General features: G+C 68.8%; 582 protein-coding genes, 19 tRNA genes, 1 other RNA gene, 26 pseudogenes, 4 CRISPR repeat arrays and 1 riboswitch. Of the genes and pseudogenes, 315 read left to right on the top strand and 313 right to left on the bottom strand.

Features of this window, described 5'->3' with window-relative positions:
• A pseudogene (locus tag FHS42_RS36140) lies at nt 1–303 on the top strand (hypothetical protein); the annotation flags it as partial.
• Between the two features lie 503 nt (nt 304–806).
• On the opposite strand, the pseudogene FHS42_RS06810 reads toward FHS42_RS36140, so the two are convergent.
• The 4 genes and pseudogenes from FHS42_RS06810 to FHS42_RS06795 all read right to left on the bottom strand — a co-directional run bounded on the left by FHS42_RS06810 (nt 807) and on the right by FHS42_RS06795 (nt 7,083).
• Nucleotides 807–2,005: pseudogene (locus tag FHS42_RS06810) on the bottom strand (IS110 family RNA-guided transposase).
• Nucleotides 2,006–2,404: 399 nt separating this feature from the next.
• Nucleotides 2,405–3,616, bottom strand: a complete 1,212-nt coding sequence (locus FHS42_RS06805) for a DNA adenine methylase (protein WP_184569675.1) — start codon at nt 3,614–3,616, stop codon at nt 2,405–2,407.
• A gap of 47 nt (nt 3,617–3,663) precedes the next feature.
• Complete coding sequence (locus FHS42_RS06800; protein ID WP_184569673.1) at nt 3,664–5,076, bottom strand: hypothetical protein; 1,413 nt, start codon at nt 5,074–5,076, stop codon at nt 3,664–3,666.
• A gap of 3 nt (nt 5,077–5,079) precedes the next feature.
• A complete protein-coding gene (locus tag FHS42_RS06795; protein ID WP_184569671.1) occupies nt 5,080–7,083 on the bottom strand; it encodes a helicase HerA domain-containing protein in 2,004 nt (667 codons plus the stop codon).
• An 854-nt stretch (nt 7,084–7,937) separates the two neighbouring features.
• On the opposite strand from FHS42_RS06795, the gene FHS42_RS06790 reads away from it, so the two are divergent.
• On the top strand, nt 7,938–8,231 hold the full coding sequence (locus tag FHS42_RS06790; RefSeq protein ID WP_184569669.1) for a MazG-like family protein: 294 nt from the start codon (nt 7,938–7,940) through the stop codon (nt 8,229–8,231).
• Nucleotides 8,232–8,306: 75 nt separating this feature from the next.
• Here FHS42_RS06790 and FHS42_RS06785 read toward each other — a convergent pair.
• Both FHS42_RS06785 and FHS42_RS06780 read right to left on the bottom strand, forming a co-directional pair.
• Nucleotides 8,307–9,007: pseudogene (locus FHS42_RS06785) on the bottom strand (class I SAM-dependent methyltransferase).
• Between the two features lie 107 nt (nt 9,008–9,114).
• A pseudogene (locus FHS42_RS06780) lies at nt 9,115–9,578 on the bottom strand (glycine-rich domain-containing protein).
• 167 nt (nt 9,579–9,745) lie between these two features.
• Here FHS42_RS06780 and FHS42_RS38525 point away from each other — a divergent pair.
• The 4 genes and pseudogenes from FHS42_RS38525 to FHS42_RS06765 all read left to right on the top strand — a co-directional run.
• Nucleotides 9,746–9,937, top strand: a pseudogene (locus FHS42_RS38525) (helix-turn-helix domain-containing protein); the annotation flags it as partial.
• 146 nt (nt 9,938–10,083) lie between these two features.
• Nucleotides 10,084–11,055 carry a transcriptional regulator gene (locus FHS42_RS06775; protein ID WP_312866750.1) on the top strand — a complete coding sequence of 324 codons (972 nt, stop codon included), beginning with the start codon at nt 10,084–10,086 and terminating at the stop codon, nt 11,053–11,055.
• 789 nt (nt 11,056–11,844) lie between these two features.
• Entirely contained in the window at nt 11,845–12,522 is a 678-nt protein-coding gene (locus tag FHS42_RS06770) for a DUF8757 domain-containing protein (RefSeq protein WP_512700934.1), read from the top strand.
• 334 nt (nt 12,523–12,856) lie between these two features.
• Nucleotides 12,857–13,294, top strand: a complete 438-nt coding sequence (locus FHS42_RS06765; RefSeq protein ID WP_184569665.1) for a DUF7144 family membrane protein — start codon at nt 12,857–12,859, stop codon at nt 13,292–13,294.
• A gap of 189 nt (nt 13,295–13,483) precedes the next feature.
• Here FHS42_RS06765 and FHS42_RS06760 read toward each other — a convergent pair whose 3' ends face one another.
• On the bottom strand, nt 13,484–14,329 hold the full coding sequence (locus FHS42_RS06760; RefSeq protein ID WP_184569664.1) for a class I SAM-dependent methyltransferase: 846 nt from the start codon (nt 14,327–14,329) through the stop codon (nt 13,484–13,486).
• A 70-nt stretch (nt 14,330–14,399) separates the two neighbouring features.
• On the opposite strand from FHS42_RS06760, the gene FHS42_RS06755 reads away from it, so the two are divergent.
• The gene (locus FHS42_RS06755) at nt 14,400–16,622 is read left to right on the top strand and encodes a S9 family peptidase (RefSeq protein WP_246494252.1); all 2,223 of its coding nucleotides are present in this window, start codon (nt 14,400–14,402) and stop codon (nt 16,620–16,622) included.
• Between the two features lie 102 nt (nt 16,623–16,724).
• On the opposite strand, the gene FHS42_RS06750 is transcribed toward FHS42_RS06755, so the two are convergent.
• The 8 genes from FHS42_RS06750 to FHS42_RS06715 all read right to left on the bottom strand — a co-directional run bounded on the left by FHS42_RS06750 (nt 16,725) and on the right by FHS42_RS06715 (nt 25,696).
• Nucleotides 16,725–17,684, bottom strand: a complete 960-nt coding sequence (locus FHS42_RS06750; RefSeq protein ID WP_184569662.1) for an SURF1 family protein — start codon at nt 17,682–17,684, stop codon at nt 16,725–16,727.
• A gap of 145 nt (nt 17,685–17,829) precedes the next feature.
• Nucleotides 17,830–19,497 carry a hypothetical protein gene (locus FHS42_RS06745; RefSeq protein ID WP_246494250.1) on the bottom strand — a complete coding sequence of 556 codons (1,668 nt, stop codon included), beginning with the start codon at nt 19,495–19,497 and terminating at the stop codon, nt 17,830–17,832.
• Nucleotides 19,494–20,069, bottom strand: a complete 576-nt coding sequence (locus tag FHS42_RS06740; RefSeq protein WP_184569660.1) for a SigE family RNA polymerase sigma factor — start codon at nt 20,067–20,069, stop codon at nt 19,494–19,496. The genes FHS42_RS06745 and FHS42_RS06740 overlap by 4 nt, the downstream gene beginning before the upstream one ends.
• A 996-nt stretch (nt 20,070–21,065) precedes the next feature.
• The gene (locus FHS42_RS06735) at nt 21,066–22,175 is read right to left on the bottom strand and encodes an aspartate-semialdehyde dehydrogenase (protein WP_376772532.1); all 1,110 of its coding nucleotides are present in this window, start codon (nt 22,173–22,175) and stop codon (nt 21,066–21,068) included.
• A gap of 41 nt (nt 22,176–22,216) precedes the next feature.
• Entirely contained in the window at nt 22,217–23,488 is a 1,272-nt protein-coding gene (locus tag FHS42_RS06730; protein ID WP_184569658.1) for an aspartate kinase, read from the bottom strand.
• A gap of 401 nt (nt 23,489–23,889) precedes the next feature.
• Nucleotides 23,890–24,558, bottom strand: coding sequence for a DUF5063 domain-containing protein (locus tag FHS42_RS06725; protein WP_184569656.1), 669 nt, complete (start codon nt 24,556–24,558; stop codon nt 23,890–23,892).
• Nucleotides 24,551–25,150 (bottom strand): recombination mediator RecR, encoded by a 600-nt coding sequence (gene recR / locus FHS42_RS06720; RefSeq protein ID WP_184569654.1) that lies wholly within the window; start codon nt 25,148–25,150, stop codon nt 24,551–24,553. Before recR ends, FHS42_RS06725 begins: the two co-directional genes overlap by 8 nt.
• A 210-nt stretch (nt 25,151–25,360) precedes the next feature.
• Nucleotides 25,361–25,696 (bottom strand): YbaB/EbfC family nucleoid-associated protein, encoded by a 336-nt coding sequence (locus tag FHS42_RS06715; protein WP_184569652.1) that lies wholly within the window; start codon nt 25,694–25,696, stop codon nt 25,361–25,363.
• A gap of 205 nt (nt 25,697–25,901) precedes the next feature.
• Here FHS42_RS06715 and FHS42_RS06710 point away from each other — a divergent pair, with 205 nt between their 5' ends.
• Entirely contained in the window at nt 25,902–26,363 is a 462-nt protein-coding gene (locus tag FHS42_RS06710) for a winged helix DNA-binding protein (protein WP_184569650.1), read from the top strand.
• Between the two features lie 287 nt (nt 26,364–26,650).
• On the opposite strand, the gene FHS42_RS06705 is transcribed toward FHS42_RS06710, so the two are convergent.
• Nucleotides 26,651–29,278 carry a DNA polymerase III subunit gamma and tau gene (locus FHS42_RS06705; protein WP_184569648.1) on the bottom strand — a complete coding sequence of 876 codons (2,628 nt, stop codon included), beginning with the start codon at nt 29,276–29,278 and terminating at the stop codon, nt 26,651–26,653.
• Nucleotides 29,279–29,418: 140 nt separating this feature from the next.
• An RNA gene (gene ffs, locus FHS42_RS06700) (signal recognition particle sRNA small type) lies at nt 29,419–29,517 on the bottom strand.
• Between the two features lie 98 nt (nt 29,518–29,615).
• Between ffs and FHS42_RS06695 the strand changes: the two genes are divergently transcribed.
• Both FHS42_RS06695 and FHS42_RS06690 read left to right on the top strand, forming a co-directional pair.
• Nucleotides 29,616–29,703 (top strand) — tRNA-Ser (locus tag FHS42_RS06695).
• Nucleotides 29,704–30,154: 451 nt separating this feature from the next.
• A complete protein-coding gene (locus FHS42_RS06690; protein ID WP_221476122.1) occupies nt 30,155–35,011 on the top strand; it encodes a DEAD/DEAH box helicase in 4,857 nt (1,618 codons plus the stop codon).
• A 138-nt stretch (nt 35,012–35,149) separates the two neighbouring features.
• Here FHS42_RS06690 and FHS42_RS36660 read toward each other — a convergent pair whose 3' ends face one another.
• Nucleotides 35,150–35,353, bottom strand: coding sequence for a hypothetical protein (locus FHS42_RS36660; protein ID WP_246494246.1), 204 nt, complete (start codon nt 35,351–35,353; stop codon nt 35,150–35,152).
• 350 nt (nt 35,354–35,703) lie between these two features.
• Nucleotides 35,704–36,579: pseudogene (locus FHS42_RS39480) on the bottom strand (tyrosine-type recombinase/integrase); the annotation flags it as partial.
• Between FHS42_RS39480 and FHS42_RS06680 the strand changes: the two are divergent.
• The 3 genes from FHS42_RS06680 to FHS42_RS06670 all read left to right on the top strand — a co-directional run bounded on the left by FHS42_RS06680 (nt 36,507) and on the right by FHS42_RS06670 (nt 37,947).
• Complete coding sequence (locus FHS42_RS06680; RefSeq protein ID WP_184569842.1) at nt 36,507–36,983, top strand: NUDIX domain-containing protein; 477 nt, start codon at nt 36,507–36,509, stop codon at nt 36,981–36,983. The pseudogene FHS42_RS39480 and the gene FHS42_RS06680 sit on opposite strands and share 73 nt — an antisense overlap.
• Before the next feature lie 213 nt (nt 36,984–37,196).
• Nucleotides 37,197–37,577, top strand: coding sequence for a hypothetical protein (locus tag FHS42_RS06675; protein ID WP_184569646.1), 381 nt, complete (start codon nt 37,197–37,199; stop codon nt 37,575–37,577).
• A gap of 91 nt (nt 37,578–37,668) precedes the next feature.
• A complete protein-coding gene (locus tag FHS42_RS06670) occupies nt 37,669–37,947 on the top strand; it encodes a hypothetical protein (protein ID WP_184569643.1) in 279 nt (92 codons plus the stop codon).
• 709 nt (nt 37,948–38,656) lie between these two features.
• Here the strand turns inward: FHS42_RS06670 and FHS42_RS38510 are convergent.
• The 3 genes from FHS42_RS38510 to FHS42_RS36650 form a co-directional block, all read right to left on the bottom strand.
• Nucleotides 38,657–38,956, bottom strand: coding sequence for an SPDY domain-containing protein (locus FHS42_RS38510; RefSeq protein WP_312866747.1), 300 nt, complete (start codon nt 38,954–38,956; stop codon nt 38,657–38,659).
• Nucleotides 38,863–39,075, bottom strand: coding sequence for a DUF317 domain-containing protein (locus FHS42_RS38505; RefSeq protein ID WP_312866746.1), 213 nt, complete (start codon nt 39,073–39,075; stop codon nt 38,863–38,865). Before FHS42_RS38505 ends, FHS42_RS38510 begins: the two co-directional genes overlap by 94 nt.
• A gap of 175 nt (nt 39,076–39,250) precedes the next feature.
• Nucleotides 39,251–39,817 (bottom strand): Pycsar system effector family protein, encoded by a 567-nt coding sequence (locus FHS42_RS36650; protein ID WP_246494244.1) that lies wholly within the window; start codon nt 39,815–39,817, stop codon nt 39,251–39,253.
• 579 nt (nt 39,818–40,396) lie between these two features.
• Here FHS42_RS36650 and FHS42_RS06660 point away from each other — a divergent pair.
• On the top strand, nt 40,397–41,620 hold the full coding sequence (locus FHS42_RS06660; RefSeq protein WP_184569641.1) for an IS110 family RNA-guided transposase: 1,224 nt from the start codon (nt 40,397–40,399) through the stop codon (nt 41,618–41,620).
• Between the two features lie 293 nt (nt 41,621–41,913).
• Nucleotides 41,914–42,771: a hypothetical protein gene (locus tag FHS42_RS06655; RefSeq protein WP_184569639.1), complete on the top strand. Its 858-nt coding sequence runs from the start codon at nt 41,914–41,916 to the stop codon at nt 42,769–42,771.
• Here FHS42_RS06655 and FHS42_RS06650 read toward each other — a convergent pair.
• The 5 genes from FHS42_RS06650 to FHS42_RS36640 form a co-directional block, all read right to left on the bottom strand.
• The gene (locus FHS42_RS06650) at nt 42,759–43,616 is read right to left on the bottom strand and encodes an aldo/keto reductase (RefSeq protein WP_184569637.1); all 858 of its coding nucleotides are present in this window, start codon (nt 43,614–43,616) and stop codon (nt 42,759–42,761) included. The genes FHS42_RS06655 and FHS42_RS06650 overlap by 13 nt on opposite strands.
• The gene (locus FHS42_RS06645; RefSeq protein ID WP_184569629.1) at nt 43,550–44,746 is read right to left on the bottom strand and encodes a JmjC domain-containing protein; all 1,197 of its coding nucleotides are present in this window, start codon (nt 44,744–44,746) and stop codon (nt 43,550–43,552) included. Before FHS42_RS06645 ends, FHS42_RS06650 begins: the two co-directional genes overlap by 67 nt.
• A gap of 84 nt (nt 44,747–44,830) precedes the next feature.
• The gene (locus FHS42_RS06640; RefSeq protein ID WP_184569867.1) at nt 44,831–44,998 is read right to left on the bottom strand and encodes a hypothetical protein; all 168 of its coding nucleotides are present in this window, start codon (nt 44,996–44,998) and stop codon (nt 44,831–44,833) included.
• Nucleotides 44,999–45,097: 99 nt separating this feature from the next.
• Nucleotides 45,098–45,235 carry a hypothetical protein gene (locus FHS42_RS36645; RefSeq protein ID WP_246494238.1) on the bottom strand — a complete coding sequence of 46 codons (138 nt, stop codon included), beginning with the start codon at nt 45,233–45,235 and terminating at the stop codon, nt 45,098–45,100.
• A gap of 14 nt (nt 45,236–45,249) precedes the next feature.
• Nucleotides 45,250–45,525, bottom strand: a complete 276-nt coding sequence (locus FHS42_RS36640) for an ATP-binding protein (RefSeq protein ID WP_246494236.1) — start codon at nt 45,523–45,525, stop codon at nt 45,250–45,252.
• A gap of 253 nt (nt 45,526–45,778) precedes the next feature.
• Between FHS42_RS36640 and FHS42_RS06630 the strand changes: the two genes are divergently transcribed.
• On the top strand, nt 45,779–47,122 hold the full coding sequence (locus tag FHS42_RS06630) for an NsdA family TPR-like regulatory protein (protein ID WP_184569627.1): 1,344 nt from the start codon (nt 45,779–45,781) through the stop codon (nt 47,120–47,122).
• 69 nt (nt 47,123–47,191) lie between these two features.
• Nucleotides 47,192–48,364 (top strand): serine hydrolase domain-containing protein, encoded by a 1,173-nt coding sequence (locus FHS42_RS06625; RefSeq protein ID WP_184569625.1) that lies wholly within the window; start codon nt 47,192–47,194, stop codon nt 48,362–48,364.
• A gap of 113 nt (nt 48,365–48,477) precedes the next feature.
• Here the strand turns inward: FHS42_RS06625 and FHS42_RS06620 are convergent.
• The 3 genes and pseudogenes from FHS42_RS06620 to FHS42_RS06610 all read right to left on the bottom strand — a co-directional run.
• Nucleotides 48,478–48,737 (bottom strand): annotated as a pseudogene (locus FHS42_RS06620) (DNA-binding protein); the annotation flags it as partial.
• A 50-nt stretch (nt 48,738–48,787) separates the two neighbouring features.
• On the bottom strand, nt 48,788–49,036 hold the full coding sequence (locus FHS42_RS06615; RefSeq protein WP_184569623.1) for a hypothetical protein: 249 nt from the start codon (nt 49,034–49,036) through the stop codon (nt 48,788–48,790).
• Nucleotides 49,029–49,475, bottom strand: coding sequence for a calcium-binding protein (locus FHS42_RS06610; protein WP_246494235.1), 447 nt, complete (start codon nt 49,473–49,475; stop codon nt 49,029–49,031). Before FHS42_RS06610 ends, FHS42_RS06615 begins: the two co-directional genes overlap by 8 nt.
• A gap of 265 nt (nt 49,476–49,740) precedes the next feature.
• Between FHS42_RS06610 and FHS42_RS06605 the strand changes: the two genes are divergently transcribed.
• Complete coding sequence (locus FHS42_RS06605; protein ID WP_184569840.1) at nt 49,741–52,587, top strand: SCO1167/SCO6262 family helicase; 2,847 nt, start codon at nt 49,741–49,743, stop codon at nt 52,585–52,587.
• The gene (locus tag FHS42_RS06600) at nt 52,584–53,876 is read left to right on the top strand and encodes an SWIM zinc finger family protein (RefSeq protein ID WP_221476121.1); all 1,293 of its coding nucleotides are present in this window, start codon (nt 52,584–52,586) and stop codon (nt 53,874–53,876) included. The genes FHS42_RS06605 and FHS42_RS06600 overlap by 4 nt, the downstream gene beginning before the upstream one ends.
• A 444-nt stretch (nt 53,877–54,320) precedes the next feature.
• On the opposite strand, the gene FHS42_RS06595 is transcribed toward FHS42_RS06600, so the two are convergent.
• The 6 genes from FHS42_RS06595 to FHS42_RS06570 form a co-directional block, all read right to left on the bottom strand.
• Entirely contained in the window at nt 54,321–54,905 is a 585-nt protein-coding gene (locus tag FHS42_RS06595) for an O-methyltransferase (protein WP_184569622.1), read from the bottom strand.
• Between the two features lie 234 nt (nt 54,906–55,139).
• Nucleotides 55,140–55,667 carry a pyrimidine/purine nucleoside phosphorylase family protein gene (locus FHS42_RS06590; protein WP_184569620.1) on the bottom strand — a complete coding sequence of 176 codons (528 nt, stop codon included), beginning with the start codon at nt 55,665–55,667 and terminating at the stop codon, nt 55,140–55,142.
• A gap of 3 nt (nt 55,668–55,670) precedes the next feature.
• A complete protein-coding gene (locus FHS42_RS06585; RefSeq protein WP_184569618.1) occupies nt 55,671–57,455 on the bottom strand; it encodes an FAD/NAD(P)-binding protein in 1,785 nt (594 codons plus the stop codon).
• Between the two features lie 13 nt (nt 57,456–57,468).
• Complete coding sequence (locus tag FHS42_RS06580) at nt 57,469–58,764, bottom strand: pyridoxal phosphate-dependent aminotransferase (RefSeq protein ID WP_221476120.1); 1,296 nt, start codon at nt 58,762–58,764, stop codon at nt 57,469–57,471.
• A 10-nt stretch (nt 58,765–58,774) separates the two neighbouring features.
• A complete protein-coding gene (locus tag FHS42_RS06575; RefSeq protein WP_184569616.1) occupies nt 58,775–59,542 on the bottom strand; it encodes an iron-containing redox enzyme family protein in 768 nt (255 codons plus the stop codon).
• A 751-nt stretch (nt 59,543–60,293) separates the two neighbouring features.
• Nucleotides 60,294–61,640, bottom strand: a complete 1,347-nt coding sequence (locus FHS42_RS06570; protein WP_184569613.1) for an epoxide hydrolase family protein — start codon at nt 61,638–61,640, stop codon at nt 60,294–60,296.
• Between the two features lie 62 nt (nt 61,641–61,702).
• Here FHS42_RS06570 and FHS42_RS06565 point away from each other — a divergent pair.
• From FHS42_RS06565 to FHS42_RS06555, 3 genes and pseudogenes are all read left to right on the top strand, one after another.
• Nucleotides 61,703–62,134 (top strand): annotated as a pseudogene (locus FHS42_RS06565) (helix-turn-helix transcriptional regulator); the annotation flags it as partial.
• A 59-nt stretch (nt 62,135–62,193) separates the two neighbouring features.
• A complete protein-coding gene (locus FHS42_RS06560; protein ID WP_184569609.1) occupies nt 62,194–63,087 on the top strand; it encodes a phosphorothioated DNA-binding restriction endonuclease in 894 nt (297 codons plus the stop codon).
• Nucleotides 63,088–63,351: 264 nt separating this feature from the next.
• The gene (locus tag FHS42_RS06555; RefSeq protein ID WP_184569607.1) at nt 63,352–64,284 is read left to right on the top strand and encodes an aminoglycoside phosphotransferase family protein; all 933 of its coding nucleotides are present in this window, start codon (nt 63,352–63,354) and stop codon (nt 64,282–64,284) included.
• 120 nt (nt 64,285–64,404) lie between these two features.
• On the opposite strand, the gene FHS42_RS06550 is transcribed toward FHS42_RS06555, so the two are convergent.
• On the bottom strand, nt 64,405–66,438 hold the full coding sequence (locus FHS42_RS06550) for a M6 family metalloprotease domain-containing protein (protein ID WP_246494233.1): 2,034 nt from the start codon (nt 66,436–66,438) through the stop codon (nt 64,405–64,407).
• 617 nt (nt 66,439–67,055) lie between these two features.
• Between FHS42_RS06550 and FHS42_RS06545 the strand changes: the two genes are divergently transcribed.
• Nucleotides 67,056–67,967 carry a DUF72 domain-containing protein gene (locus tag FHS42_RS06545; protein ID WP_184569603.1) on the top strand — a complete coding sequence of 304 codons (912 nt, stop codon included), beginning with the start codon at nt 67,056–67,058 and terminating at the stop codon, nt 67,965–67,967.
• Nucleotides 67,968–68,010: 43 nt separating this feature from the next.
• Here the strand turns inward: FHS42_RS06545 and FHS42_RS06540 are convergent, their stop codons facing one another.
• From FHS42_RS06540 to FHS42_RS06530, 3 genes are read right to left on the bottom strand one after another with little or no spacing between them, the layout of a single operon-like run.
• Nucleotides 68,011–68,175, bottom strand: a complete 165-nt coding sequence (locus tag FHS42_RS06540; protein WP_184569601.1) for a hypothetical protein — start codon at nt 68,173–68,175, stop codon at nt 68,011–68,013.
• Nucleotides 68,172–68,390 carry a hypothetical protein gene (locus tag FHS42_RS06535; RefSeq protein WP_184569599.1) on the bottom strand — a complete coding sequence of 73 codons (219 nt, stop codon included), beginning with the start codon at nt 68,388–68,390 and terminating at the stop codon, nt 68,172–68,174. The genes FHS42_RS06540 and FHS42_RS06535 overlap by 4 nt, the downstream gene beginning before the upstream one ends.
• Nucleotides 68,387–69,451 carry a hypothetical protein gene (locus FHS42_RS06530; RefSeq protein WP_184569597.1) on the bottom strand — a complete coding sequence of 355 codons (1,065 nt, stop codon included), beginning with the start codon at nt 69,449–69,451 and terminating at the stop codon, nt 68,387–68,389. Before FHS42_RS06530 ends, FHS42_RS06535 begins: the two co-directional genes overlap by 4 nt.
• Nucleotides 69,452–69,508: 57 nt before the next feature.
• On the opposite strand from FHS42_RS06530, the gene FHS42_RS39475 reads away from it, so the two are divergent.
• The 4 genes from FHS42_RS39475 to FHS42_RS06510 all read left to right on the top strand — a co-directional run bounded on the left by FHS42_RS39475 (nt 69,509) and on the right by FHS42_RS06510 (nt 75,404).
• Complete coding sequence (locus FHS42_RS39475) at nt 69,509–71,011, top strand: NsdA family TPR-like regulatory protein (RefSeq protein ID WP_512700933.1); 1,503 nt, start codon at nt 69,509–69,511, stop codon at nt 71,009–71,011.
• Nucleotides 71,012–71,552: 541 nt separating this feature from the next.
• Nucleotides 71,553–73,154, top strand: a complete 1,602-nt coding sequence (locus tag FHS42_RS06520) for an ABC-F family ATP-binding cassette domain-containing protein (RefSeq protein WP_184569593.1) — start codon at nt 71,553–71,555, stop codon at nt 73,152–73,154.
• A 216-nt stretch (nt 73,155–73,370) separates the two neighbouring features.
• On the top strand, nt 73,371–74,378 hold the full coding sequence (locus FHS42_RS06515; protein ID WP_184569592.1) for a hypothetical protein: 1,008 nt from the start codon (nt 73,371–73,373) through the stop codon (nt 74,376–74,378).
• Between the two features lie 267 nt (nt 74,379–74,645).
• Nucleotides 74,646–75,404 carry a sulfite exporter TauE/SafE family protein gene (locus tag FHS42_RS06510; RefSeq protein ID WP_184569591.1) on the top strand — a complete coding sequence of 253 codons (759 nt, stop codon included), beginning with the start codon at nt 74,646–74,648 and terminating at the stop codon, nt 75,402–75,404.
• Nucleotides 75,405–75,537: 133 nt separating this feature from the next.
• Here FHS42_RS06510 and FHS42_RS06505 read toward each other — a convergent pair whose 3' ends face one another.
• Nucleotides 75,538–77,265 (bottom strand): aminotransferase-like domain-containing protein, encoded by a 1,728-nt coding sequence (locus FHS42_RS06505; RefSeq protein WP_184569590.1) that lies wholly within the window; start codon nt 77,263–77,265, stop codon nt 75,538–75,540.
• Between the two features lie 137 nt (nt 77,266–77,402).
• On the opposite strand from FHS42_RS06505, the gene FHS42_RS06500 reads away from it, so the two are divergent.
• Nucleotides 77,403–78,272: a methyltransferase domain-containing protein gene (locus FHS42_RS06500; RefSeq protein WP_312866744.1), complete on the top strand. Its 870-nt coding sequence runs from the start codon at nt 77,403–77,405 to the stop codon at nt 78,270–78,272.
• Nucleotides 78,273–79,191: 919 nt separating this feature from the next.
• A complete protein-coding gene (locus FHS42_RS06495) occupies nt 79,192–81,426 on the top strand; it encodes an ATP-binding cassette domain-containing protein (RefSeq protein ID WP_312866759.1) in 2,235 nt (744 codons plus the stop codon).
• Between the two features lie 65 nt (nt 81,427–81,491).
• On the opposite strand, the gene FHS42_RS06490 is transcribed toward FHS42_RS06495, so the two are convergent.
• The 4 genes from FHS42_RS06490 to FHS42_RS06475 all read right to left on the bottom strand — a co-directional run bounded on the left by FHS42_RS06490 (nt 81,492) and on the right by FHS42_RS06475 (nt 85,418).
• Complete coding sequence (locus FHS42_RS06490) at nt 81,492–82,325, bottom strand: SDR family NAD(P)-dependent oxidoreductase (protein WP_184569832.1); 834 nt, start codon at nt 82,323–82,325, stop codon at nt 81,492–81,494.
• A gap of 157 nt (nt 82,326–82,482) precedes the next feature.
• Nucleotides 82,483–82,947 carry a cupin domain-containing protein gene (locus FHS42_RS36635; protein WP_312866758.1) on the bottom strand — a complete coding sequence of 155 codons (465 nt, stop codon included), beginning with the start codon at nt 82,945–82,947 and terminating at the stop codon, nt 82,483–82,485.
• A gap of 234 nt (nt 82,948–83,181) precedes the next feature.
• Entirely contained in the window at nt 83,182–84,330 is a 1,149-nt protein-coding gene (locus FHS42_RS06480) for a Fic family protein (protein WP_184569587.1), read from the bottom strand.
• 128 nt (nt 84,331–84,458) lie between these two features.
• A complete protein-coding gene (locus tag FHS42_RS06475) occupies nt 84,459–85,418 on the bottom strand; it encodes an NAD(P)-dependent oxidoreductase (RefSeq protein ID WP_184569586.1) in 960 nt (319 codons plus the stop codon).
• A gap of 320 nt (nt 85,419–85,738) precedes the next feature.
• Between FHS42_RS06475 and FHS42_RS38110 the strand changes: the two genes are divergently transcribed.
• A complete protein-coding gene (locus FHS42_RS38110; RefSeq protein WP_184569584.1) occupies nt 85,739–89,431 on the top strand; it encodes an AfsR/SARP family transcriptional regulator in 3,693 nt (1,230 codons plus the stop codon).
• 31 nt (nt 89,432–89,462) lie between these two features.
• Here FHS42_RS38110 and FHS42_RS06465 read toward each other — a convergent pair whose 3' ends face one another.
• The gene (locus FHS42_RS06465; RefSeq protein WP_221476119.1) at nt 89,463–90,161 is read right to left on the bottom strand and encodes an NAD-dependent epimerase/dehydratase family protein; all 699 of its coding nucleotides are present in this window, start codon (nt 90,159–90,161) and stop codon (nt 89,463–89,465) included.
• 395 nt (nt 90,162–90,556) lie between these two features.
• On the opposite strand from FHS42_RS06465, the gene FHS42_RS06460 reads away from it, so the two are divergent.
• From FHS42_RS06460 to FHS42_RS06450, 3 genes are all read left to right on the top strand, one after another.
• The gene (locus tag FHS42_RS06460) at nt 90,557–91,225 is read left to right on the top strand and encodes an HhH-GPD-type base excision DNA repair protein (RefSeq protein WP_184569576.1); all 669 of its coding nucleotides are present in this window, start codon (nt 90,557–90,559) and stop codon (nt 91,223–91,225) included.
• Nucleotides 91,226–91,485: 260 nt separating this feature from the next.
• Nucleotides 91,486–91,782, top strand: coding sequence for a type II toxin-antitoxin system VapB family antitoxin (locus FHS42_RS06455; protein WP_052855611.1), 297 nt, complete (start codon nt 91,486–91,488; stop codon nt 91,780–91,782).
• A 97-nt stretch (nt 91,783–91,879) separates the two neighbouring features.
• Nucleotides 91,880–92,515 carry a LytR C-terminal domain-containing protein gene (locus FHS42_RS06450; protein WP_246494231.1) on the top strand — a complete coding sequence of 212 codons (636 nt, stop codon included), beginning with the start codon at nt 91,880–91,882 and terminating at the stop codon, nt 92,513–92,515.
• A gap of 96 nt (nt 92,516–92,611) precedes the next feature.
• Here FHS42_RS06450 and upp read toward each other — a convergent pair whose 3' ends face one another.
• Nucleotides 92,612–93,247, bottom strand: coding sequence for a uracil phosphoribosyltransferase (gene upp, locus FHS42_RS06445; protein WP_184569574.1), 636 nt, complete (start codon nt 93,245–93,247; stop codon nt 92,612–92,614).
• Between the two features lie 159 nt (nt 93,248–93,406).
• Between upp and FHS42_RS06440 the strand changes: the two genes are divergently transcribed.
• From FHS42_RS06440 to FHS42_RS06425, 4 genes are all read left to right on the top strand, one after another.
• Entirely contained in the window at nt 93,407–93,592 is a 186-nt protein-coding gene (locus FHS42_RS06440; protein ID WP_221476213.1) for a hypothetical protein, read from the top strand.
• Between the two features lie 434 nt (nt 93,593–94,026).
• The gene (locus tag FHS42_RS06435; protein ID WP_184569572.1) at nt 94,027–94,569 is read left to right on the top strand and encodes a tRNA adenosine deaminase-associated protein; all 543 of its coding nucleotides are present in this window, start codon (nt 94,027–94,029) and stop codon (nt 94,567–94,569) included.
• Nucleotides 94,570–94,643: 74 nt separating this feature from the next.
• Nucleotides 94,644–95,108, top strand: a complete 465-nt coding sequence (gene tadA, locus FHS42_RS06430; protein WP_184569570.1) for a tRNA adenosine(34) deaminase TadA — start codon at nt 94,644–94,646, stop codon at nt 95,106–95,108.
• Between the two features lie 280 nt (nt 95,109–95,388).
• Nucleotides 95,389–95,475, top strand: a tRNA-Ser gene (locus FHS42_RS06425).
• Nucleotides 95,476–95,759: 284 nt separating this feature from the next.
• Here the strand turns inward: FHS42_RS06425 and FHS42_RS06420 are convergent.
• A complete protein-coding gene (locus FHS42_RS06420; protein WP_184569568.1) occupies nt 95,760–98,762 on the bottom strand; it encodes an ATP-binding protein in 3,003 nt (1,000 codons plus the stop codon).
• A 210-nt stretch (nt 98,763–98,972) separates the two neighbouring features.
• Between FHS42_RS06420 and FHS42_RS06415 the strand changes: the two genes are divergently transcribed.
• Together FHS42_RS06415 and FHS42_RS06410 are read left to right on the top strand one after the other, a co-directional pair.
• Complete coding sequence (locus tag FHS42_RS06415) at nt 98,973–100,559, top strand: S8 family peptidase (RefSeq protein WP_184569566.1); 1,587 nt, start codon at nt 98,973–98,975, stop codon at nt 100,557–100,559.
• Between the two features lie 520 nt (nt 100,560–101,079).
• Nucleotides 101,080–101,394, top strand: coding sequence for a DMT family transporter (locus tag FHS42_RS06410; RefSeq protein WP_184569564.1), 315 nt, complete (start codon nt 101,080–101,082; stop codon nt 101,392–101,394).
• 9 nt (nt 101,395–101,403) lie between these two features.
• Here FHS42_RS06410 and FHS42_RS06405 read toward each other — a convergent pair whose 3' ends face one another.
• Nucleotides 101,404–102,873, bottom strand: coding sequence for a hypothetical protein (locus FHS42_RS06405; RefSeq protein ID WP_184569562.1), 1,470 nt, complete (start codon nt 102,871–102,873; stop codon nt 101,404–101,406).
• A 1,149-nt stretch (nt 102,874–104,022) separates the two neighbouring features.
• Between FHS42_RS06405 and FHS42_RS06400 the strand changes: the two genes are divergently transcribed.
• The 4 genes from FHS42_RS06400 (at nt 104,023) to FHS42_RS06385 (ending at nt 106,867) form a co-directional block, all read left to right on the top strand.
• Entirely contained in the window at nt 104,023–104,187 is a 165-nt protein-coding gene (locus tag FHS42_RS06400; RefSeq protein ID WP_184569560.1) for a hypothetical protein, read from the top strand.
• A 69-nt stretch (nt 104,188–104,256) separates the two neighbouring features.
• Nucleotides 104,257–104,550, top strand: coding sequence for a Dabb family protein (locus FHS42_RS06395; RefSeq protein ID WP_184569558.1), 294 nt, complete (start codon nt 104,257–104,259; stop codon nt 104,548–104,550).
• 465 nt (nt 104,551–105,015) lie between these two features.
• The gene (locus tag FHS42_RS06390; protein WP_246494345.1) at nt 105,016–105,849 is read left to right on the top strand and encodes an RNA polymerase sigma factor SigF; all 834 of its coding nucleotides are present in this window, start codon (nt 105,016–105,018) and stop codon (nt 105,847–105,849) included.
• A gap of 187 nt (nt 105,850–106,036) precedes the next feature.
• A complete protein-coding gene (locus FHS42_RS06385) occupies nt 106,037–106,867 on the top strand; it encodes an RNA polymerase sigma factor SigF (protein ID WP_184569556.1) in 831 nt (276 codons plus the stop codon).
• Between the two features lie 623 nt (nt 106,868–107,490).
• Here the strand turns inward: FHS42_RS06385 and FHS42_RS06380 are convergent.
• Complete coding sequence (locus tag FHS42_RS06380) at nt 107,491–107,697, bottom strand: hypothetical protein (RefSeq protein ID WP_184569554.1); 207 nt, start codon at nt 107,695–107,697, stop codon at nt 107,491–107,493.
• A 182-nt stretch (nt 107,698–107,879) separates the two neighbouring features.
• A complete protein-coding gene (locus FHS42_RS06375) occupies nt 107,880–108,146 on the bottom strand; it encodes a hypothetical protein (protein WP_184569552.1) in 267 nt (88 codons plus the stop codon).
• A 209-nt stretch (nt 108,147–108,355) separates the two neighbouring features.
• Between FHS42_RS06375 and FHS42_RS06370 the strand changes: the two genes are divergently transcribed.
• The 3 genes from FHS42_RS06370 to FHS42_RS06360 all read left to right on the top strand — a co-directional run bounded on the left by FHS42_RS06370 (nt 108,356) and on the right by FHS42_RS06360 (nt 113,044).
• Nucleotides 108,356–108,910 carry a MarR family winged helix-turn-helix transcriptional regulator gene (locus tag FHS42_RS06370; protein ID WP_184569550.1) on the top strand — a complete coding sequence of 185 codons (555 nt, stop codon included), beginning with the start codon at nt 108,356–108,358 and terminating at the stop codon, nt 108,908–108,910.
• 117 nt (nt 108,911–109,027) lie between these two features.
• Nucleotides 109,028–111,751 (top strand): MFS transporter, encoded by a 2,724-nt coding sequence (locus tag FHS42_RS06365; protein WP_512700935.1) that lies wholly within the window; start codon nt 109,028–109,030, stop codon nt 111,749–111,751.
• 276 nt (nt 111,752–112,027) lie between these two features.
• On the top strand, nt 112,028–113,044 hold the full coding sequence (locus FHS42_RS06360; protein ID WP_246494230.1) for a YceI family protein: 1,017 nt from the start codon (nt 112,028–112,030) through the stop codon (nt 113,042–113,044).
• Nucleotides 113,045–113,156: 112 nt separating this feature from the next.
• Here the strand turns inward: FHS42_RS06360 and FHS42_RS06355 are convergent, their stop codons facing one another.
• From FHS42_RS06355 to FHS42_RS06345, 3 genes are all read right to left on the bottom strand, one after another.
• Nucleotides 113,157–113,963, bottom strand: a complete 807-nt coding sequence (locus FHS42_RS06355) for a TetR/AcrR family transcriptional regulator (RefSeq protein WP_184569546.1) — start codon at nt 113,961–113,963, stop codon at nt 113,157–113,159.
• A 41-nt stretch (nt 113,964–114,004) separates the two neighbouring features.
• Complete coding sequence (locus FHS42_RS06350) at nt 114,005–115,621, bottom strand: MFS transporter (RefSeq protein ID WP_184569544.1); 1,617 nt, start codon at nt 115,619–115,621, stop codon at nt 114,005–114,007.
• Nucleotides 115,622–115,957: 336 nt separating this feature from the next.
• Entirely contained in the window at nt 115,958–116,701 is a 744-nt protein-coding gene (locus FHS42_RS06345) for a response regulator transcription factor (protein WP_281392698.1), read from the bottom strand.
• A 289-nt stretch (nt 116,702–116,990) separates the two neighbouring features.
• On the opposite strand from FHS42_RS06345, the gene FHS42_RS06340 reads away from it, so the two are divergent.
• Nucleotides 116,991–117,890 carry an LLM class F420-dependent oxidoreductase gene (locus FHS42_RS06340; RefSeq protein ID WP_184569542.1) on the top strand — a complete coding sequence of 300 codons (900 nt, stop codon included), beginning with the start codon at nt 116,991–116,993 and terminating at the stop codon, nt 117,888–117,890.
• Between the two features lie 83 nt (nt 117,891–117,973).
• On the top strand, nt 117,974–118,348 hold the full coding sequence (locus FHS42_RS06335) for a DUF4180 domain-containing protein (RefSeq protein WP_184569540.1): 375 nt from the start codon (nt 117,974–117,976) through the stop codon (nt 118,346–118,348).
• Between the two features lie 127 nt (nt 118,349–118,475).
• Here FHS42_RS06335 and FHS42_RS06330 read toward each other — a convergent pair.
• The 3 genes and pseudogenes from FHS42_RS06330 to FHS42_RS06320 all read right to left on the bottom strand — a co-directional run bounded on the left by FHS42_RS06330 (nt 118,476) and on the right by FHS42_RS06320 (nt 120,959).
• A pseudogene (locus tag FHS42_RS06330) lies at nt 118,476–119,492 on the bottom strand (amidohydrolase family protein).
• Nucleotides 119,493–119,649: 157 nt separating this feature from the next.
• Nucleotides 119,650–119,723: transfer RNA gene (locus FHS42_RS06325), tRNA-Met, on the bottom strand.
• A 240-nt stretch (nt 119,724–119,963) separates the two neighbouring features.
• On the bottom strand, nt 119,964–120,959 hold the full coding sequence (locus FHS42_RS06320; RefSeq protein WP_184569539.1) for a GlxA family transcriptional regulator: 996 nt from the start codon (nt 120,957–120,959) through the stop codon (nt 119,964–119,966).
• A 70-nt stretch (nt 120,960–121,029) separates the two neighbouring features.
• Between FHS42_RS06320 and FHS42_RS06315 the strand changes: the two genes are divergently transcribed.
• Together FHS42_RS06315 and FHS42_RS06310 are read left to right on the top strand one after the other, a co-directional pair.
• Nucleotides 121,030–122,001: an NAD(P)H-dependent oxidoreductase gene (locus FHS42_RS06315; protein WP_184569537.1), complete on the top strand. Its 972-nt coding sequence runs from the start codon at nt 121,030–121,032 to the stop codon at nt 121,999–122,001.
• 436 nt (nt 122,002–122,437) lie between these two features.
• Nucleotides 122,438–124,345, top strand: a complete 1,908-nt coding sequence (locus FHS42_RS06310) for a pentapeptide repeat-containing protein (RefSeq protein WP_246494228.1) — start codon at nt 122,438–122,440, stop codon at nt 124,343–124,345.
• A gap of 353 nt (nt 124,346–124,698) precedes the next feature.
• Here the strand turns inward: FHS42_RS06310 and FHS42_RS06305 are convergent, their stop codons facing one another.
• The 5 genes from FHS42_RS06305 to FHS42_RS06285 all read right to left on the bottom strand — a co-directional run bounded on the left by FHS42_RS06305 (nt 124,699) and on the right by FHS42_RS06285 (nt 126,507).
• Nucleotides 124,699–125,343: an IS3 family transposase gene (locus FHS42_RS06305; RefSeq protein WP_184569533.1), complete on the bottom strand. Its 645-nt coding sequence runs from the start codon at nt 125,341–125,343 to the stop codon at nt 124,699–124,701.
• Nucleotides 125,344–125,349: 6 nt separating this feature from the next.
• Nucleotides 125,350–125,586, bottom strand: a complete 237-nt coding sequence (locus tag FHS42_RS06300) for a transposase (RefSeq protein WP_184569531.1) — start codon at nt 125,584–125,586, stop codon at nt 125,350–125,352.
• Complete coding sequence (locus tag FHS42_RS06295; protein WP_184569529.1) at nt 125,583–125,882, bottom strand: transposase; 300 nt, start codon at nt 125,880–125,882, stop codon at nt 125,583–125,585. The genes FHS42_RS06300 and FHS42_RS06295 overlap by 4 nt, the downstream gene beginning before the upstream one ends.
• A gap of 173 nt (nt 125,883–126,055) precedes the next feature.
• Nucleotides 126,056–126,128, bottom strand: a tRNA-Arg gene (locus tag FHS42_RS06290).
• Nucleotides 126,129–126,417: 289 nt separating this feature from the next.
• Nucleotides 126,418–126,507, bottom strand: a tRNA-Ser gene (locus FHS42_RS06285).
• A gap of 258 nt (nt 126,508–126,765) precedes the next feature.
• Here FHS42_RS06285 and FHS42_RS06280 point away from each other — a divergent pair.
• The gene (locus FHS42_RS06280; RefSeq protein WP_184569528.1) at nt 126,766–127,212 is read left to right on the top strand and encodes an SSI family serine proteinase inhibitor; all 447 of its coding nucleotides are present in this window, start codon (nt 126,766–126,768) and stop codon (nt 127,210–127,212) included.
• 750 nt (nt 127,213–127,962) lie between these two features.
• A complete protein-coding gene (locus FHS42_RS36625) occupies nt 127,963–133,770 on the top strand; it encodes a response regulator (RefSeq protein ID WP_312866743.1) in 5,808 nt (1,935 codons plus the stop codon).
• Nucleotides 133,771–134,064: 294 nt separating this feature from the next.
• Here FHS42_RS36625 and FHS42_RS06265 read toward each other — a convergent pair whose 3' ends face one another.
• From FHS42_RS06265 to FHS42_RS06250, 4 genes are all read right to left on the bottom strand, one after another.
• Entirely contained in the window at nt 134,065–135,717 is a 1,653-nt protein-coding gene (locus tag FHS42_RS06265) for a long-chain fatty acid--CoA ligase (RefSeq protein ID WP_184569526.1), read from the bottom strand.
• 245 nt (nt 135,718–135,962) lie between these two features.
• The gene (locus FHS42_RS06260) at nt 135,963–136,502 is read right to left on the bottom strand and encodes a SigE family RNA polymerase sigma factor (RefSeq protein ID WP_184569524.1); all 540 of its coding nucleotides are present in this window, start codon (nt 136,500–136,502) and stop codon (nt 135,963–135,965) included.
• A gap of 394 nt (nt 136,503–136,896) precedes the next feature.
• On the bottom strand, nt 136,897–137,556 hold the full coding sequence (locus tag FHS42_RS06255; protein WP_312866742.1) for a DUF1906 domain-containing protein: 660 nt from the start codon (nt 137,554–137,556) through the stop codon (nt 136,897–136,899).
• Nucleotides 137,557–138,241: 685 nt separating this feature from the next.
• A complete protein-coding gene (locus tag FHS42_RS06250) occupies nt 138,242–138,559 on the bottom strand; it encodes a hypothetical protein (protein ID WP_184569520.1) in 318 nt (105 codons plus the stop codon).
• 475 nt (nt 138,560–139,034) lie between these two features.
• On the opposite strand from FHS42_RS06250, the gene FHS42_RS06245 reads away from it, so the two are divergent.
• Nucleotides 139,035–139,202, top strand: a complete 168-nt coding sequence (locus tag FHS42_RS06245; protein ID WP_184569865.1) for a hypothetical protein — start codon at nt 139,035–139,037, stop codon at nt 139,200–139,202.
• Nucleotides 139,203–139,213: 11 nt separating this feature from the next.
• On the opposite strand, the gene FHS42_RS39025 is transcribed toward FHS42_RS06245, so the two are convergent.
• The 3 genes from FHS42_RS39025 to FHS42_RS06230 all read right to left on the bottom strand — a co-directional run bounded on the left by FHS42_RS39025 (nt 139,214) and on the right by FHS42_RS06230 (nt 141,473).
• Entirely contained in the window at nt 139,214–139,606 is a 393-nt protein-coding gene (locus tag FHS42_RS39025) for a hypothetical protein (protein WP_376772530.1), read from the bottom strand.
• Between the two features lie 132 nt (nt 139,607–139,738).
• Nucleotides 139,739–139,825 (bottom strand) — tRNA-Ser (locus FHS42_RS06235).
• Nucleotides 139,826–139,931: 106 nt separating this feature from the next.
• Nucleotides 139,932–141,473 carry a S1C family serine protease gene (locus tag FHS42_RS06230; protein WP_184569518.1) on the bottom strand — a complete coding sequence of 514 codons (1,542 nt, stop codon included), beginning with the start codon at nt 141,471–141,473 and terminating at the stop codon, nt 139,932–139,934.
• Between the two features lie 256 nt (nt 141,474–141,729).
• On the opposite strand from FHS42_RS06230, the gene FHS42_RS06225 reads away from it, so the two are divergent.
• From FHS42_RS06225 to FHS42_RS06215, 3 genes are all read left to right on the top strand, one after another.
• The gene (locus tag FHS42_RS06225) at nt 141,730–142,560 is read left to right on the top strand and encodes a glycerophosphodiester phosphodiesterase (RefSeq protein WP_184569516.1); all 831 of its coding nucleotides are present in this window, start codon (nt 141,730–141,732) and stop codon (nt 142,558–142,560) included.
• A gap of 139 nt (nt 142,561–142,699) precedes the next feature.
• On the top strand, nt 142,700–143,320 hold the full coding sequence (locus tag FHS42_RS06220) for an ATP-binding protein (RefSeq protein WP_184569514.1): 621 nt from the start codon (nt 142,700–142,702) through the stop codon (nt 143,318–143,320).
• Between the two features lie 166 nt (nt 143,321–143,486).
• A complete protein-coding gene (locus FHS42_RS06215) occupies nt 143,487–144,476 on the top strand; it encodes a DUF5926 family protein (RefSeq protein ID WP_184569512.1) in 990 nt (329 codons plus the stop codon).
• A gap of 2,281 nt (nt 144,477–146,757) precedes the next feature.
• Here FHS42_RS06215 and FHS42_RS06210 read toward each other — a convergent pair.
• Nucleotides 146,758–147,441, bottom strand: coding sequence for a bifunctional DNA primase/polymerase (locus FHS42_RS06210; protein WP_184569510.1), 684 nt, complete (start codon nt 147,439–147,441; stop codon nt 146,758–146,760).
• A gap of 854 nt (nt 147,442–148,295) precedes the next feature.
• Here FHS42_RS06210 and FHS42_RS06205 point away from each other — a divergent pair.
• Both FHS42_RS06205 and FHS42_RS06200 read left to right on the top strand, forming a co-directional pair.
• Nucleotides 148,296–150,041 (top strand): PP2C family protein-serine/threonine phosphatase, encoded by a 1,746-nt coding sequence (locus FHS42_RS06205; protein ID WP_376772529.1) that lies wholly within the window; start codon nt 148,296–148,298, stop codon nt 150,039–150,041.
• 178 nt (nt 150,042–150,219) lie between these two features.
• On the top strand, nt 150,220–151,677 hold the full coding sequence (locus FHS42_RS06200) for an aminopeptidase P family protein (protein WP_312866740.1): 1,458 nt from the start codon (nt 150,220–150,222) through the stop codon (nt 151,675–151,677).
• Between the two features lie 250 nt (nt 151,678–151,927).
• On the opposite strand, the gene FHS42_RS06195 is transcribed toward FHS42_RS06200, so the two are convergent.
• The 3 genes from FHS42_RS06195 to FHS42_RS06185 all read right to left on the bottom strand — a co-directional run bounded on the left by FHS42_RS06195 (nt 151,928) and on the right by FHS42_RS06185 (nt 154,570).
• A complete protein-coding gene (locus FHS42_RS06195) occupies nt 151,928–152,626 on the bottom strand; it encodes a TetR/AcrR family transcriptional regulator (RefSeq protein ID WP_184569506.1) in 699 nt (232 codons plus the stop codon).
• A gap of 267 nt (nt 152,627–152,893) precedes the next feature.
• Nucleotides 152,894–153,649, bottom strand: coding sequence for an SRPBCC family protein (locus FHS42_RS06190; RefSeq protein WP_184569504.1), 756 nt, complete (start codon nt 153,647–153,649; stop codon nt 152,894–152,896).
• Between the two features lie 285 nt (nt 153,650–153,934).
• Nucleotides 153,935–154,570, bottom strand: coding sequence for an ArsR/SmtB family transcription factor (locus FHS42_RS06185; protein WP_184569502.1), 636 nt, complete (start codon nt 154,568–154,570; stop codon nt 153,935–153,937).
• Nucleotides 154,571–155,047: 477 nt separating this feature from the next.
• Here FHS42_RS06185 and FHS42_RS06180 point away from each other — a divergent pair, with 477 nt between their 5' ends.
• A complete protein-coding gene (locus FHS42_RS06180; RefSeq protein ID WP_184569500.1) occupies nt 155,048–155,608 on the top strand; it encodes a hypothetical protein in 561 nt (186 codons plus the stop codon).
• A gap of 66 nt (nt 155,609–155,674) precedes the next feature.
• Here FHS42_RS06180 and FHS42_RS06175 read toward each other — a convergent pair whose 3' ends face one another.
• The gene (locus FHS42_RS06175) at nt 155,675–156,205 is read right to left on the bottom strand and encodes an ATP-binding protein (protein ID WP_184569498.1); all 531 of its coding nucleotides are present in this window, start codon (nt 156,203–156,205) and stop codon (nt 155,675–155,677) included.
• 521 nt (nt 156,206–156,726) lie between these two features.
• Between FHS42_RS06175 and FHS42_RS06170 the strand changes: the two genes are divergently transcribed.
• Nucleotides 156,727–157,584 (top strand): hypothetical protein, encoded by an 858-nt coding sequence (locus tag FHS42_RS06170; RefSeq protein WP_184569496.1) that lies wholly within the window; start codon nt 156,727–156,729, stop codon nt 157,582–157,584.
• A 213-nt stretch (nt 157,585–157,797) separates the two neighbouring features.
• Entirely contained in the window at nt 157,798–158,484 is a 687-nt protein-coding gene (locus FHS42_RS06165; protein WP_376772536.1) for a YcnI family copper-binding membrane protein, read from the top strand.
• 16 nt (nt 158,485–158,500) lie between these two features.
• On the opposite strand, the gene FHS42_RS06160 is transcribed toward FHS42_RS06165, so the two are convergent.
• Complete coding sequence (locus FHS42_RS06160; protein WP_184569492.1) at nt 158,501–158,695, bottom strand: hypothetical protein; 195 nt, start codon at nt 158,693–158,695, stop codon at nt 158,501–158,503.
• Here FHS42_RS06160 and FHS42_RS06155 point away from each other — a divergent pair.
• The 4 genes from FHS42_RS06155 to efeB are packed head-to-tail and all read left to right on the top strand — an operon-like array spanning nt 158,679 to nt 163,473.
• The gene (locus tag FHS42_RS06155; protein WP_184569490.1) at nt 158,679–159,335 is read left to right on the top strand and encodes an SCO family protein; all 657 of its coding nucleotides are present in this window, start codon (nt 158,679–158,681) and stop codon (nt 159,333–159,335) included. The two genes, FHS42_RS06160 and FHS42_RS06155, sit on opposite strands and share 17 nt — an antisense overlap.
• Before the next feature lie 23 nt (nt 159,336–159,358).
• Complete coding sequence (locus FHS42_RS06150; RefSeq protein ID WP_184569817.1) at nt 159,359–159,862, top strand: copper chaperone PCu(A)C; 504 nt, start codon at nt 159,359–159,361, stop codon at nt 159,860–159,862.
• Nucleotides 159,863–159,868: 6 nt separating this feature from the next.
• Entirely contained in the window at nt 159,869–162,217 is a 2,349-nt protein-coding gene (locus FHS42_RS06145) for a copper resistance CopC/CopD family protein (RefSeq protein ID WP_184569488.1), read from the top strand.
• Nucleotides 162,214–163,473 (top strand): iron uptake transporter deferrochelatase/peroxidase subunit, encoded by a 1,260-nt coding sequence (gene efeB / locus FHS42_RS06140; RefSeq protein ID WP_184569486.1) that lies wholly within the window; start codon nt 162,214–162,216, stop codon nt 163,471–163,473. Before FHS42_RS06145 ends, efeB begins: the two co-directional genes overlap by 4 nt.
• 152 nt (nt 163,474–163,625) lie before the next feature.
• Here the strand turns inward: efeB and FHS42_RS06135 are convergent, their stop codons facing one another.
• From FHS42_RS06135 to FHS42_RS06115, 5 genes and pseudogenes are all read right to left on the bottom strand, one after another.
• Entirely contained in the window at nt 163,626–164,825 is a 1,200-nt protein-coding gene (locus FHS42_RS06135) for a Gfo/Idh/MocA family protein (RefSeq protein WP_184569484.1), read from the bottom strand.
• Nucleotides 164,826–164,863: 38 nt separating this feature from the next.
• Nucleotides 164,864–166,654 (bottom strand): type 2 periplasmic-binding domain-containing protein, encoded by a 1,791-nt coding sequence (locus FHS42_RS06130; protein WP_246494224.1) that lies wholly within the window; start codon nt 166,652–166,654, stop codon nt 164,864–164,866.
• A gap of 81 nt (nt 166,655–166,735) precedes the next feature.
• Nucleotides 166,736–167,598 (bottom strand): annotated as a pseudogene (locus FHS42_RS06125) (carbohydrate ABC transporter permease).
• A 113-nt stretch (nt 167,599–167,711) separates the two neighbouring features.
• Nucleotides 167,712–168,608 carry an ABC transporter permease gene (locus tag FHS42_RS06120; RefSeq protein ID WP_246494338.1) on the bottom strand — a complete coding sequence of 299 codons (897 nt, stop codon included), beginning with the start codon at nt 168,606–168,608 and terminating at the stop codon, nt 167,712–167,714.
• A 396-nt stretch (nt 168,609–169,004) separates the two neighbouring features.
• Nucleotides 169,005–169,787, bottom strand: a complete 783-nt coding sequence (locus tag FHS42_RS06115; protein WP_184569483.1) for a DeoR/GlpR family DNA-binding transcription regulator — start codon at nt 169,785–169,787, stop codon at nt 169,005–169,007.
• Nucleotides 169,788–170,521: 734 nt separating this feature from the next.
• Here FHS42_RS06115 and FHS42_RS06110 point away from each other — a divergent pair.
• The 3 genes from FHS42_RS06110 (at nt 170,522) to FHS42_RS06100 (ending at nt 174,543) form a co-directional block, all read left to right on the top strand.
• Nucleotides 170,522–171,751 carry a helix-turn-helix domain-containing protein gene (locus tag FHS42_RS06110; RefSeq protein ID WP_184569474.1) on the top strand — a complete coding sequence of 410 codons (1,230 nt, stop codon included), beginning with the start codon at nt 170,522–170,524 and terminating at the stop codon, nt 171,749–171,751.
• A gap of 1,090 nt (nt 171,752–172,841) precedes the next feature.
• Nucleotides 172,842–173,381 carry a class IV adenylate cyclase gene (locus FHS42_RS06105; protein ID WP_184569472.1) on the top strand — a complete coding sequence of 180 codons (540 nt, stop codon included), beginning with the start codon at nt 172,842–172,844 and terminating at the stop codon, nt 173,379–173,381.
• 61 nt (nt 173,382–173,442) lie between these two features.
• Nucleotides 173,443–174,543, top strand: a complete 1,101-nt coding sequence (locus FHS42_RS06100; RefSeq protein WP_184569465.1) for a radical SAM protein — start codon at nt 173,443–173,445, stop codon at nt 174,541–174,543.
• Between the two features lie 389 nt (nt 174,544–174,932).
• Here FHS42_RS06100 and FHS42_RS06095 read toward each other — a convergent pair.
• Nucleotides 174,933–175,193, bottom strand: a pseudogene (locus FHS42_RS06095) (sugar isomerase); the annotation flags it as partial.
• A gap of 481 nt (nt 175,194–175,674) precedes the next feature.
• On the opposite strand from FHS42_RS06095, the gene alaS (FHS42_RS06090) reads away from it, so the two are divergent.
• Nucleotides 175,675–178,332: an alanine--tRNA ligase gene (gene alaS, locus FHS42_RS06090; protein ID WP_184569464.1), complete on the top strand. Its 2,658-nt coding sequence runs from the start codon at nt 175,675–175,677 to the stop codon at nt 178,330–178,332.
• Nucleotides 178,333–178,653: 321 nt separating this feature from the next.
• Nucleotides 178,654–179,168: a CRISPR direct-repeat array (repeat unit 24 nt; unit sequence GTGGTCCCCGCGCGTGCGGGGGTG).
• Between the two features lie 192 nt (nt 179,169–179,360).
• On the opposite strand, the gene FHS42_RS06085 is transcribed toward alaS (FHS42_RS06090), so the two are convergent.
• Nucleotides 179,361–180,248 carry an SIS domain-containing protein gene (locus FHS42_RS06085; RefSeq protein ID WP_184569463.1) on the bottom strand — a complete coding sequence of 296 codons (888 nt, stop codon included), beginning with the start codon at nt 180,246–180,248 and terminating at the stop codon, nt 179,361–179,363.
• A 481-nt stretch (nt 180,249–180,729) separates the two neighbouring features.
• Here FHS42_RS06085 and pheA point away from each other — a divergent pair, with 481 nt between their 5' ends.
• The 3 genes from pheA (at nt 180,730) to FHS42_RS06070 (ending at nt 184,703) form a co-directional block, all read left to right on the top strand.
• Nucleotides 180,730–181,665, top strand: a complete 936-nt coding sequence (gene pheA / locus FHS42_RS06080) for a prephenate dehydratase (protein ID WP_184569811.1) — start codon at nt 180,730–180,732, stop codon at nt 181,663–181,665.
• Nucleotides 181,666–182,610: 945 nt separating this feature from the next.
• Nucleotides 182,611–183,888, top strand: a complete 1,278-nt coding sequence (gene serS, locus FHS42_RS06075) for a serine--tRNA ligase (protein WP_184569462.1) — start codon at nt 182,611–182,613, stop codon at nt 183,886–183,888.
• A complete protein-coding gene (locus FHS42_RS06070) occupies nt 183,885–184,703 on the top strand; it encodes an HAD family hydrolase (protein ID WP_184569461.1) in 819 nt (272 codons plus the stop codon). Before serS ends, FHS42_RS06070 begins: the two co-directional genes overlap by 4 nt.
• A 108-nt stretch (nt 184,704–184,811) precedes the next feature.
• Here FHS42_RS06070 and FHS42_RS06065 read toward each other — a convergent pair whose 3' ends face one another.
• Entirely contained in the window at nt 184,812–185,261 is a 450-nt protein-coding gene (locus FHS42_RS06065) for a phospholipase (protein ID WP_184569460.1), read from the bottom strand.
• Nucleotides 185,262–185,650: 389 nt separating this feature from the next.
• Here FHS42_RS06065 and FHS42_RS06060 point away from each other — a divergent pair, with 389 nt between their 5' ends.
• Nucleotides 185,651–186,199: a DUF1062 domain-containing protein gene (locus FHS42_RS06060; protein WP_184569459.1), complete on the top strand. Its 549-nt coding sequence runs from the start codon at nt 185,651–185,653 to the stop codon at nt 186,197–186,199.
• Nucleotides 186,200–186,618: 419 nt separating this feature from the next.
• Nucleotides 186,619–189,879, top strand: coding sequence for a S8 family peptidase (locus FHS42_RS06055; protein ID WP_184569458.1), 3,261 nt, complete (start codon nt 186,619–186,621; stop codon nt 189,877–189,879).
• 171 nt (nt 189,880–190,050) lie between these two features.
• On the opposite strand, the gene FHS42_RS38500 is transcribed toward FHS42_RS06055, so the two are convergent.
• On the bottom strand, nt 190,051–191,325 hold the full coding sequence (locus tag FHS42_RS38500) for an Lrp/AsnC family transcriptional regulator (RefSeq protein WP_312866737.1): 1,275 nt from the start codon (nt 191,323–191,325) through the stop codon (nt 190,051–190,053).
• Between the two features lie 118 nt (nt 191,326–191,443).
• Here FHS42_RS38500 and FHS42_RS06040 point away from each other — a divergent pair, with 118 nt between their 5' ends.
• The 4 genes from FHS42_RS06040 to FHS42_RS06025 all read left to right on the top strand — a co-directional run bounded on the left by FHS42_RS06040 (nt 191,444) and on the right by FHS42_RS06025 (nt 196,914).
• Nucleotides 191,444–193,111 (top strand): MFS transporter, encoded by a 1,668-nt coding sequence (locus FHS42_RS06040; RefSeq protein WP_184569457.1) that lies wholly within the window; start codon nt 191,444–191,446, stop codon nt 193,109–193,111.
• 127 nt (nt 193,112–193,238) lie between these two features.
• A complete protein-coding gene (locus tag FHS42_RS06035) occupies nt 193,239–193,610 on the top strand; it encodes a hypothetical protein (protein ID WP_184569456.1) in 372 nt (123 codons plus the stop codon).
• Nucleotides 193,611–194,076: 466 nt separating this feature from the next.
• Entirely contained in the window at nt 194,077–195,270 is a 1,194-nt protein-coding gene (locus FHS42_RS06030; RefSeq protein ID WP_184569455.1) for a S1 family peptidase, read from the top strand.
• 474 nt (nt 195,271–195,744) lie between these two features.
• Nucleotides 195,745–196,914, top strand: coding sequence for an XRE family transcriptional regulator (locus FHS42_RS06025; protein ID WP_246494222.1), 1,170 nt, complete (start codon nt 195,745–195,747; stop codon nt 196,912–196,914).
• A 191-nt stretch (nt 196,915–197,105) separates the two neighbouring features.
• On the opposite strand, the gene FHS42_RS06020 is transcribed toward FHS42_RS06025, so the two are convergent.
• The gene (locus tag FHS42_RS06020) at nt 197,106–197,342 is read right to left on the bottom strand and encodes a hypothetical protein (protein ID WP_312866736.1); all 237 of its coding nucleotides are present in this window, start codon (nt 197,340–197,342) and stop codon (nt 197,106–197,108) included.
• A 334-nt stretch (nt 197,343–197,676) separates the two neighbouring features.
• Between FHS42_RS06020 and FHS42_RS06015 the strand changes: the two genes are divergently transcribed.
• The 4 genes from FHS42_RS06015 (at nt 197,677) to FHS42_RS06000 (ending at nt 201,824) form a co-directional block, all read left to right on the top strand.
• A complete protein-coding gene (locus tag FHS42_RS06015; RefSeq protein ID WP_184569453.1) occupies nt 197,677–198,648 on the top strand; it encodes a LysR family transcriptional regulator in 972 nt (323 codons plus the stop codon).
• Between the two features lie 391 nt (nt 198,649–199,039).
• Nucleotides 199,040–199,252 (top strand): hypothetical protein, encoded by a 213-nt coding sequence (locus FHS42_RS06010; protein WP_184569452.1) that lies wholly within the window; start codon nt 199,040–199,042, stop codon nt 199,250–199,252.
• Between the two features lie 361 nt (nt 199,253–199,613).
• Nucleotides 199,614–200,327 carry a FadR/GntR family transcriptional regulator gene (locus FHS42_RS06005; protein WP_184569451.1) on the top strand — a complete coding sequence of 238 codons (714 nt, stop codon included), beginning with the start codon at nt 199,614–199,616 and terminating at the stop codon, nt 200,325–200,327.
• Between the two features lie 153 nt (nt 200,328–200,480).
• Nucleotides 200,481–201,824: a CynX/NimT family MFS transporter gene (locus FHS42_RS06000; protein WP_184569450.1), complete on the top strand. Its 1,344-nt coding sequence runs from the start codon at nt 200,481–200,483 to the stop codon at nt 201,822–201,824.
• 90 nt (nt 201,825–201,914) lie between these two features.
• Here FHS42_RS06000 and FHS42_RS05995 read toward each other — a convergent pair whose 3' ends face one another.
• From FHS42_RS05995 to FHS42_RS05980, 4 genes are all read right to left on the bottom strand, one after another.
• On the bottom strand, nt 201,915–202,421 hold the full coding sequence (locus tag FHS42_RS05995; protein ID WP_184569449.1) for a beta-class carbonic anhydrase: 507 nt from the start codon (nt 202,419–202,421) through the stop codon (nt 201,915–201,917).
• Between the two features lie 290 nt (nt 202,422–202,711).
• Nucleotides 202,712–203,200, bottom strand: coding sequence for a beta-class carbonic anhydrase (locus FHS42_RS05990; RefSeq protein WP_184569448.1), 489 nt, complete (start codon nt 203,198–203,200; stop codon nt 202,712–202,714).
• 204 nt (nt 203,201–203,404) lie between these two features.
• Nucleotides 203,405–203,863 carry a hypothetical protein gene (locus FHS42_RS05985; RefSeq protein WP_184569447.1) on the bottom strand — a complete coding sequence of 153 codons (459 nt, stop codon included), beginning with the start codon at nt 203,861–203,863 and terminating at the stop codon, nt 203,405–203,407.
• Nucleotides 203,860–204,294 (bottom strand): ATP-binding protein, encoded by a 435-nt coding sequence (locus FHS42_RS05980; RefSeq protein WP_184569446.1) that lies wholly within the window; start codon nt 204,292–204,294, stop codon nt 203,860–203,862. Before FHS42_RS05980 ends, FHS42_RS05985 begins: the two co-directional genes overlap by 4 nt.
• Before the next feature lie 112 nt (nt 204,295–204,406).
• Between FHS42_RS05980 and FHS42_RS05975 the strand changes: the two genes are divergently transcribed.
• The 4 genes from FHS42_RS05975 to FHS42_RS05960 all read left to right on the top strand — a co-directional run bounded on the left by FHS42_RS05975 (nt 204,407) and on the right by FHS42_RS05960 (nt 206,600).
• Nucleotides 204,407–205,216: a helix-turn-helix domain-containing protein gene (locus FHS42_RS05975; RefSeq protein ID WP_246494221.1), complete on the top strand. Its 810-nt coding sequence runs from the start codon at nt 204,407–204,409 to the stop codon at nt 205,214–205,216.
• A complete protein-coding gene (locus tag FHS42_RS05970) occupies nt 205,213–205,470 on the top strand; it encodes a DUF397 domain-containing protein (RefSeq protein ID WP_184569445.1) in 258 nt (85 codons plus the stop codon). The genes FHS42_RS05975 and FHS42_RS05970 overlap by 4 nt, the downstream gene beginning before the upstream one ends.
• 195 nt (nt 205,471–205,665) lie before the next feature.
• Nucleotides 205,666–206,046, top strand: a complete 381-nt coding sequence (locus FHS42_RS05965) for a DUF397 domain-containing protein (RefSeq protein ID WP_184569444.1) — start codon at nt 205,666–205,668, stop codon at nt 206,044–206,046.
• Between the two features lie 116 nt (nt 206,047–206,162).
• The gene (locus tag FHS42_RS05960) at nt 206,163–206,600 is read left to right on the top strand and encodes a hypothetical protein (RefSeq protein WP_184569443.1); all 438 of its coding nucleotides are present in this window, start codon (nt 206,163–206,165) and stop codon (nt 206,598–206,600) included.
• Nucleotides 206,601–206,907: 307 nt separating this feature from the next.
• On the opposite strand, the gene FHS42_RS05955 is transcribed toward FHS42_RS05960, so the two are convergent.
• The 6 genes from FHS42_RS05955 to FHS42_RS05930 all read right to left on the bottom strand — a co-directional run bounded on the left by FHS42_RS05955 (nt 206,908) and on the right by FHS42_RS05930 (nt 212,260).
• On the bottom strand, nt 206,908–207,327 hold the full coding sequence (locus FHS42_RS05955) for a PPOX class F420-dependent oxidoreductase (protein ID WP_184569442.1): 420 nt from the start codon (nt 207,325–207,327) through the stop codon (nt 206,908–206,910).
• A 255-nt stretch (nt 207,328–207,582) separates the two neighbouring features.
• Nucleotides 207,583–208,071, bottom strand: coding sequence for a hypothetical protein (locus FHS42_RS05950; protein ID WP_184569441.1), 489 nt, complete (start codon nt 208,069–208,071; stop codon nt 207,583–207,585).
• 437 nt (nt 208,072–208,508) lie between these two features.
• Nucleotides 208,509–209,228 (bottom strand): ABC transporter permease, encoded by a 720-nt coding sequence (locus FHS42_RS05945; RefSeq protein WP_184569440.1) that lies wholly within the window; start codon nt 209,226–209,228, stop codon nt 208,509–208,511.
• Nucleotides 209,229–209,246: 18 nt separating this feature from the next.
• On the bottom strand, nt 209,247–210,164 hold the full coding sequence (locus FHS42_RS05940) for an ABC transporter ATP-binding protein (RefSeq protein WP_184569439.1): 918 nt from the start codon (nt 210,162–210,164) through the stop codon (nt 209,247–209,249).
• A 79-nt stretch (nt 210,165–210,243) separates the two neighbouring features.
• Nucleotides 210,244–211,194 carry an ABC transporter permease subunit gene (locus tag FHS42_RS05935; protein ID WP_184569438.1) on the bottom strand — a complete coding sequence of 317 codons (951 nt, stop codon included), beginning with the start codon at nt 211,192–211,194 and terminating at the stop codon, nt 210,244–210,246.
• Nucleotides 211,184–212,260 (bottom strand): ABC transporter ATP-binding protein, encoded by a 1,077-nt coding sequence (locus FHS42_RS05930; protein ID WP_184569437.1) that lies wholly within the window; start codon nt 212,258–212,260, stop codon nt 211,184–211,186. Before FHS42_RS05930 ends, FHS42_RS05935 begins: the two co-directional genes overlap by 11 nt.
• 641 nt (nt 212,261–212,901) lie before the next feature.
• Here FHS42_RS05930 and FHS42_RS05925 point away from each other — a divergent pair.
• The 5 genes and pseudogenes from FHS42_RS05925 (at nt 212,902) to FHS42_RS05905 (ending at nt 219,618) form a co-directional block, all read left to right on the top strand.
• Nucleotides 212,902–213,771: a M24 family metallopeptidase gene (locus FHS42_RS05925; RefSeq protein WP_184569436.1), complete on the top strand. Its 870-nt coding sequence runs from the start codon at nt 212,902–212,904 to the stop codon at nt 213,769–213,771.
• Nucleotides 213,768–215,936, top strand: coding sequence for an SDR family oxidoreductase (locus tag FHS42_RS05920; protein WP_312866735.1), 2,169 nt, complete (start codon nt 213,768–213,770; stop codon nt 215,934–215,936). The genes FHS42_RS05925 and FHS42_RS05920 overlap by 4 nt, the downstream gene beginning before the upstream one ends.
• 334 nt (nt 215,937–216,270) lie before the next feature.
• A pseudogene (locus tag FHS42_RS39020) lies at nt 216,271–217,014 on the top strand (MerR family transcriptional regulator); the annotation flags it as partial.
• A 1,310-nt stretch (nt 217,015–218,324) separates the two neighbouring features.
• The gene (locus FHS42_RS05910) at nt 218,325–218,894 is read left to right on the top strand and encodes a DUF4232 domain-containing protein (RefSeq protein ID WP_184569435.1); all 570 of its coding nucleotides are present in this window, start codon (nt 218,325–218,327) and stop codon (nt 218,892–218,894) included.
• Nucleotides 218,895–219,081: 187 nt separating this feature from the next.
• Nucleotides 219,082–219,618 carry a hypothetical protein gene (locus FHS42_RS05905; RefSeq protein WP_246494219.1) on the top strand — a complete coding sequence of 179 codons (537 nt, stop codon included), beginning with the start codon at nt 219,082–219,084 and terminating at the stop codon, nt 219,616–219,618.
• A gap of 38 nt (nt 219,619–219,656) precedes the next feature.
• Here the strand turns inward: FHS42_RS05905 and pspAB are convergent, their stop codons facing one another.
• From pspAB to FHS42_RS39015, 4 genes are all read right to left on the bottom strand, one after another.
• Complete coding sequence (gene pspAB, locus FHS42_RS05900) at nt 219,657–220,241, bottom strand: PspA-associated protein PspAB (RefSeq protein ID WP_184569796.1); 585 nt, start codon at nt 220,239–220,241, stop codon at nt 219,657–219,659.
• Between the two features lie 99 nt (nt 220,242–220,340).
• Complete coding sequence (gene htpX, locus FHS42_RS05895; protein ID WP_184569434.1) at nt 220,341–221,243, bottom strand: zinc metalloprotease HtpX; 903 nt, start codon at nt 221,241–221,243, stop codon at nt 220,341–220,343.
• Nucleotides 221,244–221,531: 288 nt separating this feature from the next.
• Nucleotides 221,532–222,434, bottom strand: coding sequence for a class I SAM-dependent methyltransferase (locus FHS42_RS05890; RefSeq protein WP_184569433.1), 903 nt, complete (start codon nt 222,432–222,434; stop codon nt 221,532–221,534).
• A gap of 525 nt (nt 222,435–222,959) precedes the next feature.
• Nucleotides 222,960–223,238, bottom strand: coding sequence for a DarT ssDNA thymidine ADP-ribosyltransferase family protein (locus FHS42_RS39015; protein ID WP_184569432.1), 279 nt, complete (start codon nt 223,236–223,238; stop codon nt 222,960–222,962).
• A 56-nt stretch (nt 223,239–223,294) separates the two neighbouring features.
• On the opposite strand from FHS42_RS39015, the gene FHS42_RS05880 reads away from it, so the two are divergent.
• Both FHS42_RS05880 and FHS42_RS05875 read left to right on the top strand, forming a co-directional pair.
• The gene (locus FHS42_RS05880; RefSeq protein WP_184569431.1) at nt 223,295–224,200 is read left to right on the top strand and encodes an LLM class flavin-dependent oxidoreductase; all 906 of its coding nucleotides are present in this window, start codon (nt 223,295–223,297) and stop codon (nt 224,198–224,200) included.
• 203 nt (nt 224,201–224,403) lie between these two features.
• Nucleotides 224,404–225,294: a Cof-type HAD-IIB family hydrolase gene (locus FHS42_RS05875; RefSeq protein ID WP_184569430.1), complete on the top strand. Its 891-nt coding sequence runs from the start codon at nt 224,404–224,406 to the stop codon at nt 225,292–225,294.
• Between the two features lie 281 nt (nt 225,295–225,575).
• On the opposite strand, the gene FHS42_RS05870 is transcribed toward FHS42_RS05875, so the two are convergent.
• The 4 genes from FHS42_RS05870 to FHS42_RS05855 form a co-directional block, all read right to left on the bottom strand.
• Complete coding sequence (locus FHS42_RS05870; RefSeq protein ID WP_184569429.1) at nt 225,576–225,962, bottom strand: DoxX family protein; 387 nt, start codon at nt 225,960–225,962, stop codon at nt 225,576–225,578.
• Between the two features lie 77 nt (nt 225,963–226,039).
• Nucleotides 226,040–226,510 carry a carboxymuconolactone decarboxylase family protein gene (locus tag FHS42_RS05865; protein WP_184569428.1) on the bottom strand — a complete coding sequence of 157 codons (471 nt, stop codon included), beginning with the start codon at nt 226,508–226,510 and terminating at the stop codon, nt 226,040–226,042.
• 86 nt (nt 226,511–226,596) lie between these two features.
• Nucleotides 226,597–227,478 carry a sigma-70 family RNA polymerase sigma factor gene (locus FHS42_RS05860; protein WP_184569427.1) on the bottom strand — a complete coding sequence of 294 codons (882 nt, stop codon included), beginning with the start codon at nt 227,476–227,478 and terminating at the stop codon, nt 226,597–226,599.
• Between the two features lie 102 nt (nt 227,479–227,580).
• Nucleotides 227,581–229,035: an MFS transporter gene (locus tag FHS42_RS05855; RefSeq protein WP_184569426.1), complete on the bottom strand. Its 1,455-nt coding sequence runs from the start codon at nt 229,033–229,035 to the stop codon at nt 227,581–227,583.
• Nucleotides 229,036–229,349: 314 nt separating this feature from the next.
• Here FHS42_RS05855 and FHS42_RS05850 point away from each other — a divergent pair, with 314 nt between their 5' ends.
• Complete coding sequence (locus FHS42_RS05850) at nt 229,350–230,057, top strand: TetR/AcrR family transcriptional regulator C-terminal domain-containing protein (RefSeq protein WP_184569425.1); 708 nt, start codon at nt 229,350–229,352, stop codon at nt 230,055–230,057.
• A 245-nt stretch (nt 230,058–230,302) separates the two neighbouring features.
• On the opposite strand, the pseudogene FHS42_RS05845 reads toward FHS42_RS05850, so the two are convergent.
• The 5 genes and pseudogenes from FHS42_RS05845 to hisC form a co-directional block, all read right to left on the bottom strand.
• Nucleotides 230,303–231,424: pseudogene (locus FHS42_RS05845) on the bottom strand (GAF domain-containing sensor histidine kinase); the annotation flags it as partial.
• A 118-nt stretch (nt 231,425–231,542) separates the two neighbouring features.
• Nucleotides 231,543–235,634, bottom strand: coding sequence for a thiol reductant ABC exporter subunit CydD (gene cydD, locus FHS42_RS05840; protein WP_184569794.1), 4,092 nt, complete (start codon nt 235,632–235,634; stop codon nt 231,543–231,545).
• A gap of 81 nt (nt 235,635–235,715) precedes the next feature.
• The gene (cydB, locus tag FHS42_RS05835; protein ID WP_184569424.1) at nt 235,716–236,720 is read right to left on the bottom strand and encodes a cytochrome d ubiquinol oxidase subunit II; all 1,005 of its coding nucleotides are present in this window, start codon (nt 236,718–236,720) and stop codon (nt 235,716–235,718) included.
• 25 nt (nt 236,721–236,745) lie between these two features.
• Nucleotides 236,746–238,383 (bottom strand): cytochrome ubiquinol oxidase subunit I, encoded by a 1,638-nt coding sequence (locus FHS42_RS05830; RefSeq protein WP_184569423.1) that lies wholly within the window; start codon nt 238,381–238,383, stop codon nt 236,746–236,748.
• Nucleotides 238,384–238,808: 425 nt separating this feature from the next.
• Nucleotides 238,809–239,894: a histidinol-phosphate transaminase gene (gene hisC / locus FHS42_RS05825; protein ID WP_184569422.1), complete on the bottom strand. Its 1,086-nt coding sequence runs from the start codon at nt 239,892–239,894 to the stop codon at nt 238,809–238,811.
• 358 nt (nt 239,895–240,252) lie between these two features.
• Between hisC and FHS42_RS05820 the strand changes: the two genes are divergently transcribed.
• The 3 genes from FHS42_RS05820 to FHS42_RS05810 all read left to right on the top strand — a co-directional run bounded on the left by FHS42_RS05820 (nt 240,253) and on the right by FHS42_RS05810 (nt 244,742).
• Complete coding sequence (locus FHS42_RS05820) at nt 240,253–241,353, top strand: LacI family DNA-binding transcriptional regulator (RefSeq protein ID WP_184569421.1); 1,101 nt, start codon at nt 240,253–240,255, stop codon at nt 241,351–241,353.
• Between the two features lie 1,128 nt (nt 241,354–242,481).
• Nucleotides 242,482–243,660, top strand: a complete 1,179-nt coding sequence (locus tag FHS42_RS05815) for a metallophosphoesterase (RefSeq protein ID WP_246494218.1) — start codon at nt 242,482–242,484, stop codon at nt 243,658–243,660.
• Between the two features lie 188 nt (nt 243,661–243,848).
• The gene (locus FHS42_RS05810) at nt 243,849–244,742 is read left to right on the top strand and encodes a hypothetical protein (protein ID WP_184569420.1); all 894 of its coding nucleotides are present in this window, start codon (nt 243,849–243,851) and stop codon (nt 244,740–244,742) included.
• 116 nt (nt 244,743–244,858) lie between these two features.
• Here FHS42_RS05810 and FHS42_RS38095 read toward each other — a convergent pair whose 3' ends face one another.
• From FHS42_RS38095 to thiC, 4 genes are all read right to left on the bottom strand, one after another.
• Nucleotides 244,859–244,993 carry a hypothetical protein gene (locus FHS42_RS38095; protein WP_281392697.1) on the bottom strand — a complete coding sequence of 45 codons (135 nt, stop codon included), beginning with the start codon at nt 244,991–244,993 and terminating at the stop codon, nt 244,859–244,861.
• Between the two features lie 35 nt (nt 244,994–245,028).
• Nucleotides 245,029–245,448 carry a PIN domain-containing protein gene (locus tag FHS42_RS05805; protein ID WP_184569419.1) on the bottom strand — a complete coding sequence of 140 codons (420 nt, stop codon included), beginning with the start codon at nt 245,446–245,448 and terminating at the stop codon, nt 245,029–245,031.
• On the bottom strand, nt 245,445–245,666 hold the full coding sequence (locus FHS42_RS05800; RefSeq protein ID WP_184569418.1) for a type II toxin-antitoxin system VapB family antitoxin: 222 nt from the start codon (nt 245,664–245,666) through the stop codon (nt 245,445–245,447). Before FHS42_RS05800 ends, FHS42_RS05805 begins: the two co-directional genes overlap by 4 nt.
• Nucleotides 245,667–245,790: 124 nt before the next feature.
• Nucleotides 245,791–247,581 (bottom strand): phosphomethylpyrimidine synthase ThiC, encoded by a 1,791-nt coding sequence (gene thiC, locus FHS42_RS05795; protein WP_221476111.1) that lies wholly within the window; start codon nt 247,579–247,581, stop codon nt 245,791–245,793.
• A gap of 211 nt (nt 247,582–247,792) precedes the next feature.
• Between thiC and FHS42_RS05790 the strand changes: the two genes are divergently transcribed.
• Nucleotides 247,793–249,598 carry a YibE/F family protein gene (locus FHS42_RS05790; protein ID WP_246494216.1) on the top strand — a complete coding sequence of 602 codons (1,806 nt, stop codon included), beginning with the start codon at nt 247,793–247,795 and terminating at the stop codon, nt 249,596–249,598.
• A gap of 295 nt (nt 249,599–249,893) precedes the next feature.
• On the opposite strand, the gene FHS42_RS05785 is transcribed toward FHS42_RS05790, so the two are convergent.
• The 3 genes from FHS42_RS05785 to FHS42_RS05770 form a co-directional block, all read right to left on the bottom strand.
• Nucleotides 249,894–250,331, bottom strand: a complete 438-nt coding sequence (locus FHS42_RS05785; RefSeq protein ID WP_184569417.1) for an SsgA family sporulation/cell division regulator — start codon at nt 250,329–250,331, stop codon at nt 249,894–249,896.
• Between the two features lie 844 nt (nt 250,332–251,175).
• Complete coding sequence (locus FHS42_RS36615; RefSeq protein ID WP_184569415.1) at nt 251,176–251,415, bottom strand: DUF5326 family protein; 240 nt, start codon at nt 251,413–251,415, stop codon at nt 251,176–251,178.
• A gap of 233 nt (nt 251,416–251,648) precedes the next feature.
• Complete coding sequence (locus FHS42_RS05770; protein ID WP_184569788.1) at nt 251,649–251,966, bottom strand: cupin domain-containing protein; 318 nt, start codon at nt 251,964–251,966, stop codon at nt 251,649–251,651.
• A gap of 43 nt (nt 251,967–252,009) precedes the next feature.
• On the opposite strand from FHS42_RS05770, the gene FHS42_RS05765 reads away from it, so the two are divergent.
• From FHS42_RS05765 to FHS42_RS05750, 4 genes are all read left to right on the top strand, one after another.
• Entirely contained in the window at nt 252,010–252,387 is a 378-nt protein-coding gene (locus tag FHS42_RS05765; protein WP_184569414.1) for a phage holin family protein, read from the top strand.
• A 105-nt stretch (nt 252,388–252,492) separates the two neighbouring features.
• Nucleotides 252,493–253,749 (top strand): cystathionine gamma-lyase, encoded by a 1,257-nt coding sequence (locus FHS42_RS05760; protein ID WP_184569413.1) that lies wholly within the window; start codon nt 252,493–252,495, stop codon nt 253,747–253,749.
• Between the two features lie 491 nt (nt 253,750–254,240).
• Nucleotides 254,241–255,146 (top strand): LysR family transcriptional regulator, encoded by a 906-nt coding sequence (locus tag FHS42_RS05755; RefSeq protein WP_184569412.1) that lies wholly within the window; start codon nt 254,241–254,243, stop codon nt 255,144–255,146.
• A 353-nt stretch (nt 255,147–255,499) separates the two neighbouring features.
• Nucleotides 255,500–256,024 (top strand): NUDIX domain-containing protein, encoded by a 525-nt coding sequence (locus tag FHS42_RS05750; RefSeq protein ID WP_184569411.1) that lies wholly within the window; start codon nt 255,500–255,502, stop codon nt 256,022–256,024.
• A gap of 80 nt (nt 256,025–256,104) precedes the next feature.
• Here FHS42_RS05750 and FHS42_RS36610 read toward each other — a convergent pair whose 3' ends face one another.
• The 4 genes from FHS42_RS36610 to FHS42_RS05730 all read right to left on the bottom strand — a co-directional run bounded on the left by FHS42_RS36610 (nt 256,105) and on the right by FHS42_RS05730 (nt 262,562).
• Nucleotides 256,105–257,385, bottom strand: a complete 1,281-nt coding sequence (locus FHS42_RS36610; RefSeq protein ID WP_246494215.1) for a pyridoxamine 5'-phosphate oxidase family protein — start codon at nt 257,383–257,385, stop codon at nt 256,105–256,107.
• A gap of 86 nt (nt 257,386–257,471) precedes the next feature.
• Nucleotides 257,472–259,004, bottom strand: a complete 1,533-nt coding sequence (locus FHS42_RS05740) for a globin domain-containing protein (protein ID WP_246494330.1) — start codon at nt 259,002–259,004, stop codon at nt 257,472–257,474.
• 1,441 nt (nt 259,005–260,445) lie between these two features.
• Entirely contained in the window at nt 260,446–261,078 is a 633-nt protein-coding gene (locus tag FHS42_RS05735) for an HAD family hydrolase (RefSeq protein ID WP_184569410.1), read from the bottom strand.
• 197 nt (nt 261,079–261,275) lie between these two features.
• Nucleotides 261,276–262,562 carry an MFS transporter gene (locus FHS42_RS05730; RefSeq protein ID WP_184569409.1) on the bottom strand — a complete coding sequence of 429 codons (1,287 nt, stop codon included), beginning with the start codon at nt 262,560–262,562 and terminating at the stop codon, nt 261,276–261,278.
• Nucleotides 262,563–262,987: 425 nt separating this feature from the next.
• Here FHS42_RS05730 and FHS42_RS36135 point away from each other — a divergent pair, with 425 nt between their 5' ends.
• Nucleotides 262,988–263,473 carry a MarR family winged helix-turn-helix transcriptional regulator gene (locus FHS42_RS36135; RefSeq protein WP_221476184.1) on the top strand — a complete coding sequence of 162 codons (486 nt, stop codon included), beginning with the start codon at nt 262,988–262,990 and terminating at the stop codon, nt 263,471–263,473.
• 21 nt (nt 263,474–263,494) lie between these two features.
• Nucleotides 263,495–263,971 (top strand): GNAT family N-acetyltransferase, encoded by a 477-nt coding sequence (locus tag FHS42_RS05720; RefSeq protein ID WP_184569407.1) that lies wholly within the window; start codon nt 263,495–263,497, stop codon nt 263,969–263,971.
• 356 nt (nt 263,972–264,327) lie between these two features.
• Here FHS42_RS05720 and FHS42_RS05715 read toward each other — a convergent pair whose 3' ends face one another.
• A complete protein-coding gene (locus FHS42_RS05715; RefSeq protein ID WP_184569406.1) occupies nt 264,328–265,719 on the bottom strand; it encodes an SGNH/GDSL hydrolase family protein in 1,392 nt (463 codons plus the stop codon).
• A 336-nt stretch (nt 265,720–266,055) separates the two neighbouring features.
• Nucleotides 266,056–267,516, bottom strand: coding sequence for a serine hydrolase domain-containing protein (locus FHS42_RS05710; RefSeq protein ID WP_184569405.1), 1,461 nt, complete (start codon nt 267,514–267,516; stop codon nt 266,056–266,058).
• A gap of 276 nt (nt 267,517–267,792) precedes the next feature.
• Between FHS42_RS05710 and FHS42_RS05705 the strand changes: the two genes are divergently transcribed.
• Nucleotides 267,793–268,200: a VOC family protein gene (locus tag FHS42_RS05705; protein WP_184569404.1), complete on the top strand. Its 408-nt coding sequence runs from the start codon at nt 267,793–267,795 to the stop codon at nt 268,198–268,200.
• 115 nt (nt 268,201–268,315) lie between these two features.
• Here FHS42_RS05705 and FHS42_RS05700 read toward each other — a convergent pair whose 3' ends face one another.
• Complete coding sequence (locus FHS42_RS05700; protein WP_184569403.1) at nt 268,316–269,059, bottom strand: helix-turn-helix transcriptional regulator; 744 nt, start codon at nt 269,057–269,059, stop codon at nt 268,316–268,318.
• Between the two features lie 203 nt (nt 269,060–269,262).
• Between FHS42_RS05700 and FHS42_RS05695 the strand changes: the two genes are divergently transcribed.
• On the top strand, nt 269,263–270,024 hold the full coding sequence (locus tag FHS42_RS05695) for a B3/B4 domain-containing protein (protein WP_184569402.1): 762 nt from the start codon (nt 269,263–269,265) through the stop codon (nt 270,022–270,024).
• Between the two features lie 69 nt (nt 270,025–270,093).
• On the opposite strand, the gene FHS42_RS38090 is transcribed toward FHS42_RS05695, so the two are convergent.
• Entirely contained in the window at nt 270,094–270,801 is a 708-nt protein-coding gene (locus FHS42_RS38090; protein WP_184569401.1) for a GNAT family N-acetyltransferase, read from the bottom strand.
• Nucleotides 270,802–271,118: 317 nt separating this feature from the next.
• Between FHS42_RS38090 and FHS42_RS05685 the strand changes: the two genes are divergently transcribed.
• Both FHS42_RS05685 and FHS42_RS05680 read left to right on the top strand, forming a co-directional pair.
• Entirely contained in the window at nt 271,119–272,180 is a 1,062-nt protein-coding gene (locus tag FHS42_RS05685; protein WP_184569400.1) for a 4Fe-4S domain-containing protein, read from the top strand.
• Nucleotides 272,181–272,435: 255 nt separating this feature from the next.
• Nucleotides 272,436–272,912: a DNA-binding protein gene (locus tag FHS42_RS05680; RefSeq protein ID WP_184569399.1), complete on the top strand. Its 477-nt coding sequence runs from the start codon at nt 272,436–272,438 to the stop codon at nt 272,910–272,912.
• A gap of 227 nt (nt 272,913–273,139) precedes the next feature.
• On the opposite strand, the gene FHS42_RS05675 is transcribed toward FHS42_RS05680, so the two are convergent.
• Nucleotides 273,140–273,772, bottom strand: a complete 633-nt coding sequence (locus tag FHS42_RS05675; protein ID WP_376772527.1) for an ArsR/SmtB family transcription factor — start codon at nt 273,770–273,772, stop codon at nt 273,140–273,142.
• A gap of 108 nt (nt 273,773–273,880) precedes the next feature.
• Between FHS42_RS05675 and def the strand changes: the two genes are divergently transcribed.
• On the top strand, nt 273,881–274,543 hold the full coding sequence (def, locus tag FHS42_RS05670; RefSeq protein ID WP_184569398.1) for a peptide deformylase: 663 nt from the start codon (nt 273,881–273,883) through the stop codon (nt 274,541–274,543).
• A 192-nt stretch (nt 274,544–274,735) separates the two neighbouring features.
• Here the strand turns inward: def and FHS42_RS05665 are convergent, their stop codons facing one another.
• Both FHS42_RS05665 and FHS42_RS05660 read right to left on the bottom strand, forming a co-directional pair.
• Nucleotides 274,736–275,263 carry a hypothetical protein gene (locus FHS42_RS05665; protein ID WP_184569397.1) on the bottom strand — a complete coding sequence of 176 codons (528 nt, stop codon included), beginning with the start codon at nt 275,261–275,263 and terminating at the stop codon, nt 274,736–274,738.
• Nucleotides 275,257–275,850, bottom strand: a complete 594-nt coding sequence (locus FHS42_RS05660) for a TIGR03086 family metal-binding protein (protein ID WP_184569396.1) — start codon at nt 275,848–275,850, stop codon at nt 275,257–275,259. The genes FHS42_RS05665 and FHS42_RS05660 overlap by 7 nt, the downstream gene beginning before the upstream one ends.
• A gap of 158 nt (nt 275,851–276,008) precedes the next feature.
• On the opposite strand from FHS42_RS05660, the gene pdxR reads away from it, so the two are divergent.
• Nucleotides 276,009–277,451: a MocR-like pyridoxine biosynthesis transcription factor PdxR gene (pdxR, locus tag FHS42_RS05655; RefSeq protein ID WP_184569395.1), complete on the top strand. Its 1,443-nt coding sequence runs from the start codon at nt 276,009–276,011 to the stop codon at nt 277,449–277,451.
• A gap of 72 nt (nt 277,452–277,523) precedes the next feature.
• Complete coding sequence (locus FHS42_RS05650) at nt 277,524–277,685, top strand: hypothetical protein (RefSeq protein WP_184569394.1); 162 nt, start codon at nt 277,524–277,526, stop codon at nt 277,683–277,685.
• 59 nt (nt 277,686–277,744) lie between these two features.
• Here FHS42_RS05650 and FHS42_RS05645 read toward each other — a convergent pair whose 3' ends face one another.
• Both FHS42_RS05645 and dnaB read right to left on the bottom strand, forming a co-directional pair.
• Entirely contained in the window at nt 277,745–278,377 is a 633-nt protein-coding gene (locus FHS42_RS05645; protein WP_246494213.1) for a DUF2461 family protein, read from the bottom strand.
• A gap of 217 nt (nt 278,378–278,594) precedes the next feature.
• The gene (dnaB, locus tag FHS42_RS05640) at nt 278,595–280,076 is read right to left on the bottom strand and encodes a replicative DNA helicase (protein ID WP_184569780.1); all 1,482 of its coding nucleotides are present in this window, start codon (nt 280,074–280,076) and stop codon (nt 278,595–278,597) included.
• A gap of 472 nt (nt 280,077–280,548) precedes the next feature.
• Between dnaB and FHS42_RS05635 the strand changes: the two genes are divergently transcribed.
• A complete protein-coding gene (locus FHS42_RS05635) occupies nt 280,549–281,886 on the top strand; it encodes an MATE family efflux transporter (RefSeq protein ID WP_184569393.1) in 1,338 nt (445 codons plus the stop codon).
• A gap of 367 nt (nt 281,887–282,253) precedes the next feature.
• Here the strand turns inward: FHS42_RS05635 and rplI are convergent, their stop codons facing one another.
• From rplI to rpsF, 4 genes are all read right to left on the bottom strand, one after another.
• Nucleotides 282,254–282,700 (bottom strand): 50S ribosomal protein L9, encoded by a 447-nt coding sequence (rplI, locus tag FHS42_RS05630; protein ID WP_184569392.1) that lies wholly within the window; start codon nt 282,698–282,700, stop codon nt 282,254–282,256.
• An 18-nt stretch (nt 282,701–282,718) separates the two neighbouring features.
• Nucleotides 282,719–282,955, bottom strand: coding sequence for a 30S ribosomal protein S18 (rpsR, locus tag FHS42_RS05625; RefSeq protein WP_136723411.1), 237 nt, complete (start codon nt 282,953–282,955; stop codon nt 282,719–282,721).
• 54 nt (nt 282,956–283,009) lie between these two features.
• The gene (locus FHS42_RS05620) at nt 283,010–283,615 is read right to left on the bottom strand and encodes a single-stranded DNA-binding protein (protein WP_184569391.1); all 606 of its coding nucleotides are present in this window, start codon (nt 283,613–283,615) and stop codon (nt 283,010–283,012) included.
• Nucleotides 283,616–283,695: 80 nt separating this feature from the next.
• Nucleotides 283,696–283,986: a 30S ribosomal protein S6 gene (rpsF, locus tag FHS42_RS05615; RefSeq protein ID WP_184569390.1), complete on the bottom strand. Its 291-nt coding sequence runs from the start codon at nt 283,984–283,986 to the stop codon at nt 283,696–283,698.
• Between the two features lie 250 nt (nt 283,987–284,236).
• Between rpsF and FHS42_RS05610 the strand changes: the two genes are divergently transcribed.
• The 3 genes from FHS42_RS05610 to FHS42_RS05600 all read left to right on the top strand — a co-directional run bounded on the left by FHS42_RS05610 (nt 284,237) and on the right by FHS42_RS05600 (nt 287,109).
• Nucleotides 284,237–284,554 (top strand): hypothetical protein, encoded by a 318-nt coding sequence (locus FHS42_RS05610; protein WP_184569389.1) that lies wholly within the window; start codon nt 284,237–284,239, stop codon nt 284,552–284,554.
• A gap of 244 nt (nt 284,555–284,798) precedes the next feature.
• A complete protein-coding gene (locus FHS42_RS05605) occupies nt 284,799–285,917 on the top strand; it encodes a lipid II:glycine glycyltransferase FemX (RefSeq protein WP_184569388.1) in 1,119 nt (372 codons plus the stop codon).
• Between the two features lie 160 nt (nt 285,918–286,077).
• Nucleotides 286,078–287,109 (top strand): alanine racemase, encoded by a 1,032-nt coding sequence (locus FHS42_RS05600; RefSeq protein ID WP_184569387.1) that lies wholly within the window; start codon nt 286,078–286,080, stop codon nt 287,107–287,109.
• 231 nt (nt 287,110–287,340) lie between these two features.
• On the opposite strand, the gene FHS42_RS05595 is transcribed toward FHS42_RS05600, so the two are convergent.
• Both FHS42_RS05595 and FHS42_RS05590 read right to left on the bottom strand, forming a co-directional pair.
• Entirely contained in the window at nt 287,341–288,885 is a 1,545-nt protein-coding gene (locus tag FHS42_RS05595; protein ID WP_184569778.1) for a glycosyltransferase family 87 protein, read from the bottom strand.
• 264 nt (nt 288,886–289,149) lie between these two features.
• Nucleotides 289,150–291,972 (bottom strand): transglycosylase domain-containing protein, encoded by a 2,823-nt coding sequence (locus FHS42_RS05590; protein WP_184569386.1) that lies wholly within the window; start codon nt 291,970–291,972, stop codon nt 289,150–289,152.
• A gap of 384 nt (nt 291,973–292,356) precedes the next feature.
• Here FHS42_RS05590 and FHS42_RS05585 point away from each other — a divergent pair, with 384 nt between their 5' ends.
• The 3 genes from FHS42_RS05585 to FHS42_RS05575 all read left to right on the top strand — a co-directional run bounded on the left by FHS42_RS05585 (nt 292,357) and on the right by FHS42_RS05575 (nt 295,553).
• On the top strand, nt 292,357–293,025 hold the full coding sequence (locus FHS42_RS05585) for a PadR family transcriptional regulator (protein WP_184569385.1): 669 nt from the start codon (nt 292,357–292,359) through the stop codon (nt 293,023–293,025).
• A 50-nt stretch (nt 293,026–293,075) separates the two neighbouring features.
• Nucleotides 293,076–294,158 carry an inositol-3-phosphate synthase gene (locus FHS42_RS05580; protein ID WP_184569384.1) on the top strand — a complete coding sequence of 361 codons (1,083 nt, stop codon included), beginning with the start codon at nt 293,076–293,078 and terminating at the stop codon, nt 294,156–294,158.
• A gap of 81 nt (nt 294,159–294,239) precedes the next feature.
• A complete protein-coding gene (locus FHS42_RS05575) occupies nt 294,240–295,553 on the top strand; it encodes an MFS transporter (protein ID WP_184569383.1) in 1,314 nt (437 codons plus the stop codon).
• Between the two features lie 234 nt (nt 295,554–295,787).
• Here FHS42_RS05575 and FHS42_RS05570 read toward each other — a convergent pair whose 3' ends face one another.
• On the bottom strand, nt 295,788–297,272 hold the full coding sequence (locus FHS42_RS05570; protein ID WP_184569382.1) for a CCA tRNA nucleotidyltransferase: 1,485 nt from the start codon (nt 297,270–297,272) through the stop codon (nt 295,788–295,790).
• Nucleotides 297,273–297,462: 190 nt separating this feature from the next.
• Here FHS42_RS05570 and FHS42_RS05565 point away from each other — a divergent pair, with 190 nt between their 5' ends.
• From FHS42_RS05565 to FHS42_RS05530, 8 genes are all read left to right on the top strand, one after another.
• Nucleotides 297,463–299,820 (top strand): DUF6049 family protein, encoded by a 2,358-nt coding sequence (locus tag FHS42_RS05565; protein ID WP_184569381.1) that lies wholly within the window; start codon nt 297,463–297,465, stop codon nt 299,818–299,820.
• 45 nt (nt 299,821–299,865) lie between these two features.
• The gene (gene murJ / locus FHS42_RS05560) at nt 299,866–302,595 is read left to right on the top strand and encodes a murein biosynthesis integral membrane protein MurJ (RefSeq protein WP_184569380.1); all 2,730 of its coding nucleotides are present in this window, start codon (nt 299,866–299,868) and stop codon (nt 302,593–302,595) included.
• Between the two features lie 110 nt (nt 302,596–302,705).
• Nucleotides 302,706–304,427 carry a protein kinase family protein gene (locus FHS42_RS05555; protein WP_184569379.1) on the top strand — a complete coding sequence of 574 codons (1,722 nt, stop codon included), beginning with the start codon at nt 302,706–302,708 and terminating at the stop codon, nt 304,425–304,427.
• A gap of 38 nt (nt 304,428–304,465) precedes the next feature.
• A complete protein-coding gene (gene sigM / locus FHS42_RS05550; RefSeq protein ID WP_184569378.1) occupies nt 304,466–305,155 on the top strand; it encodes an RNA polymerase sigma factor SigM in 690 nt (229 codons plus the stop codon).
• Nucleotides 305,152–306,117, top strand: coding sequence for an anti-sigma factor family protein (locus FHS42_RS05545; protein WP_184569377.1), 966 nt, complete (start codon nt 305,152–305,154; stop codon nt 306,115–306,117). The genes sigM and FHS42_RS05545 overlap by 4 nt, the downstream gene beginning before the upstream one ends.
• A 174-nt stretch (nt 306,118–306,291) precedes the next feature.
• Nucleotides 306,292–307,251 carry a thioredoxin-disulfide reductase gene (trxB, locus tag FHS42_RS05540; RefSeq protein WP_184569376.1) on the top strand — a complete coding sequence of 320 codons (960 nt, stop codon included), beginning with the start codon at nt 306,292–306,294 and terminating at the stop codon, nt 307,249–307,251.
• A 51-nt stretch (nt 307,252–307,302) separates the two neighbouring features.
• A complete protein-coding gene (gene trxA / locus FHS42_RS05535) occupies nt 307,303–307,632 on the top strand; it encodes a thioredoxin (protein WP_184569375.1) in 330 nt (109 codons plus the stop codon).
• Between the two features lie 209 nt (nt 307,633–307,841).
• Entirely contained in the window at nt 307,842–308,606 is a 765-nt protein-coding gene (locus FHS42_RS05530; RefSeq protein WP_184569374.1) for an alpha/beta fold hydrolase, read from the top strand.
• A gap of 5 nt (nt 308,607–308,611) precedes the next feature.
• On the opposite strand, the gene FHS42_RS05525 is transcribed toward FHS42_RS05530, so the two are convergent.
• From FHS42_RS05525 to rpmH, 9 genes are all read right to left on the bottom strand, one after another.
• Nucleotides 308,612–309,229 carry a GNAT family N-acetyltransferase gene (locus FHS42_RS05525; RefSeq protein WP_184569373.1) on the bottom strand — a complete coding sequence of 206 codons (618 nt, stop codon included), beginning with the start codon at nt 309,227–309,229 and terminating at the stop codon, nt 308,612–308,614.
• 322 nt (nt 309,230–309,551) lie between these two features.
• Nucleotides 309,552–310,709 (bottom strand): ParB/RepB/Spo0J family partition protein, encoded by a 1,158-nt coding sequence (locus FHS42_RS05520; protein WP_184569372.1) that lies wholly within the window; start codon nt 310,707–310,709, stop codon nt 309,552–309,554.
• The gene (locus tag FHS42_RS05515; RefSeq protein ID WP_184569371.1) at nt 310,706–311,851 is read right to left on the bottom strand and encodes a ParA family protein; all 1,146 of its coding nucleotides are present in this window, start codon (nt 311,849–311,851) and stop codon (nt 310,706–310,708) included. Before FHS42_RS05515 ends, FHS42_RS05520 begins: the two co-directional genes overlap by 4 nt.
• A 304-nt stretch (nt 311,852–312,155) precedes the next feature.
• Nucleotides 312,156–312,872 carry a 16S rRNA (guanine(527)-N(7))-methyltransferase RsmG gene (gene rsmG / locus FHS42_RS05510; RefSeq protein WP_184569370.1) on the bottom strand — a complete coding sequence of 239 codons (717 nt, stop codon included), beginning with the start codon at nt 312,870–312,872 and terminating at the stop codon, nt 312,156–312,158.
• A gap of 123 nt (nt 312,873–312,995) precedes the next feature.
• Nucleotides 312,996–313,502: a Jag family protein gene (locus tag FHS42_RS05505; protein WP_184569369.1), complete on the bottom strand. Its 507-nt coding sequence runs from the start codon at nt 313,500–313,502 to the stop codon at nt 312,996–312,998.
• Between the two features lie 15 nt (nt 313,503–313,517).
• Nucleotides 313,518–314,792, bottom strand: a complete 1,275-nt coding sequence (gene yidC, locus FHS42_RS05500) for a membrane protein insertase YidC (RefSeq protein ID WP_184569368.1) — start codon at nt 314,790–314,792, stop codon at nt 313,518–313,520.
• A 3-nt stretch (nt 314,793–314,795) separates the two neighbouring features.
• The gene (gene yidD, locus FHS42_RS05495; RefSeq protein WP_184569367.1) at nt 314,796–315,116 is read right to left on the bottom strand and encodes a membrane protein insertion efficiency factor YidD; all 321 of its coding nucleotides are present in this window, start codon (nt 315,114–315,116) and stop codon (nt 314,796–314,798) included.
• Entirely contained in the window at nt 315,113–315,535 is a 423-nt protein-coding gene (gene rnpA, locus FHS42_RS05490) for a ribonuclease P protein component (protein WP_184569366.1), read from the bottom strand. Before rnpA ends, yidD begins: the two co-directional genes overlap by 4 nt.
• Before the next feature lie 15 nt (nt 315,536–315,550).
• Nucleotides 315,551–315,688, bottom strand: coding sequence for a 50S ribosomal protein L34 (rpmH, locus tag FHS42_RS05485; protein ID WP_078606731.1), 138 nt, complete (start codon nt 315,686–315,688; stop codon nt 315,551–315,553).
• Between the two features lie 421 nt (nt 315,689–316,109).
• Here rpmH and dnaA point away from each other — a divergent pair, with 421 nt between their 5' ends.
• The 11 genes from dnaA to FHS42_RS05430 all read left to right on the top strand — a co-directional run bounded on the left by dnaA (nt 316,110) and on the right by FHS42_RS05430 (nt 332,451).
• Nucleotides 316,110–318,137: a chromosomal replication initiator protein DnaA gene (gene dnaA / locus FHS42_RS05480; protein ID WP_184569365.1), complete on the top strand. Its 2,028-nt coding sequence runs from the start codon at nt 316,110–316,112 to the stop codon at nt 318,135–318,137.
• 1,209 nt (nt 318,138–319,346) lie between these two features.
• Entirely contained in the window at nt 319,347–320,477 is a 1,131-nt protein-coding gene (gene dnaN / locus FHS42_RS05475; protein WP_184569776.1) for a DNA polymerase III subunit beta, read from the top strand.
• Nucleotides 320,478–320,758: 281 nt separating this feature from the next.
• Complete coding sequence (gnd, locus tag FHS42_RS05470) at nt 320,759–321,640, top strand: phosphogluconate dehydrogenase (NAD(+)-dependent, decarboxylating) (protein ID WP_184569364.1); 882 nt, start codon at nt 320,759–320,761, stop codon at nt 321,638–321,640.
• A 96-nt stretch (nt 321,641–321,736) separates the two neighbouring features.
• Entirely contained in the window at nt 321,737–322,879 is a 1,143-nt protein-coding gene (gene recF / locus FHS42_RS05465; RefSeq protein ID WP_184569363.1) for a DNA replication/repair protein RecF, read from the top strand.
• Nucleotides 322,876–323,529, top strand: a complete 654-nt coding sequence (locus tag FHS42_RS05460) for a DciA family protein (protein WP_246494210.1) — start codon at nt 322,876–322,878, stop codon at nt 323,527–323,529. The genes recF and FHS42_RS05460 overlap by 4 nt, the downstream gene beginning before the upstream one ends.
• A gap of 991 nt (nt 323,530–324,520) precedes the next feature.
• A complete protein-coding gene (gene gyrB / locus FHS42_RS05455; RefSeq protein WP_184569773.1) occupies nt 324,521–326,563 on the top strand; it encodes a DNA topoisomerase (ATP-hydrolyzing) subunit B in 2,043 nt (680 codons plus the stop codon).
• Between the two features lie 66 nt (nt 326,564–326,629).
• Complete coding sequence (gene gyrA, locus FHS42_RS05450; RefSeq protein ID WP_246494209.1) at nt 326,630–329,275, top strand: DNA gyrase subunit A; 2,646 nt, start codon at nt 326,630–326,632, stop codon at nt 329,273–329,275.
• Nucleotides 329,276–329,407: 132 nt separating this feature from the next.
• Complete coding sequence (locus FHS42_RS05445) at nt 329,408–330,049, top strand: DUF3566 domain-containing protein (RefSeq protein WP_184569362.1); 642 nt, start codon at nt 329,408–329,410, stop codon at nt 330,047–330,049.
• 297 nt (nt 330,050–330,346) lie between these two features.
• Nucleotides 330,347–330,420 (top strand) — tRNA-Ile (locus FHS42_RS05440).
• 158 nt (nt 330,421–330,578) lie between these two features.
• Nucleotides 330,579–330,713 (top strand): DLW-39 family protein, encoded by a 135-nt coding sequence (locus FHS42_RS36130; protein WP_003958712.1) that lies wholly within the window; start codon nt 330,579–330,581, stop codon nt 330,711–330,713.
• Between the two features lie 352 nt (nt 330,714–331,065).
• Nucleotides 331,066–332,451 (top strand): hypothetical protein, encoded by a 1,386-nt coding sequence (locus FHS42_RS05430; RefSeq protein WP_184569361.1) that lies wholly within the window; start codon nt 331,066–331,068, stop codon nt 332,449–332,451.
• 1,781 nt (nt 332,452–334,232) lie between these two features.
• On the opposite strand, the pseudogene FHS42_RS05420 reads toward FHS42_RS05430, so the two are convergent.
• Together FHS42_RS05420 and FHS42_RS05415 are read right to left on the bottom strand one after the other, a co-directional pair.
• Nucleotides 334,233–335,112, bottom strand: a pseudogene (locus FHS42_RS05420) (serine/threonine-protein kinase); the annotation flags it as partial.
• Nucleotides 335,113–335,196: 84 nt separating this feature from the next.
• Nucleotides 335,197–335,745 (bottom strand): helix-turn-helix domain-containing protein, encoded by a 549-nt coding sequence (locus FHS42_RS05415; RefSeq protein WP_184569360.1) that lies wholly within the window; start codon nt 335,743–335,745, stop codon nt 335,197–335,199.
• Between the two features lie 119 nt (nt 335,746–335,864).
• On the opposite strand from FHS42_RS05415, the gene FHS42_RS05410 reads away from it, so the two are divergent.
• The 4 genes from FHS42_RS05410 to FHS42_RS36600 all read left to right on the top strand — a co-directional run bounded on the left by FHS42_RS05410 (nt 335,865) and on the right by FHS42_RS36600 (nt 339,652).
• A tRNA-Ala gene (locus FHS42_RS05410) sits at nt 335,865–335,937 on the top strand.
• Between the two features lie 590 nt (nt 335,938–336,527).
• Nucleotides 336,528–337,541: a hypothetical protein gene (locus FHS42_RS05405; protein WP_184569359.1), complete on the top strand. Its 1,014-nt coding sequence runs from the start codon at nt 336,528–336,530 to the stop codon at nt 337,539–337,541.
• A 462-nt stretch (nt 337,542–338,003) separates the two neighbouring features.
• On the top strand, nt 338,004–338,888 hold the full coding sequence (locus FHS42_RS05400; protein WP_184569358.1) for a DNA-processing protein DprA: 885 nt from the start codon (nt 338,004–338,006) through the stop codon (nt 338,886–338,888).
• 419 nt (nt 338,889–339,307) lie between these two features.
• A complete protein-coding gene (locus FHS42_RS36600) occupies nt 339,308–339,652 on the top strand; it encodes a hypothetical protein (protein WP_246494207.1) in 345 nt (114 codons plus the stop codon).
• A gap of 149 nt (nt 339,653–339,801) precedes the next feature.
• On the opposite strand, the pseudogene FHS42_RS39340 reads toward FHS42_RS36600, so the two are convergent.
• Nucleotides 339,802–340,673: pseudogene (locus tag FHS42_RS39340) on the bottom strand (IS630 family transposase); the annotation flags it as partial.
• Between the two features lie 815 nt (nt 340,674–341,488).
• Nucleotides 341,489–342,358: a S1 family peptidase gene (locus tag FHS42_RS05380; protein WP_184569357.1), complete on the bottom strand. Its 870-nt coding sequence runs from the start codon at nt 342,356–342,358 to the stop codon at nt 341,489–341,491.
• Nucleotides 342,359–343,113: 755 nt separating this feature from the next.
• On the opposite strand from FHS42_RS05380, the gene FHS42_RS05375 reads away from it, so the two are divergent.
• The gene (locus FHS42_RS05375; RefSeq protein ID WP_184569356.1) at nt 343,114–346,185 is read left to right on the top strand and encodes a helix-turn-helix transcriptional regulator; all 3,072 of its coding nucleotides are present in this window, start codon (nt 343,114–343,116) and stop codon (nt 346,183–346,185) included.
• Nucleotides 346,186–346,318: 133 nt separating this feature from the next.
• Here the strand turns inward: FHS42_RS05375 and FHS42_RS05370 are convergent, their stop codons facing one another.
• A complete protein-coding gene (locus tag FHS42_RS05370; protein WP_246494324.1) occupies nt 346,319–348,442 on the bottom strand; it encodes an MMPL family transporter in 2,124 nt (707 codons plus the stop codon).
• A gap of 176 nt (nt 348,443–348,618) precedes the next feature.
• Between FHS42_RS05370 and FHS42_RS05365 the strand changes: the two genes are divergently transcribed.
• Both FHS42_RS05365 and FHS42_RS05360 read left to right on the top strand, forming a co-directional pair.
• Nucleotides 348,619–349,095 carry a BlaI/MecI/CopY family transcriptional regulator gene (locus FHS42_RS05365; protein WP_184569354.1) on the top strand — a complete coding sequence of 159 codons (477 nt, stop codon included), beginning with the start codon at nt 348,619–348,621 and terminating at the stop codon, nt 349,093–349,095.
• Nucleotides 349,092–349,991, top strand: a complete 900-nt coding sequence (locus tag FHS42_RS05360) for a M56 family metallopeptidase (RefSeq protein WP_184569353.1) — start codon at nt 349,092–349,094, stop codon at nt 349,989–349,991. Before FHS42_RS05365 ends, FHS42_RS05360 begins: the two co-directional genes overlap by 4 nt.
• A 344-nt stretch (nt 349,992–350,335) precedes the next feature.
• Here FHS42_RS05360 and FHS42_RS05355 read toward each other — a convergent pair whose 3' ends face one another.
• Nucleotides 350,336–351,058, bottom strand: coding sequence for a DUF5324 family protein (locus FHS42_RS05355; protein WP_184569352.1), 723 nt, complete (start codon nt 351,056–351,058; stop codon nt 350,336–350,338).
• A gap of 255 nt (nt 351,059–351,313) precedes the next feature.
• On the opposite strand from FHS42_RS05355, the gene FHS42_RS05350 reads away from it, so the two are divergent.
• Together FHS42_RS05350 and FHS42_RS05345 are read left to right on the top strand one after the other, a co-directional pair.
• Nucleotides 351,314–351,847, top strand: coding sequence for a peptidylprolyl isomerase (locus FHS42_RS05350; protein WP_184569351.1), 534 nt, complete (start codon nt 351,314–351,316; stop codon nt 351,845–351,847).
• Nucleotides 351,848–352,250: 403 nt separating this feature from the next.
• The gene (locus tag FHS42_RS05345) at nt 352,251–353,147 is read left to right on the top strand and encodes a rhomboid family intramembrane serine protease (RefSeq protein ID WP_184569350.1); all 897 of its coding nucleotides are present in this window, start codon (nt 352,251–352,253) and stop codon (nt 353,145–353,147) included.
• Between the two features lie 562 nt (nt 353,148–353,709).
• Here the strand turns inward: FHS42_RS05345 and crgA are convergent.
• Entirely contained in the window at nt 353,710–353,967 is a 258-nt protein-coding gene (crgA, locus tag FHS42_RS05340) for a cell division protein CrgA (RefSeq protein WP_184569349.1), read from the bottom strand.
• 144 nt (nt 353,968–354,111) lie between these two features.
• Here crgA and FHS42_RS05335 point away from each other — a divergent pair, with 144 nt between their 5' ends.
• From FHS42_RS05335 to FHS42_RS05315, 5 genes are all read left to right on the top strand, one after another.
• Complete coding sequence (locus tag FHS42_RS05335; protein WP_184569348.1) at nt 354,112–354,882, top strand: DUF881 domain-containing protein; 771 nt, start codon at nt 354,112–354,114, stop codon at nt 354,880–354,882.
• A 369-nt stretch (nt 354,883–355,251) separates the two neighbouring features.
• Entirely contained in the window at nt 355,252–355,410 is a 159-nt protein-coding gene (locus FHS42_RS05330; RefSeq protein WP_184569347.1) for a hypothetical protein, read from the top strand.
• A gap of 46 nt (nt 355,411–355,456) precedes the next feature.
• Entirely contained in the window at nt 355,457–356,113 is a 657-nt protein-coding gene (locus FHS42_RS05325) for an aminodeoxychorismate/anthranilate synthase component II (protein WP_184569766.1), read from the top strand.
• A 161-nt stretch (nt 356,114–356,274) separates the two neighbouring features.
• Entirely contained in the window at nt 356,275–357,501 is a 1,227-nt protein-coding gene (locus FHS42_RS05320) for a class E sortase (protein WP_246494322.1), read from the top strand.
• A gap of 95 nt (nt 357,502–357,596) precedes the next feature.
• A complete protein-coding gene (locus FHS42_RS05315; RefSeq protein ID WP_184569346.1) occupies nt 357,597–358,334 on the top strand; it encodes a class E sortase in 738 nt (245 codons plus the stop codon).
• A 292-nt stretch (nt 358,335–358,626) separates the two neighbouring features.
• Here the strand turns inward: FHS42_RS05315 and pknB are convergent, their stop codons facing one another.
• The 6 genes from pknB to FHS42_RS05285 form a co-directional block, all read right to left on the bottom strand.
• Complete coding sequence (pknB, locus tag FHS42_RS05310; RefSeq protein WP_184569345.1) at nt 358,627–360,678, bottom strand: Stk1 family PASTA domain-containing Ser/Thr kinase; 2,052 nt, start codon at nt 360,676–360,678, stop codon at nt 358,627–358,629.
• A 168-nt stretch (nt 360,679–360,846) separates the two neighbouring features.
• On the bottom strand, nt 360,847–362,313 hold the full coding sequence (locus FHS42_RS05305) for a peptidoglycan D,D-transpeptidase FtsI family protein (RefSeq protein ID WP_184569344.1): 1,467 nt from the start codon (nt 362,311–362,313) through the stop codon (nt 360,847–360,849).
• On the bottom strand, nt 362,310–363,725 hold the full coding sequence (locus FHS42_RS05300; protein WP_184569343.1) for an FtsW/RodA/SpoVE family cell cycle protein: 1,416 nt from the start codon (nt 363,723–363,725) through the stop codon (nt 362,310–362,312). The genes FHS42_RS05305 and FHS42_RS05300 overlap by 4 nt, the downstream gene beginning before the upstream one ends.
• A gap of 21 nt (nt 363,726–363,746) precedes the next feature.
• Nucleotides 363,747–365,327, bottom strand: a complete 1,581-nt coding sequence (locus FHS42_RS05295; protein ID WP_184569764.1) for a Stp1/IreP family PP2C-type Ser/Thr phosphatase — start codon at nt 365,325–365,327, stop codon at nt 363,747–363,749.
• A gap of 66 nt (nt 365,328–365,393) precedes the next feature.
• Complete coding sequence (locus FHS42_RS05290; RefSeq protein ID WP_184569342.1) at nt 365,394–365,918, bottom strand: FHA domain-containing protein FhaB/FipA; 525 nt, start codon at nt 365,916–365,918, stop codon at nt 365,394–365,396.
• Nucleotides 365,919–365,928: 10 nt separating this feature from the next.
• Nucleotides 365,929–366,804, bottom strand: a complete 876-nt coding sequence (locus tag FHS42_RS05285; RefSeq protein WP_184569341.1) for an FHA domain-containing protein — start codon at nt 366,802–366,804, stop codon at nt 365,929–365,931.
• A 397-nt stretch (nt 366,805–367,201) separates the two neighbouring features.
• Here FHS42_RS05285 and FHS42_RS05280 point away from each other — a divergent pair.
• Nucleotides 367,202–367,288 (top strand) — tRNA-Leu (locus FHS42_RS05280).
• A 520-nt stretch (nt 367,289–367,808) separates the two neighbouring features.
• On the opposite strand, the gene FHS42_RS05275 is transcribed toward FHS42_RS05280, so the two are convergent.
• Nucleotides 367,809–368,459, bottom strand: a complete 651-nt coding sequence (locus FHS42_RS05275; RefSeq protein ID WP_184569340.1) for an FMN-dependent NADH-azoreductase — start codon at nt 368,457–368,459, stop codon at nt 367,809–367,811.
• Between the two features lie 166 nt (nt 368,460–368,625).
• Between FHS42_RS05275 and FHS42_RS05270 the strand changes: the two genes are divergently transcribed.
• Entirely contained in the window at nt 368,626–368,988 is a 363-nt protein-coding gene (locus tag FHS42_RS05270) for a winged helix-turn-helix transcriptional regulator (protein ID WP_184569339.1), read from the top strand.
• Between the two features lie 87 nt (nt 368,989–369,075).
• Here FHS42_RS05270 and FHS42_RS05265 read toward each other — a convergent pair.
• A pseudogene (locus tag FHS42_RS05265) lies at nt 369,076–369,512 on the bottom strand (MarR family winged helix-turn-helix transcriptional regulator).
• Between the two features lie 226 nt (nt 369,513–369,738).
• On the opposite strand from FHS42_RS05265, the gene FHS42_RS05260 reads away from it, so the two are divergent.
• The 4 genes from FHS42_RS05260 (at nt 369,739) to FHS42_RS05245 (ending at nt 374,504) form a co-directional block, all read left to right on the top strand.
• Complete coding sequence (locus FHS42_RS05260) at nt 369,739–371,550, top strand: DUF2252 domain-containing protein (protein WP_246494205.1); 1,812 nt, start codon at nt 369,739–369,741, stop codon at nt 371,548–371,550.
• 44 nt (nt 371,551–371,594) lie between these two features.
• The gene (locus FHS42_RS05255; RefSeq protein ID WP_312866731.1) at nt 371,595–372,437 is read left to right on the top strand and encodes a hypothetical protein; all 843 of its coding nucleotides are present in this window, start codon (nt 371,595–371,597) and stop codon (nt 372,435–372,437) included.
• A gap of 1,072 nt (nt 372,438–373,509) precedes the next feature.
• Nucleotides 373,510–373,854: a rhodanese-like domain-containing protein gene (locus tag FHS42_RS05250; RefSeq protein ID WP_184569338.1), complete on the top strand. Its 345-nt coding sequence runs from the start codon at nt 373,510–373,512 to the stop codon at nt 373,852–373,854.
• A 143-nt stretch (nt 373,855–373,997) separates the two neighbouring features.
• Nucleotides 373,998–374,504, top strand: coding sequence for a DinB family protein (locus tag FHS42_RS05245; protein WP_184569337.1), 507 nt, complete (start codon nt 373,998–374,000; stop codon nt 374,502–374,504).
• A gap of 12 nt (nt 374,505–374,516) precedes the next feature.
• Here FHS42_RS05245 and FHS42_RS05240 read toward each other — a convergent pair.
• From FHS42_RS05240 to paaA, 6 genes and pseudogenes are all read right to left on the bottom strand, one after another.
• A pseudogene (locus FHS42_RS05240) lies at nt 374,517–375,397 on the bottom strand (IS5 family transposase).
• Nucleotides 375,398–375,738: 341 nt separating this feature from the next.
• Nucleotides 375,739–376,878, bottom strand: a complete 1,140-nt coding sequence (locus tag FHS42_RS05235; RefSeq protein ID WP_184569336.1) for a 2Fe-2S iron-sulfur cluster-binding protein — start codon at nt 376,876–376,878, stop codon at nt 375,739–375,741.
• On the bottom strand, nt 376,875–377,393 hold the full coding sequence (gene paaD / locus FHS42_RS05230; protein ID WP_184569335.1) for a 1,2-phenylacetyl-CoA epoxidase subunit PaaD: 519 nt from the start codon (nt 377,391–377,393) through the stop codon (nt 376,875–376,877). Before paaD ends, FHS42_RS05235 begins: the two co-directional genes overlap by 4 nt.
• The gene (paaC, locus tag FHS42_RS05225) at nt 377,387–378,103 is read right to left on the bottom strand and encodes a 1,2-phenylacetyl-CoA epoxidase subunit PaaC (protein WP_184569334.1); all 717 of its coding nucleotides are present in this window, start codon (nt 378,101–378,103) and stop codon (nt 377,387–377,389) included. The genes paaD and paaC overlap by 7 nt, the downstream gene beginning before the upstream one ends.
• On the bottom strand, nt 378,100–378,387 hold the full coding sequence (gene paaB / locus FHS42_RS05220) for a 1,2-phenylacetyl-CoA epoxidase subunit PaaB (RefSeq protein WP_184569333.1): 288 nt from the start codon (nt 378,385–378,387) through the stop codon (nt 378,100–378,102). Before paaB ends, paaC begins: the two co-directional genes overlap by 4 nt.
• Nucleotides 378,384–379,373, bottom strand: coding sequence for a 1,2-phenylacetyl-CoA epoxidase subunit PaaA (gene paaA / locus FHS42_RS05215; protein WP_184569332.1), 990 nt, complete (start codon nt 379,371–379,373; stop codon nt 378,384–378,386). The genes paaB and paaA overlap by 4 nt, the downstream gene beginning before the upstream one ends.
• Before the next feature lie 505 nt (nt 379,374–379,878).
• On the opposite strand from paaA, the gene FHS42_RS05210 reads away from it, so the two are divergent.
• The 3 genes from FHS42_RS05210 to FHS42_RS05200 are packed head-to-tail and all read left to right on the top strand — an operon-like array spanning nt 379,879 to nt 382,537.
• Nucleotides 379,879–380,541 (top strand): DUF5819 family protein, encoded by a 663-nt coding sequence (locus FHS42_RS05210; RefSeq protein WP_312866730.1) that lies wholly within the window; start codon nt 379,879–379,881, stop codon nt 380,539–380,541.
• An 8-nt stretch (nt 380,542–380,549) separates the two neighbouring features.
• Nucleotides 380,550–381,845, top strand: coding sequence for an HTTM domain-containing protein (locus FHS42_RS05205; RefSeq protein ID WP_184569757.1), 1,296 nt, complete (start codon nt 380,550–380,552; stop codon nt 381,843–381,845).
• Nucleotides 381,842–382,537 (top strand): TrmH family RNA methyltransferase, encoded by a 696-nt coding sequence (locus tag FHS42_RS05200; protein ID WP_184569331.1) that lies wholly within the window; start codon nt 381,842–381,844, stop codon nt 382,535–382,537. The genes FHS42_RS05205 and FHS42_RS05200 overlap by 4 nt, the downstream gene beginning before the upstream one ends.
• A 72-nt stretch (nt 382,538–382,609) precedes the next feature.
• Here FHS42_RS05200 and FHS42_RS05195 read toward each other — a convergent pair whose 3' ends face one another.
• Together FHS42_RS05195 and FHS42_RS05190 are read right to left on the bottom strand one after the other, a co-directional pair.
• The gene (locus FHS42_RS05195; RefSeq protein ID WP_184569330.1) at nt 382,610–382,930 is read right to left on the bottom strand and encodes a DMT family transporter; all 321 of its coding nucleotides are present in this window, start codon (nt 382,928–382,930) and stop codon (nt 382,610–382,612) included.
• Between the two features lie 22 nt (nt 382,931–382,952).
• Nucleotides 382,953–383,519 (bottom strand): DMT family transporter, encoded by a 567-nt coding sequence (locus FHS42_RS05190; RefSeq protein ID WP_246494204.1) that lies wholly within the window; start codon nt 383,517–383,519, stop codon nt 382,953–382,955.
• Nucleotides 383,520–383,594: 75 nt separating this feature from the next.
• Here FHS42_RS05190 and FHS42_RS05185 point away from each other — a divergent pair, with 75 nt between their 5' ends.
• Nucleotides 383,595–384,074 carry a MarR family winged helix-turn-helix transcriptional regulator gene (locus tag FHS42_RS05185; protein WP_184569329.1) on the top strand — a complete coding sequence of 160 codons (480 nt, stop codon included), beginning with the start codon at nt 383,595–383,597 and terminating at the stop codon, nt 384,072–384,074.
• Between the two features lie 205 nt (nt 384,075–384,279).
• On the opposite strand, the gene paaN is transcribed toward FHS42_RS05185, so the two are convergent.
• On the bottom strand, nt 384,280–386,001 hold the full coding sequence (paaN, locus tag FHS42_RS05180) for a phenylacetic acid degradation protein PaaN (protein ID WP_184569328.1): 1,722 nt from the start codon (nt 385,999–386,001) through the stop codon (nt 384,280–384,282).
• A gap of 172 nt (nt 386,002–386,173) precedes the next feature.
• Between paaN and FHS42_RS05175 the strand changes: the two genes are divergently transcribed.
• Nucleotides 386,174–387,976, top strand: a complete 1,803-nt coding sequence (locus FHS42_RS05175) for a 3-hydroxyacyl-CoA dehydrogenase (RefSeq protein WP_281392695.1) — start codon at nt 386,174–386,176, stop codon at nt 387,974–387,976.
• Nucleotides 387,977–387,984: 8 nt separating this feature from the next.
• Nucleotides 387,985–388,566, top strand: coding sequence for a TetR/AcrR family transcriptional regulator (locus FHS42_RS05170; protein WP_184569327.1), 582 nt, complete (start codon nt 387,985–387,987; stop codon nt 388,564–388,566).
• 291 nt (nt 388,567–388,857) lie between these two features.
• Here the strand turns inward: FHS42_RS05170 and FHS42_RS05165 are convergent, their stop codons facing one another.
• The gene (locus FHS42_RS05165) at nt 388,858–389,346 is read right to left on the bottom strand and encodes an Lrp/AsnC family transcriptional regulator (RefSeq protein WP_184569326.1); all 489 of its coding nucleotides are present in this window, start codon (nt 389,344–389,346) and stop codon (nt 388,858–388,860) included.
• 171 nt (nt 389,347–389,517) lie between these two features.
• On the opposite strand from FHS42_RS05165, the gene pdhA (FHS42_RS05160) reads away from it, so the two are divergent.
• From pdhA (FHS42_RS05160) to FHS42_RS05115, 9 genes are all read left to right on the top strand, one after another.
• Nucleotides 389,518–390,657 carry a pyruvate dehydrogenase (acetyl-transferring) E1 component subunit alpha gene (gene pdhA / locus FHS42_RS05160; protein WP_184569325.1) on the top strand — a complete coding sequence of 380 codons (1,140 nt, stop codon included), beginning with the start codon at nt 389,518–389,520 and terminating at the stop codon, nt 390,655–390,657.
• A complete protein-coding gene (locus FHS42_RS05155) occupies nt 390,654–391,736 on the top strand; it encodes an alpha-ketoacid dehydrogenase subunit beta (protein ID WP_184569324.1) in 1,083 nt (360 codons plus the stop codon). Before pdhA (FHS42_RS05160) ends, FHS42_RS05155 begins: the two co-directional genes overlap by 4 nt.
• Nucleotides 391,736–393,460 carry a dihydrolipoamide acetyltransferase family protein gene (locus tag FHS42_RS05150; RefSeq protein ID WP_184569323.1) on the top strand — a complete coding sequence of 575 codons (1,725 nt, stop codon included), beginning with the start codon at nt 391,736–391,738 and terminating at the stop codon, nt 393,458–393,460. The genes FHS42_RS05155 and FHS42_RS05150 overlap by 1 nt, the downstream gene beginning before the upstream one ends.
• Before the next feature lie 89 nt (nt 393,461–393,549).
• Entirely contained in the window at nt 393,550–394,509 is a 960-nt protein-coding gene (locus tag FHS42_RS05145; protein WP_184569322.1) for a DUF6457 domain-containing protein, read from the top strand.
• Nucleotides 394,506–397,391: a molybdopterin molybdotransferase MoeA gene (locus tag FHS42_RS36590; protein WP_246494203.1), complete on the top strand. Its 2,886-nt coding sequence runs from the start codon at nt 394,506–394,508 to the stop codon at nt 397,389–397,391. The genes FHS42_RS05145 and FHS42_RS36590 overlap by 4 nt, the downstream gene beginning before the upstream one ends.
• Complete coding sequence (locus FHS42_RS05130; protein WP_184569321.1) at nt 397,388–398,461, top strand: potassium channel family protein; 1,074 nt, start codon at nt 397,388–397,390, stop codon at nt 398,459–398,461. Before FHS42_RS36590 ends, FHS42_RS05130 begins: the two co-directional genes overlap by 4 nt.
• Before the next feature lie 201 nt (nt 398,462–398,662).
• Nucleotides 398,663–399,643 (top strand): NAD(P)H-quinone oxidoreductase, encoded by a 981-nt coding sequence (locus tag FHS42_RS05125; protein WP_184569320.1) that lies wholly within the window; start codon nt 398,663–398,665, stop codon nt 399,641–399,643.
• 1,112 nt (nt 399,644–400,755) lie between these two features.
• The gene (locus FHS42_RS05120) at nt 400,756–401,085 is read left to right on the top strand and encodes a hypothetical protein (protein WP_184569319.1); all 330 of its coding nucleotides are present in this window, start codon (nt 400,756–400,758) and stop codon (nt 401,083–401,085) included.
• 66 nt (nt 401,086–401,151) lie between these two features.
• Nucleotides 401,152–401,727, top strand: coding sequence for a bacterial proteasome activator family protein (locus tag FHS42_RS05115; RefSeq protein ID WP_281392694.1), 576 nt, complete (start codon nt 401,152–401,154; stop codon nt 401,725–401,727).
• A gap of 235 nt (nt 401,728–401,962) precedes the next feature.
• On the opposite strand, the gene FHS42_RS05110 is transcribed toward FHS42_RS05115, so the two are convergent.
• Nucleotides 401,963–403,615 (bottom strand): protein kinase domain-containing protein, encoded by a 1,653-nt coding sequence (locus tag FHS42_RS05110; RefSeq protein ID WP_184569318.1) that lies wholly within the window; start codon nt 403,613–403,615, stop codon nt 401,963–401,965.
• 308 nt (nt 403,616–403,923) lie between these two features.
• Between FHS42_RS05110 and FHS42_RS05105 the strand changes: the two genes are divergently transcribed.
• Nucleotides 403,924–405,558 (top strand): protein kinase domain-containing protein, encoded by a 1,635-nt coding sequence (locus tag FHS42_RS05105; protein WP_184569317.1) that lies wholly within the window; start codon nt 403,924–403,926, stop codon nt 405,556–405,558.
• A gap of 211 nt (nt 405,559–405,769) precedes the next feature.
• On the opposite strand, the pseudogene FHS42_RS39005 reads toward FHS42_RS05105, so the two are convergent.
• The 4 genes and pseudogenes from FHS42_RS39005 to FHS42_RS05090 form a co-directional block, all read right to left on the bottom strand.
• Nucleotides 405,770–406,336, bottom strand: a pseudogene (locus tag FHS42_RS39005) (phosphotransferase); the annotation flags it as partial.
• Between the two features lie 555 nt (nt 406,337–406,891).
• Nucleotides 406,892–407,278 (bottom strand): annotated as a pseudogene (locus FHS42_RS39000) (phosphotransferase); the annotation flags it as partial.
• Nucleotides 407,279–407,383: 105 nt separating this feature from the next.
• Nucleotides 407,384–407,899, bottom strand: coding sequence for a pyridoxamine 5'-phosphate oxidase family protein (locus tag FHS42_RS05095; RefSeq protein WP_184569315.1), 516 nt, complete (start codon nt 407,897–407,899; stop codon nt 407,384–407,386).
• Nucleotides 407,900–408,084: 185 nt separating this feature from the next.
• Entirely contained in the window at nt 408,085–408,744 is a 660-nt protein-coding gene (locus FHS42_RS05090; protein ID WP_184569314.1) for a response regulator, read from the bottom strand.
• 346 nt (nt 408,745–409,090) lie between these two features.
• On the opposite strand from FHS42_RS05090, the gene pdhA (FHS42_RS05085) reads away from it, so the two are divergent.
• The 6 genes from pdhA (FHS42_RS05085) to FHS42_RS05060 all read left to right on the top strand — a co-directional run bounded on the left by pdhA (FHS42_RS05085) (nt 409,091) and on the right by FHS42_RS05060 (nt 416,492).
• Nucleotides 409,091–410,242: a pyruvate dehydrogenase (acetyl-transferring) E1 component subunit alpha gene (pdhA, locus tag FHS42_RS05085; RefSeq protein ID WP_184569313.1), complete on the top strand. Its 1,152-nt coding sequence runs from the start codon at nt 409,091–409,093 to the stop codon at nt 410,240–410,242.
• Nucleotide 410,243: 1 nt separating this feature from the next.
• Entirely contained in the window at nt 410,244–411,236 is a 993-nt protein-coding gene (locus FHS42_RS05080) for an alpha-ketoacid dehydrogenase subunit beta (RefSeq protein ID WP_184569312.1), read from the top strand.
• Between the two features lie 21 nt (nt 411,237–411,257).
• Nucleotides 411,258–412,811, top strand: a complete 1,554-nt coding sequence (locus FHS42_RS05075; protein ID WP_184569311.1) for a dihydrolipoamide acetyltransferase family protein — start codon at nt 411,258–411,260, stop codon at nt 412,809–412,811.
• 417 nt (nt 412,812–413,228) lie between these two features.
• On the top strand, nt 413,229–414,194 hold the full coding sequence (locus FHS42_RS05070; RefSeq protein ID WP_184569310.1) for a (2Fe-2S)-binding protein: 966 nt from the start codon (nt 413,229–413,231) through the stop codon (nt 414,192–414,194).
• A 42-nt stretch (nt 414,195–414,236) separates the two neighbouring features.
• Nucleotides 414,237–414,920, top strand: coding sequence for a DJ-1/PfpI family protein (locus FHS42_RS05065; protein ID WP_184569309.1), 684 nt, complete (start codon nt 414,237–414,239; stop codon nt 414,918–414,920).
• 276 nt (nt 414,921–415,196) lie between these two features.
• Nucleotides 415,197–416,492, top strand: coding sequence for a S41 family peptidase (locus tag FHS42_RS05060; RefSeq protein WP_376772535.1), 1,296 nt, complete (start codon nt 415,197–415,199; stop codon nt 416,490–416,492).
• A gap of 74 nt (nt 416,493–416,566) precedes the next feature.
• Here the strand turns inward: FHS42_RS05060 and FHS42_RS05055 are convergent, their stop codons facing one another.
• Nucleotides 416,567–417,454 carry an NAD(P)-dependent oxidoreductase gene (locus FHS42_RS05055; RefSeq protein ID WP_312866728.1) on the bottom strand — a complete coding sequence of 296 codons (888 nt, stop codon included), beginning with the start codon at nt 417,452–417,454 and terminating at the stop codon, nt 416,567–416,569.
• 444 nt (nt 417,455–417,898) lie between these two features.
• On the opposite strand from FHS42_RS05055, the gene FHS42_RS05050 reads away from it, so the two are divergent.
• Both FHS42_RS05050 and FHS42_RS05045 read left to right on the top strand, forming a co-directional pair.
• Nucleotides 417,899–418,693, top strand: coding sequence for a GntR family transcriptional regulator (locus FHS42_RS05050; RefSeq protein WP_184569307.1), 795 nt, complete (start codon nt 417,899–417,901; stop codon nt 418,691–418,693).
• A gap of 77 nt (nt 418,694–418,770) precedes the next feature.
• Nucleotides 418,771–420,012, top strand: coding sequence for an MFS transporter (locus FHS42_RS05045; RefSeq protein WP_184569746.1), 1,242 nt, complete (start codon nt 418,771–418,773; stop codon nt 420,010–420,012).
• Between the two features lie 185 nt (nt 420,013–420,197).
• Here FHS42_RS05045 and FHS42_RS05040 read toward each other — a convergent pair whose 3' ends face one another.
• Nucleotides 420,198–421,019 (bottom strand): maleylpyruvate isomerase family mycothiol-dependent enzyme, encoded by an 822-nt coding sequence (locus tag FHS42_RS05040; RefSeq protein ID WP_184569306.1) that lies wholly within the window; start codon nt 421,017–421,019, stop codon nt 420,198–420,200.
• A 138-nt stretch (nt 421,020–421,157) separates the two neighbouring features.
• Here FHS42_RS05040 and FHS42_RS05035 point away from each other — a divergent pair, with 138 nt between their 5' ends.
• Nucleotides 421,158–422,048 carry a carbon-nitrogen family hydrolase gene (locus tag FHS42_RS05035; RefSeq protein WP_184569305.1) on the top strand — a complete coding sequence of 297 codons (891 nt, stop codon included), beginning with the start codon at nt 421,158–421,160 and terminating at the stop codon, nt 422,046–422,048.
• Between the two features lie 100 nt (nt 422,049–422,148).
• Nucleotides 422,149–423,990 (top strand): NHL domain-containing thioredoxin family protein, encoded by a 1,842-nt coding sequence (locus FHS42_RS05030; protein WP_184569304.1) that lies wholly within the window; start codon nt 422,149–422,151, stop codon nt 423,988–423,990.
• A gap of 191 nt (nt 423,991–424,181) precedes the next feature.
• On the opposite strand, the gene FHS42_RS05025 is transcribed toward FHS42_RS05030, so the two are convergent.
• The 4 genes from FHS42_RS05025 to FHS42_RS05010 form a co-directional block, all read right to left on the bottom strand.
• Nucleotides 424,182–425,045, bottom strand: coding sequence for a DUF4232 domain-containing protein (locus FHS42_RS05025; RefSeq protein WP_184569303.1), 864 nt, complete (start codon nt 425,043–425,045; stop codon nt 424,182–424,184).
• Nucleotides 425,046–425,278: 233 nt separating this feature from the next.
• Nucleotides 425,279–427,921 carry a BTAD domain-containing putative transcriptional regulator gene (locus tag FHS42_RS05020; protein ID WP_246494202.1) on the bottom strand — a complete coding sequence of 881 codons (2,643 nt, stop codon included), beginning with the start codon at nt 427,919–427,921 and terminating at the stop codon, nt 425,279–425,281.
• Between the two features lies 1 nt (nt 427,922).
• A complete protein-coding gene (locus tag FHS42_RS05015) occupies nt 427,923–429,308 on the bottom strand; it encodes a M18 family aminopeptidase (RefSeq protein ID WP_184569302.1) in 1,386 nt (461 codons plus the stop codon).
• A gap of 264 nt (nt 429,309–429,572) precedes the next feature.
• Nucleotides 429,573–431,408: an acyl-CoA dehydrogenase gene (locus FHS42_RS05010; RefSeq protein ID WP_184569301.1), complete on the bottom strand. Its 1,836-nt coding sequence runs from the start codon at nt 431,406–431,408 to the stop codon at nt 429,573–429,575.
• Between the two features lie 166 nt (nt 431,409–431,574).
• On the opposite strand from FHS42_RS05010, the gene FHS42_RS05005 reads away from it, so the two are divergent.
• The 4 genes from FHS42_RS05005 (at nt 431,575) to FHS42_RS04990 (ending at nt 435,657) form a co-directional block, all read left to right on the top strand.
• Nucleotides 431,575–432,117: an SseB family protein gene (locus FHS42_RS05005; RefSeq protein WP_184569300.1), complete on the top strand. Its 543-nt coding sequence runs from the start codon at nt 431,575–431,577 to the stop codon at nt 432,115–432,117.
• A gap of 147 nt (nt 432,118–432,264) precedes the next feature.
• The gene (locus tag FHS42_RS05000; protein WP_184569299.1) at nt 432,265–433,254 is read left to right on the top strand and encodes a pirin family protein; all 990 of its coding nucleotides are present in this window, start codon (nt 432,265–432,267) and stop codon (nt 433,252–433,254) included.
• A 363-nt stretch (nt 433,255–433,617) separates the two neighbouring features.
• Nucleotides 433,618–434,157, top strand: a complete 540-nt coding sequence (locus FHS42_RS04995) for a hypothetical protein (RefSeq protein ID WP_184569298.1) — start codon at nt 433,618–433,620, stop codon at nt 434,155–434,157.
• A gap of 204 nt (nt 434,158–434,361) precedes the next feature.
• Complete coding sequence (locus tag FHS42_RS04990; protein ID WP_312866727.1) at nt 434,362–435,657, top strand: AI-2E family transporter; 1,296 nt, start codon at nt 434,362–434,364, stop codon at nt 435,655–435,657.
• 12 nt (nt 435,658–435,669) lie between these two features.
• Here the strand turns inward: FHS42_RS04990 and FHS42_RS04985 are convergent, their stop codons facing one another.
• Nucleotides 435,670–438,237, bottom strand: coding sequence for a SpoIIE family protein phosphatase (locus FHS42_RS04985; protein WP_184569296.1), 2,568 nt, complete (start codon nt 438,235–438,237; stop codon nt 435,670–435,672).
• Between the two features lie 199 nt (nt 438,238–438,436).
• Here FHS42_RS04985 and aspS point away from each other — a divergent pair, with 199 nt between their 5' ends.
• Nucleotides 438,437–440,254: an aspartate--tRNA ligase gene (gene aspS, locus FHS42_RS04980; RefSeq protein ID WP_184569295.1), complete on the top strand. Its 1,818-nt coding sequence runs from the start codon at nt 438,437–438,439 to the stop codon at nt 440,252–440,254.
• 136 nt (nt 440,255–440,390) lie between these two features.
• Here the strand turns inward: aspS and FHS42_RS04975 are convergent, their stop codons facing one another.
• Nucleotides 440,391–441,827, bottom strand: coding sequence for a tol-pal system YbgF family protein (locus tag FHS42_RS04975; protein ID WP_184569294.1), 1,437 nt, complete (start codon nt 441,825–441,827; stop codon nt 440,391–440,393).
• Nucleotides 441,828–442,114: 287 nt separating this feature from the next.
• On the opposite strand from FHS42_RS04975, the gene FHS42_RS04970 reads away from it, so the two are divergent.
• Nucleotides 442,115–442,933 (top strand): hypothetical protein, encoded by an 819-nt coding sequence (locus FHS42_RS04970; RefSeq protein WP_246494201.1) that lies wholly within the window; start codon nt 442,115–442,117, stop codon nt 442,931–442,933.
• A gap of 175 nt (nt 442,934–443,108) precedes the next feature.
• On the opposite strand, the gene FHS42_RS04965 is transcribed toward FHS42_RS04970, so the two are convergent.
• Nucleotides 443,109–443,576, bottom strand: a complete 468-nt coding sequence (locus tag FHS42_RS04965; protein ID WP_246494200.1) for a DNA-binding response regulator — start codon at nt 443,574–443,576, stop codon at nt 443,109–443,111.
• 407 nt (nt 443,577–443,983) lie between these two features.
• Here FHS42_RS04965 and FHS42_RS04960 point away from each other — a divergent pair, with 407 nt between their 5' ends.
• The 8 genes from FHS42_RS04960 to FHS42_RS04925 all read left to right on the top strand — a co-directional run bounded on the left by FHS42_RS04960 (nt 443,984) and on the right by FHS42_RS04925 (nt 449,608).
• Complete coding sequence (locus FHS42_RS04960) at nt 443,984–445,330, top strand: NsdA family TPR-like regulatory protein (protein WP_512700932.1); 1,347 nt, start codon at nt 443,984–443,986, stop codon at nt 445,328–445,330.
• Complete coding sequence (locus FHS42_RS04955) at nt 445,327–445,956, top strand: HAD-IA family hydrolase (protein ID WP_184569292.1); 630 nt, start codon at nt 445,327–445,329, stop codon at nt 445,954–445,956. The genes FHS42_RS04960 and FHS42_RS04955 overlap by 4 nt, the downstream gene beginning before the upstream one ends.
• Nucleotides 445,957–446,129: 173 nt before the next feature.
• On the top strand, nt 446,130–446,879 hold the full coding sequence (locus FHS42_RS04950) for a hypothetical protein (protein WP_184569291.1): 750 nt from the start codon (nt 446,130–446,132) through the stop codon (nt 446,877–446,879).
• 92 nt (nt 446,880–446,971) lie between these two features.
• On the top strand, nt 446,972–447,886 hold the full coding sequence (locus FHS42_RS04945) for a phosphotransferase family protein (RefSeq protein ID WP_184569290.1): 915 nt from the start codon (nt 446,972–446,974) through the stop codon (nt 447,884–447,886).
• 1 nt (nt 447,887) lies between these two features.
• Nucleotides 447,888–448,556 carry a class I SAM-dependent methyltransferase gene (locus tag FHS42_RS04940; protein ID WP_312866726.1) on the top strand — a complete coding sequence of 223 codons (669 nt, stop codon included), beginning with the start codon at nt 447,888–447,890 and terminating at the stop codon, nt 448,554–448,556.
• 19 nt (nt 448,557–448,575) lie between these two features.
• The gene (locus FHS42_RS04935; RefSeq protein ID WP_184569289.1) at nt 448,576–449,121 is read left to right on the top strand and encodes an HAD domain-containing protein; all 546 of its coding nucleotides are present in this window, start codon (nt 448,576–448,578) and stop codon (nt 449,119–449,121) included.
• A gap of 71 nt (nt 449,122–449,192) precedes the next feature.
• Nucleotides 449,193–449,516, top strand: a complete 324-nt coding sequence (locus tag FHS42_RS38995; RefSeq protein ID WP_184569288.1) for a lasso peptide biosynthesis B2 protein — start codon at nt 449,193–449,195, stop codon at nt 449,514–449,516.
• A complete protein-coding gene (locus FHS42_RS04925; protein ID WP_184569863.1) occupies nt 449,435–449,608 on the top strand; it encodes a hypothetical protein in 174 nt (57 codons plus the stop codon). The genes FHS42_RS38995 and FHS42_RS04925 overlap by 82 nt, the downstream gene beginning before the upstream one ends.
• Before the next feature lie 334 nt (nt 449,609–449,942).
• On the opposite strand, the gene FHS42_RS04920 is transcribed toward FHS42_RS04925, so the two are convergent.
• Genes FHS42_RS04920 through FHS42_RS04910 form a run of 3 tightly spaced genes read right to left on the bottom strand, consistent with a single transcriptional unit; the run spans nt 449,943 to nt 451,202 of the window.
• Nucleotides 449,943–450,143, bottom strand: a complete 201-nt coding sequence (locus tag FHS42_RS04920) for a DUF397 domain-containing protein (protein ID WP_184569287.1) — start codon at nt 450,141–450,143, stop codon at nt 449,943–449,945.
• A 22-nt stretch (nt 450,144–450,165) separates the two neighbouring features.
• A complete protein-coding gene (locus FHS42_RS04915) occupies nt 450,166–450,372 on the bottom strand; it encodes a DUF397 domain-containing protein (RefSeq protein WP_184569286.1) in 207 nt (68 codons plus the stop codon).
• Nucleotides 450,369–451,202: a helix-turn-helix domain-containing protein gene (locus FHS42_RS04910; protein ID WP_184569285.1), complete on the bottom strand. Its 834-nt coding sequence runs from the start codon at nt 451,200–451,202 to the stop codon at nt 450,369–450,371. Before FHS42_RS04910 ends, FHS42_RS04915 begins: the two co-directional genes overlap by 4 nt.
• A gap of 224 nt (nt 451,203–451,426) precedes the next feature.
• On the opposite strand from FHS42_RS04910, the gene FHS42_RS04905 reads away from it, so the two are divergent.
• Entirely contained in the window at nt 451,427–451,630 is a 204-nt protein-coding gene (locus tag FHS42_RS04905; protein ID WP_184569284.1) for a hypothetical protein, read from the top strand.
• Entirely contained in the window at nt 451,630–452,400 is a 771-nt protein-coding gene (locus FHS42_RS04900) for a hypothetical protein (protein ID WP_184569283.1), read from the top strand. The genes FHS42_RS04905 and FHS42_RS04900 overlap by 1 nt, the downstream gene beginning before the upstream one ends.
• A 104-nt stretch (nt 452,401–452,504) precedes the next feature.
• On the opposite strand, the gene metG is transcribed toward FHS42_RS04900, so the two are convergent.
• Together metG and FHS42_RS04890 are read right to left on the bottom strand one after the other, a co-directional pair.
• Nucleotides 452,505–454,121, bottom strand: coding sequence for a methionine--tRNA ligase (gene metG / locus FHS42_RS04895; RefSeq protein WP_184569282.1), 1,617 nt, complete (start codon nt 454,119–454,121; stop codon nt 452,505–452,507).
• 173 nt (nt 454,122–454,294) lie between these two features.
• Nucleotides 454,295–456,085: a vWA domain-containing protein gene (locus FHS42_RS04890; RefSeq protein ID WP_184569281.1), complete on the bottom strand. Its 1,791-nt coding sequence runs from the start codon at nt 456,083–456,085 to the stop codon at nt 454,295–454,297.
• Nucleotides 456,086–456,512: 427 nt separating this feature from the next.
• Here FHS42_RS04890 and FHS42_RS04885 point away from each other — a divergent pair, with 427 nt between their 5' ends.
• A complete protein-coding gene (locus FHS42_RS04885; protein ID WP_184569280.1) occupies nt 456,513–458,603 on the top strand; it encodes a PhoX family protein in 2,091 nt (696 codons plus the stop codon).
• Nucleotides 458,604–458,788: 185 nt separating this feature from the next.
• Here the strand turns inward: FHS42_RS04885 and FHS42_RS04880 are convergent, their stop codons facing one another.
• Nucleotides 458,789–459,763, bottom strand: a complete 975-nt coding sequence (locus FHS42_RS04880; protein ID WP_184569279.1) for a DNA polymerase domain-containing protein — start codon at nt 459,761–459,763, stop codon at nt 458,789–458,791.
• Nucleotides 459,764–460,034: 271 nt separating this feature from the next.
• On the opposite strand from FHS42_RS04880, the gene FHS42_RS04875 reads away from it, so the two are divergent.
• A complete protein-coding gene (locus FHS42_RS04875) occupies nt 460,035–460,865 on the top strand; it encodes a MerR family transcriptional regulator (RefSeq protein ID WP_184569278.1) in 831 nt (276 codons plus the stop codon).
• Nucleotides 460,866–461,075: 210 nt separating this feature from the next.
• Here FHS42_RS04875 and FHS42_RS04870 read toward each other — a convergent pair whose 3' ends face one another.
• Nucleotides 461,076–462,347, bottom strand: coding sequence for an endonuclease/exonuclease/phosphatase family protein (locus FHS42_RS04870; RefSeq protein WP_312866725.1), 1,272 nt, complete (start codon nt 462,345–462,347; stop codon nt 461,076–461,078).
• A gap of 252 nt (nt 462,348–462,599) precedes the next feature.
• Nucleotides 462,600–463,592, bottom strand: a complete 993-nt coding sequence (locus tag FHS42_RS04865) for a CAP domain-containing protein (RefSeq protein ID WP_184569277.1) — start codon at nt 463,590–463,592, stop codon at nt 462,600–462,602.
• 600 nt (nt 463,593–464,192) lie between these two features.
• Between FHS42_RS04865 and FHS42_RS04860 the strand changes: the two genes are divergently transcribed.
• The 4 genes from FHS42_RS04860 to FHS42_RS04845 all read left to right on the top strand — a co-directional run bounded on the left by FHS42_RS04860 (nt 464,193) and on the right by FHS42_RS04845 (nt 468,637).
• Nucleotides 464,193–464,567 (top strand): DoxX family protein, encoded by a 375-nt coding sequence (locus FHS42_RS04860; RefSeq protein WP_184569276.1) that lies wholly within the window; start codon nt 464,193–464,195, stop codon nt 464,565–464,567.
• Nucleotides 464,568–465,550: 983 nt separating this feature from the next.
• Entirely contained in the window at nt 465,551–466,702 is a 1,152-nt protein-coding gene (locus FHS42_RS04855) for an ATP-binding cassette domain-containing protein (RefSeq protein ID WP_184569275.1), read from the top strand.
• Nucleotides 466,699–467,571, top strand: coding sequence for an ABC transporter permease (locus FHS42_RS04850; RefSeq protein ID WP_184569274.1), 873 nt, complete (start codon nt 466,699–466,701; stop codon nt 467,569–467,571). The genes FHS42_RS04855 and FHS42_RS04850 overlap by 4 nt, the downstream gene beginning before the upstream one ends.
• A 280-nt stretch (nt 467,572–467,851) precedes the next feature.
• Nucleotides 467,852–468,637, top strand: a complete 786-nt coding sequence (locus FHS42_RS04845) for a VOC family protein (RefSeq protein WP_184569273.1) — start codon at nt 467,852–467,854, stop codon at nt 468,635–468,637.
• A 70-nt stretch (nt 468,638–468,707) separates the two neighbouring features.
• On the opposite strand, the gene FHS42_RS04840 is transcribed toward FHS42_RS04845, so the two are convergent.
• The gene (locus tag FHS42_RS04840; RefSeq protein ID WP_184569272.1) at nt 468,708–469,376 is read right to left on the bottom strand and encodes a methyltransferase domain-containing protein; all 669 of its coding nucleotides are present in this window, start codon (nt 469,374–469,376) and stop codon (nt 468,708–468,710) included.
• 374 nt (nt 469,377–469,750) lie between these two features.
• A complete protein-coding gene (locus FHS42_RS04835) occupies nt 469,751–472,078 on the bottom strand; it encodes a heavy metal translocating P-type ATPase (RefSeq protein ID WP_184569271.1) in 2,328 nt (775 codons plus the stop codon).
• Nucleotides 472,079–472,314: 236 nt separating this feature from the next.
• Here FHS42_RS04835 and FHS42_RS04830 point away from each other — a divergent pair, with 236 nt between their 5' ends.
• Nucleotides 472,315–472,683 carry a hypothetical protein gene (locus FHS42_RS04830; RefSeq protein ID WP_184569861.1) on the top strand — a complete coding sequence of 123 codons (369 nt, stop codon included), beginning with the start codon at nt 472,315–472,317 and terminating at the stop codon, nt 472,681–472,683.
• 1,001 nt (nt 472,684–473,684) lie between these two features.
• The gene (locus tag FHS42_RS04825; protein WP_184569270.1) at nt 473,685–474,620 is read left to right on the top strand and encodes an SRA domain-containing endonuclease; all 936 of its coding nucleotides are present in this window, start codon (nt 473,685–473,687) and stop codon (nt 474,618–474,620) included.
• Between the two features lie 72 nt (nt 474,621–474,692).
• Here the strand turns inward: FHS42_RS04825 and FHS42_RS04820 are convergent, their stop codons facing one another.
• From FHS42_RS04820 to FHS42_RS04810, 3 genes are all read right to left on the bottom strand, one after another.
• A complete protein-coding gene (locus FHS42_RS04820) occupies nt 474,693–475,586 on the bottom strand; it encodes a class I SAM-dependent methyltransferase (protein WP_184569269.1) in 894 nt (297 codons plus the stop codon).
• 286 nt (nt 475,587–475,872) lie between these two features.
• Nucleotides 475,873–477,303: a WS/DGAT/MGAT family O-acyltransferase gene (locus FHS42_RS04815; RefSeq protein ID WP_184569268.1), complete on the bottom strand. Its 1,431-nt coding sequence runs from the start codon at nt 477,301–477,303 to the stop codon at nt 475,873–475,875.
• A gap of 163 nt (nt 477,304–477,466) precedes the next feature.
• Entirely contained in the window at nt 477,467–478,216 is a 750-nt protein-coding gene (locus FHS42_RS04810) for a class I SAM-dependent methyltransferase (protein WP_184569267.1), read from the bottom strand.
• Nucleotides 478,217–478,934: 718 nt separating this feature from the next.
• Between FHS42_RS04810 and FHS42_RS04805 the strand changes: the two genes are divergently transcribed.
• On the top strand, nt 478,935–479,453 hold the full coding sequence (locus tag FHS42_RS04805; protein WP_184569266.1) for a DinB family protein: 519 nt from the start codon (nt 478,935–478,937) through the stop codon (nt 479,451–479,453).
• 727 nt (nt 479,454–480,180) lie between these two features.
• Here the strand turns inward: FHS42_RS04805 and alaS (FHS42_RS04800) are convergent.
• The 3 genes from alaS (FHS42_RS04800) to FHS42_RS04790 form a co-directional block, all read right to left on the bottom strand.
• Complete coding sequence (alaS, locus tag FHS42_RS04800; protein WP_184569265.1) at nt 480,181–483,054, bottom strand: alanine--tRNA ligase; 2,874 nt, start codon at nt 483,052–483,054, stop codon at nt 480,181–480,183.
• A gap of 12 nt (nt 483,055–483,066) precedes the next feature.
• Nucleotides 483,067–484,245 (bottom strand): tRNA (adenosine(37)-N6)-threonylcarbamoyltransferase complex transferase subunit TsaD, encoded by a 1,179-nt coding sequence (gene tsaD / locus FHS42_RS04795; protein WP_184569264.1) that lies wholly within the window; start codon nt 484,243–484,245, stop codon nt 483,067–483,069.
• Between the two features lie 102 nt (nt 484,246–484,347).
• Nucleotides 484,348–484,599: a hypothetical protein gene (locus tag FHS42_RS04790; RefSeq protein WP_184569263.1), complete on the bottom strand. Its 252-nt coding sequence runs from the start codon at nt 484,597–484,599 to the stop codon at nt 484,348–484,350.
• Nucleotides 484,600–484,955: 356 nt separating this feature from the next.
• Here FHS42_RS04790 and FHS42_RS04785 point away from each other — a divergent pair.
• Nucleotides 484,956–485,543, top strand: a pseudogene (locus tag FHS42_RS04785) (helix-turn-helix domain-containing protein); the annotation flags it as partial.
• A 295-nt stretch (nt 485,544–485,838) separates the two neighbouring features.
• Here the strand turns inward: FHS42_RS04785 and FHS42_RS04780 are convergent.
• From FHS42_RS04780 to FHS42_RS04745, 8 genes are all read right to left on the bottom strand, one after another.
• Complete coding sequence (locus tag FHS42_RS04780) at nt 485,839–486,792, bottom strand: hypothetical protein (RefSeq protein ID WP_184569261.1); 954 nt, start codon at nt 486,790–486,792, stop codon at nt 485,839–485,841.
• A 14-nt stretch (nt 486,793–486,806) separates the two neighbouring features.
• Nucleotides 486,807–487,517, bottom strand: a complete 711-nt coding sequence (locus FHS42_RS04775; RefSeq protein WP_246494199.1) for a papain-like cysteine protease family protein — start codon at nt 487,515–487,517, stop codon at nt 486,807–486,809.
• 579 nt (nt 487,518–488,096) lie between these two features.
• A complete protein-coding gene (locus FHS42_RS38495; RefSeq protein ID WP_184569260.1) occupies nt 488,097–491,390 on the bottom strand; it encodes a LuxR family transcriptional regulator in 3,294 nt (1,097 codons plus the stop codon).
• Between the two features lie 253 nt (nt 491,391–491,643).
• On the bottom strand, nt 491,644–493,098 hold the full coding sequence (locus FHS42_RS04765; protein WP_184569259.1) for a condensation domain-containing protein: 1,455 nt from the start codon (nt 493,096–493,098) through the stop codon (nt 491,644–491,646).
• A gap of 3 nt (nt 493,099–493,101) precedes the next feature.
• Complete coding sequence (locus FHS42_RS04760; protein WP_184569258.1) at nt 493,102–494,742, bottom strand: condensation domain-containing protein; 1,641 nt, start codon at nt 494,740–494,742, stop codon at nt 493,102–493,104.
• Nucleotides 494,736–496,448 (bottom strand): condensation domain-containing protein, encoded by a 1,713-nt coding sequence (locus tag FHS42_RS04755; RefSeq protein WP_184569257.1) that lies wholly within the window; start codon nt 496,446–496,448, stop codon nt 494,736–494,738. The genes FHS42_RS04760 and FHS42_RS04755 overlap by 7 nt, the downstream gene beginning before the upstream one ends.
• A 767-nt stretch (nt 496,449–497,215) precedes the next feature.
• The gene (locus tag FHS42_RS04750; protein ID WP_184569256.1) at nt 497,216–497,926 is read right to left on the bottom strand and encodes a hypothetical protein; all 711 of its coding nucleotides are present in this window, start codon (nt 497,924–497,926) and stop codon (nt 497,216–497,218) included.
• Entirely contained in the window at nt 497,911–498,456 is a 546-nt protein-coding gene (locus FHS42_RS04745; protein WP_246494198.1) for a sigma-70 family RNA polymerase sigma factor, read from the bottom strand. Before FHS42_RS04745 ends, FHS42_RS04750 begins: the two co-directional genes overlap by 16 nt.
• Before the next feature lie 281 nt (nt 498,457–498,737).
• Here FHS42_RS04745 and FHS42_RS04740 point away from each other — a divergent pair, with 281 nt between their 5' ends.
• Complete coding sequence (locus FHS42_RS04740; RefSeq protein ID WP_184569254.1) at nt 498,738–498,998, top strand: hypothetical protein; 261 nt, start codon at nt 498,738–498,740, stop codon at nt 498,996–498,998.
• Between the two features lie 277 nt (nt 498,999–499,275).
• Here FHS42_RS04740 and FHS42_RS04735 read toward each other — a convergent pair whose 3' ends face one another.
• From FHS42_RS04735 to casA, 9 genes are all read right to left on the bottom strand, one after another.
• On the bottom strand, nt 499,276–500,499 hold the full coding sequence (locus tag FHS42_RS04735) for a phosphate ABC transporter substrate-binding protein (protein WP_184569253.1): 1,224 nt from the start codon (nt 500,497–500,499) through the stop codon (nt 499,276–499,278).
• Between the two features lie 641 nt (nt 500,500–501,140).
• A CRISPR array of direct repeats spans nt 501,141–502,388; the repeat unit is 28 nt; unit sequence GGACCACCCCCGCATGCGCGGGGACCAC.
• 296 nt (nt 502,389–502,684) lie between these two features.
• Nucleotides 502,685–503,620 (bottom strand): cyclase family protein, encoded by a 936-nt coding sequence (locus FHS42_RS04730; protein WP_184569252.1) that lies wholly within the window; start codon nt 503,618–503,620, stop codon nt 502,685–502,687.
• A 400-nt stretch (nt 503,621–504,020) separates the two neighbouring features.
• On the bottom strand, nt 504,021–504,380 hold the full coding sequence (gene cas2e, locus FHS42_RS04725) for a type I-E CRISPR-associated endoribonuclease Cas2e (protein WP_184569251.1): 360 nt from the start codon (nt 504,378–504,380) through the stop codon (nt 504,021–504,023).
• A complete protein-coding gene (cas1e, locus tag FHS42_RS04720; RefSeq protein WP_184569250.1) occupies nt 504,377–505,324 on the bottom strand; it encodes a type I-E CRISPR-associated endonuclease Cas1e in 948 nt (315 codons plus the stop codon). The genes cas2e and cas1e overlap by 4 nt, the downstream gene beginning before the upstream one ends.
• Nucleotides 505,321–506,055, bottom strand: a complete 735-nt coding sequence (cas6e, locus tag FHS42_RS04715; RefSeq protein ID WP_184569249.1) for a type I-E CRISPR-associated protein Cas6/Cse3/CasE — start codon at nt 506,053–506,055, stop codon at nt 505,321–505,323. The genes cas1e and cas6e overlap by 4 nt, the downstream gene beginning before the upstream one ends.
• A 19-nt stretch (nt 506,056–506,074) precedes the next feature.
• On the bottom strand, nt 506,075–506,869 hold the full coding sequence (cas5e, locus tag FHS42_RS04710) for a type I-E CRISPR-associated protein Cas5/CasD (RefSeq protein ID WP_184569248.1): 795 nt from the start codon (nt 506,867–506,869) through the stop codon (nt 506,075–506,077).
• Nucleotides 506,866–508,113: a type I-E CRISPR-associated protein Cas7/Cse4/CasC gene (gene cas7e, locus FHS42_RS04705; protein WP_184569247.1), complete on the bottom strand. Its 1,248-nt coding sequence runs from the start codon at nt 508,111–508,113 to the stop codon at nt 506,866–506,868. The genes cas5e and cas7e overlap by 4 nt, the downstream gene beginning before the upstream one ends.
• 265 nt (nt 508,114–508,378) lie before the next feature.
• Nucleotides 508,379–509,257 (bottom strand): type I-E CRISPR-associated protein Cse2/CasB, encoded by an 879-nt coding sequence (gene casB, locus FHS42_RS04700; protein WP_184569246.1) that lies wholly within the window; start codon nt 509,255–509,257, stop codon nt 508,379–508,381.
• Complete coding sequence (gene casA / locus FHS42_RS04695; protein ID WP_184569245.1) at nt 509,254–514,323, bottom strand: type I-E CRISPR-associated protein Cse1/CasA; 5,070 nt, start codon at nt 514,321–514,323, stop codon at nt 509,254–509,256. Before casA ends, casB begins: the two co-directional genes overlap by 4 nt.
• Nucleotides 514,324–515,278: 955 nt before the next feature.
• On the opposite strand from casA, the gene FHS42_RS04690 reads away from it, so the two are divergent.
• Nucleotides 515,279–515,854 (top strand): TerD family protein, encoded by a 576-nt coding sequence (locus FHS42_RS04690; RefSeq protein ID WP_184569244.1) that lies wholly within the window; start codon nt 515,279–515,281, stop codon nt 515,852–515,854.
• 114 nt (nt 515,855–515,968) lie between these two features.
• Here the strand turns inward: FHS42_RS04690 and FHS42_RS04685 are convergent, their stop codons facing one another.
• The gene (locus FHS42_RS04685) at nt 515,969–516,982 is read right to left on the bottom strand and encodes a M56 family metallopeptidase (protein ID WP_184569243.1); all 1,014 of its coding nucleotides are present in this window, start codon (nt 516,980–516,982) and stop codon (nt 515,969–515,971) included.
• A gap of 3 nt (nt 516,983–516,985) precedes the next feature.
• The gene (locus FHS42_RS04680; RefSeq protein ID WP_281392702.1) at nt 516,986–517,381 is read right to left on the bottom strand and encodes a BlaI/MecI/CopY family transcriptional regulator; all 396 of its coding nucleotides are present in this window, start codon (nt 517,379–517,381) and stop codon (nt 516,986–516,988) included.
• Nucleotides 517,382–518,054: 673 nt separating this feature from the next.
• On the opposite strand from FHS42_RS04680, the gene FHS42_RS04675 reads away from it, so the two are divergent.
• From FHS42_RS04675 to FHS42_RS04600, 16 genes are all read left to right on the top strand, one after another.
• Nucleotides 518,055–518,387 carry a hypothetical protein gene (locus FHS42_RS04675; RefSeq protein ID WP_184569242.1) on the top strand — a complete coding sequence of 111 codons (333 nt, stop codon included), beginning with the start codon at nt 518,055–518,057 and terminating at the stop codon, nt 518,385–518,387.
• Nucleotides 518,388–518,403: 16 nt separating this feature from the next.
• Nucleotides 518,404–518,715, top strand: coding sequence for a pore-forming ESAT-6 family protein (locus FHS42_RS04670; protein ID WP_184569241.1), 312 nt, complete (start codon nt 518,404–518,406; stop codon nt 518,713–518,715).
• A gap of 162 nt (nt 518,716–518,877) precedes the next feature.
• Nucleotides 518,878–519,255 carry a DUF6507 family protein gene (locus tag FHS42_RS04665; protein ID WP_312866724.1) on the top strand — a complete coding sequence of 126 codons (378 nt, stop codon included), beginning with the start codon at nt 518,878–518,880 and terminating at the stop codon, nt 519,253–519,255.
• Nucleotides 519,256–519,268: 13 nt separating this feature from the next.
• Nucleotides 519,269–521,845 carry a hypothetical protein gene (locus FHS42_RS04660; RefSeq protein WP_184569240.1) on the top strand — a complete coding sequence of 859 codons (2,577 nt, stop codon included), beginning with the start codon at nt 519,269–519,271 and terminating at the stop codon, nt 521,843–521,845.
• Nucleotides 521,845–522,498, top strand: coding sequence for a hypothetical protein (locus FHS42_RS04655; RefSeq protein ID WP_184569239.1), 654 nt, complete (start codon nt 521,845–521,847; stop codon nt 522,496–522,498). The genes FHS42_RS04660 and FHS42_RS04655 overlap by 1 nt, the downstream gene beginning before the upstream one ends.
• Before the next feature lie 312 nt (nt 522,499–522,810).
• Nucleotides 522,811–523,455: a hypothetical protein gene (locus FHS42_RS04650; protein ID WP_184569238.1), complete on the top strand. Its 645-nt coding sequence runs from the start codon at nt 522,811–522,813 to the stop codon at nt 523,453–523,455.
• A gap of 459 nt (nt 523,456–523,914) precedes the next feature.
• Nucleotides 523,915–524,772, top strand: a complete 858-nt coding sequence (locus FHS42_RS04645; protein ID WP_184569237.1) for a hypothetical protein — start codon at nt 523,915–523,917, stop codon at nt 524,770–524,772.
• Nucleotides 524,773–525,351: 579 nt separating this feature from the next.
• Nucleotides 525,352–525,717 (top strand): toxin-antitoxin system YwqK family antitoxin, encoded by a 366-nt coding sequence (locus FHS42_RS04640; protein WP_184569236.1) that lies wholly within the window; start codon nt 525,352–525,354, stop codon nt 525,715–525,717.
• A gap of 79 nt (nt 525,718–525,796) precedes the next feature.
• Nucleotides 525,797–526,270 (top strand): hypothetical protein, encoded by a 474-nt coding sequence (locus FHS42_RS04635; protein ID WP_184569235.1) that lies wholly within the window; start codon nt 525,797–525,799, stop codon nt 526,268–526,270.
• Nucleotides 526,271–526,438: 168 nt separating this feature from the next.
• Nucleotides 526,439–527,305, top strand: coding sequence for an immunity 49 family protein (locus tag FHS42_RS04630; protein ID WP_184569234.1), 867 nt, complete (start codon nt 526,439–526,441; stop codon nt 527,303–527,305).
• Between the two features lie 510 nt (nt 527,306–527,815).
• Nucleotides 527,816–528,133, top strand: a complete 318-nt coding sequence (locus FHS42_RS04625; RefSeq protein ID WP_246494197.1) for a hypothetical protein — start codon at nt 527,816–527,818, stop codon at nt 528,131–528,133.
• Entirely contained in the window at nt 528,127–529,458 is a 1,332-nt protein-coding gene (locus FHS42_RS04620; RefSeq protein ID WP_312866723.1) for an EsaB/YukD family protein, read from the top strand. Before FHS42_RS04625 ends, FHS42_RS04620 begins: the two co-directional genes overlap by 7 nt.
• 537 nt (nt 529,459–529,995) lie before the next feature.
• A complete protein-coding gene (locus tag FHS42_RS36585; RefSeq protein ID WP_246494196.1) occupies nt 529,996–530,850 on the top strand; it encodes a CpaE/TadZ family protein in 855 nt (284 codons plus the stop codon).
• A complete protein-coding gene (eccCb, locus tag FHS42_RS04610) occupies nt 530,847–534,896 on the top strand; it encodes a type VII secretion protein EccCb (RefSeq protein WP_184569232.1) in 4,050 nt (1,349 codons plus the stop codon). The genes FHS42_RS36585 and eccCb overlap by 4 nt, the downstream gene beginning before the upstream one ends.
• A 7-nt stretch (nt 534,897–534,903) precedes the next feature.
• Nucleotides 534,904–536,379: a DUF6177 family protein gene (locus FHS42_RS04605; RefSeq protein ID WP_184569231.1), complete on the top strand. Its 1,476-nt coding sequence runs from the start codon at nt 534,904–534,906 to the stop codon at nt 536,377–536,379.
• 473 nt (nt 536,380–536,852) lie between these two features.
• Nucleotides 536,853–537,206, top strand: coding sequence for a hypothetical protein (locus tag FHS42_RS04600; RefSeq protein WP_312866722.1), 354 nt, complete (start codon nt 536,853–536,855; stop codon nt 537,204–537,206).
• Nucleotides 537,207–537,326: 120 nt separating this feature from the next.
• Here the strand turns inward: FHS42_RS04600 and FHS42_RS04595 are convergent, their stop codons facing one another.
• Nucleotides 537,327–538,376, bottom strand: coding sequence for a PP2C family protein-serine/threonine phosphatase (locus tag FHS42_RS04595; protein WP_184569726.1), 1,050 nt, complete (start codon nt 538,374–538,376; stop codon nt 537,327–537,329).
• Nucleotides 538,377–538,953: 577 nt separating this feature from the next.
• Between FHS42_RS04595 and FHS42_RS04590 the strand changes: the two genes are divergently transcribed.
• Nucleotides 538,954–540,153: a flavin-containing monooxygenase gene (locus tag FHS42_RS04590; RefSeq protein WP_184569230.1), complete on the top strand. Its 1,200-nt coding sequence runs from the start codon at nt 538,954–538,956 to the stop codon at nt 540,151–540,153.
• Nucleotides 540,154–540,346: 193 nt separating this feature from the next.
• Here FHS42_RS04590 and FHS42_RS04585 read toward each other — a convergent pair whose 3' ends face one another.
• Entirely contained in the window at nt 540,347–541,084 is a 738-nt protein-coding gene (locus FHS42_RS04585) for a S1 family peptidase (RefSeq protein WP_184569229.1), read from the bottom strand.
• A gap of 759 nt (nt 541,085–541,843) precedes the next feature.
• Here FHS42_RS04585 and FHS42_RS04580 point away from each other — a divergent pair.
• Together FHS42_RS04580 and FHS42_RS04575 are read left to right on the top strand one after the other, a co-directional pair.
• Nucleotides 541,844–542,488: a response regulator gene (locus tag FHS42_RS04580; protein WP_184569228.1), complete on the top strand. Its 645-nt coding sequence runs from the start codon at nt 541,844–541,846 to the stop codon at nt 542,486–542,488.
• A gap of 47 nt (nt 542,489–542,535) precedes the next feature.
• Entirely contained in the window at nt 542,536–543,480 is a 945-nt protein-coding gene (locus FHS42_RS04575) for a sensor histidine kinase (RefSeq protein ID WP_184569227.1), read from the top strand.
• Between the two features lie 62 nt (nt 543,481–543,542).
• Here FHS42_RS04575 and FHS42_RS04570 read toward each other — a convergent pair whose 3' ends face one another.
• Nucleotides 543,543–544,835 carry an alpha/beta hydrolase family protein gene (locus FHS42_RS04570; RefSeq protein ID WP_184569226.1) on the bottom strand — a complete coding sequence of 431 codons (1,293 nt, stop codon included), beginning with the start codon at nt 544,833–544,835 and terminating at the stop codon, nt 543,543–543,545.
• A 731-nt stretch (nt 544,836–545,566) separates the two neighbouring features.
• Here FHS42_RS04570 and FHS42_RS04565 point away from each other — a divergent pair.
• From FHS42_RS04565 to FHS42_RS04555, 3 genes are all read left to right on the top strand, one after another.
• Nucleotides 545,567–546,004: a MerR family transcriptional regulator gene (locus FHS42_RS04565; protein WP_246494195.1), complete on the top strand. Its 438-nt coding sequence runs from the start codon at nt 545,567–545,569 to the stop codon at nt 546,002–546,004.
• Nucleotides 546,005–546,419: 415 nt separating this feature from the next.
• Nucleotides 546,420–546,623, top strand: a complete 204-nt coding sequence (locus FHS42_RS04560; protein WP_010986199.1) for a cold-shock protein — start codon at nt 546,420–546,422, stop codon at nt 546,621–546,623.
• A gap of 695 nt (nt 546,624–547,318) precedes the next feature.
• Entirely contained in the window at nt 547,319–547,663 is a 345-nt protein-coding gene (locus FHS42_RS04555) for an SCO5918 family protein (RefSeq protein ID WP_184569225.1), read from the top strand.
• A 183-nt stretch (nt 547,664–547,846) separates the two neighbouring features.
• On the opposite strand, the gene FHS42_RS04550 is transcribed toward FHS42_RS04555, so the two are convergent.
• The 11 genes from FHS42_RS04550 to FHS42_RS04500 form a co-directional block, all read right to left on the bottom strand.
• Entirely contained in the window at nt 547,847–548,221 is a 375-nt protein-coding gene (locus FHS42_RS04550; RefSeq protein ID WP_184569224.1) for a GvpU-like protein, read from the bottom strand.
• A 143-nt stretch (nt 548,222–548,364) separates the two neighbouring features.
• Nucleotides 548,365–550,209, bottom strand: coding sequence for a hypothetical protein (locus tag FHS42_RS04545; RefSeq protein WP_184569223.1), 1,845 nt, complete (start codon nt 550,207–550,209; stop codon nt 548,365–548,367).
• A complete protein-coding gene (locus FHS42_RS04540; protein ID WP_312866721.1) occupies nt 550,206–552,299 on the bottom strand; it encodes a hypothetical protein in 2,094 nt (697 codons plus the stop codon). The genes FHS42_RS04545 and FHS42_RS04540 overlap by 4 nt, the downstream gene beginning before the upstream one ends.
• A complete protein-coding gene (locus tag FHS42_RS04535) occupies nt 552,296–554,863 on the bottom strand; it encodes a hypothetical protein (RefSeq protein WP_184569222.1) in 2,568 nt (855 codons plus the stop codon). The genes FHS42_RS04540 and FHS42_RS04535 overlap by 4 nt, the downstream gene beginning before the upstream one ends.
• Entirely contained in the window at nt 554,860–558,855 is a 3,996-nt protein-coding gene (locus tag FHS42_RS04530; RefSeq protein WP_184569221.1) for a tubulin-like doman-containing protein, read from the bottom strand. Before FHS42_RS04530 ends, FHS42_RS04535 begins: the two co-directional genes overlap by 4 nt.
• A gap of 198 nt (nt 558,856–559,053) precedes the next feature.
• On the bottom strand, nt 559,054–561,348 hold the full coding sequence (locus FHS42_RS04525) for a VWA domain-containing protein (RefSeq protein ID WP_312866720.1): 2,295 nt from the start codon (nt 561,346–561,348) through the stop codon (nt 559,054–559,056).
• A gap of 110 nt (nt 561,349–561,458) precedes the next feature.
• Nucleotides 561,459–562,010, bottom strand: coding sequence for a Pycsar system effector family protein (locus FHS42_RS04520; protein ID WP_184569219.1), 552 nt, complete (start codon nt 562,008–562,010; stop codon nt 561,459–561,461).
• The gene (locus FHS42_RS04515) at nt 562,010–563,074 is read right to left on the bottom strand and encodes a hypothetical protein (RefSeq protein ID WP_184569218.1); all 1,065 of its coding nucleotides are present in this window, start codon (nt 563,072–563,074) and stop codon (nt 562,010–562,012) included. Before FHS42_RS04515 ends, FHS42_RS04520 begins: the two co-directional genes overlap by 1 nt.
• 165 nt (nt 563,075–563,239) lie before the next feature.
• Nucleotides 563,240–565,840, bottom strand: coding sequence for a hypothetical protein (locus FHS42_RS04510; protein ID WP_184569217.1), 2,601 nt, complete (start codon nt 565,838–565,840; stop codon nt 563,240–563,242).
• Between the two features lie 5 nt (nt 565,841–565,845).
• On the bottom strand, nt 565,846–566,853 hold the full coding sequence (locus FHS42_RS04505) for a nucleotidyl cyclase domain-containing protein (RefSeq protein WP_246494194.1): 1,008 nt from the start codon (nt 566,851–566,853) through the stop codon (nt 565,846–565,848).
• A gap of 38 nt (nt 566,854–566,891) precedes the next feature.
• Complete coding sequence (locus FHS42_RS04500) at nt 566,892–567,602, bottom strand: Crp/Fnr family transcriptional regulator (protein WP_184569216.1); 711 nt, start codon at nt 567,600–567,602, stop codon at nt 566,892–566,894.
• A gap of 612 nt (nt 567,603–568,214) precedes the next feature.
• Here FHS42_RS04500 and FHS42_RS04495 point away from each other — a divergent pair.
• The 5 genes from FHS42_RS04495 (at nt 568,215) to FHS42_RS04475 (ending at nt 573,293) form a co-directional block, all read left to right on the top strand.
• Nucleotides 568,215–568,988 carry a helix-turn-helix transcriptional regulator gene (locus FHS42_RS04495; RefSeq protein ID WP_184569722.1) on the top strand — a complete coding sequence of 258 codons (774 nt, stop codon included), beginning with the start codon at nt 568,215–568,217 and terminating at the stop codon, nt 568,986–568,988.
• A gap of 294 nt (nt 568,989–569,282) precedes the next feature.
• Nucleotides 569,283–570,356: an iron-siderophore ABC transporter substrate-binding protein gene (locus FHS42_RS04490; protein WP_184569215.1), complete on the top strand. Its 1,074-nt coding sequence runs from the start codon at nt 569,283–569,285 to the stop codon at nt 570,354–570,356.
• The gene (locus FHS42_RS04485) at nt 570,353–571,396 is read left to right on the top strand and encodes a FecCD family ABC transporter permease (RefSeq protein WP_184569214.1); all 1,044 of its coding nucleotides are present in this window, start codon (nt 570,353–570,355) and stop codon (nt 571,394–571,396) included. Before FHS42_RS04490 ends, FHS42_RS04485 begins: the two co-directional genes overlap by 4 nt.
• Complete coding sequence (locus tag FHS42_RS04480) at nt 571,393–572,448, top strand: FecCD family ABC transporter permease (protein WP_184569213.1); 1,056 nt, start codon at nt 571,393–571,395, stop codon at nt 572,446–572,448. The genes FHS42_RS04485 and FHS42_RS04480 overlap by 4 nt, the downstream gene beginning before the upstream one ends.
• Nucleotides 572,445–573,293, top strand: a complete 849-nt coding sequence (locus FHS42_RS04475) for an ABC transporter ATP-binding protein (RefSeq protein ID WP_184569212.1) — start codon at nt 572,445–572,447, stop codon at nt 573,291–573,293. Before FHS42_RS04480 ends, FHS42_RS04475 begins: the two co-directional genes overlap by 4 nt.
• Before the next feature lie 33 nt (nt 573,294–573,326).
• Here FHS42_RS04475 and FHS42_RS04470 read toward each other — a convergent pair whose 3' ends face one another.
• Nucleotides 573,327–574,421: a carboxylate-amine ligase gene (locus FHS42_RS04470; protein ID WP_184569211.1), complete on the bottom strand. Its 1,095-nt coding sequence runs from the start codon at nt 574,419–574,421 to the stop codon at nt 573,327–573,329.
• A 704-nt stretch (nt 574,422–575,125) separates the two neighbouring features.
• The gene (locus FHS42_RS04465; RefSeq protein WP_184569210.1) at nt 575,126–575,896 is read right to left on the bottom strand and encodes a response regulator; all 771 of its coding nucleotides are present in this window, start codon (nt 575,894–575,896) and stop codon (nt 575,126–575,128) included.
• A gap of 107 nt (nt 575,897–576,003) precedes the next feature.
• Here FHS42_RS04465 and FHS42_RS04460 point away from each other — a divergent pair, with 107 nt between their 5' ends.
• The 4 genes from FHS42_RS04460 to FHS42_RS04445 all read left to right on the top strand — a co-directional run bounded on the left by FHS42_RS04460 (nt 576,004) and on the right by FHS42_RS04445 (nt 580,614).
• Nucleotides 576,004–577,617 carry a sensor histidine kinase gene (locus FHS42_RS04460; protein ID WP_184569209.1) on the top strand — a complete coding sequence of 538 codons (1,614 nt, stop codon included), beginning with the start codon at nt 576,004–576,006 and terminating at the stop codon, nt 577,615–577,617.
• Nucleotides 577,614–578,819, top strand: coding sequence for a PP2C family protein-serine/threonine phosphatase (locus FHS42_RS04455; RefSeq protein ID WP_184569208.1), 1,206 nt, complete (start codon nt 577,614–577,616; stop codon nt 578,817–578,819). The genes FHS42_RS04460 and FHS42_RS04455 overlap by 4 nt, the downstream gene beginning before the upstream one ends.
• Before the next feature lie 263 nt (nt 578,820–579,082).
• Nucleotides 579,083–580,294 (top strand): Shedu anti-phage system protein SduA domain-containing protein, encoded by a 1,212-nt coding sequence (locus FHS42_RS04450; protein ID WP_184569207.1) that lies wholly within the window; start codon nt 579,083–579,085, stop codon nt 580,292–580,294.
• On the top strand, nt 580,291–580,614 hold the full coding sequence (locus tag FHS42_RS04445; protein ID WP_184569206.1) for a hypothetical protein: 324 nt from the start codon (nt 580,291–580,293) through the stop codon (nt 580,612–580,614). The genes FHS42_RS04450 and FHS42_RS04445 overlap by 4 nt, the downstream gene beginning before the upstream one ends.
• A 66-nt stretch (nt 580,615–580,680) precedes the next feature.
• On the opposite strand, the gene FHS42_RS04440 is transcribed toward FHS42_RS04445, so the two are convergent.
• The 3 genes from FHS42_RS04440 to FHS42_RS04430 all read right to left on the bottom strand — a co-directional run bounded on the left by FHS42_RS04440 (nt 580,681) and on the right by FHS42_RS04430 (nt 583,768).
• On the bottom strand, nt 580,681–581,859 hold the full coding sequence (locus FHS42_RS04440; RefSeq protein WP_184569205.1) for a spore photoproduct lyase family protein: 1,179 nt from the start codon (nt 581,857–581,859) through the stop codon (nt 580,681–580,683).
• 93 nt (nt 581,860–581,952) lie between these two features.
• Nucleotides 581,953–583,062 (bottom strand): sensor histidine kinase, encoded by a 1,110-nt coding sequence (locus tag FHS42_RS04435; protein WP_281392690.1) that lies wholly within the window; start codon nt 583,060–583,062, stop codon nt 581,953–581,955.
• A gap of 10 nt (nt 583,063–583,072) precedes the next feature.
• On the bottom strand, nt 583,073–583,768 hold the full coding sequence (locus FHS42_RS04430; protein WP_184569203.1) for a response regulator transcription factor: 696 nt from the start codon (nt 583,766–583,768) through the stop codon (nt 583,073–583,075).
• Between the two features lie 87 nt (nt 583,769–583,855).
• Between FHS42_RS04430 and FHS42_RS04425 the strand changes: the two genes are divergently transcribed.
• From FHS42_RS04425 to FHS42_RS04410, 4 genes are all read left to right on the top strand, one after another.
• A complete protein-coding gene (locus FHS42_RS04425; RefSeq protein WP_184569202.1) occupies nt 583,856–584,617 on the top strand; it encodes a M15 family metallopeptidase in 762 nt (253 codons plus the stop codon).
• Nucleotides 584,618–584,793: 176 nt separating this feature from the next.
• The gene (locus tag FHS42_RS04420) at nt 584,794–585,738 is read left to right on the top strand and encodes an endonuclease/exonuclease/phosphatase family protein (protein WP_312866755.1); all 945 of its coding nucleotides are present in this window, start codon (nt 584,794–584,796) and stop codon (nt 585,736–585,738) included.
• A gap of 424 nt (nt 585,739–586,162) precedes the next feature.
• Entirely contained in the window at nt 586,163–587,317 is a 1,155-nt protein-coding gene (locus FHS42_RS04415; RefSeq protein WP_312866719.1) for a lipid II:glycine glycyltransferase FemX, read from the top strand.
• On the top strand, nt 587,314–587,523 hold the full coding sequence (locus FHS42_RS04410) for a hypothetical protein (RefSeq protein ID WP_184569200.1): 210 nt from the start codon (nt 587,314–587,316) through the stop codon (nt 587,521–587,523). The genes FHS42_RS04415 and FHS42_RS04410 overlap by 4 nt, the downstream gene beginning before the upstream one ends.
• A 225-nt stretch (nt 587,524–587,748) precedes the next feature.
• On the opposite strand, the gene FHS42_RS04405 is transcribed toward FHS42_RS04410, so the two are convergent.
• Complete coding sequence (locus tag FHS42_RS04405) at nt 587,749–589,092, bottom strand: UDP-N-acetylmuramoyl-tripeptide--D-alanyl-D-alanine ligase (RefSeq protein ID WP_184569199.1); 1,344 nt, start codon at nt 589,090–589,092, stop codon at nt 587,749–587,751.
• Between the two features lie 509 nt (nt 589,093–589,601).
• Between FHS42_RS04405 and vanH the strand changes: the two genes are divergently transcribed.
• From vanH to FHS42_RS04385, 4 genes are all read left to right on the top strand, one after another.
• Nucleotides 589,602–590,642, top strand: coding sequence for a D-lactate dehydrogenase VanH (gene vanH, locus FHS42_RS04400; RefSeq protein ID WP_184569198.1), 1,041 nt, complete (start codon nt 589,602–589,604; stop codon nt 590,640–590,642).
• Nucleotides 590,635–591,675 (top strand): D-alanine--(R)-lactate ligase VanA-Sc, encoded by a 1,041-nt coding sequence (gene vanA-Sc, locus FHS42_RS04395; protein ID WP_184569197.1) that lies wholly within the window; start codon nt 590,635–590,637, stop codon nt 591,673–591,675. Before vanH ends, vanA-Sc begins: the two co-directional genes overlap by 8 nt.
• A complete protein-coding gene (vanX, locus tag FHS42_RS04390; RefSeq protein WP_184569196.1) occupies nt 591,672–592,280 on the top strand; it encodes a D-Ala-D-Ala dipeptidase VanX in 609 nt (202 codons plus the stop codon). The genes vanA-Sc and vanX overlap by 4 nt, the downstream gene beginning before the upstream one ends.
• A 683-nt stretch (nt 592,281–592,963) precedes the next feature.
• On the top strand, nt 592,964–593,119 hold the full coding sequence (locus FHS42_RS04385) for a hypothetical protein (protein WP_184569195.1): 156 nt from the start codon (nt 592,964–592,966) through the stop codon (nt 593,117–593,119).
• 448 nt (nt 593,120–593,567) lie between these two features.
• On the opposite strand, the gene FHS42_RS04380 is transcribed toward FHS42_RS04385, so the two are convergent.
• On the bottom strand, nt 593,568–594,239 hold the full coding sequence (locus tag FHS42_RS04380; RefSeq protein ID WP_184569194.1) for a nucleotidyl transferase AbiEii/AbiGii toxin family protein: 672 nt from the start codon (nt 594,237–594,239) through the stop codon (nt 593,568–593,570).
• Entirely contained in the window at nt 594,236–594,583 is a 348-nt protein-coding gene (locus tag FHS42_RS04375; protein ID WP_184569193.1) for a transcriptional regulator, read from the bottom strand. The genes FHS42_RS04380 and FHS42_RS04375 overlap by 4 nt, the downstream gene beginning before the upstream one ends.
• A 288-nt stretch (nt 594,584–594,871) precedes the next feature.
• Here FHS42_RS04375 and FHS42_RS04370 point away from each other — a divergent pair, with 288 nt between their 5' ends.
• Entirely contained in the window at nt 594,872–595,060 is a 189-nt protein-coding gene (locus FHS42_RS04370) for a hypothetical protein (RefSeq protein WP_184569192.1), read from the top strand.
• A gap of 279 nt (nt 595,061–595,339) precedes the next feature.
• On the opposite strand, the gene FHS42_RS04365 is transcribed toward FHS42_RS04370, so the two are convergent.
• From FHS42_RS04365 to FHS42_RS04355, 3 genes are all read right to left on the bottom strand, one after another.
• Nucleotides 595,340–595,741, bottom strand: a complete 402-nt coding sequence (locus tag FHS42_RS04365) for a DNA-binding protein (protein ID WP_184569191.1) — start codon at nt 595,739–595,741, stop codon at nt 595,340–595,342.
• Nucleotides 595,738–595,986: a type II toxin-antitoxin system CcdA family antitoxin gene (locus tag FHS42_RS04360; protein WP_184569190.1), complete on the bottom strand. Its 249-nt coding sequence runs from the start codon at nt 595,984–595,986 to the stop codon at nt 595,738–595,740. The genes FHS42_RS04365 and FHS42_RS04360 overlap by 4 nt, the downstream gene beginning before the upstream one ends.
• A gap of 192 nt (nt 595,987–596,178) precedes the next feature.
• Nucleotides 596,179–596,249, bottom strand: a tRNA-Gly gene (locus tag FHS42_RS04355).
• 493 nt (nt 596,250–596,742) lie between these two features.
• On the opposite strand from FHS42_RS04355, the gene dcd reads away from it, so the two are divergent.
• The gene (dcd, locus tag FHS42_RS04350) at nt 596,743–597,318 is read left to right on the top strand and encodes a dCTP deaminase (RefSeq protein WP_184569189.1); all 576 of its coding nucleotides are present in this window, start codon (nt 596,743–596,745) and stop codon (nt 597,316–597,318) included.
• A 96-nt stretch (nt 597,319–597,414) separates the two neighbouring features.
• Nucleotides 597,415–597,912 (top strand): phosphoribosyltransferase, encoded by a 498-nt coding sequence (locus FHS42_RS04345; protein WP_184569188.1) that lies wholly within the window; start codon nt 597,415–597,417, stop codon nt 597,910–597,912.
• Nucleotides 597,913–598,190: 278 nt separating this feature from the next.
• On the opposite strand, the gene FHS42_RS04340 is transcribed toward FHS42_RS04345, so the two are convergent.
• The 4 genes from FHS42_RS04340 to FHS42_RS04325 all read right to left on the bottom strand — a co-directional run bounded on the left by FHS42_RS04340 (nt 598,191) and on the right by FHS42_RS04325 (nt 603,779).
• Nucleotides 598,191–599,411: a Yip1 family protein gene (locus tag FHS42_RS04340; protein ID WP_376772534.1), complete on the bottom strand. Its 1,221-nt coding sequence runs from the start codon at nt 599,409–599,411 to the stop codon at nt 598,191–598,193.
• Between the two features lie 506 nt (nt 599,412–599,917).
• Entirely contained in the window at nt 599,918–601,408 is a 1,491-nt protein-coding gene (locus FHS42_RS04335) for an FG-GAP repeat protein (RefSeq protein WP_184569186.1), read from the bottom strand.
• A 335-nt stretch (nt 601,409–601,743) separates the two neighbouring features.
• A complete protein-coding gene (locus FHS42_RS04330) occupies nt 601,744–602,970 on the bottom strand; it encodes a GNAT family N-acetyltransferase (RefSeq protein WP_184569185.1) in 1,227 nt (408 codons plus the stop codon).
• Nucleotides 602,971–603,026: 56 nt separating this feature from the next.
• Nucleotides 603,027–603,779, bottom strand: coding sequence for a hypothetical protein (locus tag FHS42_RS04325; protein ID WP_184569184.1), 753 nt, complete (start codon nt 603,777–603,779; stop codon nt 603,027–603,029).
• Between the two features lie 284 nt (nt 603,780–604,063).
• Here FHS42_RS04325 and FHS42_RS04320 point away from each other — a divergent pair, with 284 nt between their 5' ends.
• Both FHS42_RS04320 and FHS42_RS04315 read left to right on the top strand, forming a co-directional pair.
• The gene (locus FHS42_RS04320; RefSeq protein WP_184569183.1) at nt 604,064–604,915 is read left to right on the top strand and encodes a helix-turn-helix domain-containing protein; all 852 of its coding nucleotides are present in this window, start codon (nt 604,064–604,066) and stop codon (nt 604,913–604,915) included.
• 10 nt (nt 604,916–604,925) lie between these two features.
• Nucleotides 604,926–605,117, top strand: a complete 192-nt coding sequence (locus FHS42_RS04315) for a DUF397 domain-containing protein (protein ID WP_184569712.1) — start codon at nt 604,926–604,928, stop codon at nt 605,115–605,117.
• A 184-nt stretch (nt 605,118–605,301) separates the two neighbouring features.
• Here FHS42_RS04315 and FHS42_RS04310 read toward each other — a convergent pair whose 3' ends face one another.
• On the bottom strand, nt 605,302–606,195 hold the full coding sequence (locus tag FHS42_RS04310; RefSeq protein ID WP_184569182.1) for an NADP-dependent oxidoreductase: 894 nt from the start codon (nt 606,193–606,195) through the stop codon (nt 605,302–605,304).
• Between the two features lie 70 nt (nt 606,196–606,265).
• Here FHS42_RS04310 and FHS42_RS04305 point away from each other — a divergent pair, with 70 nt between their 5' ends.
• Nucleotides 606,266–606,853 carry a TetR/AcrR family transcriptional regulator gene (locus FHS42_RS04305; RefSeq protein WP_184569181.1) on the top strand — a complete coding sequence of 196 codons (588 nt, stop codon included), beginning with the start codon at nt 606,266–606,268 and terminating at the stop codon, nt 606,851–606,853.
• A 268-nt stretch (nt 606,854–607,121) separates the two neighbouring features.
• On the opposite strand, the gene FHS42_RS04300 is transcribed toward FHS42_RS04305, so the two are convergent.
• A complete protein-coding gene (locus FHS42_RS04300; protein WP_184569180.1) occupies nt 607,122–607,745 on the bottom strand; it encodes a hypothetical protein in 624 nt (207 codons plus the stop codon).
• A gap of 325 nt (nt 607,746–608,070) precedes the next feature.
• Between FHS42_RS04300 and FHS42_RS04295 the strand changes: the two genes are divergently transcribed.
• Nucleotides 608,071–608,904, top strand: coding sequence for an NAD(P)H-binding protein (locus FHS42_RS04295; protein ID WP_184569709.1), 834 nt, complete (start codon nt 608,071–608,073; stop codon nt 608,902–608,904).
• Between the two features lie 227 nt (nt 608,905–609,131).
• On the opposite strand, the gene FHS42_RS04290 is transcribed toward FHS42_RS04295, so the two are convergent.
• Complete coding sequence (locus tag FHS42_RS04290) at nt 609,132–610,085, bottom strand: SDR family oxidoreductase (RefSeq protein ID WP_184569707.1); 954 nt, start codon at nt 610,083–610,085, stop codon at nt 609,132–609,134.
• A 539-nt stretch (nt 610,086–610,624) separates the two neighbouring features.
• The gene (locus FHS42_RS04285; protein ID WP_184569179.1) at nt 610,625–612,934 is read right to left on the bottom strand and encodes a (Fe-S)-binding protein; all 2,310 of its coding nucleotides are present in this window, start codon (nt 612,932–612,934) and stop codon (nt 610,625–610,627) included.
• Nucleotides 612,935–613,429: 495 nt separating this feature from the next.
• On the opposite strand from FHS42_RS04285, the gene dnaK reads away from it, so the two are divergent.
• The 6 genes from dnaK (at nt 613,430) to FHS42_RS04255 (ending at nt 619,281) form a co-directional block, all read left to right on the top strand.
• Nucleotides 613,430–615,301: a molecular chaperone DnaK gene (gene dnaK / locus FHS42_RS04280; RefSeq protein WP_184569178.1), complete on the top strand. Its 1,872-nt coding sequence runs from the start codon at nt 613,430–613,432 to the stop codon at nt 615,299–615,301.
• A complete protein-coding gene (gene grpE / locus FHS42_RS04275) occupies nt 615,298–615,993 on the top strand; it encodes a nucleotide exchange factor GrpE (RefSeq protein WP_184569177.1) in 696 nt (231 codons plus the stop codon). The genes dnaK and grpE overlap by 4 nt, the downstream gene beginning before the upstream one ends.
• A gap of 30 nt (nt 615,994–616,023) precedes the next feature.
• Nucleotides 616,024–617,214, top strand: a complete 1,191-nt coding sequence (gene dnaJ / locus FHS42_RS04270) for a molecular chaperone DnaJ (RefSeq protein ID WP_184569176.1) — start codon at nt 616,024–616,026, stop codon at nt 617,212–617,214.
• Between the two features lies 1 nt (nt 617,215).
• Entirely contained in the window at nt 617,216–617,686 is a 471-nt protein-coding gene (locus tag FHS42_RS04265) for a heat shock protein transcriptional repressor HspR (RefSeq protein ID WP_184569175.1), read from the top strand.
• A gap of 380 nt (nt 617,687–618,066) precedes the next feature.
• Nucleotides 618,067–618,636 carry a Uma2 family endonuclease gene (locus FHS42_RS04260; RefSeq protein WP_312866718.1) on the top strand — a complete coding sequence of 190 codons (570 nt, stop codon included), beginning with the start codon at nt 618,067–618,069 and terminating at the stop codon, nt 618,634–618,636.
• Nucleotides 618,637–618,870: 234 nt separating this feature from the next.
• Nucleotides 618,871–619,281, top strand: coding sequence for a VOC family protein (locus FHS42_RS04255; protein ID WP_184569174.1), 411 nt, complete (start codon nt 618,871–618,873; stop codon nt 619,279–619,281).
• 233 nt (nt 619,282–619,514) lie between these two features.
• Here FHS42_RS04255 and FHS42_RS04250 read toward each other — a convergent pair whose 3' ends face one another.
• From FHS42_RS04250 to FHS42_RS04225, 6 genes are all read right to left on the bottom strand, one after another.
• Complete coding sequence (locus tag FHS42_RS04250; protein WP_184569173.1) at nt 619,515–620,390, bottom strand: alpha/beta hydrolase; 876 nt, start codon at nt 620,388–620,390, stop codon at nt 619,515–619,517.
• A gap of 469 nt (nt 620,391–620,859) precedes the next feature.
• Nucleotides 620,860–620,932, bottom strand: a tRNA-Trp gene (locus FHS42_RS04245).
• A gap of 557 nt (nt 620,933–621,489) precedes the next feature.
• Nucleotides 621,490–621,894 carry a pyridoxamine 5'-phosphate oxidase family protein gene (locus tag FHS42_RS04240; RefSeq protein ID WP_184569172.1) on the bottom strand — a complete coding sequence of 135 codons (405 nt, stop codon included), beginning with the start codon at nt 621,892–621,894 and terminating at the stop codon, nt 621,490–621,492.
• Nucleotides 621,895–622,126: 232 nt separating this feature from the next.
• Entirely contained in the window at nt 622,127–622,675 is a 549-nt protein-coding gene (locus FHS42_RS04235) for a GNAT family N-acetyltransferase (RefSeq protein WP_184569171.1), read from the bottom strand.
• Nucleotides 622,676–622,713: 38 nt separating this feature from the next.
• Entirely contained in the window at nt 622,714–624,285 is a 1,572-nt protein-coding gene (locus FHS42_RS04230; RefSeq protein WP_184569170.1) for an asparagine synthase-related protein, read from the bottom strand.
• 66 nt (nt 624,286–624,351) lie between these two features.
• Nucleotides 624,352–624,513 (bottom strand): hypothetical protein, encoded by a 162-nt coding sequence (locus FHS42_RS04225; protein ID WP_184569169.1) that lies wholly within the window; start codon nt 624,511–624,513, stop codon nt 624,352–624,354.
• A gap of 251 nt (nt 624,514–624,764) precedes the next feature.
• Between FHS42_RS04225 and FHS42_RS04220 the strand changes: the two genes are divergently transcribed.
• A complete protein-coding gene (locus FHS42_RS04220; RefSeq protein WP_246494193.1) occupies nt 624,765–626,102 on the top strand; it encodes a helix-turn-helix domain-containing protein in 1,338 nt (445 codons plus the stop codon).
• Nucleotides 626,103–626,256: 154 nt separating this feature from the next.
• On the opposite strand, the gene FHS42_RS04215 is transcribed toward FHS42_RS04220, so the two are convergent.
• On the bottom strand, nt 626,257–626,445 hold the full coding sequence (locus FHS42_RS04215) for a hypothetical protein (RefSeq protein ID WP_184569168.1): 189 nt from the start codon (nt 626,443–626,445) through the stop codon (nt 626,257–626,259).
• A 455-nt stretch (nt 626,446–626,900) separates the two neighbouring features.
• Here FHS42_RS04215 and clpB point away from each other — a divergent pair, with 455 nt between their 5' ends.
• The 3 genes from clpB to FHS42_RS04200 all read left to right on the top strand — a co-directional run bounded on the left by clpB (nt 626,901) and on the right by FHS42_RS04200 (nt 631,751).
• Nucleotides 626,901–629,585: an ATP-dependent chaperone ClpB gene (clpB, locus tag FHS42_RS04210; protein ID WP_184569703.1), complete on the top strand. Its 2,685-nt coding sequence runs from the start codon at nt 626,901–626,903 to the stop codon at nt 629,583–629,585.
• Nucleotides 629,586–629,746: 161 nt separating this feature from the next.
• The gene (locus FHS42_RS04205) at nt 629,747–630,283 is read left to right on the top strand and encodes a type III secretion system chaperone family protein (protein ID WP_184569167.1); all 537 of its coding nucleotides are present in this window, start codon (nt 629,747–629,749) and stop codon (nt 630,281–630,283) included.
• A 913-nt stretch (nt 630,284–631,196) separates the two neighbouring features.
• The gene (locus FHS42_RS04200) at nt 631,197–631,751 is read left to right on the top strand and encodes a Uma2 family endonuclease (RefSeq protein ID WP_184569166.1); all 555 of its coding nucleotides are present in this window, start codon (nt 631,197–631,199) and stop codon (nt 631,749–631,751) included.
• A gap of 145 nt (nt 631,752–631,896) precedes the next feature.
• Here FHS42_RS04200 and FHS42_RS04195 read toward each other — a convergent pair whose 3' ends face one another.
• Nucleotides 631,897–633,087 (bottom strand): pyridoxal phosphate-dependent aminotransferase, encoded by a 1,191-nt coding sequence (locus FHS42_RS04195; protein WP_184569165.1) that lies wholly within the window; start codon nt 633,085–633,087, stop codon nt 631,897–631,899.
• A gap of 1,020 nt (nt 633,088–634,107) precedes the next feature.
• Here FHS42_RS04195 and FHS42_RS04190 point away from each other — a divergent pair.
• The 11 genes from FHS42_RS04190 (at nt 634,108) to FHS42_RS04135 (ending at nt 647,586) form a co-directional block, all read left to right on the top strand.
• Nucleotides 634,108–634,626: a DUF2617 family protein gene (locus FHS42_RS04190; RefSeq protein WP_184569164.1), complete on the top strand. Its 519-nt coding sequence runs from the start codon at nt 634,108–634,110 to the stop codon at nt 634,624–634,626.
• A 125-nt stretch (nt 634,627–634,751) separates the two neighbouring features.
• Nucleotides 634,752–636,818 carry a spermidine synthase gene (locus FHS42_RS04185; RefSeq protein WP_246494192.1) on the top strand — a complete coding sequence of 689 codons (2,067 nt, stop codon included), beginning with the start codon at nt 634,752–634,754 and terminating at the stop codon, nt 636,816–636,818.
• Between the two features lie 454 nt (nt 636,819–637,272).
• The gene (locus FHS42_RS04180; RefSeq protein WP_184569163.1) at nt 637,273–638,313 is read left to right on the top strand and encodes an SRPBCC family protein; all 1,041 of its coding nucleotides are present in this window, start codon (nt 637,273–637,275) and stop codon (nt 638,311–638,313) included.
• Between the two features lie 82 nt (nt 638,314–638,395).
• A complete protein-coding gene (locus tag FHS42_RS04175; protein ID WP_184569162.1) occupies nt 638,396–639,265 on the top strand; it encodes an aldose epimerase family protein in 870 nt (289 codons plus the stop codon).
• A 107-nt stretch (nt 639,266–639,372) separates the two neighbouring features.
• Complete coding sequence (gene pyrE, locus FHS42_RS04170; protein ID WP_184569161.1) at nt 639,373–639,912, top strand: orotate phosphoribosyltransferase; 540 nt, start codon at nt 639,373–639,375, stop codon at nt 639,910–639,912.
• 208 nt (nt 639,913–640,120) lie between these two features.
• Nucleotides 640,121–641,143: a class II fructose-bisphosphate aldolase gene (gene fbaA, locus FHS42_RS04165; protein ID WP_184569160.1), complete on the top strand. Its 1,023-nt coding sequence runs from the start codon at nt 640,121–640,123 to the stop codon at nt 641,141–641,143.
• Nucleotides 641,144–641,408: 265 nt separating this feature from the next.
• Complete coding sequence (locus tag FHS42_RS04160; RefSeq protein WP_184569159.1) at nt 641,409–643,139, top strand: MFS transporter; 1,731 nt, start codon at nt 641,409–641,411, stop codon at nt 643,137–643,139.
• Nucleotides 643,140–643,277: 138 nt separating this feature from the next.
• Complete coding sequence (locus FHS42_RS04155) at nt 643,278–643,691, top strand: DUF3151 domain-containing protein (protein ID WP_184569158.1); 414 nt, start codon at nt 643,278–643,280, stop codon at nt 643,689–643,691.
• A 292-nt stretch (nt 643,692–643,983) separates the two neighbouring features.
• The gene (locus FHS42_RS04150; protein WP_184569157.1) at nt 643,984–644,967 is read left to right on the top strand and encodes a tryptophan 2,3-dioxygenase family protein; all 984 of its coding nucleotides are present in this window, start codon (nt 643,984–643,986) and stop codon (nt 644,965–644,967) included.
• Between the two features lie 4 nt (nt 644,968–644,971).
• Nucleotides 644,972–646,435: a kynureninase gene (locus FHS42_RS04145; protein WP_246494191.1), complete on the top strand. Its 1,464-nt coding sequence runs from the start codon at nt 644,972–644,974 to the stop codon at nt 646,433–646,435.
• Nucleotides 646,432–647,586 carry an alpha/beta hydrolase gene (locus tag FHS42_RS04135; RefSeq protein ID WP_246494190.1) on the top strand — a complete coding sequence of 385 codons (1,155 nt, stop codon included), beginning with the start codon at nt 646,432–646,434 and terminating at the stop codon, nt 647,584–647,586. Before FHS42_RS04145 ends, FHS42_RS04135 begins: the two co-directional genes overlap by 4 nt.
• A 403-nt stretch (nt 647,587–647,989) precedes the next feature.
• Here FHS42_RS04135 and FHS42_RS04130 read toward each other — a convergent pair whose 3' ends face one another.
• Together FHS42_RS04130 and FHS42_RS04125 are read right to left on the bottom strand one after the other, a co-directional pair.
• Nucleotides 647,990–649,642 (bottom strand): ABC transporter permease, encoded by a 1,653-nt coding sequence (locus FHS42_RS04130; RefSeq protein ID WP_184569156.1) that lies wholly within the window; start codon nt 649,640–649,642, stop codon nt 647,990–647,992.
• On the bottom strand, nt 649,639–650,550 hold the full coding sequence (locus FHS42_RS04125; RefSeq protein WP_184569155.1) for an ABC transporter ATP-binding protein: 912 nt from the start codon (nt 650,548–650,550) through the stop codon (nt 649,639–649,641). Before FHS42_RS04125 ends, FHS42_RS04130 begins: the two co-directional genes overlap by 4 nt.
• Nucleotides 650,551–650,847: 297 nt before the next feature.
• Here FHS42_RS04125 and FHS42_RS04120 point away from each other — a divergent pair, with 297 nt between their 5' ends.
• Nucleotides 650,848–651,399: a GbsR/MarR family transcriptional regulator gene (locus FHS42_RS04120; protein ID WP_184569695.1), complete on the top strand. Its 552-nt coding sequence runs from the start codon at nt 650,848–650,850 to the stop codon at nt 651,397–651,399.
• 214 nt (nt 651,400–651,613) lie between these two features.
• Here FHS42_RS04120 and FHS42_RS38990 read toward each other — a convergent pair whose 3' ends face one another.
• Entirely contained in the window at nt 651,614–653,020 is a 1,407-nt protein-coding gene (locus FHS42_RS38990; RefSeq protein ID WP_184569154.1) for a diacylglycerol kinase, read from the bottom strand.
• Between the two features lie 190 nt (nt 653,021–653,210).
• Between FHS42_RS38990 and FHS42_RS04110 the strand changes: the two genes are divergently transcribed.
• The gene (locus FHS42_RS04110; RefSeq protein WP_184569153.1) at nt 653,211–654,494 is read left to right on the top strand and encodes an adenylosuccinate synthase; all 1,284 of its coding nucleotides are present in this window, start codon (nt 653,211–653,213) and stop codon (nt 654,492–654,494) included.
• 283 nt (nt 654,495–654,777) lie between these two features.
• Here FHS42_RS04110 and FHS42_RS04105 read toward each other — a convergent pair whose 3' ends face one another.
• Nucleotides 654,778–656,748, bottom strand: a complete 1,971-nt coding sequence (locus FHS42_RS04105) for a protein kinase domain-containing protein (protein WP_184569152.1) — start codon at nt 656,746–656,748, stop codon at nt 654,778–654,780.
• A gap of 833 nt (nt 656,749–657,581) precedes the next feature.
• Between FHS42_RS04105 and FHS42_RS04100 the strand changes: the two genes are divergently transcribed.
• The 3 genes from FHS42_RS04100 (at nt 657,582) to FHS42_RS04090 (ending at nt 660,811) form a co-directional block, all read left to right on the top strand.
• A complete protein-coding gene (locus FHS42_RS04100; RefSeq protein ID WP_376772526.1) occupies nt 657,582–659,000 on the top strand; it encodes an aspartate aminotransferase family protein in 1,419 nt (472 codons plus the stop codon).
• A 294-nt stretch (nt 659,001–659,294) separates the two neighbouring features.
• Entirely contained in the window at nt 659,295–659,987 is a 693-nt protein-coding gene (locus FHS42_RS04095; RefSeq protein ID WP_184569150.1) for a GntR family transcriptional regulator, read from the top strand.
• A gap of 173 nt (nt 659,988–660,160) precedes the next feature.
• Complete coding sequence (locus FHS42_RS04090) at nt 660,161–660,811, top strand: putative DNA-mimic protein (protein ID WP_184569149.1); 651 nt, start codon at nt 660,161–660,163, stop codon at nt 660,809–660,811.
• 142 nt (nt 660,812–660,953) lie between these two features.
• Here FHS42_RS04090 and FHS42_RS36575 read toward each other — a convergent pair whose 3' ends face one another.
• Complete coding sequence (locus FHS42_RS36575) at nt 660,954–661,673, bottom strand: SLATT domain-containing protein (RefSeq protein ID WP_312866754.1); 720 nt, start codon at nt 661,671–661,673, stop codon at nt 660,954–660,956.
• A gap of 1,015 nt (nt 661,674–662,688) precedes the next feature.
• Between FHS42_RS36575 and purD the strand changes: the two genes are divergently transcribed.
• The 4 genes from purD to FHS42_RS04065 all read left to right on the top strand — a co-directional run bounded on the left by purD (nt 662,689) and on the right by FHS42_RS04065 (nt 670,012).
• Nucleotides 662,689–663,939 carry a phosphoribosylamine--glycine ligase gene (purD, locus tag FHS42_RS04080; protein WP_184569148.1) on the top strand — a complete coding sequence of 417 codons (1,251 nt, stop codon included), beginning with the start codon at nt 662,689–662,691 and terminating at the stop codon, nt 663,937–663,939.
• 419 nt (nt 663,940–664,358) lie between these two features.
• Nucleotides 664,359–666,590, top strand: coding sequence for a M48 family metalloprotease (locus FHS42_RS04075; protein ID WP_184569147.1), 2,232 nt, complete (start codon nt 664,359–664,361; stop codon nt 666,588–666,590).
• A gap of 674 nt (nt 666,591–667,264) precedes the next feature.
• Entirely contained in the window at nt 667,265–668,854 is a 1,590-nt protein-coding gene (locus tag FHS42_RS04070) for a N,N-dimethylformamidase beta subunit family domain-containing protein (protein WP_184569146.1), read from the top strand.
• Between the two features lie 243 nt (nt 668,855–669,097).
• Nucleotides 669,098–670,012 carry a phosphoribosylaminoimidazolesuccinocarboxamide synthase gene (locus tag FHS42_RS04065; protein ID WP_184569145.1) on the top strand — a complete coding sequence of 305 codons (915 nt, stop codon included), beginning with the start codon at nt 669,098–669,100 and terminating at the stop codon, nt 670,010–670,012.
• A 311-nt stretch (nt 670,013–670,323) separates the two neighbouring features.
• Here the strand turns inward: FHS42_RS04065 and FHS42_RS04060 are convergent.
• The 8 genes from FHS42_RS04060 to FHS42_RS04025 form a co-directional block, all read right to left on the bottom strand.
• Nucleotides 670,324–670,396, bottom strand: a tRNA-Gly gene (locus FHS42_RS04060).
• 34 nt (nt 670,397–670,430) lie between these two features.
• Nucleotides 670,431–671,075: a response regulator transcription factor gene (locus FHS42_RS04055; protein ID WP_312866717.1), complete on the bottom strand. Its 645-nt coding sequence runs from the start codon at nt 671,073–671,075 to the stop codon at nt 670,431–670,433.
• Nucleotides 671,072–672,583 (bottom strand): sensor histidine kinase, encoded by a 1,512-nt coding sequence (locus FHS42_RS04050; protein ID WP_312866716.1) that lies wholly within the window; start codon nt 672,581–672,583, stop codon nt 671,072–671,074. Before FHS42_RS04050 ends, FHS42_RS04055 begins: the two co-directional genes overlap by 4 nt.
• Nucleotides 672,584–672,877: 294 nt before the next feature.
• A complete protein-coding gene (locus FHS42_RS04045) occupies nt 672,878–673,741 on the bottom strand; it encodes an ABC transporter permease (RefSeq protein ID WP_312866715.1) in 864 nt (287 codons plus the stop codon).
• Complete coding sequence (locus FHS42_RS04040; protein WP_184569143.1) at nt 673,738–675,057, bottom strand: ABC transporter ATP-binding protein; 1,320 nt, start codon at nt 675,055–675,057, stop codon at nt 673,738–673,740. Before FHS42_RS04040 ends, FHS42_RS04045 begins: the two co-directional genes overlap by 4 nt.
• A gap of 571 nt (nt 675,058–675,628) precedes the next feature.
• Nucleotides 675,629–675,701, bottom strand: a tRNA-Gly gene (locus FHS42_RS04035).
• 72 nt (nt 675,702–675,773) lie between these two features.
• A tRNA-Gly gene (locus FHS42_RS04030) sits at nt 675,774–675,848 on the bottom strand.
• Between the two features lie 197 nt (nt 675,849–676,045).
• Nucleotides 676,046–676,363: a histone-like nucleoid-structuring protein Lsr2 gene (locus FHS42_RS04025; RefSeq protein ID WP_184569142.1), complete on the bottom strand. Its 318-nt coding sequence runs from the start codon at nt 676,361–676,363 to the stop codon at nt 676,046–676,048.
• A 346-nt stretch (nt 676,364–676,709) separates the two neighbouring features.
• Between FHS42_RS04025 and purS the strand changes: the two genes are divergently transcribed.
• The 4 genes from purS (at nt 676,710) to FHS42_RS04005 (ending at nt 680,928) form a co-directional block, all read left to right on the top strand.
• Nucleotides 676,710–676,955 (top strand): phosphoribosylformylglycinamidine synthase subunit PurS, encoded by a 246-nt coding sequence (gene purS, locus FHS42_RS04020; protein ID WP_184569141.1) that lies wholly within the window; start codon nt 676,710–676,712, stop codon nt 676,953–676,955.
• On the top strand, nt 676,952–677,632 hold the full coding sequence (gene purQ, locus FHS42_RS04015; RefSeq protein WP_184569140.1) for a phosphoribosylformylglycinamidine synthase subunit PurQ: 681 nt from the start codon (nt 676,952–676,954) through the stop codon (nt 677,630–677,632). Before purS ends, purQ begins: the two co-directional genes overlap by 4 nt.
• Nucleotides 677,629–679,902, top strand: a complete 2,274-nt coding sequence (purL, locus tag FHS42_RS04010) for a phosphoribosylformylglycinamidine synthase subunit PurL (RefSeq protein WP_184569139.1) — start codon at nt 677,629–677,631, stop codon at nt 679,900–679,902. The genes purQ and purL overlap by 4 nt, the downstream gene beginning before the upstream one ends.
• A 183-nt stretch (nt 679,903–680,085) precedes the next feature.
• Nucleotides 680,086–680,928, top strand: coding sequence for a sterol carrier family protein (locus FHS42_RS04005; protein ID WP_184569138.1), 843 nt, complete (start codon nt 680,086–680,088; stop codon nt 680,926–680,928).
• A gap of 345 nt (nt 680,929–681,273) precedes the next feature.
• On the opposite strand, the gene FHS42_RS04000 is transcribed toward FHS42_RS04005, so the two are convergent.
• The 9 genes and pseudogenes from FHS42_RS04000 to FHS42_RS38490 all read right to left on the bottom strand — a co-directional run.
• Nucleotides 681,274–682,836, bottom strand: coding sequence for a sulfatase-like hydrolase/transferase (locus tag FHS42_RS04000; RefSeq protein ID WP_376772525.1), 1,563 nt, complete (start codon nt 682,834–682,836; stop codon nt 681,274–681,276).
• Between the two features lie 249 nt (nt 682,837–683,085).
• Nucleotides 683,086–683,151 carry a putative leader peptide gene (locus tag FHS42_RS38985; RefSeq protein ID WP_376772533.1) on the bottom strand — a complete coding sequence of 22 codons (66 nt, stop codon included), beginning with the start codon at nt 683,149–683,151 and terminating at the stop codon, nt 683,086–683,088.
• A 61-nt stretch (nt 683,152–683,212) separates the two neighbouring features.
• Nucleotides 683,213–683,437, bottom strand: coding sequence for a hypothetical protein (locus tag FHS42_RS03995; protein ID WP_184569136.1), 225 nt, complete (start codon nt 683,435–683,437; stop codon nt 683,213–683,215).
• 1,106 nt (nt 683,438–684,543) lie between these two features.
• Nucleotides 684,544–685,128: direct repeats of the CRISPR family, unit length 28 nt; unit sequence GGACCACCCCCGCATGCGCGGGGACCAT.
• 221 nt (nt 685,129–685,349) lie between these two features.
• The gene (locus FHS42_RS03990; protein WP_184569135.1) at nt 685,350–685,901 is read right to left on the bottom strand and encodes a hypothetical protein; all 552 of its coding nucleotides are present in this window, start codon (nt 685,899–685,901) and stop codon (nt 685,350–685,352) included.
• Nucleotides 685,898–686,197 (bottom strand): DUF7848 domain-containing protein, encoded by a 300-nt coding sequence (locus FHS42_RS03985; protein ID WP_184569134.1) that lies wholly within the window; start codon nt 686,195–686,197, stop codon nt 685,898–685,900. The genes FHS42_RS03990 and FHS42_RS03985 overlap by 4 nt, the downstream gene beginning before the upstream one ends.
• Nucleotides 686,194–686,775, bottom strand: coding sequence for a hypothetical protein (locus FHS42_RS03980; RefSeq protein ID WP_184569133.1), 582 nt, complete (start codon nt 686,773–686,775; stop codon nt 686,194–686,196). The genes FHS42_RS03985 and FHS42_RS03980 overlap by 4 nt, the downstream gene beginning before the upstream one ends.
• Nucleotides 686,772–687,188: a hypothetical protein gene (locus tag FHS42_RS03975; RefSeq protein ID WP_184569132.1), complete on the bottom strand. Its 417-nt coding sequence runs from the start codon at nt 687,186–687,188 to the stop codon at nt 686,772–686,774. Before FHS42_RS03975 ends, FHS42_RS03980 begins: the two co-directional genes overlap by 4 nt.
• A 93-nt stretch (nt 687,189–687,281) precedes the next feature.
• Nucleotides 687,282–688,163, bottom strand: coding sequence for an XRE family transcriptional regulator (locus FHS42_RS03970; RefSeq protein WP_312866761.1), 882 nt, complete (start codon nt 688,161–688,163; stop codon nt 687,282–687,284).
• A gap of 144 nt (nt 688,164–688,307) precedes the next feature.
• Nucleotides 688,308–688,511, bottom strand: a pseudogene (locus FHS42_RS38490) (helix-turn-helix domain-containing protein); the annotation flags it as partial.
• A gap of 262 nt (nt 688,512–688,773) precedes the next feature.
• Here FHS42_RS38490 and FHS42_RS03965 point away from each other — a divergent pair.
• The 3 genes from FHS42_RS03965 (at nt 688,774) to purM (ending at nt 693,003) form a co-directional block, all read left to right on the top strand.
• A complete protein-coding gene (locus tag FHS42_RS03965) occupies nt 688,774–689,262 on the top strand; it encodes a hypothetical protein (protein WP_184569130.1) in 489 nt (162 codons plus the stop codon).
• 93 nt (nt 689,263–689,355) lie between these two features.
• Nucleotides 689,356–689,688: direct repeats of the CRISPR family, unit length 28 nt; unit sequence GGACCACCCCCGCACGCGCGGGGACCAC.
• A gap of 622 nt (nt 689,689–690,310) precedes the next feature.
• Nucleotides 690,311–691,867: an amidophosphoribosyltransferase gene (purF, locus tag FHS42_RS03960; protein WP_184569129.1), complete on the top strand. Its 1,557-nt coding sequence runs from the start codon at nt 690,311–690,313 to the stop codon at nt 691,865–691,867.
• Nucleotides 691,868–691,926: 59 nt separating this feature from the next.
• Nucleotides 691,927–693,003, top strand: a complete 1,077-nt coding sequence (gene purM, locus FHS42_RS03955) for a phosphoribosylformylglycinamidine cyclo-ligase (protein WP_184569128.1) — start codon at nt 691,927–691,929, stop codon at nt 693,001–693,003.
• A gap of 92 nt (nt 693,004–693,095) precedes the next feature.
• On the opposite strand, the gene FHS42_RS03950 is transcribed toward purM, so the two are convergent.
• Nucleotides 693,096–693,347, bottom strand: a complete 252-nt coding sequence (locus FHS42_RS03950; protein ID WP_184569127.1) for a DUF3073 domain-containing protein — start codon at nt 693,345–693,347, stop codon at nt 693,096–693,098.
• A gap of 539 nt (nt 693,348–693,886) precedes the next feature.
• Nucleotides 693,887–694,978: a Leu/Phe/Val dehydrogenase gene (locus tag FHS42_RS03945; protein WP_312866752.1), complete on the bottom strand. Its 1,092-nt coding sequence runs from the start codon at nt 694,976–694,978 to the stop codon at nt 693,887–693,889.
• Nucleotides 694,979–695,236: 258 nt separating this feature from the next.
• Between FHS42_RS03945 and FHS42_RS03940 the strand changes: the two genes are divergently transcribed.
• Entirely contained in the window at nt 695,237–696,073 is an 837-nt protein-coding gene (locus FHS42_RS03940; RefSeq protein WP_184569125.1) for a DUF8083 family protein, read from the top strand.
• 556 nt (nt 696,074–696,629) lie between these two features.
• Entirely contained in the window at nt 696,630–696,836 is a 207-nt protein-coding gene (bldC, locus tag FHS42_RS03935) for a developmental transcriptional regulator BldC (protein WP_027749187.1), read from the top strand.
• A 504-nt stretch (nt 696,837–697,340) separates the two neighbouring features.
• On the opposite strand, the gene FHS42_RS36570 is transcribed toward bldC, so the two are convergent.
• Nucleotides 697,341–697,787 (bottom strand): DUF6274 family protein, encoded by a 447-nt coding sequence (locus FHS42_RS36570; RefSeq protein ID WP_184569859.1) that lies wholly within the window; start codon nt 697,785–697,787, stop codon nt 697,341–697,343.
• 390 nt (nt 697,788–698,177) lie between these two features.
• Between FHS42_RS36570 and FHS42_RS03925 the strand changes: the two genes are divergently transcribed.
• Nucleotides 698,178–698,345, top strand: a complete 168-nt coding sequence (locus FHS42_RS03925; protein WP_184569124.1) for a hypothetical protein — start codon at nt 698,178–698,180, stop codon at nt 698,343–698,345.
• On the opposite strand, the gene FHS42_RS03920 is transcribed toward FHS42_RS03925, so the two are convergent.
• The 4 genes and pseudogenes from FHS42_RS03920 to FHS42_RS38485 form a co-directional block, all read right to left on the bottom strand.
• Nucleotides 698,327–698,401, bottom strand: a tRNA-Asp gene (locus tag FHS42_RS03920). The two genes, FHS42_RS03925 and FHS42_RS03920, sit on opposite strands and share 19 nt — an antisense overlap.
• A gap of 187 nt (nt 698,402–698,588) precedes the next feature.
• Nucleotides 698,589–701,165: pseudogene (gene hrpA / locus FHS42_RS36565) on the bottom strand (ATP-dependent RNA helicase HrpA); the annotation flags it as partial.
• 306 nt (nt 701,166–701,471) lie between these two features.
• Nucleotides 701,472–702,194: pseudogene (locus FHS42_RS38980) on the bottom strand (helicase-related protein); the annotation flags it as partial.
• A 138-nt stretch (nt 702,195–702,332) separates the two neighbouring features.
• Nucleotides 702,333–703,058 (bottom strand): annotated as a pseudogene (locus FHS42_RS38485) (AAA family ATPase); the annotation flags it as partial.
• A gap of 193 nt (nt 703,059–703,251) precedes the next feature.
• On the opposite strand from FHS42_RS38485, the gene FHS42_RS36560 reads away from it, so the two are divergent.
• Nucleotides 703,252–704,529 (top strand): ABC-2 transporter permease, encoded by a 1,278-nt coding sequence (locus FHS42_RS36560; RefSeq protein WP_246494188.1) that lies wholly within the window; start codon nt 703,252–703,254, stop codon nt 704,527–704,529.
• A gap of 122 nt (nt 704,530–704,651) precedes the next feature.
• Nucleotides 704,652–705,578, top strand: a complete 927-nt coding sequence (locus FHS42_RS03900; RefSeq protein ID WP_184569123.1) for an NADP-dependent oxidoreductase — start codon at nt 704,652–704,654, stop codon at nt 705,576–705,578.
• A gap of 186 nt (nt 705,579–705,764) precedes the next feature.
• On the opposite strand, the gene FHS42_RS03895 is transcribed toward FHS42_RS03900, so the two are convergent.
• The 3 genes from FHS42_RS03895 to FHS42_RS03885 all read right to left on the bottom strand — a co-directional run bounded on the left by FHS42_RS03895 (nt 705,765) and on the right by FHS42_RS03885 (nt 706,030).
• A tRNA-Phe gene (locus FHS42_RS03895) sits at nt 705,765–705,838 on the bottom strand.
• Nucleotides 705,839–705,842: 4 nt separating this feature from the next.
• Nucleotides 705,843–705,917 (bottom strand) — tRNA-Asp (locus FHS42_RS03890).
• Between the two features lie 40 nt (nt 705,918–705,957).
• Nucleotides 705,958–706,030, bottom strand: a tRNA-Glu gene (locus FHS42_RS03885).
• A gap of 213 nt (nt 706,031–706,243) precedes the next feature.
• Between FHS42_RS03885 and FHS42_RS03880 the strand changes: the two genes are divergently transcribed.
• The 5 genes from FHS42_RS03880 to FHS42_RS03860 all read left to right on the top strand — a co-directional run bounded on the left by FHS42_RS03880 (nt 706,244) and on the right by FHS42_RS03860 (nt 711,031).
• The gene (locus FHS42_RS03880) at nt 706,244–706,594 is read left to right on the top strand and encodes a metallopeptidase family protein (RefSeq protein ID WP_184569687.1); all 351 of its coding nucleotides are present in this window, start codon (nt 706,244–706,246) and stop codon (nt 706,592–706,594) included.
• Between the two features lie 320 nt (nt 706,595–706,914).
• Complete coding sequence (locus tag FHS42_RS03875) at nt 706,915–707,496, top strand: hypothetical protein (protein ID WP_184569122.1); 582 nt, start codon at nt 706,915–706,917, stop codon at nt 707,494–707,496.
• 222 nt (nt 707,497–707,718) lie between these two features.
• Nucleotides 707,719–710,421 (top strand): DEAD/DEAH box helicase, encoded by a 2,703-nt coding sequence (locus FHS42_RS03870; protein WP_246494187.1) that lies wholly within the window; start codon nt 707,719–707,721, stop codon nt 710,419–710,421.
• Nucleotides 710,422–710,714: 293 nt separating this feature from the next.
• A tRNA-Lys gene (locus FHS42_RS03865) sits at nt 710,715–710,790 on the top strand.
• On the top strand, nt 710,780–711,031 hold the full coding sequence (locus tag FHS42_RS03860; protein WP_184569121.1) for a hypothetical protein: 252 nt from the start codon (nt 710,780–710,782) through the stop codon (nt 711,029–711,031). Before FHS42_RS03865 ends, FHS42_RS03860 begins: the two co-directional genes overlap by 11 nt.
• On the opposite strand, the gene FHS42_RS03855 is transcribed toward FHS42_RS03860, so the two are convergent.
• The 6 genes from FHS42_RS03855 to FHS42_RS03830 form a co-directional block, all read right to left on the bottom strand.
• The gene (locus FHS42_RS03855; RefSeq protein WP_184569120.1) at nt 711,015–711,170 is read right to left on the bottom strand and encodes a hypothetical protein; all 156 of its coding nucleotides are present in this window, start codon (nt 711,168–711,170) and stop codon (nt 711,015–711,017) included. The two genes, FHS42_RS03860 and FHS42_RS03855, sit on opposite strands and share 17 nt — an antisense overlap.
• Nucleotides 711,171–711,351: 181 nt before the next feature.
• Nucleotides 711,352–711,999 carry an Asp23/Gls24 family envelope stress response protein gene (locus FHS42_RS03850; protein ID WP_184569119.1) on the bottom strand — a complete coding sequence of 216 codons (648 nt, stop codon included), beginning with the start codon at nt 711,997–711,999 and terminating at the stop codon, nt 711,352–711,354.
• Nucleotides 712,000–712,009: 10 nt separating this feature from the next.
• On the bottom strand, nt 712,010–712,717 hold the full coding sequence (locus FHS42_RS03845; protein WP_184569118.1) for a DUF6286 domain-containing protein: 708 nt from the start codon (nt 712,715–712,717) through the stop codon (nt 712,010–712,012).
• A 20-nt stretch (nt 712,718–712,737) separates the two neighbouring features.
• Nucleotides 712,738–713,076, bottom strand: coding sequence for an Asp23/Gls24 family envelope stress response protein (locus FHS42_RS03840; protein WP_184569117.1), 339 nt, complete (start codon nt 713,074–713,076; stop codon nt 712,738–712,740).
• A complete protein-coding gene (locus FHS42_RS03835; protein ID WP_184569857.1) occupies nt 713,073–713,303 on the bottom strand; it encodes a hypothetical protein in 231 nt (76 codons plus the stop codon). The genes FHS42_RS03840 and FHS42_RS03835 overlap by 4 nt, the downstream gene beginning before the upstream one ends.
• 121 nt (nt 713,304–713,424) lie before the next feature.
• A complete protein-coding gene (locus FHS42_RS03830) occupies nt 713,425–713,940 on the bottom strand; it encodes an Asp23/Gls24 family envelope stress response protein (RefSeq protein ID WP_184569116.1) in 516 nt (171 codons plus the stop codon).
• Nucleotides 713,941–714,635: 695 nt separating this feature from the next.
• Here FHS42_RS03830 and FHS42_RS03820 point away from each other — a divergent pair.
• From FHS42_RS03820 to FHS42_RS03800, 4 genes are all read left to right on the top strand, one after another.
• On the top strand, nt 714,636–716,108 hold the full coding sequence (locus FHS42_RS03820; RefSeq protein ID WP_312866714.1) for an SGNH/GDSL hydrolase family protein: 1,473 nt from the start codon (nt 714,636–714,638) through the stop codon (nt 716,106–716,108).
• Between the two features lie 766 nt (nt 716,109–716,874).
• Complete coding sequence (locus tag FHS42_RS03810) at nt 716,875–717,792, top strand: DUF6227 family protein (protein WP_312866713.1); 918 nt, start codon at nt 716,875–716,877, stop codon at nt 717,790–717,792.
• Nucleotides 717,793–718,073: 281 nt separating this feature from the next.
• On the top strand, nt 718,074–719,252 hold the full coding sequence (locus tag FHS42_RS03805) for a PP2C family protein-serine/threonine phosphatase (RefSeq protein WP_376772524.1): 1,179 nt from the start codon (nt 718,074–718,076) through the stop codon (nt 719,250–719,252).
• Between the two features lie 387 nt (nt 719,253–719,639).
• A riboswitch (cyclic di-AMP (ydaO/yuaA leader) is annotated at nt 719,640–719,771 on the top strand.
• A gap of 11 nt (nt 719,772–719,782) precedes the next feature.
• Nucleotides 719,783–720,904 carry a M23 family metallopeptidase gene (locus FHS42_RS03800; RefSeq protein ID WP_312866711.1) on the top strand — a complete coding sequence of 374 codons (1,122 nt, stop codon included), beginning with the start codon at nt 719,783–719,785 and terminating at the stop codon, nt 720,902–720,904.
• A 380-nt stretch (nt 720,905–721,284) separates the two neighbouring features.
• Here FHS42_RS03800 and FHS42_RS03795 read toward each other — a convergent pair whose 3' ends face one another.
• From FHS42_RS03795 to FHS42_RS03775, 5 genes are all read right to left on the bottom strand, one after another.
• Nucleotides 721,285–721,767, bottom strand: a complete 483-nt coding sequence (locus tag FHS42_RS03795; protein WP_184569115.1) for a hypothetical protein — start codon at nt 721,765–721,767, stop codon at nt 721,285–721,287.
• A 92-nt stretch (nt 721,768–721,859) separates the two neighbouring features.
• Nucleotides 721,860–722,090 carry a DUF397 domain-containing protein gene (locus FHS42_RS03790; RefSeq protein ID WP_184569114.1) on the bottom strand — a complete coding sequence of 77 codons (231 nt, stop codon included), beginning with the start codon at nt 722,088–722,090 and terminating at the stop codon, nt 721,860–721,862.
• Nucleotides 722,091–722,497: 407 nt separating this feature from the next.
• On the bottom strand, nt 722,498–723,328 hold the full coding sequence (locus tag FHS42_RS03785; protein ID WP_184569113.1) for a helix-turn-helix domain-containing protein: 831 nt from the start codon (nt 723,326–723,328) through the stop codon (nt 722,498–722,500).
• Nucleotides 723,325–723,855, bottom strand: a complete 531-nt coding sequence (locus FHS42_RS03780) for a DUF6879 family protein (protein WP_184569112.1) — start codon at nt 723,853–723,855, stop codon at nt 723,325–723,327. Before FHS42_RS03780 ends, FHS42_RS03785 begins: the two co-directional genes overlap by 4 nt.
• Nucleotides 723,839–724,045 (bottom strand): hypothetical protein, encoded by a 207-nt coding sequence (locus FHS42_RS03775; RefSeq protein ID WP_184569111.1) that lies wholly within the window; start codon nt 724,043–724,045, stop codon nt 723,839–723,841. The genes FHS42_RS03780 and FHS42_RS03775 overlap by 17 nt, the downstream gene beginning before the upstream one ends.
• A gap of 162 nt (nt 724,046–724,207) precedes the next feature.
• Between FHS42_RS03775 and FHS42_RS03770 the strand changes: the two are divergent.
• Nucleotides 724,208–724,549: pseudogene (locus FHS42_RS03770) on the top strand (aldo/keto reductase); the annotation flags it as partial.
• A gap of 655 nt (nt 724,550–725,204) precedes the next feature.
• Complete coding sequence (locus tag FHS42_RS03765; protein ID WP_184569109.1) at nt 725,205–725,843, top strand: helix-turn-helix transcriptional regulator; 639 nt, start codon at nt 725,205–725,207, stop codon at nt 725,841–725,843.
• Between the two features lie 39 nt (nt 725,844–725,882).
• Here FHS42_RS03765 and FHS42_RS03760 read toward each other — a convergent pair whose 3' ends face one another.
• From FHS42_RS03760 to FHS42_RS03725, 8 genes and pseudogenes are all read right to left on the bottom strand, one after another.
• Entirely contained in the window at nt 725,883–728,852 is a 2,970-nt protein-coding gene (locus FHS42_RS03760) for a Z1 domain-containing protein (protein ID WP_184569108.1), read from the bottom strand.
• 1 nt (nt 728,853) lies between these two features.
• On the bottom strand, nt 728,854–730,029 hold the full coding sequence (locus FHS42_RS03755) for a PD-(D/E)XK motif protein (RefSeq protein WP_184569107.1): 1,176 nt from the start codon (nt 730,027–730,029) through the stop codon (nt 728,854–728,856).
• Nucleotides 730,026–731,552: an ATP-binding protein gene (locus FHS42_RS03750; protein ID WP_184569106.1), complete on the bottom strand. Its 1,527-nt coding sequence runs from the start codon at nt 731,550–731,552 to the stop codon at nt 730,026–730,028. Before FHS42_RS03750 ends, FHS42_RS03755 begins: the two co-directional genes overlap by 4 nt.
• A 479-nt stretch (nt 731,553–732,031) precedes the next feature.
• Nucleotides 732,032–733,153 carry an amidinotransferase gene (locus FHS42_RS03745; protein WP_184569105.1) on the bottom strand — a complete coding sequence of 374 codons (1,122 nt, stop codon included), beginning with the start codon at nt 733,151–733,153 and terminating at the stop codon, nt 732,032–732,034.
• Nucleotides 733,154–733,374: 221 nt separating this feature from the next.
• Nucleotides 733,375–734,853 carry a PrsW family intramembrane metalloprotease gene (locus FHS42_RS03740; RefSeq protein WP_184569104.1) on the bottom strand — a complete coding sequence of 493 codons (1,479 nt, stop codon included), beginning with the start codon at nt 734,851–734,853 and terminating at the stop codon, nt 733,375–733,377.
• Nucleotides 734,854–735,483: 630 nt separating this feature from the next.
• Nucleotides 735,484–736,263 (bottom strand): annotated as a pseudogene (gene trmB, locus FHS42_RS03735) (tRNA (guanosine(46)-N7)-methyltransferase TrmB); the annotation flags it as partial.
• 1,128 nt (nt 736,264–737,391) lie between these two features.
• Entirely contained in the window at nt 737,392–738,594 is a 1,203-nt protein-coding gene (gene lhgD, locus FHS42_RS03730) for an L-2-hydroxyglutarate dehydrogenase (protein ID WP_184569103.1), read from the bottom strand.
• A gap of 411 nt (nt 738,595–739,005) precedes the next feature.
• On the bottom strand, nt 739,006–740,475 hold the full coding sequence (locus FHS42_RS03725; protein WP_184569102.1) for an NsdA family TPR-like regulatory protein: 1,470 nt from the start codon (nt 740,473–740,475) through the stop codon (nt 739,006–739,008).
• Between the two features lie 1,080 nt (nt 740,476–741,555).
• Here FHS42_RS03725 and FHS42_RS03715 point away from each other — a divergent pair.
• Together FHS42_RS03715 and FHS42_RS03710 are read left to right on the top strand one after the other, a co-directional pair.
• Nucleotides 741,556–743,940, top strand: coding sequence for an asparagine synthase-related protein (locus FHS42_RS03715; RefSeq protein ID WP_246494186.1), 2,385 nt, complete (start codon nt 741,556–741,558; stop codon nt 743,938–743,940).
• Between the two features lie 235 nt (nt 743,941–744,175).
• On the top strand, nt 744,176–748,531 hold the full coding sequence (locus tag FHS42_RS03710; protein WP_184569101.1) for an AfsR/SARP family transcriptional regulator: 4,356 nt from the start codon (nt 744,176–744,178) through the stop codon (nt 748,529–748,531).
• A 100-nt stretch (nt 748,532–748,631) separates the two neighbouring features.
• On the opposite strand, the gene FHS42_RS03705 is transcribed toward FHS42_RS03710, so the two are convergent.
• Both FHS42_RS03705 and FHS42_RS03700 read right to left on the bottom strand, forming a co-directional pair.
• On the bottom strand, nt 748,632–751,124 hold the full coding sequence (locus FHS42_RS03705) for a sigma-70 family RNA polymerase sigma factor (RefSeq protein ID WP_246494185.1): 2,493 nt from the start codon (nt 751,122–751,124) through the stop codon (nt 748,632–748,634).
• Nucleotides 751,125–751,509: 385 nt separating this feature from the next.
• Nucleotides 751,510–752,427 carry a TetR/AcrR family transcriptional regulator gene (locus FHS42_RS03700; protein ID WP_184569100.1) on the bottom strand — a complete coding sequence of 306 codons (918 nt, stop codon included), beginning with the start codon at nt 752,425–752,427 and terminating at the stop codon, nt 751,510–751,512.
• A gap of 334 nt (nt 752,428–752,761) precedes the next feature.
• On the opposite strand from FHS42_RS03700, the gene FHS42_RS03695 reads away from it, so the two are divergent.
• A complete protein-coding gene (locus FHS42_RS03695) occupies nt 752,762–754,093 on the top strand; it encodes an NAD(P)/FAD-dependent oxidoreductase (RefSeq protein ID WP_312866710.1) in 1,332 nt (443 codons plus the stop codon).
• A 241-nt stretch (nt 754,094–754,334) separates the two neighbouring features.
• The gene (locus tag FHS42_RS38480) at nt 754,335–757,187 is read left to right on the top strand and encodes a SpoIIE family protein phosphatase (protein ID WP_312866709.1); all 2,853 of its coding nucleotides are present in this window, start codon (nt 754,335–754,337) and stop codon (nt 757,185–757,187) included.
• A gap of 82 nt (nt 757,188–757,269) precedes the next feature.
• Here the strand turns inward: FHS42_RS38480 and FHS42_RS03680 are convergent, their stop codons facing one another.
• Entirely contained in the window at nt 757,270–758,676 is a 1,407-nt protein-coding gene (locus tag FHS42_RS03680; protein ID WP_312866751.1) for an MFS transporter, read from the bottom strand.
• 134 nt (nt 758,677–758,810) lie between these two features.
• Here FHS42_RS03680 and FHS42_RS03675 point away from each other — a divergent pair, with 134 nt between their 5' ends.
• Nucleotides 758,811–759,371, top strand: a complete 561-nt coding sequence (locus FHS42_RS03675) for a MarR family winged helix-turn-helix transcriptional regulator (RefSeq protein WP_184569098.1) — start codon at nt 758,811–758,813, stop codon at nt 759,369–759,371.
• The last annotated feature ends 247 nt before the right edge of the window (nt 759,372–759,618 follow it).

The raw sequence follows: 759,618 nt of genomic DNA, 5'->3' as shown, positions 1-759,618 counted from the left end.
CGGTTCTCTTGGTCGAAACCCATCTACCAGGGGCTTCACTTCGTTGTCACCCCAAGTACGCAGCTACGTCAGGAGGTTGAAAAAGGCTCACTGGGTGCTTCGCTCTTCATCTCCGCGACAGGGTCGCGGGCAGTTGCATATCCGGACGACGCCTCGCGCCCGAAGCAGAGGCAGGCCATCGTGAACGGCGCGCACCGACCTGTGGACATAACAGGCAAACTCGGAGCGTTGATCGGACACATGCTCTCCTACGACGCAGAGATCCGCCCCAGCATTGATGAAGTAGTCCGCGCAAGGAGTTGATACACAACGAAAGGGGCGGCCTCAATCGCCAGCCTGGGGCTCTCGTTGTACCGTCGGCCCCCTTGAGTGAGTGCCCGGCTTTAGACACTGGCCGAACTGCGAATGCGGCCGCTTTGAGACGTTCTGTCGAGATGAAGCGTCGCTGGCTCTGCCATCGAAAATTGCCTTCCGGAGCGCAGCTTTGGTCTGGACGGAGTTAGTGGGCGGCGCCCAGGCACCCACTGGGATGGCGGTGGTGCGGAGTACGTACTGGAGGCACCCGCTGCCACTTTTCGTAGGGCGTGGCGGCAACGTGCAGTTTCGAAGTCCGCTACGAACAAAGGACAGTTACGCCCCACCCAGGGGCCTTCCCTAACGTGACGAGCGCCAGCGCGAGCAAGATCTGCGCATGGCCGGTGGTCTGACGCACCTCGTAGGGCAACTCGGCGTTGGCGAACTCATGCCCTACGAAAGGATCGGCTGGTTTCGGAGGCGGCCGTGGGGGGGTGCCCCTATGACTTCGGTCAAGTGGTTGGGGCGGGTTGAGGTTCGTAGAAGGTGCCGTCGCGGAGCATGGCGAACAGGACGTCGGCCCGGCGGCGGGCGAGGCAGAGCAGAGCCTGAGTGTGGTGCTTTCCCTGGGCGATCTTTTTGTCGTAGTAGGTGCGCGAGGTGGGGTCGCCCAGCGAGGCGAAGGCGGAGAGGAAGAAGGCCCGTTTGAGCTGCTTGTTTCCCCTGCGGGAGGGTTGTTCGCCGCGGATGGAGGAGCCTGAGTTTCTGGTCGCGGGGGCGAGTCCGGCGTAGGCGGCGAGGTGGGCGGCGGTGGGGAAGGTGCTGCCGTCGCCGACCTCGATGAGGATGCGGGCTCCGGTCCTGACGCCGATGCCGGGCATGGACGTCAGGACTTTCGAAAGAGGGTGGGCCTCCAGCAGTTCTTCGATCCGGGTGGCGAGGAGTTTGCGCTGGTCAAGGACGGCTTTGAGGGAGCCGGCCAGGCTGGGGACGATCAGTGCGGCGGCGTCGGTGCCCGGGACGACGACACTCTGTTCGTCGAGTGCGGTGAAGACGTCGGCGATGAGCCGCTCGGCCATCCTGGGCGCCTTGGGGCGGATCAGGGTGACCGGGCGGCGGCGTCCTGCCTTCCTCAACTTGGCTGGTGAGCCGTGATGTTGGAGCATCAGCAGCACGGCCGGGTGCTGGACCCTGGGGCCCAGGACGCGTTCCAGTGAGGGGTGGATCTGGGTGAGGAGGCCGTGCAGCCGGTTGGCGATGCGGGTGGCTTCGCCGGTCAGGTCGTCGTAGAAGCCGACGATCATCTCCAGCTCGGCGATCGTCTCGTCTTCGAGCTCGATGGACCGCAGGGTGTGGAGCATCGAGCGGGCGGTGTCCGCGATGATGAGCGCGTCCCTCGCGTCGGTCTTGGCCTCGCCGGGATAGAGATCGGCGATCCGCCGCATTGTTAATCCGGGCAGGTAGGCGACCTGGCAGCCCGTGTCACGGGCCACGGCCAGCGGCAGGGCGCGATCGAGGCGGGCTGGTCGACCACGACCAGGACGGTGCCGTGCTTGGCCGTCAGTTTGTCGAAGAGCTCGCGGAGTTTGGGTTCGGTGTTGGGCAGCCGTTTGTCGAAGACCTTCTTGCCGGCCGGGTTCACCGCGGTGGCGTGGTGTTCGCCTTTGCCGACGTCCAGGCCGAGATGGACGTCGATGTCGCCGGTGTCGATCACGTGCAACCTCCGGTTGTGCTCATCCGGCCTCGAAGCCACGGCACCGATCGCCACATCCACATTACGAAGAGCCTCCCGACCTGCGGAGAGGTCGGTGGTTATGCCCCTGATCAGCGGTCAGTCAGTGCCTCCGGAGCCGGTGACATCACCCCCCGGATCATGGTTAACAAGGGGGGAAGTCATGCCGGTCCCGGAGGCCGGAAGCTCCGTTGCGGAGCCAATGAAGACGGTAATGGGGGGGCAGTACCGCCCACCCACTCTGTATCAGACGGGTTCGTCGGGTACCCACGCAGCCGGCCCGATACCGCGACCTCCGCCAGCACAGGAGCTATCAACTCACCTGCCCCGAACGGGGCTATTCAGGCGTCCACTGGCACCGGCTGTTTTGGCGGCAAATTACGGCAAGCGCAGTTGATCGTCTACTGGCACAGTCGACGGGGGGAGCGTGGTAATTAGCAATTCCTCGGCGGATTTTTTTCCCGACCGTCCACCTGCAGAGTAGCGTGTAGCAACCAACCGCTTACTAATCCGCCACTGACGTACCCCAAGAGTCTCGCGATCGATATCTGTCGGTGCCATCCTGGATTGGCCATAAAGCCATTTGCTCTGCATGAGCAGGGGGTAATTGTCGTAGCTGAGTAGCCACCGGAACTGTGCCTTTGTCCGCAGGTATCCGGCTAGGTCGAGGTGAAGTGTGTCAATTCCGGGGCGGGTGTCCGAAGTGCGCCCGTTGCTTCCGTAGCCACCGTGGGGATCAAACGACGTTCGATACAGAAGCGAAGACTTTTCGATATATGGAGGGTCCAGGTAGGCAACTACGCGGGAAGGCAGGAGCTGTGGGTATTGCTCAGGCACGTCTTCAAGCGTTTGTCGCCAGTCCTTGCACCATACGTCTACTAGACGTCCGATGGTGTAGAGGTGGCCGACATACCTAATTCGTTCCGCAAGCGCGTCTGGATTCCAGCGGCATCCGATTGGGTAGGCACTGGCCTGAGCGCGCCCGCCAATGGGCCCCGCCTTGCCATGCAAGATTCCCGAGAAGGTGGTCCGGTTAAGGAACAGGCATTGCATCGCGACACTCATGCGGCGATCACGTGAATCCATCTCTGGGCGTGGCGCCCAAACGCGCCAGTAATCCCATCGCTCCACGCCTGACACGCCACCATTGCGAATGTAACGGTTCCATTCACCATACATGCGATCGATTAGCTGCTCGGTATCATCGGCAGCTGCTTGCCAGAAGGACGTGACTAGCGGGTCAGCGTCTGCGAGCAGAATACGGTCTGCGACTCCCTCACCAATCGCGCGAAGTGATGCCGATGCACCGCCGGCGAACGGCTCCACTAGAAGATTTACTTCGGGAACCTCCCGAGATTGCTTCGCGGAAGTTATTATCCGTGCGATCACGGGCGACAGTGATGACTTAGCCCCTGGATAACGCAAGGGGGACTGGTAACGGCCGTGGGAGAGTGCGTGAGAGATGGGCTCAAGCTGTTGCGGCAGGGATCGCGCCTGAGCGTGGATCGCCTTGTCGGCACCGAATGGATTGGAAATCCGAGCAGTGGTGCTTGCGCTGATGGCAGACGCCGACGAGGTCACTGAGGTCACCGCCCCATCTTGCCGGATGGCAGTAGTGATCCGGAACATGATCGAGCCTAGTTCTTGAAGTATGTCGGTGGTTGCACCGCTTGGAGGTCAAGTTTCAGCCCTGGGATGTTCTGCTGAGCCATCATCGTCAAGACAGAGCGCCCCACGCCGAGTGGCAGAGCGGCTGCCGAGTGGGCGAGGGCGATGGGCACGACAGCATGCCGGTACATGCGGGTCCTAAGCGAGTCGAGGATCTCACATATCAGACGGAGTGTCGGATAGGCATCCCAACCCTCGACCTCCGGCCTGCCGCCGTCGTATGGCGAGAGTCCTGCCTGGGGAGGAACTGTAATTACCAGAGGATCTCCTGTTCGAGTGCGGTAGATAAAGCGGCGTCCGTAGAATTCATCCACACCATAGTGATTACCCTCAGGGCGCCCGGAAATCTTATTAATATAAGCGTTCGTTAGCCGCATTACATGACCCAACGGGATTAGATCCTTGATCAACTCCGCGTGCTCGACGAAAGCGCCAGTTTTCTCGATTCCGACAATCAGCGGGGCGACGAGGTTCCGCTTAGCGCACCAAGCGCCGAGGTCGCCCAGATGCTCCTCAAACCTACGCTTGAGCGGGGCAAGAGGGCCGAACATTGCCAGCGGTCCATCAGTAATAAATAGAGTGTGTCGAAGGACTTCAGGTGCGGTGTCGGCGAAGAAATTCAAGTAGCACACGGACATCAGCCTCTCAGCTGCTGTCATGACGCGCCCAAGAGGGGTGAAGTTTGATCCTTCGTCGTTATATTCCTCGTGAGTTCGCAAGACGTCCGCAAGATAGAGGTGGGTGTTGCACGACTGGCACGACCCACCCTCTTTGGTAGCTGTAAGCGTGAAGCTGCTGGTCGCCTTCAGGCCGCATCCCGGGCAAACGCGCAGGCTGATTTCGGTCGCAGGTCTGCCCCGAGTCCCGTGCAGCGCGAGGAGCGCATCTGCGAGGGTCATCTCGGTGTTGGAGTCGAAACGCGAACTGCGGAGAAAATCTTCGAGTTCCGCGCGCCAGGTTTCTACGCCACTCATTCCTGGCCGAGTCAGTTGAGATCCAGGGAGAGCTACGTCGAAAGCGTATTCGGAGTGGGAGTTACGGACTTCACGTGGGTCGATATGCTTTACTCGCGCTAGCTTACGAAAGGCGTCGAGTCGCACCACTGATCCGGCAACTCTCAGATAGCCGACCTTCACCGTCGGGTGGTTTCGAGTGGCCTCGACCTCGGTGTCTGATCCGTCAACCGTGATTGAGAAGTCGACCTCCTCGAGTTTGCCTGAGAGCGGCAAATCTTCGAGAGGTGAGCACAGTTCGGTGATTTCCTTTCCGCTATCGGGGCGAGCGCTAGTGATGGACCAGCGTTGAAGAGCAGCGCGGACTGCTTCATTCCTCACCGTATCCACGTGGCCTAGCCTAGAAGCCTTTTCTCCTTCGTAAGGCACGACTTACTCGCCTTCGTTCGCGATATCAATGCCTGTCAGGCCGGCGGCGATTCGGGCCTTATTGACCATCGAGTGATCGAACTTGGAAATCTGCACCGGGACGATGTACTTTCCTGAATAGGTTTTCATCCGCACAAAACCGACGTCCTCTGCGCGGATGATACTCGGAGTCCATACCTTGAAATCATAATAGTGCGCCAACTCGCGTGTTTCGTGATCGGAGTTGAGGTGCGCGATCAGCCAATTCGATGTATTTGACAGCATTCGCTTGTCGACGGAAGTGACTTCTTGTGTCGCGTAGATCAGCCCCATTCGATATTTTGCTGCCTCTTTCGACAGGCGTACCCAGGGATCGTCGGCCACGTCGCGTCCACCACGCTCAAAGAGGTTGTGTGCCTCTTCGACGATAATCTGCATGTCTACCGGATCGTGGTCGGTGCGGAACCGTTCACTTGCACGGTTCAAGAGGTGGGTGACGATGCGTTCGGACATGACTTTCGCGACCATGTCGTTTCCGCTGGAAAGGTCCACGATTGAAAGTCGCCCTGCCAGCATGTCATTCCACAGGTGCTCACCGACGTCCCCTGCCGATTCGGGCCCGTGGAATGGTCGGATAGTGTGAATGGACGAAGTCACACCCGTATACTTGTAAACATTCCAGATGGCGGTGAAATGGCAGTCCTTAGTGTCGTGCCACTTGGGGAAGTCGCTTTCTCGCTCACCAACCCACTCGGCAAGTGCCAGCGCGCCTGCAGGGCTGAGGACGCGGTAGCTCCCTGCCCGGCCAGCCTGTGCAACAGCATTTGGATGGGAGGACATAAAGTCCGTCATCGGGCCTGATGGGGCAGGGATGACAAGAGCCTGCGGCAAATTCGGCGCCGAGAATCCACACTTAGCCAGAAGGCCGTAAAAGGCGACCGTAGCCCACCCCCAGCGGGCGTGCCTACTGCGATCATCTTTATCGGGTTCATCTAGGACCGCTGACCGGAACGTCTTCCCGTAGTTGGTATCGACCGGCGCAGTGGCTTCGCTTACCAGACTCCAGGCGGCTTCGAGTACCTCGCGGTCATAGAAGTTAATCCGAAGGGGCTGCTCCCGGCTGTCCGCGGAACTGGGTTCTACCTTGTAGATCCGCACAGTACTTGAGTCGTCGCCGAGCAGGCGCAGACCGGTGCGGTCCTGCTTATTCACGTTGGCATATTCGCCCTGTGGATCAAAAATAATCTGACCGATGGAACGACCATGGTCCGAGCCGTACTGATGGACCGCTGTAACCAGAGTCTTGATAGTGTTGGACTTACCGGTTCGAGTCATTCCGAAAACGGCAGTCTTTCGACCGACGAAGTCAGATACGTTGATATGGACACGCGCCTGGTCGGTTCCGGAAATCAGGGCTTTACGTCGTGTGGCGGCGAATCGGACCTTACCGATCGCGAGGGCATCCTTTTTATCGGCGGGCGCAGGGTAGGAGGCCAACCACGACAACACCTCAGTTGATGGCAGGAATACTTGGTAGCGAGCAGAAACCACCACGTTGTCAACATCCGCCCCATATTCGATCAGGGCGTCGCGGGAATCCGTCTCGGTATAAAAGGTGCCCAAAACCTCGCAGTCGAAAGCTGACTGCTGGAGTTCGTTCCGTGTTAGTACATCCGTGACGTCGTCGAATCCTACCCCTGATGCGCCAGCATCGCGGACGACAGCTAGGCGGGTTTGAATGAGCTCCGACTCGTTCGGCAGCGGCGCAGTGCCGCGGACTCGGAGCAAGATGACTTCCTGGTCCTCAAGTATGAATCCAGAAGGCGTGTTATCACCCGCGACGGCGAGGAGGAAGCCGCCCCTTGGAACCCCGCCAGCCTTCTCTTTTTTGAAGTCATCGGTCAACACCACAGCAGAGTCATAGTCGAGACGGTAGACGCCGCCGACGGGTACGCAACCCTTGTTGACGAGTGCGGTCAGCGGCTTCTTGAGTTCGACCGACTGTGAGAGTCCCTCAGTGATACTCAACGCGCCTTGCCCCCTCTACCGGTCACGCAAGGCAGGGCGTGACCGCAGTGTGATGTGGTCCAGAGTCACTCGGACGCTACACGGAGCCACTGACAAAAGTGAGCCGTATCGATGAGGTTGACGGGCACTCAGGTAGCGGGTGATGAGCGGGGGCTGGCCACCTGGGGCGGAGGCGTGCGTGCTCGATCTTGCTCAACAGTGTGAGGCCAGGCACTTCTAGGCCGCGAGTCCGGTGCGCAGCATCAGTTTGGTGCGTGAGCGATGCGTGAGCGGACGGTCTGGCACCGGATGGATCGGACGGTACGTTGCTGAAGGCGTCGTTGACCTGGGAGTACAGGACGTAGCGGCACCAGACAGCACCGGGTGAGATGATCTTTCAGGCCCTCGTAATGCGTAGGTCTCGGCTCCAAATTTCGAGCAGCTCGGTACCCCTCGCCCAATTGAGTGGGCCAAAGATCATGAGTGGAATGCCATCGCTGGAGATGCTGAAGTAGTCGACGAGGCAAGTCCCGCTGGGAGCCACCTGGGAGCCGACCTGCTCCCCCAGCCCCTCCGACACCACACGAAACTTCCTGCCACCAAAGCCCTGACCTGCGCGAATAGCAAACAAGCAGGTGTCGATCTTGACCGACCCTCATTCGGGACGAAGAGGTCGTGGGTTCAAATCCCGCCACCCCGACTTCGTAACAGCAGGTCAGGGCCGGTTCCCCTTCGGGGGGACCGGCCCTGATTGCGTTTTTCTGGGTGTCTGGGTGTCAACTGGGTGTGATCTTGAAACGGGGTGTCACCGCTCGGCGGCGCGCTGCCGCAACACGTACGAGGAGACGAGCCACAGGGACCAGACGTGGGACGGCGTGCGGAAGCTGCGCGGCTGGCTGGACGAGGAGGGCCAGGCCGCGGCCGGCGACGTGCGCCTGCTGCGCGTGCTCAAGATCGGTGAGGAGTTCGGGGAGGCAGCGGAGGCCATCACAGGGGTCCTCGGCGCCAACCCGCGCAAGGGCAACAGCCACACCTGGGAGGACGTCGATAAGGAGCTGTGCGACGTCATCGTGACTGCCCAGGTGGCCCTGCTCACGATCAACCAGGAGGCGGAGAAGGTTTTGGACGCGCGAGTGCAGAAGCTCTTGGAGCGGCCGAACCTCAGCTAACCCTCAGCGCGAACGCACCGCTGTCCCGGAGACCAGGAGACTGGGCCCGGGGCAGCGGCATCCCCCGGCCCGGTCTCAGGTGGCGGGGCGCTCGGCCGTGACGAGGAGGGTGGCGGCAGGCCGGGGCCGTCGCCGGCGGGCAGCTCCTCGACGCGGATGTTGGTGAACCCGGCCTGGTCCAGGACCTTGGTCCACACGTGCTCCTGCAACACCCACCGGTGCATGGTGGCGCTCTCGCCCCCCGGGGTCTTCGCCGGCACCTCGGCGGCCGTGACGTCCGGCTGCGCGGGCTTGCCGGACAAGTATTGGGCGAGGGTGGAGAAGACTAGGTGCCCACCGGGGCGGAGCGCGTCAGCGGCGGCCGGGAGCAGCTCGCGGGGGTCGGTGAAGTCCACCGCCCCGAAGTGGCTGTAAAGCATGTCGTAGGCGCCCGGGTTCGCCCGAAGGTGGGCGACGACGTCCGCGTGGACGAGGTGCAGGCGCGGGGCGAGGTCGGCGTACAGGGCGGTGGCCATGCTGTGCTGGGCCGGGGACGCGTCCACGGCGTCGATCCGGTTCGGGGCGTGGTGCACGGCCAGGTGCGCGGCGTGGCGGGCGGCGCCAGCGCCGAGGTCGGCCACGGTCTTGCCAGTGAGGTCGCCGAGGACTTCCGGGCCCGGCCCGTCCTGCTGGTCCCAGGCCCAGCGGAAGGAGTCGGGGACGGCGTGGTCCTGCGCGGCGCGGGCCCGGCCGTAGTGGTGCCATAGGTCTGTGGTCGTGGTCGTCACCCGCGTCATCCTGGCGGCACCGCGCGGGGGCTGCTGCCGGTTCGGGCGAAAGCCACCCGGGCGTGCCTCGGCGGCCCGAGCCGTGGGCCCGGACCGCCGAGGGCGTCACGTGGGGGTCAGTGCGAGTCGTTGCCCGGGTGGCAGGGGCCGCAGTCGGCGGCGTCCTCCCACAGCGGGAGGTCCACCTCCCAACCGGCGCGGGCGATGAGGTGGGCGGTCTTGATTACCGACCCGTCGTTCTTCATCTCGACCTCGGGCACGTGGTGCAGGAAGTGCCCGCCGTTGTACTTGTCGCACAGCTCGGCGTAGGCGACGGTGTCCAGGATGATCGTGTGGGCACCGATGTCGCGAGCTTGCTCGGGGCGAGTCCCAGGCCCTGGCCCCGGAGGGACATGGCAGTGAGCAGGTAGGCGTAGCCCTGGCCGAGGACGCGGGCGGCCATGACGGAGTCGTACGGGCAGTCCCGCATCAGCAGGCCGACCTGCTTCTCCCAGAGGTCCGCCGGCACGATGTCACGGGGGGAGCGGACCAGCCCGGTCACCGGGTCGGTGGCGACGGGGGTGTCGGCTGCGGTTGCCATGGTGCCTCCCTTGGATGGTGCCCCACGAGGTGCGGGGCGATGTAACGAGAACACCGCATCCGGCACCCGGCCGGTGATCAACTGGCTTTCCTTGCAAGGCGTTTGCACGTTGTGCAAGCGGTCTCGACGGGCGCCGTCCCGCGCCCGTACCGTGGTGACACCCGGTCGTGCAGCAGGGGGAGGGACCAGCGCCCGGTGACCCGCTCTGGAACAGCGCGAAGGTCAGGGAGCTAGTCGCCCGGCGACAACCGGGCGGACTCGTACGGTTGGGCCGTGAGCACCGAGGATGGACGCTCGCCGAACTCGGCGAGCACCTGGGGTGCTCGGCGGCGACGGTCTCGCGGATGGAACGCCGTACCCGGGTCACCGACCTGACGCTCATTCACCGGGCCGCCTCCACGGTGGGCGTTCCTCGACACGTCCTGGTGAGTTCTCTGGTGCCCCCGCTCCTTCCGGACAGGCCAGCACTAGAGTGTCGGCCAGTCCGCACGCCGAGGAGGACCCGATGCGCCGCCGCTCGTTGCTCGCCGCCACGGCGACCGCCCCGGCCGCCATGCTGCTCGGCATGGACCGGGCTTTGGCCGACACCCCGCCCCCGACGGGCAGGGGTGCCCTGGACGCTCGTGTGGCCTCCGCCCGCGACCTCTACGACAAGGGGGCCCACACGCAGCTCCTCGGGCTGCTTCCGGGCCTCTTGGCCGACGGGCACGCCGCTGCCTCCTCGCGCCGCGAGCTGGACCAGGCCCGACTGTCCTCCGTCTACAGTCTGAGCGCCGCCCTGCTGATCAAGCTCGGCTCGTACGAGCAGGCCCGCCTCACCGCCGACCGCGCGCGCACCTGGGCCGAGGTGTCCGGGTCCCCGCTCGCCGCCGCTGCTGCCTCCCGCGAGCTCGCAATCGTGCTGCGCCACCAGGATCGGGGCGAGGAAGCCCAAACCCTCATGGAGTCGGCCGCGGCCCGGGTGGAGGCGACGGGGCTGCGGGCGGACGCGGCCTCGTCGGCCTACGCGCAGATGCTGTGCACCCTGGCCTACACCGCCGCCCGGGGAGGCCGGCGCGCGGAGGCCCTGGCCATGGCCGAGGAGGCGCGGCGGACCGCACGGCGCCTGCCGCTCCAGGCGCCTGCCGGGCGTCTCTTCCCCATCAGCCCGGCCGCCGTGGATCTCTACGCCGTCGGCGTCCACTGGGCCCTTGGCGACGCCGGCGCCGCCCTGGAGGCGGGGCGGAACCTTCGGCCCGAGCATTTCCCCACGGCTGAGAGGAAGGCACGCCTGGGCACAGACATGGCCCGTGCCTGGTGGGCGTGGGGCCGCCCTGAGCAGACCGCCCGCGCCTTGCTCGACGCCCATCGTGCGAGCCCCGGCGAGGTGAGAGACCGCCCCGCGATCCGCAGCATCGTGACCGAGTTGGCGCAGCGGCACCCTCGTGCCGTTGGCGTGCGGGAGCTGCACGCCGCCGTGTCGGCCCCGGCGAGCTGAAACCGCCGCCCGTCGGGCCCCACCGGGCCCGGACATGCCTCGCTCCCAGCACTAAGAGGTCTCAGCCAGCCGCGACCCGGCCTGAGTCGGCGCTCGCCTGGGTGCGACACCCAGTTCTGGAGGCGACACCCAGGTATTGGGGGCAGCGTTGCACTCTCTTCAACCTGAGCACACGTCTGCGGTACCTCTGCCGATTCTGGGTGTGAACCGGGTGTCGGTCTCCGGAGCTAAGGAGCGCGGGAAGGGTGTCCCAGAGGTACCACAGACGCAGGGCTGCGGGACGCTGACCTTGAACTAGCGCCTCTGACCTGGCCTTATGCGGCGCTACAGTGCAGGTCAGGAGGGTGCGGAGCGCGGGGCCGTTACCCAGCGTCCCTGATTCGGGACGAAGAGGTCATAGGTTCAAATCCCGCCACCCCCGACAGCGAAGTACCAGGTCAGGGGCCTGATCCGCTCAGCGGGTTGGGCCTCTGAGTGGTTCCTGGAGATCGCTTAGGAGAAACCTGGGAGGAGATCTTGGTCGGCTTCTCCCAGGAGCAGTCTCCAGTGCTCAGGATGAGCGGTGCTTGTGCGCCCTCGGACCTGCGCGTTCGCGAATCCAGGGCTCGTAGCTGACTAGGAACACTGTGCGGGCCAACCCAACGGCCGTGAGGGAACCGCACTTAGCAGGTCATCGCCTTAGTGCCTTCGCACGACCACGCCCGTGCGCTCGCCAAGCGGGTACGGGCGTTGCGGGAGGACCGCGGGTGGACGCGGGAACGGCTGGCCAAGTAAGCGGGCATCACCGTAGTGACGCTGGGCCGCCTTACGAGTACGTCGAGCCACTCGTCGCGCCCTCCCTGTGCGCGATCAAGCGCGATCAAGCACGCACAAGCGCAGTACGGAACCCCGCTCGGTATTGCCCGGCCTTCCGAGGCCAACTTTCGACTGCGAGCGGCTGAGCCCTGGTCTGCATCGAAAGCCGCGCTGGCCGATCAACTGGATTTCCTAGGAGGGGACTTGGCCCCGCTTGAGTGGGTACCGCTGGCATTTCGCTACCGGTTCCGCTGTGCGGACGACGCCTGCCCGACGCACGGCATGGCGCTGAAGGGCTGGGAGGCCGGCGCACCGTACGGCAAGTTCCTCCGCATGTACGGCGAGCGTGCCGTGCAGGACAAGCTGCGAGAGCGCTGGTACGACTCGATCCTCACCCGTGACCGCACAGTGCACTTCTTCATCGGCAACATCGCGGCCCACCCCAGGACCTTCATGCTGCTGAGCGTGATGCACCCGAAGGCACATGTCGTTCAGTACGTCCAGGACAGCCTGTTCGGTGGTTGCCGCCGCGTCCCCCTCAACACTCTGGCCGACCGACGGCCTGAACGCGATCCAGCCCAAGTGATGCCGTGCGCAGGACAAGGGCCGCACCCCGCGGCCGGTCTCGTTTTTCAGCCAGGAGGCCTTGTCCTGGTAGGGAGCCTCCTCTAGTAGGAGTCGCGCGCCGCCCACAGGGCGCCGCCGTGCGGCGCCGGCCCTGCGGTACGGGAGGGCCCCCAGGTGCGCCGCGTACTCGGCAAGGAAGCACACGCTGGGAGAGCGGGAGGGCAACCGCCCGGCGGCAGCACGAAACCCGAAGCCCGCCCACCCGTCTGTCACTCGAACGGGCCTCACCGGTCGCCTTCGCCCAGGTGCGACCGCAACGCTGGTAGTCCGTGACCAGGCACTTTCCGATCAGACGCTCCCTTATCAGACGCTCGCACATCGCAGCCCGCAACATCCCGGTCCCCCGCGGCACCCCGGCCAGTGAAGGGCAGGCACAGCCATGAGCCACACCCCCGGCGGCGCCACCGAGCCCACGCGTCCCCCACAGAGCGGAAGCGATAGCGCCTGGGCGACCGGCGGCGTGATGTTCGCCGGTGTGCTGATGCTCGTCAATGGCATCTTCGGCATCTTTCAGGGCATCGCGGGCATCGCCAAGGACGACGTGTACGAGCGGGTCGGCGACTACGTCTTTGAATTCAGCCTCACCGCCTGGGGCTGGATTCACCTGATCCTCGGCATCCTCGTGGTCTGCACCGGCTGGGGCATTCTCAAGGGCTCGGACTGGGCGAAGGCAGGAGGAGTCGCGTTGGCGTCACTCGCCGTGGTGGCGAACTTCATCTGGCTTCCGTACCAGCCCATTTGGGCACTTGTTTCGATCGCCATCGGCGTGTTCGTGATCTGGGCGCTCTGCACTGACGAGCGCCCGTCCACGCTCTGACACCCGTACGCCCACCCGTGCGCCCCGGTACGACCCGTACGCCCCTCGTAGACCCCCACGCCCATCTGTACGACCACACTGCACGGTCATATGCGCCGGCCGTCCGCGCCGCGAGCAGCGCAGCCTGCCCCGGCCATGGTGCGGCACCTGCCGCTCAGCGGCCCCGTGCTGGTCAACGGCCCGTGCTGGTCAGCGGTCGGCCGGGGGCTTGGAAGCGCGCAGCGAATACATCAGGGGGATGCGGGGCCGGTCGGGCGGAAAGCGGTAATAGGGGTTGCCCTCCTGACGTTCGAGGGAGCCGAAGCGTTGGAAGTACGTCATGTCGTGCTCATGAAGGAATTCGATGCGTAGCCCGGTAGCAGCGAGCGCCGTGATGACCGAGCCCAGCGGATGCTGCCATTCCACCCGGCGGTTGTTGATGGTCGGAGCGCTGAAGTCGGCGTAGGTGCCGGGGGTCTCGTCGATCCACGGCTCGCGGTTGAAGTAGTCGTACGCGATGTGGGTGGCGGACTCGTCGTCCAGTGCGTCCGTCAGCGGATGGAATTCACAGAGGTAGAGGAAGCCACCCGGCGCGACGAGCGAGGCGGCGGTCTCCGCCCAGAGCACGATGTCGGGGAGCCAACACAGCGCGCCAATACCGGTATAGACGATGTCGTACGAGGCGTCCGGTACGGCCTCCACCGCGTCATAGACGTCGGCGGTGACGAAGGACGCACGGTCGGGCCCGAAGCCGAGTTCGGCGGCGAGGTCGCGGGCAGCGTCCACCGCGGGCTCCGAGAAATCAAGGCCGACGACCTGGGATGCGCCGCGCCGGGCGAAGGAGAGGGCATCGAGGCCAAGGTGGCACTGGAGGTGCAGCACCGATTTCCCGGTGACGTCGCCGACCTCCGCGATATGGAAGTCGCTGAGCGAGTCCTTGCCTCTACGAAACGCGTCAAGGTCGTAAAAGTCGCTGGCCACGTGGAGGGGGACCCGCTCGTCCCACATGGCACGGTTCGCCTCTCGCCAGTCCTGCGGCGCCGGTCGATTGGGCATGTCTGGGAGGTTATCCACAGGCAGGAGAGCTCGCCAGCGAGTTCTGGTCCGGGCGGCGCAGAATGGGGTCATGACTGAGAGCAGTGAAGCGGCGCGGGGCGGGGCGGACCAGGTGGGCGAGAGGGAGGAGATCAGCGGTCGGGCGGGCATCGACGCTGTAACCACGAGCGGGGAAGGTGTCGCGGGAGCGCACACGGACGCCCGGGAAGAACCGGGCGCTGACGGCCACGGAGCGTCGGCGACGGGATCGGCACCGACAGGGGCCCCCGCGTCCGCTGACCTCGCTACGCCCCCCGCTGCCGCTGCTGATCCGACCACTGATGTCGCTCCTGATGCGCAGTGGCCCGACTGGGAGAAGCGGTTCCGGGCAGCGCGCGTCGGATTGCCAGACTGGGCGGAGGGCGCACCGGAGCGGTCGCTGTTCGTGTCGAATGCCACGGGCACGTATGAGTTGTACGCCTGGGACCGGGCGACGGGCGAGCAGCGACAGGTGACCGACCGGCCGAACGGCACCACGGACGGCGTGCTGTCCCCCGATGGCCAGTGGATCTGGTGGTTTTCCGACAACGATGGGGACGAGTTCGGTGTCTGGCTTCGGCAGCCGTTCACGGGTGGGCATGACGAGCCCGCCGTGCCGAAACTGGCGGCGTCCTATCCAGCAGGTCTCGCGCTCGGCCTGGACGGCACGGCGGTCATCGGCCGTTCCACGGATGAGGAGGGCTCGGTCATCCATGTCGTACGGGCCGCGGACCTCGTGACCCACACAGGCGGCACTCCCGGCCACCCCAGCGCGGCCGGGAGTGCCGACAGCGCAGCCGGTGCGGGTGCGGGCCCCGAGCCGGTGGAGATCTACCGGCATCGCCAGTCGGCCGGTGTCGGTGACCTCTCCCACGACGCGCACCTGCTCGCCATTGAGCACACCGAGCATGGCGACGCGATGCACTCGGCGATCCGGGTGGTGCGGCTGGACGGCACGACCGTCGCCGAGTTGGACGACACCAAGGGCGGCGAGGAGGAGTTGGGGCTCTCCGTGCTGGGCTTCGTGCCGGTGGATGGCGATGCGCGGCTGCTCGTAGGGCACCAGCGGCGAGGCCGGTGGGAGCCGATGATCTGGAATCCGCTCACTGGTGAGGAGCGCGCGCTCACCATCGATCTGCCGGGTGATGTGGGCGCTGAGTGGTATCCGGACGGCGGTGCGCTGCTGATCGACCACAGCTACCAAGCACGCAGCGAGCTATGGCGCTATGAGCTGGCCGATGGTGCGCTGACCCGGGTGGAGACGCCGAAGGGCACCATCTCAGGGGCGACGGCCCGCCCAGACGGCTCGGTCGAGTTCTTGTGGTCGTCGGCCCAGCGGCCACCGCAGGTGCGCTCGACGACTGGCCGCGTCGTGCTGGAGCCCCCGTCGCTGCCGGGCGGGCTTGCTCAGGCGCCGGACTCGGTGCCGGTCACCGACGCCTGGGTGGACAGCCCCGGCGGCCGGGTGCACGCGCTGGTACAACGGCCGCAAGGCGAGGGTCCATTCCCCACCGTCTTCGACATCCATGGCGGCCCGACCTGGCACGACAGTGACGCGTTCGCGAGCGGACCGGCCGCCTGGGTGGACCACGGGTACGCGGTGGTACGGGTCAACTACCGCGGCTCAACGGGGTACGGCCGAGCCTGGACGGACGCCCTCAAGCACCGGGTCGGACTGATCGAACTGGAGGACATCGCGGCGGTGCGCGAGTGGGCCGTGTCCTGTGGGCTCGCCGACCCGCAGCGGCTGGTGCTATCGGGCGGCTCGTGGGGTGGCTATCTCACACTGCTCGGCCTCGGCACCCAGCCCGATGCGTGGGCGGCTGGCCTGGCAGCGGTCCCGGTCGCCGATTACGTCACCGCGTACCACGACGAAATGGAGGCGCTGAAGGCGATGGACCGCACGCTGTTGGGTGGCACACCGGAGGAGGTCCCGGAGCGCTTCGCCGCATCGTCCCCGCTCACCTATGTCGATCAAGTACGGGCCCCGGTCTACATCTCGGCCGGGGTGAACGACCCGCGGTGTCCGATCCGGCAGGTCGAGAACTACGTCACCCGACTTGAGCGGCGCGGCGTACCGCACGAGGTGTACCGATACGACGCAGGGCATGGCTCGCTCGTTGTGGAGGAGCGAATCAAGCAGCTTCGGATGGAGATCGCCTTCGTGCAGCGGCATCTGCGGCCCGCCGACCGTTCGAGCGAGGCGGCTGACAACGACGGCCCCCACCACGACCGCACCGCCACCGGCCCGGCGGAGCCGCGCACCCCCCAATAGACCAGGCAACCGGCGCCGTAACTGCGGCTGCGCCCCTCATCCAGGGGGCGACACGCGGGCCGCACTGAGCAGCAGCCCGTCAGCCCGCGGGCAACAGCCCGGTCACCCGCGGGTCGCCCCAGCGGTCTCGGGCGCGGCGTCCATCGCGGGGCTCGCCGCCGCCGTTGGCTCGGGTGTCACAGCCGCCTCCGGCTCGGGCGCCGCCGTGCCGGGGGCGGGGGCCGGATCGGGTGCGCCGGGTGCGCCGGGCCCACGGGGCGGGCCGCCCGGTCCCGAACCATCGGAAGGAGGAGTAATACCCAAAGCGACATCGCGAGCGTATTCCGCCTCGCGGCGGAAGAGCCGGAACCACATGAAGACCACGAACCCGGCGAAGACGAACCATTCCCCGGTGTACCCCAGATTCTGGAACGCCTTCAGGTCGAGCCCAGTGCCCTCGGCGGCGGCCGGTGGCACGGCCTGGAGCGGTTCGGCCGCCTTCGTGACGGTGATCCACGCGTCGTATACGTCGTACGACACGATGTTGACCAGTGAGGCCGCGCTGATCATGCCGAGTTGCCCGGTGGGCAGTCCACCGCCCACGTGCACGCCGTCGCTGGTGCTGTGTTCGGATGCCTGGAGCGCGCCGACCACGGTCACCTCGCCGGTCGGCACGGCAGGCACCTTGGCCCGGTCCGCCGGGGTGTCCGCGTCGCCCGGCAGCCAGCCACGTACGACGGGGAGCGCCTGGCCGGCGTCGGTGCGCAGCAGGGTCAGGACGTAGAAGCCCTTGCGGTCGTCCAGTTCTCGGTCCGGGACGAGCATTTGCCGCGTGGCATCGTACCGGCCGACCACCCTTGCATGCCGTCCCGAGGTCTCGGTGGTGACTGGTAGCAACTCGGCGAGCGGTGCGACGGCTGCCGACTCCGCTTCGGCGGCGTGGTCCTGTTGCTCTTGGTGCGAGTCAACACGCGTCTCAAAGCGGCCAAGCTGCCAGCTCCCCATGAAGAGGCACACCGGGATGCTCAGCGCGGCGAAGACGTTGATCCCCCACCATCGGGGCGTCAGCAGAAACCGATACACACCACCACGGTACGGGCCCACGCCGCGAAGGTGGCAGGAGGGGCCTCAGCCCGGTGGCGGCTTACCGCCAAGGCGCCGGGTCACGAGGTGTCGCAGTCGCCGGTGCAGCGCCATCTCAGCGCCAGCACACCGCTGTGACCTGGGCTTACGGCTTGGCCAAGGCCCCGGTGTGGTACACGGTGCCCGAGCACGCCTCGGGAACCGTCGCACTCGCGACCGCCGGGTCACCCGCGTCCGGCGTGTGGCTGATCAACACACTCGACGGTGCGGGGGGTTCCTCGCCGCCACCGCCACCGGTGCCCGCGCCTCCGGTGTCCCCGGGCACCTCGGTACCGGGCTCGCCTTCCACCGGGAGTTTCTGCGGCTCTCCGGTCGTCGGCTGGGGGCTGGGCGTTCCGGTGTTGGAGCAGCCCGTGGGGCCGCCGCCCGGAGCCGGAATCCATGCGTATCGCACCTCGTACGCCTGACCCGGCCGGAGGATGAGTTGTTCGGAGGCCGCGGAGGGAGGAGGTAGTTCGGTAGCCGGGTCGCCCGCCGTGTGATCGACGACCTGGACACCCGAGGGGTTCGCCGAGCCCTGCGCCACCGCGCCGACGACTCCGCTGTCCTCGACGGTGCAGGGGTCGCCCGAGGTGTTGACGACCCGGAACGACCCGTAAACCCGGCCCTCGCCATCGGCCGCGCCCACGCTGCTTCCGCCGTCGCCGAGTTGGTCCCTGCCACAGGTCGGCGATGTGGCGGCCAGCGTGTTCGACGAGTCAGGTAGCGGAGGAACTGCGGAGCGCGAGGGGGTCTTGGACGGCTTGTCCTTCTCCCTCTTCTCTTCCTCCGCCTTCTCCTTGCGCTCTTCTTCCTTCTCTTTTTCCTTCTTGGACGGCTGCTCGGGCTTGTCGCTCGGGCCGCCTTCGCCGTGGTGGCCACCGGTCGCCTGGTCGTGGGTGCGCTCGCTGCTCGCGGCGTTGGCCGGGCGGCTGTCCGAGGCATCACCGATGGCGGTCACGTGGACCAGTGCCGGGATCGCCGCCCCGCCGAGCACGATGGCGGCAGCAGCGCCGACGAGCGCCTGACGGCGGCGCGTACGCCGCACCGGTACCGCGCGACGGATGTGGTCAAGCGATTGCGGGGCAGGTTCCAGGTCTTCTACGGCGCCTTGGAGCAGGCATCTCAGGGCCTGTTCGTCGAGGCCGCCGCCGATTCCCATCAGATCGTCGAACCCGTCGTCCAGCGCGGTATTGGGACGACCCTCCCTAGCTCGCGCCCCGTTGACGCCGGAGTGCTTGCCATCGGCGGCGTCGGGGCCGGGGTCGGTCACCTTGACGAGGCTCGTGGCCCCCGTCACGCCAGTACGGGTCGCGGGAGCGCTTTGACGGTCCGTACGTGCCGAGTCCGCAGCGTCGTCCGTACGGTCAGAGAACCTCGATGCGAACTTACGGTCCGAGGCCGGGGAGCCCGCCCCGCGGTCCGAGTGCGAGGAGTCGGCTCCCCGAGCGGAAGACTTTGCCCCAGCCCCACGGTTCAAAGGGGGGGCGCCACCGCCTCCCCGCGGCACTGCCTCATTCTTCTGGCCTGGCCGGCCCTGCTGTCCCGGCTGGTCATCGGCGCGTGCGTCACCATTCGTATCGGCTCGCGCGTCGTTGCGCACGCTGGGGGCGCACTCGTCGGCATCGGGCCCCGCGGAGGCGCCCTCTGCGGCGGTGCGCTCCGCCGCGCTACGGGCCGCCGTGTTGGTGGCGGGGGCCGCCTCGTTGGCCTTGCGTTGGCCATGACCATCCTGCCGGTCGGGTCCACCCGGCCTCTCACCCTCGTGGTTCATGCCGGGGCCTCCATGGCGACGCGTAGCGCCGCGATACCGCGTGATCCGTACGCCTTGACCGAGCCCAGCGATATTCCGAGCGTTTCGGCGACCTGGGCCTCGGTCATATCGGCGAAATAGCGCAGCACTAGCACTTCGCGCTGTCGGCGCTGCAATCCTCGCATCGCCTGAATCAATTGATCGCGCTCCAGCAGCTCGTACGCGCCTTCCTCGGCGCTCGCCATATCGGGCATGGGCTTGGATAGCAACTTCAGCCCGAGAATGCGCCGGCGCAGCGCCGAACGGGAAAGGTTAACGACAGTCTGCCGCAGATAGGCGAGGGTCTTTTCCGGGTCACGCACTCTGTTACGTGCGGAATGCACCCGTATAAACGCTTCCTGCACGACATCTTCGCACGAGGCCGTGTCATCCAAAAGCAGAGCCGCGAGACCGAGAAGCGACCGGTAATGGGCGCGATAGGTCTCGGTGAGGTGATCAACTGTGGTGCCCGCTGCCATCGCGTCGTCAGTATCCCCGCGCTGTGAAGGTACTTGGACGGGACGAGCGGCCGGCCACGGCGCAATCACTGGCATACCGCCGGAGGTACGCGGACGCCGAGGACGCGCTGTCGTACTCCCGCGCCCCGGGACTGTTGCGATGCCGAATACCTCTGCCACGCTTGTTGGACACGCTTCCCCCCGTCAGGGTTGTACGCGCGAGGCATCGCCTTAAGCAATGCACCGATTGCCCCCATGCGCACCAACCATCCCTCAATGCCCCATTTGAAACAGCGCCCGTGAGGGGCGGTGACGAAGACGCTCCCCCCTGACCGTCGGTTGCGGTAAGCAAGGGCGAATATTCGAACGCGGCGAAGCCGCAGATCAAGTGGCCCAGACCAATAAGCCGGTCACGAAATCTTCACATGTTCTACCGTAGGCAAGCGTGAGGAGACACACCGGCCCTCAACTACCGGTCACCGTACGCCTCGTACGCACCACGACACCCACGAGAACACCAGCTCGCTCACGCCCGCACCGCCCGCACCTGCACACCGCAACCACCTAGCGGCACGGCACGGCCCGCCCCCTCGTATCGGCGCCGCCTCTTGGCGCCCACCCACGCGTACCGCAACCCCGCAACCCGCTGCCGCCCAGCACATCACTCGCAGCCACCACACAAGCAACACCCACGCGAACTGCGAACTACGAACGCAGCGCGCCCTCGGCGTACCCGGCTCGAACGTTGCGCATGAAACGCGAACGCCGCGCGGTGATAGTCACCGCGCGGCCTCGCACCATGTTCGCCTGATACCGACGACGTTCGTGGGCGACAACGCTCGTGTTCGCGACGTATGTGTTCGACGACGTTCGACTCTGGCGGCGAACAGCCACCCCGAGAAATGCTGCACGCCGGCCGAAGGCCAAAAACACCGTCCGCTCGCCGCCGCCCCCGCCGCCCCGCCGAAGATCAACCGCTCTTACAGCAAGAGAGCAGCGACGGCCGGGAAGGCGGCGGTCGAGCGCAATGGCGACGACGGGCAGAAAGGCAGCGACCGACAGCGCGGGCGGCAGACCGTCATGCGACGCCCGTTATGCGACGCCCGTCAGTTCCGCGGCGACGACCTCGGCAATCTGAGCGGTGTTCAGCGCCGCGCCCTTTCGTAGATTGTCGCCGCAGACGAACAGCTCAAGCGCGTTCGGGTCATCCATCGAGCGCCGTACGCGACCCACCCAGGTGGGATCGGTGCCCACGACATCGGCCGGAGTCGGGAACTCGCCCTTCGCCGGGTTGTCGCACAGCACCACGCCCGGCGCGCTCGCCAAAATCTCATGCGCGGCAGCGACCGTGACCTCATTCTCAAACCGCGCGTGCACGGTCAGCGAGTGGGTCGTGATCACCGGCACGCGCACACAGGTCGCGGTGACCCGCAGCCCGGGGAGCCCGAGGATCTTGCGGGACTCGTTGCGGACCTTCAGCTCCTCCGATGTCCAGCCGTCTTCCTTGAGGGAACCCGCGAAGGGCACCACGTTCAGCGCCATCGGCCCCGGGAAGGGCCCGGTGTCGCCGACCGCGCGGCGTACGTCGCCCGGCTGCGTGCCCAGCTCCGTACCGGCCACCTTCACAAGCTGCTCGCGCAGCGTGTCCACGCCTTCCTTGCCGGCGCCGGAGACCGCCTGGTACGAGGAGACGATCAGCTCGCTCAGCCCGAACTCGGCGTGCAGCGCGCCCATCGCGACAATCATCGACAGGGTGGTGCAGTTGGGGTTCGAGATGATGCCGCGGGGCCGGACCCGCGCCGCGTGGGCGTTGACCTCCGGGACGACCAGCGGCACGTTCGGGTCCATCCGGAAGGCACCGGAGTTGTCCACCGCGACGGCACCCTTGGACGCGGCGATCGGTGCCCACTGCGCGGACACCTCGTCCGGTACGTCGAACATCGCGACATCGACGCCCTCGAACGCCTCCTCGCTCAACGCGACGACCTCGACCTGCTCGCCGCGCACGGTGAGCTTGCGGCCCGCCGAACGCGGGGAGGCAATCAGCCGGATCTCGCCCCAGACATCCGCCCGTTCCGACAGGATGCCGAGCATGACCGTGCCCACTGCACCGGTCGCGCCGACAACGGCCAGCGTCGGCTTGCCCGCCCGCCGTGCCGCACTGCCGCCGCCACTGTTCGTCACGTCACCCACACCGCTCACCGCACTCACACCACTTTCGCCACGCTCACTGTTGGGCCCGGTCATCGACCGGTGCCGCCGTACACGACGGCCTCGTCGCTCTCGCTGTCCAGACCGAACGCGCTGTGCACCGCGCGCACTGCGTCCTTGACCTCATCCTGCCGCGTGACCACCGAGATGCGGATCTCGGATGTCGAGATCAACTCGATGTTCACGCCGGCGTTCGACAGGGCCTCGAAGAACGTCGCCGTCACCCCGGGGTTCGTCCGCATACCCGCGCCGACCAGCGAAATCTTGGCGATCTGGTCGTCGTAACGCAGCGAGTCAAAGCCGATTTCGGGCTGCGCCCTGGTCAGCGCCTCCATGGCCTTGTGGCCATCGGTCTTCGGCAGCGTGAAGGAGATGTCGGTCAGCCCGGTGGACGCGGCGGAGACGTTCTGCACCACCATGTCGATATTGAGCTGTGCGTCCGAGATCGTACGGAAGATGGCCGCGGCCTCACCGGGCTTGTCCGGCACACCGACGACCGTGATCTTGGCCTCCGACGTGTCGTGGGCAACCCCGGAGATGATCGCCTGCTCCATGCCTTCTGCTCCTTCGCGCTTGTTACGCACCCAAGTGCCCACATGGCCGGAAAACGACGACCGGACGTGGATGGGGATGTTGTAGCGGCGGGCGTACTCGACACAGCGCAGGTGCAACACCTTGGAACCGCTGGCCGCGAGTTCGAGCATCTCCTCGAACGCGATCTCGTCTATCTTCCGCGCCTTCTTCACTACCCGCGGGTCGGCGGTGAATACGCCGTCCACGTCGGTGTAGATCTCGCACACCTCGGCATCGAGGGCCGCCGCCAGCGCGACGGCGGTGGTGTCCGAACCACCACGGCCGAGCGTGGTGATGTCCTTCTTGGCCTGCGACACACCCTGGAACCCGGCCACGATGGCAACCGCGCCCTGGTCGAGCGCGTCCCGAATGCGGCCGGGCGTGACATCGATGATCCGCGCTTTGTTGTGGACCGAGTCGGTGATGACCCCCGCCTGGCTTCCCGTGAACGACAGCGCCTCGTGACCGAGGTTTTTGATTGCCATCGCCAGCAACGCCATGGAGATCCGCTCCCCGGCGGTCAGCAACATGTCGAACTCGCGCCCAGCAGGAATCGGCGAAACCTGCTCGGCGAGGTCGATCAACTCGTCCGTAGTGTCGCCCATCGCGGAAACCACAACGACCACCTGGTGGCCGTTCTTCTTGGCTTCAACGATTCGCTTGGCGACGCGCTTGATGCCCTCGGCATCCGCAACGGAGGAGCCGCCGTACTTCTGCACGACAAGGCCCACGTGCGCTCCTCGCTTGTCTCTTCTGGGGTCATCCCCCAGACCCCCGCAGGGGTAACTGCGGTCGGCTCAGTTTAACGAGCAGGCCGGATAAGCCCTCCCAATATCACATAGCGAGACACATAACTCACTTCATGATCAGGCAGGACGCATCCACACACCCGCTCAGCGAGCAACCCTGCCCACTGTGCGCGAGAGCACACGGAAACGTAACCCAGGTCACAGCCGTGCCCACAGCACCCCACGGCCACGGCCGGGCTAGATCAGGCCAAGCGACGGCTACCCGCCGTTCCCGTCACGGGCCGGGGCGCCCCACTCCCGCAGCCCCGTGCCCCGCCTACTCCCCCAGCTCCGCGGCCCTCTCAGCCGACGCTACGGGCCGCTTAGCCGGCTCTGCGGGCGGCTTAGCCCGTGGCGGATGAGCGCAGGCCGAGGGGAGCGGCGATCTCCGCGGCCATCACCCGGCCGGCCTCCTCCGCCAACTGATCCTCCCCGTCCGCGCCGCTGTCCGTGTCCAGGCCATCGAGCTCGTCCAGCGGGCTGTCCAGACGGACGTGCGCAACCAGCGACTGGAGGGCTCGCAGAGCGGCGGATGCGATGGGGCCCCAGTTCGACAGGTACGAGAACTGCCACCACCACAGCGCCTCACTGACCCGGCCGTCGCGGTAGTGCGCCATGCCGTGCCGCAGGTCGCTGACGATGCCGGCGAGATCGTCCGAAATGCGGCACGCCACCGGCTGTGAGCGCGGCACATACGGATCGAAGACCTCGGAGTACACATCGATCGGATCGAGCAGCACGGCAAAGCGTTCGCGCAGGTCATCGGCGTCGGGTTCGGGGCCGATATCGGGTTCGTACCGCTCATCCGGAAGGATGTCCTCATGAGCTCCGAGCCGCCCGCCCGCAAGCAGCAGCTGCGAAACCTCCAATAGCAGGAAGGGAACCGCGCTGTCCGGCTCGTCTCCCTTGGCGACCTCCGTGACCGCCACGATAAAGCTCTCGATCTGGTCGGAGATCTGTACCGCGAAGTCGTCCGGGTCCTGGTGACTGTCGTGCAGCGTTGCGTTAGACATCGAGAAGTCTTCTCCCTTCGAAGGCACGTCCCAGCGTGACCTCGTCGGCGTACTCCAGGTCTCCTCCGACGGGAAGGCCGCTCGCCAGCCGCGTGACTCTCAGGCCCATGGGTTTCACCATGCGCGCGAGGTACGTGGCCGTCGCCTCCCCCTCAAGGTTTGGATCGGTTGCCAGGATCAGCTCGGTGATGTCACCGTCCGCGAGCCTGGCCAGTAGTTCCCGTATCCGCAGGTCGTCCGGGCCGACGCCCTCGATGGGACTGATCGCCCCGCCGAGCACGTGGTACCGGCCGCGGAACTCACGCGTCCGCTCGACCGCGACCACGTCCTTCGGTTCCTCCACGACACAGATGACCGACGCATCGCGGCGCGGGTCGAGGCAGACGCGGCACTGTTCGGCCTCGGCGACATTGCCGCACACCGTGCAGAACCGCACCTTCGCCTTGACCTCGGTCAGGGCGTGCGCAAGTCGGCGTACGTCGGTCGGCTCAGCCTGCAAGATGTGGAAGGCGATCCGCTGCGCGCTCTTGGGACCGACGCCGGGCAGCCTGCCCAACTCGTCGATGAGGTCCTGGACCACGCCTTCGTACACGGAACGCCTCCTCCTTCTCTGCGTATCTCTTCAGTACCTGATGTGGTTTGTGTGTCGTCGTCCTGTACGGACCTTGTACGCCGTACGGATAGCCGGTGCCGCATCAAATGGAACCAGAAAGCGGAACGGTCGTCGCGGACGGGGTCGAGGCCGGATCAGGGTCGGGATCAGGGTCGGATTGGTTGGTGAGAAGTTGGTTGAAAAAGTTGGTTAGAAGGAGAGTCCAGGCATACCGCCCAGGCCCTGGGCAAGCGGTCCGAGCTTTTGCTGCTGAAGCTCCTGCGCGGACTGATTGGCGTCCCGTACAGCGGCGATGATCAGGTCCGCGAGAGTCTCCGTGTCCTCAGGGTCCACCGCCTTCGGGTCGATGACCAGGCCCTGGAGCTCGCCGCCCCCGGTCACCGTGGCCTTGACGAGACCACCACCGGCCGACCCCTCGACCGGCGTCCGCGCCAGCTCTTCCTGAGCCACCGCGAGGTCCTGCTGCATCTTCTGCGCCTGCTGTAGCAACTGCTGCATGTCGGGCTGACCGCCACCGGGGATCACGAGCTGGCTCCTGGCTGTAGACGAACGTTTTCGGGTAGCCCGAGCCTACGTGTTCGGCGGTTCCCACGCCCTACGCCGTACGAAGGAGGCCGGAGGCAGTAGTACGAGCCAGGGAGGAGACGGCTCTCCAACCGCTTGACCTCAATCTCGGTTCAACTTCTAACGTGATGCGCACCCAATCCACCCTGTTGAGGAGCACATCGCCATGGCCATGAAGCAGTACGCACACGACGAGCTCGCCACGCAGCCCATCGGTTACTGGAGCGGCGAAACCTACCGGACCGTGGTCGGTCGCATTCGGACAGAATTGGCCGTGGAAGACCTGACCCAGCCGCACTGGTGGACCCTCAACCACGTCGCCGGCTCACCCGGCACCTGGACCCGCGCCAGCCTCGCCGAGAAGCTGGCCCGGTTCGACGACCTGAGCATCGACTTCGCAGGCGTCTTCGACGACCTGACTGCCCGCGGGTGGATGACGGAAGACCCCTCGGCCCTGACCTTGGCCCTGACCGACTCCGGCGAGGCCGGCCGTCTCCGCGCCAGATCCCGCAATGCCCGCGCTCACGAGCAGATGCATAGGGGAATCGAGCCAACCGAGTACGTGGCGGCGCTCGACGTCCTGCGCCGCATCATCACCAACCTGGACGGCAACAGCGACCTCCCCTAGCCATTCCTCGGCCTACCCCTGGCCTTCCGGGGGCCTTCCTCAACGAACCGCTAGACACCCCACGCAACGAACACACACGCAGCTCAGCGCATCACAGCGCGGCGTCCGCCCGACTGACCGACCCGGCCCCGCCCGACTGAGCCAAACCGAGCGAACAAAACGCAGCGAACAAGACGCAGCGAGCTAGGGGGAGCGAACCGAACGAGTCGAAGCCGGGCGCAAGCGAGTAGTACGAGATGGGGCTACACCAGGCGACCACCACGCGGAACACACGCCTTGCGGCTCAGTTACTCGTCAGCGATCTCCTCTATAACCGTCGCGCCCAGTTCCCGCACGATCAGGTCATGACCGCTGAGCGCGCTCTCATCCAGATCCGCGTCATCCTCGGCCGGCATGTCGTACTCCGGCGCCACGGGAGCCGACTGCCGTTCCCCGTACGAGCTGCGCCCGTTCGAGCCGCCGGCTCCAGCGCCCGCTGCTCCGCTGGCCTCCGCGCCGCCCGCCGCACCGGACGAGGCGGCCTGCCGCGCACGCTGAGCCCCCTGGCTGCCGCCGCCACCGGGCCCCGAGCCACCCGCGGCACCGGAACCCCCCGGTCCGCCGCCCAACCCAACTCCACCGCCAACCCCACCGGAGTCGCCGGGCCCCGCCGAACCACCCGCACCTCCCGGCCCGGCTGCGCCCTGACCTGGCCCGCCGGACGACGGCGGTAAGGCCGGCGGCGCGGCCTGCCGCGGCGGGGCAGCCGAGGCGCCACCACCAAAACCGCCTCCACCCCCGCCCCCGCCAGCCCCGGCCCCGAATTCCCCCGCGCCACCAAAGCCACCACCACCACCACGGCCACTCGCACCGAAGCCACCGGAACTTCCACCCGGCGCCCCGCCCCGGGCCGGTCCCGTGCCACCCGAGGGGTCAACGACGGCCTCAATCCGCCATTGCACGCCAAGCTGCCCGCTAAGCGCCTCACGCAGTACGTCCTCGCTGCCACTGCTGACAAAGCTGTCGCGGGCTCCGGCACTGGAGAACCCGACCTGGAGAACGGTCCCGTCGAAGCCGACGACCTGCGCATTCTGGTCGAGCAGAATCCAGGTGAAGCGGCGCCGGTTCTTCACCGCCTCCAGAATGTTCGGCCACATCTGCCGCACCTGCGCGGCACCCTGCGCCATACCGCCGCCCTGCCCAGCCTGACTCTGACCGACCTGACTCTGGCCGGCCTGACTCTGACCGGCCCCAGCCTGCCCTCCCACGCCACGCTGGCCCACGCCACCGCCCGGGCCGGCCGGAGCCGCCTCCGAGCCGCCACCCACCTGCCCGTACGAGCTATCGCCAGCACCACCACCAGCACCAGGCCAGGCGCCAGCGGCCCGGGCCGCACCAGCACCGCCCGCGACACCAGCACCAGCCGCAGCGCCCCCTCGCGTAGGCCAGGTTCCCGGCCGCTGGCCTTCGCCCGGTTGCTCACCGGGTTGCCCAGCTCCGCCGCCGGGCCCACCCCCGGCCGCACCCACACCGGGCCCGGGCTGCGCGCCACCGTTGGCCTGCGCATCAGAGCCGACGACCGCACCCTCGTACTCGCTCGCTCCACCACCGGAGCCCGGGCCCACATCGCGGCCCGCCACCGCTGCTCGCACGACGGCCGGGCCACCGGGACCCGAAGGCGGCACCGGCCCAGTGGCGGGAATGCCATGCCCCTCGGGCCCTGGCACGTACCCCATCGCAGGCCCGCCCGGTGGCGTGCCAACGATCCCGCTCGTCATCGCGCTACGCTCCAGCTTGTCCAGCCTGGCCTGCACCGAGCGCTCGTCATCGAACGCGGCGGGCAGCAGCACCCGCGCGCAGATGAGTTCCAATTGCAACCGGGGTGATGTGGCCCCGCGCATCTCCGTAAGACCCTCGTTGACCAGGTCGGCAGCGCGGCTGAGCTCAGCCGCGCCGAACACCGAAGCCTGTGCCTGCATCCGCTCGACCACATCCGCGGGGGCGTCGATGAGCCCCTTGGTCGCCGCGTCCGGGACGGCCGCGAGGATCACCAGGTCGCGCAGCCGCTCCAGCAGGTCAGCGACGAACCGCCGGGGGTCGTTGCCGCCCTCGATAACCTGGTCCACCACCTCGAACGTGGCTGCTCCGTCATCCGCCGCGAACGCGTCCACGACCGCGTCAAGCAGCGAGCCGTCCGTATAACCGAGCAGGGAGGTCGCCATGGCATACGTCACACCGCCCTCGGTGGCTCCGGCGAGGAGCTGGTCCATGACGGACATCGAATCCCGTACGGACCCGGCCCCGGCCCGTACGACCAGAGGCAGCACGCCCTCCTCGACCGGGCTCTCCTCGCGACCGCACACCTCGGCCAGATACTCACGCAACGTCCCAGGCGGCACGAGCCGAAACGGATAGTGGTGCGTACGCGACCGGATCGTGCCGATGACCTTCTCTGGCTCGGTGGTCGCGAAGATGAACTTCAAGTGCTCCGGCGGCTCTTCGACCACCTTCAGCAGGGCGTTGAAGCCCGCTGGGGTGACCATGTGGGCCTCGTCGATGATGTAGATCTTGTACCGGCTGGACGCCGGGCCGAAGAACGCCTTTTCCCGCAGATCACGCGCGTCGTCCACACCACCATGCGAGGCGGCGTCGATCTCGATGACGTCGATCGAACCGGGCCCGTTACGCGCAAGATCGAGGCAGGACTGACACGTGCCGCAGGGCGTGGGTGTGGGGCCCTGCTCACAGTTCAGGCAGCGGGCGAGGATGCGCGCGCTGGTCGTCTTGCCACAGCCGCGCGGACCACTGAAGAGATACGCGTGATTGACCCGGTTGTTCCGCAGCGCCTGCTGCAACGGGCTGGTGACATGCTCCTGCCCGATGACCTCGGCGAAGGTCTCGGGGCGGTAGCGGCGGTAAAGCGCGAGGGACGACACGCATACGACGATATCGGCCCCCACTGACAACCGACCCACACCAGAAGATCCACGACCGCCCACACGCCGACGACCCTCTCGCCCCGGGGCCCGTAACCGTCTGAGGCACTGGTCACACCCGGCCCCACAAGCCTCAGAAAAACGCAAACGCCCCCCACGCACCCGCCAGAGCCCACTTACCCTTGCTGCCTTCCGGCCCTGGGGGATTTCGGTGAGATAGCGCCACGTGAGGGGCTGCCCCCCACCCTAGCGGATGCCGACCCCCTCCCGTGACCGCCCCGGGCCACCTCCGGATCGGGTTCGCGAGCACTGCTTCCCGTCTTGTATTGTTTGCGGCGGAGGATTCGCCTAGTGGCCTAGGGCGCACGCTTGGAAAGCGTGTTGGGGGCAACCCCTCACGAGTTCGAATCTCGTATCCTCCGCCATTGCTCTCACCGGGCAATACGTTGAAGGGCCCCACCGCTTGCGGTGGGGCCCTTCAACGTTGGTAATTGCAGTTTCGGTTGCAGTTGACCTACCGGGACACGGACCGACCAGATCACGGTCCTGGTTGTCGAGGCCGACGCGAGCCTGACGCCCACGAATAGCAGCGCATCTGCGCGCATTCAGTCCGGTAACCATGGCAGCGGACGCGGTCCGCCTGGGTCCTCGATACGGATCCCGCACTGAACGTCGGACGCGCCCACCCCTGAGCGGGACTGGCCCCTCCTTCGCCAGTCGGGAGACCGTCTCCCGCTCAAGGAGCCGGCGCCCTCGGGAACCGCACGTTCCTCCGGGTCACGACTCCCGCCGCAGATAGGGTCTCTCCGGGTTGAATGCGTAGGGGCCTAGAGACCAGATGAACGGCGCCATGCGGCGGCGAAGGAAGCAGGGGCTGTGACGACGACGGTGCACGACGTCCTGAAGTTGATCCGCGAGACGTCGAAGGACAACCACGAGCGCGGAACACGCTTCGAGCGACTCATGGTCCAGTTCTTGCGCACCGATCCGCGGTGGAACGAGCAGTTCAGCCACGTCTGGTTGTGGGCCGACTGGCCGGGCGCCGCAGGAAACAAGAAAGACACCGGAATCGACTTGGTAGCGCAATACCGGGATACGGGTGACTTCTGTGCCATCCAGTGCAAGTTCTACGAGCCCGCACATACAGTGCAGAAAGCGGACATAGATTCCTTCTTGGCGACCTCAGGCAAGGGCGGGTTCGTTCGCCGCATCATCATCTCCACGACGGAGAAGTGGGGCCCCAACGCGGAGGACATTATGGCTGGCCAGCAGCCACCGATGACTCGCATCGGTATGTCCGAAATTGCCGCGAGTCCGATGGACTGGCACCTGCCGCCGCAGTCCGGCATTCACTTCGAAGTCGATCTGAAGCTGCACAGGAGGAAGTCGCCGCGCCCGTACCAACGCGAGGCCATTGACGATGTCTTCGAAGGGTTCACCGCGCACCAGCGTGGCAAACTCATCATGGCCTGCGGCACGGGCAAGACCTTCACCGGCCTGAAGATCGTCGAGCGGCTCCAGCAGGAGCGCGCGAAGCGCGGCGAGGGCGACCACACCACCGTGCTCTTCATGGTCCCCTCAATCGCATTGCTCTCGCAGACCCTGCGCGAGTGGTCGTACGAGACCGAGACGCCGATGCGGCGCTTCGCCGTCTGCTCCGACACCAAGGTCGGCAAGCAGAAGAAGGTTGACCCCGACAGCACGGACATGTCGACACACGATCTGGCCCTCCCCGCCACCACCAGCACTGCCAAGCTCATCAATCAGGTTGCGAGCGTGGAGGCAGGGCCCGGCCTGACTGTGGTCTTCTCGACCTACCAGTCCATCGAGACCATCGCCCAGGCGCAACGGGCCGGCCTGCCCAATTTCGATCTCATCCTGTGCGACGAAGCACACCGCACCACTGGCGCCACCCTCACGGCCGGCGACGAGTCGAACTTCGTGAAGGTCCACGACAACAGCTACATCCGTTCCGCCCGCCGCCTGTACATGACGGCCACCCCACGCCTGTTTAGCGAAGACGCCAAGACGGACGCGAAGAACACCGAGACCGTCCTGTGCTCCATGGACGACGAGGACCTCTACGGCCCGGAATTCCATCGCCTCGGCTTCGGCAAGGCCGTCGAGCAGGGTCTGCTGACCGACTACAAGGTCCTCATCCTCACCATCGACGAGGGCAAGGTCGCCGAATCCCTCCAACAGCAACTCGCCGACGACAACAACGAGCTCAACCTCGACGACGCCGCGAAGATCGTCGGCTGCTGGAACGGAATGGCCAAGCGCACGGGCAAGCTCGCCGACGGCTCCGGCTTCGAACCGGGTGAAGCACCTATGCAGCGGGCCGTGGCCTTCGCCCGGAACATCAGTGAATCCAAGGAACTCGCCAAGCGCTTCCGCGAGGTCGTCCAGGCGTACGACGGCGCCGACGAGGAGATCCTCCAGTGCGACGTCGGCCATGTCGACGGCACCTTCAACGCCCTGCGCCGCAACGACCTCCTTGACTGGCTCAAGCAGGACCCCGGCCCGAACAAGGCCCGCATCCTCTCCAACGCCCGATGTCTGTCCGAAGGCGTTGATGTCCCCAGCCTGGACGCCGTCCTCTTCCTCCACCCCCGCAACTCCGTCGTCGACGTCGTTCAGTCCGTTGGCCGTGTCATGCGGCTGGCCGAAGGCAAGAAGTACGGCTACATCATCCTCCCTATTGCCGTCCCCGCGGGGATGCCGCCGGAGCAGGCCCTGGCCGACAACCGGCGATTCCGCACTGTCTGGCAGGTCCTCCAGGCCCTGCGCGCCCACGACGACCGCTTCAACGCCACCGTTAACCAGCTCGACCTGAACAATCGCCGCCCCGACAACATCATGGTCGCCAACGCCACGGACGACCGCGAGTCCATCTCTGGCGAAGCGGACGGCGGTGACGGGCAGGGTGAGGCGAGCGCGGCCCAGTACGTCCAGACGGCACTCCACATGGAGGACTGGCGCGACGCGATCTACGCCCAGATCGTCAAGAAGGTCGGCCAGCGTCAGTACTGGGAGGACTGGGCCAAGGACATCGCCCAGATCGCGGAGCGCCACAAGACCCGCATCCAGGCCGCCCTCGCCCTCCCGGACAAGCAGGCCGCCTTCGACACCTTCCTCGGCGAGCTGCGCGCGAGCATAAACCCAGGCGTCACCGAGATCGACGCGCTCGACATGCTCACCCAGCACATCGTCACCAAGCCCGTCTTCGACGCGCTCTTCAAGGGCTACGCGTTCGCCGAACGTAACCCCGTCTCCCTGGCCATGCAGCGCATGCTCGATGTCCTGGACGACCAAAGTCTCGACGACGAAGCCAAGACCCTCCAGGGCTTCTACGACTCCGTCCGCAAGCGGGCAGAGGGCATCGACAACCATGAGGGCCGTCAGCGCGTCATCATCGAGCTGTACGACAAGTTCTTCAAGACTGCCCTACCCAAGACCGCCGACGCCCTCGGCATCGTCTACACCCCCGTCGAGATCGTCGACTTCATCCTTCGCTCAACAGACCAGGCCCTCGCCAAGCACTTCGGCACCTCCCTGTCCGACGAAGGCGTCCACATCCTCGACCCCTTCACCGGCACCGGCACCTTCATGGTCCGCCTGCTCCAGTCTGGCCTCATCAAGCCCGACGACCTCCTGCGCAAGTACGCCAGCGAACTTCATGCCAACGAAATTGTGCTGCTCGCCTACTACATCGCGGCGGTCAACATCGAGGCCGCCTTCGAGGACATGGGCGGAACCAAGGCGTACACCCCCTTCGAAGGCATCGTCCTGACGGACACCTTCCAGCTCGCCGAGGGCAACGCGGAGCGCCTGTTCGGGGGGCTTGAGGGCAACAGCGAGCGCGTGCGAAAGCAACGGGCTCAGGACATCCGGGTCGTCATCGGGAACCCGCCTTACTCGGTGGGGCAGGACAGCCAGAACGATGACAACCAGAACGCCAAGTACGAGGCCCTGGACCAGCGCATCCAGACCACGTACGCCGCCCGCTCCACGGCGACCAACAAGAACTCCCTCTACGACTCCTACATCCGCGCCATCCGCTGGGCCTCCGACCGCATCAATGACGAGGGTGTCATCGCCTACGTCTCCAACGGCGGCTACATCGACGGCAATACCGCCGACGGGCTGCGCCTGTCCCTGGTGGATGAGTTCGACGCGATCTACTGCTACAACCTGCGGGGCAACCAGCGGACTGCCGGCGAACTGTCCCGCAAGGAGGGCGGCAAGGTCTTCGGCTCGGGAAGCCGTAGCACCGTCGCCATTCTGATCCTGGTCAAAGGCGGGATCGGGGGCGGGACAAGTGGGGGTTGCCGGCTCTATTACCGGGACATCGGCGACTACCTCAGCCGCGAGGACAAGCTCCGCATCGTGGCGGGCCAGGGACTCGACACCGTAGAGTGGCAGCGAATCGCTCCGAGCGCGGAGGGCGATTGGATCAACCAGCGGGACGAGCGGTTCGCAGCCTTCCAGGCCATCGGCGAGAAGGATAAGGCACTTCGGGGGAAAGCCATCTTTTCCTTGTACTCCAGCGGCCTCAAGACCGGCCGGGACTCCTGGGTCTACAGCTTCTCCCAGTCGAAGCTCACGGAGAACGTCGGGTCAACGATCGACTTCTACAACGACCAGCTGAAGGAATTCGAGGCACACTGCGAGGCCGCCTTCCAGGGCATGCCCACAGCCGCTGATGTCGATCGCTACATCGACAACGATCCGAAGAAAATTAGCTGGAATCGAGCAGACAAGACGGACATCGCAAGGGCGAGGGTACGCACCTTCGACGAAGAGCGCCGCTTCTCCGCTGCATACCGACCCTTCACCAAGCAGAACGTGTACTTCAGCGCCCGCCTGAACGACATGGTCTACCAACTCCCCCGCCTGTTCCCGACGCCAGAGCACCAGAACCTCGGGTTCTACGTCACCGGCATGGGGTCTGACAAGCCGTTCTCCGTCCATGCCACGGAGCTCATCCCAGATCTCGCTTACTGGGGGTCGAGCAACGGCCAGTACTTCGCCCGGTACGCATACCGCGAGCTCCCCACAGGGGACGACTTGTTCGCCACCGCCAACAGTGATGGCGACGCCTACGAGCGCGTGGACAACATCACCGACGAAGCACTCCTGGACTACCGCAAGACGTACACCGACGACACGATCACCAAGGACGACGTCTTCTACTACGCCTACGGTCTACTGCACTCCCCGCAGTACCGCACTCAGTTCGCCGCAGACCTGAAAAAATCCTTGCCCCGCATCCCCAAGGTGCGCGACTTCCAGGGCTTCGCCGACGCCGGTCGCAAGCTCGTCGACCTGCACATCAACTACGAGGCGGCAGCCCCGTACGCCGGGATCGTGGAACAGATCAGCGGCAGCGCAGACACCCCGCCCTCCGAGCTGTTCCGGGTGACGAAGATGAAGATCTTGAAGAAGGGTGGCGAATGGGACCGGTCCACAATCATCTACAACAGCCGTGTCACGCTCTCCAACATCCCGGAGGAGGCGTACCGCTATCAACTCGGTGCGCGTTCCGCGATCGAGTGGATCATCGATCGGTATCAGGTGAAGGTCGACAAGGCCAGCGGCATCGTGAACGATCCCAACGACTGGTCGGACGATCCCCGTTACATCGTCAAACTTCTCCTGAGGATCGTGACCGTCAGTCTGGAGACTATGAAGATCGTCGATGCACTGCCCCAGCTCGACATCATCGAGTGACTCGAGCGCCTGTCGCCAGCTGAACGGGGTGAGGAAAACGAGGGACGAGTCGCTTTCCTCACCCCGGCCTGCGACGCTTCGCCATAGTCTGTCGGTCTGGCCCGCGGGCTACATTGCGGGCCAGACCGACAGCAGGAGTCAGAGCAGCGTCGCTGTGTCGCCGTAACTCTCGGGATTCTTGGCTCGGTCCACAGCCTGCGCACAAGCCTCACCAAACGCGGCAGCAACAGCCTCTTGGTCCGTGCCACGCATCCGGGCCTCGTCCTCCTGGCCCGGACGGCGGGTAGTGAGCCACCGCACCGTGAGATCGGTGTAGAGGTCGTGCTTGAACTCCCAGGCCATCACTGACCATTGCGTGTGGCGGCCGATGTTGAGCCGGTCGCCTCCGGGAAGGTAGACCGCGTGGGCATGGTGGACAATCCGACGGTCGGGTATCCGCTCGCGGATGGCTCGTGCGCCGCCAGGGCCCTCGTACTCCATTTCTCCCAGTCCCATTCCTCGACCTCCGCAGGATGGCCGGGACGGTCGGCTCCCCACTGTGAGACCACCGTGTCCGCGTGCTCGCGGTACAGGAAAGGGATGCGGCGATCCCCGAGGATTGCCACGTACAACGTCGGCTCCACCGGAACGGTGATCTGGCTCGGGCCGGGCACGGCACCTCCAGTGGCTGGTTCGAGCGCATACGGCTTCGGGCCCCACAGCAGCCCACCGACCTTCGCCGCCGTCTGCTGCAGGACCTGCCCCGTGAGGTGCTGGTACCGGCGGCGCATCCGGGCAGACTTGCCGGGCTCCCAACCCATGATGCGGTCGACGAAACCTTCGGGCACACCGAGGATCATCAGGACGGTCGCGGCAGTGTGGCGTGCATCGTGGAGCCGACCGTCGCGGACCTCCGCCGACTTCAACAGGTCCTTCCACGTGTGGAAGTCGGTGTTGGGGTTGAGCGGCTCTCCGGTCGGCGAAGTGAATACGTAGCCCTTCTCCACCCACAGGTCCCGGGCGAGCAGGCGTTCACGCTCCTGTTCCACCTTGTGCTGACGGAGCAGGTCCACGAGTTATTCCGGCACCCCGATCGAGCGCTTGCCGGCACGGGTCTTGGTGTCCTTCGTCTCCCGACGCACGTTGGCCCGCTGAGGGCAATAGCCGGGCTTGCGTCCGCACTTGTCGCCACAGCCGTGGACATACCGGGGCCGCAAGCGGCCACGGCGCACGAGGATCATGCCCATCTCGAAGTCCACGTCCTCCCACTGGAGGCCGAGCACCTCGCCCTGACGCAGGCCGAGCGCGAGCGCGATGACCCAGCGGGCGCTGTTGCGCACCTTGATGGCCTCGGCGAGGAGACGTTGGATCTCTTCGAGCGTGTACGGCTCGACCTCTTCCTCCTCCACCCTGGGCGCCTTGGCGACGGATGCGGGGTTGATGGTGAGATGGCGGCGGCGCACGGCCTCGTTGAGCGCCGTCTTGACCGTGCGGTGCGTCTGGTGGGCGGTGCCCGCTGAGCTCCCGCTCGCCTGCATCTTCTGGTAGAGCCGTTCCAGGTGCTCGGGTTCCAGCTTCGCCAGGCGGTGGACGCGTCGAGCCGACCTACAAGGACTATCGCGACATCCCCGGCGGGTACGTCGAGCGGGGGGAATCGCTGCTCCAGACGTGCGTCCGCGAGCTGCGCGAAGAACTCGACATCGCGCCACCGATAGGCCGACTCCTCGCGATGGACTGGGCCCCCTCGGACGCGGAGGGCGACAAGATCCTCTATCTGTTCGACGGCGGAGTGCTGGACCAGGCGGCGCTGGATCGCATGGTCTTCAAGGACGGTGAGATCCGGGCGGTCGCGTTCCACCCGGCCTCCGAGATCGCGGAACTGACCATCCCACGCCTGGCCCGTCGGATCGAGCAGGCCGTCCAGGCGCGGCAGCGCGGCAAGACAGTCTACCTGGAGCACGGGGCATTCCCGGGAGCTGGCAGCGCCCAGTAGAGGCGCAAACACCCTCCGCTTCGACCAGCCTGCGGCCTTTCCGTCGCTTGGCTGGCCACGGCGAGCTTCTTCCTCGGTCGTGTCCCACGGGGTGGTGAAGGGGATCAAGCGTCGTGTTCCGGTACGACATCCCTGACGCACTCGAGGAACTCATCCCGGACAGCGGCGACGTTCGATACCGTCACCGCTGAACCAACCACAAGGGGGAACCAAATGCGCGACAAGTGGGGCTGGATCGTACTGGGTACTGTCGCACTTGCCGGCAAGCTGGTAGCAAACGCACGGCAGCGCGACACCGCCGATGCAGACGAGGAGGTCAGGCGCAGGTTTGGCGACGACCCAGGCAATTTCGGAACCCACTGGAACAGCGGGTCCGGCGGGTACCGGCAGTGCGGTCACCGAGTGTGCAGCAAGAAGGCGCACCGGTTCATCACGAGCCATGATTGCTGCACCCGGTGCGAGCGCTCCCGGAACTGTTACGCCGAAATGATGCGCGAGTACGAGGGGCCAGGCCGTTTCCCTCACGACTGCCACGACGGGATCATGCAGCCCGGCGTGTGCATCACCTGCGGCGAACCTATTGACGAAGACTGACTGCCGCAGAACGATCTGATTCCAGCGAATCACATATCCGTTTCACGGGCCGTGGCATTCCGCCGCCGCTGGCGTGGGGATACTGGCCGCCATGACTTCGTCTTCGCACGTAGAGATCGGCCATGTAGCAGCGACCGTCACGAACATGCACTCCGCCACCCTTACAGGCGAGCACGCTCACGCAGCCACGCATGCTGCGGCCAGCCTCTGCTCGGAAGCTGGGCACGTGCTCCTGTACGCCCCAGCCGCGCTACAGCAGATGATCGCCGAAGCTATCGAGGTCGGATATGCGACGGCTCTGCGAGATGTCCGGGACGGCGCCTTCAACGACAAGCTTCGGGAGTGGCATCCCGCTCTCTTCGAGGAGTGAGTCGAGCAGGGAACAGACGGCTGGATGACGGCGCTCCGTGGTTGCAGTTCTGCTTGCATTCACCGGCGTACAGTACCGTTCAGATACCCCTCCTTCGGCCACTGCACCGCAGGTCAGGACGCTGCCGCACTTCCACGGACCCCCGGACGAACATTTGGAAAGCGTGTTGGGGGCAACCCCTCACGAGTTCGAATCTCGTATCCTCCGCCAGTGCTCTCACCGGGCAATACGTTGAAGGGCCCCACCGCTTGCGGTGGGGCCCTTCAACGTGGGTGGGCTCAGTTGCCATGATCCGGTGGGCACGGACCTGCGTGAACGGCCCTCATCGACCGTTGCCCCCGATGGGTCAACATGCCGGGCGTTGTGCCCGAATCGTCATCCCCCGGCCTCGGCTGGTCCCGACTATCCCGGCGGTGCCACGAGGCCGCCTTCTGCCGGCCCCACCGGGACCGGCGGGGCCGTGGCGGCGACCCGGCCAGGAAGGATGGAACACGGCAGCTCGGCGTACACCGCCAGCATTGCCTGGCCGACACGCTGGGCTTCGCGGATTTCGCGGTCCCGGGCACGTCGTCGGAACATGAAGCCTTCATCTCAGTCATCTGGCGGGTGCAGGAATAGGGCACAGCCCAGGGAAGTCGGCGTCGAGTAGCCCAACAGCCGTCCGAGGCAGGCGCATTGTCAGCTGTGGCGGACGACACTGAGCCGGCCCTCAGCGCTCTTGGGCAGGGTGCGACGGGGCACCGGGGCCCGGTGAGGCGAGCGAGGAGGCGAATGCGGCGACCAGGCCATGAGGGACGCTGGCGCTGAAGCTGGCGGCCCACAGATACGGAGCGCCGAGCACGGGTTCCGCCCACGCCTGCCAGCCCAGCAGGTCAGGGTGCGGGTCGGCGTTCTCGATGAGCGGCGGAAGCAGCTTCAAGCGGACGTTGCAGGAGAATCCGGGGTCCATGGCGGTGGTGCGAGGGCGGTCCGCGTCACGGAACCAGCCCTGGGCTCCGAGCGCGCCCAAGACCGTTCCGGCCCCTCGACTACGGTATCGGGAGCCTCGCGGGCGCCCAGGGCAACGAGCAGATCGGCCAACGCCTCAGAAGGGACGCCGCCGGTGAAGTACGCGTTCCACTCCCTCATCGCGGCGGCTACATGCCGTCGGGCGCACCGCTGCCAGGCCACCGGCAGTCCGACCAGCTCGAACAGGTAGGCCGCGAGGACCTACTCGGCCTCGCACAGTCCGTCCGGGCGTGTACAGCAGGGTGTGGCGGGTCGGCCACATCCGCTCGCCAAGGCCGGCCAGGGTGTCGCCGATCTACTCGGCGAGCACGTCGTCGTCACCGGCCTGACGGCGGGGCGTGACCCAGTACACCGGGCCCGCCAAGGTGGGGTGAGAAAGGTCGCTGGGGTGGTGCGGATACACGGGCGCCTCCACGGCTAGGGGTAGGTCGTCGTCCAAAGCGACGTACGTTGACCTGCGTTGCAGCCGCTTCACCAGTCGTTGCGCGAACTTCGCTGTCTGCCCCGGCGAACTGGTGTCCTTCGCCATCCAATCAGGGTGATCGACGGCGACCGATGCCGCAGCTCCGCTGGCGTAGGTGTCGCTGGCTGCGTGGCCTCGGGCAATGTGGTGGAAGTAGAGGAGACTGGTGGGATCTTCCTGCAACTTCAGCCGGGGCCAGGGCACGAGCCCAGCGCAGAGACCGGCCGAGACGACAGCGATTCCGCACAGGGCAGCGCTGGCGATCAGCCAGTTCGACGGAGTGTCTGCATCTTTGGCGAGATTGTAGATAACGCCGCCGGTGATTCCGGTGGCGGCGAGGGTGGCCCCGGCCTTGGTTTCGGCGTGCTTAATCCAATCGATGAGCGGACCACACGCCACACGCCCATGACCACGTCCTCGTGGACCGCGATCAGCACCCGGACCCGATCGCCCTTCTTAACCGCGATCGCCCAACCTGTATCCGGGCCGCTCACCGCTTCCTGCCAAGTGCACTTACCCGCGAGAACGCGTGGGGCTCTCTGGAGCGGCCGGACGATGGCAGCGAGGTCTTCGGGGTCGTACCTGTAAATATCTGTCATGAATAAGACAGCATCAACCACCGTAAGTGTCCACAAGATACTTGCAGGTATTCAATCCCGCTTCTGGGGCGTCCAGTTGAGGCACTCACCCCACCGCTCGGCCGCCCCGTTACCTTTTTCGTGGCCCCGCAATGGGGTGCCTGGCCTCCGGGTCCGGTATGGCTGTGTGCCCCCTGTCGAAGTCGATGACCTGGGGGGTGTTGCCGCCGGGCTTTGGGGCACCGCTTGACCGCTGATGAGGGGCCTGACGACCGCCTGGTCTGGTGCAATGCCGGACCGTTTTGTGGGTGGGGATGTCTGCGTAACGTGGTTGCCGGCGTGTGGTGTCGCAGGGACGGCCAGGAGTCGAGACAAGCGAGAGGCGAGGGGGCACGCGCATATGGTCGACACGACCGCGATAGATCTCTTCCTCGGCCTGGACTTGGGCAAGGAGTTCCACCACGCCCGCGGCCTGACCGAGCAGGGCAAGACCGTTCACGACAGGCGGCTGCCTAACACCGAGCCGAAACTGCTGGAACTGTTTAAGAAGCTGGCCGCGAAGTTCGGCACCGTCTTGGTGGTTGTGGACCAGGTCGCCAACATCGGGGCGCTGCCGATCACCGCGGCCCGCGCGGCCGGTTGCCGGGTCGCCTACCTGCCCGGGCTGTCGATGCGGCGAGCCGCCGACCTCTACCCCGGCGAGGCGAAGACCGATGCCCGCGATGCCTTCGTGATCGCTGACACCGCCCGGACCATGCCGCACACCTTGCGCGCGATCGACCGAGACGACGAGGCGCTGGCGGCGCTGACCATGCTCACCGGCTACGACAACGACCTCGCCGGCGAGGTCAATCGCACCACCAACCGGCTGCGCGGCCTGCTCTGCCAAATCCATCCCTCCTTGGAGCGTGTCCTGGGCAAGCGCCTGGCCTACCCCTACGTCCAGGTCCTGCTGACCCGGCACGGATCTCCCGCGAAGATCCAAAGACTGGGGCGGGCCCGGTGCCAGGCCCTGCTCAAGGCGCACGGCTCGCGCAAGGCCCACCACCTCACCGCCGAGATCTTCGACGCGCTGGCCGAGCAGACCCTCATCGTTGCGGGCACCGAGACTTCCGCGTTGATCGTGCCGGGTCTGGCCGCCCAGCTCGGCGCCGCCCACACCCAACGCAAGCAGGCCGAGCAGGAGATCGCCGCCCTGCTGGAGGCCCTCCCTCTTTTCCACCTCCTGACGTCCCTGCCCGGCATGGGCGTCAGGACCACCGCGGCCGTCATCGTCGCGATCGGCGACGGCACCACCTTCCCCACCGCCGGACACCTGGCCTCCTACGCCGGCCTGGCCCCGGCCACCAAGTCCTCGGGCACCTCCATCCGGGGGGAACACGCACCCCACCGCGGCAACCGGCTCCTCAAACGCGCTCTGTTCCAGGCCGCGTTCACCGCGATCGGCTGCAGAAGCGACCCGTCCTCCCGGATCTACTACGACCGGCAACGCGCACGCGGCAAGACCCACACCCAGGCGATCTTGCGTCTGGCCCGCCAGCGCGTGAACGTCATCCACGCGATGATCCACACCGGCACCCTCTACGAAGCACGCACAGCGGGCGACGTCGACCTCGCCGCCTGAGGACTCCACCGCCCCTGCCTCCAAGCTCCATCACGCCCGCGCACCGACACGGCCACTGCGGCCCTGCCGGCCACCGGGCTGCCCATCAACCACCCGATCCGCCAGGAACATCCCGCTTCGCAGGACGTTCCCCAAAACCAGGATCAACCCCTACAAGCTGACCCCACACGGGTTGACGAAACAGATAGGGGCACCCTCCCCAAGACGGAGTCCGCCGTCCGCACCGAAGCCGTACACCCCGCATATGGTTGGGTGCCATCGCACCCGATCGGACCGCTGCTACGGTCGGATTCATGACGCTCTCGGTCTCTGCGGCTCGTTCCATCGATCTACGAGTCGAGCCAGTCGATGAAGTTCTTGATCGTGTCGAACGGTCTCTCCAGGTGCACTTCGCTCAAGCCACGATGGTGCGCAAGCGTCGCTCGGTGGGGGTACGCACAGATCGCGACTCCTGGGTCCGGATTGAGCGTCGGCCGCTGGAAAGGATCGGCGACCAAGGCTGGAACGGCACCGAGTGCGCGGAGCATCTAGAAGGCATCGCCCGGCCCACGTGGCAGGGGGGTGTGGTCTGGCGGGATGCGGACGAGCCGGTGATGTGGCGGGCCGACGAGACCGAGCTCCTGCCGGGAGCGCCGATCGGCACCGCCATCCTGGGCGAGGACCCGCAACTGTCTGATGCGTGGTGGAAGGCATTCACCACCTCGATGGACGCACTCGCGACGCAGGAGACGAGGCGCATCGCGACGCCGGATACCGTCACCATCACGCAGGCCCTCGTCACCGAGTCCATTCGCAGCACGTTCTCCGACGGTTTCGACACGACCATCGAGCACTGGGTGCCGGCCCACGCTGATCTGAACTGGGCCAACATGACCGCGCCGACGTTCTGCCTCTTCGACTGGGAGGACTGGGGCAATGCGCCGCAAGGGCTCGACTCGGCGTCACTGTGGGGCAGTTCCCTTGCCGTTCCGGCTCTAGCCGATCGCGTCTGGCACGAGCGCAGGCGCGACTTCGAGAGCCGGGACGGCAAGTTGATGACGCTGTTCGTGTGCTCGAAGCTCTTGGGTCCGGATGTGCACCTGGAGGACCCTCGGCTTAAGCCTGCTCGGCGCGTGGCGGAGCAGATCATCGCGGAGCTTCAGACGGGGTGACGACGCAGCCGGTCCCGAAGGAGGTTCCGGTACTGCTGGATCGCCCGCTCGTCGTTCTCACCGGCCAGGGCGTCTATCAGGTCGCTCAGGTGGGCGGGGTCGTCGGTTCCCACGGCAAGCGCGCCGACCTTGGGGAGCTCGTAGGCAGCTCGGAAGGCGGCCTGCGTGCGGGAGAGTCCAGCACCGTCCCGAAGGAGGACGCGGGGGTCGATCCGGTCCCACACCGGCGCGTTCGTGCTGCCTCCGAAGGGGCTCATGCCCCACACCATGCTTTGGTCCAGGCCCCATGACGCGGCGACCGCATCCGCCGCATCGAGCGTCCTGATGCCGACCAGCAGGCCGGCGCGGACCATGAAGACGGATGGCCTTGGTGTGGTCGCGTCGATCAGACCTTGCATCGGTGACGGGTTCCAGGACGCAACCCCCCAGGCTCCACACAGCCCGTGCGTTGTTGCCTCCTCAAGGGTGGCGCATGCCTGGGTCAGGGACTCGCGCCCCCGAGCGGGGCCTTCGTGGAGCGAGTGTTCCGGGTTGTGCAGGAACACCACATACGGCTCGCATCCGAGAACCCGGGCCGCCTCCTCAACGGCCCCGTATAGCCGCCGCGGCTCCAGGGAGTGCTCCGCCCCGCCTGGCGCCGAGAAGTAGCCGACCTTCGTGGACAGCCTGAACTTCGGCAGCAGGTCGCCGGCCATCCGTGCCAGCACCTCGTGCGAGTGGAAGCCGAGGTAGTTCGTACTGGTGTCGATCGCGGTGACACCGAGGTCCAGTGCCCCGGTCAGGAGGCGGCGCTCGTGACGAGACCGGTGTAGCCCGAGGACAATTCGGGGGTCAGCGTCGCGCATATCTCCTCCTTCACCAGGATCTCGGCGACCTCCGCTACATCCGTCCCGACAACGGCTGCCGCCTGCCGCAGGGGGACCGGCTTGCCGCTCAGCAGCAAGCGCAGTGCGGGTACGGCCTTGGCCGCGAGGGTGAGCTTCTTCCCCGAGACCATGACCTCGACCGTTTCGTCGTTCTCCCTCATCTGCGGCGGGAAGTGGGTGGTGCACACCACGGCGTCGAGCGGGCCGAGGACGTCGAGGAAGGGCACGTGTCGGGGCAGCGTCGTCGCCTGCTCGTACGCGGCCAGGAAGTCGGCCGGGGACCGCTCCCCGATCAGCTGACTGGCCGCGGTGGCCAGGGCTTCGGTGTTGCTCCCGTGCGCGCGGCCCAGGTCATGCCGGAAGACTTCACGCTCGCGGCACCAGTCGGCCAGCCAGGCCATCCAGCTCGCTCCTGTGCGCTGGGTGATCCCGAACGTGACGTGCAGGCTGTTCCCTGATCCGTGGCCGTTGCGGGTCGCCTGGTGCCAGTGGCCTCGGGGGATGTGCATCACGTCGCCGGTCTTCATCACCCCCGCCCAGACGATCTCTTCGGACGGGGTGGTGTTGGGGTCGGCGTCGCGGTACATGGGCGCATTGCGGGAGGTACCGCGTACTTCCCACTCCTTCTCACCGGCGAGTTGGACGATCAGCACGTCATGGTCGTCCCAGTGCAGCGGGAAGCCCGAAGCGTCGTTCGTCGTCAGGTACGCGTTGACCTGCACGCGCTCGCGTGACCACCACTGCAGCGCCCGGCAGGCGACCTCCATCGTCGGGTCGAAGACGTTGGCTTGATCGAGGATGAGCGTCGCACCCTCCTCCAGCAGCCTGCCCAGACTGCGCATGTTGACCATGGGGACGCTTTGGCCCCGAGGGCTGACCGTGTCGGTGTAGTAGATGGCTGGGTGGACTTCGTCGCCCTTCTGGAAACACCGGAACTGGGGGCGGTTCAGGCTCCTGCGCATGGCGATGTCGAGCAGGCGGTTCGGAGTCAGGATGCGGGAGACGAGGGTGGGGTCGTCGATACTTCCCCGCACGAAGCCTTTGCCGAGCTCGTCCACTCCCTTCCACCCGAGTGCCGTCTCGATGGCGTTGATCAACTGGTGTTCCATCACTGCCTCCTCATGAGTACGAGCACGTGGCACGGCCGCGGCGGGGGCAGCCCTGGCGGACCGAGCGGCCCCCGCCGCCTGGTGCTATTCGGTGTCGGTCAGGTTGCCGTCACCGCCCGGCCACGGAGAATCGCCGGAACTGCCCTGGTTGTCGGACCGTAGGCTGTCGTACCGGTCGTGCACGGCGGTCAGCTCTTCCACCGCCACCAGAAGGCCGCTCTGGGCCGGGGGCGATGTTGTCTTCTCTGCCACCTCGTGCTCCTTCCTCTTCGGTTCCCCCGCCGGGTCTCCGGCGGGAAGTCAGGGCCGCCCTCACGGCCGTGGGGAATACGGAGTACGCAAGGGCGGCGATCAGCGAGCAGCTCGGCGGGTTGCGGTGGGCAAGGCGCCTGAGTCCTTGCGCATGTTGGCCTGCAGGACGCGCTGGTCCAGCTCATACAGGTAGGCGCGGCAGGCGAAGACCGCGGTGTGCATTCCGCTGGATTGCACGGGGCCGATCCACGTCACCTCGACGTCATCGCGTCCGCACCAGAGCCAGCATTCGCTATGTGGCTGCCAGGCGTGGCGACTGGGCGGTGGTGCAGCGCGGCGATGATGGGCCCTCCTCCGTGAACCACCGCGTTGGTGATGAGCTCGGAGGCAACCAGTCGGATGGTGTCGGCTGTCTCGTCATCGAGAGGGACATCCCACGCACGCACCTGGTCAATGACCTCGCGCCGGGCGGCAGATACCTCTCCGTGCGTACCCGCAAGAACGAGACGAGTGACGAGTGTGGGCATGACGGACGCCTCCAAAGACCTGGGGAGCGGCTCCATCCCCGAGGGAGGACAAAGGGATGGAGCCACCGAACTGGGGAGCCGTCCGCAAAAGTCCTGTGCCTGTGGCACCTGGTCGGCTGATACTCAGTCAACGGCTCCAGCGTGCTAGCACGGAACGTTTCTGGGGGGTTTCTCTTGGGGACGCCCCTCCATGCGCACACACGCCGCGTAGTCGCCGAGCTACGGCGGAGCGGGAATACACAGGAGCGATGACGTGCCTGGTGAGCCGTTAGCAGTCCACCCACTGACCTTCGTCCGCCAGTCGCGCGGCTGGGGGAAAGCCGAGCTGGCCCGACTCATGCAGGCGCGAGGCCGGGAAATGGGCCTCCCCTTGGCGACCAACCGCACCACCATGTGGAAGTGGGAGCATGGCCAGGAACCGGACGCCGACGCGCAACGCGTCCTCGCCGACCTGCTGCACATCCCGTACGAACAGGCTCAGGCCGAGGGATGGCCGCGATGGCTCCCCGTATGGGGGGTCACCGGTCTCACTGCTCCCTGGACGGAGGCCGGTACCGTCGAGGCACTGGCTGATCTGGTGGGGAGTGGCCGCATGGACCGTCGGGGGTTTCTCACCATCACCGGCGTCGCCCTGACAGGGCTGGCAGCAAGCTGGGCGGAGGCGCCCTCTGCCTTCGCATCCGCTCTCAACGGCGACCGCGTCACCGACACGATGGTCTCTACGATCGAGCAGCGCATCAGCACCCTCCGCACGCTCGACGACCAACTCGGAGGTGCCCGGCTCCTGGAGCAGGCACGCGGTGACCTCGCCCTGATCAGTGGCCTGTTGACCGCCGGCCGATACACGGACGAGATCCGCATCCGCCTCTACGCGCTAGCGGCCCGCGTATCGCACCTGACCGGCTGGATGGCCTACGACGCCGGGCTGCGATCCGCCGGACAGCGCTACTACATCGGGGCCATGCGCAGTGCCCGCACCGCCGGAGACGACGCCTTCGGAGCCTTCGTACTGGCGGAAATGGGAGTCCACGTCTCCGAAGCCGGAAGGACCACAGACCGAGTCGGCCTCATCTCGACCGCCCTCGACAACGCCCCTCGCACACTGTCGCCCTTCACTCAGTCCTTCCTCTACCTGCACAAGGCCGAAGCACTCTCCCGCAACGGAGACGACCAAAGGGCCGGTACAGCACTCAACCGGGCCTCCTCCCTTTGGGAGCGCCACACAGTGGAAGAGAACCCGGACTGGCTCGGCTGGTTCGGAGAGGCCCAACTGAAGTCCACCGAAGGCAAAGTTCTCTTGCGCATAGGACAGTTAGAGCGCGCGACACGCTCACTGGAGACCTCCGTCAAACAGGCCACGCCTCGGGACAAGGCCGTACGCTCCAGCCGCCTGGCCGAAGCCCGTCTCGTCGGCAACGACCTCGACGGAGCCCTCGACGCCGCCAACTATGGCGTCGCGCTCCTCGAAGAGAACGTCAGCTCCGTACGTGCCCTCGACCGCCTGAAGGAGTTCTCCGGACAGCTCCAACCTCACAAGTCCGTGCCAGCCGTCCGCGAGTTCCGCGAGCGCCTCCAGGCGGTGCCCGATGCAGCTTGATCGATACGGGGCTGCCCACTCCGAAGGAGCCCCCGCGCAGCAAGCCGCCGGAATGCCAGGATGGGCCGCATGACGACGATCAACGGTGAGGTCGCGGCCGGGTTCGAGCCAGTGCGTGAGGCGTTCGAGGCGAACCTTGAGGAGCACCGAGACATCGGCGCCGCGGTGTGCGTGTACCAGGGCGGTCGGCCGGTGGTGGACCTTTGGGGCGGGATAGCCGACCTCGAAACCAGTCGTCCGTGGGAGCGGGACACGCTGCAGCTGGTCTACTCAGCGACCAAGGGAGCCACCGCTACCGCAGCGCATCTGCTGGCCCAGCGCGGCGCGCTGGACCTGGACGCCCCGGTGGCCACGTACTGGCCGGAGTTCGCCGCGAACGGCAAGGCGGACATCCCGGTGCGCTGGTTGTTGTCCCACCAGGCCGGCGTGGTCGCGTTGGACCAACCGATCCCGCTGGCCGAGGCGTTGGCCTGGCAGCCCATGGTGGCCGCGTTGGCCGCTCAACGCCCACAGTGGACACCGGGCACCGCCCATGGCTATCACGGGCGGACCTTCGGCTGGCTGGTCGGCGAAGTGATCCGCCGGGTGTCCGGGCGCACGCCGGGCCGTTTCTTCGCCGACGAGATCGCCGCCCCACTGGCACTGGACTTCTTCATCGGGCTGCCGGCGAGCGAACGCGACCGGGTCAGCCGGATGACGTACCGGCAACCCGAGGCCGACCTCACTACCGTGCCACAGGAAGAGATTCCCGAGGAACTCCGCGATCAGGTTGCTGCCTGGAGCGACCCGCACTCCCTCAGTAACAGGGCATTCCAGGTCACCGATCCTGCCAACATCGACTTCAACTCGCCCGAGGTGCAGGCTGCGGAACTCCCGTCCTCCAACGGCATCGGTACCGCACACAGCCTGGCCCGCATGTACGCCGCGCTGATCAGCGAGGTGGACGGCGTACGCCTTCTTACACCGGACGCCCTCGCGTCGGCTGCCAAGGAACAGGCCACTGGCATAGATCAGGTGATGGTGACGCCGAGCCGCTTCGGCTCGGGCTTCATGCTGTCCACCGAGGCCAACCCCATGATCGGCCCCACCTCCTTCGGCCACACCGGCCGAGGCGGCTCACTCGGCTTCGCCGACCCTGAACACGGGATCGCATTCGGCTACGCGATGAACCACATCATCAGCGGTTCCGACGACGTACGTGCGACATCGCTGGTTGACGCAGTACGAAGGTCCCTGGGGTAACTGAACTGCCGTTCAGAGACCCCACCACTCTTGGCTCCACCGCAGGTCACTACGCCCGCCTCTTCGGCAGCGCTGGAGTACCCGCCCTGCGGGAACTGGAGCGACGGGCAGGCGCGCAAAGCCGCTTCCGCGACGGTGGCGTCGATCGCGTACCCGTGTCCGTGCAGACGGCGCCCTTGAGCAGTTGTGCCGCCGCCTTGGCCACTGTCTCCGTGACCGGCTCCACCTTGACCCGGGAGAGCGCCCATTGCAGTCGGGCCGGATTCACCCTGGCGTGGCTCACCTCCGCGATGGTGTTGGCGCTGACGACGAGGTCCGCTCGCATGTCGTGGAGCACCTGGAACATCGCCAGAACCTTCCGGTCCTGCGCCACTCAGGCCGACAGCCCTTCGTCGTCCAGGACGACGGTCTCAATGTGCCCGCTCACGCGCCGCTCGCGCCACCGGCGGCCTGTGTCGTACCGAAGATCCGCGCCCGCGCCTCGGCCAACTCTTCCGCACTGAAGGCCCCGTGCTCATCTGTGTGGCTACGCAGGTCGGCCACCAAGAGTTGGTGCCGGATCTGCCTGGCGACCGCTGCGGCCACGTAGCCGGAGATGTTGTCCGTGATCTTCTTCAGCTCTGCCACCTGCTCGGTGGGGAGGGTCACTATGATGCGGGTGGTGTCAGCCATGGCGACAAGCATTCGCCAGTATGCGCGCCATTTCTCCCCTGTTTCCCGCAGTCGGCCCGGTCAGTGGCAATCGGGGCGACTGGCCCTTCGAGCAGCAGCTCAGCTGGGCAGTTGTACGACGCGCCAGTTCAGCGGGTCCAATGCGGTATGCCTCGATCCATTGCGCGCCCTCGGGGGCGGGTTCCGGCAGCGGCAGGTCCACAATTCCGATGTTTTGTCGGGCCGTCCCCCGGGCGCAGCGTGCGACCACGCGTGCGTCCTCGGCCAGATCGACGCCGACCACGCTCACCTCGACGCCGAGAACAGTCGTGGTGAACGGCACGACAAGGCTCTCCTCGATCATCGTGAAGAAGCCGGTGAGCTGCTCATCCTCGCCGTAGGCGTCGCGGGTGGCCTCTTCGATCAACGCCTCCAGCGCGGCTGGGGCCCAGGTGCTCATGGCCTCACCGTAGCGCTGCACCGTACGGTTGAGGACCGGTGTGTTCAGCAGCGGCGTATCCGTTGCGGCGCCGTCGCCGTCGGCCAAACCAAGGCTCGCGGTTGCCAGCTTGTGACGTTGCCTGGTGGGGTTCGGTAGTGAGCGGCCCAGGGGGAGGGTCCGGCAAGCGACAGGGCGGAAGAGAGTGGCACGAGTCGTCGTACGAGAGCCGAGTACGGGCGCGGGGAGCGGACCGCCGCTGGCCCGGCAGGGAACATCCGCCTTCGTGAGGGAGCTGCTCGGCGTCGGCTGGGCGGCGGTGTTTCTGCCCGGTGAGCCCGCCCGCCTTGGGCGGCTGCTGCTGTGGAAGCCGACCGGGGCAGCAGCCGGAGACAGTATGGCGCCCACCGGCCTTGAGACCGAGGTGGTGGAGCTGGTCCTGCCGCACGGCCGCTCGGTCAGGCGGCGCAGGGTCGAGGGGTACGCGCTGCCTGTCGCCGTCGCTGTCTCCGCCCTGACCCATGCCGAGCCGACGCATCCTTCCGGCGCCGCCTGGCAGGCCGCCACTCGCTTCGCGCTGCGACTGCTCGCCGACGGCCGCTTCCACCCGGCCCTCACCCCCGCCGGTTACGACACCTGGCAGGTGGGACCTTGCACCGCCGCCCAGCGCCAAACGCTGGACGCCCTGGCCGCCGCCTTCCCGCCACACGCACACTGCCTGCCCGAGCCTGGCCCTGCTCCGCTGCGGATCGCCGAACCGGCTGCGCTGGTACGCCAGTTCTGCGACGCGGTCGCCGATGATCTGGTCCGTACGCCGGCCGCACCGCTCGCCATGGGAGCGCTGCCGTATGCCTGGCGCGAGCCCCGCGCCGTGCCCACCTTGCGTGAATGGGCCGAGGAAACCCAGGCGGCGCTCACCGCCGAGGTCAGTGTCTCCCTGCGCGTAGACGTACCCGAGGGACGCCGACGGCAGTTCCGGACCGTCCTGCAACTGCACACCGCGGCGGACCCGGCGCTCGTCATCGAGGCCGCACGACTGTGGAGCGAGCCGACCGAAGTGGAGCGGCTACTCGGCCCACGCGCCGAGACCGAGACCCTTCTCGCCCTGCGCCGCGGCGCCCGCGCCTGGCCCCCGCTGCGGAGGTTGCTCGACGATGCCGCTCCCGATCAGCTCCGGTTGACCGACGACGAAGCCTTCGATCTCCTCGGGGACGCCACGGACGTGCTGCGCGCGGCCGGTGTCGCCGTGCACTGGCCGCGCGGCCTGGTCAAGGCGCTCACCGCGACCGCGGAGATCGGGCAGCGCACCGCCCCCGGTTCCACCACAGGCGGCCTACTGGACGCCGAGGCCCTCCTCGACTTTCGCTGGCAGCTCTCCCTCGGCGGCGAGCCTCTCACCGAGGCCGAGATGGATGCTCTCGCAGAGTCACGCCGTCCCCTCGTTCGGCTTCGCGACCAGTGGGTGGTCGCCGGCCCGAAGCTGGTGGCCCGCGCCAAGCGCCGCCGGATGGAACCACTCACCCCCATGGAGGCGTTGAGCGCCGCCCTGACCGGCGAGGCCGAGCGAAGCGAGATGGGGGTCCCCCCGGCCGGAGGCTGGGGAAGGGACGGTGACCGGGTCCCCTGTGCGGCGGTCGGCGCGTTCGGCGACTTGGTCGCTCGTATCCGCGACCCCGAGTCCCGCACGCCCGTGCCCCAGCCCGCCGCCCTCAAGGCCACGTTGCGCGAGTACCAGAAGCGGGGCCTGACCTGGTTGGCCGAGATGTGCGCACTCGGCCTTGGCGGCTGTCTCGCCGACGACATGGGCCTGGGCAAGACCATCACCTTGCTCGCTCTGCACCTGCACCGCCAGAGCGACCCCACCACCGCGGGCCCCACCCTTGTGGTCTGCCCGGCCTCCCTGCTCGGCAACTGGCAGCGCGAGGCCGCCAGATTCGCACCGCTCACCCCCGTACGCCGTTACCACGGCGGCGACCGCCACCTCAAGGACCTGGCCGGCGACGAGATCGTCCTGGTCACCTACGGGGTGCTGCGCCGCGACCGCGAAGTGCTTGCCGAGACAGCCTGGTCACTGGTGGCCGCCGACGAGGCCCAGCACGTCAAGAACCCCTACGCCGTCACCGCCCGCGAGCTGCGTGCCCTGCCCGCCCGCGCCCGCGTCGCCCTCACCGGCACCCCCGTGGAGAACAACCTCTCCGAGCTGTGGGCACTGCTCGACTGGACCACCCCCGGGCTCCTCGGTTCACTCACCGCCTTCCGCGACCGGCATGCCCGCGCCATCGAGGCGGGCGAGGATTCCGAGGCAGCCGAGCGCCTGTCCCGTCTCGTACGTCCCTTCCTGTTGCGCCGCAAGAAGTCCGACCCCGGCGTCGCGCCCGAACTGCCGCCCAAGACCGAGACCGACCACGTCGTCCCGCTGACGGCCGAGCAGACCAGCCTGTACGAGGCACAGGTCCGCGAGACCATGGCGGAGATCGCGGAGTCGCAGGGCATCGCCCGACGCGGTTTGGTACTCAAGCTGCTCACCGCGCTGAAGCAGATCTGCAACCACCCCGCCCAGTATCTGAAAGAGCACAGCCTGCGTCAGCGCACTCCCCTGCGGGGCCGCTCCGGCAAGCTCGACCTGCTCGACGAACTCCTCGACACCATCACCGCCGAAGGCGAATCCGTGCTGGTCTTCACGCAGTACAAGCAGATGGCGGCCTTGCTGGAGAGGCATCTCGCCGAGCGCGGCATCCCCACTCTCTTCCTGCATGGTGCCACCCCCGTCGCGCGGCGCGAGGAGATGGTGGACCGCTTCCAGCGCGGTGAAGTGCCGGTGTTCCTGCTGTCGTTGAAGGCTGCGGGCACCGGGCTCAATCTCACCCGCGCCACTCACGTCGTGCACTACGACCGCTGGTGGAACCCGGCCGTCGAGGACCAGGCCACCGACCGCGCCTACCGCATCGGCCAGGACAAACCCGTCCAGGTGCACAAGCTCCTCGCGGAGGGAACCGTGGAGGACAAGGTAGCGAAGCTACTCGAAGCCAAGCGCGCCCTCGCCGACGCCGTCGTCGGCTCCGGCGAGGCAGCCCTGACCGAACTGTCCGACGCCGACCTCGCCGAACTCGTAGCCCTGGGGAGGCAGTCATGAGCCCCGCTGTCCCCGGCTCGCGCCGTACGCCCGCCCGCGGCGATGGGGTATCCCCTGGTCGAGCGCAGTCGAAAGCTCGGGGAAGAGCCTTCGCCGCAACCTGGTGGGGCCAGGCATGGGTGGCCGCCCTGGAGGACTCCACCCTGGACGCCGGACGGCTCTCGCGCGGACGCACCTACGCCCGCAAAGGCATGGTCGGCCCGGTCACCGTCGCTCCGGGCAAGGTCAATGCCGCTGTCCAGGGCAGCCGCCCGCGCCCGTACCGCTCCTCAGTCCACCTGCCCGTCCTCACCGACCCTCAGTGGGACACCCTGCTCGACACGATCGCGGCCCGCGCCGGACATCTCGCAGCACTTCTCGACGACGAGATGCCCGCCGAACTGGTAGACGATGCCCGGTACGCAGGCGTCCCACTGCTCCCACTGCCCACCGAACTCGACCCGGACTGCTCCTGCCCCGACTGGGGATATCCCTGCAAGCACGCCGCCGCGCTCTGCTACGCCATCGCCGCCACCATCGACACCGACCCATTCGTGCTCTTCGCGCTGCGCGGACGCGGTCGCGAGGAGGTCTTCGCCCAGCTGCGCGCCCGCCGTACAGCAGCACCGGAGACGGCCGCCCCACCGGAACCGGCCGGCATCCCGGCCGCCGCCGCGTACGCCCACTGGGCCGCAGAGCCCCCCGAGCTGCCCGAACTCCCAGAACCCGCCGCCCACACCACAGCACTGCCCATCGCCCCGCCACCCGGCACCGGCCTGGCCACCGCGGACCTGGAACGCCTCATGGCCGACGCCACCACGCGCGCCGCCCGGCTCCTCGCGGGCGACACCGCCGACCTGCACCTGACCCAGCACCAGGACGCCGTACGCATCGCCGCAAGCGACCCCGGACCCGAGTGGCTGCACCGCCTGACCCGGAACACCGGCACCAAACCCACTGTCCTCGCACGCCTCACCCGCGCCTGGCAGCACGGCGGCCCCACGGGCATCACCGTCGCCGAACAGCCCTACGCCCCCGACCCGACGGTGATGAAGGCCACCCGCACCACCCTGGACGCGGCCCTCGTCGAGATGACCGGCTCCCCCACCCACCTCAGAATCTGGCGCAACCGCCTCACCCTCACCCACGACGGCATCCAGCTGCGTCTAGGCCCCGACGCCCGCTGGTACCCCTACCTCCAGGACGAAGACGGCGAATGGTGGCCCGCGGCACCAGCCGACAGTGACCCGGTCACCGCGCTCACCGCGGCCTGGTCGCAGCACGGGGAGTGTCGCAGCACGGGGAGTTAGGAGGCGATTCCCCGCTGACCAGGAACCACGAGCAGAAGCTGAGCACACTCTCCCCCTCCGAAGTCAGGAGGGTCATGCGAGTCATCACCCAGCAGGCGCTCGGCGGTCAGTGTCCGCGATCGGCCGATCAACCGTCATCCATGAACCGTCGTCTATGAACCGTCGTCCATGAACCGGTCAGCCTGCTGGACGGCAGACCCACAAATGCCCCCGACCAAGCCCGCCACCCGCTGGCATGCCATCACTTCTTCCTCGACGAGGACGGCCGCAACAGCAACCGCACCCGACTCGTAACCGCAAAGGACATGACGAGTCTGCGGCCTTGCACATCCTGCCGGGACGCCTACGCGAAGGCAGCTACCACCGAATAGCCACCACCACATAGCGACCGCCATCGGAGCCGCCAGGGCCTGGTCGCAGTGGTGCTGCCGCCGCCAGGGAACGTCAGGTGTCTTTGAGGATCACCAACTCGCCCTTGCCGATGGGGCAAAGGGAGCTGAGGTAACCGTCCGTGGCCTCGACCAGCCGGTTGAACTCGACCAGTTGGTGGGCGTGGGAGGTTGCGTTGTCCACCACGAGCACATGGCCGTCCGCGAGAATCCGCTGCAACGCCGGCCACCAGTCCACGTACTGTTCGCGATCGCTGTCCAGAAAAATGAAGTCATACTCGCCGACCTCGCGTGACGCGATGAAGCGCCCGGCCTCGTCCGCGATCTGCTGAATACGGGTGCTGAGCCCAGCACGCTGGAAGTTTCGCTCGGCCATCGCGAGCTTGTGGGGCGCCTGTTCAACGGTGGTGACCGAACCGCCCTCGCCCACGGCGTCGGCGAGCCACAACGTCGAGTAGCCGTTCGATGTCCCGATCTCCAACACGTTTTTGGACTTGCCTGTCTTGATAAGTAGCGTGAGAAACACGCCGGTGTCGTGCGTGATGTTCAGCATCTTGTGGCTTCGCTCGTCCGCCGCCGCGTCATTGGCTTCGCCGAACGCCTCAAGGTCACGCAGCAGTTCGCTGAGCTCAGGCCGCATGTTTCGCCCTCTCTGTGTTTCATGATGGCTTACCAATCAACCAGGCCCTGTGTCGCGATGTACAGCCCAGGGAGCGGGCCGTCCCCTCGGAGGTCTTCTGGCGGTGCGGGGCGTTGGTCAGGGGCGTCGGAATGAGAATCAGCGCGGTCAGACCGTGAATCAACCCACCCACCCCACGCGCTACGACCATCAAGGTGAGGGCGGGTACGTCGAACGGCATGAGGGCCGCATCGGTCAAGAGTGGTGGCCGCCCCGTGGGTGTGCTGTTTCCAATCCGTGGGATGCGAAGCACCGCAGTGCGGCCACGACGTCGCCCTGTTCCTCCGAGTCCAGGCCATCGGGCCTTTCCTGTTCGAAGTGATCGGCGAGTTTGCTGATGTCGCTCTTGCGGTCCTCGATGTAGACGGTGCTGTCCGTCACACGCGTCGCCGCGCGATCGGTGAACTGCCCCGCGATGTCCTCGGTGACTGGGACGAAATTGATGTCGAAGGTGCCGATCTGTAGGAGGACATAGCGAGAGGCCGTCCCGACGGGTGCTCCGTTGACGAACCTGTGCTTGTTCGGGTGGGGCACCTGGAACGTCTGTCCCGGGCCAACGGTCAACACCTCATTGGTGTCGGGTAGTTCGACCGCGATCTGACCTCGCGAGCAATACATCATGTCGGACACTGCATGATGAAAATGGTAGGGAACGGCCTTGTGGTCGAGATTGAACAGGCTGACCCGCAGGCCGTCCTGATAGTGGAATTCCTTCATTTCCATGGCTCAACTCCCTTTCTCGGTACTGACCAACCCGGTACCGTCCACGGCGGCGGGCCATGGGCTGGCCGCCGTCGCGACGCCGATCCAGTCGTCGGCAACGCGCTCGGCTGCCTCGACGAATGCGGCGGCGAAATTGTGTTCGTGCTGCCAAAACCTAACGAGCGAGCCGTAGGAGGAAAGGTGCGGCGACGGAACACAGACATCACCCACCCGCTTCAGCGCCCGATATCCTCCGCGTGCGTCGAGTGCGATGCCGCCCGTCGCGTATCCCTCTTCCGCATGCGGGACGATCTCACCGCGTCCGAGGAGGCTCTGGACCAACGGCGACGGATGGTTTTCCATGCGGAAGTCCTGAGCGCTGGCACGGACCACGCAGTCTGCCCTCATCGTGGCTCGTCCGCCCTCGTCACCCTGGTAGGTGATGCGAAAACCACCGTCCTCTCCTACGGCTATGCGCGGCGCGTCATAGCCCTGCCGTACGGTCGTCAGTATTCCGGCGTCCATCAAGGCGAGGAGCTTCTCCGCGTTTGCGGCCGGCATCGGCACGGCGGTTCGAATGAAATGAGTGTCGAGGAACCGGTCATACGTGGCCTTGTCCGACGGTGCGAGGCGGCTGTAGAAACGCATCCTGCGCGCTTTCAAGGCAATGGTATGGATGAGGTTTCCGGTGTACGAGTCCTGGAGATCACTCGTGAGCTTGTCCTTGGCGCAGTGGTAGCGGGGGTTTTGCATGTCATTCCACCCTGCTGCCCCCGCGGTTGCCCGGCACAGGTCCTTGTCCAAGAGCTCCAGGATGCGCTCAATTTTCAGGTGCCCTTGGTGATCACGCCGAATCTCGGCGAGTTGGTCCTCCGTGAGGTAGTGCGGTTCGTAGGGTGCGAGTGGTCCCCGAACGGGAGAAAAGAAACCGCAGCGCGATCCGGCCACGATGCTCAGCGGCTCGTCACCGGCGCGCACCGCCGGCTGATACGACGCGATGTGGCCATCGTGGGTGTACGTGAACTCGCCTGCACCGCACAACGTCATGATGGCGTCGATGCCACTCGGCCCCATTCCCTGCACGAATACCCGAGGCCGCTCATCACGCGCGCATCGCGACTGGATGTGCTCGGCGACGGCAGCTTGCATCGCGTCCGGTGGATAGGGTGACGCGATGTATCCACCGTGTCCGGACAGGGCGTCGGTCGCCTTGGACTGCCAGTGCCCGGTACTCAGCAGTACGCGGTCGAACCCGTCCACGGTGAACTGACGGCCGGTCTTCAGGTCACGAAGGCAGACGGCGAAGCCCTGCTCCGTCGGGTAGCCGTCGATGGCGTCGTGGCCTACGTACTGCTGAACATCGATGCCGTGCGTGCGGGCCCGCTTGACGGTCTCCTGGAACCGCTCTTCGAGATATCTGCCGAACAGTGCGCGCGGGTAGAACTCACCGTCATCCGGCTGCCAATCGCCGAGGTCGATTCCGGGGTGGGTCTCCAGGACCAGTTCCGGATCATCTTTGATGAGCCTCGGTTTGCTTTCGAACAGCCAATCGACGAAGTCATTACCGTGTATGCCCATGGTGCCCGCCTCGTTGTTGCACCGATGCGGGAGCTGAACGTTGCCTTTCGCATACGGATATCCCGGCCCATTCACTGGCCCCCGCTCCACCGTGACGATGGTGATAGCCGAGGGCCCGAGCGAGAGTGTGCGGCGTGGATCGGTGAGTCGCTGCACCACATGCCACAGCGCGCAGGTACCTGCGAAGCCGGTGCCGATGATGCCATATGCGCTGGTTCCTGTTCCTGTCATGTTGGCATTCAGGTCAGGTCTCCAAGCGGGCGAGAGCTTGCCTGATACGTGTCCCGGCCTTGCTGACGAGCACACCCGTCCGGCCGCAGTTGATCCGTACGGAATGGCGCAGGAAATCGCCCTCTGCGAAGTGACTACCGCAGATGGTGGCCACCTTGGCCTCGGCCAGCAGAAATTGATCGGCAGTGTCGTAGCCGTGCTTTTGGTAGGCATCGGCGTAGCTCGAAAAATCGACGAAGAGGAAGTAACCCCCTTGAGCCGGGCTGATTTTCAAGGAGCGGATCGCGTCGAGTTCGCGCAGCATGGTCTTCAGGTGGCTGCGTGCGGCCTGCGCTCTGGTGGTTGCCACCTCGTCCAGGTCCGGCTGCAACGCGATGTGCGTAGCGATCTGGCCGTACGTGGACGCGAAGGAGGTGAGATTGACCTGGGCGCGCGCCGCTGCGTCCACGACGTGCGGCGGACCGCAGAGGTATCCGATCCGATCACCGTGCATGCCGTACGTCTTGCCTGGCCCGGTCACCGCCACCGTCCACGGCCGCATGGAGCAGCGGCTACCGTCAGCGAGCGGAACGTCGATAGCGGAGAACGTCGTGGCGCGGACCCCCACGATATGGGCCTCGTAGGGAGAGTCGAACAGGATGTAGAGCGGGCTTTCGCCGCGGGACTCGCGCCGTACATTGTGTCGGGCGACGACGGCGGCCAGCGCCGACAGTTCCTCGGTCGAGTAGACCTTGCCCGTCGGGTTGATGCAGTCGCCCAGCACGACGATCTTGGTGCGCTCCGTCAGCGCTGCCTCAAGATCGGGCGCCGTAAGACCATCGTGCGCCGTGACCAGGACGGTCTTCGGGATAGCTTCGTGTAGCCGCACCATGTCCGAGTAGTGCGGCCAGTTGGGCACGGGGATCACGACTTCGTCGCCTGGGTTGAGCAGGGTGTGGAAGGTGACTGAGATCGCACCCTTCACCCCGCCCGGCGTGACCATGATTTCGCTGTCGGGGTCGTACGCGATTCCGTGCAGCCGAGCCACTCGCGCGGCCACGGACGTTAAAAGGAAGGGGAACCCTTTGACGGGCGCGAACGCGTGGATCGTGGCGGAGTGCTTCTCCACGAACTCGATCACGCCGCGATCGATCCGGGGGTCGGTCGGTGTATCGAGTGCGCCAATGCTGAGGTCGATGATCTGGTCGTCATCGGCGAGCCCCTGATTGAGTGCGGCGATCTTTGCCGCGGTGCCGTGAGTCACCGATTCCGAGATACTCAGGACGGCATCGGAAATGCCGTGATTTTTCTGCACGGTCGGCCAAGTCACCTCTCTCCTCCTAGGGCTTCACCTCTCGGGCGGCCTTGTACATCGCCTCCCACATCTCCAGTTGAATCTTCAGCGTCTCCTTCGCGCCATAGCCGATCTCTGCGACGTCGGCGTCGGTGTCGCAGTTGTTCTGGACGCACTTCCTTGCATCGGCGGCATGGCGTTCTTCAACGCCGTCTTGGCCGACGTGAACGTTGAAGTAGATCTCCACATCGGTGACGAAGTCGGATGCCGGTAGCTTGTTGTTGCCGGCGCGAAACGCCGTACGGCAGACGTGCAGCATCTTGTCGGCGTGGGACTCCAAAGCCATCGCGACGCCCAGCATGCGGTGGTAGTTGGCGCCCACCAGCTCCAGGGTCCGCTCACGGAACGCGAACGTCTCGGGGATGACCAGCCCGCTATCCCGCGCGTTCTTCACGAGCAACGGCGGCAGCCCGAATTCGGCCTGACCATACAGATTGTGGGCGTTTTCCATCAACACCTCGTGACACTTCGATGCCTCCCCGTTTCCGGTTTCCTCGTTGAGGATGTAGGAGAACAGGACGAGCGTGTCTCGATCGTCGTTGGCCGCCGCCTGCGCGCACACGTAGGCGACGCTTTTCACCGTCCCCTGCGTGCGCTGGAAGAAGTTCGCCCGGTGAAAGGCGTACGTCTCGCTGTTCCATGGCGTGCTCTCCAGGAACGTGAAGTATTGGTTGCCGTAGACCGGGTGTTGCTCCAACTCATCCATGAGCGCTGTGACTTGTTCGCGACGTGCGATGGACGTGCTTGTCGTCATCTTGCTTCGCCCCCAGTTCACACAGGTCTGAGTCGTGGCCAGCAAGGTGCTGAATTGACCACAATCCACTGGATAAGCGCCTTACCGACGCGTTCGATTGGGCATGATCACCATCAGCGGTCATCGTGGCGGTCCGGCAGGCGATGCGCGGGAGCTCAACCCGGACATTCACCTTCTCAAGACCCGGTCGCCGATGTAGGCGGGTGGGTCCTTGAAGGAATAGTCACCCCCAGGTGAGCCATGCCGACCACCCCGGCGCTCGTTCTCGTTTCATGATTACGTACAGGCCGCTACGGGGAACGGCCTTTACCGGCCACTTGTCGCCGGCCCGGCTCGCTGCCCCGAAGACGGTTCTGTATCTCGATCGGAAACAGCTGTCTGGGGGCCAGAGTTGATCACGATGGTGCGGCAGTGGCAGTGACAGTGGCAGTGAGCCTTGTCCGACCTCATGCCTCAGCGTGAAGTCGGACAAAGACGGCTGGGCGGTCGCTGTGATGCGGTTGGTGCTCCTGTCGTTCAAAGACGGGCGGACAAGCACGCGAAGCTCCTGGCGGACACAGTGGTCTCGGTCGAGACCTCGTCCATCAGGAGCTTCTTCGTCGCGCAGGACTGTGCGCCTCGCCCTCGGCGCCCACAGCTTGGGCGCGGCTCGGTGGCCGACGCGCTCACACCCGCCCCGCAACAGCCCTCGACTCGCACCGCATCCCGCCACCGAGGCGGGCGAACGGGACTCCCTTCGGGCCCCCGGGGGTCAGGGCAGGGTACGGAAGAAGTCGCGTATGTCGCTGACGAGTTGCCCAGGCGCCTCCATGGACAGGAAATGACCACCGTTGTCGAGTTCGATCCAGCGCACGATGTTGTGGTCGCGCTCGGCCCAGGGGCGCACGGTGACGTCGTGAGCGGACAGCAGGACACCGGTGGACACCGTGCCGCGCTGAGCCGACGCCCAGTCCCCTCCGGCCTCGCCCTGCTCCTGCCCGCCACCTTGCTGGCCGTTGTGCCCGCCGTCGTGCCCGCCGTCTTGCCCACCGGCGTTCCAGTCGGCCGCCTGGGCCGATGCGCCCTCAGTGCTGGAGTCGCCTTCCGCGCCGCTCCAGTCGCTGTCTTCGCTGTCTTCGCTGTCTTCGCTGTCTTCGCTGTCGGACCAGTCGTTTGCGGAGATGGTCTCGTAATAGATCTGGGCGGCCGAACCTGCGGTGGCGGTCAGCCAGTACAGCGAGATGCCGGTGAGGAAGCGGTCGCGGTCGATGCTGGCCTCGGGCAGCCCGTCCTCGGGGGCGGTGAGTTCCTTGAACTTCTCCACAATCCAAGCGAGTTGGCCGGCAGGTGAGTCAGTGAGGGCGTAGGCGACGGTCTGCGGTCGCTTGGAGTTGCACTGTAGGTAGCCGTCGTTGAAGTTCTGCATGCGCTGCCAGCGGCGCTGGTCGGCCTCGGAGAGACCGTCCATTTCGCCCTCGGCGCCGACCGGGAAGGTGATCATGGCGTTCAGGTGGATGCCGATGACCTTGTCGGGACAGTGCTTGCCTACTTCGGGAGCCACCCAGGACCCGACGTCATAGCCGTGCACGCCGTAGCGGTCGTATCCGAGCCGGTCCATCAGCTCAACCAGAAGCCCAGCCATGCGGGCCGGGCCCATGCCGGGACCAGCCAGCGGGGTGGAGAAGCCGAAGCCGGGCAGGGAGGGGATGACCAGGTGGAAGGCGTCGGTCGGCTGGCCGCCGTGCGGGACCGGGTCCGTCAGCGGACCGATGACATCGAGGAAGTCGGCAAAGGTGCCGGGCCAGCCATGCAGGAGCAGCAGCGGGACGGCCTCTGCGTGCGGAGAGCGCACGTGCAGGAAGTGCAGGTTCTGCCCGTCGATGGTGGTGGCGAACTGCGGGTGGGAATTGAGCTCAGCTTCGTGGGCGCGCCAGTCGTACTCGGCGGCCCAGTACGTGACGAGTTCCTTCATGTACGACAGGGGCACGCCACGGTCCCAGCCGACGTCGGGCAACTCGGCGGGCCAGCGGGTACGAGCCAGACGCTCGGTGAGGTCGTCGAGGTCGGACTGGGGGATATCGATACGGAAGGGCTTGATTTCCTGGTTCGTGGCGTCCATGCGCCGACCCTACGAAGCATTTAGGACAGATACCGTCCTCAGTGCTGAGGGGGCTGAGCTGCATGCTGGATACCTCCGCGCGGCTGCTGGAGTTGCTGTCGCTGCTCCAGTTCGGGCACGACTGCCCCGGCAGTGAACTCGCCAACCGTCTCGGCGTAACCACCCGCACAGTCCGCCGCGGCATCGAGCGGTTGCGCGACCTTGGCTACCCGGTCCGGGCCCTGCAAGGAACGGCCGGATACCGCCTCGGCGCGGGGACCCCGCTGCCGCCTCTGCTCCTGGACGACGAGGAGGCCATCGCCGTTACGGTGGGGCTGCGCACCACGGCAGGCAGCTCGGTCACCGGCATAGAGGAGACCGCGCTGCGCGCGCTGGCCACACTCGAACAGGTCCTACCCGCCAGGCTGCGCCATCGCGTGCAAACCCTGCAAGCGGCCACCGCCCACGTGGCAGCGACCGGGCCCGCGGTCAGCTCCGACGCCCTGATGGGGCTTCGTCGCCTAGCGGGGTTGCCATGACCGGTGTTCGATGGGCACTACTACGATCACCGGTCATGGACTGGCTGGAGCGCGTCGCGAAGCTGAGACAGTGGGCCAGGAGCGGGGCACGTGCTCCGCATAAGCCGCTGCTGTTCCTGTATGCCCTTGGCCGCTTCCAGCAGGATGCGGACGGCGAGCTGCGGTACAGCGCGGTGGAGGAAGACCTGAAGCAGCTGCTGGCCGAGTACGGCCCGCCGAACAAAACGACGCCTTCCTACCCCTTTCACCATCTGGTCACTGACGGGGTGTGGGAGGTGCGCACCGATCGCGGGCCGGGCAGCCCCGGCAGCGGAGTGCTGGAGCTGCGGGCGGCCGGGGCCGCAGGGCGGCTGGCGCCCGAGCTGCGGGCGGCACTGCGCCGGGAGCCGCCGCTGTTGGGGCGGATGGCGCAGGTACTGCTCGACCTCAACTTCCCGCCGTCGCTCCACGGCGAGCTGTGCGAAGCCGTTGGTCTGGAGCTGGAGCCAGTGGAAACCGTACGGGTCTTGGCCGTGCAACGGCGGCGTGACCCGCGGATGCGGGAGTTGGTGCTGACCGCTTACGAGTACCAGTGCGCCTTCTGCGGTTTCGACGGCAGGATCGGCGCGATGCCCGTTGGGCTGGAGGCCGCACACGTGCGCTGGTGGGCGTTCGAAGGCCCGGACGACGTAGACAACGGCGTGTGCCTGTGTTCACTGCATCACAAGCTATTCGACAGGGGCGTCCTCGGCATCGGCGACGGCCACCGCATCCTGGTCTCACAGCGCTTCGTCGGCCACAGCCCCACTGCCCGCGACCAGGTCATAGCACTCGCGGGCCGACCACTGGTCGGCCCACAACCGGGCGCTCATCCCATTGCGGCGGCTTATCGCTCCTGGCACACCAACGAGGTCTTCCGCGGCCTTCCGCGCCCGGCAACCGCGGCCTGACCGCGCACGGTTCGCCGCCTGGCGCCCGTGTCCGCCCCTGGCCGCACCCGGCGTCCGGACCCCAGATTGGGAGCTTCCACGCCATACCCCCCTCGCGGCATTCGGCCCCCGCCGGCGTAAGGCTCACGCCGCACCCCACACACGCCGTACGGAGATCCACTTCCGTTACGGTGAGGGCATGCTGTGACGCCTGCCCGGAATCCGGGCGCCCCCGCCGTCTCCTTCGTAGCCGATACCTGTGGACACCACGAAGGAGACCTTGAGATGAGTACGTCGTATTCCCTGGCCGTGCCGGGCGCGTTCGCCGCGTCGTACGGGCAGGGCGACCCGGCCCGCCGTGCCTGGGTCGCTGCGCTGCCTGGGCTTGCTGCTGAGGTGATGGACCGCTGGTCCTTGCGTGCCGATGGCGCCCCTGGCCATGGCATGGCCTCGGTTGTGCTGCCGGTGGCCTGCGCTGATGGCACCCTTGCCGTGCTGAAGCTCCAGCGGATTAGTGCGGAGACCGCGGGGGTGGTGCCTGGTTTGCGGGCGTGGGACGGCGATGGGGTGGTTCGTCTGCTCGACTATGCCCCGGATAGCGGCACCATGCTGCTTGAGCGGTTGGACGCGGCTCGTCCGCTTTCCTCGGTGGCTGAGGACACGGTGGCCATGCGGATCATCGCCGGGCTGCTGGCCCGGCTCACCGCGGTGGCCGCGCCGGCTGACGTGCCGCAACTGGCTGACATTGCCACCGCCATGCTCGGCGAGGTGCCGGGCGCCGTGCCGCTGCTGAGCGACCCGGCCGAGCGCCGGTTGGTGCGCACCTGCGCATCCGCGGTGGCCGAGTTGGTCGGCGAGCCCGGCGACCGGTTGCTGCACTGGGACCTGCACTACGACAACGTCCTGGCCGGGGTGCGCGAGCCCTGGCTGGCCATCGACCCCGAACCGCTGGCCGGCGACCCCGCGTTCGACCTGCTGCCCGCCATGGACAACCGGTGGTCGGACGTCATCGCGAGCGGTGACGTGTCCCGTACGGTGCTCCGCCGCTTCGACCTGCTGACCGAGGCGCTGAGCCTGGACCGGCGGCGGGCCACCGGTTGGACGCTCGGCCGCGTCCTGCAAAACGCGTTGTGGGACATCGAGGATGGCAAGACCGTTTTAGAGCCGGCCCAAGTCGCCATCTCTAGGGCCCTGTTGGACCGGCGGGCCAAAGGCTGATAGTCCTGCTCAGCCATGGCACGGGCCCCGGACGGAGAGGTGCACCCTCTGTGTCCGGGGCCCAGCCCCGGGCGTGGGTCGGTGTCGGTTCGTGTCGCGCAGTGGCTGGTCTTGTGTGCGCTACTTCCGCAAGGTACAGGTCGCCTGGGCCGTCTTGCTCGGGTCGCTTTCGGAGCGTGCGGTGAGCGTGATCTTGCCTCGGTGCTGGGCACCCGGCTTCGCGGTCACGGCCACGTCAACCGGGACCGACGTACCGGCGGCGGTCGTGGTGAGCCGGTTGGGGAGCCAGGCCGACCAGCCGCGGCCGGAGGCCCGGGCCGACAGCCGATAGACGTCCGATGACAGATACGGGTCAGCCTCGTCGGCATTGTCACCGGTGCGCGCAGCAGTGGCTTCGCCGGTGTTGGTGAGGGGGAAGGTGCACAGCGCGCGGCCCTTCGTGGGCTTGCCCTGCGCCGTGCCCCGATCGAGGTCGATGCCGCGGGCCTGGCTACCGCTGCCGTCCAGCGACTTGACGCCCACGGTGTAGGAGAGCACGCCGGAGGAATTGCGCCGCACGTCGAGGACGTAGAAGTGCAGCCGGTTGGCCTCGTCCACGTACTCGTACGAACTGCCGGAGTCGGCCCCCGCGTGGAAAAGTGCGTCGCTGAGTTGCCGGTAGTCGCCCATGGTGATCTTCTGCGGGGTGCCATCGGGGCGCTTGAAGTCCACCATGTCGATGTCCTCGGAATGTGCGTCAACGACCCAGGCGAACGGCGCCCGGTCCGCGTTCTTCGTCTTGCTGAGCAGGACCCCGTTGTCCGGCGTGAACGAATCCATGCCCATGCGGTCCACGACCTCGACGGTGTAGTTCTGGTAACCACCGCCGTCGCACAGTGGGTCGGTCGCGCGGTCGCACTGCGGCGATAGGTCTCGGCCCATGGTGATGTTGACGCCGGTCAGCCCCTTTTTGCCGGGTGGCGCTGAGCGTGCGGTGACGCGGGCGACGGCCATTCCCGAGTCCTTGAGTGCGTCCCGATCGAGCCGCAGGACGTTCTTCTCATCGACGATGCCGAGCTTCATCTTGTCCCGCAGCACATGGTGAGCGCCCATGGAGCCGCCGGCGGTGGCGGGGGTATGCCAGCGGGCGTGTGGCCCCCCGGGGCCGTTGAACGAGCCTCGCGAGAGCATGCCCCAAATGCCGGTGTACGAGCGGCTGAGCGGTGTGCCGTAGGGGTTGTTGTAATTGTCCGCAATGCCCAGGATGTGGCTGAGTTCATGGGCGTACACGGCCATGCCCGAGCTCTCGGCCTGGGTGGAGGAGCCGTCCGCAGCGTTGGGCCAGATACGGGCCGCCGCCTGCCAGGACGTCCACGGTACGTAGCGGGTCGCGGCGGCGTTGCTCTTGTCGGCGGTGGGGGTCGGTGGGCCCCAGTCGGCCGGTACGTCCTTGGCGCTGGGGAACTTCATCTGCCCGAACTCCTGCCACGCGGAGGACTCGTCCACCCCGGCGGTCAGGAAGAAGACGAAGTCGAACTCCTTGGGCTTGTCGGAACCCACGTCGGCGATCCAGGCGCGTTTGCCATCGGTACGCAGGTCCTTGCCGCAGGTGTCTCCCACGGGGCACGCGCCGGGGTTCATGCCGGGCTCGATGCCGTACTGGTAGGACTTGTGCGGCAGTTGGTACACGCCGAAGGCCGACAGCTCGACGCCCATGCGACCGCCGGAGTCCTCCATCCAGTATTCGTTGATGGTGTGGCCCCGATTGAGCTTGTTCGGCTTGTTGAGGAAGTCCTCGTAGAACTGGGGGAGTCGCTCGCGCGGGATGTCCGATGCGCTGGGCAGTGGATTGCCGAACCGCGCGGTGCCCGCGGGTTTGCTGACCGAGAACTCTTCATCGGGGTAGTCCAGGAGCACCAGGGCGCCCTTGAAGGTGCGTTGCGTGGGCTTGGTCGCGGGGTTGGCCCAGTCGGTGCCGGGGACCGAGCGGTACTCGGCCCAGGTCATGTCGTCCGGATTGCGCCACTGCTGCGGGTCGATCGGCTGGACGAGCGGTGGGCGCGTCGGGCGGCCGGCTTCCTGCGGCGTCCCTGCGGGCCCTGTGTCGGGCAGCGCTCCCGCGGGCCCTGCGGCCAGGGCGGCCAGCACGCCGAGCACCAGGGCGACGATGCTCAAGCGGCGTGTGCGGTGCGTGTGGCGCATGGGGCGCGCGCGGCCAGGAGCGGAGGCGTGGCCCGAGCCCGGTATACGGTCCGAGCCGCCCGGGTTACGGCCCGCTCCGGGTATACGGCCCGCCAGCGGCGGGCGCTGGCCGGCTCGTACGCGGGAACCGAAAAACGCCCAGGTCGAGGGGCGAGCGGGGTGGAGGTGGCGGCTCTGAGGGAGACGACAGAGACGGCGCACATGCCTGAGGCTGGGGAAGCGCGGGAGGCGGCGGAGGTGGGGCCGGGAGACGCGAAGTGCGCGGGGTATGCGGCGTACGCGGCGGGCGCCAAGTAGGCGGCGAGCGCGTCGGGCGCGCGTGCGGCGGAAGAGCATGACTCACCTCGTTGTCTGAAGACACCGGATGTGAACATGGCAAGCCGTTCAATGGGGGTTACCCATCGCGGTCAAGGTAAGGCGGGGGGCGCCGGGGCGCCAGAGTGCCGACATCGCATGCGTGGGGCGAGGGCGTGCGGTACGCACGTGCGGGCGCGGCGCGGGCAGGGGCGCGCGGGCCGACCGGGCCGCGCAACAGGTCAACAGTCCGCTGCTCACCCACGATGGGCCGCCGAGTGGGTACCCGAGTGACCATGGGCGAGATGTTGATCGGTACGTGTTCATGGACAGACCGCGCTCTGGTGGCCAGCGGCTGGTACCCGCCGGACCAGCGAGACGCGGAGGGAAGGCTGCGCTACTACGCGAAGCAGTTCCCCGTAGTGGAGGTCGATGCCACCTACTACGCGCTGCCCAGCCGCCGCAACAGCCTGCTGTGGGCCGCGCGCACCCCCGCTGGCTTCCGCTTCGATGTGAAGGCGTTCTCCCTGTTGACCGGGCATCCGACTCGTACGGAGGCGCTGCCCGCGACGTTACGACACGCGCTGCGCGGGCGATCGGCGCGCGCGGCATGGGCGACCTGGGCGGCGGGCGGTGGTGGCGCAGACGCGGAGCTCATGGACGAGGTGTGGGAGCGGTTCAGCGGCGCGCTTGAACCGCTGCGGCAGGCAGGGCGGTTGGGAACACTGCTGTTCCAGTTTCCCCCGTGGTTCGCACCCGGCGCACGGTCGGAAGAGGCTCTCGGCCGGTGCGTGGCGCGCGCGGCCGGGTGGCCGGTCGCGGTGGAGTTCCGGCACCCCGATTGGTGGGGAGGCGAGCGGCGCGAGGCCACCGCTGCGTTACTCACCGAACTGGGCGCGACCGCCGTGGCAGTGGACATGACGCAAACACTGCCGGTCTCGGTGCCACCCGTCACCCCCATCACCACACGCAGGCTGGCGGTGGTGCGCTTCCACGGCCGCAACGCGGCCTGGGGGTCCGGCAGCAAGGAGGAACGCTTTCGTCACGCGTACGCGGAGGCCGAACTGGCGGAGTGGATACCGCGAGTACGACGGCTAGCGGAGGGAACCGACGAGGTACACGTCCTCTTCAACAACTGCTGCGCGGACGCGGCCGTCCGCGCCGCCGAGTCGATGCGGGGTTTGCTGGCGCAGGCCACTTCGGGATGACGGGCACCGTGGCACAACGGGGAGGGGGAGTGCAGGGGGAAGTTCAGCGGTGGCTGCGTAGGTGTTCTCGCAGCGCGGTGCGTGCGTCGGCGTACGCAACGGGGTTGCGCCCGGCACGCGCCCGTTGACGCCGCCGCGCCAGCTCACGGCAGGTGGCACAGTGCGGATGGGTCTGCGGAGTGCCGAAGTCGTCGCCCGCGAGAGTCATGTGCCGTACCTCCCCACCGTGATGTGTACGCCGAGCGCGAGGGATACGGTCCCGTCGCGCGGTACGAGCGTGGCCCCGGTAGCGGTGCTCTGGACACCGTGAATGGTCCGCGTCAGCTCACCGAGCGCGATCTCGTCGCCCTCGCGCGCCTGGCGAGCGGCCACCACCTGACGGAGGCGGTACTGCCGGGCAGCCAGGCGGGGCAAGGGGATCACCGGCGGGTCTCCTTCACCGGCGGGAGGGATACCGCGGCTCGCAGGGCACGGCGCATCACGTCGTCTAGGTCCTCGCTGGGCGCCCACCGCCTATGGTGAGGCGCGGCGTGGCAGGTGCACGGGCTGAGCTCGCCGGCCGCCAAGCGCTCGTCCCTGCCCGCGACCCACCCACCGTCAACGACTAACGTCATGCGCTCGGGGCGGCGAAAGTCCGTGGCCAAGACGCGATGGTTGCGCGGCAGTTCCAAACCGAGCGCCGACGCGATCCGCTCAGCTGCCGAAACCAGCAACTCCCCGGGGCGCAGGATGACGCCCGGAACCTGCCACGGGTTGGTGTCGTCGCGGGTCAGTAGGACCTGCGGCATGCCGCCGCTCACGTCCCCCGGGTCATCGGGGGTCAGAGGGCGCCACACCATCAGCCTGACGCGTACGTGAGGGGCGTCGGCCGCCTCCCGCGTATCGTCCCGGGGGCCTGCCGGTCCGAGGCCGCATTGCTCGGGCGCCTTGCCGTTGGTGGTCATGACCCCGGCCACTTGCGCACCATCCGACCAGAAGAACCCGCCGTGCCCGGCGAGCGCATCCAGCGGCAGTTGAACGCGGTAGACGTTAGACCGCACCTCCCCGGGCTCCGACGCCCTCGGGTCGAACAACGCCTCCTCATAGGCGTGTTGAAACACTGCGTCCGTGACGGGAACCCATCCCCATGCGGTACCGGACAGGTCGGCACCAGCGAGAAAAAACCGCAGCACGGGGCCGTTGGCGGTGTGCACGGTGTGGTGACCGGTCAGCACCAGGGCTCGCCTTTCGGCCTCGGCTCGCTCGGCGCCGGCCTTCTGGTGCTCCGCACGCCGATGAGCGTGCAGCGTCTCTACGGCTTCGCGGTACTGGGGCCAGTCCCGCAGCGTGTGAGCGCGGTCCCGGGTGATGATGACGGCCCGGCACGTGGCGCACGGCGCGGCAGTGGGCCAGCTGTCAGCGTCGTCCCTCGGCTCCTGGTCGTGCCTGTCGATCAACGCGGCCAACTTCGCATCGGCCGGTTCGGGAGCGGGAGTATCACTCATCGGCTCGCCCCCTGCCGGTCACTACAGACACGACCACACGGGCACGTGCTCTCATCCATGACTGCCTGCCTCTTTCAGGTGGCCTACGCCCCGGACCGTCGCCACGGTTGCGGGGGCCTTGCTCGCTCTAGGCAACCGCTCCGACACAGACAGCGGTACTGTGGCGCCCCAACTGGCCTTGAAATCTCGTGCAATCCTGCCGGGGGTATCATGACAAATCGGACGCCAAACGAGCGGTTGCAGGGGCTGCACCGCGAAGCGGGATGGACCCTTCGACAGTTCGCGCAGGGCGTGAACCGCGTCGGTACCGAACGCGGCACGCCGACGAGCTACAGCGCGTCAACCGTGTGGGCATGGCTAGATGGCGTAGTGCCTGCCAGCGCGAGCGCCCGAGCACTTGTTGTGGAGGCGTTAGCGCGGCGCCTGGGACGCGCGCTCACCCTGGAAGACGCCGGCTTCCCACAGCTAAAGGGTAGTTCGAACGTGCGACCGGGTAGTGATGTGGTGGACGACTTGATCGAGCTCGGGAGGGTACTCGTGGACTCGTCGCGACGTCGCGTTGTGGGGGTGGGCCTCTTCTCCGTGGCGCTCGCCATCCCTGGATGGTCAGACGTGGTGGGGCGGGCGCATGCGGTCCAGATAAACCCTCATGCGAGGATCGGTCAGGCAGAGGTGGACTCCGTCATTGCGATCACCGATCGTCTAGGCGAGCTCGACGGCGAGCACGGCGGCCAGCACGCCCGCCCGATGGCGAGCACGTATCTCGCCCACACAGTGGCCCCCTACCTCAAAGCGTCGGCCACGGAGCCCGTCCGCAAAGCCATGCTGTCCGCAGCCGCGATGTCCTGCTACCTCACCGGGTGGATGGCTGTGGACGAGGGACTGAACGGATTGGCGCAGCGGTACTACGTCAAGGGACTGGAGTTGGCAGGCGCCGCTGATGACCGCCTGACGTACTGCCACATTCTCCGGGGCATCAGCGTTCAGGCCGCGAACTTGGGCCACGGCGCAACCGCCACCCGTTACGCGAACGCCGCCGCTGACGCCGCGCCTGTGTCCACGCCGCGCATGCGCGCGTTCATGGCTGGTCAGCAGGCGCACGGGTACGCCATGACGGACGCCAAGAAGAACGCACTGCGCAGCCTGCGCGAGACGGAACGCGCCCTGGACCAGGAATCGAGTCGTCCCGGCACGTTCGGTGGCTTCAACTACGCCACTTTGGCTTACGCCACCGCACAGGTCCGTTACGAGTTGGGCGACGTGAGGGGTAGCGTGCGGTCGCTTCATGATCACTTCAAGCTACGAGACACCTCCGACAGCCGCCGCAGCGCCTTGACCTTCGGCGGACTGCTGGCCGAGCGGCAGCTAGAGGTAGGCCACCTGGACGCCGCATGCGCCACCTGGTCCGGAGTGCTGGACTCCTATCCCGCCATGCATTCGGGGCGGGTGGACGACCACGTACGCACCGCCGTCAAGCTCTTGAGCCCCTACCGGACGAACAGCACCGCACGCGCCATCCATGAGCGAGCGCGCGCTGCCCTGGCGCAGCGGAGCGCCTAGCGGCGCGGCCGGTGAGCCACACGCCCCCTACATGCGTGACGCGTCGGCTTGGCCCCTCCCCCAGGGCGGACCCAGACCTACGCTCGCCACATGGCCAATCAGCCTCAACCCCAGCCACACCCCCGCTCGTATTGGACCCCGATCCAGGGCATCGGCGGACGCCCGACCATGGGATGCCCCCGCCAGTGCGGTTCATACGTCGAAGGGGTGCCGGAAGGCAATCGCGTCCGGTGGACGTGCAAAAACCCGGCATGCGGCTACTACATCCACAGCTAGCAGCGAAGAGACAGGAATGCCGTGCATCGTCCGCGGGTGCCCAGGCATCATGCAGGCCGTGCCCAACGGGGCGGCCGTCGTGATGTGAATTTGCTCGGTGGACGGTAGCCACACCGCCGACAGCTCACCAGGACGCAGAAAATCGCGTGTGCGCCCGTGCGGTCGGTGATTACCCTGGTCGTATGTCTACGCCCCGGATCTCTTAGCTCCAGGACTCGCTTCCACGGCCCCCGTGTGTCCTTTTGCTTCTCCGGAGCGTCATCTCATGATCACTGTTCGTGGTATGGACGTGCGCGTCGGCGCCCGTCTGCTGCTGTCCAACGTCTCCTTCCACATCGCCCCCGGCGACCGCATCGGCCTGGTCGGTCGTAACGGCGCGGGCAAGTCCACCGTGCTCAGCCTGCTGGCCGGGCAGGCGAAGCCCGCGGCCGGGAGCATCACGCGCACCGGCCCCGTCAGCTACCTCCCGCAGGACTCCCGGGCCGCCGCTCCCACGGCCACCGTCATCAACCGAGTGCTCTCCGCGCGCGGCCTCGACCAGGCCGTACACGCGCTGCGCGGCGCCGAGACCGCGATGGCCGAGGCCGCGAACCCAGCCGCCCAGGAGCGGGCAATGGACGCGTACGCGCGGGCCGAGGCCGAATTCCAGGCGCGCGGCGGGTACGCGGCCGAGGCGGAGGCCGCCCGGGTCATGGCCGGACTCGGCCTTCCGGTACGGGTGATGGGCCAGCCGGTCGGTGAGTTGTCCGGCGGGCAGCGACGGCGCGTCGAACTAGCCCGCATCCTGTTCTCCGGACACGACACGCTGCTGCTCGACGAGCCGACCAACCATCTGGACGCCGACTCCGTCGCCTGGCTGCACACCTTCCTCGCGGGCCACCAGGGCGCCCTCGTACTGATCAGCCACGACACTGCCCTGATCGCCGACACCGTCAATCGCGTCTTCCACCTGGACCAGGACAGCGCCACGCTCACGGTGCACAACACCGGTTGGCGCGCGTACCTCGCCCAGCGCGACGCCGACGAGCGGCGCCGGGGCCGGGAACGGACCAACGCCGAGCGCAAGGCCGCGGCCCTGCATGCACAGGCGGACAAGATGCGCGCGCGGGTGGCGACGGCCACGGCCGCGAAGAACATGGCGCGCCGCGCCGATCGCATGCTGGCCGACCTGGAACCGGCCCGACGACGGGAAAAGGTAGCCAGGTTCCGGCTGCCCGAACCCGCCCCGTGCGGGCGCATGCCGTTGGGCGCGGTGCGCCTGGCCAAGGCGTACGGGCAGCATCGAGTGCTCGACGGTGTCGATCTGGCCGTGGACCGAGGCAGCCGGCTGGTGATCCTGGGCCTCAACGGCGCGGGCAAGACGACGCTGTTGCGGCTCCTGGCCGGACATGAACGGCCCGACAGCGGACGGGTAGTGCCAGGGCCGGGGCTGCGGCTCGGGTACTTCGCGCAGGAGCACGACACATTGGACGGCGCGCGTACGGTACGGGACAACCTCGCCAGCGCTGCGCCGCAGCTCACCGATGGCGAGGTACGACGGGTACTCGGCTCCTTCCTGTTCAGCGGGGACGACGCCGGGAAGCCAGCCGGCGTCCTGTCCGGCGGCGAGAAGACCCGGCTCGCGCTCGCCGGCCTCGTCCACTCGGGCGCCAACGTGCTACTCCTCGACGAGCCGACCAACAACCTCGACCCGGCATCACGCGATGAGGTGCTCGGTGCGGTCGGCACGTACCCGGGCGCGATCGTCATGGTGACCCACGACGAAGGCGCCATCGCGGCCCTGCGCCCGGACCGGGTCCTGCTGCTCCCGGAAGCGGACGAGGACCTGTGGAACGACACATACCTGGAACTGGTCGGCATGTCGTAAGCCGGGGGTGCGCTACGAGCGCGGTAACCGCCGTACTGCGGCCGGCTCGCTGGGTGGCGCTCAGTTCGTCGGCTCGGCAGGTCCGGGTCCGGGTCCGGTGGGCCTTCCTCCGTATGGGTGATAGCCCCTTCGTTGCAGCGTTCCCCGTCCACGCAGGGCCTAGCTTGGCGGGTTGGTGAACCTGGTGGCTGGTTCCACTGACCGGAGGTGCTTCGCATGCAAGGTCCCGCTCCGCATGACACCCAGCGCACTGACGAGGCCGCGGGTGTGTGCGCCGCGATGTCCCCCGAGGCCGTGGACAACCTGCTGGCCGAGCTCGGTACGGCCGCCATCCAGGTTTTGAGCGAGGCCGAAGCCGTGGTGCGGCGCAAGAACGAACTCCGGGACATCGACGAGGACCTGATCGATCGGCGCCACGAGTCGGGGGCCAACCCGTACGCCCCCGATTCGGCACTTGCCTCGGTGCGGGCCCGGTTAGCCGGGCGCTCCGCCGTGCTGCATGGCGAGGCTGCTCGTGAGTTCGTGGCGTGGTGGGCCGACGCGGCCACCGTCGCGCTGGTCACAGCGGCCTGCCGGGCCTCGCCCCACGAGTACCGCATGGTGGCCGCGAATCCAGAGGTCGCGATGGATGACGAGGGCTTGGCGCAGTTGCCCGAGGTGCCGGAGCGTTCGCGGCAGCTCATCGAGTTGGGCGCCCATATGCACGACAACGGCGACGGGTTGTGGGAGATGGTCACCGATTTGGCCACTCGCTGCGGGATGCGGATCGGCCAGGACGCGGACGGAGAGGTGTCCGTGTACGAGGACGGCTTCGCGGACTCGCGGCGCCACCGGCTCTGGGGCGACCACTGGGCCGACCATCGGGTGCCTGCTCTGCCGACCTGCGAGCAACTCAGCTGGCTTCTGGCCGACGCGCCACCCGGCGTACTCGTTCGCCTCCAGACCGCTATCGAGGCGATCGACGCGACGTTGGTCGCCAAGACGCGCGCCGAGCGCCTGGAGGCGAAGAACGACCCTTGGACGGCCGAGGAAATCGTCGAGCACAGCACTCTGTCCGGCCAGGTGGACGGCCTCACCCGACTGCTGGCCGACTACGCGCAGGCCGCTGCCGCCGGTGTGCCCGCCGCCCGTGCCATGCCGCACCGCGATCGCCGGGAAGCTGCCATCGACGCACTGAACAGCGAGCATTGCCACCGGCTGCCGGCGAGTGACATCGCCGGTTAAGGGGTACGGAACACCATTGGTCGCGACGGGTGAGCAAGCGCCTCGATAGGGCGGCGCCGGCCCGTTGAGGGAGCGCTCACGGGCAGGTTGGGTGGCTTGTGGTGGGCCCGCCGCACTGGCTACCAAGCCATCGCTGGGGTACCCACAAGTAAATCCAAGGATTGACGCGAGCTTTCGCCACGGTTGACGATCTTTGCCGGACCCGGTTGCGCCGGTTCCGAGCAGGGACCGGGGCCACCGGTGCCGCGAGCGATCGGAAGGTGAGCCGTGGAAGCGCTTGAGGCGGTGGTCATCGGGGGTGCGGGCATCGTGGCGGGGGCCATGAACGCGGTCGTCGGTTCGGGGACGCTCATCACCTTCCCCACCCTGTTGGCCTTCGGCTATCCGCCGGTGCTCGCCAACGTCTCCAACAACATCGGCCTGGTGCCCGGCTCGGCCAGTGCCGCGTACGGTTACCGGCGCGAACTTCGCGGCCAGCGCGGGCGGGTCCTGCGACTTGCCACCGCATCGCTGCTCGGTGGGCTGATCGGAGCGCTCGTACTGCTGAAACTCCCGGCGTCCGCGTTTGATGCCGTGGTGCCCGTGCTCATCCTCATCGCCTGTGTGCTCGTCCTCCTCCAACCACGCCTGAACCGCTGGGTGAGCAACCGGAAAGGCAGCCGTCGCAGCCGTGATGGTGGCGTACCGGTGTGGTGTGGCGTGCTGGGTACGGGCATGTACGGGGGGTACTTCGGGGCGGCTCAAGGAGTGCTCATGATGGGCCTGTTCGGTGCCGTACTCGACGAGGACCTGCAACGCCTCAACGCCGTAAAAAACGTGTTGTCCTGCCTGGTGAACGGCATCGCGGCCGTCGTCTTCATCGCCGCCGCGAACGTTTCCTGGCCCGCCGCCGGGGTGATCGCGGTCGGCTCCACCCTCGGTGGCATGCTCGGCGCCCGCATCGGCCGCAAACTGTCGCCCGCCGTGCTGCGCGGCATCATCGTCGCCGTTGGTCTTACGGCGTCGGTGACGGTGATACTGCGCTGAACCGGCCCCATCCGCCTCGCCCCCGTCCCACTTCGCGCCGCTCCTCCGACCCGTGCAGCTCGCGCAGCTCGTACGGCTCAGGCGGCTCATGCATCCCATACGTCCTATACGTCCCGTACGGCTCGTGCTGCCGTCATCGCAGTTCTCGTACGACCTCGCCGAGGATCGCCACGCCCTCCGCGATCAGGGCCGGGGTGGTCGCGGCGTAGCCGAGTACCAGGCCCGGGGGGTGCGGGCGTTGGGTGTGCCAGGACAGTGGATGGAGTGTCACGCCGCGGGCCAGCGCCTCGGCGGCGAGCGCGGTGTCGGGGACGGCGGGCCGCAGGGCCGTGGTGCCCTGCGGTGTCGCCGAGTCGGCGGGCGCGAAGGTGATCATCAGGTGCAGGCCCGCCGCGGCACCGTGGACGACCGCGCCAGGCAGCTGGGTTTTGATCGCCGTAATCATCGCGTCCCTACGCTGCCGGTGGCGTCGGCGGAGCAACCGAAGTTGCCGTTCCAACTCACCCGACTCCATCAACCGGGCCAGCACGAGTTGCGGCAGTACGGCGTTGCCCAGGTCCGCGAACCGTTTCGCGTCCACCAGCGCCTCCCGATACGCGGGTGGCGCCAGCACCCAGCCCACGCGCAGCGCCGGGGCCAGGAGCTTGGACACGCTGCCGGCGTAGCAGACCCGTTCCGCGAGCATGGAGCGCAGCGCGGGCACCGGCGGCCGGTCGTAGCGGTGCTCCGCGTCGTAGTCGTCCTCGACGATCAACCCGCCGTCCGCTGCCCAGCCCATCAGCTCCCGCCGCCGCTGGCCGCCGAGTACCACACCGGTCGGGAACTGGTGCGCCGGAGTCAGCAGCGCGGCCCGCGCACCACTGGCCCGCAACGCGTCCACCCGCATCCCATCCGCGTCCACGGGCACCGGCGGCGTCGCCAGGCCCCAGTGGCGTAGATGCTGCCGAAGGCCGAGCGAACCCGGGTCCTCCACAGCGATTTCCCCGATCCCCGCACCCCCCAACACCTGCCCGATCAGGCCGAGCGCCTGCGCCGTGCCGGCCACGATCAGCACCTCGGCGGGGTCTGCCCGGATGCCCCGGTTACGGGCCAGCCAGGAGGCCACGGCCGCGCGCAGCGCCAGCGTTCCGCGCGGGTCCCCGTAACCGAAGTCGGTCGCGGACGCGTCGCGGAGTACGAGGCGTTCCGCGCGCAGCCACGCCGTGCGGGGGAAGACGGTCAGGTCGGGGCGGCCAGGTGACAGATCAATACGGGACGGCGCCTCCCGGAGCACGTCAAAGATGTCCGCGGCCGGCGGGAGCCTGAACACGTCGGCGAGGGCCGCCCCCAATCCGCTGGCCACCTCGGACGATGGCACCCCCGCCGAAAGCGACTCCGCTGGCGACGCCGACGCCGACGCAAACGCCGCTGGCGGTGGGGAGGCGGATCGGGATGGCGATGGGGACGGGGGCGGGGGTGGCGCCGACAGTGACGGTGCTGGTGGTGCTGGTGCTGGTGCCGATGACGGCGGCGGGCCCTGCGCAGCGATCAAGGACCCCATCAGCCCCACCGGCGCCGCCACCACGATCGTGCCGCCGCGCCCGTGGCCCGCTACGTGGCCGTCCTCCGACAGCCGCCGATACGCATCGGTCACCACGCCGCGCGACACGCGCAATTCCGCCGCGAGTATGCGGGTCGCGGGCAGCCTGCCACCCACCGGCAAGCGACCATCCGCGATCGCCGCCCGCAGCCGTCCGGCCAACCACTCCGTGAGTCCGCCGGGCGGGGCGTCACCTGCGTCGAGCTGGAGGAAGTCCGAGCCACCGGCAGCCGGTCGCGCCGTTATGGACTGGTGAGCCGCCTCCTCTTTGGACCTGTTCATCAGGCCATTGTCGCCGGCAGGCTAAACCCATGGACACAGCGAAGCCCATGGACACAGCAGAATCCGTAGTCGCAGCAGATCCCCGTGCCACAGCAGAACCTGTAGCCACATCGGGCCCCCTGGACACACCACCCCCCGTGCATACGGCTCACGTTGGCCCCGAGCACAGCACGAGCCCGGGGTATGGGCCCGGCACCGACTACGTACACGGCTACTCGGATCGCGAGGCCCAGCGGCTCGGCGATCAGGCCGACACGTTGGCGGCGCTGCTGCACGGCGGCACGGCGTATCCGGCTGGCAGCCGGGTCCTTGAGGTCGGTTGTGGTGTCGGGGCCCAGACCGTGCATCTGGTCAGCGCCAGTCCGGGAGCGCACATCGTCGCGGTGGACCGCTCCGCCGCCTCACTCGCCCAGGCTCGCGCCCGGGTGACGGCCCAAGCGCCCGGAGCTGAGGTCGAGTGGCAGCAGGCCGACCTGTTCGATCTGCCGTTTCCCGACGCGTCGTTCGACCACCTCTTCGTCTGTTTCGTCCTGGAGCACCTCCGCGAACCGCTACGGGCCATCACCGGGCTGCGGCGTGTGCTGCGGCCCGGGGGCAGTGTCACCGTGATCGAGGGTGACCACGGTTCGGCGTTCTTCCACCCGGACAGCACGTATGCGCAGGCCGTCATCGGCCATCAGGTCCGGTTGCAGGCGGCCGGCGGTGGCAACGCGCTGATGGGCCGGGAGCTCCAGCCGCTGCTGAGCGCCGCGGGGTTGGCGAACGTGGTGGTCCGGCCGCGTACGGTCTACGCCGACGCCACCCGGCCCGGCATGGTGGATGGCTTCACCCGCAACACCTTTATCGCCATGGTCGATTCGGTCCGAGAGGACGCGCTGGCCTGCGGGATGACCACCCCGGACGAATGGGAGCGCGGTATTGCGCACCTACACCGCGCAGCGCAGGACGGCGGCACCTTTCACTACACCTTCTTCAAGGCCACCGCCATCAACCCCTCATCCGCCTGACCTATCTCACCCACCACCCGAGCACATCGCCGCAGCAGCTCTTTTGCGCGGCGCGGGGAGAACGAGCTTTCGCGCGGGCAAAGTGACCTATTCCGCGACGCCTGGCGTGTCCGTCGCCGTTTCCCTCGCGTACGTCTCCCGTACAGCGCCTACGCGTCTTATAGGGATACGCGTCGTATACGGGCACATTGCCAACCTGCCGTTATCAAATGAGCCGCCGAATCAGCCGTCTACTCCCGGATCTCACCACCCACCCCTTTGCCGCCGCCCTCCGCCTTTCCACCGTCACAAAAAAGAACGCACTCCGGGGGGCCAACGCCAAGCACGGTAATGGAGATCGGCATACGAAGACCCCAACAATCCCTCAGCAGGTTTTCAGTAGACCTACGAGAGACCAGCCCAGGTCCTCGGTATGCCCCCACACGTCTCAACGCGCCCTCAACGAATGACAAGAACTCCCGTACGCAACCCCGCATGAAACCTCACACGAAACCTCCCCCAGAACAGCCTCACCGACCGATCTACCCACCGCGCTCCCGTCGCCGTGGACAGCGCCGCCCATACACCACATTGAGGTCATCCATGATCCGCGGTGTGTCATTACCGGACGGAATTCCGGTAGGCGAAACAGCGTCTTCCGGCAGGTGAAAACATAAGGCCAGGTCGGCATCCAGCGAGAAAAGAAATCGGTAGGAGACGCCCTCAGAAGGAGGTAATGTCTCCCCACCGCCCCTCTTTTCCCGGCACAGTCCGGCGCCGTTTCGCAATCCGGCGCCGGCAGTCAAGGAGAGCCGCTATGCCCGCCGTACCATCCACTCCGCCGACCCCGCACAGCGACGCCCCCACCACTCCCCCCGCAGTCACCGCGGCCACCGCCGCCACCGCCGCCACCACCGCCACCACCGCCGACCAGCACACGGTGATCCAGGTGCGCGGTGCCCGGGAGAACAATCTGCGGGACGTCTCGCTCGACCTGCCCAAGCGCAGGCTGACGGTCTTCACCGGAGTCTCTGGGTCCGGAAAGTCCTCGCTGGTCTTCAGCACCATCGCCGCCGAATCGCAGCGGCTGATCAACGAGACGTACACGGCCTTCGTCCAGTCGTTCATGCCGAGCCTGGGCCGCCCCGACGTGGACGCGCTGCACAATTTGAGCGCCGCGATCGTCGTCGATCAAGAGCGGATGGGCGCCAACTCGCGCTCCACAGTGGGCACCGCGACGGATGCGTACACGATGCTGCGCATCATTTTCAGCCGGCTCGGCACCCCGCACATCGGCACGTCGGGTGCCTTCAGCTTCAACCTCGCGGAGGGCATGTGTCCCGAATGCGAGGGCGTCGGCGAGGTGTCCACGATCGACCTCGACCAGCTCATCGACCGCGACCGCTCGCTGAACGAGGGCGCCATCACGGCTCCCGGCTTCGCCGTTGACTCCTGGTACTGGCAGGTGCTGGCCCAGTCCGGCTTCTACGACCCGGACAAGAAGCTGCGCGACTTCACCGAAACCGAGTGGGACGACCTCCTCTACAAACAGAACACCAAGATCAAGGTCGGCTCCAGCAACCTCAGTTATGAGGGCCTGGTGACCAAGGTCCAGCGGGTGTATCTGTCCAAGGACCGTGAGTCGATGCAGGCTCACCTGCGTGCCTTCGTGGATCGGGCCGTGGTCTTCACCAGCTGTCCGGCCTGCGGGGGCGCCCGGCTGAACGCCGCCGCGCTGTCCTCCACCATCAACGACGTCAACATCGCCCAGTGCTCGGCGATGCAGATCAGCGACCTGGCCGCATTCGTACGGGGCATCGAGGACGCCTCGGTGGCCCCGATACTGAGCGCACTGCGCGAACTCCTGGAGTCCCTGGTCGAGATCGGCCTCGGCTATCTCAGTGTGGACCGCCCATCGGGGACGCTGTCCGGTGGCGAGGCACAGCGCGTGAAAATGGTGCGGCACCTGGGTTCCAGCCTCACCGACGTCACGTACGTCTTCGACGAGCCCACCATCGGGCTGCACCCGCACGACATCCGACGCATGAACGACCTGCTGCTGCGGCTGCGCGACAAGGGCAACACGGTGCTCGTCGTCGAGCACAAGCCGGAGGTCATCGCGATCGCCGACCACGTGGTGGACCTGGGCCCTGGCGCCGGTTCGAACGGTGGCCAGATCTGCTACACCGGCGATGTGCCGGGCCTACGCGCATCCGACACGCTCACCGGGCGCCATCTGGGCCACCGGGCGCAGTTGCGCGAGCGGGTACGCCAACCGCGCGGTCAGCTCGCCATCCGCGGCGCGGACACGCACAACCTGAAGAACGTCGATGTGGACGTGCCGCTGGGCGTCCTCACCGTGGTCACCGGCGTCGCGGGATCTGGCAAGAGCTCGCTGATCCACGGCTACCTCAGCGGTCGAGAGGGCGTGGTGGTCGCCGACCAGTCCCCCATCCGCGGCTCGCGCCGCTCCAACCCGGCCACCTACACCGGCTTGTTGAGTCCGATACGTACGGCCTTCGCCAAGGCCAACGGCGTCAAACCGGCTCTGTTCAGCGCCAATTCGGAGGGCGCCTGCCCGAACTGCAACGGACTCGGCCTCGTCTACACCGACCTGGCCATGATGGCGGGCGTCGCCTCGATCTGCGAGGAGTGCGAGGGCAAGCGCTTCACCCCCAAGGTCCTGACCTACACCCTGCGCGACCGGAACATCAGCGAGGTGCTCGGCATGTCGGTGGCCGAGGCGTACGCGTTCTTCCCCTCGGGCCAGTCGCACACCATCCTCGGCCGCCTCAACGATGTGGGTTTGAGCTATCTGCGGCTGGGCCAGCCGCTGAACACTTTGTCCGGCGGCGAACGTCAGCGCCTCAAGCTCGCCATCCACATGGCGGAGAAGTCCTCGACGTACGTCTTGGACGAGCCGACCACCGGACTTCACCTGGCCGATGTGGATCAACTTCTCGCGCTGCTCGACCGGTTGGTGGATGACGGCAACACGGTCGTGGTCATCGAGCATCACCAGGCCGTGATGGCTCACGCCGACTGGCTCATCGACCTCGGCCCTGGCGGCGGCCACGACGGCGGTCGGGTCATCTTCGAGGGCACCCCGATGGACCTGGTCAAGACCGCGGACACGTTGACGGCCGTGCATCTACGGGAGTACGTGGGGGTGTAACGCCGTCTCCCGTGGGGGTGCAGCGCCGCCTCCACCGCCGGGTGGCCCCGGCCCCGGCCGGAGGGTCACCAGGTCGGCCGGGCGGACACGCCGCCGTCCACCACCAGGTTGTGGCCGCTGATGAAGGAGGCCATCGGGGACGCCAGGAAGACGCAGGCGTCCCCGACGTCCTCGGCCCGGCCGAGCCGACCCGCCGGCGCGGCGTGCTCCCACCGCCGCACGCCATCGGGCCAGGCGTCCTCAAGTCCCGGCCGGCCGATCAGGCCCGGCGAGACGGCATTGACTCGGATGCCATCCGGCCCGTACTCCAGCGCCGCCGAGCGGGCGTGCATCACGACCGCGGCCTTGGACGCGCAGTAGTGGGCGTGCGACGCGGCGGGTTGGGTGGCCTCGATGGAGGCGATGTGCGTGATCGTGCCGCCGCCGTGCTCGCGCATGACGACCGCGGCGGCCTGCGTGCAGGCGAAGGTGGCGGTCAGGTTGGTGTCCACGACGGCGGACCAGTCGGCGGCCGTCATCCCGGCCAACGGCTGCACGGGCTGCACGCCCGCGTTGTTGACCAGCGCGGTCAACGGGCCGCGCCATGCCGCGGCTTCGCGTACCACCTGCTGACACTCCGCCTCATGAGACAGATCACCACCCAGTGCGATCGCATCCCCACCGCGCTCCACGATCCGAGCGACCACCGCTTTGGCCGCATCGGCGCTCGTACGGTAGTGGGCGACGACGCCCGCGCCCGCTGCGGCGAACCGCAGGGCGATGCCCTGACCGACCCAACCGCCCGCGCCGGTCACCAAGACCACCTGGCCGGTGAGATCAGGCAGACGCACCGGGGCAGTCGGCAAGGGGAACGCTTCGGAGCCCGGATCGTCATCGGGCCGCGGGGCTGGTTCGGTCATCGACATGCCGGAAGTCCGCCGTTCGTGTCGTGGTCACTCAGGGACGGTCGTGGTCGCGCGGGGACGGTCGTGGTCGCGCACGGACGGTCGTGGTCGCGCACGGACGGTCGTAGTTGCGCACGGACGGTCGTAGTTGCGCACGGACGGTCGTGGTCGCTCAGGAGCGACACAACACGGTGATCCGCTCCGCCTCGTTCGGGTAGCGGGTGACGAGTTCGGCCGCGTCCCCGTGTTCGTACGTCTCATAGGTGAACCCCGGCGCCATGGTGCAGCCAAGGAGCGACCAGGCTCCACCTTCACCCACGGCGCCGCCCATCCAGGTGCCCGCGGGGACCGTGAACTGCACATGCTGCCCGCCCAGTACGTCATGCCCGAGCGTGACCGTACGGGCCGTGCCGTCCGCCTCCAGGAGCAACAGGCGGAACGGGTCACCGAGGTAGAAGTGCCAGATCTCGTCGGAGGGAAGGCGATGCAGGGCGGAGTAGTCACCCGATGCGGAACTGAACAACACCACGATGGCCGACCCCTCCGGCCGCCCGTCCTCGCCCCGCTCCGGCCCAGCCCAGGTCCGCCGGAACAACCCGCCCTCGCGCGGTATCGGTTCGAGCCCGTAGTGCGCGATGAGCGCGGCGGGGGTGGGGCGAGGGTTGGGGGCGACGGGATCGCTGTGCGGGCCGGGGGGTTGTGGGGTGGCGGGGTCGGCGCGCGGGCCGCGGGACTCCGGGGTACTGGCCGCGCCCGGGGCGTCGGCGGCTCCCGGGGTGCCGGTCGTACGGCCGGCGCTGTCGGGGAAGATGTCGCTGGACATGGGCAGCCCTCCACTGACGGTCGGCCCCACCCTACGCACGCGGGCCCATCAGCCGAGCCCGTCCCGCACATAAGGGTCAACGAACGGCTCCACGGACTGCCGGACCTCGTCGTTCACGGCGACCATGCGTGGACCGGATGCGTAGTGGCGAGCCCGTGCCCTGCCGTGCGGAACAAGCCAGCCCAGGCGTACCAGTTCGCGTATGTCGCGAAGGGCCTGCTGGTCCGAAAGACCGGCGTCTTGCTGATAGACGGTCCGCCGCACGCGCGAACCCCAGAAGGCGGGCAACAACGCGTGGACGACCCGCTCGTCGAGACCCAGTTCCTCAGCGGCCTCTCCTAGGCGAATCCAGGCGCGCGAGAGCAGGTCGGTACGGCGCTGCGCCTGCTGGGCCTGCCGGTGGTGGGCTCCCAAACAGAAGCGTATCCACGGGCGAGTGTCCCGCTGGGGATTCCACTGCGGGCCACCGACGTGCTGGAGAACCCCGTAGTAGCCGTAGGTGTTCTGGCCCCGGCCCAGCCACTCCTCGATGGAGGAGAACTCCGGTGGCATCAGTGCCTCGCGGGAGAAGACCAGCGTGGAAAGAGCGCGGGACATCCGCCCGTTGCCGTCCTTCCATGGGTGGATGTTGACGAGATTCAGATGGGCCATGGACGCCCGTACGTGCACGGGTGCGTCCAGATCGCCGTCATTGAGCCAGTCGAGCAGCTCGTCCATCAACCCGGGGACGCCCTCATGGCCAGGGGCGGTGTAAGCCGGCACGAGTGGGTCATCCGGGCTGGTGACGAAGACCGGGCCAGCACGCCACCGACCCGGTCGCTTGTCGAGGTGATGACCTTGGAGCATGAAGTGCAGGCCGTTGAGCAGACCAGCGTCGTACCGGAACTCGTCCCCGGCATCTGCCAGTGCCTGGATGTACGTCATGGCCCGTTGGTAACCCTCCAGCTCCACGCGAGTCCGGTCTACGGCCTCCAGCGGCTCGTCCCCCGTCAGCAGAGCCTCGACGTCGTCCACGGTGGCGGCGTAGCCCTCGATCGTGTTGGACCCGGCGATCGCCCGCGCGGTCAGGTTCCGCCGAAGCTGCCCGGACCAACGCGGCTGTGCCCGCAGGACATGGCGCAGCCGTCGTCGCATTTCGTCGATCTCTGCGAGTACGCGGCGATCATCGGCGTCGAGGTCCGGCGTCTGGTAGAGCATGGAACCATGACAGCATGACACAATGATGGTGTCAAAGGCTCATGGTGCTCGTTCAGCGGCAGCGGGCTGTGGACAGCAGGCCGTGGACAGCAGACTGTGGACAGCGGGCGACAGGCGAACGGCCCCAACTAGCTCCCCGCGGTCTCCGCCGCGCCGTCGCGCTCGCGCAGCGGCCCGCGCTCGCGTAGCGACTCGACCGTCCGGGCCAAGCTCTGCGTACCGTGCCCCTGGGTGATCTGCTCGTCGAACAGGGCCTGGAGCGGCGCAAGCAGGTCCGTGGGCACGCCCTGGGCGCGGGTGGCGGTCAGGATGGCTCGGAGGCCGCCCGCGTTGATGTCGAGGTTGGACGTCTCGGTGGTGTAGTCGCCAGAGTCGATCTCGTCCGCGAAGCCGGGCAGCGCGGCGGCGGCCTCGTGTAGCCAGCGGACCAGCGGCGCGGTGATGTCCGCCGCCTTGATGCCGTTCGCGCCACCGAGCGCCACCGCGTGGAAGAAGCCCGCGAACATCCCGTACATCCCGCTCAGCACCGCCGTGTCGTAGACCGCGGCGGTGTCCGGTTGCGGCCCGGTGAACAGGGCGCTGCCGAGGAGTTCAAGCCGCTCCCGGTGTGCGTCGAAGGCTGCGGACGAACCGCTGTAGAAGACGAACGCGCTGGGGGTGCCAACGGTCTGCGGCACCGCGTACACGGCCCCGTCCAGGTAGGAGGCGCCCTGTGCCGACACCCAGCCGGCCAGCTCGCGGACCTGCTCGGGGATGCCGGAGGTGACGTTGACGAGGACCCGGCCCGCCAGGGCGTCGGCTGCCGGGGCGAGTAGCTCCCTTACCGCGTCGTAGTCGAGTACGCAGACGATCACCAGGTCGCCCGCCGCTACTGCGTCGGCAACCGTCTCTGCGCGCCGCGCCCCCTTCGCCACGAGCGGCTCGGCCTTGGCGGCGGACCGGTTCCAGACGGTCACCCGGTACCCGGCATCGAGAAAAGCGCCGGCCAGGGCCCGGCCGAGGTTGCCAAGCCCGATGACGGTGATGCGCTGCTGGTGCTGGTTCTCGTGCTGGTGCTGCTGGGGCTCGTACTGGTGCGAGGTGGACATGGTGCGGTCTCCTGTCGGTCTGTGCGTGGACGCACGGTCGTACGCGGTGGACGCCGCCCGCTTCCGTGCGCTGCCTAGCTGGCTGGCCGCCTGGCCGTCTGGCTGGCTGGCTGGCTGTTGACGATCACTCTGGAGGCGAGGGCTGCCGGTCGGCTGTCGATTCGCTGTCGATGGGCCGCCGGGGCTCGCCGCACCACCAAGGGAACCGATCGCTGGCCACGCCGCCGGCGCGGCCCGCTGTGCGGGGCTACTGACGCCCGGCCGAACTGGCAGGAACGGGCGTTCGGGCTGGTCGAGGCGGTCGGGCTATCGTGACCTCCATGCGATTCGGGGTGCTGGGTCCGCTCGCCGTGTGGACGGCGGCCGGCGATCCCGTACGGATTCCGGGGGCGAAGGTCAGAGCGCTGCTCGCCCGGCTCCTCGTGGACCCGGGGCGCCCGGTGTCCGTGGACCGACTCGTCGATGACCTGTGGGACACCGGCGAACTCCCCGACCACCCCGCCAACGCGCTCCAGGGCAAGGTCTCCCAGCTACGCCGCGCGCTGGCGACGGCCGAAGCAGGCGGCAGGGACGTGGTGGCATCGGGCCCCGCGGGCTACGCGCTGCGGCTCGGCGAGCGCGGAGCCGCGCCCGTTGACGCGTACCGCTTCACCGCGCTGCTCGGCCAGGCCCGTACGGCCGCCGACGCCCGCGCCAGGGAACAACTGCTCAGCGAGGCGCTGGGGCTGTGGCGCGGCGAGGCGTTCGCGGATGTCGCGGATCGGCCGTTCGCCCGCGCGGCCATCACCCGGCTCGACGAGGACCGGCTGACCGCATGGGAGGAGCGCGCCGAGGCCCGCCTCACACTGGGCGAACACGGCGCGCTGACCGGCGAGCTCGGCGCCCTGGTCGAGCGGTATCCGCTACGGGAACGGCTACGGGCCACCCAGCTACGCGCCCTGTACCTGGCCGGGCGGCAGAGCGAGGCCCTGGACGGCTATGCCGCTCTGCGTCGCCGCCTCACCGATGAACTGGGCCTGGCCCCCAGCCCCGAACTGGTCGCTCTACACCAGGCAATGCTGCGCCAGGACCCGGCGCTAGACGCTCCGTTGGCGACCCCGCTCGGACGTCGGCCAGCGCAGCCGCACACGGCACCCACCGCGCCCACCGCCACGCCCACAGCACCCGCACCCGCAGCACCCGCAGCACCCGCACCCACATTCACGCCCGCACCCGCACCCACGCTCACACCCGGCAACCTGCCCGCTCCAGTCACCGAGCTCATCGGCCGCGACGAGGCCGTCACCGCGATCGGCGAACTGCTCGCAGCCTCCCGCCTGGTCACGCTCACGGGGCCCGGCGGCGTAGGCAAGACGCGGCTGGCTCTCGCCATCGCGACGCGGCTCCAGGAAGGGGAGCCGGCGGCGGATTCCGGGCGGCGTGGGGCACCCGGCGAGGTGCTGTCGGGCCGCTTCCGCGACGGCGTATGGCTCGTAGAACTGGCCACGCTCGACGCCGCGCCCCCCACTCCCACCCCCAGCCCCAGCCCCAGTTCCACCGCCACCAGCCCCGCCGCCCCCACCACCACGCCGTACGCCCCCCGCGACACGGAGGTGTGCGCGGTGATCGAGCGGGTGATGAAGGTACTGGCCATCCGGGACGACACCCCCCATCCCCCTGCCCACACCCCCTCCCACGCTTCGGCGCCCCCCGCGCACGCCCCCGACCCACCATCCGGGCCCCGCCTCATCGACCGGGTGTCCGACGCGCTACGCGGCAAGCAATTGCTGCTCGTGCTGGACAACTGCGAGCACCTGGTGGAGCCGGTTGCGGGCGTCGTGGAAACCCTGGTCCGCACCGTGCCGGGGCTACGCGTGCTGGCCACCAGTCAGGAGCCGCTCGCCCTCGCGGGGGAACGCGTGTGGACCGTACCTCCGTTGGCGCCGCCCGACCCATCGGCGGATCGGGACCTCGACGCCCTGTGGGCATCCAGCGCCATCCGGCTTTTCATGGCCCGCGCCGCGACCGCCCCCCGTTTCGCGCTCACTGCGGAGAACGCCCCGGCCGTCGCATCGATCTGCCGTCACCTCGACGGCATTCCGCTTGCGCTTGAGCTGGCGGCTGCCCGCGTACGGACCTTGGGCGTACACGGCCTGGCCGCCCGGCTCGACGACCGGCTCACCCTGCTCTCCGGCGGCTTCCGCGACGCACCTGCCCGCCATCGCACCCTGCGCGCGATGATCGACTGGAGTTGGGAGCTGCTCACCGAGCCCGAACGCGTCCTCCTGCGCCGGCTGACCGTCTTCGCGGGCGGCTGCACCCCCGAGGCGGCCGAGGCGGTGTGTGCGGGTCCGGACACACCAAGCGGCACGCCGAACGCCCTCGCCTCCGCGCACATATTGGACCTGCTCGCGCGCCTCGTGGACCGTTCGCTGCTCGTGCTGGATGACGGCCTGGAGGGCCCGCGGTATCGGCTCCTCGAATCGGTCTGTGCGTACAGCTCGGAGCAGTTGCGCGCGGCGGGCGAACTCGACGCCGTACGAGAGCGGCACAGCCGGTACTACGCCCGACTCGCGGACCAGGCCGCGCCCCAGTTGCGCGGCCCCGGGCAGCGGCGCTGGTTGGAGCGCATCGACACGGAGGGCGCGAACCTGCGCCGGTCGCTCGACCACGCGGTACGCAGCGGCGCCGAGGACCGTGCGCTCCACATGGCGAACGCGCTGGCCTGGTACTGGGTAGTACGCGGACGGCTCGCCGAGGCGGGCCGAGCGTTGGCGTCGGCTTTGACCACCGGGCCGCGACCGCCCCTCCCCACGCCACCCCGCGCCCTCGCGCTGGCCTGGCAGACCTCCATCTCCCTCACCACGGGATCGACCACCCCCACGGCCCCAACCACCGACTCCGACACCCACTCCAGCACCTACGCTCACTCCAGCACCGATGCTCGCTCCAGCACCGACACCGCCTACCCGACCGATGACCCCGACGTGGCCCGCATCCGGGCGGCCCTGCGCAACTACGACGCTCTCGACGACCCGCACGGCCACAGCACCGCCCTGTGGCTGCTGGGCTCGGCCCAGTTGGGGGCCGGGGACGTGGCGACCGGTGAGGAGTTGGTTGACCGGGCCCTTGCCGGGTTTCGCGCGTTGGGTGACGCGTGGGGAACGGCCGCGGCGTTGAGCGTGCGCGCCCGGCACGCGATGGCACGTGGTGACCTCGACGCGGTGCGCCACGACGGCGAGTTGAGCGCGCGCCTCTTCCGCGAGTTGGGCGACCGCTGGGGCCAGGCGCAGACCGTCCTCCCGCTCGCCTCGCTGGCCGAGATCACCGGCGACTACGCACGCGCGGCCCAGTTGCACCGCGATGGCCTCGCCGTCGCGGAGGAGCTGGCCCTGTGGACGGAAGTGGCCCGACGGCTGACGGGCCTTGGCCGCATCGCCCTGCTGACCGGCGATACGGCGCGCGCCCGCGCTCACCACGAACGCGCCCTCCAGTTGGCGCGCGCGCAAAACTCCCGAGCTGGCCAGGCCAGTGCGGAGATCGGGTTGGCGCTCGGGGCCCGCGCCGAGGGGGACTACGAGGCGGCCGAACGGCATCTCACGGGCTTGCTCGACTGGTTTCGCGCATCGGACTACGGCCCCGGCGGCAGCCTCGTACTGGCCGAGTTGGGCTTTGTGGCGGAGCTGCGCGGCGACGCGGCCACGGCCCTGGCGCGGCATCGGGAGGGGTACGCCATCGCGCACGGCCTCGGTGACCCGCGCGCGTTGGCCTTGGCGTTGGAGGGGCTCGCCGGGGCGCTGGCGCTGGCGGGGCGGCCCGAGCAGGCGGCCCTGTTGCTCGGCTCCGCCGCCGCGGCCAGGGACTCCGTGGGCGCCCCGCTGCCGCCCCCCGAACGCGGCGATGTGGACCGCATCACGGCCGCCGCCCACGAAGCGCTGGGCGAGGCTGCCTTCACCGCGGCCTTTGGCCAGGGCGCCCGCCTCTGTCCAGCGGACGCCGTACGCGCAACGGCCTGCATGCCTGAGCCCACGTAGCCGCCCGCCGGCCTCACCCCGCCTTACCGCCTCAGTCCACGCCCGCGCCACCCGCGATCCGGTTGATCTCCCGGCTGCGCAGCACCCGTTCGCCACCGCCCCGCATCCCGACCACGGTGATCATTGCCTGTCCCAGCCGCTCCGTGGTGGTCACCTGCCCCGGTGCCACCCGCCGCAGCACCGGGTAGAGCCAGGAGACGGCCGCGTACGCCGCCCGGTACAGGGGGGTTTTGGACCGTTCGCCGTGCACCGGGTGGATGTAGTTCGGCCGGAACATGTACGCGAAGAAGTCCATCGCCAGCAGCGCGTTTTCCGTGCGCCCCTTCACTCGCGCCCACCTGGACCGGGCCCGCCCACTCCCGTCGGTGCCCTCGCCCGATACGTAGGTGAACGTGAGCCCCCGGTTGCGTGCGGCGAGCTCACGCGCGGCGGCGAGCGTGTAGTCGTACGTCACCCGCCGGTAGTCCGCCTCACGCTGGCCGCTCGCCGAGATGCCAAGGCACCAAAAGCAGGCGTCGAGGCCGGTGAGAGCGTCACCGATGGCCGAGAAGTCGGTGAAATTCCCGTGGATGACCTCGCTGAGCTTGGGATGCCGCAGGCCCAGCGCCGTCCGGCCCACCACGAGGACGCTCTCCACCCGCTCATCGAGCAGGCACTGGCGCAGCACGCCCTGGCCGACCATCCCCGTCGCGCCGAAGATCACTACCTTCACCACAAGCCGTCCCGTCATCGGAGCCAGGCGCACACGCAACCGATCTTCCCCCGACCGCGCCCCAGCGCGCCATCTCCAAGACGCGCCCCGGCGCGCACCCTCCCAGCCCACGCCCCAACACGCGCCCACTCTCCCGACCCGCATCATCACCACCACCGGCCACCACCGGCCACCACCGGCCACCACCGGCCACCAGCCACCACCGACTGCACCGCCGGTCGGCCTGCGGCGGCCAAGACACGCCGCCGTCGCCAGGCCACCACCACCCCATGGGCCAGGCCGCGACTCACCCCATGGGCTGCGGTCGCGAAGGGGTGGGGCACGGGAAAAGATGGGCCAACGGACCCGCCCGGCAGGAGAGGAGGACGGGGCACGCCGGCCCACGCCGCCCGGCCCCGGCGCCCCGACCAGCCATGAACCACAGCATCCGAATCGCCCAGGACCCAGCCGCCGACGCAACCCTCAGCCGTAGCCCGCTGGCCACCCTGATCGGGATGCTGCTCGATCAGCAGGTCCCGATGGAATGGGCCTTCGCCGGCCCACACACCATCGCCCAGCGCATGGGCACCGACGACCTCGACGCACAGGACATCGCGGCTTACGACCCGGAGGCATTCGCCGAGCTGCTCTCCACCAAGCCCGCCGTGCACCGCTACCCAGGCTCCATGGCCAAGCGAGTCCAGCAGCTGTGCGCGTACCTGGTCGAGCACTACGGCGGCGACCCGGCCGCCCTGTGGCGCGACTGCGACGACGGCCCGGAGGTGCTGCGACGGCTCAACGACCTGCCCGGCTTCGGCAAGCAGAAGTCGCAGATCTTTCTGGCCCTGCTCGGCAAGCAACTCGGCGTGCGGCCCACCGGCTGGCGAGAGGCGGCCGGGGTGTACGGCGAGGAGGGCTCACACCGTTCGGCCGCCGACATCACCGGCCCCGAGACACTGGCCCAGGTCCGCGCGTACAAGCAGGGCGCCAAACAGGCGGCCCGCGCCGCGGCAGCGCAGCAGGACTCGGCGGGCGCTGCGACGCCGCCGCAGGGCGGTAGGAGCGGCGGCAAGAGCGCCGACACGGGGCGCGGCCAACGATGAGGGGCGCAAGGGCCGGGCAGCGCGGAGACGTCAGGGCGTAGGGGCGTACGAGGGCGCACCGGGCACATCTGCGGGCGCAGGGGAGGCGTACGGGGGCGTGACATCGGCCGATCGCGGTCGTGGGGCAGTGTCTCCAGTCGGCGCAAGCGTCGAACCTGGCGCGCCCAGTCGCACCTCGTTCCCGATATACAGCCCTTTGTCGCCTCCTTACTCTCGCCTCATGGCTGCGCCGGGTGCCGCGAGCCCGGTAGGCTTTCCGTGTGATCTTCAAGCGCATCGGAAACGGGCGGCCGTACCCCGACCACGGCCGGGAAAGCACCCGCCAGTGGGCGGATGTGGCCCCACGCCCGGTACGTCTTGACCAGCTCGTCACCACCAAGCAGCAACTCGATCTGGAGACGCTGCTCGCGGAGGACTCGACGTTCTATGGCGACCTGTTCGCCCACGTCGTGAAGTGGCAGGGCGACCTCTACCTGGAGGACGGTCTGCACCGCGCGGTGCGTGCGGCGCTACAGCAGCGACAGGTGCTGCACGCCCGCGTACTTGAAATGGGCTGAGCCGACCGCACCAGGGGCTGGGCCGAACGGGTTGGGCGGCACCCGAACGGTTGATCATTTAGTAGGCATGAGCGGCCACCCGCACTACGCTGCGGCCATGAGCATGCTGACGCCTCCCGGCATGGGCGGGAAGAACCGCATCACGGGCGCTCGCTATCCGCGTATGCGTCCCCGCAAGAACCACCATCGGCTCGTGCTCGCCGTCGTCGGCTCCGCCCTCGCGCTCGGCCTGGTTGGCTGGGGCATCTTGCAGCTCATCGACGTGTTCGCCGGAGGCGGCGGCAGTACGGCGCACGCCTCGCCGGACAAGCGCGACTGCCAGCCCGTGAGCCAGTCGGGGCAGGCGGGCCCCTCGGTGCCGGTGCCGAAACCGGCCACCATCACGGTCAACGTCTACAACGCCACGACCCGCAGCGGCCTCGCGAAGGAGACCGCCGACGAGTTGCGTAAGCGCGGCTTCCGGGTGGGGAAGGTCGGCAATGCCCCAGCCGCGTACGACAAGAAGGTCAAGGGCACCGGAATACTGGTCGGCCCCAAGGCAGTCGCCGACGCCCGCATCGACGTGCTCGGCACCCAGCTCGCCGGTGCGCAGACGAAGACCGACGCCCGCAAGGGGCGCGACATCGACTTCATCATTGGCGACGGCTACCGACAGCTGACGGTGAAACGGGACGCCGATCGCGCGCTCACCGCGCTGACCCACCCCGCCCCACGCCCGTCAGCGAGCTGCTGACCCGCTTCGCCGCACACCACCCGCCCGCGAGCCGCCGACCCTCCAGCCGCACACCCGGTACGCAGCCATCAGCCCCGCGCACCCCGTACGGGGCGGTCAGCCCGCCGTGCCGTACATCCGGTCGCCCGCGTCGCCGAGACCCGGGACGATGTAGCCGCGCGAGTCCAGCCGCTCATCCACGGAAGCGGTCACCACCGTCACCGGGGAGCCCGCCAACTCGCGCTCCATCACCTCGACGCCCTCCGGCGCCGCCAGCAGGCACAGCGCCGTCACATCGTCAGCGCCACGCAGCATCAACTCGTTGATCGCCGCGACGAGCGTGCCGCCGGTGGCCAACATCGGGTCCAGGACGTACACCTGGCGGCCGGAGAGGTCCTCGGGCATCCGGGAGGCGTACGTCGATGCCTGGAGCGTCTCCTCATTACGGACCATCCCCAAGAAGCCGACCTCGGCCGTGGGCAGCAGCCGCACCATGCCGTCGAGCATGCCGAGACCGGCCCGCAGGATCGGCACCACCAGCGGGCGCGGGTGGGAAAGCCGCACGCCCGTCGTCGTGGTGACCGGGGTCTGAATGTCCACCTGTTCGGTGCGCACATCGCGAGTCGCCTCGTACGCGAGCAGGGTGACCAACTCGTCGGCGAGGCGCCGGAAGGTCGGGCTGTCGGTGCGCTGATCGCGCAACGTGGTGAGCTTGTGCGCGACCAGCGGGTGATCGACGACGTGGATACGCATGGCATCGACAGTAACCGAGTACGCGCAGAGTGACGGCACCGCGGACAACCGTCAGCAGTCTGTCGCCGCGGTGGCATCAACCCACCGTTCCGGGGGAAAGTGGGCACGTATGCTCGGCCTGCCACCCGGGCCCGAGCCTCTCCCCCGAGGTGGTGTGTCATGTCCGACCAAGACGAACTCGGCGACGAGCCAACGCGGGAGCCCGAAGTTGACCGCCGTCGTCGGCGCGCCCAGTTCCTCCGCGAACTGCACGAGGCGCGGGAGCTTCGGGACCGAGTACAACCTCGCCGCGCCCGCGCGGCCCGCATGCGCCAGGCCATGCGGATGCGCACATTCCGCTGGTAGCGATAACGGGCTTTCCCCCCTCCGCGGCGCCGGCCGCCACCATCCACCGCGAGACGCAAGGAGCACGAGGGGGCGCGAGGGGCGCGACACACCGCCCGCGCGGGACGCGTTTGGTCACCGACAAACGCCCGGACGATGCGCATGTCGGAGCGCGGGCCGGGCCGGCCGACCCAGCCCCGAGGGAAGGCCCAACGCGGGCGAGGCAGGCCGCACACACCCCGGCTGAGCAGGAGGCGCGCACCGCAAGAGCGCGCGCTCCGTGAGCGGCGCATCACCAAACGTACGTACGGATAACCCAGTGCTTCCGTGGATGACCCTTCAGTGACAACACCGCGGACAGTCACCCGACGCAGTACGGAAGACCCTTCGCGCCGCGCTGGTTTCTGCCACGATTCCGAGTGGCGGGGCATAGCCCCGTCTGTCCCGGCACGCCTATGACCAGTGGGAGAGTCACGGTGTACTTCGCCGCACTGCTCGCGCGCACCGAAGACGGGTGGGAAGCGAGCGACACAGAGCTCGATGATGTGGAGACCCTGTCTGATCTGACCGAACTGGCCCGGGGGGCCGCGGTCGATGAGGACACGGTGCTCGCCTACATCGAGCAGGAAGATGCGTGGTTCGGCCTCGTCCGAGTGGACGGGGAGGAGGACCCGCGCATCTATATCTCGGATGCGGCGGCAGCCGCCCGCAGCTCGTACGGTGTGATGCTCACCGACGAGTTGACCGAGCACGACGCGGAAGACGATCTGGACCGGCTGGTCGATCTCGACGGGACGGAGGACGGCGAGCCCGACTCCGACGACGAGGACGCCTCCGACACCGCCGACGAGATCGTCCAGCCCGGCCCCCTGGGTGACCCGGAGGTGCTCGCCGACCTCGGCATCGGCGCCAAGGAGCTGCGTGCGCTCAACGAGGACGCACTCAGCGAGATCGCGGATGTCCTCGGCTGCGGGGAGGTCCTGGAGGCGGTGCGCTGACGGTTGACGAACCCGCTCGCCCGCCGGCCCGTCCCGCCGCCCGCCCGGCGGCGGGACGGCCGCACACTGGTGCCATGACTGACCCCCTACGCGACCCCTGGCTCGGGCCGATGCGGCATGCCCTGGAGGAAGCGGTACGAGCCCCGGAGACCGATGACGTCCCGGTCGGCGCCCTCGTACTCGGCCCGGACGGCTCCGTAATCGGCCGGGGCCGCAACGAGCGCGAGGCAACCGCCGACCCCACGGCACACGCCGAAATCCTGGCCATCCGCCAGGCCGCGGCCCAGCTCGGCGAGTGGCGTCTGTCGGACTGCACGCTGATCGTCACCCTGGAGCCGTGCACGATGTGTGCGGGCGCGATCGTGCTGTCCCGCCTGGATCGGGTCGTCTACGGAGCTGTGGACGAGAAGGCGGGCGCCGTGGGCTCCCTGTGGGACGTCGTACGCGATCGTCGCCTCAACCACCGCCCCGAGGTCATCCACGGCGTACTGGCCGACGAGTGCGCCAGCCTGCTCACCCACTTCTTCCGCGACCGCTGACCTTCTTCGACGGCCGCCGAACTGGCTCGAAGACGCCTCCCCCCGCAACCACGGGCAGAGGGTGCGGGTCGGGTGCGGGCCGCAGCGGGGCGGGGCGGCTGCGGGGACGGGCCCTGCGTGGTGGCGGCCTTGTCGTGGTGGCGACCCTGTCGTGGTGGCGGCCCTGTCGTCGCAAGCGGTGGCTCAGCTCACGCCCGTAAACTCCACCCAATCGACCTTTTCCCCGCTCGCCCCGGAACCGATTTCGAGGCACGGCCCACCGTCCGCTAAGCTTTCTCTCGGTAGCGTGTCCGAGCGGCCGAAGGAGCACGCCTCGAAAGCGTGTGAGGGGGCAACCTCTCCGTGGGTTCAAATCCCACCGCTACCGCTCTGAGCAGGACGAACGTAGGGCCCGACGCGCGTGAGTCGGGCCCTACGTCGTTCCTGGTCTCAGGTGTGGGCTCAGCTGGTCTCTTCTGGTGCGTCCGCGGGGTCGCCTGCCTCGGCGCCCGCCACGCTGCATCCACCGGCGTACGCGACTTCGGCCCATTAGCAGCCGCCACCGAAAACGCCCATCGAGAAGTCCCTACGCCAGTCTCCCGGCAACACCCCGTTGCGGCGTCGGTGTCCCACTGCCTCAGTGTGGCCCCCGCGTTTTCGTCGAGGGCCCCGTCAGCGCAGCGTGCGCCCGGCGTGTCTGGGTTCGGGGAGTTGGTCGGCAAAGGCCGTACGCGAGTTGAGGTTGAGTTTTCGTAGGGCACGCGCGACATGTTGTTCGACCGTGCGTGGGGACAGCACGAGCATTTCCGCTATCTGGTGGTTCGTCATTCCCTGGCCCGCCAGCATCGCTACTTCTCGTTCCCTGGGCGAGAGTTCTTGCCCGTATCCTTTTCTTCCGCGTTTTCCGGCGCCCTCGTAAGAGCGCACATGGCGTTGGCAACGAGCAACGTCATGAATGGTGCCAAGCATGGCGTACAGGGCGAGGGCGGCGGTGAACTGGTTGGCCGCTGCCTCGTGTTCGCCCGTATGGGAGAAGCAGTGGGCGGCGGACTCGTGTGCTCTGGCAGCCTCGGCGGGGTGGGGCAATTGCCGGTAGTGCAGAGCTGCTTGGACGTAATGTGCGGCAGCCGTGGAAGCTGATCCGCGTGCCAGCGCCAATGCGCCGTGGCCCGCATCGACGGCGGCTGTGGCCAGCGGGGCGTCCTTGCCCGTGAGGCCGTCCTCGAATTGCTGGAGGAGTTCTACGGCGTCAGCCATCCGGCCACACCGCGCCAGCACCCGAATCCCTACCGGAACCAGTTCTGCCGCCCACACCCAATTCCCCTTGTCACGCAGGCACTCGATCGCGAGGTCTGCCTCATGGCAGGCCGCCGCGGTGCGCCCTTGTGCCAGCAGCATCGCGGTCCGGCCCGCACGTGCGGAGGCTACGACGGGCACATTGTGCGGTGCGGTCCTCAGCGCCGTATCGAAGTGGTGCGCGGCAGCCGCCCGGGCCCCTTGCCACAGGGAGAGCCAACCTGTGGCGAGCCAGGCGTCCGCGGCCAGGAATTCCATGTCACCGGCAAGTGCTATGACCCGGTCGGCGGCACGCGAGAGATGAGCCCATTGGCCGCTGGCCGCATCGAGCCGTAGCGAGGTTCCATCGCCCAGCATCGACAGGAATTCTCCCTCGTTCTCGGAGGTCAGCCGTTTGCCCTCCATGAGAAAGACATAGGCGCGGCCGTAGTGCCCATTCCATGTCGCGGCATCAGCGAGATTGAAATAGGCCCGTGCCAGTTGCGGTTTCGAGGGGAGGATCTGCGCCAACTCGGCAATGTCCTCCCATACCTTGGGGTCTGCTGTTTGCATGCGTACGGAAAGACGGTTCGTGAGGACCGCTGCGATGGTCTCCGCGTCCACGCTGTCGCCCAACGCGGCCTCGGCCTGCCGCAACCAGTGCAGGTGCGTCTCGACTGGTCCCGTTCCGAGGCTGGGGAGAGCCAGGGCCGCCATGCCGCGTGCCGCAAGCTCCGGTTGTTCCCGCAGCTCTGTCACGGCGGCTTCGATCTCGCTTTGGCCTGCTTCCAGCTGACCGGCCTGATTGATCAGCCAGCGCCCCAAGTTGAGGTGTACCTCTCCGCGGGCTGCCGGGGACAGCCGGTCGTGGTGCAGTGCTGCGCGTAGCCGGTCGATGGTCTCGGCGGGGGTGATGCCGTTGAGGACCGCACGACTGAGCCGAACGACGAACAGGTCGTGAGCGGAATCGGGTAGCTCGGTGTCGGCCAACACTCTTTCCAGGAGGGCAATGGCGGCCGTCGCATCGGCGGTCGCCAATTTCTGCTCCACCGCGGCCAAGGTGTGTTGAACCCACGCGGCCAGGTTGCCGCTCTGGCGGTAGTGGTGGGCGAGCCGGTCCGGTTTACGGTCACTCTTCGTGGCCAGCAGTTCGGCGGCGCGGGCGTGCAGCCGCCATCGCTGAGGACCTGGCGTCGTCTCCCGGACGGCTTGCGCCGCAAGGAAATGCCGCATCCCATAGCGTCCTGGGCCAACCTCGTACAGTGCCCCAATTTCGACGGCGCGGGTGACGGCGGCCCCGGTGCGCCGTGCCGGCAGACCGGCCACCGCCCCCAGGTCCTGCTCCGTCGCAGGCTCGCCGAGTATCGCCGCCGCGCGTATCGCGGCACTCGCCGCCCGCCCCGCCGAAGCGAGCAGCTCACGCATGGCGTCGTGCAGCCCAGGAGGTGCCGGCAGGTCAGCGAGCAGCGCTGGCTGGAGCGTCGCCGACTCCGGTGCGGGCACATCGCGCATGGCCTCTTCGACCCACAGCGGAATGCCACCGGTGTGGAGGTGGAGCGTGGCCGCGAAGTCCTGCGGCACCTGCGGTACGCCGAGAACGTGCGCTGCGAGCCGGCCCACCTGCGGAGCGTCCAACGGCGCCAGGCGCATACGGGTGCTGACGTTGAGGGCCGAGTAATGCGCCGGCAGCGCGCCGCAGGGCCTGCGGCACGTCAACACGAGAACCATCTCGGGTGGCGGATCGGCACAAAGATAGAGCAATAGGTCCCACGTCTCGCTGTCGGCCCAGTGCACGTCTTCGATGACCAGCACGGCGGGGCCGTGTGCGGCCAGCAGTGCACGAAACGCGGGGAACAGCTCGTGCCGCTGAACAGCCGGCGCGACCTGAGCCGGCAGGGCGAGCGCGTCGGCCTCAGCGGCCTGAGCCGGCCGCAGGGGCGCATCGGCCCGGGTTGCCTGAGCCGGCGGTGAAGACGCATCGGGCTCAGCGGACTGATCCGGCTCAACTGGCTCAAGGGATATACGGCGTTGGCCCGACAACACGGCAGAGAGTTCGGGCAAAAACGCCCGCGGGGGCCCCACGCGCGGGCCCCATTCCGTGCCCTTGAGGCGTTCCTTGGCATTGAGCCGTTCCCTGCCGTGGCGTAGTGCCTCAATAACCGGCCCGTACGCCAAAGGCTCCCGCATAGGCGGGCATACCCCGCGCAGTACCACCTGGTCGGCCATTGCCGAATGGCGGAGCAACTCGCGAATGAGGCGGGACTTGCCTATTCCGGCTTCGCCTTCGATCAGCACCGTCCCCGGGGGGTGCCGCACGGCCTCGACCAGCCGGTCGAGTTCGGATGATCTGCCGATGTAGGGGCTCGATCGTGTGCAAGCGGCGAGTGCGGGGGGCGCCATGCGCGGACCCTAACCGCCACCACCGGGAGGCACAAGGAAGTTCCGTACCGGCCTTTATTGCGTATACGCACCTATTGATACGGCCATTGCTCGCCAGGCGCGGGCCGCCCATGGTTCTGCATGTCCAGCAGTCGCCGCTTTTCCGCGGCCAGCTGAAACGGACTCCCCATCCCCACGGCCACATGCGGCATGCCCCCACCGAGGAGAGACGTGCAGAAGAACTCCACAGGACGCAAGAGACTGCTGGTCACCATTGCCACGATGGCGCTCGCTGCGGCAGCGACGAGCTGGGCACCCTCGGCTTCCGCCAAGACCGAGCCTTCGCCCGCGCCGGGCAAGCTGCTCACCGTGCCGAGCAAGGACCAGGTCAAGGGCCGCTACATCGTCAGCATGAGCGACAAGGCCGCGTCCGTGTCCACGACGTCGGCACAGAAGCTGGCAGGCAAGTACGGAGGCCAGGCGCACCGCGCGTACAACCACGCGCTGCGTGGGTTCTCTGCCAAGATGAGCGAGGCCGAAGCGGCCAAGCTGGCCGCGGACCCGCAGGTGAAGTATGTCGCGCCGGTCCAGATCGGCCACTCGTCCGAAACCCAGACGAACCCCACCTGGGGCCTGGACCGGATCGACCAAAAGACCAAGAGCCTCGACGGCAAGTACACGTACAACACCACCGCGAGCAATGTCACCGCCTACATCGTTGACAGCGGCATTCGGATGAGCCACCAGGACTTCGGCGGTCGGGCCAAGAGCGGCTACGACTTCGTTGACAACGACAGCAACGCCAGCGACTGTCTGGGCCACGGCACGCACGTGGCCGGGACGGTCGGAGGGACGAAGTACGGCGTGGCCAAGGGAGCCAAACTCGTCTCGGTCCGCATCCTGGACTGCAACGACAGCAGCTCAACGGAGCTGGCCCTCAACGGCATCGAATGGGTCACCGAGCACGCCGCCAAGCCCGCCGTGGCCAACTTCAGCTTGCAGTTCGGCAACTCCGACACCGTCGTCGAAAACGCGATCAAGGAATCCATAGCCTCCGGCGTGACATGGTCCCTGTCGGGCAACAACTTCAACAGCGACGCCTGCCAGTCGTCACCGGCGAAGGTGCCCGAAGCGATCACCGTGGGGAACACCACCAAGGACGACGCCCGCCGCTCCGACTCCAACTACGGCAGCTGCCTGGACATCTGGGCCCCGGGCACGGACATCGTCTCCACGAGCCACCAGAGCGACACCGGCACCCGCACGATGAGCGGCACGTCCATGTCCGCCCCGCACGTCGCCGGCGCGGCAGCCCTCTACCTGGCCGACCACCCCAGCGCCACGCCCAAGCAGACGCGTGACGCCCTGGTCGCCCAGGCCACCACCGTCACCATCGGCGACGCCAAGCCCGGATCGCCGAACAAGCTGCTCAACACCAACTCCGGCGGCACCGAGCCCGAGCCCACGACCTGCCCCGCAGCGTCCAGCAGCAGCCCGGTGACGATCGCGGACAACTCGGCCGCGGTGACCAGCCCGGTCACCATCGCGGATTGCGCCGGGCAGGCATCGGCCACCACCCAGGTCACGGTGGACATCACCCACACCTACCGCGGTGACGTCGTCCTCGACCTGGTCGCCCCCGATGGCTCCACGTACCGGCTGAAGAACTCATCGGACAACGACTCCGCCGACAACATCCGCGCCACCTACACCGTCAACGCCTCCGCCGAGGCCCGCAACGGCACCTGGAAGCTGCGCGCCCAGGACGTCTCCGCCAACGACTCCGGCCGGATCAACTCCTGGAAGCTCACCGTCTGACACCACCATCCGGTCCCGGGGGCCCACCGCGGTCGCCCAGGACCCTCGTCTCCGGTGAACGCCGACCCAGCGTCCACCGGATAACGGGCCGGCGCCGAACCCCAACTTCGAACGCAGGCCCCTCCGGGCCGGGCACCGCGTGCCAAGACCACGCGGCGCCCGGCCCGGCTTCGTGCTGCGGGCGGCCGTGACCGCTCCCTCGTCCAGCGGGCTCGGGCGGGGGCCGGGACGCGGGCTGGGACCCGGGCAGAGGCAGCCACTCACCCGTACCACCACACCCGGTCGCCACCCGAGCACACCCCGCATAGCGTGGTGGCCGCAGAGGCGGAGCGGTCCGCCGGTCGAGAGCCGTCGTACACCGCGCGATCACCAGGTCGGCTCGTAGCGGCCCATGAACGGCTGCGGTCCACGAACGGGCGCGGCCCGTGGGCGGCTGCGGCCCGTGGGCAGTCGCGGCCCGTGGGCGACGGCCCGTCGCCGTCGCTGGCAGATGCGATGACCACAGCGAGAGGGGCACCCGGTGGCTTGGATCGTGCTATTGGTTTCCGGCGTGCTCGAAGCCGTATGGGCAACCGCCCTGGGCAAGTCCGAAGGCTTCAGCCGGCTGGCACCGTCCCTCGTGTTCGCCATCGGCCTGTTCCTGAGCATGGCGGGCCTCGCCTTCGCGCTGCGCACCCTGCCCGTGGGCACCGGTTACGCGGTCTGGGTCGGCGTCGGTGCCGCACTAACCGCCGGGTACGCCATGGCAGTCGGCGACGAATCCGTCTCGCTGGCCAAGCTGCTCCTGCTGGTCGGCATCGTCGGCTGCGTCGCAGGCCTGAAGGTACTCCACTGACCCACCCGCCTAGTCGGCCACATCCAGGCCGAAGGGGCTCACCGCGTACGCGCACTCCGTATAGATGTAACCCGGCTCGATCTTCGCCGTGTCGGCACCGGAGCTGTTGGAGCTACCGCCCGTGGACTTATGGAGGAAGTAGGACGTGCCAACGGGCAACGAGATGGTGCGCTGCGGGTAGCTCTTGCTGCCCTGGCATGCGCTACGCCGTGCCGCCGCCCGGTTGGAGTACGTCGTGCAGCCGTCACATGCCTTGAGGGAGAAGCTGCCGGTGACGGGGCCCGTGTAGAGAATATCTACCGGGTTCGGACTGTCGTTTTTGACCGTGACGGTGATGCTTCCGCCGGAGGCCGTCGTGGGCAGGTTCTTGCCCGCGGCGGGCAGCTCCTTGGCGATCTCCGCGGCGATGACGATCTTCTGGGCGCGCGGCCGGTTCTTATCGCTCCGGTAGGTGTCGGCGAAGCCCTTCAGGGTCTTGATGGCCGAGTCGAACTGGCCGTCCTTGTACTGGTCAACGCCGCACGCGTACGTACCGGACTGCACATGCCCCTTCGCCGTCCCGGCGGCCTCGCCCAGCCCCCCGGCGCCGCCCGTAGCTCCCTTGGCCAGGACCGTGGCCTGGCTGCTGAGGGCGTTGAGGGTGGTGACGGCCTCGCAGGGGGCGCTGCCCTTCAGATTGTCGGCCGCGGTGGCGATCGCGGCGCTGACGGCCGGCTCCACCTTCGCGGCCTGCTCCGACTTCGGGAACTCGGTGAGCAGCTCGCTGAGGTTCGCGTTCTTCTCCGCGGCGTACACGGACTGACCGAGTCCGGTCACCCCGCACTCGTAGAGCGAGGTGGCCAGCCGGTCATCAGGCCAGGTGGCCAGCGGCCCCACGCTCTGCTTGCCGACAATTGCGGGCACCGTGCGCAGATGCTTCAGCGGCGTGATCGCCTCGCAATACTCCTTGCGGCCGTACGGGGCACCGACCGTCTCGTAATACGTCTGCAAGCGGTCCGGAACGCGCTTGGCGGCCCGGGAGCCCGCGTGATCGTCGGTGAGGTCGCCATAGATGTCCAGCGCCTTGGTGTAGTCCGACTCGGCTCGGCTGAAGGGCTGGTCGTTCGCCGTCTCGACGATGCGGTCGGCCCGCTCAAGGCGGTCGAGGAGCATCTCCTGGGTGGCTTCATCACGTGCGCTGTCGTACGCGACGAACCCGCCCCCGGGCGCAGCGAGGAGCACCACGCCGAGCAGCACGGCGACGGTCGAGCGCGGCGGCCAGGTCAGCCGCCTGCGCAGCCCGAGGTACGCGCCATGGGCCGCCGCGCCGGCCAAGACGGCGAGATAGCCGACGAGCACCCCGCCCGAGACGCCATCCGGGTCGGCAGGCAGGGTGAGCAGCAGCAGGCCACCGGTGGCGGCCCAGCACAGGGCCATCGCCCACCAGACCCGCGTGAGGGCGTACCCCACGCCCAGACCGCTGAGGTTGAGCAGCCCCACCGCGGCGGCCCGCCAGGGGTCCGCCGCAACGGGTGGTGCGGGCGGGTTGGGCGGCGGAGGTGGGGCGCCGAAGTGATACGGAGGCTGCGGTGGCCCCGGTGGCTGTAGGGAGCCGAGTTGCAGCGTGGGCTGCGACGGTTGTGGTGGCTGTGCCGGTGCCTGTGGTGCGGGTGCGGGTGCGGGTGCCGGTGGCTGTGCCTGTGGTGCCGGTGACTGTGCCTGTGGCGGCGGGGGCAGCGGCGACGCGTGCGGAGAGGACTGCGGCGGCCCGGGGGGCGGCGCCGAGGGCGACGAGGGCGACGAGGGCGGGAGCGATGCGGGCGGTGGCGGTGCGGGGGGCGGCACCGCGGCACCGCCCCCGGAGCCGCCAGCGCCCACGGCCTCTCCCTGAGGCCCTCTCTCCGGCGAGTGCCGTTGTTCCCACACCATCGCAATTCCCCCCACGTTGCCGCTGTGCGTTCGCCCCGTCATCGCCGGTCGGCACCCGCGGCCACAGCGGCAGCCTCCTACCGGGGCGGGGCGAGCTGACCGCCGGCACAGCACGGCGTGGTGAGGACCGGCCCCGACGAGGTGCAGCGGGACGGTGCACAGGGTCAGCGGTGCGCGGCCCGTGCGGCATCCAGCCCGGGGCCGGTGGTCGCACGGAGGCTGCCGCAGGGCGCGAGCCGACGAGCGGCAAGCGGTCTGCGGTCATCGGTGCGTACGGCCCGACGACGCACACGACCCTACGGGGCACAGGGCCCAACGACCAGAGCATGTGACCACCAACGCGCGTGTACGCGCGAGGACTTGGCGATCAACGCTCCGAAGCGCGGCAGGAGCCTGACGTTCCGCACCGCGCGGACCAGGTCGGCCGACCGGCCGACCCCAACCCAGGCGGCCCCGACCCCGACAACCCCGCACCACACCCGAACCCGGCCCCAGCGACCCGACACGCCGTCGTGCGGCGCATTCCGCCATCGGGGTCAACAGCGACACTTCCGGCCGATCCCGGCACAGCTGCGCCGGCTACGGACCCTTTCCGCCGGACTTCTCCGCATCGCCCACACCGTTGAAGAGGACATGAACGATGGGCCTAGTCACTCGGCCGGCCTACAGCTGTGGATAGACTCACGCGAGCTCACAGGTGACGCAGGGGAGGCGGACGAGATGGCTCAGGCGAAGAAGATCGCTACCTACATACTCGTCGTCTTCGTGCTGTACACGATCATCAACTCACCGGACCGGGCCGCCGACCTCGTCCAGGTAGGGTTCGAGGGCATCTCGGACGCGGCAAAGGGCATTGGCGAGTTCATGACCGAGCTGGTCAAGTGACCGGTCGCGGACCTGGCTGCCCGCCACCACCGCGCCGCGCCTATGTCGTCTGACGGAGGGCAGCCCCCAGTGATACGTCATCTGGTCCTTTTCAAACTGAATGACGGCGTTACGCGCGATGAGCCGCGCGTGATCGCCGGAGCGAAGGCGTTCCAGGAGCTGGCGGGGGTCGTCCCCGAGCTGGAGTTCTGGGAGTGCGCCTGGAACATCACCGACCGGCCCATCGCGCACGACTTCGCCATCAACTCGGCCGTGGCCGATAAGGACGCGCTGAAGCGCTACCTCGAACACCCGGCCCATCAGGCTGCCGCCGACCAGTGGCGAACCTTCGCCACCTGGGTGATCGCCGACTACGAGTTCTGAGCCGCTCGCCCGCACAGCAGCCGACAGCCCCCCGCCGCACGGTGGGGGGCTGTCGGCTGTACGGGGCGTCGGAATGGGTGCGCCACGCCCCAACTCACCCATCAACACGGAGCTATACGGTGCTTGCACACCGTGGACATGTCTTGTGATGCTATGACCGCTTTTGCCGGATGATTGGGATGGGACGACCTGAAGGGTGGCGTGACCGTGACGGCCCGTACTGCACCCAAAGCGCCACCCCAGGGCGGCACCAGCGAACGCGCAGCACGGGTCGAACGCGCAGGCGAACCAGCGGACGATGCCACCACCACCCCGCGGGCCGACGACGGCCCAACCGAGACGGCGGCAGCCAACCGAGCCGATGACGGCCCGTCCGAAACGATGCAGACTGGTGCCGGCCAGGCAGGAGCAGCCGGGTCGGCCAGGGGCGGCCCAGCCGGGTCGGCAGGTGGCAGCCCAGCCGAGATGGCAGGTGGCAACCCAGTCGAGACGGCGGGCGATGGTCCAACCGAGGCCGCGATCACGCCGCGCGAGCGGCGGAGCGCCGACGCGCGGGCGCTCACCCAGGTGCTGTTCGCCGAGTTGTCCGGGCTTGAGCCGGGGAGTACCGAGCACGCCCGCGTACGGACCGCGCTGATCGAGGCCAACCTGCCGCTCGTGCGCTACGCCGCCGCACGCTTCCGCAGCCGCAACGAGCCGATAGAGGACGTCATCCAGGTCGGCACGATCGGGCTCATCAACGCCATTGACCGGTTCGACCCACACCGCGGAGTGCAGTTCCCGACCTTCGCTATGCCCACGGTCGTCGGTGAGATTAAACGTTACTTCCGAGACAATGTACGAACCGTCCATGTCCCCCGGCGGCTACACGAGCTGTGGGTGCAAGTCAGCGGCGCGACCGAGGACCTGACGGTGTTGCACGGCCGCACCCCCACCACCGCCGAGATCGCCGAGCGCTTAGGCATCGGCGAGGACGAGGTGCTCGCCTGCATCGAAGCCGGCCGCTCGTACCACGCGACCTCCCTTGAGGCCGCCCAGGAAGGCGACGGGCTGCCCGGGCTACTCGACCGGCTCGGATACGAGGACCCCGCCTTAGCCGGGGTCGAACACCGCGATCTCGTACGGCATCTACTCGTCCAACTACCGGAGCGCGAGCAGCGCATCCTGCTCCTGCGCTACTACAGCAATCTCACCCAGTCGCAGATCAGCGCGGAGCTCGGGGTCTCCCAAATGCACGTGTCACGACTGCTATCGCGAAGCTTTGCTCGACTACGTTCCGCAAATCGGATCGAGTCGTAACCCGTAAAGGGGACCCCACGATCACCCCCCAGGCAGTAATGTCGACTTGGCGCTACAGCGTGTTGACGACATGTGACATTCTGCTGGAACTGCGTTTGGCGCAGCCGATCTTCCGGTATTCAGGGGGAGGCAGCGTTGCACGCACGAGAGCGCTACCGCGACCGTCCGCGACCTCAAAGGGGGTGGCATGTCCGTAGATCTGGGCAGCTCGAAGGTGCTCACCACTGACGCATCACGGGTGCTTGACGACTGCGACGCCATCGACACCCGCACCCTCTCCCGCTCCCTGTTCCTGCGGCTTGCCGCACTCGACCAGGACAGTGCGGAGCGCACGTATGTACGTGACACCCTGATCGAGCTGAACCTCCCCCTGGTCCGCTACGCCGCGGCGCGCTTCCGCAGCCGCAACGAGCCGATGGAAGACATCGTTCAGGTCGGTACCATCGGCCTGATCAAGGCGATTGACCGATTCGACTGTGAACGCGGCGTGGAATTCCCCACCTTCGCGATGCCCACGGTCGTCGGTGAGATCAAGCGCTTCTTCCGGGACACCAGTTGGTCGGTACGGGTCCCGCGCCGCCTCCAGGAACTGCGGCTCGCCCTGACGAAGGCCAGCGACGAGTTGGCACAAAAGCTCGACCGTTCACCCACCGTTCCGGAGCTCGCCGTATGCCTCGGTGTCTCCGAGGAAGACGTGGTGGACGGCCTCGCCGTCGGCAACGCGTACACCGCTAGTTCGCTCGACTCACCGTCCCCCGAGGACGACGGTGGAGACGGCTCACTGGCCGACCGGCTGGGGTATGAGGACAGTGCCCTGGAGGGCGTGGAATACCGCGAGTCGTTGAAGCCGCTGCTGGCACAACTGCCGCCGCGGGAGCGCCAAATCATCATGCTTCGCTTCTTCGGCAACATGACGCAATCGCAAATTGGCGAAGAGGTGGGCATCTCCCAGATGCATGTATCGCGGCTGCTGACGCGCACGCTGGCGCAGCTCCGCGAAGGGCTCATCGCCGACTGACCACCCCCTTGGCCATCGCGACCCCGTGGCCCCATCCCCACGACCGCCCAAGGATCACCGGCTGTCGGCTGATTACCAGCTGAGGCGTCCCACGCACTGCCGCGAGTCGCTTCCCCCGCTTCCATGAGGTCCATGAGGCGGGGGACTCCCTCGCCAGGAGAGCAGGGCACTCACCGCCGACGTGCCGCGGGCCACCTTGCCCGCTCCTCAGCCTCCTCTCAGGGGGCTGACAGCTGCGCCTCCACACACCACCACGAGCTGCCACGCCGTGCGCCGCACCGCAGGCGCCACCGCTACCGCGCGTGCGGGGGTGGGCGCGGGTGTAGTCGTGCCTCGTAGCGAGCGCCCCTCTTGCCGTGAGCGCCGCCGCGCCGTGAGCGCCCCCTCGCCATGAGCACCGCCTCGCCATAAGCGCCACCGCGCCGCGAGGGACGAGCAGCACCGGCGCCCTCATCGGCCTCGCCGATGCGATGCGGCGGGCGAGACGCGAGGCAGCCGAACCGACAGGCACCGGCGGAAAAACGGTCCGGCGGCCCGCCGGTTCCGCTGGCGCCTGGGTGAGGCACCGGGCGAAGGTGGTGGGCCGCCGGTTGGGCGTACGGGGTCGGTCGGGCCGACGCGGGTCAGCCGAGGGCGAGCCAGGCGACCGCGGCGACTACCACCACCGCGACGATCACGCCAATGATCACGCCCAGCCGTGGACCGGAAGAGGTAGGTCCGGCAGCGGGCTGGCGCTGCTGCTGTGGTCCGCCCTCATCGACGAAGGCGCGGAACATCTGGGTGTTGCCAGCCGGGTCGTGGTTGCCCTCGGGGCCAGGGGTGTTCGCCATGGTGCCCGACCCTAGCGAATGTGTGGAATCCCGCACACCCCCGGGGTTTCCAGGGGCTTGACGCGCCCTTTCCTCACTTGACCAGGGCGCGACGCAGGCTTTGTCGGGTGTTTACTCCGGGAGCCCACATTTCATTTGCCTGTAGCAACTAACTTCTCTTATGGTTGCCCTAAGCAACTTGATCAACCGGGCCTGACGAGACCGCCATCGGCGAGCGACCCCACCGGCCCTGCCCGGGCCCGGGTGGACGCCACCGACCCAGCGATCACCTCCAGCCAGGCACCTCCCGTAAGGGCCGCCAGCAGTGGATCAAGCACACCACCCGACCAGCCGAGGTCGCCGGGCCAGACCAGCTCGGGGCCCATACGACCCAGGGCCAGCCAGTCCGACCAGGCCCGCCGCCCGTCACTCCACACCAGGTCAGCCGGTCCGGCCGCAGCGGTCCGCACCGCACGGCCAGGGACGCGCGGAGCACCGCACGGCCAGGGACGCGCGGAGCAACGCCCGGCACGCTCTGGAGGCACACCGTCGGGCTCACGCTGCGCGCCCCGTAACCCCCAGGACCGCGCCCGACCCTCGTCCAGCACACAGATCACCGTCCGGCACACAGTGCACATCGGCCAGCCCAGCCAGCCCAGCACGTAAGGAAGGAGCACCGGTGGCGACACAGGAGCAGTACCGGGAGTTGGCACGGCAGCTCACGGCCACCGCGGCCATCCAACGCGACCTCAGCCGTGCCCTGCCTGCCGACTGCCCGCCGGCGTCGGCCATCGTCTTGATGGTGCTGGCTCGGCATGGCGAGATACGGATGAGCAAGCTCGCCGAACTGCTCTCCATCGACATGTCCGTGACCAGCAGGCACGCCGCCCACGTCGCCGAACGCGGCTGGATCGACCGGCAGCCCGACCCGCTGGACAAGCGGTCCCGACTGCTGCGGATCAACGCACGCGGCGAGGCGCTTCTCAACCAGGTGGCCGAGGGCTATTCGCACGTGCTCGCGCACTGCTTGAGCGGCTGGTCGGATGACGAGTTGGGGCAGCTCAACACGCTGCTGGCCAAGTTGCGGGCGAGCTTCGGCGACTGCCGCGCCCGCCCCCCACTGCCGCCCCAGGTTTCACCTGCGGCAACACCAACCCCACCGGCCGCGCCTGCGGACCCGCACCCGCCGCCCTCGGTGGGCCACGACATCACCCGTACACGCACGAAGCGATAGGCGAGAAGGAACCCAATGGCAACGACCACACCACCCGGTGTGCGGGGAGACGCGGGACTTTCCGCGGGCGCGGAGAACGCCGCGGCAGGCGCCGCCCCTGCCACCCCCGCCGGGCCCATGACGCATCGGCAGATCATGGAGGCGCTGTCCGGGCTGCTGCTCGGCATGTTCGTCGCGATCCTGTCGTCCACGATCGTCACCAACGCGCTGCCGGAGATCATCAGTGATCTGCACGGCAGCCAGAGCTCGTACACCTGGGTCGTCACCGCGGCGCTGCTGGCGATGACCGCATCGACGCCGCTGTGGGGCAAGCTCTCGGACCTGTTCAGCAAGAAGCTGCTGGTCCAGATATCCCTGATCATCTATGTGGCGGGTTCCGTCGTCGCGGGGCTCTCGCAGAACACCAGCATGCTGATCGGCTGCCGGGTGGTGCAGGGCATCGGCGTCGGTGGGCTCACGGCGCTCGCGCAGATCGTGATGGCCGCGATGATCTCGCCGCGTGAGCGCGGCCGGTACAGCGGTTACCTCGGTGCCACGTTCGCGGTCGCGACCGTGGGTGGGCCGCTGCTCGGTGGCGTCATCACCGACACGAGCTGGCTCGGCTGGCGCTGGTGCTTCTACGTCGGCGTCCCGTTCGCGATCGTCGCGCTGGTCGTCTTGCAAAAGACGCTGCGGCTCCCGGTCGTGAAGCGGGAGGTGAAGGTGGACTGGACAGGCGCGTTCTTCGTCAGCGCCGCCGTCTCGCTGCTGCTGGTCTGGGTGACCCTGGCCGGCGACAACTACGACTGGATCTCCTGGCAGTCCTACGCCATGGTCGGGGGCGCGTTCGCCCTCGGGTTGATCTTCGTCTGGGTCGAGTCCCGGGCCGCAGAACCGATCATTCCGCTGCGCCTTTTCCGCAACAGGACGATCACTCTCGCCTCGATCGCCAGCCTCTTCGTCGGCGTCGCGATGTTCACCGGCACGGTCTTCTTCAGCCAGTATTTCCAACTGGCACGCGGTGAGTCGCCAACGATGTCCGGCGTCATGACCATCCCGATGATCATGGGCCTGTTTGTGTCATCGACTGTCTCGGGCCAGATCATCACCAAGAACGGCCGCTGGAAGGCATGGCTGGTCAGTGGTGGTGCGCTGCTCACCGCGGGCATGGCGATGCTGGGCACACTGCGGTACGACACCCCGTACTGGCAGATGGCCGTGTACATGGTCCTGATGGGCCTTGGCATCGGCATGATGATGCAGAACCTGGTGCTGTGCACGCAGAACCAGGTCGCCCCGCGCGACCTTGGCGCCGCCAGCTCCGTCGTCACCTTCTTCCGCTCCCTCGGCGGCGCGATCGGCGTCTCGGCGCTCGGCGCGGTCCTCGCCCACCAGGTCAAGGACTACACAAAGGACGGCTTCACCGAGCTCGCCGCCCGGACGGGCGGCAAGGCACCGGCCAGCCTGTCCGGTGGTGGCGGCATCCCCGACCTCGACAAGCTCCCAGCGCCGATACGCACCATCGTGGAGAGCGCGTACGGGCACGGCGTGGGCGACATCTTCCTGTACGCGGCCCCGTCCGCCCTGCTGGCCTTCCTGGTGACGATCTTCATCAAGGAGGTCGCGCTCCAAACGAAGGTCGCGGGCCACGAGAGCAAGCCCGCGAACCCAGCCGAAGCGGTAGCGCACGAAGCCCCCGCCGACGCCGCGAACCGCACTGCGGACGCCGAGGGCACCCTCGTACTCGCCGCGGTGGGCGCGGCGACCGGCACGCCGGACGACGGCGCCGCGGGCCAGGGCGGCGCGGAAGGCAGCGCACGGCGCCCCAAGCACGCCCTGAGCGGCTCCGGCGCACGCACCGCCTCTTGGGGCGGTGGCGACCCCCTGGCAGCGGCGACTGCTATCAATTCCGCAGTAGCGCCAGGCCCCGATGAGACGGCGGTCGCGCTCGGTGCCGCCGGCGTACCGCAGTCCGACCGCGCTGTGGACCAGCAGCCGATCGCCGGGTACGGAGCGGCTCACCGTGACGGCGTGGGCACCGGCACCGGCACCGGCACCGGCGAGGTCGGCGGCGTGCCGATTCACGGCCGAATACGGAACGCCGATGGTGGCGCCGTACCGCACTCCGCCGTCACGCTGATCTCCCTCAGCGGGCGCCAGCTCGGCCGGTCGGCCACGCAGCAAGACGGCTCGTACGCGCTACAGGCACCCGGTGCCGGCTCGTACGTCCTGATCGCGGCGGCCGATGGGCACCAGCCCCAGGCGTCCACCGTGGTCATCGGGCAGGAGCCGCTCGGGTTCGACGTCCTGCTCACGGGCACCAGCGGCCTCGCCGGTGCGGTGCGCAGCGCCACGGACGGGCTGCCGGTCGAGGCGGCGATGGTCGTGGTGACCGATGTTCGCGGCGAGGTGCTGGCCACCGCAAAGACCGGCCCGCAGGGCGATTTCGCCTTCGACGAGCTGGTCCCCGGCACCTTCACGCTGGCCGTGGGCGCCACTGGCTACCGCCCCTGCGCGCTGCCCGTCGAGATCGGTAGCCAGGGCGTGACCCGGATCGAGGTCGAGCTCCGCTCCGGGGCCCGAGTGCAAGGCACCATACGGGCCGGCGCCGACCACAGGCCGCTGCCGGACGCGCGGGTCACGCTGGTGGACGCGGCGGGCAATGTGGCCGCCACGACCAGCACCGGCGAAGACGGCGCGTACGCCTTCACGGATCTGGACACCGGCGACTACACGGTCATCGCCAGCGGCTACCCGCCGGTGGCCACCGCGCTGCCGGTGCACGGTCCTGGCGTCGATGGCTACGACATCACCCTCGTCCACCCGGACGACCAACACGGCAGCGACCAGCACGGTCGCTGACACAGCCCCGGGCCAGGGCGCGCGTTGAGCGAACGACCTCCGTCATCGACGGGGTCGAACGGCGCCCAGGCCCGGTTCGGGGCCGCGCGGACGGCCCCAGGGCCTGGAGTGGGCCCAGGGTCACGGCGGCGGCGAGCGCGAAGGCAGGGGACGGCCTGCTCGCCGCCGCCGCGACCCACACCGACCACGGGGCGTCGGCGGACCACCGCCGACAAGCCCTCACCATCGATCGACCCGTACGCGCCAGCGCAGCCGGGATCTGGGAGCGGGAACGGCATGACGACCATGGGAGCGGGCCAGAGCTGGACGGGCCCGGGCGAGAGCGCCGACACCACGCCCCCGCAGGCCGGGGGCGGCGCCACGGCGCCCCAAGCCGGGGGCAACGGCACAGGCACCGCGGACACCAAGGACACCAAAGACACCAGAGACGCCAAAGACACCAAAGACACCAAGGATCAGCGTGGCTCGCGGGGCGGGCTGCGGGCCCGCGTGCGGACGCGCGATGGGTGGGCCGTGCAGCACGCGGTGTTGACGGTTACGGACATGTCGGGCCAGCAGGTGCTGCGGGCCGCGGCCGACGAGGACGGCACCGTACGCACCGATGAGCCGCTGCCGCCCGGCCCGTACACGGTGATCGCCACCGCCGTTGGCTACGCCCCGGCCGCGTCCACCGCCCTGGTCACCGCATCGGGCCGGGCCGAGGTCGGCGCCGTGGTGCTGGCCCGGCAGGGCGGCGTGGAGCTGCCGCCGCCAGGCGCCTGGTCACTGGACCCGGTGCACTCGTCGGTGACCGCCATCGCCCAGCACCTGGGCATCTCCAGCGTGCGGGGCCGCTTCTTGGGCTTCAACGGGCGTGTGGACATCGCCGACGACTTGGAGAAGTCACGCGTGGAAGCGGTCATCGAGGCGGCCAGCATCGACACCGGCAATGACATGCGGGACGGACACCTACGCTCGGCCGACTTCCTCGACGTGGAGCAGTACCCGGTCATCACGTACACCAGCACAGGGCTCGCACCCGCGGGCCCCGACCGGTGGACGGTACGCGGCGAACTGGCGATGCGCGGCGTCGTACGCGAAGTTGACCTCGACCTCACGTACCTGGGCACCGGACAGGACCCGTGGGGCGGAGTGCGCGCCGCGTACCGCGCGACGGCCGAACTGCGCCGCGAGGACTTCGCGATGCACTACAACCAGGTCATCGCGGCAGGCATCGCGGCCATCGGCACGACGCTACGCATCGAACTCGACATCCAAACGGTCCAGGGGGAGCTGCCGAAAACGGCGGCGTAGCAGCGGGGCGAGAGCGGCGGGGCGTACACGCGGTGCACAGGCCCGAAGGCGGAAGTGGGGGCGTAGCGGCGGGAACGACATCGGTGCCGCGCTCCCACGCGCCCCCTGTCCGTTACGCGCTTCCGCTCGCATCGGCCGCGTGGCCGGCGCGCGTTTGCATGGCCTCCATGCCCGCGATCACCATGTCAAGGGCGAAGGTGAAGTCGAGTTCCCGCATCTCCTCCACCGTCTGGCCGCCCCTGGCCCGCATGATGCGGCTGGAGTTGCCGAACGACTTCTCCAGGTCGGGGCGCGCCTCGATGCTGTCCATGACCTGGAAGAAGTAGTCGTCCTGGCTTATGCCCGCCTCATGGCAGCGAAGCGCGAAGCGGCCCTCGATCGTGCCGAAGCCGTAGACGAACTGGAAGACCGCGCTGAGCGCGCCCGTCATGCCCTCCTTCGGTACGCCGCTGCGCCGGATCACCCGCTGCGCGGCCTCGGAGAAGGCCACCGCGTTCGGGCCGATGTTGAGGTACTCGCCGACTAGCTGCGAGACCCAGGGGTGCCCCACGAGCATCTTCCGGTACGCGCCGGCGAGTTGGCGAAGCTGGCCGCGCCAGTCCACTTCGTTGCCGTCCTCGTCCAACTCGCCTTCGTACGGCAGCCGCATCTCGCCGTTGACCTTGTCAAGGGCGAGTTCGAGCAGATCGTTCTTGGTGGCCACGTACCAGTAGACGGACATCGCGGTGACCCCGAGTTCGGTCGCCAGCCGGCGCATGGAGAACCGCGCCATGCCCTCCGCGTCCAACAGCCGCACCGTCGCCGCGATGATCTTCTCTCGGTCGAGGCCCGCGGGCTGGTCCGCCTTCCGCTTACTGAGCGAGGGCCCGGTCAACCACACGCTGGTCCGCGGCCTGCTCGCGCTGCTGCCGGTTGCCATGCGCGCTCCTCCATCGATCGCCGGGTGGTACGTACTCGATGCTAAGCCGCTCCGGCCTCGGCGTCGGCCCCTCGGGCGGGCCGCGCTACCCGCCCCGCTCGCCACAGCAGCAGCGCCGCGAGCACCCCGCCGAGCAGCACGGCGCTCGCCCCGACCAGTTCGCTGGTCTCGATTCCGCTCGCGAAGGCGTCGCGCGCAGCGGAGCGGTCGGCGTCGGTACGGGCCCGCTCCAGCGCGGTGGACAGCGATCCGGCGCCGGCGGCGACGGCGGGCAGCAGCGCGGCGAACCGGGAGTTGAGTACGGCGCCGAGCAGGGCGACCCCGAGCCCGTTGCCGAACTCGGTCAACGTGCCGTTGACCCCCGCCCCCACCCCGGCCTTCGCTGGTGGAATGGCCGACATGATCGCGTTGGCCATGGCGGGCATCGCCACGGCCATTCCGGAGCCCATCAGGATCAGCCCCGCGAGCATCCCCCCGTACCCGTCGCCACCCAGCGTCCCGATGAGCGCGAGGCCGCCGGAGATCATCCCCATCCCGAGCACGATGGTGACCGGCGCGCCAAGCCACGACAGCAGCCGCGCGCCGACGCCCGACAGGTTAAGTACGACGATCATCAGGGCCAGCGGGGCGGTGCGTAGGCCGGCGTCCAACGGCTCGTAACCGAGGACGAGTTGCAGATGCTGCGTCAACAAGAAGAGTGAACCGCCCATGCCGAATGCGATCAAAATGCCGCCGGTGACGGCTCCGACGAAGCGTCGGTCGCGGAAGAAGTGCATGTCGAGCATCGGGAAGGGCACGTGCCGCTCCCAGACCGCGAAGGCGGCGAGCCCGGCGAGCCCGATGGCCGCCGCAACCAGCACCCGGGCGGAGAGCCAGCCGTGTTCCGGCCCGGAGATGATCGCGTAGACGACGCCGGTCATGCCGACCGTTGAGAGCAGCGCCCCCAGCAGGTCGGGCCGCTCTCCGCCCAGGCTCTTCGACTCGGGCACCAAGCGCACCACGGCGATGACACCGAGCAGTGCGACTGGGATGTTGATGAGGAAGATCGCGCCCCACCAAAAGTGGTTGAGCAGCGAGCCGCCGATCAGTGGCCCGGCCGCGAAGCCCAGCGAACTGACCGCGCCCCACAGGCCGATGGCCTTCGTACGCTCATCCTCGGCGAAGACCTGCACGACGACGGCCAGCGTGGTCGTCATCAGCAGCGCACCACCCACGCCCATGCCCGCGCGCGCCGCGATCAACTGACCGGGACTTTGTGCGTACGCGGCGGCCACCGAGCCGATGCCGAACATGACGAGCCCGGTGACCAGCATTTTCTTACGGCCGTACCGGTCGGCCGAGCTGCCCGCGGTGAGCAGCAGTCCGGACTGCACCAGTGAATAGGCGTTGATCATCCACTGAATGTCGGCGGTGCTCGCGCCCATCTCGCGAGTGAGGGAGGGCACGGCGACGCTAAGGATCGTGTTGTCGAGCAGCACGGTGAGTTGGGCGAGGCAGATGACGGCGAGGATCAGCCAACGCCGCGGATGCCGAATCGGCGGCTCGCCACCCCCATCGGCCCCGGGTGGTCGCCCTGGGACGGCCGGGGTGGGGGCAGTGGGTGGGATGGGCCCGGGGCCGTTCCGGTGGGCGGGTTGGGAGGCGGAGTTGGCTGGCATGGGCGCGTCCTTATACGGCGTACGAGAGTGACCGCGTACACCGTATAGGACGTCCTTCTACGTCGTACAGTGCATTCTCTGGCTGCCCACGCCTGGCTTCCTCGCCGACCTCCTCTCTGACCTTCTTCCGACCGTCCTCTCCAACGTCCTTACGGCTTCCCCCATCGCCCTCCCCTCGGCCTCCCCCCGGCCGCCCCTGGCCTCCCTCTCAGCTTCCCGGCCGCTTCCCGGGCACGGGTGCCGTGGCCCCCACCACCACGGCACCCGCGCACGGAGCCGCCACGGCGGTGCTCACCCGGCGTGGGTGGCGCAACCGTGCCGGCCAAGGCGGCCGGGTCACGCCGGCTCGGCAGCCTTGATCAGGTAGCCCACACCGCGCCGGGTGTGGATCATCGGGGTGCGCCCAGCATCGATCTTGCGCCGCAGATAGGAGATGTAGAGCTCGACGACATTGGGCCGGCCACTGAAGTCGTAGCTCCAGACCCGGTCCAGGATCTGCGCCTTGCTGAGCACCCGGCGCGGGTTGCGCATCAGGTAGCGCAGCAACTCGAACTCGGTCGCCGTAAGCCGGATCTCCACCCCGCCGCGCGCTACCTCCTGGCTGTCCTCGTTCAGCGTGAGGTCACCGACGTGAAGGAGCGACCCTTCCCGTGCGGTGGGCGTCGTCGCGCGGCGCAGCAACCCGCGCAGCCTGGCGATGACCTCCTCCACGCTGAACGGCTTGGTGACGTACTCGTCGCCGCCCGCCGTCAGCCCGGCTATTCGGTCCTCCGTCGCGTCGCGCCCGGCAAGGAACAGCACGGGCACATCGGGCAGTTCACGGCGCAGCCCGGCCAGCACGGAGCGGGCGTCCATGCCGGGCAGCATCAGGTCCAGGACGGCGGCGTCGGGCTGGAAGTCGCGCGCCGTGCGCACGGCCCCGGTCCCGTTCTCCGCCATGCGGACATCCCAGCGCTCGTAGCGCAGCGCCATCGACAACAACTCGGCGAGCGGCGCCTCGTCTTCGACTACCAGCACCCGTACGGGGCTGCCGTCTGGTCGGAACAGCTCGGTTCGCCCGGTGGGCGGCGACGTGGTCATGGACGTAAGAGTGAGGCGGCAGCGTGAGAGGGGCCTTGCGGCATTCTGTGAATCGGCTGAGAAAACGCTCCCGGGCATCTCCCGGCATTCCCTGGCAGACATTCCCTGGCATCGGACCCGCCAGCAGGACGGGGAAGGGCTGCGGGGGCCGGGGCTGGTTACCAAGCGCGGGCGCCCCGCAACCAGCACTACGCCCCCTCCACACCATCCGCCACCCAACGCACGCCACGCGCCCCCGGCCACTCGTCCGCGGTGGAATATCCGCGCTGCCGACCTTGCTGTGTTGACCATGGCATTCAATGAGCGTCTTGGCAGGGTGGGCATCTGGAGCATGGGCCTGCGTGCCGATGACCCCGCGCGCAATGGTGAGGTTGGCGAGGCCGCGGCCGAATTGGAGGAGCTGGGTTACGGCACGCTGTGGATCGGCGGCAGCCCGTCGATCGATCAGGCCGTTCCGCTGCTGGCCTCCACCTCCCGCATCGCGGTCGGGACCAGCATCCTCAGCATCTGGCAGCACACCGCCGCGGCCGTCGCCGCCCGGCACGCCGAGGTCAACGCCGCGTACGACGGCCGGTTCGTCCTCGGCCTCGGTGTCAGCCACGACGAGATAGCGCAGAAGAATGACCACCCCTTGGCGAACCGCCCGTACACGGCGCTCAAGGAATATCTGACGGCCCTGGACACCGCCCCGATCCCGGTCCCCGCCGACCAGCGCGCCCTGGCCGCGCTGGGCCCGAAGATGCTCGAACTCTCCCGCGACCGCGCCTTGGGCGCCCTTCCCTACCTGGTCACGCCCGAGCACACGGCCGCCGCCCGTGCGACGCTCGGCCCGGATGCGGTGTTGGCCCCGGAGTTCAAGGTCGTGCTCGACGCCGACCTCGACCGGGCCCGCGCCACTGCCCGCGACTATCTCCGCTTCTACCTTAGTCTCACCAACTACACCAAGAACTTCCTGAGTCTCGGCTTCACCGATGAGGACTTCGCGGACGGCGGCAGCAACCGACTACTGGACGCCGTCTTCGCCCTAGGCGATGTGGAGGTGGTGCGACAGCGGACCGAGGAGTTCCGCGCGGCGGGCGCAGACCACGTGGCGGTACAGGTAGTGACCGCGAACAACGACAACGCAAACCAAGCGCTCCCTCGTGCCGAATGGCGCGCCCTGGCCGAGGCCCTGCCATTGGCCAACTGACCCGGCCTCGGCCCGTTTCACCCCACTCCACCCCACACATGATTCCCATCGACTACGTCCGCTCGCACAGCTAGCCTCGCTCTATGAGCACCCTGCAAACGATCCATGACGTACCCGTGCTGATGTGTGCCGTCGATGGCGAGCCCATCAGCGCCGAACGCGACGTTTTGGACCTCATCGGTAACGCCGGTTATCAGGGTGCCCAATGGGTGGTCATACCCGCCGGGCGGTTGGGGGACGCGTTCTTCCAGCTGCGTACGCGCCTCGCTGGCGACATCGTCCAGAAGTTTGCCAACTACCGCTTGGGGCTCATCGTGCTCGGCGACATCTCCCGCCACACGGCGGCGAGTTCAGCGCTTCAGGACTTTGTGCGGGAGAGCAACCGCGGGCGCCAGACGTGGTTCCTCACCGACACCGAGGAACTGCGGGAGCGCCTCAAGGGCCAGCCGGCGACCTGACGACCGCCCGGCCCACGGGAGGAAGACGGCCCGCGGTAAGGAGACGGCGGCGAGCCCGCCATCGGCCCGAGCCCGCGGGACCGCCCTGCGCCGAACGCCCAGCGCCCGACGCCGGTGGCCGCGGGCCTTACGGCGCGACGGCGCCCGTATCCATCGCGAACAGCCGTGCCGCGTTGTCGTGGCACACCGCGCGCAGCCACTTTTCGTCCTGGTCGAGCCGGGTGAGGACGTCGAGGGCGTGGGGATATCCGTACGGGATGTTGGGGAAGTCGCTGCCGAAGACGATCCGGTCGCCGAACTCCGTGAGCCGGGCCCGCTCCGCACGCGGAAACGGCACAAACTCCTCGGTGAAGTCGGTGAACGTCATGGTCGTGTCGAGGTAGACGCCGGACTACCGCTTGGCGAGGTCGAAGAACTCCCCGTACTCCGGCATCCCCATATGCGCGATGATCAGCCGCAGCCGGGGGTGCCGGGCGAGCACGTCCCCCATCGGCCCGGGCCCGGTGAAGGCGCCCGGCGCAGGCCCCGACCCGCAGTGCGTCACGACCGGCACCCCGGCCTCGGCTATCGCGCCCCACACCGGATCGAGCAGCGGATCGGCCGGATCGTAACCACCGACCTGCACATGGGACTTGAACACCCGCGCCCCACCCGCCAGCGCTGCCTGCACATACGCGGCAGCCTCCGGCTCGGGATAAAAGGTGGCGGTGTGCAAACAGTCCGGCGTACGGGCGGCGAAGCCCGCGGCCCAGTCGTTGAGCCAGGCGGCCATCCCCGGCTTGTGCGGATAGACCATCGACGTAAACGCCCGCACGCCGAATCCGCGTAGCGTCGCCAGCCGCTCGTCTTCTTCGTGCCGGTAGGTGATGGGCCAAGCACGGCCAAGGAGCGGCCCAGCGGAGTCGAAGTACGCCTAGACCTTGGCGAGCACCCGCTCCGGCATGAAGTGCGTATGGACGTCGATAAGACCGGGCAGCCCAAGCTGAGACCAGAACCGGATGACCTGTTCACGCTCATCAGTACCCACAACACCCCGAACGCCGGCGCCGACCGCGCCACCCGCGCCACCCGCGCCACCCGCATGAGCGTGAGCACTGGCACCGTGCTCATCGCCCGCACTCCCCGCGAACTCCGCAAGATCCATGGCGGCCACGGTGCCAGAGAGTCGAGGCCACGGCCAGAGGTAAGCGAGCGCTCGGTCAGTTAACGCCCCGCTCACCCCGTAGACAGGAAGGCGGCGCCCATCCAACCCAGAAAACGACCGAGGGCCTGACACTAAGTGCCAGACCCTCGATCTTCAGTAGCGGGGACAGGATTTGAACCTGCGACCTCTGGGTTATGAGCCCAGCGAGCTACCGAGCTGCTCCACCCCGCGCCGTTAAACGCAACCTTACGGCAATGTCCCCGCAGAGGGAAATCGCTTCTCCGCCGCAGGTCAGCGCCCCACCATGGCACACCAGTGCCCTTCGCGGACCCCTCACGGACACCCGCAATCCACCACCACACGAGCAGGCCCGAACAGGCCAGATAGGTACAAATGCACTTAGAAATGCCCAGACACGCCCAAATATACCCAGACATGCACGAGCAAGCGGAAGCGGAAGCAGTCGCTTCGCTACCCAGGGCCGCGAAACGTGGTCCGGTATGCCCGCGGCGCGACCCCGAGTGCCGCCTGAAAGTGCTGGCGCAGCGAGGCACCGGTACCAAAGCCGGCGTCCGCCGCGATCCGATCCACCGTGTGGTCGGTCTCCTCGAGGAGTTGCCGGGCTCGCTCGATGCGCTGCTGGGTGATCCACTGCAACGGCGAAATACCGGTCTCCTCGCGAAAGCGGCGAGTGAAGGTTCGCACGCTCATCGACTCCCGCGCGGCCAGTTCGCGCAACGTGAGCTGCTGGTCAAGTCGCTCGATGGCCCAGGCGCGTGCGGCGCCGGTGGACGAGGCGAGCGACTGCGCGACCGGCCGCTTGATGTACTGCGCCTGACCGCCCTCCCGGTGCGGGGGCACCACCGTGCCGCGGGCAACATCGTTGGCGATGGCCGAACCGAAGTCGCAGCGGATCATGTGCAGGCACAGATCGATACCGGAGGCGACCCCGGCGGCGGTGAGCACATCGCCCTCGTCGGTATAGAGCACATCCGGGTCGAGCCGCACGCCTGGGTGCAGCTCACGGAACTGGTCAGCCGACTTCCAGTGCGTGGTCGCTCGCCGACCGTCGAGGAGCCCGGCAGCGGCAAGGACAAAGGACCCCGTACAGATCGAGGCGATCCGGGTACCGGGCCGAATACGGGCGAACGCAGCAGCGAGCGGGCCGCTCAACTGCGCCGATCCGTACGGCCCGTAATCCTCATCGGACGCGGGGACCACCACCGTATCCGCCTCGGCCAGCGCCTCGGGCCCGTGCGGAACGTACACCGTGATGTCGGCGTCGGTACGGGTCTCACCCGGCGCGAGCCCGCAGGTCACCACCTCGTACAGCGGCTCGTCCGTCGCCGACCTGGCCTGGCTGAACAGCCGGTTGACGATCCCGAACTCCATCGGCAGCAACCCGGATCTGACCAGCACGGCCACCCGGTGCCGCCGCTGAGGCCCCGAGTCACGAAAAACAGCCATGGCCCGATTCTTACAGAGCCTGGCCGAGCGGCCACTCGTCGCCTGCTCCCGCAGGTCAGAAGCTTGCCGCATGAACGTGTTGTGGATATTCGCCCACCCGGAACAGCGCTCGCTCAACGGTTCACTACGTGACGAGGGCCTGCGCACCCTGCACGCGCTGGGCCACGACTACCGCGTCTCAGACCTGTACGCCATGGGCTGGAACCCGGTCGTAGGCAGCGCGGACTTCGGCCGCAGAGAACACGCCCCCAAGGCCAGCACCAACAACCCGCACACCATAAAAACCACAGGAAACAAGAAAAACACCGGCCCTGACGACGCTCACGCTCCACAGCCCGAGCGCCTCCTCGTCGGCGCCGCCTCGCAACGGGCCTACCGCTCCGGCATGTTAAGCGCAGACATCCGCGCCGAGCAGGAAAAACTGTCCTGGGCAGACGCGGTCATCCTTCAGTTCCCGCTGTGGTGGTACGGCATGCCGGCGATCCTCAAGGGCTGGTTCGACCGAGTGTTCGTCAAGGGATTCGCGTACGGCGTGAGCACCCCACACGACCCCACCCCCGCCCCCGGGGCCGCGCCCGCCTCCGGACGCCGCCGTACTCTGCGCTACGGCGAGGGCGCGCTGGCGGGCAAGCGCGCGATGGTGATCGTCTCGGCGGGCGCCGGCGAACCCAGCCTCGGCCCGCGCGGCATCAATGGCGATCTGTGCGACCTGCTGTTTCCCCTGCACCACGGGACGCTCTGGTACACCGGCATGTCCGTACTGCCACCGCTCGCCGTATACGACGCGGACCGAGTATCTCCAGAGGCATACGAGAAGGCAGCAACCCAACTCCGCGAACGCCTAGGCACCTTGCCCACCGCGGCCCCCCTCCCCTTCCGCCACCAAAACGGCACCCCCGACACCCGCGGGGATTACGACGCCGACCTGGTGCTCCACCCCGACGTGGCTCCAGACGAAGCAGGCCTCACCGCGCATTACCACCGCGACCGGGCCGCCTCCACGCACGAATCGCCTCTTCGACGGGCGATTTCGGAACCGTAATCACGCAGTCAGCCACGCAAAACACCAGAGGTCCCCTTTCGGGGGCCTCTGAGCTGCGCGCTCGGCAGGATTCGAACCTGCAACCTCTTGATCCGTAGGTTCGGGCGGGGGACTGGTGGTGGCTTCGGCCGCTTCGTCAAACGGTGATCGCGGGGGGCCGCTGGTGGGCATCGGTCGCTGTCGTTGCCGTCAGCGTTGCCGTCACCCGTATCAACCCTAGACGCGAGCCAACCCACGGTTCCTGCGATCAGACGACATCACTGAGTGTCGCCGTGGCGCAGCCGTTCCGTCATGGCCCGTCCGTGATGGAGTCTCACTGGCCTCGCCCCATCGAGTCACTGAGCCCCAGCCACATCCTGACTCTTGCACGCACCTCTATTCTCTCTAGCGCGCGAACTTCGGGGACCCACTGGGGCGTTGTACCGTCGACCTCGACATGTCCCAGTCTCCGCCGAATCTTGATCCGCCCGTGTGGCCTTCTTGCGGACACGGCTCCGTCCCTACGACTAACACGAACGGCTGCCGGGGCGTTCTTGCCCCAGGCCGTGATACCTGCCTTGTTCACCTAGACGAAACCGACCGCAACCACTACCTCGGCAACCTCAGCACGGACGGCCGTGTGGATCTTCGCGGCTGCACCATAACGGTGAACCTGTGGCGCAGGGTTAATGCTGTACTCAGAAGCGAGGGTAGCCCTCCCAGCTTCGGGCATGCTCGATTCGACGAAGCAGTGTTCGAGGGTGACGTCACTTTCGATGGCGCGTCATTTGACGGAGCGAGCTTCACGAACAGCGTCTTCACCGGCAAATCCTCCTTCATTAATCCACGTTTCACAAGCTATGGCAACTTCTCGGGGGCACGCTTTGATGGCGCCGTGAACTTCGACGGCGGCCAATATAAGGGACCGATGCTCTTCTCTCAGGCCACTTTCCTAGGAGACGCCACTTTCCGCAATCTCACCTTTCCCATGGGAAGTTGGTTCAGCCGGATTCGAGCCGATAAAAGCATCTCATTTCGAAACTGTAAGCTTCACGGCAATTTCTGGTGCGAGGAATCCGAAATTGCCGGATCGACGTACTTCGCCGATTGCTCCCTGGGGCCCGCCTCACTCGCCGGCGCAACCTTCACCGGGGAAGTAACATTCGAACGCGTTTCCTTCACGGACGACTGCTCTTTCGAAAGGTCTCACATTAATCCGTCTTCCGTATTCGGCTCGATCGTTTGCGAAGGGACCTTAAATCTAACTAGCGCGACCGTTACATCATCGACAGTGATGGACATATCAGCCGCCGAGATTCGACTAAACGATGCCATCTTGCAGGAGACATTCACTCTTAGAGCAAGGTATGCAGACATTGACCTAACAAGGGCACGGCTCTTCTTTCCCTGCACCATCACGACAGATTACGTGCCTAGCGAACGTCCAGATGAAGCACACCTTCGCGAACTCGCCTTTCTGGCCGCAACAACCAATCAGCCGATGCATCACTGGGGACACGATCCAACCACCGCATCAATCGTTTCCCTGAGAGGCGTCGATGCATCCTTCCTACTCCTTTCCGACGTCGACCTGATCCGGTGTGAATTCGCTGGTGCACACCATCTCGACCAGTTACGCCTCGAAGGATATTGGCGCCTCGGCGAGGCGCCAATCGTTGACAAGTGGCACGGCATCCTCCCCTACACACCCGCCCGCCGCCTGGTGATTGAGGAGGAGCGAAAGTGGCGATCGCTGAGAAGCCGGGGCGTCTACGATAAATGGGGGTGGGGGCGACGTCCCGGCCGAGAACTAGATGTGCCAGGCCTCGCCACGCTCACCACTGTTTACCGTCAACTCCGTAAGGCTCGCGAGGACGCTAAAGACGAACCAGGCGCCGCAGATTTCTACTACGGCGAAATGGAAATGCGTCGACATAGTCATAAATGGAGCAGGGCCGAACGGTGGCTACTTCAGATTTACTGGCTACTGTCCGGGTACGGTTTGCGTGCCTCACGCGCCCTCGCCTGGCTCATCGCATCCGTTTTGGCCACCATCCTGCTAATGATGAGTTTTGGGCTTCCGCAGGCCACGCCTAAACAGGAGGCGACAGGCATCGTCCCAGCGACTGGCGGACCAGTATCCTTCGAACTAGAGAAGGAGGCCCCTAGGAACCCAACCGGAGACCGGTTCACGACGGATCGCTTCGAAAAATCGCTCAATGTGACCCTCAATTCGGTCGCCTTCCGCTCCAGCGGGCAAGACCTGACGACGTCCGGAGGGTACATCGAAATGGCGTCTCGACTGTTTGAGCCGATTCTGTTGGGTCTCGCGATGTTCGCGATTCGGGGGCGCGTGAAGCGGTGAGCGGCCGTGCCTTCGCTCAAAGTTGAGGGCTCCGCTTCGGGTGTTCAGTACGCTGTGTACACCTGCACACCGGCCAAGCGCATCAGCCACGAACGATCCCACACAGCTGGCTAGGTGGGGCGTCGTGCAGCGGCGTCCGCCACAGAGGTCCGGTGCGGCTCCTCAGTGACCGCCTACCTGTTCGCCCCGCATATCTTTACGACGGGCCCCACCCGCTCATCTGGGATGCTGGGCCACATGCGAGAAGGGGCGGCGGCCATGCAGTGGAAGACCTACGGCGAGCGACAGATCTGCACCAACCCTTGGGTGAACCTGTGCCTTGAAGTTTGCCCGTGATCTTGGACACTCGATGGTTATGCCGCGAGGGTGTGTTGATGCCGTTGCCTGGTCTCGGCTGGGGTGAGATAGCCGAAGGTCTTGTGCTTGCGCAGGCGGCGGCGGTTGTAGAAGGTCTCGATGAAGGTGAAGACCTCGGCGCGGGCGGTGGCCCGGTCGGGCCAGATTCGAGTGCCGATTTCCTCTTTGAGCAGGGCCCAGAAACTCTCCGCAGCGGCGTTGTCGAAGCATGATCCGGTGCGTCCGCAGCTCTGCCGCAGCCCCAACTCACTTATTCGGTCGCGGAATTGGGCCGAGGTGTACTCGCTTCCGCGATCACTGTGTATGACACAGCCGGGTTCCAAACCGGCCCGGCCGTGGGCCATGTTGAGGGCATCCACGACGAGTTCGGCCCGGTGATGGTCGGCCATGGCGTAGCCGACAACCTCGCGGGTGGCCAGGTCCAGCCAGCAGGCGAGGTAGAGCCAGCCCTCGGCCGTCGGGAGGAAAGTGATGTCTCCGACCAGCTTCGTGCCGGGGATGTCGGCGTGGAAGTCGCGGCCGATCAGGTCGGGGGCCGGCCTGGCCTTCTTGTCCGGCCGCGTCAGCGACCGGCGCCGACGACGGTGGGCGCCCTGGATGCCGTGCTCACGCATCAGGCGGGCGACGCGCTTGTGGTTCACAGACCTTCAAAGACGCCGCAGTTCGGCATGGACGAGCGGGACGCCGTAGGTTCCACGGGAGGCGAGGTGGATGACGGTGATCTCGTGGGTCAAAGCCGCGTCGGCGGCCTGGCGGGCGGCGCGGGTCTTCTGCGCGGCGAGCCAGGCGTAGAAAGAGGAGCGGGCCACCTTCAGCAGCCTGCACAGGAAAGCGACGCCGTGGGTGGTCTTCTCCGCCTCGATGAACGCGTAACTATCGTTCACCGATCGCTCTCTTTCGCGAGGAAGACCGCGGCTTCTCGCAGGACCTCGATCGTCTGTGCCTGCTCGGCGTTCTGCCTGCGCAGCCGCCTGAGCTCCTCGCGCTCCTGCGTGGTGAGCTCACCGGGGCGGCCCTCGCCCTGGTCTGCCCTGGCCTGGCGGTACCAGCCGCGCAGGGACTCGGAGCTGATGCCGAGCTCCCGGGCGATGGCGGTGACCGTCTGGCCTGAGGAGTCGACGAGCGCGATGGCGTCCCGCTTGAACTCCTCGGTGTACCGCTTCGTGTACTTGCTTCCCACCTGGTGCTACTTCCTCTGGAACCTCAGGTCCCAGTCTCCAGGTGTCCACGATCAAGGGGAAGCTTCAGGTGCCGTTGCGATGGACCGCATCTTCGAAGAGTGATCCCGGGGCCTTAGTCACGCAGTTAGTCACGCAAAACACCAGAGGCCCCCTTTCGGGGGCCTCTGAGCTGCGCGCTCGGCAGGATTCGAACCTGCAACCTCTTGATCCGTAGTCAAGTGCTCTATCCGTTAAGCTACGAGCGCTTACTTCCCGGTGTTTTCTTACCCGGTCGGCGTTGCGGGAACAACATTACATGACCCGCGCCGCGAGGTGAAATCCGTTTCCCTCACCCTGGCTGACCTGCGGAAACGTCGCTCGCTGCGCCGTGGAGCCGGCATCGGCAGGGCTCGTGGGGGGTGCGGGTGCGGATGCATGTCATGACAAAGAAGCGTTCGGCTTGCGGTCTGGGTGACTGGGGCGCGTGCGTGTGAAAGGCGCGGCCGTACGCCAAAGCCCCGACCGTACGAGACGGGCCGGGGCTGAGGAAGAAAGCGGAGGCTCCGGGATTTGAACCCGGGATGGGGGGTTACCCCAAACCGCATTAGCAGTGCGGCGCCATAGACCAGACTAGGCGAAGCCTCCACACACAGATCTCGCGAACGCGAGGCGTGTGTGCAGATGATGACACAGCCTTGCGGGCTGTCACCAATCGCGGCCCACGGTACTAGGCGTCCGGCCTGGGCGGCAAAGCCGTACTGCCGACGTACGGGTGGTTTTTGTAGTGCTTTTCGGCGATTCATAGCTACTCAGTGGACTTCTTGCGCAACGCACGCCGCGACGGCGCGTTAGTCGGGCGGGAGCGCGCCGCGCCCCCATTGCCGCACGATCTTGGAGTCTCGGATGTCACCGCACCGTCTCGCCATCGCCACCGCCGCCGCTGCCGTGGTGCTGCCCGCCTTACTGAGCGCAGCCCCGGGCGCCGCCGCCAAACCGTTGCCGGTCCCGTCCCCCGGGCCCGCGCACCACCTCACCGTCACGATCTCGGACACAGGCAATGCGGCGGACGGCCGAACGTACGACCTCTACTGCCACCCCACCGGGGGCAGCCACCCAAGCCCCGAGGCAGCCTGCGCCGAGGTGTCCAAGAAGACGGTGTGGGGTGCCGATCCGTTCGCGCCCGTACCGAAGGGGGCCGCCTGCACCAAGATCTACGGCGGCCCCGCGACGGGACATGTCGAGGGCCGTTGGTCGGGTCGCCCGGTCAACGCCGACTTCTCGCGAGCGGACGGCTGCGAGATCGGCCGCTGGAACAAGTTCGCGAAGCTGCTGGGCACCCCCCGCAACTGATCCCCCGACCGTCACAGCACCCATCGATGCGCCGGCGCATCGTTGAACCCTGGTCGCCCCCACCCACGGGCCGACCAGTCGGCCCAACCGGCCCAACCGGCCCAACCGGCCCAACCGGCCCAACCGGCCCAACCGGCCCCCGGCACGACCCCGCCTCACCCCTTGCGGGTTCCCGCCAAGCACCGGTTGTCCTGGGCACCTGCGCATCCAGCGCTCTGCCTAGGTCCGCCGAGGATCGCGGAGTTCCCCGTCCGGGCCCGTCTCGGACGGGGGACGCGCCCGGGGTACGCCGGATACCCCGGCCACCCCGGGCCCTCGGCGCTGCGGTCAGGTGGCTCGATACGCATATCGGGCATGTCAGCTCTGCCGGATCTACCGGGCGTAACGGGCGTGTTGGGTGAGTTGGGCGTGTTGGGTGCATGGGACATCGCAACAGACATAAGAGGCGAAGAGACCCGCCCTGCCACGGCGAAAGGCTCTATCCGATTAAGGCGGAAAGGCCTGCCAGGCCGGGGCAAAACGGTCGGAATGGTCAGGTCGGAGGGGTCTGGCTGGTCCCGGTTCGGGGCTGAGAGTCGTACCGCGAGAGGTTTGTCCGGGCTGCGCCACGCCCGTCCCGGCTCACACTCATCCGCCACCGCGCCGACCGTGCCTGCCCGTAGACTCCCCCTCTAGTGACACCCCACGGGGTGGGCGGCAAGATGGCGCCGGGTGTCCGCAAGGAGCGTAGATCTGGGAGGAAGCGTCGTCGTGAGCAGCAGGCCATCCCGAGGCGCTGCTCGCCTCGCGGCGATACTCGACGCTCTGCCCGATGCCTTGTTGCTCGTCAACTGCAACGGCACGGTCGTCAACGCCAACCACATTGCCCTGGAGACGTTCGAGGCTCCCGGCACCGCGCTGGTCGGGCGCGGGTTGCTCGACCTGCTACCCGCCTTCGACTCCCGGCACATTCCCGGTTCGATGCGCCGCCCCAGAGACGACAAGGGCGAGGGCGGTCGCACCAAGCCAACCCGGATGGTCGCGCGGCGCACCGACGGCACCCAGTTCCCCGTCGAGGTGACCAGCGCCAACCTGGAGGACGGCCGCACCCCGTACGCGGACAACCACAGCTACACCGGCGACGAGTTGCTGATGCTCGTCGTGCGCGACCTGACCGGCACGCTCGACACCGAGGCCGAACTTGCCCGGCAGCAGCGGCAGACCGAGATGATCCTGCGCGCCGCAGCGGAAGGCGTGGTCGGCGTGGACACCGAGGGCAAGGTCGTTCTCGTCAATCCCTCCGCCGCGCAAATCCTCGGCTACCGCGCCAGCGACCTCGGTGGGCAGGAGTTGCATCCGCTGGTGCATCACACGCGGGCGGACGGCACGCCACTGCCGTACGAGGAGACGCCGATCGCCGACACGCTGCGATCGGGCCGCAAGCACCGGGTGCGCGGGCAGGTGTTGTGGGCCAAGGACGGCCGCGCGGTGCCGGTTGATCTGACCACCGCGCCGGTGCGGGACGGGGAACAGCTCGTGGGCGCGGTGATGACGTTCACCGACCGCCGCTCGTACGATGCGCTGGCCGCGCGCCACGCCCAACTCCTCGCCGTGCTCGACACCTCGCTGCGCGGGCCGCTCGCCGAGTTGCGCGGCGAACTCGGTGGGCTGGCCGCCGACCCCGCCGGCCAGTTGTGGCCTGAGGCCAACCAGGTGCTGCACTACCTCGCCGCCGGATACGCCCGGATGACGGTGTTGGTGGACAACGTACTCAGCTATCAGCGCCTCGCCGCGGGCAAGGAACCGCTCGCGCGCGAGCGCGTCTCGCTGGAGACCGTGGTGGCGGCCGGCGTCGAGGGAGCGATCGACCTGATCGGTCCCGGGCGCGCACAGTTTGCGGTGCACGCGCCGCCGATCGAGGCGGAGGTGGACCCCGCACGACTCGCCCAGGCACTGGCCCATCTGATCGCGGACGTGGCGGGCTTGGACTCCACCGGCAATACGGCGGTGGTGGTACCGGGTGCGCCCGAGGGGGCGCGCCAGCCGGGCGCCGGGCCGGGCGACTCGACGATCGTGGTGGCGGCGGCGCAGCGCGGTGAGGTCGTACGGATCGAGGTGCGCGGCCCGTACCCGGGCGGCAACCCGGTCCACGAGCCGATCGTGCGCGGGATCGTACGCAAGCACGGTGGCGTACTCCAGACCCATGAGATGCCGGGCATGGGCGGCGGCAGCGCGTACGTCCTTGAGGTGCCGGTCTCCGCCGATGGCACGCCGCTGACCAGCGGCCGGGCGGACACCGACGACAGCACGGGCGCGGTGCGGATCGGCATGGACCAGGACAACGCCACGACGGTGATGCCGGTGCCCCAGGAGCGGGCGCGTGGCACGAACGGCGCGCCGGGCGCGGCCCCCACCACCTCGGCGGGCAGCGGCAAGGGGCAGGGCGACGGCGCCGGCGATGGCGACGGCAACAGCGGTGCGGGCGGCGGCGCCGTACACGGCAGCGGCGTCGATAGCGGCAACGGCGTCGATAGCGGTAGCGGCAGCGCCGAAGCGGGTGCAGGGGCCGGAACTGGGACCGAATCCGGGGCTGGGGCTGCGGCTGGGCAGCGGCAGTTGGACCGGCCTACGGGACGTCGGCGCGCGCGGCGCGACCCAGCGGAGGAGCGGTCCGCGGGCCCTGGCGGTGAGAGCGGTCCTGCCGTGGGCGGTGTAGGCGATACGGGCAGCGCGAGTGGCTCGGGCGGTACAGGTGGCTCGGGCAGTACGGGTGGCGGGCGCGGGGGTGCGAGCGACGGTGCTGCTGCTGGCGAGGGCATCAACGTGCCCAGTGGTGCTGGTACTGGTGGTGCTGGTGCTGGTGCTCAGGGTGTTGGTCGCGCTGGTTACGGTGGTCTTGGTGGCGTCCCGGTCGGACCGGGTATTCCGCTGGGGCCGGGTGCCGCCGGGCCGGCCGGGGTGGTGGGTACGGGAGACGAAGCGAGCGGCGAGCAACGCAGGGCCAGGCCGCACCGGCATGCGCGGGGCGACAGCGGCGACAGCGCTGTGGGGCAGCCGCCGGACGGTACGGCGGGCGGCGCGGGCACAGTTGCGAGTACGGGCGCCGGCGCGGGTACGGGCGCGGGTGGCGCTACGAGCGGCGGGGGCGCAGTTCCGGGCGCTTCCGGTGGCCCTCACGCGGGCGCGGCCGATGCACCGACCGGCGCCGAGGGCGGCCAGCACGCCGCTCGCCACGCAGACGCCGGGCCGCACTCCGGCGGTGCCCAGTTGGTCCCCGCACAGGGGCTTCCGGCTGATGGCGGCTTCCCCGCCCCCACCGGACGCAGGGCCAGGCGCGGCACACCGGGCGACGGCGCGGACGGTACGGACGGCACGGCGGGCTCGGGCGACGGTGCTCAGCGGGGCGTGGGCCAGCCCCCGGCCGACCCGCGGCACGGCGGGCAAGAACGTACGCCGGGACAGCCGCAGGGCCAGCACGGTCAGCAGGGCCAGCAGGGCCAACACGGCCAACACGAACGACAGGCACAGCAGGCACAGCAGCAAGCACAGCAAGGCCAGGTCCGGGGTCAGGCACAGGGGCTAGGTGATGACACCGGCGGGCGGAGCGGGGGCGCGCACGCCGGGCGCAGCGAACAGTCGGGGCCGAGAAGCGCACTTGCGCTGCCCCCTGGCGCGAGCGACGTATCGGGCCAGCCGGCGAGGCAGCCGGGCCAGGGCGCCGGACCGGTCGGCGGTGGCCCAGTAAGCGGAGGGCCAGGAGCCGGCGGGCCAGGGGCCGGGCATGGCCATGGTCCGAGCGGTCTGGAACCGGCCGCGGGGCTGGGGAGCGTGCCCGCGGGGGCCCGCCCGGGAGGCCCTGGGGTGGCCGGTCAGGACGCCATGGGGCCGCACGGTCCGGATAACCCGGCAGGCCGCAGCGGCCCGGTGGGGCCCGCTGACCCCGCGGCTGCCGCCGGCGGCGGCGCGGACCCGCGGTCCGGTGGTTGGGCAGCCGCGCCCAGCGGCGGGCCCGTGGGACCGGCGACGGGCATGCAGGAGGACGACGGGCCGCAGGGCACAGGGCGGCGGCGAGCTCGGCGAGTGCTCACCGAGGCGCCCGAGCGCCCCATCCCGCACCAACTCCCGCAGGGACAGAGCCAACTTCCTCAGAGTGCGCTGCCGCAGGGTCAACTCCCGCCGGGGCAGCAGCCGCAGGGAACGGGCCAGCAGGCAACTCCCGTACCGCAGCACCCCGTACCCACCCAGCAACAGCAATCCCCCCAGCACCAACAGCAACAGCAACAGCAACAGCAACAGCAACAGCGTCAACAGGCGCCGTACGAGGTGGAGGCCGCGCGTACCCCGTTCGCGCTGCCGCCTGCCGCGGCCGATCAACATCCGCCCGCGATGCCGCAGGACCTCGGGCCCATCGCGATGGTGCCCGCCCAGTCCGCGTACGGCACCGGGACAGGCGCCGCGGCAGCCGACTCCCCAGAGGCTCCCCATGGCGCCGGTGCGACCGGCGGGCGCGGCCCGGCCGAAGCACCGGGTGGCTCCGGAGTCCCCGGGGTCGCCTCCAGTGGTGACCTCAACCCGCACGGTGTTGACTCAGGCAGCGCTCCGTGGAGCACCGGCGTCCCGGGGCCGCGAGGCGAGGCCGTACCACCGTGGCCCGAGCCATCGGCCGAGGGCTCGATGGCGCAAAGTGGCGGCCCACAGGGGCAGCAGGGGCAGCAGGGGCAAGGACAGCGACGGGCGCTGCGTCCGCTCGCCGACGAGCAACCGCGCCCCGGAACCGACGCGCGCCTGCCCGGCCAATCCGGCCCACCCGACACACGCCAGCACGGCGGCCAACCGAACGAGCAGCCCGCAGGGCGCCGCACGCTCGGCGACCCGAGCGCCGCGGCCCACGGGACCGGAGGCGCACCGGGCAACGCCCCCGACACCGGCCACGCCAGCAACACCGGCCACACCAGCAACGACGCCAATCGGCAGGCCGGGCCATGGGCCGGGCTGCCCGCACTGCCCGGCGCTGGCCCGCACCACGGCGAGCCCCAGCCCACCGGCCCCCACCAAGGCGGCTCTGACCAGGGCCAGTTGGGCCATGGCGAGATGGGCCGCGAGGCGCGGCATGGCGACACGCGGCATGGCGAGACCGGGAACGGCCAGGACACTCAGGGACGGGCGATCAGCGTGCGCACCCTCGGCCAGGGTGTTCCCTTCGGTCACGGCGCCCCCGATCAGGCCCATCCGCAGCAACACCAACAGTCACAGCCGCCTCACCCAGCGCAGAGCAGCGGCCCGGAACAGGGTGGTGGCACAGCCCAGGGCGGCCCCCCGACCCACCCGGCAGCGCACCAGTCGGGCCCCCCGCAGCCAGGTCACCCCTCCGCCGGCCAGCTGGACCAGCCACGTCAACCCGGCCACCCCGGCCAACCCGGCCAACAGAGCTACCCCGGCCAGCCGCCGGGCGGCGGTGTGGCGGGCTCGGGTCGGCGCCGCAAGTTGGCGGCCCGTTCCGATGCGGGCTATCCGATGGAGGCGACGGGTTCCGACGCGTCTGACGCCGCAGGTCAGGTACGAGACGGTGACGCGAACGGCACGGGCCACGCCCCCGGCATGCCGGGAACCGCCCCGCCGCCCGGTGCGCAGCAACCGCACCAATCGCCCCGCCCGCACCGAGGTGCACAACAGATGTCCCAGACCCCGCCGCAGCACCCCGGCCAGCCGCCGCAACAGCGGCTAGCCTCCGGCGCGGGTCGCGCCTTCGCCATAGGGGCCCCGGACGAGGGGGCTGAGGGCCCCGAACCGCTCGACGGGCCCAACGGAGCGGTCGAGGTCGTCGATGACCACCGGCCACCGATGGACGACGAACTGCCGCCGGAGCCTTTGGACAACCCGCGCCGGCTGCTGGTTTGGCCCGCTCCCGACATGTCCACGCAGCAGGCGTTGAGCGACCGCGGCTACCGCCCGGTGATCGTGCATTCCCGCGAGGAGGTGGACGCGCAGATCGCGGCGTACCCCGCGGCGCTTTTCGTGGACCCGCTGACCGGCCCGATCACCAGGACGGCCCTCCAGTCGCTGCGTATGGCGGCGGTGGCGGCCGAGGTTCCGGTGCTGGTGACGGCCGGCCTGGGGCAGGCCACGCGGGAGGCGGCGTACGGCGCGGACCCGGCCGTACTCCTCAAGGCGTTGGCCCCACGCGACAGCGAGCAGCATCCGCCTCGGGTGCTGTTGATCGAGGAGCACGAGCCGATCGCGGGCGCACTGACGGCGTCGTTGGAGCGGCGCGGAATGCAGGTCGCTCGCGCGGACACGGACGCTGCGGCGGTCAATCTCGCGGCGCAGATGCGGCCCAACCTGGTGGTCATGGACCTCATGCAGGTACGCCGCCGCCGCGCCGGCATCGTTGACTGGCTACGCGGCAACGGCCTCCTCAACCGCACCCCGCTCGTCGTCTACACCTCCGCCGACATCGACCCGGGCCAACTCTCCCGCCTCAGCTCGGGCGAAACCGTGCTCTTCCTGGCGGAGCGCTCGACGAGCCCGGAGGTCCAGGGACGGATCGTGGACCTTTTGGCCAAGATCGGTACGAACTAGCCCCCACTCTCGGGCCCGACGGGGGTGCCGACCTCGGGCCCGACAGGGGTGCCGGCCTCGGGCCCGACAGGGGCGGCAGCTCGGGCCCGCACGAGCCGCCACCCCCCGCGCCGGCCGCGGGCGCCGGCCCGCGCGCCCCATGCGCCCCGGCCACACCCGGTACGCCGCACACCGCACACCGCACACCGCACGCTCACCCGCCCATCCGGCCCGTATCGCCCACAAGACCGGACAGCCGGCACCGCACCTCGCCGCAGTTGCCCGCCGTGCAGCGCGCGCAGCGAATGCCTAGCCCTAGCCGAGCCGCGTGACGTCGAGCGCGCCCTCCGCGTACTGCTTGCGGATCACCTTTTTGTCGAACTTGCCGACGCTCGTCTTCGGCACCGCCGCCAGCACCGCCCACCGCTCGGGGAGTTGCCAGCGCGCGATGCGACCGGCGAGGAAGGTCTTCAGTTCCTCGTAGTCCGCGCTCGCGCCCTCCTTGAGGACGACCGTCGCCAAGGGGCGCTCGCCCCATTTCTCGTCCGGTACGGCCACCACCGCCGCCTCAGCGACGTCCGGATGCGCCATCAGATGGTTCTCCAAATCCACGGAAGAGATCCATTCGCCGCCCGACTTGATGACGTCCTTGGCCCGGTCGGTGAGCATGAGGTAACCGTCGGGCGTGATCGTGCCGATGTCTCCGGTGCGGAGCCAGCCGTCCGGGCTGAACTTCTCCTCGGGACGCATAGGTTCGTTCGCCGCGCCCCCGTAGTACGCCCCCGCGATCCACGGTCCGCGCACCTCAAGTTCGCCCGCGGACTGCCCGTCCCACGGCTGGAATCCCCCCTCCACACCGGCGAGCCTGGCCTCCACCGACGCGGGGAAGCGCCCCTGGGTCGCGCGGTAGGTCCACGCCTCCTCCTCGGAGAGGCCGTGCGGCGGGTGGGCGATGCAACCCAGTGGCGAGGTCTCGGTCATGCCCCAGGCGTGGATGACGCGCAGCCCGTGCCGCTCCCAGAACGCCTTCATCAGGGCGGGTGGACAAGCGGCGCCGCCGATGATGACGCTACGCAGCGACGACACGTCTCGTCGCCTGCCGTCCAGTTCGGCCAGCAGTCCCTGCCAGATGGTGGGGACGGCGGCGGCGATCGTCGGGCGCTCGCTCTCGATCATCTCGGCCATCGGCGCGGGCTGGAGAAATCGGTCGGGCATCAGCAACGAGGCACCGGCCATGAACGCGGCGTGCGGCAACCCCCAAGCATTTACGTGAAACATGGGCACCACTGGCAACGTGATGTCTGACGCCGTCAGACCAAACGACTCGGCGTTGTTGACCTGCATGGCATGCAGGTAGACGGAGCGATGGCTGTACGCGATGCCCTTGGGCTCGCCCGTGGTCCCGGAGGTGTAGCAGAGCACAGCGGCATCGCGCTCATCGATCTCCGGCCAGTCGTACGCGGTCTCCCGCCCGGCCAGCAATTCCTCGTACTCATGCACCCGCGGTCGCACATCCGCCAACACCGCCCGGTCGCCGGGCCCGGCGACCACCACATGCTCGACCGTGGGCAGCTGCGCAAGCAGCGGCGCGAGCAGCGGCAGCAGCGAACCGTTGACCAGGATGACGCGGTCAGCCGCGTGGTTCACGATCCAGGCGAGCTGGTCGGTGGGGAGGCGGAGATTGAGCGTGTGGAGAACGGCACCCATGGACGGAATCGCGAGGTATGCCTCAAGATGTTCAGAGTTGTTCCACATGAGGGTGGCGATCCGCTGGTCCCCGCGCACCCCCAGTTCATCGCGCAGCGCGTGCGCGAGCTGCGCGGACCGCTCCCCGACCTCGGCATACGAACGCCGCTCGGGCGCACCGTCCCCGGTCCAGGTGATGACGTGCGAGTCGCCATGCACCACGGAGCCATGCCGCAAGATGCGGCTCACCGTCAGCGGTACGTCCTGCATCGTGCTCAGCACCGGGTCCTCCCAGGAGGGTGTGGGTTACGCGCGAGTAAGGGATGCGCTGAATATGGCAGCCGACCGGCCGGTATGTCACTAGTGCTGGGAGACACCAGTGCTCTTTTCGGGCGCCATGACCAGACCGGCCCACCGAAACACGACGACGGGACCCAGCGGGGGCGCAGGGCCAGTCGGTGGCGCGTCGGCAGGCGTGAGATCCGCTACACACGGCCGTCCAACCAGGCCGTTTCGCGCTGTGGCGGCTACGCGGCCTGGCTCAGCTCCGGGTCCTCGCGGAGCTTGCCGAGGGCCCGTGAGACGGCGCTCTTCACGGTGCCTATCGAGACGCCAAGCACCTCGGCGGTCTGCGCCTCGCTCAGGTCCTCGTAATACCGCAGAACGACCATGGCCCGCTGCCGGTCCGGAAGCCGCACGATCGCGCGCCACATCGCGTCCCGCAGCACCTGCTGCTCGGCCGGGTCGGGCGCCGGGACCGGGTCGGGCTCGGGCAGGTCCTCGCAGCTGAACTCGTCCACCTTGCGCTTGCGCCACTGCGAGGTTCGGGTGTTCACCAAGGCCCGGCGGACGTAGCCGTCGAGCGCCCGGTGATCCTCTATCCGTTCCCACGCCAGGTATGTCTTGGTGAGCGCCGTCTGGAGCAGGTCTTCCGCATCGCTCGGGTTCGCGGTCAGCGAGCGAGCGGTACGCAGCAGCACCGGGCCGCGTGCCCGTACGTACGACGTGAACGACGGGAACACAACAGTGACAGCAGTGGATGCGCTGTTGCACACAGGCGTGGTCATGGCTTCAACGCTAGAAGCGCAGCCACTCCCGCGGATCGGCCGCAGGTGCCGAAACGGGGTCCGCCTCTGGTCGTACGGGTGACGCTGGCACCACCTCCTTCGGGCGGAGAGTTCTCAGGGTCTTTCAGGGTTTCTCTGCGGGGCGCTCTCCGGGTTCCCATCCGCCCCGGCGTGCGCTCGCGCACCATCCGGCGCCCCAACACCCTCATCCTCGAGTAGGACTCCAGGCGGATCGACGTCGGCACGGACATGCGTCCCAAGGCCGGTACGGGCCTACGCACTGGGGCCGATTCCGCCCTACGCGCCCGGGCCGCCACCCCGTGTCAGGGGCGGCGACCTGCGCTGGCCTGGGCCGGGGCCAGAACCGCCGAGCATCAGAGGCAGGCGCGAGGGCTCAGCGGATGATCGCGACGGGGGCGTCCATCTTGTTGCGGTCAATGGTGAGCTTGCGGCCCCCGTGTTGTTCGGTGACGTCGCCCGCGTACTGGTGGATGCGCCGATGCGGATGCCACGCCCGCCGGTCCAGCCACTTCTCACCGTACAACGAGGGGCGTACGCGCCAGCGAGCGAACCACATCACCTCCGGCAGATCCCGCTCCCCCGCCCTCCGGGACTGCTCCAGGTGTCGTACGCCGGAGTTGGCGCTGCTGTAGAAGCCCGGCACATAGCCGCGTTGGCGCACCTCGCGGCTCCAGGAGCGTACGAAGGCCAACGTGGTCCGCGCGCAACCGTGGTGCCGAAAGCGATACGCCTCCATATCGAGGTAGAGCGCACTGCCCCTGAGCATGCCCAGGCCCCCCGCCCGCTGGACCGCGTCCCGTGCCTCCTGTCGCCCTGCCGCCCAGGCGCTGCCCTTGATCCTGTACGGCTGCTTGGACTTCGCGATGACACACGGCGACTGCGAGCCCACGTACACCGGCAGGACCCGCCACCCCAGCTGCTTGGCCTCGCGCAGCCAGCCCTTGTCGAGGTGCTGCTGCTTCTTACAGTGCCGACCGCGCCCCGCGTAGTAGACGCCGACCGCACGGTAGGGAGAGGCACGCCAGGCGCGCATCGTGCTGATGGGCGGCGCCTGGCACCTATCGAAGGCCCACCCCCGGAAGATCTGTCGCTTGGCCGCCCCGCCCGCCGCCCCCGTATCCGGCTCAGCTTGCGGCTCAGCGTTCTGTTTCGCGTGCGGCTCCGCTGCCGGGCGCCGTTCGGAGGGCGCGGCCGAGGCAGCCGGGGCTGCTTCGGCGGGGACAGGGGGAGGCGGGGCTTCCCCCGCCGCGCGCCCGTGGCCCCGCTCCTCCGCCACGGACATCGGACCGGCCACCAGCACCCCACACAGCGAGGCGAGCGCCGTCAGCAACCCGACCGTGCGCCCAACAAAGCGTCGATGCTGTCGAGACGCAGGTCGCCGGAGGGGCCCGACCGGCCAACTGCGCCGAGCACGCCACGGCCGCGCTCCGTGCCCACGTGTGCAATACGTTCGTCGCATAAAACGAGTGAAGGCATCCGTCCCCTCGCCCCGCCCGCAGACACGCCTACTGTTCAGCCGTCTGCGCCCAGGAGCAGCCCGAATGGAGGAAGCCCAGCCCGTCACCTGGGGTGCGCCGGAGCTTCCGCCAGCGGCCTCGACGACCTACGGCGAGACGAGCGCGCGAGTACGGGACGGGTACGGGCGCGCAACAGCCGCGCGGCGGGCCCCGGGGGGGGCACCGCCGCACGACCGATCACCTCAGTTCAGCCTCATGACATCACCACAGCGGGCCAAAGCTCACATTGGTGTTGTACTGGCTGATCGGGGCAAGCCCCGAGCCGACGATGCTCGCATCGTTGGTGTTGTTTGTGGCCCCTGACCCGGTGGTGACTTGCTGCTTCGTGGACGGGTTGCCGAGGTTGAGACCTCCCACCCCGCTCCCGATCAGCGCCGGAGCAGGCTCGTTCGACTCGGCGTGTGAGTGGCCGGCCGCGATGGGAACGCTGTCCGCCTGAGCCACCCCACCCAGGAAGACGATGGCCAGCGGAAGCGCGGCGACGGCGGCGAGGATGCGTGCGGTGCGGGTGCTTGCCATGTCAATTCCTCCAGGAACTACAGGGGTTGGACGAGACTCAAGGTGGCGGGCCCACCACCTCGACTTATCGACGTCGCGACTTCAGAGTTGCCCACCACATCCGCACCGCACCACGCAATAGCCCTCGATTCCCCCGCAAGCATGAGGATTTATCGCTAAACCCACCCACCACAACTGGTCTGCCGTCGCCCCGTCAAACCCTGAGCCCGGCCGCCCGTTTGCCCTCATCCACCCTCGTACATCCCAACCACCCCACGGCTCGAAGCGCTCCTGCCCGCCACCTCGACCACGCGCCATGCCCCCGGCGCACGCCGGGCTCACGAGCTGCGCGTGAGTCCAACTCCGCAGCACCTCACCCCGGCACCGAACACGGTCCCGCACTCATCACTCGTACGAGTACCGCAATGTGTGTCCACGCCCCGGGCCCCCGCCGGCCCACCACGATGGGCGACCCGGACCGCGCCAGGAGACTCCCGTGAGCGAAGTGCGAACACCCCCGCAGTGCCCCGGCTGCGGCACCCGCCCCCTGTGGAAGGACACGAGCACGGCCAGGGCCGGCACGGAAGACCGATGGCTCTGGTACTGCACGACATGCCTCCGCAAGTACCGCCCAACCGGCGACCACAAGCGGACGTTCACCTGACAACTCATCCCTCAACAGGCCGCATACGGCGACAAGTTGTCAGCACACCCGTGCCGAGGAAGGGCGTGGACCGTGCCCGGCACAACGCCGCATCGATCCCACGTGGCGCCCAAGGGCACCGCGGACAACACCTGCTCGGACCGCTCCCGCGCAAGCGGGGGGTGGTCGGCCGCAACGACCACCCTCCGATGTTGAGGCATGGCCCTCACCGACTCACGTGAGAGCAAAAGCAACCGGGCACCGCGCATCGGGCATCGGGCGTCGGGCACCGGGCACCGCGCATCGGGCAGAACGATGAACGTCAGCGCGTCCTCAAGCGCGGCCAGGTGTCCGGCCATCTGATCAGCCAACCCCGCGGCACTCATCTGCCGGTCCATCGTCCGCAGCAGCTTTGTCTGGTCCATGAACGTCTTCACCATGGGGCTGGCCCCGCGGAGCGGGCCGAGTCAATGCGATCCAACAACACGCCCAACGCAGGATGGGGTCCCTCTCGCTGAGAGGCACCCCATCTGACCTGCACACACGCTGACCTGCTGCGGAGGCTGAGGGATTTGAACCCTCGGTGACATCGCTGCCACGACGGTTTTCAAGACCGTTCCCTTAGGCCGCTCGGGCAAGCCTCCCGTGCCCCGCCTACCTGTTGCGGAGCGCCTACAGCCTAGCGGCTCTTCAGCCTTGGTCGTCGCCCCGGCCCGAGGGCGTGGCTGGGCCGGGGCGTGGGGTGGGGTGTTAGCTGTCGCCCTCGCGTTGGCCCAGGGTGACCTGGGTCGTTGACTCCTTGCCGCCCCTGGTGAAGGTGATCGTGACCTTGTCTCCCGGTTGGTGGGTCCAGATCTCGCTGATCAGCGTGGGGCCGCTGTCCACCACCGTGTCGTCCAGCTTGGTGATCACATCGCCGGGCCGCAGTCCCGCCTTGTCCGCCGGGCCGCCCTCGGTGATCGGGTCGGCGCTCCCCTCGCCCTTGCGGGAGATGGTCGCACCGGCGCCGGTGTCCTTCATGTTCACCGTGGCTTCGATCACCGGGTAGACCGGCTTCCCCGTCTTCATCAGTTGCTCGGCGACCTGCTTGGCCTGGTTGATCGGGATGGCGAAGCCGAGGCCGATGCTGCCCGACTGCTGGCCCTGGCCACCGAAGCCACCGCCGCCGCCACTGCTCGCGGGCTGGATCGCGGAGTTGACGCCGATCACCGCGCCGCTGTCGTTGAGCAGCGGGCCGCCGGAGTTGCCCGGGTTGATGGATGCGTCGGTTTGTAGCGCGCTCATGTACGACGCCGAGCTTCCGCCACCGTCGCTGGAGGCGACCGGGCGCTTCTTGGCGCTGACGATGCCGGTCGTGACGGTGCCGGACAGCCCGAAGGGTGCGCCGATCGCCACCGTCGCGTCACCGACCTCGACCTTTTCCGAGTCGGCGAGCGGCAGCGGGGTCAGCTTGCCGGGCGCGTCCTTCAGCTTGAGCACGGCAATGTCGTAGCCCTCGGCTCGGCCGACGACCTCGGCCCGGTACTTCTTGCCGTTGGAGAACGTGACCCTCAGTTCACCGCTGTCCGCGGCCGATGCCACCACGTGGTTGTTGGTGAGGATGTGGCCCTGCTGGTCGTAGACGAAGCCGGTGCCGGTGCCGCCCTCACCGCTGGTGCTCTGCGCCTCTATGGTGACCACGCTCGGCAGCGTCTTGTCCGCGATGGCCGAAACGGAACCGGGGGCGCGGCTGTTGGCCTTGGAGTCGCCGGTGACGGCGGAGACGGTGGTGGAGCCGCCATCGTCTTCCCGGTCGGCGGCCCAGAAACCGATGCCGCCGCCGATGCCGCCCGCGACGAGCACCGCGGCCAGGACGGCGGCCACTATGCCACCGCGCTTCCGCCGCGACGGGTGCGGACCAGGCAGCGGGGCCACGCCCCACGGCGATCCGGGGCCGCCGGGGCCGCCAGAAGCACTGCCACCGCCGGTCGGGCCGCCTCCCTCTCCGTGCGGTTGGCCGCCGCCGGCCGCCCACCATCCGCCGCTCCCCGGGGCGCCCGCACCGGCTCCGCCGTCCGCTGCTCCGCCATCCGCTGGTCCGGGGGCCGCGGGAGCTCCCGCGGCGTATACGGGCTCGGCCGGGGCCGTACGCACCGCGTCCACCGGAGCGGCAGGCGCCGGGGCCTCCTTTGGAGGCGCGAGTCCGTAGTCAGGGGTGGGGGCCTCGGCACCGGGCGCGGTGTTCGACGCTGGAGGCGCCGTGCGCGGCTCGGTTTCGGGCGGAACAGCAGCGCCTTCGTGTTCCGTGCTCACAGCTCACTCCTCAGATGCACGACATTTTGGTCAGGTGGCGGACGGCCATCGCGTACGAAGGTCTGCCAACAGCCTTTCCCACGGCTTGTCAGGACACCGTAAGGAGCGGCAGACCACTCGCGGAGAGCAGCAGTCCTCCGTAAACCTCCGCCGACCACCCATTCCATCCGCAACAGAAACGGACGAAGTGGGCAAGTCCCCAGCAGGGACCGTGGCCGCCGAGGCGGCGCGCGCCGGGCGGTGGCACCATAACGCGGTGACCTATGCGCGCCCGGCCCGGGACATTCACTCCGACCCGCACAGCCCGTTCGTCGTCGCCCATCGAGGGGCCTCCGATGAGGAGCCCGAGCACACCCTGTCCGCCTATCGACGTGCCATCGAGGACGGCGCCGACGCCCTTGAATGTGATGTGCGGCTGACCGCGGATGGGCATCTGGTCTGCGTACACGATCGGCGCGTCAACCGTACGTCCAACGGTCGGGGTGCGGTCTCCAGCCTCGAACTCTCCGACCTCGCCACCCTCGACTTCGGCTCCTGGAAGGGTCAGGCCGCCGATGCCGAGTTGCCGGACCGGGACAGCACCTCTGTCCTCACCCTAGAGCGGCTGCTGGAACTTGTCGCTGACGCGGGCCGGCCAATCGGTCTTGCCATCGAGACCAAACACCCCACGCGCTGGGCCGGGCAGGTCGAGGACCGGCTGCTGGCGCTGCTGCGCCGGTTCGGCCTGGATGGTGGCCCGCCAGGGGGTGACGGGCCGGCGCCGGTACGGGTCATGAGCTTCTCGGCACGCTCCCTGCATCGGGTGCACGCGGGGGCGCCCGCGTTGCCCACCGTCTACCTCATGCAGTTCATCTCGCCCCGACACCGCGACGGACGGCTGCCCGCCGGCGTGGGCATCGCGGGCCCGAGCGTACGCATCGTCCGCAACCACCCCGGCTATATCGCTCGGTTGCACCGCGCGGGGCACCGAGTGCACGTATGGACAGTGAACGAGCCGGAGGACGTCGATCTGTGCGTACGACTCGGGGTCGAGGCAATCATCACCAATCGCCCGAAACAGGTACTTTCCCAACTCGGCCGTAGGTAACGCCCACGGCAAGGAGTGCGCCGGCGCATTCAGCGGGTACGCGCAGGTAACGAATACGTCGCCTGATCGCGGTTGGCCGGTTTCCGATCCACTTCCTCCGGGCATTCATCCCGTGGCATGGGGCAAAGGAGGTCCGGGGGTGGCGTTGGTGGTGGCGCAGGAAGTGCCGACGTCGTCAACTATGTGCGTGCCCCATGGCCCTATGGGCGTGGGCGAGGCTCGGCACCGGATGCGCGGAGAACTGCGCTCCAGCGGAGTGCCAGAGCCGGTCATAGACGACGCCGTATTGATCCTTTCCGAATTGCTCAGCAACGCGTGCCGACACGGCCGCCCGCTGAGTACCGATGACGACGGCGACGGGGCCGCGGGGGCGGGTTGGGGCACAGGTGACGGCGGGATGCGCGCGGCGTGGCGCGTTGATCGCCACGGCAGGCTGACGGTCGAAGCGACCGACGGCGGAGGCCCGACAAGACCACTTCCAGCCACCCCTTCGGTGACGGCCCGTGGCGGCCGGGGCCTGAACATCATTACCGCACTTGCCGAAGAGTGGGGCGTACAGGATGGGTACGGAGAAGTCACCGTATGGGCAATCTTGTCCACCCGGCCCCAGACCAATGGCTTGTCCTCTCGCGTCGTCCTCACCCCTGAGCTGCGCTGCGCCACGCCGGGGCTCGACGAGTGGGAAGCGCTCGACGGCTTGGAGAGCCTGGAAGAGTTGAACGGCCTCGGGGGCCTGGGCGAACTGGACGGCAAGGCGTAATTCCCCACGTGAGAGCGCCGGTGCGGCTTACGGGAACATCGGCGCCTTCCCCGGGAGCGCCGGTGCGTGCCCCGGGCGACCTTGCGTGTGCGCTGGCGGCTCCGCGCGGGGAAAGGGCTAGGCTCGCGACGTGTAGGAGCCGTACCGACCGGGAGACAGCCACACCATGGCCAAGAAGCGCCGCCCCCAAACGAAGGCCGAGCCCCAGGGCGCTGCCGCCGATGTCACCTACCCCGTGGTGGGTGCCCGCGAGCCCTGCCCATGCAACTCGGGCCGGCGCTACAAGGCGTGCCATGGCCGGGCCGCCGCGCATGCGGTGACCGAACTGGTGCAGCGTCCGTTCGAGGGGTTGCCCGGTGAGCCGGACTGGGTGGCCCTGCGCGAACTCGTGCCCGCGGCGACCGTCGAGCTGCACCTCAAGGGCGGGCTGCCGGAGGGCGTTCCCTCGGTCACCCTTGCGACCGTGCTGCCCATGGCCTGGCCCGCGTTGCGCCGGGACAACGGCGCCGTCCTGCTCGGCCTGCAAAACGACACCTCGTCCGGCGACCTCAGTCGGGACCTCGCCCACACCCTGCGGCGCGCGCTGGAGGCTGAGCCGGGCACGCCCGTCGCGGCCGGCGATACTCTGGACGGCGGCTGGGCCCCGGCCGATGGCCCGCGGCTTCAGGATCTTCTCGATCCGCAGGGCGCGTTCGAGCCGGTGGTGCACGAGGGGTTCGAGTTTTGGATCGAGGACGCCGAGAACGCGACCGGTGAGGTGGCCGCTTCCCTGGAGCGGGCCAACGACGCCGCCATCCCGACCGTGCGGCTCACCGGTGTTGAGTCGGCGTACTGGTGTGAGACCCCGGACAAGAACCACCTGCGCTGGGTGATGACCCACCCGGAGGAGAAGCTCCTCGACGCGCTCGCCCGGCTGCACGCGGCCGGTGCGTCCTCGCTTGCCGAGGGCACGCGGCTGGTTGGCTCGTTCCGCGCGCACGGCCTGACCGTACCGGTGTGGGATCTGCCGACCGCGATGCGAGCGGACGATGTGGAAAAGCCCGCCGCGGCCTTCGCGGAGCGGCTCGCCGACGCACTTGCCAACGACACCCCGCTGACGGCCGACGAACGGCGCGCACGCAGCGGGCTCACCAACCGCCAGGTCACCCTCAGCTGACTCGCGCACCCCACGACACGCCACGACACCCCACGACACTCCATGGCGTCCCGCGGTTCGCGGGGCGCCATGGCGTAGGTCCAACGCTCCGCTCGCTTTGGCCCCGGAACCCGTACTGACAGGCGGTGTGCGCCACCTTCGGTGTGGTCGTTTGCATGACCGTTCGTATGCCTGTTTGTCGTACGGGGAGAAGGCCGTTTGTCTGGCCGCACCGTGTGGTTGTTTCCAGCAGGGCGCACAGGTCCACGGAATGGCCTCATCCGCTTACTTGGAAGGTTCGCCCGACTTCCCCGGTTTTCCTTCACTTCACCCAGCGTTGAAGGCCGAACGGAGATATGGCCGTGCTGAGCGGAACGGGTCCGTTCGTACGATCCGGACGAATTTTAGTACGGCCCGGACTATGACTCTGACGGTCCCTGGCCGTCTCCGACTATCTAAGTCTGCGCCTATGTACGCACCGAAGTCACAGCGCAGCACATGCGACCCTCCCTCCATTCACCGAGCGACGCCGCACGGCGCCGCAACCCGGCGCCATGGTTCAGCAACGTCGCTGACTCCCGTACGACCCCACCGCAGGTCGCGGCGCGCGCATCCCGCCCCAGCGGCACGCGAACGGCTGCGGGGTAGCGGGCCAGCAACCCGGCGAACGACCACCGGGCCCGCCCGAGTGCCCCGGGTCGGGCAATCGCAGGGGCCCATGGGCACCGCGTCGCGGGCTGTCACCTGCTCAGTCCAGCCCAGCCCAGTTCGACCGCAAGAAAGCGCAGGCGATTGCGGTGTGGTGGTGGCGCGGTCAGGGCGCGGTCCACGCGTGCTGAGGGTCCGCTCATCGCACAGTCGAGGTGTGGTTGAGGTGCGGTCGGCGCGCGATGGGGATGCGGTGGTCGCGTCAGATGAGGTGCGCTCGGTGCGGGTATGGCCGCCGATTGCCGGGGATAGCGGAGATAGGGCGGACAACGTACGGCGAGAGATGCAGTGCGATCACAAAGCGTCCCCGTTGGGGCGCATACGGATGATCTCCAGGCGATCGAGGGACGTGATGCTGCTCACAACTCCCGGTATTAGCCAGGAAATACGCGTCTTGAAATCCGCGATGGAATTTGCGAACGGCCGATCTCTTGTTACCGTTCTAGGAGCCCGGTCGCTGGTGCATCCCCCGTCGCCAGCGACCGGGCGCTTCCATGCCCGACTGACCCCCCGACTGACCCACGGTGCCGGGGGAAGGTCAACCGGGTTAACCGCATCTCCGGCTCGGCTATTCCGCCCTAGTGGCTGACTGCTCCGCAGGCCGAGGAGTTGCCTCTCCAGCGCGACACAGCCGGCCTCCCAGCGCGGCACGGCCGGCCCCCTCCAGCGCGGCGCAGCCGCCCATTAGCCGAGGCCGCTGCCCACTTCGCCACCTCACCCGCGCGAGGTGCGCCGGCCCCTGGCTTCGCGTCAGACGCCCCCACCGTCCGCCCCGCAGGGGCCCACACCGCCGGCACGGCCCCACGGCAGCCGCACGCCGCCGCACGCCTGCCCAGCGCCGCTTCACGGCCCCTTTACGGCCCGGCCACCAGGACCAGTGGCCAGCGGGCCACGAATGGACCACGAGCGGGCCCCGGCAGGCACCGAACGGGCGTGGCACAACCACAGGTGACCGCCGCCGTCGCCAACAGCTCCACCGCGCCCTGCCCTCCAAAACCCTGCGCGGCGTCCGCCATCGCCGTACGGCCCGCATCGCGCCTGGTCCGCCGCGAATGAGGCCAACTGGACGTACGGGCTCGGGCCTGACCCGCATCGGCCGCCACTCCTCAAAACGCCAGGAAGAACCGCCTGTTCAGCACCCCATCCGCTGCCCTGCGTAGCGCCTCGCGTCCTTCGCCAGGCCAGAGCCCGGCCGATGCGAGGTGCTCCTGACGTCACGCACGGGGGCGGTGGGCCTACCGGGCTCGGGCTGATCTCGTACGCGGCGCGCGGGCGTGGCCATGGGTGCAGGGTCTGCCTGCCACACCCACAGGAGTCACTCGAACCACTTAAGCCACAATCACGGGTGGCTGGAGGGGCGATATTGAGCCAGTACGCGTGCGTTGGAAGCGGGAGTCGGCGACCTCAGCGTGGCGCGATCGCGCTTGTACTCTCCGTGATCCTCTGCGTCCAACTTCGGGCCGCACGCCGGCGCACCGGCACCGCGCCTGTCGCCCGGGCCGAAGTCCCGGCAACCGTACGCAGGACCACGTACCCGTAGGACGACGGGGCGGCACGGCGACGGGGGCACGGGCCGCCGCCGCTCGACGGGCCTTCAGTACGCGAGTTTGCTGCTGCTCCCACCGGGGGCGTTGGCGCTCGCCTCGACCAAGGCGTCGGCCACCGTGCCGACCTGTGGCAGCCATGGGCGCGTTGTGCCACGTTCGGCCGGGCGCGGGGCGCGCTCCCAGCGGACCCCACCGGTGCCGACCCGAGACGGCGGCAGGGCCACATAGCCGCCCTCCCCGTGGAAGCGCAGCGAACTGGGCACCCAATCCTGGTTGTGCAGCAGCTCGCCGAGTTCCTCAAGGGAGTACGGGGCGACCAGCAGCGACCACCGGGTGGGGGTCGCGACCACCGGGCCGATGGCGATCCGGGCCCGATCGAGTGCCGCGACCGCGCGCGCTCCGGCGACGGCGGGCAGGCTGACCGCGCACGGCGCTGCGTTGCCGGTCGCCAAAATGATTGGTGCGGTGGGCCGGTTGGTCCACCACCAGCGCACCATCCTGGCGTCGGCGGTGGCGGCGAGTAGACCCGGGTCGAAGGGGTGCGCACCGGGCACCACGCAGTCAGGATGCGGGCAACCGCACTCTCCGGGCCTGCCACCTGGTGGGATGCCGACGCCGGGAAGGATCGGCCAGCGCCACTCGGTGGCGCAGGTAAGCGCTGCGCCGAGCAACGCCGTCTTCCTGCCGCGCCGCATCGAGAACTTGCGTCGCCTTCCGAGGATCTCGCGCATGAGCGCTCGTTCCTTTCCGTGAACGCCGAGGGCTGCGGACTGCCGTCTAAGGCAGCGGACGTTTCATTTCCATAGCGCCGTATGACATCGATGCGACGCATGGCACTGCGATGGCACTGATCGCACGGTGGCGCTACCGGACACTTCTGACACTTCTCGCACTACGGACGCTGCGGCTACTTCGCAGCATCGCTTCGCTTCGCTTACGCGGCACGGCTTCGAACTGACGCCGTCGATCACATTTCGTGAAACTCACGGCACCGCATGTGCCGGGGGCGTGCTCTCCCCAGCGTGCTACATGGGGAGTCCCTAGCGGCCGAGCGTGGAACGTGGCGAGGGGTGGCGTGCGCATGGCGCTTGCCGGCTCGTACTCAGTGTGCGTCCCCCGCCACTGCTGAGGGTGGGCTCGACCGTCATCGATGAAGACGCTCGGACCCGCCACGGGGTTCCGGGTCTACCCAACTACCCCCGCCCTTCAACAAGTGCATACCCGCCGAAGTGGGTATGACGCGCTGCCGGCTGACGCCATCCGACCGCAATTTGACAGCTCGATGGGCATTTTCCAGACAACTTAGATTCGCCACAGACACCAACAACCCCACCGGCGCAGTGCTAGACATCGCCTCGCGGGTGCGTGTACATGTGGAGCATTCATAGCGACGCAACACGCAATGGGGGTTTGCGATGCTATTGAGAAGAATGCCCCTGCCTTCTGATCCCATGCTGTGGGTCGATAAAATGCCCCAAATCGCAATAGAGCTGGGCGCACCCCTCGGCGAACTCCAGTGCGTCCGCAATGTGCTGCTAGTCAGGACAGAGAGCGGTCAACCGTGAGCGTGCACCGCCTCCCGAAAGTGGCTGGAATCGATTCTCCCGTTCCCGCCCACTCGCACACTTCTGCGCTCTCTCCCTCCCCATCGGCCTCTGCAAGCCCTTCTTCCTTCGCCTCTTCCGGGCCCTGCGGCGCCCCCGCCACGGCACAAGAGTCAGCCACAGCACACCCCACGGGGCCGTTGGCCGCCGAGCCCCCTGCCGCCACCCCGTACACCGCCGTGCAGGACCGGCTCGCGCGCTGGGTCGCGGACCTCAGCAGCCTCCACGAGCTCACCGAGCGGCTTGCGCACGCGACCACGCTCGATGACGCGCTGCGCGAACTGCTGCGCGCCGGTGCCGCACTCGTCGGCGCGCAGCGCGGAATGGTCGCCATCGAACCCCCCGATGGGCTCGGCCCCGACCTGACCATCGGCCTTGGTCTAGGCCACGCCGAGCTAGGTCACATCGAGACCATCCCGCGCGCCGCCGGGTCGATCGGCCGCCTCCTGGACGGGTTGCCCGAACGTGCCGACGTCCCGCGCGGAGCCAACGAGCGCCCATCCAGGGCCTACGGGCGTCCACGCGGCGCCGCCAAGCGAGGGGACGAGACCGACGAGCGAGCAGGCGTAAGCCATGGCCAGTGCTCTGGTGCGGCCGGGCGGCGGGTCGTGGACGAGGTCGCCCATCCCGACCTCGCCAACGAGGACGACCTTGACCCCCGGCACAGGGAGGTGGCCGCCCGACTCGGCTATGCCGCCAGCTACGCCGTACCGCTGGAAGTGCGCGGGCAGTCGCCGGCTTTGCCGTACGGCGAAGCCGGCCCCGGCGCACCGCGGGGCCGGATCGGAGCCGTCGTCTGGCTTTACGACGAGCCCACCGAGCCCACCGAGCGGCAGCGGCGTCTGGTCGGCCTGTACTGCCGGTACGCAGCCGAACGCATGGCCCGCCACCTGGAACTGCACCGGTCCCGCCGCGCTCTGGTCGCCCTGCGCGAAGAGTTGCTGCCCGGTCGGCTGCCCCGGGTGCCTGGCGTACGGCTCGCGGCGCGGCACCATACCGGCCCGTGCGGTGGGGGCGACTGGTACGACGCGTTGGCGCTGCCCGATGGCGCGCTCGGCCTCAGCGTCGGTGGGGTCACCGGTGGCGGCCCGAGCGCCGTCGCGGCGATGGGACGGCTACGGGCCGCACTGCGGGCGTACGCGGTGCTGGAGGGTGAGGACCCGGTCGCCGTACTCTCCGACCTCGAACTCCTGCTGCGCCTCACCGAGCCCGCCCGCGCCGCGACCGCGCTCTTCGCCTACTGCGAGCCGGCCCATCGGTCGGTGTTCATCGCCGGGGCAGGGCACTGCCCGCCGCTGCTCATCGGCGAGGAGCGCACCACGTACGTGGAGACCTCGCTGTCCGCGCCGCTCGGCATGCTCGCCTGCTGGGAAGCGCCCAGCGTCGGCGTGAAGCCGGGTCCCGGCGAGACGCTGCTGCTATACAGCGACGGACTGCTGCATCGCGCCGGCGTCCCGATGGACCGGGCGTTCGCGCAGTTGCACGCGGCGGCGGCGAGCGTTCCGAAGTCCGCACGGCACGATCCGGACGCGGTGGTCGATCACATCTGGCGGACGGTGCTCCCCGCGGGCCGCGGCCCGGACCCATCGAACACTGACGTCGCCACCGCCACCGCCGGCACTGCCACCGCCGCCACCGCCACCGCCGGGATCGCCAACACCCACAAGAACACCGGCTTTGGTACTGGTGACAAGGACATCGTGTTGCTGGCGGCCCGGTTCGACTAGGGCCCGACCAAAGGCCCGGTCACCGGCCGGGCACCCACGGTTGCCTCCGGCCCAGCCACCGTTTTCGGCCCTCTCATCTGCGATGCATCACTCTCCTCCGGACTACGTGCCGTTCACACATACGATGGTGAGGGTCCCCAGGCCCGAGGCCAGGGGTGGTCCAGTTCGAGGAGGAAACGTGACCGAGGAGCCCACTCCGGAGACCCTGGAGAGCGACAAGCCGATCAAGCAGCGCAAGAACTCGCTCTACCCCGGCGTGTCCGATGAACTCGCCGAGAACATGAAGAGCGGTTGGGCCGACACCGAGCTGCACGATCTGCGGCCGATTCCGCAGGCCGAGCACACCGCCCGGCGGCGCGCCGCGCTCTCCGCTCGTTTCCCGGGCGAGCGGTTGGTGATTCCCGCGGGCAACCTCAAGACCCGCTCGAACGACACCGAGTACCGCTTCCGGGCCTCCAGTGAGTACGCGCACCTCACCGGCGATCTGACCGAGGACGGCGTCCTCGTACTGGAGCCGACCGGCACCGAGGGCCACCAGGCCACGCTGTACCTGCTGCCGCGCTCCGACCGTGAGAACGGCGAGTTCTGGCTGCACGGCCAGGGCGAGCTGTGGGTGGGCCGCCGCAACAGCCTCGGCGAGGGCGAGCAGCTTTACGGCATGCCGTGCTCCGACGTCCGCGAGGTTGCCGACAAGTTGGCGGACGCCACCGGCCTGGTCCGTATCGTGCGTGGGCATGACGCGGGCCTGGAGGCGGCGCTGGCGGACAAGGTCACCTTCGAGCGCGACGAGGAGCTGCGGTCCTTCCTCAGCGAGCTACGGCTGGTCAAGGACGAGTTCGAGATCGGCGAGTTGCAGAAGGCCGTCGATTCGACCGTGCGCGGCTTCGAGGACGTCGTGCGCGTCCTCGACAAGGCCGAGGCAACCTCCGAGCGCTACATCGAGGGCACCTTCTTCCTGCGCGCCCGAGTCGAGGGCAATGACGTCGGCTACGGCTCCATCTGCGCCGCAGGCCCGCACGCGACGACCTTGCACTGGGTGCGTAACGACGGCGACGTACGCTCCGGTGAGCTGCTGCTCCTGGACGCCGGTGTGGAGACCCACAGCCTCTACACGGCCGACGTCACCCGCACGCTCCCGATCAGCGGCACGTTCACGGAGCTCCAGCGCACGATCTACGACGCGGTGTACGCGGCACAGGAGGCGGGCATCGCGGCGGTCAAGCCGGGTGGGAAGTACCGCGAGTTCCACGACGCGGCGCAGCGCGTGCTGGCCACGCACCTCGTGGAGTGGGGCCTGGTCGATGGCCCGGTGGATCGGGTGCTCGAACTCGGCCTTGAGCGCCGCTGGACCCTGCACGGCACCGGCCACATGCTCGGCATCGACGTACACGACTGCGCGGTCGCCCGTCGGGAGACGTACGCGGATGGCACGCTGGAGCCGGGCATGTGCCTGACCGTCGAGCCGGGCCTGTACTTCCAGGCCGACGATCTGACCGTGCCCGTGGAGTATCGGGGCATCGGCGTCCGGATCGAGGACGACATCCTCGTCACGGAGGACGGCAACCGGAACATGTCGGCCGGGCTGCCCCGTACCGCCGACGAGATCGAGTCGTGGATGGCCCGGCTGAAGGGCTGACCCCACGGCCACCCACCCACGAACCGGCGGGTCCTGGCTCGCGGCCACCAGGCCAGCCGTGTCAGCAGCCGCACCGAGGGCCCGTACGTCCGTGCCAGCGCAGCCGGCCCGGGAGCGAAGCGGCGAGCTTCGTCCCCGGGTCGTGTGCTGTGCGAACTGTCCTTGGGCCCCGTGCTGTGCGAACTGTCCTTGGGTCGGGCTCCGTGAGGTCCCCCGCCTTCTCGCGCTTGCGCTGCTTCTCGCGCTTCCGCTACCCCAGCCGTGCAGGCGGTTCGTCGGGGGCTGCCGTGGATGGCGCGCCGGCGGGGGGCGTGCCACCGGGGGCCGGGTCGGCTGGCGCCGGGATGGTGAAGACGCCGGCGCGGGCCGCCTCGTAGGTGGCGGCGGCGGTGGTCTCGGCGAGCTCCTGGTCGATCTCGCCGCGCGAGATCAGCAACCGGTAGTAGAAGGGCGCGGCGAGAGCGGCGATCAGCTCGCTGGCATTCGTGTGCGCCGGCAACTCGCCGCGCTCGATGGCCTGCTGGACCAACGTGGCGGCCCGACATCGGCGCTCGTGAAAGAAGTCGCGGAGCATGTCATCGATGTACGGGTCACGCACGGCCGCCGCGACAACCGCCTCGATGACGCTGCGGTTGCGAGCCGCCCCGTAGAACCGCCCGATCCCCAGGGCCAGCGCCCGCAGGTCGCCGCGGAGCGAGCCGGTGTCGGGGAGCGAAATTTTGGCGCTTTGATCGGTCAGCAACTCGCAGATGATCCGCTCGACGCTCCCCCACCTGCGGTAGATCGTCGCCAGGTGAACGCCGGCGCGTTGGGCGATCTTCTCCATGGTCAGCCCGCTGTAGCTGCCATCGCCCAACTCGTCGAAGGCCGCGGCCAGCACGGCAGCACGGGTACGCGCCGTCCGGCCGCCCGGACGGACTGTCCCTGGGGTGAGGCGTTCTTCGCTCATGCGCTCCCCAGGTTGCCCTACACGGTCACGGCCCATATTCTCCTATCTAATCTAACGCGAACTCCCTCGCATTAGATTCGCGCGGCACGCCGTGTGGCAGGGGACCCACAGGGGAGGACCCGTGCCATGCGGCAGGCCTCGCCCGCCCGCACCGAGGCCCGCGCGGCCAGGCACCGGGGCCCGCACATTTGCGCACCCCATCCCCCGCGCGGGTTACCCGGCGCACGTCCCACGCTCGGTTACGCGTTGCGTGTCACTCGTTACGCGTTATGCCGCGTACACGCCCGTCAGCCACTCCTCCCAGTCCCGCTGCCACTTCTTGTGATCGACGCCGGCCGCCTGCGGCCTGAAGTCGTGAACGCCGATGCCCACCGGCGCGCCGAACGCATCGCGGCCGAAGAAGCGATACATGACGTCGCGCGTCCGCAGGCCGATGAAGTGGGCGTCGCGGTAGTCGAGTACCGCGTCCTGCGGGCCGTCCGAACCCGGCAGTTCCACCCTGACGGCCGTGCCATCGGCCGTGCTATCGGCCGTGTCATCGGTCAGGCCCAGGGCGCGGGCCACCGCCGGGAAGGAACCCGGCTGCGCCGATGCCGCCGGGGCGTCGGCCGAGACGAAGACGGCGGGCCGGCCCGTGAAGTGCGTCAGGTACTGCCGCAGGGTGTGGAGGTAGAAGGTGGTGTGCTGGTTCGCGCCGTCGTACTGGTTCTCCCAGTCGTCCACAAAGATCCCGCTGTGCGTGTAGCGCACCCAGGAGCCGCCACCCTCGCGCGGCTCGATGATGTGGTCGAGCTCATTGAGCGTCTGGGTGTCGATCTCCGCCACGTTCTCCACCCGGGCAGTGAGGTGGCGCGGCGGGTCCCAGGCGGTCACCGTGCCACCGAAGGGGGCGGCGCCACCCTCGCGCGGCTCGTACTCCACCGGCCACAGCCAGCCCGCGGTACCCGTGGTGATCGCCGCCCAGACCTCCCCCGGCGATGCCTGGACCTCGAACTCCTGGGCAATCTTGAATTCCTTCGACATGCGTTCTTCCTCGACTTTCCGATGCTCTGACCGCTGCTCGTCCTGCTTGTTCCGTTCGTGTGCTGGTGGTGCTGGTGGTGCTCGTACTGCTCGGTGTGGACGGCGTGTTGGGCGTGCTGGCGCCGTCCGTACGGCCGACATGAGTGGTGGGAGGCCGCGGTTGGGGTCGTGACCGGGCCACGGCTCCGGTCGTCTCGCCCGTGCGTTCTGCCCGTGCGTTCTGCCCGTGCGATGCGCTTCCCGGTTGGCCTTTACCGGCGTGGGCCGACTTCCGCCGATGGCCGGTTAGGGCTCAAGGGGCCCGGGGTCAGCGGGCGTGAGCGCGCCGGCCGGCTCGGTGGGCACCCGTACCGTGGGATGTACGGCGAGCACCACCCGGTGGCTTCGCCCGCCATCGGCCGTCGCATCGTGGTACTTGCTCACCAAGGCGCTCACACCGTGCGTCAACTCCTCGATGAATGCGGCCCGTTCGGCTGCCGATGCGAACCGCACCTCGCCGTCGAGTGCGAAGGTTGCCAGCGGCTTACGCGCCTTCGTCGCACCGGTGACGAGCGCGCCCACGTCCCTCACCAGCCGGGCGGCGACCGCGAGCAGCCAGCGCGCCGAGAGCTGGTCCCGAGAGCGCTCCGGGTCGGGCTGCACGGCGGGCAGCGCCTGCGGAGAGATCACATACGCGGCTGCCGTGGCCCGCATGATCCGCTCGGTGACGTTGCCCTTGCGCCGCTCGTCCACCAACTCCACGAGGCCGTGCCGCTCCAGCGCCTTGAGGTGGTAGTTCACCTTCTGCCGCGGCAGGCCGACCTTGGCGGCCAGCATGGCGGCCGACGCCGGCTCGACCAGCGCGGCGAGCAGCCGAGCCCGCATCGGGTCAAGCGACGCCTCGGCCGCGGCCGGGTCCTCGATCACTGTCACGTCCAACATGGCTCCACCGTCTCACCGAACATTATTATTGTCCAGACTCTTTTTGTTGTCGGTGTTCGGGGCCGCGCTCATTCGGCTCGGGACTGCTTCTCCGCACGAGGCCACCACAGCGCGCTGGGCAGCCCGGCCGGGCCAGCCCCCGCCAAGGCCCAAGGCCCGGGCGCCGCCCCGGCCTTCGGGCCACGCACGGTCAGCCTGAGTAGCCGCAAGGCGTGGCGCATGACGCGTGGCGCATGACGCATAACGCGTGCCGCGTGCCGTGCGCTACGGCGCGGGCAGCGCGTGCGGCGCGGCGCTGTGAACTGCGCCTGTGCGGCCGGGCGACGCCGCGAGCGAAGTCTGACATTCCGCTGTCAGGGCACGGCGGCTCTGGGAACATCACCTACCGGACGGGGGCGATCTGCGTGCCAGTTGTCCGCAGGTCCGTCACCGCCGACCGGCCACCCCCGTATCCCTCTCACCGAACAGGACACCTCTGTGGGCGACACCACTGCGTTCCCGCCGCCACCCGGCCACTACCCCTGGCCTGGCCCGCACGCCGCCCCACCCGCCGCACCCCGCCGCCGATCGATCCGGGGGCCGCTCATAGCCGCCGCCGTCGCGCTCGTCCTCGCCGCTGGAGGCGGCATCACCTGGTGGGCGCTGAGGGACCACGAAGACACCATGGGCCACGTCGAGGTCAACAACGGCAAGCACGTCTCCGGTTCAAGCGACTCGGACGAGGAGTGCGACGACTACGACGATTACACCTATAACGACTGCGACACCGAGGACGAGCCCGATAGCTCCTACACCTTCACTTACAAGATCACGAACAAGGGCGGCGACTACGCCAATTACCGGGTCATCGTCAACGCCTTCGACGACGACGAGGACTACGTGGGCCAGTCCTACCTCGCCACTTCCCACCTCGCACCGGGCAAGTCCGAGGCCGACAGCGCTGAGTTCGAGGACTACAACCTGACGGGCAGCAACTCCGCGGACGACATCGAGACCATCAAGCTCGCGCACGTGGAACGCACCGCGCTCGCCAACTGAACCCGCCGCCGAGCCGCCGCCCTGAGCCACCGCGCTCGCGTGCGAGGCAGCCCAGACGCACCGCTCTTACAGGGCCGGCAGCAGCGCGTCGTCCCGCCACTTGAGGATCTTGTCGAAGCTGACGATCGCGCCACTACGGCCCGGTCGGTTGCGGTAGCGAACGCGGTCGGTCAGTTCCTCGATAAGGAACAGCCCTCGCCCGTGTTCCGCGGCGGCGGGGGCGGGAGCCACCTCGTGAGGCATCGGATGGCGTTGTGGGCGTTGGTGCGGTTGGTGGCCCGGTTGCTGCGAGCAGCCGGGGCGCGCGACGGCTCCGCGAACGCGGGCGGCGCGGCCACGGGGGAAGCCGGGGCCGGAGTCGGTGACCTCGATGCGGCAGGTGTCACCGTCGATGAAGGCGGTTACGCGATAGTCCGTGGTAGAGGCATCGCCACCGTGCTCGACCGCGTTCGCGCAAGCCTCGGTGAGGGCCAGGGATAGATCGTAGGAGACGTCGGGGTCTACTCCCGCCGTCTCCATCGCGCCCAGCAGCAGTCGCCGGGCGAGTGGCACGCTCGCAGCTTCGCGCCGTAGATGGAGAGACCACCAGATGCTCATGCTCCAGCCTCCCGGTCGCGGCTCGACATACCGATACGTATTGCCTGACTCCAAGGTCCGTAAGCACATCGTTGGTGTGACTACGCTCATTCGGCGGATGCGGTTGAGGGCGTAAGCGGTGTATAGACCTGCGCCGAGGGGCCATCTGTGTGACGTCAGGGGCATCCGCAGGGCCCGTTAGTACGGCCTTCACGGTGGGGCAGGGGCCGAGATCGGGCGGGCTTTCGGGCAGGGCGCACGCGCCGGATGTCGATGCGGGGCACGGTCGGGGGCGTGCGCGGGCCTGGCAGACCGGCGCGCCCGATGACACCCGGGCGGGGCCGCGTCGTAGGAGCCCGCCGTAGGCCGGCCGTAGGGACCCGCCATAGGAAACGTGCAGAAAACCGGCGGAGGAAACCCACCGAAAGGCCCCTACCCCTGCCGTAGGGCGGAGTTCCTGCTGATGGGATGATGTCGCAGCCATGTACTGTCGCACGTCGTTTCGTCTCCACCCCTCGGGGAGCACTCCGCTCCGTGGGCCGATGACGTGTGCCGGTACCGGGTTGCGCCTGCTGCGTGCCGCCTTCTTCACCACCGCCTGTGTCGCGCTGACCGCCGGTGGCCATGTGCTCGCCTCCTGCGCGGCCGTACCCCCGTGGACGCTGGTCGCCGCCTGGGCGGTGACCTTCGCGGTGGTCGCGCCGCTCGCGGGCCGTGAGCGTGCGCTGCTCGGCATCATCGCCGGACTGGCCGCCGGCCAGCTCGTACTGCATTCGCTCTTCGCACTCGCACAGCGTGGCGTGGGTGGCCTGCCTGGTACTGGGGCGCATGCGGGGCATGCCCACGCTGGCGGGTCCACGGTTTTGCCCGCTGGGGTGCCCCCCGGGAGCGCCGATGCCAGGTTGATCGAGCTCGCGGCGCAACTGCTCTGTGCCGAGCCCGGCGGCATCTCCGCAGCCAAGGCCCGGCAGATCGTCGGCAACGCCGGCCTTGACCCCGCCTCGCACGCCGAATCGGGCGCACCGATCGCCGCCGTTGCGCCCCATGGCTCCGGCTCGATCATCGAGGCGATCACGCCCTCGCTGCCCATGGTGCTCGGGCATCTACTGGCCGCGCTCGCCGCGGGGTGGCTGCTGCGACGCGGCGACGCCGCCTTGTGGCGCATCGTCACGCTGTCCGCCGCCCCCGCTCGCGAGGTTGCCGAAGCCACCCGCGTACGCACGCTGCGTGTGGCATGTGCGCTGGTACGAGCCCTACGCGCCGGGCTGCCCGGTACGGCGGCCGGGCCGGCGCCGCGACCGGCCAGCGCGTTCGATGACGCTCCCGCGCGACCCCGGGTGCTTGCGCTGCACCACGCAGTGATCCGGCGCGGGCCGCCGCGCTACGACCTGGCGGCCTGACGGCGCCCGCTCCCTACGGCTGGGGACGGTGGTGCCGCGCGGTCGCCTGCCGCTGCGCCTTGCCCCGCCACGCCTATCTGGAGACCCGGAGACCTCGTCATGAGCACCTCGCGCCCAACGCACCCCTCAGACCTCTTGCGCCCAACGCATCCCTCGGATCACCTGTACCCCACGAACCTCGCACATCCCTCGCCCTCCTCATGCGCCGCACCTATCGCGGGCGGGCGGGTGCCGTACGGACGGCGACTGGCTGTCGTGGGTGGCCTCGCTGCCGGTGCGGTCCTGCTGTTCTCCGCCCCCGCCCTCGCGCACGTCAGCGTGCAGCCGGGCGAGGCCGAGCAGGGCGGGTACACGACGATCAACTTCAAGGTGCCGAACGAGCGCGACAACGCATCGACCGTGCAGCTCGAAGTCACCTTCCCTGCCGACCACCCCATGACATCGGTGATGCCGCAGCCGGTGCCCGGCTGGCAGGTGGAGATCACCAAGGCAAAGCTGGACAAGCCGTTGGAGTCACACGGCAAGAAGATCACCGAGACGGTCAACAAGGTGACCTGGACCGCCGACAAGGACGGTGTCGAACCCGGGCAGTTCCAGCAGTTCCCGCTCTCCGTGGGCCAGCTCCCCGAAAACGCGGACCACCTCGTCTTCAAGGCCCTCCAGACGTACTCCAACAAGGAGGTCGTCCGCTGGATCGAGGAGCCGAAAGAGGGCGCCGCCGAGCCGGATAACCCGGCTCCGGTGCTGCGGCTCGTCGCCCCCGCGGACGACGGCGACGGCACCAGCTCGGACGCCGACACCAGCGACACCACGGCCCGCGTGCTCGGGGTCGTCGGCATCGTCGCCGGAGTCGCGGGCGTCGCCTTCGGTGTGTTCGCCGGCCGCCGCCGCTCGGCCTGACCCAGCCGTTGCTGACCTAGTCGTTGCTGACCCAGCCGTTACTGACCCAGCCGTTGCTGACGTAACGGGTGCTACGTAGCCGTTGCTGAGCTAGCCAGCGCTGACGCTGCCGGCCATCGGTGGTCGGCAGCCGGCGTGCTACCTCAACCCTCACCAGACCATCCAGCACCACCCACCCTCTGGAGACGAACTCCATGCGCAGCAAGACCACGGGCGCCACCCTGGCTGCCGTCACCGTGCTCAGCCTCACCCTCGCCGCATGCGGTGGCTCAGACGACAAGAGCCTCGCTACCGTCAAGGCCTCGCCCTCCGACAAGGACAAGGGCGCGATCGTGCTCGACACGCCCAAGCCGAAGCCCGAACTCGTACTGACGGATACCAGCGGCAAGAAGTACGACCTGCTGGCGCGGACCAAGGGCAAGCCGACCCTGGTGTACTTCGGCTACACCTACTGCCCCGACGTCTGCTCGATGGTGATGAGCAACGTCGCCCTCGCCAAGCAGAAGCTGCCCAAGGCGGAGCAGGACGACCTCCAGGTTGTCTTCGTGACCACCGACCCGGAGCGGGACACCCCCAAGCGGATGCGTACCTGGCTCGACGGGCAGGGCGGTAAGGACTTCACCGGCCTCACCGGCGACTTCGAGACCATCGAGGATGCCGCCCGGCCGCTCGGCATCCTCATCGAGAAGCCGAAGAAGGAGAAGGACGGCTCGATCACCGTCAACCACGGAGCCGAGGTCATCGGCTTCTCGCCCAAGGATGACAAGGGCCACTGGCTCTACATGACGGAGACCACGTCCAAGGCGTACAGCAGGGAGCTGCCCAGCATCATGAAGGGGCAGAACCCGTGACGCACGCGCCTCGCGACGCCGGCATGCCGCGGGGCCCTGGCATACGTCACGTGAGCAAGACGACCGTCGCCGCGGCCGTGTCGCTCGCGCTCGGTCTTACCGGGGTGCTGCTCACCGCCTGCGGGTCGGACGGCGATTCCAACGGTGGTGCGGCCGGCGCTCCCGAGTTGGCGGTGGACGGCGCGTACCTGCCGCGCCCACCCACCCCGGACATGGCCGCCGGCTACCTCAGCGTGCGTAACTCCGGCAGCGGTGGCGACAAGCTCACCTCGGTCACCACCGCACTTTCGGACGACGTCACGATGCACACCACCGAGGGCAACGCCATGCGGAAGGTGACGGAGTTCGAGGTTCCGGCTGACGGAGAACTGGACCTCGCCCGCGGCGGCAACCATCTGATGTTGGCGAAGCTGACGCGTCAGCCGAAGGTGGGCGAGACCGTGACACTGACCCTGCATTTCGCCACGTCTCAGCCGATCGAGGTCAAGGTCCCGGTCAAGCCGACGTCGTACCGACCCGAGGACTGACCCCCTATGCCCGCGCCCTTTGACCAGGCCACTCCACGGCCCGTGACACCGCGCCGCCTTGGCGCGCCGTCCCGGCAGGCGCTCACCCCGGCGGCTCCGGCAGCATGGTGTTCGCGGGTGGCGTGTCGGCGGGCGCGGGCCGTACGACGGCCGCTGGTGGGGCGGCATCGCCGGCCGCTGACCGTGCTCGGCACGCTGCTCGCGGCGCTGCTGTGCGCGCTCGGCGTCGGCGCGACCCCGGCCGCAGCGCATGCCGCGCTCACCGGGACCGACCCGGCAAAGGGCGCGGTGCTGCGGGAGGCGCCCGAGCGCGTATCGCTCACCTTCTCGGAGGGTGTGCTGCTCTCGGACGACTCGGTACGGGTGCTGGACCCGCGGGGTGAGCGGGTGGATGACGGCAAGCCGGCGCACGTGGGCGGCAAGTCGTCCACAGCCGCGGTGCGGCTGCGCTCCGGGCTGCCTACGGGCACGTTCACGGTGGCCTGGCAGGCGGTGTCGGAGGACAGCCATCCGGTGGGCGGCGCGTACACCTTCTCCATCGGCGCGCCGTCCAAGACCTCGGTCACCGTGCCAAGTGCGGAGCCCGACGACACGGTCTCCGCGCTGTACGACATCGTCCGGTACGCGGCGTACGGCGGCTTCGTGTTGCTCGTCGGGGCGTGTGTGTTCGCCGGGCGCTGCCACACCACCCGCGGTGTGCAGCGGGTGGCCGCCACCGGCTGGGTGGCGTTGTTCGCCGCCACCGTCGCGCTGCTGATGCTGCGCGGCCCGTACACCAGCAACGGCAAGGGGCTCGGCGCCGCGTTCGACCTCGGGCTGTTGCGGGACGTCTTGGACACCAAGCCGGGAACGGCGATGCTTTCACGGCTGCTGTTGCTGGCCGCGGCAGCCGTGTTCTTGGCGGTGCTGTTCGACTCGTACGCGCCATCCGGCCAGTCGCGGGCCTCGGCCAGCGGCACCAGCCATGGCACCAGTCGTAGCGCCGCCGGCCGGGGCGCGGGGCAAAGCCGGGGCATGGGGCAAGGCCGGGGCGCGGGGCTGGGCCGGGGCGCGAGCCACGGTCGAGGCGAGGGCCACGGTGGGGCCGAGGGCCCCGCGCTCGGTGCCGGGCGGCCCGACCTGGCGTGGGGGCTCGGCATCGTGGGCACGCTCGTCGCCGTGGGCCTCGCCGCGACCTGGGCGATGGCCGAGCATGCGTCGGTGGGCCTCCAAAGGTCGCTGGCGATGCCGGTCGATGTGCTGCATTTGCTGGCTGTCGCGGTGTGGCTGGGCGGACTGATCGCCCTCCTGGTCTCGCTGCGCTCCGAGGTGGCGCTGCCACGGCTCGCGGTGCGGCGCTTCTCCCAACTCGCCCTGGCTTCGGTTGGCACGCTGGCGGCCACCGGGCTCTACCAGTCGTGGCGGCAGGTCGGTTCGTGGGCGGCGTTGACCGACACGGAGTACGGGCGCTGGCTCCTGGTCAAGGTCGGCCTGGTGGCGCTGCTGGTGGGGGCGGCCGGATTCTCCCGCCGTTGGACGTCCCAACTCGACGCCGCACCGGCGATCCGCACCACGAAGGGCACAACGAAGGGCCCAACGAACGCCAAGGCCGAGCGAGCATCGAGTACCAAGGCCGACACCGAGCCTGACGCACAAACCACCGCACCATCCAACGCGCCGGCCACTCCACACACCATCCCACCGGCCGTCCCACCGGCCAACGCACATCCCACCGCACGACCTCGCGCCACCTCCGCAGCAGAAACAAAAGCCGGCAACCGTCGCGCAGGCAAAGGCGCTCCGTCCGATTCCGCGCGGGCTGCGCAGCTCGCGCGGCAGCGAGCCGCCGTCAGCGTGACGCGGACCCGGCGTGAGCGCGACGCAGACCCGGTCCGTACCGGACTGCGCCGCTCCGTGGCCGTCGAGACCGGCATCGCCGTCGTCCTGCTCGCCGTGACGACGGTGCTCACCGGCACCCAGCCGGGCCGCGCCGAGACCGAGCAGGCCGCGGCGCAACAGGGCGCCACCGCTGATGCGGCCACCGTACGCATCGCGTACGACACCGGCGGCCCGAACGGGCGCGGCACCGCGCAGGTGACGCTCGACCCGGCGCGCTCGGGCGACAACCAGTTCCACGCCTATCTCACTGGACCGGGCGGCCGGCCCGTTGACCCGCCTGAACTCAAGGCGTCCCTCACCTTGCGGGAGAAGGGCGTCGGGCCGCTGTCCGTGGCCTTGAACCGGGTGTCGGCGGGCCACTGGAGCGCGGCCGGCGTTCAACTCCCCATGCCAGGCGACTGGCAACTCTCCTTGACCGTACGCACCTCCGACATCGATCAGGTGACGGAGATCGACACTGTGAAGGTCGGACCATGACTCAGGACTCCATTTCGCGCCGCCGTCTGCTGGGCACGGCGGGCGCGGCGGGCGCCGCCGGGCTCATCGCCGGCGGGGCGGGTGCCGTGGCGGCGGACCGCGTCTCACGCGATACCGACTCCACCGCGTTGACCAGCATCGGCACCACATCCGTCGCCTTCGCAGGCGAGGCTCGTGCGCACGGCACTCCGCAGGCCGGGATCACCACCGCGAACCAGACACACGGCCATCTCATCGCCTTCGACCTGGCCCCCGGCACCGACCGCAAGGCCACCGCCGCGCTGTTGCGCCGCTGGACGGAAGCGGCGCGGGAGATGTCGGACGGCCGCGCACCGGACCAGGACAGCTCCGGTATCGCGCTGGACGCGGGCCCCTCATCCCTCACCGTCACCATGGGCTTTGGGCGCACCTTCTTCGACAAGGTGGGCCTGAAGGACAAGCTGCCGCAGGCCCTGAGCCCGCTGCCCGACTTCTCATCCGATGCGCTGGACCGCAAGCGCAGCGACGGCGACCTGTGGTTGCAACTCGGCGCCGACGACGGCCTGGTGGCCTTTCACGCGCTGCGTACGCTGCAACGCCTGGCCGGCGATGCGGCCCGTACGCGCTGGTACATGGCCGGCTTCAACCGCACCCCGGGCGCGACCACCGAGCCGCGCACCACGCGCAATCTGATGGGCCAGATCGACGGCACCAACAATCCCAAACCGGAGGAAGAGGACTTCGACACCCGGATTTTCGTGCCCAAGGGCGGCGACGACAGCTCACCGGAGTGGATGGCCGGTGGCTCGTACGCGGTCGTACGGCGTATCCGCATGCTGCTCGACAGTTGGGACAACCTCTCCCTTGCGCAGCAGGAGCGGGTCATCGGCCGCCGCAAGTCGGACGGCGCCCCGCTCTCCGGCGGCACCGAGACCACCCCGGTGGACCTGAACAAGTTCGCCGCGGACGGCTCGATCGCCATCCGCGGCGACGCACACGTACGGGTCGCGGCGCCCGAGTCCAACCAGGGTGCGGCGATGTTGCGCCGCCCGTTCTCGTACCACGATGGCTTCAGCGACGACGGCACCCCGGACGCGGGTCTGCTGTTCATCGCCTGGCAGGCGGACCCGATGAAGGGGTTCGTGCCCGTGCAGCGCAAGCTGGACCGCGGCGACGGGCTCTCCCGCTTCCTACGACACGAGGCCAGCGGCCTCTTCGCGGTCCCGGCGGCGGCGGGAGACGGCGAGTACGTGGGGCAGCGGCTGCTTGAGGGCTGACGTACGTGAGGCAGCGGTTGCTTGAGGGCTGGCCTGGCTGGCGTCCCGGTCCGGGCCGGTGCTCCTCCCCGCTCGGAGTGCCGATCCGGACCGGAGCGCGGCTATGTCAGCGGCGCCGTCCCCGTGTTGGCCGCTCCCGTATTGGCGTCACTTCACGTGTGGGCGCCGCCCGCTCGGACCTGTCCTGCCGCGTAGTACGCCATCAACTCCGGTGCCAGCGGCGGCACATCGAAGGGTGTGCCGCCGTTGCGTAGGGAGCGCGTCGCAAGCTCGCCTGCCGCCACGCTCATTCGGGCGGCCACCGGTGAGGTGTCCGTCGCGCCGCCTTCGCGCACGAAGCGGCAGAACTCCTCGATGATCCGGGCGTCCGCACCGCCGTGCGTGCCCTTCGCCTCCGGGACGCGGAACTCGGCGTCGCCGCTCGCCCGGTAGCCGGTGGGGCCGGTGTTCCACAGCCGCACCAGGTCCCCGGGGCCGTCGCCGAAGTTCTCGATCCGGCCCTCGGTGCCGATGACCGTGTAGTTGCGGAAGTAGTCGGGGCTGAAGTGGCACTGCTGGTACGCGGCGATGACGCCGTTGTCCAGCCGCATGTTCATCACCGACACGTCTTCGACGTCCACGATGTGGTGGAGGTCGCGGCGCGCGGTCGGTGGCCAGTCGAACTCCCGCAGCCAGCCGTCAGGGCGCGGCGTATCGGGCTCCCGGCGCGGCAGATCGCCGTAAACCATCAGGTCACCCAGCGCATTGACCCGCTGGGTGTAGCCACCGGCCAGCCAGTGCACCACGTCGATGTCGTGCGCGGCCTTTTGGAGCAGTAGCCCGGTGGTGCGCCGCCGATCGGCGTGCCAGTCCTTGAAGTAGTAGTCGCCGCCGTACGAGACGAAGTGCCGCACCCATACCGTCTTGGGCTCGCCGATGTCACCGCGCGCAATCAGATCGCGCATGAGTCGCACGACGCCCATGTGGCGCATGTTGTGCCCGACGTAGAGCCGGGTGCCGGTCTCGTAGCCGGCTCGCAACATCGCGTCGCAACTCTCGACGGTGATGCCCAGCGGCTTTTCGACGTACGCGGGTTTGCCGGCGCTGAGCGCGGCGCAGGTGATGGCCTCGTGCGTGTCGTCGGGCGTGGCGACGATGACCGCGTCGATGGACGCGTCGTCAAGGAGCTTGCGGTAGTCATCCACGGCGCTCGCGCCCGGAAACCGCTCGGGCACCTTCGCGCGCACCGCGGCGTCGGTGTCGGCGACGGCGGCCACGACGCTGCCGTGGCCGGGACGGTGTGCGGCCACGGCCAGGTTGGCGCGCAGCCCGAGGCCGATGACGCCGATCCGGAGGTCTTCGCTGGCTGTCATGTGTCTCTCCCCTGTGTCATCGGTTGCTCGGCCCCGGTCTACTTCTTGGCGCTGGCCAGCGACTCTTCATACTCCTTGCGGATGCGGTCGCCGCCGCCCGAGCGCCAACTCCGCAGGAGACCGTCGAAGTCGGAAAGCGACTTGCGGCCGGCGATGATGTCGAGGACGCCGTCGTTGAGTGCCTTGGTCAGGGAGGCGCCCTTGTCGGCGTTGGTGTCGGAGTAGTGGCCGATCACCGGGCTGGCCTGGCCGATCTTGATGAGTTCCTGCTGCCAGCCGTGGATGCGCCGGGTGAGATCCGACTTGCCGGGGAGGTAGAGGTATTCGGGGGTGTTGGCGAGGAACGCGAGCGGCATCGCGGTGGTGACGGCCTCGGCGTTGCCCTTGTCGGTCAGAACGACATCGCCACGGTCGGTGCGGCGGTGGTGGGTGCCCTCGATGCCGTTGTCGAGGAACAGCCGCTCCTCAGTGCCGAACGGGGCGGCGAGATAGTCGAGCACGCCGAGCAGCGTGGGGATGCGTTTCTTGTCTACGTTCTTGCTGATGGCGGTGAAGCCAACAGAACCGGCACCGAAGTCGAAGTGGGCGGTCACCCCGGGCTTTGCGGCGAACGGCTTGATGATGCCGAACGGGAAGTCGTACGTCTTGACGTCCACCAGGAAGGACGGAAAGGACTGCACATAGGCACCCAATGTGCCCTGGGCCATCTTTTCGCGTGTGGTGGTCAGGTTCGGGTCCGGCCAAAACAGCCCGGCCTTGAACACCTTCACCGCGAATTCGAGCGCCTCGAAGTATTCATCGGTCTCATAGCGATTTGTGAGCTTTCCGCCATCGAGGCGCCACGACGAGGGGGCGCCGAACCATTGCGCGAACATATTGTGCGCATTGACGTACGCGGGCTCCAGGACGTACTTCTTGCGCTTGGTGTCAAGGAGTTCCTTGCCCTTGTCGAGGAAGTCCTCGGCGCTGGCGAAGGTGGCCCCGCCGACCGGCTTCCAGAAGTCCTCGTTGATGACGTAGATCTGACCCATACGTCCGTACGCAACGGGCACCCCGGCGATCTTTCCATTGATGACGGCCGTCTTCCACGCATAGTCGGGAAGGTTGGCCAGGTTGGGGTATTTCTTGATGGCCGCGCCCGACAGATACGAGGTCACGTCGTGGAATTTCGCCTGAAGGAGCTGCGGGACCTTGCGCAGGCCCTGGTTGGGTGGGAACCACACCAGGTCGGGTATGTCGCCGCTGGCGATGATCGCATTGAACTTCGTCAGATAGGCATCGGCGCCACTGTCCACGACGATGTTCATCTTGAGCTCGGAGCCCAACTGCTTGTTGAGCTCTTTCCAATAGCGGTTGCGGCCCATCGCGGGGGCGGGCGTGGTGAAGGTCTCGGTGAGTGCGCTGATGGACTCCCCGTCGCCGGGAGGCTTCGGCACCGACCTGACCAGCTTCGTCGGGTACCGCAGATAGGCGGCGTCCAGGCCCTCGGTGTTGCCGGCGAGGTCGGCGGGTGCGACGTTGGCCGGTACGTACGCGGGGAGCTTGACCTTACGGAACCCCTCGGCGCCCTTCCCGGACGCGGCCGTTCCTGTGGTGCAGCCGCTCAGCGTGGTCAGCCCGGCGACGGCGATTCCAGCGACGCCCGCCACCCCGAAGAAACGGCGGCGGTCAAGTCGATTGAGCTGCCACTCACCGGGGCGCCGCACGTTCGCTTGTTGCGTGTGCGGGGACGTCTGCTGCGTGTGCTGCATTTCCTGCTGCTGCATTTCCTGCCGGCCGCTGTGCTGCACGCCGTTCACCTGCTGCCTGTCGTTCTGCTGGGGTGCCATGGTTCTCCTGGTTCGGTGGGTGCGGTCGGCTGGCAACGGCGGTGAGGCGACTACGGCAACTACCTAGGTGCGCAGCGTCGCTTAACCCTTGACCGCGCCGGTGAGCACGCCCTTCGCGAAATACTTCTGGAGGAAGGGGTACACGCACAGAATGGGGATGAGCGCGAGGATGAGGACGGCCATCTGGAGGGAGATAGACGGCGGCAGCGTACTGACGCCGAGGGCACGGGCGTTGATGCTTTCGCCCTGCACGACATAGGACCGCAGCACGACCTGGAGCGGGTATTTTCCGGAGTCGTTGAGGAAGAGCAGGGCGTTGAAGAAGCTGTTCCAGTAACTCACGCCGTAGAACAGACCGACGACCGCGATGACCGCTTTGGACAGCGGCAACACAACACGGCACAAAATAGTGAGCTCGCCGGCGCCGTCGAGCCGCGCGGCCTCGTACAACTCGGTGGGAATTCCCTGGAAGAACGCCCGTACGACGATGACGTTGAAGACATTGAGCAGCACCGGCAGAACCAGCGAGGCATAGCTGTCCAGCATGCCGAATTCCTGCACCACCAGATAGGTGGGGATGATGCCGGGCGTGAACAAGAAGGTGCCAAGGACCAGCAGCAGGATCGGCTTGCCCCACACCACGCCGGGCCGGGACAGGCCGTACGCGAGGGCGACCGTGCACACACGCTCAGCGCCGTGCCGATCACCGTGATGACGACGCTGACCAGTGTCGCCCGAGTCACCACGCCGCCTTGGAGCAGCACGTTGTACGCCTCGAACGTGGGGTGCTCCGGGATCAGCACATAGCCGCCGTTGGCGTCGAGTTCCTGCTGCCCGGCCAGGCTGGTGCCCAGCGCGAGCAAGAACGGGTAGCAGACGACCACGACGATCAGGGTCAGGGCCACCGCCTTGGCGATCTGCCCGTACCAGCTGGGGCGCTCCATCCACGGTGGTCGCTCGGGCCGTGGGCCCCGAAGCCAGGGCCAGGCGCGGTTGCTCGGCGCGCCACTCTTGCGGCCAGGCCCGGACGGCTTGCGCGAGGTCAGCAGCGAGGTGGTCACTTGTACACTCCCTGCTCGCCCAGGCGGTGGGCCAGTTTGTTGGCGGCGACGATCAGCACGAGTCCGATCACGCCCTTCATCAGTCCGGCGGCCGTGCTCATGCCCCAGTCGCCGTCCACGACGCCGTGGAAGTAGACGTAGGTGTCCAGGACCTCGGAGGCCTCGGCGCCCACCGCCTCGCGCTGGAGCAGCATCTGCTCGAAGCCGACGGAGAGGATGTCGCCGAGGCGCAGGATCAGCAGCATGATGATCACCGGCCGGATGCCGGGCAGCGTCACATGCCAGATCCGCCGCCAGGGACCCGCGCCGTCCATCGCCGCCGACTCGTACTGCGCGGTGTCGATGGAGGCCATCGCGGCGAGGAAGATGATGGCGCCCCAGCCGCAGTCCTTCCAGATCATCTGGGAGGTGACCAGCAGCTTGAAGGTGTCGGGGTTGGTCATGATGTTGCCGACAGCGACGCCGTTGTCATTGAGGAAGCTGCTCACCGTGCCGGTCCCGCCGAGCACCTGCTTGAACATCGCCACGACCACGACCCACGACAGGAAGTGCGGCAGGTAGACGACGGTCTGCACGAAGCGCCGGGCCGTCTCACCGACCAGCGAGTTCAGCAGCAGGGCCAGCGCGATCGGCGCGGGGAAGTAGAGCAGGAGCTGAAGACCGGTGATCTCCAGCGTGTTGTACACCGCCGTCCAAAACTCCGGCTGCTCGACGAGCGCGGAGAAGTTCTGGAAGCCCACATACGGGCTGTGCTTGAAGCCGAGGAACGGCTGGTAGTCCTGAAAGGCGATGACGTTGCCGATGAGCGGCAGGTAGAAGAAGGCCGCGAAGTAGGCCACCCCGGGCAGGCACAGCAGCAACAAGACCCAGTCGCGCCGCAGCCGTTGGCGCAGCGGGACGCGCCCGAGCTTGCGCTGTGCCCGCTTCCCCTTCGGGCGCGGGGCCGCAGAGGGTGGGGCTTCGTGTTGCGACGTGCCCGGACGGGCCGACGACGATACGGAAGCCGTCACATTCACCTCCGGCAGTGAGAGCGAGAGCGGACGCGGGGCAGCCCGCCCAAGGCACGCGGAAACCGCCGTGCAGGGAAATGCGACTGCCGAGTCCTCGCGGTAGGGAGCACGCCGGGCACGCAGCATGGAGCGGCGTGCAGCGGCGTTCACCACGAGGCGGCTTCATCTTGCACGCCACTGCGCGAAGGTGACAAGAGGTGTTCGTAAACTTCTAGAAACGCGCAGAATTGCACTTCGCTGCGCGGGAACCTGGGACGACACCGCCGCCCCAGGCACTGCTCACGCCTGAATGACGGTCACCCCACGCTCCTCGAACCGCTTGGCCTGCTCGGGCGCCTTCGAGTCCGTGACCAGCACATGGATGGCGCTGACCGGGCAGATCCTGGCGAACGCCTGCTCGCCGAGCTTCGAACTGTCCGCTACGACCACGAGCTTGCGGGCCTGCGCGGCCAACAGAGCATTGATGCTCGCTTCACCCTCATCGTGCGCACTGGCGCCAAGCTCCGCGTTCAGCGCGCCCACGCCGATGAAGGCGATGTCCAGGCTGATCTCCCGCAGGATGTGACCGGCCAACGGGCCGATGAGCTCGTACGACTGCGGCATCGCCACCCCGCCGGTGGCCACGATCTTCACATGGGGGCGTACCGCGAGCTCGTTGGCGATGTTCAGAGCATTGGTCACGATGGTCACCACCGGCTCATCGGACTTGTCGGGCCCATCCGTCCTGGTGGCGATGGCCCGAGCCACCGCGGTCGTGGTCGTACCACCGTTGAGCCCCACCACCATGCCCCGGCTCACGAGTGCCGCGGCGGCACGCCCGATCCGCTCCTTCTCCTCACCGTTGCGCATGGCCTTGTAGCGCAACGGCAGGTCGTACGCGACGGTGTGCGCCACCGCCCCACCCCTGGTCCGGGTCAGCAACCGCTGCTCGGCCAGATGGTCCAGGTCACGGCGGATCGTCGCCGCGGAAACATCCAATTCGATTGCGACATTGTCCACTTCAAGCTGTCGCCGTTCGGCAAGGAGACCAAGCAACATATTGTGCCGTTCGTACCGGTTCACTACACCTCCACCACTTCGCGACCGCGCGCTGGCGGCGCGTTTCCCTAGCCGTGTGATCGCTTACTGTGCGATTGCCTTCTGTGTGACTGCCTTCGTGTGACTGCCTACTGCGCGGTGTGCGCTGTCTGCTGCGCGTTGTTTGCTGTGCGTTGTTTGCTGTGCGCTGCGCGTTGTGCGTTCCTCGTTGTGTCCACTGTGCCCCGCCGCGGCCTCCTCGGCACACGCACTGCGTCTTCATGCGCACTCATGGGAGACCAGTCACCCATTCAAACAAAAACGTTCAAGACTGCACAGCAGGGACGCAGGGGCCACGTCGTGTACGCATGATCTCGCGTGTCCCCCCAGGCGCGGTTGCGGGGTACGGGGTGTGGGGTGCGGGGTGTGGGGTGCGGGGCCTCGCGTTGTCGCCCTCGGCGGCGGTTGCGGCTTCGGCGGCGGCAGCGGCGGTTTCGGCGGCGCGGGCGTCCGCCGCGGGCGGGCCAGGCGGGGGCGAGGGAGGTGGGCCCGGGGGAGGCGGCACGAGGTGCCGGACCGGCGAAGCCTCGGAGAGTAGGCCGGCGGCGGGGTGCGAAGGCCGAGAAGCGCGCCGGCCCTGCGACGTCGTTCCAGACTTGCTATCCCCATGCATAGTTTGATCTGGGTACCGTCTGGCGTATGAGCCCGACATACGGAACACCACTGCCTCGCTACTTGCGTGAGATCAACCGTCGCCCCGCAGCACTGGGGGCACGCTGATGTTGGAAGAGGCTGAGGAGATCGGTCGCCGTGTTCGGCGCGCGCGGCTTCGTCTCGGGATGCCACAGGCCGACCTCGCCGCAGCCCTGGGCAAGTCTCAGGGCTGGGTCTCCAAAATGGAGCGGGGGCATATTGAACTCGATCGCGTCGGGCTACTCAATCTCATCGCCTCCGAGTTGCACGTGCACCCCAACGATTTGATCGGTCGTCCGTACAACAGCTCGCCGGGCGAGAACGGATGGCAGGTCACGGCATCGTCCATCCTGCGCGAGCTGCGCCGTTACGACCTCACGCCTGTGTTCGACGGAACGCCCCGCTCTTCCGGGGATTTGTGGCAGGAGATGACCCGCCTACACCGGCTGCGGGACGCGGCGGCCAACGTTGCGATTCTGCGGGTTTTGCCCGACTTGCTGCGCGAGGCTCGCGCGCTCGCTGAGGTGGCCACGGGGCATGAGCGCGAGGAGGCATACGCGGTCTACGCGGTCGCTTGCAAGTTCGCCCACACCGCCGCCCACGCTCTTGGGCACCCCGAGCTGATCGCCATGGCTGCCGAGCGCGCAGTATGGTCCGCACGGCTGTCCGGCGACCCTGTGATGCCCTCTCTAGCCGACTGGATGCGGGTATGGGACATGTGGGCCACGGCGGATTGGTCTGACTCGCTCACCCTCTCCGACAAGGCCCTCACCGGGATACAAGATGACTACGACCGCGGTGACCTGCCCGCCCTGCGTATGTGGGGGTCACTGCAACTCCGCGCCGCAGTCGCCGCTGCGCGCGCCAACCGGACGAGCGAGGCCGAGGACCGCATCGGCTACGCCCAAGATGCCGCCTACCGGGTGAGCAACTACCAGGGCCCGCCGGTCTACGACCGCCACTCCGTGACGTTTTCCACCGGCAACGTGCAGATTCACGCGATCAGCGTCGCCTTGGAGGCGGGTGACCAGATCAAGGCACTCGCCATCAACCGCCGCACGAGTCCCGAAGTTGTCGCCGATCTGCCCAGTTCTCGCCAGAGCCATCACCATATGGATCTCGCTCGTGCGTGGCTGTGGGACGGCAACCGCGACAAAGCGCTTGTTGAACTGGAGACCGCCGAGCGGATCGCTCCCCAACTCGTGCGCAACCACCCCATCGCTCGGTCCACGCTCCGGAGCATTGTCTACGCCGAGCGAGCCGCGACGCGCGAGAAGTTGCGGCGCATGTCCGACCGCTTTCACCTCGACGGATAGAGGGTGTATTCCTCCGGCTCATGTTCGCCCCCTGCCATGTCTCTAGCTTCGACGCATGGTCGAACAGAACCCACCCCAACTGCCCAGTGTGCGCGGTAAGTCCTGCGTTGGCACACCATTCCACCCCCGCCTTGGCGACCTCGCTCTCGACCTTGCCAGGGGAGAAGAAGGGGAAATCGGCGTCGTCGTTGCCCTCCCAGACAAGGCAACGGCGTCTTACCACTTGCATCCGCTGAGGGAGGGGCATGACTGGTGCGCGCCGGCAAACGGCACGACCTTATGCCCAGTGTCCGCCCCCGTCACGCACGTGACGCCCTTGCACCACGATGCCAGTTACGACCCTCGGGCGCAGCAAGGGGCGCTGCCCGTTCAGGTTCATCATGAGAACGGTAAAACTTCCGAGTCGTTACTCATCCTGACCCCCGGGCAAGTCGAGCTCTACCGTGTCCAACTGGACCAGCTCATCGGGGGCAGGGAGCATGCCCAGGAAAACGGATGGTGATCGTGACCTTCCATCCCTCACACCCAGCCCCCTCGCCCGCCCGGGCCTGTGTCGCCTATCGCTGTGATGCCACCCGCCAACGAACTGAACGGCCACCGGCAGGTGTCATTGGCGATGTACCACGCTCGCACGCCGGGCCTCGCCGCGCGATGGCTGCGGGCAGAAGCACACCACTTGGCCCACCTGCTTGCCCGTGGGCCGACCGCGCCATGCATGTGCGATGTCCCCTTGCTCGCGCTGGGGCTGACACGCTCCAGCCTGATGCTCATCTGCTCAAGTAGGACAGCGACGACGGCGAGTACGAGCGCGCCCTACATGCTCTGAGTGCCGGTAACGCTTACGTACTTGGTGTCATCGATTACGACGGGCGGTACTTCGTCTGTGTCTACCCAACACGGGGCCTTCCGGCGACCTGACTGGGGCGAGACACCGGCACTCGAAACGGTGAGGACGAGTCGCCCCCAACGAGCCGTCATGGGAGGGTGCCGTCACCCGCCTGGCCTCAACATTCTGGGGCGGGAAGCCTTGCCCTCCTCTTGCGCGCCGGGCGGTCAACACATCACGGCGACAATCACCGATCGGAGCCCCATGGCAAGCATCGAGTATGAAGCGAAGGCCCTGGACATCGACCCTGCGAAGACCGCGCAGCTCATCCTCGACGCCGGTGGCGTCCAGCGGGACAAGACTCGGCTCATGCGTCGGTACGTCTACGACACCATCCCGGCCGTTCCCGGGCGATGGGTGCGGCTGCGTGACACCGGCACGGGCACCACGCTGTGCGTCAAGCAGGTCTCTACGGACGCCGTGGACGGCACCCACGAGACCGAAGTCACCGTCGGCTCGTTCGAGGAAACGAGCGAACTGCTCGGCCTGGTCGGTCTCACGCCGCGCAGCTACCAGGAGAACCGGCGTACCTCCTACACCCTCGGCGAGGTGCGGCTGGAAATCGACGAGTGGCCCCGCATCCCGCCGTATTTGGAGATCGAGGCAGACGACGACACCCAGGTCTGGGACACCGCCGCCGTCCTAGGGATCGACCGTGATCGTCTGACGTCGATCAACACGACCAAGGTCTATGCCTTGTACGGCATCGATCTCGACTCCATCGCCGACCTTCGGTTCGAGTAGGTCAGCGTCCGCTAGCCCCGGCCGGGGCACCGTGCCCCGGCCGGCACGGAGAGGGGGCACCATGCACGACCTCGAAAACTTGCCTATCGAGGTCAGGCCCGACCGTACCTTGCGCGTCAAAATCATCGACGCATGCGGCCTCGCCTGTCAGTTCTGCCACAATGAAGGCACACCCGTTACCACCGACAACTTAGGTCGTGCCGCAGGCGAGTTCATCGGCACCTCGGGGCGTACCGGGCGCGTGTCGATCTACCTCAAGACCAACGGGGCGAGCTTTCTGCCAGCTAAAATCGTGGCTGATTCGGACTTCGCCCTCGCACTCGCCGCAGTCCGCGGCAGCCTGCCCACCAACGAAGTGCACTTCACTGGAGGGGAACCTACCCTTCATCCCGAGCTGCCTGACCTGATCAGGATCGCACGTCACCTCGGCCTGACTGTCGGTCTCACATCGAATGGCGAGAACGGCGCGGCCGTCCTGCCCGAGGCCGCGGCCGCTGGCCTTGACCGCATCAACCTAAGCGTGTTCGGCACCACCCCCGACGAACTCGCCGCCGTACAAGCCCCGCGCCTCGCCTCCCCGAAGCTCGCGGCCCGAAAATTAGAAGCTCTCACGATGACGATCGAGGCCGCCCACGAACACGGCGTCAAGGTCTCCGCGAACATCGTGATCCCCGACAGCGATCACGTCGAGCGGGTGCTGCGCATCATCGAGCAGCACGGCCGGTCCGTCGTGGTGCGCATGCTCGTCTCCCTGGAGGACGGCGGCGCGTCGCTCGCCGCCATGCAGAAAGTCGTGGACCACCTCGGCGCCGTCCCCGTACGTCGAATCATCACGGCCGGCGCTTCGGACCAGCGGGTTCGATACCGTTTGCCGGACGGGCGGACGTTGTACGCGAAGAGCATCCGGCCCGTGCGCCTCCCCGAGACCTGCGCCGACTGCCGGTTCAACAATCCCGATGACTGCCAAGAGGGTTACTACGGGATACGCATGTACCGGGCTACGAACGGCCCGTTCATCATCGGTGTGTGCATCCAACGCATGGACTTGTGCATGCCGCTTGGCGAGTTTGTCATGAGCCAAAGGTGTCGGGAAGTCGCTGCCTTCCGGGACGACGAAGCGACTCGACTGGCGCGCCTTTACTCGGTGAGGGAGCCCGCGTGATGATCGACAGACGTGATCGTGATCGTCACTTCTGCCCCGTGGCCGCAGGTGGCGAGTAAGCCTGCAGGTTGGGACACGCCCTCGACGGAGACACGTCGGGGGCGCTGTTCGTACACGTCAGCCGATGATGGCGCCCACTTATTTCACGCGTGTCATCCAGGATCAGCACTCGCATCTTCACCAGGAAAGGTTCCCGCGCGTGCAGGGGTGGACCCTCACCGCGTACGACTTCCTCTTGGAGTTCGGGGTGGTCCCCGCACCAACAGGGCAAGCCCCCACCATCGTCGGCCGCTCACCAGCGACAGTGAGCGGCCAACGGCATACGGCCAACGGGCAACGGCCAGCCCATACAGGATCAACGCGCGGGCCCACCAGCCTACTTGCGTCGCTCAGCCCGCGCCAAGGATCACCGAGTGGGTCAGGTTGCGCGGGTTGTCCGGGTCGAGGCTGTGGCGGTCGGCGATGGCGAGGGCGAGGCGCTGCACTCGTACCAGCTCCGCCAGTGGGTCTAGGCCGCCGGCCACCCACTGGGCCCCGGTCTCCCGCACCTGGTCGGCCAGGCCGTCCGGCGCGGTGCCGAGCATCCAGGTCGCGGTGCCCTTGGTGGTGATGCTGATCGGGCCGTGCCAGTACTCCATCGCCGAGTACGAGCGCGCCCTACGTGCTCTGTGTGCCGGTAACGCTTACGTACTCGGTGTCACCGATTACGACGAGCGGTACTCCGTCCGCGTCTACCCAACACGGGGCCCTCCGGTGACCTGACTGGGGTGAGACACCGGCACTTGAAACGGTGAGGACGAGTCGCCCCCCAACGAGCCGTCATGGGAGGGTGCCGTCACCCGCCTGGTCTCAACATTCTGGGCCCCCACCGGGTGTCAGCCCCCGCACCCTAAGCGATCTTGACGCCGGGCTCGCTACAGTCGGTGCTGCGGCAGACCGGGACCATCGTGATGGCGGTCTGCTGCGGCACCGATGTGATCAACGGATCTGGAGTCATGGGTTACACCGTGGGAGCGCGAGCTATCTGCGTCGAGCTGGAGAACTGAGAACCCTCTCAGTCCCTGTTCTCGGCCCGGCTCGGCGTGTGATGTTCCCCCACCTTCCACGACTCTTTCGTGAGGCCATGCCGTTATGCGCTCGACGCAGATCCGCAACACGTTCACCGACTTCTTCACCTCCCGTGGCCACCAGCCCATCCCGTCCAGCCCACTGATCCCCAACGACCCCACCCTGCTGCTGGCCAACGCCGGGATGAACCAGTTCAAGCCCTACTTCCTGGGCGAGGGCACCCCGCCCTCCCTCCGCGCGACCAGCATTCAAAAGTGCGCGAGGACCTCGGACATCGACAACGTCGGCCGCACCAACCGGCACGCGACCTTCTTCGAGATGATGGGCAACTTCTCCTTCGGCGACTACTTCAAGGAAGACGCCATCGCCTTCGCCTGGGAACTTCTGACCCAGGGCTACGGGCTGGAGAAGGACAAGCTGTGGATCACCGTCTTCAGGGACGATGACGAGGCCGAGCACCTTTGGCGCCGCATCGGCGTCCCCGCCTCCCGCATTCAGCGCCTGGGCATGGAGGACAACTACTGGTCCATGGGCGTCCCCGGCCCCTGCGGGCCCTGCTCGGAAGTCAACTACGACCGCGGTCCCGACTTCGGCAAGGAGGGCGGCCCGGCCATCGACGGCGAACGCTACGTCGAGATTTGGAACCTGGTGTTCATGCAGTTCCAGCGCGGCGAGGGCGACAAGAAGGGCAACTTTCCCATCCTCGGCGAGCTCACCAACAAGAGCATCGACACCGGCCTCGGCCTGGACAGACTCGCCGCGATCCTCCAGAACGCCCACAACGTGTGCACCACCGACCTGCTGTTGCCCACCTTCCACACCATCCAGGACCTCGCCGGTCGTGAGGCCCCCAGCGAGGGTGAGGAGAAGGTGTCCTTCCAGGTCGTCACCGAGCACGCCCGCTCCATCGCCTTCCTCATCGCCGACGGCGTACTCCCAGCCAAAGACGGCCGTGGCTACATCCTGCGGCGCCTGATGCGCCGCGCGATCCGGCACGCGCGTCTGCTCGGCATTGACGGGCCCGTCCTCCCCGCCGCGACCGCCAGCGTCATCGGCAACCTCGGCAGCGTCTGGCCGGAGCTGACGGCTCAGGCCGCGCTGATCGAGCAGGTCGTCACCGCCGAGGAGGGGTCCTTCACCCGCACCCTGGCCCAGGGCACGCGGCTTCTGGACGCCGCGATCACTCGCACCCAGGGCAACGGCTCAGCCGCGCTGCCCGGCGAGACCGCTTTCGAACTCGCCGACACCTACGGATTCCCCCTTGAGCTCACGGTCGAGGCTGCCCGGGAGGCTGGCCTGACTGTCGGTGAGGACCGGTTCGCCGCGCTGTTGGACGAGCAGAGGAAGCGAGCGAAGGTCGGCGGCAATGCCAAGACCGCCGAGGCTCTCAAGAAGATGGACACCTACCGCGAGCTAGCCGGGAGCCTGCCCCGCACCGAGTTCCTCGGCTACGAGCACCTGAGAGCCGAGGCCACCGTCACCGGGCTCATCTGCGGCGGCACGGTCGTCCCCACCGCCGGCGAGGGCACTGAGGTCGAGCTGGTGCTCGACCGATCACCGTTTTACGCCGAGGCCGGCGGACAGATCGGCGACACCGGCACACTGACCATGAGCGACGGCACCCGCCTGCGAATCACCGACACCCGCTACGGCCTGGAAGGCTTCCGCGTCCACACCGCCCACGTCATCGAAGGCGAACTGAGCACCGGCGTCAGCGGCGAAGCCGTCGTGGACGGCGATCGCCGCAAGGGCCTGATGCGCTCCCACTCGGCCACCCACATCCTGCACGCCGTCGTCATGGCCACCCTCGGCGATCACGCCCGCCAACAGGGCTCCCTCGTCGAACCCGACCGGCTGCGCTTCGACTTCGCGCACTTCACAGCCCTAACCCGCGACCAGCTCACCCGGATCGAGACGGCCGTCAACGGCCACGTCCTCGATGACCCCGCAGTGCGGGCCTGGCACGCCGACCGCGCCGAGGCCGAAGCTGCGGGCGCCATCGCTCTGTTCGGAGAGAAGTACGGCGACACCGTCCGCATCGTCGACATCGGCGGCTTCTCCCGCGAGCTCTGCGGCGGCACCCATGTCGCCCACGGCTCCCAGGTCGGCGCGTTCCGCCTGCTGTCCGAGTCCTCGATCGGTTCCAACCTCCGCCGCGTTGAAGCCCTCACTGGCCACGGCACCCTCCGCCACACCGACACCGAACGGCGCCTGCTGAACGAACTCACCTCAGTGCTTGGCGCCCGCCCCGCAGAAGCCGCTGAAACGCTACGTAAGCGTCTGGAGGCTCTTGCGACCGCCCAGGCAAAGCTAGGGCAGATGCGGGCCACCGAACTACGCTCCCAGGCCGCCCAGCTTGCCGGCACGGCCCGCCGGGTCGGCAGCGGGCAACTCGTCGCTCAGAACGTCATCGGCGTCACGCCGGACGAGCTAAGGCAGTTGGCATCCGAGACCCTGGCCCACCTGTCTACCGGCCCTGCGGCCGTGGTCCTCGCGCTGGAACACTTCGGCAAGGCCCTGCTCGTCGCGGCCGTCTCGCCGGACCTACTCAGCCGCGGCGTCCAGGCATCTCAGGCCATCACCCGCGCCGCGAAGACGGTCGGCGGAGGAGGAGGCGGCACCGGAGCCCTTGCCAGCGCCGGCGGACGCCACCCCGAACACCTCGCCCAGGCTCTTGCTTCCGCAGCCGAGGACGCCGCCACCTTGCTCGGCGACCGATAACGTCACCCCTAATCCCGTTCGCCGTACCCGCCGTCAGCCTTGGCGCTGTATACGTTGGGCCCAACGGAAAACTGGGCAGTGCGTGCGGGGCAGCACTCCCAGGAGACAGCGCCTGGCGACATCTCCTCGCGGCGAGGCAGGCGAAGGACAGGTAGCCGGTTGGGCACGGTTCCTGGCTACATGCGCCGGCAGCACAGTCAAACACGGCCTAGTCAATGACCTGCGAGAGGCGAGGAGATGAGCGGCTTGCGCGAAATGCCGGAGTTCGAAGAAGTGGGTAAAAACCGGGGTAGCGCGCGGTAAAACTGCTGGTCGCGAACTGTGGTCCCCGCGCGTGCGGGGGTGATCCCTGCGGCGGAATCAGCCCGTGATTCGCCGCAATGTGGTCCCCGCGCGTGCGGGGGTGATCCTGGCCATCAGGACCGCCAGGCCCCAGGTGAGCCAGTGGTCCCCGCGCGTGCGGGGGTGATCCCGCGGGCGCATCCGGTCGGCTCCAGCGGGGGTCGTGGTCCCCGCGCGTGCGGGGGTGATCCCAGCGCGTCCGTGGCGACGGGCGTGTGATGGGGGTGGTCCCCGCGCGTGCGGGGGTGATCCCCTCAGGTGGATGAGGGCTGGTGGCCAACAGACGTGGTCCCCGCGCGTGCGGGGGTGATCCTTCAAGGAACGTCATCTCTTCGTCCACGTGGTCGGTGGTCCCCGCGCGTGCGGGGGTGGTCCCCGGTCCATCGACGCCGTGCTGAAGGAGCTGCCGTGGTCCCCGCGCGTGCGGGGGTGGTCCCTGGAGCTGGCTCTCCCCCACCCGGAAGTTCTTGGTGGTCCCCGCGCGTGCGGGGGTGCTCCTACCCAGGGCGTACATCAAAACGATGACGTCGGTGGTCCCCGCACCAACAGGGCAAGCCCCCACCATCGTCGGCCGCTCACCAGCGACAGCGAGCGGCCAACGGCATACGGCATACGGCATACGGCATACGGCATACGGCCAGCCCATACAGGGTCAACGCGCAGGCCCACCAGCCTACTTGCGTCGCTCAGCCCGCGCCAAGGATCACCGAGCGGGTCAGGTTGCGCGGGTTGTCCGGGTCGAGGCTGTGGCGGTCGGCGATGGCTAGGGCGAGGCGCTGCACTCGTACCAGCTCCGCCAGTGGGTCAAGGCCGCCGGCCACCCACTGGGCACCGGTCTCCCGTACCTGGTCGGCCAGGCCGTCCGGCGCGGTGCCGAGCATCCAGGTCGCGGTGCCCTTGGTGGTGATGCTGATCGGGCCGTGCCGGTACTCCATCGCCGGGTACGACTCCGTCCAGGCGAGGGCCGCCTCGCGCATTTTGAGCGCGCCCTCGTTGGCGAGACCGACCGTCCAGCCCTGGCCCAGGAAGGCGAACTGTGTGCAGTCCACCAACCCTTCCGGCAGCGGTTCGGTGACTGCGGTCTGCGCGTCCCGTACCGCGGCCTCGGTGTGCAGGCCCAGGTGTGCGCGGAGCAGGGTGAGCGCGGAGGTGGCGAACCGGGTCTGTACGACGGAGCGCTCGTCGGCGAAGTCGAGCACGATCACCTGGTCGGCGGCCTCCATCACCGGCGTCTGCGGGTCCGCCGTGATCGCCGTCGTACGGGCACCGCCATCGCGCACCCGCGCCAGCAAATCGAGCACCTCCGTGGTGGTGCCGGAGCGGCTCAGCGCCACGATGCGGTCGTAGCGGCGGGTCGCCGGGAATTCGGAGGCGGCGAACGCGTCCGTCTCACCCTGCCCGGAGCTTTCGCGCAGGGCGGCGTACGCCTGGCCCATGAAGTACGAGGTCCCGCACCCTACGACCGCGATCCGCTCCCCTCGCTCGGGGAGCGCGTCGCGCTGCGCGTCGGCCAGTTCGGCCGCGCGGCTCCAGCACGCGGGCTGACTGGCCAGTTCCTTCTCGACATGCGTCACGTCTACTCCGAAGCGAGAGGGGGATGTTTGATGATGCAGTCTAGGCGAGCGTTTCGAACAGCTTCAAGCATTACGACTCAGTGAAAGTGGTGCGATGAGGCAGAAGACAGCTACCCAATGCGCGAGGCCGGACAACACCACGGACGGCAGCGCCCCCACTCGGCGCTCCCGAAGACGTACGGCATTGCCCGCGGTGGCGCGCCCGGAGCCGCGCCCGAGCTGCCGACTGGCTGCCCCCGAACTGCCCGACTGACCGCGTACGGGGCGGTCCGGCTGATCAGGTCGCGGCGCGCGGGTATCGTGGCGATCTCCCACCAGATCCACGGGCCGTACGCCGCGAGGCAAGCGCACCACGCCGCCAGGCGCGCAGGGGGTGTCATGCGGCGGGGGTTTTCTCCCCGGCCGCGCGCCACCACCCCGCATGCCACCACCCCTCGCGGCGACGCACCCACCGGACGTCAGATCGCGAGGAGCCATGGTGATGTCGCCCAGCCGCTATACGTATCTCGGCCCCGAGGGCACGTTTACCGAGGCTGCACTGCGCACGCTGCCCGAGGCGGCCACCCGGGAGCTGATTCCGATGGTGTCCGTGCCGGCCACGTTGGATGCCGTCAGGTCGGGGGAGGCCGCCGCCGCGCTCGTACCGATCGAGAACTCCGTCGAGGGCGGCGTGACCGCCACGCTCGATGAACTCGCCACCGGCGAGCCGCTGATGATCTACCGCGAGGTGTTGTTGCCCATCGCGTTCGCCTTGCTCGTACGCCCTGGCGTACAGCTCAGCGACGTCAAGACGGTCACCGGCCACCCGGTGGCCCAACCCCAGGTACGCAAGTGGTTGGCGGAGCACCTGCCCGAAGCCGTCTGGGAGTCGGCCGCGTCCAACGCGGACGGCGCGCGCCTGGTGCAAGAGGGGCGTTACGACGCGGCGTTCGCGGGTGAGTTTGCGGCGCCGACGTACGGCTTGGTGCCGCTGGTCTCGGATATTCACGACGCACAGAACGCCCAGACCCGCTTCGTGTTGGTGGGCCGCCCGGCCCGGCCCGCGTCGCGCACCGGCGCGGACAAGACCTCGGTTGTCATCTGGCTCGGCGACGACCACCCGGGCGCGCTGCTCGAACTGCTCCAGGAGTACGCGGCGCGCGGCGTCAACATGATGCGCATCGAGTCCCGTCCCACGGGTGAGGGCATCGGTCGCTACTGCTTCTCCGTGGACTGCGAGGGCCACATCACCGACCGCCGGGTCGCCGAGGCCCTGATGGGGTTGAAGCGGACCTGCCCGAAGGTGCGCTTCCTCGGCTCGTACCCGCGTGCGGGCGTGGACCTGGCCGACGTCGCCGAGTTGCGGAATGGCACAACGGACGCGGAGTTCGCGGCGGCTACCGACTGGCTGGCGCGCTGCCAGGACGGCCGGGCCTGAGCCAACGGGCCGCAGCCCGAAGCCCGCAACCCGCAACACAAACGCGGCGCCAACAGCCCGCAACGCGAACGCAGCACCGGCAGCAGTAACGCGGCGCCTGCGCATGCCGGTGTACGCGGATACGGGGCGTACGGGAGCCGCTGGCGTCGGGCTGCTGGTGGCGCGCGCACTGCCCTGACGTCAGGTGTGGCGAGCCGGTCTGCGGTTGGAGCACCAGATAGGGGAGCGGCTCCCGCCGTATGCCGCCGCCTACCCACGCCCGCTCGCGACGGCCCCGCAACCACCACCGCCGCCCGCCCGCGCACCCGCACCGGTCCACGCCCACCCGCAACCGCGACGGCCCCCAGCGACCTGCGCCGGCCCCCTTCGCCCAGCATGGCCATCCACACCGCAGCGGAGTTATCCACAGCCTCGACTCGACCTGTGAATAAGTCGACAAGGCGATTCCGACCTAATAGACAAATGCCCCAACTAACACAATCCACCACACACCCCAGCAGCTCTCCCACAACGCCCACGCTTTCTTGGTCCGCGATGAATCAACTCCCAAGAAGGGACCGAACTCACTCGAAAGAGGGTGTGAGGCGGCGACGGCTGGGGAATCCATGGTCCAGCAATTCTTGGTCGATATGTCCGACCAGAAAGTCCACAGATTGTGCACACAGCCTGTGGATAAGTCACCCCCGGAGCTGCGCCCCTGTGGACAACCTAGGCTCGCCAACTCCCCCATCCACAGCGGAAATCAGCCACCTTGGCGCATCTACATGCCTCGGGAGAGCGAATGCGTCGCGCATTCTTGACGCGCCGGAGAACGTATTCTCGCGCCATCAAGGGTGCAAGCACCCTCACCTCGCTCGACCTTCTCTTCGGTGCAAAAATGGGCAAATGCGAGCGCAACGGAATATCGCGTCGAGGTGTCGGAGCCCGCACCGGTAACCTGGAGGAGTGATTGACCTTCGCCTGCTCCGTGAGGACCCCGACCGTGTGCGCGCGTCTCAGCGCGCCCGTGGAGAGGACGTCGGCCTCGTCGACGCACTGCTCTCCGCCGACGAACGGCGCAGGTCGTCCAGCGTCCGCTTCGATGAACTGCGCTCCGAGCAGAAGCAGCTCGGCAAGCTGATCCCCAAGGCCACCGGCGACGAGAAGGCCGAGCTGCTGACGAAGGCCGGCGAGCTGTCCGCCGCCGTCAAGGCCGCCGACGCAGCTCAGGACGCCGCCGCGGAAGAGACCCAGCGGTTGCTGCGCCAGCTCGGCAACCTGGTCCACTCCGACGTCCCGGTCGGCGGCGAGGAGGACTTCGTCGTCCTGGAGACCATCGGTGCCCCGCGCGACTTCGCCGCCGAGGGCTTCGAGCCGAGGGACCACCAGGAAATCGGCCAGCTCCTCGGCGCCATCGACACCGAGCGCGGCGCCAAGGTCTCCGGATCGCGCTTCTACTACCTCACCGGCGTCGGCGCGCTCCTAGAACTCGCCCTGGTCAATGCGGCCATCGCCCAGGCAACCGCCGCCGGATTCATTCCCATGCTCACCCCGGCGCTGGTCAAGCCGCGCGCCATGGAGGGCACGGGCTTCCTCGGCCAGGCCGCGGAGAACGTGTACCACCTCGAAAAGGACGACTACTACCTGGTCGGCACCTCCGAGGTCGCACTCGCCGCGTACCACATGGACGAGATCATCGACGCGGCCAAGCTGCCACTGCGGTACGCGGGCTTCTCGCCCTGCTTCCGGCGCGAGGCCGGCACCTATGGCAAGGACACTCGCGGCATCTTCCGGGTGCACCAGTTCGACAAGGTCGAGATGTTCTCCTACGTCGCGCCGGAGGACGCCGAGGCCGAGCATCAGCGGCTGCTCGACTGGGAGAAGCAGTGGCTGACCGGGCTCGGATTGCCGTTCCAGGTGATCGACGTGGCCACCGGCGACCTCGGGGCGTCCGCGTCCCGCAAGTTCGACTGCGAGGCGTGGATTCCGACCCAGGGCAAGTACCGCGAGCTGACCTCCGCGTCGAACTGCAACGAGTTCCAGGCCCGGCGACTGTCCGTACGGATGCGAGACGGCAAGCACGTGAAGCCGCTGGCGACGCTGAACGGCACGCTGTGCGCGGTGCCCCGCACCATCGTCGCGATCTTCGAGAACCACCAGCAACCGGACGGCTCGGTCACCGTGCCCGAGGTGCTGCGCCCCTACCTCGGTGGGCGCGAGGTACTTGAGCCGGTCACCGCGTGACCGACATACCGCGCCCCCAGCTCCCGTACCAGCTCGTGGCGACCGATCTCGACGGCACACTCCTGCGCTCCGATGAGACCGTCTCCGAGCGCACCCGGGCGGCGCTAGCCACCGCTACGGCGGCCGGGGCCGCGCACATCGTCGTCACCGGTCGTGCCGTGCCCTGGACCCGACACATACTCGATGACCTGGGCTATCAGGGCATCGCGGTCTGTGGGCAGGGTGGGCAGGTCTACCACGCGGGCGAGCGCCGACTCCTCACCTCCGTCACCTTGGACCGGCAGGTCGCAGCCCTCGCGCTCGCCAAGGTCGAGACGGAGACGGGGCCGCTCTTCCTAGCCGCGAGCCGGGATGGGATCGACGGGCAGGTACTGGTCGGTCCCGGCTATCGCATTCAGGAGGGGCCGCTGGCCGCGTCCTCGTTCGAGCGCCCGGACGAGGTGTGGGAAGCGCCGATCAACAAGCTCTACCTCCAGCATCCGACGCTCGGCGACGACGAGTTGGCCGCCATCGCGCGCACCGTCGCGGGTGACCTGGTGGGCGTCACGATGGCGGGCCCGGGGATAGTCGAGATGCTGCCGCTCGGCCTGACCAAGGCGACCGGGCTCTCGCTCGCCGCCCGCCGCCTCGGTGTCACCGCCGCGCAGACGATCGCCTTCGGTGACATGCCCAATGACATACCGATGTTCGGCTGGGCGGGCCACGGCGTGGCCATGGCCAACGCCCACCCCGAACTGCGGGCCGTCGCCGACGAGATCACGGCGTCCAACGAGGACGACGGCATCGCGGTGCTGCTTGAGACGCTTTTCGGGTAGCGAGCGGGCCCGGCTCGGGCACGTGCCGTCCGGACGAGCCCGCCAGGCACGTCACCTGCCGGCGGCCTTCTTCCCGGGCTGGGCAGCGCCAGGGAAGGCCCGGGCGCATCAGCCGAACTGCTTGACTGCCTGGTAGTACGTCCACGCCGTGCTGTTGCACGCTGTCTCCTGCGCACCGCTGTAGCGGTTGCACACCCGCTTCAGGTCCTCGTAGAACGCGCTGTCGAGCCGCGGCTTGTTCGCGCTGAACGAGCCCGCCTTCTTGTAGTTGCGGTAGCCGAAGTCGTGCCGCGCACAGGAGGTTTGGAACGGGAAGCCGAACGGGTTGTCGGGCGAGCTGCTGCAATAGTCCGTGGACCAGTCGAAGCCGTACGCGGCCCACTGGCCCTGGCTTTGCCGGGCGGTGTTCCACGTGTTGTAGCTGGTCGCGCTGGTCTGCGTCCAGCCCGAAAGGACCTGCGGCTTGTCGGCGGGGGCAGCCGAGACGGGCGAGGCGAGGGCCACGGCGGTGACCGTGGCAACCGCGGTGGTGGACAGGGTGGCGACCAACCGGCGCATGGGGTTCCTCCGTTGAGAGCGGTGGTTGTGGTGCGGGTCGAGCGACGCGTGAGGGGTGAGCGACACGGCGTATACGCGCATAGACACTGCGCGTAGAACCGTGTGCGAGGAACAGCGTTTCGCAGGTACCTGTCAAACAACAAGAGTCATGCACGGTCGTTCATATGAACAGCACGCAACCACTCGCTTCGTAGCGTGATTGCCGCTCGGAAATTAGTGGCACAGCGCCGCTGTGGGCCATTACCGTGCTGCCGAACCACGGCACCTAGTGAAAGACGTCCCGTTGTACACCGTTTGAGTCCTCCCGAGCGCTAAATCGTCGCGCGTCGCCTCTGTGTGCGCCGCGCTCCTTTTTGCTGTGGATTTCTCACTGGAACCGGTGTACTTCTGTGCTCAACACCTGGGTGGTCATGCCCACCTGCCTACCGCTCATCCGCCGCCGTTGCCACGCGTGCGCGTCCGAGCGCTTCCGGTCAAGCGGTAAGTTTCGCGTCAACGCACACCACAAGCTCATCGACGCCTGGCTCCTCGCGCTCTGCACCGTTTGCGGAGAAACGTCAAAGCTCACGGTCCTGGAGCGGACGAATGTGCGCTCCGTACGGCCTGAGTTGCTGGACCGGCTGCATGGCAACGACCCTGGCCTGGCAACTGAGTTGCTCCAAGACGCGACGGTGCAGCGCCGCAATCACATCGCCCTCGACTGGGACAACGCCTGGCGCCTGGACACCGGCGGATCGGATCACCTGGGCCGCGAGGTGATCGACATCTCGGTTCGCTTCGCGGCGCGGATACCGGTGCGACCGGTGCGACTGATCGCTGATGGGTGCGGTCTTTCGCGGGCCGAGGTCGAGCGACTGATCGAGGAGGGGAGCCTCGTTTCAGCAGTTCGGTTGCGCGGCAAGCTCTCCAGCGGCTTCACCTTCACGCTCAAGCGCTGAGCCCTCCGCGGGGCCGGGGGCCTGTCCGGCACGTTCCGCCGGACAGGCCCCCGGGGGTGGGGCCGATCGGGGCCACAATGCGCGTCAGCAGGACTTAGTTGATGAGCGAGACGAGTTCGAAACCGGCCCGGTAGCGGGAGGCGAGTGCGTCGAAACGGGTCACGATCGCACGGAACTATATGGTCCGCCAACCGTCTCCAACGCTTTCAAGCTCTTTTGTTTCAGGGGCGCTTCGAGTTTCCGCCACCCCCTTGGGCAACTGCCGCAACCCATCACATACTTCGAGTGCATGCACGGTATGCGAGGGGCCTACAAGGCCCTTGTCGTGAACTGTCATTGGGGGAAAGTTGCGTACAAGAAAACGGGCTGTATGGGTCGCCGGTGTAGCCGCCGCTGCGGCCACCGCACTCGCGGCGGGGATGACCACCCCGATCGCTGTAGCCCAGGAAAATCCCGCCGCTTCGACAGCCGTCAAGCACGCGGGGAAGCAGCACAAGGCCGCAGACGCCCGCACCTGGATCACCCTCATCACCGGTGATCGGGTCGCGGTCGATGCCAAGGGCCGCCCGGCTTCCATCCAGCCGGCCAAGGGGCGCGAGCACATCCCCGTCCAGGTAGAGCGGCGCGGGGGCCACGTCTATACGATCCCGCTCGACGCACGTCGCCTGATCGCCCAAGGCACGGTGGACAAGCGGCTGTTCGACATCACCACACTGAGCAAGCCGGAGTACGTGGCGAGCCAACGCGAGGGGCTGCGGCTCATCGTCAGCTACCGGGGCGACCACCCCGCGGCCAGGGGCGAACTACGCGCCGCGGAGGGCACCGAGCTGCGGCGCACGCTCCCGGTCATCAACGCCGACGCGGTGACGACGCCGCCCGAGCACACCCAGGCCGCCTGGGAGGCGCTGACCAACGCTTCCCGGAACATCACGCACCGTACGGCGGCCTCCGGGGTGGCCACGGTATGGCTGGACGGCATCCGCAAGGCCACCCTCGACAAGAGCGTGCCGCAGATCGGCGCACCCGCGGCGTGGAAGGCGGGTTACGACGGCAAGGGCACCAAGATCGCCGTACTGGACACCGGTGTCGATCAGACGCACCCGGACCTGGCCGGCCAGCAAGTCGCCGAGAAGAATTTCACCGGGTCCCCCGACACCAAGGACCGCGTGGGCCACGGCACGCATGTGGCCTCCACCGCGGCCGGTACCGGCAAGAAGTCCGGCGGAAAGTACCGGGGCGTCGCCTCCGGCGCGAAGATCCTCGACGGCAAGGTCCTGGACGACGAAGGTTCCGGCGAGGACTCAGGCATCATCGCGGGCCTGGAGTGGGCTGCGGCCCAAAAGGCCGACGTGGTCAACCTCAGCTTGGGCGGGTTCGACGAACCCGGCCTTGACCCGCTGGAAGCTGCGGTCAACAAGCTCTCGGCCGAAAACGGCATCCTGTTCGCCATCTCGGCGGGCAACTCAGGCGAGTTGGGCTCCGGCACCGTCGGTTCCCCCGGCAGCGCGGAAGCCGCACTGACCGTGGGCGCCGTCGATAAGAAGGACAAGCTGGCCGAGTTCTCCAGTAAGGGCCCCCGGGTGGGGGACGGCGCCATCAAGCCCGATGTGACCGCGCCCGGCGTGGACATCGGCGCCGCGGCGGCGCCCGGCAGCCTGATCGCCGAGGAGGGCACTCCGGTAGCTGACGGCTACGTGGCGATCTCTGGTACCTCCATGTCCGCTCCGCACGCCGCGGGCGCGGGCGCGATCCTCGCTCAGCAGCACCCGGACTGGACCGGTGCGCGGATCAAGGCCGCGCTGATCGGCTCCACGATCCCGGGCAAGTACACCGCCTTCGAGCAGGGCTCCGGCCGCATCGACCTGCGCAAGGCCATCACACAGTCGGTGGTCGCCGAACCGGCCTCGCTCTCCTTCGACAAGCAGCAGTGGCCGCACGCCGACGACAAGCCGCAGAGCAAGGAACTGACCTACCGCAACCTGGGCAGCACACCAGTCACCGTGGAGGTGTCGCTGACCGCCACGGACCCCAAGGGGAAGCCCGCCCCCAGCGGCTTCTTCACCGTCAAGGACAAGCGGCTCACCGTCCCGGCGAACGGCACGGCGAGCACGTCCGTGTCCGCCGATACCCGGCTCGGCGGCACCGTTGACGGCTCGTACAGCGCACACGTGACCGCGACGGCCGGTGGGCAAACCGTGCGTACCGCCGCCGCGGTGGAACGCGAGGTTGAGTCCTACGAAGTGACCCTCAAGCACCTGGGCCGGGACGGCAAGCCGGCGCAGTCCTTCGACAGCAGCCTGTTCGGGGTCAGCGGCCTTGCCACGGGCCAGTACGCCAACGTCGATGAGACCATCAAGGACGGCAAGGTCCGGGTGCCCGCGGGTCGTTACCTGCTCAGCGGGACGATCGAGGTTGGCGCCAACGGTTACGACTGGCTCAATCAGCCCAAGCTGGTCGTCGGCAAGAACACCACGGTGACCCTCGACGCGCGCACCGCGAAGCCGATTGACGTGACGGTTCCGGACCGGGGCGCAGCCTCGCAGTTCGCCTTCACGCAGGTCGATGTCCTCCGGGGCACGGCCGGCACGGGCTGGATACTGGACTCCTTCAAGAACCTCAGGACCGCACACATCGGCCCGGCTGTTCCCGCCGGCGAGTTGTCCCAGCAGTTCACCAACACCTTCCAGCGGGACGAGAAGAGCCCCGCGTATCACGTGGCCTACGGCGGTCCCACCACCAAGGCGGCGACCGGGTTCGTCCGGCACGCCAAGACCGCTGACCTTGCCAAGGTCACCGCCACGCTGGGCGCCTCGGTGCCCAACAAGACCGGCTATCTGTACACGTATCCCCTCATTGGCGACATGGGCTCCTTGGTGATCGGCACTCCCACCAAGTTGCCGCACACCGCGACGCTCTACGTCAACGGCAAGGGCCCCCGGTGGCTGCTGGAACTCGAGCAGGACAACACCGAGGGCGAGCTCGACGCCTACTACAGCACCGACGAACTCCGCTTCACACCGGGCAAGTCCTACTCTCAGCAGCTCAACGTGGGGGTCTTCGGCCCCAAGCTGGGCGCGACAGACGGCATCTTCCGGGAGGGCAACGAGATCGTCGGCGCACTTCCGCTCTTCGCCGACGGTAAGAACAACTCCGGCGCATCGACGTACGACAAGGTGCAGACCACCCTCTACCGCAATGGCAAGAAGGTGGGCAGCAACGCCGACCCGCTGACCGGCAACGGAGTGTTCAAGGTGCCCGCGGGGGCGGCCAAGTACAAGCTCAGCACCTCTGTCAGCCGCAGCAAGGTCGCCGGTGTCTCCACCAAGATCACCAGTAGCTGGGCCTTCTCCTCGAAGAAGACCACCGGTGAGGTGAAGCTGCCGGCCTCGGTGGTGCGGTTCTCTCCCGCCCTCGCGGCGGACAGCACCTCCAAGGCAGGGGCGACGGTCAAGGTTCCCGTTTTGGTGCAGGGCTCCGCGGCCGGCAAGAATCTGAAGTCCCTCGCCGTGTACGTCAGTTATGACAACGGCGCGCACTGGAAGAAGCTGACCGTCAGCGCCGGCAAGGTGTCGGTGAAGAACCCGGGCGCGGGCAAGAGCGTTTCGTTCAAGGCGGACGCCACCGACAAGCAGGGCAACACGGTGAGCCAGGCCATCCACCACGCCTACCGCACCCGATAACACCCGCGCGCGTCAGCGCATCAACGCACTAGCGCACTGGCCCGCCGGGGAGCGTGATCCCGGCGGGCCAGTGCCGTCCACAACCTCCCGAGACAGAACACCTAGCCCGCCGTCGCATCGCCTCACTCATCCGCTGGCTCCGCGGACAGTGATCATGCGCCAGCTGGAAACCTAGCGCCGCCGCCGCGTCGGCGCTCCCGTGAGCACCGGTCCTGGCCCCTTGACCCGCCGGATCATCGGCAGGGTTTCCAGCTGCTGAATGGCGGGCAGGGCCGCGATCCGTGTCGTGAGGTAACGGTAGAGAGCCCGTACGTCCGAACAGATCACCATGGCGAAGAGGTTGTGCTTTCCTGTGCTCGCGCAGCAGAACGCGATCTCCGGGTGTTCGGCGATCCGTTGCCCCGTCTCGTGCAATGCGGACGGTGGCACCGCCATCCACAGGGCAGCCCTCGCGCCGAGCCCGAACAGCCTCGCGTCGTAGTCAACGTCGAAGTACAGCGTGCCATGGGCCTGTAGCTCGGCCAGCCGGCGACGTACGGTCGATGGTGACCAGGCGGTCGCGGCGGCGAGTTCGGCGATCGAAGCGCGCCCGTCGATCCCCAGGACCGCCAGCATCCGCTTGTCGGCATCGCTGAGTGTCGCCGGAGCGGCCGACTCCGCCTGCTCGGCCGGGGCCGGCCCCTGACCGAGCCCAGCATCCGCCAACGGGTCCGAGCTCCCCACCGCGTACGAGCCCGAACTCCCCGCCACGTACGGGTCCAGGCTCCCCGCCACGTACGGGCTCGGGCTCCCCGCCGCATACGAGCCCGGGCGTCCCACCACGTACGCGCACCGGGGCGAGTCGGACTCAGAGCCCGGGCCCACCGCGGCGCCGGTGCCACGCGCCACGTCCGGCGCCGCCTCCGAGGCGGGCTCGGCCGCCCGCTCAGGGGCAGGCCCCCGCGCCCCCGCGCGCAACAGCTCCACCTGCCGCTGCGATAGCGAACCCGACTTGTTGACCAGACCCTGCGGCCCGCCAAAGAACTGGTGCAGCATGCACTGCGCGGTGATCCCCACGACCTGGGGCGTACGCGGCAGATCGCGCAGCAGCAGCGCGTCACTCGCCTGCTCGCTGCCGCTGCGTACGACGACGGCGATCTCCGTACCGCCGGACATCAGGCTCACCCAGGACGTGTCCATGCGCCGGGCCAGTGCCTCCGCGACGGCTACGGACGAGTCGGGAGTGCACTGCACCCGCACGAACCACACCACCTCCCCCAGCGTCGCCGCATCGGGCAGGCCGAGCACCTTCGCCTGGCCGTTGGTCCGTAGCCGGGTGTAGCGGCGGGCCGCGGTCTGGTCGGAAACGCCCAGCACCTCGGCGATCCGCGCGAAGGGGGCCCTGCCGTCGAGCTGCAAGGCATGTACGAGCTGTCGATCTAGGTCATCGAACTCGTCGGTTTTCACCACCACACGCTAGCTCGTGTCGATTAACGCCGCGCAATAAGGGTCTGGCTTAGAAACAGGGCGTGGTCAGCCGGAATGTTGTCGGCGTATGCCAAGCAACACAACGAGGGAGAAAATCATGTCGATACCCGGCGGAGCCGGTGCCCCAGCCGGTGTGCGCGGTAAATGGTGGCCACTGGTCGCCATCACGCTCGGCAACTTCATGCTGATCATGGATGTGACGATCGTGAACAGCGCGCTGCCCGAGGTGGCGCGCGACCTGGACGCATCATTCACCTCCCTCCAGTGGGTGATGGACATCTACGCGCTGGCGCTGGCCGCTCTGCTGATGGCGGCGGGTTCAGTCGCCGACCTCTTCGGGCGGCGCCGGGTGTACCTGCTGGGCCTGGCCGTCTTCGCGCTGTCCTCGCTGGCCTGCGGGCTCGCCCCGAACGAGGGGCTGCTGGTCGCGGCCCGGGCGGTGCAGGGCGTGGGCGCCGCGGCGATGTTCGCGACCAACACTCCGCTGCTCATGGCGACGTACACGGGTCGCGATCGCGGCGTGGCGTTCGGCGTGTGGGGCGGTACGAGTGGCGCCGCGGCGGCCGTGGGCCCCGTGCTCGGCGGGCTGCTCACCGAGTACGCCGACTGGCGGGCGATCTTCCTGGTCAACCTGCCACTGACGGCGTTCACTGCCTGGCTCACGCTGCGTACGCTCGGCGAGTCCAAGGGCCGCACGGATGTGCGCGTGGACTGGGCGGGTGCAGCCTTCTTCACGGCCTTCGCCGGCGCCCTGACGTACGGGCTGATCCGCGGCGGCGAAGCGGGCTGGAGCGATACGGGTGCGGTCCTTTCGCTCGCCGCTTCGGGCCTGGCGCTGATCGGCTTCACGGTGGTGGAGCGGCGGTTGAAGCACCCGATGTTCGATCTTGGGCTGCTGCGCCGGCCGTCGTTCGTGGTGTTGATGGTGGCCGCGGCACTGCTCCAGGCGTGCGCCTTTCCCTACCTCACCTACGTGGCCATGTGGCTTCAGTCGGTGCTGGGCATGAGCCCGATCGAGGGGGGTCTTGCGGTGACCCCGCTCGCGGTGGCGGCGCTGGTCGTGGGCGCGGTCGGCGGGCGGCTGCTGAGCAATTTGCCGCCCAAGGTGCCGGTGGGGGTGGGGCTGCTGCTCGTGGGGGCGGGGGCGCTGATCAACGCCGCGCTGGTGGACGGGGATGCGGACTGGACCGCGCTCACCCCGGGCATGACCGTGACCGGCCTCGGTGTCGGCCTCGCGATGACGGTCCTGGTCTCGGCGGCGCTCGGGCTGGTCCCGGCGGAGCGGTCCGGGATGGCGAGCGGCGCGGTGAACACCGCGCGCCAGTTCGGCTACGCGCTGGGCATCGCGGTGCTCGGCACGATCTTCGCGGCGCGCGTACGGTCGGCCTTCACCAGCGGCGCCACGGCGAACGGCACCGGAGCGGACGCCGGCGTGGGCGGGGACGGCGGTCAGAGCGAGGCCGCCGCCAAGCACGCAGCCGACCACGCGGCCGAGGCGATCAGCGGCGGCCATGGCGACGCCGTCATCTCGGCCGCTTCGCCCGGCCCCGCCCGGCATGCCGTCGAACGGCTCGTCGGCGACTCCTTCACCGCCGGCATCGACCGGGTCTGCCTGATCGCAGGCTTTACGGCGGTGGCCGCGGCGCTGCTCGTCTTCGCTGTCGTACGCGATGAGCGCGCCCCCACCGGTGCACCGCACGCCACGTCCACGCCACCCGCCGCGGAAGACCCGGATCGCCGGGAGCCCGCCGCCGCCATGGAGTAGCCGATGGGCTCTTGATGGCGTACCCGGCGGCCCGTCCTGCTCAGGCAGCGGACGGGCCGCCGTCCTGGGTGCGGAATGAGTAGCGGTACTCATTCGGCGACCAGCCCCCGCTGACAGGGTCGTGCCCATGCCGCACACAACCCGACTCCACACCAGCGCGGGCAACAACGCGGGCGCCATCGCGCTCGGCCTGCCGTTGTGGTTCACCGCCGTCTGTTGCCTGTACTACGTGTTCTGGCAGTGGGCCAAAGTCATCGTCGGCATGGTGCTCGGCGCGCTGGCTGGCATGTTCGGCGCCAGTCCATCGCTGGATGGCTTCGCACCACGATGGGAGGGCCTGTACCTCACGGTATTGATCATGGTGGTCTCTCCCCTACTGTGCGCCCTCTCGTACTGCTCACCGGCCATGCGAGGGCTCCCCGGAACCCACCAGTTCGCCGTGCTCGGAGCGATCGCCCTCATCGCCCCACTCGCCTGCGCGCTCTGGGTGGCCTGGTGATCGGTACGGCTTAGGGAAGGCGCACGACAGGCACGCGGACAGCCTCCTGAAGGCGTGCGAGCAGCCCCATAGAAGGCTCGTTAGGGCCAGCTAAAGCCTGCAAAGTCCGTAAATACCCGCGGAATCAGCGGCAAAGCAGAGGTCTTCTCCAGCTCGCCTTTGATCATCAACGCCCCGACCACATGCCGGAATACGGGAAGCGGAACCGGTCCCGAGCGTCGCACGTCAGACGGCTGGCCCACCCGTGCAGCCGGGCCTGCCATCACAGATTTATGCAACTCTGTTGAAAAAACACCCGTGAAGAAACCTTGTTCGCGAAGTGTTTGCTGCGTCACAGTTCGGTTCGCGGCGATCGGTCCCCACCCACGCCGCCAGACGAGCGCCCTCCCTGGAAGCACGTTGGCATTTCAGCGTGTTTCCCAACCCCCCTGCCTGGGCGCCCGTTCTGCAACCGGAAGGAAACACCGTGAGAGTTTCCCGGAAGTACGTCCTTGCCGCCACAGTTGGCGCCCTGCTCTCCGTCTCGGCCGTGTCCGGCGCGCAGGCCAAGGATGACTCGGGTTCGGCAACCCCTCGCTACGAGCCGAAGATGGTGCAGGCCCTGGCCACGTCGCTTGGCGTGAGCGAGAAGGCCGCGGTTGAGCGGTTGGACTCCCAGGCGGAGCAGCAGGGCACGTTCGCCGGTCTCGCCAAGAAGGGCATCGCGACGGAGGGCGCGTTCTTCGACAAGAGCGGCACGCTGGTCGTCAACGCCCCCAACGCCAAGACCGCCGACAAGATCGAGGACGCGGGCCTGAAGGCACGGGTCCCGGCGCGCGGCGAGTCCGCGCTCGACGCGATCAAGGCCAAGCTGGATGCGAAGGCCACGAAGCAGACGCCGTCCGGCGTCTCGGCGTGGTCCGTGGACCTCGCGTCGGACACCGTCACCATTGAGGTGGCGAACGACAAGAGCGCCGGCGCCCGCGCGTTCCTGAAGCAGGCCAAGTCGTTCGGCAAGGCCGTTCGCGTGGTCGAGGGCAAGCAGCAGCTCGCCCCGCAGACCGTGGTCTACCCGGGCAGCCGGATGACCTTCAACGGTTACCTGTGTTCGGTGGGCTACGGCGCGAAGGACTCGTCGGGCCGCCAGTACCTGGTCACCGCGGGCCACTGCATCGCGGACCTGCCGGTCCTCTCCTACAACAACGAGCGCTTCGCGAAGGGTGAGCACACCCGCTTCGGGATCGGCACCAACAGCGTGGACATGGGCATAGCCCGCGTGGACTCCGATGACTCGATAGCCACCAAGGTCGGCACGTACGGCTCGGCGGGCACCATAGCGGTCAAGGGCAGCAAGCGCGCCGCGTCCGGCGCCTCGATGTGCAAGTCCGGCCAGACGACCCAGTGGACCTGCGGCAAGGTCAAGTCGTACAACGTCACGGTCACCTACACGGACGAGAACGGCGGCCCCGACACGGTCGTGCGCGGTCTGGGCAGCTCCTCGGTCTGCACCGAGGGCGGCGACAGTGGCGGCGCGTACATCTCCGGCAGCCAGGCCCAGGGCATGACGTCCGGCGGTCCGATCGGCCAGCAGTGCTCCGGCGTTAACTCGGCCGGTTCGTCCTACTTCCAGCCCCTCGACGACGCCCTGTCGTACTACAAGCTGAGCCTGAACCTGGGCTAAGTCACACTCACCCCACGGGACACGGGGGCCGCTCGCCGGATACGGTGAGCGGCCCCCGCACTGTTTGGCATCGGGACCCCGCGAGGCCACGCCGTCGCCCCCAACCGATCACCACGACGCGCGTCACGCCATCGCAACACCGTGCGATCCACCGGAGACGTCATGACCAAGACGCCCCACGGCGGCCCAGGTGACGGCCCAGGCGGCAGAGCCGCGCCCACCCTGGAGGCCAGCGCCACGAACGCCGCCGCGCCCCCCGACCCGACCGACTCCCCGACCCCCACCCCACCATCGGGCCCGGCTGCCTCCGCCGATCCCGCATCCGTTCCCCCACCCACGCACAGGCCGGCGTCCGTCGTTTGCCCACCTGCGCCCGGGGCCTCACCTGTCGTTTTCCCGGCCGCCCTTGGGCCCGTGTCCGCCTTGCCTGCGGCCAGCAGGACGCGGGTGGTTGCCGCCACCGGGGCGCCGCCCATGACACGAGTGCACGCCACCACGTCGCGCCCGGCCCCCGTCGAACCGACCGCACCCACCGGACCAACGGCTCCCATCACCAGACCCACCGCACCCACCGCACCCACCGCATCCACCGCATCAGCCGCGCACACTGGACCAGCCACGCCCAGCGGGCCGAACGCCGATAGTGCAGCGAACGCGGACAGTGAGCCGACCCCACCCACCGGACCGATCGCGCCCGGCGGCTGCGACAGCGGCGCCGCTCACGCCCCGCGCTTCACCCACGCCACCGCCGCAACATCGTTCGCCACCGTCTTCCGGGAGGCGCTGCGCCAGCGCGGCCTCCCGCTGGAGCGGGTCAGGGAACGGCTTGAAGCCCGTGGCATACGGATCAGCCTGGCCACCCTCAGCTACTGGCAGCGCGGCCGAAGCCAGCCGGAACGGGTCCAGTCGCTACTCGCCGTGGACGAGTTGGAGAACATCCTCGCGCTGCCCGTAGGCGCCCTGCGCTGCCTGCTCGGCCCGCACCGGCCGCGTGGCCGAGCGGTCAACGAAACACAGGACCTGACCGCATCGCAACGGATCTTCGGCGAGAACTCGACCGTCGAACAGGCGCTGGGCGCGGCGTTCGCGCACTTCAACGAGGACGTCAGCTCTCTCGTCATCCGCGAGACGGTGCGCCTGGACGAGCATCGATGCATACGCAACACGGCCGTGCACCAGGTGCTGCGCGCCACTCGCGCCGGCGCCAGCCGCGTCACGGTCGTGCACTGCATCGACGACACCGCGGCCGAGTCGATCGACGTGGTCGTGCGGTGCGGCAAGCCCGGCACCATACGCTTCCTGCCCGAGCTCCGCAGCATCGTGATAGAGATCCTCTTCGGCCGGGAACTGGCCAAGAACGAGACCGTGGTGGTCGATTACGAGATCTCGCTCGGCCGGAGCCAGCTGGTCTCCACCCACCACGAGCGCCGTACCCGGGTCAACCTGCGCGAGTACCTGCTCCATGTGTACTTCCACCCGGACGCCCTACCGGTGAGTTGTCACCGCTATTACCGCGAGCATCTCGGGGCGGAGCAGCGGTACAGCCGGCGGATAGCGATCGATGTGTCCCACACGGCCCATATGCTCCCTATTCGCTGCCCTGCGGGCATCCACGGCATGTCGTGGGAGTGGCCCGACGACTGACGAGTCGGGCTCCGCGGTGTCGGCAACCGCGCCCCGCTGTCCTTGGCAGGCCCTGACCCGCTGTTCTCAGTAGGCCCTGGCCCGCTCTCCTTGGTAGGCCCCGTGCGTCCGAGGAGGGCGGCCAACCACGCGGGCCGCGCCGTCCTTGCGAGGAGGGCGGCCAGCCGCCGAGGCGGGGCCCCTGCCCGTGGTCACAACGATCGGGACACTTCCACCCACCGGGTGAGCACATCGCGAGCGGTCCCGTCGTCGATGGCGTCGGCAGCCCGCGCCACCGCCTGGTCCCACCCCTCGCACCGGCCCGTGATCCGCAAGGCCGCCGCGGTGTTGAGCAGGACGACGTCACGGCGCGGGCCCTGCTCCCCGGCCAGCACCCCGCGCACCATTGCCGTAGCGGACAGAGCGGACCCGCGGCGGACGGGCCCCACCCCGCAAAGGCGAGCGGCCAGACGTCACGCGCCACCAGGGGGACAGACGGCGCACCCCGCGAGCGGGACACACGCCACACCCCGCAAAAAACGGCCCACCCGACAAAAGAGGAGCCGACAAGACAAGGGGTCGGCACCCGGCCGTCACCGCGCTGCGCGTCCGGACACACACCGCCGATACGGACGGGTTGCCGCCCCAGGGTGAGCGGCTCCGCGGTGCCGACTTCGCCCTGCACTTGAGGATCTGCGCTGGCCATCTCCAAGTCAATCCACGGGTTTTCTTCCAACTCTCCAAGCTCTGGCTTGGCCATCGCCTCTCATCTAGCGTGACCGGATGACCCTCGATGATCTCCGCGCCTTCGTCGCGGTCTGCGATGCGGGCAGCCTCAGCGCCGTGGCCCGCGATCTGTCCTGCACCCAGTCCGCCGTAAGCCAGCGGGTGCGCCGTCTGGAGCGGGAGTTGGGCCTGCCGCTGTTGGAGCGCCAGCCGCGCGGGGTCGCTCCAACCCAGGCCGGACGGCTGCTGCGACGCGCCGCGGGCGACGGGATCGGCACGCTCGACCTGGTCGTACGGCAGTTGCACGAGATACGCGACGGCGCGGCAGGAACGGTACGCATCACCACGGGCGCCATCTCCGTACGCCACTTCATGTCACAGGCCGTCGTCGCCTTCCGAACCCGGCATCCGCAGGTCGGCCTGGAGTTCCAGACCTCCCATTCGGGACGCGGCTGCCTCGATGCGCTGGCCGCCGACACCGCCGACCTGGCCTGGATCACCATCGGCCCCTCGGCACGCGGCGTAGCGCAGCGCACCGTCGTCCATCTGCCGTGGGTACTCGCCGTACGCTCCAACGATCCACTAGCCACCCGCGCGACCATCCACCGCGACGACCTGGCCGACATCCGACACATCCGGCTCCCCGAGAACTCCACCTCGCGCCGCTCCCTGGACGGCCACTTCGCCCAGCACGGCACCGAACCGGACGCCTCCACCAGCGTCGCCGATTGGGACACCGCGATGCTGCTCGCCGAACTCGGCCTCGGCCACGCGATCGTCCCCGCCCTCCCCGGCTGGCGCGCCGCCGAACACCCGGGGCTACGTCTCATCCCCATCCCCGACCTGCCCCCACTCGCCACCGGCTGGGCGGTCCGCCGCTGGGAAACCCTCAGCCCAGCCGCCCTGGCCTTCGCCGACGCGGTAGCCGAAAGCCTGACCCCACCCACGCTCACCCCACACATCCCGGGCCGGGGACCGGTTCGCGAACCGGAAGCGGTCACACCACCGGCCACCCAAGCGACCAACTGACGTTCGTGTGCGCCCAGTTGACCCGTACTCATCGACACCCAACCGCCGACCCAAGCCATCGCCGACCAGCCGCAGAAAGGCTCCGGTACGTGAGCACAGCTCCGGTACGTGAGCACACCCACTTAACTGCGGGCGGCCCCGGCGGACAAGCTCGCCGAGGGCGGCGCACTCACCGACGCCACGTGGCGCGCTGCCGCCGAGGCGATCCCTCGGGAGGGTTTCACGGGCCCCATGTCAACCAGCTGCCCGGCAGTGCCCCAAAAGCCCGCCCACTGAAGACGTTTGGTCGCGCGCGTTCCGTGTACCAAATCCAATCTTTCCGCAAGGCTTAAGGCATCTAGGGGTTGCACCTCTCAGGGACGTAGGCAGGGCGACGAAGGCGGTTGGAACGGTGAGCGCAGACAGCACAACAACGGAACCGGTAGTGCCCATGCCGGAACTCGAACCCGTGGCGCACCCCGACTGCCGGGTGTGCTTCGCGGCGGACCGCGGCCGGACGGCTGCCAGAACACAACAGGCGGCCGGAAGGGTGAGCGACTTCAACCAGATGATCACCGAGCACCCACACCCCGACAACCAGAGCGGCGAGGGCGACCCGGGCTGAGCAGCACCGGCCGATCACCGGGCCGGGCACCCATCCCCTCCGGTGACGGCGTCACCTCAGCGTTCCCTGTCGTGGACACGTAGTGCCCATCACGTCGTACGGGCCTGCCCAGGGCGTCAACGCAGTTGTAGGATGACCCGGTAACCCCATCTAGCAGCGCCCCGTACAACCACCTCAAGCCCACCCCACGCCTCCCCCAAGCTCGCCCGCCTCCGCGCCCCCCACACGCACAGCGCCCCGACCCACGCCCGTACTCACCACGCACGGCACCCCCGACCCACACCCACGCACCCACGCACCCACGCCCACGCACAGCACCCCGAACCACATCCGTACGCACCAGCACAGGAGAGCGAAGGCCATGACACTGCGGGCAGCGGGGCGGCAGTCCCTGGTGGATACCGTCGTGGAGCAGCTACGAGCGCAGTTGGCCGGTGGCGAGTGGCAGGTGGGGGACCGCGTGCCGACCGAGCACGCGCTCGCCGAGCAGCTCCAGGTCGGTCGGAACACCGTTCGTGAGGCGGTACGCGTCCTCGTTCACGCCGGAATGCTCCAGTCCAGGCAGGGCGAAGGCACCTTCGTCGTGTCCACCACCGATCCGGCCGCAGTGCTGCGCGGCATCCAGCGCGCGGGAATCCGCGACGTCCTGGAGCTCCGCATCGCCCTGGAGGCCGAAGGCGCCCGGCTCGCCGCGCTGCGGCATCAGCCCGCCGATTTGGAGCGGATGCTCGGCGCGCTCGCCGCGCAGGCCGAGCTGGTGGGCGCGCAGGGCCAGCCGCCGTACGACAACCTGGAGCTGTACGCGGATCACGACGTCGAATTCCATACCGCCGTGGTGGACGCGGCGCACAACTCCGCGCTCAGCGCCACATACGGCTGGTTCAGCAGCTCCGTACGCGAGGCCCTGGTCACCGCGCACGGCGACCAGGACATGCCGCACATCGACCCTGTAGACCATCAGGCGCTGGTCGATGCGATCGCCTCCGGCGACCCGGATGCCGCGGAAGGCGCGGCCCGAGCGCTGCTCGATGTGCCAAAACGGGCAGTAGACGCGCTGCTCGCCCCGGGCGCGTAACCCCGCCGCACACCCCCGAAACTCCACCCCGTAACACGCGCCAAAAACCCACCTGGCACATCCCCCGGCGCCCACCTGGCACACCCCCCGGCGAATTCAGCCCAGCCCGCCCCAGCCCCAGCCCACCCCAGCCCAACGAAAGGTATGCCGCCTATGTCCGGGCCCAACACCACGCCCGATGCACGACTCATCGACGCGGAAGAGGACCTGGTCCCCGCCCCACCGGTGGCCGTCGCGCGCCGCACGCTGCGCGCGCACCCCGCTCTGCTCCTCGTCGGCATCGTCCTCGCCTCGCTCAACATGCGCGCGGCGCTGGCCGCGGTCTCCCCACTGCTCAGCGAGATCAGCGACGACTTCGGCCTCGCGGCCACCGCGACCAGCCTGGTCACCACCATTCCGCTGATCTTCATGGGGCTGGCATCGCCGCTGGCACCGAAGCTGGCTCGCCGGTTCGGTACGGAAACCGCGCTGCTCGGCGCGTTGGTGCTGCTCTGCGGCGGCATCCTGCTGCGCGTCGCGCCGCCGGTGGTCACGCTCTTCGTCGGCAGTGCCTTCGTCGGTACGGCGATAGCCCTGCTCAACGTGTTGATGCCGGGCCTGGTCAAACGGGACTTCCCGGACCGTGCGGCGGCCATGACCGCCCTCTACTCCACCTCGATGATCATCGGCGCGACCACAGCCGCCGCCGCAGCCGTCCCCCTGGAGAACGCGCTCGGCAGCTGGCGCGGCTCGCTCGCCTCCTGGGCCCTGCTCGCCGCCTTTGCCGCGCTGCTCTGGGTTCCGCAGGCCGTCATCTCCCGCCGCGGCACCCAGCACGGCCAGCCGGCCGCCACCCCGGCCCACCCCACCACCGGCGCGAACACCACCACCGACGGCACCGGCACCACCGGCACCACCACAACAACCGACACCGCCGCCGACTCATCTCGGCGCCTCTCCCGCACCCCGCTCGCCTGGCAGATCACCCTGTTCATGGGGTCGCAGTCACTCGTCGCGTACGTCGTGATCGCCTGGCTGCCCACGGTCTTCACCGACCACGGCATGAGCAAGTCCACGGCCGGGCTCGTCTTCGCGTACAGCACCCTGCTCCAGGGCGTTGGCTCGTTCGTCGTGCCGCTGCTCGCCGGGCGGATGCCCCGCCAGCGGATGCTCGCCGTCACCGTCGCCACCCTGATGGCCAGCGGAGTCGTCGGCCTGCTGATCGCGCCCGTGGGCGGCGCCTGGTTGTGGGCCACGCTGCTCGGCATCGGCCAGGGTGGTGCGCTCGGGCTCGCGCTGACCATGATGGTGCTGCGCGCACGGGACGCCCATACCGCGGCGCGCCTGTCCGGCATGGCCCAAACCTGGGGTTATCTGCTCGCCGCCGCGGGCCCGCTCGCGCTCGGCGCGGTGCACCAGGTCACCGATGGCTGGACGCTGCCGCTGCTTCTGCTCCTCGGCGTCTGCGTGGGCCTGGCCGCCCTCGGCCTCGGCGCGGGCCGCAACCTGAAGGTGTGAGCAGCACGAGGCCCGAGCCGCTCAGGGCCCGAGCGGCCCAAGCCCTGAGCGGCACAAGCCCTGAGCACGCCATCGCGCCCGCCGACGCCGCTACGCCAGCCCCTCGCACTCCACCTCGTACAGGGACCGCGCATCGACGTCGTAGATGAACCCCCGCACCGCGTCCTTGTGCGGCACGAACGGGTTCACCAGAACCCGAAGTACGGACTGCCGTACGTCCTCCTCAAGCCGCTCGAACCCCTCGACGGCCCACGGCGGCCGAATGCCCGTCTCGTCCTGGATCTCCCGCTTGAACGCGTCATCGGACAGGCCGAGCATCCCGCACTTGGTGTGGTGGATCAGCATCACCTCGCGCGTCTGCAACTCGCGCTGGCTGACGACGAGCGAACGAATCGCGTCATCAGTGACGGCGCCCCCGGCATTGCGGATGACGTGCGCCTCTCCCACCTTGAGGCCGAGCATCGCGTAGATGTCCATCCGCGCGTCCATGCAGGCGATGACGGCGAGGCGCTTGGACGGGGGCTCGGTGGCGTACGCGTCGCTGGCGGTGGCCGCGTAGGTCTCGCTGTTGGCCAGGTAGACATCGGTGACGGACACGGGGAGCTCACTTTCTGTAGCCGACACGATCTGTAGCCGGCACCCCGCACCGTAGAAAGTCCGCAGCCCGTACGGAACGCGCGCGCCGGCGCATACACGCGCGCGAAGTACCGCAAGACGGCGCGAACGGCGCATTCAGCCCAACCGCCCACCCGGCACCGGCACCGCGACCCAACCAGCCCCCCGCCCCCGTCAGCCCCAGCCAGCAATCAGCAACCAGCAACCGAGCAACTTCGCGTACGGGCAGGCCCCCGCGTGCGCGCCGGGGCGCGCGCACGGGGGCCGGCGGTTCACTTCACCTCGTTGAGCCTGCCCGTCGCCACGTCGAAGACGAACCCGCGCAGGGCATCCGTATGCGGCACGAACGGGCTGGCCTTGATACGCCGTACCGACTGCCGCACATCCGCCTCCACGTCACCGAACGCCTCAGCGGCCCACGGCGGCCGGATGCCCGTCTCCTCCTCGATCTGCTGCCGGAAGGCATCGTCGGAGAAGGTGAGCATCCCGCAGTCGGTGTGGTGGATGAGGATGATCTCCCGGGTGCCCAACAGGCGCTGGCTGATGGCGAGTGACCGGATCTCGTTCTCGGTGATCGCGCCCCCGGCGTTGCGGATCACATGCGCCTCGCCCTCTTGGAGTCCCAGCGCCGCGTAGACGTTGAGCCGTGCGTCCATGCACGCCACCACCGCGACATGGCGCGCCGGAGGCAGCGGGAGGGGGCCGCTGAACGAGTCCGCGTAGGTCGCGTTGTGAGCCAGGTACTCATCGGTGACGGACATGGGACGCCCACTTTCTGTAACCACCACACGGCCACTTCCTGTAACCGCCCCAGCACGGTATGGCCGCCCGAAACCGGACGGAAGGCGACCGGCCCTGCCCACACACGCCTGTATCACCCCCGCAACAAACACGGGCCGCACCGGAGTTGAGCAGACCCCGCAGCACGCGTCCGCAGGGCCGCCCGTCACCGCGCCCGCCGCCCGTCACCCCGCAGGTGCGTGGTCTCCCGTACGGGCGAGCGCCGTACCCAGCCGCAACTGCCCCTTGAGGCCGTTCACACCGAGATACGCCTCCACCTCCTCCGGCGGCGCACACCGCGCAAGCGGCGCGAGCCCGACCACGACCGCCACCGGTACGCCGCCGCCCACCTGCTCGGCCCACCACGCACCGACCTTCACCTCCATCAAGTAGTCAGCCCCCGGCACCTCCAAGGCCACCCGCGTATCGCCGATCACCGTCACCCGTTTCCCGAGGTACGGAAGCTCAGCCGCCGGTTCCACGAGCCCCAGCGCGTCCGCGAGTCGCAGCAAAGGCGGGCCGCTCGCCTCAGGCCGGGCCAGCAACAGGAACGCCAGCGGCCCCGCCCCCGTCTCCTCCACCCACGACCACGCCCCCACCGACTCGATCAGCGCCGCCGTCACGGGCCGCCGCCCCGCGCTCATCCGGCCACCTCCCGCAGCACTGCCCAGACCTCTTTGCCGGTCTCCGTCGCCTCCGTGCCCCACCGTTCGGCGAGCGCACCGACCAACAGCACCCCGCGCCCGCTCTCCACCCACAACTCGGCCCCCTCGACGGCCACCGGCCGGGAGTTCGACCGGTCGCTTACGGACAGCCGCACACCGTCCGGCAGGTTGCGCAGCGTCAACTCGCACTCGGGCGGATCGACATGCTCATGCACATTGGCCACCAGCTCCGTTACGCAGTAGGCCGCCGCCTCCACCAGCTCATCTCCCCACCCCCACAGCCGCAGGTGCGCTCGTACGATCCGGCGTACGCCTGCGAGGTGTTGAGGCTCCGCGCGCAACCTCTGCTGATACGTGTGGGGCCAGCGAGGCGGTCTGTCCACCACGAGGGGTGGCGAATTTCGGTTCATGCCCCCAACGCTCTCGACCCGTGGTTAGCCTGACCAGGCCATACGACCCCACACGGAGGGTGCGGGGTGCCTTACGGTGCGTGTGCGCACCGTGATGAGAGCGGAGGCCACAATGTCGGACCGAGCCAGCTCCCCTCAGATGAAGATGTTCGGCGCGGTAGTCCGCGCGCTACGCGAGGAGAAAAACGTCTCCCGCGAAGACCTCGCCGTCCACGTCGGCTACTCCCAGTCCATGGTCTGCGCTGTCGAGTACGGCGAACGCCTGGCGAGCGAGGCGTTCGTGACGAAGGCGGGCCAACTACTCAAGGCGACCAAGACACTTGAGGCGGCCGTCCCGTTCCTGTCATGGGACAAGCACCCGTGGTGGTTCGGCGAGTACGTGGACCGGGAGAAGGAGGCGGTGTGCCTGTACTGCTACGACTCGCACGTCATCAAAGGGCTGCTACAGACCGAGGCGTACATGCGGGCCATTTTCAATTCGCATTGCCCTGCGCTGGACGACGAGGGGGTCGAGAGCCTCGTACAGGCGAGGCTCGAACGGCAAGTGCTGCTCACTCGCGCCCCGGCGGCCGACCTAGCCTTGGTCATCGAGGAGTCGGCGCTGCGACGCCCCATCGGGGGCAGGGCCGTACACAAGGAGCAGTTGGGCCGCATCCTGGACCTCACATCCCAGCGCAACATCTCCCTTCAAGTCATGCCGACTTCCTATGAGGGGCATTCCGGTCTCGATGGCTCGATGACACTGCTCCAGTCCCCCAACCAACGCTGGCTCGTCTACCTCGAAGTGCAGGCCAAGAGCATGGTGATTGACGACCCGCGAGAGGTGGCGGAGTTCCAGTCCCGTTATGGGATGATCCGAACGCAAGCTCTCCCCCCGGGAGAATCCGTCAAGTTGATTGAGCAGATGGCAGGGGAGCTATGAGCAGCAGCGAACTCCGCTGGTTCAAGTCCAGCTACAGCGGCAGTGCGGGCGGCGACTGCGTCGAGGTAGCCATGGAGTGGACGAAGTCCAGCTACAGCGGTGCCGAAGGCGGCGAATGCGTCGAGGTAGCCGCGTGCCCGGGAACGGTCCACGTCCGCGACTCCAAGGACAAGACCGGCCCCGCCCTCACCTTCACCGCCGAGGAATGGACCCACTTCCTCACCTTCGCCGACACCACCGGCACCACCACCTGACGTAACACCCGAACGGCGCCGGGGCCACGAGCCACCGGCGCCGCTCATGCTCGCGCCGATGCCCCCGTAACAGGCGGCATCCGGCGCGGTGCGATGCACAGCCCCCGCAGGCACGGGACGACGCGCTCGGCACCAGTCTCGGTACGCCACGGGGAGACTCCGTACGTTCCACCGAGCAACGGTCAGGAGAGCGCCATGAACAGCAGCACCGCACTCCACTGGTTCACGTCCAGCTACAGCGGCGGCGCGGGCGGCCAGTGCGTCGAAGTCGCCCGGGAATGGACCAAGTCCAGCTACAGCGGAGCCGAGGGCGGCGACTGCGTGGAGGTCGCCACAAGCTGGCACGCGTCCACACACAGCGGAGCCGAAGGCGGCGAGTGCGTAGAGGTAGCCGCCACCTGGCACACCTCATCCCACAGCGGCGGTGCGGGCGGCGAATGCGTCGAGGTAGCCGCGTGCCCCGAAGTCGTCCACGTCCGCGACTCCAAGAACAAGACCGGCCCCACGCTCAGCTTCACCGCCGAGGCATGGACCCACTTCCTCACCTTCGCCCGCGCGGCCGACGCCGCCGCTTGAGCCCATCGCGGCACACCTGGCGCCAGTCCGAACGACGCCCAACCAGCACGCCATCGGTGGATGCGCTACAGCTCGACGAAGACCCGCCATCTCGATCGATAAGGAGATGCGCCACCATGCGTTTGCATTTCACGCTTCTCGCAAAACCGGCCTTAGCGACGCTCCTCGCCATCGGCCTCGCCACTGGTTGCAGTTGGGTCGAGACCACCCCCGAAAGCAATTCAGACTTCCAGGAACGCCTCCCCGCCGACCCGGACAAGGCGCGGTCGAAGAAGAACGCTCTTGACTTCCGCGCCTGGGTCAGCGCCCATGGAACGCCACCGCAGAGGGAAGCCGCGACCCACGTGCAACGCATAATCGGGGAATGGGACGCACAGACCGGCAGGGCTTACATCTCCACTGACATCAACGGGGGAATCAAGCCAGTAGAAGACAGCATGGCTGCCGCCATGGCCCTCGCCGCTGCTTTCGACCATTGGAAGACCTCGAAGCAGAGCAGTGTTTCAGTGTACGACGTAATGGGAAACGCTCTGATTGCCAATTACGAATTCTGACGAGGCTCACCTCATGGCACGTTTTCAGCGTTGCCTCCCCCTGGCGTAGGCAGCTACCAGCCACGACGGCATGACCTGTTCGCCGACGAGAGCAAGGCGACCAACTGCCGCCGAGGCGGCAGCACCTGACGCGCCGCCGGGGGTTCCACGACGTGTCGGTCCCCCGTCGAAGATCGCGGGGCGCTGAGCCGGCACGGTTTCGGGGACGGCGCCTGCCCCCTCCTGAAGAGGCGCCCCGCGCCCGTTTCCCTTCGACCGGGAGGGCCGCAGCCGGACCCGACGGGCCGGGGCGCCCACCCGGCCCGAATCAGCCGGACTGGTTGTTCTCCTTCATCGAACCCCAGCCGTGCCAGCGGTCCACCGTGATCCAGGCACTCACGCGGGGGCGTTCGCGGTCCGGGTACTGCTGTCCGAGGTAGTGCTGGGCGAGCCGGTCGATGTCCGACAGGTTGTCGTCCGCTCGGATCTCCTCGACCCGGCCGATGATGCTCAGGTGCGTGTACCAGCTCTCCTGGTCGAGCGCGGTGAGCGTCACACGCGGATCGTTGCGGATGTGGGTCAGCCGCTTGCGGCCCTCGTCCATGTTGACCAGCACGCGGCCGTCATCCCACAGATACCAGGTGGCCGTTGACACCGGCTGCCCGTCCGAGCGGAGCGTGGTGATGACAGCGGGGTTCGGCTTGGACAGCATGGCGACTGCCGCCTCGGTGAGCGGTGGCTTCGACACGTGACTCCTTCTGGATGCGGGTGCGGTTCATTCACGCGGCCGGGTGCTGGCCCAGCTTTTCGTCATCTGGTATCGCACAGGGGCGCGCGGCCAGCCTGGCACACGCCCCTCCTGTCACGTGCGGGAAGACACGTGATGGAGAGCTTCCGCTTGCGGTTCGCCGCAGTGGCCCAGAAACATTCGCCGCGGCCGTACGCGCCTACGCCCCGGCCCGCCACGCACCCCACCCAGCCCAGCCCGCCCGACACCAGCCCGTCACGCCGCCCGGTGTATCTCGACCCCCTCCGGCAGCCCGAAGCACCTCAGCAGGTCCGAGTACCAGCCGTCTCGGAACGCCGCTTCGACGCGGCGCGCATCGGCCCGGCTCAGTCCGGCCTCCGATGCCCAGACGAGGGCGTCGGCCACGGCCTGGCCCCGGCGGTAATCGGGCGGCAGCATCGCGTACTCCCTGGCCGCTTCCTCGGAGAAGACGCCCTTCCAACATCGACCCGATGGCGTCGCCGCGTGGGCCACCGCGCAGTCCTCGTCCACCACGTGCACCGCCAACGCGGGCGCGCCGGTCGCCGCGGCGACCTCCACGACCGATGGGCTCGGCCGCGCCCCCGGTCTCTCATCGAGCCATATCTCGCGCCAGTCCCCCCGGACGTACTCCCCCAGCACCGTGCGCCCATGGGCGGCGACGGCAGGTTCTTTCTTCAGCGTGTCATCGCCTTTGGCGACGATGATCCATCCCCAGTACCCCATGCCAGGAACGCTACTCGCCACCTCTGACACAACCCCCTGCAAGAACCCCAGTTCGAACGGTCAAGAACTGTTCAACATTCGGCCTGCGGTAGGAAATGGAGACGTTTCGGTCACCGTCAGGCGATGCTCAGGTGACTGTGGGGTGTCCTCAACGGGCCATGGCACTCTCACAACAGAGCGCCCGCACAACAGAGCGCCCGCACAGCAGAGCGTCCGCACAGCAGAGCGCCCGCACAGCAGAGCGCCCGGACACCGGAGCGCCCGCGCCACCGACATCCCAGGCTCCCGCCCGACAGCCGGCGACGCACGCAAAGTGGCTCGTACGGCAGCGCCACTCCGCTCCCGTACGGGCCACACACACGCTGTATCCACGCTCACGCTCGCGTCCGCGCCGGCCGGTCGCCGTACGGCCGTATCCGCCGCGCCGCGCCGCGCGCTTACTCCTCGCCCGCGAGTGTGAGGCTGCGCAGCTTCTGGCCCGCGTACCAGGTGGCCGCGACCGTGACGCCGACCAGCAGCACCACGGCGACGGGCAGGCCGACGTCCGAGGTGATCAGATCGCCCTGGCCGATCTTCTCGGCGGCGGCCAGGGCCCACTGCTGGACGCTCAGTTGGCGAGCGCCGGAGACGTACGTGCCGAACACGGACTCCCAGACCAGCGCGTACACCAGGCCCGCGACCACCGCGTGCCGGGTGATGGTGCCGAGCAGCAGGAAGATCGCGCTGTAGGCGATGGATGCCATGGCGGCGGCCGAGGTGTAGGCGCCGGCTATGCCCTGGCTGTTGCCGTTCAGGATCAGGCCGGCTATCAGCGTGGGGATGGCCGAGAAGGCCATCGTGACGCCGACCGCGACGAACAGCTTGGTGACGATGATCGTCGGCCGCTTCACCGGCTTGGCCAGCAGATAGACCACCGAACCGTCGTCGATCTCGGGGCCGATGGCGCCGGTGCCCGCGATGACGCCGATCAACGGGACCATCACGGACAGCGCGAAGCCGCCCAAGATGCTGTCGGCCGTCTCATCGTCGGCGCCGGTCATGAGCCGAATCGCGATCGAGATGACGATCAACAGCGCGGGCAACGTGCAAAGGATCAGCGCGCGGCGCCGGCCGAGCAGCGCCCGGTAGGTGAGCCGGGCGACCGTGGGGTTGTACATCGCTGAGGGCTCCTTGCGTTATGCCGCGACGAGGTAGGAGAAGACGCTCTCCAGGGACTCGTCCGAGGGCGAGACCGTGAGGAGCGTGATGCCGTGCTCGCGGGCGACGCGCGGCAGGAGGGTGGTGAACCGGTTGAAGTCGATGGCCTGGATACGCAGCGCGCCCTCGGCCGTGTCCACCTCGATGCCCGCTGTGGAGGCGTCCGCGATGAGCGCGGCGGCCAATGTGCGGTCGTCGCTGGAGCGTACGAGATAGCGGTGCGGGCGGTCGGTCATCAGGCGGCGGATCTTGCGGAAATCACCCGACGCGGCATGGCGCCCGGCCACGATCACCTCGATGTGCGCGGCCAGTTGCTCGACCTCTTCGAGAATGTGTGAGGAGAACAGCACGGTGCGGCCCTCGGCACCCATCTGCCGCAGCAAATCCATGAGTTGCATGCGCTGGCGCGGGTCCATGCCGTTGAACGGCTCGTCGAGCAGCAGCACCGACGGCTCGTGGACCAGCGCGGACGCCATCTTCACGCGCTGCCGCATGCCCTTGCTGTACGTGGAGATCTTGCGGCTCGCCGCGTACTCCATCTCCACCGTGGCCAACGCCCGCTGCGCGGCGGCCCGCGGCTTGGCCAGACCGTGCAGCTCCGCGTTGGCCAGCACGAATTCCTGCCCGGTGAGGAAGTCGTACATCGACTCGCGCTCGGGCACGATGCCGATGTGCCGGTAGCTCTGCTCATTGCGCCAGATCGTCGTGCCGTCGAGGGTGACGGAACCCGTCGATGGCGCGAGGAAGCCGGCCATCATGTTGATCAGGGTGGACTTTCCGGCCCCGTTGGGACCGAGCAGGCCGGTCACGCCCGGGCTGATCGTCATCGTCACGTCGTTGACGGCGACGACATTGCCGAACCAGCGGGAGACGTTGTCGATGGTGAGTGTGCTCATGGGCGCGGCCCATTCCTTCGGGAGGTGGTGGCGGCGAGCGATGGCCGGGAAGGGGAAGCCGTGGGCCGGCCTTGCGGGGTCACAGTCCGACCTTCCGGTAGCGGCGGATCAGCAGCGCGTACGAGCCGGCCACCAGGGCCGCGAGCACCAGCAGGTACACGATGCCGGTGCTGGCGTCGGGGCCGTACTGACCGGGTGCGGCGGAGGTCGCGCCGAGGAAGGCGGAGCCGATGCCGTCGATGAGCGTGATCGGCGAGAACAGGCCGAGCCACTCGATCGAGCCGGTGCTGGCCTGCTCGTCGGCGATGGCCTGCATGGTGCTGACGGCACCGTAGGAGATGGTCAGTACGGCGATGACGGCGGCGACGCCGAAGCCGCGGCGCGGGGTGAGCGCGGCGATCACCAGGCCGATTCCCGAGAAGAGCAGCGAGAGCAGAGCGACGGACACCATTCCCTGTGCGAACCCCTTCGTCTGGTCCACGAAGTCGAGCTTCCCGAGCAGCGCCCCCACGTACAGGATCGCCACGGGCACGGCGGTGAGCATGAACACGGCCGATGCCATCGCGGCGAACTTCGCCGCCACATAGTCCGCCGTCTCGATCGGCCGCGAGAAGTACAGCGGCACGGTCTTGAACCGCAGGTCGCGCGAGACGGACTGAGGTGCTTGCGAGGCGACGAACAGCCCGATGACGGCCTGCAAGATGATCGCGTACCGGGTGTACTCGACCGGCAGTTCGTCGGTATCGGTGGCCACGGCGACCGCCACGAGAATCCCTGCGGGCAGGCACATCACGGCAAGGAGCAGCATCGGCAGCACCTTGGACTTGGCGGAACGGCCGAGTCCGTAGGCGCCGCGCAGGCTCTGCGAGAAGAGGGAGCGGCGAGCGTAGGCGCGGCCGAGGCGCGGCCCGTCGTAGTGCCGGTAGCCGATGTTGTGGATGACATCGGCTGGGGCGGCGCCGGGCGGGGCCTGCTGCACGCTCGCGGGCTGCCCGGTGTGTGACGTACCGGTGCGCGTCTTAAACGACATCGCCGCTGCCTCCTTCCTGGGGTTGGTGCTGGTGCTGAACTTGGGGCTGGGGCTGGCTGGTGGGGTCGGGCGGCGGGGCGGCCTCGTTCGGCTGCCCGGGATCGTTGCGGAAGACCTCCGCTATGCGATGCCTGCGTTGTTCCATCCGCACCAGGCCGAGGCCGAGGCCGGCGACCGCATCGCGCACCGTGTCGTACGTGGGGTCGCCGGTGACCTCCACGAACAGCACCCGGCCCGAGGCCGGCGAACCGTCCGCCTCACGCTCCGCGGTGGCAACCGCGAGCCCGGCCTTCTCCAGCGTCTCGCGCAGCGCCGCCGTACCGTCCGCATACGCGTCGCTGTCCGTGACCTCAACCGCGATCGAGGCCGTGGCCTGCGTGAAGTCGTCGGTGGAGGAGGAGCGCAGCAGCGCACCGCCGTCGATGACGACCACATGGTCGCAGGTGCGCTCCAACTCACCGAGCAGATGCGAGGTGACCAGGACGGAGATGCCGAAGTCGGTGTGCACCCGGCGGATGAGGCCGAGCATTTCGTCTCGGCCGACCGGGTCGAGGCCGTTGGTCGGCTCGTCAAGCAGGACGAGTTGAGGGTCGTGGACGAGCGCCTGGGCGAGCTTGACCCGCTGCTTCATGCCGGTTGAGTAGCCGCCGATGGGGCGGTACCGCTCCTCGTACAGGCCGACGTGGCGCAGCGTGTCCGCGGTGCGCTCACGGGCGGCGGACGGCGGCAGCCCGGACATCCGCGCCATATGCACGACGAACTCCGTCGCCGACACATCGGGCGGCAGGCAGTCGTGCTCCGGCATGTATCCGACCCGCTCTCGGATCGCTCCGCCCTCGGTGGCGACATCGAGGCCGAGAACGGCGGCCTTCCCCTCACTGGCAGGGGAAAGCCCGAGCAGGATCTTGATCAGCGTGGACTTGCCGGCGCCGTTGGCGCCCACAAGGCCGGTCACGCCCGGGGCGATATCGAGAGAGAGCCGGTCCAGCGCGGTCACCCGGGGGAACCGCTTGCTCAGACCTTCGGTAGCGATCACAGTCACGTCTTCGACCGTAGTGCCGCCCATCCATCCCGGCCTCAGTCCAGATGGCTGGATCGCCCTACGACTGGAGTCGTAGATGCCCGTAGGGGTGAGGGGCCGATCGGGGGTGGTCGCGGTTGTCTTTCGTCGCTTCCGCCCCTATGGCCAGCGCAAACGCATTTCGCTGCCCGGTAGGGGCAGCCCGGTCCCAAGGGAGGAGACGGCTGATCTTCGGCCGCGGGAATCGGGATTCATTGGAGGATGAGGACGGGGCGTGGCGGGGTGGCGGGGGCCGCGGGGTGGCTGGGGTAAGCGCGCGGGGTGGCGGGATGAGGGGGTGGCGGGGTGGTGGAGGTAAGCACGCGGGGTGGCGGGGGTTGCGGCCATGAAGTGGCGAGGAACGTGGTGGCGAGCCGGGGAGCCGAGGGCCGCCGAAAAGGGGCATTCGGGCCGGCAGCACGGGCCGACTTGCCAGGCCAGAGTGGTGTTACCCACGGTTTTCCACAGGCTTGCTGGAGCTATTGACGTAACCGCCAGGCATTGTCACATTCATCAGTGTCAAGTTGCGGGGCCGGGTTAGGGACGTCCTCCGCGCCTTCAGGCGGACTGCTGCCCCGGTTTCCGGGCGCCGAGGGATCGCCGGGCAGGTCGCGGGGGCCTCATTACTCAGGGACGGACGGGGTGCCATGACAACAACTGTGGACGATCGACTCAGCGTGCGGACCGGCGGTCTCCCGCCCGAGCTGCGCGGATTTCGCGAAGTGCAGCGGCTCAGTTACGAGTGCGCGGAGGCCGTCGCCGCGCAGTTGCGGCCCGGAGTGACCGAGCGCGAAGCGGCGCGTATGCAGCGGGAGTGGCTGCGCGAGCGCGGCGTACGCGACTGGTTCCATCTGCCCTTCGCCTGGTTCGGCGACCGCACGGCCTTCACCAACTTCCGCATACCGCTCCAGTTCTTCCCCACGAACCGGAAGCTGGAGCCGGGCATGCCGTTCATCCTCGACATGGCACCCGTCTACCAGGGCTATACGGCGGATATCGGCTATTCCGGTTGCCTTGGCCCGAGCCCGCTGCACGACAAGTTGCTCGCCGACCTGGAGGCGCACCGCGACTTGCTGCTGCGCGAGGTGCGCGAGCGGCGCTCCCTGCGCGAGATATACGAGGACGTGGAACGGCTCATGGTGCGCCAGGGGTACGCGAATCGGCATCGCGCCTACCCGTTCGGCGTCATCGCGCACAAGGTGGACCGGGTCAAGGAGCGCCGCTGGTCACCGACCGCGTTCGGATTCGGCACGCAGAGCCTCAAGGGCTTGGCCAGCGATGCGTTGCACGGCCACCGTGAGGGCTGGTCTCCGCTGTGGAGCCCGTACCGCTTCTCCGACCACCCCCCGCAGCCGGGCCTGTGGGCCGTGGAGCCGCACCTCGGGTTCCGGGGCATGGGCGCGAAGTTCGAGGAGATCTTGGTCGTCACCGACTCCAAGGACCCGGAGCACAGCGCGTTTTGGCTGGACAACGACCTGCCGCATGTGCGGCGCTGGGCGGAGGAGAAAGCCGCGTGAGCACACGGAACACGGGTGCGGGCAGCGAGCAGACGGACATGGGCGAGCAAGCCGAGACGGACGAGCGACCTGCCCCGGATGGACGGGTCCAAGCGGACGGACGAGCCGAGACGGACGAGCGGCCTGCCCCGGATGGACGGGTCCAAGCGGACGGACGAGCCGAGACGGATGAGCGAGCCGAGACGGACGAGCAAGCCGAGACGGATGGGCGGGCTGAGACGGATGGACGGGCTGACGCGGTCGGGGCGGTAGCGACCAGGACCGTGGAACCGAGTGGGATTGACGTAGGGCCTGACGAGCCGGAAGAAACAGGCGAGTTCGTGGGCGCAACCAGGGTGGAGGGAATCGCAGTGGCAACGAGCACGGGGTGGGCGGGCACGGAGACGGCGGGTGCGCTGGCCGGGGCGACCGAGCGCTGGATCGGCACCGGCGGGGTGCAGCTGTGCGTGGCCGAGTTGGGCGACCGCGCACAGCCCACCGTCGTGCTGGTGCACGGCTTCCCGGACAGCAAAGAGGTGTGGAGCGAGGTCGCCAAGCGACTCGCCGACCGGTTCCACGTCGTGCTGTACGACCTGCGCGGTTGCGGCCAGTCCAGTGCGCCCAAACCGCTGCGCGGGGGCTACACACTGGAGAAGCTGACGGACGACTTCCTCGCGGTCGCGGACGCGGTCAGCCCGGACCGCCCGGTACACCTCGTCGGCCACGACTGGGGCTCGGTACAGGGGTGGGAGTTCGCCACCGTCAAGCGCACCGAGGGCCGGATCGCCTCCTTCACCACCATGTCGGGGCCGTGCCTTGATCACCTGGGCATGTGGTTGCGCAAGCGGGCCGTGCGGCCAACACCGCGCCGCGTCGGGCAACTCTTCGGCCAGGGCATCAAATCCTGGTATGTGTACGCGTTCCACACCCCGGTGTTGCCCGAGGCGATGTGGCGCGGACCGCTCGCCAAAGCCTGGCCAAAGCTCCTGGAGCGGGTCGAGAAGACGCCGGGTCGCGGCGAGCCCGGCGGGGACTACCCAACGCCGTCACTGCCAACGGACGGCGCCCACGGCGTATGGATGTACCGGGACAATGTGCGCTCCCGGCTGCGCCGCCCGCGTACCGATGCCTACGCCCATGTGCCGGTCCAGCTCATCCACCCCACCGGCGACATCTTCGTATCGGAGCAAGTCTTCGATGAACTGGAGCTGTGGGCACCGCAGTTGACGCGGCGCAGCCTCGCCGCCAAGCACTGGGCGCCGCGTACGCGCCCAGATCAGATCTCCGCCTGGATCGCCGAGTTCGTGACCACGGTCGATGAGGGCGCGGCCCCCAAGGAACCGCGCGCCACCAGCCCGTACGCGGCGCGGTTCGGCGGTCAGCTCGTCCTGGTGACGGGCGCGGCCAGCGGCATCGGCCGGGCCACCGCATTCGCCTTCGCCGAGGCGGGCGCGCGGGTGGTCGCCGTGGACCGGGACACCGAGGGGGCGGCCCGCACCGCCGAAATGGCCCGCCTCATCGGCGCCCCGCAGGCGTGGGGAGAAACGGTGGACGTCTCCGACGAGCAAGCGATGGACAAGCTGGCGCACAAGGTCGCCGCCGAGTACGGCGTGGTGGATGTCCTGGTCAACAATGCCGGAATCGGCGTATCCGGCGCATTCATGGACACCAGCTCCGAGGACTGGCAGCGGGTCCTCGACGTCAACCTGTGGGGCGTCATCCACGGCTGCCGCACCTTCGGCAAGCAGATGGCTGAGCGCGGCCAGGGCGGCCACATCGTCAACACGGCATCAGCCGCCGCCTTCCAGCCCACCCGGATGCTGCCCGCCTACGCCACGTCCAAGGCCGCGGTGTTGATGCTCAGCGAGTGCTTGCGCGCGGAACTGGCATGCAAGGACATCGGCGTATCGGCCATCTGCCCGGGCATCGTCAACACCAACATCACCACGACGACCCGCTTCGTCGGCGTGGACCAGCAGGAGGAACAGCGCCGCCGAACCCGAAGCACCCGGCTCTACGGCAAGCGCAACTACCCGCCGGAAAAAGTCGCGGACGCCATCCTGCGCGCCGTGGTCCGCAACCAGGCCGTAGTGCCCGTAACACCAGAGGCCCGCGGCGCCCACCTAATGTCGCGCTTCACCCCAAAGGCACTACGCGCACTGGCCAGGCTCGACCCCAAGATGTAGCGCCATGCTCGTGGCGAATGCGGCGTCCCGCTGCTTGGTGGCCGCGCGGGCTGCGGGTAGCGGGAAGCGGCGCGCCAGGCCCGCCCTGCCGGCCGTTGGCAGCCGTGCCGGCCCCCGTGCCGGCCCCGGGCAGGCGACACCTCGGGCCGCCGCGCCCGAGCAGGAGCGGAGCAGCGGACGCCACTGGCCGGACCGCGCAGAGCAGAAAGGACGAGCGTTGACGGAGCCACCCCCCGAACCGGTCACACCCCCGACACCGGCCACATCCTCAAAACCGGCCGCGGTCACCGAACCGGCCACCACTCCCGAACCGGCAACCGTCCCCGAGTACCGCATCGAGGACCTCGCCCATCGCAGCGGCGCCACGGTCCGCACCATCCGCGCCTACCAGGATCGGGGACTGCTGCCGCGGCCCGAGCGGCGAGGCAGGGCCAACGTGTACGGAGACGAGCACCTGGCCCGACTCCAGCAGATAGCGGCCCTACTGGAGCGTGGTTACACCCTCTCCAGCATCAAGGAGCTCTTGGAGGCTTGGGACGCGGGCCGTGACCTGGGCGGAGTACTCGGGCTGGTCGCCGAGGTCGAGGGGCCGTGGACCGACGAGAAGGCCGTACGGATCAGCAGGGCGGAGCTGTCCGAACGGTTCGGCGGCAACCCGGGCGAGGCGGCCGTCTCCGAAGCCGTGGAGCTGGGCATCTTGGAGCTCGTTTCTGACTGCCCCGATGAGTTCCTGGTGCCGAGCCCGCAGGAGTTGGCCGTCGCGGCAGAGCTCCACACGGCCGGTGTGCCGTTGCCGGCCATCGCCGACCACGTACGCGAGCTGCGGGGCCAGGTCGAGCACATTGCGGGCCGATTCCTGGACTTCACCACGGAGCACGTGTTCCAGCAGTACCTGGGGCATCCGCCCACGGACGCGGAGGCGGAGGAGGCCGCGTTCTTGATTCGACGGTTCCGGCCGCTCGCGCAGCAGACGATCGACGCGGAGTTGGCCCGCGCGATGCGTACCGTCGCCACCCGCCATCTCCACCATCACCTTGGCCAGTTCACCCAACTGGCCCGTGGCGAGACGGACCCACCCGACCCAGCTCAACCCAACCTGCCACCTGCCGCCCCGCTCCCGTGTGCCCCCACTTCCTCCAACACCACCCGTCTCGCGGCGCCCCCCATGCCAACGCCCGCCCTGCCAGCTCCTTCCGTACCGGTTCCCTCCATACCGGTTCCCTCCATACCGGTTCCCTCCATACCGGTTCCCTCCGTACCAGCACCGCCACAGACACCGGGCCAGGAAATGGAACCGTCACAGGTGGCGCTGCCTGCCCAGACGTTGCGTGCGGTACGGGAGTTGGTCGGTAGCGAAAACATGGCCGCGTTTATAGCGGGCGCGGTCGAGCGCGAGGTGTGGGCCCGCCGCATGGATCGCCTCACGACACACAGCCCAACGCCGCAAGACACCGACGACCTGCCCAGCTCAGCTAACGTGTCCAGCTCCGCCGACCTACCAAGCTCCGCCGACGTGCCAGGCACCACCGACGTGCCAGGCACCGACATCTGAGTCAGCCGGCGGGTCCGCCGGAGCCGTCCCCGGCCGAAACAGACCCCGCCCGGGGGATGGGGGACCCAGCTATCGCGGGGCGGGTGTGGTCAGGCGCCGGGTGTTCAGGCGCCGAGTGTGATGTCACGCGCCGTGCGTTCCGCGGCAGCGGTCCGGGCGGCCCGTACGAAGTCGGCTCGCGTTGCGGCCAGGCTGCGCGGGCGCCACGCTAGAACCAACATGGTGCCCGGATCATCGGCCACGGGCACCGCTACGACGCCGGGCCCAACCGGCGCCTGATGCTCTCGCCCACCACCGTGGTGAGCTTCCCAAGGGCCACCAGATCGACGATCTCGTCGATTGCGGCCGGCGGGGAGGGAGCCTGGAAGGTCGGGTCCCGACGACATGCCGCAGCAGTTCGTCTATCGCGGGCCCGGCGAGATCATCGACCGGCCTGAGCCCCTGACCGAGCTGTTCATCAGGGACATCACCGAGGGCATCGCCGACACCGGAGTACGGGCCGGCGTTCCTCAAGTGCAAGCCTCACCCGTAGCCCGCTCAGCCGCGATGGCATGGGCTCCAGCGTCGCAAAGCCCTTCGTCCGTGCCGAGTACCTCGGAGCGGCCGAGCATCGCTAAGCCCTGCGTGCGCCCCCGAACCTTGCCGCGCCACAGCGCGTCCCAACGCACCACACCGACCACCGCCAACCGTTACCCATCGCGTGGGCGCAAGCTCCGGGTAGACCCCGTTACGGATGCGATGCCAGGGCACCAACCGGCTATTAGCGGCCTGTTAGGGCAGGGGGCGAAGCTACTTGATGTCGGGAACACCGGGCATCGACTATCTCAGGGGACATCATGGCTTTCTCTGTCGCTTCCGCTCTTTCCACTCGTGTCCTGCGCGGTGCCGCGCTCGCCGCCGTGGCGGCCGTGAGCGTCACGGCGTTCGGTGCCGGCTCGGCCTCGGCCGCCGGCTCCCAGAGCGCCAAGTCCGCCAAGGCGGTTACCTGCACCACGGCGGAGACCAAGGTGACCGTGCAGAAGCTCCAGCGCCCGATCAACCACCTGCTGATCACCGCGAAGAACACGTCCAAGAAGACCTGCTACGCCTACAACTACGCGTACCTGCGGTTCCACGACGACGCCCAGTCCCCGGCGCAGGTGTGGAAGGACACCAAGCCGCAGGCCGTGGTCACGCTGAAGCCGGGCCAGTCCGCGTACGCCTCCGTGCAAACCTCGTCGGCCGCGGACGACAGCAACGACGGCTACTACACGTCGAAGCTCGGCCTGTACTTCAGCCGCGGCGACGGCAACGGCAGCGCCGGGCGCGAGGTCGTCGTGAACCTGCCGGGCGGCAAGACCTACGTCAACGACCCGTACGTGACCTACTGGCAGAACAACGTTGACGACGCCGTCAACTACGGCTGAGCCTGCACCGTCCCGGCCGCATGACGCACCGACCACCCCGCGCATGCGGCCGGCCTGACCGGCTTCATCGACCATGCTGGCCTTACCGGTCGCACCGGTCGCACCCGTCGCACCGGCCCTCAACGTGCGTCTGGTGCAGCCAATTCGGCGCTCGGCGTCAGGGCGCCGTAAGGCATCATGACAACCCATGGGACCTAGGGACTCCGCACGGGATGCGAGCACCGGAGACGGCGAGGGAGACGGGCACGGCGGGGGCGGCGGAGACGAGGGCGGCGACCACCGCGTCACCAGCACCGAAAGCGCCGTCGCCGTCGTGCGGGCCACGGCGGAGCGCCACGGCCGGCGGATCGTCGTGGAGCATTCCATCGGCGCCGACCAGTCCGGCCGACGCTCCAGCGCCGGGGCGTTCACCGTGGCGGACCCGGACGGTTCGCTTCCGCACGAGGCGTTCATCGAAATCGATGGCTCGCCCGCGGTAGAGATCCAGACATTCAGCGAGGGCGACGCGAACATCACCGTGGACGGCGTGGAGTTCGTCGGCGTACCCCGCGAACGGCTGCCCGCGTTCCTCGACGCCGTCTACGGCGGGTCCGCATGGGTACGGGCACGGACGTTCCCGCCCTCGCAGACGCTGATCGTTCCGCTGCCAGGCGACGTCACGTATAAGGAATTGATCTTCGGAATGTGGAGCCTGACGCCCTGGCTGAACAGGATCACCCGCTGACCGTGCACCCGCCGCCGGCGTCCGTTCCCGCCAGTCGTCTACAGCCCCGGCGCGCCCCATACCGGGAACCAGCGGCCCAGTTCCTTCTCGATCCTTAGATCTTCCGCGAGTAGCGCTCGCACCTGGAGTTCAAGCCCGTTATCCCGCTTGTCGGTGGTGCCGGGTAGCGGGGCGAAGGGGTAGAAGGTGCCGCGCTTGTAGAGGTAGACGAGCGCGAGCGGCCGATCCTGGGCGTCGCGGAAACTCAGCAGCGAGCAGAGCAGTTGCGGCCCGAACCCGCCGTCGCGCAGCGTGGTGTTGACGGCATGTAGGTCATTGACGAGGCCAGCGCTGTCCTGTGGGGCGTGCCGGGTGAGCAGCCAGGTGAAGCCGTAGCCATCCTGGCTGAACTCGACCGGGATGCCGCCGCGTTCGGTATCGGCGTCGAGCAGGTCACGCACCTCTTGTTGCAGCCCGGCGAACGCGCCACCCTCCACACTCGCGAAGCACACCGAGCCCAGCCCGGTCGGGGTGAACCCGGCACCCGCCTCCAGCGCGATCGCTGCCGATGGCAGCGCGAAGAGCTGGTCGAGATGGGGACGGGCCGGCTTGCTCCGTCCGAGCAGGGTGTCCAAAAAGCCCACGGGGCTGTCCTTCCGGGATGGCATGTACTTGCGAGCAGATGACAGTGCGGCGGCCAGGGGTCGAGGGTCGGGCCATGGCTCACACGAGGGACTGGGCGATCAGGGGCGGCCCAGCTGGGCCGAAATCCGGCCGAGCTGGTCGAGCCGCTGTTCCAGCGTCGGATGTGACGAGAGCAGCTTGCTGAAGCTGCGGCCAGAGAAGGCGGGGGCGAAGTAGAAGGCGTTGTACGGCTCGGCCTGGCGCAGATCGCGGGTGGGTATCTGCGCCATCTCGCCGGTCACCTTGGTCAGCGCGGCAGCGAGCGCGGAAGGCCGACCGGTCAGCAGCGCGGCGGCGCGGTCGGCGGACAGCTCGCGATAGCGGGAGAGCAGCCGGGTCAGCAGGTAGCTGATGACGTAGACGACGGCGCTGACGAGAGGGACGAGCAGGAGCGCGGCACCGAGGCCGTTGTCACGGTTGTTGCCCCGGCTGAGACCGCCCCATAGCGCCATACGGGTGATCAGCCCGGCCAGGACGCCGAGGAACGAGGCGATGGTCATCACCGCGACATCGCGGTGCGCCACATGCGACAGCTCGTGTGCGAGGACGCCCTCCAGCTCTTCTGGCTCCAGGCGTCGCAGCAGCCCGGTGGTGGCACAGACCAGCGCCTTGCGCTGGCTACGGCCGGTGGCGAAGGCGTTCGGTACGTCGCTGTCGGCGATGGCCACCCGCGGCTTGGGCATGTCGGCGAGTGCGCACAGCCGGTCTACGGCGCCATGCAGCTCGGGCGCCTGGTCCGGGGTGACCTCGCGTGCGCCCATGCTGAATGCCGCGATCCGGTCGCTGAACCAGAACTGGGCGATGAACATCCCGCCCACCAGGAGCACGATCAGAGGCCACGCATTGCCCAGCAGCGCCACCAGGACGCCGACGATGACGACGTAGAGCAGCCCAATCAGGAACATGGTGCTGACCATGCGGGTGGCGAGCCCTCGGTCGGGCGCGAATCGCGTACGTGACATGAGCCCCTCCTCTGCGCTCTCTTCCGATTCTCCCCCTTTGTGGGGTATTCGTGAGATAAACACAGAGGTCCGGGTGCCATGCCGAGACACGGCACCCGGACAAAAACCTGGAGCTCGAAAGAGGAAAGGCGGCCAGCCGAGCGCAGCGGACCCGGCCGGAAAAATCCCCGGAAGCCCAGCCGAGCAACGCCCAGCCCGCCATGCCGAGCCCGGCCCGCGCGATGCCTAGATCGTCCCGCCCCGGCCCGCGCGAGGCTCAGATCGTCCCGACCCCGGCCCGCGCGGAGCTCAGATCGCGCGCAGGAAGGCGCTCGTCGCTACCTGGCCGATCATGCGGAGTCGGGTCTCTCCCGCAAGTCGCTTCTCGGTGGCCTCGCGCACACCGGCCCACCGACCGTCACCGTAGTCATCCATGACCACGACGGCGCCGGGTGCGGCGACCCGTTCGGTCCACTCCAGGTCGTTGGCGACGCCTTCGAAGGAGTGATCACCATCGATGATCACGACACCGTACTGCCGGTCGGACAGCTCCTCGCGTACGGCGGGGTCCTCGGAAAACCCCTTGCACAGCCGCAGCCGCGCGTCATCGACCCCGGCGTAACCAAGGTTGGCGCGCACCACGGCCTCGGTAACAGGGGTGCCCGATGGGTCGGATGAGATTTCGAAGCCGGGCTGGAGCTGTACGGGGGAGAGCGGGTCCACGATGGTCAGCTCGTACGGGAGGCCGGCGCGCAGCAACTGGCGGGCCATACCGCCGGCGAAGAGCCCGTACAGCGTGCCGATCTCCAAAATTTCGCCGTTCGGCGGATTCAGCAGCGGCGTCGCGGTGAGCTTGCCGAGGATGTTGCGGGTGGAGCCGGCGATGCGGCCGACGCCCCGGTTTTCCAGTTCGACCAGGGTGCGGTAAGCAAGGACGGTTTCCTTGTACGCACCGTCCCGGCCGGTCAGGACGGCGATCTGGGCTGCGAGTTCCACGATCTCCTCCCGGCTTGGCTGCCGGTCGGTCAACCTGCCGTCGCGGCCGAGCAGCAGTTCGGTGGAGTGGGCCTTGCGCAGCTCCTCGCGAAGGACGGTGAGTTCACGGCGGGCTGAGCGAAGTTTGCGGTCAATGCGCTGATCAAGCTGATCAAGTACGGGCCGCAGCGCGCGACGGGCGGAACGGGAGGCGATCAGAGAGCTGTGGAACTTCACACAGCGGACCCTAGGCGCGCGTCTAGGTGCTGTGAAGGCATGGCAGCCTGGCGTTGGCAGCCATCAGTCAGATGACCTACATAGTCAGCGTGCGTCTCTGATCCGTTTACCGATAGTTGCCTGACCAGCCATCTTCTCGTCATCAGGAGGGGCGGAAGGTCTCCGTCCTGTCGCGGAAGATCTCGATCCTGTCGCGGAACGGCATAGTCCTGCGGCGGAACGGCTCCGTCCCGTTTCGGCTCCCCACGATCCCGTTGCGACTCCCCGCGATCACGCCGGCGCGCACTTCACGCACCCGCCACCCCAAGCACGCTGAAAGCTTCCGCGACTGGACGTGGGGGGCGCTCCCCGCGCTGGCCGTTACCGCCACGACGGCCACCGAGCGACCGCGGTGGGACACGCTCGTCACGTCGGTCGAACCTCATGCACGCATCATGCGCTGACCTGCGGTTTCGCGAACAGGGGCACCCGGCGATGAGGCGCTCACCCTGCGGCTAGTGAGCAGCCGCTGTAAAGAAACGCGTCTCATGAAGCCGGGCCCATGCGGTGGAGGTGGATGCGGTACAGCATCGGCGACCGTGGTGCGAAGTAGAACGGTGCATAATCGGCGACTACGCCCCCCGGACCCGCTGACACGGCCTGACTACGACGCCGCTCTTTGATACTCAGGTCCGCGCACTCGACTGTCCCAGCGGGTTTGTGCTGGTCGGCAACAAGTCCGGACGCTGCGATCCCCGCAAGGTTCTCCCCATGCGTGAAGTGCGGGAGGCGGGGGTCGATGATGCCGTCATGATGCCGCAGCATAGGCCGCACTAATGCCACGGTCGGCGTGAACCTCACCTTCTCGTATCGTCGTCCCTATGCACCTGAGCACCGTGATCCTTCCCGTCCACCGCTGGCACGAAGACGGCCGCGAGCGCTGGCAGCGTGCGGAGGAACTGGGTTTCCACACCGCCTACACCTACGACCATCTGTCCTGGCGGACGTTCCGAGACGGCCCGTGGTTCGGGGCGATACCCACCCTGACCGCCGCCGCTGCGGCCACCGAGCGCATGCGTTTGGGCACGCTCGTCACCTCACCCAACTTCCGGCACCCGGTGACCCTCGCCAAGGAACTCATCGCGCTCGATGACATCTCCGGCGGACGCATCACGCTCGGTATCGGCGCCGGCGGCAGCGGCTTCGACGCCACAACGCTGCTGGGTAACGGTGCGGAGCCCTGGACGCCGCGTGCACGCGCCGACCGATTCCAGGAGTTCGTGCCACTACTCGACCGGCTCCTGTCCGAGGACTCGGTGACCTACGAAGGGGCCTTCTACTCCGCGCACCAGGCGCGCAACATCCCCGGGTGTGTGCAGCGCCCGCGGCTGCCCTTCGCCGTCGCGGCCACCGGCCCCCGCGGTCTGAAGCTCACCGCCCGGCACGGGCAGGCATGGGTGACCACGGGGGACCCCAAGCTCTTCGATACGGGCACGCCCGAGGAGTCGCGCGAAGCGATCCGAGGACAAATCGGCAGGCTTGGCGCAGCGTGTGCGGAGATCGACCGCGACGTGGCCGAACTGGACAAGATCCTGCTCACGGGGTTCACCCCAGACCGCAACCGTCCCCTGGAATCCCTCGACGCCTTCGTGGACTTCGCGGGTCGGCATGCGGAACTCGGCTTCACCGAAATCGTGCTGCACGCCCCTATTCCGGACTCGGACTTCGCCACGGACCAGGCCGTCTTCGAGAAGATCGCGACCGAGGCGCCCGCGCAACTCGGCTGATCGGTCGCGCGCACGGGCGAGCAAGGGCGGGGCAGGGGGCGAGCAGCGGCTGGGCAGGGGGCAGACCCCGCGGCCCCGACGCCCGACCCCGGCCCCCAGCCCCCAGGGCCCGCCGCCCGGCCGCCTACTCCCGCCCCGGAGTGATGGGGCGCACGGCTCAGCGGCGCGCCCGTACGCACACCAGTGCGCGCCGATGCGGAAGTATGGAGGCCGTGACTCCAGCTACTGAGCAGCCCAAACCTCCCACCTCCGGTGGCGCAGGCTCTGCCCCCGCACCGCCCGCCGTGCCCCGGCTCATCGCGACCGATCTGGACGGCACCCTGCTGCGGGACGACAAGTCCGTGTCCGACCGCACCATCGCTGCGCTGGCCGCTGCCGAGGCCGCTGGCATCGATGTCTTCTTCGTCACCGGCCGTCCGGCACGCTGGATGAGCGTCGTCAGCGATCACGTACACGGTCACGGCCTAGCCATCTGCGCCAATGGAGCGGCCGTCGTGGACCTGCACCAGGGCCTGCGCTTTGTACGGGTGCGCCCGCTGCTCCGCGACGATGCGCTCGCCGTCGTCCACGCGCTGCGCGCTGCCGCGCCGGGGACCTCGTTCGCGGTCGAGCGGACCGGCGGCATCCATAACGAACCGCTGTACCCGCCACTGTCCTTCGACGCCGCCACATCGATAGGTCCCGCGGAGAAACTGCTGGCCGACGACGCGGAGCAGGCGGACCAGCCGATCATCAAGGTGCTCGCCTACCACCCCGAACTGGCCCCCGACGACTTTCTCACCCTGGCCCGTACGTCCGCCGGGGCCCATGCCTCCTTCACCCGCTCCAGCCCCACCGCACTCCTGGAGATCAGCGGTCTCGGTGTCAGCAAGGCCAGCACCTTGGCCCAGTGCTGTGCCGAGCGCGGCATCACCCGCGATGAGGTGATGGCCTTTGGCGACATGCCCAATGACCTGGAGATGCTGGCCTGGGCCGGGATGCCGTACGCGATGGCCAACGCCCACCCCTCGGTCCTCGCCGCGACCACCCGGCAGGCCCCGGCCAACTCCGATGACGGCGTGGCGGCCGTCATCGAGAGCGTGCTGAACCGCTAACCGCCCCCGCCCCCGTACCACCGCGCACCCACCACGGCCCCGAGCCATCCCCATGCACCGGCCGCCCCCACCCGTGCCGCCCCCACCCGCCACCTGATCAACTGCCGGCCACCAGCCGGGCAGCGAGCGCTTCTCTGTCAGGTTCACCGTGTTGAGCATGAGCTGACCTCTGAGGCGGAGGCGGCGGTGGTGTGCACTGATCAACATCAGCGCGGAAAGCGACCTACGCTGGTGGCCGCATAGGCCCCGACCTGTTTCATCGGTGCCCCGTGAGGGACCGGTCAGCCGGTGAAGGGTTCCAGTGCGAAGCGGCCGACCGCCACGAAGGCCGTCAGGGCGAGGTAGCCCCCGTCCAGCAGTGCGGCTTTGGGTTCGCCGCGGCGAGCCCGCAGGATCACGGCGCCGGTCATGATCAGGGCCAGGCCGGTGGCCGCCAGCGGCACCAGGATCGGCGCGATGCCGAGTAGGGCGGGCAGGACGAGGCCCGCGGCGCCGAGTATCTCGAGTGCTCCGATGGCCTTGAGGGCGCCGGGTTTGCAGTCGAGGACCCAGCGCGCGGCGTCGCCCATCGCGGCCATCTTTTCCCGGGGGACGAACAGTTTCCCGAAGCCGGAGAGTAGGAAGACGGCGGTCAGCAGGCCGGTGGTGATCCACAGTGCGGTGTTCATGAGTCTTGTCCTTGGTGATGCCTTCGGTGGCGGAGGCGGCGGATTCGAGGCCGTCCCGAATCCGCCTGGGGGGCGTGTCAGCCGAACTGGCCGGGCTGGTACTCGCCGCCGGGCGTCTGGGTGATCACGTTCAGTCGGTTGAAGGCGTTGATCACGCAGATCAGGGCCACCAGGGCCATGAGCTGGTCCTCGTCGAAGTGCTTCGCCGCGTTCGCCCACGCCTCGTCGTTGACGCCACTGGAATCGGCGAGGCGGGTGCCCTGCTCAGTGAGTTCCAGCGCCGCCCGCTCCGCCTCGGTGTAGACGGTGGTCTCCCGCCACGCCCCGACGAGGTTGATCCGCACCTGGCTCTCGCCGGCGGCCACCGCGTCCTTGGTGTGCATGTCGAGGCAGCCGCCGCAGCCGTTGATCTGGCTGGCGCGGATCTTCACCAGTTCCTGCACCGCCTTCGGCAGCGCCGAGTCGGTGATGACCTTGTTCGACGAGATGATGTACCTGGCCCACTTCGCCCCGACCTCGTTGGCCATGGGGTTGATCCGGGTTTCCATCGCGGTCTCCTTCGTCTTCCAGGTGCTTGCACTCCTACGACGAAGCCCCTCGCGAAGACGTAACAACCCCATGCGCTCGACGTGTTCTACTCGGGACGCTCGGGCAGGCCCATGGCGTCCAGGCGCTTACGGTCGCTCACGGTCAGGAGCTCGACGATCCGGCCGTCGACCACGGTGCACGCTGCCACGCCGAGTACCTTGCCGTTCGCACCCCAGGACACGAACCCGGGCTCGCCGTTGATCAGCACTGAGAGCACCGCGGTCATCGACCGGGCCCCGCGCAGGACCGGACCGGCCACCTCGGCCGCCCCGACCGTGGTCATCACGCCCTGCGGGTGGTACGTGCGCCAGGTCACCTGCGGATCGAGCAGCCGGACGAGCCCTTCGAAGTCCCCGTTCCGCGCGGCGGCGAGAAACGCGTCGACCACCGCGCGCTGCCGCCTCGGCCTCTCCTGCGGCAGCGGTGTGCCCCGCACCTTCCGGCGGGCCCGGCTCGTGAGCATCTTGGTCGCGTCGGTGGACCGGCCGATGATCTCACCGATCTCGGCGAAGGGCACCGCGAACATGTCGTGCAGGACGAACGCCAGCCGCTCCGTGGGAGTGAGCGTGTCGAGCACCACCAGCAGCGCCAGGCCGACCGATTCGGCGAGCACCGCGTCGTCCTCGGGCGCCGCCCCGTCGTCCACGGTCACCACCAGCTCGGGCAGCCAGTCCTCGTACGACAGCACAGCCCGGTTCTTCCGCGACCGCAGCACATCGAGGCAGACCCGGCCAACCACGGTGGTCAGCCAGCCGGCCAGGTTGTCGATCGCCGCCGCGTCCTGCCGCGCCAGCCGGAGCCACGCCTCCTGCACCGCGTCCTCGGCCTCCACCCGCGACCCGAGCATCCGGTGCCCGACCGCCACCAGGCGCTCACGCTGCTCCTCGAAGGCTCTCGCCAGCACGTCGGTCGGACCTGATCCGGTCATGTCGTTACCTTCCTCGCGTGAACTCGTCATGATCATGACGGGTCCGAAGGCACCGAGGTAACCGTTCGGCATGCGGCCTGTTGGCGGCGAAGGAGCTGGTTCTCAGTTGTCGCCTGGTGCACCCCGGGTCGCCCCGCGGGTCAGCGTCAGCAGCGCGGCGATGCAGGCGGCGGCGAGGAGGATGCCGAAGGCGACGGTCAGGGCGGTGGTGTAGCCGTGCACCGTCGCCGCGGTCGGCGTGGGATGCCCCGACCTCGTCAGATAGGACGCGGCGGCGCTGGCGGCCACGGTGTTGAGCAGGGCGGTGCCGAGTGCCGCGCCGAGTTGCTGGGCCGCGTTGTAGGCCGCCGAAGCGGCCCCGATCTCGTGCCACTGCATATCGGCGGTGGCCAGGCTTGCGGTCGGGGGCATGACACAGCCCAGGCCCAGGCCGGTGAGGATCAGCGCGGGCACCAAGTACAGCGGCAGGACATCCGTACTCTCCGCCGTCAGCCGGGTCAGGATGAGCATCCCCGCAGCCGCCGCGATCAGACCCGGCAGGATCACTGCGGCGGGCGCGACGCGGCCATGCAGCTTGCCGGCGATGAGGGTGGAGCCGAGCAGGGCGGCCAGGGCGTTGATGATCAGCGTGAGGCCGGCTTCGACCGGCGAGTAGCCGAGGATCGTCTGCGTGTAGTAGCTCATGAAGAGGTAGAAGCCGAACATCGCGACGAACAGCAGCGTGATCGAGGCGAACGCGGCTCCCCGAGCGCGGTGCAGGAGCACGCGCATCGGCAACAGCGGATGGGGCACCCTCGTCTCCACCACGACGAACGCGGCCAGCAGCAACACCCCACCCAGCAGCAACGCAAGCACCTTCGGTGACGACCAGCCGTGCGGTTCGGCCTCGTTGAAGCCGTAGACGACCGCGGCGAAGCCCGTCGCGCTGAGCAGCGCGCCCGCGACATCGAGCCGTCCACCATCACGAACCGGGCGGTCCCGTGGCACGAAAGTCGTGCCGAGCACGGCGAGCAGCGCGACGGGGACGTTGATGTAGAGGCACCAGCGCCAGCTCGCGTACTCGGTCAGCAGCCCACCCGCGACCAGGCCCAGGGCCGACCCCGCGGCACCGACCGCGGCGAACACGCCAAAGGCGCGGCCCCGTTCGCGCGTCTCGGTGAACGTCATCGTCAGCAGCGAGAGCCCGGCCGGAGCGAGCCCGGCGGCGAACACCCCCTGGAGGGCCCGCGCCCCAAACAGCATCTCGGCATTTACGGCGGCCCCGCCCAGCGCGGACGAGGCGGCGAAGCCGACCAGCCCGATGATGAACGTACGCCGATGGCCGAGCGCGCCGCTGACCCGGCCGCCGATCAGCAGCAGACCACCGAAGGCCAGGGCGTACGCGGTGATGGCCCACTGTCGGTTCGCATCGGACATGTCGAGCGCGCTCTGTGCTGACGGGAGCGCAATGTTCACGATCGTCCCGTCCAGGACGACGAGGAGCTGAGCCGTGCTCACCGCCAGCAGCGTCCACCACCGTCGCCGCCCGGAGGCCGGCTCTCCCGGGGTGTCAGTCATGACTCCACCACCTACCTAACCACGTATGAGTCTCTCGAACAGTGTTAGTTACGTCGAACACGCTACTACACTGGCCCGACCGGTCCCGGTGATCGGCAGCGCCCGACTCAGCGCCCGACCCAGCGGCCAGCCGGGGCAGGCCAGCCGATGACAGGGGGCAAGGGGCCGGGGCGCACGCGCTGCACATACGGGCTGTACGCAGCGGGCTGTGCAGGGCGGCGAAGGCCGGTCGAGGCGGCAGCTGTTGCCGAAATATCCGGCAAGAGCAGAGCCGCCCGAGACGATCAGAACGTCAGGCGAGAGCGAGGGGCATCGTGGGTGAAGCACGCGGCCAGCAAAAAGGCGGCGACGTACGGAGCGTGTGGCTGCGGCCTCGCCGTAGCTCCCGGGGCGAGCCGCCGCTGACGCGTGCGCGCATCGTCGAGGCGGCCGTCGCCCTGCTCGACGAGGAGGGGATCGAGCGGCTCACCATGCGGCGCCTGGCCGAGCGGCTCACCGTCATGGCCCCGTCGCTGTACTGGCACGTCGATACGAAGGACGACGTGATCGATCTCGCCGTGGACGCCATCTTCGGCGAGGTGCCCCCGGCCACGGGGCACGCGTCGCACTGGCGCGACGACGTCAGCGCGGTGTTGACCGCATGGCGGGCCGCGCTGCTACGCCATCCCTGGGCCGCCGCGGTCCCGGCCAGACGCCGGCCGACCATCGGCCCCAACTTCCTCGCCTGGATGGAGATCCTGCAAGCCACCCTCGTCCGTGCCGGCTTCACCGAAAAGAGCCTGTCCGCGGCGACCTGGGCGCTGTACAACCACGTCATGGGCTCGGCCGCGTCCGAATCGGCCCTGCACATCACCGACGAGGAACGCCGCGTGGGCCAGGACCAGTTGCAGACCCAGCGCGATCGCTATCCCACTCTGGCGGCCCGCGGCTACCTCTACGACGACGACTGGGACGGCAGCTTCACCACCGGCCTCGCCTACCTGCTCGACGGCCTGGAGGTCCAGCTCAACCGCGCCCGATAGCCGACACCACCGGGCCCGGCGCCCTCGCACCGGCCCCAACTGGCCCAACTGGCTCAACTACCAGCGCTCACCAAGCGACCACCAAGTGACTAGAGCGGCGCCTCCCACACCACGGCCGTACCAGCGCCACCACCAGCACCCAAGCTCGCACCGTCACCGTCACCGTCACCGAGACGGGCCCCCGAGCTCGCACCATCACCATCACCGTCACCGAGACGGGCCCCCGAGCTCGCACCATCACCATCACCACCAGCACCAGCACCATCACCACTCTCCGCACGAGAGAGCCCGGGCCCGTACGTACTGGAGCCGCCCAGCGCCTCCGCGCGGCGCGCCAGGTTGCGCAGACCGCTGCACCGACCGCCCTCCGGGATGCCCACGCCGTCGTCGGCGACCGTCAGCCGCACCCCCTCGCGCCCGTCCGGCAGGCGTACCGCCGCATCCACCACCACCTCGATACGCGACGCGCGCGCGTGCCGGACGGCATTGGACAGCGCCTCCCGCAGCGCCGCGATCAGGTTCTTTCCGGTCAACTCGCCGACCCGGGCGTCCACGGCGCCGACGAACGTCGCCGAGGGTTGGAAGCCCAGCGACACCGCCGCCGTGCCGACCTCCCGCAGCACCCGCGTACGAAGCCCGGACGGCGCCTCCGCCGGGCCCTGCTGGAGCGCGAAAATGGCGGTGCGCACCTCCTGAATGGTGGCGTCCAGTTCGTCCACGGCCTTGCCGATCTTCTCCCGCACCACCGGGACGACAGCCTTACGTTGCGCGCCCTCCAGCATCATCCCGGTCGCGAACAGCCGTTGAATGACCAGGTCATGTAGGTCGCGCGCGATCCGGTCGCGGTCCTCGTACACCGCGAGCCGTTCCCGATCCCGCTGCGCTTCGGCGAGTACGAGCGCGAGCGCGGCCTGCGCCGCGAACTGCGTCGCCAAGGTCCGCTCGGTGTCCGTGAACGGGCGCGCGCCGCGCTCGCGGGGCGTGGTCAAGATGCCGAGCACCCGCTTGCCGCTGCGCAGCGGCAGCATCATGCTCGGCCCGAACCGGTGCGAGATGCTGCTCGTCATGCGCGAGTCGGTCGCCGAGTCCTCGACGAACACCGGGTGGCCGTGCATGAGAGGCGACACGATCGGTGCGTCGGGCGAAACGACCGTCCCGAGCAGTCCCTCCGGTTCCTCGGCGTCCACTGCCACGATCTCCAGGCCACCTTCATCGGTCGGCAGCAGCACGATCCCCGCCGTGGAACCCGCCAACCGCCTGGCCTTCTCGGCGACGACAACCAGCGCGTCCTCCGCGTCATTGCCGGACAACAGGGAGGTGGTGACGGCCACCGAGCCATCGATCCAACGCTCCCGCTGCCGGGCCGCCGACTCGTCCATGGGTTCGGTCGTTGGTTCGGCAACCGACGTGGTCGCTGGCACCGCCGTTGGCGTGGCTGGTTCGTTGGGCTCGGATGCTGCCGTGGCTGCCATAAGGCGAGGGTAATCAGTCCTTTTTGTACGAGAAAGCGCTAACCGCGACCCGGTGTCCGCGCCACCTCTCTGGCCCCATCTGCCCGCCCATCGCGGCCGGCTCGCACACGGCGGCGAGGTAGTCCTCCGTGGCACGCTCGCGTTCCAGCATGAGCCGGAAGGGACCCGCGGTAGCAGCCAGTTCCGCGTACGAGCCGCGCTGCGTCACTCGGCCGCGGTCCAGCACGATCACCTCGTCCACCGCGTCGAGCCCCACCAGCCGGTGGGTGATCAACACGGTCGTACGGCCCTCGGTGACCGTGAGCAGATCGCGGGTCAACGCGTCCGCCGTGGGCAGATCGAGGTGCTCCGCTGGCTCATCGAGCACCAACACGGGGAAGTCGGCGAGCAGCGCACGGGCGAGTGCGAGCCGCTGGCGCTGGCCTCCGGACAGTCGCGCGCCGTTCTCGCCGACCAGCGAGTCAAGCCCAGCCGGCAGCCGGTCGGCCCAATCGAGCAGCCTGGCCCGCGCAAGGGCCGCGCGCAGCTCGTCCTCGCTGGCGCTGGGCCGCGCCAGACGCAGGTTCTCGCGCAGCGAGCTGTCGAAGATGTGCGCGTCTTGCGCACACAGCCCGACCACCTGCCGCACCTCGTCACCGGGCAGCCCGGCCGCGTCCCGCCCGGCCAGCGTGTACGTCCCCGACTCCGCGTCCAGGAACCGGAGCAACACCTGCGCGAGCGTCGTCTTGCCCGACCCGGACGGCCCCACAACGGCCACCCGCCGCCCAGCCACCAACTCCAGGCCGAACCCCTTCAGGGCAGGCCGCCGCTGCCCGGCATAGCGAGCGGTCACGTCCCGTACGACCAGGGGATACGGCCCCACAGAGCGCGGATCCACGCCCGCAGCCATACGCGCGTCCGTACGCATTTCCGTACGCGCGTCCCCACGAGCCCCCGCGGCCCCGACCCCGTTCTCGGCTCCGGCCTCGTTCCCGGCCCCGGCCCCGGCCTCGTTCCCGGCCCCGGCCCCGGCCTCGTTCTCGGCCCCGGCCCCGTTCTCGGTCACGGTCTCGTCCTGCACCGGCTCGCTGACCGGTAGCGGAGCGTCCAGCACCTCGCTGACCCGTTCGGCCGCCCGTCGCACCCGTTGCCGGTACCGTACGGCGGCCGGCAGGCCGGCGACCGCCTCGAACGCGGCGAGCGGGGTCAGGACGACGACCGCGAGCCACAGCCCGTCAAGCCGTCCATCCGCCACCGCTCGGGTCCCGACCCACGCGGCAGCCGACACCGTGACGCCGCAGCTCAGCGCCGTCAGACCGGCACCGAGCGCACCCGCCAGGCTGGCGCGCCTGGCGATCGCGGTCAGCACCGCATCGGCGCGGCCGGCAGCGGCCGTACGGGCGGGCAGCGCACCGGCGACCGTCAGTTCGCCCATACCCGAAAGCAGATCGACGACCTGTACGGACAGCGCACCGCGTGCGGGTGCGAGCTGCCTTTCGGTACGTCGGGCCAGCACGCTCGACAGCAGCGGCACTCCGGCCCCGGCCAGCAACAGCCCCGCCGCGAGCAGCGCGCCCGCCTCCGGAAGCAACCACCCCAGGAAGCCGATCGATGCGGTGCTCACCAGCACAGCGGAGCCGACCGGCAGCAACCAGCGCAAAAAGTAGTCCTGCAACGCGTCCACGTCCGCGACCAGTCGGGACAGCAGATCGCCACGCCGGCTCTCCCGCAGCCCAGCGGGCGCGAGCCGCTCCAAACGTTGGTACACCGCCACCCGCAGGTCGGCCAGGACGCGCAGCGCGGCATCGTGCGACACCAGCCGCTCCGCGTATCGAAAAACGGCGCGGCCGATACCGAACGCCCTGGTCGCCGTCACCGCGACCATCAAATAGAGCACCGGTGGCTGTTCCGACGCCCGGGAGATCAGCCAACCCGAGACGGCCATCAGCCCCACCGCGCTGCCCAGCGCGAGGCTGCCGAGCAACAAGGCAAGGGCGAACCGCCCCCGCCGGGCCCGCGCCACCGCACGCACGGTGGCCAGCGCTCCCCGCCCTGGACTCGTCCCCCGCCCCGAGCTCGTCCCCCGGCCCCGGTCTCGTTTTGCGCCCCGTGCCACGCCCCGCTTGGTTTCCGCGTCCGCGAGGCCCGACGTCGCACGCTTGGCAGTGCCCCCGTCCATGGCTCCGTCCATGGCTCCGTCCATGCCATCGGTTATGCCATCGGCCGCATCCGGCTCCCCCGGGTCGCCGTCGCCCGCCTCAGCGAAAGCCCGCATTCCAGGCCCGGGAACCGTGCCGGCCACCGCGGAGACCGTGGGTGCCGCCGCCACGAGAGCCGGCCGCGCGGCGCGTTCGGGAGCCGGCCGCGGGTCCGGTCCCGAGCCCACCCGCACCACGCGGTCCGCGATCGTCAGGAGGGCCGGGCGATGCACGACCAGCAGTACCGTACGACCGACAGCCAGTCGCCGTACCGCATCGACCACGACCGCTTCCGTCTCACCATCCAGATTCGCGGTCGGCTCATCGAGCAGCAGCACGGGCCGGTCGGCAAGGAAGGCCCGCGCCAGCGCCAGGCGTTGCCGCTGGCCCGCCGAGAGCCCCGCGCCGTCTTCACCGATCACCGTGTGCGGCCCGGCCGGCAGCGCCAGGACGAAATCCAGTGCGCCGGCGTCCCGTAGCGCGGTCCGTACGGCCTCGTCGTCGGCGTCCGGACGCGCAAGCCGTACGTTCTCCGCGACCGTGCCCGCGAAGAGGTGGGGCCGCTGCGGCACCCAGGCGATCTGATCCCGCCAGGCACGCCAGCCCGCCTCCGAGAGCGTGGCGAGGTCCGTGCCCCCCACGGTCACCCGGCCCCTTTCGATACCACTGCCCGGGCCCACGAAACCGAGGAACACATTGAGCAGCGTGGTCTTGCCGACACCGCTCGGCCCGACGACGGCCACGGTCTCACCGGGTTCGACGGTGAACGAGGTCTCGTCGAGCGAGGGCTCGGTACGGCCGGGATGCCGGACCACCAACCGGTCCACCACCAGCGCGGCGCCCCGCGCCTCGGGCCGCACGGCCCGGCCGCCACCATCAGCCCTGCCAGCCTCCCCGACGCAGCCAGCCTCCCCGACTTCGCCAGCCTCCTGGTCGCCGCTGGCCCGCCCGACGCCGCTGGCCTGTCCGGCCTCCCCGGCCTCAAGAACGGCAAAGACCTCATCGGCCGCCGCCAAGCCCTCCGCCGCCGCGTGATACTGCGCTCCGACCTGCCGCAACGGCAGATACGCCTCGGGCGCGAGAATGAGCACCACAAGACCCGCGTACAGGTCCATGTCCCCGTGCACGAGCCGCATGCCGATACCCACCGCGACCAGGGCCACCGACAGCGTCGCCAACAGTTCCAGCGCGAACGAGGAGAGGAACGCGATGCGCAGCGTCTTCAGCGTCGCCTGCCGGTAGTCGGCCGTGATCGCGCGGATGGACTCGGCCTGCGCCTTGGCGCGGCCGAACACCTTGAGCGTCGGAAGCCCGGCAACGACATCCAGGAAGTGCCCCGAAAGCCGCGACAGCAGTCGCCACTGCCGGTCCATTCGATGCTGGGTCGCCCAGCCGATGAGCACCATGAAGACGGGAATCAACGGCAGCGTGACCACAATGATCAGCGCCGACACCCAATCCTCGGTGACGATGCGGGCAAGGACCGCCACGGGAACCACCACGGCGAGCCCGAGTTGGGGGAGGTAGCGGGCGAAGTAGTCGTCCAGGGCATCGACGCCCCGGGTGGCGAGCGTGGTGAGTTCGCCGGTACGTCGCGTACTCAGCCATCCCGGGCCCAGCCTGGTGGCCTGTGTCAGCAGCCGCATCCGTAGCTCGGACTTGACCTCGGCACTGGCCCGGTGCGCGGCAAGCTCGGTCAGCAAGGAGACCACCGCACGACCCACCGCGACGGCCGCGAGCAACCCCAGCGGTGCGGCCAGTTCGCCGGCCCCTTCACCACGTTGGAAGGCGCCCACCACGATCTCAGCGATGAGCATCGCCTGAGCAATGACCAGCCCGGCGCCGACCAGCCCCAGGGCCACCGATGCGAGCAGGAAGAACCGGGTGGCTCGGGCGTAGCGCAGCAGACGCGGATCGATCGGTTTCACGTGAAACACCCGCCCGGCTCATTCGGTTTCACGTGAAACACCCGCCCGGCTCATCGTCATGTCTCATGGGTCGCGCCGCCATCAGTGCACGTCTACGGGGATGTGCTGGGTGCCGATCCGCTGCCGGAACACCCAGTAGGTCCACGCCTGGTAGGCCATCACCACCGGTGTCATCACACCCGCGATCCAGGTCATGATCTTCAAGGTGTACGGGCTGGAGGCGGCATTCTCGGCGGTCAGACTCCACGCCGGGTCGAGCGAGGACGGCATGACATGTGGGAACAGCGACAGGAAGAGCATGGCGACCGATGCCGCGATGGTCACCCCGGACAGTCCGAAGGCCCAGCCTTCGCGGCCCCGGCCATTCATGACCAGCGCCCCGGCCAGCGCGAGCACGGCGACGGCCATCGCCACCAGGCTGCTGGTGCTGCCCGAATCGAGTTGCGTCCACAGCAGGAACCCCGCGGCCAGCGCCCCGGCGCCGAGCCCGAGCCAGCCGGCGAGCCGGCGAGCCCTGGTCCGAATGTCGCCGACCGTCTTTAGGGCGGCGAAGACCGCGCCGTGAAAGGTGAACAGCACCAACGACATCAGCCCGCCGAGCAGTGCGTACGGGTTGATCAGGTCGAAGACATCGCCGGCGTAGTTCTTGTCGGCGCCGATCGGCACGCCACCCACCATGTTGGCGAAGACCACGCCCCACAGGAACGCGGGCACCAGCGAGCACCAGAAGATGGCCCGCTCCCAGTTGCGCTGCCAGCGCTCCTCGCTGCGCTTGTGCCGGTATTCGAAGGCCACCCCGCGCACGATCAGGCAGACCAAGATGGCGAGCAGCGGCAGATAGAAGCCGCTGAACAGGGTCGCGTACCAGTCAGGGAAGGCCGCGAAGGTGGCACCGGCCGCGGTCAGCAGCCATACCTCGTTGCCGTCCCAGACCGGCCCGATGGTGTTGATCAGCACCCGGCGCTCGGTCCGGTTGCGGGCGAGCAGCTTGGTGAGGACGCCGATGCCGAAGTCGAATCCTTCGAGGAAGAAGTAACCGGTCCACAGGACGGCTATCAGCACGAACCAGAAGTCGTGGAGGTGCATGGTCGGGTCTCCGTTCCAGCCGTCGTCAGTACGCGAAGGTCATCGGCTTGTCGGCGTCCTCGGCCGCCGCGGCGTCCGCGTCAGCGCCGCCACCAGCGCCGCCGGGCCCGCCGGGACCACCCGGACCGCCCGGGCCGCCCGGCTTCGGAAGGCGGAGCTTCGGGTCCTTCGCCGGCGGCTTCTCGTCGATATCGGGCCCGGCCTTGGCGTACTTGGCGAGCAGCCGCACCTCGATCACCGCGAGCACCCCGTACAGCAGGGTGAACACGCCCATCGAGATCAGCACCTCGGTTTGGCTGACGCCAGGTGACACTGCGTTATCCGTACGCATCAGCCCGTACACCACCCATGGCTGGCGGCCCATCTCGGTGAAGATCCAGCCGAAGGAGTTGGCGAGTAGGGGGAAGCCCATGGTCAGGACGCCGATCCGCCAGGACCAGGTGGTGAAGAAGGCGCTCATTTCGCGGTTCTTGGTGAGCATCAACCGCGGCACCTCCTCCTCGCCGGTGCGCTTCTCCGGCGCGAGCCACAGCTTCCTGCGGGTCGTCCATAGCCCGATCAGCCCGACGGCGAAGGAGGTCATCCCGAACCCGATCATGAGGCGGAAGCCCCAGAAGGTCATGAAGATGCTGGGGATGTAGTCCTCGGGCTCGCCGCCGTAGCGCTGTGCCTCCTGCTCGGCGAGGTCGTTGATGCCCGGCACGGATGCCGAGAAGTTGTCGTGCGCGAGGAAGGAGAGGATGCCAGGGACGCTGAACTCGACACTGTTGTGGCCGTCACCGACGTCACCGATGGCAAAGATCGAGAAGGGTGCCGGCGCCTGGGTCTCCCACAGCGCCTCGGCCGCGGCCATCTTCATGGGCTGCTGCTCGAACATCACCTTGCCGAGCCGGTCACCGCTCAGTGCCGTACCCATTCCCGCGATCACCGCGATCACCAGCGCGGCGCGCAGCGACGAGCGCATCGCGCCGATCTGCTTCCGCTGCTTGGTGGGCAGTTCTTCGCCCCGGTCCTGCGCGCGCTTGGCGCGCCACAGGTGGTATGAGGCGATGCCGACGACGAAGGCCGCACCGGTGAGGAAGGCTGCGGTCAGCGTGTGGAAGACCACGACCAAAGTGGTGTTCTGGGTGAGGACCGCCCAGATGTCGGTCAGTTCGGCCTTCCCCGTCGTCTTGTTGATGGTGTAGCCAACGGGGTGCTGCATCCAGGAGTTGGCGGCCAGGATGAAGTACGCGGAGAGCGTGGTGCCGATCGCGACGATCCAGATACAGGCGCAGTGGATCTTCTTGGGCAGTCTGTCCCAACCGAAGATCCACAGTCCGATAAAGGTGGATTCGAAGAAGAAGGCGATCAACGCTTCCATGGCGAGCGGGGCGCCGAATACATCACCGACGAAGCGCGAGTAGTCGGACCAGTTCATGCCGAACTGGAACTCCTGCACGATGCCGGTCACGACCCCCATCGCGATGTTAATCAGGAAGAGTTTTCCCCAGAACTTCGTCGCGTGGAAGTATTTTTCCTTCCCCGTACGGACCCACGCGGTCTCCAGACCGGCCGTGAACGCCGCGAGGCTGATCGTCAGCGGAACAAAGAGGTAGTGGTAGACGGTCGTGATGCCGAACTGCCATCGCGCCAGGGTCTCCGGAGCCAGAGCCAGGTCCACGTCGAGTCTCCTTGCCGTCTTACTGAGCCGCGCGCCACCGTGCCGTTCCGCCCCATTGATCACGTTCAAAAGGGGACGCATCGGACGCGCTTGTGAACGCGTTCACATTCACAAGCAATTATGACGCACACCCATTCGCCCCTCCGCACCGGGGGTGCCCCGGGAACATCCCGCCCAGGTGAGGCGTCGATCGCGTACGTCTCATCGCACGCCGGCGCCGCTCACCTGACGCCGGCAGCACCGGGCGCCAACGCACGGCGCCACACCGGATGAGCCCCCGGCCCGCCTGGCCATCCACGCAACAAAAAGGCGCGGCCAACGGCCGCGCCCGCTCCACCACATCCCCCAGCACATCAGGCCGAGAGGCAAAAGACACCCGCCAGGCCCTCGGAAGCCGGCACGCTTCCGGGGCCTGGCGGTCTGCGCTACAGCTCCTTGCGGAAGCTCTCCGCCGCCTTCAAGAAGAGGTCGTTCGCCTCGGTTTCACCGATCGTGATCCGTACGCCGTCGTCCGGGAACGGCCGTACGATCACGCCGCCGCGCTCACACGCCGCCGCGAAGTCCAGCGTGCGGTCACCGAGCCGCAGCCAGACGAAGTTGCCGTGTGACTCGGGCGTGGTCCAACCCTGCGCGATCAGCGCCTCGTACACCCGCGCCCGCTCCACGACCAGCGCGTCCACGCGCTCGCCCAGCGCGTCCTCGCTGCGCAGCGAGGCGATGGCCGCCTCCTGCGCCACCTGCGTCACACCGAACGGCACCGCCGTCTTACGCAGCGCTGCCGCGACCCGGTCATGCCCGACCGCGAAGCCGATCCGCAGTCCGGCCAGCCCGTACGCCTTGGAGAAGGTGCGCAGTACGCACACATTCGGGCGGTCGCGGTAGAGCTCAAGACCGTCCGGAACGTCCTCGTCACGGATGAACTCGCGGTACGCCTCGTCCAGCACGATCAGGATGTGAGAGGGCACCTGGTCAAGGAAGTGCTCCAGCTCCGCGCGGTGAATCACGGTGCCGGTGGGGTTATTGGGGTTGCAGACAAATATCAGTCGGGTCTTATCGGTAACCGCAGCGAGCATCGCATCCAGATCGTGGTTCTCATCGGCGGTGAGCGGCACGGGCACCGCCGTCGCACCGGCGATCTGCGTCATGATCGGGTACGCCTCGAAGGAGCGCCACGCGAAGATGACCTCATCGCCGGGCCCGGACGTCGCCTGCACGAGCTGCTGCGCCACACCCACCGACCCGGTGCCGGTGGCCAGGTGCTCGATCGGCACGTCAAATCGGGTGGACAACTCGGCCACCAGCCCGGTGCAGGCCAGATCGGGGTAGCGGTTCAGCGAACCCGCGGCCCGTACCGCCTGCTCCAAGACGCCGGGCAGCGGCGGGTACGGGTTCTCATTCGAGGACAGCTTGTACGTGACGGCACCCCCCGGCCGTGCGGTGGCGGGCTTACCTGGCTTGTAGGTCGGAACACCATCGAGCGCAGCACGCAGCTTGGGGCTCTTTTCAGACACCGCAGGTCCTCCTTGACCATCCTGGGCACAGCAGTCACCAACAGACACGCAATACTGTTTACCTTATGAGGATTCCCCCAGGTTCGGTAAAGACCAGGGGAAGCATTCTTCGTTTGCGCGCGCGCCGGTGGCGAGCGCCGTGGCGCGCGTCACCCGTGAGAGTGAGTTGAGACCTCTCCGAAACATAGGGCAATCGGCAGGCATGACCCCGTCATCACTGAGCAGACCCCTATAAAATCACCCAACTGCCTTGCTTTCCCAGGCAGTTAAGGGGAGATGGTCATGCAGAATCGTGCCTGTTACCAGTGGATTACCGATTCCTCCGAACGCACCCTTCGAGCCCTACTATCGGCTCGCCATGACAGCAGCAGGGAAGCACCAGGTGAGCCGGTCGTCCGGCCGCCGGTTGGGGCGGGCGGGCATCCGGGACGTGGCCGCCGCAGCCGGGGTCTCGATCACGACCGTCTCCGACGCGCTCAACGGCAAGGGACGGCTACCGGATGCCACCCGCCGCCACGTCCGCGAGGTCGCCGACCGGCTGGGCTACCGCCCCTCCGCCGCGGCCCGCACGCTCCGTACCGGCAAGTCAGGTCTCATTGGCCTGACCGTGACGACATACGGGGATGAACCTTTCACCTTCACCGAGTTCGCATACTTCGCCGAGATGGCCCGCGCGGCCACCTCCGCCGCGCTGGCCCGCGGCTACGCCCTCGTCATCCTGCCCGCCACCTCGCGCCACGATGTGTGGTCCAACGTCGCACTGGACGGCACCGTGGTCATCGACCCCTCCGATCAAGACCCGGTGGTGGCCGAACTCGTACGACACGGCATTCCGGTCGTCTCTGACGGCCGCCCCGCCGGATCGCTGCCGGTCACCGCCTGGGTGGACAACGACCACCAAGCTGCGGTGCACGGGCTGCTCGACCACCTCGCCGAGGCGGGCGCACGCCGCATTGGGCTGCTCACCGGGACCACCACCGATACCTACACCCGGCTCTCCACCTCCGCATACCTCGCCTGGTGCGAGCACGTGGGCCAAGACCCGGTCTACGAGGAGTACCAGGCACACGACCCGTGCGCCGGAGCCGTCGCCGCCGATCGACTCCTGGCCAGGCCCGACCGGCCGGATGCGGTCTACGGCCTCTTCGATCCCAACGGCACCGACCTGCTCGCCGCCGCCCGGCGCTATGGGCTGCGGGTCCCAGATGACCTGCTGCTCGTGTGCTGTAGCGAGTCCACCGTCTACACCACCACCGACCCGCCCGTCACCACCCTCTCCCTCAAACCCCGCCGGATCGGCACCGCCGTCGTACAACTCTTGATCGACGCCATCGAGGGCGTGGACGGCGGCGGCCCAGTCGAACAGGTGATACCTACCGAGCTCATCGTGCGGACGTCGTCACAGCGGCGACCTCCGCGTACCACCGTGAGCGCCCCGCGCGGTCCCACCGGCGCCTGACGTCCGGAACCCACCTCCCCCGCCCCTGGACGTGTGTCCTCCCCAACACGCTCACCCCACCCCATCCGCCGTACCCGGTTCCGCTGGGCTGGCCGGTCTGACCTATGTGGTCGGCCGGCACCGGCTTGTTACGACGTAATGTGCCCCTTCTAAGCGGCCAATTCGGGAGAAATGCCCGGCGAACCTTGCACGCGGCCCATTTGGCCACCCCTGGTGCGTCACAACCCACGACGGTCATTCCTATGATGGGCGGACGACACCGCGGACCGCCAACGACCAGGCAAGGTCCAGAAGGTGCACGGCGGCGCGATGGTGGAGGGGTCAATGACTCAGGGGGCCGGTCAGGGACCCACGGCACGGACCACGTCTACGCATCCGGATGCGGGACACGACACGCAGCCCGAGCAGGGCGAAGCACAACACCCACCCGCCCCACCGGCGCCTCCCGCCCCGGCGCAGGGCGGGCCCATCGCAACCCAACCTGCCGCACACCAACCTGCCGCGGCCCACGCCGCTCAGGCGCACGCCGCTGAGGGCCACGCACACGCGGCCCCCCTGGGCGCCGTCAACGCGGCCCCCCTGGGCCCTGACAGCACCGGTTCGCTGGGCCCCGACGGCACCGGCTCGCGCCCGGCGCAGCGCCCCGGCGCGCCCGAGGCCACTGCTGCCAACGCGCAGGCGAGTGCGCCCACCGTCCGCATGTCGCACGTCAGCCCCGCGTCCGCGCGGGTACGGCCGATCGCCGCCGGGTCGTCCCCGGCTGGTTCGCCGCGCCCACCGTTGACGCCGCCGCCCGTTACACCACCCGGGCCCACGCCCGCGGCGCCCGCGCCACAGCCCCGGCGAGAGCACCAGGCGCCGGCGCAGCGCGCGGCCCCGTCGTACGCGCCGCCGCCGGCCCCGTTGCCGAACGCGCCGCAGCCCACAGCACCGCAGGCGGCACCGGCGCACCACTCAACCGAAGCGCCCCCGCCCCACGCGCTCCCACCGCAGACTGCTCCGTCCTCCCTCACGCCGTCCGCGTCGCAGTCGGCCACCCGTCAGCCGTCCCACCCGCAGTCGTACGCCCCCGGCGCAGCTACCGTGCCTGGGCAGCGGCAGCCGACCAGCACGGGGCCCGACGCGCGGATGGCAGCGCCCGATGGCTACCGAGCCCCGGCAGCCCCCGCCGGCGCGACCAGCAGCGCGCTTGGCACGGCTGGCACCGGCAACACGCCCAGTACCAGCAGAACGCTCGGCACCATCGGCACACCCCGCACCAACACCACGACGAGCACCACGGGGACAGCGGGCATGGCAGGTCATGCCGGCCCCGCCGACCCGTTGCACGATGACCCCGAGTACACGCCGACCGAGCGCGACTTGCCCGTCATCGCCCGGGGCGTCGGGCCAGGGAGCACCATCGCCGATCTGCCCACGGCCGGCTTCGCCGACGCGCTCGGGCCCGAGCCCGCCCCCGTACTCGCGCGGCCCGAAACCGATGGCCTCGGCCCGTTGTTCGTGGTCGGCGATGTGCACGGCTACCTCGATGAGTTGCGCGCGGCACTGGCCGAACAGGGGTTGATCGACGCCGAGGCCAACTGGGCCGCCGGCAACACCCGGCTGTGGTTCCTCGGCGACTTCACCGACCGCGGCCCGGACGGCATCGGCGTCATCGACCTGGTCATGCAGCTTTCCGCGCAGGCCGCCGCCGCGGGCGGCTACTGCAAGGCGCTGATGGGCAACCACGAACTGCTGTTGCTCGGCGCCAAGAGATTCGGTGATACTCCCGTCCAGTCCGGTGCGGGCACCGCCTCCTTCCAGGCAGCCTGGCTGCTCAACGGTGGGCAGCGCACCGACATGGAGCGTCTCGAAGACCACCACTTGCAGTGGATGTCCCGACTGGATGCGATGGCCGAGGAAGACGGCCATCTGCTGCTGCACTCCGACACCACCGCGTACCTCGATTACGGCGATTCCATCGAGGCCGTCAACGACACCGTCACCGAGACGCTGCAACGCAGCGATGCGGACGAATGCTGGGATTTGTTCCGCAAGTTCACCAAGCGCTTCGCCTTCCGAGACGAGGCCGGGGCGTTGGCCGTACGCGAACTCCTCGACGCCTACGGCGGCGAACGCCTGGTGCACGGGCACAGCCCGATCCCGTATCTACTCGGTGAGGTGGGTGCCGAGGACGCCGATGGCGAGGACGGAGCGCCGGCCGTCAACGGTCCGCATGTGTACGCCGACGACCTCGCGATCGCCATGGACGGCGGCGTCACCATGGCTGGAAAGCTGCTGGTAGTGCGTTTTCCCTTGCGTGATTGAGGGTTCGGTCGGCGGGTAGGCGGGCAGATAGGAGTTCCACTCGCGCGGGGCGTTTTCGGAAAACCCTCTGTTACCCCGTGCCGGTACGGCTCTACCATCGGCTTATCCGTAGCAGGCTCTCCTCCGTTTCCGCCCGTGACCGGTAACAGCCGGCATCAAGGCCCTACGGAGCATCGGGGGATGCATACATGAACAGCGCTCCACACCTACTCACCGAGGATCGCCCAGATTTTGAGCGCATTCTCGATGAGGCGCTGCGCACGGCAGACCACCACCCTGGCCTGAACACTGTGGGTCAGCGGCTCAGTAAGCAACAACTGCGCACCGTGGCGCTCGGCGCAGCGGCTGCCATTTCGGCGTGCGCAGCAGCGGAATACGAACGATATGTCCAGGCACGCGATGAACTACGTACGCCCCAGGCTGCCGCACGGTCCGCAGCAGACGAAGGCGATGCGGATCGTGGCACGCTGTCGCTGGCCACAGCGATGGGTGACGTCGCCGACAGCTCCGGTGCCGGCCTTGTCGCCGTGCTCGCGGTGCTGGCACCGGTCCTTGCCGGCGCCGCTGCCGCGATCTTTCTCGTCGTCGGCTACGTCCTGCGGGTGTTCGCCCCGGACGCGACCGTTGGCGAACCCTTGGTCACGGCGGGCTGGGTGTTCGCGGCGTGCGCCGCGGTTGGCGTCCTGATAGCCGCCGTTGGGCTGCTGATCACCGCCCTGCGCAACAACGGTGACGGACGCGGTCAGCGCCCCCGCACCCGGACTGAAGAGGTCAATAGCGCGCGGGAAGCCTGGCATCAGGCCCTGTTGGAGCGGGGCATATTGCCCTTCCTCAGCGAGGCACTGGCGAACCCGGACAGCGTCGCCATCCCACCAGCCGTCACACCAGGCGCCTCACCCGCCTCTTCCGGCTACCGGGCCAAGCGCTCGGACCCGGTCAGCCGCACGCCCCACTTGGGCTACAGCCGACCAGGCTTCACCAGCCCGGGAGACAGTGACTCCGAGACGGCGAACCGGCCGCGCTACAGCAGCCCGGACTTCTCCAGCCCGGAGTTCGGCGGCCAGGACCATCGATCGAACTAGCGCAACCGGGCGGGCGGATGACGGCACACACCGCCAACCACCCGCCCCCGTGACGCTTCCATGCCCGTCCTTACGCCTCAGGCGCCCACTGACACGCCCTCAGCGAATCGTCGGACTTACTCCGCGATGGGCAGATAGACCCGATTGCCCGCAGCGGCGAACTCCTTGGACTTCTCCGCCATGCCGGCCTCGGCCGCGGCGGCGTCCATGGCGCCACCGTGCTCTCGACGGATGTCATGGGAAATCTTCATCGAGCAGAACATGGTAGAAAGCACCACACGACGAGCTAGCGCGGAGCGTCGCGGACGCTGCGTTGGAGGATGTCGGTCAGCACCCCAGCAGCGGTGGCGAAGTCATTGTCGTCGTGCAGCACGATCAACCCGTGGTGGGCCGCGGTGGCGCAGATCATCAGATCGACGGTGGACAGCGCCCGGACAGCTCCACCGCTCTGGGCGAGCCTGAACTGGGCGGACTCGATCCAGCCCCACGTGTTCTTCGGCAGGGGCACATCGGGATACAGGTCGGCGAACATCTCGCCCATCTGCTCGTAGTGGGCGAGGTTGCGGGCGGAACGCCGGAACTCAGTGCGCTGGGGAGCACACGAGCCGATGACACGGAGATCGATGTCCTCACCCCACGCGTCGTTCAGGTGCTCTTCGCGTAACAGCCGCCACACGGCGGTCGAGTCCGCGAGGTAGCGGATCATCCGTCCCTCCGCTTCTCGGCCTCGTGGAGCAGCTGCCACCCCTCGTAGTCCCACTCCTGAGCGGCCTGGAAGTGCCGAGCCCGCCGGGCGGCCCGCTCGTGTCTCTCGGCGTACTCGCGCAGGGCCTCGTTCACCACCTCTTTCTTGGTCGCGCCCCCGGAGAAGCGAAGGGCCTTCGCGAGGGCGTCTTCGTCCAGGTCGATGGTCGTCACGCCCATATGTTCCTCCACTATATAAGACCAACAACGCTCTTGAATATAACAGCGACCGCCCGATCCCGGCCCGTGAACGCGCCCGAGCGCCGTCCCGGGTGGGTCGGGACGGCGCTCGGGGGAGGGTGGGTCAGTCGGCGATGGGCAGATAGACCCGATTGCCCGCAGCGGCGAACTCCTTAGACTTCTCCGCCATCCCGGCCTCGGCCGCGGCGGCGTCCATGGCACCACCGTGCTCTCGACGGATGTCATGAGAGATCTTCATCGAGCAGAACTTCGGGCCGCACATCGAGCAGAAGTGTGCGGTTTTGGCGGGCTCGGCTGGCAGCGTCTCATCGTGGAAGGCGCGCGCCGTGTCCGGGTCGAGGGCTAGGTTGAACTGGTCCTCCCAGCGGAACTCAAACCGCGCATCGGACAGCGCGTCATCCCAATCCTGGGCCCCCGGGTGCCCCTTGGCCAGGTCGGCCGCGTGCGCGGCGATTTTGTACGTGATGACGCCGGTCTTCACATCGTCGCGATCTGGCAGCCCCAGGTGCTCCTTGGGCGTGACGTAGCACAGCATCGCCGTGCCCCACCAGGCGATCATCGCGGCGCCGATGCCCGAGGTGATGTGGTCGTACGCGGGTGCCACATCGGTGGTCAGCGGGCCAAGGGTGTAGAACGGCGCCTCCTCGCAGATCTCCTGCTGAAGGTCGATGTTCTCCTTGATCTTGTGCATCGGGACATGCCCCGGGCCCTCGATCATGGTTTGCACATGATGCCGCTTGGCGATGGTGTTCAGCTCACCTAGCGTCTTGAGCTCGGCGAACTGCGCCTCGTCGTTGGCGTCCGCGATGGAACCTGGCCGCAGCCCATCACCGAGGGAGAACGTGACGTCGTACGCCGCGAGGATGTCGCACAGCTCCTCGAAGTTCTCGTAGAGGAAGCTCTCCTTGTGGTGCGCCAGGCACCAGGCCGCCATGATCGAGCCGCCGCGCGAGACGATGCCGGTCTTGCGGCGGGCGGTGAGCGGCACGTACCGCAGCAGCACGCCCGCGTGCACCGTCATGTAGTCAACGCCCTGTTCGGCCTGCTCAATGATGGTGTCCTTGTAGATCTCCCAGGTCAGTTCCTCGGCCCGGCCATCGACCTTCTCCAGGGCCTGGTAGAGCGGGACGGTGCCAATCGGCACGGGGGAGTTGCGCAGCACCCATTCGCGGGTGGTGTGGATGTTGCGGCCGGTGGACAGGTCCATGACCGTGTCCGCGCCCCAGCGGGTCGCCCAGGTCATCTTGTCCACCTCCTCCTCGATGGAGGAGGTGACGGCCGAGTTGCCGATATTGGCGTTGACCTTGACCAAGAACCGCTTGCCGATGATCATCGGCTCGATCTCGGGGTGGTTGACGTTGACGGGCATCACCGCGCGACCTGCGGCGATCTCCTCGCGGACCACCTCAGAGGAGACGTTCTCGCGCAGCGCGACGTACTCCATCTCCGGCGTAATATCGCCGCGCTTGGCGTACGCGAGTTGGGTGACGGCCTGTCCGTCACGCCCACGGCGCGGCTGCCGAGGGCGGCCGGGGAAGACCGCGTCAAGGTTCTTCAACCCACCGCGCGGCGACGTGTGCTTGATGCCGTCGTCCTCGGGGCGCAGGGGGCGGCCCGCGTACTCCTCGGTGTCGCTGCGACCAATGATCCAGTTCTCGCGCAGCGGCGGCAGCCCGCGCCGCACATCGGTGTCGATGGTGGGGTCGGTGTACGGGCCGGATGTGTCGTACAGCGTGACGTCCCGGCCGTTGGTGAGGTGCACTCGCCGCACCGGAACCCGCAGGTCGGGGCGCGAGCCATCCAGATAGCCCTTATGCCATCCGATGCGCTGTGACTCGCCGTCGGTGTCGCTAGCCTCAACGGAGGCAGGCGTGCGTGCGTCCTGAAAGGTCATGAGACCTACTCCCTACGCCGGCATTACCCGGTAACAGGTTCGGCGGTCGGCGCAGCCGCTTCCGTCCAGAACCACCGGCGTCTGCCAGTCGTCTCGTACGGAGATCAGCGCCCTCTCAGCCCGGTGCTCCGAGCTCCCGCGATTGCAAAGGTGCCACCACGCTAGCGGTTCCCAGACGGATTGGACCAGAGGGCCTTGCGATGATCGGACCATGACTCCCACCGAGCCAGGGCCGGAGCGGCGGCCAGGACCCCACGCCGAGCAGCCGCACGCCCCCACCCCGCCGCCCGCCACCGGGCAGCCGCAGGGACCCGGCCACCCCCACCCGCAGCCACCTCCCCCGCAGCAGCCCCCCGGACCGCCGCGGCCACCCGGCAACGGTGGTGAGGGCGGCAACGGCAGCGACAGCGGTGGTGGTGGCAGCGACGGCGATGACGAGCTCGGCGGACCTGATCACAGGCACGGGCCGGGACCGGGGCGGGGACACAGACACAGTCCTGGCCAGGGCCAGGGCCGCGCCGATGGCCACGGGCAAGGGGGCAGTCACGTACACAGCCATGGGCACAGTCACAGCCACGGGCCCGCCGCCCCGGTCTCCTCACATCTGCGCAAGGTCATCGCGGCGGTGCTCATCCCGTTCAGCGTGGCCGTCGTCGCCGGGCTGATCGTGTTGTGGCCGGGTGGCGCCCCCGGGCACGAGGGCCAGTCGGGACTCGGATTCGACCAGAAAACCGAGTCGGGCCGGGTGGTGCAGCTCGACACGGTGCGATGCGCCGACGTGGGCGCCCTGCCGCCGGCGCAGCAACCACCGCCGGGCGAGCAACCGGGCGGCACAGAGCCGGCGCCCGCGGCCAAGGATGACCCCTGCAAAAAGGCGACAATCGAGGTGACGTCGGGCAAGGACAAGGGCCGCCGATTCACCGAGATCGTGCAGCCAACGCAATCCCGGCAGTACGAGAAGGACCAAAAACTCCTCCTCGCGTACGCCCCCAAAGCACCGAAAAACCTTCAATACTCGGTCTCCGATGTCGATCGGAAACTGCCGATGATGCTGTTGGCGGGGCTCTTCGCACTGGTCGTGGTCGCGGTGGGGCGGATGCGCGGCGTCTTCGCGCTGGTGGCTCTCGCGATCAGCTTCGGCGTGCTGACACTCTTCATCCTGCCTGCGGTCCTGCAAGGTTCGAACCCGCTGGTCGTGGCGGTGATCGGGGGCAGCGCCATCATGTTGATCGCGCTGTACCTGTGCCACGGCCTCACGGCCAGAACCTCGGTAGCGGTGGTCGGCACGCTGATCTCCCTGCTGCTGATCGGCCTGCTTGGCTCGCTGTTCATCGGGTGGGCACATCTGACCGGCAACACCGACGACCAGACCGGCCTGGTGCACGGCCTTTACCCCGACATCGAGATCGAGGGCCTGCTGCTCGCCGGGGTCATCATTGGCTCACTCGGCGTCCTTGACGATGTGACGGTCACCCAAACCTCGGCGGTGTGGGAGCTCAAGGCGGCCGACCCATCGGCGCATTGGCGCACGCTGTACGCGGCGGCCATGCGCATCGGCCGAGACCACATCGCTTCGGTGGTGAACACCCTGGTGCTCGCCTACGCGGGTGCCGCACTGCCGCTACTGCTGCTGTTTTCCATCGCGGACAGCGGGGTGAGCACGGTGGCGACCAGCGAAATCGTCGCGGAGGAGATCGTACGAACCTTGGTCGGCAGCATCGGCCTGGTGGCCTCGGTCCCGGTGACCACCGCACTCGCGGCGCTGGTGGTCTCGGCCGACCGGTCACGCCCGGGGGCTGCGAGTACGCCCGCTCCGGCCGGGGCGGTCGGCGCCGCCGGCACGGGAGCGGGAGCGGGGCAGTGGACCGAGTCCGGCCCGCTGACGGCAGAGCAGCAGCCGTCCGGCGAACCCGAGGCCGGACCGGCCACCGGCACGAGCCGAGCCACGAGCACCGCGGCGGGGCGCAGGGCGGGCCTACCGGGACGCGGCAGCGGACGACGACGCCGGGCGAAGTGAAAAGGCGACGCTGAGCGCAGCGAGGCAAGGCACAGAGCGAAGCGAAGCACGGCACAGAGCGAAGCGAAGCACGGCACAGAGCGAGCCAGGGCATGGCGCTGAGTGAGCCAGGGCATGGCGCTGAGTGAGCCGGGGCGGAACAAGGCCAGGCCCAGGCGGGCCAGGGGCCCGCTGCAACGGGCGGCGAGGCCAGGTGCCCGGGCCGCGTCAGCGCGTCGGGCGCCGCGACGTGCGCGCAAAGCGCCGCGACGTGCGCGTAAAAACGTCCAGGCAACGCGCCGTGGGCGGCACGTTCTTACCCTGCGTAGCGGTCCTCCGCCAGGATGCGGTCCAGCACCGCGTCCAGGCTGCTAGCAGAATCGCTCGCCTCCTCCTCGGAGCCGACCGGGACCAATCGGTCCGTACGATCCAAGAAGGCCACCAATGGGGCTGCACTCACCCGGAACAGGGCACCCTCGGCGCCCACTTGGAGCCGGATCAACGTATCCGCCAGCTCCTCTGGGCCGGCGGGGCAGATATGAACATCGCCCTCACCGGTGGGCCCACTGAGCCCGTCGAGCAACAACTCCCGGGCAAACGCCCAGCTCACGGGAGCATCGCCGGGAAGGTGGAAGGTGAACTGCACCGCGTACGGGTCGGCCTTGTCGTACCCGAGCTCGACCGGAATGCGGAAGGAGAGCTCCTCCGAGACGAAGAAGGTCATCGTCACCTCTGCCTGGACTGTGTCACGCATCGTTCGCCGCCCCGAGTCGGTAGGAATGGCCAGGTTTAAGCCCTCCTGGCCCTCTTGACGCCATCGTCCGCCAACGCTTGGCGGATCACAAGGAGTGAGTTTTCAGATACTGATAGAGAACGACAGAGAGCTGATGAGCGCTCCGACTCTGGAGCGTAGCGAATTGACAGCGGGACGGAGCCGTTCCGCTTTGTCTGAGGGTGCGGAAACCGCCAAGGTCGCTGTGGCGTAGGCGGCGGGTGCGGGGAAGGCGACACAGAGTGTGCCGGGCGCATACTTCCCCTGCTCACAGACCGGCTGAAAACGCCGCCTTGCGGCGAGCCGACGCCGGAAATCCGCCTCGTGAGAGCCTGAGTTCGGGGCGCGGGGCCGCATGGGACAGCGGGCGAAGTGGTCGCGGCACTCCACCTCATCGAGGTGCGCCAGCAGGCACTGACCGATGACGTGTGCGTGTGCGGCCTCCCGGAAGTCGGCCCGTTCCACGACCGCTTGCGCCCCGGGCGCGTCGGCGGCAACAAGCGCCTCGACCTCACCCGCACGGTAAACGGCGAAGTAGACGGCCACGCTCAGCTCGTGGGCGAGCGCGGCAACGGTGTTGGTGACGCGCCCGCACCGCCGCCTTGGCCGGAAGGCGGACGGGCGACACCTGCCGGACGGGGCCACCCTCGCCACCGCTGCGTCATCCGGCCCGCGTGTCCCGCTGGGGCTCGAACCGGACCGCAACATGTCGCGCTTTCAGCGGCGTACGAGTTTCGAGTGGGCTGGCTCAGCACCTGCCGCGCACTGGGTCAGGTCCGAGCCAGCCGACGCATGAGGAGGGTCGGGCCACAGGGCGTTGGTGCGCTCACCAATCGTCGCGCGAGGAGCGAGACAACGAAGACGAGGACGACGATGAGGTGAATTTGCGCACCGCGTAGATCAGGCCACCGATGATGGCGACCAGAAGCAGTGCCCGGAACAGCAGCCAGGCGACGAGACCAACGACGCTGGTGATGGGGCTACTGAACACGGCGATGATCAGGAGGGGTGCGGCGATCCACTTCACCCACCACGGAAGGCCCTGGAATATCCGCTTCGCGGCCACGATGGCACCCTGCTTTCTGCTTGCCCTGCTCGATCCCGTGATCTGGCTGCTTCGTTGCTCTCCCCCTCGCAGTCCCGATGCTAGAGCGGCGCACCGGCATATGGGGATGTTGTGGCCCTTGTACTCCCCTGACCCATCCCCTACGGGTCGCGTCGCCCCGATGTGCGGGTTCCGCTGCCACGGCCTGCGGGTTCGCTACCGCGGGCCTGCGCATGGGCTACCGCGGCGTCGGGTCAGCTCTCCGGCGGGGAGAAGACGACCATGACCCGCAGGTCCTCCGTAATGTGGTGAAACTTGTGCGGAACTCCGGCCGGCACATAAACGACGCTACCGCGCGCCACCGCGGTGGTCTCGGTTCCCACCGTGATCGCAGCCCGGCCGCTGACCACCAGATACACCTCGTCTTGCCGATGCGGTTGCTGCGGATCGGTGTTGCCCGCGTCCAGCGCATACAACCCCACGGACATGTTGCGCTCGCGCAGGAACTGTAGGTACGCGCCGTCATTCGCGGCGCGCTCCGCCTCCAGCTCGTCTAGCCGGAACGCCTTCATGCCCTCTCCACCCCTTGCCGTGTCATCTGCAACGATCGTTTCCATGAAGAATTTCATCATCAAGACGCTCGCCAACGCCGCCGCCCTCGCGGTCGCCATATGGCTGCTCAAGGACATCACCTTGACCGGTGAGAACACCGGCCGCAAGACGATCACCTTGATTCTGGTCGCGCTGCTCTTCGGCTTGGTGAACTTTGTCGTCAAGCCGGTTGTGAAGCTGCTCTCCCTTCCCCTGTTCATCCTCACCCTCGGTCTGATCACGCTGGTCATCAATGCCCTGATGCTGCTGCTGACCTCGTGGCTGGCCGACAAGGCGGACCTGAGCTTCCAGGTGGAGGGCTTCGGGACCGCGGTGGTCGGCGGACTGATCATCTCCGTCGTCTCCTGGATCATGCACCTGGTCCTGCCGGACAAGGATTGATCCCATGACACATGCGGAAGGGCGCGCGGCTGACCGCGCGGCAACGAGCGCGGGTACGGCGGGCGGGCCGGCGGCGTACCCCCGCGGACGCAACTGGAGGGTGCGATGAACCAGCGACCACAGGGCTCGGAGGCAGCAGGCGACGGCGCTCGAAGCCTTGGGGCAGCCGGCGACGGCACCCGTGCGGTGCGGGCCGGGCTGCCCGCGCCTGCGGCGTACGAACCGACACTGCCGGGCCCCGTCTTCGCGGCCCACTTCCATCTACCCGGCGACGCCGACCCGCTGGACGGCCCGTACACCTACGGCCGTGAGGCCAATCCGACCTGGTCACTCCTTGAGCGCGCGATCACCGAGCTGGAGTGCCCAGCCGATTTCGACCCCGCCGAACCCCGCCCCGCCGCGCCGCCGACCCAAGACGGTCCGGCGCGGCCCGAGAGCGTCGTTTTCGCTTCCGGTGCCGCGGCGACGTCGGCCGTACTGTTCTCACAACTGCGGCAGGGCGACACGGTGGTGCTGCCTTCGGACGGCTACCACCTGCTACGCACGCTGCGCGACCGGCTCATCAGTTACGGCATCACCGTGCGCACCGCGCCCACCGGCGGTGACGCCCAACTCGACCTGCTCGACGGGGCCCGGTTGCTGTGGCTGGAAACACCCTCCAACCCCGGCCTCGACGTCTGCGACATCCGCCGGCTCGCCGCGGCGGCACACGAGCGGGGCGCGCTGGTGGCCGTCGATAACACGCTGGCCACCCCGCTCGGCCAGCGCCCACTTGAGCTGGGCGCCGACTTCTCGTTGGCCAGCGGCACCAAGGCCGTCACGGGCCACGGCGATCTCCTACTCGGCTACGTCACCTGCCGCGACCCGGCGCTCGCCGCGGAGGTGCGCACCTGGCGTAAGACCGTGGGTGCGATCCCGGGGCCGATGGAGGCATGGCTCGCCCATCGGTCGCTGGCCACGCTTCAGCTGCGCGTGGACCGGCAGGCGTCCAACGCGCTCGCCCTCGCCCGGATGCTGCTCGACCGCCCCGAGGTCACCGACGTACGCCATCCCGGGTTGCCCCAGGACCCCGCGCACGAGGTTGCGGTGCGGCAGATGCGGCGGGGGCGCTATGGGTGCGTGGTGTCCTTCACCCTGTCGGATCGCGCATATGCACAGCGGTTTTTGGCCGCACTGCGGCTTGTGGACGACGCGACGAGCTTCGGCGGCGTACGGTCAACCGCGGAGCGTCGAGAACGATGGGGCGGGGATGCCGTTCCGGAGGGCTTTATCCGCTTCTCGGTCGGTGTCGAAGATCCGGAGGACCTCATCGCGGACGTACAACACGCGCTGGACGCGGCACTCGCCGAGGCCGTGGTCTAACGACGACCTGGCGACGACCTGGCGACGACCTGGCGGTGGGCGCCTGGGCAACGCCGTACGAAGCCGCGGCTGCCCCGTCGCAAGGCGAATGCCAAGGCCAAGGCCGGTGGAAACCGTTCGCGGCGCGGGCAGGTCGGCATGGGACGTCCGGCACTGTGCGGCACGGAGGTCGCGACAACGATTGCGGCACCGGGGCGGCACGGCAGTCGCGACACGGACTCGCGCGGCGGTCGCGGCCCGAAGGCCATGCGGCCCGCGCTCCCGGCACCGGAGCCGCGGTGACTCTCGGCAGGGATCTACGACGGTCGCAAAAAAAGCAGGCTGGCAGAACCTCCCCCCTCGTGGCTCTGCCAGCCACGGTTCAACGCTCACCGAACCGCGCGCATAAGGCTAGTTGACTCTGCGTCAGTGTCCAATCACCCTAGCGGCATGAACCTATCGACATATTTATAGTTGATGAGCGGTGGGGCATCTGATGTTGAGGGGAATCGATGGACTTAGCCCTGCTACGCACGTTCATCGCGGTCTACCGAGCTGGGTCCCTGACGCGCGCGGCGACCCTGCTCGGATTGTCCCAACCCGCCGTCACCGGCCAGATACGGTCACTGGAACGCCAGTTGGGTCGCCCCCTGTTCATCCGCCGCGCCCGGGGCGTCACCCCGACCAGCGCCGCCGACGAACTCGCGCACAAGACCGCCCCGCACATCGACGCCCTGTTGGAGATCACCGAGTCCGACAGTGCGGACATCACCGCACGACGCACTCTGCACCTCGGCGGGCCGCCGGAGTTCACGACGCTGCGCGTGCTGCCCGCGCTGGCCCCGCTGGTACTCGACGGGCTCGCGGTGCGCACCACATTCGGGACCGCGGAGGAGCTGTTCACCGGCCTGTCCGTCAGCCACTACGACCTCGCCATCACCACCTCAAGACCGCGCGGCCGGCTATTGACCGCGACACCGCTGTGCGATGAGGAACACGTACTGATCGCTGCCCCGCGGTGGGCCGCCCGACTCGGCACCTCACTGCTCCGGGCGAGCGGCGGCCCCGCCGTACTCCATCGGGCGCTCGAACCGGTGCCGGTGATCGAGGTACACGAAAGCCTGCCGCTGGTCACCTCGTACTGGGCGGCCGTGTTCGACGCCCCGATCGCCGCATCCGGCACCATCATCGCCCCCGACCTACGGGCGGTGCTCGCCTGTGTGATGGCGGGTTCGGGGCTCGCCGTCCTACCGCGCTACCTCTGCATGGAGGCACTGGACAAGGGCGAGGTGGTGGCCCTCCTCGAACCACCCGTGCCGCCGCTACGCACCTACTTCCTGGTCGTACGGACCGGCACCCTGGCCTCGCATCTCGCCCGAGCACATGACTGGCTGCTCCGCGCCGCCGTCGATTGGTGACCGGTCTGGTTCGTATAGCCCAATAGGGCGCGCGCGAGGGTGCGCGGAGGTGCGCGCGGAGGTGTCGGACGGATGGGGGTGGGGGCGTCGGACGGGTGGGGTGGGGGCGTTCGGGTAAACGGCCGGGGGTGGCCAGGCAGACGTTGAGCGGACTGGGAGGCTTACGTACGGGGTTGCAGGGCTTGCCGGGCTCGGGAGGAGCGGGGCAGGTGGACGAGCCGACTCCGGGGCCTCCAAGGGGCGCCTTGCGCGGCAGAGCTGGCGGCCCGGAGTGCGCGCCGGGGCGTTCGGGCGCGCCGCCGTACCAGGCCGGACGGGGTTTCGCGCGGCGCCACGCGCGGCAGATCTCCCCTATGACCGAACGGCCAGTGGTCAAGCGCACCGCCCGTGCCATCCTGCTCGATGGTGACCGTGGCGAGGACACCACGCCCCAACTCGTCCTCATTAAGCGGACCAAGCCCGGCGAAGATCCGTACTGGATCACTCCTGGCGGTGGTGTGGAACCGGGTGACCCCACCGTCATCGACGCCCTGCACCGCGAAATGGATGAGGAACTGGGCGCCAAAGTGACCGATGTGGTACCCGCCTTCGTGGATACCGTCCCGATCGACGCGACGCGTGACAGGCTCCCCGAGGACGTCGTGCCCGATCGAGGCGTCAAGGTTCAGCACTTTTTCGCCTGCCGGCTAGCCACCATGGACCTGACCAAACGGCACGGCCCCGAGGTGGACGAGCCGTGCGGCGAGTATGAGGTGGTACGAGTGCCGTTCACCCGCGAAGGCGTCGCTTCGGTGGACGTGGTGCCGCCGTCGCTGCGCCACTACCTCGACACGAACATCGAGGGCGTACGGGCGCTACTCGCGGGCGACCTCGGCTAACGGGCCGAACCCGCCGCACCTCGGCCGACGTCCCGCTATCCGAACCGACCCAACAGCCGCCGATCGGCGCCCGGGCCCACTCATCGGGCCCCGACGCTGCGGTGCGGCTCCGGCGGCGAGTCGGCGACCACCGGATGAGGGCGAAACTCGGGCTGGGACTGGGACTGGGGCTGGGACTGGGACTGAGGCCGGCGCTGGGGCTGGGGCTGGGACTGGGACTGAGGCCGGCGCTGGGGCTGGGGCTGGGACTGGGACTGAGGCCGGCGCTGGGGCTGAGGCTGAGGCTGAGGCGACGGTTGTGGTGCTGACCGCGACTGGGCGACGAACCAGCCACGAAACGCCTCCCGTTCACCGTCCGGGGTGGTCACCGGGCGCCGAGCCCTCGCCAGTACGCTTTCCACCGCTTCCCGCCACACCGCGTGTTCCCTTTCCTGGCTCTCGTCAGGGCGCCGTCGCCCGCCTCGTGCACCGTTCACCTGGGGGCGGGTGGGTGCCTGGGGTTCGCTTCGCTCCGCGGCTGGGCCCCCGCGCCGATCGCGTTCAGGGGCGCGGTCACAGTCGTGATCACGGTTGTGATCACCGTCGCGGGCTCGATCGCGGGCCGCGGCGATGGTGCCGAAGTAGTCGCCGCCCTTGCGCCTGTTGTCGTCTGTTCCCCAGGCCCGGCCCTCACCGTGCGGCGTGCGCGGCACCTTCGTCAGATGCGGGATGTGCTTGGCACAGTGGATGTACGCCTCTGTGACCGTGATCTCGACCCACACCACGGGCCGGCGGCCCGGCACCGGGTCAATCGGCAGATAGGGACGCTGGGCACGCATGGCCTCATCCGCGATGACACGGGCCCGACCGTTGATGTGCAGGCCGACCCGGTCGTGCTGGAAATCCACGAGGAGAACGGCAACCTGCGGGTTCTCCTCGATATTCCCAAGGCTCGCAAAGACCCCGTTGCCCCGGTATTCGGGATAAGCGATGGTGCGCTCGTCAAACACCTGAAGAAACCCGGGTGTTCCGGCCCGGAACGTGCTATCGCATGCGCCGTTTCCGTCCGAGGACGCCAGGAAAAACATCTCCTGGCGCTGCACGAACTCCCGCATGGGCGCATTGAGGTGGCCGAGCACTTGCTCACCGTAGAAACGCTCGGCTCTTTCCTTCGTACCAAGCCGGTGCTGCACCTTTCGTTCTCCGTCGCCGGCCCATCGCTGTCCGGATTGATCGCTCCCGGGGACCGGTTCGGCCTGGTCCCGGGCCCAGTCTTCGACCATCTCGCTAGCTCCCGGGCGGTTGCCGTCTCCCATGCCGCGCGTTGCTCCCCACCCACCGCCGGCCGCGTTATCAGCCGTGCGTTCCGGATCGGTTTCCATGCCTTTCACCGTCCCGTTTCCTCATGTGCTTCCCCGCCCCGGCATTTCGCCCCCAGCGCCCCACGGCCCGCACCCAACGGCCTCGCCTACCTGGCCGCTCCTACCAACTCCTCAAGGGAGTCGTGACGGATGCGGTGGGACGGAATCCCGATGCCGCGCAGAGTGCTCACCCCGCTACGAATAAGCCCGGGCGGTCCGGAGAGATAGGCGTCGTACGTATTCCATGGCCCGTATTGCCGTACAGCATCCGGTAGTTGTCCGCTCAGTCCGCTGGTGGGTCCGTCCGATATGACGGACCGCACCGAGAGCCAGGGATGCTCGCGCTCAAGCCGCGTCATGGTCTCGATGTCATACAGGTCGTGATCGCTGCGTGCGCCGTAGAAGACCTCGACCGGACGCTGCCGACCGTGCACGGCGACGTCCTCGACGAGCGCCTTGATCGGCGCAATACCGGTCCCCCCGCCGAGGCACAGCAACCCGCTGTCGGTCGCGTGGTCCACCACCATCGAACCGGCGGGGGAACCGAGCCTGATCACATCTCCCGCAGTGGCGTGGTGCACCAGCGCGGAGGAGACCCAGCCCGCCGGGACGGCTTTGACATGGAACGACAACAGCCCGTCCGAACGCGGCGCCGACGCAAAGGAATAGTGCCGCCACACCCGCGGCCACCAGGGCGTCTCCAGGCTCGTGTACTGCCCGGCCAAAAACGGATACGGCTGGTCCGGGCGCACCGTGACCACGGCTATGTCCGGCGTGCGCAGCTCATGGCTCACGATCTCGGCCTGCCACCAGGCGGGCGCGTACTGTTCGTTCTCGGCCGCGGCATCGATCATCACCTGCGAGATGACGGTGTACGCCCGCACCCACGCCGCTTCCGTCGCCTCGCTCCAGCTCCCGGGCGTGTATCGGGCCAGCGCACCGAGCAGACTCTCGCCCACCGCCGGATAGTGCTCGGGCAACGTCCCGTACTTGCGGTGCCCTTGCCCGAGATGGGTGAGGTACTCATCGAGAACCTCCGGTTCATCTGCCTTCCGCGCAGCCGTGAGCAGCGCCTTGAACAGACGATCCCGCTGCGCATCCATGGCAGCCGGAAACAGCTCTCGCAAATGAGGGTGGCGTACGAAGAGCAATGCGTAGAAGTACGAGGTGACCTTGTCGGATATCGGCTCAATCTCGGCCAGGGTGCGCCGGATGAGCTGCGTATCGGCCGATGAGCTCTCGGGCAGGTCAGCGAACGCGCTCTTCTGGCCGGGCCCGCTATCGCGCCCCCCGTCGTTGGACCGCGAGCCGGAATGGGGGGCTGGGCCGGGGTCGGGACTGAGCCTGAGATCGAAATGGGGGCCGGCACCGAGGCTGAGATCGCGATCGTGGCCGGCTTCGGTGCTGACGCTGCGCGGGGCCGTTGTACCGGAGCCTCCAGGATCGCGGACCTCCCGGAAGGGAGCCACAAGAGCGGCAGAGGACGTACGGGCCGGGTACCCGGTCGGGTGCGCAGTCGGATGAGCGTCCTGGGGCGCGGCCGGAGCCGCGGGGTAGCCGGCAGACTTGGTCGGGTGCGCGGCTCCCCGGCCGGTTGCAGGGGCGGGGCTAAGTGCAGGTACAACGCGTGCGGGGCTCATCGCCGCCGCGGCGATCACTCGATGATCGCGCGGCTCAGCGGGACGCCGGTGCTCCTCCTCCTGCTGCCCCGCGGCCGAACCCTCGTACCCCAACTCCCGTGTCAGTCCCGGAGAATGCTCCTGGCGGGGTTCCGTGACGTGTTCCTCGCGCTGAACCTCTGCACGGCCTTCTCGGCCGCGCCCCCGCGTTTGTTCCTGGCCGCGCTCCGGTGCCTGTTCGGAGCCGCTGTGCTCCGGTACCTGTTCCGGGGCGCACTCCAGGGCGCGCTGCTGGGAACGGTCCCGCTCCCGCTGCTGGGGCTGCGCCCGAGCGCGGTCACGCGTTTCGGGGGCGGTGGGTCGCGCGGCATGAGGTAGCGGCGCGGTGGTACGGCCCAGGCCTCGCCCCACCGGTCTGATCGCCGCCACCGGACGGCTGGGCAGCCGCCCGGTTTCGCCGGAACGCGCTGCCCCCCGAGCCACAGCACGACTACCCGCGCCGCCGGCAACGCCCCCCATCGCACCTGCGCCCCCTGCCGCAACTACGGACCCATCCGCACCTTCAACCCCGGCCGCGCCTTCAGCCTCCATAGCCTCCGTGCCGTCTTGGTTCCGCGGCCGTGCGTCGGTGCTCTGCTTGCTCGGAGTGAACCAGCCTCGTTCACGGTTCTCGTCATGGCCGTCGCCAGGACCACCGGGCTCGTTGTCGTCGGCTGACGTGGTGGTCGGAGCGTTCATGGTTGCCTCGCCTCGAACATCTCTCTGCCGGACTTCACCAGTCTTCGTCACTGTTGGTCTGCGTCACTGCCACTCCGTGTCGCTGTCAGTTCGAGTCGCTGCGAGCCCGAGCCACCGTTAGCCCTAGCCTCAGCCGCTGCACGCCTGGACCGCTGGCGCCTCGCAGTCTGGACCGCTGGCGCCTTGCGCACCGCCCGCACCTACCGGTGAACAGGAGGGCACATCACACGCCTTGCTCACCCGCGACCCTTCCCCCTCCCCGGTTCCCTTCTTTCCGGCGACACGTCACTCATGCAACGACTCACCGTTCGTCTGGCAGGTCGCGGCGCCCGCCGCCATTTCGCCCTCTTGGGCACCTCACGCACCCATGCAGAGACCGGTTCCCACACCGACTGACGGTACGCATCGCCCCCGGCTCTTACGCGCCACCGCGTGATGTGCCCATGGCCTCGCACACGGCTCTCACCGCTCACATCATTTCCATGGCGCGTACGCCCTGGTGCGGAGCTCTTCGTCCGTCAGTGTGTCGCCTTCGCACGCAACCTGGAGCAATAGTGAGAACTCCCCATACCAGCACTTCCGTTCCCGATAGGCTGAGTTCACGGGTGTGCCCAGCGGCAGCGTCGATGGCGTTCCTGTGTTCGAACGGGGTTGACCATACCCGCCCCGGATAAATGCACAAGTCCCGTGTGCGCTGACTTTTATGGCCTTCTTATCGATGCAATCACCGGCGCTTGTTGGTCAATTCGTACGCCGCCCGAAGGTCGCGCCCCACATACGCATATGAGGCGAGTCCGTTCACGTGCTGGTCAGCGTTGACGGCAACCGACGTCGGGAGCACGGCGAAGAGGTCTACGTCCGACATGGAGTCGCCATACGCCACACACTCCGACCGCGTCACCCCAAACTTTTCACATAGTTCATCCGCGATCTTCACCTTCGCCGCCGGGTTGAGGATGCCGTCCGGCCTCACCGGCTCCCGGAACGGAACGGCTGGAAAGCGTGACCCGTAGGTGGCGTGCGCGCCCCACTCCAACAGCCGCCGTACGAAGAAGTCCGGGGAGAGCGAGATCACCGCGCAGTGCTCGCCGCGCCCCGTGATGTCCGTCCACACCTCCCGTATCCCGGCCAGCCAGGGAGCCCCCTCGAATGCGTCCGCCACCTGCTGCTCGGTGAGCTCCGACCACAGTTCGCGAACTCGCAGCGCGAAGTCCTGCGGCGCCAACGCCTGCCGCGCGAACGCCCGCTCCAACTCGGTGATCTCCCGCTCAAGGCCTAGTTGCCGGGATATCTCCACAGGAGCAGCCGATCCATAGATCAGGGTCCCGTCCAGGTCGAACAGATGGAGTCTGGTCATGTCTGCCGAGGGTAGGGGGCCAGCTGCTCTGGTGACGTGGCTGGTGTGTTGCCCCGGTGGGCCACTCGGGCTTGCTCTTGGGACTGCGCTCACGCCGGGCGGGCTGTAACCGGCGAAGGTTTTGGTGCTACCACGTCTCCGCGCTCAAGCCCTGGTGCCTGACGGCCCGGTTAGAGGTCACCGGGACCGGCGGGGCGTCAGGTGGTGAGGTCGGCGGCCGGCTGATGCCCACTGTCGGCTGTTGGGGTCTGCGCCGCGGCCCCAGTCGCTACCTTGCTCACCGCATCCGCCGCCGGACCGCCCGCCGCAATGACCCGGCCCTCCCGTCCGCCCGCGGTTCCCTGGCGGCGCTCCAGCCAAGCCGAGAAGGCGGCGACGCCAAGGGCGGATATCGCGAGCCCTACACCGACCACATTGGGCGCGGTGTATCCAAAGCCGGCGGATATGACCAGGCCACCGAGCCACGCGGCGAGTGCGTTCCCCAGGTTGAAGGCGGCGATGTTGGCGGCCGACGCAATGGTCGGGGCGGCCGAAGCCTGGTCCATCACACGCTTTTGGAGGGGCGGTACCGTCGCGAACCCGAAGAGCCCGATAAGCATGAGAGTGATCGCCGCGGTGATCTTGTTATGGGCCGTGAAGGTGAAGAGCCCCAGCACTATGGCGAGCCCGGTGAGACTCACGTACAGCAGCGGCATCGCGTAGCGGTCGGCATATCGGCCACCGATCACGTTTCCCATGACCATGCCGACCCCGAACAGCGCCAGCAGCCACATCACGCTGGACTCGGCGAAGCCCGCGGTCTCGGTCATCATCGGCGTGATGTAGGTGATGGCCGCGAAGACGCCACCGAACCCCAGCACCGTCATCGCCATGGCCAGCCAGACCTGCGGGTTACGGAAGGCGCCGAACTCCGTACTCAACCGCGCCGCGGCGGGCTCCGGGCGGGCCGGGATGAGCTTGGTGATACCGAGCAGCCCCAGCACGCCGAGCGCAGCGACGATGAAGAAGGTGACGCGCCAGCCCGCATGCTGGCCGATCAACGTGCCGGGCGGAGCGCCGATGACATTGGCGAGCGTCAAGCCGGTGAACATGCTGGAGATGGCGCCGGCCCGCTTGTTCGGGGCGACCAGGTCAGCGGCGACCACGGAGCCGACACCGAAGAAGGCACCGTGCGTGAACGAGGCGAGCACGCGCCCCAGGAGCAGCACTCCGAACGTGGGGGCCAGCGCCGTGAGCAGGTTGCCGGCGATGAACAGCGCCATCAACATCATCAGCATCTGTTTGCGGGTCAGTCTGGTGCCGAGCGCCGTCATGAACGGGGCCCCTACGACGACGCCCAGGGCATAGCCAGTGACCGCGAAGCCCGCGGTCGGGATCGACACTCCAAAGGCATCCGATACCTCCGGAAGCAACCCCATGATCACGAATTCGGTCGTTCCGATACCAAATGCACCGATAGCCAAAGCGACGAGTGCAAGCGGCATGACGGCCCCCCTGAACATTGTGCACGACGGATACCTGCTCACACAATAATTGCAGACGCGGGATATACGCAAGCGCCGACTATTTCGCCGGTGACCTATCCTGGTGTGTACGACACCGAAGGGGGCGTCTCATGGCACAGCAGCTCGACTCGGCCACGGACCACCGACAGGCCGCTGACCAGGGTGAAGCCCAGCGCCAAGAGCGGAAGCAGCCTTATGACCCGGCCACCCAGCAGCGTCCGACCCCACCCCGCGTCGGAGCCCCGCCCCCCAGCCCAGCGCCGACGCCCGACGAGTCGGCAGACCAGCCTGACCGGCCAGTTCGGTCGGACCAGTCAGACCAGCCGGACCGGCGGCCAGACCAGTCGAATCAGCGAAACCAGTCGAACCAGCCGGATCAGACAGGCCCGTTGAATGCGCCGGATCTGTCGGAGCAAGAGCCGAACGCCGAAGCGCCGAAGCCTGGACGCGCTCTCGCCCATGGTTGGTGCGCCCTGTCCGCGCTCCACAGCCGCCTGGAGGCGCACATAGAACGTGCCCTTGAGGCCGAGGCAGAGCTGAGCGTGCGGGAATACTCGGTGCTCGATGTGCTGAGCGACCAGCACGACGGTGAAGGTGGCCATCTGCGCATGAACCAGCTCGCCGATGTCGTCGTGTTGAGCCAGAGCGCCACGACTCGCCTGGTCAGCCGGCTGGAGGACCGCGGCCTTTTGATCCGCTATCTCTGCCCGACCGACCGCAGGGGCATCTACACGAATGTCAGCGCCGATGGCCGGAAACTGCTGGAGAGGGCGCGCCCCGTGCATGACATCGCGCTTCGCGAAGCCCTGCACGATGCCGCCCAACGCCCCGAATTGGCACCTTTGGTCACGGCTGTCCGTACTTTGGGGCCGACGTCGAGGCCCTCATGACCGAGGCGTAGCCTCCGGATCATGAGCGATTTCGAGAAGCCTGGGGTGACGGACGTCGCCTTTCGACAGGCTCGGGTGGAGGACCTTCCCGCCATCGTGGCGATGCTGGCCGACGATGCGCTCGGCGCGGTGCGTGAGTCGCCGAACGACCTCGCTCCGTACCGTGCGGCCTTCGACCGGCTCGCCACCGATCCGAACCAACGGCTCATTGCAGCCGTCCGCGACGGTCACCTCGTGGGCACACTGCAACTGACCCTCGTCCCCGGTCTGTCACGACGCGGCGCCACCCGCTCGATCATTGAGGGGGTGCGCGTCCACTCTGACGAGCGCGGCAGCGGGCTCGGCACGCAGCTGATCGAGTGGGCCATCGACGAATCGCGCCGCGCGGGCTGCCAGTTGGTGCAACTCACCTCGGACGCCACGCGGATCGACGCGCACCGCTTCTATGAGCGGCTGGGCTTTGAGGCATCCCACCTGGGCTTCAAACTTCAGCTCTGACCTGCGGCGACAGCACCGTACGAGGCCCATAGCCGCTACCGCAGGCACAGTCACGGCCGCAGCCGCAGCCGAGTTCCCCCTACACACACCGCGGCCGAGCGCGCCCCGAGGTCATCGGGGCGCGCTCGGCTGGTGGTTGCTAGGTGGTGCCGTGGGCGAGGCGTACGAGGTGGCGGAGGCAGCGGGAGTAAGCAACCGGCAGGGCAGCCAAGGGCTGGCGGTGAACGGCCAAGCGGCCCAGCCCGGGCAACAAACCACACCCAGCCCCAGCCCCAGACCCGCACCCGCACCCGCACCCGCACCCGCACCCACACCCACACCCACACCCACACCCACACCGTGGTGGTCGCGAGCGGTCAGATCGTGTCAAGGTCGATCGCTGCGGCCATCGCCTTGTACCCCGCGTCGTTCGGGTGCTTGTGGTCACCGCTGTCGTACGCGGGGTTGAGCGCCAACGAGTCGCCGGGGGACTCCACCGCCTTGGCGAAGTCGGCATATGCGTCGAACTCGCCCGAGGTACGAATCCACTCGTTGATCTGCTGGCGCTTCTGCTCGGCGCGCGGCGTGTGGTACTCCGCTCCCTTGAAGGGCAGGATCGTCGCCCCGACGACCCGCACACCGCGCGCATGGGCGCGGGTGATCAGTTCGCGATAGCCGGCGATCAAGTCATCGGCGGAAAGTTGCGGATTCGGCTTATAGGTGGGCAGGTCCACCTCGCTGAAGCCGATGTCGTTCAGGCCCTCAAAGACGATCACCGAACGCACCCCCGGCTTGTCCAGCACGTCTCGGTCAAACCGGTCAGCGGCTCGATCGCCGTACCAGGCCGAGTCGTTGAGCAGCAGGTTTCCGCCAATTCCGGAGTTGAGGACCGGGCGCGGAGTACCGGCCGCCGCCAGCCGCTCCGCAAGCTGGTCCGGGTAGCGGTTGTTGGCGTCCCCGGTGGAGCCGTAACCATCGGTGATCGAGTCGCCAAAGGCGACCACGGTGTCGCGACGGCCCGCTTTCGCTCCGTCACCGTCCTTCGAGCCGTTGCCGGACGGGCCACTCGCGCCCCCGGCTGCCCCCGCCGGACGACTACTCAGTTCAACATCGGACAGGTAGTACCAGGAGTTGGTGTGCGCGCTGAACGCATAGTCGGCGCGGTCTTTGCGGTGATCGCCCTCAGCGCGGTAGCTCTTGGCGTATGCCTGCGAATGGAACGTCGCGGGCCCGGTCGGCTCGGCGAAATACAGCGTGACGGTCACCGAGTCGAACTGCTCCACACCCAACGGAGCTGCATCGCTGGCGCGTTGGCCACCGGCCGGAATCGTTACCGTCGAGCGGTCGCCGAACGTCAGCTTCCGCACGGTGTGTGGCCTTACGGACGCGCCACCGGCACTGCGCGCAATGGTCGCCCCGGAGATCTTCAGGGGCTGGTCGCCGTAGCGGTTGGATAGCTTGATCCGGGCCGCCGTGCCGCTGCCGGTGACCCGTACGACCTGGCGCACCGTCTGATGGGCGAAGCCGGTTTCGGCCCAGTTTTCCTCAAACCCTGTGCTGGGGCGTTGCACGGGGGCGGCCCACCCCGCTGACCAGTTCGTTTTTGCTCGGTGCCGGTCCGTATCGCTCGCGTCGGCGAAGGTGCTCGCACCGGCTGCCGTGCCGTCGGTGGTTCCGGTACGGGAGTGCGCACTGACGGCACCGGATGCGGCGAGTACGGCGGTGAGCGCGACGAGCGAGGTGGCGAGTCGCAGCGGGGCGGAAGGCATGGCTGTTCTCCTGATGTGCTGGGTGAGGTGCGGCGTTGAGGCCGAGACGCGCTGGCGGCCGGGTGGCCGCAGCGGTCGCGGGCTGGCTGAGAACAGCGTGCGGCTTGTTCTCATCCGCACCCAGCCATCGACTGTGCGTAGGCATGCCGTGCGTACACACGCGGTGCGTACCAATGACAGGGGCAGGCTTGGCGTCGGCTACGCCACGAGGGCTTCCGTCACGCCAGCATGATCAGCAAGAACAACACACAGCCACCATGCCCGGTCGCAGGAGGCCAAGAGACGGCAGAGGTGGTCCGATCACGTGCACCAATGATCGGACCACCTCATGGTTGCTCAGAACCCGCGCCAACCCTCGGGGTCGAGTGTGCCCGGAACCGAGTCGGCGGGGTCATACGGCCGGCGGGTGAATACGAAGGTGCCGACGTCGAGATGGGTGACCGTACCCAGGATTCCTGGGGAGCCATCGCCTGCGCTGCCCTGCGCCGACGATTCCGTACGCACCACGCGCAGCGTCTCACCCGCGTAGTAGCCGTCGAGCCCGGTCCAGGTGCCGTCTGCCTCCGGGCGGAATCGCGAACCGCGCCCACCACCCTGCAACGGGCCGAGTTCCAGCCATCGATCGGCGCGCAACCGCAGCCCGATCGTGCTGGTGCCCCAGTACCAAACCCCGGTGAGGTCAAGGAGGTCCGCATCCGCCTGGGGCAGCGGACGCCAGGGTGTAGGCAGCGGCGGCTCATGCTCGGCGACGATGCGTACCAAATCCGCGGCGATGAGCGACGTCGCAGGTCCTGACGTCGCATTGGCCAGCACAATGCCGGCGAGCTGCTCTTCCGCGCTAATCCACAGTGTGCTGACAAAGCCTGGCATCGACCCGGTGTGGCCGAAGAACAGCCGCCCGTCCCTACGGAGCAGTTGCAGCCCGAGGCCGTACGCCGCCTCCCACGCCGCACCGTCCGGCGGCGTCGCGGGCCGTCGCATTTCAGCCACTGTTGTGGCGCTCAGCACCCGGTCATCACCGTTCGTGAGGAACACCGCGAAGCGCGCCAGGTCGGCCGTCGTAGACCACAACTGTCCCGCCGGCCCCATGTGGCCCATGTCTTCTGTAGGTTCCTGCTGCATCACATCCGCCCACGGATGTACGGCCCAGCCGCCCGCGTGTGGCGCCTGAGGAACAATTGACGTACGCGGCATACCGAGCGGCTCCAGGATCTCGCGGCGCAGCACCTCACCCCACGGCGCGCCCCGCTTCTGCTCGACGAGGGCGCCAAGGAGCGCGTATCCGGGGTTGGAGTAGTGGAACCTGCGCCCCGCCGGAAGCCGCTGAGGCCGCTCGCCGAACACCTCGCCCAGCCCTGGCCGCAGCTCGCCGGGCGTACGCTCCCACCACGGACCACGGGCCTCCGCCGCGATGCCGCTGGTGTGAGCCAGCAACTGTGCGACGGTCGCGTCCCCCATGGACACGTCCACGCCCTCCACGTCCAGTCGGTCCGCCAGGTGCGTACGCAACGGATCGGCGAGGTCCAAGAGACCTTCGTCGCGCAGCCGTAGCACGAGGACCGCCACGAACGACTTGGTGATCGAGCCGATGCGGTACTGCGTGTCGGCTTCGGGCGCATGGCCGTCCATCATGCTGCGCGCACCGGACCACACCAGCTGTCCCTCTCGAACCACCGCCCCCATCAGCGATGGCGCCCGGCCGTCCGCCTGGCCGACCGCGATGCGGTGGAGCAGGGCACGGCGGGTGGCGGGAAACAGTTCGTCACGCGGGGCGTCGGGGGGCGCTGTCTCGGTCATGGTGCTCCTCGTCGATCAGTCGAAGCGGCGGGCCCGCCAAAGGACCTTAACTACCTCGCCCCGCGCCCCGTCAGCGATTTCGGACACGGTCGTTACGGGTGCGGTGTGCGGTGTGCGGGAACCGGGGGCTGATGGCCGAAAAGGCGCGGCCGTCTTCGTAGGACCGAGTGATGTGACCCCCGTGATGTGCTGCGTACAGCCGCGGTCGATGTGCTCCGCCATCCCACGTCCGATTCGTTCAAGACCGCGATCCGCACGTACGCCTAGCGTGGCCGCATGACACCTCGATTCGATCTCATCGGCATGGTCGTTGACGACATGGCCGCGACGCTCGCCTTCTACCGCCGGCTGGGCCTCGACCTTCCCGCCGATGCCGACAAGCAGCCACACGTCGAAGCGCTGCTGCCCGGTGGTACGCGCATCGCGTGGGACACCGTAGAAACCGTGCGGTCCTTCGACCCCGACTGGGCCCCGCCGCAGAGCGGCGGAAACCGTTTGGGGCTGGCCTTTTTGTGTGCCAGTCCTGCCGAGGTCAACACGGTGTACGCGGAGCTGACGCGCGACGGATATACCGGGCACAAGGAGCCGTGGGATGCCTTCTGGGGGCAGCGATACGCGGTACTCCACGACCCTGACGGCAACACGGTTGATCTCTTCGCCGCGCTGGACACAGCCGCGACGTGACCGCGGCCGGCCTGCGCAGGCCAGGCAGGGGCGCGGAGGCCACAATCGTCAGTCGCCCCGCTACCTAGCCGCTGCTTAGCCACTGCGTAACTGCTCAGTAGCGGCTGCCTAGTCGCTAGGCAGCCGCTAGCAGTTCCGTCACCGACGTGCCCGCCAGGGCCCGTATCTCGCGCGCCAGATGGGCCTGATCCGCGTAGCCAGCGCGGACGGCGACCTGGACGAGTGGCACCCCCGAGCGAGCCAACTCCAGCGCACGTCCCATGCGAAACACCCTGGCCAGCATCTTGGGTCCATAGCCGAACGCATCCACACACTTACGGTGGAGCTGCCGTTCGCTGAGCCCGACGTCGCGGGCCACTGCGGCAACCGTGCCACCGGCGCGCAGCCCCTTCGCCACCACGGAGGGCAGCGGGCTCGGCCCCCCGCCGCCCCACAGCGTCCCGTCTCGCAGCGGCCCACCCCCCAGCGGACCAGCCGGCAACCGCCGCGCAACAGCCTCCTCCAACAGCCGGCCGCGGGCCTCCTGCGGCGTTGCCGCGATCCGCTCCGCCAACCGCTCGGCCTCCCACGCGGGCCACACCTCATCGAGCGGCACGCGCTGGTCCCGTAGCTCTGACGCGGGCATGCCGAACACGGCGGGCCCCACCCCTGGCGCGAACCGCAACCCGGTGTGCATCGCTCCCGGCAGATCGGCGCACAGCTGGGCCCGGGTGTCGGGGCCCGCCGTCAGCAACCGGCCCGCGTACCAGATCAGGTCCATGCACCCATCGGGTAGCACCCGCGTCACATCCGCATGCACCGGGGCCCGGCGCTCCCACACCATCGCCCCCACCAGCCGCGACCGCCACTCTCGATACATGCCCTCAGCATGCCTGGCCCGAAAACCGGCCGAGCACCCCCGTACGCCCGACTCACCCCCCTTGGTACATTTTCCCGCCCACTCCCAACCCGCCGCCGAGTGCTGGACGCGGCCTCCGCGCCGCGGAGGCACGCCGTACCCCCGCTACCGCGCGGCAACCCCACCCGTCGTCGCCCGGCGACGGAACCATCGCGAGGAGAGACGTGAGCCCCGAAACGCAGGCCGAGCCGGCACCGCCGCATGAGTCCACGTTGGATGCCGCGGCCTGGCTGGCGACCGTCAGCATCGACCCGGCCCTGGCGGGTCTACGCCCGGACTACCACGTGCTGCTCATCACCGCGGAGGGGCTGCGCCCTGGCCCGAGTGACGCATTCAGCGAAGAGTTGCTGGTCGCCGCCGAGGCCACCGCCCGCGAGCGGATTGGCGAGGGACCGGTGGAGGAACACCCACACATCGCCGCGTGGCGCGAGGCGTTTCGCTCCTTCGGCGCCAAGCCTCAGCGCACGCGCCCCAGCGCGGAGGCTCTGTTGCGGCGCGCCTCCGCCGGACTGCCCCGAGTGGACCGGCTGACCGACATCTACAACGCCGTATCGGTGGGTCACTTTCTGCCACTCGGCGGCGAGGACCTCGACCACTACGTCGGCTCGGCCCGTCTGGTCCGGGCAGCGGGTACGGAGGTGTTCGACACCACGGCTGGCGGTGAATCCGCCACTGAACACCCTTCCGCGGGCGAGGTGGTGTGGCGAGATGACCTGGGCGTGACCTGCCGACGCTGGAACTGGCGCCAGTGCACACGGACCCGGCTCACCCACACCACCACCCGCGCCCTGTTCATTCTCGACGCACTCGGGCCCATGGACGATCAGGCGCTTATCGCCGCAGGTGAAGCGCTCACCGACGCGCTATCCACCAGCAGCCCCGGCGTAAAGATCGCCACTCGGTTGCTGCACGCGTCCCCGGCTTAGCCCTCGACGAGCGACGACGGCACCGACCACGGTGAGGGCCTGCGCTGTCCGTGGTCGGTTGACGCCGGCCTACGCTCCAGACCCCTCGCCCCCCACCGCGTACATCACCTGCACGGCGCCAAACTCCTCGAACGTGTCGATCCGGTGCATCCCCAGCGCCTCAAGCAGCCGGCACGACCGGACATTCGCCTCCTGAGTGACGGCAATCAACGAAGCGCTGTCCGAGGCCACCGCCTCCAGCGCCCACTTCACCACCGCTCCCACGGCCTCGCGCGCGTATCCGCGGCCCCAGTGTTCGGGCAGGAAGGAGTACGAGACCTCGGGCCGCCCGTCGAACCGGGACCTCGGCTCCACCGACACCACACCGACCACCACGCCCGCCGAACCTGCCACCTCGGTCAACACGCTGAACACATTTGGCCTGTGGGGACTGTCTGGCCTGTCTGACCTATCTGACCTATCTGGCCTGCCCGGTCTGTTCGGTCCGTCCGACCTATCCGGTTCGTCCGGTACATCTGGCGTCACGCCTGCCACACCCAGCACACCCGCTACACCCGCCGCACCCAAGGCGCCCAAGAGAGCACCCACGGCCCCATCTCCGACCGGCCCGCCGAGAAAGTGCCTGACCTGCGGGTCCGTCAGCAGCCTGCGGAGCTGCGGCGCGTCGGTGGCCGCGGCGGGCCGAAGTACCAGTCGTTCCGTACGCAGGGTGACCGGCCAGCTCCGAGCACCGACGACCTGGCCCGTTCTCTCGCTCGCAACCGCGCACCGATCCATCCACGCATCTCACCATGCGACTCGGTGCCCCCTCGCCACACCTCCCTGCCGACACAACGTGCACAACAACCTCACCCCGACAACTACGCGCCCAAACACCGCACTGATGTGACGCGCCGGCCGCTCCCATCAGCGTCACCACCAGCCAGCCAAACCGCTATTTACGGAACAAAAGGTGCAGACATTGGCCATGAGAGGCCCAGCAGTCGAAAGAAACAAGAACTGCCGCCCCTTCCGCTTCTCGCAGCCATCGAGGAACCTCAAGAGCACCGAGATCCGGTACGCCCCCATATGCCGCGCCAGAGGTGAGTCACGCCATGGACGACGAACGCGCCGACGCACAGTCCACCCCGCCTGAACCAGTACGAGCGACCCCAGCCACCCAAAGCGCCGAAGACGCCCACGACCACCAAGACTCCCGCGGCTCCCACAGCCACCAAGGCCCCCACAACTCCCACGAAAACGCCACCACGAAACCCACAGCCACCACACAGAGCCCAGCCACCACAGCCACCAACTGGCACGTGGACAACCGCTGTACGAACTGTGACGTCGCCCGACAACTCGCACCGGGACTCATCGGCGAGGTCAGTGGCCGTTCCGAGGTACTACGTCAGCCGAGCAGCGAGGCGGAGGAACGGCAACTACACGCCGCTGCCTTCTCCTGCCACACGCGTTCGATTCGCCGGCCTTCTCATCGGCTGGACCCGGTGCTGGACCCGTTCCCCATGCCGCTGGACGACACCGTCTCTCTTTGCGGACACAACTCACCGCACACCGCCGCCGCCAACTCCTACCTCGTACGGCGGCCCTCCGGGACCGCGGTCATGGTGGACACTCCTCGCTGGAGCGAGCTACTGGCCGCCCGGTACGAGGAGTTCGCGCCCATCACCGATGTTCTTCTCACGCACCGGGACCACGCGGCGCACGGCCGCCGCTACGCCGACCGCTTCGGGGCCCGGCTGTGGATTCACGAAGGCGATCTCGACGCAGCTCCCGACGCCGATCGCGTCCTGCGGGGCACCGCGAGCATCGAGGTCTCCGATGGTGTGCTCGCGTACCCGTTAGCCGGCCACACCGAGGGAAGCGTGGTTTACGTCATCGATGAGCGGTACTGCTTCAGCGGGGACAGCTTCTACTGGTCGCGTGCGACGGACGACATCGAGGTCGCGGAGAGCATCACCTGGTACTCCATCGAAGAGTTGGCCTTGTCGTTGAGCCGCACGGCCGGCCGTCTTCACTTCGAGTGGCTCCTCCCGGGGCACGGCGACCGCAAGCACCTGCCCGCGCCTCAGATGGCCCGCCGGATGCGGGAGTTGACGGTACGCGTGCAGACTTTGCGACCCCAGCCGATCGACTTCACCGCAATGCGCTGGTGACCGACCCTGCCGAGCGCCCGCAGCCGCAGACGAGGCCGCGAACGACGCCACAGGCCCCCACCCACACCGGTCCAGCGGCAACAACTCTTCCCGGCACCGCCATCTCTGCGACAACAGCACCATCCTGCGTCTCCAGGTCAGCTAGCCGCAGACATATGAGGCCGCAGCAACGACCGAAACCAAACATATCGTTCACCACGAATAGTTGTCAGTAATACGTTGACAACAAATCACACTCCAACCCACCCTGTCCGCATGGTCTCGACTCCCGATCAATCCGCCGCCTCCTTCACGCCCCAGCACCCCGAACAGGCGCGAGCTCGACGCGTCCACGCGTCCCTGTTCCGTATCGCCGAGCGCCACGCAGCCGATGATGGGCAGCGCGAACGGCAGATCCATCCGTCCGTCATCGCGCCGCACGAAGCCATCAGACTCGTGTCGTTCCTGCTCAGCGGGGCCGCTCAACTCGTTGACGGTGAACCGGAGGTGGACCACGCGGACATCACCGCCGCCCTGAGCCTGGTGCCGCTGGCTCGCGGGGACATGGACGAACTGGAGATCGGCCTCCTCCAGATGGCGCGAGGCCGCGGCATGACCTGGCCGGAGATCGCCTTCGGCCTCGGCCTCGGCACGCCACAGGCCGCCAGGCAGCGCTACGAGCGGCTGATCGCCCGCACCACCACCGACACCGAGCAAGCTCCCAACGAGAACGGAGCGTCGCCAGCTTCATGAGTACGGCAGCAGTCGTCGTCCTGCGCGACTACGCACCGGCCTCCTGACTCCCTGCTCCTGCTCCTGCTCCTGCCCTTCGACTCTCCACCACCGCGCGGCGTCCTGGTCATGCCGTAACACCGCTTTTCCTTCTGCCACACCGCGCGAGGTGGCCCGCTCCGCAGCACACAAGGTGGCGGCTACGGGACCCCGTGAAACGACGCCCAACTCTGCACGCCTGGTCATCTTCACGCCTGGTCCTCCTCGCCCGCCGCGTGGGGCAGCAAAGGGAAGAGACGGGTGATGAGGGCCACCGGCCGGGCGCCATCGGGTCGGGCCAAGGGGCGCTGTTCGCGGTCTTGGTAGGGCGCGAGCGCCCCACGAACGACGTCCGCGACCCGGCTCATCTCCTCGGGTGTGAGGTAGGTGACGGCGCTGAAGGCTTCGCCATGACGCCATTCGGACGGTGCCTGGTCTCGCTGCGTCAGCCAGCGCTGCCAGCTCTCGTCCTCCAGCCCTCGGGCCAAGACGCCGAACTCCTCGCCAGTAGGCCCCTCACCATCCGTAGGCCCTCCGACAGTGGGGTCAAGCCGCCTCAGCCGCCAGGGGCGTGCGCGCCCCCCGCTGTGGGGGGCCTCTTCGATGTGTCCGTGACGCGCGAGCTGCCGTAGGTGAAAGGAGCAAAGGCCAGAGCTGTAGCCCAGCCGGGAGGCGGCTTCGGTCGCCGTAGCCGTGCCGACGTCGGCGAGAAGGCTCAGCAGGGCCGTGCGGACCTCGTGCTCGCGCAGTTCTTCGCCGGCGCTTCCCCCGTTTCCGCCATTTCTGGCGCTCCCGGCGCTCCCGGCGTGGTCGTACGGCGTGTTGAGCTCATCTTCAGTCACTTTGCAAACTCTGCTACTTTGCAAAGTGCTTGGCAAGTTCCTTGTTGAGGGCATCACGGCGCGGTGCTGTCCGCGACATCCGCGGCGTGCGCAAAAGGGAGACCAGCTATGCCTGTTCGTCATGAGCGGTCCCGGTCCACCGATCGGCCGGTTCGCGTACAAGGCCGGCCCGTTGACTCGTATCCGGAGTTGCCACCGGAGGTGAAGCGGGGCTCGGTACGTCGGGTCACGGTGGTGGGTGAGGAGGTTTTGAGCCGTCCGTGTCGGGAGGTGACCACGTTCGGTTCGGCCGAGTTGGCGTCGTTGATCGATGACATGTTCTTGACGATGTACGTGGCCGCCGGTGCGGGCCTTGCTGCCAACCAAGTAGGCGTGGACCTGCGAATATTCGTCTATGACTGCCCGGATGACCATGGGATTCGGCATGTCGGCCACCTGATCAACCCGGTGTTGGAGCTGCCAGAACCAGGTAGCCGGCGGCTAGTTGAGGAATCCGAGGGCTGCCTGTCCGTGCCTGGTGCCGCCATGCCGGTACCCCGTACCGATCGTGCCGTCGCTCGCGGGTTCGACAAGGACGGCAACCCCCTCGCCATCGAGGGAACGGGTTACTTCGCACGGTGTCTACAGCACGAGGTTGACCACCTCCTCGGCCACACGTATCTCGACCGGCTCTCCCGGCGGGACCGCAAAGACGCCCTGCGGCAGATGGCGGACCGACGTGCGGATGTCCTAGCGCAACGCGCGATCAGAGCAGACAAGTTGAGTCGATGAGGCAGCTGATTTCAGTGTGCTGTTTCGTGGTGTCGAGACGGAGAAGCGGACGGTCGTCCGCACCGCTGGACCGCTGGTCCGGCGGTGCGTTAGACAGCTATCCGGATGGGCACAGCGTCCGGACGTCCGTAGGCAAGGGCCTGAGCAAGGACTGGCCGGAACAGAGCGACGTCTTGAGCTGAGCAGCCCTGGTCAGCCCCGCTGCCGTGGCGCCCCCCGTACGTCACGGCAGCGATCGTCCGACATCAGCCATGCCTCCGCGTCCCGCCGCATCCGCGCCTCGTCGAAGCCCTCGTACTCCCAGGTCACCGACCTGATCGTGCCTCGCTCGCGGTACTCGTTCATGATCGCGACATGCTCCGGCAGGCGTACGAACTCCGCCAGGGCCCGCCGCCCCGTCCACACCGAGACCGATCCGCTACGTCGGGCCAACGGCTCGCCCCACAGCCACATGCCGACTGCTCCGTCGAGATCCGGCCAGCGGCGCCGCAGCGCGAAGCCACGACGCGCGATGCCGGGCAAGTCCCGGTATGCGTCGCTGGTGAAGTCGGTGACGCTCACGATCAGCGGGCCGCCACGGCCACCGCTCACGCCGCTGCCGTCGCCGTTCGCCGCGGCGCGGCCATCGGCACCCACCGCGCCGCTGTCGCCACCACTCACCGCGGCGCGGTCGCCGGGGGACCCTGCGGCCGGGCCCTGGCACCAGCGGCTCGTCAGCATGGCCTCGGTGTCCAGGACGGGTCGCGGCCGAGCAGGGCGAGCAGCCGGTCACCCGGCGGGGCGTCGTCAGGGACGGCGATCCGCCGGCGGAACGCGGCACCGGCCCCGCGGCCCTCGTCCGGAACCAGGGCGGCGACGCGCAGCGCGGCGGTGGTGAGTTCAGGGCCGGGCTCCCAAGGGGCGCCGATCGTCACCGCGACGTCCCAGGCGTGGGCCACGTAATCGACCAGGTGGAAGCCGATCGCGACCCGCCCGGGCACAGCGAAGCCCTCGCTCACCTCCGGCAGCGCGAACTGCCGCTCCAGCACGCCGTCTTCCGCGAACGCCGCGGTGACCTCGCCCGCCGACGCCTCATACGCTCCGGCCGGATCGTCTGCGAGGTCCCCGTCGCGCCATACGGCCCACGGCTCACCAGCGCCGCGGGCCGAGGCGGCGAACCCCTCGTTCTGGCTGACTAGATGGCGAACCAGGCCATACAGGGTCCAGTCAGCGCAAGGCGTCGCCAGCCTCAAGTGATCGGCCTTCACCCGGGAGACCACCTCCCCGGTCAGTGACAGCGCCTGGTGGTCCAGTCGTCGTATGTCCATGGCCGAAGCGTAAGATCACACATCGGCTCAACTCCAGAGCCAATAAGCTGCCACATCATTGAGCCAATTGCCGGCCGAAAGCCCACAGGGCAGGCAGCCAAAAGCCGATAACAACCGATAACAGCCGATAACAGCCGAGCCGAGGGCCGTGAGCCGAGATGGACGTGCACGTCAGGCTCGACGGGCAGCGCGACCTATCCGGCCAGATCTACCGCCAGCTGCGCACCGCAATCCATGACGGGCTGCTGCGGCCCGGCGAAACACTCCCCCCGACCCGGGAGTTGGCCCGCCGCCTCGCGGTGGCCCGCAACACCGTCAGCGTCGCCTACGAACGGCTCGTCGCCGAGGGCTACGCGGACAGCAGGGTCGGCTCCGGGACCTACGTGCGTATAACGGGCCTGCCCTCGCGTGCGGCCGTGCCCACCACCGACACCACCGGCTCGGGGCTGCGCCCGCGCGCCCTGTGGGCGGGCCTGTCCCCATGGGCCGGCCCGGAAACCACGGGACCGACCAAGGCGGCCCACGACTTCCGGGCCGGCCTGCCGGACGCCCGCCTCTTCCCGTACGACGCCTGGCGCCCCCTGGTCTCCCGGGAGCTGCGCCTCTCGGCGGCCGGGGCGGCCGGATACGGCGATCCGGCCGGCCATGCCGGACTACGGGCCGCACTCGCCCGGCACATCGGACTCTCCCGCGCCGTCCGCACCAGCCCGGACGATGTGCTCGTGACCACCGGCACGCAGCAGGCCCTCGACCTCATCGGGCGGGTGCTGCTCGAACCGGGCGACCGGGTGGCCGTCGAAGAGCCCGGCTACCCACCGGCCCGGCTGCCGTTCCTGGCGCAGGGCGCCACGGTCACGGGGATACCGGTGGACGCCGAGGGCCTGCTGGTGGACGCCATCCCGCCGGACACCCGCGCCGTGTACGTCACCCCCGCCCATCAGTTCCCGCTCGGCATGCCGATGTCCCTGCGCCGCAGAACGGCGCTCCTGCGGTGGGCACGGCGGCACGGCGCGGCGGTGATCGAGGACGACTACGACAGCGAATTCCGGTTCGGCGGGCGGCCGGTCGAGCCGCTACAGAGCCTGGACCGGGACGGACACGTCATCTACGTGGGCTCGTTCTCCAAGGTGATGCTGCCCTCCCTGCGCGTCGGCTTCCTGGTGGCGCCCGCCTCGCTGCGCACAGCGCTACGCACCGCCAAGTACACCGCCGACTGGCATACAGCCGTCCCCACGCAGGCGGCGCTCGCCCGCTTCGTTGACGATGGGCTGCTCGCCCGGCACATCCGCCGGATGCGGCATACATACGCGACCCGGCACCACGCCATCACCCACGCGCTCACCAGCCACTTCACAGACCTGACCGAACTACTGCCGTCCACCGCGGGCCTACACGTGACCGCATTCACCCGAGGCAACCTCGCCGACCCCAAGGCCCTTGCGGACCGGGCCGGCCGGGCTCGGGCTGCCGGCGTCGCGATCTACACCCTGGCGGAGGTCTCCGCGAACCGCTCCGCGCGCCCGGGCTTCGTCTTCGGCTACGGCTCCATCAGCGCCCCGGACATCGAGCCGGGTCTGCACCGCCTACTGCGGACCGCCTAGAAACCTGCCGAGCGCGACAAGAAGCACCGGCACCCGGCTCACCCAAGTCACCACCACGGCGACCTGCTGGACATGCTTGAACCTGACCCTGGGGACGGCTACATCGCCGCGCCTGCGATGTCTCACGGCCCGCCTGGACCCGTCTTCGACCATGCCGTCCTCCTGGCCGAGGTGCCGGACGGCCATCGGGCGATGGACCACCGGTCGGCGCTGCGGGTGTACGTCACCTTCTGAGCGCGGGGGCCGACGGCACGGGTTTGGCTCCTTCCGCGCCGCGCAGAGCCCTCGTGATGTCAGGCGGCGCGCTTCACGTGACGGACCAGCCACAGCAACAGGGCGTCCAGGTCAGCGGCGGCCGACAGGACCCGGTCAACCACCTCGGGGGTGTGTAGCCACTCCTCGCGACCGAGGGGACGAGCGGCGATCAGCGAACGGTGGCGCAGCAGGTTCGTACGGGAGTGGTCTGTCAGATAGCCGCGCGGTGGGCGTTTCATCACGTCCCCGGAGACGTCGTAGCCCTTCTTCCGCACATCCTCGATGATGACGGCCAGCTCGCGGCCGGTTCCCTCGGAGGCCACGGCTTTGCGGAACGTGTCCACCTGACCGGGATCGGGGTACCACCAGGCGCCCTGGATGCGCAGGCCGTCCAGAGAGAACCGGAGACCAATCTCGATCTTGCGGCCGAGCCGGATCACCGCGCACTGGTGCTGCCACCACCAGGAGTTGGTGCGGTAGTGCCAGACGGAGAAGTCCTCGTACCGGGGGTCGGTGTCCGCGACCTCGTTGAGCAGGGCGATCATCGGCTGCCGGACCAGGCGTTCGCGGTCCGCGCGGTAGCGCTCGCGGGTCGCGTGGGTCGGTTCGCCCTGGAGCTGCCACAGCACATCCATGGCTTGCTCCGGCCAGCCGGTGAACTGTCCACGCATGCGCGGAGGATAGCTCACCCATGATCCGCACGCGGAGAGTGAGACGGGTAGGCAGGCGTAGCCCCAGACAGGTGGGGATCGTTGCGGCGGGGCTCGCCGGCCAGTTCGGTGTGCCGTGCGCGGTGGGCGAGTTCGTCGAGGAACACGGAGAGTGCAGTCGATATGAAGCATGCGGTGAGATGGTGCAGCCGAACTTGAGATCGCACAGCTCGTGCCCTTACGTCTGCGCCATATCCACAAACCGTGAGTAGTGCCCCTGGAAGGCGACCGTGATCGTCGCCGTGGGGCCGTTACGGTGCTTGGCGACAATGAGGTCAGCCTCGCCCGCACGGGGTGACTCCTTCTCGTACGCGTCCTCGCGGTGCAACAGGATGACCATGTCGGCATCCTGTTCGATCGACCCCGACTCACGCAGGTCGGAGACCATCGGCTTCTTGTCCGTGCGTTGCTCGGGTCCACGGTTCAGCTGGGAGAGCGCGATCACCGGGACCTCCAACTCCTTGGCGAGGAGCTTGAGGTTTCGGGACATGTCCGAGACCTCCTGCTGTCGGCTTTCGGCACGCCTAGAACCGCCGGACTGCATCAGCTGGAGGTAGTCGATAACCACGAGTTTGAGGTCATTACGCTGCTTGAGGCGGCGGCACTTGGCGCGAATCTCCATCATCGACAGGTTCGGGGAGTCATCGATGTAGAGCGGAGCTGCGGTCACCTCGGGCATGCGGCGGGCCAGTCGGGTCCAGTCGTCGTCCGTCATGCTGCCGGACCGCATATGGTGCAGCGCCACCCGCGCCTCGGCCGACAGCAGACGCATCGCGATCTCGTTGCGGCCCATTTCGAGCGAGAAGATGACGCTTGGCAGATTGCTTTTGATCGAACAGGCGCGGGCGAAGTCCAGGGCGAGCGTGCTCTTACCCATCGCGGGACGCGCCGCGATGACGATCATCTGTCCCGGGTGCAGGCCGTTGGTCAACGAGTCCAGATCCGTGAAGCCCGTGGGCACACCGGACATCTGGCCGCTGCGGGAACCGATCGCCTCAATCTCGTCGAGAGCGCCTTCCATGATGTCGCCGAGCGGGAGGTAGTCCTCGCTGGTGCGCTGCTCGGTGACGGCATAAATCTCGGCCTGCGCGTTATTGACGATGTCATCGACGTCACCGTCCGCCGCGTACCCCATCTGCGTAATGCGGGTGCCCGCCTCCACCAGCCGACGCAACACCGCCCGCTCGTGGACAATCTCCGCGTAATACTCCGCGTTGGCCGCGGTGGGGACGGACTGGACGAGGGTGTGCAGGTACGAGGCGCCGCCGACCCTGGTGATCTCACCGCGCTTGGTCAACTCGGCCGCGACGGTGATGGGGTCGGCCGGCTCGCCCTTGGCGTACAGGTCGAGGATGGCCTGGTAGATCGTCTCGTGCGCGGGACGGTAGAAGTCCTGCCCCTTCAGGACCTCCACCACGTCGGCGATGGCGTCCTTGGAGAGCAACATGCCGCCGAGTACGGACTGCTCGGCGTCTAGGTCCTGCGGGGGTACGCGCTCAAAGCCGGAGCCCTCCCAGGACCCGCCCTCGCGCCCCCGGTCGTGCTGCTCGTCGCGACCGCGCCCCTCGCCGCGGTTACTGCTGCGGCCCTCACCCCGCCGGGGGCGCGGCGTCGCGGGCAACTGGTCGCTGGGGCCGGGATCGGGCCAGGGGTCTTCCATGGGCTCGGGCATGCTCACCCCGCCACCTCCTCCCGTCCGCGACGCGGACCTCGCAGTGCCTTCTTTCTTACGGCACGGCTCTGACAAAGACGCTCGACCCCGCTTGCGGCGCGTCGATTCCGACAGCTTTTCAACGTCGGAAGTGGTGGCCTGCGCCGGACCACGGTAGGCCCAGATAGGCCGTCCGCCAATCTGGTTATCCACAGGCCATGTGGATGACGGGTGCCATCCTGTGGAGAACTCCCGAAAAGCTGTGCACGGCACGGGGGACGGTGCTGTGGACAAGCCCACGAGTATCCCGCTGTCACGGCCCTGACCTGGGCTTTCTCTATCTCAGGGCTGTGCAGAAGAAAAACTTTCCCACTCGGCCGAAGATCGCGACAAACGGCGCAGAGAAGACCACGCAGAGCGACCAGAGGTAAGGACTGGAAGGCGCTTGCGTCTCTTACCTGTGGACGATTAGATTGACCACATGATCCAGGCCCCCGCGAAGGACCGTCGTACGCGCAGTCGCCACGACCGAGAGATCATCGCGCTCGCCGTCCCCGCCTTCGGCGCCCTCATCGCGGAGCCTCTGTTTGTGATGGTTGACAGCGCCATCGTCGGCCACCTCGGCACCCCTCAACTCGCCGGACTCGGCATCGCGGCGGCCCTGCTGCTCACCGGTGTCAACGTCTTCGTCTTCCTCGCGTACGCCACCACCGCGGCCGTCGCCCGCCGGGTGGGCGCGGGCGACCTGCCAGGCGCCATCCGACAGGGCATGGACGGTATCTGGCTCGCCCTCTTCATCGGCATCGCCGTCATCGCCGTCACACTGCCCACCGCGCCCGCACTCGTCGATCTGTTCGGCGCCTCCAGCACCGCCGCGCCCCATGCGATCACCTATCTACGCATCAGCACCCTCGGCATCCCGCCCATGCTCATTGTCCTTGCCGCCACCGGCGTGCTGCGCGGCCTCCAGGACACCCGTACACCGCTGTACGTCGCCATCGGCGGCTTCGCCGCCAACGCCGTGCTCAATGTCGTGCTCGTTTACGGCGCCGACCTCGGCATCGCCGGTTCGGCTTGGGGCACGGTCATCGCCCAGTGCGCCATGGCCGCCGCCTATCTCTTCGTGGTGGTCCGCGGCGCCCGGCGGCTCGGCGCCTCGCTGCGTCCCGACGCCGCCGGCATACGCTCCTGCGCCCAGGCGGGAGTCCCACTCCTGGTGCGTACGCTCTCGCTTCGCGCCGTCACCCTCATCGCCACCGGTGTCGCGGCCCATCTTGGGGACACCGAGGTCGCCGCCCATCAGATCATCCTCACCCTGTGGAGCCTGCTGGCCTTCGCCTTGGATGCCATCGCCATAGCGGGCCAAGCCATCATCGGACGCTATCTCGGGGCGGGCGACACGGAAGGCGCCCGCGCCGCGTGCCGTCGCATGGTGGAGTGGGGGATAGCCGCCGGCGTGGTACTCGGCCTGCTCGTTGTGCTCGCCCGGCCCCTGTTCATTCCGCTCTTCACCTCCGACCAGGTGGTACGAGATGCCCTGCTGCCCGCCCTCTTGGTGATCGCCGTGGTCCAGCCCATCGCTGGGGTGGTGTATGTCCTCGACGGCGTACTGATGGGCGCAGGCGATGGCCCGTATCTCGCTGGCGCAATGATCGCCACTCTGGCCGTCTTCGCCCCGGTCGCCCTCCTGGTGCCCACCATGGGCGGCGGGCTCACCGCTCTGTGGTGGACGATGGGACTCATGATGGCGACGCGCATGGCGACCCTGTGGATACGCACCCGCTCGGGCCGCTGGCTGGTCACGGGCGCGACCCGCTAACTCCGCATGGCCGGCGCCGCCCGCCGTTTCACGTGAAACAGCGAAGCCTGCACAGTGGACGCCCTCACGAGCTCGCGGCGTGGTCACACCCGTCACCCCCGTCCGCAGTCGCGTTTCACGTGAAACAGAGCACCGGGAAAAGCCCGAGCCGAAGCGCACCCGAAAAGCCGAAACACACGGCGCGCTCTTGCCTGCGTTTCACGTGAAACGGACCCGACGCCCACCAAGATCGGCTCGGACCCGGCGCAACGGGTGCCCCACCCGGGCTCACGCAGCACCCCACGCGAAATCCCTTGCGGGGTCGCACGCAGAAGGGGCCGCACCCCGCAGGGTGCGGCCCCTTCTTTTGCTCTACTGAGCGCAGCCGTTACGCCGCGACAACCTCGATGCCGACCTTGGCCGAGACCTCGGGGTGCAGACGCACGGACACCTCGTGGGCGCCCAGCGTCTTGACCGGCGTACGGAGCTCGACGCGACGCTTGTCCACGTCCGGGCCACCGGCGGACTTGATCGCCGAAGCGATGTCAGCCGGAGTCACCGAGCCGAACAGTCGGCCGGCCTCGCCAGCGCGAGTCGCCAGCAGAACCTTCAAGTTCTCAAGCCGCGACTTGATCTCGTTGGCCTGCTCGATCGTGGCGATCTCGCGGATCTTGCGACCGCGACGGATCTGCTCGACGTCCTTCTCGCCACCCTTGGTCCAGCGGATCGCGAGACCGCGCGGGACCAGGTAGTTACGAGCGTAGCCGTCCTTGACGTCAACGACGTCGCCCGCGGTGCCGAGGCCGGAGACCTCGTGGGTAAGGATGATCTTCATCTGTCGGTCACCCTTCCCTTATCGCGCAGACGAGGTGTAGGGCAGCAGCGCCATCTCACGGCTGTTCTTCACAGCCGTAGCGACGTCACGCTGGTGCTGCGTGCAGTTGCCGGTGACGCGGCGGGCACGGATCTTGCCGCGGTCGGAAATGAACTTCCGCAGCATGTTCGTGTCCTTGTAGTCCACGTACACGGTCTTGTCCTTGCAGAACGCGCAGACCTTCTTCTTCGGCTTGCGCGGAGGCGGCTTCGCCATGGTTTTTCTCCTGTGTGATCAAGAAGGGGGTAATCGCCCTCAAGAGCTCACGCTCTAGAAGGGCGGCTCGTCCGAGTAGCCGCCGCCCTGCTGGCCGCCGCCGGAGCTACCGCCCCAGCCACCGCCACCACCCTGCTGGCCACCGCCGGCCGGAGCGCTGGTCGCCCAGGGGTCGTCGGCGGGAGCCCCGCCGCCGCCCTGCTGGCCGCCGCTGGAGCTACCGCCCCAGCCACCGCCACCGCCGCCGCCCTGCTGGCCGCCGCCGCCGAAGCCGCCACCCTGCTGGCCGCCCTTGCCGGAGGTCTTGGTGACCTTCGCCGTGGCGTTGCGCAGGCTGGGGCCGACCTCATCGACGTCCAGGTCGTAGACCGTGCGCTTGACGCCCTCACGGTCCTCGTAGGACCGCTGCTTCAGTCGGCCCTGCACGATGACGCGCATGCCGCGCTGCAACGACTCGGCGACGTTCTCTGCTGCCTGGCGCCAGACCGAGCAGGTGAGGAAGAGGCTGTCGCCGTCCTTCCACTCATTGGTCTGGCGGTCGAAGGTGCGGGGAGTGGACGCGACGCGGAACTTCGCGACCGCCGCACCAGACGGGGTGAAGCGCAGCTCGGGGTCGTCTACGAGATTGCCGACGACCGTGATGACGGTCTCGCCTGCCATTGGATGAACCTCTCGGCGGGTGTGCTGCTGGCTGCTTGCTACTCGAAACGCGACCCGATCGCCGCTGAACGCTTACGCGGTCAGTGCATCTCGGGGCGGAGGACCTTGGTCCGAAGGACCGACTCGTTCAGGTTCATCTGGCGGTCGAGCTCCTTGACGACCACAGGCTCGGCCTGCAAGTCGATGACCGAGTAGATGCCCTCAGGCTTCTTCTTGATCTCGTACGAGAGACGACGACGGCCCCAGGTATCGACCTTCTCGACCTTGCCGTTGCCCTCACGGACGACGGAGAGGAAGTTCTCGATCAGGGGGGCGACAGCGCGCTCCTCAAGATCGGGGTCGAGGATGACCATCACCTCGTAGTGACGCATGTGGAACCCACCTCCTTTGGACTCAGCGGCCACGGTCGTTCCGTGGCAGGAGGGTCGTGATGCGTAGCACCGGGTACGTAACGAGTTCCCCGTGGGGACCCCGGTCAGACACCGGCGCAGACGGTCCACACTACCCGCCGCTGTGCTTCCGGTTGAAATCCGGCCGTGCTTGCCCGCAATCTGGAGGCAATCAGTGTGAGCGGCGCTACCCTGCGCCGCCCCGCGTCCCTCGCAGGACCGGAGGTGCCCCATGGCCCATGCAGCGCGTTCCCAGCACGGTCTCCTCTCCTTTCTCGACACCGACGGCAAGCCACATCCCGTGCAGAACACCTTCGCCGCGGCGACCGTCGTCCTTGGTGTGGTGGCCTTCGTCACAGCGATGTTCCACGACCTGCACCTGATCAGCTCCTGGACCGGTCTGGTCGGCATCATCACCGGCGCCTGGGGGCAATTCATCTCGGCCACGACGGCCGAGCGGTTCGTGCTGATCATCGGTCTTGGCGCGGCGGCCGTGGGCTTCTTCCTCGGCATGGCGCGCGGCGGCCTCTTCGGCGGCGTGCTGGGCTGACGCCCACTCCCCTTCAGCCGTAGCCCGCCATGCGGGCTACTCCCCATCAGCCGCGGCCCGCATGCGGGCCGCGGCCCCGCCATGCCAGCCCACGACGCTTCCACCAGCGTCCATCGGCGTCCGCCCACGCCCCCACCGCCCTGTTCGCCTTACGCCGGGCCGGCGGCGTGCCCTGTCGCAGTAGGCTTCGCCGCGAGAGCCGGAGCCCCGACCCTGGGGACACACCTGCCGAGGAGCCCCCGCAATGAGCCTGACCCTGAGGACCATCAGCCGAGAGCAGCATCTGGCGTATATCCAGAGTCTGCCGTCGGCGAGCCACATGCAGGTCCCGGCGTGGGCAGACGTCAAGACGGAGTGGCGCTCGGAGAGCTTGGGCTGGTTCGACAGCACGGGCCAGCTGGTCGGCGCGGGCCTGGTGCTCTACCGACAGCTCCCCAAGATCAAGCGGTACCTGGCCTACCTGCCCGAGGGCCCGGTGCTCAACTGGTACGCGCCGAACCTGGAGGACTGGCTGCGCCCGATGCTCGCGCACCTCAAGCGGCAGGGCGCGTTCTCGGTGAAGATGGGCCCACCCGTGATCATCCGGCGCTGGGACGCCGCCGCGATCAAGTCGGGCATTCAGAACCCGGACGTCAAGCGGCTGCGTGATGTCGAGGCCACCCACATCGAGCCGCGCGCCTTCGAGGTCGCCGATCGGCTACGGAAGATGGGCTGGCAGCAGGGCGAGGACGGTGGCGCCGGCTTCGGTGACGTACAGCCGCGCTACGTCTTCCAGGTGCCGTTGGAAAACCGTTCGCTTGAGTCCGTCCACAAGGGCTTCAACCAGCTGTGGCGGCGCAACATCAAGAAGGCCGAGAAGGCGGGTGTCGAGGTCGTTCAGGGCAGTTACGAGCACCTGGGCGAATGGCAGCGGCTGTACGAGATCACCGCCGAGCGCGACCACTTCCGCCCGCGCCCGCTCAGCTACTTCCAGCGCATGTGGACGGCCCTCAACACCGAGGACCCCAACCGGATGCGGCTGTACTTCGCCATGCACGAAGGCGAGGCGGTGGCCGCCGCGACGATGCTGATCGTGGGTGGGCACGTCTGGTACTCGTACGGCGCATCTGCCAACCACAAGCGGGAAGTACGCCCCTCGAACGCGATGCAGTGGCGGATGCTGCGGGACGCGTACGCACTGGGCGCCAGCGTGTACGACCTGCGCGGCATCAGCGACTCACTCGACGAGAGCGACCACCTCTTCGGCCTTATCCAGTTCAAGGTCGGCACCGGTGGGCAGGCAGCCGAGTATCTGGGGGAGTGGGACTTCCCGCTGAACAAGCTGCTACACAAGGCGCTCGACATGTATATGTCCCGTCGCTAAGGCCCGGGTTCCGGGCCCGGCAGGCCGTACGCACTGCGCGACCGTCCCGCTTCGGCGCACCCACCCCGCGCCCTGCCCACCAGGCCCGGCCAACTCCGTATCCCGTACCGACTATTAGCTGATACCTGAGCCGACTGACGAGAAAGGTCCCCCTCCAGCCATGGCGCTCACTCTCTACGTTGACACCGCGCGGTGGCGGGCCCACCAACAGAGCGTCATCCAGCAATTCCCTGGCATGGTCCCGGTGTGCAAGGGCAACGGCTATGGCTTCGGCCATGACCGGCTGGCCGAGGAGACCACCCGCATGGGCTCCGACATCCTCGCGGTCGGCACCACCTACGAGGCCGCGCGCATGAAGGACACCTTCAGCGGCGACCTGCTGGTCCTCACCCCGTTTCGGCGCGGCGAGGAGCCGGTCCCGCTGCCGGACCGGGTGATTCGCTCAGTCTCCTCGGTTGATGGCGTGTATGGGCTGGTCAACGCCCGCGTGATGATCGAGGTCATGAGCAGCATGAAGCGGCACGGGGTCACCGAGGAGGACCTGCCGAAGCTGCACGCGGCCATCGAGAACGTGCGCCTTGAGGGCTTCGCCATCCATCTGCCCCTGGACCGCACCGACGGCTCCGACGCGGTGGAAGAGGTCCTCTTCTGGATGGACCGGCTGCGCGCGGCGCGGCTGCCGCTGCACACGATGTTCGTCAGCCACCTCAAGGCGGACGAACTGGCCCGGCTTCAGCAGCAGTTCCCACAGACCCGTTTCCGCGCCCGTATCGGCACCCGCCTCTGGTTGGGCGACCACGACGCGACGGAGTACCGCGGCTCGGTGCTCGACGTCACTCGGGTCGCCAAGGGTGACCGCTTCGGCTACCGCCAGCAAAAGACAGCGGGCGACGGCTACCTCGTCGTCGTCGCGGGCGGCACCTCGCACGGTGTGGGCCTTGAGGCCCCGAAGGCGCTGCACGGCATGATGCCGCGCGCCAAGGGCGTGGCCCGCGCGGGCCTGGCGACCGTGAACCGCAACCTGTCCCCGTTCAGTTGGGCCGGCAAGCAGCGCTGGTTCGCCGAGCCGCCACACATGCAGGTCTCCATCCTGTTCGTCCCCAGCGACGTGGCGGCGCCACAGGTGGGCGACGAGTTGGTGGCCAGCCTGCGCCACACCACGACCCAGTACGACCGCATACTGGATCGCTGACCGCACCCGTACGCCGGCTTCGCCGCGGCGCAGCGGGGACGAAGACGCGGCGCAGCCGGGCCGAGCCGAAGAGAGCCCGCCTACGCGGCGGGCTCACGTACGGCCGCGCCGCGAGACACGCAAGCCCCGCACTTCTCGTGCGGGGCTGCGTCGTACACAGGACTTCTCCCGTGCGGGGCTGTGTCGTGCGCCCCGTACCACTGTCGTGCGGCCACGCGGGGCCCGGGCGCGCTACTCCCGGTAGGTACTGCCGTGCGGTCCGGCCCCGGACGAGCCCCAACTCACGTAGCCCTGCGCTACGCCTTTCCCGCTGCCGCTGTCCCGTCGCCACCTGCGCAGAGCGAACGCGTCCGGCGCTCCGTCCAGCACACCGCCCGACGGGTCATCGGAGCCGTCCAGGCGAACGGGATCACGCTCGGGCAGCAGCACGTCCCTGATGACCACCGCGCACAGGTACAGCGTGCCGAGCAGGTGCAGCACGATGGCCAGTTGATAGCCCTCGGTGGGCAGGCCCTGGTGTTTGTCGCCGCTGCCGGTGTACGCCAGGTACATCCAGATGCTCACGAAGTACAGGACCTCTCCCGCCTGCCAGATGAGGAAGTCGCGCCAGCGGGGCCGCGCGAGCACGGCCAGCGGGATCAGCCACAGCACGTACTGCGGTGAGTAGACCTTGTTGGTCACGATGAACGCGGCGACGACCAAAAACGCGAGTTGCGCCAGCCGAGGGCGGCGCGGGGCGCACAGGGTGAGGGCGGCGACGCCGGCGCAGGCGACGAGCATCAGGAGCGTGCCGTAGGTGTTGGCGTCCTCCAGCGGGTCGCCGGTGCGCTGCGAGATGATCAGCCAGATGGAGCCGAAGTCCACGGGTCGCTCCTGGCTGAAGGTGTAGAACTTCTTCCAGCCCTCCCTGATCGCCAGGTCCCCCTGCTGGTCCTGGGTGAGCATGACCGGCAGGTTCACCACGAGCCACGCTGCGAGCGCGCCGGCGGTGGCCGCCCACCATGCGCGCCAGCGCCCGGCCCGCAGACAGAGCAGGAAGATCGGGCCGAGGATCAGCACCGGGTAGAGCTTGGCGGCGGTGGCCAAGCCAAGCAGGACGCCGGCGGCCAGCGGGCGGCTACGGGACCACATCAGCATGGCGGCGGCGGTCAGGGCGACGGCGAACAGGTCCCAGTTGATGGTGGCGGTCAGCGCGAACGCGGGTGAGAGGGCCACAAGGAGCCCGTCCCACGGGCGGGTCCGGTGGGTGCGGGAGACGCAGACGGCGATGACCGCTGTGCAGATCATCAGCATTCCGGAGTTCACGAGCCAGTAGATCTGGGCCCGGTGCTGGCTGCTGCCGCCGTGCGGCGTAAGCCAGGAGGCGACCTCCATGAACAGCCCGGTCAGCACCGGGTATTCGAGGTAGTCCATGCCGCCGGAGACGTTCTGCGGGATGCGGTCGAAGTACGGGACGAGGTCGATGGCGAAGCCGCGTCCGCCGTACAGGTGCGGAATGTCCGAGTAACAGGCGTGCGTGTACTGGCTGGTCGCTCCGAAGAACCAGCCACCGTTGTAGCAGGGCACCTTCTGCACCATGCCGAGGGCGAACATGCCGATCGCGACGAGCGCGATGATCCGTACCGGCGTCCACCAGTTCACGCCGAGCAGCGCTCGCCGCCCGATGGGCCCGCCGATCAGCTCGCTGCCCGCGGCGGCCACCTCGTCCTCGGCGGTGGGCCGTACGGGATTCCGGGCGGCGGTGCCGCTGGAGTGGGGGCCGTTGACGCTCGTCATGCGCACATCCTGCCGTACGAGCCGTTCGGCGGCATCGAGGGTCGGCGGCAGGAGGGGCTTGGGCACGCAATGGGCACGGCTCAACAGCCTCCCACCGGGCCGAGCCGAGCCAGCTATGCCGCACGGCGGGGCTGATCCAGCAACGCCACAGCGTCGGGCCGCCCCGCAACGCCACAGGGCGGGCCCGCGAACGGACCCGCCCTGTGCATCGTCGCTGTGCTGTCTCACGGCGCCCCGAGGGAGTTCCCCGGCTCTGAGCTGCGGCTAGAACCAGCCTCCGCCGTCGCCTCCGCCCGGTCTTCCCGTGTCGCCGCCAGGCCCGCCCGGATCGCTCGACCCACCGGGGCCGCCACCGGGTCCGCCCGGATCACCACCGCCCGGGCCGCCCGGGTCACCACCGGGTCCACCGGTATTACCACAGTCCGGGTCGAGGGGCCCGCAGGAGGTGCTGGGGGAGGTCGGCGGCGTCGTCGGCGTCGTCGGTGTTGTCGGTGTCGTCGGTGTCGTTGGCGTCGTCGGCGTATCGGACGGAGACTGTGTCACGGACTTCGACGGAGTCGGTTCCGTCGTTGCCTCCGTCTCAGACGCGGTCGGGCCAGCGGTAGGAGTCGGCCTGGCGCCATCACCGTAGATCTTGTCGCCGATCGGGGACGGCTCCGGGAAGGTCAGCTTCTTCTCGCCCTTGAGTGCTTCCTTCATGTATCCGGCCCAGATCTTCGCCGGATACGACGCACCGTGAATGCTCTCCGAGCCGGTATCCGAACCGACGCCGTACATGGGCAGGAACTTCTGGTTCTTGGCCTGGTCGTCCACGCGCCACATGCCGATCGCGGTGGACAGCTGCGGGGTGTACCCGGCGAACCAGGCCGACTTGTTGTCGTCGGTGGTGCCGGTCTTGCCCGCTGCCTCGCGGCCGATCTGCGCGGAGGTGCCGGTTCCGTCCTCCACGACGGTCTTGAGCACGTCGGTGACGTTGTCCGCGACGTTCGTATCGAAGGCCTGCTCGATCTCGTCCTTGTGCGCGTACTCCTCCGCCCCGTCCCGCTCGACCTTGGTCACCGAGTACGGTTCCGCCTGCTTGCCGCTGGCCGCGAAGGTCGCATACGAAGTGGCGAGTCGGATCGCGCTGGGCGAGGAGGTACCGAGCGAGAACGTCGGTGTGATGGAGGCCAGTTGCTCCTTGCTGAGCCCGGCCGCGAGCGCCGCGTCACGGACCTTGTCGGTACCGACGTCCATGCCGAGCTGGATGAATGGCGTGTTCACCGAGAACTGCATGGCAGTGCGCAGATCGATGGGGCCCCTGCTCTCGTCCCCATCGTTGCGCTGGTGCCATTCCTTGTTGTCCTTGTCGAGCCACACCTTGCCCGTGTAATCCCGCAACGTGACCTTGTTGTCACCGTCGTAGATGCTCTTGGGCGAGACGAGGGTGCGCTCTGACTTGTCCTGGTCGGGGCCGAGGGCGGGGTTGCGTTTGCCGTCTGTCATGGCCGCTGCCAGCACGAACGGCTTGAACGTGGAGCCGACCTGGACACCGGTGTCGTCCGCGTTGTTGGTGTAGTGCTCCAGCGCGTCCTTGCCGCCGTAGACGGCGACGATCTTGCCGGTCCCTGGTTCCACCGACGCCCCGCCGAACTGGACATGCTTGTCCTGCGGGCGTTGACCGGGCTTGATGTTCTCCTTGGAGACCTTTTGGACCGTCTTCTCCAACGCCTTCATCTTATGGCGGTCGAAGGTGGTGTGGATCTGGTACCCGCCCCGGTCCAGCTCGGCCTTGGAGATGCCGGAGTGGTTGATGATGTACCTGTCGGCGAGGTCGGTGAGGTAGCCGATCTGGCCGCCCTTGTTCGTCGCCAGCTTCGGCTTCTGCGGCTCGGGGAACTTGGTGATCTTGTTCCGCTCCTCCCCGGAGAGCCGGTCCACCTTCACCTCGCGGTCCAGCGTCCACGACCAGCGGGCCTCGGCCCGCTTGCGGTTCTTCTCCTTGGTGGCCGCAAGCCCAGTGCCGCCAGCGGGGTCGTAGAGGTTGGGGCCGTTGAGCGTGGCCGCGAGGAACGCGCTCTCGCTGGTGGTCAGGTCCTCGCAGTCCTTGTCGTAGAACGCGCGGGCCGCCGCCTGGATTCCATACGCACCACGGCCGTAGTAGGCGGTGTTGAGGTAGCCCTCCAGGATGTCGTCCTTGTCCTTGGTGGCACCCACCTTGATCGAGATGAACAGCTCGGTGACCTTGCGCTTGAGCGTCTGTTCCTGGCCCAGATAGGTGTTCTTCACGAACTGCTGGGTGATGGTCGAGCCACTCTGCGTCTGGCCGCCCTTGGCCATGTTGACCACGGCGCGCGCGACGCCCACCGGGTCAACGCCGGCGTCATCGTAGAACGAGGCGTTTTCGGCGGCGATGACCGCGTTACGCATCGACTTGGGAATCTTGGAAAGCGGCACGATCTGACGGTTGAGGTCGCCACCGCCGGAGACGACCATCTGCTTGCCGTCTTTCCAGTAGTAGACGTTCTTTTGCGTCTTGGAAGCGGCCTGCGCTGTGGGCACCTTCACCACCATCAGCGCGATCCCCACGGCGCCGACCAACAGCGCGAGGAAGACGAAGCAGGCGCCGGTGACCAGCTTCCAGGAGGGAACCCAGCGCCGAAAACCGCGCTTGCCCATTCTCGGATAGTCGATGAATCGCTTTTTGGTACGGCCTGGACCGCTCGCCCCGCGACCGCGTCCACGGCCGCCTCCGGCAGGGCCTGCACCCCGGCGGCCACCGCCGGGGCCGCCAGGGCCACCGCTGCCGTGCCCGCCGGGCTGATCGGCACCGGCGGCCCCGTGGGCTGCACCGGCGCCGGCCCCAGCCGCGGCTCCTCCGCCCCCAGCCCGGCGGCGGCCACTGCCGCCACGGGCCGCGCGGCGGGATTCGGCCCTGCCGCCGCTTGGCTGTTCTGCTTCTGGTGACTCGTATGGATCGGAGCCCGACCCCGTGCTGCTGCGCGGTGGCGCTGCACGGCGGCCTGACGGCTGCTGCGGCGCGGCGCGCCGGGCCGCTGCTCGTCCGCCGCCCTGGGGCTGCGGCGGCTTGCGACGGTGCTCGCTCATGGAACGACTACTCCTCGGGCAGGCGCGATCGCCTGGAAGCGGCAAGTGGCTTGCGGTCCCCCCAACGTGCGCGCCAGCGCCGAAGGGCGGCCGGACGCACGGCATCCAGGACGAAGACGCCTCGCGACGTCTCACAGTTCCCGGTGGTCTGCATGGCGGACAGACTACGCACGGTCAAAACCTGCCCACCTATCATCTTCGTGCCAAATCAGGCACGTTGAACACCACGAATCAGTGATGTGACCGCGTTCACCGTGCCCCCTCTTGTCCCAGCCGGAACAACGTTCTATCTTCTGGATGTATCGAGTCGATACATCAGCTCGACACATCAGCTCGATACACCAGCTCGACGTAAAGGCCGGCAGCTAGCACCAAGGAGGCGGGATGAGCAGGCGCTCCGGCGTACTGGAGTTCGCCGTCCTCGGCTTGCTGCGCGAATCCCCCATGCACGGGTACGAGCTCCGTAAACGCCTCAACACCTCGCTCGGGGTTTTCCGCGCGTTCAGTTACGGCACTCTCTACCCCTGTCTCAAGACGCTGGTCGCCAACGGCTGGTTGATCGAAGAGCCGGGCAGCGCTCCCAAGGACGCTCCCCCAGCCGCCACGCTTGCGGGACGGCGGGCCAAAATCGTCTACCGGTTGACGGCGGAGGGCAAGGAGCGTTTCGAGGAATTGCTCTCGCAGACCGGGCCGGACGCCTGGGAAGACGAGCACTTCGGCGTGCGCTTCGCCTTTTTCGGCCAGACCTCGCGAGACGTGCGGATGCGCGTGCTGGAAGGGCGGCGCAGCCGCCTGGAGGAGCGCCTGGACAAGATGCGAGCCTCGCTCGCCCGTACCCGCGAACGACTCGATGACTACACGTTGGAACTCCAACGCCATGGCATGGAGTCGGTGGAACGCGAAGTCCGCTGGCTGAACGAGCTGATCGAAAGCGAGCGGGCGGGGCGCGATCAGCGCCGGCCCGCTGAGCAGGACACATCAGAAGACACGGGCGGCCTGCCCCGGCACCGGGGTAGTACCCGACCGGACCCGTCCGACGATACCGACAAGTGAGGCCCTGCACTCCGCAGGACCTCATCGAATACACACAGGGAGCAACCGGAATGGGTTCGGTTCGCGTAGCCATCGTTGGCGTGGGCAACTGCGCCGCCTCGCTGGTCCAGGGCGTCGAGTTCTACAAGGACGCCGACCCGGACAGCCGCGTCCCGGGTCTGATGCACGTGCAGTTCGGCGAGTACCACGTGCGGGACGTTGAGTTCGTGGCCGCCTTCGACGTGGATGCCAAGAAGGTCGGCCTGGACCTCGTGGACGCCATCGGCGCCAGCGAGAACAACACCATCAAGATCTGTGACGTGCCTTCGACGGGCATCACCGTCCAGCGCGGCCACACCTACGACGGCCTGGGCAAGTACTACCGCGAGACCATCGACGAGTCGCCCGAGGCGCCCGTTGACATCGTCCAAATCCTCAAGGACCGGCAGGTCGATGTTCTGGTCTGCTACCTGCCGGTGGGTTCCGAGGACGCCGCGAAGTTCTATGCGCAGTGCGCCATCGACGCCAAGGTCGCCTTCGTCAACGCGCTGCCGGTCTTCATCGCTGGGACCAAGGAGTGGGCGGACAAGTTCACCGAGGCCGGTGTGCCGATCGTCGGTGACGACATCAAGTCCCAGGTCGGCGCGACGATCACACACCGTGTGATGGCCAAGCTGTTCGAGGACCGGGGCGTCATCCTGGACCGCACGATGCAGCTGAACGTCGGCGGCAACATGGACTTCAAGAACATGTTGGAGCGCGAGCGCCTGGAGTCCAAGAAGATCTCCAAGACGCAGGCCGTCACGTCGCAAATCCCCGACCGCGACATGGGCGCGAAGAACGTCCACATCGGCCCGTCTGACTACGTGGCCTGGCTGGACGACCGTAAGTGGGCCTACGTCCGCCTGGAGGGTCGTGCGTTCGGCAACGTTCCGCTGAACCTGGAGTACAAGCTTGAGGTCTGGGACTCCCCCAACTCCGCGGGCGTGATCATCGACGCGCTGCGCGCCGCGAAGATCGCCAAGGACCGCGGCATCGGTGGCCCGATCCTGTCGGCCTCCTCGTACTTCATGAAGTCCCCGCCGGTGCAGTACTTCGACGACGCCGCCCGAGAGAGCGTCGAGAAGTTCATCGCGGGCGAAATCGAGCGCTAAGCGCTCAGGTCAACTCTTCTCCGCGCGCGGGCCCCCGGGTAGTGAACCCGGGGGCCCGCGCGCTGTGTGAGGCTTTGCGCCATGTCCGCTGTCCGAGGTCTGCGCGTACTCCTGGCGATCGGCAACTTCCGCCGGCTGCTCACCGTCCGGCTGCTGTCCCAGGCGGCCGATGGCGTCTACCAGGTGGCGCTCGCCTCCTACGTCGTCTTTTCTCCGGAGAAACAGACATCGGCCGCAGCCATCGCCTCCGCCATGGCCGTGCTGTTGCTGCCGTACTCGCTGCTCGGCCCGTTCGCCGGGGTCCTCCTTGACCGTTGGCGTCGTCGGCAGGTGCTGCTGTACGGAAACCTCGCCCGGACCGTACTGGCCGCGGGTACGGCCGCACTGATCGTCGCCGAGGTCCCCGACGCGCTCTTTTACGCATCCGCCCTCACCGTCACGGCCGTCAACCGCTTCGTACTGGCCGGGCTTTCGGCCGCGCTGCCGCGGGTGGTGGCCGGGGGCGAACAGCTCATACTGGCCAACTCCCTCTCCCCAACGGCCGGCACACTCGCTGCCACCGCGGCCGGTGGCCTGGCCCTCGCCGTTCGACTGGCCGCCCCCAACGGTGCGGCGTCGGACGCACTGGTCATCCTGCTCGGCGCCGCGCTCTACCTATGTGCCGGCCTCGCCTCGCTGCGCATGCCGCGCGATCTGCTCGGCCCCGACCCGGAGCGGCTGCAACCCCACCTGAAGCACGCACTGTTGAGCACCGCACGCGGCCTCTCCGCCGGGCTGCGCCATCTCACCGAGCACCGTGGGGCCGCCCGCGCCCTGGCCGCCATGACGCTCATGCGGTTCTGCTACGGGGCACTGACCGTGATGGTCCTCATGCTGTGCCGCTACGCGTGGAGCGACGCCGACTCCGATGGGCTCACGCTGCTCGGTATCGCCGTGGCCGTCTCCGGGGCAGGCTTCCTCGCGGCGGCGGTGTGCACTCCCTGGGCCACGGCACGCCTTGGGCCACTGCGTTGGGTGGCGACCTGCGCAGCCGCGGCGGCCGTGCTGGAACCCGCTCTCGGGCTGCCCTTTGCGCCGGTGCCCATGTTGTTCGCCGCCTTCGTGCTGGGCCTCACGACCCAGGGAGCGAAGATCGCCACGGACACCATCGTGCAGTCGTCCATCGAGGACTCCTACCGGGGACGAGTCTTCTCGCTGTACGACGTGCTCTTCAACGTCGCCTTCGTCGGCGCCGCCGGCGTAGCGGCTCTCATGCTGCCGCCCGATGGCACCTCGACGGCCCTGGTGCTCGTCGTGTCCGCGCTCTATGCCGTCGCCGTGAGCCTGGTCGTGTTTCACGTGAAACGCGACCGGCCCGTTGATTCACGTGAAACCACCGAGCACCGTTTCACGTGAAACGGTGCTGTCGCCGCAACCGAGGCCGCCACGAGAGGGCCAGCGCTCGCTGGTTGTACGGGCACGCAGACATCCGGGCAGACCCGAGCTACGCAACAGCGGACAGGCAGATGCGCTCTACACAACGGTGTACGGGCGGGCCCACCACCCTCAAGGGTGGGTCCTCTTTCTCCATCAGCTCCCCCATCCGCTTTCTCCACCGGCGCCAGGCAAGACCGCCCTGCGCACCGATCCTCAGCCTTGGGCCGCCCACCACTCCTTGAGCGCGGCCACGGCCGCCTCGCGCCCCAGTGGACCGTGCTCCATCCGCAGGTTCAGCAGATGCTTGTACGCCTTGCCCACCTGCGGTCCCGGCCCCACTTCAAGGACCTGCATGATCTCGTTGCCGTCCAGGTCCGGTCGGATGGCATCGAGCTCCTCCTCGCCCCGCAGCCGCGCGATGCGCTGTTCCAGGCCGTCATACGCCTGGGAAAGCGCGGTGGCCCTGCGCTTGTTTCGCGTGGTGCAGTCGGAGCGCGTCAGCTTGTGCAGCCGGTCGAGGAGCGGCCCCGCGTCGCGCACATAGCGGCGAACTGCGGAGTCGGTCCACTCGCCTGTCCCGTAGCCGTGGAATCGCAGGTGCAGCTCGACCAGCCGCGAGACGTCCTTGACCATCTCGTTGGAATACTTGAGCTTGGCCATCCGCGCCTTGGTCATCTTCGCGCCGACGACCTCGTGATGGTGGAAGGAGACCCGGCCGTCCGACTCGAAGCGTCGGGTCTTCGGCTTCCCGATGTCGTGCAGCAGCGCGGCGAGTCGCAGCACCAGGTCCGGCCCGTCCTCCTCCAGATCCATGGCCTGCTCCAGCACGGTCAGGCTGTGCTCGTACACGTCCTTGTGCCGGTGGTGCTCGTCCCGCTCCAGGCGCAGCGCGGGCAGTTCCGGCAGTACCCGGTCAGCGAGCCCTGAGTCCACGAGCAGCTTGAGGCCCTTGCGGGGGTGCGGTGCCAGGACGAGCTTGTTGATCTCGTCGCGTACCCGCTCGGCGGAGACGATGTCGATGCGCTCGGCCATGGCCTTCATCGCGGCAACGACCTCTGGTGCCACCTGGAAGTCGAGCTGGGCCGCGAAGCGCGCCGCACGCAGCATGCGCAACGGGTCATCGGAGAATGACTGCTCGGGCGTCCCTGGAGTGCGCAGCACTCGGGCAGCGAGGTCTTCCAGGCCGTGATGAGGGTCGATGAACTCCTTCTGCGGGAGAGCAACGGCCATGGCGTTGACGGTGAAGTCTCGCCGGACGAGATCTTCCTGGATGGAGTCTCCGTAGGAAACGTCCGGCTTCCGCGACGTTCGGTCATACGCTTCCGACCGATATGTCGTGACCTCAATCTGAAAGGTCTGGTTTCCTCCCCCTTCGCCCGGTGCCTGCTTCTGGCAGCCGACCGTACCGAAGGCGATTCCGACCTCCCAGACTGCGTCCGCCCACGGTCGAACGATCCGCAATACGTCCTCGGGCCTGGCATCCGTGGTGAAGTCCAAATCGTTGCCGAGCCGACCGAGCAACGCGTCCCTCACCGAGCCACCGACCAGGGCAAGTGAGTGCCCGGCCTGCTGGAAGCGAATGGCAAGATCGTCGGCGACGGGGGAGACCCGCAGCAGCTCGCTCACCGCCCGGCGCTGCACCTGGCTGAGCTCGTGGGACGACTGCGAGGTCTGGGTGTCATGGTTGGCGTTCGGCACAACAGAACAGGGTACGTTGCCTACAGGCCTCCGGCCTCATCGATCGCCGTGGGCCGCCCCCCAACGCCGGCCCAGCCGCCCTGTGACGATCATGTGGAGCACACCCCAGCACTTCGCCACACCGGATCTCGTTACCATGCGTGGACGCACAACCGACGACCACTGACGACGACGAGGGACGGGCGAGCGCGTGGCCGAGGCGGCAGAGCTCCAAGGGACGACTTCTGCTCCTGCCCGACGATGGCTACGGCGCGCCGCGGCACTTACGGCCGCCGTGCCGCTCCTCGCGGGTCTGGTGCAGATCTCAGCGCCCCCGAACGCCGATGCTGCCTCCAAGCCCACAGGTTCGCGCACCGTGGACGTGTCGATCGACTCGCTGACGCCCGCGACGCCCACCGGCAACGACACCTTGACCATCAAGGGGACCGTCACCAACAGGGGCCGCTCGGCCATCAGCGTCTCGCATGCCGGACTGCGGATCGGCCCGATGATGGGAGGCCGCAGCGCCATCGACACCGCCGCCACCCGGACCGGCTACGTTTCCGGCATAGACGGGGTGGAGATCGACCGCAAATACGCGGAGAAGATCGGCACGCTGCCCGCCAAGGTGAGCCGCGACTTCAGTATCGCCGTGCCCGTCAAGCAGCTTCCTCTGCACCAGGACGGCGTCTACCAAATCGCCGTATCGTTCACCGGCCAGACAAAGGCCCTGCCCTACCCGCAGACCCTGGGTATCCAGCGGACGTTCCTGCCCTGGCAGACCATTGCGCCCGGCGAGAAGACCAAGCTCAGCTTCCTTTGGCCAGTCATCTCGACCACACAGATCACCGCGCGTACCGACTCCGACAGGCAGCAGACCCCGATCTTCCGCAACGACGACCTGGCCAAGGAACTCGCCCCCGGCGGTCGGTTGCAGCAAATCGTGGCGCTCGGCAAGGACCTGCCCGTCACCTGGGTCCTCGACCCCGACCTGTTGGCCACGGTGGACGCCATGGCCGGCAAGTACGACGTACAAAACGGCGACGACACCACGCCCGGGCGTGGGCAGGCAGTCGCCCGACAGTGGATGGCCGCCCTCGACGATGCGGTAGAGGGCCACAAGGTGGTGGCCCTGCCGTTCGCCGACCCCGACCTGGCCTCACTGGCCCATCGCGGCAAGGTGGTGACCGGCACGTTGAGCCATCTACAGTCGGCCACCCAGTTGGCCACCAACACGGTGGAGTCCATCCTCCAAGTGACGCCCACCACCGACTTCGCCTGGCCCGTAGAGGGCGCGATCGACTCCTCCATCGTGGACGTCGCGACCTCGGCGGGCGCCCATCACATCATCACCCGCAACGACAGCCTCCAGGAGAATCCCGGGCTCACCTACACGCCCACCTCCACCCGACCGATCGGCGGCGGCACCAGCGCCATCGTCGCCGACGCTCGCCTGTCGACCGTCTTCGACGGTGACATGACGCGCGCCGAGAACTCCGCCCTTGCCGTTCAGGAGTTCCTCGCTCAGACGTTGATGATCACGCAGCAGAGGCCGGAGTGGCAGCGCAGCATCGTCGTGGCACCGCCGCGCATGCCCACCGCGAACCAGGCACAGGCCATGGCCACCGCGCTCGGCGGCCTGGAGTCGCAGCGCTGGAGCGAGCCACAGGAGCTGAGCGACGCGGCCAAGGCCAAGCCCGACCCGGCCGCGGCCCGCCAGGTGCCCAAGCGCCGCGACTACCCGTCTTCGCTGCGCAAGCGGGAGCTGCCCACCTCGGCCTTCTCCCAGATACAGGAGACCCAGCACACGCTGGACCGATTCCGAAAGGTCCTTACGTACAAAGAGCGGGTGGTCACGCCGTTCAGCACCGCGATCACGCGGGACATGTCCACCTCCTGGCGCCATGATGCCCGGGGTGCGACGGCCTTCCGTAATGATGTGAGCGGACATCTGCACAACCTCACCGAGCAGGTTGGCATCATCCAAAAGTCGCCTGCCACCCTCTCCGGGCGCAGCGCGACCCTGCCCATCACGGTCAAGAACGATCTGGTGCAAGGCGTCGATGGGCTGCGGCTCGTGCTGATGTCGAAGCAGCCGCTGCGCCTCAAGGTCAGCGACCACCAAGACATCGCGATCGACGGCGGGCACAGCCAGTCCGTGAAGTTCGAGGCGTCGGCCCGCGCCAACGGCCGCACCACGGTCGTCGCCCAGCTGTTCACCAAGGACGGCCAGCCTTACGGCGAGCCCATGACCTTCGAGGTGAACGTCACCTCCATCACCTCGACTGTGATACTGGTCATCGCGGTGGGCGTGCTGCTCCTCATCCTGGCCGGCATTCGGATCTACATCAAGCGCAAGCGGTCGGGTGGCAGCCCCGCTGGGCCCGGCGGCAAGCCCGGTGACCAGGAACCGGATTCGACCCCCGGCGCGCGCCCCGGCGCCGGCGACACCTCCGATTCTCCCTCCGAAGCGGGCTCCCAGGACCCCGTGCAGCCGAGTGACCCAAACCCGGACACCGGATCGCAAAGCACTGGCCCATCCGGCTCAGGTGAGAAAGTGGACCGTTGAGGAATGGTGGGGCCACACGGCCGCGGACAATGAGGTGGGGTAGCGATGAACGCGCCGTACGACGGTGACCGCGACCGTGACGCGGGCGCTGACCCTGCTCATCAGGATTCCGCGTACCAGTCCGGCACCCCCGCGCAGGACCCGCACTACGTCGCCCCCACGTACCAGCAGCCGTCGTATCCGCAGGACCCCTACATCCCCGACCCCTACGCGCAGGCCGCCTACCAACAGGGCTTTTATCAGGAGCCGTACGTCACGGGTTCCTTCCCCGTCTACACCGACGAGGCGTACCAGCAGTACGCGCCGTACGACCAGGCTTCCTACCAACAGGACCCGTACGCCCAGGGCAGCTACGCCCAGGATGGATATGCGCAGGACGGCTACGCCCAGTACCCGTATCCGGCACACGACTCGCGGGCTCAGACAGGCGACGCGCTCTACGACCAGCAGGCGCATCCACCGCCCGGCTCGGCCGACCCGACGCAGCACATGTATCACCAGCCGCCCCCCGAGCAGCAGCAGCCGGACCCCCGCCTGTGGGCGCCCACGCCCGCTCCGGAGCCCGATGGGCCCTCGCGGTACCTGCCCTACGGTGACAGCAGTGCGGACACGCAGTATGTGGGCGTCGATGACCTGATCAGCCAGGGCGCGGACGAGCGTCCGGAGCCCGACGCCTTCGCCCACCTCTTCCGCGACCAACAGCCGTACGAGCCGCAGCAACACCAGCCGCAGGCCCCCGACGCATACGGCCAGTACAACCAGCAGCAGGCCCAGGCGGACTACGCGCAGGGACAGCAACAGCAGCCCCAGCAGGGGGGACACTACCCACAGCAGTACGGCGGGCACGCTCAGTACCAGCAACAGGCCGACTATGACCAGCAGGCTCAACAGCCCCAGCAGTACCAACAAAATCAGTACGGCCAAGGCGCCCAGCAGGGTCAGTACCAGCAGCAGGGCCCCACCCCGCGCACCCACCAGGACCCCCGTGCGCCCCGCCCCTCGCAGGGTCGGCATCACCGGCCGGCGCCCCCTGGGGCGCCCGGCGGGCCGACGAGCCCGACCGCGAAGCCCGGCATCGACGCCACGGTGATGCTCGGGTCTCCGGGGGCGGCGATGGCCGCCCAGCAGCGAGGGCGCGGCAAGGCCGCCAGCCTGTTGCAATCCAGTGCGCTGATGGCCGCGGGCACCATGGTCTCCCGGCTCACCGGTTTCGTTCGACAGATGATGATCGTCGCGGCCCTCGGCGCGGCCACCCTCGGTGACACCTACACCGTGGCCTGGAACCTCCCGGCGATGATCTTCTTCCTCACCGTCGGCGGCGGCCTGAACTCCGTCTTCGTGCCGCAGCTCGTGCGGGCGATGAAGGAAGACAGGGACGGCGGCGTGGCCTACGCCAACCGCCTACTCACCTTGGTGATGGTGACACTCGCGGTCCTTGTCGCACTGGCCGTCTTCGCCGCCCCGCTGCTGATCCAGATCATGTCGCCATCGATCGCGGACGACCCAGCGGCCAACGAGGTGTCCATCACCTTCGCCCGCTACTGTCTGCCGACCATTTTCTTCATGGGCGTGCACGTGGTCATGGGCCAGATTCTGAACGCGCGCGGGAAGTTCGGCGCGATGATGTGGACCCCGGTCCTCAACAACATCGTCATCATCGCGACCCTGGCCATGTTCATCTACGTCTACGGGTCGGCCGGCAATTCCGAGTTCGGCGTCACCACCATCCCGCCGGAGGGCATCCGGCTGCTCGGCGTCGGCACGCTGCTCGGCCTTGTCGTCCAGTCTCTTTCGATGATCCCGTACCTGCGGGACGCGGGCTTCCACTTCCGGCCCCGCTTCGACTGGCGCGGCCACGGCCTGGGCAAGGCCGCCAAGCTCGCCAAGTGGACCGTGCTGTTCGTACTGGCCAACCAGGCCGGTGTGGTCGTCGTCACCGCGCTGGCCACCGGCGCCGGCTCGGCCGCGGCCGACGACGGCTACCCCGGCACCGGCCTCATCGGTTACTCCAGCGCCCAGCTCATCTGGGGCATGCCGCAGGCCATCATCACCGTCTCGGTGATGGCCGCCATGCTGCCCCGGCTCTCCCGGGCCGCCCACGACGGCGACGCGGGCGCGGTGCGCGACGACATGTCCCAAGGGCTACGCACCTCGGCCGTGGCGATCGTCCCGATCTCCTTTTCCTTCGTGGCCCTCGGCATCCCGATGTGCACCCTGCTCTTCGGTTCATCAGGCATCGAATCGGCCCGTTCGATGGGCTACATCCTGATGGCCTTCGGCCTCGGCCTCATCCCGTTCTCCGTGCAGTACGTCGTCCTCCGCGGTTTTTACGCCTACGAGGACACTCGCACGCCCTTCTACAACACCGTCATCGTCGCGGCCATCAATGCCGCCGCGTCCGGCCTGTGTTACGTACTGCTGCCCGCGCGCTGGGCCGTGGTCGGCATGGCCGCGTCCTACGGTCTCGCCTACGCGGTCGGCGTGGGGGTCGCCTGGCGGCGGCTGCGCGACCGGCTGGGAGGCGACCTGGATGGCCGTCACGTAATGCGCACGTATTCGCGCCTCTTCGGCGCCTGCATTCCCGCCGCCGCAGTGGCCGGGGCGGTGGCATACGTCATCACCGGTGCACTCGGCAGCGGATTGGCCGGCTCACTCGGCGCTCTGGTCGGTGGCGGAATCGTCCTTATCGGGATCTTCTACGTCGCCGCAAAGCGCATGCGCATCCAGGAACTGACCACCTTGATCGGAATGGTCCGCGGTCGTCTCGGCCGCTGACCGCAGCACAACCATCGCCCGCCACCGCGTGTCGTGCACAGTGGCGGTCTGTGGGCACAATTGTCGTGGCCGTGGAACAGGCGCAACGGATGGGGAGGCAGGGAACGACGGTGGCGGACCGGAGTACAGCTGCCGTCGACGTGGCCGATAACAGCGGCGAAGAACCGCTGTCCGCCAAGGCGGACAAGGCCACGACCGACGAGGCTAAGGCCCAGCAGAAGGCCAGCAACAACACAGAGACCGCGCGCCCTGCCGAGCAGGACACGAGCGCATCGGCCGATACAGGCGCCCAAGAACTGCACAGTGGTCACAAACTCGCCAGACGCTATCGCCTGGAGGAGTGCGTCACTCGACTGGACGGATTCAGTAGCTGGCGTGCCGTCGATGAGAAATTGCGCCGGGCCGTCGGTGTGCATGTCCTTCCTGCCGACCACCCTCGCGCCCGCCCTGTTCTCGCCGCCGCTCGCTCTGCCGCGCTCCTCGGCGACCCGCGCTTTGTCCAGGTTCTGGATGCCGTCGAGGAAAATGACCTTGTCTACGTCGTCCACGAATGGCTATCCGACGCCACCGAGCTCACCACGGTGCTGGCCACCAGTGCGCTGGAGCCACACGATGCCTTCCAACTCGTCAGTCAGATCTCCCAGGCCATGGCGTCCGCCCATCGCGAGGGGTTGTCCCATCTGCGCCTGACCCCGAACTCCGTTTTGCGAACGGAATCGGGTCAGTACCGCATTCGTGGGTTGGCCGTCATGGCCGCGCTACGTGGCATCACCACCACCGAGCCGCAGCGTACGGACACCGAGGCGATCGGCGCCCTGCTCTACGCCGCGCTCACCCAGCGCTGGCCGTATGAGAGCGATGCCCACGGGCTGGCCGGGCTGCCCAAGGGTGTTGGCCTCATCGCGCCCGACCAGGTGCGCGCCGGGGTGCATCGGGGGCTGTCCGAGCTCGCCATGCGGGCGCTCGTCAATGACGGGGCCACCGCATCCCGTCAGGACCCGCCCTGCACCACGCCGCAGGAGTTGGTGGCTGCCATCGCCGACATGCCGCGGGTCCGCCCCCCTGAGCCCTCCTTCACCGCCACACCGGCCTACCAGCGCACCACCTACCAACAGGGTGCGTACGCCCAGCCGCCGGCCCGAGGCGGTACCGGTGCGGCCCGGATGGCCCCTGTTCCGCCCCCGCCGCCCCCCTTGCAGGGGCGCGCCGGCCGGGCCCTCAAGTGGACCGTCTCCGCGCTGCTGATTGCGGCCATCGGGCTCGGAAGTTGGCAGCTCGCAGACAATCTACTCAAGAAGGAAAGCAAGACAGGGAGCTCGGACAACAACCAGCGCCAGGACGACGAGCGCCCCAAGAAGCATGCCGGCAAGCCGTTGGCGATCGACGACGCCGGCGAATTCTCGCCGCTGGACTCCCCGCTCGCGCCGGAAAAGGTCTCCGCGGCCATCGACAAGGAGCCGGGCACCGCCTGGATCACCAAGCGGTACGAGGGCTACGCCAACTTCGGCAACCTCAAGAACCGGCTGGATGGCAGCGGCATCATCGTCGATCTCGGCAGCGCCAAGAACGTCTCGGGCATCGACGTCGATTTCTACGCCCCTGGGCAGACCGTCGAAGTTCTCGCCGCCGACCCCGCAGCGGCAGACCCCACCGCCCTGGCAGACTTCCCCCACAAGCTCACCACATTGCAGAGGGCCGACGACAAACTGTCGGCAGCCCTCGACAAGCCGGTCCGAACGCGATACGTACTGATCCACATCACCGAGCTGCCCAGCGACGGCACAGCCGACGGATACCGCGGAGGTATCTCGGAGATCAAGATCACGGGCTGACCCGCATCGGGGAGGCAGGCACGAGAGGGGGCTCCCCGTTGCAAGACGCCGCGCACGGCGCCGCGAACGACCGCGAGCTCCTCGCACGCCATGTAGCGGGCGATCCCGACGCGTTCGGTGAGATAGTCAGGCGCCACCGCGACCGCCTGTGGGCGGTCGCGCTGCGTACCCTCGGCGACCGCGAGGAGGCCGCGGACGCCGTCCAGGACGCCTTGGTGTCCGCCTATCGAGCCGCCCACACGTTTCGAGGTCAGTCGGCCGTCACCACGTGGCTGCACCGGATCACGGTGAATGCCTGCCTTGACCGGGCCCGTAAGGCAGCCACCCGCAGGACTTCCCCGACCGACGACACCGAGCGCCTTGAGCAGCTCCTCGAACCCGAGGAATCGGCCGCAGTTCCCGCCGAGCGCCACGACCTCCACCGCGAACTCCTCCAAGCGCTGCGTACGCTCCCCCCCGAACAGCGGGCGGCCCTCGTGCTCGTCGATATGCAGGGCTACCCCGTGGCCGAGGCTGCCGAGGTACTCGGAGTGCCGACCGGCACCGTAAAGAGCCGGTGCGCCCGCGGGCGGGCAAGACTTCTGCCCTTGTTGTCACATCTCCACCCGAAGGAACGGAATAGCCCGGGTTCGAGTGGGGGAAGGAACCGGGCGCAGGGGACATCCGTCTCACCGCCGATAGGACCGAACGACGTAGATCCCGTGAAGGGCGGAGGTGGGCGAGCATGACATCGACGACCGACACGGACGAGCACCCCGAGGTATCGGAAATCTCCGCCCTCGCCGAGGGCGCGCTGCGCCCCGACCGCATGCGTGCCGTGCGTGAGCACCTGGCGGAGTGTCCGCTGTGTGCGGATGTACATACCTCGCTTGAGGAGATCCGCGGACTGCTTGGAACGCTCCCCGGCCCAGCGCGCATGCCCAACGACATCGCGGGCCGCATCGACGCGGCGCTGGCCGCCGAGGCGCTGCTGGACGCCACGGCCGATCGTCATGGCGATGTTGGCGCTAGCGCCGGCGCGAAGATCGATACCCATGCCGGTACCGAGACCGGCGCCGTTTCACGTGAAACAACGCTTGAGCCGGCCGACGTTTCACGTGAAACGGCACCCAGCGGACCCGATCGCCCGCCTGGTCGCGCTCGCTCGACCACCGGCCCTGGCCGACAGGCCCCCGGCGTCCGTGCCACGCGGGGGCGCCGCTGGCGCACCGCGCTCCTCAGCACGGCCTGCGCGGCTGCCGTGCTCGGCGTGGGTACCTTCCTCGTACAGAACGGCCCCGATGAGGGCTCGTCCACGCAGAACTCCACCACGGAGGGTGGTTCGGGGGCCACGACGCTCTCCTCCCGCAGCCTGGAGAGGCAAGTGCGGGCATTGCTGACCGAGACGGATGAGTCCGCCCACAAGGCCCTGCCCTCTCAAGGGGCGGGTGTGCACACCTCTCCCAACAGTCCGATGAGTGATGGCGGCGACGCCATCCCGTCATGCGTCAAGGAAGGCACCAAGCGTCCCGAGACGCCGCTCGCCGCCAAGAGGAATACCTACGACGGCAAGCCCGCCTACCTCGTGGTGTTGCCCCATCCGGGTGATGACACCACGGTGGACGCGTTCGTGGTGAGCGCCGACTGTGTGCGGCAGAGCCCCTCCCCTCCCGGCACCGTGCTGATGCAGCGCAACTACTCACGAGGCTGAGGCTCCCCGACGAGCGCCAGCTCGCGCCGTCATCTGGACACGGACGATGGTCCAGATAACACGGGAATGCCGGGCCCGTAGTATCCGTTGGGTGGGATGGCAGCAGTTTTCCGGGAGCGATCGCCGGTCCGGTTGCCCCCAGTCCGTCGTCGGCAGAGACAAGGAAGACATCCCGTGAGCGACGTCCGCAACGTGATCATCATCGGCTCCGGGCCCGCGGGCTACACCGCCGCGCTCTACACCGCCCGTGCCGCGCTGAAGCCGCTGGTCTTCGAGGGCGCCGTGACCGCCGGGGGTGCGCTGATGAACACCACCGACGTGGAGAACTTCCCCGGCTTCCGCGACGGCATCATGGGTCCGGACCTCATGGACAACATGCGCGCTCAATCCGAGCGCTTCGGTGCGGAGCTGATCCCGGACGACATCGTCGCGGCGGATCTCAGCGGCGAGATCAAGATGGTCACCGACTCCGCCGGTACGGTGCACCGAGCCAAGACCGTGATCATCACCACCGGTTCGCAGCATCGCAAGCTGGGCCTGCCGCGCGAGGACGACCTATCGGGGCGGGGCGTGTCCTGGTGCGCCACCTGTGACGGGTTCTTCTTCAAGGACCATGACATCGCCGTGATCGGCGGTGGCGACACCGCGATGGAAGAGGCCACCTTCCTCTCCCGCTTCGCCAAGTCCGTCACCATCGTGCACCGGCGGGACACCCTGCGCGCCTCCAAGGCCATGCAGGACCGTGCCTTCGCCGACCCGAAGATCTCGTTCATCTGGGACAGCGAGATCGCCGATATCCACGGTGAGAGCAAGCTCTCCGGGCTGACCCTGCGCAACCGCACCACGGGGGAGACGTCGGAGCTGCCGGTGACCGGCCTGTTCATCGCGATCGGGCACGACCCGCGCACCGAGCTGTTCAAGGGCCAGCTTGACCTAGACGACGAGGGCTACCTACAGGTGGAAGCCCCCACCACCCGCACCAAGCTTCCGGGTGTCTTCGCCGCCGGTGACGTTGTGGACCACACCTACCGCCAGGCCATCACCGCCGCCGGTACGGGCTGCTCCGCCGCGCTGGACGCCGAGCGCTTCCTGGCCGGGCTCGCGGACGACGAGCCGCCTGCTGCCGCCGTCTGACGCTTCCTTCTGTTACCTCCGCCCCCGCATTATCGAATCGAGGAAATCGCCGTGGCTGGCACACTCAAGAACGTGACTGACGCCTCCTTCGAAGAGGACGTCATCAACAGCAACAAGCCCGTACTCGTGGACTTCTGGGCCGAGTGGTGTGGCCCGTGCCGCCAGATCGCCCCGTCCCTTGAGGCCATCGCGGCCGAGCACGGCGACAAGATCGAGATCGTCAAGCTGAACATCGATGAGAACCCGGCCGTGGCCGCCAAGTACGGCGTCATGTCGATCCCGACCATGAACGTCTATCAGGGCGGCGAGGTCGTGAAGACCATCGTCGGCGCCAAGCCGAAGGCAGCCATCGAGCGCGATCTCTCCGACTTCCTCGGCTGATCGCACCCACCGCGCTGACGACACCCACCGCCGTCACGCATCACGTTTCACGTGAAACGGGCCCGCTCCCTCCAGGGAGCGGGCCCGTTGGCGTAGCAAGGCGAGTGGTGAGTGCTGTGACCGACACGGTTCGCCGGGCTGACCAGCAGGGGCAGTGGCGGTGCTCATCACGAGGATGTGTCGAGCAGCGGCTGCGTAGGATCTGCCGAATGACGCTCTCTCATGATGTGGTCGGAGACGGCCCTGTACTGGTGCTGTTGCATTCCGGGGTGTGTGATCGGCGGATGTGGGATGCCCAGTGGCCGGCCTTGATCGACGCCGGTTATCGGCTGGTGCGTTGTGATCTTCGAGGCTTCGGTGAGACTCCGCCGCCGGACCGGCCTCACAATGACGCCGAGGATGTGCTGGCCCTCCTGAGCAGTCTTGGCATCGCGCAGGCGGCACTAGTCGGGTCCTCGTACGGCGGACAAGTCGCCTTGGAGATCGCCGCGCGCTGGCCGGATCGAGTGAGCGCCATGGGCTTGCTCTGTTCCGCCCTACCCGGTCACGAGTCCTCTGCCGAACTGAGGGCGCTCGCAGAGCGCGAGGAAGCGCTGATCGAGGCGGGGGACATCGCCGGTGCGACGGAACTGATGGTTGAAACCTGGCTCGGCCCGGACGCCGACGAGACCGCCCGTGAGGCGGTACGTCAGATGCAGCGGCACGCTTTCGAGCTGCAACTGGCCGCCGCTGAGCAGTTCGAGCCCATCAGGGCCGTGGTTGAACTGGCGGCGATTCAAGCGCCCTGCCTCGTCCTGTCGGGAGCGCATGATCTGGCGGACTTTCGACAGATCGCTGCCCGACTACCGCATCTGCTCGCGAAAGCCGACCACAGGGAACTGCCGTGGGCGGGTCACCTTCCCAGCTTGGAGCGGCCATCGGCCGTCACCGATCTACTGATCGACTTCCTCAAGGAGAGAGTCCCTGTCGGTTGAGCCCGCTACAGCGGACGGAGCACCGGTTCCTTCTGCACAGCGCCCAGCAACCGATCGAGAGCCAGTTCCACGTCTTCCTTCCATGAGATGGTGGTCCGCAGTTCCAGCCGAAGGCGCGGATAGCGTGGATGCGGCCGTACGGTCTTAAAGCCCACCGCGAGCAGATGATCGGCGGGCAGCACACACGCCGGCTCCTCCCACCGCGCATCCCCGAAGGCCTCAATGGCCTTCACTCCGCGCCGTATCAGGTCCTTGGCCACGGTCTGCACCATCACCCGCCCCAGCCCCTGACCCTGGTACCCCGGCATCAGCCAGGCCGTCATCAACTGCACGGCATCGGCGGCCACCGGGCTGGTGGGAAAGGCAGTGGAGCGCGGCACATACGCCGGAGGCGCGTACAGCACGAAGCCCACCGGCACCTCATCGACGTAGACCACCCGGCCGCACGAACCCCACTCCAGCAGCACGGCCGAGATCCAGGCCTCCTTCTCGACCTCTGGCCGACCGGCCCGCACCGCGGCTTCGCCACTCACCGGGTCGAGCTCCCAAAAGACACAGGTGCGACAGCGCTTGGGGATGTCGGGGAGATTATCGAGTGTGAGCGGTACGAGCTGACGCCCCATAGAGCTAGTTCCTCGCTTCCCTCATCAGCCGCGGAGTGAGCGGCCGACCGTGCGCTGCGTTTCCTAGCGAGGCTGCCCATCAATCCGGCAACGGCCCCTCAGCCCAGATCTCGCCGCCACCCACCCGATGCGGTTCCTCCTGCGACGCATGGCGGCCCTCCTCGTGGACGCGCCATATCCGCACGCATCGTATCCGCGAGCCGATTTCCCCGGTACCGCTTCAAAAGCAAAGAGCGGGTCGAGTCCCCGTTCGGGGGCTCAACCCGCTCCGGCGAAACCACTACTCAGCGGATGCGCCCTGCGTCGTCGTCTTCTCCGCCACCTACTCGGCCACCTGCTCCGACGTCCGCTCCGGGGTCTGCTCCGCGGTGAGGCTCTGCTCCAGAACCCGACCTTCACCGGGCGCCAGGGAGCCCAGGATGCGCTCCAGATCGTCTATCGAAGCGAACTCAACGACGATCTTTCCCTTCTTTTGGCCCAGATCGACCTTCACCCGCGTCTCGAAGCGATCAGAAAGCCGTGCGGCCAGATCCGTCAACGCGGGCGACACCCGGGCGCCGGCACGGGGGCCCTTGGTCTTCGGCGTGCTGTTCGGTCGCGACCCCAGCAGGGTCACGATCTCCTCCACCGCACGAACCGAAAGCCCCTCCGCAACGATGCGCTGCGCCAGCCGGTCCTGCTCTAGCGAGTCATCGATCGACAACAGTGCCCGTGCATGTCCTGCCGACAGCACCCCGGCCGCCACCCGCCGCTGCACCGACGGCGGCAGCCGTAGCAACCGCAGCGTATTGGAGACCTGGGGACGAGAGCGCCCGATCCGGTCGGCCAGCTCATCGTGCGTACAGCTGAAGTCCTTCAGCAACTGATCGTACGCAGCGGCCTCTTCGAGCGGATTGAGCTGAGCACGGTGCAGGTTCTCCAGCAACGCGTCCAGCAGCAGCTTCTCGTCGTCGGTCGCCCGAACGATCGACGGAATCTTCTCCAGACCCGCCTCCCGACAGGCCCGCCAACGCCGCTCACCCATGATGAGCTCGTAGCGCTCCGCGGCCAACTGCCGGACCACGACCGGCTGAAGGAGGCCAACCTCCTGGATGGAGGTCACCAACTCCGCGAGGGCATCCTCATCGAATGCCTCGCGCGGCTGCCGCGGGTTGGGCGTGATGAAGTCGAGCGGCAACTCGGCGAAGTGGGCGCCCAATCCGTCATCCACCACGCCAGTCGGAGCAGCCTCCGCGATAGGTGCGGGTTCCGTTTCACGTGAAACGCTCTCCACAACGGTTGCCTCTTCCTGGAGGCGATCGCTGGGAGGCGTAGTCGTCGCCTTGGCCGCCGCGATGCCTCGCTCGGGCGTCAGCACGGGGACCGCCGTAGGTGAGGCTGCGCCCACACTTACCGTGGGCGTCGGGCTATCCACGCCCTTGGGTGCGGCAGGAATCAGAGCACCGAGCCCTCGGCCTAGCCCTCTCCGTCGCTCAGTCACTGCGTCCCCTCCGACATGGTGTGCTGGTCAAGCTGTGAATTCTCGCGCGGCACCGCGCGCGCGTGCTGCCCGTCGTAGTAGACACCAGCTCCGCGCAGCGCAACCTCCCGGGCGGCCTCAAGGTAGGACAGCGCCCCGCTCGAACCGGGATCGTAGGTAAGGACCGTCTGCCCATAACTCGGGGCTTCAGAAATCCGCACCGACCGGGGGATGCTGGTCCGCAGCACCTCGTTCCCGAAGTGGCTGCGGACCTCGTCGGCCACCTGAGAGGCCAGCCGCGTCCGGCCGTCGTACATGGTCAGCAAGATCGTCGAGACATGGAGCTTGCGGTTCAGATGACCCCGCACCAACTCGACGTTACGCAGCAACTGCCCCAGGCCCTCCAGCGCGTAATACTCACACTGGATGGGGATGAGCACTTCTACGCCCGCCACCAATGCGTTCACGGTCAACAGGCCGAGTGAGGGTGGGCAGTCGATGAGAATGTAGTCAAGCGGCTGCTCGTACGCCTGGATGGCGCGGTCCAGCCTGCTTTCCCTGGCCACCAACGAGACCAGTTCGATCTCGGCACCAGCCAGATCGATGGTGGCAGGGGCACAGAACAGCCCCTCCACATCCGGGACCGGCTGCACGACGTCGGACAACGGCCGGCTGTCCACCAGAACGTCGTAGATGGAGGGGACGTCGGAATGGTGATCGATACCGAGCGCCGTGGAGGCGTTGCCCTGCGGGTCCAGGTCAACCACCAGTACCCGGGCGCCATGCAGGGCAAGGGAGGCCGCCAGATTCACGGTCGTGGTGGTCTTACCGACGCCGCCCTTCTGGTTGGCGACAACCATCACTCGGGTCTGCCGCGGACGGGGTAGACCCTCACCCGCGCGCCCCAGCGCCGCTACGGCAACCTGAGCCGCGCGGCCGATGGGGGCGGAGGCATCCCGCTCGTACATGGGAGAAGCATCCATCGGAGGCGGCGTTTCACGTGAAACATCCTCCGATGTTGGCGGCCCCGTGGGCGCGCCCGGGGAGGGCTCAGCGGTACGGGGGCCGGGGACCGGTTCGGTCATCGGTCCCGCGATGTTGGCGTCGGACCGCAAGGCTTCACTCTCCTCGACATCAGGCTCGCAATGAACAGAGCCTGCCATGCTTTCGGGGTTGCGAACCAGCGAGGCCCGTTCTCCTGTGGATAAATCGGCCTTCTTACGAGGTTGAGGGTCGCGTGGCGCGGCAGCCGCACGGCCGCGGCTGATGATTCCATGCAGCAGGGAGCGACGTTTCACGTGAAACACGATGCACGGACGCGCCCGTCAGACCGCCCCGACACTCCGGCATGCGTACGTTTGCCAGCTTGTAGGAGCACTGCCCCTTCAGAAGTCGCATCTGGTGCTTCTAAGAACAGCCTTGTACGGCCCCTGGCGCTTCAGCGACTTCCCACCCCTTGCGCCGGTCTCACCGGCGACGACGCGGCCCCTTACGAGCCGCCTTGGCCCGCTTCGCCGCGAACCGCACACCGCCTGGGCTCTCGCCCACCTCCGCACGCACCACGGTGGACAGCGGATCGACGATGCCCTCACCGACATGCAGCACCGAGCTGGCGACCACGCCCAGCTTGCTCAGCGCGGCCCGGGCGCTCTTCAGCTCCTCCACCGCCGTATCGCCCTTGAGTGCCAGCATCTCCCCGTACGGGCGAAGCAGCGGTACCCCCCAGCCGGCCAACCGTTCCAGTGGGGCCACCGCGCGGGCCGTCACCACATGCACCGGCTGGAGCTCGCCCAACACCTCTTCGGCCCGACCACGCACCACCGTCACATGATCAAGGCCGAGCAGTTCCACGACCTCCTGAAGGAAGTTCGTCCGTCGCAGCAACGGCTCCAGCAAGGTGATTCGCAGGTCCGGACGGGTGAGCGCGAGGGGAATGCCCGGCAGTCCGGCCCCTGAGCCCACATCACACACCGTGACCCCCTCGGCCACCGCCTCCGAGAGCACGGCGCAGTTCAGCAGGTGCCGCTCCCATAGCCTCGGTACCTCGCGTGGCCCGATCAGGCCGCGGGTCACACCCACATCGGCCAACAGCTCGGCGTACCGCACAGCGTCTGGAAACCGGTCACCGAACACCTCCCGCGCCGTCTCCGGCGCTGGGGGAAGTTCTTCCGTTGCCTCCGTCACGAGGGACCGTCCTTCCTCTCGACCTGCTGTTGCCGTTGCTGACATGCACCGGCCCCGCCTGCGCACAGACGGGGCCGGACGTACTTGTCTCCCTCGGGCTCGGCCCGGGGCGGACTCACCGGATCATGCGGGAAGCACGACCACCCGGCGCTCGGGCTCCTCACCCTCAGACTCGCTCCGCAGACCGGCCGCCGCCACCGCGTCATGCACCACCTTGCGCTCGAAGGGCGTCATCGGCTCCAGCTTCACGGGCTGGCCGCTGTCCTTGGCCTCCTCAGCGGCCTTACCGCCCAGCTCGGACAGCTCGGTGCGCTTGCGGGCCCGAAAGCCCGCGACGTCCAGCATCAGCCTGCTGCGGTCGCCGGTCTCTCGGTGCACCGCGAGCCGGGTCAGCTCCTGGAGCGCCTCCAGCACCTCGCCGTCGCGACCGACCAGCTTTTGCAGGTCACGGCTGGTCGAGTCGCTAATGATGGACACCGCGGCGCGATCCGCCTCAACGTCCATGTCGATATCGCCGTCGAGGTCAGCGATGTCCAGCAGACCCTCAAGGTAGTCGGCCGCGATCTCGCCCTCCTGCTCCAGGCGGGACAAGGTATCGACACCCTCGGCCGGGGTGGTGCCTTCCGTCACGGATGGACTCCTTCGTTACTTCTTGGATGGGTGCTTGGGGCCGCGCTGGCCCTTGCGCTGCCCGGGCTTGGCGTTACGCGAGGAACCGGAGGCGGAACTGCCGGCCGACTGACCGGGCTGCGCCCCCTTCTTCCCCTTCTCCAACGAAGGCTTGCGATCTTCCGCCCCCGACTTCGCCGGGGAATCCTTCGTGACATCGGACTGCGCCGTAGCCCGTGAGCGGCCCTGCCCCCGGCCCCTCTTCGACCCGCTGGGCTGAGACGCCGCGGCTGGCTGCGACGTGGTCCCCGAGGGGGACTTGGCGCCACCCTGCGCGGGCTTCGGGGTTGTCGGCGCGGGCTTCGAAGCGCCCTGCACCGCGCTGGTCTGGCGCCGCGACTTCGTCTGCCGCTTGGGCTGCTGCCGGTTCGCCCGAGCCGTCTCGACGGCCTCTCGCGCCTCGACGACCTCCGGGTCGTCCTTCAGCTTGCCCTTGGCCCGCAGCCGCTCCTGGCGGTGGGTGAAGGCGATGCTGCCCGGGGTGGGGTTGCGGCGGATGATGAACATCTGCTGAGCCATGGTCCACACGTTGGTCGTCAGCCAGTAGACCAGCACACCGACGGGGAAGTTGATACCGAAGATGGCGAACATCAGCGGGAAGATGTACATGAGCATCTTCTGCTGCTGCATGAACGGCGTCTTCACCGTCAGGTCAACGTTCTTCGTCATCAACTGGCGCTGAGTGAAGAACTGCGACGCCGACATCAGGATGATCATCGTGATCGTGACGACCCGGACGTCGGTCAGCGAGGCACCGAAGCCCTCGATCTTGGACGCGCTGCTCATGAACTTCACGGACAGCGGGGCGCCGAAGATGTGCGCCTCACGGGCGCTGTTCAGCAACTCCTGGTCGATCGACCCGACCGTGTGGTTGTTCGCGATCTTGTTGAGCACCTGGTAGAGCGCGATGAAGAACGGTGACTGCGCCAGGATTGGCAGGCAGCTGGAGAGCGGGTTGGTGCCCGTCTCCTTGTAGAGCTTCATCATCTCTTCGGACTGGCGCTGCTTATCGCTCTTGTAGCGTTCCTGGATGGCCTTCATCCGAGGCTGTAGCGCCTGCATATTCCGCGTCGCCTTGATCTGCTTCACGAAGAGCGGGATCAGGCAGATGCGGATGAGCACCACCAGCGAGACGATCGACAGACCCCAAGCCCAGCCGCTGTTCTTGTCGAAGACGAGGCTGTACAGCGAGTGGAACTGGACGATGATCCAGGAAACTACGGCATAGAGAGGACCGAGGATCGTGTCCACGAATCAGGCTCCTTGGGCGTTGGGCTGAGACTCAGGCTGCGCGGCGGGCTCGGCGCCAGCGGAAGGTCCACGAAGACGGCTTCGCAGCCACTGATGCCATACCGGGTGCTTTCGGGCGGGTACGTAATCAACGCCACCGTGCGACCACGGATTACAGCGCAGAATGCGCCAGGCCGTCAGCGCCGTGCCTTTCACCGCGCCGTGCACATCGATGGCCGTGTGGCCATAGTGCGAGCACGACGGGTAGAACTTGCAGACCGGCCCAAGCATCGGGCTGATGGTCCACTGGTAGAGCTTGATCAACCACAGCAGCGGGTACTTCATCGCGGCACCCTCCCCTTGGTTTCTCCCCCGCACTTCACCGAGGGGGTCTCAGGGGAGGCCCCGCCCAGCAGCCGCCGTATCGCGGTGTCGAGGTCGTGGGCCAGTTGTTCATGGCCCGCCTCGCCCGCGCTGGGCAGCGCCCGTACGACTACCAGGCTACCGGGGGGAAAGCGGTCGAGCCGGTCACGCACAAGATGGCGCAACCGCCGCTTCACCAGGTTTCGCGTGACGGCGTTGCCGACCGCTTTGCTGACGACGAAACCCGCACGCACCGGGGGAGCGATCTCCCCAGGTGGGTGCGGGTCCGATGTACCGCTTCGAAGGTGCACGACAAGGAGCGGGCGCCCGGCCCTGCGTCCTCGGCGTACCGCGGTCGCAAAGTCCTCGCGCCGCCTCAGCCGATGCTCGGTAGGCAGCACGTCATGACCTGCGGGTTAGGCGGACAGGCGGGTGCGACCCTTGCCACGGCGGGTCGCGAGAATCGCGCGGCCGGCACGGGTGCGCATGCGCAGCCGGAAGCCGTGGGTCTTCGCGCGGCGGCGGTTGTTCGGCTGGAAGGTGCGCTTGCTCACTCGGGGGCTCCAGAAATAAATCGTGTGATGGCGGGACATCGCCTGGCTGTCACCGTGCGCCCACGAAAAGCTCGTATACGCCCGATTGCACCGCTTTTTCACCACGGATCGTGGATGTATGCCCATCGGAGGCAGGCGGCAGCAGCCATCGACAACTCGACCTGGTCACGGTACGCGTGGCTACGCCATCCGGTCAAACCAGCATGGGTGCAGCGGTCCACCGCCACCGTATACCGGGGCGCCAGAACACGGAGCGACGCCGCATGGCACATTTGTACACACCCTGTGGACAACGACTTGAACCGCGCGCGTCGGCCTGACTACCTTGGCGGAACTTCGGTTCCTTCCCTCCCGTCCAAAGATCCGCGCATTCCTGGGACCCGTCGTCGTCCCCTTCCGAGTGAGCGAGAGAGCGTGCCCTGTGGCTGATGTACCTGCCGATCTTGCCGCAGTGTGGCCACGTGTACTGGAGCAACTACGCGGTGAAGGCAGAGATCAAGGCGTCGAGGCCAAGGACGAGCACTGGATCAACCGCTGCCAGCCGCTGGCGCTCGTCGCTGACACCGCGCTGCTCGCGGTGCCCAACGAGTTCGCCAAGGGCGTACTGGAGGGCCGGCTCGCGCCGCTGATCAGCGAGGCGCTCAGCCGCGAATGCGGCCGTCCCATCCGCATCGCGATCACCGTGGACTCTCAGAGCGAGCCCAGCGGACCGCAATCCCAGGGCCCCCCTCAGCAGCACCAGTCACCGCCGCATCAGCCGCATGCCCAGCAATCCCGCTATGGCGACGCTCCGCGCGAGAGTTATGAGGCTCGGGACGGGGGTTATGACGCACGCGATGGCCGTGACACCTATGACGGACGCGACGCGCGAAGCGGGCGTGATGCGCGTGAGAGTCGCGATGTCTACGAGCCGTACGACGGCAGGGACACCTACGACAAGCGGGAGCCCTACGACGGACGCGAGACGTACGACGGGCGCGAGTCCCGCGACACCTATGACGGACGCGATGCGCGCGAAAGTCGCGATGGCTATGACGGGCGCGACGCCTACGGCCGCCCCGGCGATGACCTGCCCAACGCCCGCCCGGCCTACCCCGACTACGCCCAGCCGCGCCCTGAGCCCGGGTCCTGGCCGCGGCCGGGCGGCGCCGCGCCGCCCGATGCGCGCGGCGACTACAACTGGCAGCAGCCGCGGCTCGGCGGCTTCCCCGACACCGACCCGTACGCCCAGCGCGGGCAACATCCGCAGCACGGCCCCCCCGCGCACGGCGGCCCCCTCTACGATCCACAGCGCCGCGACCCCGCCTCCTCCGCCCTGCCCCGCTCCGGGCAGGGGCCCGGCGGGCCGCCCACGCCGACCGGCGCGCCGGGGCCGCTGGCCGCACAGCCCGCGCCCGCGCCGGGCCCTGGTGAGCCGACCGCGCGGCTGAATCCGAAGTACCTCTTTGACACCTTCGTCATCGGCGCGTCCAACCGTTTCGCGCACGCCGCTGCGGTGGCCGTGGCGGAGGCACCGGCCAAGGCGTACAACCCGCTGTTCATCTACGGCGAGTCCGGGCTCGGCAAGACGCACCTCTTGCACGCGATCGGGCATTACGCGCGCAGCCTGTATCCGGGGACACGGGTGCGGTACGTGAGCTCGGAGGAGTTCACCAACGAGTTCATCAACTCCATCCGCGACGGCAAGGCGGACGCGTTCCGCAGGCGATACCGCGATATGGACATCCTGCTCGTGGACGACATCCAGTTTCTGGCGAGCAAGGAGTCCACGCAGGAGGAGTTCTTCCACACCTTCAACACGCTGCACAACGCCAACAAGCAGATCGTGCTGTCCTCGGACCGGCCGCCCAAGCAGTTGGTGACCCTGGAGGACCGGCTGCGCAACCGCTTCGAGTGGGGCCTGATCACCGATGTGCAGCCGCCCGAGTTGGAGACGCGGATTGCGATCCTGCGCAAGAAGGCGGTGCAGGAACAGCTCAACGCCCCGCCCGAGGTGCTGGAGTTCATCGCTTCCCGGATCTCGCGCAACATCCGCGAGTTGGAGGGCGCGCTGATCCGGGTGACGGCGTTCGCCAGCCTCAACCGGCAGCCGGTGGACCTGGGGCTGACCGAGATCGTGCTGAAGGACCTGATCCCCGGCGGCGAGGACGCAGCCCCGGAGATCACGGCCACCGCCATCATGGCCGCGACCGCCGACTACTTCGGCCACACCGTCGATGACCTGTGCGGCGCCTCCCGCAGCCGGGTACTGGTGACGGCGCGGCAGATCGCCATGTATCTGTGCCGGGAGCTGACGGATCTGTCGCTGCCGAAGATCGGCGCGCAGTTCGGCGGCAGGGACCATACGACGGTGATGCACGCCGATCGCAAGATCCGGGCGCTGATGGCCGAGCGTCGTTCCATCTACAACCAGGTGACCGAACTGACGAACCGGATCAAGAACGGCTGACGGGCCGTCCACCGGTGGTGACCGGCAACCTGTACTGGCCGGGGCTGGCCCGAGCCGGCAGGCGGGGGGCCTCAACACGCCCCTGCACGGCCGTACTTCACCTTCGCTGCCGCCTCGGTGGCCAAGCCCTGCCTTCGTGCGCCCGCCCGCGAGTCCGCATCGCAGACCGGTTCACGGCCTGGCTGGGTGACCGGTGCGCAGGCCGCTGGGCGCGGCTTTGGGGTGCGTGGCCGGCTCCGTTCCGTACGCCTGCGCCGGCTCTCCCGCTTCCCGCTTCCCTCCCGCGATGTGCGTACGGCGGGCTCTCCTCCCCTCTGTCCTTGCGCCTACGCGCTTCTCACAACGCCTCTGGGACGGCTCCGCAGGCGCCTTCTCGCGTTCACCGATCGGCTCCAAACGCGTCGTGGAACAGCCATAGGGCGGCCATGAGGCGGCCACGGCACGGTCATCGGGCGGGGAAGGTGTTCGATTACCAGCCGGGACACGGGTGTTGTCCACAGATGTGCCAACTATTTTGTGTCCACAGCCTGGGGACACGCGGACTGTCCCGAAAGTATCCACAGGTAACCCCAGCGAAGGAAGATCAGCCCAGCTCAGCAGCGTGTGGATTTGTGGCAAACCTTTATCCACAGGGTGTGGATAAAAAATCATCCACAGGGCGGACGAGACGCTTGTCCACTGGCTACCCACAGCTCGCCGGCTCTTGTGCACAGCTTTTCCATGCTTCTCCACACCGTTGTCCACTGTTCGGCAACACGACACCCTCTCTCACCGCTCCGAGTGAAAGGCGTCACACTGAGGTGCCGGGTTGGGCTGTGGGGAACCGGGGTAAATCTGGGGACGCAGCTGGGGAGAAGTAGGCCTTCCCTGTGTACCGGGTGTGCAGAACTTTCGGTGGTCCACAGCAACCCCTAGTTATCCACCGCCGTCGCCCACAGGGTCGGTGGATAAAAAACGCGGCTTGACCTGCGAAAAGGGAGTTATCCACCGTTTCCACAGGCCCTACTACTACGACTACACAGTGAGAGCGAGAAGTTCGTTTGGAAGTGGGGCCTGTGCACAACTCGCCTCCGGACCGCTCAACCGCTCTCGCACCGACTTGACCCCAGCGCGCATCCACTGTCGGTGGCGTACGTCAGACTGGTCACCGGCAAGCAGCCGACGACGAAGGCCAGCAGGGCGAGTCAGCAACAGCAGGAGGCGGTTCCGGTGAAGATCCGGGTGGAGCGCGATGTACTCGCGGAGGCAGTGGCCTGGACGGCTCGTAGCCTCCCGGCCCGTCCGCCAGTGCCCGTCCTCGCGGGCCTGCTGCTGAAGGCGGAGGAGGGCGTGCTCAGCCTCTCCGGCTTCGACTACGAGGTCTCGGCCCGCGTCTCGGTCGATGCGGACGTCGAGGAAGACGGCACCGTCCTGGTTTCGGGCCGGCTGCTGGCCGACATCTGTCGCTCTCTGCCGGGCCGACCGGTGGAGATTTCCACAGAAGGTGTACGAGTGACCGTGGTGTGTGGCTCCTCACGGTTCACCCTGCACACCCTGCCGGTGGAGGAGTATCCGGCGCTGCCGCAGATGCCCACAGCCACCGGCACCGTGCCCGGTGAGGTCTTCGCCGCTGCCGCTGCCCAGGTGGCCATCGCTGCGGGCCGTGACGACACGCTGCCGGTCCTGACCGGTGTGCGCATCGAGATCGAGGGCGATCACGTCACCCTCGCCTCCACCGACCGCTACCGCTTCGCGGTCCGCGAGTTCCTGTGGAAGCCGGAGGTGCCCGATATCTCCGCTGTCGCGCTGGTCCCCGCCAAGACGCTTCTCGACACGGCCAAGTCGCTGACCAGTGGCGACACCGTCAGCATCGCGCTGGCCGGATCGGGCTCAGGCGAGGGCCTGATCGGCTTCGAGGGTGCGGGACGCAGGACGACGACCCGGCTGCTCGAAGGTGACCTGCCGAAGTACCGGACGCTGTTCCCGACCGAGTTCAACTCGATCGCGGTCATCGAGACGCCGCCCTTCGTGGAGGCCGTCAAGCGGGTGGCCCTGGTCGCCGAGCGAAACACTCCGGTGCGGCTCAGCTTCGAGCAGGGTGTGCTGATCCTGGAAGCCGGCTCCAGCGACGATGCACAGGCTGTGGAGCGCGTGGACGCGCAGCTTGACGGCGACGACATCTCGATCGCCTTCAACCCGACGTTCCTGCTGGACGGGCTCAGCGCGATCGACTCGCCAGTGGCCCAGCTTTCGTTCACCACCTCCACCAAGCCCGCTCTGTTGAGCGGGAGGCCGGCCGTGGACGCGGAGGCGGACGACGCATACAAGTACCTGATCATGCCGGTGCGCCTGTCGGGCTGAGCCCTTTGAAGCCCCTGTGGCCCTGGCTCTCGGCTGATCTTCGGGGGCTGGCGCTGGCCTCGGGGGCTCAACCCGGTTGGGCGGTAGACACCCCGTGAGCGGCCGGGGACGCGGTGGCTGAGCGTGACCATGGCAGTGGGACTTTCCGCGTGGCGAATGGTGTGATCCAGGCGTAAACGGACACTCCGTATGAGCGGCGGAGCCCACAGCCGTGCACGCGGGGTCGGGCGTAGGCTCGGCAGCGTTACCCAACGCACTCACTCCGGCAAGAAGGATTAGTGATGGAGCTCGGTCTCGTCGGTCTCGGCAAGATGGGCGGCAACATGCGCGAGCGCATTCGCCGCGCAGGCCACACCGTCATCGGATACGACCGCAACCCGGACCTCGCCGATGCGGCGAGCCTGGAGGAGCTGGTCAGCCAGCTCCAGGGGCCGCGCGTGGTGTGGGTCATGGTCCCCGCAGGGGCGGCCACCCAGTCCACCATCGACGAGCTCGGATCGCTTCTGTCGCCCGGCGACGTCGTCATCGACGGCGGCAACTCCCGGTGGACGGACGACGAGAAGCACGCAGCGGAGCTGGCCGACAAGGGCATCGGCTTCGTGGACTGCGGCGTCTCCGGTGGCGTCTGGGGCCTGGAGAACGGCTATGCGCTGATGTACGGCGGCGACAGCGAACACGTCGCCAAGGCGCAGCCGATCTTCGACGCGCTCAAGCCGCCGGGGGACCTTGGCGCGGTGCACGCGGGCAAGGTCGGCGCCGGCCACTTCGCCAAGATGGTGCACAACGGCATCGAGTACGCCATGATGCAGGCCTTCGCCGAGGGCTGGGAGCTGCTGGAGGCGGTGGACTCGGTCACCGATGTCCGCGAGGTCTTCCGTAACTGGCAGGAGGGCACGGTCATCCGGTCCTGGCTACTCGACCTGGCCGTACGCGCGCTGGATGACGACGAGCACCTGGAGAAGCTGCGCGGCTTCGCGCAGGACTCCGGTGAAGGCCGGTGGACCGTAGAGGCGGCCATCGATCACGCGGTGCCGCTGCCCGCGATCACCGCCTCGCTGTTCGCCCGCTTCGGCTCGCGGCAGGACGACTCGCCGTCGATGAAGATGATCGCCGCGCTGCGTAACCAGTTCGGTGGCCACGCGGTCGAGAGCAGCAAGAAGTAGCTCACGCACGACAGCAAACAGCAGTAACAGCAGGTCGCGCGGCCCTCGTTGGCCGCGTACGCAAAGCGCTCGACGGGGGAGGTCGGTACGGAAGCCATGCACGTCTCGCATCTGTCACTCGCCGACTTCCGCTCGTACGCCCGGGTCGAGGTGCCGCTCGATCCGGGCGTCTCTGTGTTCGTCGGCCCGAACGGGCAGGGTAAAACCAACCTCGTCGAGGCCATCGGCTACCTCGCCACGCTGGCCAGCCACCGGGTATCAGCGGACGCGCCGCTGGTGCGCATGGGCGCCGAGCGGGCCATCGTGCGGGCCGCGGTGGTCCAGGGCGAGCGGCAACAGCTCATCGAGCTTGAGCTGAACCCAGGCAAGGCCAACCGCGCCCGGATCAATCGATCTTCACAGGTCAGACCGCGTGATGTGGTCGGCATCCTGCGTACGGTGCTGTTCGCGCCCGAGGATTTGGCGCTGGTGAAGGGCGACCCCGGGGAGCGGCGCCGGTTCCTCGATGAGCTGGTTACGGCCAGGGCGCCGCGCATGGCCGGGGTGCGCTCGGACTACGACCGGGTGCTCAAGCAGCGCAACACGCTCCTCAAGACGGCCGCCATGGCTCGCCGGCACGGCGGCCGACAACTCGACCTGTCCACGCTGGACGTGTGGGACGAGCACCTGGCCCAGGTGGGCGCGGAGGTGCTGGCGCAACGCCTCGACCTGGTGGCCACGCTGCGCCCATTGACCGACAAGGCGTACGAGCAACTGGCCCCCGGCGGCGGGCCGGTGACCCTGGAGTACCGCAGCGCCGCGAGTGAGGCGGCGGGGGGTGCGGAGCTTGGCACCGCGGACCGCGGCGAGCTGTTCGAGCTGTTGCGCACGGCGCTCGGCGAGGCGCGCAAGCGGGAGATCGAGCGGGGCGTGACGCTGGTGGGGCCCCACCGCGACGATCTGCTGCTCAAGCTGGGCGAGTTGCCCGCGAAGGGGTACGCGAGCCACGGCGAGTCCTGGTCGTACGCGTTGGCGCTCCGGCTTGCCTCGTACGACCTGCTGCGTACCGAGGGAAATGAGCCGGTGCTGGTCTTGGACGATGTCTTCGCCGAGTTGGACGTACGGCGCAGGGAGCGGCTGGCGGAGTTGGTGGCGCCCGGCGAGCAGGTGCTGGTGACGGCCGCGGTGGACGACGATGTGCCGGGCGTGCTGGCGGGCGCACGGTACGCGGTCTCGGAAGGCGTGGTGGAACGCGTATGACGTGGTCGGTGGCGGGTGGTTCGTGGCCGAAGCAGGACGGGGCCGCGGGGTCGGTGCCAGGCAGTGCCCAGGGGCTGGGTGCCGGGGCTCGGACGGGTGCGGGCGATGAGGCTGGGACCGGTACCGCAAGTGCCGCCGACGGTTCTGTGGCGGCGCCTTCGGGCGTGGACTTGGCGCGGGTCGCGCTGCGCGCCGCCAAGGAGCGGGCGCGTGCGCATGGCGCGGCGGCGCAGCAGAAGAAGCAGGCCAGGCGCGGCGGGCTGCGGTCAGGGGCGCGAGCGGACGGGCGCGATCCGCTGCCGCTCGGCGCGGCCATCAACCGGCTGATCACCGAGCGCGGTTGGGAAGCCCCGGCGGCGGTCGGCGGGGTCATGGGGCGTTGGCCACAGCTTGTGGGGCCCGAGGTGGCACAGCACTGCGAGCCGCAGCGTTACGACGAGGGGCCGCGCGTACTGACGGTGTGTTGCGACTCCACCGCGTGGGCCACCCAACTACGACTTCTCGCACCACAGCTCGTGGCCCGGTTGAACGCGGACCTCGGGCACGGCACCGTGCGGTTGCTCAAGGTGCTGGGCCCCGGCGGCCCCCCGCGGCGGTACGGACCGCTGCGTGCGCCGGGCAGCCGGGGCCCGGGCGACACCTACGGCTGAGCGCGCCGGCTCCGGCTGAGCGCGCGTCAATTGAGCGTGTGCTGACCCCCGGTTGTGCGTGCTGGCCTGGGGTTGCGCGTGCTGGCCTGCGGTGAGCGTGCGCCGGCATCGGTCGAACCGTGTGTATAGGCCCCGCAAACGATCTCGTATGAGGGAATGGGTGGGCGCGCAGTGCGTGCGGCGCGCGCCGGGGCGCCCACCCACACGCCGCGGTGCTCCGCAGGCCTCCGGCGGCGCTTCTCCGAGTTGCTCGTGGTGCGGCAGCCGCTCCAAGGCGTGCGTACCGCTCTCTGGTGCGCCCCCGGTGTGTCCCCGACGAGGCAGCCCACGGCGTGTCCCGGGTGTGGCAGCGTTCCTTGGCACTGCGCTCGCCGAGACAGTTTCGCGCTCGCTGGCCTGGCTGCCTGCCGCGCTCGTTATCGCGCCACCCTCGCTGAAGGAAACGGGTCGGATGCTGGAGTACGTGTGCAGTGGACTCGTATGCGGCCTGGGGGCGGGTGTCGCGGGGGCGCACTCCCCCGAGGCGGTATGCGATGTGTTGCTGGCATATGCCCTGCGACCTGCGAAGATGCGTTTGCGGGGCGTGTGTGCCGTGCGTGTGTGGGCGCGCGTCGCGAGCGTTCACAGCGTGCTGGTGGTGGCGCGGGTGGCTGAGTGCGCTGGTCCACGGCCTTTCGGGTGGCGACCCTGAGTGGGGCCGTACGGGGCTGGGACGGGCGGGAAGGGTGAGACACCGCTCACGTTGCCGGTCGTTGATAGGCGGAAGCGCTGAGTGCCGGTGTGAGCCTCCTAGAAGCCCAGACCAGATATGGGGAGTAGGAAGGCGCCGGTTCAGGGCGCCAGTAGCCGACTCAGGCACCCGCAAGCCCCAATTCTGTCGGCACTTACCGGTAGACTGAGGTACACCGTCGCCGCTTGCGCACACTGTGGGTCACAGTGCGTGCGGGGCATTCGAAAGACAAGGCCGGTCCTCCGTACCAGGGGTTCGGCTCTGCTGTGCCAGAAAGGGCGCTTCGTGGCCGATTCCGGCAACCCCAACGAGAACATCACTGCTTCCCCGACCCCGGAGGTCACTGACGTCACGGGGGCGCCGCCCTTGTACGACGCCAGCGCGATCACGGTCCTTGAGGGTTTGGACGCGGTCCGTAAGCGACCCGGCATGTACATCGGGTCCACCGGTGAGCGCGGCCTGCACCACTTGGTCCAGGAGGTGGTGGACAACTCCGTCGATGAGGCGCTGGCCGGTCACGCGGACGCGATCGACGTGACGATCCTGCCGGACGGGGGCGTGCGCGTTGTCGACAATGGGCGCGGCATCCCGGTTGGCCTGCACCCGGTGGAGAAGAAGTCGGCCGTCGAGGTCGTGCTGACCGTGCTGCACGCGGGTGGCAAGTTCGGCGGTGGCGGTTACGCCGTCTCCGGCGGTCTGCACGGCGTGGGCGTATCCGTCGTCAACGCGCTGTCGTCGCGGCTGGCCGTCGAGGTCAAGCAGGACGGTTTCCGTTGGACGCAGGATTACAAGCTGGGCGTGCCGACGGCCCCGCTGGCCAAGAACGAGGCGGTGGAGGATACCGGCACGACGGTGACCTTCTGGGCCGACCCGGACATCTTCGAGACCACGGACTACTCGTTCGAGACGCTCGCCCGCCGGTTCCAGGAGATGGCGTTCCTGAACAAGGGGCTGACGATCTCCCTTACCGACGAGCGCGAGGCGCACGTTGATGAGGAGGGCAAGCAGCTCTCGGTCACGTACTACTACGAGGGCGGCATTGTCGACTTCGTGAAGTTCCTGAACGCCCGCAAGGGTGAACTGGTGCACCCCACGGTGATCGACGTCGAGGCCGAGGACAAAGAGCGGATGCTCTCCCTTGAGGTCGCGATGCAGTGGAACGGCCAATACACCGAGGGTGTCTACAGCTTCGCGAACACCATCCACACCCATGAGGGCGGCACGCACGAGGAAGGCTTCCGTGCGGCGCTGACGTACCTGATCAACAAGTACGCGCGCGAGAAGAAGTTCCTGCGTGAGAAGGACGACAACCTCGCCGGTGAGGACATTCGCGAGGGACTGACCGCGATCATCTCGGTCAAGTTGGGCGAGCCGCAGTTCGAGGGCCAGACCAAGACCAAGCTGGGCAACACGGAGGCCAAGACCTTCGTCCAGAAGGTCATCAACGAGCACCTCACGGACTGGCTGGACCGTAACCCCAACGAGGCCGCGGACATCGTCCGCAAGTCGATCCAGGCGGCGACGGCCCGGGTGGCGGCCCGTAAGGCGCGCGACCTCACGCGTCGTAAGGGCCTTCTAGAGACGGCGTCGCTGCCGGGCAAGCTGAGCGACTGCCAGTCCAACGACCCGACGAAGTGCGAGATCTTCATCGTCGAGGGTGACTCCGCCGGTGGTTCGGCGAAGTCGGGGCGTAACCCGGAATATCAGGCGATTCTGCCGATCCGGGGCAAGATCCTCAACGTCGAGAAGGCGCGGATCGACAAGATCTTGCAGAACACCGAGGTGCAGGCGCTGATCTCGGCGTTCGGTACCGGGGTGCAGGAGGACTTCAGCATCGAGAAGCTCCGCTATCACAAGATCATCTTGATGGCGGACGCCGATGTGGACGGCCAGCACATCAACACGCTGCTGCTCACCTTCCTCTTCCGCTTCATGCGACCGCTGGTGGAGGCCGGGCACGTCTTCTTGTCCCGCCCCCCGCTCTACAAGATCAAGTGGGGTCGGGACGACTTCGAGTACGCGTACTCCGACCGGGAGCGCGACGCGCTGATCTCGGCCGGGCGCGAGCAGGGCAAGCGCACCAGGGACGACTCCGTACAGCGCTTCAAGGGCCTCGGTGAGATGAACGCCGAGGAACTGCGCGTGACGACCATGGATGTCGATCACCGCGTTTTGGGCCAGGTCACGCTGGACGATGCGGCGCAGGCCGACGACCTGTTCTCGGTGCTGATGGGGGAGGACGTCGAGGCACGGCGCTCGTTCATCCAGCGCAACGCCAAGGACGTCCGCTTCCTCGACATCTGAGTCGGCCCATCCCCAGCCCACCGGTGCCAGGGCCCTAGCCGCCGCCTGAAAGGACTTTGACCAGCAATGGCCGACGAGAACCCCCCCACCATCGAGAATCCCGAGCTGACCCCGCAGGCCGTGGGAGCCGGAATGCGCGTCGAGCCGGTCGGGCTCGAAACCGAGATGCAGCGCTCGTACCTCGACTACGCGATGAGCGTGATCGTCTCGCGTGCGCTGCCCGACGTGCGGGACGGCCTCAAGCCGGTGCACCGGCGCGTGTTGTACGCGATGTACGACGGCGGCTACCGGCCTGAGAAGGGCTTCTACAAGTGCGCTCGCGTCGTCGGCGACGTCATGGGTACGTACCACCCGCACGGTGACTCCTCCATCTACGACGCACTGGTGCGGCTCGCGCAGCACTGGTCGATGCGCATGCCGCTGGTGGACTCCAACGGCAACTTCGGGTCCCCCGGCAACGACCCGGCCGCCGCCATGCGGTACACCGAGTGCAAGATGGACCCGCTGGCCATGGAGATGCTCCGGGACATTGACGAGGACACCGTCAATTTCCAGGACAACTACGATGGCCGTAACCAGGAACCGACGGTCCTGCCTGCCCGGTTCCCGAACCTGTTGGTCAACGGCTCGGCCGGAATCGCGGTCGGAATGGCGACCAACATCCCGCCGCACAATCTGCGCGAGATCGCCGAGGGCGCCCAGTGGGCCCTGGCCAACCCCGAGGCTTCGTCCGAGGAACTGCTCGACGCGCTCATCGACCGCATCAAGGGCCCGGACTTCCCGACCGGCGCCCTGGTGGTGGGCCGCAAGGGCATCGAGGAGGCGTACCGCACCGGGCGCGGCTCGATCACCATGCGTGCGGTGGTCGAGGTGGAGGAGATCCACAACCGCCAGTGCCTGGTGGTCACCGAGCTTCCTTACCAGGTCAACCCGGACAACCTCGCGCAAAAGATTGCCGACCTGGTGAAGGACGGCAAGGTCGGCGGCATCGCCGATGTGCGCGATGAGACCTCTTCGCGCACCGGTCAGCGACTGGTGATCGTGCTCAAGCGGGACGCGGTCGCCAAGGTCGTACTGAACAACCTGTACAAGCACACCGACCTCCAGTCCAACTTCGGCGCCAACATGCTGGCCCTGGTCGATGGAGTGCCGCGCACCCTCGCGCTCGACGCCTTCATCCGGCACTGGGTCACCCATCAGGTCGAGGTCATCGTCCGGCGTACCCGTTACCGGCTGCGCAAGGCCGAGGAGCGGGCGCACATCCTGCGTGGCCTGCTCAAGGCGCTGGATGCGATCGACGAGGTCATCGCGCTGATCCGGCGCAGCGACACGGTGGACATCGCCCGTGAGGGCCTGATGGGCCTGCTGGCCATCGACGAGATCCAGGCCAACGCGATCTTGGAGATGCAGCTCCGCCGGCTGGCCGCCCTGGAGCGGCAGAAGATCGTCGCGGAGCACGACGAGCTTCAGGCCAAGATCAACGAGTACAGCGCGATCCTGGCCTCCCCCGAGCGGCAGCGGCAGATCATCAGCGACGAACTGGCTGCGGTGGTGGACAAGTTCGGCGATGACCGGCGCAGCAAGCTGGTGCCGTTCGACGGTGACATGTCCATCGAGGACCTGATCGCCGAAGAGGACATCGTCGTCACCATCACGCGGGGCGGCTACGTCAAGCGCACCAAGACCGAGGACTACCGCTCGCAAAAGCGCGGTGGCAAGGGCGTCCGGGGCACCAAGCTCAAGCAGGACGACATCGTCTCCCACTTCTTCGTCTCCACCACCCACCACTGGCTGCTGTTCTTCACGAACAAGGGCCGGGTCTACCGGGCCAAGGCGTACGAGTTGCCGGACGCCGGACGGGAGGCGCGCGGCCAACACGTCGCCAACCTGCTGGCCTTCCAGCCGGACGAGCAGATCGCCCGCATCTTGGCCATCCGGGACTACGATGCGGCGCCGTACCTGGTGCTGGCCACCAAGGCCGGTCTGGTGAAGAAGACCGTGCTCAAGGACTACGACTCGCCGCGCTCCGGTGGCGTCATCGCCATCAATTTGCGCGAGACCGACGAGGGCGGCGAGGACGAACTGATCGGCGCCGAGCTGGTGTCGGCCGAGGACGATCTGCTCCTTGTGAGCAGGAAGGCGCAGTCAATCCGGTTCACTGCCACGGATGATGCACTGCGCCCCATGGGCCGCGCGACCTCGGGTGTTAAAGGCATGAGCTTCCGCGGGGGTGACGAACTGCTCTCGATGAATGTCGTTCGGGCCGGTACGTTCGTGTTCACCGCCACCGATGGCGGGTACGCCAAGCGGACGGATGTGGATGAATACCGCGTGCAGGGGCGTGGCGGTCTCGGAATCAAGGCCGCGAAGATCGTGGAAGATCGCGGCTCGCTCGTCGGCGCGTTGGTGGTCGAGCAGAGCGATGAGATCCTTGCGATCACCCTCAGCGGCGGTGTGATCCGTACGCGGGTCAACGAGGTCAGGGAGACGGGCCGTGACACCATGGGCGTTCAACTGATCAATCTAGGCAAGCGGGATGCCGTGGTAGGTATCGCGCGCAACGCCGAAGCGGGTCGCGAGGCCGAAGAGGTCGAGGAACTCGTTGAGGCGGTCGAGGCAGCCGAGACGGACGATGATGTCGAGGCGACCGAGGCGACCGGCCCAGAATCAGCCGAGGGCGAGGCGCCCCCGGCCGGGAGCGATGAGGAGTAAGTCGTGACTGGAGCCACGGGCGCTGCGGGTGCTGAGGGCGGGCAGCCCATCGGACCTGCGACGGCGCCGGACAGCGTCCGTGGCTCGGCCGCTGACTCCCGCAGGGGAGCGGCTGACTCCCAGAGGGGAACCGTGACGGATACCCGAGGTGCCAAGCAGGGCTATGAGCCGTACGCGGCGAGCCCACTGCCCAGTGAGCGGCCGGCATCACAGCAGCAGTCCCAGCCCTATCACCCGCCCCACGCGTACGCGCCGCCGGCGGGTGAGACCGGCGGCGCACAGGCCGGCGGCCAGCACCAGGGCAAGGCACAGAACGTTGGTTCGGTGGGCGGGCAGGGCGCGGCGGGCGGTCAGCAGGCGGTGCGCCGCCCGCGCACGCCGGCGGGCGCGCGTACCGTGCCGCGCACCCGAAAGGCCCGGTTGCGGGTGGCGAAGGTCGATCCGTGGTCCGTGATGAAGGTCAGCTTTCTGCTCTCCATCGCGCTGGGGATCTGCACGATCATCGCGGCCTCCGTGCTGTGGATGACGATGGACGCGATGGGTGTCTTCTCCACCGTGGGCGGCACGATCACCGACGCCACCGAGTCCAACGAGGGCGGCGGCTTCGACCTTGAGTCGTTCATGTCGCTGCCCCGCGTGCTGATCTTCACCTCGATCGTCGCGGTGATCGATGTGGTGCTGGCGACGGCGTTGGCCACGCTGGGGGCGTTCATCTACAACCTGTCGGCGGGTTTCGTCGGCGGGGTGGAGCTGACGCTGGCGGAAGACGAGTAAACCCACCTAAAAGAGCAGAACGAGCAGAAACGAGCAGGCCGGCCGGCACGGGAACCAGGACTGGACCAGCGCCAGGACGGAACCAGTGCCGGCCAGCACCGGGCCTGTGCCGGGCCCGTACCGGCCCGGGAAGCGCGGCGCGAAATGGCTTCCAGAGGGCCGGGCGGCGCTGAGGCCGGGGCGACGCGGGGATAAATCCGCCGGGGGTGTCCGGGCCGTTGTACGAGTGATTCAGGGCCCGGCCCGATACCGATTTTGGGACAGGGCTGGTGGTGCGCTAATCTTTCGGTGCAGCGCGGGGCTATAGCTCAGACGGTTAGAGCGCTTCCCTGATAAGGAAGAGGCCACAGGTTCAAGTCCTGTTAGCCCCACCGATGCGAACGGCCCGGATGGAGGGATATCCATCCGGGCCGATTCTTTTGTCCATCCACTGAGTTGGGCCAGGGCCTAGGTCACTGATCGGTATCGGCCGGTGTGTATAGTCGGGCGCCAGAAGGTCTCCTACGTCAAGGAAAGACGAGGTCGCGCGGTGAAGAAGCTTCTCCTGGTCGCACTGGCCGCAATCGGCGGGCTCCTCGTGTACCGCCAGATCCAGGCGGATCGCGCCGAGCAGGATCTGTGGACGGAGGCGACCGACTCCGTGCCCGCAGGTTCGGGTGTGTGAGTCGCACTAATCCTCTTACGGGGCCTCGATCGCTCGCAGCGGTCGAGGCCCCGTAGTTTGTCGTGGCAGTTGTCGTGGCAATTTATGGTGGACGTTTTGTGGTGGTGGGGGCGGCAGTGGGGGTGGCAGTTTGTGTGGTGGGGGCGGCCGGCGGCGCCGGCGCGGGGTTCAGCGGCGTTTGGGGCGGAGCCTGACCTGCCCGGGTCGGGGCGGCGCGGGGGTTGTGGCATGGGCGGGGGGCCCGGTCATGTCGTTGTTTCTCGTCTCGCCCCTTGAGTTCACGTAAGCAAACAATTAGCTTGCACGAGCAAAACGTGGTGCCGGAAACCGCTACGACGAGGAGCGTCGCCCGATGAACGACCGCCGCCGTAGGCATCGGACCAGCCTCGCCGCGGTGGCGGTGCTCTGCACTGCGGGCGTCGTGGGCGGCCTGATACCGGGGTCGGCGCAGGCCGCGCCGGGCGCCCACGAGCGTACGTACCGCACCGCGGGACCCCGCATCAGCGGCGGTGAAAGCAGCGACAACGCCGCATCGCTCGCCGCCGGTGGGCCCCGCGTGGACAGCATCGGCAACGGCGAGACCCGGTTCTACTCGGTCGATCTCGACGCCAGCTCCACCGCCTACGTCTCGGCCGTGGCCATTCCGCCGCCAGGCTCCGGCATCGACGCGTACAAGGACGAGATCCGGATAACGCTGACTCGGCTGGACGGCGGGCGCTGTGATGCGGCGCTCGCCGGGGCCGACGCGGACGACGTGGCCCACCCGTTCGGCACCGCCGTCGTACGGCAGCCCGGTTCCGGCACCTCGGCGCGATGCGGCGACGCGGGCCGTCATCTCGTCAAGGTGGAGCGGCCCAGCACGCCGACACCCCGAGCACAGCGCTGGACGCTCGAAGTCCGGCACATGCGTGAACCCGCGGTCAAGGGCGGCCCCACCGAGCAACCCCCGAAGGGCAGTTGGAGTTCCCAGGCGCCCCTACCCACCACCGAAACCCCCAGGCCACGCCCGGGCGGCACCGGCTTCAACGACGCCACAGCACTGTCGCCCGGAGCCTGGAAGGACACCGTCGAGCCCGGCCAAACCCGCTTCTTCAAGGTCCCCGTAGATTGGGGACAACAGTTGCTGACCAGCATCGAAGTCCCCAGCCCCGCGGGCTCGACGGGCAAGCCGACCGGCAGCGCGGGCTTCCTCAGCGACGCACTCGGCGCGACGCTCTACAACCCAGGCCGCGCGCTGCTCGCCACCAACCATTTCATCTCGTACAAGGGCGACCAGAACGGCTCCCGGATCGGTACCGCGCCCCTCGCCTACGCCAACCGAGCGGCACACTCCCAGGCGGCTGTGCGGGCCGCGAGCGTTGCCGGCTGGTACTACGTCGCGGTCTCCATCAGCCCGGAGATGGAGCGGTACTTCAAGGACGGCGTCCCGGTGACCGTACGAGTTCACCTCAAGGGCACGCCGCGGCCGGGCCCCCGCTACGACGGCAGCGCAACGGCGGGCGGCTTCGGCGTCGGCAAGGACGACGAGCGCGCCGCACGTCGCGGGCAAAGCGCCGCCGAGGTACGGCAGAGCGACCAGTTGCGGGCCGTTGCGTACGGCGGTTTCGCCTTGGGTACCGCGCTGTTGGCCGGCCTCGGCGCCTGGAAGCTGACCGCTCGCCGCCGTGCGGCCTCGCCCGGGGCCTCGTCTGCGGCTGGCGGGGGACCGCCGGGCGGAGGCTCGCATTCCGGTTGGTAGTGGGGGTGTTGGGGAAGTGACGGGCCGTGGACTGGTGGCCTAGTTGATGAGACGCCTTAGCTGGTGGTGTGCCCGGCCGGTGAGTTGGGCTAGTCGGCGCCGATGTGTTCGTTGGGGTAACGCGCTAGCTGATCCACTGCGCTAGCTGGCGAGGAGCGCCCAGGTGCCCACGCCGAAGCAGATTGCTGCGGCGATCAGGATGATGAGCGTCATGGCGCGCGATGGCCCGGGAGGGCGTGCGGAAGCGTGCCCGGCGTGCGGGATGTCTGGCAGCGCCGTAGGGGCCGAGGCCGTAGGGGCTCCCGAGAGCAGAGCCGCACGTACGGGTCCGCTGGCGGTCGCCGACGAGATCGAAGTGCCCAAGCCGGCCGGGGAGTTGGAGGAAGCCGGGTCGAGAGGCGTGCTCGCTGCCGAGGGCTTTGGGGGGTCCGTGGCACCGGAGGTCATGGGCGTGGTGGAGGCGCCGAAGGTGCCAGAGGTTCTGGTGAACGCCGAGGAGTCCGTGTTGGCCCGGGCCGCGTCGGTGGCCGCTGTGGGGGAGGTTGGTGGCGGCACGGGCAGGTGCGGGCCGTATGGCTGGGGCGTAGCGCCTTGTGGGTAGGCCGCCGTGGTCGGCCCCGGCTGCTGGCCGTACGCGTGCGGGAGCGTGTACGGACGGGTATGTGGCGTGTGTGGTGTGTGTGGCGTATGTGGGTCGTTGGGGTAGCCGTATGTGCCCTGGTAGGGCGGTAGTTGCTGGGGCACGGTGGGTGCCGTGTGCGGTGGGTTAGCGGGCGCGGGCGCGGCTATCGGCGGAGGGGCGGGGGCCGGGGGTGTGGGTTGCTCGGTGCCGGCTCGGGCCTGTCCCGGCGCGCCTGACGGCGGTTGTGGGTCGGCCGCCGCGTGACCCGGTGTGGGCTGTGGCGGGGCCAACGGGAAGCTGTCGGTACGCGACATCGCCGGCTCGGAGGATGCGGGTTGCGCGGGTTGCTGGGGTTGCGCGGGTTGCTCGGGCGGGGTGGGCCGCTGGGTGGCTGCTGTCCCCGTGGTCCCCGTGGTCCCCGTGGTTCCCGTGGTTCCCGTGGTTCCCGTGCCCGTAGTCCCCGTACCCGTTGTTGGGCCGGCTGCTGGATCGGGGGCTTTGAGCGGGTCTTGCCAGGGGCTGGTGGTGCCAGGCGCTGGTGCGTTCGGCGGCTGAGGGCCTTGCCAGGAGCCCTGCGGCAGCCCGAACCAGGAGTCGGCCGTCGCGGAGGTGCCCGTGGCATCCGCTCCGGTGGGGTGGCTGCCCGTGGAGTACGGGCCCGCGGTGTGTTCGGTCGGCGCGGCAGGCGGGCGAGGGGCGTGCGGTTGGGGAGCTGCGTGCCGAGCGGCGGGCTCGGGGACCGTCTCCCGGCCGCCGGAGTTCGCCCCGGCCCCAGCCCCAGCCCCGGAATCCGATCCGGAATCCGCCCCCGCCCTGCCGTCAAAGCCGTTGGGGCCGCCTGAGCTACCGGGGTTGGTGGGGCCGCCGGGGCTGTCAGCCCTTGGCGTACCCGTCGTGCCCCCCGTACCCGTCGGCCCGTGTTCGTCCGCCGTACCCGTCCCGCCCGCCGGGGCCACCGGCGTGGAGCCGCCCGGATACCGGCCGAGTGAGGCGGCTTCGGCTGGATACGGCCCCGTGGCGTACGGGCCCGTGGCGTACGTGTCCGTCATGTCGGGTTGCGCCGGGCGGTCGTACGCGCCGTACGCGTCGTACTCCTTCGCCAGGGCGAGTGGGTCCGGGCGCTGGGCCAGCCGGGCCGATCGGGGGCGCGGGGTTGGCGCCGTTGGACCATCGGGGCCGAAGCCGGGCGGGAGCGGGCCGAGGTGGTCGAAGACCTCGACCACCTCGTCGTCGAACTCCGGTTCCGGCAGGAGTTCGACCGCCGACAAGAGTGCCTTGCGGGCGCCCGTCGCCGTGCGGAAACGGGCCTCTGGGTCGGGCTGGAGAAGGTTTGCGATCACCTGCCAGAGTGGTTCGGGAATGCCGTCGGGCGCATTCGGTACACCGTGTTCCATAAAGCGCTTGATGAGGGCTTCCGCGTCCGGCTTATGGCCGCTGAGGAGATACAGCGCCACCAGACCCACCGTAAACAGGTCCGCCGGAAAGTCGGGTTCCGCGCCCAGAATCTGCTCCGGCGCGAAATAACCGGGTGTCCCCACCACGAAGTTGGTATCCGTAAGCCGGGGCTCCCCCTTGGTCATGGCGATACCGAAATCCGAGAGCCGCAAATGTGGACGCCCCGTCCCGGTGGCCTCAAGCAGCACATTGGCGGGCTTGATATCGCGGTGCACCACGCCCTCCGCGTGCACCGCTGCCGTCCCGGAGAGCAACTGGTCGAGGAGCATGCACACGAAGGAGGGCGGCAGCGGCCCGTAGTCGCCGATGAGGTGTGCGAGCGAGCCGCCGCGCACCAGGTCCATGGTGAACAGCACCTTGTCGTCGTCCGCCGCCCAACTCGCCGGAGCCAGCACATGCGGATGATCGATCCGCAGGGCCTGCTCGCGTACGAACCTCAATAGCGTGTGGGCATCGCTTTGTTGGAGCACCTTGGCGGCGACGTAACGCGCTCGACGGTGATCCCAAGAGCGCCACACCGCACCTACCCCGCCGCGGCCGATCGGATCGACCAACTCGTACCGACCAGCGAAGATCTCACCCATCGCGCCCCGACCGTCCGCTCACCCATCGACTCGAACCGGCTCGAACCGACCCGGCTCAGTTCGGCTGAGCGGCCGGTGCGGCCCTCAACCTTGGTGTGACTCGTAGTGGGCGACCGCTTCGCCGGTGCGCCCCGCGCCGTACACGCGAAGGAATTCTGCCAGTTCAGGGTGGGCGGGGGTGAGGGCGTCGGCCGCATCGATGATGTCGCCTGCTGCGGCGACCGACCGCAGCAGCGACTGGATCTCGCGCACCACGCGCCGCACCGTGGGAGCGCCGCTGCTGGCCGTGGTCTGCGAGGTGTTGTTCAAAACGGAACCGCCGGCCGACTTTTTGACCTCCTCCATACGTTCGGCGGCCTCGGCCGCGCTGATCCTGCCGTCTGCGACCTGGCTGGAGAGCTCCTGTAGCGCCTGTACGCGCTGGACCACGGCCGGGTTGCCGATCTTGGCCCGTTGGCCGCTCATGAGCTGCGACAGCATCGGTGCTGAGAGTCCCAGTACCGCGGCGAGGCGGGCCTGGTTGAGCCCGAGGTCGTCGATCAGACGGCGGAAGAGAGCGCCCAGCGGTTCCCCATACCAACTGCGTTGCAGGTCCCGTGCGCGGGCGGTGGCATCCTGCTGTGCTGCGTCCATCTCGCTCTCCCCTTCGCTTCGCTGCCGCGAATCTTGCGTGGCATCCTACGGAGAGCGGTACGTACGAGCGATACCCGGTCGGGAAAGCTATCAAGTAACAGGTATCCTGTATCGGCAACGGGGCCTTAGCTCAGTTGGTAGAGCGCCGTCTTTGCATGGCGGATGTCAGGAGTTCGACTCTCCTAGGCTCCACGTTGTGAGACCCCTCTGACCTGCGGAAACGCAAGTCGGGGGGTCTTTTTGTGTCAATTTCTGTGCTGACGCGTCAGCACAGCCGTGCTGACGTTTGACTTCGGCTGGCTGCTGCTTGGGCGTGGGCAGTGTCCGTGCCCTCTCTGCTGATCCCCTAAGACCGACGGGTGGACTGAGGTGCGGCCCTGATCGTGGTCATCATGCTCAGCCGATCGAGGCGGTGCGCTTCTAGGTGAGGTAGGACGCTTCGCGTCTCCCGCTGGCGACTCTGGACTTGGTGATTGATGACAGTCCGGGCACGGGCCGACTTGTCAGGGAGCGTGGACGATGGCTGGTCGTCTGGCGCTCGTGCATATCTCCGAGACTCCGCGGCGCTCTTCAGGCTGTGGGCCCCCGCCACCTCAGGGGTTGTCGGGTGTGGTGTGGTGTGGATAACCTGCCCAGAAGTAAGGAGTTCGGGATAGGACCTGAACCACCGCTGATCTCTTCGAGGCATGGAGCGTCGGAACGCGCCCTCGCCACCGCCTCTTTCCGTGTTCTCTTCCGTTGCCGCCGGGATGTCAGCGCTCCAGCGGCCGAAAGGCGTTTGCATGACTATCTACTGTCAACACGCGAACCGTGGGAAGACGCAGATTCTGGCGGTCTACCGGCGTGCGGACGATGCCGTGTCGTCCACCGTGACGAGCCTCGGCTCTGCAGGGCTTGCAGCACCGATCGTCGAAGCGCTCAATCGGATTTCCGCCCTTGCCACAGTCCCCCTGGGCCTCTGGGACGAGCGGGGCAGGCGGGTGGCTCATTATCCCACTGAGCATCTGGCGGCGCTCACCGACCGGGCGGCGCGTGCTGGGCTCCTTAGCGGATCGCACAGTCTCTGGTACGAGTGGGTCTGCTGGGATCTTCACCAGGCGCTGGCCGACCTGGACAAGGCGGTCGCGGCCGCGCCCGCTCCGATCAGGATCGCGATCGAGGCGGAGCTGGAGATGGAGGAACGTGAGCTGCGCGATGCGCTCGCCGAGTACTCGGAGGCAGTCCCTGTGCCTGAGGAGAACCAGCGTTCCTGGGATTCCGGGTTCCCGTTCGTTCCGTACAGCGGCGGTATGCACCTCCTGACGCGTGAAGCGAGGAAGGAATTGGACCGTCTCGAGGAAGGCATCACCCGCGAGAAGAGGGAGGCGGCAGTTTCGGACTTGCGGCTGCTGGTCACCGCCTTCGACCAGTGGTCGGCCGCGCAGGCGGACGACGGGATGTTCTCGCTGGAGTTCCCCGAGATCTTTGCTGAGCCGTACGACGCGGATCACCACTTCCTGACCGTCTCCGCACCAGATCCCGGTGGTGAGGGCATGGACGCCTGGCACGTCGATGTGTGCCGGTGGGTGCCCGATGATCCTCAGGAGAAGGGGGAGGAGGAGTACAGCAGCGCCACCGGTAAACACCTCCTCCGGTGCGTACTGCCCGCGACTCCGAGTGCCGAAGACGTCGCCCAGTTGTTGTCCAGGGTCTCTGCGGAGCCGGTGGTACTCACGGAGTGGGCTCAGACGACCGTGGGGAGCCCGCTGAAGGGGACGAGCCTAATCGTCACCTCATGCCTGGCCGATGAGTCTTGAGACAGTCCGCACCGGGGCAGCCTTTGCTGTCTCAGCTAGGCAGCATCCGTGGGGGGAGGAGGGCTGACGAGAGGAGCTGCCGTCGCTTTAGGCGGGGCTGCTGCTGCCCGTGCCGAGTTGGAACACTAAGCGGTATCGGGTGAGTGGGTGCACTTGCAACGGGTTTCTCATCGAGCTGGCCGCCGGGCGGACCTACACCCTCAACCTGGACATACTGCCCCGCCCCGAGCCTGAGAACAACCCCGCCTGACCTGTTTGTATGGCGATCTAGCCGGACTGGAAACGATGGGAACGGGGCTGGACCTTCTGAGTTGCGGTGCAGGTTTGCTCTCATGCGGATCTCCTGGGACCAGGTGGGGCTCCTTCGTCGGAGGTGTGCCGAGTCGGGGGAGGGGCCGGTTATGGCGTTGGGTCTGCCCGTACGCATCTCTTCGGAGGTGCGGCTCTCTCTATACTTCAGATATGGATCAGGAACTGGAGCGAGCCGCACTCGTCGCACTGCTGCGGCGTGGGGACCGCTCCTGGTCCGAGATCACGGACCAGGTTGAAGTCGTAGGCAGCGCTCGCACCGTGCTCGAGGATGTGCTGGACACCACGGGGCAGGGTTCTCTCTTCGATACCCAGCCGCCCGCAGACCTGGACGCGGGCATTGCTGAAATCGCGGCCTGGGAACGTGAGGGCATGCGGTTGGTCACCATCCTTGATGAGGACTACCCGCTCTATCTGCGTTTGGTCCACCAGCGCCCGCCCTTTCTCTTTCTGCGCGGTGCATCCGTTGAGGACGATCTGCGGGTTGCTGTGGTGGGCACCCGTACTCCGACGCCGGAGGGCGTAGCGCACGCGCGCGCAATCGCTGGCGGACTTGCGGAGCGTGGTGTCACCGTGGTAAGCGGCCTGGCTGCGGGAATCGACACCGCAGCACACGGCACCGCGCTTGCTGTCGGTGGCCGAACCGTAGGAGTCATCGGTACCGGTCTCCGACGCTCCTACCCTGCGCAAAATGCCCGGCTGCAGCAGGAGATCGCCGAGCGGGGGCTACTACTTTCCCAGTTTTGGCCGGATTCGCCTCCCTCAAAGGCGTCATTCCCCCTGCGCAACGCGGTGATGAGTGGCTACAGCCTGGCGACTGTCGTTGTGGAGGCTGCCTACCGCAGCGGGGCCCGCATGCAGGTCCGACTTGCGCTGGAGCACGGCCGAAGAGTCTTCCTCATGCGATCTCTTATGACGCACGAGTGGGCGCGAGAGTACGCGTCCCGGCCGAATACCACCATCATCGACGGCCCCGACGACGTCTTCACCGAACTCGACTCCCTCGTCCCGGTCACGGGCGAGCTCACCTGGGCGTAGAGGGCGGCTGCGGGTGGCATCCGTCGTTGGGCTGTCCGCCAGGTATGCCAACTTCCTCGTCCACCCTTTGGTGGCCGGTCCAGGCGTATGCCAGACGTGCCGAGGCCCGGCGAACGCTGGATACCCCACCTGTTGGCCCTGTCAGCAGGCCGCCATGGTTTTCGGCACCGGCGCAGCGGACACGGTGGTTCCGATCAGCCTGGCCCTCAAGAGGGAGCAATACGCCAACGAGCTATGGCGGTACAAGAACGCCCAGGGCCCGCAGCAACAGTACTTCCGCATGGGATTGGCAGCCGTATTGTGGCGTTTTCTCGCCGCACATGAAGCCTGCATCAGTGCCAGCTGCGCCGTTCCACACTTCGACACCGTCACCACCGTTCCCAGCACCCAGTGGGCGCAGTGCTCATCCGTTACGCGACATGGCGGCCGAGATAGTCGGCCCTACTCGTGCTCGCTACCGAGACCTGCTCACGGCAGCCCCGGAAGCGGCGACCCTTGGCCGTGCAGTCTCGCCCGCCCGGTACACCTCAGCCGGCCTGTGGGGTGACAACATTCTGCTCATCGATGACACCTGGACCACCGGCAATCATGCCCAGTCCGCATCCGCCGCGCTAAAGGCAGCCGGGGCGGGCTGCGTGGCCATCGTCGTACTCGGCCGCCACCTCAACGTGGACTATGGCGACACCGCCTCTCACGTCGAACAGGCGCGACTGCGTCGGTTCTCCTGGGGCGTCTGCGTGCTGCGGCGAGGGGCACATGGATGAGGAGCGTGTTCTCCCGTGAGCCGTAGGACGAGATGCTCGTGAGCTCGATGGGAGTCGGCAAAGAAGGCAGCTGCCGAGGTGGCCGCAGGTAGGGTCTGGGCTCCGGGGAATTGTGGCGTGGGGGAGATGGGGACATGGCCGACTAGAAGTCGTGCCCGGATGTGCCGTAGGCCGTGTCGGATGCGCTGGATGAGGTGTTCGGGAGTGCTGAAGGCGACGTTGGAGAGCCAGCCGCGTCGTAGGAGGGACCAGATCCCCTCGACAGGGTTGAGGTCGGGTGCGTAGGGCGGCAGGTAGTAGATGGTGCGCCAGTCCCGGGAGGCGGCGAACTCTCGCAGACCGGCGGATTTGTGGACGTTGAGGTTGTCCCAGATGAGCACGATCGGGCCGCCGAGCTGTTGGTGGGCGGCGATCAGCAGGTCCCGGTAGTCGCGCCAGAGGAAACTCTTGCGTCCGTCGCGGCGGCCGTCGTCTCGGCGTGGCCGGTAGATTATCCTGGAGCAGTGGCCGGGTTTGTAGCAGGTCAGAGCCGCGATGGATATGCGTCTGCGGGAGCGGCCTCGGACCCGCACGACCGGTGTCCGGCCGCGCTGGGACCAGGTCTTCGCCTGCGGCGGCGTCATGGAGAAGCCGGCTTCGTCCTCGAAGACGAGCCAGGCTCCACGGGCCGCCGCGAGTCTTCCGCGCAGGGCCATACCTCTTTGACCCACCCGGCGACCGCCTCGTCATCCCGTTCGATAGCTCGTCGGGCCGGGATCTGGCAGGACCAGCCGTTTCGCACTAAAAGCGTGCGCACGCCCTGGATCGTGTAGGCCAGGTGGAAGCGCCGGCCGATCACCGCTTTCACACGGCTCAGGGTTCAGCGTTGGTCCTCCCAGCCGTGCGCAGCGGGCCCCTTCGCCAGCTCCGCCTCCAGCTGGGCGAACTGCTTCTCGCTCAGCCTCGGCAACGAGGCCGGCCCCTGCGACCGCAGAGCCCGCGGACCGCCCTCATCCCACATCCGCCGCCACCGCTGCACCGAGATCGGAGAAGGCGAAGGACGTCACGGACAAGAACGGCTGGTACGCCCGCGCCGGAGTTGCTGCCCTGCTGATCCTCGATCCCCGCACCGGCCGTTGGGCCCTGCACACCCGGCCGAAGGACGGCGAGTACCACGGTCGGGTCGATGGCGTGTACGGGGAGACGATCGACCTGTTCGCTCCGCTGCCGTCTCCCATCGATACCGGTGTTCTTCCGCGCTACGGCATCTGAGCGGTCCCAGGGGCAGACCCGAGGCCGCGATGCCGGGCAGTGACGCATTGAGCGCTCTCTCGGGCGGGGGCTTCGGGGTTTGCGGGGTGGCCTTCACCGGTCAGGCTTCGGGTATGCGCGGCCGGAGCGTGGAACGCCGACTGCTGCTGTGTCGGGCATGCGCGTGTGCGGGACCCCTAGGGAGGGCCCCGCACCGTGCGCTGTAACTGTGGGGTCAACTGGTGGCGCACAAGGCGCGGTTGCCGGGGGGTCTGGCGCTGGATCTGTCGTGAGGTGGTGCCCGCGTTCCCTTCTCGTGTGGTGGCTGTCGGCTTCGCCGGTTACTTCTTCTGGCCCGGCGGACCGGTGTTCTTCGTGCTCACGCCGTTGCCGGTGCTGCCGTCGCCGGGCTGTTGGGCGTGCGAGGCGGTGCCCCGGTCCTTGCCGGTGGACTGCTGAGGCGTGGGAGCCGCCCGCGTCGTACCAGCGGGTCGGGAGCTTCGCCACCGGTGGCTAGCCGGCCGGCTTGCCCGCCAGCACCGTCTTGGTGGCGGTGGTCGGGAGCACGAGGTGGCGAATGCGGTTGCGGGGAGCGCTGGGCTTGTCCTAGGACGCCTGGGTCTTGACCCAGTCGCCCATCTCGTTGGTGAGCCGTCCCCATGCGCCGTAGCTCGTGCAGCCGGTCTTCACCCACGAGGCGACACCGACCACGACGCCATCCACGACCAGCGGGCCGCCGCTGTCGCCCTGGCAGATGCCGTCGTGGCCATCGGCGTACCCGGCGCAGACCATGACCGAGTCTTGGAAGGTGCCGAAGCGACCGCAGGTGTTGCGTCCGTCCACGATCGGCAGGCTGGCCTTCTTCAGATGCCCGTACTGGTTCTCATTGACGCGTACGCGGCCATAGCCGATCGCGGTGCCGGTCTTGCCCGGCTTGGACAGGGCGCTGTCGGCCGACGTGGCGAACTTGGCGTACTGGCCTCCCTTGACCGGAATCGTCTGCTTGGTCTTGACGACAGCCACGTCGTAACCGGTCGGTCGGCCGTCCGGTGACGAGTACTTGGGGTGCTGGGTGTAGGACGCGACGTCGATCTTCACGCCTCCTTCCGGCTTGGTGAGGTCGTCGACTCCGTAGAAGAAGGACTTGGTGCCCTCGCCGTTCTTGCAGTGCGCGGCGATCAGGATCGTCTTCGGGCCGATCACCGATCCCGTGCACGTCTGACCTAGCGGGCGCGGCCCGCCCTCGCGCAGCGCGGCGATGATGTAGGGATACGCGGCAACCGTGGTGGGCTGGCCGCCGATGATCCTGGTCTGCGTGCCATCGGGCGCGGGCGCCGTGTTGGTCGGGTTGACGGCCTGTGTGCGGGGGGCGGTGTCACCGGCCGCCGCCTGAGCGCCTCCGGCGAACAGTGGCGCCAATGCGAGGGCCGCGACTGCAAGGCTGGCCGTTTTGGCTAGCCGGTTGTTTCCGCTCATGCTGTTCCCTTTCTCAGGAGAAGCCCGTCATGGGGCGGGCGCCCTCCAACTGGCCGATAGCACCCGTTGTGCCCCGTCTCCGTGGCCACGCCGCGGCGGTGTGTCGTTCCGTCGCGACGCTTGTTGCGTGCTGGAGGCGGTGCCGGGAAGTTCCCGTACGGTGCGGGCTCGGGCGCCTGGTTTCGGTTCCGGGGCGCCCGGGCTCGCCCCTTCACCAGGTACTTTTTGTCGGGTGCATGTCGTGTTGGGGGGATGAGAGGACCGTAGAGGCCGTACTCAAAGGGCAGCAATCCGTGTTTTCATCCGTAGCCGTATGCGTCAGGTACGCGGCCCGAAGGAGGCGTTGACCTCTCCCCCCGGACCAGCGACACGGTCACGCCCGAGAGTTCGATTCGGAACCGGGACCGTGTCACGCCGAATCAGCCGCGCTCGAACCGCGCCCGACCATGCCCCGGCCGCAGGGACGGCCCCAGGTACGGCCGCAGGTACGGCCCCAGGTCCGGCCGTACCGGATGGCGGCTGGTCGTGGCGTGTCTCCCTCTTGCCCCGGCGGCCTGCGGTGAGTAGCTTCGCGTTACCGCGGTGGCCAACTGGTTACGGGAGAGCCGGAAGTGACAGCAGACCGGTGATGACCGGAATATCGGTGCGGTGTCCACAGACGCCCGGCCGGAGCAAGACGGCCAAGCCGGGCGCGTCGGTGCCCGCCTGTCATCGCGGACCACGGCCTCGGTCTTCCCTCGGGCACGGAGTCCCCCATGACCAGTCCACTTTTTCACCGTTCGGGGGCCCCGGTCCTCGTCGGTCGCGCCGGCGAACTGCATGCACTGCTCGACGCCATCAACCATCCACCCTCGGTCGCCTTCGTCGAAGGAGAGGCCGGGATCGGCAAGACCCGGCTGATCCGGGAGGCGTTGCAGCACCCGTCCGTACAGGGCCGCCGCGTTGTGCTCAGCACCTGCCAACCACTGCGCGAACCGTTCCCTTACGGCCCGTTCTTCGATCTGCTGCGGCAACTCGAAGGCCAGCTGCCCTACAAGCTCAACCCCGTGTGCGGGGCGCTGCGGCCCTATCTGCCGGAGCTGGCCGATGCGTTGCCGCCCGCGCCGGAGACGCTTCATGACCACCAGGCCCGCCGGCACCGGCTCTTTCGCGCCGTGCGCGCGCTGCTCGCATCACTCGGCCAGGTCGTTGTGGTCGTGGAGGACCTGCACTGGGCTGACGACGGCACCCGCGACCTGGTCAGCTACCTCGTTGACGATCCGCCCGCCGGGGTGTCCACGGTGCTCAGTTACCGCCGCGAGGACCTTGTGGGCGCCGGGCTACAGTTGGGCCGCGCCTACCGGCACCCGCCCGGCATCACCTCCGCCCTGATACCGCTCAAACCCCTGGACGTGCCGGCCGTACGCTGCCTCACCGCCGCCATCGCCGGGACCGATGCCGTACCCGCCGATCTCGCCGCCGAGCTCCACGAACGCACCGCAGGCATCCCGTTCGTCCTGGAAGAGGTCGTCCGCGCGCTCATCGTCAGCGGTCTGCCAGTGGGCTGGGGCGCAGAGCGGGAGACACTTGACGCGATGGAGGTGCCCAGGCTGCTGCGCGAGGCGATGGCGGACCAGATGGCGGCGTTTTCTACGGATGCCATGGCCGTGGTGCGTGCGGCGGCCGTGCTGCGCGTCCCCGCTACGGAGGACCTGATCGCCACCGTGGCAAGCGACGAACCCGGGTTCGCCGGAGCCGATGAGCCCCGGCCCTTCGCAGGCGCCCGCCCGGCGGGCGCGCGCCGGGACGCACCCGGCGCCCCGCCCGGGCACGGGGTGCGCGACGGCGCGCACGCCCGCGCGTCCTGGCTCCCGATCGGTGTCGATGCGGGCAGCGGCATCAGGGAAGCGTTGCTTGCGGGCGTGCTCTACGACTTCGGTGGTGACCGCTACGGCTTTCGGCACTCCCTCGCCCAGCAGGCGGCCTACGATTTGTTGCCGAGTCTGGACCGACGCCGACTGCACCGACGAGTGCTGGCCGCGCTCATCCACGCCGAGCCGCCACCGCTGGTTCAACTCGCCTACCACGCGCGGCAGGTCGGCGGCCTCGACGCCTGGCTGCGGTACAGCGAGGCGGCAATCGACGCCGCCAGGAGGCTCGGCGACACCGCCGTCGCCGTGGAGATACTGGAGGGCCTGCTGTCCGACCCACGGCTACGTACCGGCGACCGGGCCAGATTCGCCGTCCAGCTCAGCCACACCGCGGTGTTGGGCCACTCCTACCGCAGGGCCGCTGAGCTGCTACACGGCATCGTGCGCGACGGTGATCTCCCCGATGTCGTACGCGGTGAGATCCGGCTCAACCTCGGGAGGCTGCTCAGAAACCAGGCCGGGCAGTACGAGCAGGGCCGGCTGTACACCGAGATCGCGGTCGAGGAACTGCGCGACTCCCCCGCGCTCGCCGCCCGGGCCATGGCCGCGCTGGGCATAGCGAGCTGCGGCGAGCACCCGTACGGGGTGTACCAGCAGTGGCTCGACCGCGCCGAGGAACTTGTCACGGACCAGTCGGACCCGGCCCTGCGGCTGGCTGTACGCGGTAATCGTGTCGTCTTGCGCATGATGGCGGGCAACCCCACGGCCTGGGCCGAGGCACAGGAACTGACGAGCACCGGGCAGTCGCCCGGTGAGTGCCTGCAACTCGCCCGGCTGTACGGCAATCTGGCCGAGGCCACCACCTGGCTCGGCCACTACGCGGCGGCGCAACGGTTCCGGCGTGAAGGGCAGCGGTATGCCGCCGAGTGCAGGGCGCCGTTCCTCCAGGGGGTCATCGATGGCACCTCGCTGCGGCTGGAGTGGAGTATCGGTAACTGGCGGGGTTTGGCTGAGAGATCGCGCCAGGTGCTCGCTATGGTGCAGGGCATCTCCGGCACCGCGGCCGACGCGCAACTGGTCCTCGGGTTGCTCGCCATCGCACGCGGTGAGTGGGACGCGGCCACCGACGCACTCGAAGCCGCCGCACTCAGTGACCCGGCCAACACCCGGGCCTCCATCCTGCCTGCCGCCGCGGGGGCGGTGATCCGGGTGCGGATGGCCCGCGGCGAGATGGAGTCGGCCCGCGCGGAGGCGGAGCGGGCCATCGCCAGGGTCCGGCGCAAGGGGATGTGGGTGTGGGGCGCGGAGCTGATGCCGATGGCGGTGGCCGTGCTCGTGCGCTGCGGACGGGTAGCGGAGGCGGAAGCCCTGGTCGCGGAGTACGCCGCGGGGATCGCCTGCTGCGATGCGCCGCTGGCCGCCGCCGCGCTGGACGCCTGCCGCGGGACGGTGGCCTACGCACAGGGCCGTCGGGCTGCGGCCATCGCGGCTTTCGAGACGGCGAGTGCCCGGTACGCCGCTCTGCCCTCACCGTATTTGGCAGCTCGTACGGCCGAAGCGGCCCTGCGCTGCCGTCTCGCTACGGGCGCCGTTGGCGGCAGCGCCGACCTGGGCGGTATGGCTGGCCTCGGTGATGCCCGCTACGCGGTGGGAAAATCCGGGGCGCAGCTGGCGACGGAGCTGACCGAACTCGCCGAGCGATTCGCCGCGCTGGGCGCGACGCGGGATGCGGCCCGTTGTCGTCGGGTGCTACGTGATAACGGTGTCATCATCCCTTCGCGACGCGGTCGGCGTGGGTACGGCGACCGACTCTCGCCGCGCGAGAAGGAGGTGGCCCGTCTCGTGGCCATCGGGCATACGAACCGGGAGATCGCGGATGTGTTGTTCTTGTCGCCGCGAACGGTGGAACAGCACGTGGCGAAGGTCCTGCAAAAACTGAACGTCACCTCCCGAAGCGAGGTGCTCGCAGACGGCTAGCGCCCATGGCCCGGATCGGCCCGGGCCGTGCGGCAGTGGCGGTCCGGGCCGTGCGGCAGCGGCGGCCTCAGCGTGCAGGCGTGTGCCGTGTTCCGTGTGCCGCGGGGTGCGATATCGCTGAGGTGCGCGCCGACTATGGCGTGCTGGTCGCATCCGCACTGGCAGCCGCGGTGGCAAGCGTGCGATGTACGTGCCGGCCGAGGGGGGACCAGGCGCGGGCGCCGAGCTTGGTCAGGAGCACCGGGGTGACCACAAGGACCAAGAACGCCTCGACCATGACAGCGGCGGCCAGGCCCAGGCCGAACTGCTTCATGATGCGGTCGGGCGACAGGACGAAGGCCGCGAAGACCGCCGCCATGATGAGGGCTGCGGCGAGGACGACCCGCCCGGAGGAGCGCACGCCCTTGGCGACGGCCTCGCGAGCGTCGTGTCCGTGGTCGTACGCCTCTCGGACGCGGGAGAGGACGAATACCTGGTAGTCCATGCTCAGGCCGAACAGCAGCGCCATCAGGGTCATCGGCATATAACTCTCCAGCGGGCCGGTGCTCCCCACCCCGATGAGGCCAGCGCCCCAGCCCCACTGGAAGACGGCCGTGAGCAGTCCGTACGACGCGCCGAGCGCGAGCAGTGTCAGCGCGACGGCCTGAAGGGGGACGAGCAGGGAACGGAACATCGCCGTGAGCAGGATCAGCGAAATGACGACGACGGCCAGGACGAAGACGAGGAGCTTGTCGGCCATGCGCTCGGTGAGATCGACGGACGTGGCGGTCAGTCCGCCGACGTGCAGGCGCAGTGGTGTGCCGGCGGTGGCTCGCGGGAGCACCTGCGCGCGCAGGGTGCTGACGAGTCGTGGCGTCGCCGCGTCCTGAGCCGCAGTCGTGGGGATGACGGTGACCAGTGCGGCCTTGCCGTCACGGCTTACGGCGGGCGGGGTGACCTGGTGTATTCCGGAAGTCCGGCGTAGCCGGTCCGTCAGGCTGTCCAGTTCATCGGGGTCGGTACCGCGCAGGTCGGCGACGACGGACAGCGGGGCGGTCGAACCGGTGCCGAACGCCTGCTGCTTGAGGTCGTGGGCGCGGCGCGTGGTCTCCGATGTGGCGGCGTTCTTGGCGTCTGCCGCGCCCAGGCGCATCGACAGGGCGGGGGCACACAGCACGAGCAGGACGGCGACTCCGGCGCAGGCGATCTTGCCGGCGTGCCGGGTGAGCACGCCGGAGGGCGACAGGGTCGTACGCGGTGTGCGCCGCTCCAGGCGGCCGGGCCGTGTGAGCCACCGGTCGCATAGACCGAGTAGCGCCGGTACGAGGGTCAGGGCGAGGGCGAGGGTGGCCAGTACGCCGAGCGCGCAGCTGGCGGCGAGGCCGTAGATGAAGGGGATGCCCATGAACAGCATGCCGCCCAGCGACACGATCACTGTGGTGCCGGCGAACAGCACGGCTCGCCCAGAGGTGGTCGCTGCCGTGGAGACGGCCTCGGCGGGCGGCTGCCCGTCCTGGCGTGCGGAGCGGTAGCGGGTGGCGATGAAGAGGGCGTAGTCCACTCCCACCCCCAGGACGATCATGATGGCCACGGACATGCTGAAGCTGGGCACAGTCATGATCTTCGAGAGGAGCATGACAAGACCCATGCTGGTGAAGAGTCCGACCAGCGCGACCACGATCGGCAGCCCGGCCAGGGCAAGTGAGCCGAAAAGCAGCAGGAGGAGCACGACGGCGGCGGCCAGGCCGACGGTCTCGCTCAGGCCGGTGCTCGGCACCGGGGCGAACATCGAGCCGGACAGCTCTACTTGGAGCCTGCTGGTGCTCAGCGCCGTCAAGCGCTGCGCAATGTCCTTGGCGTCGTCCTTCGGCACCTCGGTGCGTGGTGCGGCGAAGACCAGGGTCGCGACACCGGTGGTGGCATCGGCGTTGACGCGTCCGCCCCGGCGGGTGTCGTCGTAAGGGATGACGTTCTGCACGGCGGGACCCGCCTGCCGGGCAGCCGCAAGCACCTTGTCAGCATCCGCCCGCACCTGGGGGTCGGCCAGGCCCTTCGGGGCGTGCAGCACTATCTCGCCGCGGCCCGTGGCCTGTTCGGGAAAGTGCTTCTCCAGAAGGGAGTACGCGCTCTGGGAGTCGGTGTCCGGCAGGGCGTACTCCGCGTCGAACTCGGGCTTGGCCATGCCGCCGGCACTGACCAGGATCAGGGAGGCCAGTACCCAGGTGATGAGGGTGGCCCATCGGCGCCGGTGGCAGGCGCGGGCAAGGCGGCTCAGCATGTCAGTCACGACCCATCCCTTGGTTGTTCTACGTCGCGTAGAGCAATGTGACGGGCACCGTACCAGGCCCCGCGCGAAGTGTTCTACGTCAGGTAGAATGAGGCCGCACACGCCACCCGTGGCCCGTCGCCCGCTACCTGGCACGGTCGGGCCGCGGCAGGTCGGAAAGGACCCCCATGCGCCGCTCAGGCGAACTGGAACGCGCCGTCATGGACGTGCTGTGGGAGTCCCGAGAACCCCGCAGTGCCAAAGAAGTCCTGGCCGCCTTGCCCGAGGAGAAGCTCGCGCACACGACGGTCATCACCGTCCTTGACCGGCTCACGCACAAAGGACTCGCCCGCCGCGAGCGTGCGGGCCGTTCTTGGCGTTACGCGCCAGCAGCCAGCCGCGAGTCCTACGTCAGCAGCCTCATGATCGACGCGCTGGGGCGGGCCCCCGACCGAGAAGCCGTCCTCGTCCACTTCGCCCACGCGATGACCGGGCCGGAGGCCGACGCGTTGCGCTCCGCACTCGCCACCGCGGACGGTGCGGGCGATGCCGTCGATGCGAGCGGTGCCGTCGATGCGGGCGGTGCCGATAACGCGGGCGGTGCCGATGACGCGGACGAGGGCAGCCAGAGCGGAGACACCGGTCAGGACCGGCCCACATCATGAGCCATCTGCTGCACTTCGCCGTCCTGATCGTCTGCTGCATCACGGCAGTGCGTCCGCTGGCTCGCGCCCGCTGGGTGCAGCGCATGCCCCGCACTGCCCTCGCCCTGTGGCAGGCGATCGGCCTCACCCTCGAACTCTCCCTGATCGGGCTGTTGTTCTCCGCCCTCTTCGCACCGGCCAACCAGGGCCTGTTGCCCGGGCTCGCGCGCATCGCCACCGGTTCGGTCGCAACCGATCCCGTGGGGCTGCTCGCCGCCACCCTTGGCGGGCTCCTCATCGCGGCCCGCCTCATCACCTTGGCCATGACGTGCGTGACCACGGCCCGCGAACGCCGCAAGCACCGGGACCTGCTGCGGCTGGTCGCCCGCGCCGACCCCGCACTGCCCGGCGTCGAGATCCTTGACCACCCCGCCGCCGCGGCCTACTGCCTGCCCGGCCGGGACAGCTCCATCGTGATCAGCACGGGCGCCCTTGGCATGCTGGATTCCGCACACATCCGGGCCGTCATCGCGCACGAGCGGGCCCACCTGCGCCAGCGGCACGACCTGTTCTTGCTGCCGCTGCTAGCGGGGCGGCGACTGGCACCGCGTAGCACAGCGCTGAGCGAGGTGATCACCGCCGTGCGCCTCCTGCTGGAGATGCTGGCCGACGACACCTGCTGTCGCACCCGCTCGCGCCACGACCTCGCCGACGCCCTGACCCGCTTCTCCCATGACCCCAGCAAACTCGCCACCCCCGCCGGCGGGTTCGCCGCCGCCGACACCGGCCTCGCCGCCCGCACCGCACGACTTCTGGCCCCCGAACCAGCGCACTCGGCAGCCAGGAGCATCACCGTGATCGCTGTCGCCGCCACCCTGCTGGCGACGCCGCTCAGCCTGTTCGTGCTGCCGATTTAGGCCCAGGCGGTCGAGGGCGAGTCGCCCACATGCGCGCAGAATGCGCACACACGCCTAAAACGCTTACATACGCGGAGGACTCGGTCAGCGGGCCCGGCGGCACCGGGCCGCACCGGGCAGCGCCGATGCAGATCGTCGGCGAGTGCGATCACCCCGGCCAAAGCCGTGGCTCCCGCATTCGCCCCACGCTGCAAGACCCCTTTGATCTACGGAAACGTAGATCAAAGGGGCCTACCGGAGTCGGGGGATGGCCTTGGTCTCCTTGAGGGTTCGGCTAGTGCTTCACCGAGTGGCAGGGAACCGCTGTGCTCGGCAGCCTTGGTGACGGCGGCAGCGACGACGCCTTACGACTTGTCGCCCTTCCCCGCGTCCGCATCGGCCTGCTTGGCCCGGACCTCGGCGTCGAGCGAGCTCGGTTCGCCGGTTTCCACGGCCGTCAGGGTTGCGCGGTCGCCGACCTCGGTCGCGGCGGGCGGCTCGACCAGCCAATCCGGGTTGGCCTGCTTGTCCCACCACTTCCAGGCGGCGTATCCCCCGCCGGCCAGCAGGCCGAGCACGACGAACCGCTTCGTGAACTTTCCCCGCCTGGCCCGGCGCCGCTGCTTCTTCTGTACGCGTTGCACATCGGCCGCGGTGATCTGGCCGCGCAGCGCGGCCAGCGCCGCACCGCCGCGCGCAGCGGCTTCGCCGCGCACCGGCTCGGCGGCGGCGCGGGCGCTGGCGACCGCGCTCTCCACGCGGGGGGCCGTGTAGTCCGCGGCCTGTCGCGCGACCTTGCGCGTGCGCACCGCCGCCTGGTGAGCGGCCTGATCGACCTTGGGCGGAAGTGCGCCGCGCGCGTGGTCGAGCCGCGGGGCGAGATGCGCGTGGTACTGGCCGCTGGCCGTCGTGCGGGCCTGATGTGCTGCGGATGACACCTTCGGCCCAAGCTTGGCCCGGGCCTCATGCGCGTACTGAACGGCGGTGTCCTTGGCCTGGCTGGCGTGTGGCCCCACCACCTCCGCCGCGTGCCGGACGCTCTCCTTGGCCGGGCCGATCGCGTCTCGTACGCTGTCCTTGCGGGTCACGGGATTCCTCCTCCTCGGTGGCGTATCCGGGGGCAGGGGCTCCCCCTCGACGCGTACTGTCGCCTTTCCGCCCATTTCCAGATCATGCCTGTTCGCTGATCGCCAGGCACTCGTGGCTAGGCATCCGGGTCAAACGGGCCTTCTGCCGACAATGCCACGGAATGGGGCGCCGCGCGCCGATTCCGGCGGCTACTCGTCTCGTCGGCGTCCGTGCGAGGATCGGGAGACGTCAGTGAACACTATGGAAGGTAGATCGTGGCTGAGCAGCTCTACGCCACCCTAAAGACCAACAACGGGGACATCGAGGTCCGGTTGCTGCCGAACCACGCACCCAAGACGGTCAAGAACTTTGTTGAGCTCGCGGAGGGTACTCGCGAGTGGAAGGACCCGACGACCGGTCAGACGTCGAAGAAGAAGCTGTACGACGGAACGGTCTTTCACCGGGTGATCAGCGGCTTCATGATCCAAGGCGGTGACCCGCTGGGCAATGGCACCGGCGGCCCCGGCTACAAGTTCGGCGACGAGTTCCACCCGGACCTTGGGTTCAACAAGCCGTACCTGCTGGCCATGGCGAACGCGGGCCCGGGCACCAACGGCTCGCAGTTCTTCTTCACCGTCTCGCCGACGACGTGGCTCACCGGCAAGCACACCATCTTCGGCGAGGTCACCGACGCGGCCAGCCAAAAGGTCGTGGACGCCATCGCCGCCACACCGACCAACTCGCGCACCGACCGCCCCGTCAACGACGTGGTCATCGAGTCCGTGGTGATCGAGACCCGCGAGGGCTGATCCAGTGGGCTCGTCCGCACCCTCCGCCCCGGCTCGCGCCGGGGCGGACGCGTGCGGCGGCTACGGAATTCCACCCCGGCTCAGCTGGTTTTGGCTTGGCCGGCGCTGGCCTGGCATGGTTTGGTTTTAGCTTATTTTATTCGGCTTTATCTGGCTTTATCTGATTCCAGCGAGTTCGGGCAGTTCAGCCGGTTCTAGCCCGGCTTCGGCAGGTAGCGGGCCGGCTGCCGGTCGAGGGTTGGCTGCCTGGGGTTGGCCGTCGGGGCGGTCGCCGATCACGGATCGGTTCCGGCCCGGCATACGAGGAACCATCCCGCCCTGCCCATCCGTACACAGTGGGCGGGGCGGTGGCCGTACATTGCCCGGCGCACGCACGGGCCAGGGGGAGAGGTAAGGGGAGACCATGGAGGACCAGGCGGTCTGCTGCTACCGGCACCCGGAGCGAGAGACGGGCATCAGCTGCACCCGCTGCGACCGGCCCATCTGCCCCGAGTGCATGGTCAATGCATCGGTCGGCTTCCACTGCCCGGAGTGCTCGGGCGGTACCCATACGACGGGTGGCGGCGGCGCGACGGGCGGTAGCGCGCGGCGCATGCCGGGCGGTGGACAACTGCGGGCATTGCGGGGCGGTTCACTCGCGGCCGATCCCCGGCTGATCACCAAGATCTTGCTGGCGATCAATGTGCTGGTGTGGATCACGGTGCTCTCGAACGAGCAGATGATCAATGACTGGGCCCTGGTGGGTCAGTGGCCGCCGGCGGACTCTGGCCTGAGACCGGACCAGGGAGTCGCGGAGGGCGAGTGGTACCGCCTGGTGTCCGCGATGTTCCTCCACGAGGAACCGTTCCATATCGCCTTCAACATGCTGTCGCTCTGGTGGCTCGGCGCTCCCCTTGAGGCCGCGCTCGGTCGGGTCCGCTTCCTCGCGCTCTACCTCCTGTCGGGGCTTGGCGGCAGCGCCCTGAGCTATCTGCTCGCGGACGCCTCCCAGGCGTCGCTCGGCGCGTCGGGCGCCATCTTCGGCCTGCTCGGGGCGACGGCCGTGTTGATGCGGCGGCTCAACTACGACATGCGGCCCGTTGTCGTGCTGCTCGCGCTGAACCTCGTCTTCACCTTCGCCTGGAGCGATATCGCCTGGCAGGCGCACATCGGCGGCCTGATCATCGGCACGGCGGTGGCCTACGGGATAGTGCACGCACCGCGCGAGCGCCGCGATCTCGTGCAGGTCGGGACCTGCGTCGCGGTGTTCCTGGTGATCGTGGGGACCGTACTGCTGCGCACCGCCCAGCTCACCGGCTGAGCCGCGTACGCCGGGGCGCGCCCGAGCGCTGGGGCGCGGTCCGGCTCGTACCGAGCTGGCGCACCCCAGCGCGTATGCGGCCCGCCAGCCGTAAGCCGATCCGGGCGTGTGCCAATCCCGGGCCGCCACAAGCCTGTGCCGGACCCGAGACGTACGCTCGCTGCGACCCCGGAGGTACGCCCATATCTACGCTGGGTGTACGCCCACACCGCGGTCCGTGCGGCGCAGAAGAGCCGTGTTGACGGCGGTTCCATCGTGGTTGTCCACAGCAAGCGGCGCTCCCTGTGGGAACACCTGTCCGAGTCCGTGCGCAGTTGCATTTCCGCAGGCAGACGCCCTATCGCCGAAGGGGGCGGGCACCCGCTCCAGTCACACTGGCGTCAACCTGGCGGAGGTTATCCACAGATCGTCGTAAGTTTTCCCCACTGTGGATCGCTCTGTGGATAACTCAGGTCAGAGCTTGCCGAGGTCCGCAGGTGGGAGCCGCCAGGCGCAGCCTGCTGACGCGGCGGCCACGGCGTCCGTCACCGTGTCATGCTGCCGCGCGCACGGTGTCGCGCGGCTACTTCCACTGGGTGGAGACGACGAATCCTGCCGCGATGAAGCCGAAGCCGACGACGATGTTCCAGTTGCCGATCGAATCGATGGGCATATCGCCCGTCGTCACGTAGAACAGCACGATCCACGCCAGGCCGATCAGGAACATCGCCAGCATCAGCGGCGCGACCCAGCTCCGTCCGCTGGTCAGCCTTATGGTCGTGGCCTGCTTCGCCGACTGCGGCGTGAAGTCGTCCTTCTTGCGGATACGTGACTTCGGCACGAGGAACTCTCCTGTCGATGCGCTGCGTGACCGCGCGGAAACCGATGGGGCAGGGCGCCGGGGGGACCGAGCGAGGAGCACTGCCATATTCCCGGGCGTCCGTTAGCGTAGTGCTTCCGCGGCGCCGAGAGAGATAAGGGTACGTTGAGTAATTCAGCCGACTCCTCCGCCCCGGCCCGTCGTCGCTTCACTTTTCGCCCGATTCGGCTGTTGACAGCAAGCATCTTCGCGCTCGCCGGACTCATCTTTTGGATCAGCTTCAACACCGCCCAAGGCACCAACATCCGCAGTGACGAGTCGATGCTGCGGCTCTCCGACCTCATCCAGGACCGTAGCGACAAGAACGCCGCGCTGGACGAGAAGACCGCGGCGATGCGCTCCGACGTGGATGCTCTGCTCCACCGGGACGACGACCGTAGCGCGGCCGATGACAAGAGGCTAGGCGCATTGGAAAAGTCGGCTGGCACCCAGAAGCTGCGCGGCAGCGCGGTCACCGTCACCCTCACCGATGCCCCGCCGAATGCCACGCCCAAGGTGTCAGGCGTGCCCGATCCGCAACCCAACGACCTCGTCATCCATCAGCAGGACCTCCAGGCGGTGGTCAACGCGCTGTGGCAGGGCGGCGCCGATGGCATCAGGGTGATGGACCAGCGGCTCATCTCCACCAGTGCCGTGCGCTGCGTCGGCAACACCCTGATCCTTCAGGGCCGCGTCTACTCCCCGCCGTACAAGGTGACCGCCGTGGGCGACGTCTCCAGCCTGCGTGATGCACTCGACGACGACCCGGCGATTCAGAACTACCAGGAGTACGTGAAGGCCTACGGCCTTGGCTGGAAGGTCGATGAGCACGATTCGGTGACGCTACCCGGGTACTCCGGCACGGCGGACCTGCACTACGCGAAGCCAGTGGACTAGCCGGACTAGCCGGACTAGCCGGACCAACGACCGCTCTCGGCCCTCGGCCTCCGGTTCCTCCTGGCTGGCCGGCCTCGGCCCCCGCGGGCGCCACCTGGCTCCCCGTGCCGCGGCTCATCCGGGTCCCCTCCGCCTTCCGGACCCCTGCCCCTGCGGGCGTTCCGTTTGGCTGCGGCTTCCGGCCCACCCGGCGCTCGTGCCCAGCCCGCTCCTCGCCGTGCCGGCCTCGCGGGCGATGGACACGTGATCACCGCAGTCACCGCAGTCCTCGGGCCTCTTATCCGGCTGGCCCACGGCCCTGCCAGCTGGCCCCTTACTCTGGTTGCGCAAACGACTCTTTCCATCGGCTCATCGGCAAGTAGGGACAGCATGTACGGCTGGATCTGGCGGCATCTGCCGGGCAACGCGTGGCTGCGGGCACTGGCCTCGCTGCTGCTCGTGCTCGGCGTCGTATACCTGCTCTTCCAGTACATCTTTCCGTGGGCGGAGCCGCTGCTGCCGTTCAACGATGTGACGGTCGATGAGTGACCGCGGTGACGACAGGGACCGATACGGCAAGGACGGCAGGCATCCGATGACCGCGCGCATTCTCGTCGTGGACAACTACGACAGCTTTGTCTTCAACCTCGTTCAGTACCTCTACCAACTCGGCGCCGAGTGCGAGGTGCTACGTAACGATGAGGTCGAGTTGGCGCATGCCGAGGACGGCTTCGACGGGGTGCTGCTCTCCCCCGGACCCGGTACTCCGGAGCAGGCGGGCATCTGCGTGGACATGGTGCGGCACTGCGCGCGTGTTGGCGTGCCGGTGTTCGGCGTATGCCTGGGGATGCAGTCCATGGCCGTCGCGTACGGCGGTGTCGTTGGGCGCGCCCCCGAACTGCTGCACGGCAAGACCTCGCAGGTCACTCACGACGGCACGGGCGTCTTCGACGGGCTGCCGTCTCCGTTCACCGCGACCCGCTACCACTCGCTCTCCGTCGAGCACGACACCTTCCCCGACGAGTTGGAGATCACCGCCTATGCGGGGCGCCCCGACGATCCGGCGGGGCGGATCGCGATGGGGCTGCGCCACCGCGAACTGCCCGTCGAGGGAGTGCAGTTCCATCCGGAGTCGGTGCTCACCGAGTGGGGGCATCTGATGCTGGCGAACTGGCTGACCCGCTGCGGCGACCCTGGTGCGGTGGAGCGGGCGGTGGGACTGGCGCCGGTGGTGGGCAAGGCCGGGGCGTGACCGCACTGCGCCCCGAGCGCGAGGGCGCCGCATCCGGCGCCCAACAACCCGCCGCGAGTGAGCCACCGAACGACGAGACGGTGGGGTTGCGCATCATCAGCCTGGAGCGCCGCGGCACCCCAGGGCCCGGACCGATGCCGCCGCTGGCCGACGCGGAGACGATGGCGCTACGCCAGGCGGAACAGCCAGCCGAATCAGCGCAGCCAGCTAAGCCGGTGCAGCCAGGTAATCCGGTGCAGCCAGGTAGTCCGGTACGGCCGAGTTCGCCGGTGCAGCCAACCCTTCCCGTACCCGTACGGCCAACGCCGCCAGGGGAGCCAAGCCCGCCGCAGGAGTCGAACGCGCCTGGCCCGCCGAGAGAACAACCGGGCCCGCCGAGAGAACAAAGCGAGCAGAGCGAGCAGGACGGGCAGGGAACTGAGCCCGCCGGTGGTCGGGCAGCGCGACGCAAGGCGGCCCGCCAGACCGCCAGGCGCGCCGGCAGACGCTTACCTGGCCGTGGCGGAGGCCGAGGGCCCGGCCGGGCCGGCAGCGGCGCGTCAGCGGCCGGCAGCGCCCCCCTGACAACCGGCCGCGGGGCACACGCCGGCGCGGACCAAGGCGCGCATCAGCTCGCGAACCAGAGTGCGCAGCACAGCGCGGGCCAGGGCGCGGACCACACTGCGGCCCCCATGAGCCGGCTGGCGGCGCGGCGGGCCGAGCGGGCCCGTAAGCCCAGCGTGGGGGCGATGCTCAGCCGGGGGATCGGTGAGCTGTTCATCACCATCGGAGTGCTGATGCTGCTGTTTGTGACGTATCAGCTGTGGTGGACGAACATCCTTGCGCACCAGCAGGCGCAGCGCGAGAAGGACAAACTGCACAAGCAGTGGGCGCAGAACGACGAGCGGGCGCCCGGGGAGTTCGAGCCCGGCGAGGGCTTCGCCGTCATGTACATCCCCAAGCTGGACGTGGTGGTTCCGGTGGCCGAAGGCATCAACAAGCACAAGGTGCTCGACCGGGGCTTGGTCGGCCACTACGGGACCGGGAAGCTGAAGACTGCGATGCCGTCCGCCGAGCGGGGCAACTTCGCGGTCGCGGGGCACCGCAACACCCACGGGGAGCCGTTCCGGTACATCAATCGGCTTTCGCCCGGTGACCCGATCGTCGTGGAGACGCAGGACGCCTACTACACGTACGAGATGGCGGCTATTTTGCCGCAGACCTCGCCATCGAACGTCGGCGTCATCCGCCCCGTACCGCCGGGCTCTGGCTTCACCGAGCCGGGCCGCTATCTCACGATGACGACCTGCACCCCGGAATTCACCAGTAAGTATCGAATGATCGTGTGGGGCAAGATGGTTGAGGAGCGACCGCGTACCGAGGGCAAACCGGACGCGCTGGTGAACTGAGCGTCACCGGCGCGTCCACCTCGATGCGGCGGGAGTTCCGGCGGGGCGCGAGGGCGCCCGGCGCCTGAGAACCACAGGGAACGAGGTACGACGCGGTGGTACGGACCGACGAGGACGAGCGGAGCGAGGCGGGTGCGCCGGCCGCCGCACCGCCGCGGGGGCGCCGTGCCCGAGGCCGGGTCGCGACCGCCGTCGGCGTCTTCGGCGAGCTGCTGATCACGGTAGGGGTGCTCCTCGCGCTGTTTGTCGTCTACTCGCTGTGGTGGACGAACGTCATAGCCGATCGAGAGGCGAAGAAGCAGGGCGACAAGGTGCGCGACAACTGGGCCAGCAGCCCGGGCCAGCTCGACACCGAGGACGGCATCGGCTTTCTGCACGTACCCGACCTGAACGAGGGCGACATACTGGTCAAGAAGGGCACCGCGGCCAAGACCCTCAACAACGGCGTCGCCGGCTACTACACCAAGCCCGTGAAGTCGGCCATGCCGTGGGACAAAAAGGGCAATTTCACGCTGGCCGCGCACCGCGACGGGCACGGCGCGAAGTTCCACAACATCAACAAGCTGGACGAGGGCGACGCAGTGGTCTTCGAGACCCGCGACGTTTGGTACGTCTACCGCGTTTACGCGAAGCTCCCGGAGACCTCCAAGTACAACGTGGACGTCCTCGACCCGATCCCGAAGGAGTCCGGCAAGAAGCGCCCGGGCCGCTACATCACCCTGTCGACCTGCACCCCCGTCTACACCTCCCGCCACCGCTACATCGTGTGGGCGGAGTTGGAGCGTACGCAGAAGGTGGACGCGGACCGCTCCAAGCCGAAGGAACTGCGCTAGCACACGGCCGGCGCCGGCCGCGAAGAACGGCCCGATCGGCCGCACGGCCGCGGCGTGTCCGATGACGATCGCACGGCAGCCCGCCTGAGGGACCACGGAAAACGCCTCCGCTGTACACACTGGCCAGTGTGTACAGCGGAGGCGTTTCTCTTCGTCTACTCGCGGAGCCACGAGCCCCCGGCGGACCCGGTCACCGGCCCCGACAGCGCCTGCCGGGCACGGGATCGGTCTTGGCGGGGGCCCTAGCAGGCCCCGCCGTGCCCTCAGGCGCCGTTACGCCCCGGGGCGGGCGTCAGCCGAACCAGCCGCCCTCATTGCCTCCGATGCCGTTGCCCCCATTGCCATTACCGTTTCCGTTGCCATTACCGCCGCCCGGAGTGCCGCCTCCGCCGATGGTGGTGAGGTTCACGGCGGTGTCCGTCGGTACCTCGCTGCCCGCGCCGGGGTCGCTGAACATGACCGTCGCGTTGTCGTCTTGCGGGCCGGTGATGCTGCCGACCCGCAGGCCCAGGCCCTCAAGGGAAGCGCGAGCGTCACTCAGCTTTTGCTGGGTGAGCACGGGGACACGGACCGGGGCGTCGCTCTCGTCTCCGTCGTCGCCGCCCTCGTCGCCGCCTTCAGGCGCCTTCGCGATGGTCAGGGTGATCTTCGAGCCGGGAACGACCGGGGTGCCGCCGGTGGGGGTCTGGCCGATGACCGTGCCCGGCGGCTTGTCCTCGCTCTCCTGCTCTTGCGTCTCGACCTGCAAACCCTGGCCCTCCAGGAGCTGCTTGGCCTCGGCGGTGGACTTGCCCATCACGTCAAGGACGGTGATCTGTGCCTTCTTCTTGGCCACCGTCAGCGTGACCTCGGAGCCCTTGCGGACCTTGGTGCCGCCGTCCGGGTTTTGACTGAGCACCTTGCCCGGCTCCTGGTCGGACTCGGTCTCCTCGGTGATGACCGTGAACTCCTTGGCATCCAGGAGTTTCTTGGCGTTGTCCACCTGCTTCTCGGTGACGTCGGGAACCTCGACCTTCTCGACCGCAAGGCCCTTCGACATCACCACCTCGACGACGCCGTTCCGCTTGACCTCGACGTCCGGGCTGAACGCAGGGGTCTGCTGGCACACCGTCCCCTTGGGCTCCTTGCAGAACTTCGAGCCCGTCTCCTTGATCGTGAAGTCACCGTTTTCGGCTTCCTTCTCGGCGTCTTCGATCGTCTTGCCGACGAGGTTCGGCACATCGACCATGTCGTCGGTTTTGTCGTTGCCGAGCAGGGACTTGCCGATGAAGATGGCGCCGACCAGGACCAAGATGGCCGCGAGCACCAGCAGAATCGTGGAGGTGTGGTTCTTCTTCTCGCCGCGGCGGCGGTCGGGCCGATCGTTGTAGCCGAAACCGCCGTCGTCATCGCGCGTGGGCGGCAGCATGGAAGTCTGCGCCGCCGCGTCCTGCGGCCGGAGCATGGTGGTGGGCTGCTCATCGCCATAGCCGACCGCGCCGAGCGCTGCCGTGGCCGCCACCGGCTGCCCGTCGAGGGCCGCCTCGATGTCGGCACGCATCTCGTCGGCGGACTGATAGCGGTAGGCCGGGTCCTTCACCAGCGCCCGCAGGACGATCGCGTCCATCTCGGGGGTGAGCTCCGGGTCATACGCGCTCGGCGGCTGCGGCTCTTCCCGTACGTGCTGGTAGGCGACAGCCACCGGAGAGTCGCCGATGAAGGGCGGCCGGACCGTGAGCAGCTCGTACAGCAGGCAGCCGGTCGAGTAGAGGTCGCTGCGCGCGTCCACCTGCTCGCCCTTGGCCTGCTCGGGCGAGAGGTACTGGGCGGTGCCGATGACGGCCGATGTCTGCGTCATGGTCATGCCGGACTCGCCCATCGCGCGCGCGATGCCGAAGTCCATCACCTTGACCTGTCCGGTGCGCGTCAGCATGACGTTGGCCGGCTTGATGTCGCGGTGGACGATCTGGTTGCGGTGTGAGTACTCCAGCGCCTGGAGGATGCCGACGGTCATCTCCATGGACCGCTCGGGCAGCAACTTTCGCCCGGAGTGCAGCAGTTCACGAAGGGTGGAGCCGTCCACGTACTCCATCACGATGTACGGGATCGAGACGCCATCGACGTAGTCCTCGCCGGTGTCGTAGACCGCGACGATCGCTGGGTGGTTGAGCGAGGCGGCCGACTGGGCCTCACGGCGGAACCGGGCCTGGAACGACGGGTCGCGGGCGAGATCGACCCGTAGCGTCTTCACAGCGACGGTGCGGCCCAGGCGCGTGTCATGGGCGAGGTAAACCTCCGCCATGCCACCGCGGCCGAGCACCGAGCCCAGCTCGTACCGGCCGCCGAGGCGACGCGGCTCTTCCATAGCTTCTCCAGCCCTCTCCGTCATTCCCGACCGCACCGGTGTGGGGCCCGGCGGTGTGCTGCTCGGCATACCGTACCCGGCGAGTCTCGCGGGTCCTGGCCGCCACCGTGACCTGATATCCGACCGGTATCGCGCCGTGCGGGATTCGGATTCACAAGGTGGTCCGGGTCACTTGTCGCTGTCGAGCACTGCCTTCATGACGTCCTTGGCGATCGGGGCCGCTAGGCCACCGCCGGAGATGTCATCGCGTTCCGCCTCGGAGTCCTCGACCACGACCGCCACCGCGACCGGAGAGCCGTCATCGCCCTTGGCGTAGGAGATGAACCAGGCATACGGGTTCTCACTGTTCGCCACCCCGTGCTGGGCGGTGCCAGTCTTGCCACCAACGGTGACGCCGGGAATCTGGGCGCTGGTTCCCGTGCCCTTCTCGACGACGTTCTCCATCATTTCCTGGAGCTTGTGCGCGGTGTCCGACGAGATCGGGCTACCGGCCTTGTCGGGGCTGGTCTGTTCGACCACGTTGAGGTTCGGTGCCCGCAGCTTGTCCACCATGTAGGGCTTCATCATCTTGCCGTCGTTGGCGATGGCGGCGGTGACCATGGCCATCTGGAGCGGCGTCGCGCGGTTGCTCGCCTGGCCGATGCCGGCCATCGCGTTCTGCGGCCGGTTGTCGTCGGGGTAGACGCTGGCGTCGGCGCGCACCGGGATGTAGACCTCGTCGTTGAAGCCGAACTTCTCGGCTTGCTTCTTCATCTTCTCGTTGCCGAGGTCATCGCTGATCTTGCCGAAGACGGTGTTGCAGGAGACCTGAAGGGCGACCTTGAGGGTGGCGTTCTTGCACGGGATGTTGCCCTCGTTGGGAAGCGGCTGGCCGGTGGTCTGCGGCAGCTTCCATGGCAGCGGCGAGTCAGTGGGCTTGTCGATGCTGTCGTAGAGGCCGTCCTCCAGAGCCGCGGCGGCGGTGACGACCTTGAACGTAGAGCCGGGCGGGTAGGTCTGGCGCAGCGCCCGGTTGAGCATCGGCACGTTCTTGTTGTTCTTCTCGTCGAGGCGCTTCCACTCCGCCGCGTCCTTCTTGGAGCCGCCCGCGATGTTCGTCGGGTCGTAGCTCGGCGTGGAGGCGAGGGCGAGGACCTTGCCGGTGCGCGGGTCGAGCGCGGCGACGGCGCCCTTTTTGTCGCCGAGGCCGCGGAAGGCGGCCTCCTGGGCCTTGGCGTTGAGGGTGGTGATGACGTCGCCACCCTTCTTGCTCTTGCCCGTGATCATGTCGAGGGTGCGGTTGAAGAACAGCCGGTCGTCGTCACCGGTGAGGATGCCGTCGTGCAGGTTCTCCAACTGCGTGGCGCCGTAGACCTGCGAGGCGTAGCCGGTGACCGGGGCCCACATCTCGCCGTTGGTGTACGTGCGCTTGTACTTGAAGTCGGTGCCGTCCGTCTCCTTGGAGCCGGTGATGGCCTTGCCGTCCACGATGATGTTTCCGCGCGGCTGGCTGTAGCGCTCGATCTCGACGCGGCGGTTGTGTTTGTGGTCGGCGAGCTCGTCGGCTTGGACGAACTGAATCCAGTTGTCCCGTATCAGCAGGGCGAGAACGAGCAGTCCGCAAAAGATCGCGATGCGGCGCAGTGGCTTGTTCACGGTCGGACCACCTGGGTCATCTCGGCGTCGGGGGAGGGCGCGGGGGCCGGGGCCGGGCGGCGTGCGGTGTCACTGATCTTGATCAGGATGGCGATCAGCGCCCAGTTGGCGAGCACGGAGGAGCCACCGTAGGCGAGGAACGGCATCGTCATACCGGTCAGCGGGATCAGGCCCATGACGCCACCCGCGACGACGAAGACCTGAATGCCGAAGGCGGCGGAGAGGCCGATGGCCAGCAGTTTGCCGAACGGGTCGCGGGCGGCCAGCGCGGTGCGCACGCCGCGCTCCACGATCAGCCCGTACAGCAGCAAGATGGCCATCGTGCCGGCCAGGCCCAGTTCCTCGCCCACGGTGGCGAGGATGAAGTCGGAGTTGGCGGCGAAGCCGATGAGGTCGGAGTTGCCCTGGCCGAGGCCGGTGCCCATCACGCCGCCGGAGCCGAAGGCCATCAGCGCCTGGGCGATCTGCTCGGTTCCCTGGCCGGTCTCGAAGACAGCGAACGGGTCGAGCCAGGCGTCCACACGCTGCTGCACGTGTGGTTCGAAGGTGGCCACGCCGACAGCGCCCACGGCCGACATCAACAGGCCGAACACGATCCAACTCGTGCGCTCGGTGGCCACGTACAGCATGACGACGAACATGCCGAAGAACAGCAGCGAGGTACCCAGGTCGGTCTCGAAGACCAGGATCAGGATGCTCATCGCCCATACGACGAGGATCGGCCCCAGGTCACGGCCGCGCGGTAGGTAAAGGCCCATGAAGCGGCGGCTGGCCAGCGCCAGGGCGTCGCGTTTGACCATGAGGTAGCCGGCGAAGAAGACCGCGATCACGATCTTGGCGAACTCCGCCGGTTGGATCGAGAAGGAGCCGACGGTGACCCAGATCCTGGCGCCGAACTTGGCCGGGAAGAAGACCGGCATCACCAGCAGGATCAGCGCGCCGGCCATCGAGATGTAGGTGTAGCGCTGAAGGATGCGGTGGTCCTTGAGCAGCATGAGCACGCCGACGAAGAACGCCACGCCCATCGCCGAGTACATGAGCTGGTTGGGTGCGGACGCCCCGTAGACAAAACCCTGGGCCTCGGCGGCACGGGCCAGCCGTTCCGACTGGTCGAGCCGCCAAATCAGTACCAGACCAAGCCCGTTGAGCAAGGTAGCCAGCGGCAACAGCAGCGGGTCGGCGTACGGGGCGAACTTGCGCACCACGATATGTCCGACACCCGCGAGCAGGCCAAGGCCGAGTCCGTAGCTGAGCATGCCCGATGGCATCTCGTCGCTGAGAGCAAGGCCCACATTGGCGTACGCGAAGACCGGGATGAGTACCGCGAAGGCGAGCATCGCCAGTTCGGTGTTGCGTCTGCTCGGCGGTCCCGCCGTGCTGATCGTGGTGGTACTAGTGGTACTGCTGCTCATTGCTGGCGGCCCCCTACCGCTTCACTGCTGGGTGCCGCCGCACTCGTCGGCCAATGCGAGCTCCGCCTGCGACAGCGAGGGGCTTGGCTTCGGGGTGGGAGACGGTGTGGTCTTGTCGGTGCGGGGCCCGTTCTCGCTCATTACGCCGGTCGGGACGCTGATGCCGTTGCCGGTCTGGCCCTTGTCCTTGTTTTCGTCCTTGTTCTTGTCCTTGTTGAGGTCCTGCTGGCTCTCCTCAGCACGCTTGCGCTCTTCTTGGGCGCGCCTTTGCTGGTCGAGCTTCTCGCAGGTGCTGGCAAGCAACTCCAGCTTCTTGGCCTTGTTCCGCGCCTGACCGAGGTCGCTCACCGCGATGGTGTCCTCGACCCGGGAGCGCTGGTCTATGGGCAGGTACTTGAGTTCGGTGTCGCGGTAGTCCTCGTGGACCTTGTTGAGGCTGATCCACGCCAGGTCCTGGCTGATGCCCTGGTAGATCGCTACGTGATCGCCGTTGGCGCCGACGTAATACTGGTTTTGCGTCCAGCGGTAGCCGCCGTACAGGCCGCCACCAACCACGGCCAGCGCGAGCGCGATGTACACCGAGCGCTTGGCCCACTTGTTCCGTCCGCCCTTGGCGGACGGCTCGTCGGCGTCCGGGTAGCTGCCGAAGGCGCCATCGTTGGGACGGCCGATCGACGCGTCGCCACTGCCGGGCGGGCCGAAGCCGCCCGCATCCTCGCCGGCTGACTGCGGCGGTACGGGCTTGGCTCTGCCGAGTTCGGCGGCGCGCGCCGCGGGGGTCGTCGCGGCGCCGCCGTCGCTGAGCTGGATCTGGTTTTCGGCGACGGCTCCGACGATGACCGGGGTGTCGTTGAGCTGCGCGGCCATGGCGTCGTTGCCGTCCACGTCCAGGACGTCGGCGACGATGCACGTGATGTTGTCGGGGCCGCCGCCGCGCAATGCGAGCTGGATCAGCTCCTGCACGGTCTCGTGCGGGCCCTGGTAACTGGCCAGGGTGTCTTCGAGGGTTTGGTGGCTGACCACGCTGGACAGCCCGTCCGAGCAGATGAGATAGCGATCCCCGGCCCGCACCTCACGGACCGAAAGGTCCGGCTCGACATGGTCACCGCTGCCCAGCGCCCGCATCAGCAGCGAGCGCTGCGGGTGCGTGGTGGCCTCTTCCTCGGTGATCCGGCCCTCGTCCACCAGACGCTGCACCCAGGTGTGGTCCTGGGTGATCTGGGTGAGGGCACCGTCACGCAGCAGATACGCGCGGGAGTCCCCGACGTGGACGAGGCCGAGCCGCTGACCGGTCCACAGCAGGGCCGTGAGCGTGGTGCCCATGCCTTCGAGCTGCGGGTCCTCCTCGACCATGACGCGGAGTTGGTCGTTGGCGCGCTGTACGGCGTTGCCCAGCGCGGTGAGGATGTCGGAGCCGGGCACGTCGTCGTCGAGCTGGACGAGAGTGGAGATCACTTCCGAGCTGGCGACCTCACCGGCGGCCTGGCCGCCCATGCCATCGGCAATGGCCAACAGCCTGGGGCCGGCATAGCCGGAGTCCTCGTTGCCCTCCCGGATCATGCCCTTGTGCGATCCGGCGGCGAAACGCAGCGACAGACTCATGCGCACCTCGCCCGTCGGCTCCGGGTACATCCGCACGGTGCCCACCCTCCGGTCGTCATGTTTCTACTACTTCCGCAGCTCGATGACGGTTTTGCCGATGCGGATCGGCGCACCGAGCGGAATTGGCGTCGGTGTGGTGAGCCGGGTCCGTTCGAGATACGTACCGTTCGTGGACCCGAGATCTTCGACGATCCACTGCCCGTCACGGTCTGGATAGATCCTGGCATGCCTGCTGGACGCGTAGTCGTCGTCCAGAACAATCGTCGAGTCGTGTGCTCGACCGAGGGAGATCGTCTGCCCCTGGAGGGCGACGGTGGTGCCGGTAAGGGTGCCCTCGGACACCACCAGCTTGGTGGGGGCGCCACGCCGTTGCCGGCCGGCCCCCCGGCCGCTGGGCTGTTGTTGCCGCTGTTGTGGTGCCGCCGCCTGTTGCCGCTGCGGCGTCCGGTCGCTGCCGCCACGGCGTGACCCGCGCTGGGTCACCCGCGTGCCGAACAAATCGCTGCGAATGACCTGTACGGCCACGATGACGAACAGCCACAGTACGGCGAGGAAACCCAACCGCATGACCGTGAGGGTCAGCTCTGACATTGCCCCCGCTTCACCCTTCGGCTTGCCGATAAACGATGGTGGTGCTGCCCACGACGACGCGGGAGCCGTCGCGGAGCGTAGCGCGCGTGGTGTGTTGTCCGTCTACCACGATGCCGTTGGTCGATCCCAGATCCTGGATCGTCGGAGGCGTTCCGACCCGGATCTCGCAGTGCCGACGCGAGACGCCCGGATCATCGATCCGCACGTCAGCGTCGGTGCTGCGGCCCATCACCAAAGTGGGCCGGGAGATTTGATGGCGGGTGCCGTTGATCTCGATCCACCGCCGCGTCTGCGTGCCGGGCTGCGGCCCCGCGCTGGGTTGGCCCGGACGGGGCCCTGGGCGCGCGCCAGGCGGTGGAGCGTTGGGCATGGGCGGCGGAGCGCCCTGTGCAGGCCCGGGGCCGCCACGCGGCGGCACCGCGCGCAACCCGGGCCCCTGCCCGGGCGGAGGGCCCTGCTGGGCGCCTGGCGGCGGCCCCTGCGCCGGTCCCGGCTGCGGGCTCTGGCTCTCGCTGGAGGCGAGCGTACGGCTGCGCACGCGGTACAGACCGGTGTCGAGGTCGTCGGCCTTCTCCAGATGGACCTTGATGGTGCCCATGAAGGTATAGCGCTGCTGCTTGGCGTACTCGCGGACCATGCCGGACAGCTCGTCGCCAAGTTGTCCCGAGTACGGGCTCAGCCGCTCGAAGTCGGGCGGGCTCAGTTCGACGATGAAGTCATTGGGGACGACGGTGCGGTCACGGTTCCAGATGGTGGCGTTGTTATCGCACTCCCGCTGGAGCGCCCCCGCGATCTCAACCGGCTGCACCTCAGACTTGAACACCTTGGCGAAGGTGCCGTTTACGAGACCTTCGAGACGTTGCTCGAAGCGCTTCAGCACTCCCACGGGGCACCTCCTTCCTCAGTCTTCCTCGGCCGAGTCGTCTTGATACTGCTTACTGATCGTATCCACGCGTCGGGAAATCGGCTGGTTCCACTTCCTGGCCCGATGCGAGGAGTGTCACCTCTCACAGCGGAGTGTCCCCCTTCACGGGCTTCACGGGCTTCACTGGGCTTCATGCGCTTCACGGGGATCGTAGATGTGCCCTGTGCCAGTGTCCCGCAACTGGGGCGGTCCCTGAGCCGGTGGGACGCCGATAACGGATGCGAGGGCACCTCATCCAGCGTGCTAATCTTCTCGAAGTCGGAAGGCGCTCCCACCCAAAACGGACGGATCTCCCCGGTCGATTTTGATCGGTACGATCACACCGCATAAGGTGAAGAAGTCTTACGGTGACACCCATGCGCGGGTGGCGGAATAGGCAGACGCGCTGGATTCAGGTTCCAGTGCCCGAAAGGGCGTGGGGGTTCAACTCCCCCCTCGCGCACCAGTTGAAAACCCCTGTTGATCAGGGGTTTTCTGCTTTTCTGGGCCATGTCGTGGCCCACCACATGGCCAACCAACGCCACGTGATCGTGGGGTCGTGTAAGAGCCAGTACCCCAGGCCGAGGTGATCGGCGTGGCGTGGGCTGTAGCCAACTTCCGGGCCTTGGCCTCACGACCGTGGCCGTACCGGGCCATCGATTAGCCACAGGTGAGTGGTGTCGAACGTTGGCTGAAACCTCGGCCGTGTTCTCCACGGCGTCCGGGGCGTTTGTCGCGTAGGTGTGTCTTAGCTCGTGGATGCGGCAGTCCTGGGGCCCTGGCCAGCGCATGTCGGCGGTTCGCCACAGAGAGAAGAACCCCCGTTCTGGAGAGATCCAAAATGGGGATTCCTTGTGGTGCTGGTGCTGGTGCTGTGGTGCAGTGCGGATGGCGGGGCGGGGTTGTGTGGCGCTGAGGCGGTGGCGGGTTCGGCTGGGGCCGTGTGCGCGGTGCCTCGGCTAGCACAACCCCTCGCGTGCGCTGGTTCAGCCCGCGAAGCGAGCGGCCAGGGCCTTGGCCTTGGTGGTGGCGTCCTCGTATGCCTTGGCGCGTGAGGCGTCGGACAGGTCGATCAGGTTGGCCATCGACGGCGTGACCCGGGCGAGGGTCAGCTCGGGGACGATGAAATCGACGTTGAGGCCGAGCATGCCGTTCAGGACCGCCTCCAGATAGTTCTGGACAAACTCGAAGGTTTCGCGCGGAGTACCCGGCGCGTAGGAGCCGCCACGGCTGGCCACCACGGTTACCGGAGTACCCGCCGCCGAGGGCGTTTCGCCCGCTGTCCGGCCCATGATGATCACCTGGTCCAGCCACGACTTGAGCGTGGAGGAGATCGTGAAGTTGTACATCGGGGCGCCGATGACTATCGCGTCCGCACGCTCCAACTCCTCGGCGAGCTCGACGCGCAGCGCGAAGGCCTTCTGCTGCTCGGGGCTGTGCTCGGCGGGGTCGGAGAAACCAGCGGTTGCGGAGACGCCATCGATGTGCGGCAGCGGGTCGGCGGCCAGGTCACGGTAGATGACGGTGCCCGCCGGGTGCTGCTCTTCCCACGTCTTGCGGAAGGAGGCAGTCACACCGCGGGAGGCAGAACCCTCGTGCGGATAGACGGACGAGTCAAGGTGCAGCAAGGTGGGCATAACGGTGCCTTCCGGTATTCGTACTACTCAAGGCGTGAAAATGGCAAAGGTGACATCGGGGGTGTCGTACGGGCCAGACGTGTGCTGCGCTTCCGTACGTCCCTATTGATAACATAGTAGCTTACTTTTCTATAGCTACGAAGAGGCTGAGCAGTATCCTGGAGTCATGACGGACCACACCGCACAGAGCTGCAAGAGGGCCGACGCGGGCGTGGCGCGCGTCTTCGAACTGTTCGGCAAGCGCTGGACTGGGCTGATCGTGGCCACGCTGATGGGCGGCGGCGGGTACTTTGCCGAGCTGCGGAGAGCGGTCCCGGGCATTAGCGAGCGAATGTTGTCCGACCGGCTCACGGAGTTGGCGGCGGTGGGGCTGGTCTCACGCGAGGTGGACGCCGGTCCGCCGTTGCGGGTGTTCTACCGGTTGACCAAGGGCGGCGATGCGCTGGAACCCGCGCTGAAGGCGCTCGGTGCGTGGGCGGAGACGTATCTGCCGGACGGCGGCGAGTGTCCGGACCGCTTCCGCAGCTAGCCGGGGCGGCCCTTTGGACGCCGAGCGGAAGCGGTGTACGGGTGATGGCGGAATGGGGTGCGGCGTGGGCGGGGTGGCGGTGGGACGTCATGAAGTGGTGGCGCGCGACGTCATGGGGTGTGGTCGGTGGGGTTGAGGTTGTCCCCCCGTCGCGTTGTAGCGGCGCAGATAGGCCGCGAATCGATCGAGGTCGGCCGCGTCCCAGGTGGTGAGGCGCCGGTGCATGAGTGCACGGCGGTTGGCTGTGACGCCGCGCAGCGCCTCGGTGCCGGACGCGGTGAGGTGCAATACCCGCACCCGGTGGTCGCCGGGGTCGGTCCGCCGCTCGACATAGCCGAGTTGCTCCAGCGCGGAGATCTGGCGGCTGACGGTGGACGTGTGCAAGAGGTAATGGGCCGCGAGATCGGTGGCGCGGCAGCCGTCTGAGTCTTCCAAGTGCGCAAGCAAGGTGAAGGAAACCAACGAGAGTTTTCCCGATGCAGACGCGCCGCCACGGCGCGCGCTCGCCGGACGAAGGGGGTCATCTCACGGCGGATGATCTCCACGGAAGAGTCTCGGTCGGCCCTGCTCTCCCCTCATTTTCCCTGGTCAGGTAGGGGCGCTGGCACCGAAGAAGACCAGACACAATGACGTGCGTATGACAACGCCACAGAGTTATCCACAGGCAACCCCCGACACTGGGCTTGCTCTGTACCGTCGTGAACACGCACTGGTTGGTCCTGGTGCGAACGGGGATGGGGAGGTCAGGGCATGGCTGCTGAGAACAGATGTGGGGTGGCCGGCGCGAAGGTGGCTAGCGCGGAGGTGGCCGGCGGCGATTCGGCGGTGCCGTCGGCTGTCGGGTCGGCTATGGCGCTGGTGGGGGCGGGGCCGAACGGTCCGGAGGTGGTGGGTGCGGGGTCGGCGAGCGTGGAGTCGGTGAGCGTCGAGTCCTCAGTTGCCGAAGCGGGAAGCCCGAAGGTGGTGGAAGCGGTGTCGGAAAAAGCAGACGCGAGGCCGCTCGGTTCAGCGGCGGCAGGTAGTGGCTCTGCGGGTGCGGCGCGGACCCGCCCGGCGAGCCCGCGCGGGCTGGTGGGCCTTGCGCCGGTGGTGGCTGGTTCCCCCGAAACGGAGCGGGTGCCGCATGTGCCGGGCTTCGCACGTCGAGACGGGCGAGGGTTCGGCAAGCGAGCGGGAAAGGCCCTGCGGGAGGTGTTGCCGCGCTCTGTGCACGGCCATTTCGCACCGGATGCTCACCGCCCCGACGCGGTCACCGCCGTACGGGAATCCAGCGCTGGGCGCCTGCCGGAACTGACTCCGATACGGGTTGGCCGAATGGCGGCGACCCCGTTCGCATTTCTGCGCGGCGCGGCCGGGTTGATGGCGTACGACCTGGCGTGTGGGCCCGTGACCGGGATCGGGACGCAGATATGTGGGGATGCGCACGCCGCGAACTTCGGCCTGTACGGGGATGCGAGGGGGCGCCTGGTCATCGACCTCAACGACTTCGATGAGACCCTGTACGGCCCCTGGGAGTGGGACCTCAAGCGATTGACGACCTCGCTGGTGCTGGCGGGCCGGGAGACCGGCGCGGACGAGGAGGTGTGCCGCACAGCGGCCAAGGACGCGGCGGGTGCCTACCGGCGCACCATGCGGCTGTTGGCCAAGCTGCCGACCGCGGAGGCGTGGGGCGCGATAGCCGACGAGGAACTGGTCTCGCATGCAGACGCCAAAGACCTGCTCGGCACGCTGGAACGAGTGTCGGAGAAGGCCCGGCGCAACACCAGCGCGCGCTTCGCGGCACGGGCGACGGAAGCGTTGCCCGATGGTGGGCGGCGGTTCGTGGACGCGTTGCCGGTCCTGCGCCGGGTGTCGGACGAGGAGGCGGCGGCGGTGACGCTGGGGCTCGGCGACTATCTGCGCACGCTGCCGGAGGACCGGCTGCCACTCCTGGCCCGGTACGCGGTGCACGATGTGGCCTTCCGCGTGGTGGGCACCGGCAGCGTGGGGACTCGCTCGTATGTGGTGCTGCTGCTCGATCACCGAGGTGAGCCGCTGGTGCTTCAAGTGAAGGAAGCAAGGGAATCCGCCCTACTCCCGCATGTGACCAAGGTCTCTCTCGACCCACGCTGGAGCGGCCTGCCGCTACCGGGCGTCAGTGGCTGGCCGACAGCTGGAGCCGTGGCTCTGGTGGGGCAGGACGCAGCGCACGAGGGCAGTCGTGTGGTCACCGGACAGAAGCGGATGCAGGTGGTCAGCGACCAGTTGCTGGGTTGGACCACCGTCGCTGGGCGGCCGTTCCAGGTGCGGCAGTTCCGCAACCGAAAAGGCAGCGTGGACCCAACGGCATTGGCTGCCGACCAGATAGATGACTACGGACGAATGACGGGCGCGCTCCTGGCACGGGCCCACTCGCACAGCGCCGACCCTCGTCTCATCGGCGGGTACTGCGGTAAGGGAGAGGAGTTGGACGAGGCGATGGCGGAGTTCGCGATGGCGTACGCGGATCGTACCGAGGCCGACCACGCGAGGCTGGTCGCGGCGGTGCGCAGTGGGCACATAGCCGCCGAGCTGGGGGTCTGAGCCGTACTCGGCGGGGCAGGTGAGGCGGCCCGTAGGCTGGCTGGGTGACGAACTCCGAAGCGCAGACGAACCAGGAAGCGCAGCAGGCACCGCAGTCCGCGCCGGGAGCCGCGCCACGGCCCGAAGAACGGCTGGAACGGGCGGTGCGGGCCGCCGAGCAAGCTTTGATCGAGTTCGAGATCGCCCTGGAGACCTTTCGGGTCGAGGTCGAGAACTTCTCCCGACTGCATCATCAGCGGCTCGGCCCCATGTATGCGCGGCTGGATGAGTTGGACGCGCTGATCGCCGAGGCGGTGGCGACTCGGTCGGGTGACGCGGAGGACCTGCGCCGAGCCCAAGAGGCACGTGCTCTGGTGCTGCCCATGCCGCAGGTCGAGGAGTTGTTCCAGGGCTGGATGGACTCGGATGGGCTCTCGCCCGAGGCCCAGTCGATGCTGACGGAACGCTCGGTCCAGCCGCCGGCACGGGTCCGGCCCAGTGAGGAAGCCCGCCGAATCTTCCGCGAACTGGTCCGCAAGGCCCACCCCGACCTGGCCCGCGAGGAGGCCGAAAGGGAACGCCGGGAGGCATTCATCGTCCGGGTCAACGCTGCCTACGCGGACGGCGACGCCAAGGCGCTGCATGAACTCGCTGAGGAGTGGGAGGCGGGCCCGCGGCTTGAGCCGCAGTGGCCAAGCCGCAGCGAGGAACTGTACGCGCGGCTTGAGTGGCTGGCCCAGCGCAAGGAAATGCTGGCGACTACAGCCGCGGAACTGGAGTCCAGTGCGATCGGCGCCATGATCAAGATGGCCCAAAACGATCCGGACGGGCTACTCGAAGAGATCGCCGAGCAGCTGCTCGCCCAGGTCGCCGAGCGCGAGGCCCGCTTGGCGGAACTGCGCAACTGACCCTCACGGCGTGAGTCGGCCGGTCGAGACTGGCGGCATGAGCAGAGTGGCTGAAACCGGCGACGTGAGCTGGCCAGCCCGAGACTGGCAGCGCCTTTAAGCCGTGAGGCAGCAGCGATTTCGTCGCGAGCTCACGGGGGGTTGGCTGCCCGCGGGGCGCGGGGCTCGGCGCTCGGGGTTAACGGTCCTGGGCTCCAGGGCTTGTGGTCGGGTTTCTGGCTGGGAGGCTGCGAGGCTCCGGCGCTGTGAGGTTCCGGGGCTTCATGGGCCTGGCTTCGGGTTCCTGGGCTTGGCTCCACGAGGTCTTGGCACCACGGGCCTGGCTTGGGCTTCTGGGCTTGGCTTACGGGCTCTGCCCCCGCGGGGCTTGGCCGTACGAGGTCTCGCCGTACGGGGCGTGGTCTTACAGGGCCTGGCTCCTGGGTTCCACGGGTTTGCCCGTGGGTTCCAGGGGTCTGGAAGTCCGCGAGCCGACCGGAGCTGAAGCCTGGTCGTGCTCGACCGGGGAGGGGAGGGCGGGGGGGTGGGGGTGGGGGCCCCAAGGAACGTGTGTTGGGCACCCTGTGCGCTGCGATTCCCTCTCCATCTCATGAGCGCCCCGCCCTCGGATGGTTGAGGTTGTGGCCGCGGGTACGCCCGCTGCGGTTGTGGGTACGGCCGCGATCGTGGCTATGGCTACCACGATCGCGGCGGCGGCGGCGGTGGCAGTGACAGCGGCGGCGGTGGCAGCAGCGGCGGTGGCAGCAGCGGCGGTGGCACATGGCAGTGATGGTGGATGCGGCAGCGACTGTGGATACGACAATGACCGTGGATGCAGAAGCGTTGGTGGATGTGGCTGCGATGGTGGGTGCGGCAGTGACCGTCCACGTGGCGGTGGCTGTGGGTGTCACTGTGATGGTGGTTACGACCGTGATCGTGGTTACGGCTGCGTGGGAGCCACGGGGATAGCCCTTAAGGACTGGGACTGGGACTGGGACTGGGACTGGTGGGTCGGGGCGGTGGGGGCCTGCCGGGTTCGGTGGGAGAAGAGCAGATGAGAGATCGCGAAAAGAGTGAAAGAAGAGGTGCTTTGATGTCATTTGCCAAGATGCCGGAGGTGGAGGCCGCGGCGGTACCGGCCGATGGGTTCCTGCTGGATGTCCGCGAGAACGATGAGTGGGCAGCAGGGCATGCCGAGGGCGCGCTCCATCTACCGATGGGGGAGGTCGTCGATCGGTTCGGCGAATTGACCGATGCGGTTACCGATGGGCGCAGAGTGCACGTCGTATGCCGCGTCGGTGGACGGTCTGCGCGGGTGGCTCAGTACCTGATCGCGCAGGGCCTGGATGCGGTGAACGTGGACGGCGGCATGTTGGCCTGGCGCGCCGCGGGTCGCCCGATGGTGAGTGAAGGTGACCAGCCCGCGTCCGTGCTCTAGGGTCCGTCCGGCGGATCTTGCCGGGGGGCCCACCGGCGCTGACTGGCTGTGGCGACCCACCGGACAAGGAACTGGGAGGGGCAGGTTGGGCCCGCCGTTAAATGCCTCGACATCGGGCGCGGTGGTCGGGGACGCTTCGCGCGATGACAAGAATCGACGACACGCCGCCCGCGTGGGACGAGCGCACCCAGCTCACCACGTTTCTCGACTACGCACGTGACACCGCCCGCGCCAAGTGCGATGACGTCTCGGCGGAGAACGCCCGCAAGGCGCTCCTGCCGGGGTCACCGCTGATGACCATGAGCGGAGTGATCAACCATCTCCGCTGGGTCGAGTACTACTGGTTCCAGGTGGTCTTCCTCAGCGAGGAAGACCGGGGCCCCTGGACCGAGGAGGACCCCGACCGCGAGATGCGTATCGCCGTCGACTTCCCGCTCACGCAGTTGCTCGACGAATACGCTGAACAGAGCGCCCGGTACCGCGAACTGGTCGCCGGGAATGGCCTGGGCAAGCAGGCCCAGCGAGCCATCCGCGACGGCCTCCATGTTGACCTGCGTTGGATTCTCCTTCACCTCACCGAGGAGACAGCCCGCCACAACGGCCACCTGGACATCCTGCGCGAGATGCTCGACGGCACGACCGGCGACTAGATCCGGCAGAGATCACGGGCGGAGCCAGAGTCGGATCGAGGCGACGGTGACGGTGCCGTGGGAGACGTAGCCGCGCTTGTCGAACCTCGTCGCCACGGCCCGGAAGTTCTTCAACGCGTTGATCGTCCGCTCGACTTCGTTCCTGCGCTTGTAGATCGTCTTGTCGAAGCCTGCGGGCCGGCCGCCCTTGCTGCCTCTTCGTTGGCGGTTGGCCCGCTGGTTCTTCGGTTCGGGAATGGTGTGCTTGATCTGGCGTCGTCGCAGGTAGCGGCGGTTGCGGCGGGAGGAATACGCCTTATCGCCGCCGAGATGGTCGGGCCGCGTGCGCGGGTGCCCGCCGCCGAGGCGTGCGACATGGATACGTTCCATGACCGGGATGAGCTGCGGAGCGTCGCCCCACTGACCCGGAGTGATCAGCAGGGCCAGGGGGCGGCGTCCACCCTCACCGGCGAGGTGGATCTTGCAGGTCAGACCGCCCCGGGAGCGTCCGAGCCCCTCGTCGGGGCGGTGCTGCCGGGGCGTGCGTCTTTTCCCGGCACTCGTGGCGGTTTCCTACGAGCCCCGGCGGCGTGCTGATGGGCCCGGCAGGAGGTCGAATCGACGCTCACCATCGACCAGTCGTTCCGGCCTTCCGCGTCGGCGTCGGCCAGGACGGCCGCGAAGATCCTGTCCCAGGTACCGTCCGCCGACCAGCGTCTGTGCCGTTCGTACACCGTCTTTTAAAAACCGAAACGCGCAGCTAAATCCCGCCACGGCACCCCCGTGCGCAGTCGATACAGGATCCCGTTGATGACCCTGCGGTGGCCAGCCCAGCGGCCGCCGCGCTGCCCGGACTTCGGCAGATGCGGCTTCAGCCGGGCCCACTCTGCATGCGTTAAATCTCCCCGCGCCATGCTCATGCCAACGACCCGAAGCCGCGACGGTCACAAGATCCACCGGACAGGCCCTAGCGAGGTGGTGCCGCGCCGGGTACGGCGGCCGGGCCTTGGCGCCTGGCCGTCGCCGGGCCGCGACCGCCTGCGCGCAGGGTGTGCTTTGGGTCGGATGAGTCCGCGGGGCGAGAGAAACCGGCGGCGCAGCAGGAGTCCGCGGAGTGCGGGAAAACCCGCTCTGTGGAACGAGCCCGCGGTGCGGGAAGAGTCCGCGGTGCCAAGGGCGTCCTCGATCAGTGTCGCGTGGCGTTGTGTCGTGGCGAGAGCGAGCGGGACAACGGGCGTAGCTGGGGTGAGCGTGATTAGCGGTCGAAGTCCAGCTCCACCTGTTCGCTGACCGGATGGGATTGGCAGGCCAGCACATACCCTGCTTCGATCTCCTCCGCTTCCAACGCGAAGTTACGGTCCATCTGGACCTCGCCGCAGACCAGAAAGGCCCTACAGGTGCCGCAGACGCCGCCCTTGCAGGCGTATGGGGCGTCGGCGCGGTTGCGCAGTACGGCCTCCAGAAGCGATTCCCTCTCCCGTACCGCCCAGTTGCCCGACCTGCCGTCAAGGGTGGCGGTCACCATGCTGTGCGCGGGGGCGACACTGCTCGCGACGGGCACGGAGCCGTCGTCCACATGGAAGACCTCCTGGTGTACCCGGGTGCGGGGGACTCCGAGTTCACGCAGGGCCGCGTCAGCGGCACGCACCAACCCGTAAGGCCCGCACAGGAACCAGCCGTCCACAGCGGCCACCGGCAGCAATGCAGGCAGCAGTCCAGTCAGCCGCTCCTGGTCGAGGCGCCCGGACGGTAGTCCTGCCTGCTGTTCCTCGCGGGAGAGCGCGTGTATGAGCTGGAGCCGGTCCGGGTAGCGGTCTTTGAGGTCGGCGACCTCTTCGAGGAACATCGTTGAGGCGGCGGAGCGGTCGCTGCGGATGAGGCAGAAGCGGGCAGTGGCGCGGCGAGCCAGCAGCGACGAGACGATGGACAGCACAGGGGTGATGCCGCTGCCGCCGACGATGGCTGCATAGTGCCCGTCGCGGTTGGGGTGCCCGTTGCGATCAGCGTGAGCTTGCTGCTCGGTGCTGTCCGCGACGGGGGCTCGTTGCAGATCGAGTGTGAACCGGCCGGTCGGCGCCATCACCTCCACCTCATCGCCTACCGCGAGTTCCTTGAGGGCGTAGGTGGAGAACTCACCTCCGTCAACCAGACGCACGCCCACCCGCAGGCTTTCGGGGCCGTCCGGGTCGCACATCGGGGAGCAGATTGAGTAGGTGCGGCGTATCTCGGTGTCGCCGGTGAAGCGGCGTACGGCGATGTGTTGGCCCGGGGTGTAGCGGTAGACGTCGCGCAGACCGGGCGGCACGGTGAAGGTGATCGCTACGGCGTCGTCGGTGAGCCGGTCGGTGGCCGCCACGCGCAACCGGTGAAACGCGCTATGGCGGACCGTGCTCATGACAGCTCCTTGAAGTGGTCGAAGGGTTCGAGGCAGGACTCGCAGCGGTGCAGTGCCTTGCACGCGGTGGAGGAGAACCGGCTGAGCAGGGTGGTGCGCGTCGATCCGCAGTGTGGGCAGCGGATGGCCAGGTCCACCGCCACCGGCCCATTGGTGGCGGGCCCGGTGGTGCGCGGCGGGGCGATGCCGAACTCCTTGAGCTTGCGGCGGCCGTCCGCGCTGATGGCGTCGGTGGTCCAGGGCGGCGACAGCACGGTGCGGACCGTGACCTCGGGTATGCCGTGTTGGTGGAGAACCCGCTCGATGTCGGCGGACATGGCCTCGATCGCCGGGCAACCGGTATAGGTCGGGGTCAGCTCCACCTCGACCCTGCCCGGCCCGGTGACCCGCAGCCCACGCAGGACACCGAGCTCGGCGAGGCTGATCACGGGCAGCTCGGGGTCGGGCACGGACCCGGCTGCCTCGCGCAGTTTCCGCTCCAGCGGCGTCTCCTCCACGGGGCCTGCCGTCACCATGCCGCCCCCGGGTGGCTGCGATGCAGATGCTGCATCTCGGCCAGCATCCGCCCGAAGGGCTCGGTGTGCACGCCCTGCCGTCCGCCGCCTGCGGTCCAGGCGTCGCCCTGTGGACCGGACGGCATGGTCAGCGTGGCCTGTTGGAGCACGTGGGCTATCTGCTCGGTCCAGCGCTCGCGCAGGGTCGGCCAGTCCACCGATAGGCCTTCGATCGGCTCGAAAACCTCATCGGTGTACCGCCACAGCGCATTGAGGCCCTGCTGCATTCGCTGGTGGCTCTCGGCCGTTCCGTCGCCGAGGCGCAGGGTCCAGTGCTCGGCGTGGTCGCGGTGGTAGGCGACTTCCTTGACTGCCTTCGACGCGAGCTCGGCCAAGGCGTCGTCGCCGCGGGCCAACTCCTCGTACAACAGCCGCTGGTAGCTGGAGAAGTAGAGCTGGCGCGCGATGGTGTGAGCGAAGTCGCCGCGGGGTTGTTCCACGAGCTGGAGGTTACGAAAGGCGCGTTCCTCACGGAGGTAGGCCAATTCGTCCTCGTCGCCGACGAGCGATAGCAGTATGCGGGCCTGCCCGAGCAGGTCGAGCGAGATGTTGGCGAGGGCCAGTTCCTCTTCGAGGACGGGGGCGTACCCGGCCCACTCCCCCAGCCGGTGCGACAGGACCAGGGCGTCGTCGCCCAGGGCCAGCGCCGCGCTTGCGGGTAGGGGGCTCATAGGTGCCGTACTCCCTCGGGAATCTCGTAGAACGTGGGGTGGCGGTAGGGCTTGTCGGCGGCGGGGTCGAAGAATGAGTCCTTCTCGTCCGGCGATGACGCGGTGATCTCCGTGGAGGGGACGACCCAGATGGAGATGCCTTCGGAGCGGCGGGTGTAGAGATCGCGGGCGTTACGCAGGGCCATGGCGGCGTCCGGGGCGTGCAGGCTTCCGGCGTGGGTGTGGCTCAGGCCGCGCCTGCTGCGCACGAACACCTCCCACAAGGGCCAGTCCGTCGTACTCATGCGATGTCCTCTTCCCGCGTGTGGCGCTGCTGCTGGACTTGCTTGGCCGCGTACTCGGCGGCGGCCTCGCGCACCCAGGCACCTTCCTCGTGTGCCGTGCGGCGCTGGCTTATGCGTTGTTCGTTGCACGGTCCGTTGCCGCGGAGCACTTCGCGGAACTCTTCCCAGTCGATGGGGCCGAACGTGTGGTGCTCTCGTTCCTCGTCCCAGGACAGGTCGGGGTCGGGCAACGTGAGGCCGAGGGACTTGGCCTGCGGGACGCAGATATCGACAAAGCGCTGCCGCAGCTCATCGTTGGAGTGTCGCTTGATCCGCCAGGCCATGGACTGGGTGGAGTGCCCCGATTCGTCGTCTGGCGGGCCGAACATCATCAGCGACGGCCACCACCAACGATTGACGGCGTCCTGCGCCATGGCGTGCTGAGCCTCTGTTCCCTGGCTGAGGGCGAGCAGCAGTTCGTACCCCTGGCGCTGGTGGAAGGACTCCTCCTTGCAGATCCTGACCATGGCGCGGGCGTACGGACCGTAGGAGCAGCGGCAGAGCGGGACCTGGTTGGTGATCGCGGCACCGTCCACCAGCCAGCCGACGGCGCCCACATCAGCCCAGGTCAGCGTCGGGTAGTTGAAGATCGACGAATACCTTTGGCGGCCGGTGTGGAGGCGGTCGAGGAGTTCGTCGCGGCCCGTGCCCAGGGTTTCGGCGGCGCTGTAGAGATATAGGCCGTGGCCTGCTTCGTCCTGCACTTTCGCTATCAAGATGGCCTTGCGGCGCAGCGAGGGGGCGCGGGTGATCCAGTTCGCTTCTGGTTGCATGCCGATGATCTCGGAGTGGGCGTGCTGGGCTATCTGCCGCACCAATGAGGCGCGGTAGGCGTCCGGCATCCAGTCGCGCGGCTCGATGCGCTCATCGGCGGCCACGGTCGCGTTGAACCGCGCCTCGTGTGCCGCCTCGTCCTGTGTGCCGGCGTCCGGCGTCATCGTCGTCATGCCACGTCCCCTCGCCACCCCGACCCGCAGGCCATCGAGACTTCGGTGGCCGATGCGTCCCTCGGGGGGTCCCGTGGGCTCACCGAACCAACCAACCGACCGATCGTTCGGTTCAATGGTGTCTCGTGCCTCAATCGGTGTCAAGGCTGTGGATAACTCGGAGCCACTGTGCTCAGTGGGGGCAGCCTGGGTACGGTCTCGGGGCGTAAGTGGTGCGGGGTGACGCGCTGCCAGAATGGGAAACGGGGCGGGTATGCAGCCGGAGGAGCGAGCCGAGCAGCCTGAAAGGGCCGGCGCGGACGGCAAGGAGTCGTGCCCGGATGGGCCGGCGGCCGGTGTGGTGCCTCCACCGCGGGCCGCTGCCCCCGATCCTCGCCCTGTCACCGTGCTCGGGCCCCGCCTGGGTGACCTCCCTGGCCCTCGCTTTGGCGATGCCCCGGCCCTTGGCTCCGCCCGCGCACCCCATGCTGATCCCGCTAGCGAAGCGGCGCGTGGCCATCTGTCCTTGCCTGGCCAACTCGTGATCGGTGTGGCGACAGCGGTGGCTGCGGTGGCCATCGCCGTCCACCTGGGGATGTCGTTTCTGTATGTAGCGCCGTCCAATACGGTCAATAAAAAGCACGGCGAGATGATCAGCGATTATCTCTATCCCGAGTTCGAACAGAACTGGAAGCTCTTCGCTCCGAACCCGCTTCAGCAAAATGTCGCCGTGCAAGCGCGCGCCGAGGTGCGCACTCCCGAAGGTGGCATGGCCGTCACCTCTTGGTCCGACCTGACGGCCCAAGACGGCGAAGACATCCGACACAACCCGCTGCCCAGCCACTCACAGCAGAACCAACTGCGGCGCGCCTGGGAGTTCTACGCAGGCTCCCACGATGCCAAGGAGCAGCCGATCGGTCTGCGGGGGCAGCTCTCTGAACAGTACGTACGCCGCATGGTGGCGCACCGCTTCGGTCCCGAACACGATGGCGGCACCGTGGAGCGCGTACAGGTACGGGCCGCCACCACCCCCGTCGCACCGCCCTCCTGGAGCGAGGAGAAGATCGACCTGAAGCCGGTCGTGCGCGTCCTACCGTGGTGGCCGGTCACCAGCGGCGATCTGCCCGGCAAACAGGCATCGGGCGATCGGCGGTCAGCGGACGGCCAGGCGAAGGAGAGCGACCGGTGAACCTGCGCATGCTGGGAGGCCGTCTGGAGCGCGCCGCGGTCCGCGGTCAGACGAAGATCACGGGCGCTGCGCTCGGCCCGTATCAGAGCGCCGTGGTCAGGATCGGGTTCTCCTTTACCTGGCTGCTGTTCCTGCTGCGCGAATGGCCGCACCGGCAGGTGTTGTACGGACCGGATAGCCCATGGGCCGCGCATATGGCCCGGCAGTTGATCGAGGGCAACGGCGCCTTCACCGCGCTGATGTGGTCGGACAGCCAGGCGTGGTTCGAGGCGGTATACGTCGTCGCCGTGCTCTCCAGCGCGTTGCTGCTGCTGGGCTGGCGTACGCGCACCATGTCCGTGCTGTTCATGGTGGGCGTGCTCTCGCTGCAAAACCGGAACATCTTCGTGGGCGACGGCGGCGACAACATCATCCATTTGATGTCGATCTACCTGGTACTGACCAGGTGTGGCCAGGTGTGGTCGCTGGACGCCCGCCGCGCGGCGCGTAGGCGTCAGCGGCCGTCCAGCCCCATCAGCCCCGCCAGCCACGTCCCGTCGCACGCGTACGGCACCAGCGCTCCTCCTGCCCCACCCAGCAACACCAGCCCACCTGAAATCATCCGTACCCCCGGTCTCTTTGGCAGCGACAGCACCGGTGTCGTGCTGTGGACGCTGCTAGGCACCACGCTCGCCGTGATCACCGCGCTCGGCGAGCTGAGCGGCGGCTGGGCGCTGATCTTTTGGGGGCTGTGGGCGATACACGCGGCGTGGTGGGCGGTGTGCCGGTACGCGCCGGGGGAGCCGCGCGCCGTCATGGACGCACTCGCCAACCTCGCGCACAACGCCACGCTCGTGGTGATCATGGGCCAGGTCTGTCTGATCTACGCCACCGCTGGTTGGTACAAGATCCAGGGCACCCGCTGGCAGGACGGCACCGCCGTGCACTACCCGCTGAATTTGGACTACTTCTCACCATGGCCCGGGCTGACCGATGTCCTGGCCAGCAATGGGACGATGGTCATGGTGCTCAGCTACGGGACGGTTTTTGTCCAGGTTGCCTTCCCCTTCGCGCTGCTCAACCGGCGGGCCAAGAACACCCTGCTGGTCGTGATGATGCTGGAACACGTTGGCATCGCCGTCGTGCTGGGGCTGCCATTCCTCTCGCTCGCGATGATCGCCGCCGACTCGGTGTTTCTGCCGACGATCTTCCTGTGCTGGTTGGGTTCCACGTTGCGTCGCGGTCGGGAGCGGCTGCTGCGTCGTCCGGCGGACAAGCCCGAACGGGACGCCGGGCAGCGAGCGGCCCGTACCCTCGTGGGGTGACCAGTCAGACCTCACCCGACGCCCCGGACCGGCCCGTTCCCGCCGCATCCGAGGACGAGCCGCTCCAGTACGACGAGGGGTTCCAGCAGCAGATCGGGGTCGGGCCGCATCCTCGGCCGTGGCCGGTTGGCGACCGATATGACCCGGAACTGCTCGCTCACGGAGATCGCCGCAATGTCGTGGACCCTTACCGCTACTGGACCCACGACGCGATCGTCGCCGATCTGGATACGCGGCGGCATGACTTCCATGTCGCGGTGGAGAACTGGAGCCACGACTTCAACATCGGTTCCGTGGTCCGTACGGCCAATGCATTTCTCGCCAAGGAGATCCACATCGTTGGCCATCGGCGCTGGAACCGGCGTGGGGCGATGGTCACCGACCGCTATCAGCATCTGCGGCATCATCCGGACACCGCCGATCTGACGGCGTGGGCCGCGGCCGAAAAGCTCCCGGTGATCGGGATAGACAACCTCCCGGGGGCGGTTGCGCTGGAGCGCGTCGAGTTGCCGCGCCGTTGTGTGCTGCTGTTCGGGCAGGAGGGCCCCGGGCTGACCCAGGAGGCGCGAGATCAGGCGGCGATGGTGTGCTCGATCGCCCAGTTCGGCTCCACGCGCTCCATCAATGCCGGTGCGGCGGCGGCCATCGCGATGCACTCCTGGGTGCGGGTGCACGCGACGATCACCAACTGACCCGTGTGAGCCGCGTTTACACAGCCACGGTCGAAACCGGCTTGCTCGGTCCGAGCAGGGCGAAGGCGGTGCTCAGACGCCGGCCGACAATTTGAGGCCGACCACGCCGCCGATGATCGCCATGAAGGAAATCACCTTCGCCATGGTGATGCGCTCCTTGTAGATGAGGGCGCCGAAAGTGACGGTGCCGAGTGAGCCAAGGCCGGTCCAAATGGTGTAGCCGACGCTTACGTCCAGCGTTTTCAGGGACAGGCTGAGGAAGTACACGCTGACGATGGTGGTCGCCACGGCGGTGATGGACGGCCAGAGCCGGGTGAAGCCCTTGGTGGCGTTGGTGCTGAGGGCGAAGGCCACCTCGAACACGGCGGCGATGAACAAGTAGGTCCAGGCCATGGGGCGGTCTGCTCCTCGGCTATCAGTGGGCTACGGGCGCACCGGCGGTTCCCGCTGTCCCCGTGGTGTCCGGTGGCGTGGGGGCCGGTGAATCGGCGCTGGGCGGGGCGGGGCGGTCGGTGAGCTTGAGGCTGATCACGCCGCCGACGATGGCGAGGAAGGAGACAACCTTGCCAAGGCCAAAACCCTCGTCGTAGATGACGGCGCCCAGGCTGAGTGCGCCGAGTGAGCCAAGGCCGGTCCAGATGGTGTAGCCGACGCCCACGTCCAGTGTCTTCAGCGCCAGGCTCAGGAAGAACACGCCGCCGGTGGCGGTGACGACGGTCAGCAGCGATGGCCAAAGCCGGGTGAAGCCCTCGGTCGCGTTGGTGCTGAGGGCGAAGACCACCTCGAACGCGGCGGCGATGAGTAGATAGATCCAGGCCACGGCGGTGCTCCCTGGGCGTGGTCGAGGTGGTGCGTCGCGGGCCGACTGATCGCCGGGTAGAAGCTCGGGGGCGTACGTAGGCGACGGGAAGAGGGGCTCGGTCGATGAGCCCTCACTCATCTCGTCAGGTAGCGAAGAGGCGAGGGAACGAAGCAGATGCATGTACGTGCAACTTCTTTGGGAAGTTTGTATGTGCAGGTAATGTCGTGTCAAGCGGCCTGGTGCACGGGAGGTGCGATGGATGACGAACTGCTGTGGGGCGGTGTCATCGCCCTGCACGCGCGCGTTGAGCAGCGACTGTCCACCGCGCTCCAGCGCCAGCATGGTCTCGGGCTTTCGGAGTACCGCGCGCTGGGGCATCTGGCGCTGGCCACGGCGAGTGGGCTTCGTATGCAGGAACTCGCCGCTCAGGTCGGGCTGAATCAAAGCTCGACGACACGGCTGGCCGCTCGTCTGATCGCGGCTGGTTTTGCCTTCCGTGATCTGTGCCCGGACGATAAACGGGGGGTCTACACGGTGATCACCGACGCCGGCCGTACGCGGCATGCCGAGGCCCGCGGCACCTATGGCGACACGCTGGGCGCCGCGCTCGCCGACGCCGCTGCCGATCCGGAACTGGGCATTTTCGCAACCGCCTTGCGCACGTCCCTCCTTAAGGACGCGGGGCCACCAAGCCCGGCCTCTTCACCCACGGCGCCCCAAGCCGCCGGTTCCTGAGAGCCCCCTGCGCACGCTGCTCGTCGGGCATGCCCAGCGCACCTCGCACCCCGCGATCCCGTACGCTCTGCCGCCGGCGTTCCCGACGGCTCGAACGCGGCTCGCAAGGCACGTGCTCGGACGGGCTTGCCGCCGGCCTCTGCTCCTGTTTCCGCCCTGGCCTCCGCCACCGGCCGTCGCCGGCGGCGGAGGGGCCGTGTGTTGGTTACGCCTGGCGGCGCACCTCGACCGTACGGAAGCGGTTGGCCACGAACGCACCGTCGCACAGTGCCGCATTGGCCGCGGGGTTGCCGCCTGAGCCGTGGAAGTCGGAGAAGGCGGCGGTCTGGTTCACATAGACCCCGCCGGTGAGGTTCAGCGAGAGCTGGGCGCACTCTTCCAGGCACGCCTCTTCGGTCAATCGCTCGACGTCGGTCGATGTCGTGTACGCGCCGACCGTCATCGCGCCCTGTTGGCGAATGGTGTGGCGCAGCAGCTCGATCGCATCCGGCGTGGAATCGACGGCCACGGCGAAGGAGACAGGCCCGAAGCACTCGGACAGATAGGCCGTGTCGGCGTCCGGCCCGTCCCAGAACTTGCGGGCGCCATCCGCCTTGACGATCGTCGGCGTACGAACCGTGGCCCCCGGGAAGTCGGGGTTGGCGACCGTACGCGAGGCCAACGCCACCTGCCCGAGATCCGATGCCTTCTCGACCCGGTCCTTCACCTGCGGGTTGACGATGGCGCCGAGCAGTGCGCTGGCCCGCGTGTCGTCACCGAGCAGCCCATCGATGGCTGCGGCGAGGTCGCTGACCACCTGGTCGTAGGACTTGGCACCCGCGTCCGTGGCGATTCCGGCGCGGGGGATGAGGAGGTTCTGCGGGGTGGTGCACATCTGGCCGCTGTAGAGGGACAGGGAGAACGCGAGGTTGCTGAGCATGCCCTGGTAGTTATCCGTCGAGTCGATGACGACGGTGTTGACCCCGGCCTTCTCCGTGAACACCAGCGCCTGTCGGGCGTTGGCCTCCAGCCAGTCGCCGAACGCGGTCGATCCCGTGTAGTCAATGAGACGCACCTCGGGGCGCACGGCGAGCGTCTTGGCCAGCCCCTCATCGGTGCGCTCGGCGGCGAGCGCGACCAGGTTGGGGTCGAAGCCTGCTTCGGACAGCACCTCGCGGGCGACCTGCACGGTCAGCGCGAGGGGCAGCACGGCACGCGGGTGCGGCTTGACGAGCACAGGGTTACCGGTGGCCAGTGAGGCGAACAGGCCCGGGTAACCGTTCCACGTGGGGAAGGTGTTGCAGCCGATCAGCAGCGAGATGCCGCGCGGGACCGCCGTGAACTCCTTGGCCAACTGAAGCGGGTCCCGCTTGCCCTGCGGCTTTGACCAACTCGCCGACTGGGGAGTGCGCATCTGCTCCTGATACGCGTACGCCACCGCCTCAAGGCCACGGTCCTGCGCATGCGGCCCACCGGCTTGCAGCGCCATCATGAACGCTTGCCCCGAGGTGTGCATGACGGCGTGCGCGAACTCGTGCGTCCTTGCGCTGATCCGGGCCAAGATCTCCACACAGACCGCGGCACGGGTTTGTGGCCCGGCGTCTCGCCATGCCGGCATGGCCGCACGCATGGCCGGGAGCAGCACCTCGATGTCGGGGCGCGGATACAGCACGCCCAGCTCGATGCCGTACGGAGAAACCTCGTCACCGACCCAGCCGTCCGTGCCCGGCTGGTCGAGCTCGAAGCGCGTTCCGCGCAGCGCGTCGAAGGCGGCCTGCCCCTCGCCGGCGCTCAGGCTGCTGCGCCCGGACTCATCCGTACCGCCGTACGCCTTCGGGTGCTCCGGGTGCGGTGACCAGTAAGCACGGGTGCGGATCGCCTCCAGCGCCCCGTCGAGTGTGGGGCGGTGCTTGTCGATCAGTTGCACTGCGGTGAGCTCGGTGGTCATGGAGGACCAACTCCTCGTCGAGCTGGGCGGGACGGGGGAACAGAGCTAGATTAACCGAACGATCGGTCGGGACAAGAGGGCCCGGCGAACCTGTGGATAAACATCGCAAGAGGCTGGATCAAGCCTGTGGATAACAAAACGTCTGGACCTATCTTCGGGGAGGATTAACGGCATGACCACCGCAGCGGGAGCCGTCGCCAACACCATCCCCACCGACTCCGCGGCCGAGGCCGCCACCCGGGACGGGAGCGCCGAATCTGCCGCGTCCTGCCCTGACAACGGAGCCGGCGCCGAAGCCCGCCAGGTCACCGGGGCGGCTCGGGGCCCCGGCCCGGCCCCCGGCGGCCGGGCCGACGACTCCCCGAAGCCGGACGCCACAGCCGCACCAGCAGCCACCGACGAGCCCGCCACGAGGCAAAAGCCGGGCGCGGCGGATGGCCAGGGGATAGCGCGCCATCGGGCCGTCGCCGTCGTCGGCACCGGAACGATGGGCCAGGGCATCGCACAGGTGGCGCTGCTCGCCGGGCACCCGGTGCGGCTGTACGACGCGCTGCCGGGCCGTGCAGTACAGGCCGTTAACGCCATCGGGGGCCGCCTTGATCGACTGGTCGAAAAGGGCAAGCTGGCGGCCGACCGGCGTGATGCGGCCCGCGCCAGGCTGCTGCCCGCCGATGACCTTGCTGAACTGGCCGACGCCGTCCTGGTCATAGAGGCGATCGTGGAACAACTTCCGGCCAAGCAGGAGCTGTTCACCGAGCTCGAACGGGTCGTCTCCGCTGAATGCCTGCTCGCCACCAATACCTCCTCGCTCTCGGTCACCGCCGTCGCAGGCCCCCTCCAGCGCCCCGGCCGCCTCCTTGGCCTGCACTTCTTCAATCCAGCCCCGCTGCTCCCGCTGGTCGAGGTGGTCCGTGGATTCGCCACCAAGGAGGCCGCCGCCGACCTCGCGTACGCGACCATGGCCGGGTGGGGGAAGACGCCCGTGCGCTGCGCCGACACCCCTGGTTTCATCGTCAACCGGATCGCTCGCCCTTTCTATGCCGAGGCACTGCGTTGCTATGAGGAGCAGGCTGCCGATCCCGCCACCATCGACGCGGTGCTGCGGGAGTCCGGCGGCTTCCGGATGGGCCCGTTCGAGCTGACGGACCTGATCGGCCAGGACGTGAACGAGGCCGTCACCCGCTCCGTGTGGGAAGCCTTCTTTCAGGACCCCAAGTTCACGCCATCCCTGGCTCAGCGACGTCTGGTGGAGTCCGGACTGCACGGCCGTAAGTCGGGGCGCGGCTGGTTCGGGTACGAAGATGCCGGCGCAGGCGGCGGCCAGTCGGCGGGCCGGCCCGAGCCGCGGACCGCGGAACCGCAGCAGGCGCCCGAAGCGGTGATCGTGCACGGCGACCTGGGGCCGGCGGCGGTGTTGCCCGAGCTCATAGCCGACGCGGGCATCAAGGTCACCTTCCAGGGCTGGGCCGATGGCGGCGCGGGCTTCATCGAGCTCCCCGGTGGGGCCCGACTCTCCCTCACCGCCGGCTCACCTGCATCGGCCGACCCAGTTGCCGAGACAGTGTGCTTCGACCTGGCACTGGACTACCGCACCGCGACCCGCATTGCCCTGGCCGCCTCCGAAACCGCACGCACCAGCTCGCTCAACGCTGCCGTAGGACTCTTTCAGGCGCTCGGCAAGAAGGTCAGCGTCATCGACGACATACCGGGCCTGATCGTGGCCCGCACGGTGGCGATGCTGGTGGACTTCGCGGTGGACGCGCTTGGACGCCAGGTGGCTGCTGCGCACGACATCGACACGGCGATGCGACGGGGGGTGAACTACCCGCGCGGCCCACTGGAATGGGGCAGTGAACTGGGTGCCGATTGGGTTCTGTGCGTGCTCGGTAACCTACACACCGCCTACCCCACCGGGCGTTACGCTCCGTCCACGTTGCTGCTCCGCCGTGCGGCGGCGCGACGGGACCTGCTGTAATCAGGTCCATGGTCAAGCGCGACACCTACACGCCCGAATCGCTGCTCGCGGTCGCCGTTGAGGTGTTCAACGAGCGCGGCTACGACGGCACCTCCATGGAGCACCTTTCGCAGGCTGCCGGTATTTCCAAGTCCTCGATCTACCACCACGTCAAGGGCAAAGAGGAGCTGCTGCGGCGGGCGATAAGCCGGGCGCTGGACGGGTTGTTCGGCATTCTCCAGGAGTCGGAAGCCTGCCAGGGCCCGGCGATCGACCGGCTGCAATACGTGGTCCGGCGCACCGCCGAGGTGCTGATGGCCGAGCTGCCGTATGTGACGCTGCTGCTGCGGGTGCGCGGCAACACCGACTCCGAGCGGTGGGCCATGGCGCGGCGGCGCGAGTTCGACCACGCGGTGTCCGAGCTGCTCAAGCAGGCGGCGGCCGATGGCGATCTGCGCCCGGATGTGGATGTGCGGCTGGCCACTCGGCTGCTGTTCGGGATGATCAACTCTCTCGTGGAGTGGTATCGGCCGGGCAAGGGCGGGGCGGCGACCAGCGACGAGGTGGCCGACGCGGTGGTGCGCACCGCGTTCGCCGGCCTGCGGTTGTAGGGCCCGCGGTCTCGCGGGACCGCGAAGCCACCAGGCTGCGGGGCCGCTGCCGGGCTGGGCCCAGCCGTCGGGATGAGTTGTACGGGCTCGACACATGGGCCTAGTGCATGGGTCCGGGCACTGGGCTCGACCGGGGCCGCACGATCGCGCCGCGGCATGGCGGGTCCACGCCGCCGCAACGTGGTGATCACGCCGCAGCTCGGCGATCGATCGCCGGCCTCGGTCACCGCTGGCGTCCTCGCTAGCCAGCAGCCAGCCAGCCGTCAGCAGCTAGCCAGCCGGCAGCCGCCGTTACGGCTCCGCATCGAGGTCGGTCTCCTCGAATACCAGCAGTGTGCGGGTACTCAGAACCTCCGGTATGGACTGGATGCGGGTGAGGACCAGCTCGCGTAGGGCGCGGTTGTCGGCCGTGTGGACCAGGAGTAGGACGTCGAAATCGCCGCTGACCAGGGCGATGTGCGCGGTCCCCGGCAACTGCTCCAGCTTCTCCCGGACCGTACGCCAGGAGTTCTGCACGATCTTGAGCGTGATGTACGCGGAAGCCCCCTGGCCTGCCCGTTCCTGGTTGATGCGGGCGCTGAAGCCGCGTATCACGCCGTCGTCGATGAGCCGGTTGATGCGGGCGTAGGCGTTGGCGCGCGAAATGTGTACGTACTCGGCCACGGACCGTATGGACGCGCGGCCGTCTGTTTGCAGCATGCGAAGGATGTCGCGGTCAATAGGGTCGAGCGGCCGAGCGGGCGGTCGCTCGCCCGGATTGACCATCTGTTCGGCCGGCATACCGTCCCGCCTCCCCTGTATGGACGCACTGCCCTTATCTCAAGGTGTGGAGAACCGTTTGTCCACAGGCTAAGCCCGCCTGTAGCCAAAATGCCGGAACGACCGAACAATCGGTAGGGGAGGCGCGGTGCATCGCGTCCCCGGACGCAGCCCCATGAGGAGGTGCTCGACATGACGGTCCTTGAGCAGCCCGGCGCCTACCGGCCAACCCCGCCCCCGGCCTGGCAGCCTCGCACCGACCCCGCACCGTTGCTCCCCGAAGCGGAGCCGTACCGCCTCCTTGGCACCGATGCCGCGGCAGCCGCCGATCCGGACCTGTTGCTCAAGCTCTATGCCGAACTCGTGCGGGGTCGTCGATACAACACACAGGCCACGGCGCTGACGCGGCAGGGCAGGTTGGCTGTGTATCCCTCGTCAACCGGGCAAGAGGCGTGCGAGATCGCCGCGGGCCTCGTCCTTGAGGACCGGGACTGGCTCTTCCCCAGCTATCGGGACACGCTGGCGGCCATCGCGCGTGGCGTTGACCCGGTGTCGGCGCTGACGCTGTTGCGCGGCGACTGGCACACCGGCTACGACCCCACCCAATACCGGGTCGCGCCGCTGTGCACCCCGCTGGCCACCCAGTTGCCGCACGCCGTGGGGTTGGCGCACGCCGCGCGCCTGAGGGGCGACGATGTGGTGGCGCTCGCCATGGTCGGCGATGGCGGCACGAGTGAGGGCGATTTCCATGAGGCGCTGAACTTCGCGGCGGTCTGGCAGTCCCCGGTGGTCTTCCTCATACAGAACAACGGCTTTGCGATCTCCGTGCCGCTCGCCAAGCAGACCGCCGCGCCCTCCCTCGCGCACAAGGGCGTTGGGTACGGCATTCCGGGCCGACTCGTTGACGGCAACGACGCCGTCGCCATGCACCAGGTGCTCACCGAGGCTGTCGAACGAGCGCGCACGGGCGGTGGTCCGACCCTGATCGAGGCCGTCACCTACCGCGTAGAGGCGCACACCAATGCCGATGACGCCACCCGCTATCGCGCCGACTCCGAGGTGGAGGCGTGGCGTGCGCATGACCCGATTGAGTTGCTTGAGCACGAGCTGCGGTCGCGCGGTCTGCTGACGGACGACGTCATACGAGACGCACGGGAGGCCGCCGAGCAGATGGCCGCCCGACTTCGCGAGCGGATGAACGAGGATGCGCCGCTCGAACCGATGGACCTGTTTGCGCATGTGTACGCCGAGAAGACCAGCCAACTGCGCGAGCAGGCGGCCCAACTGCGTGCCGAGCTCGACGCTGAGCTCGACGCGGAGGAGGAACGATGACCACCACGGCCGTCCCCACCGCCCCCACAACCGGTCGCAAGCCAGCGAGCATGGCGCAGGCGCTGACCCGAGCCCTGCGCGACGCCATGGCAGAGGACCCGACCGTGCACGTGATGGGTGAGGACGTCGGCGCTCTCGGCGGCGTGTTCCGCATCACCGACGGGCTGGCCAAGGAGTTCGGCGAAGACCGTTGTACGGACACGCCGCTGGCCGAGGCCGGAATACTGGGCGCGGCGGTCGGCATGGCGATGTACGGGTTGCGCCCGGTCGTGGAGATGCAATTCGACGCCTTCGCCTACCCCGCCTTCGAGCAGTTGATCAGCCATGTTTCCCGGATGCGTAACCGCACCCGGGGCGCGGTGCCGCTGCCGCTGACCATCCGTGTTCCGTACGGCGGTGGCATCGGCGGCGTCGAGCACCACAGCGACTCGTCCGAGGCGTACTACATGGCGACGCCGGGCCTGCATGTCGTTGCCCCGGCGACGGTCGCCGACGCGTACGGGTTGTTGCGGGAGTCCATCGCCTCCGATGACCCGGTCGTCTTTTTGGAGCCGAAGCGGTTGTACTGGTCGAAGGCTGACTGGGCACCGGATGAGCCGCAGCGAGTGGCTCCGATCGGGCGGGCGGTCGTGCGTCGTACGGGGACCAGCGCCACCCTGATCACGTACGGCCCCTCCGTGCCGGTCTGTCTGGAGGCAGCCGAAGCGGCGCGGGCCGAGGGATGGGACCTGGAGGTCGTCGATCTGCGTTCGCTGGTGCCCTTCGACGATGAGACGGTCTGCGCCTCGGTTCGCCGCACTGGGCGGGCAGTGGTGGTCCATGAGGCCACCGGGTTCGGTGGTCCCGGTGGGGAGATCGCCGCGCGGGTCACCGAGCGTTGCTTCCACCATCTGGAGGCGCCGGTGCTGCGGGTTGCCGGCTTCGACATTCCGTATCCGCCGCCGATGTTGGAACGCCACCATCTGCCGGGCGTGGACCGGGTGTTGGACGCGGTCGCCCGTCTCCAGTGGGAAGCCGGCTGGACGCCGCAATCGGAGCAGGGCGCGGACGACGAGCGTGCGGCTGGAGGTGTCTACTGATGGCCGAGGTACGGGAATTTGCCCTCCCTGACCTGGGGGAAGGGTTGACCGAGGCGGAGATCGTGCGATGGCTGGTGGCCGTTGGCGATGTGGTGGTGGTGGATCAGCTGGTGGTGGAGGTTGAGACCGCGAAGGCGGTGGTGGAGGTGCCGTGCCCGTACGGGGGCGTGGTGACCGCGAGGTTCGGCGAGGAAGGTGCGGAACTGCCGGTGGGCGCCGCGCTTTTGACGGTAGCGGTGGGCGAATCGGCCGAGCTGTCGCAATCGTCCGGGCGGTCAGCGGGCGGTACTGGCGGGCCCGGCGGTGCTGGTGGCACCGCTGCGGGCAGCGATGCGGCGGTAGGTGCGGAGGGTTCGGGGAACGTTCTGGTCGGCTACGGGACGGGGGCGCCAGCGGCACGCCGGCGACGATTGCGGGCTGCCCCCGTGGGCGCTTCTGCGCGCGGAGCGGCACACACGGCTGAAACCGCCGCGGGCACGATACGACCCGTGACCGGGACAACGCCGCCTCCCTCGCCGTCCCCCTCGCCGCCCTCCTCGCCAGACGGAGCCGGCGCGATGGGCGAGGCGCGCTCGGCCGGTGCCGGTAGCCGCCCGGCTGCGGCGGCGGACGCGTTCGCTGCCACATCCGCGGCAACCTCGGCGGCCTCGGCGGCTGCGGCTGCGTCGGCGGTACCGACGGCCGACACGGTGACGGCCGCCGGTGCGAGCGCAGCACAGCGTCCGGTACCGGTGATATCGCCGCTGGTGCGGCGGTTGGCCAGAGAACACCGGTGTGATTTGACGGAGGTGACGGGTTCGGGGCCCGATGGACTGATCCTGCGGTCGGACGTCGAGCGCGCCATTGCGGATCAGGCCGCAGCCGGGGCCCAAGGCGCCGGCGCTCGCTCGGGCACGGGCGTAGGTGATGACGTGGCGCGGGCCTCGCACTCGACCACCACGGCAGCAGCTACGGCCGGACCGGCGCAGCGGGCCGGGACGACGGGAGCCCTGGCGCGAGTGGCCGAAACCGGCGCCATCCAGCCCGCTGAGCGCATACCGCTGCGCGGGGTGCGCGGCGCGGTGGCCGAGAAGCTGGCCCGCAGCCGGCGGGAGATCCCCGAGGCGACATGCTGGGTCGATGCCGATGCGACCGAACTGCTAGCGGCCCGCACCGCGATGAACGCGGCCGGTGACGCATCGGGCGGACCCAAGATTTCTCTGCTCGCCGTGTTGGCCCGGATCTGCACGGCTGCGCTCGCCCGTTTCCCCGAACTGAACTCCACGGTGGACACCGAGGCACGCGAGATCGTCCGGCTCCCCGCCGTGCATCTGGGCTTCGCCGCCCAGACCGACCGGGGCCTCATGGTCCCCGTCGTACGCGATGCACACCTGCGGGACACGGAGAGTCTGTCGGCGGAGTTCGCACGGCTCACGGACAGCGCGCGGGAGGGAAAACTCAGTCCGGCCGAGCTGACGGGGGGAACCTTCACGCTGAACAACTACGGCGTGTTCGGGGTGGACGGCTCCACGCCGATCATCAACCATCCCGAGGCAGCGATGCTTGGGGTGGGGCGAATAGTGAACAAGCCCTGGGTGCATGGCGGGGAGTTGGCGGTGCGCCGTGTCGTACAGCTCTCGCTCACCTTTGACCACCGGGTGTGCGACGGCGGGATCGCGGGCGGATTCCTGCGCCATGTGGCCGACTGTGTTGAGCAGCCGGCGGTGCTGCTGCGCACGGTGTAAGGGCTGGTGCGTACGGCCTGGTGGTGGCAGGCCGTGGGATCGGGGCCGCCACCCGAGGTGGGGCGAGGGGCGGCGGCCATACTCGGGGCATGACAGGTGAACGGGTGACGTATGACGCCGTGGTGCTGGCCGGGGGCGCAGCACGGCGGCTCGGGGGAGCGGACAAGCCCGCGCTCCGGGTCGGCGGGCGTTCGCTCCTCGACCGGGTGCTCGCCGTGTGCGCCGACGCGCGGGTCACGGTTGTCGTCGGCCCGCGCCGCCCCACGGTGCGTCCCGTTCACTGGGTGCGCGAAGAGCCGCCCGGTGGCGGACCGGTGGCGGGTCTTGAGGCCGGCGTGCGGCTTACGCGGGCCGATAGCGTGCTGGTGCTCTCCGCTGACCTGCCGTTTATGTCGCGCGCTGCGGTACGGGCGCTACTTGCGATTCCGCCCGATCGGGAAGGGTCGCAGCTCATCGATGCGGAGGGGCGCGACCAACCGCTTGTCGCCGCGTATCGGGCCGAGCCGCTGCGTCGCGAACTCGGCCTGTTGTTCGCCGAACATGGCACCTTCTCCGGGTTGCCGCTACGGCTGCTGACGAGCGAGCTGCGGCTGCACGGGCTGCGCTGGCACCCGGACGCCGCGTTCGACTGCGACACCTGGGACGCAGTCGGCGCCGCCCGTGCGCGAATCAGGGAGCATGGGCGTGTGCTTGATGAATGGATCGACGCTGTCAAAGCGGAACTCGGTATCGACCTCGACGTCGATACAACGGCACTTCTCAACTTGGCCAGAGACGCGGCCCACGGGGTGGCTCGTCCTGCCGCCCCACTGACGACTTTCCTCGTCGGCTACGCGGCGGCACGCGCGGCTGATGGCGGTCCGGACGCGGTGGCGGAGGCGACGCGTAAGGCGGCGGCCCTGGCCATGCGCTGGGCCGAGGAGGCTGGGCCGGAACCGGCGGCCGGGGCGAAGACGGCCCGAACCGAGCATCCCGGGCCCGTGGTCCCCGGAGCGGGTGGACCCGAGGGGCCCGGCATGACGGGCGAACCGGAGCAGCCCGCAGGATGACTGGACGACAACGCGCGGATTCGGCGCACGAGAAGAGCGACGAAAGCGACGAGGCAGCGCTGGATCGCGCGACTGATGAGGCGCTCGCCGTAGCGGCCTCGGGCCGTGCCCCGCGGGTCGAGCGCGACGAGTGGGACGGGTGGGTCAGGTGGGTCGAGCGCGACGAGTGGGGCGAAGGAGCCGAGCGCGACGCATGGGGTGCGGTGGCCGAGGCGGCTGAGGTGGCTGAGGCGGAAGCGCCTGGTCCGGACACCGAGCGTGGCTTCGTCCCAGTGTCCGGCCGTGACCGCCACCGCGATACGGACCCTGCCGCCCCTGGCTCCGGCTCTGACGCCGTCTCTGCCGCCAGCTCCGTCTCTGCCCGCTGCGCCGATGCCGACTCCGATGTTGGCCGCGGCCTCGGCAACGGAGCCGGTACGGGCCACGATGGTGCGCGCGAGCCGGAGACAGGTGGCTGCCCAGGCGAGGCAGGCGAGACCGGTGGGCCAGTCGATACCGGTGGGACCAATGAGGCAGCCACTACCGATGGGGCCAGCGGGTCAGTCGATACCGATGGGGCTGGCGGGTCAGAGAAGGCCAATGGGCCGAGCGAGACGCATAGACCTGGTGGGCCAGGCAAGGCAGAGGGGACCGGCGAAGCCAGTGGGTCAGGTGGTTCCTCACCCGGTGGTACCGGTGAGCTTGATGGGGCCGCTGGCGGCGCGGGCGGTTCTCATGGTGAGAGCGGAACTGGTGGAGCAGGTGGTTCCGGTGATGCGGACGGGCATGGTGAGGGGCGTGGTTCCGGAGGCGAAAGGGCGCGGCATGGCGGCAGGCCGGTGAGTTGGCCGGAGGCTCGTACGATCGCGTCCCGGGCGGTTGATGGACCGCTGCCCGCGGCCCCTACCCCGTTGGGTGAGGCGCTGGGCAGGGTGCTGGCCGAGCCGTTGACCGCCCTGACCGATCTGCCGCCCTTCGATACCTCGGCCATGGACGGCTGGGCGATCGCGGGCCCGGGCCCTTGGCGGTTGCCCGTGTGCAGCCAGGGAGTGTTGGCGGGCCATGCCCGGCCCGAGCCCTTGGAAGACGGTCGGGCGGTACGCATCGCCACCGGCGCCAGAACACCGCTGGGCGCGACCGCCGTGCTGCGCAGCGAGCACGGCACGACCCGCGACGGGCGTGCGCCGCGAGCGGGCCGGGCGGGCGAGAGCGTACGCCCCGACCCGGCGGACGGGCACAGGCAGACGTCCCGCGACGCGGGCTCCATTCCCTGCGCTGACTGCACCTCCACCGCGAGCTCAACTACGTCCGCAGGCTCGAAGTCGCCATCAGGAACGGAAACCGACGGACCAGGGCCCGCCAACGCAAGCGGCCACGCCAGCAGCACCAGCAGCACCAGCAATGACAGCAATGACAGCGGAAGCGGCAGCGGCAGCGAGGACGCCTACGGAAACCGCGGCGGGCACGGGACCAACGAGCACAGGCACGGGCACGAGCACGGGCAAGCACAAGCGCAAAGGCACGGGACCAACGAGCACGAGCACGGGCGCGGGAACAGCAATGGGGAAGCAGACGGTTGGTTGTACGCGTCGGCTGCGCATCCCGTATTGCCCGGGCAGGACATCAGGCCACGGGGCCAGGAGTGCGGCAGGGGCGACCAGTTGTTGCCCGCCGGGACGTTGGTCACGCCCGCTGTGTTGGGGTTGGCGGCGGCGGCGGGTTACGACGAGTTGATGACCGTCCGCAGGCCATGGGTGGAAATCCTGGTGCTGGGTGATGAGTTGCTGCGTTCGGGGCTGCCGCACGATGGACTCATCAGGGATGCGCTCGGTCCGATGCTCGGGCCCTGGCTCCAGGCGCTAGGCGCGGATGTGTTGGCCACCCGGTGGTTGGGGGACGACGCTGAGGCGCTTTGTGCCGCCGTCGCGAATGCTCGTGCCGATCTGGTGGTCACCACGGGCGGCACGGCGGGTGGGCCGGTGGACCATGTGCACCCCGTGTTGCGACGCCTTGAGGCGCGGCTGCTGGTTGACGGAGTAGCCGTACGCCCCGGCCACCCCATGCTGCTCGCCCGGCTCGACGAGCACCGGCATCTGGTGGGGCTGCCGGGCAATCCACTGGCCGCGGTGTCCGGGCTGTTGACGCTCGCAGAGCCGCTGCTCCGTTCGCTCGCCGCCCGCCCCCAGCCGCAGCACCGGCCCGCGGCCGACCCCCGAGCGGCGACCTCACGCGCCACCCAGGCCACCCAGGCCGCCCTGTCCGATGTGTCCCGCGGCGGTCAGCCGGACGCGCCGTGGCCCACCCATCGCGCTCAGGCCACCGCGTTCGACGCGCCGGTGGTGACGCTCGCGCCGCTGGCGGCCGATGTGCCTGGGCACCCGCGCGACACCAGGTTGGTGCCGACACGCCACCACGCCGGTGCCGCGGTGCCGGCGCACTTCAACGGCCCGGCGATGCTGCGCGGTGTGGCGGTCGCCGATGGCTTGGCCGTCATTCCGCCCGGCGGCGCGTCACGCGGCGCGGAAGTCGAGGTCATGGGCCTGCCGTGGGCCGGGATGGATGGCATCGGGCACTGGCCGGGAACGGCCCACTCCAAGGCGTACCCCGCCACCGAAGCGTCCGCGGCCCCGCCGACACCCTGCGCTGCGGCCACACCAGCGCCTGCGGTCACACCAGCGCCTGCGGCCACGTCAGCGTCCACGCCCTCGCCGGCCGCCGGCGCATCAACATGCGCATGCGCCCTCGGGCAACCCAGTGCCGTGCCTGACTCGTCTATCCCTGGGGCACCCGGCGCGCAGCCGGGTATCCCCACTCCGGACGCGCGGGCCGCAAGCTCGTCGCTCACCCGCCGCCCCGGAGACGACACACCCCCGAAAGCCCGGCCGCCCGGAGGAACCGAGTGAAGCTGCCCACGCATGACGCGGCAGCGCGTAACCAGGAACCCGTCTCGTACCGCGTTCAGTTGCCCCGGTTTCCGGTGGGGCCGCTGCGTCAGGTCGGGCAGCGGCTGCTGGTCGCGCTTCTTGTGATGATCGTGACGGTCATGTTGGTCTACCTGGACCGCGAGGGATACCACGACAACGCAGACGAAACCGTCGATTTCCTCGACTCCGTCTACTACTCGACCGTCACGCTGTCGACGACCGGCTACGGCGACATCGTTCCGTACAGCGACAGCGCCAGGCTCATCAACATTCTGCTGGTCACGCCGCTGCGCGTGCTGTTTCTGATCATTCTGGTCGGCACCACGCTGGAGGTGCTCACCGAGCGCACCCGCGAGCAATTCCGTCTCAATCGCTGGAGGAGCGCCTTGCGCGACCACACCATCGTCGTCGGCTTCGGTACCAAGGGCCGGTCCGCCGTGCAGACGCTGTGTGCGACGGGGCTGCGCAAGGACCAGGTCGTTGTCGTGGACCCGAACCACAAGGTGATCGAGTCGGCCAATGCCGAGGGCTTCGCCGGCGTCGTCGGTGACGCGACGCGCAGCGATGTGTTGTTGCGTGCGGAGGGGCAGCGGGCGCGCCAGTTCGTCATTGCCACCCAGCGCGATGACACGGCCGTGTTGGTGACGCTCACGGCGCGGCAGTTGAACAAGGGAGCCAACATCGTTGCCGCCGTCCGTGAGGAGGAGAACGCGCCCCTGCTGCGGCAGTCGGGCGCGGACGCCGTGATCACCAGCGCAAGCGCGGCCGGCCGGCTGCTGGGCCTGTCCGTGCACAGCCCCAGCGCGGGCGCCGTGATGGAGGACCTGATCCAGCAGGGCAGTGGCCTGGATCTGGTGGAGCGCCCGGTGGTCAAGGCGGAGGTCGGCAAGCAGGTTCGGGAGACGGAGGACCTGGTGGTGACGGTGTTGCGTGGCCACCGGCTGCTCGGTTATGACAACCCGGAGGCGAGCCCGTTGCAGGCGACGGACCGGCTGATCGCGGTCGTACGAGCGCAGCCGCCCGGCGGAGTACCGGGTGCCGGCAGATAGCTGGGCAGGCGGCCGAACCAGCGAGGCGTAGGGGCGGGGGCGGAAGCGGACGGCACGGGAACGGAAGAACGAAACGGGCGGATGGCCCGGGGCTGCTAGTGGACAGCGGTGGCATGGCGGTCCGGTGACCGGGTGGTGGCGCCGTGGCGTGGTGGTGGCGTAGCCGGAGTGGGACGAGCCGCCGGGGGTAGCCTCGCGTGCATGCGTGCGATCACCATTCCAGAGCCAGGCGGACCCGAAGCCCTCGTCTGGGACGAGGTTCCCGATCCCGAGCCCACCGAGGGAGAGGTACTCGTCGAGGTGGCGGCCAGCGCCGTCAACCGCGCCGACGTGATGCAGCGGCAGGGTTTTTACGACCCCCCGCCTGGCGCCTCGCCGTATCCGGGCCTGGAGTGCTCGGGGCGAATCGTCGCGCTCGGCCCCGGCAGTGGCGGCGGCTGGGCGGTCGGCGACGAGGTGTGTGCGCTGCTGAGCGGCGGCGGCTACGCGGAGAAGGTCGCGGTGCCGAGCGGCCAGCTCCTGCCCGTGCCGTCCGGCATGGATCTCGTCACCGCGGCAGCCCTGCCCGAGGTGGTATCGACCGTTTGGTCGAATGTATTCATGATTTCTCATCTTCGTCCCGGTGAAACCCTGCTTGTGCACGGCGGCTCCAGCGGCATTGGCACGATGGCCATCCAGCTCGCGAAGGCGGTGGGCGCGAAGGTCGCGGTCACTGCGGGCAACGCGGAAAAGCTGGCCGCGTGCGCGGAGCTCGGCGCCGATGTGCTGATCAACTACCGGGAACAGGACTTCGTCACCGAGTTGCGCGCGGCAACGGGCGGCACGGGCGCTGACGTCATCCTCGACATCGTCGGGGCGAAGTACCTGGACGCGAACGTGCGAGCGCTCGCCGTCAACGGACGGTTGTCGATCATCGGCCTACAGGGTGGCGTAAAAGGCGAGCTCAACCTGGGAACGCTGCTCGGCAAGCGAGGCGCGGTCACCGCGACATCGCTGCGTGGGCGTCCGCTGGCGGAGAAGGCGACGATCGTCGCGGCAGTACGGGAACACGTGTGGCCGCTGATCGAAAGCGGTCGGGTGCGAGCAGTCGTGGACCAGACGCTCCCGATCAGCGACGCGGCCGAGGCGCACCGCGTCATCGAGGGCAGCGGCCACGTGGGAAAGGTCCTGCTGAGGGTCTGATCCAGGCCCCCCCCCCCCCCCCCCCCCCCCCCCCCCCCCCCCCCCCCCCCCCCGGCGCCCCGCGCCCCCAACGCAACGGCTGCTGCGTCGCTACGCACCACCACGGCGTCCCCGCGCAAAGACCGCAGCACCGCCGCCGCCGCTATCTACCACCGCGACCCCGTTATCTACCACCGCGTCCCAACGCAACCATCACGACCCAACGCAACCATCGCGACCCAACGCAACCGCCGTGCTGCTACGCGCCGTGCGCCGCCCTGGCGCGCCCCCCGTAACGCGTCGTGGGCCTTCGGCCCGTGCGTACGTACGTCTACGTTCTCCGTCTCTGTCTCTGTAACCCAAGATGCCGGATATGTCGCGCCGTGTGACGCTGAGAACCGTCAGTCGATGGATGACGGGACGGGAGGGACACGGACGTGGTCTCAGCGCACCGGCACCGCTCACGACCCGCGGACGCTCCGCGACGAGACACCCCAGCTTTCACCCCCATCCCAGCCCCGAAAGACACCCCGGCCCCAGCCCCCAGCATCACCCCAGCCCCAGCCCCAGCCCCAGCCCCCGCACCGAGCCCCACCCCAGCCCGGCGGCGTACGCCCTGGGTGTTGGGCGGGCTGTGCACGCTCGTCCTTACGCTGCCGGGGCCCGCTCCCCTCGCAGAAGCCGCGTACGCAACGCAGCCTGACCCCTTCGGGGCGTTGTTCGCCGGGAACGGGCCGGGGGAGGGGCGTAAGGCTCCGGGACGGCCGGGCTCTCACGCCTCGGCACCCGGCGACCACTCCCCCGGCACGCCTCCTCCCACCACCCCCGGCAACGCACCCGACGCACGCGACGCACCCGGTACCTCGGGCGCGTCCGACGCCCCCGACGAGGCCGCCCGACACCCCTCACTCCTCCGCCCCGACGCCCACCCCCGCCCCCGCCCACACCCCAGGCCCGACTCTGGCGCACGCCCCGACACCGGCAGGGACCAGGGCTCCGAGGCACCGCCCGATGGCCACGCAGCCGCCGATAAACCCCACGACGCTCCCCACAACAGTCCCCGTGGCAACCCCCACAACAGGCCCCACAACAACCCCCACGACGGTCCCGCCGCGCGGTCTCCCAGAGAGTCCGTGGAAGGGGGCGTCTCCACCACGCCCAGCCCGGGTAAGGCGCGACGTGACCAGGCGCAGGCGGGGCGGCTGCCGTGGCCCGCGCCGGCCTGGCACCCGCCGGGGCACCGCCACCGGGTGCCACTGCTGCCCTCGACCGGGACGGACGGTACGGGCGGTGGGGGCAAGCCGACCGGGGGCGGCGGCGTGCGGCCGACCTCCGAGGGCGGCAAGGGCGGGGAGAACGCCGAATCGGGCGGCCGGGTGATGCGCGTGCTCCCACTCGGTACCGGGATGGCGCTCACCGGTCTTGGCCTCGCCTACTTCGGACTGCGGCTGCGTCGGCACTGAGGGCCATGGTGGCTCGGATACGCCCCCGCACCGGCCGACTCCGGCGGCGTGCGGAACAATGGGGGTATGAACCAGCCGATGAACGAACGAGCACAGGAGAGCCCGCACGTCTTGGTCGTCGGTCCGGACGGGATGGCTCTTGGCAGCGCCGGCTCCGGCGACGGCAGTGGCGGCAGCGGCGGCGGCGATGTGTCGCGTGAGATCCCTGTGACGGACATGGTGGAACAGCCCGCGAAGGTCATGCGTATCGGCAGCATGATCAAGCAGCTTCTGGAAGAGGTCAGGGCCGCGCCTTTGGACGAGGCGAGCCGGGTCCGGCTGAAGGAGATCCACTCCAGCTCCGTGAAGGAGCTTGAGGACGGTCTCGCGCCGGAGCTGATTGAGGAGCTTGATCGGCTGTCCCTGCCCTTCACGGACGAGACCGTGCCCACCGAGGCCGAACTGCGGATTGCTCAGGCCCAGTTGGTCGGCTGGCTTGAGGGGCTGTTCCACGGCATCCAGACCGCCTTGTTCGCCCAACAGATGGCGGCTCGCGCGCAGTTGGAGCAGATGCGTAGGGCGTTGCCGCCGGGTGTCGGTGGCGGCGATGAGGAAGACGACACCCAGCCTCCCGGAGGCGCCCGCTCCGGCCCGTACCTCTAGCCCGACCGGGTACGGGGGCCGCCCGCGGCCCCGCGCTTGCGAAGCAACTCCGGCAGGCCCAACAGCCCCGCAGGCCCCGTACGCACCTACGACCCGTACGGGCGCCCGCAGCCCCTTCCCGCAGGTCCACGCACGCACATCCGGCTGGCCACCCGGCACATCTCGTGCCGGGTTTCGCCGCGTTGTAGCGCTGCGAATACGCCGTGCAGGGCTGCCGATGTGCCCGGGCTGTCAGTTACTCGGGTTTGCCCGTGGACACGGTCAGCTCGACCGTGTCTTCCTCGGGGGCGAAGGGCTCACGGTTGTCGAAGGTGTACTCCATGACGGTGCCCTTGCCCCAAGTGTTTTCGTTGATGGGGATGACCTTGTACTTCCAGCCCGACGCCTTGAGGCAGTCCTTCACCGAGTCGATGTAGAGGTACTGGAACTCCGGCATGATGTACGAGCCCGGCTTGTCCGTGGCGTCGTACGCCTCGGTGCACTTCTCCGGGTCGATGGTCTTGCTCTTGTCGCCTTCTTTGAAGCCGGCGGCCTCCGACGTCTGGGTCGGCTTCGCCTGCTCTTCCTTGCCGCCGTCGTTGCCGTCGCCGTTGCTCTTCAGCGCGAAGCCGACGATCACGGCGATGACCGCCACCGCGGCCACCACGGCCGAGCTGATGATGACCTTCTTGTTCCCACCGCCGCCGCCGGCTGGCCCGCCGCCGGCCGCCGGACTCGGCGTGGTGTTCGCCATGACGTACGGGGGCGGGGTGCTGGTGCCGCCGGCGTGGTACGGGGACGGTGCCTGATAACCCTGCTGCGGCGCGTACGGGCCTGGCGGCGGGGTGGAGGGGCCGAAGCCACCGCTTTGCTGGTAGCCGGACTGCGGCTGGTACGGGGTCTGGACGCTCTGCGGACTCGGCATCTGAGCGGCCTGCTGATCGACGGGCGGGAAGACCGCCGAGCCGACGCCGGCGCCGCTGCGCGCGGGGCCGCCGCCGCTGATGACGGCCGGCGCAGCGCCCGTCTGACCGCTGCCGAGGACGCGCGCGCACTCGTCGCGCATTGCTTCGGCGGTCGGGAAGCGCTCGTTCGGGTTCTTCTTCAGCGCGCGGGCGACGAGCGCGTCCATCGCGGGGGTCAGCGAGCGGTTGATGGTCGAGGGGGCGACCGGCTCCTCCTGCACGTGCGCGTACGCGATGGCCAGCGGCGAGTCCGCCTCGAAGGGGAGCCGCCCGGTCGCCAGCTCGAAGAGCATGATGCCGACCGAGTACAGGTCGGAGCGGGCGTCCACGCCGCGGCCCAGAGCCTGCTCGGGGGAGAGGTACTGCGGGGTGCCGACGACCATGCCGGTCTGAGTCATCGAGGTGACGCCCGACTGCATGGCGCGGGCGATGCCGAAGTCCATGACCTTGACCACATTGCGCTTGGTCATCATCACGTTGCCTGGCTTGATGTCGCGGTGCACCAAGCCCATCTCATGGCTGACTTCGAGGGCCGCGAGCACATCGGCGGTGATCTTGAGAGCCTTGTCGGCGGGCATCGCGCCGTACTGCCGGGCGTCCGTGTCCAGCACCGAGCGCAGCGGCTGGCCCTCGACGTACTCCATGACGATGTACGGCATCAGACCGCCGCCGAGCTCGTCCTCGCCGGTGTCGAAGACCGAGACGATGTTGGGGTGTGACAGCTTGGCAACGGCTTGGGCCTCGCGACGGAAACGTTCGCGGAACGATTGCTCTCGGCCGAGTTCGGTGTGCAGGGTTTTGATGGCCACCTGGCGGTCCAGGGCACTGTCGTACGCCAAGTGCACCGAGGCCATTCCACCCTCGCCAAGGAGGTCGTGCAGCTGGTAGCGCCCGCCGGCGATGGAGCGGCCCTGATAGCGGCCTGGTGCGCCGTGCTGGCTCATTGTTTACTTCCCCCTTGGCGCACTGCCCTGGCCTTTTGGCTCTTCAAACGCTCGGTGATCCCTATTTCTCGGCCAAGTCTGCCCGAGGGCGCCGACACGTCAAGCCACGTGCCCGTTCCGTGACCGGATGCGCAAGAAGCCGTCACGAGATTTGCCACTCTCCGCCCAAAACGGGTTTGATGGCCGGTCCATCACGAACCGGCGGCCCCCGCGGAGCCTGTAGCGTGCCTTAGCGGAAGTACGACCCCCAGCCGCTGGCATGGGGAACCCTAGCTCGTGCGAGTGGATAGAAACGACGGCGAGGACTGATGGCACAGACCCAGGGCCCCCATGGGCCCTCCGACTCTGACGCCACCGGGGTTGGAATGACCGATTCGCCGGAATTTTGGGGAAACGGCGGTCTGATCGGTGACGGACGATACCGGCTGACGCACAAGCTCGGCCGAGGTGGCATGGCCGAGGTCTTCGCGGCTGAGGACGTGCGCCTGGGGCGCACGGTGGCCGTCAAGCTACTGCGCGCCGACCTCGCGGAAGACCCGGTCTCCAAGGCACGCTTCACCCGCGAGGCGCAGTCCGTCGCGGGCCTCAACCACCATGCCGTCGTCGCCGTCTACGACTCGGGCGAAGACATGGTCGGCGCCATCGGGTCCATGCAAAACGTGGTCCCCTACATCGTCATGGAGCTGGTCGAGGGCCACACCATCCGGGAGCTGCTGCTCAACGCGGAGGCCCCGCCGCCCGACCAGGCGCTGATCATCGTGTCCGGCGTCCTCGAAGCACTCGCGTACAGCCACCAGCACGGCATCGTCCACCGCGACATCAAGCCCGCGAACGTCATCATCACCCACAGCGGCGCCGTCAAGGTCATGGACTTCGGCATCGCCCGCGCCCTGCACGGCGCCGCCAGCACCATGACGCAGACCGGCATGGTGATGGGCACCCCGCAGTACCTCTCCCCCGAGCAGGCGCTCGGCAAGGCCGTCGATCACCGCTCCGACCTGTACGCCACCGGCTGCCTGCTCTACGAACTGCTCGCGCTGCGCCCGCCGTTCACCGGCGAGACTCCGCTTTCGGTCGTGTACCAGCACGTTCAGGACGCGCCCGTGCCGCCCTCCGAGGTCTCCGACGGAGTGCCGCCGGAGCTGGACGGGCTGGTCATGCGCTCGCTCGCCAAGGACGCGGACGACCGCTTCCAGAGCGCTGAGGAGATGCGCGGTCTGGTGCAGTACGCGCTCCAGATGCTGCACGAAGAGGGCGGCTACAGCGGCACCTGGAACACCGGCCCGGTCGGTCACATCGGTGCCGCTACGCCCGCGATGGGGGTGCCGGGCGCTTCCGCGCTGCCGCACCCCGGGCACGGCGACACCTCCCAGCAGCCGGTGCTGATCGGCCCCGGCGACCGTGACGATGGCGGGTTCGACGGCGGTGATCCACGGCGCAGTGGACGCGGCAAGGTGTGGCTGTTCGCTGCTATCGCGCTGATCGCCATCGTGGTGGGCGTCGTGTGGGTGATCAGCGCGGGCGACGACGGTGGCGGCAGCAAGAAGCCGAGCGAGAAGGTCACGCCATCGACGTCGGCGACGAAGAGCAAGGAACCGTCGAAGAAGCCTTCGAAAACGACGGGGCCGGCGACCGAGCCTGGCAGCGGCACCACGGGCACCACGGGCGACTGGGACCCGCCGGCAACGGCGACGACACCGCCGCCCCAGACCCACCACACGACGCCGCCTCCTGACACCACCGGTCCCACCGGTGACCCGACGACGCCGACCGACCCGCCGACAACGCCCGACGACCCCAACCCCACGGGCTCCTCCGACACCGGGCTACCTACCGACCCGGGTGGCGAGGGCGGTCAAGGCGGCGAGGGCGGTCAAGGTGGTCAAGGCGGCGAAGGCGGTCAAGGCGGCGAAGAGGGCGTTCCCGGCGGCGGCATGGGATAGCACGGCGAACTCCGACCGCGGCCGGCCACACCGGCCGCGGATCGCGGATCGCGGATCGCGGATCGCGGATTGCGGATTGCGAAAGCCGAACGCGGACCGGCCGCACCGGCCGCGGACCCGCACCGGCCGCACGCCCGGGCAGGCCGCAGGCCAGGTCCGTAGGTCCGCACCGGTCGTAGGCGGGTCGTAGGCCGGCCGTAGCGTCAGCGCGTCAGGTGCAAAACGCCTCGCACACCGCTTCGTACCGGCTCGTCCACCACACCGCCAGGGCCGCCACGGCGGGGAACTGTGGGTCGGCTCTGTGGTCGCCGAGTTGGTAGCGCCAGCGCAGCATCCAAAAGTCGTTCAGCCGCTCCCACCACACCCGATGTACGGCGGCGGCCAGCTCTGCTGGGCTCGCGCCCGTCGCGGTGCGGTAGCCACGGGCGTACGGGCGGACCTTGGGCAGCGCGAGCGTGCCGTTGGGGCGTACGAAGAAGATGGCGGCGGCCCGTACCGCCTCCTCCGCGCGCGGCTGGACCCCTAGCCGGTCCCAGTCCACGATCGCGGCCGGCTCGGCGCCCCGGTAGAGCAGGTTCAGCGGGTGGAAGTCGCCGTGCACCCAGCCCGAAGCGGGGGTGGTCGCGGCCGTGGGGCGGCGGTGGGCGTGCCGTTCGATGAGCGTGCGGCGTTCGACCAGGCGGTGCTCCGCGAGTTCGTCGAAGGCGTTGCGTGGGTGCCTGCGGCGGGCGAGGGCGAGCAGCTCGTCGATGAGCGCGAAGGTCTCCACGGGATCGGCCCCCGCCTCCGCGCCAGCTCCGGTCCCCGCGCCAGCTTTGGCCCCCGCTTCCACGCCAGCTCCGGTCCCGGCTTCCGCGCCCGCCCCGGCTTCCGCCCTGGCCCCGGCTTCCGCCCCGGCCTCAGCGCCCGCCCCGGCCCGAGTCTCCCTTCCGGACCCCGTCTGCGCTGGCACAGGCGGGGTGTCGAGAAGCGGCGGCTGTACCGGGCGAAGAGGCTGAGCAAAGGGCCCAGCACAGTTCCCAGCAAAGGCCCCAGTAGAGGTCCCAGCAAAGGACGCTGCAAAGGTCGCTGCAAAGGACGAAAGGTGCGGCGACAGGGACGGCGCGAGAGTCGCCTCAAGTGAGGGCGAGCGGGGCGCGGGAAGGCGAAGTCCGGGGAATTGCAGGCGGGGGAGCGGGGCGCCAGGAATTCCGGTCGCGGAAGATGCCCGGGGGAAAGCCGGGGAGAGCGCAGCGGTGACAGCCGAGGGGAAAGCGGAGGGGAAAGCGGATGGGGCAGTCGCCGGAAAGGCCGTGGGGGAACCGAGTGGGGTGTCGAACGGGTGCGGGTGGCCGGCCGCTTCGGGTGGCATGACGCGGTCAAGGCAGACGTGGACGCGGCCGAGCAGCGAGCCAAGGGCCAGGCACTGGGGGGCAGTGAGGTCGGAGCCGTCGCGGTGCTCGCCGACGATCCAGGGGTGCAGGGCGTAGCAGCGCCCGCCGATCACGGTGACGGTTCCGCCGTCAGCCGCGGTCACGGGCGGGGCGACGGGCACCCCGAGCGCGGCGAGCCGCAGCGTCGCGCCGTGCTGCCGGGTGATGGTCGCCGGGTCGCCGTCGAGATGGTGCTTGAGGAAGTACCGGCCGCGCGTGGTGACAAGGCGGTAGCCGCGGTTCAGCAGCCCCTGTTCGAGCGGCCGACAGGACACGGGCTCTCCGGGGCCCTCGTAGCGCCTTAGCAGGGCGCTGAGCGTGTCCGGGGCCGGGGATGCGGCCCTGTCGTGGGGAGCGCGCCCGCGGGCGGCGACGGCAGTAGCAGGTGAGCGCAGCACGCGCCAGATGTTAGATCACATAGAGTGCGCGGCTCGACGCGCAGGGACACCACCCAGATGATGCACCGTAACGAACTGCGGTTCAACGCGCAGATAGACCGGGTCGTACGGGACGCCATCGGCGGTACTCGGCATCTCGCCGAAAAGGGCCAGTTCGGACGCGTTGGGCGTGCAGAGACGGGCCGTACCGACGAACTGGACCGACCAGACCTCGTTGGCACCCGAGCCGAAATCGGTGCTGCCGGTGCCATCAGTGCCATCAGTGCCATCAGCGCCATCGGTGCCATCGGCGTAGCCAGTGTGGTCGGCGTGGTCGGCGTTGTCGGCGCCGTACGCGACGACGTTGCCGTCACAGGCGCGGTGGTAGCCGTAGCCGCGGTGCAGGCGCAGCAGCGCATGGCCATCGACCACGATGTGTCGAGCGACCGTCACGAAGGGGAGCGCCCGCATGCACACGGACACTCGGCCGTAGCGGGCGGTGCCAAGGAGTTCGATGGCGCGGGAGTCGTCCATGGGCGTGTCGGTGGGCATGTCACCACCCTGCCCGCTTTCGTACGCCCCTTAAAAGGGACACCCGCCCCGATGGATCGGGACGTTGGTCCCAAGTCCGGCGGATGGCCGGCGGATGCCTCCTACCGGCCCCGCCCGGCCGGGCCACCTCACCACTCCCGGGCCAGCCGCTGAGCCAGCCGCTGGGCCAGCCGCCGCGGACAGCGTCAGGGCCGCTCCGCTTGGAGGCGGGCCACGTAGGCCGCGGCCTGGGAGCGGCGTTCCATGCCGAGTTTGGACAGCAGGCTGGAAACGTAATTCTTAATCGTCTTTTCGGCGAGGTGCAGCCGCTCGCCGATGACGCGATTGGTCAGGCCCTCTCCGATGAGGTCCAAAATTCGGCGTTCTTGCTCCGTGAGGGCGGCTAGGCGCTCATCGCCCTTGGGGGCGTTTCCCTCGCGCAGGCGTTCCAGGACGCGGGCCGTGGCGGCCGGGTCGAGCAGGGACTTTCCGGCGGCGACATCGCGCACGGCGGATAGCAGTTCATTGCCACGAATAACCTTGAGTACGTAACCGGATGCCCCGGCCATGATCGCGTCGAACAGGGCCTCGTCGTCCGCGAAGGAGGTGAGCATCAGGCACTTGATGCTCTCGTCCCGAGAGCGGATCTCGCGGCAGACCTCGACCCCGCTGCCGTCTGGCAGCCGCACGTCGAGGATGGCGACATCGGGCCTAGTGGCAGGGGCGCGGACCAGCGCATCGGCGGCCGTACCCGCCTCGCCCACGACCTCGATGTCCTCCTCGGCGGAGAGCATCTCGTACACGCCGCGACGTACGACTTCATGGTCATCGAGTAGGAATACCCTGATTTTTCCCTCTTCGTGCACGATGCCAGTCTCACACACCAACTCTTCCCGTGCTCTTGCCCTCCGGGATAACGTGCCGTTGTTCCGGCAGCCTGCGAGGCTGTGACCAGTGATTGTTCCCCGCTTTCTCGTTTTACTTGGAAATCCAAGCAAAATTGCAGGTCAAATGGGGTTTCGCAGACGTGCGACGCACTAGGTAACGTGACTTTCGCGGGCCGCCCGCCGGAGCACCTGTCACGCCCGGTCGGGCATCGGCGCACCCACCCCGTGCGCCGGGGCCGGCCGAGCGGAGCCGCCCTTTCGCCTTCGGCGAAAGGACCACCAGCCGCCGGCGGACCCCGGGGGCCGGACAGACGGAGGAGCACACGTGACCGTGGACAGCACTGCCGCGCGCAAGCCACGCCGCAGCAGCAGCACCAAGCGCACCAGGGCCAAGCAGCCAACGGCTGACCAACCCGAGCTCGTACAGCTGCTGACGCCTGAGGGCGAGCGGGTCGAGCATCCCGACTACTCCATCGACCTGACCCCCGACGAGCTGCGCGGGCTGTACCGGGACATGGTGCTGACGCGACGCTTTGACGCGGAGGCGACCACCCTTCAGCGACAGGGCGAGCTGGGCCTGTGGGCCTCGCTGCTCGGCCAGGAGGCCGCGCAGATCGGCTCGGGCCGCGCGCTGCGCGACGATGACTACGTCTTCCCCACTTACCGTGAGCACGGCGTTGCCTGGTGTAGGAACGTCGATCCGACGAACCTGCTCGGCATGTTCCGCGGTGTGAACAACGGTGGTTGGGACCCGAGCACCAACAATTTCCATCTGTACACGATCGTCATCGGTTCGCAGACACTGCACGCCACGGGCTACGCGATGGGCGTGGCCAAGGACGGCGCGGACTCGGCCGTCATCGCCTACTTCGGGGACGGCGCCTCCAGTCAGGGCGACGTCGCCGAGGCGTTCACCTTCTCGGCGGTCTACAACGCGCCGGTGGTCTTCTTCTGCCAGAACAACCAGTGGGCCATCTCCGAGCCCACCGAGCGGCAGACCCGCGTCCCGCTCTACCAGCGGGCGCAGGGCTACGGCTTCCCCGGCGTACGGGTGGACGGCAACGACGTTTTGGCCTGTCTCGCCGTGACCCGTGCCGCTTTGGAGCGGGCGCGCAGCGGCCAGGGCCCGATGCTGATCGAGGCGTTCACGTACCGGATGGGCGCGCACACCACGTCCGATGACCCCACGAAGTACCGCGCGGACGAGGAACGTGAGCTGTGGGAGGCCAAGGACCCGATTTTGCGGCTGCGGGCCTACCTGGCAGCCGAGAACCTTGCCGACGAGGACTTCTTCACCACGCTTGAGCAGGAGTCGGACGCGCTGGCCAAGCGGGTGCGGGACGCGGTGCGCTCCATGCCCGACCCCGACAACATGGCGATCTTTGAGCACATCTACGCCGACGGGCACGCGCTCGTTGACGAGGAGCGCGCGCAGTTCGCCGCGTACCAGGCTTCGTTCGCCCAGGAGGGTCACTGAGATGGCTGCCGGTACTACCGTGGAGAAGCTGTCGATCGTCAAGGCGATCAACGCCTCCTTGCGCAAGTCCCTGGAGACCGACAACAAGGTACTCATCATGGGCGAGGACGTCGGCAAGCTCGGCGGCGTCTTCCGGGTCACTGACGGGCTCCAGAAGGACTTCGGTGAGGAGCGGGTCATCGACACCCCGCTCGCCGAGTCCGGCATCGTCGGCACCGCCATCGGCCTAGCGCTGCGTGGCTACCGTCCGGTGGTGGAGATCCAGTTCGACGGGTTCGTCTTCCCCGCGTACGACCAGATCGTCACGCAGTTGGCCAAGATGCACGCCCGGGCGCTCGGCAAGATCAAGATGCCGGTCGTCATTCGCATTCCCTACGGCGGCGGCATCGGCGCGGTCGAGCACCACAGCGAGTCGCCCGAGGCGCTGTTCGCGCACGTCGCGGGCCTCAAGTGCGTCTCGCCCTCGAACGCGTCGGACGCGTACTGGATGATGCAGCAGGCCATTGCCAGCGATGACCCGGTCATCTACTTCGAGCCCAAGCGGCGCTACCACGACCGCTCCGAGGTGAACACCACCGCCATTCCGGGCCCGCTGCACGCGGCGCGGGTGGAGGTGCCGGGCAGCGATCTGACGCTGGCGGCGTACGGGCCGATGGTCAAGGTCTGCCGCGACGCCGCCGCGGCGGCGGCCGAGGAGGGCAAGTCGATCGAGGTCTTGGACCTGCGGTCCATGTCGCCGATCGACTTCGACGGCATCGAGGCATCGGTGCGCAAGACCAGGCGGCTGGTCGTCGTACACGAGGCGCCGGTCTTCTACGGCGCCGGTGCGGAGGTCGCCGCGCGCATCACCGAGCGGTGCTTCTACCACCTGGAGGCACCGGTGCTGCGGGTCGGCGGATACCACGCCCCGTACCCGCCGTCCCGGCTTGAGGACGAGTACCTGCCGGGTCTTGACCGGGTGCTCGACGCCGTTGACCGAGCGTTGGCGTACTGAGGGGCTTGAGGAGCAGTGACGATGAGCAACACCGCACAGCGCTTCCGTGAGTTCAAGATGCCCGATGTGGGCGAGGGACTGACCGAGGCGGAGATCCTCAAGTGGTATGTCAAGGTCGGTGACACGGTCACCGATGGGCAGTCGGTCTGCGAGGTCGAGACCGCCAAGGCGGCGGTCGAGCTTCCCATTCCCTTCGACGGCGTGGTGCATGAGCTGCGCTATGACGAGGGCGTGACGGTCGATGTCGGCACCACCATCATTTCCGTAGACACCCAGCCGGGTGCGGGCCCCGCCGAGCCCGCTTCGGAGCAGGCAGCCGGCCAGTCCGAAGGCCAGCCAGCCGGCCAGCCCGCGGCCGGCGCGGCCGGCGCTGCCGAGGGAGCCGAGCCCGAGCAGCAGGGCCGGCAGGCCGTGCTCGTCGGGTACGGGGCGGCGCCGTCCTCCACCAAGCGGCGGCCCCGCAAGGCGCAGGCAGGCGAGCAGGCAGGCCAGCAGGCGGGGCAACCATCGGTGGCCTCGGCGCTCCAGGCGGAGCTGAACGGGCACGCCGCCGCACCGCAGGCCCCCGCCGCCCCGGCGCCGGCGGCCGTGCAACCGCCGGCCGCACCCACCGTGCCCGCTGCGTCGGCTTTCGCCGCGCCGCAGGCGCTCGGGGGCGGGGCGCGTCCGCTGGCCAAGCCGCCGGTGCGCAAGCTGGCCAAGGACCTCGGCATCGATCTGGCGACCATTGCGCCCACCGGCGCGGACGGCGTCATCACGCGGGAGGACGTGCACGCGGCGGCCAGCGCCGATTCGCGTCCGGCCGAGGCTGCGGCTCCCGCGGCTCCCGCGGCCAGCGCCCTCGCGGAGGAGGGGCAGCCGGCCGTGGCGGGTGGCGAGAGGCGGGTGCCGATCAAGGGCGTACGCAAGGCCATCGCGCAGGCGATGGTCACCAGCGCCTTCACTGCGCCGCATGTCACCGAGTTCATCACGCTGGATGTCACCCGCACGATGAAGCTCGTGCAGGAGCTGAAGCAGGACCCGGAAATGGCCGGCCTGCGAATCAACCCGCTGCTGCTCGTGGCCAAGGCGTTCCTGCTGGCGATCAAGCGGAACCCGGAGGTCAGCGCGGCCTGGGACGAGGCGAACCAGGAGATCGTCCACAAGGACTACGTGAACCTGGGCATCGCCGCGGCCACACCGCGCGGCCTCATCGTCCCGAACGTCAAGGACGCGGGCCGCAAGACGCTCCCGGAACTGGCCACCGCTCTCTCCGAGTTGGTCACCACCGCCCGCGAGGGCAAGACCACTCCGGCGGCCATGTCCGGCGGCACGGTGACCATCACCAATGTCGGCGTCTTCGGCGTGGACACGGGCACGCCCATCCTCAACCCGGGCGAGTCCGCGATCCTCGCGGTCGGGGCGATCAAGCTCCAGCCGTGGGTCCACAAGGGCAAGGTGAAGCCCCGCCAGGTGACCACCCTCGCGCTCTCCTTCGACCATCGGTTGGTGGATGGCGAGTTGGGCTCGAAGGTGCTCGCGGATGTCGCCGCGGTCCTGGAGGACCCGGGGAAGCGGCTGATCACTTGGGGCTGATCGGGCTGGCCGAGCTGGCTGGGCTAGCTGGGTTAACTGTCCTGACTGGCCTGCCATCCACCGGCCCGGTGTGCTGTGTGCGTGCCGCGTACGCAGCTACCCCGAGCAACTGATTCCCGAACGCCTGCGGTCCACCGGACCGCAGGCGTTTGTGGTGTGTGCCGCGACACGCACGGGCGCGTAGGGGGCGGGCGCACCCTGGGGATGGGGCGTACGGGCGTGCCGGCGAGGGGGGCCGCCCGGGGCGTAGGCGGTTGTGCCGTAAGGGTGTTGGGGGCGGACGGCTGACGTGGGCCCCGGTATCTGCACCCATGCGCCGGCCGGTGGACACCCCCTGGGTGCTGATGATCGGGAACTCGCTCGCATGAGGGTAAGGTAAGGCTTGCCTTGCTTCCCCATTGGTGCTGAGGAAATCCGATGACGCTGGCCCTTGCCCCGGCCTGCCCGCCCGATGACGCGACCGCCACGGACTGCGCCCGACTGCTCGCCCGTGGGTACGAGCGCCTAGCGGCATTGTGCGAGCCGTTGCGCCTGGACGTTCGATGGCCCGGCACGCGAACTGGCCACGAGCCGTACACGACTCGGCAACGTCCCACAACTCAGGTCGTGGGCAGTGTGAGCAAAGCGCACAGTGCGGACACGCTAACTGACGCCCCATCGGCTAGCGTCCACGCACGCTACAGCGTGCAACAGCTCGCCTCCGAGCCCGAGTTGCTCGCCGGCTTCCTCGACGCCGAAGCCTCGCGCATCGCCGCCGACCACGTGCCGGTCCCGCGCCGCCACGTGGTGGCCGCTCGTGCCCTGCACAGCTACCTATGGTCCGTATCGCTGCTGCTCAGCGGCCCGTGGTACCTCGATCGCCGGGTGCCGGTGCTCGGGCCGCGCGCGGTACGCAGCGAGTTGGTCGGCGACCGCTACGAGGTCACCCCCGGCGGCTTCATCTGTCTGCCGGACGACCCGGCCGCCAGGCTGCCCGGGGTGCAGATCGCCCCCGACGAGGCGGCGCTGGGCGCTGCCTTGCGGGACGGCTTCGCCGAGCTCGTACGGCCGCTCCTGGTGGCGATCGCGCCCGCCTACCGGCGCGGGCCGCGCGCGCTGTGGGGGATGGCGGGCGACGACCTCGTCTCCGGCATCTGGTCGCTGGGCCGCACCCTGGGCGAGGAGGAGCGCGCGGTACGCCTGGCCGGCGAGGTCCTTCCGTACGGCATCGCGCCCTTCCCCGATGGGGCGAACTTCCGACGCCTGGCAGGGAGCGACGGCCGAACACACCTCACCCGCACCCGCACCGGCTGCTGCCTGTACTACGCCATCCAGCCCGCCGAAGCCTGCGGAACCTGCCCCCGGACGGGGGACGCGGAGCGGCTACGGCGCCTGGAGGGCTGAAAATGCCAGGCCGTTGCGTGACTGCACTGCTTCGATGAGCGCATGAGTCTCGATGGAAACACGAGTGCGACAAGCGGCGGAGCACCCCCGCGCACGATCGGCATCCTGCTCTTTCCCGGCGTGGAGGAGCTCGATGCGATCGGCCCGTGGGAGGTCCTCTCGTACTGGACCCAGCACTTCCCAGACGACGGCTGGCGGGTCTTTTGCTTCTCCGCCGATGGCAACCCGGTGACCTGCGCGAAGGGCCTGACCGTCCAGGCGCACCGGAGCGCGGCCGAACTGCCTGCGCTGGACGTCCTGATCCACCCGGGCGGCCGTGGCACTCGCCCGATGCTGACGGACGAGGCCCATCTGGCGTGGGTGCGGCGCGAGCGCGAGCGGGTTCCGCTCATGGCCAGCGTCTGCACGGGGGCGCTCGTCTACGCGGCGGCGGGCCTGCTCTCCGGCCGCCCGGCCACCACCCACTGGGCCTCGCTCGACGAGCTGCGCGAGCTTGACCCCACCATTGATGTGCGGGCGGGCGAACGGTTCGTGGACGACGGTGACGTGCTGACCTCCGCCGGCATTTCGGCCGGCATCGACATGTCCTTCCACCTGGTCGCCCGGCTCACCTCACCGGAGCGCGCCGAGCGGGTGCGCAAGGGCATCGAGTACGCACCGGAGCCCTTGGTTCCGGCGGGTGTTGTGGGGTTGTCCCCACCCCGCGAAGGGTTGGTAGCCGGTTAGTCGGGACCTGGTGCACGGCGGAGCATGGTGATCGCGAACGTGCAGCATCAGGTACCTGGCCTCACGCATCACACGTGAGGCCAAGGAAAGGCGGGCTGGGTCATGGGGCAAGGCAGGGGGCCGGGCGGTTTCGGCACGGCGGTGACCGCGGCGGCATTATGCGCCGTAGCCGGTGGGTTGGTTCTCCCCCCGGCGGCAACGGCGGCGGGCCCGGCCCCTGCCGGCCGGACGGGCGGGGCGCACGGCGCGGCCCCTTCGCTGGACGGCGTGTGGCGCGTGGACGGCTACGGCAGCGTCATCACGGTGCAAAGCGGCGCGTACCAGGAGTACCAGACGACGGCGGTGAGCTGCCTCAAGGGCGAGCCCGCACACCGCACGGACCAGGGCGGTGGCGCGCAGCGCTATGCCACCCGAGAGGGCCGCACCTTCTCGTTGCGCCTGGCCGCCCGTCCGGGCCTTGCCGCCCAGCACCGCGACGGCTCACCCGGGTACCGGGGGCTGCGGCGGCTGAGCGCGCTACCCGCCCAGTGCAACCCGAATGACGACGGCAAGCCTGGTCAACCCTTCGACGCACGCCGAACCTTCGACGTCTTTTGGCAGAACTTCGAGGAGAACTACCCCTTCTTCGCGGCCAAGGGCATCGACTGGCACGCCGTGCGAGACACCTACCGGACACGGATCGGCGCCGACACGTCCAAAGACGAACTCTTCGGCATCTTCCGGGACATGGTGACCCCGCTGCACGATGCGCATGTCTTCATTGACGCCGAGCCCACCGGCACCTTCGGTCAGGTCAGGCCGGGCACCGTCGCGCCCACCGAGGAGTTGGACGAGCGGGTGCGTGCGTACATCGTGGAACGCGACCTCAAGGGCCGCCCGCTACAGGAGTTCGCGCAGGGCCGCATCGGCTACGCGGACCTCCCCGGTGACCGGGGTTATCTGCGCGTCTCGGGCTTCATCGGATACGCGTCAACGCCCACCTACGCCGCCAACAAGGCCGCCCTCGATCGCGCACTGGACACGATCTTCAGCGCCGAGCGCACCCGCAAGCTGCGCGGGCTCGTCATCGACCTGCGGGTCAACGGGGGCGGGGCTGACAGTTTCGGCCTCGACCTCGCCGCCCGGCTCACCGATCGGCCCTACTTCGCGTACGCCAAGCGCGCCCGTAACGACCCGGCCGACCCGACCCGGTTCACCACCCCGCAGCCGCTGTTCGTCCAGCCCGCGCGGGCGCCCCGGTACACCGGCCCGATCGCGGTGCTCACCGGTGGCTCGACGGTCAGCGCGGCCGAGTCGTTCACCCAGGCCCTCATCGAGCGGCCCGGCCGTACCGTACGGATCGGCGAATCCACCCAGGGCGTCTTCTCCGACACGATGGGCCGGAACCTGCCGGGTGGCTGGCAGGTCTCGCTGCCCAACGAGGAGTTCCGCACCCGCTCCGGCCAGACCTTCGACGGCTCCGGCATCCCGCCACATCTGCCAGAACCGGTCTTCACCGACGAAGAGTTCGCCCACCGCCGTGATTCGGCCTTCGACCGGGCGCTACGGGAGCTACCCGGCGCACGGGAGTGACCACGGGGCCGCGCGGGCAGCGCGGCCCGCGGTGCGGGCAGCTGGGTCAGCAGGGAGAGGGCGTCCGCGCTGGCTCAGCCCTGCGGGTGCTTGATGCTCTCGAACATCCGGGTGGCGCTGTCCGCGCCGTGGCCCGCCCTGATCTGACGGTCCATCAGCTCCATGATGAGGCCCGGCACATCGGTGCCGATGCCCTGGTCCTGGCTGACGTGCACGATGTGCTCAAGGGCCGACCGGTTGAATTCCAGGCTCTGCACATCGGTGGTGTAATCGCCCTTGTCGATGAATTCGGCGTCCAGCGGCAGCATGGTGGCCATTGCCTGAACGAACGGCACGGCGTATCCCGCGAATTCGGTCGCTGATACTCCTCCGGTGCCGATCAGAGCGGCGCCGTGCTGGAAGCCCGCGAACATTGCGTACATGCCGGAAAGCAGCGCGGTCTCGTACAGCGCCGACGTGCCCGGGTCCTCACCAACGTGCCGGCTGACGCCTAGCAACTCCAGCGGCTTGTGATAGGTGTCGAAGAGGTCTTTCGGGCCGCTGTAGAAGAGCTGGGACCCCGGCGTGCCGATCATGTCGGGCACGGCCATGACCGCGCCGCCCAGATAACCCGCCTGTTGCTCGGCCAACCAGGCGGAGGTCTCCACCGCGCTCTTGGGCGTGAAGGTGGTGAGCATGGCGACTGTGCGCCCGGCCAGCGACGAGCCGACCGGGGTGAGCAGTTCGCGCACCGCAGCCTCGTCGAAGACGCACACCACGATCAGCGGGCTGGCCTCGATGGCCGCGGTCAGGTCCGCTGCCTCCAGCGCGCCCTGGGCGACCAGTTCCTTCGCCTTGCCGGGAGTGCGGTTCCAGACCGTGGTGGGGTGGCCGCCGGCGACAAAGGCCGCGGCGAGCGCCCTGCCCATGGCGCCAAGACCGATTACGGTGACGGGGGTGTGTTCCGGGGACTTCGCGGTCACTGTTCTCTCCAGAAAATAAGGGATAGGGACCGGCAGCGGCAGGAAAAAGGGTAGGAAAGGGAATGTGCCACTGCGGCGTATGTCTGGCTCAAGGTGCTCTTCTCCACGCTGCTGACCCGATACGAAAGACGAACGTGCTGCCGGCGATGCTGTGCAGTAAGTGCCGTAGACGGTGGTGCGGCGGGCTGGCGAGAAAAGGCGGCGAATAACGCTGTGGAAATGGGAGATGAGCCTCTCCCGTGGTGTCCCTGGCCGTGGCTTTATCGTCACGTGCTTCGCCACGGTTGCCAAGTACCGACTTACAAGTGCGTGCTTACCAAGGGGTAAGCGAGTGCGCGGCTCAACGGCTCACACAGCCGCCGGCATGTGCTCCACCTCACGTACCGCCGTCCGCATGCCGGACGGGGGCTTCGCTCGCATACCTGTTGTATCTATCCTGTGCGCATGGCTCCAGCCCCCACTGTTCCCGCCATTCCGCCGACCTCCCCGACAGCCTCCACCTCCCCCTCCGCGCTGCCCGCCGGCAGCGACTCCCCCCACGCCGGCTCCCCCGGCCCCAACTCCCCCAGCGGCGGCCCCGGCGAGAGCAGGCCCGCCGCCGGAGCGACTGGTTCCGCCGCCGAGCGGGTCTATGCGCACATCAAGTACGCCGTCCTGGAGCGCCGCTACGAGGGCGGCACGCTGCTGACCGAGGGCGGCCTCGCCGACGCCGTAGGCGTATCCCGTACGCCGGTACGCGAGGCATTGCTGCGCCTCGAAGTGGAAGGGCTGATCAAGCTCTATCCGAAGAAGGGCGCCCTGGTGCTGCCGGTCTCCGCGCAGGAGATCACCGATGTCGTGGAGACCCGACTGCTCGTCGAGGAACACGCCGTACGCAAAGCCGTGCCCGCCCGCGCCGAGTTGATCAGCCGGCTTGAGGAACTGCTCGACCAGCAGCGCGCCCAGGCCGCCACCGGCGACCTGGCCGCCGTCGCCGTCAGCGACCGCAGCTTCCACGCCGAGATCGTCCGCAGCGCGGGCAACCAGATCCTGAACCGGCTCTACGACCAGTTGCGCGACCGACAACTGCGGATGGGCGTCGCCGTGATGCACGCACACCCCGACCGGGTGGCGAAGGCCATCGTCGAGCACGCCGAGATCTTGGAGGCGCTGCGCGCCGGTGACCCGGATGCGGCGGTGGCCGTCGTGCACCAGCACGTGAGCTGGGTGCGCAACCTGGCCAGGGGTGAGGCCAGGTGAGCGCGCCGGGCGAGATACGTGCCAGCGGCGCGCCGAAGCTGCCGGGTGACCCACCCGGTGGACGCCGCGCCGTCGCCATGTGGGGCCTTGGGGTCGCCGTCTACTTCGTGGCCATCACCTTCCGTACCAGCCTCGGCGTCGCGGGCATCGACGCGACCGAGCGGTTCCACATCAACGCGTCGGCCCTGTCCACCTTCTCGATCCTGCAACTCCTGGTCTACGCGGGCATGCAGATACCGGTCGGCCTCATGGTGGACCGGCTCGGCACCAAGAAGGTGCTGACCCTCGGCGTCGTGCTGTTCACCATCGGTCAGTTCGGCTTCGCGTTCTCCCACTCGTACGCCATGGCCCTCGCCTCCCGCGCGCTGCTCGGTTGCGGTGATGCGATGACCTTCATCAGCGTGCTGCGCCTTGGCTCACGCTGGTTCCCGGCCCGCCGCGGCCCGCTGATCGCCCAGGTCGCCGCGCTGATCGGGATGGCGGGCAACCTCATCTCCACGCTCGTACTGGCCCGGCTGCTCCACCACGCGGGTTGGACGATGACGTTCGCGGGTAGCGCGGCCAGTGGGGTGCTCGTCCTCGCGCTGGTGCTGCTGTTCCTGCGCGATCACCCCGAGGGACACGAGCCGGCGCCGCATCCGCATGTCGGCAACGGCTTCGTCCGCAAGCAGATCGCGGCAGCCTGGAGCGAACCGGGCACCCGGCTCGGCATGTGGACGCACTTCACCACACAGTTCCCCGCCATGGTGTTCCTGCTGCTGTGGGGAATGCCGTTTCTGGTCGAGGCGCAGGGCCTCTCCCGCGCCGAGGCAGGGGAGTTGCTGACCTTGGTGGTGCTCTCGAACATGGCGGTCGGCCTGGTCTACGGGCAGGTCATCGCCCGCCACCACGCCGCCCGCGCACCCATTGCCTTGAGCACTGTCGCCGCCACCGCCCTGCTCTGGGCCAGCGTGCTCACCTGGCCGGAGCAGCATGCGCCGGGAGCGCTGCTGATCGCACTGTGTGTGGTGCTCGGCGCGTGCGGCCCCGCCTCGATGATCGGCTTCGACTTCGCCCGTCCCGCCAATCCGCCGGAGCGCCTTGGCACCGCGTCGGGGATCGTGAACATGGGCGGCTTCATCGCGTCGATGACCACGCTGCTCGCCGTTGGCGTACTCCTGGACGCGACCGACGACAACTACCGCATCGCCTTCGCCTCGGTCTTTTTCCTTCAGGCCCTGGGCCTGTCCCAAATGCTGCGGCTACGCGGCCAGGCCCACCGACGCGAGCGCGAACACGTCATCGCGAGCCGGGTGCAAGCGGTGCATGTGCCGGCGTAGGGGCGTACGGGCGGACGGGTGTGCGGGGGGAGTTGCGTACTGGCGTAGGCGCGGATAGGGCGTGCCGGCGTAGCCCCGGGTACGGACGTAAGCGCTGATCGGCGGCACGCGGCTACCGGCAGCGGCGGTCGCTGGGCCGCCGGGGGCCCGCCGTTTCGCGCGGGCCCCAACACGGCAATGGTGCGCTACGGCGTGACCGCGAAGTTCGCCAGGACCGCCTCCGCCAGCGGGCGATCACCGTCGATCTTCACCTTGTCCGCCACGGCCTCCGGACGGACCCGGCCGGCCGCGAGCCGCAGATAGGTCTCCCAGTCCAGGCTGAGCGTCACCGCGGGGCCGAGCGACACGCTCGCGTCGAGCTTGCCGTTGCCCTCCGCATCCACCCGCACCGTCCGCATGAACTCCAGCGGCCCCGACACATCGAAGACCACGGCGGAGTTGGCGGGTGCCTTGGCCTTCTTGGCGACCACCTCGGGCAGGCTCTTGAGCAGCACATCGCGGGTGATGCTGGCGCCGGGGGAGTCCAAGTTGCCCGGCTTGTTGAGCGCCCGGCGTAGGTCCTGCTCGTGTACCCATACGTCGAGGACCCGGGTCGTCAGGGTGCGGTGGATCGAGCGTTCGCCGAGCGGGCCGCGGATGATGGTCTCCGGGTCGCGGTACTCGTTTCGCAACTGACGCGAGCGGCGGATGATCGTGTACTCCAGTTCGGAGGTCATCTCCGGCGCGGTGTGACAGCGGCGGACATCGACCTGGACCTCCACGTAACGCGCGAACTCGCTGGTCACGTGGTACAGATCGCGCGGCAGGCTGTGTATCGGGCGTGGGTCGCCAAGCAGTTCGCACTCAAAACCAATGACGTGCGAGACGACGTCACGCACCGACCACCCCGGGCAATCGGTGGCCCGGTTCCACTCCCCCTCGACGAGCGGCGTCACCAACTCGGATATCGCTTCGATGGAGTGGGTCCATGCATCGATGGCGGGTTGAAGGCTTGGATGGACGGTCACGGGACCCCTCGGGCGGTTCGTACGCGGGCTGGGTGCTGTTTGGCAGTTAAGTTACGCTGCGCACGGGCACCCCGGCAGTGCTTTCCAGACTGATCGTAGGCCCGGTTGGACAGCTCGATCGTCGAGAGCGGTGGTAATGTGCGCGCTTCATTGATCCAGATCGGTGTGGACCAGGACGAGCCGGTCGAATCACGACGCAAGCGCGCGTCCACCCTCGTACGGGACACACACCATCAGACCGGTGCAGACCTCATCGTGCTCCCCGAACTGTGGAACGTCGGAGCCTTCGCCTTCCAGGCGTTCGCCGCCAGCGCGGAGCCGGTGGACGGGCCGACCGCCGAGGTGATGTCCGCGGCGGCGCGCGACGCCGGCGTCTGGCTACACGCCGGATCGATCGTGGAGCGGGCACCCGCCGCAGGCGGCGAAGAGGCCGCCGGCGAAGAGGCCGCCGGCGAGGGCCCGGCCGGCGGCGGCAGTGCAGCCAGGGACGATGGCGCGGCCGGCGGTGACGGCACGACGCTCTACAACACCTCGCTGCTCTTCGACCCGTCCGGCACGCTCGTGCGCACGTACCGCAAGATCCACCGCTTTGGCTTCGACAAGGGCGAGGCGGTGCTGATGGGCGCCGGCACCGAGGTGGTCACGGCATCGCTGCCAGACACCACGATCGGCCTGGCGACCTGCTACGACCTGCGTTTTCCCGAACTCTTCCGGCTCCTCATCGACGCAGGCGCGCAGCTTTTGGTGATCCCCGCCGGCTGGCCCGAGCGGCGGCGCGAGCACTGGACGCTGCTCGCACGCGCCCGCGCCGTGGAGAACCAGGCGTACGTACTGGCCTGCGGTACGGCCGGCACCCACGCGGGCGTCGAGCAGGCGGGGCACAGCATCGTCGTGGACCCGTGGGGCGAGGTGCTCGCTGAAGCGGGCGCCGGCGAATCGGTGCTCACGGTGGACCTGGATCTGAACCAGGTGACGACCACCCGGGCGCAGTTCCCGGTGCTACGGGACCGGGTGCTGGACGTGCGCTGAGCGGGCCGCGCGGCTGCGGCTGCCGCCGGCGGGGCCGCCTGGCGGGGCTGCCCGGACAAGCAAGGGAATGCTCGCCGAAGCGGTGCTGTTGGATGGAAGCATGGCTTCACGTGCGCGCGTCCGGGCCCCCGAACTGATCGGTGCAGGCGGCTGGCTCAACACTGGCGGGACCGAGCTGTCCCTCGCTGACCTGCGAGGACGCATCGTCATCCTGGATTTTTGGACGTTTTGCTGCGTCAACTGCCTGCACGTGATCGATGAGCTGCGCGAGCTTGAGGAAGCGCACCGCGACACCGTCGTGATCGTCGGAGTGCACTCGCCGAAGTTCGTGCACGAGGCCGAGCACCAGGCGGTCGTGGACGCCGTCGAGCGGTACGAGGTGCGGCACCCGGTCCTAGACGATCCCGAGCTCGCCACCTGGAAGCAGTACGCCGTCCGCGCCTGGCCCACCCTCGTCGTCATCGACCCCGAGGGCTATGTCGTCGCCCAGCACGCGGGCGAGGGCCATGCGCACGCGATCGCCAGGCTGGTCGATGAGCTGGAGGCCACCCACGAGGCGAAGGGCACGCTGCGGCGCGGCGATGGCCCCTACCGCGAGCCGGAGCCCGTCGCCACCGACCTCCGCTTCCCCGGCAAGGCCATCGAGCTGCCCGGCGGCACCTTCCTCGTATCGGACTCCACCCGGCATGCCCTGGTCGAGCTGGAGCCGGACGGCGAGACCGTCATCCGGCGCATCGGCACCGGCGAGCGCGGCCTGGCCGATGGGGACGCGGCCACCGCCAGCTTCAACGAGCCGCAGGGCCTCGCCCTGCTGCCCGCGTCGGCCGATGGCCGGCAGCTGGTCGCCGTCGCCGACACCGTGAACCACGCCCTGCGCACCTACGACCCGGCCACCGGCGCCGTCGAGACCATCGCGGGCACCGGCCGCCAGTGGTGGCAGGGGACGGCGACCGCGGGCCCGGCGCGCGAGGTGGACCTGTCATCGCCGTGGGACCTGGCCTGGTTCGCGGACCGGCTGTGGATCGCCATGGCCGGAGTGCACCAGCTGTGGACGTACGACCCGGCCACCGGGACCGTAGGTGTCGCGGCGGGCACCACCAACGAGGGCCTGGTGGACGGCCCGGCGCACGAGGCGTGGTTCGCCCAGCCATCCGGGCTCGCCGCCGCCGAAGACCGGCTGTGGATAGCCGACTCGGAAACCTCTGCCCTGCGCTACATCGAGCGCGACCCCGGCCGCCCAGACGGCTTCGTGGTGCGTACGGCGGTGGGCACCGGGCTGTTCGACTTCGGCCACCGCGACGGTCCAGCCGACCAGGCCCTGTTTCAGCACCCGCTGGGAGTGACGGCGCTGCGCGATGGCAGCGTCGCCGTATCCGACACGTACAACCATGCGCTGCGCCGCTACGACCCGGCGACCGGCGAGGTCAGCACGCTCGCCACCGACGTGCGGGAGCCATCGGACGCGGTGCTCACCGGCGACGACATCGTGGTGGTCGAGTCGTCCCGGCACCGGCTGACCCGGCTGCGGCTGCCCGAGGAAGCAGTGCGCGTGGAGTCCGTAGCCCACCGCACCCAGCGCGCGGCCACCGAGGTCGCCGCGGGCAAGCTGCGCCTCGACGTGGTCTTCCAGGCGCCGAACGGCCAAAAGCTGGACACGCGGTACGGGCCGTCCACCCGGCTCCTGGTCAGCGCGACGCCGCCGGAGCTGCTGGCCGATGGCGACGGCGCGGGGACTGACCTGAGCCGCGAACTGCTCCTCGCCGATGGCGTGCGGGAGGGCGTCCTGCATGTCTCGGCCATGGCCGCCTCGTGCGACGACGCACCCGATATCGAATATCCGGCCTGCCATGTCCATCAGCAGGACTGGGGCGTTCCGGTCCGCGTGTCGGCTGCTGGCGTGGACCGGTTGCCGCTGGTGCTGGCGGGCCTGGACACGCCGTAAGCGGGGCTGCGGCCCGGGGCAGCGGGCGCGCAACGGGGCGGTGCGCACCACGACGGCAGGCCCGCCCCTGGTGGGGGCGGGCCTGGGGACGGTGGACGCGGCCCTGGCTCCGGGGGGTGCCGGCGGGGCCGACGTCTCCGTCGTCTGTGGGTGCTGCGGAGTGCTTGTCTCAGCTCATCCGGCAGCGGGTGTTACTGCCCGTCTCCCGTGGCGCCCCACCAGCTCACCGAGGAGTCGGCGTCAAGGAGGAGCCCGGCGCCGGCGGGCGCGGGGACGGTTGCCTGGCCCGGAAGGGCAGCCCCGGTGGCGCCCTTGAGGCTGACCGTGAGCTGCTTCGCCCGGTGCGGGTTGGTGCCGTCTTCGCTGCCGAGCGCGATGGACGCGGTCACGCTCGCGCCGGGGGCGAGCCTGCGCACGGACTGTGGCGTCCCGCTGTCGCTCACCGCGAGCGCCGACTGCGCGCCCGGGTAGCCGATGACCGGCGCGTAGTACATGTTGCACGCGGTGGCCCCGGTGTTGGTGGCCCGCAGGATCACCATGGGAATGGTGCCGCCCGTCGTCTCCACCCGCACCGTGGTGCCCGCGACGGTGCACGCGGTCTTGGTCGGGCCGGTGTCGCCCTTGCCGCCGGTTCGGGCGTTGTCGCCCCCACCCGTGCCGCCCTGGGAGTCGGGGGTGCCGGTCGGCTGCCCCTTGGTGCCCTCGACACCGGGGCCCTTGCCGCCGGTCTGCGCGTTGCCCCCACCCGTGCCCGTACCGCCTGCGCCGCCCGTGGTGTCTGTGGCGCCCTTGTCGTCGGTGCCAGCGTCGTTCGTGCTGTCCTTGCCGGGGGTGTCCGTGGCGGAGGGCTCCATCGTCGCCGCCGCATCGGCCTTGCCCTCGGTCTTGGCACCCGAGCCGTTGTCGGAGCCGCAGGCGGTCAGCGCCAGCGCGGCGACCGCAGTGACGGTGGCGGCGGCGATCCGTACCGTGTTGCCCCGCAGCCGGGCGCGGCGCTCGGCGCGCTTGGTGGCGGTGCTGGTGGTGGCGGCGGTGGCGTAGGTGGTGTTCGACATTTCTGGTCCCCCCAGGAGCGCTGCTCGGTTGGTATGGCTCCAGCTTGTCGGGCCGCATTGGCGTGTGACTAACCCCTGCCTAACAGACGGGCGTTAGCCACCCGACCTGGTCAAACGAGCCGTCGATCAGCGCCGTTAACGCCTTCGGTAGCGCTTGTAGGTGTCACACAACGGTGCGGGGCCGCCCAGTAGGACGGCCCCGCACTGTTCGACTCCCCGCGGCGAACGCCGCGTTAGTCCCCGGCCTCTGGCGGCGGGGCGGCCGGTGGTGGGCCGGCTGGTGGTGGAACGAGTGGTGGGCCAGCCGGTGGTGGGACAACCGGCGGCACGCCCGGTCGCCTGACCTGGCCGCCGCTGGTCTCGCCGTTTCGGGCGAAGAGCTTGACCAGCCCGGTCAGCGTGTACCGCCCGGTGGCCTCCTCATCGACCAGGTGCATCTCCGCGAGTCGGTCGAGGCCGTCCTGCGTCAGCCCCGGGTCGGAGCCCGCGAACGCCGCCACCGCCGTGGCCTCCACCTGCCGGTCGAACCCCGTGCCCAGCGCGGAAAGCAGCCGCGCATCGTCCGCCGAGAGCCGGGCCACGGACATCCGTAGCGCGGCGGCGATCCCGGTGTCCTCGGCCGACAGCAGAGCGAGCCGCCGCTGTTCGTCGCGCAGCGCCGCCGTCAGCCGGGCAAGCCGCCACCGGGGCCGCGCGGTGAGTTGCGCGGACGCGGCGCGCAGCGCCAGCGGCAGCCCATCGCACAGGGCCACCAACTCCTGCGCGGCGTCCAGGTCGTCGGTCACCCGGTCGGTGCCCAGCATGGCGGTCAGCAGGGCGACGCCCTTCTCGGGCGTGAGGGCCTGCAACGGCACAGGTCGCGCGGCGTCGGTGGCCACGAGCCCGTCGAGCCGGCTGCGGCTGGTCACCAGCGTCACGCAGGCCGCACCCGCCTGCGGATCATCGCCCGCTCCCGGGCCGGGCTGCGGCCCCCACGAGGTGCCGCCCGGCAGCAGTGGGCGAACCTGTGCGGAGCTGCGCGCGTTGTCCAAGACCACGAGCAGCCTGCGCCTGGCGACCCGCGACCGGTACAGCGCCGCGGCGCTCTCCGGTGAGCGGGGGATGCGGTCGGGCGGAGTGCCGAGCGCCAGCAGGAAGTCCCGCAACACCTCGACGGGCAGCGCCTCGTCCCGCTCGCCGAAGCCGCGCAGGTCCGCGAAGAGCAGCCCATCCGGGTACGCGGCGGCGTGCTGGTGCGCCCAGTGCACGACATACGCGGTCTTGCCGACTCCGGCCGGGCCCGTCACCAGCGCGATGGGGCTCTCCCCGGGCGCCGTGGCCCGCACCAACGCGGTGAGCGCGGCGAGTTCGGCGTCCCGCCCGCGGAACCGGGTGGGCGGCCTGGGCAGCAACCATGGGGCGCCCGCACCGGACCGGTCACCCCCGGCATCGGAGGCGGCCCCCGGCGTACCGTACGCACCGGCCGACCCGGCGCCGCTGCCCCCACCGGCCCCCGACGCCACTCCCGCACCAGCCTCCGCTGCGGACGGCGCTGCTGGTGCGGATGGCGCTGCCGCTGCCGTATACGTTCCCGGGCCGCCCGTGGCGCCGGGTGGATACGGGGCCGCAGGGCCGCGGTGGCCATCGCCGGGGGCGTACGCGGCGGCCGAACCCGGGCCGCCGTCCCCGGGCGGATAGGGACCAGTGCCCGCCCCACCCTCGGCACCCGACACCGCGCCTGACGCACCACTGCCCGGGTGCTGGTCCGCGCCCGGCACTCGGTACGGAGCCGGCTCCGTACCGTACGGGCCCGCGGGCACCCCGTATGAAGCCGCCTCGGCGCCGTGCGTGCCGTATGAAGCCGCCTCCGCACCGTACGAGCCGGCGCCACCGGACGAGCTAGCGCCACCGTACGAGCCAGCGCCGCCGGCCGGACCCGCGCCGGCCCGCGCCGCATTCGCGCCGCCCGGCAGTCCCGAACCGCCGCCCCCGAGCGTGTCATCGGAAGCCGCCGCGCTCCCGCGCGGCGTGCCCGATGTGCTGGGGCGGGGCGCTGGCCGCTGGGCGCGCTGGGTGGGGACGGTGGTCGTGTCCGCGTGCAGGATCTCCTCGTAGGCGCGGCGCAGGCCCTCGCCCGGGTCCACGCCGAGTTCGTCGCTGAGCAGCCCACGGGTCCTGTGGTACCAGTGGATCGCGTCGGACTGGCGGCCCGCCCGATACAGGGCGCGCATCAGCGTCGCGATCAGCCCCTCGCGCAGCGGGTGGGCGACGGCCTCCGTGTGCAGCACGGCGGCGGCCACGTCGTACTGCCCCAACTCCTCGTGCGCGTACGCCAGCGCCTCCACGGCCGACAGCCGCCGCTCCTCCAGCGCGTGCGCGGCGGCGGCGAACGGCGGGCTGGTCACGGTGCCGGTCAGCGCCGGGCCGCGCCAAAGACCCAGCGCCTCGCGCAGCATCGGCACCGCGCCGGCTGCCGCGTTCGCGCCGGTCGTCCCGGCGGCAGGCCCCGTGCCGGGGCCCGGCCGGCCGGCGGCGTCCCGCCACCCGGTCATTTCCCGCGCCCGGCCCACCAGTTCCTCGAACCGGTGCGCGTCCACCCGGTCTTCGGGCAGCCGCAGCAGATAGGCCGAGCCCTGCGTGGTCAGCTCGATGCCGTACGCCTGGGCCCCGCCGTCCGTGAGCGTGGCGCGCAGCCGCGACACATGCCCCTGCACGACGGTGCGGGCATGCTCGGGTGGCGCGTCCTCCCACAGCGCGGTGATCAACCGCTCCACCGGGACGGTGCTGTTCACCTGGAGCAGCAACATGGCTAGCACGCTGCGCCGCTTGACCGGGCCGAGTGGAAGCTCGCCGTGCGCGGTGCGCACGGCGACCGGGCCAAGGAGTGAGAATTCCAAGTCAGCTCTCCAAGAAGGCGGCCAGCACGTTCGCGAGCAGGAACGGGTCGTCGGCGCCGCACAGTTCGCGGGCCGAGTGCATGGAGAGGATGGCGACACCGATGTCTACGGTGCGAATGCCATGTCGGGCCGCGGTGATCGGGCCGATGGTGGTACCGCAGGGCATGGCGTTGTGCGAGACGAAATTCTGCCAGGGCACGTTGGCACGTTCACAGGCGGCGGCGAACACCGCGCGCCCGCTGCCATCGGTGGTGTATCGCTGGTTGACGTTGACCTTGAGGATCGGGCCACCGCCCGGCATCGGGTGGTGGCCCGGCTCGTGGCGCTCGGCGTAGTTGGGGTGCACGGCGTGCCCGGTGTCGGAGGACAGGCACACGGTTCCCGCGAGGGCCCGGGCCCGGTCCTCGACGCTTCCGCCACGGGCGTAGACGGACCGCTCAAGCACGGTGCCGAGCAGCGGGCCATCGGCGCCGGTGTCGGACTGGCTGCCGCTCTCCTCGTGGTCGAAGGCGGCGAGTACGGGAATGTACGGCAGCCGCCCGCCGCCTGCGGCAGCCCCCGAGCCTCCGGCTGCTCCGGCCGCTGTGGGCACTGCGGTTGCTGCTTCGGTGGCGTCCATGCCGGGCGCTTTGGCGCCGCTGGCGACGGCGGCCAACGCCGCGGTACCCGCGTGTACGGAGATGAGGTTGTCCATCCGTGGCCCGGCGACCAGTTCGCGGTCCCGGCCCAGGTAAGCGGGTGGTTCGACGCTGTGCGCCATCAGGTCCCAGCCCGCGATGTCATCAGCGGCGACGCCCACTTCACCCGCCACGAACTCGATCAGATCCCCCTCGTGTACGCCGCCGATGCCCCAGATCGGCGTCATATGCCGCTGTTTGTCGAGTTTGAGGCCATCGACGTTGACGCTGCGGTCGAGGTGCACGGCAAGCTGCGGCACCCGCATCAGCGGCCGGTCAACGGCTACCAATCGGTGCTCCCCGCTGCGTAGCGTCAGCCGTCCGCTCAACCCCAGGTCGCGGTCGAGCCAGGTGTTGAGCAGCGTACCGCCGTAAACCTCGACGGCGATCTGCCGCCAACCGAACGAGCCGGTATCCGGCGTCGGCTTGACCCGCAGATTGGGCGAATCGGTATGTGCCCCGACGATGCGGAACGGAGTCGCCGGGCCCGCACCCTCGGGCACGTACCAGGCGATGATCGCACCCCCGCGCAGCACGAACTTGCCTCCGCTCCCGCCATCCCACGCGTCGGTCTCCACGACCTGCCGAAAACCGGCCTTCTCCAGCCGCTCAGCAGCGTTCGCCACCGCGTGGTACGGCGACGGGCTGGCGGTGAGGAAGGTCATCAGGTCATCGGTGTGGCCGCGATCGAAGCGGGCGGGGGTACTCATGTCCTTAGCATAAGGAGCAGGGCCATACCGCCCGAGATGAGACGACGGCGCGTCGCCCGATGATCAGCTCATCGCCATGGCGTAGTCGCCTGGAGCCCCGCCCTGCGCCGGGTTGCCCCCCGTCCGCAACAGCCGGCGGGGCCCGCTGCCCTGTGGGGTGGGAAGCGGGCCCCGCCGATGGGGTGTGGACAGTGGCTCGTGCGTACTCAGAACGTCAGAGCTCAGACATCCGAACATCCGAACCCAGATCTCAGAGTCCAGACCTCAGAAAGCGGCCTCGTCCAGCTCCATCAGGGACTGGTCGATGGACTCGGCGAGCGCGCGCTGGACGCCGACTCCCGGCAAGACGTTGTGGGCGAAGAACTTCGCCGCCGCGACCTTGCCCTGGTAGAAGGGCACGTCCTTGGCGGACACGGTGGAGCGGTCGGACAACTTGCCCGCCGCCACCACGGCACCCCGCAGCAGTAGGTAGCCGATGACCACGTCGCCGGAGGCGAGCAGCAGCCGGGTGGTGTTGAGGCCGACCTTGTAGATGGACTTGACGTCCTTCTCGGTGGCGGCGAGGTCGGTCAGCATCGCGCCGACGATCGCCTCCAGGTCAACGGCCGCCTTGGCCAGCTCGTCGCGGGCCGTGGCCAGCTCCTCGCCACCCTCCGCCTCGGCGAGGAACTTCTTGATCTCTTCGGAGAGCGTGGTCAGCGCCTGGCCCTGGTCGCGGACGATCTTGCGGAAGAAGTAGTCCTGGCCCTGGATGGCGGTGGTGCCCTCGTACAGGGTGTCGATCTTGGCGTCCCGGATGTACTGCTCGATCGGGTACTCCTGGAGGTAGCCGGAGCCGCCGAAGGTCTGGAGCGACTGGGCTAGCTGCTCGTAGGACTTCTCCGAGCCATAGCCCTTCACGATCGGGAGCAGCAGATCGTTCAGGCCGCTCAACGCCTTGGAGTCCTCACCCGCTGCCTCCTTGACCAGGATCTCGTCCTGGACGGATGCGGTGTACAGGACGAGGGCGCGCATGCCCTCCGCGTACGCCTTCTGCGTCATCAGCGAGCGGCGTACGTCCGGGTGGTGGGTGATGGTGACGCGCGGGGCGGTCTTGTCGGTGAACGCGGCCAGGTCCGGGCCCTGCACGCGCTCCTTGGCGTACTCCAGGGCGTTGAGGTAGCCGGTGGAGAGGGCGGCGATGGCCTTCGTGCCGACCATCATCCGGGCGAACTCGATGATGCGGAACATCTGCCGGATGCCGTCGTGCTTCTCGCCGACCAGCCAGCCCTTGGCGGGGTGGCGGTCGCCGAAGGTCATCTCACAGGTGTTGGACGCCTTGAGGCCCATCTTGTGCTCGACGTTGGTGGCGTACGCGCCGTTACGCGCGCCCAGCTCGCCGGTCTCGAAGTCGAACTCGTACTTGGGCACCAGGAACAGGGACAGGCCCTTGGTGCCCGGGCCGTGGCCCTCGGGGCGGGCGAGGACGTAGTGCAGGATGTTGTCGGACATGTCGTGCTCGCCCGAGGTGATGAAGCGCTTCACGCCCTCGATGTGCCAGGAGCCGTCGTCCTGCTGGATGGCCTTGGTGCGGCCCGCGCCGACGTCGGAGCCCGCGTCCGGCTCGGTCAGCACCATGGTGGAGCCCCACTGCTTGTCCACGGCGAGCTTGGCGATGTGCTTCTGCTGCTCGGTGCCCTCCTCGAAGAGCACGCCGGCGAAGGCCGGGCCCGACGCGTACATCCATACCGCGGGGTTTGCGCCCAAGATGGTCTCTGCGAAGCTCCACAGCAGCGAGCGCGGCGTCGTGGTGCCGCCCAGCTCCTCCGGAATCCCAAGGCGCCACCAGTCGGCGTCCATGTACGCCTGGTAGCTCTTCTTGAAGGTCTCCGGGACGGGAGCGGTGTTCGTGGCTGGGTCGAAGACCGGCGGGTTGCGGTCGGCGTCCACATACGAGTCGGCCAGCTCGTTCTCCGAGAGCCTGGCGATCTCGGACAGCACGCTCTTGGCGGTCTCGACGTCCATCTCAGCGAACGGGCCGGTGCCGTACAGCTTGTCGCGGCCGAGTACCTCGAAGAGGTTGAACTCGATGTCGCGGAGATTCGACTTGTAGTGCCCCATGGCGACGGCTCCGTAAGGCTCGACCCAGCGCGGGGCAGACGGTGCCTGCGCTGGGAGGTGGGATCGGTTCTCGTATGCGTTTCAAACGATGAACTCCATAATGCTACCCGTGGGTAATAAGAGGCAACCCTCAAGCGGCCAACTGTGACTCAGTACGCTCTACGACATGTACGGCTACGACCAAAACGCGAGCGGGGGGCAGCAGTACGCCGCCCCGCCGCCACCGCCGCAGCAGCCGCCGCACCAGTCCCAGCACCACCATCAGCCCCAGCATGGTCATCAACCGCATCAGCCGCATCAGGGCCAGTCGGGTACGGGTTACGGCGAACAGCCGCTGTACCCGGAGCCGTCACCGCCATCGCTCGCCGACGCGGTGCGCGCCTTCACCACGGGCACCATGGCCCCGGAGGACTTTCAGCAGATCTTCTCGACCTCGAAGATCTACTGCCCGCGCGGCGACAACCCCGGCTTCCTCGCACTGCACAACACCCAGCAGCCCGTCATCCCGATGTTCACGTCGCTGAAGGAGCTGCGCCGCTACGCGGGCAAGGAGTCCAAGTATTTCGTGATCACCGGCGCCGAGGTCCTCGACCTGCTCCCCACGGGCTACGGCTTCGTCCTGGACATGGAAGGGGACCATCGGATGGTCTTCGACGCCAAGGCGGTGGAGCAGATGGTGGACTACGCGATGCGGCAGATGTACGGCTGAGGGGGCGGTGTCGGGGGTCGCAGCGTCGAGGACCGGGCACATTTCTGGCTGAAAGCCTCCCATCCCTCACTGGGCGGGAATGGTGCCGCCTTGCCAGTCGTTCACTATTCAACTAAGTTGAAAGTTGAACGACCCAAGGAGGCCGTCATGCCCGCCGTAACCGTTGACAACCCGCTGTCCCTGCCGCGCGTCGTCGCGCCCGCACCGCAATCTGCCCAAACCCTCCACACAGGAGCGAACTCGTCGCGGCCGAGACCCGTGGTGACGGTGTCCACCGCGCCCAGCGGGGTGGAAGGCGAGGGGTTCCCTGTGCGTCGGGCCTTCGTCGGGATCGACTACCGGCACCTCGACCCGTTCATCTTGATGGACCAGATGGGCGAGGTGGAGTACGCGGCGGGCGAGCCGAAAGGCACGCCCTGGCACCCCCACCGTGGCTTCGAGACGGTCACGTATTTGATCGATGGAACGCTGGTGCACCAGGACTCGAACGGTGGCGGTGGGGTCATCAACGACGGTGACACCCAGTGGATGACCGCCGGGTCCGGGCTGTTGCACATCGAGGCGCCGCCGGAGGCGCTGGTGCTCAGCGGCGGGCTCTTCCACGGCTTGCAGCTCTGGGTGAACCTGCCGCGCGAGAACAAGATGATGGGCCCCAGATACCAGGAGATCGGCGGTGGCCAGGTCAAGCTGCTGACCTCCGCCGATGGCGGCGCGCTGCTCAGGCTGATCGCCGGCGACCTCGGCGGTCACCAGGGCCCCGGCTCCACGCACACCCCGATCACCATGGTCCATGCCACGGTGAGCCCGGGCGCCGAGGTCACCCTGCCGTGGCGGCCCGACTTCAACGGCCTCGCGTACGGGATGGCCGGGAGCGGCACCGCCGGTGTTGAGGGCCGCCCCTTCCGGGTGGGTCAAACGGCCGTGTTCGGGCCGGGCGACACGCTGACCATCCGGGCCGACGAGACGCAGGAGTCGCGCAGCCCGAACTTCGAGGTCGTGCTGCTCGGCGGGCTTCCAATCCGCGAGCCGATGCAGCAGTACGGGCCCTTTGTGATGAACACGAAGGCCGAACTGACCCAGGCCTTCGAGGACTTCCAGGCCGGACGGCTCGGCAAGGTGCCCGCCGACCAGTCTTAAGCCCCGGTACGGTCGCGCCTATCGCGACCGTGCTGGCGTTGCGTACCGCGAGCGCGTTTGCGACCGTGATGGTGATGGCGACTGCGCTCGCGTCAGCCGCACGAGCCGACGTGCGGCCTCGCGTGCGGGGGCGTCGGGCGGAGCTGGACCGGCCCCGGGCGCAGCCGGGCCCGGGCGGGAGCCAGACCAGGGCGATTCGATGGCGTGCGGCTACCGCATCGGATCTGCCGGGTCTTGTGGCGGCGGCGCCGGCCGTTGGGGCGGCCGGCGCCGCCGGGAAGTGTGTGTTCGTTCCCTCGCTCGTTCGGAGCCTGCTGGTGGGCGTCGGGCACCGAGATAGCGTCGCCGGCGAGGGGGGCCGCGGTGAACCAGTTATCGACCGTGATCGGCGTCATATTGGGTGCTGCCTTGTCGTACGTGGTGGGGATGCTGAACGAGCGCACACGATGGCGAAGAGAGCAGGGAGCGCGGTGGGATGCCTCGCTCCTCCAGGCGTACAGCGACTACGGGCAGGCCATCAAGGAGTGCGTCCTGGCGTACCGGCGGCTCGCTGTCCAGCAGGGACTGATCGATGACCCCACGCCCATGGAGCCGTCGAACGATGCCTTGGCGGAAGCGGCACTTGCGGAGCTACGCCGCGCTGCCACGACCGAACCTTTGCGCCTGCTGGCCGACCCGGCGACAGCCGCTGCCGTGCGTGCCCTGAACGACACCGTGTGGCACTTGGAGTGGATCGCGCGAGGGCGCCTAACGGGCGAAGCCGCCGCGTGGGGCCAGGCGTTCAGCGCGTACCGGGCTGCCCGGCGCACCTTTTACGAGAAGGCCCGGGCGAGTCTGCGGGTTCCGGGCGAGGTGATCCCTGAGCGTGCGAGCTGGCCACCGTCCTGGCGAACGGGCGGCTGAGCACGTACCGCTCACCATGTCGTGGCCCCCCTGCCCAACGCCTCCTGGCATGGCCCGCTGGCCCAACGCCTCGTGGTCCGCCTGCCTGTCGCCTGCCACGCATCCGGCAGGGCTCGGCCGCCGCGCTGCCCGGCGATGACGGTGTGTCACTCGCGCGGCGGTCGCTGGCGGGTGGTGCGGGGCGCTCCGTGGTGGGCTGGGTCCGTGCCCAGTGATCACCGTGCCCCCTCGCGACCGGGAGAGCCCGCCCTGTTGCCGTACGCGGTGCGTAGGGCCGCCGCCTGGTGCGGGGTGCTGCTGCTGATGGCTGCCGTCGCCGGGGTCGGCATCTGGCTCACCGTCGCGCTGAAGGCCGCGGTCACGCCCGTCTTGCTCGCGCTGCTCGGGTCCGCCCTGCTCGGACCGCTCTACCGGCGGCTGTTGCGGATGCGGCTGAACGCCTCGCTCGCTGCCGGGATCACCTGCCTGGCGCTGCTTGCCGTGGTCGGCGGCGCGGGGTACATCGTCGTCAAGGCGCTGGTGGACAGCGGCGACCAGATCGTTGCCTCGCTCAAGGACGCCGCACGGGACCTGTCCACGCACTTCGATATCGCGGGCAACTCCGTCGATGACATGGCCTCCAACGGGCGTGAGTTGGCCAGCAAGTTCGGCAGCACGGCCGCCATCGGTCTGGTCTCCGGGCTCAGCGTTGTCGCGCAGCTGGCCGCTACCGCCTTTCTCGCGCTGCTGCTCACCTTCTTCTTCCTCCGGGACGCCGACCGGGCGATGCGTACCCTGCACGCGTACGCGCCCGGCGGCAGCGGGCCCCGGCTTGAGGCCGTGGCCAGGCGTGCCTTTCAGGCCGTTGAGGGCTTCATGCGCGGCACCACCGTGATCGCGCTCATCGACGCGGTGTGCATCACCGTTGGGTTGCTGGTGTTGAGCGTGCCCGGGGCGGTGGGGCTCGGCGCGCTGGTCTTCGTCGGCGCGTACATCCCCTACCTCGGGGCCTTTCTCTCCGGCGCGGTGGCGGTGCTCGTCGCCTTCGCGGACGGCGGCCCCGCCATCGCGCTGTGGGCGCTTGGCGTGGTGCTGGCCGTGCAGGTCCTTGAGGGGCACGTGCTGCAACCCGTGGTGCAAAGCCGTACGGTCCAGATGCATCCCGCGGTCGTGATGATCACCCTCACGGCGGGGGCCAGCCTGGCGGGCATCCTCGGCATGCTGCTGGCCGTACCGCTGACGGCCGCTGCCTTCGGCATCCTGTCCGACCTGCGCGAACAGTACGGACGCGGAGCCGGCCCAGGCGGGCAGGCTGTAGGCGACGAGGCGGATGACGGGCCGTACGGCCGGTACGGGCCCGGCGGTGGCCCGCATGGCTGCGGCGGCGGCTCGGAGCGGCACGGTGGCCCGTATGAGCACGGTGGCCCCTACGAGCACCGTGATACTGGCGACCCGGGCGACCTGGGTGATCCCGGCGATCCCGGCAAGCACAGCCCCCACGAGGAAGGCGGCTCCCACTGAGCTCGGCGGCCCCTATGAGCGCGCTGACGGCTCAGCGGAGCCCGGTTCAGGGGCCTCGGGTCCGGGCGGTTCGGCGGCGGATTCGGGCCCGTACCGGGAGTCGGGCACGAGGCTGTTCTCTTCAGCGCTGTGCTCCGCAGTGCTGTTCTCCTCAGCGCTGTTGTCCGCAGTGCTGGTCTCCGCAGCGCCATGTTCTTCGGCGAATTCCGCGCTGCCGCCGCCCTGCTCCGCGGGCCGCGCAGCACCGTGCTCCTCCGTAAGGTCCATCTCCGTGCGGTCCGTCGCGCCGTTGTGCCCCGCCGCACGGGACGGTTCGTACAGCTCGAACCAGATGCATTTCCCCTCGCCGCGCGGGTCCACCCCCCACGAACCCGCCAACATCTCCATGAGCAGCAGCCCGCGCCCCGACGAGGCCAGTTCGCCGGGGTGGCGCCGGTGGGGCAGTTCGTCGCTGGCGTCCGCGACATCGAGGCGCAGCCGCCGGGCGCCGATGCCCCCGCTGATCTCAGCGATCACCAGCGCATCACCATCCGTGTGCACCAGCACATTGGTGACCATCTCGGAGAGCATCAAGACCGCCGACTCCGCCTGGTCCTGCGAAGTCCAGTCGTGCAGCATGTCGCGGAGCTGCTGGCGGGCCTCGGCGATCCGTTGCGGCTGGGCCTGGGCGACGGTGATGGCGGCCCGGCGCCTGCGCGGGCCCGCGGCCTCGGGGGCCATCAGGCCGCGCGATATCAGGACGAACGCGATGTCGTCCTCTCGGCGGTCGGCCAACGGCCCCGTTCGGTAGTGCGAGGGCGGGCCGTGTACGGCCTGTAGCAGTGCGTCGGCGAGCGCGTTGAGGTCCTTGCGGCTCCGCAACCACGGTTCGGCATCGGGCCCGGTCGGGGCCGCTGTGCCGTGCGCTTCGGTGCCGGTGCCGGTGCCGGTGCCGGTGCCCGCTGCCCCGGTGGCAGAGGGCGGGGTCCCGGTGGCCGATGGCGGGGCGCCGCTCAGGGCGCGTAGATGCTCGCCGAAGATCGCGCGGATGCGCTCCCAGCCGGTCTCCAGGTCATGGCCGCCCGTCTCGATCAGGCCATCCGTGCACACCAGGAGGGTTTCGTCCGGCTCCAGGGTCAGCCGGGTCGTCGGGTAGTCGGCGTCGGGCACGATGCCAAGAGGTAGTCCCCCCGCCGTGGGGCGCACCAAAACCGTGCCGTCGCCGTGCGCGATGGCCAGATCCGGGTGGCCCGCGCGGGCGACGTCCAGGGTGCCGGTTGCCGGGTCGATCTCCATGTAGAGGCAGGTCGCGAAGCGCGGATCGGACTCCCCGCCGTCTTCCCCTGCCTCGGGGGTCTCGGGGGTCTCGGGTGCCTCACCCCCGTCTCGGCCGCCGATGTCGGTCAGGCTGGCGAAGAACCGGGAGGCCCGGGAGAGCACCGCGTCCGGGTGGTGGCCCTCGGTGGCGTACGCGCGCAACGCGATCCGCAACTGGCCCATGAGCCCCGCCGCACGCACATCGTGCCCCTGTACGTCGCCGATGACCAGCGCCGTACGCCCCGATGGCAGCGGGATCACGTCGTACCAGTCGCCGCCGACCTGGAGCCCGCCGCCGGTGGGCACGTACCGCGCGGCGATCGTCAGGCCCGGCACGTCCGGATTGCGGTCGGGCAGCATGGTGCGCTGGAGCCCGTCGGCCAGTGCGCGCTCGGTGTCGTGCAGGCTGGTCCGGGACAGGGCCTGGGCGAACATCCGGGCAATGGTGGTGAGCACCGCGCGCTCGTCGGGGGTGAAGGACACCGGCTGGGAGAAGGCCCCCATCCAGGCCCCGATGGTGCGCCCCGCCACGATCAGCGGCAGATAGGCCCACGACCGGCGCCCGAACGGCTTGGTGAGCGGCCAGGCGGTGGGGAAGCGGCGGCGGTACTCCTCGGGGCTCGGGATGTAGATCGCCCGCCCGGTACGTACCGCCTCGGCTGCTGGATAGTCGGTTTCCAGCGTCATGTCCATGAAGGGTTCCTCGTCGCCCTCCTCGTACCCCTGGTGCCCGAGGACCATGATCCGGTTGCCCTCGACGCCGAAGACCGCCAGGCCATCCGGGGTGAAGCCGGGCATGGACAGGCCCGCGGCGACGCGTAGCACCTCGGCGCTGGACTGCGCCTCGGCCAACGCACGGCCCGCGTCCAGCAAGAACGCTTCTCGATTGCGCCGCCAGTCGCCCGTAATAGGGGTGGCCACCGCGGTGCCTGCCATCGGCTCCGGCACCTCTTCCAGGGTGCCGACCATCTCCAGGCGCTCGCCGTGCGCGACCGGCCTGGCGCGGCTGCGTACGGTACGGAGCACGGTGCCGTCCTCGTCCACGACGCGCAGCCTGGCCTCGGCAAGGGAATCCTCGGCGAGGGCGAGGTTCACGATGCCGCTGACCTCGACCCAGTCCACGGGATGGAAGCGGGCGCGGCCCGCGGATTCCGAGAGCGTGACGGACACGGCGGGCAGCCCCAGGAGCCGGGCGGCTACGCCATCGAGGGTGACGGCCCCCGAGGCGTTGTCCCAGCGCCAGAGACCGGTCCCGATGGTGGCCAGAACATCCTCGGTGCGCATTGCCCTACTTTAAGTTCATTTGAGGGAGGGCTACCAGTGAGAATGCGTACCGGCAGTATGGACAACAGCGGAATGCAGGCCGCCGACAGGCATGGCGGTAGGCTGACACCTTGCCCGCAGTGGCGCTCACGCCGGGCCCGGGCCCGATAGGCCCGCACCCGCCTGGTCCACGCCCCCGATCAGATGACTTGGATGAACGATGCATCGGTACCGGTCCCACACCTGCGGCGAGCTCCGTGCCGCTGACGTTGACACTGAGGTGCGGCTGAGCGGCTGGCTGCACAATCGACGGAACCTGGGCGGCATCCTCTTCATCGACCTGCGCGATCACTACGGCCTGGTGCAACTGGTCGTACGGCCTGACACGCCCGCCAACGAGGCGCTCAGCTCGATCACCAAGGAGACCGTCGTCCGGGTGGACGGCAAGGTCATCGCACGGGGTGCGGACAACGTCAATCCGGAGCTGCCCACCGGCGGCATCGAGGTCGAGGTCACCGCCGTCGAGGTGCTGGGCGCAGCCGAGCCGCTGCCGTTCACCGTCTTCCCCGAGGACAACGTGAACGAGGAGCGCCGGCTTGAGTACCGCTTCCTCGACCTGCGCCGCGAGCGCATGCACCGCAACATCATCTTGCGTTCGCAGGTGATTTCCACGCTGCGCTCCAAGATGACCGCGCAGGGCTTCAACGAGTTGGCGACGCCGATCCTGTCCGCCACCTCGCCCGAGGGCGCGCGCGACTTCCTCGTCCCGTCCCGGCTGCACGCGGGCAAGTTCTACGCGCTGCCGCAGGCCCCGCAGCAGTTCAAGCAGCTCTTGATGATCGCGGGCTTTGACCGCTACTTCCAGATCGCGCCCTGCTTCCGCGACGAGGACGCCCGCGCGGACCGCTCGCCGGGCGAGTTCTACCAGCTCGACGTCGAGATGAGCTTCGTCGAGCAGGAGGACGTCTTCCAGGTCATCGAGAAGGTGATGACCGACCTGTTCACCGAGTTGGGTGGCGGTCGCGAGGTCACCTCGCCGTTCCCGCGCATCCCCTTCCGCGAGTCGATGGTCAAGTACGGCTCGGACAAGCCGGACCTGCGGGCCCGCCTTGAACTGGTGGACGTCTCGCACGTGTTCGCCGGCTCCGGCTTCAAGGCGTTCGCCGACAAGCACGTACGCGCCCTCGCGGTGCCCGACACCGGCGACCAGTCGCGCAAGTTCTTCGACCAGCTCGGCGAGTACGCGATCGCACAGGGCGCCAAGGGCCTGGCCTGGGTGCGGATCGGCGAGGACAACGCCCTCACCGGGCCCATCGCCAAGTTCCTCACCGAGGACGATGTGACCAAGCTGATTGCCGAGGTCGGTGGCAAGGCCGGTACGTCGATCTTCTTCGGCGCGGGCGACTTCGATGAGGTCTCCAAGATCATGGGCGCGGTGCGGGTCGAGGCCGCCAAGCGCGCGGGGCACTTCGAACAGGACGTCTACCGGTTCTGCTGGATCGTGGACTTCCCGATGTTCGAGAAGAACGAGGACACCGGCGCCATCGAGTTCTCGCACAACCCGTTCTCCATGCCGCAGGGCGGCCTGGAAGCGCTGCGTACCAAGGACCCGCTGGACATCCTGGCCTGGCAGTACGACATCGTCTGCAATGGCACCGAGCTGTCCTCCGGCGCCATCCGAAACCACGAACCCGAGGTCATGTACGAGGCGTTCGGGCTCGCGGGCTACTCCAAGGAGGAAGTGGAGCGCGAGTTCGGCGGCATGCTCCGCGCCTTCCAGTTCGGCGCCCCGCCGCACGGCGGCATCGCGCCGGGCGTGGACCGCATCGTGATGCTGCTCGCGGACGAGCCCAACATCCGCGAGACGATCGCGTTCCCGCTCAACGGCAACGCACAGGACCTGCTGATGGGCGCGCCCAGCGAGGTGGACGACGCGCGGCTGCGCGAGTTGCATCTTGCGCTCCGTAAACCGGCAGCGGCGAAGCCGGCAGCCGCGAAGCCTTCGGCTGCGCCGCAGGGCGAGTCCGAGTCGGAGTAACCAGCCCCGCGGCGAGCTCCTACGCTCAGCAAGGCGCCCCGGACCCCCGCGCATCGTGGTGGTCCGGGGCGCCTTGGCGCGTGGGGCGCGCGGGCGGCGGGAGCCCTGCGCGCGGTGCGGCAGCCGTGGCCGTGGCCTACCCGCCGTTGACCAGCGGGCTGAAGGCGGTCCGCACATCGGCCTTGGACGCCTTGACGAGCATGTCGGACGGTGGGCCAGCGCCGATCATGTCGGTCTCGTGCCGGAAATGCTCGGGGCAGCTCGTGCCACCGATCTCCACCGTACGGTCGGCCACGCGCTTACCGGTACGCACCTCATAGACCTGCACCGGGATCGCAATCTTATGGAACGTCACGTCCCCTTGGGCGTACGGGGCGTTATCGGACTGGTATGAGCACGTCTGGACGGCGGTCCCCTTCTCGTCGTCTTCCGCCTCCCCCACGCACACCACCAGCACGGCCTTGGCCGCGTCGTCCGTACGCCAATGGCCGGGGAGCTTGTTCGTATAGGCGTCATTGCCGTAGAACAGCGCGCGGTTGGTGGCGCCCTTGCGGTACGGGGCGGCGCCGCTGTACTTCGCCGGGTTGGTGCAGTACGGGGGCTGAGCGTCGCGCATGCCACTCAGCAGCAGGCTGCGCACGTCGCTCAGCTCGATGGCCAGCGTGGCCTTCCTGGCCCCCTTGCGGGCCTTGGCTGACAGTGCGTTGTCCGGGTATCGAGCGAGCAGTTGCTGGTAGCGGCTGCGCGCCTGTGGCCAGTCGTCGTCCTCACCGAGGTGGTCCCCGCAGGCGACGAGCGCCGCGGGCGCGACCCGCTGGACGGTGTCGGCCGAGCGGGCCAGCACGTCGTGGCGAGGGTTGCGGCGTTGGAGCCAGTCGGTGACCGCCACCGTACGACAGGGATTTTCCATCGGCAGCGCGTCGAGGAACGTGCTGAGCACCGCGTCCACGGTCTGGTCATTGCCGGGCTTTTCGAGGGCAGCGGACAGTGTGTCGAAGCCGCTGGCCAGGGCCTTTTCATCGCCGGTAAGGCCGGTGGCCAATTCGTCCCGGGCCGTCTGGAGCCGGCGGCAAACCCGCTCGGTCTCATCGCTGCGTTCGGCCAGCGGGGCACCGGCCAGGCGGTGGCCGAACCCCACCTCGTCCTGGGCCAACAACACCCCCGCGCAGTTGCCGTGTTCGCGGGCCTCGGTGACGTCCCGATCAATCCGCACCGCATCGGCCCGCAGTGCCCCGACGCCCAGCAACACCGGAATCGCGAGGCCGAGCGCCACCAGGCGCTGACCGCGCAGCGTGACCCGCCGAGCGTGTCGGTCAGCGAGGAGCCAACCGTGCGCGATGACGGCCACCCACCACCCGAGCAGCACGAGCTCGCACCAGGTCTCGGCGACCGAGACGAGCATCGACGCGAGCCCGATGGTGATGAGGAGCTGGGTGGTGGCGAGTCCGTACCGCCTCAGCAACACGTAGCCGATGCCCAGGAGGGAGGCGTTGCCGAAGGCCACGGCCAGCGGGTCGTGTTTCCGCGCCTCGGGTGGCACCGGCTCTAGTACGACATGCGTCGGGTCATCCATCGTGATCTCTTCCCGTCACGGAACGAGCGTGGGCGAGCCCCATTGTTGGCTTCGCTTCCGGGACGGGTCCCGAGCACCTTTTTCGCTATGCGGGCCGCCGTGTCAACCGCCCGCTGCCTAGCGTGCGTAGAGGTAAGGGGAAGAACCCGCGATCACGGCGGCACACTGGGCAGGTGTGACACGTTGGGACGTTGAGCGGCTTTCGCCCCCGTGTGAGCCGTCCGTACCATGTGTCACCGACCCACTTCAGTCTCAGGCCCCCGCCCTGCCCCGGAAGAGAGCCGATCATGCCCCCGCATCCGTCGCCGATGACGCCTCCGCAGTCGTCGTCGCAGCCATCCCCCCGCCGCTCCTTATCGCAAGGCATCATCGCCACTCTCGTCGTCCTGGGCACGCTCACCGCCTGCGGCGGGACCACGGACGACGGCGGGCACCAGACGGAACCTTCCGCCAACGCCGCGGCCAAGCCAGAGCCCAACGGCGGCAGAGTGGGCAGGGCCGCGCCCACCTCGCTGCCCGACGAACTACCAGGCGTAGGCCCCAAGACGCTCGCCCAGGTCCCCGAGCGCAGCCGGCAGGTACTGCTGGTCACCGGAGAGGGCCGCGACTCCGCGCGGTCCAGGGCCGTGCTGTACGAGCGCGCCGCGGACGGCGATTGGCGCCCCGGCACGTCGTGGCCCGCGCACAACGCGCTGCGCGGCTGGACCGATAAGCACCTGGTGGGCGACCTACGCTCACCCAACGGCGTCTACGCCCTCACGGACGCGGGCGGCCTCCTAGAAAACCCCGGCAGCAAGCTTCCGTACGATCGCTCACCCGGCTTCACGGCATTCGGCACCGGCTCCGAGGGCGAGCCCCTTGAGGGGTCCTTCGACTACGTCGTAGCCATCAACTACAACCGCAAGTCCGGCACCTCCCCACTCGACTGGACCCGCCCGATGGGCCCGGCCCGAGGCGGCGGCATCTGGCTCCACGTGGACCACGGCGGCCCCACCCAGGGCTGCGTCAGCCTCGCCGAACACCACATGCGCGACCTACTCCGCGCGCTCGACCCGGCTCACCACCCAGTCATCGTGATGGGCGACGAAAAGTCCCTGGCCCGCTGAACCCCGCCGTTCGCGGGGGCCTCGGGCGGACTGGTCGGCTGTCCGGCCATGTGGCCAATCGGCCGTCTAGTTGGCTGGCTGTCTGGCTGTCTGGCTGCCTGGGACGCGCCGGGTACGCGCCGATACGCGCCGGAACGCGGGCAGGCGCGGGTACGGCCGGTACGCGCGGCTACGGTCAGGGCTGCTCCCTGCGTGCGCAGTCCGCGCGCAGGCACTCGCGCCGCGATCGCTCGCCGCGGGCCAGCAGCGTCCTGATCCGATCGGGCGGAAGTACGCCGCCATCGCGCGCCGTGCGCTGCACGGCGCGCAACAGCCGCTTACGGGTGGCTTGATGCCGCCACAGGACCGCGCGTACGCCGTACTCCAGGACGGTCATCAGGTCGTTCTCGGGCAGCTCGTCCGCTATCACCACGACCCGCCGCTGCCCACCCCGCACCAGCCGCCGCAACTCCGCCCCGGCCAACTCGTCAAACCGGCCCGCAAGCAGTACGGCAACGGCTGTGCTGCCCGGTGGCGTGGCTGTTTCCTTACGCGGCCGATCCAACAACTCCACACCCGGTTGGCCTCGCAAGTGATCTATGATCCCGGCCCGCGAGAGGGGGTCGGTGCCGTGCACTGTCACGGCCACGCGTTGGTCGTCCACCACAGCTTTCCTCGTTCGTCTTGTGTCCCTGCCTCTCACAGGGTGGGTGGGCGGTCTAAACGTTCGGTTGTCGAAACGTCAACGCGGGGCGCGAGCGCTCGTATCGACTGAGCGCTCGTCGCCTTCTGGTGCCACACGCTGCTCGGTGGCGCCGACCCGCTCCCCGCGTACAGCAAGCGCCGCCGCCCCCCGCTGGACAGCTACGGCCGTCACCGACCCCTGCACGGTGGCGTCGGCCCCCTCCGCCTCGTCGAATCACGCACTGGAGAAGCGGGACTTCACCTCTGCCCCAGTCGGGACGGCACCCGATCTCGGTGTAGCGCAGCGATGGGTCAGCACATGGGCACCCGGCGAATCCTTCCCTGTCAAAGGAAGGGCCTTAGCGGATATGGTTGCCGTCTGTAGCGGTGCGATCACGGACGTCGAGGTGTGTCCAGTGGTGGAGATCGACAAGATCATCGGCAAACGCATCGAAAAGGGCAGAAGGCGCAAGGGCTTACTCCAGCACGAACTCGGGGCTGCGGTCAGCCGGTCCGAATCGTGGGTGGGCCAGGTGGAGCGTGGCGGAGCACATGGCCCGCACGTTAGGGCTGACTGTTGATCACATCCTGGCGTTCGACGTGCGATACGCCACGGTTCCGTCGGTCGCGCAGTCACTCAGATCACACCCGTCTTCGCCGCGTTCACCACACATGATGTCGCCCGATGCGGAAAGCTCAGAGACTGTGCTTCGACGTTCCTTCACCCTCGGCTCGCTGGCCGGTCTGACCGCCGCCATCTCGGGTCTGTCACCCGACGCCCGAGCTCAAGTCAGCCGCCCTTCCGGCGGCAGCGTGGATCAAGCCACTGTGGACGAGCTGCGGTCGATCGGTGCCAGCTACCGGCGCTCCTACAAGTCGTTCCCGGCCTCCAGCCTGGTCCCGGTGGCCCATGACCAACTCCAGCTGGTCACCTCGCTCCGGCCGAAGGACCAGCCCGTCCACCTGCGGAACTCGCTGCTGGCGCATATGGCGGAGATGGCGGCACTCGCCGCTGTCCTGCTCTCGCTCGACCTCGGCGACCAGGAACAGGCCGACGCCTACATGGATCTCGGCTACCAGCTCGCGAAGGAGATCAGTAGTTCGGAGCTGACGGCGCTGGTCCTGGGCGGGCGGGCCTTTCGCACGTCCTACGGCGGCGATCCAGACGGCGGCCTGGACTACGCGCTCGCCGCCGTGGACGCCGCCGAGCGCGGGGCCTCGAAGCGGATGCGCGCGTGGACGAACGCGGTCGCCTCCGAGATGTACTCCTCGACCGGCGACGACCACGGCTTCCGTTCCTCTTTGGAGGAGGCCCGCACTTTGCTGTCCGGCCCGATGGACGATGAACTGTGGGGCGGCATCGCCTGGTTCGACCTGTCCAAGGCCGACGCCTACGAGGGAAGCGACCTGGTCCGGCTCGGTCGGCATGTGGAAGCCCTGCCGTCCCTGGACAAGGCGATCGAACAGCTGTCCCCCGAGATGCTGCGGCACCGGTGCACCGCGTACATCTCCCGCGCCGAGGCCCACGCCGGCGCCAACAACGTCGAGGCCGCCTGCGAGGACGGCCACGCCGCCCTGGACCTAGTCGCCCAGGTCCAGCACCGCGAGACCCTTCGCCGCGTCACCGAACTGCTCCGTGGCCTGCGGACCCACAAGACCGCGGGCACACGGAGTCTGGGCGAGCACGTGATCGACACCCGAACCCTGATCAAGGCCACGGGGACTGCCGCATGAGCCGCCGGAAGGGCCTGATCCTTGACTTCGGCGGAGTGCTGACCACGAGCGTCCCCGCCTGCTCCGTCGCATTCGACCGCCGGGTTGGCCTGCCCGAGGGGACGTTCCTGTCCGTGATCGCCAAGAATCCTGAAGGGGCCGCGCTCTACGCCGACTTGGAGCGCGGGACGATCACCCAGGCCGAGTGGAACGAGCGCACAGGCGCCCTGCTCGGCATCGACGGCACCAACCTGCTCGGCCGCGTCCTTCAGGACCTGCACCCCGAGCCGTCGGTCATCGCCGCAGCCCAGGCCGCCCGCGCCGCCGGGATCAAGGTCGGGATCTTCTCCAACAGCCTCGGCACCGAGCCGCACGACGTCTACGCCGGTTACGACTTCGACCAGCTCTACGACGTGGTGCTGATCTCCGAGCACTACAAGATGCGCAAGCCCGACCCCGAGATCTACGCGGTCATGCTCGATCTCATGGAACTGCCCGGCGAGGCATGCGTGTTCGTCGACGACACCGCCCGCAACCTTCCACCCGCCGAAGAACTTGGCATCGCCGCGATTCTCGCGAAGGACCCGGCGGACACGATCGCCCAGCTGGAAGCCCTGCTCGGCCTCCCGCTCACCGAGCAGGTCTAGACCGACCCGTAGCCGGGTTGCGGGTCCGCAACCCGGCTACGGATGCGACGGACGCCGGGGCGGCACTGTGGTCTCCAGGCCGGCCCGAGTGCGACATGGTTACTCCCGATCCGGGGCGGCCGGCCAAGCCGTACGGCACCCAGCATGGTGCCCCATCTGGAACGGAGACCCAGGTGACCACCACCGTCGCAACCACAACGATTACGGTCGAGCTGCCCGAGGCGTTCGACCAGCGTTGGAACCGCTTGCCCGGCATCACCGTGGACGGCAAGCGCATCACCATCGACCCGCAGACGTACTTCTTCCGCTTCGAGAACAGCTCCTGGCTCGTCATCGACTGGGAGACCGTCACGTCCGGCCTGCTGCACGCCGAGGAGACCGAGGCCTCCGCGGTCGAGCAGATCGCCCTGGACTTTGTGAAGGCCCATGGCCGCTCCGCCAGCGACGCCGGCGAGGTCCTGGCCATCGCCTACCAGGTGTACTCCTACCTGTTCCGCGACGAGCACCTGGCCACCTTGGGCCTGCCGAACGTCACCGCCGACCATCTGCGGATGCTCCGCGAGGCGGCGACCTTCATGGCCCTGAACAAGGTCGAACTGGACGGACACATCTCCAACGTCGGCCCGTGCTGGTTCTTCCCCTCCGCCACCGGGGTCGTCTTCGACCTCTGCGAGGAGGACGGCCAGATGCTCGACGAGGTGTACCACGGCAGCTGGTTCAACGAGCACCGCCGGATCGAGGGCATCAAGGCCCACACCGCGCTCGGCGGGCGGCTGGTGCACGGCTGCCAGTCCGCGCCCGACCAGTCCGGCGGCGTCGTCGCCGCCTACGGCACCTCGATGGCGCAGTTCGCCGTGGAGCTCGCCGGGATGAAGGGCGAGTGGGTTCAGCGGGTCGAGTCGCACCGCGTGACCGCTGTCTGATCCCTGCGTTGACCCACACCGGTCCGGGACGGCAGGTGCCGCCGCCCCGGACCGGACCGCCCCTCAGTCCTCACGTCGTACGGAGCCCGCCCGTGGACACCCAGCTCGTCACCGACATCCTGGCCGACATCTGCTCCAACGCAGGCTTGCCCCATCCCAGCCGCGACCCGGTACGTGTGTGGTCGCTGTCCGGCGTGGAGCGCATCACCTTCCCTGACGGCACCACCGCGATCTACAAGTACGCAAGCGAGCCGTTCACCAGCGAGGAACGGAAATTGCGCGCGGCAGGCACAGCCAACATCCCGGTGCCCGCCGTCATCGGCGCGATCGTGCGCGATGACGTCCTGGGCATGGTCATCGAGGACCTGGGTGAGCCCGCCCGGGACGCCGTGGACGCTGACGGCATCGTGGCCGCTGTCGCCCTGCACGACGCCGCCCCCGCCTCGATGCTGCCCGTTCTCGACGACGACGCCTTGTCCGCGCTTCCGGCTCTGGCGCTCGGTCACCTGCGCCGTCTGCAAGACAAGGGCCGGTGGGCGGCGGGCGCCGGCGACACCGTCGGCATGCTGGAAGCCCTTACGGATGCCGCCGCCAAGCGGGCCGAGGGTGCCACTACCGCCCCGTGGGGCTGGGTGCACTCCGAGTTCCACCCCACCAGCCTCCACATCGGTAGGGACGGTTGGCGCCTGCTCGACTTCGCTCGCGCGTTCACAGGCCCCGGCCTGCTCGACCTCGCCTCCTGGCACGGCACCGTCGAGCCCGCCGACCCCGTTCGGCTCCGCCGCTTCATCCAGGCGTACGTCGCCGCCGGCGGACACCCCAGCGCCTTGGCCGAGCGCGGCGGCCTTGCCCCGCAGGCGTGGGCACTGGGCTGGCACCGTGTCTGGGCGATCGAGTGGTTCATGGAGCAAGCCCTGCGCTGGATCAACGACCCATCCAAGGACGAGGCGTACATCAACGTCGTTCGTCGCCACCTGACGACGGCCGTGCGACTCCTGGAACCGTGACGTGGACCTGTGGGACGCCCACGCCGCCGCCCGGCTCGCCCAGCGGTCCACGGGCCGTCTGGAGCCGCCGTCGAGGATGGAGTGGACCCAACGGCCGGGTATCGGTCCCGGAGCCGAGATCCTGGGCGAGGACCTGACCGGCCGCCGGATCGTGGAGCTCGGCTGCGGCGCCGGCCACAACACCGCCCACCTCGCCGCAGCCGGGGCCGCCGTCGTCGGCGTGGACCGCTCGGCTGGGCAGATCCGCCGTGCCGCCGCCCACTACGGGCACACCAGAGCCCAGTTTCTGCACGCCAGCGCGACCCTCCACCTCCGCCGGGAAGCCACACGCCTGGATGCGATCGTCTCCGTCTTCGGCGCGATCGGCACGACCGAGCCGTCCCGGGTCCTGAGGGCGTGCTTCCGCAGACTCGCCCGCCAGGGCGTCCTGGCCTTCTGCCTTCCGCACCCGCAGCGCACCGGCGCTTTCCCCCTCAGCCCGCGCAACCGCGACACCGTGACCCTGCCGGACGGCACCACCGGCACTGTCACGCGCTGGGACGTGGACCCCGCCGCGTGGGCCCGCGCGCTGAACCGGGCCGGGCTGCTGGTCACCGGCGTCCACAACCTCCACGCGCCGGCCGACGCCCACTGGCCCACCACGCTCCTGATCACCGCACGGAAGCCCTGACCAACCCCCGGAGGCCCCGATGCACCAGATCCCGTTCCTGCTGCTGGACATCGACGGGGTCCTGATCCCGTTCCCGGACCAGGACAAGTCCACCCCAGCGACCCACACCCGCCACCAGGTTTACATGACCGGCTACCCCGACCCGATCTGGGTCTGGCTCAACCCCGAACACGGGCCGCTGATCACCGACGCCATCAACACCGGGCTCGTGCGGCCGGTGTGGTGCACCAGCTGGCGCATCGACGCCCCGCGCCTGATCGGCCCCCTGCTCGGCCTGCCCGACTTCGAGCACATCGAACTGCCCCGCCTACCCATCACCACCAGCCACCCCGACGGCTACCTGTGGAAGCGCGACCACGTTGAGCGGTGGCTCGCCGGCGCCCCGGCCGTGTGGATCGACGACGACTTCACCCCGCTCGACCACCAGTGGGCCGCTGACCGCACATCCTCCGGAAGCGCGACCCTGTTGGTCGGGCCCGACCCGCACGCGGGCCTGCGGCCCGAGCACGTCCTGACCGCCCTGGAGTGGGCCAGCGATCACGCCAGCAGCAAGGAAGCAGCCTGACGAGCGCCCGCCGCGCGGCACCTGACCGCGACCGGTTCGGCACCGTCCGCACCGGCAGGTTCCCCGAGCGGATGGCCGCAGCGGTCGGTCTAGCCGTAGCCCTGGTGCTGCTGCGGCTGCCGTTCCGGCACACCGTCCACATCGTGCGCTGGGCCCGGCGGGCGGGTCGCCGGCCGCTCACTTCGCAGCGGGCCGAGGTACTGGTCGAAGCAGTGCGGCACACCGGCCGCCTGTGGCCCGGCCGCGCCGCCTGCATGGCTACCTCCCTGGGCGCCGTACTGGCCGCCGCCCTCATGGGGCGGCGCCTGGACTGGTGCCTGGGGGCCCGATCGCCTGGCGAGGCGAGGACGACCACCTGCACACCGGAGCCCGCACCGCACTGGACCGGCTGCTGAAGGACGCGCACACCGAGTCGTACGCGGGTGCGGAGATCGACCTGCATGGCTTCCCCGAGCGAGCCCCGTATGACCGGATGGTGGCCTGGTAGACCCCGCGGCTGCTGCCCCAGGCGTGGGTGGGCCAGGTCGTCGAGACGGTGGCTCGCCGACGCCCCCGACTCCCCGTCCCTGATCGTCCTGCGCGACTGGCTGGGGCAGTGGGAAGAGGCCGGGCGCCCCGCCCCCGCCACCTACACCCCCACCCTCGTGCGCACGGGCGAAGGCTGGGACCTGCGACTCTCCCGCTGATCCTGCTGCTTACGCATGGTGCCCGGAACGCTTCACCGTTCCGGGCACCATCGTCTGTGCGGGCTGACCAGGACGGCGGTCCCGGTCGGGGATCGCGGAAAGCGAACGCCTCGGGGCTGAGGGCCCTCGTGTAGGTCAACCGGGGAAGTCGCCTGCCTTTATGCCGGTGATGAACGAGGTCCAGGCGGTGGTGTCGAAGACGAGCGCGGGGCCGTGTGGGTCTTTGCTGTCGCGGACGGGGACTGTGCCGGGGAAGCTGTCGGCGACCTCGACACAGCTTTGGCTGCCGTTGCTGTAGCTAGATTTCTTCCATGGTCCGTGCGGGGCGCTCTTCATCACTCGGGCTCCTCGGGTTGTGTCAGCCGGGGAAGTCGCCGGTCTTTATTCCGGCGATGAACGAGGTCCAGGCGGCGGGCTCGAAGGCGAGGGCTGGGCCGTGTGGGTCCTTGCTGTCGCGGACTGGTACAAGGTCATGAGCGTGTGCGTGGTCGGGGGACCACTCGATGCACTGCCCGCCGTTGCCGCTACTAAATGACGACTTTGTCCAGCTATATTCGTTATTCATCGGCTGTACTCCCTGATTGCGTCGGCCAACAGCCAGAGGGTCTTCTCCGGCGACAGCGCGTCTGCTCGTAGCCGTTCGTACTGCTCAGTGCTGGTGCCTACTACGGGCGCCGAGTCGATGACGTGGCCAATGCCCATCATTTCCGTGTACAGCACGGGAGGACTGGCATCGTCTACCGACGTAAGCAGCGTAAAGGGTTCACCGGCTGCTGGGGCGCCGGAATCGAACGGTAGGACCTGGAGAACGATGTTCGGGTTCTGGGCCTGCACCAGGAGGTGATCTAGTTGCTGACGCATGACTTCGCGGCCTCCTACCTGACGTCGAAGGCAGCCTTCGTCCAGCACCATCCATAGCAACGGTGGGGCAGGGCGCTCGAAGATGCCACGACGTTGGAGTCGCGCTTTGACCTTTTCCGTGATGGTGGCGTCTGAGTCTCGGGGATGCGACGCCCTGTACAAAGCCTCCGCATACTCCGCTGTTTGGAGAATTCCCATCACCAGGTATGCCGAGAAGTCGAGGATTTTGGAAGCCTGCTCCTCAAGTAGCAGGTACGGGATGAACCACTCCGGATGACCTTGACGGCTTACCCGCCGCCGTAACCGTGCGAAGTGACCGGATGTTTGGAACACCCGGTCACACGTGTCCGCGAACGCCTCCGACGCGAGCAAACTGCCGTTCTCCATACGGCTCACGTACGGCCGCTCGTATCGGGCCTCTTTGGCTAACTGGGCCTGTGTCATTCCGGCGTGCTCGCGTGCATGGCGTACCTCGCTGCCGAAGTACGCCACTGCGTCTTGAGGTTCAGGGGCCTCTTTTTGGGTCGCCGCCATGGCTGACCTCCACGCTGTGCGGTTGTTCGAGTTCCTGCTGGGCCTTAACTCCCTTTGCCCTACCGAGATTACGCTCGGCCTGGCGATGCTGTGAGTGAACGATCACATTGAGCAATCACAGCGCTGACGTCTGCCGACAGGCAAGCGAATAGGGCTCGCCGCACAGCGGCTTACCGGGTGCCGGACCTATCACTTGTTGGTCAGCGCGTCGAAGGAGCGGGAAGTTGAGCGACCAAGTCGTCATGAGTCTGAAGATCTACCGCAAAAGTCCCGGCTCGCCGCCGCGGGCGGTGCGTAGCACCGTCGTCCGCATCGACACCAACGCCGTCACTCGTAGCGACCTGGAAGCGGCTAACCGCGGGATGTGGCCGCCGTGTCGGTGTGAGCGGCATCGCGATGCCAATGGTGGAGAAGGCGGTGTGCGGTGATGAGTAGCTATCACGTCCTCGCCGAGCGGGAGTTGGCCGCCGCCACGCAGCTCGTTGCGGGTGACCGGGCCGCTGACCACGGTGCGCTGCTGCGCTCACTTCAGGTGGTCGTCGGAATCGCCCGCGTACGAGGGGATCGGCTGGACCAACTCACCAACGGGGTTGAGCCACGTCAGCTCGCGTCCTTGAACGCGGCCAGGCTGTGGGAGGCGGTTGAGCGTGCGCAGCCTGGTGCCTGCCTGGATGAGCGCGAGGCGCGGTTGGCCGCCGCCTGTTTGGCTGGTGGGGCGCGGTCGCTCCTCGCCCATCTGGGCGCTGCCGCGTGGAACGACGCGGAGCGCGCCCGTGGTCGCGCAGTTGTTGACGGCGGTGGGGCGGTGACGAGCGCACCACTGGAGGGGACCGGGACCGGGGCCGATGGTGCCGCGTACCCGCCCGATCTGCGGGATTTGGTGGGCCGCCTGCGCTCCGGACAGCAAGAGCACGCCGCGCTAGGCGAGTTGGCCGCGCTGGTCGGGCCCGCCATGGTGGCCAACCTCGTGGCTCGGGGCATGTGGGGGAGCGCTCCGGCCAGGTTGCGGCGGGCGATTGGGAGTGCGGGTGCCGCTGGTGTTGAGTTGGCTGAGGCCAGTGATGATGAGGGGACGCCGGTTGTTCTGATCGCCTGGGTGTTGGCGGAGACCGTTGACCGGGTGGCGGACATGTGCGACACGTTTGACCGGCGTCCGCCGGGGACGTCGGTGGTCATCGTGATGAGGGGCGAGGGGTGACCGCCCCCCGGCGTACCGCGGGTGCCTCTCTCATACGCAAGGAGCGCCCGGCCGAAGTCATCGGCCGGGCGCTCCACCGCAAGCGCGACGCAACAGCGCAGCGATCACCCCTTCGCCGGCTCCTCAAGGCGCGGGAAGAGGACGTCGCCCTTGGTCACCGTGGTGCCTGCGGGCAGGATGCCCCAGGTGCCCGCTTCCTGGACTCGCTGGACCGACAGCGGGCCGATGTGCGGCTCGGCGCCGAGGGAGATCCACAGCTTTTCGCAGGTGGCGGGCATGACCGGGGCGAGGAGTACGGCCATTCCGCGCAGCGCTTCGGCGGCCGTGTACAGGATCGTCGCCAACCGGGCCTGGGCCGCATCCGCGGTGTCCTTGGCGACCTTCCACGGCTCCTGCTCGGTCAGATAGCCGTTGACCTGCTTGATGAAGTCGAAGACCGCCGCGATGCCGCCGGCGAAGTCCAACTCCTCGCCGATCTTGGCGTCCGCTTCCGCGACCGCCTTGGCGAGCCCATCGGCGACGGCCTGTTCCGCCTCGCTGTGTGCCGTGGCCTCGGGCAGCGTGCCGCCGAAGTATTTGCCGACCATGGCGGCCACCCGGGAGGCGAGGTTGCCGAAGTCGTTGGCCAGCTCGCTGGTGTAGCGGGCGCTGAAGTCCTCCCACGAGAACGAGCCGTCCTGCCCGAAGGCGATGGCCCGTAGGAAGTACCAGCGGTACGCGTCCACGCCGAAATGTGAGGTCAGGTCCTGCGGCTTGATGCCCGTCAGGTTGGACTTCGACATCTTCTCGCCGCCGACCATCAGCCAGCCGTTGGCGGCGATCTTGCCCGGCAGCGGCAGCCCGTTGGCCATCAGCATCGCGGGCCAGATCACGGCGTGGAAGCGCAGGATGTCCTTGCCGACGAGGTGCACGCTCGCGGGCCACGTTTCCTCGAACTTCGCCTGGTCGGAGCCGTAGCCGACGGCCGTCGCATAGTTGAGGAGGGCATCCACCCATACGTAGATGACGTGCCCCGAGTCCCACGGCACCGGCACGCCCCAGTCGAACGTGGACCGGGAGATCGACAGGTCTTGCAGGCCCTGCCGGACGAAGTTCACGACCTCGTTGCGGGCCGACTCGGGCTGGATGAAGCCCGGGTTCTTCTCGTAGTGCTCAAGGAGTCGCGGGCCGTATTCGGAGAGCTTGAAGAAGTAGTTCTCCTCCTTCAGCATCTCCACGGGCTTCTTGTGGATCGGGCACAGCTTCTGGCCCGCGAACTCTCCCTCGCCGTCCAGCAACTCGCCGGGCGTCTTGTACTCCTCGCAGCCCACGCAGTACGGGCCCTCGTAACCGCCCTGGTAGATCTCGCCCTTGTCGTACAGATCCTGGACGAATTCCTGAACGCGGTCGGTGTGCCGCTTTTGCGTGGTGCGGATGAAGTCGTCGTTTGCGATCTCCAAGTGCTCCCAGAGAGGCTTCCACGCCTCCTCTACGAGCTTGTCGCACCACTCCTGCGGGGTGACCCCGTTCGCCTCGGCAGTGCGCATGATCTTTTGACCGTGCTCGTCCGTGCCGGTGAGGAACCACACCTTTTCGCCACGCTGACGGTGCCAGCGGGTGAGCACGTCGCCTGCGACGGTCGTATAGGCGTGGCCCAGGTGGGGAGCGTCGTTCACGTAGTAGATGGGGGTCGAGACGTAGTACGCGCTCGCCCCTCGCTGCTCGTTTCCAGTGGCCGCCATGGTCGAAATCCTAACGGCCATCGGAAGCCGGTTCCGACGCATTTACGCACGGTAATGGCGGTGTGGAGGGTGGTGGGGCGGTCATGCGGGGACGATGTGTACGGGGACGGGGCGGGAATCGTGTCAGGTACGGGGTCGGGCCCGGGGCGTGAGCGCCCGGGCCCGCGCCCGGCTCAGCCCAGGACGCCCGCTTCGCGCGCCTCGATCAGCCACTCGGGGAACTCCACCATCAATTGCCCGTACAGCTCGGCGTCCGAAAGGAGCCGCGGTTCAAGGCCCGCGTGGAAGAAGCCCGCGTTGTCGATCGGGCGCCGCTCGGGTACGGCGAGGTCATCCAGCTTGCGGAGGAAGTCGAACCCCTTGCTCGTCGGGTCGCCGAAGCCCACGAACTGCCAGAAGATCGGCAGCCGCGCCGCCTCGCACAGCGCGCGTTCGGCCGCTGGCCTGCTGGTGGGGGCGCCGTCCGTCTGGAAGATCACAAACGCGGGGTCGGTCACACCGGACTTCTCGTAGTGCTCGACGACGGCGTTGATGGCCCAGTGGTAGTTCGTACGCCCCATGTGCCCGAGCGACGCGTGCAACTCGTTCACCCGGCCCGCGTAGTGGGTCAGGTCCAGCTCTGCGGAGCCGTCCACATCGGTGGAGAAGAAGACGACGGGCACGACGCCGTCGTCATCGAGGTGCGCCGAGAGGCCGAGCGCCTGCTCCGCGAGGTGCTGGACGGTGCCGTCCTTGTAGTAGCGGCGCATGGAGCCCGACCGGTCAAGGACGAGGTACACGGCGGCCCGCTGCCCCGCGAGCCCATGCTTTTCGACCACGGCGGACGCGGCCTTGTAGAGGCTGACCAGCTCCGGAGCGGTGTCCGCGACCTTGGCGAGCGAGATGGCGGCCCCGGGGTTGGTGGCCTCGGGAGTGGCCTCGGGAGTGGCCTCGGGAGTGGTGGGCTCGGGGTTTGTGGGTTCGGCCACGGCCGTTGATGACTGCGCGGCGGGCGGGGTGATGGGTTCCGCCGCGGGCTCAACGGCCGGCTGTTCCGCGGGCTCCGGCGCCGGCTTGGCCGGGTCCGCCGCTGAGGTGGGTGCGGGCTCGGGTTCTGGCTTGGACTTCGGCTCGGGCTCGGGCTCGGGCCCGGTCTCCGGCTCCGGCTCGGGTGCGGCCTCGGCCGGCGCTTCGGTCTCGGCCTCAGACTCCGGGAATTCGGCTGCGGCTTCGGCCTTGGGGTTGGTGGAGGCCGGTACGGGTGCCGGCTCGGGCTCGGGGGCCGCCGCCGGTGTGGTGCTGGCATCGACAGCTGGGCTGGGCGTCGGCTCGGGAATCGAGACGGGCTCGGGCTCTGTCGGGGGCGCCGTCGCCGCATCCGTGGCTGCCGCATCGGCGGTCGCCGCTGCGTCTGATGCCGCTGCGTCCGATGTCGCGTCTGATGCCGCCACATCCAACGCGGCCGGGGCCTCGGCGTCCGCCGCCGCGGCGGACCGGTCGAAGGCCAGCGGGGCAGTGAGCGGAGCAGAGGTCAGCGATGCGGTGAGCCGATGGGAGCGCTCGCCGATGGACGCCACCGGCCGGGCCGAGACGGTGGGTTCGGCTGTGGTGTCAGCAGTGTCAGTGGTGCTAGTGCTGTCAGCAGTGCCAGTGGCGTCAGTGGGTTGGATCGTGGGCACGGTCGCGGGTTGGGTGGGCTCGGTCGTGAGTTCGGCCGCGACCGTCGTGGTGACGGGCGTGGTCGTTGGCTCAGGTACGGAGTCGATCGTTGACGTTGACGTTGACGTGGATGTGGATGTGGAGTCGGTCGTGCTCGCCGGTACGAAAAGGCCCGTTGACTCAGGCGTTGAGTCGGCCGTTGGCTCAGACGTTGAGTCGGCCGTCGGCTTGGGGGCGGGCTCGGCCGGCGACTGCGAAGGCGCGCTGTCCTCGGTTGCCTTCTGTGAGCGACCAAAAACTTTGCGCAGCAGGTCCCGTATGCCCATGGATGAAACCCCTCACCTGTCGAGTGCGATGCGTGTCCGTGGTACCGGAAAGAGCCGGGGATGCCGAACGCGCCTGGCCGGGCCGGACACGTAAGGCTAACGGGCCCTTGGCCGTTGTCCGGAGCGAGCCCGCGGGCCGTGGCCCTGCCGGTGCTGCGGACGACGGTGTGGTCGAGGGTGCGCCCACGGCGAGGAACGAAGCGCGACCCATCACATGCCGGACATAGCCGGCGCGATGTGGCGTCCCCATTGTGGAGTGCTCGGGGCCGATCCTCACCGTAAGTAACGACAGACGTGCGTCGTTCACCTTCGATTCACTCACACGTTGCCGGCTCGCGACACCACCCCCATAGTTTCGCGGCGGGATGGATTCCGACACCGTGTCGGCGCGGGCCTGCGCCGGTAGACCCAAGACGAAGGGCAAAACGTGCGCAAGCTCCTGCCATTGATCAGCTCCCACCCGGGCGGCCGTTCCGCGCTGACCTGTCGTTACCGCTGCGGTGACGCCTGCTTCCACGAGGTACCCAACACCAGCGGCAACGCCTATGTCGGTGACGTCATCGCGAGCGCGCTCTCGCGCCGTAACGTGCTGCGCGCCAGCGCCGTCGTCACCGTGGCCGCCGCCACTGGTGCGGCCGTTGGTCTCGGCCAGGCGCCGCAGGCGTCCGCCACGCCCGCTGTGGCCGCGCACGGCGGCAAGGGGCACGGGAAGTCGCACGGCAAGGCTCAGGGGGCGCGCGGTCTGCGGTTCGAGCCGGTTGCGCCGAACACCAAGGACGCCGTCGTCATTCCCCGGGGGTACGACCAGAACATCGTGATCCGTTGGGGCGAGCCGATTCTGCGCGGAGGGTCGGACTTCGATCCGAACAGGCAGAGTGCCAAGGCACAGGCCAAGCAGTTCGGTTACAACAACGACTACATGGCCGTACTCGACCTCCCGCACGAGCGGCACCGGCAACTCCTCGTGGTCAACCACGAGTACACCGACGAGGTGTTGATGTTCGCCGGGTACGACGCGGACAACCCGACCCGCGAGCAGGCCGAGATCGCCATCGCGGCGCACGGCCTGTCCGTCGTGGTGGCCGCCGAGGACCGCCGCTCGGGCAAGCTGACCGCGCTGCGCCGCCACCACCTCAACCGCCGCATCACGGGCTCGACGGCGTTCGAGGTGACCGGCCCGGCCGCGGGCAGCTCGTACCTGCGGACCTCCGCCGACCCGCGCGGCAAGCGCATCCTCGGCACGCTCAACAACTGCGGTGGCGGCATCACGCCGTGGGGCACCGTGCTCTCCGGCGAGGAGAACTTCAACCAGTATTTCGCCAACGGCAGCAAGGTCACCGACCCGAAGATCAAGGAGCGTTACGCCCGGTACGGGATCGGCGGCGAGGCCAGCGAGCGCAAGTGGGAGCGTTTCGACAAGCGCTTCGACACCCTCAAGGAGCCCAACGAGCCCAACCGCTTCGGCTGGGTCATCGAGATCGACCCGTACGACCCCGACTCGACCCCGCGCAAGCTCACCGCACTCGGCCGCTTCAAGCACGAGGCCGCCGAGCCGCGGCTGACGGATGACGGTCGGCCCGTGCTCTACATGGGCGATGACGAGCGGTTCGACTACTTCTACAAGTTCGTCTCCGCCAAGCGGATGAAGAAGGGCAACAGCCGCGCCGCCCGCGAGCACAACCGCACGCTGCTCGACGAGGGCACGTTGTACGTCGCGAAGTTCACCGGCGACAGCCCGGCGCAGGAGATCGACGGTACGGGCAAGCTGCCGCAGGACGGCGAGTTCGACGGCAGCGGCCAGTGGATACCGCTGGCCACCGGCACCACGTCGCACGTCGATGGCATGAGTGCCGAGGAGGTCTACGTCTTCACGCGGTTCGCCGCCGACAAGGTGGGCGCCACGAAGATGGACCGCCCCGAGGACGTGGAGCCCAGCCCGCGCACCGGCCGGGTCTACATCGCGCTGACCAACAACAAGGACCGCGGCGCGAAGGGCAAGCCGGCGGCCGACGAGGCCAATCCGCGCAACGCCAACAAGCACGGCCAGATCCTGGAGCTCGCGGAGCACTGGGACGACCCGGCGGCCGACCGCTTCAACTGGCGCCTGTTCCTGGTCTGCGGCGATCCGAACGACCCGAGCACGTACTTCGCCGGGTTCCCCAAGGACAAGGTCAGTCCGATCTCCTGCCCGGACAACATCACCTTCGACGCGTACGGCAATCTGTGGATCTCCACCGATGGCAGCGCACTCGGCACCCACGACGGCCTGTTCGGCGTCGCGACCGCGGGCGAACGGCGCGGTGAGGTCAAGCAGTTCCTGACCGTCCCGAACGGCGCCGAGACCTGCGGGCCGATCGTTCAGGACCAGCGCGTGCTCGTCGCGGTCCAGCACCCGGGCGAGATCGACGGCGCGTCCGTAGAGAAGCCCAAGTCCGCTTGGCCGGACGGCCCGGGCAAGCTGGTGCGCCCGGCGGTCGTCAGCGTCTGGCGGCGCGACGGCGGCGACATCGGCGCGTAGCGGCGCTGCGCCCGTACGGGAGTGACGCGCCTGCTCCCGTACGGGCGGCCCGCTGGCTGTGGCCGCTCGGTGGGCGTTCGGCCCGAGGGCGCTGTACGGGGGTGCGCTTGCGTGTTTCCTTCGTTCGGGCGGTGTTGTCCCTCCTTCCGCCCGCTTCGTGCTCTGCTTCCGCCCGTGCCCGCGCCCTACTTCAGCTTGGCCAGCTTCTGGCGCGCCGCGTGGAGTGACCGTCCACGGAGCGCCGCCGCCGGCCATGGGTTGTCGCCGGTGAGGCGGTCGCCGATGGTGGCCAGGGTCCAGCGGTCGGCCCGTAGCTCGGGGTCGTCCAGCTCGTCGGCGGTGATCGGGGTGGCGACCGGCGCGCCCGGCTTGGCCCGTACCGCGTAGGGTGCCACCGCCGTCTGCGCGTACCCGTTGCGCAGCGTGTCGAGGTAGATCCGGTTGCCCCGGTTTTCCTTGCGCGCCTCGGTGGTAAGTCGGTCCGGGTATCGGGCGGCCAACAGATCGGCCGCGCCCCGGGCGAACTCCCGCACCGCGTCGAAGTCGTCCCGGCGGTCGAGCGGTACGACGACGTGCAGCCCGCGCGAACCGGTGGTCATCAGCCGGGCGGGCAACCCGAGTTCAGCGAGCAGCTCGCACGTCCGATGGGCGGTCCAGCGCACCTCCTCAAAGCTTGCGGCCTGCATGTCCGCTGGGTCCTTGGGGTCCTTCGGGTTCCTTGGGTCCTTTGGGTCCTTTGAGGACTGCTCACCGCTGCCGCGCGGCGCGTCGGACGGGTCGAGGTCGAAGATCAGGCGGTCGGGGTAGTCGGGCTTGTCGATACGCGAGAGCCAGCGGTGCGGGGTGATGCTGGCCTGGCCAGCGAGGTAGGCGAGGGTGGGCGCGTCGTCACACACCACATGGGTGACGGTGCCGCCTTCCTTGGTGACCTCGGCGAGCGGGACCCAGTCGGGGAAGTAGTCGGGGGCGTTCTTCTGCATGAGCGGGCGCCCAGCGATCCCATCCGGGTGCCGCTCCATCATCACCGGGCGCCCGCGCAACTCGGGCAGCGCGCGCCGGGCCACGGCACGGTAGTGCTCGACCAGATCGGCCTTGGTGATGCCGTCATCGGGGAACAGCACCTTCTGCGGTCGGGTGATGCGCAGGACGCGCTTGCCCACGCGTACCTGACGCTCATCACGCCCACCACTTGCGCCCGACTCTTTGCCGGCGCTCGGCCCCGTGTCTTTGCCGGTGCTCGGCCCCGTGCGGCTGGTCGATCGTTTTCGGGTATCGCTCACGCCGGTCACGAGTAACCCCCTGAGTGTTTCCCCAAACCTGCCGCGCCCCCGGCTCCGGTGTGCGTAAGGGCAGGTCAGAGGGGCGGGGGAGAGTTGTTGGAGGCGTGCTGTTGACCATGACACCGTGTGAGGCACTGCACTGGAGGACGTCATGTTCAGCATTGGAGACTTCGCCAAGCACGGCCGCGTATCGGTCCGCATGTTGCGTCACTACGACGCCATCGGGCTGCTGCGGCCCGCCCACGTCGATCCGTACACCAGCTACCGCGGTTACGAGGCGAGCCAGCTCGCCCGCCTCAACCGGGTCATCGCCCTGAAGGACCTCGGCTTCACGCTCCAGCAGGTGCGGTCCGTCCTGGACGAGGAGGTCAGCGTCGGGGAGCTGCGCGGCATGCTGCGGCTGCGACAGGCCGAGGTGGGGGCGGCGATGGCGGCCGACGCGGCGCGGTTGGCCGGGATCGAGGCGAGGCTCCAGACGATCGAAAGTGAGGGAACCATGTCCGCTAGTGAGGTCGTGGTCAAGACCGTTCCGGGGGCGCGGGTCGCCGAGTTGACCGGGACCGCCGAGAGCTTCGGCCCGGAGCACATCGGCCCGGTCATCGGCCCGCTGTACGAGGAGCTGTTCCGCCGGCTGGCGGCGGCGGGCGTCACTCCCACGGGAGCCGCCATCGCGTACTACGACGAGGCGCCGGGCAGCGCGCTGGAGGGGGCGGTCACCGTGCACGCCGCGGTGCCGGTGGGAGTCACATCGGCCGCCGGGCAGCCGTTCCAGATCGTTGATCTGCCCGGCATCGAGCAGGCGGCGACGATCGTGCACCGAGGCTCGATGGACGCCATCGTGCCCACCGCCCAGACGCTCGCCCGCTGGGCCGACGCCAACGGATACCGCTCCACCGGCTACGCGCGCGAGCTCTACCTGGACTGCGAAGGGCCCACGGACAGCTGGGTGACGGAGATGCAGGAGCCGGTGACCCGGGCGTAACGCCCACGGGCGAAGGGCGGGGGACGCGGCAGAGGCGCCACGCCGGGCGCCCCTGCCCGTCGGCCTTGGCGACTCATCAGGTCCGCTCGTCCTGGGTGGAGGAGTGACGCGAGTCCTCACGTGTGGGTGTGCCTTTGTCCAGGGCTCCGGCCTTGGCGGGGCCTCGACGCCGATACCGCGGCTCCGCCGACGCGGCGGCTGCGCCGCTCGCTACCCGTGCAGCTCCAGGTCCACGAGCAGCGCCCGGTGGTCGGTGTCCGCCAGGTCGATGAAGCGTGCGTCGTGGGCCGTCCACGCGTCGCTGACCAGCACATGGTCGATCTGCGTACCGAACAGCGGCGTGGTGAGGGACGGCCAGGACGGGGTGCGCGAGACCCCGGCGAGCCGAGTGCTGTCCCGCATGCCCGTGTCGAGCAGGCGCCGAAACGCCGCGTGGTCCTGGGAGGCGTTGAAGTCGCCCGCGATGAGGGTGGGAGCGTCGCCGCGGCGCTCCGCGTAGGTGCGCAGTCGGCCCAGTTCGGTGCGCCAGACGTCCAACTCGCCGGGGAGGGGCGGCATCGGATGCGCGACCTGGACCCGTACCCATCGGTCGGCGATCTTCGCTCGCGACGTGGGCATCGCGAGCGCGGCCGGCACGCCCTTCTCGTTCCGTAGCGGATAGACGCTGAGGAGCGCGGAGCCTTCCGCCGGCTGGCCGGTGACGATGTTCCGATACGGGTACGCGGCGCGCAGCGCGGGCGTACTGAGCGCCGCCGCGCACCGGCGGTCGCACTCCTGGACGGCGACCAGGTCGGGCCGCTCGCGCCGCAGCGTGGCCAGCAGCCCCTCGGTCGCCTGGCCGTACTCCAGGTTGGCGGTGAGCATGCGGGGCCGGGCGAGCACCGGGCCGCTTGGTTCGCCACCGGCCCCGGGGCCCTCATACGGCTGGAGGTACCAACCCGTCGTGGCGAGCACGGCCAGCGCCCACGCGCAGCCGAGCGTCCAGCGGGCCAGCACCGCGAGCAGCAGCCCGAGCGCGGCAGGCACCAGCAACCAGGGGAGGAACGCGAGCAGTTGAGGGACCGGCGTAAAGCCATCCGCATCGGCGGCCCGATGCCCGGCCACCAGGCTGACCAGGGCCAACGGCAGCACCGCACAGCAGGCGAGCACCCGCCGAGCCCGTCCGCGAGGTGCCCGCACCACCGCGCGAGCACCCCGAGCGCACCGCTGCCACCTGGAGCGCGGTCGCTCGGAGGCCAGCTGGTCGGTGGCCAGCTGGTTGGAGGCCAACTGGTCGGTGGCCAACTGGTCGGTGGCCAGCTGTTGGGGTTCCGGCCGCCCGGTAGCTGGCAGTCCGGTAGGTGGCAGTCTGGCTCCCGGCCGTCCGGCGGGCGTCTCGGCTGGGTCGGCTGGTGATGTTGGGCCCTTTGGTGGCACCGGGTCGGCTGCTGTGTCGCCCTGGTCTATCGGCTGTGGTTCGGCGACTGCGTCCCGGCTGTCCACGCTGTGGCCCTTCGTCGGCGGATGAGGGCACGGCCGCTTCGTACGCACCACCGCCCTCGTTCCCGATCCTCCTACACCAGGGCGTACGCCCGGCGGGGCGGCTCGGTTCCCGCCGCCGCGCCGGGCGAGCGAGGCGACGGGAGGCCAGCGTGAGCCGGGGCTCCGCGTGAGCCGGGGCCCCGCGGGAGTACGGGGTCTTACGGGAGGGCGGGGCCCGGTGCGCGGTCGGGCCCCGGTACGCGGACGGGCTCGTTAGCGGCCCGTCGCGAACACCTGTGTCCACCAGGGGCCGCCGGAGCCCTGATCGACGCCGAGGCCCATCTCGCGGAACGAGCAATTCAGTATGTTCGCGCGGTGACCCGGGCTGCCCATCCAGGAGTTCATGACCGCGGACGCGTCCGCCTGGCCTCGGGCTATGTTCTCGCCGACCCGGGACCAGGTGTATCCGGAGCGGGTGACCCGGTCGCCCACGGAGGAGCCGTCCGGGCCGGTGTGTGAGAGGTTTTGGTGGTCGGCCATGACGCCCGAGTAGGTGTCGGCAACCTGGTTGAGTGTGCTGTTCGCCATCACCGGCTTACAGCCGGCCGCTTCCCGTTCCTTGTTGACCAGCGCCAACACCTGCGATGTTTCCCCACTACGCGCGGCCGGTTTCGTAGCCTGGGAGTCGCGCTGCCCATTGTCCCCGCTGCCGCCATGTCCCGTACCGCTGCCGGCGTTTGCACCGGAGTCGGTGCCCGTGCCAGGGCCCGCCGTGCCAGTCCCGTCGAAGCTCCCTGAGCCGCTGGAACCGTGAGCTCCGCGGGACTTCCGGGAGGACGGGTTGCCGTCCTTGTGGTCGGCGTGATCGGACGGCGTGACGCCATCGCGCTGGGGCTTCGCCGATCGGGAACTACGCCCTGCGTCGGGCTTCTTGGAGGCGTTGGCGGATGGCTTTGCGCTCTTCGCCGCGTCGGGCCTGTCCTTCTTTTCCTTCGCCTGTTCCGACGCGTTCGATGACGGGTGCAGGGAGTCAGCGGCCCGGACCCGGTTGGCCCCGTCCGCCACGTTGTTTCCCTCCGCGCCGGAGCCACCACCGGAACCACCCAGCGCCACGTACGCGGTTACACCTCCCCCCGCGACCAATGCGGCGACGGCCAGTGGCAGCCACTTCGGCTTCTTCTTCGCGTGGTCCCGGTGGCCTGGGTGTGCTGCCCGGCGAGACGGAGAAGAAGGCGTGGGGGGAGAGGTGTTGCGGCGTTGGCTCATCAGTTCGGGTCCTCCATGGGGGTCGCACAAAGATTTCATACGCGACGCCCGTGGTCACCCGTCCGAGTGGCCAGTGTCTTCCTCGCGTGCCCCTCGCACATCGTGCATTTCCGAATAAACCCCGCTTGCTGACCGCTAATTGCCCGGTCTCATGGAAGGTCGATATGTCATGTCGTGTTCCAGTTCTAGCTCTTGGTCCCGCTCTGCCTATAGGTCGCCTCATTTGCCGGGTAATTTCTCTCTGCTTTGCGGGCTGTTTGTGCTTTATGCGCTTTACATGCCTTACGCGCTCTATGTCTTTTGCTCGTCCTGTTCGGCCGCCGCTCGGCCCGTTCTGTGGTCTGTGGTCTGTGGTCTGTGCTGCCTTCCCTCGTCTGGTCCCGCCGTCTCCCTCGGTGTGTCGGTTCGCCCGCGCGTGCGCCTGTCCGCTCGGCTTGTCGGCGGCGGCCGGGCGCTGTCTCACGCCTCGGTACGTGACCCTTGATGCGAGGGGGCGACATGTGGTTACTTTCGAGTAAGAAATGGTCTGAGCGGGCGCGCGGCGCGATGTGGCCCGCAGGCCCGGTCTGACCTCGGGCCTCTCATGCGCTGGAGTTCTCGATGGCCTTGCCCCGTCCCACCGCCCGCGCGCTGGCTGGGTTGCTCGCCGGTGCGGGCGTTGCGCACTTCGCGGTGCCCAAGCCGTTCGATGCGATCGTGCCGCGCGCCCTGCCCGGCAGCCCCCGTACCTGGACGCACGTGAGCGGGGTCGCGGAACTCGCGCTCGCGGCGTCCATCGCACTGCCCCGCACCCGGCGCGCCGGTGCCCTGGCCGCCGCCGGATTCTTCGCCGCCGTCTACCCGGCCAACGTCAAGATGGCCCGCGACTGGCGGCACCGACCCGCACCGCTCAAGGCGCTTGCGTACGGTCGGCTTCCGTTCCAACTGCCGTTGGTGGGATGGGCGTTGTACGTGGCGAAGCAAGCCAGCCGCTGAGCTGAGAGCTGCCCCGGGGTCGGCCTCGGTGGTGGTGGGGGCCGGGCAGCACCCGGGCCTCGGTCGGCCGGTCACGGGCGGTTGATCACCGGCGGTCGGTCGCGGCCCGCCGGTGACGGGTGGCCGGCTGCTGTGCGCTACGGATGAGCCTTGGCCATGACCGCTGGCTCCCGCGCCCAACGCGTTCCCTACGCCCCGCGTTGCTTGCGCCCCGCGTGCCTCCCACCTCCCGTCTCCCGCCTCCGCCTCCCGTGACGCTTCCGCCGCCAATTCTGCCGCCGACACCTCTTCGCTCTCGCGCCCTCACCGAGTGGTGCCCAGCGCCCTCGCTGCCGCCGCGCTCCTTCGTCCCGGCTCGGCCCGCACGCCCCCGCACCCTTCGCCGCAGCGCTCGGCCGTCCCCGGGCCAGGCCCTTCGTTCGCGGGCCCGGCCGCGGGCCCGGCCGCGGGCCCGGCGTCTGACCGCCCGGGTCGCGCTCGGCGCCGCGCGGGTGTGCGCTGAAGGGGTGAGGAGGTTGCATGAACACCCGTGACCTGCGCGGATTCGCGATCCAGAGGGCGTTGTCAGACCCCCGTACTACAGTCGTCGGCAGTAGTCACCAGAGCGAATGTCACCCAGAATCGCCGGGTCATTCCGGCGGCCCAGAAGCGTTCGGCGACTTCGGTGCGCACCGTTGTCGCCGTTGCCGCGCTTCGCTGACCTTGACCGTTACGTCATGCCTCACTGTGCTCCCTAAGCCACGGCGTTTCCCCCTGTACTACCCCGTATGCCCCGTATACCCCGTTGCGTCGGAGGATTTCGGACGCTTCGAAGGCGTACCCCGAGGCGTCCTCGCCACCCCACGGCGTTGGGACGCCGCGGCGTCCTCAGAGCGGTGCTGAGCCGCTGCCCTGAGCCGCTGCCCTGAGTTGTCCGTCCCCCATTCTCCATCTACCCCTCCATGTGCCCCCCGATGCGCTGCCCCTGTGAAAGGACCCTGCTCATGAGCCCACCCGGAGCCGACCTGGCGATCGAGACATTTGGCCTGGTCAAAGTGTTCGGAGAGACCCGAGCTGTGGATGGTGTGGACCTCGCGGTTCCCGCCGGCACGGTGTACGGGGTTCTTGGGCCCAATGGCGCGGGGAAGACCACCGCCGTCAAGATGTTGGCGACGCTGCTGCGCCCGGACGGTGGCGAGGCCCGGGTATTCGGGCATGACGTGCTGCGCGAGGCCGATGCCGTGCGCAGCCGGGTCAGCCTTACCGGTCAGTACGCGTCGGTTGATGAGGACCTGACCGGCAGGGAGAACCTCATCCTGCTGGCGCGATTGCTGGGGCACCGCAAGCCCGCGGCCAAGGAGCGTGCGGCGCAGTTGCTCGATGCCTTCGGGCTCACCGAGGCAGCCGACAAGCAGGTCAAGCACTACTCCGGCGGCATGCGGCGCAGGATCGATATCGCCGCGAGCATCCTCAACACCCCTGACCTGCTCTTTTTGGACGAGCCCACCACGGGCCTCGACCCGCGCAGCCGCAATCAGGTCTGGGACATCGTGCGGGCCGTCGTCCAGCAGGGCGCCACGGTGCTGCTGACCACGCAGTATCTAGACGAGGCTGATCAACTCGCGTCGCGGATCGCGGTCATTGACCAGGGCAAGGTCATCGCCGAGGGGACTAAGGGGGAGCTGAAGGCGTCAGTGGGTGCGGGTTCGGTGCACGTACGGCTGCGCCATGCCGAACAGCGCCCCGAGGCCGAGCGATTGCTCACCCAATATCTCGCCGCGCAGGTGCAGTTGGAACATGACCCGGTGGCGTTGACCGCCCGTGTCGGCCTTGCGGGCGACGGGGGCGGGGCCGCGGAGCAAGCGGCCCGCGCGCTACACGAGTTGTCCCGATCCGGCATCACGGTGGACAACTTCTCGCTCGGCCAGCCCAGCTTGGACGAGGTCTTCCTCGCCCTCACGGACCACCCGGCCACCGGGCCGGACCGTGCGACTGACCCGACTGACCCGACTGACCCGACTGACCCGACTGACCCGACTGACCCGACTGACCCGACTGACTCAACAAGTCCGCTCGATCCGACCGCTGCGCGAACGCCGGTCGGCTCTGGCGGCCCCAGCAAGGGTCCGACCAGCAAGGGAGGAGCGGCGAAATGAGCACCGCACCGACGACCGAGACCCGCGCCACCCGTGCCAGCACATCCGACGCACTCGCTCCAGTCACAGCCGAGGGCCTGGCCGCCGTGCTGATCTCCAAGGAGCGACCGCCCCGGCCCAGCGCCTGGACAACGTCGCTGGCCTTCGGCTGGCGGGCCGTGTTGAAAATCAAGCACGTACCGGAGCAGCTGTTCGACGTCACCGCCTTCCCGATCATGATGGTGCTGATGTACACGTACCTCTTCGGTGGTGCGCTGGCCGGCTCGACCACGGACTACCTGCAATTCCTGCTGCCGGGCATCCTCGTCATGAGCGTCGTCATGATCACGATGTACACCGGCGTTGCGGTCAACACCGATATCGCAAAGGGCGTCTTCGACCGCTTCCGCACCTTGCCCATCTGGCGCCCATCGGCCATGGTCGGCTACCTGCTGGGTGATGTGCTGCGGTACGCCATGGCGTCGGCGGTGATGCTGACCGTGGGCCTGATACTCGGCTTCCGCCCGGATGGCGGCGTGGTCGGGGTGCTGGCGGGGATCGTGCTGTTGATGATCTTCTCGTTCTCCTTCTCCTGGGTATGGACCATGTTCGGGTTGTTGTTGCGGAGCGAGAAATCGGTCATGGGCGTGAGCATGATGGTTCTCTTTCCGCTCACGTTCCTCAGCAACATCTTCGTGGACCCCAAGACCATGCCCGACTGGCTCCAGGTGTTCGTCAACAACAGCCCGGTGACCCATCTGTCATCGGCGGTGCGCGACCTCATGGACGGTGGCTGGCCGGCCGTGGAGATCGCTTGGTCACTGGGGTGGTCCGGGGCCTTGGTGCTGGTCTTCGGAACGATCACGATGCGGCTGTACAACAGCAAGTGAGGACGTGAGGACGTACCGGCAGCACGCGGAGAGGCATGCGGGTCGGCATGCGGTGGGCGTACGCGGCGGGAGAAGCGCGTCGCGTGAGCGCGCACGGTGACGTGCAGATACGTACGGCTCGGCCCGGTCTTGCTCGGCCCGGTCTTGCCCTGGGCCGGGCCGCCTCGCGCCGAACGGCGAGTGTCAGTGGTCGCTGCCATGCTGAAAACAGGAAGAGCACGGGTTGCCACGCTGGGTCCGGCAGGGCCTTGCCACCACACAACGTCGGAGGACCATAGTCATGCTCACGACTCACTATGTGCCAGGTGCTCCGGTCTGGCTCGACCTTGGGGTGCCCGATGTCGGGGCCGCTGCCGCGTTTTACGGGGCGGTCTTCGGCTGGGAGTTCCGGTCGGCGGGTCCCGACGCGGGGGGATACGGGATGTTCGACCTCGACGGAAAGACCGTCGCAGCCGCTGGGCCACTGCTGGGCGAGACCGCACGACCGGCCTGGATGTTGTACTTCCAGACGGCCGACGCGGACGCCACGGCCAGCGCCGTTCAGCGCGCGGGTGGCACGGTTCGCGGGGAGCCGATGGACGTTTTCACGGCGGGCCGGATGGCTCAGTTCACCGACCCGACGGGCGCGGAGTTCGCCACCTGGCAGCCCGGTGACACCAAGGGCGTCGATGCCGTGAACCTGCCGAACTCGCTGTGCTGGTCCGAGTTGCACACGACGGATGCGGTGGCCGCGATCGAGTTCTACCGCCAGGTCTTTCCCTGGGACATGGAGAAGACACCGATGCTGGAGTTCGACTACACGGTCATCGCACCGTCCGGCGGCGGGCAAGAGGCCTCGCATGGAGGCATCATGCAGTTCCCGCCGCAGACCGAGGTTACGGAGCTGCGTTCCAACTGGCATCCGTACTTTGAGGTGGAGGACTGCGATGCCGCCGTGGCCACCGCCATCGAGCACGGTGGCACCGCGTTGATGGCCGCCGACGATGCCCCGGGTGTCGGCCGCATGTCCATGCTGCTCGACCCGTTCGGGGCCCAGTTGGCGCTGATCACCAGCGAGGAGCCGTAACCGCCGCTCTCGTGCTGCGGTCGTGACGGCGGCCACCGACCGCTCCCACCTCGTCGAAAAGGGGCGTTCGCTATTCCACCGTGGCCTCGAACAGGGCGGTGCACCCGTGCACGGTGAGCGTGAAGGTGCTGAAGCGGGCGCTGAGTTCGTGGCGTAGGTCGTGGAGGTTGTCATGGCGGTTGTTGAAGTCCCTGCCTGCGTTGAGGCGGTCTAAGGCGAGCCGCGCGGCCTTGGTGACCGGCACCCCCTGGGAGAGCACGGTGCTGCCGAAGATCTTGCCGCCGGGCCGTACGCATGCGGCAGCGTGGTCGAAGGCAACGCCCTTGTGCGCGAAGTCACCAGGCACACAGTGCAGCATGAGGTTGAGGGCTGCTGAGCCGTGTGACCGCTCAGGCAGTGGGAACGGCTCCAGGACATTGCCCTGGGCCGTGGAGATCCGGTAGCGCGAGAGTCGGCGCGAGACGTGGGACAGGCAGTGTGGATTCATGTCGAGCAAGGTGATGCGTTGGTTGGCACTCGGCATGGTGCACTTGCTCAGCAGATATCCCGAGCCGACGCCGATGTCGAGGTGCTCTGCGGAAATGTTGCGGTTGTAGAGCTTGAGCAGTTCGTGGCGCGAGACTTTCCACAGCAGCGGGCAGGTGACTCCGTAGACGGTGAGGTCGTAGAAACTCAGGGTGAAGGGCGTATACGACTTTTGCCCGGCGACGACGTCTTCGATTGTAGGGATAATGGCCATAAAAAACTCCTAGCGGTAATGCGGTACGCGAGGGAGTGGAATCCGGTTCCGCGATGGCGGTTGGTCTTGTTCACGGATTTCTTGGCGGGCGTGAAAGGTCCCGGCGTTCTGAGTTACGTCGGGAAAGGGAAAGGGATTGGCGAAATACATGCAGGGGGGCAGGGAAACGTTTCCTTCAGGTCGTGAAGGATGATGGCCCGCCTTCCGAGGGTAACGGGAAGGCGGGCCAATTGTCGCCTGCGCAATGAAAGGCAGGTAATAGGATTAAATGAATTCTCTTAGGAGTGGGCGTCATGCTCACACACGAGCGGGGCCGGAAGACCATCCGACCCCGCTCTGTTTGGTTGTGGTTCTCCCACGGTGTGCGTGAACGTTTAGGTCAGCGCTCGGAAGCGGCGCAGCCGCAGGCTGTTGCCCACCACGAAGACCGAAGAGAACGCCATGGCGGCGCCGGCGATCATCGGGTTGAGCAGCCCGGCCGCGGCCAGCGGCAGCGCTGCGACGTTGTAGGCGAAGGCCCAAAAAAGGTTGGACCTGATGGTGCGCAGGGTTCGCCGGGAAAGCCGGATGGCGTCGGCGGCAGCCCGTAGATCTCCGCGTACGAGCGTCAGATCGCCGGCCTCGATCGCGGCGTCCGTGCCGGTTCCCATCGCAAGGCCCAGGTCGGCCTGGGCGAGTGCGGCGGCGTCGTTGACGCCATCGCCGACCATCGCCACCGAGCGGCCCTCGGCTTGCAGCCGCTTGATCACGTCCACCTTGTCCTGCGGCATGACTTCGGCGATCACCTCATCGATGCCGACCTCGTGCGCGACGGCGTGGGCGACGGCCGCGTTGTCCCCGGTCAGCAGAATGGGAGCGAGGCCGAGTGCGCGCAGTCGGGCGACGGCTTCCGCGCTGGTGTCCTTGACCGCGTCGGCGACCTCAAGGACGGCGCGGGCCCGCCCGTCCCAGGCGACGACGATGGCGGTTCGCCCGCGGGCCTGCGCCGCGTCCTTGGCCTGGCGCAGCGCGTCGGGGAGGTCCATGGCCCATGCGTGGAGCAGCTTTTCGCGGCCGACCAGGACGGCGTGACCGGCCACGACGCCCTGCACGCCGAGCCCGGGCACGTTGGCGAAGTCCTCAGGGGTCGGCAGCGTACCGACGCGCTCCATGGCTCCGGCGGCGACCGCCTGCGCGATCGGGTGCTCGGACGCGTACTCCAGGGCGCCGGCGAGCCGCAGTACCTCGTCCGCATCGGTGCCGTCGGTGGTGTGCGTGGCGAGCAGGGTCATCTTGCCGGTGGTGACGGTGCCGGTCTTGTCCAAGACGATGGTGTCGGCCCGACGCGTGGTCTCCAGCACCTCCGGCCCCTTGATCAGGATGCCGAGTTGGGCGCCGCGTCCGGTGCCGACCATGAGCGCGGTCGGCGTGGCCAGGCCCAGGGCGCACGGGCAGGCGATGATCAGTACGGCCACGGCCGCGGTGAACGCGGCGGTCAGCCCTGCCCCGTTGCCGAGCCAGAAACCGAGCGTGCCAACGGCCAAGGCGATGACGACGGGTACGAAGACGGCCGAGATGCGGTCGGCGAGGCGCTGAGCGGCGGCTTTCCCGTTCTGTGCGTCCTCCACCAGCTTGGCCATCCGGGCCAGTTGGGTATCGGCGCCGACCCGGGTGGCCTCGACCACCAGGCGACCACCCGCGTTGAGCGTGGCCCCGGTTACCGCGTCGCCGGTCGTGACCTCCACCGGGACGGACTCGCCGGTGAGCATGGAGGCGTCCACGGCCGAGCTGCCCTCGACGATCAGGCCATCGGTCGCGATCTTCTCGCCGGGCCGCACCACGAATCGGTCGCCGACCGCCAGGTCCTCGACGGCGATCCGCTCCTCGCGGCCCCCGCGGACCACGGTGACCTCCTTGGCGCCCAGTTCAAGGAGTGCCTTCAGGGCGGCCCCGGCCTTGCGCTTGGACCGGACCTCGAAGTACCGGCCAGCCAAGATGAACGCGGTGACGCCGGCCGCCGCCTCCAAATAGATGTTGCCCGCGCCATCGGTACGGGCGATGGTCAGCTCAAAGCCGTGGGTCATGCCGGGGGTGCCGGCAGTCCCGAAGAACAGCGCCCAAAGGGACCAGAGAAATGCGGCGCTGGTGCCGAGCGATATCAGCGTGTCCATGGTGGCCGCGCCGTGCCGCGCGTTGGTGAATGCGGCGCGGTGGAAGGGCCAGGCCGCGTACGTCACGACGGGTGCCGCGAGCGTGAGCGACAGCCATTGCCAGTTCTCGAACTGCCAGGCGGGCACCATGGCCATGGCGATCACCGGCACGGCAAGCACGATGGCGGTGATCAATCGTTCGCGCAGCGTGACGAGCGGATCGGGCGCCGCACCAACGCCCCCAGCGCCGGGGGCTCGCGGCTGCGCGTGTCCGGCATCGTCCGCCGCCGCGACGGCCCGCGCGCCGGGTGCGCCGCTGGGGGCAGACCGCCGCGAGCGGGCGGGGGCGGGCGGCGCCGCGCTGTAGCCCGTGGCCTTGACCGTGTCGATCAGGTCGGCCACCGTGACGCCGTCGCCGTAGCTGACCTTGGCCTTTTCTGTGGCGTAGTTGACCGTGGCGGCCACGCCGTCCATGCGGTTGAGTTTCTTCTCGATCCGTGCGGCGCACGAGGCGCAGGTCATCCCGCCGATGGCGAGCTCAACCTCGGCCGTCTCCGTCACCGTGCTGGTCATCCTCTGCTCCTTGTGCCTCGCGGTGGAGTCCCTCTGCTGACGAATTTCTGGCGCGGTAGTCCGCCGACGGACTACCCCCGGGGGGTATCTCTACTTCCTCTCCATGTATACCCCCGGGGTGTAAATGAAGCAAGAGTGGGCGACTCCTTGACTTGCTACCCCCTAGGGGTACCTTGACCAGTGCGGACACTCAGTCCGCTCTCTTCCAGAGGTCTGGCCATCGAAGGAGATCTGCCATGGAAACCGGCGGAAGCACCGACCCTGCCAGCGCCGCCCCGGCCACCATCGCCCCGGCCACCGCCGCACCCACCGGCGAGAACACCGGCACGAGCGCTGCCCCGTACGCGGCCAAGGACACCGCTTCGCGCGGCGGCGAAAGCGCGGTCAGGAACTCAGGTCGCGGGGCGGCGCTGAAGGTGGCGCTGAAGGTGGCCGCGTTCGCCGCCGTGCTCGCCGCGACATTCGGTGTCGCGTACGGCGTGGGCTCGGCCATCGATCCCGTCTCCGACCCGAAACCAGCTACCCACACCGACCACCCGACCGGACCCGAGTCCCACGCCGGGGCCTCCCGTGCCGCCTTCCGTATCGCGGCTCCGGGGGCGTGAGGTAGGGCCGAGTGACTAGACGGTTGTCGGCGCGCTGAAGCGAGTTGTTGACGTAGGAGTACGCGCCGTTGACGTCGGGGAACGCGAGATTGACGGAACGGGAGGCGGCCTTGGGAAAGCCACCGGGCGGGGAAAAGGCGCTGCCCGCGACGCATAAGCTCGCCCGCAAGGGCGGCTGGGCGAATGTCGGGGGCGAGAGTTGTGAGGTGGGTGAGGTGCACGGGGGGGAGGCTCGGCCAGGAGAGCGGGTGTGACCTAGGAAATGGTAGTGAGGTTCCGGAGAAAGCGCGTGGAGGGTATCTACCCCGGAATTCGGCCCCGCCCTCGCCCCGGCCCTGGCCCGACCTTCGGCCGTGACTTCGGCCGTGACTTCGACCGCAATCTCAGCCCCAAGCCCGCCCCCATTCCGACTCGGCAACGACCTGGCTCGCGATGGTCCCCGGCGCATCAGCCGTACTCCGGTTTTCGGAATTGGTACCGCGCCAAGACGGTACTCTCTGGTCGAACGGGCTAAGGCAGTCAGGCTGACGATGCGAGCCGAAATGCGCGAGGCGGCAACGGCACCTCTGGAGCGAGTTCTCCCCACAAAGCCGGGACCTCAGATTCCTAGTACAGAGCCCACGTGAGATTCCGTAGCGTCAGGACCGCAGGCAGGACCGCAGGCAAAGCCCTCACCGCAGAGTCCTTAACGTAAAGCCTCAAGGAGGCAGAAAAACCACCAAATGGGGGCGGGCGCCGATGGCGTAGAGGGAGATCCGTCTCAGATCGGATGCCGAAATTGGGTATCCGATTTGGATGGCGTCTGAGAGGGTGGCAATCCGACGAGGCTCCACGGTGCCTGGTGATCGCACGCGAGCGCGGTGCGCGGTGCGCGCGGCATCGCGGCGTGCGGCGTGCGATGTGCGACGTGCGATGTGCGATGTGCGATGTGCGACGTGCGACACGGAACGTGGAGCTCAGCCGCGGGAGTTATCGACTGCCGCGCCAAACTGAGGAGCCGTATGACTGACACCGCCTCGACGCCGGCTTGGACGCTCAAGCCCGGTGAGAAGATGGCCCGTAGGGACCTGCACACCACCTACGGCGGGCGGACTCAGGGAGGCATCGGGCCCTCGGCCAAGAGCCCTCACGTGTTCGTCTTCACCGACCCCGTCGCTGGCGAGAAACACGGGTACTACGACGACTGGATGCCGGATGGCCTCTTCCACTACAGCGGCGAAGGTCAGTACGGGGACCAGCGGATGATCTCCGGCAACGCCAGCATCCTCAACCACCAGGCCGAAGGCCGCGCGTTGCGGGTTTTTCAGGGTGCCAGGGGCATCGTGACGTACCTCGGCGAGTTCGTCGTGGACCAGGACGACCCCTGGTACGAGGCCGATGCGCCCGAAACCAACGGCGGTCCGCTGCGCAAGGTCATCGTCTTCCGGCTCAAGCCCGTGGATGCCGCCCCGCAGAGCCCGGGCACCAGGCTCGGCCGGCTGCTCGACAGCAAGCCGAACCTGGTGGATGAACTGCCGCTGGAACGCAACGAGAGCGAAAAGACGTTCGTCAACCCGAACCGCGAGCCCTACCAGGCCGAACGCAAGGAGGCGCGGCTCGTCGCTGACCTTGCTGATCACCTGAAAGGCAAGGGGCACCGCCCGCACCGGCACCGGTTGTTGCCGCCCGGTGAGAGTCGCCCGCTCTTCACTGACCTGTACGTCCCGGAGTTGGGGCTGTTGATCGAGGCCAAAGGAAGCGTGACACGGGAGAACATTCGTATGGCGCTTGGTCAGTTGGCCGATTACGGACGGTTCGTAGAGCACACGACGCGCGCCATCCTGCTGCCTTCCCGACCGCGTCAGGACCTGTTGTCCCTGGCCGAGAGCCAGGGGTGCGCCGTGGTGTGGCCAGCGGGAAAGGGGTATGACAGCACGCTGTTGGAGCTCCCGCTGTAGCCGGGCAACCCAGCTGCTGCGAGCGAGCACACCACCAACGCGTCCCCGTGGCTGGCCAAGCTCCCGCACCCGTCACCAATTCCGCCTCCGACCTGGCCTTCCGTCCTGATTCGTGCTCACGGATCGGCGTGCGCGAAGGGCGAACATCAGCGGAATCTTGGGGTCGCGGGCGGGCAGGCGCCACCAGCCGTCGTCGGTAGGTTCCATGCCCTCGAAGCGTGGCCAGGGCAGGAGGTCCGTCTCGCGGAAGACCTCGATACTCAGGCCCGCTCCCAGCAGGGCCGTCACGATATCGCCGAGGCCGTGCCGCCATTCGTAACACGTGGTCGCCTCGGCCAGCGGGGGCCCGTCGGTGTAGGTGCGGGGTACGTCGGTACGCAGCGGGCCGCGCCCTCCCAGGTAGTCCTGCCGCAGCCGGAGGAACTGCTCGTCCGGTTGCGGCACCGAACCGAGGGAGTTCAGCAGGGGGTGGAACTCCACCAGGTAAAGGAAGCCGCCCGGCCGTAGCAGCGCCGCAACGGTCCGAGCCCAGCGAGGAAGATCCGGCAGATAGCACAGGGCGCCCTTGCCGGTGTAGACGACATCGAAGCGCTGTCGGCTGAGCGCGGCCACCGCGTCATGGACATCGGCTTCCACATACGTGACGTCTTGGCCCGCGCTGGCCGCGAGGCGGCGTGCCTGGGCGATGGCGGCGCCGGAGAAGTCGAGCCCGGTGGTGTGCGCCGCGCCGCGCTCGGCGAACGCCAGGGTCTCGGTCCCGAGGTGACATTGCAGGTGCAGGACGTCCTGCCCCGTGAGGTCACCCAGGTCCTCCCACTCGAAGGCGGTGAACCAGTGGTCGGAGGTGTGGGAGCCGTTGAGGCCGTAGAACTCGCTGGCCACATGGACGGGTGTGCGGGCGTCCCAGTTGTGCCGGTTGACGCTGACCATCTCATCGATAGTGAGTTCGTGTTCGTCGGCAGTCATCCGCTCTTTCTACTCGGCGGTTACGGAGCCCACTAGGGCGCCAGGCCACGGGGCCGGTACATCCAGTCACCCGGTCAGCCATCCAGCCACCCGGTCGCTCGGGCTGCCATTCGGTCGGCCAACTCCGGGTATGCGTCGGCCCAGGCCTTTCACCGTCGTACGCGGGCCACCCGGCACTGCTCACACCGCGAGTTTGCGGGCGTGAGCAGTGCCACCCTCGTCGTCCGGATCGTGGCTATTCCGACCGACCCGGGCCCGGCTCTCCAGACCCTCCCGGTCGTCCCGATCATCCTGATCGTCCCGGTCGTCCCGGTCGTCCCGATGGCTTTCGACCGTCCGTCGTTGCCGCCGTCGCGGGTGGGAGAGTTGGTGAATCGTCGCCACCGCTCGACCCGTCGATGACCTCCCGCCAGTGGTGCGGGAGGTGGGCAGCGTTCGGTAGGGCCTCGTCGTACACCACTCCGCACCGGATGACACCGCCCGCCCGTGTGAACGACACGTAAGCGAGCAGCGCGTCATGCACGTCGTAAAACATCGAGGCCCCGGTGAGGGGCGCCCCAAGGCAGGTCACCTCGTCGGCGAGGGTGACCGAGCTGGCACCGATCGGCACCGCGTTCTTCACGAAGCCCATGGCCCACTCACCCACGCGGTGCGGCACGTTCTGCATGACGACGCGGCGCGCGTCGCGGGTCCGGGTGCGGCGTACGGCATCGGTCTGGCGGCGCACGCGGGCCGCGGCGTCCGCGAACCGGGCGGTACCCGATGGCAACACCAGGCGATACCCGACCACATGGTTGCCCGGCACGTACTGCTCGCCGGGGCCGCGCGTGGACATCGCCACAAGGATCGGCAGGTCGGGACAGCCGGACGCGGACGCCGCATCGGCCAGGCGCCAGGCCCGCACTGCCTGCGCCAACCCGGCCAGACAGACATCGTTGACGCTGATCCCCCACGCGTCAGCCAGCCGCCGCACATCGCGTACGGGCACGTCTTGGCTGGTCCACGCGGTGCGGCGGGCAGGCGGGACGCGCAGCGTGGGCCACGACCGGTAGGGGCGGAGCTGGCGCACGGCGTCCGACGCGCCCCGCAGCACGCCCGCCGGCGTCGGCCGGCGGGCCGGATACAGAGGCGGGCCGGCCACCGTGGCGTCACCCAACAGGGCCAGCGCCGTATACGCCGCACCCACACCGTCCTGCACGGCGTGATGCACTCGCAGGCACAGCCGGAACCGGCCCACCACCACCCCATCACCGTCGATGGCGCCGGATGCGGTGCTGGTCGTGCTGGTGTTCTCGGTGTTCTCAGCGCTCTTGGTGATGGCAGCGCTCTCGGTGCTCTCAGTGGTCTCGGCGAGAAGCCACAGGTCCCACGGCGGATGATCCGCTCCGGGCAGCGGCTGGCGCAGCAACGCGTTCGTTGCGGCGGCCAGTTCGCCGGGCCCGGACAAGCCGCTGCGCTGACGACAGTGCACGGCGGCATCGAACTCGGCAGTCCGTGGACGCCACCGCCGCCGCTGCCGCCCCCGCTCGGCAGGGCGTAGCAGATTCAGCGCGGGCAATTCGGCCGCACGCCGAATGACCCGGCGCGTCAGGACTTCGAAGTCGGGTACGGGGCCGGCGAAGTCGAGGAAGAAGCCGGTGGTGGGCTGGTGCTGCCTGGCGAGCGCCAGGAAGGCGTGATCGATCGGCCCGGTGCCGTAGTGGGCGGATGTATTCATCTGCGACCTCTCATCCCTCTGCCACCTGCCACCTGCCACCTGCCACCTGTCACCTGCCCCTGATGGTTGACGACGGGGCCCAATGGCGGGGGTGTGCGGCGACTCTACGTCGGGCCCACCGCCGGCCGATTGGCCCGACGGCGCAGAGCTCCGCTGTACCGGCTTACGGCCTCGCGACCAGGGCGAACCGATGGCACAAGGCCTGCAACGGCTGCCCCGCGCTCATGGTGGAGTGCAGGTCGCGCAGGGGGCCGGCGTAGCGCTCCACGGTGAAGTCGGGGACGTGCCAGGGGGTGATGCGGAGGAAGAGTACGAGGGCGCCGATGTCGTGGAAGGTGGCCGGCAACCGGGCCTCGCCCTCCCAGGTCACGGTGAACCCGGCGGCGGTCAACTCCTCGGCGGCGGCGCGCAGGTTCCAGTCGGCGTACTCATGCTCGGGTGCGCCGAGTGCCTGGTTGACCTCCGCGAGGTCGCCGCCGCCGACCTGCTGGGTGACGAACACTCCACCGGGCGCAAGGACGCGGCGAATCTCGGTCGGGTCGTAGGACTCGTGCCGACTGACGATGAGGTCGAACGCAGAGTCAGCGAAGGGTAGTTGATCGTCGTCGCCGACCTCGGAAACCTCGATGCCCATCGGCTCAAGGCGTCGCCGGGCCACCGGTACGTTCGGTGCGAAGCCCTCGGTCGCTGCCGTACGAGCGGGCAACGGCGCCAGTGACGCCAGCACCTCACCACCGCCCGTACCCAGGTCGAGCAGCGATGCAGCAGCCGGTAGCTGGTCGCGTACGAGCTGCGGATAACTCCACGGCAGGTCGGTGACGCTTGCCTCGGCGTAGCGCCCCCGAAAGACCCCGAAGTCCCAACCCTCGAACGGCGTCGTCAGCCCCTCGTCGATCAACTCGTCGTAGTCCACGCTGGTCTCCCTCGCCAACTCATTCGCCCTGCGCCCGCATATCGGACGCCTGTGAGGGACGCTACAGGGGCCGATTGCCTGTGCGGTTGGGCGGTCACTGCGCGGGGTGTACCGGGGCTAGTGAGCCGTTGCGGGGGCGTGCGGCGGGCCATGCGATGCGCGGTGTCCACATCGTTAGCATCAGCGTGGACGTGCACGCCTTGACCGACGAGATTGCTGAACACCCGCCCCCGCCCCCGGCCCCGGCCCAGGCCCAGGCCCAGGCCCAGGAACCGGAACCGACGCAGCAGCTCACACTCGGTTGTGGATCGCTGACGACCTGGGCACCTCTTGGGCTCGTGTGGACTATGACGGCCAACGCTCGGACCGTTTTACTGTCCGGCAGTACGGCTCGCACCGGTTGTGGGATCGGATCGCGAGGGCCTACGGGGCGTGGGAGCCGGCCGGACGGCCAGGCGTGGGCCAATACGGGGTGACCGTCCGCCCGGATGGCACGATGCGGGTCTGGACCGACGCGGGGTGTGGCTCGCCAGAGGACCCCGCCGCCCCCTATACAGAGTGCGGCCACTCGTAGATCATTTGTAGCCGTGACGCATACGACAAGCGATACCGCGTGGCCCGGAAGCGTGACGCTGCTCAACGGTCCGTTGGACCGGCCCTAGGGAACACGGGCCGTCGGCTTCCGTGATCCGGGCGTACACAGCTGGGAGATTGCACAGTGACCACGACCTCAACCGCGGCACCGAACGCCGAGATCCGGGCACTCCTTTTCGTCCTGGACGGACAGCGCCGGCACGTCCTCGGCATACTCGAAGGGCTCGACACGGAGGCATTGCGGCGGACCGTGCTGCCATCCGGATGGAACTGCCTGGGGCTCGTCCAGCACCTCGCGCTCGACGTCGAGCGATTCTGGTTTCGCGCCGTCGTCACTGGCGACCCGGCCGTCATCAAGGCCCTGGACGACATCGACGACGCCTGGCAGGTGGCACCCGACGTCTCGCACACCGAGGTCCTCGGCCAGTACCGCACGGAGGTGGAGCTCGCCAACACCGTCATCGAAGCTGCGGCTGCGGACACGCCCCTGGTCTGGTGGCCCCACCACCTCTTCGGTGAACCACACTTGCACACCGTTCGGGACGTCCTGCTGCACGTCATCACCGAGACCGCGTGCCACGCCGGCCATCTCGACGCGGCACGAGAGCTCATCGACGGCCGACGATGGAAGGTCCTGGCCTAAGACCGGCCGCCTCGCAACTCCTTCGGCCAAGGCCGGATGCGGCGCGGTACATCGTGGGCGTACCCGCCTCGGTGGCAGTGTGGTTGACGGCCTGCGCGAACTGACGCAAAGTCCAACCGGTCTCTTGGAACAGTCCTTCCAAGTTGGTGTTCGGCTTTGGTGGCGGCATCTGACTGCACACTTCCCAGCGCATCGAAGCTCTTGAGCGTTCTTGAGACGTGAGCTCCGCCCCACGGTACCGCCGTGTGTGGCGAGTCGGTTACCTAGAGCGACAAAGCTCCTGTGCGGTCGGCAACCTGTGCAGTACGCCGAGCGCCGGGATCGGCCCGTAGGTGGCCGACTCCAATGACCCCGAAAGCGCGTTGGCAGTGGACAACATGCTGTGCAGGCACACCTGGTTCACGGCCACTCCGTAAGAACGCGACTCGCCTGCCCTGACGGTGGGCAACTTGGAAGAGGTGGGTCAAGGTGGGGAAGAAGGGCGAAGACGGGTGGGGCCCGCAAGAACACCAGGACGCCGTCACCGATCCCGACTCGCGGGTGTCTCAGAACGGAGACGTGTGGTCCTCCGCTGCGGACGATGAGGAACGCGAAGCTGCTGGTGAGGGCAGGGGCGTTGTCGTTTGGTTGTGTGCTGTCGGTCGGCCTGCCCGTGCGGGGGCGCAGCCCGGCCCGCGCGGACGGCTCGGCCTCCGGCCCTGGACTGCCGACCCGTCCCGCAACGCGCTCACACACCCGAACTGCGTACCAACTCGGCGACCTGGCTCAGCAGTTCAGCCGGCGCCCCCGTCGCGCCGCCGCCCTGGGCTACCTCGGGGGTGCCGCCGCCGCGTCCGCCAAGGAGGTGCTTGACGAGGGTGGTCGCGGACAGGCCGGCGGCGGTACCCGTCGCGTTCACGGCTACGGCTACTACCGCTCGGTCTCCGCTACGGGCCGCCGTCGCCACCAGGCCGGGCCGGTCGGCGGGTAGTCGGTCGCGTACGGCCAGGGCGAGCGCGCGGGCGTCGGCGGCGTCGCCGTCCGTCTCCGCCGTCACCACGAGCACATCGCCCGGCCCACCCGGGGCTCCGGCGTGCGAAGGACCCGCGTGCGCCGCCCCCGTACCGCCCGGTGCCGGGGCCGTCGCTGTGGGCACCGGCACCGCTCCCGCCGCTAGGGCTGCGGCGTGGGAGAGCAGTGCGCGCTGTCGCAGCCGCTGGTTTTCGCGGTCCACCGTCTTCAGCCGGGCCAGCAGCGCGGCCACCCGATCCGGGAGTTCGGCGCGCGGCGCCTGAAGTTGTTCCGCGATCTGGGCCACCAGGTCACGCTCGCGCGCCAGGTAGCCGAAGCCCTCGATGCCCACGGCAGCCTCCAGGCGGCGCATGCCCGCGCCGACCGAGCCCTCCGCTGTGAGCGCGACCGTGCCGATCTGCGCCGCGTGCTCCACATGCGTACCACCGCATAGCTCCCGCGACCAGGGACCGCCGATCTCGACGACCCGTACCTGTTCGCCGTACGTCTCGTCGAACAGCGCCAGCGCGCCCAACTCCTTGGCCTGCGGCAGCGTCATCCACCGCACATCGACCGGCAGGTCGTGGCGCAGCGCGCGGTTCGCGGCCTCTTCGACCTCGCTGCGGGCCGCGGCCGACAGGCCGCCGCGCCAGGGGAAGTCGAGGCGTAGATAGCCGGGTCGGTTGTACGAGCCGGCCTGGAGGGCGGTGGGGCCTAGGATCTCGCGCAGCGCCGCGTGCAGGACGTGGGTTCCGGAGTGGGCCTGTCGGGCGCCGAGGCGCCACTCGTCATCGACGGCCGCGTGCACGCTGTCCCCGGGGGCGAGTTCGCCGGCCGTGACCCGGATCTGATGGGCGACGAGCCCGGTCAGCGGTCGCTGTACGTCGATGACCTCCGCCTCGGCCGATGCGCTGGACAGCCGTCCCGCGTCGCTCTCCTGCCCGCCCGACTCGGCGTAGAACGGCGTACGGTCCAAGATCGCCGTGACGAGTTCGCCCTCCCGGGCCACGGGCACGGGACCGGCCGGGCCGAGCAGGGCCAGCACTTGCGATGTGGTGGTCAGGGCGGTCCAGGCTCGCCAGTCGGTGGGCCCGTGAGCGTCCAGTACCTCGCGTAGCGCCGTCGTATCGGCCGCGCCGCCGGACTTGCGGGCCCGCGCGTCGGCCCGCGCCCGCTCGCGCTGCTCGCGCATCAGCGCGGTAAAGCCCTCGCGGTCCACCTCCACGCCCTGTTCGGCGGCCATCTCCAACGTGAGGTCCACGGGGAAGCCGTACGTGTCGTGCAGCCTGAAGACCTGCGCACCGGGCAACTGGCGCCCGCCCGCCGCCTTCACCTGGGCGACGGCGGTGTCAAGGACGGTCGTGCCCTGGCGCAGCGTGGCGCCGAACGCGTTCTCCTCCGCCTCCGCCTGGTCCGCGATCCGCTCGTAGGAGTCCACGACCTCCGGGTAGCTGGGCGCCATGCGGTCGCGGGCGACTGGCAGCAAAAGGGGCAACACCGGGTCGTGATAGCCGAGTTGGCGCATGGCGCGGATGGCGCGGCGCAGGATGCGGCGCAGTACGTAGCCGCGGCCCTCGTTGCCGGGGGCGGTGCCATCGGCGAGCAGCATCAGGGCCGTACGGACGTGGTCGGCGACGACCCGCAGGGCGACGTCCGAGCCGTGTGCCGAAGCCCCGGCTGCACTGTTCGCCTCGCGCGCACCATCCGCTAGGGCTGCACCGTTCGGTCCGCCCGCACCATTCTTCCCGGCCGCGCTGCCCACCCCGCTCGCGTCACGCACCCCGCGCCCCGCACCGTTCGTCGCGCCGTAGCGCACGCCGGCCAACTCGGCGGCGCGGTCCAGGATGGGGCGGGTCTCATCCGTCTCGTAGAGGTTGCCGACGCCTTGCAGGAGGGTCGCCATGCGCTCCAGGCCGAGGCCGGTGTCGATGTTGCGCCGGGGCAACTCGCGCACGATGGGGTAGCCCGACTTGCCGGGGCCTTCCCCGCGCTCGTACTGCATGAAGACCAGGTTCCAAAACTCCATGTACCGGTCCTCGTCCACGGCGGGACCGCCTGGCCGGCCGAGCGCTGGGCCCCGGTCGTAGTACAGCTCTGATGCGGGTCCGCACGGGCCCGGTACGCCCATGGACCAGAAGTTGTCCTCGTCGCCGCGCGTCACGATCCGCTCGTCGGGCAGCCCGGCGAGGCGCTTCCACAGCGCCGCGCTCTCCTGGTCGGTGTGGTGGACGGTGACCCAGATGCGGTCCGGGTCGAGTCCGTAGCCACCCTCGGCGATCGGCAGCGTGGACAGCTCCCACGCGAACCCGATGGCCTCTTCCTTGAAGTAGTCGCCGAACGAGAAATTGCCGTTCATCTGGAAGAACGAGCCGTGCCGGGTGGTGCGGCCCACCTCCTCGATGTCCAGCGTTCGCACGCACTTTTGCACGCTGGCCGCCCGCTGCCATGGCGCCGCCGCCTCGCCCGTCAGATACGGCTTGAACGGCACCATGCCCGCGTTGACGAACAACAGCGTCGGGTCCGGCGTCGGCAGCGGGGCGCTGGGGACGATGGTGTGGCCGCGCTCGGCGAAGTAGTCGAGGAAGCGGGTGCGGATCTCGGCGGTACGCACATCAGGCTCCGGTCAGACGGGGGGCTGGCGCGGTGGGGGCTGGCGCGGCGGCGCCGCGATGCCACCGCCGGCCGGGGCGGGGAGCGCTGCGCCAGGCGCGCTGCTGAGGCTGGGGACAGGGGTGGGGCGGGGAGTGGCGACAGGGTGCAGGGCCGCGTACTCCAGGGGCGCGGACGGGTCGATCGACACGTCCAGCGGAGCGGGCTCGGCGCCCGCCCGTACCAGCAGATCACCCACGGCCGCGATCATGGCCCCATTGTCGGTGCACAGCCGCGGCGGCGGCACGCGCAGCGTGATGCCCGCGGCCCGGCAGCGTTCTTCGGCCAGCGCCCGCACCCGCGAGTTCGCGGCGACGCCGCCCACCACGACCAGCGTGCGCACCTCGTGCGCACCGCAGGCCGCGACCGCCTTGCGGGTCAGCACATCGGCGATGGCCTCTTGCAGCGCTGCGGCCCCGTCGCTGACGGGCAGCGGGCGGCTCTGGTGGCGTTCGGCCCAACGGGCGGCGGCCGTCTTGAGGCCGGAGAAGGAGAAGGTGTACGGATCGTCGCGCGGGCCGGTCATCGGGCGCGGAAACGCCACGGCGCGCGGGTTGCCCTCGCGCGCCGCCCGGTCGATGGCAGGCCCACCTGGGTACGGCAGCCCGAAGACCCGCGCCACCTTGTCGAAGCACTCACCGGCCGCGTCATCGAGGGTGTCCCCCAGGTGGGTGACCGCATCGCGGGCGAGATCCCGTACGAGCAGCAGCGAGGTGTGCCCGCCGGAGACGATCAGGACCACACAGGGGTTGGGCAACGGCCCGTGCTCCAGGGTGTCGGCGGCGACATGCCCGGCCAGGTGGTGCACGCCATACAGCGGCACCCCCAGCGCGTACGCCAGCGCCTTCGCGCCGGACAGGCCGACCTGAAGTGTGCCGGACAGCCCGGGACCCGTGGTCACGGCGACGGCTCCGATGTCGCCCATGCCGAGCTCCGCGTCTGCGAGGGCCTGCCGCACGACCGGGGCCAGGGCCTGCACATGGGCGCGGGCCGCGATCTCCGGCACCACACCGCCGAATCGGGCGTGCTCGTCCATGCTCGACGCGACGGCTTGCCCGAGCAGTCGCCCACCCACCACGAGCCCCGCCCCCGTCTCATCGCACGAGGACTCGATGCCGAGCACGATGCGCTGCGCACCCGCCGTAGGGGCCATGGGGAACCTGCCGTGATCGAGCGGTCTTCGGGCGAGAGCCGGCGCGGGGCGCACACAGGAAGGTGCTGCCTTCCGGCTAGTGGCGCCCCGGGCCCTCCCCTTCTAGGAGTCCGGTAGGCGTTCGAGACTGATCGCCAGGCGCAGTGGGGGATCGTGGGGGACGCGGTCCCAGCGGATGGCGAACACCTCGCATCGCGGGTCGGCGAAGAGCCAGTCGGCTGCCGCGCGGAACAATTCGGCTTCTCGTGTGCCACCGAATACCACCGTGTTTCCCTCGGCTACGGAAACCCATAGCCCTTCGTGCTCATCGGCGAATACGCCGGCCTTAGAACGCAGCTCGTCGGTCAAATCCATGCGCATTTCCTGCCCCCCACGATCGTTCGATTTTCATTGTCGCAAACGGCCACTCGCAAACGGCCCGCTACGAATAGCCCGCTACGAAAAGCCCGCTAAGCACGGAACACCGGTCGGCGGCACCCTTCTTCTGCCCCTGCCGTCATGTCTCAACCACCCGCGGCGCGGCGGCAGTACCAGCGGCCTTGGCTACGGGGCCGCGGGGCCATCGCGTACGGCGTGGGCTCTGGCATGGACCCTGGTATGGGCTCTGGCGTGGACCCTGGCGTGGGCTCTGGCATGGGAGCCGCCGCTGGGCACGGCGAGACCCGGTTGCCAGCAAACCTTGTTGCCGTTACCGGGAGGGGTGCGGTGCAATGGGCGACGTGGAGCATTCACCTGCCATCGCCCAGGCCCTGGCCGAGGTCGGCCCCCGGCTCAAGCGGCTGCGCCTGCGGCGCGGCGTCACGCTGGCCGGGCTTTCGCGGACCACGGGCATCTCCAAGAGCACTCTCTCGCGTCTTGAGTCCGGCCAGCGCCGCCCCAGCCTGGAGTTGCTGCTGCCGATCGCTCAGGCCCACCAGGTTCCGTTGGATGAGTTGGTCGGCGCTCCCGAGGTCGGCGACCCCCGTATCCGGCTCACGCCGCAGCACGTGAACGGCAACACGGTGCTGCCCTTGACCCGGCAGCCCGGCCCGCTCCAGACGTTCAAGATGGTGCTCCCGGCCAGCCGCAGCACACCGAAGCCGTGCACGCATGAGGGGTACGAGTGGCTGTACGTACTCTCCGGGCGGTTGCGCCTGGTGCTGGCCGACCACGACTTGGTCATGGACCCGGGAGAGGCCGCAGAGTTCGACACCCGGCTGCCGCACTGGTTCGGCACCACCGGCACCGGCCCGGTGGAAGTGCTCAGCCTCTTCGGCCGGCAGGGCGAGCGCATGCACGTACGGGCCAAGCCCCGCCGCCTTCGAGACGCCCCAGACAGCGCCCCAGACAGTGCCCCAGACAGCGCCCCAGACGGCGACGCGAACCCAACCCCGCGCCCCGACACCGAACCAGCCCCGTACCCGGACACCGGCTCCAGCCCAGGCTCGCGCCCAGACCCAGACCCAGACCCAGGCACCGGCGACCGCTGACCCCCGGCGCAGGACGGCAAACCGCCACCGTCCCCGCCGTGGGGGCGGCGGGGACGGTGGCGGGGGAAGCGCCGGCCGAACCGGAGTGACATCGGCCGGAATGGTGCGGGTGGGGCCGACGCGGTTAGAGCGCCTGGCTGCGGCGGCGGATGCGGAGCACGACCGTTCCCGCGCCGAGGAGTAGCGCGCTGCCCGCAACGCCGGTGGCGGTGATCGCGGAGCCGGACATGGTGGAGGAGTCAGACCCGGGAGCCGATGCGGTGGTGGTGGTCTTGTCTGCTTCGGCGGCGGGCGCCGCGTCCTGCGGTGCGATGCCGCCAAGCTTGCCGGAGCGCTGGTATGCCGAGCCGGGCAGCTTGTCGGCGTACCGGTCGTGGACGCGCTCCTGGTACGCCGCGACGGTGACGCCCTTCGCGCCGACCGCATCCCGCGCGGACTTGTTGAGCGGCAGCACCCGGCTGCCGTCCACCGCGTACCAGGCGGCTATCTGCGGCTCGGTGAAGACCAGGTCACCGGCGGTCTTGCGACCGAAGCTGACCTCGTCCGTACCGGATATGACGTTGGCGACGCTCCACGCCTGCGTCTTCGCGTCCCGTACGGTCCACACCGTCGCCGCTTCGCCGGAAGCGGACCTGGCCTCGGACGCCAGGTACGCGAACTCCGCGACCGGCACCGAAGCGGAGCTGTTGCCCCGCACGAAGTCGGGGTTCAGCGAGTAGACGGGAACCGTCGAACCCACCACGCGCGGCGCCTGCTTGGCCGCTTCGCTGCGCGTCACCGTGGAGTCCACGGTGGTGCCCTTCTTCCCGTTCTCGCGCTGTTCGAGGCGCACGAAGAAGGACGCGATGCGGTCGGTGGTGTCCTGGCTGGTCAGGGTCTTCGCGGCGGCGGTGCGGTCGGCCGCGGACACCGAACTGGGCGCGTCCGGCTGCGCGGCGTCGTTGGCCATGGCCGAGGTGGGCGCCAGGAGGACGAGGGCGCCGACGCCTGCGACCAGCGAGGCACCGCCGAGCCCGCGCAGGGTGGGTGAGCCGCTGCCGTTGCGGTTACGGGAGGCGTGCAGGCGGGATCGATTCATGTCCGTCATCGCGCTCACTTCTCCCCGTACAGCGACTCGGCCCAGCGGAACTGGTTGTTGCGGACGTAGGTGTTGTAGTTCATCTCGCCGTAGCGGGGGCTGCTGGGCCAGGGGTCGGCGTACATCAGCGTGCTGCGGTTGGCGTCGAACCCGTACAGGACCTGCGCGTGTCCGCCGCCCGAGGTCCAGTAGATGCCCGTCTCGACCGGCGAGTTGGCGTTGATCGTCTGCTGCACCGACGCGAAGGGCAGCACGCCGGTGGTGCGGCCCACGCTCATGCCGAGCTTGGACCACGAGCGCTGCACGTCGGTGAGGAGCCCGGGGCGGTTGGGGCACGCGGAGGTGGGGGGTAGGCCGCGGGCGTAGGTGCAGAAGGTGTTCTGCGAGGTGCTCTGGCCGTAACCGAGGTAGCGGGCTATGGACAGGCCCGTGGCGGCCCAGCACCACTGGTTCTGGCTCTGCACCAGCTCGGTGAAGGCGAGTTGGGCCGATGCGCCGGCGGCGGGAGCCGACGCATCGGCAGCGGCTGGGGCGGCTGCGGGCGCAGGGGCCGCAGGCGCCGCTGCGATGGCCGTGCCCGACAGCGGTGCTGCCAGACAGGCCGCTGCGGCGACCCCGGCGAGCGCGAGGGTCAACCGCTTTCGCGTTTTCATCGGGACCGAGGCGGGCGGTGTCGCCGGGGTGTCTACGGCACCCGTTGGCGTCCAGTGATTCCGCGGAATCATCGTGTTCTCCTTCTCGCCCGGCGGTTGAGCGCCGGGCGACATAGGGGGAAGTGGGCGGTCGCAGTGCGGCCACACCCGGGCACAGCAGGGGTAGGTGGGCCAGGGACACGTCACGAGGTCGGGCCGAACGCACGGGGTGAAGCAGGGGCGCGAGGCGTGCACGGGGGGCAACGCGCGGTGAGGGTGGTGCGAGGTGCGGTACGTACGGGGTGTGCATGGGGTGCGTACGGCGGGGCGGGGGTGCGCTGACGGTGGGAATGTGGCGCTCGTGACGCCTGTGACCGTTGTTGAGCTGGGGGCTTGTGGGGCTGAGGGTTGGGTGAGTGCGTGGGGCGTGGGAGTGGGGCGAGTACGGGATGTGGTGCGTGTGCGGGGCTCTGCCGCGAGCGGTTGTGGCCTCGCCGCCCGACTGGGGAAAGGCTGGTCCTGCCGCCGCGCGGCCCGGAACCCCCCCGGCCCCAAAGCAGGGGGTTTCCCGGTAACCCCCTCACCCCCGCGCGAGCCCGACCGATTGCCCCGCTATGTCCAGAACGGCCGGGCGGTATAGGCGAATGCGGGCGATATGGGGGCGCCGAGTGGTTAGCTCGTCGGGTCGCTCGCCCGTTCCGGGGCGTGGCGCAGTCGGATCAGTTCGGCGCGGGAGCGGATGCCGAACTTGCGGTAGACGCGGGTCAAGGTGGACTCGACCGTCTTGGCCGAGAGGAACAACCGGCTTGCGATCTCCCGGTTGGTGGCACCGTCCCCGACCATCTCCGCCACCCGGTGTTCGGCGGGGGTCAGCGCCCGCCACAGCGCCACCCCGGGCGGTGCTGTGGCGGGCGGTGTGCACTCGCCCGCGCCGTGCCCCATGCCCACGCCGATGCCCGCATGCCCGCCGATAGCCGCCCCCGCGCCCGCGCCCGTACTCGCGCCGATGTGCGCCCCCGCGCTCACGCCCCTACCCGCGCCGGCGTTCGCCCCCGCACCTGTTCCCGCGTACGGGCGCGGCCCCGCCGCCCCGTCCTTGGCCGTACCCCGGCCGCACGTGACGCGGTGCAACTCGGCGTTGGCCTGATCGAGCCAGGGCCAGGCATCGGCCGCGCGAAAGACACTGACGGCCTCCCGCCAGGCGGTGAGCGCTGCCGTGGCGTGCCGGCTCCGCCGCTCCACGGCGCCGAGGGCGAGCAGATCGCGCCCGTACTCCAGTGGCAGCCCCAACTCGCGGTGCCCGGCCGCGGCCTCGCGCAGCCGCGATGCCGCGCCCGGCAACTCGGCGGACTCCGCGCGCAGTAGCGCATCCACCCGTAGCAGTGACAGGGACACGCCCCGGCGCCCGAGCCGATTCGCCGTGTCGCGCACCTCGCGTACGACCGCCCACGCCCCCTCGTGGTCGCCCACCGCGACCAGCGCTTCGGCCAGGTCCGCAGCCCAGGGCACGGGCGCCGGATCGACGATGGCGCGGCGGTGCGCGATCGTACGCGCCTGGCTCAGGCACTCCACGGCGGCCACCGGTGCCCGCGACCGCAACTGGATCTGGCCCAGCAGACACAGGGCGAGCGGCAGGAACACGAGGTCGCCCTCGTTCCGCGCCACGCGCACACTCTCGCGGGCCAACGCCTCGGCCTGCTCCAGGTCACCGCCCGCGGCCTCGGCGACAGCGGCCGAATAGCAGACCGACCCGAGGGCGGCGCCGAGTGCGCGGGCCAGGCTCAGGGCCTCGTGCGCGGAGCTCAACGCCTTGCCGCAGCGACCCGCCCGCACCTCGACGTCGATGGACGAGCACAGCAGGAACAGGGTCTCCTCGGCGCCATCGGACTCCTTCGCGCGCCGTATGAGTCGGTCGAGTTCGGCGCCCGCGTCGGCGAGCCGGTCGGCGAAGAAGTCGAGCCGCGCCTTGATGGCCCGAGGTCCGTTATGTCCGCCGGTCGGCCCGGCGTCCTGCGGCCTGGCGAGGGCGCGGACCAGCGGCTTGTCCGCGTCGGGGCGGCCCTGGAGCGTGCCCACGAACGCCTGGAGCGAGAGGGCGAGCAGTTCGGTGGAGCGGTCGCCACCGCGCTGGGCGAGCCCGGCGGCGCGCGCCCCTTCCGCCCATGCCAGGGCCGAATCGCCGTCGCTGATGTGTGCCTTGACGGCCCGCAGATAGTGCAGCCGCCCCCGGGCACCGGGGTCGTCACCGGCGTGCGCGAACGCCTCGGCGAACACCTCGTCCAGGTCGTGCAGCGCCTGGTTGGCCGCGCTGATGATCAGCACGCACGCGCGGACGTGCTGCGCCGGGGCGGGCGCCCCCGCGGTGACGAGTTCGGCCAGTTCGCGGCAGAGCTCGTAGTCCGCAGCCGCGTACGCGTGTCCGGCGCCGCCGAGCAGCCGCTCGCAGCGCCGATCCGGATACGCGGCGGGAGTACGGAGCGCGGCGAGTCGGGCCAACATCGCGGCGTCGCCAGGGGCGCCGCGCCGGCGGGCCTGCTCGGCGGCGCAGGCCAGGGCCGCCGCCACGGCCTCATCGGGGCCGGGGGCCGCGAGCGCCAGATGGCGGGCGTGCTCGGTGGCGTCGAGCGTCGCGGCGGCAAGTCGCGCGTGCGCCGCCCGCCGTTCGGCGGCGGACGCCTCGGCGTACAGGGCGGTGGCGTACAGCGGGTGCGCGAAGCTCACCGCGGTGCCGTCGTCGGAGACGACGAGCAGGCCGGCGGCCACGGCCTGCGTGATCGCCCGGTCGGCGAGCCCATCGGGCGCGGCGGGCAACAGCACGGCCGCGCTGTGCGAGGTGGCCTCCGCGGCCAGCGCGGACCCGGGCGAGGTGGCCGCCGCGGACCGGGCGGTGGCACCCGTTGTTTCGGACGCAGCCTCGGCCGTGGCCTCGGCCGCGGTGGGGCCCGGGTGGGCGTGAGGGAACGGGAGAGCGGGGCCGCGCACATCCGGTACGCCGGGGACGGGTTTGGGACCCGCTGCGGTGCCGGCTCTCGGGCTGGTCGCCGCGCCGGGTAACAGCGCGGCATGGTCGGTGATCACCGTACGGGCCGCTCCGCGCAGCACCTCAAGTTCCACCGCCGCCCGGCGCACGGCCGAGGCCATCAGCAACAGCCCCCGCCCGGCCGGCTCCACCCGCCGAAGCCGCTCCGCGACCGCCGCGCCGATCCGCTCTGGCACCGGCAACGGCTGGTCGCGGGAGGGGAGGTGGTCACTCCGGTCGAGGATGCGCACGATGTCCAAGGCGTCCAAAAGGTCGCCGTCACACGCCTCGTGCACCCTCCTCACCAGCCAGTACGGCAGTTTCCGCGCCGCGTGGCGGTCCAGCATCTCGCGTAGTTCGGGCGCGGCGGGGATGGGCAGTTCCCGGCTGAGTACGGCGCCGGGGCACCAGGCCGCGCCGTAGCGCGGGCCGGTATGGGCGCTCGCGGTCTCGGTCACGATCGCGCGTACCCGGGTGGAGCCAAGACGTCGCGCGGCGAACGCCAACGTCTCGGCGCTGGGGGCATCCACGTACTGCGCCCCATCGACCGCGAGCAGCACCGGACCTCGCGCGGTCAGCCCCCGGAGCAGGCCGAGCAGGCCGAGCCGTACCCCCAACGGGTCGGGTCCGCCCGCCGCGGGTTCTTCTCGCCGCAACACGGCGCGCAGCGCGGACCTTTGCGGCGGGGGCAGCGCGGCCAACGCGTCATCGGGCAGCGGGTCGAGGAGGTCGGCGAGCGTGGCGTACGACAACGCGCGCTCGGCACGGTCGGGTTCGGCCCACAACACGCTGCCGGCATGGTCCCGGGCGCCATCGACGAGGCCGCGCAGGACGTAGGACTTGCCGGCACCGCGTGGCCCGTACAGGACGACGCTGCCACCATCGGCGAGATGGCGCCGGGCCGCGAGCACCACATCGTGCCGCGTAACGGAATCACTGTGCACCACGTACGGTCCTCACAGCGTGCGGTCCCCACAGCGCGGGCCTCACCACGCCGCTGCCGCGTTGTGCCGAGGCTTCGCGGCGCACGGCGGTTCCGCGTCGCTGCGCCGTAAAGCCGAAGTGTGGGTGTGGGATGGGCGACGACAGAGCTGAGCTCTCTGCATGGTCATGCCATAGTTGCCTTGGCGTCAACGGCCCGCACATCTATCGGCCATGCCCAGGTCATTCACGGCGTCATTCACGGCGTCATTCACGGGGTCATCCACCAGGGCAACCACAGGGCCGTCCGCAGGGTCGTACCCGGGGCCAGCCGGCCGCAGGCAGGCTCTCGCGTAGCACCGCTGCCAACTCGGCCACGAAACCGAGTACCACGGACCGCGCGGTGGTCGTGGCCGGGAACCGGGAGCGGAGAAAGAGGCCGTCCTGCGTGCGGGAGAGCCAAAACTGCGCGTCGTCCGCTGTGGTCACACTGCTGATGTGCTGGGCCCGCAGCTCGGTGTGCCGGTCGGCGCCGGGGAAGCGTCGGTAGTCGATGAAGGACACCATGAACACGTCATCACGGCCGCGCCGGAACGCGTCACCGAGCGCCGGAAGAACCTGGGCGATGGGCAGTTCGGCCAGGGCTCGCCCGGAGGCGAAGGCGGCGCGGGTGCGGGCGGCGCCCGCCACGGCGTCGGGCACACCACGGACCTCGACCGTGAGCGGGGCGACGGTCGTGAACCAGCCCATGGCATGCCGCCACCGGGCCTCATAGCGTGTGTGCAGCGGCGTGCACATCCGCAGCACATCGCCGGCCCCCAGCCGCCGCGCAGCCAGCGCGAACGCGGTGAGCGCACCCGTGAACGCCGAGCCGCCCGCCGCGCCGCACCGCGTCTCAAACGCGTCGGCCGCGGGCCCATCGAGTACCTGCCGTACGTCCGTGCCCTGTGCCGCCCGCTCACCCGGCGCAAGCCCCAAAGCCAGCGGAAAGGCGGGCGTCGTACCCGCACAGGCGGCGAAGTACGCACCCCAACCCCGCACCAACGGATGGTCAGGCCCCGGCGGCGGACCCGCCAGCGTGGCCTGTTCCTGCGCGCAGTAGTCCACGAAGCTGCCCACGTCAGGCAACCCGCGCGGCGTGCCACCGGCGGCGAACTCCTCGTAGAGTGCGGGAAGTTCGGACACGACGAGGGCGAGCGAGTACCCGTCCGCGGTGGTGTGGTCGAACCCGCAAAAGACGGTGGCTGAGCCGGGCCGCACCACGGCGGTCAGCAGATACGGCGGACAGCCCAGCGGATGGCAGCGGTCGGCCAGCCGCTCCGCAAGCCGAGCGCGCAGCGCCAACGAGGAACCGAACTCGCCGTGATCCACGGTCGTCAGCTCGTATTGCTCAGCGGGTACGAGCAGCCGCCACACCTCACCACCGTCGGCCGCCCGAAAGCCGCTGCGTAGCGCCTCGTGGCGGCGTACCCAGTACGTAAACGCCGCCGTCAGCGCCCGCTCGTCAACTGCACCCGCCAGCTCGAAGGAGCAACCGAGCCAGTGCCGTGGCCCGCCCGGATCGCGGTCGGCCGTGGCGAGGTGGAACCGTTGGTTGAACGAGGGCGGGACGGGGGACAAGTCGCCGCGTTCGCCGCTCGCGGTGCGCGCCCGGGTGGCGGTGGCCTCGGTTGGGGCGAACTCCACGAGGCGGCCCGGCGGTGGGAGGTAGCGGTCCATCGTCGTGACGCGCATGGCTCACCCCCGCCCGACCGGGAGCCGCACCCCACCATCGGAGCTGGCCACACCGCCGCCCGGCGCCACCGGATAGACCCCTTGCGCCACCGGATGGGTCTCCCGCACCGCGGGGCCACCATCGTGCCCGCCGTCCTGCCCTACATCGCGGCGGGCGCCGTACGCGTACGTCCCCGTCCGCGCGATCTCCCGCAACACCTCGCGCAGGTGCTCCAGGAACTGCGGGACGTGCGTACGGGCGGCCGGGGTATCCGGGTAGCGGGTCTTGAGGTACGTACGGTCCCACAGCCGGTTCACCCACATCGGCACCTCGCTGCTGCGACCGGGCCCGACCAGGGCGTTGCAGTTCGCCTCCACCCAGTCCCGCGACCCGGGCGCGTGCCGCAGGTCCAGGTACGAGGTCATGGGCAGCACCGTGGCCGCGTCGGACTGCAAGCTCGCGCCGGGTATCAACTCGGCCACCCGCAGCGGGGACACGGTGGCCAGCGTCCGCGCCGCGTCGAAGGAGCGCTGCGCGCCGGCGAGCGCTTCGGCGAAGCCGAGACCGCGGCCGTCAGCCGCGACGGGGAACTGCACGGGCACCAGGTTGATGAACCAGCCCTGCGTGAACTGCCAGCGCCGCTCGTCCCGGGTGTGCACAACGGTCAGCCCGCGGTACGTGTCGTGCCCACCGAGTTCATGCCCGACGATGCCGAGCGCCGTGAGCAGCCCCGCCGAGAACCCGGACCCGAGCGCCTTGCACACCTGGGCGAACGCATGCGCCTGCGCCGTGTCGAGGAGGTCCAACTCGACCGAAACACTGGGGTAGCTCTGCCCCGGCTGCGTGCCCAGGTCCAGCGGGAACCCCGGCGGCGGTCCGGCGAGGAAGAAGTCCAGCCACTGGCGTACCTGCGGTGAGGACGCCTCGATGCGCGCGGCGCGCTCCCGATCCAGGGTGCAGGCGTCCACATAGCTGCCGGTCTCAGGCAGCGCGGCCGGCACTCCGGTGATCTCCGCCTCGTACAGGGCGCGCAACTCGCTGAAGACCAACAGCACCGAGAAGCCATCGGAGTGGGCGTGGTCCACCGCGAAGTACACGGTGGACGCGGCACCGTCCGCGCGCAGCACCGCCCCCGCCGTGAACGGCGGCCACCGCATCGGATCGGTGTCAGCGGCGAACCGCTCCGTGAGATGCGCCAGGATCTGCGCGGAGTCCCGCACCCCATGCCGTACCGACTCGATGGACACGAGCTCAGCGGGCACGGCATGCCGCACCAGCCGGGTGCCGTTGCCGCTGCCGGGAACGGAGCCGCTGTCCAACGGCGCGCCGGAGTCCGGAACAGGTTCGCCATGAGGAACGGAATCCGCACGCGAGAACCAGGTCAGCAGCGTGCCGTGGCGCAGCACCCACTTCTCCACGGCGCCGGCCATCGCGGTGGTGTCGATGCGACCCGGCAGGTCGAAGACGATGCCGAGCCAGGGCGACTGCTCGCGGCCCGCGGCCTCGTTGGCGAGTCTGCGCAGGATGTGGTTCTCCTGCACGTACGAGGGTGGCGCGGGGTGCACCGGTGCGTGCGTGGCACGCTCCACCGCGGCATCCGGTATGCGGAATTCGATCAGCTCGCCGGGGTCGGGTACGTAGTCGAGCAAGGGTGTCATCAGCATGGTGCGGGTTCCTTTCCTCGGCTGCCCGGACCATCCGGACGGCCCGGGCTCTGCGGGCTCTGTGGGTTTAGTGGGCTCTGTGGGCTCTGTGGGCTCTGTGGGTCCCGTGTGGCGTGTGAGTCTTCTGGGTGGTGGGGATGACGCGGCGTGCCGGGGCTCCGCGGGAGTTCCGAGATGTTCGGCACATCCGGTTCGCCTTGGCCTGCGATCTCCCGCACCAGCCGCGCGACACGGGCCAGATACCCCGGCACGACCGCCCTGGCCTGGGACGTGTCCGGGTGCCGATAGCTGAGGTAGATGCCGTCGTGCGAGCGCATGATCCACAGGTAGACCTCGTACGCGTGACTGCGCCGACTGCGCAGCGCCGCGGCCTTCCAGGCGCTCCACTCGCGGGCGCCCGGCGTGTTGCGGATGTCCATGTACGAGACCATGAAGTGCGGTTCGAGCGGCTGCCCCAACAACTCGGTGACCCGCGGGAACGGCACCGTAGCCATGGCCTTGGCACGCTCCAGCGCCTTGGCCGCGGCCCCCATCACCTCAGTGAACGAATCGGTGCTGCGCACCGCGAACCGCAGCGGACCAAGTCCGACGTACCAGCCGACCGACTGTTTCCACTGGTGCTGGCTGCGGGTGTGGAAGGGCGTGAGCGCGCTGAAGTCCTCCACCCCGGCGATCTCATGTCCGCTGCGCGCGAGGGAGGCGAACACGCCGGTATAGACGTTGCCACCTCGATTCTTGCATGCCTGGTCAAAGGACTGGGCGCCCTCGGCGTCCAGGAGCCAGTCACAGCCGCCGACCTGCGGCACGTCGAGGGTCACTCCGTCGCTGACCACCCCGGGAAACTCGGGCAGCCGCCCGCCGTTGTCGGTGAGGAAGTCCCGCCAGTGCGCGACGGTCTCATGGTCATCGCGTACGAGCGCAGCACCTTCGCGCTCCGTACCGGCGAAGTCCAGGTAGCTGCCGACCTCACCGAGTTCGGCACGGCAGCCGCGCAGCGCCGCCGCGTACAACTCCCGTATCTCATGTGCGATGAGGAAGATCGAGTAACCATCGACGTTCGAGTGGTCGAAGCCCAGGTACACGGTCGTGGAGCCCGCCGGCTCGCAGGGCGGGCGAGGATGCGGGACGACGACGGGCCCCGGGGGCGAAGCGATGTCGCCCGGGTGAGGGACGGTGTCGCTTAGCCGCTGGGTGGCGTCGCCCAGGTGCCGGGTGGTGTCGCCCGGGTGCTGAACGGTGGCGAACACGAACGACGGCCAGGCCAGTGGGTCCGTCGCCTGGTCGAGCAACTGCTCTATGCAGTCGGTGAGTTGGGCCGGATCGTCAAATGCGCCAACGTCGGAACGCCGCAACGTCACGGCACCAGCCCGCACCGTGGCCCGCGTCATTCGGCCGCCCGACTGAGGCGTACCAGGTATGAGGCGGCTACGCAGCGCCTCGTGCCGATCGATCCACCCGAGCAGCGCGACCTCCAGCGCCCCGGCGTCCAGCGTTCCAGGCAACTCGAAGGTGGTGGCCAGCCACGAAGGCCCGCGCAGCCCGGCGGCTGCGGCGCTCTGCGCGGCCATCACATGCGCCTCCTGAAGATAGGAAGCGGGCCGGGTGTCGGGGCGCCAGTGCGCCGGAGACGGATGCTCGGTGGTGGGCCGCCATACGGTGAGGAGACCGGGGCGGGCGTCGAGGTCGCAAAGGTCGATGAACTTCATGTACGCGCCTTGGGGCCGACGTGGTGCGGGGTGCGGCGCCCGGGCAGACGTGGGGGGAGCCCGAACGCGCGTGAGGTGGGGAGCGGGGGCCCGGCAACTCGGCGGACGTCGTCGTCAGGGCCGATGCGAGCCGCTGGTGAAGCGGGGGAGGTACGCGCCGCCGAGGGGGCCCGGGCCTGGGGGTGGGAGGTCCGGACGCCGAGGACGCTGAGCCGCGCTTCCCGCTGGGGGTGTCAGGGGCGCTGGCACGCTGGCCCGAAGGCCGTACACGTTCTGGGTGGTGCGGGTGGTGCGGGTGGTGCGGGTTGCTTGGGGGGTGTGGGTGGTGCGGGTGGTGGGGGTTACTCGGGAGGTGCGATGGTGCGGGTGGTGTAGATGCGCTGGTGAGCGCGAGCGAGGGGTGAGGGGTGGGGGGCCTGCACAGGGCGATGGTGCGACCGGCCGTACGCCACCGGACCTCGCCATTCCGCGAAGTACCAGCCGATCTGTCCCCGCTTCGGTCATCCGATCAGGAACTTGTTTCCCATGGTGCTACCGCAAGGTAACAACTGCGTGCACGCTACATAAAGAACCGGCGCGCGACACCCCGACCGACGCGCTGTCGGCGTGGGCGTCGGCGTCGGCCTCGGCGTCTGCGTCGGCCAACCAGGAACGGCGCGGCGCGGACGACACCGGCCCCGGGGGGCACCCGAGGGCCGGCGGCATCCATCGGCCGCCGAAAGGTGGCCCACCCGCACTCGACAACGGCCCATCCGGCCGCCCAGTCGTCAGGCCGCCGGAGATGGGGCTGCCCCCGATGGGGGTGGCAGTACGGGAAGGTGGGTCACCACGTGTCCCTCTTCGTCCTCGATGATGAGGGCGGTGATGGTGTTCTTGCGCATGGCCGTCACCATGCGGGTGGACACCTGCGCGTCGGACACGGCACGAATGCTGCCGCCCGAAGCGCGCGCGCCGCTGGCGTTGACGGTCATCATCCGATAGGTCTCGCCCGCCTTGAGCCCCGACAGTGCCACAGGTACCTCGGTGCCCCCCGGGCGTTCGACCATCTTTCCCTCGCGGACTAGCGCCACGGATGTTACGGGCGGCTGATCTTGGCCTGGGCTTTGGTCCAGCGCGAACGGGGCGATCACCGCTGCCGCCGTGACGAAGGCAGCGGCGGCACCCAGCGCAATACGGCGCCTGGGCCTGATCCGAGGTCGGGCAGATTCTGCGTCGGCCACAACATGGCGAATGCGGTCGCTGAGTTCCTTCGAGGGCCGTGCTTGCGTTGCGGAGGCTCGGGCGCCCGTCCAGCCTGCGAGCGGGTCCGCGCGCTGGAGCGTCCGGACCACGTCATCGGTCTCGGACGCCGCACGGGTACATTCCGGGCACTGGTCGAGGTGCCGGGCCAGGTCCGCCGGCAGCGGCGTGCCGAGGAGCAGGTGCTCGGTCAGCAACGGGCGGAAGGGGATGCATGCCTTGTTCATGGTGCCAGCCACCCGTTCTCCTCAAGGATGAGCCGTAGCGCGCGCACACCGTAGTACAGCCGGCTGCGCATGGTGGATGCGGAGATCCCCAACTCCGTACCCAGCTCGGCGCAGGTACGGCCGCCGAAGTACACCTCCACCACCGCCTCCCGGTGCTGCGGGCTCAAGCGCTCCAATGCCTCCCCGAGCTGTATCCGCTCAAGAAGCTGATCAACGGGGTCGAACGCTGAGGGCACCTCGGACACGCTCTCCCACGAGGAATGACCAGCACCCTCCCGAACCTTGCGCTTGCGCATGGCGTCCACCACCGCGTTGCGGACGATGGCGAACAGCCAGGTCCGCATGCTGCCCTGGTCCGGATCGAACCCCCGGGGCGACCTCCAGGCGCGAACGAAGGTCTCTTGCACCACGTCCTCGGCAAGCTGCCGGTCGTCCAGCGCTTTGAAGGCGAACCCGAAGAGTTCACCGCCGTACAGGTCGTAGGCAGCCTGTACCTCGCGCTCGGTCCGCAGTCCGGCGGGCTCCGCGTCCTTCGACGCCAACCGCCCACGCAACCACCGCACAGGACTACCGCTTACCGACACGGCCAGCCACATCCGATCCGCGCCAGAACGCCATGGTGCTTTCCATTCCCGCAGAAGACGTAGTCACCAGGGGATACGTAGGCCCCGCCGGCAGTGTTGAACGGGCAGGGATTCTCTTTTCGGGTGGCCGAAGACGCCCTGGCCACATGGTCCCGCCCGAGCACCGCACCGATGGCGCCCGGGCGGCGGAGCCAGCCCCATCTCCCAACCAGCCCCATCTCCCAAGGTGTCGGTCCGCCGTGCGGACTGGTCACATGCAGCGCATCATCGTGGGTCGTCAGGCGGCGGATACGAGGCCGGCCAGGGCCTTCCGAACCACCGGACCGGACTTCGCGGGGCCCTGGTCGGCGCTCGCCGAGGGCGCGCCCGTCACGACGAACCCGGCGAGCACCGACAGCGCGGACGCCACCAGGGCGGAGCGCCGGCGGCGGAGAGGCGACGGCGCCGAGGCACGGGACTGGGACTGGGACTGGGACACGAGACAACTCCCGGCTGTATGACTGCTGTTGATGACCCAAGCCTGTCGCGGACCCGATCATTCATCGATCCGCGGGCTGCCTAGTCGAGGTAGCGCAGGCACTACCTTTCGCGGCGGGCGCCGCGGCGGACTGTCCATGTGGCGCGGCGGGTCAAGGCAGGTGGTGTGCCGTGTCACGGCAGGTGATGCGGTGGCCCGGGGGCAAGGGTGACGGCCCGCCGACGATGTCGGCGGGCGGTCACACGGAATCGAGAGCGCGGCGGGCTTTACCGCGTTGCGGCGAACGGGGGAGCTGCTGGCTAGGGCGTGGTGGTGGCCGGGTGCGACTTCCCGAGCTTCTCGGTCACGCTGCGTGCCGCCACGTCGATCTTGGCGATGGTCAGGTCCGCGTTAAGCGCCCACGCGGTTGCCGAGTTCGCACTGAAGGCGATCGCCTGGCGCGGCTTATTCAGGTAGCGGTCTTTGTCCAGGAGGTCCGCAGCCGCACCCGTCTCGGGGTTGATGGCGGTCACCGTGCTGTCCCCTTCGTTCCCGGTGAACAGGACCGTCTCATCGGGAGAGATCACGGCGCCATAGGGCTTCTTGTTGGGGACGCCGTCGCCATCCACCTTGAGTGTCTCTACCGTTGGCTTGCCGCCGTCTACGAGTGTCACCTTGGCGATCGTGTCGTCGGCGCTGTTGGCGGCGTACAGGTGCTCGTTGTCCTGGGAGATGGACAACCCCCGTACCCCGTTGAGCCCGGTGATTTCTTCTTTCGTCAGCATCTTCGGAGCCATGTTGGGGTCGGCTACATCCAGCACCTTGATGCTGCCCTTGGTCTTCCCGTCTGCGTAGTTGGTGACGTAGAGCTTCTTTTGCGAGGGCGCGAGCTTTACGCCCTGGCGTGGCTGGTCGAATCCGGTGACGATGTCCTTCGGGCTGCTGGCGGGCGGGGCAGACGGGTCGGACGGACCGGGCTGGGCGACGACCGTGACGGTGTCCGCGGCGAAGTTGTTGGCAAACAGCCGCTTGCCGTCGTCACTCTGTGCGGTACCGAAGACGCCGGCGCCCAGCGGCATGCGCTCCTTCACCTGGTACCCGCCAGACTCGGTCTTGCCGATCCGGTCCACGACACCGAGTGTGCTGTCGGAAACGGTGAAGCTGTCGCCGTTCGCGGCGAATTGGATATCGCGCGGGTTGGCATACCCGTGGATCTGCGCAATCTCCTTGCCATTGACCAGGTCGATGACGACCAGGAACTTGGCGGTAGACCGCGTGACCACGGCGATCTTCTCATCGGGGCTGACCGACATGCTGTTGTTCTCGGGCACGACGCGCTTCCCCTCCTTCGCGTCGTACCTGCCGAACAGCGGGCTGTCGTTGTAGGCACCGAACTTGGGGATGGGGTTGTGGAGCGCATTCGTCGACTTCTTCGGCTTTTTCGGCGAGTCCGCATTCGCCGAAGCCAGCGAGACTGGCAGAGCCAGGGCGGCGAGAGCGGTGGTGACGAGAAGCATCCGGCGAGTGTTCTTAGCGCTTTTCACCTGAAATATCTCCCTTTTTCCTGGTGTCCACCCACTGTGGACACCTTGGCCATACACAACGGCACTACCCGAGTCATTCGCGGACCTGGTCACCAGACGTCCGCCATACCCCGGGACCCGATCAGAAGAGCCACCGGCTTTGTTTCGCTCGCTATTGAGGCGCTAATCCGGAGAATGCTGAATCTAGAGTGCTGAGGGTGAACGCTGCATGCGAAGCGATGTGCCGTTCTCCAACCAGTTCGCGTTCTCTGTTGGGTCGGTGGCTGTGCAGTCACCAGGGGATACGCGGCGGCACCGCGTCGCGTTGAAGGGAAGCGAAAAGTATTTCCCTCGCCGGGAAAGGGGAGGGGGGACCGGCTTCAGAAAGCGACCATGGCACCGCCCGGCCGGGGATCGGCGCCCACCCCGGCGGCTAGGCAAAGCCAAGCCAGGCCAGGTCCGGTCCGTAACGCTGCCCGCCCCGGTCTCCGACTTCCGGCCAGCGCACCGGCTCCGCACCGTGAGGGGGCCGCGTAGTTCGGCCAGCTGCACGCGCGGGGACGGTGAGGTTGCCGGCTCGGCCTGGCTCGGTCTGGCCCCCTGGGGCCGGCGCCGCGTGCGGGGGGCCACGCGCCCACGAGTCGCCTCCCACGTTGCCCGCCGAGACCACCCCGCATGCGCGGGGACCACGCGGTCACTACGACGGACGGCAGTGTGGGTGAGGGACCACCCCCGCATGCGCGGGGACCACGTGGTTACGTTTGCGGCCAGTGTCTCCACGTGAGGACCACCCCCGCATGCGCGGGGACCACAACGCCACGTACACGTCAGCGTCCTGCCACAAGGGACCACCCCTCATGCGCGGGGACCACGGTCGACGTTGACCCGAACGACCCCGGCGATAGGGACCACCCCCGCATGCGCGGGGACCACGAGTTGGACGTCATCGGTGTAGAGCGGCGCGAGGGACCACCCCCGCATGCGCGGGGACCACCGCATGGCCATGCGTACGGCTCTCAACTCCGAGGGACCACCCCCGCATGCGCGGGGACCACGGGCCGGGGCGTGCCGGACGGGAACGGGACGACGGGACCACCCCCGCATGCGCGGGGACCACTGCGACCACAACGCAGCCACCGCCGCCTGCTGAGGACCACCCCCGCATGCGCGGGGACCACCCCTCCCCGCCGTACACGATGCTGCCGGGGTTGGGACCACCCCCGCATGCGCGGGGACCACTTCCCCTGCCGCCGCATGGCTGGCCAGCTGATGGGACCACCCCCGCATGCGCGGGGACCACCACTTCCCCGGGGTCCTCGCCGTGGCGCACGAGGGACCACCCCCGCATGCGCGGGGACCACGCTTGATGTGCCGCCGGAGCCACGTCTCCGTGAGGACCACCCCCGCATGCGCGGGGACCACGCGGGTCCGGTTCTTCCGGAGACGAGCGGTGGGGGACCACCCCCGCATGCGCGGGGACCACGACGTGACCGATCCGGATGGGCGTCTGATGCCGGGACCACCCCCGCATGCGCGGGGACCACTCGCCGTCGTCAGCCTGGAACCACCTCGCAGTGGGACCACCCCCGCATGCGCGGGGACCACCGTAGTGGTGCTGATCGATCGGGTTGTCGAACGGGACCACCCCCGCATGCGCGGGGACCACGGAACCGCATCATCTCGCCTATCTTCGACTGGAGGACCACCCCCGCATGCGCGGGGACCACTGCCTGCATCTGTGTGTGCAGCCAAGCAGCCTGGGACCACCCCCGCATGCGCGGGGACCACCCAGGTCAGAGAGTGTCTGGCCAGTGCGCGTGAGGACCACCCCCGCATGCGCGGGGACCACGACGGAATGGCAATCGTCCAGGGTGCCCCGGAAGGACCACCCCCGCATGCGCGGGGACCACAGTTCGCGACCTGCGGCTTTACCGAGCGCCACCCCGGTTTTTACTCACTTCTTCAAATTCCGGCATACTGCGCAAATCCCTCAAATAAGAAGCCGTCCCCGATCATCGCACCGGCACAAGAGGCCACAACGTAACCGATCACACCACCCATCCGACACCCCGCGCCGACCCGCATCGCGGCCACGCGTCCCACGCAGCAAACTCGGCGATCCTCCGCAGCCCAGCCCAGCCCAGCCCAGCCCAGCCCAGCCCAGCCCGCGTTCGCCACCTCCCGCTCGGTGGTCCGTCCAGCGCCGCTAACTGCTCCCGACGACCGCGTAGGCCCGTACCGGGAACGTGCCCATGCCCTCGATGGCCGGGGGCGCGGCGTGGAAGCGGAAGCCGTTCGGGGGGAGGTGTTCCAGACCGCGCAGATGTTCCACGATGGGAATGCCCGCGGCCAGTAGGGCGGTGTGCGTGGGGCGGGTGCCGTCGTCGGCGTCGTCAATGTTGAGGGAGTCGATGCCCACGAGGGCGGCTCCCTGCTCGACCAGCCACTCGGCGGCGTCCGCGGTGAGGTAGGGATAGCCGTTCGCGTACTGCTCGGTGCCCCAGTGTCGCGACCAACCGGTGTGGATCAGCACGGCCCGGCCCGCGACGTCGTGGGGCAGCAGCAGTTCGCGTTCCACGGACCGTCTTTCGCTGCCCAGTACCCGTACGACGACACCGTCGAGGTCGGTCAGCTTGCCGAGCGGCAGTCCGGCGAGGTCGGGGCCATCGGGGAAGCGGTGGAAGGGGCTGTCGAGGTAGGTGCCGGTGTTGGAGACCATCGAGATACGGCCGAAGACGAACTCGGTTCCGGGGGCGTAGCTGTTCCGGGACGCTTCCCGGGAGATGTGGTCGCTGATCTCGGGTCCGGGCAGACCGGGGTAGGTGATCATGCCGTGCCGGACGGTGTGGCTGAGTTCGATGACAGAGCGGTCGGCCGCACCGTATGGGCCGGGGGCGGCCCGGGAGTCGGCGGCGTTCCGTGTTCCCTTGTGCGGCTCCGATATGGTCTCGCGCCCAGTGATCCGTACGTCGTCCACCATCAGCAGCCCTAGTTGCCGGACGAACAAATCGGCCACTTCGCGATCGCCGATATCCGGCCCGGACACGTCCAGTCGAAATCCTTGAGTCTGAAGGCCACCGCCGTTGCTGAAGGTCACTTCGGCGTCGAACCGCACACGCCACCGCTCACCGTTCTCGTTCATGGCCCGATCCTCCGCGCAGTGCGGATCGGGAGCAAACAAGAATGTACGAAGTGGCCCTGTAGTCCGGCCGATGAAACTGGCCCTCGGCGACCGCATGTCCCACGAACCGTGGTGTGCCGCGCGGCGTTGTCGGACCACCCCCGCACGCGCGAGGACCACGCTTGCCCGAGCAGGCGCCACACCATCGCCTCGGGACCACCCCCGCACGCGCGGGGACCACTAGGGTCTGCTTGATCTTGGCGGACGCGCCGGGGGACCACCCCCGCACGCGCGAGGACCACAGTTGCCCACCCGCGGTTTTACTCCGCTGAGCGGCGGTTTTTACTCACTTCCGCGGAGTCCGGCATACCGCTTTTCATGGCTAGCCCTGTGTCAAACTGGAACATATCCCCACCTTCCATCAGCTCCCAAAGCGCCGACGTTTCGATGCCTTGCTCCAGCCTCGTTGGGGCGGGGGCGCGGTGCGGGGCTCCTCGTGGTGGGTTTTCGGGGCGGGGCGGTGGATCAGCGTGAGCCCTTCGTGCTCCTTGGGCTGCCAGGCGTGATCGTGAGTGGCGAAGGTGAAGCCTTGCTCGTTGTCGGCCGGGTGGACGAGCAAGGCGCGGCCCTTTCCCGCGTACTGGCGGACCTCCTCCCACAAGATGTCGCGTACCCGGGTCGATGGGGAGCCGAGGAAGACGCCGGGGGAGATCTCCAGGAGCCAGCGGGTGAGGAAGCCGCGGAGCCCCGCGGGGCAGTTGGCCAGGATGATGACGGTCACCAGATCGGCTCATCCCCATAGTTCCGGCCGCCTTCCACGAACGTGTCCCCGTCCGATTGCAGCGTCATCCGGTCTGGGGCTGTGGCCGGGTCGCGGGGTTCCTCGTAGCTGAGTAACTGCTTGATGTCGCGTACGCAGCGGTCTAGCAGCCCCGTGTCTTTGATGCGGTCCCGCAGTGCCCTGCGGGTGCGGGTCGCCACGTCTTGCTCGCCTTCTGCTGCCGCGTCGAATGCTGCGGGTATGGCGACATCGGTCTTGTAGAGGTCTGCCACATCCAGCACGAACGATCGCTCGTGGCCTGAGTGGACGAAGCCGAGCGCCGGAGAGCAGCCCAAAGCGGTGACGACCGCGTGGGTGATGCCGTACATGCACTGGGCCGCTGCCGTCACCGCCTGATTCGGAGCATCGCCCGCAGAGAAGTCGCCCCGGTGGTAGTCGCGCCGCCGCCAGGGGACTCCGGTGCGGGCCGACTCAAGGCGATAGCAGTCCTTGAGGCGCCGGCCCTCCATGCCGAGCAGGTCCTGTCGGGTGCAACCGGCGGTGTCCTCGCCGGGGAAGCGCAGCCGGTACATGGCCCGGGCCACCTCCAACCGGGTACGCCGATTCGCCCATGCCGTGGCGTGCGCTTCGGCCAGGCCCGAGGAGCGGGTCAGGGCGCGCCCACCGGCATAGAAGCGCACACCCTGCTCACCCACCCACGCCACACCGGCCCCGCATTCGCCGAGAACGGACATGGCCTGGTGCGTGATTCGCGTCCCGGGGCCGAGCAGTAGGGTGCCGATGGTCGCGGAGGGGATGTGGGTCACCCCGTCCACGTCCGTGGCGGTGATCGCGTTGTCGTCGCGGTGTACGGTGCACCGCTCCAGGTAGACGAAGGAAATGCGGTCCCCAACCCGGGTGAGTTCGCGAGGCGTGGACTCGCGCCGGCTGCCGACGGTGGTCATTGCTCACCTCGCGGGGGCGTCAAGGGAGCCAACGTCATCAGGCCGCAGCCGTACGCTTTGGCCTTGCCGAGTCCGTGAGTGAGAGTGCGGCGAAAGACCTCGGGTTGGGTGATACGCAACCGTCCGTCGTACGTGACCCGGGTGAAACGCACATCGTCTCGTGCGGAGCGGGAAGCCGAGCGACCGAACTGAAGCGGGACATAGTCGCGGACGATGACCTCATGCTCGTCACCGTGTTCCAGCAACTGACGGTCGGCGGGCTTTCGTATCACTTCGAAACCCGCCGTCTCCTCCCGTTCCAGCAGCCATCGCAGTTGGTGGTGGGGTGTCCGGTGGGCGGTGCGCTTGGTGCGGGTCCCCGGCGCGTCGTCCGGCATGCGGATGTTGTGTACGGGATTGGCGGTGAGCCGGAAGCCCCACGTATCGCCCGCCGCCAACGCATCGAGGAACGCCGCGTAGTCGAACGACTGCCAACCCGGGGTGTCCAAGGTCGGCCAACCCGCCTGCTCGACCAGGTGCGTGAGGTCGGGCCGGGACGGGCTGACGATGAACAACGTCATCCGCGACTGTTGATTGCGGTCGATGCGCCATAGGACGCGTGGGCCGGAACCGTCCCGGGGTGGCGGTTCGGGAAAGGCCATGTTCACGGCGCCGTGCATCAGATGGGGCGAGCTCAGCAGCCGCCGACCCTCGGGGCGACCGGTGTTGACGCGGAACTGAGTCAGGAACATCAGGTGGTCCTCGGGTACATCAGGCGGTCGTCGGGTGTGCCGGGGGTGGTGCCTGCGGGACGGCTGCGTCGGAGCCGGGCAGCGCGGGCGTCAGCAAGGTCGTCGGGTCGTGCGGTGGTGCTGCCGCGTCCTTGGCTGAGCCCGGTGGCACGCCCGCTTGCGTGCCACGCACCCCGCGTAGCCCGTAGCGCCGGTGGCGGGGGTCAAAGCTCTGCGGCGCGTCCCGGAGCGAGAAGTCCGGGATCTGGTCCGGCGGGCAGTCGATCAGCAGATCCAGCGAGTGGGAGCTCTCGCCGCCATCTCGGCGCGTCTCCCTCCCGATGAGCTTTCGGTGCCAACGGGACGCCTGCCACTCGGCACCCCGCAGCGCCTCTTCCAACGTGGACTCGCTCGGAGGTCCCAGGTCCAACGGCTGCGATGGGGGACATGAGCGGCGGCCGAGGAACGGCAGGAAGCGTGGTTCGAGCAACGCCTCGTAGAGCCGCTGGAGCAACAGAGTGTCGCCTTCAAGCCCCGCTACGAAGACGGCGTCGGCGAGGTAGAACCGCTCCGAAAGCGGCATAGCCTTGCCGGAGTCGGCGTGGTGCGCCGTGTGGAAGTCCCGCAGCCGCGAGCCGGGTTGGTCGATGCGCACGCCGAACCGCAGCGCCACCAGGTCGGAGAGGTCCGCATCACGCGTGCGGCCCTGTGCCGAGGCGAGCAACCCGAGCACGCCGCTCTTCGTGGGTGCGTTCTCCGTACTGCGCCGATTGAAGCGGGCGGCGGAGCCCCACGACTGGAGTGGGCCAGCGAGCCGCAGCAGCAGCACGCTCACGCCCCGGCCTCCAGCCGCTGCGCCACCGCGCCCTTAACACCGGCCACGAGGTCCGCCAACGTCACCTCGGTGCCGAGACCTGCGAGCGCCTGGGTGTCGTCGCCTACTCGTAGCACCCAGGTCTGCTCGTCCTTGGGCGCCCCGTACTGCCTCTCCACGTCCCTCACGTGCGTGGCGAGGCGCTCGCAGCTCCCGGCGAGGAACCCACCTCCCGTGGCCTGCCTCACCGGCTCTTCGAAGGCGCCGACGAAGCTGATGGGTCGCCGGGACCGCAGCTTGACGATCACCGCTGCCGGGAGGGTGTGGTGGCCGAACGTGTTGATCTTTCCGGTCGGAAGCGAGGTGATGAATGCTTCAAGGAAGGCGCCCACGGCCTTTTCCACCGGCGTTGACGGGGCTTCGCCGGTGCGCAGCCCGACGCCGAGGTTGCGCTGTAGTTCGTTGACGTCCACGGCGGCATAGCGGTAGAGCGTCGCGGAGTTGAAGTCGATGGAGCCGATCATGCCGGCGCCGGATTCGGCGTCGGTGTTTTTGTCGTCCACGGCCGTGTAGTAGTCCGACTCGATCTCCGATTCGTGCACGCCAATCGCATGGGCGACCTGGGTGGCCGCCTCGACATTGAGGTCGCTGGAGTCGGCGACCATCCGACCGAAGAGGGCGATGTCCACCGAGTGCCGAGTGTCCACCGCCTGCCGGGCCAGTGCCTTGTTCTCCTTCTTCTCTTTGAAGAACTCCTTCAGGCCCGAGACCCCGCCCTTTGCACCCTTTTCCACGGCGAGCGCGGCCAACGCGTCGAGTTGCCGCCTGCTGAGGAACATCAGGTACGAGGACTCCGGGGCGACGGGCCCAGCTCCATCGGCGTCGGGGTCCTTCACCTTGCGCTTGGGCACCTCGATCTTGGAGCCGGTGGCGGTGTGGATGAGCTCGGCGGCGAGTTCGATCGCCACGGATGGCTGTGCTGCCGACGCCGACTCCGCAGTCGGGGCAGCACCGAGCTGCGGGTCCAGCACGATGATGCGCTCGGCCAGGGCTTCGACGACCTTCTTGGTGCGCACGCCCAGTTCAGAGGCGGGCAGGAGGTCTTCGAAGGACTTCCGGGTGGCGCGCTTCCACGCCTGGCTGGATACGCGGGCTCGTCGTACGCCGCCGTACACAGCGGTCTTGGGAGCGCCCGTATCGTCCCTATTGATATTGCTCGGCGGGACGGTCTGGAGGATGTGGATATCGAGGATGGTTCGCGTCACCGGGCGTTCCGTTTCTCGTCGTGTCGAAGGGCGGGTTGGCGCTTCGGGCGTGCGGTGGATGGGGAGCGGTCGATCGTCGGGGGGCGCTAGGTCAGTCATCAAGGTGGCCAGCGGACCGCGGGCCGAGGCGCGTGCGGGCGCTCGGGCGCCGCCAGTTGGTCCGCGCGCCGGGTACGGGCTGCCACTGTCCGCCGGGGCCCGTGCCCGTGGCGTTGACTCGGGCGGTACGTGGCGGCGGGGCGTGATGCGTGCGGAAGGGGAGGGTCTATTCGCCGGTGTCGTACGCGTCCTCCGCGAGTTCGCTGTCGGTCTCGCCGGAATGGGCTTCCTCGGTGGGTTGGGGCCGAGGGTTGTGGCCACCCGACGCATGGAAGTCGCGGCCCCAGGAGCGGCGGATGTCTGCCCGCCGACTCACGTCCTGCCAGGCGCGCAGTTCGTCGGCCAACCGTGCATAGTCGAGGGGAATCCGCGCCTGCCGCAGGAGGAGCACCACCTCGCGCAGCCTGACCCCGAGGTTGGTGAATGACGTGGCAGTGCCGAGCCGTACGAAGCGCTTGCGTAGCGCCTCGTTCAGCGTCTCTTCCGGCCGGCCCTCGCCTGCTTGGCCCTCGGCGTTGGCGCGCGGAGCGCCGTTGGGTCCCGAGCCGTCCGTTTCGCTGCCCGCCGCACCGGTCCGCCCCTGCGCCAGCCGGCGGACGGAACGACCGATGCCCCACCCGGGTGCGTGCATGTCCGCGTCCCGCACGGACTGCTGGTGCAGGGCCCACAGGGCCACCGCGAGATGGACCGCTTCCTCCTCGGCGAGTTCGGCCGATTCCTTCGCTTTCCGCTGGCTGGCCGAGAGGAGCGGTGAGGGCGCGGCTCCTTCCTTGGCCTTCTCGGCATTCAGCTTGTCCTCGCGGGCCAGCGCCAGCCCGTCCGATGCGCCGCTGCCCCACGCTTCTGGGTCCTCGAATGCCTTCTTGCCAACTCCGCGTCGTAAGCGCGCTACCGCCGCGACTCCGGCCGGGTTGTCGTTGCGGTACTGGCCCTGCAACTTGCTGATGTAGCGGGCCGTCGCCAACCCTGTGGCGCCCAGCCGCGCTCCGTGGCTGCGTCCCGGGCGTGGGGAGCTAGCTGCCGGTGACCGCTTGACCGTCGTCATACGGCGCCACCCTTTCCGTCGTCCTGGTCGTCCTGGTCGTTGTGTTTGTCGTGGTCATTGCGGTCTTCGTCATCGTCATCGTCACCGTGCTCGTGATCCCCGCTGGCTTTGTGAGCGAGGCCCGCACTGGAACCTGTGCCGGAAAGCGGTGGGGTTGGGGCCAGCTCTACGTGACCCTCGGCACCCGCCCCTTCCGCGGCCGAGTCGGCCAGCGACAGCACCTGCTTCAGCCGGCTGCGGAACCACAACTCGGCGCGGGCGTCGTTGATCCAGCGGCTGCCGAGGCCCGGAATGTCGGCGACTCGTCCCTCGGACGCCGCCGAGCCGGCCGAGTTGAGCAGGGTGCGGCCTAGCCGAAGGACGTAACGGCGCACGGTCACCTGCCACCGGGCTCTGGCCTCCTGCGGGTCGGAGTATGCAGCGAGGCTGGTGAGCCACTTGCGGTACGGGCCGTCGAGCGCCCCGAAGCCCATGTCGCGGGCGGTCGCCATGGCGGAGCCGGATTCCGATCCCACCGCTCTGGCCAGGTTCCCGGCGAGCTGGCTGAGCGCGCGTACCGCCTTGTCCGCGTCGTCCACTGCATCGATCGCCGCGCTGCCATATATCGGGTTCTCACCGTGCAGCACGATGACCGGCAGCACGACCGCGTCGTCTACGACCTCGTCCACGACCGACTGCTGCGTGCCGTACTGCATTCCGACGAGTCGCACCCGGATGAGCGCAAGTGAGGGCAGTTCGCCCTCGGTGGCCAGCATGGAGGCCCAGGTGACGACGGCGGGGGGCAAGGACTTGGCCGCTTCTCGACGTGCCTCGTCCGTCGCGGCTCGCTGGGCGCGCAGGAGACCGGCCAACCCACGCCAGGCTGCCCGACTCGGGTCGTGCTGCTGCGGCATGTAGACGGTGGACCGGCCCTGCTTCTTCTCCTGCGTCGGGCTGCGGCGCCAGCCCGACATGGGCTCAAGCCGCCAGGGCGAGGCCAGTTGAAGCGGGTCACCATAGCCGAGGACCACGCCGGTGACCTGCCCGTCACGGTGGTGCAGCCGGACCCGGCGGGACTGCCAGGTGTACAGGTCACGCAGGCCGCGCGGACGCCGCCCGCCGGGTTCGTCGTCGGGGCCGGGCCCCACGGGTGGCCGCCGCCACGCAGGCAGGTCGCAGTCGGACGCGCCCGCGTCGGCATCGCCAACACCCACGACGTCCTCACGCAGCGGAATCAGGTTCAGCAGCAGCGTCTCGCGCAGCGTGGCGCCCTCGGCGTACACACCCCCCAGGGTCCCGACAGACCCCACCCCCAGCGGATAGACCTTCCCGGCCTTGGCACGCCTATCGCCCACCATGCCGGACTTGATGCCTGCCGGGTCGAAGGCGTGCGTGTGCACGAGCCAGCGCGCCGCTTCCGCACACGACAACCGCTCCACGCCCGGTCGGCGCATGGCGAAGAAGGGGTCGCCGTTGGGCACATCGGCCACGATGCGGTTGAGCGATGCGACTTCGTCCTTGGCGGTACGCAGATCGGCCACCTGAAAGAACGGCTCACGTGGGTGAAGGAGGTCGAAACGAGCGCGATGCTGGTCCAGATATCCAGGCACCGCCGCGAACGGATCGGCGTCGTGCCACAGTTCGCTCCAGTCCTCCAACTCCTCCGGCCCGTCCAGCGCGTCGTACACAATCGCGAGCAACAGCCGCAGGAGGGCGAACTCCTGGGTGGGGAGGTCACCAACCAGGCGCCGCAGCTTGGACGCCTGGACGAAGACCTCCCGCAGGGACACCTCGTCGATGCTCCCGTCGATTCGCTGGACCGGCACCCACGGGGCCGTCAGCAGGTCGAACGACGGAGGTCCAGCAGGCGCGTTGACACTAGCCACCACCGGAGCCTCTGCCGCCGGACCTGTCGCTACCGCACCTACCTCTGCCACCCCACCGGTCACCACGAAAGCACCGGCCGAGGCGCGGCTTTCGGAACCGGCCCCTGTATGAGTCCCGTCCGCCGCAGTCGGATCGGGCGCTGGTGCGTCCGCCGATACGGTGCGTGCGCCGGGCTCTTCGGCCGTCCGCTCACGTGCCTCGTCCTCTCCTGAACCGGCCCCGTTTCCAGGCAGGCCGGGGGCCGTCGTGGGCGCGCTGGCGGACGACACACGCAGTCCGTCGGCGCTGCTGTACCTGATGCGAAAGCCTGCCAGACGGGTCTGACAATCCTCGTCGAGGACGAGGATCAACTCCCCTGCCAGCCAAGGGCATTCCTTGGCCTGCCAGGCAGGAACCGCGAAACGTTCCAGTTCGGCGATGGTCCGGTCGATCGACCACCGCCCGGAGAACTGCCAAGGCAGTGAGATCGCGCTGGCCGCGACAGCTTCGGCGGCACGTCTGTCCGGCGGGAAGTCCGTGGAAAGCTCCAGACCCCCACGCCCCCGGTCGAGCCAGGGCACTGTGGTCAGCCGGCCGTCCCGTAGCCGCCGTACGACGAGCACCTCAAGGCTCTCCGCCGAGTCCCGAACCTGCGCTCGACCTGCACCGGTGTCGTCCGTGTCCCCGGCCCCAGCGCCCAGCCACCCGTACAACGGTCGCCCCGCCCGACGCACCGGCCCGAGCAGGAAAGACTCGGCGAGACTTCGCTTGTCCGCCAGAAGCGTCACATGTTTGTCATGGGCCTCGTGCAGGGCATCGGCCCAGTTGGCCGGGCCCACGGGCGCCTTACCGTAAGCGGCCTGCACCAACGTGCTGATGTGGTCAGGAAGTACGAGCGGCGCGCCGTCCAGATGCGGGCCGAGTACGGCCAGCGCCCGCAGCAGCGTGAACTCGCCCTGATAGACCGCGATCGATCCGCGTACGGGGGCAGGGGGCGACTCCTGCCAATCCTCCACACCCGTCACCAGACAGCGAGCCTGTGACAACCGCGGCGGGCGTGCGCGCGGATGGCGATGCAACCGCCCCATCCGCTGAAGCAGCAGGTCAGCGGGCGCCAGATCGGTCACCAACAGATCGAAGTCAATATCGAGCGACTGTTCGATTACCTGACTGGCGACCACGATGTGCAGACCTGTGGGACGGTCTCCGTTCGGGCCGAAGCGGTTGCGCAACTCGGCGTCCCTCGCGGCGCGATCGGCGGCAAGGAAGCGCGAATGCGCCACGGTCACCGCACCATCGCCGAACCGGCCCCGCAAAGCGTCGGCCGCCTCCAAAACCCGGTCCACCGTATTCCGCACGACCAGGGCACAGCCCCCATCGACGAGTTCCGCGGCCAAGCGGTCAATGAGGGTCGGGAGATCATCTCCCAGCCGCTCCACGGACACCTCCGTACGCCGCCCTGACGCGGTGGCGGGCCGCGCGGTAAGTGGCTCGACCCCCGGCGCGACGGCCGTGATCAGCGGGTAGTCGGTGTCATCCGGCGCCCCGCGGCCATCGTGCGACGACGCTTCCGCCGCCTCCCCGGCCCTCGCATAGGCGGCGAGCAGCGCCCGTCTCCGGTCGGCGGGGAGCGTCGCGGAGAGAAGCACCACCGGAACGTGATAGGCGGCGAGCCACCCTAGAACGCGGTCGAGGTAGCGACTCATGTACGCGTCGTACGCGTGCACCTCGTCGATGATCACGACCTTCCCTGCCACCGCCAGATGCCGCAGGGCCAGATGCCGACTTTTGAGCCCCGCGAACAGGACTTGGTCGATGGTGCCGACCGCGAACGACGCCAGCAGGGACTTCTTGCGCCCTCGTAGCCACTGGTGCGCATGGAGTCCGGCCGGCTCGGCACGCCGCTCTCGCACTTCGCTGGCCTGGTCGGTTTGCTGTACGCGTCGTTCGCCGGCCCGTTCGGAGGCGTCCATCTCCACGGCCATGATGGAGCGCTGGCCATGCTGCATCATGCCCGCCCACACGTCGTTCAGCGCGGCCTTGGCGTGTGCGAGGACAACCGAGCGGGGTCCGCCCAGCGGCAGCCGATCCAACCAGGCCAGAAGCCGGGGAAACATGGCGTCACCCGTCGCGCGCGTCGGCAGCGCGACAAGACAGCCACCAGCACCCGTTCTGGCCGCGAGGATCTCCGCCGCTGCGAAGGCGGCTTCGGTCTTGCCCTCGCCCATGGGCGCCTCGATCATCAGCAACCCAGCGGCCGGCATGGCGCGCGCCATCCGCACGGTCTCTGCCTGCACCGGCCGAATTCTCGCGCCCGGCGGAAGGTCGAACCGCTCCGCGAACAGCACGTCGGCAGGCTGCTCGGGCTCCTCGGGCGCCCATGGCCCGGGCAGATCAAGTCCCTGCCAGGCGGCCTGCAACCGACGTGCCTCACCGGCCGGCCCCGCGGGCAGCCAGGAGGCGGGGTCGTACGGAAACAACTCGGGGGAACTGGCGATCCAGTCGGCCAAGATCACCACGGCCGTCAACACCACCTGGACGGGCTGGGGAAGGCGCACTTCTCGCCATGCCCGCAGCCGCTCGCGTACGCCCGTGAGCTCGGCGCAGCCATCCATGAACTCGTACTGAACACTCCGCCAGAGCGCTTCACTTGACCCGGGATGACGCAGGAGATGCGGCCGGAGTTGCAGGTCATGGATCTGCTGATGCTCGGGCGGTACGCCATGATGTCCGCCCGCCACCACCGCGAACTGCCCGGAGACCCGGGCGCTCAATCCATGCTCCGCAGCCAGCCACTCCTGGAGCAACAGTTGTCCGGCAAGCCCGTGCGGCGCCATCCGCCGGTCCGTGCCGTACTCCTTGGCGGTACGCATGTGGAGTCCGGCAGTACGCATGTGGTCGGCGAGGGGGTCAACCTGGCAGGAGAAGGCTGGCGTGGCCTTGCCGGTGTCGTGGGCGGCGGCCAGAAACGTCAACGCTAGACGAGCGTCGGAGTCTCCCTCGGGGAATGCCTCGGCCACGAGCCACTTGACGTTGCGCGGCACCCACTCGTCCCACAACTTCCCTGAAGCCGCAGCGCTGTCGGCCATATGCCGCCACAGCGGTAGCCAGGAGTCTGAGGGCCGATCGTGCTTCGCCCAGACGGTCTTCGCCGCGGGGGAGAGGTTCGGGAAGGGCGCGTTGCCTTGGGGTGGTCCTGCGGGCATGGACGTAGGGGACATGGCTCAACTCCCTGGAGGAGCGGTGCGTCGAATGACGAAGCGAGGCGGTCTACGGCCGGGGTTCAGGCGGTCGATCAGGTGTCACGCCCGTGCGGCCTGGCCTGCGTGACTATCGCCCACACCGAGACGACAACAGCGCCGTGCCACAGCCACGGAGTAAGTGGCGAAGGGGCGGACGGCGCTGCGGCGATGAGGACCAGCAAGAGGTCGAGTTGGGTTACGGGAGGATCGCTGGGCTGGCCCGGGTTTGACGGACTGCCTAACATGTAGGGGTTCCCTTTCTGTTCATGTCGGACTGGGGGGAACGGGCCGGGCCCCGCTTCTTCGTTGGCGCGATGAAGCATCAAGGGGCTCGGCTTTTTTGCGTACGCGCGAGGGCTGCTCGCCGGGGTCGCGACGACCCTTGCGTGACGCCAACTAACGTACAACACAGGGAGGTTAGGGGCCGACGCCTTCTCTTGTGTACCTCAGTTAGGGTCTTAGGTATCCCAGTATGGAGAGTAGAGAAGATTTCCTGCCAGGTACTCCATCGCGTGCAATCGCGGTGGAGTACCTAACCTTCAACCCCGCAGGGGGCGGGGAGCACGGTCCAGGTTTCTTGAGGACGTAGGTATCCCAGGGGCCACCCCCGCATGCGCGGGGACCACTGGTGCCGAGCATTCGCGTTGACTTCCTTCGGAGGGCCACCCCCGCACGCGCGGGTACCAACCGTACGTCAGCAGCAGCCGACGGCCCCAGTTAGGCCCCAGCCCCCGCTCACGCGGGGAGCACACCACACGCACCGCAGCGGCCTCCGAGGCGTGCCAGGGCTTCCCTCGCCCGTGTGGGGACCGGCACGATGGCCTGCATCGACACATACGCGCCCTCCGCCGAACCACCCCAGCAGCGAATTTCTACAGTGCTGTAGTTTTGACAGGGCAATCAACGAGGGCGAACGCAGGGGAAAGGAAGCATCGTGGGAGTTTCGCTGTCCAAGGGTGGCAACGTTTCGTTGAGCAAGGAGGCGCCGGGGCTGACCGCGGTGATCGTCGGGCTTGGGTGGGACGTGCGGACGACGACCGGTACCGACTACGACCTCGACGCCAGCGCCCTGCTGTGCAACGACTCGGGCAAGGTCGCATCGGACCAGCACTTCGTCTTTTACAACAACCTCACCAGCCCGGACGGTTCGGTCGAGCACACCGGCGACAACCTCACCGGTGAAGGTGAAGGAGACGACGAAGCCGTCAAGGTGAACCTGGCCGCCGTGCCTGCCGACATCACCAAGATCGCCTTCCCGGTCTCCATCCACGACGCCGAGTCCCGTGGCCAGAGCTTCGGTCAGGTGCGTAACGCCTTCATCCGCGTGGTCAACCAGGCCGACAACGTCGAGCTCGCCCGCTATGACCTGAGCGAGGACGCATCGACCGAGACCGCGATGGTCTTCGGCGAGCTGTACCGGCACGGCACCGAGTGGAAGTTCCGCGCTGTTGGCCAGGGGTACGCGTCCGGCCTGGCCGGCATCGCCAGCGACTTCGGCGTCAGCGTCTGACCCGACCCACCCACCAGGGCTGCCCGGACCCGCCCCTGGCCGGGCAGCCCTCCTGCGCGCCGCGGGCCGCCGCGCCCCCGGCGGTCCGCGGTCACCGCGTTCGGTAGGGGCCCGTCACAGCGGCGTAGCCGCCGTCAGTACCACGAACAGTGCCACCGCCGCGTTGAGCGAGGACAGGGCCGAGGCCGCGGTGCCGGCCGCCGCGATTAGGGCCGCCGCACACAGCGAGCCATCGGCGGGTGGCCACAGCCGTGCCGATGGCATGGGCCCGAGCAGCGCGGCGATGCGGCGCGGCACCGGTCCTGCCGCGGCGAAGCTCGCGATGCTGGGCGCCAGCGCCGGCCCGGAGAGCAGCGCGGCCTTGCCGACCGCCGTGGCGACCACGCGGCGGCTGCCCACCTGGCGGGCGGCGTCCTCGTCGGCCCAGCGTTCCGCGCTGAAGGCGACCGCGGTCCGTAGGGGGCGCAGAAACGGGTTGGCGCTCGCGGTCAGCCGCGAGGCCAGCAGATAGCGGTGGTGCCGCCCGGCGAGGTGGGCCCGCTCGTGTGCGAGCAGCGCCCGGCGTTCCGAAGCCGCGAGCCCGGCCAGCATGCCATCCGATACGACGATGCGCCCGGGGCCGGACCGGCCCGGCAGGGCGTACGCGTACGGCTGTTGGTCCGGCAACACGGTGAGCCCGGTGACCGGCGCCGCTGCTCCCGCCTGTGGTTTCGCCCCCGCTGCGACTGCTTGGGCTGCCGCTGCCGCCGGCGCCGCCTCGGTCGGCAGCCCGTCCAGTGCGCGCCAGGCGCCGTTGCGTACCCGGTAGTGGCGCCACAGCGTGCTGCCGCAGGCCGTCGCCACCAGGGTCAGTGCGCCGATCGCAGCGATGCCGACGTTCTCGTCGTACGGCACGGCGGCTCGCACCTCCGGGGCGGCCCAGCCGTCCGGCAGCGGGTTGCCGGGGAGTTGAGCGGTGCCGACGACGACCAGCAGGGCCAGGCACAGCGTGCTGCACAGGGCGAGGATCGCGCCGACAGCGGTCAGGGCGATGGTGGCGGTGCGGGGGTGCAGGCGCCGCTCGGCCAGCCGCGATATCGGCCATGCCGTCAGCGGTAGCACGAGCGGGAGGACGACGAAGACTCCCATGGGTCAGGGCTCCCGTTGGTTCCCCGCGTGCCCGGTGTTTTCCGGGGGGACGCCGGGGTCGTCCGCGTCGGTGGGCGCGCCCTGGAGTAGTTCGCGTACCAGCCGCTCGTCTTCGTCCGAGAGCCCGGACACAAAGCTGGCGAGTACCGCGTCCCGGTCGCTGTGGCCGTCCAACATGCTCCGCATCCGCTGCGCGGCGAGCCCCGCCTCATCGGCCGCGGGCGCCCACAGGAAGGACCGGCCGGATCGGTGGCGGGTGACGCTGTGCTTTGCGCGCAGCCGGGTCAGGATGGTGACGACCGTGGTGTACGCGAGGTCGCCGCCGAGCTCCCGCTGCACCCGGGCGGCGGTCACCGGCTCCCCGGCCACCTGCAACACCCGCATCACCAGCGCCTCCAGCTCCCCCTGACCACGCCTGCGCCCTCGGGCGGGCGGAGGCTGGTCTCCGGCCCCGGCCCCGGCCTCGGCTCCGGCCCCAGGCCGGGCTCCGGCCCCGCCCCCGCCTGCGTCCCGCGCATCGTCACCCACCGGCCCCGCTCCTTCCCGCCGCGCCTGTCCCTGATCGATGGAGGTGTTCGGATGCCCCTGGTTGCTGGCGGCGTCCGGTCCGCTCCAGGCCCGAGGACAATGCGGACCCGTACGATCCGGTGCGGTTCTGGGCGGGCCGTTTTCGTCCTGGCCGATCCGAGAGAGCGTACGGCATGAGGGCTGGTGGGCGGGGGCGGCCCGGGCGCTGGAGTGGGCGTATGCGCGGCGGCTCGGTGACGGGCGGCGGGGACAGCGCAGCCGGGCGGGTGAGGCCGGCTCGACGCGTCGCGTCGTGCATGGCCGCGGGAGCCTCGCATCGACTGGCAGACGCGTCGGCTGGTGGCCGAAAAACCGTGTGCACGGCGGCAGTTGGTGCCGTGGAATGTAAGTGTTATGTCTCAGTGTCCGGTACACGTTGCACCGGATCGGGGTGTCGCTGTGTACTTGTGATCAGCACATTGTCATCGCGTCCATACGACGTGTGATCCACGGGTCGCGTCTGATGTCGTGGACGGGGCCCGCGCGGGAGGGGTTACCAATGGGCATGAGGTTCGATATGGGCAATCAGACGCTCTCCACGCTGACGAGTCAGTCCCGCTATTCCTCGGACGACCTCGGCGGGTTGATCAGGCAACTGGTGGACGCCGCCCAGCCGTTGGAGGGCAAGTTCAACGGCCAGGGCAAGGCGGCCTTCGATCAGTTCAAGGCCCGCTCGGACGAGGTCACCGCAGGACTGAACGCGGCGCTGGCCCAGATCCTGGGCGGACAGACAGGCATGGACGCGGCCTTCACCTCCGGCGACCAGGAGGCGGCTGACAACGCGAGCCAGTCGATGGCGTCCGCCAACTTCGACGCGGCCCGCTTCGGCGGGCGCTGACTGAGGGGGAACACGCATGGGCACCAACGCCGACCGCAACAGTTACGACGGCGGCGCCTCCAGCGAGGTGCAGGGCAGCCTGGGCAGCATCGTGGCCCGGCTTGAGGCCGTCATCACCGAGCGCGACCGCCAGGTCAAGGCCGCCATGGCCGACTTCCAGGCGGATGGCGTGTCCGATCAGTACCACGTCGCTGAGCAGCGTTGGAACCGTTCGGCCAACGAGGTGCGGGAGATCATCCGCCTCGTTCGTACGACCTTGGAGAAGAACGACGGCACGGCCCAGTCGGCCCTGAGCCGCGCCAAGTCGGCCGTTGACGGCATCGGCTGAGGGCAGGTACGAGCGCCCGGACGGAGGCAGGGCTCGGCAGAGCTCACATCGCCGGGCGGATGGGCCGTTGGGAACGGTTGAGCCCACTGGGGCTGGCATGCACGGAAGCGACGGTCACGGGCCCGACCGGGCACGGGGCCGCCGACGGTGGGGAGGCAGCGGGTGACGGGTTGGGACTTACGGCCCCCGGACATCGGGCGGACGCTGGAGGCGACGATCGCGATCGCCAAGGAGATCGAGGGGCAGGCCAAGTCCTTCGGCGAGCATGTGAAGAGCGCGGCGACCAACGCGGGAACACTGGCGATGGGGGGCGAGAAGCCGGAGGCCGGGCTGGTGGGGTTGGCGCTCTCGGAATTCGCGGCGCAGTCGGAGAAGGACCTTCGGTTCATCGCGGCGCGCGCGGCCAAGTCCATTCAGGGCGCGAGCGATGCGACGACCGCGTACATGAACGGCAACTTGCAGATGGCTGCCGATACCCAGCGGGAGGCGCGTAAGCAACCCGATCCGGACTTCGGTAAGCCGCAGGGGGACAAGAAGTAGGCGGGGGGCCGCAATGGGTGACATACCGGACCGGATTGATCCTTCGGGTATCCCTACGTTCACGGGGAACCTGGAGTTGTTGGAGCAGAACGCCACGGGTCTGCGGGGGGATGCGGGCAAGATCCGCGGGACGGGTACGGACACGCATACGGAGTTCCAGAAGCTTTCGGCGTTCTACCAGGCCCCCGAGGCCGATCAACTCTTCGCCACCACTCAGCCGGTCAAGGACACTGCCGACTGGCTTGCGGACGACCTGGGCACGGTCGCCTCCGCACTGGAGGGATACGCGAGCGAGGTCCGGCCGATCGTGAAGAGGCTGGAGAGCCTCAAGGTCGAGGCCGCAGCCTTCGTCGAGGACATCAAGGACGACGACGACTGGAAGTACGACGGCGACAAGATCGAGAAGAACGCCGACCTCCACCAGGACGTCTCGACGGCCGTGGCTCAGTTCTGGGCCGCCGAACGCACCGCCGCCAACAAGATCACGAGTTTGGTCAACGGCGGCACGGTGTGGCTCGTAGACGACGGGTCCGGCGCCAAGAACATGTACGGCTTCAGCGTCGAGGACATGAAGAAGGCGGGCGAAGCCCCTTGGGGCAAGGTCGTCGAGGAAAAGCACCACGCCTGGGAGATCGGCCATTGGGCCAAGAGCTTCGTTTGGGACGGCTTCATCGTCGAGGGCGTATGGGGAACGCTCAAAGGGCTCAGTGGACTCGTCGGCTTCCAGGGGTGGGACACGTTCAAGCAGTCCTGGAAGGGGCTGGGCCAGCTTGCGACGGGGCTGACCATCCTGACGATTCCCGGCGGGCTCGCCGTGTACAACGCGCTTCCCCACGGCGCCGTCAAGAAGTGGGCGGACGACAGCGTCAAGACCACCAAAGCAGTGGGCAAGTCCCTGGTGGCCTGGGACGAGTGGCGTAAGAACCCAGGCAAGGCTGCGGGCCTCGTCGCGTTCAACGTCATCACCACCGTGGGGACGGGTGGCGTGGGAGCCGCGACGAAGGCGGGCACGGCGGGAAAGATCGCCGCGACGGCTGGCAAGGTCGGCAGGGCCGTGGACCCCATGGCGTACATCGTCAAGGCCGGCGCGGCGGGCTTCGGGAAGCTACCGAAGATCGGCGATGTGACCGCGAGCCTGAAGGGCCTGACCACGGTCAGGGGCATCGACCTCCCGGATGGCACCATCCGCCTGCCGGACGGCCAGATCTTCGATCCGACCAGCCCCCACATGCCCCAACTACCGCCCGGCAAGGCGGGTGTGGAGCTGCCGAACGGCGTCCCGCGCCTGGACGTACCCGAAGGCTCCGTCCGGATGCCCGATGGCACCTTCATCGACCCGGACGGCACCATCCGCCACTCCGACGGCACCGTCAAGCAACAGGGTGAGCAGGCGGTCCACGAGCCAAACGCGAACGACCGGGCAGCCCTGGACGGCGAGGCCCCCAGCGGGGCGCGCGTCCCGGACGGTTCCCCCACCGGCCGCCCACCCGACACGGCGGCCCGGGTCCCGGAGCCCGAGCCTGCCGCGGTGGGCGGGCGGCAGGGCGACGACGCGGCGCGGGTCGGCGACGATGCGGCTCGCGTTGACGGTAACGTGCAGCGCCCCGGATCGATCGGTGACCGGACCCCGTTGAGCCCGGTGGCACACGCGGGCAACGACGTACCTGGTGGCGGCTCCGGGCCCTCGGGGCCCGATGGACCGCCTGGGTCGAGCGGACCGAGCGGACCAGGCGATGGGCCGGGGCCTGGTTCCGGCCGGGATGTGCCTGACTCCGGGCCTGGTCGGGAGGTGCCTGGTTCTGGGCCTGGCCGGGAGGTGCCTGGGGCGGGGGCGGCGGATGAGGGAGCCGGCGGGGCTGAGCCGGGTTCGGCTGGTGACGATGCCGCGCGGGAGCCAACGGGCTTCGCGCCTCAGGACCCTGACTTTCCACGTCACCTGGAGCCGGAAGACTTTGGCCCCACCGGCCCTATGAGCCGGGGAGGGGACGAGGAAAGAGCGATCCGGGAGATATTCGGGAATCGGGCGCAGCCCAAGCCGAACGACTTGGAGAAAGCTCTGCGTAACCTTGCTTCAGATCCACGAGGCCAACGAGCGGCAGAGATTCTGGCTTCGGGAAGATTGGACGGGAGTAAGGGGCTGAATGACCTAGTGTCCGACATGAGCCAACCGTCCATGCTTTCGGGGGTTATTGATCAGCTACAGTTAGGCGATCGGCTAAACGGGAGCGGCGTCAATGAGGTCTCCTTCTCCGTAAAAGAAGGGCTTAAGGAAGGGCGTCCATGCGACATGGACGTTTTTGCTCGCTCCGCAGACGGCACTACGTACGGGTATCAGTTCAAGGATATCGCACAGCCAAAAAAACTGTTTCAGAAAATCTCAGCGAGCCTTACGCAGCTCACTAAAAGTGACGCAGATAGGAGGATATTTGTACTAAAGACTAAGGGTACCTTGGCGGACCTTCAGGCTGCGAACATGCCGCAGCGTTTGCAGAGATACTATGCCGACGAAAAAGTCATGTTCGCCATACGGGTGGAAGACGGTACTCTCTATGTGCCACCCAATGGCGATTTCTATCCAAGGGAAGTGTAGTGATCACTTCGAAACCCATCGCTCGATGGGGGTGGGCCCGAGAAGAAGAGCCCGCTGATCCGATTGACGCCTGCGCTCGGGCACAAATGTTTTTGCTCGGCTCGCTACGCGAAAAGAAAATGGCGGTGGGTGAGTCACGCCTCAACTTCTCTGTAATGGAGCGTGGTTCGAGTAATTCCTCTCTTTTCGACGAACACTTTCCCATTGACCTAGCTGGCGATCTGGATGCGCAGCGGCATCGTATAACTGAGGAGGTGCGCGGGCGATTGCGGCCCGGAATGGTGGGAATGATTGATACTTCTATGTACTGCGCGGGCTACCGTATGACGCCCATGGGTGCGAAACTGGATGATCAGATGTTCTATCTCGGGGCCATTGTGGCCTCGGGATATGTGGCCGTTTACTTGCAAACGTACTCAGATGCGTGGTTGTCACATGACCTGCGAGGTCGAAAGCAGGACGACATCTATGCGCTGAACCACCAGAGATTGACGGACGTTCTGAACAGTGTTGCTCTAGAAATGGGTGACGAGACTGACCCTGACGGTCCTACGTATTACGCCATTCCCACCGCTACCGGTGCTGATGTTCATCTGGAAGCAGATGGGACGGTGAGTGATATGTGGCAGGAAGGCCATTTTATCGAGGAATGATGATATCTCTTGTCGGTGACAAGATTGTCATCGACGGGCATTTTCGAATGGCCAAGTCATTTCGCTGCCGCAGGCCACTCCTGCTGACACCACGGCGTCATGTCGTACCGCGGAGAGTGTCGGGTCATGCCCTGCAACAGGCTCTTGAACTATTGCCGTCCTCAATGCACACAGCGCGCGCGAGTTCACGGCAAGGCGTATGTCGGAGGTGTAACACTGCGCAAGAAGACACAAGCCGTATTCCATCTGTGCTTGGCGGAGGGGCTTATCGCCGTGTCGGCACGCGGAGAGCTGTGTCCTTAAGGAGATGGAATGCCCCTGCTGGAGCGTGCACCGGAAAGCTGCGGCGCATGGATCTGGGAGCTAGAAGAATATGCTCCGGCAGGGCTAGGTAATGCCTTGTTGGTTGCGGCAGAGGTCGCCTCGGTGCTCGAAAGGAGACGACTCCATAAAGCGAGCGCATTACGTTTTGATTGGTATGCGAAGGAGGGAGGCGGCACGGGTTTCGCGTCGCAACTCAGCCTGCGAACGCCACTGTCGGATCGCAGGCTCACTCAACGAATTCGAGATGCGCAACCGGTCGGTGTGCCGGAAGCCGAGGTCGGTGACATCACTGTTCTCGGTTCTGGTGAGTGGCTAGACGAACAGGGGGTGCCTCACTCAGAAGTTAACCTCATCAGCCTCATTACATCTCCCGACCCTACCGGGCTTGCTATTGAACTTGCGGTCTGTCATGACGTGTGGATGCAGAATGACTTCCGTGGGCGTCCGCATCCCGAGCTGTACCAACGCAACGCGCCACGCCTGGCCGCCGCATTGGAGGAGCTGGACACAGTCCTCGGTGTCACTGCTTTTCCCGGAGAGCCCACTTATTTCGGGATCGCCGAAGGTCATGGCATCGCTATGCCGGATCTCGATAAGGACGGTTTCGGGCCTGATCTTACTGACAAGTTGTGACCGGTCGCTCGGCTTGAGGAATGGTTGGCTGCGCAGCGCGGGGAATGCGCGTGCTGCGTCCGCAGGAGCCGATTCATCGCGTGTTTCTCAATTGGCGTCGGAAAAGAGACGCCCGAGTCGGAGGGAAATAATCCAGAACAAGGTTCCGGGAATGACTTGTAGAAGGACAAGCTGACCCGGGTAGTAGGTAACCAAAGCGAGTTCCTTGGCCTGTCGGTCGGAGCGTTTAGGGACCGGCCAAAGGCTTGACACTTCGAGAGCCGAACCCTCGCCACACCATCGAAGACGTGAGGAGTGGGAGGTGACAAGAAAAATCGATGATCGAGCCCGACTACCGACAGGCCGTACGGGGCGACATAGCGAGGTTCACAATGGACCCTAAGTTCCCTAACAACTTGGATTCAGTGGAAAACGCCTCCTTCTATCGGAGGTGCTAAAGTGATATGCAATTTCCTTCTCGTGGGGTCAGACAGCTTGGATCGCCTTTCGGTTGTGCTTGCCGGTATTTTCGGCACGGCCACGGGAGATGTGGACGTTTCCTCTGTGGATGAGTTCGATTCGCGCAATTGGGAGGCCCATGTCTCTTGTGAATATGAGGGGAAAGAGGGCGACCTGCAATGGTCGCTCAGTGTCTACATCACCGATGCTGTGAGGGTACGTCCCAGCGAAGGTCAACTGGCGGTGGAGATGGCACGTATTTTGGACGTACCGGTGCTGTTTCCTTACGAGGGTTCCATTCCCAGTGTGCGGCGATTGGCAGACCCGGATGGACATTTGCTCTACGCCAGAATCCAGGAGCCTGAGACGGATAGTGGCGGACTTGTCGTACTGCAAGTAGAGCGGCCCGTTGCGGCTTTTCCCGCTGCGGAGGTGTCAATGCTTGCGGACGTAGTTCGGGAACACGTAATCCCTACTCCGATAGTGGAGGGCGCATTTTCTGCGCAGATTGCCCTGAAGGGAACGGGGGCTGTCGTCAGGCTCTGGGAGCGGCTGCTTTTGTGGGAGCGCTTGACGTATCGCCTAGCACACCACTGGCCACCATCTGGTTGGTACGCGGCTGATATGTATATAGACGACCTTCGGGCGCGCGATGAAGCCACTCTCTTGGCGCGGGAACTCGGTGGCGGCTTCGAAGAGGCAGCATCTCAGGCCTTGATCGCGCTCGATGCCAAGTATGACGAACTAACTGTCGATGACGGTGGTAAGGCGTTGTTGGAGGCTTCGGTGGTTTCGGCAGCAGAGGTACATGAAGGAGCATGGTACTGGCGTCGGCGACCCAGGTCTCTGCCCTGGAGAGGCGACCAGGAATCGTCGTAGAGTATCGGAGGTAATCGGTTGCAAATAGGAATCCGACTTCCAGGTTGTGGACTTTGAGTGAAGAGCCGATTAAGCAGGTCACGGATCGCTGCTGAACATTGACTGGAGGGACGAGGGTGCTGCTCTACGTGAAACGCCCTCCCTTCGCGCCTGATGCGGGAGTATCTGCGGCGGATGGCGTTGTGGTCGGAGAAGTTGGGCGGCCTCTCCGATGGGCCATTCACTGACCTGGCGCACGAGGTGTCGCCACGCGTCGTGGGGACGCCCTTCCGGCGAGCAAAAGGGAGGTTTCATCCACCTGACCGGTCCAGCGGAAGTGCTAAACCACGCAGAAGTCAAAGCTGTCAATGACCTGTTATGGGCTCGTCGAGAACGAGGGTTACCTGACGGCCCCGAGGCGCTCCGCGACTTTCGGGCATCAGTCGAGTTCGTCTTCATTCGCGATCAGAAGACAGGCCTTCCGGGCAAACCCGCACCTTTCTGTGCCAACTGTTGCGTCATGTTGCGCGAGGTGCCTAGCAGTAACGGTCGCTTCACTGGCTCTCCGCCGACGGGTGAGAATTGGATTCCGGGATAGATATGAGCAACCGTATTGATATTGACGACGACGACGTGGATATGGACGTCGAGGGGCGCTTGTTCTACCACGGTGCCCCGTACAGCGGAGAGGTGGTCGAGTACCGGGAGAACATTGTGATTCACCTTGACCAGTACGTGGACGGTCGGTTGCACGGTCTGCGACGCGCGTGGTACTCGAACGGAACGTTGAAAGGAGAAGAGATGTGTCGGTATGGCCGTCCGTCCGGCGAGCAAAAGGAGTGGCACCCTAACGGGCAACTCGCGCATCGACAAATTTTCACGTCGGAGAGCGGCAAGCTAGTAGCCGAGTACCACTGGGACGAAGAGGGGCGTGTGACAAGCTCCTGGGTGGCCAGTGAAGGCTGAGAGCGCGTCAGGGCAAGTCGTTCGGGGCGAGCCGTTCGAGCAGGTCGTCGCGCGCTTGTTGGCTGTTGACTGGCGGGCTATGGATGCTGACCTGCGGCACGCGCCGTCCCGGTCGCGCCTGATGCGGGAGTACCTGCGGCGGATGGCGTTGTGGTCGGAGAAGCTAGGTGAATTCGCCGACGGGCCTTTCGCTGATCTGGCACGTGAGGTGTCGCCTTACGCCGTAGTAGAAGAAGAGCGCGTTATCGAGCGGGTGGTTGAGCAACTTGCCGAACGCGGGGCACAAATTCGAGCACAGGCACTGTGCCGTGCGTCCCTGCGCTGGGCAGGATTGCGCGCGAGGAAACCCGCCGGCTCAAGCCTGTTGCCTGACCCTTTCGAGCCTATGCTCATGCTCTTCGAGCGAGGTGGTGGCTTCAATGTCGAGAACGGCGTGGCGGACTTTGGGTTTCTGTGTGTGTCCTTGCGTTCGTGGCAGGAAAATGCTTTGGCAAGCCCTATCGTCGAGCTCGACGATGGGGTGTTGGACGACCTCGACGCGATGGCGGACTAGGACGGCTTGCCCGCTGGGCGGAGAAAGCCCTCCCCGCCTATCGTCGCGCTGACCTCGAATAACCCGAGACTGATTTCTGGTTAGCGTCGTAAAATCAGATTTGCTCTTTCGCTTCAAACGGAACTCCCTACGCGACGAGCTAGCTCGTTATTAGCTAGGAGATCACAGATGCCTACGCGGATCACTCGGGACGATTCCTTGCCCGTTGACGGCGACTCAGCCTTCAGCGGCAAGGCAGACGAAGACACCGAGGAGGGAATAAGTCGCCTGGAAAGTGCGCCGCAGGTGTTCGGGCTGACCTTCGCGGACACCGTGAGTACGGCCGAACTGCACTGTCTGTCCGACCCCGCAGTGTCAAAGGTGGAGACCTGGGAGGCATGGCTGACGGCAATGCAGACTGGTTCCGCGTTGTTCGCCGCTGCGACCGCTCCTGCTGGTACCACGGTTTCGTGTCGCATCGGCGGAAAGGTTCGGTCCATCCCAGCGACGGGGCCGCAGCACTTCACTGACGCGGGAAACTGGCTGACCGCCTTCTGGCTGGCTATCACGTGTCGCGACCAGGCTCGCATGACCGAGCTTAGCCGGGTTTCCATCTCGCTGCTTCGCGAGTCGGGGGCAGTGTATGACGAATACATCTACCACTGGGTGGATTCCCTACAGACTTACTGGGCGGAAGGGCCTGGGCTCGGGGAAAGGCTGGTACATGCGGTCAACGGCACCGATCCGGACGAGGCGGGGATCGCGGGCCGTGAACTGGTGCTGAAAATCCTCTATCCGCCTCTCAACATGTTCTTCCGTTTCGTCGAGCGCGACGTCGCGGCCTTCAACGAGGCACTGGTGCAGGCTCTGCAACTGCACAAGGACTACTGGGCGGCTGACGAGGAGCGCGCCGAGACCACGGCCAGTGCCGTCGCGCTGGGACCACTGGCTGTCGCGTGTCTGGCCTACGACGCCGGTATTCCCATCGACGTCGAGTCGGACTACCTCCCCCGGCATGTCTTGGTGCGTAGTTGGGTTGGCGAGTTCGAGACGTGAGCGACAGCGCTCGGTCGCTTGTCTACGGTCGCGAGTGAACGCGGCAAGCGATCGACCGCCTGCCGCCGAGTACCACACCGCCTAGGTTTTGCGACTGGGTGGCCACGGGCCCGTGCCCAGCCCCGGAGCGCTCGCATCGGGCGTGCTCATGGTGGTGTCGCGCCCGAAAGCCCGGCGGCGAACGGTGACTTGACCTGCGCTGTCGCTTGGTTGCCGCGCTCCAAGTGCCCGGTTGCTTCGACGGCGAGGACGAGGGCGGGGGCGCAAGTAGGCATGAGGTGGGGTGCCCTGGCTGCCTCGGGGGCTGGTGCCGGCCGTTCTGCCTCGGCCTCAACAGGCCGATCACGGTGGTGTGTTGCCTCGTCGCTAGTGCCCAACCAACACAAAGCGGTGGCGATCCTCGTACGAGATCGTGGCGTGTCTTCGTGCGAGGGCTCCTTCTCCGCCCCGCTGTCAGTCCCACCCCGTAAAGTGTGGGCATCGCAACACGGAGCGTGAGGGAGGGGCGCCTTGGCGCGGGACTACGACAGTCAGTTGCTGGAGTCGGTTGCCGTGCGACGGCGGCGGTTGCGGGACGCTTCGTTGTTCGGCGCGCAGCGCTCGCGTCGGACCCTTGACGAGAACGTGGGCAAGTTATTCGGGGGAATCGCCTTGGCTGCTGTCGTGTGTGCCGGGTGCGTCGGGTGGTCCTTCATTTCGGAGAAGTTCGCCGACAAGGAGAAGCAGGACCAGCGGGACGCGTATCGGTCGGCTGTGGTGGTGCGGGACGGTGAGCCGCGGGGTGTTGAGCTGTGGACGCCGGTGGGGCGGGTGGGCGCCTCGTGGTGAGTTCGGCGCAGCGGCGTGCGGGGTTGAGCCGGGTGACGTTGGTGGGGGAGCGTCGGCGGATTGACATGTTGCTGCCCGCCGACGAGCCGGTGGGTGAACTGCTGCCCGACATCCTGGAGATGATGGGCAGCCGGCCCACACACAAGCCGATGCTGCGCCGGCTCGTGCTGGCCAACGGGGCGGTGCTGGCCCAGGACGACACGCTGGAATCCCTGAACGTGCCTGATGGCGCGGTGATTCGGCTCGTACGGGAGCAGGAGACGCCGGCAGCGCCCGTGGTGCACGACGTGACGGATGAGGCTGCTGAGGACCTCGATGTGCGGGGTTGGCGCTGGAACGAGCGGGCCCGGGTGTGGACGGCGGGTGCAGCGCACCTCGTGCTTGCCCTGGTCGCCGCCGGGTACGCGCGGGACTGGCTCGGGGCCGACAGGACAGGCGTCCCGATCGTGGTCACAGCGCTGGTGGCCGCTGCCATGGGGGCGCCGGTGGCGCGTTGGGCCAACCACATGCTCGGCACGGTCCTCATCCTCCTTGGCGGGGTGCTCGGTGTGTTCGGAGCCTGGACTGTTACTGCCGCGTCCGGCGTCGCCGAGACGCGGCTCGCGGCAGTTGGCCTCGCGGTGACCGGCACGCTCGCGCTTCTTGGTCTGTGCACGCCGGCCGGGCGGGGCGGGTTGGTGGGGGCGGGGGCCGTCGCTTTGGCCACGGGCGGCTGGGAACTGGGCTGGATGCTGACGGACGGCTATCGGGTGGGCGTCGCTGTGGGGACGGTCTCCGTGCTGGCGCTGGGTTTTCTGCCACGGCTCGCGCTGATGAGTGCGGGGTTGACTCGGCTTGATGATCAGCGCTCCGGTGGTGCTTCGGTGAGCCGGCACGGGGTGGATGTGGCGCTGTCCGCCACGCACCGCGGGCTTGTGCTTGCGACCGTGACCGCGGCCGGTTCCGCGGCCGTGGGTGGCTGGTTGGCGTTGGAGCGAGCCGACGCGTGGACCGTGACGGTGGTGGTGCTGCTGGCTGTTGTGCTGCTGTCCCGAGCGCGGGCCTTTCCGCTCGGCCTGGAGGTGGTGGCGCTTCAGGGGGCCGCTGTGGTGTTGGCGGTGCGGCTGGTGGTGCTGTGGTCCGACCGCGGTACGACGTATCCGCTGATCGCGTTGGCCGGTGCGGCCGTGGTGCCGCTTGTGGTCCTCGCGGTGCGTCCGCCGGACCATGTGCGAGTACGGCTGCGGCGACTGGCGAACCTGGTCGAGTCGGTGGGTGTCGTCGTGCTGATACCCGCGGCCATCGGGGCCTTCGGCGTATATGACCGGCTGTTGAACACGTTCTGAGAAGGGGCTATGTCGGCAGCGCAGCGGGACTGGCAACACGAGGTGTTCCGAGACCTGGGCGGCGGCCCGCGCGGTGGCGTGCCTCCCGCACCCGTGCCTGAGCCCGCCCCGCCGGCCTTGCCCGCGTCGGCGCCGACACCGGCAGCGCCCGCGCTACCGACAGCGCCCGCGTCGAGGACCTCTGCGCCGGCAGGACCCCAACCCCCGGCCCAACCTCCGGCCCAACCTCCGACCCAGGACCAGGGGCCCGGCCCGGGTCAGCACCAGGCATCCCCTTCGGGGGCTGCGCAGCACCAGCAGCCCTCGGCGTCCGATCAGTTGCCCCCGTACAGACAGCCGGGGGTCCCGCAAGGCCGACCAAGCCCGCACGACCACCCAATTCCGCACGACCAACTGCCCGCTCCCGGCCCTGGCCCCGCTCCCGCACCCGACCCCACCCCCACCCCGCAACCTCCCCCGCTTCCCAGCCCCGAGTCCGTGCCCGTCGTGCGGCCCGAGATAGCGCGGGTGGAGGGACGGGCGAGGAGTGGCGACAGCGTGGCTCGGCGCACCGGGCGGACGTTGCTCAGGCTCGTGTCCTCCGCGACGCGGGAGAGCACCGCCGTCACCGAGGCCGCCCGTGCCATTCAGCAGCCGGTGACCACCGGACGTCAGATAGCCGTCACCAGCATCCGCGGCGGTTCAGGCAAGTCCACTGTTGCCGCGCTGCTCGCCCTCACCTACGCGCACTACCGGACGGACCCGGTACTGGCAGTGGAGGCCGATCCCGCGCTGGGTACGCTGCCTCGGCGGCTGGGGGTTGCGGAGGTGCGGTGGACCTGCGCCGATCTGGCCCGCATTGTCGATCCGTCGATGCGCATCACCGACCTCACCGGGTATCTGGTGCCGCATGCGGGTGGTGGTTGGTTGCTTCCGGGTAGCCAGGGGGCAGTGGGCACGCAGCTCGACATCGAGGCGTATCGGACGGTGATGACGTCCGTTCGGCGGTACTTCGGCATGACGGTCGTGGACTGCGAGACGCTGCCGGCCGAGGTGGCTCGCACGGCCCTGACCACCACACAGGCTCGGGTGGTGGTCGCCCCTGCGACCGTGGAGGGCGTCGCCGCGACGCGCGCCGTGCTCGACTGGGTCGGCGGGCTGCATCGCAGCATGCTGCCGACGACCGTGGTGGTCCTCAACCACACCGTGCCCCACGCCAGTCTCGATGCGGGCAAGGCCGCCGAGCACCTGGGCAGGGACGGTGCGCAGGTGGTGACGTTGCCGTATGACCGGCATCTGGCGCCGGGCGGGATCGTGCGTACGCGGCTGCTCGCACAGCGGACCGTGGACGCCACCGCCCAGCTAGCGGCGGCCGTGCTGGACCGGGCCGTTTCACGGGAGCGGCGGCGATGAGCGTACGCGTCGTGCACCGCCCGGCCCGTACCACCCGCCCGCTCCCGGCGCCCGCCGAGCGGCACCTCGAACCGCCGCCTAACCTGCCGGAGAGCAAGGCGAGTTCGGCGGCCACTTCGCTGCTGCCCATGGCGGGGGTGCTCAGTTCGGTGGTGATGATGACCGTCGTGCGCAACAGCCAGTTCGCCGCGATCGGCGCGGTGGTGCTGGTGGTCGCGGTCATCGGGGGTGTGGCGCTGTTGTTCTCTCAGCGCGGGCGGGCCCAGCGCACTCGGCGTACGCAGCGCGAGCGGTATTTGGAGTACCTGGAGGAGTTGCGGGAGGAGCTCAGTGCCGAGAACCGCGAGCTTCGGGCGGCGGCGCGCGTGCTCGCGCCGCCGCCGGAGGCCCTGTACGACCTGGTGAACGACCCCGCCAGATTGTGGGAGCGGCGCCGGCTGGAGCGGGACTTCCTCGATGTAAGGGTCGGTACCGGTGAGGCCCCGGTGCGGACCTTGGTCATGGAGCGGCAGGCGAGTACCGTGCTGTCGCCACCCGACCCCTTCATGTTGAATGAGGCAGCTGGTCTCCAGGAGCGGTTCGCCACCGTGCCCGAGGCGCCGCTGACCGTGTCGCTGGACCGCGCGGGCAACGTCAGCGTGGTCGGGGAACGGGCGCACGTGCTGGGGATCGCCCGGACCATCGCCATGCAGGCAGCCGTCTTGCACGCACCCGACGATGTGGCGTTCGCACTGTCGTGCCCCGAGTCGCGGCTCGCTGACTGGGCGTGGGCCAAGTGGTTGCCGCACATTCTTGATCCGCAGGCGTGGGATGGGCCGGTGAACGCCCGGCGGATCGCCCCCTCGGCGCGGGAGTTGGATGCCGCGCTCGGTGCTGAGCTGCGGCAGCGGGCCGCGTACGCAGCGGAGGTGCGGCGCGGCCTCGCCGGCCGGGAGGCGTTGCGGCTCGGCAAGCGGCTGCTGCTGATCCATGACAGCCACGGGGATACGGCGCATGAGCCGCACCGCCCCGATGAGGCCATCACCCTGCCCGACATGGGGGTGACCGCGCTGCATCTGCTGGCCCGCCGCGTGGACGAGCCGGGCCAGGTCTCCATACGCATCAGCGCGGGCGACGATGGGCGGACCGTGACCGTGGAGGATCTGCGCGGCGACGAGCCGGTCACGTTCCATGGCACCTTGGACGAGGTCACCGCGGCCGGCGCGCTGGGCCTGGCCCGGCTCATGGCCCCGTTGCGGCTGTCGGCGGAGTCGGCCGCAGCGGGCACTCCGCTGTCCGGGCCGGTGGACTTCCCCGCGCTGATCGGGGTGGATGACCCGGGCGCCCTGGATATCCCCAGGCTGTGGGCGCCGCGCCGGGACCAGAACTACCTGCGGGTGCCGATCGGTTTGAGCGACGCCCGCGAGCCGGTGCTGCTGGACCTGAAGGAGTCCGCCGAACTGGGCATGGGGCCGCACGGGTTGTGCGTGGGCGCTACCGGTTCGGGCAAGAGCGAGCTGCTACGCACCCTGGTGCTCGCCCTCGTCACCACGCACCCGCCGCAGGATCTGGCGATGGTGCTGGTGGACTACAAGGGCGGCGCCACCTTCGCGCCCTTCGCGCCACTGCCCCACGTGGCCGGCGTCATCACCAACCTGGAGAACAGGGCCGGGTTGGTGGAGCGGGTGCACTCCAGCCTGTCCGGCGAGGTCAAGCGGCGCCAACAGGTACTCAAAGATGCGGGGAACATCGCCGACATCTCTACGTACGCCGCTACTCGCGCCCAGCGCCCCGAACTCGGTTTGGAGTCGCTGCCGCATCTGTTCGTGGTCATTGACGAATTCGGTGAACTGCTGACTGCCAAACCCGATTTCATCGACCTGTTCCTGTCCATCGGGCGCATCGGGCGCTCCATCGGGGTCCATCTACTGCTGTCCAGCCAGCGCATCGAGGGCGGCAAGCTCAAAGGTCTGGACACCTACCTCTCCTACCGGCTGGGCCTGCGCACCTTCTCGCCCGACGAGTCGCGCACCGTCTTGGACACCACCGACGCCTTCCATCTGCCGCCCATTCCCGGCTTTGGCTATCTGAAGGTGGACACCAGCGCGTACGAGCGGTTCAAGGCGGGGTATGTGTCGGGGCCCTATCGAGGCCCGGCCCGGCACGACGTTGAGGAGGAGCGGGGGCCGGCGGCCTTGCCGTACCCCACGTACAACACCCTGGCCACCGGGGAGGACGGCGGCGGCACCGGCGAGGGCGAGCCCGGGAGCCCGGCCGCGCCGGCGCGCCGTACGGTCGGGCCCACGCTCATGTCCACCATGGTTGACCAGCTCATCGGCGCGGCCCCACCGGTGCAGCAGATTTGGCTGCCGCCGCTGCCCGAGGCACTCACCTTGGACGCGGCGGCCGGCCCGGTGCGGGCGGGCACGCGCGGCATGGAGTTGGCGGGCCGGCCGGGTGGCGGTGCGCTGCGGGTGCCGCTGGGCCTGCTCGATGACCCGGCGCGGCAGTGGCAGGGCCAATGGGTCCTGGACCTGACCGTCGCCGGTGGGCATGTTGCCGTCATCGGCGGGCCAGCCTCGGGCAAGACGACCCTGCTGCGCACTCTGGTCCTCGCGCTCGCGCTGACGCACACGCCGCAGGAGGTTGGCGTCTACTGCCTCGACCTGGTGGGGGGCGGGCTCCAAACGATGGCCGGCCTGCCGCACGTCGGCGGGGTCGCGGGCCGGTCGGACCGGGAGCGCGCGTCCCGTACGGTCGAGGAGGTGCGCAGCATGCTCGCGGCCCGCGAGGAGGCATTCCGCGAGCACGGGATCGACTCCGTGGAGGAGCTGCGCCGGCTGCGGGCTCGGGGCGGGCTGCCCGAGTTGGGCTCCACCGACATCGTGCTCGTCGTCGATGGGTTCGGCGAACTGCGCGATACGTTCGAGGCGTTGGACGACCCGGTGACCGAACTCCTCAAGCGCGGAAGTGGCTACGGCATCCATGTTGTCGCCGGCATGCTGCGCTGGAACGAGGTGCGCATCGTCGCCCAATCCGCGTTCGGCACCCGGATCGAGCTCCGGCTCAACGACCCGTCGGACAGCACCGTCAACCGCCGTCTCGCCGAAACTCTCAGTCCTGACGAGCCGGGTCGGGCGCTGACCGATGCCAAGCTGTTCGCACAGGTGGCCCTGCCTCGTATCGACGGCCTGGGGGTGGCCGACGAGTTGGGTGGCGCCACCGAGCACGCGGTGCGCGCGGTCAGTTCGGCCTGGTCGGGCCCCGCGGCGCCGCCCGTGCGGGTGCTGCCTGCCCGGCTGGGCCTGCACCGGCTGCCAGGCCCCGAGGCTGAACCGCGCCGGGTCCCGGTGGGCCTTGACCAAAACGCGCTCAGGCCAGTGCTGCTCGACCTGTTCCGGCAGGATCAACACCTGCTCGTCCTCGGCGACGGCGAGTGCGGCAAGACCAACATGCTGCGGCTCATCGCACGCGGCCTGATGGAGCGGTACGCGGATGACCAACTGGTCTTCGCGGTGCTGGACCCGCGGCGCGGTCTGCACAGTTTGGTGCCCGATGACTACCGGGGTGGTTACGCGCACAACGCCAAGTTGGCCACCGGGTTATCCGGTGCTATCGCCACCGAACTGGCCAAGCGGTTGCCGGACGAGGCGATGGCCCCCGAACAGCTCGCCGCGGGCGGAATCGATTTCTCGGGGCCGCGGATCGTGGTGCTCGTGGACGACTACGACGTGTTGGCGGTGGCCGGCCAGCAGCCACTGGAACCGTTTCTGCCCTACCTGCCCTCGGCACGTGACATCGGACTCCACTTTGTCGTCACCCGGCGGGTGGCCGGTGCATCGAGGGCCATGTACGAACCGTTTTTGATGACGATGCGCGAGAGCGGGACCGCCGCCCTGGTCATGACAGGCGACCGGTCGGAGGGGCAGCTTTTCCCCGGCGTTTACGCCCAGAACCAGCCCGCTGGCCGGGGCACCTTTGTCCGCCGTGGCGCCCCGCCACGCCTGGTGCAGACGGCAGTGGCACCGGATTCCGTAGTACGGGAACGAGAGGACGAGCACAGGTGAGGGCCGTATGACCAAGGACGTGATCGCGCTTACCGAGCGCATGCCCCAAGCCTGGAGCCTGATGGCCGGGTTGGTGTCCGGCGGGCCCGATATGACCATGGCCACGGCAGCCGATGGGGCGGTAGTTCAGCTTTGTGATGCCGATGGGCGCCCGCTGGTCTCCATCGAGACGCCCCTACTGATCCGGGTGCCCGGCGAGGCGGCCCGGCTGCTCGACGTACGGGTGGAAGGACCGGTGTGGTGGACGGAGATACGAGCGGCGACCGCGGCGCAGCGGTCCGGGCGGCTCGCCGGCGTCATCGCCTCGCGGCTCGTATCCCAACTCGGCGGCAGCGTTTGGCCTCGCGAGGCGGCCGTCACCGACTTCGGCAGGCCGGTCACCGATGTGGCGAGTGCGACCGCGCCCGCCGCCGCCCAGCCTGCCGTTGACGTACTGAGCGACAAGGTGGCCGTCGTCATCCAGGATCGGCCGCTGGTGGCGATGACGTCATGGCTGGCGGAGGCGCTTGAGGCCGCGGTGAGCAGCGACCGCGGATTGCAGATCGTCACGCAGGCGTCGGCGCGGCTGACGCTGCCCCTGCGGGCAGCGCTTTCGGGCGCCCCCAATCGCTGGGTCGTGGGCGATGGTGTGGGCGGTTACTACGACGGTCTGTCGGGCAGTGAACTGCGCTGGACGGACGGCGCCTTCGTCGCCACGGGCGTCCCGGCGCCTGCTTTCCTTGCCGCCGGCGAGTCGCAGATAACGGGCTGCCAGCTCGCCCTCTCCTTTCGTACGCGCAAACCGGCTGAGGCCGATCTCCTGCTCGGGGGCGCGCTGGAGTGCGCCTGGCGGCGCCTGACGGGTGGGCCGCCGCACGGCTGGGGCAGCGCAGAACCGGCCGGTCAGCCCTGGTCCCGTCCCGAACTCACGGACTTCGTCCGGGAGCGCTCGCCGCAACCTACCTGGACGGTTGCCGTTGGCAGCCCAGACCACCCGGCGCTTGCGACGCTGCGTACGGGGCTCACGACCGGTGGTGTCGAGGAGGACGCGACACTCACGCTGGGCTTCCCGTCCCCGGCCGACGAGCCCGACTCCGACTGCTTCGCCGACCTCGTCGCCGAGCTGGCGGCCGAGCATGGCCTGGTCTCCCTCCTGGTGCAGCGACGTGCGGCCCGAGCGGACCTGACCGTGCCGCCGGTGCTGGAGGGCGCGCCCGTACCGCTGGGCTTCGCACTGGGGCGCGACGACGTGCGCGCCATCGGCGTCACCGCCGCCCGCCGCCCCCCATCGCTGGCACGCCCGGTACAACTGGGCTCGCGCGACAAGGCCGCCTTCTACTACCCCCTCGACGCGTCCGCGGCAGGCCCCGGCTGGGCCTCCCTGGAGCGGCTGATGTCCTATCTGTATGGCGATGCGCTGGCCGGTGTGCGGGTCGCACCGGCTGCGGCGGACGACGAGGAGCGAAGCGGCCCGGGCAATGCGGGGAGCGCCGCGCCCAAGTAGCGCCCGCCCGGCCGGCTGACCGCCGCCTCACAGGCCGGGTGGGGCACCGTGCCCCGCAGCGCGGACGTAGGCTGTTTCGGTGGCATGCGTCGGACGGGTGGTCCAGTCGGCACACGCCCCACCGTGGGCGTTCGACGGGGTGCCCACGCCCCGCGGGTGCGCGCGGCCCGGGGGCGCGCAGCGTACTCAAGAGGCGCTTGCCGTGCGCGTAGGGCGTGCGGCAGCGTGGGCGGGTGGGGAGGCGTCGTGCGGAAGCCTCGCGCGGCGGGCCGGGGGGGAATCCTGGTGCGGGCGCGTGCCCGAGTCCCGGACGCGTGCCCGGGATTGACGTTGTTCATGACATCGACTCCTGCCGTGCTCCGGTGGCGCCCGCGCCAACCGGGTGGCGCGGTTCGGACCACCGGGGGGAATCCGTGCTGAGGGTGGACTGGCGCCTTTTCCGTACACAGGAGGTCAGGCCCGTCCCGGAACCCGTGGCCACGCCGCGCGTGCTGGGCGTGGCGTACGGCGGGGCGTTCGCCTTGGTCGCGCTGCTCGGCGCCCTCGGCCTGCTCAGGGACCCGGGCACCGTGCTAGCCGTGCTGTCGGCCCTGGCCGTGGGCCTGGGGATCTGTGCCCGGTTGATCGCCGCCCCGGGCATCGCCGTGGTGTGCTGGGTGTTCCTCAACAGCTTCGCCGTCACCCCGCGGGGGCGGCTGAGCTGGGCCGGCTATCCGGAGGCGGGCCGCCTCGGGTCCCTCCTGGCCGCCGCCGTGCTGGGCACTCTCATCGCCCGCATAAGTCACGCCCGTAGGGCGTACCGCCGCACGACCACGGGGAACGGCTGAAGCGCAGCACCAACGCCCCCACCGCACCAACAGTCCCACCGCGCACCAGCAGCCCCCCAACGCCCCCACCGCGCAGCAACCTCACCAAGCGCCCCCATTACAAGCACCCCACTCTGCCGCTCAATTGCCCCGATAGCGCACCAAAAGCATGGCCGCGTCGTCATGGAGAGGGCCGCCCGCATAGGTGACCAGGTCCTTGCGTAGTGCCTCCACCGCGTCTTCCGGGTCTGCTTCCCGTAGCAGGGCGGCGCGTGCGTCGAGGGGGTAGAACTGGCCTTGGGTGTTGCGGGCCTCGCTGACACCATCGGTGTAGAAGAGCATCTGGTCCCCGCGGGCGAAGTCCACCGTGTGCGGATGTGGGCCCTTCATGCCGTGCAGGGCGAGGCCGAGGGGCAGGGCGCGTTCGGGTGGGGCGAGGAAGGTTGCGCCGCCGTTTTGCCACACCAGGAGCGGGGCCGGGTGGCCATAGTTGAGCAGGGTCATCGACCGCTCGGTGGTGGACTCGGCGAGCACCGCGGTGACGAATTTCTCCGCCGTCAGATGACGATCCAGCGCATGCTCAAGCCGTTCCCCCACGGCCGTCAGTTCGGGCTCGTCGTACGCGGCCTCGCGGAAGGCGCCCAGCACGACCGCCGCCGTTTCCACTGCCTCCAGGCCCTTGCCCTGGACGTCACCCACGATGGTCCGTACCCCATACGGCGTGGCCACGACCTCGTACAGATCGCCGCCGATCCGGGCGTCGGCCATCGCCGACGTGTACGAGACGGCCACCCGCAGCGACCCCGCACATCGCGGCACCGGGCGCAGCAGGACGCGCTGCGCCACCTCGGCGATCGACCGCACGCTAGCCAGTTCCGCCTCGCGTCGCTGCCGCATCACCGCCGCGACCAGGCCCGCCACCGTTACGCCGGTGACCGACACCAGCGCGGTGATCCCGCGGCGGTGCGCCCACAATCCGTCGTACAGGCCAAGGCCCAGGCTCAGCGCGAGCGCGAGGGCGCCGATCCACGCCGTACGCCGCCAGCCGCCGACGAGGCCGGCGAACGCGGGCCCCAGCGATATCAGGGGCAGAAATCCCGCGTCCGAGCCGGCGGCCACGTCCACCACGGCCACGATCGCCATCACCGCGTAGGGGATAGCCGACAGCACGCGAGAAGGCCGATTCATCATCACCACCGGACACATAACCTTTCGTCAGGCCCGCGCCCCTTGCACGCCTACCGGCCCAGCCTCCCGAACGGAAAATCCGTCCGGGCCGCGCGGCACCGCCCCTGACCCGGCCCCGCACTCCAACGCTCAATCACCACACGTCATCGAACCATCATCACGTACTCGCGAGTACCAACCCGCAGTGCGGGCAGCGTCGGGGGCGAGTGGACAGCCGAGGACGGCCGCGCACAGGAAGGGCGGCGAACCCCTACTGCCCTCCGTCGAGTGTGCACCGCCCCCGCTCGTCCGTCTCTGATCCGTGCACCCCGTTTTTGTCCGTTTCCAGGCCGTGCGCGCTCCCTATCCACCCGCATGGTGTTCCTGTGTTCCGGGCCGTGCGCGCTCCCTGCCCGCCCCTGCTTTTTCGTTTGTTCCGGGCCGTGCGCGCTCGGCGTCCGCCCCCGCTTCGTTCGTCCGTCCTTGGTCTGGCCGTTCGTTGACCGGCCGCCTTTTCGGTCGCGGCGCAGAGCGCGTACGGGGCTTCCGCGCGGTGCGTCAGGCCCGTAACGGCGCCTGATGACAGTCGTTGCAAAGAGCGATGCCTACGCCCTCAAGCGGCACTGCCGCCACGCCTGTTGTGGTCATTGGGGCCGGCCCCAGCGGCCTGGCCGTTGCCGCGCGACTGCGCAGGGCCGACGTGCCCGTCGTCGTCTACGAGCGTGCCGGCCGGATCGGCGCGCACTGGCGCGGCCACTACGACCACCTGAGCCTGCACACCACCCGGGCGCTGTCCCGGCTACCCGGTCTGCCGATCCCGCGCGCCGCCGGTCGCTGGGTCGGCCGCGACGATTGGGCGCGCTACCTGGAACGTTACGCCGACCACCACCGGATCGACGTCCGTACCCATACGGTCGTGGAGCGGATCGAATTGGCGGCCTCGCTCGCCGACGCCGACCAGACGCCGTACCCCGCCGCGCTGTGGCGGGTGCGTACCGGGAGCGGAGTGCTTCGGGCCCGCGCGGTGGTCGTGGCCACTGGGCGTAACCATACGCCGCGCCTACCCCAGTGGCCGGGGCGCACCACGTTCACCGGCACGCTGCTGCACTCGCGGGACTACCGCAGCCCCGCCCCGTACCAAGGCCGCGAGGTGCTGGTGGTCGGCGCAGGCAACAGTGGTACGGAGATCGCCGTGGCGCTGGCCGAGGCCGGCGCCGCCCGGGTGTGGCTGTCCCTACGCACCCCGCCGCACATGGTGCCGGCGGCCACCAACCGATGGCAGTTGGCCGGCCTCTGGGCGCACCGGCTTCCGCCCGCCGTCGGGGATCGGCTCAACGGCCTCATGCGGCGCCTGCTGCTGCCGGATCTGACCGGGCACGGCCTGCCAGAGCCGACCATGGGCCTCTACACCCGCTCCGCGCGGGATGAGATGAGCCCGGTACACGACCGGGGCATCGTCGAGGCCATCCGCGCCGGGCGGGTGCGGCCCCGCGCCGCCGTCGTCGGCATCGATGGCGCTCGCGTTGTGCTGGCCGATGACTCCGACGTACAGCCGGAGGCCATCATCGCCGCCACCGGCTACCACTGCGGCCTCGGCTCCCTGCTCGACGCCCTGCCGGTGCTACGCGCCAACGGGGAGCCGGTCGTACGCGGCGCCGAGACGAGCCCGTGCGCCCCGCACCTGTACTTCGCCGGGTACGGCAACCCGCTCAGCGGGGCGCTCCATCAGGCGGGCATCGACGCGCGGAACATCGGCCGCGCGCTGCGCCGCGCCTCAAGGCCCCGCGCTGCCACGGCATGACGGGGGCGGGGGCACGCCGCGCGACGGAATATCCGTACGCGGCGTGCCCCCGCCCCGAAGTCGTCCTCATTGCGTGTCACTCACCGTGTCACCTGTGGTGACCATGTCAACACGCTGCGAGGGGTGAAGCGTTGATCAAACGCCCGTTACGGGATCAAGCGCCCGTTGACGGGATCAGATACCCGCGACGGGATCAGACGCCCGCGACGGACTGAATCCAGGAGCGGTACGCCGTCACGTTCGTGTACGCCGTGGTGGTCTGCCGGTCGCTGGTGGACGCGACACCGACCTGGATGCCGTTTGCCATCATCGGACCGCCGGAGTCGCCACCGGCCGTGATGCCGTTACCGCGGCGTGCGCAGATCGCGGAGCCCTGGTAGGCATCACTGCAACCACCGGTCACGGTCACGTTCGCGACCTTCAGGAACTGCGACTGGCAGTTGATCTCCGAGCCGCACTGGGACGTGGCGCCCCAGCCGTAGACCTGGACGCTCTGGCCGACGGACACCGAACCCGGCTGCCCGAGCCGCGCGTAGGTCGCCGAGACGGAACGGTCGAGGCGGACCAGCGCGAGGTCCGACGAGGAGTGGGTCACGGTCTGAGCGCCATTGGCCATGGTGCCGCCGCTGGTCTGGTCGAGGCTGCCGATGCGGAACGACAGCCCACCGCCGGTGACGCAGTGCTTGGCGGTGAGAATCCAGTTCGAGGAGATGATCGTGGCGGTACAGGTCTGCCGTCCGTTGGAGAACAGCCGGGCCGCCCAGGGACCGCTCTGCGCCTGCCCACCACCGATGATCGGCTGCGGGCTTCTCGGCTGCTCGACGCTGGGCGCCTGTGTCGCGGGCTTGTCCGCGGCGGTGGCGGTGACGGAGAGGGTAAGGACGGAAAGCAAAGCGGCCAGGAGTGTGGGGATTAGCCTGGTTATTCGCAAGGTTCCTCGTTTCCAAGACACACGAGAGATCGTGTGTGGTGGGCAGGGGCTACCAGGATTACGAAAGCTAGTTGAACAGGGTAGTAACAATGTTCCATAACATTCGGATATAGCGCTGGCGGCCCTTGGGTGATCCCTTGCGAGGGCGTTGGGTCTGCTGGTGACGCGCGACGCGCCCGTAAAAGGCCAGGTCGGGGCGGGTGGAGCGTGATCTATTGCGGGTGATCGGGCGGCTTTTCCCGGAAGCTAATTTCTCCGCATAAAGGGCGTAAAGGCGCGAGAATGGCGCACATCTTTCCCATCTCGCTCAAAGGCCGCTTTAAGTTTGTTGAGTGGGAATTTACGTTTCTTGGGTAGGAAAGAGTGAGGTAATCGGAATGGGAAAGCCGTCGCGGAGAGCGCCCCAGCGTTCGGGGAACTCGGCGTTCGAGAACCCGGCGTTTGGGAGGGGACCCGCCGTAAACGTCCTCTGATAAAGCTGACGAGGAAGTGGGGCCGGAAGGTTCCCCGCGGCGATGCCCAGAGCGCCTGACGGCCCACCGTTCACGGCTCGTTCACACGTCACACGGGCCCCGTTCGGGCGGCGTCCGGGCCGTGTGCGGGCGGCGTCCGGGCCGTGTAGGGCCCGCTCCAGCGCCCGTACGAGGCCCACATGGCCCAGCGGTATAGCGTGGCCCGGATCGGTCGGCGAGACGGCACACGATGCCGCCCCGGTCGGGGAGCAGAAGCAAAGAAGAAGCGTGAGGAGCGGGGTCGGCGGTGATTCGGGTGGTGATCGCGGACGACGAGATGATGGTCCGGGCGGGGATCAAGGCAATCTTGTTGGCCGCTCCCGGTATCGACGTGGTCGCCGAGGCGGGCGACGGGCGGGAGGCTGTCGAACTCGTCCGCAAACACCGGCCCGACGTCGTACTCCTGGACATCCGCATGCCGCGGCTCGACGGCTTGGAGGCCGCAGCCCAACTACGGGAACTCGCCCCGGACACCGCGGTCGTCATGCTCACCACCTTCTCCGAGGACGCGTATATCGCTGCCGCTCTCTCCCTGGGGGTCAGTGGCTTTCTGCTCAAGTCCGGCAACCCGCGGGAGTTGCACGCGGGCATTGAGGCGGTCGCCGATGGTGCGGCCTTCTTGTCCCCGAGGATTGCCCAACGGGTCATCGCCCTCGGTGACTTCTCCGCCAAGCGCGGCGCGGCGCAGACGCGCATCGAGGCCCTTACCCCGCGCGAGCGCGAGGTGCTGGCCCTGGTCGGCGCCGGACTCGCCAACGCCGAGATCGCCGACCGACTCCATGTGGTGGAGGGCACCGTCAAGGCGTACGTGTCCACGATGCTCGCCAAGCTGGAGCTGAAGAACCGGGTGCAGGCGGCGATCCTCGCGTACGAGGCAGGGCTTGCGGGCTGACCGCCCGGCGGGGCCCTTCGCTGTGGGCCCCGGCTAGCCTCACCGGTGTGCTGACCCGCTTCGTTCGTCCCTGGTGTGCACTCGGTTCTTTGGGGAGTGCGCTCGCCGCGACCCTCGTCATCGGCGCGGCCTTTCCCGACGAGCTGCCGGTGGGCCTGGTCGCGGTCGCGATGGCCGGGGGGTGTGTGGGTGGGCGGTGGAGCCGTTACGACCGGCTGGCCCGGTGGGCGTTCGGTGCCGTCGCGGCTGCCGGACTGCCGGTCGTCCTGCTCGCCGGGCACGATGGTTGGCAGTGGGTGTCGCTGCTGGCCGTGCTCGGCGGCGCGGTCGTTACGCCCTGGGCGCTCGGTCGAGGGTGGCGCCGGCAGGTCGAGCGGGGGCAGGCCGCCGCCGCGGAGACGGCACGCCTACGCGAGCGCAACCGCATCGCCGAGGACATGCACGATTCGCTCGGCCATGACCTGAGCCTGATCGCCCTGCGCGCGGGCGCCCTGGAACTCGGCTTGGCGGGGCCGCAACAGGACGCCGCCGGCGAGGTACGCGAGGCCGCCGCATCCGCCACCGAACGGCTGCGCGACATCATCGGCGTCCTCCACGACGGCGCCGCCGCCGCGCCCCGCGCGCCAGCCGGCGACATCGGGCACCTCATCGAGGGGGCCCGCGCGGCCGGCGTCAGGCTCACCCTGCACGACGAGGCGGGCGAACTGCCCGGCGATCTCGCTGTTACCGCCCACCGTGTCGTCCAGGAGGGACTGACCAACGCGGCCAAGCACGCGCCACGAGCCGCCGTCGAGGTGCGGCTGGCGCGGAAGGCGGGCGCCCTGTGCGTATCCGTGGCCAACGGTGGCCGCTCTGGAGCCGCGCACCCTCCCGTCTCGGGCGGCGTCGGTCTCGTCGCACTCGGCGAACGAGTACGGCTGGCCGGCGGAAGCCTGACGGCCAGCCCCCAGCCGAGCGGTGGCTGGCTGCTGACCGCGGTGCTTCCGCTGTAGCGGCGGCGACCCGAACGCCCTCGCGGGCAAGGGCAGCGGGTCACGGGTGACGGAGCACGGCTTTACGGGTTACGGAAGGTCACCTCGGGGTGAGCGTGCGACGGGCCGGTCAGCAGCCGCTGGTGAACTCCGCGCAGGTGTTGATCGAAGAAGGCGCCCACATACGCAGTGGTGATCTTGCCTGCCCGACGCCCGGGGAGCGGGGCGGTGGGGTCCGTGATGCCGAGCTGGGCGCCGAGGACCGGCAGGTCGAGGAAGGAGAAGTGGCCCGCTCCCCGCACCGTAAGCCAGCGCTTCCAGCCGTCGAGCCGTGCCCAGTCGCGTGGCCAGGTGGTGTCCGCGCCGTTGGGGGCGTGGTCGGTCTCGGTCCCGAGCATCAGGAAGGGCCGCGCTCCGAGGCCGGATCGCGGCACCGGGGCGAAGAACGAGCCGTCCATGTTCACCCCCGCACGGATGCGGTGATCCACGCTCATGGCGTACGCCGCGGCATTGCCGCCGATCGAATGGCCCGCCGCACCGATACGGGAGAAGTCGATCATCGCGGAGTGTTGCCAGCGGGCCGGCTGGCCCGAGACGGGGTGGCGCCGCTTCAGCTCGTCGATGACAAAGGAGATGTCGGCCGCCCGATCTTCGGCGGCCTCGCCCATGCGCCTCTTCTCCGCCGCGTCCGTCGGCTCTTGTTCCACCACCTCGCAGGCTCGGCAGGTCAGGACGCGGCCCCCGGGAAAGGTGGTGCCGAACGTTTCGTAGGCATGGTCGAGCAGAGCGACGACGTATCCGCGCGACGCCAGGTCCTCGGACAGCAGAGTGAGGGTGGCGCGGGGGAGCGTGAAGCCCGGTGAGAGCACCAGCAATGGATGGGTGCCACGGGCAGGCCGTGCGTCGGTACGGGCGTGGGTGCGGGTCGCACTGACCTGCTCGGCGTCGAGCACGGCGTCCAGCTTCTTCCCCTGGAGGAAGAGTCGGACCTCCTCGATGGACATATAGGGGGCACGGGCCTTGCCGCTCCCACCGCCGTCGAGGCGGGCCGGGTGGGCCGGGCGGGCCGGGTAATAAACAGACACCATCAACTCCCGCTGGGCGCTGGGCACCCAGGGGTCCTGCCGGGTGTGATCCACGAGGTGGCGGACGTTCCGTCCGACCGCGTACGGCCCGCTGAGTCGAGGAATCCTGAGCTGGGTGTCCGCAGCAGGTGCGGCGGTACGCGAAGAGATCGCCTGCGCAGCAGCAGTACGCGCAGACGGGGCCGAGGCGGCCGACTGTGGTGCGGCGGCGCTGGCGTAGGCCGTGCTGAGCGGCAGCGCCAGCGCCAGCGAGAGGACCAGGGCGGCGGATGTACGGCGTATGCGGGACATGGCCCGAGCGTAGAAACCCCAGGTCGCCGCGCTGCACTGGCAAAAGGCAGCCGTACACATGACTTTGGTGCATGTCGCGCCTTGTCTTACGGCTTACGGCTTACGGCCACCCGACACATCGGGCGACCCACTCCACCAGCCCACCACTGCGCTAGCTCACTAACCCGTCACCGCAGCGCGGCCCGGCGGCCGGTGGATGGCCCGCGGGGGTGCGGAACACGTAGCTATGCCTTGGACTCACGAAAATCTATTGCGGCTGGAGTAGACATTGCTGTTGTAGCTGGCTAGAGTTTCTCGTGTAGCCAACGACATCACAGATGCGCGGCAGAGACGAACTGGCGCGCTGAGCACGGGGCACGACAGCGGACTCGTGGAGCCAGCAAGACGAAAGGGTTCCACGCGTGGTTGTCGGGCCAGGCGGCCTCAAGGGCCGCCGAGCCGGATTTCCGTGCAGAGCAGCACAGCAGCAGTACAGAGGAGTGCGACCCAAAGGAGGAGCAACACCATCAGGATCGCCCGAGCGAAGTGCCAGCTCACTCGGGTACCGCAGCTCCCGGATTGGTAGGTGGTCCCCAGTCACGCGTTCGCGACCCCCGCATCTTCGGGCTCCCAGCCGAACATGCGGTAGACGAAGGCCGACGCACAGCGTCGGCGGATGGTGTTGAAAACCCCTCGGGGCCCTGGTGCCAGATGGCGCCGGGGCCCCTCGACGCGTTGCCCGAGAGGTGCCCATGCCCCCGGCAGACCGCCCGCGTGCTCCGCGCGACAGTGATCGATTCGATGATGACGACTATCCCGCCTACACCATGGGGCGCGCCGCGGAGATGATCGGCTCCACCCCTGGTTTCTTGCGGGCCCTTGGTACGGCCCGGCTGGTCACCCCGCTGCGTTCCGAAGGTGGTCACCGCCGCTACTCCCGCTACCAGTTGCGCATCGCCGCCCGAGCGCGCGAACTCGTCGATGGCGGCACGCCGATCGATGCCGCGTGCCGCATCGTGATTTTGGAAGACCAGCTCGAAGAGGCCCTGCGGCTCAACGAGGAACTGCGCCGGAACGAGGCGGGAGCCGAGAACGCGGCCGGGGGCGCGGCTGAAGGGGCGGCTGGGCCCGCGGCTAACGGCGCGGCCGGGGGTGCGGCGGGGGAGGCCGCTGAGAGGGAAGGCCCCTGAGCCCTGAGTGCCGGCGTTCGGTCACGCGTCGTCCCGCGGGCGTTGGCCCGCAGGCGACGGCCCGCTCCGGGCGGGGCGCCCTCTCTAGCCCTGCCTCGTCCTCCTGCCTGTATTCCCCTGCCTCCGCCCCCCTGTCCTCGGCGTGACACTCCACTCGCTGAGACCGCATATCTATCGTGACGGGTGCAGACATGCGAGGAAGCTGTGATGAGGCTTTATGATGCATCAAGGGCAGATAGGTGGCGTGTCGTGCTCGGCCGTGCTTGGTCGTGCTTGGCGTGCTACTGTTGATCTCAGTTGTTGCAGTTGTGCTTCCGTATTTCCGGTGTTGTTTTCCGGACGGGGCAAAAATCGCGGCGACGCGGGGCTCGCGCAGTGCGGGTTCCGGCGCACTGCCCCGAAGGAGATTTAGATTATGGCTACTGGCACCGTCAAGTGGTTCAACGCGGAAAAGGGTTTCGGCTTCATCGAGCAGGATGGCGGCGGCGCTGACGTCTTCGCCCACTACTCGAACATCGCGACCCAGGGCTTCCGCGAGCTGCAGGAGGGTCAGAAGGTGACCTTCGACGTTACGCAGGGCCAGAAGGGCCCGCAGGCCGAGAACATCGTTCCTGCCTGACGCTGAAGCGTGTTTCGCAGCCGGGACCCACGCCTTTGGGTGCGGGTCCCGGCTCGTTCATTTCTCCGGTTGTTCCCCCTGCCTCGCGGCGTTGTCGCAGGTGGGGGCCCGGGTTTTTCGCCGCAGTCTCCTCGCGAGGCCGCCGCACAGCCCCAGCGCACGCCGCCCGGCAGCTGCCGCCCATGGCGCCCTTTGGGCCTTCGGCCCCGCACACGGCTCGGCACTATGGCCCATCGCTCCGCGCTTCTTGTGTGTCCGACGTCTCGGATCACACTCCTGCTGCTCGGCCCGGGCTCGTCTTTCTTGTTCCTCCCTGTTTCTCGGCTCGTCTGCGCCACGCTGCGCCCGAGCCGGACACCTGCTCAGATGCGACGGAGCGGCCGATATGCGGCCCAGGTGACCGAAGTCAGTTCACCCACCGCCGCAGCAATTCGTGGTTCACTGACTTCACCCGCCTGTGGGGCCTGGCCACCACTTGCACACCGCTCACCCGCTCCGGAACGTCTTCTTGCGATGCGTTCCTCTGAAACGCCTCAGTACGACGCGGCACGTGCCTTGCGCGACCGCACGCAGCACGCTCCCCGCTCCCCCCGTGGTTGACGACGAGGGTTATGCCCTGGGAGTCCCTGTTCTGTCCCGCTGATCCGACTCGGGCCGGCACTGTACGTACGGCTCCCGAAACCCCTTGAGGCACTATGCGTTGCGTCATCGCCCGTTTCCCGTTCAACCTGGAAAAGAACGACGTCGAGCAAGCGATGAAGGGCGTCAAGCCCGAGCCCATCACGGGTGAGTCCGTGATCGTCGGTCGCCGGCACTACCCCGTCAAGCAGGTGGGGGAAGCGATCACCAGGCAGGACCGTCGTGACTTTTCCGCCGGCGAGGTGACCAGGGCGCTTACCCGTCTCGGCTTCACCTGCCGCTCCGTCCCCGCCCCCGCTGCTCCCGTTGACCTCAGCCCGGTCGAGGCTGCGTCGGCGATGCTCGGGGAGGCCACCCCCGCGGTGACCGACGCCGGTGGGCCAGAGGCCACCCAAAGCTGAGCAGCCCCGGCCGAGCCGGTGCGCTCTGTCTTTCGCTTCATGTCTTCGACCTGTGGCCAGCCCCTGGGCCCCGGTCGGGGCCCTTGCGGCAAGGCCAGCCGCCCGCCCAGGGGCGGCGGGCGGCGGCTGTGCGGTCAGCGGTAGGCGACGGGTGTGGCAATGAGTGTGATGACGGGCGCTGGGTCAGCGGTCGGAGTAGCTGAAGTCTCCTACCGTCCAGGCACTGACGTCCTTGATGGCAATGCGGTACATTCCACCGGTTTCGGGAATGCCCAGGCTGCCCTGGAGAATCCTCGCGACGTGGAAATGCAAGTGTGAGGGAACCTTGCCTCGCTGGGCGCGGCGATCCGCTCCCTCCCCTGTGAAGATGGGGGCGAAGGCGCCCAGTTGGTTCGAGTCCTTGAGGACCTCGGCCACTCGCTCTCGCCAGACGGCTTCCGGTGCCAGCCGTCCAGTGATGACGGCGCCGGGGACTACCACGGTGAGAGACATCTGATTGGTGTGCTCTGACTCCACCGCGGTGGCGATATCGACGAGCAGATCATCAGGCTTCGACATGGATAGCGATGCTACCGGGCGGGCACCGGTCAAGGGTCAACTTTCGCGCCGCTGTTGCTCCGTTGCGTGCTGTGTCCGTGCGGGACGCGAAGGCGCGGGATGGTGCTGGGTGGTGCCGGCTGCACCGGGTGCCCCGCCGCTCGTCACACGAGGATCACCAGGATGGCGATGAGCACGGAGATCAGACCCGCGCCGGCCGCCACCACGCAGCCCGGGCTGGTCAGCAGGTCGGAGAACCGGTCCGCGAGCGAATTTGGCGCGGACGCATCGACGGCGAGCTCCGGAGCCGAGGCGGGCACCGAGCCGGCGAAGGACGTGTGGGCAGCCGCGGGCGGCACCTGGCTCGGTTGGAGCATGTCCCGCAGGATCTGTTGCCACAGGGTGGGCGGCAGGTCGGGAGCCACGCCGCTGTGCGGGGCGATGATGCTCACCCGGAGCCAGCTTTCGGCGGTCGGGCGGTCCCGAAACATCCGGTACAGCAACTCCCGTAGATCGGGCAGATAGCGCTCGTCCCGAGCCAGCGGGGCAACGGCCCAAGTGAAGAGGTCGGCCGCCCGATGGACCTGGTCCGTTCGCGAGACGGGCTCACCGCCAAGGCCGTTCGGCTCGATGTACAGGTCGTTGCTCAGCACCACCGTGCACAGCTTGTGCTGCGTGGCCGGCTGACGGGCCTGGACGCGTGGGGCCCTGCCCAACTCGTCCAGCAGCAGTTCCAGGGAAGGTCTCGGCAACTCGCCCAGGTGCATCTCGTGGAGGAGTACCTCGTCGGACACGGTGCGTAGCTGCTCTCGCAGATGTTCGCGCAGTAGGCCGCGTTGCATGGGGTTTCCGTGTTTGCGATCTCGCAGGGCTGCGTGGAGTCCGGGCGCCTCGTGGGTGAGGGCCTGCTGGCCGGCGCCGGGCGCCGCTTGCCATGCGGCGGGCGCGGGCGCGGCCGGGGTGGGGGCGTGTGGTGCGGCTGGGGGCGTGGGGGAGGGGGCCGCGGGGGTGGTGCGGGCGCTGGGTGCGCGGGTCGGGGCCAAGATCTTACGGAGCCGTGCGCTTCGCTGCGCCCAGCTCAGCTCCGTACCGTCTTGGAGTTCCTTGACCAGTTGGGGCAGTCCTGCGACCTCGGTCGGGTGGGTCAGGAGGTATTCCACCAGCCGGGCGGCGGCGCCCTGCTCGAACTCGGAGTGGGCCGGCGGGCGGCCCATGACGCGGGCCAGTGGGCCGGTCCCGCCCGTGTCCGGCTCCCAGCGCGGGACGCACATCAGACGGAGCTGGTGGGTGTCCACCGTGTCGTAGGTGGCGAACGTCCACTCCTGGCGGAACCAGCTGCCGAAGAGCATGAACAGGCCCAGATACACCAGCGGCACCGCGTCCCGCTCGGGCCAGTGGGGTAGCACCGCTCCATCCGCGAGCAGGGAAACGCGCTGCGTCGGGTCGCGCAGCCATTCCGCGGTGACCAAGGTCAGCGCCTTGCGCACCATCGGGAGCGCAGCCGACATGCCATTCAGCCGCTCGCGGGCCAACGCGGCGAGTGTGGCGCACTCCAGCGGAGGTAGTTCCCCGGTGACCGTCTCGGCGTACTCCCGCTTGCTCCAGCCGCCGTGTGCCAGGCCGATGCACTGGCGGGTCTTCAAGCTCCCTGGCTCGCCGATCAGGACGTGGCTGACCGTGCTGGGCCGGCCGCTCGGGTCGGTGGTGGGCCAGCGTTGGATGAGCATGACGTGCCCGTCGCGGGACATGGTGCGTACGACGCTGCGCCGAGGGCTCGTCGTGCCGGAAACCCAGAGCAACGGGCCCAGTTCCCGGCCCAGTTCCGCGGCGCGCTCGGGGTGGCAGGAGTGGGCTACGGCCTTCATGCCGGTGCCTTGGCGGCCCTGGTTGCCGTCCCACCGAAGGAAGACCTGGTCCACGTGGGCCCCGTGGGCCTCGTGGTCTGCCTGATGTGCGGTATCGCTTCCGCTCGGCGTCCGGTGGGCCGGGCGTTCCTGGAAGTCGCTCACTGTGCTTCCCTTCGCACTGATCCTTCGGCTGCCGGTCGCCGCGCCGCGTGGCTGCCCGGTGCTGCTCCTACGGCGTACGCATCGGCGCCGCCCGGCACCTCGATGAGCCCCTGCATCGCCAGGAGTGAAATCAGCGGCTCCAGCACGCGCCGCGGCCCCGCCCCGGCCGGGTAGCGCCCGTGCACCTCCTGGCCGCCGGTGGCCGATGCGATGTGCAGGGTGCAGCGGCGGATGGCGTCGAAGGGGCGGAGCCACGCCTGGCCGGCGTGGTGGCGCAGCAGCGTGTAGACGTCGCGGCTCTCCTCGCGTGCGAGCTCGGGGTCGAGCGAGGTGCGCGGCGTCTCGTCCAGCCATCGGTCGATGGGCGGCTGGAACCGTAGGAGATCGGCCTTGCCAAGCACCACAGCGGCGGCGACGTCGAGGTAGGGGCCGTTCTTCGGCAGCCGGTCCAAGACGGTGCCGAAGGCGAGGTCACCGTCCCGGTTGACCTCAAGATTCCAGCGTTTTCTGGCGTGATCCAAGTGGGGCAGCGGGAGCGCCAAAGCCGGGTCCACCACGAAGATCATGGCGTCGACTCCGAGGAGGAAGCGGAGCGCCGCATCGGTGCGTACCAGGTCCTCACCGCCCAGATCGAAGAAGGCGACGGGGCGTACCTGCCCGGAGGCGTCGGTGAGCAGGAGGGATTCCACGAAGCGGGCGAAGCCGTCCAGGCCGAGGCCGCCGGTGTGGTCGAGGACCTTGCCGTTACGCAGCGGCTGTACTCGTTCGCGTACGAACCGCGCGTGCTGTTCGGGGTTCACGGACTGCCACTTCACTCCGAACGGTTCCAGGCCGCCATCGGTGATCTCCGCGATCATCTGGGTCAGCAAGTGGCTTTTGCCGGTGGAGGACTGGCCGACCATCGCGATCGTCAGCGGCCGGCCGTAGGTGAGGTAGGGCACCGGGATGAAATGCTCGGGGAAGTCCGGGTCCGCCGTGCACTTTTGGACGGCGCTGCGCATGATGTCCTGGCGTCGGACGGGGTTGCCGATGCCGGCGATGTGCAGCTGCTGGTACTGCATCTTGTTGTCGGTGACGTACAGCGCTGTGAGGTCGAGCTGAATGGTCTCCAGGCAGTACGGGCAGAGCACTTCGCCGCCGCTGTGCTCGGGCTCGGGGGTGGCGGCGGGCGCCTTCCGCTTGAGGCGTAGCGCGTGGTGGAACGCCTCCTGGTGTGGGCGGGTCTCGTCGGCGGGCGGGTTGAGCGTGCTGCGCCGGGCGGCGCCCGGGGACAGCAGGTCGAGCAGGTGGGCGGGGGTCGGGCGGTCGGCAGCAAGCGGGGCGAAGGCCCCGCGCAGCGTCTCGGCCAGCACTCGGTGCTCGGCGAGGTCGGTGGGCGCCCGGTCGGCGGGCCCCGGCCGGCCGGTCACGAGTTGGTAGAGCACCTGGGCCGCGCTCCACACCGCGTCCCGGGCGTCCACGGCGCCCTCACCCCTGCGTTGTTCGGGCGAGCAGTACGGCGGCCTGCCCCACGGGGTTCTGGGGCGGCCGGTGCGGGAGACCCCCTCCAGGCCCCAGAGCTGGATGGAGGTGCCGTCCCAGAGCACGGTGGTGGGCGAGATGCCGCGTAACACGAGACCTTGTTCGTCCAACAGGCACAGCGCCAGCATCAGATCACGGGCGAAGACGCGCTGATCGGTCGCGGACATCACATGGGTGCGTACGGCGGCGGTGCCGCGCGGCGCCGCGTACAGCAAGTACGGCTCGGTCGTGTCCAGCTCGTAGCCGATGATCCGCGGGAACAGCGCCGCGTGCTCCGTTTCGGCGAGCGTGCGGTGCAGGCGCAGGGCGGTGCCCGCCTCCGCGTCCAGCAGGGCGCGGGCCGCCGGGTTGGCCGCGTCGGCGGCGCTCAGGCGTACCTGGACACACTGCTGCCCCTCGTCGTCCAGGAGGCCGTTACGGACCCGCTGGGGCAGCAGCGGATCGCGGCGGGATTCGCGGCCGAAGCGGACCGGGGCGGCGCGCCGGCGCCCCGCTGGGGTGGCGAAGGCCAGCGTGGCCTGCCGCGCCGCCTCCGGCTCCACCCGGTTGGAGCGTGAGGTGCTGGTCACCAGCGGTCGCCGTCCCTTCGTTCGTACGCATCCACGCGGTCGGACGTGGGGTTTTGGCGGGGCCGCACGGTGTCCACCACGCCCGTGCGCAGCGGGGTCAGGCGCAGCAGCCCCGCGTAGCGCCCCGACGCGGTCCACAGCGCTTCCTCCGGTTGGGCCGAACCGCTCGTGCGCCAGGCGTGCTCCACCTCGCCGCGCACGGCTTTCGGGGCGAACCTGAGCCACACCGCCGCTGCCGGGTCGCGGCTGAGCAGCGTGCCCTGCTCGGGTGAGGACAGCTGCACCACGGCCTGCCGTTCGGCCTCCGCGCCGACCAGTTCGGCCACCCGGTGCGGGTCGGTGCCCAGGAGGTTCGCCGATGTGGTGCGGGTGCGGTGGCGGGCGGCGAACGGGGGCGGGGCCAGCACCCCGCCGCGTTGGAGGTGACGGCGGGCCGTTGACAGGAGGTCGCGGACCCGTTCCTCGGTGCGCTGGACGGCGAGGGCGCCGGCCTGGCCGCGTTCGACGGCACCCCAGTAGGGCGCCATCGCCACCAGGGCGGCGTCCGTCAGATCGCCGGCCAGCGTGGTGACGAGCTCGGGACCGCCCTCGCCGCTCTCCCGCTCCAGCCAGCGCGGAACCCGCACGGTGGGCGGGGCCCAGGGGTCAACTGGGCTGGCGGTGCCGGCGGGGCTGCCTTGTGCGGCGGGCTCGTCCCACGTGGGCTCGTCTTGCCAGGCGTACGCGTTCGCCCAGTCGCTGTCCGTGTCGTCGGCCGTCGCGAAGGCGCCCGTCTCCAGGGCGGAGGCGCTGGAGAGCCAGTCGTCCGCGGCGAGCGGGTCGGTGCCGCCCGCGGTGGCGGCCGTGGGCGCTGCCGGCTCGGGCACGGCCTCGGCGTCCGCTGCGGCGGCCGTCGCACGCAGCATGCCGGCGACGGATCGGGCGGCGTCGGCGCAGTACAGGCGCTCATCGGCGGCCCAGTGCTCGCGGACCGCCTCGGCCAGCAGGGCGTCTAGGCCCTCCAGGGCGCGATGAAGCGTGGCGATCCCGTGGCTGGCGGCCCACAGGTCGGCCACTGCCTGCCAGGTCCGCCGCGCCGTCTCCACCGCGGCGCCAAGGCCCACCAGCAGCCCGGCGGCGCTCAGCCACAGCGGGGGATCGGTCGCGTACGCCACCACCAGCCCGGCCACGGCGCCGCCGCACGCGGCGACCTGCGGACCCAGGGCCCAGCGGCGTGCGGGTTTGGAGCCCCGCAGCCGGGCCGCGCCGAGCAGGGCCACGCCGATGAACACCAGCGGCACGGCGATCGCCAGGGCCGCGATGGGCCCCTGCCACAGCGCGCTGAGCAGCCCCGCTGTGGCGGCGATCGGCGGGCCGGCCGCAGCGGCGGGCACCGGGCCGCGCCCCAGCGCAGATCCCCGGGCCCCCGTGGTGGCGTCGTGCGCGGCCAGCTTGGGCAGCAGAGCCGAGCCCGGCACCGGCTCGACGCGCCCGGCAAGCCCGGTGAAGCGCTGGGCCACCGCGCGAAGGGCGAACCCTTGCCCAAGCAGCTTTTCGGCGAACTCCCGTAGGCCCTCGCCTATCCGCTCGCCCACGCCTCCGGCCGGTGGCACGTGCAGGCCGAGCGTCGCCAGCCGGCTCGCCGCCTCGGCCGCGGACGCGGGCGTGCCGGAGCCGCCGCTGCGCAGGGCCGTGTCCACGACGTCCCGGTAGCCGCTGAGCGCGCGGTGCGCCTGGTCGAGATCCGCCTCGAAGGTATCCCTGCGGGAAGGGCGCAACAGGCCCGGAAGCGCCTGGAGTTCGACCAGCGCGTCCTCGGCGTCGGCCAGGGCGTCCGCACAGGCCCGGTACGCGCCGTCGGCCACTCCGCCCGGCTCCCGGTGGCGCTGGGAGCGCCCGCCGCGGCCCGCCACCAGGGCGCGCAGTGGCTCCGGCAGGTCGGCGCCGGACCAGGTGGCCGGCGGCAGGTCCGGTGTGTGCTCCGCGTCCGTGCCCGCGAACCGAGTGAGCGCATCGCGCCAGGCCCGGTCACGTACTTCTGGCGGCAGGTCCTGTTCCAGCAGCCGCACTCCGGGCGCGGCGATGGCGTCCGGTAGCGATGCGACGTCATCGAGCACCCGAAGGAAGACGTCCGGGACCGACAGCAGGTCCACCAGGACCGCCAGCGCATCCGGATCGTCGGGGGCGGGCTGCTCCAGTGCCGTGCGGGCGGAACGCAGATCGCCCGCCCACACCAGGGCGGTGCCCGATGACCGCAGCAGCGCGGGCCGCAGCAGCCGGCGGTCCGCCTCGTACGTCTCGTCCTCATCGCCGTACGAGCCGGGTGCGCTGCCCACCAGCAAGATCAGGAGCCGGATCTCGCCCACGGCCCGGTAGGTGGTGAGCAGTTCGTACTGCCACTGGTGGTCGGTCAGCCCGGCCGGGGTGTCCACCACCAAGAACAGCGGGTGGTCGGGCTCGGGATAGCCGGCCAGGCCGAGCTGCCGGGCGACCTTGGCGCGCAGGGCCGGGGCGGTGTCGAGTTCCGCGGCCCCGGCGCGCAGGTCGAGATGGATGACGGCGCCGATGTCCTCGTGCGAGATCACTCCGCATCACCGTCCCAGGGGTTGCGGCGCGAACGGTCCCGTCCAGTGGCGTCGCTGTCGTCGGCCCCGCCGGGTGGTCGGGGGTCGCCGGAGTCGTCCCACGGCGCCCAGGGCCGGTCGCTGCCGGCGAGGTTCCCGTTGACGCGGTCGGTGGCGGACCGCCGCGAGGTGGTGTCGTAGACCTCGTCGCGGTCGGCGGGGCTAGTGCGGTCAGTGGGATTGGTGCGGTCGGCGCGATGGTCGCGGGGCTCGCGGGGGTCGGGCGGCTCGTGGGGCTCTCGAAGACCACGGTCATTGCGGTCGGCGCGGGGGTCACGGGTGCCCCGCGCGTCACGGGCATCCCGGGTGTCCCGGGTGTCCCAGGTGCCGTGGGCATCCCGGGTGTCCCGGGTGTCCCAGGTGCCGTGGGCATCCCGAGCGTCACGGGTATCCCGGGGGCCCCGAGCGTCACGGGCGTCGCTGCTGGAGGCGCGCGGCGTCGGCTCGCCCCAGCGGTCACCGACACCCCTGCCACTCCGATCGTCCCTCTCGTCCCAGCCGTCCCTCTGGTCTCTGTCGTATCCGCCCCTGCTGGTGCGCTCGGCCCGGTCGGTGCGCTCGGTGCGGTGCTCGCGCTCGGCGCCACGGCCGTCAGCGAGCATGTCGTCAGGTGTGCCGTACGCGCCGTACGCGCTGCCGTACGCCTCGTCGCGGTCGTTCGCCGGCGGCGCCTGCCGTGGGCGGTCGTCGGCGTCAGCCGGGTACGGGTCGGGGGCGGCGGACCGCGGTGCGGTGCCCCAGTCGTCGTCCACGGGGGCGGGGCGCCGGGGTTTGGCAGGCTCCTCGCGCGTACATGGCTTCGGCGTTCCGCCGCGCACGTGCTCAAGAAGGGTGCGTAGGGTCGGTTGGATGGCGCGCTGGTCTGCGAACTCGGTGTCCAAGGCGGCCGGCAGGGTCTCCGCCCAAAACTCCCACAGCGGTCGCACCCACCCCTCGACCCGCTCGCCGCCCTGCTCCCGGCGGTCCTCAAGGAGTTCAAGCTGACGCGGGGCGATCTTGTCGATCAGCTCGACGAAGTACGGGTGTGGTGCGCTGCCACTCCTGGCCAGGCCCAACGGCTGGGTGTTCATCAACTTGCGGCAGTAGTCCTCGACGATCCGCTCGTCATCCAGGACGGTCCAGCGTTCGTACGAGCGCAGCAACTCCGCCCAACTCGACACGCCGCCAGGGAAGTCGCCAAGGCGCAGCCGGACGCCGGGCACCTGATCGCCCGTCTCGGGGAACAGCCGCAGCCGCACCCGGCCCGGCGACGACACGTCCCCGTCCACCACGTCCACCTGGCCGTTCCACAGGCAGCACAGCAGTCGGTGCAAAATGACGCGGCGGTCCTCCTCGCTGCTCACCATCCAGCTATCGCGGAAGCCGAGCCGCTGACGCCAGCGCAGTACGTCCTGGGCCTGCTCGGACTCCTTGGCCCTGGCCCACTGGCGCAGCACCTTGCGGGCCTCGGGCACCTGGGTGAGGCTCATTTCGCTGCGGAAGAGGACCACGGTGATGGAGTCGCTTTCCACGCCCCGGTACTCCACGGAGTTCTTGGCGTCGGACGGCAGCCGAAGCGCCTTGCCGAGGTACTCCTGCACCTCTTCGATGGCCTGCACCCGCGGATGCGTCACCAGGGCGCGTAGCGGGCCGGTGCCCTCCGGGGTGAAGCCCACCGGCAGCAGCCCGGTGAGTTTGCGGCCGAACAGGTCAAGGGCTTCCTTGCTGACCTGGTCGGTGGCGTCCGCATCCCCCGCGGCGGCGGCCAGCAAGGTGCCCATGGACGGCAGCAGCGGGCGCTCCTCAAGCCGTTCGCCGCTCTCCGCGAACAGCCGTGTGATGCGCCCCTCCAACTGGGCCTTGACGACCGCCACCGCGTTGTCCGGGTTGCGCCGGCTGATGGAGTGCACCGAGCGCCAGGTGTCCCCATCAACCAGCTTCAACAGCAGCGTGGCCTCGTCGTCGTTCTCGCGCAGCCCCTCTCGGCGGATCAGTCGGGTGACCAGGTCCTCGTAGAAGTGGTTGAGGGTGCGCTGCGGCGGCAGCAGATACGAGATGCCGGTGCGGTCCTCGTACAGTTCAAGGCCCTTTTGCGCGGAGATCTTGCGCTCTCGCTCGGAGTGTTTGAGGAAGGCGTTCACCAGCCGGGCGAGGTCGGTGCCGGCCGATTCCGCCTGCGGCTGCCAACGCTGCTGCTGGTCGCGCCACGCCTCGTGCCACACGGCGCGGCTGCGCCACCGGTACCACGCGTCTTGCTCTTGGAGGGCTGCCTGTACGTCGGCGTCGCCCCAGCGGGCCGGCGACATGCCGGCCAGCCGGCCTCTGATCCGCGGGGCCTTTGGCGGCTGTTCGGACATCCCCGGCGGGCGCGGCGGAGTGACGGAGCGGCTGCTCAGCATGCCGAGGAAGCCCAGTTGGGCGATGGGTTCGTCGCTCTTCGGGATGCCCTTGACGACGCGTTCGGCGAGGAAGGGGTCCACGGTCTGGAGGAGCTTGTCGATGGCGGGGCGCGGGGCGAACCGCTCGGCCATCGAGGCGCATTGGCGGTCGGCGATGGACTGGAGGTCGGACAGGAGTCGCTGCATGTCCGAGATCCGCTCGCCCAGCGCCTGCTCGATGGCCCGGCTGCCGCGCGGCAACGGATCGGGTTCGGGCACGGGCAACTGCTTGCGCTCCCACAGCTCTTCGAGTTGCGAGTCGGCGAACAACTGGCGTACCAGCGGTACTGAGTCGTCCCGCAGCGCGGTACGCGGCTGCGCCGCGAGGTCGGTGACCGCCTCCCGCAGTAGCCGGCCGGCCACCAGGTCGGCGAGCTGGTCCATCGGCGCGGTCATCGAGGCCACCAGGCTGGTAGACACGCCCTGGCGGCCGATGCCGGTGGGGGACATGGCGCTGCGGTGCACCCCGCGGTTGATGAAGCTGGCGGCGAACGTTTGGAAGTCGTCGTCCGCCGCCATGGTCCGGCCCCGGGATGGGCCGTCACCCAGTTCGGTGCCGACCAGCGACATCACCAGGGAGACGATGGAGCGGCGCAGGTCGTCTTGGCGAATGCCCGCGGTCGGGCTGAACAGGAACGCCGTGGGCAAGATGCCGGTCCGCAGCCGGATCGTCGTCGTGCCCGGGTAGCGGATGCCGAGTCCGGCGTCATGGTCGAGGTCGCCGATCTCCGCGCCTTCCGTCGGCGCGTTTTGCCCGTCCACCATCCGGAACAGATCGACCAGTGCGCGGGCCGCGTTGAGGTCCGCCTCGCGCCCGCCGCCGGCTGCCGAGGGGAACGAGGAGGGCATGACGACCAGCGGGTAGATCTTCACCCCGTCGAAACGGCGCAGTTGGAAGGCGTAGTTGATCAGATGGAGGTAGTCCATGAAGATTCCGGCGCCGGTGCCGCCAGCCACCGAGAAGGCGACGAACACATCGCACCCGTTGACCTTGCCGCCACCGAGTTCGCTCAGCTCACCGGCCGACTTGGCGATCGCGTCGATGGCCTGGAGCAGTGGCTCAAGGACCGGCGCGAGGCTGTGCCGCAGGGTGGCGAACAGGGCGGCGCGCCCGACCGTGGGCAACTGGCCCGCACCGTTGTGCAGCGGGGTGACCTTGGGCTCGTCCATGCGCGGCGGCAGCCAGTCGGCCACCTCCTCGCGCAGGCTCGCCCGAAGCATCTTGGTCACCTCGGGCGAACTGTCGAAGTTCGGCAGCAGGTTGTGGGTGGCTCGTGAGGTGCGGGCGTACGCGGCGCGTAGCGAGGGGTCCACGTTGAACTGCGGCAGTCGTTGCAGGTCGGACTCGCTGTAGTCCGCGTACACGAACTGGAGACAGTCGGGCAGCTGGTAGGGGGCGTGGCCGCTCAACCGGTTGCTGAGGGCGACTCCGTCCGGGCCGCACAGCTCGGCGCGCAGCTTGCGTTCCAGCTCGGAGCCGACCAGGCCGCCGGTGCCGCCCAGGCCGACGAAGAGCATCGGCTGGAAGATTTTCATGGGTTCCTCCCCGTTGCCGGCCGGATCGGCGGCCGGTGTTCCTCGGTAGCTCGGTAGCTCGGTGGGTCCGTGGGTCCGTGGATTCCTTGTGGCGCGGCGCGGCGCGTGCGCGTGCGTGGGGGCGCGTAGGCGCGCGGCAGCGCGTGAGGGTGCCGCGCGGGGCGGGCCGGCGGTGGTGCGCCGGCTCCTCCCCACGCGTCACCGGTACGACTCGTAGGTGCCTGCGCTCTCGCCCTCACCGGTCACGGGGGTGGTCGCCGTGGTGGCCCGGGTTCGGGAGGTCCGGGAGGTCCGGGAGCTTCGGGTGCGGCGGTTCCTCGGGGTGCGGGTCTCATCGCCGAGCGACAGACTCAGCGTCTCGGTGAGCAACACAGCGCCACCCGCGGGCAGTTTGGTCCGCCCCGCACCGCGCTTGCGCACGATCGCACCGCCCTCGGGGTTGCGCTGGATGGCGAACGGGCCGTGGTTGCGCCGCTCGATGCGCGGGCTGCGGTGGGGCTCGACGACGGCGAACTCGTACCACTGCTTGTGGCCGTGTCCGGCCGGGTGGTCATTGACGACCTCCCCCTCCTCGGTGACCAGGTGCAGCATCAGACCGAACGGGTCCCGGCGGCTGCGACGTAGCCGTAGCCAGGCGACGACGGCCACGGCAGCCACCACGAGCACCACGGCGGCGGACACGAACGCCCACCAGTACCTGTCCCAGAACCCGGGCTCCGGCGTCACCGGCACCGAGATCGGGGACCGCACCAGCGTGCGGTCGCCATCGCTGGTGTCCACCACCGTGACCGTCCCGGCCAGCCGCAGCCCATCGTCGAGGCGGCTGCCGAACACGTTCTTCGGAGCGACCTTGAACCTCACCTTGTGGGTCGTGGACTCGCCCGGCTGCACCGTGAGCTCGGTCGGGGTGATGGCGAGCAGCCCGGGCTGGAGGTCACTGAGGGACAGCCGCAGGGTGTGCGGGGTGTTGCTGGTGTTGTGGACGGCCAGGTTTCCGGTGACCGTGGCGCCGGGGTGAGCGTCCGCCGTGGGCCCGGTAAGTGCGGTGGTGACGGGCAGTACGTCCGGCGCGACCAGGCCGTTCTCGCTACGGGTGTCAGCGCTCAGGCCCGAGGCCGTCAGCGTGCCGCTCACCTTCAGCGCCCCATCGGCGCCCTTGGGGATCTGCACGGAACCGGTGAACGAGCCGTCGCTGCGCTGCGGGTCGGGCCCCTTCCCATCGTCGGTCAGGCGCAGTGCCTGTCGGGCGAAGCCATCCCCGGTCAACTCGCTGCGCACCCGTAGCCCCGCATAGTCGCGCGGGTCCTTGATCTCGTAGCCCTCGCGCGTTTGCAGCCGCATCGTCACCGTGGCCTTCTGCCCCGCCTGCGGCGACGGCGGGTCCATGGTGATGGAGCCCCGCAACTCGCCTTGCCACAGCACGCTGACGCCCACCGGCAACGAGCGGTGCCCCTCGGGTGCTTCGACCTTCACCTTCCAGGTGCCGGGCACCGGATCGGTGATCTTCAGTGCCTCCACGGTGTGGCCTGCGCCCGCCAGCTCGAACTTCGACTTCTTGTACGTGCCCGTGGTGGGGACCTGGTGGCCGGTCGGGTCCAGGTAGCTGACTGTCACCTTCGAGTCGCTCTTGTCCACCACGATGCTGCCCACGGTCGCCAGCGGCGAGATATCGATCTCCAACGTGGCGGGCGGTCGCTTGCTCGTGCCCTGCTCGTACCGCAGGCAGTGGGCGGCGGCGAAGATCTTTTCCAGCTTCGCGCCGACGTCCTTCGCCCCGGTCACCTTGTCGGCCTTCGGGCGGGCCGATGGCAGCGCGACACAGCCCTTTTGGTAGCCGCCGGCGGCCATCCGGTCCAGCTGCTCCTTGTTCGGGTCGGGCCCAAAACCCAGCGGCCAAATCTGCACACCCTGGGCGGCGGCGTTCTTCAGTTCCCGCTCCAACTGCCGCTCCCCCTCGGCCTCCCGGTGCGCGGGGTCCCCGTACTGGGGGCTGCCGGTGACGTCCATCTCCCCATCGGTGAGGAGGAACAGCACGCGGGGCTGCGAAGGATCGGTGCCGCTGCTGAGGTCGTGTACGCCCTGCCGTATCGCGCTCGGGAAGTCCGTTCCGGTGCCCTCGTCCTTCTTACGGCTTCGCAGCTTGTCCACGCACGCGCCGATCGACTCCCGCCCCGCCGCGTCCAGCGTGGTACGCGGGCACACCGGGTCCACCGCACGCTGATCGTCGGACTCGGCTGCGGCGAAACCAAAGACCGTGACATGCGAGGACGAGGACACATCGCCCAGCGCGATCCGCGCAGCCGCGGCCTTCTCCGCCTTCATGTCCTCGGGCGCCAAACTCGCGGACTCATCCACGGCGATCGCGTAGTTGACCGCTGAGAACGCCGACGTGGACGCCGCCGCCGGCACCGGATCGGGGTCGGTGGGTGCCAGCGTGGACGCCAGTATCGCGGCGCCGCCCAGCACGGACAGCACGACGCGGCGTGCCAACACCCTTCGTGTCCGCCGTCTTCCCCTGACTGTTCCCACGGCCGTCCCCTCATGTCATCAGTGCGTCGTGTGCGTAGTGGCGCGCCACCTCGGCGGCGCGGGCCGGCCGCGGGTCAGCGCGCGGTCAGGCTCCAGACCAGCGCCAGCGCCGCCGAAGGGGCCAACGCCCCCGTTCCCCAGCGGATGGCCCGGTATTTGGCGGACAGGATCGAGCTGACGTCCACGGCCTGGATGAGCAGCCATCCGGCCGGATCACGCCCGGCCTCGGCGAGCTTCGCGGACAGTCGTACGGGGTCGAGGGGAGGCAACAGATCGTTGAAGAACGTCACCGCGTCCCGGCGGCGAACCGTGCCCGTACGCGGCATCAGGGCCCGGATCAACGCGACCACAGCGACCGTCCAGAGCACGCCCGCCACCAGCAGCGTCACATCGGATGGCCCGTACCAGTCGGGCGCGCCATGGCACCCGATCAAGAACGCGGGCAGCGCCAGCGCCCCGGAGAGCAGCACGCCCGCCTTCGCGTCGGCCCGGCCGAGATCCTCCCTGACCGTGTTCAGCAGGCGTTCGGCGATGCGCTCCCCCGTCCGGTCGAGGCCGTGCTGACCCCCGTCCGGCACGATCCTGACCGGATCGGGAGAGGTGCGGATTCCGCCGTCCGCCGCCATTAGTCCCCCTCCGCCCACGCCCATCCGTCGTCCGGCCTGCGGCTTCGGCGTCGCGGCGGCTGCGGTGTGTCGTCCTTGCCCGGTGGCGGGTAGGGCCGGCGCCGCGCGGGTGGCGGCGGCTCGTCCTCGACCCAATCGGGAGTGAAGGGTTCGTCCGCGGACGGCTCCAGTTGGGGGCGCTCCCGGTGGGCCGGCAGCGGACCGATGGGCCCCCGGACGTGCTGACGGCCCTGGTTGAGCAGACTCAACGCCTGCGCCTCCACGTCGTTGGACTGGATCTGACCGCTGGCGACCATGGCGAAGAGCCGATCGATGCGCTCCTTCTCGTCCTGCCTGCCCTCCTGCCGGACCTTCTCCAGGAAGTCCTTCGCCGCCTCCGGGTCGGCCGCCAGCATGTAACTGAGCCGGTCCAGCTCGTTGCCCTGCAACATGGTGCGGAACATGCCCTGATGCACCTGGGTCACCTCGGCCGATGCCCGCGCATCCCGGATGCCGTCCATGTGCTGGATCGTTCGATCGTCCACGCGCAGCCGCACGTACAACCTGACCCGCAGGCCAAGGTCGGCCCCCAGATCGTCCCAACGCCCGCTGGCGCACTGCCGGGTGATGGCGCGGTCGGCCTGCTCTGCCTCGTTCACCCGGAACTCGGCGGATACCTCACGTAGGCGCTCCAGCGTCGGGGCGGTGAGTCGCCCGGCGATATCGGTCACGACCTCGGTGGCGACCAGGTGCGGGTTGGTGACATTCCAGTGAATGTCCACCTCGGCCTTGAAGAACGTTGTGCCGCCCGCGGCCGGCAGCTCCATGTGGAGCGTCGTCTCGAAGGTGCCGAGCGCGATCTCGCAGACGGTGTACGGGCGACCCAGCATCGGCTTGTCGAAGTGCTGGGTGCCGGAGACGGTGGCCACGCTGTAGCCGCCGTTCCGGTAGAACAGCACCGAAGCCGTCCGGGCGCTCGTGAGCCGAAAGGGGCCGGTCGGCGTGTAATCCCCCAGGTACGGGCCCGCCGGCGCCCCCGAACCAACCGTGCCTTCGTTCACCGCCACGCCCTCGTCCCTATCCATGTCTTTCCCCCTGACCCTTCTGGTCCCACTGGTTGCTCTGGTGCTACTGGGCTCACTGGTCCTACTGCGCTCGCTGGTCCTGCTGGTCCTGCTGGTCCCTGTGGCCTTGTTGGCCTCTCCGGCACGTGCTGGCCCCTTTGATTCCGTAAGCCCTGCTTGCTTCCGTCAGCCCCGCTCGTCTCGCTCGTTCCGTTCATCCCGCTTATCCCGCTCGTCCCGCTCATTCGTCCGGTCCTGGCGCGGTACGGCGAGCCACCACAAGGAGCGCGCCTGCGCGTCCGGAAGCGGATCTTCCGGATCGTTCATCATGCGGCGCAGCAGCCAGTCGAGGCGGCGTCGGTCGGCCTCCTCGGCCGCCAGCGCGGGCAACAGCGCTGCCACGCCAGGCCGCGTCCACTCCGCGCCGTTCTTGCGGACGGCGGAGCGCAGCAACGTCTCCAGCGCGTCCGTGGCCACTTCCCTGGACCGCGGCGTGTTCAGCGCGGTCCACATCAAGTCGGCCAGGGGGCCCACGAGTTCGGGCCGCGTGGCCGCGAGGGCGAGGGGCAGTGGCCAGTCGCCGCGGTCCCCGAGCGCGGAGCCGGGCTCGTCGCCCAACACCTCGTCCACATCGGTCACGGCCAGTCGAACGGTGGCTACCAATCCCAGGTCCTGATACGCCTCTTGCTTGTGCCGAGTCCACTTGGCCATCCGCCGTAGCACCCGCATGCTGTCCGGAAGGGCCAGCAGCCGTACGACGTTGAACGAGGCAACCGCAAGCTGGTCCCCGTCGTCGCGCACCCCGATTCGGGCCAGGGCGTCCAGGGTGTCGTCGGTCGTGGCCGCGCAGTTCCCGTACCCCAGTGCCATCGCGGCGGTCCAGCGCAAGGACCTCGTCCCGTGCCTGCTCCAGTCGCCGACCAGCTTGCGCACCGCCTGACGGTGTGAGGCGTAGCTCGCCGCCTGGTCCATCGTGGTGGCCGCGAAGATCCTTCGGCGTTGGGTGGACGCCTCCGCGAGCGGCCGGATCAGCTCCGCGTAACCGTGATCGAAGTCCCGTACGCACAACTCCCCGGCGGCCACCGCGGCCCGCATCCACACCTGGGGACGGAAGTCGTCCGCCAACAGCCGCAGCCAGCGCACGACCGGCGCGCGCACGGGGAAGTGCCGATCCCACACCTCGGTCAACACCGCGCCGGGCAGGGCGGAACCCCGGTACCAGATCAGTTGGGCGGCCACCTCGGCGCCGGCCACATCAACCCGGCCATCGGTGAGTTCGGCACGCGACAGCGCCAAATCGGACTCCGGGTCATCACAGAACAACGGGCGCGCCGGAGTGTTGTCCGGGTCGCTCTGTACGGACAGTTCCCAGGTCAGCAGGTGAGCGGCGGCGGCCACAGCGCTATGCGACGCTCCACCGAGTACGGCCAGCGCGATGCGAAACGCCACCGGATGGAACAGGGCCGCGGTACCCGGCCGGGCCGTATTCCCCTCCGGTTCGAAAGAGGGCGCAACCAGCACCCGATCCACGCCGGCGAACCACTCCTGGGCCTGACCCGCGGCCAGGCTGCGACAACCGGCCAGCAACTCCTCGTAGGACACGTCCTCCAACAGATGCCCGGCCAGCAGCGACGCGAGTACCTCGGCCTCGGTGGGACGCAGGTCCTTCAAACCAACCGCTTCGCTGACCGCCCCCCGACTCGCCAACTCCTCTGCGCGGTTGAGCAGGTCCGCCAGCTGGGGGGCGTCATCTGGTGCGTCGGACGCGGCGGCGGCGACATGGTCCTCCAGCCGCTCGCGCAACCGGGTAGCGAGCAGCGCCTCGGTGGGCGCAGGCGGGCAGAGCATGCCGTACCGGCCAGCCAGCAGTGGATTCGCCGCCGAACCGACCGCTACGACGATCACCGCGAACCCCTCGTGCTCATCCAGGGCGGCGGCCAACCGGTCCAGGTCCATCGCGTCCGGCGGCAGCGCGCCTGGCCGAGTGAGGGAGAGTTCCAGCACATACCCGGTGGCGCGCCGATTCTCCGCGCCCTCGCCGTTCGACGCGCCGACCAGCGAATCGGCCAACTGCCGTACGCCACCGTCCGGATCGACCCGCAACACCCGGGGGCCGGCCGCGGGTTCGGGCTGCGCGCCACCCAGCGCGCCGGTGGTGACCTCGTCGAGGAGGGAGAGCGCGGTGCTGGTACGTCCCGTACCGGGTGCGGCCCCAAGGACCAGCAGCCGTCGGGCACTGAGAGCGTTGCGCAGCCGCACATACCCATCGGGCTCCACGTGAACCCGGCGCAGTCTGCGTAACTCTTCATCCGGCACGGGCCCGCTACGCATCCCCGCGGAGGACTGGCGGGCATCCATCCGCAGATGAATGTCGCCGATATGGGCGCTTTGGATGTACGAACGGTCGAAGCTGTTCAAATCCCGGCCGGTGTCGAACAACAACCGGGTGGCACGGCGAGTCCGCGAAGCAGCGGCGAGATCGGTGGGCCCGTCCTCGCTCTCTTCCCCGGCGAGCGGATCACGGGTGTGCTCCTTGAACCGCCCCGCGGCACGCTCCCGTTCCCGCTCTTGCTCCGCTGCCTCGCTGTCGGCGGCGCCATCGGCATCCGCCCCGCCCTCGGGCCCGTGGCCCTTACCGTCGCGCTCGCGGTCCCGCTCCTTGCCCCGATCCCTGTTGCCGTCCCTGTCGCGGCCCTTGGCCTTGGGATCGGCCTCGGGGGAGGGGCCATCGGCCGCCTTCGGGGCCGCGGCCTCGGGTGCGCCAGCTGCCTGCTGTTCTTCAGCCATGTGGCTCAACCCTTCCGCGGCCCGGCGCCGCCGGTGGTCCGCCCGATGTGCACGGGCCGTAGATAGACGTTGTGCCGGTGCTGAGACATGTCGCCGTGCACGGTGTACTGGGCGCCCGATGCCCCGGCCTGGTCGTCGCCGCCTGTGTCTGTGCCTGTGCTGGTGCCTGTGCTGGTGTCCGTGGCTGTGCTGGTGTCCGTGCCGGCGTCCGTGGTGGCGTCTGCGCTGCCGTCCGTGACGGTGGACGGGGGCGTGGGGGCGGGCGTTGTACCCGTCTCAGCCGATGTGTCGGCGGCCGGCGGCGAATCGGCCGGCGGCGAATCGACCGGCGTCCGCTCGATGGGCGGCGTCATCACGGGCATGGTGGGGCGGGGCCGGCCGGGGAGCTGGAACCAGGCGGTGACCTCGCCCTCCTTGAGCTGAAGCCGGGCTGAAGAGTAGTGCGCGGGCTCGATGAACTTGCCGCCGCTGCTGACGACGTCCGCGTACAGCGAATCCGAGACCACCAGGACGAGGTCGGCCCCCTCGGCGTCCAGCAACTGCCGGGCAACGGAGGAGTCCGCCAGCCGGCAGGCGAGATCCACCGCGCGCCCGGCGATGCCCCGCTCGTCATGCCGGACCGGGCCGACGTGCATGCCAACGCGCAGCCCCAGCGGTACGCGCAGGGCGCGGTTCTCACCCCGCAGGTTCTCGTGCACCTCGACCATCCACAGCCCAAGGAGTCGGGTCACCGCGATGTGGCCGGCCACCGACACCAACACGCCGTCGCCGCGGTCCTCCAGGTGCAGGGCGTCCCGCGCGACCTTGGCGTGGGCGAATGCCGCCTCTAGCACCCGGTAGATCTGAGCGCGCATACGTGACTTGTCCACGTCGTCGTACTCGCCGGAACGCCGCGCATCGACGCTGATCACCAACTCGTAGCGTGCCTCGGCGACGTCCATCGCGACCTGGTCCACCCCGTGCCCCCGTTCTCTTCGCTTGTCGTCCCGCTCCAGCTTCCGACCCGGGACCAAGGGCCGTCTGTAGCCGTTTACACACGGCCCGACTCCGGCTACTCCCGATGGCCCTCCGCGAGAAGGGCGAGCAACTCCGGGTCGAGCACCTGCACCATGCGATTGCCGGTGCGTACGACGTCTTGGGTACGCAGCAGCCGCAGCGCCTTGGCGACGGCTTCGCGGGTGGCGCCAACGGTTGCGGCCAGTTCGTCCTGCGCCAGATGGACGGCGGTGCCCGTGGGTGAAGGACCGGAAACGGAGCGGGTGTACGGGCCGGACGGGTCGGCGCGCGAAAGTTCCGACAGGCGGGAGGCCAGGCGCTGCAACACGGTGAGAGAGGCGAGCGCGGACCGCTCCTGGTCGGCGTTGCGAAGGCGGAAGGTGAGCTGGCGTATCACCAAACTGCTGACCCGGGGATGCAGGGCGAGAAAGCGGCGGAACGCGTCCCCGGCTATGAGGTGGGCCTCCACCGGGCCCAGCGCGCGCACGGTGGCGCTGCGCGGATGACTGTCCAACGCGGCCATTTCACCGACGAGTTCGCCGGGCCCGCGCAAGCCGAGTATCAGCCGCGTGGCGCCCCGGTCCGTGGCCACGGAAACGGTCACCCAGCCCCTTATTATGATCATGATGTGACGTGTGCGGTCGCCCTGCGTCATGAGATGGGCGTCGGCTATGTAGTGCTTTGGGTTTCCGAGGGCCATCACGCTCTCGTGCTCCTGAGTTGTCAGAGCGCGCGCGAACCCCAATTCGTTGCCGAGCAGCCCCATGGCCTCTCCCCCCACGGCAGACCGTATGGCTGGATTTTCACTAGGGCGTAGATGGTCGCAGAGCGACGTTCCCAAGAGGGTGAAATGAGCCACATCGAACGTACGCACGAAACGCGCCGAATCCCCAGGTAGACCGCCCGGCCTCGCCCGCTGCGCCCATCACTCACCGCTGCCGCGCACGCCCAGCCGCTCGGGGAGCACTCGGCCGGGTCCGCCTTTGCCCGAACAACCCGAAGGTCAGGCCGTACACCCGAAGATGCGGGCTCGCCGACGCACGAAATCAGACACCCGGGGCAGGCTTGGCCGAATCTAAGATTTTTGGCCGACAATGCTCGAACTCCCGGCGTAGGGAGGTGAGTTGACCGCGAAGTGGCAGGCCCACTATAAGCGCCACTTGGCGCGCTCTGCCGTACGGCGTCCATGCGCGCCCCGATGCCGGTGGCGCTCAGGCCCGCTGGATGGCCGCCCCTTCGGTTTCGGGCCTTTGCGGCCCGCCCACAGGCCGGGGCTCGGTGGCCCGCCAGCTGCCGGGAAGGGGCCCGGTCCTAGGGTGAGGGCATGTCGTCCCCTCGCCGTCAGGCCGCATCCTGCCCGGCCCCCGGTGCCCCGCGGGTGACTCGGGAGGTGCGGACGCTGCCGGTGGTCGCCGCGGGCGCGGTGGCGGTGCCGTTCGCGATCCAGGCGTACGACGAGATCGTCGCGCACGACACCACCTGGGGCGAGCATTCCCACCCCTTCCACGAACTGCTGTGGAACGAGCGCGGCGCATCGATGGCCGTCGTCGGGGCGCGCGTGTGGACGATCACCCCCGCGCTCGGCCTGTGGATGCCCGCCGGCACGCTGCACTCGGGTTCGGCGATCGCCGGGACCTGGTTTCGGGCGAGCTTCTTCGGCTTCCACACCACGCCATCCATCTCCGACACACCGGTGGCCGTCGAGATCACCCCGCTGCTGCGGCTGCTCCTTGAGCGACTCGGCGATGCCCCACTGGCCCCCGCCTCGCGGACGATCACGGAGGCGATGGTGCTTGACGTGCTCGAACCCTCACCGCGCGAACTGCTCGTCCACACCCCCACCTCGGCCCTGCTGCGCCCCATCGCAGACGCCCTCCGCGCGGACCCGGGCGACCAGCGCACGCTGGCCAACTGGTCGGCGCAGTTGGGTGTCAGTGCCCGCACGATCAGTCGCGCTTTCAGCGCGGAGACCGGCACCAGCTTTGCGCGCTGGGTCGCCTCGGTCCGGGCTCAGCACGCCGTTGCCCTGCTCACCCGGGGCCGGGAGGTGGAGGCCGTGGCCGAAGAGGTCGGTTACCGGTCGGCGAGCGCCTTCGGGGCGGCCTTCCGGCGCACGACCGGGCTCACTCCGGCCGCGTTCCGGGCCCTTTGAGTCGCCCTTTCCAGCCAAGCGGGGCACATTCCTCCTTGCGCTGTATGGGTATGAGTCCCAATCGCTACAACGGGTGTCTCATAAGGCTGGTTGCGACAAAGATCCACGGTCTCTTAGGGTACGAAGGCAAGCCTTACCTAAGTGCTTGTGCTGGCGTTTGTACTCGACGTTTGTCCTCAGTGCTTGTCTTCAGCGTTTGTACTCAGTGCGGTGCGCACAACTCCACGACGGCATCCCGGGCCCAGGCGTGTGAGGGCCGGCACCTGGCATCCGGATCAGTGGAGTTTGTCCATCATGCGCGCATATCGCCTGCGTCTGCTCACCGCAGCAGCCGCCCTTATGACCCTCGCGGCCTGCGGCGGCCCCTCCTCGTCCGGGGACGACGCCAAGGGCGGGGGAGGGAAGAACCCCGCCGCCGATTCCTCCGACTCCTCTTCGACTTCCGGCGCGTTCCCGCTCACGGTTGAGCACGCCCTGGGCAAGACCGTCATCCCTAAAAAACCGAAGCGCGTCGCCACGGTGAATTGGGCCAACCACGAGGTGCCGCTGGCGCTCGGCGTCGTCCCTGTCGGCATGGCCAAGGCGGACTTCGGGGACGACGACGGCGACGGGGTGCTTCCCTGGGTGGAGAAGAAGCTCGACGCCTTGCACGCGAAGACTCCGGTGCTGTTCGACGAGAACGACGGCATCGACTTCGAGGCCGTCGCCGACACCAAGCCCGACGTCATCCTCGCCGCCTACTCCGGCCTGACCAAGCAGGACTACGCCACGCTCAGCGAAATAGCCCCCGTGGTGGCGTACCCCGATGCCCCGTGGGCGACGCCGTGGCGGGAGATCGTGCGCACCAACAGCAAGGCCATCGGGCTCGGCGCCGAAGGCGAGAAGCTGATCGGGAACCTGGAGGGTCAGATCACTCGGACCGTCGCCAAGTACCCGCAGCTCAAGGGCAAGTCGGCGATGTTCATGACGCACATCGACCCGGGAGACGTCAGCGAGGTCGGCTTCTACACCGCCCACGACACCCGGACGCTGTTCTTCGAGGACCTCGGCCTGAAGATCCCCGACAGCATCGCCAAGGCGTCGAAGGGCACCGACAAGTTCGCGCTCACGCGCAGCGCCGAGCAGATCGACGCGTTCAACGACGTCGATATCGTCACCGGCTACGGCGACGACAAGGGCAAGCTCGCCAAGACGCTGCGCGATGACCCGCTGGTGTCCAAGGTCCCCGCGATCGACCGCGGCTCGATGTACCTGCTGCCCGGCAGCTCGCCTCTCGCGACGGCGGCCAACCCGACGCCGCTGTCGATCTCATGGGTGCTTGATGACTACGTCGCCGCGCTGGCCAAGGCCGCGGACAAGGTCAAGTGAAGCCGGCCACTGCCCGCCGCCTGCCGGACGCCGCCGTGGTGCGGCGTCCGGCGCGCGTGCGGCTGCTGTGGCTACTCGTGGCGGCTCTGGTGTTGGCCGCGCTCATGGTGGCCTCTGTCGCGTTCGGGTCCCGGAACGTCGGCTGGTCCGACATCTGGGCCGCCATCGGGGGCGCGGACGAGTCCCTGGAACAGGCGGCGGTCGGCAAGCGCATACCCCGTACGGTGCTTGCGGTGCTGATCGGTGCCGCGCTTGGCCTCGCGGGCGCCGTCATGCAGGGGGTGACGCGTAATCCGCTCGCCGATCCGGGCATCCTCGGGGTCAACATGGGCGCATCGCTCGCCGTGGTCACGGCGGTTGCCTTCTTCGGACTCTCCTCACCGACCGGCTACATATGGGTCGCGATGGCGGGAGCGGGGCTGTCGGCCGTGTTCGTGTACGGCGTCGGCACGCTCGGGCGAGGTGGCGCCACTCCACTGAAACTGGCACTGTCCGGAGCCGCGACATCGGCCGCTTTCGCCTCCCTGGTCACCGCCGTGGTGCTGCCCCGCAACGACATAGCCGGCAGCTTCCGGCTCTGGCAGATCGGCGGGGTGGGCGGCGCCTCCTACGAGCGCATCGGGCACGTGCTGCCCTTTCTCGCGACAGGGTTCGTGATCTGCCTGCTGTCGGCCAAGGCGCTGAACTCGCTGGCGCTGGGCGAGGAACTCGCGGCGGGGCTCGGCGAACGGGTCGCCGTGGCCCGGGGCGTGGCCGCGCTCGGCGCCGTCGTGCTGTGCGGCTCGGCGACCGCGGTTGCCGGGCCGATCGGCTTCGTCGGCCTCGTCGTCCCGCACGCCTGCCGGCTCCTCGTCGGCGTGGACCACCGCTGGCTGCTGCCCTTCGCCGCGCTCCTTGGCGCGGCACTGCTCACGGCGGCCGACGTGGTCGGCCGAGTCGTGGCCCGGCCCGCTGAGATCGATGTGGGCATCGTTACGGCGCTCATCGGGGCCCCGTTCTTCGTCTGGATCGTCCGTAGCCAAAAGGTGCGTGCGCTGTGAGCACCGTCGTCCTTTCCACGCCACCGCCTCCCACCGAACTGGTGGCCCGCGGCCGGGCGCGCCGGGCCTTGCGCCGCCGCGCGGTCATCGTGTTGCTGGCCGCCCTGGTGCTCGTCGCGTTCATCGTGACCCTCATGTGCGGGCAGACGTACTACCCGCTCGACGCCGTGCTCCGGGTCGTCATCGGCGAGCAGGTGCCGGGGGCAACGTTCACGGTCGGGCGGCTGCGACTGCCGCGGGCCGTACTCGCCATGGTGGTGGGCTTCAGCTTCGGCCTGGCCGGCGTCACCTTCCAAACCATGCTGCGTAACCCGCTCGCCAGCCCCGACGTCATCGGCATCAGCTCGGGCGCGAGCGCCGGGGCGGCCATCGCGATCGTCTCGCTGTCCCTCGGCGAGACGCAGGTGTCGGTCATCGCGATCGCCGCCGCCCTCGCCGTGGCGCTGCTCGTCTACACCCTGGCGTTCACGGACGGAGTGGTCGGCACCCGGCTCGTACTCATCGGCATCGGCATCGCGTCGATGCTCGACAGCGTCGTCGCGTACGTGCTCTCGCAGGCCGCCGAGTGGGACCTGCAAGAGGCGATGCGCTGGCTGACCGGCAGCCTCAACGGCACCACCTGGGACCAGACCAGGCCCGCCGTCATAGCGCTGGCGGTGCTGTGCCCCGTACTGCTGTCGCACGCGCGAAACCTGTCGGCGATGCAACTCGGCGACGACACCGCCTCCGCCCTCGGGGTCCGCGTCGAACGCACCCGCCTCACCGTGATCGTCGCCGCTGTTGGCCTGATCGCGTTCGCCACGGCCGCTGCCGGGCCGATCGCCTTCGTCGCCTTCCTGTCCGGGCCCATCGCGGCGCGCATCACCGGGCCGGGCGGCTCGCTCCTGGTACCCGCAGGACTGGTCGGCTCGCTGCTGGTCCTGGTCGCCGACTTCACCGGCCAGTACGCCTTCGACACCCGCTTCCCGGTGGGCGTCGTCACCGGCGTGCTCGGCGCGCCCTATCTGGTCTACCTGATCATCCGCACCAACCGGGCAGGAGGCTCGCTATGACCACGACCCACTCCCTGGCCGCCGAACGGCTCACCCTTGGCTACGGCGACCGCGCCGTGGTGAACTCCCTCGACCTGACCGTACCGCCGGGTGAGATCACCGCGATCGTCGGCGCGAACGCCTGCGGCAAGTCCACGCTCCTACGGTCCATGTCCCGCCTCCTGAAGCCGCGCGAGGGCCGCGTCGTTTTGGACGGCAAAGAGGTGCACCGCGTACCCGCCAAGGAACTCGCCCGTACGCTCGGCCTGTTGCCCCAGTCGCCGGTCGCTCCCGAGGGGATCACCGTCGCCGACCTCGTCGGCCGCGGGCGCCATCCGCACCAGCGGGTGTTCTCCCGTTGGAACGCCGAGGACGACACGGCCGTGGCGGCGGCCCTGGAGGCGACGGACACCACGACCCTCGCCGACCGCTGCGTGGACGAACTCTCCGGTGGCCAGCGCCAGCGGGTGTGGATCGCGATGGCGCTCGCCCAGCAGACCGACATCCTGATGCTGGACGAGCCCACCACCTTCCTTGACGCGAGCCACCAGGTCGAAGTCCTCGACCTGCTGACGGACCTCAACCACGCGCGGGGAACGACCGTCGTCATGGTCCTGCACGACCTCAACCTCGCCGCCCGATACGCCGACCACATCGTCGCGCTGGCAGCGGGCCGGCTGCACGCGGCCGGGACGCCGCACGAGGTACTGACAAAGGAGAACGTCCGCGCGGTGTTCGGCCTCAACAGCCACATCATCGAGGACCCTGTTTCCGGCCGGCCCCTGATGCTTCCCATCGGACGGCACGGCGTCAGACAGCCGCAAGATACGCCGGCGAGGCCCGCCCCGGTGCCCACACCCCGCTGACGCATCGGCCGCGCCCCACCCGCAGCCGGGTGTTCACGCCGAACTGCCGTCCTCGACGATCAATTCCATGACCGCGGGCAGACCGCCGTCAGCCAAGGCCCGGCGTTGCCGATCGGCGCCGTTTCCCTCCTTCAACAGGCGGTGGACCAGCGCAGTCACCTCATGCGCGTCAGTGGCCCCCTGCAACGCCGGGGCGAGGTGATGCAACAGCTTGCGCACCACGTCGCCCGCGGGTCGGCGCCGGCCCAATGGGTCGAGTAGCTCCCCGTTCAGCCCGTGCCGAGCCGCCTGCCACATCGCTACGCGCAACAACTCCGCGTCGATGTACAGCGGGTCGATCCCCGCTTCCAGTTCCCGCACCGCGGTATCGACCAGCGCGCGCACCAAGCCCGCGAACAACACCGCGTCACCCGGGCGTAATTGCACGTCCAGGGAACGCACCTCAACTGTCGGATAGCGCTCGGACAACCGCACCTGCCAATAGATCTGGGCCACATCATTGATGACACCGGTGTCCAACAACCGTCGTACGTGGTGTTCGTAGTCCTTCTCGTCGGTGAAGCACGGCGGAATGCCGCTGACCGGCCAGCGGTCGAAGACGATGGTGCGCCAACTGGCGAAACCGGTGTCGTTCTCCCGCCACAGCGGGGAGTTCGCCGCCATCGCGATCAGCGTCGGCAGCCACACCCGTATTCGATTGAGCACTTCGACGCCCACCCGCCGGCTGGGAACCGCGACATGTACGTGCATGCCATTGACCAGCTGCTCCGCCACCAGTTGCGGCGCCTGCCGCTGTATGGCCTCGAACCGAGCCTGCTCGGTGAGCAGCACGGGCCCGTCTTCTCGAAACGGCGGCGTCCCACTGGCCGTGACTCTGCACCCGTGGGCCCGCGCCGCCTTGGCCATGGCGCGCCGTAAGCGCAGCAGGTGGGCGCCGACGTCCTGCAAGGAGTCACATACCGGCGTGGCCACCTCAACCTGCGCTTGTAAGAGCTCCGGTTGGACCTCACCGGAGGCAACGAGGGGCGCCAACTCGGCCTCGGCCAAAACCGCCGCCGCACAAGGTGCCAGGCGCCCCGTCACCGGATCGACCAGCAGGTACTCCTCTTCCACGCCAACAGTCGCCATCAGTCGCCCTCTCCATTGCCACCGCACACTGCCAGCAAGAGGGCAAGTGTGCTCCAGCCGGACGCCTCCTGGTTGGCCCGGCACCGCACGTGTGCTCCAGGGCACCACCATCGTGTGCCGCGAGGACGGCATTCCCCCACCAGCGCGCGTTCACTCTGTGCGGACCTCGGCACCGAGAGTCGTTGCGACCTGATAAGCCGGGCTTACCACGTCAGCAAAGGGCGCTGCGGGCACGTGTCCGAAAGCCGCGCCCTGGGGGGAGAGCGCCGAACAGGCCAGCCCCGATGCGACGGTGTCCCGCGGTGGCGGGGTCCTCCGGGAGGCGGACACCACCTGGACGGAGACCGGTCCGGCGCCGCCGTAACCCACCGGCCCCACGCCAAGCGACGCGGCAGCTAAACGCCGAGCCGCGGATGACCCCCCGCCCGCCGTCTCCGCCATCGCGGGTGACGTACGCAACCGGCCTGGCGGAGTACGCCAACAGCATCGATCGGACACGCGGCCGGCGACGGCGAAGTACGCGACACGCAGCGGCAAAGTACGCGACCGGCATCGGCCGAGCACTCGACCAGCGACAGGAAAGCACGCGACCGGCACCGGCCGAGCACCCGACCAGCGACAGAAAAGTACGCGACCAGCGACAACAGCGAAGTAGTACGCGACCAGCAATGGCGAGTAACCGACCAGCAACTGACCTGGTTGGTTCAGGGGCGGGGCCGGGTGGCGGTGTCGAGGTAGAAGGAGTCGATGTTCTGGACGGCCTGCTCGAACTCTTCCAGATTGACGGGCTTCGTCACGTAAGCGTTGGCGTGCGAGCTGTACGCGCCGGTCACGTCGTCCGGGGCGGTGGACGTGGTGAGGACGACCACGGGAATGGTCTGCAAGTCCCCGTCGCCCTTCAGGACCTTCAACAGTTCGCGACCGTTCATTCGCGGCATGTTCAGGTCAAGGACGATGAGGTCGGGGCGCGCGGTCCCCGGGGCGCGTAGGTGCTCCAGCGCGGCGACTCCATCGGTGACCTGGACCAGGTTGCGGGCCCCGCGTTCGGAGAGCGCTTCCTCAATGAGCATGGCGTCCGCGACGTCGTCTTCGACCAACAGGACGTCGAAGGGGCGGGCGGGGGTGGTCATCATCGGATGCTCCGTGGGTTTCTCGTTGGAGTGCTGGTAGAGCCCTGGCCAGCGGCGCCGGGCGCCTTGGCGGGTCATGCCGCATGCGGCGCCGAGCTGCGGGTAGCCGGCGCCCGCCCGGGCGGCGGCCAAGGCCGCTTCCCGTTGGAGCCGTTCCGTGGCCTGCTGGAGGTGATCCAACATGTGGAGCAGGGCCAGGGCCTGTGCCGGGTTGTCCGCTGCCGGGTGCGACGAGGCTGTCAACAGCCGATGGGCGAGGCGGTGCGCAAGGTTGCCAGCCGCCGCATCCGCGATGGCGGCCGTCTCTTGCGGAGTGGTCCGCAACACGAAGTTCTTGCCTGGCATGCCTGGCACTCTAGGTCCCGGGGCAGCCTGCGACAACAGGGGTTGTCGCCCTCTAGAGTGTGCTGGCCGCATTTGAGGGCGGCTTTCACGGCAAGGAGCCCCACGGGATGACCGGCGATGAGAGGCCACCGCGTAGGCGAGGGTTTGCTGCATGGACCACCCGGCGGTGGCTGCGGGTGGGGGCAGCTGTGTCCTTGGCGATTTTGGCCCTGCTCGGAACAACGGGGGCGTGGGTCCTGGCGCGGACCGAGTCGATCAGCAGGGACCTCGTGGATGTGCGATCTCCCGCGCTGACCACCGCGACCCGCCTGGAATCGGCCATTCTCAACCAGGAAACCGGAATCCGCGGCTACGGCCTCACCGGTAAACCGGAGTTCCTCACCCCCTACGGGCAGGGGCTCACCGAGCAGAAAACAGACATGGCGCGACTTGCGGAGCTGCTTGCGGACGACCCCGCCGGCCTGGCGGATCTCAAGGCCGTGCAGAACGCCGTGGCACGGTGGCAGGAGCGAATCGCCCGACCCATCGCCGCCGCGCCGGCCGGGGCACCCGCAGCGCTGGCCATCGAGCGGGCAGCGGAGGGCCAGACGACCTTCGACGCGGTACGTGCCGCCCTGACCAGCCAGCAAGAACGCCTACGCGCGGAGCGCGGCCAGGCAAGGGACGATCTGGCAGCCACGATGACCTTCCGGAACTGGCTGTTCAGCGCCTTCGCGATACTCATCGTCGTGCTCACGGTGTTGATCTTCGAGGGGCTGCGCCGCGGCATCAACAGGCCGCTGGACCAGCTAGGCGCGGACGCCCGCACCATCGCCGGCGGTGACTTCGACCACCCCATCACCCCGACCGGCCCCGCCGACCTGCGGCGCCTTAGCGCCGAGATCGACTTCATGCGCCGGCGCCTCGCGCGCGAACTGGACTTCAGCGAAGAGGCACGCCTACGCCTCGACGCGCAGGCCGCGGACCTTCAGCGCTCCAACACGGAGCTGGAGCAGTTCGCGTATGTGGCCTCCCACGACCTCCAAGAGCCGCTACGCAAGGTCTCCAGCTTCACCCAACTCCTCCAGCGGCGCTACGGAGGGCAGCTCGACACCCGGGCTGACCAGTACATCGACTTCGCGGTGGACGGGGCGAACCGTATGCAGATCCTCATCAACGACCTGCTTGACTTCTCCCGGGTCGGGCGGCTGCACAATGCCCACCAGGGCGTGGATCTGGACACGGTGCTGGAGCGGACGTTGTCCGCGCTGAGCGTCGGCATCGAGGAGGCCGGCGCGACGATCACTTACGACCCGATGCCGACCCTGGTCGCCGACCCGACTCAGATAGGCATGCTCTGGCAGAACCTGATCGGCAACGCCGTCAAGTTCCGCCGCCAGGACCAAGCGCCGGACATTCACATCACGGCGGCCCGCGAAGACGACCTGTGGCGCTTCACCATCACCGACAACGGCATCGGCATCGCGCCGGAATACGCCGACAAGGTCTTCGTGATCTTCCAGCGGCTGCACACCAAGGACGTCTACAGCGGCAGCGGCATCGGCCTCGCGATGTGCAAGAAGATCGTCGAATTCCACGGCGGCACCATCGCCGTCGATCCGACCTACCAAGCCGGCACCCGCATCACCTTCACCCTGGCACCCGAGCCGCCGGAAAGCCCAAGCCCCGGCCTGCCCACCATGCCGGAAGCCACCCGCTTCGATCCGGAGCAGGCGCCATGACCGCAGCCATGACAGGCACCCCGGAAGCGGCCCCCGACAAGCCGCTGTACCGCATCCTTTTGATCGAGGACGACCAGGGCGACGCCCTGCTCGTCGAGGAACTCCTGTACGACACGGGACTGCGCTTCGAGCTGACCACCCGTACCACGTTGGCCGAGGCCCGCACCGAACTGGCCGACCTCCCCATCGACTGCGTCCTCCTCGACCTCCACCTGCCCGACGTGGCGGGCATCGACGCGGTCGCCGCCGTCCGGAACCTGGCCCCGCATACCGCGGTCATCGTCCTCACTGGGCTGTCCGAGGCCCAGGCGGGCACCGAGGCCATGGCCGCCGGCGCTCAGGACTACCTGGTCAAGGGCAAGGTCGAGGCGGATCTGCTGCATCGGACGGTGCGCTACGCCGTCTACCGCAGCCGCACCGAACGCGCGAGCGCCGAAGCCCAGGCCGTCCGGCTGCGAGCGGAAGAAAACGCCCGCCTGGAGCGCGGCCTGCTACCTCAGCCGATCCTCGACACCTCCACCGTAAAAGTGACCTCCCGCTACCTGCCCGGCGCCGCGATGACCCTGCTCGGCGGGGACTTCCTCGATGTGGTGGAGGGGGATGACGGGCTGCTGCACGCCGTCGTCGGCGACGTCAGCGGACACGGCCCCGACGCCGCCGCACTCGGCGTCTGCCTCCGCATCGCGTGGCGCTCGCTCATACTCGGCGGACACCGCGGCGATGACCTACTGCATCTGATGGAACGCATCCTGATCGCCGAACGCGGCAGCCAACAACTGTTCGCCACCTGCACCCTCCTCACCCTCGACCAGGACGCCGCCACCGCCACCCTGCACCTGGCCGGCCACCACGAGCCCCTCCTCACCACGGCTGAGGGAACCCGAGAACTGATCGCCGCACACGGCATAGCCCTGGGCATCGTCCCCGAGCTGCGCAGCTGGCCCCCCACGGTCATCCCGCTCCCGGCCGCCGGAGCCCTGACCCTCTACACCGATGGCCTCACCGAAGGTCACAACGGGGCACACGGCGAGCGACTCGGCGTCGAAGGGCTGCTCGCACTGATCGAAAACCTGCCGCAGACAGACCCGGCCGTCCACATCGACCTGCTCATCAAGGAAACCCACGCGCTCAACGCCGGCCGCCACTCCGACGACCTGGCCGTACTGCGCCTCGACTGGGATGGCCTGTTCGGCCGCGCCTGACGATCGGCTCACCTCCGGACGCGAGGCGCGCAGAGCTGCGCCATGCCGTCGCCGTCGGACGTCAGCAGCGCGACCGGCCTTGGCTGGCGACGTGCCACTTCGGTGACGGTGGCGCCGAAGACGTACGCACGGCGGTGCGGTCCATTCCCTTGGCCAAGCACATAGCCTCGTCGGCTTGGCCGCTTGCACCGTGGTTCCCCCTTCACCGTGGTTGCCCGCTGACTTCGGGGCGGTTGTCAGTACCCGGTTCTAGGGTGACCCTCATGGCAACCTTCCGGTCCAGCTTCACGCTGCGGCGCATGGTGCAGGCGGCACGAGAACTCACCGAGCATGCGGGCGTACGGCGGCGCATCGACGCAGCGTTGGGCATCATGGGGGGCCTTGGCGGGACGTATGGCAAGGGAAAACCGCTGGTGGATGCCTTAGAGGATGTCGCTCAAGAAGCGCTCCTGCACGGGGACACCGGGTTGGTTCGTCGCTTTCAGCATTTCGCTGCCTATGCCCGAGGCGAACTTTTCCTCGACATCCTGGAGAACTATTACGACGAGGGGGCGCGGCAGCGCAGCGAGGAGTACATGCGGCGGATGGCCGCCATGGGTGCCGAGCGGGCGGTGGCCGTCTTGGACGTGCTGTGTGACGAAACTCCCGATGCCACCGCCGCCGACGCTAGAGCACTCTTCCACGGCATTGCCCAGGCGACTGACTACCTGGGGCTCGGGACCGGCGAGGGCGGAATCCAGTTGTCCACCAAGCATCTGAAGTGGCTCCAGAAGTACGGGCACATGGAGTTAGTCCTCCGGAGCTTGCCCCGACCTGCCTCTGCCGAGGCAGCCCGGATGATGGGCGACGTCCTGGTGGACGCGGACGCGGGATTGCTGGCGCAACTGCTCGAACTGAAGGCCAGACGGGCCGGCCTCGCGGCCCTGCGCGCTGCGGTGGACGACGCTGGCAGCTCCGAGAGCGTCCTCCACGCCTGTCTGAAGGATCAGGAGTGGATTTTCGGCGGAGCGTACGTGTCCGAGTTGGCCCGCCGCCAGTACACTCCGCGCACCATTCTCGACATTCCGCTGCTGCGCGGTGACGGCTCCTTGCACGTGGTGGAACTCAAGCGTGCCTACATCGTCGACCTGGTCATACGGCCCGGCGGCCAGCTCATGTTGGGTTCTCCTGCGCACCACGCAGTCTCCCAGGCGCAAAATTACCTTCGAGCCATGGATGAGAACCGGCAGACCATCCTCACGCGATACGGCGTCGATACCCGCAGGGCATCGGCGACTGTCGTGATCGGGCACCCGCGGTACGTGCGCGGAAGCATCACACCCCAAGAGATCGCGGAGACGGTGCGGACCTACAACACGCACACCGCGCGCATAGAAGTCATCACGTACGAGACTCTGCTGGATTCTGCGGCCCGGATGCTGGCGCTCTCGTCGGCTGGGCACAGTTCCGACGTGGCTGAGGAGCCTGCGACATGAACGACAACACCACGGCGATCGAGCCCTTACTTGCCCGCCTGTGCGGTGGTGCGATCACCGGCAAGGATTATGTCGGCTACTTTCTGAACGAGCACGGCGAGGAACTCGTCTTCGCCCAGCGACGGGGCGAAAAGACCGCCCGGCTCTGGCACAGCGACATGGACTGGCAGATGTACCGCGTCGGTGATCACTCGATACGGATGGACGGCGAACTGGAGGGAATGATCACTGTGAGCGGTCTGATCATTCACCGCGCCGAGGCGACGTGGCTGTCCTCTTGTCTGGCAGCCTCCGGCCACCTGCGCCCCGGGCGTACCTGACACGTTCGGGGATGCCCCGTGCAAGGGCGCTGGCCGCTCTGCACCCCCGTGGTGATCCCGTGGCTGCTAGAACGCGTACCTAATCCGCAGCCACGGTGCGTGGGCCGCGATCAGCTCTTGAAGTCGGGCGAGGGCCTCGTGCTTGACCTCACGGGCGTAGCGGACGTTGAGGGCGCCGTTTTCCGATCGCTTCGTCTCCTGGGCGGCCGGCTGCCACAGGACGTCTTCGGCTTTGGGGTGCCAACCGAGGTTGACCTCGTGGAGCTGCTGGTTGTGGGTCAGCATGATGATCTCGGCGGCCGACTGCTCCTTCACGCGGTGCGGGAGGACGTCGTCGAGGTGGACGAGAAGGTCGGCCCAGTCCCGCTGCCAGCCGGGGCGCAGCACCACCGGGGACAGGTTGAAGTGGACCTCGTAACCCGCGTCGAGGAAGTCGGCCGCGGCGGCGATGCGGTCCGCGACCGGGCTGGTGCGGATGTCCAGCAGGCGGGAATCGTTCGTGGGCATCACCGAGAACCGCACCCGGGTGCGGCCCTGCGGGTCCAGCGTGAGCAGGTCGGGGTTGACGAACTTGGTGGCGAACGACGCCTTGGCGGTGGGTAGCGCGCGGAACGCGGTGATGAGGTCGGCTGTGTTGTCGCAGATCAGGGCGTCAACGGAGCAGTCGCCGTTCTCGCCGATGTCGTACACCCAGGAGTGTGGGTCGCACTGGTTGGGCTCCCGCTTGCGTCCCTGAGCCCATACGTGTCGGCGTACATGGGTGACGATCGCCTCGATGTTGGTGAACAGCGTGATCGGGTTGGCGTAGCCCTTGCGCCGCGGGACGTAGCAATAGGCGCAGGCCATGGCGCAGCCGTTGGAAGCGCCGGGGGCGATCCAGTCGGCCGACCTACCGTTGGGACGGGTCGTCAGCGTCTGCTTGACGCCGAGGACCAGAATCTCGCTCTTGATCCGGGTCCAGCGGGCGATATTGCCGTCGTTGCCGTGCAGGGAGGGGATGCGCCAGTGCCCGGGCACCTCGGTGACGGGCACCCCCGGCAGCCTCGCCAGGATCTGCTGGCCGCGCGGCGAGGCGAGCGCGGCGGGTTCCGCGTACACCTCCCGTACGTCCAGCATCCGTCTCGCCCGTGGACTGTCCCGGAATCCACCGCCGTCCGGCGGGGTGGCGGGCACCGTGTCTCCCCAATCGAAGAGGGCCGGCTGCTCGGGTTTTTCGGGGGAGGGCCCGGCTGGAAGCTGATTCACAGCACTTCTCCTGCTCCTGCTTCTGTTGCGGCCCGAATGCCCGTGTCCATGAGCGGGTCCCCGTGGCCGCGCACCACTTCCAAGCTTCTCCACCTATCGGCGTGTGGGTTGCCTGTCGGCGTGTGGGGGCATTGCGGGTAGTTCCACCGTGATGCGGATGCCGCCGGTGGAGCGCGGGGTGAGGGTGAGTGTTCCGTCGTGTGCGAGGACGATGGTTTTGACGATGGCCAGGCCGAGGCCGACGCCTGCGTGGTCGGCGTGGAGGCGCTCGGTGCCGCGCTGGAACGGCTCGGTGAGTGTGGAGATCAGCTCGGGGGCGAGCTGCTCGCCGGTGTTTTCCACAGTGAGCGCCACGGTTGTGGGGTGCACGCTGGTGTTCACCCACACGGTGCCGTGTGCGGCCAGATTGTGCACGATCGCGTTCTGCACGAGGTTCGTGACCACTTGCAGCAAGAGGGCCTGCGATCCGATCGCGGGGGTGATGTTGCCGTGGGTCTCAATGGTGACACCCCGCTTTTCCGCGAGGGGGAGGAGCGTTTCGGTGGCTTCTTCCGCGATGAGGGACAGATCGACGGGCTCTCGGGTGAACGACCGCTGGTCAGCGCGGCTGAGCAGGAGCAGCGCCTCGGTGAGGTCGATCGCTCGGGTGTTGACGGCGTGGAGCCGGTCGATGATTTCGTTGATGTCGCGGTTCGGATCGGCGCGGGCCACATCGAGGAGTGTTTGCGAGATCGCCAGCGGTGTGCGGAGTTCGTGGGAAGCGTTGGCTGCGAATCTCCGCTGTTCGGCGACGTGCGCTTCGAGCCGTGCAAGCATCGTGTCGAAGGCGTCGGCGAGTTCGCGGAACTCATCGTTGCGGCCCGGTAGTCGGATGCGGTGGGAGAGCGTTCCGTTCGTGGCCATGCGCGTGGCGCTGGTAATCCGGATCAGGGGCGCGAGCATGCGGCCGGCGAGGAGCCATCCTCCCACGAGACCGAAAACCAGCAAGAATGCCAGCACTGCGGCTGCCCTCGGAGCGAAGACATCCAGCAGGGCGGACCTGATGGGAAAAACACCATTTCTCGGCCGATCATCGGGGTTGTAGAGCATCGCTCGGTCGGGGACGTAACGCAGGAGGAACATCCACACCGCCGCGAGCAGCAGGACGCCGGCGAACATGAGGAATCCGGCGTAACTGAGGGTGAGTTTGATGCGAACACTCAACCCGGGCGTCCTATTCACGGTCTTTTTCTTCATGCTCGGCCTCTGGTTGGGTGCCGATGCGGTACCCGGTGCCGGGCACCGTGGTGATGACCCACGGTTCGCCGAGACGCTTGCGCAGTGCCGAGACCGTGATGCGTACGGCGTTGGTGAACGGGTCCGCGTTCTCATCCCACGCCCGCTCCAGAAGTTCTTCGGCGCTCACGACACCGCCTTCGGCACCGACGAGGACTTCGAGTACGGCGAATTGCTTGCGGGTCAGCGCCACGTAGCGGTCGTCCCGATAAACCTCTCTGCGGAAGGGGTCAAGACGCAGACCTAGGATCTCTTGCACAGGCGGCCTGCTGTGTGCGCGTCTGCGGTCGAGCGCTCTGAGCCTGAGCACGAGTTCTCGCAGGTCGAATGGTTTTGTGAGGTAGTCGTCGGCACCGAGTCCGAATCCGGTGGCCTTGTCGTCGAGACGGTCGGCCGCAGTGAGCATGAGAATCGGCATGCCGCTGCCGGAGGCGATGATGCGTTTGGCGATCTCGTCGCCGGAAGGCCCAGGGATATCGCGATCGAGGACGGCGATGTCGTAGGCGTTGATGCTCAGCAGCTCAAGAGCGGTGTCCCCGTCACCCGCGATGTCGGCGGCGATCGCTTCCAGGCGGAGGCCATCGCGGATGGCTTCTGCCATATAGGGCTCGTCCTCGACAATCAGCACACGCATGGTAGTGATGCTACGAGGCGGCGCATATCGTCGGCGTATCGAAAACCACATACGTGCTGGCAACACCATGCTGCCTTGACTGGCAGCATGACCCGAATCCCACCATCAGTACGAATAACGACCCACCGGATTCACCAGCTCCGTGTCGTCGGCCTGATGGTCGTCATAGCAGCGATCACCGCAGCCCTCGGCTACCAGCTGTTGAAGTCCTCGTCCGTCTCATCTGCCTCGACCGTTGCGTCTGCGTCGTTTTCCCCGCACTCCTCGGGTGCCCCGCACACCTCGGTCGCCCCGACCCCCTCGGTCGCACCATCCTCCTCTGCCCCAGCGGCCTTGCGTCCCTCTCACCGAGAGCACCGAGAGCACCGGGAACACCGTGAGTACCAGGGTGCTCACGGTGCGGCTGACGGTGTCGTACCCGACGGCGTGACGGTCTTCGATGACAAGACTCCGGCCGTGGCCAACCTCGATCCAGCCTTACTCAAGGCCGTCCGCCGGGCTGCAACTGGCGCCCATGGCACCGGAGTTGAGTTCCGCGTCAACAGTGGCTGGCGCTCCCCTGCGTACCAAAATCGGCTTCTTCGTGAGGCAATCTCCCGGTACGGGTCCGAAGACGAGGCCGCCCGATGGGTGGCCACCGCGACGACGTCCCCGCACGTATCGGGGGACGCGATCGACGTCGGGGGCTCCGATGCGACGGCGTGGCTGTCCGAACATGGTGCCGAGTACGGGCTGTGCCAGATCTACCGGAACGAACCCTGGCACTACGAACTGCGCACCAAGGCGATCGAGCGCGGTTGCCCGCGGATGTACGCCGACCCCACCCAGGACCCGAGGATGCAGCGGTGACCGGCGGTGCACGTGGGCAGACGGTGGAGCAGGTGGACACGGGGGAGACCGAACAGGGCGGCGCCGACCGCGGCGACACCCGCTCCGGTACCTGGCGTACGCGCATCCTGGGTATCTGGCGTACGCGCATCCGCCGGGGCGGCGGGCTCGGCACCTGGCGTACGCGCATCCGCCGGGTGGTCCGCATCGGCTTCCGGCCGGGGCCCTGGAAGCGCGGCCTGGTACTCGCGACGCTGGCGCTGCTGCTCGGCCTGCTCATGCTGCTGCGCGCGGAGATTCCGAACCGGATCGGGGGCCTCGGCAGCCTGGTGGAGACCTTCCTGCCGTGGTTCGGCCTGTTCATCCCGGTGCTGCTGGCCGGAGCGCTGTGGCGCCGCTCCGCCTCCGCGGTGCTTGCGCTGCTGCTGCCGGTCATGGCGTGGCTGAACCTCTTCGGCGGGCTGCTCATCGACAAGTCCCACCGGGGCGGTGACCTCACCATGGCCAGCCACAACGTCAGTGCAGACAACCCCGACCCGGCCGGCACCGCCCGCGACCTGGCTGCCTCAGGTGTGGACGTGCTGGCACTGGAGGAGCTGACCGAGCAGGCCCGGGGCACGTACGAGGAGGGACTGGCGAGGGCGTACCCGTACCACACGGTGCAGGGCACGGTCGGGCTGTGGAGCAAGTTGCCGCTGTCGGACACCCGGCCGGTTGACGTCGCGATGGGTTCGACCCGGGCGCTACGTACCACGGTGGCCACGAGCCAGGGGCCGCTGGCGGTGTATGCGGCGCACCTGGGGTCCGTGCGGGTGTTTCCCGCGAACGGCTTTTGGACGGCCACGCGGGACGCCGGCGCGCAGGCGCTCGGCAAGGCCATCGCCGCCGAGCGGAACGAGCGAGTGGTGCTGCTCGGCGACCTGAACGGCACCATGGACGACCGCGCGTTCGCCGACCTCGCCTCGCAAATGGACTCGGCCCACAGCACGGCCGGCGACGGCTTCGGCTTCAGCTGGCCGGCGTCCTTTCCGCTGGCGCGGATCGACCAGATCCTGGTCAGGGGCGTGGAGCCAAAGAGCTCGTGGGTGCTGCCGGCAACCGACAGCGATCACCTGCCGGTGGTGGCCGGAATCAGCTGGTGAACACCGCGTGAAGCCGCCGAGACCGTCCCCGCCTCCCGCACCATCTGCTGTCGCGGATCATGGCGCGTACCGGCAACGCCACCTCGAACTCGCCACTGGCCGAACCCCGCCGCTGGCCGAGGTCCCCGCTGGCCGAGATCGCCGAGATAGCCGAGGCCGCCGTAACTCATGGCGTACGCGCCCTAGGCGTCCCCGCAACCACCACGGGCATCGGGTCCCAGGCCCATCGATCGACGCCTCGTGAGGCGTTGGCCCGGAACATATCGTCGGCATATCGAAATCCGCATACGCGCCGGCAACACCGCGCTGCTTTGACTGAAGGCATGTCCCACAGCGAACCAGCACGAACAGCAGCCCAGACCCGGTGGCACCCGGGGCGCAGCAGCGCCCCGACCGCGAACGTCGGCGTGGGGACAGCAGGCCAGTGAGCCGAACCGCGCACCACCGAGGGGCCAAGGCCGCGAGCGCGAGTCTGACCGTTGCGCCGATCAGCGCGGTCGAGCACTTGGCGTTCGTGCGGACACAGCGGTCGGTCAGCTTCCTACAGACCCCGGCATGGGCCAGCGTCAAGACCGAGTGGCGCAGCGAGAGCCTCGGCTGGTTCGACGGTCGGCAACTGGTCGGTGTCGGGCTCGTCCTGCACCGCCCGGTGCCGCGACTGCAACGCTTCACGCTGGCCTACCTGCCCGATGGCCCGATCATCGACTGGACCGGCGAGATCGACGCGTGGCTCGACCCGCTCGCGGCCTATCTCACGGCACACGGCGCGTTCGCGATCCGGCTCGGCCCGCCGGTGTGCACGAACACCTGGAGCGCCGCCCAGGTCAAGGAGGGCATCGCCGATCCGGGCAGCAAGCGGCTCACCGAGATGCCCGGCCAAAGTGCCGACCCGGTTGGTGCCCGCGTAACCAGCCGACTCAGGGCCGCCGGCTGGCTGCCGCAGAGCCCGCAGGACGGCTTCGGGGTCGGGCATCCGCAGTTCAGGTACGAGATTCCGCTGGCCGGCAAAACTGAGGACGACCTGCTCAAGGGCATGAACCAACAATGGCGCCGCAACATCAAGAAGGCAGCCAAGGAGGGAGTCGAGGTCACGGTCGGTACGGACCTGAAGGCGTTCCACGACCTCTACGTCCACACCGCCGAGCGCGACCACTTCACGCCTCGGCCGCTGCGCTACTTCCAGACCATGTTCGCGGCCCTGATGGCCGAGGACCCCGAGCGGATCAAGCTCTACCTGGCCCGCCATCGAGGCGACTTGGTCGCCGCCACCATCATGGTCCGCGTCGGCGCCCATGCGTGGTACTCCTACGGCGCGTCCTCCACCGACAAGCGCGAGGTGCGCGGCTCCAACGCCTGCCAGTGGACGATGATCCGCGACTCGCTGGCGGCCGGCTGTGACGTCTATGACCTGCGCGGCATCACCCCCACCCTCGACGCCGCCGACCCACACGTCGGGCTGATCCAGTTCAAGGTCGGCACCGGCGGCCAGGCGGTGAGGTACGTCGGCGAGTGGGACCTGCCACTACGGCCGATGGTCTACCGGGTCTTCGACCTCTACATGAGGCGGCGTGGGGGATGAGCGAGCTGAGCGAGATGAGCCTGGTGCGCATGATGGACGGCGACCGCCGGCGCGCCCATGTGCGCGAGACCGCCGGCGTGGTGCTCGGCGTGGTGCCGGGCGTGGTGCTCGGCGTGGTGCCGGGCGTAGTGCCCGGCCTGGTGCCGGGCGTAGTGCTCGGCGTGGTGCCGGTCGCCCGAGGCAACAGCTACGGCCTCGGCCTGTGATCTGTGACGTGTGACTTGTGACCTGTGATTCGGGATCTGTCATCTGTCATCTGTGACCTGTGGCGCGGCCGAGCAGGCGCGGCACCGCACCTTCCGATGGGCCGGAGGGCGTAGTGCCGCGCTTTTCGTTGGGTGAGGAGAGGGCGTGGCGCCGCGCTTCCGGCCACGCGGATCTCCTCCGACTTCCCCCGCCGAGCTACGCGAGCACGGCCCGACGGCACCGAGCTACGCGAGCACGGCGGCGACCTCGTCGAGGCGCGCCCCGCGGGATGCCTTGACGAGCACCACATCGCCGGCGGTGACGTGGCCGCGCAGCCAACCGACGGTTGCCTTGTTGTCGGCCAGCACCATCGCACGCGCTCCCGCGCCATCGGCGATCGGCCGGGCGGCCTCGCCGACCGCCACCACCACATCGGCCCGGGCGGCGGCGTACTCCCCGATGGCGTGGTGCCAGGCCGCGCTGTCGTCGCCGAGTTCGAGCATCTCGCCGAGGACGGCGATGCGGCGCCTGCCCTCGATTGCCGCCAGCGCGTCCAAGGCGGCGCGGGTCGAGTCGGGGTTGGCGTTGTAGGAGTCGTTGAGCAGCGTCGCGCCACTGGCGAGGTCGCGCAGCTCCATGCGCCACCGCGACAGCGATGCGGTAGCCAGTGCCGCCGAGGCCATGGTGAGGGGTACGCCGGCCGCCAGCCCCGCCGCCGCGGCAGCCGACGCGTTGAGCGCCTGGTGGGCGCCCACATGCGGCAGCGCGACGGGGGCCGAGGCGTCGGCGGTCCGCAGCGTGAAGGACGGCCGGCCGCGCCGGTCAAGGGCCAGGCCGCACGCCCGCGCGTCGGCGTGCTTCGCCCGGCCGAAGGTCAGCACCGGACCGTTGGTGAGCGAGCGCATCGCGACCACCTGGGGGTCGTCGGCGTTGAGGACGGCGGTGCCGCCGGGCGCCAACCCCTGCACCAGCTCGCCCTTGGTCTTGGCGATGGCCGCGCGCGACCCGAACTCGCCGAGGTGAGCCTGGCCGACGTTGAGGACGACGGCGATGTCGGGCGCGACCAGGCCGGTGAGCTCGGCGATGTCGCCGACGCGGCGGGCTCCCATCTCCAGGACGAGGAACCGGGTGGCCGCGTCGGCGCGCAGCATGGTGAGCGGCACGCCGAGTTCGTTGTTGAGCGAGCCGATCGTGGCGATCGTCGGCCGGGCGCTCGACAGCACGGCCGCCAGCAGGTCCTTGGTGCTGGTCTTGCCTTGGGAGCCGGTCAGCCCGACAACGGTCAGCCCGTCGCGCAGCCGGGCCACGACGTGGGTGGCCAGCGCCTTCAGCGCGGCTTGGGCGTCCTTGACGACGACGGTGGGCAACGGCGTGGGCCGGGAGCCGAGCACGGCCACCGCGCCGGCCCGGCCGGCTTGGCCGGCGTAGTGATGGCCGTCAACGTGCTCGCCGGCAAAGGCGACGAAGAGGCCGCCCGGCTCGGCCTGCCGGCCGTCGAGCACGGCCGGCGCGGTCACCAGCACGGTGCCGTCACCCTCAACCGTCCCGCCGGTGACCGCGGCGATCTCCCCGAGACTGAGCGGAATCATGACCGGGCGTCGCCGGGGCCGACGAGCGGAAGCGTGCCGGCAAGACAGAGGATGGCGGAGGTCGGTTCGCTGTAGATCATGCCTCCAGTCAAGGTGGCGTGACGTTGCCGGTACGTATGCGCTTTTCGATACGCCGGCGATATGCGACCGGTGTGTAGCTTCGAGGTCGTACGCGTGGTGATCGCCGCGGACCGAGGCGAGGGCCGAAAGCCGAGGATCGCGGGCGGCGGGCCTCGGGCGGCGGGCGGCGCGGGCCCGGTGGCCACGCCGGCTCTCGCCCGGGGTGATCACGAGAGGGCTGTTACGGGGCCCTCACCAACGCAGCGGCCATCGGTTCGGACGGCAGGCATCGCGCACAGCAGATGCGAACTGACCGCAGGCTTTACGGATGCGCGAGGACCCCAGCGCGATCAACGCAGACACCCTCTACATTACCGGACGGTAATATATCGTCGGCGTATCGAAAACTACATACGTGCCGGCAACACCATGCTGCCTTGACTAGAGGTATGACCTACAGCGAACCAGCTCGAACGGCGGCCCGCCGCACCCGATCGCCGGTCACCTCAACCGTCTCGGCAGCCCCGGCAACGGGAATCACCATTTATGGATGCGGGCAGGGCGAGGCCACTTTGTTTCGGGAGCTGGCACCCCGTTTCGGGGTGCTACCGACTATTACGGAGGAGGCGGTATCCGAAGCCAACGTTGAACTGGCTTTCGGAAACCGATGCATCACCGTAAGCCATAAAACCCGGATAGCAAACTCCACTCTTCTTGCCCTCGGTCAAGCCGGCGTCACGTATATCTCCACAAGGAGCATCGGCTACAACCATATCGATGTGGAGTACGCGAAAAGCGTCGGTATCACCGTCGAGAACAGCGCCTATTCGCCCGACAGTGTGGCCGACTACACGTTGATGCTCATGCTGATGGCGGTACGGAACGCAAAAACCACCGTCTGCCGCGCAGCCATGCACGATTACAGGTTGAGCGATGTGCGTGGGAAAGAACTACGCGACCTGACCATTGGTGTCATCGGAACGGGACGCATCGGTGCAGCAGTCGTGGACAGGTTGCGGGGTTTCGGCTGTCACATACTGGCCCATGACAACCATCCCGAAATCGCCGCCGATTACGTTCCGCTCGATGATTTGTTGCAGCTGAGCGACATCGTCACGCTCCATACACCGCTTGCCGCGGATACGCACCATCTCCTCAATCACCGACGCATCGAGCAGCTGAAGCACGGCGCGTACATCATCAATACCGGACGCGGCCCGCTAATCGACACCGAGGCCCTTGTTCCGGCATTGGAAAGCGGGAGGTTGGGCGGTGCGGCGCTGGATGTTCTTGAGGGAGAGGAAGGAATATTCTACGCCGACTACAGAAACAAGCCCATCGAAAACAAGGCATTGGTGCGGCTACAGAATCTGCCGAACGTGCTCATCAGTCCGCACACCGCCTATTACACCGACCACGCCCTGAGCGACATGGTCGAAAACTCCATCTCCAACTGTCTCACATTCGAAAGCAGGAACCAGCATGGCTAGGTTGAAGGTCGGAATCATCTTCGGAGGTTGCTCCGAAGAACACCCCGTCTCCGTCAAGTCTGCGCAACAGGTCGCGCGAAATCTCGACATGGAGAAGTACGAACCGTTCTATATCGGCATCACGAAGAGCGGTGCTTGGAGGCTCTGTGACGGGCCTGACGCGGACTGGGAGAACGGCAGCTGCCGGCCGGCTGTGCTGTCACCGGACAGGAGCGTCCGCGGGTTGCTCGTACTGGAGAAGGGACGGTACGAAACGATCAGTTTGGACATCGTGTTGCCCGTTCTGCACGGCACACTCGGCGAGGACGGCGCCATTCAGGGCCTGCTGGAGCTCTCCAGCATCCCCTACGTCGGCTGCGATATCCAAAGCTCTGCGCTGTGTATGGACAAATCCCTTGCCTACATCATCGCCAGAAATGCGGGAATCGCCACGCCGGAGTTCTGGACCGTCATGACGGACGAGAACATCGATCCCGACCGGCTCACCTATCCCGTCTTCGTGAAGCCGGCCCGTTCGGGCTCATCGTTCGGCGTCAGCAAGGTATCCCGGAAAGAGGAACTGCTGAGCGCGGTGGACACTGCGCGACAGTATGACTCGAAGGTGCTGATTGAAGAGGCTGTCGTCGGCAGTGAGATCGGTTGCGCCATCTTGGGAAACGATCCAGACCTGGCAGTGGGCGAGGTGGATCAGATCGCTCTCTCGCACGGCTTCTTCAAAATCCATCAGGAGAGTAACCCGGAAAGCGGCTCCGACAACTCAACGGTCATCGTTCCCGCCGACATCCCGGCAGCGTCGCGATCACACGTCCAGGAGACAGCAAAGGCCGTATACCGCGCATTGGGGTGCAGGGGTCTTTCGCGAGTGGACATGTTCCTCAAGGACGATGGAGAGGTAGTCCTCAACGAGGTCAACACGCTGCCTGGCATGACCTCGTACAGCCGGTATCCGAGGATGATGGCAGCCGCAGACGTGCCGTTCTCCGAAGTGATCGACCGGATGGTTTCTTTGGCATTGACGGGGAAAAGCCAATGAAAGACAAATTCGTCTACGTGGACGAGCTTGTACCCGGAATACGTTGGGACGCCAAGTACGCCACCTGGGACAACTTCACCGGCAAACCGGTGGACGGGTACCTGGCGAATCGAATCGTCGGCACGAGGGCTCTGTGCGCAGCTCTGGAAAGAGCACAAGAAAAGGCCGAACCTCTCGGCTTCGGCCTGCTTATTTGGGACGGTTACCGCCCTCAACGCGCCGTAGACTGCTTTCTGCGCTGGTCACAACAGCCAGAGGACGGCCGGACGAAGCTGCGGCACTACCCGAACATCGACAGAGCCGAGATGTTCGACCTGGGATACGTGGCCGCCAAGTCGGGCCACAGCCGCGGCAGCACCGTTGACCTGACGCTGTACCACCTGGCTACGGGTGAACTAGCTCCCATGGGCGGTGGCCATGACCTGATGGATTCGATCTCACACCATGGAGCAACAGGGATCACGCAAGCAGAAGCGGCAAACCGTCAACATCTGTGCTCCATCATGGATGCCTGCGGTTTCAGCTCTTACGCTTGCGAGTGGTGGCATTACACACTGAAAGCCGAACCTTATCCAGACACCTATTTCGACTTTCCCATCACATAGCTAAGCCGGCCAAGATACGAAGCTGGCGCGGGAAGCACGGATAGCAGCTCTCCGCAGTGGACGCGGTCACCGCGGACATCACCGAGGGCGCGCTGACCTCACGGGCCCCTCAGCGTGGGCACCCTCGACACCGCGCTGCGCTGCACCATCGGCTTGCCGCGAGAACGACGGCTGTGGCGGCCCCGCCACCGACATCCCATTCGTACAAGAAGAGTCGGCAGCCACCTACCTCGATCTGTCCGTCACCGAGGTGGTGACCCGCTGCTGTGTGCCGGCGCTGAGCCCCCCTCCCGGAGCTGACACCGGTGCCCTCCACCGTGGCCAAGCACGTCGTTCCCCCATGGCGTTGAAGCGCGGATGAGCCATCTCGCCACGGTCGTCCTCGGCGCGCGTTCCCTCCTCCGAGGGAGTGCTTCGGGGCCCACCGTCCGCGGCCGGGGCAAGCCTCGCCTGCACAGTCGCATGGGCGGACGGACACGCGTTGCTCCTCCTAAGAACATCAGTTGGCTTGCAGGACGGGGGCGAAGTGCTCCACGCTCACCGAGCGGCTGGCTGCGATTAGATCCACGTCGCCGGCCCCGCCTCGCGCCCAGCGGTGTGAAGACCGAGTACCCCCCGCCCCACGACCTGGCTTCCAACCGCTCGGCGTCTTCGTGACAACGACGTACTTCAGCGGACCGTCCGTGCGGACGGTAGTGAAGAACGGAGTGCTCGCCGTCCACCGCGATCACCTCGGATTGTGGAACAATGCGGCCACGCTGCTGTCCCTGGGCGACGTGAACGGTTCGGGCCAAGGCGACCGACGTCACCGCGAGCGGCGTCGGAACACGTACGAATAGGCGGGGACGCCCGGGCAGTTGCGTCTGCCGGAACCGATCAAGAAACTGCGCTTGCCCATCACAGCACGGCGGGTACGCAGTGACATCAGGCGTCAGCCCAATTCATAACGGGGGGCATTTCGGTGCCTCAAGTGGTGCGCAAGTGGCGTGAGGGGCACGGAGAGGTCTAGACAATGAACAACCCAGGCCGCTGACCTGGGGGTTCATCATGGATCGGGTGACGAGAATCGAACTCGCGCTCTGAGCTTGGGAACTAGCGGGGCTTGGACTGGTGCAATCGCCCTGACCTGCATGTTTGTCCGGTCCGGGTGAGGTCGGCGAGGTCTCTGGGAGCCGTACTTGACCGCGGCTGTCCACTCCGAAGGGCACGGATGGGGCACGGCGACCGAGGGGCGATCAGTCCCTCTCGCGAACCGCAATCTGTCACGCAGCCGGCATCGTCGGGCCATCAATCCTCGTGCGGGGACTCGAGCTCGTGAAGTCGTTCCCCGATGTCGTCGGCCCAGGCCTGTGCCCACTGACGCAGCCCGGCGATCGCTTCCTCGCCGAGTCCGTACGCGGCGAATTCCGTGTCGTCGATCCAGTCGGCTCCGCCCAGCCGAGCTTGGAGCTCGCTGAGATCGAAGGAGTCCCGGGCATGGCGCCGGCCGAGCTCTTCGAGTTCGACGGGGTTCCAACGGCCCGTGGCGGCCCGCACGTCGATCAGGTCCCTGGCGAGTCCGCGGTCGGCCAGGGCGCGGACCTTGGTCCCGACGACATCTTCAAGCGACAGCACCAGGCCGTGTTCGGTGTGTACGGGTGGCCGCCAGAGTGCTTCCTTGAGGATGTCGACCTCGCACTCTTCATGGCTGGTGGGGTCGGTGACGATCAGACGTGCGGACAGCGGGTCTGTCTCCAGGGCTTCCACGTGCCATCCGCGCCGCTCCAGTCCGGTGCGCACCACAGCCGCGATGTCTTCCATGGGATCCGGGTTCTCCGTCGCGACATCGAGGTCCTGGCTGAGCCGGTCGACCAGGCCGTGCGCCTGGACGGCGTAGCCGCCAGTGAGCGCGAGGGGGTAGGTGCCACCTACGGCAAGGACGTCTGCAAGCAAGCGGCGGTGCAGGTCCGTGAGGTTCACGCAGCGGCCCGGGCGCTGGCGGCCAGCTCGCCGAAGGCGTTCTCCCAGACCTCGCGGAGGTCAGGGCTGATCAGTGTGCGCAGTGTGGGCCACAGGCCGACCAGAAGGTCCTGGTCGAGGTACTGAACCAAGTCGTCGTGCCGGCCCTCGGCCAGCACGATCCGGTAGTAGCTCATCCGTAGCCGGGGCCGGTCGAGGTCGAACGTGGTCAACCCCGACCAGGCAAGGTGGAGCGGCAGGTGTACCGGGCCGTGCTTGGGACCGGCAAGCTCGGAGAGCGTTGCGGGCAGGCGCCGGACGAACTTGGCACGACGGAGGTCGGAGAGACGAGGCTGTGATGCCATGCATCGATTATCCAGGGCGAGCCGACGATGAGCCGCTCGGACCGCAGACATCACTCCTGCGAGCAGGACACCGGCCCGTTGCCCCCGTCGCCGAATAGTCCGCCTCAGAACTCCGGCAACACGAACACTCCTTATGTGTCGACCGTTCCTGCTTCCTGAGAGCCGCCTAGAAATGCCCGAGGTGGCCCTGGTGTCTTGCCGAGATCTGGCGGCCGAATCTGATGCGGTCAAGCAGGCGTTGCTCCTATCCACCTTTCTCCGCAGTAACCTTCGACGTCACCTGAACTGGTGGGTGGAGAAGGGCTCGAAGGGTCTGCCACCCAAACCGGGGCCACCCTCAAGGACGCGATGATCCACCAGCGATCCGTCCTTGAGCGGCAACAGGAGCCAGCCGGCGGCGTGGACGACCTCCTGCGCGCCGCCCGTGCGAAGGCCAAGGACAAGCCTCCTGGTGCGGATCCGGTGCGCGACGCCTGAAGTGGTCCAGGCAACAAACAAGGCCCGGGTCGATGACCTGGGCCTTCGTGGTGGAGCAGGTGACGAGAATCGAACTCACGCTCTGAGCTTGGGAGTCAGCGGTTCTTGGGCCGCAGGAGGGGCCCTGAACTGCGCTTTTGTGTTGGTCGGGATGGATGGTCGCGGTCTGTGGAAGCCGTACCTGACCGCAGTTGTCCGCTCTGCTGGGCACGGAGGGGGCACGAGGGCCGAAAGCGCAACGGGGCCAGCCAAGGCGAGTGCTCCGGATGGGCCGACGGGTCAAAGGGGGATGATGCGGACCTGGTTGCCACAGAGCTTGGTCATGTCGTCGCCGTCGGAGGTCAGGAGGGCGACGGGTTTCGGCTGACGTAGGGCGACCTCGGCGACAGTGGCATCGATGGCGTACTTGTGCCCGTGCAGCCCGGCGCCCTTGAGCAGTTCCGCTGCCGCTTTCGCCGCATGTTCGGTGACCGGCTCCACCTTGACACGGGACAGAGCCCAGTTCAGGCGAGGCATGTTGGTACGGGAGTGGCTGACTTCCACGATGGTGTTGGCCCCGATCACCAGGTCGGCTCCCATGTCGTGGAAGACCTGAAGCATCGCGAGAAGCTTGCGGTCCTGCGCGATCCAGGCGGAGAGCCCCTCCGAGTCCAGGACGACACTCTCGATGCGCTCACTCACGCGGCATCCGCGCTCTTAGCGGAGCCATCGCCGCCGAAGATCTTCGAGCGGGCCTCGGCGAGCTCCTCATCGCTGAACGGGCCGTGTTCCTCCTCGTGCCGGCGCAGGTCGTCGCCCAGAAGCTGATGCCGGATTTGGCGGGCTACCGCTTCCGCCACGTAGCCGGAGACGTTGTCCGTGAGCTTGCGGAGCTCTGCCACCTGGTCGCTGGGGAGCGTGACGGTGATGCGAGTCGTTGAGGACATGAGCTAAGCATACTGGAGTATGCATATGTCGGCTCGGGCTATTGGCCCCGGCCTTGGCGACCGCGACCACATGCTGCGGGTGCAGACAAGGGGCGGTCGCTCCCCGGCTGTCCACGGCGGGGTGAGGCTCGAGGCCGGTGCTGCTGGGGGCAGGCGAAAGGCCCCGGTCATCGACCAGGGCCTTCATCAAAGAGCGGGTGACGAGAATCGAACTCGCGCTCTGAGCTTGGGAAGCTCATGTTCTACCATTAAACTACACCCGCGCAGCGTGGCTGATCATGGCCTCGCGTCGCCCATACTCTACCTCATCTCAGACCCCCGACGCATAGGTCGTGGGGTCTTTGTGCTGTTCGGGGTGTGGGGCGTGGGTGTTGGAGGTGGGGTTAGGGAGAGGGGTGGGATGTGGATGAGGGTGGCGGGAGTTGGGGCGTACGGTGGGATGCGGGGTGCCGCGTGGAGGGGTGCCCGGACTATCCCCTAATGTGGCTTTTGTTGTTCACATAGCTGGGGAAGGGGACCGATGGAGCGCACCGTCGTCCGTTGTGCCGAAGGGCATGTATTCAGCACCGCTTCGTTCCCGATGCAGAACCTGACTGCCGATCGCCTTGGGCCCGGACGCTTGTTGCGCTGTCCGCGGTGTGCCCGGCTGCGGCATGCGGTGCCTGTGGTGCTGGAGAAGCGGTAGCTCACGTGCGGCGAGAGCCCGGCCCGTTGGGTCGGGCTCTTGGCGTTTGGTTATCCGCGTATCCTCGTGGCGTGCTTCTCTCTGACAAGGACATCCGAGCCGAGATCGAATCCGGCAGGGTGCGGATCGACCCGTACGACGACCAGATGGTGCAACCGTCGAGCATCGACGTGCGCCTAGACCGCTACTTTCGGGTGTTTGAGAATCACCGTTACCCCCACATCGATCCCGCCGTCGAACAGCACGACCTGACGCGCGAGGTGGTGCCGCAGGGGGATGAGGCGTTCATTCTGCATCCCGGTGAATTTGTGCTCGCCTCCACGTATGAGGTCGTGAGCCTGCCTGATGATCTGGCCTCGCGGCTGGAGGGGAAGTCGAGCCTGGGACGGCTGGGGCTGCTGACGCATTCGACCGCTGGGTTCATCGACCCCGGGTTTTCTGGGCATGTGACGCTTGAGCTGTCGAATGTAGCGACGCTGCCGATAAAGCTGTGGCCCGGGATGAAGATTGGTCAACTGTGTTTGTTCCGGCTGACCTCGCCCACTGAGCATCCGTATGGCTCCGCGCGGTATGGGTCGCGCTATCAGGGGCAGCGCGGGCCGACCGCGTCGCGTTCTTTTGTGAATTTCCACCGTACGCAGGTCTGAACTGGGCTGCGGGCACGGGAGAGTGTGGCGCCGGGCGCGGGGCTGTCGGCCCCGGGTACGAGTGCGGGTGTACGAGAGTCAGCGGGGCTGAGTGAGATGAGTGCGGTGCGGGAGAATCTGACATACGACGTGTTCGGGCGGGCCGTTCGCGAGTTGGCGCAGACGATCGCCGACGATGGATACGAGCCGGACATAGTCCTCTCCATCGCGCGCGGCGGTGTGTTCGTCGCGGGCGGGCTCGCCTATGCGTTGGACTGCAAGAATATCCATCTGGTCAATGTCGAGTTCTATACCGGAGTCGGAACGACTCTGGAGATGCCGGTCATGCTCGCGCCCGTCCCCAATGTCATTGACTTCTCTGACAAGAAGATCCTCATTGCGGACGATGTCGCCGACACCGGGAGGACGCTCAAGCTCGTGCACGACTTCTGTCTCGGCACGGTCGCCGAGGTACGCAGCGCGGTGATTTACGAGAAGTCGCAGTCGTTGGTGAAGTGCGAGTACGTCTGGAAGCGTACGGACGAGTGGATCAACTTCCCCTGGTCCGTCGAGCCGCCCGTGGTGCGTCGTGAGGGCCAGATTCGCGACTCTTGAGACGTGCGAACTTTTGAGTCGCTCGTGTTCGTGTGTGGTCGTGCGCGTTGTCTGTGCTGTTTGGGTGTGTGCGGCGCGTGGCGTGTAGCGGGTGGTGCTTGGCGTGTGACGTGCGGATGGCTTCGGCTACGGCTGAGGGCCCGGAACCTTTCGGTTCCGGGCCCTTCGTTCGTCGCGGCCGGTGTTGCGTCCGGCGCCGGTCGGCCGTGCCGGCCCCGGCGCCCCGGGGCGGCACCGCCCATGGTTCGTGCCGTCTTCGGTTCGTACGGCCTTCGGGCCTACAGCGTGCCCAGCTTGATGATCGACAGGAGGGCGATGAGCTGGATGGCGCTGGCGCCCAGTGCCTTGGGCCACGGCAGGTCGTGTGACTTGCTCACCATCGAGGTGAACAGTGCGCCCGCCGCGACCCACGTTACCCAGCCGAGGAGTTGCACGAGCGAGCTGTCGCCGCCCAGGAACATCGCGAAGAGTAGGCGGGGTGCGTCCGTGAGCGAGGTGATCAGCATCGACAGGCCGATGGTTGGCGCCCAGGCGCCGTCGCCGCCGAGTTGGCGGGCGAGGGTGTGGGTGACCGCGCCCAGGATGAGGCCGCTGAGCATGACCGCGACCGCCGTGCTCAGCATCCACGGGATGCTGTTGGTCAGCGACACGCTGAGGACCTCGTCGCGCGCCTTGTCGAGGCCGAACACCGCGAGCAGCCCGTAGATGAAGGTCACGATCAGCGCCGTGGGCCACATCGGGTGGTCACGCATCTGCCAGAACGTCGGGCCGGGGCGCAGCACGATGCCGCGCAGCAGGTCCTTCCAGTGCAGTCGGGGCCCGGTGGGCGGGGCGGGGGTCTGGCCGGCGCGGTAGGTGTTGGTGTGGTCGGCGTCGTACCCGTCGTCGCCGTAACCGCCGCCCTGCGGCCCGTACGAAGGGTCATCGCCGAGGCTGAACTGCTGGGTGTGGCCAGGGTTGTCGTTCGGGTCGTACGGGGGCTGGCCGCCGCCGTAGCCCGGGTAGCCGCTGTGCCCGGCCTGGCCGCCACCGGGGCCGTAACGCGGGTCGTGGCCGCCGGGCCCGTGCTGGCCAGGCTGACCGTGCTGGCCGGGTTGGCCGCCGCCGGGTCCGTAGTACGGGTCGTGGCCGCCGTCGCCGAAATACTCCGGTTCGTCGTTCGGGTGCCCTGGCGTCGGGTGCGGCCACTGGACGCGGCTCGCGCTGGGGCCGTGCGGCCCCGGGCCCTGCCCTTGGCCTCGGCCGTAGGGCGGGCCGCCGTAGGGAGCCGGACCGCCGCCGGCCTGGCCGTACGGCGGGGGGCCGCCCTGCTGCCCATACGGAGGGGGCGCCTGCTGCGGGCCGGGACGCCCGGCTTGTCCGCCGGCCCCCTGGCGCCCACCGGGCCCGCTGGGGCCGGGGGGCCCGGGGTGCTGTCCCCGCTGCCCCTGCTGCCCCTGTTGTCCCTGCTGCCCTGAGCGGGAGCCGCGTCCGCGTCCGATCCTGAATCCAGCCACGATTCGAACGTACCTGGTCTCGCCAAACTCGGTGACGGGCCCAGGGGAACAGGCCGGGCATTGCGGCCGAGCTGTGACATCCCTTAAGGGAACCCCGGGGGGATAGCCCCCCGTTGACCTTGGTGTTCTACGTACCGAGCGGCGGCTTACGGCGGCCTAGCGAGCCTAGCGAGCCTAGCGAGACGTGCGGGGCCAGGCGCGGGCGCGGGGCCGGGCGCCGGCGTGTGCGAGTTACGGGGGCGTGTGGGGGCGGCGGGGTGCTCGCAGGCGCGGGCCGGGCGCGGTGCGCAGGCAGGGCGCGCAGGCGTGCACCGTACGCCCCTAGCCGCCTCACCCCGCCCCGCCCGCTAGGCCCCACCGGCACCACCGGGCCCGCCCCAGCGTCGGCACCACCGGCACCACCCCGCCCGCCCCACCGAACCCACCCCACCGAACCCACCCCACCCACCCCACCCACACCACCAGGCCCGCCCCGCCCGCCACCCGCCTTACGCGTTACCCGGCACGTATCACTCGTCGATCGTCGCGCCGAAGGCCGCGTCCGCGCTGGGGGCGTTGAGGGAGCCGCCGCCGTACGTCCAGGAACCGGCCGACGTCAGACCGCCCGCGTTGGCCGAGAGGACCCAGACCACGCCGTCGCCCGTGTTCTCGCCGGGGGCCGCGGCTAGCAGGCCGAACTTGCCGTCCTTGTTGGGGTCGATCAGGCGCACCTGCCCGCCGAACGCGTCCGCCTTCTCCGCATCTCCCGGCACGTTCACGCTGTTTTGGTCGTACGAGACCGACTTCGTCGCGGTGAGCCCCTGCGCCGAGCCGCGCAGCAGCCAGACCGCGCCCGCGTCCGGCACCGTGCCGATGTCCTCGCCGGAGGCGCCGATGGCCAGGTCGGCGTACCCGTCACCGTTGGTATCGCCGAGCGAGAGATCGCTGCCCCAGCCGTCGCCTTGTTCGGCGACGCCGGCGACGCCCGGCGAGTCCTGGGTCCACCACTGCGGCGGACTGCCGACCGTGCCCTCCTGGCCGACCGGCCCTTCCTCGCTGCCGAGGTACACCCCGACCAGGCCGCCGGTCATCGTCTCGCCGCCGTCGTCAGGGCTGTGCGGTTCGCTGGTGACCAGGTCGTCGTACGAGTCGCCGTTGATGTCACCGGAGGCGGCGACCGGGCCGCCGCGCAGATCGCGCTGATAGACCAGCCCATCGGCCTGCCCGGCGAGCAGCGTGGACCAACCGTGTCCCGGCTCCTCGCCCGTACTGGTGCCGGATATCACGAGGTCCGCGTAACCGTTGCGGTCGTAGTCGCCGGTCGTCAGCGACGAGGGTGCGATGTTCTTGCCCTCGTCGGCCAGCGCCGACTTCTCCAAACCGCGCGGGGCCGCCGCCCGCTGCTGTGCGCCGGAGGCCCACCAGGAGACCTCAAGATCGTCCCGGTCCAGGATGGCGAGCACGTCACCCGGCGTGTCGCTGGTGAACCGCGCGGCGGCGACGCCGATGCCGTACGTCTCCTTCGCGGTCGGCTCCTGGGACTCAAGCCACGAGGAATCGCGGCCGGTCAGACCGCTCTTCGAGCCCCAAAGGACGGTGACGCCGCCCGCATCGGCGACAGTGCCGATGTCCTCGTTCGGGATGCCGATGACGGCGTCATCGAAGCCGTCCGAATCCAGGTCGCCGGTGGCCAGCGCCTGACCGAACGCGTCACCCGGCTCCGGCGAGCCGGGCACGCCCGGCGTGGACTGGTCGATGATCGTCCGGTGGGAGGTGTTGATGCCCTTGGCCGACCCGTACTGCACGGCGACATAGCCCGCGTCCCGGTCGCCCCCAACGGTCGCCTTCGGCGCCGCGAGCAGCGCGTCTTCATAGCCGTCACCGTTGAAGTCGCAGTTTCTGTCGTTGGCGGCGGTGCCACCGGGAGTGCCGGCGTGGGCGGCGGGCGCTAGCGCGATCGCTGCGCCGGCCATGAGCAGGAACGAGGCCGCAGTCACAGCGGCGGAACGGTTTTTACGCACAGTACGGCTCCTAGCGCGAGGAAATCCTGACGAGTGCGGGGGTGTACCGGAAGGCGGGCCCGTTCCCTTGCCGATGTGTGTTGGACGGCGGATGGGGCGAAAGGGTTGTACGGGGTGGTGACGGACGTCCGAATCCCCGCCACCTTGCCCCGTCGCTATACCCGTCACCATGCCGGCAACATGCCCGTCATCAGGCCCACTCAGCGGACCACCGGGGCGCGCCAACTCCCCTGCCAAGCCGTGGTGTTACGCGACCGGCGCTCTCCGAGGGGCACTACCTGGCTCGTGTCCCTTACCGCAGTTCCCTGACTGAAGTGCCGTAGCGAAGATGTCGCCTAAAACCCATCCATCGTGTGGGGTGCCAACTCGGTGTGCAGGGCAGCGTCGAGTGTCGCCGCCGCGCCCGCCGTGTGCTCGGTGACCAGGCTGGCCCGTACCAACTCGCGTACGGGCGTATCGCCCAGGTAGCAGGCGGCTAGTTCGCGTACGTCCATGCTCAGATCGGCGGGTGCGTCAGTCGGCTCGTACGCGCACCCGTCCGGCGCTGCGGTCAGTCGGAAGTGGCCTGCGTTGGCGGGAAGTTGGCCATCGCGTATGTCAAGTACGACATCGACGTCGGCGGCCCAGGTACGGGCGCGCAGCGCGGCGGGTACGTCAATGAGGCGTACCCGCAGTGAGGGCACCACACCCGTGACTCGGACCTGGTCCCGATCGGCGCAGAAGTGCAGCAGCGGGTCGTCGAACGGGCGGCCCCACGCGGTGACCTTCTGGGTGAGGTCGATGGAGGCGAGATAGCGCCACAGGGCCGCCGCGACAGCTGGAGTGTCTGCCTCCAGTTCGTCCAGGCGTACGAGGCCGGGCCCGTCGTTGTCCTTCTTAGTGCGGTAGATGACGTAGCCGGCGAGCGGCTCGCCCAGCGCGACGATGCGGGGCGGGCTCATGCTGGCGTCCTCTTCGTCCTTCTCGACCAGCCACTCCTCCCGCCACCACGCCTCCGTACGGGCCATCCGGCCACCGCGCTCGGCACGAGTGCGCTCGTAGTACGGGCCGAGCAGCGCGGGCGCATCGGCGGCGGCAACCAACCGCAGGGGCCGACCGTCAGGCTCGATCCGCAGCGCCAGCGGCCGGGACGAGTCGATCTCCACGGTGAACCCGCGGGTGCTGGTGCCGAAGCCGAAGCGGCCGTAGATCGCGTCCTCGGAGGCCCACAGGCAAGCCAGCGGCACATTGGCCTCGCCAAGCCTGCGGTACAACTCGGCGATCATGCCGGCCAGCGCGCCCCTACGTCGGTGGGTGGGGGCCACGCTGACGAACGTGAGGCCGGGGGCCGGCAGCTCCCCGCCCGGCAGGGAGAGCGTGAAGTCGTACGTGGCCATGAGGCCCACCAGCCGGTCACCGTCGTACGCGCCCACGCGCGCGCACTCGCGCAGGGTGTCGTAGTGGTGCTTGCGCTTGGCGTCGTCTTCGGGGGTGGTGTGGAAGGCGAGGTAGGCGAGGGCCAGAGCCTCGTCGAGCCGGGTCTCGGGTACCTCTCCGAATCGCAGGACGGAGTCGTGTTCCATATTCCGGACACTAGTTCTGAAAGGTCGTTCGAGCATCCGGTTTTCACCGGCCATGGTCACGCAGCGCTACCCGCCGCCCATGCGGCGCAGTCGGAGCCCCGCATCAGATCGCACCACACGTACTTGCCCGGCGGCTCCAGCAATCCGCTCATCAGCGGGGACCAGCCCCAGTCGTCGGCGTAGAGCGCGACGAGCAGCAGCCCGCGCCCGCTCTCGGCGATCCCGTCCACGCGAAGAAGCGCGTCGGTGTTGCTGTGGGTGTGGGTGTGGGTGTGGGTGTGGGTGTTGGTTTTGGTGGCGTCGGTGGTCGTGTGGTCGTACGGTCCGGCCTCGATGGTCGCGTTGCCGAGCGGGTGGGGTGCGGTGGAGAACGCGTCGGGCGGCGTCGGGTCGCCATCCCACACGCCGATCCGCAACGTGTTCTCCTCGTCGTCGTATCGCAGGCGGAGACCGGCCCTGCCATCGGTGTGCCGGAGGGCATTGCCGAGAAGTTCCGAGGTCAACACGGCTGCGCGGTCGTAGAGTTCGGGCATGCCGTGCGCCCCGAGGATCATGCGCACTGCGGTCCGGCAGATCCCCACGGCTCGGGTATCGGGCGGGACCTCAATCGTGTATTCCCAGTGCTCGGGCTGGGGCGCGGGCTTTCGCTCCGGCTCGGGTGCGCGTTGCTGCGCCGGTGCGGGGTCAGGCTGCTCTGGTGATGTTGGTGGCAACTCGGCTTGCGCTTGCGGCTGTTGTGGCTCGTCGTGTGCGTAGTGCTGTTGTGGCTCGGTGGTCGGCTCCGTGGCGGGGTTGTCGTCGTGCGTCATGAGGTACTCCCGTGGGGTGACGCGGCTTTGGGCCGCCGCTCACGTCGTCCCACCACCCGGTGTCCTTGCCGTCCCTCCGCTGGGCATGGCTCCGCCCGGGCGGGAGGAGGCAAGGGGAGGTCGGTGCACTTCCGGGAGACGGAGCGCTCGGTGAGCGGTGCGTCACACACGGTACGGGTCAATGTTGGTCGGGGTCAACGTTGATGGAGATGCCCATTGGTGATCACATGGACCGGCGGGCCTGAAGCGCGGCAAACTGCACGCAGACGAAGAAGAAGGGCCACATGCCAGCACGAACCACCACGACGGCGCGACAGGAGCGGCTGGGCGCCGAGTTGCGCAAACTCCGTGAACGTGCCGGTCTCACGGCGCGGGACGCTGCCAGAGGACTGGCTATTGACCACACCAAGATCTCGCACATGGAGGCGGGGCGAGTCGGAGTGAGTGCCGAACGCTTGCGAAGTCTCGCTTCCTTCTATGCGTGCCCTGACACGGCCTTTGTGGATGCATTGGCGGTTATGGCCGAGGAGCGACATAGAGGTTGGTGGGAGGAGTATAGGGACGCTCTAGCGGCGGCCTTCTTCGATCTGGCTGAACTTGAGCACCACGCGAGCAGCATACGCACGAGCGAGATCTTCCACATTCCTGGATTGCTGCAAACTGAGTGCCACGCGAGGGCGCTTATTTCCTACGCGGAACCTGCAATCAACGGTGCGGACCTAGAGGCCCGAGTAGCCTTCAGGATGAGGCGACGAGCGGTGCTTGAGGGCGAAGAGGCCGTTACTTACGAGGCGGTTGTCCACGAAGCCGCCTTGCGTATGAGAGTTGCTGACCGCGACGTCTCACGTGCGCAGCTTAACTTTTTGCTGCAAGCGTCGGAGCGCCCCAACGTCACTTTGCGAGCGATCCCCTTCGATGTTGATGGCTTTGGCGGAGCCGGATTTTCCATGGTGATCGTTGGCGGACCCGTGCCGCAACTAGATACAGTGCTGCTCGATGCAGCATTTGGTGGTGTTTTTCTGGATGCGGAGGCTCAGGTCGCTAAGTATCGATCTCTCTTCCAAACGGTTCGGGAATCATCGCTCGGTACTGCTGAGTCGCGGGATCTCATTCGGCGCATCGCGCAGGATATGTGAGAGGTTGAAAATGCTTGAAGAGCCGACGTGGCGTAAGTCCTCTTTTTCGGGAGGTAACGACGGAAACGCCTGTGTCGAGGTCGCATCTCGTGGTGCCGACATCTCCCTCCGCGAGAGCGAAATACCCGGCACGGTCATCACCGCTTCCCCACGCCAACTCGCCGCGCTGCTCGCTGCCGTGAAGTCGGGAGCGCTGGCCTAACGCTCCTGTGAGCCTGTCGCTCCCGTGAGACTTCACGGCCTTGTGTGCGTATTGGTCCGGGGTGGGGTGCGGCCACTGCCCGATGACCTCGATGGTGCGCAACCGCCCAGCACGCGAGGTGCCAGTACGGGGGTTGCAGGACGACGGCATCGAGCAGGGGCCGCGCAACGGTGTAGCGGACGGCTTAGACGATCACGACCCGGCGCCCGCGCGTGTGACCGGCTTGGCTGTCGATGTGTGCCGCCGCGGCCTCAGCGAGCGTGTAGGACTTCTCGACCGGGATGTGGAGCTTCCCCCGCGCGATGAGGCCGGTGGCCTCGGCGAGCGCTTGCGGCACGCTGCCGGCCACGCCGGAGAAGCGGACACCGAGCTTGGGCGCATCGAGGTCGGCGATGGAGATCACCTTCCGCGCGTCCCCGGTCAGTTCGATCAGCTCGCGGATCACGCCCGAGCCGGCCAGGTCGAGAGCGGCGTCGATGGGGCCGAGTTGCCGCACCCGCTCGACCCAGCCTTCGCCGTAGGTCGTGGCGAGGGCGCCCAGGCTGCGTAGATAGTCCTGGTTGGCGGCCCCGGCCGTGCCGATCACCGCGATGCCGCGTTCGCGGGCGATCTGGAGCACCGCCGATCCGACTCCCCCGGACGCGCCGCTGACCAGCAGCGTCTGCCCGGGCTGCACGCCGACCTCGCGGATGATGCGTAGTGCGGTCTCCACTACGGACGGGTACCCGGCCGCCTCTTCGAACGTCAGCCCATCGGGCATCCGGGCCCAGGCCGACAGCACGGCGAACTCGGCGTAGGTGCTGGAACCTTCGCCGAACACGTGGTCGCCGACCGCGACCCCTTCGACGCCCTCGCCGATCTCGTCCACCACCCCGGAGGCGTCGAGCCCGACTCCGGCGGGCAACTCGATCGGATGGGCCCCCAGGACCTGGCCTTCACGAACCCGCCAATCGACGGGGTTCACGCCCGCCGCCCGCACGGCTATGCGTACCTGACCGGGGCCCGCGTGGGGCTCCTCGGCGGTGACGAGTTGCAATACGTCCGGGCCGCCGAACTCGGCGAAGCTCACTTTCTTCATGCCGTCGAACGTAACACTAACGGTTAGTGTTTAACAACGAGTACGACTATGCTCCTGTTAGCATGAGCGCATGACCGTGCCGCCCGGACGTCGTGAGCGTAAGAAGGCCGCGACCCGTCAGAAGATCGCGGATGCCGCCCTGCGGCTCTTCTTGGAACGCGGGTACGAAGCGGTGGGCATCCGTGATGTGGCCGCCGAGGCCGATGTGGCCGTCACCACGCTCTTCGCCCACTTCGCCTCAAAAGAGGCCCTGGTGTTCGAGCAGGACGAGGACTTCGAGCAACGCCTCGCGCAGGCGGTCACCGGCCGGGCGCCGCATGCGCCGCTGATCCCCGCGCTCCGCCGCGAGATGCATGCCCTGGTGCGGCATTGCACGGCGGACGGCGCCGCTCCGATCTGGCGCATGATCGACGCCTCATCTGCCCTGCGGGAGTACGAGGAGTCGATGCGGCTGCGCCATGCAGAGGCGCTGGCAGCGGCCATTGCCGCCGATCTCGACCTGGCGCTGACCACGACGGCCTGCCGGACCATCGCGAAGTTCGTGGTCGACGCTCATTCGCTGGCCCGCGAGGCGGCCGATCCGCAGGCCGCGGTGGACGAGATCTTCCGGATGATCGAAGCGGCCTGGGAGGTCGCCTCCCCCGCTCGACGTGCGTGAGGAACTGGGCATCCAGCCCTTGAGTAGCCCTCAAGTAGCTGCTCAAGCGGTGGCCGCGCCACTGTGCGGACTCACCACGCACCGCTAGGTAACGACGCAGCCTCACGACCCGCGGAGCGGCCAAGCCCGACCCCGCGGGTGCGGGGTCGGGCCTGCCGATGCGGTCAGGTCAGCGGAGGGTTATTTCCGGGCATGAGTGGCCGGCGGCTCGGGGCCGCCGTGCGCCAATCCGCCGGGTTCGGTCATGACTGCCGACAGGGGACCGGCCTCAAGATGCCCTGGAATCCTCCTCTCGGCGGGCACTTGGCAGGTCCGTGTCGGACCAGATTTCCACTGCCTCCTCTGCCGCGGCGCGCAGGGCCGTGGCGTCGAAGGTCGTACGGGCCTCGGGGATGTCTTCGTCCAGCCACTCCACGAACAGTTCCAGGTTGCCCTCGGGAGGCAACTGGGAGAGGTGCAGCACGAGGTGCTCGTGGAAGCCGCCTTCGCCGCCGCCCTCCAAGCGCAAGGTCGGAGGAGTGGTGCCGTTTTGGGGTGAGGGGGTGGAGGATTGGTCGAGGGTGGTGAGCCTGCGGCCGTCCGCGAAGAGCATCTCGCACCGCAGCGCGCCGGCCGGTGAGCGGCCGATGTCCTGCGAGTTCGTGCTGTGCACGATGCGCCGGCGAAAGACCTCAAGGCGGATGGTGACCGACCGCCGCCACACATGCCAACCACTGAGCATGACACGGGTGTTGGGTCCCGCACCGACCTCGGCGGTGTGCGGTAGGCGGGCCGGGATGAACCATTGATCGGGTGCGTGCGGCTCGTCGTCCGGCGGTTCGTAGGCGCACAGAGGCGGCTGCTCGGACGGCTCGGTCGAGTCGGGAACGGTCAACCCTTCGAAAGAGTTCATGTACGGATGGTGACACCCGACGGAGATGTCTGTACGTAGAACGGGAATTTACCGAGGTCGGAGAGGCCTCTGGGGCGGGCGGGGAACCGCTGACGCCGAGGCGTACGCGCCGGCGATCCGCAGCGGTGGCCCCGAGCCGAACCGTTCGCCGTGCGGGAGCGCGCCCCGGGCCGGGGTCGGAGCGCGCCCCGGGCCGGGCCTCATCGGCGCAGGAAGGGCCTGGGCCCCGCAGTTGACCTCAAGCTTGGTTGAACTTCTACCGTGTCCACGACCTCGGCTGATCGACAGCGGTGGTGCGGCGACGGAATACGAGATGGGGACGGCCATGATCCTGGTGACGGGTGCGACGGGGAACATCGGGAGCGTGCTGTTGCGCCGGCTGCACGACGGCGGGACGAGGTCGGTGCGGGGCCTGACGCGCGATGCAGCGCGGGCCGCGTTTCCGCAGTCGGTGGAGGCCGTGGAGGGGGACCTCACACGTCCGGAGACGTTGAAGGCCGCCCTGCACGGCGTGCGTTCGCTGGTGTTGGTGCCGTACGCGGGCGGGGAACGCGAGGTGGTGGCGGCGGCCGAGCGCGCGGGGGTGGAACACGTGGTGCTGGTGTCGTCCGTCGTTGTCGAAACGCATCCGCGTCTTCCGGCCAGCCGGGAGAAGGCGGCCATCGAACAGGCCGTGCGGGACAGTGAGATGGCCTGGACGATCCTGCGGCCCACCCAGTTCGCCTCCAACGTGCTGTGGTGGGCCGAGTCGATCCGTACCGAAGGCGCGGTCTCGGTCCCGTACCCGGACGTCGGGCTGCCCGTCGTGCACCCCGCGGACATCGCCGACGTGGCGTACGCGGCACTGACCGAGCCGGGCCACCGCGGCCGGACCTACTCGCTCACCGGCCCGGAACGGATCACTCCGCGGCAGCAGGTGGCGGCCATCGCCGCGGCGGCCGGTCGGGACATCACCGTGGTCGGCATCAGCCGCGCGCAGGCCCACGAGCAGTTGGCCGAATTCCTCGGCGGCGAGACGGCGGACGCGGTGCTCGACCTGACGGGCGGAGACGTTACGGCGGCACTGGCGCGCGTACGGGACACGGTCGGCGAGGTGACCGGCCATCCCGCCACGCCGTTCGCGCGGTGGGCGCAGGAGCACGCTGCGGCGTTCCGCTGAGGCCACCACCCGCTGGCTAGCGTGCGCGTCCCGCGCCGGCGCGGGGCGCGCGCCGGGCGCCCGTACCCTGCCCCCGCGTCTGAGCGGCCCTGCGCCCGTACTCGCGCGGCCCGTTCCTCGTCCCACGCTTGAGCGGCCCGCCCCGCTCCCGCGGCCCCCGTACTCGCGCAAGCCCGTACCCGCCCAGCCAGCCAGCACGTACCCGCCCGCCCAGCCAGCCCGTGCCGTCAGCGGTAGCCCGTCGCGTTCGCGGGGTGGTCCGGATCTTGGACCTCCACCACGTAGCGCCAGGCGTCCGGCCGGCTGCCGTCCAGGTCGGTGAACCCGTATTCCTGGGCGAGTTGACCGCTGGACAGCGAGGTCCCATTCCAGCGGGCCACCTGGGGGTCGTGCGCCAGCGCGGCCACTGCCCGGCCCGTGTAGTACGGCGTCTCCGCGATGCAGAAGTGTGGCTGGGCCGCCAGCGCGTCCCGCCAGTTCTCCTCGGTGACGCCGTAGTGGTCGAGCATGATCTCCGAGCGCATCCAGCCGGGCGTCAGTGCTACGGCGCTCGCGCCGCGCGGGCCCAGCTCGTGGCCGAGCGAGAACGCCATGCGCAGCACCGCGGCCTTGGCAAGGTCGTAGAAGAACGACACCCGGTAGTGCGAGCGGTTGTACACGTCCGTGCCATCGGTCATTTCCACTACGAGGCCGCCCGGCGTGCGCACCAGGAGCGGCAGCGCGTGGTGGCTGGTGATGGCGTGCGTTTCGACGGCGAGCCGCAGCAGCCGCAGGCCGTTGTCCAGGTCGTGCTCCCACAGCGGTTTGTCCCACTCGAAGAGCAGTTCCCCACCCCAGACGTCGTTGACCAGCACATCGAGCCGGCCCTGCTCGGTGGCGATCCGGTCCACCAGGGCGCGCACTTGGGTCGGCTCCAGATGGTCGGTGGGCACCGCGACACCGCGCCCGCCCGCCTCGGTCACCAGGTCCGCGGTGTCCTCGATGGTCTCGGGCCGGTTGTACTCGGAGCGCCGGGCGCGCGTGCTGCGGCCAGTTACGTACACCGTGGCCCCGGCCGCCCCCAGCTCCACCGCGATGCCCCGGCCCGCGCCCCGCGTTGCACCCGCGACCAGGGCTACCTTCCCGTCGAGCGCCCGCGAGCCCAGCGCACGCCCCCCGCGCGGCACGCTCCCGTACGCCATGCCGACACCAGCACCACCGCCGACACCGACACCGACACCGACACCCACACCGGCACCGGCACCGGCACTGGCATCAGCACCGCCACTGACATCAGCACCGCCACCGTTGCCCGCTGCCCCAGCTCGCGTTTGGCCTGTGGTCCCGCCGCTACCTACCGCTGCCGCAGCCCCTGTTGCGCCTGCCCCGGCCGTTTCCGCCGCTGCCATGTCTGTCCCTTCGCACCCACAGGTCATCTGAACGCACCGATGCGCCCCCGGGGAGGGGAACCGCACCGACTGCTCGACGATCGTGGCGTGTAAAGGCGTCATCTCCTGTCGTCTTTTCGGTGGGGCGTGCCGCATCCCTCCTGTTGCCTGGCCGATACAAACGCCGGTGGGCGTGGACCGTACGTACGATCCACGCCCACCGGCGTGCACATCCCGAACCCACCGGTCCGGCGACCCCGCGAGCCCACTGGCCCAGCGGCCTACCAGCCACCGGCCCGCGGCCCACCGACCTCGCGCTGGGCCCCACGGCCACTACTCCACCGCGGCTCGGCCTACTTCACCGGTTCCGGCTCCGGGGCCGTCGCTGGTTCGCCGTCGCCCTCCGGGCCTTCCGGCTCGGCCGGGGTCTTGACCGATTCGAGGAGGAGTTGCGCCACGTCCACGACCTTGAGCGATTCCTTGGCCTTGCCGCCCGTGCCATCGGAAGCGGGCTTCTTGCCGTTGACCGAGTCGGTGAGCATGACGAGGCAGAACGGGCAGGCCGTGGAGATGATGTCCGGGTTGAGGGACAGCGCCTCATCCACCCGCTCGTCGTTGACCCGCTTGCCGATCCGCTCTTCCATCCACATCCGGGCGCCACCGGCGCCGCAGCAAAAGCCGCGCTCCTTGTGCCGGTGCATCTCCTCGTTCCGCAGCCCCGGCACCTTGGCGATGATCTCGCGCGGCGGTGTGTAGATCTTGTTGTGGCGGCCCAGGTAACACGGGTCGTGGTAGGTGATCAGACCCTCGACCGGCGTCACCGGAACCAGCTTGCCCTCGTCGATGAGGTGCTGGAGCAGCTGGGTGTGGTGGATGACCTCGTACTCGCCGCCGAGTTGCGGGTACTCGTTGGCGATGGTGTTGAAGCAGTGCGGGCAGGTCGCGACGATCTTCTTCTTCGCCTTCTCGACCCGCACGGCCTCGGCGCCCTCTGCGCCGTCCTCGCCATCGCTCTCACCGAAGGCCATGTTGAGCATCTCGACGTTTTGCTGACCGAGCTGCTGGAAGAGGAACTCGTTGCCCATGCGGCGGGCGGAGTCGCCGGTGCACGCCTCGTCGCCGCCCATGATCGCGAACTTCACGCCCGCGATGTGCAGCAGTTCGGCAAACGCCTTCGTCGTCTTCTTGGCCCGGTCTTCGAGCGCGCCCGCGCAGCCGACCCAGTACAGGTAATCGACCTCGGTCAGGTCCTCGATGTCCTTGCCGACGACGGGAACCTCGAACTCGACCTCTTTCGTCCAGGCGAGCCGCTGCTTTTTGGCCAGGCCCCAGGGGTTGCCCTTCTTCTCCAGGTTCTTCAGCATCGTGCCCGCCTCGCTGGGGAAGCTGGACTCGATCATGACCTGGTAGCGGCGCATGTCCACGATGTGGTCGATGTGCTCGATGTCCACCGGGCACTGCTCGACGCAGGCACCGCAGGTGGTGCAGGACCACAGCACGTCCGGGTCGATGACGCCGTTTTCTTCGAGGGTGCCGATCAGCGGGCGCTCGGCCTCGGCCAGCGCGGCGGCGGGCACCTGGGCGAGCTGCTCCGCGGTGGCCTTCTCCGCGCCTTCGGCGTCCTTGCCGCCGCCCGCAAGGAGGTACGGCGCCTTGGCGTGCGCATGGTCTCGCAGGGCCATGATCAGCAGCTTCGGGGACAACGGCTTGCCGGTGTTCCAGGCGGGGCACTGCGACTGGCAGCGGCCACACTCGGTGCAGGTGGAGAAGTCGAGCAGGCCCTTCCAGGAGAAGTGCTCGACCTGTGAGACGCCGAACTGGTCGTCCTCGCCCGGGTCCTCGAAGTCGATCTGCTTGCCATCGGAGACCATCGGCTGAAGCGCACCGAGCGCGCTGGAGCCATCCGCCTCGCGCTTGAACCAGATGTTGGGAAAGGCCAGGAAGCGGTGCCAGGCCACGCCCATGTCGGTCTTGAGGGAGACCGTGATCATCCAGATGAAGGATGTCGCGATCTTGATCATGGCGACCAGATACGTCAGGTTTTGCAGAGTGCTCGTGTCGAGGTCACGGAAGGCGACGATCAGCGGGTACGAGGCGAAGAACCCGGCATCGTACGAGGTCACGTGGTGCTGGGCGCCCTCAAGACCGCGCAGCGTCATGATCGACAGGCCGACGATAAGGATGACGGCCTCGACGAAGTACGCCTGGCCGAAATTCGACCCCGTGAAGCGGGACTTGCGGCCTGCCTTGCCGGGCTTGCTGAGCTGTCGGATGACGATGAGGGTCACGATGCCTAGGACCGTCATCAAGCCGAGGAACTCGGTGAAGATCTCGTACGGCAGCCAATCGCCGATGATCGGGATCAGCCAGTCCGCCTGGAAGAGTTGGCCGATGGCGTTGACGATGGTCAGCAGCAGCGAGAAGAAGCCCACCGCCACGAACCAGTGTGCGACGCCGACGACGCCCCAGCGGTTCATGCGGGTGTGGCCAAGGAATTCCTTGGCCACGGTGATCGTGCGTTGCGCGGGATCGTCGGTCCTGGTCCCCGCGGGTACGGGCTGGCCGAGCCGTACGTAGTGAAAAATCTGTAGCAGGGCACGGCCGAACAGCGCGACGCCGACCGCGATGAGGACCAGCGACACAATGATCGCGGCGAGTTGCATGGCGGCTCCTCGAACCTACGAGAACGGGATTACTGAGCAGTAACTTAACTGGTCTTTGCCGAGATTACCGAGGATCACGAGAGCGGTGCACTCGTCCGGCCGGTGATATGCATCGCTCAGGGTTGCCTAATCGCCTTCCAGAGCCCCCAGGGCGCCCTTCAGTGTGGCTGCTCGCCGGGTGGGTGCGGGCATCCGCCTCGGCTTCCGGGGGCCTCGCGTCGCGTCGTCGCGTGGCTGGGTGGCTGGGTGGCTGTGTTGCCGGGTTGGCGTGCGGGGCGGGCGTGCTGCTGTCGCCTGCTGGTCGCGTGAGACCTGCGCAGAGTCGCGTAAGACCTGCGTGCTGGTCGCGTAAGGCCGCGTACAGAGCCGCGTAAGACCTGCGTACAGATAAGGCCCGTATAAAAAGTTGAGCGCCCTTGACTCAGCTCTGTTGACAGGAAAATCTGGATCGTGCACCCTTGAGTCTGTTCCACTCAAGTCAGTTGGAGGATTGACATGGCACGTGCGGTCGGCATCGACCTGGGTACGACGAACTCCGTCGTCAGTGTTCTCGAAGGCGGTGAGCCCACCGTCATCACCAACGCCGAGGGCGCCAGGACCACGCCGTCCGTCGTCGCCTTCGCGAAGAACGGCGAGGTACTGGTCGGCGAGGTTGCCAAGCGCCAGGCGGTAACCAATGTGGACAGGACCGTTCGCTCGGTCAAGCGCCACATGGGCACCGACTGGAAGATCAACCTGGATGGCAAGGACTTCAATCCGCAGCAGATGAGCGCCTTCATCCTGCAGAAGTTGAAGCGGGACGCCGAGGCTTACCTGGGCGAGAAGGTTGCGGACGCGGTCATCACCGTCCCCGCCTACTTCAATGACTCCGAGCGGCAGGCGACGAAGGAAGCCGGCGAGATCGCGGGTCTGAATGTCCTGCGTATTGTCAACGAGCCCACGGCCGCCGCTCTCGCCTACGGGCTGGAGAAAGACGACCAGACCATCCTCGTCTTCGACCTCGGTGGCGGCACCTTCGACGTCTCGCTGCTTGAGATCGGCGACGGCGTGGTGGAGGTCAAGGCCACCAACGGTGACAACCACCTCGGTGGCGACGACTGGGACCAGCGGGTCGTGGACTACCTGGTCAAGCAGTTCAACAACGGCCACGGCGTGGACCTTGGCAAGGACAAGATGGCGCTTCAGCGTCTCCGCGAGGCCGCGGAGAAGGCGAAGATCGAGCTGTCCTCGTCCACCGAGACCACGATCAACCTGCCCTACATCACGGCGTCCGCCGAGGGCCCGCTGCACCTGGACGAGAAGCTCACCCGCGCCCAGTTCCAGCAGCTCACGTCCGACCTTCTGGAGCGCTGCAAGACGCCGTTCCACAACGTCATCAAGGACGCCGGCATCGCTCTCTCCGAGATCGACCACGTGGTGCTGGTCGGTGGCTCCACCCGGATGCCCGCCGTCGCCGAGCTGGTCAAGGAGCTGACCGGCGGCCGGGACGCCAACAAGGGCGTCAACCCGGATGAGGTCGTCGCCATCGGCGCGGCCCTCCAGGCCGGTGTCCTCAAGGGTGAGGTCAAGGACGTCCTGCTGCTCGACGTCACGCCGCTGTCGCTTGGTATCGAGACCAAGGGCGGCATCATGACCAAGCTGATCGAGCGCAACACGACGATCCCGACCAAGCGCTCCGAGATCTTCACGACGGCCGAGGACAACCAGCCGTCCGTGCAGATCCAGGTCTACCAGGGCGAGCGCGAGATCGCCGCGTACAACAAGAAGCTCGGAATGTTCGAGCTGACCGGGCTGCCCCCGGCGCCGCGCAACGTGCCGCAGATCGAGGTCACCTTCGACATCGACGCCAACGGCATCATGCACGTCTCCGCCAAGGACCTGGGTACCGGCAAGGAGCAGCGGATGACCGTCACCGGTGGCTCCGCGCTGCCGAAGGACGACATCGAGCGCATGATGCGCGAGGCCGAGCAGTACGCGGACGAGGACCACAAGCGCCGCGAGGTCGCCGAGACCCGTAACCAGGCCGAACAGCTCGTCTACCAGACCGAGAAGTTCCTCAAGGACAACGAGGAGAAGGTCCCGGGCGACGTCAAGACCGAGGTTGAGACCGCCGTCAGCGAGCTGAAGGAAAAGCTCAAGGGCGAGGACAACGCGGCGATCCGCGAGGCCACCGAGAAGGTCGCCACCGTCAGCCAGAAGCTTGGCCAGGCGATGTACGCCGACGCGCAGGCCGCCGGTGCCACCGCGGGCGCCGATGGCGCTGCCGGTGCCGACGCCGGTGCGGGCCAGGCCAAGGACGATGACGTCGTAGACGCCGAGATCGTTGACGACGAGAAGACGGACAACCGCCGGGATGGTGCCGCGTGACGGAAGAGACTCCGGGCTTCGACGAGCAGCCCGACGTCCCTTCCGACGCCACTCCCTCCGCCGCGTCGCAGCCTGACGCGGCGGAGGGGGCCGGGTCCGCCGAAGCGGCGGGTCCGGCGGCCTCGGCCGGGGACGCACAGCGAGATGGCCTCGATCAGAGCGCCAAGCAGGATGTGGCGCTGACGGCCCAGCTCGATCAGGTCCGTACGGCGCTGAACGAGCGCACCGCTGACCTCCAGCGCCTCCAGGCGGAGTACCAGAACTACCGCCGCCGGGTGGAGCGGGACCGGGTCACGGTGAAGGAGATCGCCGCGGCCAACCTGCTCTCCGAGCTGCTGCCGGTGCTTGACGACATCGGCCGCGCGCGAGAACACGGCGAGTTGGTCGGCGGGTTCAAGTCGGTGGCCGAGTCGCTGGAGATCGTGGTTGCCAAGCTGGGCCTTCAGCAGTTCGGCAAGGAGGGCGAGCCCTTCGACCCGCTGGTGCACGAGGCGCTGATGCACAGCTATGCGCCGGACGTCACCGAGACCACGTGCGTGTCGATCCTCCAGCCGGGGTATCGAATCGGCGAGCGAACGATTCGCCCCGCGCGGGTCGCCGTCGCCGAGCCGCAGCCCGGTGCCTCTGGCGCTCAGGCAGAGCAGGGCGACGGCGCGTCTGACGAGGAAAACGGTGGCCCGGACGAGGGCTGACGTGACATACGGAGAGGAGGGACGTCGGGGATGAGCACCAAGGACTTCGTGGAGAAGGACTATTACAAGGTCCTCGGCGTCCCCAAGGACGCCACCGAGGCCGAGATCAAGAAGGCGTACCGAAAGCTCGCTCGCGAGTACCACCCGGACGCCAACACCGGTGATGCCAAGGCCGAGGAGCGCTTCAAGGAGGTCTCCGAGGCGAATGACGTCCTCGCCGACCCCAAGCGCCGCAAGGAGTACGACGAGGCGCGGGCGCTCTTCGGGAACGGTGGCTTCCGCCCCGGTCCCGGTGGCCCCGGCGGCGCCGGAAGCTTCAACTTCGACCTGGGCGACCTCTTCGGAGGCGGCGGCCCGCAGCAGGGCGGTGGTCCGGGCGCCGGAGGCTTCGGCGGCGGACTCGGGGACGTGTTCGGCGGCCTGTTCAACCGCGGCGGTGCGGGCACCCGCACCCAGCCGCGGCGCGGCCAGGACGTCGAGTCCGAGGTGACGCTCAGCTTCACCGAGGCCGTGGACGGCGCAACCGTGCCCCTGCGGATGTCCAGCCAAGCGCCCTGCACGGCCTGCCAGGGCACCGGTGACAAGAACGGCACCCCTCGGGTGTGCCCGACCTGCGTCGGTACCGGGCAGGTCAGCCGAGGTGGCGGGGGCGGCTTCTCGCTCACCGATCCGTGTGTGGACTGCCGGGGCCGGGGCCTGATCGCCCAGGACCCGTGCGAGCAGTGCAAGGGCAGCGGGCGCGCCCGTTCCTCGCGCACCATGCAGGTTCGCATTCCGGCGGGCGTCAGCGACGGCCAGCGCATCCGGCTGCGGGGCAAGGGCGCCCCGGGCGAGACGGGCGGCCCAGCGGGCGACCTGTACGTGGTCGTCCATGTGGACGCCCACCCGGTCTTCGGCCGCAAGGGCGACAACCTCACCGTCACGGTCCCCGTCACCTTTACGGAGGCGGCCCTCGGCGGCGAGATCAAGGTCCCGACCCTGGGCGGCCCACCGGTCACCTTGAAGCTGCCCGCTGGCACGCCCGGCGGCCGGACGATGCGAGCCCGCGGCAAGGGTGCCACCCGCAAGGACGGCACCCGGGGCGACCTGCTGGTCACGATAGAGGTGACGGTGCCAACCGACCTCGACGACAAGGCGCGGGACGCGCTGGAGACCTACCGCGACGCCACGGCGGGTGAAGACCCGCGGGCCGAGCTGTTCCAGGCCGCGAAGGGAGCATGAGATGGACGTCCGAGGCACACGCCCAGGCGGCGGCAGCCGCAACCCGTACGAGCTGACCGACGACTCACCGGTGTACGTCATCTCGGTCGCCGCTCAACTCTCCGGCCTGCACCCGCAGACCCTGCGTCAGTACGACCGCCTAGGCCTGGTCTCGCCCGACCGCACGGCGGGCCGCGGGCGCCGCTACTCGGCCCGCGACATCAGCCTGCTGCGCCAGGTGCAGGCGCTCAGCCAGGACGAGGGCATCAACCTGGCCGGCATCAAGCGCATCATCGAGCTGGAGAACCAGGTAGCCGCGCTCCAGCAGCGCGCAGCCGAGCTCCAGCAGGCGGTGGAGGGCGCAGCGGCGGCCATGCAGCAGCGCGAGGCCGCCGTCCACGCCTCGTACCGCCGCGACCTGGTCCCCTACGACCAGGTCCAGCAGACGAGCGCCCTGGTGGTGTGGCGCCCCCGCAGGCCGGGGCAGGAATAGCTCCCGAGTGCGCGTAAGACCCGCCCCGGGTGCGCGTAGCCGAACGACAGGCCCGTCGTCCCTCGCTGGGGCGGCGGGCCTGTCGCTGTGGGTTGCCGGGGCGTGCGGCGGTCGGGGTCCCGGTTGGGGTCCCGGTCGCGTGGTCGGGCGGAACCGGCGTCAGCGCGTGGTGCTGGGGTCACCTCATCGGGTGATCTGATGTGCGGTGGTCCGCCACCCCGCGGTCGGGCTCCCTAACGTGGCGGCGTCGCTTGTGCCACGAGGGGCGCCCACCTCCACTTGAGGAGGAGGTACCGCGCCATGACCGCTCTCGCCCACGAAGCCCCGCCGGAAGTGCCTGACATGCCCCCTCCGACGCTCGATGAGGCGCTGTGGCAGGCGTGGCGGACCTTGGAACTCAACTCCCCGAGGGCTTCCACGCCGAGATCGTTGCGGGGTTCATCGAGGTGTCGCCGACGGGACGCTTGGACCACGGCCAGATCGCCAACCGCCTGCGCCGGGCGCTGGACCGCTACCTCCAGGGCAGTGGCTACGCGGCCCACCAGGACATCAACGTCATCCACGGGCTGAAGCCCTGGGTGCCGGACGTCTTCGTCGGCCCCGAAGGCCCCGAAGACCGCGAAGAACTCGTGCCTGAGGATCGCCTCGGGGTCCGTGCGGGTGGGGTGCGTCTCGTCGCGGAGGTGGTGTCCCCGGGGCGCACGGACAGGGAGCGCGACCGGGTCCGCAAGCGGCGCGCGTATGCGCAGGCCGGCATCCCCGTCTATGTGCTGATCGATGACTACGACAACCACGGCACGACGACGGTCCTGACCAACCCTTCCGCCGAAGAAGGCGTCTACGCAGCGGCGATCCGCGTTCCCTACGGTACGGACGTGGATGTTCCGGAAGGCCCGGCGAAGGGCTTCGTGATCACGGAAGCGATGACGGGGCCGCGCCGGGCGAAGTGACGGCCCCTCAGCGGCGGCTGGGCCCCGGCGCGCTGCGGGCCGCCGCGGCCCTGAGCACCACGGATGCCAACCGCTTGTCCAGAGCGTCGCCGCACGCCTACGGCTTCGCCGCACCGGCCTGGATGCGGAAGCTGATGCGCTGGGATTGCGGAGGCGGAGGCGGGGGCTCGGGCGGTTGTCAGTGCCCGTTGCTACGTTCGAGGCGTTCACATCACTCACGCCAAGGAGCACCAGATGGGGTCTCAACTCAACCCATGCCTCGCCTTCAAGGGGAACGCACGGCAGGCGATCGAGTTCTATCGAGACGTCCTGGGCGGCCAGTTGGACATGGGCACCTACGCCGAATACGGCTCGCCGGACGTGCCTCACCCCGACAAGATCATGCACGCCACGCTCCGCACCTCAGACGGTTACACGCTGATGGTGTGGGACGTCCGGGAAGAGATGCCCCACACCGCGGGCAACAACGTCGCGGTCTTCCTCGGCGGCGACGACGCTAAACTCCGCGACCACTTCGAAAGGCTGTCCACCGGCGGCACCGTGACGCTGCCCCTGGAGAAGCAGTCATGGGGTGACGAGGCCGGCTCGCTCATCGACCAGTTCGGGATCAGCTGGATGGTCAACATCACCCAGCAGCCCAGCTAGGACCACGGGGCAGCGGCAACGTCCGATTCCGGGGTGTAGAGACGTTTTCCATCGATGGCGCGAGTGCAGCCAGGGCGAAGAGTTGCAGATCCGGTTTGCCTTCGACGTGGTGGTCCCCGGCAGGCTCAGCCGAGCCGCCGGGGACCACTAAGCCAACCGATCCGCCGCCCGAAGTCCGGGGCGGAGAGGCTGTGTTACGACGTCACGACGTCACGACGTACGACGTTACGACGTCACGACGCGCCCTGGGCCAGGTCGATCAGCAGCTCCGCGAAAAGGTGCGGGCGGCTGAAGTATCCGACGTGGGACGCGGCCAACGTGCGGACGTCGAACGGGTTCTCAGGCGTCAGCTCGTCCGCCTTGCGGATCATGTAGTCCTGTACGGCCGGGGGGATGCTCAGGTCGTCCGAGAGGCGTACGAAGGTGTGCGGTACCCTCCCCCATTCCGCGGCCAGGGCCACCGCGCCCTGCTCCAGCACCGCGTAGTTCTCGTCCGGGTCCATGGAGTCCAGCAGCATCCGGAACTGGTGGTCGGTGGCGTCTGCCATGACAGCGGCCTTGAGCTGTGCGAACAACACCGGGTCGGCGTGCGCGCTGCGCCAGTTCAGCCGTACTACCCCCTGGTTGCCCGTGTCGGGCACGGTGATCCGTGCCGCTAGGGCGTCCAGCAGATTGTCATCGACGACGTCCCACTCGTCGGTGACCATCGCCGGGTCGCTCAGGCAGACAGCGGAGAGGTACACGACGCGGTCCAGGAGTTCGGGCACGGCGTTCGCGACAGCGGTGACGGTCAGGCCGCCGAAGCTGTTGCCCGCCAGGATCACGGGCCCCGACGGAGCGAGCCGGTGCAGGACGTCCACCACGTGACGCACGTTGTCCTGCAACGTGATGCCGCGCATCGGGGAGGGTGCGGTGGCCAGTGCGGCCAGGTCCTGCGGCTGCCGATAGTAGGCGGCCGGGTGGTCGGCGCGGTCGCCGTGCCCCGGCAGGTCGATGGCGTACGAGCGGTGCCCGTACAGGGCCAGCTCGTTTTGCAACGGCCCCCAGGCTCGGGCGTTGCTGGACCCACCGGGAATGAACACGAAGGTGGGTTGTGAGGTGGTGCGCATGAAGGGATTCCTCGTCATCCTGATGCGAACGGTGAACAGCGCGCGGATGACCAGGTGCCGACGAACGCTCGGGTCAGCACCGGGTCCGGGACACCGAACGGATGCGCAGGGAATGCCAGTTATGCGTGACCGAGTACATGATCGAGACGTTAGGCCCCGATCGGCACACCTGCCATCGCTTTTTTCTGCCGCCTGTGTGGAGCCGCGGTTCCACCGATCACAGGCCGGGTCCTCACCTCGGGCGTGGGCTCCGCCTCGGGCCTGGTCCTCACCTCGGGCCTGGTCCCCGCCCACGCGACCGCGACCGCGACGGACAAAAAGGCCAGACCCGATGTCATCGGGCCCGGCCTTCGCCGTGGGTGAGGCTTGCGGCCGTGACCGGGAGCCTTGCGGGCCGGCAATGCGCCAGTTAGGGATCTTGACGTCCCATGTCAATCGGCGCGGACCGCGCCGACCTCGATGGTGCTAGCAGGGGCGGCAGGAATTGAACCTACAACCTTCGGTTTTGGAGACCGATGCTCTGCCAATTGAGCTACGCCCCTTCGACACGAGTAGCTTCCCACGGCGTCGGGAGCGATCACCAGAGCATTGTTTGGCCATCTGAGCGCGGGCTGCGGCGCCGCGGTGGTCGGGCCGGTCGAGCGTGCTGGTGACGCGCCGCCAGCGCCGTGAGGTTGCGGGGCGTGCGTCGCCCGGATGGGGGTACTCGGCGCTGTGCTCTGACGCCTGTCGGCCCCTTGTGCGCGGTACGGGTGCGGTGGGGGCGCCGCGACTGTTGCGCACGCGGGGTATGTGCTCATCTGTCCTGGTGGCGGGTGGTGTGCCCGGGCGTGGGGCGGGTGGCTGCCTGTCGCCGTGTTCGGGCGGTACGGCCCGTCGGTGCGCCGCTTGGCAGACGGTGGCGTGCCGGCGCATCGCGGGGTCGGGGGCGTCTTGCCACCCCGTCCACTGATGGGGGTGCGGTGGGGATGCTGCCAGGTGACAGGGGTGCGCTGCTGCCCCTGATGGACCTCATCCATGCCGCTGGAGCGGCCATCACAGGTTCTTGTCAGGTAGGCCCGTTTCGCTGGGGAGGGTGGCTCCGCGGCTGTTGTCCCTGTCAGACATTGCCCATGCCTCGGGTCAGGCTGATCTTGATGGCGACCCGTTCGGGGTTTGGCCTGGGCATCCGGCCGTAGCGCTCGGCGTAGCGGCGCACCGCCTCCGCGATGCTCTCCGCATCCGTACGCACCGTCGCGCGGCCTTCCAAAGTGGCCCAGCGGCGGCCTTCGAGCTGGCAAACGGCCACCGGGGCGCCCGCCGGGCCAGCGGCGATGACATTGGCGACTTTGGTACTGGTCTTGCGGCAGATGATCCATGCGGTGCGCGCCTCGGGGTCGTACGTCACGCCGACCGGGGCCACATGCGGGGTGCCGTTCGGGCGCGGGGTGGTGAAGGTGCACAGGTGGCGCTCGCGCCAAAAGGTGACGTAGTCGGGGGCGGGATGGTCGAGGTCGATGGCCATGCCCGGCAGCGTAATCCGTGGTCAGCGGCGTTCGGGGCGCCCGAGGGTGCCGGTGGGAGTCCCTGCCCTGGCTTGGACGCTGGGCATCGAATTCACGCAGTTGTTCACGGGCGACTGATCTTGTCCAAGAACAGCGCCGACGGCAGAGCGTCACCCGGATGGGTTACCCGTAAGTGGCGGTTCTCGTAGAAGCCAGGTCCGGCGGACTATCCATCAACAGGGTCCCGCCGGTTCAGATCCCCGTGACGTGCGAGCCTTCCGGACGAAGTGCTGCCACGACTTCCGGAAGTTCTTCGGCCTTGCGCGCCATGAGGTAGACACGATGGTTCGTGCGCTGTACCTCGTGCATCAGGCTGAAGCCCTGGGTTTCGTAGTAGCGGACGAGGCCGGGGAACATGCAGCCGCGTCGCACCCACGCCCGGCCTTGGCGGGCCGCGCGGTCTACCGCCCACAGGGCGAGGAGTGTGCCGGGGCGGTGTGCGCGGTCGGCCGGGTCTGTCACGGTCGTGTACAGGTAGTCGGCGGGCTCCGCGAGTTCGTGCTCCGTCCACCCCCACGGCGGGGTCTCCTGCTGGACGGTAGTGCAGCCGATGATCCGCCCCGAGGTCTCCTCGGTGAGGACCCACATCGTCCCGTCGGTGTTCTCGGCCTGCCCGGCCACGTGGTCCGCGCTCTCCCGCCACGAGGGCATCTGCCGCGCTTCCAGCCATGCGGAGCGGGTGAGAACGAGGGTGCGGACGGCGGGGATGTCGGCGGCCGTGGCCGGGCGGACGAGGTGCATTCGGGGGCCCTTCTTGAAGGGGTTGGGTGAAGGCTGGTCTACAGGAACGCGGCGGCGGCCAGGTGGAGGTCGATGACTTCGAGCAGCTGGGCGTCGCCGTCCTCCCGGTAAGGTCCCGAGTCGAGCTGCCGCAGCCCATCGCGGAGGCCGTCGGGGTCGATCAGGCCCTCCTCGAATAGGGGTGAGCCGTCCTTGAGTATCGCGTCGAAGAGGGGCCGGGCCTCGGTGGTCAGTGCGTGCTGGACGACTTCGGCGAAGGACTCCCGGGTGCGGGACTGCGTGACGTCGGGCCCGAGCCCGAGGGCGGCGAGGCGGCGGCGCTGGAGCTGCTTCAACTCCCGCCAGTCGTAGGGCAGCCACTCGCCGAGCTGGATCATGTCGGGGTCGGTGAAGGGGTGGACGGGCCAGATCCCGGCGCGCAGGAGAACCGGGGCGGTCGTCTCCAGCGACAGCAGGGTCATGGAGTTCACACGGGCAGGCGGGGCAATGGCGTCGTCGGCGAACTCCAGGGCGGCACGGGCCCGTGCGCCGATCCAGGTCAGGCCGTCGCTGATCTCGCCCATCGGCTTGTGCGGGTACTCCTGCTGGGACAGGGCCACCATCTCGTCACCCCCGAGCCCGGTGACGACGGTCCGGGCCCCGTGCTGGGCGATCAGCTGGGTCATGCGCGTGAAGGGGTGGTGCAACGGCTCCTCGTACGGGCTGATCCGCCCGCCGCTTCGGCGGACACAGCCCGGAGCGAGCACGCCGGTCTCCGTAGCGTCCACGATGAGGTCGGTGCCGGCAAAGGACACCGCGTCACGTATCTGCGCACGGCGGCGTAACTGGGACTCCCGGCCGGGCCCGGCGATGAGGAGGGTGGAGGTCGCGTACTGGCCGGGGAGGCGTTCAGCGGCCCGGGTGGCGACGGTGCCGGAGTCGAAGCCGCCGGTGAGGTGGAAGACCGTGGCTTCCGCGTCCAGCGGCCGGGCGTCCAAGGCGTCGTCCATGGCTGCGACAAACGCGCCCAGGACGTCGGCGGTATCGGCGAGTTCGCGGGGGCCGCTGTGCAGGGCGGGTTCGGGGTACTGCACGTGCAGGTGTCCGCCGAAGTGGGCGGTGGCCCGCTCGGTGACCCGGTGGATGCCCTGGAAGACGGTCTCCTGGCTGTAGCGGGGGCGATAGATCAGCAGGCGGGCGACCTCGCGCGGGCTCAGCGTGCGGGCGTGCTGGGCGAGGTCGGCCATGTCCCAGGACCCGAACAGCGTGGTGGCGTCGTGCGCGACGTACAGCGGGGCGATGCCGCACGGCCCGGCGGTGACCCGCACCGGCACACCGGGGGCGGTCTCAACGAGGACGTAGTCCAGCGGCCAGGTGACGGCTGTGGTGCGGGCGGCGTCGAAGTCGGCGGCGGTGAGCGTGCGCGGTTCGGGCCGGGCTACGGCCCGACCCGCCGTGCGCTCCCGGACGACGACCAGGGTGCGGGTGCCGTCGGTGAGCCCAAGGTGTTCAAGCATCGGGTGGCCGTACGGGGTGATTTCGCTTTGGCCGTCGGCGGTGCGGTAGAGGCCAGTGGTGGTGTCCCAGGCCCATGCGGTGTTGGCGTACGGGGTCAGACGCAACTTGATCATGTGAGCCCTTCCGAGTGGGGCCCGGTGGGTGCGCCGACGGCGCACCCACCGGGCGAACGGGACGGATCAGGTGGCGGTGGTGTCGTACGTCTTCGCGCCGTCGGAGGACCCGGAGGTCTTCTTGTATTCGTGGCACTCGCCGGGGGTCTGAACTCGGCGGTTCGCCTTCGTCGTGAACAAACGTTCTGCGGGGGTGGAACGCTTCGCAGGCGGCATGAGGTCGTCCATGGGGTGCCCTTTCTGTTCGTCGTGTTCCGGTCTCGGCAAGGGTTCGCCCGAGTTCATGGGGCGGGGGGTGGCGCCGTTCACGTGGCCGGCGCTGGGGCTCGGAACCCCTTGTCTCGACGCGGGGTTGGGCCCCACGAAGATCGGGCAAGCCCGTTCAGTTAAGGACGGTGACGAATGTGCGGTAACCCCATCAAGGGGCCCCTACGGTGGGTACACATCAGAGGGGGGACCGCCGACTGAAGGGGGCAGGCGTGAGACTTCCGGCACCGCCGACAGCACTGACGGATCAGCTGCTAGCGGACCAGCGGATCAGTGATGCTCTGGCCCGCCGTGACGTCGGCACCCTGTTCTCCCTGGTCCACGAAGAAGCGGGCATGAGCTTCAACAAAATCAGCGAAGCGTGCGGCATCCGCGCCGAACGGGTCAGCAAGATCGCCCGAGGCGAAGCCGCCGTCACTAGCCTGGCCGGACTGGAGAGAATCGCCGACGGGCTCGGGATTCCAGGCATCCGCTTAGGCTTGGCAACACGGCCGTGGGAGGCCGCAAACACGCCAACAACCGCACCGGACACAGTAGGGGGAGACGACCCCATGAAGCGCCGCAATGTTCTTCGCGGCGCGCTCGCTGCCGGACTGGCAGGTCCCGGGCTCGCCGCTGCTTTATCGAATACCCGCAACGACTTCGACGCCGCCCTCGCCGCCGATCACGGCCCGAACGATCTCGGGTTCTGGGAGTCCACCGCCGAACGCTACGGGTACGGCTACCACGGGCAGGCTCCCGCCGACGTCCTTGCAGACCTCATCGAAGACCTCCTCGAACTCAAACCCCTGCTGTCCCAGGCCCGGACCGTGAAGGGCCGGGCGACCCTGTGCCACGTGTCCGGGCAGATGGTGGGCATGGCCGCTATCGTCCTCCACGACCTGGGTCAGCACCGCGAAGCCCACCGCTGGTTCGCGACCGCCGGACGGGCTGCCGAACAGTCCGGAGACCAGCTCCTGCACGCCTGGGTGTTGGGCCGGGAAGCGATGGTGCCGCTGAACTACGGGGCGCATCAGGCCGCTGCCCAGCTCGCCGAGAGGGCCCGGTACCTGGCAGGCGACAAGCCGTCGGCTGCCTCCGCTCTGGCTTCCGCCGTGGCCTCCAGGGCGTACGCGATCGGCGGTCACACTGAACAGGCCCAGACCGCCGTTGCGGACGTCGAGACGCTGGCGGAACGACTCAGCCCACAGCAGCACGCGGACACCTGGTTTGGGTACCCGATGCAGAAGCATCACGTTCACATGTCCCAAGCGTTGACCCACCTCGGCGAGTCCGGCCGGGCCTACGAGACGCAGAAGGAAGCGCTACGACTGTCGCGGGCCCCTTCGTACATGACACGGGCCCTCCTCGCCATCGACAAGGCCACCTGCCGGGCCCACGACGGCGACCGCGCCGGAGCCGCCCACGTTGCCTCACAGGCGTACGGCAGCCTCCCGGCCTCCTACCGGACCGGACTCACCCGCACGCGAGCCCTGGCGCTGTACCGAGCACTCCCAGCCGACACCCCGGGCCTAGAAAAGCTCGATGAGGCCCTGACGCTGGCCAGGTGAGCAGGAGCACCTGGCCAGCAGTTGTGCTGTTCAACACCTGCCGAGAGCTGGCCTTGGGCCCATTCGCCCGCCGACTCGCTCAGGGAAGCTCGTCCACCCACGTCTTCAGATCTTCTGCGTATTGGTCGAACTCATTCGGGGCCGAAGCCAGTTGCTACTCCGACTCCGTCGCCAGCTCTGTGCGGTCAGCGAACACGGTGACGCGCGTCTCGAATGCCGCCGCACCGGTGGCCTCCACTCGCAACAGGTGATGCGGGAAGCTGTAAAAGTTCATGATCGCGCTCATCACCCCCGAGGAGATGTTCCGTGCCTCGGCTGGGGTGGGCACCGAACGGCTTTGCATGAGCGTCACGTAACCGGCCCGGACGTGAGTGGCACGATGATCCGGTAGTCCGGACGCACATTCATCACGACCTGGCACTGGGTAACTTCTTCGATCACGACGGCACAATCCTGGCTCGCACGCCGGTGCGCGAGCCGCTTGAGGTGATCGACGAACTCATCGGAGAAGTAGCTGTGCCCTCGACGGGCCCCTGGCCGAAGGGCGCTCCGGAGAGGACGTCGCACGCGAGTCAGGTCCGAGGCCAGGAGCTTCCTCCAGCTACGACGGTAGGGCACTGAACTGACTGCTGAACTCGCTCGTGCCGTCCTACACGGAACCGCCCCGCGGGTGTCATCGGGGCGCGGGATGGCGGCAAATGTAAGTTGAGTGGATTAGACTCAACTTATCGTACGTTGAAACAGGCAGGAACAGGCTGGAACGTCGGACTGTCGAGGAGCGAGGAGGAGCGCGGGACTGTGGATGCCGAGCTGACGAACAAGAGCCAGGAGGCGCTGAGCGCCGCCAACGAACGTGCCGTGGCGGGTGGGCACGCCGATCTGACGCCCGCCCACCTCCTGCTCGCCCTGCTCAGTGGGCAGGACAACGAGAACCTGATGGACCTGCTCGCCGCCGTCGAAGCCGATGCGGTGAGCCTGCGCTCCGGCACCGAGCAGCAGCTCGCCGCGCTGCCGAGCGTCCAAGGCTCCACCGTCGCGCCTCCGCAGCCCAGCCGGGACCTGCTCGCCGTGCTCGCCGACGCCTCGCAGCGTGCCAAGGAGCTGGGCGACGCGTACATTTCCACCGAGCACCTGCTCATCGGCATTGCCGCCAAGGGCGGCCAGAGCGGGGAACTTCTCAACCAGCAGGGTGCGAGCGCCAAGCGGCTGCTCAGCGCCTTCGAGACGAGCAGGGGCGGAACGCGGGTGACCAGCCGGGACCCGGAGGGTACGTACAAGGCGCTGGAGAAGTTCGGTGCGGACCTCACGGCCGCCGCACGGGACGGCAAGCTCGACCCCGTCATCGGGCGGGACCAGGAGATCCGGCGCGTGGTGCAGGTGCTCTCGCGGCGTACGAAGAACAACCCGGTGCTCATCGGCGAGCCGGGCGTTGGCAAGACCGCCGTCGTGGAGGGGCTCGCACAGCGGATCGTCAAGGGCGATGTGCCCGAGTCGCTGAAGGACAAGCGGTTGGTGTCGCTTGACCTGGGCGCCATGGTGGCGGGTGCGAAGTACCGCGGCGAGTTCGAGGAGCGGCTGAAGACCGTGCTCGCCGAGATCAAGTCGAGCGACGGCCGGATCATCACGTTCATCGACGAGCTGCACACGGTCGTCGGCGCGGGCGCCGGCGGCGACTCCGCGATGGACGCGGGCAACATGCTCAAGCCCATGCTGGCCCGCGGCGAGCTACGGATGGTCGGCGCGACCACGCTCGATGAGTACCGCGAGCGCATCGAGAAGGACCCGGCCCTGGAGCGGCGCTTCCAACAGGTGCTGGTCGCCGAGCCGTCCGTGGAGGATTCGATCGCGATTCTGCGCGGCCTCAAGGGACGGTACGAGGCGCACCACAAGGTACAGATCGCCGATGCGGCCCTGGTCGCCGCCGCCGGGCTCTCAGACCGCTACATCACCTCCCGTTTCCTGCCCGACAAGGCCATCGACCTGGTCGATGAGGCCGCGTCCCGGCTTCGGATGGAAATCGACTCTTCCCCGGTCGAGATCGATGAGCTCCAGCGCGCGGTGGACCGGCTGCGGATGGAGGAGTTGGCCCTGAAGAACGAGTCGGACGAGGCCAGCAAGCAGCGCCTGGAGAAGCTGCGCCGCGACCTCGCCGACAAGGAGGAGGAGCTGCGCGGCCTAGGCGCCCGCTGGGAGAAGGAAAAGCAGGGCCTCAACCGGGTCGGTGAGCTCAAGGAGCGCCTGGACGACCTGCGCGGGCAGGCCGAACGCGCCCAGCGCGACGGCGACTTCGACGCCGCGTCCAAGCTGCTGTACGGCGAGATCCCGGCCGTGGAACGGGAGTTGGCCGCTGCCGCCGAGGCGGAGGAAGAGGCCAAGAAGGACGACCGGGACAAGATGGTCAAGGACGAGGTCGGCCCGGACGACATCGCCGACGTCGTCGCCTCGTGGACCGGCATCCCGGCGGGACGACTCCTGGAGGGCGAGACGCGGAAGTTGCTGCGCATGGAGGACGAGCTGGGCGGACGGCTGATCGGCCAGAGCGAGGCGGTGCGGGCGGTCTCCGACGCCGTACGCCGCACCCGGGCCGGCATCGCCGACCCCGACCGGCCCACCGGCTCCTTCCTCTTCCTCGGCCCGACCGGAGTGGGCAAGACCGAGCTGGCCAAGGCGCTCGCCGACTTCCTCTTCGACGACGAGCGGGCCATGGTCCGCATCGACATGAGCGAGTACGGCGAGAAGCACTCGGTGGCCCGGCTGGTCGGCGCGCCCCCCGGTTACGTCGGGTACGAGGAGGGCGGTCAGCTCACCGAGGCGGTACGCCGTCGCCCGTACAGCGTCGTCCTCCTGGACGAGGTGGAGAAGGCTCACCACGAGGTCTTCGACATCCTGCTCCAGGTCCTGGACGACGGGCGGCTCACCGATGGGCAGGGGCGGACCGTGGACTTCCGCAACACCATCTTGATCCTCACCTCCAACCTGGGCTCGACGTTCCTCATCGACCCGCTGTTGAAGGAGGAGCAAAAGCGCGCGAAGGTCCTGGAGGCGGTGCGGGCCTCCTTCCGGCCCGAGTTCCTGAACCGGCTCGATGACCTGGTCGTCTTCCACGCTCTGGGCACGGGGCAGCTTCGCCGCATCGCCGAATTGCAGATCGACCACCTCCAGCGGCGGCTGACCGACCGCAGGCTCACCCTCGACGTCACCGAGGCGGCCCTGGAATGGCTGGCGAGGCTCGGCCACGAGCCGGTGATCGACGCCCCAGATGCCGGCGGCGGGCCCGACCTGACGTACGGGGCAAGGCCGCTGCGCCGGCTGGTGCAGACGGCGATCGGCGACCAGCTCGCCCGGGCCATCCTCGGTGGCGAGGTCCGCGACGGCGACACGGTCCGGGTGGACCACGAACCGGGCAGCGGCGGGCTGTCGGTGGTCGCGCTGTCCAAGGCCGCAACCGCGAAGCCGGCGGCAGACGCGGCTGCGGCTGGCTGAGTCGTTGCTGCTGCCGTAGCCGTAGCTGTAGCTGTAGCTGTAGCTGTAGCCGTAGCCGTAGCCGCGCCGAACCGGTGCCGGAGCCGACCGCGCGTGCGGGGTTGCGGTGACTGGGAGGTGATGAGGGAGGATGGCGGAATCCGTACGAAGGGAAAACCACGGTGAGCATCGACCCGTCCTCGATTCCGAATTTCGGGGGCCAGCCCGAACCTCAGGAGGCTGGGCCGAACGGCCCCGTCATCCCCGACCAGGAACTGGTCAAGCAGCTCCTCGACCAAATGGAGCTGAAGCATGTCGTAGACGACGAGGGAGACCTCGCCGCGCCGTGGGAAGAGTTCCGCACGTACTTCATGTTCCGCGGCGAAGAGGAACAGCAGGTCTTCTCGGTGCGCACGTTCTACGACCGGCCGCACACGCTGGAGAGCAAGCCGCAGCTCCTTGAGCTGACAGACGACTGGAACCGCCGCACCCTGTGGCCGAAGGTCTACAGCCACACGAACGACGACGGCAGCGTCCGGCTGATCGGCGAGGCGCAGATGCTGATCGGCACCGGCGTGAGCCTGGAGCACTTTGTCTCCAGCACGGTGAGCTGGGTGCGCGCGTCGATCGAGTTCGACAAGTGGCTGGCTGAGCAGCTCGGCCTGGAGGCCAGCATCGAGGGCAAGCCCGGCGACGACGAGGCGCCCAGCGCGGAGTAAGTCCGCACACCCGGCCATGCCTGGGTCGGCGCCGGCGCCTTAGCGCTGACGTTGGCCGAGCCGTGGCGGGCGAGGTAGCAGGGCCCGACGAGTGCGAGCCGCCTCTTTGGGGGCGGCAACGGCACTGGCCGGGCCCTTTTGCCTGCTCTGCCCTCGCCGGGCCACCGGCAGGGCCGCGTCAGCGGGCGGGCCGGGCCGGGCGGACCTGGGCTGGGCGGTGCTGCCCCGGGCCGGGCCGGGTGGAGCTGACCTGGGCGGACCTAGGCGGACCCGGGCGGACCCGGGCGGATAAGTAGAGCCGGGCGGAAAATTGAGCCGGACCCCCGGGAATGCAGGCGGGGGCCCGGCAGTTTGACCCTGCGCCCGCTTCGTCTTGGCCGCGACCGGGGACGGCCGAAGGAGGCCGAACAGCACTCGGTTGGAGGACACGGGGCGGGACGGCTGGTGAGGGAGTGGCCGGTTGCGGGTGATGAGAGCTGTTGAGGTCGGTAGGCGTTCTCTGGGGTTGCGCACGATGCGGCTGCGGGGGTCGGCGGGGGCGGCTGTGACGTCTACGGCCCGGCCGCGCCGGCGCGTACGCCCATGAACGCGCCCTGCGTACGCCCCCTCTCGACCCGCGCGGACGAGCGTGCCGTGGTCGTACGTCGCACGCACGCGTAACGTCTCACTCCACTCGCTGACCTACGTCATGCACCGGACATGGTGCTGACCGCTGCGCACGCGGAGTACGCCGAAGGAACCTGACTACCGCCTCCCGGCTTACCCTCGCACTGATGAAGCAGGACGATGGGGCCAGGTCGCTCCTGCTCGCGCTGCCCGCGAGCCGACCCTGACCAGCTCGGGGGATCGCTGTGCCAGCTCGATGGCCACCGCTGTCCGCCACATCCTGACCACTCAAGGGAAGGAGCCGTCCATGAGCGTTGAGGCGATCGTGCACACCGAGTTCCCCAAGGGGTACACGGTCCTGTTCGGGGCAGACGAAAAGGTGATCATGGCTCCGCAGAGTGAAGAGCACTCCAGCACCATCAGATTGATGCAGATCGACTCTGCTCTCACTCTCGGCCGTCACGCGAAGGTCACCTCCCATGTTCATATCGACTTCCCCGCCGACGAGAACTCCGCACCCGATCTGGCGATCCTTCGCGAGGACGCCCGTCGAGAAGGCAAGCGCTACAGCTTCGAGGACGTCCTGCTGATCTCCGAGGTCGTCTCGACCTCCTCCGCACGCAAGGACTACGACGACTGCACCGCGAAGTACGGCCGCTACGGCATCCCCAGCTACCTGGTCGTGGACCCCTACGCCCAGGAGGTCGTCCTCCACACTCAGCCCACCGCCACTGGTTATATCGGGGCACACACCCACAAGTACGGCACGGGCAAACTCCCCATTCCCCTGGCTGACGGCCGGACCTTCACCCTCGACCTCGACGAACTTCCGCGCCCGGCGCCCGAGGCAGACGTCCGCTGACAAGGATTCCTCGTGCGGCCGGGCAGCGCCCTCGGCGTCTCCGGCGACGGTTGGTGTTCAGCCGCCGAAGACAGTTGCGGGTGCACGGTGGTGCGGGGCAATCAGCTCGTGTGATCGGAACCTTTGCCGGTGCGTCTGCTGGTTGTTACGCGGCCAGCGACTTCAGCCGCTCCACCGCATGCTCCAGGACGCTCATCTGTTTGCAGAACGCGAAGCGGACGAAGGGCGCGCCCTGTTCGCGGTGGTCGTAGAAGACCGCGTTCGGGACGGCTACCACGCCGCAGCGTTCGGGCAGGCTTCGGCAGAAGGCGAAGCCGTCGCCATCGGCCGAGATTTCGGGGCCCAGGGGGCGGATGTCGGTGGTGATGAAGTACGTGCCGGCCGGGCGGTAGACCGCGAACCCCGCTGCTGCCAGGCCGTCCGCGAGGACATCGCGCTTGAGGGCGAGGTCGTCACGGAACGCGGTGTAGTACGCGTCGGGCAGGGCCAGCGCCTCGGCTACCGCGTACTGGAACGGCCCGGAGGCCACGTACGTCAGGAACTGCTTGGCCGAGCGGACCGCCGTCACCAGTTCGGGGGCCGCGGTCACCCAGCCGACCTTCCAGCCCGTGAAGGAGAACGTCTTGCCCGCCGACCCGATGGTGATCGTGCGCTCCCGCATGCCGGGGAAGGTCGCCAGCGGAATGTGCTCGCCGTCGAAGACCAGGTGCTCGTACACCTCGTCCGTGATGACGTATAGGTCGCGCTCGCAAGCGAGTTGAGCGATGGCGGCCAACTCCTCCCGGCTGAGCACGGTGCCGGTGGGGTTGTGCGGGGTGTTGAGGAGGATGAGTCGGGTGTCGTCCGTGACGGCGTCGCGCAACTCGTCGAGGTCGAGACGGTAGCGCCCGGCCTCGGCGTCGGGGCGCAGCGTGACCGGGACCCGGGTGCCACCGGCCATGGCGATGCCGGCGGCGTACGAGTCGTAGTACGGCTCCAGGGCGATGACCTCGTCACCCTGTTCGAGCAGCGCGAGCAGCGCGGCGGCGATGGCCTCGGTGGCGCCGGTGGTGATGAGGACCTCGCGGTCGGGGTCGTACTCAAGGCCGTACCAGTGCTGTTGGTGCGCGCACACGGCGGCGCGTAGCTCCGGCACGCCGGGGCCTGGTGGGTACTGGTTGCCCCGGCCGTCGCGCAGTGCGCGTACGGCCGCCTCTCTGACCTCCTCGGGGCCATCGGTATCGGGGAAACCCTGTCCGAGGTTGATGGCGCCTGTGCGTGCGGCGAGGGCTGACATCTCGGCGAAGATCGTCGTGCCAAATTCGGCGAGGCTGCGGTTGAGGGGCGGTCGCTTCATATGGCACATCCTGCGCCGAACCTCTGGATTTGCTCAACTCGGCTTTGGTGCGGAAAGGCCGCGGGCATCACCTCCTCACGCGCGGAGACTTCCGCATGGCCGCGACGGGGCGGCAGCTGTGGTGTATATGGCGCGCTTTGTGGACTTCGTGAAGTCGCGGCACGCACACAATCACGTACGGCCGCGTGGAGTTTCACCGGACGATCCCATAGCGCAATAACGGCATACCTATCAATAAAGAGATCGAGACCGGAATCTACGGGGCAACGGGGGCAACGAGGACAACGGGACCGGAGCAGCGGGCTGACTGACTGACCGCGTTCACACTCTGCTCACGGCGGCCGACGACGGCCCATGAGGGAGGCGCGGGAAGGCCCGAGTGGCTCAAGGAGCCCGAAAGCCCGAGGAAAGCCGCCTCGCTTCGGGGGCTACGGGGGACGAAAGGGCAGTGAGGGCATGGGCTTTGTAGTGTTTTTGGTCATCATCTTGGTGGTGGCGGTGACGATTGGTGCCGCCCGCAGGCCGGGGGACGGTCGTGGTTCTCGTCGCTCGAAGGGCGGCGACAGCAGTTGGGGGGCGTCCGATGGCGGTGGTAGTTCCTCGTGCGGTGGGGGCGGGGGCTCCAGTTGCTCGGCCGGTTCTTCGTGTGGCGGGGGCGGTTCATCGTGTGGAGGTGGTGGCGGTGGTGGCGGCTGTGGGGGAGGTAGCTGAAAGGCAGTAATGCGGCTAACTCATGCCGTTTCGCATATGCGCCCGGCGGGCTAACGCGTGCCGGGCGCTCAAACGTTGAACAATTGATCTGGAGGGCGCCCGGGGGGATGGAAACCTGGCGAAGATGGGTAAAAAGGCTGTGGCGCCACGCATTTCATGATTCCGTGTCTCTCGGACCCTATGGACCCCACGGACCTCACGTGGTCAGCCGCCGGCGCCTATTTATCCCTTGGTCCTCCTTTGGATGGGGTCTCCCTGTCAGGGGTATGGGCCGGCCCACCTTCCACTGCGTGCTAGCGGAGCCGACCCATGCTCACGACCCTCAAAACTGCCTATACCGATACCCGATCCGCCGACCTCGCGTGGTGCCTGGGGCGCGAGCCACAACCCGCGCTCGCCGCCCTTGACCTCCAACTGGGCACGTCCGCCGTGCAGTTACGTCTGCTCGGAGCCTCGCACCAGGTCATCCTGGAGGAGCGCGACGGGCGTTGCTCGGAGACGGTGGCTTGCATGCCAGGAAGCAGCACCCCACTCCCCTTGGGGGTGTCCAAGCTGGTCGAAGGCCGGGAGTACGAGTTCGCGGCCAGAATCGAGACCCTGTCGCGCGGCTCCTTCGCAGGCCGCGCGCAGGAGTTGCTGGCGCTGGTCGCCGACCACCCCCACGGTCTCGCGGGTACCTTTCCCGGTAGCCCGCACGCGTTCACGGCCATGCTCGCCCAGCGCCACGACGGCCAGATCGGTTGGCGCACCTGGCATGCGTATCCGCAGGAAGGTTGTCTGGTGGCGACCCGTACGCGGTTGGGCGCGCAGATGGTAGCGGCGATATAGCCGTGCGCGGGCGTTCATCGCTGCCAGGCGAGGGCGCTATTGAACCTCAAGTTGCCCCGGAATGCCGCGCATTCCCCCCGTGTGAGTGACAGAGGGCGAGAGGGGTGTCACGTAACGTTCACCCCATGATCGACCCGCCGGTGCCCCTTGTGTCCGTTGCCGAGGAATCGCCGCCGGTGCCCGAAGGGCCACCCCGGTTACCGGTCCCGGCCCCGGTTGGCCGTTTCGCCGTCCTTACCGCCGTCTTCGTCTGCGCGGCCTGCGGACTCGTCTACGAACTCGAACTCGTGGCGCTTGCCTCGTACTTGCTTGGTGACTCGGTGACTCAGGCATCCGTCGTGCTGTCCGTCATGGTCTTCGCGATGGGCATGGGCTCACTGCTCGCCAAGCGGCTGCGGGGGCGCGCGGCGTTGGCGTTCGGCGCCGTCGAGTCGCTGCTCGCGCTCATCGGCGGGGCGTCGGCGATGGCGCTGTACGCGTGTTTCGCCTGGTACGGGGAGTCGCGCAGTGCCCTTGTCGGCTTCTCGCTGGCCATTGGCGTGCTCATCGGCGCCGAGGTGCCGCTGCTCATGACGCTGATCCAACGCATTCGGCGACAGGACGCGGGCGGTGCGGTCGCCGATCTGTTCGCGGCGGACTATGTGGGCGCGCTCGCAGGGGGCCTGGCCTTCCCGTTTCTTTTGCTGCCGCACCTCGGTCAGTTGACGGGTGCGCTGGTGACCGGAGCGGTGAATGTCATCGCTGGCGGAACGTTGGTGCTGTGGGTCTTCCGCCATGACCTGACCGTGCGAGGCCGCTGGATGCTGATCGCCACCAATGGGCTCGTACTGCTGCTACTGGCCACCGGGGCAGTGCTGACCGGCCCGTTTGAGCGAGCGGCGCGGCACGCGGTGTACGGGCCCGATGTGCGGGTGGCCCTGCGGACGGACGTGCAGGAGGTGATCATCACGGGCGGGGTGCCGGACGTACGCGGGCTGGACATCGCGCCCGATGCTGCGCCGGAAACTGCGCCGGGCGCAGCGCCTGGTGCCGTTCCTCATGCGGTTCCTGGTGCCGCGGCGCACACCGCACCGCACGCCGTGTCGGGCGCGGCACCGGATGCGGGGGGCGCGGGGGGCACAGTCGCAGCCGCGGAGGCGGGCGCTGGTGGTGGCCGCGGCGGTGGTGGCGGTGGCGGGGACGCCGTCGATGGTGGCGCTGCGGGGGGTGGCGATGGCGCGGGCGCTCGCAAGACGTGGTGCGATACGCGGCCGGTCCGCGGCGGCGGGGGCGGCGTGCGGGGCGGGGGTGGGGCGCGGGGCGGGGCGCCGCTGGCGCTCTTCCTCGACGGTCGGCTGCGGGTCAGTGAACGCGATGAGTACCGCTATCACGAGGCCCTGGTCCACCCGGCCATGGCCGGTCCGCATGGCCGAGTCCTCATCCTCGGCGGGGGCGACGGGCTCGCCCTGCGGGAGGTGCTGCGCTACCCCGGGGTGCGTGCGATCACCGTGGTCGAACTCGACGAGAAAATCGTGGACTTGGCGCGCAAGGACCCCGGTCTCAGCGCGCTCAACCAGCATGCGTACCGCGATCCCCGGGTGCGGGTGGTCGAGGCGGATGCCTTCACCTGGCTGCGGGGGCGCGGCCGATCGGATGGGACGACGCAGAGCGGGGCCGAAAGAAAAAGCCCAAGCGGGAGTGGGAACAGGGGCAGGGCCGGGGGCAGCGGGGCCGGTATCGAGGGTGGCGGGTTCAGCGGATACGACGTGGTGCTGTCCGACCTACCCGGCCCGGGCAGCACCGCCAGCACCAAGCTCTACTCACAGGAGTTCTACGGCCTGGCGGAGCGGGTGATGCGGCCGGGCGGGCGGCTCGCCGTGCACGCGGGGGGCCCGGCCGCACGCTCCCTGGCGTACTGGTCGGTGGACGCCACCGTACGGTCCGTGGGGCTGCACACCATGCCGTACCGCATCACGGGACGGCTTGCGGCGCCCGACCACGCCTCGCATTCGACAGGGCCGCCAGGTGACTGGGGCTTTGTGCTGGCCAGACGCGGCCCAGCCGACCTGCGTCTACCGACCGCGCGGCCCGTGCTGCGCTCGCTCACCCCGGACACGCTGAGCGCGGCGGGGCGCGCGACGCAGGCGCTTCGGCGAGCAGGGGCGCCGGTCTCCACCCTGATGCACCCGCGCTACGCATCGGGGGACGGGTGAGCGGAGCGCATGTGCTCACGGACCCTAGCCCGCAGTGGGGGTGTGCAGTGGGGGTGCACAGTGAGGGTGGGATGGGTCGTGTGGGAGGGCGCGCGGATGGGCGGATGGGCGCTGTCTGCGGCGCTAGGGCGAGTCGGTGTACGCGGGGCGGATCGGTGTGCGCGGTGTGTGCACAGGCGCGCGGTCCGGAGCGGGTACGTGTCGCGGGCGCCTGGGTTGTGGAGGGGGTTGGGGGCGTGGGGGAGACGTGGCTGGGTTGAGGTGGGCTGGGGAAGGAGCTGGGGCATGGCGGTTCGGTTCGGCGTCGGCTTGACACGTACGCGTCGCTGATGGTGCTGGTCCGGGCACATTCGGCGACGTCGGGTCCCCATCGGGGTGCAAGGAGGCCGCACAACGCGGTGAATTCAAGCGGGGCGATGTCTGATCCCTGGCACGGTGAGTACGCTCGGGGACTATGGAGCATGAGGTGTTCGTTCCGGTTCCCGTAGATGACGTACGGCGCGCGCTCGCCGAGCCCGCGCGCATCGCCCGTTGTCTCCCGGGCCTGCAACAGGACGATGACGCCGCCTCAGGTGGCATCACTGGGCGTCTGCGGCTGCGCATCGGCGGCTCCTCCATCACCTACCGCGGCGTGCTGCGCATCACCGAGCGCGGCGGTCGCTTCGAGTACGCCGGCGAGGGCGCCGAAGCGCGGGGCGGTGGCAGCGTCACGGTGACGCTGGCCGTAACGCCGGAACCGGCCGATGGCGGTACGACGCTGCGGTGCGACGGGTCGGCCGAGGCCGTGGGCGGCGAGGGCCGCCTCACCGCGTTCGACGTGGAGACGGTGACGGCCGCGGCCCGCCGGCTGCTGGACAGATTCGGCGAGGAACTGGCCACGGACCTGGCGGCCGAGCCGGCGAAGGACGGCAGCGGCGCCGACCACGGGGCGGGTGTTTCCAGCGGCCCGGTGGGCTCTGCGGATGAGGCCGGCGGCCCGGCGGATGGCGGCACTGACTCGATGAACGGTGCCGCTGATGTCTCGCGCGCTGCTGACGGCTCACTTGCGGACGACCGGCCCGACGACGAGGCCAGCGAGAGCAGTGAGGCCAGCGGGCTCGGTGAGGTTAGCGAGACTAGCGAGACCGGGGGGACTAGCGAGGCCGGTGGGACTAGCGAGGCCGGTGAGGCCGGTGAGGCCCGAGTCGAGCAGCCTACTGACGAGACGCGGGCCTCGCTGTTCGAGACGGAGATTCCGCCGGCTTCGCTCGATCCGCTCGTACTCCACGGCGCCGAGCCGGACGAGCCACCCGCCGAGGCGGCCCACGCACGGCGGACGATGATCGGCCGAAGCGCGGAGGAGGTGGACCATGCGCCGCCGCGTGGCCGGTACGCGCCGGTGCCCGCGCCCGAGACCGCTTCCACGGTAGCCACGCTGCGCTGGGCCGCACCCGCGGCGGCGGCCGTGCTCGCCTCAGTGGTCGTCATGGGCCGGGTCCTGCGCCGCCGCAAGTAACCGCTCGCCGTCGTGCGGAACTCGTCGCCGTGCGCGTCGCCCAGCGGCGCGAGCGTCAGGTACCGCAGCTAAGGTCGGCAATGTGAGCACCCAAGAGACCACGGATGGCGCCCCCGGGGCGCACGGCGTACGACTGGTGGCGCCGGGATACGCCGAGTTGACGATCCGTCCGGACGACGGTTGTCGCATCAGTTCGCTGATCATCAATGACCTGGAAGTGCTGCGCCAAGGCGACCGGTACGGCTCCTTCCCGATGGTGCCCTGGTGCGGGCGGATGGAGCTGGGGCAGTTCCGCAGCTTCGTCTCCCCGCACAAGGAGGGCGAGGGGTCGAGCCGTACCGGGGAAGTACGGCACCAGATGCCGGTCAACGCACCGCCGCACGCCATCCACGGCATGGGCCGTGACCTGGCGTGGCGTACCGCCGCAGTGGACGAGCAGTCCGCCACCTTCTACTGCGACCTGACCGACCCCTGGCCGTACCCCGGACGGGTCACCCAGTCGTTCGAGCTGACCGACGACTCGCTGAAGCTGACCATGAGCGTGGAGACGCACGGCGACTCGTTCCCCGCACAGGCCGGCTGGCATCCATGGTTCCTGCGTCAACTCGGCCCCACCGGCGCGCCGGTGCAGGTCGCGTTCGACCCTGCTTGGCAGGAGGAGCGCGGTGCGGACCACCTGCCCACGGGCCGCCGCATCGAGCCGCGGCCGGGACCGTGGGACGACTGCTTCGGGATGCCGGATGGTGTGGATGTCACGCTCACCTGGCCCACCCAGTTGGAGCTGAAGGTCACCAGTGGGGCCGAGTGGGTCGTCGTGTACGACGAGCCGGAAGAGGCGGTGTGCGTGGAGCCGCAGTCCGGCCCGCCGAACGGCCTCAACACCGTGCCGCGCCTGGTGACGCCCATCAACCCGCTGGAGGTCTCGACCACCTGGAGCTGGACCCGGTTCTGATCGGGCCGCCGGCCACGGCCGGCCGCCGCTCCGGTGGGCCCCGGTGGGCTGCGGTGGTCGGGACGGTGTGGCGGTCGGGTTGGTGTGGCACGGCTAATCTCGTGCGTATGAGCGACGCGCGTGATGCCCTCCTGGAGCAGATCAAGAACAAGGCCGTGGTGCACGGCAAGGTGACCCTTTCGTCCGGACTTGAGGCCGATTTCTATATCGACCTGCGGCGGATCACCCTGGATGGCGAGGCGGCGCCGCTGGCCGGTCAGGTCATGCTCGATCTGACCGCCGACCTGGACTACGACGCCGTGGGCGGATTGACGCTGGGCGCCGATCCGGTGGCGACGTCGATGATGCACGCCGCCGCCGCACGGGGCCGGCGCCTGGATTCCTTCGTCGTCCGCAAGGCCAACAAGGCGCACGGTCTGCAACGCCGCATCGAGGGCCCGGACATCGCGGGCCGCCGGGTGCTGATCGTGGAGGACACCTCGACCACGGGTGGCTCCCCGCTGACCGCCGTCGAGGCGGCGCGGGCGGCGGGCGCCGAGGTGGTGGCCGTGGCCGTCATCGTCGAGCGCGGCGCCGCGCCCACGATCGAGGCTGCCGGATTGCCGTACTACCAGGCGTATGGGCTCGCCGATCTCAACCTCGGCTGACCGTAAGTGATCACCTGACCTGCGGTGTTACGGACGGCGGGGCCTGTTTCACGTGAAACAGGCCCCGCCGTCCGCACACAGTGGCGGGTCTTGGCCGCACGCCGTGTGGAGTAGCGGGGTGAGTCTGGAAGGATGGAGGCGACGATGACGTCGCCCCCTAGGTCAGGGCTCTCACCACGCAATCCGGCACTTCACAAGGAGCGGACCCATGCCCATCGCAACCCCCGAGGTCTACAACGAGATGCTCGACCGGGCGAAGGCAGGCAAGTTCGCCTACCCGGCAATCAATGTGACCTCGACCCAGACTCTGCACGCGGCGCTTCGTGGCTTCGCCGAGGCCGAGAGCGACGGCATCATCCAGGTCTCGACCGGCGGCGCGGAGTTCCTCGGCGGCCAGTACAGCAAGGACATGGTTTCCGGCGCGGTGGCGCTGGCCGAGTTCGCGCATGTGGTCGCTAAGAAGTACCCGGTCAACATCGCGCTGCACACCGACCACTGTCCGAAGGACAAGCTGGACGGTTTCGTACGTCCGCTGATCGCCCTCTCGCAGGAGCGGGTAGCCGCCGGTCAGAACCCGCTCTTCCAGTCCCACATGTGGGATGGCTCCGCCGAGAAGCTGGACGACAACCTGTCCATCGCCAAGGAGCTGCTCGCCAAGGCCGTCAAGGCGAAGATCATCCTTGAGGTCGAGATCACCCCGACCGGTGGCGAGGAGGACGGCGTCTCGCACGAGATTAACGACGAGCTGTACACCTCCGTCGCCGACGTCGAGAAGACCGTCGAGGCGCTCGGCCTGGGAGAGAACGGCCGCTACCTGCTGGCCGCCTCGTTCGGCAACGTCCACGGCGTCTACAAGCCGGGCAACGTCGTGCTCCGCCCCGAACTGCTGCGTCAGCTCCAGGACGGCGTGGCCGCCAGCTCCGGCAAGACCGAGCCGTTCGACTTCGTTTTCCACGGCGGTTCTGGCTCGTCGGAGGAGGAGATTCGCATCGCGCTCGGCAACGGCGTCGTGAAGATGAACCTCGACACCGACACCCAGTACGCCTTCACCCGCCCGATCGCGGACCACATGTTCCGTAACTACGACGGTGTGCTGAAGGTGGATGGCGACGTCGGCAACAAGAAGGCCTACGACCCGCGGAGTTGGGGCAAGCTCGCCGAGGCCGGCATGGCTGCCCGCATCACCACGGCCTGCGCCCACCTGCGCTCCACTGGTACGAAGCTGAAGTAAGCACGCCGACCACCAGCCGCCAGCCACCGACCGCCAGCCACCGGCTCTCGGCCCCGCTTTCCGCGAGGGCTGAGAGCGGGGGGCACGGCCGATGCGCGACTGCGTCATCGAGGGTCCGGCACGTCCGTTCACACGGAAGTGCCGGGCCCTTCGTGTGTGGCGTGCGCCGCAACTTCCTTGCGTGGCGTGGGCCGGGCGCCTCGCCGCTGCCGCTTGGCGCTGGTTCGGGTAGCCAGGCGGGGCGGCGGCACGGAGGATCAAGGGCATGACGGACCCGCGACCCGAGCGCGAGCACGAATCCGCATCTGAGCCCGCGCATGAGCCGGCACCCACGCCCGCACCTGAATCCGAGCCCGCGCCCGAGTCCGCACCCGAGCGCGTGGCTACGGAAGCGGCCGGGAGCGTACGCCTTGGCACGCCCACCGGGCGTTGGGTGCTGCTCACGACGGTGCTCGGGTCCGGCATCGTCATGCTCGACAGCACCGTCGTCAATGTGGCGCTGCCGCACATCGGTGAGGACCTGGGCACGGATCTGGGCGGGTTGCAGTGGACCGTCAACGCCTACATGCTCACCCTCGCCGCGCTGATCCTCCTCGGTGGTGCGCTGGGTGACCGGTACGGGCGGCGGCGGGTGTTCGTCATCGGCGTGGCCTGGTTCGCGCTGGCCTCGCTGCTGTGCGGGCTCGCGCCGAACGCCGAGGTGCTGATCGGTGCGCGGGCCCTCCAGGGGGTGGGCGGCGCGCTGCTCACGCCGGGCTCGCTGGCCCTCATCCAGTCCGCGTTCCGGCCGGAACACCGGGCCCGCGCGGTCGGCGCCTGGTCCGGCCTTGGCGGCGTGGCGGCGGCGATCGGCCCGTTCGTCGGCGGCTGGTTGGTGGACGGGCCCGGCTGGCGCTGGGTGTTTTTGCTGAATGTGCCGGTGGCGGCCGTGTGCATACCGATCGCGCTGCGGCATGTGCCGGAGTCGGAGGACCCGCGCGCCCACGGCGGATTCGATGTGGCCGGGGCCGCGCTCGGCGCGCTCGCGCTCGGAGCCGTGACGTACGCGCTGATCGCCGCGCCCGACGCGGGGGCATCGCCGCTGGTGATCGGGGCGGCCGTGGGCGGGCTGCTGCTGGCGGTGGCGTTTTGCTACCTGGAGTCGCAGCGTGCGGAGCCGATGCTCCCGCTGGAACTCTTCGCGATCCGTCAGTTTTCGGCGATCAACGCGGTCACGTTGTGTGTGTACGCGGCCTTCAGCGGCTTTTTCTTCCTCTCGGTGGTGCAACTCCAGGTGGTCGTGGGCTACTCGGCGCTCCAAGCGGGGACGGCACTGCTGCCGACGACGGTGCTGATGCTGCTGTTCTCGGCCAAATCGGGCGAACTGGCCCAGCACACCGGCCCCCGCCTGCCCCTCACCGTTGGGCCAGTGTTGTGTGCGGTGGGGATGCTGCTGATGATGCGGGTCGGTACGGACGCGGTGTATTGGCGCGATGTGTTGCCCGCACTCGTGGTGCTCGGGGCGGGCATGGTGACGTTGGTCGCGCCGCTCACGGCAACGGTGCTGGCCTCGGTGGACGTCGGCAGGGCCGGGCTGGCCAGCGGCATCAACAACGCGGCGGCCCGGGCAGCGGGCCTGATCGCGGTGGCGGCGCTGCCGCTGCTCGCGGGCATGGGCCCAGAGGCGTACCGCTCGGCAGCTGAGTTCGAGGAAACCTTCCGCCGCGCGATGCCCTGGTGCGCGGGAGTGCTGCTGCTCGGGTCCGTGCTCGCGTGGAGCCTGGTCCGCACGGACACGCTGGCCCGCGCGGCGGAGCCGGGCACCGAGCCCTGCCATCCGGAGTGCGCCCACCACTGTGGCGTGGCGGCACCCCCGCTCGACTCGGGAGAGCCGCCACTCGACCGAGGCGGGCCCACAGCCGACCGAGGTGAACCGCGAACTGACAGAGGTGAGCCGCCATCCGACCGGGGACAGACGTCAGCTGACGCGGGAGAGCCGCCCCGGGAACGCGATTAGGAGAAGCCGACCGCACGGTACAGAACGAGGCAAACCTCCGCGTAAAAACTCGCATACCCCTCCGCGTAAAAAATCGGCCATATGAAGCCACCCTCCGCGGGGCGCGCTCGGGGCGAGCGGTCCGGCAAACTGGAACTCATGGCCATCAATGAGAACCTGCTCGGGGGACCTCCCCCGACTCATCTGCCCGACGACCCCGAGCCGCGTGAGCTGCTTGCCAGCGGTGCCGCGCCGTCCGAGGTCGCCGCGAAGTACCCCGTTTCCTCGCTCGCCTGGGCGCAGCTCGCCGACGAGGCGTTCGAGGCGGGACGCGTCGTCGAGTCGTACGCGTACGCCCGTACCGGCTACCACCGAGGGTTGGACGCGCTGCGCCGCAGCGGCTGGAAGGGCCATGGCCCGGTGCCCTTCGAGCACGAGCCGAACCGCGGCTTCCTGCGTGCCCTGCACGCGCTCGCGCGTGCCGCGCAGTCCATCGGTGAGGAGGAGGAATACGAGCGCTGCGCGACCTTCCTCCGGGAGTCCTCGCCGACCGCGGCGGCAACGCTCACCTGAGCGTTGCGCCGATTGCCGGCGGGTGCGCCGCGCGGGTCCTAACGATATCCCGCAGGCATTTCGGACGTATGCGGAGTAATTCATAGGCGTTCACCCGCTGTGGGTGACCGATTTCAGGGCCTGCCTGTCGCGCATAGCGGCTAGGCAGGCCCTTGCCGTTTGCGCCAAGAACCGCGCATGATGCGCGCAGGACCCATCGATCAGGCATCGTGGGTTCGAGAGGGGACCGGGGCTCCGTTGCCAAACAGGAAGGAGCGGACCGCTACCCGGAAGCAGCACTGAGGAGACAGCCATGTCCCAGTACGCTGGACACCCCGGCAAGGTCGAGGCCGAGCCCGAGACCCCGAATCTCGACTTCCAGGGCAGCACGCCGTACGACGACTACGTACAGGCGTCCGTGCTCACCCACCTCCAGCACCCGCTCTCCGATGACCCGGGCGAGATGGCCTTCCTGGTCACCACGCAGGTGATGGAGCTGTGGTTCACGGTCATCACCTATGAGTGGCAGACCGCGGCCGACGCGCTGCGCGAGGACGATTTGCCGGCCGCGCTGGCCGCACTGAAGCGATCCACCTACGAACTGGAATCCCTCAACGCGTCCTGGAAGCCGCTCGCCCATATGACGCCGGGCCAGTTCAACGCGTACCGCGCCGCGCTCGGCGAGGCATCCGGGTTCCAGTCCGCGATGTACCGCAAGTTGGAGTTCCTGCTCGGCGACAAGTCGGCGTCGATGCTCGTCCCGTACCGCGGTGCGCCGCGTGAACACGCCGAGTTGGAGAAGGCGTTGGGTGAGCCCAGCCTGTATGACGAGGCGTTGCACTACCTGGCCCGACGCGGCTTCAGCATCCCCGACGAGGTGTTGAGCCGGGACGTGACGCAGCAGTACACACCGCACCAGGCCGTCGAACGGGTCTGGGAGCAGATCTACTCAGGCACTACAGGCACTACAGGCACTACGGGTGCCGGTGCGGCGCAGGGGTCCGAGGGTCAGGATGCTGCGGGCGGTCAGGACGCTGCGCGAGCCAAGGAAGCCGCGCGTGCGGTGGCAACGGCCGCCGCTGTCGGTGGCCCGAGCGGCAGTCTGGTGGCCTTCGGCGAGGCACTGACCGAGGTCGCCGAGCTGGTGTGGCGCTGGCGCAATGACCATCTGGTGGCCACGCGTCGTGCCATGGGCGCGAAGACGGGGACGGGCGGTTCGGCCGGTGTCGCGTGGCTGGAGAAGCGCGCGGGCAAGCAGGTGTTCCCCGAGCTGTGGACGGCGCGTAGCTATGTCTGAGCGGATGTCTGAGCGCACCCATACGGAGGCTCACGCGGTGGCTGTTGCGGACGCCACCCGGGCGCCGAACGCGCGCCCAGCAGCGGACGCCTCGGTGCTGGAACAGGTCGGGTGCAAGGCCGTGGAGGCGGAGGCAAACGCTCCGGTCTCCCGGGCGGAGCTCGTGGCCGAGGCTGCCCGCCGCGACCGTGAGGACCCGCTGGCACCGGCCCGCGAACGCTTCGTCGTGGACGCCTCCGACGATCCGAACGGCACCGTCTACCTCGACGGCAACTCGCTCGGTGCGCTACCGCGTGCCGTGGCAGGGCGGATGACCGAGGTCATCGAGGGCGAGTGGGGCCGCGACCGCATCCGCTCCTGGTCGGAAAACCAGTGGTGGACGGCGCCGGAGCGCATCGGCGACCGGCTGGGCAGCCTGCTCGGCGCCGCCGCGGGACAGGTCGTCGTCGGCGACTCGACCAGCGTCAACGTCTTTAAGGCGGTGGTCGCGGGCGTACGGCTGGCACGAACCGGCGACGCACCCGGCGCGCCGGCTGCCGGTGGCGGTGCCAGTGGCATCGCCGCTCGTACAGGCACGGGTGCAGGCACGGGTACGGGCACGAGTGCCGGTGGCGGTGTCGAGCGGGATGAAATCCTCGTGGACGAGGGCACGTTCCCCACGGACGGCTATATCGCGGAGTCCGCCGCCCGGATGACCGGGTGCACGCTGCGCGTGGTGCCCGCTGACGAGATCCCGGCCGCGGTCGGCCCCCGTACCGCACTCGCGCTCGTCAATCACGTGGACTACCGCACCGGCCGGCGCTACGACCTGCCCGGCACCACCGCCGCCTTGCACGCCGCCGGGGCGTTGGCCGTCTGGGACCTGTGCCACAGCGCGGGCGCGCTGCCGGTCGGCCTGGACGGGCACGGCGTCGATCTGGCCGTGGGCTGTACGTACAAGTACCTCAACGGCGGGCCAGGTTCACCGGCCTACCTGTACGTCGCCGCCCGGCACCAGCCGCGCTTCGACTCCCCGTTGCCCGGCTGGAACTCGCATGCCGAGCCCTTCGCCATGGCCTCCGCTTACGCACCGGCCGATGGTGCGGTCCGCGGTCGCGTCGGCACGCCGGACATCCTGTCCATGCTGGCGCTGGAGAGCGCGCTCGATGTGTGGGACGGCGTCAGCATCGAGTCCGTACGGGCCAAAAGCCTGGCCCTGACGGACTTCTTTTTGGCCTGCGTCGCCACCTACGTACCGGCCGGTGCTGTCGAGTCGCTGACGCCCCAGCCGCACGCCTCGCGCGGCAGCCAGGTCGCGCTGCGGTGCGCGGACGCCGAGCAGGTGACGGAGCGGCTGCTGCGGCGCGGCGTGGTCATCGACTTCCGCCGCCCGGACGCGCTGCGGTTCGGGTTTACGCCGCTGTATACGAGCTTCGCCGACGCGGAGCGCGCCGCCTGGACGCTGAGGGAGGTACTCGACCCGTCATGACCCCCGCGATGACGCGCGCGGAACGGGAGGAGGCCTCGGCATTCGGCCACGCCGATGTCCCCCCGGACGCCACGGCGGCCTACGGGCCACACCCGGACCAGGTGGTGGACTTCTTCCTGCCCCGGGGCGGCCCCGCACCGCACGGGCCTCCCACCGCGAGCGTCATCGCGCCAACGGCTGCGCCTCACATCGGCACAGACCACACCGATCGAGCGCCCGCCCCGCGGGTGCCGCCGGTCGTGCCGCCGGTGGCGTCGCGGGCTGTGCCGTTGGTGGTGCTGTTCCACGGTGGCGCCTGGCGCGCCTTGCACGACCGGCGCCATCTCTCCCCGCTCGCCGCATACCTCGCGGGTCACGGCCTCGCGGTCGCGTCGGTCGAGTACCGACGCGGCCCGGCCGCGGCTGCCCGACCACCGTTGTCTGCCCAGCCGTTGTCTGCCCAGCCGGGGTCTGCCCAGCCGGGTTCTGCGCACGAGGCGGGGCGGTCGCGGGCGGGCCGCTGGCCAGCGACCTTCGACGACATCGCGGCAGCCCTCGACGCCCTGCCCACGCTGGTACGCAGCCTCGCCACCGGCCCGAGCAGGGGCCCGCACGCGGCAGCGCAGTGGGCCTCGATCGATGCGGACCGACCGATACTGGTGGGGCACTCGGCCGGTGGGCACGCCGCGCTGTGGGCGGCGGCGCGGCACCGGTTGCCGGTCGGTTCCCGGTGGCGGTTGCCCGCGCCGCCCACCCTGCGCGGCGTGGTCGCCCTCGCACCCGTCGCGGACTTCACCACGGCCCGCGCCCTGGACGTATGCTCCGACGCCGTTACCGAGCTGCTCACCTCACACGCCTCCGACGAGCCCGCCGCCCCCACGGCCGCACCCATGACCGCCACGTCGGACGCCGCCGCCACGCTCTTGGCCCACCGGCTGTCGTGTACCGACCCGGCCGTCCTGCTACCAACCGGCATCGCCACCACCGTCGTGCAGGGCAGCGCGGACATCGATGTGCCGCGCGCGGTGGCAGAGGCGTTCGTGACAGCGGCCGGCGCCGTCGGCCAATCGGTGCGCCTCATCACCATGGAGGGCGTCGGCCACTTCCCCCTCATCGACCCAGCCACGCCCGCGACCCACACCGTCCTAGCGGAGATCACCCGCCTCGGCTGAGCCCCGTACCGCCCTGGACGGCGGAGTGGCTTTGGGGACGCTGCGGGCAGTGGTGGCCTCGATGATCAAGGTGGACGGGTTATCCACAGGCTGTGGATAGAGCTAGGCGCTGCCGATCACTCGGTCAGACACGGGCAGCGCGGGGCGCTACGGCGAACCGCGGGGCACGCAATATGAAGTGCGGCGCCGGACTCCGTTACGGGGGTGAACGGAGTCCGACGCCGCACATCTTGCGGACCTGGCAGGTGCTCACGCGCCCACGTCGTCACCCGGACGCGCTGCCAGGGGGCCCGGAGGCCCAGTTGGTCGGTGGTGGTGGCCGGTGGTGGTCGGGGTGGTCGGGGTGGTCGGCCACCGTACGTTTCGCCAACGGCTCGCCCTAGGTGCGGGCTTGTGGCGGTTGCTAGTTGCTCATGTCACGTCGCCGCAGCCCGGCCAGGCCCGCCGCCAGGAGGGCGGCGGTCAGGAGCAGCATCCAAAGGAACGGGGCGGCGGTGATGTCGCCGCCGGGCACCTTCGGCAGGTGGCCGAAGGGCGACAGGTTCATCACCGACTGGGACAGGTCCATCGCCGGGCCCAACCAACCGATGGCCACCACGAAGCCGACGACGCCCCAGGTGGCCGCCGTGAACTTGGGTAGCACGCCGAACAGGAACACCGCGATGCTGGTGATCACCCAAACCGCCGGGGCCTGGAGCAGCGTGGCGCCCAGCACGCGCGGGAGTTCGCCACCCAGGTCACCGGAGGCTGCCCCGTAGGCGACGCCGAGCGCTAGGCCGCCGGCCGCGAGAATGACGATCGGGCCGAGGAAGGCGACGGCAAGATGGCTGGCCGCCCAGTGCACTCGGCTGACCGCGTTGGCGAGCAGCGGTTCCGCGCGCTGGTCGGTCTCCTCGCTGCGCAACCGCAGGACGGCGCTGGCGGTGTGGATGGTGACGACCAGGCCCAGGATGCCGACCATCGAGGCGAGGAACGCGTCGGTCAGGCCCTCCTGACCGCCCATCCGGATAAAGGTGTCCCGCGTGCTGTCGCTGTCGCCGAGGAAGTCCTCGGCGCCGTCCGCGATGCCGCCGAACACCGCACCCGCAAAGGCGAGGCCAGCAGCCCAGGCCAGCAGCGTGCCGCGCTGTAGCCGCCAGGCCAACCCGTAGACGCTGCCCAGGCCAGGGCCCCCGGCGGGCGGCCCTGGCCGGGAGGCGAAGAAGCTGGCGCCAACGTCGCGACGGCCCGCGAGGGCGTACGCCACACCGATGGCGACCGCGGTCAAGGCGACGAGGAGCAGCAGGGCCCACCAGCGCTCGTCCGCGAACGGCCGGGCGTTCTCCGCCCAGCCCAGCGGCGAGAGCCAGACCAGGATGTGGCTGGAGCCGTCCGACGCGTCCTTGGCCGCGTCGCCGCCCATCCGCAGGACGAACGCCACGCCCACGGCGGCCGACGCCAGGCCCCTGGCCACCCGTGCGTTCTCGGTGACCTGCGCGGCGACGGCGGCGATCGCACCGAACACCATGCCGCTGAGGCCGACAGCGAGCCCCAGCGCGAGCGCGCCACGACCGCCCTGGCCCGCCAGGCTGGCCGCGATGAGGAGTGCGATGGCGCCGTTGGCGATGCCCACGGTGATCAGCGCGGAGGTGAGCCCGGCCCGGCGGCCGACCATCCCGGACGACAGCGCCTCCTGCCGGCCGGTCTCCTCCTCCTCGCGGGTGTGCCGTATGACGATGAGCAGGCTCATGATGGCGGCGAAGACGCAGAGGAAGGCCCCCACGCGCCACACCGTCAGGGCGCCGAGCGAGTCATCGAAGGCCGCACCGAACAGCGCTCGCGTGGAGCCGTTGCCGTTCATGTCGGCGGCCAGGTCGGCGCGCTTGGCAGCCGTGTCGTACGAGCTGTCGAGACGGCTGACGGTGCTGCTCGCGCTCAGGCCAAGGCACAGCACCCAGATCGGCATCATGACCCGGTCGCGGCGCAGCGCGAGCTTCAGCAGTGTGCCGGTGCCTGCCAGGTCACGGGACGACCCCTTGGGCGGGGCCGCGATCCGCGCGTCGGCTACGGCGGTCATCGTGCGATCGCCTCTTCCCGAGCTGAGTCGTCCTGGTAGTGGCGGAGGAACAGTTCCTCAAGGGTGGGGGGCGTGGAGGTGAGGCTGCGCACGCCCGCCTCGCTGAGCTGCTTGAGCACGCCGCTCAGCTTGTCCGTATCGACCTGGAGCTTGACTCGTAGCCCATGGACGTCCACGTTGTGCACGCCGGGGAGCGTGGTCAGGCCGTTCGGCGCGCGGTCCAGCTCGGCCGTCACCGACGTACGGGTCAGGTGGCGCAGTGCGGTGAGTGACCCGGTCTCGACGGTTTGGCCCTTGCGGATGATGCTGACCCGCTCGCAGAGCGCCTCAACCTCGCTGAGGATGTGGCTCGACAACAGCACGGTCCGGCCGCGCTGCCGCTCCTCGGAGACGCACTCGCGGAAAACCTCTTCCATGAGGGGGTCAAGGCCGGAGGTCGGCTCGTCGAAGATCAGCAGCTCGACATCCGATGCGAACGCCGCGACGAGCGCGACTTTTTGCCGGTTGCCCTTGGAGTACGCGCGGCCCTTCTTGGTCGGGTCCAGGTCGAACCGCTCCAGAAGCTGGGCGCGCCGGGTCTTGTCCAGGCCGCCGCGCAGCCGCCCGTACAGGTCGATGACCTCGCCGCCGCTCAGGTTCCGCCACAGGGTGACGTCACCGGGGACGTACGCTAGGCGTTTGTGCAGGTCAACCGCGTCGTGCCACGGGTCCTTGCCCAGGAGTTGAACGGAACCGCTGGTGGCCCGAAGCAGCCCGAGCAGCACACGGATGGTGGTGGATTTCCCCGCGCCGTTGGGGCCGAGGAAGCCATGAACTTCGCCCGTCTCGACTTCGAGGTTGAGGCCGTCCAGTGCGTGGGTCCGGCCAAAGGACTTGTGGAGGTCGGACACGGTGATTGCCGTCGTCATGGTTCCGAAGTTACTCTTCTTTCAGAAATTTGTGAAGTTAAGGAAACGTATAATCGGAGGTGAGGCTCTGAGCAGCGGGGATGATGGGTGTTGGGCGAGACGACGGAGTCCAAGATGACGGAACTCAAGGCCGCAGCTGGGTCGGGGGCTGAGTCCGGCGCCGAGCAGGGCGCGGTCGGTGCCGCAGCAGGCGGCGCACGCCAGGCGACGGAGCGTTCGGCCGCCGGTGCGGTGGAACACCAGCTCGCGGAGTTGGTGAACGCCGGCCGACCAGCGGACCGGGGCGCAGGTCAGCCACTGGGCGAGCCGCGTGGTGGATGGGGCGAGGGCGCCGGTTCGTCGGAGGCGGAAGCGCCGGGCAGGCGGGACGAGGACGCCGTCTCCCGGTTCGTCGAGCGGTTCGCCGCCGAGTTGGTGGAGGCGGGCGTGCAGCGCATGGCCTCCCGGGTCTTCGCCGCGCTCCTTGCCTCCGACACCGGCTCGCTGACCTCGGTCGAACTCGGCGACCAGCTCCAAATCAGCCCCGCCGCGGTATCCGGTGCGATCCGCTACCTCTCGCAGGTCCACATGGTGGGCCGGGAGCGCGAGCCGGGTTCCCGGCGCGACAGATACCAGGTTCATACGGAGCAGTGGTACGAGACGATCACCCGCCGCGACCAGGTCCTTTCCCGTTGGGAGTTGACCCTGCGGGATGGCGCGGACGCGCTTGGACGCGACACACCCGCGGGGGAGCGGATGGCCGAGACGGCCGACTTCTTTGAGTATTTGCAGGGCGAGATGCTGGTGATAATGGATCGCTGGCGCGAACGGCAGTCCGCCCGCCGCGAGGGCCGTACGGGCGAGAGCTGACCGCCTTGGCGAGCTGAATGGTTACTTCTCGGAGCCGCTGCCCGGGCACTGGCGCAGACCAGGCCGCGCCAGGGGGCGCGAGCCCAGGCCAGATCGCGCCAGGCCGGTCCAGCCGAGCTAGCCCCAGGCCGGACCGGGCCAGGCCGCCCCAGGCCGGGCCGGACCTGCCCACGCCGGGTCGGTCCCCCTGGGCGCCCGGGTCTCCTGCGTATGTCTAGCGCGGCAGGGTGACGGACCAGGCGGCCGGCAGCAGCCGCCAGGTACGGGTGCGTACCGGACCTGCGGTCACCGCGTCGGCGCGGTAGTGGAAGTCGGGCCCCGACACCGTGACGGCCCGCGCCCTGAGCCGTACCGGTGAGCCCGACGCATGTCCGTACACAACGACCTCGGCGAGGCCCGACGAGGGGTTCGCAGGGTCGGGTGGCCGGGCGGTCGGGGCGTCGTACGCCAGCGGGCTCGTCGCCACCGTAACCCGCTCCACCGGATGGTCCAGATCGGCGAGGAGTACCCCGTCCGCTTCCACGCGGAGCCGTACGGAGGGCTGCTTGGCCCGCCGCCCGGCCGGGCCGCCGCTGACCCCGGTGCGACCCGAGACGGGTGTGGTCAACAGGGCGAGGGCCGAGCGTGCGGTACGGGCCGCAGGTGACCACCACGGCTGAGGCCGGTCCGGCACCGGTGAGGAACCGGGCCGCTGCCGCGGGACCGAGTCGTCCCGGGCTCCGTCCTCGCCGTGCAGGATGTCGCCTCCGTTGTACGCACCGGAGGCCAACGCGCCCGGGGCCGACGCGCCGGGGGCCAGGACAGGCCCCGATGCCGCGTCCCGAGCCGAGGCGGCACCGGGGCCGTCACTCCTCGTCCGTTCGCGGGTCTGGCCACCGTGCCTTCCTTCGGCCTGGCCGTCGTATCCGCCGCCCGCCGGATCGCTCGGCGCCGGGCCGGTCACATCCGCTGAACTGGTCACGTCCGCTGAACCGGCCGTGTCCGTGCCGACTGGGCCCGTACCGGCCGCTTCCGTACCCACTGCTGCCGCGCCAGCCGTCCCTGCGCCAACTGTCCCTGCGCCAGCCGCACCCCTACCGATCACACCCATGCCGATCGCACGCGTGCCGGTCGGGCCCGGGACGGTGAAGCCGGTCGCAGTCGAGTCAGTGCCAGTTGCGGTGCCGGTCTCGGTGCCGGTTGCGGTGCCGCCGTACGGCACGCTCAACTCGCCGATGACGACACCGTCGCTGTCGTCAACCAGCAGGTCAAAACGGTGGTCGGCGCCGTCGATGACCGTGCGGGCCGCGGTGACCGCATCGGTGGGGATGCCGAGTGCGCTGGCCAACCGAATCGCCGGCGGCGGTCCGACCGGGACCATCGCGATCGGTGTCGTGGCCAGCGTGCGCTCCCGGTGCAGCAGCGTCACCACGTGCAGCAGGGCGCGGTCATCACCCACCACGACGGGCCGTCTGCTGCCCCGGCGGGCCAGCGCCCGCGCCACGTCGTCGGGGCCTTCCGGCAGGCACACCTTCGTGATCGCCCGCGCGCACAGCACGTCTCTCGCGATGCGTACGGACTCCCCGTCGGTGCGTCGGGCGCCCGGGTCGATGATCATGAGCAGCGGTGGCCTGGTGCTCACGCGGGACTCTGGAGCCGACACCTCGGTCCTTCCTCATCAGGTAGCATCTCGGTGCAAGAGCCCCTTGCGCTATTGCGCCAGGGGCTTGGTCTATTCCGGGGCACCGGTTCGACGGCTCTGATGGCGGAAACGCGTTGCTGCGCACCGCCACGCACGTTGGACATGCCCCGCCCGGAAGGGGTGTACGCCTGTGCCCGCACTTGTGCTGCTCGGTGCTCAGTGGGGTGATGAAGGCAAGGGAAAGGCCACCGACCTGCTCGGTGGCTCGGTGGACTATGTCGTGCGCTATCAGGGTGGCAACAACGCCGGCCACACGGTCGTCGTCGGTGACCAGAAATATGCGCTGCACCTGCTCCCTTCCGGAATCCTTTCCCCCGGTTGCACGCCGGTCATCGGCAACGGAGTCGTCGTAGACCCGGCTGTCCTGCTCTCCGAGCTGAGCGGGCTGAACCAGCGCGGCGTGGATACGTCCAAGCTCCTCATCAGTGGTAACGCCCACCTGATCACGCCGTATCACCAGACGGTGGACAAGGTGACAGAGCGTTTCCTCGGCAAGCGGAAGATCGGCACCACCGGACGCGGCATCGGCCCGGCGTACGCGGACAAGATCAACCGTGTGGGCATCAGGGTGCAGGACCTCTTCGACGAGTCGATCCTGATCCAAAAGGTCGAGGCGGCGCTCAACGACAAGAACCAGATCCTGGTCAAGCTCTTCAACCGGCGCGCGATGGGTGCCGAACAGGTCGTCGAGGAGTACCTCGGCTACGCGGAGCAGATCAAGGGATACGTCGCCGACACCACGCTGATCCTGAACAACGCCATCGACGAGGGCAAGGTCGTCCTCTTCGAGGGCGGTCAGGGCACGCTGCTTGACGTCGATCACGGCACGTACCCCTTCGTGACCTCGTCCAACCCGACCGCGGGCGGCGCCTGCACGGGTGCGGGCGTGGGCCCCACGAAGATCAGCCGCGTGATCGGCATCCTCAAGGCGTACACGACGCGCGTCGGCGCGGGCCCCTTCCCGACCGAGTTGCTCGACGCGGACGGTGAGGCGCTGCGCACCATCGGTGGCGAGCGCGGTGTGACCACCGGCCGCGACCGGCGCTGTGGCTGGTTCGACGCGGTGATTGCCCGCTACGCGACCCGGGTCAACGGCCTCACCGACTTCTTCCTGACCAAGCTCGACGTGCTGACCGGCTGGGAGCAGATCCCGGTGTGTGTCGCGTACGAGATCGAGGGCAAGCGGGTCGAAGAGTTGCCGTACAGCCAGAGCGATTTCCACCACGCCAAGCCCATTTACGAGAACCTGCCGGGCTGGTCGGAGGACATCACTCAGGCGAAGACCTTCAGCGACCTGCCGAAGAACGCGCGGGCGTACGTGAAGGCCCTTGAGCAGATGTCCGGGGCGCCTATTTCGGCCATCGGGGTTGGCCCGGGCCGGGACGAGACGATTCAGGTCAATTCCTTCCTCTAAGGCCCATCGGGTCCCTTCGAACACCGGGCGTGCTGGTCTGTTGGCCAGCCCGCTCGGTGTTCGGCTGTCTCGGTAGGGCACCGGCGCAAGGGCCGCCCCGGACCCGCGCGTTCCGGGTAGCCGGAGCGGTCCCCGGCGTGCGTCCGAGGCCGCTGCTGTACGAGGGGTGCGGGCGTAGCTGCTGGCGTGAATCGTTCGCACGTGGCTGCCGGGATGAGTGGCGCGTAGGGAACTGATGGGAAGGGCGAGTCCGTACGTAGCTGCCGGCGGTGTGCGGCGCGCGCTAGCGGCCACCGGGTCCGTACGGCATGCCGTAGCCGCCGCTCGTCGGGCCCGGTCCGCCGGACATCGACTGGCTCGCGGCCCGGCGCTCCTGCATCGCCGACAGCTTGAGCACGACGCAGATGGCGAGGACGGCGCAGGGGATGGACACCACGTCGGTGATGCACGACCAGACGACGGAGCCCTCGTTCTGGTCGTACGTCTCGGCGTCGCCGTACACCGACAGGCTGATGATGCTCACGACGAACATCGTCAGGAACAGCACCCACCACCAGTTCAGCAGCGCCCGGGAGGCGCCGTCCGACCGCATCGGGTAGTTGGCCGCCGGGGTGGCCGGGGCGCTGGAGCGCCAGATGTCGTTGGCGATCTGCTTGGGGAACCAGAACTGCACCACCGGGATGAACCACGACCCCGCGGCGAGGCCCGAGCCGAACCGCTGCCTGCCTGGCGCCAGCACCTGCGCGTTGACATAGGTCCGGCGGAACCAGATCACCCACAGCACGACCATGGGGATGCTGACGAAGAACCACAGCACGTCGAGCGTCTCCGTGATCTCTTCGTCGCTCTCGATGGCGGAGGACTCGGCGGTGTCCGCGAAGTAGTCCTGGTACGTGCCGTACAGGCTCAGGCTGAACACCAGGTCCAGCAGCATCAGCACCAGCCCGACGGAGAACAGGGTCACGGTGGCGTTGGCGAGCCCGCGCGGCGAGCGCCAGACGGCGAAGGGGCCGTACCCGAGAGCGGTGTTGAAGTACGGCTGCGGCGCGATACCGGAGTACGGGGACCCGGGGTGCGGGCCGTGCATGGTCGGTTGCTGGCTGGTCAGCGGTGGCTGGTGGGATATTGGGGGCGGCGAGGGTATGGGCGGCGAGGGCTGGAGCGGCGGCCCGAACTGCGTGCCCGGCATCCCTGGCATCCCCGGCGTGCCCGGCATCCCTGGCGCGCCCGGCGCGCCCGGCGTCCCCGGCGTGCCGAGCGGGGCGAAGCCCACCCCGGTCTGTGGCATCTCCGCCTCAAGGAGCCGCAGCGCGTCCCGGCCCAGCCTGGCCAGGAGTTCGCCCGGCAACCAGGGCCCCGCGTCACCGCCGCTGACCTGCCCGGCCTGCCCGGCCTGGTGGTGGCCGGCGGCGTAGGGGCTGGCCCCATAGGGGCCGGCGGCGTCGCCCGCGCAGGCGAGGACCTGGTCCACCGTGAAGCGGCTGCCCGCGTCCTTGATGAGGCAGCCCTCGACCAACTGCCGTAGCCCGTCCGGCAGCCCGGTGAGATCCGGGGCCTCCTGCGCGACCCGGTACATCAGCGCGTGGACGCCGCTGTCCGAGGTGCCGAACGGGGCGCGCCCAATGGCCGCGAAGGCCAGCACCGAACCGAGACAAAAGACATCGCTCGCGGCGGTGATCTGGTCGCCGCGTACCTGCTCGGGGGACATGAAACCGGGCGAGCCGACGACCGCGCCGGTCATCGTCAGGCCGGCGTCGCCAACCGGGTCGAGCGCACGGGCGATGCCGAAGTCGATGACGCGCGGCCCGTCGATGGTGACCAGCACGTTGGACGGCTTGAGGTCGCGGTGAATGAGCCCGGCGCCGTGAATGTCACGCAACGCCAGAGCGAGGCCGCGGGCGAGGGCGCGTACGGAGTTCTCGGGGAGCGGGCCGTAGTCGTGGTTGATGACGCTGTCCAAGGAGGGCCCGCCGATGTAACCGGTGGCGACCCAGGGCGTGGCCGCATTGGTGTCCGCGTCGAGCACGGGCGCGGTCCAGTCGCCGCCAACGCGCTGTGCGGCCTGCACTTCGGCCTGAAACCTGCGTCGGAAGTCGGGTTGACCGGCCAACTCGCCCCGTACCAGCTTGACCGCGACGGTCCGGCCGCGTGCCGAGCGAGCCAGGTACACCCGACCCATCCCACCCTCACCGAGCCTGCTCAGCAGGCGGTACTCGCCGATCCAGCGAGGATCGTCGGCCCCCAGGTCTTCCATGCTGTTGTGGCTCCTGCCGTCGATGTCGCGCGTGCTGCCGCCTGCTGCTGCCGCGCCGGACGCGTGCCGTACGGGCGTGTTGCCTTATGCCCGCCGCGTACGCCGTGCTTTGTGCGCCGTACGTCGCGCCGTGTACGCCCCGCCCGATGCGCTGTGCTGTGTCCGCCCTGCCGTTGTCCGCCCCGCCGCGTGTGCCCTGCCGCTGCGGTGGGCCCGACTGGTGGCTTGCCGGCCGCTGGTTTCCCCCCGCTGCCGTGCCGCGCCGGACTCTCCGCCCCGCCGAGAATAAGGGGCGCGCGCCGGAAAACAGCCTGCGCCTCACCCCCGGATCACGTCGTTTTTGGGTTCCGGTCCAGACCTGGCGGGGTTACGGCACAGCACGCTCCGGAAACCCGTCGGTAACCGTGTCATGGGGCGGTCTCCGCCCCACCGCTGGGGGTGTCAGACCGGTGCACCCACCTCCCCGCACACCCGCTTCGCGGCTCGCCCCCGCCCCGCCCGCCCCGCTCACCCCCGCCCCGCTCGCCCCGGCCCCGCCCGCCCCGCTCACCCCCGCCCCGCTCGCCCCGGCCCCGCCCGCCCTGCTCGCCCCCGCCCCGCCCGATCCGTCGCGTGGTGCTGGGGTCCCGGCAGTGTGTCCGGGGGCGTGGCGAGCGCCATACACAGTGCCGGTACCAGCCCAGCGCCGGTCTCCCTACGCTGATGGGGTCGGCACCCGGCGCCACCAAGCGTCCGCGCACCACCCGCACCGCGAACTACCGGCACCGAACTACCGGCAGCACGAACTATCGGCACCCGAACTATCGGCACCGCGAGCGATCGAGGTATTGAACGTGTCCACGCACTCTGCCCCCGCCCCCGACCCCGCCCCCGGACCTGCTGCCGATGCGCTCCAGCAGGAGCCGGGTGCGTACCCGTCCGGCGCGGCGGTCAAGGCCGCCGACCGCGCGCACGTCTTCCACTCCTGGTCCGCGCAGGGCCTGATCGACCCGCTGGCGATCGCTGGCGCCGAAGGCTCGTACTTCTGGGACTACGACGGCAAGCGCTACCTCGACTTCTCCTCGCAACTCGTGAACACCAACATCGGCCACCAGCACCCCAAGGTCGTGGCCGCGATTCAGGAGCAGGCCGCGAAGCTGTGCACGATCGCGCCCGGCTTCGCCGTGGACGTACGGTCCGAAGCGGCTCGGCTGGTCGCGCAGCGCACGCCAGGCGACCTGGACAAGATCTTCTTCACCAACGGTGGAGCCGAGGCGGTCGAGAACGCGGTACGGATGGCCCGGGTGCACACAGGGCGCCCCAAGGTGCTCGCCGCGTACCGCTCGTACCACGGGGCAACCTCCGCCGCGATCAACCTGACCGGCGACCCGCGCCGTTGGGCGTCGGACAGCGCATCGGCGGGCGTGGTGCACTTCTGGGCGCCCTTCCGCTACCGCTCGCCCTTCCACGCCGAGACCGAGGATCAGGAGCGCGACCGCGCGCTGCGCCATCTCGACGACACCATCGCCTTCGAGGGCCCGCAGACCATCGCCGCGATCATCTTGGAGACCGTGCCGGGGACCGCGGGAATCATGGTGCCGCCGGCCGGCTATCTGGCCGGGGTCCGGGAGATCTGCGACCGGTACGGGATCGTCTTCGTGTTGGACGAGGTGATGGCGGGCTTCGGACGCACGGGTCGCTGGTTCGCCGCCGATCACTGGGACATCACGCCCGACCTGCTGACCTTCGCGAAGGGCGTCAACTCCGGATACGTACCGCTCGGCGGCGTCGCCATCTCCGCTGAGATCGCCGCCACCTTCGACCAGCGGCCCTACCCCGGCGGGCTCACCTACTCCGGACATCCGCTGGCCTGTGCCTCCGCGGTCGCGACCATGAACGCGATGGCGGATGAGGGCATCGTGGAGAACGCCGCCGCGATCGGTGAGCGGGTCATCGGCCCCGGGCTGCGGGCGATCGCCGAGCGGCACCCCTCAGTTGGCGAGGTACGCGGCATGGGCGTCTTTTGGGCACTTGAGTTGGTACGCGACCAGGAGACCCGAGAGCCGTTGGTGCCGTACAACGCGAGTGGGCCAGCGAACCAGCCGATGGCCGATTTCGCCGCGGCGTGCAAGCGCGGTGGGCTGTGGCCGTTCGTGAACATGAACCGTACGCATGTGGTGCCGCCATGCACCGTCACCGAGTCGGAGGCGCAGGAGGGCCTGGCCCTCCTGGACGAGGCGCTCTCGGTGGCGGATGCGCACACCACTGCCTGACGGATGCTGCCGTTTGTCGGGGCCTGCCGCCTGTCGGGGCCTGATGCCTGGCAGAGCCTGCCGGTGTTCACTGGCTGCCGGTGGCCACTGGCGTAACGATCCCCACGAAATCCCACGAAGTTCTTCGCCAGACCGCCCATCCGTGGGCCAGAGCACTGCACTCCGTGCAACACCTCCACACTCCGCGCAACGGCCCTCGCATATCGTGATGCGAGGGCCGCCCGCATTTGTCCGCCGGCGTACGCGCCGGCGGACCCCCACACGACGCGCGCGGCCGTGGAAGGAGACGGACCCATGCCCGGCACCAGCCAGGTCAAGCGCAGCACGCTGCGGCAGCAGATAGCCGACGCGCTGCGTGACGAGGTGCTGGCGGGGCGGTTGCCGGCCGGACAGCAGTTCACGGTCAAGGAGATGGCGGAGCAGTACGGGGTCTCCGCGACGCCGGTCCGCGAGGCGCTGCTCGACCTGTGTGCACAGGGTCTACTCGATGTGGAAGAGCACCGGGGCTATCGGGTCCACGAGTTCACCATCGGCGACTACCGGGACATGGTCGAGGCACGCACGTTGATCGTGGAGGGCATGTTCCGGCGCTCGGTCGCCGCGGCTCTAGACACCACGACCCCGCAGGCGCTCGCGTCGGTGCGGCGCCGTGCCGAATCGGCCGAGCGCGCGGCGCGCGGCGGCGACCTCGACGTTCTCATCGGCTACGACCTGCGGTTTTGGCGTGAACTCAGCGGCCTGGTGGGCAACTCGTACATCTCGGGCATCTTGGAGAGGGTCCGCGTGCAGAGCTGGGTGTTCAGCGTGCCCTATCTGCGCCGCGCGGCGGATCTTCGCGGCCGGCTGTGGGCAGACCACTGCGAACTGGTGGAGGCGATCACCCGGCGCGATATCAAGGCCGCCGAAGAGATCGTGACCGCGTACAACGCGCACAGCATCATGCTCATCGAGTCGCTACCCGAACCAGGCTCCAAGGCCAGCTCCTGAGCGCGCTGCTCGGGACTCTTGAGTCTCGCGCCCATCCGCCCCGCAGGTCGCTGCAAGCCCTGGCGTCGCACCTGCGGGCCGGGGAATGCGCATCCGATCACGTACGGCACCCTTCGCGCAGCGGTGGCCGGGCATTACGCTGGCTCGACCGCCGCCAACGAGAGTGAGTACACGTGGCATGTGACCTCTGGCTGGTCCCGCTCGTCGATGTGCTGTGCCACAGTCCCGACAACCCGTTCGCGGAGGAGATCGCCGCGTACGACCAGGCACTTGACGAAGCCGGACTGCCCCCGGTGCCCGTCTTCGGCTACACACCCGGACTCTCCGGCGCGGTAGCGCCGATCGCAGGGTTCGACTATGACGCCTTGCACTATCTGCGCCGCGCCTATCTGTTGCGGGTTTGCGGACTCGAAGTGACCCCGATCGGTGAACTCGGGGGTGACTACGAACAGTTGCTGGAGATGTTCGAGAGTACGGCGCAACAGTCACATTTGGTCTGGCACTACGACCACGCCGGGGCGTACGTTCCGGTTGACTTCACCAGCCCGCTGTCCAACGACGGCCTCCTCGAAGGAGGTGGGCCCCTCGGTTCAAGCCATGGTCTGCTGCGGGAACTGCTGGAGGTCGGCCCGTCCTTGGGCATAGATCCGGCCAACCCGCCCGCGCCACCCGCCCCGCCGATCCGGCCCACCGATCTGGAGGAGCCGGCGGCCCCGATTCCGTACGAGGACAGCCCGTTCGCCCGAGAACGGCACGTATGGCTGTCGCTGCACGCCGCCGCGACCCGCAGCCTGGGTCAGGGCTCGATGATCGTCTTCAGTTGAGCGCCGCCCGCAGGGGTGGCCGGGTGCGGCTCGCACGGCCGGTCCCACGGGCCGGCGAACTGCCCGTCCGACGAACCACTTGGTTTTCGGAAGTCTCGGGGTTTTTGGAGTTTTCGGAGGAGTGGTACGCGGCCGAGTCCGGTCAGCGGGGAGACTCCGGTGGGCGCTGCCGTGGCATGTTGGGCCGGGTGCCCGGCGGCATCAGCAGCCGACTCGTGGGGGCGCTGGCATCCGGGCGCGCGCTCCACACCAGCGACTGCGTACACAGCGGCGCGGCACTCGACCCGAATTGGACCATCCAGTCCGCTGTTTCGGCCCGTACCAGCTCCGTCACGTCGTCCGAAAAGCGCCGCAGCACTCCCAGACAGCGTTCCGCCGCCTCACTCGCGGTGCCTTCCGTGGGGCCGAGCACCTCGCGCACGTTCTCTACAGCCCAGTCGAACTGAAGCGCCTCAAGCCGCCGTTGCACTGCTTGCGCCGTGGCCACGTCCCGCATCCAGCCGGAGGTAAGGCCAAAGAAACGATCACAGGCCAGGCAGGCGACGGCGGCGACAAGCGAGAGGCAGCCCCAGGCGGCACCGCCACCGAGCGTGTCGGTCAGCTCAAGCAGGGGGAGCACGCCGGCCGCAGTCGCCGCGAGCGCGGCACCGGTGCGCAGCGTGCGGGCGGCGCGCCGCTTCCAGGCCCGGTCGGCGAGATACCAGTTGGCAGCGCGTAGCGCGCCGTCCTGCGCCCAGTGGTAGAGCTCTTCGAGGCGTTCCGTCGGCTCGCCCCAGTCGCCGAGCGGAAACGGGCGCCCCAGCAGATCGGCGGGCCGCCGGTCCGGCGCTTCTTTGCGGCTGGGCACACCGTGGCTGGGCACACCGCCGCTGGGCGCACCGCCGCCGGGCACGCCGCCGGCCTGCTGCCCGGACCACCCGCCCGGCCACCGCTCGTGCGGCGATCCGTCGTCGGGGCCCGGAGGCCAGGGACCGCCGCCGGCCCCTGGGTCGCCTGGGTCGCCTGGCCCACCGGGTTCACCGGAGCCACCGTGGCCGCCGGGACTGCCGTGACCATCGTGGCCGCCGGGGCCACCTGGCGTGCCTGGGCCGCAGCCGGACCCACCCGACCCATCGGCCGCGCCTGTCTCGCCTGCCCTGCCTGTCCCGTTCGCCCCGCCTTCGCCGCGCGGAAGCCCCTCCGGTCGCATCTCCGGCTGACTCACCCGTGCACTCCCTGCGTGATGGCTGGCTGCGTACTGACTGGCTCTTCGGCCCATCGCCTGTCGCCTGACGTCCAGGCCCGTGAGCCCGTAAACCCGTGAACCCGTAAACCCGTAAATCTGTATGTCTGCGTTGGTACGACGGCGTCTGTACTGGGCCACGCTCAGTCATCCTCCTACCGCCGAACGGCTGGCGTAGCGCACGGGATGGAGACCTTCCCTCGCAGAATCGGGCTAGAAGCGGCGTTACGTCGAATATCGGGTCAGGGTCGCTCTCACTCGAAAGAGTGGCCAGCCGCCCGGTGAGGCATCGCCCGGCAACCCTCCGCGCCTCGATCGCCCTAGCCCGGCCTCTCTCGTAACGGACAGCGGCGCGACCTTGTTACGGATCGAGCGGCGATCCGTCATCGGCGATCCGTGATCGAGCAGCAGGCGGGGAGCGCGTGGGGGCGAGTGGAAGCCGCGACGCAGGGGCGTGCGAGCGGGTGTGTAGGGGACGGGGCGTACAGGGCGTAAGGGGCGGGGCGTACGGGCCGGGGGTGGGCGCCGGCGCGGGCATCGGGGCGCGTACCGGGTGCGCGGGGGCCACCTGTGGCGCCCTTGCGCACGGGCCCTGGGATCGGGGGCCGGACCGTGGGTTTAGGGCAGTCGTGGCCGCGGCGTTTAGGGTGAGCCCGTGAAGGTCCTCGTCATCGGCGGCGGCGCCCGCGAACACGCCCTGTGCCGCTCACTCTCTCTCGACCCCGACGTCACCGCCCTGCACTGCGCGCCGGGCAATGCCGGCATCGCCGAGGTCGCCGAGCAGCACTCGGTGGATGTCCTCGATGGTGCCGCGGTTGCCGGGCTCGCCAGCACGCTCGGCGCGGACCTTGTGATCGTCGGCCCCGAGGCGCCGCTGGTCGCCGGGGTCGCCGACGCGGTGCGCGAACGCGGCATCGCGTGCTTCGGGCCGTCCGCCGCTGCGGCCGAGCTTGAAGGGTCCAAGGCGTTCGCCAAGGACGTGATGGCCGCCGCGGGCGTGCCCACGGCGCGTAGCTACGTCTGTGTCGACGCGGCCGAGGTCGATGAGGCATTGGACGCTTTCGGCCCGCCGTACGTCGTCAAGGACGACGGGCTCGCGGCCGGAAAGGGCGTCGTGGTCACGCCCGACCTCGCCGTCGCCCGCGCGCATGCGTTGGCCTGCGACCGGGTCGTCATCGAGGAGTTCCTCGACGGCCCCGAGGTCTCGCTCTTTGCCATCACCGACGGCGAGACCGTCCTCCCGCTTCAGCCGGCGCAGGACTTCAAGCGCGCTTACGACGGTGACGAGGGCCCCAACACCGGCGGCATGGGCGCGTACTCGCCGCTGCCGTGGGCGGACCCCAAGCTCACGGATGAGGTGCTCGCCACCGTTCTTCAGCCCACGGTGGACGAACTGCGCCACCGGGGCACGCCGTTCGCCGGTCTGCTGTACGCGGGGCTCGCCATCACCTCGCGCGGTGTGCGGGTCATCGAGTTCAACGCCCGCTTCGGTGACCCGGAGACCCAGGTCGTACTGGCCCGCCTCAAGACACCGCTCGCCGGCGTGCTGTTGCGGGCCGCGACCGGCACGCTGGAGATGGAGCCCCCGTTGCGGTGGAGCGACGGCGCGGCGGTCACCGTCGTCATTGCCTCGCACAACTATCCCGGCACGCCGCGTACCGGCGACCCCATCACGGGTCTGGCCGAGGCCGCCGAGCGCGAGAAGGCGTACGTTTTGCACGCGGGCACCCAGCGCAATGACGCGGGCGACGTGGTGAGCGCTGGTGGGCGAGTGCTCTCTGTGACGGCCACCGGCTCGGACCTGGCCAAGGCGCGGGGGCGTGCGTACGGCGCGTTGGAACTGATCGCGCTGAAGGGCTCGCACTACAGGACGGACATCGCGGCCCGCGCGGCGCACCCTCAGTGACGCTCGCGCCCGTATCGATCGGTCTGCCGACCCGGCCGGCGCTTGCGTGAGCTGGCCGCTGCGGGCAGGGCCCGTTGGCCGGCTCCTGTCTCGGTTGCCGAGGTTTCGGCGCGGCGGCCCGCCTCCGCTGTGGTACTCCGGGGCGAGGTTCCGCTATCTGACCGGAATGGTTCCTACCGATGTGTGAAGCCATTCCATCGAGTGAGCGCCTCGCTATGTGGGTGACGTGTTTCCCGGGCCCCAACTAGTGTGCCGCGCAGACGCTCTGCGGCAACTGGCTCAGCGACCCCTCGCGCAGGCGAGAGTCCCTTCGGACACCGGCATTGCGGTGTCAGTCGCCGGTGCGACAGTGGTGGGTATGCACGCCGTCGGCGTCCGCTGTCGCACTCACCGCAGGGCAGTAGGGGGTGATCAGACTCATGGCAGATCCGGAAGCGAATACGCCCGGAGCCCGTGCGCGGGCCCTCGCGGTGCTGCGGGTGCGCGGGACTGCGCAGGCCGTGGCGCTGCTGCCGGCCGCCGTCGCCGTCGTGCTCATCGCGGGCGGCGCCACCGGCCATATCGGCGGCTCGGGCGCTGGGTGGCGGATGGCGCGCTGGGTGGCGGTCGGCGTCGCGGCACTGGCCCTTGTGGTGGCCGCGGGGGTGACGGCGGTCATCGCACGGGCGCGGCCCGCGTTGAGCCCCACCGTGCCCATTGCGGAGGCGAGGGCTCCGGATCTCTACCGGCTGGTGCGCGACCTAGCGGACCAGCTCGATGTGCCCCCGCCATCGGCCATAGCCCTCACGCCTGACTGCGACAGCTGGCTTGAGGACCGTACGCACCGCGCCCAGCGACCGCGCCGAGCGCGGGCGCGAGCCGGGGCGGACGGTTCGGCCCAAGGCGGCGGGCGCGAGCGCCGCACGCCAACGGCTCCGGTGCTGGTGATCGGCTCGCCGTTCCTGTGGTGGATGCGAGTCGCCGAGCTACGCGCGTTGCTCGCCCCGGTAGTAGCGGGCACGGGCCCGGCCGCGCACCCCGACATCGCCGCCGCCCGCCGCTTCGTGCGCGGCCTGGACGCCGCCGCGGCGGTTGCCGCACGGGGCAACCACCCGATGGCAGACACCTTTACGGACACTTTTACGGACACGTGTCCGTACCCGGATACGGACACCCACACGGATTCCCCTACGGGCGCCCCCACGGACGCAGGCCCCTACCCAGCTTCGTACCCGGCTTCGTACCCGGGGGCGGATGCTGACCAGGAGCCGGACGCGGACCCCGGCTGGGCCGCCGGTGCAAGCCCGGCGGCCGGCCCGCGCGAAGCGGAGCCGGCGCGCGCCCCGTATGCGGAGGAACCGGCCCCCGCCCCGTACGCCACCGCTCCCAGCGATCCGTACGCCGTGGGGGAGGCGGAGCCGCCGCATCGGACGGACGGCGGCGTGGCCGATGGCGGGCCGGGGCCCGATGGCGGCGCGCGGTTGCGAGCGCCCGGCCGGCCGGGGCCGCTGGCTGCCCTGGGCAGGGCCGTGCGGCGGCCGGGACTCGCCTTCGTCGGCTGGGTGGCCCGCATGCTGCTGCGAGCCTGCCGGGATCACGCCGCCGAGATGGAACGGGGCGTGGCTGCCGCCGCCTCGCAGCGGGCACAGGGCGTGGACTACGGGCTGCGCATCGTTGCTCAGGAGCAGGTGGGCCTCGCGTACGCGGGCTGGGACCGGTTGCTGACCCGGGTGGCGCTGCCCGCCTGGCGCATGGGCCGCTGGCCGTCCCGGCTCGACGCAGGCGTGGTGGCGGCCCTCACCGAACTGTCCCGCCGCGACCGGCTCGCGGAAGGCTTCGCCTCCCGCCTGGGCGAGCGGCCCGCCTGCGATCTCCTGGAGGAGCCGGGCGCCATCGACGAGGCGACCTCGCTGCTCGCGGCCCGCCTGTTCCACGGCGGCCCCTCGGCGCCGGGCCCGGATTGGTCGCCGGTCGATTGGGGCCAGTATCCGGAGGAGGTCGTGGACCGAAAATGGCGCACGGAGGCGGCCCGGCTGCACACCGCGCTGGACACCCTCCCGCGGCGCGTCGCCAGCCCAGCCCCCTACGACCCGGTCAGCCCTGCCCACCCGCTGCTGCCTGGCACGGGCCCCTCGGCCGCCCCCGGTCTTGCATCTGACGTACCCGACCTCGGCGCCGAGCCCACGCTGGACCGGGTCCTTGACCGACTGAGCGTGCCCGGCGGGGCGGATGGTGATCCGGAGGGGATGGCCGAGCGGTTGGCCGCGCGGCTCACCTCCGCGCTGGCCCGTGAAGAGGCCGCGCAACGCCAGACGGCGGCTTCGGATGGCATGGCGGCGGGCCCCGCGGCGGCCGGTCCTGGGACGGGCGGGGCCGGAGAACCATGGCTGGACGGCATCGTGCCGCTGTTCCCGCTGCAACCACCGCGTACGGGCCGTGAGCTGCTCGCCGACCATGTCACCGCAATGATCTGTTGCGCTGCCGTGGACACGGCGGGGGCCGCGCCCGGTCTCGACTGGCTCGACGGGCCTGTCCTCCTGGTGGACGGCCGCCGGCGGACGGACCTGGCCGCTCCCGTGCTCAGCCTCATCGAGGACGGCGACCCGGACCCGCTGCGCACCTGGCTCGGTGACGTCGGCGTCCGTCCGGACAAGCCGATCCGCCTGGTCTGACTCCACCTACCAGCCCCCTCGCTGGCTCACCCCTCACTGGTCTGACCTTCACCCCCACTGCTGGGCGTGACCCGCTACACCAGGTACCGCAGGGGGCGCCCGCCGCTGCTTCCTGCCCCCGGCTCGCGCCGTGGTGTCCACCAACTGCCCCGAGGGCACCACCAGGGCGCCCCCGCCGTGCGGGCTGCGCGCGGTACGCGGACCCCACCCCATCGACTCTGCCGCCGCGCCCACCGCGGTCCAGGCCCCCCACCAGCCGCTTTACCCCCACCAATCGCTCCGCTCCCATCAACCGTTCCGGTGCCCGCGGGTCGCCGCAGAACGGCGCGCCCCCCAGCCCGCGCGGTGGCCGCAAGCGGTTTCACAGGGGCGCGACTCTCAGTAACGCAGCGCGCACGCCTCGCCGGGCATCGATCCGCCGGTTCCCTATGTCATTCCGCGACGAACAGTGATGGTGTGGGCGCGAAATGTGATGTGCTGGGATCGGTTGTTGTCATCCGGAGGGGCAAGCGCGGTGGCCAGCAGGCGGCCGGCCGGTGGGACGGAACGTTTCGCATCGGGTAACGGGGAGTGAGGTATTCCCGTACGGGCCCGGTTCGCATCCATCCGCCAGCACGACGCGCGCAGTCGTGCGGACGCGCACGCGGATGCGGTAGGCAGGGGAGGGATCGAACGTGGGCACGGAGCACATCCGGCGCTGGGAGTCCGGCGCCCTCGCACACGCCGTCTCGGACCCGTTCGGCCAGGGCCCGCTGCCCTGGCTGCGGGGGAGTGAGCACTACTTCGACGACACCGGGCATGTGGTGCCCTGGTACGTGGACCATGTGGACGCGCCCGGCGCGACCACCTTCCCGCTGCCCCGCGCATACGCCGCGGGCTCCGGCGCCGCGGGCGCGGAAGGGGCAGACAGCCGGTTGAACGCCCGCTGGGGCGCGTACGCCGCCGCACGCCGCATGGGCCGCGCGGGACACCGCAGCGGCCCCCGGATGGCCGACGACGTGCAGCGGCAGATCAAAGGATTCGCCTCCGTCGGCGCCGTGGCGCCAGGCGAAGCCATCGACTTCCGGGTGACCGTCAACCCGCCCCAAGAGTTCAGCGTGGATATCTACCGCATCGGTCACTACGCCGGTGAGAACGCCTCGAAGATCACCACCAGTCCGCGCCTGGCCGGCATCGTCCAACCCACCCCGCTCGCCGCCGACCGCACCGTCTCCTGCCACCATTGGTGGCTCTCCTGGCGGCTCCAGGTCCCCTCGTACTGGCAAGTGGGCGCGTACGTCGCGGTCCTCACCACCCTCGACGGCTACCACCGCAGCCACATCCCGTTCACGGTGCGCGACCAGGACCCGGCCGATTTGCTGCTCGTGCTGCCCGATGTCACCTGGCAGGCGTACAACCTCTACCCCGAAGACGGCAGGGCCGGCGCCAGTTTCTACCACGCGTGGGATGAGAAGGGGCGGCTACTCGGTGAGGAGGAGGCGGCCACCACGTTGTCCTTTGACCGCCCGTACGCGAGTGCCGGCTTGCCGCTGCACGTCGGGCACGCCTACGACTTCATCCGCTGGGCCGAGCGCTACGGGTACGACATCGCCTACGCCAACACCCTCGATCTGCACGCGGGTCGCATCGATGCGACGAAATATCGGGGCCTGGTGTTCCCCGGACACGACGAATATTGGTCCGTTCCCATGCGCCGCGCGACCGAACGCGCCCGCGACAGCGGCACCTCGCTGGTCTTCCTCTCCGCCAACACCATGTACTGGCAAGTGGTGTTGACCCCATCCCCGGCGGGTAGCGACCGGCTGTTGTCGTGCCATAAGCGCCGCGGCCCCGGAAAGACCGCGCTTTGGCGTGAGATGGCCAGCCCTGAGCAGCAGTTGATCGGCATCCAGTACGCGGGCCGAGTGCCCGAGCCGTCCCCGCTGGTCGTGCGCAACGCCGACCACTGGCTGTGGGAGGCGACGGGCGCCGGGGAAGGGGACGAACTGCCGGGCCTGGTCGCCGGCGAGGCCGATCGTTACTTCCCGCGGACGAGCCTGCCGCAGCACATCCGCCGCATCCTGCTCGCGCACTCCCCGTACCAAGACAGCGAGGGCGTGCTGCGCCACCAGGAGACCTCGCTGTACCGCGCGCCGAGTGGCGCCCTGGTCTTCGCGTCCGGCACCTTCGCCTGGTCACCCGGGCTCGATCGGCCCGGCCATGTGGACACCAGAATCCAGCGGGCCACGGCAAACCTGCTGGACCGCATCTGCAAACGCGACTGACCCACGGGGCCCCGGGCCACCCGCTCGGCGCGGCGCTCGACCGCGCACGGGCGCCGACCCTCCGTGGGCACCTGCCGACCGTGGGCGCCGACCGTCCGTAGGCACCCGCCGACCGTGGCGGCCGGGGCGCCCGCCGAGCGTGGCGGCCGGGGCATCCCGAGTGCGGTGGCAGGGGCCCAGGTCTGCCGCTCATGGCCCGATACGCGAGAATCGAGGTTCTTGGACCAACCACCGGGAGGAACCGTGTCCGGATTCGTCGAGAAGCCCGAGCCCGCGCAGGTGTCGGGCCTGGTGCATCTGCACACCGGAAAGGTTCGCGATCTCTACCAGAACGCGTCCGGTGAGCTGGTGATGGTGGCCAGCGACCGGACCTCTGCGTACGACTGGGTGCTGCCCACCGAGATCCCGGACAAGGGCAGGGTCCTCACCCAGCTCTCCCTGTGGTGGTTCGACCAGCTTGCCGACCTGATGCCCAGCCACGTCCTGCGCTCCTGCAACACCCCGGCCGAGCTGCCCGATGGCGCCCCCGACGACTGGGCGGGCCGCACCCTGGTGTGCAAGTCGCTACAGATGCTCCCGGTGGAGTGCGTCGCCCGCGGCTACCTGGCCGGCTCGGGCCTGATCGAGTACGAGGCGAACCGCACCGTCTGCGGCCTGGCCCTCCCCGAAGGCCTGCGTAACGGCTCCGAACTGCCCGCCCCCATCTTCACGCCGGCCACCAAGGCCGCAGTCGGTGAGCACGACGAGAACGTCAGCTACGAGGAGGTCGCACGCCAGGTCGGCGCCGAGACCGCCACCGAGCTGCGTCAGGCCACTCTCGCCGTGTACAGCAGGGCCCGCGACGTCGCCCGTGAGCGGGGCATCATCCTCGCGGACACGAAGTTCGAGTTCGGCCACGATGGCGATCACCTCGTCCTCGCCGACGAGGTGCTGACCCCGGACTCCTCGCGCTTTTGGCCGGCGGACCTGTGGGAGCCGGGTCGGGACCAGCAGTCCTTCGACAAGCAGTTCATCCGTGACTGGCTCACCTCCCCGGCCTCCGGCTGGGACCGGGCAAGCGAGCAGCCCCCGCCGCAGCTCCCGGCCGAGATCGTCGAGCAGACCCGGGCGAAGTACGTGGAGGCGTACGAGCGCCTTACGGGCCTGAGCTGGGCGTAGCCCCTCCCGCTCGGCACCCAGCGACAGCCCCGGCCCCCGGGACCGCACCACTGCACGGCCCGGGGGACCCGGCGGCCAAGCTCGGTACCGTACGCCGAGCCATCGGGCACCCGAGGCGAGCGGCCGAGACGGCGCGCACGACACCACCAGACGGGGCTCATGGCCACCCAGACGGGGCTCATGGCACACCGAGCACCACGTGGCGCGCACGGCACACCACGCATCAAGCGCCGGCCCCCTCACACCGGCCACCTCACACCGGGCACCCACGACGAATAAGGCCCCCGGTCCTAGACCGGGGGCCTTCGCTGAGCGGACGACGAGGTTCGAACTCGCGACCTCAACCTTGGCAAGGTTGCGCTCTACCAACTGAGCTACGTCCGCACGCGCCGCGCGTTTCCGCGTGGTGCGGGTCCTACTATAGCCAACCCTGCGCGCGGGCGATGCGCGCTGCCGTATGCCTGTTCTCCGCACCCAGTTTCGCTGCCGCCGCCGAGAGGTAGTTGCGCACCGTTCCCTGGGTGAGCGAGGCGCGCTCAGCGATCTCGGTAACCGGCGCCCCGCCCTCCGCCAGTTCCAGCAATTCCGCCTCGCGCGCGGTCAGCGGCGAGTCGCCCGCACTGATCGCATCGGCCGCCAACTCCGGGTCAACGTAACGACTTCCGCTGTTCACCGCCCGGATGATCTCCGCCAACCGTTGCGCCGAGACCGTCTTGGGGACAAACCCCCGCACCCCTGCCGCCAACGCCCGCTTCAGATGGCCGGGCCGACCGTGACTGGTGACGATCATGGTGCGGCAACCCGGAAGTTCGGTCCGTAGCGATGTGGCCACCGCCACACCGTCGGAACCCGGCATCTGGAGATCGAGCACCGCCACATCGGGCCGGTGCGCCAGCGCCATCGCCAGGGCCTCGGGCCCGGACGCCGCCTCGGCGACGACTCGCAGGTCGTCCTCAAGCGCGAGCAGCGCCGTCAGCGCGCCCCGAATCAGATGCTCGTCGTCGGCGAGCAGCACCCGCACGTGTTCAGCTATGCCGGCCGACGTTGCCTCGCCGTCATTCACCGTCCGCCTTCCACCACCCACCGGACCCGCCCCCTTCGTACCTGCACCGCCTCGGCCCGCCCTGCCTCGGCTTGCCCCGTGTGCGTCTGCCCCGCCTCCGCGCTGCCCCGGGTCTCTATCGCACCCGTTGCCTTCATCGCCTTCATCGCCTTCGGCGCGTCTGGCGCGTCTGCTGCGTTCGCCGTATCTGCCGTATCTGCCGGCCCGGCCGTGGCCCGTAGTGGCACCCGTGCCGTTAGTCGGAACGCGTCGTCGGGGGCTGGGCCCGCGGTGAGCGTGCCGTGTACGGCGGCGAGGCGTTCGCGTAGACCGGTGAGGCCGGAGCCGTACGGTATCGAGCCCTGCGTTTCCCCGGAGAGCGCCGACGCGGCGGGCACCCCGTCGTTCTCCACGATGAGCAACGCAACCTCAGCGTCCTCCACCGCCCCGGCGCCCGGCACCTCGGTCGCCACCCCCACCACCACAGCCCCCGATTCCGGGTCCGACCCGGTGCCCGTCCCCGGCTGCCACCTGGCGCGCGGGCCCGTCACCCGCAGCGTCAGCACGCAGCGCTGCGCGTCCGCGTGCCGGAGCACATTGGTCGTCCCCTCGCGTACGACCCAGCCGAGAGCCGACTGCACGGCCTGCGATAGGCGTTCCCCACCCGCGTCCTCGATGCGGCAGTCCACTCCGGCGGCCCGCAGCACCGAGCGGGCCCCGGCGAGCTCGGTGTGCAGATCGGCCTCGCGATAGCCGCGCACCACCTCGCGGACCTCGCGCTGGGACTCCTGCGCGATCCGCTGGACCTCCGCCATGTGGTCAACCGCCGCCGGGGACCCGCGTCGCGCGAGCCGCACAGCCAGCTCACTCTTCAGGGCGATGACCGACAGATTGCGGCCGAGCACATCGTGCATGTCGCGGCCGAAGCGCAGCCGTTCCTCGGCCACCGCGAGTCGCGCCTGTACGTCTCTGGCCGCGTCCAATTCCGACATCGAGCGCAGTATCCACGCCGAGCAGCGCACGGTGATCAGCGCGAAGCAGCCGAGCAGCACGGTGACGAGCGCGGTCGCCGCCAGGGTTCTGGCGCTAGACCCCACCGCCGCGAACCCCACCAGCACACCGGTCGAGACACCGCCGTAGATCAGCACAAAGGTTCTTATCGGCACGGCCAGCGTGAGGGCGATGGCCAGCGGCCAGATGATCGCGGAAGCGACTTGGGCCAGCGACGGCGGATCGGTCAGGCGGCCCGTCGCCCCCAGCGTGGCCACCAAGGCCAACGCCACGGACACCGGTGCCGCCGTGCCCCACACCGCCCGCCACGGCGGGGCCGCTCCATTGACATAGTGCGCGAGGCCGTCTCGGATGGCCCAGCACGAGCACAGGCCCGCGAGGACGACAGCCGACGCGAGGGCCCAGCCGAGAGCCACCGCCATCCCGTCATCGGCCAAGCCATCAACCAACGAGCCGAGCGCCATCGCCAGCGAAAGCCAAGGGACCGCGTACAGGGTCCATCGGGTGAACAGGTCCACCTGCGCGAGCCTGCTCCGGCTACGCCAGCCACCCCGCACCCGGCGCCCGGAGAACCGTCCACCACGCGGCCAGCGAGCCCCCCGCTCCCCCGGCGCTCCCCGCTCACTCCGGTAGGCCCGCGCCCCCCAGCGCCAGCGTCCCGCGTCGTCGTCCCGAACGGCCCCGTGTCCTGAGCCCATCGCGTCCCCCCGAGCCCTCCCGCGGGCCACCTGGCCCTCCTCACACCGCACTCCCGACCGGCAGCTCGCCCGCACAGCACGCGCCCGCGCGCCCCCTTCGCCGGGGCACAACGGTCACCGTCGCGGTTCCCAGCGGAACCACCGTCGCACAGCGAACACCGAAAGCACCGCCCAGGCCACCGCCGTGATCAGCAGCTTCGTCACCTCACCCGAGTCAAGTGCACCCGTCCAGCCGCCCCGCAGCAGCTCGATCACCGCCGTCAGCGGCAGCAACTCGCACACCGCCGTTACGCGGTCCGGCATCACCTCCAGCGGTACGAAAAGTCCCGAGCCCATGAGCGAGACCATCAGCAGCGGCATCACGCTGACCTGCGCGGCCTCCGCCGAGTTGGTGACCGCAGCGGTCACAGCCGCCAGCGCCGTCAGCATCAGTACGCCGATCAGCAGGCCGATCAGCACCAGCGGTGGCGCTTCCGGTATCGCCACGCCCAGCAGCCACGCACTGCCCACGCCCAACACGAGGCACTGCACGAGCGCAACCACCACCGATGGCAGTGCCGTACCGATGAGGATCTCCGTGTCGCTGAGCTCGCCACAGCGCAACCGCTTGAGCACCAACTCCTCACGCCGTACGACATAGGCGAGCACCAAGTTGGAGTAGACGGCGAACAGCAGGACGAAGCCGATCGCGCCAGGCAGCAAGACCGTCCCGGTGTCGAGGCCGGTGCCGTCCAGATCGAGCCCATCCACCGTGGATTTCACGGCACAGGTCAGCGCGATCGGCACACCGAGCGCCGTGAGCAGCGCTGCCTTGCTACGCCCGAGCAGCGTCAGTTCGGCCCGCGTCAGCGCGCGCAACCGCCGCCGACCCCCCGGCCCGCCAGAACCCAACCCGCCAGAACCCAGTCCTCCAAAACCCAGCCCCGCCACCTCGTCCTTGGCCACGTGCGCCACCTCGTGGCGCGCCTTGACACTCACCGCGCGCCCCTCTCCCCGCGCTCGCCAGCACTCACAGGCTCACCAGCACCGACATACTCACCAGCACCGACATGCTCACCAGGACCCACAGGCCCGACAGTTGATCCCCACCCCTGCTCGCGGCTCCGCTCTCTTGCGATGTGCAGGAACGCCTCCTCCAATGAGGCCGACCGGGCATCAAGGGCCGCCAACTCGACCCGTGCGTCCCGGGCCCACAACAGCAGTCCGGTCGCGGCGCGCTGGAGATCGGGGGTGCGCAGCCGAACCGTTCTGCCCGCCGTTTCGTGCTCCGTGACCCCCAGCTCGGAGAGCGGTGGCAGATCTCCGACGAAGTAGCCATCGGGAAGCCGGAAGGAGAGCTGCGACGGCCGCTGGCCCACGATGTCGCTGACGCTCCCCGCGGCAGCGATCCGGCCCTCGTGCAAAATCGCGAGCCGATCCGCCAACTCCTCGGCCTCTTCCAGATAGTGGGTGGTCAGCAGCACCGTCGTACCGGCGTCCCGCAACTCCCGCACCAGCTCCCATGTCTCGCGCCTGCCTTCGGCGTCGAGCCCGGTCGTCGGCTCGTCGAGGAACAGCACCTCGGGCTCGCCAAGGAGTGCGAGCGCAAGGTCGAGCCGCCGCCGCTCACCGCCAGAGAGCTGCTTGACGCGGACGTCACGCCGCTCCGCCAGCCCGACCCGCTCCAACGCGGGCATCTCCCGCCCCCGACCGACCACCCCGGCGCCCGTAAGCCCGCGCTCCGTAAGCCCGAGTCCTCCAAGCCCGCGCCCCGCAACGCGGCTGTTCCCAAGGTGGTCGCCCTTGCGCCGGCTTCCCCCTAGCCCATGTCCTCCGAGGCCCATTCCCCGAAAACCACTTCCGCCGCCACGCGAGGCCGCCCCCGCCCCGGTCCCGCTGGGCGCCGCGCGCCGCGCCCCCTCCGACCGGTCGAGCTCCCGCGCTCTGCTGGTGCACCCGGCCCACATACGTATCGTCTCGGCCACCGTCAGCTCCGCGGGAAAGCCGCCTTCCTGGAGCATCACGCCGATTCGGGGCCGGACCGCGGCCCGCTCGCGGTAGGGATCGTGGCCGAGGACCCGCACCTGCCCCCCGCTGGGTTGCGCCAGGCCCTCCAGCAGTTCGACGGTGGAGGTCTTGCCCGCCCCATTAGTGCCGAGGAGCGCGAAGAGTTCTCCGCGCCGCACGGAGAAGGAAACACCGCGCACTGCCTCGAACCCCCGCTCGCCGGCCGCGCCGTAGCGCCGCCGCAACCCCGTGACGTCGATCACGCTGCCGGTGCTGTCGCCGCTGCCATCGCCTTCATCGCCTTCCATGTGGCCAGCATTCCGGCGCCCGGCGTGCTCGGGCAGTGCCAGCTGTCATGAGAGTGAGATGACGAATGTCATCCGGCCTGGCCCGAGGGCCGGTACACGGTCCGGATGAAGTTGTCCGCTAGACCGTGTGCCGAACTGTGCGCCGCACACGCCACGCGGCAAGCCACACACGCCACGCGGCAAGCCGCATACCCCACACAGCAAACTGACGCTTGGCATGCATACGTCGCGTGCGACAGCTGATCGCTGTGCCTACCGCGCGTACGGCGACGGTTACTGCGCACACGGCGCGTACAACGCCGATCGCTGTGTCTACAGCGCGTATAAGCACGGTCACCACAGCGGTCACCCCATCAGTCACCCCATCAGTCACTACATCAGTCACTACATCAGTCACCACACAGGAACTCGCACGCCTTCGATTGCCGTGCGCACGACCCGTACGGCCTCGATTGCGCTGCTTACATATGCCGACGTCGCAGCATTCGCTGTGGCATATGGCGCGTGCGTTGGCCGCGGATACGACGAAGGCCCCGATCGCGATGATCGGGGCCTTCGTTACTTATCGCTGAGCGGACGACGAGATTCGAACTCGCGACCCTCACCTTGGCAAGGTGATGCTCTACCAACTGAGCTACGTCCGCGTTTGCTACCGACTAGCTTTCACCAATCGGCGCGAGGGCCACCCTACCTGATCGAATAGATCGGTAGGGCAGTGGAGCGGGTGACAGGGATCGCACACTGCGCCTCCCCCTTGGAAAGGGGGCGCTCTACTACTGAGCTACACCCGCATGATCGAAGTTCTGGGCTTTTCGGCCCGTGCCCTTCGGCGTGCTCCAGACTCTAGCGGATCAATGGGGGTGCCTTGCAACTCCGTGTACGGAGTTGGCGGGAGCGGCCCATCCGGGTCGCGCCGGGGCAGGCCCCGGCGCAACCCGGATGAGTGACCCCTAGCGGCGCCGGTCAAAGACGCGAGCCGGGGACCGGTTCAGCTCGCCGCGTTAAAGGCCTCGTACACCTTCTTCGGGATGCGGCCACGCGGCGGCACCTCCATGCCGTGCGACTGCGCCCAGGCCCGCACCGTCGCCGGGTCGGGTGCGATGGAGGTGCGGCGGTAGGTCTTGCCGGAGCGGGACCGCTTGCGGCCCGCGTCCAGGTACGGCGCGAGAGTGCCGCGCAGTTTCTTCGCATTGGCAGAGTTGAGGTCGATCTCGTACGACTTTCCGTCGAGACCGAACGTGACCGTCTCCGAGGCTTCTCCGCCATCGATGTCGTCAGAGACTGTGACCACTACACGCTGTGCCACGGATATCGGTCCTTTCGGGCTGCACCGCATGACTGGCGCCAGGTTGACGTGCCGCGATGCATGGGTTCCGGAGGTAAGGGGTCAATGCTTTTTCATTTGTACAGCGACGAGCATTGCATTGTGAAGCCCCGGTAATTCTGTCCGCGTGTCCCTGCGCAATCGGGACGATACGTTTTCCTCTCGATTTTCCCCAGGGTTCGGCGCTGCTCGATGCTTAAACGTGACCGGGGGTGCACCATATCTATGCGCGTAGATTTTGCGGCGGGGTAGGGTTATGACATCTGCCTTCGGGGCCCTGGGGTCGCTCCCCAGAACTCACAGCCGCACCACACCACCGGGAGTGCCAGTGGCACGCGTCGTAGTGGACGTCATGCTCAAGCCCGAGATTCTCGACCCGCAGGGCCAGGCCGTGCAGCGTGCGCTGCCCCGCCTGGGCTTCGACGGGATCTCCGACGTCCGACAGGGCAAGCGCTTTGAACTTGAGGTGGAGGGGCCGGTCGATGACGACGCCCTCGCCCGTATCCGCGAGATGGCGGAAACGTTCCTCGCGAACACCGTCATTGAGGACTTCGTCGTAAAGGTCGAGTCGTGACCGCACGCGTGGGAGTTGTCACCTTCCCCGGGACCCTCGATGACCGTGACAGTCAGCGCGCGGTCCGTATCGCGGGTCTTGAGGCCGTGCCGTTGTGGCACCGAGACAAGGATCTTCATCAAGTTGACGCCGTGGTGTTGCCTGGCGGCTTCTCGTATGGCGATTACCTCAGGGCCGGAGCGATCTCCCGCTTCTCGCCGGTGATGGAATCGATCATCGAACAGGCCAAGGCGGGCATGCCGGTCTTGGGTATCTGCAACGGATTTCAGATCCTTACGGAGACGCATCTACTGCCCGGTGCGATGCTGCGGAACGACCACCTGCACTTCGTCTGTCGCGACCAGAAGCTGCGCGTTGAGAACACGCACACCGCCTGGACCGCCAACTTTGCGCAGGGCCAGGAGATCCACATCCCGCTGAAGAACATCGATGGCCAGTTCGTCGCCGACGAGCGCACCATCGATGAGTTGGAGGCGGAAGGCCGGGTCGTCTTCCGCTATCTGGATGTGAACCCGAACGGCTCGCTGCGCGACATCGCCGGCATCACCAACGCCACCGGCAACGTCGTCGGCCTGATGCCGCACCCGGAGCACGCCGTCGATCCACTGGTCGGCACCGGCGGCAGCGATGGCCTTGGATTCTTCACCTCGATTCTGCGGAAGTTGGTGAAGGCATGACCCTGGACACCACCAAGCATGCCGCCGAGACCCCCGACGTCGAACTCCCCTGGGCCGAACTGGGCCTGAAGGAGGACGAGTACCTGCGGGTACGGGAGGTCTTGGGCCGCCGTCCGACCGGCGCCGAGCTCGCCATGTACTCCGTCATGTGGTCCGAACACTGCTCGTACAAGAGCAGCAAGGTGCACCTGCGGCAGTTCGGCGAGAAGGCCCCGGCCAGCGACGCGCTGTTGGTCGGCATCGGCGAGAACGCCGGCGTCGTGGACATCGGCCAGGGGTACGCGGTCACCTTCAAGGTCGAGTCGCACAACCACCCCTCCTACGTCGAGCCCTACCAGGGCGCGGCCACCGGCGTCGGCGGCATCGTGCGGGACATCATCGCGATGGGCGCCCGCCCGGTCGCGGTGGTCGATCCGCTACGGATGGGCGCCGCCGACCACCCCGACACCAAGCGGGTGCTGCCCGGTGTCGTCGCGGGCATCGGCGGCTACGGCAACTGCCTCGGTCTGCCCAACATCGGCGGCGAGCTCGTCTTCGACGCCTGCTACCAGGGCAATCCGCTGGTCAATGCCGGGGCCATCGGCGTCATGCGGCACGAGGACATCCACCTGGCCAAGGCGAGCGGCACCGGCAACAAGGTCATCCTGTACGGCGCCCGCACCGGCGGCGACGGCATCGGCGGCGCCTCCATCCTGGCCTCCGAGACCTTTGACGACGCCAAGCCGTCGAAGCGCCCCGCGGTCCAGGTCGGCGACCCGTTCCAGGAGAAGCTGCTCATCGAGTGCACCCTGGAGGCGTTCGCCGAGAAGCTGGTCGTCGGCATCCAGGACCTCGGCGCGGCTGGTTTGTCCTGCGCCACATCCGAGCTGGCCTCCAACGGCTCCGGTGGCATGCGGGTCGAGCTCGATGACGTACCACTGCGCGACTCCACGCTCTCGCCCGAGGAAATCCTCATGAGCGAGTCGCAGGAGCGCATGTGCGCGGTGGTCGAGCCGGCGAAGGTCGAGCGCTTCCTCGCGATCTGCGAGAAGTGGGACGTCATCGCCACCGTCATCGGTGAGGTCACCGACGGCGACCGGCTGGAGATCTTCTGGCACGGCGAGAAGATCGTGGACGTCGATCCGCGCACGGTCGCGCACGACGGCCCGGTCTACGAGCGCCCGTACGCCCGCCCCGCCTGGCAAGACGCCCTCCAGGCCGACGACGCCGGCAAGCTGCCCCGCCCGGCGACGTCCGATGAGCTGCGCGAGCAGGTCCTCAAGCTGGTGGCCTCGCCGAATCAGGCGTCCAAGGCCTGGGTCACCGACCAGTACGACCGCATCGTCCAGGGCAACACGGTGCTCGCTCAGCCCGAGGACTCCGGCATGGTCCGGGTCAGTGAGGACACTGGGCTCGGCGTCGCCATCGCGACGGACGGCAACGGCCGGTTCGCGAAACTCGACCCGTACGCCGGTGCGCAGCTCGCGCTTGCCGAGTCGTACCGCAACGTCGCCGCCGCGGGCGCCAAGCCGCTCGCCGTCTCGGACTGCCTGAACTTCGGCTCCCCCGAGGACCCGGCGGTCATGTGGCAGTTCGCGGAGGCCGTCCGCGGTCTGGCCGATGGCTGCCAGCAGCTCGGCACGCCGGTGACCGGCGGCAACGTCTCGCTGTACAACCAGACGGGCGATGCGGCCATTCACCCGACCCCGGTGGTCGCGGTGCTCGGCGTCATCGACGACGTCAATCGCCGTACGCCGATCGCCTTCGCCACCGAGGGCCAGCTGGTCTACCTCCTCGGCGAGACCCGGGAGGAGTTCGGCGGCTCGGCCTGGTCTCAGGTCATCCACGACCACCTGGGCGGACTGCCGCCGAAGGTGGACCTGGAGCGGGAGCGGCTGCTCGCCGAGATCCTGGTCTCCGGCTCCCGCGACGGCATGATCGACGCGGCGCACGACCTGTCGGACGGCGGCCTGGTCCAAGCGCTGACCGAGTCCTGCCTACGCGGCGGCAAGGGCGCCCGGATCGTCCTGCCCGAGGGCGTCTCGGAGTCCGGCACGGTCGTCGGCGACGCGTTCGTGGCGCTGTTCTCCGAGTCGGCGGGCCGCGCGGTGGTCGCGGTCCCGCGCAGCGAGGAACTCCGCTTCACCGACATGTGCGGTGCCCGCGGCCTGCCCGCGGCGCGCATCGGTGTTGTGGACGGCGATGCGCTGGAGGTGCAGGGCCAGTTCAGCATTCCGCTGACGGAGCTGCGCCAGGCGCACGAGGCGACGATCCCGGCGCTGCTGGCCTGAGCCCGACGCGTACGGGGCGGCCGTCCGATGGCCGCCCCGTACGAGCGTCTTGGGCGCCGGGGACAGCTGGGGTATCCGGCGTGTGCCCGAGGCGTCCGGGGCAGGCAGCAGCTCCATGACCGGCGGCCCGTCGCCCGCCACATGGCCGATGCGGGCACAGCCACAAGCCCTACGCTGTGGATCATGGCTTCCGCTTCGCGTCAACCTCGTGCACGTAGCTATGACCCCGTAAAGGTGCGGGCCGCGCTCGATGGGCAGGTCCGGGCCGTGCGCAGCGCGGTCACGGTGCTGTGCGCCGCGCCTGACGCCGTTCCGCTGCTCGCCGCGCCGTCGCGCCTCGAAGCGTGGACGGTCCGGCAACTCATCGTCCACATCGCCGTCTGCATGGAGACCATGCCGCGCCGGCTCGCCGAAGACCCGGCGCCGCAGGGGACGAAGGCCGATCTTGACCTTCGCGGGTACGTGCGTTCGCTGGGCGCCCAGGCCGCGGAGATCGCACAGGCCGCCGTCACCGAGACGGACGACCTGTCCGGGGCGGGGGAGCCGGCCGAGTTGCTGGCCCGTTATGACGCTGCCGCCACCCAGCTGATCGAGGTGGCGGGCAGCGCCGAGGGGAATGACCTGGTCAGCACCCGGTTCGGTTGGATGACCGTGGACGACTTCCTGGTCACCCGGCTCCTTGAACTAGTGGTGCACGGCGACGATCTGACCGCCGCCACCGGCACCGCCGTCACCCACGACCGCCAGGCCCTGGCCACCGTCGCCCGGCTACTGGCCGACGCCCTCGCTGCCCAGGCCCCCGGCGGCTCCGTCGAACTGCGGGTGCCGCCGTTCGCCGTGGTGCAGTGCGTGGCGGGCCCCCGGCACACCCGCGGCACCCCGCCCAATGTCGTGGAGACCGACGCCCTCACCTGGCTCCGCCTCGCCGCGGGCCGCACCGCGTGGGAGCGCGAGGTCGATGCGGGCACGGTCAGCGCCAGCGGCGAACGGGCCGATCTGACGGAGCACTTGCCGCTCCTTGGCTAGAGGGCGCGAGCGCGGGCGGGTGGGAGCGAGTGCGGGCGGGCGAGCGGGTGGGCGCGGGCGAGCGCGGGCGCAGGCGCGGGCGAGCGGGCGCGCGAATGGGGCCGATCGGGCCGGGCGCACGGGTACCGACCCGCAGCCTCTCGCCCGGCCCGCGTGATGCAGCAGCTTGCGCAAGGCGTCAGCCCTCGTACGGCATGAGACCGTGCAAGGCGTCAGCCCTCGTACGGCATGGGACTGCGCAAGACACCCTCGTACGGCATGAGACTGCGCAAGGCATCAACCCTCGTACGGCATAGGACCGTCGCAAGGCATCAGCCCTGCGACGGCAGCAGCCTGCGCAAGGCATCAGCCCGGGTAAGGCAGCAGCCCCGCGTCCACCTTCTCCCAGGCGGTACGCAACCGAGCCAACCGCTCCTTGTCCGTCGCGGACCCGCCCGCCCGGTTGGCCTGCTCACGCGGGTCCTTCGTGACGTTGAACAGCTTGTCCTTGCCGTCCGTACCCCGGTGGTACTTCCAGTCGCCCCGGCGGAGCGCGCGCTCACCGCGTACCCGCCAGAACAGATCGCGCTCCGCCAGCCGTTCGCCGCGCAGCAGATATCCGGCCAGGCTGCCGCCGTCCAGCGGGTACGCCGGGTGCGGCCGGGCGCCCGCGATCTCCAGCAGGGTCGCCGTCCAGTCGTACGTGGCCACCGGCTCATGGCTGACCTGGTTGCGGCGCAGCCGGGCAGGCCAGCGCACGATGGTCGGAACGCGGATGCCACCCTCCTGGAGGGTGGATTTATTGCCGGACAGCGGCCACTGGTACGACCAGCGCTCGCCGCCGTTGTCACTGGAGAACACCACCAACGTGTCCCGCTCTTGGCCGGAGTCGCGCAGCGCGGCGAGCACCGTGCCGATCGAGGCATCGAGGTCCTCAACCATCTCCCGGTACTTCGCGAGCGAGCCGCCGTCGCGGTGGTTGAGCGCGCCCTGCTCGCCCGCCTTGATACGGGCGGTGACCCGAGCGCTCTCCTCTTCGTCCCCCTCCGCTATCCACGGCCAGTGCGGCGTGGTGAAGTTGAGGTTCAGCAGCCAGGGCTTCTCGTCGTGCCCACGCCGGACGTACTCGCTCGCACGCTCCGTAAGAATCCGTGTGTAGTACCGCAGATCTTGATACGTAGCGTCGCCCTCATACAGGTCGTACTCACCGTGCAGCCCCAGCTTCGAGTAATACTCCAACGCGCCACCGAGGTTGCCGAAGAACTCGTCCCAACCCGACGCGGTAGGGCTGTAGTCGGGCAGGTAACCGCAGTGCCACTTGCCGATGAGCGCCGTCGCGTAACCCGTGCCGCGCAGCAGCGATGCGAGCGTGGGGTGGTTCGGGTCGAGGCCGGTAGACCGGTCGGCGATCGGTTCGGCGAGCCCTCCCCTCGTACGCCCCGGATAGCGCCCGGTGTAGAGGCTGAACCGGGTGGGGGAGCAGGTCGCAGACCCGGAGTACGCCTGTGTGAAGCGCACGCCCTGGCGCGCGAGCCGGTCCAGGTGCGGGGTGTGAATGTCCGGCGAACCGTACGAGGACAGATCGGCCCAACCGAGGTCGTCGGCCAGGATGAACAAGATGTTCGGCCGCCGCGAACGCCGCTGCACGTCGGCTGCAAAGGGCCGTTCCCGTTCCCCGCCCTCGTGTCCCGCGACGCGTGCGTCGTCGGTGGGCGCACCAGTTGAACGGATGGCCCGACTGGTGGCGGCGGACGCGGACGCTCCGGCGGCCACGGTGGCCGCCGTCGCCGCCGTGGCACCCACCACGCCGCCGAAGGCACGCCGGCTGAGCCGCGGGGTGCGCTTGTCGCCGCCCGTATCGGGCTGTTCGGGGCCGGGCGGCTGTTGCTGGCCCGGCTGATGTTCGGACTGCGGGTCGTACGAGGTCACGGTGGGTCCTTCGCTGGGGCAGGGCGCACGGGGGTGACCGCCCGGCGCGCTGAAGGAGCTAGCTACGGCAAGGCGGCGGCCGTCAGGCGCCGGAGAACCGGAAGAGAGAAACCGGAAGAGAAACCGGAAGGGAATCCGGCAGGAAGAGCGAACGGAAGCCATCGCGAAAGGGGCGCGGGCGCGGAGGGGCGTATGCGAACGGGAACGCGAGGCGGAGCAAACGCGTCGGGACAAGCCGACGCGGGCCGTTCAGGCTTGACGACAGATCGCGCTCGCGACACGGACCAGGTCAACGTGGCGGCGCGCTACCAACATGATCGAAGGACCAGGGCGGAGCGGCATGAGCCAGGAGCCTGTCTGACGGCGTACGCACCTGTCAATGCCAGGCGCCCATAGGGGAGCGGCTGCCATGCGGCTGCAACACCCGGACCTTCGGGACCGGCGCGAGCAGCACCGCCTGCACCACCGCTACCCCGGCTACCACCGCCACCAACGAGTCCGCGCCACCTGACCCTCGTCGAACCGTCTGCATCACCGAAGCGCCGTAATCGGGCCGGGGCGCGTGAATCACCCGAATCACTCGCTGGGGTCGCGTAGTCATGAAATGTCACCTTGTGTGGGGTTTGCGATCCGACCGTTCAGAAAGGAACGTCACGCAATGTCCCCACTCCGTTCCACCACTGCCCCTCGTGGCCCGCGTCGCACCGCCGCCGCACTTGCTACCGCTGCCGTGGCCCTGGGTCTCGCGGTTGCACCGGGGGTAGCCGTCGCTGCCGTCCCCGACGCGGCCGACACCACCGTTGTCGCTCCGGATGACGCTCCCCGCGGTGCCATCCCGGTCGTCGGCGGCAGCACGCGGCTGACCACAACGCCACAGATGCTGGAACGACTTCGGGAGCACGGGCTGCGACTGGTCCGCGTAGACGACAAGGCCCGCACCCGGGAAGCCGTCCCCACCAACGCCCCCTTCAACCTCACCGTCACCAGTGGTGTCGTCACCAACATGGATGGCCGGATCGGTGGCCGGGTGCTGTACGAAGACCGCGCCCTCGCGGTGGTGAACACCAAGACCCGCCAGATGGTCAGGCTGGCCGATTTCCAGAGCGACATGACCCGCAACGCGGTACGGGCCTCGGTCAATCAGGCCGACTCGATGGCCATCGGCTCGGCCCGCAGCCCGCGCATTTCGCGCGAGACGCTGAACGTGGCCGAGCGCGAAGTGCAGTTGGAGGCCCACGTCCGTCTGACCGAGCGCGCCGCCGAGCGGCTCAACCAGCTCATCGAGACGGACGCGTTCGACGAGGGCATCGTCTTCGCGCAGACGAACAGCCGCTTCAACCTGGACGAAGACCAGGACGTACGCACCGCCCTGGGCCTGGACCGCGACCTAAAGACCACACCTAGGGCCCAGGACACTCGCCAGGACACCGCCCGGGACCGCGACACGGGCCGCGCCGAGGACGAACTGGCCACCGAGGAAAACCTGACCGAGGCCTTCCCGAACGCGGTCGCGGAGCCGTTCCCTTCACGTCCCGAAGCTACCGGCTCCGCCCCGCAGCCCCTTGCCCCCACCGCACGCCCCGCACGGGACGAGTCCCATACGGACACAACGGGCCGTGTGGCGGCGGGGCTTGGGGCTTTCGCGGTGGGACGCCCCGCACGCGCGGGGACCATTCGATGTCGAGTTGAGCGACCACGGCGACAGCGGGGCCACCCCCGCACGCGCGGGGACCATGCGGGGTGCGCCTGGTGGGCGCGGGCGTAGTAGGGGCCACCCCCGCACGCGCGGGGACCATCGCACAGGCTGTAGCCCTCCAGGTGCGCTTGCGGGGCCACCCCCGCACGCGCGGGGACCATCGAGCGCACACGGCCCGCATGGTGGCCGCGACGGGACCACCCCCGCATGCGCGGGGACCATATGGTTCGGAGGCTTCTGGGGCGGGGAACGTCGGGACCACCCCCGCATGCGCGGGGACCATGTCGCCGGTGAAGTGGTGAAGGATCAGGGTCTGGGACCACCCCCGCATGCGCGGAGACCATCCGCCCAATACGTCCCGGTAGTACCGGGAACCGGGACCACCCCCGCATGCGCGGGGACCATTCCTGATCGACGGCAAAGGGGAAGAGGGCACCGGGACCACCCCCGCATGCGCGGGGACCATTGCCGCCCACGCCCCAGACGAGGGCGGCGTCTCCTAGCCAGGGACCACCCCCGCATGCGCGGGGACCATCGTGGGAGGGAATGACGCGAAATCTGCACTGGAGGACCACCCCCGCATGCGCGGGGACCATAGTTCGTGACCTGCGGGTTTACAGCGCGGATAGCCGGTTTTTACTCACTTCCGCGGATTCCGGCATAGCGCTTGTACAGCACATATCCATCGCAGCCCTCCTGTCAGATCGCTCTGGTGGAGAATCTACCGCTCTCGTCTCGCCCTCAACGCGTCACCCGCGCGTGGCACGCCTTGGCCAACGTTCTGGCCCTGCCTCGATAGGCGGTCCAGGCGCGAGAGTTAGGCGCGGCGTCGCCCCCTGATGCGGGCGGTGTTGGTGGTGGTGGCCTGTTGGGCGCAGGCCGGGTGCATCAGATACTCGCTGCCGTCTGTGTCGGTGCCGGGGGCGGCTTGGTCGCGGTAGACGGGGCCGCCGCATAGGCAGCGGATGGGTAGGGGGCCGCAGGTGGCGAGGGTTGCGGGGGCGAGGTCTCCGGCCAGAGTGATCGCGCACGCGAGGTAGCGAGGGCTGCCCTGCGCCCCCGCGGGGCGAGCCCAGTGGGGGCCGGGGCCGGCGGTGCGGTCTGAGTGTGGGATCAACGCTTGTCCGCTGGTGGTGACTTGGACGTAGCGGGTGAGGCGGGCGTAGGACCAGGGCGAGCGCCCGGCATGCCCTACGGGGATGAGCCAGGCGCAGTGATCGGCCTCGGGTGCGGTGATCATGGCGTCGCAGAAGGTGTCAAGCAACAACCGAGTACCTGTGGCCAAAGGCGCCTGTACGAGGTCGAAGTGGTGGCCGATGGGGAGCAGGGAGTACCCGCGCCCGGGTGGCGGTGTCCACTCATACGTCACGGGTGGCTCCAGGCGCCTTCGTCGGCGGTGGGTCCGATGTCTTCGGCTGGGGTGATCAGCCATCCGAAGGTCACGTTGGCGGTGTAGTGCAGGTGTCGGCCGCTGGGGTGGTCGGTGGCGGCGTGGGTGCGGCACCAGTGTTGGGCTTGGCTGTGTTGGCCGGTTGGGCCTTGGTCGGGTTCGGGTTGGGGGGGTTGTTCGCCGCAGGTGGTGCAGGTGGCGCGGACTGTGTAGGGCGCCCCTTGCGGGTCGGGGCCGATGGTCATGTCTACGAACCGGTAGGTGCTGCGGGTCATCGCACGGCTCCCCGGGGGGTGCGGGCGCAGGTGGGGTGGACGGTGAGCTGACTTGTTACGGGGTCGTTGGGGTGGCGGCGGCCGGTGATCTTTACCGCTGTTGCGCGGTCTACTTCCTGGTCGCATAGGGGGCATAGGAGCGTGAGGGCTTCGGGTCCGTGGGTGTGGATGACGGCCGGGGCGAGGAAGGAAGCCAGGAGGTAGGGGTGGGCCAGGTAGTGGCCGGACCAGTTGTGGGGGATACGCCAGTGCAGTCCGGCGCCGAATCGGCGGTGGGCGGGGGGTACGCCGACGTAGTGTTCGGCCGGTTCGCCGGTGATGACGGTGACGTGGGGACGTAAGCGTTGCCAGGAGGTGAGGGTGGCGCGTGGGGCCGTGCCTTTGGGCGTGAGCCAGTAGACGCAGTCGCGGACTGGGTCCATGATCGCGGCGCTGTTGTCCTCGCCGCCGTCCAAGAACTCCAACGCCCACTCAGCGACCGCCGTGCTGGTGCGGATGGCGTCCCATTCGCGGCCTGCGGGCAGCATCATCACTTCATCGCAGGGCGGGGGAAACCACGTGATGCTCGATGCTGTCATGCCACACCCCCAACGGCGCGAGCGGTGGTGATGGCTTCGGCGAGGTGGCCCGCGTCGGTGAGCAGGCGCTTGGGGGTGGGCTTGACTCGCCACCACACCAGGTCGGTTCGGGTCATGCCGGGTACGAAGACGTACGAGCTGTCGTCACCGGAGATGGTGATGTTGTCGTCGCCGTACAGGTGTTGGAGGGCTGGTGCGTGGGGCTCGGTCAGCCAGGTCATCTGGCGGCCGATGTCCTCTTGGATGACCGCACCGCTCGCTTCGCCGAGGTGCGCGAGAACGCGGTTGCCGAGGTAGGTGGTCAGGGTCAGCGTGTGCCAACCGAGGTCACCGACCCGGGTCCAGTGCACCCCGCCACCGGACGGAATCCAGTCGTGGGGCGGGGTGGTGGGCATGCTGGTTTCGGTCGGCATCGCGCAGCCTCCGGCGTCATCAAGGGTGAATGCTTGATGACTGAACGTAAGAGCTGGCGGACTGCGGTAGGGACACAGTGTGTGTCCCTACCGTCACAGCAGGCCAAGTCGCATTCCGAACTCCAACGCGTCGGTTCGGCGACGTGAGGTCAGGATGACGTTCATTGTTTCGTGTACTGCCGGATGCATACGAGTGGCCTGCGGGGCCAGTCGCTCGGCGTGCAGAAAAGACTCCAACGCTTCGGCGTGCTGCCCGTTGTAGTGATGGGCCCTGCCTACATCAATGCAGTGGTGGCTGCGGCGCTCCTTTGCGTAGTCGGTAGGAAGGTTGGGCGTCACTCGTGTGGCGCGTCGTACGGCTTCCTGTCCTCGCCCCATCTCAACCGAGAGCGATACCGACCAGATGGCGACGTTCGTGGGGCCAAAGTGCAGTTGGAAATCGTTCCGGTCTTCGCCGAGCGTCTCGGCCAGTTCTCGGGCCTCAGCAAGGTGCCGCTCTGCGGGCTTTGGCTCACTTGCCCGCGCGTGGTTCAGGCTGGCTTTTAAGTGAAAGGCTCCTTTGAGTGAGATCTGCTCAGGGCTGGTGCTCAACCGGTCGAGCTCGGAGAGTGCGCCGTCGATGATGACGCCGGCCTCTTCGTGCTCCCCGATGGCCAGGAATTCGCCGCTCTCGTACCAATGTCCCGACAGAGCCCGTAGCGGATTGCCTGTCGCCGCGGTAGACCAAACCACTCGCTCCGTGGCCAGCGTGGCGTCTGTGCCGTATCCGAGCTTGTAGAGCATCTGCATGGCGCACTCGTAAGCAGACGCGAGCATGTCGTGTGCTTCTCGCCGGTCGGCTTCCTGGGACACATCGGCCGCAACTTGCAGGTCACGCAGGAGAGCCGGAAGGTATTTGCCACTGTTGGTGAGCGCGGACTTTTGGCGGTCATTGTTGGCAGCGGCGACACGGCTGCGGAGGGTGCCGAAGTCCACTTCTGCGGCTTCGTGCTCTGACGGCCTAGTGGGCCGACCGTGGCGCAGGAGAGCGCGTCGGATGGCCGCGACTGACAGCAGGGCTGAGTGCCCATCGAGGTCACTGTCAGGCGGGGAATACGGTTGGCCGGTGATCTCGGTGGGGTGGCAGTCAAGAGTTCGCGCAAATCGTAGAATCACGTCCGCGCGGTCTAACGAGCGACGCCCCTGCTCGAACTTCTTCACGGCGGACAGGGAGTAGCCGCTTTCCGTGGAGAGGCGCGTTTGGGTCCAGCGGCGACGATCTCTTATGCGGGCAAGGCGTTGACCGTTGGTTAACAGGCTCGTCGGAACGTTGGAGTGGGGCATGTGGGCTCCTCGGCATCCAGCTCTACTCGAACGGTACCCCCGACCCGAGTTGCCGGGCCACGTTGCGCAACCGCAATACGCGGGAGGGGGCGGGGACTTGGCAGTCAAGTGCGCCAACCAAGGCGACGATCAAACGCGGGCCAGCCGCCCGCCCCCAGTCTGAGCGTGCTGTACCCCTACACGGTAGGAAAGGCGGTCTCTCAGCCCGTACGTGAAGTGCGCGATAAGATCCGCGACCTGCTGTCGAGCTGAGGGAGCGCTCATGACGATCCTGGCTGTGACCGGTCACATGGACCTCACCGATACCGCTATTCCCCTCGTTCGTGCGGCCCTGCGCGATGTCCTGCACTATCGAAGTGATGGTGATCTCGTCGGGCTCTCCTGTATCGCGGCCGGTGCGGATTCGCTGTTCGCTGAGGCTGTGCTGGAGGTCGGTGGGCGGCTGGTCGTGGTGATCCCGTCCCGGGACTACCGGCAGGCGAAGGTGAAGCTGCAACATGCGGAGACTTTCGACCGGCTGAGCCAAGCCGCATACGAAGTCCTCGTCATGCCGCACGAGACGGCCAACCGGGCGGCCTACGAGGCAGCGAACGCTGTCCTCCTTGCGCGAGCCGATCGCTTGATCGCCGTGTGGGACGGTGCGCCGCCCAGCGGCAAGGGCGGGGGGACAGCCGATGTGGTGCTGGCCGCGCGAGAGGCCGGGACGCCCGTGGACGTCGTATGGCCCGAAGGCGCGCAGCGGCGGAAGTGACCGGCGGCATCGCGAAGGCTTGCGCAACAGCCGGGGGTGCGAGCTCTCGACCACCTCGCACGCGCAGGCGCCCGCCCCCAACTGCCCGTACGCGGACCACCCCCGCACGCGCGGGGACCACCGCCTCAGCGACTGGAGAGACCGGCGTCCCAGAGGACCACCCCCGCACGCGCGGGGACCACTCATAATCGGCGCAACTCTCGGCGCCGTCGTAAGGACCACCCCCGCACGCGCTCGGACCACGCGAGCCCCGCCGTGACCAGGCCACCGCCGAAGGGACCACCCCCGCACGCGCGGGGACCACTGGCGCCTCGACGGCGAGTGGCAGATCGAGAAGGGACCACCCCCGCACGCGCGGGGACCACGACTCGCAGCGGGACGTGGGCCTCCGCGGTGAGGGACCACCCCCGCACGCGCGGGGACCACAGTTCGCGACCTGCGACGTTACCGCGCCGCACCCCGGTTTTTACCCACTTCTGCGAACTCCGACATAGCGCCCGTACGGTGTTTACGTACCACCCTGGGCACTCTATGGCGCCGGGCCGTACCCCGCCCCCGAAATCCGAGCTGGTGCGTACGCCCCGCCAGCCCTCCAACCCGGCCAGCAACAAAAGCCACCCAGCCCCCGCAGCCGCCGAGGCGCAACCGGCGCCACCCCCAAAGCCCCCAAGCCGCAACCGCTACCCCGCAGAACACGCCCCCAGCCCCCGAAGCCCCCCAGCCCCGCCAGTTCCCCAAAGCCCCCAGCCACAACCACCTCCAAGCCGCACCCAGCGGCCACCACCCCCGCCCCCGGAACCACACCCCCACCCCCACCAAAAACGCCCCCACCCACCCCCACCCGCAATGTGTCCCTGATCTCATCTGAGACCCCAGGCGGGGAAGAAACAAACGAGCCACCACCCCACCACCACGCTGTCCACCCCGTGTGGGAGCCCGATCTGAGCCCGATCCCGCCAGCTCGAACCGGAAATGGTCACGGAGAGTGACAGCTTGCTGCCGGGGTAGACCGAACGTATGACTCCACTACCCGGGTACAGTGGTGTTTGTGCGTGGTGACGGACGACTCAGCCACGATCTCCTTCCCGGTGAGAAGGGCCCCCAGGACGCTTGTGGCGTCTTCGGTGTCTGGGCTCCGGGCGAAGAGGTCGCCAAACTCACCTATTTTGGGCTGTACGCGCTGCAGCACCGTGGACAGGAGTCCGCGGGCATTGCAGTGAGCAACGGTTCCCAAATCCTCGTCTTCAAGGACATGGGCCTGGTCTCTCAGGTCTTCGATGAAACTTCCCTCGGCTCCCTCCGCGGTCATATCGCCGTAGGTCATGCCCGCTACTCCACCACCGGTGCCTCGGTGTGGGAGAACGCGCAGCCGACCTTCCGGGCTACGGCTCACGGCTCGATCGCGCTCGGTCACAACGGGAACCTGGTCAACACCGCCGAGCTGGCGGAAATGGTTGCTGCGCTGCCCCGGACCGGGGGGCGGGCCACTCAGGTGGCCGCGACCAATGACACCGATCTGGTCACCGCGCTGCTCGCGGGGCAGGTTGATGAGGACGGCAAGCCGCTGACCATCGAGGCTGCCGCGCAGAGCGTGCTGCCGCGGGTGCAGGGCGCCTTCAGTCTGGTCTTCATGGACGAGCACACGCTGTATGCGGCGCGTGACCCGCAGGGCATCCGCCCGCTGGTGCTCGGCCGGTTGGAGCGCGGCTGGGTGGTGGCCTCCGAGAGTGCCGCGCTTGATATCTGTGGCGCGAGCTTTGTCCGTGAAATTGAGCCGGGCGAGATGATCGCCATCGACGAGGACGGTCTGCGTGCCTCGCGGTTCGCCGAGGCCAGGCCCAAGGGCTGCGTCTTTGAGTACGTCTACCTCGCCCGCCCCGATACCGATATCGCGGGCCGTAACGTCTACCTGTCCCGGGTCGAGATGGGTCGCAAGCTGGCCGCCGAGGCGCCTGCCGACGCCGACCTGGTGATACCGACGCCCGAGTCGGGCACCCCTGCCGCCGTGGGCTACGCGGAGGCCAGTGGCATTCCGTACGGGTCCGGGCTGGTGAAGAACAGCTATGTGGGCCGTACGTTCATCCAGCCGAGCCAGACCATCAGGCAGCTCGGTATCCGGCTCAAGCTCAACCCACTCAAGGAGGTCATCCGGGGCAAGCGCCTGGTGGTGGTGGACGATTCGATCGTCCGCGGCAACACTCAGCGCGCGTTGGTTCGGATGCTCCGCGAGGCCGGGGCCGCCGAGGTGCATATCCGCATCTCCTCGCCGCCCATCAAGTGGCCGTGCTTCTTCGGTATTGACTTCGCGACCCGCGCCGAGCTGATCGCCAACGGGCTCTCCGTCGAGGAGATCGGCAAGTCGCTGGGCGCGGATTCGCTCTCGTACATCTCCATCGACGGGATGATCGAGGCGACCACGATCGAGAAGTCGAAGCTGTGCCGTGCCTGCTTCGACGGCGAGTACCCGATGGACCTGCCCGACCCGGAGCTGCTGGGCAAGCACCTCCTGGAGTCGGAGACGGCCGGGGCGGTCAAGCCCGATGCGGACGGTGTCGAGACGCTGACCGCGGGTGTGGGCGGGGCCGACGCGCTCCGGCGCCCGTAATCCGTATCTCGTCCTCTTCATCACGATCTGATTCATCACGATCCGAAGGTTCTTAAGCCATGCCTGAGACAGTTCCCGGCGGCGGCGCCAGTTACGCCGCCGCGGGCGTTGACATCGAAGCGGGCGACCGCGCCGTCGAGCTGATGAAGAAGTGGGTGAAGAAGGCCACCCGGCCGGAGGTCGTTGGCGGCCTCGGCGGTTTCGCCGGGCTCTTCGATGCCTCCGTCCTCAAGCGCTACGAGCGTCCGCTGCTCGCCTCGGCCACCGATGGCGTCGGCACCAAGGTGGACATCGCCCGTCGCCTAGGCGTTTACGACACCATCGGCCATGACCTGGTCGGCATGGTGGTGGACGACCTGGTGGTATGCGGCGCCGAGCCGCTGTTTATGACCGACTACATCTGCGTCGGCAAGGTGCACCCGGAGCGGGTCGCCGCGATCGTCAAGGGCATCGCCGAGGGCTGTGTGCTCGCGGGTTGCGCCCTGGTCGGTGGCGAGACCGCCGAGCACCCGGGCCTGCTGGGTCCGGACGATTTCGATGTGGCGGGCGCGGGCACCGGCGTGGTGGAGGCCGACCAGTTGCTTGGTGCCGAGCGAATTCGTACCGGAGACGTCGCCATCGCCATGGGGTCCTCTGGACTTCACTCGAACGGGTACTCGCTGGTGCGGCATGTGCTCTTCGACCGAGCCGGCTGGGAGCTGGACCGGGAGGTGGCGGAGTTCGGCCGCACCCTGGGCGAGGAGCTGCTGGAGCCCACCAAGATCTACTCGCTGGACTGCCTGGCGCTCACTCGTACCGCCGAGGTGCACGCCTTCTCGCACATCACCGGCGGCGGGCTCGCCAACAACCTGGCCCGGATCATCCCGGACGGGCTGCACGCCGGCATCGACCGCACGTCATGGACCCCGGACCCCGTATTCGGCGTCGTCGGGCAGGCCGGCTCTGTCGAGCGTAGTGAGCTGGAGAAAACCCTCAATATGGGGGTCGGCATGATCGCAGTCGTGCCTCAGGACGCAGTGGACGTGGCGCTGACCACCCTGGCCGATCGAGGCGTGGATGCCTGGATCGCCGGAGAGATCACCGACCGTGGTGACCGCCGCGAGGCCGTGACCCTGACCGGTGACTACGCGAACTAAGCGCAGCACAGAACCCGGTCCGGGGCGAGCCCTGGACCGGGTCAGTGGTGCTGTTGTGAACGCTGTAGACGCCGTGCCATGGACGCGGAACGTCAAGCGCGACGGCGGTACGCAGAAGAGTCAGATGGCTCTTCCTCGCCCTCGTCGTTGTAACGATCCGCGTACTCCGCGTACGGATCGTCGTCTTCTTCTTGCTCATCGTCGAGCGGCTCGCTGTTTGGCGGCTGCTTTGTCGTCGATGCGCCCAGCTCGCTGGCCAGACGTGAGAGATCCGTCCCACCGCTGTTGTACTTCAGCTGGCGGGCGACCTTTGTCTGCTTGGCCTTGGCCCGGCCGCGCCCCATGGCTCGACCCCCTCGGTGACGGGGCTCGACGGCCCCAGAGTCTTGACACGCGTTCATGAGTCGGAGCGGACTCTCGACGGAGAGACCGGTCCGTAGGGCTTCAACGGTACCTGCTTCTCTGGCCATACGGTACGTCGCCCACGGCACGTGCCACTCGGCAGGACCCGCGAGGCGCCCCGTCCTCGCTGGTCAGCAGCGATTTTAACGCTTCTTGAGCGGCGACCCGCCGGCGGGCCGTGAGCGATCTCTCCCTCGTGGCCCGCCGGGGGGTGCCAAAAGCGTGCCAGGGGCTTCCTGGAACGGCGGTCAGATAACCGATCGGCGGCGATCGAGTGACCCCCGGATGGCGGTCGGCTCAACGCTGGGCCACGGCTGGGCCACGGCTGAACGATGCCTGGCCGGCGCTCTCGCCTTCGATTCCGCTTAGGAGGGCGCTAGCCCGTAGTGGGCGACGCAGCCCGTTAGTGAGCGGCGCAGCCCGTAGTGAGCGACGTAGCTCGTAGTGGGTGACGCAGCCCGCACTGGGCTGCGCTGGCCCGTTAGTGGCCCCGTGCCTCGGCCATGCGCTGCTCGGCGATGCGGTCGGCCGCCTCGGCGGGTGGGATGCCCTCGGACTGCGCACGGTCGAATATGGCCAGCGTGGTGTCGTAGATCTTGGTTGCCTTGGCCTTGGCCCGGTCGAAGTCGAAACCGTGCAGCTCATCGGCGACCTGGATCACGCCACCGGCGTTGACCACGTAGTCCGGGGCGTACAGCACGCCGCGGTCGGCGAGGTCCTTCTCGACGCCGGGGTGGGCGAGCTGGTTGTTGGCCGCGCCGCAGACCACCTTGGCGGTCAGGGCTGGCACGCTGACGTCATCCAGCGCGCCGCCGAGCGCGCACGGAGCGTAGACATCCAGTTCGCCCGTGATCAGCGCACTGGTGCTGTCGGCGACCGTGACCTGCGGATATGTCGTACGTACGCGGTCGATGGACTCGCTGCGTACATCGGTGATCACCACATCCGCGCCGTCTTCGACCAGGTGTGCGACCAGGTGGTGGCCGACCTTGCCGACGCCGGCGACGCCGACTCTGCGGCCCCGCAGCGTGGGCGTGCCCCACAGGTGTTGGGCCGAGGCCCGCATGCCCTGGAAGACGCCGAAGGCGGTGAGGACGGAGGAGTCACCGGCGCCACCGTTCTCGGGGGAGCGGCCGGTGGTCCAGCGGTTTTCGCGGGCCACCACATCCATGTCGGCCACATAGGTACCGACGTCACAGGCGGTGACGTAGCGACCGCCGAGCGAGGCGACGAAACGTCCGTAGGCGAGCAGCAGCTCTTCGCTCTTGATGCCGCCCTGTTCGGTGCTGGCCGGATCGCCGATGATCACGGCCTTGCCGCCGCCGTGGTCGAGCCCGGCGAGGGCGTTCTTGTACGACATGCCGCGGGCGAGGTTGAGCGCGTCCAGGACGGCTTCCTCATCGGAGGCGTAGGCGTGGAATCGGGTGCCGCCGAGGGCCGGGCCGAGGGCGGTGGAGTGAAGGGCGATGACGGCCTTGAGGCCGGACTCGCGGTCTTGGCAGAGCACGACTTGCTCGTGGCCGCCCTGATCCGACTGGAAGAGCACGGAGAGCGGGTTGCCCGCATGGCTCACGGCCGGGCCGTCAACGCTGACGGTAGGACGTACGTCAGTCACGGTGGTGACTCCATATGTCGCGGTGGGTGCCCTCCGGGGGGTGGGGGAGGGCCGGTTGGCAAAGAGCGTAAGACCTGCGGCCCCAGGCGTTGGGCACAGTGCGGAGGATCACGCACCGAGAGCGGATCGGCGTGGGACGATGCGAGCGGCCGGGAGGCTCGGTAGGCGCCTCCTGGCGTCGGACGTTGCGACAAACTCTGGCTTAAGGGAGCGGGCGTGACCTTGGCGTCTTCGGTGATTGTCCCGTATGCCTCGTATCTACGGGTTTACGAGCCGCTCGCCGCTTTCCCTGAGCCGGAGCGCAGCCACTGGGCGCAGTACGCGCGGCGCGAGCGCACCCCCAGCGCTCAGGATGAACTGCGGCGGTCGCTGGCGGATTTGTTGCCGGTTCCGCCGGTGCCGGTCCCGGTGCACGAGAGCAGCGATGCGTTCGTGGCGTTGGTGGACGGCATCACGTGTATCTGCCCTTGGCGCACGCGGCTGCGCGGTTGGCTGGCCCTGGAAGAGGTCTCCCAGCTCCTGCCGGCCTCGTTGCTTGACGCTGCGTTGCCGCCGGTGGTGCGCAGGCAGGCGGTGGCTGATTTCGAGCGGTGGTCGGAGCGCAACCCGGACGCGCGGCCTTGGATTCGCAGCGCGACCTGGCACGTACCGGTGCGCTGGTTCGTCCTGTTCGCCGATGCGGAGCGGGAGTACACCAAGGACGAGGACGCCCTGGTGATGCGCTACCGCACGCCCATGGTGGAGGCCAGGCGACGGGTCGCCCGGGGCCTGAAGGCGCTCAAGGAGGCGCTGGAGGAAGGGCCCTTGATCGACGGCCTGGTGGATGTGGGGCGATGGCTTGAGGAGTTCCATCCGCGTTCAATGGTCGAGTTGGACTACGGCGGTCTGGTGCACGCGGTGCCCGAGGGCGAGTTGGACGAGGACCATTCCGCGGCGGACGTCGCGGAGGGGCTCGCGGCGCTGCGGGCGGGCGATGGGGCAAGGGCCGGAGTGGCGTACGAGCGGCTCACGGACCGCTGGACCGCCGTGCGTGATCGGCAGCGGTCGAGCTGAAGTAGCGTCACAGGGGGCCGTTCACAGGCGTTACGGGGTGTCGCGCGATGCGTTGCCGGGTGAAGCTTGGGAGCGCGGCCATGGGGTGGTGGCGCGATGGTTTGGTCGGACCGGGACGTAGGTCCCGATCCGGGCGATTGCCTCAACCGTGATCTAAAGCACTTACTTCGGGCCTTGCGGCCATCCCCCATCCTCGTGTCAAAATAGGACAAGGAGTCCGGGAAGGGCTCCTTCCGTCCAACTAAGGGCGGAAGTATCGGTATTGCGCTCCTTGGTGGGTCTGGTGAGTCTGATCCCGTTGTGACTGATCGTTACGGTGGTGTGACTGCCCGCTATGGCATAGTCCATCGGCTTCCGTCGAGGTTGAACACCTGAGAGCGCAATTCCATCGGTTTGGCCGACGAGGCTGGACAGATGGTGTAGTTGTAGTGCCGAGGACAAGCCGTTCGTCCTATAACCGACTCGGCCCGCGTCCGCCATTTCGGGCAACGTGGGTCAAGGTGCAGAATTTAGAGGAAAGAACCGTGATGGTTCGGTTCTCCCGAGGAGGCCGCTCATGACCGCTCGCACCCCTGATGCCGAGCCGCTGCTGACCCCGGCTGAGGTTGCCACGATGTTCCGCGTGGACCCGAAGACGGTTACACGCTGGGCAAAAGCAGGCAAGCTCACGTCCATCCGCACGCTCGGAGGACACCGGCGCTACCGCGAAGCGGAGGTCCGTGCACTTCTGGCGGGCATCCCTCAGCAGCGCAGCGAGGTCTGAATAACCGCATAACCGGGCAATTCCGGGTCCCCCAATCCGGTGTTCGCCCGTTTCGCTCCACACGACTGGCGTCTGCCCCAACAGGCGCCACGCCCGCAGCACATGGGTGCGTCGTCGATCGCGCTGGACTCCGCCGGGTCCAGCGCGATTTTTTTATGGCCTGCTCCACCCCGGAAGCCGCTCGCTGCGAGCCCTCCCCGCCGCGTATCACGGGGCTTTGGTGGCCGGTGAGGCCGCCTTGGCCGCTGCGGGATGGGGTGGTATATCGGTCGAACCGACCCGCCTGCGTAAGCTCTTCGCGACTCTGTGCAGCAGAGTGCAATTGCACATATTAAATTGAGAGGGTGTAGGGGAGGCGTAAGTTCCTCCGCTGCGGAAACTCTTTCGGTGACACCCGTCACAGTCCGCCGCACTTGTCGCCTATGCCTCAAGTGCGCTAGGCGTTCCTCGTATTCGGGCGCTTCCAGCCTGTCACTGGACGCTTGGCGCACGCAGCGTCATTGGTCACTGCCCGGGGGAACCTTCGCCCTGCTTCGCCCCGGCGGCCTCAGCGGCCCGCTCAGCGGCCCTGGCGCGGCTGGCGGGGCTGGTGCCGTCGCTTCCCGCCGCTGTGGGCTCGTCGGGCTGGCTCTGTCGCTCGTGTGGGCTGTGGTTGCTGTGCTGGTCGTGCGGGCTGTGTTGGTCGCGATGGTCGCGGTGGTCACGGTGGTCGTGTTGGTCGCGGTGGTCGTGTTGCGCTGGGTGGGCCTTCCACGCCTCCTGTGCTTGCTGTGCTTGTTGCGTCCGCTGTGTCTGCGGGGCCTGCCGGGCCTGCTGCGCCTGCTGCTCAAGGGCTAGCCGCAGGAGCCGATGGCAGACCGGGCAGTGCCGGGTCAGATGCCGGTAGCCAGCCGCTGCGGAGAGATGGGCGCGCAGCAACGCCCTCGTTTCGTGCCTGATCGACGTCGCCATACGTGTACCTCCCGGCCCCCACGGCCTCTTGCTTGGGTACCGCCGGTACGTGCCCCAGTCAAGGCGAACGGACGGCCCGCATACATACGGGTTGGGCGATTCCGCTCCATCGGGCGCTGAGCGGGAACCTTGTCCGCTGTCGAAACCGTCGTCCGCACCACCGTTGGCAACGTCATTGCAACGTCAACGGCTACGTCAACGGCTACGTCAACGGCTACGTCAACGGCAACGGCGACGGGAATGGCGACGGGAATGGCAACGGCAACGTGGGGCGGCGCGGCAGTCCCCGAGCGCGGGCGCGGACCCGGACCCGGACGCAAAGCCAGGGAGCCCGCGGGAGGGCTTGTCGGGCGCTGGGGAGGCCGGGGGCCTGGGTTGGTGGTTCCGCCGGTGGGGCGCCCGACGTACGCGCCGTTGACGGCCGTTGACGGACGCCGCGCCGTAGACGCGTTGGTGCGCGAGCTGCCGCAGGTGCCCGCTCTTGCCCTCAACGGCGATGAGGCCCACACCCCGAGGGGCGTGAGCCTCACCAATTACTGCGGTCCTGACGGGATTTGAACCCGCGGCCTCCACCTTGACAGGGTGGCGAGCACTCCAAGCTGCTCCACAGGACCATCTTTTCGCGCCGCGCTTTTTGCGTTGCCCGGCTGCGAGAAGAAACTCTACAGCAGGTCAGGGGGTGGGGTCGAACCGCGCTTCCGGGTCCTTCGCCGACCCGGCGCCGGGTACCGCCGACCTGCCCCGCCGAGCCGGCCCACAAACCAGCGCACACGCCCGCCCAGCCCGTCCACACACCAGTGGCTACGGTGCCGCCGCGTCCACGGCCTTCACGATGCGCTTGTCCGAGATCGGGTAGGCCGTACCCAGGGCGTGGGCGAAGTAGCTGACCCGCAGTTCCTCGATCATCCAGCGGATCTCCAGCACATCGCGCGGCACCGGACGCCCCGGGTGGGCGCGCTCAAGCTGTTCGAGCAACCACAGATACTCATCGCGCATCTCGTGCACCTTGACCATCCGGATGCGGTCCCGCTCGGCGTGGTGCGGCAACTGCTGTAGGCGCCGGTCGATGGCCACCAGATAGCGCATCACATCGGGCAGCCGTCGTACGCCGTGCTCGGTCACGAAGCCCGGCTTGATCAACTCGGCGAGTTGCTGCTTGATATCGGTCAGCGACGGCACCAAGACCATGCTCGTGGTGGCCTTGAGGCGCCGCTCACACGACTGCCAGGCGGCCAGTATCTCGCGCACCTTGCGGATGGTGTCCATGGTCACGTCGGTCAGGTCGGCGCGTACGGCGTCGAAGAGCTTACGGAAGGACTCCTCGTCCCAGGCCGGGCCGCCGCGCGCCGCGATCAGCCGGTCGGCCGCGGCCGAGACGCAGTCGTCGAACAGCGCCTGCACACTGCCGTGCGGGGAGCGGGACAGCGCGAGCTTGGCGCTGTTGTCCAGCTTGCCCTGTGCGAACTTAGCCGGGCTGGAGGGCAGGTTGAGCAAGATCAGCCGGCGGGTGCCCACCCACATGGCCCGCTCCTGTTCGGGCTCGGAGTCAAAGAGCCGGATCGCAACGGACGCACCCTCGTCCACGAGCGCCGGGTACGCCTTTACGGGCTGGCCGCCGCGTCGGGTCTCGAAGGTGCGGGGCAGGGCGCCGATGGTCCAGGAGGTGAGGCCGGAGCGCTGCTCGATGCCCGCGCTCTCCCTCGACGTCGCGAACACCTTGGTGATCGCGGCCTGCGTCTTGGGCTGGAGCCTGGCCTTGAGCGCGACCAGGTCCTTGTCCTCAGCGAGCTTGTGGCGCCGCTCGTCCACTACCCGGAAGGTGATCTTGAGGTGGTCGGGGACCTTTTCCGGGTCCCAGTCCTCGGGGGCGATCTGTACCCCCACCATGCGCTGGAGCTCTCTGCCGAGTGCCACCGTCAGGGGGGACTGTGGCTGGCCGCCGGTCAGCCCCGCGGTGGGCTTGACCCGCTCAAGGAAGCGGCGGGCGTAGTCGGGGGCGGGTACGTAGTTACGGCGGATGGGCTTGGGCAGTGAGCGGATCAGCTCCGTCACCAGGTCCTGCCGCAGGCCCGGGATCTGCCAGTCGAAACCGTCCGCCGTGACCTGGTTGAGCACCTGAAGCGGAATGTGCAGGGTCACGCCGTCCGCGTCCGCGCCCGGCTCGAACTGGTAGGTCACTCGAAACTTCAGCCGGCCCTGCCACCAGGTGTCGGGGTAGGCATCCTTGGAGACGTCCCGTGCCCGCTCGTTGATGAGCATCGACTTCTCAAAGCTCAGCAACTCCGGCTCGTCCCGGCGTTTGTGCTTCCACCAGGAGTCGAAGTGCGCGCCGGATACGACGTGTGCGGGGATGCGCTGGTCGTAGAAGTCAAACAGCGTTTCGTCGTCCACCAAAATGTCGCGGCGACGGGCCCGGTGCTCCAGTTCCTCGACCTCGCCGAGCAGCTTGCGATTGTCGTGGAAGAACTGGTGGTGGGTGCGCCAATCGCCCTCGACCAGGGCATTGCGAATGAAAAGGTCGCGGCTGGTCTCGGGGTCGATCTTCCCGTAGTTGATCTTGCGCTGGGAGACGATCGGTACGCCGTACAGCGTCACCCGCTCGTACGCCATGACCGCCGCCTGCTTCTGCTCCCAGTGCGGCTCGCTGTACGTGTGCTTGACCAGGTGCTGGGCGAGCGGCTCGACCCACTCCGGCTCGATCTTGGCGTTGACCCGCGCCCACAGCCGCGAGGTCTCGACCAGTTCGGCCGACATGATCCACCGGGGCGGCTTCTTGAACAGGGCGGAACCGGGGAACAGCGCGAACTTGGCGTTGCGCGCGCCCAGATACTCGCCCTTGCCACCCGGCTTGCCGGTGCTCTTGCCGGGAGCCTTGTTCGCGGACTTCGCGCCGTCCTCGACGGTCTCCTTGAACCCGATGTGCGAGAGCAGTCCCGCGAGGAGTGCGAGGTGCACCTGGTCGGGGGAGGGCTCCGCATCCGACGTGGACACCTCAATGCTCATGGACTTGGCGACCGTACGCAACTGGCTGTAGATGTCCTGCCATTCGCGTATGCGCAGATAGTTCAGGAACTCCGTACGACACATCCGGCGGAAGGCGGACGAGGACAGCGCCTTTTGCTGCTCTTTGACGTACCGCCACAGGTTGAGGAGCGCCAGGAAGTCGCTCGACTCGTCCTTGAACCGTGCGTGCTGCTGATCGGCCTGCTGCTGCTTTTCGGTGGGGCGTTCGCGCGGGTCCTGAATGGACAGCGCGGCGGCGATGACCATCACCTCGCGCACGCTGCCGTTGCCTTCGGCGGCCACGATCATGCGCGCCAGTCGAGGATCGACAGGGAACTGTGCCAGTTGGCGGCCCAGCGGGGTCAGCCGCTGCCTACCGCGGCCCGCGCGTCCCGGGCTCTGGGCAGAGCTTTGGCGGTTGTTCTGGCCACCGCGCTGATGAGCTGCGTGTTGTGGGGTGGCCGGTTGTTGGGTGGCGCGGTGGCTGGAATGTTGGCTGAGGCGTTGGTCGCCACCTAGCGCGGGGTCCACGTCCGCGCGGAACTTCGCGTCGAGTTCTGCGACGAGTTCTGCGTCGAGTCCCGGGCCCTGCTCCGGGCCCTGCTCCGAACCGTGATCTGCATCTCGCCTCGGACCCTGCTCGGTGTATTGGTCGAGGTCTTCGCCCGCGGCTTCGCGCTCGGGGCTCTGCCGCTGGGCTTCGAGGGCGCCCAACTCGTGCAGCAGGTCGATGCCGTCCTTGATGTTGCGCCGGTCCGGCGGGTCGATGAACGGGAACTTCTCGATGTCCCCGAGCCCGGCCGCCGTCATCTGCAAGATGACCGAGGCGAGGTTGGTCCGCAAAATCTCGGCATCGGTGAACTCGGGGCGGGTGAGGAAGTCGTCCTCTGAGTACAGCCGGATGCAGATGCCGTCGCTGGTCCGGCCGCAACGGCCCTTGCGCTGGTTGGCGCTGGCCTGCGAGACCGGCTCGATCGGCAGCCGCTGCACCTTGGTGCGATGGCTGTACCGAGAGATACGGGCCGTGCCGGGGTCGATCACGTACCGGATGCCCGGGACGGTCAGCGAGGTCTCCGCCACGTTCGTCGCGAGCACGACGCGGCGGCCGGTGTGCCGCTGGAAGACCCGGTGCTGCTCGGTGTGCGAGAGCCGCGCGTACAGCGGGAGGATCTCGGTGTTGCGTAGCTTCTTCTTCTCCAACGCGTCGGCGGTGTCCCGAATTTCCCGCTCGCCGGAGAGGAAGACCAAAACGTCCCCCTCACCCTCGCGCTGGAGCTCGTCCACGGCATCGCAGATGGCGGTGACCTGGTCGCGATCGCCGTCCTGGCCGCCCTCTTCGAGGAGCGGGCGGTAGCGCACCTCGACCGGGAACGTACGACCGCTGACCTCGATGATCGGCGCGCCGGCGGCCTCCGCGCCACCGTCGCCGTCACCGCCCTGCTCCCGACCACCGACAGCGCTCTCGCGGCCCCCGTGGCCCTTGCGCTGTGCGGCACCCGCACGGCCGGTGCCCTGAGGGTGGCCGCCCACGGTGGCGACGTGCCCGAAGTGGCGGGAGAACCGCTGCGGGTCGATGGTGGCCGAGGTGATGATGACCTTGAGGTCGGGGCGGCGGGGCAGCAACTGCGCGAGGTACCCGAGGATGAAGTCGATGTTGAGGCTGCGCTCGTGTGCCTCATCGATGATGATCGTGTCGTACTGGCGCAGCTCGCGGTCGGTCTGAATCTCGGCCAGCAGAATGCCGTCCGTCATCAGCTTGACCAGCGTTTCCGCGCCGACCTGGTCGGTGAACCGCACCTTCCAGCCAATCGTTCCGCCGAGCTGGGTATCCAGTTCCTCGGCGATCCGCTCGGCGACTGTACGGGCCGCGATCCGGCGCGGCTGGGTGTGCCCGATGAGCCCGCGCACGCCCCGGCCCAGCTCCATGCAGATCTTCGGAATCTGGGTCGTCTTACCGGAACCGGTCTCGCCCGCGACAATCACCACCTGGTGATCGCGGACCGCCGCCAGAATTTCGTCCTTCTTCTGGCTGACCGGCAGCGACGGCGGATAACTGATCTCGGGCACGCAGGCGCGGCGATCGGCAACTCGCCGCTCGGCCTGCTCGATCTGGCCGGCGATCTCGGCGAGTACGGCCGCGCGGGCCTCGGGTTTACGAATCCGGCGCGCACCGTCGAGTCGGCGCCCCAGCCGCTGCTCATCGCGCAGCATCAGCTCGGGAAGCCGCTCCAGCAGGGCGGGCAGGGCAGGGGCAGGCTGAGTGGTCATACGGCCCCCAGGATCTCACCTCGCTGAAAGAGCTGGCGAACCATTTGTGCACCAAGGCGCTCGCGGGGGCCTCGGGACTGTCTGCGTACGGGCCCGGCCGCGGGTTTACGGCCCGCGAATCGAGGCCGGCCGGGCCGGGGAATCATCGGCCGCTCGGGAAGAATGTCCGTGATGGGTGTTTTAGCGTGACCTCATGGATGACCCGCGTGAACGGCCCGTGCCAGGCGGCGACCCCCCGGAGCAAGCTACGAAGCAGCCCCGGGAGCAACCCCAGAGCGGCGCGGCCCCAGCTGGCTGCGGGCCGGCGGGAGGGGCACACAGTTGCGCACGCTCGTCGTCTCGCTGGGCAGCCTTCAAGGGCACCCCGTTCTTCCCGGCCACCGTGCTGGTCGTCATCCTGGCGGCGGCTGCCGGGCTCTTCGCCGGCTCGTATACGTACGTGATGGCCAACCCCACCCCGCACCACGTGCCGACAGCCGTGGTCGGGGCGAGCGACAGCCCGCGCGGCAAGGCGTTCGTACGCGGCATGGAACAGGCCCTGGACGCCTCGCTTGAGCTGCGCGAATACGACACGTACGAGGAGGCCAAACGCGCCGTGGACGAGCAGCGGGTGTTCGCCGTACTGAACGTGCACCGCCCCACCGCGGGCGCACCCGGCACCGCAGACCCAGCCGGCACCGTGGAGGGCCGGGGACCTGATACCGCGGGGGACCGGGGATCTGACGCGGGGAGAGAACGGGAATCTGAGGCCGCAGGCGACCGTGTCGAACTGGACATCTCCGGCGCGTCCGGGGCCTCCGTCGCCGAGGTCTTCGCCACCGCGGGGCCACGGGTCGGGGAACGGGTGGACATTCCGGTGACGGTGCGGGACCTCAACCCGCTACAGAAGGGCGACCCGCGCGGGCTGGCGATCTTCTACATCTCACTGGCCGCGGTGATCATCGGCTTCGTCGGCGCGATCCAGCTCAGCGTCCACGCCCGCTCGCTCAACCCCGCGGAGCGGATCGCGTTCACGGCTGCGTACGCGCTGCTCGGCGGGTTCGCCATCGCGGCGCTGGTGGACTGGTTCCTTGGCGCGCTGAACCTGCCGTTCGTGGAGTCGTGGCTGATCTTGGCGCTCACGCTGTTCACGTCGGGGATGGTCTTCACCATGTTCAACACCCTTTTCGGCCGCTGGGCGATGCTGCCCACCTGGGGCCTGATGGTGCTGCTCGGCAATCCGTCGTCGGGTGGCGCGGTCTCTTGGCCGCTGCTGCCGTCTGTTCTCGGCCATATCGGCCGGTGGCTCCCGCCGGGTGCGTCCGTGAATGCCCAACACACGGCGGTCTACTTCGGCAATTACCAGCACGCCTTCCCGTTTTTGGTGCTGGCGGGCTGGGCGATCGTGGCCAGTGCGGTCTTCTGGATCTGGCGCCACCGCCACCCGGGCGGCCGTGCGGCGCAAGCACCCTCCGACGCGGCGGCAGCCTAGCGTGAGGCGTCCTCCATCCGCCCCCTCCACCCCACCCATCCCGTCCGTCTCGTCTGTCTCGTCTGTCCTATCTATCCCGTCCACTGAGTCCGCAGCATGAGGTTTCGAGGAGTACGAGCATCGTGAAGGCTGTGAGCTACCGCGCGTACGGCGGTCCCGAGGTCCTGGAATACGGCGACTTGTCAGAGCCCAAGGTCGGGCCCGATTCGGTACTGGTGCGGGTCAAGGCCGCCGCGGTGAACCCGGTGGACTGGAAGGCGCAGGGCGGCCACCTGGATTCGCTCTTGGACGTGGTGTTCCCGGTCGTCCCCGGCTGGGACGTGGCCGGCGTCGTCGTCCGTGCGGGGCTGGACACCCCGGAGTTCAGCGAGGGCGACGAGGTCATCGGCTACGTACGCAAGGACACTCTGGCGGGTGGGACCTTCGCCGAGTACGTGGCCGCACCGGTACGCACCCTGGCCCGCAAGCCTGCCAACCTCACCTTCGAGCAGGCCGCGGGGCTGCCGCTGGCCGGGCTCACGGCGTACCAGTCCCTGATCAAGGTGCTACGGGTGACGAAGGGCGACACGCTGCTGGTCCACGCGGCGGCGGGCGGCGTCGGCTCCATGGCCGTCCAGGTCGGCCGCCACCTGGGCGCCCGCGTGATCGGCACGGCCAGCCCGCACAACCACGACTTCGTACGCTCTCTGGGCGGCGAACCGGTCACCTACGGAGACGGTCTACGCGACCGGGTACGCGCGCTGTCGCGGGAGGGCGTAGACGCGGTGCTCGACCTGGTGGGAGGGGACGCGGTGACGGTCTCGGCCGACCTGGTGAAGGACCCGAGGCGCATCGCCTCCATCGTTGACCCCGCGGTCGCCCCCCTGGGCGGGCGCTACCTCTGGGTACGCCCTGACGCGGCCGACCTGACGGCCCTCACCGACATGGCCGAGTCGGGCGCACTCACGGTGCAGGTCGCCAAGACCTTCCCCCTCGAACGCGCGAGCGACGCCCAGCGCCTCAGCATGGAGGGCCACACCCGCGGCAAGGTGATCGTCACAGTGCCGTGAGCGGCGGCTGCCCGGCGCCTTCTCGGCAATGCGGCGCCCTTGGGGAGCGCGGTGCTCCTCGGGAGCGGGGCGCTCCGCAGGGGATCGGGCCGGCCGGGGATACGGGAGTGGCCAAAAGGACACCGCGGGCAACGAAAAAGCCCCTCCGAGTGACCTCGGAGGGGCTTCGACTTGTTCGAGCAGCGGTGGCTGGGGCCGGGTTCGAACCGGCGACCTATCGCTTTTCAGGCGATCGCTCGTACCAACTGAGCTACCCAGCCGCAGCGGTCCTGACGGGATTTGAACCCGCGGCCTCCACCTTGACAGGGTGGCGAGCACTCCAAGCTGCTCCACAGGACCAAGCACACGTGCGAGCACTAGTCTCGCACATGGTCTTGCGTGCCCCCAACGGGATTCGAACCCGTGCTACCGCCTTGAAAGGGCGGCGTCCTGGGCCACTAGACGATGAGGGCTGATGGCCCACCTGGGCACCTTCCGGCGCCTTCGGGGACGTGAGAAGCATATGGGATGCCGACGGGGTTCGCCAAAACGGTTTACCGCCGGGTGGGCGGTGGGGCGGGTTAGGGGGGTGCGGCGGAGCGCTGGGCGCCGGGGGCTCTGGCTCCCGTGGAGGTGTTCGATGCATGAGCGGGGCGCGCGGGGGGCGCCTGCCCGACAATGGCCGGGTGCTGGAAATGACGCGCGAGGAGTTCGAGGAACTGGTCGCCGAGGCCCTGGACCGCATTCCGCCCGAGTTGACGCGGCTCATGGACAACGTGGCGGTGTTCGTTGAAGACGAGCCTGATGCGGCTGAACCGGAGTTGCTCGGGCTTTACGAGGGAACGCCGTTGACCGATCGAGGGGAGTGGTACGCGGGCGTGTTGCCGGACCGGATCACGATCTACCGGGGGCCCACGCTGCGGATGTGCGGGAGTCGGGAGACGGTGGTGCAGGAGACAGAAGTGACCGTAGTTCATGAAATTGCCCACCATTTCGGCATCGACGATGAGCGGCTGCACGCGCTCGGTTACGGCTGAGCCGCTCGCTCGCTCGCTCGCCCGCCAGGCAGCCCGCCCGACCGACCGCCCGCCCGCCCGGCAGTTGGCAGTTCGGGCTAGCGGTTCGGGCTGAATGTGCGGGTCGTGCTCCATCGGTGGCGGCCGTGGCGGCTGTAGCGGCCGGGGCTCGGGTTGTGGCGTGAGGCGGGTCTCCTGGATGGGGCGCGTGTCCTGGGTGGGGCGGGGCCAGTTGGGCAGGAGGCCCCACCCTCGCGCCGGAAGGCAGCCCTTTCATGTCCGTAATGCCCAAAAATGAATCGCCTATCTCCCGCCTTTCGCATTTCCCGCCTTTCGTGCGCATGGCGCGCATCGCACCCCACGCCGCGCCCCGCACCTCAGCGCGGGTAGCGGCCGTGGTGCTCGCCGCCATGGCCTTGGGGGGCTGCATGAGCGTCTCCGAGCCGGATCGGGCGCATGCGCAGCGCAGCGGGTCCGGTAATGGGCAGCGGGACGGTGTGGCTCCTGAGTCCGTGGGGGGCGCCGTGGTGCCGGACGGGGCTCGCCGGGCTGATGCGCAGGCCAAGCGGGGCGGCGTCTCGGGCGATGCCTCCCGGGCGCCGGATCGCCGTGATCGCAAAAAGCGGGATGCGGAGCGCGGCCGGGGTGGCGGCAAGGAAACGGGCGGGCCGGATGCGAAGGAGCGACCATCCGACCCGCCGGCCGCCGAGGAGCCGGCGCCCCACCCCGGCACCCCCGCCCCCTCGGCGCCCGGCGCGCCGCCCCGCCCCCGGCCGACCGCGCCACGGCCCAGCAGCCCGCCACCGGAGCCGAGCATCCCCGTACCGACCGCCGAGCCGACCACCTCGCCGCCTCCCACCGAGCCACAGCCGCCTGCCGGGACGGCGGGCGAACCGCAGGCGAGGCCGTTGCGGGAGCGGTGAACCTGTCGCGGGAGGGAGAGGGATTTGCCTTCCCAGGGAAGGGGTGAGTATGGTGGTAGATCGTTTGATCCCATTTGCCCGGCCGACTTCGGAGAACCCTCCCGGAGCGCGCCGCGTGGCGCGTTCCTTTCCTTGCCGTGGCTGGCCGCATCGAGGCGGTTGTTTGCGAAATCACACGGAGTCTGGGCGCGTGCCGTAACTCCGGAAGGTTCCGCGTTTCGCATGTCCATTTCTGCTGAGCACACCGTCATGCCCGAGGTCGATGAGACCGGCGTGATCACTGAGAACGCCACGGCGATCGCCACCGCCGATGCCGTAGAGCCCGCTCCCGTAGTCGAGTCCGCTCCCGTCGTTGAGATCGCTCCCGTCGTTGAGACCGTCGATGCCGATGCCGATGCCGATGCCGATGCCGCGGCCGAGGTTGTCGCCGATGCGACCGAGGTCATCGAAGCTGTTCAAGCCGTCGAGACCGCTGAGGTTTCCGGCGAGACCGGTGAGACCGCTGAGGCGTCCGACGAAGCCGTTGAGACTGCTGAGGCGTCCGACGAGAGCGCTGAGACTGCTGAGGCGTCCGACGAGAGCGCTGAGAAGTCGATCACGTTCACCGATCTCGGGCTGCCCGAGCAGGTAGTTCGCAAGCTGAACCAGAACGGCGTCACCACCCCGTTCCCGATCCAGGTCGCCACGATCCCGGACGCGATGGCAGGGCTGGACATCCTCGGCCGTGGCCGTACCGGTTCGGGCAAGACCCTGTCCTTCGGGCTCCCGCTGCTCACCCAACTCTCCGGTGGTTTCACGGAGAAGAAGCGTCCGCGTGGCCTGATTCTGACCCCGACCCGCGAGCTTGCGATGCAGGTGTCCGACGCGCTTCAGCCGTACGGCGATGTGCTCGGCCTCAAGCTCAAGGTCGTCTGCGGCGGTACGTCGATGAGCAACCAGATCTACGCCCTGGAGCGGGGCGTAGACATCCTGGTCGCCACTCCGGGCCGACTGCGCGACATCATCAACCGCGGCGCCGCCTCGCTGGACCGGGTGCAGGTCGCCGTGCTCGACGAGGCCGACCAGATGGCCGACATGGGCTTCCTGCCCGAGGTCACCGAGATCCTCGACCTGGTGCCGTCCGGCGGCCAGCGGATGCTGTTCTCCGCGACGCTGGAGAACGAGATCGACACCCTCGTCAAGCGGTACCTGTCCAACCCCAAGACGCACGAGGTGGACGCGGCGCAGGGCGCGGTCACCACCATGAGCCACCACGTGCTCGTCGTGAAGCCGAAGGACAAGGCGCCGGTCACCGCCGCCATCGCGGCGCGCAAGGGCCGCACCATCATCTTCGTCCGCACCCAGATGGGCGCGGACCGCGTCGCCGAGCAGCTCGTGGACGCCGGCGTACGGGCGGACGCGCTGCACGGCGGCATGACGCAGGGCGCGCGGACGCGCACCCTGGCCGACTTCAAGGAGGGTTACGTCAACGTCCTGGTCGCCACGGACGTCGCTGCGCGCGGCATCCACGTGGACGGCATCGACCTGGTGCTCAACGTGGACCCGGCCGGTGACCACAAGGACTACCTGCACCGCTCCGGCCGTACGGCCCGCGCGGGGCAGAGCGGCACGGTCGTCTCGCTGGCCCTGCCGCACCAGCGCAAGCAGATCTTCCGGCTGATGGAGGACGCTGGCGTCGATGCCTCACGGCACATCGTCGGTGGCGCGGGCGTCTTCGACGCGGACGTGGCGCACATCACCGGCGCCCGCTCCCTGACCGAGGTGCAGGCGGAGTCGGCGGCGAACTCGGCCAAGCAGGCCGAGCGCGATGTGCAGGACCTGTCCCGCCAGTTGGAGAAGGTCCAGCGGCGCGCGGCCGAGCTGCGCGACGAGGCCAACCGGCTGTTGGCCCGCGCGGCCCGTGAGCGCGGCGAGGACCCGGCCGCGGTCGTGCCGGCGACGGCGTCTGCTGCCACCGACACCGCCGACACCAGCTCCGCATCGGTGCCCGAGCAGTCGTCCGAGGCCACCGCGCAGGAAGGCGGCCAGGCCCAGGCCGGTTCCGCCGCCGATTCCGTATCGGCGCGTGCCGAGCAGCCTGCGGCCTCCGCGCCGTCGAGCCGCCCGGAGCAGGAGCGTGGCGGGGACGAGCGGCGTGATGACCGGGGCAACTTCGACCGTCGCGACCGGCGTGACGACCGCCCCCAGGGCGGCAGCCAGGGCGGCAACCGCTCCGGCGGGTTCCGTCGCGACGAGCGTCCCTCGGGCGGCTTCCGTCGGGATGACCGGCGTGATGACCGTGGTGGGCGTTCCTTCGAGCGTCGTGATGAGCGTCCGTCCAGTGGTGTCCGTCGTGACGAGCGTCCCTCGGGTGGCTTCCGTCGCGACGACCGTCCGACCGGTGGCTTCCGGCGCGACGAGCGGCGCGACGACCGCGGCGGGCGTTCCTTCGAGCGTCGTGATGACCGGCGTGATGACCGTGGTGGGCGTTCCTTCGAGCGTCGTGATGAGCGTCCGTCCAGTGGTGTCCGTCGCGATGAGCGTCCCTCGGGTGGCTTCCGTCGCGATGACCGTCCGACCGGTGGCGTCCGTCGCGACGACCGTCCGGCGAGTGGTGGGTTCCGTCGTGACGAGCGGAGCGACGATCGTGGTGGGCGTTCCTTCGAGCGGCGCGATGAGCGTCCCTCGGGCGGCTTCCGCCGCGACGAGCGTCCGACGACCGGTGGCTTCCGCCGCGACGACCGCCCCTCCGGTGGCGCCCGCTCGGACCGCCCGTTCAACCGCGACCGTCGTGACGAGCGTCCCGCAGGTGGCCACCGCCCGGCGGCAGCCAACACTGACCGTCCCCACGTCCGCCGCGACGACCACCGCAGCACCGGCACCGGGACCGGCACCGGCACCTTCGGCCGCCGCGACGACAAGCCGCGCTGGAAGCGCAACAGCTGATCGATGAACGTAGGCAGGGCCCGGATGGCACGGTGTGATGTGTCGTACGGGCCCTGCCGCCATCTGGCGGGAGCCAGCCGCGGCTGACCGTGTATGACGCAGCGGTCGTGGGCGTGTGTCGCCGCGGTTGTCCGCGTACGGAGTTACGGCTGTACGCGGACGGCGCCGCGGCTGTACGCGTATGACTACGGCGCCGTGGCTGTACGCGTACGGCGCCCTCGCCGGTCGGGCGGAACCCCGAACCGCTGGTGCGCTCGGGGCTCGCCGGATCGCCGGGATATGCTGCGTGGTGCGGGCCATTAGCTCAATTGGCAGAGCAGTGGACTTTTAATCCATTGGTTCAGGGTTCGAGCCCCTGATGGCCCACCAGAAAAGACCAGGTCGGACGCTGTTGGCCCGGGTACTGGAGCGGTGCTGGAACGCCGAAGGCGTCCGCGTGATCGTGGGCTGGCGCCCGCTGCTGGATCGAAGGCTGACGATCATCAGCCATGTCTACGACGTGGCGAAGGCCGGACCCGTCGTCATCGGGTCCGGTCTTCGCCGTGTCCGTCTCGCGCAGCAGCCAGCAGCGGGAAATAGGGACACCACCCACGCTACGACCCACCACTGACAACTCCGCCTGCCCCGTAGGCCATCTCGAAGGGCCCGTACGGCCGCCCGTCACGCCGCTGCCCCTGATCACCGCCCCGGCCCGGCTTCTCGCGGCCGTGCTCATCGGCCTTGTCCTGGTGCTTGCTGTGCGCACTCAACGCATCGTCTTGGGTAGCCGCGGGTCGGGCCCCGCGTTGACGAGTGGGCGATGGGGCTGACGAGTGGGTGCTGGGGGGCCGGTGGCCGGACGGGGAGGCCGTCAGGTGCGCGGTCGCCTCTTGTACGAGCCGCAGGGGTCCGCCACCTGGCCGCGAAGGTCCGGGTATCCCACCCGATACGTCAGCGCGTGCGGCGGGTGCCGTGCGGGGCGACGCGTAGTCGCAGGCCCGAGCGGAGGTCGTCCAGGCCCGCGCAGCGTTGCGCGTCGGCGATGGGGCCCGTGCACAGGGCGGTGAGCACTGCGCGAGGGTCGGCGCCGGTGTCGAGTATCACCGTCAGCCGGGCGCGTGGGCGGCGCGGGCCGCCCGTGAGTCGTACGCGCGCTCGTCGCACCCCGGGTACGTCAGCCGCCTGCGCGGCCATCGCGTGGGAAAGCGCGGCGGTACGCAGCGAGGGGCGTGGGGCCCGCGCGGCGGTGCCGGTGGAGCGCTCGGTGCCGGACGCCGGGCCCGGGAGGGCCAGCCGCCGGGGCTCGCGGGGTCCGGTCTGTACGAGTAGCCAGTACGCGAGGACCAGCAGGCCGACCGTGAGGCAGCCGAGGACGGCCGCGGGCCACCACCCTTGGTCGCGTAGCTCGGTGGACTCCAACCAGTCGGTCAGTTCGGTCCGCGGGTGCCAGCGGGGCCACCACGGGGGCAGGGCGAACGGGAGTTCGCCGCGTGCGTCGAGGCTGGTCCCCGTGGTCCAGCCGCCACCGACCAGACCCGCCAGGCCCAACAGGGCCAGCACGGCCCTGTTCAGCCAGTGGCGTACGGGGTTCCCGCCCATCGTGTTCTCCTCACTGCTGCTCCGTGCGGTGCTGGGCTGTGTCGTTCTCGGCTGCGCCGTCCTGGGCCGTGCCTGTGTCTGTGCCTGTGCCTGTGGCCGTGCCTGTGGCTGTGGCTGTGATGGGCGGTGGTTTCTGCGCTGCCGTAGGCGTCAGGTGGGTGGGGGCGCCGGTGGTGAGCCCAAGGCGTAGGCGGGGTGGCTTGGCCAGGCCGAGTCGGTCCGTCTCGGTGGCAAGTGCCTCGTGGAGCGCGGCACGGATCGTCGTGGACTCGCCGTACGCCACCGTCACCCGAATCACGGCCCGACGCCGGCCGCGCATCCGTGCCCGGGCGTTGGTGACCCCCGGCACCTGTAGGGCCGCGTCCCGCAGGAGCGTTACGGCGCTGGCGCGGTCGAGTACGGCGCGTACGGCCGGTGCCGCCGGCGCCATGGGCAGCCTGCGCCGGCCGCCGGGGGTGAGGGCCAGCACCATCAGATACAGGCCGAGTAGCGCCAGCGCGGCGGCGGCCCCGATCACCCAGCCACTGGTGCCGGGGGTGTCGGTCAACCAGCCCTCGGTACGGGAGCGCCAGGGTGCGGCGGGGCGGCCGTAGTGCAGCGCCACCTGGTCGTACAGGAGCATGCCGCAGGCGGTGGCGCCGAGGAGCGCGAGCACGGCGGCTGGGCCGCGCCGCGCGGACCAGGGGCGCCGGGCCGGGCCCCGACTCGCGCTGGTCAACGTGTTGTTGTGGGCCGGCCTCACTGCACCCCCCGGCCGTTGCCGGTGATGGCTTGGGGGAGGACGAGGTGTTCGATGCGTACGTTGATGGTGGCGATGGGGAGGCCGGTGAGTTGCTGGGTGCGGTGGGTGACGTGGCGTTGGATGGTGGCGGTGGTGGTGGGGAGGTCAAGGGGATACGGGAGGGTGAGCGAGAGGGTGAGATGGGCTTTGCCGCGGCGAGTGGTGCCGGTGGCGTGGGCGGTGGCGGTGGGGTTGTTGAGGTGCTGGAGGGCTTCGCGGGCTGCGCCGGTGGCGGTGTGGCTGAGGGCGCGATCGGTGAGGGTGGTGGCACCGCGCTCGGGGGCGGGAATCGTCATTTGAGCCTGCTGCGGCGAGAGTTGGCGTTGGTGGTGGTGTGGCGGGTGGGTGCGGAGTCGTCGCGTCGGATGAGTTGGGACCAGTGGAGCGTTCCGTCAGCCATGCGGCCGATGATGAAGCCGATGGTGCCGAGGGCGGCGACGAGTAGGAAGGCGGTGAATCCGCCGAAGTAGCCGGCGAATCCTAGGGCCATGCCGGTGGCGAGGCCCACGACCGCTGTGCTCATGTCCTACTCCTTGTGCGGTGTGGGTGGGGCGGGGGTCCGCCCCCGGGTCGTGTGCCCGGGGGCGTGGGTGGGATGGGCGTGTGGGGTGGGGCGGGAGTGGGTCTGGATGGTGAGAGGGTGGTTATTGGACGCGGGTTTCGTCGTCCTCTTCTTCGTCGAAGGGGAGGTGGACGTCGATGACGGAGATGTTGACCTCGACGACTTCGAGGCCGGTCATGCGCTCGACGGCGACGATGACGTTTTCGCGGATGTCGCTGGCGACGTCGGTGATGGGGACGCCGTATTCGACGACAATGTCGAGGTCGATGGCGGTTTGGCGCTCGCCGACCTCGACCTTGACGCCGCGGGTGACGTTGGGGCGTCCGCCCGGGACGCGGTCGCGGACGGCTCCCAGGGTGCGGGCGAGGCCGCCGCCGAGGGCGTGGACACCGGAAACCTCACGGGCGGCCATGCCGGCGATCTTTTCGACCACGCCATCGGCGATGGAGGTTTTGCCGCGGGTTGCGGGTTGGCTGTCCGCACCGGCGGAGTTCTCCAGGGTGGTGGTGCCGGTGGTGGGCTTGCTGTCACCGGCGCTGGGCTTGCTGTCGCCGGTACGGGGCTCATTGATCGCCGAGGTAGCCGTCTGGGGCGTCATTGAAGTCCTCTTTTCGGTGTCGTTTTTGGTGCTGTTGTCGGTGCTGTCAGTGTGTTGTCAGTGTGTTGTCGGTGTTGTTTAGTGTTTTTGGCGTTTTTGGTGTCGCAGGGGCTCGGTGTTCTGTTTTCCAGCGTCCCGGTGGCCCGGCATGTCGGGTCCCGGTCTTTCGGAATGCCGCCGCGTGTTGCGGTGGTGTGGTGCCGGCTTGCGCTGGGCTGGATGCCGGTGGCTGTTCATTTGTCCGCTGCGGGTGGTGTCTGCCGCGGCGTCTTCGGGCCGTCGCCGTGCCGTATTCGTGCCGTATTCGTGTCGTGTTCGCGAGGTCGCCGCTGTTCGCCGCTGTTCGTCGTTTTGTCGATGGCCGATGGGGCGACGGTGGTGGGACCGCCCGATCGGTGTGTACTGGCGGGGACTTGGACCCGGCATCGAATCGATCGTCACGCATGGGCCGGGAATTTCTCTACGCCCGGTCACTGGTTGATCGTCATCGGTCCGTCGTCTCCCGGGCGTACCCCGCAGCCGTCGCGCTGCGGGCTCGGCAGCGGGCCGAGGGGGTAGGCGGGGCAGGAGCGTATGGGGGTTGTCCCGAGCCGAGTTCCTTGCCTGTCGCGGTGCTGTGGGGTTTGGCTGGGGGCTGATAGCGGCTGGTGAGCCCGGTGGTGGCAAAACGGACCTGTGAAAGGTGGAGTGTGGCGGTGAGTACGTGGACGACAGCGGCGCTGACTGGTGCGGGGCCCGTCACGCTTCGCGGGGTGCTGGAGCTGGAGACGACCGCGCGCGGGACGCTGCCACACCGGCTGCCCGCCGCCGCGCGGGCCCAGATGTCCGATGACCTGTGTGCGTTGGCGGAGGCCCAGCCGTCAGGGGTGCGGCTGGCGTTTCGTACGGCGGCGACGGTCGTGGAGCTCGACGTGGTGCCCTTCGCGGGGATGGCCGAGAGCGGTGACGTATCGGTTGTCGGCCCGGTTGACGGCCGCGGTGCCGAGGCGCGGGACGAAGCTGGCCCCGATGCCGCGGCCGACGAGGGGGAAGCGGGCCTGGGGGGCGGCTGCGCGGGGGTGTATGACCTCGTCGTGGACGGGCGGCTCGCCGCGAGGGTCTCGGCGCCCCTGTACGCGCACAGCCAGCGGGCGGGGGACGGCGCCGCCGCCGGGCCGGAGCACGCCGGGGCAGACCGCGATGGTCAGGCTGGGGCTGGCCGCAATGGTCGCGCCGGGGCCGACCGCGATGGTGGCCCCAGCACCGACCGTGACAGTCGTACCGTGGCCAACCGTGGCGGTGTGGTCGCCGTACGGTTCGACGGGTTGTCCGGGCGGGACCAAGAGGTCGAGATCTGGCTGCCGCACGCGGCGATCGTCGAACTGGTCGCGCTGCGGGCCAACGCCCCGGTGCATCCGCCGCGTACGGCCGGGCCGAAGGCACCGCGGTGGGTGCACCACGGCAGCTCGATCAGCCAGGGTGCGGGCGCCGCCGGCCCAACCGGGGCCTGGCCCGCCGTCGCCGCCAGGCGCGCCGGCGCAAACCTGGTCAACCTGGGGCTGAGCGGCAACGCGCTGCTCGACCCGTTCACGGCCCGGGCCATCCGGGACACCCACGCCGACCTGATCAGCGTCAAGGTAGGCATCAACATCGTCGCGCTGGATGCCTTCCGGCTACGGACGCTCGGCCCGGCGCTCCACGGTTTTCTCGACACCGTGCGCGAGGGGCACCCGAAGGTGCCGCTGCTGGTCGTATCGCCGCTGTACGCGCCCGTCGTCGAGCAGGTGCCGGGCCCCATGTATCCGGACCCCGACGCTCCGGGGCCTGGCCTGAGCTTTCGCGGCTACGGTGACCCCGCCGAGATCGCCAGCGGGGCGCTCACCCTGACATCGATCCGGCGCGAACTCGGCCGCGTGGTGGCACAACGTGCCGAAACCGATCGGCACCTGTACTACCTCGACGGCCTCGCGCTGTACGGCGCATCCGACTATGCCGAACTGCCGCTGCCCGACCAACTCCACCCGGACGACGCCGCCCAGCGGCGCATCGGCGAGCGCTTCGCCCGCATCGTGTTCGGCCCCGGTGGGCCCTTTGATACGCAGGCCGCCGACGCACCTCATCGAGTGGCGGCCGACCGTCGCGACGCCGACCGTCGCGACACCAACAACAGGGACGCTGCCCGGGGTTGATCGCGGCTGCCGAGGTCGTGCGTGGGGACAGGCTCGTAGCGGGGTTTAGCGGGGTTTAGAGGTGTGAAGGCGTAGAGGCGTAGAGGTCTCGCTGAGAAGCTGCCTGGGGGCGTGCGTAGGTGCGCGGTACGCGCGTAGGTGCTTTGGGGGCGCGCGAGATGCGGTCGGGCGGGCCTTTCTGACGCGGTTGGCCGCGCTCCGGGCAACGACCCGAAACCATGGGTGGTGAGCGGACGGGGTGCCACCCAGCACCCTCGAAGGCTCCCACGCACAACTGATCGGCTATCCCGCGTCGTTGCTGGTTGCTGGTTGCTGGTTGCTGGTTGCTGGTTGCTGGTTGCTGGTGGACGGTGGACGGACATGTGATGTGTGATCTGTGTCGCACGCTGGGTGGTCGCTGCGGTGGCGTGCGCGGTTGCTGGGACCGTCGATTTCGCGTCACGATTCCGGTGCCCCGTACGGCTACCGCTGTCCGCCTAGCGGCTCGTATTTGCGGTTGAGTACGGGCAAACGACCGGCTCACGCGGTTGTCAGGGGCTTAGTTGGGGGCGCGTTATCGCGTACGGCGCACGCCGCGGGGTGTGATGTGCGGCCCTGGAACTGGGGTGCGGCGTGGGTGTGGCCCATGGCGTGGAAGTGACAGAAACGCGCGCTACGAAGATGGCTTCACCGAAACCGCCGGCGCTTGCCGTGTTCACTTCGCTACCGTAAGTGGTGAGGGGGTCGCTGGGGGGCGCGGCGTGGCGATGGCCGGGAGGAGAGGAACGTGCGGCAGGTACGACCGGGCGGGGATAACCCCGCCGCGCATCTCGACGGGTTGCTGGCCCGTGCCCAGAACGGTTTCGACATCGACGACGCGCTGACCGCACGGTTGCGGACTGCGCTTATGCACCAGTCTGAGCTGCGCTCTTGCCGTCATTGCAATGGGCGTTCCGATCCGGTGGGGTGCAATACCTACCGCCATGTGTTCTTGCTCCCAGACGGCAGCAGCGAGCTGCTGTGGGAGCTTGAGCACAACACGGCGCCGCGTGGGGGAGCGACCCGCGCGGCTCCAAAGGGCGAGCCGTCACCCGAGGATGAGACGCGCGGAGAATGGCGGCTCGGGGTGGAGTCGGTCGGCGAGGAGCGCCCGCGGGGCGCGGCGATCGAGCTCGGCGGTGGCACGGGCGGGGAGCCGCACGTGTCGTACGAGCTGTACGCCGACGAGCGCGCGCTGGAGGTCGCGGAGCGGCGGGTGCACGAACGGATCGGCGGCGTGCTGTGGGACGAGTTGGATAACGTTCCTCATTGGTTGCCTGAGCAACTACGCGCTCAGATCGGTTCCTTCACACCGCAGCGGGCGTACGCGAGCGATGACTCGGCCGATCACGCGCGCCGGGTGCTCCGGCGGGCAGAGAATCCGGACCGGCCGGGCGAGGACGTACGCGAACTGTTGACGACGGCCTTCGCGCACGACATCGCGCTCGCGACCAAGCCCCGGCTGCGTACGGGGAACACCGACGCGACCTGGTGCCGGTTCTACGAGCATGCGTTTTTGCTGGTCGGAGGCGATGAGGTGGTGCTGTGGGAGTTGGAGCACAATCTGACGCCGGACGGCCGACTCGTATGCGAGGTGTACCTCAACGAGGCCGCGGCGGAGTGCGCGGCAGATCGGCACGCGCGGGCGTGGGGGGTTGATCTGTAGCCCTGCCCCCGCCGCAGATCGAGCGCCCTGCCCCCGCCGCAGATCGAGCGCGCTGCCCCCATGGTGGTTGTGGTGCGCTGGCCTGGCGGGGCGGGTTGCCTTGGACGGTGGTGGGGCGCCTTGGGTAGCTGCGGTGCGCCGCTGAGGGGCTTAGTGGCGCACCGCAGGGCGCGGGAACACCCCCTAGGGGTACGCCGTACGCCCGCTTGGGTGTCTTCGGGTCGCCTCAAGGGTGTGGGGGTTGGAGCCTGGGACGGGCGTCATGGTGGGCGCTGGGCCGTGTGCGGGCTAGCCGAGAGCGGGAGCAGCCGGTGGGGAATCCTGGGTGGGCCGGTGCCGGTGCTGGTGCCGGCACAGAGTCGCCGAGAGCGGTGCGCGCCCGCCGTATAGCCCGCTGGCTGCCCGCTGTCTTCCTCATTGGCGGCGTCGTCTTTGATGTGCTCACGCCGATGCATTACACCGCCTCACCGTTCTTGTCGGCTGCGCCTTTGGTCGCTGCTCCGCTCTTCTCGCTGCGCGGGACGATCGCGGTCGCGGTGGTGGCCGGCGCGGTCTCCTCGGTGCTAGCGATCTACCACAGCGGGGATGACCAGGCCCTGTCGGTGACCGAGGTTGTCACCGTGTGCACTGTTGCGCTCCTCGCGTTGGCGATCAACCGGATGGTGCGCCGCAACTTTCGACAGTTGGCGACCGTACGCGTCGTCGCCGAGGCCGCGCAGCGCGCCGTGGTGCCCATGCCGCCGGCGCGCATGGGGTCGCTGCGGATCTCCGCCCGCTATATGGCGGCGCAGACCGACGCGCGCATCGGTGGCGATCTGTTCGCGGTGCAGGAGACCCCGTACGGCGTACGGATGATCATCGGCGATGTGCGGGGCAAGGGACTGGAGGCCGTGGAGGCCGTCGCTGTGGTCATCGGGGCTTTTCGGGAAGCGGCGGAGCAGGAACGGGCGTTGGAAGGGTTGGCGGACCGGCTGGAGCGCGCGTTGGATCGGGAGGGGGCGCGGCGGGCCGGGCTCGATCAGTTCGAGGGCTTCACCACGGCCGTACTCGCCGAGATCAGTGCTGGGGGCGGCAGGCTGCGGCTGATCAACCGGGGCCATCCGCCGCCCCTTCTGCTGACCGCAGACGGGCAGGCTCGCGAACTGGGGCCCGCGGTCAATGCCTTGCCACTCGGCATGGGGGACCTGGCGGCCTGGCCGGATGTGGTGGAAGAACTGGCCTTTCCGGTGGAGGCGACGCTGCTGTTGCTGACGGACGGGGTGACCGAGGCGCGGGACGCGAGCGGGCGGTTCTACGAACCGTTGCGGCATCTGAGCGGGCGCCGTTTTTCCGACCCCGATGCGCTGCTGGACGCGCTGATCGCGGAGGTGGACCGGCATACACAGGGGCAGCGTGCGGACGATATGGCGCTGCTCGCGCTCCGCCGAACGCCGAACGCGGAACGCCGAACGGTTGACTGAGAGCTAAGAGCCGAGGACTGAGAGCTAAAAGCCGGGGACGGAGGGCCGGCCGAAGGCTGACGACCGAGGCCCATCGTGCACCCAACGGACCGCACCGACTCCGCGGTTCTCACCGCCCACAGCAACCTCATGGACCCGGTGGGGCCCCACCGGGTCCATGGCTCGTCATCGGTGGTGCGAGGAGGTGGCGACTGCGGTGGGTAGCCGATCTTGATCCCTGTGCTTGGGCGCTGTTGGGGCATCGCCAAAGCGGTGGCTCTAATCCCCGCAAGAGCTTGGAATCACACCCGGCTCTCTATTAACGTTCGATAACGCAGCGCGGTTGTCACTGTCGTCGCAAGAGACGGCACCGTGCGCCGTCGCCGAATCTTGTAGGCGCGTCACCGCAGAGCACGGCGGTCGCGTGCCAAGGGAACCGGGGAACCAACTTTTGGGGTGAATCGGGCCGAGCCAGGCCCGTAGGAGACCTTCCTGCTCCGAACCCGTCAGCTAACCCGGTAGGCGAGAAGGAAGGAAAGGAGCGCGCCCTCGTGGCGTCCAACAGGTCTGCCCTCGACCAGGCTTCTCCCGGGTACGACGATGGCGAAGAGCCCGCCGCACCGCCCTGGGAAGAACCCTGGGAGGAATGGAATCCCACCGCCGAGTCCATCGCTCCCATCCGCGGCAAGCATCGGGTGGCCAAGCAGCGCGGCGGCACGATGGCCCGCAGCGGTGCCGTACTCGGTGTGGGCGTCATCGCGGCGGTCGGCGCCGGCGGCATGGCGAGCGCCAAGGAGCGCCCCAAGGCGCCGATATCGATGCCGGACCTCGGGCACGCCGCCGATGAGGTCATGGACACCCTGCCCGACGCCGATGAGCTTCCCGGCGTCGGGTCACTCATATCCGAAGGCGGCCACGGTACGGCGGGTACGGCCCCCCAGGCCCAGCCCGCGTCACGAGCGCCGCTGACCCAGGCCGGGCTGACTGCCGAGGAGTCCGCGAGCGGCACCGCCAACGCGGGCGAGGTGCTGCGCACCCGCATCCTGCGGCAGGCCGAAACCCAGCGGACCGCGGCCGAGACGGCGCAGCGTGTGGCGGCCGAACGTGCGGCATCGGATGAGGCCGCGGCCGATGCGGCCCGTAAGAAGGCCGCTGAGTTGGAGGAGAAGCAGGCCGCGGAGGCGGAGGCCAAGCGGAAGGCAGCGGTGGAGGCAGAGCGGAAGGCAGCGGTGGAGGCGGAGCGTAAGGCGGCGGCTGAACGCCGCGCGAAGCTCGCCGCCAGCTATGTGCTGCCGGTCGGCTCGTACACCCTGACCTCGTCGTTCGGCCAGGCCGGCGACATGTGGTCGGCGAACCACACGGGCCAGGACTTCGCCGCTCCGACCGGGACGCCGGTGAAGGCGGTGCACGGCGGGACGATCACGCAGGCCGGGTGGGCGGGCTCGTACGGGTACCGGATCGTACTCACCCTCGATGACGGCACCGAGGTCTGGTACTGCCATCTGTCGTCCATGACTCAGACATCGGGCGAGGTGTCCACGGGCGATGTCATCGGGCGGGTGGGCGCGACCGGCAACGTGACCGGTCCGCATCTGCACCTGGAGGTGCGGCCCGGCGGGGGCGCACCGATCGATCCGGTGGCGTGGATGCGGGAGCGCGGACTGCAACCGTAGGCGGGTGGCTCGCGCGTGCGGTGGGCGGGGCTGGTGGCGCGTTACGCGGGCGGTGGTGTGGGGCGGGAGCGGGGCGGGAATAGCGGGGTCGTGCCTGTTCGCTCGATCTTTGGCATGGTGGATCAAGCACACAGCACGCGTACGCGCCGGACGGCGATATCGAGGTCTTTCCGCTCGCGTTCGGGGGCAACGTCTTTGGGAGAGGCGCTGACCAGTCGCAGCCTTTTGCCGTCCGCGCCGCCTACACCAGCGTGACTGGCAACTTCATCGATACTGCCGATGTCTACTCGGCTTGGGCGCCGGGCAATGTGGGCGGCGAGTGGGAGGCCATCATCGGCAACTGGCTCGCGGCGCGCGGCAACCGAGGGCACTGTGCACAATCACCTCACTGGGCAAGGGGTGTCCGGCGCGGCACGGTTCGGGGAGCACGTCACCAGGGCCACAGACAGGAACGAGGGCCGCTCCAGGTAGAAGCCGCGCGACACGTCCCCACCCCAACCGAGCCGTTCGGCAGCCGCGTTGACCAGTGTCGCCAGACGCGTACTGTCGCGGTCCGGCTCGGCCATGAACCGGGGCGCGTACTCGGTGAGCTGTTCCCCGAGCCAGCCCGCCGCGTCCTTCGGCTCCTGCCAGGTACCACGAACGAGGCGCCCGGGTTTCATGAGCCACAGGGCCGTTTCCATCGGGGGGAGGTCACCTGTGCGCAACTCCGCGACGGCTTCCTTGTACCGCTGGTTGAGCCTGTGGCCGTTCGTATCGTCGTCCCCCGTCGGCGGGGGTGGCGGGTCGCCGGGGGGCCGTCTGTGGCCCTCCTTGTCGAACCGCTTCTTGTCACCCGTCCATAGGTAGCCGTGGTAATGCAACTGCTGTTCCGTTCAACGCAGGAGCAAGAGAACGGCGACCGATCCCAGTCCTCGGGGAAGAACCAGAACCGGCCGCCGAAAGGGAGCGGCCGTCAGGCCGACAGACCAAAGCGCGCCGGGTCGATACCGGCTGCGTCCAGCTCGGCGGTCGTGAAGCGCAGCGGCGCCATGTCGGGGCGCTTGTCGTCGCCCAATGCCCACGCATCTGGGCTGATCTTCGCCAGCGTCGCGCACGACTCACCGTCCGGATGCGTGTTGCCTCCGCACGCCTTGAAGAATGTGGCTTCGTCGATAGGCAGGCTGTACAGGTCGATTCCGGGCATGGGCATGCCTTCCTGTGAGGTCAGGGAAAGGGGCAGGCTCAGAGCTGGTATTGCTCCGCCTTCGACACGTACACAACGCCGGGGCCAAGAGCCATCGCCGACTGACGAAACAACTCGTGCAGCATCGTTCTGGAGTTGTCCCGCATGGCGTTTGTCAGGTTGTCCGCCAGTAAGGCGGTCTCAGACGAAGCAGAACCATTTCTGTGTCTGCCATATGCCGACCGTTCTTCGTTAGCCACAAGGGCCGTTCTCCGTCGGCCACATGGGCACACGGATGTTCCCGTCACCATCCTGGTATGCCGGACGGCTTGTGACGGGGTCCATCCGCCAACCCTGCGGGGCCTTCCGGTTGTCGCCCTTCGGTTCGGTCGGCATGGGTACATCCTCGGCCTATCGCCGACGGACCTCTAGCCTCTTTCCTGTTGTCTCAAGAAGTCGTCCCGAAGTCCTGCAACGAAGGCCCGCATTTCCTCGCCCGTGAGGGACGCACTCTCGAACCCATCGAACTTGCTCACGTACAGTTCGACGTCTCTAGCTTCGGTCGTGGTGATCTCGGCGTGAGGGATTTCTACAATGGCTAGGCTGGTGTCGAAGAGGGCGAACGAGGAGCTAGGCAAGTCCGTCATGGGCGCTGACTGGGGAAGAACTCCGATACGCACGTTCGGCATTCTCGACATGGTGATGAGCTTGTCTAGTTGCGCCGCTAGCATCGATAGGCGGACGATTCTCCATCTGAGTACGGACTCAGTGATCACGAATCGAAAGGTTCGGTGAGTGTCGTGTAAAATCTCTTGCCTGAGCAGACGTGCGCCCATCATCTTCTCCAGGGCGCCTTGCGTGTAACCATGTCGGCCAAGGACGGCGCGCGCATATTCAGGAGTCTGGAGAAGGCCAGGAATGCACGACGGCTGAAAGAGTCGCATAAGCATTGTCTGAGACTCTATGGCCCTGATCTCGTCCTGATGCTTGTGGAGTCCGGTACGGCGCAGGATGCGCCACGCTGTCGCCTCTGTGGCCGCCTTGCGGGCTGCTTCGGTAAGCCGGGCCTTGACCTCATCCGACACTTCCAAGGCCGTGAGGATTCGCTCTACGTCCATCAGGCTCGGTGTAAGGGCTTCGTTCTCAATCTTGCTGAGCTTACTTGGAGACATGACAGCGCTACGGGCGACTGTTTTAGCCTGCTTCCCGCTGGCTTCCCGCAGTTCCCGTAGCGCCTGACCGATATTGATGGTGTTCACGCTGGCTTGTGCTGCTCCCACCAGTCACGGAAAGGGGCAGCGTTACTCATGGCCGAGTCTCGGCGCTCTAGCCATTCCTGAGCTTGCTCCTCGGGGATCAGTTCAGCCCCCAGAAAATCACCGCCGTTGCCGTAGCGCATGGTTACGACGGTGCTTTCATCGAACGCCCAGAAGTCCGGCACGCCCTCTAGTGGATTCGGCTGGTCGGTGGTGTCGAGGATGAAGAACTCTTCTCCCGCCTCCTGGTTTCGGACGTAACCCCACCCGAGTTCAAACCTCAGGTAGTCGCTGAGGGGGCGGGAGAGAAGGTGAACCCGGTACATGCGCTTACCGGACTGCGTGGCGCCCCGTACGGTCTCAACCCAACCGGCCGACTTGTACTCTTTCGGTTGTGGCTTGCCAGCCAAGAAAGCCTGATAAGCCTCGACGCCGCCCGACTTGCTGTAGTCGTCCAAGGTTTCCAGCCGAAATGCTTCGCGCTGAAATTCCTTAAAGAGGTTCCCGAAATCTTCAGGTGAGATGTTCACGGGCCACCCTCAAGAGCAGAGACATAGGGATGCGCACGGCGGTTTCGTTGTTCGGTAACTGCATGGTGGTGAGTGCTTCTGCGTCGTCCACCTTGAAGCCCTGCACCAAGACGCTCTCTGCGCCCTCTATCGCCCACACGGTCGGGCACGGCCCTGCGTCACATTCGCTTGCAAGCTGGGTGAGCTTCACTGACTGACCCCCTGCGTAATTGGTGTCCTGTTCGATCCTTGCGGCGCTGTGATGGGCGGGTCAAGGCGGCCCAGTTGAGAGAACAGGAAACTCGGCACGGTGGCGCCCATGCGGCAGCCGCGAGAGGGGTCCCCGCATGAGCTGGCCCGGGTCACCGCAGAGCGCGGCCTGGCCGCGGTCCCGTACTACGCGCTGGCGTCCGGCTTCCTCACGGGCAAGTACCATCCCAGTGGCGCGGATGTGGACAGCGTACGGGCGGGGAGCGCGGCGAAGCATCTGGAGAGCGAGCGCGGGCCGCGGGTGCTGGGAATGTTGGACGAGGTGGCCGCCGCGCACGGTGCCGAACTCGCGTCGGTGGCGCTGGCCTGGCTCGCGGCGCAGCCCACGGTCGCGGCCCCGATCGCCAGTGCCCGCACGGTCGAGCAGCTTCCGGCCCTGCTGGCCGTCGCCGAACTTGAGCTCACGGACGCGGAGGTCGCCGCGCTGAACGAGGCGTCCGCCTGACGGTTCGATGGGCCAGCCCGATACCGCCTTCCGGGCCGCCAGGCTGGTCCGTTCCTTGCCGAGAGCTGTGGTGGGCCCGCCTTGTGACGACCTTTTACGACGGCTCCTTGTGACGGTTTCTTGTAACGGCTCTTTATGACCGTCCTTTATGGCGCACGGCGACCCTCAAGCCATAACGATCCTCAAGTCATAACGAGTGCCGAGCCATTACGGCTGAACGTCGATTGGCGTCACGCTGTTTCTGCCCCCCCCACGCACATGCCCATACTCATTCTCATACGCTTCTTCATCCGCGTCTTCTTGTGCGTCCTCGCGTTCGTCCTCGCGTTCGTTCTCACGCGCACCTTCATGTGCGTTCGCGTGCTTGTCGGGCACGCTCCTGCATTCCGTGCGCGCGGTGGCCGGCCGTGTCAGAAGGCTGTGTAGCGCACTAAGCCCCGCCATGTGGATGTGCTAAGTTCCGGCTACTCGACGGGGCCGCCGAGTAGCCGGTGCCGCTCGACGTCTGACCAACGTCGCTAGGCATTGCGTGATGACTTTCTGGAAGTATTCGACTACCAAAAGTGTGTACTGCCGGAAGTTTCTGCCAGCTTGGCTGCCCTGTTCAGGCGCATCGGCGGCGTTGTCGTCGATGTGAATCCAGGCAGGGGAAGCCATGGGCCGCATTGTTCTCGTTATCAGTTCTCCGTCGCTGCACCGGCGCGTCAGCGAGGCGTTGACCGCGCCCGGCTGGGGCGTCGCGTCCTGGACCAGGGCCCAGCGGGGCCGCGCCGATCCGGCCGTGGATGTGGCCGTCGTGGAGTCCAGGGCGCTGGCTGTCGAGCCGTCGCTCGCCCGCCTCGGTATGCGGGTCATCGCGCTGGTGAGCGGCGAGCACGACCCCTTCTGGCGCTCGCCGTGGCGCCAGTCGGTGGCCGGCGTAGTGGACCGCGATGACCCCGACCACGGCTATGTCGCCGCGGTACGCGAGGTGTTGAGCGGCCGTGGCTGGATTTCCCCGGAACTGGTGCCCTGGGTGCTCGCCAACTCCGGTGGCCCGCCGCGCCCACCGGGTCCGCCGCGGCCCGTGCCTGGCCAGCTCACCAAGCTCACCGGCCGCGAGGAAGACGTCGCGCAGCTCGTCGCGGAGGGCCTGTCCAACCCGGAGATCGCCGACCGGCTCTGCGTGGAACTGAGCACCGTGAAGTTCCACGTGTCCAACGTGCTGCGCAAGCTGGGCTGCCGCAGCCGCGCCCAACTGGCCGCCATCTTCCACACGTACGACACGGCGGCGCGCGCGATGCTGCCGACGTAACTGGGTGGTGCGGCGGCGTAGCGGCGTGAGTGCTGAGCGTCAGCGTTCGGCGTGGGTCGAGAGCACGTCCACGATGGGGGCGTCTCGCAGCGCGGAGACCTTCGCGCGGAAGTGTACGAGCCTGCGTTGCGTATCGATGGCGCTCTTCGGCGGCAGCAGGGCGAAGGCCATGATGACGCGGGACGGGTCCGCGACGCCGTCGCTGACGACGTCGTGGATGGGCGGCCGGTCGCCGGTGATGTCGAGTACGGCGTAGAGCAACGCCACGCCCCGCAGCGGCGGGACGAGCGCGCCCGCCGAGCCCGCCTCGTTGATCAACCGCTCCGCCGCCACCCGGTGCTCGTATCCGGTGACGCGGGCGAATGACTCCGAGTACGGCGCCCTGCTGCGCTGTGCCAAAGACAGCGGAGGCGAGCCCAGCAAAGTGGCCTCGAATCGGTCTCTGGCCACCAACTGCGGGGCGATGAGCAGCCAGTCCTCCACCTTCGCCAGCGTCCCGTCCAACTGCTTGAGGTAGGTCAAGTGTGGCTGGAAGAGGTCGGGCCGGCTCCACTCCAACCCTTCGAGCACGCCCACCAGACGGGAGTGCCCGACCACGCTCGTACGGGCCGGGAACCGGCGCACCAGGGCGCTGGAGCTGTCCGGAGGGTTGGTGAACAACTGGTCGGCGCCGCCGAGATCGTCAAGGAGCGGCCTCCAGCGGGCCGCGTTGCGGCGTACGGGGGGCGCGCCGCCGGGGTAGGCGGCGGGTTCGATCCAGGTTCCGGGCGAGCGAATCTCGATCAATTCGGCGTTATACATCTTGTTGGCGCTCGTCGGCTTGAGCCACGGCAGGTGCTGGGCCACGAGCGGGGGCACCTGGGCCGGGGTGACCTGGGGTTTCCCATCGATCAACGGGGCATATCGCTTGAGTTCGGCGCGGAAGCTCTCCTCGTCGCGGCAGACCGCCTCAAAGGCGTCGTAGAGGTCGATCTCCTTCTTTCCGTACGATTCCCCGCGGCTGATGTACAAGCGCACCAAGTCCCGGTAACCCTTGCGGAATCCGAACCAGCGTCCCATCTGCATCAAGGTGTCGGCCTGCGTTGTGGTGCGCCGATAGTAGGAGATAGTCAAACCCTCGACGGTGAAGCCACGGGAGAGTTTGGCGCCACCGACCAGAATTTTCCACAGCGATCTCTTGTCGAAGTCGGCGGTGCCCTGCTCGATGTCCTTGTCGCTGTTCACGACCAGTACGGGATTCTCATCCCCACCGATGCGAATGCAGGCGGCGCCGATATGCGGTGCCACCTCCGCGAAATCGGCCGGAGTGGCGAATCCATCGGCCCTGGCGGCGGATACGGGAGCGAAATCGGTGTCGAAGAGGGTACGCAGCCGGGCGTGGCCGGTCGGCCCCATGTAGCCCGATGCGTGCCAAAGCCCGGTGAGGCGCTCGGCCAGGGCGCGATGATCGACCGTTCGTACCGACTCGTGGACCAGCATGGTGTGGTGCGGATAGGAGAGACCGCGCGGGTCGTTTTGCTCCCGGTAGAGCTTGATGGCCGCGGAGAGGACGAAGGCGTCCAACGCTTGCTGGAGCGTGTCGGTGTCCTCCTCCTCAGCGGTGGGCGGAATATCGCGAACATGAGCCTTGCCCTGGGAGTTGGCGTAGGTGCGCTCCTGCCAGGGGACGCCGGAATCCAGATCGTGGAAGGCCCGTACGCCCATGTATCCGGCGGGCGCCGGCAGCGAGACGATGAAGTCCTTGGGGAAGATGTCGGCGGTGTCGCTCGGGTCGATGAACACGTTGGCGAACGGCGTCGCCGTATAGCCGACGTACTGGGAGCGGGGCAGCAGCGCCAGCAGGCTGGAGACCAGGCCGTTGATGGCGGTGCGCTCGGCCTTGCCCTCGCGCAGCTTGCGCGGGTCGGAGGTGTTGACGGATGCCTGGTCGGACTCGTCATCGATGATGATGACGGGGATCTCCGCGAGCGGAGTGCGGATCTTTTGGAGATCCTTGAGCAGCTTCGTCAGCACGGTCTTGTTCTTCTTCACCACCATCAGGCGGGCCGCGCTGCGGTGCACATTGCGCGGGTCGTGCAGCGGGAGCGCCGGCTCCTGTTTCTCGAACTCCAGCGCCGTGATGCCCTGGAGCAGCCGCTTGTAGTCGTTGTCGCGCGTCGTCATCCGCACGATGTCGAACGCGCCGAGCACGGACGGCAACCCGCCGTGGGCCAGGAAGCCGTCTCGGTGCCACTCGGGGTCATCCGCGTAGTCGGACTCGGTCTCATCCCCACCGCGCAGGATGTTTTCGCGGCCGATGAGCTCCATATCGAGCCGGCGTTGCGTTTGTTGGCGCAACAAGTTGAGCGTGCCGGCGAGGACGATGACCAGCCGGTAGCCGGAGTCGATGGCCTTGGCGATGACGCCGGTGAAGTTGGCCGTTTTCCCGGACTGTACGTGCCCGACGACCAGGCCTTTGGACTGGTAGATGGCAGGCGTTGCCGGGTTGGCGAGCCGCTCCACGACGCGGTCGGTGGCCTCGTCAAGGGCCGCCAGCGCCGCCGCGTTCCAGCCCTTGCGTTCGAGCACCCGCTCGTATGCGGGCCAGTACCAGTTGCGGCTCTGCTGCGCGGCCGGGGTGTACCAGGGGGTGAACTCGGTGCTGATGACGGTGGGCGCGTCGGCTACGGCCACGGGGACCAGCTCGGTCAGCACCTTGCGCGTCTCGTCGTCCAGCGCGAGCAGTGCGTAGATGTCCGTGCGGCGCGCATCAGTACAGGGGCCGGCGGCTGACCACGGCGGGGACTGCGCGAAGTCCCAGGCGGTGACCGCCCGCCGCCACAGCTCCACCAGCGGGTGGCCCGCATAGCCGCCGAGCAGCCGGTCGCGGAACCCTTCCTGCGTGGTGTCCGGTTCTGGCGCCAGCCCCTGCGACCAGTAGCGCAGGCCCCCCACCAGCGGCTGCGGGCCGGCCTGGCGCAGCGCGGCGAGGACGATGGAATGCAGGCGCAGGGTGCTGTCGTCGCTCATGTCACGCGCTCCGGATGGTGGGGTCGTGGCCCGCCGCGGGCGCCTTGCCGGCAGGGCGCTGTGCGGGCATCTCAGCAGCGCGAACATGCGGGGGCATCGCTTCGGCGGGGTGCTGCGTGGGCGTCGCATCGGCCGGGCGTCGCGCGGGCGTCTCGTTGGCTGGTAGGCGTAGGGCCGCTGGTGCGGTGGCGGCAGCCGGCAGGCCGGTCAGGTCAACTCCATACGTCAGCGAGACGATCCGCTGCCTGGCCTCGGCGGAGAGCGCGGCCAGCACCTCGGGGCCGAGCCGTGGCAGCCGCTCGTCAGCGGAGCTGACAACCAGCGGCTGGGTACGCAGCGACCAGCGCTCCGGGTCGGGCGCAGCGGCCAGCGGGCCAAGCCACTCGCACCGGGTGAGCTGGTCCGCCAGTTGCTGGCTCAGGTCAGGGGCGTGCACGGCGACCTGTTCTCGTATGGCGCGCACCCGTTCACTGAGCGAGCTGCCGGCGGAGCCGCCCCGGGTGAACTGGAGGGACAGCAGCCACAGCGGTCGGTCTCCGGTGGGCACGAGTTGGGTGAGGCCGCGGATGCTGTGCAGGCGGCGCTCGCTTGCCGTGCTCTTGACCTCGACGTCGTACGCGGGCAGCCCGAAGTCGTGCTCCTCGCTGTGCGGCCCCCGCCAGGCGGCTATGGCGATCGGCCAGGTGAAGGAGTACGCGAACCGCTCCAGTGCGTAGAGCTCGCCTAGCAGCCCGACGCGCTTTTCCTCGCTGATGCCTCGGGTGCGGGCCAGCAGTTCGGTCCAGGAGGCCAGCGTCTCGGTGAACGCGCGGGCGGGGCTGTGCCCCTCGCGCCGCACCCGGTCGGCCACGCCCTGGAGCAGGTCGTGGAAGTCGCGGAACAGGGCCCGTTCCGCCGTGGCGATCTCCAGCATGCGCCGCCCGCGGGCCGCGACGGGCCGCACCACCACGGCGGTGAGGCCCGAGAGCGGCACCCGGTCCGCCGGGTCGAGCGCGATGCGCAGGCCGGTGCGGGCGCCGTACGCATCGACGAAGAACTCGATGCACGGCTCGCCCGCTAGCGGGATCAGGGCCGGGGTGCCGTCGTCCAGATATCCGGCGACCGTGGCCCACTCCACGTGCGGTGTGCCGGGCGTCGGCCCGCTGTGCAGTGTGCCGGGCGCCGGCCCGCTGGTCACTGCTCGTCCATGCGGTCCAGCTCGGTCCGCGCGGCGGAGAGCAGGATGCTCTGCCACAGTTGGAGGTTGTCCTTTTCGCGCGGGCCGCTGTACTCCTTTTCGAAAATCTGGTGCAGCAGCAGGTAGAGCAGGGATTTCACCATGGGGGCGTCGGTGAGCCCGCCGCGCCGACCGCCCAGGAGTGCGGGCCGGTACGTCTTGTTGAGGTGAATCGCCCGCTCCTCCCGGTCAATGGCGAAGAAGACGTCGCTGTCCAGCTTTTCCCAGCGAATCGCGATGGTCTCCTCGCCGGAAATCAGCGGGAGTTCCTCCTCGACCGTCCGCTTCACCTCGGGAGCCAGCCCCTTGCCGGGGGCGATGACCGGCTTACGGTCCACGCCGGCGCGTTTACGGGCCTCGCGATAGGTGGCCTCAGCGGCATCCAGATACTCCTTGAACGCGTAACCGCTGGCGTCCTTCGCCTCGTTGAGTGCCGACGCGAAGGATGGTGACGCCTCGACTCCGGCCTTTTTTACGGTGAGCCGGAAGGCATCGCCGCCGTCAGGCGGGAGCTCAACGGCGACACGGGCGAGCGCGAGGTGTTGTTCGGGCTGCCGGTAACCGTTCCAGCCACCCGCCTGGACGAGGCGGTCATTGCGGTAGAAATAGAACCCCTGCTTGTCCAGGACCGTGCCAACTGCCCGATATTCGTCCAGGTTCGACTTCGGTGTCCACACATGGCCGGTGAGCGGTACGTCCCCCACCCCTTCGACGTCCGCCGTGAAGACCCGGGGGAAGCCGGCGGACCCGGTCACCGGGTAACCGAACGGGTCGAGCGACTCCACGCCGAAGTCCATATAGACCGTTCGGGTCAGCACGTCCTCGACGGCGATGGTGATGTTGAAGTCATCGCGGGCCAAGAACCGGTGCAGATAGAGCCCAAGATGCAACCCGAGCTTGGGAATCATCCGGGTCAGATAGCGGTCCGTCTGGCCGCCACCGCCGTGCTTGGGAAAGTCGCGCACCCCGTCCCAACGGATGATCGTGCCCTGCCAGGTGATGGGCCGGCCGTGATACCGGTCCATGAGGTCCTGTGCATAACCGGTTTCGACGATGTCGCACTGGAAGCCCTCTTTGGCGTGCGCGGTCACCCAGCGGCGACCCACGGAGCGGGTGCGCTTGGTTTTGCTGATGACGGTGACGGAGTCGGCGTGGCTTAGCGAAGCTGCCTTGAGGCCCGTACCGAAGATACCGAGGGACTTGTCCCCGTAGTCGCGGCGGCCACCCACCGTCATGGCGACGTCGAGCGCTTCCTCATCCATACCGCGGCCATCGTCCACGACGAGGAGGCTGACGAGTTCGTCGCCGTTGCGCAGCACGTGGACGACAACATCTTTGGCCCCGGCATCGATTGAGTTGTCGATGAGGTCGGCTATCGCGACTTCGAAGCCGTAACCCTGGCTGCTCAGCGCTTCCATATAGCGGGGGTCCGGCGGAAGACGCTTGCTGCCGGTGGTGGGAACTTCGAAATGCCAGTCGCTCATGACCTGCCTCAGGGACACTGCTCGCAACGTTGCCCGCCCCGACGGAGGCGGTGGGGGGTGAAGCGCACGTCGGAGGGTCTCTGGGATCGAGAGCGACTGTACTGGATAGCTCTCACAAGGGGGAGAAGTCGTCGTAATTCAGTTTTCTGAAATCAGCGACAGAATGAGGGGTTTGTCGATGGTGGGCTGCTTTGTGCGGTGTGGTGTGGACGTGATGCTGTGCGGCCGTGGCCGGTGTCGTCTCCGAAGGTCACCCCGGTGGCCACCTGGGAGGCCGTTTCGGTGACACGTCGGGGGCCGCATCCGGTGGCCGGAACTGGCTTGCCCACCTGGCGCGTTAGGCGCCGGCCGAGTTGCTGGGGCGGCGGGCTGCTGGGGTGCTGAGCCGCTGAGCCGCCGGGGTGCTGGGGCGCTGGGCCTCGGGCCTCGTGTCGATCGGGGCATGTGCAGTCAGTGGCCGCGGGGCTTCGACGGGTCGATTAAGGGAAATAGCATTCGAGTGTGCCGCGCCGCCGGATATCGAGCGTCGCGCAGTGAAACGAGCCGCCGAACGGCGCGTAATGCAGCAGGTCGCACGGGATCGGTTCGAATCCCCATTGTTCAAGCGCGCGCAGCATGCCGGTGTGGTGCCGCTCCGCGATCACGCGTTTCTCATCGACCATGAGGACGTTCATGCTGAGCCATTTACCGCACATCGAGGTGATCTTCAGCAGGCGCTTGTCGATGGGGTTCGGCTCGGGGGCAATCAGGACGTCCCATGAACTCAAGATGTCCGGCAGGCGGTTGACGTCGATGTATTCGGGATTGACCAACACCTTGCCAGGTGCGAGCAAGAGGAACGTCGTGTCGATGTGCATGGGCATGCGGCAGCGGCTTTCGATCTCGTGAATGCGATAGCGAGGCCCGAGGTGGCGGCGCATCCAGTCGATGCCCATGTGGTTGGTGACGTTGCTCCGCAGGACGAAGAGGTCGCGGCCCGCCCGCACGAAATCCGCCGCGTCGAAGACCGGCTCGAACTCGGTGAGGATGTAGCGCATGGGCTCGCCGACCTTGGGGATACGGAAATCCTCCTCGAACAGCGCGTCAGTGAGCTGCGGCTTCGGCGCCGCCGTCCACCGCGCGCCGCGTCGAAAGTAGTCCTTGAGGATCGCCCGATAGGAGTGGGTCTCGAAGTATCGGCACGGCCATGCCATCGGGGTCTCGATGATCTCGTCGCCGATGACGAGCATGCTGTCGCGCGGACAGGTATTGCAAAAACCGCGCGACGACCAGTCGGGGGTACCGAAGCGCCGCCGATGGTTGACCGCCTCCGGGCGCGTGACCTGAATGCCGAGGGATTGCAGGAGAGAAACGAACTGATCGAGTTCATGCTGGGCCGGCTCGATCAACTTACGTGGATACGTGAAACCGCCGGCGAGCCTCTGCAACCGTGCCGCCCCCGGTGGAATGTTGCAGGACACGACCGGATGGTCCGATGGGATCGTCGCGCCTTCGAGACGCCCGACGATGATCTCCTCCAGCGGGTCCCACTCATTGTGTGAATTGACCGGCGAAAGGAGAGGGGCCGCAGTGTCGTGGGCCGTGGTCGATGGCGCTGACATCACGCGCCGCCCGTGGCCCGCGTAGAGGCAACGTCATGCGCCGCCGTCACCATGCCGGACCGCTGTGATACCGCCATGCTCAACCGCTTTCGATCGCGGAAGTAAGAAACGTCATGTATCTAATTCATCACGGATCGTGGTGATGCGCGGGCGGGGCTGCGCCGGGTGGGCCTGTGCTGCCGGGTGTGTCGGGGTTATCGGAGTAGTCGCGTTTGGCGAGGTTACGGTCGGCCGGGCGCCTGCGGCCCTTGCCAGCCCCCGGGCGGTCCGTACGGGGGAGGCCACGGGCCGGGTCCGCTGGTGCTGCCGCCAGGGGCTGGGCCGCTGGTCGGGGTCGGACCCGCGGTGGGGCGCGGGCCTCCGCCAGGGGCTGGGCCGCTGGTCGGGGTCGGACCTCCGGTGAAGGTTGGGCCGGTTCCGTAGCCCCATCCGTACCCGTGACCCCACCCGTTTCCGGGGCCGGTGCTGGGCCCGTGAGGGCGATAGGGGGCATAAGGCCCGTAGCCCCCGTAACCCTGCTGCCTCCACTGCGGTGGGGGCGGCGGTGTCGGGATGGAGAGGGCGGCGTGGGCCAGGGCGGGCTGAGCGATGTCCTTGCGTTGCCAGAGGTGGTTGAGGAGGGCTCGCTCACGGGCGGCGAAGTCCTGGCCGGCCGTGCCGCGGTAGGCGCGTTGGCGCAGAAAGGCGAGCGAGGTGGCGTACGAGGTGTACTCCGCGACCGCACGCGCCGCCGCGTGCCCCCGGGTGCGGCGCGCGAGGTCCTGGGCTATGGCCCGTGCGCGCATCGAGGACAGGGCAACCGGCTCGGGCGGCGTCAGCCAGCCCGCCGCCTGGTACGCGGGGAGCTGGGTCCTGATGGTGCGCAGCTCCTTGCCGCGGGACCAGATGGTGAACCAGGTCAACAAGGCGAACAGCGGAACCATGCACAGCCCGTAGACCGCCAGGAAGCCATAGCCACCCAGGCTCGCCGAGCCGTTCCACACGCCGTGCAGCAGCATGGAGGTGAGCAGCGCGACGATCGGAATGAGCACCCGGCGGGTGCGCTGCCACGGTGGCCGGGCGGCGGCGATGCCAAAGCCGATGCCGGTCAGCGCGGTGAACAGCGGGTGCGCAAATGGCGACATAACGGCCCGGATGAAGAACGTCGCTGCGGTGGTCGATTGCAGTCCCGAGTAGCCGAACGTCTGGTCGCTGACGAAGGCGTTGCCCAGATAGAGGATGTTTTCGGTGAACGCGAAGCCGGTGGCCGTGACGCCGGCTATCACCACGCCATCCACCACGCCGTTGAAGTCGTGGCGCCGGTAGAGGTAGAGCAGCAGTACGGCGGCGGCCTTCGCGGATTCCTCGACCACGGGCGCGACCAGCGTCGCGCCCCAGGTATCTCGGTCGGCCGATGACGACTCGGCAACCGTCGTCATGATCCAGTCGGTGGCCAGGCCGTTCGCGAGCAGGGCGACCAACGTCGCGGCGCACGAGCCCCAGGCGAAGGCGAACAGCAGATTCCGCCAGGGTTTGGGCTCCACGCGGTCGGCCCAGCGGAACGCCGCGATGAGCAGGGGCACGGGCAGGATGGCCAGCCCAAGACCGACCAGGAAGCCCTTGGTCCCCGTCTGCTCTCGGACGAGGGCGAGGATGACCAGGCCGGAAAAGGAAAGCAGCACAATCAGCGCGGTGGCACGCAGCACCCGGCTCTCCCGCATCCGTTCCCACTTCTCCCAGCCATGAGCGAGCGCCCGGCGCCGCCGATCACCCTTGCGCGCAGCCGCCGGCCCCGACGCGGCACCACCGCGCGGCACGGGTGCGTATGGCGGCGGCGCAGGCGCATACGACGTTGGTGCTGGTGCTGGTGCTGGTGCAGCCGGGGTAACGGGTGCTGCCGGGGTAACTGGGGCAGCTGGGCCGGTCTGCGTTGCCTGGGGCTGGTGTGTCCCGTCCGTCACCCCCGCCGTGGGGGCCGCGGCAGGCTCAGGGCCTACGCGGTCCGATGGGACGGACGGGTGAGGGGGCGGGGACTCGTGCACTCGGCGACCCTAACGAAGGGAGCAGTGGTGGCTCTCCGGATTATGCCCGCACTGTCACGGTCGTGCGGGGTGGTCTTGGGCGTCGGGGTGAAGACGCTCCGTGCGCCGGGCTTCGCGCCCCGTAGCGGCGCTGCCGGCCGCCGGACGTCGCACGTCGGGCGCGACGCGCTCGGTCTCAGCGGCGGTGCGCCCGGCTTCTACGTCGGTGCGCCCGGCGGGGGTGGTGTGCGCTGCGGCGGGGGGAGTGGGATTCCCTCCGGCGCGCGTGGCGTGCGCCCCGATGCTCTCAGTGACCTCTACGCCGTGCGCGCGCCGGAACAGCAGGTCGTGGACCGGGTGACCCTTGTCGATGCCCTGGCCCTCGAACCTGGTCAAGGGGCGAAAGTCGGGCCTCGGTGCGTAACCGCCATCGGGTTGGGTGTTCTCGAAGTAGGGGCTGGCGGTCAGGACCTCCAGCATCTGTTCGGCGTACGGCTCCCAGTCGGTCGCACAGTGCAGCAGCGCGCCGGGACGCAGGCGGGTTGCGGCGAGCGCGAGGAACTCCGGCTGGATCAGCCGCCGCTTGTGATGCCGCTTCTTCGGCCACGGGTCGGGGAAGTAGACCCGCAGCCCGGAGAGCGAGGCCGGGGCGAGCATTTCGCGAAGCAGGATGATGGCGTCGCCGTTGGCGACCCGCACGTTCGACAGGCCCTCGCTTTCCGCGAGCGCCAGCAGGGTCCCCTGGCCGGGAGTGTGTACGTCCGCCGCCAAAATGCCCGTGCCGGGGTCGGCCGCCGCCATCTGCGCCGTGGCCTCACCCATGCCGAAGCCGATCTCCAGGACGACGGGCAGTTCGGTATCGCCGAAAAGCTCGCCCAGGTCGATGCGGTGCAACCCGTCAATGTCGAACCCCCACCGCGGCCACAGGCGGCGCAGTGCCTCACCCTGGCCCGCGGTCACCCGACCGCGTCGGGGCCGGAACGAGCGAATGCGGCGCTCATGGTGCGAACCCGCCGGGTCGGCGGCGGGACCATCGGGAAAACGGGGGACGCGCGAGGCGCCCGTGGCGGGCTGCGCGTGCTGCTGGGGGGCGGTGTGGTTCTCGGACACAGTGCTGCGATTCTACGGGGCCATGGCCCGTCACCTCCGCCGCTCACGGGCGGCCCACGGCCCGGTAGAGCTCAGCGCAGCGCAGCGTGAAGGAAAGGCAATGTAGCCGCAATGCGAAGGTAGTGCGGAAGTAAAGAATCGCAGCGAAAACCTCGGTGACGTCTGTGGCGAAAGCGCTGTTGTGAGGTGAACTAGGACGGAGCACGTGGCGGAAACAGACGCCACATAGGTCGGATGAGGCGCGAACGTACGGGGGCGACGATGGCCTGGCAGCGGCCTGAGGTGCAGGGAAAGAACAGACCCGGGGCACTGTGGTTCAGCCCACGGCCCGAACGTCGTCCAATTCCCGCCCTCCCCTCGTCCCGGCCGCGCTGGATACGCCTCCTCACGGGCCTCATCACGGGAGCGTTCGCGACCGTGCTGTTGGGCGCCGCAGGCAGCGCGCTCGGCGAAGAGCGTGGCCACCGCACCCCACGGGGTGGCGGCGGCCACCGCCATGAGTCCCCGTCCCACCGGCCCATGGACGACCCGTCCCGCCGGGCGCACCCCGTATACCCCCTGCGCCCTGTGAGCCCCTTGCGCCCCGTGAACCCACCGGAAGCGAGCGTGCCCCCGAGCACGGGCCGGGGTGCGCCTACGGGTCCGAGCCCGAGCCCGAGTGCCGGGGCACGTACGGGCGCGAGCCCGAGCACCACCGCGGGCCCGACACCGGGCATCGAGGCACCTACGAGCCCGAGCCCGAGCGCCGACGCGGCTACGGACGCGAGCCCGAGTTCGAGCGCTGACACGCCTGCGAGTCCGAGTCCGAGCCCGGGTACCGAGGCAGGTGCGAGCCCGAGCCCGAGCCCGAGCCCGAGTGCCGACGTGCTCACGAGCCCGAGTCCGACCGTCAGCGCATCTACGAGCCCGACCGTCAACGCGCCCACCTGCCCGAGCACGGACGCATCTACGAGCCCCGACCCGAGCCCGAGCAGCGACGCGAGCACGCGCGCTGACACGTCTGCGAGCCCGACCCCGAGGTGACGCCCGGCTGGTCGGCGGGCCGGCCGGGGCGGCGGGTCTCGCGGCGGCGGGCGGCCTCACCCTGTCGGCCTCACCCTGTCGGCGTCGGCCTCCGCGGTGGCGCGCTTAGAGCTGCCGGAGCGCTCGGCGTGCCACCTCGCGGCCGATGGCCAGGGAGGCCGTTGCCGCGGGGGATGGCGCGTTGAGCACATGCACCACGCGGGCCGTCTCCTTGAAGAGGAAGTCATCGACCAGCGTGCCGTCTGGCAGCAGGGCCTGGGCACGCACCCCTGCCGGGGCGGGTATCAGATCGTCGGCCGTGACGTCGGGCAGCAGCCGGCGCACCGCCCGCGTGAAGGCGCGGCGCGATAGCGAGCGGTGCAGCTCGCCCACCCCGTAGCGCCAGTGCTTGCGGGCTATCTGCCAGGACCCCGGATACGCCAGCGTGCTGGCCAGCTCGCCGGGGTGCACCGTGAGCCAGCCGTATCCCTCTTTGGCCAGCGCGGGCACCGCGTTGGGCCCGATGTGGACGCTGCCGTCGATGCCCCGGGTCAGATGGACGCCGAGGAAGGGAAAGGCCGGGTCGGGCACCGGGTAGACCAGGCCGCGCACCAGGTCTGCGCGGGCCCGCTTCAGCTCGTAGAACTCACCCCTGAACGGGATGATGCGCATGCCCGGGTCGTCACCTGCCAGTCGGGCGATCTGGTCGCTGTGCAGCCCGGCACAGTTGACGAGGACCCGCGCTCGCAGCACATCCCCGGACGCCGTGCGCACCGCGACGCCGCCGCTACGCCGCCCGATGGCCTCCACCCGTGCGTCGCACCGCACGGATGCGCCCGCGTCCTGCGCGAGCCTGGCGAGCTGCGTCGAGACCGCGCTGAAGTCACAGATCCCCGTCGTCCCTACGAAAACCGCGGCCCGGCCGCGCACACGTGGCTCGTAGGCAGCTATCTGCGCGGGCCCCAGCTCGCGCACCGGAATAGCGTGCTGCCTGGCGCGCTGCACCAGGCCGTGCAGGCGGGGCAGTTCGGAGCGCTCCGTGGCGACGATCAGCTTCCCGGTGACCTCGTGCGGAATGTCGTACTCCGCGCAGAACTTCACCATCTCCGCCGAGCCCTGCACCGCGAACTTGGCCTTCAGCGAGCCGGGTGGGTAGTAGATGCCGCTGTGGATGACGCCGCTGTTGCGGCCGGTTTGATGGAGTGCGGGGCCGCTCTCCTTCTCCAGCACGATCACCCGTGTGCCCGGCGCGGCACGCGTGATCGCGTACGCAGTGGACAGGCCGATGATCCCGCCCCCGATTACCAACACATCACCGTCGTACCTCACCGCGTCACCTCCCCAACGCCCCTGGCACTCGCCCTGTCTTCCCGGCTCTTACGGTCCGCACCGACCGCATAAACCGGGGCGTTCCCATCAGCGCGGTACAAAACCACCCCGCGACACCCGCCCGCTTTACCGACGCTCACCATCATGACCTGCGCCACTGACAACGGGCCGAAACCAAAGCGGCGCTTGGGTTCCGATGGGGTGTGCGAAAGACGACGCGCGTGTGACGGCGTGGGGGCTGGCTGGCCCGGATGTCGGTGTCGGTCCGGTCTGAGTTCTCGCACCGACCGTCCGGCGCCCGGCCCGGCCCGTAGCCCCACCACCGGGCAGGCGCCGCGCCGCCCGGGCTGACGGCGCGCAGCGGCAAGCGGACCGCTCGGCGGGCGGCCGGACGGGGAGCGGGCCCCGGTCTCACGCCGGGGCAACCAGCAGGGGCCGCGCTCGCTCGCGCAGCTCCACGACTCGGGGCTCGTCGCCGTATGGCTCAAGCCGATGCAACAGGTCCCGTACGTACTCGGTGGTGCGTGCCGATGAAATGCGCCCGGCGACCTCCACCGCCCGGGTGCCAGCGGCGCAGGCGGCGTCCAGGTTGCCGGACTCCAGTTCGGCGACGGCCGACACCACGAGCCGCAGCCCGTGCGAGCGCACGAACTCCTCGGTCGGACAGGCCAGCGCGTGCTCGGTGAAGCGGCGCACCTGGCGGGGCAGCTTCAGGTCGCGGTAACACTCGGCGGCGTCGGCCGCGAACCGCTCGTACGAGTAGAAGTCCAACCACGACGGGTCGCAGTCGCCCTGCCGGGATCGCTCAAGCCAGCCTTCGGATGCGCGCAGCGCGGCGCCGCAGGCCGGCCCGTCCCCGGCCTTGGCCTGAGCTCTGGCCTCAACGAGTCGAAAGAAGCTCATGGTGCGCGCCGTTGCGAGGCCGCGATTGCGTTCCAGGGCTGCTTGTGCGAGGTCCACGCCTTCGTCAGCGAAGCCCCGATAGGTGGCTTGCAGGCTCATCGACGCCAGCACATAGCCGCCCAGCGGCACGTCCGCGGCGGCTCGCGCCAGCCGTAACGCCTGGATGTAATAGCGTTGTGCGGCCTCCTGCTGGCCGGTGTCGAACGCCATCCACCCGGCCAGTCTGGTCAGTTCGGCGGCAGCACCGAACAACGCGCGGCCGACCTCGTCGGTGTACGCACCGAGCAACAGTGGCGCCGCGTCCACGCGCAGACACTCAGGCACCATGGAAGAACGCCAGTCTCCGCCGCCGTACTTGGAGTCCCAACGGCGGGCGTCGTCGGCGGCCTCGCGGAGCTTCTTCACATCGCTGTGCGCCACGCGTTGGGGTGTGCCGCTCAGGCCCGCTTGGTGCTGCTGGTGGTGCGGAGGCTGCTGGTGACGCTGGCCCTGTGCTGGTGCGGGCTCGCGTGCCACCGAGCTGTCGGCGGGAGATATCAGCCAGCGTGAGGCAGGAGTGGCGTACGCGGTGACGGCGAACGATCCGGCCAAGCTCTGCCATATGCCACCGCCGCCACGACGACCAGCGAGATCCAGCCGGTACAGGTCCGTTGCGGAGCGCACTGCTTGGCCGATATCGCGCGGAAAGGCGAGCCCTACCTCGGGTGCGGGGTCCGCGTCCGCGAGACCGATTTCATGGAGTGGGACGGGACGCCCGAGCTTGCTGGCGATTGCCGCCGCGATCAGGTGCGGGGCGGCTCCCTGCGGCACCATGCCCTTGGACACCCATCGGGCCACCGACGTCTTGTCGTAGCGCAGTGTCAGACCCCGTTGCGCACCGAGGTCGTTGACTCTTCGCGCGAGCCCGGCATTGCTGATTCCCGCGAGGGCGAGAACGGTGCCGAGCTTCTCATTCGGCCCGCGTAGCTCCCTAGACATGCGCACCCCTCGACAGCACCGACGGCCGCCCCGGCATAAGCACGGGGCATTCGTAAACCCAGCGTAGTTCGCCGCATCCCGACCGTTAAGAGGCGATGTCCCGGATGGCGAGATTGTGGTCTGTGCCACGGTGCGGGGCGTGGCATGTGCTCCCGGTGTGTGTGGCTGTGCGCCTACCTGTGCGCTCTGCCCTGCTTCGGTGGGTGCCGCTTCCCTTGGGGAGCGTGGGTGAGCCCGCTGCGCTCTGGCTGAGTGGGCTGGGGGCACCGCCGTCTCATTCCCCGCGGGCGGCGGATCGGTCCGGGAGGTGTGGTTGGCCTCCCGGACTGTGAGGACCGGGCCTTTCGTGCGCGATAACCACCCGTGCCGGGGCGACCGTTGTCCCCGGTGGGCGGGAAAGAGTGGCATGGGGGGTGGCTGAGATTGGCTGAAATCCGCCCCTGGCAGGGCGGCTTGCGTGGAACCGGAGGCGCCGACCATCGCTTCGGCCGTCCTGCGGACCGGTCGCGTGCTGCGTATGCCGTGGCTGTCAGCGGGGTCCGGTAGCTTCCGGGTGCCCGGAAGCGAGTTCCTGTCGCCGCCGCTCTGTTCCCGCCGTCGCTCCGTCGTCTGCATCGCCGCGGCCCCGCCGTCGCTCCGATTTCGCCTCGGTGCGCCGCCGCTTGGCCGCCGCCCTGCGCCGCGCCCTGTACCGCGCCCTGCCTCCCGCTCCGCCTTGCAAGGGATGCCGTGTTCTACGGAGAGTGACCACAACGTGCCCGCACGGTCCGGCGGGAGCCTCGAAGGCCGTCCCCGGGTGGCTTGATTGTGGCGGGAGTTGGTCTGGATGTGGGGGCCGGTTCGTCTGTTGCTCGCTTCGCTGGGCTCGGCTGTTACTGCTCGTACCGCGCTCCGCCCGAATCGCGTGGACGTGGCAGCATTGGCCCTGACGGAGAGGCATCACACGGTGATGGCCGGCCCGTTGGGGAGCGTCCGTGCACGCTCGGCGCCCGCGTGTTGGCTCCGACGATGCGGAAAACGTGGGCTTACTGTGCATGATGACGACTCCTTCTTAGTTGTCCACAGCCTGTGGAGGCGGCGATGCGGTGGTTGGTGGGGTGGGGCAACATCGCCTCGGGGCCTTCCCTCGCCCAGGGCGGCTCCCTACAGCCGGTCGGTGCCCAACTTGTGTGGGGAGGCCCCGATCCGTTGTGGGCTGTCGGTGACTGGCGCCTTGACGAGGTGCGCGTGGTGCACGCCGATCGGGCCTCGCGGCTGGCCGTGCTCGGCTGCTGTGGCGCCAGCGACGAAGAACTGCGCACGGGCTTGTTCGCAGCCAGGGGCGGCGCGCTTCGACACCTCACTGCCTGGCCCGGCAGCTATACGGCCGTCGCGCAGGTTGGCCGCCGGGTCACCGTCGCCGGCGACCTGGCCGGCGCGAGACCCGTCTTCTACACGCCGTGGGAAGGCGGCACGGCGTACGCGACCGCCGCACTACCGCTCGCCGACCTCATCGAGGCCCAACTCGACATCGGCCACCTCGCCGCCCTGCTGGCCTGCCCCGATTCGCCCGAGGCGATCGGCGACGGCACCCCGTACCTGGGCGTGCGGCGGGTGCCGCCCGGCCATGCGTTGGTGCTCCGCGGCTCCGCGTCGGACGGAGCGGACCTAGGCGGCAGGGCGTACGGGCGGGACGGGTCGGGCGGCGCGGCGCGTCAGGCACACGGCGCTTACGACGGGCGCCACGCCTCCGGCCAGGCATACGACGGCTCATACGACGGTTCGCGAGGCGCGGCCTATGGCGACAGCAGCTACAGCGGCTACAGCAGTACGCACGGCAGTGGGTACGGCAGCGCGTATGAGAGCGCGTACGGTGCCGCGCCGGGCGGCTCGCGCGGGGGAGCGCGCAACGGCTCCCGTGGCGGCTCGCGCGATGTCATCGGCTACGAGCCGACCGCCTCGCTCGCCGTCGCCGCACCCCAGCTCGACCCGGACCGGGCCGTGGAGGGCGTACGCGATGCGCTCATCGAAGCGGTACGCGTCCGACTGGCCGCGCCCCGGCACGCTCCGGAGGCCGAGGGGCCCGGCCTCGACCCCGGCCCCGTACCCGGCATGGGGCCCGCCGAGCGCCGCGCCGCCCGAGGCGCGCCCGCAGCCGGAGTCGGCGCCGACCTGTCTGGCGGCAGCGCATCCGGCACCCTCGCGCTGCTCGCCGCCGGGCTGCCCGGTGTGCCGGGCACCCCGCTCGGGCACGCGGCGGAGGCGGGGGAGCGGCTGCTCGCCGTCACCTTCAACGACCTGGCGATCGCCCCGGGGCGCATTCGCGAGGCCGAGTTGGAACGCGCCCGCAGCATCGCCTCCAACCCCCGCTTGCACCATGTCGTCGTCGCCGCGGGCGTGGAAGCGCTGCCGTACGCCGCACTGGAGCGCGGCCCGCTCACCGACGAACCCGGACCCGCGCTGATCAGCGCCGAGCGGCACCGCCTCAGACTCGCCGCGGGCTCCGCCGACCATCTCGTCGGCCACGGCGCACGGCAGGTTCTCGACGCGCACCCGGCGCGCCTGGCCGATCTACTGCTCGACCGGCGCCGCCGCCATCTGCTGCGCCCCGCCACGGCACTCGCCCGCGCAGACGGCCCCTCCGCGCACTCCTTCTTCGTCCCCTTCACCGTCTACCGCGCGGCCCGCAAGCTGGCCCGTACGCCCTATCGCGAGGGCGTCGAGGAGGTGGCGAACCTGTTGCTGCAACAGCGCTTCACCGATGCCGGCGACCGGACAGGCGATGACAGCGGCGGAATCGGCGGCGCGGTCGGGGCCTCGCTCGCCGCCCTCGCCTGGTGCCGTCCCGGGCCCGCGGCGCGCTGGTTGACGGGGGAGGCGCTCGCGGAAGTATCGGTTCGCCTGGAGGAGGCCGCCGCACGACCCGTCCTGCTGCGCCGCCCCGGCGAGCGCCGCGCGGACGCCTCGCTGGCGCGGCACGCCGCCGATCACCGCGTCTTCGAGCAGGCCACTGAGATCCGCAGCCAGCGGCTACACGCGCCCTTCCTGGACAACCAGGTGGTGCGGGCATGCCGCGCGCTTCCCGAAGCGCTCCGGGTGCAACCGGGGGCGCGCGTATCGGTGCTGCGCGCCGTGCTGGCGGGAGCGGGCATCCGCGACCTGCCGGCCGGCTGGGGCGCGCCCTCGCACGCCACGCACAACGTCGCGCTACGAGCGGGGCTGCGCCACGCCATCGATGACCTGATCGCGCTTTTCGACGCACCCTTGCTCGCTGACGCCGGCCTCGTGGAGGCCCGTGTCGTGCGCAAGGCGCTGCGCGCGGCGGCGCAGGGCGAACGCGTTCCCCTGGACGGCATCGCCGAGCTGGTCTCCACCGAGATCTGGTTGGGCCGCCTACTGTCCCGCCGCGGCACCTGCTGGACCGGCAGCGCGGCCCCACGCCAACGCGCGGTTGCCGGCGGAGTCGTGCCACGGCCCAGCATCTGAACGAGCGCCGGCTGGGTTGGCCGGGTCGGCTGAGGTGGCTGGGTTGTGCCTGGGAACCTGGTCGGGCGTTGAGTCCGTGCGAGATGAGGCGGTGTGCTGCGGGCGGCAGGGCGGCGTTGCAGGCCGGCGAGTATGTCCCGGCTGAAGGAGTTTTCGGGCGCGGCCAGCGGGCAGCGCCGCGGCACGGACGAGGTGGAATCAGTGGTTCGCTCAGCTAAGCGAGGACAATGAGCGGGTGCGGTACCTGATTCTTGGCGTCACCGAGGCGTACGACCACCGCGGGCAACTACTGCCCGCCGGCGGTCCGCGTCTGCGTGCGCTGCTCACCTCGCTCGCCCTGCACGCCACTCGCCCGGCCTCGGCGCTTGCCTCCGTCGATGTCCTCATTGGTGACGTATGGGGCGACACCCCTCCGCACGACGCCCCCGCCGCACTCCAGGCGCTCGTCGGACGGCTGCGCCGCAACCTCGGCAAGGAGGCCGTTCAGTCGGCCCCCGGCGGCTATCGGCTCACTGCCGCGCCCGACGACATCGACCTCGCGATCTTCGAGCAACGCGCGAGCGCGGGAGGCCGCGCGCTCGACGCAGGCGACGCCGCGACCGCCGCCACGTTGCTGCGCGACGCGCTCGCCCTGTGGCGCGGCCCAGCACTCGCCGATCTGCCGGACCGTGAGGTGGCCGCCGCGCGGGCCGATGCCCTGCGGCTCACCGCCCTTCACCAGCGCATCGAGGCGGACCTTGCGCTCGGCCGCAAGACGGAGGTCATCCCCGAACTGCGCGAACTTGTCGCCCAGCACCCGCTCGACGAGCCCTTCCACGCCCAACTCCTGCGCGCCCTACGCGCCGCGGACCGGTCGGCCGACGCCTTGGCCGCGTACGAGGTGGCCCGCCACATCTTCGCCGAACGCCTCGGCGCGGACCCAGGAAGCGAACTGCGCCATCTGCACGCCGAGTTGTTGGCGGGACCGCCGCGCGCAGCGACGGCAGCGACGGCAGCGACCAATGGGGAGGCCGGCGCCACGGGAGGCGCTGGGGGTCTCGTACGGGGGGAGCGGTCGGTAGGAGATGAGCGGTCGATACGGGACGACAAGTCGCCCGTAAGGGATAAACGGCCCGTCCGCGACAACCACCGGGAGCCCGGCCCCGCTGTCGGGCTTGGCGCCGAAACCGCACCGGGCGCCGAAGCCGCACCGGCCCCTGACGCCGCACCGGGCGAGCCGTCCGTACCGGCTGGGCCGTCCACACCCGACGCCGTCGCCCGCCGCGGGGACGAGCCCGGCGTACGCGAGGGGCGCGCGGCCGACGAAGGGCGCAGCGTGGGCGGCGATCACGCCGCGTACGACGCACAGGCAACATACGACGCACAGGTCGAGCACGGCACACAGGCCGCATACGGCGACGACGCCGCGTACAACACACGCGCCGTATCGGATACGCATGGGTCACGCCCGGACGCGGCGACCGACATCGATGCCGTGCGGTCAAGTAGCCGTTCCGCTGCGCCGCGCGGAAATCTCCGCGCCCGGCTCACGAGTTTCGTCGGGCGGCGGTCCGAGATCCGTTCGCTGCGACAGGAACTGCACGGGGCGCGGCTGGTCACGCTGACCGGACCCGGTGGTTCCGGCAAGACCCGGCTGTCAGAGGAGACCGCCGCCACGGTCAGCGACGCCTACCCCGATGGCGTGTGGATCGCCGAACTCGCCCCGCTGGACAGCCCAGCCGCTGTCTCCGGTGCGGTCCTGAGCGCCATCGGCCGCCGCGATACGGCCCTGCACACCGGCGGCCTGGAGACGCGCAGCGGTCCGGACGCCACCTCGCCGACCGCACGGTTGGTCGAACAGTGTGCCCACCGCAAACTGTTGCTGCTCCTCGACAACTGCGAGCACGTCATCGAGGCGGCAGCCGAGCTCACCGAAACGCTGCTCACGCACTGCCCTGGCGTCACCGTGCTTGCCACCAGTCGCGAGCCGCTCGGCGTGCCCGGGGAGACCGTGCGCCCCGTAGAGCCATTGGCGCCCGCGCCGGCCCACCAGTTGTTTGCCGAACGCGCCGCCGCCGCACGGCCGGGCTTCGACCCGGCCGGTGACCGGGAGACGGCCGCAGCCGTCGCCGAGATCTGCCGCCGACTGGACGGGTTGCCGCTCGCCATCGAACTTGCCGCCGCACGACTGCGGATGCTCTCGCCACGCCAGATCGCCGACCGACTTGATGACCGTTTCCGGTTGCTGACCAGCGGTAGCAGGACCGTACTACCCCGCCAGCAGACGCTGCGCGCGGTCGTTGACTGGTCCTGGGACCTGCTTGATGAACGAGAGCGCACCGTGCTGCTCCGCGCCTCCTTCTTCGCGGGCAGTTGGGACCTGCCGGCGGCGGAGACGGTCTGCGCGGACGACACACCGCAGCCGTCGACCGGGTCAGTACAACCAACGGGGGCGACACAGCCAGCGGGGCCGGGCCCAGGGCGAGAACCGGTGCGTCCGGCGGGGTCAGTAGCGTCTAGGGGGTGGCGGGTCGAACGAATCGACCCAGCCGGCGTCCTTGACCTCCTCGGAGCACTGGTCGATAAGTCGCTCCTCGTCGTCACGCACACGCCCCTCGCCGCGGACGGAACGGGTGGCGACCCTCGGTACCGCATGCTGGAGACCATCCACGAGTACGTCACCGAGCGGGTCGCCGAACGTGCCCTGGGCAGCCAGCGCGGCCGGGCCGAACGGGACGCGACCGCACGCCGGCACGCCCACTACTTCCGGGATCTGGCCCAGGCCGCGGCGCCCCGGTTGCGTTCCGCGGAGCAGCTGTCGTGGCTACGCCGGGTGGAAACCGACCTCGACAACTTCCGCGCGGCATTGCACCGCTGCCTGACACCGGCCGAGCGCGTCACCAACGCGCCGACCTCCGCCTCCCAGCCCGCGATCGAGGGGTTCGCGATGGGCGGCAGCCCTGTGACGGGCGGCCCCCCTGCGACGAGCGGCAGCCCCTTCGAGGACGGTAGCGACGACCTCGCCACGGCGGTTGATCTGGTCTTCAGCCTCGGTTGGTTCTGGTGGCTGCGGAACTATCGGGACGAGGGAGCGGTCTGGGTCCGTCACACCCTCGCCTTCGAGTCGGCACACCACGAGGCCACCCATCGCTCAGACGGGGACAGCGCAGCGCAGGGGAACTACGAGCCGGCGCCCGCGCCGGCGCCCCCGCCCGAGTCAGAGTCCGTATCCGAGCCCGAATCCGAGTCAGAGCCATGGTCGCTGCCGCCCGGCACAGCCCCTGCGCAGCCCGAGTTCGCAGGCGCGCCGCCCGAGGACGATCCGGCCGCTGTCGCTCGCTACTGGCAACGCCTCGACCTGCAACTTCTGCTGTATTTCCTGCTCGCCGAGCAACGCTCGGCCGAGGTGCTGCGCGATCCCACGGCACTTGCCATCGCCCGCGCCATCCGCGATGCGTACGGGCCACGCCAGGGGACGCGCAGCGCCCAGTTCCCCGGTCTGATGTGGCCGTTCGCGGGGTACCTCATCGACGGGCACGCGGGCGTCCTCCCGCTGCTCGATCAGGCGGTCGTGAACTGCCGGACATACGGGGACGATTGGGCGCTCGGTGTCTCGCTGATGTTCCGTACCCATATGGCCATCGACATGCCCGGCGGCATGCACCGCGTTGACCGCGACTGGGCCGAGCTGCGCGCTATCAGCCGACGCGTCGGCGACCGCTGGATGCTGGCCCAGGTCGAGGAGGCCAGCGCCGAGATGGCGGCGGCGTACGGGCGTTACGCCGAGGCCCGTGCCTCTTATCGCGAGGCGCTGCGCCTGGCCCGCGAACTCGGCGCGTACACGGATGCACCGTTCCTCATCTCCCGGCTCGCCGAACTCGCCTTTTCCTGCGGCGACCCCGTCACCGCGAGCAAGCTTCTCGACCAGTCGGAGGAGGAGACCGAACGGTTCGGCGGGGCAGACGCGGCGGCGTTCAACGGCTCGCTGCGTGCCGCCATTGCGCTGCTGTACGGGGATGTGGTGGATGCACGGGCCCGCTGCGACCAGGCCCGCGTGGCGGCCGAGAGCGTGTCGCCACCGCCGCAGTTCTCGCTGATGTTGGGCAGCCTTGAGGGCCGTATCTGCGCCGAAGAGGGCGACGTGCTGAGGGGGCTGCGCAGCCTGCGGGACACGCTGGCCAGCAGCGTCGCGGCGAACTGCACGGAGGTGCTGCTCGCCCACGCGGCCGAGAGCACCGCGTACATCCTCGCGAAGCACGGCACACACGGCACACACGGCACACACGGTGCGTACCGCGCACCTGACCCACGCGGCACATACGACGCGCGTCACCCGCACAGCACGCACGACTCACGTGATACGTACGGCGCATACCGGGCCGCGGCTCAACTGCTCGGTGCGGCCGATGGTTGGCGTGGTGTCTTTCCGCGCAGTCCGCTGTCTCGGGCCGAAGCGGATCGGGTCGCCCGCGCGGGCGCCAAGATCCTCGGTGACGAGGAGTTCGCCTCGCTGCGCGCGGCGAGCCGCGAGTTGCAGGTGGCCGACGTGGTCAAGGTGGTCAACGAGGTCATCGGGACAACCGAGTGCGAAGCCTCGGGGGAGACACCATAAGCGGCCCGCTGTGTGTGCTGGTGCCCGGATGGTGAGGTCTGGGTGGTGAGACCCGGGTGGCCGGCCTCGGGTGGCCGGGCCCCGCGTGGTGCGGCGGCCCTCACCGACAGCCGATGCGCGACTCGGCCCAGTCGCCGAGTGCCACCCGACCAAGCACGGAGTGCGGCTCCACCACCAGCCTGATCGACGTGCGCCCCGCCAGCGCAACCCGTACCGGAACGGCCGGCTGACCCGCCCGTACGACCCCCGAGCGCCATAGCCGCGCCGAGCCGCTGTACACGGAGAACCGCGCTGCGCCCAGCCCGTACGTCAGGTCGTCGAGGCCGACGAGCGCTTCGTAGGACACACAGGTGCGGTTCAGATCGATCGTCACCGACGACGGCGCGTGCATCGTCGCGCCGTGCGCATAGCGCTTGCCCCCGATGGACAGCCCGTCGCGCTGCCATATCGGGCTGCTGCCGGCGAGCCGCAGCTCAGGCTTGGTGCCGTCGCCGACGCCCCCGTACTCCAACCGGTTGACCTGAAAGACGGTCGGCGGCGGCTTCGGCCGGGCAGTCGGGGTGGGGGCTGGGGTGGGCGTTGGCGTGGAAGACGGGGTTGGCCGGGGAACGGGAGGCGGAGGCTCCGGCGCTGGTGTGGTGGGCGTCGCCGAAGGGGTGGGCTGGGTTGTCGGCGGCGTGGGCTGCGGTGTCGGTCGCGGTGCCGGCTGCTGGGTCGGCTGCGGTGTCGGCTGCTGGGTCGGCTGCTGGGCCGGCCGTGGTTTCGGTTTCGGCTTCGCCGGAGAGGGCGCGATGGGCGCAGGCGCTGGGGGCTTGGCTGGCGGCGGGGTCGGCGGCGGTGGGCCCGGCTTCGGCGGCGGGCTGTGCGGGGTGCTGGGCACCACGGTCGTCGGCTCCTTGGCCTCCGGCTTCTTCGGCGCATCGGACCCGCCCGACAGCGCGTACGCCAAGATGGCCCCCGCCACGACCACCACGCCCGCCGCGATCCCGACCTTTGCCGTGGAACCGAGGCCCTCGCCGGCTGCGCCTCCCGCCGATCCCCCGACCCCTCCGGCGCCGCTCCCGGCCGTCCCGCCGGCCGCTCCCGTCCCGCTTCCGACCGCCGCAGCGCCGCCGGCACCCACCGCACCAGTGCCCGAGCCCGCCAGGCCCCCCGCCGCGCTCCCAGCCGAGCCGCCTGCCGCGGCTGCCGCACCACCCGCCGCGGCAGCCGCGCCGGCACCCGCGCCTGCGGCACCTCCGGTGGCGGCCTTCGTCGCGTACGCAGCCGCGAACCAGCCAATGACCGCGACCGGCAACGCGGCCCGCAAGGTGGCGTTCACGTCCGCGACCTCAAGGGCCGCCATGCGGCACTTGACGCAGTCCTCAAGGTGCTTACGCAGCCCGCGCTCGGCCCGCATGCGCAACGCGCCCCGGGCGTACGCACCGAGCCGGTCCGCATAGCGCGCACAGTCCTCACCCGCCGCCTGTGAGGTGTTCACATGGGCCTGGAGGTACGCCTGCTTGAGCTTCTCCCGCGCCCGGTGCGCGAGCACCGCCGCCGCGTTGTCGGTCAGCCCGAGCAGCGGTGCCACATCACGCAGCGGCTCGTCCTCGACCGTGGTGTGCCACAGCACCGCCTGATAGTGCTCAGGCAGACTGCGGAACGCCTGCACCGCGAGGGACTGTTCGGCCTCATGCATCGCCCGTACGTCGGCGCCGACGTCGAACCCGGACCCCGGCGTACCCTCCTCGTTCGGCGCCGGCCGGTCGGCCGAAGCGGCGAACACCGCGAAGTCCTCCACCAGTTGCTCCCGCTTGGCGGTCTTCATCCACGTGGCAGCCACCCGGCGCACGGTCGTCAGCAAATACGCACGCACCGCAGTGTGCGGCCCGGCCCCGCCGCGTACGGCCTGCAACGTACGGGCGAATACCTCCGCCGTCAGATCATCCGCCGTGTCCGCGTCCCGACAACAACTACGGGCGTACCGTCGCACCGCGTGCGCATGCCGCCGATACAACTCCTCGTACGCCCGCTCGTACGCCGTACCGTCACCGCTGCGCATCTGCTCCAGTAACGCGCCATCGGTCGGCGCCAATTCCACCGGCAGGCTGCCGTCGCCGCGGTCATCGCCGCCGCCACTGCCCTCACCGCCACTGCTGCCACCCTGGTCACTACCGCCACCATCGGCGTCGCCGCCACCGGAAGCGCAGGAGGCACCAAGAGCGCCGGGGGGCCTGGCAGCGTCCGAGGCGCCCGCGGCATCCGCTTCGTCGGTCTCGCCAGGGTCCTGAGCGTCAACGCCCTCGACAACGCTGGCTGTGTTGGCTGTGTTGGCTGTGTTGGGGCTGACTGTGCCGGCTGTGTCGGCTGTGCTGACCGTGTCGGGATGCGTGTCGAGGCCGCGAGTACGGGCCTGATACCCGCGCCGTCCGGCCCGCTGCTGCGGAATGCTGGGATCGGGGGCGATGCCATCCCGCCGCCTGCGCTGGGCGGCCTCCGCACCGCCCTGGCCCGCACCCACGGCCTGGCTGGAACCTGGCTCGGCGGCCCCGTCGTCGTCACGGTCGCGTCGGTTGTCCGGCCCCTCAACGCCCATAGCCACAGCTCCCATACACGCCAACAGACCCAAACACGCGGCAAAGAGTGTCACAGCCGTCACTGGCCGGACCCGTCTCTCCCTCAGCAACCACCCTTCCGGGGACCCTTCGCAAGGGTGAGCCCCCTCGTTCACCCGTATGGGGCCAGCTCGCTCGGTCACCCCCCGCCCGGTCACCCCCGCCGGCCCACCCCAGCCGCGTTTGGGCCGCCAGGCCCCGCCATACGCAGATGGCGGCCCGCCGCGACGCACCAACGTCGCGACGGGCCGCCGCCCGCACAGCATTCACTCAGCCCGTGAACCTTGCGCGACGAGCGCTCCCGTTCACCACGGGCCCCAGCGTCCCCGAGGTCGATGGGGTGCCGGGTGTTGACCGCTCGTCGGCGCGGTGTCGGCCTGCTCAGCCCACCGGGCGAGACCGAAGTCCGTCCAGCAAAATGTCGAGCAGCCGGGCCGATGCAGCCGCCTGCTGCGCTGCGTCGGGCAGCGACGGGGCTGCCGTCGCAATCACCAGCAACACATCTGCGACCGTGACGTCCACCCGCAACTCGCCCGCCGCCCGTGCACGTTCCACGAGCTTGCCGACGACCTCAAGCAGCGCCGTAGCACCACCGTCGTCCGGGTGGTGCTCTAGCACCGTGCCGTTGCTCACCCCGGTCACTGTGCCGTGCACCGGGCTGTTTCCTGACTGTCCTGACTGTCCTGGCTGCGCTGAGTGCGTGGCCGAAATGGTCGGTGCGGCAGCGACCGGCGAGACCGGGCCCGTACCGACGATCGTGCCGGCACCAGCCACGACTCCGCGCCCGACCCCGTCCAGCGGGTCAGGCGTGCTGCGCTGTTCCACGAGCCGTAGTTCCGGCGCGGCGGGTGAGGACTGCCGCTGATGCGGCACCCGTATTCCCTCCACCTCCGTCTCGACGTCAACGCCCACCCGCAGCACCTGTGGTGGCAGCAGCCGGCCCGCGCCGGACGCCACCGAAGTGCGCAGAAAACGGGAGAGCGCCGACCACGGCTCGTCCTCCTGTCGGAGGGCAGCGCGCGCCTGGTCGGTGAGGCGCGCTGTCTCCTCTTCGGCTATGCGGCGGACCAGCACGTCCTTGCTGGGAAACCGCCGGTAGACCGTTCCGACTCCGACGCGGGCCCGGCGCGCGACGTCTTCCATCGGCGCCCCGTAACCCAGCTCTCCGAAGACCTCGCGGGCAGCCCGCAGCACGTGTTCAAGATTGCGCTGTGCGTCTACGCGTAGCGGCGTGTGACGGCCATTGCCCCCGTCTGTCGTAGCAACGCTGGATGACCAATGAGAACTCTGAATGTGCATAACCGATCCCCCGGTAATGACGTCTCCCCCCGGAGACTCCCCGCCCTGACTGTCGGAGCTGTGTCGATACCCCGACGAAGTACGAACATAGTTGAGCCCAGGTCAAGAATGAAGGGGTAGTTCCGTCCGGAGCGCCCCTCGATCGGAGTACGCGGCCGTTCTCTCCCGATTCGCCGCTGGACCAATCCCCGGTGGCCACGCGCTGACCTGCACACCTTCCACATCCGCGGCCGAACCAAAGGTTCCGCTTTCTCCGGGACCTCCGGTCACACATTTCGTCGGGGCTGTGGACAAAGTCCGGCCACCGGTGCGTCATGGGAGGGTGAAGGAACCCGTGCGCATTCTTGTTGTCGGCGGTGGCTACGTCGGGATGTACACCGCGCTGCGCCTTCAGCGGAAGCTGAAGCGCGGCGAGGCCCAGGTCATCGTGGTAGACCCCGAGCCGTATATGACCTACCAGCCGTTTCTCCCCGAGGCGGCGGCTGGCTCGATCTCGCCGCGCCATGTGGTGGTGCCGCTGCGCCGGATCTTGCCTAGATGCCAGGTGGTCATAGGCGAGGCCACGGCCATTGACCATGCCAACCGCACCGCCTCTGTCCGCACTCTCGCCAGCGCCGAGGAAGGCACCGGTGCGATCGACATTCACTACGACGAGCTGGTACTCGCACCAGGTTCCGTTTCCCGCACCCTCCCGATCCCCGGACTGGCCGAATATGGAATCGGGTTTAAGACCGTAGAGGAGGCCATCGGGCTGCGTAATCACGTCCTGGAACAACTCGACATCGCCTCGTCCACCCGCGATCCAGCGGTCAGGGATGCCGCGCTCACCTTCGTATTTGTCGGCGGTGGCTACGCGGGCGTGGAGGCGCTCGGTGAGCTGGAGGACATGGCTCGATACGCGGCGCGTTATTACCACAACCTCTCGCCGGATGACTTGAAATGGGTGCTAGTCGAGGCCACCGATCGCATCCTCCCGGAGGTTGGCGAGGAGATGGGCGAGTACGCCGTACGCGAGTTGCGCCGCCGAAACATCGATGTGCGGCTGGAGACCCGACTCGACTCGTGCGAGAACCGCGTCGCCGTCCTGAGCGATGGCTCGCGCTTCCCCGCCCGTACGCTCGTATGGACCGCGGGCGTCAAGCCGCACCCGATCCTGGCCGCCACCGATCTGCCCGTGAACAGCCGAGGGCGGCTGCCGTGCACCGCAGCGCTACAGGTGGACGGTGCCGAGCACGCTTGGGCCGCCGGAGACGCCGCCGCCGTCCCCGACCTCACCTCGGACGCATCCGGCGCGCTCTGCGCCCCCAACGCCCAGCACGCCGTGCGCCAGTCCAAGGTGCTGGCCGGCAACGTACTCGCCGCACTGCGCGACCAGCCGCTCACCGACTACGCGCACAAATACGTCGGTTCCGTCGCATCCCTTGGCCTCCATAAGGGCGTGGCACACGTCTACGGCCGCAAGCTCAAGGGGTACCCCGCCTGGTTCATGCACCGCGCCTACCACCTCAGTCGGGTGCCGACCCTCAACCGAAAGGCCCGGGTGTTGGCCGAGTGGACCTTGGCCGGGCTGTTCAAACGGGAGATCGTCTCGCTCGGCTCGCTGGAACACCCGCGTGCCGAGTTCCAACTTGCCGCGGGCACCGGTCGCCATCCGGAAGCCAGCTGATCCACGCGTTGCGCCGCGCACGGCGGAGCCGGGAACTCCCCCGGCGTGACTGGCGTCTGACGGATGTCAGTCCGGTCGGTCACACTGGACGTGTGACCATGGGTGGGCTCGTATCTGCAAAGAGTGACAATCACGAGGATTTGGACGTTTGCTGCACTCCCCAGGGGGCCGATCCCCGCACTGTTGTCCGCCACCCCGCGTCGGTGCGCCGCTCCGCCACGACTCCGCGAGGTAATCCTCTGTGAAACTCACGCGTTGGAGCGTCCGATTCCCTGGCTCCCAGCGACGTACCGGCCGCGGTGACCACGCCGCACGGACCCCGTCGGCGGGCAGCGGCTCAGTGCCCGCCGCCAGGGGCGAGCGCGGCGAACCCGGCCCGGCCGCCGATACCAGCTCGGACGCCAGCTCCGACACCGGCGACATCCCCACCCTGGAAGAACTGTCCCTCCAGACCCTGCTCACCCAGGTCCCGGCCCCGGTGGCGATCGTCTACGGGCCGGACCACCGCATCGCCTACGTCAACGACGCGTACGCCGCCCTCTTCGGCACCCGCTCGCCCGGCCTGACCGCACGCGAGGCGCTGCCCGAACTTCAGGAAATGGGCGTGCTGCCGCTGATGGACCAGGTGCTGCGCAGCGGCAAGCCGCGTACGGTCAAATCCCGCCGCGTTCCCCACGGTGGAGCGAAGCCACCCGCGCCCTCCGGCGCGCCCGCCGCTGATCCGCCGCACCGTGGCCAGCACTCCGCCGCACGCCCGGCCGCAGGCGCCGGCGCGTTGGCCAATGCCCACCACCCTCCTACGCCACCATCCGCCGCCAGCCCCCACACCCGCTCAACGGGGCAGGGCACGAGCCCGCAGCGGGACGCGACCCCGGAGCGAAGTGCGGCCACGAGCCAGGCCCCAAGGCCGACTACACCGACCGTCCCGACTGCACCGACTGCTCAGGGCGCGCTTGGTGGCGCATCCAGCGGCGGGCCCGCGGTGGGCGAGCTGGCCGATCCCGTCGCCGACCCGATCAGGGAGGCAGCAGCCGACCCGCTCATGGACCTGGCCACCGAGGGCGTACGGCACATCGACCTCGCCATCGACCCGGAGACCGGCGGCTTTGGCATGCCCGAGCCCCAGGACGTTGAGGTTGCGCGGCTGGGCGCGGCACTGCCGGGTGTTGCGCGACACGAGTCGGCGGCAATGCCGGTAGCCGGCCTCGCGCCCGGAACGCGCACCCGGGACAGTTACTACACCTTCACCTGCACCCCCATCCGCGTCGCGCCATCCATCACGACCGCCCACGAGCACCTCGAAACCGCCTGGGCACCGGCCACCACCCAGCCCTCTGACACGCACAGCACCGCACACCCAAACCCAACGGCAACCACCGGCAACGGCGACGTGGGCATGCACGATGTCAGCAGGGACGGTGCGGGCAGGGACAACGCAGGCAGGGACGGTGCACAAGACCGCGCAGACGGGGAGCGCGCAGGTAACGGCCACTCAGTCGAGGCCCGCGCAGTAGGGGGTCGAACGGGTGCCGACACCACCCCGAACGCTGGCCCGCCCAGCTCCACGCCGGCCCCGGCCCCGGGCGACCTGATCGTCGGCGTTCCGGACGGCCGGAGCACGCTGTGCGCACCAGACACCACCGAGCCCTGTGACGCCCTCCCGGAAAGCAGCCCGACAGGCACCGCCCCATCGGCAACGCGCGCCCCAGCAGCCGCTACTCCGTCAACGAACGCTCTGTCAACGAACGCTCCGGAAACGAATGTTCCCGCAGCGAACACCCCCGCAACGAATGACCCGTCAGCCAACACCCCCGTCGTCACATCAGCACCGGCTGCCGCACTAGCACCAGCCGCTGTCACCGCCGTCACCGCTGACCGGCATCAGCAGCCCGCGGCCTTCTACCGGGGCGTCCTCGTCTACGCCGCCGACGTCACTGACCAGGTCGAGGCGGTCGAGCGGCTGCGCGTCAGCGAACGCCGCCAGCGTGAGGCCGCCGTCACCCTTCAGCGCAGTCTGCTCCCACAGGAACTTGAGCAACCCGACGACCTACGCGTGGCCGCCACCTACCAGCCCGGCGGCACCGACGCCGCGGTCGGCGGCGACTGGTACGACGTGATCACCCTCGGCGCCGGCCGCACCGCCCTGGTCATCGGCGATGTGATGGGCCGCGGCCTGCGCGCCGCGGCCGTCATGGGCCAGTTGCGCACCGCCGTACGCGCCTACGCCCGCCTCGACCTGCCACCGCACGAGGTACTGCAACTCCTCGACGGACTGGCGGCCGAGATCGACGCCAGCCAGATCGCCACCTGCGTCTACGCGGTCCACGACCCCAACGAGGGTCGCCTCCTGTACGCCTCCGCCGGCCATCTGCCCATCCTCGTCCGCGACCCCGATGGCACGGTACGGCGCGCCGCCGAGCCCACCGGGCCACCGCTGGGCACCGGCGGATGGCAGCACGCGTCGAGCTCGATGCCGCTCGGCCCCGGCTCCAGCGCTGTCTTGTATACGGACGGCCTGGTCGAGCGGCGCGATCAGGACATCGACGACGGTGTGGCCGAGCTGGAACGCGCGTTCGCGGGCGCCACCGGCTCACCCCAGGTGATGTGCGATCGACTGATCAGGGCGCTTGGCATCACCGCGGAACACGATGACGACGTCGCCGTCCTGGTGCTCCAGCACCCCGCCCGCACCGGACACGATGCCGAACTGTTCCACAATGCCGCCCTCGAACTGCTCGGCGGCATCGAGGCTGCACCCCGCGCCCGCGCCTTCGCCTCGGGCGTGCTCGCGAGCTGGCGGTTCCCGACGGAACTCCGCGACCTCGGCGTCCTCGCCGCCAGCGAACTCGTCGCCAACTCCCTCCAACACGGCACACCCCCGATGCGCCTGCGCCTACGGCGCACCGATCGCAGGCTGATCATCGAGGTCACGGACGGAGACGACCACCTGCCCCGGCGCCGCCGCGCCGAACCGGTGGACGAGGCCGGCCGCGGCATCTCGATCATCGCCACCATCGCCTCGTCCTGGGGCTCCCGCCGCACCCCGGACGGCGGCAAGGCCGTCTGGTGCGAGTTCGCCCTACCCCGCACCTAACCGCCCGTACGCGCCTGGCCTTGGGAGGGCCTCGCATCCATAGCTGCCGTTCGCACCCTGAAGCGGCCCTCCCTTCCTCGGTTCAGGCGGCGGTGGTCACTGCCTCCTGTGCCGGCGCCGGAACAGGAGCATGGGCATGGGCATGGGTATGGGCAGGGCTCGGTATCCGTTCCGGTCCCGGTCCCGAGAGCGACTCGACGCCCTCGGCCTCCACCCGCGGGGCGGGAGCCAGAGCGGTCGCGGTGGTGGCCGCGGACCGGTGCGGATTGTCCTGGGCCGGTGTGAGCCGGCGCCCCATCCGCAACGCCAGTGCGGTGATGCCGAGTGAGCAGCCGATGAGCATCACGATGTACGCCCCGTACAGACCGCCTGCGGCCATGAGCCCACCCACCGCTGGCCCAACCGCCAGCGCGAGCTGCTTGACCAGCGCGAACGCCGAGTTGTACTGCCCGATGCGCGAACCGGGAGCCAGATCCGCGACCAGTGGGGCGACCGTGGGAGACAGCATCGCCTCGCCGAGCCCGAACAATGCGTATGTCGAAATGATCGCGGCGGTCGCGATCGCCTGGCTGCCGTGCACCAGGCCGGAGGCGCCAGCGGTCACCCACGCGACCGTCCATATGAGCCCGACCAGCGCGATCACCCGGCTACGGCGGCGCCGCTCGACGAGCTTGAGCACCACGAACTGCGCGACCACGATGACCGCGGTGTTCGCGGCCAGTGCCACCCCCAGCGTTGCGGGTGAGATCCGAGTGACCTCCACGGCAAATGCCGAGAGTCCGGACTCGAACTGCCCGTAGCAGGCGAAGAACATCACGAAGCCCAAGACGCACAGCTGCACCATGGCCCGGTCAGCGAGCAGCGCTCGCCAGCCGCCCTTGGCGGGCCCTTGGGTCGGTATCGCGTCCGCTACCTTCGGCACCCGGGGGAGCCGCACCGAGGCGATCGCCGCTCCCAGCACGAGGAACATCACGGACTCGATCGCGAACAGCCGCACGAAGCTCGACGGGTGCGCGGTATCCACGAGCAGTCCGCCCAGCAGGCCGCCGAGGCCGAGGCCGAGATTGTTGAGGAAGAACTGCGTCGCGAAGGCGCGCGATCGCGTCGTCGGCGTCGAGCACCACACGATCATTGTGGCGAGCGCGGGCTGGATCACGGCTATGCCCGCGCCGAGGACGCCGGCCGCAGCGATCACATATGGCTCACGGGACGCGAGCCCGAGGCCTAGGGAACCGATGGCGGCAGCGACAGTGCCCGCGATGGCGACAGGCAACGGCCCTCGCCGGTCGATGATGCGACCGGTCACGGGAAGCACGATGAGCGCGGCCACGGCGAACGTCGCGAGCACCACGCCCGCAGTGCCCGAACCAAGATCGCGTACCTGCGCCACATAGATGAACAGGAACGGGACGGTGAAGCCGTTGCCGAACGCGCTCAACGCGTTGCCAAGCTGGATACGGCGCAACGCGGCGCCCATCGCGGTGGTCACACTCACCTACCTAGATCGTAGAGACGGACAACGAGGAGACCTGAAGCCTCAAGACTTCAGATCTAAAGTTCGATAGTTAAGAGTACACACAGAAGGACTTCGATGCCAATGAGATGCGTGCCATACTGCGCGGCATGCCCGAGACACCCAGCCCGAGCGGCAGTGCGAGCGAGCCGAGCCTTGAGGAACAGATCGCGGCTTACCAGCGCGAATTCCGCGACCTCGACCCCCAGGTCGAGCAGGTCGTCTCCGCACTCCAACGCCTCAACCGACGTATGAACGTCGCGTACGGCCGTCAGACCTCGACCCTTGGCATCAGCAATACCGAGTGGGAGGTCCTGAAGGCCCTGGTGCTCTCCGGGGCGCCGTACCGCCTGGGGCCCGGCGACCTCGCCAAGCGGCTCGGGCTGACCCCCGCGGCGATGACGCACCGGATCGACCGCATGGCAGCGGAGGGGCTGGTGACCCGGGAACGCGATGAGAACAACCGCGTCCGCGTCATCGTTGAACTGACCGATCAGGGCCGCGAGCAATGGCTTGAGGCGATGCGCATGGCCACTGTCTTCGAAGAGGACCTGCTCCAGGACCTCACCACCGTCGAACGACACCTCCTCGGCGAGCTGCTGACCCGCCTTCTGCGACGCGTTGAGGACGCCCAGCCGGACGCCGGCGGCCGGCTCAGCGACCTCGGCTGACGCAGGTTGACACTCCCTGAGCCCATCCGTAGTGTTCTCCGAGTTGCCACGGCGCCGTAACGGTTCTGTGGCAGCCACTCGCGCCGCACCGGCGGCACACCATTACTGCGCGGCCCTTGATCGGGATGTATTTCGGCATGCCGGAATGCGAATCGAAAGCTTCGATTATGAAGCTCCGGGGAAATCCGCTAACGTAGTGGACACGCCGGAAGGCGCGAAACAAAACCCCGCTCCAACAGGGGACCGG

It is taken from the genome of Streptomyces zagrosensis, from assembly GCF_014203645.1.
Classification (GTDB): Bacteria; Actinomycetota; Actinomycetes; order Streptomycetales; family Streptomycetaceae; genus Streptomyces; species Streptomyces zagrosensis.
This window is presented reverse-complemented; position numbering and strand designations above follow the sequence as displayed.

What these genes read in the sequence shown, in the direction of transcription:
- FHS42_RS06775 (WP_312866750.1), top strand. Translation starts at nt 10,084, where the DNA reads ATGCGCCGCCGCTCGTTGCTCGCCGCCACGGCGACCGCCCCGGCCGCC.
- FHS42_RS06765 (WP_184569665.1), top strand. Translation starts at nt 12,857, where the DNA reads ATGAGCCACACCCCCGGCGGCGCCACCGAGCCCACGCGTCCCCCACAG.
- FHS42_RS06760 (WP_184569664.1), bottom strand. Translation starts at nt 14,329, where the DNA reads ATGCCCAATCGACCGGCGCCGCAGGACTGGCGAGAGGCGAACCGTGCC.
- FHS42_RS06755 (WP_246494252.1), top strand. Translation starts at nt 14,400, where the DNA reads ATGACTGAGAGCAGTGAAGCGGCGCGGGGCGGGGCGGACCAGGTGGGC.
- FHS42_RS06745 (WP_246494250.1), bottom strand. Translation starts at nt 19,497, where the DNA reads ATGAACCACGAGGGTGAGAGGCCGGGTGGACCCGACCGGCAGGATGGT.
- FHS42_RS06740 (WP_184569660.1), bottom strand. Translation starts at nt 20,069, where the DNA reads ATGCCAGTGATTGCGCCGTGGCCGGCCGCTCGTCCCGTCCAAGTACCT.
- FHS42_RS06725 (WP_184569656.1), bottom strand. Translation starts at nt 24,558, where the DNA reads ATGTCTAACGCAACGCTGCACGACAGTCACCAGGACCCGGACGACTTC.
- FHS42_RS06710 (WP_184569650.1), top strand. Translation starts at nt 25,902, where the DNA reads ATGGCCATGAAGCAGTACGCACACGACGAGCTCGCCACGCAGCCCATC.
- FHS42_RS36660 (WP_246494246.1), bottom strand. Translation starts at nt 35,353, where the DNA reads ATGGCCTGGGAGTTCAAGCACGACCTCTACACCGATCTCACGGTGCGG.
- FHS42_RS06675 (WP_184569646.1), top strand. Translation starts at nt 37,197, where the DNA reads ATGCGCGACAAGTGGGGCTGGATCGTACTGGGTACTGTCGCACTTGCC.
- FHS42_RS06670 (WP_184569643.1), top strand. Translation starts at nt 37,669, where the DNA reads ATGACTTCGTCTTCGCACGTAGAGATCGGCCATGTAGCAGCGACCGTC.
- FHS42_RS38505 (WP_312866746.1), bottom strand. Translation starts at nt 39,075, where the DNA reads ATGAGGGAGTGGAACGCGTACTTCACCGGCGGCGTCCCTTCTGAGGCG.
- FHS42_RS06660 (WP_184569641.1), top strand. Translation starts at nt 40,397, where the DNA reads ATGGTCGACACGACCGCGATAGATCTCTTCCTCGGCCTGGACTTGGGC.
- FHS42_RS06655 (WP_184569639.1), top strand. Translation starts at nt 41,914, where the DNA reads ATGACGCTCTCGGTCTCTGCGGCTCGTTCCATCGATCTACGAGTCGAG.
- FHS42_RS06650 (WP_184569637.1), bottom strand. Translation starts at nt 43,616, where the DNA reads ATGCGCGACGCTGACCCCCGAATTGTCCTCGGGCTACACCGGTCTCGT.
- FHS42_RS06645 (WP_184569629.1), bottom strand. Translation starts at nt 44,746, where the DNA reads ATGGAACACCAGTTGATCAACGCCATCGAGACGGCACTCGGGTGGAAG.
- FHS42_RS36640 (WP_246494236.1), bottom strand. Translation starts at nt 45,525, where the DNA reads ATGCCCACACTCGTCACTCGTCTCGTTCTTGCGGGTACGCACGGAGAG.
- FHS42_RS06625 (WP_184569625.1), top strand. Translation starts at nt 47,192, where the DNA reads ATGACGACGATCAACGGTGAGGTCGCGGCCGGGTTCGAGCCAGTGCGT.
- FHS42_RS06615 (WP_184569623.1), bottom strand. Translation starts at nt 49,036, where the DNA reads ATGGCTGACACCACCCGCATCATAGTGACCCTCCCCACCGAGCAGGTG.
- FHS42_RS06610 (WP_246494235.1), bottom strand. Translation starts at nt 49,475, where the DNA reads ATGAGCACCTGGGCCCCAGCCGCGCTGGAGGCGTTGATCGAAGAGGCC.
- FHS42_RS06600 (WP_221476121.1), top strand. Translation starts at nt 52,584, where the DNA reads ATGAGCCCCGCTGTCCCCGGCTCGCGCCGTACGCCCGCCCGCGGCGAT.
- FHS42_RS06595 (WP_184569622.1), bottom strand. Translation starts at nt 54,905, where the DNA reads ATGCGGCCTGAGCTCAGCGAACTGCTGCGTGACCTTGAGGCGTTCGGC.
- FHS42_RS06590 (WP_184569620.1), bottom strand. Translation starts at nt 55,667, where the DNA reads ATGGAAATGAAGGAATTCCACTATCAGGACGGCCTGCGGGTCAGCCTG.
- FHS42_RS06585 (WP_184569618.1), bottom strand. Translation starts at nt 57,455, where the DNA reads ATGACAGGAACAGGAACCAGCGCATATGGCATCATCGGCACCGGCTTC.
- FHS42_RS06575 (WP_184569616.1), bottom strand. Translation starts at nt 59,542, where the DNA reads ATGACGACAAGCACGTCCATCGCACGTCGCGAACAAGTCACAGCGCTC.
- FHS42_RS06570 (WP_184569613.1), bottom strand. Translation starts at nt 61,640, where the DNA reads ATGGACGCCACGAACCAGGAAATCAAGCCCTTCCGTATCGATATCCCC.
- FHS42_RS06560 (WP_184569609.1), top strand. Translation starts at nt 62,194, where the DNA reads ATGGACTGGCTGGAGCGCGTCGCGAAGCTGAGACAGTGGGCCAGGAGC.
- FHS42_RS06555 (WP_184569607.1), top strand. Translation starts at nt 63,352, where the DNA reads ATGAGTACGTCGTATTCCCTGGCCGTGCCGGGCGCGTTCGCCGCGTCG.
- FHS42_RS06545 (WP_184569603.1), top strand. Translation starts at nt 67,056, where the DNA reads ATGGGCGAGATGTTGATCGGTACGTGTTCATGGACAGACCGCGCTCTG.
- FHS42_RS06540 (WP_184569601.1), bottom strand. Translation starts at nt 68,175, where the DNA reads ATGACTCTCGCGGGCGACGACTTCGGCACTCCGCAGACCCATCCGCAC.
- FHS42_RS06530 (WP_184569597.1), bottom strand. Translation starts at nt 69,451, where the DNA reads ATGAGTGATACTCCCGCTCCCGAACCGGCCGATGCGAAGTTGGCCGCG.
- FHS42_RS39475 (WP_512700933.1), top strand. Translation starts at nt 69,509, where the DNA reads ATGACTGCCTGCCTCTTTCAGGTGGCCTACGCCCCGGACCGTCGCCAC.
- FHS42_RS06520 (WP_184569593.1), top strand. Translation starts at nt 71,553, where the DNA reads ATGATCACTGTTCGTGGTATGGACGTGCGCGTCGGCGCCCGTCTGCTG.
- FHS42_RS06515 (WP_184569592.1), top strand. Translation starts at nt 73,371, where the DNA reads ATGCAAGGTCCCGCTCCGCATGACACCCAGCGCACTGACGAGGCCGCG.
- FHS42_RS06505 (WP_184569590.1), bottom strand. Translation starts at nt 77,265, where the DNA reads ATGAACAGGTCCAAAGAGGAGGCGGCTCACCAGTCCATAACGGCGCGA.
- FHS42_RS06490 (WP_184569832.1), bottom strand. Translation starts at nt 82,325, where the DNA reads ATGACCGAACCAGCCCCGCGGCCCGATGACGATCCGGGCTCCGAAGCG.
- FHS42_RS06480 (WP_184569587.1), bottom strand. Translation starts at nt 84,330, where the DNA reads ATGCTCTACCAGACGCCGGACCTCGACGCCGATGATCGCCGCGTACTC.
- FHS42_RS06475 (WP_184569586.1), bottom strand. Translation starts at nt 85,418, where the DNA reads ATGTCCACCTCGCACCAGTACGAGCCCCAGCAGCACCAGCACGAGAAC.
- FHS42_RS38110 (WP_184569584.1), top strand. Translation starts at nt 85,739, where the DNA reads ATGCGATTCGGGGTGCTGGGTCCGCTCGCCGTGTGGACGGCGGCCGGC.
- FHS42_RS06465 (WP_221476119.1), bottom strand. Translation starts at nt 90,161, where the DNA reads ATGACGGGACGGCTTGTGGTGAAGGTAGTGATCTTCGGCGCGACGGGG.
- FHS42_RS06460 (WP_184569576.1), top strand. Translation starts at nt 90,557, where the DNA reads ATGAACCACAGCATCCGAATCGCCCAGGACCCAGCCGCCGACGCAACC.
- FHS42_RS06450 (WP_246494231.1), top strand. Translation starts at nt 91,880, where the DNA reads ATGAGCATGCTGACGCCTCCCGGCATGGGCGGGAAGAACCGCATCACG.
- upp (WP_184569574.1), bottom strand. Translation starts at nt 93,247, where the DNA reads ATGCGTATCCACGTCGTCGATCACCCGCTGGTCGCGCACAAGCTCACC.
- FHS42_RS06440 (WP_221476213.1), top strand. Translation starts at nt 93,407, where the DNA reads ATGTCCGACCAAGACGAACTCGGCGACGAGCCAACGCGGGAGCCCGAA.
- FHS42_RS06435 (WP_184569572.1), top strand. Translation starts at nt 94,027, where the DNA reads ATGACCAGTGGGAGAGTCACGGTGTACTTCGCCGCACTGCTCGCGCGC.
- tadA (WP_184569570.1), top strand. Translation starts at nt 94,644, where the DNA reads ATGACTGACCCCCTACGCGACCCCTGGCTCGGGCCGATGCGGCATGCC.
- FHS42_RS06420 (WP_184569568.1), bottom strand. Translation starts at nt 98,762, where the DNA reads ATGGCGCCCCCCGCACTCGCCGCTTGCACACGATCGAGCCCCTACATC.
- FHS42_RS06400 (WP_184569560.1), top strand. Translation starts at nt 104,023, where the DNA reads ATGGCTCAGGCGAAGAAGATCGCTACCTACATACTCGTCGTCTTCGTG.
- FHS42_RS06390 (WP_246494345.1), top strand. Translation starts at nt 105,016, where the DNA reads ATGGCAGGTGGCAACCCAGTCGAGACGGCGGGCGATGGTCCAACCGAG.
- FHS42_RS06385 (WP_184569556.1), top strand. Translation starts at nt 106,037, where the DNA reads ATGTCCGTAGATCTGGGCAGCTCGAAGGTGCTCACCACTGACGCATCA.
- FHS42_RS06380 (WP_184569554.1), bottom strand. Translation starts at nt 107,697, where the DNA reads ATGGCGAACACCCCTGGCCCCGAGGGCAACCACGACCCGGCTGGCAAC.
- FHS42_RS06365 (WP_512700935.1), top strand. Translation starts at nt 109,028, where the DNA reads ATGACGCATCGGCAGATCATGGAGGCGCTGTCCGGGCTGCTGCTCGGC.
- FHS42_RS06360 (WP_246494230.1), top strand. Translation starts at nt 112,028, where the DNA reads ATGACGACCATGGGAGCGGGCCAGAGCTGGACGGGCCCGGGCGAGAGC.
- FHS42_RS06355 (WP_184569546.1), bottom strand. Translation starts at nt 113,963, where the DNA reads ATGGCAACCGGCAGCAGCGCGAGCAGGCCGCGGACCAGCGTGTGGTTG.
- FHS42_RS06350 (WP_184569544.1), bottom strand. Translation starts at nt 115,621, where the DNA reads ATGCCAGCCAACTCCGCCTCCCAACCCGCCCACCGGAACGGCCCCGGG.
- FHS42_RS06345 (WP_281392698.1), bottom strand. Translation starts at nt 116,701, where the DNA reads ATGACCACGTCGCCGCCCACCGGGCGAACCGAGCTGTTCCGACCAGAC.
- FHS42_RS06340 (WP_184569542.1), top strand. Translation starts at nt 116,991, where the DNA reads ATGGCATTCAATGAGCGTCTTGGCAGGGTGGGCATCTGGAGCATGGGC.
- FHS42_RS06335 (WP_184569540.1), top strand. Translation starts at nt 117,974, where the DNA reads ATGAGCACCCTGCAAACGATCCATGACGTACCCGTGCTGATGTGTGCC.
- FHS42_RS06320 (WP_184569539.1), bottom strand. Translation starts at nt 120,959, where the DNA reads ATGGCTGTTTTTCGTGACTCGGGGCCTCAGCGGCGGCACCGGGTGGCC.
- FHS42_RS06315 (WP_184569537.1), top strand. Translation starts at nt 121,030, where the DNA reads ATGAACGTGTTGTGGATATTCGCCCACCCGGAACAGCGCTCGCTCAAC.
- FHS42_RS06310 (WP_246494228.1), top strand. Translation starts at nt 122,438, where the DNA reads ATGTCCCAGTCTCCGCCGAATCTTGATCCGCCCGTGTGGCCTTCTTGC.
- FHS42_RS06280 (WP_184569528.1), top strand. Translation starts at nt 126,766, where the DNA reads ATGTCACCGCACCGTCTCGCCATCGCCACCGCCGCCGCTGCCGTGGTG.
- FHS42_RS06260 (WP_184569524.1), bottom strand. Translation starts at nt 136,502, where the DNA reads ATGACCACGCCTGTGTGCAACAGCGCATCCACTGCTGTCACTGTTGTG.
- FHS42_RS06255 (WP_312866742.1), bottom strand. Translation starts at nt 137,556, where the DNA reads ATGCGCGCCTGGCGTGCCTCTCCCTACCGTGCGGTCGGCGTCTACTAC.
- FHS42_RS06250 (WP_184569520.1), bottom strand. Translation starts at nt 138,559, where the DNA reads ATGGCAAGCACCCGCACCGCACGCATCCTCGCCGCCGTCGCCGCGCTT.
- FHS42_RS39025 (WP_376772530.1), bottom strand. Translation starts at nt 139,606, where the DNA reads ATGGACCAGACAAAGCTGCTGCGGACGATGGACCGGCAGATGAGTGCC.
- FHS42_RS06215 (WP_184569512.1), top strand. Translation starts at nt 143,487, where the DNA reads ATGGCCAAGAAGCGCCGCCCCCAAACGAAGGCCGAGCCCCAGGGCGCT.
- FHS42_RS06210 (WP_184569510.1), bottom strand. Translation starts at nt 147,441, where the DNA reads ATGCGCGAGATCCTCGGAAGGCGACGCAAGTTCTCGATGCGGCGCGGC.
- FHS42_RS06195 (WP_184569506.1), bottom strand. Translation starts at nt 152,626, where the DNA reads ATGAGCGAAGAACGCCTCACCCCAGGGACAGTCCGTCCGGGCGGCCGG.
- FHS42_RS06190 (WP_184569504.1), bottom strand. Translation starts at nt 153,649, where the DNA reads ATGTCGAAGGAATTCAAGATTGCCCAGGAGTTCGAGGTCCAGGCATCG.
- FHS42_RS06185 (WP_184569502.1), bottom strand. Translation starts at nt 154,570, where the DNA reads ATGTTGGACGTGACAGTGATCGAGGACCCGGCCGCGGCCGAGGCGTCG.
- FHS42_RS06175 (WP_184569498.1), bottom strand. Translation starts at nt 156,205, where the DNA reads ATGAGCATCTGGTGGTCTCTCCATCTACGGCGCGAAGCTGCGAGCGTG.
- FHS42_RS06170 (WP_184569496.1), top strand. Translation starts at nt 156,727, where the DNA reads ATGACGTGTGCCGGTACCGGGTTGCGCCTGCTGCGTGCCGCCTTCTTC.
- FHS42_RS06155 (WP_184569490.1), top strand. Translation starts at nt 158,679, where the DNA reads ATGCGCAGCAAGACCACGGGCGCCACCCTGGCTGCCGTCACCGTGCTC.
- FHS42_RS06150 (WP_184569817.1), top strand. Translation starts at nt 159,359, where the DNA reads ATGCCGCGGGGCCCTGGCATACGTCACGTGAGCAAGACGACCGTCGCC.
- FHS42_RS06145 (WP_184569488.1), top strand. Translation starts at nt 159,869, where the DNA reads ATGCCCGCGCCCTTTGACCAGGCCACTCCACGGCCCGTGACACCGCGC.
- efeB (WP_184569486.1), top strand. Translation starts at nt 162,214, where the DNA reads ATGACTCAGGACTCCATTTCGCGCCGCCGTCTGCTGGGCACGGCGGGC.
- FHS42_RS06135 (WP_184569484.1), bottom strand. Translation starts at nt 164,825, where the DNA reads ATGACAGCCAGCGAAGACCTCCGGATCGGCGTCATCGGCCTCGGGCTG.
- FHS42_RS06130 (WP_246494224.1), bottom strand. Translation starts at nt 166,654, where the DNA reads ATGGCACCCCAGCAGAACGACAGGCAGCAGGTGAACGGCGTGCAGCAC.
- FHS42_RS06110 (WP_184569474.1), top strand. Translation starts at nt 170,522, where the DNA reads ATGTTGGAAGAGGCTGAGGAGATCGGTCGCCGTGTTCGGCGCGCGCGG.
- FHS42_RS06105 (WP_184569472.1), top strand. Translation starts at nt 172,842, where the DNA reads ATGGCAAGCATCGAGTATGAAGCGAAGGCCCTGGACATCGACCCTGCG.
- FHS42_RS06100 (WP_184569465.1), top strand. Translation starts at nt 173,443, where the DNA reads ATGCACGACCTCGAAAACTTGCCTATCGAGGTCAGGCCCGACCGTACC.
- alaS (WP_184569464.1), top strand. Translation starts at nt 175,675, where the DNA reads ATGCGCTCGACGCAGATCCGCAACACGTTCACCGACTTCTTCACCTCC.
- pheA (WP_184569811.1), top strand. Translation starts at nt 180,730, where the DNA reads ATGTCGCCCAGCCGCTATACGTATCTCGGCCCCGAGGGCACGTTTACC.
- FHS42_RS06065 (WP_184569460.1), bottom strand. Translation starts at nt 185,261, where the DNA reads ATGCGCCGGTTGGTCGCCACCCTGTCCACCACCGCGGTTGCCACGGTC.
- FHS42_RS06055 (WP_184569458.1), top strand. Translation starts at nt 186,619, where the DNA reads ATGACCACCCCGATCGCTGTAGCCCAGGAAAATCCCGCCGCTTCGACA.
- FHS42_RS06040 (WP_184569457.1), top strand. Translation starts at nt 191,444, where the DNA reads ATGTCGATACCCGGCGGAGCCGGTGCCCCAGCCGGTGTGCGCGGTAAA.
- FHS42_RS06035 (WP_184569456.1), top strand. Translation starts at nt 193,239, where the DNA reads ATGCCGCACACAACCCGACTCCACACCAGCGCGGGCAACAACGCGGGC.
- FHS42_RS06025 (WP_246494222.1), top strand. Translation starts at nt 195,745, where the DNA reads ATGACACGAGTGCACGCCACCACGTCGCGCCCGGCCCCCGTCGAACCG.
- FHS42_RS06015 (WP_184569453.1), top strand. Translation starts at nt 197,677, where the DNA reads ATGACCCTCGATGATCTCCGCGCCTTCGTCGCGGTCTGCGATGCGGGC.
- FHS42_RS06005 (WP_184569451.1), top strand. Translation starts at nt 199,614, where the DNA reads ATGACACTGCGGGCAGCGGGGCGGCAGTCCCTGGTGGATACCGTCGTG.
- FHS42_RS06000 (WP_184569450.1), top strand. Translation starts at nt 200,481, where the DNA reads ATGTCCGGGCCCAACACCACGCCCGATGCACGACTCATCGACGCGGAA.
- FHS42_RS05990 (WP_184569448.1), bottom strand. Translation starts at nt 203,200, where the DNA reads ATGTCCGTCACCGATGAGTACCTGGCTCACAACGCGACCTACGCGGAC.
- FHS42_RS05985 (WP_184569447.1), bottom strand. Translation starts at nt 203,863, where the DNA reads ATGAGCGCGGGGCGGCGGCCCGTGACGGCGGCGCTGATCGAGTCGGTG.
- FHS42_RS05980 (WP_184569446.1), bottom strand. Translation starts at nt 204,294, where the DNA reads ATGAACCGAAATTCGCCACCCCTCGTGGTGGACAGACCGCCTCGCTGG.
- FHS42_RS05975 (WP_246494221.1), top strand. Translation starts at nt 204,407, where the DNA reads ATGTCGGACCGAGCCAGCTCCCCTCAGATGAAGATGTTCGGCGCGGTA.
- FHS42_RS05970 (WP_184569445.1), top strand. Translation starts at nt 205,213, where the DNA reads ATGAGCAGCAGCGAACTCCGCTGGTTCAAGTCCAGCTACAGCGGCAGT.
- FHS42_RS05965 (WP_184569444.1), top strand. Translation starts at nt 205,666, where the DNA reads ATGAACAGCAGCACCGCACTCCACTGGTTCACGTCCAGCTACAGCGGC.
- FHS42_RS05960 (WP_184569443.1), top strand. Translation starts at nt 206,163, where the DNA reads ATGCGTTTGCATTTCACGCTTCTCGCAAAACCGGCCTTAGCGACGCTC.
- FHS42_RS05950 (WP_184569441.1), bottom strand. Translation starts at nt 208,071, where the DNA reads ATGGGGTACTGGGGATGGATCATCGTCGCCAAAGGCGATGACACGCTG.
- FHS42_RS05945 (WP_184569440.1), bottom strand. Translation starts at nt 209,228, where the DNA reads ATGTACAACCCCACGGTCGCCCGGCTCACCTACCGGGCGCTGCTCGGC.
- FHS42_RS05940 (WP_184569439.1), bottom strand. Translation starts at nt 210,164, where the DNA reads ATGAGCACACTCACCATCGACAACGTCTCCCGCTGGTTCGGCAATGTC.
- FHS42_RS05935 (WP_184569438.1), bottom strand. Translation starts at nt 211,194, where the DNA reads ATGTCGTTTAAGACGCGCACCGGTACGTCACACACCGGGCAGCCCGCG.
- FHS42_RS05930 (WP_184569437.1), bottom strand. Translation starts at nt 212,260, where the DNA reads ATGGGCGGCACTACGGTCGAAGACGTGACTGTGATCGCTACCGAAGGT.
- FHS42_RS05925 (WP_184569436.1), top strand. Translation starts at nt 212,902, where the DNA reads ATGACAACAACTGTGGACGATCGACTCAGCGTGCGGACCGGCGGTCTC.
- FHS42_RS05910 (WP_184569435.1), top strand. Translation starts at nt 218,325, where the DNA reads ATGGCTTTCTCTGTCGCTTCCGCTCTTTCCACTCGTGTCCTGCGCGGT.
- FHS42_RS05905 (WP_246494219.1), top strand. Translation starts at nt 219,082, where the DNA reads ATGGGACCTAGGGACTCCGCACGGGATGCGAGCACCGGAGACGGCGAG.
- htpX (WP_184569434.1), bottom strand. Translation starts at nt 221,243, where the DNA reads ATGTCACGTACGCGATTCGCGCCCGACCGAGGGCTCGCCACCCGCATG.
- FHS42_RS39015 (WP_184569432.1), bottom strand. Translation starts at nt 223,238, where the DNA reads ATGCTGCGGCATCATGACGGCATCATCGACCCCCGCCTCCCGCACTTC.
- FHS42_RS05880 (WP_184569431.1), top strand. Translation starts at nt 223,295, where the DNA reads ATGCACCTGAGCACCGTGATCCTTCCCGTCCACCGCTGGCACGAAGAC.
- FHS42_RS05875 (WP_184569430.1), top strand. Translation starts at nt 224,404, where the DNA reads ATGGAGGCCGTGACTCCAGCTACTGAGCAGCCCAAACCTCCCACCTCC.
- FHS42_RS05870 (WP_184569429.1), bottom strand. Translation starts at nt 225,962, where the DNA reads ATGAACACCGCACTGTGGATCACCACCGGCCTGCTGACCGCCGTCTTC.
- FHS42_RS05865 (WP_184569428.1), bottom strand. Translation starts at nt 226,510, where the DNA reads ATGGAAACCCGGATCAACCCCATGGCCAACGAGGTCGGGGCGAAGTGG.
- FHS42_RS05860 (WP_184569427.1), bottom strand. Translation starts at nt 227,478, where the DNA reads ATGACCGGATCAGGTCCGACCGACGTGCTGGCGAGAGCCTTCGAGGAG.
- FHS42_RS05855 (WP_184569426.1), bottom strand. Translation starts at nt 229,035, where the DNA reads ATGACTGACACCCCGGGAGAGCCGGCCTCCGGGCGGCGACGGTGGTGG.
- cydB (WP_184569424.1), bottom strand. Translation starts at nt 236,720, where the DNA reads ATGCACCTCCACGACTTCTGGTTCGTGCTGATAGCCGTCCTGTGGACC.
- FHS42_RS05820 (WP_184569421.1), top strand. Translation starts at nt 240,253, where the DNA reads ATGACAGCAGCAGGGAAGCACCAGGTGAGCCGGTCGTCCGGCCGCCGG.
- FHS42_RS05815 (WP_246494218.1), top strand. Translation starts at nt 242,482, where the DNA reads ATGGCAGCGCCCGATGGCTACCGAGCCCCGGCAGCCCCCGCCGGCGCG.
- FHS42_RS05810 (WP_184569420.1), top strand. Translation starts at nt 243,849, where the DNA reads ATGAACAGCGCTCCACACCTACTCACCGAGGATCGCCCAGATTTTGAG.
- FHS42_RS38095 (WP_281392697.1), bottom strand. Translation starts at nt 244,993, where the DNA reads ATGAAGATTTCCCATGACATCCGTCGAGAGCACGGTGGCGCCATGGAC.
- FHS42_RS05805 (WP_184569419.1), bottom strand. Translation starts at nt 245,448, where the DNA reads ATGATCCGCTACCTCGCGGACTCGACCGCCGTGTGGCGGCTGTTACGC.
- FHS42_RS05800 (WP_184569418.1), bottom strand. Translation starts at nt 245,666, where the DNA reads ATGGGCGTGACGACCATCGACCTGGACGAAGACGCCCTCGCGAAGGCC.
- thiC (WP_221476111.1), bottom strand. Translation starts at nt 247,581, where the DNA reads ATGACCTTTCAGGACGCACGCACGCCTGCCTCCGTTGAGGCTAGCGAC.
- FHS42_RS05790 (WP_246494216.1), top strand. Translation starts at nt 247,793, where the DNA reads ATGACTCCCACCGAGCCAGGGCCGGAGCGGCGGCCAGGACCCCACGCC.
- FHS42_RS05785 (WP_184569417.1), bottom strand. Translation starts at nt 250,331, where the DNA reads ATGCGTGACACAGTCCAGGCAGAGGTGACGATGACCTTCTTCGTCTCG.
- FHS42_RS05770 (WP_184569788.1), bottom strand. Translation starts at nt 251,966, where the DNA reads ATGAAGGCGTTCCGGCTAGACGAGCTGGAGGCGGAGCGCGCCGCGAAT.
- FHS42_RS05765 (WP_184569414.1), top strand. Translation starts at nt 252,010, where the DNA reads ATGAAGAATTTCATCATCAAGACGCTCGCCAACGCCGCCGCCCTCGCG.
- FHS42_RS05760 (WP_184569413.1), top strand. Translation starts at nt 252,493, where the DNA reads ATGAACCAGCGACCACAGGGCTCGGAGGCAGCAGGCGACGGCGCTCGA.
- FHS42_RS05755 (WP_184569412.1), top strand. Translation starts at nt 254,241, where the DNA reads ATGGACTTAGCCCTGCTACGCACGTTCATCGCGGTCTACCGAGCTGGG.
- FHS42_RS05750 (WP_184569411.1), top strand. Translation starts at nt 255,500, where the DNA reads ATGACCGAACGGCCAGTGGTCAAGCGCACCGCCCGTGCCATCCTGCTC.
- FHS42_RS36610 (WP_246494215.1), bottom strand. Translation starts at nt 257,385, where the DNA reads ATGGAAACCGATCCGGAACGCACGGCTGATAACGCGGCCGGCGGTGGG.
- FHS42_RS05740 (WP_246494330.1), bottom strand. Translation starts at nt 259,004, where the DNA reads ATGAGCCCCGCACGCGTTGTACCTGCACTTAGCCCCGCCCCTGCAACC.
- FHS42_RS05735 (WP_184569410.1), bottom strand. Translation starts at nt 261,078, where the DNA reads ATGACCAGACTCCATCTGTTCGACCTGGACGGGACCCTGATCTATGGA.
- FHS42_RS05730 (WP_184569409.1), bottom strand. Translation starts at nt 262,562, where the DNA reads ATGCCGCTTGCACTCGTCGCTTTGGCTATCGGTGCATTTGGTATCGGA.
- FHS42_RS05720 (WP_184569407.1), top strand. Translation starts at nt 263,495, where the DNA reads ATGAGCGATTTCGAGAAGCCTGGGGTGACGGACGTCGCCTTTCGACAG.
- FHS42_RS05715 (WP_184569406.1), bottom strand. Translation starts at nt 265,719, where the DNA reads ATGCCTTCCGCCCCGCTGCGACTCGCCACCTCGCTCGTCGCGCTCACC.
- FHS42_RS05710 (WP_184569405.1), bottom strand. Translation starts at nt 267,516, where the DNA reads ATGACCGAGACAGCGCCCCCCGACGCCCCGCGTGACGAACTGTTTCCC.
- FHS42_RS05705 (WP_184569404.1), top strand. Translation starts at nt 267,793, where the DNA reads ATGACACCTCGATTCGATCTCATCGGCATGGTCGTTGACGACATGGCC.
- FHS42_RS05700 (WP_184569403.1), bottom strand. Translation starts at nt 269,059, where the DNA reads ATGTATCGAGAGTGGCGGTCGCGGCTGGTGGGGGCGATGGTGTGGGAG.
- FHS42_RS38090 (WP_184569401.1), bottom strand. Translation starts at nt 270,801, where the DNA reads ATGGATCGGTGCGCGGTTGCGAGCGAGAGAACGGGCCAGGTCGTCGGT.
- FHS42_RS05685 (WP_184569400.1), top strand. Translation starts at nt 271,119, where the DNA reads ATGGACGACGAACGCGCCGACGCACAGTCCACCCCGCCTGAACCAGTA.
- FHS42_RS05680 (WP_184569399.1), top strand. Translation starts at nt 272,436, where the DNA reads ATGGTCTCGACTCCCGATCAATCCGCCGCCTCCTTCACGCCCCAGCAC.
- def (WP_184569398.1), top strand. Translation starts at nt 273,881, where the DNA reads ATGCCTGTTCGTCATGAGCGGTCCCGGTCCACCGATCGGCCGGTTCGC.
- FHS42_RS05665 (WP_184569397.1), bottom strand. Translation starts at nt 275,263, where the DNA reads ATGCTGACGAGCCGCTGGTGCCAGGGCCCGGCCGCAGGGTCCCCCGGC.
- FHS42_RS05660 (WP_184569396.1), bottom strand. Translation starts at nt 275,850, where the DNA reads ATGGACATACGACGACTGGACCACCAGGCGCTGTCACTGACCGGGGAG.
- pdxR (WP_184569395.1), top strand. Translation starts at nt 276,009, where the DNA reads ATGGACGTGCACGTCAGGCTCGACGGGCAGCGCGACCTATCCGGCCAG.
- FHS42_RS05650 (WP_184569394.1), top strand. Translation starts at nt 277,524, where the DNA reads ATGCTTGAACCTGACCCTGGGGACGGCTACATCGCCGCGCCTGCGATG.
- FHS42_RS05645 (WP_246494213.1), bottom strand. Translation starts at nt 278,377, where the DNA reads ATGCGTGGACAGTTCACCGGCTGGCCGGAGCAAGCCATGGATGTGCTG.
- dnaB (WP_184569780.1), bottom strand. Translation starts at nt 280,076, where the DNA reads ATGGAAGACCCCTGGCCCGATCCCGGCCCCAGCGACCAGTTGCCCGCG.
- FHS42_RS05635 (WP_184569393.1), top strand. Translation starts at nt 280,549, where the DNA reads ATGATCCAGGCCCCCGCGAAGGACCGTCGTACGCGCAGTCGCCACGAC.
- rplI (WP_184569392.1), bottom strand. Translation starts at nt 282,700, where the DNA reads ATGAAGATCATCCTTACCCACGAGGTCTCCGGCCTCGGCACCGCGGGC.
- rpsR (WP_136723411.1), bottom strand. Translation starts at nt 282,955, where the DNA reads ATGGCGAAGCCGCCTCCGCGCAAGCCGAAGAAGAAGGTCTGCGCGTTC.
- FHS42_RS05620 (WP_184569391.1), bottom strand. Translation starts at nt 283,615, where the DNA reads ATGGCAGGCGAGACCGTCATCACGGTCGTCGGCAATCTCGTAGACGAC.
- rpsF (WP_184569390.1), bottom strand. Translation starts at nt 283,986, where the DNA reads ATGCGTCACTACGAGGTGATGGTCATCCTCGACCCCGATCTTGAGGAG.
- FHS42_RS05610 (WP_184569389.1), top strand. Translation starts at nt 284,237, where the DNA reads ATGGCCCATGCAGCGCGTTCCCAGCACGGTCTCCTCTCCTTTCTCGAC.
- FHS42_RS05605 (WP_184569388.1), top strand. Translation starts at nt 284,799, where the DNA reads ATGAGCCTGACCCTGAGGACCATCAGCCGAGAGCAGCATCTGGCGTAT.
- FHS42_RS05600 (WP_184569387.1), top strand. Translation starts at nt 286,078, where the DNA reads ATGGCGCTCACTCTCTACGTTGACACCGCGCGGTGGCGGGCCCACCAA.
- FHS42_RS05595 (WP_184569778.1), bottom strand. Translation starts at nt 288,885, where the DNA reads ATGACGAGCGTCAACGGCCCCCACTCCAGCGGCACCGCCGCCCGGAAT.
- FHS42_RS05590 (WP_184569386.1), bottom strand. Translation starts at nt 291,972, where the DNA reads ATGAGCGAGCACCGTCGCAAGCCGCCGCAGCCCCAGGGCGGCGGACGA.
- FHS42_RS05585 (WP_184569385.1), top strand. Translation starts at nt 292,357, where the DNA reads ATGAGCAGGCGCTCCGGCGTACTGGAGTTCGCCGTCCTCGGCTTGCTG.
- FHS42_RS05580 (WP_184569384.1), top strand. Translation starts at nt 293,076, where the DNA reads ATGGGTTCGGTTCGCGTAGCCATCGTTGGCGTGGGCAACTGCGCCGCC.
- FHS42_RS05575 (WP_184569383.1), top strand. Translation starts at nt 294,240, where the DNA reads ATGTCCGCTGTCCGAGGTCTGCGCGTACTCCTGGCGATCGGCAACTTC.
- murJ (WP_184569380.1), top strand. Translation starts at nt 299,866, where the DNA reads ATGAACGCGCCGTACGACGGTGACCGCGACCGTGACGCGGGCGCTGAC.
- FHS42_RS05545 (WP_184569377.1), top strand. Translation starts at nt 305,152, where the DNA reads ATGACATCGACGACCGACACGGACGAGCACCCCGAGGTATCGGAAATC.
- FHS42_RS05530 (WP_184569374.1), top strand. Translation starts at nt 307,842, where the DNA reads ATGACGCTCTCTCATGATGTGGTCGGAGACGGCCCTGTACTGGTGCTG.
- FHS42_RS05525 (WP_184569373.1), bottom strand. Translation starts at nt 309,229, where the DNA reads ATGGGGCGTCAGCTCGTACCGCTCACACTCGATAATCTCCCCGACATC.
- FHS42_RS05515 (WP_184569371.1), bottom strand. Translation starts at nt 311,851, where the DNA reads ATGGCAGGCTCTGTTCATTGCGAGCCTGATGTCGAGGAGAGTGAAGCC.
- yidD (WP_184569367.1), bottom strand. Translation starts at nt 315,116, where the DNA reads ATGAAGTACCCGCTGCTGTGGTTGATCAAGCTCTACCAGTGGACCATC.
- gnd (WP_184569364.1), top strand. Translation starts at nt 320,759, where the DNA reads ATGGAGCTCGGTCTCGTCGGTCTCGGCAAGATGGGCGGCAACATGCGC.
- recF (WP_184569363.1), top strand. Translation starts at nt 321,737, where the DNA reads ATGCACGTCTCGCATCTGTCACTCGCCGACTTCCGCTCGTACGCCCGG.
- FHS42_RS05460 (WP_246494210.1), top strand. Translation starts at nt 322,876, where the DNA reads ATGACGTGGTCGGTGGCGGGTGGTTCGTGGCCGAAGCAGGACGGGGCC.
- gyrA (WP_246494209.1), top strand. Translation starts at nt 326,630, where the DNA reads ATGGCCGACGAGAACCCCCCCACCATCGAGAATCCCGAGCTGACCCCG.
- FHS42_RS05430 (WP_184569361.1), top strand. Translation starts at nt 331,066, where the DNA reads ATGAACGACCGCCGCCGTAGGCATCGGACCAGCCTCGCCGCGGTGGCG.
- FHS42_RS05415 (WP_184569360.1), bottom strand. Translation starts at nt 335,745, where the DNA reads ATGGACGCAGCACAGCAGGATGCCACCGCCCGCGCACGGGACCTGCAA.
- FHS42_RS05405 (WP_184569359.1), top strand. Translation starts at nt 336,528, where the DNA reads ATGACTATCTACTGTCAACACGCGAACCGTGGGAAGACGCAGATTCTG.
- FHS42_RS05400 (WP_184569358.1), top strand. Translation starts at nt 338,004, where the DNA reads ATGGATCAGGAACTGGAGCGAGCCGCACTCGTCGCACTGCTGCGGCGT.
- FHS42_RS36600 (WP_246494207.1), top strand. Translation starts at nt 339,308, where the DNA reads ATGGCGGCCGAGATAGTCGGCCCTACTCGTGCTCGCTACCGAGACCTG.
- FHS42_RS05380 (WP_184569357.1), bottom strand. Translation starts at nt 342,358, where the DNA reads ATGAGCGGAAACAACCGGCTAGCCAAAACGGCCAGCCTTGCAGTCGCG.
- FHS42_RS05375 (WP_184569356.1), top strand. Translation starts at nt 343,114, where the DNA reads ATGACCAGTCCACTTTTTCACCGTTCGGGGGCCCCGGTCCTCGTCGGT.
- FHS42_RS05370 (WP_246494324.1), bottom strand. Translation starts at nt 348,442, where the DNA reads ATGCTGAGCCGCCTTGCCCGCGCCTGCCACCGGCGCCGATGGGCCACC.
- FHS42_RS05365 (WP_184569354.1), top strand. Translation starts at nt 348,619, where the DNA reads ATGCGCCGCTCAGGCGAACTGGAACGCGCCGTCATGGACGTGCTGTGG.
- FHS42_RS05360 (WP_184569353.1), top strand. Translation starts at nt 349,092, where the DNA reads ATGAGCCATCTGCTGCACTTCGCCGTCCTGATCGTCTGCTGCATCACG.
- FHS42_RS05345 (WP_184569350.1), top strand. Translation starts at nt 352,251, where the DNA reads ATGGAGGACCAGGCGGTCTGCTGCTACCGGCACCCGGAGCGAGAGACG.
- FHS42_RS05330 (WP_184569347.1), top strand. Translation starts at nt 355,252, where the DNA reads ATGTACGGCTGGATCTGGCGGCATCTGCCGGGCAACGCGTGGCTGCGG.
- FHS42_RS05325 (WP_184569766.1), top strand. Translation starts at nt 355,457, where the DNA reads ATGACCGCGCGCATTCTCGTCGTGGACAACTACGACAGCTTTGTCTTC.
- FHS42_RS05320 (WP_246494322.1), top strand. Translation starts at nt 356,275, where the DNA reads ATGGCGCTACGCCAGGCGGAACAGCCAGCCGAATCAGCGCAGCCAGCT.
- pknB (WP_184569345.1), bottom strand. Translation starts at nt 360,678, where the DNA reads ATGGAAGAGCCGCGTCGCCTCGGCGGCCGGTACGAGCTGGGCTCGGTG.
- FHS42_RS05300 (WP_184569343.1), bottom strand. Translation starts at nt 363,725, where the DNA reads ATGAGCAGCAGTACCACTAGTACCACCACGATCAGCACGGCGGGACCG.
- FHS42_RS05295 (WP_184569764.1), bottom strand. Translation starts at nt 365,327, where the DNA reads ATGAGTCTGTCGCTGCGTTTCGCCGCCGGATCGCACAAGGGCATGATC.
- FHS42_RS05290 (WP_184569342.1), bottom strand. Translation starts at nt 365,918, where the DNA reads ATGTCAGAGCTGACCCTCACGGTCATGCGGTTGGGTTTCCTCGCCGTA.
- FHS42_RS05275 (WP_184569340.1), bottom strand. Translation starts at nt 368,459, where the DNA reads ATGCCCACCTTGCTGCACCTTGACTCGTCCGTCTATCCGCACGAGGGT.
- FHS42_RS05270 (WP_184569339.1), top strand. Translation starts at nt 368,626, where the DNA reads ATGACGGACCACACCGCACAGAGCTGCAAGAGGGCCGACGCGGGCGTG.
- FHS42_RS05260 (WP_246494205.1), top strand. Translation starts at nt 369,739, where the DNA reads ATGGCTGCTGAGAACAGATGTGGGGTGGCCGGCGCGAAGGTGGCTAGC.
- FHS42_RS05250 (WP_184569338.1), top strand. Translation starts at nt 373,510, where the DNA reads ATGTCATTTGCCAAGATGCCGGAGGTGGAGGCCGCGGCGGTACCGGCC.
- FHS42_RS05245 (WP_184569337.1), top strand. Translation starts at nt 373,998, where the DNA reads ATGACAAGAATCGACGACACGCCGCCCGCGTGGGACGAGCGCACCCAG.
- FHS42_RS05235 (WP_184569336.1), bottom strand. Translation starts at nt 376,878, where the DNA reads ATGAGCACGGTCCGCCATAGCGCGTTTCACCGGTTGCGCGTGGCGGCC.
- paaD (WP_184569335.1), bottom strand. Translation starts at nt 377,393, where the DNA reads ATGGTGACGGCAGGCCCCGTGGAGGAGACGCCGCTGGAGCGGAAACTG.
- paaC (WP_184569334.1), bottom strand. Translation starts at nt 378,103, where the DNA reads ATGAGCCCCCTACCCGCAAGCGCGGCGCTGGCCCTGGGCGACGACGCC.
- paaB (WP_184569333.1), bottom strand. Translation starts at nt 378,387, where the DNA reads ATGAGTACGACGGACTGGCCCTTGTGGGAGGTGTTCGTGCGCAGCAGG.
- paaA (WP_184569332.1), bottom strand. Translation starts at nt 379,373, where the DNA reads ATGACGACGATGACGCCGGACGCCGGCACACAGGACGAGGCGGCACAC.
- FHS42_RS05205 (WP_184569757.1), top strand. Translation starts at nt 380,550, where the DNA reads ATGCTGGGAGGCCGTCTGGAGCGCGCCGCGGTCCGCGGTCAGACGAAG.
- FHS42_RS05195 (WP_184569330.1), bottom strand. Translation starts at nt 382,930, where the DNA reads ATGGCCTGGACCTACTTGTTCATCGCCGCCGTGTTCGAGGTGGCCTTC.
- FHS42_RS05190 (WP_246494204.1), bottom strand. Translation starts at nt 383,519, where the DNA reads ATGCATCTGCTTCGTTCCCTCGCCTCTTCGCTACCTGACGAGATGAGT.
- FHS42_RS05185 (WP_184569329.1), top strand. Translation starts at nt 383,595, where the DNA reads ATGGATGACGAACTGCTGTGGGGCGGTGTCATCGCCCTGCACGCGCGC.
- paaN (WP_184569328.1), bottom strand. Translation starts at nt 386,001, where the DNA reads ATGACCACCGAGCTCACCGCAGTGCAACTGATCGACAAGCACCGCCCC.
- FHS42_RS05175 (WP_281392695.1), top strand. Translation starts at nt 386,174, where the DNA reads ATGACCACCGCAGCGGGAGCCGTCGCCAACACCATCCCCACCGACTCC.
- FHS42_RS05170 (WP_184569327.1), top strand. Translation starts at nt 387,985, where the DNA reads ATGGTCAAGCGCGACACCTACACGCCCGAATCGCTGCTCGCGGTCGCC.
- FHS42_RS05165 (WP_184569326.1), bottom strand. Translation starts at nt 389,346, where the DNA reads ATGCCGGCCGAACAGATGGTCAATCCGGGCGAGCGACCGCCCGCTCGG.
- pdhA (WP_184569325.1), top strand. Translation starts at nt 389,518, where the DNA reads ATGACGGTCCTTGAGCAGCCCGGCGCCTACCGGCCAACCCCGCCCCCG.
- FHS42_RS05155 (WP_184569324.1), top strand. Translation starts at nt 390,654, where the DNA reads ATGACCACCACGGCCGTCCCCACCGCCCCCACAACCGGTCGCAAGCCA.
- FHS42_RS05150 (WP_184569323.1), top strand. Translation starts at nt 391,736, where the DNA reads ATGGCCGAGGTACGGGAATTTGCCCTCCCTGACCTGGGGGAAGGGTTG.
- FHS42_RS05145 (WP_184569322.1), top strand. Translation starts at nt 393,550, where the DNA reads ATGACAGGTGAACGGGTGACGTATGACGCCGTGGTGCTGGCCGGGGGC.
- FHS42_RS36590 (WP_246494203.1), top strand. Translation starts at nt 394,506, where the DNA reads ATGACTGGACGACAACGCGCGGATTCGGCGCACGAGAAGAGCGACGAA.
- FHS42_RS05125 (WP_184569320.1), top strand. Translation starts at nt 398,663, where the DNA reads ATGCGTGCGATCACCATTCCAGAGCCAGGCGGACCCGAAGCCCTCGTC.
- FHS42_RS05115 (WP_281392694.1), top strand. Translation starts at nt 401,152, where the DNA reads ATGAACCAGCCGATGAACGAACGAGCACAGGAGAGCCCGCACGTCTTG.
- FHS42_RS05110 (WP_184569318.1), bottom strand. Translation starts at nt 403,615, where the DNA reads ATGAGCCAGCACGGCGCACCAGGCCGCTATCAGGGCCGCTCCATCGCC.
- FHS42_RS05105 (WP_184569317.1), top strand. Translation starts at nt 403,924, where the DNA reads ATGGCACAGACCCAGGGCCCCCATGGGCCCTCCGACTCTGACGCCACC.
- FHS42_RS05095 (WP_184569315.1), bottom strand. Translation starts at nt 407,899, where the DNA reads ATGCCCACCGACACGCCCATGGACGACTCCCGCGCCATCGAACTCCTT.
- FHS42_RS05080 (WP_184569312.1), top strand. Translation starts at nt 410,244, where the DNA reads ATGGCTGCCGGTACTACCGTGGAGAAGCTGTCGATCGTCAAGGCGATC.
- FHS42_RS05075 (WP_184569311.1), top strand. Translation starts at nt 411,258, where the DNA reads ATGAGCAACACCGCACAGCGCTTCCGTGAGTTCAAGATGCCCGATGTG.
- FHS42_RS05070 (WP_184569310.1), top strand. Translation starts at nt 413,229, where the DNA reads ATGACGCTGGCCCTTGCCCCGGCCTGCCCGCCCGATGACGCGACCGCC.
- FHS42_RS05065 (WP_184569309.1), top strand. Translation starts at nt 414,237, where the DNA reads ATGAGTCTCGATGGAAACACGAGTGCGACAAGCGGCGGAGCACCCCCG.
- FHS42_RS05050 (WP_184569307.1), top strand. Translation starts at nt 417,899, where the DNA reads ATGGCTCCAGCCCCCACTGTTCCCGCCATTCCGCCGACCTCCCCGACA.
- FHS42_RS05045 (WP_184569746.1), top strand. Translation starts at nt 418,771, where the DNA reads ATGTGGGGCCTTGGGGTCGCCGTCTACTTCGTGGCCATCACCTTCCGT.
- FHS42_RS05030 (WP_184569304.1), top strand. Translation starts at nt 422,149, where the DNA reads ATGGCTTCACGTGCGCGCGTCCGGGCCCCCGAACTGATCGGTGCAGGC.
- FHS42_RS05025 (WP_184569303.1), bottom strand. Translation starts at nt 425,045, where the DNA reads ATGTCGAACACCACCTACGCCACCGCCGCCACCACCAGCACCGCCACC.
- FHS42_RS05015 (WP_184569302.1), bottom strand. Translation starts at nt 429,308, where the DNA reads ATGAGTACCCCCGCCCGCTTCGATCGCGGCCACACCGATGACCTGATG.
- FHS42_RS05010 (WP_184569301.1), bottom strand. Translation starts at nt 431,408, where the DNA reads ATGGGGCACTACAAGTCGAATCTCCGCGACATCGAGTTCAACCTCTTC.
- FHS42_RS05005 (WP_184569300.1), top strand. Translation starts at nt 431,575, where the DNA reads ATGTACGGCTACGACCAAAACGCGAGCGGGGGGCAGCAGTACGCCGCC.
- FHS42_RS05000 (WP_184569299.1), top strand. Translation starts at nt 432,265, where the DNA reads ATGCCCGCCGTAACCGTTGACAACCCGCTGTCCCTGCCGCGCGTCGTC.
- FHS42_RS04985 (WP_184569296.1), bottom strand. Translation starts at nt 438,237, where the DNA reads ATGCGCACCGAGGATGTTCTGGCCACCATCGGGACCGGTCTCTGGCGC.
- aspS (WP_184569295.1), top strand. Translation starts at nt 438,437, where the DNA reads ATGCATCGGTACCGGTCCCACACCTGCGGCGAGCTCCGTGCCGCTGAC.
- FHS42_RS04975 (WP_184569294.1), bottom strand. Translation starts at nt 441,827, where the DNA reads ATGGATGACCCGACGCATGTCGTACTAGAGCCGGTGCCACCCGAGGCG.
- FHS42_RS04970 (WP_246494201.1), top strand. Translation starts at nt 442,115, where the DNA reads ATGCCCCCGCATCCGTCGCCGATGACGCCTCCGCAGTCGTCGTCGCAG.
- FHS42_RS04955 (WP_184569292.1), top strand. Translation starts at nt 445,327, where the DNA reads ATGAGCCGCCGGAAGGGCCTGATCCTTGACTTCGGCGGAGTGCTGACC.
- FHS42_RS04935 (WP_184569289.1), top strand. Translation starts at nt 448,576, where the DNA reads ATGCACCAGATCCCGTTCCTGCTGCTGGACATCGACGGGGTCCTGATC.
- FHS42_RS38995 (WP_184569288.1), top strand. Translation starts at nt 449,193, where the DNA reads ATGGCCGCAGCGGTCGGTCTAGCCGTAGCCCTGGTGCTGCTGCGGCTG.
- FHS42_RS04920 (WP_184569287.1), bottom strand. Translation starts at nt 450,143, where the DNA reads ATGAAGAGCGCCCCGCACGGACCATGGAAGAAATCTAGCTACAGCAAC.
- FHS42_RS04915 (WP_184569286.1), bottom strand. Translation starts at nt 450,372, where the DNA reads ATGAATAACGAATATAGCTGGACAAAGTCGTCATTTAGTAGCGGCAAC.
- FHS42_RS04910 (WP_184569285.1), bottom strand. Translation starts at nt 451,202, where the DNA reads ATGGCGGCGACCCAAAAAGAGGCCCCTGAACCTCAAGACGCAGTGGCG.
- FHS42_RS04900 (WP_184569283.1), top strand. Translation starts at nt 451,630, where the DNA reads ATGAGTAGCTATCACGTCCTCGCCGAGCGGGAGTTGGCCGCCGCCACG.
- metG (WP_184569282.1), bottom strand. Translation starts at nt 454,121, where the DNA reads ATGGCGGCCACTGGAAACGAGCAGCGAGGGGCGAGCGCGTACTACGTC.
- FHS42_RS04890 (WP_184569281.1), bottom strand. Translation starts at nt 456,085, where the DNA reads ATGGGCATACGGGACCTGCTGCGCAAAGTTTTTGGTCGCTCACAGAAG.
- FHS42_RS04875 (WP_184569278.1), top strand. Translation starts at nt 460,035, where the DNA reads ATGTTCAGCATTGGAGACTTCGCCAAGCACGGCCGCGTATCGGTCCGC.
- FHS42_RS04865 (WP_184569277.1), bottom strand. Translation starts at nt 463,592, where the DNA reads ATGAGCCAACGCCGCAACACCTCTCCCCCCACGCCTTCTTCTCCGTCT.
- FHS42_RS04860 (WP_184569276.1), top strand. Translation starts at nt 464,193, where the DNA reads ATGGCCTTGCCCCGTCCCACCGCCCGCGCGCTGGCTGGGTTGCTCGCC.
- FHS42_RS04855 (WP_184569275.1), top strand. Translation starts at nt 465,551, where the DNA reads ATGAGCCCACCCGGAGCCGACCTGGCGATCGAGACATTTGGCCTGGTC.
- FHS42_RS04850 (WP_184569274.1), top strand. Translation starts at nt 466,699, where the DNA reads ATGAGCACCGCACCGACGACCGAGACCCGCGCCACCCGTGCCAGCACA.
- FHS42_RS04845 (WP_184569273.1), top strand. Translation starts at nt 467,852, where the DNA reads ATGCTCACGACTCACTATGTGCCAGGTGCTCCGGTCTGGCTCGACCTT.
- FHS42_RS04840 (WP_184569272.1), bottom strand. Translation starts at nt 469,376, where the DNA reads ATGGCCATTATCCCTACAATCGAAGACGTCGTCGCCGGGCAAAAGTCG.
- FHS42_RS04835 (WP_184569271.1), bottom strand. Translation starts at nt 472,078, where the DNA reads ATGACCAGCACGGTGACGGAGACGGCCGAGGTTGAGCTCGCCATCGGC.
- FHS42_RS04830 (WP_184569861.1), top strand. Translation starts at nt 472,315, where the DNA reads ATGGAAACCGGCGGAAGCACCGACCCTGCCAGCGCCGCCCCGGCCACC.
- FHS42_RS04825 (WP_184569270.1), top strand. Translation starts at nt 473,685, where the DNA reads ATGACTGACACCGCCTCGACGCCGGCTTGGACGCTCAAGCCCGGTGAG.
- FHS42_RS04820 (WP_184569269.1), bottom strand. Translation starts at nt 475,586, where the DNA reads ATGACTGCCGACGAACACGAACTCACTATCGATGAGATGGTCAGCGTC.
- FHS42_RS04815 (WP_184569268.1), bottom strand. Translation starts at nt 477,303, where the DNA reads ATGAATACATCCGCCCACTACGGCACCGGGCCGATCGATCACGCCTTC.
- tsaD (WP_184569264.1), bottom strand. Translation starts at nt 484,245, where the DNA reads ATGGCCCCTACGGCGGGTGCGCAGCGCATCGTGCTCGGCATCGAGTCC.
- FHS42_RS04790 (WP_184569263.1), bottom strand. Translation starts at nt 484,599, where the DNA reads ATGGATTTGACCGACGAGCTGCGTTCTAAGGCCGGCGTATTCGCCGAT.
- FHS42_RS04780 (WP_184569261.1), bottom strand. Translation starts at nt 486,792, where the DNA reads ATGAATCGATCCCGCCTGCACGCCTCCCGTAACCGCAACGGCAGCGGC.
- FHS42_RS04775 (WP_246494199.1), bottom strand. Translation starts at nt 487,517, where the DNA reads ATGATTCCGCGGAATCACTGGACGCCAACGGGTGCCGTAGACACCCCG.
- FHS42_RS04765 (WP_184569259.1), bottom strand. Translation starts at nt 493,098, where the DNA reads ATGCGCGTCACGACGATGGACCGCTACCTCCCACCGCCGGGCCGCCTC.
- FHS42_RS04760 (WP_184569258.1), bottom strand. Translation starts at nt 494,742, where the DNA reads ATGCTGATGACACCCTTGCTCGACTACGTACCCGACCCCGGCGAGCTG.
- FHS42_RS04755 (WP_184569257.1), bottom strand. Translation starts at nt 496,448, where the DNA reads ATGAAGTTCATCGACCTTTGCGACCTCGACGCCCGCCCCGGTCTCCTC.
- FHS42_RS04730 (WP_184569252.1), bottom strand. Translation starts at nt 503,620, where the DNA reads ATGAACGAGAACGGTGAGCGGTGGCGTGTGCGGTTCGACGCCGAAGTG.
- cas1e (WP_184569250.1), bottom strand. Translation starts at nt 505,324, where the DNA reads ATGACCACCGTCGGCAGCCGGCGCGAGTCCACGCCTCGCGAACTCACC.
- cas6e (WP_184569249.1), bottom strand. Translation starts at nt 506,055, where the DNA reads ATGTTCCTGACTCAGTTCCGCGTCAACACCGGTCGCCCCGAGGGTCGG.
- casB (WP_184569246.1), bottom strand. Translation starts at nt 509,257, where the DNA reads ATGACGACGGTCAAGCGGTCACCGGCAGCTAGCTCCCCACGCCCGGGA.
- casA (WP_184569245.1), bottom strand. Translation starts at nt 514,323, where the DNA reads ATGTCCCCTACGTCCATGCCCGCAGGACCACCCCAAGGCAACGCGCCC.
- FHS42_RS04685 (WP_184569243.1), bottom strand. Translation starts at nt 516,982, where the DNA reads ATGGGAGTCTTCGTCGTCCTCCCGCTCGTGCTACCGCTGACGGCATGG.
- FHS42_RS04675 (WP_184569242.1), top strand. Translation starts at nt 518,055, where the DNA reads ATGAGGTTCGATATGGGCAATCAGACGCTCTCCACGCTGACGAGTCAG.
- FHS42_RS04670 (WP_184569241.1), top strand. Translation starts at nt 518,404, where the DNA reads ATGGGCACCAACGCCGACCGCAACAGTTACGACGGCGGCGCCTCCAGC.
- FHS42_RS04660 (WP_184569240.1), top strand. Translation starts at nt 519,269, where the DNA reads ATGGGTGACATACCGGACCGGATTGATCCTTCGGGTATCCCTACGTTC.
- FHS42_RS04650 (WP_184569238.1), top strand. Translation starts at nt 522,811, where the DNA reads ATGCCCCTGCTGGAGCGTGCACCGGAAAGCTGCGGCGCATGGATCTGG.
- FHS42_RS04640 (WP_184569236.1), top strand. Translation starts at nt 525,352, where the DNA reads ATGAGCAACCGTATTGATATTGACGACGACGACGTGGATATGGACGTC.
- FHS42_RS04635 (WP_184569235.1), top strand. Translation starts at nt 525,797, where the DNA reads ATGGATGCTGACCTGCGGCACGCGCCGTCCCGGTCGCGCCTGATGCGG.
- FHS42_RS04630 (WP_184569234.1), top strand. Translation starts at nt 526,439, where the DNA reads ATGCCTACGCGGATCACTCGGGACGATTCCTTGCCCGTTGACGGCGAC.
- eccCb (WP_184569232.1), top strand. Translation starts at nt 530,847, where the DNA reads ATGAGCGTACGCGTCGTGCACCGCCCGGCCCGTACCACCCGCCCGCTC.
- FHS42_RS04605 (WP_184569231.1), top strand. Translation starts at nt 534,904, where the DNA reads ATGACCAAGGACGTGATCGCGCTTACCGAGCGCATGCCCCAAGCCTGG.
- FHS42_RS04595 (WP_184569726.1), bottom strand. Translation starts at nt 538,376, where the DNA reads ATGATGAATCGGCCTTCTCGCGTGCTGTCGGCTATCCCCTACGCGGTG.
- FHS42_RS04590 (WP_184569230.1), top strand. Translation starts at nt 538,954, where the DNA reads ATGCCTACGCCCTCAAGCGGCACTGCCGCCACGCCTGTTGTGGTCATT.
- FHS42_RS04570 (WP_184569226.1), bottom strand. Translation starts at nt 544,835, where the DNA reads ATGTCCCGCATACGCCGTACATCCGCCGCCCTGGTCCTCTCGCTGGCG.
- FHS42_RS04565 (WP_246494195.1), top strand. Translation starts at nt 545,567, where the DNA reads ATGCCCCCGGCAGACCGCCCGCGTGCTCCGCGCGACAGTGATCGATTC.
- FHS42_RS04560 (WP_010986199.1), top strand. Translation starts at nt 546,420, where the DNA reads ATGGCTACTGGCACCGTCAAGTGGTTCAACGCGGAAAAGGGTTTCGGC.
- FHS42_RS04555 (WP_184569225.1), top strand. Translation starts at nt 547,319, where the DNA reads ATGCGTTGCGTCATCGCCCGTTTCCCGTTCAACCTGGAAAAGAACGAC.
- FHS42_RS04550 (WP_184569224.1), bottom strand. Translation starts at nt 548,221, where the DNA reads ATGTCGAAGCCTGATGATCTGCTCGTCGATATCGCCACCGCGGTGGAG.
- FHS42_RS04530 (WP_184569221.1), bottom strand. Translation starts at nt 558,855, where the DNA reads ATGAAAATCTTCCAGCCGATGCTCTTCGTCGGCCTGGGCGGCACCGGC.
- FHS42_RS04520 (WP_184569219.1), bottom strand. Translation starts at nt 562,010, where the DNA reads ATGGCGGCGGACGGCGGAATCCGCACCTCTCCCGATCCGGTCAGGATC.
- FHS42_RS04515 (WP_184569218.1), bottom strand. Translation starts at nt 563,074, where the DNA reads ATGGATAGGGACGAGGGCGTGGCGGTGAACGAAGGCACGGTTGGTTCG.
- FHS42_RS04510 (WP_184569217.1), bottom strand. Translation starts at nt 565,840, where the DNA reads ATGGCTGAAGAACAGCAGGCAGCTGGCGCACCCGAGGCCGCGGCCCCG.
- FHS42_RS04500 (WP_184569216.1), bottom strand. Translation starts at nt 567,602, where the DNA reads ATGGGGCTGCTCGGCAACGAATTGGGGTTCGCGCGCGCTCTGACAACT.
- FHS42_RS04490 (WP_184569215.1), top strand. Translation starts at nt 569,283, where the DNA reads ATGCGCGCATATCGCCTGCGTCTGCTCACCGCAGCAGCCGCCCTTATG.
- FHS42_RS04475 (WP_184569212.1), top strand. Translation starts at nt 572,445, where the DNA reads ATGACCACGACCCACTCCCTGGCCGCCGAACGGCTCACCCTTGGCTAC.
- FHS42_RS04470 (WP_184569211.1), bottom strand. Translation starts at nt 574,421, where the DNA reads ATGGCGACTGTTGGCGTGGAAGAGGAGTACCTGCTGGTCGATCCGGTG.
- FHS42_RS04465 (WP_184569210.1), bottom strand. Translation starts at nt 575,896, where the DNA reads ATGCCAGGCAAGAACTTCGTGTTGCGGACCACTCCGCAAGAGACGGCC.
- FHS42_RS04460 (WP_184569209.1), top strand. Translation starts at nt 576,004, where the DNA reads ATGACCGGCGATGAGAGGCCACCGCGTAGGCGAGGGTTTGCTGCATGG.
- FHS42_RS04455 (WP_184569208.1), top strand. Translation starts at nt 577,614, where the DNA reads ATGACCGCAGCCATGACAGGCACCCCGGAAGCGGCCCCCGACAAGCCG.
- FHS42_RS04450 (WP_184569207.1), top strand. Translation starts at nt 579,083, where the DNA reads ATGGCAACCTTCCGGTCCAGCTTCACGCTGCGGCGCATGGTGCAGGCG.
- FHS42_RS04445 (WP_184569206.1), top strand. Translation starts at nt 580,291, where the DNA reads ATGAACGACAACACCACGGCGATCGAGCCCTTACTTGCCCGCCTGTGC.
- FHS42_RS04430 (WP_184569203.1), bottom strand. Translation starts at nt 583,768, where the DNA reads ATGCGTGTGCTGATTGTCGAGGACGAGCCCTATATGGCAGAAGCCATC.
- FHS42_RS04425 (WP_184569202.1), top strand. Translation starts at nt 583,856, where the DNA reads ATGACCCGAATCCCACCATCAGTACGAATAACGACCCACCGGATTCAC.
- FHS42_RS04410 (WP_184569200.1), top strand. Translation starts at nt 587,314, where the DNA reads ATGAGCGAGCTGAGCGAGATGAGCCTGGTGCGCATGATGGACGGCGAC.
- FHS42_RS04405 (WP_184569199.1), bottom strand. Translation starts at nt 589,092, where the DNA reads ATGATTCCGCTCAGTCTCGGGGAGATCGCCGCGGTCACCGGCGGGACG.
- vanH (WP_184569198.1), top strand. Translation starts at nt 589,602, where the DNA reads ATGACCTACAGCGAACCAGCTCGAACGGCGGCCCGCCGCACCCGATCG.
- vanA-Sc (WP_184569197.1), top strand. Translation starts at nt 590,635, where the DNA reads ATGGCTAGGTTGAAGGTCGGAATCATCTTCGGAGGTTGCTCCGAAGAA.
- vanX (WP_184569196.1), top strand. Translation starts at nt 591,672, where the DNA reads ATGAAAGACAAATTCGTCTACGTGGACGAGCTTGTACCCGGAATACGT.
- FHS42_RS04375 (WP_184569193.1), bottom strand. Translation starts at nt 594,583, where the DNA reads ATGGCATCACAGCCTCGTCTCTCCGACCTCCGTCGTGCCAAGTTCGTC.
- FHS42_RS04360 (WP_184569190.1), bottom strand. Translation starts at nt 595,986, where the DNA reads ATGTCCTCAACGACTCGCATCACCGTCACGCTCCCCAGCGACCAGGTG.
- FHS42_RS04345 (WP_184569188.1), top strand. Translation starts at nt 597,415, where the DNA reads ATGAGTGCGGTGCGGGAGAATCTGACATACGACGTGTTCGGGCGGGCC.
- FHS42_RS04330 (WP_184569185.1), bottom strand. Translation starts at nt 602,970, where the DNA reads ATGGAACACGACTCCGTCCTGCGATTCGGAGAGGTACCCGAGACCCGG.
- FHS42_RS04325 (WP_184569184.1), bottom strand. Translation starts at nt 603,779, where the DNA reads ATGACGCACGACGACAACCCCGCCACGGAGCCGACCACCGAGCCACAA.
- FHS42_RS04320 (WP_184569183.1), top strand. Translation starts at nt 604,064, where the DNA reads ATGCCAGCACGAACCACCACGACGGCGCGACAGGAGCGGCTGGGCGCC.
- FHS42_RS04315 (WP_184569712.1), top strand. Translation starts at nt 604,926, where the DNA reads ATGCTTGAAGAGCCGACGTGGCGTAAGTCCTCTTTTTCGGGAGGTAAC.
- FHS42_RS04310 (WP_184569182.1), bottom strand. Translation starts at nt 606,195, where the DNA reads ATGAAGAAAGTGAGCTTCGCCGAGTTCGGCGGCCCGGACGTATTGCAA.
- FHS42_RS04305 (WP_184569181.1), top strand. Translation starts at nt 606,266, where the DNA reads ATGACCGTGCCGCCCGGACGTCGTGAGCGTAAGAAGGCCGCGACCCGT.
- FHS42_RS04300 (WP_184569180.1), bottom strand. Translation starts at nt 607,745, where the DNA reads ATGAACTCTTTCGAAGGGTTGACCGTTCCCGACTCGACCGAGCCGTCC.
- FHS42_RS04295 (WP_184569709.1), top strand. Translation starts at nt 608,071, where the DNA reads ATGATCCTGGTGACGGGTGCGACGGGGAACATCGGGAGCGTGCTGTTG.
- FHS42_RS04290 (WP_184569707.1), bottom strand. Translation starts at nt 610,085, where the DNA reads ATGGCGTACGGGAGCGTGCCGCGCGGGGGGCGTGCGCTGGGCTCGCGG.
- FHS42_RS04285 (WP_184569179.1), bottom strand. Translation starts at nt 612,934, where the DNA reads ATGCAACTCGCCGCGATCATTGTGTCGCTGGTCCTCATCGCGGTCGGC.
- dnaK (WP_184569178.1), top strand. Translation starts at nt 613,430, where the DNA reads ATGGCACGTGCGGTCGGCATCGACCTGGGTACGACGAACTCCGTCGTC.
- dnaJ (WP_184569176.1), top strand. Translation starts at nt 616,024, where the DNA reads ATGAGCACCAAGGACTTCGTGGAGAAGGACTATTACAAGGTCCTCGGC.
- FHS42_RS04265 (WP_184569175.1), top strand. Translation starts at nt 617,216, where the DNA reads ATGGACGTCCGAGGCACACGCCCAGGCGGCGGCAGCCGCAACCCGTAC.
- FHS42_RS04255 (WP_184569174.1), top strand. Translation starts at nt 618,871, where the DNA reads ATGGGGTCTCAACTCAACCCATGCCTCGCCTTCAAGGGGAACGCACGG.
- FHS42_RS04250 (WP_184569173.1), bottom strand. Translation starts at nt 620,390, where the DNA reads ATGCGCACCACCTCACAACCCACCTTCGTGTTCATTCCCGGTGGGTCC.
- FHS42_RS04240 (WP_184569172.1), bottom strand. Translation starts at nt 621,894, where the DNA reads ATGGCCATCGACCTCGACCATCCCGCCCCCGACTACGTCACCTTTTGG.
- FHS42_RS04235 (WP_184569171.1), bottom strand. Translation starts at nt 622,675, where the DNA reads ATGCACCTCGTCCGCCCGGCCACGGCCGCCGACATCCCCGCCGTCCGC.
- FHS42_RS04230 (WP_184569170.1), bottom strand. Translation starts at nt 624,285, where the DNA reads ATGATCAAGTTGCGTCTGACCCCGTACGCCAACACCGCATGGGCCTGG.
- FHS42_RS04225 (WP_184569169.1), bottom strand. Translation starts at nt 624,513, where the DNA reads ATGGACGACCTCATGCCGCCTGCGAAGCGTTCCACCCCCGCAGAACGT.
- FHS42_RS04215 (WP_184569168.1), bottom strand. Translation starts at nt 626,445, where the DNA reads ATGCAAAGCCGTTCGGTGCCCACCCCAGCCGAGGCACGGAACATCTCC.
- FHS42_RS04200 (WP_184569166.1), top strand. Translation starts at nt 631,197, where the DNA reads ATGAGCGTTGAGGCGATCGTGCACACCGAGTTCCCCAAGGGGTACACG.
- FHS42_RS04195 (WP_184569165.1), bottom strand. Translation starts at nt 633,087, where the DNA reads ATGAAGCGACCGCCCCTCAACCGCAGCCTCGCCGAATTTGGCACGACG.
- FHS42_RS04190 (WP_184569164.1), top strand. Translation starts at nt 634,108, where the DNA reads ATGCTCACGACCCTCAAAACTGCCTATACCGATACCCGATCCGCCGAC.
- FHS42_RS04185 (WP_246494192.1), top strand. Translation starts at nt 634,752, where the DNA reads ATGATCGACCCGCCGGTGCCCCTTGTGTCCGTTGCCGAGGAATCGCCG.
- FHS42_RS04180 (WP_184569163.1), top strand. Translation starts at nt 637,273, where the DNA reads ATGGAGCATGAGGTGTTCGTTCCGGTTCCCGTAGATGACGTACGGCGC.
- pyrE (WP_184569161.1), top strand. Translation starts at nt 639,373, where the DNA reads ATGAGCGACGCGCGTGATGCCCTCCTGGAGCAGATCAAGAACAAGGCC.
- fbaA (WP_184569160.1), top strand. Translation starts at nt 640,121, where the DNA reads ATGCCCATCGCAACCCCCGAGGTCTACAACGAGATGCTCGACCGGGCG.
- FHS42_RS04160 (WP_184569159.1), top strand. Translation starts at nt 641,409, where the DNA reads ATGACGGACCCGCGACCCGAGCGCGAGCACGAATCCGCATCTGAGCCC.
- FHS42_RS04155 (WP_184569158.1), top strand. Translation starts at nt 643,278, where the DNA reads ATGGCCATCAATGAGAACCTGCTCGGGGGACCTCCCCCGACTCATCTG.
- FHS42_RS04150 (WP_184569157.1), top strand. Translation starts at nt 643,984, where the DNA reads ATGTCCCAGTACGCTGGACACCCCGGCAAGGTCGAGGCCGAGCCCGAG.
- FHS42_RS04145 (WP_246494191.1), top strand. Translation starts at nt 644,972, where the DNA reads ATGTCTGAGCGCACCCATACGGAGGCTCACGCGGTGGCTGTTGCGGAC.
- FHS42_RS04135 (WP_246494190.1), top strand. Translation starts at nt 646,432, where the DNA reads ATGACCCCCGCGATGACGCGCGCGGAACGGGAGGAGGCCTCGGCATTC.
- FHS42_RS04130 (WP_184569156.1), bottom strand. Translation starts at nt 649,642, where the DNA reads ATGACCGCCGTAGCCGACGCGCGGATCGCGGCCCCGCCCAAGGGGTCG.
- FHS42_RS04125 (WP_184569155.1), bottom strand. Translation starts at nt 650,550, where the DNA reads ATGACGACGGCAATCACCGTGTCCGACCTCCACAAGTCCTTTGGCCGG.
- FHS42_RS04105 (WP_184569152.1), bottom strand. Translation starts at nt 656,748, where the DNA reads ATGGAAGACCTGGGGGCCGACGATCCTCGCTGGATCGGCGAGTACCGC.
- FHS42_RS04095 (WP_184569150.1), top strand. Translation starts at nt 659,295, where the DNA reads ATGCCCGGCACCAGCCAGGTCAAGCGCAGCACGCTGCGGCAGCAGATA.
- FHS42_RS04075 (WP_184569147.1), top strand. Translation starts at nt 664,359, where the DNA reads ATGGCAGATCCGGAAGCGAATACGCCCGGAGCCCGTGCGCGGGCCCTC.
- FHS42_RS04040 (WP_184569143.1), bottom strand. Translation starts at nt 675,057, where the DNA reads ATGGAAGGCGATGAAGGCGATGGCAGCGGCGACAGCACCGGCAGCGTG.
- purL (WP_184569139.1), top strand. Translation starts at nt 677,629, where the DNA reads ATGACCCTGGACACCACCAAGCATGCCGCCGAGACCCCCGACGTCGAA.
- FHS42_RS04005 (WP_184569138.1), top strand. Translation starts at nt 680,086, where the DNA reads ATGGCTTCCGCTTCGCGTCAACCTCGTGCACGTAGCTATGACCCCGTA.
- FHS42_RS03995 (WP_184569136.1), bottom strand. Translation starts at nt 683,437, where the DNA reads ATGACTACGCGACCCCAGCGAGTGATTCGGGTGATTCACGCGCCCCGG.
- FHS42_RS03985 (WP_184569134.1), bottom strand. Translation starts at nt 686,197, where the DNA reads ATGACCCGCAGCACCTACCGGTTCGTAGACATGACCATCGGCCCCGAC.
- FHS42_RS03980 (WP_184569133.1), bottom strand. Translation starts at nt 686,775, where the DNA reads ATGACAGCATCGAGCATCACGTGGTTTCCCCCGCCCTGCGATGAAGTG.
- FHS42_RS03975 (WP_184569132.1), bottom strand. Translation starts at nt 687,188, where the DNA reads ATGCCGACCGAAACCAGCATGCCCACCACCCCGCCCCACGACTGGATT.
- FHS42_RS03965 (WP_184569130.1), top strand. Translation starts at nt 688,774, where the DNA reads ATGACGATCCTGGCTGTGACCGGTCACATGGACCTCACCGATACCGCT.
- purM (WP_184569128.1), top strand. Translation starts at nt 691,927, where the DNA reads ATGCCTGAGACAGTTCCCGGCGGCGGCGCCAGTTACGCCGCCGCGGGC.
- FHS42_RS03950 (WP_184569127.1), bottom strand. Translation starts at nt 693,347, where the DNA reads ATGGGGCGCGGCCGGGCCAAGGCCAAGCAGACAAAGGTCGCCCGCCAG.
- bldC (WP_027749187.1), top strand. Translation starts at nt 696,630, where the DNA reads ATGACCGCTCGCACCCCTGATGCCGAGCCGCTGCTGACCCCGGCTGAG.
- FHS42_RS36570 (WP_184569859.1), bottom strand. Translation starts at nt 697,787, where the DNA reads ATGGCGACGTCGATCAGGCACGAAACGAGGGCGTTGCTGCGCGCCCAT.
- FHS42_RS36560 (WP_246494188.1), top strand. Translation starts at nt 703,252, where the DNA reads ATGGATGACCCGCGTGAACGGCCCGTGCCAGGCGGCGACCCCCCGGAG.
- FHS42_RS03875 (WP_184569122.1), top strand. Translation starts at nt 706,915, where the DNA reads ATGGCGCGCATCGCACCCCACGCCGCGCCCCGCACCTCAGCGCGGGTA.
- FHS42_RS03870 (WP_246494187.1), top strand. Translation starts at nt 707,719, where the DNA reads ATGTCCATTTCTGCTGAGCACACCGTCATGCCCGAGGTCGATGAGACC.
- FHS42_RS03860 (WP_184569121.1), top strand. Translation starts at nt 710,780, where the DNA reads ATGGCCCACCAGAAAAGACCAGGTCGGACGCTGTTGGCCCGGGTACTG.
- FHS42_RS03850 (WP_184569119.1), bottom strand. Translation starts at nt 711,999, where the DNA reads ATGGGCGGGAACCCCGTACGCCACTGGCTGAACAGGGCCGTGCTGGCC.
- FHS42_RS03840 (WP_184569117.1), bottom strand. Translation starts at nt 713,076, where the DNA reads ATGACGATTCCCGCCCCCGAGCGCGGTGCCACCACCCTCACCGATCGC.
- FHS42_RS03835 (WP_184569857.1), bottom strand. Translation starts at nt 713,303, where the DNA reads ATGAGCACAGCGGTCGTGGGCCTCGCCACCGGCATGGCCCTAGGATTC.
- FHS42_RS03830 (WP_184569116.1), bottom strand. Translation starts at nt 713,940, where the DNA reads ATGACGCCCCAGACGGCTACCTCGGCGATCAATGAGCCCCGTACCGGC.
- FHS42_RS03790 (WP_184569114.1), bottom strand. Translation starts at nt 722,090, where the DNA reads ATGCCCGGAATCGACCTGTACAGCCTGCCTATCGACGAAGCCACATTC.
- FHS42_RS03765 (WP_184569109.1), top strand. Translation starts at nt 725,205, where the DNA reads ATGGGCCGCATTGTTCTCGTTATCAGTTCTCCGTCGCTGCACCGGCGC.
- FHS42_RS03760 (WP_184569108.1), bottom strand. Translation starts at nt 728,852, where the DNA reads ATGAGCGACGACAGCACCCTGCGCCTGCATTCCATCGTCCTCGCCGCG.
- FHS42_RS03750 (WP_184569106.1), bottom strand. Translation starts at nt 731,552, where the DNA reads ATGAGCGACTGGCATTTCGAAGTTCCCACCACCGGCAGCAAGCGTCTT.
- FHS42_RS03745 (WP_184569105.1), bottom strand. Translation starts at nt 733,153, where the DNA reads ATGTCAGCGCCATCGACCACGGCCCACGACACTGCGGCCCCTCTCCTT.
- FHS42_RS03740 (WP_184569104.1), bottom strand. Translation starts at nt 734,853, where the DNA reads ATGCGGGAGAGCCGGGTGCTGCGTGCCACCGCGCTGATTGTGCTGCTT.
- FHS42_RS03725 (WP_184569102.1), bottom strand. Translation starts at nt 740,475, where the DNA reads ATGTCTAGGGAGCTACGCGGGCCGAATGAGAAGCTCGGCACCGTTCTC.
- FHS42_RS03715 (WP_246494186.1), top strand. Translation starts at nt 741,556, where the DNA reads ATGCGGTGGTTGGTGGGGTGGGGCAACATCGCCTCGGGGCCTTCCCTC.
- FHS42_RS03705 (WP_246494185.1), bottom strand. Translation starts at nt 751,124, where the DNA reads ATGGGAGCTGTGGCTATGGGCGTTGAGGGGCCGGACAACCGACGCGAC.
- FHS42_RS03700 (WP_184569100.1), bottom strand. Translation starts at nt 752,427, where the DNA reads ATGCACATTCAGAGTTCTCATTGGTCATCCAGCGTTGCTACGACAGAC.
- FHS42_RS03675 (WP_184569098.1), top strand. Translation starts at nt 758,811, where the DNA reads ATGCCCGAGACACCCAGCCCGAGCGGCAGTGCGAGCGAGCCGAGCCTT.